This is a genomic window from Rhizobium sp. CB2179, assembly GCF_057653455.1.
The window spans coordinates 2,077,541-2,975,450 of record NZ_CM172781.1 but is presented as its reverse complement, the minus strand read 5'-3'; the positions used below and the strand labels follow the sequence as shown (position 1 = coordinate 2,975,450).

Genomic DNA, 897,910 nt, shown 5'->3' with positions numbered 1-897,910 from the left:
AGGCGCAGCCCATTCCAATGCCTGCGCCACGCGGTGAGGCAGAGGATGCAGATCAGATCGAAACCGGATCGGTGGAGGAATAATGTCGTTTCTTTCCCGCATTATGGTTTTGAAGAGCCAGGCGCATTTCTCCGCCGGCGTCTATAACCGCTTCGGTGGTCCTTCCCCCGCCGGCCTGGCGATCGAGGGATCGCGCAAGAAGAAATCAGGGCAGGCGAAAAGCCGCGTCGGCCTGCTGATCCTTGGTTTCATGGGTGTCTACGCCGTCATCGGCGGCCGTCTCGTCGAATATGCGATGAAGGACCAGGAGGTCGTCTCCAGCATCCTGCCGCCCGACCGGCTGATGGCCTCGCGCCCCGACATTCTCGATCGCAACGGCGAGGTGCTGGCGACCGACATCCGTACCGTCTCGCTGTTTGCCGAACCGAACAAGATCGTCGACGCCGACGAGGCGGTCGAGAAGCTTGCGACGGTGCTGCCCGAACTCGACGTCAAGGACACCTATAAGAAACTCTCGGTCAAGACCTCGCATTTCGCCTGGCTGCGCCGGCAGCTGACTCCGAAGCAGCAGAGCCAGATCCTGGCGCTCGGCATTCCCGGCATCGGCTTCCGGCCGGAGAAGCGCCGCTTCTATCCGGGTGGCTCGACCGCCGCGCATATCCTCGGTTACGTCAACATCGACAACCGCGGTGTCGCCGGCATGGAGAAATTTATCGACGACCAGGGGCTGGCCGATCTCGCCTCCGTCGGCATGACCAGCGACCAGCCGCTCGAGCCGGTGCGGCTATCGATCGACCTACGCGTGCAGAACATCGTGCGGGACGCGGTCGTCAACGCCGTCAACAACTTCCAGTCCAAGGGCGCGGGTGCTGCGGTCATCGACGTGCATACGGGAGAAGTGCTGGCGATGGCATCGGCGCCGGATTTCGATCCGAACGATCCGCAGGAAGGCGCCAAGGAGGGTTGGCTCAACCGGATGACCAACGGCACCTTCGAAATGGGCTCGACCTTCAAGACCTTTTCGCTGGCCATGGCGCTCGATAGCGGCAAGGTGAAGATGACCGACAGTTTCGATGCCAGCAAATCGATCTATATCGGCGGCTTCACCATCCACGATTTTCACGGGCAGCGCCGCTGGCTGACTGTTCCCGAGATTTTCCAATATTCTTCGAATATCGGCACGGCGCGCGTCATCGACATCGTCGGCATCGACGCGCAGAAGGACTATCTGACCAAGTTCGGCCTCTTGACGAAGATGCAGACCGAGCTGCCCGAAGTGAAGATGCCGAGCCAGCCGCGCGTCTGGAAGAAGATCAATTCGATCACGATTTCCTTCGGCCATGGCGTCTCGACGACGGCACTGCAGACAGGGGTGGCGGCTGCTGCTCTCGTTAATGGCGGCAAGCTGATCGAGCCGACATTCCTGCCGCGCACCCGCGAACAGGCCGATGAGATCGCCACACAGGTCATTAAGAAGACCACCAGCGACGAGATCCGCTATCTGCTCGACTTCAACGGCTACAAGGGTTCCGGGCGTGTCGCCCGCGTGCCGGGCTTTGGCGTCGGCAGCAAGACCGGCACGGCAGATAAGGTGGTGAACGGGCGCTATTCGGCAACCCTGAATTTCAATTCCTTCATCGCCGCATTCCCCATCAACGATCCCAGATATGCCGTGATCACCTTCTGCGACGAGCCGAAGACCGGCGAGAAAGCCTATGGCGGAACGATCTCCGCCGGCACCGCCGGTCCGATTGCCCGCGAGATCATCAGCCGCGCGGCCCCCATTCTCGGCATCGAGCCGAAATTCGGGGAGGGCGGATCGGCCTTGCTGGTGTCTTATTGAGTGTGAATGAATATCGAGGCCGATTCGCGAGGGGTGAACCGGCTTCAAGAGAGAAAAGTGCGTTCGATGAAATTGCGAGACCTGGCCGGAGATCAGTTTCCGGAACTTGAAGCACAGCTCGAAGGCCCGGCAGGCTTGCTTGATATCTCAGGCCTGTCTTCGGACAGCCGCAAGGTGGCGCCGGGCAATGCTTTCGTCGCGGTCGCCGGCACCAAGGCGGACGGTGCGGGCTTCATCGCGGATGCCGCCGGCCGCGGCGCTGCCGTCGCGATCGCCTCCCAAGCCGTCGCTGCTTCGATCCCGGTGCTTGCGGTCAAGGAGCCGCGCCGTTTCCTTTCCATCGCCGCCGCGCGTTTCCACGGCAGGCAGCCCGATACTATGGTCGCCGTCACCGGCACCGCGGGCAAAACCTCCGTCGCTTCTTTCACCCGGCAGATCTGGGCGCATGCCGGCCACGCGGCCGCGATGATCGGCACGACGGGCGTCGTCTCGCCGACGCGCAACGAATATGGCTCGCTGACGACGCCCGATCCTGTGTCGCTGCATGAGCTGCTGGCGGAACTTGCCGGAGAAGGCGTGACGCATGCCGCGATGGAGGCCTCCAGCCACGGCCTCGACCAGTGCCGGCTCGACGGCGTCAAGCTTGCGGCAGCCGCCTTCACCAATCTCGGCCGCGACCACATGGATTATCATCCCACGATCGAGGCCTATATGGCCGCCAAGATGCGGCTTTTCGATACGCTGTTGCCGAAGGGGTCGCCGGCGGTGATCTTCGCGGACGATCCGTGGTCGGCGCAGGCGATCAAGGCCGCGACCGATGCCGGTCACGACGTTCGTACCGTCGGGCGAAAGGGTAACTACCTCTCGTTGAAGCGCGTCGAGCACTTCCGCCACAAGCAGATGGCCGAGATCCATATCGGCGGCGAGATCTTCGAGGTGGACATTCCGCTGGCCGGCGACTTCCAGGTCGCCAACGCGCTGGTCGCGGCGGGGCTTGCCATGTCGACCGGCGTTGAGGCGAAGGTTGCGATGGCTGCGCTCGAGAAGCTCGTCGGCGCGTCCGGCCGTCTCGAACTCGTCGGCCACACGAAAGACGGCGCACTCGCTTATGTCGACTATGCCCACAAGCCGGATGCTCTGGAAAACGTGCTGGGCTCGGTCAGACCCTTCACCACCGGCCGCGTCATCGTCGTCTTCGGCTGCGGCGGCGACCGTGACCGCGGCAAGCGGCCGATCATGGGCGAAATCGCCTGCCGTCTTGCCGACGTCGTCATCGTCACCGACGATAATCCCCGTTCTGAGGAGCCGGCCTCGATCCGGGCGGAGATCATGGCGGCAGCGAGTTGCGCCTCGGAAATCGCCGATCGCGCCACGGCGATCCGCGAGGCGGTCAGTATGCTGAGATCCGGCGATACGCTGATCGTCGCCGGCAAGGGGCATGAGGAAGGGCAGACGATCGGCGACGTCACCCTGCCGTTCTCCGATCATGCGGAGGTGCGCAAGGCCTTGGAGGACCTGAAATCTTGAGCTGGCTCTGGACGACCGAAGACATGATCGCAGCGATGGCGGGGCGCCCCTTCGGCACTCTGCCCGAAGGCATCACCGGCATCTCCATCGACAGCCGCTCGATTGCCCCAGGCGAAGCCTTCTTCGCGATCAAGGGCGACCGTGTCGATGGTCACGATTACGCATCGATGGCGATGGCGAACGGCGCCTCCCTTCTCGTCGTCAGCGAGGCGAGGCTTCCCGCCATGGGCCGTCTGACGGTGCCGATGATCGTCGTGGAAGACGTGCTCGCGGCACTTGGCCGGCTCGGCCTTGCCTCGCGCGAGCGCTCTAAGGCCCAGATCATCGCGGTGACGGGATCTGTGGGAAAGACGACCACCAAGGAAATGCTGCGGCATGTGCTGTCGCCCTCCGGCAAGGTGCACGCCTCCGTCGCCTCCTTCAACAATCATTGGGGCGTGCCGCTGACGCTGGCACGCATGGCTGAGGATACGGATTACGGCGTCTTCGAAGTCGGAATGAACCATCCCGGCGAGATCCGGCCGCTGGTGGCGATGATTCGTCCCGATGTCGCCATCATCACGACGATCGCGCCGGCGCATCTCGGCAATTTCAAGAACATCAAGGAAATCGCCGCCGCCAAGGCCGAGATCTTCGAGGGGCTGGAACCCGGTGGGCATGTCGTGCTCAACCGCGACAACGACCAGTTCAATTTCCTCGACCGCACGGCGCAATCGCTCGGCATCGAGCATATCCATTCCTTCGGCCAGCATGCCAAGGCTGAATTCCGGCTCGCAGAATTCAATGGTTCCGACGAGAATTCGACGCTGTGGCTGACGATCGGCGGCGAGACGCTGGAAGTTGCGCTCGGCGCGCCGGGCCGCCATATCGCCGAGAATGCGCTCGCAGCGCTCGGCGTCGTCAGGATCGTCGGCGCCGATATGCAGAAGGCGATCGAAGCGCTTGCGACGCTGAAGCCGGAAAAGGGCAGGGGCAAGCGCCACCGGCTTTCGATCGGCGGCGGCAGCTTCACGCTGATCGACGAGAGCTACAATGCCAATCCGGCCTCGATGCGCGCGGCGATCGCGCTGCTGGCGGCCTCCGAGCCGACCGGCCGCGGACGCCGTATCGCCGTGCTCGGCGACATGCTGGAAATGGGCGACTATGCGCAGAAGGTCCATACCGACCTTGCCGTGCCGCTGCTTGCTGCCGGTATCGAACATGTCTGGTTGGCCGGAGCGGAGATGGCTGCGCTCAAGGAATCGTTGCCGGAAAGCGTCCATGTCGAATATCGCGAGAACACGAGCGAATTGACGGACTATGTATTGAACTCGGTCGCGCCAGGCGACGTGTTGATGGTGAAATCGTCTCTGGGCATCGGTTTCGGCAAGATCGTCGCCGCGCTCCTTGACAAGTTCCCGCCATTTGCCGACACGCAACGCGAATTTTGATCGGGTAAACAAGGGGCCCTGAATGCTGATCTGGCTTGTCGAACTGTCGGAATATTTCAAATTTCTGAATCTGTTCAGATATATTACCTTCCGCACGGGGGCCGCTCTCTTTACCTCAGCGCTGATCGTCTTCCTGTTCGGGCCGACGATCATCAATTCGCTGCGCATCCGGCAAGGCAAGGGCCAGCCGATCCGCGCCGACGGGCCGCAGACGCATTTCAAGAAGGCCGGCACGCCGACCATGGGCGGGCTGATGATCCTCGCCGGCATCGTCGGCGCATCGCTGCTCTGGGCCGATCTTTCCAACGTCTATGTCGTCGCGACGCTGCTGGTGACGCTGGGCTTCGGTGCGATTGGTTTCTACGACGATTATCTTAAGGTAACGAAGCAGAGCCATATGGGCTTTTCCGGCAAGGCGCGTCTCGGCATCGAATTCGTCATCGCCGGCATCGCCGTCTATTTCATGATGCGCACCGCCCTTGCCTCGGGGATTGCCGGCTCGACCTTCGGCTCCTCGATCGCCTTTCCCTTCTTCAAGGACTTCATGATCAATATCGGCATCATGTTCGTCGTCTTCGGCGGCTTCGTCATTGTCGGCGCCGGCAATGCCGTCAACCTGACCGACGGTCTCGACGGGCTTGCCATCGTGCCTGTGATGATCGCCGCCGCCTCCTTCGGCGTCATCGCCTATCTCGCCGGCAACGTGGTGTTTGCGAATTACCTGCAGATCAATTTCGTGCCCGGCACCGGCGAACTCGCCGTCGTGCTTGGCGCCGTCATCGGCGCTGGTCTCGGTTTTCTCTGGTTCAACGCGCCGCCGGCCGCCATCTTCATGGGCGACACGGGGTCGCTGGCACTCGGCGGCACGATCGGCACCGTCGCCGTCGCCACCAAGCACGAGATCGTCATGGCAATCATCGGCGGCCTCTTCGTCATCGAGACGCTGTCCGTCATAATCCAGGTCGGCTTCTTCAAGATGACTGGCCGGCGTGTCTTCCTGATGGCGCCGATCCATCATCACTTCGAGAAGAAGGGCTGGACCGAGAGCCAGGTGGTGATCCGCTTCTGGATCGTTGCCGTCGGCCTTGCGATGCTCGGCCTTTCGACGCTGAAGCTCCGGTGAGGCGGCGATGATCCCGGTCACGACGCTCAAGGACAGGAAGGTCGCGCTCTTCGGGCTCGGCGGCTCCGGCTTTGCCACCGCCCGGGCGCTGGTATCAGGTGGTGTCGAGGTGACCGCCTGGGACGACAATCCCGACAGTGTCGCCAAGGCCGCTGCCGAAGGCATCAGGACGGAAGACCTGCACAGCATCGACTGGAGCCAGCAGGCGCTGTTCGTGCTGTCGCCCGGCGTGCCGCTCACCCATCCGAAGCCGCACTGGACTGTCGATCTTGCCCGCGCGGCCGGCGTCGATATCGTCGGCGATGTCGAGCTCTTCGTACGCGAGCGCCGCGCCCATGCGCCGGATTGCCCTTTCATCGCCATAACCGGCACCAACGGCAAGTCGACCACGACGGCGCTGATCGCCCATATCTTGAAATCCGCCGGCTACGACACGCAGCTCGGCGGCAATATCGGTACGGCCGTGCTGACGCTCGATCCGCCGAAGGCCGAGCGTTATTACGTCGTCGAATGCTCCTCCTACCAGATCGATCTGGCGCCGACGCTGGACCCGTCGGCCGGCATCCTGCTCAACCTGACGCCCGATCATCTCGATCGTCACGGCACGATGCAGCATTATGCCGATGTCAAGGAACGGCTGGTCGCCGGTAGCGATGTTGCAATCGTCGGCATCGACGACAGCCATTCGGCGCTGATTGCCGACCGCGTCGAGCGGGCGGGCGTCAAGGTGGTCCGCATCTCGCGCCGCAACGTCGTGGCCGACGGGATTTATGCCGAGGGCACCAGGCTCATCAAAGCTGCCGGCGGCGCGATGCTGCCTTTCGTCGATCTCGACGGCATCCAGACGCTGCGCGGCAGCCACAATGCGCAGAACGCCGCCGCAGCCGTCGCTGCCTGCCTTGCCGTCGGCGTGTCGGCCGATGACATCCGCGCCGGCTTTGCCTCGTTCCCCGGCCTCAAGCACCGCATGCAGCCGGTCGGGCAGCGTGGCCGTGTCGTTTTCGTCAACGATTCCAAGGCGACCAATGCCGATGCCGCGGCGCCGGCCCTTTCGAGTTATGATCGCATCTACTGGATCGCCGGCGGCCTGCCGAAGGCTGGCGGCATCACGACGCTCGCTCCCTATTTTCCGCGCATCGCCAAGGCCTATCTGATCGGCGAGGCGGCGGCGGAATTCGCCGCGACGCTCGGCGAGGCTGTTCCTTACGAAATATCGGATACGCTGGAGCGCGCCGTCGCGCATGCGGCCGCCGATGCCGAACGCGACGAGAGCGCCGCTTCGGCCGTGATGTTATCCCCGGCTTGCGCAAGCTTCGACCAGTATAAGAATTTCGAAGTCAGGGGCGAAGCCTTCGTCGGCCACGTGGCAGCGCTTGACGGGATTGCGATGCTGATCGGTCCGGCAACAGGAGAGAAATGACATGGTAAGCCGCGCGGAACGTGGGCCTCTGGCCGATTGGTTCTGGACCATCGACCGCTTCTTCCTGGCGATGTTCATCTTTCTGATGGGCATCGGCTTTATGCTGTCATTTGCGGCATCTCCTGCGGTCGCCGAACGCATCGGGCTCGAGCCTTTCCACTTCGTCAAGCGCCATGCCGCCTTCATGATCCCCTCGATCGGCGTCATGCTCGGGCTGTCGTTCCTGACGCCGCGCCAGGTGCGGCGCACCGCGATCCTGATCCTGATCATCTCGGTCGCCATGATGGTGCTGGTGTTGTTCGTTGGCCAGGAGGTCAAGGGTGGCAGGCGTTGGATCTGGATCGCCGGCCTTTCCATCCAGCCGTCGGAATTCATGAAGCCCGCCTTCGTCGTCGTCTGCGCCTGGCTGTTTGCCGAACATGCGCGCCAGCCGGAGATCCCCGGCAATCTCTTTGCCATCATCCTGTTCGGCATCGTCGCAGCCCTTCTCATCGCGCAGCCGGACCTCGGCCAGACCATCCTGACCACGGCGGTCTGGGGCGGGATGTTCTTCATGGCCGGCATGCCATGGATCTGGATCATGCTGCTCGGCATCGGCGGCGCCGGGGGCCTGCTCAGCGCCTATTACGTCTTCCCGCACGTTGCGCTGCGCATAGACAAGTTCATGACCGGCGAGGGTGATACTTTCCAGATCGACACGGCGCGCGAGGCGATCATCCGCGGCAGCTGGTTCGGCCAGGGGCCGGGCGAGGGCATCGTCAAGCGCATCATCCCGGATGCGCATACCGACTTCATCTTCTCGGTCGCGGCCGAAGAGTTCGGCATCGTCTTTTGCATGGCGCTCGTCGCGTTGTTTACCGTGCTGGTGCTGCGTGGCCTCTCGCATGCCTATCGCGAGCGCAATGACTTCAACCGTTTCGCCGTCGCCGGCCTGGTGTTGCAGATGGGCATCCAGTCGATCATCAATATCGGCGTCAATCTCGAACTGCTGCCGGCGAAGGGTATGACGCTGCCGCTGATTTCCTATGGTGGCTCGTCCATGGTGGCGATCTGCGTCACCGCCGGCTTTATTCTGGCGCTGACGCGCCATCGACCGGAAAAACGCGCGCAGGACCGGAGTCTCTTCCGCGTCCCGCACGGCATGCCGGCGGAGTAGAAGACCATGAGCAAAGGCATCGTGCTGCTTGCCGCCGGGGGAACCGGCGGCCATGTGTTTCCGGCGGAGGCTTTGGCCTTCAAGCTGAAGGAGCGCGGCTATTCGGTGCATCTCGTCACGGACAGCCGGGCCGAACGTTATGCCGGCAAGTTCCCGGCCGAAGAGATCCATGTCGTACCCTCGGCGACGATCGGCTCGAAGAACCCGGTGGCAGTCGCCCGTTCGCTGTGGACACTCTGGAGCGGCATGCGGGCGGCAAAGAAGCTGATCCAGCGGCTGCGGCCCGTTATCGTCGTCGGTTTCGGCGGCTATCCCACCGTGCCGCCACTGCTTGCCGCCACCCGGCTCGGCGTGCCCTCGATGATCCACGAGCAGAATGCCGTGATGGGGCGCGCCAACAAGGCCTTGGCAACCCGCGTGCAGGCCATCGCTGGCGGGTTCTTGCCGGAGGGGGGCGCGGCCTTTCCAGACAAGACGGTGACGACGGGCAATCCGGTCCGCCCGGCGATCATCGCCGCGGCCGAGGTGCCTTACACGCCGTCGCATCCGGGCGAGGCCTTCAACCTCGTCGTCTTCGGCGGCAGCCAAGGCGCGCAATATTTCTCCAAGGCGCTGCCGACGGCGATCAGCCTGCTCGACGAGGCGCTTCGCGTGCGCCTGCGCATCACCCAGCAGGTGCGTCCCGAGGATATGGAAATGGTCAGCGGCTGCGTCGCCAAGCTGGAAATGGGGGCCGATATCGCTCCCTTCTTTACCGACATGGCCGAGAGGCTGGCGAGGGCGCATCTCGTCATCTGCCGTTCGGGCGCATCCACGGTTTCGGAAATCTCCGTCATAGGCCGGCCGGCCGTGCTCGTCCCTTACCCGCATGCTCTCGATCACGACCAGGCGGCGAATGCGGCGGCACTCGCTGCGACCGGCGGAGCGAAGGTGATCGCCCAGTTGGAGCTTTCGCCGGAGAAGATCGCGGCGATCCTGACGGCTGTCATGAACGATCCGGAAAAGCTTTCGCACATGGCGGCGGCGGCGAAACGCGCCGGGAAAACCGATGCCGCGAACTTGCTTGCCGACATGGTTGAGGCTATTGCCGCCAGACGGACAATTGCGGAATTCAAGAGGACACGCGCATGAAACTGCCGAAGACGATCGGCCTCGTCCATTTCATCGGCATCGGCGGCATCGGCATGAGCGGTATTGCCGAGGTGCTGCATAATCTCGGCCACAAGGTGCAGGGATCGGACCAGGCCGACAGCGCCAATGTCCAGCGCCTGCGCGACAAGGGCATCGAAGTGTTCGTCGGTCACCGGCCTGAAAACCTGGGTGAGGCCGAAGTCGTCGTCGTCTCTACGGCGATCAAGAAGAGCAATCCGGAGCTCATCGCCGCGCGCGAAAAGCTGCTGCCGGTGGTGCGCCGTGCCGAAATGCTGGCCGAACTGATGCGTTTCCGCAATGCGATCGCCATCGGCGGCACGCACGGCAAGACGACGACCACCTCGCTGGTCGCCACACTGCTCGAAGCCGGCGGGCTTGACCCGACCGTCATCAATGGGGGCATCATCAATGCCTACGGCACCAATGCTCGCATGGGCGAGGGCGAGTGGATGGTGGTCGAGGCCGATGAATCGGACGGCACCTTCCTGAAGCTTCCGGCCGATGTCGCCGTCATCACCAATATCGACCCGGAACATCTCGACCACTACGGCAATTTCGACGCTGTGCGCGCCGCCTTCCGGCAATTCGTCGAGAATGTGCCGTTCTACGGCTTCGGCGTCATGTGCCTCGACCATCCCGAGGTGCAGTCGCTGGTCGGCCGCATCGAGGACCGCAAGATCATCACCTATGGCGAAAACCCGCAGGCTGACGTGCGTTTCATGAATGTGCGCATCGACGGCACGCGCTCGATCTTTGACGTCGAAATCCGCCGCCGTCGCACCGGCCAGGTGATTGAGCTCAAGGGGCTGGTCATGCCGATGCCCGGACGGCATAATATCTCCAACGCAACGGCGGCGATCGCCGTTGCCAACCGGCTCGGCATATCGAGCGCCGATATCGCCAAGGGGCTTGCCTCCTTCGGTGGCGTCAAGCGTCGCTTCACGCTGACCGGCGAGTGGAACGGGGTCCAGATATTCGACGATTACGGCCATCATCCCGTCGAGATCAAAGCGGTGCTGCGCGCCGCCCGGGAATCTTGCAAGGGGCGTGTCATCGCCGTCCACCAGCCGCATCGCTTTAGCCGTCTTGCTAGCCTGTTCGAGGAATTCGCCGCCTGCTTCAACGATGCCGACAGCATCTTCCTGGCACCTGTCTATGCGGCGGGCGAAGATCCGATCGAGGGTATCGATTCCGTGTCGCTGGTCTCGCGCATCAAATCCGGCGGCCATCGCGACGCCCGCTTTCTAAGCTCGGCGGAGCTTCTGCCGCAGATGGTCGCGGAGGTTGCAAAGCCTGGCGATTTCGTGGTTCTGTTGGGGGCTGGGAGCATCACATCCTGGGCGGCGGCGCTGCCCAAGCAACTGGAAGGCCTATCGGGAAAGTCCGTATGAAACAGGTGAATGGGGAAAAGCTTCTCGCGTCTCTCGGAGACGGTGTAAAGGATATCCGCGGCCGTATCACGCCGGATGCCCCTATGGACCGTGTCACCTGGTTCAGGGCCGGTGGCCTGGCCGAGCTGATGTTCCAGCCGCATGACATCGACGATCTCGTCGCCTTCCTGAAGATATTGCCGGAAGAGGTGCCGCTGACGGTGGTCGGCGTCGGCTCCAACATCCTGGTACGCGACGGCGGCATTCCCGGCGTCGTGCTGCGCCTGTCGGCCAAGGGGTTCGGCTTCGTCGAGCTTGCCGGTGAAAACCGCATTCTCGCCGGCGCCATCTGCCCGGACAAACATGTCGCGGCGATGGCGATGGACAACGGCATCGGCGGCTTCCATTTCTTCTACGGCATTCCCGGCGGCATCGGCGGCGCGGCGCGCATGAATGCCGGCGCCAACGGCGTCGAGACGCGCGAGCGGCTGATCGAAGTCCATGCGGTCGACCGCAAGGGCGACAAGCATGTGCTTTCCAACGCCGAGATGGGTTATTCCTACCGGCATTCGACCGCATCGACAGATCTGATCTTCACCTCGGTGCTGTTCGAGGGCTATCCGGAAGAGCGCGCCCAGATCCGCGCCGAGATGGACGCCGTGCGCAACCATCGCGAGACGGTGCAGCCGGTGCGCGAAAAGACCGGCGGCTCTACCTTCAAGAACCCGGCCGGCCATTCGGCCTGGAAACTGGTCGACGAGGCAGGCTGCCGCGGCCTCGTCATCGGCGGAGCGCAGATGTCGTCGCTTCACTGCAACTTCATGATCAACATGGGGCAGGCAACCGGCTACGATCTCGAATATCTCGGCGAACAGGTGCGTCGCGAGGTCTTCGAAAAAGACGGCATCAAGCTTGAATGGGAAATCAAACGCCTCGGTGTCTTCATGCCCGGCCGAGAAGTGCGTCCGTTTCACGGCGTGACGAGCGAGTAGCGGTTACTTCACCGCAAGCTTCAGGCCCTCGCGCGGTGTGACGACGGGCGACCAGCCAAGCACGTCGCGGGCGTGGGATATATCGACCTGCAGGGAACCGCAAAGACGCTGGTAGACGGCGTCCTTTCCGGTGACGCGCGCACCCATCTGCAACAGCGCTGGGGGGAAGGGGAGCAGCATCGGCTTGACACCCAGCCCTGCGGCAATCCCTTCGATAAGCCCGGGAGTCGAAAGATCTTCTCCATCGCCCGCGAGAAAGGTCTGGCCGGCAGCACCCGGATGCTTCATCCCGGTGATGATCAGATCAACGAGATTTGGAAGGGCGACCAGGGTCCGGCGGTTCTTCAGCGACGCGAAGGGGAGTGGTATCTTCTTCCGGACAAGTCCGACGAGCAGGGCGAAGTTGCCCCTCGCACCGGGTCCATAGACGAGCGGCGGCCGAATGACGACGACTTCCATGCCTGTTCGAGCGGCGATTTCATGCAGCCCGATTTCAGTTTCCAGCTTCGAAATGCCATAGGGATCGATCGGCATTGGCGTATCGTCATGCCGGAAAGGCCGATCGTTCTCCTCGCCATTGACCTTGATGCTGCTGATGAAGACGAACCTTTTTACGCCCGCGCGGGCGGCCTGCTCGGCGAGGTTCAACGTGGCGGCGGTGTTGATCCGACGAAATTCCGCAAGCGGATCGGCTGCGCGGTCGTTCATGATGTGAACACGAGCGGCGAGATGGACGATGACATCAATGCCCTCGAGAACCGCTGTCCAATCGGTTTCGCTTGTTATCTCGATGGGGAAATGCCGCACTGATGTCGGGAAGCTGGCGGCTGCAGATCGCGTCGTCACCGCGAGCTCGGATATCCGCTCTCTATGCAGTCTTTCGACGAGAGGCCCACCGACAAAGCCGGCTGCGCCGGTAATGAGGCATCGCATGATCTTTTCCCGTTTTGCCGTGAGTGTTCCGGTTAACCGGAACTGCTCACGGCATCAATAAAAAAGCCGCGACGTTGGCAAGTCGCGGCTTGTTGTTTGCTTGCTGCTCGAGGCTCAGACTTCCTCGCGGCCCGACAGCCGGATGCAGACGAGCGAGATCACTGCCGAGGCGGCGAGATAGTAGCCGACATAGTCCAGGCTGTAATGGGTGGCGAGCCAGGTGGCGATATAAGGGGCGAGCGAAGCGCCGAAGATGCCGCCGAGGTTGAAGGTCATCGAGGCGCCGGTATAGCGCACCGTGGTCGGAAAGGGGGCGGCCAGGGCAGCGCCGATCGGGCCGTAGGTGAAGCCCATCAAGGCGAGGCCGATGATCGAGCACAGGAAAGCGCCGGTCAGACCGCTGGTCAACAGCGTCGCGTAGAAAAAGCCGAAGATGGCGATGGCAATCGTCGTCAGCGTCAGGATGGTGCGGCGCGAATAGAGGTCGGAGAGCCAGCCGGAGAGCGGGATCGTCAGGCCGAAGAACAGGACGCCGACAAGCTGGACGACCAGGAACTGCTCGCGGGAGTAACCGAGCCCACCCTTTTCCAGAGGTGTCGTACCCCAGGAGAGCGTGAAGACCGTCATCAGGTAGAACAGCACGAAGGTCGCCACAGCAATGAAGGTGCCGAGGATCAGGCTGCGCAGATGGTCGCGGAAGACGACCTCGATCGGTACGGCAACGCGCTCGTGCTTTTCGACGGCTTTGCGAAATTCCGGCGTCTCGGCGATCTTCAGACGGACATAGAGGCCGACGGCGACGAGGGCGAGGCTGGCGATGAAGGGAATGCGCCATCCGTAGTCGAGGAAATCCTCGTTGCTCATCGTTTCCGCCAGGATGAGAAAGAAGCCGGAGGAGAGGATGAAGCCGATCGGCGCGCCGAGCTGCGGGAACATGGCGTACCAGCTGCGCTTGCCGGGAGGAGCGTTTTCGGTGGCAAGCAGAACGGCGCCACCCCATTCGCCGCCGAGGCCGAGGCCCTGACCGAAACGGCAAAGGGCCAGCAACAGGGGTGCTGCGATGCCGATCGCATCATAGCCTGGCAGCATGCCGATCAGGACCGTCGAAAGCCCCATCGTCATCAGTGCGGCGACGAGCGTCGCCTTGCGGCCGATACGGTCGCCGAAATGACCGAAAACCACGGCGCCGATGGGGCGGGCGAAAAAGGCGATCGAGAAGGTGACGAGCGACTGCAGCGTTGCGGCGTTCGAATCGCTTGCCGGGAAGAAGAGATGCGGGAAGACGAGGACGGCTGCTGTCGCGTAGACGTAGAAGTCGAAGAATTCGATGGTGGTGCCGACAAGGCTGGCGATAAGGACGCGGGCCGGAGAATTGACTTGCGTGCTGTTCGAGGCAGGAGTCGGCGATGCGGAGATCGCGTCAGGCATTTTCATTCCAATCAGTATTTTTGTGAATCGCCGTGGGAGGCCGGCGGGTTTTAACGCTATTTCAGGTCTGTGAAAACGTCAAAACATGGAGTGTTTACAGGGGACGCTGCCCGCATGCGTTACCGGCTCGCGGTCCCCGGCGTCATCTCGAATCCTTGGGTTTTCCTGCCTTGCGCGAGGCTTGCCACGGTGACGCTCACATGCTTGACCGGAATCAAATTGTAACGGATTCATTGCTAACCCTCTGGTTGAGGGCGGAGGAAATATCCATGCAAAAGAGTCTTGTCGCCGAATTTCTCGGCACGTTCTGGCTGGTCTTCGGCGGATGCGGCAGTGCCGTGCTGGCCGCGGCCTATCCCGAGCTTGGAATCGGTTTTGTCGGCGTGGCCTTTGCGTTCGGTCTGACCGTGCTCACGATGGCCTATGCCGTGGGCGGCATTTCGGGCGGTCATTTCAATCCCGCCGTCTCGCTTGGCCTTACAGTTGCCGGACGGTTTCCGGCGGCGCGCCTCGTTCCCTATATCGTCGTGCAGGTTGTCGGCGCCATCGCCGCGGCGGCGCTGCTTTATCTCATCGCCAGCGGCAAGGCGGGTTTCGAACTCGGCGGCTTTGCCGCCAACGGATATGGCGAGCACTCTCCGGGTGGTTATTCACTGCTTTCGGCGCTGCTGATCGAAGTGCTGCTGACCATGTTCTTCCTGATCATCATCCTGGGTTCGACCAGCAGCCGGGTGCCTTCGGGCTTCGCGCCGCTTGCGATCGGCCTCGGCCTGACGCTGATCCATCTCGTTGCCATCCCCGTGACGAATACCTCGGTCAATCCAGCGCGTTCCACCGGCCAGGCGCTTTTCGTCGGCGGCTGGGCGCTGCAGCAGCTCTGGCTGTTCTGGATTGCGCCGCTTGCGGGTGGAGCGCTCGGCGGGCTCGTATGGAAATTCCTCGACGACGCCGACTGACTGCAAGATAGCGAGCTATCCCATTGAGCCCGCGCGGTTTTTCCGTGCGGGTTTTTCTGTTTTCGCGGATCGGCGGCGTCTTCGATCTGGCAATCCCGAAGAAGAGAAGGTTAAAAAATCAAGGGCGCGGCAATACGAAGTTAACGAAAGTAAACACTTCATTAACCATAATGATGCTCTAATGCACCCAGGTCGGACAAAGGCCTGAAACGACGCAGACAGCTTCGCGCAAGCGTCGATTTCGAAACTGGAAGTTATTTTTTGGGGGTGTTGATGAGTCGCAAGCATGTCGCTGTCCTGATGGGCGGATTTTCCTCGGAAAGGCCTGTCAGCCTTTCCTCGGGAAAGGCTTGCGCAGAAGCCCTCGAGGCAGAGGGCTTCGACGTGACGCGTATCGACGTGGCGCGCGACGTTTCCGAGAAGCTTGCTGCGCTGAAGCCCGATGTCGTCTTCAATGCGCTTCACGGCCCGTTCGGCGAGGACGGCACCATTCAGGGCATCCTCGAATATCTTGAAATCCCCTATACGCATTCGGGCGTGCTTGCCTCGGCGCTGGCGATGGACAAGGACAAGGCGAAGCTCGTTGCCGGCGCCGCCGGCATTCCGGTGGCCGAATCGCAGGTGGTCAACCGTTTCGCCTTTCCCGCGACGCATCCGATGAAGCCGCCCTATGTGGTGAAACCCGTCCGCGAAGGGTCGAGCTTCGGCGTCGTCATCGTCACCGAAGATCAGGCGCATCCGCCACAGATCGTCAGCTCGCCCGAATGGCGCTACGGCGAAGAGGTGATCGTCGAGCGCTATGTTTACGGTCGCGAACTCACCTGCGGTGTCATGGGTGAAACTCCGCTCGGTGTCACGGAAGTGGTGCCGCAGGGACACAATTTTTATGATTACGACTCCAAGTACGCGGCAGGCGGTTCAAAACACGTCATCCCCGCGAAAATTTCACCGAATATTTACCAAAAAATACAAACATTGTCCCTAAGGGCGCATCAGGCAATCGGTTGTCGCGGCGTCAGTCGGTCCGACTTTCGTTACGACGATCGTTTCTCCGAAGACGGCGAAATCATCTGGCTGGAAGTCAATACCCAGCCAGGTATGACCCCAACCTCGCTCGTGCCCGAAATGGCCGGTCATGCCGGCTATTCGTTTGGTCAGTTTCTCCGGTGGATGGTGGAGGACGCGTCTTGTTTGCGTTGACAGTCAAAAGGATAGGGCGCCCCAGCCATCATGCCGTGCTTCCGATCATGGAAGCCGAAGAGCGGTTCGTGCTGCCGCGTCCGCTGCGCCGGGTCACGCGCTTTCTGATCAGTCTCTGCAGCGGCCGCATTTACATTCCTGTTCATACCGGCACGGTCTCGGCGCTCGCTTTCTTGGGTGCGACGGGGCTTTACGGCATGTCGCTCGGCGGTCACACGGAAGCCGTCGCGCAGGCGACAACGACGGCCGCGGGTTTTGCGATCGAGGACGTGAAGGTCTCCGGCAATTCGGAAACCTCCGAAATCGAGATCCTGCAGTTGATCGGCCTTGACGGCACGACCTCGCTGGTCGCCCTCGACGTCGATGCCGCCCGCCGAAAGATCGCGCATCTTCCCTGGGTCGAAAATGTCGAGGTCCGCAAGATCTATCCGAAGACGATCGAGGTGAAGCTTAAAGAGCGCCAGGCCTATGCGATCTGGCAGCACGGGCAGGAGCTTTCCCTGATCGAGAAGAACGGCAGCGTCATTGCGCCGCTGCGGGACAACAAGTTTTCGGCGCTGCCGCTCGTCGTCGGCCGCGATGCCGAAACGGCGGCGGCTTCGCTCGACGATGCCTTCTCGAAATGGCCCGACGTGAAGGCCCGCGTGAAGGCCTATGTCTGGATATCCGGGCGTCGCTGGGACCTGCATATGGACAACGGCGTCGTCGTCAAGCTCCCGGAAGACGGTATCGACCAGGCACTGGCGACGCTTTCGAAGTTCGACAAGGAGCACCAGCTGCTGGAGCGGGACATTGCCGCAGTCGATCTCAGGCTGGCCGACAGAACCGCGATCCAGCTGACGCCGGAGGCGGCGGTCCGCAGGCAGACGGCAGTGACGGAGCGTACGAAAGAATTGAAGAAGGCGGGGCAGAATATATGAGCTTGTTCGGTTCATCCCATTTCGGATTGCCGCGCCTGAAGCCGCTTTCGTCGAAGCGGTCACATGTCGTTTCGGTGCTCGACATCGGTTCGACCAAGGTCGTCTGCATGATCGGCCGGCTGACGCCGCGCGAGGAAAGCCAGATCCTGCCGGGCCGCACGCACAATATCGAGATCATCGGCATCGGTCACCAGCGTTCCCGTGGCATCAAGACCGGCGTCATCGCCGATCTCGACGCGCTGGAAGGCGTCATCCGTCTCGCCGTCGACGCGGCCGAGCGCATGGCGGGGCTGACCGTCGAAAGCCTGATCGTCAACCTGACGGCTGGCCGCCTCGGCAGCGACATCTATACCGCGACGATCGATCTCGGTGGCCAGGAAGTCGAACTCAACGATCTGAAGAAGGTGCTGTCGGCCGCTTGCCAGCAGTCGCTGCGCCAGGACCGCTCGGTGCTGCATTCGCTGGCGACCGGCTTCTCGCTCGACGGCGAGCGCGGCATCCGCGATCCGCTGGCGATGTACGGCGATGCGCTCGGCGTCGACATGCATGTGGTGACGGCGGAGCGCTCGGCGCTGAAGAACCTCGAACTCAGCGTCAATCGTGCGCATCTGTCAGTCGAGGGCATCGTCGCGACGCCCTATGCATCGGGTCTTGCGGCTCTCGTCGACGATGAGGTCGAGCTCGGCTGCGCGGCGATCGACTTGGGCGGCGGCACGACGACGATCTCGGTCTTTGCCGAGGGCAAGCTCGTTCATACGGATGCCGTCGGCCTCGGCGGCCATCACGTCACCACCGACCTGGCGCGCGGTCTTTCGACCCGCATCGAGGATGCGGAGCGGCTGAAGGTCGTGCATGCCTCGGCCCTTTCGAATTCCTCCGACGAGCGCGAGTTGATCTCGATCCCGCCGATCGGCGAGGACGATCGCGACCAGCCGTCGCAGGTGCCGCGGGCGCTGGTTTCACGCATCGTCTCGGCCCGTATCGAAGAGACGATGGAACTGATCCGCGACCGTATCCAGCGCTCCGGCTTCAGCCCGATCGTCGGCAAGCGCGTCGTGCTGACCGGCGGAGCGAGCCAACTGACCGGCCTTGCCGATGTGGCGCGGCGCATCCTTGCCCGCAACGTCCGCATCGGCCGTCCGATGGGCGTCTCGGGGTTGCCGACGGCGGCCAAGGGTCCGGCCTTTTCGACGGCCGTCGGCCTGATGATCTATCCGCAGGTCGCGGACATGGAGACACATGCGTCACAGAGCGGTCTGCTCATGTCGCTTGGAGGAAATAACAGCCGCATCGCCCGTATGGGCCAGTGGCTGAAGGAAAGCTTCTGAAATTGCGTAATTGGCCGGCGTGGCGATGCGGCCAGAGAGAGAAGGAACAGGTACCATGACCATCAAGCTGCAAAAGCCTGACATCACAGAGCTGAAGCCGCGCATCACCGTGTTCGGCGTTGGCGGCGGAGGCGGCAATGCCGTCAACAATATGATTACCGCCGGCCTCCAGGGCGTCGATTTCGTCGTCGCCAACACGGATGCGCAGGCGCTGACGATGACGAAGGCCGAGCGCATCATCCAGCTCGGCGTCAACGTCACTGAAGGCCTCGGTGCCGGCTCGCAGCCGGAAGTTGGCCGGGCGGCCGCCGAGGAGTGCATCGACGAGATCGTCGATCACCTGAACGGCACGCATATGTGCTTCGTCACCGCCGGCATGGGCGGCGGCACCGGCACAGGTGCTGCTCCGGTTGTCGCACAGGCGGCTCGCAACAAGGGCATCCTGACGGTCGGCGTCGTCACCAAGCCGTTCCATTTCGAAGGCGGGCGCCGCATGCGCCTGGCCGAGATGGGCATCCAGGAACTGCAGAAGTCTGTCGATACGCTGATCGTCATTCCGAACCAGAACCTTTTCCGCATTGCCAACGACAAGACGACCTTCGCCGATGCCTTCGCCATGGCTGACCAGGTTCTCTATTCGGGCGTTGCCTGCATCACCGACCTGATGGTCAAGGAAGGCCTCATCAACCTCGACTTCGCCGACGTCCGCTCGGTGATGCGCGAGATGGGCCGGGCGATGATGGGCACCGGCGAAGCTTCCGGCTCCGGCCGCGCGCTGCAGGCTGCAGAGGCTGCGATCGCCAACCCGCTGCTCGACGAAACCTCGATGAAGGGCGCCCAGGGCCTGCTGATCTCCATCACCGGCGGTCGCGACCTCACCCTCTTCGAAGTCGACGAAGCCGCGACCCGCATCCGCGAGGAAGTCGATCCTGACGCCAACATCATCCTCGGCGCCACCTTCGACGAATCGCTCGAAGGCATCATCCGCGTCTCGGTCGTCGCAACCGGCATCGACCGGGCGATGAACGAAGCCGCCGAACGCAACCTCCAGCCGGCAGCAAGGCCGGTTATCCGTCCCTCCGCGGCTGTTGCTCCGGCAGCGGCCGCAGTTCAGCCTGCCCCCGTGATGCAGGCACCGAAGGCCATGGATCCGATCGCGCAGACCATCCGCGAAGCCGAGATGGAACGCGAGCTCGAAATTCCGGCCCCGCGTGCTGCCGCATCGCTGCAGCAGCCGGCTCCACAGCAGGAGGCCTTCCGTCCGCAGAGCAAGATTTTCGCGCCTGCACCGGAAGCTCCGGCAATGCGTCCGGCACCGGTACAGCAGCAGGCTCCGGCGCCCGCCATGAGCCAGCCGGTCATCAGCCAGCCGGTCCAGCAGCAGCCGATCCGGCAGGAGCCGGTCATCCGTCAGGCGCCCGAACCGATGCGCATGCCGAAGGTCGAGGATTTCCCGCCGGTCGTCCAGGCCGAACTCGACCACCGCACGCAGCCGGCGTCTGCCCATGCGGCGGAGGAGCGCGGTCCGATGGGCCTCCTCAAGCGAATCACCAATTCGCTTGGCCGTCGCGACGACGACGCCGTTGCCGCCGATATGACCGCAGCACCGCCGGCCGCTTCGCAGCAGCGCCGTCCGCTGTCGCCGGAGGCAAGCCTCTACGCACCGCGTCGCGGCAACCTCGACGACCAAGGTCGCGCGGTTCCGCAGGCCCGGATGATGCAGGAAGACGACCAGCTGGAAATCCCGGCATTCCTGCGTCGCCAGTCGAACTGATACCGTGCTTCGGCACCCGTTCATGCCCGGGATCAAGGTCCCGGGCATTGCTGTTTTTCAGCCTGCGATTCGCGAGCAATTTCAATCGCGTGACTTCGTAACAAAGCGAAAGAAACAGTGATTTGGATTGGAGCGTCGGCGCACGTAAGTATGGTCGCAAGAAAACTGCCCTGGGAGTCTTTTCGACGGCTCCTTATGCAGAATGAACGATGACCGTGCCGATCGGACAGACCGCCGGTACGGAAGAATAAAAGGCAGAGTTTATGGCAATTGGCTTGCTGGGTTTTCAAACGACGGTATCGCGTCCCGTGACGCTTTCGGGCACCGGGGTCCATTCGGGCGCGGAAGTGTCGATCACCCTGAACCCGGCCGAATCGGACACCGGCGTCGTTTTCCAGCGCCTGCATGACAATGGCGACATCACCGAACTCAAGGCCGTCTCCTCGCAGGTAGGCAATACCGACCTCTGCACCGTGCTCGGCTTCTCGCCGGCCCATTCGGTTGCGACGATCGAGCATGTCATGGCCGCCGTCTATGCGCTCGGCCTCGACAATGTGGTGATCGAGGTGCAGGGCTCCGAAATGCCGATCATGGACGGAAGCTCGCTGCCCTTCGTCGAGGCAATCGAGCAGGTCGGTCTCGTCTCCCTCGGCGTCAAGCGCCGCTATATCCGTATCACCAAGCCGGTGCGAATTGAGCATGGCGGCTCCTGGAGCGAATTCCGTCCTTATGACGGTACACGCTTCGAAGTCGAAATCGATTTCGAGTGCCCGCTGATCGGCCGGCAGAAGTGGGCCGGCGATATGACGCCCGCCGTCTTCAAGGCCGAGCTTTCGCGCGCCCGCACCTTCGGCTTCATGCGCGATGTCGAACGTCTCTGGGCGTCGGGCCACGCGCTCGGGTCCTCGCTCGAAAATTCCGTCGTCATCTCGGACGACAACACCGTCATCAACGTCGAAGGGCTGCGTTACGCCAAGGATGAATTCGTCCGCCACAAGACGCTCGATGCCGTCGGCGATCTGTCCCTTGCCGGCGTCCAGTTCATCGGTTGCTACCGTTCCTATCGCGGCGGTCACAAGATGAATGCCAATGCGCTGAAGGCGCTGCTCGCCGATTCCTCCGCCTACGAAGTGGTCGAGACGTCGACGCCGCGCCAGCGCGTCGCTGCCCGCGAACTGATCGCGGTCAGTGCTTCGGAATTCGCTCCCTGGTCGGCATGACCTCCAGCATATTCTCAAGACCAGGCCGCCTCTTTCCCGGAGGCGGTTTTTTTATGTCCGGCGTGTCTACGGCAATAGACCGATGCTTGGCCGCCACAGGTCGGGAAGAAGTTGAAAAGCCGATCATTCTGCGGCTGCTGCCACAAAAATGCGTTAATGCCTTATCATTGCGTTGCTCTTGATGCACATTTGTGGCTAGAAACGCCAGCGAGGCGTGGCTGCCGTGGAGAGAGCGGCAGCAGTGGGGTTCTTTCGAATGGGTTATGCAGGATCTGAAGGTATGATGAAGACAGCGCGCGCTTTGTTCGCATCGCTTCTGGTGCTCAGCGCAGGCGCCTCGATCTCCGGTTGCCAGTCGGATCCCGACATCGACATCACCAAGCTCGGTCTCGAAACCGATCCGCCTGACGTGCTCTACACCCAGGGCCTGGCCAATATGAAGGCCGGCAACATGGCGGAAGCGGCGCGCAAGTTCGACGCGATCGATCGCGAGAACCCGTTTTCCGAATGGGCGCGCAAGGCGCTTGTGATGAGCACCTTCGTCAAATACCGCCAAGGCCGTTTGGACGATGCGCTTGCTTCCGGCAACCGCTACATGTCGCAATATCCGAAGTCCCAGGATGCTGCCTATGTGCAGTATCTCATCGGTCTCACCTATTCCAAGCAGATCGTCGACGTGACGCAGGACCAGCGCGCCTCGGCCAAGACGATCGAGGCGATGCAGGCCGTCATCGACAACTATCCGAACTCCGAATATGTCGACGACGCACAGGCCAAGATCCGCTTTTCGCGCGACCAGCTCGCCGGCAAGGAAATGCAGATCGGCCGCTACTATATGGAGCGGAAGGAATATCTCGCCGCGATCTCGCGCTTCCGTATCGTCGTCGAGAAATACCCGAATACGAACCAGATCGAAGAGGCCTTAGCGCGTCTCGTCGAAGCTTATTACGCCATGGGCATCGTCGACGAGGCGCAGACAGCCGCTGCCGTTCTCGGTCACAATTATCCCGACAGCCAGTGGTATGCTGATTCCTACAAGCTGCTGCAGAGCGGCGGTGCCGAGCCGCGTGAAAACAAGGGCTCGTGGATCGCGGCAGCGGGCAAGAAACTTCTTCTCGGTTCCTGAGGCCAATGCTGATCCAGCTTTCGATCCGCGATATCGTCCTGATCGAGCGGCTGGATCTTGCCTTCGAGACCGGCCTCTCCGTCCTGACGGGCGAGACCGGGGCGGGTAAATCCATCCTGCTCGACAGCCTGTCGCTGGCGCTCGGTGGACGCGGCGACGGCGACCTGGTGCGTCATGGCGAGGACAAGGGCCAGGTGACGGCGGTGTTCGACGTCGGCATGGAACACGGCGCCCGCACACTCCTGCGTGAAAACGGCATCGACGACGAGGGCGATCTGATCTTCCGCCGTCAGCAATCGGCGGACGGACGCACTAAGGCCTATGTCAACGACCAGCCGGTCAGCGTGCAGCTGATGCGCCAGGCCGGTCAGATGCTGGTCGAAATTCACGGCCAGCACGACGATCGCGCCCTTGTCGACACCAATGCCCACCGCACCCTGCTCGATGCCTTTGCCGGCCTCACCGACGAGGTTTCGGAAGTCTCCCGGCTCTATCGCCTGTGGCGCGACAGCGAGCGGACGCTGAAGAACCACCGGGAGAAGGTGGAAAGCGCGGCGCGCGAAGCCGACTACCTGCGCTCGTCGGTCGAAGAGCTCGAGAAGCTCTCGCCGCAGGATGGCGAGGAGGAAGAACTCGCCGATCGCCGGCAGAAGATGATGAAGGCCGAGCGAATCGCCGGCGATATCGCCGAGGCGTCCGAATTCTTGAACGGCAATGCCTCGCCCGTGCCCCATATCGCCTCGCTGGTGCGCCGGCTGGAGCGCAAGAGCCATGAGGCGCCGGGGCTGCTCGAAGACACCGTGACGCTGCTCGATGCCGCGCTGGACCAGCTTTCCAACGCGCAGATGGAAGTCGAGGCGGCACTGCGCAAGACCGAATACGATCCAAGAGAGCTGGAGCGGGTGGAGGAGCGGCTTTTCGCGCTCAGGGCCGCCTCGCGCAAATATTCCGTGCCCGTCACCGAGCTGCCGGCGCTTGCCGTGCGCATGATCGCCGATCTTGCCGATCTCGACGCGGGCGAGGAGCGGCTTGCTCGGCTCGACGCCGAGGTCGGCCTGGCGCGGGAAAATTACGATGCGGCGGCGCGCTCGCTGTCCGACAAGCGCCATCATGCCGGCACCGCACTGGCTGGGGCCGTCATGGCTGAGCTGCCGGCGCTGAAACTCGAACGCGCCCGTTTCATGGTCGAGATCACCACGGATGCGGGCGAGGCGCTGGCCGAAGGCATCGACGTCGTCGAATTCCATGTTCAGACCAATCCGGGCACGCGACCGGGCTCGATCATGAAGGTCGCCTCGGGCGGCGAACTGTCGCGTTTCCTGCTGGCGCTGAAAGTGGCGCTCGCCGATCGCGGATCGGCCCCGACGCTCGTCTTCGACGAAATCGATACCGGCGTCGGCGGCGCGGTGGCCGATGCGATCGGTCAGCGGCTGAAGCGGCTGTCGGAGCGGGTGCAGGTGTTGTCGGTCACGCATGCGCCGCAGGTCGCGGCGCGGGCGGCGACGCATCTCTTGATTTCCAAGGGACCGTCGGCCGACGGTTCGGAAAAGATTGCCACCCGCGTCGCGACGATGGCGCAGAAGGATCGCACCGAGGAGATCGCCCGTATGCTGGCCGGGGCTTCGGTTACCGAAGAGGCGCGGGCGGCGGCGAAGCGGCTGCTGGCCGGCAACGGCTGATTTTTCTTCCGACGCTCTTTCCGCTTAGGCCGGCGGGATGACAATCATCCCGTGGCGCGATATGCGCTGAAGCTTCTCGATCGGCGGCGAGCTCAAGCCATGCGACTTTTCCATTTCAGCGACGATTCCGGGATCGCGGCGTTCGAGCCACGCCCGGTTCGCGTCCCCTCTGCTCGTGCGCCCGGCCGAGAATGGCTGAACGGTCCGCTCGTCTGGGCAATCGATGCCCATCATGATTTCCTGTATCTCTTTCCGCGCGATTGTCCCCGCATCCTGCTCTGGGCGGCGGCCGATACGCCGGAGGCCGAACGCCGGCACTGGCTCGGCGACTGGCGCGCCGTCGCCTACGTCGAGCGCCGTTGGCTGGAAAGGCTCGAAGCGGAGACGATCCATCGTTACGAGATGCCAGCCGAGGGCTTCGAGGATCTGGGTGATGCTGGCATGTGGGTGGCCCGAAAGAGAGTGGTGCCGATAGAGCATGCCGCCATGTCACAGCTCGACCGGGAGTTTGCCCCGCGCAAGGTGGATCTCAGGGTGGTGGACACGCTGACGCCGCTGAAAGGGCTCTGGGGCACGAGCCTGCATGTCAGTGGTATCCGGCTGCGCAATGCGAACGATTGGGAATAGCCGGATAGGGCGGTGACAAGGATTCCACGGCATGAAAGTCGGCGCGAAAGCTCACCTCAATCTCCCTCATCCCTGTGCTCGTCACAGGGATCCAGCGCGCCCAAGTCCTTTGGCGCGGGAGATTCTTCTTCCCTGAAAGAGAGTGTCATTCACGGCGCAGAGGCGCCGTGGCTGGATTCCTGTGACAGGCACAGGAATGAGGGAGGAGAGCTGAGCGAGCCGATCATCCCGATGGCGGATACGCGGCCTCTCTTTTCATCCGGAAATTTTGCTCTAAAAAACAATGCAGATTCTCTGGAGTGATGTTCCATGTCCACCGAAAGTTCCGCCGTCGATACGTTGACGATCGAAGAGGCTGCCGCCGAGCTCGAACGGCTGGCAAAGGAGATCGCACATCACGATGCGCTCTATCACGGCAAGGACCGGCCGGAGATTTCGGATGCCGATTACGACGCGCTGAAGCGCCGCAACGATGCGCTGGAAGTGCGCTTTCCCGAGTTGATCCGCGAAGACAGCCCATCGCGGCATGTCGGTGCGGCGCCCTCCGTCACTTTTTCGCCTGTCGTCCACGCGCGGCCGATGTTGTCGCTCGACAACACCTTCTCGCAGGAGGACGTGCAGGATTTTGTCGCCGGCGTCTATCGTTTCCTCGGCCGGCTGCCGGACCAGTCGATCGCCTTTACCGCCGAGCCGAAGATCGACGGTCTCTCGATGTCGATCCGTTATGAAAACGGCAGGCTGGTGACCGCTGCAACGCGTGGCGACGGCACGACGGGGGAGAATGTCACTGCCAACATCCAGACCATCGCCGAGATCCCCAACGAGCTGCCGAAAGGCGTGCCCGCTGTCGTCGAGATCCGCGGTGAGGTCTACATGGCCAAGAGCGACTTCCTGGCGCTGAACCGGCAGATGGAGGCGGAGGGTAAGCAGACCTATGTCAATCCGCGCAATACGGCTGCCGGATCGCTGCGCCAGCTCGACGCCAAGGTGACGGCGAGCCGCAAGCTGAAATTCTTCGCCTACGCCTGGGGCGAGATGTCGGAAATGCCGGCCGATACGCAATTTGGGATGGTGCAGACCTTCAAGGACTGGGGTTTTCCGGTCAATCCGCTGGTGAAACGATTGAACTCGGTCGCCGACATCCTGACCCATTATGACGAGATCGGCCTTGAGCGCCCGGATCTCGACTACGACATCGACGGCGTCGTCTATAAGGTCGACAGTCTCGAGTTGCAGGCCCGTCTCGGTTTCCGCTCGCGTTCACCACGCTGGGCGACGGCGCACAAGTTCCCTGCCGAACAGGCTTTCACTATCGTCGAGAATATCGACATTCAAGTCGGCCGCACCGGCGCCTTGACCCCTGTCGCGCGATTGACGCCGATCACCGTCGGTGGCGTGGTCGTCACCAATGCGACGCTACACAACGCGGATTACATCAGGGGCATCGGCAATAGCGGCGAGCGCATCCGCGACGACGAGCACGATATCCGCATTGGCGATACCGTCATTGTGCAGCGCGCCGGCGATGTGATTCCGCAGGTGCTCGACGTCGTCATGGAGAAGCGCTCGGCCGAGGCCAGGCCCTATGAATTTCCGAAGACCTGCCCGGTCTGCGGGTCGCATGCCGTGCGTGAAAGACATGAGAAGACCGGCAAGCTCGATTCGGTCACCCGCTGCACCGGCGGTTTCGTCTGCAGGGCGCAGGCGACGGAGCATTTGAAGCACTTCGTTTCGCGCAACGCTTTCGATATTGAAGGGCTCGGCTCGAAGCAGATCGACTTCTTTTTCGAAAACGAGGACGCGTCGCTGCAGATCCGCACTGCGCCCGATATCTTCACGCTGGAGAAGCGTCAGCAGCAATCGCTGACCAAGCTGGAGAATATCGACGGCTTCGGCAAGGTCAGCGTCGGCAAGCTCTATGCGGCGATCACCGAACGGCGCAGCATTGCGCTCCACCGCTTCATCTACGCGCTCGGCATCCGTCATGTCGGCGAGACCACAGCGAAGCTCTTGGCGCGCTCCTACGGCACCTATGCGGCCTTTGAAACCGCAATGCGCGAGGCCGAGGCGCTTTCCGGTGACGCCTGGAATGATCTCAACGCCATCGAGGGTATCGGCGAGGTCGTGGCGCGGGCCATCGTCGAATTCTACAAGGAGCCGCGCAATGTCGAGGTGATCACCCGGCTTATTGAGGAAGTGACGCCCGAGGAGGCCGAACTACCGAAGACGGCAGGCAGCCCGGTCGCCGGCAAGACCGTGGTTTTCACCGGCTCGCTTGAAAAGTTCACCCGCGACGAGGCGAAGGCGAGGGCGGAAAGTCTCGGCGCCAAGGTGGCGGGATCAGTCTCCAAGAAGACCGACATCGTCGTCGCCGGCCCCGGCGCCGGCTCCAAGCTCGACAAGGCGCGTGAGTTCGGCGTGCAGACGATGGACGAGGACGAGTGGCTGGCGCTGATCAGCGGGTGAGGGGCTGACGGCAAGCCGCCAGCCCGTTTGCTCAAAGCCTGAGCCGCGCCATCGTATAGGCATCGACATATTGACCGGCGCGATATCCGAAGGCCTTCAGCAGGCCTTCCTGCTCGAAGCCGAATTTCTGGTAGAGGCCGATGGCGACATCGTTATCGGTGTAGACGGTCAGTTCCAGCCGTTTGATATCGAGCCAGTCGTCGGCAGCATCGACCATTGCTCCGAGCAAGATCCGTCCGAAGCCGCGGCCGGTGAAGTCGTCATGCACACCCATGCCTATGCTGGCGACGTGCTGCCTGCGGCCGGAAAGACGGTTGAGGCCGCTATTGCCGACGATTTTGCCGTCCTGGGTGACGACGAGGTTGAGCGCGCCGGGCGACGGATTTTCCATGTGTTTGCGAACTTCCTCGACCCGCTGGTAGGGCGGCCGCAAGGTGCCGGCCCGGTAGCCCGGCAGATTTATGAGATCGGTGATCTCCTCCGCATCGGAGAGGCGGACGGCGCGCACAAGGACGCCATCCGGCAGGCGCGCTCGGCCACGAGGTTCATTCTCTTCGTTTTCGGACATTCATGCTCTCCATCGGTGTCGGGAGGAGAGCCGGTTTCCGAAAACCCTGCTCGCCTCGGCAGGGTTTCGGGATGATGATCGGATCGCTGCTAACGCGCCATCGCTCCCGCGTACCCTTCAAGGGTCGTGGCGTGATGGATAAGCGCTGCCATGGTTAGGGAACCGATCATGGCAACAAGTTTCGATATGCGGGTTAAAAAGTCAATCGGGCGTCGTGTCGAATTTGCGCGGCCGGAAGCGGGGCGGTATTCCTGTTCCCGAAGAAACGATTCGGGTTGCTGATTTTGAAGACCATCGCGATTGACTTCGAGACGGCGAACGAGCAGCGCGGCAGCGCCTGTTCCGTCGGCCTTGCCTGGATCGAGGACGGCAGGGTGACGCGCGTCGAGGAGCGGCTGATCCGGCCGCGAGAGATGCGCTTTTCCGGGATGAACATCGCAATCCACGGCATCCGGCCGGAGCATGTCGAGGATGCGCCCGAGTTTCCCGAGGTGATGGACGAGTTTCACGAGGATATCAGCGGCGCGACGATGATCGCGCACAATGCCGCCTTCGATTTCAGCGTCTGGCGGGCGAGCCTCGATCTCTACCGGCAATCCTATCCGGAGCTTACCTATCTCTGCAGCCTGAAGATGGCGCAGCGGATCTGGCCGCATTTCCTCTCGCACCGGCTGAACCTGATCGCCGAGCATCTCGGCCTGCGTTTCGTGCACCACAACGCCGCTGAAGATGCCGCCGTCTGCGCAGCGGCCGCCATCGAGATGGCAAGGGCGGTCAAGGCCCATGCCGTCCACGCCATACCGTCGTTGATCGGCATGAAGCCAGGTCGGCTGACGGCGCAGGCCTATGAGCCCTGCACCTGCCGAAAAGGCTGACCCCTTTTCCGCAAACGCCGTTTTCTTGCAAAGCATGGGTGCGTGCTTATCTAGAATGCGGGTTATTCAGGGAGCCGCCATGTCCAGACTGCGCAATCTTCTCCTCGCCGCCTTCTCTTTCGCCGCCCTTTCCACAGGTGCTGCCTCGGCCGAAGTCGTCGGCAAGGTTGGGGTCGACTGGATCGGCAACGACATCATCGTCGAGGCGGTCTCCGACCCTGAGGTCAAGGGCGTTACCTGCCACGTCACCTATTTCGACCGCAGCCTGATCGACCGGCTCAAGAACGGCAACTGGTTCGAGGACCCGTCCAACAACTCCATTGCCTGCCGGCAGACCGGGCCGATCGAGATCGGCAATATCGACCTGTCCAAGGATGGCAGCGAGGTGTTTCGCCAGGGCATGTCGCTGATCTGGAAGACTCTGGTCGTCAACCGCATCTACGACAAGACGAACGACACGCTGATCTATCTCGCTCATTCGCGCGAACTGACCGACGGCTCGGCGAAGATGTCGATCTCGACCATTCCGCTCTATGGGCAAAGCGTGACCTGGAAGAACGGGAAGCCGCAATAGGGTTTCTGCGGTGAGATTTTGGAAAGAGCGGCGCCTCCCTTTTCGCTCATTGCAAAATCAAAAAGGCCCGGACGAGCCGGGCCTTCGAATTCCAGAAATGGATAGCCCTCAGGCGGCCTGCGTCAACTCGTCGGCAATGACCGTGTCGAGGTTCAGGAAGCAGACCATGGTCTTTTCGAGCGCGACGATGCCGCGGCAGAAAGCGCGCTGGGCTTCCGGGATGATTTCCGGCGGCGGCTGAAGGTCTTCGCTCTTGATGGTCATCATGTCGGAAACCTGCTCGACCAGCAGGCCGACCAGCTTGCCGGCGATGTCGGTGACGATGATCGCCGAGCGCTCGGAGGGCTCGGTCATCTTCATGCCGAGGCGGCAGGCCATGTCGATAACGGGGATCACGGCGCCGCGCAGGTTGATGAGACCCAAGACGTAGGGCGGGGTGTGCGGCATCGGCGTCACCGGCGCCCAGCCGCGGATTTCGCGGATGGCCATGATGTCGATGCAGAATTCCTGATCGCCCAGGTGGAACGAAACGATTTCGAGATAAGCGCCCGACTGCTTGATGGCGTTATTGTTGTTCATGGTCAGAATTCTTCCCAGTTGTCCCCAGCGGGAGAGGCGATGTAGAACCGTCGTTAAATATAGATGTGACGGCTTAAGTCTTTCCTAACGATATGTATTTTCGGATTGGCCGTCTCTCCAGAGGTAAGCTATTCAAACACATGCATTTTTGATCCGTGCAGATTCCTGAGGGCGGATTTCGTTGCCGTGGCAGTTTCTACCGGTGAGACAATTCAACACGGGTTCGAAAACATATTCTTGAATTGCGCGCCTTCGGTCGAGGCTATAATCACGCCAGCAGGGGCGGGCGGCACATCCGCCTGGATTGAGGATCATGCCAATGAAGACATTCCGCATCGCCGTTTGGGTCGGTGTCCTGATACTTGCCGGGTTTCTCGGAGCGTTTACGCTCAACCTGACGAAGTCGAAGGATGTGGTGGCCGAACCGCCCTTCGGCGTACCCTTCACCCTGGTCTCTCAGAACGGACAGCCGATCACCGAGCAGGCGCTGCGCGGCAAGCCGACGGCGCTGTTTTTCGGCTTCACCCATTGCCCGGAAGTCTGCCCGACGACGCTTTTCGAGCTGAACGGCTGGATGGAGAAGGTCGATCCGAAGGGCGACAAGCTGCAGGCCTATTTCGTGACCGTCGATCCGGAGCGCGACACGCCTGAGATCATGAACGAATACGTCTCCAACGTTTCCAAGCGCATCACCGGCATTTCCGGCGCGCCTGACAAGATCGCCGAGGTTATCAAGGGGTTCCGCGTCTACGCCAAGAAGGTGCCGGTCGACGAGAAGGATCCGAATGGCGACTATACGATGGATCACACCGCCTCGGTCTTCCTACTTGATTCGGCCGGGCGGTTTTCCGGAACAATCGCCTATGGCGAAAACCCGGACACGGCGGTAAAGAAGCTAGAGAATCTCGTCAACAAGGGGTGATGGTTTCAGCGTGATGGGGCGTTGGCTCGACCGATGGCGGGCAACGGAAACGGGAAAGACCGCCTATCGTGAGTGAAATCCGCCTTTACGTGACGACGACCGAAAGCAAGGCCGAAGAGATCCTCGACCTTCTGAGCACGGTCTTCGGTGAAGAAGACTTTGCCATCGGCACCACCGAGATCGATGAGAAGAAGGATATCTGGGAAGCCTCGATCTATATGATGGCCGAGGACGAGACTGAGGTGCAATCCCGGGTCGAGGACGCATTGAAGGCCTCTTTCCCCGAGGCCCGGCTGGAACGGGAAGTCATCCCCGAAATCGACTGGGTGGTGAAATCGCTGGAGGGACTGAAGCCCGTCAGGGCAGGGCGTTTCCTGGTGCATGGCTCGCATGACCGCAATAAGATCCGCCCCGGCGACATTGCCATCGAGATCGATGCCGGCCAGGCCTTCGGCACTGGCCATCACGGAACGACGGCCGGCTGCCTCGAGGTGATCGATGCCGTGGTGCGCTCGCGCCTGGTCCGCAACGCGCTCGATCTCGGCACCGGCAGCGGCGTACTGGCGATTGCGGTGCGCAAGCTCAGGAACATACCGGTGCTTGCGACCGACATCGATCCGATCGCGACGAAGGTGGCGGCCGAGAACGTGCGCCGCAACGGCATCGCCTCGGGCATCGTCACCAGGACCGCACCGGGCTTTCATTCGACGGCCTTTTCAGAGCAGGGTCCCTTCGATCTCATCATCGCCAATATTCTCGCGCGGCCGCTGATCCGCATGGCGCCGAAGCTTGCGACGCATCTTGCGCCTGGCGGATCAGTTATTCTCTCCGGCATCCTTGCCGGGCAACGCTGGAAGGTGATTGCCGCCTATAGTGGCGCGAGGCTTCGCCATGTCAGAACCATCTGGCGCAATGGCTGGGTGACTATTCATCTCGATCGGCCTTGATTTTTCGAGGCTGTGAGCAGGTGATTGCTCCTGCAAACGCATGCCATGCTTAAGGCAACGCGCCTCGTCCCCACCCTCATCCCTATGCCCGTCACAGGGATCCAGCCACCGCGCGTCTGCGCGGTGAATAACTCCATACGAGCTTGAAGAGAGTTTCCCGCGCCCAAGGACTTGGGCGCACTAGATCCCTGTGACAAGCACAGGGATGAGGGCGGTGGCGGGTGCCGCACCGCCTTATCGAAACGGAGCCGCTCCGTCACCTTGTTGAAGACAACAAAAAAGGCGGTGCCGATGGCACCGCCTTGGACCGGTCTATCCGGTCAATGCCCGCGAGCTCAAGGGGAGGAGCGCTCAAGCGGGCTCTACTGCATTCCAATAGGCCGGTCCGGGAGGGAGGAGACGGACTGGCTTTCAGGCTTAGAACGCGTAGCTGAGGGCGCCCTTGTGGCGCGTGGCCCGCTGGCCGGCGCCGAGCAGCTTGAGGCTGTCCTCGTTCTGCGGGCGGCGGGCGCCGATTACGTGACGCACGGTCTGGCGTTCGCCAGCCTGCACCGGGCTGCTATATGCGAAGCGCGAGAGAGAGGCGGTCATTTCAAGAATTCCTTTGTTTACAGGTTCATCGCGAACCGTTCGATGACGCCTATATAGCTATTCTGAAATGCGGAGGCAGAGGGTTTTGCTCATGGGAGCCATGCGGCCAATGCATAAAGCGTGCCAAATTAACTTTTGGCGTCACAGTTCCGTCAAAATGTTGAGCGGCCCCAGGGGTTTCGACTCGTTTGGTCGCTTTTTCTCCCCATCGGTTGAAATTTCGCTAACATGGCCGGCATTCCATTAACCGGATTCGTCTCAATCATTCGGGTTTCCAGCATGTTCCAGTCTTTCGAGGTTACCTCCACGCCGCAATTCGGCAGGGATCGTGTATCGGCGCTGCGCGCCGATTTCGATTCGCTCGGCATCGACGCCTTCCTCGTGCCGCGCGCCGATGAATTCAACGGCGAATATGTTCCCGCATGTTCAGAGCGCTTGGCATGGCTGACGGGCTTTACCGGCTCGGCCGGCATTGCGCTGATCCTGCGCACGCAGGCGATCGTCTTCGTCGACGGACGCTATGTGACGCAGCTTGCCGAACAGGTCGACGGTTCGGTCTTTTCGGGCGGCGATCTCGTCAACGAGCCGCCACATCTCTGGCTTGCCGGAAATGGAGCCAAGGGGCTGCGGCTCGGCATTGACCCCTGGCTGCACGCAGGGGCTGAGGTGCGCCGTCTGGAAAAAGCGCTGTCGCAGATCGGCGGAACGCTGATATTCCTGCCGCACAATCCGCTCGACAGGCTTTGGGCTGACCGACCGGCCGAGCCGCTCGGCGCGGTCAACATCCAGAACGTGGCGCAGGCCGGCGTGCTGGCGAGAGAGAAGATCGCGACGATCGCCGCTGATCTTTCGAAGAAGAACCTTGCGGCGGTGCTGATCGCCGATCCCTCTTCGGTCGCCTGGACCTTCAATATCCGCGGCGCCGACGTGCCGCATACGCCGCATCCGCTGGCGCGTGCCATCATCCATGCCGACGGGCGGGCCGAGATCTTCCTCGACAAGCGCAAGACCGGCATCGAGCCGGAGGCCTATCTCGCGCAGATTTGCACCCAGTTGCCACCATCGGTGCTGGAAGAAAAGCTCGCTGCCGTTTCCAGGGATGGCGGCCGCGTGCTGATCGACCCTGACATCGCCGCCTATGCGCTGGCCGAGATCATCCGCAAGGCGGGCGGCGAAGTGGTGGAGGGCGCCGATCCCGCCAAGCTGCCGCGTGCGGTGAAGAACGACGTCGAGATCAACGGCTCGGCCGCCGCGCATCTGCAGGACGGTGCGGCGATGGTGGAATTCCTCTATTGGCTGTCGCAGACCAAGCCCGGCACGGTGAGCGAGATCACGGCCGCCGAGCATCTCGAAGCGGCGCGCGCCCGCGTCGGCCAGAGCGTGCAGAACCCGCTGAAGGACATTTCCTTCGACACGATTTCGGGCGCCGGCGAACATGCGGCGATCATGCATTACCGCGTGACGACCGAGACCAACCGGATGATCGAGGCCGGCGAACTCTTTTTGATCGATTCCGGCGCGCAATATATCAACGGTACGACCGACATCACCCGCACCGTCGGCATCGGCAGAGTTTCGGAAGAGCATCGGCGCTTCTTCACGCTGGTGCTGAAGGGGATGATAGAGATCAGCACCGCGCGTTTCCCGAAGGGCACGCGCGGCTGCGATCTCGATCCGCTGGCGCGCATCGCACTGTGGCGGGCCGGCGCCGATTTCGCTCACGGCACAGGCCACGGCGTCGGCTCCTATCTCTCGGTGCATGAGGGGCCGCAGCGCATCTCCAGGCTGTCGACACAGGAACTGCTGCCCGGCATGATCCTTTCGAACGAGCCGGGCTATTACCGGCCCGGCAGCTTCGGCATCCGCATCGAGAACCTGATCTATGTGCGCGGGGCCGAGGAGATCGAGGGCGGCGATGCGCCGATGCTCGGATTCGAGACGCTGACTTTCTGCCCGATCGACCGCAGTCTCGTCATTCCCGAGCTTCTGACCCACGACGAGCTGCACTGGTTCAACGACTATCATCGCCGCACATGCGAGGCGCTGATGCCGCTCATCCACGATCACGATGTCAGGGCGTGGCTCGAAAACGCGACGCTGCCGCTGGAATATTGAGAAAGCGGTATTACGGCGTCGGCGACGCTGCAATGCCTTGAATTTCTGCGCCGGCTTTTCGGGCCGGTGCTCAGACGCCGATCGTGTGGCGCCAGGTCATCACGACGATCCAGGCGGCGACCAGCATCCATGTATGGGTGAAGCGCAGGCCGATGAAGAGGGCGACGATCAGCGCCAGCTTCGATTCCCAGCCGCCGATGAAGAAGGCGGGTGCGACGAGTGTCGTCAGCACGGCCGCCGGTACGGCATTCAGAGCCGCCTCCATGCGCGGGGGGATGCTCTTCATTCGGGTGATGAGGATATAGCCGCCGATGCGGGTGGCGAAGGTGGCGGCGGCTGCGGCGAGGATGACGAGCGCCATGTGAAGATCGAATTCCATGGCTCAGACCTCGTGCACTTCGGATTGGAGGGCGTCGGCTTCCAGATCCTGCGGTTGCGGCGGCAGCGGCAACAGGGCGGCGAGCACGATGCCAACTGCGGCACCGAGGCTGACATGCCAGGGCGAGCCGACGTAGCGGTAGGCGAACACGGATGCCACCGCGCTGACGAGCGCCACAGGCAGGAAATTGTCTCGCTTGCGGAAGCCGAGGACGATGCCGAGGAAATAAGCCGGCAGCAGGATGTCGAGGCCGATGGCCTTGGGATCGCCGATGAAGCCGCCGAGCATGCCGCCGGCGATGCTGATCAGCACCCAGGGAATGTAGATGATGATGGCAAAGCCGAAATACCAGGCGAAGGTGAGTTGCCGGCCGGCCTCGGCGCGCTTGACCGCTTCGGCGAATTGTGGATCGACGAGCAGGAAAAAGGTAAAGAATTTCTGCACCGGCGTGAAATGGCCGATGTAGCGAGCCAGCGCCGCCGAATAGAGCACGTGGCGGAAATTGACGGCGAGGATCGACAGCACGATCAGCCAGGCGTGGACATTGTGACCGAAGAGTTCGATGCCGACCATCTGGCTGGCGCCGGCATAGACGGTGGCGCTCATGAAGGCGGCTTCGGAAAGCGACATGCCATTTTCGACCGCCAGCGCTCCGAAGAGAGCGCCAAAGGGCGCCGATGCCAGCGCAACGGCGGAGCCGCCCCGCAAACCTTCAACAAAGTCGGCGCGATTCATGTGATCTTGTCCAGTTGGAATTCAAGTTTTCCCTTATGGTCTACGGCTTGCGACGGCAATTGAATTTCCTTGATTGACCAATCGATTTTGCTGAACCATCAAAGTCCCGATCGCATTCGGCAAAGAGGCAACCATGAAAAAGATCGAATTTTCCAAGGAAGAAAAGGCTGAGATCGTTTCGCGCATCCGCGCTTATTTCGGCCGGGAACTCGATCCCATCGGCGCATTGCCGGCCGAATTCCTGCTTGACTTCTTCGCCGAGGAGATCGGGCCGTATTTCTACAATCGAGGGCTGAGAGATGCCCAGGCCGCCTTATCGACGAGAATGGAACACCTGGCCGAAGATATTCATCTTCTTGAGAGAGAGCAAAAATTCTAAGGCGCGTCGCGATCTTTCAGATTCGCTCCCTGCACTTTAAGTCTTTGTTTTCACGCATGCCGTTGTCGCAAAACCGCTGCACATTTTTGTGCGACATGCTTTAGCGCCTTAAAATCAAATCGGCCTTCACTTAACGGCAAATTATTTCTGCGCCGATATGGTCGTGACGCTTTTGTTCACCGGATTGCGTGTTATTTGGCCTTGATTGTCTCCGTTATCGATGAACCTCGATCCGCCAAGCTCGGCAAGGCGTTGATCTTCATGGTCTGGCTTGCGCTGGCGTCTGCGCTTTGCTGGTCCGAAACGGTCTGGCGTGACGAGGTTCGTGCATTGTCACTCGCCCTTCAAGGGGACAATTTCATCGATATGCTTCGCCGGATGCATGGTGAGGGTCATCCTGCTGTCTGGTATATTCTGCTGCGCGCCGCCTATGCCGTGGTCGGCTCACCTGTCGTCCTGAAGATCGTCGCACTGACGATTGCAACGATCGCGGCCTATCTTCTTGTTTTCAAGCTGAAACTGCCGCTTTCCATCATGCTGCTGGCGCTGTTCAGTAGCTTTTCGATTTTCGATTATGCCGCGATGTCGCGAAATTACGGCATCAGCATGCTGGTGATTTTCCTTCTCGTCCTGAGTTGGGAGAAAGGAGCGCGCAACGGGATATTGCTCGGCCTGTTGTTTGCCTTGCTGGCAAATACGAACGTCCATTCGGTCGTCCTCGTCGGCGGCTTTCTCGCCTATTGGTTTTTCGATTTAATTCTGGCCCGGCCGAGGCCGCCTCTGACGGCATATCGGGCCTTTGTGACAGCCGCTGCCATTGCCGCGGTTGGAATTGTTCTATGTTTCATAACAGTCTATCCGACCTTCAATGATACCGGCCAGAACGATCTCAGCGGCGAGAATTTCGCTTTGCTTGTCCTTCGCGCTCTTGCCCTGACCAGTTCGCATTTTATGGCGTTTTATCCCAACAGCGTCCTTGAACTGGTCGTGGCGTATCCGTTGGCCGCCCAGATTTTCGCAGCGTTAATGTCCGTGCTGATCTACGGCAGCCTGTTGGCGCTGGCGAATCGGTGGCCGGCGCTGATCGCAGCGGGACTGGTTCTCTTGGGGCTTTCGCTGCTTTTTACGCTTGTCTATCCCGGCGGATACAGGCATCAGGCGCTCTGGCTGGTTTTCATGATCGCGATCACCGCCTTGACCACAGACTCTCAGCGCGACGGGGCGGGTGTTGCCGGCATCGAGGCTGCTGGCGGCATCGTAACGTTCGGGCGCCTGTGCTTCCTGATATTGCTGGCGCTACAGGTCGTGTCCGGCATCGAAAAGGTCCATCAGGCCTTCATAGCCGAAATACCCCTGAGCCGAAGCAAGGATCTCGGTGCGCTCATTCAATCGCGCCCCGATCTCAAGGATGCGGTCATAATGGCGGATCCCGACTATCTGGTGGAAGCCTTGCCCTATTACGTCCCCAACCGCACCTATCTTCTGCGGGAGGAGCGGTTCGGCGCGATCGTGCGATATACCCGGAATGCGCGGCTTTCGCTCAGCCTTGCCGATATTCTGCAAACGGCACATCGATTGCAGCAGAGTGAGCATGTCCCTGTTGTCATCCTTCTTTCACAGCGGCTTGATCAGATTACTGCGCCCGTTTCCCTGCGTGAAAGCTACGTTTGGCGGTTGTCTCTGACGCCGGAAGACATTTCTGCTTTCCAGAGCGCGACAAGCCTCGTCAAGCGTTTCGGCACGGTTGCCGGAAGCGATGAGACGTTCGACGTCTACGTGCTGAAATAAGAGGCCAGCCAGCAGCTTATTTGCACACGTCCACGCATTTGATCATTGTGACATGCGTCCGCATTCCGTCGATTGAGGCAGTAACACCTTCGGGAATGGTGCCACCGTTGGAGCGCGACCAGAAAAACAAGGACACAAGCCTATAAACGGGACGCGACGGCGCCCACGGCCCCGCAATCGCAAGGCACGGTCAGCCTTCGCGCTTCATCCGCTCCCGGCGTTTGATCTCGGCCTCCGAGGGCTGCGCCAGCTCGAATGTGCCTGTCTTGATTGCGCCGTCACGTTCGTAGACGCTCATGATGACGCCCGTCGTCGATATCGTGTTGGCGGTGAGCTTCAGCGCCTCCGGCTTGGCGCCTTGACCGAACAGGCGTTTGCCCTGGCCGAGGACGAGCGGAAAAGTCAGAAGCCGGAATTCGTCGATCAGGTCATGCGCCAATAGGGTCTGCAACAGGCCGCTGCTGCCCTGTGTCAGGAGGACGGGACCGTCCTGTTGCTTCAACCGGGCGATTTCGGCGGCGGCGTCGCCACGCAGGGCGACGGAATTTGCCCAGGTGAGCGGCTCCGTGGAAGTGGTCGCGACATATTTGGTCACGGCGTTGAAGACCTTGCCGATTGGATCGTCTTTCCCGACGAAGGGCCAGTGCGCGGCGAAGATTTCGTAGGTCTTGCGGCCAAGCAGCAGTTCGAAGGGATCGGTAAAGATCCCGCCCATGAACTGGCCCATCGGCTCGTCCCAATAATTGACGGTCCAGCCGCCCTGCGTGAAGCCGCCGGTCGGATCCTCCCGCGGCCCGCCCGGCGCCTGCATGACACCGTCCAAACTGACGAAGGCTGCAGCAACAAGCTTTCTCATCTCTCAACTCCCATTGTTGGTGTGTTCAGAGCCAAGGACGGATTAGCTTACACTGATCCGACATCCGACGCGGTTTTTTCGGGCGGTATCCGAGCTGAACTAGCCGGCCAAGGCCTTGGCGCTGTCAATGATCGTGATGCCATGCGCCCGCATCTCCTCGATGGCGGCGACGACGCCTTCGCGCGTGATGCCGCGGCTTGCGTCCTCGATGAAGCGCACGTGGATACCAGGCATCATCTCCAGCGCGTCGAGCGCGGAGAACTTGACGCAATAGTCGGTCGCCAGCCCGCAGACGTCGAGGTCGGTGACGCCCTGATCCTCAAGGAAATCGGAAAGGCCGGTCGAGGCATCGCGGTCATTGTCGCGGAAGGCCGAATAGCTGTCGATATCAGGATCCTCGCCCTTCTGCTGAATCAGGTCGATCTCTTCGGATTTGAGCTCGGGGTGCAGTTCGGCATCGAGCGTACCCTGCATGCAGTGGTCGGGCCACATCATCTGCGGCTTGCCCGACAGTTCTCCCATCTCGAAGGGGGCGGCACCGGGATGGGCGGAGGCGAAGCTGCCGTGGCCCGGCGGATGCCAGTCCTGCGAGGCGACGATCAGGTCGTATTTGCCGCTGTCGATCAGTCTGTTTGCGACGGGAACCACCTTGTCGCCGTCAGGCACCGGCAGATTGCCGCCTGGACAGAAGCCGTTCTGAATATCGACGAGCAGCAGCGCTTTCATCAAGGCCAATCCCTTCGCTTTATTGCAGTGTAAGACGCCATGCACACTGAATGGATCAACTAGTGGATTTCCAGACGCGGACGCGCAAGTGTTAAATCTGGCACTAGTGGTAGTAAGTCGTCGAAACAGAATGCTCTAATGCAATCATTACGATAGCTGGCGGCGGTTCTCGTGTTGAAATCGAACGGAGGGGAAGGCGCGTGCATGATTTCCGCATCGCGGACACAGCCCGCGACGGCGGCAATTGCCGCGTAGGACGCTTTTGTGCGGCATCGATGGATCGAGGCTCCCCCGGCAGAGCCCGGATCTCCCGGCTAGGCCGCCGCCACGTTGTCGGCTGCAGAATCACCTGCTGCGGCGGAAGCGCCGTAGGTATTGCGGTAGGCCTGAAGGGCCGTCTGCATGTCGCTCAGCACTTTGGTCAGGAGCGGATCGCTGTCGCCTGAAGTCTTGATGCTGTTCGGATCGGCGGCAAGAAATTCAGACTCGGTCAACTTGCCGTCGCCATTCGTATCCATTGCGGCGAAGACACCCTTGGAAGCGCCCTCGCTCTGATCGCCGCCGTCGCCCTGATCGTCACTGCCGTCGGTCTTCTGCATGGACAGCATCAGCGACAGGATGTCGGCGGTAATCTTCTTGACGATATCGGTGCTGCTGTCGTCGCTGTCGGTCGACGCCGTGGCCGAAGTCGAGGACTGCGAGGCGGCGGCCAACTCGTCCGCCGAAATGACGCCGTCGCCATTCTTGTCCAGACTGGAAAGCGGAGACTGATATTGAGTTAAGGTGCTGCCGAGAGATGAAACACTGGTCACTGGAACCTCCTTTGAAAAGTTCGTCGTGAAGCCCGCCTTTCATGGGCGGGCAGCCTCTGGGCTAAGCTGATTTGCGAAAGGCGTCAAAGCGACGTTTTGACAGGGCGGAAGTGCGATTGACGATGTGAGGCAACGCACGTTAACCTTTTCGGTTACCAAAGTTTTTCATTGGATTTATTGGCTTTTTTTGGCGGTCGGTTTGTCTGGGCGCGATTAAATCCATGCCGGTGTTGGCCCGAAATTGCCGTAATGGAGCACGTGGAGGAGCTATGGGCGGAGTGCTCGGGTTTGCGCGGCTGCGGCATTTCGTCTGCTTTCCGCGAGGGGCGACTTCAGGTCGACCTTGCTCCGGGTGATGATTTCTGCCTTTCTTACCCTCAGAAGCAAGACGGAAGCGAAGCCATGCCAGAGCCGGATCTCGACGAAAAGATCGACGCGACGTTTCGCAACGGGTCGCTGACGGCGGCCGGGATCATCCTTGGTTTCTCGCTCAATTTCATCAGTGTCTGGGTTTCCAATCCTAATGACTGGACCAGCATCGATATTCTGCCGATGCTGTTCCTGACCGTGGGCATCGCCGTCCAGGTGAAAGTCTTTGCCGATCTGCTGGCGCGGGACTCCCTGTTTGCCGCCAAATATGACCGGTCTCGCCGGCTCTTTCTGATCGGATTGGGAATCGTCGCGGCGGGAATGGGCATTGCCCTGATCAACGATATTCTCGGGCTCGGAAGGATGCGGATGCTCGGGTAAACTTCGCGTCATACTGACGCGAGGTCAGACGCGCTCGACGAACCCGTCCAAGACCCGCTTCTGTCCGGCCCGGTCGAACTCAATCGTCAGCTTGTTGCCCTCGATGCCGGTGATGTTGCCGTTGCCGAATTTCAGGTGGAACACGCGATCGCCGGGGGTGAATCTCGACGGTTCCGACGATGTCGATTTCGCCACCAGCTCACCTTCGATCGTGCGCCCCTTCGGGCCGCTTTCGCCGTAACCTATGCGTTCGACGGCGTGGCCGGAGCGGGTGCCCCAATTGTCGCGTGTGGCGTCGGTCTTGTTGGCCTGGGCGCGTTTCCAGCCGGGCGTGGAATAGGAATTGGTGAAGGGTTCGGCCTTGTCGAAGCGGGACTGGCCGTAGCCGCCGCGGCCGTACCCGCCGTAGCTTTGCTCCATTTCGGCGACCTCGACATGGGTTTCCGGCAGTTCATCGAGGAAACGCGAGGGCAGGGTCGATTGCCAGAGGCCGTGGATGCGGCGGTTGGAGACGAACCAGATGTGGCAGCGGTGCTTGGCGCGGGTGATGCCGACATAGGCGAGGCGGCGTTCCTCCTCCAGGCCGGCGCGGCCGCTCTCATCCAGCGAGCGCTGGTGCGGGAAGAGTCCTTCCTCCCAGCCGGGAAGGAAGACGGTGTCGAATTCGAGACCCTTGGCCGAGTGCAGCGTCATGATCGAGACGGCATCGAGGTTCTCGTTGGTTTCGGCATCCATCACCAGGGAGACGTGTTCGAGGAAGCCGCGCATCGACTCGAAGCTTTCCATCGAGCGGATCAGTTCCTTGAGGTTTTCGAGGCGGCCGGGTGCTTCGGCGCTCTTGTCGTTCTTCCACATGTCGGTATAGCCGGACTCGTCGAGAATCTGCTCGGCAAGTTCGGTATGCGGCGTGTTTTCAAGCAGTTCCTGCCATCGGCGGAAAGATTGAATTACGTCGAAGAGCGCCTTTCGCGCCTTCGGCTTCAGCTCGTCTGTCTCGATGATGTCGGCGGCTGCCGCAAGCATCGGGATATCGCGGGCACGGGCATAGTCGTGCAGCGCGCGCACCGTCGTATCGCCGAGGCCGCGCTTCGGTGTGTTGACGATGCGCTCGAAAGCGAGGTCGTCGGCCGACTGCGCAACGAGGCGGAAATAGGCCATGGCATCGCGGATCTCGAGGCGCTCGTAGAAGCGCGGGCCGCCGATAACGCGATAGTTGAGGCCGAGGGTGACGAAGCGGTCTTCGAATTCGCGCATCTGGAAGGAGGCGCGCACGAGGATCGCCATGTCGTTCAAGAGATGCTTGCCCCGCTGGAGTTGCTCGATCTCCTCGCCGATGGCGCGGGCTTCCTCCTCCGAGTCCCAGGAGGCGTGGACCTGCACCTTGGCGTCGTCCGGATCGGAGCGGTCGGTGAACAGCGTCTTGCCGAGGCGACCTTCATTATGGGCGATCAGATGGGCGGCGGCCCCGAGGATATGTTCGGTCGAACGATAGTTGCGCTCGAGCTTGATGACCTTGGCGCCGGGGAAATCCTTCTCGAAACGCAGGATATTGTCGACCTCGGCGCCGCGCCAGCCATAGATCGACTGATCGTCGTCGCCAACGCAGCAGACGTTCTGCAGCTCGCCCTTAGGGCGCTGAGCGAGAAGCCTGAGCCACATGTACTGGGCCGTGTTGGTATCCTGGTACTCGTCGACGAGGATATAGCGGAAGCGGCCGTGATATTCCTTCAGGAGATCCGGGTTTTTGCGGAAGATCGCGATCGGATGCATCAGCAGGTCGCCGAAGTCGCAGGCGTTCAGCGTCGTCAGGCGCGCCTGATAGGCAAAATAGAGATCGCGGCCACGGCCGTTGGCAAAGGCGCGGGCATCACCCTCGGGGATGTCGGCGGGGCCGAGGCCCTTGTTCTTCCAGGTATCGACCATGCCGGCGAACTGCTTGGCCGGCCAGCGCTTGTCGTCGAGACCTTCGGCCTGAATGAGCTGCTTGATGAGGCGGACGACGTCGTCGGTGTCGAGAATGGTGAAATCGGAGCGCAGGCCGACAAGCTCGCCGTGGCGGCGCAGAAGTTTGACGCCGATCGAATGGAAGGTGCCGAGCCACGGCATGCCTTCGACGGCGCCGCCGACGAGCAGCGCGATGCGCTCCTTCATCTCGCGGGCGGCCTTATTGGTGAAGGTGACGGCGAGGATCTGCGAGGGGAAGGCGCGGCCGGTGTTGAGGATATGGGCGATGCGGGTCGTCAGTACGCGCGTCTTGCCGGTGCCGGCGCCGGCGAGCACGAGGACGGGGCCTTCCAGCGTTTCGACGGCTTCGGTCTGCTCGGGGTTCAGCCCGGCGAGGTAATCCGGCCGCTTGCCGCCGTCGCGAGCCGCCATGGCGCGGGCGGCGATGCCGCCACCGGCGGCGGGCGCCCTTTCGGCGGGGGCGGCAGGCGGCTGCGGCTTGCGCGCCATCTCGCCCGGCTCTTCGTCGAAGAAGGGCATATCGTCGAAACTATTGCTCATGGCGCGTAATGTAGTGATTCGGGAAGGAAAGACCAGAAAAGATGTTCTGCTTTCATTCCCGAGCCGGCGCTATTCCAGGCGGTATGTTGCGGGCGGTAATGCCGCCGCCGAGCCCGGCTGTAGCCGCGATGCGGGCGGGCGGGGCTGAAAATTCCAATCGCGGCCTGTCGGATCAGGCGCCGGTGAGGCGTCCTTGGGTCATCGGACAGCAGTCCGGATCAACACCCGTCAACAAGGAGGCCGTTTCATGCCGAAGATCGTTTCAAATCTCTGGTTCGCCGAGGAAGCCCGCGAAGCCGTCGAATTCTACGTGTCTGTCATCCCGGACTCCAGGATGGGCCGCACCACCATATTGCCGGCGGAAACGCCGAGCGGGCCTCCCGGCAGCGTCGAGCTGATCGAGTTCACGCTCGCTGACCAGGCCTTCCTGGCCATGAAGGCCGGCCCGCTCGATAGTTTCAACCATTCCTTCTCGATCGCGATTCTCGTGGAAAGCCAGGCCGAGATCGATCGGATATGGGATGCTTTCCGCGGCAATGGCGGCACGCCGGAGGCCTGCGGCTGGCTGAAGGACCGCTGGGGCCTTTCCTGGCAGATCGTGCCGCGTGTACTCTCGGAGATGATCGCCGACAGCGACCGTGAGCGGGCCAGGCGCGTGACCGAAGTGATGCTCGGCATGGTCAAGATCGATGTCGCCGCGCTCGAGGATGCGTTCAACGGCTGAGAGGCCTGCGGAGAGATGATCGCAATATCCGGCGCATGATCGTCATGCGCCCATTTCTCTAAGAATATCCCAAGTTTTCGAACGTCATATGGCCCGTCGCACATCGATATTCACCGATCGAAGCTGGCTCTCCGCCTGCCGACCGCTGATTTTCGAGACCTCGAATCACGGGCGACATTGCACACCTTTTTCATCTTTCTGTCACGTCGTGAAATGTGCTGATACCGCGATGGCGTCTTTCTCCACTATACTGACCAACAGTTTCGTAGAGTAATTAAAGAACCGGTGGATGCACAATTTCGTGCATTGCTAGAAACGGCCGGTGAGCGTGGAATAACCGACGAAACTATTGATTCTCAGGAACGTCATGGCCATCTCGATGGTTATAAGGACACCTGAAGCCTGTGGCATTAACCTTGAATGGAGGGCCCATGCTGAGCGAATCCGTATTTGATGCGTTCACCCGCAGTTATGATGCGCGTCGCGAGACCGATATGTCGATCTCGGATTATCTCGACCTTTGTAAAAAAGAACCGCTTGCCTATGCCAATGCGACCGAGCGCCTGCTCGCCGCGATAGGCGAACCGCAGATGGTCGACACCGCCAGGGACACGCGCCTCGGTCGGATATTCATGAACCGGACCATCCGGATTTATCCGGCCTTTGTCGGCTTCCACGGCATGGAAGAGACAATCGAACGAATCGTTTCATTCTTCCGGCACGCGGCGCAGGGGCTCGAGGAGCGCAAACAGATCCTCTATCTGCTCGGCCCGGTCGGCGGCGGCAAGTCATCTCTGGCTGAGCGGCTGAAGCTGCTGATGGAGCTTCATCCGATCTACGTGCTGAAGGCGGGTGACGAGATCAGCCCCGTTTTCGAAAGTCCGCTCAACCTCTTCGACCCGGACACGATGGGATCGCTCCTGCAGGAGCAATACGGCATTCCCCTGCGACGCCTAAGCGGACTGATGAGCCCTTGGTGCCTGAAGCGGCTCGATGATTTTGGGGGCGATATTTCCCGCTTCCGTGTCGTCAGAGTACAGCCTTCGCGGTTGCGCCAAATTGCGATCGCCAAGACCGAGCCTGGAGACGAGAACAATCAGGATATCTCGTCGCTGGTCGGCAAGGTCGATATCCGCAAGCTGGAGACTTATTCCCAAAACGATCCCGATGCCTACAGCTATTCTGGCGGCCTCAATCGCGCCAATCAGGGCGTGCTCGAGTTCGTCGAGATGTTCAAGGCGCCGATCAAGATGCTGCATCCGCTGCTGACGGCGACGCAGGAGGGGAACTATATCGGCTCCGAGAACATCGGCGCCATACCCTTCACCGGCATCGTCCTTGCGCATTCGAACGAAGCGGAATGGCAAACCTTCAAGGCCAACAAGAACAACGAAGCCTTCATTGACCGTATTTGCGTGATCAAGGTGCCCTATTGCCTGCGCGTGACGGAAGAGCAGAAGATCTACGAGAAGCTGATCGAGGGATCGGAACTCGCGGATACACCATGCGCTCCGGCGACGCTCGAAATGCTGGCCCGCTTCTCCGTGCTGTCGCGTCTGCGCAAGCATGAGAATTCGACATACTTCTCGAAGATGCGCACCTATGACGGCGAAAGCCTGAAGGAGACGGATCCGCGCGCCCGCAGTGTCCAGGAATATCGGGATGCCGCCGGCATCGACGAGGGCATGGACGGCATATCGACCCGCTTCGCCTTCAAGGTGCTCGCCTCCACTTTCAATCACGACACCACGGATATCGGCGCCGATCCGGTTCATCTGATGTATGTGCTGGAGCAGTCGATCCGCCGCGAGCAGTTTTCCGACGATGTCGAGAAGCGATATCTGGAATTCATCAAGGCCGATCTTGCGCCGCGTTACGCAGAGTTCATTGGAAATGAAATCCAGAAGGCCTATCTTGAGTCCTATGCGGATTACGGACAGAATCTGTTCGACCGCTACGTCGACTATGCCGATGCCTGGATCGAAGACGTGGACTTCAAGGATCCCGATACCGGCCAGCTACTCGATCGCGAGCTCCTCAACCAGGAACTGACGAAAATCGAAAAGCCGGCGGGAATTGCCAATCCGAAGGATTTCCGCAACGAAATCGTCAAGTTCTGCTTGAGATCGCGGGCAGCCAACGGCGGAAAGAATCCGTCATGGACGAGCTACGAGAAAATCCGGGAAGTCATCGAAAAGCGAATGTTCTCGCAGGTCGAAGATCTTTTGCCGGTCATTTCCTTCGGATCGAAGAAGGATTCCGAAACGGAAAAGAAGCACAGCGAATTCGTCTCGCGCATGGCCGCGCGGGGTTACACGGAGAGGCAGGTTCGGCGCCTCGTCGAATGGTACATGCGCGTCAAACAGGCAAGTTAATGTGGAGCCAATATGCACATTGTCGACCGTCGGCTAAATCCGCGCGGTAAAAGTCTGGAAAATCGGCAACGGTTTCTTCGGCGCATGAAAGGCGCTGTGCAGCAGGCGGTAAAGCGTTCTCTGCAAAACCGGAACATTCGCGATGTGCTCGACGGCGGGGAAATCAGCCTGCCGATCGATGGAATGGCCGAGCCGAACTTGAGAAGGGGCGACGGCGGCATCCGCGATCATATCCTGCCTGGAAACAGGGCCTTCGTCGAAGGCGACATTCTTCCGCGCCCGCCGGGGAGCAGGGGCGGAAAACCCAAGGATGCGGGTGAGGGCGATGGTGAGGATGGCTTCCGCTTCGTGCTGACGCGCGAAGAATTCCTCGATGTGTTTCTGGACGACCTGGAACTGCCCGACCTTGCCAAACGGCGTCTGGCCGAAACCGAGGAGGAAACTCCATCGCGGGCCGGCTATTCCGTGTCGGGATCGCCGTCCAACATCGCCGTCGGTCGCACGACGAGGCTCGCGATGATGCGCCGCGTGGCGCTTCACCGTCCGCGCCGCGAAGAGATCGAAGCCCTGCAGCGGCAGATCGAGGAATGCGAGGACGACGAGAGCCGCCTGGCGCTTGAGGCAAAACTCAAGTCCCTGACGGAAAAAAGTCGGCGCATCCCCTATATCGATCCGCTCGACGTGCGATATCGCCGCTTCGAAAACGAGCCGAAGCCTGTGGCGAAGGCGGTGATGTTCTGCCTGATGGACGTCTCGGGCTCCATGTCGGAACACATGAAGGATCTGGCGAAGCGGTTCTACCTGCTGCTCTATCTTTTCCTGTCGAAGCGCTACAAGAAAGTGGAGATCGTCTTCATCCGTCACACAGACAAGGCGGAGGAGGTCGATGAGGAAACCTTCTTCTATGGTCCGGCGACGGGCGGCACGCTGGTATCCAGTGCGCTAGCGGCAATGCGCGGGATCATCGCGGCGCGTTTCGATCCGGCAGAGTGGAATATCTACGGCGCCCAGGCTTCGGACGGCGACAACGCCCATTCGGACGGAAACCTGACCGGACAGCTGCTGCACGAGATTTTGCCGCTCTGCCAGTATTTCGCCTATATCGAGGTCGGCGAAGAAGGCGGCGACTCCTCGGTATCCCGTTCACCGCTTTGGATGCTTTATGACGGGATCCGTTCCGAGTTGCCGCTTTCGATGCGCAAGGTCTGCCGGCGAAGCGAAATATTCCCTGTTTTCCACGATCTCTTCCAAAAACGTGACGCACAGTCGAGGGTGACGCCATGACCACGACGATGAGGCCAAGAGAGCGGCTGTTGTTCGAGGGGGCTGACTGGGATTTCGCAACGCTCCAGCGCATCCATGACGCCTGCGAGGAGATCGCGCTTAACGAACTCGGCCTCGACGTCTATCCGAACCAGATCGAAGTCATCACCTCGGAGCAGATGCTTGATGCCTATTCCTCGACCGGCATGCCGCTCTTTTACCGCCACTGGTCTTTCGGCAAGCACTTCGCGCATCACGAAGCTTTCTACCGCCGCGGGATGCGCGACCTTGCCTATGAGATCGTCATCAACAGCTCTCCCTGCATCTCCTACCTGATGGAGGAGAACACGGCGACGATGCAGACGCTCGTCACCGCGCATGCGGCCTTCGGCCACAACCATTTCTTCAAGAACAACTATCTCTTCAAGCTCTGGACCGATGCGGAGGGGATCCTCGATTACCTCGATTTCGCCAAGGGTTATATCACCCGCTGTGAGGAACGTTACGGCGAGACGGCCGTCGAGCGGACACTCGATGCGGCGCATGCACTGATGTCGCATGGGGTGCATCGATACGCGGGCAAGACCACCATCGACCTTCGCCAGGAGGAGAAGCGGCAACAGGAGCGCCGCGCCCATGAAGAGCAGATGTTCAACGATCTGTGGCGCACGGTTCCCGTCGGCAAGGCCCGAAAGGCCGGCGACATCGGCCTGGAAAAGCGCCGCGCCGCCCTCGGTCTCCCTCAGGACAACATCCTATACTTTCTGGAAAAGTCGGCGCCGCGGCTGCAGCCGTGGCAGCGCGAGATCCTTCGCATCGTCCGCCATGTCGCACAATATTTCCATCCTCAGCGGCAGACCAAAGTGATGAACGAGGGAACTGCCACCTTCGTCCACTACCAGATCATGAACCGGCTTCACGAGCGAGGGCAGATCAGCGACGGAAACTTCCTCGAATTCCTGAAGTCGCACGCCAACGTCGTGTTCCAGCCGAGCTACGACGATCGACGGTTCTCGGGCTTCAACCCCTATGCGCTTGGTTTTGCGATGATGAAGGATATCGAGCGGATCGTCACGAAGCCGACGGATGAGGACCGCGCATGGTTTCCCGATATTGCTGGGCGAGGCGATGCGATGGCAGTCCTGCGCGACATCTGGGCCAATTACCGGGACGAGAGTTTTATCAGCCAGTTCCTGAGCCCGAACCTGATCCGGCAGTTGCGGCTGTTCCATCTCTACGACGATCCTGATCAAACCGAGGGGGTGCTGGTTTCGGCGATCCACAATGAGCGCGGATATTTGCGCATCCGCCGCCAGCTCTCCCGCGAATATGATATCGGCTGGACCGATCCTGCCATCGATATCGTCGATGTCGATCTCGCCGGCGACCGCCGGCTGCTGCTACAACACATCATGATGAATGGTTGCTATCTTCAGGAAAATGACACGAAGCTCGTCCTGCAGCATCTCGCCGATCTCTGGGGCTATGACGTTTTGCTTCAGGAAATCGACAGTTCCAGCGCGGTGGCGAAAGAACACACGGCGAGCCCGCGCAAGATCGTTCAGTGATCACAGATTATGCTGACGGGCGATAATGGACAATTATCGGTGGCAACAAACACAAAGCCTTAGTAGTTTACCGCCGTTGCAATCGCCCACTTGATCTCGACCAGTTTCACCCTTTGCAGCGATCTTCCGGGGCGGATAGCGCGGAGACGAGAGACCATGAGTGAAACGCGGCGCAAGCTGACGACGATCTTCTGTGCTGACGTGCAGGATTATACGCGGCTGATGGGGACTGATGAGGAGGGGACGCTTGCGAGCCTCAAACGCTGCCGGGAAGCGATGGGACGCCTGATCGAAAGCCATGGCGGCCGCGTCATCAACACCTGGGGCGATGGGCTGATCGCCGATTTCCCGAGCGTGGTTGAGGCGGTGCGCGCGGCCGTCGACACCCAGAACGAACTCGCGGGTTTCAACGCCCGCCGACCGGCCGACGGTCGCATGCTCTTCCGCATCGGCATCAATCTCGGCGACGTGATCGTCGAGGGCGATGACATCTATGGCGACGGCGTCAATATTGCCGCGCGGCTGCAGGCGTCGGCTGCGGCAGGCGGCATCGTCATATCAAGTACCGTTTACGATCAGGTCCGCAACAAGGTGGCGGTTGGTTTCGAGTTTCTCGGGTCGCTGATGGTGAAGAATGTCGATGAAGGCGTGCCAAGCTACGCGGTAAAGATCGGCGATGCCAGGGAGGAGACGCCGCCTGCCGAACGATCCGGCCCCGCGCGGCCGCAGCCGGCGCCGGTTATGGCGGCAGCTAAGGCCGAGACAACCCCAGCACCGGGCGGACGCAGGCTGTATGGCGTGCTCGGCGTCATCGCCGCCGTCCTGATCGGTATCAATCTCTTGTCGTGGCAGGGCGTCTTCTGGGCGCAGTTTCCGGTGCTCGCGCTCGCCGTCATCGCGGCGCTCGCCTGGAACCGCGATCAGATCCTGTTCAACCGAAAGGTCACCTCGCTGGCGATCCTGGCGCTTGGCCTTGCCGGCATCAACCTCTTCACCTGGACGGGGCAGTTCTGGGCGGTGTGGCCGATATTGGGGATTGCGGCTCTCATGGGGGTGCGGTGGTCGATGCGTCGATAGGCATCCAACCCGCATCTTCAGAAATCTGCCCGATAATCGGCGGTGTCAAAGGCATGGGCGAGTGTTCGTTCAAGCAAAAGTGAGCGGCCGGGTTATTTCCATTCTTTGCTGATATTACAAATCGGTAATGCCGGCTGCTTATGCTTGCCGGTAAGCTGTAAACGCGCGATATTGTCGCATCAGACGGGAATCTTGATCCCGCAGCGCCTCTTTCGACCGACCCTGGTCCAACCTCGAGTCCCTCTGGAGACGTGAATGGCCTTTTGGAAGCAGTTTATACTGTCGCTCATCGTCATTGTTGCCGGCTTTGCCGCGTGGGTTTTCTTTGTGCCCGGCGCCGGTGATACGATGCGTGATGCAGGGATTCCAGACAGCATCGTTTCCAAGATCGCGCCGAAGGCTGAGGAGACGGCGGATGCGGACGCTCCGGCCCGGGCGCAGGGGCAGCAACGCGGCGACGGACAGGGGCAGGGACAGAACCGCCGCAATGGCGGCGGGCGCAACAGCGCCATTCTCGTCGCGACGCAGGCAGTCGTCCAAGGGATCGTCAACGACCGGCTGAATGCCATCGGCACGGGTGACGCGATCCGTTCGGTCGCGGTCACGCCGCAGGCATCGGGCACAATCCGCGAAATCCTCATCAAATCGGGCGACAGGGTGAAGGCTGGCCAGGTGCTCGCCAAGCTCGACAGCGAGGAGCAGGTGATCGCCCGCGGCCAGGCTGATGTGGCGGTCAAGGCCGCCGTCGAAAAGTCCAACCTCTATCACAATATCAAGTCCAGCGTGTCGCGCATGGACGTGTTCGATTCCGAGATCGCCGAGCAGGGCGCGCGGCTGCAGCTGCAGGCCGCCGAGCTCAATCTCGCCCGGCGCAACATCACCGCGCCGATCGACGGCATCGTCGGCATCGTGCCGGTCAACATCGGCGACAACGTCACGACGAGCATCCCGATCGTCACGCTCGACGACCGTTCGGAAATCCTCGTCGACTACTGGGTGCCGGAGCGCTTCGCCAATACTGTGTCGGTCGGCCAGCCGGTCGAGGCGATGTCGGTGGCAAGGCCAGGTCAGGTGTTTTCCGGCGTGGTCGAAGCCGTCGACAACCGCATAGACGCGGCAAGCCGCACGCTTCGTCTGCGCGCCCGGATCGACAACAGTTCCGACGAGCTGCGCGCCGGCATGTCCTTCAGCGTCAGCATGAAATTTCCTGGCGACAAATATCCGGCGGTCGACCCGGTCTCCGTACAGTGGGACTCGCAGGGCTCCTTCGTCTGGCAGGTCAACGACGACAAGTCGCATAAGGTGCGGGTCAGCATCGTGCAGCGCAACCCGGATTTCGTGCTGGTCAAAGCCGACCTCAAGGACGGCGACGTGATCGTGACACAGGGACTGCAGCGCGTGCGCGAGGGCGGGGCAGTGCGTGTGAGCGCCGATGTCGCCGCGGCTGCGGAGGTCGCCACCCAATGAGCGTGACCGAGATTCATCAGGACAGGGCCTCGGGCAAGCAGAGCTTCACCGCGCTTTTCGTTCGCCGGCCGATTCTGGCGCTGGTGTTCAATACGCTGATGGTCGTCGCCGGCCTTGCGGCCTATGTCGGCGTTGAGGTGCGCGAACTGCCGGATGTCGACCGTCCCGTCGTTACCGTGCGCACCACCTTCGATGGCGCATCACCGCAGACGATCGACCAGGAACTGACCAAGGTGATCGAGGGGGCGGTCGCGCGCGTCAGCGGCCTGAAATCGATTTCGTCGACCTCATCCTTCGGTCAGAGCCGGGTGACGCTGGAATTTTCGGATGCGATCGATCTCTCGGTCGCCGCCAACGACGTGCGCGACGCGATCGGCCGCATTACCCAGAACCTGCCCGACGAAGCGGATGCGCCGCAGATAGTCAAGGCGGATTCGGATTCCTCGGCGATCATGCGCCTTGCCGTCACCTCCACCAATCTCAACATGGACGACCTGACCCAGCTCGTCGAAAACGAGGTGATTGATCGCCTCGCCTCCGTCGACGGGGTTGCCGACGTCGAGGAATATGGCGACCAGGAGAAGGTCTTCCGCGTCGATGTCGACCAGGGCGCGCTTGCCAGCCGCGGGCTGACCATCGGCGACCTGACGAAGGCGCTCGACAATGCTGCACTCGACGTGCCGGCGGGCTCGCTGAAGAGCAATACGCAGGATATCGTGGTGCGCGCCACTGCCAACCTGCAGACGCCGGCGGATTTTTCTAACGTCATCCTGCAGGACCGCGTTCGGCTCGGCGACGTCGCGACAGTGATGCTCGGGCCACGCGACGGCGAAACGGCGCTACGCTCCAACGGCAAGCCGGGCATCGGTCTCGGCATCATCCGCCAGGCGCAGTCGAATACGCTGAACATCTCGACCGGCATCAAGGCGGCCGTCGACCAGCTGTCGAAGACACTGCCCGAGGGCACGACGATTGCCATCACCAGCGACGACGCCGTCTTCATCCAGGGCGCGATCCACGAGGTGGTACTGGCGCTGATACTCGCCGCCGTCATCGTCACCGCCGTCATCTACCTCTTCCTGCGCGATTGGCGCGCGACGTTGATCCCGGCCGTCAGCATGCCGGTGGCGCTGATCGGCACGCTGGCGGCGATCTACATGGTCGGCTTCTCGATCAACATCCTGACGCTGCTCGCGATTGTGCTGGCGACCGGCCTCGTCGTCGACGATGCGATCGTGGTGCTCGAAAATATCGTACGCCGGCGCTCCGAAGGCATGGGACCGCGCGCTGCTGCCGTGCTCGGAACACGCGAGGTGTTCTTCGCCGTCATCGCCACGACGGCGACGCTGGCGGCGGTGTTCATTCCGCTCTCCTTCCTGCCGGGACAGGTCGGTGGTCTCTTCCGCGAATTCGGCTTCGTGCTCGCCTTCTCGGTCGGGCTGTCGTCGATCGTGGCGCTGACGCTGTGTCCGATGCTTGCCTCGCGCATGCTGACCAAGCCGATGCTCGAGGATCACGGCGTGCTCGGCCGCTTCGGCGGGGCGCTGGCCGATCTCTACAAATGGGCACTGCACGGCTGTCTCAACGCGCCCTTCGTGGTCATCCTGTTCTCGGTGATCTTTGCCGGCGCGGCGCTCATCGCCTTCTCGACGGTCAAGAGCGAGCTGACGCCCGAAGAGGACCGGTCGATGGTGATGATGCGGCTGACGACGCCGCAGGGATCGAGCCTCGAATATACCCGCGACAAGATGCAGCTCGTCGAGGAATATCTGCAGCCGCTGGTCGACCGCGGCGACATCCGCAACATCTTCTCGATCTCCGGCCAGGGTGGTTCGCTGAACAGCGGCTTCATGGTGCTGACGCTCGCCCCCTGGGGAGAGCGTGACAGGACGCAGACGGAGATCGTCGGCGATATCAACCAGGCGGCCTCCAGGGTGCCGGCTTTGCGCGGCAATGCTATCTCATCGAACAGCCTTCGCATCCGCGGTGCCGGCAGTGGTCTGCAGATGGCGCTGATCGGCAATGATCACGAGGCGCTGACGGCGGCGGCCGCCAAGCTGGTTCAGGCGCTCGAGGCCACTGGCCAATATGATACGCCGCGCCTGACCAACGAGCCCAGCCAGGCGCAGGTGTCGGTGGCGATCGACCGCGAGCGCGCCTCGGATCTCGGCATCGATATAACCGGGCTTTCGACAGCAATCCAATCGCTGCTCGAAGGGCGCTCGGTGGTCGATGTCTTCGTCGACGGCGAATCCTATCCCGTGCTTCTGACCTCGACGACGCGGCCGATCGACGATCCGACCGATCTTGAGAACGTGTTCCTGAAAACCGGCGACGGCAAGATCGTGCCGATGTCGGTCATCGCCACGATGAAGGAAGGTTCGGTCGCGCCGCAGCTCAACCGCGAGCAGCAGCTCGCCTCCGTGGCGATCACCGCCGGACTCAGAAACGGCAAGTCGCTCGGCGATGCCGTCAAGCAGGTGACTGATCTCGCCGAGCCGCTGCTGCCGCCAGGCTCCCGCCTGCTGCCGCTTGCCGAGGCGGCGACGCTCGAAGAGAATTCGAGCGGCATGGCGCTGACCTTCGGCTTCGCCATCGTCATCATCTTCCTGGTGCTGGCCGCGCAGTTCGAAAGCGTGCTGTCTTCGCTGATCATCATGTCGACGGTGCCGCTTGGTCTTGCCTGCGCCGTCTTCGCACTTGTGATCACGGGCTCCAGCCTCAACATCTACAGCCAGATCGGCCTGGTGCTGCTGGTCGGCGTCATGGCGAAGAACGGTATCCTGATCGTCGAATTCGCCAATCAGCTGCGCGACCGGGGCGAGGATGTGCGGTCCTCGATCGAGAAGGCCTGCGCGCTGCGCCTTCGTCCCGTGATGATGACGATGATCGCCACCATCCTCGGCGGCGTGCCGCTGGTTTTTGCCCACGGCGCCGGCGCCGAAGCGCGCGTAGCACTCGGCTGGGTGATCGTTGGAGGCCTCGGTTTCGCAACGCTGGTGACGCTGTTCATTACGCCGGTCGCCTATCTGCTGCTTGCCCGCTTCGCCAAGCCGCACGCCCACGAGGAGGCGCGCCTGCACGAAGAGATGTCGGTCGCCACACGGCCACGCGCCGCACCCGATGACGAGCAGCTGCAGGCCGCCGAATAAGCTTTTCATCCGATTTCGCAACGCCGCCGTACCTCGTCCGGCGGCGTTTCTTATGGTGTATGAAACCTTGAAAAATAAGATGGATTACTTCTGACGTTTAGTCGTTTGTTAAGCATAAACGGCAATGATTGTTGCCAGTAACCGACTGGTCTTCTTCGTTTCTTGAAGGCCGCAACGCGCTGGAACGCCAGCGACCCCGGACATGACAGTCCGTGCGGACGGTTCATTTCTTGTGCAGTTTGCGTCCTGTTGTGTTTTTGGAGTTTAGTTCTGTGAGTATTTACCAGCGCGTCTCGGTGGATGCGGCGCTTCATGTGCTGCGCGATATCAACCGTAATATGGCGGTCACGCAAAACCACATCACGACCGGTATGCGTGTGGCAAAAGCCAGCGACAATGCCGTCTATTGGTCGGTCGCCACCACTGCGCGAACCGACAACAAGGCGGTTTCGGCGATCCAGGATGCGCTTGGTATGGCGGCAGCGACGATGGGAACGGCCTATACCGGCGTCCAGAACGTCATCGATGTCGTCTCTGAGATCAAGGCCAAGCTGGTTGCCGCGACCGAAGACGGGGTCGACAAGGACAAGGTCAATGAAGAGATCAAGCAGTTGCAGGAGCAGTTGCGCAGCGTCTCCGAGGCGGCGACTTTCAATAGCGACAACTGGGTGGTTCTCAATAACGATGCGACACCGACGCAGCCGCGCCAGATTCCGGCCTCCTTCATCCGCAATGCCGACGGGACGATCTCGGTCGGCATGCTGAGCTATCATATCGACACGACGCCGAGCGGGAGCACGACCTCTAAGGACGCACGCTACCTGATCGATGATCGCGCCACCGGTTCGGGCGAATACGGCGTGCTGACATCGGCCTATTTCGCCACCGAGCTCGGCGCGTCGCAGGACTACGTGCTGATGCAGAGCAAAAACGGCACCACCACAGGGCAGGTAGTGATTTCGCTCTCGGCTAGCACGACGAAAGGACAGGTCGGCGAAATGATCAGCGTCGTCGATGCCGCGCTGTCGCAGCTGACGACGGTCGGTTCGGCCTTCGGCGCGTTGGAGAAACGCATCAACCTGCAGAACGACTTCGCCACGAAACTGCACGACAATAATGCCACCGGCATCGGCCGGCTTGTCGATGCCGACATGGAGGAGGAGTCGAGCAGGCTCAGGGCGCTGCAGACGCAGCAGCAACTCGGCCTGCAATCGCTGAACATCGCCAACGCAACCTACGATACGGTGCGGCAGTTGTTCCAGAATTTCTAAGTGTGCGATCCCACTCTCTGTCATTCCTGTGACGAGCACAGGAATGAGGGAGGAGAAGTGGACGGTCATCCGCTAAAACTGGTGATATCAGCGCAATCCCGCAACATGGCTGTGTTTCGGCGCCCGAATTTGCCCTATCAGGAGAACATCTTCATTTTCTTGCCGCAATCCTTGCCATTTGCTCGGATCAGTCGAACGGAGACCGTCCTGTCCATGATCAAAAAATTCGTACTTCTCGCTATTGCCGCAAGCTATCTCAGTGCCTGCACGACGACCGATCCCTATACCGGTGAACAGAAGGTTTCCAATACGGCGGGTGGTGCTGCGCTTGGCGCCCTCGGCGGCGCTCTCGTCGGCGTGGCCGTCGGTGGTGGCGGCCACGGCAAGCGCAATGCGGCGTTGATCGGCGCAGGCGTCGGGGCTCTCGCCGGCGGTGCGATCGGCAATTACATGGACCAGCAGGAATCCGAGCTTCGCGCCCAGCTCGAAGGCACCGGCATTTCGGTGACCCGCAACGGCGACAACATCATTCTTAACATGCCGTCGAACATCACCTTCGACGTCGATCAGGACGCGGTGAAGCCGGGCTTCTATCCGACGCTGAATTCGGTGGCGATCGTGTTGCGCAAGTTCAACCGCACGCTGATCGACGTCAACGGCCATACGGATTCGACCGGCAGCCTGCAGCACAATCAGGACCTGTCGCAGCGCCGCGCGCTTTCGGTTGCCGATTATCTCGGCGGTCAGGGCATCGACCAGCGCCGCGTCTCCGCCGTCGGTTTCGGCCCGTCCCAGCCCGTCGCCTCCAATGCGAGCGAGGCCGGCCGCGCGCAGAACCGCCGCGTAGAGATCCAGATCGCGCCGATCACGCAGGGCTGAACCGAATTTTCTGCCTTTGAAACGGCCGGGCTTAGCCCGGCCGTTTCTGTTAGTGCTGCATCGTGGCGCCCTTGGTGATCTTGTCGACGATCTTCTTTTCGGCGCGCAGCGCGATGCCGACCACCTTGGCGTCTTCAGGCGCAAATTCTGCGAAGACGGCGCGGTTGGCAGCGTCGTGGCCGGTCGCAAACATCTCCTCGATGAACAGCGAGCTGGTGATATCGCGCTCCAGCGCGCGGCGGTGAACTGCTGATATCGTCGCCTCGTCGGCGGAGAGCACGATGATCGGCTGGATCGATAGCGGATTGTAGAGATTGCCGGCGCGGTCCTTGTAGGCTTCGCCGATGATCTCGGGATGCCCGCCGGCGATGCCTGTCATCAGGAAGGCGGTGACGTTCAGCTTCTGCCAGCCGGCAAGATTGTTTCGCAGGACGACGGCAATTTTGGTATCAAACATCGGACGGTCTTTCACCTATCTACGGGTTATGGAGTATCGGGCGCGTTGAACCAGGACTTACATCCGCAGGTCTTCGAAGGTCTTGAACGTTTGTGCGCGGGACCATCCGGCAACGCCATCCTGGCTGCGCCGGCCTTTCCCGGCATCGAGCGCATCGAGGCGCAGTTCTCAGGCAATGCTTTCGAGCCGCATCGGCACGACACCTATGCACTCGGCGTGACTCTGAAGGGGGTACAGACCTTCCGCTATCGCGGCGTGCGGCGCTTCAGCCTGCCGGGGCAGGTGATCGTGCTGCATCCCGACGAAGAGCATGACGGCGGGGCGGGGACCGAGGATGGGCTGCACTACCGCATGCTCTATCTGGAGCCGTCGCTGCTTCTCGAATGCCTGGAGGCGGATGGCGTCGGCCTGCCTTTTGTCGATGAACCCGTTATCGGCGATCCTGCGCTGGCGGGCGTGCTGCTGGCAGCACTCGGCGAACTTGACCGCGAACTGGACGAGCTTTTCGTCGACGATTTCGTATCGCGGGTGACGGGCGGGCTGTCACGGCATGCGCGCATGCCGCGCCGGCCGCTGGGCCTCGTCGCGTGGCGGCAGGCGCGGGCAGCGCGGGATTATCTTGAGGCACATGCGACCCGGGCAGTGTGCTCGGGGGAGCTGGAAGCGGTGACGGGGCTCGACCGCTTTGCGCTGTCGCGGCATTTCCGGGCGGCCTTCGCTACCAGCCCGCATCGCTACCTATTGATGCGGCGGCTGCAGCGGGCGCGGGCGATGATCGGTGCGGGCGAGGGGATTTCCGATGTGGCGGCGGCGACCGGCTTTGCCGATCAGAGCCATCTCAACCGCCATTTCAAGAAGGCCTACGGCATGACGCCCGGCCAATGGGTAGCACTCACGCATAACCCCAAACAGGGCATTAGACTGGATTTTCCGCAAGGCCGGAACGGCGTGCGATGAAGCGGGCGAGCATCGGGCCGATCATCAGGATCACCAGGAAACGGCCGGTCTGCATCGCCATCACGAAGGGCACGTCGACATCGCTGGAGGCGGCGATGATGGCGACGGAATCGGCGCCGCCAGGGCTGGTGGCGAGATAGGCGGTCAGCGGATCTATGCCGGCGAAGACGTGAAGCGCCACGGCCATGCAGCCGCAGAGCGCCATCAGCAGCACGATGCAGGCCGATACCCTCGGCAGGGCGCGCGCCACGTGCTTGAGGATCGAGCGAGTGAACCGCAGGCCGATGCTCCAGCCGACCAGTGCATAGGCGATGGCGAGCAGCCACATCGGTAACTCAATTTTCACGAGGCCCATGCCCTGCAGCAAGGCGCCGAGAAAGAGCGGCACGATGATCGTGCCACCCTGGAGGCGCAGGCGCCAGACGCCATAGGCACAAAAGGCGGCAAAAGCCATCGTCGCCGCAAAGGCCGGCCAGTCGATCTCGGGAAAGAGGACAAGCGGCGGCGGCTCGGCGCCATCGGCTGCCACCCACAGGCGCGAGATCACCGAGGCGCCGACGGCGACGAAGACGACGCGCAGATACTGCATGAATGCGACGAGACGGGCATCGGCGCCATAGGCTTCCGACATGATGACCATGGCGGAGGCGCCGCCCGGCGAGGAGCCCCAGACCGCGGTCGTACCCGGCAGCACCTGCCAGCGCGTCAAAAGCCAGCCGAGGCCGGTGGCGATGGCGATGACCGAGAAGATGAACAGCAGAAAGAGCGGTGCGTCTTTCGCCATGGTGCCGAGAATGTCAGGGGTGATGGTGCGCGCCATCATCAGGCCGACCAGGACCTGGCCGAACTGCAGCGGCCAGAAGGGCACGCGAAGCTTTCCCTTGCCGACGGTCAACGCCAGTGCGATTGCCGCGACCATCGGTCCGATCAGCAGCGAGGCCGGCAGAGCAAAGAGTTCGAGGAAGACGACGAGAGCAGTCGAAAGTGCCAGCAGCAGCGCCCATTTCGCCAGGCCGGAATCCCGCAGCAGGCGGCTTACGTCGCTGAATGACATGATCCCCGTGTCTTTCCTGGCCGGCGCCAAGCCCTGAGGCTGAGGGCTCCGGCATGACGAAGAAATGCCGGCTACAAGAGCCGGCTGGCGCGGGTCCGGTATAGGCGGGGGCGAGGCGGGCGGTCAATTGCGAAATCTGGCTTCTCGGTGCCCTATAATGCGAAACTGATTCATGCGACCGCTTCAAGTCGTTGTTTTTATGCATGTCACCTTTACAAAGCCGCTGCACGGTTTTGGGCGGGGTGCCTCAGAAACGTACATGGCTGGCGAGAAAATCGAGCAGTGCGCGTACACGCGCCGGTAGCGGGCCGCCCTGGCCCATATAGACGGCGTAGAACTCCTCGAGATCGTCAGGATTGGCCTCTTCGAGCACCGGCACCAGGCGGCCGGCATCGATATCGGCGCGCACGGTGAAGGCGGCGAGCCGGGCAAGGCCGGCGCCTGACAAAGCGAGGTGACGCATGGCTTCGCCGTCTCCCACCTGCAGGCCCGGGATGATCGGGATCATCACCGTTTCGCCACCTTCGCGCAGCGACCAGCCCTCGATGGCGCGGGCGTAAGAAAAGCCGATGCGGCAATGGCGGCGGAGATCGGCGATCGTGAGTGGTTTGCCATGACGCGAGAGATAATCCGGTGCTGCGACGATGATCTTGCCGGTGGCGCCAAGTTTGCGAGCGATCAGGCTGGAATTCTTCAAGGGGCCGGCGCGGATTGCGACGTCGGCACGCTCCTCCATCAAGTCGACTATCCTGTCGGTATGGGAAATATCCAGCGTCACGGCCGGATGAAGCGCCATGAAGGCCGGCACGAGCGGCGCCAGCACATGATTGCCGAAAGAGCCGCTGGTGTTGATGCGGATTCGGCCTGAAGCCTGTTCACCTGTCGAGGCCTGACGTTCAGCCTCGGCGATATCGGCAAGGATGGTGATGCTGCGCTCGTAGAAGGCACAGCCTTCCGGCGTCAGCTGCAGCTTTCGGGTAGAGCGGTTGACGAGGCGGACGCCGAGGCGGGTCTCCAGCCGGGCGACGAGCTTGCTGACAGCCGACGGCGTCATGCGCCGGGCCGTGGCGGCGGCGGAAAAACCGCAGCGCTCGACGACACTGACGAAGACTTCCATTTCGCCGGAGCGGTTGATGTCCTGACGGCTCATGATGAATTCAAGTCACAGATGATTTGCTTAGGGGCAATCTATATCATCGGGCGACCAAGGTCCATCTCATAGGAAATACAGGAGACAGATCCATGGACTACAGAAATCTCGGCGCCTCCGGCCTCAGAGTGCCGGTCTTGAGCTTCGGCGCCGGCACATTCGGCGGCAGCGGGCCGCTGTTCGGCGCCTGGGGCAATACCGATGCCGAGGAAGCGCGGCGGCTTGTCGATATCTGCCTCGAAGCCGGCGTCAATCTCTTCGACACGGCCGACGTCTATTCCGCCGGCGCTTCCGAGGAGGTGCTCGGCCAGGCGATCCGCGGCCGGCGAGACGCTGTGCTGATCTCGACGAAGACGGCGCTGCCAATGGGCGAGGGGCCGCAGGACTGGGGAACGTCGCGAGCACGGCTGATCCGCGCCACCGAGGATGCGCTGCGCCGGCTCGGGACCGACTATATCGACCTCCTGCAGCTTCATGCTTTCGATGCCTCGACGCCGGTCGAGGAGGTGCTGTCGACGCTCGACGGGCTCGTCGCCGCAGGCAAGATCCGCTATACCGGCGTTTCCAATTTTGCCGGCTGGGAACTGATGAAGTCGCTCGCCGCCGCTGAGCGCCACGGCTATCCGCGTTATGTCGCCCATCAGGTCTATTATTCGCTGGCGGGGCGCGATTACGAATGGGAGCTGATGCCGCTCGGCGCCGACCAAGGTGTGGGAGCCCTCGTCTGGAGCCCGCTTGCCTGGGGCCGGCTGACCGGCAAGATCCGCCGTGGCCAGCCGCTGCCCAAGGCAAGCCGGCTGCACGAGACGGCGCAATACGGCCCGCCCGTCGACGACGAGAAGCTGTTCGACATCGTCGAGGTGCTGGACGCCATCGCGGGTGAGACCGGCCGGACGATGCCGCAGATCGCCATCAACTGGCTGCTTAACCGGCCGACGGTATCGAGCGTCATCATCGGCGCCCGCAACGAGGAACAGCTTCGGCAGAATCTTGGTGCGGTCGGTTGGAGCCTGTCGAAGGAGCAGGTTGAAAGGCTCGACGCCGTCAGCACTGTCACGGCGCCCTATCCCTGTTTTCCCTATCGCAGGCAGGAGGGTTTTGCGCGGCTCAATCCGCCGATTGTCTGAGGTGCGAGGGCGGCGGACTTGGCTATAGCAGCCTGCCTATAACAAAGTGGGAATGAAATCTTCTGCCAATCTTAACTGGACAGCCGCTTTGACTTGCCGCATACCCAGCCTGACCTGCGGAACACGATATGGTTTCTGCGGAATGGCAGGGAGATCAACGGGATGGCGCTGAAGGACGCGAAGGCGGGCACACGCAACGAGGCGGGAATTGCCGCGGTGCTCGGCATTCTCAAGCAGAGCTTCGGCGAGCGTTTCCAGACCGGCCAGTCCTTCCGCGAACAGCATGCCCATACGACCACTTATATCCCGCCGCAACTGCCAGACGGGGTGCTTTTCGCTGAGAGCGCCGAAGATGTGAAGGCGGCGGTCAGAGCCTGTGCGACCCACAAGGTGCCGGTGATCGGTTTCGGCGTCGGCACCTCGCTGGAGGGGCAGGTCAATGCCGCCAATGGCGGCATTTCGATTGACTTCAGCCGCATGGACCGGGTGCTTGAGGTCAACCCCGAAGATCTCGACTGCACCGTCGAACCGGGTGTGACACGCGAGGCGCTGAATATCCACCTGCGCGATACCGGCCTGTTCTTCCCGATCGATCCCGGCGCCAACGCCTCGATCGGCGGCATGGCCTCGACGCGGGCCTCCGGCACCAATGCCGTGCGCTACGGAACGATGAAGGACAATGTGCTTGCCGTCACCGCCGTCACCGCCAATGGCGAGGAGATCCGCACGGCCCGGCGCGCCCGTAAATCCTCGGCGGGCTACGATCTGACGCGGCTCTTCGTCGGCGCCGAGGGCACGCTCGGCATTCTGACCTCGGTGACGCTGCGCCTCCAGGCGATCCCCCAGAAGATTGCCGGAGGGGCCTGTGCCTTTCCGAGCATCAAGGCCGCCTGCGATGCCGTCATCATGACGATCCAGATGGGCATTCCGGTGGCGCGTATCGAGCTGCTCGACACGGTACAGATGCGGGCCTGCAACGCCTATTCAAAGCTCTCCTATGCCGAAAGCCCGACATTGTTCCTCGAATTCCACGGCACCGACGAGACGGTGCCGCTGCAATCGGCAGCCTTTGCCGAGATCGCCGCCGAATGCGGCGGCGGCGAGTTCCTGTGGACAGCCAATGCCGAGGAACGGACGAAGCTCTGGAAGGCACGCCACGACGCCTATTGGGCCGCAAGGGCGCTGGCGCCCGGGCTTGCCGCACTTTCGACCGATGTTTGTGTTCCGATATCGAGGCTCGCCGATTGTGTTTCCGAAACGCAGGCGGATATCGAGGAACACGGGCTGTTGGGGCCGATCGTCGGCCATGCCGGCGACGGGAACTTCCATGTGCTGCTGTTGTTCGACGACAAGAGCGCCGAAGACATCGCCATGGCAGAGAGCTTCGTACAACGGCTCAACCGGCGGGCGCTCGACCTGGACGGGACATGCACCGGTGAACACGGGATCGGGCAAGGCAAGATGGCGTTTCTGGAACAGGAGCTCGGCGGCGCGGTGGATCTGATGCGACAGGTGAAACAGGCGCTCGATCCGGACGATATCTTCAATCCCGGCAAGATTTTCCACCATGGCTGAAACGGAACATTCTCATGAAGTTGGGTCTTGCCCCCGGCATGATTAGCGCTAGAACAAGATGATGTTAGGCAGGCTCGCCCTGAAATCTGAATCCTGTTCTCAAATAAAGAGTTAGAGCATGATGTCGTCCGAAAACCGCTCACACTTTTCGGCATCATGCTCTAGTGTCTGCAACAGAATCCCGAATGGAGACGCTTTGCATTGGTAGGCCGGTTCCTCGTCTTTCTGGGGGGAGTGATCGTCGTAGTGCTGTTTGTGGCGCTGCTTGCGCCGCTGTTCATCGACTGGACGGACTTCCGCAAGAATTTTGAGGATCAGGCAAGCCGCATTATCGGCAAGAAAGTCACCGTCTACGGCACCGTGGATGCGCGCCTCTTGCCGTTTCCATCGGTGACGCTGCATGACGTGCGCGTCGGCCAGGAAGCAGACGGCACGCCGATCGTCAAGGTCGAGCAGTTCTCCATGGATGCGGAGCTCGCACCTTTCCTGTCGGGCGAAGCGCTGATCTTCGACATGCGTATCGTCAATCCGAAGGTGCGCTTGAGATTGCTCAAGGACGGCACGCTCGACTGGATGCGCGGCAGCCGCGCGGAAATACCGGCAAGGACCGTCGTCCTCGAAAACGTGCATGTCAGCGGCGGCGAGGTCGAATTCATCGACGATCAGTCGGGTCGCTCGCGTCGCATCACCGGCCTCAACGCGGAAATGTCGGCAAAGTCGCTGGCTGGTCCCTGGCGCATCGAGGGCGACGCTGCGCTCGACGGCGAGCACGGCGGCTTCTCGATCTCGAGCAGTCAGCCGGACGAGAAGGGCGTGCTGCGCATGCGCACGAGGTTTTCGCCGGACAAGCACCCTGTCAGCGTCGATCTCGACGGCGAGCTGAAGCTCGTCGACAGCAAGCCGAACTATCAGGGCCAGCTTTCGGCCGCGATCGAAATCCGCAACAGCGCCAAGCCCGCCAACAAGAAAGAGCAGCCGCCGCGCGTCAAGGGCCGCTTCGAGCTCACCAATGAACGTATCCGCATCCCCGAATACCGGATGGAGATCGGCCCGACAGACGATCCCTACGTCATAACCGGCGAGGCGACGCTCGATACCGGCAATGCGCCGGAATTCCTGTTGACCGCCGACGGCCAGCAGATCGATGTCAACCGCATCGGCAATCAGGGCTCGGCCGGCAAGACGACACGGGATCCCGCTGTTTCGGCGCGCCAGCGGTTGAATTCGCTGATCGATATCGTCGCGCAGGTGCCGATCCCGCAGGTGCCGGGCAAGGCGAGCGTCAAGCTGCCGGCAATCGTCGCCGGCGATACGACGCTGCGCGACGTACAGCTGGAGCTCGAACCGGCCGGCACCGGCTGGCTGATCGACAGCGTCACCGGCACGCTGCCGGGACGCACGCAGGTAGAGGGCAAGGGCAAGCTCCTGCTTCAGGGCGAGCCGTCGTTCAACGGCCAGATCCTGGTGGCCTCCAGCCAGCCGACGGGGCTAGCCTCCTGGCTAGCCGGCTCGGTCGATCCGGCTATCCGGCAATTACGGCAGGCGGGCTTTTCCGCCAATGTCAGCCTGACGCATGAATTGCAGCGTTTCGAAAATCTCGAGATCGCCATCGGACCGGCGACGCTGAAGGGCCGGCTGGAGCGCCAGGCGATCTCCGGCCAGACGCCGACGCTATCGGTGGCGCTGAACGGCGATACGCTCGATCTTGACGCGCTACAGGCGCTGAGCGGGCTCATGACCGGCCAGGATGCCGGCGACAACGTGCTCGACCACAAGATCGCCGCCCAGCTCAAGGCCGACAAGTTCACCGCCTTCGGCGTCGACGCCGAGAATGTCGAGACCACCTTTACGATTGCCGATGGCGCGCTTGCCGTCGACCGGCTGTCGATCAAGAATATTGCAGGCGCAGAGCTGACGGCGACGGGCAGGGCGGAAGGTTCGCTGCTCGACTACAAGGGCGCGGGCGAGATCACCTTCAAATCGGCCGATCCCGGCGGCTTCTTCACCATGCTGCGCGAGCACCTGCCGCATCACCCGGTGCTTGACCGGCTGGTGCGCAATGCCGGCTGGTACGGCAATACGGCGCTTCGCGGCGCGCTGACGCTTGGCGGCGACGAGGGCAATGCGCTGACGGTGACGCTTGCCGGCGTGGCGAACGGCAGCCGCGTCAATCTCGACTACCGCATGTCCGACCTCCTGGCGCTGACCGGCAATGGCACGACGAGCCTCGAGGCGACGCTCGAAAACGCCGTGCCATCAGTCCTGTTCGGCCAGGCCGGGCTCGATCCGCTGCCGGTCGATGTCGGGGCCAATGGCCGCCTGACGCTGAAGGTGAAGGCATCGGGCAACGATCCCGCCGATGCGGCGCTGACCTTTGCGACCGACCGGACCTCGTTCATGGCCAACGGCAAGATCGATGTCCGGCCGGAGACCTTCATGAACGGCGAGATCGCCCTTTCGCTCGACAGCGCCGATATCGACCCCTATCTCATCATGAACGGCATCGCCCTGCCGCAGACCGGAACCGGGCTGCCGTTCGGTCTGCAGGTCAATGCCGCCATCGATAGCGACAAGATCGTCTTTTCGGATCTCAAGGGGCATGCGGCCGACAACGAATTTTCCGGTGCGCTGACCTTCGACCGGAAGGCTGCGAAGACGACCGCGAGTGGCGGGCTGACGCTCTCCAAGGCAGATGCCGGCTGGCTCGGCGAGGCGGTGTTCGGCCAGATCGTCGATCCCGCCAACGGTCAGCTGACGACGGCGCCGCTGGGGCTGCCCGTCTTCAAGGATCTCGACGTCAACGTGAAACTGACGGCCAAGCAGTTCTGGCCGGGCCTTCCGGAAACGGCGGTGTCGGACTTCACCAGCAACGTTGCCTACAAGGGCGACGAGCTGCAGCTCAAAGACATGGCCGGCAATTGGGACGACGGAAAGCTCTCCGGCAACCTGCTTTTCACCAATGCCAACGGTACCGGTTTCCTGCAGACGAAGCTTGCGCTTGCCGATTCCGATCTTTCCGGCGTCGTCTGGCTGCGCGACGGAGCGCCGATCGCCAACGGCAAGTTCGGATTGTCGCTGTCGATGGAGGCTTCGGGCAAGACGATCGGCGAGATCGCCAGCTCGCTCAATGGTTCGGGCGAACTGAGGCTCGGCGATACCAGCATACGCGGGCTTAACCTTGCCGTCCTTCCGCCGCTGCTTGCCGCAACCGATACGATGCAGGAGCAGATCAATGCCGGCAAGGTGCATCCAATCATCGAGACGCTGCTCAGCAACGGCGAGGCGAAGCTGCCGCCGCTCGGCATCCCCTTCAACATCGCCGACGGGACGCTGAGGGTGCAGAATGTCACCGTCGCCAACGATCTGGCCCGCATCACCGCCGATGCGCAAATCGCACTGCCGGAAGAGCGGATCAGCGCGACTCTGGGCGTCGGGTTCAATCCTGGCACGGAAGCGCTTTCCGGCGCCGAGCCGGCGCTCCGGCTGAATTTTTCCGGCATGCTGCCGTCGCCCGGCAAGACGATGGATGTAACCGATATCACCAGCTTTCTGTCGCTGCGCGCCTTCGAGCGCGAGCGCCGGCGTGTCGAGCGGCTGCAGGCGGTCGTGCTCGAAAAACAGCGGCTGCGCCGCGAGGTGGCGCTCTACCGGTTCAACGACGCTGAGCGCATCAAGGCAGCCGAGATCGAGAAGCAACGGCAGGCGGAGGAAGAGCGGCTGCGCGCGCTGGCGCAGAAAGCAGCCGCTGAGAAGGCTGCTGCCGAGGCGGAGGCCGCACGCGCGGCGGAAGCCAAAGCGAAGGCGGATGCGGATGCGCAGGCGAGGGCCGCCGCAGAGGCGGAAGCAGCACGGCGCAGCGGGCAAGCGCAGCCCGGTCCGCTCAATTTCGACCAGTTGCCGGGCGTTCAGGCGCAGTGAAAGTGCATAGAATTTGATTCATGCAAGACGCTTCAGGCCTTTGTTTTCATTGATGTCGTCCCAAATCGCTACGCGATTTTAAGCAACATGCATCAGGGCTGGTGGCTGGCGCCGGCCTTCAGCCAGGAAAGCACATGCAAGCGCAGCGCTGAGGACAGGTTGCTGTCCGGCGGGCGGTGGTCGTCGATTTCGGAGATCAGGGCGGCGAGCGGTATCGAACGGGCTGCGGCAATCGTCTTCAGCTCAGTCCAGAACTCATCCTCCAGCGAGAAACTGGTGCGATGGCCGTGCAATGTCGCCGAATGCTTGCGGATCATGGAGCGCCTTCACATTCCGATTGGAGCGCCTAGAGCGCCGCGCGTCCGCGAGCACGCGCTAAGGACGTTCTGTCAAAGCATGCGTGGGTCGGCAGATCGATTCAAGGAAACCGCGCAAGTGGCTGATCGCAGGTTCCATTCCGGCTCTTCAAGCTTTGCGTGAAACCGTCACGCGCCGTCGTCATCGGTCTCGATCCGGCCGTCGCGATGGGCTTTGTCGGCCTTGTCGTTCAGGCTGCGGGTCAGTTGCTTTTCGGCCTTGGTGCGGCCGAAGGAGATGCGGTTCTGTTCGGCCTGCTTCTCCTGTTCGGAGCGAGCCTGCTTCTTGCGGAACTGGCGCAGATTGATGATTTCGGCGCTCATGCGGTTGCCTGAATTCCCTATGAAAAAGGGAGGCTTGGCCCCCTTCAATCACTGCTTCTTGCGGAAGGAGTCGAGCGAGACGACGGAGCCCGGTTTCTTCTCCTCGCCGTCGGCGGGTTTTGCGCCCGCGGCGTCGTCGGGTTTTCCAACAGCATCCACCGGATAGGCGGTGATTTCACCGGACGGCAATTCCTCGCCGTCGGCGAGTGGCACGTCGAACTCGAGCTCGAAGTTGACGGAGGGATCGTAAAAGCCGCGGATCGCATTGAATGGGATGACCAGCTTTTCCGGAACGTCCGAGAAGGAAAGACCGATCTCGAAATGCGTGTCGGTGATCTTCATGTCCCAGAACTGGTGCTGGATGACGATAGTCATCTGCTCGGGGTATTTCGACTTCAGGTGCTGGGAGATGCGCACACCGGTCGCGCCCGTGAGGAAGGTGATGAAGAAGTGATGATCACCGGGCAGGCGGCCCGTGGCTGCGACTTCCGCCAATACCTTGCGGATGACGCCGCGAAGTGCATCCTGTGCCAGAATGTCGTAGCGGATATGATCCTGCCCCATGCTTTTCCTGTCTTTCGTCGGTTCGGAGTCTTTTCACAAGGTTGTATGCCACGTTCGGGCGCCTTGGGAAAGACCGGAGCCGAGTCACGTTTTTAAGCAGCATACATGATTTCGGCGGCAGGGAGAAGGTGAAGGCTTCTGTTGCCAGGTGCCTTCGGACCCCGCCTAGAGGTGCGAACCACTAGGACTTTATTTGAAGTGTCACACCGCGATTAAGCAGCGAGACGAGCTTCCGCATAGTTGTCGTTTGCAACTACAATTTTAGCCCGATAACGGCGGTACAATGCCGAGCAAAAAGACGATCTTTACACCCTTGTCGATCCTGTTTCGCCCCCATCAAAAGCCGGCCTTTAAGACCGCCGGTTTTTGGTGGAGGCGCCGGGTACCGCCCTTTACATGAGCTACAAAAGAGGGGGTCGACATCGAGAGGCTCTGAGATGGCGAGACTTTCACTAATAGCATGTTGACCCCTTTTTGTTTGGTCCGCCAACGACATCTGCTCAAATCTGACGGCAGCAGACAGAAATATTATTGGATTAGGTGGAGGTTTCTGTTGCCAGGTACCTCCGAACCCCGCCTAAGAGTGCGACCCCTTAGGACTTGATTTGAAGTGTCACACTGCGATTAAGCAGCGAGACGAGCTTCCGCATAGTTGTCGTTTGCAACTACTATTTTGACCCGATAACGGTGGTATCATGCCGAGCACAGCTTTTGTCTTTCAGCACCAGTCGATCCCATGTCGCCCCCATTCGCTGATGAAACGATCATCAAGATGTTTGGTGGAGGCGGCGGCATCGAAGCCGCGTCCTGCATGCCTATTGCACAAAAGGTTTAGCGCCATAGACTTCTTGCGAAGCACTAAGAGAGATAGGTGAGAAGCCGGCGCTTTGCAAGCCTGACCTAATCGCGTTTCGGCGGAGTCTTGTCGGACGGGGATTTTTCACGAACAATGTGGATAGCGCGCTTCGATCCTTTTTCACGCTCTGCTTCTAACAGAACCTCTAAGTTTGTAATTCTGTAGGTCTTCTCTCGACAGCGAGCGGACCAGTCGTTGGCGGTGTCAGCCAGCCGTGCATATTTTTCATTCAGCTCTCGTAGTTGATCTCTCAGGGCGGAAATTTCGGCTTCGGGATCCTTCGCGGCCGCCTCTTCCAAGGCCTTGTTGATCTGCTGAACGAACGCCCTTACTTTCACTCGGGTTGTGTTTTTATGAGCGTCAGCTTTCAAAATGTCTCTATTTTTGTCCGTTCGAGCCACCACGTCGGACATAAAAATTTCTCTATGATGACGAGCTAATTTGCCAGTCGAAAGGTCCTTTCGGATCGAATCCATCGCCTGTTCAAAAGCTTGGGCTGTCTCGTGACTTTCAAGTTGTTTCGATGCACGGAGATTTTGTGGAATGTCCTTTGATGTCATTTTTTAACCATTGAATCAGTTGAGGGTCTGACTTGATTAATTCGTCGCGTATTTCGATGAGTTCAGGCCACGCTACCAATTGCTCGTTGACCTGATTGACCGCATGGCGCTTCTGCATCCGCGACGCGTTGGATGACGATAGAAGTTTCCCAAGGTTGATGATGTTTTCCTTCACCACCGCGAGTCTTTCTGGCATCTGGATCTGAAAGTTGCAGGCAGCACTGCAATTTGCGGGGTCTGCCAACAGGTCCCCAGCATCAATGGAGCAAAGGCCTCTCCCGAGCTTTCCACGGACGCAATAGACTCCCTCAGCGACTTTGATCGGGAGGTTTCCCTCGGCGATGCAGTCCTCCACGAATTCGTCCTTCGTCAAGCCCAGGTCTTCTGAGGTTATATCGGATGAAAGTAATTTCTGAAGGCGCTTGCCAGCTAGGCCGCCCAGTTCCGAATCAGGGCTTGTGGCCGTCTCAAACAGGGTTCCTGCCCGACGGGTATAAACCTGCATAACCCCCGCCTGGATTTCAGGCTGAAGCAGTGGTGAGGAGAGCGCATACCCAACCGATTCAGTTTCGGAAACGTGGCCCAGCATATGCTGAAGTATCGGGATTGCCTCTGTCAACACGCGGACCATGATGTCGACCACGGTTTTACGCCAGGTATAACCGGAGACAGTGAAATCCAACCCATGCAGCTGGCAGAACCTATTGAGTCGATAGACGTACCTGTTGTAACTCATTTCCCACTCCGAGTTTGGGTGGGAATAGATGAAGTCGCTCTGAGCGTTCACAGCATCTCTGACGTCTTCAATTGCGACCTCGACTTCCCTGAGATACGGGTCGACGCGTAGTTCCCGGGCTGTGGGTGTCGGAACATTTTTCGTTCGAATAAATCGTATTCTGAGGTCTTGTCCCTCGGGATCGTCAAGAAGCGCGACAATGAATCCCGTTCGTATAGACAAAACCTCGCTTGGTCGAAAGCCGAAGTGATAACACTCTAAGTTTGCTGAAGAGACTTCCACGAGTAGATGCAATGTCGTCGAATGCCATTTGCTTTCTAAATCGTCCAGATTTGCGGGAATCTTGGCTTTCAGACGATTCGAGATGGCGGTTTGGGGGCTGATCGGGTCGGTGAGAGCTCGAATTTCGGCCCCGATCTCCGATGCTAATGAAATGTAACTTCTGCTCAGCTTTAGGAGAGTGCCAGCCTGCTCCGCCGTCAGCGGTTGAGTACCGCGCTCTCTAGTGGTGTCGTCGGCATCATCGTCGCCAATATCGATTTCCCATTGATACGCTCGAAGGCCGTCACGCACCAAGCCCGCCTGCGAAATGAGAATGAGTTGAGAGAGAATAAACCCAAATCTGTCCGCCTTTGTCGTGGACATCAGCGCGCGGACTTGCGGTAGATTGAACGGCGTGAGATCAGAAAGGCTGTTCAGTCCGATGATTTTCATCGCGATGAAAAACCGTTTGATTGACGTCATGCGCTCCGTGAAAAAACCGGCGTTGGAAACAGTAATCCGCGACTTCAGGACGTCGAGCCGGAAAATGTGTACAACGCCCACGTCCTTTAATTGAAGAAGCAAAAGGCTGTCTGGTGTGAGACGCCCAACGACGTTGTTAGGGAAATTAGTTTTCGCAAGGAAGTCAACGCCGTCCTTCTTTCGCCTGCCGGGCGTCAAATTCTCAAGGGGAAAGTACCAGCCATGGTCCCCGAAATAGTACCCGGGTGTAACCTCTAGGTCGTCGCGATACGGCGGACTATCGTCAAGCCTCAAGGCGTTTACGACGATCCAAAGCCTTTGGGCCTCGATTGAAATTTCAGTCCTCACCGCTCAGCACTCCCGCGACGGCTGGGTAATCGCGGAGGATACGATCCGGCCACATGGTCAGAAGGCTTTTCAATCGCGTTATGATGCTGTCAAAGGTCCCTGCGAGCGTTGCCTCCGCACCGAGATTTCGTCGCCTCTCACGCTCCGAAGACAACATTATCAGCACGTGCGGTATGCTTTCTGGAAACCAACGGGCATGAGGACATCCGTCAAGGCATCTTTGACCCGTGCATTCTTGGCCAGGTAGTGTTCTCTGGGAAAACCCCGAAGGAGGGGACGCCGGATCGGCACACCGGTTACCCCACCGCGTAGTGGTGTCTGGGTCTAAGACGTTCTCGACTTGGCGGGTCCGGAGACCTTGGGCAGACAAGCGTTCTGCCATTGCGTGGAGAGAAAAATCACCCTCCTCAACGAGTTCCATGCTGGCTCGGAAGACACTTTTTGCGGCCTCTTCTCTAGTCGCCTCTAACTGCTTTCGTTTCGTATAGAGGGCTGATACGCCCGGTTTGCTATGCGATCCTAGAATCTGCAGCACAGCGAGATTGCTTCCGGACTCGCTGAAGCCGAACGCGAGACCTGCATCGCGAAAGTTTCTTACCTCCGTCGGCAGACCCCAGGTCGTCAATGTCTCGTTAAGCCAACGAGGTGCGCCGTGTTCATAGGATATCGCACTGATCCCGGTGATGCTGCTGTTGTAAAGAAAGACGCGGTTACGTATGGATTGCAGGTAGGAGAGGCGCTCTTTTTGATCGTTGGAACGCCGCCTAGTCCGATGCAGCTCTTCGATCTCACGCTCGATTTCATCTCGCAGTGGTTGGGTAAGTGCCTCCACCGTTTGAAGGACACGGTAGGCGTGAGACCACGGCTTCATCAACGAAATCGCGCGGACGACCTTCGGCGGATCACGGGGGTCCTGTTTACCGCGGTTTTTTCGGCTCACAATGTAACAGGCCCTATCGACGCTCTCTTCGTCCTCTTCGCCTACTGAAAGAGGGTAGGGCTTAAACCATTTGCCCACCTCCAGAGTGGCGACCGACTCAAAATTAAATAAAGTCCTGATGAGTGTCAGGACCACGAAAGGCGCTATGTCTCGCCCTTCGGGATAGATATACCTCAGATGCGCGTTGATTCCTTTAATTCGACGGATTTCGCCATTTCGTTCGACGGCGAGTGCCCCCGGGTATTTTTCAAGTTGCTTCACAACCGCTGGAAAGAGGCGATTGTATTCGTTCCAGGTCCGCACTGTCGGGCCAACTATGTTTCGTAAGGCCCACAAGCGATTTCCAAGGTCGTCCCATTCACCCTTCCTGCCTGGTGCACGTCTTGGATCATGACCGGGGCCCGCGGCGTTCGCTTCTCGTGATGTTCGCATCACCAAGCGAGCTTCGTGCTTCGCGTTCTTTATAGCCGCCCTCATTTGTTTTCTTGACAGGAGGCTCTTCGACGATGCGGCCGGTTTTCCCTGAAACGGGTTCGTTGGCCAGAGCGCTTCTGGTACTCCGATGCATTTCAGTAATCTCCGGAAGGTGGCGATCACGCGATCTCGTTCATTGAAAGGTTCGATGTACCGCAGAAAATCAGCGCTGAATGCAGAATCAACGTCGTCGGCTGCTACTATCGTGGTCCGGTTCTTCTTGGTGTAATGATCGATGAAATTTGCAATGCGACTTAGCCGGCGTCCCGTTGTGCGCTTTGTGGATGCCGATCTTCCGCCTCCAAAGAGTTCTCTTGATACCTTCGCTCTATTTCGAAAAATAAGGGGCGTATTCTTGAAGTCCTCGGCTTTGAAGTCGAGATACTCAGGCAAAGCGATTGTAGCGACGTTAGAGGCGGGGCCTGTAGGAAGAACGCCGTCAGCTTTAAGGGATCTGGGCAGTTCGCCTTTTTGTGGGCGCTTGGTCATGCGGCTGCCCGATCTCTTTTGGACGAAGTGCGACGGCTGACGTCTTCGGTGAGCGCGTCGACCTCCCCGTTAAAGGCGTTTTGGTATCGGAACGCCATTTCGCGCCCTGCGAGTTGCTGGAGATACCTCATCGTCATTTCACGTTCGGCGTGTCCAAGGTTCGCTTGGAGGACGACGATTGCTCCCTCGCCACTTCGCATGAACTGCTCGTACGAGGCTGTCTTGGGATCAACACCGGCATTAGCGAAGTCTTCGAGAATGCAGACTTCGATGAACTTACACGCATACGCATGTCGGAGCGGGTGCGCGGTAATGCGTTCCTGCCGATGCAGCGTGTCGTTCGCGCGGCGGAGCGCCAAGCTGATGTTGTCATAGTGAATAGGCTGGCCGCGCTTATTGAGAAATAACTCGTGCTTGGATCGAAGTTCGGGAGGTTTGCCCTTGAGGAGTGCGCGGCGGGTTGCAACAGCATACTTCCAAAGCAATCTGAGGAGCTTGGGCGGTATCATCACCCAGCGGATTTTGCCGGACTTGCCTTTGACGCGCCACTTGCATCGTTTCTCTATGTCTGATGCGTTTGAAAACACGACATCCAGGTCAGGGAGATAGCCCAACGTTTGGCCGCCGATGATCGAGCGGTCGACGTTGCCTAACCAAGACGGGGGGATTTTCATTTGTTCAAGGAGTTCGAATACCCTTAGACCAAGCTCGTAGAGCGACAGAGCTACCAATTGCATCGTGCCCTCGGGTAATGTCGCGATGAGTTGTTTTATGTCTTTGTCGGATGGCGGCAAAACGGTCCCTGGGTCCTGCCGAACCTGTGTTTTCTGAGCTATGACCAACCCGGAAACCTGCAACTGCTCACCAATTGCTTCGAATGACTGTTTCACCAACGCGCGCTCACGAGCGATGACTGCGTCACCAGGCGATTCTTCAAAGTCCGCTATGTATCCGGCCTTTTGAAGCCACATTCCGGCGAGAATTGCTTCGTCAACGCGAGGCTTCACGGTCGAGCGGAATGCCAAAGGTGACGGCTGGCCGGTGAGCCAAAAGTCCCGACTCCAATAGCCCGAGAGAAGTGCCTCCTCATACAGCTCGACCAACCACCTGCGGCTATCCTGCCAGCCAAGGGACCCTATGCCGGGGTGCGCAGCCGCGCTCTCCAACCATGTCTCATAATCAGCCAGACGTGAGCCGCACTGTCGTGTCGTTTTCGGACTGAGTTTTCTCGCCCTCGGGTCGTTTGGATCACGTTTGATGCGCCCACGGGCTCTCTCGCTCAAAAAGTGGTTGGGGCCTTCTGCCAACCTGTCGGTGCAAGTGATGATGTAGGGAGAATTCATACCTTCGCGGTGAACGCCTTTTCGTACTGTCCGATTTGGGAAATGGAGAGTAGCCATTGACACCTCAGTGCGAGTTTCGCTGGAGGGCGCGCTCGGTCCCACGTTTCCGGAAATGCAGGACGGGACATCACTTACGTCCAGACAACGTTAATGGTGACGCGGTGACGATATCGCGCCACCGAGTAGAGTTCGCTCGCGTTGTTTCTCATCAACAGCCGACGATCGACGACTGGCCCTTGCGCCTAGTCAGCCTTGCCGCATGGCTGTTCGACGACAGAAACTGGCATGCCGTGGTGTTTGAATACGCATCGCATGCATTCGGGATTGGGTTCGCAGTCTGAGTTGTCAGGGGCCGGGCAAATGCACATCGTACCTGGTCTCATGGAAAGCATGTCGTCGCGCAGCGATTTTTCGTAGTAACCGCCCGATTGGAACCGCCTGCCGCCTAGCGCCCTGATGGCCTAAGACACGTGTTTAACGACGTCGTTAGCGACGTGTCTTAGGCGAGGATTGCGATGCGCGTTGAAATTCTTGGGCAGGAACGTCGACGGCGGTGGCGCGAAGAAGACAAGCTTGCGATTGTCATGTCGGTTGGGGTTTCTGGAGCCACGATCACAGAGATTGCTCATCGTCATGATGTAACGCGGCAGCAGATATACGCCTGGCGTAGCGAGCTCAAGAAGAAGGGGCTGCTCCCGGTGTCTTCGAATGCATTGTTCATTCCCGTCGATCTGAATGCCGTGCAGAACGATGCCCCTAAATTGAGGGAGAGCTGCTCCGGGATGATTGAGCTACGATTGATCTGCGGCCGCACGCTTCGTTTCGAGAGTTCTATGGCTCCCGATGTCCTGACGCAGATTATCCGGGCAGTGGAAGCAGCATGATTGGGCCTGGGACCGGCGTTCGGGTGTATCTTGCGTGCGGGATCACGGATATGCGCAAGGGAGTAGAAGGCCTTGCCGCGCTTGCGCAGGATGTTTTGCGTCAGAAGCCGACTGGCGGCGCGGTCTTCGCCTTTCGCGGCAAGCGTGGCGATCGTTTGAAGCTGCTGTATTTTGATGGCCAGGGCTTCTGCCTGTATTACAAGATCTTGCAGAAGGGGCGGTTTCCTTGGCCTTCGGCATCCGACGGGACTGCCCGGCTGACGTCGGCCCAACTGGCGATGTTGTGGGAAGGGATCGATTGGCGTCGTCCTGATTGGGGTGCGCCACCGGCCCGTGTCGGGTGATTTTATCCCACTGAAACCACTGGTTTTTATGGAAATTTATCCTGTCTCGTGGTAGTCAGGATCATGTCTAGCGCGACGACAAATCTTCCGGACGATCCAGCCTTTCTCAAGGCAATGATTGCCGCTTTGCAGGCGGAAAACGCGAAGATGTCGGCCACATTGCAGGCGCATGATCAGTTAATCCAAACGCTGCGGCTGCGCATTGCCAAGCTGAAGAAACAGGTCTTCGGCAAGTCGTCTGAAAAGATTGAGCGTGAAATCGAGCAGTTGGAACTGGCGCTTGAGGATCTGTTGATCGCCGCCGCTGAAGGCAGTACGGCGCCAATCGATGAACCTGATGAGGCGGCGTCTGTGGTTCCCTTGGCGGATACGTCTGAAAAGATCATGCGCCGGCGCCCACGCGTCTCGGACAAGGCGGTTCGCGAGCGCCGAGAGCTCGATCCTGGCTCCTGCTGCCCGGAATGCGGAGGTGAATTGCGTCTTGTCGGTGAGGACGTCAGCGAAATCCTCGACATGATCGCCGCGCAGATGAAAGTCATCGAAGTTGCTCGACTGAAGAAGTCCTGCCGCTGCTGCGAGAAAATGGTGCAGGTGGCAGCACCCAGCCGCCCGATACCGGGCAGCATGGCCGGCGCTGGCCTCTTGGCGTACATTCTGGTCTCGAAGTTCGACGACCATTTGCCACTGTACCGTCTGAACGAGATCTTCGCCCGCATGGGCGCCGACATTCCCGACAGCACGATGGTTGATTGGTGTGGTCGCGCCATGCAGGTTCTGCAGCCTCTCATCGAGCGGATCGAAACGGCGGTCATGGCAAGTGACCTGCTTCATGCGGACGACACCCCGATCAGGGTGCTGGATCGCTCGCTGCGAGACAAGGGGTTGGGCAAGGGTGTGAAGAAGGGCAGGATCTGGACGTATGTCCGCGATCAGCGTCCATGGGCAGGCAGTTCCCCGCCCGGTGCAGTCTACTATTTTGCTCCTGACTGGAAAGAAGAGCACGTCCACCGCCACCTCAAGCAATCAAGCGGCATCCTTCAGGCTGACGGCTACAAAGGATATGGCAAGCTATACTCGCCTGGAGAAAAGGGAGAATCTCGCTTCAAGGAAGCCGCCTGCTGGGCTCATTGGCGACGAGACTTCCACGATATCTGGACATCAAACAAGTCCGAGATCGCGCGAGAGGCTCTTCATCGCATCGGAGCGCTTTACGACATCGAGCGTGGCATCAATGGGCAGCCTCCTGAGATCCGTCTTGCTGCGCGTCAAAAGCAGAGCAAGCCTAAGGCCGATGCATTCCGCCACTGGGCTGAAGCTCAACTCACGCGCATTCCGGGCAAAAGCGATCTGGCGACAGCTTTCCGCTACGGATTGAGCCGATGGTCTTCGCTCTGTCTGTTCCTCGAAGACGGTCGCGTTGCGATCGACAACAATGCCGCCGAGCGGGCACTGCGTCCGATAGGCGTGGGAAGACGAAACTGGCTCTTCGCGGGAGCCGATACGGGAGCGGAGACCTTGGCACGCGCCATGACGATCATCGAGACGGCAAAGATGAATGGTCTTGATCCGCAGGCCTATCTGGCAGACGTGCTCGATCGCATCCACGATCACAAGATCAATCGGTTAGACGAATTGCTTCCGTGGAACTGGTCGGCGATCACCACAATCGACGCGAAGGCAGCCTGATGGCGACAGTCACCTACGTCCGTACGATCAAATTTGTTGCCGAAATCCTCGAAGAGGACCCGGAGCTTCTTCAGGCAATTGTCTCCAACGATGATAATCTGAGCTACGGCAGCATCATCTCCGTGTACACCGGAGACGACGAATCGGTGACCGCACTGACGGACGACGGCATGGACGAATTGGAGCAGATGCTCAAAGATGCCCGCCGCTCACCCCAAGAATGGAACGACTTCCTCGACAGCTTTGTTGACGACGAGCTGCTCGTCGCTCGCATCAAAGCAAAATCGCCGCGGTAGCAATCGGGCGGTTACTTTTCGTAAGCGATCGCGTAGAGAGCTCGCAACTTATGAGCTGTGACCTTTCGATCAAAATGAGCGAGCGTGCTTGCCGGCCTCATTGCATTTATATCCGGTTGCGCTCGCCGTCGTCTCATTAAGGTTTCGAAAATATTCGAGGCAATACCCGCCCGCATCCTAGTTTGGCTCACCACCTCGAGAACAAAGTGTTCCTTCATGGCTCCTCGTTCCATCCGCAGCGTTCGCTGTTTTGCTATATGTTCGTCGATACGCCTAAGGAGTGGCGGGTTATTCACCTCAGGTGGTTGCAGGACGTTTGGCGGGTCGTTTTCCATAATTCACTCCTGTGTGTGAACGAACGATTTCCATTGAAGGCAGTCGTAGTCTCCAGAGTTGAACTGGACGAAATCTCCATCATTCCCTCCCGGCCGTTCCGGAAAAATTTATGTCTCTATGGAGATTTTTTGGCGTCTGGAATTAAATGTGGAGTCCGGAATTGGTCTGGTGTCCAATCGGAGTCTTGAATTATTCCGGAATTAGGCTATTGATTGATAAGGATTGGTCGAGCACTTATCGGCCAATAAGAGATAGGTGGCCCAAGCCTAACCATAACGATGCTGCCAGCGAGGTGGCTCCGCCCCATCGGAGCGACGTTGTTATGCCAGTAGGTTTTTGATTGTCTCGTGCTGGCATTTCGATAATCTCCAACGGCCGTCGATTTGTGTCGGCGGCATTCTGTGACCGATCGGAACTAAATGCGTGAGCATACGAATATCAGAAAGTTCCGGAATGTCTAGGTGTGATTCCGGAATAATTGAACAACTGATGGACGGCCTACTATGGAGCCTTTGAGACGGAAGGCGATTGCCAATTACCTGTCCCAGCTGCATGCTGGACTGGACGACCTAGTATCGCGATCTCGAAACGTCACAGCTTCCTACGAAGCTGAACTTGCTAACATGAACAATGAGATCGCTCGATACCGAGAGTTGATCGCGAATGCAGAGCGCGAGTCAGAGCAGGAAACAGCACTGTCTCGTGGAAAGCAGACAAGGGAGCCTACCCAGGCCGACTGTTCCTCAGAGATGAGGACTGTGGTCAGCGCAGGGGCAAACGGACCTCGTTCCAGGTCGTCCAAAGCTGATGCTCTTCGAAGCGCAGCGGAAAACATCCTTCGTGCTCACGATCAGCCGCTCAAGAGGGCTGATCTGACCCGGCAGCTTCAATCGAAAGGTCTTCTATCAAACTCGGACAATCCAATCGATTTGGTTCGAAAGCTGCTGCAGAAGAGCGAAGTGATAGGATACGACCCCAAGAAAGGCTATTTCTTGCTCGAGCGTAGTGCCTGAAGGGGTGACCATTGCTCGGCGTTCGCTTGTAGCGTTTTCTAGGTAGTTGAATGACCGGCCCCGTCCTCGCAGACGTGTATAGTCAACATCGGTATTGTTGGTCGTTGCAGGCGTCCTCAAACCGGCATCTCGCGCGGATCGTTGATCTCTCGTCGCCCGCCATTCTCCAGAGGGGCCGAGGCCGTCCGCGCACCCTCAAGTGCAAAGAAGGCCTCTTTAAAATCGTGGTAACGACGTTGATTCATTTTGACGTGGAGGTTCGCCGGCAGGCAGGTTGTCCAGAGCTGAGCTCCTCAGCACCCTTATCTCCAGCCACCAATTGCCTGACGCGGATCGGATCGATATCGCAACCATAGCTTCGTTGTCGCACTCCACTAGAACCGTTCTAACCGGAGCTGAATCGAGCGGGAATATCCGATTGGGACTTGCCGATTGCGGTCTATCTAGCGCCGTTGATCGTGATGACTATGGTTTTGGAGCTCTGTTCGTTGTCACGAATTTTTGAGCGGTACAATCTTCCACCCAACCCTTCAGACGCACCCACTCATGGAAGTCACATCCTCGATCAGGGCACACCACACTAGGCGATACAAACCCATCCTGCGACACGACGTGGTTGCGAAGTGTCAGCGTGTGTCCGTTGGGGCAGGTGAGGGACGCTTTGAACAGGCGCGCCGTGGATGGATGACAGGGCGACCATCGTGTTCTCGGCGGTTCGACAGCAAACAACCTGGACCGCTCGAAATTCGCGAACCGCTTGCCGTTTCGGTGGGAATAGGGAAGACGAGCTTGCTTTGAGAACCGGGCTAGCAGACGTCTCAACAACGCGAACATCACAGTCGATGCAAGTTCATGAGCGTCGCGATCCTGATGGTCATCGCCTGGACGCTGACATGGTATGTCCTGGCCAGGTCCCTGATCATGGCTTCATCTTCAACATCGACGAACCTGTCGCGCAAATCCTGCTGAAGGAACTGCTGAGGCATCAAAAGGCTTGCCGCGAACGCGTTCGCCTCAACCTCTTCGACGTCAACCGCCGTGGATGAAGTGGAATCCCGAAAGTTGATCTTGAAGTCCGTGTCCAGACGCACTTCCAGGCCGCCGTGGAGAAGCAGGTGACCGAGTTCATGAGCGATCGTAAACCTCCTGCGGACAGGAGACTGGCTCCTTTCCACGGCGATGATCTGCTGGTCGTTCGCGCGAAGCAGCATGCCGGAGATTTCGTTGTTGAACTCGTGCACCTGGACGTGGGCACCGCAAGCCTCGGCGATGTCTTCCACGGGTACAGGCGCACGCAGCACGTGGTTCTCCGCGAGGAGATTGCCAACGACCTGTTCAATGCGGCCGTACCTTGCTCGTACGGGCTTCATTGGGAGCGCCTTCTCATCAAAGCGGGCCAGCGCGTTTCACCGCCTCGATGTATTTCGCGACTGTGGGCATCTCTGGGCCGAGCGCAGCGTCGGAATCCGTCTCAGGATGCAATAGCTCCGCAGTAGGGATCAATTCCGCCAACGGTCTATCAAGTGTCGATGCAATCCCGGCGAGCTGGTCGACAAGCAACCTTTGACGCCCGAGTTCGATGTTGGTGATTGACGTCCTCGATAACTGAACGGCGGTGCCGAGTTGTTGCTGCGTCATGTTTCGGGACTCTCGCGCTGCCCGGATTTTGCGTCCGAGTTCCGAGTTGAACCTGTCCGTCATGGTATCTCAATCTGTTGTCCGATACGGGAAATCTAGTCTTTTTGGGGCTTATGTCAATTACACCAACGTGGTGAGTGTTTGTGATGTTGACATTTGGTTAAGTTTGTCTTAATGACATTAACGTCCGCGATGTGGCGGATATCGAGAAACCTCGGAGGGTCATGATGGACCACATGGTAGAGAATGCCGAAATGAAGAATGCCGCCGACAAGCACGGCGATGACGTTGCGGTAGCAGTGATTACCACCGCTGGCATCTATCCCTCCGAAGACGAATTCCGGCGGGTTGATCGCGATAACGAGATCGAAGACGTCCTCAAGAAGGCCGCTAAGAAGCTTCATCTGACTAATACTGACGATTGGGTTGCGCGCGTTGACGAGAAAGAAGTCAATGTGAAGCACACCTTCCGTCAGGAAGGGCTGAAGGGCATCGTCGAGATTGAGTGGCACAAGCGCGAAGGTGGCGGCGGTGCATCAGGCGCTCGCTAAAATAAATTTTGACAAGGATGTCGCTGGTCTCAACGACATCCTTGTCAGAAAAAGCCGGATCGTGGTCAACGCAGCGACTTTTCCTGTCCTTGATCTCACCTTCGAACACCGACTTCCCATCCGTCTTCGCATGGGTTGCGAGCAGTGGAGCGAGCAGCCGCCGTCGGTGGAGCTTCTCGACCCCGATGGCACACCATGCCAGAGGCAGATGCCCGGCGGCATCTTCCACGCCGGCCCACACCCTGTCGTGGGCCGACCTTTCGTGTGCATGCGGGGAACGCTCGAGTACCACACCCATGAAAGTCATCTCAACGAGGCTTGGGACCAGTACAGGGCGGTCGACGGTATGGACCTTGTAAGCATCGCCCTGCAAATCGGGAACACCTGGAGGAGGACGTTTCCATGAAGCCACTTATCTGCACGAACGAGTTGATCGAGGAGACCTTGTCGATCCTTAAGAAGGCCGGCAATCGAGGCAGCGAGGGGATCGCGCTCTGGTTAGCGCGTAGGTCCGACGACGAGACAGTCCAGGTGGGTGAGGTTCTCGAACCCGCCCATCGCGCGGCAGTGGATTTCTTCCATATCCCGCCGGAAGGCATGAGCGCGCTGATGTCGCATCTTCGCACGACGCGGACGAAGCTTGTGGCGCAGGTTCACTCTCATCCTGGTCACGCATTCCATTCGCAAGCTGATGACGAGTGGGCGATCATCCGTCACGAAGGCGCTTTGTCGTTTGTCATTCCGTATTTCGCTCGAAACACAAGTGCTTCTACGTTCTTGGATCAGGCGGCGCTTTTTCGTCTCAATGAGCAAGACAGCTGGCTGGAAGTTCCTCGCGCGCGGTTCAGCGAGCATATGGTGGTGATCCCATGACGATGAGCCCTGCCACGGAAAATCAATTGATGATCGCCCGCTTGCTGGGCGTCGACGAGGATCAAGCCGCGGCGCTTCTCGACGTCCGCGTCGCCGTCAGGGCAGGGGCAGGTACCGCCGCCTCGTTTGCGAAGGAGCTCTCCGAGCAATTGGAGCGAACCGTCGCCCTCGTGGACGACATCAACAAGGCGGATGTCGAAGTCGTCGTCGGCGTCGCACCATCAGGCGCTGCCGCGAAAACAGTCTACATCTCATTGGACGACGATGGCGCGAGCTTCAGCGAAACGGCGTTGCTGCTTGACAACGATCCGGACCTTCACGGCTTGCAGATCGTTTTTGCCGCTTGCTACGCGGCGTCTTACGTCCTCGGGCGCGCTATAGAAGGTCTGCCATCACCGCCCGGCGATTTCCGGCTATCGTTCTCTTCCATGGGAGCGGATCGCGCGCTGCTGGAGAAGCCGATCGTGTTGGCCGAGACGGCTCTTGCCGGAGCTGGAGCCGTGGGCAACGGCCTCCTGAGGTCTCTTCGTCATCTCGACGTCAAGGGTGAATTGATCGTTGTCGATCCCAAGAACATCGGCGGCGGCAACGCTAATCGGTGCCTATTCTTCGCGCCTGGGGAGAAGGGACCGAAAGCAAAGGTACTCGCCAACAACGCTCAATCGTCATTCGCCCATCTTGAGTTCAAGCCCTTCGTCGGCGCATTTCACGACCTCGTTCAGCGCGAGGGACGCGTCAGGCAGGTGCTGGTGGCGACGGATAGCCGCCCAGTGAGGCGCTCGATCCAAAATGACCTTCCGCTCGTGGTTGTCGACGCTTCGACCACCGGGGTCAACGAGATCATTGTGCATTCCCACGAACAGCCGACCGAGGGTGCGTGTCTGGCCTGCATCTATAAGCACGTCCTCGACGAAGACGCGAAGGCGAAGGACATCGCTTCGGGCCTTGGAATCGACGTAAGCGAAGTTGATGCGAATGGACTGATCGATGATCGAGTGGCGGGCCTTATCATCGCCGCTCACCCTGGTCTACAGAAAGCGGACCTTGTCGGGAAGGCATTCGATACGCTCTTCAAGGAGCTCTGCGGCCAGATGGCTCTCCTGACACCCGCCGGAGAGCAGACCTTGGCTCCGTTTGCGTTCGTCTCAAACCTCGCGGGTGCCTATCTCGCCCTCGAGTTCGTTCGTCGGGCTGCTGGCGTGGCCACCACGAACTACATGTTTCTTGATCCGTGGCGTCCGCCCTATACAAAACTGAGGTCCTTCAGGGGAAGAGAGCCCGACTGCCCGTTTTGCCGTGCCTCTCATACGAAGCTGGCATATCGAATGGTCTGGCCCGAGGTGTCGTTCGAGTAGGCCTTGCGAGCGAGATGCCGGTCCCGCTAAGTATGCTAGGCCTCAGCGCTGGCAAGTTTGGCCGCGATTTCTGCGGCCTCCAGCCGGGCGGACGTTTTGTAGGCATCGTGCTTCCAGCACAAAAAATCCTGGCTGTCGCCTTTTCCGAAGTCAAAGGCCGACACGGGGCAGGCGTAGAGGGCGCGTCGCGCCCCCAATCGAACTCACCGGGATGATTGTCGGTTTCTGTCATCGGGCGAAGTGCGCGCCATCTCCGGTAAGTCGATCCGGAACTGCAACCAAGCGGTTATGACCCGCAGTCACCAACTAAGCCGAGGCTCCGGACCAACCGCCATGTAGCGGACGGCCGCCGTCGACCCTTCCGCCCGATACCAATCGCTTTCGAGCAGGCAGTTGGGTTCTTCCTGGGACGCCGGGGAGAACTTTCGATCGTGCAGCACCGCCCGAAAATCGTTGCGGCCACTTCTGTCGTCGTCGTCGAAGGTTGAAAACCTTGGGTCGTAGGCGTTGAGATCGATCCGGACCTGAAACCAAGAGCCACGCGCGGTCGAGCTGTTTGCAAGTTCGGACAGCGTGATGGGCCCGGATCTAGGTTCTCGGACAACGAGTTCTCCGCGGTAGACACCGAATCTGCTGTGAGACAGCTTTCTAAGAATCCACTCTTTGTCGGAGTCGGAAACTGGCTCGTTTACGATCGCATCATAGGCGGAGACCAAACGTCGTGTGATTTCTACCTTCTCACCCGCCTCCGAAAGGGCTTCCGAAAAGTCATCGCGTAGGGGATTGGCTGCCTCTGAAGGGAAAACTTCGACATCGTAGTCGGGCTGTTCGTCCGATGCTCTCACTGTGAACAGTTTAGACACGATGATTGGGATGTCATCTTCATTATTGTCTTCAGCGGGGAACCAGATGACGCCCTGCAACGGTCTGAGGCCGCAGGGTTCATGGGACGTGTACCTACCCATAATTCTAGCGGCTTCCTTTTTCAGAAACTGGCTAATTTCCTCAGGCGATGTCGTCTCAAGCGCCAACATGCCCAGGAATCCTTCCCCCGGGGAATCATAGTCGAACATTTCGATTTTATACCGGCGTGACGATACAACGCCGTCCGCCGAGATGACATGGATGACATACGGTTCAAAACGCGGCCGCTCATTGTAGTCCAGATGATACCAGACGCCTGTCAAAACGACGCGGTCATCGGGTGCCTTCCTCAGATCACCCGCGGTCCGGATGATCGCCTTCTTGTAGTTCTCGATCACTTCGGCGAACCATGGATTGCAGCTGCGGCTGCCGAACATGTACTGGGTTATCTTGTTTCCGATGACCTCGATGGCTGCGTCCGGTCCCGTGAACATCAACTGCGCTCCGTAGACTGGCCCCTCAAGCTGGGTGCCGTTTTGATAACGGTCCGGGAAAACGCCTGTGGTGAGAGTGTAGACTTCGGAGGGTGTGGTCATCTTGTTCCTATGGACGCGTTGGCTCGTCCCGGGGACACTCCCAGGATGGCGATAGCGTTGAGCTGATCGGTGTTCAAAGATCGCGACAATTACGAGTTCGCCGCGGCACTAAACAAATGCTTGCCCGGAAAGCGACGAGTGACAAGAGGGAAAACGCCGATTTCGAACTGGGCTCGAGGACGTCGCGAAAGTGGCGTGTTGGCCGGTGGAAGCCCTCTTTGGAAAGCCTCGATTTCGAGCATCCCATCGATGGTTTCATGAAGCCCGCTTTCGGGAGGCTCTGATCCTAACAATTGTGTGCACCCGTAAATGTCCGTCTGCACAGTTTCCTGGATATCGGAAAAACAGATTGACCTTCGGGAATATCTGGATCAGCCTGAATACATAACGAGTGCAAGGACTGGAATTTCCGAAAATCGATCTCGCTGTGGTTGGCTGCAAGTCTGCAGCCATCTTCGGGTCGCTTTGTGCGAAAATCTGGCCGCGCCGTTTCACTAAACGCAATCCAAATCATCAACGAGACAACTGCAGTGAACCCGGTAACCCTTCTCGAAATGACCACACATCGCCTGACCGAAATTCACCGGAAGATCGAAGTGCTGAACTACGCGCTGACCGCTGCTACCATTCTCGCCATCGCAGAGGACGCTGCGGCCGTTGCAGCAATAGACCTTGACGACCAAGCGACGCTCGATGCCCAGCGTATCACCGGAGACACTGAGGTTGCCTTGGAATTCGCTGCACAGGAAACCCGGTTTGTAGCAAACGCAATTGCCGGGCGGCTCGCCGGCTTCCGAGAACGAGAAGTCGAATGGAGCAGGCTTATGTCAACCGAACTCGGCGTTTCTGTGAGACTCGACCGCAGGCAGGTGGCGGTATGAAGAAATTGAAGCCGGGATTTGCCCATCTGAGCGAGTTGGTCGATTCCATGATGGAGTGTCTGGCAACAGCTCCTCCAGGTGCGCGCGTGTTTGCCGCGAAGCTGCTATATGTGGATCCCCGCAGGGAAGACTTGTTAGAAACCATCAAAGAAGCGCTCAGCGATTCATACCTCAATGGGCATGTTATCACGACAATAGGGTCGATTATACTGCGGCACACAATCACCTATCACGATGACAGCGTTGTCTACATCGCCGACCCAGATGATCCCGAAGATACTGCGGAGCGAGCGAATGCGGCAGCAACTCAACGGTTGAATGTCTGAGGGAAGGCGTCCGGCTAACCCCAGTACCTGAGCCTAAGATCCCGAATAAGAGCGTCTCATTCGACAACAGCTCTGGTCGGCGCGTCCCATATCTCGCGCTGCGCAATAGAGGATTTGCTTCATTCGCGCTTCATCTTGACAAGGCGGAAACTTCGGAACGCAGTACCGCATCTACTCCGACGGCTGGGTTTATCCATGAGCAAAGTTCCAACTCCGCAGCGCAAAAGCAGTCCGTTTATACGGGCAATCAAAAGCGATGGGTTTATTGAGAAACTCGTCCTCCTTGTTTTGACTGCCATCCTTTCCGGGATTTTCGTACCTCTCATCATCAAGTCGATTGACCAATCGCGTGAGGCTCGACAGGCGGTAGCGACGGCTCAGGCAAAGTTATTCGATGATATTTCTGATACAATCCTTACCCTTGAAACTCTGATGCTGGATGTGAGCTGGTTCGGGCAGGGGGATGCAAAAAATGCCGACATGCAAACCAGAGCTTTCGATCGCTATACCGAGAGGTCCGTTGACCTTATTGTAAAATGGCGAGTAGACGCCAGCCGAGCACAGGCGTTGGCTTCGCCAGAAACTGCTGAAAAAATGCAGGCCTTTCTCGATCGGTTTTTCAGAGAACAAGATACGCCCACGAATCGAAGCTGGAACGAGTGCCACGATAGGTGTGACTGGGAAGCGCAACATAAGAAAAACGCGAAGATGCTGACCGAGGCAAACCGACTAATCCTGGAGATTGGTAGCGAGTTCCAGCTGACTGCGAAATCCAGTGAAAGCCGATAGTCCGTTGATTGGCCCGTAGGTATCAGACGTTATCTTCGCGCTCATTGAGATCAGCGTCCATCAAGTGCCTTCAGTCCAGCATTCCAGTTCAAGGCTGGCGATCTGATCGAACAAGACCTGCTCGTAGTTGGAAAGAACGTTGCCGAGATGCGCAAGGGCTTGCGGTGACGGGCTTGGTTTCAGGATCGATAGAGGTAACACCGAGCACGAAGCAGACGGCCGAATTGGCGGCGGAACCACGGCCCTGGCAAAGGATACCTTAAGATCGGGCGATGCCGCGCATGAAGCCGAGAACCTTTTACGATCTCGTGATCCAGGTGGCCATTGTGCGGCCGGGACCGATCCAAGGCGACATGGTGCATCCATACCTTCGCCGGCGGGAGGGTAAGGAGAAGGTCGAATACCCGACGCCCGAACTGGAAGCGGTTCTTCACAAGACGCTCGGCGTGCCGCTGTTCCAGGAGTCGGCGATGCGTGTCGCCATGGTCTGCGCGGGCTTCACCGGCGGCGAAGCCGATCAGCTCCGGAAATCCATGGCGACCTTCAATCGCGGGACTTCTTCATTCCTGATCTGCATATCGATCAGCTCAAGGTCAAGAGCAGGAATTTCCATTAGACGGAACGTTCACGCTGCGGCATACCGCGCAGTCGAGCAGGGCTATTGAATGGCAGCTTCGCGCCCAACAGCGGACATAGCAAATAGTCGAATGTCGTCCTAGTTTCAAAAGACGTGGCGACCCAAAATCGTCCGATAGAAGAAATTAGGATCACTACCACTCGGAGGATGCGCACTGTGCGAGAGACATGCCTTTTCGTCGACACATTCGGCAATTGGCGAGTCATGTAAAATTGGCAACACGCTCCCGTATTGATTGAATCATAGGGTTGGACTAGAGTTTTACAATGACTAGGGCTTCAAACGCGGGTGCAGTCCTTTGGCAATTCAGGTTCCTGATCTTGAGCCATTTATTCTTAATGATCGGTCCGCCGTTAAGTATTATCTTTTCTTTGCTTTCCTAGTCTTTTCTATTGGCATTTTTGTGATTGCACTCACGTTTCACCCCTCATTTAGGCCGACGCAGCTTGTCGATCTAACTCAGAAGGTCGGTGGAGCATTCGTTTCCAGCTTGAGTGCTTTCCCAATCAAAGAGTATCTCTTGCGGAGAGACCGGATAAGAATAGTACGTGCACTGCAGATTCGTATTGATGTATTGCTTGGTTCTTCCGGAACATCTGATGATGATCTGAGAAGAGTAACTGACATTGTGTGGAAGATGTATGAAAAAGGAGTAGCAGGATGATACCCATTACTCCGTCAGATGAGCTTAGCGCGCTTGCTCAAAGGGCCGAGTTTATAGATACTGTCGATCGCAAACGCAAAATCTTCGTCTGGAGTTTTGTGGCCGCTATCGCGCTGGCTGCAACGGCTTCTACATCGCTAATCTTCGCAATGCAACAAAAGACGGCCGCAGACCGAGCATACGAATTGGCTACACGTGCAGAAGCTTCGGCTTTGCGCGAGCGCCAACTGACGCAACACCTCCGAGAAACGTCAAACATTAAAGCGATCAGCTTTGATCGGCGTACCTTCGTTTCCGCCGCTGGCAGCCTTGTCAAAAGCGACACCAACAGGATTCTTGCTACCTTATCGACTGCGGGGGTTTCTTTAGCGCAGTTTAATGCAACGGCAACGACGATAGCGATCGTACCCAATGGGACGGATCGTCGAGTGATGTTTTTCGATGCATCGACAGGTAGCCAGTTGGGCACGATTTTACCTGGATCTGAACCCCTGAGTATCGTGTTCGCTCCGTCGGGAGACCTGCTAAGCGTCGTCTGTTTGAATGGCGCGGTCGAGCTTTGGGATACGGCCTCTATGAGGATTCGATCCGTCTTTTACAGTCAAAATCGACCCGACATTGCAGCATTTAGTCCAGACAGTAGTCGGATCGTTGAGGCAGATGAGGCGGGCAATATTCGTCTCTGGGACGTCACGAAATCGCGTCTAATTAAGAAGTGGGAAGGGCCATCAATACCAAAGGTTGCGCTTGGGTTCAGCGATGATGGTACAGAAGTATTGGCAGGTTTCGCTGATGGGCAGCAGATTATTTATAATGTTTCTGAATCAGGTGAGCGCCGTTTTTGGGTTACCTTGTTGCGTTAGCGGGCAATCCGCCCGGAATTGGCTTATTTCAGTAGCTTCGCGGCGCGGCGAATGCCCGCTGCTGGCGCGTCGATAGCAACACGGGGTAACCGGTGCTTTTAGGATAGTTAGCTGTTCGGTCGAGCGTCTTTGACAAGCCGACTTGCTTCTTCCAACATTTCGATCTCAGTGGATCGAACATCAGGACTGCCAAAACGGTGCTCAGCGGCTATCTCGACGGTAGCTTTCTCAAAGCGAAGCCGCGCGGCGGTTGCTTTGCGTTCTCGGTCATGTGGGTCTAAAGAGGTTTGCCTTGGCATCACGGGACTCGCGGAAGACGCTTGCAACAAGCCACCATAGTACGCCTTGTGCCAGTTGTTACACAATTCCGTATCTATACGGTCGGCGATTGTTGCTTACCCGCGGCTGGAGGGGGTCGAAGCTTTCGCCAGCTAATGCCGGGTGTCCAGAAGCGGTTCGTCGTCGTCGAAATTGCCATTGCTGACGGCATCGTATGAGTTCTACGGCCTCCACCTCGGGTTCCGTATGCCGTCAACTGCACCATCACGGCCTTCGCTCTTTCGAGGGCTTCATCAGCGCTGACCGCGTGCTCGTCCGCGACCTTCACAGAGACGGCGTCGCCGTCATCTCCGATGAAATCGATCTTCCAGCCGCCAGCTTCGTGCTCGATCCTCGTATCCGCCAGATGCATGTCATCCCGCCTTCTTGTTCTTGAGGTCTGTTTCGAACGACTTGCGGAGTGCCTCCATGATGTTCACCACGTTCGAAGCAGGAGCGGCTTCCTCCTTTCTTCCCTTGGCGGCCTTCTTAGGCTTGAGGAGCTTCTTCTTCTCAGCGATGAGCTTGAGCAGGCTCTCCTGGATTGGATCACTGACCATGTCCGGAGACCAACGCGCGGTCTTCTGCTTGATAAGCTGCTGCACAAGGGGAATGAGATCCGGATCTGCTTTCTCGTCGATTTCCTCGAAGTAATTCTCCTCCGGTCGAACCTCGTCGCCGAAACGCAGCGTCCAGAGCACGATGCCTTCGCCGCGCGGTTCCAGGACGACCGCCCGCTCTCGGCGGCCCATCACGAGCTTCGACACGCCGAAAACCTTGTCGGCCTTCATGGCATCCCTGATCACCGCGAATGCCTCGTTGCCGACGGCGTCGTCCGGCATCAGGTAATGCGGCTTCTCAAGGTAGATCCACTCGATGCTGTCGGCCGGGACGAACTTGTCGATGTCGATCGTCTTCACCGTGTCGAGCGCAACGGCATCCAGATCGTCCTCCGTGAGGATTACGTAGTCGTTCTCCCCGCGAGCGTAGCCCTTGGCTTCGTTCTCGTCCTTGACGGGCTTGCCCGTGACGGAATCGATGTACCGCGAGACGACGCGGTTGCCCGTCTCCTTGTTGAGTGTATGGAAGCGAACCTTCTCGCTTTCGCTCGTGGCCGGGGTCATGGCCACGGGGCAGGTGACCAGGGAAAGTTTGAGATAGCCTTTCCAGTAATATTTCGGAGCCATGACCTATCCCCCTAGCTGGCCTTGCGCCGCGGAGCGGCCCCGGAAGAGGCGGCTTTCGAAGCCACTCCGCGCGCGGCGCGCTGCCTGCCAGTGCCTTGATTGGCATTGGCCGCAGTGCGTTTCGGTTTATCGTCAGCGGCCTTCATCATCCCAGCACTCTCGCGGAGCGCGGCCAGAAGATCGTTTGGCTTCGAGACCTGCACCTTCTTCGGCTTCGGAAGCGACTTGCCTTCCAGCTTCGCCTTCACCAGATCCGCGAGGGCGGCTTCGTAGCGGTCGTCGAAGGTCGCCGGATCGAACTCGCCCTTCTTGGTGCTGATGATGTGCTTGGCGAGATCGAGCATCTCGCCCTGGATCTTGAGCTTGGGCATCTCCTCGAAAGCCTTTTCGGAGGAACGAACCTCGTAATCGTAGTTGAGCGTGCTGGCGATCAGGCCCTTGCCGTGCGGCCGTATCAGCACCGTACGCATTCGACGAAATAGGACGGTGCGGGCGATGGCCGCGACCATCGACTTCTTCATCGCATCGCGCAGAGCCGCGAACGCGTCTCCGCCCATCTTGTCGGGCGTGAGGTAGTACGGCTTGTCGAAGTAGACGTCGTCGACGTCGGAGCACGGGATGAACGCCTCGATCTCGAGCGTCTTGTTGCTCTCGGGGATCGCGGCGGAAACTTCCTCGGGATCGATGATGATGTATTGGCCGTTCTCGATCTCGAAGCCCTTGGTCTGGGCTTCCTTCGGCACCGGATCCTCTGTCTCGCTGTCTACGAAGATACGGTTGACGCGGTTTCCCGTGGCCTTGTTGATGGTGTTGAAGGTGATGCGCTCGCTAGTCGAGGCTGCCGTGTAGAGAGCGACGCCGCAGCTTACCTCGCCGAACTTCAGAAAGCCTTTCCACTGCGCACGCTGTCCTGACGGCATGACAAATACTCCGAATCAATAATCCGCGACTCAAAGACGTGTCAGGGTGATTCGTTCCGACTCAAAACGAATCATTTTTCAATACTTTACGGAATTTCTCTCCCAAATTGATTCCGCCGTCTCCGCTGGTCGAATTGCGCCCGGCAGTAGTGGAAAGCGGGGGAGATTGTTTAGTTCAAGAGCCACAGCGACCTGCTTCCTCCAGCACCATGTCGGGCACCTCGCTTAGGGAGTTCCGCAGCTGCTTCAAGCGCAGCATCATCATCCATTATCTCCCGGGAACCACCTGAATCATTGTGAGTTTCTACTGCGGACGTTCATTCGAAGGAGAAGCCCGATGGCACAGACACCCACCTCCCGCGGCCGCGCACAGGATCGAGCCCGCGTGGCCGGCGGCCAGGATCACGAGGTCAAGTACGAAGCAACGAAGGAAGGCGTCTCGAAAGATGCGGTTAAGAAGGCCGTGAAGAGCGCTGGAAACTCACGGAAGAAGGTCGAGGCGGAGATTGGTCGTCGTTAGACGGCCGAACGGCGTTTTCCTGTCCAGGGACGAGGCAGGTCCCGTGGGTGTCCTGGCTTTCCAAATCTGGGATCAGGGCGACGCCCGCTGTCTGGTAGCGAACAGTCATAGCCACCGCAAGCCTGCCGCCTCCATGTCTGGGGTAACGCATGTCCAAGTGCATTGAGAACGACCACTTGCTGATGTCGAAGGCGGTCCGTGAATGGTATCGGTACTTCGAGGTGGAGTGGGACGATCAAGCGTCCTCGTTTTTGTGTGACGCCGCCATCGAACTCTACAACGAGGGCTGTCGCTCGCTAGAGGAGATGGCGACCGTTCTGATCGGCACTTACGTCGGGCTAGCCGCCACGCGGGTAAACGCGCCATCTTCCAGCTCAATACATTGACAGGCCAGATCAGATCGGGCTGAACTCGATGAATTCGCACTGCATGTGATCCGACCGCGTCTTCATCCAGTCGACTGGTCCTTCTCGATACGAGAGAGTTGGACGACACCGCATGGACCTTCGGGCTGGGATGATACGACCCAAGCACCACCATTCGCGAAGTCGGAGACCCAGACGAACTCCTGCGTGAACGGGTTCGAGCTGACCTCGCAGGTCCGAAGATCCTTCGCGTGGTCGGCCCTGGTGATCTTCAGGAAGTTCTCCTCGGTCGGATGATCGCACATGCCTGCGAGAGCGCGGAGCGTGTCGAGCATACTGGGGTTCGCCTTCGCGTCCTCTCGCAGACGGACCATGCCTTCCTTAAACTTCCCGGCATCCGTCGCTATTCTGGGATCGCGGGAGAGAGTGTCATCAATGGAAATCTGACCGGTGGCCATGCCAAGCCACGCGCCCATCATGTTGCATTCCTTGGGATCGGAGAATTCCTTCACAGCACCCGGATAGTTCTTGCGAGCTTCGTCGAGCTTCTTTTCCAGATCGGCTGCCTTCGCCTTCTTGCGAACGGCCGTCTGGAGGAACTCGCACCGAAGGCGCTGCTGGCCCGCCTGAAGCTTGCAGCTATACGTCAGCGAGGAATCCTCCTGCTGGTTATAGAGCCTGCCATTGGTGGGATAGTCTGTGGCGACTGCATCGAACGCCACCATTCCGACTGCAAGCATCATTAGCGTTTTCATTGATTTTCCCCCGTCCTCAACCTTGCTCCGGCAGGAGGGTAATTCAAGCCTCAGGACACGCCGCATCTTGTGACTGCTAAGCGTTCAACGAATCCTTGCTACGACTCGTTCTGGTGTCTAGCTTTTCAGTGCTCGCGCTGTCGCGCCGTTGCATGGCCGCTTCGCTGCCGCAACATTGCCTCCGAGCATGCTTTCCCCTAAACTGATGAGGATTGGACATGCTTGCCGAACGTCATGCGCCACCGGAATCCAACCCCGTCGATGCAGCTATGGCCTGGCACGGAGGGGATCCGCGCGCAACGATCGATGCTCTGCTCAAGGATCGCGAACGGCTGTGCGAACAGCTTGCGATCGCCCAGGCATGCATCAGCAAAGGCTATACGCGCGGTTGGCTGCCCGGCGCTGAATTCGAGGGATGATGATAACTTCGGAGACGACCAGTGTACCGAGGTTCGTCGCAGAACTCGTGAGGGCGGCGAATGAAGTCGACCGCCTGACCGCGAGCGAAATCGAGAGCTTGTTGGTTCGGGCGATGACCACGGTACGCGATCTGCGCGAGCAAGCTCGCATCCCTGGAAGTGGTACCCAACACGATGCAATCGTCCGCCTGGACATCGCGGCAAAAGGCGTCGTCACATTTTCCCAAGAGAGGATCTCGGGATTCCTCCGCGAAGCTGCAGATATGGTTCGAACTCTCTGGATCATCGTCGACACCGGGACGGTTGTGACCTCAAAGCCGTCGCGGCAAATCAAGATGGATCGTCCTTGAACGGTTCCGGCGCAATCCAGCCGAGCGGCTTCCCCCGGGCAGGGGGCGGGCCGTTGCGATGTACGGGGGGTTCTTGCGACTGATCGTTGTTCGAAGAGAGCAGGGCGAAGATGTCCTTGACGCGAGAACCGGACGTCGAGCGCTACTCCTATTGCCTGCCCAGTTTCCAACTATCCCCAGACGGGCAGGCTACGCCGTTGAAGCGCGTGATGCCGTCGAGAGATTGCCGACTGGTTACAAAACCGCGACATCCGGCAGGCCCATCGTTACTGGCATCGATCTGTTCAATAACACCCGCGCTGCCCGTCGATGGGTTGGCCCAAGCAAGCGCAGTTGCACCGACAGCACTGCGACCAACAGTATCTGCGATCACCGCTTGATCGGTCAGAGGCGTCTGGTGCTGGGTTGCTGACTGGTCGAGGGGAGTCTCAAGCGGGTCGATATGCGAGCATGCCGCCAAAGCCGCGATGCTGATTGCCGAGATGAAGTGCTTCAGATTCATCGGTCGGGTAAAGCGCTTTGCTGGTTGTGTTTCAAGCTGCTGGTGGTTCACGATGTCGCGAGGTCGAAGAGACGTGGCCGCCTGGAGACGGCGCGAACGTGTTCTCCTAAGGGGGCAAGAGACCTTCAATGAGCACGGCTGGACAATGATCTCTATGCGTTTCACCCGATCGCGACGCTATGGTCAAGTCTCCGTTGCTCGTTCAGCCCACACTCAGTAATCTCGCCGTCTGACCGACAGGTCATTATTGAACTGCAGCGATTCGATGGCCATTCTCTTCAAAACAACAATCAGCGAAAACTCGGCATTCGAGATGATCGAACGGTCGCTGTCAGGCGCTTACCAATATGACGGTTACCTCAATGTCGTTAGCGATGCGGGCGAGACGGCATTGTCTTGGGGTCCGGCAATGCATGCCGAAGAGTTCAAGGCAGAGGTCAGCCAGATCCTGCGGCAGACTTGGGACGCTGCCCGCTTCTGGGTCATCTATGAGCGCCGCGAAGACCGGTGCAGGAGGGACTGAGATCCGCAACGCGGCTTTCCGCCTGACGCGCGGATATAGCGGCGTTATCGTTGTCACAATCAGCCTCCTTGGCAAGCGCGACAGCGCCAATGACCTGGAACTCGTCTTCGTCTGCTTCGAGCAGGATTTTCACAGGAGGAATTTTCGGGTGCGCTATGAGGGTAAGCCGATACCAAGCCGGGATTGATGTCGCTCAAAGACGCGTTGCTCACGCACGCGACCCGTTCTACTTGCGAGGACCACTAGGGATAGATCGTGCGGCGATGTGGCAGCGGTATTGGACAAGAGGCTCGGCCGAACTCAGGCTTGGGTGCTAAGGCGATCGAACATGTACGATTTCGTGCTTCTTTTCCTTGCTGGCTTGTTAGCAGGCAGCATGAATGCGTTGGCAGGCGGCGGGTCGTTCGTATCCTTGCCTGCACTAATATCGGTCGGTGTGCCATCGGTAGCCGCAAACGCGACAAGCACCTTAGCCTTGTTTCCCGGTGGTATGGCGAGCTCGTGGGTCTACCGTGACGGGGTTAAAGATGTGTGTGGCGTCAATGTCGTGCCCATTGCCATCGTTACGGTGATGGGTGGTGTGGCCGGAAGCATTCTATTGCTGCTGACCCCATCGAGGATTTTCGATGGTCTCCTGCCATGGCTTTTGCTGCTAGCGACATTGATGCTGGCGGCAGGTCCGAGGGTCAGCGCCGTATTCCGGACGCAGGCACGTCCGAGTGTTCTGACCTTCTCAACGGTTCAATCCTAAGCTGCGCGTTCAACTTATCCATGCTAATCGAGGAGACTCGAGCTGTCGAACTGCGCAGACAGAAGCCAACTGGCGCAAATGCTGACCTTGTGTTTCGGGTCCAGGCCAACACGGCAGGTGAGCGGACTCAACTGATAGGTGCTCCTTTTAATGAGCATAAAGTCCCGCGGTATGCGGCAAATGCCACAGAACAGGCACCAGGTATCATTCAATCCGGCAATCCGGCCATGCGGTAGCCTTCGACGAAGCGCTCGACCGTATCCACGTCGCGGGCGGGCTGCGCAGCGGCCCAGTGAGAAATCCTGAAATTCGGCGTTGTCGCAATGAAAAGAGCTGCCTCACGCGTCGCTTCGTCTATGCGTCCGAGCTGGGCAAGGCTGGCCGCTAGTATGCGGCGTGAGGCGCTGCGGTAGGTGGCCTCCATGCGCAAAATCTTGACGGATTCTTCATATTGGCCGGCCGCGTAGTAGGCGAGCCCAAGCTCCCAATAATACCACCCGGCAGGGTGCGGATTTAGTCGAAGCGCCCTTTGGATCAGTTCGATCGCTTCCGATGCGCGACCTGCGTACGCTGCAAGCTCCGACCACATGACCAAGGCATCCGCATTATTTGGCTGTGATTAGGCATGGAATAAGGACCCCGCATTTGGGGTGATCGGCGTCCAAACGGGACCCCCATCTGCGATGGGGTTACAACAGCCTCCGGTTTCATCGGAGGCTTTTTATTTGGATGCTTGTTGTGGAGACAATTCTAAAGATACGTCGACTTTCCCGTGTGCAGGGCAAGTCGATCAAGGCGATCTGCCGGGAGCTTGGCATATCGCGGAAAGTGGTGCGGAAGGTTCTGCGCAGCGATGAGACGGAGTTCAAATATGAGCGGACCCGTCAACCTCAGCCGAAGCTCGGCCCCTGGCGCGATCAGCTCGATGGAATGCTGCTCGCCAATGAGGCCAAATCCTCTCGCGAACGGCTGACACTGATCCGGATATTCGAGGACTTGCGCGACCTCGGCTACGAGGGCGGTTACGACACAGTCCGGCGCTACGCCCGAACCTGGGCGAAGGAACGCGGCTCCGTAACGGCGGAAGCCTACGTGCCGCTCTATTATGCGCCGGGCGAGGCTTACCAGTTTGACTGGAGCCACGAGATCGTCGTGCTGAACGGCGTGACGACGACGGTAAAGGTGGCGCATGTCCGGCTCTGTCACAGCCGGATGATGTATGTGAGAGCCTATCCGCGCGAGACGCAGGAGATGGTCTTCGATGCCCATGACCGGGCATTCGCGTTCTTCGGCGGGGCCTGCACGCGCGGCATCTACGATAACATGAAGACCGCGGTGGAGACGGTCTTCGTCGGCAAGGAACGGCAGTACAATCGCCGCTTCCTGCAGATGTGCAGCCATTACCTGATCGAGCCGGTGGCCTGCACGCCGGCGTCGGGGTGGGAGAAGGGCCAGGTCGAGAACCAGGTCAATCTGGTGCGGGAACGCTTCTTCACGCCGCGGCTGCGCTTCAAATCCTACGATGAGCTGAATGGCTGGTTGCTGGACAAGTGCATCAGCTATGCCCGCGCCCATAAGCATGTCGATCAAACGGAGCGCACGATCTGGGAGGTGTTCGATGCGGAACGGCCGCACCTGGTCGGCTATCCCGGCAAGTTCGACGGCTTCCACGCAGTGCAGGCCTCGATCGGCAAGACCTGCCTCGTGCGTTTCGACAACAACAAATACTCGGTGCTGTCCACGGCAGTCGGCCGCCCGGCCGAGATACATGCCTATGCCGATCGCATCGTCATCCGGCAGGATGGCGTGGAGATCGGCCAACACGATCGCTGCTTCGGCCGTGGCGAGACGATCTATAATCCCTGGCATTACGTGCCGGTCCTGACCCGCAAACCGGGAGCGCTGCGCAACGGTGCGCCATTCCACGACTGGGTTTTGCCCGCCGCCATGGAGAAGGTGCGCCGCCGGCTGAAGGCCATGCATGACGGCGACCGGCAGATGGTGTCGATCCTCGAATGTGTGGGCCTGGACGGACTCCCCGCCGTCGAAGCGGCCTGCCAGGAGGCGCTCGATCAGGGCGTATTCTCGGCTGCCGTCATCATCAACATCCTGGCCCGCAAGCGTGATCCGCAGCCGGCCGCCATCCTTTCCATTCCCGACGCGCTTCGCCTGACCCACGAGCCTCTGGCCGATTGCGCCCGTTACGACAGCCTTAGGAGGGCAAGCTGATATGGAACGATCCCAAATCCTTAACATGATGGGCACGCTGAAGCTGTTCGGCATGCGCAGCGCCTATGACGAGATCATGGCCTCCGGCATCAAGCGGCAGCACGAACCGCCACGCATCGTCGGCGACCTACTTCAGTCGGAGATCGCCGAGAAGCAGGCGCGCTCCATCAAATACCAGATCACCGTCGCCAAGCTGCCGCTGGCCAAGGACATCGACGACTTCGACTTCACCGACACGCCGGTCAACGAAGGGCTCGTGCGCCAGCTTGCGACAGGAGCCTTCCTCGCCGAGCAGCACAATATCGTTCTGGTCGGCGGAACCGGCACGGGGAAGTCCCATTTGTCCATCGCGCTCGCACGCGCCCTAATCCGCAACGGCGCACGCGGCCGCTTCTTCAACGTCGTCGACCTCGTCAATCGGCTCGAGACGGAGGCACGTAGCGGAAAGCAGGGGCGGCTGGCCGACTTCATCACCAGGCTCGACTTCGTCATCATGGACGAACTCGGCTACCTCCCATTCGCTCAGGCCGGCGGCCAGCTCCTCTTCCATCTGATCAGCAGGCTCTACGAGCGGACCTCGATCATCGTCACGACGAACCTGGCGTTCGGCGAGTGGCCGGCCGTCTTCGGCGACGCCAAGATGACCGCCGCCCTCCTCGACAGGCTAACCCACCATTGCGAAATCGTTGAGACCGGGAATGAATCCTGGCGCTTCAAAAACCGCTCTCAAAGCTAAAGCCGAAAAGACAAACAACCCGCGCCCGCAGGCCCCTGCGCTAAATGGAGAGCTCCGGGCCTACGCGCGCTGACCCTATGCAACCAGAGGCAGGGGTCCCTTTTGGGAGCCGATAAGGGGTCCCGTTACGATGCCGATTGACAATTTGGCTCCAGTGCGAAGGCGGCTGCGAACTCTTCATCGGACTCGGGCCAATGCTTTTCATAGGCCAACAAATATCCGAGAATCCAATGACTGGCAGCGTCGTTCTCGTCCAATGCCACGGCTTTACGCGCCAGTTCAAGGCCTCTTGATCGGTTCTCCTCCGTGGGGTCTATGCTGTGTGCCCACAGTTGCCAGTGAACAAAGGCCAGCCAGTGAAATGCCTCGGCGTATTCGGGATCGATGGAAACCGCCTGGTCCAACAGCATCTCGGCCTCGCGGATCGCTTCTGGAGAACTTGTGAACGCTGTGATTAGACTTCGCCCGCGAACACAACTGTCATAAGCCACCAGGCTCTTCGGTCGATTGCGGGCCGGCAACGCCGCCAACCGCCCGACAAGGGCTTCGACAATCTTGTCTGTGACTTCGTCCTGCACACCAAATATGTCTTCAAGGTTTCGGTCGTAGCGTTCAGCCCAGAGGTGATCTCCGCCAACTGCGTCGACGAGCTGAACGTTGATGCGCACGCGACCGGCGGCGCGGCGTGCACTGCCCTCCAGAATATAGCGGACGCCCAAATCACGTGCGATCAGTCGAACGTCCACCGATTTTCCTTTGTAGGCAAAGGTCGAATGCCTCGCGATAACAAACAGGCCGGCATTTCTTGAAAGGTCGGTAATCAGGTCTTCGGTCAAGCCGTCTGTGAAAACATTCTGCTCGGCTTCCCCGCTCAAGTTCGTGAACGGCAGCACGGCGATGGATGGCTTGGCAGGCAGCGGCAGCGCCGCTTGTCCTTCGCGACCGATCGGGGCGGCCGGTTCATCGAGCACGCGATAGACATGGACCGGTTCGGCGATGTTTTTCAGAGATTTCGCTCCAAGATCGTCGAAGCCAACCGCAACCTTGCGATTGACTTGATCATGGATCTCGCCGACACGTAGATGGCACCCGACTCGGCCAGGCTTTGTAGTCGTGCGGCGATGTTGACGCCGTCGCCGTAAAGGTCACCGCCGTCGATGACGACATCGCCGAGATTGATCCCGATGCGCAAGACGATACGGCGCGCCTCTGGCAGGGCAGCGTTTGCATCCGCCATCTTCCGCTGCAACTCGATCGCTGCGAACAGGGCATGGACCGCGCTTGCGAACTCCAGGAGAACCCCGTCTCCCATCACTTTGACGATGCGGCCGCCATGCGCGCGCACGACGGGCTGGAGAATCGTCGCCCGGCGCTCCTTCAGCACCGCCAAGGTCGCAACCTCGTCCCCCTCCATCAAACGCGAATAGCCAACGACGTCCGCGACGACGATTGCTGCAAGACGGCGCTGGACCCGTTCTTCGGCCATTTGGGCAATGTACCCGATAAGGTGGAACAGCGCCCATGGTATTTGCGCCTTGGGTAGAAGTCCATTGAGCCGCTTCCGATCCGGAGAAACACTCCACCGTCCAACGGAATGGACGACGGCTGCTGGTCGAGTGCCTCGAAGTAGCCGCTGGTCGGCGGGCCAGACCAGACCTGTTTCGTAATTTGGCATTTACCAGGTTTTAAGCCGGGGGCAGTCCCATCTTGGAAGCGGCGGTTGTTTTGCGTACAATCAAATTACTAACAAGGGTTGCGTTGGGTGCTCTTCATTAAGATTGGCTTTGTCCTTGCTCATATTGCGCTGGTCGCAGGGGCTTTAGTCCTTTGCGACGGCGAGCATCTATGGGTCCTTGGCCTGATGTTCGGCTGGTATTGTTTCGCGATGGTCGCCTTCAGCGCCGCTATTTGGGCTCACTATAAAAAATCGAGCAGGTTGCCGCGCTAGATGCAAAGCCATTCGGATTCGACGCCAGGCAGTGCGGCGCTCGTGCTCTTTGAGACTGAGCATCTCAAAGCCAATATTCGCAGTGCATTGGTGGAAGCGGCTCTGAGCCCATGGCAGCGGAGCTTTCTCTCGGATGTGCTATCAAAGTTGGAGAAGTACGGCAGCCGCGCACGGTTGAGCGATAAACAACTCCTGAAACTGAATGAAATCCTGGGAGGCAATGGAACGCGGCGTCAAGAAGCGGGCGCGACATCTCATGCGACCCGGCACAAACGTCGTACCCGCTTCTGCACGCCTTCCTTCCTGTCACGACGGATCAGGTGGTGGCGCAGGCGGCTTGTGCGGGACGTGGCGATCTTGGCGCTCATCATGATGGTCGGTCTTGTCTACTCGGTATTCGAGACTGGACCGGTGCAATCTTTTCTGGGCACGGTTAGCAAGTCGTCGCATGCGATGGGGCCGGTCGACCAAGCGTTCACAGTCACAGATGGCGATACGGTCCACGTTGCAGGCGAGCGGGCAGGGACGCGGCTGATTGGTTTCAACACGCCGGAGAAGTTCTCGCCCCAGTGTGAATACGAACGCAAATTGGGAGAGCGAGCATCGTCCCGGTTGAGGGAGCTGATCAAGTCCCCCAACGTTCAACTCACGAAGGTCCCGTGTGCTTGTCCGGCCGGTTCCGAAGGAACGGACGCCTGCAATCACGGACGCAGTTGCGGCGTCTTAAAAGTCGATGGCCGGGACGTCGGACAAGTCCTGATCGGTGAGGGCCTCGCCGTCCCGTTCATCTGTGAAGGAAACCGGTGCCCGAGAACGCCTCGACCGTGGTGCGCACGGCAGTCGTGACCGCTCTGCCTACAAAACAGCTAATTGGGCTCCGGAGAGCTGAATTCGACAAATGACCAATGATCATCCTACGACCATCAACAGCCACCAGAGCGCTACACAGCCCGTCCTGGTATTGCGACCAAGCACCAGGGCACTCATTGGTGTCGTCTGCGTCATGGCAATCTTCTTCGTCTACCTGTCACTCATCGCCGTTGGTCAGATCGAAATGAGCAGACCCACCAGTGGTGTCGGAGAGGGCTTGTTCGCGATCGTGTTCCTCGTCGTCATCGTCTTTGTTGTAGTAAAGGCCCGGCAGGTGGACTTCACGAAACCAATAATGGTGATCGGTCCCGACGGCATTACCGGTCAAAAACTGCCAAAACTCATCCCTTGGTCAATGATCGAACGCGTTGATATTCCTCAGACCCGCTGGGCGGAGCTGATCTATCTGACCGTGCGCAAGGATGCTGATCCGGAGATACTCGAACAGTTGCGCAAGCGGCAGCCTCTTGAAAGGACCGTAGCGATACCGCACAGATGGATTCCAGGATTCAGTTCAAGCGAAGTCAAGGATATCATAAATCGCTATTTCGAAAGCTCACAACGGCATTGAAAATGGGGGAGTTACCTGGGGTCTGGGGGCCCGTTTGCATAGAAATCGGAGTTCGAAGGGTATGTCTGACCGATCTGGTAGGTTTTCTCAGCTGTTCAATTCAGCCCTCCATGAGCTGTGGTGTGGGCGTGCTGGCCGAGTGGCGATCCTTGGCTTACTCCTTGGACATGCTGGCGCGGCATTGGCTGAAGAGAGCGGCTGGAACGAGGAAACGTTCGGATATTATTCCTCGATCATCCGTCAACTGCCGGAGACGCACAGTCGTCTGATTGATGGCTGCGCCAAGGAGGGGATGGCGAAAATGGACACCGAGACCAAAGCACAGACTGAGCGCGACACATCGATGTCGGCTGACGAGGCGGCCCGAGACGTTTGCCGCAGAATGATCAAGGGGATCGCTTCGGGCGCGGTGACGTACGAGGTCTACCGGAAATGGCTCGACACACCCGACGTTGCGAAGGTCAGGTTTCCCGACTACCGGTGATCCGTCGGCGTGCCTGCAACAAGGGCGACGTGTCCTTTGCGTTGTGGGTGCTCAAGTTCCTTTGCTAATTGCACTTGGACGTTTGTGAAGCTCAACCTTTCGATGCGGATTTTCATGAGAGTTTTTGGTCGTGTGCTTGTCGATCTGATTGCCGCAATTTTACTGTTTTTCCTAATTGGCTTTGACGGCTTTTTCATTGCTGCGCAGGCAGAGGCCTCGGCGGGTGAGCGGCCATACTGCATCGGAACAGCCGAGCCAAAGAATGCCGGGGTCTATTTACCAGTCACTAAGATCGAGGACGTGGAGCCGCAAGGAGCCGCCGGAGTTGGGCAAGCTTCGTTCGGCATTTCACATGCCATCTGCTTACGTGAGAACAAGGACCCATAACGCACTTGCTGCGATTAGTGATATATAATACAGTTTTTGCGTGCCAAGGTAAAATCTCACCGAATTATTGTACTTTGGCAAGCTTTGCAGACGTATCGTCTCGCAAGACACTGCTACATCGAGCATCTCAAGCGTTACAAGCGCTGCGATCAGGATAGTCGCACCCTTCGTGCAAACAGCAGCATTCCCACGCCTCTCGTTGGACGCATCCTGCGTTCCTGAAACGTACAGGAGGATATTGCAATGCCAACAGGTAGCCAGAAACTCGCGGTACTTCTCTGCAAATTTTCCGACACGGAAGACATTGAGCCTCAACCCGTCGACTACTTCACCGATCTGTTTGTGAAGAGGGGAACGGGAGGCCTCAACGATTATTGGGCTGACGCTTCGCTCGGTACCATCAACCTAGACGGAACCGAAGTGTTCGGATGGAAAACGAGCGAGCAAAACAAGAACGATTATCTGAGCAACAAGCCGGACCGTTGGAGTAAGATACAGGGCGCGATTGATTTTTTCGGGATTGACGCCAGCAAGTTTGATGGGGTTGTGGCCTTATACAACGTGAGCGTCGGGGATGGAGGTCGATCTCACGGAGGCGTTCTGGGCGGACCCGACGACTACAATGTGACATTCCTCGGGCACGAAACGGGGCATCTCTTTGGCCTCGCTCACTCATATGACCAATCCACACGCAAGAGGGCCACCTGGTCCGCGCCCGGCGAATACTGGGATAAGTACGATATCATGAGTGCGATGAACGTGTTCCATTTCGACCACCCTCGGTTTCAACAGAGCGGGCCTTTGCTCTGTGCGCCCAATCTGGACAGAATGGGCTGGCTGCCGCGCTCACGGGTGTGGACTGAGGATGTTCACGGGAGCTTTTCCGAGTATGTTGATCTGGTTCCTCTAGGGCATCCCGAGATTCCAGGATACCTCGCTGCACAGATCGGCTCGCTGTGGATTGAGCTACGTGTTCCGGACCGATGGGATGCCGGACTACCTTCACGGGCAAGCGTGCTCATCCACACGATGATGGGTTCCAACGCGAAAATCATGGCTTCGGACAAAACGCATTGGACCGAAGACTGGCAGGCCGGTCAGATTTTCGGGCCGCCGCCACTCGAAATGGCAATCGCAGGCGGAACCCGAGTCGAGATCGCCAGTATCGACCCCGCAAACATGAGGGCTCGGGTTTGCATCACTCACCAGGCTGGACGTGATGACAAGGAAGGTGTGGTGTTTGTCGGCAGCTACGCAATCGGCGACGGATGGATACTCCTGAAGGACGTGCTGTTCAGGATACCTCCGAAGGGAGGCCCATTGCGAGAGTTACTCGATGGGGCTGTTCAGATGGGGGTAAATCAGACGCGGAGCGACATAGCAGCCAGTGGACTATCGAGAGATGATATTCAAGCTATTGCGTCGTTGATGAGGGCGACAGGAGCGAAATCGACCTGATCAAGTTCGTCGTTTCCGTCTTGCGTCAGCTTCGCAGCCTGTGAACTATCGCACCATGACTTTTGAGCGCGAGACATCTGGCGTGTTTGTCTGAAGGAACAGAATTCCAGTCTGACAGGCGCACGATCACCATGTCCTCGTCGGATACGTGCAGAATGAGATGTTGGCACCGGTTTCGATGAGCGCGGTCGGGGTTCCTCGCCCTAGCCGCAGCAAAAATATGGCTTCCGCACTTTGTCAACAGGGGCTCAGGATTGCTTGCTCGCCAGCGCCGCCATATTGTCGGCCGCTGATCATTCCGACCGGATTGGGTTTGCCTATGCGCCTTTACCACGGCACGTCTTCAAGACATCTCGAATCCATTCTCGAAAACGGCCTTGTCCCACGCGGCGGTGGGGCCTCGAGCTGGTGGGCCGCCTCTGCGGCTGAGCGCGTATATTTCACGGATGCGTACGCATTGTATTTCGCACAGTCTTCACGCAAGGAGACATCGGAAGACTTGGTGATCGTCGAAATCGACACCGATCTGTTACCTGATCAGGCACGACTCCAAGCTGACGAAGATGCTGCTTGGTTCATCTGGCGATCCGGCGAGCTGGCAGACAAGTTCCACCCGCCAGTCGGGATGACGGACAAGTACGAACAGGGAATGCACTTCTCTATGCTTCTGGAGGATCTCTCGGAGTGCGGGCTAGGACACGGAAGATCGCTTGCCCTGCTCGGTAATTGCTCCCACAAAGGATCAATTCCTCCGAGCGCGATCACCGGAATGCTGCGCTATTCGGTAGCTGACGGCCCTTGGTGGCTGGCCTTCCACGATCCGTCAATCTCCCCGATGAACTACCGCTTCAACGGTGCAGAGTACCGAGCTACTCAGTTGGTTGTCGCGGGCAGGCTGGAGGAAGCCCGTCAGATGGAACAATTGATCCCTGGCTTTCTCGACCTCGACGTTGTTGAGGAAATATGTGCCTCGCGAAGGACGGAAATTCCGCTTCCACCGTCGGACATGCAATCATCCGGTAAGGGGGCTGGTCGGGCAGCTTGATATCGCCGAGCGTCAATTGCCGGCAGTGCAATGGAGGCAATTGCTCGCCCTGACGGTTCGGGAGCGAAAATTTACCACGTCAAAGGCCAAGAGGATTACGACGCGACATCATCCGATCCGAATACGGCGAACGCTGGTTCTGCTCAGAAGCAGATGCCCATGCGGCTGGGTGGCGCGAGCTGGTCGGTGAAAATCGCCGGAGCGGCACCCGAACGCTCCGCAGAACGCTTTGGATAATAGATGTACTCCCGGTCTTGCTCTTGCATGCGACAAACACAATCGCCATCGAATAAAAAATATGCCTGTGATCGAGGAAACTGCCCATGGGCCACACATCGGATAGCGCGAGAGCCGGCCTAGCGGTAGCGTGATACGTGCATGATGTCAGGCAGCAGATCGGGGTTGCGACACCTTGACTAAGAAGCTTGCTACCAACTCCAGGGCTGCCGCCATGACTGGGACGGCAGCTTCGCGTCGCCAGTTGCGATCATGGGATTAATGGCTTCTTTACGTTGGGATAAGGGAAAGTAGCTCAGCCATTCCCTTGCTTCTGGATGGCTTGTAAAACGCCTCGTATGTTGGAGCTTTTGACTAACGCGCATGAGAGCATCAATTTTACCATTAGGGTCGTGCTCGGCATTGACCTGGCGATCATTGTCGCCGGTGGCATGTATTACTTGATCATGAACGAGCGTCTTGCTGCCAAGGCTTCGAAATTCGGGAACATTACCTACACAGCTCCGTTCACGATCCACACCGGGATCGCTTGGGGCTCTCCGGAGTGTCCGCAAGAGATCAGAGACGAGTATTTACATCTTCGCAGTCAAAGGCTGAAACACAGCGCTGTCGCTGCGACGCCCATGTTGTTCTACCTCATTTTCCTTCGGCCTTATTATCACTAGCGACACCAAGAACGCTTCGAGGCGACAGACCACTTTATGCGCGATGCCCGGAACGACCGAGTCCGTTGCGACGGAAGCCACCACATCACCGACGCCATTGCATGTTTATCAAGCGATGGGTTCTGCTTCTCTTCGAGATGATCGCTGCCGCTTAGCAAATGCCCGGCACACATACCAAGCTAGATAGGTCACTAGAATGGTTAGCTGCTGCAACAAGATGGCGACGACGACTAAAAACTGATCTAATTCGTCATAAGAGTCGCCTACATCGGTGGTGTCTGGCGTGAACGTCACTCTGTCGCATACGTATACTGACAGGGCGACCCAGGTCACCGCCACAAAATGCACTGTCTTCCGGCAACGTGGCCATGTGCGCCCAGCGACAAAAGCCACGAGCGGAGCTGCGAAGTTGCTCATAAGTATGATGGCGAACGCGAGTTCAGGCTTGATCATCGAAAATTTATCCCCGGCGTGCTGCGGCGCAAGAGAGGCTCTGGCCGTCGCGCTCCAAGGCCTCTCTTTGCATAGAATTCTCTCTAAGAGACTGAATGGCTCAATAGCTGCCACGCGCGATCAATCATCGCATTCCATGTCAGCGATGTCGCCAGCCAGGACTTCAGCGTGCTCGGACAGAACGGCAGCCACATTGTCGAGAAGCATCGCCAATTCGGGATCGCTGTCAAAAAGCTGTTCCTGTTTAGCTTTCAACTTGCCGATATAGAACTGGTGAATATGCAATGATCCGGTCATTCGGGCGAGGCTTGGCATGCTGATGCTCCCGTTCAGTGATTCCGGAAAGTTAGCCAAGCATAGCGCCTGTTAGGCATTCCAGTCGACCGTTCCATCTTTAGCGACGTCGTTCACCGGTAGATAATTCAGGCACGATATGTCTGATCGTATCGGCGTCAGCACGAACGCCCGCCGCTCGGAACCAGGAGTAGCCCTTACCTACCAAGCCATTGCGGGCAGTTTAGGAAGCGCGGCTTGACCCGGCACTCGGAATTGCAGGGCATCCTGGTTGTCAGGGGCTGCGCCGAATGCTACCGCAGGTGTGCAAGCGTTTGTGGTAGGGGTGCATTCATGAACCGATTGATCGTCTTCCTTGCGGTAGCCCTTTCGACTGGTATCGCGCATGCGAGCGGGCTTCCGTTTTTACCCAACACGAACGTCCCCGACTACACCGCGAAGCTGGTTGTGCGCGACACATTAGATGGGAAGGACAACTGGCGGGTCGTGCGGCATCACAACGGCTGGACGCACGTTGAGGAGACACAAGGTGACGAGACACATATCTGGTATGGGCACTTTTTTCAGAACATTGTTTTGTCAACAGGCAAGAAAGACGGAGAGGAGATCAAGCGCTTCAATATCAGGCAAGTCCAGCCGTCGTATGACTATCTCGGCATCAAGCAGGTCAAGGAAACGAACGACGTGGAGACCGTGGGCGGCGAGGAGTGTCGCTGGCGGCAAATAGTTCGAGCCCCTCCGCCAAGCCCGATTTGGATGACCTGCTTGACCAGTGACGGAATAGAGGTCGCAACCAAGATTCTCTTTTCCAAGGGTAAATTGATGTCCGAGGCGCGTCTGACCGAGATCAAGCGCAGTCCGGTCCCGGAGGCCGAAGTGTTGCCCCCAAGACAGCTTTTTGACGCAAGCACGTGGCTCAAGCCGCTGCGTACCTACCCGGATCACCCTCCGAGTGCTGTCGACTTCGAGGCGAAATTGGTTGCGAGGGCGTCTGACAATCCGTCGATAGACAAGACCTCTGAGGTGAGGCTGTTGCGACATTATCCATGGTGGTTTCGCCAGAATGACGGCAAGGACGGGTCGATCCGGATTGATGTTTGGAACGAGCTTGAGAACCAGGGAATTTCCTATTCCTCATCGAAGCGGGAACGCAGGATTGTCGCTGGCCGCTCTTCGCTGGACCCGAAGCGTCCCTTCTCTCAATTCAGCAGCCAAACTGGGATGGAAAATTTGGGCGAGCAGGGCCAGTTTCTTGGCGAGAATTGCACATGGTATGACCTAACGCCGAATATGGCCGATGCAAGTCAGAAGCAGTGCATCACGTCGGACGGTATTCCGTTGAAGGGCGACCACTGGTCCGGCTGGAGCGCAGTGGAGAGCTTCGACACGGTGGCGTTTACGCGTCGACCGGTCGACATCGGCGAAATGCAGCCGCCTCGCGAATACCTCGACCCCTCAGCTTGGGAGGTTGCACTGCAATAGTGCGGCAGCAGTTAGCCCTTGCCGAAAGGGAGGTTTGACATGGTGTGGCGGCTGGATACCGAATGGGGACGGGCCGGGTTGAAGGGCATATGAGCATTTTTCCGACGGCCATGTTCATCTAGGTCGATGCGTAATCGGCGGACTTCGACAAGAACATTGGATCGTCAAATGCTGAACGCTTCGGTTAGGTTCTCTCCCTCGCAAGGTCACATCTCCATACGTCGTGCTTTGGCGGAAAGTGCTAATCGTGCAAGATGCATTTAACTTTGTTAGCTAGGGGCAGATATGGGCGTAATGTGGACTGTATGGCCCCTGGACTCCGAAATGACGGTCTGGTTATGCGAGCAAGGAATCTCGTTTCCAGCATTGCCTTCACGATGGCCCACAGGTTCCGAGATTAAACGAGCTTTAGTCGACCTCGGTCTAACAGTGCAAATCACGGATAATGGGCATCTGGCTCCGTGGCATGCGTTCGTTCAGGAAGCTGAAGATGATCCTGAAAATAAATGGGCTCTACTAATAATTCAGGATTACTCGGGAGATCACGAACCGCAAAAGCTCCACTTCGAGAAGGGACGTGAGCCGTTGATCCGTCGCATCCTCTCTCGCCTCGCATTGGCGTGCGGACCGCTTGTGCTGATCAATGACGCTGACTCTGTCCCTGAGGTCATTGGTGCAGACGCATAGGGCGGCGGCTGAGGTATCCCAGGTGTGGCAGGCCTAGCCTTGCGGGCAAGTCGTCATCGATCACCGGAATAATGCGCCAAGACCTCAATCGCTTGTTCATCCTGGATGCGGCCGAACTCAAACGGACCAAAGCTCGCGTAATCTCGCCCATCCAAGCGTGACTGGAGAGGCAATGTCCAGCTTCCTGAGATCATACTCGGGTATGATCCTGCCATACCGCGGTGTGATTTCAACGCCCCGGTCGCCACACTACTGTTCGAGCCAACGTAATCGGCGCATTCGCGACGACTTTGAACATGGGGCTTAATGACAATGCAGCAGAACGCTCTCGCGGGTAAGGTGGCGCTAGTTACGGGAGGATCGCGTGGCATCGGCGCAGCGATCGTAAGAAGGCTTGCCCGGGACGGGGCAGACGTCGTTTTCAGCTACTCGTCGTCCGAAGAAAGCGCCAACCGCGTTGCCGAGGAGGTGCGGTCACTCGGACGACAGTGTCTTGCAATCAAGGCCGATCAGTCAGTCATGGAGGAAGTCGGTGCTCTTGTGAAAGCCGCTCATGCCGCTTGGGGTCGACTCGATATCCTCGTCAATTCCGCTGGGGTTTTCGTAACCGGCGTGGTTGGTGATCCAAGCGCAGACGTCGCCGCGTTCGACCGCCAGCTGGATATCAATCTCAAGGGTGTTGTAGCCGCGGTGCGCTCGGCAGCGCCTTTGCTAAGCGACGGCGGCCGTATCATATCGATCGGGACCGCAGGCGCAAACAATCGCGGGGCTTTTCCGGGGATCTCCGACTACGTCGCCACCAAGGCGGCTGTTGCGGCGTATTCCCGCGTTTGGGCTCGTGACCTCGGAAGCCGGAAGATCACCGTCAATGTCGTGCAGCCGGGTCCTATAAATACCGGGATGGCACCTACCGAAGGCGAGGTCGCCGAAATGCTGAGGTCGCTATCGGCGCTTGGCCGGTACGGTGAACCCGATGAAGTAGCTGGGGCGGTTGCTTACCTTGCCGGGCCGGAAGCGGGATACATAACTGGGTCCACAATCACCATAGACGGCGGGCTGTCGATTTAAGCATCGGCATCCTGTCATCCACCACCTCCGCGCCGGGTGCCTCCTAACGCTTCTACAAAGCGCGGTCGAAGCGCTCGCGTATCCGCAACAAAATGGCTATCCAGGATCGTGCATGACGCTCAAGGAGCAGTACGAGTTTCTCGTTTTTCTTCTACTCGCGATCCTGGTGCTAGAGCTTGTGGCGAGGCGGCTTGGCCTTCCTCCCGCAGCCTCTTTCATCATTGGCGGAATGGCGCTCGCATTTGTTCCGGGCGTCCCCGATGTCGACATAACCCCAGATCTCATCATGGTGGTCTTCCTTCCACCCCTATTGATGAGTAGCTCGTACTTCACGATCTGGGAGGACTTCAAAAAACAGGTCAACGGTATAGTGTCGTTGGCCTTCGGTGCAGTGATTTTCACCACATTGGCCGTTGCTGCGGTACTGCACATAATGCTGCCAGACCTTCCGTTGGCTGTCGGATTTGCCCTGGGCGCGATTGTTTCACCGCCGGACGCCGTTGCCGCATCCGCGGTCCTGTCGAAAATCAGTCTGCCGGGCCGGCTTGTAACTCTCCTGGAGGGAGAGAGCCTTGTTAACGACGCGACAGGTCTCGTGCTGTTCGCGATCGCCGTCAGCGCGGCGGTGACCGGCGAGTTCGATAGTTTCGACGCGGTCGTTTCCTTCTTCTGGCTGTCCGTCAGCGGCGGGTTGGCTGGGGCCGCCATGGGGTGGCTCGGGATGAGGGCGATTCGTCTTCTAAAGGAAACGGAACTGGTGATAACGGCGACGCTACTTTTGTCGACCACCTCCTACGTCGCCGCGGAGGCCATTGGAGGATCGGGCGTGCTTGCGGTCGTCGCGACTGGGCTGATTGTTGGGGGCGGGCACCATGACTCGGTCTCCGCGGCCACGCGGGTGAGGGCGCAATCCTTTTGGAGAGCGCTGTATTCATCATGGAGTCCCTGCTGTTCGTCTTGATCGGTCTTTCCCTCCGGGATGTCGTATCCGGGGTCGAGGACGATGCCAGCACGTTCTCCGGGAATGTCATTCCACTGGTGGCCGTCGTCACGACGGTGATCGTGGCCCGGTTTGTCTGGATAGCGGGATGCGCCGGGTTGATCACTCTAAAGGGGCGTTTGAAGCTTGGCCGTCGGTCGCCCATAACAGGGCGCGAGCTTGTCGTCGTCGGGTGGTCAGGCATGCGTGGTGTTGTCACCCTCAGTGCAGCGCTTGCTTACCCCCCGGATTTGCCGGGGCGTGATTTTGTTCTTGTCGCGGCCTTTTCGGTGATCGTTGTGACCGTGCTGGTTCAGGGAAGCACGCTTGCAGCGCTCGCCCGGCTTTTGGGCGTCGCCGATCCGGAGGAGCGACAAACGCTGATGAAAACCAAAGCGGCCGTGCGCTTGCGGCTCGCCAACCTGCATGCCGAAGAGTGCGGGGCCGGAGACCATCCCAAATCGGCCTTGATACATAGACCGCTGGAGCTTGAACATCTGGGGGCGGCCGGCAAGCTTGTTTCGGCGGCGCGCGCGGAGCTGCTGAAAATGTTTCGGAGAGGCGAGATCCACGAGAAGGTACTAAGGGACATAGAGCACGAACTCGACCTAGAGGAAATGACTCTCGAAACCCGTGCGCGTAAGTGATTAGCTCAACACCGGTGCCCTTTGGATATCACGGGCGAGCCCGAAAAAGCGGAATGACTGGTGTGATTGAGCGCCTTCCCCTCTGTTTTCAGGATGGGCCGCCGACGCTAGTCCAACAGATATTCGTTAGATGACATTTGGAGAACGATTTAAGGCATGAAGCTCATGACCCTGGCTGCCGCAGCGTAGTGCTAAAACTTTCGCGCCGCGCGGCCAACCTATGGCTTCAAAGGTACTGAACATCGTGTGTCGCCGTATCTTCGGACGGGTTCGAAAATATCGACAGCGCTGCCAGCCGCTTTGCGGTGACGGGCGTCAGGCTCCCGTCTCGAAAAACCCTAACAGGTGGACTCACAGGCTTTTGGACAAGTGGGCGGGCCGATGATGTCTTTGTTACATCCACTTCAAATCATGCAATCGATCAGTGCGATCCAATTCAATCCGTCGCGAGCTTAAACGCCTCAGCCCTGCCGCCGAGTGTTCTAAGATTGGCTTGAAGTTGCCTGCGTGTTTCTATTTCGTCGCAATCCCACAGCACTGATAGCGCCGTCAGGGTCTTCTTCACTGCGGTCGTCGGATAGTGGTCTCCGGGGGTCGAGGCAAAGGGTGCGTCGGTCTCGGTCAATAGCCTGTCGCGTGGAATTCTCTTGATGAATGAAGCGGCTCGCTTACCCCTCAACATGGGGAGGCCGACTGAGAACCAAGCCCCGATATCGACGGCTTTGTCGGCATGTGTCAAAGGCCCTGAGAACCAGTGAAGGATGGCCACGCCCGCATCACGTCGCCTTTCCAAGGCTTCGAGCACTTCCCCGCTCGCATGCCTGCTGTGGATGGACATCACGCGCCCCCCGACCTTGGCGCAGGCGGCAAGGATTTCGTCGAATACGTCCTTCTGGAGATCGAGGTTATGCGCATGCTCGTCGCCGCCGTCGAGCCCGACCTCACCGACATACCGTGTCTCGCTCAGCAGCCGTCGGAAGAGGCCGACCTCACCATGGCGTTCGGAGACGAGTTGCGGATGAAGTCCGAGAGCCGTTCTAATCCGCTTACGCCCCTTCGAAAGTTGCGCAGTCCTTGGGAACGCTTTGGGCGTGTTTGTCACGGAAAGCACGTATATGTCGGCACGATCAATCTCGTCGACTGCGCGCTCGGGCGAAGGAAACAGGTCCACATGGCAATGGAAATCGATCACGTCCTGAACCCTTGGGTTTTGAGATAGGCCGCGACCTCCTCCAGTCCTCGTTTGTGGACGCCGAACCAATTCTCGCGTTCTACCGGATCTAGCGGCAAGGGTCCACTCGCGACAGCGCGCTGTCTGAGACCGCGTTCATCGCGACCCGTCGCCACGAGCATGGCCATCACGTCATCGCGCATGTCAGGTCGATCCCATAGTTTTCCCAAGTCGGGAAACTGGTAGGACGTGCTGTCTACGATTCCGGCTTTCGCGAAGGCCGCCCGCCTGATCAGGCAAGGGATGCAATGCCCACACTGCTTGCTCTTGCGCTTCCACTTTCCGCATGAAACCGTATTGACGGCGGCATGAGCGACGTCGTCGTTCGGGAGGATCTCGCAGAGCATCTCGCCCTTGGTCATATGCCGGTATCGGTTTTGCAGTCGGACGGGGAGGCCAACCTTGTCTAGGATGGCTTGGATTTGCGAGAGGAAGCTCGGGTGGGTCGTGCGCGTGCTGTGAGAACCGACACGACGGCGCGTAAGCGGCGCGTTGAGGGCGATGAAGCCGTTTTCGGGAACAAATAGATCAACGACCCCGACAGATGGTTTTTTCGCCAGAACGGCACTCGCGGAAACCACGCCATAGGCCAGAAAACCAAGGCTTCGCGTCCGCATGGTGGTGTCGTTCATATTCTCACCTCCGAACACGGGATTGGCGTTCGCAGCGAATCGAGGGAGCGCCTTCCCAAGACGCGGTGCGAGATAGTCCTGGTAGCTTTGATCACCCCTGTAGGAGTGGCTGACCAACAGGGGAATCCGCCCTTCGTCGGCTAGACGCCGAGCGCCGATGAGGCTGTCTAGCCCGCCCGAAAACAGGCTTGTGCAATCAGCCGATCCGATCGCGACGTGTTTTCTAAGCCTTGCAATCTCCTTCTTGGAGGGCGGATCTATCCCGCCATTCCTAAACGACAGGGTCCATTGATCGCCGCTGAGAAAGTTCAGGGCGTGTTCAAGATCGCTCGCCACATCCTGCCAGACTGCGGGGCGCGCGAGGGGGATTTCCAGAGTGAATTCACGCGTCCAACCGTTCGCGGAAAAGGTTTCGCGGCTGACGAAGGTATCCGCCGCGATGACGGCGAGCGCGATGGACAGGAAATCGAATGCCTTGATGTCGACGGCGATGGCGAGCCTTGCGACGGCCACTTCCAGACTCCCGCCTATCGAACCGGTTCCCAAACGTACCGGGCGCTTGCCATAGAGATAGACGTGCGTCGTGCCTTTTGTGTCAGTCGAGGGTATCTGCGAGTCGTCCACGTGGAAGACCAGTTTAGTCATCGTAGCTCTCCCATTCCCGCCAGACTTCGGTGACGGCCTCGCGCATGAAGCGGTGGACATCCGCTTGCGTCATATTGTTGGCGTCTCCCAGTCGGTTTCCCAGGTTCTCGTCCACAACGACACGGATGACTTCGAGCAACTCCGCCTCCGCTTCAGGTGTCCTCTGTTCGTCAGGGGCGCTTGCCCATGATCCACCCACCTCCTCGACGATCTCTTGGAAGATTGACTGCGAGAGATATTCGCCAAGAATGCGATTTATGGTCTCGGCGTCCAGTTCGTCGGGATCGAAGTCGCCTTGGCCAAGGACTTCCAGCATCGCCTCGTCGATCGCCGCGCGAATCCTGTCGCTGTCGCCGTTCTCGGGCGCAAGCGCCTCCGCGAGCCGCTGGCACACGACGTCGAGGGGCTGCCCGGCAAGCGATGCTGGCGACAGGCCTTGTGCTGCCGCCGTGACACCGTCGCCGCCAAGTGAATTGAGGACGTCGTAGAGCTGGCCTCCCGTCGTATACACGGAGCCGAAGCGCCTCGGGCCGACGCCGCTCCCGCCGGTCGATGTCCTGGCGTAATGGCCAAGCGATCTTCGGAGGTCGCCGCTGTCTCCGCTCTTGAGGTATTTGCCGAACGACGTCCTGAAGGCCTGGAAACGCTTTGGGGGCGCGTCCGGAATCGGTGCGCCTGGCTGATCATCCGCCCAAGGCGGGACCATAGGCTGGTTCGAACCAGACCCTTTCGAAGATGCCGAAGTTCCCATCAGCTACCGCTCCCCGAGGTCTCGGTGGTGTCGTCCTTCATCATTGCAACCATCCATCTTGGGCGTCTGCCGGGGAGAGTGCGGATGAAGCCGACCAGTTTCTCATGAGCGAGCGAGTCGTGCTTGGCGAGCAGATAGGCACCGCGGAAGTCACTGCGGATTCGAGTCCAATCAGGGTCTCGCTTCATAGTCGCGATCATCTCGTCCATCGCTTCGCCGATCCCGGATGCCTCGATTTCCTCGATCGCTGTTTTCGAGGCCGCGGACTTTACTGTCGCCGTTTTCAGAAGGACTTCGATCGCCCTCAAAGTCTTCGCGCTCATGCGGTGCGGAGATATCTTGACGGGCATGGTCTCCTTGGAGAGGTAGACCGCCGGACGAAGGTCTATGCCGCCAAGGGGCGGGTGAAGTTTGAGCCAATCCGACACGAAGTCTGAATACTTCTGCCAGTCCTTCGGCAGCTTGTCCGGCGTCACCGCATCGGCAAGGGCTTCGAGTTCAACGAATGTCGAAGCCTTTCCGCCCGGAGCGGCGCTGATCAGGGCGTTCAACGCGCGAATGGCGCTCTCGTCGGTGCATCTTTCGAAGAGAGCCAGTTTCGCGATAATGGATTCATCCAGAGCCATTCCGCGACGGCTCGCGACCGAGGCTCGCATTCGAACGACGTTAAGGAGCCGTTTCACGATACGGGGATTGCCGTTCACCTGTTTCGAATGCGCGAGTAGTCCCGCCAACCTGTCCATCGTCTCCAGCGTCCCTCGAAGTCCGTGGCTCGTTGCGATGCCCAGTTCGCCGGCCGCCTGATTGACATCGAATGGCGGCTCGTCAGACCAACTGCGGCGAAGCTTCTGGACAAGAAACGCCCTTAGAGCTTCAACCTTGTCGGCAGGGACGTCCGATTTCGCCGCAGCCAGCATGAACAGATAAGCCCGGACCTCCTGCAGTCCCAGCTTCGGAACACGCAGAGGGATTTGGATGAGCTTGTCGAGGTAGTCGGTGATATGCTGGCTACCGGGGTCTTTAAAATGCTTCTCGACTGCAAGACGGATCATGTCCTCGTCCGCCGCGACGATAAACGCCGTGTTCGGCATGAACAGGAAGAGACGCATCGCTTCAAGCGTCGCGATCGCATTCGGCGGAAGGCAGCGATCGAGGTTGTCGACGAATACCACAAGACGTCGCTCGAGCTTCGTCAGCAGCTCGCTGAATTCTTTGCGAAAAGCAACGATCTCCTCTGGAGCGTTACGCTTCTCTTTGGGCTTGAGAAGGCCGGATGCCTTCTTGCCAGCTTCCGTAGCGGCATCCTTCACGGCCGTGACGTCGTCCTCGTCGGCCGTCCCTTCCCACATATCTTCGGCGGAACCCGCGGCCTTGGAGAACATTCCAAGTGTCGGCACGCCGGCAAGCAATGCGCCAACGTCGGCAGCCATTCCCAGGACCTTGAGCTTGTTCACACGGCGGTAGAAACCCGCCGCTTTTTCCTTCAACGACTCCGGTGCGGCTTCGTAGATTGATTTGGCGATGACCGTCATGAGGGCGGATTTCGCCTCTTCGAAGTCTTGATATAGCCATGCGTCGAAAGAGACGACGAGGTTACGACCGTCCGCCTCAAGCTGCGTCCCGATCAACTGGAGGATGCTCGACTTCCCTACGCCCCAGGTGCCATAGACCCCAATCGAAATAGGCAACATGGCGTCGTCGGAGACCAAGTCGCAAATCATCTCCGAGACTTCAGAATAGTTCAGGTAATCTATTTTGCTTTCGCTATCCGCCCACATGATTCCCTCGCCCGTGTCTGAAAAGACTGGGATCGGGAAAACGTATCGTCAAGGTGAGTAAAGGTCTTTCAAGCACAACGTAGGGATTATTCACCGGATATTTTGCACGCTGTGAAGACGGAGAAGACAGAGCTCGGAAGGCGGGTGTTTGTTGGAGGTCACACAAGGTGTCGAACATCGATATTGAGCGAGCCTCGATCCGTCAGGCGGCACAGGTTTCGCACAATCTGCAAGCGGCCACTTGAGCCACAAAGGCTAGTACAATCTCAGCAGGAGGCCGGGGTGAAGGGAATTTATCGGAGCGTCACTCATCAGGCTCTTTAGCTCAGTTTATAGCTCCTGTGTTCTCGCCTGGCCGAAGTCAATAACCAGAATTGGGCAATTGTTTTTTTACACGTTGCTGATGGGATAGCGGTATGACCAAGCCGCCGAAAGCAAAGCCGCTCCTGCGGGACGCAGACAAACCGGTTCGATCCAGGCCACGCAGGCCGCGCGACCCCACGCAGCCGAACCTTCTCCTCGACCCTATGCCGAATCGCATCAGTCCTTGCCTTGCTCTCCTGAAGCCGAACCCCCCTAAAGGCCCGCAATGGGCTTTCGAAGTAAAATGGGATGGCTATCGCCTCTCGGTTCATGTCGAGCCGACGGGCATTCGCATCCTGACACGCGGTGGCCATGACTGGACGCATCGTTTCCCCGCGATCCAACAGGCGGCGTTGTGGCTGCCTGTTGGTACGGCAATCCTCGACGGTGAAGCGGTGGTTCTCGACGAGCAGGGCCGGTCGAATTTCGGTCTGCTGCAACAATCGCTTGGCGGCCGTGGCGGCAAGAAGATGTCAAGCGACGCCATCTTCATGGCATTCGATCTGCTCTATTTCGACGGCCATGATCTCAGAAACTCCGAACTCGACATGCGCCGGCATCTGCTCAAGGATCTGGTACCGGCCGAAGGGCAGGGCGATATCCGGCTTTCGGAGGAGATCGAGGCGGATGGTGATCAGTTGCTAGTGAGCGCCTGCGAGCATGGGCTCGAAGGCATCATCGCGAAGCGCCGTGACTCGCCCTATCGGTCTGGCCGCTTCGGGGACTGGCTGAAGATCAAATGCGTCCAGAGCGACAGTTTTGTTGTTGTGGGCTACGAAAAGTCGACGGCGGCACGTGGTAAGATCGGCTCGCTGCTGCTCGCCGCCCGCAAAGGCGATTATTTAGTTTATGTCGGGTCGGTAGGGACAGGCTTTAAAGAACGAGATGTCTTGCAGCTATGGATCATGATGGACAAGATCACTCTCAAAACGCCACCGCTGCCATATACCGGCGCTCGTAAAAATGTTGTCTGGATACAGCCGACGCTGATCGCCGAGATCGAATATCGGGCGTGGACTGATGACGGCAAGTTGCGCCATGCGTCCTACAAGGGGCTGCGCGACGTACAGGACAATGCGGCGATTTATGAGGTGGACTGATCAGCCAATGCTTCGGGCCGCAACCGACACAAGGCTTGAGAACCCCCTCGGACATTCAGGATCGATCACCGCATGCCCAATCTGGGTGGATTGCTGCCTGTCCAGTCTTGCCGGCTGATACCAAAATTAGCCACGATCGACGCTCATCAACCGCTCAGCGGGCACCGTTGCTATTCACCCGCCATTTTATTCAGCTAAGTCGTCTGGTGCTTGTTTTCTTCGACTTCAGTCATAATTTTGCCGATCTGATCGATGGTCCCGCAAACCGACGAAAGCAACTGCATGCCCTGTTCCAAACGCGAAGCATCGGGATCGACCTGAGCTAATCGAAATGCATCCGTGAGCTCTTTTGAGGAAAGGTGGGCATCGGCTATACGCAGGTTGTAGGCCCCCAAAAGCGGGCCCATCAACTTCCGGGCATCATCTTGAGTGATGATCGTTCCCAAATACTTCTCAAGTGACTTCAGCGATCCCCACGTCACCCCTTTGGGTGGCGGGGCCGCCGCCTGTAATGCGCCAACGTCCATGCGATCGGCCAAAAGCCGCACGATGTCCTTTGCCAAAGATAGCACGCCGCCATGCTCAAGCCCCCGGAAACGATGGATAGTTGCAAGCAGGTCATCACTTTCCGCATGCGATCTAAAGAGGGGTGAGCCGATGGCCTTTTTGAAGAGGTTATCTAAGCTCGGCAGCATCTTCGACAATTGTGCCTCTGGCCCTGTGGTCTCAGCCACAATAGCTCTTGCTTGTGCTGATACCAGTTCGTCAGACACGCCGCCTTCAGGCGCAACGTTGTACCCAGCCCAAATGCGCTGCTGCCACACAGGTAACTTTGCGATGTCGTAGGCATATACGTTGATTAAGTCGACTTTATTGACGCCAAAATGCGTCAAATTGCTAACAGTGAACCCTATCCCACCGGTCATCCGCGTATACCAGCGAAGTGAGCCTCCACGGCGCTTCATGATGTTGGGGATTACCTCAGGCCTAAACCAAAGCCATCGCATTTTTTCTTCGTCGTTCAAGTCTTCGCTAGAGGTTGTCGCGCCAGAGGCATCTGTTATGTAGGCAATTCCGCTCGGTACATGATCGCCACGGATGCGGATGCTTGCCTCGGCAGGCTCAATATTTTCCGTGCGCCATAGCTCGGCCATTACGCAGATAACCTGCTGTCCAGTGTGCCGGGCGCTCCAGCTTATAGATTCAGTGTTTTGATCGGTCCCAGGTCCCGGCGTAGGGACATCTTCGTCCGGGTCCACATCAGTGCGTCCGATCCTGAACACGGAGTATGCTCCGTCGCCCCCAAATCCTCCTTCAATCTGAGGAAGGTGCCTAAGCTCATACTCGTCTAGCTCGGTCTGCTCCTTCTTCTCGACAGGAGAGCCCACTTCTTTTAAGTCTTTGACTATGACACTACGGCTCCGAAACATTGCGGTGCGCAACAACATCTGGCGTGCACAAAGGTAGTCCCTCAAAAACTCATTTTTCATTTCGAGAAGGTTTGGGCGACCATCGTGCCGCCGCCGTAGCCGAGCGACTTCTTGATAATCCTCGCTTGGACGCAGCCACAGATCGCCATCTCGAACGAGGCCGAGCGCGAGAACGACATCCTGATTCAGATGCCACACCCCTTGATCGTCAGTTTCAAAATCCTGCGTAAGCACCAGCGAGACACCGAGGTCTTCACCTTCATGACGCTGAAAAACATCGGCAGGCTTGTATAATTTCTCTGAAGCCCACACGCCTTGAGAGTTGCTAAGTTCTTGCCAGCCAATTTTTTCAGCTTGCCCCCTCTTGGCGACGGGGATTGCCACACTACCAAGGCCAAAAAACTCTTCCTTCCAACCAGCACGTCCAGGCTCGCCGTCAGAAACTATCTCAGATGCGCGGAGTGGAACCCACACTGCTTTGCTCAGTAAGCGTTTGCGTATGTCGGCAAAGTCGAACGAGATATTTTCCATGAGAACCTAAATGAGATTGATGGACGTCGATCATGGTCGAAATTCTCAAGCAAATGTAACGGATGTAGGTCGGCGGATGAATATAGGTCGCTGTTATTCCGCTGGGAAAAACACTGTCTTTTACCGCTCGGTCTGAAGCTGTTCTCAGCCTGGCGGCCTCTTTGAGAAATCCCTGCACAGCGGCAATGATAGGGGAAATATTTTTGGGATGGTAGACGGCTGAAATCAGGTCGAAGCACGACCAAAATTGTTGTGGCGATCAGGTGAACCCACCGCCCAAAGCGGTCAAAGCAAAACGGTAGACGGATGCATATATCCAGAAAGCGTGCGTTGCGAACTACCCGAAGATTGAAGAACGCGGGGCGTCTGGGTGAAAAATCGGGTGGCCTTGCCCAGCCAACCAAACGCAAAGATGCTGCCAAATCTGATTGCAGCATGAATAAATAGACATCGCGTCGTCATCATCAGACGCCCCAGCTTCCTCCAATCGTATTTCTGCATCATCGCATTCAGCTTTAATCGTTGCGAAGACAACGGCGACTGAGGCAGCATCCACGCCCGCTGGAAATCTTTGCTTCAAACTGAGCAGTATATCCCGGAAAACAATCAAATACGGCGGTCGCGCATCGGGAGCGGTAATTGCGCAGTCATATCCCCACCACGTGGAACCTTGCGCAGCAAAGGATTGTCCTAGCTCTTTAGCTGTGTGGCATGCCCAGCAGAAAATCTTATATCCCTGCAGATTAGCCGCGTCGTGAGCAGCTAATGCTTCTTCTTCGTTTGAATCCCAAAGCGCATTTGGCGAACCGTGGCTCATCGCAAAGACGAGGTTTTGTGGCGGATCGGTTTGAAACTCAGTATGTAAACGTTCTCGCGTCGCATTTTCCGCAAAGAGGTTGACATCACTTTGCTCCACCATTTGCAATGCAATTGCGTGATTAGCCCGCGTCGCAGGGTCCGTCGAGGAAACAAAAAAGATCGTCATTTGTTCGCCTGCCGAGCGACTAGATCGCGGGCAACTCTCAGTAGCTCCGTGGCGTATTGATTTCCAAGAGGCGTTCCCTCTGCAATTGCTCTAGCCAACTCGCCAGCGCTAAACCGTGCACCTGTCATCGTCTTCCAAACGACTTTCGCTTCAGGCAGTTCTCGCAACAGTGTGGAGACTACATCACGGGTATCCGAGAGCTTGCCAACGGGTAATTTGAAGTCAAGGTCTGCACCTACCAATTTGGCGATTCCCTCAACAAAAGCCCGCAAAGAAGGCGAGCGAGCAGCAGCAAGATGTACATCGAAATTCCCAACCACTGGAAATTTACTTGTTGATCCAAATACGTTCATCGCGAACTGCTTTGGGTACGGGATTGTTTCGGGTAGCGGCGCGCGATCAATCATTTCTTTCGCATGGGCACTACGAGCCGCGCTCTTTGCAAATTCCGGATCGGCGAATATCCATGCTTCGACTGTTGGAACGGCACAAAATACATCGATTGATGGACGCCCTAATTGCTGACGCGCCAACTCCCGTGAATCTGCGACGCTCCCCTCATCGGCGTCGACGAGAGCAGCGAACTTATGTAGATGGTCGTTTTTCAAGTCGCGGATATGGGTTGCTATGTTTCTCTTGCCACCCATCAGTCTAACGTTGATCTGGGCTTTCTGATGCAGCCCTAAGGCATTGACCAGTGTTTGCACCATTAAATTGTCTGCAGGGCCTTCCACAAACACAGTTAGATTTGGGTTTGTCATCAGGACACATTTCATGAGTTAGAGCGATACTTCCCGACGTGAAGCGATTTGTATTAAAGAGTCAATAACGCCTCACTTGGAGGCTAGTAAAATCGCCGCGCTCGTCGCCCACGTGCGGAACGCGCCCATAATCAAGCAAAGCACCCATTGTCAGCTTCTGGCGCGAACTAGCCGCCTGCCTCGATCGCTTGGATGGCCATCTTTGGGATCTGGCTGCAGTCGTTTTTACGCCCGAAATGATGGCGCAAAGCGGCCACGAGCGAGCCGCGTTAAGAACGCGGTGCGGTAGGAGGTCATCGAACACAGCTATCGGTCAACAGCGTAGTTGCACGTGCTCCGAAACAGTTTGAATCCCTCAAACTGAATCAGGCGATCACGCCTCCACCGTCTACACGGACGGTAGATCCCGTCGCGAATGGCGTTTGCATCAGGTATAGAACCGCGTTGGCGACATCTGAAGGCTGGCCAACGACCTTCGCGGGTAGGTTTGCTGCAGCGCGATCGAACAATGCCTTCCGGCTGCCTTCATCCAGCTTTGACCACAACGGCGTGTCGATGAGACCGGGTGAGACCGTGTTGACGCGAACGGGCGACAGCTCGAGAGCAAGGCCCCTCGCCAAGGAATCCAGCGCGGCGTTGATAGCGCCCTGCAGGACCGAGTTGGCGTTAGGACGCTCGCCGAGATAACCTGAGATAAAGGTCAGAGAGCCTGTCTCGTTGATGGGGGCCGCTCTCGCGATCCTATAGGCACCCCAGAATTTGCTCTCCATAGCCTGTTTGGCGTCCTGCAATGGCAACTTCCTCACAGGCCCGCTGGCTGTCTGGGCGGCCGAAACAACGACGTGATCCCACGTTATTCCGGACGCGAAGAAATCCTCCACCTCTTTTTCGTCGCCCGTGTCCAGGACAGCTGTTTCGACGCGTCCGCTTAGCAAGCCCGCTGCGTCAGAAAGTTTGGCAGCCGATCGAGACGCTATTGTCACCAACGCGCCCGAAGAAATTGCCTGTTCGGCCACCGCTAACCCGATTCCGGAGCTGCCACCGACGACGAGTATTCGTTTGTTCTGAAGCAAAGTCATGAATTTCTCCGGGCAGGACTGGAATGCTTGAAATTGGATAGGCCGACACGTGTTCGCTGTCGATCATCCCCGCGTATAGGTGGCGATCCGTCAATGATCGCCTGCCGGTCGCATCGGCACACGCCACTGAAACAAACCGACGGACCTGTGCTCTCTAGGCATTGTAATCTCACGCTATTGAAGTCAGGTTGGCAACCGACGTTCAGAAATACGTTCGCCCCTAAAGCGACGAAAAGCTGTTTCTATGTTGAAGCAGAGCGTGGAGGCTAGGTGAAATTCAGGAACCTTTACCTGATCGAAGTATTCCACGCTGTCATGAAAACAGGGTCGATGACCGGCGCTGCGCGCCTGCTCAATTTGTCCCAGCCCTCCGTCAGCAAGTACATCCAGACGCTCGAAGCTTCTGTCGGAGCTGAGTTGTTTGTCCGCGACGGGCGAGGAATATCGCCCACCGCGACTGCGATCATCATGTACGAGGACGTTCATGCCCTTTTCGATCAGGCCAACAGTATTTATCGGCTCATGGAGTCCGTCTCCCGCACATCCAGACGGACCATCAGGATTGGAATGCCGCCTCTGCTGGGGTCACGTTTTTTCGCGGACGTTTTCGCCTACATCGCGCGGGAACACCAAGACTTCGACCTGAACGTCGTCGTCAAGGATTCCGAAATCCTCAAGAACTGGGTTAGCTCCGGCCGGCTAGATCTCGCGATTGTCCACGACCTCATCTCCGGCGGCGGCGTTAACATCGCGAAGGCTGCCATGATTTGTATCATGCCTGCCGGTCATCCGCTTGCAGGGCGGGAGGTCGTTGAACCCGGAGACCTTCTCAATCACGATTACGTAGGCTTCGAAAGCGACAGCCCTATGCAGTCCCGCGTCGATCGGCTTCTCCGCGAGGTTGGTGTGAAGGTTTATCCTCGCGCTATCGTCACGACCACTCCAACCTTGGTAGAGTTGGTCGGTGTCGGGGTCGGCATTTCTGTCGTTCATCCTTTCGCGCTGATCGATGCGCATTCGCCCATCGCGTGGACCCGCTTTTCCCCCGAAATATATTGGGACTACCGGGTGATATCCAGCTCGACGCTGCGCAATTCTTATCTTGTTACGGAATTCCTGCAGGCCATCGAGGCCGTGGCTTCCACGTGGCTGCGCCGCCTCCAAGCTCCCGGTACCTTGCCCGGCTGATGTGGCTGGTCGCGTCGTAGACAGCAGCTCGAATACGGCTGGTGCCTAGTCCCTCATCGGGGATGTTCGCGGCTGCGCGACTGTCGATCCGACACATTCCCGTTTGGCATAGGATAGGCAGAAATCTGAATTGGCCAAGCCCTTCATTGCTTACTAAGCTGCCCTCATAACAATAAAACTGAGGTGAACGAAATGTCTGTACAAGCCACTGGTACGTCGAAAAACCTGGGTCACAAGTCTCATTCGATAACGAAGTCGACAGCGCCGTTGTGGGCGTTGATGTTGGCTACTGCCACCGTGTCCCAAGCTTCGGCACAAGAACCGTCCAAGCCTAATGCCCTGACAATGAACGTATTTTCGGGTCTCTTCGAGTCCTGCATCAAGAAAACACTGGTACCGGCTTTCGAAAGCTCTACCGGGATCACCCTCAATCTCGTGACGACGCAGCCTCCTCTTGCGAAGCTTCAGGCGGAGGGGGACAGCCCGGAGATAGACGTCTTCGTGGCAGGGCAGTCTGATATGAAGGCTGCGCACGATTATGGTATTCTTTCCAGCATCGATGCCGCCGCTCTGACGAACCTTCCGGACATTTACAAACCATTGGCCAACATCGGCGTGGACGGAAATGACCGGTATTCGGTCGTCTTTACCTATAACCCCACTGGCCTGGTGTATAACGGCGACCTCTGGAAGGCACCGCCCACTTCATGGTTTGATCTTGCCTCTGAAGGCACGCCTGGCATCGTAAACGTCCGAATGCCAGACAGCCAAAACACTGTCGCCTGGCTCGCCATTATGGCGAAGGCCGCAAACGGCGATTGGCCGACCAAACTGACTGACTATGATAAGACACTCGAACTGGTGCGGGATAAGCTCAAGCCTAAGCTCGGAACAGTACTGCCGTCGTCCGGCGCTATGCAGTCTTCGTTTGTGGACGATCCGCGCAGTTCTCTGACCGTCGGGCCGCAGAACGTCGCCATTGCAATGGCGAAACGCTACAAGCTGAACATCAAATGGGCGGCTCCCAAGGAGGGGGCGTATCTCATCACTACCGAAGCTGGGGTGACCAAGACAAAGAACAGCTACTGGGCGCACAAGCTGATCGACGCCATGTTGGATGAGGATTTTCAAAAGTCCTTCGCGGAGTGCGGCTACTACAGTCCTGTCAATTCCAAGACCAAGGTCGACGCCAGCGTAGAGACGCAGGTCGTGCAAGGCGAGGAAAACGTCGCAAAGATCATGCAGCTGCCGTGGGAGAAGATAACCCCTCTCGCAGCCGACCTCGGGCAGGCATTTCTAGCCTCTGTCGAAAACTGAGAAGTCGACCGCGCGTTCGCGCGGTTAGCGGACGCGCGACAGTTTGATGAGGAATGCATGTCTGACTTACAGGTGGAACTGAAGGACGTATCCTTCAAATACGACGGGAGCGGGCGCGGCGGGATTGACCACCTCGACCTGCAGATCGGCAAGGGTGAGTTTGTCTCCCTTCTGGGACAGAGCGGCTGCGGCAAGACGACGACCCTCAAGCTTTTGGCAGGGCTACTCAACGTGTCTTCCGGGTCGATATCCATCAACGGGACAGATGTTACCCGGATTGGGCCTGAGAAACGGAACATCTCGATGGTGTTTCAAAACTATGCTTTGTTTCCGCATTTGAACGTGTTCGACAATGTGGGCTTCGGCCTGAAGATGAAGCGCGAAGTGCCGCCGGCCGAGCTCAAGACGAGGGTCGAGGCCGTCCTCGATCTCATCGGTCTTCAGGACTTCAAATACAAGCATCCAAAGGAACTGAGCGGGGGGCAGCAGCAGCGCGTTGGGCTGGCTCGCGCCATCGTGACAGAGCCGGATGTGATGCTGCTGGATGAACCGCTGTCAAATCTGGATGCTCAGCTCCGCGAGAGCATGTGCGTCGAGCTGATGAACCTCCAGCGCAAGCTCAAGCTATCGGTTCTGTACGTGACCCACGACCGTGCGGAAGCCCTGTCGATGTCGAACAGGATCGCCGTCATGGACGGCGGCTCTATCATCGAAATTGATACGCCAGGTCGGCTCTATCGCCAGCCCCAGTTCGCTGTGACTGCAAAAACGCTCGGCGAAGCAAACGTGTGGCCGATCTCGAACTTTTCCGACGGCTTCGCCACTCTCCTGTCCACGAACTTGCCACCGAATTCTCTCTCCGGCGGGGACAGCCTTTTGATCAGGCCCGAGGATGTCACGCTTAATGGTGCGCAGTCGGAGAATTCCATGCCCTTGGACGCCGAAGTTGTCTCGGTGGTCTACCGCGGTGACCAGTACAGGATCGCGCTGGAAATACCGGAGTTCAACTTGACTGCCCTCTGTACGACCCGCGCCAACGAGGACCTGCGGGTAGGGTTGGGGGACAAGGTTCGGGCGTCCGTCGAATACCGGGACATCAGAGTGTTGCGCTCCGTATCACGAGGAACTGTCAGGTGAAAAACAAAGCTTCTCTGTTGGCCGTACCAGTACTGCCGCTCGTCGCGCTCTTCTGCGTGAGCGTAATCTGGGTGATATTCGTCAGTCTTTCATCGACAAATCCGAGATTCCTTTACGGACTTCCTCCGACGGTGACGAATTATCTGTCTGTCTTCAATACCCCGTTTGCGTACCGGTCCATATGGCGAAGCATTTATCTCGGTGTTGTCTCGACGGCTATATGCATTGCCCTTGGCTTCCTGACCGCCTCTCACATTTCTCGTAATGAGCGCCGCAAGGACATGATTGTATCGATCATCCTGTCGGTCTACATGGTCAGCTTTATCGTGAAGATATTCGCTCTATCGATCATACTCGCTCCCGCAGGCCCGCTGAACGAGTTGCTACAGGCTTCTGGTCTCGCTGATAGTCCGATGATCTTCATGGGTACCGAGTTGGCGGTAGTCATCGGTCTGGTCTATACGGCGCTGCCCATCACGATCCTCGTACTGCTTTCGCAGTTCGAGCAGATTCCCCACTACTACAACGAGGCAGCGGCCTGCTTCGGTGCCAACAGGTGGCAACGTCTCCGTCACGTCCATTTACCGCTGTCGATGCCCGGCATCATGACCTGCATCGTCTTCACGCTGCCGCCGAGCATCGCGGCTTTTGAAGTTCCGATGCTTCTCGGTCGCGGGAAGGTCAACATGATTTCCACGCAGATCTTCCAGTCTTCCTCGGGTGTATCGGGAGCGAACTGGCCACTGGCCGCCAGCCTTTCCGTTATACTGCTTCTCATCAGCGGCGGCATCATCCTGACCATCCAGTACTGGATGGCTCGCAGAAACATCGTTTAGGAGGGTGCCAATATGGAGAAGATCGCAAGCCGCATCGTCACCTATTTCATCATCGTTCTCATCTGCCTCCCTGTGGTCCTCCTGGCGCTGGCATCCGTCAACGAGAACGTCGTGCCTTATCCGATCACGGGCTTCAGCACCCAGTGGTTTAGCGAGGCACTGTCACGTACCGACTACTTGATGGCGGCACTCCGCTCGGTGTTCATCAGCGTGACCGTGATGGCGGTCTCCGGCGTCCTTGCCATGCTGTTGGCTGTTGCCGTGACGCGAGGCAAGGCCAGGTGGCTGAAGCCTGTGAATTTCCTCGCTGTCTTGCCGATCTTCATTCCGCACAGCGTCATGGCTTTCGCGATGCTGGTGATGGCTGCCTCTACCGGACTGCTCGGATCGCTGACGATCCTCTTTATTGCCTACCTGACCGTAGCTTTCCCCTTGATGTACCGAGCTTTTGTGGGCTCGCTCCAACACGTCAACACCGACGTCGAGAACGCTGCAAGGGTTTTTGGAATGACCCGCACCAGAGCTTTCATGGAAACGACGATGCGGGCCGTAAGTCGGGGCACCGTAGTCGCGGCCGTCATGGCGATTGTCGCTGTCTTCAACGACGCCTCGATAAGCACCTTCCTCGGGAGCACGAACAACCAACTGTTCGCGACGAAGCTGTTTACCTACATGGCAAACGAGTACGACTCGTTGGCTGCCGCGTACGGGATCATCATGTTTCTGATAGCCGTCCCTTTCATATTGCTCGTTAGCCGGGCGATGGGCGTGAAGCAGTTCAAGGCCATGTAGCCCCTCCCGCCTACCCAAACCACATCCACCACAGCAAAGGAGAACCCATGCCCAACGGCAATGGAATAAGCTTTCACATGCCTCGATACGACTTCGCGGTTAAAGCCCGCTGGCTCGAGAGCAACCCGAGGATCATTGAAACGCTGAAGGCAGCGTTTCCGACTAAAGCCTTGTTTTCGCACGTCGTCGTATCGGGACAGACGGTCGGAGCGGTAACACGAATCCGCTACGACGGACCGGGCGTCATGGTGCCACGTGTGTTCGGTTCGGTGTTCTTCTATCAGCCGAGCCAGAAGATCAATCTCTGCTACGGCGAGATCACCGAAAGCGCGACAGTCAATCAGTTCGCCGAGGTTATCCCGGAAGATCTCGACGCGCTTCGCGAACTCGGCAGCCGCGTTTGGAGTGACACCGTCGCCAATCCGGTGCGCCATATCGTCGAAGTCAATATCCAGGAGTGGTAAGATGAAGAACGTCGAAGTGACTGATTGGCGCGCCGTCATCGCCGAAATCGAAAGCAATATTGACCGCATTTGGCTCGATGAGCCACCAGAACTCCGCAAGGTCGTAGCCGGCGTCATCGACAGCGGCGCTGGTTCAGGCAAGCAGGTGTTCAGCGTCCTGGTCCACCTGGAGGCCTACCTTATGATCGTGAGCCAGGACATCGTCTTCCGCTTTCAGAAAACGTCGTTGCACGACAACATCGGCCTGGAGCAGATGGTGACCATCACGCGGGAGTTCCTGTTCGGGACGTTCCACATCTTCGAGTTCATGGAAGACCTCGGTCTCACGGGGATGCACGAGTTGGGCGAGAAGTATAACCAGGCGCTCGGCTTGGTGACCACCAAGGAAGAGTATCGCGATCTGACGGGGTCTATGCACACCTATATAATCAAGCTCCATCAGTGGATTCATCTGATGTTCCCGTGGAAGCTCGGCGTGGCCTTTCCGCATAGGTCTCCGGAGGAAGTCAAGGCGCTCGCCGCAATCGTCTGAGGGCGAATCCGCATCGACAACAAGACGCCGAAGTCAATCGGCGTCTTTGCGATGCCACTGGGTTACATGCTTTTTCGTAAGGCAGGACGCGTCAGTTTGTCGATGCTGAGCGGTCCGGGACCGGCCGCGACGAAGTAAAGGAACACGAACGAGAAAACCGCTGCCGCATATCCGTCGTTTTCCGTTGGGTAAAAACTGACTGGCAGGTGGACCAGAAGATACGCGAATGCCATTTGGCCACTGAGAAGGAACGCGGAGATCCGCGTGAGTAGCCCTACAAGAAAGAGTCCTCCCGCGGTCAACTCGATTACTCCCGCAATCCAGTCAAGTGATCCCGGCGGAGGAGAGAACGGTCCGGGATGAAAGTGGAAAATCTTTCCGATCCCGAAGGAGAGGATAACTAGCCCCAAGGCGATCCGAAGTGCGCTGAGAAGGTACGGTTGGATTTGCGACAGCTTGACTTCCATTTGGACTTTCCCGAACTAGGCGTTGTCTCAAAAACAGGAAGACAACTAGGCAGCTTCTGAGGCTTGGCCGTAAGTTGCACGGTCATGCGCTGGCGGAAATCATACGCTCGTATAGGCGAGGAATGCCGCGGGGCTCTTCGCGTGCTTGGCCCGTGTGGCAGGCAGACCGGGATCGACGATAGCGTTCCCAATCTTTGCGATTAGGTGGGTGACGAGAAGGATGATTCCCGACCTCGACGTCTCATCCCTAGATTTCGCCGTGTCCCTCTCGAGGACGGTCAACAAGGTCTTAGAAAATCAACCCAGTGATCCTTGAGCGATATTCCACGCTCGGCCGCCTCGCGCTTCCGCCTAAGCATCTCCTGGAATGTGGATGCCGGCGTTATCGACCACGTTTTGGCCGACCATGCAATTCCAACAATTTTTCGTAGTGCTCCTCGACCCTGCGGCATGCCTCGCGGGACATTGCCTCCCATCCGTTGTGGGGCGAGATATGCTCTCGCACCCAAGGAATGTGGGTGATGTTCCACTTCCACGTACCCATCTTGCCGTGGCTCGCTTGGTCAAACTGGATGCGGCCGAACGGCTGTTCGCCGTCGAAGCCGGTGAAATCCTGATGTCCTTCTCCTGGCCAAGTCTCGCGCCATTTGTAAATCGGCTGGTACACATCTTTCATTGCGTGGACTCATTTCACCGGTAGACGGCAGTTTAAGTACCTGCTGATGTGATGGTTCCATGACAAAGCCGCCGAAACCAAAGCCCCTCCAGCAGGATGCTGATAAACCGGTTCCATCCCGGCCTCGGCTCTCAGGCAAATTGCAGGTCGGCCGCGATCATGAGCAGTGAAGGCGGCACACTGGCTGTCTTGGTGCTGACTGGATAGAGCTGCCCTACGGCTTGCCACGTGGCGAGGGGCGCATTGGGCTCGACAGGCCATAAATCGTGAGGCCGTAGCTGCTTCCGAGTTGCCTCCATGACATTTCCACGATGTTCAATGGGACTTCCTCCCATCGAATTCGTCCAGCATGGCTTGGACTGACGCAATTTCCTCCTCGTCGCTGATCTTCCCCGCGATCCATTTGGCGCGGATTGCGGCAATTCCTCCGTGGGTTGGATCGCTGCGAAACGGCTCGATCTTATCGACGGATTCAAATACCGACCGCGGGCGACGGCCTCGGCCGTCTATCTCTGATGCTCAACCTTGTAGCCGATTGCCTCGAGCGCGTCGGTGATCGCATGCGGCCCGCCCGGATTCGGCTGCGTCGTGCTCACGAAGTGGGAAGCTCCATGGCCAACATATCCCGCCGCCACGAAAGCCGCGTTGATCTCCTGAAACTCGAACGGCCACAAGCCGCTCGTGCGAAGGATGAAGGAAACGCCCTCGGCATCCGACTATTCGAGATAGATGGTTTTCATCGTCAGTCTCCAAGCTCGCGATAATGGCCGTCTAGGCTGACCCCACAAAAGCCTGTCGGGGATATCATCGACGTAGAGGCCGCGATCGAGAAACGCAATCTTCAAGACGAAATCGCGGGTCGCCGTGATGAGCTGGCCGTCCTTGGTGGGGAGGGAAACACATATGAGCAAACCGGATCGGCGGCCGGGTCGTTGTTGCCACGATGAAAGCGGCGAACCGCTTCCCGATCTGTGGTCCAGTCGAAGATTTCGTGGCTGCACTGGTAGTTGCCTACTAAAGGACGCGGATCGATTCACCTTCCGTTGACTCCAAGCGCTTCCGGCATCCTTGGGGGCAGATCGTTCGCTCCGGAGGTTAAGGAAGCCTGGCAATCTCATACTGCCGTATGATTGCCAGCTTCCCCCAACCGTCTCAAAAAGGACGCTGATATCGACCCCTAGCTCGTGATGTGCTGCGTCATATGACGGCCGACGGCGATCGCAGGATTTTGAGGATGCAAGCATGAGTGAGACGAAATTTGAAAATCAGCCCGGATGGATTGATGTTTTCGGTCCGAAGGTAAAACCACTCACCGTCGCAGACGATGAACACAGCGGATATGCTGTCCTCCTCGGTGTGCTAGACCCAGGGATCGCAATTCCGCTGCACTGTCACAACGACCGCGAGACCTTTTATGTTCTTGAAGGTGCCATTGAGGGGTACTCAGGGGTTTCGTGGCACCCGCTCGGTGCCGGCGATGTTTTTGATGTGCCAGCCAACACTATTCACGCATGGCGGAATGTGTCCGCTCGGCAGGCGAAAATGCTTATTGTGACAACCGCTCGCATGGGGGACTTCCTCCAAGAGATCGGAAGGCCGGCAGCAGGCCGAACTCCGCCTACGCCACAAGATATCGGGGCGTTTCTGGCAACGGCAGAACGCTATGGCTACTGGATAGCTCCTTCCTCGGACAACGAAGCGGTTGGTATTTTTGTTTAGCCATAATCAACCCAGGGCCGTCGATCACATCGCGACCGTAAGGTACCGGGTGGTTGTTCACCAAGGCCAAGGCTTGTCGTCTTCGCTGCCATTGCCCGCGGTTTTTACAGGCTCCAAACCCAACAACTCAAGTGGGTTCACAACAGAGGCGCTTCCGATGCCGGGGAGGGAAGTGGTTAAATCGGACTGGTGCGTCAAGTAGTCCTCCTCTTCCTCGTCATCGTCGGCACCGTAGTCGGCCCCATAATCCTCGATTGCGTATCCCGGCTTCCAGTCCTCTGCGGGTTCGTCTTTTTCTTCGAAGACCTTCGGAAGCGCCTTCCACTCGATGATGCTCGCGCCGGCGGCATGAAGAGCCATGAGTGATGAGGGAAGGTCCGCTTCCGCCAACCAGCTGGGATCGCCGTAGCCGAGATGAACGAGTTCCAAGGTCAACGGCCAAAACGACCCCGCAATTGGGTTCCCCGGAACCTTAGCGCGAAGCTTTGTTTTCAAGCGCTTGTCAGCAGTGAGCTTGTTAGCGCTCATGTGTGCCAACAGTGCCAGCGGCAGTGGCCCAGAGTTGAGCAAGATCGAGTCCGAAGTTTTTCGAGGGATTGAAACCTTTAGTTCCTTAAGCAACCAAAGCGCCCAAACGACCTCGGAGTCTCTCCCGATCACCGCGTTCTGATCAATTGTGAGAAGCGCCACGTCTTGCCAAAGCTTTTGATCCACCGTGCTGAACCACAATCTTGACCGCCAGGCAATGACGCGAGCAACGTAGTCGAAGGAGTGCGGAAACTGTACCGCACACTGAGCGAGGAAATGCTCGAGAAGTTCCCAGTTCGAACCCCACAATTTCTCTTCGTCGAGTACACGGATTGCATGACGGATAATCCCGTCATCACCGGATTCCGAGGTCTCTTCTATAATTTTACTCAAGATAGACAGCGTCTCGTTCTTTCGCCTATCCACGCCCACGCGAAGGCTATCAATGAGTTCACGGTCAAATTCGAATGGCCAGTTATCAGCGAACACGAGCCTGGTTGATACAATTTTTGTCTTGCTCTCGTTAATGTCGAGTTCAAAACCGCGGAGCGCCAGACGAAGGTTTTGAAGATGCTTCTCGCATTCCTCCCGGGTGTTTCCGGCGATCCAATAATCATCGACGTGGCGCACATATGCCGGGGGATTGGTCCCCGCATATCGGTCGAGAAAATTTTCGTCCACGGCGACCATCAGCAGTTCTGCTGCGACTTTCGAGACGTCGGGCCCGACTGGAATGCCGATCGTCTGACGAGACTGGGAGTTTCGGAGAATGTAATCGAGCTTATCACCGAGAACCGCAGTCGCGCCGGGCTTGGTCGCGGCTTTGGCCTGTTGCTTGCCACTGATCGCCCAAGGTAAGCTATGGGTGTAAACCGAAGGGTAAAAGCGGGCGACGTCTGTCACCAAACAAAACTTGTACCGGGAAAATGCGCGAAGCCTGATTTGTGGCAGGTCGGAGTGGGGCGTAATCCGAACATGCCGGATGCCGGATGCCGTTAGGGTGGGTGTCGAAGCAGATCCTGGAGACTTTAGCAGCAGCGGAGCCAAACTCTCCCAATGCTTCTCGTAAAACAGACCGGCGTCTCGTATGAAAGCCGGATGCGGCATCCCGAAGACGCGACGCTGGCCGCCACGCTTGCTGGCGTTGTACAGAGCGTGTTCGCCTTCGGCTTTTTTGCCGATGCCATAGGAGGTGCCCAAGGCGGCAAAATGCTGCCACAGGTTTTTAGTTGTGAATACTGGCGGAATGTTCTCAGGGAGAATTCCGACCTTCACGAAGAGTTCGGCTTGCGGGGTTGTCATTTTGCGACGGTACAGCCCAGATTATGTTTTAAAAAGACTGAAGTCTGGGCGGTGGAGGTTCATCAGGCCTTTGTTCACAAAAATCACCTACCGCAAAGCCGCCCCGGCCGAGTTGTGGTTCCAGACCTGTGAGAAAGCGAGAAGGCCGCGACTTGCATTTCGACCTCAAACCTGAGCGTCGAGATTTCGTTCATCTTCGTCCGTCCGCAACGAATTGCCGGACTGCAAGGCCTCAAATACACTTTGGGCGCGACGAGAATGATTGATCAGGTTTGTGATAAGTTCTCTGAGAGCCTGCACGTCGACATTGCCGCGGTCGATGAACCGCAGGCAAGCATGGGCTTCAACTGAGATTGCCGTCAGCGGGTCCGCTAGATCAACGAAACGGGCAGGTGGGTTTGCCGCTTCGGCCCAAGGCTGTTCGGAATATCGAGCGCGTGATTTATTGCTCTGTCGGGTCACCGTTGTCCCTCCACGGAATTCTGACGAATTGCTTCCCGCCGACATAGTTCCCTGAGCGAAAAGCCTCCGCGCCTTTCATGCCACTTTGCGGCAGACACGGCCAAATATGCCGACTAGGTCCTCACTGGCGGTTGACGTGACTTAGAAACAACCTGATACGCGCGTCATTGTCTTCTTCAAAAAAATCGCGACACTGATACTGTCCGTGGACCTGTCCGTTTTCCAGGAACCAGATGCTGTCAGCCACCGCCTTGGCGAAGCCCATCTCGTGCGTGACGCAAACCATGGTCATACCTTCTGCTGCCAACTGGGATATGACGCTCAGCACCTCGGACACCATCTCCGGGTCGAGCGCGCTGGTCGGTTCGTCAAAAAGCATTATCTCTGGATTCATTGCCAGACATCTGGCGATCGCAACCCGCTGCGCCTGGCCACCGGAAATCTGTTCAGGATAGGCTTTCTCTTTTCCCGCAAGGCCCACACGCCGGAGGAGCGAGGCGGCCTGATCCTCAGCCACCGAACGAGGAACTTTCTTCAGCTTCCTTGGTGCGAGAGTGATGTTGTCCAGAACGGTAAGGTGAGGGAATAGATTAAACTGTTGGAAAACGAAGCCGAGGTTCATTCTGAAACGATCTACATCGAGCCCCCGCTCATGGATGTTGCGGCCTTGAACGTGAATCGTACCGTCATTGATTTCCTCTAGGCGGTTGATCGTTCTGATCAGTGTGCTTTTCCCCGACCCCGAGGGGCCGCAAAGGATGGTCACTTCGCCTTTTCGAAATTCACCGGAGACATTTTTCAGGACGTGGAGCGGCCCGAAGTGCTTGTTCACTCTATCGAGGACTATCATGCTGCCGCTACTCCGCGTGACTTTCCGATCCGCCGCTCGAGCAGACGCGCTGCCGACGTGAAGGCAAAGCATAGAATGAAGAATGTGATGCCCAAGATGCTGAATACCTCCACGGGCTGTACCATAAGCGACGCGTTGGCCTGGCTGGCCGCGAAGGTAAATTCCTGGACGCCGATGACGAGGCCCAACGAGGTCTCTTTGATGATCGAGACGAATTGACTTAGCAATGCGGGAAATGAATTGTAGAGGGCCTGCGGTAGGATGATGAGAACCATCGTCTTCGTCTTTGGGAAGCCGAGCGCCTTCGCACCTTCGAACTGGCCGTGCGGTAGAGCTTGGATTCCAGCCCGGATAACCTCTGCGAGATAGGCGCTTTCATAGAGCACCAGCGCCACCACCATTACCCAGAAGGGATTTACGGCATGCCCGGTCAGTATGGGCAAGAGATAATAGGACCAAAACACGATCATCAGAAACGGCGTCCCGCGCATAATGTAGACGACCGAACCGCTCAGCCACCGCCAGTACGGTTTCTGGCTGATCCGCGCCACCGCGATCAACACGGAGCACGGGAGCGCCAGAGCAAGGCACATTATTGCGAGACCAAGTGTTCCTGCCAGACCCCCTATAGGGCCGTGAGGGTATTGGCCGATCAGGAAAAGCAGCCCGTATTCTCTGATGATCTCAAGCATTCGCGCTTCTCCGGTCCCGTTTTGCGATTCCTTCGAAATGATTTCCCAGCACCATGAGCAGTGTCGATCCGGCGAGATAGATCACCGTCGCGACAGCAAAGATCTGGAAGGTTTGAAAAGTGTCGTTTTCGATCGCACGGGCTTGGTACATCAGATCGTGCACACCGATTGCCATGGCCACCGAAGTATTCTTGAAAGCAACAGTGTGCTGTTCAATAGCGGCGGGATAGTTGCCCGAAACGCCTGAGGCAGGATGATGTATGCCATGGTCTGGAGGAAACTGAACCCGATCGCCCGCCCTGTCTCGAACTGCGTTTTCGGAATAGCTCGGATCCCGCTCCTGAGAGCTTCTGAGAAATAGGCTCCGATACAGAATCCCAAAGCCAGCGCGGCCAATACGAATTCGCTATTCCAGCGATTGATCCATTGCTGGGCGGCTTCGGGCAAGAGCATTGGCATGGCAAAGTACCAAAACAGCACCTGCACCAGCAGAGGTATGTTGCGACAAACTTCTACGTAGCCCGCGGCGATCCATTTGACACCTGGCAAGGGTGCCATGCGTAAGACGACGATGATGATGGCGAGGACCAGAGCTATGACCCACGCCAACCCGAAGAGGGCCACGGTCACACCGATGCCTTCAAGCAACCATGTCCAATAGGGTGGACGGAGCACCGCCGAAAAATCTAGCATCGTGATCCCATTGCACCGTCGATGAATTCAATGGGCCAGATACTTGGTAACCGGCGCAATGGTGAATGTCCGGGTTATACCAGCCGCGCCGAACCATTTCTTGTATATGGAGTCCGCCTCGCCTGAGGTCTCGAGGGCCTTCAAGGAATCGTTTACCTTCGCGGTAAGCGCCGTTTCGCCTTTTGCTATTCCGAGGCCCCAGGGTTCGATCTTGAGCGGATCGGGAACGATCTCGAATTTCTTCGGGGACTTCTCCTTGAACTGGAGGGCCGCGACGTCGGTCAATGCCATGCCATCAACTTTATTCTGTACGAAGGCCAGAAATGCACTCGGAATATCTTGGTAACTCATGAGCTCGACGCCGGGCACAGACTGCCGGAGGTACTGCTCCGAGCTCGATCCTTTTGCTGTGCTGATCTTTTTCCCTGAGAGGCCATCAAGTTTCTGGATGCCAGACCCTTCGTCAACGATCACGATTTGCCTGCTGACGTAGTAGGCGTCGGAATAGTCGATTTGTTCGGCTCGCTCCTTGGTATATCCCAATGCGGCTACCAGCACGTCAATGCTGCCCTGACGCAATTCCGGAATTCGTCCTTCCACTGAGACCGGGGTGACCCGAGCCTGCAGCCCCATTTTGCCGGCTACTCCTTTGCAGAAGTCGATGTCATAGCCGACGAGTTCCCGCGTCGCCGTATCCTGAAATCCAAACGGCTTAGCGCCAGTGATCACGCCGCATACCAGCGTGCCGCTTTTAACGACGTCTTCCAACTTGTCGGCGAATGCAGTGGAATGTCCCGCGGTGGCAAGCGCAGCGACTGAAGCGAAAAGCGTAGCGTAGATTTTCATGCTGGTTCCCCTTTATTGGCCAACGTCAATCTCTGGACGGCGCTGGCGATTTGCTGACATGCGCGATCGATCAAACTGTCGGATGTCGCGAACGACATACGCAGATATGGAGAAAGCCCGTATGCCGAACCCGGCATCGTGGCGACGTGAGCTGCTTGCACGAAGTAAGCTGCCACATCGGTGTCGGTTTCCAATATCGTGCCATCCGGGCATGTCGCGCCCAACAGTCCCGCAACCGACGGGAAGACGTAGAAGGCTCCCTGAGGCTCGACGCAGTCGAACCCCGGTATCGCGTTCAGTGCTTGGACGAGGCGCTTGCTGCGCGCTTCGTAGACGGCGCGATTACGCTCCAACGCGGATTGATCGCCAGTAAGGGCTGCAAGTGCGCCTGCTTGGCTAATGGTGCCCGCGCAACTCGTATCCTGTGAAATAATGCTGTTGATGGCTTTGATGAGCCAGCTCGGTCCCGCAGCATATCCAAGTCTCATGCCGGCGAGGGCATAGGCTTTCGACACGCCGTTCGCGGTTAGTGTCCGATCCAACAAATCGGGGTTGGCCTGAGCGAAAGCGGTAAACTGCGTATCACCAAAGATGAAGTGCTCATATATCTCATCGGAGAGGATCAGACAGTCCGAATAGTCACGGAGCACTTCGCCCAGTTCACTCAGCTCTTTCCGAGAATACACTGCGCCCGTGGGATTGTTCGGCGAATTCAGCACGAGCCACCTGGTCCGTTCCGTTATGCGCTCCCTCAGAACGCCAGGTGTCAATTTGAACCGAAGGTCCTCCGTGCATGGAACCTCAATCGGGACGCCACCATATAGCTTCGCTATATCGGGATAAGATACCCAGTAGGGAGCCGGAATCACGACTTCGTCACCTTCGTTGAGAGTCGCGCAAAAGGCCGCGAAGATAATCTGCTTTAGCCCGGTCCCAACCGATATTTGCGCGTCGTCGTAGGCCAACTGGTTGTTAGCATGGAAGCGATGGCGAATGGCGTCAACCAACGGTCGATTGACGACTTTGTAGCCTGTCTGGCCGCGTCTGAGCGCATCCTGCATCGCTTCAATCACAGCCTGCGGCGGCGCAAAGTCAGGTTCGCCCACGGTCAGGGATATGATGTCACGTCCTTCGCTGCGAAGCCTTCCAATGTCCGCAAGGGCTGCCATGCTCGCGGAAGGTTGAACAGAGGTCATCCGGTGCGCGATGGGGTTCTTTCCGAGGCCAGTGTTCGCATTCATCGTACGCGATCTCCGACTGTTTTCATCATCGCGGTAATCCACGACTGCTCGACCGTGCCGGTGAGAATCTCCTCGCGGATGCGGGCTTCGGCTGCTTCACGCTCTTTGGAATTTCTCAAGACGTCATCTATGACTGTGGCGGAGAATGTAAGCAGTCCGTCTTCATCGCCGACGATGATGTCTCCGTCCGCAACCACCTGACCCCCGATCGAGACCGGGACGTTGATGCGGCCCGGTCCATCTTTATAAGGACCCTTATGGACCACTCCACGGGCGAAGCAGCCGAAATCGGTACGCGCTTCGAACTCCGCTAGGTCGCGTATTGCGCCATCGATAACGAACCCGCGGACCTTCCGTTGAAGCGCGTAGTCGAGTAGGAGACCGCCAACGAGCGCGTTGTCCATCGCCCCACCGCCGTCAACCACAAGGATTTGCCCGGGGGAGGCAAAGCTCAAAGCCCTGTAGATTGCAAGATTGTCGCCGGGGCGCGTCTTGACGGTGAGGGCGGTTCCCACCAATCGTCCGCCGTTGTCGAACCTTTTTAGGCCGTTGATGCCGTTCAGGCGGTCGAGGGTGTCGCTCATCAGCGTTGTCGAAATTGCCGATAGCTGATCAAAAACCTCGGGGGACATCACCGCTCCTATGCCTTTTTTTGAACATTAGACAAATATCGGCATAAAAAAAGCGATTATATTTCACCTTAACCTATAGAAAATGGTAATGGGTTTAAATGATCACAACTCGCCAAATTGAAGCCTTGGTCTGGACAGTACGGCTTGGCACGCTGTCGCGAGCCGCGAGACGGCTCCACGCTGCCCAGCCGACAATCTCCAAACGATTGCAGGAGCTTGAGGCATTGGTGGGGTTTAAAGTTTTCGAGCCGGAGGGGCGGTCGGTTAAGCTCACCCAGAAAGGTAACGAGCTATACGGTATCTGCGAGAAGATTTGGCAGCAGTTGTCCTATGTCGACGAGCTTCGCGGCAACGCGAGCGCGGCCCCCATGCAGCTCGCAGTCGGCGTGACGGAGTTGGCGGCTCAGACCTGGATTGCGAAAATGGTAGAGAAGATGCGCATCCAAATGCCGCATGTTGTTACCACCCTGACCGTCGGGCATTCGGCGGCACTGCGCGGGCAACTCCGCTCCGGTGAGTTGGACCTGATTGTTTGCGCGGCGTTCACGGGCGAGGGCGATTTGACGTCCATCAGGGGAGACACCGTCGAGTTCGCGCTCTCCTGCAGTCCGAGGTTGCTTCTTTCTGGAGTTTCCCACAGTGGAAAGGACCTCTCCGGGCAATGCCTTCTTAGTCATGGTCCCGTCGGGGTTATCCCAGCGTTTGAGTCCTGGATGGCGGACCTGGGGTTTCGCCCCCGGGAATATGTCTACGTGGACAGTTTGGTGGCCCAAGTGGGGATGACGGTTGCCGGTATGGGTCTGGCCGTTCTCCCCTACGCGTGCTTTAGTTCGATGTTTTCCTCGGGCTTGCTTAGAAAAGTCACGACCGAGGTACCGCTAGAGCCTGTAGCATACCGCATCTACATGCGGGGTGGCGTGGAAGACGGCGTTATCGGCAAAGCAGCAGAAATCATCTCTTCCGTCTGTGACTACTCGCAGAGTTTCGAAATCTCGGTGGGATCGAACGTGGCCGCTTGAAGTCTCGTAGCACGAGCCAAGGCGCGAGCAATATACTTCGTTTAATGTTCCTAGATGCCAACGGTAGATCGCTGAACTGCGAAGAATGATACAGGATGTTCACAGGCAGCCGGAATCAACTGCCCTAGTAGATGCCGCTACAGTCTCGAGTGATTGTCACATCTGCGGCGGTGCGAATACCGATTGATCAAAATGTGTGGCTGCCTGTGTAGGGAGCTTCCATTCGACGGCTTTAACGTCTTGGCCGCCAGGCAGGCTTTTCATCGTCGACCAACCGGTCTTTCCAAGTTCCTTAGAAGTGGCGGGTATCCCGAGCGTCTTCTGGTATTCTATGAGCTGGTCCTGGGCCTTGGGGGTAAGTGCCAAGCGGGACGAACCAGGTGTTGGGTCAAGTACGGTGTAGTCGTCCGGATGGAGACCTTGTGCCTGCAGAACCCCGTTTAATGTGGACTGCATGGAGATGACTTCGAATGGGTACGCCGCTTTTTCCGAGCCAGCTTTTCTCAGGCTTGCAGCAAGTTCGGTGGTAGCTATAGCAATGAAGCCGTAATCCCCCTTGTCGATAGCGATCCGAAACGCGTCCGCGTATTTGGTCGCGGTCTCCTTATCGGACCCGAAGATGGATTCCCATGCCTTGGGGTCCCCAAGAGAACCAGGCGAGATCATTTGGCCTACCGCTGTCGGCACATAGTCGTTGAATACGACTTCCGGCGTCTGGCAGAACCGGATGTCGTCGGGATTGCTTCTCGTGTAGAAGCCCATTCGGTCTCGTTTGAATGCCTTGAAGCGGACCGACGCGTCACACTTTGACATGAAGACTTTGGTTCCGTCGTTGGTGGCTTCGCCTTCGATATTTGCCCATGCAGCGTTGTCGATGCTCATCTGAACGTCGCTTGAAACAGGAGCCCCTTGAGTGGATATTGTTTTGATTAGGAGAAAATCCGCACGGGCTGTCCCCGCCGTGAGGGCAGCGCCTGCGACTAGCAGCCAGAAAAGTGTGAAGTGACTACGCCTTTTCATCTGTCTTCTCCTCCCTCGTTCCGAAGAGCGCGACGACCAGGGACACCGCGAAATAGATAGCCAAAAGGAAGCCGAGGAGCCCCATCGCGGCCACCAGAACCGTAAAATAATTCCCGAGCACAAAGAGAGCGATGCGATCTAACTTTCCGAGCCAGCCGGAGGGCTGAGCTGTTTCCGGGGTGATTATCCGCACCTGTGCGCTAGATTTGTCACCTTCGAGATCGTCTGAGTTCAAGACATAGCTGAAGCCTAGCGTCACGTCCTTGCTCGCCAACCCGAATCTAAATCCAACCTCGCTTTTAGGCGGGACGAGAGCCTCGACTGAGGCACCCTCCGTGTTGGAATCAATAGGAACGGGCAGGCCGCCGAAACCCTTGCTTCCGAGATATTGCGCGTTCGCGTTTATGCTCGGCATCAACGCGAGGCATGACGCTCCCGCAACGCCTTGGCCAGGTGCAGGAACGGGGCATCTAAATGAAAATCGGCCCGAATTGATCGCGGCGACCATAGACTTATTGGCGATATAGAATGTCACGGTGTTCGCCGGCCCATCCATGCCCGCGACAGTTCGAACCTCGATTATCCGCAAGTCTTTGGCCGAGTCCAGTGCGGCATTGAACATCCATCCGACGATGCCCATAAGGAATATGATCGCATAAGGAGCTTTGTCGTCTCTGAAGATATTGCCCATTGCTGAACCCGCTGGAGCGCGTTGGTTGCCTGAAGTTGCAAAACTGCACTCTATACTTCTCTTAATGGTAAGCAAGTAGGTCAAGATAGAACGGATCTGGTGGTGACTTAACGCTAAGTTCAATACTGGGTTGCGTACCTGATCAGGAACGTTCTAGTGTCCGGCGTCCGGGGAAAATCCAATGTCATCAGTATCGCGAGTTCTTTTCACCAGCTTTTTCGCTGCATCCCTTGGTTTCAATTGCCTTGCCGATAGCCCAACCGCTTCAGGAACCGGTTTCGCAGTTACCGCCGATGGTTGGCTGCTGACCAACGCCCACGTTGTCGAAGGGTGCCAGAGGATAGAGGTCAAAGGGAAGGGGGATGCCTCAGACCCCCGCGTTGATGCCACAAATGATCTCGCCTTGCTCAAGATTTCAGGCGCTGAGCCATTGAAGCCGATCGTGTTCCGGCGTGCTCCCACGAGACTCGGCGAGGACTTGGTTGCTATCGGATACCCGCTAGCATCGCTTCTGGCGGACTCGGTGAAGGTCAGCACCGGAAACGTGAACGCGCTCGCCGGGCTAAGAAACGATACGCGGTACATACAGATTTCCACACCCATCCAGCCGGGTAATTCGGGCGGGCCTGTTATCGACCGGTCTGGTTTTCTGATGGGCATCACAAGTGCCACGCTCTCCAAGCGGACCGCGGACGAGATCGGGATCACACCGCAGAATGTGAACTTTGCGATCCGCGCCTCCGTCGCCGAACTTTTCATGCAATCTCAGAGCATTGTCAGCCAGTCGGGCGACGCGGAAAAGGACCAGCCACCCATCTCGACCGCCGATTTGGCCGACAAGATCACACCGTCGGTGTTCCAGATCCTTTGCTACGGGAAGCCAGACGTGGAGGCGGCGACAAAGCCTTTGGAAATGCCGACAAGCCTCCCGACAGCGCCGGCTTCAGCGTCGCTGATCGATGCTCGGGGGTACGATGCGATCGGTTTCGACTACCGGGCTGTCAAGGACGTGACGTTTGCCGAGTGCCACGCGGCCTGCGAAGGCGAGGGGCAGTGCAAGGCGATAACCTATAACACCAAGTATGGCGTCTGCTTCCTCAAGAACAATGTGGTGGCGCTGATCAGAAACGGTGATGCCATCGCGTCGTACTCCACTACCAGGGCCGCTGACGTCATGATGTCCGACTTCACCAGCTATTCGGGTATGGACCTGCCGGGTGGGGATTACAAAAGGCTTCGCGACAGCAACTATCTCCAATGCTTCACGGCTTGTATCGGGGACAATTCGTGCAAGGCTTTCTCATATGTTCCGAAGAAGTCTGAATGCTGGTTGAAGGACTCACTCGGAAAGCCGCGCACCGCAAAGGGCGTCGAACTGGGTGTAAAGTAGACTGATCTCCATGAAAAGCAGGCCGTATTTCAATTCAAGCATTGCCGACCTCGAACGCATGTTCGACGAAAAACGCGCGGATCGAGGGTTCCTGGAAACTCTGGTCGCTGAACTCAAATTTCGGGAAACCCAACGTGCGAAGGCCTTGTTGAGCCGCGCTGTTGGCAGCCTTGGAACCTCGCCCCGAAAAGGTCGGGCTGCTCCCGCCACCAAGCCGGAACGCCCGCAGACTCCTGCCCAGCTTGCGCCAGCCTCGGTCGAGGCAGTTGTAGCCGCTCCGGTATTCACACCCGTGCCACCCGCTGGAAAAGGAAATACCGAGCTTAATCCGTATGCATCGGCGAAGGCTGGTGAGCAATTATCGAGAATTAAGGAGCCGTATGAACCTGAAATGCATGCCCAGCCGGCGACCGCTGAGCGCCGGATCCCGAGGGACGATGATCGCATTACTAACGATGGCGAGAGCGTCCTTTCAGCCTGGACGGCGATGGAGGTTCTTTCGCCGCCAACTTTCCGGCGGCCCGAAGATCTGGTCAGCGGGGAACGGCTGCGTGTCGCGAGCATTGTCGATAGGGCGCTTCCGTGGGAAAACGGCGGAGAACGAAGCAGACCCAATCAGAGGCTCTACTACCAGATCGTACTCGGGACGGTCGACATGGAGGAAGCTGTCGGAGCGCTGCTGGCGGCCTACGCCGACACCAGGGCAGAGAGACCCGCAGCTTCAGGCGAGGCCGTTCTGGCCACCGTGATGGTGGACCGTGAAGGAAAGCTGGTTGAGAACGAGGCGGTTGCGATTTCCAGTTTCGGGTGGGCGGTTCCAGTCGCCCTTTCCGGCGACCTTGGCGACCTGAGGCGATGGCCGGACGAAGAGCGAGGGCTACTGGAGGGCCTTCTGGCAAAGCTCTCGGCGAGCGATGCAGACGGCAACCCGGTACCGCTCACCCTCGATATGATCACGGGGGCATATGAATGGCTGATCAGGCGCATACGTCTTGAAACCAAGTTTGCAAAACCGCCTTCGGTCGTTCTGCGCTCGTACCAATACTATAAATTTCCCGATCCGCCCGAGGCAGTATTGCTCAATTCCTTCTTCCTGGGCGACCTCGCCAAGGCAAGAACCCTCGTCAGAAACGGCGATGCACCGCATGCTCTTCAACGCTACCTCCAGATCGCCAAGCCGCGGTATAGGAAAAACCTGATGAGCGATCGGGCCGCGCTGGGCGAGGCGCTGCAGCCGCGACATTTTCCGGCGGCGTCGTGGCCCGCCCCTGGTCGGCATCCTCTGGCGTTGCTTCAGCAATGCGCCGTAAACCTCGCGCTGCGCGATTTGGAGCATGAAGGCGTTCTTGCCGTCAACGGTCCTCCGGGAACCGGCAAGACTACTCTGCTCCGGGATGTCATAGCTGGTGTGGTGACGAGGCGGGCCGAAGTGATGATCCGCTATGACGATCCGGAATCGGCTTTCCAGAATTCGGGGCAGCGTATCAAGAAAGGGCAGACCTTCGTTCATCTCTATCGCGTCAACGAAGCGTTGAGGGGCTACGAGATCGTGATCGCTTCCTCGAACAACAAGGCGGTCGAAAACGTCAGTGCTGAGTTGCCGGGTCTTGAAGCGGTAGCCGATGGATTGACAAGCCCGGGTTATTTCAAATCCGTTTCCGACAATGTCTTGGGCCGGGAAACCTGGGGAATGATCGCCGCAGTGCTTGGCAATGCCAGGAACCGCAGCGAGTTCCGTCAGAAATTCTGGTGGGACGAGGAGTTGGGGATGCATCGCTTTTTCCAAGAGGCGAGCGGAAATCCCCAGCTGATCATCGAGAAGGCCGAAGACGGCACAACGATGCAGCGTATTCCAAAGATAATCGCGGCCGAAAGACCGCCGTCGGATCACGAGGAGGCCGTCAAACGCTGGAAAACGGCGCGCTCGCGCTTCCGCAAGGTCAGCGGCGAGGTGAAGGCGAGGCTTGCCAATCTTCAGAGGGCAAGTGATCTGTTAATTTCGATCGCCAATTACCAGGCGGAAATCGAGCTCCTGCCACAACGCCTGCAGCTTGGTCGGGCGGCTGTCCAGGTCGCGGCGGAAGCAAACGATCAGGCGAAGGTGGCTCTTGAGAGTTCGTCGGCCGACGCGGATGCCGTTGCCCGTCGCTACAAAGCCGAATTGGAGAGACGCCCGGGACTGTTGAGCCGGGTTCTCAATAACGCAGCCGCGCGCGGTTGGCAGACGTCGAGCGATGCTTTGAGGGCCGAGCTCAGCGGTGCCAAAGCCCGGCTGGCGGGCGCGGAGCGCGACGCGTCGTCCAAGGCCTCGGCTCACTCGCAGGCTCTGGGTAGCTACCGGGAACTGGAGGCCTCGTATGAGAATGTAGCCGCTGCATTGCGTCGTGACCGCGAAGTCTTACGATCGATGGAGCTCGAACTCGGAGGGACGTTTCTGTCGCCCGCGTTCTTCGAACTAAGTCATAGCGAACGTCATAAAACATCCCCTTGGTTGGACGTCGAGACGGCTCGCCTTCGCAATGACCTCTTTGAGGCTGCAATGGCAGTTCACAAGGCCTTCGTGGCGGCGGCATCAAAGCCCATTCGGCACAATCTCAATGTTCTCATGGACGGCTTCGGGACACGTTCGCTGGGCAGCCCTGAACGAGACACGCTCATACCCGATATTTGGTCGACGCTGTTTCTCGTGGTTCCTGTTGTATCCACCACGTTCGCATCGGTGGGCCGCATGTTTGCAAAGGTCGGTCCAGGCGAATTCGGGTGGCTACTCGTTGACGAAGCCGGGCAGGCGCTCCCCCAGGCGGCCGTCGGTGCGTTGATGCGAACGAAACGCGCGGTGGTCGTAGGAGACCCCATCCAGATCGAGCCGGTCGTCATACTCCCCGATCAGCTGACGGACGCCATTTGCCTCAAGTTCGGCATCGAACCGCTGACCTTCAATGCACCGGCGGCGTCTTCACAGACGCTCGCCGACAATGCCACGGAGTACTTTGGCACTTTCGAGACCAAGTTCGGAACCCGGGAAGTCGGCGTGCCCCTGCTTGTGCATCGTCGGTGCGGCGATCCGATGTTCACGATCTCCAATTCCATCGCTTACGAAAATCTGATGGTGCAGGCGAAACCCGCCAAACAGTCACTGATCCGCGACAGCCTCGGGCCTTCACGCTGGATACATGTCGAGGGTCGCGGTCAGGACAAGTGGTGCCAAGCCGAGGGTGAGGTGGTCATCGACAGCCTGCGAAGATTGAGAAACACAGGATGTACCCCGGACATCTATATCGTGACACCGTTCGTCGTCGTGCAGGATCGACTGCGGGATTTGCTCCGCCGCGATGGCATCCTGGACGGTTGGGTTGATGACCCCTACAGCTGGGTCCGGGAGCGCGTCGGAACCGTGCACACCGTCCAGGGCCGCGAAGCCGAGGCTGTCATCTTTGTACTGGGCGCGCCGGAACCCACACAGCGAGGTGCGCGCGGTTGGGCGGGCGGGCGGCCAAACTTGCTGAACGTCGCGCTGACGCGAGCAAAGGAGGCAGTGTACGTGATCGGCAACCGGGAACACTGGAAAAACGCGGGGGTCTTTCAGGCATTGGATCGACTGCTTTGAGACTGCTTTTGTCACATTTCAGGAGAGAAGAACCCGATCCCGCCAAGTAGAAGCAGAGCGGATGGAGTTAATTCATCAACTCTAAGGAGGTGGTTTAGAGCTAAATTCGAGAGGTGAATGTATATTTACAATTGAGTAATTTAGGTGTTAATTATAGATGCTGCTGGGGACTTCGTACTAAGGCCTCCTGCTAGGGCGCGCCAAATATATGCATTTCTGAATACCAGTGACTTCGAGCCTTTGGTTTCCGAAGACTGTATTCGACGTGCCTTCTGAAGACTTGCGCTTGCCGTAGAGCGGTCGCTGGTACACGCCGTATCGTTCACATTGTTCAGAGCCCTGCTGCGCCACCCAAAGGCGGCGAGCGGGCGTAGAGGGAGTCGTGCGATGTCAGCATGGGAAGATCTTGTAACAAATTATAAGGCTTATGCGGATGCTCCTGTTCCGGCAAAGACCGGATCGCTGGCGCAGTGGATACTCGAGTCGGGGCGCGGCACGAGTGTTCTTGCCAAAGAGCATTTGAATTTCGGTGGCCTCAAATTCCGCCAGCGTATGGTCGGATTTGCCGAGCCCGTCGACTATCGAGGCAGCGACGGTGAAATGACGACCTATTGCAAGTTTTCGTCAGTCGGCGAATTCATCAAGGGGTATTGGCATTTCGTGGATTCAGGCCCCTACACCGATTGGCGTAACAATTGCGGGTCTCCAGGAGCGTACGTTCGCTACCTTGCCTCGTCGGGATATGCTGCTGACCCTAGCTACGTGACAAAGGTCACCGCGCTGTTTGGCCAGGCAGCCGACCTTATTCACGTTGACGGCGTGGTCCGGCCGATCGAAGCTGGAAACTCGAATGACATCGAGCCGAGCGCACCCGCTTGGCATGAACTTAGGGCGAAATATCTCAACGTGCGCTCTTCGCCGGTGCTCGGGATTGTCTTGCACGATACGGCAGGCTCCGGCAGTCACAATGACACGATCTATCTCTCGAACCCGCAAGACGGTCGTAAAGTCAGCGTGGATTTCACTGTCGAGCGCGACGGGTCCATTTGGAAACTTAACCCTGACCTCCGGGCGCACTATTGCAATCACGCTGGCCGAAGCACTGCTTGGCGGGGTTTCCGAAATGCCCAGGTCAACTCGATAACGGTGGGTATCGAAATCGTGCAGAAGTCCGACTTGAGCCTCAGTCCGGTATACACCGATGCGCAGGTGACATCGGTTGCGCGTCTGTGTGCTTGGTTAGCTCACGAGTTCGACCTCGGGGCTTCCGATATCACAACACATCGCCAGGTTATCACCGACGGATCCCGATCGGATCCGCGCAAGTTTCCCTTCGACACTCCGAACGGCTTCTGGGCAAAATACTGGGAATGCTTCGGCAGGCGATCTCAGTTTGTCGCTTCGCTGGGGCATGGCGAGGATGACGCTGAGGGCGAGCTTCTGACGAATGCTGCCTGAGCGGCAGTCCAGAAATAGACAGGGCAGGGCACCTGCCTTGTCTAACCTTGGGATGGGAGGCGGGCGATGGTCCGAGGGCGTTTTGTTGCCGCACTGTGTGTGTCCTTGGCGCTCCCTTACGCATCGAGCGCAGCTGAAGTTCTCGCTCCGGCCGAATTGCTGAAGACGAAGACCTCTTCCGCGACCGAGGCCGGCGAAGCGACCAAAGTCAGCGGCTCTGCATGTACTCCCGATGAAAAGACTTGCGTGCTGGTGGGCGACGAATATCGCTACGCCCTGACGTTCAAGATCGAGAAAGGCGTGCTCGTTCTGGGAACTCGAGTATTTCTTCTACCCAAGCGCGGACCTGACGACGTGAAATTCAAGGAGGCTGACGTCGAGGGTATCTCGTATGCTGACGGCTATTTCTATTTCGTTGGTTCTCACGGACGGAGCCGAGCGGGTGAGAAGCAGTTATCACGATATTTCGTCTACCGCGTGCCTGCGGATGCTCTAGCCGGCGTCGCGGACGTCGGTACCGAAGACAAAGTTGCGGCCTCGATCGAGCGAAGCAGTGTCCTCGAGGAGCTTTTAGATGAAGACAGTAGGTTTGAAGCCGCCAACAAGTTGTCGCCCGAGGAGGGCGGAACAAATATCGAGGGCCTCGCGGTAGTGGCCGGGAAGGTCTACGTGGGCTTTCGGGGTCCGTTGACCGACGATAGCCGCGCTCTGATTGGCGAGACATCGGTTGATCGGTTATTCGGCAGCGCGTCGGGTACGCTCGAACCTCACCAGCTGAAGCTGGAAGGCGAGCAAGTAATCAGAGACCTCGCTGTCAAAAGCGGTGAGATATTCATCCTTTCCGGCCCGCAAGATCGCAAGGGCGGCCGCGCTCTCGTATACAGTTGGAGTCCGGGCCACGATCCTGTGAAACAGGTCGAGCTTGGGCCGCCCGGGTCCGCAGACCGCCAGCCTGAGACGCTGATGGTCATGTCTCCGACCAATGACGCATTCCGCGGTCTGGTCTTCGATGACGGAGATGTGCCGCTGCCCCCGCGCATTTTCGACATCCCGGTCATTCACTGAACCCGACATCAATATCGGGTCACTGCCGGATCGCTTGTGATTAGGCATGGAATAAGGACCCCGCATTTGGGGTGATCGGCGTCCAAACGGGACCCCCATCTGCGATGGGGTTACAACAGCCTCCGGTTTCATCGGAGGCTTTTTATTTGGATGCTTGTTGTGGAGACAATTCTAAAGATACGTCGACTTTCCCGTGTGCAGGGCAAGTCGATCAAGGCGATCTGCCGGGAGCTTGGCATATCGCGGAAAGTGGTGCGGAAGGTTCTGCGCAGCGATGAGACGGAGTTCAAATATGAGCGGACCCGTCAACCTCAGCCGAAGCTCGGCCCCTGGCGCGATCAGCTCGATGGAATGCTGCTCGCCAATGAGGCCAAATCCTCTCGCGAACGGCTGACACTGATCCGGATATTCGAGGACTTGCGCGACCTCGGCTACGAGGGCGGTTACGACACAGTCCGGCGCTACGCCCGAACCTGGGCGAAGGAACGCGGCTCCGTAACGGCGGAAGCCTACGTGCCGCTCTATTATGCGCCGGGCGAGGCTTACCAGTTTGACTGGAGCCACGAGATCGTCGTGCTGAACGGCGTGACGACGACGGTAAAGGTGGCGCATGTCCGGCTCTGTCACAGCCGGATGATGTATGTGAGAGCCTATCCGCGCGAGACGCAGGAGATGGTCTTCGATGCCCATGACCGGGCATTCGCGTTCTTCGGCGGGGCCTGCACGCGCGGCATCTACGATAACATGAAGACCGCGGTGGAGACGGTCTTCGTCGGCAAGGAACGGCAGTACAATCGCCGCTTCCTGCAGATGTGCAGCCATTACCTGATCGAGCCGGTGGCCTGCACGCCGGCGTCGGGGTGGGAGAAGGGCCAGGTCGAGAACCAGGTCAATCTGGTGCGGGAACGCTTCTTCACGCCGCGGCTGCGCTTCAAATCCTACGATGAGCTGAATGGCTGGTTGCTGGACAAGTGCATCAGCTATGCCCGCGCCCATAAGCATGTCGATCAAACGGAGCGCACGATCTGGGAGGTGTTCGATGCGGAACGGCCGCACCTGGTCGGCTATCCCGGCAAGTTCGACGGCTTCCACGCAGTGCAGGCCTCGATCGGCAAGACCTGCCTCGTGCGTTTCGACAACAACAAATACTCGGTGCTGTCCACGGCAGTCGGCCGCCCGGCCGAGATACATGCCTATGCCGATCGCATCGTCATCCGGCAGGATGGCGTGGAGATCGGCCAACACGATCGCTGCTTCGGCCGTGGCGAGACGATCTATAATCCCTGGCATTACGTGCCGGTCCTGACCCGCAAACCGGGAGCGCTGCGCAACGGTGCGCCATTCCACGACTGGGTTTTGCCCGCCGCCATGGAGAAGGTGCGCCGCCGGCTGAAGGCCATGCATGACGGCGACCGGCAGATGGTGTCGATCCTCGAATGTGTGGGCCTGGACGGACTCCCCGCCGTCGAAGCGGCCTGCCAGGAGGCGCTCGATCAGGGCGTATTCTCGGCTGCCGTCATCATCAACATCCTGGCCCGCAAGCGTGATCCGCAGCCGGCCGCCATCCTTTCCATTCCCGACGCGCTTCGCCTGACCCACGAGCCTCTGGCCGATTGCGCCCGTTACGACAGCCTTAGGAGGGCAAGCTGATATGGAACGATCCCAAATCCTTAACATGATGGGCACGCTGAAGCTGTTCGGCATGCGCAGCGCCTATGACGAGATCATGGCCTCCGGCATCAAGCGGCAGCACGAACCGCCACGCATCGTCGGCGACCTACTTCAGTCGGAGATCGCCGAGAAGCAGGCGCGCTCCATCAAATACCAGATCACCGTCGCCAAGCTGCCGCTGGCCAAGGACATCGACGACTTCGACTTCACCGACACGCCGGTCAACGAAGGGCTCGTGCGCCAGCTTGCGACAGGAGCCTTCCTCGCCGAGCAGCACAATATCGTTCTGGTCGGCGGAACCGGCACGGGGAAGTCCCATTTGTCCATCGCGCTCGCACGCGCCCTAATCCGCAACGGCGCACGCGGCCGCTTCTTCAACGTCGTCGACCTCGTCAATCGGCTCGAGACGGAGGCACGTAGCGGAAAGCAGGGGCGGCTGGCCGACTTCATCACCAGGCTCGACTTCGTCATCATGGACGAACTCGGCTACCTCCCATTCGCTCAGGCCGGCGGCCAGCTCCTCTTCCATCTGATCAGCAGGCTCTACGAGCGGACCTCGATCATCGTCACGACGAACCTGGCGTTCGGCGAGTGGCCGGCCGTCTTCGGCGACGCCAAGATGACCGCCGCCCTCCTCGACAGGCTAACCCACCATTGCGAAATCGTTGAGACCGGGAATGAATCCTGGCGCTTCAAAAACCGCTCTCAAAGCTAAAGCCGAAAAGACAAACAACCCGCGCCCGCAGGCCCCTGCGCTAAATGGAGAGCTCCGGGCCTACGCGCGCTGACCCTATGCAACCAGAGGCAGGGGTCCCTTTTGGGAGCCGATAAGGGGTCCCGTTACGATGCCGATTGACAGGATCGCTCGCCAGTTTGCGGTCTAGCTGCCTCCTGAATTCGCGCTTTTGGACAGTGGACGCAACCGGCCGTTTGCTGGCGGCATCTTTGGCCATAGAGGAAACTGTTCCGCCCAGCACCCTCTGCAGCGTGGTTAGCAACGTTGTTCGATCGTTGTCGAAGTCGCCGTGTCGTCTTGCGTTACTGCCGTTGCCCGGTGCCAGATACCACTTCCGACTTTTGCCGTCGAACACGTCGGATATCGCCTCTTCGACGTCTTTGGCCAAACCCAACAGAGGTATTCCCGGGCGTATCGCCGGAATGTGTGGCGACTTTTCGAATGCGTTTGAGACTAGGTAAAGTAGGGACTTGTGGTAGATCTGCGCACAGTCGTCGTCCCGCTCGGTAGCGTCGTCCAAGGTGTAAAGGTCGAACTGTTCCACCGCGCCGCTCTTCAGCGCCGGGAGGTACGACGCTTCGAACAGCTCCATTGTGCACGCAGGAGCCCACAGGTTGAGGCTCTTGATTGGGACGTTTGCGGCGGCGAGCTTTTCTACAAGTGGCGCATGGAAGATCGATCCGGCGCTGTGTCCGACCAGATGGAGCTCGTCGAGCTTCTGTGCTTTGTGAAGGGTTATGAGGTGATCCGCGACAAGCCTTGCCGAACCCATCCGGTTCTTTGTGGCGAGCTGGGCGTTTTCTTTCATTTCGTCCCAGAGCGATCTGCCGCCGAGGCTTCGCGCGAGGACTTCAAGCGTGTCGTCAAGACGATCAAGCATGAAGTCCTTTGCCTGGTCGAGGAAGCCTTCGTCGCGGCGCTTGCCAACCGCATCCCGGAGGATGTTTTCGATTGTCGTCCACGCATCGGACCGCCATATGAATGAGAGTGGGTAGACTTCCGACTGGAGCAACGGCGCAAGGTTGCTCGAGACCGTCTGGATCGCGGCGTCCTGTCCGACGAGCCCCCCGTGGGCGTAAAGCAAGACCCGCTTCTTTTTCCACGCTGACATCGCGTTTGGCATTCTGTCGGTGACAAGCGTCTTGAGGCCTTGGGTGGTCAAGCCGTACGTCCCCTTGTCGTCAAGGACACCGTCGTTCTTCGACGTTATTATGTAGGGGCGAAGGTCGGCATAGATCTGGCTTTCATAGCTACGCGGAGCATCTGCCCGCATGTTGGCTGTCGCCAGTGCCGACGTAAGATCCACTGGCGCACCGAGGGATGCTACCCAAACATCCGATCCGTTCGCGAGCCAGTCAGCATAGGAAAGGTTAGCCAGGCCTCCAGAGCCCCATCCTTCACCCCAGCTGTTCTGTATCCAGAAGCCACGGCGATCGTATCCCACAATGGCGAATGCATGCCCGCCGATCTGGCCTGGTTGGAAGCCGATGTTTTCGTCTCCCTCTTTGACCGCCTGCCAGCCGGCATGAACCCGGGCTGTCGCATAGAGAATTCCGGTCTCGGTGATCGCCGCGTGCATCGCGACCAGATCCTTGTGGTTGACGCGAAAATACGCGCCCAACGGGCGGGCGAGAGCATCGGCAGACCGCTTGTCCTCCAGCGTCGGATCAGGGTCCCGCTCTTTCCACAGCGCGTAGGCACAAAGACCGTGTTTAAACCAGCCTTTCATCGCGCCCCGAGCGCTGGATCCATCGTATGCCTCTCCGGGCCATTCGTCGTAGCGCTTGGCCATGGTGTACAGCATCCACGCGCTGACTTCATCGGCGTCTGGGTCTTGTCCACGGGCCCGCAGGAGGAAGTTGGCGACGGTTGCAAGTCCGAACCCGGTGCAGGCTCCTTCGCGGCCCTGGTTCAGGACCGGGAGTTCCAAGCCACGGTACCTCGCCAGATCCGACTGGGCCAGAACCCGGACCAGTGTCGGGACGAAGATTGCGTCTCGGAAATCGATGGTGTCGGGCAAGGCATCGAAAACGCGTTGAGGCTGCTTTGGTTTCTTAGGTGCCATTCTCCCCCCTCCAGGGCCAACCATGCACCCCGCGGCGATTGGCATCAGCAGAAATCGCGGTCGATGCGCGGTTTCAACGTCACCCTCTGGACGGCATGATCACTCTACTTTACCTAAACGTGAATAATTTATCACAGCTAAACCACAAGTAAATCTACCCAATTAGGGTTAGTTCGGCGACTGGAGTGGCCGGCAATTTACAGCAAGCAGCAACTCGAAGCGGCTCCGCATTCGATAGGCGTGGATTGCCATACTGTCTAAAGCCCACAACCTCGGTCTCGCTTGCATAATTGTGGACCGATCGTTACATATCCGCCGACATTCATTCAAGAAAAGGAAAAAGCATGACGTCCGATAGAAATATGCCGCTGTCCGGAAGGGTCGCAATAGTGACCGGAGGTGCGCGCGGGATTGGCGCTGCCATCGTTGAGAGGCTAGCGCGCGATGGAGCCTCGGTTGCATTCACCTACGCCACCTCGGAGAAGGCGGCTACCGAGCTTGTGCATGCGGTCGCCGCCGCAGGCGGCAAGGCCTTGGCTATTCGATCAGACGCCGCGGACACCAACGCTGTCCGCGCAGCGGTGAGCCAGACGCGCGATGTGTTCGGCCGGTTGGACATCCTGGTCAATAACGCTGGCGTCCTCTACTGGTCGTCGTTCGATACCTTCTCTCTTGAGGATTTCGATCACACGTTGGCTGTCAACGTTCGATCAGTTTTCGTTGCATCACAGGCGGCTGCGGCCCACATGGGCGAGGGCGGTCGGATTATCAACATCGGGAGCTGCAATGCCGATAGAGTGCCGAGCGCGGGCGGCGGTGTCTACGCGATGAGCAAGTCGGCACTTGTCGGGCTCTCCGCAGGAATGGCCCGAGACCTCGGTCCTAAGGGGATCACCGTAAACAATGTCCAGCCGGGTCCTACGGATACCGACATGAACCCGGAAAAGGGAGCCCAAGCGTCGGGCTTGCACGATCTCATGGCTATCAGACGGCATGCCCGTCCCGAGGAAATCGCCGGGATGGTCGCATATCTTGCCGGACCTGAAGCCGGAATGGTGACAGGCGCGAACCTTCGTATTGACGGTGGCTTTGCCGCATAGCAGAGCAAAGGATTGCGCGCGGATCCGAGAGTCTGGCCCGCGCGCCCATCAATTAAACATCGATTGAAAGAGTTCGAAACCGGTGGTGGGTTTGGGAAAACTGGTCTTCGGCGTCCAGGACCGTTTGATCGCAGACTTCAAGCGGAAAATGCCGATCGCTGCTTACAAGCTGGATTTCCGCTGCCCGTATCGGATTCGTGCTGGATAGAAAGCACAGCCGATCGGTATCCACTCAGCACCTTGTCTGGTCGTTCGTCAGGGTCGTCGAATGAAGGCTGGGGACAGCAGATGGTCCGGCTGGGATCTCCAGACGATGAGGTGTGTTTCCTTCCCGTTAGAGCTCTCAGACACTCCGGAAGCAAAGCCACAATTAAGCGTGCCGGAATTTTCACAGACACCGGTCGCCGCGGTGCGATTGGTCACATCAGTGGCGATCCAAGAGCCGCTACCGCTCATCCTAGTCCATGACTGGGGATTGTGCTCCATGACTAGGGATTGTGCTTACGCGCAACGTTTAGAAGGATTAGCGGCAGGCTTAGAAAGAAGAGCAAAGCCTTCATGGAACGGAATGAAAATCCAGGACCATTGTAATTTGATTAATTAATCTTAAATTATATTTTAAGTTTAAAGGCAGCGCTCAACCTTTACTGGAGGCGGATGATCATGACTATATTAAAACTCTTCGAAGAGCCGCACCCCGTCGAGTCGGTCAAGCTTCATCAATGCTGAGGTTGAGAGCAAAAACCGGAAGCTGAAAAAGCTTCCGGCTTTTTCGTTGGGGGCAGATTTGAAAAAGACGAGAGCACAGCAGGCCGCGCAACATACTTCCCGGCGTGCGCAATCGTCGAGAAACTCTGGGCATTGGCTCGGAAGACTAACGAGGGAAACCTTCTTTGTAGTACTTGGTGCTATCGTTGGCGGGTTGGTCAGCCAATTCACATTGCCCGCCTTGGCTCCGTATGCCGAGCTCTACGCGTTCACGCTCCTCGACATCAACATCGCTAAGCCCAATTTCCTGGTCTTGGCCGACGAGGGGGAAATCAAGGCCAAAACATCGGAACCAGGTGACTTGCTGACCATCTCGCGTCAGTTTTGTGGGTGGTCGAAGTACTGTCTTCAGGTTCCCGTGAAGCCAAGCGACTTGCTGCCACCGGATCGTTGGGAAGTCGTTTCCGACACCAAGGAAATTATGGATTTGCTCGTCAGCGAACAGACAAATCAATTGAACGCCGCATTCGTGAACAAGCATTCGAAAGTCCCCGGGTTCTACAGGCTCGATAACATTTCGTCTGAAGGCTATATTGGGTTCGGGTATGGTTGCTACCAACGAGGGAACGATCCCGAGCCTTTGATAGGCCGCTACCCTGCGTACTGGGGCTCGCTTGACATGATGTTCAAAGAGTCAAAGTCGCCGAATTCGCCACATGATGAGGCCTTCCCCTTATTGGACGGAACATTCTACGGCAAATTTGGACTTTACATACAGAAGAAAACTCCGACACCGTCAGGTACCCCTGGTTCGTCTGGGCAAGTGGCTAGCGTCGGATGCAGCTTACAAGCTAAGTAGTCATCGTCTTCTTGTGATTTTATTCTGGTGTGAGCACTTGTCGACCATATAGGCATCGTAGCGCGTTAGCGCAGTACGGGCGCAGGGCAGCGAGTGGTGGCAAGTCCAGATCGATTTCATCTGCTAGCGCTCCAATCTCTGCAAGAGTCGGTGTCTCCGTCGTCCCGTCGGGTCCCGGCAAGCTATCGCCGCGCTTCAGAATCTCCACAGGTCGGGCGGCCTGTTGCGCCGTCTTGCGTGCCGTGAGCAAAGGTAAGGCGAGGTAGTTTGCTAGCCTTGGTCAATGCAGCAACTGAGCTAAATCGCATCATTTGCCTCCTAATTGATTAGAGACCATTTGGTCCATATCCGTTAAGGCTTGCCTCGGTCCCGTGGACCAAGTTGCAAAAGGGAGATTAGGATGGATGCGAATGTCACGGAGGCACGGTCAACGCGCGTGCCGATGCGGCCGACTTACCCAGCGCCGCGGTCAAGCCGCATTGTCGACATCGAAGGGCTGGAGCACGGACTGATCGAAGTCGATGATGAGGTGCGCCTGCATTATGTGGTCGCGGGCGAGGGGGAACCTGTCGTCCTGGTACCGGGTTGGCCGCAGAGTTGGTACGCGTGGCGTTTCGTCATACCGCGCCTTGCCGCGGCCGGACGACGGGTCTACGCGATCGATCCGCGTGGTTTTGGCGACAGCGACAAACCCGCCGAGGGATACGACCTCGAGACCGTTTCGCGTGACCTCCACAACTTTATCGACCGCCTCGGCCTTAACGCCGATGGTCCGGTCGATATCGTTGGTCACGACGTTGGGACGTGGATTGTCCATGCGCATGCCGCCAACTATCAATCGGACGTTCGCCGGCTGGTCGTGACCGACGCGACGATCCCCGGCGTCTCGCCGCCACCGCCGGCCGGTTATCCCGACAAGTTCCTGAATTCGCGGTCGTGGCATTTCGGCTTCAACCGCATTCTGGACCTTCCGGAAGCCCTTATCCACGGGCGCGAGCGCGAGTTCCTGCAATGGTTCTTCGGTGCGTTCAAATCGACCAGACTCTGGACGATCGACAATGACGCGTTCGAGGAATACCTGCGGGTGTTCGCAGCGCCTGGAGCAGTGCGGTCCGGGCTGAACTACTATCGTCAGGTATTCAGCGCGCAGGGGATTGCCGCCAGCGCCCAGCGGTGCAAGACGTCGCTCAAGATGCCTATCCTCTGCCTGGGCGGCTCTGACGCGGATGGCGATAACCTGCTTAAAACGATGAGCCAGTTCAGCAAGGACGTCAGGAGCATCGTTTTCGAAGGTGTGGGGCACCACCTTCCGGAGGAATGCCCCGAGGAAGTGAGCGATGCGATAATCAGGTTCTGGCAAGAGCGCTAGAAGCCAACCAAGCGCCGCCCTCAGGGGCGGCGTTTTTCGTTAGCTGTCAATGCAAAGTGCTGGGGCGTTTCACCTCAGAAATGGCCGATTCTCTCACTGATCGTCTCGGCCCGAACGCGTAATCTTCTTTCGTCGGCAGAAGGAGAAATCTGCCGCCATGGGAGAGAGATCAGTATCGGTTCCGCCAGAAGCGGACTTCGATCCACGTTGTGGGTCACCCTCCCAATCAGAATGCCCGGGGAACCGGGAAGTCCTGACGCGGAGAGCTGTAAGTGAATTCGCAAACACGATGGAAGCCAGACAAGAACGCCGACAGTCATCAACCGGGCGTGCGCGCTAAAGCCGCTCCGGTGATTTCTTTCGATGGCGTGACCAAGAGCTACGGCAGCGTCAAGGCTCTGCGGGGCGTGACGTTCGATGTCTACGCCGGAGAGGTTGTTGCGCTTCTCGGTCAGAACGGTGCCGGAAAATCGACGCTCATCAAGGTCCTGGCGGGGGTCACATCCGCTGATGGCGGAGACATCGCCGTGGAGGGTCTTCCCTGCGCATTTACCTCGACCGCCGCGTCGCGCGCTGCAGGTGTCGCCGTGGTTTACCAGGAACTCAGCCTGGTTCCGTCGATGACGATCGGAGACAACCTTCTTCTCGCCCGTGAGCCATCTGTCTTCGGCTTCGTAAAGCGAGGCGAGGTGACGAGGCGCGTCCAGAAGTTTCTGGACGATCATGGATTTCCGCTGCGCGCCAGTGACAAAGTCGAATCCCTGCCGTTCGCATACCGACAGCTGGCAGAGATTGCTAAGGCTCTGATCGGCGACGTGCGCGTCCTCGTCCTCGACGAACCGACATCGGCGCTTTCCGCCGACGAGGAGGAAATCCTCTTCAAGGCCATATCCGAGATTACCAAGCGTGGCGTCGGGGTCATCTACGTCACCCATCGCCTGAATGAAGTGTTCCGGCTTTCCAACAAGATTGTCGTTCTCAGAGACGGCGCGAGCGTTGGAACCTTCGAAACGAGCGGCGTGGATATGTCCAAGCTAGTGAGTGAAATAGTAGGGGCGGAGACGAAGGGGCGGTCGGGCCGCGTTGAGCGGAGTGAGCTCCGTTCCCTTGGCGACGGCACTGCCATTCTGGACCTCAAGTCCGTGTGCACTTCGCGTCTTCGTGATGCAAGCCTGTCGGTCCGACGCGGCGAGATTCTCGGCCTTGCGGGGATGGTCGGCAGCGGACGCACCGAGGTTCTCGAAACCATCGCGGGCTTTCATCGCATCAATTCAGGGTCGATAGAAATCGAAGGTTCGCCTGTCAAAATCCGAGATGCCGCTGACGCGATCAACCGGGGTATAGGCCTCGTGCCGGAAGACCGCCACGTCGAAGGACTGATCTTGGATCATACCATCGAGCAGAACATCGTGATGCCGATGCTTAGGCGATTTGGCCGCTACGGCTTTTTCCGCAAGAGCGCGGCAGCCGAGTTCGCACGGGCTGCCATGGCGCACCTCTCAGTGAAAGCCCAGTCCCATAAGACGGTCGTCGGATCGCTCTCGGGTGGCAACCAGCAGAAAGTTGTCTTCGGACGATGGACGACGCCGCAGCCAAAAATCCTGCTTCTCGACGAGCCGACGGTTGGCGTGGATGTCGGCGCGCGCGAGCAGATCTATCAGGTGATCCGTTCCATGGCCGACAACGGTTCGGCGGTGGTGGTTGTCTCATCCGATTTCGCCGAACTGCTTTTGATCAGTGACCGCATTTCGATCGTCACCGAGGGATGTCCGGCCGAGCCTTTGGCCGTGAGCGGCATCAAGGACGAAAGTCATCTCCACTATCTCGTACAGGAGTCGCTGAAGTGAGCAAGGAACTGGCAGCAGCATCCGGGCTGGATGCGCAATACAAACCCAGCTGGGACGAGCTGGCCATCCAGTGGAAGGACAAGATCGTCAGGAGCGGTGCGATGCTCTACATCGCGTTCGCCATCCTGATCATTTTCTTTGGCTTGATGTCTCCGGTCTTCTTCAGCACCGGAAACCTTGCAAACGTCCTGAGACAGACGGCGCTGGTGTCCATCATGGCGGTGGGCATGACATTCGTTATCGTCTCCGGAGAGTTCGACCTCTCGGTGGGCTCGAACCTCGCGCTGTCCGGTGTGACTGCGGCGATGGTTATCGGCGCGACGGGCGTCTGGTATGTCGGTGCTCTAGCCGGGATTTCGGCCGGAGCGGGGATCGGTCTTGTCAACGGCATCCTGACGACGAAACTCCGTATTCCTTCGTTTCTGATCACGTTGGGCTCGCTCAGTATCGCGAGGGGTATCGCGATGGTCTGGACAGAAACCCACGCGGTGCTGATCGATGACGACGCCTTCTTTGCCGTATTCGGCGACGGGCATGTACTTGGCCTTTCAGCTTCCATCGCCTGGACTATCGGAGTTGTCCTGCTGGGTGGCGTGGTTCTCCATCTCAGCGTCTTTGGCCGCAAGGTCTTTGCAACCGGAGGCAATCCGCAGGCGGCCCGCTACTCGGGAATCCGCGTTGACCGCATCAAGATTGCCAGCCTCGTCATCGTCGGCGCGCTCGCCGGACTTGCTGGCCTTGTCCTGGCCGCCCGTTCCCATGCCGCTCGGCCTGACGTCGCCGCCGGACTCGAGCTCGATGTCATCACCGCCGTCATTCTCGGCGGGGCCGCGCTGTCCGGCGGTCGCGGGACGATGCAAGGCGCGATCATCGGCAGTCTCATCATCGGAATTCTGAACAACGGTTTGGTGCTGATCGGCATCGACCCCTCGGTTCAGCTGGCGCTCAAGGGTCTGATCATCTGGGTCTCCGTGACGCTCAGCAGACGCTGAGGGAATCCATCGCAAGCAAAAGGAGGAGAACGCATGCGAAATGAACGTGGAACTACGGGAATTCTCAACCGCTACCGGGGGCTCTTGATCGCTTCGGCGCTCATCGCGTCGGTGGTCCCCGCCATCGCCGCCGGGCAGGGTTGCGAGATCGCTTCGAAGCTCGATCCGGCATCTCTCAACCCGACCGGTGTCGTCGGCCAGGGACCGGGAGAACCCGCAAGCATCGACAGCGTCAAGCTCACAGAGGAGCAGGCAAAACAGGCCAAGGAAAAGAAGTTTCGTGTCGCTCTCGTGATGCCCGGAATGGATATCGATTGGTCCAAGCTGCAGGAGCGGGGCATCCGCGACACGCTTGCAAAGTATGGAGCGGAAGTCGTCGCGGTCGCTGATCCGAACTGGCAAATCGACAAGCAGAACAATCAGATCGGTGATCTTATTCAATTGAAACCTGATGCGATCATCGCGGATCCGCTTGATACCACGGCCCAATCCGAGGCTTACAAGAGCATTGGCGCGGCGGGGATCAAGCTGATCCTGATGCAGCAGGTGCCGAACGGCCTCAAGTACCCTACGGACTTCCAGGCGATGGTTTCGCCGGACAACCCGGGCAACGGCCAAGTCGCAGCCCGCATGATCAATCCTTTCATTCCCAAGGAAGGGGTGCTCGGGATCATCAATTACGGCATCGACTCTTTCGTCACCAACGAACGCACCCGCGGCGTGAAGGAATGGTTCGCCGCGAACCGCCCCGACGCCAGGATCAAGCAGGCCGACTTCCTTGATCCAAGCAAGGCTGGCGACGTCGCAGCGAACTTCCTGACGGCAAACCCCGACGTCAACGGCCTGTTCGTGGTCTTCGACGCCCCGGCTATGCAGGTGGCGGCCGCACTTCGTGCGCAGGCACTGGACGTGCCGATCGCCACCGTCGACCTCGGAAACGCCGTGGCAATGGAAATCTCGAAGTGCGGTCTGGTCAAAGGTGTTGCGGGGCAACGTCCTTATCACCAAGGCGTCACCGAGGCGGAGGCAGCGCTTCAGGTGCTTCTCGGCAACGAAGTCCCGGCCTGGGTCGTCGTACCGTCGACGCCTGTGCTGCCGCAGAACCTCGACGAGGCATACCGTGATGTCTGGCAGGCGGAGCCGCCAAAGGAGCTGACGAACTCCTGCCAGAAAAACAAGACCTGCATGTAACGCGATGAAGCGGCTCCAGGCGAACGCAACGGCCGTAGTGACGTCCAACCTCGGCGCACATCTCTGCCCGCATTGCTCCGATGCCTGGAGCCGCCTCGTGGCCGCGAGACGTTATGCAAGCGCGGCCTTGATGAAGCTTTCGGGGCGAGTGAATGGAGCGTTTGCCGAACAGGCAATGAATGATTTCCGGGAAACCGCCGGGCTAGCGTTTCGGGCGATTGAACATGCTCGTGTGACTGGGCGGAACGGCCCGGACGTCGAGGGTTTCGTCAGGCGGTCAACTGCGCTCAGGGCAGTCATCGGTGAACAACCCGGCGACCAGACCCACAATGATGCGATCGCTTCGCTCGCAGAAATGGAGGCATTGATCTCCGCTGCGGCCGACGAGCTGACAAGTCTGGCGGCGCTGCGGGAAGGGAACCCGAGCACGTGGCGGCTGCCGATCAAGTGTGAAGAAGTAGATGCGAAAGGATGAGAAATGACCCTATCGAAGCCCAAGTTCCGCGCTACCGGATTCTTCCGGCTCGAGCGCCTCGGACCGGATGCCTGGACGTTCGTTGACCCCGATGGCAACGCCTTCGTCTCCATCGGTCTCAATCACGGTGAGGAGACCAACCTCAAATATCCACACAACATCGATATCTGGAGGCGCAAGTACGGTTCGCGCGAAAAGTGGATGCGCGAGGGTTTCCTGGCAGACATCAAGTCCTGGGGCTTCAACACCGTCGGGTGGACCCAGGAATTCATCAGTGGTGATATCGACGAAGAGCAGGATTGGTTCGGCGAGCCGTTCGACATCGGTCATTCACCGGGTTGGACCTCTGCGGAGCTCAAGGCATCCGGAATGCCCTACGTCGTTCCGATCCGCGTCGCTCCGATCGAGGACTGGAACGGCAATCCCGCTTTTCCGGACGTATTCTCCAAGGACTTCGATGTCCATTGCCAATTCCTCGCACGTAGCATCTGCTACGACCACGCTGATAGCAAGAACCTGCTCGGTTACTTTTTCGTCGACATCGCCTCGTGGGTCCCTCACCAGACAGGACGCTTCTTCCCGGGCTTCGAAGGGCTCAAGGGCGATGCCTACGACAAGAAGCTATTCGAAGTCGCCACGAAGTACTACGAGACGATCACCCGTCACATCAAGGCGATCGATCCCAACCACCTGATCCTCGGCGACCGCTATAACGGAAACAAGCTCATTCCGACGCCCGTCCTAGAGGCGTTCAAGCCGTACGTCGACGTCCTTTCGATCCAGTATTTCGGCGGCCCCACTGAGGCTGACAGGAAGAAGATGATCCACGACCTCGCGGGTTGGCAGAAGATCGCCGACAAGCCTGTGATAAACGCCGACATGGGTACTTGGACCGCCACCAAGCTCAATCCGAACCGGGCATCGAAACTCGACTCCCAGGCGGCGAGAGGTGCCGACTACGTTGCGTCGATCGGGGCGCAGTTCAGCCAGCCGTGGTTCATCGGTTGGCATTGGTGCGCCTATGTCGAAAACCTGGCTCGGGGCTGGGGTCTCAAAGATCCATGGGACGAGCCATATCGTGACATGGTCGATCCGGTGACGGAGTTCAACAAGGCGGCCGCGGAAGAATGGCAAACTCGGGTCGCGTCGCTCTACGAAAACGCCTGATCCGTCCGGGGCCGCGAACTGCGGCCCCCACTGTCGTAAACTTTCAGAGGTTCCAATGACGACTGAAACCAAATTTTCGGTGGCCCTGTTCGGTGCGGGCCGCATCGGCCACGTGCATGCTAAAAACATAGCCGATCATCCGCTCACACAGCTGAAGTACGTGATCGATCCAAACAGCACTGCCGCGCAGGAGCTAGCTCGTTCTTACGGGGCGCAGGTCGTTGCCGAGGACAAAGCCCTCGAGGATGCAAGCGTCGATGCGATTGTCGTCGCTTCCGCAACCCCCACCCACGCAGACCTGCTCGAACGCGGTCTTCTGGCGAACAAAGCCGTCTTCTGCGAGAAGCCGATCGACCTGTCCATCTCGAGGGTGAACGATTGCCTGTCCGCCGTTCAGGGCGCGAGCGCACCTCTATTTCTCGGGTTCAACCGCCGCTTCGATCCTGCCGTCGCTGAGATGAAGCGGCGCATCACTGCCGGCGAAATCGGCGATCTGGAGCTCGTCACGGTCGTATCGAAAGATCCTGGCGCTCTACCGATCGAATATCTCAAGGTGTCCGGCGGGATGTTCCGTGACATGACGATCCATGATTTCGACATGGCGCGCTTCATCCTCGGAGAGGAGATCGTCAGCGTGACCGCCATGGCGAGCACCCTGACCGACGAATCCATCATGAAGATCGGTGATATCGATACCGCTGTGGTGACCATGCAGACTGCCACGGGCCGCATAGCGGTCATCACCAACAGCAGGCGGGCAAGCTTCGGCTACGACCAACGCGTCGAAGCCCACGGGTCGGCCGGAACGTTGAGGACCGAGAACGTTGCGATTTCCAACCTTGTGCAGGAAACGGAAGCTGGCGTCCGCCGCGAGAAGCCTCAGTTCTTCTTCCTGGAACGCTATCAGCAATCCTACCGGAACGAGTGGGATCACTTCGTCTGGGTATTGGCTGGACAGGAGAACCCGTCGCCTACAGGGGAGGACGGAAGGCGAGCCCTTTTGCTGGCAGAGGCGGCTTACGCCTCATGGAAGTCTGGAAGGGTGTCGTATGTCGATTACGAACTGGAGGTCGCTCAGTGAAGATCGGAATGGTCTCAGACTCTCTGTCTCACCTCGCCCTGAAAGAGCTGCTGCTTACGAGCCGCGAACTCGGGGTTTCAGGTATCGAATTCAATACAGGCAACTGGTCGGCCGGAAAGCACTTTGACCTCGCAACCTTTTCGGCGGATCAACAAGCCGCTCGTGATTTCCGAACGATGGTCGAAGACCACGGATTATCCGTCATCGCTCTCAATGCAAACGGAAACCAGCTTCATCCGACCGACGGAGCACGCCAGGACAAGGTGGTTCGCGATACCATCAGGGCCGCGGGTCACATGGGCGTGGACAAAGTCTGCCTTATGTCAGGATTGCCGGGGGCGGGGCCCGACGAACAGTTTCCCAACTGGATCGTGTCGTCATGGCCACCGGAGACACAAACCATTTTGGCATGGCAGTGGGCTGAGAAGCTGATCCCCTATTGGACCTCGTTGGCGCGGTTCGCACGTGATCACGGCGTGGAAAAGCTATGCGTCGAACTCCACGGCAACCAACTTGTCTTCAACGTTCCAACGCTGCTGGCGCTCCGGGAAGCGGTCGGCCCGGTGGTCGGTGCGAACCTGGATCCGAGCCATTTGATGTGGATGGGGGCCGACCCACTTGCCGCGATGGAGGCACTCGGTTCGGCGGTCTATCATGTCCATGCCAAGGATACCTGGATCAACGGGAGAGCCGCTGCCACGCGCAGCCGCCTCGAGAACGGACCGCTGGACAAGGTGAGCGACCGGGCCTGGAGCTACATCACGCTCGGTTTCGGCAAAAGCCAGGAATGGTGGAAGGAATTCGTCTACCGCTTGAGGCTTCTCGGCTACGACGGCTGGCTCTCGATTGAGCACGAAGACGTTGCGTTCTCGCGGCGGGAAGGTGTTGAACGGTCTGTCGCCGTGCTCAACCAAGCCGTTCCCTTCGAGCGTCCCGACTTCGCTCCGCAGGCTATCTGAAAGCGCGTGAATCGATGATGTTGTCCGGCCGTGCATGCCTCAGCGCAGGCGACGCTTATGAAGCTCTTCAAGGTAGGCGATAATCTCGGGCTTCGCTTTCTGGGCCTCCAACGACTTCCAGTCCCTGAACAGTTCGGCACTCACGCCGAGGACCGAGTTCGGGATCGCGCCGGCCTGAGTGATCCGCTGGAGCGCACTGATGTGTGCGATCTGGGATTGCCCGCCGACCATATCCGCCACAAACGTGACCTCGTAGCCACCGACGCTGCTGAGCACGATGGGAATGTCCAATCCTTTCGCGATTTTGATCATATAGAGCGTGTTCGATTCTCCACGCTTGTTTCCGAGCGGATTGCCGCGAACATTTCGGGCTGATAATCGATGATCAGGAGCGCCACTTGGTCGTGGTTCCAGACCGCGTTCTGAGGGGATGGCTTCTGTGACTTTGGATCGGCTTTGGTCGATGAAGCCGCCGCAGCCAATTGCGGCAAGCCGCTAACGGCCACTCCGGCGGCCATCAACGTGAGTACATCGCGGCGAGCAATGTCGGACAGGGTCATTGGTGTTCTCCTGGTTGCGCGCGAGGGCGCACGGCTTCGCACCCGGGACTGGAAGGCCCGGCGGACAGTCATCATTTGATGGAGTTGGGTCTGCTTACCGCTTGATACCCGACAGCTGGCGATCGAAATCGCCTGCGTCGAAATAATCGCGCCACACGGTAATCTTGCCGTCTACGACGGTGATGGTGCCCATGACGGGCAGCGTAATGGTGCCGCCGTTCTGATGGCGGAAGATGTCGACACGTTCATTCAGGACGACATTGCCATCTGCAGCGATCGCCTTCACCTGCCAGTCCAGCGTGAACGCCGTACCGATACCGAACTCCTTGTGGAACTTCGCGACGGCGTCAGCGCCGATGATATTAGGGAGCGGGACGTTGTCGTAGACTACGTCGGTGGCCAGCATTGCCAAGGCCTCGTCGATGCGATTGGCATTCCAGTGGCCGAAGAACGTCTTGGCGATCTCAATCGGTGTAGCATCAGGCATTACGATCTCCATTTTTCTCGGCACTGGCTCTCCATCCCGAATAAGCGGAGAAGGGACGCTTGAGAAGCCGATGAAACTAGATATGTTCTATCGGGTTTTCCGATGGGGTCGCTATGAAAGACGTTTCGCTTGAGCGCCTACGGGCATTTGTCGCCGTAGCGGAGCAGGGAGGACTGTCAGCGGCCGGACGCTTCCTCGGCAAGGCGCAGTCGGCGGTTAGCGAGGCCGTCACAGCAACGGAGTCGCAACTTGGTTATGCGCTGTTCCGGAAGAACGGTAGGCGCACCGAGCTGACTGAACATGGGAGGGCATTGTTAGCGGATGCCAAGAGTGCTCTTGGTGCAGCCGATGCGTTCAAAGCCAAGGCGGCAAACTTTCAAGGCAACGTAGAGGCTGAGTTAGCATTCACGGTGGATGTCATGCTACCGACATCGAGACTGACAGCTGTCATCGATCGGTTCCGGCGGGAATTTCCGCATACCGCTCTCTCGGTATATTCGGAGTCGCTCGGATCGACGCTACAAAGCGTATGGGACAATCAGGCTTCCTTTGCTATCATTGGGACCTTGCCCGACGCGCCGGCCGAGTTCGTAACGACACCGCTTTGCGACATACCCATGTGTCTTGTCGTCGGGACCATTCATCCTCTCTCCACAGAAAGAGAGCCGATCACGCATTTGGCGTTAAGTCAGCACAACCAACTTATAATTTCGGACAAGACCTCACGATCGACTGGGCGATCCTTCGGGGTGTTTTCAGAGAAGGTTTGGCGGGTGGCTGACCTGGGATCAAAGCTGGAGTTTCTTCGCGCTGGCCTTGGGTGGGGTCTAATGCCAGTCCATTTGGTGGAGGAGGATTTGAAGACAGGACGCCTCGAGAGAAAGCGGACCGAGGTTGAGAATTTACCCAACGGCTGGAAACCAATTCCCCTGTCAATCACTTTCAAGCGATCACGGCCGCCGGGGCCGGGTGGGAGGTGGATGATCGAGAATCTCATAAGCGAATGGGCATCAGCTGTAGCTGGTTGACTAACCGGGAAACTCCTTCCCGTTCGGAGGACATAAAATACATTGACGGAATTGTGGAACGAGTGTTTCATAACCCTGTCCGCCGACGGTTGGTAGCGAGAGGAGTCGCTAGTCAATCAATCCACGGATGGCACCTAACTGCTGACCTGGGAGGAGAAACCATGAAGCAGCATTGGAAGGGTCCGACGGTAGTTGAAATTGCAGACTTCGCGTGCGTTGGAAAGGCGACTGTCGACCGTGTGCTTCATGGTCGCGACGGCGTCGCCCCTGCAACGCGAAAAAAAGTCCTGGAGGCGCTTGCTCAGCTGGAAAGCCGTGAACTGGAACCCAAAAGGACGCATATAGGAATCGTGTCTCAAGGCGGCGTCGCTTTCAATGGCATGCTCAAAGCCGCCCTTGAGATCTATCTCGACAAGCACGACGATGTTGTCGCGGAACTGGAACTGATGCAAGTGGCTGGCGACAGCCCGGTCACTATCGCTCAGGCGATCGAGCGGCAGGCTAGGTACGCCGACGGATTGCTTGTCGCCACTCGCGAGCACCCGATAGTTACGCGCGCCGTTCGCAACGTATCTGACAAGGGCGTTCCGGTTGTTTGTTTCACCACCGATCTGCCGAACTCAAGCCGCTGCGCTTACGTCGGAAACGATCAGTCCAGCGCAGGAGCGATCGCGGCAAACTTCATCGGAAGAATGTTACGAGGCAAGGAGGGCAACGTGCTTTGCGTCGGCAGCGCTCCATTCTGGTCACAGCAGCTGCGCGAGGCCGCGTTCCGAAAGGTACTAGCTGAGGAGTCGCCTCTTTTACGAATTGACAAGAAGTTCGATTCCCGTTGCGACTCCGTCTTCGTCCATCGATCTCTCAGCAACTATCTTGCACAGAATGCTCCCCCGCTTGCGATCTATAACGTATCTGGCGGCAACGCAGGGATCGCGAAGGCGCTAGTGGATTATGGCATTGAGGACGATGTGATTTTCATCGGACACGAAACCGAAACAGCTCCGGAACTCCTGACCGCCGGGGTGATAGACCTCGTCATCTCCCATGATTTCTACGAAGAGATCGCCGACGCGATCAACATCGTGGCGACGCGCATAGCCGGCGGTCAGTCACCGCGGGAAGTTTTCACGAGATCGATCATCTATAGCAAGCATTCGACGATTTTTTGAAGAAAGCCGACAGGCTAAGCGATATCGTAAGCACATCGACCACGGAATCCCTCGCAACAGTCGATCGAAACCGGAGCGGGATCGGACATGCGGTCCGTATTCCTAGATTCAGGGAATTCGAACAAGCGTTAACTCCTGGATTCTGCAGGAGAATCGATCGGGGAAAACGCTCAACTTCCCTAAGATCGAGACGATACGCCCTAAAATCTCGACACGATTTACTTCGAAATTCGAAATATCTCGACCTGCCAAAACCATTTGGCCTCGGAGGTACCGTTGTCGACCTTTGGATGCGCAAATCGCCAAATGGCGGACGTCCGATTCCGCCAGCTGAGCCTAACTTCCGAAGTCGAATTTCTAGCCAGTCGTCGGCTTTTTCAACTCGGGCAAATAAGCCCTCCTGATACCGAATACTTCGAAATTCGAATGACTTTTCGAGCGCGTGGCCCACTTCAGCGTCCGACCTTCATGGTGAAGGAAGATGCCTCGTCGGATCCGCGCTGCATGGAAAACCGCAAGCCGGCGGCTGAAAAAGCAACTTTTTCGTGCTTGCATAATTGTGGACCGAATGTTACCTAATTCTAGAACGAACTGACCGGGGAGGAGAATTCCGGAATGTTTGTTCCAAGGAGGTCTCGATGGAAGATGTTATTGGAACCCGGGCGGAGGAGCGGCAGCAGGTCGCCGTCAGCCTCAGGAACGTCTCGAAATCCTACGGCGGCATCAAAGCGTTGCGCGATGTTTCATTTGAAGTGAAGCCTGGCGAGATCCGCGCGCTCCTCGGCGAGAACGGAGCAGGCAAGTCCACAGTGCTCAAGATTTTATGCGGTGTGGTGGCTTTTGACAGCGGGACGATAGAAGTCAACGGAAGGGTCGCCGATACCCTGACACCGGTCACCGCGCGCGATCTTGGCATTGCGATGATTTTTCAGGACGGCAGTCTCGTTCCGAATATGACCGTCGCCCAGAACATTTTTCTGACGAGGGAGAAGCGCGATCGGCTAGGCATGGTCGACGACCGCGCGGCTGAGAGGGATGCCAGCGAACTCTTTCGCGAACTGGGTGTCGAAGTCGATCCGTCGCTTCCTGTATCGTCGCTCAGCGCGGGCCAGCGTCAGCTCACTGAAATCGTAAAAGCAGTCGCCAAGAACGCACGTATTCTGATTTTGGACGAGCCGAGCACAGCTCTTACCGATTACGAGATCGAGCACCTTTTCAATTTCCTTCGCCGCCTCAAGGTCGAAGGCGTTGCCATCATCTACGTTTCCCACCGCATGGCGGAGATATTCCGAATTGCGGACTCGGCGACCATTCTTCGTGACGGGGAACTCGTCCAGACGACGGACATCGCCGGCATGTCCATGGAAGATATGATCGAGAAGATCGTCGGTCGGAAAGGACGCGGCCTTTTCGATGTTCCGAAAGAAACGCGGCAGCTTGGAAGCGTGCTGCTCGAAATGCGCTCTGTCAGCACGTCGAAGCTCAAGGACATTAACCTCGTGGCCCGGGCAGGCGAGGTGGTGGGCATGGCAGGTTTGACCGCGAGCGGTCGCAGCGCCCTCGCGAGGGCTCTATTCGGGATCGAGGCACTCAAGGGCGGCCAGATCGTCATTGACGGAAAAGCGTTTTCCAAACTCTACCCCGACACGGCGATCGAAAACGGGCTGATGCTCGTGCCGGAGGATCGTTTGCTTCAAGGCGTATTCGCCGATCACAGCATCTCGGACAACATCACTCTTCCGTCCATTCCGAAACTTACGCGTTGGTCGTGGTTGCCAGCGTCCGCCGTCATGCGGATCGCCCGCAAACAAGCCAGCAGTTTGCGGATAAAGGCCTCCGACCTGAGTGCTCCGATCCGGACGCTTTCGGGTGGTAACCAGCAGAAGGTGGTACTAGCGAAATGGCTCGCCCTCGGTCCGCGCGTCCTGGTGCTCGACGAACCCACGGCGGGGATCGACATCGGCAGCAAAACCGAAATTATCACTCTGCTGCGGGGACTTGCGTCGGCTGGCAGGGCAGTGATCGTGATTTCCTCTGAAATCCCCGAGCTCCTGGCCGTATCGGACCGCATTGCGATCATGCACGACGGTCGTCTGGTTCGAACCGTCGATCGGTCGAACCTGGACCCCGGCGATGATAGCGACGACGCGGCACGCGTCGAGTTCGCTGAGCGCAAATTGAACAATTTAATCCAAGAGGCCGCGCAGGCGGCGGGGGTGCTCCAATGAGTCTGACTTCCCAATCCGAAAACATCCAGGCTGTCAAAGGCGGCCACGCCAGCGGAGCGATCTCGATGTTCAAATCCAAGTGGCGTGAGAACATCATCTACATAGCGCTGGTCGTCATCTTCGTGATTTTCGCTGTTATGCTCGGCGATCGCGGCTTCCTCGGTATGAACAACCTGCTCAACATCGTGCGTCAGAGCGCTATTATCGCAATCGTCGCAACCGCAATGGTCTTCGTGCTCGCAGCCGGCGAGATCGACTTGTCCGTAGGCGCGGTGGCAGGACTGGTATCCGTGGTTGCCGCATTGGTTATCGCCACCCATGGTCCCGTCGTCGGCGTTTTTGCAGCGCTCGCGACCGGTCTCGCGGTCGGCGTCGTCAACGGACTCCTTACCACCCGCGTTGGTGTTCCGTCGTTCCTGACGACGCTGGCGATGATGGGCGTCGCGAAGGGCGTCTCCATGTGGATCAGCAATACGGCAGCTGTACCGATCCTCGAAGACGGTTTCAATTTCTGGTTTGGCGGCGGTGATCTCGGTCCAGTGCCCGTCCTTCTACCTTGGATGTTGCTGGCAACGATCATCGGCCATGTACTTCTGCGTAAGACAGGGTTCGGCCGCCGCGTGCTGGCAACCGGCGGAAATCCGGTCGCAGCACGATATACCGGCGTCGACACGGCGGGTATCAAATTCAAAGTTCTGATGATGACCGCCCTTGCTGCCTCCGTCGCGGGGCTCCTTTACGCGGGACGCTTGGAATCCGGCCGCTACCAGCTGGGCGAGGGCGATGAGTTGTCGGTCATCGCCGCCGCTGTCCTCGGGGGGAACAGCTTGTTCGGTGGCAAGGGTGCCGTGCTTGGAGCCGTATGCGGAGCCTTGCTCATTGGCATCATCAACAACGGTCTTCTGCTGATGGGTCTTGATTACAGCCAGCAGCTGATCGTGCGCGGGATCATCATCGTTCTCGCGGTCGCACTCAGCCAGGTCAAGAAGACGGCCTAGCCCGGAGTTCAATCAACGAATGCCTTGTAACGCGGGCTTGCCCGCGAACGGGGAAGCTATGTCGAAAAAGGAGAAGCCCTATGGCTCGACAGCTCACAGTTATCGCGATCATGAAGGCGAAAAAGGGAGCCGAAGAAGAACTCGGTAATCGCTTGAAGGCTCTGGTTGAACCAAGCCGCAGCGAGGCTGGCTGCATAAATTACGATTGCCATCAGGATCAGGAAAATCCCGGTGAGTGGGTGATGTATGAGAATTGGAAGGATCGGTCCGACCTCGATCACCACTTCACCATGCCCTACCACATCAAGTTCATCGCCGATGTGCCTGATCTGATCGAGGGCGAGATTGAGATGCACTACCTCGACATGCGCTCGCAGTTCGCTCGGTAGGAGATGGCAATGGACAACCTCATCCTCGATCACCTGGGCAATCCTGCGACCCACCACCGCGCGACGGTAAACGGTGTCCGTCTTCATTATGTCACGGCAGGGGCCGGCCCCGCGCTGCTTCTCGTGCATGGCGTGCCGAAGACGTCGTTTTACTGGCACCTGATCTTCCCGTTGCTGACGCAGCACTTCACCATCGTTGCACCTGATGTCCGCGGCTTCGGCGATTCCGACAAGCCGAAGGACGGTTACGATATGGAAACGATCGCGACCGATCTGGCAGAACTGATGACCCAGCTCGGCCACGAGAAGTTCCATCTGCATGGCGAAGACTGGGGAGCCGCATTCGCCTATGCGGTGGCAGCGCTCAACCGCGGTCGCGTCCTGAAGTTCTCGTTCGCGGAGAAGCTTCTTCCCGGGTTCGGCCTCGAAGACTGGTCTCACCTGACATTGGAGAATGTGAAAGCCCGTCATTGGCTTTGGCACGTGAGCTTCTTCCATGTCCCCGATGTTCCGGAATACCTCATCCAAGGGAAGGAACGGGAGTTCTGGTCCACCTGGATGAAGGCTGAGACTTACGACCCGCACGCGATCTCCGAAGTCGCAGTCAACGAGTTTGTTCGTTGCTGCACAGGCCCGGGCGGTCTTCGCCCGATTTTCGAGGTTTACCGCCAGACCTTCAAGAACCAGGCCTTCACCAAGGCCCAATCGGAGAGAAAGCTCGAAATGCCGCTGCTCGTCATCGGTGCCGAGCACTTCACGGGGGACTTCGGCCAGAAACAGGCGCGCCTGTTCGCGAGCGATGTCACGGGCGAGCTCTACGACTGCGGTCACAGCCTTGCGCTCGAGCGGCCGCAAATGCTGGCCGACAGCCTGCGAAACTTCTTCATCCAGTAGTCAATCGATTCAACACGGGAGGATACCATGAATCGACGTTTTTTCCTGCAGGTCAGCGCAGCTGCCCTGATCGCATGCACCACAGCAAGCCAGCTGCTTGCAGCCGAAGCTGACGTCAAAAAGATGCTCGATGAGCTGGCATCCGGAAAGGTGCAGAGCCTCGGACCGCACGGTGAAGCTCCTAGTCCCGCCGACGGTATCCAGCTCTCAGAAGAGGAGCTGAACAAGATTAAGGCGATGAACGCGACGGCCGCCGTAGTGTTGCATTACCGGAACGACTGGGCTGTCGCGCAGATCGCGGGGCTGACCGACCAGTTCGCAAAGATGGGGATTAAGATCGTCTCCGTGACCGACGCAAACTTCAAACCTGAAAAGCAGGTTGCCGACATCGAAACGGTGCTCGCTCTCAAACCGTCGATCATCGTCTCTATTCCAGTCGACCCTGTTGCGACGGCAAGCGCGTACAAGAAGGCCGCCGACGCTGGAGTGAAGATCGTCTTCATGGACAACGTCCCGCAAGGGATGGAAATCGGCAAGGACTACGTAAGCACGGTTTCGTCCGACAACTACGGCAATGGCGTAGCCTCCGCACTTCTCATGGCGCAGGCGATCGAAGAAGAGGGCGAAGTCGGCATCGTCTATCTCGCGGGCGACTTCTTCGTGACCAAGCAGCGTTACGAGGCGTTCAAAAAAACGATCGGGCAGTTCCCGAATGTGAAGGTGGTCGCGGAGCAGGGGATCGACGGCACCGACCTCATCGGTAACGCGGAGAAAGCGGCGAGCGCCATTCTCGCCGGACACACTAATATAAAGGCGATCTGGGCTGTCTGGGAAGCTCCGGCAGACGGCGTGATGTCAGCGGCTCGCACAGCGGGCCGCAAGGACCTTATCATCACGACTATCGACCTTGGCCTGAATGCCTGCCTGAGCCTCGCCAAGGGGACCTTCGTCAAGGGTATCGGTGCCCAGCGACCTTTCCAGCAAGGCGTAACCGAAGCTCTGCTGGCCGGATACGGCCTGCTGGGCAAGAAGGCTCCCGACTACGTGGTGTTGCCGCCGCTCGCGGTGACTCGCGAGAACCTGCTCGAGTCGTGGAAGCTGACTTACCACTCCGAGCCTCCGGCCAGCCTCATCAACGCACTGAACTAAAACTGAAATAAAGGATCGCGAAATGCTGAAAGTAGCAGTTTTGGGTGCAGGCCGGATCGGCCAGATTCACGCCGCGAACGTGGCGGCCAATGTCAGGGCGGAACTGATTGTCGTAGCTGACCCTGCCGAGGCGGCCGCCTCGTCAACGGCACAGAAGCTAAACTGCGAATACAGCACCGATCCTTATGCTGTCATCAGCCGGAGTGACGTCGACGCTGTCGTCATTGGCACTCCGACTGATACACATGTCCCTTTGACGCTTGCGGCACTGGCGGCAGGAAAGGCGGTTCTTTGCGAAAAGCCGCTCGACCTCGACCAGAACAAGGCGAACGCGGCCATTGCGGAGATCGAAAAATCAGGCACGCCGTTCATGCTTGCCTTCAATCGCCGCTTCGACCCGAGCGCGAGCGAAATCAAGCGGGCGATCGAAGCCGGCGAGATCGGAGATGTCCGGCAGGTTATCATTACAAGCCGTGATCCGGCTCCGCCGCCTGCCGAATACATCAAAAGGTCGGGCGGCGTATTCCGTGACATGCTTATCCATGACTTCGATATGGCCAGATGGCTATTGGGTGAAGACCCCGTCGAACTCTTTGCCGTCGGCAATTGTCTCGTCGATGCGAACATATCAAGCCTTGGCGACTTCGATACCACTATGGTCGTCCTGCGGACCCGCTCGGGAAAACAGTGCCACATCAACACCTGCCGCCATGCGTCCTATGGTCATGACCAGCGCATCGAGGTCTTCGGTTCGACCGGCATGCTGCAGAACGGTCACGTCCGACCGCACACCGTCCATAGGTTCACGGATAGCACGACCGACGCACAAGCGCCGCTGCTTCATTTCTTCCTGCAGCGTTACAAGCAGGCCTACGAACTTGAACTGGATGCGTTTCTCAACGCTGTCGAATCCGGCTCGGCCATGCCCGTAGGGGCGGATGACGGTCGAAAGGCGCTGGCGCTTGCCGAGGCGGCGCTCCGCTCCATCGAGAGCGGGGCTGGCGTTTCAGTCGGTTGAGGGCGACCCGTGGGCGAAATAACACAGAGAGGCCTGATTGACGGCTCAGCCGGAGATCACGATGACGGTCCGGCGAACGCGCCGGATAGTCTCGACGATCTAAAGGCGCTGGTTGCCTCCGGGCGAGTCGAATTTCCGGACCGAATGCGGCAGATCGGGACTTACGCGTTTCGGCACCCTCATGAGGTAGCCTTCCTGTCGATCCAAGAGCTGGCCAAAGTGACGGAGACAAGTCCGTCATCGGTTCATCGCTTCGCCAAGATGGTGGGGTTTTCCGACTATGGCGCGCTTCGGAAACTCTTTCAAAGGCACATCGCCGGACTCCTGCGTGACAACTAGAAGAAGAGTGGATTGTAAAACCACTTGTCATGCTTCGGTCGCCGCATTAAATACATGTGGAACAGCCGTTCCATAACGGGCGAGATTCCAGGAAGTATTCGACGAGATGGCCAGACCAAGGGAATTTGAGGAAAACGACGTTCTCCGGAAGGCGATGATGGTTTTCTGGCAGAAGGGCTACGAGGGCGCATCAATCTTCGATTTGATGGCCGCAACGGGACTAAAGAAGTCCAGCATCTACAAGGCCTTCAATAGCAAGGAAGACCTCTTTTGGAAGGCAAACGAGCTCTATAAAACAGACCACCTCGGATTTATCGAGGAGGCACTGAAGCTTTCGAAGCCACGCGATATCGCTATGGCGATGCTGGTCGGTGAGGCCGACATGCACACTGATCCCGTTCATCCTCCCGGCTGCTTCGAGACCAACGGAGCGTTGGCTTGCTCGGACGAGACACAGGAGCTGCAGCGTGCCCTTGTGGAAAGCCGGTTCAATTTTCAGCGGCGACTTGCAAAGGCTTTTCGGCTGACATCGGAAAACGGGCCGATGTTGCCCAATGCAACGCCCGAGGAAGCGGCAAGCTTTGTATTCACCCTGATTCAGGGGATGGCTGTCCAGGCGAAGGCCGGGCTGTCGCGCGCCGAACTGCACAAGTTCGTCGAATTGGCCATGCTGGGCTGGCCTAGTGGCGAGGCACGTCCTAACCGATCATCCAGGCAATTGGGCGACCCTTCCCGCGAGAATCTCGTTCCAATTGGCGATAGCAATAGCTAAACACGTGAAGGTATCGCGTGTTCGCTGCGAGCGATCCGCCTTGGCAACGCAAGCGGGCTGCGCAGCGGTCCCTAGTCGGTGCAAGAGCTGTTGTCGCGGCATCTGCGGAAGCCGAGGTCGACGACATGGATTGATTCTCCAGTCCAGCCAGCACGGATTTTTGTGTTCAAGGGTAGGTAACTGGAGGCTACCCCGACTCCGCGGTATCGATGGTTGTGGCTTTTCGAACTGGCTTTGTAGCTTTGGGCAATTCGCCAAACACGTGAGGTATCACATGTTCCGTCCAGGCAGACGACACCTCGCGCTTCCACAAATTAATTGCGAGAGGCACAAGCTGTTCGCCCGCCAGGATTCCCAGAAGCCCTACCAGTGCCACTATCGGCGGAGCGGGCGAACGGACGCCTAGTAGCGCGTAGACAACACCGACCAGAACTCCGGCCGATAAAGACAGCAGGTAGAGCTTCATGTCGGTCACTTATGTGCTGTCGGGTCGTCCGAAGGGTTCTCGTAGACGGTATCTGTCGGACCGAAACCAGTGATCAGGACGACCACTGGCTCCTCGGCCGTCATCGCGAAATGCGGAGCTTCCGACGGCTCTGTGTAGACTGATCCGACGGGCAGCGTCTTGAGTTTGTCTTCCTCGAACTTCGGGCCGAAACCGAAATGCCAGGTGCCCTTCAACACGGTGCCCACGCGGTCACCCTCGTGATGGTGGGCGGGAATCTTCGCGCCCGCACCGACCTTTAGGAGCTGCGAGTAAGGACCTGGTTTCGACGGATCGCCGAGAATCGTAACGACTTGGACCTTGGCATTCCCCGAGCCGCCGGGGCCGCCAGTTTCACCGGCAGCGGTTACTTCGTCCAGAGTTTTAGCGTAGTCGGGCAAGGCGGGAGCGTCCGCGGCAACCGCTGCGATCGGCAGCATGAACAGTGCGACGGCGAGTAGCTTTCTCATGATTCGTTCCTATCAGTTTAGAAATTCAGTGGTCCGTTTTCAGGGAATTGCAGGAATTCTAGCGTTACGCCGTCCGGCCCCCGGACGTAGGCCAGCTTCAGCCCCTTCCTCTCTCCTTCGATGACGTGCTGAAGCGCGCCGGGCGGATGCCAGCCGTGCTCGGCGACCTTCATTAGAAGGCTGTCGATGTCGGTAACAAGGAAGGCGAGGTGAACGGACCCCACGTCACAGGAGCGGGGCTCCATGTGGCCGCGCTCGTCCGGTGCGGAATATTCCAAGAGTTCGATATTGTGGCCCGGTCCCTCGACCATCGCCAGCTTCAAGGCCGCGCCTGGAACGCCTACGATGCCCTCGAGGAAAGGCGTGTTGGCGTAGTCGGTCGTGTAGAGGTGCTTGAAGCCCAGGACGCCCACCCAGAATTCCAGCGACCTCTCCAGGGACGTCACTGTAATACCGGTATGGTCGACCTTCTTGATGAACGCTTTCGCAGCCGTGACTGTACTTGGCGAGACTGTCATGCTCACCTCGGCGCGCGGGTGGATTCGAACAGAAACCACACGCGCTGTTCGGCCTCGTCGATCCAGTTTTCCAGGAGGCTAGCGCTTGCGACGTCCCTGTGTTCACCAGCCAGATCATGGCTTTCACGCATCATCGCCGTAAGCTGCTTGTTGTCCTCGCGCAGCTCGGCGAGCATGTCGGCAGGGGTCACGTAATCGGCATCGTTGTCGAGGATGCGCTGGATGCGACCGATGTGGCCGATCGATTTGAGCGTTGCCCCTCCGATTTTCCGGACGCGTTCTGCAAGCGGATCGACCATTGCGAACAGCTGGCCAGCATGGTCGTCCAGCATCAAATGGTAGTCGCGGAAGTGCGGCCCGCTCATGTGCCAGTGAAAGTTTTTCGTCTTCATATAGAGGGCGAATACGTCCGCCAGCAGCGCGGTCAGAGCCGGTGCCAGGTCCTTGATCGCGTTCGCTCCAAGATCGGTCGGAGTAGCCAACGGCAATTCTCGGCGCTTTTCGATGTTGTCTTTGATCATAGGGGTTCCAATCTTTTGGAAGCAGCGCCCGCCGCTAGCGGGCACCGCCGGGCACGCTAGCGATGTTCCGCCCAGAACTTCGAAAGTTCGTCGCAGATGAAATCCGGTTTTTCCTGGAATACCCAGTGGCCGCATTCTTCGATTACGCCGCCCCTCGCGGATACGGCGATCGCCTTCGCGCTCTCGAAGCAATGCTCGGCGAAAGAAGACCGGCCGGCCCATGCCAGCATCGGGACCTTCAATTTCTTCTTGGTGAGTTCCGCGGTCTGTTCCGCCATCTGGGGAATGTAGCCATAGAGGTTCAGGCTCGAACGAAGGTTGCCCGGCTGCATCATCTGGGCAGCATACGCCTTAACTTCCTCCTCGGGCATGGCGGCCGGATTGTAAGCGAAGTCGCGGAAGAAATGCTTGAGATAGCGCTCTTCCCGCCCTTCGATAAGGAACCGCGCGACGTCCATGTTCATGTGGAACGTAAGGTGCCAGTAGGTGACGCGCGGGTCGACGTAGCCCGGGTATTCCAGCCCGAAGAACGGCGTCTCGATTGTGGAAAGGGAGATTGCCCTGTCACCAGCCAAATAGGCCAGCGCGACGGACGCCGGGCCACCAAGGTCATGGCTGAGGATATGAAAGCGCTCAATTCCTTCGGCGTCCATCAAGTCAATCATGTCCTGCGCCATCGTGTTCGGCTCGTATCCGCCGAACGGCTTGTCGCTATCCGCGAACCCTCGGAGGTCCGGGGAGATGAACGTGTACTGGTCACCGAGGCGTTTTATGATCGGAAGGTACTCGCGGCTGCTTTCTGGCCAGCCGTGAATGCTCAAGATGACGGGGCCGGACCCGGATTTGATGTAGTGGATGTTCACGCCGTTGCAGAGCGCGCGCTTGTGTTCGATCGGGTAGGGGAAGTCACTCATGGCATCTCTCCGTGGGTTCGCGCCGAAAATTTTGCGGCCCCTCGATCCGCGCAAGAGCCACGGCCGATCTGCCGAGGAAGGGCTGTTTCGCTCAGACGGGAGAAGTTGATTGCTGGCTCGCTCGACTTTGATACCCGCGACATGCAGCTCTCGAAATTGAACGGGGGTATCGGTCGATCATACGCGTGTATGAGTGCCGATCCGCGGACGGCAGACCTCCCATGGACAAAAAGTGTCCGCTTGACGAAACAGACCATTAGGTCGGAGAGACCAGCTCTGTCGCGGCGCTCGAACTGCGTACTCCGACCTTCGGGCTTAGATCCACGAAAGCATGGTGAGATCATCACGTGCGGATGGGATCGTGCTGCGGCCGAGGCGGCGCTGCTAGGCAAACGGACAAGCACGCGCGCGTTTGCGATTGACAAGAACGCTCCCGGAGCGGGATCCCTCACGTCATACAACCGTATGATTTGATTCGATGCCGAGTTCCTCTACCATCGCTGCTTGCAACGCAATCAGCGAACTGGAACCGATGCTTCGCCCCGACCCTGGAAAACTCCCTCAGCCTTGGACGATGATCGACCCCTTCGGGCGGGCCGTCACCTACTTGCGTGTCTCCGTCACCGACCGCTGCGATTTCCGCTGCACCTATTGTATGGCGGAGAACATGACCTTCCTGCCGAAGAAGGATCTCTTGACGCTGGAAGAGCTCGACCGGCTCTGTTCCGCCTTCATCGCCAAGGGTGTCAGCAAGATCAGGCTGACCGGCGGCGAGCCCCTGGTGCGCAAGAACATCATGTACCTGGTTCGCCAACTCGGCCAGAAGATCGGCTCCGGCCTCGACGAGTTGACGCTGACCACCAACGGTTCGCAGCTTTCCCGCCACGCCGAGGAGCTTTATGATTGCGGCGTGCGCCGCATCAACGTTTCGCTCGATACGCTCGACCCCGACAAGTTCCGCAAGATCACCCGCTGGGGCGATTTCGCCAAGGTCATGGAAGGCATCGACGCAGCTCAATAGGCAGGGTTGAAGATCAAGCTCAACGCCGTGGCGCTGAAGGATTTCAACGATGCCGAGATGCCGGAGCTGCTGCGCTTCGCCCATGGCCGCGACATGGATTTGACCGTCATCGAAACCATGCCGATGGGCGAGATCGAAGAAGACCGCACCGACCAGTATCTGCCGCTTTCAAAGCTGCGCGCCGATCTCGAAGAGCAGTTCACGCTTGCGGACATCGATTACCAGACCGGCGGCCCGGCGCGTTACGTCAGGGTCGAAGAAACCGCCGGCCGCCTCGGCTTCATCACGCCGATGACCCATAATTTCTGCGAAAGCTGCAACCGCGTCCGCCTCACCTGCACCGGCACGCTCTATATGTGCCTCGGACAGAACGACGCCGCCGATCTCCGTTCAGCACTCCACGCCAACGATGACGATGACCTGCTATATACCGCGATAGACGAAGCGATCTCGCGCAAGCCGAAGGGCCATGATTTCATCATCGACCGAACTCACAAAAAGCCCGCCGTCGCTCGCCACATGAGCGCCACCGGCGGGTAGCCGAAATGGGATGTCTGAAGGACGTTTCAAACGGCCCTCACCATCGTGTTAGTGACTGGCCTCGGGCACTGGTGGATCTGCGGAGCGTCCTGTGCTCAGGGACACGGGTCATCGCTGCCGAGTGTCTGTCGATCGCTATGCTGGCTTTGCCTTGCTCTGACTTTGGTCGAAGTGCTTCCCGTTGCCTAGCCTTGTTAGTGGAAGCCAACCCCGCCGCGGCCTTCGTTGTGCAGCGGCAGCTCGGCTATCTCGGCCTCTTCTCGGAGATCTCGACGAAGACGCAGCTCACAGCACAGCGCTGGTTGGCCGCTGCCGAACGACAAGATCATCGTAACGTTGTGGAAGCCTGCCCTAAGCGAGGGGATACCGGTCGGCCATTTTCAATCTTTGCCGATGGCGAAAAACCGTCTCCGTGGCGGACGGAGACGGTAATGCGGAGTAGTTCCGCGCTCGTGGGGAGGGGCCCCACGAGGTGGGTGCCAAAAGCACCGGCGACCTCAGTCTTGGGAAGCGAGGTACGAAAAACAATTAGCGGTGTTCGGGAAGAGGCGGAATCATACTTAGGTATGTCGGTATGCGCCGTTGGTCCAATCCGGCCGGTCCGTTAGCTGGACGTCGTCCGAATACGGCACCTTAAACGCAAATGCCGCTCCTTTTGCGGAACTGCTGACGAGGTCTATCGAGCCACCGTGCGCTTGGAGGATCGTCCGAGAGATTGCGAGTCCCATTCCCATTCCGGTTTCCTTGGTCGTAAAAAATACGTCGAAAAGCCTTTGGGAATTATCGCCCACTCCTGGCCCCGTGTCTTCCACGAGAACCGTCACATGGCTGTTGTCAAACGAGGAGCGGACGCGGATAACGCGTTGTCCCGCGCTGCCCGCCAAAGCCTGGGCAGCATTGATAAGAAGGTTGATGAGGACCTGTTGCAACTGGACCCGGTCGGCGGTGACGGCGGGACAATTGCCATCGAGGCTCGTCTCGATATCCGCCCCAAAATTCACGACCTGGCGGTGCACGATAAGCAGGGTGTCTTCGATCATCCGGTTGATATCGAAACGGGTTCTCTGGGGACCTGTTTTAAACGCGAGGTCTCGCGTCCGGGCAATGACTTCGGAAGCGCGGAGGCTCTCCGAAACCATACGCGCGATGGCCGCCCGGGCCTCCTCGAGATTTGGTTCTTCTTTCGCAAGCCACCGCAATGCGCCGCTGCCATCTGCTGCGATTGCCGCAAGGGGTTGGTTCACTTCGTGTGCGATAGAAGCCATCAGTTCGCCGAGCAGCGCCACCCGGCCCGCGTGGGCGAGCTCCGATTGCGCCTGGGCCAATTGCTGCTCTTTGGCAACTCGTGCGCGGATGTCCGTGGTCCCGATGGTGATTGTCGTGGCGTCAGGGTCCTTCTTCACGAAAGCACAGGTCAGTAGAACGTCCAGCCTCTCGCCTGTCGCCGTCCGCATGGCCGTTTCGACCTCGAAGAATTCTTGTCCACTCAGCAAGGCGTAAAGCAGTTGTGCGAAAGCCTGCAGGCTCTCGTCTGGCCACCAGACGCCGAATGGTTTGCCCATCGCTACCGTCACGTCGACGTCGAAAAGCTGACAGGCCTTTTGGTTCAGGTGGACCACGGGTAGCTCTTCAAGCAGTTGCCGCACGAAGTGGGGATCGGTTCGTGCGGTGTTAGCCAGAGCATCGGCATTGGTAATGGAATGGTTCGCCAGCAGAGTCAGCAGGGAAGAATAGTCCACCACCCAGAAGCCTGCCGCTGTTCCGTCAAACACGCTGTGATACCGCTGATGAAGGATGGCAACATCAAACGTCAAGATATAGAGGCCCTCGAACCCGCCAACCCCTATTTTGGGCGTGTAGGTCACGGCCGCATCACGAAAGGAACCGTTCCGCATCGGTACGGGAATTTCAAAATAGGATGTTTCGCCGCGGCGTGCTCGCGAGAGATGAGGAGCTCTGGCAGCAAAGTCCTGTTCGCCGATGATGTCGCGGAGATGTCTTCCTATCATCTCGTGCGGCGAACTGCGGTACCAGCTGTGGTGATATTCGTTGGCAAAACGGCATATCAGGTCGCCGTCAAAGAACGCCAAGATGCCCGGCACCGCGTCCACCATTTCCCGAAGGTCGATCGTTAGCGGGATGCGCTCAGGCCGCTCATCGGGCGTCGCGTTCATTAGGACTTCCAATCGGGTGGGTATCATCTGCGTTCAACGTGATTTCGTCTATACCGGAAGGAGCGGCGTTCGATCAACGTCCCAGCGATCGCCTAAAGCGTGATCTCTTCTTGTGCCCGGTCAGCTATCGCCCGAAGTTCCGGCATGAGTTTCGATCCTACCAAGCTGAAGCCGATCCCGTTGCGAGCCCATGTCCAGCTACCCAGGCCGTCCTGCAGGTTATCTTTCATGGTGCTTTCTTTGTCGGTGGCCATCTTCCGGCCAAGCATGACGAGCCGGCTGCCTTTGTCATCGTCATACATCAACATGACGGCAGGGCCATGCACGGTGGGAACGGTGCGCCCGCCCATCAGTCGGTACCCAATCTTTGTTAGGTCGGGCACCGCGTCCGACATTCCGATCGTTGCGCGCGTCATCTCTCTCAGGGCTTCGCCGTCGGCAACGCGGACTTCGACCGGCCGGACTTTGTCGGCGGCGAATGTTCGGTAGGAAGCGGTAGCCTCCGCCGCGAGTGCCGCCACACCCTCGGTAGGCCCGCCATAGATGCCTCTCGAGATCCATCCGCCACCAGCGCCCACTGCCAAAAAAATGACCGCTGCCGCCGCGTAGCGCCATTTCGGGGTACCGCTGTTTTCACGCGCGTTCGGCATCATGTGCCGTAAGTTAAGGCGGACCGGGATGGCTTCCTTAGCGATCGGATCAAGCGCCGAGCGCAAGGCGGAACTCTGATTTCTGTATGCCGTCACGCGCGCCATAGCTTCGCGGTTTGACTGGAGGTATGACTCAACCTGTTCCCGGCGTTGTTCATCGAGAGCATCGTCGACGTAGGCGTGCAGGTCGTCTTCGGTTATCGGTTTCATTATTTGACCACCCTTATGAGGTTCGGACGATGTGCGACGCTTGGCGGCTTCTCCAACAGATTTCGGAGTTTTTCGCGAGCGCGCGCCAGTCGTGACATCACGGTTCCGACGGGTACTCCCAATACATCAGCAGCCTCGGCATACGTAAGGCCTTCGACCGAAACGAGGAGCAGGACGCACCGATGTTCTTCGGCCAGCGCATCCATCGCTGCGAGGACTTCCTTTCCATACAGGGCTTCATCCTGACTCGCTTGTTGTGTCTGGAAGTCGTCCGGAAGGTCTGCAAGCTGGACGGTCCTACCCCAGAGGCTGCGACGCCGGAGGCGGTTGACTGCCACGTTGTGCAGAATTGCGAAAACCCAACTTCGAGGATTGTCTGCTCGACGTCTGCTCCAGTTCGCTACGGCCTTCTCGAGGCAATCCTGAACCACGTCGTCAGCCGTTTCCAGATCACCGCAGAGGCTTCGCGCATAACGCCTCAACGCGGGGATCATCGGCTCGATCTGGCTTATCATGTCATCCATTGCAGTCGCCTTTGTTGTCAGGGCCGCCCCGTAAAGGGCGGCCCGAGACCTCAGTCCCGCTGCACCTGGATGACAGCTCCCGGCTTTCCGTCTGCCGAAGCCGCGACTACCAGATAGCGGCGCTCTGATTTATGTCGCGGCTCGACGATCTGACGGATCGGGCCGACGGCATTGACGATTGCGGAGCCGGCAGGGTTGGTCATGAAGTTCGAGAGCCCTTCAAGAGTACCGGATCCATCAGGCTTGTCGGACAGGGCAAGAACGTAGGGCTTCTTGGGATCGAGGCCAGTCACCGAAGCCTGTAGTACCTGGGTGAGCCCTTGGTCAAACAGGGTCACGCTCGTGGCAGACTTGTCCGTCTTGCTTCCGAGATTCAGGTGCGTTGCCTGTCCTGCACTTCCCAGTGGAACCAGGTTCGCCAGGCCATTGCCGGTCGTGACAGCGCCAGGGACATAGGCGACCGCCTGTGGTGCCCGCCCGATTGGAATGTTGGCGATCACCTTGTTCGTCAGGGTGTCGATGGCGGCAAAGGCGTCGGCGTTTTCAAGCCCGACGTAGACGCGGGTACCGTCGCCAGATGGCCAAATACCGTGCGGAAGATTACCCACGGGGATCGTAGCGACCAGTTCGAACGTGTCGGTACGGAAAACCTTCACTTGATTGAGCCCGCCGACGGTCACATAGGCGAAGCTGCCGTTCTTGTTGGCGACCAGGTTCACGTGGTTGGTAATTGGCCCGGTGTCGATTGTCTTGATGATATCGAATGGTGCTTGTGCGTTGAAGACCTGGGTTTTACCGACGTCCTTCAAGGTGAACCAAACCTGCTTTCCGTCCGGTGATGCCGCGATATTCGGGCAGAACGGGCTTGCCTGCTTTACATGGCCGACGATCTGGTGATCTGCGATCGATATGACTACCGTGTCCGGATTGAAGGAAGAGCAGACGTAGCCGAGCTTGCCGTCGGGAGAGAAAATCTGCATCCCAGGTCCCGCGGGCACCCTGATCCTGGTCTTTTCCTCGAAGCTGTTGGTGTCGATAACGGAGATGTAGTCTTCCCCGCGAACGGTAACCCAGACTTCCTTGCCGTCGGGAGTAAAGAAGGCTTCGTGGGGTGAGCGGCCAACATACGTGGTGTGCTTGACCGAGTTGGTTTCGGTGTCAATGAACGTCACCGAGTTCGAACCGATCGACACGACTGCCAGCGTCTTATGGTCGGGAGAGAAACCCATGCCGTGAACCAAGACCTGGCCCTTGTAGAGCGGGCTGAGGTTGCCTGGCTGGGGATCGCCGAGCTTGATAACGCCAAGCAGCTTATTGTCGACGGGGTCGGTGACCGACACCGTATTGGAGAACTGTTCGGCGGCGTAGACACGGTCACTGTGGCTGATCGGAACGTCGGGGTCAGCGCTTGAAGCCGGAGCCTGTCCGGCAAATGCGCCGAGGGACGTGCCGGCAAGCAGGATTGCCGCGATCGTAATGCGCTTCATCATTTTCTAGCCTTTCGATTACATTTTCATATTGGGGTCCATGCCGTGCATGGATGCCGCCGGGGATTCAGCCGGGACCTGTGTGGGTGCGGCGGCGGAAGGGGGAAGGGGATCGCCCAGCGCGAGCTTCATCGCAGCGATCTCCTGTTGTTGATCGACGATTATCTCTTGCGCGATGCGCTTGAGCTGTTCGTTCGTGCCGTACTTGAGAACAGCCAAAGCCATCTCAATCGCGCCCTGGTGGTGCGGGGTCATCATCGCCACGAAGTCGCGGTCGACATCACCGCTCGGTGCGACCTCCATATTCCGCATCATCTTGATCATCGCGGCGTCGTTTTCAGCAAGATATGCGGTTTCAGGAGTGCTTTGAGGTCCTGCAACATCCGCGTGGGAATGCTCGGCGGGATCATGTGCCATCGCTGACAGGCTGGTGCTAAAGAGCCCGGCCGCACACAGAAGGGCGATGACAGAGGGTTTCGGCGGTTTCATTGTGAATTCTCCAGGTAGGATTTCAGTGAGGGTCGAGGAGGCTGAAGATGGCCACGGTCGCGATCGCCGTCATGCCGAGGGCGACTTCCGCCACGGTCGTGCGAGCCAGCAAGGCGAGGGAGGTTGGCGATCCGCGCTTCCAGGACGGCACCAGCCAGTATCGGTTCGCCACAGCGACGGCCGCCATTGTGCCGACCAACCCGATCTTCAGTAGAACCGCGAAATCATAGGAGCTCGAGGCCGAAGCGGGAGAACGGCCGGTTATGGCCCACGAAGTCGCCAGGCCGAAGGCCAAGGCTCCGGCAACCGCTATATGCCCCAGCTCCGAAAATCTCCGCAACGCGGCCATCGACTGCTGTCTCAATGATCCTTGAACCTCGCGAAGCGTGAGGAAGAACGGTAGGAGCGCACCTAGCCAGGCACAGCCGCAGAGGATGTGAGCGGACTGGATGAGACGCTCACCGAACGTTTCGTCAGTTCCGTGTCCGGAAAAAGCGAGTTGACAGAGCATCAGTCCGGCTATCGCAAGGGTCGTTCTCGGCGACGACAGCCAGGTGGCGGTAGCAAGCAAAGTGGCGAAGAGCGCCTGAAGAAGCATCTGGTGACCCACGGATGTCTGGCTCAGAAGCTCCTGGATTAGATCCGGATCGACCGACCCAATACCCGCTGCGATCGAGGCCGCCGACAGGGGGATGGTGGCAACCGCAGTAATGGCAACGACGATCACCGCGGTCCAGGTTGCGGGTTTCATCGCCTTGGCAAGTGAACCGGAGAGCGGTGCAGGAGCAACGAATTCGATGTATCCTCCACCTCCCCACAGCAGGGCCAGCGCCGTATCGTGTAGGAACTTGTTGCCTGCCAGGAGTGCGACGTCGTTCACGGCGACACCGTGAAGCCGAATTCGCCTGAGACGGGATGTCCGTCCTCAGAAAGCGCCTTCCATTCGATCCGATATTCGCCAGCACTAAGCGGCGCGGGCACGGACGCGGATATCTTATGCCGGTCGCCGTCATCGGTTTCTCGAGCCACGGTTATCGCGGCTTCCTGCGCGTTGAATAATTTGAAATCCGACAATTGAGGTTCGATGCTCTCCGTGAACCGGATCTCGATCCTTTCGGGAGAGACGCTCAATCTGGCACCCGCCGCGGGAACGGTACTCTCGACGCGAGCGTGCGCCCAAACTGGAAGAGCCAGGCCGACTAAGCAGCAAAATGACAGCGTGAGGTTCAGAAGGCGGAATTGCATCAGGGCGGTTCCTGCGATGGATCGGTTTTGAAGACGTAGACACCGCCGACCAGAAATTATTCCGCGCTGATTCAGAAAAATCGTACGCCTCGGGGTGCGGTCCGTCGGAACGCAAAACTGAACTTAATTCTCGTCCGCGCAACCATACGGAGGTATAAGTCGGCCATACCCCGGTTATGTTGGAAATCGGTTCGAGATCGGCGATATCGCGGATCCCCCAAGCTCGGCTGCCAGCGGCCGTCCTGCGTGGGTTCAGATCCAGCAGATGAAATCAGGGAAAAGGCATGCCAACCCCAATAATAGTTTTCGTCGTCCTCGCCTTTATCTGGCGGATATCAAGTGTCGTCATTTCATCCAGAAACGAGAAGGCGCTCAAAAAAGCCGGAGGACGGGAAGTCGGCGCTGCAAACAGCATTTTCCTGGCATTGGCGCACGTTGTCTATTACATCGCCGCCACCGTCGAAGGGGCCTACAATCATGAATTCAACTGGAGCGTCGCCGCGGTCGGGATCGTTGTCTACTTGCTGGCCGCAATCGCGCTCGTTTCGGTCGTGACCACGCTAGGGCCGCTCTGGACTGTCAAAATCATCATCAATCAGCGGCATCCTTTCATCAGGAAGGGGCTCTTCGCGCGCTTCCGCCACCCGAATTATTTCGTGAGCATAGTGGCGGAATTGGTAGGCTTTGCCCTTTCGGTAAATGCATACTGGACGCTGATCCTCGGATTGCCGCTCTACTTCATCCCGCTAGTAATCCGCGTTCGTCAGGAAGAGGCTGCGATGGCCGAGGCAGTTCCCGGGTACAAATGAACGTTGGACGTCGACCTGTTCCACAGGGGCATCTCTGAAACGAGGTCCGCCGCACTACCGGACGGCGCTCGGAAAACGCACATCCACAATCGAAGTCCGCGGTTGAGCGGTCACAACGGTTGGAAGGCATGTGATGTTAGGACATCTCCAGAAGAGAGTCGCCCTCGTGACGGGCGGTGACAGAGGCATAGGGGCTGCTATCGTACGGAGACTGGTCGATGACGGGGCCAGGGTGGCTTTCACGTATTCGAAGTCTAAGGACAGTGCCATCGCGCTTGAACAGGAACTCCGTATGCTCGGAGCAGAGGTGCTGGCCATTGAAGCCGACAACAGCGAAATCGAGCAACTTGGGCGCGCCATCGTCGAGGTGCATGCGAGGTTCGGACGGCTCGACATCCTTGTCAACAACGCAGGAATTGCCATCGGCGGTGTCGTAGGCCAGGTGGGAATGGAGGACTTCGACAAACAGTTCTCGATTAACGTCCGCAGCCTTTTCTACGCCTCCCAGGAAGCTTCACATGCGATGAGCGAGGGTTCGCGCATTATCAACATCGGTAGTGTCGTTGCCGAGCGCGCCGGTTTCCCTGGCTATTCGATATACGCCGCGTCGAAGGCTGCGGTCGCAGCCCTCACCAGGGGCCTTGCGCGAGATCTGGCTCCTCGTGGTATCACCGTGAACACCGTGCAGCCGGGACCGGTTGTAAGTTCGATGACTGACGGTTTGGAAGACCTTGTGAAACCGTTCGTCCCATTGGGGCGGCTCGGCCGGGGATCAGAAATCGCATCGCTTGTCTCGTACCTCGCAGGTCCGGAATCTTCATTTATCACTGGGGCCGCGATTACCGCGGACGGTGGATTTCTCGCCTGACAACGGCAAGGTACGCGTCCTCGAGCGGCGACCAGGAAACGGTGCAGGCTGGCGGGTTTGCACCGGCTCAACGGAGGGCGTTGTACGCCCGCCGCTTGAGCGTCACCGCCGCACAAGAAAAATTTTGTTGGCGTCTAATGCCCCGCTGATCGCGGCCCGTCCGAAATGCGACGGGTGCTGATCCTGGAACTGGCGAATTGCTGCGGCCGGCACATCATGACCGATACCCTTTCTCTCCGTCATACCCACGTATGATTGTAACTGTGCCAAATTCTGGCAGTCTTCACGCAATCTTTGAACGAGGCGTCGCGTGCTGAGAGATCCGGTCTTCATTCGGCCGGAAGCTGTTGCATTCGTTCATAAGTTTTTTCGATTGCGAAAGCTAAATCAGATGCCTCAGGATTTCGATGCTTCGGCGAAGCGGCAAGGTGTGCTCGCGGTTTGCGAGACATCGGATCAAGCTCGCCTAAACCTCAGAGAATATCTTGTCCCAAGGAGTCACGGGAGGGAAGACGTCGGTCAGAAAGGCGACGAACGCTTTGACGGTGGGGTTTCCGCGGCGGCTCTCAGGCCAGAGCGCAGTGATGTTGGAGCGGTCGATGGCGTAATCCTTGAGAACGGGGACAAGTTCGCCCCGTTTCAGGAATGGAGCGGCGATGTAGGTCGGCGAAATGCCGATCCCGCCGCCAGCGACCAAGATGGCTGCGACCGCATCGCTGTTGTCCACCACGATCGTCGAGTTGGGCACGATTTCGAGGACCCGCTCTCCCACCTTGAAGGGCCAGCGCAACGTCTGACCGGAGCTTTGGTACCGAAAGTTGACGCAGTCGTGCTGGACCAGGTCTTCAGGCCGCTGGGGTTCTCCGCGACGCGCGATGTAGTCCGGAGATGCGAACGCGCAAATTCTGTTCGGGGCGAGCTTGCGCGCGATGAGCCTCGAGTCGGCCGGCTCGCCGACGCGAATTGCGATATCGATGCCTTCTTCGATCAGGTCCGTGAACCGGTCACCGAGTCGGAGATCGACGGTCACTTTCGGAAACAGCTCCCGAAAGCGGGGCAGCGCGGGCGCTATCAGATGAACTCCGATCGGCAGCGGCGCGGTCACTTTGATCATCCCGGCAGGCTCCGCCCTGGCCGCCACCGCGGCCTGTTCGATTTCCTCGGCTTCCCTGAGAAGACGCAAAGCCCTCTCGTGAAGGTCACGACCTTCGGGCGTCAGAGTGAGCGAGCGGGTCGTTCGGGTGAAAAGACTGATACCGAGATGCTCCTCCAATCTCTGGACGCTTTTACTGATCGCGGACGGCGACACCGACAGCGACCTAGCTGCCGCCGTGTAGCTTCCTAAAGACGCGGATCTCGCAAACGCAATGATCCCGGTCAGCCTGTCAATTCCGATTTGTTCCGTCATGGAACTATTAAAGCGAATTCCCGCGTCATTATCAATCCAAGAAAACCGATCTACCTATTACCCATCGGCGCTGGACTACGACCGGCCCGCCAACAAGGAGAGAAGAAATGAACCAGACAGTAGCAATCAGTGCCGAGTCAGTCAGCGGCTCGCTCGAAGGAAAGAACGTTGTGATTTTCGGCGGTACGTCCGGAATCGGCCTTTCGGCCGCTATCCAAGCGAAGGCCGCAGGCGCACATGTCACCGTTATTGGCAACGACCGCCAGCGCGCTCAGCAGGCGGCTTCGGAAAATGGCTTGGACGACTGGCGCGCCGCGGATGTCACCAATCCGGAGACCATCACGGAATCCGTGTCGACCCTCGACCGCGTCGATCACCTCGTTCTGCTTGCCGGAACGTTCGTAGCGGGAAAGGTACTTGAGGCCGACGTCTCTTATTTGCGTCGTGCTTTCGACGAGCGTATCTGGGCTGCCGTTCACACCCTTCGTGCACTTGGCGAAAAGCTCGCCCCGGACGCATCTGTCACGCTTATCTCGGGTGCCTTGGCTGACCGTCCGAATGCCTATGGCGTTGCTGTTCTCGCTGCCGCCTCCGCAGCGATGGAAGCCTTTGGACGCGGCCTCGCCATGGAACTAGCACCACGCCGTGTGAACACGCTGTCTCCTGGTCCGATCGATACCCCGATCCTCTCCAAGGCTCTCGGTGATGGCCGTGACTCCTACGTTGCCTCGCTCAAGCAGACGTTGCCGCTTCACCGCCTGGGCACCGCGGAGGAAGCCGGGGCTGCCGTCGTCTTCCTCATGACCAATGGCTTCATGAACGGTGCAGTCCTCAACATCGACGGAGGTTCGCGTCTCGTTTGAGGCGCGTCCCACACCCAGCAGAGGACTAGGTAATGACCAGCCTTTTCGACCCCATCCAGCTCGGCGCGATCAAAGCTCCGAACCGAATTTTCATGGCTCCGATGACCCGCGCGCGGGGAACGAGAGAACATATCCCTACACCAATCATGGTCGAGTACTATGCACAGCGTGCATCGGCAGGCCTCATCATCAGCGAAGCCATCGGCATAAACCAGCTGGGGCTTGGCTGGCCATACGCCACGGGCCTGTGGCTGCCTGAGCAGGTCGCCGGCTGGAGGAAAATCACGGACGCAGTCCACGAGAACGGCGGCCGGATCATCGCGCAATTATGGCAAATGGGCCGGGTGGTCCACTCCAGCTTCCTTGACGGCGGCCAGGCGGTTTCAGCGTCGGCGACGACAGCTCCTAGCCAGGCACATACGTACGACGGCAAGAAACCTTACGAGGAAGCGCGTGCTTTGAGCGTCGACGAAATCGCGGAGATCGTCCAGCATTTCCGCGATGGCGCGAAAAACGCGATGGAGGCAGGTTTCGACGGTGTTCAGCTACACGCCGCGAACGGATACCTCATTGACCAGTTCCTAAGGGACAGCTCAAACTTCCGTGACGACCAGTACGGTGGATCGATCGAAAACAGGATCAGGTTTCTAAACGAGACGACCCAGGCGGTCGCCGACACCATTGGGGCTGACCGGACTGGCGTTCGTCTGTCTCCGAATGGGGAAACGCAGGGCGTAAGAGACAGCGATCCACTTCCGGTGTTCATCGCTGCTGCCGAGGCTTTGTCCAGCATCGGTATTGCGCATCTCGAACTCCGCGAACCTCCGCTCGATGGTACCTTCGGTGTCGGCGAAATGGATCCCTTGGCTTCGAAGCTTCGGAACGCCTTCAAGGGCCCCCTGATTTTGAATTCCGACTTCGACATGCGACGCGCCGAGGCAGAGCTCAGGGGCGGGATCGGAGACGCAGTGGCCTTCGGCCGTCCGTTCATCTCGAACCCGGATCTGCCGTATCGTCTCCAAAACGATATCTCTCTCTCCGCCGATGACGCCGATACCTGGTTCACGCAGGGGAAAGAGGGCTACGTCGACTATCCCGCGGCCGACGTTCAAGTAGCCAGGCGCGCTTGAGGAGAAGAAGATGAGCACCGTTGCGGAGTCGGCGCGACTTCACCTCCCAACCTCTTGGTTGGGGGTGTCTTCCCTCGCAGTAGGATCATTCGCTCTCGTGACATCCGAGTTCCTTCCTCTCGGACTGCTTCCCGATATCGCGCGTAGTCTGGGCATCACGACGGGGCAGGCGGGTCTTCTGATGACAATGCCCGGCCTTGCTGCGGCGGCTGCTGCGCCACTCAGCATAGCCCTCGCCGGTCGCGTTGACCGGCGGCGCGTTCTTCTCGTTTTGTTGGTTGCTTTGGCTGTTTCGAACGTCCTGGCAGCAACTGCTACTAATCTTGTCCAGATGTTGGCAGGACGTTTTCTGCTCGGTGTCGCGGTCGGCTCGTTCTGGACAATCGCGGGCTCCCTTGGGCCGCGTCTGAGGTCGGGTAAGGAAGGGGTGAAGGCGAACGCGATCATCTTGTCGGGTATCTCGTTTGGTACCGTCGCAGGCGTGCCCGCCGGCGCGCTGATGGGTGACTTGTACGGCTGGCGCATGTCGTTTTGGGCCGGAGGTGTCCTGGCAGCCATATCGATCGGGGCGGTCGCGATCTTGTTGCCGGCGCTTCCGTCGCAGAACCGAAGAGGCGTAAGGGGAATGTCCGCGCTACTTCTGCGGCGCAAGGCACGTGTCGGTCTGATGGCGGTCTTGACTATCTTCATCGGGCACTTCGCGGCCTACACGTTCGTGACGCCGTTTTTAAACGAGCGGTCGGGGATTTCCGGGCCGTTCCTAAGCTCGCTGCTGCTGGCCAACGGGATCGCGGGTTTCGCGGGCAATATCCTGGGAGGGTGGATATCGAGCAAAAAGATACGGTTGTCGGTCATCGTCGCCTCTGCGCTACTCGGCGGGTCGGCGTTGCTGCTCATGGTTTTCGGTGAGCATCCGGTAGCCGCTGCAATAGCCGTCGTGTTTTGGGGGCTTGGCTTCGGCATGGTGCCGATCGCTATGCAGTCTTTCCTTCAGAACGCAGCAACGGACGCTATCGAAGATATGCAGGCGATGTTCGTATCGGTCGGGCAGATCGCCATTGGAATGGGCGCTTTCGTTGGAGGCGCTATCGTAGACGGGACAGGCCTTGGCGGCGCGCTGTTGTTCGGTAGCCTCGCCGCGGGTTCGACAATCCTGCTCATGCTGATGCCGTCGGCGAGCTCTCGCTGACGCTACCATATACAAAACGGACTTCGAAAAGGGCGCTCCTCTCCTTGGTGCTCTGGAAGAGGTCCTGCCAGGCGCGGCCGCCCCGAAAGGACGGTCGCGCCTTTCAAGAACGAGCGGAACCTTCGTGGTCGCGGTTACCACCAAAATGGAGTAGGCCCCCGCCTCCAAAGCTGCGCCGCGAAGAAGCCTTGCCGCCCTCATACCCATGTATAGTTCCTTCAAACGGGCAGACGTGTCACGTTTTGACCATGCCGCATTCGCGACTGCTGCGTAAGACAAAGAGGTTTCGACATGTCCAAGAAGCGCCCTGAGGGTATCCGTGATTACAACGCGCCTGCGGGAGGTTGGGGTGCACTGGAGGCAGTTGCGAGGACGCTCAAGGATCAGCAGGTTATCACTCAGGGGGCAGCAACCCTTTTGAAGGCAAACCAACCCGATGGATTTGATTGTCCTGGATGCGCTTGGCCTGATCCCAAGCACACCTCGTCATTTGAATTCTGTGAAAACGGGGCGAAGGCAATCACCTGGGAATCCACGGCTAAACGTGCGGGGCCTGAATTCTTTTCGCGCCACCAGGTCGCCGAACTCTGGAAGTGGAGCGATCACGACCTCGAGGACGCGGGGCGGCTTTCGTTTCCTTTGATCTATAATCCCGCTGATGACCGCTACGAGGTCATCGAATGGGCTGTTGCTTTCAAAATCGTCGGGGAAGAGCTCAACAAACTCGCTAGTCCGGACCAGGCCGAGTTCTACACGTCCGGACGCTCGTCCAACGAAGCCGCCTTCCTTTATCAGCTTTTCGTGAGAGCGTTCGGAACGAATAATTTTCCAGACTGCTCTAACATGTGTCATGAGGCGACTTCGGTCGGTCTACCGATGTCGATCGGTGTCGGCAAAGGCACCGTAACGCTGGAAGACTTCGACCATTGCGATGCTATCTTCAGCTTCGGGCATAATCCCGGCACAAACCATCCGCGGATGATGACCACGCTCCACGATGCGTCTCGGCGTGGCTGCCCAATCCTCGTCTTCAACCCGCTCAAAGAGCGTGCGCTGGAACGTTTCGCGGCTCCGCAGAACCCCGTCGAGATGGCGACGTTCAGCTCGACCGAGATCGCTTCCTCCTATTATCAGGTTCGATGCGGCGGTGACCTCGCCGCAATCAAAGGGCTCATGAAAGCCGTGTTCGAGCGCGATACGGCGGACATTGCAGCCGGCGGTTCTGGCGTCCTCGACCGGGAATTCATCGCGGAGCACACTCAAGGGCTGGCCACCCTGAGGGCGGATATCGATGACACGACGTGGGATCATATCGTGGAGGTGTCGGGTCTTGCCAAGGCAGACATCGAGGCCGCCGCAGAAGTCTACGTACGCGCAAAGAGGGTCATCCTTTGTTACGGCATGGGTATTACACAGCATAGCAACGGCACTGCAAACGTGCAGCAGCTAGCAAACTTCTTGATGCTGAGGGGAAACATCGGACGCGAGGGGGCTGGTATCTGCCCGTTGCGCGGACACTCGAACGTGCAGGGCGATCGGACCGTCGGCATCACCGAAATCCCGAGTAAGGCTCTGATCGACGGTATCGAACGAGCCTTTGGTTTCCGTCCCAAGCAAGACAAGGGTCACAATGCAGTCGAGACGGTGAAGGCTATTTCCGAAGGCCATTCGAAGGCTCTGATTTGTCTAGGCGGTAACCTCGCCGTCGCTATCTCCGATCCGGACTACGTCTTCGCTGGCATGAGAAAGCTGGATCTCGCAGTCCACATCGCGACCAAGCTCAATCGATCCCACCTGTTGACCGGAAAGACAACCATCATCCTTCCCTGTCTCGGACGCACCGACGTGGATATCCAGGCCTCCGGCGTGCAGTCCGTTACCGTCGAAGATTCAATGTCGATGGTGCACGCTTCCCGCGGCTTCCTGAAACCGCCAAGCGATGTTGTCAAATCCGAGCCGGCAATCGTCGCAGGGATCGCAAAAGCGACGCTCGGCGACCGCTATGGAATCGACTGGGATGGAATGATTGCCAATTACGACCGTATACGCGAGAAGATCGAGAGCGTGTTCCCGACCTTCTTCGATTTCAACACCCGCGTTCGACAGCCGGGCGGATTCAGGCTCGAGGTAGGAGCGTCGGAGCGTGTCTGGAACACACAGAGCGGGAAGGCCCAGTTCCTCATCGCTCCCGGCCTGGATGAAGACCCCGTTCTCGCCGACAGGGACCTCCTCGTGCTGACCACGCTCCGCAGCCACGGCCAATACAACACCACCGTCTACAACCTCGATGATCGTTACCGGGGCGTGTTCGGCCGTCGAGACGTGTTGTTCATGAACAAGGACGACCTCGCCGCGCGCGGTCTCGCAGAAGGCGACAGGCTTCTTATTGAAGCGGCCATCGGTGAGGATGGTGAACGAAAAGTCGCTGGTTTCACCGCTGTCGAATATCCAATCCCACGCGGATCTGTCGCCGGGTACTACCCCGAACTCAATGTTGTTATCCCGCTGTCCTTCTTCGACAAGCTTTCGGGGACGCCAGCATACAAGGGCGTCCCGGTGAAAGTATCCGGGGAGCCACGGGGATCTGAAACGGCGGCTGCCTGATAGGTATGGAGAGGGCGACCCGCATATCCGCCAAACCGCTCGCCCGCAAAGGCGGCGTCACGACCACCGTCCCACGCATGGTTCCCGAAGAGGTGCCCATCGCGTTCTCCTATGGCGGCAGCACCCATGCGGTCATGATGGGAACTCCTGCCGATCTTGTCGACTTCGCTGTCGGTTTCAGCATCACCGAGGGCATCATCACCGACCGCAGCCAGATCTCGGATATCGAATTGCTCGAGGCTGAGATGGGTATCGATGTTCAGGTAACGCTCGTCGACGATGTCGAAGAGGCGCTGAGGAAACGCCGGCGCAGCATGGCCGGACCCGTCGGCTGCGGCCTTTGCGGTATCGAGTCGATCGAGCAGGCCGTAAGGGAAGTGGCAGATGTTTCGACCGTTCGTCTGGCGCTGTCACATGACGATATTGTTCGTGCAGTTTCCTTACTGAACGAGAGCCAGCCGTTGTTTCGCGATACCCGCGCGGTTCACGGCGCGGGCTTCTACATACCTGGTAGAGGCCTTCTAGCAGTTCGCGAGGATGTCGGTCGGCACAACGCCCTCGACAAGCTTTGCGGCGCGGTCGTCAGAGCCGAGGAACCGGGGGCATCAGGGGCAGTCGTTGTGACCAGCCGCTTGTCAGTCGAAATGGTTCAGAAGGCGGCGATTCTCGGCGCTAGCGTTTTAATTGCGATTTCAGCGCCGACGGCACTCGCCATCCGCACCGCGGAAGCAGCCGGTATGACGCTAGTCGCCCTCGTGCGGGGTGAGGACTTCGAAATCTTCACGCACCCTCACCGATTTTCGCTCGGGGAGCCACACCGCTTTTAGTTAGTCACAGTGTCTCCAACTGAACGGGGCTGTGCGACGATTTTGACCTGCCGCGGTGGACGATGGCGAACCAATTCCATCTTTTCTGTCAAGCACTCGGTCGGCGGGTGGGATGTCGACGTTCCGAATAGGTGTAACAGGCGGGAGGCGGCTGTATGTTTGCCGGAAGCTTTGCTCCGCATGGCTGCTGCGACCGCGATAGCGAACCCTGTTGCGGTTGACGATTTGCACCGAATGCCACAATTTGCAATGGCGCTAACTCTCATGGCTTTTCGCAAATAGGCGAGACGGCTCTGGCTTAATATCGGTTCGCGGCGAATGTTATAAAGATGTCCTACATTTCCGAAGGCGATGACCGATGACCGAGACAAAAGCTGCAACGCTCCACATTCACAGAACCATGGATATCAGTACTAGGCGCTCCGCTAAAGGACAGTCGGCAGACGGCGATTATTCAACGACCTCGAAGCTGAAGAAAGCTGGCGGATCGTTGGTATTAACGGTTCCTGCCGCGGCAAGAGACATCCTGGGTCTCACCGAAGGTCAGGAAATGCTCGTCTCGGTGAGAGGAGGGAAGGTCATTGCAGAGCCCCTTTGCGTGGCGTCGAAACCCTTTAAGGTCCGTCAGCCCAAATACACCCTTGATGAACTGCTAGAGGGGTATGAGTTCGACGTGGGGCTTTCGGCGGAGGAGAGAGCGTGGATGTACGCTACTCCCGTAGGAAATGAAGTTTGGTAGGCTCAATATTCTGGAGAAGTTGGTGGCGCGACATGCGCCCATCTGTAGACGGCACCTAGTCGACCATTGGCGGCCTGGGCTCCGAAAACCTTTCAGGAGTCTTCCGGTCACATCGTTACGTCCTCAACCCTGCCAGCGTCATTGCCTGTCGGAGGGCGAACGCGACAGCTCCCAGTGCCAGCACCGACCCAAGCCAGATGGCAAACATCCAGGCAAGTTGACGGATCTTCATTAAAATCATCGCCATCAATGGTATTCCTCCCCTTGTCGGGTCTTTCCCCGGAAAACGTAGTAGGACCAAGTCGTGTACATCAACACGAACGGCAGGACGAATAGCGTGCCAACCAAGGCGAAACCCGCGCTTTCCGGTGGTGCCGCAGCTTCCCAGATGGTGATAGAGGGCGGGATAATATTGGGCCACATGCTGATGGCGAGGCCGCTATAACCGAGGAATATGATTAGCAGTGAGAGGATAAAAGGCCCGGCACCGGGGTCGCGCTTCTGTAGCAGGCGCAACTGAAGCCAGGTGGCCACGAGTACAAGCAGCGGCACGGGCGTAAAGTAGACTAAGTTCGAGGGCGCAAACCAGCGGGCCAGGATCTGCTGATGCCCCAAGGGAGTCCAGACACTGACAATGACAATGGCGGCCAGAAGCGCGATAGATATCCAGACAGAGAGATCACGCATCCGTCGCTGCAGGTCATCCGAGGTCTTCATCACCACCCATGTCGAGCCAAGCAAGGCGTAGGCGACGACCACTCCGAGGCCTGTGAAGACACTGAATGGTGTAATGCAGTCGAGGGAGCCGCCTGCAAAGACCTCACCGTCGATTGCGAAGCCATTGATGAATGCCCCAAGCGCGATGCCTTGCGAAAAAGCTGCGACGTATGAACTGGACGCAAATGCCTTGTCCCAAAAAGGCTTCCGCAGTTCGGTTGCCTTGAACCGAAACTCGAACGACACGCCGCGCCAGATCAGCCCGGCGAGCATAGCCATAAGTGGAAGGTACAACGCGCTCAGGAGAAGGGAATAAGCGAGCGGGAAGGCCGCGAACATTGCCGCGCCGCCGAGCACCAGCCAGGTTTCGTTGCCGTCCCAAACGGGTGCGATGGAATTGATCATCGTATCCCGCTGGGCGCGATCCGTCACGAAGGGAAAGAGGATCCCGACACCGAGATCGAATCCATCCATGATCACATACATCATCAGACCGAAGCCAATGATGATTGCCCAGGTTAGGGGTAGGTCAATGCCCATCTTTGTCTTCTCCGCTCAGCCTTGGGATGTGGTTTCAATTTCGTCGGGAGCCGCCGAGAGCGGACGAGCCGGACGGCCCTTCTGGCCGGGATCGGTGGTATTCCCTTCGCCAAACGCCTGCGGCCCGGCACCGACGAGTTTCAGCATGAAAGCGATGCCCGTGCCGAAAACGAAGAAGTACATGACCACGAACATCACCAACGTCGATGTGAGCGCCATGACCGAATGGTTGGACACTGCATCCCGAGTTCGCATGACGCCGTAGACGACCCACGGCTGTCTTCCAACCTCTGTTGTGATCCACCCGGCGATGATAGCCACCAGGCCCATCGGGCCCATAAGGAGCGCAAACCGCCAAAGCCACCGGGACGAGTACAATACTCCAGTCCAGCGAGCCAATAGTCCTGCCGAAGCCAGGAGGAGCATCAGAACCCCGAGGCCGACCATTCCACGGAACGAAAAGAAGACAATCGTTGAGTTAGGGCGGTCTTCAGGGGCGAACTCCTTGAGGCCGGGGATTGTACCGGTAAGGCTATGAGTGAGGATCAGGCTGCCGAGGTAGGGGATCTCGATCGAATACCTGGTTTTCTCGGCCGCCATGTCGGGAATCCCGAAGACAATTAGGGGAAGACTCTGTTGGTGGGGTTGATTCTGCCAATGGCCCTCGATGGCTGCTATTTTCGCAGGCTGATGTTTGAGTGTGTTAACGCCGTGGGCGTCTCCCACGAACATCTGGATGGGTGTCACGACGAGTAACATCCACATGGCCATCGAGAACATCTTGCGGACGGCGGGATTGTCCGTGCCGCGAAGCATATGCCAAGCGGCCGATGCCGAGACAAAGAGAGCTGTCGCGAGATACGCGGCGAGGGCCATGTGGGCCAGCCTGAAGGGGAACGAGGAATTGAAGATGACGGCAAGCCAATCGGTTGGCACGACCCGTCCGTCGAGGATTGCAAAGCCCTGGGGCGTCTGCATCCAGCTGTTCGAAGCAAGAATCCACGTCGTGGAGATAAGCGTCCCCAAGGAAACCATCGCTGTCGCGAAAAGGTGGAGGCCGGGGCCGACCTTCTTCCAACCGAAAAGCATCACGCCGAGAAACCCAGCTTCCAGAAAGAAAGCCGTCAAAACCTCGTAGGTAAGCAAGGGGCCCGTCACGCCACCGGCAAACTTCGAGAAGTTGCTCCAGTTGGTTCCGAACTCGTAAGCCATGGTGATGCCGGACACGACACCCATGGCGAAATTGACCGCAAATATCTTGAGCCAGAAATGGTAGAGGTCGAGGTAGACGGTGTTTCTCTTCCAAAGCCACAGGCTTTCGAGCACTACGAGGTAGCTCGCAAGCCCGATCGTGATCGCCGGGAAAATGATGTGGACCGCGACTGTGAAAGCAAATTGCATCCTGGCGAGTTCAAACGCCCCGATATCCGGCATGACTGGTTCCTCGGCTTGCGTATTCACCCCATGCAGAAGCCTGCGGATGAATTCGATGTTTCGTGACACGTGACCACGACCGACGGACCAAACAATCAGACGCGGGTATAGGCCACGAATGCCCGAAGATGGATTGAAACAATGAGCGGTGGACCAGCGTGCGCCTGGGGCATCACCTCCGAGCCGGAAAAAGCTGGCGATTTCGCCAGCTTTCGATTTCTCTGGAGCCGTAGATCAGTGCTCGATAATGTCCCAGTCGGCCATTCCTGTGCCTTTCATCTCCTGCTGTACTAGGCTGTGGCTCGTTAGCGGGCCACCGTATTGGTGCAGCAGTCCACCCTCGCTGAATTTACCGAGGTCGATAGCAGCAAACCCCAGTCGCTCCATTAGCTGGACCACGATCTGCTTCGCTTCGGGTTGATCACCCGAAATGAAGAGCGTGCGCCGCCCATAGCCGCGACCGTCGTCTGGCTCCCGGGCTAGTATCCGAGCGAGGACGTGATTGAAGCCTTTCACGACGCTTGCATGAGGAGCGAGCTTGGCAACAACGGCGGAGGAGGGGATTCCGCCGAGGTCGGCCGGACCGAACGTCTTGAAGTCGATGGCGTTGGTGGCATCAACGATTACGCGGCCGCTCCAACTAGACCCTTCCCGAAGGACATCCTTCACAGCCTCGAACGGCACTGCGAGGATAACGACATCCGCCCCGAGGGCGGATGTCAGGTCGCTGGGAACGATCGCCGATCCCAGTTGATCGGCCAGGGTCTTCAAGGATTCCGGACCGCGGGTGTTGGCCACGGACACGGGGATGTTTGCCTTCGCGAAATGACCGGCGATAGCCGAGCCGATCGCGCCGGAGCCGATGATCGAGTATCTCATCACGTGATCCTCAAGCCCTGATGAAGGCTAGGACGTCGGCGTTGAAAGTATCTGGATCGACTTGAGCCAATCCATGGGAGCCGCCCTTGTAGACCTTGAACTCGGCACCCTTCACGATCTTTGCTGTCTTCGCGCCGGCTGCCGCAATCGGGACGATCTGGTCGTCGTCGCCGTGGATTACCAGTGTCGGCTTGTCGATCTTCTTGAGGTCGGCGGTGTAATTCACTTCCGAGAATTCGCGAATGCAATCGTACTCGCCCTTGATGCCACCCTGCATGCCCATGGCCCAGAAGGACTCGCGCAGGCCTTCCTTCACGGTCGCGCCATCGCGGTTGAAGCCGTAAAACGGGACGGAGAGATCCTTGAAGAACTGCGCGCGGTTGCTTGCGGTGCCCTTGCGGATGTCGTTGAACACTTCGATCGGGGTGCCTTCGGGATTGCTTTCGGTCTTGAGCATGAGCGGCGGAACGGCTGCAAGCAGCACCACCTTGGCAACGCGCTTCGAACCGTGACGGCCGATGTAGTGAGCCACTTCGCCGCCGCCGGTCGAGTGACCGATCATGATCAGGTCCTTGAGATCCAGCTTTTCGATAAGTTCCGCCAGATCGTCGGCATACTGGTCCATGTTGTTGCCGTCCCACGGCTGGTCGGAAGCGCCGTGCCCGCGGCGGTCGTGCGCGATTACGCGAAAGCCGTTCATTCCGAAGAAAAGCATCTGCGCGTCCCAGGCGTCGCCGGCGAGCGGCCAGCCGTGCGAGAACAGGATCGGTTGGCCCTTGCCCCAATCCTTGTAAGCGATCTTGGTGCCGTCTTTAACTGAGATGAAGCTCATCGGTGTCATTCCTTTTTTCGGGGGGTGCTTAGCAGCTTGGGCGTTGAACGGGATTGCGACAGCTGCCGCGACGGCTGCCCCGGCGAGCAGGGCATCGCGACGCGAAATCTCGATTGCGGGCGTCATATCGTGTCTTCTAATTCGAGGGCGGAGAGGGCTTGAAAAAGCTTCTCTGTGAGGACTAGCGCGACGACGGCGCGCCGGAAATCCTACCTGCGCATAGCGCGATCATACCCGCGTATAGGTGGGCAGCGTGACCTCGAAGATCGATCCACGCGTCTCGTCCAGGCGTGCGGATATCGATCCGCCATGTGCCTCCACGATCGTGCGGGCAACGGAGAGGCCAATCCCCATGCCATCGCCCTTGGTGGTGTAGAAAGGATCGAAGAGACCGGCCGAATTTGCGGTTTCGAATCCGGGACCGTTATCGCGGACCTGCAAAATCAGCCCCCGTGCTGAGGCTGAGCAAATCAACCGGATGATGCGCCTGCCGCTCTGATCGCGCATTGCCTGGGCAGCATTGACGATCAAGTTGATCAGGACCTGCTGGATCTGGATCGGATCGGCGGTGATGCACGTGTCGACCGGAAGACGCTCGACCAGAAGCTCGCAGCCCAACCTCGATATTTCGCGGTGGACGAGTTTCTCGACGTCGGCAAGCAGGTCGTCGAAGTGGCATTCCACTCGCTTGGGCTCGCCCTTTCGGGCCATGGACCTCGTTCGGTCGATGATCTGAGCTGCCCGCTCGGCCTCGGCGATCACCCGCTTGAGCGCCTCTTTCGCTTCATCCAGGTCAGGGGCACCTCGGTTCAGCCACCGAAGAGCCGCGTTTCCATTGGTCATTACGGCACCGAGCGGCTGGTTGACCTCGTGGGCAATCGAGGCCGCTAGCTGACCCAGCGTCGAAACACGCGACGAGTGTGCGAGCTCTGCTTCCAGCCGCGACAGACGGCGATCTTGGGCGTTCCGGTAGGAAGTGTCGACGGTGCCGAGGGTCAGCGTGTTGCAAAACCCGTCTTTTTTCGGGAAACTCGCGGTCAAAAGGACTTCGACAGGTTCGCCGTCAAGCCGGCGCAAAACCGTCTCGTTTTCGAAGCTCGTCTCACCCTTCAGATAGGCGACCAAGTTTGCTGCGACCACTGACTCTGTTCCCGCCGGCACGAAACGGCCGAGCATAAGCCCCTTCATGTCCGACTCTTCCACACCAAAGAGCTGGCGGGCCTTCAGGTTGATGTTGAGCACCGGGATATTGTCGACGGCCTGGCGCATGAAAGCCGGGTTGTCGTAGAGATGCTGGATCGGATCGTGCCACCCGCTGAGCGCGATAGCCTCGAGCGACTTCTTGACGCCTCTGAAGTCCAGTTCCCAGTAGCCGATCGCCGAGGCTCCGAACATGCTCTCGAACATGTACTGCTGGTCGTCCATGTCGAAGACGAAAGCGTAAAACCCCGTCATCTTGCCGTTATGGATTTGAGGGACATAGCGAACCGAAGCGGAATGCGGCGTGCCGTCGGCGTGCAGGATGTCCGCGAGGAAGGTTACCTGCTCTCCGAGGGAAAGTCGGGATATGTGCTCTGGCTGCTTGGCTGCGACGTCTTGTCCAAGGAGTTCCCCAACGCTGCGGCCGATCTGGCTTTGGGGCTCGCGACCGTACCAGTTGCGGTGGAAACCATTGGCGTAGCGGCAGATATTGTTCACGTCGAAGAACGAAATCAGGGCGGGAACGCGATCGGAAATAGCGGGATCGTGATGGTCCATGTATGGCGACATTCGTTGACTGAAAGGGCACCTATAACTAAGAATGACGGCCATGCAAACACACAGTTCCAAGCCAATTCAAACCGTCTTTGTCGTCGACGATGACGACGGCATGCGAAACGGTATCGACACCCTCGTCAGGTCGGTCGGCTATCGGACCAGCCATTTTCCCAGCGCAGCGGCGTTCTTCGGCTCGGGCCAATACAGCGAGCCGGGGTGCCTCCTATTGGATGTCAGACTACCCGGCATGAGCGGCCTGGAATTCCAGGAGCTTCTCGCCGAGCGAGGCGTCCGGATGCCGATCGTTTTCATGACGGGCCATGGCGATATTCCCATGTCCGTACGGACGATGAAGGCGGGTGCGGTGGATTTCCTGACCAAGCCGTTTCGCGAGCAAGATATGCTCGAAGCATTGCAAGCGGCGCTGAACCGCGATTTGAAGATCCGAGCCGAACTGGACATCACGGCGGACTGCAGGAAGCGGTATGAAAGCCTGACGAGCAGAGAACGGGAAGTCCTCGAACTCGTCATGCAAGGTAAGATGAACAAGCAAATCGCCTTCGATCTCGGTCTCAGCGAAATCACGGTGAAGATCCACCGTGGAAATGCCATTCGAAAAATGGGAGCTAGGTCGATCCCGCAGCTCGTGAAGCTGGTTGAAGCGGGGCGGTTGTCTTAGACAACGCGCAACATTAATCCTCTCGTATAATTCAAAAGTTCGTGTTTGGACCTTAATGGTCGGTGTATGTCGCCTTTGGGAGGGCTTTTTGAAGTGACATCGCCGCTCATCAGTATCGTCGACGACGACGTCGGAATGCGAACGTCGCTGGATGGCCTCGTTCGGAGCCTCGGTTATCGTGTCAGCTGTTTCACATGCGCCGAAGACTTCATCGCTTCAGACGCTCTCGATGAATCCTGCTGTATCATCGCTGACGTCCAGATGCGTGACATCAGCGGTATTGAGCTCTGCTGGCTTGTCCAGGAGCGGTACCGAAGCCAGGCTGGCGTTCCCGTAATCCTGATATCTGCGTTCCGCGATGAGAGGATGCAGGCGGGCGCGAAAGCTGCAGGCGCGGTAGTTCTGCTTCGCAAGCCATTCGATGGGGATGAGCTGGTGAGGTACATCGAGGCCGCTGCTTCGCGCTTTGTTTAATCGACAGGCCACTCATTTCCCAAGCAAATTTGTTCTCCTATTGTTCTATCTCGGTAGGCTAGCTAATATGCGGCCATGAACGGAGTCGAGACACTAGGAGAGGCATTGAACGCTGGCTGGCAGCTATCGGCAAGCTGCGGAGGCGGCACGATGGATACAGGCAGTTCAAGCCGTAAATGCGACTGGAAACACAGCCTCGACATGATGACGCTTGTTGCGACCCGGGGCCGTGATTTCCCGATACTGAATCTTGCCGCTCGCCTGCGTTGCCCACGATGCGGCTCGCGAAGATTGCGCGTCATGTTTCTTCCGCCTTCCGCCGCTCCTCGCCACAGGGCGACAGCCGGCTAGAAATGCGAGTTTGTCGCCAGATTGAACAGCATGGCGGGGAGCCCGAAGCCGCGGCTGCGAGGGCGTGCTTGGCGCATTCAAGCGCTGGGATTTCATTGTCGAAACTACTCGCGGGGACATCAGCCGGCAGGGAATGAAGGACCGGATGAGGATCCGGCCCTTCATTGAGTTCAAGCTGTCTTAGGCAGCCGCAGGGACCGCTGCTTTGGGCTTCCAGCGTGACCGCAACAGTACGTAGAACACTGGCGTCAGGAAGAGGCCAAATATCGTGACTCCGAGCATCCCGAAGAAGACGGCAGTACCAAGGGACTGCCGCATCTCCGCTCCGGGACCAGTCGCGATCATCAGCGGTAGAACCCCGAAAATGAAGGCGAAGGCAGTCATAAGGATCGGCCGGAGGCGAAGGCGCGTAGCCTCGACAGCCGCCTCCACAGCGGACCTGCCTTCCTCCTGTGCCTGCCTGGCGAACTCGACGATAAGGATCGCGTTCTTGGCTGCTAGTCCGATGAGGACAATGAGACCGATCTGGGTCAGGATGTTGTTATCCAGGCCGCGGAAATGCACGCCTAGAAGGGCTGCCAGAATGGCCAATGGAACGATCAGGATGATCGCCAGCGGCAAAGTCCAGCTTTCGTACTGGGCCGCCAGGGCCAGGAAGACGAAGACGACCGAAAGGGCGAAGATGTAGATCGCTGTGTTTCCGGTATTCGCTTCCTGATACGCCAGTTCCGTCCACTCGAATGCCGTTCCGGCGGGCAGCATGTCCTTGGCGAGGCCTTCCATTTTGGCGAGCGCTTCGCCGGTTGACACGCCGAGCCCAGGATTTCCCTGCACCGGCACCGAGACGTACATGTTGTAGTGCTGCACGAGAGTTGGACCGTTGGTGTCCTTGATATCGACCAAGGTCCCCAACGGTACCAACGCACCCGTCGCCGACCTGACCTTGAGGCCGAGTATGTCGTCGCGGTCCATACGGTACTGCTGGTCGGCTTGAGCTCGCACTTGATAAACCCGGCCGAATGCATTGAAGTCATTAACATAAGACGTGCCGAGATTGATCGACAAGGTGTCGAAGATGTTCGGGATTGGGACGTTCAGCATCTGGGCCTTCTCGCGGTCGATGGCGAGGAAGTACTGCGGGCTGTTGGCCGAGAACGTCGTGAAGACGCCCGTGAGGCCCTCGGTCTGGTTCGCCTTGCCCATCAGCTGATAGGCAAGCCCGAGAACGCGGCGCATGTCCGAGGTTTCACGGTCGACGAGTTGCATCTTGAAGCCGCCGCCGTTACCGATACCGCGAACCGACGGCGGAGGAATGGCGATGATGAAGGCTTCGCGGATGGACTGCAGCTTTCCGTACATCTCGCTGATGATGCCGTTAGCCGTCTGATGTCGTTCGAGGCGCTCGTCGAATCCGTCGAAGGTTGCGAAGATGACGCCTGCGTTCGATGCGTTGGTGAAAGTCGCCCCGTTAAAGCCAGCGAAGGCGACGGTGTGTGCGACACCCGGGACGGCCTTGATGATCGATGTAGCCTTTGCCATCGCTTCGTCGGTTCTTGCTAGCGACGAGCCATCCGGGAGCTGTAGCACGATGATGGCATAGCCCTGATCCCCACCTGGAATGAAGCCACGGGGAACGGTGGTTCCCATGTAGTAAGTCGCTCCGATTAAGCCCAGGAAGACGACAATGGCCGCGCTCAGCGCCACCTTCGTCTGTACTAGATGCCTGACCACCCAGGAGTATCCATGGCTCAACCGGTCGAAACTGTTGTTGAAACCGTCCGCTACCTTTCCGAACGACCGTGCGAGGACGTTCTTGCGACCGGTGCCGTGGTCATGTGGCTTGAGTAAAAGCGCGGCGAGGGCGGGCGAGAGGGTGAGCGAGTTGAAGGCCGATATAGCCGTGGCGACCGAGATCGTCACCGCGAACTGCCTGTAGAACTGTCCGGAAATGCCCGGGATGAAGGCAGTCGGGACGAACACCGCGATAAGCACAAGCGAGATCGCGACGACGGCGGTGCCGACTTCGTTCATGGTAACGTGAGAGGCATCCCGGGGGGACATCCCCGCCGCGAGATTTCGCTCGACGTTCTCGACCACGACGATCGCGTCGTCCACAACGATACCGATGGCAAGAACCAATCCGAAGAGCGTCAGCATGTTCAGCGAGAAACCGAAAGCAAGCAGGAAGGCGAAGGTACCGATCAACGAAACCGGGATCGCGACGATGGGGATCAGCGCCGTGCGCCAGGATTGCAGGAAGACAAGGACCACGATCGCGACGAGGATCGCGGCTTCGATGATCGTTCGGTAGACCTCCTCGATCGAAGCTGAAATGAACTCGGTCGGGTTATAGACGATCTGGTATTCGAGCCCCGGCGGGAAGTCTTTCGAAGCGGTAGCCATTGTCGCCCTGATCTGGTCTGCTGCTTGCAGGGCATTGGTTCCCGGTCGGGCAAAGACGGCGATCGCGACGGCCGACTTGCCGTCGAGATAGCTGTTGGTGACGTAATCCTTCGCGCCGAGTTCGATGCGAGCGACATCCTGCAACTGCACCAAGCGTCCCTGCGCGGTCGACTTCACGATGACATACCGGAACTGACGGGGATCGGAGAAGCGTCCTTGGGTCGTCACCGTATACTGGAACGCGTTCTGGCTCGCCGCCGGCGGTGCTCCGATCGAGCCCCCGGAAACCTGTACGTTTTGATCGCGCAAGGCCTGTACGACGTCGGACGCGGTCATGCCGAAGCCCGAAAGTTTCTCCGGGTCGAGCCAGATGCGCAGCGAGTATTCGCGTTCGCCGAAAAGGATGACATCGCCGACGCCTTCAAGCCGGACCAGGCTGTCCCTGATGCGGTTGCGGGCGTAGTTCGAGACGTAGAGCTGGTCGTATCGGGCATTCGGGGACAACAGATGGACAACCATCATGATGTCCGGCGAACTCTTGGCCGTGGTGATGCCGATACGGCGAACCTCTTCCGGCAGTCGGGGCTCCGCGATCGAAACGCGGTTCTGAACCAGGACCTGCGCCTTGTCGAGATCGGTGCCGAGTTTGAAGGTAACCGTCAGCGTCATCTGGCCGTCTGCGGTCGAATATGAGGACATGTAGAGCATGTCTTCGACGCCGTTGACTTCCTGTTCGATAGGCGTGGCGACAACGTTTGCAATTGTCTCGGAATCCGCGCCCGGGTAGGACGTTCTGATCACGATCGTCGGCGGAGCGATCTCTGGGTACTGCGAGACGGGCAGCTGGAAGTACGCGATACCGCCTACGATGAGAAGAAGTATGGACACGACCGATGCGAAGATCGGCCGATCGATGAAGAAGTGAGCGAACCTCATTGGCCAGCCTCCACCGCCGAAGGGGCGGGGGCGTCAACGCGCTCAGGTGGCAGCTGCGTGAGTTCTGGATTGACTTTGCTTCCCGGCCTAGCGCGCATCAGGCCGTTGACGACAATCGTCTCTTCTCCGCTCAGTCCCTCGCGGATAGCACGATAGCCAAAGAGGCGGGGACCCGGCCGGACGGGCTTCGTGGTGACCGTACCGTCCGCTTCGACGACATAGACGACGCGCTGATTCTGATCGGACCCAATGGCCTCGTCCGGCACCAGGACGGCCCGGTAGGAATTCGACGCTTCGATCTGGGCGCGGCCAAAAAGACCCGGCTGTAGGACGAAGTTCGGGTTGGGAAAGCGCGCGCGGACCCGCATGGTGCCTGTTTCGTTATCCACGCGGTTCTCGGCGAAGTCCAGTTTGCCTACAAAAGGCTTGGCCATCGGGTCCGAGATCGAGACCTTGACGTCCAGACCGCCGCCGCCTTCCTGCAGGTCGGCCCCGCGACTCCTGGCAGTGTTGGCGAAGTTGAGCAGCCGGCGCTCATCGACATCGAAGTAGAAGTCGATCGGGTCCATGGAAACGATCGTGGTCAGGACCGACTGGTCGGCCTGGATAAGGTTGCCTGCCGACACCAGTCGCCTGTCGATGCGCCCGCTGATCGGTGCCGTGATTTGCGTGTATTCCATGTCCAGCGCCGCGCGGTCGGCGGCGGCCTGCGCACCCCTGACGTTGGCTTGTGCGGAAACCAGCTCGCGGCGACGGTCATCGAGAGTGGATACGGACTGGCTGCCACTTTGCGCCAGTGATTCAGCCCGCTTGAATTGGGCCTCGGCGAAGGTCAGGGTGGATTTGGCCACCTCGAGGGCAGCGTTAGCTTCGTTCTGGGCAGTGACGAAGGGCCGCTGGTCGATCACAAACAGGACGTCGCCTTTGTGGACGATGGTTCCGTCCTGGAAGCGCACTTCCTGCAGATAGCCCCCAACCCTTGCGCGGACGGATACCTGGTCGACCGCATCGAACCTGCCGATGAACTCGTCATTGTCAACGACGTCCCGCACGACGGGCTTTGCCGCGGTAACGGGCGGAGGTGCTTGCTCTTGCGCTGCCGCGATCGTTCCACAGGACGCGAAGGCGAGTAAGGCCAGCGCGAGGGTGTATCTTGAAGGGACGGGAACGCGCCCCAATTTGTGGATATGAGGGGCCTGCACGAGGGACGCCGTCATCTTGCTTCTCCGAGATTGTGATCACGCGCAAACTGGCGAAAACCTCGACTAGCCGGAATCCTACTGGGGTCTTAGAGCTTCATACGCGCGTATAATTGCGCGGAAGGTCGTCTCCTGCTCGGCTCAAGAGCCGGCTGATTGGTCGCGAGTTTTAACAGGTGGTGTCGATGGTCAGCGTGTGGTCGGTGGAGTGGCCGGAGGGATTGATGCCGGATGGCGAAGCTTGGGCAGACGCGACGGCAATGCTGGAGGACGGCACGGAGGACGTTCTCGTAACGAACGAAATGCCATTCGGCTTGTGGCACCCGACAAGGCATATGTTCAACGTTGACAGGGCTCGCGAGTGGGCCAACCTCCACGAAAGGTCCTTGGACGCGCTTTCCAGGCTTCCAGTCCGCTCGGTCATATCCTCCAGGCCGATCCTTTCAGGTAACAGGCTGGTCAACGAAGCCTTCGCGCCGGTAGACAGCCAATATCACTTCCTCCATCAAAAGCACTATTTCCCGGCGGAGAACGGCTGGCAGGAGCAGGCTTGGTTTGAAACGGCCAAGGAAGGTTTTGATGTTGCTGCCGTGGCGGGAGTGACTGTCGGTGTACTCCTCTGTACGGAGTTGATGTTTCCCGAGAAAGCTCGGTGGCTAGGCCAACTGGGTGCGGATCTTATTGCCGTCCCCCGGGCCACCGGGACCGATCACCGGATGTGGCGAACGGCAGCCAGCATGGCTGCGATCGTCAGCGGTGCGTATGTCGTGAGCTCGAACCGCGTCGGTCAGTACGACGCCGCAGCCCCGAATTTCGGGGGCGGCGGCATTGTGGTCGATGCCGACGGTCAGGAGGTCGCCATGGCAAACCGCCACCAGCCTGCGGTCAGGGTGGGTATCGACAAGGCATTGTCGGCGGCGGCGAAATCGAAATATCCAGTCTACGTGCGCTGAGGGTAGCTATAACTCCAGATCGAAGAAGGCGGACATGATCGAGCAGCACGAGGCGGCGCAGGCGTATGAGAAGTTTTAGAGCTTCCTGACGTAGCGCGCCAGATCAAGAGCGTCCCTGAGGGCTGAAAGGTCCGTCTTGTCGTCATCGAACTCGTCGTATGGCCAGACGACGATCCGGCTCACCAACTGCTTGCCCTTGAGCATTTGCGCGATAAATCCGCCACCGACACAGCCATCTTCACCCGTCTCGATAGCCTTGTTCTTGTCGACCCGAAGGAATGCCGTCCGACCTGGAAAGTTATGACCGGGGAGGCAGATTTCGGTAGGCCGATCCGTCGTGCCGAAGACCACCATGACACGCTCGAATGCGTCGTGCGCCTCGCAGTTCTTGTTGTCGTTGATGAGATCAATTTTGCAACCGACGACCCAGATAACGCCGTCCTTTATGACAGTGGCGCTCTTGTCCGGCATAATCCTATATTCGGCTCCGCTTGGAGTCGTGCCCGTCCGTATGCCCTTCTCAACGGTCCGTTCGTTTGAGTACCAGCCGTCCGCCAGGGCGGTCCCGGCAAACAGTGTCACCGCTAGAATGGTCGCTATGTACCTCATCACTATAGACTGCATTCAGCGACGCTCGATCCGCTGGTCGGCGAGACGATGCGCAGCGTCCAGCCCGGCTCGAAGCTCGCTCCGACCTGACGCATCTGGCTCGCCGCCCCCTGGCAGAAGGTCCGCGCTTCGCTGGAAATCATGTTGATAGTCATGGTCACAGTATGGCCGGAACCGGAGACGTTGCAGATCATCGGGATGTCCGTGTTTTCCATGGCGCGGCACATTGCGTTGGCGTGCTTGACGCTGTCATCGGCATGGGCGAGCGAAGGAATGGCCAAGGCGGCCGCGAAAATGAGAAATGACTTCACCAATAACCCCCCGAAATAGTATTTGCCATAAGGTTCTAGGCAAACAGTGGCTGCGTCGCCAAGTCCAACTTTGGGCGGAGCTGGCGAATCCCCATATAAACAAGCGTCCGCCGCCGCGCCTACTTCACAGACGGGCCCGGGAGATTCCAATGTCGCCTCTGTCGCCCGACATCACGGGCGAACGTCGCTGATGATCGTCCGCTGCGGCGTGTTGGCGATCGAGGAGGTCGAAGAGGGCAGCAGCATCGAGCTTGAGAAGCCAGCGCCGGGTGATATTTTCGGCGAACGCGCCGTCTTGACGGGCCGCGAACTTTGCGAAGGCTGGCTCGGGCTAAGGGAGTGACTTCAAGGCCTCGTGTATCTGGCTTACTACGGCCGCACCGTCGCCGACCGCCGCAGCAACGCGTTTCGTCGATGCGGCGCGCACGTCGCCGATGGCGAAAACGTTGGGAACATTTGTTTCGAGAGGAAGGGCCGCTCGACCGACGTGAATTTCCGTCTCGGGCTCAAACGCAGTCCCCGTCAGCACGAAGCCTCGGTTGTCAGTCCTGACCTGCGTTCCCAGCCAGTGCGTGTTCGGGTCTGCTCCGATGAATAGAAAAACCCGCCTCAGATCGATCTCGCTGTCTAGTCCAGATTTGAGGTCGCGCAGGAGGGCCGTGACATTTGCCTCAGGTCCCGCAGCGAGCGAGACGATTTCAGACTCCACATGTATCACGACGTTCGGGATCGCGGCGATCCGCTCGATCAGATAGGCGGACATGGTCTCCTTGAGATCCCGCCTGACGACCAGGTGCAGTGTCTTCACTTTTGGGGCGAGGAACGCCACCGCCTGTCCGGCAGAGTTACCGCCGCCAATCAGCGCTACCTCAGCATTCTCGCATAGCCTGGCCTCGATCGCTGTAGCCCAGTATGAGATAGCGGCCTCGAACCTGTCGATGTTCTCAATATCAGGCTTGCGATACCTCGCTCCAGAGGCGATCACTACGGTCTTCGCAGTGACATCCTGATTTCGTGCACGAATGACTATGGGACTGCGGCGATCTGCTGGCTGCGCCTCCAAGCCCTGGACCTCCAGCGGCAGCGCTATTTCAACACCGAACTTCAAGGCTTGGTTGAACGCCCGGCCTGCGAGCGCCTGACCGGAAATCCCTGTCGGAAAACCGAGATAGTTCTCGATGCGCGCGGACGCTCCTGCCTGTCCGCCGATGGCGCGTTCATCGATCACTATCACGCTAAGCCCTTCGGAAGCGGCGTAGACGGCGGCCGCCAACCCGGACGGGCCCGCGCCGACGATCGCCACGTCGAAAACCTTGGCGGGATCGAGTTGAGGAGAAATCCCAACACAGGCCGCGGCTTCTACGTCGGAAGGCTGCTTGAGGACAGAGCCGTTCGGGCAAACCATCAAAGGCAGGTCATCGTCCGGGATCGCAAGACGCTGGACCAAGCTTCTAGCTTCCGGGTCTAACGTGGCGTCCAGGACAACATGCGGGAAGCCGTTCCTGGTAAGAAAACCCTGCAACCGCGTCAGTGCTGCGTTCCCGGCGTGGCCGATCAGGACCGATCCCGCGCCCCCGCCGTCAATAAGGGCGACGCGCCGTAGGATGTACGCCCGCATGATGATTTCGCCGATTTCGGCGGACCCGATAATCAGTGCCTTGAGGTGGGTGGCGTCGAACGCCATGGCAACACACCCGTTCGCGCCCGCGCAGCTGCCAGCGAGCGCCGGTCGGCCCGATAGCTGAGTTGTCTCCCCGGAGAAATGGCCAGGGCCGTGTGTGACGATGGAGACGTCGCCGGACAGGCCGTCATGGCGGAACACCTCTAGCTCGCCCTCGAGAATCAGCCACGCAGGCACGTCTCGGTCGCCGATGGCCGAGACGTGTTCTCCGCTTCCGAAGCGGCGAGGACCGCTGCTAGCAAAGCGAGTCGCGGTCTTCATCTGCTCTGCCGTCAGTACGGGGAAGGCTTGTTGATGTCGCGGACTTTGATCGGTGTCTGCGGTCATTTGCGGTGTCCTCAGTAATATCGAGGAATCGGGCCAACATGCGGTGTTTGATCGGGTAGCGTAACCACCTTATCATCCACGTAGCACCAGCCCCATCCTTCAGGTGGGTCAAAGCCTTCGATTATCGGATGACGGGTCTCGTGGAAATGGGCGGTAGCATGACGGCCGACCGACTGATCGCAACATCCAACGTGACCGCACTCTCGGCATAATCTCAGATGAAACCAAGCCTGGCCTTCTTCGAGGCACTCTTCGCATCCAAGCGAACGGGGTGTGACCGTTTTAATCAGTCCGGTATGTGTACAGTTGGTCATTTATCCTCCGCGGATAGTTAGGCATCGAGGGTAGCGAACCTTTTGGGGCTGCGACAGCTCTAATCAACGCGACGTCTTTGGAGCAGGCACTTCGACTGGTGCGATCTTCGCGTGTCCTTCATGGCCGATACCGTGTTCCTGGAGCCAGTAGCCGCATGCAACGAAGATCGATCCGCCAACGATATTGCCTGCGGTAACCCAAAAGAGGTTCCGGCATGCGTCAATGACGGTAATGCCGCTGTCGCCGCTCGACATCAACGCAAGGCTCAAGGTGAACATGTTCGCGACAGAATGCTCGAACCCCGCAGAGACGAAGATTGTTATCGGCCAGAATATGAGGAAGATTTTTGCGCTCGCGTCGCTCGTTCGATTGCACATCCAGATGGCTAAGCAGACCAGCCAGTTGCAGAGGACGCCTTTGAAAAAGAGTTCGCTCCCCGGTGCCGAAATTTTAGTTCCAACGGCTGCCACGAAGTGCTCGCGACCATCCCCGAGGAGGACGCCGCCGCCAGTGGCTTTAAAGAGTGCGGCCAAGGTTACTGCGCCGACGAGATTGCCCAGCCAGGTGGTTGCCCACACCCCAAGCAACTGTGAAAACGTGGCGCGCCGCGATAGCACGGCCAGCGGCATGTACATGGCTGTCCCGGTAAAGAGCTCGGAGCCGGCGAAAATCACGATGGTCAGGGCGGCGGAGAACACCGCCCCCGAAACCAGTCGGACCCAAGCCGCGTCGACATGGGCTGTAACCGAATACATTATGATGTTTCCGAAACCGATGTAGGCCCCCGCCATGACCGCGCCGATGAAGAATCCCACCATGTTCTCGCGAATGCCGGTTACCTTGTGTTCCCCAGCTTCCACGAGCGTCGCGATCGTCTCTTGGTACATTTTGGCATCCTCTGCTGAAGACACACTGGTACCACGCCGGGGCAGGTGATCAATTATACCGCGGTATGGGCAGGTTGAGTCGCCGACAAATGCGGAGGCCTCGCAGGTCCTCTTCGACTGCGGCTCATTTCGGCTGATGAGGTCTCCGGTCTGAACTGCCGCCGCAGCTACCGTTTCTCTGTAGATCGATCCTGCTGTCTGGCTCCATGTAGCCCGCGAGCTATAGTACTTGGAGGTTTGAGCGCTGCGATCTCGCAAGCCGGCTCACTTCGACGACCATAAATTTAGGCATCGCCCCGCGCTCGAGAGCGGAGCGATGCCATTTCATGCATCAACGGTCTAGGCCGCGGCGAGCCTATCGGAAATCTCCTGGATTAGTTTCCGTACCTCTGTATGGGTTCCCGTGTCGTGAATGCCGTTGTAGAAACGGGAGTTTCCATTCCAGATGCTGCCTTTCGTGACGAACATCACCTGACCATTGAAGAGCCTAACCACATTCCGGGCGGTCGCTGTCATTTCATCCTCATCCAGGCTGCCGTGCTCAACGTAGTCAGCACCCCCGAGATCAAGCACTTCTTCCTGCCTCCGGCGGCGAATCCGGTCGTCGATCTCCTCATCCCTGTCAATGGAAGGTGGCAACTCGGCAAGTTCGAGCATGAGGAACGATTGAGCAGGATCGGACGCCAGCCGTTCCAAAACCAGTCGGTGTGGCTTGGCGATAATCGCCGTTCCTGTGAAAACTCGGAATTCGATGCAACCCCGTTCAGGGCTCTTTCTGACCGACAGGAAATCAAAACCACCTCCTGTTGGGAAATGGGAGTGGTTTTTATTGGACCCCATAAACGGCGTGAGGATTCTCACGATATCGTCGATGTTGTCCCAGGTCAGTGTTGCATCGCCATCTGGTGCAAACTGATTGATCGTGTCCACCCACAGAGCGCGGGAGTGAGTTTGAAAGTCATTGGTTGTCATACGTGATTGGGTCCTTGCATTTTGGAGGAACGCAGGCATTTTCCCAGGGGAAAGGCTGCGTCTGGCGTGTAGAAAAGTCTGGTAGCCGGCGACGCGCGCTGCCTCGTCGAGTGCAGCCGTGTGTTTCACCGCCTTTTCGGACGCAATCCTCTTAGCAAGTCTCTTTATCCCCTCGATGGTCGAGGGACGAACCTGTTTTGTCGGCATGCCGATTCTCCTGCTCTACCGAGTGTCGCCCGCTTCACTCCCGAGCCCGAACCAGACATGGACGGGGTCGTATTTCTGACAGTGCCGCTAGCAGCTTTGCGTTGACGGGCGTCTGGCTCCTGTCTTGAGCCAAGACCAAGATGGTGGGTTCGATTGATTTTGGCAAGAGTGCGGACGTAGGGCCGCCGACCGGAAGGAGCTTGTGCATGCGCGGTTGGGAATGCCGTTGCCGTTTTTGGCGATCAAGCAGGCGGCTGAAGCGCGGGCCGAGAAATCGCGGCAGAAGGATACAGTTAGGCAATGTCACCTCGGCTGACAGCCGTATCATGAGAGGGTTAGCTCCAGCTCGACAACCGTACCCGAGCCAACAACTATATTTCGTGCGGCACTTCGTTGGATGCCATCAATGGTCCCCTGCGCACTAACAGAATGCGTTCCAGAAATCAGACCACGCACTGCAGCGGTCTTTCCCGTGTGAAGCTCTGGACGACCCCCATTGACAGTAAGTTTCCATCCACTCTGGGCCTCATCTGCATTCGTCACGGTCACGTTTATTGCTCCGCTTCGTGCTGTTTCGGATTGAGCTCGAGCACCTTTATCGATTTCGGCGAGTGCAGAAGTGAATTCCTGTACCCAGCTTTCTGTTTCCATTTGAACTGCTTGGCCAATCGCTGTGCAAAACCTTCTGCACGCTTCAATTCCGTCTTGGACCTGTGCCTCATTCGGCTCCACAATGGTAATCACCGCCCGTCGCGACTGCCATTCAATGTTAAAGTCATGGGCTAAGCTCTCCAACTTCATTGCTGTAGTGAGATATCTCATATATCCAGACGAATATCCGAAGAGCCGATCGATCGCGACTGCACCGGCCGCCAAGACAAGCGCGATTGATGCCCAAAGTGGGTTAATCGCTGGCATGCCGTTCGATTCGCTAATCTCGCCAATAAGTGGGACTAGCCCGGCGATCAAGGCGAGGAGAAGGGCCAAAAGTCGGGTCCCACGCGCGCCCAAGCGCTTCCATCGTTTTCGGCTTAAATACCAATCGACAGCGAGTTCAGCATATGCAAGCGAATATTCAGAGAGTTGTTGCAAGGACCCGGAAGCGTTTCCTTGGCCCCACTCAAGCTTCGAGAGCGGATTGAAGCGAATATCGCGGCTGGTCTTCGGCACGTCACCATTTACAAGATCGCTCAACTATAGTCTCCTCCCACATCTTCAAGCGGAAAAACTCCGAAGAGAGATTCGGGTGTGGTAAGCGAAGGCAATTCGCCCTACGATCGCGAACGCCTAAACTCCCACGTACCCGACGACATCTCTTGTCGCTCGGCTCCTGAACCCCCCCAGCGCTCTCGGCATATTTCCAAGAGCACATCCGGCAGTGAATTTGGTGAGATTCCCTGCAATACCACTGGGCCGTAGTCGTGCGATGCTGAACGGCCAACTAAAATGTCGTTTGGCGGCGGGCCTTCGTCGGGGCCCATATAACCTCGCATGTGAAGTGTGAAGGATTCACGATCGTCGATCCAAGAGCCGACGGTGTTCAATGAGTACGGCCCTGAATTAGATAGAACGATGTTGAGCCTCAGCGGCAGCCCTCCTAGTTGCAGGAGCTCGCTTGCTGCGTGAGCTTGGGTATCGAATGACGCGACGCTAAGACCGTCTGCCATCCTATCGCACTGCTCAAGAATCCAGGACTGCCAATCGAGTTTCGTCGTGTCGACAACAGCGTTGTCTCTTGCTGCTCGAGTAGCGTCGCCCGCGATTAGACCAGCGAGTTTATTGATGCGAGTTGATAGAAATGGTCCGACTAGTATGGCGCAGCACAGGCTCTGGGCCACAAGAAGGAGCTCGCACTGCATGAATTCAGCAGGAAAGAAGCCCAGCCGGCCCAAAGGTTTCGACTTCGAGGCGTCAGTTAAAGCATAAATCGGGCGCATGGCCTCGAACATCCACATGCTCTCCTTCCTCTTTTTTCTCTTGGTTCTCGTCGTTCGGTCTCCCATCCAGCCGTAACGGCCGTTAAGTCTTTCGAAGAGGTCGTCAGGCTCTAAGTTGATCCAGTCGTTCGCTCTGATCACCTGCTTCTCACATTTGGATGTCTTGAGTACCAAGTCGACAGGAAGAGCTGGCGCGATTCTGCTCAGCAGAACAGCGAAACCCTCATCTATCGTTATTTGCGAGATTAGCGTGGCGCGATTGCGTTCGTCGGCGGACTGAAGGATGCGCAGGACAGTTTTCTCATCGATGAGCACTGAGACGCGCGTACTGTAGCCTTTCGGTCGGCTCTCTTTCGCTGACAGCAGCAGGACAGGACGGGATTTTAATCCATCAGTGAAACGAAGCGTTCTGTAGTCATCAACTCCAGCATCGAATAAGCGAGTTGTGATACTGATGTTATCGCTCAGCATAAATACAGAAAAGAATCCGATACCAAATCGCCCTGTTGAACGAAAGGTTTTGCCAAAAAGCTGTGGAAATTTTTGAAGTGCGTGAGGCGATCTCCAGAAGCTTTTTCCAAAGCTCAACAGGTAAGTGGTTAATATTTCTTCATCCATTCCGATGCCGTCATCCGACACCGAAAGTGACCAGCCGCCGGCGGGGTCGACAGCGAGTTCGACTTCTATCTTTCCGATTTCTTGGTTGTCTTCCAAGGTCCGGCGTGCGAGTACGGCGTCGACGGCGTTCTGCAGAAGCTCTCTCACGGGGGCTGTGAAATCGTTTCCGTAAAGCTGCTCTCCTCCTAGACGGCGTATCATAATAGTTGGGTCTTCGATCTTGACAGCGCTGTCGATCGGTCGCCATCCGACAACTTGCAAGCACCGCGAAAATTGGGCGGGCGATCTGACGTTCTGCACGCCTCGCGCCCGGAAGCGCTCAGCTTCCGATCGTCGATCTCGAAGCAAAGCATCTGCTGATGCAAGTTCGTGGTCAACACTACGCAGGGAGTCGTACGCTAGCCACCACGCGTCTGCCTTGTCGGGCGGGAACGGCTCATGGGCCTCATATCGCAATGCATTTGCCTTTTCGATGAACAATGGCCGATTAAGCAATGACTGGAACTGCCAATGAGGCAGAGACGGGCCAGAAGGTCTGCGGAGAGCAGCGACGGAAACGGGCGCGCGGCGATCATCAAGATGAGCGGCATCAGCGGTTCTGAGAAGTAACGCCAGTTTCAAGACATCATAATTCCAAGCTGCCGGCAGCGAGGTGGGTGCTCCAACGCGAGCTTCATCTCCGAAGAGAGCGTCGACGGACGCGATTGGACTGCCATGAAACGCGGCAACTCGGCCAATTGACGCGCCGAGGACGTTTCGTAGGTCGGCATCTTCGATCAGAAGGAATTGCTTGTCTTCCCAAGTCCATGCCTTCGATACCAGGCTCTCCGCCATGGCCGCGTGTCGCTCGCGGAGCATCGCACTGACGGCGGTGTCCATGACTTCGGTTGGCGGATTGGCGATATCGCTGTCGCTAGGTTCACGGCCCGTATACTGAGCGAACGCCTCCATCAGGTGGGCGCGCCAAAAAAACTCATCACGTTGCAGCGCCTTGATGCCACCAACAGCGGGTAAGGCCATACCCGCATCGTGAACGAGAAACGCTGCTCCGAGAACAAACGCTTCTACAGGGTTCAGGGGGTAGCTCGGGCCAGCGATTAGCTCAGAATATTCCCATAGCGCGTCCGCGTGTGTTATGTCGTGGACCGTGTAATGCGCAAGATGCGTCTTGATCTCACCAAGCACGACGCTGGCGTTCTCTCGGGCTCTGAGTAATGCACCACTCAAGCGCAACCGAGCGGCGGCTTCTTCGCCGGTATCCCCTTCTCGGCTGCCGAACGCTCCACTCCAGAGCTTTGTCGATTGAAAGCTCACAGCTCCACCTTGCGCGAGTAATCACTTTTCATTCGAAGTGCGCGGAATCCGGCCGCGCGTCGCAGCGTCTTCGTGCGAAAATGTTTATCCGAGAACGATGGCCCAGGTTTTTGGACCGACAATCCCGTCTCCTACAAGCTCGCGGGCGCGTTGAAAGGCTCTTACTGCAGCCTCCGTAGCGGGCCCAAACCTACCGTCGTCCTCGACGCCTATTTTTCTCTGAACAATCCCCACGTCGTCGCCGCGAGCGCCCCGCTTCAAGGTGGGCTTTCCCGTGACTGCGTCTGTTGCCGGGATCAGCGGACGAGTTATTGCAACGCCGCGCATGATGTCGCCGACAGCCTCGCGGAAAGAATCCATATCAAATAAGGGGTCTACCTTGCGGCCTGGAGGAAGCGCATATTCGCGATGGCCACAACACATTTGCGTGCTCGCGCCAATATGTTTGAGGATCGCAGCGACCCCTCGATGATACGCGTCCATTTGAACGTCAGGCCAACTAGCACTTCTGGTGCCGGCGTTTTCCGCTTCGATACCGATGAAGCTCGTGTTCCCGGTGCTCAGCCCGTCCCACCGCCCTCCGCCGGCGTGGTTTGCGCGCCCTGCGGCGACGACGTAGTAAGTTCCGTCCTTACCGATTCCGAGCTGCGAAAGCGGGCCTGGAAGAGGGCGACCGCCGCCGCGACCCGCCTTGAGCGCCCCCAGCGACGGCATATTGCCCGGACCTGAAGACCCTGTGTGGTGACACATCACGCCGCGGATTCGGCCCATTTCTCCACGGCCACGGTTCGCCCATCCCTCCACCTCTGCAACTTTCAATCCCGCTTCGCGGAGTACTTCTGGCAACCAGATCAGCGAATATGCCATTTGCGTGTCCTTGATGTCCCCGCGTCAATTGTGGTCTGCTGTGTGGATTAAGCCGCCTTTTCGATACCCCCCGATGCCTCGGGCAGCTCGACATCGTCGGTTAGCTCGTCAGCGTCCAGCTGCGCATCGCAAAGGCAATTATCGACTTCATCATCGACGCCGTGAATATGGGCCATTCTTGGTTGGCCTGTTGTTTGCTCTGTGGCCTTCGTGCCGCGGGGATTTTGCTCGTTTGCCCCCTCGTTGGTCCGGGTGGTTGGCCTCGCGCTCGGGTCCGGGCTGCCGGTCCGCCCGCCCAGAACAGCGGTGCTGAGAAAGTCACCCACCAAACGTTCGGCAAATCCCCCCAAAAATGCGATAAGGATTGCGGCGTGTACCGCAGGGGTTCCTGTTCCATTCAGGTCAATTTTCGCAGTTCCGAGCTGGAGGCTTACCAACTCGGTCTTGAACAACGAGAAGAGAATGATAGCGGAGACTGCTCCGATCATCACCCTGAGTACAGCGTCAAGTACATTATCGCGCAATTCGAGATCAGTCCGGATTTCACGTGTTCTGATCCCAAGCGCAATCGAGAAGAGCGCACCAAGGCAACCAACACTTGCCGCAAGCCAGATACTGTTTCTCCCCACAAAACCTACGAAAGAGGTCGGGTTACTCCATCCCTCGAGTCCGGAAAGCCCCCAGAAAGCCGCAAAAATAACGATGGCAGCAAGGGTGGCAACTAACATGTACCATGCTCGGCCCATAGAAAAACGTTGCGCAAGAATATCTGCCTTAACAGCTCTAAGCAATTCTTCTGCATGCACTTGGTCGCCCTGAAGGGCTACGGTGAGCGCATCAGCGGTGCGGCGATCGAACCTTTTCGCCTTCGAGACATTGTCAACAAGTGGGACCTTTGATGGCGTGCGCCAACTATCAATACAGCCATTAATCTCGCCGCGTACAGGATTGAGCGGAGACAGAGCAAGACGTTGCTCACTACCCAACGTTTCGTCATCAGCGAATTGAACCATCACGCGATCGTCGGTGCCGTATACCGCGTATGTGTTGCTGACTTTGCTGTAGACGCTCCGGATATCTGCTCCGGTGAAGTCTTTTTGTCCCTCGACAATCTCCGCAACCTTGGAGCCGCTCATAACTCTGGTCCCCCGCAACCATTATTTAGAATGTTCTAAAATTTGGTCGGTGGCAATAGGAGAAAAATGCAACTTCGGGAACAAGGGGAAATTCGGGCGGATTTCCAGTGAGAGCTGACCCGGCGTTGCAGTCAGTTCGCTCCTCTCATCCGAATCGGACGAGGTAAGCGATCGTCCTTCGGGTAAACTGCATCATTCCAGTTGTATCTGAACCGAGTGAAACGAACCAAAATCGCGTGCCCTGTAACTTTCTTGGGGATTTCCAGAACAAAACGAGAATATAGGCTGGCGCGGGCGAGTTGTAGCGGCTACGGAAGTAGGCCACAGATGAGGCTCTGCATTGGTCTATCGATTCCTCCACACGGCCGACATTCATCTCGATTCCCCGCTGCGTACGCTGGCGTTGCGAAACCTTGAGCTTTCCGAATTGATCGGTCTGGCGACCCGGCGCTCGTTCGTTCGGATCATCGATCTTTGTCTCGAAGAACAAGTGAACGCGCTGGTTGTAGCCGGAGATCTCTACGACGGCGAGCAGACGTCGATGAAGACGGCCCGGTTCCTCGCCGAACAGCTTGGACGTCTGCACGAGGCGGGCATCAGGACGTTCATCATCCGCGGCAATCACGATGCGCTGTCGAAAATCACGGCCGAGCTCGTGATGCCGGAGACGGTGAAGGTTTTCGGTGCCGTGGCGGAGGCAGTTGCCGTCGACAGCGATCCAGGCCATTTCCCCGTCGCAATACACGGGATGAGTTTTGCAAAGCCGCATGCTCCGGAAAGCCTCCTGCGGCATTACGCACCTCCGGTTCCGGACGCCGTCAACATCGGCATCATGCACACCAGTCTTGGCGGGTCGACAGGACACGATCTCTACGCTCCATGTAGCGTACCGGACCTCCGCCAGACCGGATTCCGTTACTGGGCTCTCGGACATATTCATAAGAGATCTGCTATCGAGGATACGTCTTCCGCGATTGTCATGCCCGGGATACCGCAAGGGCGCGATATAAACGAGGACGGTTCCAAGTCCGTTTCGTTGGTTACGGTCAGGGACGACCGTTCGATCGTCGTCGAAGAACGCCACACGGCCATCGCCCAATTCGAGAGACTGGTTGTTGACGTATCGGAAGCAGTCGATTGGAGAGATCTGGTCCTCAAAGCAAACGGTAAACTGAAAGATCTCTCTTCGGCGAAATCGGCCGAGCATCTCGTCGCCCGCGTCGAACTAAAGGGATCCAGCGAGTTCGCCTGGCTCATCCGACGAGACGCCGATCTCCTGCGGACCGAACTCGAGACACGTGGCTCGGACATCGGGAATGTTTGGATCGAGAAACTGGTCACATCACCTGTCGCATCCCGACGCGAGGAAGCACGGTCCGGCGCGCTTGAAGAACTCGCGTCGATTGTCGACGGCGAAATTCGCGGCTCGACCTCTTATCTCGAAGAGGTGCGGTCGATCGCCGACGAAATGCGGACCCAGCTTCCACCAGAGCTTCGCGATATGTTCGGCAAGGACGAAGCATCGTTCGAAACCCTGCTGTCGCAATTCGCGAAGGACGGCGCGTCGCAGGTGTTGGCGCGCCTGCGCGGTGGCGAAGGAGCATGACGTGCGCATCAATCGTCTAGATCTCACCCGATACGGCAAATTCACCGACGCTTCCATTGACTTCGGGCCGCGTCCCGTCGCCTCGCCTGACCTCCATGTGATCTACGGCCCCAACGAGGCGGGAAAGTCTACGACGCTCGATGCGATCCTCGATCTGATCTTCGGGATCGGCAATACGACGAAATACGATTTCCAGCATCCCTATAGTACCATGCGTTTAGGCGCGAACGTGCATGTGGCGGGTCAGGAACGGGACTTCGTTCGCATCAAGCGGCCGCAGAACAGCTTGCTCGATCGCGAAGAGCGTAGCGTGGCCGACGCCGAGATAAAGGCGGACCTCGGCGGAATCGACCGCGACGCATTCTCGACAATGTTCTCGCTGGATGACATCACGCTCGAAAAAGGCGGTGAGAACATCCTGGCGAGCAAAGGCGATCTCGGCGAACTGCTTTTCTCCGCAAGCGCGGGTTTGTCCGATCTGAGCAGGCAACTCCTGGCAATCCGCGCCGATGCAGATGGCTTCTACAAAGTTCGCGCGCGCAGCGGCCTGCTGAGCGATCTGAAGGCCCGGTTGACCGAGCTGAAGCAAAAACGCGACGAACTCGACCTCAAGGCTAATGAGTATCACAGGCGGGTGGCTGAACGGGGCCGCCTTGACGATCTCTACGACCAGGCGCTGGCGGAGCGTGCAAATACGCAGCGGAGAACGGACGATATCAATCGCATTCTCCGTGCACTCCCGACAATGAGAAGGCTGACCGGATTACGAGACCAGCTTGCAAATCTCGAGATCGTATCCGAGGCACCGGAATCGTGGAGACTTGAACTACCGGATATCCGCAGGAGCGGGATCGAAATCCACGTCAAAATGGACCAGCTTTCCCGCGCCATTTCAGAGATCGAGCGGGAGATCGGTGAGATCGCGGATGACGAGGTCGCCCTTCGCCTTGCGGCACGTGTTGGCGAACTCACGAAGATACAGGAACCAAGGTATATCACGGCGCAGGCCGACATCCCGAAGCTCACTGCCCGGGTAGCCGAACTTTCCGTCGAAACCCTACTCCTGCAATTAGGCAAACCGAACGAAAATTCCCCAGCCCGGCTGGTCCTGGATGCGGCCACCGTCGGCAAACTGAGGGCTCTTATCCAGTCGAAATCAGGCATTGAGGTGCGTCGTGCCTCTGCGATGGAAGAATTTGCCAAGGCAGAGCGGGCGCTTCAGGAAGAGGGCGAGAAAGTCTGCCGTTTCGATGAGTTCCGTTCGCCGGCCCGGGTCAAAGCATTCGAACTGCTTTCCGCGACAGTGAAGGCACTGCCGAAGCACGACGACGGGGCTGCTATTCGTTCCTTGATGCGGCGGCGAGAAGCTACGGAAGTCGCTTTGAGGGAAAGCGTGGCGCAGCTCGCTCCCTGGCGCGGCAGCCCGGCCGAGCTCGCGGTCATGAGCACACCTTCTCCTGCAAAGCTCGACGATTGGAAAGCGCGTTATAGAGAGACCAGAGAGAAGTTGAAGGCAGCGCGGTCTGAACTCGATCGCTTAGAGCCGGAGAGCAGAAGGCTAGACGCGGAGATCAGTGTCGTCCGCGAGAGGGCAGGAGAGATCGACGAACCTTCGGTCGCCGCGAGCAGGGCGGCTCGCGATAAGGCCTGGATTTTACATCGCCAGACCATGGACGCGAAAACGGCCGACAATTTCGAAAGCGCCATGAGGACGGACGACCAGCTCGTTTCGCAACGAATTCTGCATTTCGGGGAGGCGACCAAGTTGGCGCAGCTGATGCTGAATCGTGCATCGGTGGGATCAGATATTGATACAGCGCAGGGACGCCTAGAAGCGGCGGAATCTTCGCTCGCCGAACTCGCGACACAGATGTCCGGAACCTTGGCATCGATATCTGGAGACAGCGATTTCAGCTCCGATCCGGCAGACCTAGAGGAATGGTTTCGCAGAAGGGCGGCTGCCCTGAGATGGCGCGATGATCTGGCTGCCATCGACCAGGAAATCGCCGACATCCGCGACAGGGCCGAGCAGTCGAAAAAACAACTGCTTGCCGCGATGAACGGGGCGGGCCTTATATGCAACCCTGACGCCGACCTGGGAACGCTGTTCGCCGCTGCCGAAGAAGGCTTGGATGACTTCAACCTTGCGATGGATCAGGCCGAGGACCTTGAGCGGCTAAAAGAAGATAACGTCGCACGCGCGCGTGCCAAGAGCGAAGCGCTGAAAGCCGCCAACGCATGGGACGAAAGATGGTCCGAGCTCTGCGGCAGTTGCTGGCTGGGGGAAGCGACGCCGATCCCGGACGTAGATGCCGTCAACGGAATTCTCCACGTTCTTGAAAAGCTCGCCGCTGCTATCGAGACCAAAGCCGGGCTCGTTGATCGGATCCAGAAAATGGAGAACGACAGGGCCCTCTTCGAAGCGTCGGTCTTAGAATTCTGCGACACCTTGGAAATCCCGAGATCGGCATCCCTCACCGAGCTCGTGCGGAGGATATCCGACAGGGTTAGGGCGGCAGAGCGGGGTCAGGAACAGCGGAAAAAGCTATTGGGTGATCTCGATAAGAAACGCGAGGACGAACGCACGCTGCTTGTCGCCAAGGAAGTGCTCGACGCCCGGATAGGCAAGATGGTCGCGTTCTTCGGATGCGCCACCATGGATGAGGTCGAAGCCTATATCGATCTGTCTTCGAAGCGACAGGCTCTGCGGAACTCGATTGCCGAGCTGGAGCAGGAACTGGTCGAGATCGGTGGCGCGAATGACATCGCCGAGATCGAGGGGCGGCTTGCACTGGCCGATAGAGAGACGTTAGAGGGCGAGCTCGCATTGTTGGCCCCAACCCTGGAGGACCAGGATAAGAAGTGCCATGACGTATTTCACGAGCGGTCGACGATTCAGAAGGCACTTGATGCCATCGGCGGCGATTCCGTTGTGGCGGAAATAGAAGAGCAGCGACGAACCATTTTGCTCGAAATCGAAGAACGAGCTGGACGCTACCTCGAACTACGCGCGGGGATAACGGCCGCCGAGCAGGCTTTGAAGCTCTACAGGGACCGACATCGCAGCGGGATGATGACGAGAGCCTCTGAGGCATTCAAGACTATCAGCCGCGGAGCCTACACAGGTGTCGCAGCGCAGCCTAGCAAAGACGGCGAAGTACTGATCGCGTTACCGGCGAACGGCGGTTCGAAGGCTGCCGACCAGCTATCCAAAGGTGCGCGTTTTCAGCTCTACCTCGCACTGCGGGTGGCTGGCTATCACGAGTTTGTCGCTAATCGCGCTCCCGTTCCTTTCATTGCAGACGACATCATGGAAACTTTCGATGACTTCCGCGCCGAGGAAGCCTTCAAGTTGTTCGCGGAGATGGCGCGATACGGGCAGGTTATCTACCTTACCCATCATCAGCATCTGACCGAGATCGCAAGAAAGGTATGCCCGGGCGTCAGACTGCATAATCTGGAAACGATCGAATCGGCGCGTGGCCTCACTGGGATAGCGGCGGAATAGTTGAGGCGCTGTTGACCGAAGCCCCGTGTAATCTCAGCGAATAAACACTGGACCATCCGAAGATGCCATGATGATCGAGCATTTTCTCGCTTCCTGTCTTTCCTCCATGTGCATCTTTGATTGCTTCGCCACAGAGTGAATTTCTATAGGTCGATACCTCGTGCGCCGGCGCAAGAAAACTTCGGCGGATTCCTTAGCATGTCGCGCAATGGCCAAAGGGCAACGAGTGTAGTTTCTCAAAAATGAAGTATCGGTCTGAAAGTCAAGGGATCTGTTTGCGAGGGGATTTGCTTTGATTTCATTCATCTGAACTCGGCGCTCGATGTTTTGCTACCGATCTTCTTTCGTTCCCATTGAATTTTGTATAAAGTTGTATTTAAATCAACAAGCTACTTTTGGGCGAGGGGCGATCATGTATCGGTATTTTCTTGCGATGGCATTGTTGCTCGTGTTCGGGCTCGACGCGCAGGCGAGGGTCCTAACCGTCTCTAGTTGGAACCTTGGCTGGCATATGGACCTCGCGACGGCCAACCGCTGGATCGACCTCTGCAATAAGCGATACGTCAAAGACGCGGCCGCCGACGTTTGGCGGGAAGGATCCGGCCCGGATTCCAAACCAGGATGGTTCGTCGACGCCTTCAAAATCCAGGGGTGGGATACCGCACAGTACCCGGTGTGCAATGTCTACCGCGACAGAGACAACGACGTGGTTTTCGTCAAGCCCGCCGGCTACGAGAAGCGGCTTGCCCAGGTTTCGAAGTACATCGCATCGTCGCTCCCCGCGGACATACTTGCGTTCCAGGAAGTCAACGGCGAAGATTCCGTCCGGGAAATCCTTCCGGACAATGGCACCGACTATGATTTCTGCGCGATCTCCGGCTACAAGGTCCAACGGATCGTCATCGCCTGGAAGAGGTCTTTGGGACAGAAGGTGTCCTGCGACATCGAAGATGCCTTGAGCCTCCCCAATAACCCGCCTGACAAGCAACCCCGACCTGGACTTGCACTCTCCCTCAGCATCGATGGGGTGACGTTACGTGTTTTGTCAGTGCACCTGAAGTCGAGGTGCGTGTCGCCGTTCGACAATGGAAACCTTTCAGGGGGCGGCGATCATTGTCCGATCCTCCAACAGCAGGTTGGTCCTCTGGAGAGTTGGATCGAGCGCGTAACAGCGAATGACGGGAAAGTCATACTGCTGGGCGATTTCAACCGAAATTTCTGGCACGAGCTCCGCGATCCGTCGCCCGTCCGGTCGGACGGTGGATCGCCAGCAGCACCGCACACACCATCGTCACTGACGAACTCCCTGATCGAGGACGTATTCGACGGCTCGCCCGCAGCGAGCACGATGCGGATGCTCGAAGAGCGCTGCGATACCAACGCAATCGGTTCGCTGCTCTGCGACGTCAGCGAAATCCGGCCTCTGGATCCGGCCGAGCGCGCCATACTCGGCTCGCCGAATTATCTCGGCTGCACTAACGCAGTTGGTCTCGACCACGTGTTCATAGGAAGCGGAATAAAGAACCCGTTGCCTGCCGAACACCGTAGCATCGGCAAGTTCGGAGGAAGCGTCGCCGGTTCCAAGCCCGACGGTAGTGATCAGCTTCTTTCAATCTCGGATCACTGCCCGACGGTGGCATTGATCGAATTCTAGGCCGCTAACGGCGGTGCTTCAGTCTGCAGTCTAGATTCTTGCGAACCTCGAAGGGGCAGGGGGCAAACGTGCAGAGAAGGGTGATAGTTGACCGTTCGACGGTTCAAGATGCAATGCGGCGCGCCATTGCTGGAGACGTCATCTCGTTGTCGCCGGGAGATTATCCCGATCGGCTCGTGATCTCGGGGAAAAGCGGAAGTCCATCCGAACCGGTCATCATCTACGGGCCCGGTGCGGCGATTGGACCGAAGACCAGTTTCGAGGACTATCGGGTGAAAGGCAATCGCCTGTCAAAACGAATGGAAGATGAAGGGAAGTTTCCAGGCCTCTACTATCTCGCCGACAACGCGGCCCTGATCGTTCGTGACTGCCAATGGATCATACTGGAAGATCTCAGGTTCGATGGCTGCTGGCCAACGGCAGTTTACTTCGACAATTGCCAAAACGTAATCGTCCGCGGCGTCCACTTCCGCGGGGGGACCTTCGCAATTGGCGCAACGGGCGGCAATACCAGGCACATGCTGGTCGAAGGCTGCTCGTGGATACAGGATACGAGCGGCAAGGGGGAAATCGATCTTGCCTCGATCGTGAAATACGGCCATCCGGATCCTAATCCGCCCCCGCCGCAAACGGAGCTGTGGAGCAAGACACTCTGGACCCAGATACACGGTGTCGCGAAGGACGGTTTCCCGGTGAAGGACACGGACGCCAGGGCTTTCGATGGCGACTTTTTCCGAGCCTGGACGATCGCCGGCTACATCGTCATACGCAAGAACACAGTCATCGACGCGTTCAACGCCGTGCACATGTTCAATGAGGCCGCGGCTGACCGCGTTCAGGCCTACTGCAAAAATGTTCTGATCGAAGACAACTGGTTTGTCCGCATCCGCGACAACGCTGTCGAACCCGAAAACCACGCGTTCAACTGGACGGTTCGGCATAATAAGTTCGTGGACTGCTATATGCCCTTTTCATTCGAGATGGTCAGCTCCGGTCATTTCTACGTCTACGGAAATCTGGGCTGGAATGCCAACAAGCCGGGCCCGCTAAAAGACGACCACGCGGCGGGACAGCTCTTCAAATTTCCGGACACCCGGGAGGTTTATGGACCGCACTATGTCTTCAACAACACGTGGCTGACCCGGATGGCGGTGGCCAAGAAGAAGCGATTTGCAGGCTTCCACCACTTCAACAACGCCATCGCGCTTCGCGAACCGAATGGCGCGCCTGCCGTGGACCCGCCGAACGTGTTCGGCAGCCAATGGGCGTCTCCGGACAAGCCGGATCTCAGTCCAGAAGATCTCATCGTGAGCGAAGAAAAGCGCTTCACGAAACGATGGGACGCACTCAAGATCGAGTTCGATGGCGACCAAATAGAACACTCGAACTTTCCGGCCGCCTACCATGGCGCATCCTATCCACTCGGTGCAAACTCCCGGGGAGGGCAACTGAAGCTAGCAGGGCATACCACTGGCGTGCCCGATCAGCTCCATCTCGATCGGCCACCACGGGCGATCGTCCGCGATATTGTTCTAGCAAACGGTCAATCGATTTCATCCGGAGACGGCAGCACGTACATTGGTGCGTGGCAGACCTATGGTCTTTTCACCGTCGGGACATGTGCTTTCGAGGATCTGTGGACTGGCGAGGCGTTCGCAAAACTAAGCGGAGCTGACAGTAATGCACCAGTTGCCTAAGTCCAAGACCAGGGGGCCAATCGCTGGTTTTTTGCAGCGACGCCGTTGGCAGGTGATCGGATCCATGGCCGCCCCATTGCCGTTAGGTGAATATGTCATGAGAGGCGTTGGTCATCTGCGGGCTCCCTTCACGTCTACGAAATTCAGCGATGAGGCGCTTCCCGCCCGTTTTAGCCATGCACAGTCCTGACTAATATTGACGAGGTGCTCATGCTTTATGGATCAGTGCCCAAATTGTATAATGCCTATAGCTTGATACTCGGAGGTCGACATGGGCAGGAGGCTTACTACCATCTTCGCCGCGGATATCGCGCAATACAGCCAGCATGTCGAAGATGATGAAATTGCCACCTTGTCTCATCTGGCAAAACTCCGCGAGATAATGGACGCGATTATCCGTCAACATGAGGGGTCAATCGCAAATACCGCTGGCGACAGCGTCATCGCAGTATTCGATAGCGCGGTCGAAGCAGTTCTCGCTGCCATTGATATCCAGGCAGCCCACAGGAGCTACAACGAGACGGTACCGCCGGCGCAACGCCTTAAATACCGTATTGGAATCAACATCGGCGATGTCACGGTGCAGCCGAACGGCGACGTTCTCGGAGGCGGGGTGAACATCGCGGCAAGATTGGAGTCGATCGCTCAGCCCGGCGGGATATGCCTCAGTGAGGGCGTATTTGAGCAGGTCGACCGAAAGCTGCCTACCGAACTCAAGAGGATCGGCGAACATTATGTCAAGAACCTCGCGAAGCCGATCACCGTTTATGCGATCTCCGACGGCGATGAAAATTTCATAGCATCATCAAGAAGAAGGTCCGCCGCATTTATCCGAAAGCCAGCGTTTCTGGCTGGGCTGGCAATCTTGACGATCGTGGCTTTCGGGGCCTCGGTCTTTGTCCTGACGCAGCAACGCACACCGGAGTGGGCGCAGCGGGCATACAAGAAGGACGAGAGCGTTCAGGGCAAATCGGAGAAGGACATACTGGCGAACTTCGATCTCGTCACCGAAGGACACTTTGGTCATTCAAGGTATCTGGTCATCAGAACGTGGGGGAGCGCCATGGCGGCACTACTCGACCTGGCCGCCGGCTTGAAGGGACATCTTGCGACCATAACCTCGGCCGAAGAGAACGAATTCGTCTACAACCTGACCCTTGAGAAACCAGGTCACTGGGTCATACAGGATGTCGATGGAGAGCCGCAAAGCAGCGGACCGATGATCGGCCTGATGCAAGACGACGGAGCGAAGGAACCCGACGGAGGATGGCACTGGGTGGATGGCGAACCACTCTCATATACTGCATGGGCTCGCTATCAACCGGGCAATTCGGGTGGCCACCAGAACTTCGCCCAATTCAGAGCTGATGGTCGCGAGCCAAAGCCCACCTGGGATGATATCGACCCAGCTCAGGATGCCGCCGTCGTCGAAATCGAGGATACTCAGGCAGGGCAGAGGATAAAATAAAACTATCAGCCGACGCGGAGGACCTGCATACCCACTGACCTCATCTCGTAGTCGAACGGTTTCTGGGAATAGACACCATGTTTCATATAGAAACGTTTCGACGTGAGGAATTGCGGGTCATTCGATGGCTGGTACCGCCCCGACAAGACGCCGCTTCCGTTGATCTGGACCGACACGTCAAATCCGCCTTGCCCGTCGAACGCCAGCGTGACGCGCAGATGGTAAGGCGTTCCGTCTCGCCTGAGACTGGGTCCATGATAACCAGCTCCCCGAAGGCCGCGATTTTCGACGCAACCTGCCATTCCTTTGCCGCGTGTATAGTCGCTGTCAAACCGAAGGGAATTACCACCAGTCCAGCGCAAGCTCATCGGCGGTGAACAGCCGTTCCGTCCATCATGGACCTGAAACAAGATGAAGTCATTGCTTTGTGATGTCTTCATCGAGACGGTGGTGTCGAATGCATAGCTCACTCGGCTCTTGACCGAGATGTTTCCAGAGCTCAGTTCCGATCGTTGCTTGAAAATACCGCCGCTGCAATGGTTGTAACTCTGGTGAAATGTGTAGGCACCGCCCGAGTGGCTTATCGCACCTGGATCCACGCCGCATGACGTCTGCCATCCCAATGAAACTCTGCGACCCTCGGCTGCGTGCGGAGCAGTCGCTCCTATTGCCACGGCAATGACTGCCGTAAGGATATGCGCTGCACTCCTCATAGCCTCGCCTCATTCGAAATCCGCATGCACCCCTTGTATTGCTATCATCTAATGTAACGTGACGGGAGTCATCCAAAAGAGGCAGTTCATGCCTGCTGTGACGTCCGACTGCACGAGTTCACCCTTTCATCCCAATTTCGTACTTATCTCGACAGTGAAATTAGGATCAAACCCCGTCCGTTCGCCGGGATATCCCCTGGCATTCGACACAATCCGCGTATCTCGGACGAAGTAGTCGTTTCGGTGATGGACGTGACCGTGCACCCACAATTTGGGCCCGACCTCGTACAGCAGGTCTTCCAAATCCGAAGCATAACAAGCGGAGAGTGGGTCGTGTCGAAAACCGAGGTCGATCGCCTGTGGCGACGGAGCATGGTGCGTAACGACAACTGTCTTCATCGGTGGATGTTTTCGGAGCTCCGCCGCAATGAAATGCCGGGTTTGGACATGCAGCCGATAGGCGTCAATCGGCTTGAACTTGCGGTATGGTAGCTTTGAGAATTTGATCTTCTTATAGTCGTTCATCCCGTGCGCGGCGTACGACATGGCGACCTCCGGCTTTCGTCCAAACAGGCGAAAATCGGTCCAAAGTCCTCCGCCGATGAACCGGACACCACCGATGTCGACGGCCTCGTTCTCAAGAAAATGAATGTTGGGAAAACGACCAGCGAAGTCGCGGGCGTCCCGGATACTTTCCTGGACGAACGCAGAATAAAACTCGTGGTTTCCCGGTACGAAAACCACGGGGATAGCATGCGCCACGGTGTCGGCGAGCCACTGCAGACTCGGGACGATGCCCTTGTCCAGAACGTCGCCAGCGCAAATCATGACATCGGCATCGGCTGGTGGGGTCTGCAAAAAAGGCTGTCCGAATTCCAGATGGAGGTCTGAGAGGATCCAAAGCTTCATGACTGTTGTCCTACTGCGGCAGAAAAAAACTCGGTCGAGCGAGTGGATCAGAGGGCCAGGAGTGGCTGGCTTGGGTAGAGCCAACCCATGACCGCCTTTCTCATCGAACTGGCCAACTCATCGTGGTGAATCTCTAATGCGGATTTCGCCTCGTCAGCGGAGAGCCAACCGTCACTCAAGCGCCATCGGCGATAGAACAAGACATCGAGACGCTGGCGTCGGAAACCTTCTGCCATGCTTCGCAGATCGCTGGGCTTTTCTGGCGGCATCGCTTCGGCATCGGGAGGCAGGTCAGACTTATCGGAGTGCTCACCATTCGGCGTCTGAACCACCCAAGTCTCCTCATCCGCGGCGGTGACAATCGCGGCTATCTGAGAGCGGATGTCGTCCGGCACGTTCGCGGCGGCGTCGAAAGCCGCCGTGATAAATCTGGCATCGCTCGCGAAATGGAGGTTCCACGTCGACGGATTGTACCGCCAGAGGACTGTTTCAGCAGCTTTCGTCCAACACCCTGCTTGCACAAGTCCGAGAGACTCCAGAACCGAGTATGCGTTGACCGTGGCGCACGCCGGGCCGGCCCCGTTGGCAGCGGCGATGTTGGCTACTGGCACGCTATCGCGGTCGTCCGCCTTCAGCGACAGAACGCGTCTGTCCAACTTTCGGAATCGCAGTTCGCCGTTCTGGTCGGCCACGTAGATGACCGCGGTCGAGATATCGTCCCACCTTGGCGGCGGCTCGGGACATTCGGGAAATCGCCGCGGCTTGGCTCCCCCGACAAATTCGTGCGCCTGTCCCAATGCAACAAGCGCCGCACACCCGACCTCATAGGCGGTTATGTGGTAATGTTCCCAACCTATCTCGTCCTTGTATGGTAATCCGTACGACAAATATACGGCAACTGCCCGAGCCCAGGCGGCGAAATCGTTTGCCTGCTTTTTGTTGTGCAGCTCCATTGCACGCGTCGCAGACTTCGCCATGAAATTCGGCGTGCCGTATATTCCGGTGATCATCGGCCCAATCTCGTGATCGACATCGAGGCTCTCCCAGCGGAGACGCGTCTCGCCAAGCAGTTCGACTTCTGCGAGGTGAGCCTCGGATGCCTCGACTAATCCCTCGAGGAATCGTCCGGGGACCGTGAAGGTCGAACCGTTCTCAAACTCGACGACGATCCGGCCTGTCGACTGATCGTAGTAGGCACCCCTTGGAGTCGGGTGCTTCAGTCGCCAATATGCGTCGCGCGCGCTCCCGACCACAATGCGGCGTCCCAGTGGATCGAAGCCGATTTCGTCCAAACCCGACCCAAGCGACCTCTCCCGGTCGGGTTCCGTTTTGATGCGACGATAGCGCCGCCTTCCCCGACCCTTGCTCGCCATCTACGCCCCCGCGCTGCGACGAGGCACCTTCGCAAGGCTGACCGTCGGCATCCGGTACCGTCGTACGATCTCGGCGACTTCCTCGCCGGACAACGTTCGCCTTCCCATCAAACGCTCGACGATGGCGTCGAGGGTGGCTCGACGGGTTTGAATGATGGACTTCACGCGGCGGAACTCGTTCTGTAAGACGTCGTGAACACGCCTCCGGAACTCTGGGTGATAGGCTCGCAACCGCTCGAGCTGCTCCTGGGAACCTTCAACGAGGAGGGTGTGCCCCATACCAAGAGCGCCCTCGAGCATGGTGGCAAGCTCCGTCGCCCTGTTGAGGTCCGCGTCTTCAGAGCCCGAAGCGCCGTCGGCAAACCGACCGAAGACTTCCATTTCAGCGGCAATCCCGGCGAGGCAAACCGCGATTGCGTTCAAATACTCGGTCCGCGTCTTTGGTCGAGCATCTATTTGGCCGTACCGCACGTAGCCTAATTGGCCGGATTTGCCTTCGATCCGGTATTGGGAAATCTTGACCTCCATCACCTCTCCGTGGCCGATTTCGATAGATACCAGGGCATGACCTGCTTCATGGACAGCGAGAGCGCGAACGATTTCTTCCGAAAGCTCTGTCAACGTTCTCAGTTGGGCAATGATGTGGGTTCCCGAAAGAACCTCGAGACGGCGTCGCGCTGTCCGTCTGGCGTCACGAGCGAGTTGTTCAATATCAGCACCCGAAAAACCCTCAGTGGCCATGCCGAACATCTCGGCTTGTGAGTGATCAAGCTCAATGCCGCTGTGGAATTTCAGAATCGACAGTCGGGAATGCTTGTCGGGCAAGGTGATTTGGTAATGGCGGTCGAGCCGTCCCGCACGCCGGATTGCCGGATCGAGGCTGTCCGGGTGGTTACATGCCGCGACGACCACCACACCTTCCCGACCATGAAAACCGTCGAGGAGCTCGAGAAAACCGGAGATCGCGGCCGTCATGTAGGCTCTGTTGTGATCACGGATGTTCCGGCTGCCAAAGGCGTCGACCTCGTCCACGAACAAAATCGCCGGCGCTTTCGATTTGGCTTCTTCGAAAGCCTTACGCATGGCTTGCAAAAAGTCGTCAAGCGAACCCGCGCTTTGCCAAGTAGAAAAAGACCCGGCGACAATGGATACGCCACAGCTGATTTGTAGCGCACGCATGAACGTCGTCTTTCCGGTTCCTGTCGGACCAGAAAGCAAGACCCCATCGTCCACATCCGCCCATTCGATGCGGCCCGATCGGTAATCTTCGATGTCCTGGGCGAGATTATTCCCCCACTCCACAACCGGTCCGTACCCGTGCATGTCCGCGAGCGTCGGAACGGCGACCTTGGCCACCGACGCAACGGTCGGCGTGCCGGGTCGCGGATACTGCCTCAACCTTTGCAATGCGAGCGCAGGCGACCGACCTTCCTGGAAGGCCTTGTCCAGGCGAGACCACGGATCAGACAATAGCAGCTCGACGTCCCTGTTGTTAATCGGCATTCCGAAGCGTTTGAGAGCCGCCTCCACATGCCGTCTGCTTCTCAACGGAACGTCCACCACCGCGTCACCAAAGAGTTTTGCCTCGTCATCCAACTCCTTCTTAGGATCTCTAAGGAATATTGCCTGCTCTTTCCTCAGGACTTCAAACTGGTCGCGATTGGAGTAGCGACCGCCCCAATCGGAGACGAACGGTGGTGTTCCCACCTTGTAGTTCCCGATCCCATTTAGAAAGACCCGAGCCGCCGCAGTGTAGACGGGAATGCATCCTTCCTCCGACAGGCAGAGGATCAACTTGAACTTCGCGTTCTTCCTGTTCCACGGCCGGGCTGCCGCAGCGATCCCGCAAAAGGCGATATAGATCGGAAGGGTTATGAAGTTCTCGTCGTCAGGTAGACTAAGCTTCCACGGTGGGCGCGGCTTGCTGTTGGACGGCGGCATCGAGTTTACGATCTCAAGAAATTCCACGATATCCATCAATGCAAGTCCTCTGGTGGGCCAGCTTTCTCCCGGAGCCGTTCGCCCCAATATTCACACGCAGTCACGGTGGACTTGGCGGTTTTCCTGTTCCACGGCCGCGGCTTGGCGAGGGTGAAAACCGGCATGGTCATGACTACACCGTCGACCGCGTGGCCGGATTCCTGAGTTACGCGTGGTTTGCCGCCGAGAGGGCTCGTCGCTTTTGTGTCGTCCTTAGTTAGCAAGTCCGGGATCAAATCGTTTCCTCCAGCGGATAGGGAGCCCGGCGCAGCCGCTCGCCCCAGTATCCTGGCTCGACACGGGTGCCGAGACGGTACCAGCGGCTCAACGTCCGCGCGATTCCGCGGTTCGGGTCGAAGTAGAATAGTTCGCTTGAGAATGCTGGTCTGCCGTCTGAGATCAGGGGGTGTCCCAACGGACGACCGATAAGGCATGGAACGACACGCTTCCCCAGGGTCCAGCTGTTGAACGCCGCACTCGGCGCGTCGGCGTCGGCGCAATGATTGATGTCCGCCAGATCGTCTGCGAGCCGTCGCAGTTTTCCGACCAATAAAGGGTGGGGCCTCCCCAGCCATTCGGGAACTGACTCGTCCATTTGTTTGTCCTTAGAATCAATTGTCGTCATATTTTTTACATTTGATTCCAAATATGGCCGTCAATGTCAAATGAAAGACGCCATTTGACATTCGTGTTTTCCCCCGGCTCTTCGAATTTATGAAATTCTACGCACCTCCCGATGCACTACGGGCGGCCCGCGCATTGTCGCGGCTGTCGCAGCATGAGCTATCCAAGAACATTCAAGTCACCCGCCAGAGCATTTCTGCCGCAGAGAATGACGCATCGGCTCCATTCCCGACGGTGTCGAAAATGCGAAGCTTCTACGAGGATCAAGGGCTGCAGTTCGTGGGCGTGATTGATATCGATTCCGGAACTATTAATGCCGCTGGAGTGCGTTGGCGACTCCCCGAGACGTTCCCCCCCGCTCAAACCGAGGCCACCAAATACCATGCCGAGCAACATGGCACGGCGTTTGTAGCCGCCAGGAGCCTACTCGGTGCTAGTAGAGCGGATGTCGCAAATAACGCGGAAATGTCCCTCAAAGATTTGTCGGCTCTTGAGGCAGGAGGGACCTATTCGGGCGACGAGTATCACCGTCTCCGGGCCTACTATATAAAGGCAGGCATCGAATTCATGGGCACTGGGGATGTTGGCACCGGACTCTATTATGGCGTCGGCGTTCGATGGGCTAGCACGCCCGCGACCGGATAAGAAAGCGGCGCAAACAAGTCCATGGTGTAATCGCAAGAGCGGGATTGGAAAATCTCTCTTCAAGTCGGCGCGCAACTATTTCAGATGACGTTCGAGGGCTCGTTTTTGAGGGCGCAATAGCGCCGGCCCGAAGCAGTAGCATCAAAGGAACCGCGGCAGGAGAAACTTGTCCCAGGCACTTGGCTCGCATCGGGTTCCGTGCGAGTGTGCAGCCACGGTACAGGCAGGGATGCCGATGACCGTGAAGGGTTAGGCTGTCACCGCTTCATTGGAAGTGGTGACACTCTCTAAAGTTCAACCTGCATCCAGGCACGCGCTCGCTTTCTGCCAGCCGCGGAACCCGACGAATTTCGCCTGATCTGTTTTCCAGCAGCTTCCCCCGGACCCCCTGAGCTTGGGGGCTTTCCGCCCCCAAACCCCCGAGGATATTTTCGGAAGGGTTAGAGCTTACTATCCGAATGCATTGGGGAAACATCGTGCGGATGTGAGTGCGGCAGGTGCTTAGCTTAGGGGTTTCTGTCGACCCCCTGAAGGCAAAGCTCATATATCGCCCCCGGGTCCAATAGGTTTATTACACCGCTCATTTATCGCCATAGCCGGCCCGAAAGCCGGCAGGGCTGATATAGGGGTTTCCTCAGCACAAGGAAAGGGCAAACGTCATAAAAGCGTTATGCGGCCCATCAGAAACATTGGGAAAATACCCGGCGGTGATTGGTTTCCCGGTTCCGAAGGCTTAAATTGACCGAAACGGAATCAGCGCGACATGAAGCAATATCTCGATCTCTTGAATCATGTGATGGAAAAGGGCTCCGACCGGGGCGACCGCACCGGCACCGGCACGCGCTCGGTCTTCGGCTACCAGATGCGCTTCGACCTCGAAGAGGGCTTCCCCGTCCTCACCACGAAGAAGCTGCATCTGCGCTCGATCATTCACGAGCTTCTCTGGTTCCTGAAGGGCGAGACGAATATCCGATATCTCAAGGAGAACGGCGTTTCGATCTGGGACGAATGGGCCGACGAAAACGGCGATCTCGGGCCGGTCTACGGCGCCCAGTGGCGCTCTTGGCCAGCGCCGGATGGCGGCCATATCGACCAGATCGCCAATCTCGTCAAAGGCATCGTCAACAACCCGAATTCGCGCCGCCACATCGTTTCGGCCTGGAATCCGGCCGAAGTGGACGAAATGGCGCTGCCGCCCTGCCATTGCCTGTTCCAGTTCTATGTGGCTGACGGCAAGCTTTCCTGCCAGCTCTACCAGCGGTCGGCCGATATCTTCCTCGGCGTGCCGTTCAACATCGCCTCCTATGCGCTGCTGACGATGATGGTGGCTCAGGTGACCGGGCTGAAGCCCGGCGATTTCGTTCACACGCTCGGCGACGCTCATCTCTATCACAACCATTTCGACCAGGCGAAGCTGCAACTGGCGCGCCGGCCGAAGCCGCTGCCGTTCATGCGCATCAAGCCTGATGTGAAGGACATTTTCGGCTTCACCTTCGACGATTTCGAGCTGATCGGCTACGAGGCCGATGCCAGCATCAAGGCGCCGATCGCCGTCTGATCCGGGACATTCCATGGCCGACATCCGCAGGACCATTATCGCCGCCGTTGCCCGCAACGGCATTATCGGCCGTGACGGCGACATGCCGTGGCGGCTTTCGAGCGATCTCAAGCGCTTCAAGGCGCTGACATTGGGAAAGCCTGTGGTGATGGGCCGCAAGACCTACGACTCGATCGGCAAGCCACTGCCGGGACGGCCGAACGTCGTCATTTCGCGGCAGGCAGCGATAGATCATCCTGATGTCTCCATGACGCATTCGCTGTCCGAGGCGATAACGGCGGCCGAAAGGCTGGCGCTCGAAACCGGCGTCGACGAGATCTGCATTCTGGGCGGCGGGCAGGTCTATGCCCAGGCGATCGGTCTTGCCGACCGGATGTGCATCACGCACGTCGAGGCCGATCTAGACGGAGACGCGTCGTTTCCCGTGATTGATCCCGATATCTGGCAGGCAGGGGAGGCGATCGCGGTTCCGGCCGGCGAGAAGGACAGTTATCCCACGCGCTTCGTCGTCTACGAACGCCGACGCGCCTGAAAATGAACTATTTTCCAATTAAATTGACCAAGTTTCTCACGTTGCGTTGAAAGCCGGTGCGGCGATACTTATAACGGTCACCAACGCATCGGCCGGTCAGCCCCCACGGTTTCGCATGCGTGGAGACTTAACGAACAACGAGGTTTTGATGCCCTGGAGCAATCAGAATGGCGGCGGCGGCCCTTGGGGCGGCGGCGGCGGTAATAATCAGGGACCATGGGGACAGGGGCCGAACCGGCCGCGCGGTGGCGGCGGCAAGGGCGGACCGCCTGATCTGGAAGATATCATCCGGCGCGGCCAGGACCAGCTGCGCAACATCATTCCCGGCGGATTCAACGGCGGCGTGGCGGTGATCGTCGTGGCGATCGTCGCCGTCTTCTGGCTGATCCAATGCATCTACGTCGTGCAGCCGGACGAACGCGGCGTCGAACTGCGGTTCGGCAAGCCGAAGGAAGAGATTTCCATGCCGGGTCTGCATTTCCATCTGTGGCCGATGGAGACGGTGGAGACGGTCAAGGTGACCGTGCAGCAGCTGAACATCGGGGCGACTTCGGCGTCGTCTTCGAACGGCCTGATGCTGTCCAGCGACAAGAGCGTCATCAACGTCCAGTTCGCAGTCTTCTACACCGTCAGCGATCCCAAGGCCTATCTCTTCAACGTCGAAAATCCGGCAGAGACGCTGCAGCAGGTTTCCGACAGTGCCATGCGTGAAATCGTCGGCCGGCGTCCGGCGCAGGACGCGTTCCGCAGCAATCGCCAGCCGATCGAAGTTGATGTGCTCAATATCCTGCAGGACACGATGAACCGCTACGGCGCGGGCGTGACCGTGACCGGCGTGACGATCCAGAACGTGGCACCGCCGCGGGAAGTCGCCGATGCTTTCGAAGAAGTGCAGCGTGCCGGCCGCGACCGCGACAGCACGATCGAAGAAGCCAATCGCTATACCAACCAGAAGCTCGGCCAGGCGCGAGGCGATGCGGCCAGAATCCGTGAAGATGCAGCCGCCTACAAGGATCGTGTCGTGAAAGAAGCGGAAGGTGAAGCGCAGCGCTTCACGGCGATCAACGACGAATATTCCAAGGCGCCCGACGTGACCCGCAAGCGGTTGTACCTCGAAACGATGGAGCAGGTGCTGAAGAATTCCCGGAAGGTCATCATCGACGAAAAGCAGGGCGTCCTGCCCTATCTGCCGCTCAATGAGCTCGGCAAGCCGGCGCAGCAGGGAGGTTGAGTCATGACATCGAACAGACTTCCCATCATTCTCATCATCCTCGCCATCGTGCTGGTCGGGCTTTATTCATCCATCTTCGTGGTGAATGCACGTGAGCAGGCCATCGTCGTCCGTTTCGGCCAGATCCAGTCGGTCAAGACCGAGCCTGGCATTTATTTCAAGCTGCCTTTCGGCTTCATGGATGCCGACCGCGTTCAGCTTGTCGAAAAGCAGGCGCTGAGGCTCGATCTCGACAATATTCGCGTTCAGGTTCAGGATGGCCAGACCTTCGACGTCGATGCCTTTGTGATCTATAACATCGCGGATGTCCGCCGCTTTCGCGAAACGGTATCGGGCGATCGCGAAGCCGCGGAAGCGCGGCTGAGAGCGCAGCTCGATTCATCGCTTCGCCGCGTCTACGGTTTGCGTGACTATAATGCCGCGCTCTCGGAAGAGCGTGTCGCGATGATGCTGGAGATTCGCGACGATCTGCGCACAGATGCCGAAAATCTTGGCCTGCATATAGACGACGTTCGCATCCGCCGCACCGACCTTTCGCCGGAGGTTGCGCCGAACACCTATAATGCCATGCGTTCGGAACGCCTTGCCGAGGCCGAGCGTATCCGTGCCGAGGGTAATGAGGAAGGCCAGCGGCGGCGCGCCATCGCCGACCGTCAGGTTGTCGAGCTCACCGCGGGCGCCCAGCGCGATGCGGAAATCCTTCGAGGTCAGGGCGATGCGGAACGCAACCGCGTCTTCGCCGAAGTCTTCAGCAAGGATCCAGCCTTCTTCGAGTTCTATCGCTCGATGGCGGCCTATTCCTCCGCTCTCTCGTCGCAGGACACGACGCTGGTGCTGTCGCCGAATTCGGAATTCTTCCGCTATTTCGACAATGCCGCCGGCACCCTGCAGTCGGCAAATCCGGCTGCACCGGTTCCGGCAGTTCCCGGCGCCGCTGTTCCCGCTGCACCGGCCCAGCCGACGAACTGACAGCAGGGGAAACGACCCCGACAATCCTGGAAGGGCCGGCCCGAGCGCCGGCCCTTTTTTCGTGGAATGATTGAGACGATCCGGCTTTTGCGAGGCCACGTCACATTGCACGGGGATTTCGCGAAAAGGTGATTTCGCCCTCCATCATTCCGCCTTATGCTGGTGCTCAATGTGCGCATGTACCCCTTATGAGGAAGCTTAATGGCCCCCACGATTCGCTCGCCCTTCAGACGAACGCTCGCGCTTATGGCCAGCGCTGCAATTCTTGCGCATGCCGGCATGAACGGGGTCGTGTATGCCCAAACCGCGCCTGAGACGACAGCGCCCGGGCTTGCCGCCCCCGCTCCGGCTAACCCAGAAACGGCTGCCCCTGCACCCACACCGGCTGCACCGGAAACGGCTGCTCCTACGTCTACCGCACCGCAGCAGACCGTTCCGATCCAGGCCGCCATGCCCAACAACGGCCCGGCTTCCGTCGCCGATCTCGCCGAGGGGCTGCTCGACGCCGTGGTCAACATCTCGACCTCGCAGAATGTGAAGGACGACGAGGGCGCCGGTCCGGCGCCGCGCGCGCCCGACGGTTCGCCTTTCCAGGAATTCTTCAACGATTTCTTCAACAAGCAGCAGGGCAACAAGGGCGGCAACCACAATGTCAGCTCGCTTGGCTCCGGCTTCGTCATCGATCCGGCGGGCTATATCGTCACCAACAACCACGTGATCGAGGGTGCCGACGATATCGAGATCAATTTTGCCAATGGTTCGAAGCTCAAGGCGAAGCTGATCGGCACCGATACGAAGACCGATCTTTCGGTGCTGAAGGTCGAGCCGAAGGCGCCGCTGAAATCCGTGAAATTCGGCGATTCCAGCACGATGCGCATCGGCGACTGGGTGATGGCGATCGGCAATCCGTTCGGCTTCGGCGGTTCGGTGACGGTGGGCATCATTTCCGGGCGTGGCCGCAACATCAATGCGGGGCCCTACGACAACTTCATCCAGACGGATGCGGCGATCAACAAGGGCAATTCCGGCGGCCCACTCTTCAACATGAAGGGTGAAGTGATCGGCATCAACACGGCAATCATTTCGCCGAGCGGCGGCTCGATCGGCATCGGCTTCTCGGTGCCGTCGGAGCTTGCCTCCGGCGTCGTTGACCAGCTGCGCGAATATGGCGAGACGCGGCGCGGCTGGCTCGGCGTGCGCATCCAGCCGGTGACCGACGATATCGCCGATAGCCTCGGGCTCGACACTGCAAAGGGCGCGCTGGTCGCCGGCGTCATCAAGGGCGGCCCCGTCGACGACGGCTCGATCAAGGCGGGTGACGTCATTTTGAAATTCGACGGCAAGACCGTCAGCGAAATGCGCGACCTGCCGCGCGTCGTGGCGGAAAGCACGGTCGGCAAGGAAGTCGACGTCGTGGTGCTGCGCGACGGCAAGGAGCAGACCGTCAAGGTGAAGCTCGGCCGGCTCGAGGACAGCGATCAGGCGGCAGCATCCGACGATGCGGCGCCCGACGGTTCGCAGAGCGACGGCGGCGTGATCACCCCGGACCCCGGCGAGAATAATGACATGGACCAGCCGGATTCAGGCGATCAGGCTAAGCCTGCACCTGATTCACCCGACCAGCATAAAAACCAGGTGTCGCCGGATGCGGCCACGCCGAAGAACGTGCTCGGGCTGTCGCTGTCGCTGTTGAGCGCAGAGACGCGCAAGGCCTTTGGCATCGCCGAGAGCGTCGACGGCGTCGTCGTCACAGAGGTGACGCCCGGCTCCGCCTCGGCCGAAAAGGGGCTGAAGCCCGGCGACGTGATCGTCGAGGTGGCGCAGGAGTTCATGAAGTCGCCGGATGCGGTCGCAGCCAAGGTGCAGGCGCTGAAACAGGAAGGCCGCCGCAACGCCCAGCTGATGGTCGCATCGGCGAATGGCGATCTGCGGTTCGTGGCGGTGCCGATGGAATAGGGGAGCTAGGCGGTAGTGAATTTGCCGCCGTGGTCTCCAACTCTCCCTCATTCCCGTGCTTGTCACAGGAATCCAGTGCGCCCAAAGTCCTTGGGCTAAGAAGACTCTACTCTCTTGGCGTAAATCATTCACCGCGCAGACGCGCGGTGGCTGGATTCCTGTGACGAGCACAGGAATGAGGGCGGAGAGGGTGTGCCGGGCGGCCTTTCGAAACGGGGCCGTTGGCCTAACGGTCCGGAGGTGACAGGCTATTTGGCGGGTTTATGGAGGTTGCCCTTCCGTACGTGGCACCGGCGATCAGCCCCGATTTCGGGAATATCGCTGGTATCGCCTTCAAGCCGTCACGAAATCCGTCTTCCGGTAACCCTGGATATAAAGCAGGGCGGTCAGGTCGCCGTGGTTGATGCGCATCTGTGCTTCGGCAGCGACTGCCGGCTTGGCGTGGAGGGCGACGCCGGCGCCGGCGAGGTGTAGCATGCCGAGGTCGTTGGCGCCGTCGCCGACGGCCATCGCTTCTTCCGGCGAAATGCCGAGGCGAGCCGATATTTCGTTCAGCGCATCGACTTTCGCCTGCTTGCCGAGGATCGGTTCGGCGACGAAGCCGGAGAGAATGCCGCCGTCTTCGAGCAGCGTGTTGGCACGGTTCTCGTCGAAGCCGAGGGTGGCGGCGATGCGGCTGGTGAAGACGGTGAAGCCGCCGGAGACAAGCGCGGTGTAATGGCCTTTCGACTTCATGGTGGCAAGCAGTTCCGGGCCGCCCGGCGTGAGCGTGATGCGCTTGGCGATGACCTCATCGACGACCGATATCGGCAGGCCCTTCAGCAGGGCAACACGCTCACGTAAGGCGGGCTCGAAAGCGATCTCACCGTTCATGGCGCGGGCAGTGATGGTCGCGACCTTCTCCTTCAGGCCGACTTCGGCGGCGAGCTCGTCGATGCATTCCTGGCCGATCATCGTCGAATCCATATCGGCGATCAGCAGCTTCTTGCGGCGGGTTTCCTGCTCCTGGATGACGAGGTCGATCGGCGCGTTTGATATGACGGCAAGGATATTGGCCTCGGCCGCTTGCGCATCGGTGCCGTCGCGCAGCGCGATGTCACAGGCGATGCCGTCTGCCAGCCAGTAGAGGCCTGAAGCGTTCACGGCCTCCGCCGCCTGTTCGGCGATCGTGGGTGTCAGCACGGGATTTGACGGATTGGCAACAAGCGTGGCAACGAGGGCCATGATGGAAAACCTTCTGAGCACAGTGAACGCGATCCTGATAACCGGGCCGACCGCCAGCGGCAAGTCCGCGCTCGCCGTCGAATTGGCCAAGCGTCATGACGGCGCGGTCGTCAACGCCGATAGCATGCAGGTCTACGACACACTGCGGGTGCTGACCGCGCGCCCGTCGGAAGAGGAGATGCAGGGTGTGCCGCATCATCTCTACGGCCACACGCCGGCGGGTGTAGCTTATTCTACAGGCGCCTGGCTGCGCGATGTCGCAGCACTACTACCCGCGCTCAGGGCTGCGGGACGGCTGCCAGTCTTCGTCGGCGGCACGGGACTTTATTTCAAGGCGCTGACCGGCGGTCTCTCCGATATGCCCGAGATACCGGAGGAATTGCGGGAGGAACTCAGGACGCGATTGCTGCAGGAGGGGCCGGACGGACTCTATGCCGCACTCGCCGCGGCCGATCCTGCCATGGCGGCAAGCCTCAACCGCCAGGACGGGCAGCGGATTGTCCGGGCGCTGGAGGTCTTGAAGGCGACGGGACGGTCGATCGCCGATTTCCAGGGCCGATCGGGACCGGTGGTGATCGACGCGGGCGAAGCCCGCAAGATCGTCGTGCTGCCGGACCGGGCGGTGCTGCATGAACGCATCAACGGGCGTTTCGAAAAGATGCTGCAGCAAGGCGCGGAAGACGAGGTGAAGGCTCTGCTTGCACTCGACCTGCCGGCCGAGGCGCCTGTGATGAAGGCAATCGGCGTGTCGCAGATTACGGCGATGGTCGGAGGTAAGATGACGCGCGACGAGGTGCTGGAGAAGGGGGCTGCGGCGACGCGGCAATATGCCAAGCGGCAAATGACATGGTTTCGCAACCAGATGGACGACAGCTGGGAACGGCTGAAGGTCTAGCCATCAGTTTGTTGCGGGCCTCTTGCTTGAGACATCTGCTAGCTCAGCAGTTTGACGAGTTCGCCAACCGCCGCCTGCAGCTGGTCCGGCAGAAATCCGCCGAAGCCCAGCATCAGGCCGGGGCGCGCCGGCTGGGCGGCATACATCGGGGAGATCGCACGCACGGCGAGGCCGGCCGACAGCGCACGGGCTGCGAGTTGCACGTCATCGACCTCTTCGGGCAGCCATAGAAGAATATGCATGCCTTGGTCGCTCTGCTGGACGCGGCAGCCCTCAGGCAAGGCCCGCTCGAGCGCCGAAAGCAGAAAAGCGCGGCGTTCGGCATAGAGGCCGCGGATGCGCCGGATATGCGCTTCGAAATAGCCTTCCCGCATGTAGGCCGCCAGAACGTGCTGTTCGGCGATCGGCGAATGCCGATCGAGAATGGCGCGGGCGCCGGCAAAGGCTTCCGCGAGCGGAGGAGGGGCGATGACGTAGCCGAGGCGCAGGGAAGGAAAGAGCACCTTGCTGAACGTGCCGAGATAGATGACACGTGACGGCCGCAACCCCTGCATTGAGGGAAATGGGTGTCCGGCATAACGCAGCTCGCTGTCGTAATCGTCCTCGACGATCCAGGCGCTATTTTGGTCGGCCCAGGCGATCAAGGAATTGCGCCGGGCCATGCTGAGCGGCATGCCGATTGGATATTGGTGCGACGGGGTCAAGAATGCGGCGCGCGCCTGCGGGCATAGCTCGAGACCGCGTTCCACATTCATTCCCTGTGCATCGACCGGCAGGCGGTGTGTCTGGACACCGAGATCATCGAGCACCGCCGTCAGGCCGGGATAGGCCGGGTCCTCGGCCCATACCGGATCATCACGCGAGAGAAGGACCCGGCCCGCCATATAGAGGCCTTGCTGGGTGCCTGACGTGACGATGACCTGTTCCGGCTCGCAATGAACGGCCCGCGCGCGGCGGACGTGGCCGGCAATGGCAAGCCTGAGTTCGAGCAAACCCATAGGATCGTGGTAGCCGGAGGGTGCGGCCTGTCGCGACGCGCGCACGCGGTTGCCGAGACGGCGCCAGTTGTCGTCGGGCGCAATGCCACAAGCCGGGACGGCGATGGCGAAGGGAACGGGCGGGTGCGGGGTGAGCGCACGGGCGACGGCAATCAGCCGGGCAGCCTGGGAAGGCAGATCGACGGCATCCGCGGTAGATGGCACAGCCGGTGCAAGCGGGGGCGCCGGCGTGGTGTCCATCAGATCGGTGGCAACACGGGTTCCGGCTCCGACCCGCGCTTCGAGATAGCCTTCAGCGGTCAACTGATCGAACACCTCGACAACGGTGCCGCGCGCGATCTTCAGCGAAGCCGCAAGGCTCCGCGTCGAAGGAAGGCGTTCTCCCGACCTCAGCTCACCGCGGGCGATCGCGTTCCGCAGGGCCTGTGCAAGCTGGCGACTCACATTGGCCGTTCGCTCGATCGCTTTGAGCGATGGTATTTCGATGGTGCTACGCCGTTTGGACATCGCAAAATGGTCCATAGAAATTATTCAAAATGGAGCTTCATGGTGGACCAATTTTCAAAGAAAAGGAAGCAGATTGGCGACTTCCCGAGGGCGTGCTTTTCGTCGTCGGGGTGGTACCGTGCGCGAGCGCAAACTTCTGGAAAAGACACAAATGCAGGATCTTCTCGTCGTCTACATCGCCTACGCAATTGCTGCAGGCAGTCCCGGACCAAGCAACATGGCCATTATGAATGTGGCAATGCGGCAAGGGCGTCGACCGGCGCTCGCCCTTGCCGCCGGGGTTATAACGATGTCGACATGTTGGGGGCTGGTTGCGGTCACCGGCATCTCGACACTGCTGGTACGCTATGCCCATGCCCTGCTGTTTCTCAAGATTGCAGGCGGATTGTACCTTCTCTGGCTCGCCTGGAGGGCGGCCCGCTCGGCAGCAGCCCCGGATATGCCGGCAAGCGAGGTCGTCCGGCCTGCCGCGCAAGTTGGCGTGCTCTATCGTCGCGGCGTTCTGATGCATCTCGGTAACCCGAAGGCGGTTCTGGCCTGGGTGGCGATCATGTCGCTCGGCCTCAAGCCGGGCGCTTCGCCGGAGATGGCCGTCACGGCATTCGGCGGCTGCGTGCTCTTGGGCATCTCGATATTTGCCGGCTATGCCGTGCTCTTCTCGACGGCACCGATGGTGCGCGGCTACGCCCGTGCGCGGCGGTGGATCGAGGGCAGTCTCGCCGTCTTCTTCGCCGGTGCCGGATCGCGCCTGCTGTTCTCACATTGACCGGATTTTCAGGATCGCATCATGTCTGTCACTTCTCCGTTTCATGGTCTTTCGGCCTTTCCGCCCACGCCCGCCAATAGGGAGGGCCGGGTCGACACCGAAGCCCTCGGCCGCCTGCTGGAACGCCTGTGTGATGCAGGCGTCGCTTCGATAGGCCTTCTCGGCAGCACCGGGATCTACGCCTTTCTCACGCGCGAGGAACGACGGCGAGCCGTCGAGGCTGCGGTCGAGTGCGTTCGTGGTCGTATTCCCCTCGTCGTCGGCGTCGGCGCTCTGAGGACAGACCATGCCCGTAGCCTGGCGAGGGATGCCGAGGCCGCCGGTGCAGATGCTCTTCTGCTTGCGCCGGTGTCCTACACGCCGCTGACCCAGGACGAAGCCTACGAGCATTTCCTGGCGGTCACCGAGGCGGCGAATCTGCCGCTTTGTATCTACAACAATCCCGGTACGACCCACTTCACCTTCGGCCGGGATCTTCTGCAGCGCCTGTCCGATATCGAGACGATCAGGGCCGTGAAGATGCCTCTGCCTGCTGACGGCGATTTCGCAGGCGAGTTGGCGGCATTGCGAGAGAAGACCAGGCTTGCGATCGGCTACAGCGGCGACTGGGGCGCGGCCGAAGCGCTGCTTTCAGGTGCCGACGCCTGGTACAGCGTCATCGGTGGCTTGCTTCCGCGCGTCGCCCTTGCCCTGACCAAGGCTGCGATTGCGGGCAAGGGCGGGGAGGCGCACCGGCTCGATGGTCTCCTCGAACCGCTCTGGAAAACGTTCAAGGCGTTCGGAAGCCTTCGCGTGGTCTATACGCTGGTCGACCTTCTCTCACTCGCGGGGGCAGAGCTCCCACGCCCTCTCCTGCCGCTCGGGCCGATGGACCGGCAGCGTGTGCTCGACGCCGTCGAGCCTCTGATCGCCCTGGAGAGCGAGCTGAAGCGTCAATCCTTGTTGTAAAGGCTGCTCAGCGGTTTTTTCAGGATGCTTTCGCGCAGCGACGTGCCGGGCTCCCGGCGGGAGACCGTGGGCTGGTCCGCCGGTGGTGCCGGTCGGGGAAAAACCGGCTCGTCGCGGCGCATCTCGCGGCGAAGCGCGTCCAGCCGGGGATCGATTGCGGGTGACGTGGCCGGGTCCAGCCGCGGCGTCTGCGGTAGCAATTCCCGCCGGTAGGTTTCGAGCGGCGCGGAGGCCGGCGGCGCGGCAAAAGAGGCGAGCGGCGTGTATGGCTTCGCGTCGAGATCCTCGTCGGCTGCGTCGGTCTCGTCGAAACCTGCCACGGACGCGGCATAGTTCTGCTGGAAATTTGAAATGTCGGGTCCGACGGTCACCGCCCGCATGCGGGTGACGATCTTGCGCAGATCGACCGTATCCGGATCTTCCTCGCTTTGCTTGCTGTTGGCGCTGCTCGCCTTCGGCAGCAGGTTCTCCTCGACGCGGGAAAAGCGCATGCGCATCGGCACGCTGATCGCCTCACCGAAGGCGATCGCTTCGCCATTGCCGATCGAGGAGATGAAGCTTGTCGTCGAGATCGACGAATTCGGGATGGCCGAGCGGATGATTTCCTGGTCGCGGTCGTTGGCGAGGCGCATGGCAAAGAGCGTCGAACACTGCGACAGGATCGTCTGGTCGAGCTCGCCCGGGCGCTGGGTGATGATGCCGAGCGAGACGCCGTATTTGCGGCCTTCCTTGGCGATGCGGGCGATCGCCTGGCGCGTCGGCACGAAGCCGAGGCTCGGATCGGAGGGGATATAGCGGTGAGCTTCCTCGCAGACGACGAGCATGTGGATGGCGCCCTCGCTCCACAGCGCTACCTCGAAGGCCATGCGGCAAAGCACCGAAGCGACCGAATTGACGACCTCGGAAGGAATGCCGGCAAGCTGGAAGGCACAGATCGGCCGGTTCTCGCCGGGGATGCGGAAGATCTGCGCGATGGTGTCGGTGATCGTGTCGGTGATCGTGTTGTTGGAGAACATGAAATGATAACGCGGATCATTGATTGCGGCGATGATGCGCATCTTCAACGAACGCAGGAAGGGTTTTTCCGAACGGCCTTCCAGGCGACCGATGCGCTCGTCGATCAGCGCCAGCAGATCGGCCATGCGGTAGGGAACCGGCGTGTCGGCGGTGATCGAACTCTTTTCGGTCGTGCGGCGCACCAGTGAATTGTCGCTACCACGGAAGGCGCGCTTGGCTTCCGGCAGGATATCGCGCAGCATGTCGAGCTCTTCGGGCACCGGCGGGCGGCCGCGAAAGACGACTTCGGCGAACTCTTCAAGCCGCATCAGCCAGAAGGGCAGATCAAGCGTATCGGTATCGATGGTGACGGCGTGCTGAGGAAAGGCGGCGGCGAATTCGTTATGCGGATCGAGGATCAGTACACGCAGCTTCGGGTCCGCCGCGATCGCCTTGTGCAGGAGCAGCGACACGGCCGTCGACTTGCCGACGCCGGTCGAGCCGACGACGGCGAAATGCTTGGAGAGCATCGAGGGGATATGGATCGCCGCATCGATGCTATCGTCCTGCGTCAGCTTGCCGATGACGGCGGTCGTACCCTCGCCGGCATCGTAGATGCGCATCAGGTCGGCGGATCGGATGCGGTGGGCGATGGCGCCGAGATAGGGATAACGCGAGATGCCGGTCGAGAATTCCTCGCGCCCGTCCTCGTCGACACGGACTTCGCCGAGCAGTTCGGTCTCGATCTTGAAAATATTGTCCTCGCCTTCGCCCCAGGCGTGGCTGCCGGTGTTCATCTGATAGACGAGCGCGACGACGCGATTGCGGCCGACGCTGATCGAAATCAGCCGGCCCACGGACCAGAGTTCGGTAAGATCGGTGCCGCCCTGTTCGGCGACGGCGGCAATCGTCGCCCGCGAACCGCTGCATGCAACGACGCGGCCGAGAAAGCGATTTCCCGGCGCATGGCCATCGCGGCGATCATGCTCGCCTGCCTTGCCAGACGTGCGCAAGTCGTTGTTGAGCAAAGGGCTACTCCATGCAGTAGCGTAGAAGAATAAAGTCGATCCTTTAACAAATCCTTCATCCTATCGATTTTCGGGGATGCAGGCGTGGGGCAGTTTTTTATTGCGGCATGCGTTGACGCTGCGAAATTTTCTGTCTATCACTTCCGACCATGAAAATCGCAACGGCTCTTATCGTGGTGGGAAAGCGCATGGGCAGGATGGTGTAACCATCCGGCGATAGCCACCCATGCGCTAGATGACAGGCTCCTCAGGGGCCTTTTTTTATGCCCGAAATTCGGGCTTCCGGCCACAAACGCAATCCCAGCATCAAACGGAACAGACAGATGAGCACGGACAATCAGGCGGCAGGCAATCGGATGACGGGAGCGGAGATCGTTCTCAAGGCGCTGAAGGACAATGGCGTCGAACATATTTTCGGCTATCCCGGCGGCGCGGTCCTGCCGATCTATGACGAGATCTTCCAGCAGGAAGATGTCAAGCACATCCTCGTCCGCCACGAGCAGGGGGCAGGCCATGCGGCCGAAGGTTACGCCCGCTCCACCGGCAAGGTCGGCGTCATGCTGGTCACCTCGGGTCCGGGCGCTACCAATGCCGTCACGCCGCTGCAGGACGCGCTGATGGATTCGATCCCGCTCGTCTGCCTGACCGGACAGGTTCCGACCCCACTGATCGGCTCCGACGCCTTCCAGGAATGCGATACGGTCGGCATCACCCGGCCCTGCACCAAGCACAACTGGCTGGTCAAGGATGTCAACCAGCTTGCCGCCGTCATTCACGAGGCCTTCCGCATCGCCCAGTCTGGCCGTCCAGGCCCCGTCGTCGTCGATATTCCGAAAGACGTGCAGTTTGCGACCGGCACCTACACGCCGCCCGCCGATTACGCGATCCAGAAGAGCTACCAGCCGAAGATCCAGGGCGACCTCAACCAGATCCATGCCGCGATCGAACTGATGGCGAATGCGCGCCGTCCGATCATCTATTCCGGCGGCGGCGTCATCAATTCCGGCCCCGAGGCTTCCAAGCTGCTGCGCGAGCTGGTCGAGCTCACCGATTTCCCGATCACCTCGACGCTGATGGGCCTCGGCGCCTATCCTGCTTCGGGCAAGAACTGGCTGAAGATGCTCGGCATGCACGGCTCCTACGAGGCCAACATGGCGATGCACGACTGCGACGTCATGGTCTGCATCGGCGCCCGTTTCGACGACCGCATCACCGGCCGTCTCAATGCCTTTTCGCCGAACTCGAAGAAGATCCATATCGATATCGATCCATCCTCGATCAACAAGAACGTCCGGGTCGATATCGGCATCCGCGGCGATGTCGGCCATGTCCTCGAAGACATGGTTCGCCTGTGGCGAGCGCTGCCGAAGAAGCCGGAGAAGGGTCGCCTGGACGACTGGTGGACCGATATCGCCCGCTGGCGGGCACGCAACTCCTTCGCCTATACGAAGAGCAATGACGTCATCATGCCCCAATATGCGCTGGAGCGGCTCTTTGCCCACACCAAGGACCGGGATACCTACATCACCACCGAGGTCGGCCAGCACCAGATGTGGGCGGCGCAGTTCTTCGGTTTCGAGCAGCCGAATCGCTGGATGACCTCGGGCGGCCTCGGTACGATGGGCTACGGCCTGCCGGCCGCGCTCGGCGTGCAGATCGCCCATCCCGACAGCCTCGTCATCGACATTGCCGGCGACGCCTCGATCCAGATGTGTATCCAGGAAATGTCGGCGGCGATCCAGCACGACGCGCCGATCAAGATCTTCATCATGAACAACCAATATATGGGCATGGTGCGTCAGTGGCAGCAGCTGTTGCACGGCAATCGCCTGTCGAACTCTTATACGGAGGCGATGCCCGATTTCGTCAAGCTGGCGGAGGCCTATGGTGCCGTCGGCCTGCGCTGCGAAAAGCCGGATGCGCTTGATGACACCATTCTGGAGATGATCGAGGTCAGAAAGCCCGTCATCGTCGATTGCCGTGTCGCCAATCTCGCCAATTGCTTCCCGATGATCCCCTCGGGCAAGGCCCATAACGAAATGCTGTTGCCGGACGAAGCCACCGACGAAGCGGTCGCCAATGCGATCGACGCCAAGGGCCGCGCGCTCGTCTGACATTTTTAATTTGTCCATAACCCTTTCCGAAAATCGCTTTCGATTTTCAGGGGTATGCGGCAGGGAAGAGGAAACTCAAGACCATGAACGCACACCTACAACCCACGGGCTCAGCCTATTTCATCTCGCCGGAAACGGCGGCGGTCGAAAGCCACACGCTTTCGGTTCTCGTCGACAACGAACCGGGTGTTCTTGCCCGGGTCATCGGACTGTTTTCCGGCCGCGGCTACAATATCGAGAGCCTGACGGTCTCCGAGACCGAGCATCAGGCGCATCTTTCCCGTATCACCGTCGTCACACGCGGCACGCCGCAGGTGCTGGAACAGATCAAGGCGCAGCTCGAGCGCATCGTGCCGGTGCATCGCGTCGTCGACCTGACGGTGCGGGCCCGCGAACTCGGCCAGGATCGCCCGATCGAGCGCGAAGTGGCGCTGGTCAAAGTGATCGGCGAGGGCGAGATGCGTGCCGAGACCCTGCGCCTTGCCGATGCCTTCCATGCCAAGGTGGTGGATGCGACGGTCGGACACTTCATTCTGGAGATCACCGGCAAATCGTCGAAGATCGATCAGTTCGTAGCGATCATGAAGCCGCTCGGCCTCATCGAGGTGTGCCGTACCGGCATTGCGGCGATGAACCGCGGCGTGCAGGGGATGTAAATAATACAGCCCGGACATGTAAGGATCACAGCCCGGGCATCTAAGCCCGATGCTGCAATGATTGCGAAAGCCGCTGGAGATCAAAGCATCTCCAGCGGTTTTTTCTTTGTGGGCGGCGGAAAGGCGGCGTCGATGGCATCCCAGTCGTCGTCGGTGATTTCGAGCGAGACGCAGTCGCGGTTTTCCGCCGCGCGTTCGGCATTCGACGTTTTCGGAATGACGATGACGCCGTCGCGTTCCAGAAGGAAGGCGAGTGCCAGCTGGGCGGGCGTTGCCTGATAGGCCTTGGCGATGCGGATCAGCTCGGGATGGTGCAGGATATTTCCCTGCTCGATCGGCGAATAGGCCATGATGGGAATCCCGCGGCTCTGGCACCAGGGCAGCAGATCGAACTCGATGCCACGGCGGGAAAGGTTATAGAGCACCTGGTTGGCGGCGACATTGGCGCCGTCGGGCACGCCGAGCAGTTCCTCCATGTCATCAGTGTCGAAGTTGGAGACGCCCCAGGCGCCGATCTTGCCGGATGCCTTCAGCATTTCGAAGGCGGCGACGGTCTCTGTGAGCGGATGGTCTCCGCGCCAGTGCAGCAGATAGAGATCGATGCGATCGGTGCCCAACCGTTCGAGACTGCGCTCGCAGGCCTCGATCGTACCTTTCAGGCTGGCATTCCAGGGATAGACCTTGCTGACGATGAAGACCTCGTCGCGCCGGCCGCTGATCGCCTGGCCGACAATCTCTTCAGCGCCACCGTCTCCATACATTTCGGCGGTGTCGATCAGCGTCATGCCGAGATCGATGCCAGCCTTGAGGCTTTCGATCTCGGCCTTGGCATGGCCGGCATCCTCACCCATGGCCCAAGTTCCCTGGCCGAGCGCCGGCACGTCATTGCCGTTCGGGAATGTAATCGATGGAATCGGGTCGTCCTGCATGGTTTCTGTCCCTTCGACAGGAGATTGGGCCGGATCGCCATCTTTCAAGTAATCCTGTCACCATGACAATGATGTAATGGCACCGGTGGTTTAGGACAGTTATGCTGACCTAAATAAGCAGGCCGCAGAAAAGCTGGCTTCGGGAGGTCGCATGCCGCTGGATACATTTCTCGCCCTCGTTCTCTTCGCCTTCACGACCTCGATCACGCCGGGACCGAACAATATGATGCTTTTCGCATCGGGCGTGAATTTCGGCTTCCGCAGGACGATCCCGCATATGTTCGGCATCGGTGTCGGTTTCTTCTCGCTGCTGATCGGCGTCGGTCTTGGGCTCGGCGCGCTGCTGCACACGGTGCCCGTGGTCTATACGGCGCTGAAGTTTGCCGGCGGCGCCTATCTCCTCTGGATCGCCTGGAAGATCGCCTCGTCGCGCTCGCTCAGCGAAGGCAGGAGCGGCGTCGAGCCGATGTCCTTCTTGGCGGCGGCCGCCTTCCAGTGGGTCAACCCGAAAGCCTGGGTGATGGCGGTCACCGCGATGGCGACCTATACCAATCCGCAACTCTACCTGGTGAGCGTGCTGATCGTCGGTCTGGCTTTTGCGGCAGTTAACGTGCCCAGCGTCTCGACCTGGGCAGGCTTCGGCTCGGCGCTGAGGGAATGGCTTTCCGATCCGGTGCGGCTGAAATGGTTCAATATCAGCATGGCGGTGCTGTTGGTGCTAAGCCTCTGGCCGATGCTAAAATAGGGTGATTGCCGGCTTCATGAGCATCAGCCAGAGAATGCCGACGACAGCGAAGAAGGCCGGAAAACCGCAGGCGAACCAGATGCGGTAAAGGCTGAAATAGGCCGGCGGCAGGGCTTTTCCCGCCGCTGCTGCGGCGCGGGCGAGATCGCGCAGCCGGATCTGGATCCAGACGACCGGCAGCCAGAACAGGCCGGTCACGACATAGAGCAGCAGCGACAGCGCAATCCATCCCTCCGACAGTTCCCAGCCGATCGACCGGGCCAGCAGATAGCCGGTCGTCGGCTGGAGAATGGCTGCGGTAGCGGTGAAGAGGGTGTCGGCGATGACAACCGTGCTGGCGACATGGGCGATCAGCTTGGGATCGCGTGTCCGGTGCGCCATCACCATGAAGAAGGCGATGCCGGCGCCGGTGCCGAAGAGCACGGTCGCGCCGATGACATGGGCAAGCAGCAGCCATTCCTCAAGCATCAGCGTTCATCCAGGGTGGCAAGTGCGGTGAGTGTCAGCAGGATCGATGGCAGCACCTTGACGAGGGGACCGAGCGGATCGAGCCAGAGTGCGGGTTCGAGCAGGCTGGCGCCGGCAAGATAGGCGAACGACACGGCCAGCATGCCGAGAAGGGCACGTTTCGCCAGCGGGCGAAGGAGGACGGCGGCGCCGAGAGCGATGTCGATCAGGCAGGTTGCAAGCGTCAGCGCAGTTGCCGCGGCCTCAGGCATGAACGGCAGGAAGTGAACGGACGTCTTCTCCAGCGCCAGCAGCGGGATCACACCGGAGAGCAGCCAGAAAGCGGATAGGCCCGCTATGACGAGCGGCTTCAGAAGATAGAGCCTGGCAAACCAGAGATCCTGTACGCCGGAGGGATTGGCCGAGAGGGTCGCTGCCGCGGGTGTCGTGGCAAGACCGCTCCCTGTTTTCGAGCTCCGCACACCTTCGGACATGACAGTCATCGCCGTCGAGCGCAGCGGCGAACGCCAGCCGAGCAGTCCTGATAGATCGGCCAGCCACGTCACCGGGCCGGCAAGCCAGCGGGGGAGAGCGAACATGCGGGCGGGCGGCAGGCCGAGCCACTGCCGATGCAGGCGGACGAGATCGGCGAGCGTCAGAACTTCGTCGGCGGCCAGATCTATATCGCCGGAGATGCCGTCGGAGACCGCCCGCGACACGGCTTCCGCCACATCGTCCACCGAGAGTGTTTCGACCGGACTTTCGGCATGGACCAAGGGCAGCACACAGGGGAAGGCGGCAAGCGCCCGCAGCAGCGCCGAACCGCCATGGGCATTGCGGCCGAGAACGAGGGCAGGGCGCAGGATGAGGTAACGCAGGCCGCTTGCCGCCAGCGCCTCGTCGGCCCGCCGCTTGGTGGCGAGGAAGGGAAGAGCACCCGCCGCTCCCGCTGTCCTTGCCGATATCTGTACGATCAGCGGGCGCGACGAGCGTTTTGCGGCGGAATAGAGTGCCAGCATCGCCTCTGCCTGGGTGGCCGACAGATCATCAGACAGGCCGTCCTGCAGGGCGCCGGCGCAATTGACGACGACATGCTGATCCTTGAGGATCTCGTCCCAATCCGCCGGTTTCGTCATGCGCGAGAGATCTGCACACCGCCAGTCGATCGCCGGCTGTTTCAGGCGCGCACGCGCGGGATTGCGACCGATGCCGGTGACGGCGTGGCCGTCGGCAACGAGCCGGGCCGCGACGACGGAGCCTATGAAGCCGGTTGCGCCGAGAATCAGAATGTTCATGGCAGGAGATTAGCGGAAAAGCGCATGAGACATAGAAGGGCTTGGCGGGCCTGTGGCGTATGATAGAAATAGCGGGCAGTTTCGGGAGGGCTTCGCCTTGCACGACCATGACGACAAACATGCTCACGGAGATGAGCACGCCCACGGGCATGATCACGACAACCATTATTCCGATATGCAGGCGCGCGTGAAGGCGCTGGAAACGCTGCTGACGGAGAAGGGGCTGATCGATCCAGCGGCGATCGATGCCATCGTCGAGACCTACGAGACGAAGGTAGGGCCGAGGAACGGCGCGCATGTCGTCGCCAGGGCCTGGAGCGATGCCGATTTCGCCGACTGGCTGAGGCGCGATGCGACGGCGGCCATCGCCAGCCTCGGCTATACCGGCCGGCAGGGCGAGCATATGCGCGCCGTCTTCAATACGGCCGAGACCCATAATCTCGTCGTCTGCACGCTCTGCTCCTGTTATCCCTGGTCGGTGCTCGGCCTGCCGCCGGTCTGGTACAAGGCGCCGGCCTATCGTTCGCGCGCCGTCATCGATCCGCGCGGCGTGCTGGCCGAATTCGGCCTGGCGCTGCCTGAGGACAAGAAGGTCCGCGTCTGGGATTCGACGGCGGAGCTGCGTTATCTCGTCATTCCCGAGCGGCCCGGAGGGACCGACGGAATGGATGAGCAAACGCTCGCCGGCCTCGTCAGCCGCGATGCGATGATCGGTACGGCCGTTGCCCGCAAGCCGGAGAGCGCCGCATGAACGGACCGCACGATCTCGGCGGGCAGATGGGCTTCGGTCCTGTCGCACCCGAAAAGGACGAGCCTTATTTCCATGCAGAATGGGAAAAGCGGGCGCTCGGCATTACGCTTTCCTGCGGCGCGTTCGGCGCATGGACGATCGATGAAAGCCGGCATGCGCGCGAGAATATTCCGCCGGCCGATTACCTCGCCGCCAGCTATTACGAGATCTGGATCCGCGGCATCGAGAAGCTGCTCGAACGGCATGGTTTTGCGACGCGCGCGGAATTGCTGTCCGGTCATGCGCAGCAGCCAGGAGCCGTTCCGAAGCGGGTGCTGAAGGCGGACATGGTGCCCGGCGTTTTGGCGAAGGGCGGCCCTTGCGATCGTCCTGTTAAGACCGCGCCGCTCTTTGCTGTCGGCGAGACGGTGAAGACGAAGAAATTCAATCCGCCGACGCATACGCGCCTGCCGCGTTATGCCCGAGCCAAAACTGGCGTGGTCGAGGTAGTGCAGGGCTCTTTCGTTTTCCCTGACGACAATGCACATGGCAAGGGCGAAAACCCGCAATGGCTCTATACGGTCGTTTTCGACGGCGCGGAGATCTGGGGCGAGGATGCCGATCCGACGCTGACCGTGTCGATTGATGCCTGGGAGAGTTATCTTGAACCGGCATGAGATATCGCCGCTGACGCAGTCGCCCGGACTGCCGCGGTCGCCGGAAGGCGAGCCGGTCTTTCCCAAGCCATGGGCGGCCGAAGCCTTCGCCATGACCGTGCACCTTAACGCCAAAGGCCTGTTCAGCTGGAGCGAATGGGCCGCGACGCTGTCGGCGCAGCTGCACAAGCCAGGCCGGGCCGAAGATGGCAGCGACTATTTTGACTGCTGGGTGGCCGCACTCTCGGACCTCATCGTCAACTGCGGCGTCGCCGATGCGGATACGATCCTGGCGCTGCAACAGAGTTGGCAGCGGGCGGCGGAAGCGACGCCGCACGGACGGCCGATCGAGCTTAGCAACGACCCCTCGCGCTGATCCTTAAGACGGGAATTGCCGGTAGCACTCCTCGGCCACCTCCCGCAGTGTTTCGCGGGAGATTTCGCCGGTCACGGCATAACCGAGTTCGCCGTCGATCCAGTAAAAGGTTTCGAGATTGCCCGATGAGGCGAAGCGGAAGCTCGTCGTGCGGTTTTCCGTGTTGCGACCGACCATGACGGTCAGGCGCTCGCCGGCCTGGTTTTCATACATGAACATGGCGCCCGGCCTGCCGTCGACCGGCAGCAGCCGGCCGCCGACCAGCTTGAAGCCGAGCGGCTGCAGGTTCGGGATCTTGAGGTCCTGGATTGCCAGGCGCTTGCCAAGCCAGGTGGCGAGGTGGACCTCTTCGTTTGCGAAGACCTCGACGGGATGGCGAACCTCGGCGGCATAGACCGTGAACGCGGTCTGGGCCTGTTTCGGCAGGGTCTCGGAGCCGGCAAGCTGCAGCTCCGGCTTTTCCAGAAGTGCCGGGCCATAACGGCCGCTGACTGCTCCCAGCGTGAAGACGACGAGCGCTGCGGCGGCGATCGCCCAGCGTTTCGGGCTGGTTTGTACTGCGGACGGGGGTGAAACAAGCAGCGGATCGGTGTCCTTCGCTCGCTCATAACCTGCAAATAGCGAGCGGATTCCTGTATTTTGTGCCTGCCATTCGGCGACCATTGCCGCCTCGTCGGGATTGTCGGCTAGGAAAGCCTCGATGCGGGGGCGCGCCGTTTCCGGCAACTGGCCATCGGCATAGGCGTGAAGGTCGGCTTCGGCGACGCTCGGATTGGTCTCGTTCATTTCGGTCTCCGAAGCGTAATGATGTTGTCGGCCTTCAATCGTTCGGCGACGCGCCGGCGGGCGCGCGACAGGCGCGACATGACGGTGCCGATCGGGATATCGAGCGCGGCGGCGACCTCGCCATAGGTGTATCCCTCGATGACCACGAGCATCAGCACGGCGCGGTGTTCCTCCGAAAGGCTGTTCAGCGCATCGTCCAGCCGGGCACGTTCCAGCGGATCGGCCGGCGGTTCGGGCGCGGCCAGATTGTCTGCGGCATCGAGCTCGACAAGGCCGTCGCGCGTCTTGCCGCGCCGGCCGTTGCGGTAGAGATTGGTCATGATGGTCAGGACCCAGCCGCGCAGGTTGAGGCCGCGCCATTGGCCGCGGCGCGTGAGAACCTTCTCGACACAATCCTGGAGCAGATCCTCGCCATCGGCATCCGAGCGCGTCAGGCTGCGCGAATAGCGTCTGAGTGAGGGCAGGAGGGCCAGGATCTGGCCCTCGAAGGTTTCGGGTGCGGGTGTTTTCACGCCGGCAACTCGCTTGTGATCGGGATCTTGGCGATCAAGGCTTGGCGAGATCCCAGTTGCCGCCGACGCCATCGCCGGTGATGTCGCCGGCCTTCTTGTCCTTGACCCAGTAATAGAGCGGCATGCCGTCCTTGGCCCATTGCTTCGTGCCATCTTTGCGATCGACGATCGAATATGCACCATCAGCCTTGGCATCACCAGCGGCCATCAGCGGCGGCCAGTTTTTGGCGCAATCGTCGTTGCAGTTGGAAACGCCTTTGACGTCCTTCTTGAAGGTGTAGAGCGTCATGCCGTTTTCGCCGGCAAGCACCTTGCCCTTTTCGGATTCGACGGTCTTGACAGGAGGGGCGGCGAAAGCAGCGGTCGCGGCAAAGGCGGCGGCGGCCACGACGGACAGGAATTTCACGGGTTTCATGATGTCTCTCCTCAGATTGGGCACGCAATCTTGCGATACCTGAGATGAGACACGAGGCGCGGTGGTTTTATTCCAGACGCAGCAAAAGTTTTCACGGCGGGCGAGGTGGGCCGAAGCCCGTTTGGCCCGGGCATGTCGCGTCGAGCGCTTTGCCGGCTATTCTCCGGTAGCGGTCGCCGCCGCCATGTCGACCCAGACCGCTTCGAATATATGGCCATCGGGATCTTCGAAGGCACGGTTGTAGAGCCAACCCATGTCCGTCGGCGCGCGGGGATCGGCTTTGCCACCGGCGGCTGCAGCTGCCTCGACGATAGTGTCCACCTCTTCACGGCTGTCCATCGTCAGCGCGATCAGCATTTCGCTCGTCTTCTGCGCTTCGGCAACGGGTTTCGGCGTGAAACTCGCGAAGAAATCGCGCGTCAGCAAATGGAAGATAATGACCTCGGACCAGACCATGTTCGACGCCTGGTGATCGCTGAACTGTTCGTGCTTGCTGCAGTCGATCGCTTCATAGAAGCGGGTCGCAGCGGCAAGGTCTTTCACCGGCAGGTTCACGAAGATCATCTTGGGCATTGCAGTTCTCTCCTCTTCATTGTCTCCGCGCTTTGCCTTCCAGGCGGCTTTGCCTCACACAAACTCCTGCAAGATCGTGTCGCTGGCATGAATGCAGACGATTTCGAGCCGTCCGGTGCCGACATTCTCGAAACGGTGCGGAATGTTGGCGGCCACGATGACGATGTCGCCAGGAAAGGCGCGGGTCTTGGCGTCGCCCACGGTAAATTCGGCTTCGCCTTTCCTGACGGCCCACGTTTCGGAATAGGGGTGTATATGCAGGTCAGGCCCTTGGCCGGGCTCATTTTCGACCAGGAAAAGCGATATCTCGCCGCCATGGTCGCGGCCTTCAAAGCGGACCGTGCGGCTCTGATCGGCTCGCGGTTCCTGGTGGCGAAGAATCCTGAACATCCCGTGCCTCCTGCTGGTGCCATTTCCGATCGCAAAACTATCTTCACGAGAAGATATATTCCCAAAACTATCTTCCTGTCAAGATATCTTCCTTGATGCAGATGGAAGGTGTATGTCTCGGCTGTGGTGGCATATGAGGCAGAAAATGACGAATGGGGTTAAAGAAGGCGACTCTTACGAGGATCATGTCGACCGGCTGCGACGGCAATGGGCGCTGGAACTGCCCGACCTCGACACGGAGCCGATGGCGATCCTGGGGCGGGCCTTTCGATTATCCAACCTGGTGCGTCCCAGCATCGAGGCGACCTTCGCCGATTTTGGCCTCGACCGCGGCGAATTCGACGTGATCGCAACGCTTCGCCGTTCCGGGCCGCCTTACCTGATGACCCCGACGGAGATGTATTCGGCGCTGATGATCTCCTCGGGAGGCCTGACCCACAGGCTTGACCGGCTGGAGAAGGCGGGACTGATCCGCCGGGAGAAATCACCACGCGATGGGCGCAGCGTGCTGGTGGCATTGAGCGAGGCGGGTGCGGCACTCGCCGAAAAGGCCTTCCGCACAGACATGGCGAGCGAAGCTTCTTTTCTGCAGGCTCTTGACGGAAAGGAGCGCGAGGCGCTTGCGGCGCTGCTGCGCAAGCTGATCGCCGGAATTGAAAATGAGCAGGCGCGGGGAGAGGACGAGCAGGCGGGCTGAGGGAGATCGGAGCCCGCATCGCCGTTCAGGCAACAACACGCTGCTTTTGCAGCTCATTTACATCGTGTCGGTTTTCGGATATGATATATCCTTAATTCCATTGGCAGAGCCAGCCATCACACGAGTTGCTGAATGATCCTGAAAAGCCAGGTCGAGTGGGCGCTTCACTGCTGCGCCATTCTCGCGGGCCTGCCAGAGGGCAGGTATCTTTCCACCAAGGCGCTCGCGGAGCTTCATGGTCTGCCGAAGGAATATCTCTCCAAAGCACTGCAGAGCCTTTCGCAGGCATCGCTGGTCGAGACCACGCTCGGTCCGAGTGGCGGCTACAGGCTTGCCAAGACCCCCTCGGATATCAACTTTCTCGAGATCGTCGAGGCGGTCGAGGGGAAGGCCCGCAGCTTCACCTGTACGAACATTCGGGCGAACAATCCCTGCCGGCCGGAAGGATATTGCGACAGCAAGCCATGCGCGGTTGCGCGCATCATGTGGGAGGCCGACGAGGCTTGGCGGGATACGCTGAGGCGCGTCCGGCTTTCCGATCTGGTCGGCACCTTGTCCGAGGAGGTGCCGGCCGACATTTGGCGGAGCACGTTCGAATGGGTGCTCAAGCGCGCCGGCTGAGCAGGATGCCGGTCTCTATGCCTTGAAAATAGTCCTGATCGTCTTCAGGATCGCATGGGCGCTGCGGGCATGTTCCGGGGGCAAGGAGGCGCCATTGCGGAAACGCTCGGCGCGGCTGGCGAGGTGGTCGGCGATTTCTTCGGCCAGCGCCGGGCGTTCGCTTAGCAGCGGCGCGAAGGCCTCCTGGTCGATCTCATAGGCGGTCACGGGGGTCAGAGCCTCCAGAGTGCAGACTTCCTGCATACCGGCGAGCAGTCCGGTCTCTCCAAAAAAGTCGCCCGGCGCGAGCCGTCCGCGTTCCTCGCCTGCGTTCCGCGCCGCGATGATGCCGGCGCGCACCATCATCAGTGAGGGGAGCATTTCGTCCTCCTGCACGATCACATCGCCCTTGCGGAACTCCCGGACAGTCGTGGTTTCGGCGAGCCTGCGCTTTTCATCTGATGTCAGCGTCGTAAAGACCGGAATGGCCTCGATCAGGGCGAGCGGCGTTACGCTCGGCGGCTTTGCGCTTTCTTCCGTCGGCAGATCGGCGGTCAGCACCGTCGCCGAGGGCGGAATGGCCAGCAGCAGGCCGGCGGATTTGCAATGGCGATAGACGAGATCGAGCACCTCGTTCCGCGCCGGCACCCGCTGGCTCGGGCTTGTCACCCGAAACTGCAGCTCGACCTCAAGCGCCGTGGCATCCAGCCCCTTAAGTGCCACGACCGGCGGCGGCTCGCGCACGATCGAATTGCAGCTCGCAAGAGCCGTTGCCATGACGTGGCGGACCGATGCCGGCATGCGCGTCGGGGCGATGCGGATGGTGAGGATCAGGAGATGGCTCTCGTCCGGCCGGCTGACATTCGTCAGACCGAGCTTTGCCAGAAAACTGTTCGGCAGAACGACGACATTGTTGCCGCTGGTCAGGATGTGTGTCGCACGCCAGTTGCTTTCGACGACGCGTCCCTCGGTGCCGTCGCTGAGAAGGATCCAGTCGCCGATGATGTATGGCCGGCCGAGTGTCAGAGCGATGCCGGAGAAGACATCAGCGAGCGTGTTCTGCAGCGCCAGGCCGAGAATGATGGCGACCACGCCCGAGGTCGCGACGAGGGTTCCGATCGGCATGCCGAAGACGAAGGCCAGAACCGACAGGGCCATGCCGATATAGACGACGCCGATGACCAGATCCTGGAGCAGGCGGGCCTCTCGCGGACTGCCCTCCAGCACCAGATAGAGCCTGATAAAACCGATGACGGCCCATGCCAGATGGATCCACCAGAGGGTTTTTGCGACGATGACGAGCAGGGCCCGCGGGTCCTCGGACTCATATCCTTGAAACCGGTGGGGTTCGATGCCGCTGCCGACGAGGATCAGCGTCATCACTGCAAAGAAGAGGATCTGCACCACCAGCCGCGTCGTCGGCCGATGACGGGAGAGCAGATGCCAGACGACGATACCGGCGAACCCGACTGTTATCAGGGATATCAGAGGTTTGCCGAAGAGGGCGTCGTCAATCATCTCTCTGTCTCCGGGTGCTGGCCGCACATGATTCAGCATCTCGGCCGCCCGCGCAAGCATCAGGCCCGATGCGAGGGTTGAAAGTGTTACAGCGTCCTTTGCGCGTCTGAAAGACGCGCGGCGCTGTAATGCGGATCGTCACTTCTTGAGCGGATAGGTCAGCTCTTTCTGGTTGGTCTCGACGACGAAGACGGCGAGCAGGCGGGCGGGCTTGGTCTCGCTGCCGTTGGCGCTGACGCCATGACGGTCGCCCGGCATTTCGGAGAAGCTTTCTCCGGCCTGATAGACCTTGACCGGGCCGTCATTGACCTGGCTGCGGATCGACCCTTCGAGCACGGTGGCGTAGATGAAGGCGGTGTCGGGATGAGTGTGGCCTTCGGAGAAGCCACCCGGGCCGTATTCGACCAGCACGCCCTTGATGCTCTTGCCCGGCACGTTCGGAAGCTCGTGCTCATAGACGAGGGTGACTTTTGCAGACTTGCTGCTGTCATGGGCGCTGGTGCCGGTGGCAGCCGGAAAGGCGAGGGCGGCGGCGAGGAAAAATGTTCTGATCATCGGAATCTCCATGGTTGCTGGGTCGGGGGAAGACGCGCCCGAGCGGTCGCGTCTCGAGGGCACGTCAGTCATGTCGGCTGGATGGACTTTGCGAACCACTGCTCGAAGGTAATCGAGCCGAGCCGCGGGTTGTTGTCGGAAACGAGCGACTGATCATTCAGTCTTGCGCCGAAATATCTCGCCTCGACATCAGCCTCGGTGGTGCGCGGGTCTTTCATGGCCTTCAGATAGCGGGCGACGAGCTCGCTGAGGCGCGCCCGTTCCGGACCCGCGATCTCGAGCGTCGCGTTGGCGGGAGCAGAGAGGGCCACGTCCGCCATGGCGTCCGCCACGTCGTCGGAAGCAATCGGCTGCACATAGGCCGGCGACAGGTGGACCGTCTGGCCGACCGTTCCCGATCGGGCGATGCCACCGAGGAATTCCATGAACTGCGTCGAATGGACGATGGTGTAGGGAATGCCCGATGCCTTGATCAGTTTTTCCTGGGCAAGCTTGCCGCGGAAATAGCCGCTTTCCTGCAGACGCTCGGTGCCGACGACGGAGAGGGCGATATGGTGCTTGACGCCGGCGAGTTTTTCGGCGGCGAGAAGATTGCGGCCCGAGGTCTCGAAAAATTCGAGCACGGCCTTATCCTCGAAGGACGGCGAATTGGCGAGGTCGAGCACGACTTCGGTGCCCGAGAGCGCCTCCGCCAGTCCTTCTCCCGTGATCGTGTTGACGCCGGAGTTCGGCGAGGCGGCAATCACGTCATGGCCGCGTTTGCGCAGGCGTTCGACAGTCTTCGAACCGATAAGGCCGGTTCCGCCGATGACAACGATTTTCATAATGGATCTCCGTTCGCTGCCGTGGTACGGCGGCGTCAAAGGTGAATCTTCTCAATGAATTGCGCGGTTTAATTCAGGCCAGCCTTATCGAGGCCGTAGGCCTTGTCGGCCGTGCCGGGCACGGTCTTGAAGCCGACATTGACGCGGTTCCAGGCGTTGATCGCCATGACGACGAAAGTCAGATCCGAGATCTCCTTCTCGGAAAGCTGGCCGCGCACCCGTTCGTAAATCTCGTCGGGAATGCCGCCCTCGGGAAGCTTCGTCAGTGCTTCGGTCCAGGCAAGGGCTGCACGCTCGCGGGGGATGAACAGGTTCGATTCCCGCCAGATGGCGACGTGGTAGAGCCGCAGTTCCGTCTCGCCGAGGATCTTGGCCTGCTTCACATGCATATCCAGGCAAAAGCCGCATCCATTGATCTGCGAAGCGCGGACCTCGACGAGGGCCTGCAGCTTCTCGTCGATCACGCTGCTCTTCAGCGCCATGCTGAATTCCATGAATTTCTTGAAAAGCTCGGGGGACTGTTGGGCGTAGTTCAGTCGCTGGGTCATGTGTCTCTCCTTTAATTAAGGATATTAAATATCCTTATGGATAGAAGATATCCTTAATTGCTGGACTGTAAAGCCATTCTCGCTTAGTCTGGCTGCATAAGGCCTATGCGCAAAAGTATGAGGGGCAGGGGATGGATATCGTTTCGGCATTGCGGACCTTTCAGCGCGTCGTGGAGACGGGTTCGTTCTCGGCGGCGGCGCACGATCTCGACGTGACGCAGCCGGCGGTCTCGCGACAGGTCGCAGCCCTCGAGGGCCATTTCAACACCCGCCTCCTGCATCGCACGACGAGCGGCCTGTCGCTGACGGCAGAGGGGGAGCGGATGCTGCCGATGGCGCTGCGGATTCTCGAAGCGGTTGAGGAGCTCGGCGATGCGGCCGGATCGAACGGAACCATGGCCTCGGGAAAGGTCAGGCTCAGCGTTCCAGCACCACTCGGCCTCTCTCTCAGCGAGCGGCTCGGCGATCTTCTTGCCGCCCATCCGAAGCTCTCGGTCGAACTCATCTTCAGGGAGCAGGGGTCGGATATGATCGAGGAGCGCCTGGATCTCGAAGTGCGCTTGGGCCAGGTCGCCGACAGCAGCCTCGTCTGCCGGCGGATCGGCTGGACGACCGCCTTCCTCGTTGCATCTCCCGCCTATCTCGCGCGCAGGGCGGCTCCCCGCGCACCGAAGGAGATCAAGGACCATGAATGCCTGTGTTACAACAGGGCAGGCGAGGCCAATACCTGGTCCTTCTCGAACGGTTCGGAAGACATATCGGTCCGGATCTCACCGCGGCTGACCGCCTGCAATGCCGTCGCCATTCACCGGGCAGCCCTTGCTGGAGCGGGTCTTGCGGTGCTTTCGCACATCATCGCGATGCCCGATATCGCCGCCGGCCGGCTGGTCCCCGTGATGAAGGATTTCCAGCCGAGCCGGCTGCCGGTTACCGTCGTCTATCCCTCGCGGCGCAACATGCCGCTGCGCGTCAAGACGGTTCTGGATTTTCTCACCGAGGCTATGGGGCAGGACCCGTCGATGTGCGCCAGCGGCGCGGACCGGCAGTGGAACTGATGATCGTCCGGCCGGGCGATTTGCCGTTTTCCGCCTTGCCTAAATCCCGCGAATCCTGCCAAGTCCTGCAATCATGCAATTTGCGCCGCAACAAGATGAAGCCCTGAAGGCTGTTTCGAAATGGCTGAAGGAAGGGCGCTCGCCGCTCTTTCGCCTGTTCGGCTACGCCGGAACGGGAAAGACGACGCTTGCCAAGCATTTTGCCGAAAATGTCGACGGCGACGTGCTGTTTGCCGCCTTCACCGGCAAGGCGGCGCAGGTGCTGCGCTCGCGCGGCGCCTCCAACGCCCGGACGATCCATTCGCTGATCTATCGGCCGCGCGGCGAGGAGGCCGTGGAAGACGAGGAAACGGGCAAGACCTCGATCGCGCCGATGTTTTCGATCAACCGGCAAAGCCCGGTCGCCAAGGCGGCGCTGATCATCGTCGACGAATGCTCGATGGTGGACGAGGCGCTCGGCAAGGATCTGATGAGCTTCGGCACGCCGATCCTGGTGCTCGGCGATCCCGGCCAGTTGCCGCCGGTCACCGGCGGCGGCTACTTCACCAATCAGGATCCGGACTACCTGCTCACCGATATCCACCGGCAGGCGCGCGACAATCCGATCATCAAGCTCGCCATGCAGGTGCGCGAAGGCAATGAGGTGATGTACGGCGATTACGGCACCGCCAAGGTGATCTCGAAGAACGAGGTGACGCAGCAGCTGGTGCTCGATGCCGATCAGGTGCTCGTCGGCACCAATCGCACGCGGCGGCGCTACAATCAGCGCCTGCGCGAGTTGAAAGGCTTCAATGCCGATTATCCGCAGACCGGCGACAAGCTCGTCTGCCTCAGGAACGATCCGGCCAAGGGCCTGCTCAACGGCTCGCTCTGGCAGGTGATGACCTCATCCAAGGAAACGACGAAGCCCGGCATCAATCTGCTCGTCCGGCCAGAGGATGACGACATGGACCGGGGAGCAGCCAAGATCAAGCTGCTGAAGCAGGCCTTCGAGGATGTCGAGGGCGAGATCCCCTGGAACACCCGCAAACGCTACGACGAGTTCGACTTCGGCTACGCGCTGACCGTTCACAAGGCGCAGGGTTCGCAATGGAACGATGTCGTGCTCTTCGACGAGAGCTGGGCGTTTCGCGATACGCGGGAACGCTGGCTCTATACCGCGATCACGCGGGCGGCGGAGACGCTGACGATCGTGCGCTAATTCCAGTCGCACCCGCGACCAGGTGGCATTCCCGATCTGGACTGGCGAGGAAGAAACGGTGGCGGCCGTATCTTAGGCGGATGGTACTAAAGCGCGTCGCGATCTTTCAGATTCGCTCCCTGCGCTTTAAGTCTTTGTTTTTACGCATGTCGTTATCGCAAAACCGCTGCACACTTTTGCGCGACATGCTTTAAGCCTGCACGATACCGAGCAGAACTGCCTTGGCGATGGCCTGGAAGCGGTTGTTGGCGCGGAATTTCAGGATGATTCCGGCCTCCAGGTCACGGGTTTCGTCATGTTTCAGGTCGAGCGCCCGGGCGATGCGCTGGGTGGAATAACCCTCGGCCATCAGTTCCAGGCAACGCCGCTCCTGTGCGGTCAGGCTTGCACTGTCCTGATTGTCGTTCAGCGGCGGCGCCTCGACGCTGCCGTCGAAATCCAGGAGGTCGCCGACCTGCTGGAGTTGGCGGTGCAGGGTCGACATCTCAGCCGTCAGTTCGCGCTTGCGCACCTGCAGGGCCTCGCGGAACATCGCCTCGGCCGTTTCCTGCGAATCGGCATTGCGGAGTTCGTCCATCAGTTCCTGGATGACGGCGATCGGCATGCCGGTTTCGCGGCAGACTGTAATGACGGCCATGCGCATCACGTCGTCCTGGCCGTAGACCCGCATCAGGCCGATGCGGTTGGCTGAAATCAACCCTTTCTCTTCATAGAAATGCAGTGTCCTGTGCGTGACGCCGAATGCGTTTGCCATGTCGGCAATGGGCACCGGACCATCAGGTAGATCCGGCGGTAGCGCGGCCGAAGGCAGGAACCGGTATTTCGACCGGGCCTCCGAAGCGATACCGGCGGTGGCAAACAGGCGTTTGGAACCGTCTGGCATGAACCCTCCTGGGGCATGTTGTTGCACCTCATGCGGTTTTGCCAGTTGCTTCCCATGCGCGGCGAGTGGGGTTTCCTCTAGGCGTTCTTCTCATTGGGAAAGAAGCAGTACGCGGCGTACACTACGCGATACGATCTCCACGTTATGCGTGAACGATCTTTTTTATAAGTGCTAAAAATAATCTCTTTTAAATGGGATAGCAACTTTACCGGCATATTTTGCCGGGTTCTTGGGTGTGTTGCACAAAAACATGTGCTGCACTGCGGGATCTCGCGGTCCTCTTCAAAGGTGACGGGATTTACTATCTGCGGTACGCGTGCGGCAAATGCTCAGCGTAATTTCGGCGCCCATCAGCGATTGGCATCGCATCCATTTGTGAATCTCGTTGGCCATCGCGGAGCACTTGGCTTAAAAGCAGGCCTCCCATTTCCGTGACCGATGGATCTCGCCATGCCCGCCAAGCTCTCCGTGAACCTCAACGCCGTCGCCATGCTGCGCAACCGGCGCGACCTGCCCTGGCCGAGCGTCGAAGCGCTCGGGCGTATCGCGCTAAAATCCGGTGCGAGCGGCTTGACCGTGCATCCGCGCCCCGACCAGCGCCATATCCGCTTCTCCGACCTGCCTGTCATCCGCAACCTGATCGACGACGAATTCCCGAAAGCCGAGTTCAATATCGAGGGTTATCCCACAGAGGAATTCTTCGAACTCTGCGCCGGGGCAGCGCCCGAGCAGGTGACGCTGGTGCCCGACGATCCCGCGCAGGCGACCTCCGATCACGGCTGGGATTTCCGCAAGCATCAGGCGTTCCTGACCGATACCGTCGCGCGGCTGAAGACGATGGGATGCCGGGTGTCGCTGTTTGCCGACGGTGACGGGGACGCACAGGCGGTTGAGATCGCCAAGGCGGTCGGCGCCGATCGAATCGAGCTCTATACCGGCCCCTATGGCGGTTGCTTCGACGCGCCGGAACGGGCGGCCCCGATCCTCGAAGCGCTCGGTCGGACGGCGGATGCGGCCCTTGCAATCGGCCTCTCCGTCAATGCCGGCCATGACCTGACGGTCGAAAACCTGCCTGATCTGGTGAAGCGCATTCCCCGGCTTGCCGAGGTCTCGATCGGTCACGGGCTGACCGCCGATGCGCTGGAATACGGCATGGCGGAAACGGTGCGGCGCTTCTGCCGGGCTTGCGGGCAGACGACCTGATCATTGAAGAAAGCCCGCCCCTCATGTGCGAGGCGAGCTTTCCAGACGGCCTTATCCCGCCTCAGGCGGTCAGGGTCGCCTTGTGTTCGACGAAGAAATCCTTCAGCGGCTGCGGCTGTTTGCCGGTCAGCTTGGTGAAGTCTTCGGTGACGATGTCGAACTTGCCGGCGCGGGTGTTGGCGTCGGCAGAAACCAGCATGTCGGCGACGAAACCGGGAAGGCCGGCGCCGCGCATGCCCTGGCCGAGCTGCTCGTCGGTGACGTCGATCACTTCGAGTGGCTTGCCGGCGACGTCGGAAACGATGGCGGCAATCTGCCGGCTGTTCAGCGACTGGGTGCCGGTCACCGTATAGGTGGCGCTCTCGGATGTGCCGGAGGCAAGGGCTGCGGCGATCGCCAGCGCGCAGTCGTCACGCGAGATGGTCGAGATCTTGCCGTCGCCCGTGGCGCTGTACCATTTGCCGCCCTGCAGGTTGTGCGGCATGCCGTGCAGGTAATTGTCGTGATACCAGGCGTCGCGGATGATCGTATGGGCGATGCCGCTTGCCTTGATGGCATTTTCGCTGCCGAGATGATCGGGTGCGAAGGTGACGAGCGAATTGTCGGGCGCTGGCATCGAGGTGTAGGCGATGTGCTTGACGCCTGCCTTGACGGCCGCTGCAACGGCGCCCTTGTGCTGGGCTAGGCGCTTGCCGGGAGTGTCCAGCGCATCGGTGCTGATGATCAGCAGCCGGTCGACGCCGGCGAAAGCCTTCTCCAGGCCTGCCGCGTCATCGAAATCGGCCTTGCGGGTGACGACGCCCTTGTTTTCGAGTTCGGAGAGCTTTTCGGGGCTGCGCGTCGCCGCCACGATGTTGCCGGGGGCGACCTTGTAGGTCTCGATGAGGTGATGGATGACACGCCGGCCGAGCTGCCCAGCAGCGCCGGTGACCAGGATGATTTCGCTCATACGTCGTTTCCTTCTGTGTTGTGCCGGTGGTCTCAAAAAGAGAGTAACGCTAGAATAGGAATTGACTTGGCGATGTAAAGGAGGCAGTTTTTCGGCTCTACGTTACCAAAAGGGAACCAGCAGATGAGTGGCGCGGTCGTCAGTCTGAAGAACAGGATGCCGGGGGCGCGGCGCGAGATCGATCTCGCCGGCCTGGATTTCGGCAATTGCCCGGTCAGGGACATGATGCAGCAGATCGGCGGCAAATGGTCGACGCTGCTGCTCGAGGTGCTGGCGGATCGGCCTTATCGCTTCGGCGAGCTGCGGCGGATGATCCCTGATATTTCGCAGCGCATGCTGACGCAGACGCTGCGCGACCTGCAGAGGGATGGTTATATCGACCGCGAGGTCTTCCCGACCAAGCCGCCGAGCGTTGAATATTCGATGACCGAACTTGGACGTTCGCTCTACCAGCCGCTGTCGCAGCTTCTGAACTGGGCAGAAGCGAACCATGATGCCGTTCGCGCCGCCCGTTCTCAGTTCGATTCTCACAACAGCTAGGGCCGCTGATAAATCAGGAAGAGCGATCATCACGTCGATCGCATAAACAGAGCGCGGAATAATTCCTCCGATCGTCGCAAACCTTCGTTGCTCAGAACCACAGACTTGGCCTTGCCCGCGGGATTTGCAATCAGACCTTTCTGATGCAAACGGTCTATCACGCCCCAGTCAAAACCTTTCCAGGCACGGTCTCCGTCATGCAGCGTCAGCCATAACAATGCAAGCACAGCATCGTCGATTTTCTCTTCGTCTATCTCCATGCCGGAATCCCATGCAAAAAGGCGAAAATTCTGCAGCTCTCAAACGGATGAATACGCTGCCTCCTGGAGGTGGGCATCCAAAAGTTGGCTCTGTCAAGGTTTTAGACGTTCAATCCTGAATTCTGATGTTGCCTTACTTGCCGCGTCCTTCCGTCAGGAACAGCAGGAAGGCCAGCGCAGGGAAGCAGAAGCCGATCCACGCCGTCATCGTCCAGCCGCCGGTCGCATAGGCCCAGCCGCCGAGTGCTGAGCCCAGTGCGCCGCCGGCAAAGAAGGTCGCCATGAACAGGCCGTTGAGCCGGCTGCGATGTTCCGGGTTCAGCGCATAGATGGCGCGCTGGCCGCAGACGAGATTGGTCGTCACGCCGAAATCGAGAAGGATCGCTGCCGCCGTCAAGAGCAGCAAAGCGCCAAGCGAGCCGTCGCCGGCGAAATGGCCGATCAGGAAGGCAGCCATGCCGAGCAGCATGGCAAGCGTCGAGGCGATCTTCGTCATACCGCGATCGGCAAGCCGGCCGGCAATCGGCGAGGCGATGGCGCCGGCAGCACCTGCGAGGGCGAAGAGGGCGATGCCGTTCTGTGTCAGGCCGAAGGCGGGACTTGCGAGCAGCAGCGGCGTCGTCGTCCAGAACAGGCTGAAGGCACCGAACATGCCGGCCTGATAGAGCGCCCGGCGCTGCAGCACCCGCGAGGTGAGCGCCAGATGGCCCATCGAGGCGAGCAGTTCGCCGTAGCGTAGCCTGGTCGTCGGCCGGCGGACCGGCAGGTTGACGCGGAGCACGACGGCGAGCACGAGCATGACGCCAGCAGTGACGTAGTAGACCACATGCCAGGAAGAGGCCTCGGCGACGAAGCTTGCGAAGGGGCGGGCGAGCATGATGCCGCAGAGCAGGCCGCTCATGACGTTGCCGACGACTTGGCCACGGGTGGCATCAGGCGCCATGTTGGCGGCAAAGGGAACCAGGACCTGAACTGCGACCGATGAAAGACCGATAGAGAGCGAGGCGACGAGGAAGGTTGTGGGCGTCGAAGACAGCGCCGCGCCGATGAGCGCAACGGCGGAGACGGCGATCAGCATCAGCACCAGACGACGGTTTTCGGTGAGATCGCCGAGCGGCACGATCAGCAGCAGGCCGAGGCCGTAGCCGATCTGCGTCAGCGTGACTATCAGGCCGGTGGCGGCAGGCGTGAAGCCGAGATCGGCACTGATCGGGCCGGCGAGCGGCTGGCCGTAATAGAGATTGGCGGCCACCAGCCCGCAGGCGGCGGCGAAAAGGAAGGTGAGCCAGGGGGATAGCGCCCGGGGAACGGCCTCATCCGGCGTGGTGGCTGAAATGCTCATCGGAAACTCCGGTATTCAAAGATTGGAATGAATGCAAAAAATGCTGGCTGCGGCCACCCGATCCTTGACCGAATGCCGGTATTTCTCTTGTCCACGGTGCGGACTGTTCAGGTTACGAGCTTCATCGCGGCCTCGGCCGCGGACAGCATCTCTTCCCTGCTGCGTCCTGTTTTGCCGATGACGCGTAGGCCCTTGGTAAAGCAGAGGAAGGCGAGGGCGGCGGCATCCGGGTCTACTGTCTTCGGAATGGTGCCGTCTGCCTGGCCGATGCGGATGAGATCGGCCATCAGCTTTTCGTCCGCGGCAAAGGCGGTCACGACGTGGGCCGCGGCTTCCTCGTCAAGCAGGGCGAAGTCGTTAGCGCCGCCAACGACGAGACAGCCTTTGCGGCCGGCCTCGCCATAGGAGAGCTCGGTATAATACATCACCATCTCGAAGACCTTCTCGCGACCAGTCTTTGCAGACGCGATCATCGCTTCCAGGCGCCGTCGGCCGAGTTTTCGATAATGGGCAAAAGCAGCGAGAAAGATACCGCGCTTATCCTTGAATGCCTTGTAGATGCTTCCCGAAGCAAGGCCCATTGCTTCGGTCAATTCGCTGATGGCGGCGGCGTGGTAGCCGCGTTCGGAAAAGACGCGCAGCGCCGCATCGAGTGCTGCGTCCATATCGAACTCGCGCGGACGGCCGCGGCTGCGGGTCTTTGCTTCGGATGTGAGGGTGGCGTCGGTCATGGCGCCCTAATTAGGGAATGACCGTTTCCAAATCAAGTGAAATTTCTGCGACGCAACAAATTCAGAGATCGAGCACCCAGTTCTGGCCGTTCGCCTCGGGGCCGAACATGCGATGTCTCTCCTCGGAGACAAGGCGAAATCCTGTCTTGACGTAGATGGCGCGGGCGGTCTCCAGCATGTCGTTGGTCCAGAGCGAGAGTTCGCGGTAACCCTTCTCTCTGGAGAAGCGGATGCATTCGTCGACCAGCAGTTTGCCGAGCCCGAGGCCGCGGGCTGATTTGTCGACATAGAGCAGGCGGAGCTTGGCGATGCCGTCGCCGCCATTGGTGACGAGGACGGAGCCGACATTGACGCCGCCGCGTTCGGCGATCCAGCAATATTCCTTGGCCGGATCGAAATTGGCGAGGAATTTTCCGGCGACCTCGGCGACCAGCGCCTCGAAGCGCAGGTCCCAGCCATATTCCTCGGCATAGAAGCGGCCCTGGCTCTGAACGATCCAGCCGATATCGCCGGCGCGGTGGGCGCGGATGATGGCCGGTGCGGGCTTTGCCGCCGGGTCGAGCAGGGCGCGGATCGTGTGCATGGCGGAGACCGCTGCCTCCGGTTCGCCAGTCGCCAAGCGATCGAAACGGGCGGCGATCTGCGCATTGGAGCGTCGGCCGAGTTCCTCGAACGTCTCTCGTCCCCGATCGGTGACAATGATGACCTGGCTGCGAAGATCTGCCGGATCGGGGCTGGTTTCGATCAGCCCTTCGGCGCGGAAACGCTTGAGGATGCGGCTGAGATAGGCCGGGTCGAGCTGCAGGTCGCGGGCAAGCGCTACAGCGCTGATGCCCTCATGCGAGCCGACCTCGAAGAGGATGCGGGCATCGGTCAGCGTGAAGGGCGTGTCGAGATAGGCCTTGTTCAGCAGGCCGAGGAAGTTCGTATAGAAGCGGTTGAAATCGCGGGCGGTTTCGATGAGGGCGATATCGGGCATGGCAAAGATCTCCAGATGGAGATCTTTGCCAGTTTGTTGACAAACCTCGCTCTTTACTCGGCGTCATCCTCGGCCTTTGTGCCGAGGATCTGCTGCACCGGTTGCAGATGTTCGGGACAAGCCCGAGCATGACGAAAGAGGAGTTGGCCGACGTTGTCAGCAGTCCGGCAAAGCTCTCCAGATGGAAATCTTGTCCTGCATTTAGTGGACTGAGTCAACTAACGTGGCAATATCAGGCGGCTTCCTCTTCTGCTGCCTCGTCCATTCCCAGCGCGAAATCGACCGCCGCCCGCGCATGGATCGCTGTGGTGTCGAAGCCCGGCAGCGGCAGGTGGTTGGGGTCGAGGATCAGGCAGATCTCGGTGCAGCCGAGGATGATGCTATCGGCGCCGTTGTCGATGGCGCGTGATATTACCGCCAACAGCTTGTCGCGCGAGCTGTCCAGCACCTTGCCGGCGCAGAGTTCGTCGAAGATGATGTCGTGCACGGTGGTGCGGTCGCCGGCATCGGGAACCATGATGTCGAGGCCGAGGCTCTTCATGCGGTCGCTATAGAAGCCGTGCTCCATCGTGTAGCGGGTAGCAAGCAGCAGCGGGCGCTTCCGGCCGGCCGCATGCAGCGATTTCGCCGTCTCGTCGATGATGTGGATCAGCGGCACGGAGATCTTCTCCGCGACCTTGTCGGCGATCAGATGCATGGTGTTGGTGCAGATCAGGATGCAGCCGGCGCCGGCGATCTGCAGGCGCAGAGCCACGTCGGCGAGGCGACGGGCGGCCATATCCCAGTCGCCGGCCTTCTGAAGCGCGACGATCTCCTCGAAATTGACAGAATGCAGGATGAGTTCGGCCGAGGCGAGGCCACCCTTGCGATCACGCACCATCTCGTTGACGACACGGTAATAGACCGCCGAACTTTCGAAACTCATGCCGCCGATAAGGCCGATCGTTTCCATTTCTTCATGCTCTCCATGCTTCTGAACTTTCGAAAATGATGCCGCAATCCCGACGCGACGTGTTTGCTTTGTTTGTCTCTTGCGTCAGATCTGTGATAGAATTTTGCATCATTTTATGAAATCATGCAAAAAATAGGCGAGAGGTTTATGTCGACGCATGCTTGATGATCGCGACAGACGCATTCTGGACATGCTGCAGAAGGATGCGGGCATATCCGTGACCGATCTTGCCGAGCGCGTGGCACTTTCGATATCGGCCTGCTCGCGGCGTATCCAGCGGCTTGAGGAGAGCGGCCATATCGCCCGGCGCATCGTCGTGCTCGACCGGGAAAAGATGGGCGTGCCGACGACGGTCTTCGCGCTGGTCAAGACGGCGCACCATTCCGACGAATGGACGGAGACCTTCCGCCGGATCATCAGCGACATTCCGGAGATCGTCGAAGCGCACCGGCTGACCGGCAACCACGATTATATCCTGAAGATCGTGCTGCCGCGCGTCGAGCATTACGATGTGATCTACAAGCAGATCGTGCGCAAGATCGAACTCTTCGACGTCTCGGCCTCGATCTCGATGGAGCTTCTGAAAGGCGGCACGGCAATTCCCGTTGGGTATGCCGATTGAGCCAGCTCCACCGACCGGGATGCAGGGGAGCTATGCCGAAACGGCAGTTGCAACCATCGCGGCGAAGGCCACATTGGCTTTGAGCGAAATGGCGCAAAAGGGGTAGGTCATGAGCGATCATCATGTCGTCGTTGTCGGCGGCGGTTTCGGCGGGCTGCAGCTCGTCAACGGCTTGAGATGTGCCGGCGTCAAGATCACGCTGGTCGACCGGCGCAATCACCATCTCTTCCAGCCGCTGCTCTATCAGGTGGCGACCACCATTCTCTCCACCTCCGAGATCGCCTGGCCGATCCGGCGCCTCTATGCCGACCGGCCTGACGTAACGGTGCTGCTCGGCGAGGTCACGGGCGTCGATAGTGGCGCCAAGACGGTTTCCCTACGCAACGGCATGACTCTCAGTTATGACACGCTGGTGCTGGCGACCGGGGCGACGCATGCTTATTTCGGCCATGACGAATGGGAGCCGGTGGCGCCGGGCCTGAAGACGCTGGAGGACGCGACGACGATCCGCCGGCGCCTGCTGCTCGCCTTCGAGAAGGCGGAAATGGAGAGCGATCCTGCCGTGCGCGACGCGCTGCTGACCTTCACTATCGTCGGGGCCGGGCCGACCGGCGTCGAGTTGGCCGGCATCATTGCCGAGCTCGCGCATTTCACGCTGCCCAAGGAGTTCCGCAACATCGACACGCGCAAGACCCGCGTCGTGCTGGTCGAGGCCGGCCCGCGGGTGTTGCCGACCTTCGCCGAGGAGCTTTCGGCCTATGCGCAGAAGGCGCTGGAGAAGCTCGGGGTCGAGATCCATCTCGGCAAGCCGGTGACCGAATGCAACGCCGACGGCGTGAAGATCGGCGAGACCTTCGTTGCCAGCCGGACGATCGTCTGGGCAGCCGGCGTCACCGCCTCGCCGGCGGCAAGGTGGCTCGGCGTTGCGGCGGACCGAGCGGGCCGCGTCGTGGTCGAGAAGGATCTGAGCGCGCCGGGGCTGCCCGAGGTCTTCGTCGTCGGCGATACCGCATCGGTCATGCGCGAGGACGGCAAGCCGGTGCCAGGCATTGCGCCCGCCGCCAAGCAGCAGGGCGGATACGTCGCCAAGGTGATCCGCGCCCGCATATCCGGCAAACCGACACCGGCGCCCTTCCGCTACTGGCATCAGGGCAGCTTGGCGACGATCGGCAAGAGCGCTGCGATCATCGATTTCGGCCGGATCAAGCTGAAGGGCTGGATCGCCTGGTGGATCTGGGGTCTTGCCCATATCTACTTCCTGATAGGCACCCGCTCGCGCTTCTCCGTCGCCTGGAGCTGGCTGTGGATCTATCTGAGCGGCCAGCACAGCGCCCGGCTGATCACCCAGCGCGAGACGATGCGGGAGGAGGGGTAGGCTCTTCTCGGTCCACCAGAGCCTAAGCCTCGAAGCAGCGATATAGGCAAACTTGACATATCTTCGGATCCGCCCTTAGGATTTGCCCGGCGGCTTCCGGATACCACCGGGGTTACGCATCCAGCCGTAGCTACAGCGAGTAGAGGTTCCAATGCGCCGATTCACTTCTCACGAAAATCACATTCGAAATTCTGAGAAGTTGGTGGTTCATGCGCACTTTGAATCTGGGCATCCTCGCCCACGTGGATGCAGGCAAGACTAGCCTTACTGAAAGACTGCTTTTTGACGCCGGCGTCATCGACAAGCTTGGCAGCGTCGATACCGGCAATACACAGACGGACACTCTCGAGCTCGAACGGCAACGCGGCATCACGATCAGAGCCGCGGTGGTGTCGTTCACCATCGGCGACAGGATCGTCAATCTCATCGACACGCCCGGTCATCCGGATTTCATCGCCGAGGTCGAGCGGGTGCTCGGATTGCTGGATGCCGCGGTCGTCGTCGTTTCGGCGGTCGAAGGTGTGCAGGCCCAGACACGGGTGCTGGTGCGGGCGCTGCGGCGGCTTGGCGTTCCCTTCATCTTGTTCGTCAACAAGGTCGATCGTCTCGGTGCGCAACTTGAGGACGTGCTGAAGGCTATTGCCAGCCAATTGCTCGTTCGCCCCATCGCCATGTCTTCCGTCATCGATGCCGGCAGCAGGCTTGCCAGGGTGGAGGCTTTGGCTCCCGGATGCGAACCGCTTTTCACGCCGCTCTGCGAAGCTCTCGCGGAGAACGACGAGGCGCTGCTGGACGATTACGTCTTGGCGCCCGATCGCCTGACGGCGGATAGGCTTGGACGCTGCCTGAGCGATCAGGTCGCGAGCGGCCTGGTGCATCCAGTCTTTGCAGGTGCGGCAACGACCGGCGTCGGCGTGTCGGCCCTGACATCGGCCATTGCGACGATATTGCCCGGCCGGCGCCTCGATGCGGACGGGCCGATTGCCGGAACAATCTTCAAGATCGAACGCGGCTGGGGCGGTGAAAAGCTCGCCTATATGTATCTGACGTCAGGCACAGTCCGGCTGCGGCAACATCTGGATTTGCCCAAAGGCCCGGAAAGAGTGACGGCGATCGAGGTTTTCGGGGCCGGCCGGGTTCATGGCGCCGCAATCTTTTGCGCCGGGCAGATCGCGCGCGTAAGCGGCCTTGCCGGCGCTCGCATCGGGGATGTGGTGGGCACCGACCTGCTCGCGGGCGGGCAGGCGCAGTTTGCCCCGCCCAGCCTCGAAACCCGCGTCCTTGCCCGGCGGCCCTCCGACAAGGCGGCCCTCTGGCTGGCGCTGAACCAGATGGGCGAGCAGGATCCGTTGATCAATCTGCGCCGGAACGATGATGCCGACGAAATCTTCGTATCGCTCTATGGCGAGGTGCAGAAGGAAGTCGTTCAATCGACCCTGCTGACGGATTTCGGTCTCGAGGCTGGGTTCGAGGAAAGCACGGTCATTTTGGTGGAAAGGCTTATGGGAACCGGGGAAGGCCTGCAGATCCTCTTCAAGGAGCCCAATCCATTTCTCGCCACCGTCGGTCTACGCGTCGAACCGCGTCCAGAAGGGGCAGGCAACAGCTTTGCACTTGATGTGGAGGTGGGCCAGATGCCCGCCAGCTTTTACAGGGCAGTCGAAGAAACCGTGTTCGAAACGCTGAAGCAAGGCATTTTTGGCTGGCAGGTCATCGATTGCCACGTGGCGATGACGGCAGCCCGGCACAGCTCGCCTACAAGCACCGCCGCCGATTTCCGGCAGCTGACACCTTGGGTGCTGGCAGATGCACTGTCGGCCGCGCAAACCGTCCTATGCGAACCGATCGACCGCTTTCATCTCGAAGCGCCCGCGGAGAGCTTGAGCGGCTTGCTGACCCTGCTTGCGAAATCTACCGCGACGATGACGGGTTCCGTGATTGCCGACGGCATGGCCTGGGTGGAAGGCACCATGGCGTCCGCGATGATCCAGAGCGTCCAGCAGCAATTGCCGGGCCTGACGAGCGGGGCGGGGATCATGGAAACCTCTTTCGACCATCATGCCCCGATGGCCGGCCCGCCACGTTCGCGCCAGCGTTCAGGCCCCGATCCGTTCAAACCAGTCGAATATCTGCTGCGGCTGCAGTCCACGAGAGCCTCAGCTTGAGGACGGATGGAGGATGCCGTTATCAAAAAGGCGGCTCTCGCGAGCCGCCTCTCATTTTCTCAAGCTGCCAGCGAGGCGATGTCGATGACGAAGCGGTAGCGGACGTCGCTTTTCAGGACGCGTTCATAGGCTTCGTTGACCTGCTGGATGTTGATCTTCTCGATCTCCGAGACGATGTTGTGCTCGCCGCAGAAGTCGAGCATTTCCTGGGTTTCCTTGATCGAGCCGATCATCGAGCCGGAAATGCTCTTACGGCCGGGGATGACCGAGAACGCATGCACGGGGATCGGGTTTTCCGGCGCGCCGACCACCACGAAGGAACCATCCACTTTCAGGAGGCCGAGATAGGCATTCCAGTCGATCTCGGCGCTGACGGTGCAGATGATCAGGTCGAACGTGCCGGCGAGCTTCGTGAAGGTTTCCGGGTCGTTGGTGGCGTAATATTCCTTGGCGCCGAGCTTCAGCCCATCTTCCTTCTTGGAAAGGCTCTGGGAGAGAACGGTGATATCGGCACCCATGGCGGCGCCGAGCTTGACGCCCATGTGGCCGAGGCCGCCCATGCCGACGATCGCGACCTTCTTGCCGGGACCGGCATTCCAGTGGCGCAGCGGCGAGTAGAGCGTGATGCCGGCGCAGAGCAGCGGCGCGGAGGCATCGAGCGGCAGGTTGTCCGGAATGGACATGACATAGCCTTCCCTAACGACGATCGAGTCGGAATAGCCGCCCTGGGTCCGTGTCTTGCGGTCGGCTTCGAAGTCGTTGTAGGTGCCGGCGAGCCCCGGCATATACTGTTCGCGATCAAGGTCGCGCTCGGCGCAGCCGATGCAGGAATCGACGAAGCAGCCGACGCCGACGCGATCGCCGACCTTGAATTTGGTCACATCGGAACCGACAGCCGAGACGATGCCGGCGATCTCATGGCCGGGCACGATCGGATAAACGGCGTTCTTCCATTCGTTGCGGACAGTGTGGATGTCCGAATGGCAGATGCCGGCAAACTTGATGTCGATAACGACGTCATCGGGGTTCGGGTTGCGGCGTTCGAAGGTGAAAGGGGTCAGCGGCTTGGAAGCGTCGGTCGCGGCGTAGCCTCTTGCAATAGGCATGGGAACCATCCTTTTCGATTGTGGTGGGGGTTGAAAGAGATGGTGGACTATTGCCCGGAACTGCGTCAGAGGGTTAGAGCGATCCTCTCAGCTTTTTGCACGATCCTGCAAAAGTGAGGCGCCAGCCTGTTTGCGAAATGGCCAGGGCACTCTAGATAAGAGCGGTATCGCCGGCGTCAGACAGTTGACAGAAAGAGTTGCCGCATGACTTTGCCCTTCAGCCCCTATCAGGAAATCGTCGATATCGCGATGCGCTTCGCGGCTGGTGACGGTGAGTTTGCGACTGATATCGGCAATCTTCACATCAGCCGTCGGTCCAAGCCCAGCGATCCGCTGCACAGCAGCTATCGGCCCTGTTTTGCCTTTGTACTGCAGGGAGCCAAGAGCCTGCGCCTCGGCACGGAACTTATCAGCTACGGGACCGGGGACTATCTGCTGACCTCGCTCGACCTGCCGGTCGCCTGGCGCGTCACGGAGGCAAGCCCTGAGGTTCCGCATCTCTGCCTGGGACTGGCAATCGACTCGGAGAAGCTGCTGGAGTTGCTCAGCCGCATCGATATTCCGAGCCCGGCCGCCCATACCGACGGGCAGCGCGGGATGGCGGTGAACGTCGCTCCGCCGGAGCTCCTGGATGCTGCCGTTCGCCTGCTGCGCTTGCTCGATCGTCCAGGCGACATTCCTGCCATGGCGCCGCTGATCGAGCAGGAAATCCTCTACCGGGTGCTGACCGGGCCGGATGGCGCGCGGCTGATCAACATCGCCACTGCAGACAGCCACAGCAACAGGGTCGCGCGCGCCGTCGCATGGCTGAAGGAGAATTTCGCGCGGCCATTGCGCATCGAAGACCTTGCCGACCGCGTCAGCATGAGTGTGTCGTCCTTCCATCATCACTTCAAGTCGGTCACGGCGATGACGCCGGTGCAGTATCAGAAGCAGCTGCGCCTGCACGAGGCGCGCCGCCTGATGCTCGTGGAGCGGCTCGATGCGGGCACGGCCGGTCATCGCGTCGGCTATCAAAGCCCGTCGCAATTCAGCCGCGAATATAGCCGCCTTTACGGCGCCTCGCCGGCTCGCGATATCGACGGCGCCCGCGAGGTCATGGCGGCGGAATAGTCGGCCTTGCGACCGGTAGCCAATCGTTAAAGGATGTTTGACGTTTCGTCGCTAGTCTGGCGCCAAACATCAAGCAGGCACCGACGTCAGCATGGCGCAAGTCCCATTTCTTTCCATCGTCGCGCCTTGTCACAACGAGGAAGAAGGGCTGCGCGAGTTCTGCCGCCGCGCTGCAGCCGCTGCCCACGGCGTCACTGGTGATGCCTTCGAGCTCATTCTCGTCGATGATGGCTCGTCCGATCGCACCTGGGAGATCATTTCGGATCTGGCGGCAGATGTGCCGCAGGTGCTCGGTGTTCGTCTTCTGCGCAATCACGGTCACCAGCTGGCATCGACGGCGGGGCTTGCCGCCTCGCGGGGCGAGCGCGTGCTTTTGATCGATGCCGATCTTCAGGATCCGCCCGAGCTGCTTTTGATGATGATGCCGATCATGGAGCGCGGCGCCGACGTCGTTTACGGTCAGCGCACGCGCCGCCAGGGCGAAAGCTGGTTCAAGCTGGCCTCCGCTTCGCTTTTCTATCGCGCTTTGTCCAAGCTCGCTTCCGTGACCATTCCGCGCGATACCGGCGACTTCCGGCTGATGCGCCGGCGCGTCGTCGATATCCTGCTGGCGATGCCGGAGCGCGATCGCTTCATCCGCGGCATGGTCAGCTGGATCGGCGGCAGGCAGGTGGCTCTCCCCTACGAGCGTGACGCTCGCTTTGCCGGCACGACGAAATATCCTCTGCGAAAGATGATCAATTTCGCGCTCGATGCGATCACGAGCTTTTCGACGACGCCGCTGCGCATCAGCACATGGCTTGGCATGATGAGTGCGGGCGTCGCGATCGCGTTGCTCGTCTACACCTTCGTTCGCTGGCTGCAGGGCGAGACGGTGACCGGCTGGTCGTCGATCATGGCCGCGGTCAGCGCCTTCAGCGCTATCCAGCTGATCTGCATCGGCATCATCGGCGAGTATCTTGGTCGCCTCGTCCAGGAGAGCAAAAGGCGGCCGATGTTCATGGTCGAGACGATCGTGCGCGGCAGTGAACATGCAGAATTGTCGATCGCATTCTCGGAGATGAGCGCCAGCGACAAGCGCGCCGCGCTGGATGCGGCCTTTACATCCGAAGAGCCGCCGCGCTCGCAAAAGAACAGCCGGATCGGATAATGGACCGGATTGCCGCGCCTGCTGTGGCCGCAGCCGGGCCTGAGGAATCGATCGCCAGGCAGGATTCCACCGTTGCGATCGTCGCATTCGTCGGACTTGCCGCGGCTCTGGTTCTCCTGTTTCCCTTTCCGCCAGTTCTCGATTACGCCAATCATTACGCCCGTATCTGGCTCCTTTCGGGCGGGATCGGCGAGCAACCGTTTCCTGAGATCTATGCGGTCGATTGGAACCGCACCTTCACCAATGTCGGGATCGACGTTCTAGCCACCTGGCTGGGGCCGCTGGTCGGCGCAGACAGGCTTGCGCGGGCTTTGCTTTTCCTGGCGATCGTGCTGCCGCCGCTCGGGGCAATCGGCCTGCACCGCGCGCTTTTCAGCGGCCGGCACCACTGGCAGACCGCCATGCTGTCGCTCGGCTGGTGCGCCACCATGATCGGCGGCTTCATCAACTTCCAGATCGGCCTCGGCATGGCCTTGTTCTTCGCCTGCGTCGATCTGCAGCTGCAGCGCAGAAATCCCGCCGTGGTTTTTGCCTGGCGGCTCGCCGCCGCGCTGCTGCTGACGGTGATGCATCTCTTCGCACTTGGCTTCTATATGGCGATCGTCTGCGGCCTCGAATTTTCCTGGCGCATCGATATCGTGCGATCGAAGGCGGCTCTCATGAGGCTCGGCGGCCGGTTGGCGCTGGCGCTCGGTGCCTGCCCCCTGCCGCCGCTCGCGCTCTATCTCCATACGGCGGCTTTGCCCAACGCCGGCGGCAACGGCCTCGGCCTTGCCTGGAACGACGGCATCGTCCTGATCGTCCTTAATCTGCTCTCCGCCATCACGACCTATGTCCCGGTGGTGGATGTCGTGCTGGTTCTGCCGCTGATCCTCATCTGCACCCGTGCCATCCGCGCGGGCGATATCCGCATGCATGCGGGGCTTGCCGTCGCCGCCTGCGGCCTGCTGCTGCTCTCCTGTGTTTCGCCTCGCCACATGCTCGGCACCGGATGGATCAGTTGGCGCTTTCCGATCATGACAGCGCTCGTCGCCATGGCGATGATGTGCCCCTTTGCCAATCTCACGCGCCGGCAAGCGCTGTTGCTGGCGCTCATCATCAATCTCGCAGTCTTCGGTCGCACCGGCTGGATCGGCTGGAACTGGTGGCTGGCACAGAAGGATGTTGCCGCCGTCGAGACTGTGCTTAAAAAGGTGCCGGCCGGTGCAGCCGTGCTGCCTCTGGGACATGAACCCGAGACAGTGAGCGGTCTTGCCCACTCCAACCGGCATTTTGCCTGGGGGTTGGATACTTTCCGGCACCTGCCGACGCTTGCCGTGCCCTTCTCCCATGCTTTCGTGCCGACGCTCTTCACGGCAAAAGGCAAGCAGCCGTTATCCGTTCTGCCGCCATGGTCGGAGATCGCGGTTCCCGAGGGCAATCTGCTGTCGATCGGCGTGCTTTCATGCCCAGCAATGATGCAGGAATATAGAAACTTTGCGCCTTATCTGTCGGATTGGCGCGGGCGTTTCGATTTCGTCCTGGTCGCCAATGCCGATATCCCCGACCGCTATGTCGGCACCTTGATGCCGGCGGGGCTGACGCTGGTCGAAGATGCGGGTTTCGCAAAGCTTTACGCAATCGACAAGGTGATGCCGGCAGAGCCTCTCTCGTTCCCCACCGGTTGCGCCAGGGCGTCATAGGTCGGGGCCCTTCGTGGACCGATTGCCTCTGGACGATTGGGTGATGATTGCGGCCGCCATCCGGTTTTCGGGTGAGGCGCTAGTCAGCCGGGGAATTTCAGCGCCTTGTCGGCACGGCATTTGGCGAGCTTTAGCTGACGGAAGGAGAGGATGCGGGTGATGCGGTCCTTGCCATCAGTCTCCACACTCATGCAGGCGCAGGCATAGCCGTAATTGCCGTTGGTTCTGACATAATCATGTTCGGAGATGTCGGAGATCAGCTCCATGCCTTCCACCTCGCCGGCATCGTCGCCCTGGGTCATGATCGTCCAGGTGTTCTCCGCATCCTCCAGCCACCAGTTGGCGGGCGTCGGATTCTCGATCCAGCCGCAGCGCGTTTCGGCGGCCCGCGCATTGGCTGCGACGACAAGTGCTGCGATCATGACCGCGGCGGCTATCCGGTATCTCATTGCCTTTTCCCCCCGACAAATATCAATTGTTGATCGCGATGATCGCCCAATGGCTCGCCTCGCAGGCGTTGTCCTCGCAGATCGCGCCCATCCAAACGGCGCCGCCGGCCAGCATGACGCCGTCGCTGTTGACGAATAGATCCTCGTATTGCTGGCGTCCGACGGCGCGGCGCGTTTCCGGCGTCACGAGATCATCGAAATTGTCGATGAAATCCTCAGCGCTCTCGACGTCGTAGCTCTCGCCATTGGCCTTGACCGTTAGCGGGTATTCGGCAAGGCCGGCGATGGTCTGGGCTTCGCCCGAGCGCATCGCTTTGACAAGCTGGCGCAGCGGTCGGTCGAAGCCCGCGGCACCGCCGTGCAGTTCTTCGATGCGGTTATAGACGTCGCTGTCGGACTGCGCGAGAGCGCTTGAGCCGCCAAGGAGGATTGCTCCGAGCAGGAGAAGAGCTGCAGCAAGGCGTGACATCGGAACCTCCGGGCAAATGGCGTAGCGCGACATTATGCGATCGCCGAGGATTTGCGCCTATCCAATTCTGGTGTTTCATCGCGGTTTCCCGTATTAAAAAAAATCTATCCAGGCTTCTTGACGACCTGATCGGTTTATCGCATAAACCTCACGAACCGTACCGTACGGTACGTATATGGGAGCCATGACCGTGTCCGTCGATACCGCAGAGCCGAGCGAATTTTCGCCGCGCCAGAACGCCGTTCTGGAGCAGGCGCTGCAGTTGCTCGTCGATGGCGGCGAGAAGGCGCTGACGACCTCGGGTGTGGCGCGAGCCGCCAATTGCTCGAAGGAGAGCCTCTACAAGTGGTTCGGTGATCGCGACGGGCTGCTGTCTGCGATGATTGCCTATCAGGCCAGCAAGGTGCGCACCTTCGAACGCAACGGCGAGCGGCTGACGGCGGCGAGCCTGCACGACCATGTCGTCATTTTTGCGCGTGACTTGCTGGAAGTGCTCGCCGGCGACGTCTCGCTCGCGCTCAACCGGCTGGCGATCGGCCAATCCAACCGCGACGGCTCGAAACTCGGCAAGCTGCTGCTTGAGCGCGGCCGCCGTCAGATCGACCGGCGCGCCATGGCGCTGATCGATGCCGGGAAGAGGGCAGGGCTCCTGCGTTTTTCCGATGCCGACGAGGCTTATCACACGCTTTACGGCCTTGTTGTCTCCGACCTGCATGTGCGCATGCTGCTCGGCGAACCAGGCCTCAAGGATACCGCACGCCAAGCGGAGAGGGCGGTGACCGCCTTCCTCAGGCTCTACGGCACGGACAAGGTTCTGGCGGAGATGCCGGTTCTCGGCTGATTCCGCTTTAATGACAGTCAACAAGACAAGCAAAGGGAAGGAACTTCAAATGCGCGTCTATTACGATCGTGATGCCGATCTCAACCTCATCAAGGCCAAGAAGGTCGCCGTCATCGGCTATGGTTCGCAGGGCCGTGCCCATGCGCTGAACCTCAAGGACAGCGGCGCCCAGAACGTCGTCATCGCACTCAAGGCCGGTTCGCCGACCGTCAAGAAGGCCGAAGCCGATGGCTTCAAGGTCATGACGGTTGCCGAAGCTGCCGCCTGGGCGGACCTGATGATGATGGCGACCCCGGACGAACTGCAGGCCGACATCTACAAGGCCGATATCGCCGGCAACATCCGCGATGGCGCAGCGATCGCCTTCGCCCACGGCCTCAACATCCACTTTGGCCTCATCGAGGCGAAGGCTTCGGTCGACGTCGTGATGATCGCGCCGAAGGGCCCGGGCCATACGGTTCGCGGCGAATACCAGAAGGGCGGCGGCGTTCCCTGCCTCGTGGCCGTTCACCAGAATCCGTCGGGCAACGCGCTTGAGCTCGCTCTCTCCTACGCCTGCGGCGTCGGCGGCGGTCGTTCGGGCATCATCGAAACCAACTTCCGCGAAGAGTGCGAAACCGACCTCTTCGGCGAACAGGTCGTTCTCTGCGGCGGTCTCGTCGAGCTCATCCGCGCCGGTTTCGAAACGCTCACCGAAGCCGGTTACGCGCCTGAAATGGCCTATTTCGAATGCCTGCACGAAGTGAAGCTGATCGTCGACCTGATTTATGAAGGCGGCATCGCCAACATGAACTACTCGATCTCCAACACGGCCGAGTGGGGCGAATATGTCTCCGGTCCGCGCATCATCACTGCCGAGACCAAGGCCGAGATGAAGCGCGTCCTCAAGGACATCCAGACCGGCAAGTTCACGTCCGATTGGATGCAGGAATACCGCGCCGGCGGCTCGCGCTTCAAGGGCATCCGCCGCCTGAACGACAGCCACCCGATCGAAGAAGTCGGCGCCAAGCTGCGCGGCATGATGCCCTGGATCGGCAAGAACAAGCTGGTCGACAAGTCGGTCAACTAAGCGGTTCCGGTGAAATAAAACAGGGAGGCCGGAGTGAAAACTCCGGCCTCTTTTGCTATTGGTGCGTCTGTTGTCGAAGCTGCTATATCGGATTTGATGTGTTTGAAGCGATCATGCGGTCGGCAAAACAAGACCTGGAAGATAGCCTTGGGGCGCTCTACCCAGCATTTCTGGAATATCCGTTCCCATCTTCGCTGGACGCTTCGCCCTTACGCGACGCCGAGAAAATTCTCGCTGCACTCAAATCGGCGCCTTTGCGGGAGATAGATGCGACAGAGCTGGGTCGGTATGCGGCAAGCGCGATAACGACAGTTGGTTCGGCTGATGACTTCAAGCACTTCCTGCCGCGTATCCTCCACTGTGCCGTCCTCAGCCCTTCCGCGTATGGTTTCGAGCCGCCGATCATTGCTTCCAAGCTTTTATTGTGCGACTGGCAGCATTGGCCGATACCTGAGCAGACAGCAGTCGCGAATTTTGTCTATTCGGCCTGGGCTTTCAAAAGGCTGCAGGATCCCGATTTCGATGCGTCGGCTTGGGATTGGATAATGGCGATGGCAAAGCTCGATCTTCAGTTCGAGGCATGCCTCAGTCTTTGGGTGAAGCAGCCGACACCCAATGCTTTCATTCAGCTCGCCACCGCCGATCTTAAAAGCCTCTACAGGGGCAGCTGCTTCTGGCAGGACGTCGCGCCGGAGAAGCGCCATCTCGTCCTTGAGTGGCTCAAGGGTGATGTCATTGAGAATGGGTTTATCGAACTGATTGATGCGATACCGCCTCAGCGGCACTGGATTGTCGATCGCTTGCTCGATGAAATGAGAGAATTGCGGCGTTTGCCTTCTCGCGTTGAGGCGCCGGAGTGAGAAAATAGGCGTGCTGCACCGCCGGGGCGAAAGCTCCGGCCTTTACCGTTCTGCGCCGACGATCAGCCAGCGGGTCGGCTTGCCGTCATAGCCGCCGCCGTCGCTTTCGCTAATGGCGATATTCCGCCAGCCGCCTTTCGTTAAAAGCTCCGAAAGCCATTCGGCGGAGGGATAGTTGTAATAACGCCCGAAGCCGTCATGGCCTTCCACATCGCCTGCCTTGAAGGTCGCATGAATGATGCCGCCTGTCCTCAGGGCGCGCCGGATGCGGGCGAAGACATCGGGCAGCTCTGGCCTCGGGACGTGGAGAAGGCTTGCCTGCGCCCAGACGCCGTCGAAGGCGCTGTCGGCGTCGAGTTCTTGAAACAACATGACCCTGACCGGCCGGCCGATCAGCACTTCCGCCTGTCTCGCAAGCTCGGTCGAGCCATCCGTCGGCGTCACGTCGAAACCCTGCGCCAGCATGTAGGTGCTGTCCTGTCCGCCGCCGCAGCCGAGTTCGAGGATTGCCGCACCCGGCACAAGCCCGGCGAGGAAGGCATCGACCTGCTGCTTCGGCAGGCTGCGCGCCCGCTTGGCGTATGTCTCGGCATTTTCCTCATAGAAGGCGGAGGTGCAATCAAGAGGCATGCTGTTCGGCCGATCGTGGGCGTCGGTTGGATTGAAGATGTCTTTCGGGGAGCCGGTCGGCGTCGATGATGTCAATGACGACAATCCCTTCCGATGCCACCCGGTAGAAGGCGACGTGGCGCATGTGGAGGAGGCGGCGAAGGCCGGCGCCGAGTTCGTCGCACTCTTCTCCCATCGAGGGAGCGTGCGAAAGAAGCACGAAAATCCTGTCCCAGTCGAGAAGATAGGCGTCCGCCTGCGCCTCGCCGAAATTGAGGCAAGCATATTCGTCGATGCCTGATAGCACGGAGTCTGCGGCTCGGGTTAGCCTATAGGTTGTTGTCACGCAGCTTTGCCTTCGTTTCCGACAGGATGTCGGGAATGCGTCGACCGCTCGGGCCGCTTTCCTCAGCCTGCCTCAGGATGTTGCGCAGTTCTTCGTCGTCAAGCTTGTGGTGGAGCTGATCCTTCAGAATAAGCTCCGCCAGGAATGCGCCGGCACTGCTGTATCTGCCGCTTGCGACACGGTTTTCGACGTATTCCGCCAGATTATCCGGAAGCGAGATCGTCATTTTCGCCATTGGATTCGGTGCCGCCTGCACATGCCGGTTTTCAGCCATTCCAGATGCCAGATTATCATTTCCCAGTTTGTGATAGAAGCGTTGTGCCGCGCCGTCGAGGGCTTGGGTCACATGCGGATCAGTCTTTTTTATCGATATAGATGACGCGTTTGAGATCCTTAAAATGGGCATCGCAGGTCAGGATGTCGGCATCGTGGCGCTCCGCGGTCGCATAAATGATCGCATCGGCGGTGGCTAGTTTATGGGCTGCCGATATTTCGGCAGCACGGCGAGCAAGCGTCGTGTCGAGAGAAACAACCATGCATGTCGCGGTGTAAGCGATGAAGCTGTCGACGGCTTCCTCGTCCTTTTCGCGTGCCAGCCATTTGGAAAGCTCAAGCTGCACGATCGTCGGAACGATGCATTGATCGCGTTCCGGGATTTCGGCCTGCAGCTTGGTTCCGGCAGCACTTTTCGTCAGCCATCCTATCCATGCGGAGCTGTCGATCACGCGCATCAGAAACGGTCGTTCCGGTCGCGGTAGTTTTTGTTGTCTGCGCCTTCGGCGAGGCCGCGAAGATCGGCAAGCGTCGGGACGGGCATCAGCAAAACGCCTTTGCCTTTGGGTATGAACACGAATTCCTGTCCCGCCGACCAGTGCTGTTGTTCGCGCACTTCCTTGGGAATGGAGATCTGGAATTTTGTAGAGAGGGTTGCGGTTGCCATTCTTACCTTTCCTCTATCGATTAGGAGATAGTAAGAATTCACTTGGCGTCGGTCAATGGCGAACCGTTTTTGGCGTTGGCGCTATTTCGGTCGCCAAATGGGACGTTGACGATGGTCTTTCCGGCTGACTCGGCCACAAAAAAACCGGGCGACGCCCGGTTTCGAAAGAGATCCGCGGATTGCTTAATGGCTGTCGGCTCGAAGAACATCGTATCGTGCAGATTGAAACGAACTCCAGGGCGGAATAGATCGCCAGCCCGACGGCTTTTCCTGGCGAGGCGGAAAGCGGCGCCCCCACCATGTCGGTGTTAACGCCGCCATTCGCTTGGAAGGTCCGGAGTTCAGGCCGGGATAAGGCGCGTCCAGCCGCGCTCATCGTTCGTTACGCCTTTCTGCAGACTGACGAGCTGCTGGCGCAGTTCGCTGGTCAACTTGCCGGTCTGTCCGTCTCCGACCAGAAACTCGCCGCCGGTATGTCGAACCAGGCCGATGCCCGCCAGGACCGCGGCAGTGCCGCAAGCGAAGGCTTCGACGAGCTTGCCGCTGGTTGCGTCTTGCTGCCATTCCGCGAAGGAGTAGGGACGCTGCTCGACGCGCAAGCCCTTTTCTCCAGCGAGCACGATCACCGAAGCACGGGTGATACCCGGCAGGATCGTGCCGCCAAGAGGCGGGGTCACCACCGATCCGTCGTTCATGACGAAGAAGACGTTCATGCCGCCGAGTTCCTCGACCCAGCGATGCTCTGCTGCGTCCAGGAAGACGACCTGATCGCAATCCTTTTTCGCCGCCTCGGCTTGCGCCACGAGGCTGGCTGCGTAGTTTCCGCCGCATTTTGCAGCGCCGGTGCCGCCGGCGGCAGCACGGGTGTATTCGGTCTCGACCCATAGGGAGACCGCCTTCGCCCCGCCTTTGAAGTAGGCGCCGACCGGAGAGGCGATGATGCAGAAGACATATTCCTGAGCGGGACGAACGCCCAGGAACGCCTCGTTGGCGAACATGAAGGGGCGAAGGTAGAGACTGGCGTCGCCGGATGGAATCCAGGCCTTGTCAACGCGGACCAGTTCTTCGACCGCCTTCAGGAAGAGTTCTTCGGGCACAGGAGGCATTGCCATGCGGGTCGCCGACTGCGCGAAGCGGCGGGCATTCTCTTCGGGCCGAAAGAGCAGAATCCGGCCATCGTCTGCCTTGTAGGCTTTCATGCCTTCGAAAATTTCCTGAGCATAGTGCAGCACGGCGCTTGCAGGATCGAGCTCCAGAGGACGCCTCGGCGTAACCTTCGCATCGTGCCAGCCCTTGTCGGCAGTCCATCGTGCCAGGACCATATGATCCGTGAAGACCTTACCGAAGCCGGGCGTCTCCAGTGCCTGGATGCGGTCGGCGTCGGAGACGGGAGACTTGTGCAATTCGATCTTGATTTCAGGAGAGGTCGTCGTCGCGGTCATTGCTGGCACCTTGATAGTACATTGAATAGTGGCGGGGACACTACTGCCGCCGGGCTGGTCTTGGAAAGGCCTGAATCAGGCGGTTTCGGTATCGATCAGAGGAATAATCGCTTTCTTGTCACAGGGACAAGAAAATAGGTCAGTATTATTGACATAAATTCTCCGACATGGTCTGCTGGGGGAATAGAAAAATACGAGGAAACCCCATGCTGAACTGGGACACCATGTTTGCGTCGCGCTCGTCGCGCATGCGCGCATCCGAGATCCGCGAGCTCTTGAAGCTTCTCGACCGGCCCGACATCATCTCCTTTGCCGGCGGCATTCCGGATCCGACGCTGTTTCCGGACCAGGAATTCAAGCAGGCCTATGCCGATATCTTCGACGGCGCCGCCGTCAATTCGGCGCTGCAATATTCGGTCAGCGAAGGCTACAAGCCGCTGCGCGAATGGCTGGTCGGGCAGATGGCGGCTCTCGGCATCCCCTGCGAACTCGATAACGTTTTCATCGTGTCCGGTTCGCAGCAGGGCCTCGATTATCTCGGCAAGCTCTTCCTGTCGCCTGATGACACCGCGCTCGTGACATGGCCGACCTATCTCGGTGCGCTGCAGGCCTTCAACGCCTATGAACCGGCCTACGACCAACTGACGCCGAACGGCAACCGGACGCCCGAGTCTTACCGCGCTGCCGCTTCCGCTGCCGGCGGCAAGGTGAAGTTCGCCTATCTCTCCACCGACTTCTCCAATCCGACCGGCGAGACCGTCGATCTCGATGGCCGCAAGAAGGTGCTGGCACTGGCGGAAGATCTCGACATCGCCGTCATCGAGGATGCGGCCTACCAGTCGCTGCGTTACGACGGCGATCCGATCCCGCCGATCCTGGCGCTCGAGATCGCCGAGAAGGGCCAAATCAACGATACGCGCACAATCTATTGCGGCAGCTTTTCGAAGACACTGGCGCCCGGCCTTCGCGTCGGCTTCATCGTCGCCAATGCGCCCGTCATCCGCAAGCTGGTGCTGATGAAGCAGGCGGCCGACCTGCATTCTTCGACGATCAACCAGATGGCGATATCAGATGTCGCCGAGCGCGGCTTTGACGCGCAGGTCGCCAAGATCAAGGCCGCCTACAGCCAACGTCGCGACTGCATGCTGACAGCCCTCGATAAATACATGCCTGAAGGCACCAGTTGGACGAAGCCGGAAGGCGGCATGTTCATCTGGATCACGCTGCCGGAGGGCATGGACGGCGCCAAGCTGCTGGCGAAATCGCTCGAAACCGCCAAGGTCGCCTTCGTGCCCGGCAAGGCGTTCTTCGCCGATGGTTCCGGCGCCAACACCTTCCGCGTCAGCTTCTCCTGCGCCAACGAGCAGATGATCGAGGATGGCATCGGCCGCCTGAGCGCACTGATCTCGGCCGAAATCGGCAGCTGATTCCAGCCGCCCGGCCGACGGATCAGGGGCAGAGCGCCGATCAGAAGATCGTCGTCCAGCCTTCGTTCGCCGTCTCGCTCTTGCCGTAGCCGACCCGATCGGCAACAGCACCGTCGGCATTGCGCAGGATGATGTCACCGCCCCGATTGGCAAGCTGCGGGCCGCCGGCTGCGGCATCGAGCGCTATGGTGCGCAGCTCGCCTGCGCTAAGCGATCCCGACAGCGTCTGGGTCCTGCCGTTTTCGTCCTCCAGCTTCCAGCCTTCGAGCGATGCCTCCATGTCGGAGCGGTTGATGATCGTCACCGTTTCGGCCTCGGTGCCGCCTTCGCCGTTGACCGGGTTGATCAGCGCGGCGACGATACGCAGCGACGAGGCGACGATCGGCTGCGGCCGGCGTGTGCCTTCGCCGCGGCCCTGGCCGCCACGGCTGTCGGAAACCGGATGGCCGGTCGTCGCATCGGTGTTCCAGTTCTGCGACTGAAAGCAGAGGAAGATCGCCGCCCATTCGTCGGTATCGTTGAAATGGACGAGCAGCGCGCCGTCCTGGTTCGGCCCGTTGGTGGCCTTGAAGCTGCCGCCGTCGCCCTGGTTCATGTGAATGTCGTGGATACCGTTGCCCGGTTCGAAGTCGAAATATTGGTCCGGCTTGTTGTTCTCGGGCCCCCAGGCCTCGCCGAAGGCGTAGAAATGCACGTCGGAATCGGCAATGCCCTCCTGGACGATCGGCTCGATGAAATCGCGCAGGTCGTTCTTCGGGCCGGATAGCTGGAAGGGCGCGACATTCATGTCCTCGCGTTCGATCAGTCCGCCGCGGACATAGTCGATCGCAAGCTCCGGCCGTTCCTTGCGGATATCGGTCAGGCCCATCGGCAGGGCTTCGAGCGCCTCCGTCAACGCCGGGTGCTTGAAATCGACGATATTGGCGTAGAGCAGGTCGTGCGGCGATTCCTTGGAGCGGACGTTGAGCGCGATGCGGTAGCTGACGCCGTTCGCCTCGATGCGGATCTCGATATGGGGATCGTTGTCGTCGTCGAGGGCGAGTGCGCTCGCCGTACCCTTCAGGACCTTGTAATTCTTCAGCATGGAGAACCTCGCGGGGGTGGCGGGATCTTACGGTAACACGGCGAAAGTGCATCTTTTGTGACGGCTAAAGTATGACGCGATCCTTCAGATTCGCCTGCCACACTTTAGGTCTTTGATTTGAGCATGTCGTGGTCGCAAAACCGCTGCACACTTTTGCGCGACATGCTTTGTCTTCCGCCGTGCAATGCTTGATCCGCTATCGCCTATTGCTGGAGATGCGGACCGAAAAGCTCGCGATCGGCTTCACCAAGCCTGTCGCTAACCGTGTTCAGCTGGTGCCAATAAGGATAGATCACCGGCGGCAGGCTGACCGCGTCGAGGCGCTTGCGTTCCGCGTCCGTGAGTTTCAGCTCGGCGGCGGCGATGTTGTCGCGGAACTGGGCTTCGGTGCGGCCGCCGATGATGACCGAGGTCACCGCCTTGCGGCCGATCAGCCAGGCGAGCGCCACCTGTGCCGCCGAAACGCCGCGCTCGTCGCCGATTGCGACCAATGTCTCGACGATGTTCCAAAGGCGGTTCTCATCGCGGATCGGCGGTTCGGTCCAGCCGGCGAACTGGCGTGTGCCTTCGGGGGCCGCCTGGTTGCGGCGATGCTTGCCGGAGAGCAGGCCGCCGGCGAGTGGGCTCCAGACCAGCACGCCGAGGCCCTGATCGATCGAGATCGGCAGCAACTCGTATTCGGCGTCGCGGGCTTCCAGCGTATAGTGGATCTGCTGGCTGACGAAGCGCTGGTACCTGTGCTCGTTGGCGAGCCCAAGCGCCTTCATGATGTGCCAGCCGGAATAATTCGAGCAGCCGACGTAACGCACCTTGCCCTGCCTGATCAGTGTGTCGAGGGCTTCCATCGTCTCTTCCAGCGGCGTCTGGCCGTCCCATTCATGCACCTGGTAGAGGTCGATGACATCGGTCTTCAGACGCTTGAGGCTCGCCTCGCATTCGCGGATCAGGTGGTAGCGCGACAGGCCCTGGTCGTTCGGGCCGTCGCCCATGCTGAAGCGGGCCTTGGTGGCGAGCAGCACGCCCTGCGGCCGCTTGCCGGAGAGCACGTCACCGATGATGTTTTCGCATTCGCCTGATGAATAGGCGTTGGCGGTGTCGATCAGGTTGATGCCGGCATCGATGCACATATCGATCATCTTTTTCGCCTCGGAGACGCCGAGATCGCCGACCATCTTCGCCCAACCGACGCCGCCGAAGGTCATCGTGCCCATGGTCAAAGTCGAAATCTTCAGGCCGGAACGGCCGAGCAAACGATATTCCATTGAAGCTCCTCCCTTTAAACAAGACTGACGTACCTCAACGCTCCGAGATGGCAATGGGTGCGCGTTCACGGCTGCGTGAGGCTTAGGCAAGATTCTGAGCGCCGGCATCTTCCGGCCATGCGGCGGCTATGGCCGACCCGAGCCGAGCGGCAGATCGTACAATATGTCATCGGCTTGTCGACGGAAATTGTCTTGGCGCAGCGTCGACGTGGTGGAGGCCACGTCAGCTCTCGTGTTTGTCCTTCTTGTGAATATTGTCGCGAAGCGAAGCGATTGTGTCCCGAATCTTGCTGACAGCCTGGGCGTCGAGACCGACAGCCTTGCCGATGCAGTCGAACACATGGGAGGCACGGCTCTTGAGGGCCAGTCCCTTCTCCGTCAGGCGCAAGAGCACCTGGCGCTCATCGGCAGGATTTCGGTTGCGGGTGACGAGACCGACATTTTCCAGCCGCTTTAGCAGCGGAGTGAGGGTGCTGGAGTCGAGAAAAAGCGTCTCGCCGAGATCCTTCACCGTGCGGTCGTCGCGCGCCCACAAGGCGGTCATGACAAGGAATTGCGGATAGGTAAGTTCCAGTTCGTCGAGCAGGGGACGGTAAAGCTGGTTAAAGGCGTGGCTTGCCGAATAGATCGAAAAGCAAAGCATTTCATCGATCTTGGGCACGTCAATGAGATCATTTGATGTGGTGTCTTTCATCACGCTCTCCTTGATCTCAATATAATTTGTGCGCGATCTGTTTGCAAGCTATTGACTCGGCAGACGAGACCACCTATTTAGATCGCGCACAAAGAAATCGCTGACAAAATATAAACCCAACACGGAAAGCTGCAGAGGCTTGCTGCGTCAATAGATGCGCAAGCAGGGGAATTCCCTTGTGGCTCCCAATTGCTCCTTTGAAACTCAACCGATGAAAGGAAATGACCAATGTTCAAGTTTGCTGCTGCCGTCGCCCTGGCGGGGGCTCTTCTTTCCGGTGCTGCCGTTGCCCAACCGGCCAAGCCGACCGTTGTCCTCGTCCATGGCGCCTTTGCCGATTCATCCAGCTGGAACGGCGTCGTCGAAATCCTGCGCAAGGACGGTTTTTCTGTCGTGGCAGCCGCCAATCCGCTGCGCAGCGTTTCTAACGACGCTGCCTATGTCTCCGACGTGGTTGGCAGCATCGCCGGCCCTGTGGTCCTTGTCGGTCACTCCTATGGCGGCCAGGTCATTTCGACCGCGGCCAACGGCCACGACAACGTCAGGTCGCTGGTCTATGTCGCGGCCTTCGCGCCGGATGCCGGAGAATCGGTCGCAGATCTCGCCGGCAAGTTTCCGGGCGGTACGCTGAGCGGAGCGCTTGCGGCCCCGGTGAAGCTCAGCGCCGGCGGTGTCGATCTCTATATCGATCAGGCCAAGTTCCATGATCAGTTCGCCAGCGACGTGCCGGCCGAACAGGCGGCCTTGATGGCGGCTGCCCAACGTCCGGTCACCGAGGCTGCCCTGACCGAAAAATCCGGCGAGCCCGCCTGGAAGAAGCTGCCGTCGTGGTTTGTCTACGGCACCGGCGACAAGAACATCCCGGCCGCAGCCCTTGGCTTTATGGCCGAGCGGGCAGGCTCCAAGCGGACCGTGGTGGTCGATGGCGCCTCCCACGTCGTGATGGTGTCGCATCCCGAGAAGGTGGCTGAACTGATCGAAGAAGCTGCAAAGTAGTACTCGATCCGAGGGGCCCAGGCGCGTGAGCGCCGTGGCCGGCCGCCGCGGAGGTTTTGTCCGCGGGCCATGACCGGCTCTGCCTGCGCGACGTATCGGCGGGGCAGGCCCCGCTGGTCAACCATCTGCTGCAGTTGATCCTCAGTGAACTGATCGAGGCGAGCGTGGCGAGGTCACGACTGGTCGATGGGAAAGCTGTGGCGCAGGGCGTGGACCAACCGCCGTGCCCTGTCACATCTCTGTCAACGACCCCTAATAAGGGAGGGGTATCGAAATCGAGGATCCTCCCATGAAAACGATCGTTTCTGCCGCAGCACTTGTCGCAGCGAGCCTCTTTGCCATTCCGGCTTCGGCCGCAAACCTCGTTCTCTACACCAGCCAGCCGAACGAGGATGCGCAGGCGACGGTCGACGGCTTCATGGCCGCCAATCCCGATATCAAGGTCGACTGGGTGCGCGACGGCACGCCGAAGATCATGGCGAAACTCCAGGCCGAGATCCAGGCCGGCAACCCGGTTGCCGACGTTCTGCTGATTGCCGACGTGGTGACGCTGGAGCGCCTCAAGGAAGACGGCAAGCTCCTGGCCTACAAGTCTCCGGAAGCCGCCCAGTATGACGCCGCCCTCTATGACGCCGAAGGCTATTACTATTCCACCAAACTGATCACCACCGGCATCATGTACAATACCTCGGCTGCGATGAAGCCGACGAGCTGGAAGGACCTGACGAAGCCGGAGGCCAAGGGCCTCGTCACCATGCCGAGCCCGCTTGCCTCGGGTGCGGCCCTCATCCATGCCCAGACGCTGGCCGCCGTTCCCGGCCTCGGCTGGGACTTCTACAAGTCGCTTGCGGAAAACGGCGCGATTGCTGCCGGCGGCAACGGCGCCGTGCTGAAGTCCGTCGCCTCGGGCGAAAAGGCTTATGGCATGGTTGTCGATTACCTGCCGATCCGCGAGAAGGCCAAGGGCGCTCCCGTCGAATTCGTCTTCCTGAGCGAAGGCGTTTCGGCCGTCACCGAGCCGGTCGGCATCCTCGCCAGCAGCAAAAATGCCGATGCCGCCAAGAAGTTCGTCGATTACGTGCTCTCCGAAAAGGGCCAGGAAGGCTTCCTGAAGCTCGGCTACATCCCGGCCCGCAACGGCATGAAGCTGCCGGAAGGCTTTCCGGCGCGCGACACCATCAAGGTCCTGCCGATCAAGGCGGCCGAAGCATTGAATAATACCGATCAGGATCTCAAGACCTTCTCGGGCATCTACGGCTCGAACTGATCCTTTCATGCACGGATACATCAAAACCGGAAACAGCCAGCCCGCCTGGCTGTTTCCTTTTGTCGTCATCATCGTCCTGATCCTCAGCGTGCTGCCGCTCGCCCGCCTTGCCATGGTCGGAATAGCGGCCTTTGCTGATGGCGGCGTGATGACGGTTCTCGGCGAAACCTCGCTCTGGTCGGCGACCTATTACACCGTCGTCACCGCCATTCTGGGCACGATCATCTCGCTCGTCATCGGCTGCCTCTTTGCCTTCCTGCTGACGCTGACCGATATCCGCGCCAAGGGGCCGCTCAGCTTCTTCTTTGTGCTGCCGATGATGATCCCGCCGCAGGTGACGGCGCTTGCCTGGGTGCAGATGTCAGGCCCCTCCAGCCCGCTGTTGAAGGCGCTGCATATCGCCCCGCCACTCGGCTCGCCGCAGCCGCTCTATTCGGTGGGCGGCATTGCGCTGCTCTATGGCGTGCAGCATGCGCCGCTGGTCTATCTGGCGCTTCGGGCCGGGCTGATGACGCTGCCGCGCGACGGCGTCGAGGCCGCACGGCTTTCCGGCGCCTCCAGCTTGCGGGTGTTCCGCGATATCATCCTGCCGCTGTCGCTGCCCGGTATCATTGCGGGTGCGGCGATTTCCTTCGTTTCCTGCACAGGCAATTTCGGTATTCCCGCCATTCTCGGCATTCCGGCCTCGATCTTCACGCTGCCGACGTTGATCTTCACCAAGTTCTCCGCTTTCACCAGCCGCACCTTCGGTGATGTCGCCGTGCTCTCGGCGATCATCGCCATCATCTCGGTCGTCGGGCTGATGATCCAGGACCGGGCGTTGCGCGGCCGCGACTACCGCGTCATCGGGCTATCCGGGGCGAGCGCGGCCTTCGAGCTCAGCACCTGGCGCCTTGTTTTCACACCGCTCGTCTGGGCGATCCTGTTCTTCATGCTGGCAGCACCCTTCTTCGCGCTTGTCGCCGGCGCGCTGGTGCCGGCCTATGGCGTGCCGCTCACTTTCAAGACGATGTCGCTGCATGCCTTTGAGGAGATCCTGTTCCGGCAGGCGGTGACGCGCACCGCCTTTATCAACTCGCTGTCGCTCGCCGGCGCGACCGCGCTTTGTCTCCTTGTGGTGACGGTGCTCGCAGCCTACACGCTGACGCGGCGCAAGGATGCGGCTTCCCGCATCATCTCCAGCCTGATCGAGATACCCTATTCGCTGCCCGGCATCGTCATGGCAGTCTGCTTCATCCTGGTGTTCGCAGCACCGATCCCGATCTTCCACGTGTCGCTCTATGGCACGATCTGGATCATCCTGATCGCCTATTTCTCCTCGTTCTTCGCCGTCAGCCTGAAACCTGTGGTCAGCGCCTTCCACCAGCTCGATCCAGCGCTGGAGGAGGCCGCACGGCTTTCCGGCGCCGGCTTTTTCCGCCGGCTTGCCGATATCATCGTGCCGCTGATTGCGCCGGCCGCCGGCGCCTCCGTTATTCTAGTCTTTCTGATTGCCTGCAACGAGCTGACGATCTCGGCGCTGCTCTGGTCGGCCGGCACCCAGACGCTCGGCGTCGCCATCTACAATCTCGATGATAGCGGCAGCTCGGACCTTGCTTCGGCACTCTCGGTGCTCGTCGTGCTCATGGTCGTCGTGCTGATGCTGCTGCTCGAACTTCTGGCGAAACGACTGCCGAAAGGAGTGATCCCATGGCGAGGCTGATCCTCAACCAGCTCGGCAAGGACTTCGGCACCGGGCGCGCCGCAGTCAGCGGTTTTTCGCTCGATGTGCGCGAGGGCGGCTTCCTGGCGTTGCTCGGGCCTTCCGGTTGCGGCAAGACGACAGTGCTGCGGATGATCGCCGGTTTCGAGACGCCGAGCGACGGCTCGATCCATCTCGGCGAGAGATTGCTTGCCGATGCGGCGCAGTCGCTGCCGCCGGAAAAGCGCAACATGGCGATGGTCTTTCAGTCCTACGCGCTGTGGCCACATATGAGTGTTGCCGACAATGTCGGCTATCCTCTCAAAGTGCGTGGCATCTCGGGCGAGGCCTACCGGGCGAAGGTGCGCGACGCGCTCGGCACCGTCCGGCTCGCCGACTACGCCGAACGGCGTCCGGCCGATCTTTCCGGCGGCCAGCGCCAGCGCGTGGCGCTCGCCCGCTGCCTGGTGACATCGCCCGACGTCGTGCTGCTCGACGAGCCGCTTGCCAATCTCGACCGGCACCTGAAACAGGAGATGGAGGAGACTTTTCGCGAGTTCCACCAGCGCTCGGGCGCGACGATGATCTACGTCACTCACGACCAGAGCGAGGCGATGGCGCTCGCGACCGACGTTGCGGTCATGTCGGAGGGCCGGCTGCTGCAGGTGGCGGCTCCCGCCGAGATCTATGCACGGCCGGAAGGACGCATCGTTGGCGGGCTCATCGGGCGAGGGGCCATTCTCACGCTGCCGCTCATGGGCCGTGAACGCCATCTGGAATGGGACGAGCTGCAGGATGCGCTTCATGCTGCCAATACGGATGACGCCGATATCCTTGTGCGGCCGGAGGATGTGGTCATCGGCGGCGAGGGGGCTCCGGCAACTGTCGAATCCGTGCTTTTCGAGGGCGAGCGTTATGCTGTGAAACTCACGCTCGGCAACGGCCAGACGCTGCGCGCCTTCAGTCGCGTGGCTGTCGTGCCAGGTGAAGTGGTTTGCGTCGTCATCCGCGCCGGGTGGCGGCTTTGATGAAGGCGGGGCTAGACTTCTACGGTGACACCAATCGAAGCCCGACGATATGAGGTTGAAGTCGCCGGTGCCTTCTTTCGAATCGCCAAAAAGTTGAATAGCTTCGGTCTAGTAATCCGTGATGGAAGCAAACGGCTAAATTACTACGCGCGCGATGGGTCAAGTAAAGCCCGCGCGACAGTCATTTATTGAGGGACCATACTCGCATGCCAATTCAAGTAAGGCGTATCCGATCCGTTTTCGTGCTTTCAGCTGTTCTTTTAAGTGCCGCGAGCGTTCTTCAGGGATGCCCATCTTTAGAGCGGCAGAAACGGGGCGACGGATGGAAAACCCGAACATTTAGGCCAAGTGAATTACATGGCGGTTCGAGCAACGGGAGTTCGTCGAGCAGTTCTGATGGTGGGCATAGCCAACCTCACGATGGCGCCACCTCAAGCCCGCCCGGCGGGATCTGAAGCCAACGCCGTTAAGTAATGCGTCTAGGCAGTCGGTTCGCTTGATCGTCTCGCCTCCGGGCTTGCCCGGGTAAACGGCGGGTCTTCGTCAAGCCTTTTGCCTCATTCGGCCTGTCGGTCGGTCGGTCCGGTTTTCCGGCGTCGAGAAAACAGCCTTGTCCGAGATGAAGAAGCCGCCCGCTTAAAAAGCGCTTAAAACTGGAATTTCGATTGCCAGTTCGCCGGCATGCATCGCCTTGTGGTTTAGCCGTATCATTCGCTGCCGGAACATTGCCAGCGGATGACGTGGCAGCTGCCGGTTTGCTTTCTGCAGCTGCGGATCGCCTGGCGCTGGGCCTCGCGGCCATCATAACCCCAGCCGGAGCCCCAGCCGCTGCGATGGCCGACGGCCACCGCGCCACAGCCGTTTCGGAACCAGATAGCGATGCGACAATCGTTGGCGCTGCTGTCGCAGTTGCGCCGGGCAACGGTTTCGGCGTCGCCGCGGTTGGCATGAGCATAGGACCAGCCGATGGCGCTGGTCGACGGCGAGTAGGCGATGGCGCCATAGGTGTCGGCAAGGGCCGCGCCGGCGAGGGACGTCAGAACCGCAAACGATGCAAGAACCCGCTTCATGAAATGCCCCCACGCCGGAACGGCGATTATCCTCTGAGTAGAACTATCCGAGGCTTGCGGCGGAATGTCTGCCGCCTAAGTCACAGGCAATCGCCTCTGGGGCTCCAAGAGGAGTGATTATTCGCACATTTCTTGACCCTGCCATCTTTCCCCGCGGCTATTGCCGGATAAGGTACTGCCCGCAACCGGATCCTTCCCATGTCGCTTCGTCTCGCCACCTTCAATGTCGAAAATCTTCTCACCCGTTTCGATTTCACCGGCTTCCGAAACCAGCTGCGCCAGGACCGCGTCATCAAGCTTTTCCAAGTGTCGAGCGAGGGTGTGTACCAGCAGCTCGAGCAGGCGCGGGTGATTGCCGCGACCGACGACACGCGGCAGATGTCGGCCCTTGCGATCGCCGACGCTGACGCCGATATCCTCTGCCTGCAGGAAATCGACAACATGGCTGCCCTTCAGGCCTTCGAATACGGCTATCTCTTCCGCATGGTCGGTAACGGCTACCGGCAGAAATACCTGGTCGAGGGCAATGACAGCCGCGGCATCGATGTTGCCGTCCTGATGCGCCAGGAAACGCGCGATGGCCAGAAGATCGAGCTCAGGGATATCAGAAGCCATGCGATGACGACCTATCGCGATCTCGATCTCTTCAATGAGGAGCTGGCGCTCACCAACCGCATCGACGACAAGATCTTCAAGCGCGACTGCCTGGAGCTCGACCTTCTGATCGGCGGCCGGCCATTTTCGCTCTACGTCGTGCATTTCAAGTCGATGGGCAATCCGCGCGACGGGTTGGACGGGCGGCAATCGACCATGCCGATCCGCCGCGCCGAGGCGCGCGCCGTACGCCGCATCATCGAGGATCGCTTCGGTGCGGAGCAAGCCGGCACGAAGAGCTTCGCCATCTGCGGAGACATGAACGATTATCAGGAGCGTGTAGATGTCATCGGCCGCCGGGGTACTGGCTATCGCTTCGAACATCAGAACGAGACCGAAAGCGCGCTCGACGTTTTCAGCAGCGACGGCTTTGCCGAAAATGTCGTGCGCCGCCGCGAACTCCTCGACCGCTGGACGCTCTATCACGCGCGCGGGCCACAGGAGCAGTGGCTGTGCCAACTCGACTATCTCTGGCTTTCGCCAGCACTTGCCGCCCATAATGCCGGCCGCCTGCCCGAAATCATCCGCAGCGGCCAGCCCTACCGCACCATCTTCCCGCCCGGGCAGGAGGTGGAGCGTTATCCGCGCACCGGCTGGGACAGGCCGAAGGCGTCCGATCACTGCCCCGTCGTCATGACACTGGATCTCCCATGAATGCAAATTTGAACGCGAATTTCACCAACATCAATTTTTCCGATGATTTCGCCGGCTGGCCGCCGGAGGCCACGGTCTTCCCGATTGCCGGCGTGGATCTGCGCATTCTGCCCGGTCTCCATCCCTTCGTCGCCGCCGAAGAAGCGGCGATCCGGGAGAACTGGGTCAGGGAGACTGCTACCAATCCGGCGCTGTTCGACGGGCGCATGGTGTTCCAGCGGTTGGTATCGCTCGGTGAAGACGGGATTGCCGGCGAGGGCCACGTCATTCCCTTTTCCGCCTTCATGTGGTGGCGCCGACAGCCGCGGCGTCAGGGCGGCATTCATATCTTTGCCTATCCGGTGCTCGAAACTTCCGACGGCGCACTGGTGGCGATCCGCATGGGCGCCCATACCGCCAATCCCGGCCAGGTCTATTTCGCCGCCGGCTCGCTAGAGCCGGAGGATGTCGTCGACGGGCGTTGCGACATCGAGGCGAACATGCGCCGCGAAGTCCATGAGGAGACCGGGCTCGATCTTGCCGAATCCGTCGCGGGCGAGGGGCTGTTCGCCACTCATAACAAGCGCACGGTGACGCTGCTGCGGCTATTCCGCTTCGACATGACGGCGGACGAGATGATCGAGCGGATCGAGCGGCATATGCTCGTCGCCGAGGACCAGGAGATCGCGGGCGCGGTGGCGATCCGCTCGGCTGATCCCTCCGCCCATGCCTATAACATCGCCATGTTGCCTGTGATCGAGTGGTATTTCGGTAAGGCCGAGCGGAGTTGATCTATGCCGCCCAAAGCCATGTAGCGTTTCGGGATAACGACACGCATCACGTAACGATCGAAAGCGCGTCGTGTGAATCCGGTTGACGTGACGCGTTTTAGCGCCTTGCACTCGCTCGCGTGGTCGGGCAGGTTGGCGGCGCGATGACGATTCAAGGAGGCCGATGTGGCGCGAAGCTACAGCGTCTATGACGTGTTCACCGATCGAAAGCTTGCGGGCAATCCGCTGGCGGTGATCTTCGACGGAGACGATCTCAGCGACGAGGCGATGCAGGCGATCACCCGGGAGATCAATCTCTCCGAGACGGTTTTCGTGCAGCCTTCGACCAATCCCGCCTACGCGGCGCGTCTGAGGATATTCACGCCGGGGCGCGAACTGCCCTTTGCCGGCCATCCGACGGTCGGCACGGCGGTGGCGCTGGCCGAACGGGCGCATGGTGCTGCGACGCGCGATCTCGTCTCGGTGCTCGAGGAAAATGTCGGGCCGGTGCGCTGCGCCGTGCGGCTGAGAGAGGGGGAGGCGAGCTTTGCCGAATTCGACCTGCCGCGCAAATCGCAGCCGGCCATCATGCCGCTCGACAAGCTCGGCATCGCCGACGCGCTATCGCTGAAGGTGACCGAGATCGGCTTCGAAAATCACGTCCCGTCGGTCTGGAGCGCCGGCGTTCCCTTCCTGCTCATTCCGGTGCACGATGTCGGAGCCACGCAGCGGGTGGAATTCGATCCGCAGCTCTGGGAAAAGATCGTGCCCTTCGTCGATGGCGCGCTTGCCTCGGCCTATGTCTATTGCCGCGGTGGAATCAACCACGTGGCAAAGTTCCATGCACGCATGTTCGCAAGCGGCATGGGCATCGTCGAAGATCCGGCCACCGGCTCGGCGGCAGCCGCGCTCTCCGGCGCGATCCACCATTTCGACCGGCTGACGGACGGGCATCACCCGATCATGATCGAGCAGGGCGTCGAGATGGGCCGGCCGTCCTTCATCCACCTGCATATCGATGTCGACGGCGGGGCGATCTCCAACGCGCGGATCGGCGGCCAGGCTGTGCGGCTGGCCAGCGGCACGCTCGACCTTTGATTTGATCAGCGCTAAGAACGATCTATCACTTTGAATCCGCGCATAATCCTTTCCGAAAATCGATTCCGACTTTCGGGATCGTGCGCTGCATTTCAGCCATGCCGAAAAATCTTCGCGATTAACCAAAGAAATTTTGCCTATGTGCTGGACAAGCCTGCCGATCCTGTTTATACGCCCCGTCACACCGCGCAGCCAAGCGCGGACGGGTGATTAGCTCAGTTGGTAGAGCAGCTGACTCTTAATCAGCGGGTCGTAGGTTCGAGCCCTACATCACCCACCAAATCTCTTGAAAAGATTGATGTATTTGAACTCAGGCCGGATTTTCCGGCCTGCCGGAAACCGTTCTCGAAGCGAGCGGCACGGTTCGCGTTGTCCGCAGGACTGGCCGCGCCGATCCCTGCGCCCTATCTCCCTCTCGCGTATCGGGAGGGGTCTATGAGAAGCGTTATTTTTGTCGTCGCATTGTCTCTGCCGTTGCCTGCCTTTGCCGCAGCCGTCATGAACGTCAAAGCGAGCGAGCATAGCTGTAGCGAGCTTACGCAGATGATCCGCCAGAACAAAAAGGTCTTTGTCCGCGTCGGTTTCGGCGGCCGCAGTTTCCGTTATCCGCCCGCCCAATGCAGCATGGGCGATAAGCGCACTACGACCAGTTTGCGCGATGCAGGTGGAAAGCAGTGCATCCTTGATTATGCCTGCGTTTTCGACCCCGCGTCGCCCTATAACTTTCCCTAGACGCTTCCGGTGAGAGAGGGAGGGAGCGGGAAGTGCGGGTGGCGGTCAACTTCAGACGGCGCCAACCGAGGTTGCCTCAATCGCCGCCGCTCAGTTTCATGCCTGCGAGCCAGAGAGCTGCTACGATGAAAAACGACAGTGCCGCCATCACTGCGATCGGCGCTGCGTATTCCTGGAAGGAATGCGAGGCGTTTAGCCTAAGGACGTAAATAGTCGCAACCGAAAGTTTGGTAGCAATCAACAGGACCAAGGTCGCGTTTTTGGTGTAACGCCTGATTTTCGGCCAATCGAAACTTCCGGCGGGCGACGCATCAACCTTCCGTGCTGGAACGGCCCTGGTCCGCTCCGGCTCTGCCAATGCAAGGTGTCTGCGTCCAAACGTCGGTTTCATGGCCGGCAGCGTAGACCAAACATCTTAATGGATCGGGATGTAGCGATGCCCTCGCCGGGGCAGTAGCGAAGGAGTGCCCGTCTACCTGGGTCTTGCTGCCTTCAAAGAGCTCGTGCCTTAGCTGACTTCTCAAGCGTAAAATTCGGAGGGTTTCCGGACTGGCGGCACGCGGTGGGATGCCCTACCTTGGCTCTCTCAAATTCAGGAGTTTCCATGAAAAGCGTTGTTCTGGCCGTCGCACTGTTGTTTCCGTCCGCAGCTCTTGCCATCGAGGCGGTGGAGGTCAATGCAAGGGATCACAGTTGCGAGGAGCTTGCGCAGATCATTCGCAAGGACAAGGCGGTTTTTGTGCGTATGGGTTTTGGCGGCCGCAGCTTCCGTTATCCGCCGGCCAGGTGCAATCTCGGCGACAAATACGACAGCGCAAGGGTAAGGGACGCCAGCGGGAAACTTTGCCTTCTCGACTACGAATGCGTGTACGATCCGCAGTCCTTTTATAACAGGGTCCCGAAATAATATCCCGATCCAGGCGTTGCCAAATACGGTGAAGAAAAAAGGCCGGGCGAAACTCGCGCCGACCTTCCTCGATAACGGCTGCCAGTACCTCCGTGGTCAGCCGTCAGAGACAGATATGATATCCCTTAAGTAGGGTTTGCTTATAGTTTTCAAGAACTCGCGGCAGAAAGGAAGCCGGCACTGGGCCGGCTTCTTTCGGCCGAACAGCGGTTACTGTTGGGCAGGGGCAGCCGGCGGAGTGGCCGGTGCCGGTGCCGGTGCGGGCGTTGCACTGTTGTCGGTCGGAGCGATCGGCTTGGCCGGCGCCGGCTCTGATTGGGTCGTGGAGGCTGTCGTGTCCGGGGATGTGCCGGGGGTGCTCCACTGCGAATAGGCGAATGCAGCGACAGCGATCACGGCCAATGCAGCGACCCAGACAACCCACGTATTACTGCTGCGCGCGCTCGGCGTGGTGCGCAGATCCAGATTTGGGTTCAGCGGGCGGTTCGGGTCGTTGGCATTATTGGGGTCGTACGTCATGGTACTTTCTCCTCTTTCGGTGACAGAAGAATGCAGAAGTGGGCATTTTGTTCCGTTCTGGGCCGAAGCGCTTGTGCTGACTGGGTTTTCGTACTCACTTTTCGCGCTTTACTGGCGTTCCGCGCATTCGCGGCTTTGCCGCTCACCCATCATATGCTTGCGGGCGACCGGCAGAAGACCCGGTGGTAGAGCTGCCGGCTGATCGGATGCGGTGATGGATGGCGGCCCGCCGGTGCGGACGGCAAGCCGCCTGGGCGCAATGCGCTTGACACCACGGAGTCTGTTTGCGAATGATTTCTGCATGGGGTCGCGATCACCCCACGAGGCGTCATGCTGAAGAATCGCGTCCAGTAAAACCGATCAACGGAGGGACGCGTCATGCCGTCATTTCTCGAAATTTCTCCCGACAAGCTCAACCGCCTCATTGGAACCCCCGGTGCGCCTTGCATTATCGACGTTCGCACCGAGGAGGACTTCGCGCTCGATCCGCGCCTGGTGCCGGGCTCGATCCGGCGAAGCCATGCCGAGGTCGGGTCCTGGGCGGGCAGCGTCGATGCCGATTCCGTCGTCGTGGTCTGCCAGAAGGGCAGCAAGCTCAGCCATGGCGTCGCCGCCTACCTGCGCCATGCCGGGATCGACGCCGAGAGCCTCGAAGGCGGCTTCGAAGCCTGGATCACAGGTGGACTGGCGGTGCCCGAGGAAAAGCTGCCGCGCCGCGACGCTGAGGGACGTACCGTCTGGGTGACGCGGGCGCGGCCGAAGATCGACCGCATTGCCTGTCCCTGGCTGATCCGGCGCTTCGTCGATCCGAGCGCCGTATTCCTGTTCGTGCCGGCGCCTGAGGTTTTAGCCGTCAGCGAGCGCTTCGGGGCGGTGCCCTTCGATATCGATGATGTGTTCTGGAGCCATCGCGGCGAACTCTGCACCTTTGATGTCATGGTCGAGGAGTTCGGGCTGGCATCGGAGCCGCTCCTGCGCCTGGCGCGGATCGTCAGGGCGGCGGATACCGCAAGACTCGATCTCGCGCCCGAGGCGGCGGGCCTGCTGGCCGCCTCGCTCGGCCTCTCCAGGATGTATTCCGACGATCTGGAACAGCTCGAGGCCGGGATGCTTCTCTACGACGCCTTCTTCCGCTGGTGCCGCGATGCGACCGAGGAAACCCACAACTGGCCGGCGCCGAAGAAGAGAGCATGAGATGGTCGAGATGACGGATGATGCGCCCAGTGGCAAAATGGCGGAGGAAGACACCGGAGAGGGGCATCATCACGGCGTCTCGTTTGGCGATGCCTTCAGGGTGTGGCTGCGCGTCGCCGCCCTGAGTTTCGGCGGCCCTGCCGGCCAGATCGCCGTCATGCACCGGATCATTGTCGACGAGAAGCGATGGATCGGTGAGCACCGTTTTCTGCATGCGCTGAACTATTGCATGCTGCTCCCCGGACCCGAGGCGCAGCAGCTCGCCATCTATATCGGCTGGCTGATGCATCGGACAGCAGGCGGTCTCGTCGCCGGCCTGCTGTTCGTAATGCCTGGGTTCCTGTCGATCCTCTGTCTCAGCTATATCTACGCGGCTTACGGCAATGTCGGCATCGTCGCCGGCCTGTTCTTCGGGCTGAAGGCGGCGGTGCTTGCCGTCGTCGTGCAGGCCGTCATCCGCATCGGCGGTCGTGCGCTCAAGAATCGCGTCATGGTCGGTATCGCGGCCGCGGCCTTCATCGCCATCTTCTTTCTCCATGTGCCGTTCCCGCTGATCGTGCTCGCGGCCGGCATTGCCGGCTTCCTCGGCGGCAGGTTCGGGCTTGCCGCCTTTCAGACGGGCGGCGGCCATAAGGCCGGAAGCGGCCCGGTGCTGTCGGATGCGGAGTCGGCGCTCGGCGAAGGCATACCGGCGCATGCGCGCCCGAATCTCGCCTGGTCGCTGCGCATCTCGGCCGTGCTGCTTGCCCTCTGGCTCGCGCCGCTCGCGGCGCTCTACGCAACCTTCGGTGCTGACAACGTCTTTACCGAAATCGGCCTTTTCTTCAGCAAAATGGCGGTCGTCACCTTCGGCGGGGCCTATGCGGTGCTTGCCTATGTCGCACAGGAGGCCGTGCAGCATTTCGGCTGGCTGAAACCCGGCGAGATGTTGGATGGTCTCGGCATGGCCGAGACGACGCCGGGGCCGCTGATCATGGTCGTCCAGTTCGTCGGCTTCATGGGCGCCTACCGGGATTCGGGAGCGCTGAACCCGATGCTTGCTGCGACCCTTGCGGCGATACTGACGAGCTGGGTCACCTTCGTGCCCTGTTTCCTGTGGATCTTCCTCGGTGCGCCGTTCATCGAAAAACTGCGCGGCAACATAGCGCTCGCCGGCGCGATGTCGGCCATAACAGCGGCGGTGGTCGGGGTTATCCTCAACCTCGCTATCTGGTTTGCCCTGCACACGCTGTTTGCAGAGGTTGCGACCGTCCAGCTTGGCGGCTTGCGGCTCGATATTCCCGTGCTGCAATCGGCCGTGCCGGCGGCAATGGCGCTGTCTGCCGCCGCGGCGATAGCGATCTTCCGCTTCAAGGCTTCCGTCATCGCGACGCTGCTAGCCTGCGCAGCCGCGGGAATGCTCTGGACGCTGGCGGTGAACTAGAGCCTTTCTTTGGCCCTAGGCCTCCGCCCCATCCGCGGGAATGCGCGTCGCGAGCATCTTGTCGATACGCATGCCGTCCATGTCGAGCACTTCGAAGCGCCAGTTGTCGAAGACGAAGGTTTCGCCGGCTTCGGGGATGTGCTGGAGCTGATGCAGCGCAAAGCCCGCCAGCGTATGGAAATCGGCATCCGGACGATCGCGCAGGCCCAGCCGTTCGAAGGCGTCGAAGGCCGGCATCATCGCATCGATCAAGAGCGACCCGTCTTCCCTGACGACGATGTCGGGCTCTTCGTTGGATCCCGGCAGGTCGCCGGCGATGGCTTCGAGCAGGTCGGTCTGGGTGACGATGCCTTCGAGGCTGCCATATTCGTCGATGACGATGGCGAGGCGAACGGGTGAGGCCTTGAAACTGTCGAGCACGCGGACGACCGAGGTGCCCTCATGCAGCACCAACGGCTGCTTGATCACCTCCATCGGCCGGACCTTGCCGCCGTCGAGAACCTGATCGAGAAGGTCCTTCTTCAACACCATGCCGATCGGCTCGTCGATCGAGCCGCGGGCGACCAGTAATTGCTCGTGGCTGCATTCGCGGATGGTCTTCAGGATCTCGGCCTCGCTGTCGTCGGCGTCGAACCATTCGATGTCGAGACGCGGGGTCATGATGTCGGAGATCGGTCTGTCGCCGATGTTGAACACCCGCTCGACGAGCTGCTGCTGCACCTGGTTGAGAAGGCCGGCCTCCTGGCTCTCAGCGACCAGCAGCTTGAGCTCCTGCGGCGAATGGAACGACGATTCCCCGGTTCCGGCGCGAAGACCGACGCCCCGCAGCACCATGTTGCCCATGCCGTTCAGGACAAAGATCGCCGGCTTAAACAGCACCAGGAACAGACCGAGCGGGCGCACCACGGCAAGCGAAGTGGCCTCGCTGCGTTGAAGCGCCAGGCTCTTCGGCGCGAGCTCGCCGAGCACGATATGCAGGGCCGTGATGATGACGAAGGCGATGACGACGGCAACAGTATGCGCGCCCGCCGTCGCCCATTGCCCGGGCAGCCAGGACAGCAGCGGCTCGATCAGGTGGGCAAGCGCCGGTTCGCCAACCCAGCCGAGGGCGAGCGACGAGATGGTGATGCCAAGCTGGGTGGCTGCAAGGTTGGAGTCGAGATTGTCGACGGCGCGCTGAAGTGCCGAGGCGTTCATGCGGCCTGCCGCAGCGAGTTCGGCGACGCGGCTACGCCTGACTGACACCAGGGCGAATTCGGCGGCAACGAAGAAGCCATTGGCGGCGACGAGAAGAAACACGGCTAGTATCCCGATATAGTCGGAGAGCCCGCCGGCGGAATCGGACATGTTTTCCCTGCCTTCGAATTGATAGGAATCCGAAACTACACGCTCGCACACTGGTGGCAAGGCGTTCCGGCCAGCCTCGCGGCGAGAGATGCCAACGCCGGCAGCCGTGATCGAAATACTGCGTCGGTTTGCTGATGACTGCAAATGCGTGGCAACCGCATGACCGGCGTCGCGCCATTCACCGCTTGGGTGCTTCGAAGAGCTCGATCGGGTTTCCGGCCGGATCATCGAGCAGGATCTGCTTGCCGCCGATGCCCTGCACGATCTCGTTGCGGAAGCGCGCACCGGCTTGGCGCAGCGCGGTGACTTTCGCCTCCAGGTCTCCGACCTCGATCTGGATACGATTCCATCCGCCAGGCTCCGGCTTTCGCCCGTCGGGCATTGCTTGAGATGCTCCGCCCGGTCCCGTCATGCCGCTGACGAACAGACGAAAACCGTCCCTGGTCAGGATGGCGAAACTCGGCGCGGGGCGAAGCGCGACAGAGAAGCCGAGATGTCTTGTGTAGAATTCCACCGCGGCGTCGACGTCGTCGACGATATAGCGCATGCTGATACCGGGCATGTTTTCCTCCATTGTGGTCTTCGTTGTCTTGATCTGATCGTCCCCTCACGGGACATGCAGAATTCTCCTGTTCCTAATGCGTCGCTTCGAACTCGATTATGCGCCCGTTTCAAGTTTATGCATCTCGCTATGCCAATCGCGAGCACCTTTAGGCGATAGGCAAGATATCGAATCGAGGGCATGCCCGTCGGCCGCCATCCGCAGCGACCCTCCACGGCGGCGTCTTCCAGGCGATGGGCACAGGAAGGGCGCGCCGCCCTAGGCTCATCCTCGGATGCCCCGCAACTGTCTTTTCTTCAATCCCGCCCCGATGTGCTGCCAAGGGCTTCCAAGGACGAACTGGCCGGCCGCGCCGATGCCCCGTCTGCGGCGATAGAATATTTGTTACCATGTATAAGATTAATCTAAAATATAAACTTCGACCCGTAGCTATTGGATTTGATTACAAAAGTTTAATTTTTATTTCAGTTTCGGTTCATCTTTTCGGCCCTAGTTTGGTCACGTGCCCAACATGAGGAACCCCACATGAAAAAGATTTTTGCAGCTCTTCTTTCCGCCTCCTTCCTTCTTTCCCCGATGGTTGTTTCCCAAGCCAGCGCCGACGATCACCGCCGTCCCCACGTCGAGCAGAAGAAGGTGGTCGTCCGGTCGCATTGGAAGAGGGGATACCGCGTCAACGCCAGCGAACGTCGCCGGTTCTCCGATGTCAACGACTACCGCCGCTACCGGCTGGCGCCTCCGCCCCGCGGTTATCGCTGGGTGCGGGCCGACAATGACTACCTGCTGATTGGCGTCACCAGCGGCATCATCTCCAGCATTATTGCCGGTCGCTGATCGGTCGATAGATCAGGAAAGGGCGGCTTCGGCTTTGACTCTGCGGCGGCAAGCGCTTCCGTCTCGGATAAGATCGTCGTTCTCTCTATCCTTCCTCATTCCTGTGCTCGTCACAGGAATCCAGCCACGGCGCGTCTGCGCCGTGAATGACTCTCATTCGGAGGGAAGTCTCGCGTGCTCAAAGACTTGGGCACACTAGATTCCTGTGACAAGTACAGGAATGAAGGAGGGTGAGGCGGCGTTCGCGCCAGACTCGCTGCGTCGGTTGTGATCGCTTAGTCCTGCCGACGCAAAGCTACCCGGCCGGCGATGATGCCGAGAAGTCCCTTCGGTTTGCGGGCTTCAGTCTCTGTGTCCGGTTTATACGTCAGCGGATGCAGCCCTTCGATCGGTGGCAAAGGATCGCATTCCTGGCAGACGCAGAGATAGCGTTTGATTGCCTTCGCTGTCATGCCGCCTGCCTGTTCCAGCTGGCGAAGGGGTCGGGCAGGTTGCGCCAGCGTTCCGGTGTAAACACAGTGGCGTCGACCAGACAGGCGTCGAGTTCCTTCCTGATCCAGGCTTCGTCCATCGGATCGGTGCCGATGAAGACGATTTCCTGGCGGCGGTCGCCCCAGACGGGGTCGAGATAGGGGCTAATGGCGCGCATGAAGGCCGGTTCCTCAGGCCATTGTTCGCGCGGCACTGCCGCCCACCAGAGGCCCATCTTGCCGGTGCGCACGATCGCGCCCGCCTGGCTGATCTCGCCGACATGGTGCGGGCGCGTCGCCAGCCAGAAGAAGCCCTTGGCGCGCACGACGCCCGGCCATACGCCGTCGAGGAAGGCCTGCAGCTTTGCCGGATGGAAGGGCCGCTTCTCGCGATAGACGAAGGAGCGAATGCCATATTCCTCGGTCTCCGGCACGTGATCGCGGAAACCGTGCAGTTCCTTGTACCAGAGCGGATGGGTCTCAGCCTTGTCGATATCGAAGCGGCCGGTGCCGAGCACGTCTTTCAGGGCGACCTTGCCGAAATCCGCCTCGATCAGCTTCGCATCCGGGTTGAGACCGGTGATGATCTTTCGCGCGGCGTCGCGCTCTTCATTGGTTGCCGTGCCGATCTTGTTCAGCACCACGACGTCGGCGAATTCGATCTGCTCGACCAGCAGGTCGACGATGGTTCTGTTGTCGCCGTCGCCGGCCGTTTCTCCGCGGTCGGCGAGGAAATCGGCCGAGGCATAATCGGCAAGCAGATTGGCGGCGTCGACGACGGTCACCATCGTATCCAGCCTTGCCACATCCGCGAGGCTTTGGCCGTTCTCGTCTCGGAATTCGAAGGTGGTGGCGACGGGCAGGGGCTCGGCGATGCCGGTCGATTCGATCAGGAGGTAATCGAAGCGGCCCTGATCGGCGAGCTGGCGCACTTCCTTCAAGAGGTCGTCGCGCAGCGTGCAGCAGATGCAGCCATTGGTCATCTCGACGAGCTGTTCCTCGGTGCGGGAGAGATTGGCGCCGCCGTCGCGCACCAGGGCGGCATCGATATTCACCTCGCTCATGTCGTTGACGATAACCGCGACGCGTAAACCTTCGCGATTGGTCAGCACGTGGTTGAGCAGCGTCGTCTTGCCGGCGCCGAGGAAGCCTGAAAGCACCGTGACGGGAAGTCTGTTGTCCATGGGAACCTCATCAGAGTCTTATTAATGTTATATCATTACATTTGATGTGTCGAAAAAGGGCGGAACGGGGTTGTCCGCCTTTTTCCGCCTCAGCTCTCCTGGAGCGTCGCGTGTCCGGTAGGACGCGCGGAGCGGCGCATGAGTGTCATGCGCTGGAGAGGCAGTCCTTCATGCTGTTGGCGATGCCGCGCATGAGGTTGAAGTAGAGATCGGGACCGGCCTTCAGTGTTGCCGCTTCTGGATCGAGCACGCCTGACTTGGCGCGCGTGCCTTCGATGATCACATTGACGAGGCGCGGCTCGAACTGCGGTTCGGCAAAGACGCAAGTTGCGCCGAGTTCGCCGACCTTGCGGTGGATTTCCGAAACGCGCTCGGCGCCGGGAATAGTTTCCGGGCTGACGGTGATCGAGCCGGCGACGCGGATGCCGTAGCGGTGCTCGAAATATTGGTAGGCGTCGTGGAAGACGATGAAGGGCTTGTCCTTGACGGGAGCGACCATGCCCTTGATCTCGGTATCGAGCGCATCCAGCTTGTCGTCCAGCGCCTTGGCGTTGCCCTGATAGGTCAGTGCATTGGCGGGGTCGGCGGCAACCAGCGTCGTGGTGATCATTGCCGCCATGGCCTTGGCATTCATCGGGTCGAGCCAGAGATGCGTGTCGAAGGCGCCGTGGTCGTGGTCAGCTTCGGCGTGATCGTGTTCGTGCTCCGGGGCGGCGGAAGCACTCTCGTGCTGACCGGAAGCACTTTCGTGCTCTGGGGCGTCATCATGCGGCTCGAAGGCGCCGCCTTCGCGGAAGGGCAGCTTGACGATACCGGGCGCATCGTCGAGGGCCGCGATGCTGGCATCCCGGCCCAACGCCTGCAACGGCTTTTCGAGGAAGGCCTCGAGACCGGGGCCGACCCAGAAGATCACCTTGGCGTCCTGCAAGGCGCGGGCATTCGATGGCTTCAGATTGTAGGTATGCGGGGAGGCGGCGCCATCTACGATCAATTCGGGTTCGCCGACACCCTGCATGATCGCCGAAACCAGCGAATGGATCGGCTTGATCGAGGTGACGACGACGGGCGCATCGGCTGCCCGCATGGTGCCGGCAAAGAGCAGGGTGGGGATCGCCAGGACCGGGATTGCGAGGGCCGGCATTCTGAGGGCCAAGATTTTGAGGGCGGGCCCCAAGGCGCGTTTCATCAATATGCTCCGCTTGAATTGCAATTGTTATGTTATTACATCAATTGCGTTATGCTATAACGTGTGCAATAGCAGGACGCAACAGCACTTTCGGAAAATTTGATGCTCTCTCCCGCAAAGACCCCCGCTGGTATCAGGGCCGAACCGCTGGTTTCGCTTGAAGATGTCGGCATTCTGCGCAACGGTCGCTGGCTGGTGCGCGGTGTCGATTTTTCCGTCTCGCGCGGCGAGATCGTTACGCTGATCGGGCCGAACGGCTCGGGCAAATCGACCAGCGCCAAGGCGGCGATAGGTGTGTTGAAGCCCGACGAGGGCAGGGTGGAGCGCAAAGCCGGCCTCAAGGTCGGCTATGTCCCGCAGAAGCTCGCGATCGACTGGACGCTGCCGCTTTCGGTGCGCCGGCTGATGACGCTGACCGGACCGCTGCCGGAGCGCGATATGCTCTCGGCGCTCGAATCCGCCGGCATCGCCCATATGCTCGATGCCGAGGTCCAGCACCTCTCCGGCGGCGAATTCCAGCGGGCGCTGATGGCCCGGGCGATTGCCCGCAAGCCCGATCTGCTGGTGCTCGACGAGCCGGTACAGGGGGTCGATTTCTCCGGTGAGATCGCCCTCTACGATCTGATCAAATCGATCCGCAATGCGACGGGCTGCGGCATCCTGCTGATTTCGCACGATCTCCACGTCGTCATGGCCGAGACCGACACGGTCATCTGCCTCAACGGCCATGTCTGCTGCCGCGGTACGCCCGAGTCGGTCAGCCGCAGCCCGGAATATGTGCAGTTGTTCGGCAGCCGGGCGGCGCAGACGCTTGCCGTCTATAGCCATCACCATGATCATACGCATCTGCCTGATGGACGCGTGCAACATGCCGACGGCACGGTGACCGACCATTGCCATCCCGATGACGGGCATCACGCGCATGACCACAGTCATGAGCACGACGATGGTCATGATGGGCACCACCACGAACATGACCATCCGCATACCCATGCCACGGAGGACCGCCATGCTTGACGACTTCTTCGTGCGCGCCATTCTTGCCGGCGTTGGTCTGGCGCTGACGACAGGGCCGCTCGGCTGCTTCATCATCTGGCGGCGCATGGCCTATTTTGGCGATACGATCGCCCATTCGGCGCTGCTCGGCGTCGCACTGTCGCTGCTCTTCGAACTCAACCTGACGCTTGCCGTCTTTGCCGTTGCCGCGCTCGTGTCGGTGCTGCTGCTCTTCCTGCAGAAGCGCCAAGCGCTGTCAGCCGATGCGCTGCTTGGCATCCTCTCACATGCCACACTGGCGATCGGCCTCGTCATGGTCGCCTTCATGAGCTGGGTGAGGATCGATCTCATCGCCTTCCTGTTCGGCGATATCCTTGCCGTTTCCACGACCGACATCGCGCTAATCTGGGGTGGCGGGCTGTTCGTGCTCGTGGCAATGGCCTGGCTCTGGCGGCCGCTCCTGGCTGCGACCGTCAATGCCGAGCTCGCCGAGGCCGAGGGGCTGAGGCCGGAGCGGGCGCGGCTGTTCTTCATGCTGCTGATGGCCGTCGTCATTGCCATTGCCATGAAGATCGTCGGCATCATGCTGATCACCTCGCTGCTGATCATTCCGGCGGCTGCGGCGCGGCGCTTCTCGCCGACACCGGAAATCATGGCAGTGCTCGCTTCGCTGATTGGAGCGGCGGCCGTCGTCGGCGGGCTGTTCGGCTCGCTCACCTACGACACGCCCTCGGGCCCCTCGATCGTGGTCGCGGCGCTGATCCTCTTCATTCTCAGCCTGCTTCCGGTCAGGCGCCACCGCGCGGTCATGCAAGGACAAGGCTCATGACGACACCGCAATTGACCAAGAACCAGTCGCTGGTCTTCGACGTGCTCGAAAAGGCCGAAGGGCCGCTCAGCGCCTACACCATCCTCGATAAGCTGCGCGACCACGGTTTTCGCGCGCCGCTGCAGGTCTACCGGGCGCTGGAGAAGCTGCTCGAATATGGCGTGGTGCACCGGCTCGAAAGCATCAACTCGTTCGTCGCCTGCGCCCATCCGGGCGACGATTGCCACAGCCACGGCATCGTCGCCTTCGCCATTTGCGAAAGCTGTGGCCAGGTGACGGAGTTCCACGACCACGAGGTCGATCACCGACTTATGGAATGGGTGCGCGGGCAGAAGTTCAAGCCTGAAAAGACGACGATCGAGATCCGTGGGTTGTGCGAGGCCTGTGCGGCATAAGCTTCCTCGCCTTCGCTAGACGATCGCCTCGCGGGCTATTGCGATGGCAGAACCCGTAAGATCCCGACGTTATTAGACGCCGATCACAAAGCGGCGATCAAAAAGGGCGAGGCCGGTAACCCGGCCTCGCCTCTCACTTTCTTTTGCCCCGATCGGGTTAGTCCGGCTTAGATTCAGAGCCGCCCTTGCCGGGGCCGTCATTGCCGCCCTTGCCGGGACCGTCGTTGCCGCCCTTGCCGGGGCCGTCGTTGCCGCCCTTGCCGGGGCCGTCATTGCCGCCCTTGCCGGGACCGTCGTTGCCGCCCTTGCCGGGACCGTCGTTGCCGCCCTTGCCGGGACCGTCGTTGCCGCCCTTGCCGGGACCGTCGTTGCCGCCCTTGCCGGGGTCGTCATTGCCGCCCTTGCCGGGACCGTCGTTGCCGCCCTTGCCGGGACCGTCATTGCCGCCCTTGCCGGGGCCGTCATTGCCGCCCTTGCCGGGACCGTCATTGCCGCCTTTGCCGGGGCCGTCATTGCCGCCCTTGCCCGGACCGTCGTTGCCGCCTTTGCCCGGACCGTCGTTGCCGCCCTTGCCCGGACCGTCGTTGCCGCCCTTGCCCGGACCGTCGTTGCCGCCCTTGCCCGGACCGTCATTGCCGCCCTTGCCCGGACCGTCATTGCCGCCCTTGCCTGGGCCGTCGTTGCCGCCCTTGCCGGGGCCGTCTTTGCCACCCTTGCCTGGGCCGTCTTTGCCACCTTTGCCTGGGCCGTCTTTGCCACCTTTGCCGTGATCGTGATCTTCTCCGCCCTTGTCGTGGTCGTGATGATCGCGGTCCTTGCCGCCGTGATGGTCTTTTCCACCGTGGCCCGGACCGTCCTTGCCGTGCCCGTGATCTTTCCCGCCCTTGCCGCCGTGATGACCATGGCCCTTGCCGCCGTGATCGTCCTTTCCGCCATTGTCGCCGCTGCCGCTGCCGTCGCCATTGCCGTCGCCGCTGCCGTCGCCGTCGCCATTACCATCATCGCCATTATTCCCATTGCTGGCGACGGAGCCGGTGCTGGATGTCTTCTTGCCGCCGCCAATGTTCTGGTTGCCGCGATCGTTATCGTTCGGATTGAACCTGCTATCGGACTGAATTGCTCTGGTCGGCATGCACAGCCTGTATTCGAGTGTTCCGCGAACTGCGGCCTTGCAATTAACGACTGCCGGCGCTGCCGTTGCCAAGCTGCTGCTTGCCAGAAGGGAAGCAACGGCGATGCTGAATTTCGCTGCTCTGCTGATCATTTCAATCCATCTCCCAAGGTTAACCGAATGTTAATGGGGAGAACTCTTACACTAACAATAAATTAACACGAAGAATAGATGATGGTTAATCAGTCTAATTCATCTAATACAGTTAAATTCTCAAGTATAAAATTTTACTAAATTTTTATTGTGCCTATGTTATTGTTTCGCAACAAATAAAAGGAATCGGCTATGAAGCGCCTCTTTTCGCTCGCTGCCTTTTTATTCATTCTTCTGCATTTTCAAGCGGTTGCGGGATCATCGCTTCCTGTGACGCGAAGCATCGGCGCACCCGTGGGATTCGCCGCAGCCTGCGCCAAGTACAAGTGGCTGTGCGGCAGGATGGCGGCGCAACAGCTGAATGATCAGGCAGGAACAGCGCTACTTCAAAAGGTCAATCGTGCCGTAAATGGACGTATCATTCCCGCGGAAGATCGCCCGTCTTCCCGAAATAAGGATGTTTGGTCTCTGCCGGTTGCCGGCCGTGGGGACTGTGAGGACTACGCTCTCCAGAAGATGAAGGACCTGATCGAAGCTGGTTTTCCATCGAACAGGTTGGCGCTTTCCGTGGTGATTGGACCGCACGATCAAAACCATGTCGTTCTCATTGCCCGGACGGACGGCGGCGATTATGTGCTCGACAATCTGACCAGCGCCGTCAGGCTCTGGCGCACCACGGGCTATACGTTTCTGGCCACTCAGGATTTCCAATCGCGAACGGGCTGGCGCGTGACGCTTGCTGGTCCCCGTGCAGGCGAGTTCTCTTGAACTGAAAGTCTCGAGGCGGCGCGCTCGCCGCTGGCAAGTGCAGATGCCGGCGCTATCTTTGCCTGAGAATCCAAGCCAGGGACGATCGCGTGACGAAAACCGAACTCGCGAAGATATACCGCGGCTACATCGCCTGCCTGAACAGGCAGGACTGGCCCAATCTCGGGCAGTTCGTCGGCGACGATGCAGTTCATAACGGTCGGCGCCTCGGGCTGTCGGGTTACGTCGCCATGCTCGAGCGGGACTTCGATGAGATTCCCGATCTCTATTTCAAGGTGCTGATGCTTCTTTGCGATCCGCCATACATCGCCTGCCGGCTCGGCTTCGATTGCAGGCCGAAGGAAAAATTCCTCGGCCTCGATGTGAACGGCAGGCGCCTTTCCTTCACCGAGAACGTCATCTACGAATTTCGCGGCGGCAAGATCGTCGAGGTCTGGTCGGCCATCGACAAAGTGGCAATCGAAGCCCAGCTTCGGGGTGGGGAGAGGCCCAACAAGATGGAGTGATTGGCGTGTTCGATGCAAGGAGCCTCGTCCCTCGTGACAAGCACGACGTTGCCGCTCTTTCTGGTATCGAGAGCGCTGGTTATCCTGCGATCGCTCCGATCCTGGATGACTTGCTGGCGTGGACGGCGGACGGCAACTGGCCTATTGCTCCACCTCTGGCTCGTTTTCTCGTCTCACTCGGAATGCCAATTGTTGACCCGGTGTCGCGCGTTCTCCGAGGAGATGACTCCCCTCAAAAATATTTCTGCTTTCAACTGATCGTCGAAAAGCTGTCGATGGAGGTTGTTGAAGCGCTTGAGGGCGACCTCCGGAAGCTGGCGGATCAACCGAGCAAGGCGGACCAGTTGGAAGGGGTCGACGAGTTGGCACGTGAAGCGCTTCAGCGCTTGCATTCATAGCTTCCGGCATCGCTGTTGCTGATCGTCTGCTCGGGGCCAAGTTGAAGATGAATGCCATCAATGTGATGTGGAGGCGCGATTTTGGTGCGCTTTTGATCAGATGATGGCGACGCGCTCGCCGAAGGGCGTGTCGTCGTCGAAATTGCGGGTGCCGATCCGATCGCTTTCGCCTGACAAGGCCGGCTGTTCCGCCTGTTCGCCGGCCTCTTCCCCTTCTTCCGATGCCGCATGCCGGTGCCGCTTTTGCGGGTGCTCCTCGTCGTCGACGATCAGATCCGCGTGCGGAATGAGATCGGCTGCGGCTTCCTTCTCCACGGCCCTCTTTGCTGCCAACTGATCGGCGGTGATCTGCGACTGGCGGGCGGCGACCCAGGCGTTGTCTGGTTCGGAGTCGATCGAGGTGCTGGTGCCGACCTTGGCGGGTTCGGGCGCGGCGGTGGCGGAGATGGGGTTGATCGCGTCGACCATGAAACTCTCCTGCGGTGACCAACTAGCGAAGCAGTCGGCCGCTTCTTGGGATGAAAAACGGTGCGTTCTTCGGACCAATCAGGGAGACATATCGAGCCCGCGCCGAAAAACACAAGGGGACATCGACGTGACTGCCACCTCGGAATGACGAAATCGGTAGCAGGTAGCGGGAAATTCGACGAGGAATTGTGTGCACAAGGGGTGATCGGCGCGTGGTTAATGTAAGAATCGGAAACACTTTGTGACTAAGTGTCTCCAAAAGCAGCGTTTTTTGACTTGCTGCGCGCGAAGACATGACGGATATTGTTTAAACGTTGAGGAAGCCGTCATGATTAGAATGATTGAAAACCCTGCCGAACTGGCTGGCGAAGATATCACCGGCAAATATATACTCCGGAGGCTGAACTATCACTGGTTCGCCTACGGCAAGGCGGCTATCGTGACCGCCTGCAAGGGAACGATTCTGCAGCTTGAGCGGGAAGAGACGGTTTATTCCGAGCGTTGGGGACGTCGCGCCTATACGGGCACCGGCAGACGCTATCCCGGCGGTATCTGTCCGATTTCTGCGGTCGCCTGCGTTTGCGATACGCCCGACGACGTCAATGCCGTCATTCAATTGGACGTCGAAGCGCAGGACGAATTCTATCAACTGATCGCCAAGGCGGAAGCCAGGGTTCAGGCACTTGCCTCATCTTCACGAAACAGCCTGTTTCTCGAAGCCGCCGAGTAACGTGATTTTTTCAACGAAATCCGCCATGTTCAGCGTCCTTCTGCGCGTCTAAAAGGACGCGCGGCGCTGTCATGGTATGGAGAGCGATCATGACGCAGCGGGACACTCGGCCCGGTCACTCATTCGCCGCGGCTCCATCTTTCGGATCGCTCGCCATCACCATTGCCGTCATGTTTGCCGCGCTGTTCTGGCCGGCGGGCACGCTCGACTGGCCGCGCGGGTGGATTTTTCTCGGCCTGTACCTTGTGCTGACATGTGTCGCGCTCATCTGGATCCGGCGGACGAATCCGGAGCTGTTTGCGGCGCGCAGCCGATACCAGAAGGGTACCAAACCCTGGGACGCCGTGGTGGCGACGCTGACGATCATTCTCTTTGCCGCCATTTTTCCGGTCGGTGCATTCGACGACGGACGGTTCCACTGGGCGCCGCAGCCCGATTGGGTCGTCCTCATCGGCTATCTGCTGATGACATCAGGTTATCTCGGCCTGACCTGGGCGCAATCGGTCAACCGGCATTTCGAGCCGACGGTGCGCATTCAGACCGACCGTGACCACAAAGTGATCGACAGCGGACCCTACGCCGTAATCCGCCATCCCGGATACGCAACCGCCATCGTGCTCAGCGTCGGCATGGCGCTGTCGCTTGGATCGCTCTACGCGCTGGTTCCCGCCGGCCTGCTCATCATCGTCCTCTTCGGCCGGACGCTGGGGGAGGAGGCAGAATTGCACAAGGGGCTCGAGGGGTATGAGGAGTATATGGCGCGCGTGCGGTGGCGTTGGATTCCGGGCGTGTGGTGAGCGCTTTGGCGGGCGGAGAGGGGCATAATCACCCGCCCCCGTCCTTCGAGGCTCCGGCCCTCGGCCTGCGCACCTCAGCAACCGTGTTGTTGGGGCTGGTTCCATGGGGTTCGTCTTTTAAGAATAGTGTTGATCATGATGATGAGCTTTCGCATGGCGGCGACGATGGCGACCTTGGGCGGTTTGCCCGCGTCGCGCAGCCTTTTGTGGAAGGTCTTGATGGCCGGGTTGCAACGGATGGCCGAGAGCGTAGCCATATAGAGGGCGCATCTGACGGTGGCGCGGCCGCCGGCGATATGGCGTTGTCCACGCCATGTGCCGCTGTCGTGAGCGATGGGGGCGACGCCGACGAGGGCTGCGAGCTTCTTGTCGTCGATGGCGCCGAGTTCGGGCAGTTCGGCGATGAGCACGGCGGCACTGACCTCGCCAATGCCCGGCACGGTCAGCAGCAGATTGCGGCGTGCGGCCATGTCGGGCTCGGCCTCGATGGCGAGCGCGATGGCGGCATCGACGCGGGCGAGCTGGGCCTTGAGGGCGGCGAGGGTCTCGCCAATCAGCGCTGCGACGGCCTCAGGCGCATGCTCGAGGCGGTTCTTCTCGGCGACCGCCATGTCGATGAGTTGGCGACGGCGGGTGACAAGCGCAGCAAGCGCGATGCGGCCGTCGTCGATATGGGGGATCTGTGCCGGCCGCATCGCTCTGGCGAAGTGGAGCGTGACGCGGGCGTCGACCTGATCGGTCTTGGCCAAACGACCGCTGGCCCTGGCGAAGTCGCGCACCTGGCGGGGATTGACGACGGCGACGGCAATACCGGCGGCCATAAGCGTTCTGACGATTGCCATCTCGTAACCGCCGGTCGCCTCGACGACGACAAGCTCTGCGCCGGCCACTGCCGCAGTGAGTGCGGCACAGCCTGGCGCATTGTTGTCGAAGCGGACAACGGCGCGTTTGCCCTCAACGGCAACGTCGAGATGGGCCTTCGAGACATCGATACCGACCATGAAAGATTGCTGGATATGCATGACTGCTCCTCCTTGCAACGCGGGCTCGAAGCCCAACCAACCGTTCGAGTGAAGACATGGCGACGGAGATGCTTGCTGAGGTACGAGTTCAAGACCCAAGGATGACACGCATCCCCGCCGCACAGCCCCTTTATACAGCAACGGCAACGTACAAGGATGAGGGCTGATCGGTGTGCCGTGTCGTTGGAAGGCTATGGATGTGTCTGCAGGCTGATGAATTCGCGACCGTCATCTGTTGCTCTTCTCTCACCCGTGCCCTCTCTCCAGCCTCATCCTGAGGTGCCCCGCAGGGGCCTCGAAGGACGGGGCTGGCCACCGGTCGCGTTGCCCGATCAACTGATTTGCCGGAGATCCCGCGCAAACCGCTGCCAATTCGCCACGTAGTTTTCCGCCGAGCGGCGGATGCTCTCGACAGCCTTCTCGTCCAGCACACGCACGAGCCGGGCGGGTGCTCCGACGATCAGGGAGTTGTCGGGGAATTGCTTGCCCTCGGTGACCAGCGCATTGGCGCCGACGAGGCAGTTGTCACCGATCTTCGCACCGTTCAGGATGGTCGCACCCATGCCGATCAGCGTGTTGTCGCCGATGGTGCAGCCGTGGAGGATGGCGTGATGGCCGATGGTGCAGTCTTTGCCTATCGTCAGCGGGAAGCCCATGTCGGTATGGGCCATCACGCCTTCCTGGATGTTGGTGCCTTCGCCGACGGTGATCTTCTCGTTGTCGCCGCGCAGCACGGCGCCGAACCAGATGCCGACATTCTCGCCGAGCTCGATCTGGCCGATGATATTGGCGTCCGGTGCGATCCAATAGAGGCCGGCGGCGGGCAGTTTCGGCGTCGATCCGCCAAGTGCGTAGACGGGCATCGCTTTCTCCTCAGACGACCTCGACCGATAGGGTGGCGACGCCGTCGATGCCGCAATTGATGCGATCACCCCTGGCCACCGCGCCGACGCCGGCGGGCGTGCCGGTCATGATGATATCGCCGGCTGCAAGAGTGAAGAGCTTCGACAGTTCGGCGATGATCTCCGGCACCTTCCAGATCATCTGGTTGAGATCGCCGTCCTGCACGCGCTTGCCGTTCTGTTCCAGCCAGATCTTGCCTTCAGCGGGGTGGCCGAGGCGGCTTGCCGGAACGATCGGTGAAACCGGAGCGGAATGTTCGAAGGCCTTGCCGACCTCCCAGGGACGACCGAGCTTCTTTGCCTCACCCTGTAGATCGCGGCGGGTGAAATCGATGCCGACGGCATAGCCGTAGACGCAGTCGAGCGCGTCCGCGGCCTCGATGTTCGCGCCGCCCGATTTCAGCGCCAGCACGCACTCGACCTCGTAATGCACGTCTGATGACAGCGGCGGGTAGGGAAAAGCCTTGCCCGCTGGCAGCAAGTTGTCGGCATTCTTCTGGAAGAAGAAGGGCGGCTCGCGGCTGGGATCATGGCCCATCTCGATCGCATGGTCGGCATAGTTGCGCCCGACGCAATAGACGCGGCGAACCGGAAAACGCTCGGCGCTGCCCTCGACCGGCAGCAGCACCGGTTGCGGAAGCGGGATGACGGTGACGGGATCGGACATTGGCGGGCTCTTCCTGTTTACGAGTCTTGCGCCATCTTAGACGGAAAACATCGCGCCGGGGAAGCGTCCTTGGCGTCCGGCTTCGGTGCATTGACGCTGTCACAGTCGCGGGTTAACCTTGGTCATGAGCAGGATTTTTGCAATTTCGATGACGTCTACGACCACCGCGCCGCGGTGGGTGTAGACGCTTGAACTGAATTCCGTTCATAGCTGCTAAGACCAACCCGCCGGTGACGAGCGGGTTTTTTGTTCCCGCCCGCGCCCGCATTCGAGGACGAGATCGTGGATGGTATCCGGAAAAATATTCTGGCGGAGCGGGCTCTGGCCGCCGCCCGCCACTGTGTCGCCAGCCGCTATGTTGGGGCTGCTTTTGCCTACGCGGCGGGTTCCATCATGCGCGGCGAAGGCACCACCTTTTCGGATATCGATCTGGTCGTCGTGTTCCCGTCTCTCGAAAGAGCCCGGCCGGAATCGTTCACTGAGGACGGTTTCCCGGTCGAGGTCTTCGTCCACGATCCGCAGACACTGGCGCATTATCTCCATCAGGATGCCGACAGCGGCTATCCCATCATGGCCAACATGGTCACGACGGGCTGTATAATGGGATCGGATATCGACAGCGCGCGCGTCATCCAGGCAAAGGCGGCAAGTATGCTGGCCGCAGGACCGAAACCTCTTGCCGGGGCAGACTACGACTTGCTGCGCTATCAGGTCACCGATCTGGCCGACGATCTGCGAGGAACGCGCCCACCCGAAGAGATCGCCGCCATCGCGGCGCTGCTCTATCAGAAGCTCGCCGACCTGATGCTTCTCGGACGTGGCGCGTGGGCTGGCCGGGGAAAGTGGGCGCCCCGTCTGATGAGGGAGCTCGACGCGCAATTGGCGGCCGAATTCGACGCGGCGTTCAGTCTGGCGGCCGCGGGTGACGGCGCCCGGTTCCTGGCTTTGGCCGATCGGGAGCTTGCCCTGCATGGTGGTCGCTATTTCGACGGATTCAGGCAGGACGCGCCGCTGGAAGCGCGCCGCCTGGAATAATTTGGTATCAGTGACGTTGCCGCATTTTGAAAATTGGATGGAAGATGCTTGAGCACGAATTCAAGGGCGCCTTGCAGTCGGCAGCAAGGCGTACCGCCAGATTGCGCCTCAGAATCCCCGTGGAAGGGGATATCGATTTCCTGACCCGACTTTTTTCGCGGCCGGAATTGGTCGCACACCGACCGGTGCCCCGGCCTGATACGCCGGCGGAAAGCGCAGCGCGGCTTGCGCGCGACATCGGGCATTGGAAAGATCACGGGTTCGGGCGTTGGGCCGTTGAGGCGAACGGTGTGCTGATCGGTTTCGGCGGCGTGACCGTTTCCCAGGAGTTTGATGGCCTCAATCTTTCCTATCATCTGCAACCCGAAAGCTGGGGACAGGGATATGCCACGGAATTGGTCAGGGAAACCCTGGCGTTTGCCTTTAATGATCTGCAGACAGAGCGGGTAGTCGGCTTGGTTCGCACCGCCAACGCCGCTTCGAAACGCATTCTCGAAAAATGTGATTTCATCTTCGAGCGCGAGGTGATGTTGCACGGGGCGCCGACCAACATGTACGCCACCGGCAGTTTCTGGGCTTAAGTGGCAACGCCGATCGCATCCGCACAAGCGTTCACGCTCGCGAGGTCATCCAGACGCCCACCAGTGTCACCGCCAGCCCGATGAACATCGTTGCCGTCAGCGGCTCGGAAAATAGAGCCCAGGCCCATAACATGGTGACAGGCGGGCTGAGGTAGATCGCGGCGCTGACCTGCGCCACGGGGAACAGTCGAAGGCTGGTGTAGTAGACCGAATAGGCAGCGAAGGTCGCAATCAGCACGAGCCATGCCATGCCGATGGCGAAATCGACGCTCATCGGCGGGATCATGTTGCCCTGCATGAAGGCGCAGAACGAAAACAAGGCCGAGCCGGTCAGGGTCTGGATGCAAAGGCTCTGATGGACAGGCATATGCGCCTCGCGCCGCCGTCTGTAGAGAACGGAGGCGAGGGCAAAGACCAGCATCGAGCCGGCCGTCAGCCCGTAGGCCCAGAGCGGGGCCTCGCCGAAGCTCAGGCTTTCGAGCGAAACGAGCAGAACGCCCGCCACGGCGATTGCCGTCCCCAGCCATTGTCGCTGCGTCAGCCGTTCGCCCAGGAGGGGTTGCGACAGGCACGCAATCGCCAGCGGCAAGAGGTCAGAAATCAGTGCGACCAGCCCCGTCGGCACGCGCTGCTCGATGGCGAGAGCGAATCCGCCGAGATAGAGGAAGACTGACATCACGCCGAACAGCATCTGGCCCAGCACAATGCGCAGATGCATCCTCGGCCCAATGGTCAGCGCGAAGGGCAGCAGTGTCAGTCCCGACAGAAAGGTGCGCCAGAACAAGACCAGGATGACGCTCGCCTCCTCGCTGGCGTAACGGATGCCGACGAAACCGGAACTCCAGCTGATCACCAGAAGCGTCGCCAGAACGGGCCATAAGAAGCGGTGATTTGGCGCACGCCGAGCGAGAACTTCATCCGTCATGGGATACTCATTTTGATTTCGTTCTGCTCAGCCATAGGCCAAAGGGATCGACCTCGCACATGACAAATTTCGATGACGACATGACAGGATGATTGATTTATCGATGGTGGCTTGCCAACGTCACCACCTCCATGCATAGGCTTTGCAGCATAGTCAGCGGAGAGTGCCTGCCTTGACCGAACTCAACAGCCGACGATTGGAAATAGACGCGCTACGGGTCCTGTGGTCCGTTCGCCGTCATGGCGGCATCACTCGCGCTGCCGAGGCGCTGGGCCTGTCGCAATCGGCTGTCAGCCACAAGATCAAGCGGCTTGAAGTCAGCCTCGATTGTGATCTTCTCAGCCGCAAGCCGGGAGCGCCTGTGTTCACAGCCGCCGGCGAGGATTTGCTGGTTTACGCCGAACGCATTCTCGGTCTTCATGACGAAGCGCTTCTCAGCCTGACGAAAACGCCGCTCGCAGGACGCATCGCCCTCGGGCTGACCGAGGACACCACGTGTACCGATCTCGCCCGCATATTGGGCCGGTTTCGCCGCCTCCATCCTGATGTCGCCGTGCGCACCAAGGTCAGGATGAGTTTGGTTCTACGGGCGATGCTGGAGCAAGGAGAGCTCGACGCTGCGATCGTGCAGATCTTTGCCCATGAGGTTCGCCCGACCGATATCGTGCTTTTCCGGGAGCAGCTCTACTGGGTGAAACATTCCGACCTGGCTCTGCCACCGAGTGGTCCGATTCCATTCCTGTCTTTCGACGACGAATGCTTCTATCGCCAATGGGCACTCGATATCGGCCAAGATGACGACACCCTTTTCGAGACGGTGTTTGAGTGCACCAGCGCCGCCGGAATCGTCTCGGCAGTCACCTCAGGCCTGGGTGTGGCGCTTCTGAACGGGCGCCACCTGCGTCCCGCGATGGATATCATTACCAACCGGCTGCCCACGCCTCCCGCCCTGGCCTATGTGGTGCGTCGGGCCCGTAAGGCGCGAAATCCTGCGCTCGATACTCTGGTCGCAGAAATCGAAAATGAAGTCAGTCGTTACGGCGGCCTGACCTTGGCGAGCTGATTTGCCGCCCTTAGGACGCAGAGCTGCCGGTGGCATTCGCCCCCCGAAAGTGATGGTCATTCCTCACTGGATCCGGCCAACGCATCCCGCATGATCGCGTAGTAGCCGGAAAGCCCTGGGATATCGGCGGCCAGCCTGTCGAAAGCGGGGTCGGATGGCGCAAGCGTGCCGGTGTATTTCGCCTCGAGAAGAGCCCGATGGGCGGCGAGGGCTTCGGCTTCGGCCTTGTGCACGACGGTATAGACAGGCGAGGGCGCGGTGCGGCCCTTGACGATGATGCGGTCGAGCTCGACGACGGTGTAGATGCCGGCGACCAGCCTTGCGGTCTCCTCGCCGAGCAGCAGCGCCACGCCATAATTCTTCGATGCGCCTTCGAGACGCGAAGCGAGGTTGACGCTGTCGCCGAGGCAGGAATAGTCGAAGCGGCGGGTCGAGCCCATATTGCCGACGATGCATTCGCCGGTGTTGATGCCGACGCCCATCTTCAACACATGCGGCCTGCCGCCCCGCATCGCCGCCTCTTGCTCGAGCTCGCGGTTAAGGCTCGATATCGCCGCCTGCATGGCAAGCGAGGCTTTGACGGCGTGCAGGGCATGATCGGGATCGTCGAGCGGCGCGTTCCAGAAGGCCATGATGCAATCGCCCATATATTTGTCGATCGTCCCGCCATGGTCCATCACCACGTCGGAAAGCGGCGTCAGCAGCCGGTTGATCAGGCCGGTCAGCTGCTCGGGGTCGTCCTTCAGCGTCTCGGCGATGGTGGTGAAGCCGCGTACGTCTGAGAAAAGCACCGAGAGGGTGCGCCGCTCGCCGCCGAGCTTCAGCTGCGAGGGATCGCTCGACAGGCGCCTGACTAGATCGGGCGAGATATATTGGGCAAAGGCGCGGGTGATTTGGCGCTTGTTGCGGCGCTCCTCGGCAAAATCGAAGGCGGCCTGGCCGAAGACGACAGAGATATAGGCGACCGTCGGCCCAAGCGGCGAGACGAAGATATGGGTTAGCCGCATACCGGCGGCACTGACGGCGGCGAAGGCGAGCAGCGCCGCCGCGCTCGTTACGATCGTCAGCCATCCCGTCGAGCGCCAGACGGTGGTGGCGGCCAGCAGCACCGATATCAGGATGCAGGCAGCGACCGTCGGCAGCCGGGCTTCCGCGATCGACAGGCCGCTGCGGATATTGTCGTAGATCGTCGCCTGGATCTCGACGCCGGAGACGAGCTTGCCGGTATGAACCGTGTAGGGCGTCGCAAAGGCATCGACGCCACCTTTGTCGATCGCCGGCGCATTCTGCAGGCTGAGGCCGACCAGCACGACACGGTCCTTGAAATAATCCGGCGGCAGCAGCTTCTTCGGGTCGAGCGCCTGGTAGTAGGAGACGGTGGGATAGCTGCGGGCGGGGCCGAAGGACTGGATGAGCCGGCCGGCGGGCAGAGTCTCGGGGGCCACGCCGGCGACCTTGGCCAGCATGGCGGCAAAGCCGTCCTCATAGCCCGGAATACGCCGGAAGGTGCCGTCGCCACTGAGTTCGACGGAGGCGATGCCAGTCACGGCACCTGCCTCGGTCAACTGCGGCAGCGGTGTCGCACGGATCAGTTGCGAGGCCTGCGGCGTCTCGATCAACGTCTCGTCGCCGGCAAGGACGACATCCGGGCCGACGGCGTTAGTGATCGCGTTGTCGTTCTCCGGCGTCGAGGGTTCGGCCAGGATGATGTCGAAGCCGATGACGCGGGCGCCGGCGGCGCGCAACTGGGTGACGAGCTGGGCATGAAGACTGCGCGGCCAGGGCCATTGCGCGTTGATATCGGCAAGCGAGGGTTCGTCGATCGCGACGATGACGGGTCCGCCGGGTGGCGGACGGGGATCGTCGACGGTCGAGAGATAGTCGAAGCTTCTGAGCTCGAGCAGTGACCAGGCGGGCAGGCGCGACAGCAGCGAGATGGCGATCAGCGTCGTCAGCGACAGCACGAGCAGCCTGAGATGGCGGCCCCTGGTGTGACTGGCCTGCCGAGGTTTGTCCCGCAGCCGCATCAGAAGCGGACTTTGAGCGTGCCCTTGAAGGCGCGGCCCCAGCCGGGCACACCGGGGGTGATCTCGAAGTCCTCGTCGAGCAGGTTATAGGCGGCCGCCTCCAGCTCGATGCGCTTGTCGAACGGTTCCCAGATCAGGTGGGCGTCGAGGCTCCAGTAATCGTCGAGCTTGGTGCCGAACCGATCGCCGTCGCGCTCGCCGATATAGTTGGCGGCGACCGTCGCCTTGACCTTGGCTTCGTTGACCCAGGTCAGCGCAATCTGCCCTGAATTCTGCGGTATGAAGGGAAGAGGGCCGCCATAGATCGGCTCAAGTGGATCCCGGTTTTCCGAATCCATGTAGGCATAGGTAGCCGAAAGGCCGAAACCATGGCCGAGCACGACGTTTGCTGTGACGGCAGCCCGATCGATGCTGCCGCGCGAGATCGGCAGGCTGCTATCCGAGGGAAGCGAGATCAGCGGAAAATCGATCGAGAAATCATGCAGCTCCTGGTGCTGGTACTCGACCGAGGTGAAGAAGCGGTCGGTCCATTCGGCATCCCACTGCAGGGCGACCGTATCCGTGTAACCTCGCGGATTGGTGGAAAACTGGTTGGCTTGCAGCCCGAGAACGCCGATGGGGGCAAGGGTCGGAATCCCAATATCAAAGCTCTGACGCATGAAGGCAGCACGCAGCCAGTGGTTTGGAACCGGCGCCCAGGCGAGGCCGAAGCGCGGCTCCAGCCGGGTGATATCGATGCCGTCGCCCTCCAGGCGCGTGGCAAACAAGGCGTATTCGCCCTTAAGATCCGGCGTGATCTCATGTAGCACATCGACATAGCCGCGGCCGATATCGATGGTGTTCTCATTGTGATCGAGGGGCGCCGTCAAGCCCAGAAGCGTCGTATCGACGGTGCTGCTGGCATCCATCCAGCCGCCTTCGATGCCGTAGCGAAATGTCAAAGGCCCGGCACCTATGGAATGGCTCAAAGCGCCGATATAGGTTTGGGATTCGCTTTCCTGAGTGACGCTGGCAAAGGGAATGATGAAGGGAACCCCTCTGCCGATAAACACTGGGTCCAGGTCGACATCAAGCACGCTGCTGGTATTCGATTTGCTTCCTGAATAAAGCAGCGCTCCATTCAACACGTTTTCATACGCAAAAGTGTGGCTCCAGCCGATGCCGGCATATGTGCTTTCTCGTACAGTCTCCTCTGTCGTGTAGAGAGGCAGAGGGATAGGGACACGGAACACGAGTTCCATGAACCCGGTGTTTGACGACAAGGCGCTCAGCGCTCCATCATTCTTGCCGTGGTTGACGAAGGCTACCACGCGATCATCAGGTGTGACCGTTGCCGTCAGATAACCGTTGGCGCTTAGCAGCTTGTTATCCGTCTGGACACCGCCGAAATCCTGGTAGTCGCGGTCGAGCGCCAGCTCTTCCCAGGTCAGGTTGCCATAGAAGCTGATTGGGATCGTCGCGTTCGAATAACCTTGGATATCGGCCTCGCCGATGCGTCTCGTGTGGCCGTCGACGCTGTTGATGCCGCCGCCGAGCGAGCCTTCGATGAAGGGGACATCGAACAGCGTTGCCGAGCGCGAGCGGCCGGAAAGCATGTGCGGCGAAAGCAACAGGCCCTGGATGAAGGATGAGTAGCTCGACGCGTTGCCGCGGTTTTGGATGATATTGTCGTCGCTGAAGCTGGTCGCGTTGACGAAAGGAAAGATGCTACCCTTGATCGTTTGATCGATATAACCGGTGCCGCTGAAGGGATCGAAGACGGCATCGCCGTAATAGCGGCCCCAGGCATCTAGGCCCTGCAGGCGGAAGGCGTTGTTGAGCGTAGAACCAGCACTCGCATTGGCGCCGAGCGAGCTGTAATCGCCGCCGCGGGCGCGCGAGCGGCGCAGGAATTCCTGCGCGTTGCGGATCGCGCCGTCGGCGTCGTAATCGTCGATATCGACGGCGGTGCGGAAGGCCGAGATAACCGGGTCGTTCTTGTCGAGCCGGTCGGCATTGTCGAGCGCCTGCTGGGAAGGAATGCGGTCGCCTTTTTCGTAATGGGCGGCGGCGAGCATCAGCTGTGATTGCGAATGCGCCGGGTTGGCGGTGCTGGCGGCGAGCAAATCTTGCAGCGCCTTATCGCGCTCGCCAGTTTGCAGGTAGTATCGGCCGCGGGCGAGCAGGGCGATATCGAAGGATGGATCGAGCGCAATTGCCGTGTCGATCTCGTGCTTGGCTTCCTTCATGCGCCCCTGATCGAGATAGAGGATTGCGAGATTCGCGCGCAGCAAGGGGTCCTGCGGATCGAGCTCGATCGCCTCCTTGAAGGCTTTTTCCGCTTCGCCATTAGCATCGCGCGAACTCTGCAGCAGGCCGAGCGAATTCAGCGTGCCTGAACCGCCGGGGGCAAGTTCGATGGCGCGGTTCAGATCGGCAAGCGCGCCGTTGACGTCGCTCTGATAGACCGCCTTGTAACTCGCGCGGGCGGAGAGCGCCATCGGATGGTCAGGGTCGAGCGACAGCGAGCGTTCTATCGCTTCCTTCATCTGCTCACGGTCGTCGGTGAGCTCCGCCAACTGGGCGCGGACCGCCGGCAGGGTCGGATCATCGGGATAGCGTTGCTCCGCTTTCTTTATGATCTCGAGCGCTGCGTGTGGGTTTTTTAGGAAGCCTGTCGTATAGGCCTGCATGATCGCGCCATAGGGGCCGGTGGTATTCGCGGGCGGCTGTTCGGCATGGGCAGGCTCGGCCAGCGAGCGGGCGAAATAGCCGCCATATTGCGCCATGTTGCGGCGTGTCGGGTCGAGATGCGGCAGGGCCTTCTGGAAGAGCTTGGCGGCATCGCCATAACGCTTTTCCGAGCCGGCGATGGTGGCGTCGATCAGGTCGACGCGCGCCTGCTGGGCTGCCGTCAGTTTGCGGTCGCGGATATTCGTCAGCGTTGCCGCTGCAGCCCGGCGTCCGTCGAAGGCGCTCTGAACTTCGGCAAGTGCCAGCCAGTCTTCGGTCGTGCGGCGTTCCGGCGGCAGCGCCAACAGGCGGCGGCGTTCGGTCGCCATGCGGTCGGCCCGTAGCGGCGAAGTCGGCATCAGGTCGAAGCCGTCGCGCAGGTCAAGATAGAAGAGCATCTGTTCTCGGTCGTCAGGATTGACGCTGATGATCTTGCTCGGCGCCTGGCCGATGGTCGCCACAGCCCCTTCGCCCTCGTTCACCTCGACGCTGCCCTGCGGGTTGCTGAGCGCGACGCGGCCCTCGAGCACAATCATCGAAGTCTTGTTGCCCTCGACCGTCATCGTCCAGTCGGTGCCGCGGATTGCGGCCGCGGCGGCCGGCGTTTCCACCGTCAGGCCCTGGCCGCCGCGCTCGGCGCGCGCCCAGATCGTTCCCGATTGCAGCTCCAGCGTCGTGTCGCCGCTCGCGGCCATCTTCTTGACCTGCAACGAGGAATTGCGGCCGAGGCGAACCTGGGTGTGATCGGAAAAGACGATGGCGAGCTGGCCGTTGGCGTTGGTGCGCAGCACGTCGCCGGTCAGCAGATCCTGATTGATGTCGACGACACGCCAGTTCGACACGTCGATGAAGCGGACTTCTTCGCCGGTCTTGCGGGCGATGACGGAACCGGCCACCGGTGTTGCACGCTGCACCGGGTCAGCCGCGGCCGGCGAAAAGCCCGGCACGGCAAGCGCAAGCGCCACCCCGGCGCGACAGATGTTTTTCCAGCGACCCAGCATGACCCAACCCCAACTCCCGCTTCCCCTTTGTCCATGTAGAAAAGAAAAGTCAAGCACATTGCACACGTGTTCTTGAATTCTCTGTGAAGTGTAATATCAGGGAAACACTTGTTGGGTGGAGTATTCATGTGAGCGAATTCGAGAGTGCAACTGAACTTATGCCAAGCGAACCGTCGACAGGTGACATTGGTGTCGGGTATTTTGACCATATCAAGAAAATCAACGACATATTCTACGATCAGATCAAGATCTCAGACCAGAAAGCCGCCTATATCTTTACTTTTATGCTGGCCTTCCTGGTGAGTTCCAGCGAGGTGAGGGCGGTCTTCAGCCTGGCGCGTTACGCGACCGGGGCGCCAGGGAGCATGCTCTTCTCGGGCCTGCTTGCCGCCGCCTCGGTCTTTTCCATCCTATCGGCGATCCTCGTCGTGCTGCCGCGCCGTTTGGACACATCTACCTCGCTGTTCTGGGGCGCCTGGCAGAACCATCGCGACCTGTTCTTCGAGGCGGCACTGCGGCGCGACGAGCGCTACCTCTTCGACCAATATCTCGAAAACGCCAACATCCTCTCTGCTATCGCCCGCAGCAAATACCGCTGCGTCACCTTCGCGTTCCGAGGGCTGATGGTGAGCGTGATCGCCTATGTGCTGCTGTTGGTGGCGGTGTGAGGGTGTGATGCTTTGAGCTTATCGGTCGGCCGCGGCCGCGCTCACGAGAGCCTCATCCTGAGGCGCCCCGCAGGGGCCTCGAAGGACGAGGCGGGTGCGCCGGCGGTCGGTAGATGCAAGGAGCAGTGCCGGAGCGTGTCCTTCGAGGCTTCGCCCTGCGGGCTACGCGCCTCAGGATAAGGGACCTCGGACGATGCCGCGCCGGTACCGCCCCCATTCAGCCCTCGACCTCAAGGACAAGTTCAAGTTCGATCGGCACACCTAAAGGCAGGCTAGCGACGCCGAGCACGACGCGGCCGGAGAGCTTCTCCTCGCCGAAGACCGCAAGCAGCATTTCGGATGCGCCGTCCGCGACCTTCGGATGGTCGCGGAAATCGCCTTCGGTCGCGATATAGATGCCGAGCTTGACGACCCTGACGACCCTGTCCAGCGAGCCGAGATAGTCCCTGGCGGCTGCGAGCGCGCTCAGCGTTGCCGTTTCAGCCGCCTGCCGGCCGTCTTCGGCCGTCAGCGCGCCGCCGACGCGGCCTATATACCGCGGCTCGTGGCCGACGACCGGCAGCATCCCGCTGAAGAAGACCAGGTTGCCGGTCCTTATCGCTTCGACATAGGCCCCAAAGGGCGTCGGCGGCGGGGGAAGTGTGATGCCGAGTTCCTGCAGCCGTCGTTCCGCGCCGGCTGCCTGCGCTTTCGCATGGTCTACCATCTGCCCAGATGTGCGCCGCCGTCGACGTGCAGCACCTCCCCGGTTACGCGCGGCGCTTCGGTGAGGAAGACGACTGCGTCGACGATCTCCTCGACGTTTGATATGCCTGCCATCGGCGACAGCGTCTTCAGAAAATCCTTCGGATTGTCCTTGTGCAGCGGCGTGTCCACCACGCCAGGAGCGACAATGTTGAAGCGAATTCCCTCGTTCGCATATTCCATCGCCAGGTTCTTGGAGATGGCGTTGATGCCGCCCTTTGTCATCATCGAGACTGAAGCAGAGAAGCCGGCGATCGGATGATCGGTCAATGGCGTAGTGATGCTGACGACGCTACCGCCCGTTTTCTGCGCGAGCATCTGTCCGACGACCAGTTGGGTCAGATGGATGAAGCCCTCGAGATTGGTCGAGGACAATTTCTGGAAGTCGGCCATGGTGAACTCGACGAACGGCTTGGCTAGAAAAATGCCGGCATTGTTGACGAGTGCGTCGATCGAGCCGAACCGGTCGATTGCTGTCCTTGCCACCCGCGCTGCGGTTTCGGCATCGCCGATGTCGCCATCGACAAGCGCCAGTCTGTCCGAGGCTTGGAAAGCCTCCGAGACGCTGACCTGGCGCGAGGTAGCAACGACATTGTAGCCGCGCTGGATGAAAGCGTTGACGAGGCCCGCTCCGATACCCTGGGAGGCGCCCGTCACGATGACTGTTTTTCTCGTAGTCATGCTGATCTCCATAATCTGGTTCGGGCAACGCGGGCCTTGCGGTTGCAAAGGCGGGGTCGCTCGAGATGGGGCTGCTGCGAACGCGCCTCCATCGGGTTGTCTTGTTTTCGCAAGGTGAATATGGCGAAAACTCCATTACTCGATTAGATGGAAATATCTGGATTCTCTTTTGCATCCATGCAAAAATCAGAACATGGCTGATCTGAACGACATCGCGGTTTTCGTGAAAGTGGCGCAGTACGGTAGCTTCAGCCGTGCTGCCCATTCCCTCGGCATGCCGGTATCGACCGTCAGCCGGAAGGTGACGTCGCTGGAGGAGCAGCTCGGCGTGACGCTTATACAGCGCACGACCCGCAAACTGAGCCTGACCGCGCAAGGCCGGGCCTATTACGACAGGTGCAGCGAACCGCTCGCCCATCTTCTCGACGCCGAGCACGCGCTCACCGAGACACAGAGAAAACCGGAAGGTCTGCTGAAGATCTCCGTGCCAGTCATCTTCGGACAGGAGGTCTTCTACGAATTCGTCTCGGCTTTCCAGAAGACCTATCCGAAGATCCAGGTTGACCTCTTCGTCACCAACCTGTTCCTCGATCTGATCGCGGAGAACATCGATCTCGCCATCCGCTTCGGCGACCTCAAGGATTCAACCATCGTCGCGCAGCGGCTCGGCAAGAGCGTGCGTTATCTGGTCGCCGCACCGGACTATCTGAAGGGCAGGGTGCTTCCCTTGAAGCCCGAAGAGCTGAAGGACCATCAGTGCGTGCTCTTGAATGGCCGCAACGGCGAGGCGGAATGGCATCTGGTGAGCGGTCGCAAATCGGTTCACCTGCATGTGTCGGGGCCGATATCGAGCCGGGATTTCGACGCGGTAAGCGCCTTCACCTATCGCGGACACGGCATCGGCCTGCTGCCTTCGACCTATTGCGACGAGCAGATCAGAAAAGGCGAACTCATCCGCCTGCTGCCGGACTGGTCGTCCGAGGAAATTTTCGTGCACGCCGTCTATCCCACACGCCGCTTCCTGCCCTCCCGATTGCAGGTCTTTCTTGAGGCGCTGAAGGCATGGAATACTCCCTTGTGGCTTCCCTTGCATTGAAGGCCTTCCGATCCATCACCGAAAATTGAAGCTGCACGCGCGGGCGAGCGTCCAGCGTCCGCCAAGCTGTGTTAGAGTTCTCCCGCTTGGATGGCGCAGGGATTGGATTGCCAATGCTGACGACACTTGCGGTGCTTATGGGTCTTTCCGGCCTCGTGCCCATCGCGCAGACGGGGGGAAGCGAGGTCGATGTGACCCTCGTGCTTGCCGTCGACACCTCGCGGTCGATGGACTTCGAGGAGATCGGCATCCAGCGCGAGGGTTATGTCGAAGCGCTCAAGCACAAGGAATTCATCGACGCGGTGAAGGACGGGCTGACCGGCCGCATCGCCATCAGCTATTTCGAATGGGCTGGCTATGTCGTTCAGGATTCCGTCATCGACTGGCAGGTGATCGAGACGGAGGAGGATGCGATCGCTTTTGCCGATAAACTCGAAGCCCGGCCGATTGCCACGCAGCGGCGCACATCGATCTCCACCGCGATCGCCCAGGGCGCCAGCATGATCGTTTCCAGTCCCTTTCAGTCCAGGCGCCAGGTGATCGATGTCTCCGGCGATGGGCCGAACAATTCCGGCAATCCCGTCACCCCCGCCCGCGACAAGGCGGTAGAAGCCGGCATGATCATCAATGGTCTCGCCATCATGCTGCGGCCCTCCGATGCACCCAACGGGCTCGACAAATATTATGCGGATTGTGTGATCGGCGGTCCCGGCGCCTTCGTGCTGCCGGTCCGCAAAATCGAGGATTTCGCCGTTGCCGTGCGCCGCAAGCTGGTGCTGGAGATCAGTGGCCTATCCCCGCCGGCGACGGTGCAGAAAACAGCCGGCGCCGAGACGGGCGCCGACTGCCTGATCGGTGAGAAGCAATGGCGGGACATCTTCGACCGTTGATGCCAGAACAGGATGATTTTAGGCCGGGGCGGCCTAAAATCTCAATCCTGTTCTGAATTAGATAGTTAGAGCATGATGTTGTCCGAAAACCGCGTACACTTTTCGGCATCATGCTCCACCGGGTCAGCGCGCCGACGTTATATCAGTCAGTATCCGGTAAGCGGCAGAGACGCGATCCTCGTTGGGATAGTTTTTGTTGGCCAGAATGACGATGCCGAGCCGCTCCTTCGGGATGAACGCGACATATGCGCCGAAACCATTCGTTGAGCCGGTTTTATTGATCCAGACATCCTCGCGCGGTTCCATTGCGGGCGTCAGTTGCTTGACGGGAATGGTCTTCAGCATCGCGCTGGAATTGTTGTCCAACAACGTCGTCAGCGTCGCCGGATAGGAATACTGCTCCCAAATAAGGTCTTGGGTCATCGCGCCGACATCGAAGTATCCCCTATGCGTGTTATTGATCGCCTGCTGGAGCTTATCGCCCAGTTCGACCAGTCCCATGTTCGCGTCGATGAACCGGATCATGTCGCTTGCTGTGGATTTCACGCCATAGGCCTCGGACGAAAGAATGGCAGGTGTCATCCGCGCCGGCTCGCCGTTCCGCTTGTAGCCTTGGGCATAATCCGCCATCCGCGATTTCGGCACATCAATAAACGTGCTTTTCAATCCAAGGGAGGGAAACAATTTGCCTTCCATCAAAGCGACGAAACCGTCATTCATGCTTTTCGCCGTTATATATCCAAGCATCCCGATGCTTGGATTGGCGTATGTCCGGTGCGTTCCGGCGGCATATGAGGGTTTCCAGGTTGCGAGATACTCCATCAGTTGCTTCTCGGTTTTGAATTCATCGGGAACTTGAAGCGGAAATCCACCAGCCGTATGGGTGCCCAAATCCGTCAGGACGACATCGCCGAACGGCCTTCCCTTCATCGCCGGCAGATATTTGCTTGCCTTGTCCGACAGCGAAAGTCGGCCGGTCACGTCTGCGTAGGAGGTGAGGGTGACTGTAAAGGTTTTGCTGATCGATCCCAGTTCGAACATGGTCGCCGGGCTGACGGGCCTGTTCGTGTCCTTCGACTCGACGCCGTAGTTGAAGATGTGGTTCTGCCCGTCAACGGCGATGGCAACGGCCATGCCCGGAATGCCGTATTTATCCATGATTGGTCTTATCGCGGCGTCCGAGATGGCTTTCAGTTTCAGCGCGTCAGCCGCAAGGCCACTTGTGGAAATGCATGTCGAGACCAATGCGGCCGATAGAATTTTTATCCAATTACGATTCATTTTCATCCTCCGCAGGCAGCTTTTCATCAGCGCAAAGGCGCATGAGGACGGCATTTAATGGCACTGTTTTGCGGCAGCAAACGATGATATCTCGGAGGAGATCCAAGAAAATCTAGGGCTAAGATGGTTCGGCAATTCCTCCCCTTAAATGGCTTGAGGGCCTTCGAAGCATCGGCGAGACATCTCAGCTTCACCCGCGCCGCGATCGAGCTTTGTGTTACCCAGGCCGCTGTCAGCCAGCAGGTCAAAAGCCTGGAGAAGCGATTGGGGGCTGCCCTTTTTCAGCGTCTCCCGAGGGGCTTGAAAATCACCGCAGAAGGCGAAGCTCTTTTGCCGACCTTGACCAATTCCTTCGATCAGATGGCGATCATGCTGGACCGGATTGAAGCCGGGCAGGTTCGGGAATTGCTGTTCCTGGGCGTGGTCGGGACGTTTGCCGTCGGCTGGCTGTTGCCAAGGCTTTCGGATTTTCAACAGCAACATCCGTTCATTGATGTGCGCGTTTCGACTAACAATAATCGCGTCGATATGGCGGCCGAGGGACTGGACTTTGCCATTCGCTTCGGCAGCGGCTCCTGGCACGGCACAGAGGCGCTGCGTCTGTTCGACGCTCCGCTCTCTCCTCTGTGCACACCCAAATTGGCCGAGCGTTTAAAGTCGCCTGCAGATCTGGTCGAGGCGACGCTTTTGCGGAGCTATAGGGCGGACGAGTGGAGCACGTGGTTTACCGCAGCGGACGTCCCTCCGGCGGCACAGATAAACGCCGGTATCGTTTTCGACTCTTCCCTCGCCATGATGGAAGCGGCCCTGCAAGGACTGGGGATCGCTCTGGCACCGCCGTCGATGTTTTCCAGACATCTATCCTCGGGGGCTGTTAGACAACCTTTTCCGACGACCATATCATTGGGGAGCTATTGGCTTACCCGGCTGCAATCGAGGCCGCCAACAGCAGCCATGCTTGCATTTTCCGATTGGATAACGTCGCAGAAGTCTCCCGCATCTCAATGAAGGCTTCCGGCGCACCCCAATATCCGACTTCGGTCTGCGCCCCGCGGATGGGGCCGGCGCGAAGCCGCAATGCGCGAGGCGGACTCATATCCGACGTCCGGGCCGATATAGCCGACGGGATAATCGGTTGACTGCAACAGCGAGAGGGTGGGGGACATCCTGACGTCGGCAAGGAGACCGGTGAGATTGGTGAGGCGAAGACACGATAAAGCGTTTCGGTATGGCGCGCGCCATACCGAAGTTCCCTTACTTCTCAGAGGATGTCACCGCCTATAGAGGTAGCTGCTTGCCGGCCTGTTCGCTGACCATGTATTCGGCGTACCAGTCCGGCCAGTTGTCGTCGTGTTTGCCGCCGTTTCGCTTCTCGTGTTCGCCGTGCGCGGTCGCCGCACGGCGCATGGCTGACGCGAGATCGGTCGAGGTCGTGAATGTCGTCCCGTCGGCGTCGATGCGTCCCGGCAGGCGCGTGGTGACTTCCTGGAACAGCCAGCCGTTGCCATCGGGATCCTTGAAGGAGGCAAAGGAGCGATAGCTGCGGTGATCGGGATCGCGGCCGGCAATGCGGAGCCGCCCGAACAGGTATGGTTCGTCCTTGCCGGCATAGACGCCGGCCGCGTCATGGAACACTTCGCTCACCTCGACGCCGCGGGCGATCAGATCACGGCGGGCGGCCTCGACGTCGGAGACGATAAGGTAAAGGCCTTGGGCCGAGCCGGGTGGCGCGGCGGTGACGTTCTTGCCGAAGATGATCGCGCAGCCGGAGCCGGGCGGGGTAAACTGGATCACACGGAAATCGGCATCATTGGCGAAGTCGGCGTCGAGCCGCCAACCCAGGCCGTCGTAAAAACGCTTGGCGCGGTCGACATCGGAAACAGGGATGACGACGACCTCGAGCTTGGTGTCGACGGGCTGTGTTCTCGGGGTCTCAATGGGGGGTTCACTGCGCATGGCATTGCTCATCTTCAGCTCCTTGGCGTTTTGGATGCGTTAAGAATGGCGATACATGTCGCTGGCCAGTGGACCACAGCGCGGTGAGGCCGTCGAATCAATTATTCTGTCCGATTTGGCCGGTGTTGGCGGATTCCACGCCCATTCCTGTTGAAGGCAGATCCCGGCCTGGCCATGCGAAGATCCCGCAGACGGCGCGTCACTCATGATCCGCCTTCAGCCGATGCCGGTGAGCTGCCTGTTTTGCGCGGTTGCCGCACATCGCCATACTGCACCAGCGCCGCCGGTGGCCTCGGGTGTGGTCGGCGAAGAGCAGCGTGCAGGCCGGCCCTTCGCAGGCCTTCACCGTGGAGAAATCCTCGGTGCAGACGAATTGCGCCAGCGCCTCGCCGACCGGCAGCAGCAGCGCATCGGGTGCGCGCCATTTGCGCATTGGTTGAAGTGCGAGTGTGGCATCGGCATGTCCTGCGATGATGCGGCTGAAGCCCTCGTTACGTTCGAGTAGGCGGTTCAGCGGCTCCAACTCCTCCAGGGCATTTGCCGGAAGAGGGTGGCCCTTGTGGCTGCGGACGAAATCCCGGAACCATTCGCGCAGGCTCCTTGCCTGGTCTGCGACCTTGTCGAGTTCGCCCGGCAGCGCCTGCGCTCGCATTGCCTCCAGCGTCGCATGGGGGACGAGCCCCGCCTGCTCCAGCCAGCGCAGCAGGCCTTTGCCATCATCGATCCAGTCGACTGGCGTATCGACCGGAGTGGCGATCGAATTCAAAAAATCCAGTCCCAGCGCATCGCCGACGAAAAGGGCAGGTGAGCGGTTGTCCATCATAACTCCTGTTCCGGTCGCCACGATGTGCACCGCTGGCGGTCTCTCGAAGACATGAGTGATATGTAACCTCTTAAAAGGCGCTTGACAAGTTATGCGCTCTGGGAGTAACCGTCATAAATACATTAGATAGGTTACTTTAGCAGAGCAAGGAGAACGCTGATGTCCCCCGAGAATGTGAATCTCGCGAACAGTGTGAATGTCGTATTTGTCCACGGCGCATGGGCGGATGGTTCGAGCTGGACAAAAATCATTCTGCCGCTCACCGCCGAAGGCTTGAGCGTGTTCGCGGTGCCGCTGCCGCTGACCTCCTTCAGCGACGATGTCGCAGCCCTTGAGCACACGCTGGAGCGGGTGACCGGGCCGGTGGTTCTCGTCGGCCATGCCTATGCCGGCGCGGTGATCGCTGCGACCCGGGACGAGAAGGTCAAGGCGCTGGTCTATATCGCCGCCCTGGCACCTGATGAAGGCGAGACGGTCGCCGATATCTTCTATCGCGGCGAGCCGCACCCCAAGGCGCCGAAGCTCGCGCCCGACAGTCATGGCCTGATCTATCTGCCGCAAGAGGCTTTTAGCACCGCATTCGCGCAGAATGCCGAGGCGGGTGAGCAGGCGGTGCTTGCCGCCGTACAGCGGCCGATCTCGCCGGCCTGCATCACTGTTCCCGTGCCGCGCCCGCTCTGGAAGGACCGTCCGGCCTGGTTCCTGATCGCGGAACAGGACCGGATGATCGTTGCCGACAATCAGCGCTTCATGGCCGAGCGCATGCAGGCGCGGGTGCGCTCACACGCCGCCGATCACACGCCAATCGTTACGGCGCCTGCCGCCGTGCTCGACATCGTCAGGGAGGCGGCCGCCGCGGTGGCAGCCTGAATTCAACTGTCAAAACAAGGGATGAGGAGGAAATCGAGATGCACGGAGAGAAGATGACGACCGAGCGGGTGAGCGCCTTTTCAGACGCCATGATCGCGGTGATCATCACCATCATGGTGCTGGAGCTCAAGGCGCCCAAGGTTCCCGACATATCAGCCGTGCTTTCGCTCTGGCCGATCCTGGTCAGCTATGCGCTGAGCTACCTGTTCATCGCGATCATCTGGATCAACCATCATCACCTGCTGCGGCTGGTGCGCTTTGCCTCTACCCGGCTGATCTGGATCAACTTCGTGCACCTCTTCCTGGTGTCGCTGCTGCCGTTCACGACGGCCTGGATGGCGAGGACCGGCCTCGCGCCGATGCCGGTTGCCGTCTATGCCGCGGTCTTCGTGCTGGTCAATGCTGCCTATCTGATGTTCGAGCGCGAGATATTCGCGCAAGCCGAGGCGGGCGCCATGCCGGAACCCGCCCGCCGCCTGGCGCGCCGGCGGACGCTCATCGGCCTGGCGATCTTTGCCGTGGCGGGGCTCGTTGCTCCCTTCGTACCGCTCCTCGGCTTCTTCCTGATCTGCTGCGCCCTCGTTCTCTATCTCCAGCCGGAGATCTTCAACAGCCGCCAGCAAGGGCAGGCGGAATAACCAGACCGGAAATACCAATCAAGTTATCACAGCAAAAGGAGACTGTCATGTCCATCATCAGATACCGCACCGCCGACGTCGACGGCTTCAACATCTTCTATCGCGAGGCCGGTTCGCCGGATGCTCCGAAGCTGTTCCTGCTGCACGGCTTTCCGAGCGCCGGCCACATGTTCCGCGACCTGATGCCGCTGCTCTCCGATCGCTTCCACATCGTCGCGCCCGATCTTCCGGGCTTCGGACGATCCGACCTGCCGGCACGCGGCGCCACTTTCGACGGGATCGCCACGACCATCGATCGTTTCACCGAAGTCGTCGGCTTCGATCGTTACGCCGTCTATGTGTTCGACTACGGCGCGCCGACCGGCTTCCGGCTGGCCGTGAAACATCCTGACCGGATCATGGCGATCATCTCGCAGAACGGCAACGCCTATGTCGAGGGCCTGAGCGAGGGCTGGAACCCGATCCGGGCCTATTGGGAGGATGCGTCCGAGGAGAACCGCAATGCGCTGAAGGCGATGCTGCAGCCGGAAACGACGGTCTGGCAATATACGCATGGGGTTGCCGATCCGACGACGGTTTCGCCCGACGGCTATTCGCTCGACAATTTCTATCTGGCGCGGCCCGGCGTCGAGGACATACAGCTCGACCTCTTCGGCGACTACAAGAGCAATGTCGCGCTCTATCCTGCCTTTCAGGATTATTTCCGCACCCACAAGCCGCCGTTCCTGGCCGTGTGGGGCAAGAACGATCCGTTCTTCCTGCCGCCCGGCGCCGAGGCGTTCAAGCGCGATAATCCCAATGCGGTCGTCCGCTTCCTCGACACCGGCCACTTCGCGCTGGAAACGCATGCCGCAGAGATCGCGGCTGCGATCCGCGATTTTCTGGCCCGCTGAGAGCAGAACCAGGCGCTGCCCGCCGGAAGGGGCGGGCGGTCGCCCAAGCCAACAGGAGAGACGACATGTCTGATACAGTTGCCATCATCACCGGCGCCAGCCAGGGCATCGGCCAGGCGACGGCGCTGCGCCTCGCGCGCGATTTTTCCGCGCTGGTGCTGGTCGCGCGCAACCGCGCCAATCTGGAGGAGACCGCGCAGGCGGTGAGGGCGGTCGGCGCGCAGGCCCTCGTCATCGGCGCCGACCTTGCTGAGCCGGCGGCGGCGCAGGCCGTGGTCGATCAGGCGCTCGGTGCCTTCGGCCGCATCGATGCGCTGCTCAATATCGCCGGCGCCGTGCCGCAGATCGATCTTTTCGAGATGACCGACGCGCAGTGGGAAGGTGGACTGGCGCTGAAGCTGCACGGTGCGCGGCGCCTGACGATTGCCGCCTGGCCGGCACTGAAGGAGACCAACGGCTCCGTCGTCCTGATGTCGGGCAATTCGGCGGTGTTTCCAAAGGCGCCTTATGCGGCGGTCGGCACGATCAATGCGGCGATCGTGGCGCTCGCCAAGGCCTTTGCCGATCGCGGCATCGCCGATAGCGTCCAGGTCAACAGCGTGCTGCCCGGCCCCGTCATGACCGGCCGGCGCCGTTCCTATCTCGAGCACTGGGCACCGTTGCACGGTGTGAGCGTGGAGGAGGCGACCGCGCATTTCCCCGAACAGGCAGGCATTGCCCGCTACGGCGAGCCGGAGGAAATCGCCGAACTGATGGCCTTCCTGGTGTCGCCGGGTGCCCGCTGGATGACCGGCTCGACGCTACGCATAGATGGCGGCGAGGTGAAGTCGATCTGATGTGGTCGACGGCGGGATTGCCCCGCCGTCTTCATCGCCTGTTGTTCTTCTGCTCGTCGAGCCGCTTTCACGCGGCGGGAGCAGCGCGGGTCTTGCCGATCGTCAGAGCCGCCTTTGCTGCCTCGCGTCCTTTCTCGACGAAATGCGCCCGGTAGATCTGCTTGTGGTGTTCGGTTTCCTGATACTGATGCGGCGTCAGCGACACCGACAGCACCGGCACACCGGTATCCATGCCGGCGCGCATCAGCCCATCGACGACGGCCTGGGCGACGAATTCGTGGCGGTAGATTCCGCCGTCGACGACGAAGGCGGCGGCAACGACAGCGGCATAGCGTCCGGTTGCAGCAAGATCGCGTGACAGCAGCGGCATCTCGAATGCGCCGGGAACATCGAACACGTCGACCTGCTCGGGCGGAATAAGCTGATGGAAGCCATCAAGGGCGCGGTCGACGATGTCGGCGTGCCAGCTGGCTTTGACGAAGGCATAGCGGGTGGGTGTCACGGCAATCTCCTTTGGCGAACAGACACATCACCCAAGGCGATCACGAACGTTCCCGACAGCCGCAAGGGCGGCAGGAGCGCACGTTCTCTTTCATCCGGACTATGACCGTCGGCTCAGGCATCTCACCTGATCTGCTGACCCTTCCTGAGAAGGCGCTCGCGGGCTCGCAACCAAAATTGCATACCGCCGGTAGGGACTTTCACCCCGCCCTGAGAACGGCGCGAACAATAGGGGTAAGGTGGCGGGCTGGCAATAGGTTGAAATGCTTTCGCGGCCGGAGCTGGATCAGGGCTCCCCAAGCGGCGATTCCGCTCGTTCGTCGATGGCGACGGGCAATACCTCTTGCGGAGGAGGAGCCTGCGCCTACATTCTCTCGGTGAGGACATCCACGTCAGAAGCACGACAAGACAGGACGCGCTGTCTCCGCCTGGGCGGGGCCGTGACAACCATGGGAGAGAGTGATGCCAGAATCTTTCGTCGTCCACCGCGAGGCGCATATCGCGGCGCCGCCGGCCGCGGTATTCGCGCTGATGACCGATCCGGAGAAGATCCTGCGCTGGATGGGAACGGAAGCGCAGGTCGAGCCGCAGCCCGGCGGGCTCTATCTCGTCAACGTTACCGGCGCCCGCTTTGCGCGCGGCTCGTTTCGCGAGGTGGTGCCGGTTCATCGCCTTGCCTACAGTTTCGGCTGGGATGGCAGTGAAGTGGTGCCGCCGGGGTCGAGCCTGGTCGAGATCGACCTGATCGAACAGGGGAGCGGAACGCTGCTGCGGCTCACCCATAGCGGCCTGCCCAGCGCCGATCAATGCGCCGGCCATGCGGAAGGCTGGGCGCATTACCTCGGGCGCCTGACAGAAGTCGCCGCCGGGCGTGATCCGGGTCCCGACGCTTTTTACGGCCGGACATGAACAATTTTTGCGGGCGCGGGGCGTCTCTGAAGCGCTTGCCGCAGCGACAACAGCGGTCGGCGGGCGCTCAAACCGGCCGTACGGAAGCGCTGCTTTTTCTCCCGCAAACATGAACGCGCAGTTCATCTCCAGTTCAATTTAGCGGCCATAAAGTTGGGACGGCTGGATTGAAAATGGAGTTCACGATGAAGGCACTTTCTATCGCGGCTGCCTTGCTTGCCGGCAGCCTCTCGATCGGTACCGCGGAGGCAATGCCGATGGGGACAATCAATGTCCAGAGCAGTGTCACAAAGGTCGACTACGCCTGCGGTCGCGGCTGGCATCTGACGCGCTGGGGCGAATGCCGGCGAAGCTGGAGACGCCCGCCGCCGGTAGCTTTCTACGGTGGTCCGCCCCGCTGGGGCTGGGAGCGGCGTCACCGCGATTGGGATGGCCCGCGCTGGCGCCATGAGCGGCGCTGGGATCGCGACCGGCGTTGGCGGGATAATGACTAAAAGTCTCGCTCAGATGTAAATGGACGAAGGCCGGAGCGATTTTCGCCCGGCCTTTTCTCATGAAAAAGCGTCGCCGACGCTGACAGCCAGCGTTCTTGCGATTTGCCCGAGAGGGTCAGATCCTGCTGACGAGCCAGTGCGTGTCGTCGATCAATTCCTCGAGCTCGACGGGATCCTTGACGCCGAATTCGAACCATTCGACGAGTTCTTTCGCCTTGCGGCTGCTTTCCTCCGCCGTCAGCTCGACCTGATACCTTTCGCACCATCGCCGAAGGATCGACGTCAGCAGCGTCATGTCATTCCCATCCAGCGGATCTTTTGGCCAGAATATCGTGCCCATCGCACCCCTCAATCACACGATGACGAACGGCCCTATAATGGAATCAAAGTCGCGCAAGTTTAAAGTGTTTATTTTTTGTTTTCCACCGCAGTGGATGGTTTTTCGACAGGGGAGTGGACGCACTTTTGGGGTGACAGGTTGAGTCGATGGGAATGTCCTCACGGACACCCGTGGCGTGTCCTGATGAACGTGCAGGATATCTGCTTGTCGAACCCGGGATGACCGCAAGCGGTCACTCCGGGGATGTCCTTGCGGCTGCCCCGGTGAGCGTGCGATGTTAAGCTATGGATCTGCCGTCCCCCCTTGCCTGGCTGGTTGACGAGGCCGGCGCCTCGCCTGGTCCCGAACGGTTTCTGGCCGAACTCGGGCGCAGGCTGCTGGCCGATGGCCTGCCGCTTTCCGGCGGCGCGCTGACCCTTTCGGTGCCGCATCCGATCATAGCGCGGCGCACCTGGCTGTGGCGCGCCGAGACCGGTGCTGTCATCGAGGCGTTAGCCTTTGCCGCGGCGCCGCAGAGCGAGGCTGGGCGCGAGTGGCTGGCCGGGCTCGGGCCGGTATGGGAGGCCAGGATCGGGCCTACGCAGGATAATCAGGCATTGGACAGCCCGCTGCTTGGCTGGGCGGGGGTTGCAAACGGGGTAGGGGGCAGCGCATTCGGCCCGGCCGAGGCTGGCCTGCTGCACGAAGTTGCGCGTTTTTCTGCAGCCCCGCTCGCCGCTTTGGCGGCGCGGGAGGCGCGGGCCGCGCTGCTTGAAGCCTATCTCGGCCGGCGCAGCGCCGCCCGGGTGCAGGCCGGCGCGCTTGCCCGCGGCACCGGCGAGACCATCCGCGCAGCCCTTCTCTGCGCCGATCTGCGCGACTTCACCGCGCTCTCCGAGGTGACCGAGCCTCACGTGATGATCACCGTACTGGACGCCTGGTTCGACCGTGTCGCGGGCGCCGTGCATGCCTTCGGGGGCGAGGTGCTGAAGTTCATCGGCGACGGCGTGCTGGCGATCTTTCCGGTCACGGCTACGTCGAGCGAGAGCGACGCTGCCCGAGGGGATCGCGGGGCCTGCGAGGCCGCGCTGCGCGCGGTCGCCGCCAGCCGCGCGGGCATGGCCCACCTCGATCAGGTGCGCCAGGCGCAGGGGCTGGCGCCGCTGCCCTTCGGCGCAGCACTGCATTTCGGCGAGATCCTGTGGGGGAATATTGGTGCTGCCGACCGGCTGGATTTCACCGCCATCGGCCCCGCCGTCAATCTGGTCAGCCGGCTGGAAGGGCTGTGCAAGCCGCTCGGCCGAAGTGTGCTGATCTCGGGCGCAGTGGCGGCGAATACGGCAACGGCCCTGATGCCGCTCGGAGAGCACACCTTGCGCGGCATCGCCGCCCCTTGCGCGGTCTTCACCCTGCCTGAGGATTGAGCCGCGGACAGGGCAGTTGCATTTATGCAAAGAAAGCTTTGCAAAGATGTCTTTGCAATAGTAGGCTTCCGGCATGAAAAATCCGCGCCCGCCGCCTGCTCAATCCGTCACCGCACCCCGCACCCTCAGCCGCGTCGTGCCCGATCCCACCGCGCTGAAGGCGCTGACGCATCCTGTCCGGCTGCGCATGCTCGGCATGCTCAGGGTCGATGGACCCGCCACGGCGACGCAGCTGGCAGTGCGGCTCGGGCTGAATAGCGGCGCGACCAGCTATCACCTACGCCAGCTCGCCCAATACGGCTTCATCGAGGAAGCGCCGCATGCTTCGCGGCGCGACCGCTGGTGGCGCGCCAGCCACGAGCTCACCTCGGTGCCGGCAAGCGAGGCCGAGGGTGAAGCGCTTGATCTCGACCTCGCCTTCAACCAGGCGATACTCTCTCTGCAGGTCGGCCAGATGCAGCAGGCGCTGGAGGAATATGCCGAGCTGCCGGCGGAATGGCGCAAGGCGAGCACGGCCAGCGACATCATCATCCCGATGACGGCGGAACAGGCCGAAGCCCTGACCAAGCGGCTGACCGATACCATTCTCGAAGCGATGCGGGTGGCTCCGCCTTTGGGGGAGCTGGCACCCCCGGATATGGTTCCCTTCTCGATCATGCTGCACGCCTTTCCCTATCCGGGCCGGCTCCCGCATCGCGAGGAAGATGATGGGTCATGAGGAAGGGTGGGCCATTCCTGGCGCTTGCCGCGGCCGAGACGCTTTCGCTTTCCGGCACGCGGCTGTCGACCATCGCTATTCCCTGGTTGGTGCTGAGCGCGACCGGCAGCCCCGTTTTAACCGGGCTGACAGCGATGATGGAGATGCTCCCCTATGTCGCCGCCAAGGCGCTCAGTGGGCCGCTGATCGACCGCGTCGGCCCGAAACGCATCGCTGTCGTCTGCGACACCGCCTCGGTGGCCGTGGTGATGCTGGTGCCGCTGCTCGATTGGCTCGGCCTGCTTGATATGTCGCTGCTGCTGCCTGTCGTCTTTGCCATGGGTGTGCTGCGCGGTCCATCCGATGCTGCCAAACAGGCGATGGTGCCTGATATTGCCGAATTGGCGGCGGTGCCGCTCGAGCGGGTGACAGGCCTCGTTGGTGCCATCGAGCGGCTGGCCTCGACGGCGGGTGCGGCCGGCGCCGGCGCGCTGATCGGCCTGATCGGCCCGGGCCAAGCGCTGGTGGTCAATGCCGTCACCTTCGCCGCCGCTGCGCTGATTGTGGGAGTAGGCATCCCCGGATTGCGGCGCGTCCCCGAGCTGCGCTGCATGCCCGGGGCCCGGCCGGGCGGGATGTCCTCCTATCTCGGCGATCTCAGGGAAGGCTGGCGCTTTCTGCGCGGCGACGCGGTGCTCGTCAGCATTGTCATCATGGTGGCGACCACTAACCTGCTGGACCAGGCTTATCACGCGGTGCTGCTGCCCGTCTGGACGCGGAGCTCAGGCCATGGCCCGGAATTGCTGGGGGCGATGTTTTCGGCCTTCACCGGCGCCTCGATCGCGGGTGCTGCGATTGCCGCTGCGATCGGCGAGCGGATGCCGCGCCTGATGGTTTATACCGTGGCCTTCCTGCTGACCGGATTTCCGCGCTTTCTCGTTATTGCGCTGGATGCGCCACTCCCCATCATCTTCCTCACCCTGGCAATCGCAGGATTTGCCTCGGGCTTCCTCAATCCGATCCTGTCGGCGGTGATCTTCGAGCGCATCCCCAAGCCGCTGACCGGCCGCGTCACCGCGATGAACGCCGCCCTCTGCTTCGCGCTCATCCCCTTCGGCGGCCTCGTCGGCGGCGCCCTGATCAGCACGATCGGCCTCGCCGCGGCGCTCTCGCTCACCGGGCTCGCCTATCTCGCCGCAACCCTCTTTCCCCTGGCGCTGAAGAGCTTCCGCGGCTTCGACAAGCCTATCACCCAGACCTAGCGTCGCGGTTGCGTGCCTCGCTCTGGTCTCCAAGCTCCTCGACCATCAGATCGATGAAGCGTCGGACACGCGGTTCCAGCAGGCGCTTGTCGGGATAGAGCGTGACGATCTTTACGTCGTCGGTTTCGAGGTCGGGCAGGATCTGCCGGAGGCGGCCGGTGACGAGATCGTCGGCGACGAGAAAATCGGGAAGCAGCGCGATGCCCAGTCCCGCCAGGGCGGCGTCGCGGATCGCCTCTGCGCTGTCGAGCCTCAAGCGGCTGCGGTCCTGCGCCTTGATCCAGGAACCGCCTTCCCCGCGAAAGCGCCAGCCCTGCCTTTGATTGCGGCCGGCGAAGATCAGGCAGTCATGGACCGCGAGATCGTCGATATCGCGGGGCTCGCCGCGCTCGGCAAGGTAGGCCGACGAGGCGCAGAGCCGCGCCTTATAGGTGGCGATCACGCGTGAGACCAGGCGGGTGTCCGTCGCCGTCGCGCCGATCCGGATCGCCAGATCGAAGCCTTCCTCGACGATGTCGGCCAGGCGATCGGTGAAGCTCACTTCGACCTGGATGTCGGGCCAGGCCTGAAGATATTTTTCAAGCAAAGGCAGCACGACAAGCCGCCCGAAGGCATCGGGAACGGTCAGCCGGAGAACGCCTCGCGGCGTGCTGTTCTGCCCCGCAACGCTCGCCTCCGCCTCGTCGACCAATGCAAGGATCTGCAGCCCGCGCTCGTAAAACATCCGGCCTTCGTCGGTCAGGTTCAACGTTCTCGTCGTGCGGTTGAGCAGACGCGCGCCGAGCCGGTCTTCCAGGCGGATGACAGCCTTGCCTGCCGCTGAACGCGACAGGCCCAGGGCTTGGCCGCCGGCGATAAAGCTTCCGGCATCGACGACGGCCATGAAGATCAGGATATCGTTCAGGTTCGTACGCGGCATCAGGCAACTCGAGCGGTTCGGCTACGGCATAACTCGGTCAGTCATGCGACCGATTCAAGGTTCGGAGCATCAACGTCCAACACGGCAGTAAGGTCCGAGCACTTCGCTTCTGTGTCGGCGGCCGGCGTTTTGCGCCTCGCTTTCTGCGTCAGTTGCGCGGTCGCCTATACCGGATGACATGCAGCCAGAGCCGGGGTTGTGCCGAATGAGGCAGTCGAACTAAGCTACAGCATATCGCCGAGACTCCAATGGTTGTTCCATCGGACGTCGATCTCGTCGTCGACATTCTGATATCTGATGTCGGTGGAGAGGCGCAGCCGCCGGGTGCGGTCCTGGTTGGTGGTCGAGGCGTGGATCATGTAGGGCGAGTGAAGCACCACGTCGCCGGCCTCATAATCGGCGGCGAGCCAGCGGGTGTCGAAGCGCTCCGCCATATCGGGTAGATCCTTCGAGATCCAGCCGCCTTCCGCCATGTGGCGGTTATAGGCACTGATCCGCTCTTCTGCAGAAAGATCGCCGCTTGCTGCCTGGAACTCGGCCTCCATCTTGACGCCCAGCGCGTGCGAGCCTTCGAGATAGACCAGGCCGCCCATCTCGGCGGGGATGTCGCCGATCGGAATCCAGGCCGTCACCAGGCGGCTGGTGCCGCCGCGGAGATAGACGAGATCATAGTGGGCCGGCGTGGCCGTCGGCGTTCCCGGCTGGATGAAACGCATGAGCTTGCGCTTGTGGAGATAGGAGATGCCCTGCAGGAAATCGTCCATGAAGCGGGCGAGCGGCGGTTGCGCACAGAAACCTTCATAGGCGGCTGAGCGGACGAGGGACATCAGGCGCCTGTCCCCAAGGCTCCTGTCGAAGCCGCCGGCAGACGCGATGCCCAGAGAAAAATCGCTGCCGGGATCGACCAGCCCGGTTTCGGCGAGATGTTCGAAAACCCAGCGGCGAAAATCGATCACATCGGCCCGCGGGAGAAGGCCTTTCAGCCAGACATAGCCATCGTCCTGGTAGCGGCGGCGGATGGCGTCGATGCCGATGCCGGGATCGGTCGGCGCGAGCCAACCGATCCGCTCAACGGGCAAGGTTCTGCCGTTTGCGGCAAGAGGCAAATCCATCTTGCGAGCTTGTATGACCTCCGCAGCAATTGACATTTCACTCCTCCGTCGCTTGAGTTGACTTGCCATCAATTACCTGATCCGGCATACCAACCGACATAGAGGAAATTGATAGCTGGACTTTTCGCTCACCATGAGAGACGCCGAAGCCATCTATAGAACGCCGCTCGGCGCAGCCGGCGGACTGGCAGTCACCGGCAGCGGCAGGCAGCATGCCCGGCGTGCGGTGACGGACCGGAAACTGCCGAGTTTCGCCGTCGTGCTGGTGGAGCGAGGGCAGGGCTGGCTGGAAACGGCCGCCACCGGCCGCATGAGCCTGACCGGACCTGCATTGTTCTGGCTGTTTCCGAACCGCGTACATTCCTATGGCCCCGACGAAGGCGGCTGGGACGAGCGCTGGGCGCTTTTCGAAGGGTCGTTCACGCGAGACTTCGTGAGGCTGAGGATCATGACCGAGCGACATCCGGTCGTCGCCCTGCATCATCTCGACGAGGTGATGCGGCTTTTCGGCAAACTTCATGCCGATCTGCTTGACGACACCAACCTCGGGCAGGCCTCGGCGGCATTGATGCTGCATCGCATCGTCATATCCGCCGCCAGACAGGCAAGCGGCGCGGCCGATCGACGCCAGGAAAGGCTAGATATGGCCGACATCGTGGAAACGCTACGGCGGCGGGCGATGCAACCGTTGGACCTTGCAGCCTTTGCCGCCGAGCATGGCATGTCTCCGGCCACGCTGCGCAGGCGGTTCACGCTCGAAACTGGACTGCCTCCCAAAGCATTTCAGCTTCGGGCGCGCATGGATCATGCCAAACAGCTATTGGCAACCACCGACGAAAAGATCGAAACGGTCGCCGCGATGATCGGCTTGGATGACCCGTTTTATTTTTCGCGGGTCTTTCACGAACGTGAGGGCTGCAGTCCTCGCGAATTCCGTGCGAGATATCCGCGGGTTTGAGAGCCCGGCAGCAATGACAGCGCGTCAGCGCCAACCCATCGCCGGCGCGACGTGGGTCAGGATCGCTTCGATGACGTGGGCGTTATATTCGACGCCGAGCTGGTTGGGCACGGTGAGCAGCAGCGTGTCAGCCTCGGCGATCGCCTCGTCTTCGGCGAGTTGCTTGATCAGGGCATCGGGTTCGGCCGCATAGCTCCGACCGAAGATCGCCCGGGTCTTCTCATCGATGAAGCCGATCTTGTCGCCCTCGTCGTTGCCGTAGCCGAAATAGGCGCGGTCGCGGTCGTCGACCAGCGCGAAGATGCTGCGGCTGACCGAGATGCGTGGCTGGCGCGTGTGGCCCGCTTCTTTCCAGGCCTCGCGGTATGCCCGGATCTGGTCGGCCTGCTGGACGTGGAAGGGCTCTCCCGTCTCATCGTCCTTCAGCGTCGAACTCTGCAGGTTCATGCCGAGCTTGGCTGCCCAGACGGCGGTGGCATTCGAGCTCGCGCCCCACCATATCCGCTCGCGCAGGCCCTCGGAATGTGGCTCGAGGCGCAGCAGGCCGGGCGGATTGGGAAACATCGGCCGCGGGTTCGGCTTGGCAAACCCTTCACCGCGCAGCACTTCGAGGAAGACTTCGGCATGGTGGCGGGCCATGTCGGCCTCGCTCTGGCCTTCGGGCGGGGCATAGCCGAAATGCCGCCAGCCATCGATCACCTGTTCGGGCGAACCGCGGCTGATGCCGAGCTGCAGGCGGCCGCCGGCAATGAGGTCGGCCGCGCCGGCATCCTCGGCCATATAAAGCGGGTTTTCGTAGCGCATGTCGATGACGGCAGTGCCGATCTCGATCCGATTGGTTCTCGCGCCGACCGCTGATAGCAGCGGGAAGGGTGCGGCCAGCTGGCGGGCAAAATGATGAACGCGAAAATACGCTCCGTCGGCGCCGAGTTCCTCGGCCGCGACGGCAAGGTCGATCGACTGCAGCAGCGCGTCGCCGGCCGAGCGCGTCTGCGATTGGGGTGAGGGCGTCCAGTGCCCGAACGAGAGGAAACCGATCTTCTTCATACCGATGCCGCACCTTGATCCGTTGTGTCTGGGGTCGATGGGTCATCGCACAGTTTTGGGCCGGAAGACAATCGGAACCGGAAGGGCACGGCGGATCTGCATGGGATCGGATCAGACGGAATGGCAGACCGAGTTGGCTTTGAATGCACAGCTCTCGTCCGTCAGGAATTTGCCAAGCGATTGGGGATGAGTTCCGACTGCATCCAATGCGTTTCACTCTGAATGTGGTTGTCCCGCACATACTTGCCCATCCGAACCGGCATTTCGGCTTCCAGGAATCCATCAGTGATACGAACGACAAAACCCTCCTGCTTGGTCCTATCCAGCGAGGCCGCAATATCCTCGAACAGACCGGCTTTGTATGGTCCCCGATATAGTGTCGACACCGGATCGATGCCCAGTTCTTCGAATCGGGCCAGAGTCAGATCCCAGGATTGGACCTCATCGTCGCTAATCCATGCAAAGCCGAGGAAGTACGACGGCAGGTCATCATAGCCGATCGAGTGCTGGGCATAGAGGTTCTCGCCGACGATGCGTTCGCCATGTGCCAGTTGCGGGCTGATGCCGGCGGCAAAGGCTTTAAGCCAATCACGCGACGAATGATAACGGCTGTCGGGACTGCGGGCGTGAGACCCACCCCGATGAATGGTCGTGTTCTAACCATCCATTTTCACGGTGATGACAAGATCGGCGATCATCAGCCCGTCAAGCTTCGTCATGACCTTGTCGTCGCTTGTCGCTCCGGGCGAAATCGGTAGGTGATAGGTTCGTCCGTATTTTTTCATGGGATGAAGGCATAGCCGTTGGCGATCGCGCAATGCAAGGTCGCACCCGTCTACGGATCGGCATCTTCGATGGTTGGTGCGATGATCATATCCGAATTCAAGCGGAAGGAGAGCCAATGGCCATAAATGCTGGAGAACGAGTCGGTTTTCGCGATGGCGGCGGGCTTTCGTTTGCTATGATGCGGCGGACGGCGAGCGGCGTGAGCCTCCGCACAAAGTCCTGGCGCGTCTTCTCATCCTTGGCTGCGGGCCGTCGCATTGCAACCGAGAAGCTTGAAACATGCGCTACACATTCGCCATAGGTGATATCCACGGCTGTATCGATCCGCTGAACAGGATGATCGATCGGATCGAGACTTATGCGTCTGAAGGGACCGTCGTCTTCGTTGGCGACTATGTCGATCGCGGGCCTGACAGCAAAAGTGTCCTCGACCGGATCATCGCCGGTCCATCGGACCCGTGGCGATGGATTTGCCTGAAAGGCAATCATGAGGACATGATGGTCGCTGCCTATGCCGACAGCGACAGCAGAGACGTGTGGATCAGCAACGGCGGACTCGAAACCGAAATGTCCTATGACGGCAGGGTTCTGCCTCAGCATTTGCAATGGGCTGCCGATCGTCCCCTCATGCATGTCGATCGATATCGCATCTTTGTCCATGCCGGCGTTGTTCCGGAATTTCCGCTGGAACGGCAGACCAAGCGCGATCTTCTCTGGCTACGGTTCCCTCCCGGTGAGTCCAGCATCTATTGGGGCAAGCACCTGGTCCACGGCCATACGCCGTCGCTGTCCAACCCGGTGACAACTGGAAACCGCACCAACATCGACAGCGGCTGCGTCTTCGGCGGCAAGCTTTCCTGCGCGGTGTTCGATGACGAAATTGCCGGTGGGCCGATCGACTTTATCGAGGTGAGGGCGTGAACTTGGGCGTGTCGGCAGGGAGATAATACCGGAGGCTGAGCGGAGTGCTGCTTAGCGGGGAAGCTATCGCCCCGCCATGACTCGTCAGCAGAAAGTTTGGCGAGAATGCCATCCCAATCTCCGTCATTCCTGTGACGGGCACAGGAATGACGGAGGAGAGATGTGGCGGCATTTAGCACGTCACTAACGACTCAGGCCCCGCCAGCCGGCGGCGAGCCGCAGCCAGGGCGCCAGGTGGAAGCCGCTCATCAGCAGGTACATGGGCAGCATTCCGCCGATCGGGAAAGCATCCGGCGTCGTCATGCAGATCATGTCGGCGCTGCCGGTCGTGGCTGTCAGCACCGCCATGATCGCGAATGTCGGAGCGGCTGCGAGCGACAGCCAATCGGCTACGCGGCCGGCGATTTGGTCGCCTGGGCTAGCCATGCGACGGCTCGGCTTAGCAACTGATCCGTCTGCTGCGGCGGCCAGCGAGAGCCATTCGGCGGCGTTGAGAGCGGCGTTGCCGTCGGCTCTCTTTGGAGTGTGGGCGGAAAGCAGCATCGGCGTCACTCCTTGCCGTACCGGTCGTGGTGGCGCCACCAGATGCCGGTTTCGTTGCGACCCTTGGGGGTGCGGTCGAGCCATTGGTACATGCCCCATAACCCGTCCAGCCCGCGCGCATAGCTGGAATAGCTGTGGTAGACGGCGCCATCGATGAGCTCGAAGGCGCTGACACCCGGCCGGTCGCGGGTATAGGTTGGGACATCGGTGCCGGTCATGGCGGCGATCTGAGTGATCGGCGCCTCGCTGTCGCCCGGCTGCCATTCCTGGACAGTCCTGCCTGTGAGCGGTTCGGGGGCGGGCGGTTCACGGCGGTAATTATAGTCTACCTCGCCCTGGTGCTGCTGCTCGGCAGAGAACCAGACGCTGAAATCGCCGTTGAAATCGCTGCTGAAGGAGGAGGCCCAGGGAAAGCTCCAGTCCATCCGTCGCTTGAATGCTTCGAGCTTTGCGAGCGGCGCGCGCGAGACCGCCCAAAAGGCGACGTCGTGGTTTTCCAGGTGAACGAAGAAGCCGTTGAAGCCATCGGCGATCGAGGAGCAGGACGGGCATCCCGCGGTATAATCCGGCCCGAACATGAAGTGATAAACGAGCAGCTGCGAGCGCCCGCCGAAGAGGTCTTTCAGCGAGATGTTGCCGCCGTCGGTGTCGAAGCGATATTGTTTGTCGATCCTCACACGCGGCAATTGCTGGCGCTTGATCGCCAGCACGTCGCTCTGCCGGGTCAGTTCCTTTTCCTCTTCGAGCAGATCGAGGCGAGCCGCCAGCCATTGCTGCCGTGTTGCGTTCAGCTCTGTCGTCATGGGTCTTCTCCTTTGCCTGTCTCTCGTCGTAGCATCCGGCGCAGGCTTGCTTGCCGGTCGACGACAAAGCTACGACCGGGCAGGGCAAGGGTGGGAGTGACAAGTGTGACGGGATTTGAATGGACTCGCTGATCACGGCGGCGGCGCGGGCGCTGGCAACGGGAGATGCGCTCGGCGCGCTGAAGCGGGTGGCGCTGCGCGACGATGCGCCGGCGCTGGCGCTGCGCGGCATTGCGATGGCGCAGCTCGGCGATCTCGTCCGCGCCAAGGCGCTGCTGAAGAGTGCGGCGCGTGCTTTCGGCCCGCGGGAGGCGGTGGCGCGAGCCCGCTGCGTGGTCGCCGAGGCCGAGATCGCACTGGTCTCGCGTGATCTCACCTGGCCGCCCAAAGCGCTGGAGGCGGCGCGCAAGGTGCTCGAAGCGCATGGCGACAGGGTCAATGCCGCCCATGCCAGGAATGTCGAGCTTCGCCGGCTGGTGCTGATCGGCCGGCTCGACGAGGCCGAGCGGGCGCTCGAAACACTCGACCCGACGCCACTGCCGCCGGCGGCAAGGGCCGCTCATGAGCTGGTGGTCACGGGCATCGCGATCCGGCGCCTGCAGACGAAAGCGGCGCGTGCGGCGCTTGACCGGGCGAGGCAGGCGGCGCGCGAGGCCGGTATGCCGGTATTGACGGCGGAGGTGGAAAATGCCGCCCAGGTGCTCAGCGCGCCGGTGGCGCGGTTGATCTCGCGCTGGCGGGAAAGCCCGCTGCTGCTCGAGGAGGTGGAAGAGCTGCTGGGTTCGGGCACGCTCGTTGTCGATGCCTGCCGCCATGTCGTGCGCGACGATCAGCTTTCGGTGTCGCTGGCAACGCGGCCGGTGCTCTTCACGCTCGCCCGGACGCTTGCCGAAGCTTGGCCGGCGGATGTGGCACGCGGCACGCTCATCGCGCGCGCCTTCCGCGGCAAACATGCCGATGAATCGCATCGTGCCCGGCTGCGCGTCGAGATCGGCCGGCTGCGTGCCGAACTGCGGGGACTGGCGGAGGTCTCGGCGACGAAACGCGGCTTTGCGCTTTCGCCGCGGCGCGCCGGCGAGACTGCCGTGCTGGCGCCGCTCGTCGAAGGCCAGTATGGGGCGGTGCTTGCCTTTCTCGCCGATGGCGAGGCCTGGTCGAGCTCGGCGCTGGCGATCGCGCTCGGCGCCAGCCCGCGCACCGTGCAGCGGGCGCTGGATTCGCTTGCCGGGGAGGGCAAGGTGCAATCCTTCGGGCGCGGGCGGGCGCGGCGTTGGATGAGCCCGCCGCTGCCCGGTTTCCCGACGGTCTTGTTACTCCCGGGACCTTTGCCAAGCGATTAGTATGGCCTGACTGATGAAGATGGCCCGACGGGCGAACAGGATGGAAGAGATGAAAAAATCGGCAGCGACGATCATCCGTGAATATGGACCCTTTCCCGGCGCCGAGCGCGTCAACGGCGTCACCTTCGATGGTGAGCACGTCTGGTTCGCCTCGGGCGACAGGCTGAACGCGCTCGATCCCGCAAGCGGCGAGGTGGTGCGCTCGATCGAGGTTGCGTCCCATGCCGGAACGGCTTTCGACGGCGAGTTCCTCTATCAGATCGCCGAGGATGTCATTCACAAGATCGATCCGAAGACCGGCCGCATCCTTTCCACCATCCCGGCGCCCGGCAATGGCGGCGATTCCGGCCTTGCTTGGGCCGAAGGCTCGCTCTGGGTCGGCCAGCACCGCGGCCGCAGGATACACCAGATCGACCCGGAAACCGGCAAGATCCTCCGCACCATCGAATCCAACCGCGTCGTGACAGGCGTCACCTGGGTCGACGGCCAGCTCTGGCACGGCACCTGGGAGGGCGATGACAGCGACGTCAGGCGCATCGATCCTGAAACCGGGGAGGTGCTGGAGCGGCTTGATATGCCCGAGGGTACCGGCGTCTCCGGCCTCGAATCCGACGGCGGCGACTGCTTCTTCTGCGGTGGCGGCGGCAGCGGCAAGATCCGCGCGATCAGCCGGCCGGCGCAGGGCAAGGAGGGGAAAGGGAAGTAGCCGATGCGACGCCGAAGAGGCCGATACGACATATCTCTCCCGGGCGACAGTCAGCTCGCCAGCAATTCGGGCGTCAAGTTGGAAGTCGATATCAAGGGGTCAAGTTGTTGGAATTTTAACCGAGTGGGAGATTGATTTCGGTACGTGACGAGCTACTTTCGCGGCAGTGTCGGTCGAGGTCTTTACGCAAAGCCGGTATGATCGCGGGGGAGAGATTTTGAAATATCTGCGCACCACGCTCGGGCCTAAGAGCAAATCCGAACTTGGGATGATCCTCCCGCACGAGCACGTTTTCGTCGACCTCAGGACGCCGGACCAGCCCGGTTATGCCGAGGCAGACATCGACGACGTCGTCCGTCTGATGGCTCCCGAAATCGAGCGGATCAAGAAGCTCGGGGTGACGGCACTGGTCGAATGCTCGACGGGCGGCGTTGGACGCCGTGCGGATATCGATCTTGCCGTGTCGCTCGCGACGGATTTTCCGATCGTCGTGCCCACCGGCAATTACCGTGAACCCTGGATTCCCGAATGGGTCCGCCAGGCTTCCGAGAAAGAGCTGGAGGCGTGGATGCTTCGCGAGCTGACGGAGCAGATCGACGAAACCGGGTTCCAGGCGGGCTGGATCAAGCTCAGCGCCGGCGATGACGGCATGACGGCGCTTGAGACGAAAATCCTGCGGGCAGCCGCACGCGCCGCGGCCCAGACGGACGCCGTCATCGGCAGTCATACGATCAGGGGACGGGTCGTCATGGACCAACTCGATGTCATCGAGGCGGAAGGCTACAAGGCCGACAGGTTCATCTCCATCCACACGCAGGAAGAAGCGGACTTCGCCCTTAATGTCGCCGTCGCTGAGCGAGGCGCCTGGATCGAATATGACCATGTCGGCCGGAGCGGGGACAACGAGGTGGCGGAGCTGGTGATCAAGGCGCTGGAGGCGGGCTGCGGCGATCGCTTGTTGTTGAGCCATGACCGCGGCTGGTTCGATCCGGCGCAGCCGATGGGCGGGATACCCAAACCGTATACGCATCTTTCCACGGTTTTGCTGCCCGAGTTGAAACGGCGGGGCATAGACGACGACACCCTGGTGCGCCTGACACACGACAATCCGTTCGAGGCTTTCGCCCGATAGGAGAGTGGCCGGGCGAAAGGAGCCTGGGCATTCATGTCGCGATCCCCGGAATTGCTCAAGACCGGGTTCAGCCGATTGCTGACACCTCTGCTCCGCGGGAGCGGAGTTCGCTGAGAATGCTGTAAGGACCGTTCAAAAGGCCTATCGGCAGGATGACGAAAGCGTTGGTGCCTGCCGGCAGATTTGTGATCCGCTCGATCAGAAGCGCGCGCAACTTGTCCGCATCGATGAGGTCGGTGGGCGTCACGATGCCTCTGGCGGTGATTTCCTCTCCGAGGCTTGCAATCTCACCACTTTTTCGAGCCTTGTACAGCTCGTCGAAATAGGCGCCGATCGGTCCGATCCGGCGGCGCAGCTCGAGAAGGTAGATGATCGAGGCGGGGCCGACCGAATTGACCGTTTCGAGCGTCAATGGCTTCTGCATGGCCTGCATTTCCCCGTCGGCGGCAAGCGTCTCCACATCGCGCCCGATCGATGCGCCATACTTCGCAAGCGCCAGGCCGATGCTCGGCGCGTCTGGGGCGAAGGCATGCTGTCCTTCGCCGATGAGGAGCAGGCTCGCCTCGAAACCGGAAAGCTTTGCGATCGCTCCCTTTGCCGGGGATGTCGAAAGGATTGTCTTGAACTCGTCCTGACCGGATGGCGTCAAACCTGACAAGACCGGCGTGATATCGCTGTTCTTGAACTTGGTAGTAGACAGGATAAGGCTGGGATTGACGTCGATCAGCACCGTCTTCGATTGATCGATCAGGCGTTTTCCCTCGGTAACGATGTCAGGAAAAGCGTCGGCGCGGATGCGCACGTAGCCAAAAAGTACATGGTCATTCGCGGGGGATTTGGCGCGCCAGAAGAGGGCGTTCTCCTCGTCTGCTGCGCGTGGCATCCCTGGTAGGAAAACTACGGCTGCAAGCGCTGCAAATTGCCGGCGGGTGAAGTGCATGGCTGCCTCCTCGCTGAGCCCGATGCATGGCGGCGCATTCGCATTGGACTAATCGCGTGAAAGAGCATTTGTTCCAACTCCCGGTGGAAATGATGAACATCCGGGGCACGGGAGTCAGCTGGACTCGTTCAAAAATTCTCGGCGATACCTGGATCTATGCCGCGCCGCGCTCGTCGAACAAAAGCGCCATGCTGATCGCATCGATGAACCGACCGTCGATGCGTGCCGCATGTCGGACGATGCCTTCGCGGGCAAATCCCATCTTTTCGTAGAGAGCGATAGCAGGGGCGTTGTCTTCATAAACATCGAGTTCAACCCTGGCAAACCCGCTTTTCTGCGCCGCTCTCAATGTGGTCTCGATCAACATGCGTCCGAGACCTTTGCCCCGATAAGCTGGGAGGATTCCCATTCCGAGGTTTCCGCGATGGGCGTGCGACGGGAAGAAATGCCGGCTGATATCGCACCAACCGACGACCTTGTCTTGAGCGGTGGCAACGAATTGCGGATTGCGTTTCGCAATCATGCCCATCACGAATTCACGCGTCTGCGGCAGCGGAGTCGCTTCCAGCATGGACAGGTATTTTTTCTCCCGCGCGACAACGTCGAGCGCATGATGAAAGCTGTCGATATGGGCGGTAGCGATCGGCTCGATCCTGATGCCTGAGGTGTCCGACGATGCTGCTGCATCCACGTGCTTCTCCTTCAACGATTGCGATGCCTATGGGGACCTGCCACAGACCTTCACGGGAGCGCATAATTCATGGTCCGTCAACCTTTGCGTGTCAATTTCTCGGCAGCAGGCGCCATCAAAAGGTTGCAGATATTGAAGGTCGGGCTCACATCCCACATCACATTCGTCTTGGTGACGCTCACCTGCGCGGCGGCTGCGTTGCTGTGCGGATTTGCGTGGCTCGCCGCGGTGAAGGTCGATGATCTCTCGTTGCGCCGGCAGGCCGACTTCGTCCGCCAAGGATTGGAAGAGCAGATCGCGGCACTTCCCCGGGAACAGGAAAGCGTCACCAAATGGGATGACGCCTTCCTCTATGCCAAGCAGCGGAACCATGAATGGCTGCTCGACAATGTCGGTCGGTGGACGAGCCAGTATTTCGGGCACGACAGAACCTATATCTTCGACGATACCAATCGCCTGATGTTTGCGTTCCGCGACGGCGCGGATGCCATGCCGCCGCGGCTCGGTGACGACGACGGCCATGAAATGACCGCTCTTGCCGGAGAGATGCGCGCCGCTCTCGTCGAGCGGGCTGTAAAACCCGGCGCCGAAGCGCTTGGTCAACTGGCCACGGTTCGGACGATCATGATCGGCAACAGGCCGGCGATAACAAGCGCGCGTCCCATTCTGCCGAGCTCGGCCAGGATGCAGATCGAGGCGGGCCAGGAATTCATCGCCATCTCGGTCAAGTTCATCGATGGAAAGACCGCCGAAAGTATCGCGCATCATGCGCTGCTCGAAGGCTTGAATTTCGCGCCTTCGAAAGGTGAGGACGAGCGGGCGCAAGTGCCTGTGTCGTCCCATGACGGCGGCACGATCGGCTATTTCGTGTGGCCGCCTATCCGGCCCGGCTTCATGCTGCTGCAGCAGATCGCGCCGGCGGGGCTCGGCTGCCTGGGGCTGCTGATCACCGTCGTGTTCTGGCTCGGACGAGGTCTGCATCGCACCTCGCTAACCCTGCTGGACAGCCAGGCGCAGCTCACCCACCACCGCGACCATCTGGAAGAGATGGTGGCCGATCGAACGGCCGAGATCGAAAGGCAGAGAGAGGAACTGGACCGCCTGCTGGTGCACGAACGGCAGGTGAATGCGCTTCAGCGGCAGTTCGTCGCCATGGCCTCGCACGAGTTTCGAACGCCGCTCGCCATCATCGACGCCGCTGCCCAGCGGCTCTGCCGCTCGACGACCAACGTCAGCGGTGATTACGTTCACGAAAAAGCCGGCGTGATCCGCAGTGCGGTCGTGCGCATGGTGGATCTGATGGAGAGTATTCTCGCCAGCGGCCGGCTCGAAACCGGACAGATCACACTAAAGCGCAGCGAAGGCGATCTGAAAGCCCTGCTCGTCAGCTGCTGCGACAGGCAGCGCCACCTCAGCCGCTCGCATGTGTTCCATCTCGATCTCGAGCCCATACCTGACATATTGACGTTCGACCGCAGCGCCATGGAACAGGTCTTCACCAACCTGATTTCGAACGCCGTCAAATATTCGCCCAACGCGCCTGACATTCATGTTCGCGCCCGGGCCGACGAGAAAACGGTGGAGATCGCCATCTCCGACAGTGGTATCGGCATGGATGCGGAGGATCTGCCGAAGCTTTTCCAGCCCTATTATCGCGCCCGCAGCGCGACGGGCATTGCCGGAACCGGCATCGGCCTCAACGTCGTCAAGCAGATCGTCGAACTGCATGGCGGCACCGTCGAGGTGACGAGCGAGCTCGGCAAAGGCACAACATTCACCATTCTTCTGCCAATAGAGTTTCTATTGTCGGATCAACAAGTCGCAGCTTAAGGAAGAGCTCATGGTTACAGTCCTGTGCATAGAAGACGAAGTCGAGATCCGGAACCTCCTCGTCGAAGAATTGAGCGAAGCCGGCTACAAGACGCTCGAGGCATCGAACGGCGCCGAGGGACTGGAAATGATCCTGTCGAAGTGGCCCGATATCGTCATCAGCGACATTTCGATGCCTGTGATGGATGGGCACCAGCTTCTGGCGGAAATTCAGATCAACCACCCCGAGCTTTCCAACATCCCCTTCATCCTGCTGACGGCACTGACCGACCGGGAAAACACGCTAGCCGGCCTGCGCGGCGGAGCGGCGGACTATCTGACGAAGCCGCTCGACTTCGATCTGCTGCTCGCCAAACTCGAAGGCTGCGTGACGCGCCTTGCCAACGACAAGGCGGTCCATCGGTCGTTTTGATGGTTGTTGGGCGGCGCCCAAGAGAGCCTCATCCTGAAGTGCCGCGCAGGGGCCTCGAAGGGCGAGGCGGGCGCGCCGGCGTGGACGCATGCAAGGAGCTGCGTTGCGGCGTCTCCTTCGAGGCTTCGCCCTCCGGGCTACGAGCCTCAGGATGAGGGACGTTGGTGAATACCGTTCCTAAACAATCAGCGTTGGTGGACGCCGCGAGAAGAGGGGCTTGATCCGTTACCGCCCACTTTCCATTATCCTCTTCTTGCCAGCGCATCACCCAGCATCTCGAACACCCTTGGATCGAGCGTCTGAGACACGTTGAAGCGCATGAAATTGGTTGCCGATTGCGACAGGCTGAATGCGTTTCCGGGAGCCAAAACGATCCTCTCTTCCAATGCGGCGCGCGCCACATCAGCCGCATCGATGCCGTCGGGCAGCCGGCACCAGAGGAACATTCCGGCCTTGGGCTCCAGCCAGGGCGTTATGCCGAGGTGCTTCAGCTTGGCCGAGACCTCACTCATCGCCCGGGAGAGCCGGTGTCTCAGCGTCTCCATGTGTTTGCGATAGCTGCCGTCGCTCAAGACGTTCAGCACCAGTTCCGCTGTCAGCCGGCCGCCGCCGAAGGAGGTGGCGATCTTCAGGTCTGTCAGGCCGTCGATCCATTCCGGTTTCGCCACGACGAAACCGCAGCGGGCCGAGGCCGACAGGGTTTTCGAGAAGCTGCCGATGTGGATGACGCGCTCGAGCCCGTCGAAGGCAGCGAGGCGGGGTGCTGGCGTGTGCTCGAAATCGGCAAAGATATCGTCCTCGATGATGGTCAGGTCGAACTGGTCGGCGAGTTTTAGAACCCGGTGAGCCGTAACAGGAGACAAGGTTGCGCCGGTCGGATTGTGGATGGCGGAGTTGGTGATGTAGAGCCGCGGACGCTCATCGGCGACGACTTGCGCAAACAGCTCGATGTCGGGACCGGACGCGGTGTAGGGCACGCTGACGATCTTTGCCCGATGGGCGCGCAGCAATGCATGGAAATTGAAATAGCAGGGATCGTCGACCAGCACCGTGTCGCCGGGTTCCAACAGAAAACGGCAGAGCAGATCGATTGCCTGCGTGCCGGAATCGGCCAGCATGATTTGATCCGGGGAGGCTTCGATCCCCCGTTCGCCCATGCGGCGGGAAATCAGCTGGCGCAGTTGCGGCAGGCCGAGCGGCGAGCCGTAGTCGGCAAGCGCCGGCCCGTCAGCGCGCGAAAGTGTTCTGAGCCCGCGGCGCATGCCGTCCCCCGGCAGCCAGGAGGGCGGCAGCCAGCCGCAGCCGGGCTTCAGGTCGGCTTCGCCGGCCTCCAGCGATTGCCGCGATATCCAGAACGGGTCGACCGCGCGGTCGAGCTTCGGCCCGGCCTCGGCAAGCGCAAAGGGCGCTACCTGGTTGGCGACGTAGAATCCCGAGCCTGGTCTCGCCAGGATCGCGCCTTCGGCGATCAAGCGTTCGTAAGCGTCGACGACGGTCGAAGTTGAGAGCTTCAACGTCGCAGCCAGCCCTCGGACGGAAGGTAGCCTTGCGCCCGGCGTCAGGCTGCGCCCGGCGATGCGCTGCCTGATCGTCGCGACGACCATCTCTACGCGTGTGCGTCCTTCGCTCATCTGTATTGCTTTCTGAACCATTACAGTTTCGCAAAATCGTATCAGATTGTCACTGTCATGGCCATCCGTGTTGGCCGATAAGAGTGAGAGAATGAAGGAGTGCAGCGCATCATGGACCGCATGGCATCGGGATGGATCAATGGTTTTATCGGGGTGGTGATCTTCAGCGGATCGCTGCCGGCGACACGCGTGGCGGTGATGCAGTTCGATCCCGTCTTCCTCACCGTGGCGCGCGCGGCGATCGCCGGCTTCCTCGCCCTCGGCCTGCTGATCGCTTTCAGAGAGAAGCGGCCGAGCCGAGGTGATATTCTCTCCCTGGCCGTCGTCGCGCTCGGCGTCGTGGTCGGTTTCCCCCTGCTGACGGCGTTGGCGCTGCAGCATGTCACCTCAGCCCATTCGATCGTCTTCATCGGTCTGCTGCCGCTCGCAACCGCGATCTTCGGCGTGATCCGTGGCGGAGAACGGCCGAAGCCGGCATTCTGGGCCTTTTCCGTTCTCGGCAGCGCGCTGGTGGCGGGATTCGCATTGACACAGGGCCTGACGGCCTCGCCGGTCGGCGATCTGCTGATGCTGGCGGCGGTCATCGTTTGCGGCCTCGGCTATGCCGAAGGCGGCAGGCTTTCGCGCACGCTCGGCGGGTGGCAGGTGATTTCCTGGGCGCTCGTGTTGTCGCTGCCGGTGACGGTCGCAGTCGCGCTTTTTCATCGGCCGGAGACCTTCTCGGGCATTGAAGCGCCGGCGCTGCTCGGCCTTGCCTATGTCTCGCTGTTTTCCATGCTGATCGGCTTCATCTTCTGGTATCGCGGCCTGTCGCAGGGCGGCATCGCCGCCGTCGGACAACTGCAGCTGCTCCAGCCGTTCTTCGGCCTGGCGCTCGCCGCAACCCTGCTGCACGAGCCCGTGACCTGGGCAATGCTCGCAGTGACCGTTGCCGTCATCCTCTGCGTCGCCGGCGCTCGCAAGTTTGCGCGGTAGGGAGGATCATGACGCTCTCTCTGTCCTCAGATTTGATCGAGAACCTCGGGCTGCAATTTTCCAATCTTCATCAGATGCTGCAGCGCGTATGATATCGACAGAGCGTCGTCGAGCCCGTCATGTCCCCGCAATGGAGGATGTTCGACCTGGTAATAGTCGGCCAGCTTGTTGCTGGGCGTCTTTGCCAAATCCTCGATCGGCATGCCCGCAGCGACGAGAAGCTTGACGGCGTTGTCGAAGCGGCGAGCCGGGATGGAGGGCTGAATGCCTGCGACATAGCAGCTGATGGCCAACATGTTCAGCTCGTCCTTGCCCCACGACCAAAACCGGGCGCCGCCCGAGAAGCTGTCGACGCCGGAAAGGGCATCCTCCAAGACCACGCCATGGGTGTCGATATCCTCTTCGGTGATGCCGGTCAGATTGGTGAAATAGGGACCGAGCGGATACCGCTTGCCGAAACGATCGATGGGCCGAACATAGGATTTATACGTATCGAGGATCGGAAACTCGCCCTCGAGGCCAAGCTTGACGGCTCCGATCTGCGCAATGATAGGATCGGGATCGTGGGCCGCGCACCAAAATCTGCGTTGCGAGCCTTCCAGGCAAAGAAATTCACAGTCGAATATGATGGCGGTCTTCATCGTCGACGTTACCCTCACGAATTTGGCCGATAAGCTTAAGGAGGAATCCAACACATGGAGCACTCCAAATAAAGGCTATGAGCCACGCAATCGCCGTCGCTCCCAGACACTCCTGTTCATCAATCCGACAGCTAGGCTCGACGGCGAAGGTGTGTAGGCAGGTCGCCCCAACCAATATTGCTAAGCTCGCGATTGCGATGGATATCCAAAGTCTGATCCCTCGCTTCATGATCAAGGCGGCGATAAAGACTCCTGCGAAGGGCAACACGATCAGCCAAATCACGAACTGTCCCTCCTGGATAGTGGTCCCGAGCGTGGAGTTTATCCAACCAGCCTGACTATGCAAATGACGGGACTTTGGCCGAGGCGGCAAGTGCAGTGCTGTCGTAGGTGGCACCCTGCAACAGGAACTGCCCGGTGCCGGCGGCGAATTGACATTGACCAGCGCAAGCCGCAAGAACAAGGCAAGGGCCGCTACCGACGCCTGGCGGGTCGGGACGGTGGAAGAGTGAGCGAAAGTGTCAGGCGGGATGGAGCGACGGGTTCTCGAGGCGCGGCAGGACTGGTCTTTGTCGCCGGTCTCGGCCTCATCGTGTGGTCGGGGTTCATCGCAAACGACCAAATCGACCACTGCTCGGACCAAACGTCCGGAAGCTACATCTTCGATGATGCAGCAAGAGCTAAAGCTTGCGACGGCGGTCCCTAAACGATATCGCGCCCGCTCGGATCGGTTTCGACCCGGCACGACGATCAGCTGCCCGAAACCAGCCTGAGGCCGATCACGCCAGCCAGGATGAGAGCGATGCAGAAGAGCCGCATCGGTGAAGCGGCGTCGCCCAGCGCGACCATGCCGAGGATCGCAGTGCCGGCCGCGCCGATGCCGGTCCAAACCGCGTAGCCGGTGCCGACAGGCAGCGTGCGGAGCGACATCGACAGGAGAAAGACGCTCGACAGGCCGGTTACGACGGTCAGCAAAGTGGGGATCAGCCGGGTAAAGCCTAGCGATGACTTCATGAAGAAGGCGAATCCGATTTCGAGGATGCCGGCGATGCCGAGGAGCGCCCAAGCCATAGTTGTGAATCCCTTGATGGGCCGAACCTTGCGGCCGGCGAGCTTTATTCTGAGGGGAGCAGGCGCCCGCATATGTGAGGCCCGCCTGACAGCTTCAGGCCTTGGCGACAGCCGCCGGTGTCGAGCGGAAGGCGATGCCGAAGCGGTTGAAGGCGTTCATCAGGCCGATCGCATAGGTGAGATCGGCAAGTTCCTTGTCGTCGAATTCGGCGGCAGCGGCGGAATAATCCGCATCGGGAATACCGGTTTCGGAGACGCGCGTGACCGTTTCCGCCCAGGCAAGGGCTGCGCGTTCGCGGGGGCTGAACAGGTTGCCGGCATCGCGCCAGACCGCGACCAATACCAGCTTCTCCACCGTCAGGCCTGATTTCAGCAGATCGCGGGAGTGCATGTCGATGCAGAAGGCGCAGCCGTTGATCTCAGACACCCGGAGATAGGCGAGATCGACCAGTTCCTTCGGCAGGCCGCTTTTCTGGATGGCGACGTAGACGCCGCCGAAAGCCCGGTATCCCTCGGGAGAAGCCTTTGCGTAGTCGATGCGGTTGCTCATGACGATTGTTCCTTTCTGATTGAAGGACTTCATCGTCGTGCATCTTGGCCTATATCAGAAGGTCCATGAACGGCATTCTGCATTAGGCCATGACATCGGGTCACAGCAGTTTTAAAATCCGCCTTGCCAGTGTTTCGGCGGTGCGCTGAGAGTCGATATTGGTGAAGTTGAGAAGCAGGGCCGGGGCGGCTTCGCCCTCGATCATCCAGTCGGTCAGTGCTTCCGCATAGAGGCCTTCTCTGCGCATAAGGGCCACGAGCTCGCGGTCCGAACGCTCGCCTAACAGCCGCAGGATCAGGTGCATGCCGCCGGGCTGTGAATCGATGCTGACATGGCCGGCGAGCACGCTTTCCAGGCCTGCCGCCGTCATCTCGCGGCGCTCGGCATAGAGCCTGCGCATGCGCTGGATATGCCTGGCGAAGTGGCCCTCGGTGATGAAGGCGGTGACGACTGCCTGCGTCAGCTCGGGACTGCCGGCGGCCATCGCCTCGGTCATCTCTTCGAACCGCGCCACCTCAGCTTCCGGCGCGATCAGATAGGCAAGCCGGAGGCTTGGAAACAGCACCTTGCTGAAGGTGCCGGCATAGAGCACGCGGCCCTCTCGATCCAGGCTCTGCAAGGCCGGCAGGGGACGGCTGACATAGCGGTATTCGCCGTCGTAATCGTCCTCGATGATCCAGGCGTCGTTGCCGGCAGCCCAGTCCAGCAGCGCCTGGCGCCGCGGCAGGGAGAGCGAGACGCAGAGCGGGCTCTGGTGCGCCGGCGTCACCACCGCCGCACTGGCCCCAGGCGCCTGCCTGATGCCGTCGGAGACGACCAAACCGTCGCGATCGACCGGCACGGGCACGGTCGCGATCTGCATATGCCGGAACAGCTCCCGGGTCGGCGGATATCCCGGGTTTTCAAGCCAGACCCGATCGCCAGCCTTCAGCAAGGTATGCACGATCAGCGCGATGGTGTGGCGATAACCTGAGGTGACGAACACCTGAGACGGCGAACAACAGATGCCGCGCGAGACCTGCAGGTATGCGGCGATCTCGGCGCGAAGGGCCGGCAGGCCGGAAACGGCAGGGTGAACCATGTCAGCCGGCTGCATGGCGCGGACGCAACGCGCGCCGAGCCGCGCCCAGATCTTGCGGGGAAAGGTATCGAGTGCGGGCAGGCCCATCTGGAAGGGCAGGCTCGAGTCGGGACGGAAACTCGTCGGCACGATGCCGCTGCTCTCGGCCGACAGGATGGGTTTCGACACCGGCATTTGCGGTTTGAGATCCGGCGTGACGATGGTTCCGGCCTGGCCGCGGGCCTGGATATAACCCTCGGCGGCAAGCAGGGAATAGGCGGCCTCGATGGTGCCCCGGGCGAGACCCAACTCCTTGGTCAGCGCTCGTGCCGATGGTATCCGGTCGCCCGGCTTCAGCACACCGCTGGCGATGGCGCCGCGGAAGCGATCGTAGATCTGCCGGTAAAACGGCGTGGCCGCCGCTGGATCGAGCGGCGGGATATTGCCAGGCCTTGCGCCGGTCATGGCTCGTCAACCTTTTTTATATGGATGGGCAGGTGATGATGGCATGACGGTTCGGCCAGGGCAATCATGGCCCAGTTGTAAACTTCCTTCATGGATCTTTGGGATGGACCATAAGATTCGTAAAACCATTGCCACTTCCACGCTTCAAATCGGATCGCGCTCTTTCAACGCGGCGAAAGGATTTGGACAGAACTTCGGAGTAGGTCAATGAAGACAATCCTACATGTGTGCTGCAGTCCGCGCGGGCAGGCGGCCGAGAGCTACAGGCTCTCCCAAGCGATTATCGGCTTCCTCCTGCGGAGGGAGCCGGGGGCGACCGTCGTCGAGAGGGTGATCGGCAATGGCACGATCGCCCATGTCGACGCGGCCTATGCGATCTCCCAGGCATCGGCGGCGGATGTCTCGCGCGAGGGCTCGATGGCCCTGTCCGAAGAGCTGATCCGCGAGCTGGAGGCTGCGGACTTCGTGGTCATCGGAACGCCGATGCACAATCTGACCGTCCCCTCGGCGCTGAAGGCCTGGATCGATCATGTCGTGCGGGCGCGGCGAACCTTCACGATCGGCCCGGCCGGAAAGGTAGGCACGCTACGCGACCGCCCCGTCTTTATCGCGATCGCCTCGGGCGGGCGGTTTTCCGGGGAGCGCGCCCGCCAGCCGGATTTCCTGACGCCTTATTTGAAAGCCATCCTCGCCACGATCGGGCTGCAGGACCTGATCTTCTTCTCGGTGCAGGGGACAGGCGCCGGCTCCCATGCCGCTGCGGAAACCAGGATCGGCACACATCGCGCGCTGGAGGAGCATTTTTCTTCGCTTTACGCTCACTCGTAGCTCGGAATCGACTAGGTGTATGCAAATGCTTGTGAGGAGATAGAAGGCTCAGATGACGATACGTTCAATCAAGTCCGTCGCAGTGTTCTGCGGCTCCAATTTCGGCGCTTCGGAGGCCTTTGCCGACGGTGCCCGCGCCCTCGGCGGGGCGCTGGGGGAGGCGGGGATAACCATCATCTATGGCGGAACGGTCAAGGGCCTGATGGGCGTCGTCGCCGACGCCGCCCTGGAAGCCGGCGGCAGCGTGCATGGCGTCATTACCGAAAGCCTGCATCAGCGCGGCCAATCGCATGCCGGCCTGACCAGGCATGAGATCGTCGAGACGCTGCGCAGCCGCAAGGAACGCATGGTCGAGCTTTCCGATGCCTTCATCGCGCTGCCGGGCGGCATCGGCACGATCGAGGAATTGATGGAGGTCTGGACCATGAACCAGCTCTCGGAGATCGACAAACCCGTGGGGCTGCTCAACTCCGCCGGTTTCTTCGACGCCTTCCTCGGCTTCATCGACCATATGGTCGAGACGAGGTTCCTGCCGGCCGCGCACAGGCACTCGATCTCTGTCGACACGGATGCGAGCGCCCTGATCGACAAGCTGCGCAGCTATACGCGCGTCGAGGTGCCGAAATGGCTATAGCTTCCATCCGACAATGCCGCCGGCCGGTTATTGGTGTTGTTGGGCAAGTGCGACAGGTACGCCGCAGCGAGCCGCGATGAAGGTTCGGGGGCAGCGCTTCTTGCAGCGGGCTGCTCCCGATCCGGCGAGGGGTTCTACGAAGTGTTCACTTGGCAGGCACGACGAGCGGCGCCCCTTTGCGGACGATGTAGGTTGCCAGCTCCGACGCCTTGCCGCTGCCGATGTTCTTCGCCGAGTGAACGACGCCCGACGGAATGAACAGTGATTGGCCGGCCTTAAGGGTAACCGGCTGGCTGCCTTCGAGCTGGTATTCCAGCGTTCCCTCGATGACGAAGGCGATCTCCTCGCCGGGATGCGAATGATTGGGTGCGAGAACGCCCGGCGCGAAATCGACGCGAACCTGGACGGCCTCGTGGCCGGGCACATCGATATCGTTCTTGATGAGATCGGTGCGCTGCAGCGGCTGTTCTGCGTGTGCTGCGGCTGCGCCGCCGAGAACAAGGGCGAGCGCGATAGCCTGGATCATTTTCATGTCGTCATCCTTCCTGAATTGACCATTTCCGACCGGTTGGCCGTATCGGGATTTAAGTCGATCATTGAACCAGAGATGTGTCGGCAAACTCGCATTTTTGTAAGCCAGTGTATCTGCGGCACGCCTATTTGGAGGGCGGCGCGGGGTTGGCGAGACCGCCAACCCAATCTCCCTCATCTCTGTGCTCGTCACAGAGATCCAGTATGCTCAGGTCCCTGGGCGTGGGAAATTTTTCTTGCAGCGTCAATCACGGCGCGGACGCGCCGTGGCTGGGTTCCTGTGACAAGCACAGGAATGAGGAAACGTGAGTGACGCCATTGACTGAATTAGGCCGCCGATGATGAGCCCGCGGTTCTGACGCCGACGAGACTGGCGATGTCCGTAATGCCGCCGGAGGATTCGAAGTCGAATATTTTCTGAGTGACAAGGGCGGCGGCGCCCCGGGCCCAGGAATTGTCCTCCCAATCGGGCAGGAGGGGAGGCGCAGTCCGGAAGGTCCGGGCGGAAAGCGCTTCGCGCAGCGGTGTCAGGAAAGGGTCGCCGAGGGAGACGGCTTCGCCACCGGCGACGATGACTTCGGGATCGGTAATGTTGACGAGATTGGCAAGGGCGGTGCCGATGCCGCGGCCGGAATCGGCGACGAGGGCGAGGGCGGTGGTATCGCCTGATGCGAGCGCAGCCGACAATTCCGGCAGTCCCAGTTCCTCGCGGCCGGTCGCTTCCCGCCAGCGCCGGAGCATTGAGATTTCGGAGTGATAGGCCATCAGACAGCCGCGCTTGCCGCATTCGCAGAGCCGGCCATTCTCCTCGTAGAGCGTGTGGCCGAACTTGCCGGCCGCGCCGTTTGCGCCGCGGTAGAGCTTGCCGTCGATGACGAGTGCGCAGCTGATGCCGACGCCGACGGCGAGAACCGCCATGTTGCGATGCTGGCGGCCGAGCCCGAAGAGCTGCTGCGCGATGGCATAAGCGTTGGTGTCGTCCTCCAGCCAGACCGGGACATGGACGCGGCTGGCGACCAGCGAGGCGAGGGGGACATTGTCCCACTTGAAGCGGTAGCTGCGCACGCAGGCCGTCTGTTCGTGGTTGATGACGCCGGGCATGGAGATGCCGATGCCGGCGAGTTTCGCGTTCGGCCGGCCGGCGAGCTTCACCAGTTCGGGCACGGTGCTCGCCAGCAGGTCGGCAACCTTGTCAGGATCGTGGCCGCCGAGGCTTACCCGCATGGCGGCGACGGGGTTGGTGGCGAGGTCGGTTGCCACGCACTCCACCGAATCGACCATCAGCTTGAAGCCGACGGCGAGCGCGTGCTCGTAGTTGATGTCCACCGGGATCGGGCGGCGGCCGGTGAGGCCGGGCACGGTCTTCCCTTCGATGACGATGCCTTCCTCCAGAAGGTCGGCGACGACGAAGGTGACGGCGGCAGGACTTAAACCGATCACCGTCGCGATGTCGGCACGGCTCCTTGGCCCCTCGCGCCGGAGAAGATTGAGGATGAGGCGTCGGTTCATGGCTCTCGCCGTGGTCTGGTCGCCTTTTAACTTCACGATGCATTCCTTAATTTTGTAAATTAATTATTGCGAGCTGCAAAGATCTATGCATAAGTTCGGCCGCGGATCAACTCAGCCAAGCGGATTATCGCTGGAATCGCCGAGCGGATCGTAGCGTTGAATGCCTGGTCGGTCGTTTCATGGAGGAGGCGACGGTCGGGAGATGTTGATCGATCAACTGGGAGGAATTCAATGACATTTTTGAAGCAATTTCCGTCGACCACCCGCAGACGCTTCCTGAAAGGCGCGGGGCTGGTTTCCGCCGCAGCGGTCACCGGCAGCTTTCCGATCCCGGCGATCGCGCAGGCCCAGGAGGTCACGATGATCTCCGCCGAAAACAATGGTGCCGCACTCGATGCGCTGAAGGCGATTGCCGCGGGCTTCAGCAAGGAAGCCGGCGTCAACGTCGTCATCAACAATATGGACCACGAGGCCCACAAGACGGCCATTCGCAACTATCTCGTCGCCGGCGCGCCCGACATCTGCTCCTGGTTTTCGGGCAACCGCATGCGCGCCTTCGTCAAGCGCGGCCTCTTCGACGATATCTCCGACCTTTTCGAGAAAGAGAAATATAAGGACGTGCTCGGCGCGACGGCAGGGGCCGTCACCGAAGACGGCAAGCAGTACGGCCTCCCCACCGGCGGCACGCTCTGGGGCATGTTCTATCGCAAGGATGTGTTCGAGCAGCATGGCCTGACCGTGCCGAAGACGGCCGAAGAGTTCATGGCCTATGGCGACAAGTGCAAGGCCGCGGGCATCACGCCGGTCGCGATCGGCACCAAGGAATTATGGCCGGCGGCCGGCTGGTTCGACCAGATGAATCTTCGCATCAACGGCCTCGACAAGCATATGGCGCTGATGAACGGCGAGATGAGCTATCTCGATCCCTCGCTGACAGCGGTTTTCGACCAGTGGGAGGCGATGATTTCGAAGGGGTTCTTCACGGAGAACCATACGTCCTTCGGCTGGCAGGAGGCTGCAGCGCTGCTGGCGCAGAAGAAAGCCGGCATGATGAACCTCGGCGCTTTCCTGCGCTCGGCTTTCACCGCCGAAGATCTGCCACAGCTCTCTTACGCGACCTTCCCGGTGCTCGACGCCAAGGTCGGCCACTACGAGGAATTCTCGGTCAACTCGATCCACATTCCCGCCAAGGCCAAGAACAAGCAGGGCGCGCGCGAATTCCTCGCCTATTTCTACAAGCCGGAGAATCTGGCGGCCTATCTGGAGCCGGGCGGCAATGTGCCGCCGCGCCACGACCTGCCGCCAAGCAAGGACCCGCTGGTCAACGTCGCTGTCGAGACGATGAAGACGGTGCAGGGCACGTCGCAATATTACGACCGCGACAGCGATCCCGATATGGCGCAGGCCGGCCTCGTCGGCTTCCAGGAGTTCATGGCCAAACCCGACCGGCGCAAGGCCATCCTGACGCGCCTCGAGGGCACGCGCAAGCGCATCTACAAGATCTAGCAGCTCTCCCAGGGGCGGCGGCGAACCGCTGCTTCCAAGGGGTGGAGGCTGTATGCCTCCACCCCTTGGGGGAGGTGCGCCTCTGCTCCCGGAGCACGCATGAGTCTGCTCCTGTATTAATGAGGTTCTTGAGATGTTGATGTTATGGCGCCGCCAGCGTTGGTGGCTCACCCCGACTTTGCTCATCGCGCCCGCGATCGTGCTGTTCTTCACGGTCATCCTGCTGTCGGCGGTCAGGAGCCTCTGGATCAGCCTGCACGACTGGGATGGCTTCGGCCCGATGGTGTGGATCGGCTTCGGCAATTACGTCGAACTTTATAACGATCCGCAATTCTACGTGTCGCTGAAAAACAACTTGATCTGGCTGGTGATGTTCATGGCGGCACCACCTCTCGGGCTCGCCATCGCGCTGCTGGTCAACCAGAAAATCCGCGGCATGCGCTTCCTGAAGTCGCTGTTCTTCATTCCGCTGGTGCTTGCCTCGGTGACGGTCGGCGTCGTCTTCACATGGGTCTATACGCCGGAGTTCGGGTTGCTCGCACTGATCTTCAGGGCGTTCGGGGCGACGGCGCCGGCGGTTCTCTCCGACGAGCATTTCGTCACTTTCGCCATCGTGATTGCAGCACTCTGGCCGCAGATCACCTTCTGCATGGTGCTTTATCTCGCCGGTCTCAACAATTTGAGCGAAGAGCTGATCGGTGCCGGGCGCGTCGACGGGGCACGGGGCTGGAACATGTTGTGGCACATCGTGCTGCCGCAACTGACCCAGGTCACCTTCATCGCCATTGCCGTCACCGTCGTCGGGGCGCTTCGCTCCTTCGACATGGTGTCGGTGATGACAAACGGCGGCCCGTTCGGTTCGTCCTCGGTTCTCGCCTACCAGATGTTCGAACAGTCAATCTTCTCCTACCGCTTCGGCTACGGCGCGGCAATCGCCTCGGTGCTGTTCGTGATCATGGCCGCCTTCATCGTCTGGTACCTCAGCCGCATCATCCATACCGAAGAAAGGGGAGGCTGATGTATCCTCGTCCCATTCCCGATGTCGCCATCTGGCAGCGCCGTCTCTACGTGCTCGCCGTCGTCATCGTCCTCCTGCTCTGGCTCTGCCCGCTGTTTGCGATCATCCTCACTTCGTTCCGCTCGACCGAGGATGTGATGGGCGGCAATCTATGGGGATGGCCGACCGGGATCGGCGTCATCGACAACTATGCTGATGTCTTCACGCAGACGCCGATGGCCCGCTACTTCCTTAACAGCCTGACGATCACCATTCCCTCGGTGATCGGCGTGCTGGTGCTCTCCACGCTCGCCGGCTATGTGCTGTCGCGCTACCGCTTTCCCGGCAACATGCTGATCTTCGCGCTGTTCGTCGGCGGCAATTTCCTGCCGCACCAAATCATGATGATCCCGGTGCGCGACCTGATGGTCCGGCTCGATTTGATCGATACGACGGCGGCGCTGATCATCTTCCATGTGGCCTTCCAAACCGGCTTTGCGACGCTGTTCATGCGCAATTTCATCGCCGCACTGCCCGATGAACTGTTCCAGGCGGCGCGAGCCGAGGGGGCGTCTCCCTTCCAGACCCTATGGCATGTGGCGATCCCGCTGGTGCGACCGGCGCTTGCCGCACTCGCCATCCTGATCTTCACCTTCATCTGGAACGATTACTTCTGGGCCGTGGTGCTGACCGTCAGCGACTCCGTCAAGCCTGTGACCGCCGGCCTTGCCAATCTTCGCGGCGAGTGGGTCTCGGCCTGGAACCTGATTTCAGCCGGCACGATCGTTGTCGCCGTGCCGCCCGTCGTCATGTTCTTCCTGATGCAGCGGCACTTCATCGCCGGCCTGACGATGGGCGCGGTGAAGGGATGAGCGATCTCCTCAACCTCCAAGTTTCAACAGCAGAGAGCCAGGACGCATGACCAGTCTCGAACTCCGACAGATCAACAAGAATTACGGCGCTTATCACGCGCTGCGCGGCATCGATCTTTCCGTAGCGCAAGGCGAGTTCATCGTCATGGTCGGCCCCTCCGGCTGCGGCAAGTCCACGCTTTTGAAAACGATCGCCGGCCTGGAGGAGATCTCCTCCGGCCAGATCCTGATCAACGGCCGCGACGTCAGCAAACAGGAGCCGGGGGACCGCGGCATCGCCATGGTCTTCCAGTCCTACGCGCTCTATCCGCATATGACGGTGGCGGAGAACATGGGCTTCGGTTTGCGCATGGCCAAGCGCCCGAAGGCCGAGATCGAGGCGGCGGTAGCGCGCGCCGCCAAGATCCTGAGGATCACCGACCAGTTGGAGAAGCGGCCGAAGCAGCTCTCCGGCGGGCAGCGGCAGCGCGTGGCGATCGGCCGGGCCATCACCCGTTCGCCCGACGTCTTCCTGTTCGACGAGCCGCTGTCGAACCTCGATGCGGCACTTCGAACCCAGATGCGTGTCGAGCTCAGCAGCCTGCATGCCGAGCTCGGCGCCACCATGGTCTACGTCACCCACGACCAGGTCGAGGCCATGACCATGGCGAGCCGGATCGTCGTCTTGAACCAGGGGATAATCGAGCAGGTCGGCTCACCGCTCGAACTCTACCGCAACCCTGACAATCTCTTCGTCGCGGGCTTTCTCGGCGCCCCGCGGATGAACTTCCTCGGCGTTACCGTCGACGAAGTGTCCGACCGCAATGTCACGGTTTCGGCGCCGGGCCTCGTGCCGGTGACGGTGGAACTGGCGGAGACGACGGTGCTGGCGAAGGGCGCCAGCCTGACGCTCGGTGTCAGACCGGAAAACATATCGATGGTCGCCGACGGAGCGCAGGGCGGAGCGATCAGCGGTCAGGTCCGACTGGTCGAACATCTCGGGCGCGAAACCATTCTCTATGTCGATGCCGGCAATCTCAGGACCATCGCCTCAGAAAGCGGTACCGGCAACATAACGGTGCAGCTGAGCTACGTCGCGCCTTTTGCCGCCGACCAGAACGTGGCGCTGAAGCTCGATGCCAGCGAACTCTATCTCTTTTCTTCCGACGGCGGACGCACGATCAGCACCCGCAAGACCACGCTCGACAGATAAACACAGGAAAGACCACAGTGTCCGACAAGACCCTCTCCGTATGGAACCCCGTCAAGACCGACCGCTTTCTCGTCGGCGCGCCGCACTATCCCGAACATGTCGATGAAAGCTACTGGCAGCGCGATGCCGAGCGCATGGCGAAGGCCGGCTTCAACGTGGTCAGAATGGCCGAATTCGCCTGGCATATCCTCGAGCCGAAGCTCGGCACCTTCGATTTCGATCTGTTCGACCGCGCCATCGCCATGCTCGGGCGCTACGGCATCGACACGATCATGTGCACGCCGACGGCAACGCCGCCGCGCTGGCTGACCGTGGCGCATCCGGAGATCTTAAGGGTCGACGGCAAGGGCCGACCAATGAGCCATGGCTCGCGCCAGCATTGCGACACGGCAAGCCCGGTCTTTCGCGAGCACAGCCGGCGTATCACCAAAGCGATGGCCGAGCACTATCGCGACAATCCGTTTGTCGTCGGCTGGCAGACCGACAACGAGCTGAACACCAGCATGCCGGAGAGCTTTTCCAAGGCGACGCTCACCGAATTCCAGGCCTTCCTTGCCGGCAGATATGACGAGATCAGCAAGCTCAACACGGCGTGGGGTGGCGATTTCTGGGCGACGGCCTATGACAGCTTCGACCAGGTGGTGCTGCCGATCGAGTTTGGCCCGACCTTCCCCAGCCCCGGCCATCTGCAGGATTATCACCGTTTCCTTGCCTTCTCGACGGCGCGCTTTCAGCACGACCAAGTGGAGATCCTGCGCGCCGTCAAATCCTCCTGGTTCGTCTTCCACAATCTCGGCGGTCTCAGGGATATCGACTTTCGCGGCCAGTTCACCACCGATCTCGATTTCGTCGGCTACGACATCTACCCGATGCTCTACGACGAGTTCCAGCGGCTCGGAAACCACGCCAAGGTCCAGGCGCTGCATCTCGATATCTGCCGCGGTTTTTCCGGCAACTATATCGTTCCCGAGCAGCAATCGGGCTTCGGCAGCCAGCCGGGTTTCTGCACGCTGACGCCGGAGCCGGGCGAACTGCGCCGCATGGCACTTTCCTCTGTCGCCCATGGCGCTGACGGTCTGATGTTCTTCCGCTGGCGCCCCGCGCACTTCGGCGCCGAGATCTATTGGATGGGCATCATCGACCACGACGACGTCGCCCGCCATCGCTATGACGAGGCGAAACGCTTCGCCACCGAGATGACCGCGCTAGCGCCCAAGATCCTCGGCACCTATGTGCGTATGGATGTCGGCATCGCCGGATCCGACTTCGACAATCAGGAAGCCCACAAGACCTACCCAATCGGCCTGCCGAGCCCACAGGACGATGCGATCCTGCTGCACCAATATTGCTACGACCGCGGCATTGCCTGCGGTTTCATTCATCCCGAGGACGATCTTTCCAAGCTGAAGCTGCTCTATGTGCCCCATTGGGTGATGTGGAAGGACGAATGGACTGAAAGGCTGAAATCCTTCGCCGAGCAGGGCGGTACCGTCGTCATCGGCGCGCGCACCGGCACGCGCAACGAAGACAACCACGTCATCCGCGAGACCGCGCCCGGCACCTCGCTGTCGCAGCTCACAGGCGTACGTGTCGAGGATTTCGGCCGCCTTGCCGCCCCCGGCGCCAATGGGCTCTTCGATGTGATGGAGCGTTCGGGCGGGCTTGTCATTCCGCCGAACAAGCCGGCGGAATCACATCGGCGCGAACGCCGCTTCAAGATCGGCAACCGCGAGCTGGTCGGCGGCTATTTCTATGAAAACCTGGCGATCGCAAGCGATGTCGAGGTGGTTGCGGCCTGGTCCAACCGCTATGCCGAGGGCCAGCCGATGGCGACGTCGCGCAAGCTCGGCAAGGGGCAGGTGGTCTATGTCGGCACCTATCTCACCCCGGATCTGACGGCAGCGCTTGCCGAGCGGCTGTTTGCGCCCGTCGGCATCGAGCCGCTGATCGGCGACCTTCCCGAGGGCGTCGAGGTGACCATGCGGATGAATGACGACCGCCAGTTGCTGTTCATCCAGAACTACACCGACCGGCCGGCCGCCATCGGCGGCGTTCCCACTGGCCGTGATCTCCTCGATGACGAAAAGCCCGTTGCCGGTAGGCTCGATCTCGAAGGCTACGGCTGCGCGATCATCGAGCTCGCTGAGTGAGGCGGCTTTCACGTACAAGGCAGGGGCCGCAGGCCGGCCTCTGTCCGATCAAGGCGGGTTCGCGAACGACAGATGGTTCTCAATACAGCGACACCATCGCCCGAAAACGGGATCGGTCGACGGCGATGACGTTGTCGAGACACGAAAAACGTGACCGCAGACCTGAAACGAATTATCCGAACGCTCGAAGGCTCATCACGACACAGGGACTTTGAGGTGGTGGGTGATCGACCGCCATCTTGGAGCAATTCGAGCAAAGGGTTCTGCGTCTGAAATTGATAAAAAAAGAGCATCTCCGTACTCAAACAAAACGGAAATGCTCTTCGTAGCTTAGTGTGGAGCCATACGTGTCGGCTCCACACCGCTCGCAACTGATTTATCGGCTATTCGTCTGATGTCGCCGGCGCAGCGTTCTCCAGAGAGGTGCGGATTTGATCGATCTTCCCGTTTGCGTCGCCAACCCCCAAGATGGTTTTGGCCTGGCTCAGAACCGCCGGACTGACGTCACCGGTTTTCGTGGCAGAAGCCAATGCGTCCTCCAGCGCCTGATCTCCCAACAGAGGGTCATCGGCTGCGGGCTCGATTCCATTGTCGAGTTCATACTGGGCATAAGCCACGGCATAGGCCGCGATGGCCGTCATGCGTGGGTCCGATGTATGCATCAACGCCTTGTAGTTTCGCTTCAAGGAGTTCAGGCCCGCAAGTTGCGCCGACAGGTTCTTTTCTTTCGTCTCGTCTGCCTTGACGGACTTGGACTTGCTTGCCGCCTCGGTGGACTTGCCTTTCACGCCTTGAGATTTGGAGTTGCCATGGGTTGAACCGCTACCCTGGCTGGTGCTGCCATGGTTGACGCTGCTTCCACTGCCGCCGCCGTGACCGCCGCCATTGCCCCCACCGTTGCCGCCACCGTTTCCACCGCTCTTTGCCTGTGCGGTCATGTCGATTCCGGCAATCGTTGCCGGGCTTGCTGCAAGAGCCAGCGAGAGCGTGGCCAAGGACGCTAAGGTTGCTATCCGCATTGTTTTCCTCCAAGTCGGATCAAGCGCCGTACAGACGCACGGCTTGAACAGATACGAGAGGTTAGACGGTGATCGCGCGTTGCACATCGGACCGAGGTCCGATGCCGCTCCCGGCAATGGTCCTACACGGCTTCATATACTTAACGATTCCTGGTCGGAACGGCCGACGGAACGGGAAGGCGGGAGACCGAGGAACCGGGGCGAAATTCTCCCTAGGTGTTTAGTCCGGTCGGACCCGAGGCTCTCTGGCGCAATTTCGATATTCTAGATGTTAATTTGCCCCCGGGACCGGGCAGTCCAGGTCCCCCTCATTGCACTTCAGGTAAACCTTGAGCGCTTCCGTGCGGCTTTGAGTCGGGCCGTCGTGGTACGAACTGTTGACGAACGGATAGGCGGTATCTCGGCCACACCTTGGCATAACTGGAAGCAGCTCGCCGATCCGGTTCTCAATCAATTCCCATTTAAGGATTTGTGCAGGAGCCGCAGGTCCGTTATCGAAAACATGTCGGCTTGATGCAGGACGCCTCGCTGAGTTTCACGAGAGCGTCGAACGGCATTGGATAGAGAATCACGCCAAGCGCAAATCGAGACGCGGGTGTAACTTCTTGAGATTCGGCAGCGATTTCGCTTGCCAAGGATATTGGCTGGTGCCTTTGACGACGAGCAGGAGGTCGCCCATCTTTCTGGCTTCAATCGTCAGCTTGGCCAGGAGATTTATGCCGGAGGAATTGAGGAACTCGAGACCCGTCAGGTTGAACGTCACCTGCTTGTGCCCCTCATGGAGCAGGCCTGATATCAACGAGTAAATGGGGGCATAGGCGTCCGGTCCTGCCAGCCGGAATACGCCATCGAAATAGACCTCGTTTTTCTCAGCCCATACGCGGAAGTTTTCGTCGCTGATTTCCATTCTTCGCTCACAGATTGGAGGAGGGCGGCATCGCCACGGCTGCAGTCGTCGTCAGTATGATACGCTGGTTATCTTTCCCTTCGAATGCCCATGCCATTTTTGCATCGTAATCGCTCAGAAGGGTCAACAACCCCAAGCCCGAACCGCTTTCTGCCGATATGGCATTGGTTTCGATTTGCTCAATAAGAAGTTCCCCGGGGTCCCTCGATTGAAGGCGATGCAGCAGTTGCTGAAAGCGAGAGGATGTCACGCCATCGATCGTGTTTTTCACCCTTATTAAAAAAGTACCATCGAATATGCCGGCTTCAATGAGGATCTCCCCAGGCTGTCGAAACTTGACGGCATTTTCGATCAACTCATTGCTGAGATATCCGATGTCATGATGCGCCTGCACGTAGTCTTTCCTTGAACGTGAATACCGCAGAGCCATGACTTCCGCTATAAAGTCCGAAGTCATTCCGGAGTGCTTCCAACCAAGCTGAAGCGGTCCGTCGCTTAACTTGAGGCGAGTGCTTGAATCCAGGCTTATGCCCGCCAGAGATTCGATACCATATACCGTTGGCGTCATGTCTCACCTATGTCGCACTGCGAGAAGCGTGATGTCGTCGTAAATCTTCTGCGATCCAATGAAGAGCATTAATGTCGCTATAATTCCGGCAACGACTTTCTCAGCGCTCTGGTCCTTCAAGCGCAGTGCTTCGCGGCACAGACGTTCTATGCCAAAGAGTTCTCCAGCGTCGTTTTCGGCTTCTGTTACGCCGTCCGTATGCAGGAGTATGAGGTCGCCCGTCTCGAAGGTTATTTCGCGGGTTTTAATAAAGGCAGAAATATCGGCTTCCAGCCCGATCGGTATACCCAGATCCATGGTGTCTATGCGCTCGACCTCGCCGTTCGCCCGCACGACGACAACTTCCTCGTGTTGTCCCGACAGGATCATCTCTTTGCCGTCATAGTCAAGAAACGCCAGAGTGAGATGCTTGTCGATTTTGGTTCTCACTATGTTTTTGAACAGGGCGCTGTTCAGGTCTGTGAGAAATTTGACGGCATCGGTGTTTCCTGCTTCCTGCAGGGCGCGGGCGACGGACTGAACCATCAACATCAGCACGCCGCTTTCGAGCCCGTGTCCGGTGACGTCGCCGATGCCAATCTTCAACCGATTTCCGCTCTTCAATACGTCGTAATAATCGCCGCCGACTTCTTCTGCAGGTCTCATATAGGCTGCGATCTCAAGGGCCTGAAACTCCTCAAGCTCCTGGTGCAGCGGAAGAACCATGAGCTGGATCCTCTCGGCGACGGCCAGCTCTGTTCCGAGACGTCTATTTTCTCGCTGGAGCTGTGCGTTCAGCGTCGAAATCTCTTCCTTTGCATCTTCGATTTGAGCTGTTCGCTCTTCGACAAGCTGCTCGAGATTTTCCGTGTGATAGCTGATCTGTTCGGCCATCCGGTTGAATGCTTCACCAGCCTCGCCGACCTCATCTTTGCTTGTTATGGCCACCCTGACCGAATAATCCTTCGCCTGAATCCGTTTGGCGGCATCTGCAAGTGCACTAATTCCGCTCGTTATTCGTTTCGAAGCCGCAATTACTGCTATAGCCACAACAAGCAGTGACATTAGGATCGCCAGGATTTGGTAGATCACGATCCGGTTGGTAGCTTCCGAAATTTTGGCTTGGGCCGCATAAAGGGAGGCCTGGATTTCTCGTTCAGGCACAACCACTCCAAGAGACATCGCCTCTTGCCGAACCGGGCCGCTGGACCAAAGATTGGTCGCGGGGAGTTTCTTGACGATAACGATATAGGGGACCTCGTTACCCTCCTGCTGCAACAACAAATGTTGGATGCCCAGTTCGCGATCAAGGGCCAGTTTTGCAATCGCAGGCTGGGAGCTTCCCTTCAGGGAGCGCTCCAGTCCGGTCACTCCGCTTCCGCTCGCATCGCTCGCAGAACGCAGACCGAGCGTTTTTTCGCCTGTGCTGTTGATCGCCACAACGTTTCCGTCGGACATTGCGAGAAATCCAAAGCCGGACTGAGCCACTTTCACATTTTCAACAGTCTGCGCGAGCTGGTCGAGTGTGATGTCCGCGCCAGCCGTCCCGGCGACATTCTTCCTGTCGGCTGTCCATAGTGGTTGAAAGAAAGAAACGATCAGTTTCCCGGTAATGGCGTCCGTATAGGGCGCTGTCTGGGTTATATCGTCCGCGACCGGTCGCGTTTTCATATCCTTGGCCCAGCCCTGCCAGGACTCATAAAGTCCGGGAAAAAAGAAGTCCCAGAAATTGGCCTCGTTATGACCAGGATAAAGGCGGTCGAAGGTCTGAGCCTGGTCGGTATAAGGCGCCGTTCTGAAGATTGGTCGTTCTTTCGATCCGATGTAATACATCTGCAGCTTTGAGGCCCCGTGCTGCAGCAAGCTCGGTGCGACAAGGTCCAGAACCGCGCTGGTCTGGATATCGGTCTGAACGTCGGGTCTCGGGTTGTGGTCTTCTCCGAGCAAGTAACTCCAGACGCTGACAACTGAGACTGAGCCCGGAGCGTTCTGAGACCAGTTCGCCTTTTGATCGTAGGACAGGCTGACGCTGCCGGGAGACGTGCGGGCGATCGCCGCGCCGACATCGGAATTGCGCTCGGGATCGTCGATCTGCGCCTGGAGTACACCCGCCAAGGTGCTGACGTCGTTGTGAACCTGCCGCAGGAGCAAACTCACCTGTGCTGCGGTGGAATCGGCGTATGTGCGGATGTATTCCTGGCTTGCTGCTTCAAGACCCTGTCCGACTTCGAGCGTGGCGTCGCGCGACAGCCTCTGAACATTCCAAAGCGCCAGTCCACCGCTGACCAGCAGATCAAAGAGGACAGCTCCACCGACGACCAAGATGAACTTTGCCCGAAATGAGCCTAATCTTGCCGGTCTCTTCGACGAACTCTGGTCCATCACAGCGGCTTTCGGCCGGAAGCTGCCCAGATCGGCCAGCCTGCATAACCCTTGGGATGAAGAGCAGCAAAGACATGATCTTTGAATCCTTGCCGGAACCTGCGAATGAAATCTGATGAGTCGCCCCGTCGAACGGCCATCTCACCCGCGTAGACATTTTCCCATGCTTCGATGATGTCTGCGAAGTCTTGGGGATCCCCATCAAGATTCGTGACCATAAAGGAATCGACCTTGATGTTATCGAAGCCCGCGTCGGCGAGGAGGTGGCGGCTTTTCGGCCCCATCTCGACATCCATGTCGAAGTGCTTGAACAGTTTGGCGACTTCTTCGTAAGTCCATTTTATGGATTCAGCATGTGGCTCGCCCAGACAATGCGAGTTTTTTTCGTTGGTGATGTAGACACGGCCGCCAGGCTTGCAGATGCGGTAAAGCTCCCTGAGCAGCATCTCGGGCCGGTCGAAAATCTGCAGCGAATGCCGGCAGGTCACAAAGTCAAATTGATTGTCTCGCAGTAGCATTTGGGAAGCGTCGCCATAGGTGTACTCGATTCCCTGCAGATCGAAGTCGGCCGCGACCCTGCGAGCATATTCGAGGCTGCGCACGGAATGATCCAGCGCGACAAGGCGTGCCGGTCTAAATTCCCGTTGAACCAGGGCGGCGAAATCACCAATTCCGCAACAGATATCCGCGATGACAAGACCGCTGCGCAGGCCGTGGCGAGGCAACAGTTCGCGTTCGTGCCTCCATGTCATTTTCGTCTGGGTGCGCAGAATGGGAATGAAAGTCTCATCCTCGACAAAGCTCTGGCCCGGATAAAACGCCGAATCGTAGACTTCGACCGATAGGCTTGGTTGTGATGCCGACAGCGTTTGGAATAGCGAGGTCGACCATGCCACCACGCTCGACGTAATGATGACGATCTTCCGTTCCGGTCTGATCCGGCAACTTGCCGCGAGTATATCGGCCAGGGCCGCGAAGGCAGTCATGTTGATGTGTGTCAGACGTTTGACATTGACGTAAACGACCCCGCTGTATTTTTCTAAACTTTGCTGCACCAGCCTGAGGGCGTCGGTGATTTCAGCGGCGCTTTCGGGGCGCATCTTGCCAGACAGCAACAGCTCTTGATTTGTCGGATCAAAATGAACAGTGAAGGGTAGGGGAAGCAGGGTCATTGGAAGTCCTCGGTCGAGGGGAAATCCGCAATGATTTGAATCCCTTGTCTGCCGTCTTTCTCAATTCGGATCGTGGCGCGGAATATTGCTGCCAAATCACTAAGCAAAACCGTCCCGTCGGATTTCATCACCACGTATGCAGAGCCGGCGCGGGGGACAGGCTGGTGTTCGCTTGCTCTTGCACTCGTGTGCTCTGGGCTAGATGCTTCCTCGCACGGAAACGTAATTCTCAGCCGATTGAATGTGGAATTCCGGTAGAGACTGAAACTGATCCTTCCCAACTCGCTCGTCGAACGGAAAGCAAGTTCGATGAGCTCGTTCGTCGCGACGGAAAGAAAATTGGAATATCGAGCGGGATCGCTGTGACCTTGGCCGAGAATGTCTGAGAGATATTCCGTAATCTTGTCGCAAAACTGCCATCGGGATTTGAACATCGCAACGTTCAGTTCCAGCGATACCATCGGCGCAAATGCATGGTCATCGAAGCTAGCTGCTTCCTGTTCCAATACACCCTCCCTTCTGTTGCCTGGGGCGTCAGGTTGATGCATGCGTAGCTAAAGGCACGGCGAAAATCGGTTGTTCACTGTGGTAGCGCCGGGCTTACGGCTGTTTCCGCCCGGGTGATGAATTCGCCAATCGCCTGGACCGGAAGCGGCCTGCTGATCAAATAGCCTTGAAGTCTGTCGCAGCCTACACTGCGCAACCATTCCGCCTGACCTGGCGTTTCAACTCCTTCGGCTGTCACCCGCATGTCGAGGTCATGTGCGAGGTTAATGATGCAGCGGACGATTGCCTGGCTTTTCAGATCGCTTTCGAGGTCGGTGATAAAGTATTTGTCGATTTTGATCGTGTCGAAAGGGAATGTCTTCAGATAGCTGAGCGAAGAATATTCGGTCCCGAAATCATCAAGCGAGATTCGTATCCCTAGCACGTTGAGCGTATTCAGTGTGTCGATATTGTTGACGGTCCGCTCAAGCAGCACGCTTTCGGTTATCTCAAGCTCCAGACGGTCGGGCGGCAACCCGATCAAGTCCAGCGTCTGGGATACCCGATCAGTGAGGCCGCTCGTCAAGAATTCCGCCGCGGACAGATTGACAGCGACGATGTAGTTTTGCGGCCACTTCATCGCCTCGCGACATGCCTGCTCCAAAACCCATGCGCCTATTTCCGGCATCATTCCATCGGCCTCGGCCATCGGAATAAATGCCGCTGGTGGGATTTTTCCAAGGAGAGGGTGGTGCCATCTGAGCAATGCTTCGAAGCCGACTATGCAGCCACCCTCGGCGATGGGTTGGTACTCGACAGAGAATTGCTGTTGGACCAACGCCATGCGAAGGCTGCGGCGCAGCAGTTCGCGTTGTTCCAGCAATTCAAGCATCGAGGGATCAAACGGTTTCGCGCGGCCGCGTCCTTCCTTCTTCGCGGCATAGAGTGCGACGTCCGACGCCTTCATTAGCTGCTCCGGGCTTGTACCGTCCGGAGGAGAAGCAGATATGCCGATGCTGGCACCGACAAACAGTGCGATGCCATCTATCGTGAAGGGCTTTTTGAAAGCATCAACCAAGACTTCTGCTAGCTGATGCCCTTTGGCGGGATGTCCCGGGCCCATGGAAATGACCGTGAATTCGTCGCCGGCCAGTCGATAGGCTCTGTCATCGCTGGAAAGGCACGCTTGAATGCGGCTTGCAGCGAGCTGAAGAAGCTTGTCGCCAGCCGGATGCCCAAGCGTGTCGTTCACAGGCTTGAAATCATCAAGGTCGAGTTGCATCAGAGATAGAGCTTCATCCGAGCCCTCCGTCTCCTGTAAGGACACAGCGAGATCCTCACTGAACTGGCGTCGGTTCGGCAGTCCAGTGAGCGGATCGTGGGTGGCCAGATGCAAAAGGGTTGCGCGCTCATCGTCGATAGTCTCCTCGGACCGAACCACGGCAAACAGATCTCCGATCCGATAGATCGTCAGTCCGTGCGACGCTGGCGTGCCAAGATCACCCGATATTCGCAAAGGCTGGGCACTGTCGCCCAATGAACGGAGGGCGAGCGTGATCGCCGATTTGTCCAATTCCGGAAAATGCTCCCAAAACGACGCTGCTGGTTTGACAGAGGCAGGCAGCTCATTGCCCAACAAATTCTCGACGGGATTGAAGTCGCGGTCAAAGAACAAAAGCCGGTCGATCGAGCTCGAAGCTTTTGCCTCCGTTTGTCCGAGGGCCGAGCGGGCCGCACGAATTTTCCGCATGTCCGAGGCTCTCCCTAGTCGCATGTCATAACCAGATATCGTAGCAAATCAGCTCCAACACAACTTGTGCACGCCAAGATTTACATTAGGCATTTCTGATTAACAATCCCCAACTTCTGCCCAATTCGCGCACAGACGGGCTTATGCCACGCCTTTATTACCGCGACCCATTTGCACCCATTGTCTCGGCGTCGACCCTTCGATGGGCTGCGGACGCGGGATCTACGCGCCCGATCTGCACTCCGTCATGAACCAGTCGATAAAGCGGCGCACCGGCTTTTTCGCCCAGCTGTTCGATATGACATAATAGCCGTGGTTTTCTGCCGTCGCGACGCCGGAAAGCACCAGCAGATCGCCGCGTTCGATCTCGCGGCGGAACACCTCGACGGGGCAGAGCGCCACACCGTGGCCGGCGATTACGGCCGTCGCCAGCATGTTGAAATCCTGGAATATCGGGCCTCGAAGCGGCCCTGGCGCTTTCTGGCCGGCCTTGCGGAACCACTCCTTCCAGCCATCGACGGATTCGTCGTGCAGCAGATCGGCGCCGGCGAGCGAGACGTCATCGATCGTCCAGTTGCGTTTGGCAAGGTAATGGCCGCTGGCGACGGGCTGGTTGCGGCGCGAGAAGAGCAGGCGGCTTTCCCTGCCGCCGCTCAGATCCTCGCCCATGGTGATCAGTACGTCGAGGCTCTCGTCGTCGAGGCGTTCTTCGGCGCGGGCATAGACGATCCTGACGTCGAGATCGGGGTCGCTTTCCTGGAAGGAGGGCAGGGCGGGGACGAGCCAGCGCGATGCGATTGAGGGAATGCAGCCGACGGTGATGGCGCGCATGTCGTGATCGCGCCGCATATTGCCGGTCGCATGCGCGATCGCCGCCAGCGATCCGGAGACGGCCCGGTAATATTCGCCGCCGGCTGCGGTCAGCGTAATACCGCGGCCCGCTTTCTGCAGCAGCTTGCTGCCGAGCCAGGTTTCCAGATGCTTTATCTGATGGCTGATCGCCGCGTGGGTAACGTGCAGCTCGTCGCCGGCTTTCGAAAGGCTCATCAACCGAGCCGTGGCTTCGAAAGCACGCAATGCGTTTAACGGCGGCAATTGCATTTGTAAAATTTCCTCACAGATGATGCAGAAATCATCATTTGAAAATGCCAGCCATTTCAATAGCTAAATGTTGCCGGCGATGAAAATGAATCATCGCCATATTTTCAATTATTTATCACGGGAACCGGCGATGTTCGTTAGAAATCTGAAAGAGGTGGAGCTCACCGAGCGTTTCGTCGACTGGGGCAACGGCACGAGCCACCGGCTGCTGACCAAAGACGACGGCATGGGCTTTACCGTGTGCCATACCGTCGTTCGCGCCAATAGTGAGGCTTTGCTTCAATACCGCAATCACCTGGAGGCCTGCTATTGCATCAAGGGCGAGGGCGAGGTGGAGGATATGGACGGCAACGTCTTTCCGATCCGCGCCGGCGATATCTACGTGCTCGACAAGCACGACCGGCATTATCTGCGCGGCGGCAAGGATCAGGATCTCGTTCTCGTCAGCATTTTCAACCCGCCGCTGACAGGCACCGAACGGCACGACCTGAACAATAAGAGCGGGTCGCAATACTGAACCAGAGCACGATGCCGAAAAGTGTAAGCGGTTTTCGGACGACGTCCTATTCTAGCCGATCTCTTCGTCGACTGCCGAGATGGAAAGCAGAGCCCGGCAATTGGCGGGCTCTGCTGCCGGCGCGAACGGCAAGACATCCGCAGCCTGTTCATGGCGACTTAAGCGCTACACTGCCTATTGCTGCGGCTGCTGCTGCCCCTGCTGCGGCTGCTCCTGGCCCGGCGGCGGCGTGCCTATCTTTTCCAGAACCTTCTTGGCCAGAGCCGGGTCGCTCTGCGCGGCCGTCAGGATCGACGAATATTCCTCGACAGAGATGTCGGGAGAGGCTTGGACGGTATCGACCATCTGCTTCTTGGCCTCCTCCTGCAGCTGTTGCTTGGTAGTCTCGTCCTTCGTCGCGCCGATCTTGGCCGAATATTCCTGTCTGACCTTGTCGACCTGCAGATAGGCAACGGCGAAGGCTTCGATTTTCTGATCGCTGACGGCTGCCGTCGGACCGTTGCCGCCGGGCTGTCCCTGCATCGGCGGCTGCGCCTGTGCCGGGGGCTGCGCTTGTGCCGGCTGCTGTTGCGCCTGGGCCATGTCGACAGCGGATGCCGGGCTGAAAGCAAGCAGACTGAAGACTGTCGCGCTCAATGCTGCGACAGATGTGTAACGAGTGATCATATTCATTCCTCTTCAAGTGCATGATTTGATTGGCAGCAAGACCGCCTCGGTCGATCGCTCAGCCACTTAAAGGCCGGGCGAGGTCGCGACGATGGAACCTTTAAGAGGGCACGGTGCGGCGGTAACGGGGCGATTTGCTGACGATTGAGCGGCGGCTTTGTGACCGCCGGCCTGTTGGCACGTGCGGAAAATTCAAGTCATTGCCGCTGTGATACCCGGACTTTCGGTGGCGTTCACCGCTTCTCTGGATGCAGAAATGCCGCCAGGAACGTGGTGACGGCCCCCTCGGCGTGGCGGTGAATCTGCTGCTTCGTCGGGATGGCCGCATCGCCCAGCATCATGACCCGGTTGACGGGGTCGGCCATTACCAGCCAGTTGAACTGTGACGCGGCCACCGTTGCATCGGAGAACTGCAGCAGCTTCTTGCCGGCCAATTGTTCGAAAGCGCTGCCCATGACCTCGAGCGCCCGTGCAGGCCCGCGCGCGTAAAGCAGCTTGGCGAGTTCCGGGAAGCGTTGCGCCTCCGCAATCACGAGCCGGCGCAATTGCATCAGCCCGGGCGTCAGGACGATGGTGAGCTGGCGGACGGCGTAGTCAAGGAGGTAGGCTTCCAGCTGAGCGCGATTCTCCACCTGGGGGAGGCCGGTGTGAACGGCGGTATCTGCCTCGCCCATCATCTGGGTGAGCACCGCGACGAACAGTGCCTCCTTGCTGGAGAAGTGTTTGTAGACCGTCTGCTTGGACACGCCGGACCGACTGGCGATCTCGTCCATACTGGCTCCGGCATAACCGGTGCTCAGAAAGATTTCGGCCGCGGCACCGACGATCGCCGCCTGTTTGCGCTCCGAACGAGTGCCAGCCCGCCCATGGGCCAGGTCGGCTTCCATACCCGGTATCAACATCCTCGATCTCCGCTCCAACCCTACTTGACACGATCAAACTGAACCGTCTAGTTCTTATAACGGAACCAAACGGTCTAGTTTGATTTTGCGGCTATCCAGCGATCCTCAACAGCGAGCGATGTCATGAACAACAAGACAACCCATCTGACCTGTGCCTGCGGAACCTTTCACCTCCAAGTGCGCGGCGCCCCGATCATCAGCGCGGAATGCCACTGCAAGAGCTGCAGTGACGCGGCTGGCAGGCTGGAGTCGCTTCCCTTGCCGAAGGCGATCCGGACGATCCATGGCGGTACGCGTTACGTGCTTTATCGCAAGGATCGGATCAGCCTTTTGGCCGGAACCGAAAACCTGCAGGAGTTCCGCCTCGGACCCAATGCTTCAACGCGACGTGTCCTGGCGTCCTGCTGCAACACGCCCATTTTTCTGGAGTTCAAGGGCGGCCACTGGCTTAGCTTCTACGGCAATCTCTGGAAGCAGGACGAGCTTCCACCCCTCCAATTGCGCACGATGACCCAGAATGTGCCCGATCGCGCGAGTGTGCCCGATGACGTGCCTTCCGGCGCACTGGCGACGGCCGGCTTCTATGGCAGACTTCTCACCGCGTGGATTGCGATGGGCTTCAAAGTCCCCGACATCACTGTCAAAGGAGCTATCGATGCCTGACGACGAAAAAATCCTCATTGAAAGCATAACCTCGCCGCACCATACGGAGCGGGTCAACAAGGCCAAATACATGGCAATGCGCCACGCTTTGCTGGCCGCACTCCCCGCGCAGGCACCCGGATTGACTGTGGCAGAGGCAAATATCGCCATCCTGCCGCACCTCTCCGAAGTCGAATTCCCCGGCGGTTCCAAGGCCGGATGGTGGTTGAAGGCCGTTCAGTTGGATCTGGAAGCCAAGGGCATCATCCGGCGTGGGCCGGGAAAGCCGGTCAGGCTTTTCAAATGCCTTTGATACACCTGTCGGCTCAGCCCAGCGAACGGATGTCGCGGGCGACCTCCGTTGTCTGGTTAGGCTTCGGCTAAAGCAATTCTAGCAAACGCCGCGCGGGAGAGCTTGTTTCGCAGCGCAGCCGCTCTATGTCCTCTCCCGTTTCAGCATGAGATTGCAGGCAGTATTTCACCGTAAATCCGGGTGCCGACGGCGTTGTCCGCCGGCCGGCTTGAAGGAACTGAGCAATGAAAATTCTCATGGTTCTCACATCGCATGATCAGTTGGGAAACACCGGCAGGAAGACGGGATTCTGGCTCGAGGAGCTTGCTGCTCCTTATTTCGTTTTCCGCGACGCCGGGGTCGATATCACACTCGCTTCGCCGAAGGGCGGCCAGCCTCCGCTCGATCCGAAGAGCAATGAGCCGGCCTTCCAGACGGAAGACACGAGACGGTTCGAACGAGACGCGGCCGCAATGGGGGCGCTCGCCAACACGCTGAAGCTGTCCGACATCAACCAGGCGGACTATGACAGCGTGTTCTTCCCCGGCGGGCACGGTCCGCTTTGGGACTTGACGAACGACCGCAATGCGCTGTCGCTCATCGAGGACGTGATTTCGGCGGGAAAACCCGTGGCGCTCGTTTGCCACGCTCCCGGTATCCTGACGAATGTGAAAGCGCCGGATGGAAAGCCTATCGCCAAGGGCCGGGCCGTCACGGGATTCACCGATTCCGAAGAAGAAGCCATGCACCTGGTCGAGGTCGTTCCCTACCTGCTCGAGGACGTACTGAAAGAGCAGGGCGCAAAGTTTTCGAAGACGGCGAATTGGGGTGTGCATGTCGTCCAGGATGGCCTGCTGATCACCGGCCAAAACCCGGCCTCGTCAAAACAGGGCGCCCGGACGTTGCTTGATGCCTTGAGAAAGCAGGCCGCGGCTTAAGCGCTTCAGCCCTTGGAAACGATTGCTGCCCAGGGAGGTCGAGATTTCCTCATTCGGCTTGTGCCAACCCCGGTCGCAGGCGCGTCTCGACGACGTCTGCGCACGACGGGAGGCAGAGCCAATCGCAAACGTTCGAACACAGGATGGGAGGCACGGGAGATGACCAGGAAATATACGGGGCAATGCGCCTGCGGCGTGGTGAGATTTGCCTTCGACAATGACCCGAACTTTGTCGCCAACTGCCATTGTCTGGACTGCAAGAGGGCGACGGGCGGCGAGGCCGCCACGTTCTTCGCCGTGCCGCAGGAGGATTTCACCGTGATCAGCGGCAGCCCGAAGGCGTTTCATTACATCGCCGATTCAGGCAAAGAGCTCGACCGCAACTTTTGCCCCGATTGCGGCGCCCGATTGTTCAGCAGCAACCTGGAGAGCTTCCCCGGCCTCGTCTTCGTGACGCTGGGCAGCCTCGACCGGCCCGAACTGATCAAGCCGGGGGTCGAAATGTTCACCCGGCGGCGGCTCGCCTGGGCAAGGCCGCTCGATCTTCCGCAGTTCGATGGTATGCCTGGCTGAGCGGCGATACCCTAAAGCGCGTCGCAATCTTTCAGATTCGCTGCTTGCGCTTTAGGTCTTTGTTTCCGCACATATCGTTATCGCAAAACCACTGGGCACTTTTGCGCGACATGCTCTGGAGCAATTTTTCTTGAAGAAAAATTCGATCCGGTGTCGGATTGGCCAAGCCGCGCCCGTCCTAGGTTCGTCCATTCCGTAAATCCAAAAAGGATCACGACCATGCCGAGTACCATACGCCTGCACCGCGTTCTGGCGACCAGCCCGGAGAAAGTCTATCGCGCGTTCCTGGAGGCGGACGCGCTTGCCAAGTGGCTTCCGCCGAACGGCTTCCTCTGCACCGTGCACCATTCGGAGCCGGTTGTCGGCGGCACGTTCAGAATGTCATTCCGCAACTTCACGACGGGCAATAGCCACGCCTTCGGCGGCGAATATCTCGAGCTCGTCCCGGGCGAACGCCTGCGCTACACCGACAGGTTTGACGACCCCAATCTGCCTGGTGAGATGGAAGTCACCGTGACGCTAAAGAAGGTTTCGGTCGGCACCGAGGTGGATATCGTGCAGGCCGGCGTGCCTGATGTCATTCCGCCCGAGGCTTGTTATCTCGGCTGGCAGGAGTCGCTGCGAAACCTCGCCAAGGTCGTCGAACCAGACATCCAGGAATAGCACAAGATTGCGCCGGCCGGGCGACAAGCGCTGGGCATTTGGCGCGCGGCATTGGTGCCCGACATTGGCGACATCAATCAATCCTCATGCCGCGTTTGGCCAGGGCGTTGCGGGCGGCCGCAGCGCCCCAGTCGGCGGAAAGGTCCTGCCCGTCGATTTCGGTTTCGGCGATCGGCGTTGCACGGATCAGCGGTACGGGGCCGAAAGGCAGGCCGACGATGCGCCCGGGGTCGCGGCTGAGCATGATGCGGGTCATGGGGCGGTAATCCTCGGTCAGCCGGCAGAACAGAATGCAGCCGTGCTTCTCGACGTCACGGGCGACGCGATAACCGTCTGCCACGAGGTCGCCGATGTTGATCAACAGGTTCGCCCAGTTTTCGATCCCGGCCGCCTCCAACGTCGCGGCGTCGAATTCCATGAAAAGCTCGCATTCGACGCCGTTCTCCGGCTCGGATATGCCGGCCCAGGGGGTCGACAGCCCGTCGGTAGCAAGTGTCAGCCTTCCCGGCGCATGGATGGCGAGGATGCGGCGATGCGGGCCGAACCATTTTGTCTGGGCGTGAATGTTGGCCGTTCCGCGCTCAGCGGCAAAGTCCTCCTGCACTGTACCGCGGCTCTGCCAGAAGGCGCGCCGGACAGCGGCGGTGGTTTCGTAGATCGGGTCGTCAGGCCCTCGCGGCACGATCGTCCGGTCATAGCTCGTTTCGAGCGTGATCTCTCCCCGCATGAAGGGAAACTTCGGCTTCTTCCACTGGATTACTACCTTGTTAAAGCGGGGCACCCCTGATTCCCCCAGCTTTTCGATGACATCCGAGATGATATCGAGCGGATGCCTGGAGGCCTCCGGGACATAATTTCCCTCGGCATCGCGGTAGCCGCCCGTCCGGGAGGAATGCCCCGCCTGCATCGTGGTGGCTGTCCATTCGCCGCTGACCGCGCCCGCCGGCGCTTTGCCGAGAGCTGGCGCAAGTTCCCGGATGGCATCGTCAATCGAATAGGATGCCACGTCGCCCCTCCACCTTCGCCCAAAGATTGTATCCCCCGCGCCCGGTCGGCCGCGAGCAGAAGCTAGCGCTGAGGCGTCGCCGATCAATAGCGAGGTCGATGGCGTGAGCAGGGGAGGCGCCCAGATCCCTGGGCGCAGGAGAATTCTTTACTTCGGTGAGGTGAGGCCTGCGGCGCTTATTTGGTTCCGTCGTTCGGCCGCGCCTTGGCGCTGTCGTTGCTGGTCGACGAGGCGGTTTTTCCGTCCGGTTGCTGCCCGAAATATGTGCCGTCGAGATGGCCGCCGGCGCTGGTGTTCTTGACCTGCTGTTCGGCGCGTTTCTGAAGTTCACGAACGTTGGTCTTGCTCATTTTCGGCTCCATGTTTGAGGTGGACCAATGGTCAACCGATGGCGGACGACACTGTTCCATATTTTCTGGCGGCCGGGCATCCTCCAACGCTCGGTATTGAAAGCGGCATCCGCTACGGCCCTCATCCTGAGGCGCGCAGCCCACAGGGCGGAGCCTCGAAGGACGCGCTCCAACGCTGCTCCTTGCATTCCTTGGAGTGTCGGCGCACCCGGCTCGTCCTTCGAGGCCCTGGGCGCCCCAGCAAGGATAGGGCTCTCTTAAAAATAGGCCGGGTGGTCGATATCGGCGAGCAGGCCGGGTTCCTGCGGCTGCCAACCAAGAAGCGTGCGAGTGTGCTCGCTCGACGTGGGCACATCGATGCCGGCGAACATGGCGAACCAGCCGAAATGCTCGGCCGCTTCTTCCCGTGAGAGCGAGACAGCGGGCACATCGAGCCGCCGGCCGATGACCTCGGCGATCTGCCTGAAGGCAACTCCCTCTTCCGCGACGGCCAGGAACGGGCCGCCGATGGCGCCGCGCTCCAGCGCCAGGCGATAGACGCGGGCGGCATCGAGCCGGTGCACGGCCGGCCAGCGGTTTTGCCCTTCGCCGATATAGGCCGAGACACCCGTGCGCCGGGCCAAATCGATCAGGGTCGGCACGAAGCCGTGGTCCCCATGGCCATGCACCGAGGGCGGCAGCCGGACGGTGGAGGCGCGCACGCCGCGGGCGACAAGCGATACCGCGGTGATTTCGGAGGCGCGAGGGTAGGTCTCCGACGTCGGCATGGGCGGATCCTTCTCGGTGCCAATGCGGCCGGGGGCAAAGCCGAGGCCGGCTGTGACCAGCAGCGGACGATCGGAGCCTTGAAGGGCTTCGCCGAGCGCCTCGATGGCGCGCCGGTCGGCGGCGCAGTTTTCGGCGAATTTCGAGAAATCGTGGTTGAAAGCCGTGTGGATCACGGCGTCCGCCTCAGCCGCACCGCTCTTCAGACTTTCGAGATCATCGAGCGTGCCGCGATGGATCGCAGCACCGGCTGCCGCCAATTGATCCGCTCCCTTGTCCGAGCGGGTGAGGCCGAGCACTTGATGGCCGGCGGCGATCAATTCATTGACGACGGCCGAGCCGACCCAGCCGGTGGCTCCAGTGACGAATACGCGCATGTGATATCTCCAGTTTTTGCCGAAGACACATATCGGCTCTGCCTCTATCATGGTAAAGTAGTGATATTATCATGGTATAAAGGCTAACAGGATGGGTGAATTCGTCACCTCGGACAATCGGCTCGGCGCCTATCTGAAGGGGCGCCGCGTCAGGCTCGATCCCGCGGCCCTCGGTTTTGCGGGGGAGCGGCGGCGCACGCCGGGTCTGCGGCGCGAGGAGGTGGCGAGCCGCGCCAATATCAGCCCGACCTGGTACACCTGGCTGGAGCAGGGGCGCGGCGGTGCGCCGTCTGCCGACGTGCTCGACCGGATCTCTCGCGCGCTGATGCTGACGGATGTCGAGCGCGAGCATCTCTTCCTCATCGGCCTCGGTCGGCCGCCCGAGGTGCGCTACCACAGGCAAGAGGGCGTGACGCCGAGATTGCAGGGCGTGCTCGATGCGCTCGACCCGAGCCCGGCGCTGATCCGCAACGCCATCTGGGACGTGATTGCCTGGAACAGGGCGGCGACTGTGCTTCTAACCGATTACGGCGCGCTGCCGCCGGAAGAGCGCAACGTACTGCGCTTCATCTTCCTCGATCCGCGCGTACGCGGCGCCCAGTACGACTGGGAAAGTGTCGCCCGCTTTGTCGTCGCCGCTTTCCGCGTGGATGCGGCCCGCGCGGGTGCCGCGGCCGAAGTCGAGCCCCTCGTCGACGAACTCTGCCGCAAGAGCCCTGAATTCCTGGCGATGTGGCGCGACAATGACGTGCGCAGCCACGGCGAGGGCGCCAAGCACATCAAACACCCCATCCTCGGCCCACTCGCTTTCGAATATTCCGCCTTCCAGGTGGATGGCCGGCCGGATCTCAGCATGGTGGTGTACAACCCGGCGACGGCGGAGGATGCGGCGAAGATCAGGGAGCTGGTGGGCTGAGGCGAGGGCAATTGGTCGATCGATGATAAGCGGTCATCGCCTCGCTGCGGTCTTGGTCGCCGCGTCGGCTTTGATGGTGCTGTCTGCGTCGGCGGCATCCGCCTGAGGCGAAGCCTCTAAGCATGGCAGAGCTGTGAAAAGCTAAAATACTACTCCTGCTAGAAAATTTGTTGACCGTCCCGGTCTTAGCTGCTTTCCTCCCGATAGACCAAGGCGAATGGATCTTGAAGGAGATATCCATGACAGTGCTTGCAAAACCTGTGGCGGTCGATGATGTCAGGAGCGCTTCCGAGAATGACGTGATCTCAGGCAACCTGCTGGATAATGATCTCGCCGGTGGCTCCGGCAACATGTTTCTCAACTTCTTCGACGGCGAGCGGGTGCTTGCCAAGAAGGATGGAGCGATCACCGATATCGAGGGTGAATACGGCACGTTCCACGTCAAGGCCGACGGCTCTTACACCTATACGCTGAACGAGGCGGCCAAGGCGGGCTTAGTTGACGGAATGACGCTGACGGAGACGATCGGCTACAAGATTTCCGACGGCTCCGGCAATACCGATGTCGGCCATTTCACGCTCGACATTCACGGGGTGACGAGCCCGCCGGTCGCGGTCGACGACGCCTTTTCCTTCCGCGAAGGAAGCGAGATGGCCGGCAACGTGCTTGCCAATGATCACGCTGGAGAGGCGGGCACGCTTTTCCTGCGTTCGGTCGAGGGCACGAGCATTCCTGCCGGTCAGGGGCAAGGGCAGACGACCGACGTGGCGGGTGAATTCGGCACCTTCCATTTTGCAGGAGATGGAAGCTTCACCTACGATCTCGATCCGGCCGTAAAGGCGGGCCTCAACGACGGCGAGCATATCACGGAGAAACTCCAATATTACAAGGTCTCCGACGGCGCCGGTCACGCGGATGCCGGCGTGATCACCTTGACCGTCGACGGCGTGACGGACGAGAAGTCGTTGAACACCAATCATGTCGAGGCCCAGGCGGATGTGGTGCGCCCCTTCCTGGACCATTACGAACTCCAGGGGGTCGCGATCGATCCGCTAACCGGCAAGTATTACGTCAGTTCCGGCCATGGTTTCCCAGATGATTCAATGGTGAGCATTTACGACAACGCAGCCGCATTTGAAGCCGACAACGCCAGCGGCGCCATCTCTCTCGGCGACTATGACAAGGGCGAATATGACATCGGCGGAACCTATTTTTCGGTCCGCGGCGGCGAGATCATCGGAAGAACCAACGAGGCGAGAGGCGAGGAGGACCCTTTCCCCGATCAGACCTATCTCGCAAAGTGGGATGCCGCCGACGGATCGCTCGATCAGAAGGGCGACCCGATTCCCGGCCTTATCGGCCAGAACGGGGCGGGTACCTTCGACTGGGGTGGATACACGGCCGTCAATACGATGCAGGATTCGACCGGCATTTACGTCGTCGGCCGCATCGATGATGCTACCTGGCAAGTCTCCAAGATCGATCCCGACACGCTGAACCCGATCGAGTCCAAGACCTTCGCGGCCGGCGGGCTCGGCTACGGCTTTGCCGTCGACGGCACGTTCTTCTTCGGCGATTCCTCCAGCAGCGAGCATATCGGCACGGCCTTCGACTTTGAAACCGGGGTCAAGACAGCGGTCGACGTCAACATCGCCATACCGGGAGACGACTTGATCACCAACGTGGTCTATGATTCAGCGGCGGATAATCTCTACATCACCAACACCGGGATCGACGAAATCTCCGTGGTGCACAATATCTCGGACATACTCTTCGTCTGACGGTCTTTGCTGGCCGAATGCCGACGCCGCCCCGCCCGTTCTCTTTACGGCGGGGCGTTTAACCGGCCGGAGCCTTCGCAAACACAAATCAGCGAATTGCAGCCACGCTACTGCATCGTGCGCGTCTGGATCTGCTCGGCGGTGTGAGCCGCTGATGCGGGCAGCGGGCTGCCTTCCAGGCCGGTCGCGACCACTGAGACGCGGAACTTGCCGTCGAGGCTGCGGTCGAAGATCGCCCCGACGTATGCAGTCTTGCCGTTCCGGACAAGGCCGCTCTCCTGCCAGTACGAGGCGTCTCCGGCTGTCCTGGCAGCAAGAGCGGCGGGCCGTGCGGAACATGGATGGCGGCCGACGCCTTCAGCCGGCCGCGTAGACCCGGTCTCGGCCGATGATTTGGAACCATGATCCCGCCGTACTGTTTAACTGGAAGGCGCGGAAGCGCCGATAACGGGGATGCCGATTGCCGGCCAACCCGGTAAAGACGATCGGCCTTTCGGTTCGCCTATGGAGGAGCACGACATGCAAACGACCCGATCCAAAGAACTGGCGGACGAATACCTGCGGCTTGGCGGCAAACGGCTGGCCAAGATCGATGACAATATTGTCAAGATCCGCCACTGGGATGATGACACGCCGGAGGCCGAGGCCTTCTGGCAGAAGCACATTGAGCCGTTGGATGACAAGCGCCGCGTAGAGGTCGAAACGCACCTTCCCACGATCAACGACAGGTGATCGCGAATCAACGACCGGTGATCGCGGCGATTTCCCGGAGCGCACGACGGCGCCGCGCGTCTGAAAAGACGCGGCAGCCGGTCGTACTCGGATCGCGCCGCTGCGCTTACTGCAGCGTACGCGTCTGGACCTGCTCGGCGGCGTGAGGCGCGGATGCGGGCAGGGGGCTGCCTTCGAGGCCGGTCGCCACGACCGAGACGCGGAACTTGCCGTCGAGGCTGCGGTCGAAGATCGCGCCGACGACGATATCGGCGTCTTCCTGGACTTCGTCACGAATGCGGCTTGCCGCCTCGTCCACTTCGAACAGCGTCATATCCGAACCACCGGAAATTGAGATCAGCACGCCCCTGGCGCCCCGCATCGAGATATCGTCGAGAAGCGGGTTGGCAATTGCTGCTTCCGCCGCCTTCATCGCGCGGCTCTCACCGGAGGCTTCGCCAGTGCCCATCATGGCGCGGCCCATACCTTGCATGACCGACTTCACGTCAGCAAAATCGAGGTTGATCAGGCCTTCCTTGACGATCAGATCGGTAATGCAGCCGACGCCCGCATAGAGCACGCGGTCGGCTGTCATGAAAGCATCGGCGAACGTCGTTTTTGCATCAGCAATGCGGAAGAGGTTTTGATTGGGAATAACGATGACCGTATCGGCGGCCTGGCGAAGCGCCTCGATGCCGATTTCCGCCATCCGCATGCGGCGGTTGCCTTCGAAGGTAAAGGGCTTGGTGACGACGCCGACCGTCAGGATGCCGGCGGCACGCGCAGCGCGGGCGATGACAGGTGCAGCACCCGTGCCTGTGCCGCCGCCCATGCCGGCGGTGACGAAGCACATGTGCGAGCCGGCCAGGTGATCCATGATCTCATCGAGCGACTCTTCGGCAGCCGCATGGCCGACCTCCGGCAACGAACCGGCGCCGAGACCCTCCGTCACATTCGCGCCAAGCTGGATGCGGCGCGTCGCCTTGGAGGTGGCCAGCACCTGAGCATCCGTGTTCGCAGCGACGAATTCGACGCCCGCCAGCTTTTCCGCGATCATATTGTTGATCGCATTGCCACCACCGCCGCCGACGCCAATGACTGTAATATGCGGCCGTAGTCCCGAAATGCCGCTCTTGGCGTCCGTCATCGCGCTCTCCTTTGATGCTTCGTTCATGCCCACCCTCGTTTGCGGACGGCGAATCGTGCGTCCACGATACGCGAGCAACAAGGCAGAGGCGAGGCGAAAGACGTCTCGGCGAGAGCGGAGATGACCGGGAAGGGAGCTTGGTTGCGGCTTTGAGGGAGGGAGGATCATGCCGGGAGCTGACATTTATGCTTTAGGAATAGGTCGCGAAGGTAGCCTTACGCCAGAGGCAGACCAAAGATCGAAATTTATGAGGCTCCGCTCGGCGGACCAAGCCCGCCGAGCGGTGTGGGAACCTGCGGTCACGGCGCGGATCGTGTCTCGATCAGCGAAGACGGGTTGAATTTCCGTGACTTCGCGCGGCTCTTCCGCGACCATCTGAAATGCCCCGATGCCTTGTTTCTGGATGGCGGGCGAGGGGTGGGGATCTACAATCCCGAGATGGGCCGTAACGACTGGCCCTGGCATAGCGGGTATGGGCCATGTTTGGCGTGGTGGAATGACGGCAGTTGCGGGAATGCGGCTTGTCCCCGAAACGGCCGGCTGGCGGATGCGACGGTCAGTAGGGCTGGTTCTGGGCTCTTTCGAAGAAGAGGATTGATGGTCCCTAAAATCGACGGGCGTCAATGGGACGATTTGGATATCGGGTGCACAGCCTATTTTGAGAGTACTGTAAAGGCCGTTTTGCACGAAGCAACAATTATGAGAATCGTCTGATAAGTTGTATTGCCTACGGCATGCGCTCTTTGGCAATGCGGAAGCAGAATTACTATCTGGACGGAAGATGTGTCTTTTGCCGAAAAGTATTTACGCAGGCAGATCTCACTGACGAGCACATCATCCCCGAAGCTATCAATGGCTCCTTGGTGATACGCTACGGTTCCTGCGAGGAATGCGCTACGCGCTCCAATCAAGAATACGAGAACCAAGCGCTCAATGTCGACCTTAAAGTCCCCAGGGTGCTATTAGGTCTCCGTGGCAAGTCGAAAGGTAGCGGACCGCGCGACGCGCGACATATGCCTGAGGTCTTTGCAGGCGATTCAGTGATGGGCGAGGAGGGAAAACGCCTTGACTTCCCGATCGAGGACTACCCGAAACACTTCTCGCTAGTGCAGTTTAGTCAGGCGGGGCTCTTAGTTGGAATCGATCGAGGGGCTACTCTTGTTAATCCACGGCTGGCGTTCTTCAACTTAGGGGGCAACGGTCTCGAAAATGTCAGGACTAGGGTTCCGTTTATCAATGGTCCGTTCGCAATGATGATTGCAAAAATTGGCTATTGCTATGCGATGGCTGAATACGGCGATGATTATTTCGATGCCACGGATATCCGAGCGCTTTTGATGGGAACGCGTGATGACGTTTACAACTTTGTTGGCAACGCAGAGAATCCCGAAAGGTTATCGACACGGCATCTTCACGGTCTGTATTTCCGTCGCAGGGCTGAATGGTTGACGGTCTTGGTTCACCTATTTGCTTCCTGTCACTCGCAGCAAGGCACGAATATTTGTAATCCGTACGAGGTCGTAGTCGGGAGAGCGTTGTGACAAATGATAAGAACCCAAAAGACGCTGATCACTCGGCAGCACTTTCACCTTCTATCGAACCAGCCAAAATCCTACCGCCCCGACCCCACCACCGGCAAACACAACACACACCGCAACCCCGCCGCCCCATTCGCCTCCAGCACCAGCGACCCGCCATAAAGCCCCGCCAGCTCACTCACGATACTCAGCCCAAACCCATTCCCCGGCACAAGCTCATCCTCACGCACACCCGGCAGCAGCACAGCTGCGAGACGGCCCGGGGGGATGCCGGGGCCGTCATCATCGATGGTGATGCGGGCGGTTGGGCCGTCGCGGTGGGCGCGGAGGGTGACGTGGGAGGCTGCCCATTTGAAGGCGTTGTCGATCAGGTTTCCGAGCATTTCCTCGACATCGCTTTCGTCGCAGGCGACTCGCAGGCCCTCTGATATATCGGTGTCGAAGGCGATGTTGCGCTCGGCGTGGATTTGGCCGATCGCCCGGTGGAGATCGGTGACCGAAGTCGCCATGTCGGTGCTGGCGACATTGTCCGTCGAGGCCATCACGCGGCGGGCGGCGGCGAGGTGATGCTTGATCCTGTTGTCGATCCGGGCTGCGAGGCTGCGCAATGCGCCTTTGGGATCGTTTTGCTCGTCGAGCGCCAGCAGCAGGCTCGCCACCGGCGTCTTGAGGCCGTGGGCGAGGTTGGCGAATTGCATGCGGGTTGCCGCGAGCCTGTCTTCGTTCGCTTCCAGAAGCGTGTTGGTTTTCAGCGAGAGCGGCGCAAGCTCGACGGTCGCTTCATCGGGCAGGCGGGCGCGTTCTCCCCGGTTGATGGCATCGATATTGGCCGCTATGGATTTCAGCGGGCGCAGGCCGAAGCGGATCTGCCAGAGCGTGCCGGCCATCAGCACGAGGCCGAGCAGCAGCATGCAAGGCACCAGCCAGAAGAGCGCGCCGAGCGCCGGGCCGACGAGGGCGATCATCGGCGCCGTCGCGGTGATTATCAGCGTCACGCCGTCGATGCTGCGGATGGCCTGGCGCAGGTAGAGCGGCCCTCTTCCGCGATCACCGCCCCTGCCTGATGTCGGCATGCCCATCAGCACATGGCGCAGGTCCTGCCGGGGCGGCGGTGCGTCTATCGTGCCGTTCATCAGGGAGCGGGAGGTCAGGCGCTGTTGCCCGTCATCGATCTGCCAGTACCAGCCGGATGAGGGGCGATCGAAGGGCGGCGCATCGAGCGGCGCGGAGAGGGCGATCCGTCCCTCAGCGTCACGCGTCACCGCGCCGGCAAGGGCGCCGATTTGGGTGTCGAGGCGCTGGTCAACCTGCTCGCGCACCACCGTTTTGAGCGCCAGCCAGAGCACGATGGCGGCCACAGCGAGCGCCAGCGTCACGAAGATGCCCGAGAACATCAGCAGCCGGCCGGCGATCGATTTCGGCTTGAGGGAGGGGGCCTTCATGGCGTCACTGCTGCCGTCAGCATATAGCCGCGGCCGCGCACCGTTTCGATCCGATCGGCCCCGAGCTTCTTGCGCAGGCGGGCGATGATGACTTCGATGGAATTGGAGTCGACTTCGGCATCGCCGTCATAGACGCGCTCGGTGAGTTCGCGCCGGTCGACGATCATCTCCTTGCGCAGCATCAAGCAGGAGAGCACCCGCCATTCCAGCGCCGTCAGCTTCAGCGGCAGGCCGTCGAGCTCGAAGGTGCCGAGCTGCGCATCGAAGACCAGCGCGCCGCAGACGAGCCGCGAGGCGGCGTGACCGGACGCCCGGCGCACCAAGGCGCGCAGGCGAAGCACCAGTTCTTCCACCTTGAAGGGTTTGGCGAGGAAATCGTCGGCGCCGGCCTTGAAGCTCGAGACCTTATCCGGCCAGCCGTCGCGCGCCGTCAACACCAGAACCGGCAGGTTGCGGTCGCCCTCGCGCCAGCCCTTCAGCACGCTGACCCCGTCGATCTTCGGCAGGCCGAGGTCGAGGATTGCGACATCGAAGAGTTCGGTGAGCCCCGCATGGAGAGCGTCCTCGCCGTTGCGAGCGATATCGACGACGAAGTTCTCCGATCGCAGCACGGCGGCGATCCGGCCGCTCAGGTCTTCGTCATCTTCGACGAGCAGTACGCGCATGGGGCAGGGCTTTCATCGCAGGGCATCTCTGGGGACGGGTCAAAACTATCGGGCCGAGCTTAACTCAATCTGAACGGAGAGGTTCAGGCAGGCGAGGGGGTGTGGCGGCTAGATTGCGACTATTACTGAAGCAAGGAGCAGATATATGCCTGATGAAGACCAGGACAACGAACATGCCGAGGGCGCAGCCACGCCCGTGCCGCAAGGACACCGCCGGCGCCGGCTGGCGATCCCCGTGATCGCTGCCGCCGTGGCGCTTGTCATCGGTGCTGCCGGGGGCGCGAGCGCCGTGAAGATGATGCGTCCCACGCCCGAGATGGCGCCGCTGACGCCGGTGGCGATTTCGGCCATGCCGGCCACCAGCCTCGTCACCATCAAGGGCAAGGTTGCCGAGATTTACGGTAACAAGTTTGTGCTGCAGGACGAGAGCGGCAAGGCGCTTGTTGAAACCGGCCGGGCCGGCGAGGACGGCGCTCTCGTCACCCGGGATGAAGCCGTCACCGTGCAAGGGCGCTTCGACGACGGCTTCGTGCATGCGAGCTACCTCGTTCGCCAGGACGGACGCACCGAAGCGCTGCGTCCGCCGAAAGGTCCGCCGCACAGACGGTTTGCCGATTTCGATCACAGGCCCTGACGGGCGTGAACCAAAGCCGCGCTGCGGTGTTTACAGACACGCCTCCTAACTCCGAAAGGAACGCTTCCATGCAACGACTTCTCCTATCGGGCCTTGCCCTTGCCGCACTGGCCGGCACCGCCTTCGCCCAACAGCCGCCCGCTCCGCCAACCGCCGGCACTCCGCCCGTGGCGGGCGATCCGGCGTCACCGCCGCCTCCGCCACCGAACCCGTCTGCCTCTGACGACGATGAGCAGATGACGGACCGGCCGGATGCGCGGCCGGGAGATCGCCCCGAATACCGCTGGCATGGTCGGAGAGGCGACATGGGCTTCCGTGGTTTCCGTGGTCATCGCCCGCCGCCGCCGCCGTCCAAGGCAGCGCATTTCCGGATCGAGGATGGGAACACCCGGATCGACCTGAAGTGCGCCGAGGACGAACCGATGAAGGTCTGCGCCGATCTGTTGCTGCAAGTGATGGACCGCCTGCAGGGCCAGGACTGATCATCTGCGCTCGAGGCGGATGCCACACGATGATGCCGCCGCCCGCGTTTTCTCGCGGGCGGTTTCAGTTTGGCGCGAACGCCGCCTCGCTCTCCGTCATGTCAGCCTTGTGCCGAGGCTCTGCTGCACCGATTGCAGATGCTCGGGACAAGCCCGAGCATGACGGAAGAGGGGTTGCCGCGTCCACTCACGCCTGTTGTTGGGTATGCGGCAGCCTCCAACGGCCCTCATCCTGAGGCGCGCAGCCCATAGGGCGGAGCCTCGAAGGACACGCCGCAACGCTGCTCCTTGCATCCATCCAACGCCGGCGCACCAGACAAGAACGTTCGTGCTGTCGCATCGAACGATCAGTGTCGTCGGCTCACCGCGTGACGCGGGCTGCCGATGTTGCGGAGTAGCGGTCGCCGTGGATCTCGATGCCTGAGAAGACCGCGTCGATCTCGGCCAGTTCCTCCGATGTGAAGGTGATGTCGGCGGCAGCGATATTCTCTTCCAGCCGGTGCAGCTTGGTGGTGCCGGGAATGGGGACGATCCAAGGCTTGCGGGCCATCAGCCAAGCAATGGCGATCTGGGCCGCGGTCGCGTTTCTGGGAGCGGCGATGACCTCGATCGCATCGACCACCGGCTGGTTTGCCTTGCGGTTTTCGGCCGAGAGGCGCGGATTGGTCTTGCGGTGGTCGTTGCCGCCTTCGAAACTGGTGTTCTCGTCCATCTTGCCGGTGAGGAAGCCGCGGCCGAGCGGGCTATAGGGCACGAAGCCAATGCCGAGCTCTTCGACGACGGGCAGGATTTCCTGTTCCGGGTTGCGCCACCACAGCGAATATTCGCTTTGCAACACGGTGATCGGCTGGACGGCATGGGCGCGGCGGATTGCTTCGACGCCCGCTTCTGACAGGCCGAAATGCAGCACTTTGCCGGCGCCGATCAGATCCTTCACCGTGCCTGCCACCTCTTCGATCGGTACGGCCGGGTCGACCCGATGCTGGTAGAAGATATCGATGCGATCGGTGCGCAGCCGCTTGAGGGCTTCTTCGACGACCACACGGATGCGTTCCGGCCGGCTATCCAGACCAACTTCCGGCCGGCCATCCCTAAAGCCGAATTTCGTCGCGATCACCACCTCATCACGGATCGGCGCCAGCGCCTCGCCGACGAGTTCCTCGTTGGTGAACGGCCCGTAGGCTTCGGCAGTGTCAAAGAAGGTGACACCCCGGTCGTGGGCCGCCCGCAGGAGCGCGACGGCATCACCGCGCTCCATCGCCGTCCCGCGATGATAGTTCAGCCCCATGCAGCCGAAGCCGATCGCCGATACGTCAGGGCCTCTTTGGCCGAGCTTGCGCTTGATCATTTCAAGTCCTCCTTCCCAGGTTTGATCCCAAGATAGGGCAAAGCCCGGCGGCGATTAGCCGGAGATATCGGCATGAACTCATGAGGTCCGCTCATGAATTTCCCGACTCGCTCGAACCGGGATCGGGTAAGAGAATCCCGGCAATGTCTGCAGCTTGCGCCGAAAGCTGAGGGGCTTGCGTTATGACGCCAGGCGAAACATGCCGCTGCGCATAGCCTCGATCACCTTGCGCAACGTGTCTTCCCTGTCGTGCCCCTCCGTCGAGACGACATGTTGCTCGAACGGGCCAAGTGATGAGAATTGCTGATGGAGCGCCGCAATAGGGGCGGGATCGGTCAGCGCGTCGCCGCCACGCTCCCGGCAGCGCCGGATGGCGACATCGAGCGGCGGACGCAGAATCACGTAGTGGAGGGGTGCCGCGATTTTCCGGAACGGTTCCAGGAACCACGGCCCGACGATGCCGTCGACGACGACGAAGTAGCCGCCGCTGGCATTGCCTGCCGCCGCCTTCGTCAACACGTCGACGACAACGATATTCTGTTCATGCGCCTCCGGCAGATAGGGCGGGATCACGCCGTTCTTGATGAAATGCCAGAAATCGTCGGAATGAAGATGGACCTTCGGCGAGCCGGGCTCGCGGGCGAGCGCCTCGGCCGTCGTGGTTTTTCCCGAGCCCGGCGGCCCGGTGAGAATGAGAACTTCGCCCGTGTGATCCATCGCGTGGCATTTTCGCACGAAGCAGCATCGTTTCGCAATTAGCCGAAAGGGGGCGGTAATAGCCCGGCATGCCCCCTTCGTTCCGAAGAAGCCGCTGAAGCGGCAGCTACTCCGGCAGTGGCAGCGGAGCGTCGCAAGACGGAGGCATTGGCAGACCTGACGCCCGACCAGCTGAGGGACATCGGTTATCCCCTCCCGTCCATCCCCGCCCGGGACCTTAGGCTGATATTGATGCCGATGTCGAGCGGCCGGAAAGAGTTCATGGCGGGCGGCGTTGGCAGGGTATCGGGTGGGCTTTGTCGGCTTTTCCGCTGCCGGGATTCAACTATGATGGGACGCGGAACGATAGGGAGGGCACGGCATGATCGATCATATCACCATCGCAGTGAGTGACCTGCAGAAGAGCAAATTGTTCTATGAACGCGCTTTCGAACCTCTGGGTTATCGCCTCTCCTTCGGAAAGGAGGGTGTATTCTGGGCCTTCGACGTCGGCGGCAGCCTGTTCGAGATCCAGCACACCGACGACAAGCCGCCTCTGACGCGTTTGCACGTTGCCTTCCGGGTCCAAAGCAGAGCGGAAGTGGAGGCGTTTTATCGGGCCGCGCTCGAAGCCGGCGCTGGGGACAATGGGGCGCCCGGTCCGCGGCCGCAATATAGCGAGAAATACTTTGCCTGCTTCGTTCTCGATCCCGACGGATACAATATCGAAGCCATGATCGACGTGCCTGCGCTGCAAGGGTGACGACGTGAGCGTGGCCCAAAGCCCGTAATCAAGGGGGAGGTGGATATGTCGAGTTTCAGGAATGCCGTTGTCTCTTTGCCCGGCAAGGAGCGCGTGGCGAAGACGCCCTTCGGCGCGAGGATCGTCATCCATGCCACAGCCGCCGAGACCGGCGGCGCGTTCGGGATGTGGGAAACCTTCACGCCGCCCGGTCATGGTCCGGCCCCGCACACGCATACGCGGGAGATCGAAGTCTTTCGGGTCATCCGCGGTCTCTATCGATTCCAATGCGGCGACGAGGCGTTCGACGCGCCCGTGGGAACCGTCGTCGTTCTGCCGCCACATGTACCGCACAGCTGGCGAAACATAGGCGAGGAACCCGGCCAGATGTTCGGCACGGTCACGCCAGGCGGCTGCGAGCAAATGTTCATCGATATCGAGGCTTTTGGTGCCGATACACCTGAGAAAATCGCGGTGATCGAAGCGCGACTGGGGATCATCAACGACATCACGCTGGCCCTCGGATTGACAGGCCCGCAACCGCGCTGATCGTCCATCAGGGTGTCGATCGGATCCTCAGCCCTGCGCCATCGCCCGCCACAACACGTCTCATTGGGGCGGCTCTTGGACTTGGGCGTCGGCCCTCTTGGGTCTCAGCCGACACTTTCGATGACAGCGGCAAGGTCGGCAGTTGTGAACGGCTTGGTCAACACTGGCCGGCCGGCAAAGGCGGGATCGATACCCGCTGGCCCATATCCGGTTGCGAAGGCAAACGGGATACCGCGCTGCTGAAGGACTGCCGCCACCGGGAATGACTGATGCCCGGCCAGGTTCACATCGAGAATGACGAAATCAAGATTTCCATCGGCCGCAACCTCCAGCGCCGAGGGCAAACGCGCGGCTGTCGCGACGACCTCGTGACCGAGGTCCACGAGCATATCCTCGATCATCATGGCGATGGTCATTTCATCTTCGACGACAAGAACACGCTTGGCCATGTCATTCGTTCCGAAGACGGTCTGCCGGAGCGTCGAGGCTGAAGGAAAAACCCCTTTCGGCAAACGAAATCTCCACATTGCCTCCCGTCTCCGCGGCAAGGCCACGCTGTATGAGGACCGTGCCGAAGCCCTTCCGCTTAGGTTGTTCGACAGGCGGTCCGCCATGTTCGTTCCAGTCTATGCGGTAGCGTTGCTTTCCGTCGATGATTTGGAGGGAACATTTGACGCTGACGGCGCCGCCATCATTCGACCATGCGCCATGGCGGACGGCATTCGTGCCGAGTTCGTGAAAGGCCATGGTCAGCGCCAGCGCCGTCTTTGCGGAGACCCGGATTTCGTCTCCGGTCAACTCCCACCGCCCGCCGTCCGGCCGATGCGGAACGGTCGCTTGGTCGAGTGTCTGTTTCAAGGAGGCACTGCTCCACAATTCGCCTGTTAACAGATCATTGGCACGGCCGAGCGACACCAGCCGCGCCGTGAAACTGTCCAGGGCACGAGGGATGTCTTCGGCATCCCGGAAGGTGCGGAATGCGAAAGCCTGCACCATCGCCAGATTGTTCTTAACGCGATGGTTGAGTTCATGAACGACAAGTTCCAGCTGTTGCTGCTTGCGTCGCCGCTCGGTGATATCGGTCGCGGCCCCAAACCATTCGACAATGGCGCCTGGGTCGTTCAAGAGTGGAACAGCCCGTGACAGCACCCACCCGGTGCTGCCGTCGGCGCGGCGGACGCGATGCTCGCATTCGAAAACACCCTTGCTTGATATGGCCTCGTCGATCACCGCCTGGATCGCCGGAATGTCCTCGGGAAACAAATAGACCTCCTGCCACGCGACAGTCGGATTGGCCGTGTCGGCGAGAACGTTGCGTCCGTCGAGCTGCTGCATCTCCTGCCAGTCGGCGCTCATACGGTAGACGATGTCGGTCGTCGCGGTCGTGAACGCCCTGAACCTCTCTTCGCTCTCGCGCAGCCGGCGCTGGGCAAGGACGCTTTTCGTCGTTTCGACGACGATCGCGATGACGCCGGCGGGTTTGCCGCTTTCGTCGAGGACGGGCGAATAGTCGAGGTTCATCCAGACGGGAGCCGGGCTGCCGTGGCGCAAGAGCGTCAGCTCCTGGTTCTCGTAGGCGAGCGTTTTCCCCGCCAGTCCGACTTTCATCACATTGTCGTTGAAATCGGCAATTTCGCTCCAGCCCTCACGGACCTTGGAACCGAGAAGATCCGGATGGCGGCTGCCCGCGAAGACGGAATAGGCGTCGTTGTAGATCATCACGCCATCTTCGCCCCAGAGAAGAACGATCGGCACGGGTGAAAGCAGGAGCATGTTGGTGGCCGTCTTCAGGCTTTGCGGCCAGAGTTCGAGAGGACCGAGCGGCGTCTTGCTCCAGTCGCGGGTCTGGATCAGTCGGCCAATTTCCCCGCCACCGACAGGAAAGCGAGCTGTGAGTGGCTGAGGGGATTGGGAATCCAAGGCGCGCTCCAGATTTTGATGGTGGATCTAATTAGCGCATCCTTTGATTCTTTCCACCCATGAGTGTCGCGGCTTCTTCCTGCCAACCTCTCTTGAGCATTGGCGCTTATTGAGCCGATCACCCTCTACGCTTGCGCCATCGCCCGCCAGGCGGCTGGTGGGGTGGCGAAGGCGCGGGAGAAAGCGCGGTTGAAGGCGGCTTCGGTGGCATAGCCGGCTTCATAGGCGATCGCCGCGATCGGCTGGCCTGAGGTGGCGAGCGCTACGCTTGCGAGATAAAGCCGCCAGTCCCTGACATAGCGGATCGGCGATGTCGAAAGCATCGCCTGGAAGCGTTCGGCCAGCGCGCTGCGCGACATTCCCGATGCCGCAGCCAGTTGCTCCAGCGACCAGTCGCATTTGGGGTCGTCGTGGATGAGGGAGAGGCAGCGCGACAGCGCCGGATCGGCGAGGGCTGCCAGCCAGCCGACCGAGCTTGGCTCTGCCATCATGATCTGGTGGCGCAGAATTTCGATGAAGATGATTTCCGTCAGCCGCGGTAGCATCGAGACGCCACCGGCACGCGGCCTGTCGACCTCCTCGACCATCTGGCGGATGGTGGCGCGCAGCCAGTCACCGTCATTGGCGGCCCGCGTCCTGACATGGATCAGTCTGGGCAGGGCCTGCCGAAGCGGTGGGAAGCTCAGCCCGTCCCACTGCAGATAGCCGCAGAGCAGGCGCACCCCTTGTGTCTCGTCGCCGTAACGCAGCACGGGAATCTCACGCCATGGCTTCTGCGGCAGATCGCGGGTCGGCAGCACCAGCATGCCGTCTCTGCCTGCGCCGAGCTGATGGCCGGTGCCGAAGGGGAAGACCAGTACGTCGCCGGCCTCCAGCTCGGTCTCTTCGCCTTCCGTCTTCAGCCAGCAGCGGCCCTCCACAACGATGTGAAACGGCATCGTGCCCGAGGCCTTGGCCGAAAGGCCTGCCAGCGACGGCGTGGCATCGGTCTGCCAGTCGCCCGTCGGCATGAAGCAGAACTGCAGCGATCCGGAAAGGCGGATCGTCGATAGCAGCGCCGATAGCACGTCGTCGCGCGCCACACCCGCAGCGTCTGGATTTTCAGACAAGGCTTCACGCATTCCGGCCAAATACGCGCGCCGCGCGTCCTCCTATCATCAGTGCGTTCAAACCACTGAAGGAGAATACTATGCAAACTCAAAGCGACAAACTGGTGGTGCTCGTGACCAAGGGCATCGAATCTGAACTGTCCTCCGTTGCCTTCACCATTGCCAATGGCGGTATCACCGCCGGGCTGAAGGTCTCGGTGTTCCTCACCAGCACTGGGATCGACCTGGTGCGCAAGGGCGGGCAGCGGATGACGCATGTGCCACCGCTCGATCCGCTGTCGAGCCTGATCGAGAATTTCCAGCAGCGCGGCGGCACGATCTGGGCTTGCCCGCCCTGCGTGACCTCGCGCGGTTATACGCAGGAAGACTTACTCGACGGGATCGTCATCGTCGGCGCCAGCGCCATGCATGCCGAGATCAAGGAAGGTGCGGCAACGCTGTCGTTTTGACGGTACACGGCTCGGCCGAGGGGGAGTTTGGGCGGCGTCTCCCGCTGGCGTCCTCAGGCTTTTCAGGCCGGCGACAGGCACGGAGGAATACCAAGCGCCTATTCTTGCGTTCGGCAATATACTTGTGAGATTGTATCGATATACGTGCGACAATGCCTGGTGCGGGCAGCGCGGGGGCTTCGATGACATCCGTGAGGGTCAATGAGCTGATATCGGTGGCGGGGCAGCCCGACGCCGCAGGTTTTGCCGCCTTCGCGGCTGATGGTTTTGTCGCCGCCATCAATGCCCGACCGGATGGCGAGGAGCCGGGGCAGCCGGGCAATACGGCGGAAAAGGCTTCCGCCGCTGCCGCCGGGCTCGCCTACAGCTTCGTGCCGGTGAAGGGGACCGAAATCACCGAGGCCGATATCCGCGCCTTCCAGACGGCGATGGCCGAGGCCAAGGGACCGGTCGTCGCCCATTGCAAGAGCGGCACGCGGGCGTTGACGCTTTATGCGCTGGGCGAGGTGCTCGACGGGCGGATGAAGCCCGGAGATGTCGAGGCCTTCGGTCAAAACCTCGGTTTTGATCTTGCCGGCGCGCGACGCTGGCTGGAAAAGCGGTCAGGGCAGGTGGCTGATGTGAAGGCCTTCTTCGAGCCCCGCACCTGCAGTGTGCAATATGTCGTTTCCGACCCGGCAACGAAACGCTGCGCCATCATCGACCCGGTGCTCGATTTCGACGAGATGTCGGGGGCGACGGGAACGGCCAATGCAGATGCCATCCTCGCTCATATCGAAAGCGAAGGGCTGACGGTCGAGTGGATCCTCGACACGCATCCGCATGCCGATCATTTCTCCGCCGCGCATTATCTGCATGAGAAGACCGGCGCGCCGACGGCGATCGGCGCCCATGTCATCGACGTGCAGACGCTCTGGAAGGAGATCTACAACTGGCCGGGGCTCGCGACCGACGGCTCGCAATGGGACCGGCTGTTTGCCGATGGCGACACGTTCGAGATCGGTGCGCTTAAAGCCCGCGTGATTTTTTCGCCCGGGCACACACTCGCCTCGATCACCTATGTGATCGGTGACGCCGCCTTTGTGCACGACACGGTGTTCACGCCGGATTCCGGCACGGCGCGCACGGATTTCCCGGGCGGCAGCGCTGCCGCCCTCTGGCACTCGATCCAGGCCATCCTGTCGCTGCCCGAGGAGACCCGTCTCTTTTCCGGCCACGATTACCAGCCCGGCGGCCGGCACCCGCGCTGGGAAAGCACGGTGGAGGCACAGAAGCGCGCCAATCCGCATATTGCAGGCATCGACGAGGCCGGCTTCGTGGCGCTGCGCCAGGCGCGCGATCGCACGCTGCCCAAGCCCAAGCTGATGCTGCACGCGCTGCAGGTGAATATCCGCGGCGGGCGGCTGCCCGAGCCGGAGGGGAATGGCAGGCGGTATCTGAAGATACCGCTGGATGCATTGTAGGGCCGGCCGGCGCTGGCAATCGCCGCATCGTTCACAGCGCGTTTTCTATATCGGTCCTAACGAAATCATCCCCCACAAATAGCAGCCGGCACCCATGTTCCCTAGCCACCTCGTAGGCGAAGCAGTCGCCGAAGTTCAGACTTGCAGGATGGGCGCCTTTGCCCCAGGTGCGGTAGGCTTCGGCGATGCGGCGGGCGGAGGCGGGGGTGACGGCCACGATTTCGAAGCCGAGGCCGTCGATCAGTTGTTCCATTTCATCGCCGACGTTGCGACGGGCCGAGACGATCAAGGCTTCGGCGACCGTGCCGGCGGAGATCAGGAGATCGTCTTCGGCTTCGAGGACGGCAATCAGGGCATCGGCTTGTGGTTCGCCAAGCACGATCGCCATCAGGGCGGATGTGTCGACGGCGATCATTCGGGCAGGCCGTCGTCGGCGTAGAGGAAATCCTGGCTGCGTGCGGCCGGCGGCCCGTCGTCGGCTTTGGCTATGGCGGAGGCCCGCACCGCTTCCATCAGCGTCCGGCGGGATTTCCGATCGGGCGCTGCCCTCACCGGAACCAGTTTCACGGCAGCATGACCGTGCCGGGTGAGGATGACCTCGTCACCCGCCTCGGCACGCCGGACCAACTCGGTCAATTGCCCCTTGGCATCCGTCACAGACACTCGCATCGTTCGCACTCCCCAGGACCAGTGCAGCCTGGTTTCCTCCAGAAAATTAGACCATTCGCTGGACCGTATCAATGGGTAATTTTCGAAGGTCAAGAATGGCGCGGGGACTGTACCTGTCGCAAGGAGGCGCTTTCCGGGGTCATATCCGAGACTGACCGCGACCGGCAGTTCGTGCACCGAACGGCGGCGTGAAGCTATGTGCGCGATATATTTATCCGCTGGCGGCATGGCGCCTTCGGAATATGCATTGACGGCGCGCGTGCAGGCGACGTAACTGGGTGCGACGGTTCCCTGAAGATGACTCCAAGGGGATTAATAGGGAACACGGTGAGGACGACCCAGTAGGGACCGAGACCGTGGCTGCCCCCGCAACTGTAAGCGGATTGTCGATCATCTCAGGAGTGGCCAGCGACTGGCCATCTCTGAAGGGCTCATAGCCCTGCCACTGCGAGATATCGCGGGAAGGAGGATGAAGCGACGGATATCCGCAAGCCAGGAGACCTGCCGTCAATCACGATCCAATCAACCGGGCGGGGATGCCCGGACAAGGAACAGATATGATTGACCTGCTGAACCTTCGCCGAATTCCGGCATGCATCCGTCTCGATTGGGCCTCCTGCGGCTAGTGCGCGCCTAAGCGTGCTTTCGGTCCGCGCATATGCGCGGAACGGCCGTGATTTTTCCCTTCATCGAGGTTTTCCATGCGCCAGATTCTCGCCACCATGACATTCGCCTTCGGGCTCGCCGGCCTTGCGGCACCAAGCCTTGCCGCGACCCGATATCCCTTGACCATCACCAATTGCGGCCAGCAGGTGACCTTCGAAAAGGCGCCATCCAAAGTGGTTTCGATCGGTCAGGGCATGACCGAAGTGCTCTTCTCGCTCGGCCTTGCCGACAAGATCGCCGGAACGGCCGTCTGGGTCGGTCCCGTCCTGCCGCAATATGCCGAGGCCAACAGCAAGATAAAACGGCTCGCCGACAATGATCCGAGCTTCGAATCTGTCGTCGGGCAGGAGCCCGACCTGGTGACGGCCGAGTTCGAATGGCATGTCGGCGCACAGGGCTCGGTCGGCAAGCGGGAGCAGTTCAAGGATCTCGGGATCAATACCTATCTCGCGCCGGCCGATTGCGTCGCCAAGGTCAACACCGATGGCGGCGACGGCGTGCGCAAGGAGCTGTTTACGATGGACCTGATCTACCGGGAAATTACCGAGCTCTCGGAGATTTTCGATGTGAAGGAGCGCGGCGATGCGCTGATTTCGGAGCTGAAGAAGCGCGAGGCGGATGCAGTCGCTTCGATATCAGGCGCTTCGGGCAAGAACCTGCCCGTCGCCTTCTGGTTCTCCAGCAAGGAGGTCAATGGCGACGCCTTCATCGCCGGCAAGAACAGCGCGCCCGCCTATATTCTGAAGACGATTGGCGCGAAGAACGTCGTCACGACGGAAGAGGAATGGCCGCTGGTCGGCTGGGAAACCATCGCCCAGGCGAACCCTGCCGTGATCGTTCTGGCGACCATGGACCGCCGCCGTTACGCCGCTGACGATCCCAAAGTCAAGGTCGATTTCCTCGAGAACGATCCTGTGACCAAGGAGCTGGACGCGGTCAAAAACAAGCACTTCGTGATGATGGACGCGCAGTCGATGAACCCGACGATCCGCACGATCGACGGTATCGAGACATTGGCGAGCGGCATCAAGTCCTTCGGTCTGGCGCAGTGAAGGCAGTGTCGGTCAGGCAACAGGGATGGTGGGCGCTTGCCGCGCTCACCATTGCGGCATTTCTCCTGCTCGGGATGATGATCAGCCTTGCCGTTTCGACCGGCGAGATCGCCATCCCGCTTGCGACGACGGCGGAGGCGGTTTCGAACCGTCTGTTCGGAACGGATTTCGAGCTCAGCCGCATCCACCAGGGCATCGTCTGGGATTATCGTCTGAGCCGCGCGCTCGTCGCGGCCAGCGCTGGCGCATCGCTCTCGCTTTCTGGCGCGATCCTGCAGGCGCTGCTGCGCAATCCGCTGGCCGAACCCTACGTGCTCGGCATCTCCGCCGGTGCCTCGACGGGGGCCGTCTGCGTGATGATCCTCGGCTTCGGCTACGGTGTTCTCGGCCTGTCGAGCGGCGCCTTCATCGGTGCGGTCATTGCCTTTTTGCTGGTCGGCATCCTGGCGACGGCTGCGGCGGGAACCGGTGAGCGCATCATCCTATGCGGCGTCGCCGGTTCGCAGCTCTTCAATGCACTGACCTCCTACATCGTGACGACATCGGCGAATGCCGAGCAGGCGCGCGGCATCCTGTTCTGGCTGCTGGGTTCGCTCAGCGGCGTGCGCTGGCCCGATGTCTATCTGTCGGTGCCGATCGCGCTTGCCGGCTTCGTCATCTGCATGGCCCATGTGCGGGCGCTCGACGCCTTCGCCTTCGGCACGGATGCCGCCGCCTCGCTCGGCATTGCCGTACGCCGCGTCCAGATCGTGCTGTTCGCCATGACGGCGGCGATGACGGCAAGCGTCGTCAGCATGGTGGGTTCGATCGGCTTCGTCGGCCTCGTCATCCCCCATGCCGCCCGCTTCCTCGTCGGGCCGGCTCATAGGCGGCTGCTGCCGGCAACGGCGCTCGGCGGCGCGATCTACATGGTCGGCGCCGACATCATTTCGCGCATCATCATCCCGCAGCAGATCCTGCCGATCGGGGTCGTCACCGCGCTCTTCGGCGCACCGGCCTTTGCCGTCATCCTCTATCGCGTGCGGGGGAAGGCATGAGCATCAGCATCGACGCGGTGAGCTTTGCCGCCGGTGACACTGTCATCGTCAACGGCGTCAGCCTTACGGTGGAAAAGGGCAAGGTGCTCGGCCTGCTCGGGCCGAACGGTTCCGGCAAATCGAGCCTTCTCAGATTGATCTGCCGGCTGCGCAAGGTTCGCAGCGGCATCATCAGGTTGGGTGACGACGACATTTCATCGCTGCCGCGCGCAGCCCTTGCGCGTCGCGTCGCCTTCGTCGAGCAGCAGTCGACGACCGATACGCAATTGACCGTGCGCGACGTGGTGCGGCTCGGCCGCACGCCGCATCGCGGGCTGTTGTCGTCCTGGGGCGCCGGAGACGATGCCGCCGTCGACGAGGCCCTGTCGCGGACGGGCATGCAGGAGAGAGCGGGCCAGCTCTGCAGACGCTGTCGGGCGGCGAGCGCCAGCGCGTCCATATTGCCAGATCGCTGGCGCAGGCGCCGAGCGAACTGCTGCTCGACGAGCCGACCAACCATCTCGATATCCAGCATCAGCTCGACATTCTCTCGCTGATCTCGAAGCTCGGCATCACCTGCATCGTCGCGCTCCACGATCTCAACCTGGCGGCGATGTTCTGCGACAGGCTGGCGGTGCTTCAGAAAGGCGAGGTCGTCGCCTCCGGCGCGCCGGAGGAAGTGCTGACGGAGGATATGATCGGCCGGGTCTTCGGCGTTCGCGCCCATGTCCAGAAATCGGCCGTGCACGGCCGGCATCATATCCAATACGTCATGGATTGACGGACGGCCGGGAATTTCGATCTCAAGGAGGCAATCCGCGATTATTGGTCGAGACGGTCGGAGACCTTCGACCTCGCTTTCGGCCATAGGATCGCCAGGTTCACGAGGCAGGCGTTGTCTTGGGCCCTTCTCTTGGCGCATGCCGTCTTGCCAAAACCACCGGGCATTTTCGGCGACATGCATGAGCTCAAAGATCTAGAGCGGCGGAAACCGCATTGCCTCCCGCAGCAACTCAATAGCCTCTGAGACCGAAGGCCCTCTGATCGGCGGTGGCTCTGCGCGTTCGCAGAACTCGCGCCAGACAAACAGCGTCAGTTCCGCGCCATCCGTTGCTGTTTCCCCCGGTCCTTCTGCGAAATTCTCGAGCAGACGATAGCGAGCGTCCTTCCAAAACAACTCCTCCACCCAGTCATATATCGGGATCACATGGAAATGGATCGGATAACCGGGCGTGTGTCCATACCGGCCGATATAGACGCGCTGAGCATTCAATTGCCGTTTCAGCGTACTCTGAGCCCTTGCGAGCAATGGGCCGAATTCGGCCAAAGCGTCTTCGGGCAGATCCGACAGATCGTTGGTGTCGGTCTTGGAACTGATCATGAGGTAACCGGGAAGGGTGGAGTTTATGCGGTGGTTCACAAGCCATCCGGCCGTCTCGACAACGTGAAAGTGCTGAGGGATCTCCACGGACTGCCTCTTACTCCTGATGCACCCCTCAGGGGTTTCGATGAATCCAGCTAGAGGCCGGTATCTTGGCGACGTGCGAAAGGACGCTGTAACACATTGAATTGCTGGATCATTTTATTCTTAAATCGATTCCGATTAAGGTATGGGTTGAGATAGCAGCCGGCAACGGTTATTTGGTGCCGACCTGCAAGCGGACTCTCCGCGAACGACAAGGCGCATAACTCCCATGATCCCCGATTTCCTCGTCACCCATTCCGGTGGCTTTCATGCCGACGAATTGCTGTCGAGCGTCATCGTGACCCGGCTTTTCCCGCAGGCGCGTATCGTCCGCAGCCGGGCGCCGGAGTGGATCACGCCGGGCGAAGACCGGATCATTTATGATGTCGGCGGAGCCTATAATCCTACTATCGGGATATTCGATCACCATCAACGCGGCGCGCCGTTGCGCGATGATGGCCAGCCCTACAGCTCGTTCGGCCTGATCTGGAAGCATTACGGCCGTGATTATCTCATAGCCTTCGGGCTTCCCGAAGCGCATATCGAGACGCTGCATGCCTCTTTCGACGCCAGCTTCGTGCTGCCGGTCGATCTGACTGATAATGGCGCGCTCAGCCCCTCGGGGCCGTTGGCCGGGCTGACGCTGCCGGCGCTGCTGGAAACCCTGAAACCAGTTTTCGACGAGACGGACCCAGAGGCCGACGATCGTGCCTTCCATGCGGCCCTTGCTATTGCCCGCAGTTTCATCGAGGCCAGGATCGCTCAGAGTGCCGCAAAATTGCGGGCCGAGGCGGTCGTGCATCGGGCAATCGAAGCTGCGGGGCAGGGGCGTGTTCTGGAATTGCCGAGGGGCATGCCCTTCCGTCCCGCCATCGTCAAGGCGGGCGCCGATCAGCTGCTGTTCGTGGTCCACCCGCGCGAAAAGGATTGGTGCGTGACCGGCATCCGCCGCGCCGAGGACGGGTTCGAACTCCGGGCCGACCTGCCGGCTGCCTGGGCCGGGCTCACCAATGGCGCATTGGAGGCGGTTTGCGGCATAGAGGGCGCGAGCTTCTGCCACAACGGCCGCTTCATCGCCGCAGCCGGGACCCGCGAGGCGGCGCTTGCCATGGCCGAGCTTGCGGTAAAAGAGGCGCTTTCGATCCGGGGGTAGGTCAAATGGCGGCAGCCGAGGATAGCTGGCCGGATTTTCGATATCAAGGCGGTTATCCCTAGGCCACCGGACATCAGATGGCGTTCAACTGGCCCCAATTTTGGAGCCGATTGACTTGCTGCCGCGAAGGACTAAGCTTTATCCCATAACAACCACTACTCCCACGCGAGAGATTGCGGAGGGTGCAAGTGGCTGGCAACCTTGAGGAGGATGAGGTTTGCCATGGATTACCGTATTGTTCTGCTGATCGCCACATCCGTCATTGCTCTTTCCTCTGGTAACGCCGGAGCGCAGGAGGGCGATGCGACGGCGGGTGCCACTGTTTTCAAGAAATGCGCGACCTGTCATGTCGCCGATTCCGATACGAACAAGGTCGGCCCGTCGCTGAACGGGCTGTTCGGCCGGAAGGCCGGAACGCATCCTAATTTCGCCTACTCGGCCGGGATGAAGGCGGCCGGCGAGGGTGGTCTCGTCTGGGACGAGACGGTGCTGCGCGATTATCTGCACAATCCGAAGGCGAAGGTGAAGGGCACGAAGATGGCCTTCGTCGGCGTGAAGGACGACCAGGAGATCACCGATCTCATCGCCTATCTCAAGCAATACTCGAAATGACGGGCAATACTCCAAATGACGGGCTGCGGCCGGTGGTGCATGCCTAAATTGCCGTAATTGCCGATATTTTCTATCTGTGCGATAATAAACACGGACTTTTTTGCGGAATGCGGTTTCACGGGTCGACCTGCTCGAGGAGGAGCGGACATGGCTGTCGTGCTGATCCTCGTCCTGATTGTCGTCGGCTCCGTGCTGTTCCATGTGCTGAGCCCGTGGTGGTGGACGCCGATCGCGTCCAACTGGACCTATATCGACAGCACCCTCGTCATCACCTTCTGGATCACCGGCGTCGTCTTCGTGGCGGTGGTTTTGTTCATGGCCTACTGCGTGTTCCGCTTCCGGCACAAGCCGGGCAACAAGGCGCATTACGAGCCTGAGAACCGCAGGCTGGAATTGCTGCTGGGAGGGGGAACGGCGGTCGGCGTTGCGGCGATGCTGGCGCCCGGCCTGATCGTCTGGAACCAGTTCATCACGGTGCCTGCCGATGCCGCGTCGGTCGAGGTCGTCAGCCAGCAATGGCTGTGGAGCTTCCGGTTGCCCGGAGCCGACGGAAAGCTCGGCCGCGCTGAGACGCGCGACGTCACCCCCGAAAACCCGCTCGGCCTTGATAAAAACGACGCAAGCGGCCTCGACGACGTCATCATCGAGGGCGGCGAGCTGCATCTGCCGATCGGCAAGCCGGTGCACATATTGCTGCGCTCGGTCGATGTGCTCCACGATTTCTACGTGCCGGAATTCCGCGCCAAGATGGATATGATCCCCGGCATGATCACCTATTTCTGGTTCACGCCGACGCGGACAGGGACCTTCGAGATTCTCTGCGCCGAACTCTGCGGCGTCGGCCATCCGCAAATGCGCGGCACCGTCGTCGTTGACGAGGATGCGGACTACCAGACCTGGCTCGGGCAGCAGCAGACATTCACCCAGTTGACGGCGTCATCGGGAGAGCTACCGCCGGCAAACTGAACCGGCCGGAGGCCGCGTGCCGGTTCAAGGACCGGCGGGAAGGGAAGAGAGATCATGGTCGAGATTCCATCCGACAGCGCAGGCGCCATCCCCTCTGCCGAAGTCGAGGATGTCGAGCTTTATCATCCACACAGCTGGTGGACCAAATATGTGTTCAGCCAGGATGCCAAGATCATCGCCGTGCAATATTCGCTGACGGCGATCGCAATCGGCCTGGTGGCGCTGGTGCTCTCCTGGCTGATGCGGATTCAGCTCGCCTTTCCCGGCTATTTCGCCTTCATCGATGCCGATCACTATTACCAGTTCATCACCATGCACGGCATGATCATGGTGATCTATCTGCTGACCGCGCTCTTCCTCGGCGGCTTCGGCAATTACCTCATTCCGCTGATGGTCGGCGCGCGCGATATGGTGTTTCCCTACGCCAACATGCTGAGCTACTGGATCTATCTGCTCGCGGTGCTGATCCTCGCTGCGGGCTTCTTCGCCCCCGGCGGCCCGACGGGGGCGGGCTGGACGCTTTATCCGCCGCAATCGGTTCTGTCAGGCACACCAGGCGGCAAGGACTGGGGCATCCTGCTGATGCTTTCGTCGCTGATCGTCTTCATCATCGGCTTCACCATGGGCGGGCTGAACTATGTGGTGACGGTGCTGCAGGGACGCGCGCGCGGCATGACGCTAATGCGGATGCCGCTTACCGTCTGGGGCATCTTCACCGCGACCGTGATGGCGCTGCTCGCCTTTCCCGCGCTCTTCGTCGCCTGCGTCATGATGATGTTCGACCGCGTGCTCGGCACCAGCTTCTTCATGCCCGCCATCGTCGAAATGGGCACGCAACTCCAGCACGGCGGCGGTAGCCCGATCCTGTTCCAGCACCTGTTCTGGTTTTTCGGGCATCCCGAGGTCTATATCGTAGCACTGCCTGCCTTCGGCATCGTTTCGGATCTGATCAGCACGCATGCGCGCAAGAACATCTTCGGCTACCGGATGATGGTCTGGGCGATCGTCATCATCGGCGCGCTCAGCTTCGTCGTCTGGGCGCACCACATGTATGTCAGCGGCATGAACCCGGCCTTTGGCTTCTTCTTCGCCACCACGACGCTGATCATCGCTGTGCCCACGGCGATCAAGGTCTATAACTGGGTGTTGACGCTGTGGCGCGGCGATATCCACCTGACGCTGCCGATGCTCTTTGCGCTCGCCTTTATCGTCACCTTCGTCAATGGCGGCCTGACCGGCCTCTTCCTCGGCAATGTCGTCGTCGACGTGCCGCTTTCGGATACGATGTTCGTCGTCGCGCATTTCCACATGGTCATGGGTGTGGCGCCGATCCTCGTCATCTTCGGAGCGATCTATCACTGGTATCCGAAGGTGACGGGACGCATGCTCGACGACGTGCTCGGCCATATCCACTTCTGGATCACCTTCCTCGGCACCTATGCGATCTTCTTTCCGATGCATTATCTCGGCCTGCTCGGCGTGCCGCGCCGCTATTTCGAGATGGGAGAAACGGCCTTCGTTCCGCCTTCGGCCCATACGCTGAACATTTTCATTACCGTGATGGCGCTTGTTGTGGGGGCCGGGCAGATGGTGTTCCTGTTCAATCTGGTCTGGAGTCTTTTCCGGGGCAGGGAGTCCGGCGGCAATCCATGGCGGGCAACGACGCTTGAATGGCAGACGCCGCAGACGCCGCCTGCCCACGGCAACTGGGGCAAGGATCTGCCTGTCGTCTATCGCTGGGCCTATGATTACAGCGTGCCGGGGGCGGCCGAGGATTTCATTCCGCAGAATGTGCCGTCAGGCGGCGGTGTCACCCGGGAGGTCCACGCATGAACGTCATCCTGGGCTTCCTTGCCGCCATCGGCGCCATCATCATCTGGTGGCTGGCGGGGCAGCGGCTGACGTCGAAGCCCTGGCTGGAAACCGGGTCAGTACAGCTGCCGGCTCATGACTGCGTCGACCGGCAACAGCCGCCCGCGCCGGCGGTGAAAATCGGCCTCTTCGTGTTTCTCGGTGTCGTCGGCGCCGTCTTCAGTCTTGCCGTCAGCGCCTATTTCATGCGCATGGCGTCCGCCGACTGGTGGGCAATGCCGGTTCCCCGGCTGCTGTGGGTGAACACTGCAGCACTCGCCTTGAGCAGCGCGGCGCTGCAATGGGCCAATCGAGAAGCGGGGCAGGGCCGCATGGAAAACCTGCGGCCAGCGCTTGCCGCCGCGTTTGTCCTTGCCGTCTCTTTTCTCGTCGGACAGGTCCAGGCGTGGCGGGAGCTGGTGTCAGCAGGCTACGTGCTGGCCGATAACCCTTCCAACAGCTTCTTCTATATGCTGACCGGCCTGCACGGCCTGCATATTCTCGGCGGGCTTGCCGTGCTCGCGCACACGACGGTCAGGGCATTTTCAACCGACGTTGCGCCGGAGAGGCTGCGCCTCAGCATCGATCTTTCCGCCATCTATTCGCATTTCATGCTCGCCGTCTGGCTGCTGCTGTTCGCGCTCTTTGCCGGCTGGGCGAATGATTTCGTCGATCTCTGCCGCACACTACTGAACTAAGGGGTTTGCAGATGGCACAGACTATCGAGACACACAGCGGGGCAGACCTCAGACCGGCAGGCCTGCGCGGTGTCGCGTCCGATTTCAGCTCGGATCAGCGCGCCTTCAAGACCGCCTCTTGGGGCAAGGCGATGATGTGGATCTTTCTACTCAGCGACACCTTCGTCTTCGGTTGTTTCCTGATCGCCTATATGACCGCCCGCATGTCGACGCCCGTTCCGTGGCCCAATCCGAGCGAGGTCTTCGCGCTCCATATCGGCGGCCAGGACGTGCCGCTGATCCTGATCGCGATCATGACCTTCGTGCTGATCTCGAGCAGCGGCACCATGGCGATGGCAGTCAATTTCGGCTATCGCCGAGACCGCCGCACGACGGCGATCCTGATGCTGCTGACGGCGCTTCTCGGAGCATGCTTCGTCGGCATGCAGGCGTTCGAATGGACGAAGCTGATCACCGAAGGCGTTCGCCCCTGGGAAAACCCGTGGGGGGCGGCACAGTTCGGATCGACCTTCTTCATGATCACCGGCTTTCACGGCACCCACGTGACGATCGGCGTCATCTTCCTTCTCATCGTCGCCCGCAAGGTCTGGCGGGGCGATTTCGACGTGGAACGGCGCGGCTTTTTCACCAGCCGGAAAGGCCGCTACGAGGCCGTCGAAATCATGGGCCTCTACTGGCACTTCGTCGACCTGGTCTGGGTCTTCATCTTCGCGTTTTTCTATCTGTGGTGAGGTCGTCATGAGCGAGACAACGGCGCATGCACAAGTGCAAACGGCGCATGTACAGGCACACACCGGACAGCAACATCCGCTCCGGCTCTATTTTCTCGTCTGGGGCCTGCTCTTCGTGCTCAGCGCGGCGTCCTACATGGTCGATTATCTCGGCGTCCAGAGCTACTTGAGGTGGACGCTGATCCTCGTGTTCATGATGCTGAAGGCCGGGCTGATCGTCGCGGTCTTCATGCATATGGCCTGGGAACGGCTGGCGCTCGTCTACGCCATCCTGCTGCCGCCGCTGCTGGTGCTGGTTTTCGTGGCGCTGATGGTATCGGAAGCGGACTACACGATCTTCACGCGGCTGGCATTCTTTGGTGCGGCGCCGTAGGCCAGCGTTCGCCGATGTCTCACACGGCAAATCGGGAGAGCGTCTGCTCTGCCGGGCTGCTGTGATGAAATCGGCCGACTGGCAGATCAGCGCATCTCCCTCACGTCAGACCTGGCATAAGCGGCATTCCCCCGCCGTAAGGGCTTCTCCGTCAGGTCAGACCTTCAGAAGAGCATATCTTCTGTTGCCGATCGATCGCCCGGCGGCTATGTTGCCGATGTCGGAAAAGGCATGACTTGGTGTGGTTGGCCCAAGTCCTTTCGGAAACGAAAGCTCTGTTCCTTGCCTCGTGCATGAGTTCTCCACGACGAACAACGGACGCTGTTCAAGCGTCTCATTGTTCGTCCGCGTGGTTCTCGAAACGACGAACTGCTCCGGTCGAACGACCATAAAGGAGTAGTTCATGCCCGATTTTCTTGTGATTCATGATGTTGTGATTTCAGGTGCAGGCCCGGTCGGTCTGTTTCTGGCCTGCGAGCTGCGGCTGGCCGGCCTCTCGGTGTTGGTGCTGGAGCAGGCCGAAGACCCGCATTCGCCGTTGAAGCGGCTGCCGTTCGGCATGCGCGGCCTTTCCGCGCCGACCATCGAAGCCTTCTATCGTCGCGGGCTGCTGGATGACATCATGGCTCCGCAACGCGAAAAAGATCAATGGACTTCAGCGCATTGGATGCAGCAGCCGCGTCGCCCGGGCGGCCATTTCGCCGGCATTCAGTTCTTTCACGACACCATCGACACCTCGACGTGGCCCTATCGCCTACCAGGTCCGGCCGGCACCAGCATGGCGGTTGAGATGGAGCATCTCGAATTCGTCCTGGCCGCCCGCGCAAGCGCGATGGGTGTCGAGATCCGGCGCGGGCTCGGTGTCGATGGCTTCGATCAGTCGGGCGGAGGCGTGACCGTTCGCGCGGGTGGCGAGATCTTTCTCGGACGATGGCTCATCGGTTGTGACGGCGGGCGCAGCACCGTGCGCAGGGCAGGCGGGTTTGAATTCGTTGGCACCGATCCCGAGTTCACCGGCTATTCCGTTCAAGTCGAGATGGCCGATCCGGAGAAGCTCGTCCCAGGCCGCCATTACACGCTGACAGGCATGTATACCTACCAAAAGCCCGGCACCATCGCGATGGTCGATTTCGATGGGGGCGCGTTTCACCGAACGCAACCGATCACGCCCGAGCATGTGCAATCGGTGTTGCGGCATATTTCCGGCGCCGATGTCACGGTGACAGGCCTTGAGCTTGCCACCACCTGGACGGATCGCGCCTACCAGGCGACGGCTTACCGCAAGGGCAGGGTGCTGCTTGCGGGTGACGCTGCGCACATCCATTCCCCGTTGGGCGGCCAGGGCCTGAACCTCGGGCTCGGCGACGCGATGAATCTTGGATGGAAGCTTGCAGCGACGATCCGCGGCGATGCGCCGGAGGGCCTGCTCGACAGCTATTTCTGCGAACGGCATCCAGTGGGAGCGCAGATTCTCGACTGGTCGCGCGCCCAGGTCGCACTGATGCGGCCGAGCCGGAGTTCGCGCGCGCTCGAAGCCATCATCCGCGACCTGATCGACACGCGTGACGGCGCGACATACTTTGCCGAGCGCGTCTGGGGTGTTTCTCTCTGCTACGATCTTGGCGGCAGTCACCCGCTGGTCGGCCGCAGCGCTCCTGATTTCGAGCTGGCCGACGGCACGAAGCTCGGTGATCACTTCAGGCAGGGCAAAGGCCTGCTTTTGGACTTTGACGCCGGTGCACCGCTGCAAGCGCTGGCAAGCCGCTGGAATGTGATCACCTATGTCGCCAGTGACGCCAGGGATCGGCTGGGGTTGAGCGCGCTGCTCGTGCGCCCCGACGGCTTCGTGGCGTGGGCTGGTGAGGCTGTGCCTGACAATGAGGAAGCCGCGCAGGCCGCATCACGGTGGTTCGGCAAAGCCTGAAACTATGAATGGAGCAATCGATGTACAGCTCTCGGAAAGGTTCTTCAACCTTATCAGTCCGGTAGAGCGTCAGGAGGTTTCCCGCCTATCGGTTTCCGGCGGGTTTTCAGATGTTGTTTCGGCAACGTGTCCGCACTCTTTCCGGCGAGGCGGCGACGCTGTAGAGTGGCGATGCGCCCGACCGTCCCGCCCGGAGGCTCCTTATGGCTGAGATCCTGTTGTTCCATCACGCACAGGGGCTGACCCCGGGTGTGCGTGCGTTTGCCGACGATATCAGGGCAGCCGGTCACATCGTGCACACGCCCGATCTGTTTGACGGGCGCACATTCCCAAGCATCGAAGCGGGGATCGCCTATATCGGCGAGATCGGATTCGACGCCGTGCGGGAGCGCGGCGTGCGCCTCGCCGACGACTTGCCTGCCGGGCTCGTCTATGCCGGGTTCTCGTTCGGTGTGCTGCCGGCGCAGAAGCTGGCGCAGACGCGTCCCGGCGCCCGCGGGGCTCTGCTCTTCTATTCCTGCCTGCCGATCAGCGGCGAATGGGCCTTCGGACCCTGGCCGGCCGGCGTCGCGGTGCAGATCCACGGCATGGACAACGACCCGATCTTCGTCGGCGAGGGCGATATCGATGCCGCCCGCGAGATCGTGGAGAAGGTCGAGGACGCGGAGCTTTTCCTGTACCCAGGCGATCAGCATTACTTCGCCGACAGCTCACTGCCCTCCTATGATGCGGATGCGACCGCGCTGCTCACCCTCCGCGTGATCGAGTTCCTGAATCGCGTCTGATCCAGACATTCCGCGGGAGATCCGGTTGGTTCTGGTTAGCAGTCCGGAGATGGGTGCCGTTCATCCTGTAGCGCGCCTTTCGGCCCGGATCGGACTATTGGGACGCCACGCAGAAATTGTTGCCTTCGGGATCATTCAAGACCGTGTAGCCATCCGCTTCGCGGACGAAGCTCGCTCCCAGGGATAGAAGCCGTTCTACCTCCCTGGTCCGATCGGGGGTGGCAATATCGAGATGAAGCCGGTTGCGGGCCGGACGCTCCCCCTGGCGAAGGTGGAAGCAAAGGCGGGTTCCGGGACCTTCGACCATCACGGTCGGGTCAGTCTCGGGTGTCAATCCGACCGCGGCAAGGCGGGCCAGTTCTTCGTCGTCATATGGCATCACGTCGTAACCATCGAGCGCTTCCGCCCAGAACCGGGCGACACGCGAGGGGATGTCGCAATTGATGACGATTTCTTTCAGCCTTGCCATGGAACCCTTCAAGAATTGTTGGGCCGGCGACAGCAAACGCGTTCGACGAGAGCGCCACCGACGGCCGGCAGCAATGCGAAAAGCACGAGCTGCGGTGTCTCCGTCAGCTCCAACAGGCCAGACATGAGGAAGGCGACCAATAATCCTGCCAGCACCCCGGCTGCATAGGGCAGATAATCCTTCAAGAAAGCCTCCGTCTTGTGCTGATCTCAAACAGAAGGGGCATTATTGGCTTGAGATAGAGATCTTTGCGGTATCGGCAATGGCTGGTTGCGGCCGAACCTCACGTCGTCCGATCCGGCTTATGCGGAATGCCACCGCGTTGGTTTACGGGACAGGTCGACCCAAACGACGTGAGCCGGTGCACGTGTTTTGCAGGAGACGACCGATTTCTTTCGCGCTATGAAGACTGACCGCATATCCCGCCACATCCGACACCTAGGTCCTTCCCATGGCTTTGAAAATCCTTTTCGTTGGCGGTACCGGCCAGATTTCCTATCCGTGCGTCGAACGCGCCGTGGTTCAGGGCCACGATGTCAGCGTCTATAACCGCAGCTTGAGAGGCGACCCATTGCCTGCGGGGGTTACCTCGATCGTCGGCGATCTCGCGGCGCCCACCTATGCGGACTTGGCCAAGGCCAATTATGACGTCGTGTGCCAGTTCATTGCCTTTACGCCCGATCAAGTCGCGCGTGACATCAATGTGTTTGCCGGGCACTGCGGCCAGTACATCTTCATCTCTTCGGCTTCGGTCTATGAAAAGCCGCCGCGCCATTATGTGATTACCGAGCAGACACCGGCGATCAACCCCTACTGGCGCTATAGCCAGGACAAGATTGCCTGCGAGACGCTGCTCAAGAATTCCGAGAATCTCGCCTGGACCATCGTTCGTCCCAGTCACACCGTTCGCACGGGCCTGCCCATCATGATGGGCGACAGCGATGTCATGGCGAGACGCATGCTGGATGGCGAGCCCACCATCGTGGCGGGCGATGGCCACACGCCCTGGACACTGACCCGCTCGGTTGATTTCGCGGTGCCCTTTGTCGGGCTTTTCGGCAAGCCGGCGGCGTTGAACGAGATCTTCCACATCACCTCCGACCGCGCCCATATCTGGAACGATATTCAAACGACGATCGCCAGATTGCTTGATGTCGAGGCCAGGATCGTGCACGTGCCGACGGACACGCTGGTCCGGTACAATCCGGAGTGGGTTGGCCCGCTGCGCGGCGACAAGGCATGGTCGGCGATCTTTGACAATTCAAAGGTCAAAAGCGTTGCGGGCGACTTCACCTGCGCCGAGAGCCTTGATGAAATTCTGGCGGAGCCGATCATGCATCTCAAGCAGCGCCTGGCCAAGAACCGTCCGCCAAAGGGCGATCTCGATGCTTTGGTCGATCGGATCTGCGCAGCACAAAGCGATCTCGGGTAGGCGGGCCCCTCGAAGAGCGCGTGCATGGTATTTTATGATCCGCGCTCGCCTGTCGGCGCGCGCCACTGCGGAATGCCAACCGGCGCACGGTTCGCCACAATGATCGCCGCCACTTGTCCTCGACGCAGAATCTGCAGGGCGGCCCCGGACCGTCGGACGAGGGATGGCCCGGCATATCGCTCACAAAAAATCCCAGCCTAACGCGTCCTAAAACATGATGGAGGTCGCGCCGGGTGAGGATCTCGGCAATGATGGCCATCCATTCGCCACTCCGATCCTATCAGGCCATGCTGTTCATTCCGCTTCCTTTCGTCGTTGCCCTTCTGCTGCTCATCCTCTTCGTCACCGTCCTCAGGCGCGACGAGGAGGCGCAGCCCAACCTGCCGTTTCTGGCATTGATCCTGCTTGCCGTGCTGCAATCCGTCCTCTCCGGCCTGCGCTGGGGCTACGGAGTGCAGGCGGTAGGCGTGATCGCGCCGGTCACCGCGGCGATGGTGCCGCCGCTTGCCTATGCCGGGGTTTCCAGGCTGGTAAGGACGAGCCGGCGGCCGCTGGCGGCGCGGATTGCGCTGCATGCCGTGCCCACGGCCGTCATCCTCTTATTGATGGTGGTCTGGCGGGATGTGATTGATATCGCGCTGGTGCTTGTCTTCGTCGGTTATGCCCTGGCGATCCTGCTTCTGATGCGGCCGGGCGCGGATGCGCTTCGGCTTGCGCCCTTCGAGGGAGCGGTGCCGGCCTATCGGGCCATCATCTTCGCGGCGGCGGCGCTATGCCTGTCGGCCTCGGTCGATATCTTCGTCTTTTTCGATTTCACATGGGCGCATGGCGAGCATGCGCTGACGCTGATCAGCGTCAGCAATCTCGCGGTTCTCGTCATCCTCGGCATTGCGGCAGCCGCCGCCAGCCGAAGCCGGGCGCCGGCCGAGACGATGGAGGCGGTGCTGAAGTTCGAAACGACCGAGGACAAAGAGACGATCGCCACCGTCGATGCGCTGATGGAGGCAAGGAAAATCTATCGCGACGCCAATCTCAATCTCGACCGGCTGGCCCGCAAGGCCGGCATTCCCGCCCGCCAGATCTCGACGGCGATCAACCGGGCGATGGACAAGAACGTCTCGCAATATGTCAATGACTACAGGATCGGCGAGGCCTGCCGGCTGCTTGCCGCTACCCAGAAATCGGTGACCGAGGTGATGTTCGAGGTCGGCTTCCAGACCAAGTCCAACTTCAACCGCGAATTCCGCCGCGTGACCGACATGACGCCGCTTGCCTGGCGGGAGAGGAAGGGCGGGGCGGGGGGCTCTCCGGCCTCGTCCTGAGGTGCGTCCTCTCAGCTCCCACCTCCGCAATCACCCGCCCTCGTGGTTCGAGACGGCCCCCCGGGCCTCCTCACCATGAGGGCTAATCGCAGGTGTCTTTCCGCGCTGAGTGATTGGTGTATCTCAGATCGTGAGAGGAGGCCTCCAGGCTCATCCTGAGGTGCCCCCGCAGGGGCCTCGAAGGATGGGCTGGCCACCGCGTCGCTCTAACAATGCGCCACCCGCCCTCGTGGTTCGAGACGGCCCTTCGGGCTTCTTCACCACGAGGGCTGACCGGTGTGCCTTGCCGCGCCACGTACACAATCGCGATCGAGGACTGTCAGAAACGTGTTCGAGGTCGCGGTTTTGCCGCTGTTGGTCATTGTGGCGGCATGAACACGACATCAGAACATGACCGAGACCTTGCCGCCAAGCTGAGATCACTTTCGATCAGGCTCGCGGCTTTCAAGACAGAGCCGCCGGAGCCTCGTGCCCGACGGTGGGTGATCCCTGGAGCAATGCTGGCCCTTGCCACGACGGCATCGCTGGCGGTGGTTCTTTTCTATCGGCCCGATACGCTGGAGCGCATCGAGACTGTGCTTGCGGGTTTCATAGGCAAGGACGAGGCCGCAATATCCGTCGATGGAACAGACGTGCCCGCCGCCGATCCGATCCGGGCTCTGCCCTCCAATAACCCAGCGGACAGGGCATGGCCGCCCCGGGAAGTCACCGGCTCCGGCTACGTCGTGGCATCCGACATCGCCACCGTCTTCTCCAAATATGAGGGGCGGATCGTCACTGTTGAAGTCGAGGCCGGCGACCGGGTGGCGGTGGGGCAGGCTCTGGTGCGGCTCGATGATGCAGGTGCGCGCTTTGCGCTTGAGGGCGCCGAGATTGCCAGGCGGTCGGCGGAGCTAGCGCTGGCGGCGAAGAGTATTGATCTCTCGCAGGCGCGGTCTTCGCTCACGCGGATCGAGCGGCTGGCCGGGCGCGATGCGATGTCGGCGCAGACGCTGGAGGAGGCGAAGACGGCGTTCGACACTGCCGAGAATGCCGCCCTGCAGGCACGGCAGGACGTGGCCAAGGCCGATCTCGATATCGACAGGGCGCGCGAGCAGGTGGAGGCGCTGACCGTCCGGGCGCCGATATCAGGCACAGTTACGCGGCTTACCGCGCATGTCGGCGACACCGTGCTGTCGCGCGAGGACAGCGTGCGGGAGAATGAAAGCCTGCTTGCGATTGCCGACATGGCAAACATGGTCATCGATGCCGATGTGGCAGAGGCGAATATCGCGTTGATGCGGCCAGGCTTGCGTGGTGAGGCTGCGCTCGACGGCTTTCCCGACCTGCCCTTTGCGGTGGAAGTATCGAAGATCGCTCCGGTGATTTCGCGCGAGAAGGGGACGGTGACGCTTCGCCTGTCGCTCTCCTCGCCGCCGCCAGACATGCGCCCCGCCATGGCCGCGCGCATCCGCCTTGTGGTGGGTGAGGCCGCAACCTCTGTTCCCACAGCCTCTAATCCCCCGGGCACCGGCGCACACACGGGCGGACCTACGACCTTTCGGCCGCAGGCCGGGGATACCAGAGACCAGAAGCAAGGAGCAGAGCGATGACCGACACTCAAGAACCTTATATCGCGCTTCGCGGCGTCAGGAAGGCATTCAGGATCGGCGCGGAGACGATCCCGATCTTTTCCGGGCTCGACCTTTCCATAGCACGCGGCGATTTCGTCGCCGTCATGGGGCCGTCGGGCTCGGGGAAATCGACACTGCTCAATATGCTCGGCGGCATCGACAGCCCCGACGGAGGGGAGATCAGGATCGGCCGCAGCCATCTCGAGCAGATGGGCGAGGGCGCCAGAGCCGCATGGCGGGCACACAGCATGGGCATCGTCTTCCAGTTCTACAATCTGCTGCCGATGCTGAATGCGGGCGAGAATATCGAGCTGCCGCTGCTGTTGAAACCGCTCAAGCGCAAGAAGCGGCGGGCGCGCGTCGAAACCGTGATGGATCTGGTCGGGCTCTCCGGGCGGCAGCGGCAGTTTCCATCCAGCATGTCCGGCGGGCAGCAGCAGCGTGTCGGCATCGCCCGCGCCATCGTCAGCGATCCTGATCTGCTTCTCTGCGACGAGCCGACCGGGGATCTGGATCGGAAATCGGCGAATGATATCCTGGAGATGCTCGGCTTTCTTAATCGAGAACTGCGGAAGACCATCATTATGGTGACGCATGATCCCGAGGCGGCTTCCTTTGCCCGGCGCACGCTGCATCTCAATAAGGGCGAATTCGTTGAGCAGGAAAGGTTGGCCCAATGACCTTCTTCCAGCTGATGCGCCGCAATGCTTGGCGCAAGCCGCTCAGGGCCACGCTTCTGATGTTCTCGGTCGGCGTCGCCTTCCTGATCTATGGGCTGACGGCGAGCTTTCTCAGCGGCTCGCAAGGGGCGGCCGGGGCGAGCGATACGCTGCTCGGCGTCTTCAACAGATCGGGGCGGGCGCAGCCGCTGCCGCTTGGCTATCTCAACAGGATCGCCGCCGATAGCGATGTCGCCGCCGTCGCCTACATGACGCGCATGCGGGGCTTCGTCGATGTCGAGAAGAATGTCGTGATGACGAGCGCGGTCGATCCACGATTGATCGCCGCGGCCAATGGCGACGAGCTCAGGCTGACGCCGCAGCTGATATCAGCGCTGGAAGAGGGCCGTGACCGGGTGCTGGTCGGCCGGGCGCTGGCGGAGGCGCAGGGCTGGTCGGTCGGCCAGCGCATCGGCGTCACCAGCCACCTGACAAGGGAAGACGGCAGCCGCAACTGGAGTTTTGAGATCTCCGGCATCTTCGAGGGGGCCGACGCCAGCACCGACACCTATTTCATGATCGCCCGCTATGATGCCGTCAATGCGGCGCGCGCCCGCGGCAAGGATACAGTCGATGGCTTCGTGGTGCGACCGCGATCGGGCGTTTCATCCGCCGTGCTGGCGGCAAGAATCGACGCGCTGTTTGCCAATTCGGCGGCACCGACGCGCACTCAATCAGAAAAGCAGTTCCTCGAGGCTTTCTTGCGGCAGTTCGCCGATATCGGCCTGATCGTCAGCCTCGTCGTCGGCGCCGCCTTCGTGACGATCCTGATGATCGTGGTCAACACCATGCTCTTTGCCGTGAGGGAGCGCAGCTTCGAGATCGGCGTCATGAAGGTGCTCGGCTTTTCCAGGGGGCGGATCATTGCGTTGATCCTCGGCGAGACACTGTTCGTCTTCGCCGTCGGCGGGGCGGGTGGGCTCGTTCTCGCCAAGCTCGCGACGCTGTTTGCCGGGCCGGAATTCGGCCTCGCCTTCACCTCGTCCGTGCTGCTGAAATCCGTCGCCATCATCGCCGGTCTCGGCCTCCTGACTGGATTGCTGCCTGCCGCCAATGCCATGCGCCTGCCCATCGGCAACGCTTTCAGAACGAGATAGTCGAATGTCATCAACGCTCAAGCAGATCTTTCTCATGATCAGAGTCAATCTCGGCAGCCTGCCGCGGCGGCTGTGGATCTCGCTGTCGATGGTACTCTCGGTGGCGCTCGTGGTGGCGGTGCTTGCGGGTTTTCTCGCCATGGCCAGGGGCTTTGAGGCAGCCCTTCAAGGCGCGGGTTCGACCGGCATCGCCGTCATTCTCGGCGGCGGCACCAACCAGGAGACCGGCTCGGATGTGCCGGCCGAAGCGATCCGCAGCCTGACCGCCGCAACCGGCGGGATCGGCGTGGCGCGGAATGCCGCGGGCGGCCTGGCGCTGTCGCGCGAGATCGTCGTTGCCGTCGATGTCACTAGGGCAAGCGACGGCGCCGATCAGACGCTGTCGCTGCGGGGCATGGATCTGGCCGGCCCCGGCTTGCGCGACCGCGCCACGCTGTCGGCGGGCAGGCTGTTTTCACCAGGCGCCCGCGATATCGTCGTCGGCGCCCGCATCGCCGATGAATTCTCCGGCTTCGCCGTCGGCGACAAGGTGCGACTCGGCGCGGTCGACTGGACGGTCGTCGGGCATTTCACGTCAGGCGGCAGCGCCTTCGAATCCGAGATCTGGGCGGATCTGGAGGCGGTGCAATCGGCCTTCGATCGGCAGGGGCAGGTGCAGAGCCTGCGCGTGCGGCTTGCGGGGGCAGGCGGGTTGCCTGTGTTGCAGGAGCATCTCTCCGTATTTCCCGGTGCGCCGCTCACCGCCGTCTCCGAGGCCGATCTTTATGCCGCGCAATCTGAGCGTACCGCGAGCCTCATCCGCCTGTTCGGCTGGCCGCTGGCGCTGTTGATGGCGGTCGGCGCCACCGCTGGCGCGCTGAACACGATGATGAGTTCGGTCTCCGACCGCACGGTCGAAATCGCCACGCTGCGCCTGCTCGGCTTCGGCCGCCTGCCGGCCTTCACTGCCACCTGGGTCGAGGCCGTGCTTCTCTCAGTCGCAGGCGTCGCCCTCGGCATCCTCGCCTCATGGCTCGCCTTCAACGGCTGGCAGGCCAGTACGATGGGCGCTGACAATACCAAGATGGCCTTCCAGCTCGACGTCAGCGCCGACGTCGCGCTCACCGCCGGACTGCTGGGACTTGCCATCGGCATAATCGGCGGCGCGTTGCCGGCACTTGCGGCGACACGGCTGTCGCTGACCTCGGCTTTGCGGGCGAGAGGGTAGAGGCTTGCTGCTTAAACCTGCCTGGCGGGTGAAATCATCACTGCGAACAGCGGATTGCTCTTGCAGTCCGCTCGACTGCAAGAGCCAGGTTTCGACGTCACTGCGGCGGAAGAAGCGGCCGGAGCGCGTCGATCAGTTCGGTCGCGCCATGGCGAACTTCGCCTGTCTGTGGTTCGATGTCGATCAGCCCGCCTTTGTTGTGAGCGTCGTAGAGGTTGATCAGCAGTTCGGTGGCGCTCGGGCTCAAGGCGCGCTCAAAGCTCTCCTTCCATTGCGAGCGGGGCACGGCCTGTGCTTCAACTGTTCGGCCAAGCAGCTGGCTCAGCGCCGCCGCCACATCATTGGCGCTGTACCGGCGCGGTCCTTCGGCATGAACAACCTGCGGGTTTTCCTCGGTGGCGGGCTGCAGCAGCAAGCCCGCGGCAATCAAGCCGAGGTCTGCCGCCGAAATCGTTGGGAACTTCATGTCGACCGGGTCGTGAAAGCTCGGCAGGGTAGCTGACGCAATGGCGACCGGAATGACGAGGCCCCATCCTTCCATATGTTCGGCCGATCGCAGGAAGATCTTGTGGGCATCGAGTTGGCGAAGCCGCTCCTCGAACACCCGGAACATAGTGGGCATTCCGACGTCTTCGGCGATATGAGCGCCGTAGTCGGAAATTGCCAGCACTCGTTTCGGGCGCGCTTGCCCGAGCGCCTCGGCAAGGCCTTCGATCGATTGCCGCATTTCGCCGACCGCGTCCTCGGCCCGTAGCGGGGGTGGGAGGATGACCTGGACGGCATCCGCACCGGCAATCGACCTGGCGAGCGCTGCAGGATCCCGCAGGTCGGCGAGCGCAATCTCGCAGCCGATTTCGCTGAGCGGCGCTGCCTTTGCCTCGTCGCGCAGAATCGCTCTGACCGGCAGGCCCGCCTTGCGCAGTGCCAATGATGTTGAATAGCCCACCTTTCCGGCGGCTCCGACAATTGCAAACATATTTGATGTCCTGGTTATGGTGAGAAACGACCAAGGGGTCGACGGTCGTTCGGCATGATTTGAGCGCCGTGGCCTAATCAGGCTGCGCCCCTAAAGCTGCAGCAAAGCCGGCGGTGTCGAAGTAATCGCGCCAGCGTGCGATCTTTTTGCCCTCGATCTCCAAGACCCCGAGCGCCCGGACCGTAAGAATGATCGAGCCGTCCGGCCGGCAGAAATGATCGGGCCGTTCGGCATAGACCCGATCGCCGGCGCCGGAAAGGACGAGATCCTCGACCCGCAAATGGTCGAATTTTACCGGAAACGCGCGCGCGAAATTCCGGGCTTCGACAGGCCCGACTGTGGTGGCGACGCCGACATTCTCCCAGACGGTCGCCTCGGTGAAGTATGCGTCGAACGAATTCCAGAAACCGCCCGGCGTCGCCACGGTCGCGTCGAAGAATTCCTTGACGAGCTGGACGGGCTGCGATGTCCCGGATTCGGTGTGTGCAAGACTTGATGACATTCCCTGAACTCCTTTCCCTGCTGAAGACGGGCAAGGAGTAGGGAGCCGTTCGCAATCCGTCGCACAGATTCAGGCGGTTCTTTGCAATTTCGGTCGGATTTCGCTTGCCTGGCGAGCGATCTCGCCCGGCGTCTGGCCGAGGATACGGCGCATCGTCGAGGCCATATGGCTCTGATGGGCAAAACCGGCGACAAGAGCGACCTCGCTTGCCGGCATCGTCGTCGTGGCGATCAGCGCGCGTGCATATTCAATGCGGCGACGGATCACATATTGATGCACTGGCGTTCCGGTGCTGTTTCGAAACAGTGTTTTGAGACGAGTCATGCTGACACCTGCGACCGTCGCCAGATCGGCAAGATGAAGTTTCCGATCAAGGTTCGTCTCGATAAAATCGGTCAGCATTCGCAGCTGGCGCGTCGACATTTTTGCTGCGCCGGAGCGTTCCGAGTGCTGCCGGCCGCCATCGGCGGTTTCAATCAGCCGGACCGCCAATGCGTTCGCGAGATGATCGATGTAGAGCGGATCAGATGGCGTATCGGCCTCGAGATCCGCCTTTATGGCCCAACCGATCGCTTCGATGCGGGCGTCGCGAAGTTGAAGCCGGGGGATCAGATCGACCATGGCGGCATCTCTTCCAAGATCCTCGGCAACCTGGTCCAGGAGCGATGGGCGAAGGCTCAACCGCAGAATCTGGCAGTCCGCATCGTCCTCCCAGGAGCCGTCCATTCCCGCTGGAACGAAATCGATGTCGCCATGCCTCTGCAAGCGCCGCATCCGTTTGCCGCCACAGGAGCAATCCGCCCTGACGGGAGGGCCGACGTGGATCCCCAGACTGTGCAGTTCACCGTCCCAAACGCGTGACAGCCCACACGGGACACGCAGGAGAGCGGCATCGAGCCCGCTCCACGCTCTTCCGGCGCTTGAAAGGACAATGTCAGGCGAAGGCTGCAGGGAGAGGAGTGTCATATCCGGATGTGCTCAAGCCTCAACGTTTTGAACAATGCTATCCCTCAATCGTCGTCGCAGCAACGCATCAACTGAGCGGTGGCTTTACCTAGATGCCTGCTTCTGGCGCGAAGCCGACGCCGCCCCGACCGCCGGCCTGCTCGGCCTCGCCATCCTCGGCGGTGTCCTGCCGGCGCTTGCCGCGACACGGCAACCGCGCTTGTCCTTGCACGGCGGTGGCGAGGACTCCGGACCAAGGTGAACGGCATCCAGGGGGTGTTGTTCTCACAACAGGCGGAGCGCCGCCGCCCATCTGTGCAGCCCACGGAAACTGTGGCATAACTGAGCCATGGCAATGAATGTCTTGGCGGTCCATCGCGACACGGTCGGGACGGAACAGGCGGCAGGCAATTCGCTTGCCGCCGCCTATTCCGTGGGCGTTCTCTGCTGGCTGCTGTCGGCCGGCGTCTATATCGCGGCGAAATGGGTTTCTACTGAGATGCCGCCCTGGGCGCTCTGCTTCTGGCGCGTGCTGATCGCCTTCGCGATCCTGATGCCGATCGTGCGCCGGCATTTCGGCGACATGGTCGCGCTGGTGCGGGCTCGCGCCCTCGAACTGCTTGCGATTGGCGGTGTGGGACTGGCGATCTGCCAGGGCATGATTTTCGTCGGCCTCGAACATGCCGATGCCACCACTGCCGGCATCATTATCGCCCTGATCCCGATCATCACCATGATCCTTGCCCGTTTGATGCTGGCCGAGCCTATGGGACGCTGGCAGGTGATCGGATCGATCTTGGCCTTTCTCGGGATCGTGGTCATCATCATCAAGGGCAGTCCGGCCGCGCTGATGCGGCTCGACTTCAACTCGGGTGAACTGTGGATCGTCGCCGGCGCGTTCTGTTTCAGTCTCTATACCGTCCTGCTCCGCCGGGCGAAATTCGACATGAATCGCCTTGCGCTCCTGGTGCTGCTGCTCGGCGCGGCGGTGCTGACGGCGCTGCCCTTCTACCTGTTCGAGCTATTCTCAGACGAGCGCTCGACGCTCAACGGCAGCGGGCTCATCGCGCTCGCCTATGTCGCGATCCCCGGCGGGGCGGTCATGTACTACCTCTTCAATCGTAGTATCGAGGCCCTGGGAGCGGCTCGGGCGGGTGTCCTCCTCTACATTCAGACCATCTTCATCGCCGTGCTCGCCTATCTGATCCTCGGCGAGCAGTTGCAACGCTATCACCTCGAAGGCGCGGCACTCATCATTGCCGGCTTGCTTCTCATCATCCTGCTGAAGCCGAAGATCAAGGCCGAAGCGGCTACTGCATAATTCCTAAATCGGGATCGATTTAAGGATAAAATTATGCAGCAATTCAAAGTGCTACAGCGCCGCGCGTCTGAAAAGACGCGCGGCGCTGTAGGGCCTGAGGTCTCCCCATCGCTGCGACATGGTTGCCGCTGACCTCGGCTTTGAGGGTGAGGGGGTTAGGGTTTCACCTTGGAGTGCGCCTTTCGCTTACGCTCAAGGCGTTCGTCGCTGGCGCTCCTCACGCCTTGAGCGCAAGCGAAGGCAAGAATCACATGGCGTACAGACCGAAGGCGACGTGCGCCTCGCGCAAACACGCCGCGATTTATTCACCTCGAAGTCGCCGATTTCTCGGCCCAAGTTGTAACTTTCGTCACACCAGGCAATTGCCTGTGGAATGAGGCTCGCGAACCCGCCCGCTGCCCCATTGACAACATCTTATCGCCTTCTTGCCGTGGCCGGTTGCCCCCCGCCGCATCCGATCGGCCGATTCCTGGACGATCCCGGCGGCGACATAGCGATCCGACGAACAGGGCAACATGGCGATATGACAGTCTACTATGTGAACTCAGCGAGTGGCTCCGACCGCAACAGCGGAACGGGCCAGACATCGGCTTTTGCGACTTTGTCCAAAGTGGAATCCTTGAAGCTGAAACCCGGCGACAGCGTGCTTCTTGCCAAAGGGAGCGTGTTCAACGAGCAGTTCGATATCAAATATTCCGGCAGCGAGAGCGCGCCGATCAAGATCGGCAGTTACGGGACGGGTGCGGCACCCGTCATCCACAGCAGCGGCGACGGCATCCACAGTCTCTATGCCTCGAACATCGTCATCGAGAACCTGAAGATATCGAATACCGGAGGTGCGGGTATTTATGGCGGCAGTGTCACGAACTGGACGGTCCGCGACGTCGAGATCGCCAAGACGGGATTGTCGGAAAACGCAGGTGCCGTCACCTTCCGGAGCAGCAAGAACGTCACGGTCGAAGACAGCACGATATCGGGCGTCAAAGGCGACGGCTTCTGGATCGAGAAGGTCACCGGCATCAAGATTCTCAACAACACAGTTACCAACGCCCACGGCGCAACGGCCGATGCCGTGCAGGTGAACGACAGCAGCAACATTCTGATCAAGGGCAATCATCTCGACCAGACGCATGCCGATAGCCCGAAGGGCGTCATCGCGCTCGTCAGGCCGGTGAATGCCGTGGTCGAGGACAATGTAATCACGGGCGGCGGCTTCGGCGTCAGCGCCCAGGCGGGCAAGAACGTCGCCATCCGCGACAACGACATATCGGGATTTCACGGCTACAGCTGGTCCTTCGCCGTCGGTCTCGGCGACACGGGCAATACGCGAGACTACGATATCGCGGGCAACCACATCCATGACGGCGGTTGGGGCGTGGTCATCAGCGCCGCTGGCAGCCCGAGCTATGTCCGCACGAATATCAAGGTCCACGACAATGTCTTCGACGACCTCTCACAGGCGGCGTTAAAGGTCGACAGGCCGGCATCCGGCTCCTTTTCCAACAATACGATCGAGACCGGCACCAAGGCCACCAGCATTTCCCCTTCCATCGTCGACGCGCACACCTTCTCCGTCAGCAACAACCATACGGTCGCCAATGTCGAGACGGCGCTGGCGAGCCCAGTTGCCAAGACTGCCGCAGCGACGGAGGCGGCCGTGGATCCGGCGGTTGTCGCCGTCCATGACAATTTGAAGATCTTCACCGATACGGGTGCTGCCCATCACGGCAATCTCCTCGAAAACGACAGCTCGGACAATGACACCCTGGTGCTGCGCCGATTCGGGGACGAAACCGTCGGCAAGCACGGCCTGACGCTGACCGGGGAATACGGTGACATCCACGTGGACCGGGAAGGCAACTATGCCTACACGCTCGATGAAACGAAGCTCCCTGACCATAGCGGACATGTGAGCGAGTCGTTCAGCTACGGGATCAACGATGGAACCTCGCATCACAGCGACGGGGATACGCTGACCGTCTTCATCCATCTGGATGGCTTGCTGAGCTGAGGTGAGCGTGCCTCGGCACTACGCCGGGGAGGCTGCTTCCGGGGAAGACTCCCTGGGGAAGCGTTGCTCCTGCCACCAAATGGCTCCGCAGCGCCCCTTGCATGTTCAATTTGCACTGATTGTTGGATGATCGGTGCGCACTCCGGCGGATGGCCATCCGCCGGAGTGCGGACGGCCGGGACCGCAGGCCCCTTGGCTTGAACCGGGGATGAGATTGGTCCGGCCGTCCTCGCGTTTGTCCTGAACAGATGATGGGGAGCAAGTCCCGCATGCAAGGCAAGGTTTCGTTCCAAGAAGTCGCGATGCCGGTAGTTTATGCCGGTGTGGACGTGAGTAAAGAGTGGCTCGATATTCATCTGCATCCGCTGGGCGAAAGCCGGCGGTTTAGCAATGACAAGACCGGCATCCGCCAGCTGAAACGGCTGCTGGCCAGGCATCGGCCCAAAAGCATCGTGATGGAGGCAACCGGCAAGTTCCATCGCCCCGCCCATCGCTCGCTTTGGCTCGATGGCTTTGCCGTCGCCGTGGTCGATCCGCTGCGCGCCCGCATGTTTGCCCGTGCCTGCGGCTATCTCGCCAAGACCGACCGTCTCGATGCCCGTTTCCTGGCGCTCCTAGCCGAGAGCCTGCGCCCGCCGGCCGACACGCCGCCAAGTCCTCACGTTGAGGCCTTGCAGGAGCTGGTCAATGCACGATCGGCAGCCAAATGCGACATCACCGCCCTGCAGAACCGCAGCAAGACTGCCACCACCGCCCTTCTGCGCGGCGAACTCAACCGTCTCGTGCGTCGGCTGGAACAGCATGTCGAACGTCTCGACAAAGAGATCGAGCGACGTGTCGGCGAGGATCCGCAGCTCTACCGCAAGGCCGAGATCCTCACCTCCATTCCCGGCATCGGCCGCGTCACGGCCCTGGCATTGATGGCCGGCATGGACGAGTTGGGCAGTTGTTCGGGCAAGCAGGCCGCCATGCTGGCAGGGCTTGCCCCAATCGCTAACGACAGCGGTGCCCGAACCGGACGTCGTTCCATCCGCGCCGGCAGGCCCGCACCCCGGCGCGCGCTCTACATGGCCGCCTTGTCTGCCTGTCGCTACAATCCCACCCTTGCTCGTTTCGCAGACACACTCAAAGCCGCAGGAAAACCAGCGAAGGTCATCTTGGTCGCCGTCATGCGTAAATTGCTCGTTCTGGCAAACTGCCTTCTATCTCAGGATCGCCTCTGGACCCCAAATCCCCCTTGACAACCAACACAGATTCTCATCCGGCTGCCGCCGGGTGAGGGTAAGGGGCATGCCACACGGCCTCAACCTTTCTGGCTTGCGACTGACCTGAAACAGGACGCTGCTCCTCCCACGACCATTCGTCGCCGAGGCGTACGATACCGTTCGTTCACCTTTCGGTCGTTGTTGTGTAGATTGTTTACGTATAAGTTGTAGTCTCGAGGATGCAGCCACCGCCAGGCGCTTCTCGGGACCAAGGCAGGCCCACAGGGTCTGCCAACCGCCGTGAAGGCAATATCGAAGACCTTCTTGAACATGGCCTTTAGCCCCGACCGCATCCGATCCACGCGTCGCAGCCGATCCAGACGGCTGCGCGGCAATTCGAGAACAAGGCGATATGGCAATCTATTATGTGAATCCGGCAATAGGCTCCAACGGCAACAGTGGAACGAGCGAGGACACGCCGTTTGCATCGTTCTGGGCGGTGGAAAACCTGAAGCTGCAGCCGGGCGACAGCGTGCTGCTCGCCGCCGGAAGCGTGTTCAACGACCAGCTCGACCTGAAATATTCCGGCACAGTGAATGCCCCGATCACCATCGGCAGCTACGGGGTCGGCGATGCGCCGGTCATCCATAGCCCCAACGACGGCATCCACAGCCTCTATGCATCGAACATCGTCATCGAGAACATCAAGATCTCCGACACCGGCGGTGCGGCCATCTATGGCGGCTCTGTTTCGAACTGGACGGTCCGCAATGTCGAGGTCGATCACACCGGACTGGCGGGCAAGTCAGGATCGATCACCTTCCGGACCGGCTCGAACATCACCATCGAAAACAGCACGATCAACGACGTCAACGGCGATGGCGTCTGGATCGAAAAAGTCAACGGCGTCAATTTTCTCAACAACACCGTCACCAATGCCCACGGCACCGCGGCAGATGCCGTCCAGATGAACGACAGCAGCAATATTGTGATCAGCGGCAATTACCTTGACCAGACGGGCGCAGCTACGCCGAAGGGCGTAATCGCGCTCGTTCGGCCCGTAAATGCCTTGGTCGAGGACAACGCGATCATCGGTGGCGGATTTGGGATCGGCGCGCAAGCCGGCACCAACGTCGCTATTCACGACAACGATATTTCAGGTTATGGCGGCTACGGCTGGTCCTATGCCATCGGTCTCGGCGATCAGGGCAATACGCGGGACTATGATATATCGGGCAATTACATCCATGACGGCGTATGGGGCGTGGCGATCAGTGCCGCCGGCACGACCAGTTACGTTCGCGTAGATATCAATATCTACGGCAACGTTTTCGATGACCTGTCCTCAGCGGCGCTGAAGGTCGACAGACCGGCATCCGGCTCCTTCCACGACAATGTCATCGCCAGCGATGTCACGCCCTACAGCATATCGCCTGCCATCATCGCCGCGAACACCTTTCCCGTCAGCAACAACACGACGCTCAACGAGGCCCAGGCGACGATGCTTGCGAGCAGCGATAGTCTCGCGGTCGGCGATGTGACGCACACGGACACGGCGCCTGCGCTTGTCGCAACCCATGACAGCCTGAAAATCACCTCCGACCTGGACGCCGCCCATTACGGCAATCTCCTCGAAAACGACAGCTCGGCCAATGGAACCCTGCTGCTTCGCCGCTTCGAGGGCGAGTTCGTCAACAAGGACGGCGTGACGCTGACCGGCCAATACGGCACCATCCATGTCGACGGTGATGGCGACTATAGCTATACGGTCGACGCGGCGAAGCTCGCCGGGCTTAGCGGAGAGGTGAGCGACACCTTCCACTACAAGATCTCCGATGGGACTTCGCTACATTTCGACACGGATACACTGAGCATCTCCATCCATGTCGATGACCTGCTGATCTGATAGGGACGCCGGCAGCAAACGGCTTGCATCATCGCGGCGGCAGTCCGCCCAGCCCTTGCGAAGTCTCATTGATCGCCGAGCAGGATCCTGATGACGTCGACTTCGATTTCCGCGCAGATGATCTCGTATTCGGTGATGACTGCGGGATCGGCCGATCTATCCCGGCGCATGCGATCGAGGACGGTGCAGGCTTCGCCGTAGGCGCCGCACAATTCATAAAAATGGGGCTGGCTCGCCGCAACTGCTCTGATCGTTGCCCGCGTCGCAGGCAGCCTCATCATCAGCCTGGCCAGCCCCTGTTCCGCGGACTGCCGGGTGAGGTGGGCTACGCCTTCGTTCCTGACCATGCCGTCATTCCTTGCTGCGTGTGTTTTCCGATCCAAGGGGGTACGCAATACTCATCCCCCGACTAGTACGCAGGAATGCTGCATCTGGTTTCATGCCGGATGAAGGATTAGTGGCGCAGTGCCGCAAACAGCCGGTGCTACCAGCGCAGGAGGCGGGGGCCGAGCAGCGCGCCGATTGCGCCGGTCAAAAGGATGCCAAGCGAATACCAGAGGGTGACGAAGGGCAGGCCGTTTTCCGTGCAGAACCAGGAATAGACCCAGGCGCCGGATGCGCCGGCGGCAATGCCGGCGATGAAGCCTGCGATGCCGAGGTTGCTCGGGGCGCCGCCACGGAGAACCCAGGTATTTGCGATCAGGATCGGCATGGCAAAGGCAAAGATCAGCAGCGGGCAATGCAGGGCGGAGGAGCCAAGCACCAGCACGGGATAGCTTGCGGCCGGCGACAAAGCGAGCTGGACGGCCGCCATGACGGCGAGGGCGAGTATGATGGCCGCGGCAATCCCGAAAAAGCGCCCCTCCGAGCCATCCGGCCGGGACAGGCGGTAAACGGCTGCGAAGGCGGCGATTGCAAGCAGGGCATTGTAGGCGGACTTAATCCAGAAGACCGGCAGCATCAGCGCCTGCGCCATGTCGGTGCGAAGGCCGAGGACGATAAGCATCAGCAGCAGCGAGACTGCTAAGGCCGGCAGGATGGCGAGCGCGAAGCGGCGTTCGAGCGCATGTCTCGGCACCGGCTTCAGATCCCGGACAAGGCTGTCGATCACGTCCTCAGTCTCTCTCACATCCCACCTCGCAATCTTGCCGCCAGCGCCTTGATACCTCTGTGTACGCCAACCTTGACCGCCGATTCCGACTGTCCGGTGCGGCTTGCCGTATCGGCCACCGACTGCCCCTCGAGCTTGATCTGACGGATCAGTTCCTGCTGGTGCTGCGGCAGGCCGTTCAACAACCGTTCGACATCCATGCGCGCTGCAATCGCATCCTCCCTGAAGTCGTCTTCGATCTCCTCGTCCAATTCCATTTCCGCCTTGTACCGGCCGCCATGCTTTCGGTGGTGGTCGATCAGCTTGTAGCGGGCAATCGAGAAGAACCACGCGGTGAACGGCCGCTCCCTGTCATAGGTCGCCCGGCGCGAATGCAGCGCCAGCAACGTCTCCTGCACGAGATCTTCCGTGTCGGATTTCGCGGTAGTGCCGATCCGCCCGCCATAATAACCGACGAGCAGGGTTCGCAACGTCACGAGCAGACGCCGATAGGCTGCCTCGTCTCCGTCTAGGGAAAGAAGCATCAACATCTTCAGTGCTTGTTCCGAATGGGCGCTCGTCATGTCGTCTGCAATATCATTCGGGTGGATGACGCTTTGGTTACAGGCGGGTTCAAAAATCTTCCGGCGGCAATTCAAAGTGTACAGCGTCCTTTGCGCGTTTCGAAAAGACGCGCGGCGCTCTAGCGCTATCACATAAGCGTGAGGCTGTAACCGTCTTCGCAAGGGGATCGAATTCAGGACTGTGAGCCGTCGGCGGGTGCCGGCGGACATGTCAATCGATCCGAGGAGACCCTCATGACCAAGATCCTTTCCAGCCTTGCCGCCTGCAGCTTCGTCATCGGCCTGTCGCTTGCCGGTGCTGCCAGCGCCCAGAGCAGCGATGCCATGAAGAAAGACAGCATGAAGACCGACACGATGTCGAAGGATGCGATGTCCAAGGATGCAATGTCGAAGGACGCAATGAAGAAGGACACCATGGCGACCGGCAGCACCAAGGCCGACTGCATGCACAACGCCGGCATGGAGAAGGACACGATGAAGAAGGACACGATGACGAAGGCCTGCGACGCGATGAAGTAAGCTTTGGGCGCGGCCGCTGAAACTATTTGGCCGGCGGCCGCGTCCTTTTCTCGCGAAGACCTTTCATATCGATCCGGAGGAATTACCATGGCCACGACTGATACCGGCATGGCGAGCGGAGGCACGCTCTTCTACCGCCATGGCCTGCTGGTGCGCCTGTCGCACTGGGTAAACGTGCTGTGCATGACGGTGCTGCTGTACAGCGGCCTGCAGATATTCAACGCCCATCCGGCGCTCTATTGGGGCCAGTACGGCGCCGACAACGATCCGTCCTTTATTTCCATGGAAGCGGAACAGGAAGGCGATGCGCTGAAGGGCGTGACGCGCATCGGCGGATTGAGCTTCGACACGACGGGCATACTCGGGGTTTCGAATGTCGACGGCGAGGCTGCGGTACGTGGTTTTCCGAACTGGCTGACCTTGCCGAGCTACCAGGATCTGGCATCGGGCCGGCGCTGGCATTTCTTCTTTGCCTGGCTGTTCGTCATCAACGGCTTCATCTATCTCGCCTATGGTTTTATCAGCCGGCATTTCCGCCGCGATCTGCTGCCGGCGGCCGTAGAACTGAAGCCTTCGCATCTCGGCCATGAGATCGTCAGTCACGCCCGGCTGCGCTTTCCCAAGGGGGCCGAGGCACGCCATTATAATACGCTGCAGAAACTCGCCTATGTCGCCGTGATCTTCGTTCTGCTGCCGCTGATGATCGGGACAGGGCTTACCATGTCGCCGGGCTTCAACGCGGTCGCCCCCTGGCTGCTCGATCTGTTCGGCGGCCGGCAATCGGCCCGCACGCTGCATTTCCTGACCGCCTTCTCGCTCGTCGCCTTCGTCGCGGTGCATGTGGCGATGGTGCTGGTTTCGGGCGTGTTCAACAATCTGCGCTCGATGGTCACAGGCTATTACGACATCGGGCAGGGAGGAAAGTCATGAGCCGCATCATCACCAGACGCCGCTTCCTGATCGGCGCGACCATGACGGCATCGGCGCTGGGGCTCGCCGGCTGCGATGCCCTCGTCGAAAACGATCGGACGAAATCGGTGCTCAAGATCGCCGAAGGCTTCAGCATGAAGACGCAGCGCTTCCTGCTCGGTGACGACGCACTCGCCCGCGAGTTCACCGAAGCCGATATCTCGCCGACCTTCCGCGCCAACGGCACGAGCATGCCTGATAATGCCCGCTATATCGACTGGATGAACCAGCAATTTTCGAGCTGGAAGCTCGAGGTCGGCGGGCTGGTCGACAAGCCGATGCAATTGTCGCTGGCCGAGCTGAAAGCCCTGTCGGCCCGCACGCAGATCACCAGGCATGACTGCGTCGAGGGCTGGAGCGCGATCGGCAAATGGACCGGCCTGCCGCTCGGTGCGCTGCTGCAGACGGCGGGCCTGAAACCCGAAGCCCGCTACATCGTCTTCCACTGCGCCGACGAATATGAAAAGACGCTCGACGGCAGCGGCTGGTATTATGAAAGCCTCGATCTCGTCGATGCGTTCCACCCCCAGACGATCCTTGCCCACACCATGAACGGTCGCGATCTCGAAGTCGCCCATGGCGCGCCTCTGAGGCTCCGGGTCGAGCGCCAGCTCGGCTACAAGCAGGCAAAATACCTGACCGGCATCGAAGCCGTCGCCGATCTCGGCCAGCTCTACGGCGGCAATGGCGGCTTCTGGGAGGATCGCGGATATGAATGGTATGCGGGCATATAGTCCCCCGACCGACATGCCGACCTTGACGCTTTCCTCGTGTCGGGTTCCACGGCCGGAGAGGTCGTCGTGATCGAGGCTGCGCAACCCCGCCGCTGCCGCGCTCAGGCAGAGAGGCCGATGGTGATGGTGGCGGATAGCACGCCGCTATCGAGCTTTTCGAAATCGAAGATGTGGTCGGCCGCATCCTCCGGGATGAGGCCGTCCTCGTCGTTGCGCGTATCGCGGGCAGGGCGTCCAATATAGTCCGGATGCTCGCCATAGATGATATCGCTCAGCACATCATCGAAATAGATCTGGCTGACGAGAAGCTCCTTGCCCTCGACGAGGATACGGCAATGAACATGCGGCGTGCGGCCCTGGTACCATCCGGGATAGGCCGTCAAAAAACTTGCCTGCCCCTTGGCATCCGTCAGTTGGCGCCCGCGGAAGGCAAGCCCGCTGATGGCCTCGGCATCGCCGAAGGTGCACATCTCCGCAGCCTCGCGGCCGGAATAGATGCCGCGGTGATCGGTATGCCAGATTTCGATATCGGCATTTTCGACCGGCCGGCAATCGGCTGCGTGGACGATCCGAACGGCCAACCGCAAAGGCAGCCCGGCCTTTCCTTCCGAGATGTCCTGACGAGCCAGGACATTGTTAACATGGCAGGGGCCAAGGGTCTGGGCGACGGTCACGACGCAATTCGGACGGCTGCGGAAGAGCGGCTCGGGCAGCTTTTCCAAGGTAACCGATTTCGTGCCGCCGCTCACGAAATCCGTTCCCTTCCAGTCGAATGTCCTGGCGGCAACAACGACATGCCGCCGTGGCCAGATCGCCACCGCAGCCACGGATGATGCGACAATGGCCGCACCTCCAAGCACAAGGGTTCGCCTCTTCATCTGTCTTCCTTTGCCTCAAGACGCAGGATTTAAGGAGGATGCGCGGAAAATTCCAATTAAATCCAGGCAATGATCGGCGCCAACGAGATCATCGGCATCAGATGCCCGCAGAGCCGGTAGCTGGGTTCGAAGTGGCCATTCCAGTTCGCGCAACGTATTGACGAGAAAGCGTATTCTGCCGATGTTAGCAAGTGGACGGTTGCTCAAAGGCGTCTCGTCGATTCAATCGCGCAAAGACTGCTGTAACGCGTTGAATTGCTGGATAATTTTGTCCTTGAATCGATTCCGCTTTGAAATATGCAGTAGGCATCCAAAATTCGTTTCCGAGCCGGGGCAGAGGCATATGGAACCAACCCACTTATTCGAGCTCGTCATCGCGATGTTTCTTGCGATCATCGCGCTGCACTATGCCGCCCACCGGCTCGGACTGCCGCCGTCCGTCGCGCTGCTGACGGGTGGCGCCTTGCTGGCGTTCGTGCCGGGGTTGCCGGCGATATCAGTCGATCCGGAGCTGGTGCTCGTCATCTTCCTGCCGCCACTCCTGATGGACGGCGCCTGGGCCATCGCGCTGGCGCGGTTGCGGCGCCATATGATCGGCATCGCCTCGCTCGCAGTCGGCGCTGTGTTGTTCACCTGCGCGGTGGTCGCCGTCGTGGCCCATCTTATCTTTCCATCGCTTCCCTGGGCCGCCTGCGCAGCCCTTGGTGCGATCGTTGCACCGCCGGACGCGGTCTCGGCGCGCGCCGTGCTCGAGCGCGTCAGGTTGCCGCGGCGGCTGCAGATTCTTTTGGAAGGCGAGAGCCTGCTCAACGATGCGAGCGGGCTGGTTCTTTTCCGTTTTGCCGTTGCTGCCGTCGCAACCGGAGCCTTCAGCGCGGGGGAGGCGGTCGGCAGCTTCTTTGTGCTGGCGCTCGGCGGCGCCGTCGTCGGCGTCGTTGTGGGAACGGCATGGGTCAAGCTCGTCCGGCGTCTCGGCGACGAATATCTGATCATCGCAGCCACGGTGCTGCTTGCCTGGATTTCCTATCTGCTCGGAGAGCTGCTGCATGTTTCCGGCGTCATCGCCACCGTCACCACCGGCCTGATCGCGTCCTGGCACCAGCACACCGTATTTTCGGCCGCAACGCGCATGCGCGGCACGTCGTTCTGGACCGTGATGATCTTCCTGATGGAGGCTTCAGTCTTCACGTTGATCGGGTTGTCGCTGCGGGATGTCGTCGAACGCGGCGGCGGCTTAACCACCGTGATCGCGACGATGGGACTAGCGATGCTGGCGATCCTCCTCACGCTGGTGGTGGCGCGGTTTGCCTGGGTTTTCGCCTCCGATCTCATCATCAAGTTCTGTGCGGCCCTGGGGGTGACGCGAGCTCAGCCGCTCGGCGTCGGCGGCGCGACGGTTCTCAGCTGGGCAGGTGTGCGCGGCGTGATCACGCTCGCCCTGGCGCTCAGCCTGCCCGAGGGGTTCCCGGGCCGTGACTTCATCCTTGCCACATCCTTCGCCGTCATTCTCGGAACCGTGCTGGTGCAGGGCACGACATTGGGGCGGGTGATTGCCTGGGCGCGGCTGGCACCGGAGACGGAAAGAGCGCGCCTCACCATGAGCCAGGCCGAAGCCGCCATGGCACAGGTGCAACTCGGGATCGTCAAAAACCTGGCATATGACGCAGAGGGAACGCTCATTCACCCGCAATTGCTGGAGCGCTATCAGCGCAGGGCCACAGCGATCGTCGACTATGCCGAGAGAACGGAGCATTACGTACCGGTGCTCCATGCTCATTTCGACGTCGTTCTCGAAGCCGTTGCCACTGGACGCCGGGAGCTCATTCGCCTCCATCGCGCCGGCGACATCGACGACGAAACATTAGACGAGCTGGAACGGGATCTCGATCTCGAGGAACTGAGCGCGATCTCAGCCAAGGCGTGAGGTTCAGCGCTTTGCGCCTTCGGCTTCATCGTCAACGCATTGCGATATCTAGACTGATACCTGCGCGATCCTGATGTCGCCGCCGGGTGGCGTCCTACCCTAAATGGCGATTTGTTCGCCGAGTTCGACGACGCGGTTGGAGGGCAGGTTGAAATAGTCGGAAGGGTCAATCGCCAAGCCTTCCAGCGCCATGAATATGCGCTCCTGCCAGGCGGGCAACCCGGTGTTCGGCGTCCTGACGAGGTTCCGGCGGCCGAGATAGAAGGAGGTCCTCATGATCTCGAACTTGAAGCCGCCCTCCCGGCAAAGAGCCAATGCCCTGGTGACGTCAGGGTCGTCCATGAAGCCGAAGGTGATGTCGAGGCGGACGAAACGCGGCGAGAGTTGGCTGATCTTGATGCGGCGGCTGTCGGGAACATAAGGTTCGTCCTCGGTCCAGACGGTCAGGATGACGTTCTGTTCGTGGAGCACGTGGTTGTGCTTGAGATTGTGGAGCAGAACGTTCGGCGTCCGATCCGGGACGCTGGTCAGGAAGACTGCCGTTCCCGGAACGGTGACCGGCGAATGGTCCGACTTTCGCTCGATCGACCTGATGAAGGAATCGAGCGGGATCTCGTTGTTGGCCCGCAGTCTCTTCAGATAGGCCTGGCCTCGGGTCCATGTCCACATCAGGATCATGATCGCCAGCGCAAGGGCGACCGGAACCCAGCCGCCATCGTAGATCTTCAGCAGATTGGCCGCCAGGAACATGACTTCGATGGTGAAGAGCGGCAGCAGCCAGGCGGCGGCGAGCACGAGGGAGTAGCCCCAGACGACCCGAAGGAACTGGAAGACCAGCATGGTCGAGATGACCATGGTTCCCGTCACGGAGATGCCGTAGGCGGTCGCCAGCGACTCGGAGTCGCCGAAGGAAAAGATCAGCATCAGCACGCCGACCAGCAGGAGAAGATTGACGGCCGGCACGTAGATCTGGCCGGTGTTGGTCTCCGACGTGAACTTGATCCTGAGCCTCGGCAGGAAGCCGAGGTGAACCGCCGAGCGGGACAGCGAAAATGCGCCTGTGATCACCGCCTGGCTGGCGATGATCGTTGCCATCGTCGCCAGGAGAACCATCGGCGGCAAGGCCCAGTCGGGATACATCAGAAAGAACGGGTTGCCTGCCGTTTCGGGATGGGCGAGAACCAGCGCGCCTTGCCCGAGGTAATTCAGCAGCAATGCGGGAAAGACAAGCACGAACCATGCCATTTGGATCGGGCGGCGTCCGAAATGCCCGAGATCGGCATAGAGCGCCTCGGCACCCGTCACCGTCAGAAAAACGGCACCGAGCACGATGAGGCCGACGCTGCCGGCATGGGTGAGGAACAGGAATGCATTGGCCGGATTGAGCGCGGCCAGGATCCTCCAGTCGTCGCCGATATGGATCAGGCCGCCGGCCGCCATGGCTAGAAACCACAACACCGTGATCGGCCCGAAAAGCTTGGAAACGGCGGCCGTTCCCCTCGACTGGACGGCAAACAGAACGATCATGATTGCCGCCGATGCAAGCGGGACGTATTCGGCAAAGGCGGGTGTGATCAGTTTCAGGCCTTCGAGCGCCGACATGACCGACAAGGCAGGCGTGATCATCGCATCGCCGATGAAGAGGGCGGCGCCGATCAGGCCGGCGAAAAAGAGCACCGGCACGTTTCGTCCCATCTTCTTCATCAGGAGGGCGAGGAGCGAAAGCGCGCCGCCTTCGCCGTCATTGTCTGCCCTGAGAAGGAAGAGCACATATTTGAAGGTCACGATGATCGTCAGCGTCCAGACCATCAGCGAAATCAGACCGATGACCTCGGCCTCATGCACGCCATCGGCGGCAAACGGCCTCAGCGCCTCGCGAAAGGCATAGAGCGGGCTGGTGCCGATATCGCCATAGACGACGCCGACCGCGCCGATGACCAGTCCGACAAAGCCCTTCCCGCCGGCGCCATCCCCCGTCTTATCCATATGCGTCGACGTCATGGTTCCCCGCTCATGCCACTTGCCTATGAGAACAAACATATGCCGCATTGCAGAACGGCAAGCAAATTGATGCGGGTGCGAATTTTTTGTGAGGGACAGATGCGGAGATGGGAGGGGCGTTGCGATCCGTTCAAATATCGCCAGTTCGCATCCCCTAGTGATTGCGCTGTCGCATGATAAAAAGAATACATGACCTGCGCCCTGAACCTTTCGAGCTTGTATTACACGCTGCTCCCATAGAGCGGCCCAAGGTCATATTCCTGACACTTGAGACGCCGCACGGTCGGCGGCACGTGTGTCAACAGATGGTCTCCGGCCTCATCGGCCCAAATGGAGACCCTCGTGATACTATCCCCTCAGCCCACCGGACCTAGTCCGACTTTCTTCGCACTTTGAGCGAGCGCGGCTTCCTGCATCAATGCACCGACTTGGCAGCACTAGACAGCTGGCTTTGTTCAGGGGCCGGCACGGCCTATAACGGCTTCGATCTTACCGCCGACAGCCTGCATGTCGGGCATCTCATTCCGATCATGATGCTGCGGTGGTTCCAGAAGACCGGTAACAAACCCATCGCTTTGCTCGGCGGCGCGACAAGCCGCCTGGGCGATCCGAGCTTCCGCGACACGTAGCGTCCCCTTCTCAATCAAGAGCAGATCACGAAAAACCTGATCGGCATCCGGCGTGTCTTCGAGCGGTTCCTCGCTTTCGGGGACAACCCGACCGATGCTGTCATGGTCAACAATTCCGACTGGTTGGGCGGGCTCAACTACCTCGATTTCCTGCGCGATATCGGGCCGCATTTTTCAGTCAACCGGATGCTCACATCGAGAGTGTGCGCCAACGGTTGGAACGAGAGCAATCGCTGTCATTGCTGGAATTCAACCACATGGTCATGCAGGCCTACGACTTCCATATCCTCGCAGAAAGCTGCGGCTGCCTGCTTCAACTGGGTGGCTCCGACCAGTGGGGCAATATTGTCAGCGGCGTCGAATTTGGACGGCGGATCGGTGGACGCACCCTGTTTGGATTGACTGCCCCGCTGCTAACGACGACGTCGGGCGCGAAGATGGGCAAGAGCGTTTCAGGGGCGGTTTGGCTCAACGCCGATCGGCTGTCGCCCTATGAGTTCTGGCAATTTTGGAGAAACACCGGGGATACCGATGTGGGGCGTTTCCTCAGGCTGTTCACCGAGTTACCCTTAGGCGAAATTGCACGCCTCGAAGTGCTTCGGGATTCCGAGATCAACGAAGCGAAAAAGATCCTTGCCGACCAGATCACGAGGCTGTGCCACGGGCTCGATGCGGCAGTACAAGCTTCCGAAACTTCCCGGCGCATCTTCGAAGCGGGCGAGGTGCCGGCGGGTCTTCCGACGGTCAGGCTCCCGCATAGCCTTCGCGGTGCCTTTCCGCTCGTTGACGCCATGGTCGTTGCCGGGCTCGCCAAGTCGAAAAGCGAAGCACGCCGATTGATCGTCGGCGGCGGTGTGCGGGTGAACGGCGGCAGCGTCAAAGACGAGGCAATGCGGCTTGGCGACTCCGACGTCCAGGACGGGGTGATCCGGCTCTCGGTCGGCAAGAAGCGACACGTCCTCCTTCAGCCGGTTTAGCGTGGTCTGTTCAATTCGGAGAGCGGGCAACCTCGAACCTCCTTGTCGCGCTCTCTGCGGGTGCCGTTGACAAGGTGGCCCTTCGGCCCGACTTATTTTGCAGCCTTCAATTGGAGCGGCTGCTCGGCATTGAATTGTGAAATCAGCGGCGGCGGCATCATGCTGACAGGGAATGTCAGCAGCGGTGGTCGATAATCCTGAGATCGCGGGTTTCTCAGCCAGTCGCCATTTCGTCGGAATGTCCGGTTATGCCGCCGATATCCCGCCCCATTCGGAGCAGAGTGCCGAGATGAAGCCGCACCACCGCATTTTCTTCATCCAGTTTGCCGTGGCCCTTTCCTTAGGCGCGTTTGTTTCGCGGCTGCCCGATCTTCAGGTCAAGTTCAGCCTGACCGAGGGAGAGCTGGGCCTTTTGCTCGCTGTCATGTCCTCCGGGGTTCTCTGCGGGTTGACGTTCTCGGTGAGGTTGATCGAGAGGCTCGGTGCGCGCACCACGGCTTTCGTCACCGTCTTCGGTGCGGCGCTGTTTTTCGCGCTGATCCCCTGGATGCCTTCAGCTCTCCTAGCGGTGCCATTGTTCTTCATTGCCGGCATTTTCACCGGCGCGTTCGAGATCAACGCCAATATCGAAACCGATCGCCGTGAGGCGCTGCTTGGGTACCGCATCATGAGCCGGGCTCACGGCATGTGGAGCCTCGGCTTCTGCATCACCGCCCTCGTTGCCGCCGGCATGCGGCAGGCTGCCGTCTCCATCGAACTGCATAGCTTGATCATCCTCGTCACCGTTTTGATTGCGGGGTCGATCGTTTTCTCCAGGATCGAGAACGCGCCCCAGCGGCAGGACGCGCACCCGGGAGATAGTCCGCCAATCGCTTTTCCGACGATCGGGCTGCTGCCCCTTTGCCTGATAGGCGCAGCTCCACTTCTCGCCGAAGGCGCAAGCGTCGATTGGTCGGCGATCTATATGCGTGACGTATTCGCGGTCGAACCCTTCATCGGCGGGCTTGGCGTGACCATTTTCTCCCTGTTCATCGCCATCGGACGGCTCGGCATGGACCCTGTCATTGACCGCTTCAATCCACGCCCGGTCGTAATAACCCTCCTCGGGATCGCGACCATCGGTGTTGTCATGGTTGCGACGGCGACACACCCTGTTGTCGCACTCGCAGGCTTTGGCCTGACAGGTATCGGCTGCTCTTCAGTCTATCCGCTTGCCATCTCGGCTGCGGCCCGACGTACGGATCGACCCGCACCCGTCAACGTTGCAGCGCTCGCGCAGACGACGTTCCTTGTGTTTTTCGCGGGGCCACCACTGCTCGGTTTCGTTGCCGAACACTTCGGCATCCGCTTTTCGTACTGGGCGGTCGTCCCTGTTCTCGCAGCAGCACTCCTGGTAACCAGGGCACTTGCTGCTGATCCTGCCCCGGTCACAGGCCAGCCCGAACCGGTGCGACCACAAGGTTGACACGCCACGCCGGCCTCCGCTGTCATAAACTCGTTCACGTCCGCAACCGGAGGGGCAACCTCCGGCTTTCGCTGATGAATTGGGCGGGCGCAATGTATTTCCCATCACGTAGAAGTATTATTGGCGGACATCGGAAATATAGCTCGTATAGGTGAGGAGCTAATTCCGCGCACTGTCGTCAAGTCTTGGGCGAATGGGTTTGCTGCTCAAGCATTGCGGACGCCGTCCATCTCGTCTGAATGGACCTGGTTGGGATGGTGAAACTCCAGCCTTTCGGCCTAGCAAAACATATGTTTTACGGGGTTTGCGATGGTCGTGTCGGGCCGCAAAGGGAGGGCTCGCCTACGGAGCTCCGCGCCTCGCTTCGGACAAATTTCGGCCGCCAAAATGCCAGTATTAGTTGTTTCTAAATCACGCCATAATTCGCATCTACGTTGCCGCGCCTGTTTTATTCTTCGCCACATTTCGGAATTTCAACATTATACAAACAATGGTGGGTAACTATGAAGGTTATTCTCGTCATCGTCCTCACGGCGCTTGCCGTGCCTTGTGAGGCGGACATGCTCGGCACGGCGTCCAAGTACAAGAGCATGCACGAACGCTCCATCTCCTTCCTGAGCATCAATCCGCGCAGGGTATCGTGGTGCGGGGCGTTCCTGGCCTTTGTCGCCAAGCGATCTTCGCGGCAACCGCCGCCCAACCCCAACATGGCGGCGTCCTGGAGGAAGTTCGGCAAGCCGGTCGGTGTCCGCTCCGCCAGGCGAGGGGATGTCGTGGTGATCCGCACCGGCCGGCGCTTTCATGTGAGCCTGTTCGATCACATCGACCAGCGCCGGCAGTACGTCTACCTGTTCGGCGGTAACCAATCCAACCGGGTCCAGCTGTCGCGCTATCGCGCCAGCTCGGTGGTCGCCGTGCGACGATGATGTTGGGTGAGAACCCGGGTGAGAACTCACCCTCCTTCCAAACCTCGGTGGCGGCGGGAAAACAGGCCTTACGCCTTGCGCGCCCTGATGTGGAGGAAGATCGGCGCGATGCGGGTGTCGGCGACCATTGGCTCGGCGAGCGCCACCTCGACTGACGCCATGGGCTCGCCGAAAGCTTCGATCGTCAACCCCGCTTCGACGATCATCGACACCCAGGTCGACAGCGTCCGGTGAAAACGCGGAATGGCGAACGGCGTCAGCGTCGCCCGTTCTTCCTTGGGGATGGAGGAAAAGATCCAGCGCTCGACCCGGCCGTCGCTCTCGTCGAAATAATCGGCGATCTCCACCGCGACGGGCTTGCCGGCCTCGTCACGGATATTGCGGCGTGTCGGCGGCACGAAACAGGGATGCAGGATCGAAAACTGCAGGAAGCCGCCCGATTTCAGGACGCGGTGGATTCCTTCCAGCACCTGGCGCTGATCGGCCATGTCCATCATCGACATGAAGGCGGTGACGAAATCGAAACTCGCCTCCGGGAAATCGATGCCCTGGCCGTCGCCGAGCACGTAGTCGATACCGAGAGGCGCTTGCGTCTCGGTCTCGCGGGCATAACGAATGAAGGTCGGGGCGATGTCGAGACCGATCATGCGGGCGCCGAGGCGGGCGACGGCGCGGGTGTTGGAACCTTCGCCGCAGCCGAGATCAAGCCCGGCAAGGCCTGCCACCGGCGGCAGCATCTTCAGAAAGGCCGGCGTGTTCAGCGCGTCGCGATATTTGTCGTAGCCGGCGCGGCTATAGACCGTCCAGGTCTCGGCATTGCTCTCCCAATGGGCGGCGACATCATTGGCGTTCATGGCTCTCCTCCTTGTGCAATCGGAACGGGCGGGGAGCTATAAGCGCAGCGGATTACAATGGGAAGACAGGCAGTCTACTGTAAGTGGTTCACACCCATGGATCATGACCGAGTTCGCGTGCACTATCATGCGACCGAGAGGTAGGGGGCTGCTGTGTCCGACGAAGTGATCATCCGCGAGCTGGTCGGCCTCGATCAGACGATGGCAATTTTCCCGCTGTACAGCCAGAATAGTCGCCTGAGTCAGGCCGTGGTTTGCCAACGACTTTCAGCCATGTTCGCACAGAGCAACTACCGCTGCATAGCAGCATACATCGACGAACGGATGGTGGGTGCGTCGGGTTTCTGGACGGGCACTCAGTTGTGGTGCGGCAAGTATATCGAGGCGGACAATGTGGTGGTAGACAGCGCCGTGCGCAGTCAGGGCATCGGCAGCAAGATGATGGCGTGGATCGAGGCGGAGGCGGAGCGGACTGAATGCGCTGTGGTCCGTATCGCCATGGTTCTGGGAAGGGAGCGTACGCACCAGTTCTACGCGAGAAATGGCTACTTCGACGACGGCCTGCTGATGGTGAAAGCCCTAAGTCGCGGTGCGGCCGAGTTTCCGGAATATGCCTCTCAACAAGTTTGACCATCGCCCCGCAGCTCGGCGCAAGTTGCCACCATTGGCACGCGCGCCTTCTTGTTCGGGGCGGCGATTTTACGGTCGCATGACCGAGCTTAGAGATGCCGAGGCACCTTTGCCTTCAGCAGCTGCACGAGCGCGGGATCCATGAAATCGTAATCGTCAGGAATATGAAGGCAGATCAACCGCTTGTCCTTGATAGCTGACCGGTACTTGCCCTGAACTTTCGCACGGTGAGCCTTCTCCATGACGAAGACGATATCGGCCCATTCGATCAGTTCGTTCGATAGTGGGTTTTCGGCATCGTTGTTGGTGCCGGCCGAGGAGACCTCGATCTCCGGCCAGCCTGCGAAGACCTGTTCGGCCGTCGGGCTGCGAAGTTTGTTCTGACTGCAGACGAACAGGACGTTTTTCACGTTTCGATCTCTCTTGAGGCGAGCGAGGCCCGCAATAGCACAATTCCGCGCACGAGCGAACCAAGGGGCAATCGACGGAATACGGGCGGCCCCCGCGGCCGGTGGGGTCGACGGAAGGATCGCCTTCTCTGTCGCGCGTTGCGTCAGCCGCCGCTCACACTCTTGAACGCGGCGATGATGCTTTGGGCGGCGAGTTGGGCCTCATCTGACGTCGTTTGGAAATTGGTGACAGAGAGACGCAGGATATCACGGCCGCGCCATTTGGCGCCGCCGGCGAAGATCATGCCGTCAGCTTGGATCTTTTCGATCGTCTTTCGGGTCAACGCGTCGCCTTCTTCGGAGGGCCGGTCGGCTCCGAAGCGGATGACGAGCTGGTTCAGCGTCACCTCGTTCAGGATGGTGATGCCCGGTTGTTGCGACAGGAGATCGGCCACGAGCCGCGCTGAGGCGCAGCACTGGTCGATCAAGGCGGCGATGCCGTCGCGGCCGAGATGTTTCAGCATCGCCCAGGTAGCAAAGCCGCGGGCCCGTCTCGAAAGCTCGGGCACGTAGTGCGAGGGATCGCGTTCGCCTTCGCCGGCGAGCGGAAGGTAGCTCGCGGCGATCGTCATGGCGCGGCGATGGGCGAGCTCGTTGCGGACGATGGCATAGCCGCAATCATAGGGCGTCTGCAGCCACTTGTGGCCGTCGGTCGCCCAGCTGTCGGCCGCTTCGATGCCGCGGCTGAGGTGGCTGGTCTTCGCTGATGCCTGCGCCCAGAGGCCAAAGGCGCCATCGATATGCACCCAGGCGCCTTTCGCCTTCAACAGCGGGATGATGGCGGCGAAATCGTCGAAGGCGCCAGTATTGATCTGCCCCGCCTGGAGAACGGCGATGACGGGTCCAGAGACAGTATCGAGCGTGCCCACCAGCGCGGCCGGGTCTATCCGTCCCATCGCGTCGGTGGGCAGGCGCAGCACGCGATCATGCCCGAGGCCGAGGAACTGAAGCGCGGAGAAGACGGTCGTGTGGGCGTCGTCGCCGATCAGCACGGTAATCTCAGGCGCTCCGAACAGGCCCTTTGCATCGGCATCCCAGCCCACCTGGCGCAGCACCTCGCCGCGGGCGGCGGCAAGGCAGGTAAAGTTCGCCACCGTTGCGCCAGTGACGAAGCCGACCGAGCTTTCGGCCGGCAGCTTCAGGAGATCGAGAAGCCATCTTGCCGCGACGGTCTCGACGGCGGCCGCGGCCGGGGCGGCGACATGGTTTCCGGCATTCTGGCCCCAGGCGCTGGTGAGGAAATCGGCCGCGACGCCGACCGGATGGGAGCCGCCGATGACCCAGCCGAAAAAGCGCGGCCCAGTGGTTGCATGAAGCCCGGGTTCGGCGCCGTCCGAGAGACGCCTGATGACATCAAGCATATCGGAACCGGCAGCCGGCAGCGGCTCTTCGAAACAGGCAAGCGAGGCTGCGTAGTCGTGGGTGGGCATATGGCGGGCGGGCGCTGCCTGCCGGAATCCTGCCGCAAGGCGGGCTGCTTCCTGAAACAGAGATGCAATTGCCGTCATGCGGATCCCCCTGCCGCTACCGATCCTGGAGGGCCTCACCCTCGAAAGCAGGCTGCCGGCACACGCAATCTAGCCCATATCGCCGAGGCTGTCTTCGCCTGACAGATCTCGGATCTGGGTTCCGAGGCCTTCCCTGGGCTTGCCGAGACCTCAAGACAAAGTGAGCATCGGGGAGGTGCTTCCTAAATATCTACAATAACTACCTTATCCCGTTCTGTGCATTTTTGAAATTTCGGGGCGCTTGTTGAAAATGATTGCCTTCCCTTCAAGTATCGTTCAATGATGCGGAAATATCATTTGCACCATTGTCAAGTTGGTGCTGCCAATCAGCGAGGGATATGCACTGAAATATTTCCTTCTCTACGCGCTGACGTGCACGTTGGTCGGGATAGTTCTTCTCTTCATCATCCGTGAAGTTGTACCGTTCACGATCGACAAGCCAGCCGATCAATCGGTGGCCGACTCAATTGATGAGCCAGTTGCCGGGCCAACCGAGCAATCAGCGGCCCGACCAACCGGTGAGCCCCTGAACGCGGGAACCGGCCAGCCGGTGCCGGGGGCAACCGGGAAGCCGGTGCCCGGGCCAACAACCGATCAATCCGCCGTCCAGCCAGCCGATCCCCTGGTCGTCCGATCCACCGGCCAGCCGGTCGACGGGCCAGCCCGTGAACCGGTGGTCGGGCCAACTGGCGAACCGGCAGCGAGGCCGACCGATCAATCGGTGGTCGGCCCGCCCGGCGAACCGGTCGTCCGGAAGGGTGGCCGGCTGGGGAGCCCGGCGCAGTGACCGGCGCCTGAGACGACGGATTTCCGTTCGATCTCGTCACTTCGAGCATGTGCTGAACTACGAAGCTTCCTGACACCGGTTGCATCGGCTGAGGCCATCTGTATTGACAGTACCTCTCATCTCGCAGGAGGTCCCGATGGATGGAAGCGGCACGACGATCAGGCATGTCAGGGCAGACGAAGTGGAGGCTTTCCGGCGCATCCGTCTGGAAGCGCTTCGCACCGAACCGTCTCTCTTTGCAAGCCGCTACGAGGACTGGGAGGCTCTTTCTCTCGAGGAGTGGCGCAATCGCCTGAATGAGCCGGTTTTCATCGCCTTTCAGGATGGCGAACCCGTCGGCATAACCGGCCTAGTTCGGCAGCGGTCGAGCAAGATGGCCCATCGCGCGACGATCATCATGGTTTACGTCAGAAGGAGCCTGCGCGGAACGGGCCTTGCCGGCAAGCTGCTCGGCGCGGTAGCCGATCACGCGCGCGATATCGGCATCTTGCAGCTGGAACTCTTCGTCAGCGCAGAAAACCCGGCGGCAGTACGCTTCTATCAGCGGGAAGGCTTCTCCGAGATCGGCAGGATTCCCGGCGGGGTTCTGGAGGAGGGCAGGGAGATCGACGACGTCATGATGGCTCGCCGTCTGGTCGGTTAGGTCTCACGCCGATGTTTCAGCGCATATCGGTTTGCTTGACCTATTGACCTCAAGCGGGGTTGGGGTTGCAGCATGCCGGCATGGGCTGGAGGTTTGGCCGTGACGAAAATTCTGAAAGACGAGAACCTGGTCGGCAGCGCGCTGATGGTGGTCGCAATCGATGCGCTCGAGACCGCTTTTCTCGCGAGGGCCGGCAATCGACTGATCTCCCCACCCCGGCACCATGTCTCGTTTCCCGGTCGAGGCGATCTCGTCTTCACCATCGGCGGCATCCTCGGCGAGAAACCGCTTGCGGGCTTCCGGGTCTATGAAACATTCGACGGGGCTGAGCATTCGCAGATCGTCGCTGTGTGGTCGGCCGACGACGCGAAGCTCAAGGGCATTATTCTCGGAGAGCGTCTCGGCAATCTCAGAACCGGTGCGATCGGAGGGCTCGCCATCCGGCATCTCAGCCCGCCTGACGCGAGCATCGTCGGGATCCTCGGCAGCGGAGCGCAAGCGCGAACCCAACTTGCCGCAGCGGCCGCCGTTCGAAAACTGGACCGCGCCCGCGTCTATAGCCGCGACGAGAAAAATCGCGCTGCCTTTGCAACTGAGATGCAGCACACCTTAGGTATTGACGTGGAGCCTGCCGGCAGCGCCTCTGAAGCCGTTGATGGTGCCGACATCGTCATCTGCGCGACGACGAGCCGAACGCCCGTCATTCATGCCAGGGATTTGAAGCCCGGCGTGCACGTCAACACCGTCGGCCCGAAAACACATGGGGGATACGAACTCGGCCTGGATATCGCCGATGTCGCAGCCGTGATCGCGACGGACTCTCCCGAACAGACGCGCACCTATGCTTCGCCCTTTTTCCTGGCCGGCTCCGGCAATGAGCACCGTATGACCGACCTTGCAGATATCATGGCCGGGAAAGCGGCGGGGCGAGGATCGCCTGGCGATACGACGCTGTTTTGCTCCGTCGGATTGGCTGGAACCGAGGTCGTCGTCGCCTCGGCAATCCTCGATATGCTGTGAGCCTGTTTCCTTATTCACGCCAGACCCAGCACATCCCCCATGGCGTATTCGCCGGGTGCGCGTCCTGCGATCCAGCGGGCGGCGGCAAGCGCGCCGCGGGCGAACATGCCGCGGTCGAGAGCCGAATGCGAGAGCGTCACGACTTCTTCGGCGGCGGCAAAGAGCACGCTGTGTTCTCCGACGAGCCCGCCGGCCCGCAACACGGCAAAGCCGATTTCACCGGGCGGCCGCTCGCCGGTGATGCCGTCACGCCCGCGCCGCTCGACGGATGCGAGGGAAACGCCACGGCCCTCGGCGGCGGCTTCGCCAAGCATCAGCGCCGTACCCGACGGCGCGTCGATCTTCCTGTTGTGATGGGCTTCGAGGATTTCGATATCCCAGCCATTCGCGGGAAGGGCGCGGGCGGCCTGGGCGACGAGGCCGACCAGCATGTTGACGCCGATGGAGAAATTACCGGAGCGCAGGATCGGAATCGCGCGGGCGGCCTCTGCGATCCGTTCGAGCTCATCCGGCTCGAAACCCGTCGCCCCGATCACCAGGGCAGGTCCGCCGGCGGAAGCGCACAGGCCGGCAAGTTCGGCGGCAGCACGTCCCGTCGTGAAATCCAGGATCACGTCGGCGGCCTTAATCGCGGACGAACGGTCAATCAGCCCGGCGCCTGCGGAGCCCTCGCGGCCGATGCCGCCGACGAACGCAAAATCCGGATCGGCCGCCAGCAGCGGCAGGATGGCACGACCCATGCGGCCATTCGCGCCGGCGACGGCTATTTTGATTGGTGAGGTCACGGACTTTCCTTGGCTGGCGATATTCCCGACGGACGGCTGTTTGCATCGTCATTACGCCGGCGAACGGGATCTGCAACTACCGCACTTGCGCTCCCGGCGCAAAGCAGGGATCTCTTCTGGTCGTCAGGTGCTTACCAGTTGCCGGGGTCGGCGGTGTGATCGATGCTAGCGAAGTCGTCTGCCTTTTGCCGGTCCAGCTTCACCTCCGTGGCAGCCTTCGTCTCGTCGGTGACCGAGTAGCGGTCGGGGATCGGTCCCCTTGATAGTTCCTGATACAGGAGCAAGGCGGCCTCCTCGGCAGTGTCGGCCTCGATTTCCCGAATGATTGTTACGGTGAACTTGTGCATGGCTTCGGCCCTCTCGATCGGTGCGCCGGCGTGTGCGTGGCTTGCACAGTCTGACACGAGTTTTGTGTCTATGACACTAAAACTGCTCGCTTAGAATTTGATTCATGCGACGGCTTCAGGTCTTTGTTTTTATGAATGTCGTGGTGCCAAGCCGCCGCACCGTTTTGGGCGAACTCAGCCGAGGAGATAGATCATGCGCCTGAATCAAGTAACCGTTACGATGCCTGACCTCGATGCGGGCTGGAACTTCTACTGCGCTCTCGGTCTCAAGCCCGTCGTCGACGCCCGTCCTCGCTATGCGCGCTTCGTCTGCCCGGACGGGGACAGCACCTTCTCCCTGCATCAGGGCGAAGGCGGCGGTGGCGGCACCACGGTGTATTTCGAGTGCGAGAAGCTGGACGAGACGGTCGGCAGTCTCAGCGAGGCCGGTCTTCGTTTCGTCACCGGACCGGAGGATAAGAGCTGGCTCTGGCGCGAGGCGGAGCTTTTCGACCCCGGCGGTAACCGCATCATCCCTTATTTCGCCGGATCGAACCGCACCGATCCGCCGTGGCGCGTGGATAAGGTGGACCGCCCGAAGTAGGCAGCCTCGGCGCCGGCCTATCCCGGCCATTCCCCGAATTGACGAATCGCGGTCGCCTCGGCATCTTTGTGTCGGCGTGGCCTAACGCCGAACCTCCCAGGACCTTCCCCAGCAGGGTCTTCAACCGGAGGCAAAGGGACTTTCGTCTCGGGTCGTGATCCTTGGTCCTGATGTTTCGGGCCTGTTGCTGGGGAACGATGTCCGGAACGTGAGAGGCCCTGATATGACTGAGAATGGAAATTTCAAGCGGCGGGTGCGTGCGCGCGCCGCCAAGACGGGTGAATCCTACACCGCCGCCCGCATGCATGTTCTTCCCAGGTCGGCGAACGATGCACTGCCTGAGGCAAGGCGCTTGCGTCTTGCCGTGGCCCAGACCACCCATGCCGACGATCCCCGCGATGCCGACAAGCTTCGCCAGAGCGGACAGGAGATGCGCCTGCTGATGCGGCAGGCGCGAGAGGCAGGGGCGCGGCTTATTCACTTTCCCGAAGGAACGACATCATCGCCGAACAAGCGCATCATGTCGGAAATCGGGCCAAGAGAGATCGGGCCGTCCGATTGGCGGCGGTTCGAATGGGCCGTGTTGCGTGAGGAGCTGGATACAACGCGCAAACTGGCGCACGAACTCGGCCTCTGGGCGATCATCGGCTCGGTGCATCCGCTGACGCCGCCGCACCGGCCGCACAACAGCCTTTATGTCGTCTCCGATCGCGGCGAACTGGTGACGCGCTACGACGAGCGGCTGCTGTCCAACACCAAGATCTCCTTCATGTACACGCCGGGTTCGATCCCCGTGACCTTCGAGGTCGACGGCATCCGCTTCGGCTGTGCGCTCGGCATGGAGTGCAACTTTCCTCAAATTTTCACCGAATACGAGCGGCTCGATGTCCACTGCGTGCTGTTTTCGTCCACTGGGGGGACGTCGGCCAATGATACCTCCTTCGCCGCCGAGGTGCAGGGGTATGCGGCGAGCAACAGGTACTGGGTGAGTTTCTCCATACTGGCACATCCCGGTTTAGCCGATCCGGCCTCTTCCGGGATTGTCGCTCCCGGTGGCCGGTGGGCGGCGCAATGCCCTGCGGATGGAACGGCCGCGATATCGCTCGCCGATATCGACGACAATCACGGCGATATTGCCCGGCCGTGGCGGCGCAAAGCGCTGAGCGGCCTCTACGAGCCGCACCGCGTGGCCGGCGACCCGCGCAGCGACGGGCGGGATATGTTTTAGAGCCGCGTCGCGTCGGCGGCATTCCGGTAAAGTGAATGCAGCCGATGCTATATGCACGCGCGGAACCGTGCCCACGGTTCCGCCATCTCCTCATACCCGCTTGTCCCGAAGTCCACGCATCGAACCCGACCGGTGGCAACGGTCACCGCAGGGACCTCGACCATTTAGCAGCGCCGCGCAATCGTCCGCGTGAAATCGCTCGGACTGGGCTGGAGAAAGACGGCTTGCCTCTTATTTCAGTTGGGAATTGAAACGAAGAGCGAAAGGATCACGCAATGGCAAAGAACACGATCTGCGTATGGTACGACAAAGATGCTGAGGCCGCTGCCCGCTTCTATGCCGCGACTTTTCCCGATAGCGCCGTGGGTGCCGTCATTCGGGCACCGGGAGATTATCCTGACGGCAAGCAGGGAGACGTCCTGGTTGTTGAATTCACCGTTGCGGGCATTCCTTGCATCGGCCTGAACGGCGGTCCTGCGTTCAAACACAACGAAGCCTTCTCATTTCAGATCGCAACGGACACTCAGGAAGAAACCGATCGCTATTGGAACGCGATCGTCGGCAATGGTGGCCAGGAAAGTGAGTGCGGCTGGTGCAAAGACAAGTGGGGAGTGTCCTGGCAGATTACGCCGCGCGTCCTCTCCGAAGCGCTCTCGGCAGGCGGTGGCCAGGCAAAGCGTGCTTTTGACGCGATGATGACCATGAGGAAGATCGACATTGCGGCGATCGAGGCCGCCAGGCGCGGCTGAGGTAGCCTTGCGCAGAACGATCTTTTACCAGGGCTCGCATCTGGCGCGATCCGGCCGTGTGGCGATCTTCGCAGTCGGCTCAGAACCAGAGATCGCGCACGCAGCGCCCCTTGGATGGAAGGTCTTCAAACGTGTCCAGGCCGTCGAAATGATCGATAGGCAGATGCTGAACGAGATCCGGCGGCGCAAGCCGCATGTTGACGGCCATGCGCCGGCGGCCATCCTTTGGAAGCCGCAGGCCGCGCCAGCTCAAGACACAGGCGCAGGATGGGCAAAACAATATTTCGAGAGACGGCTCGTCCCTGTCGGCGCGGGCGTAGGAGGCGGTCTCACCGGTGAGAGCGATGCGCTCACCTTCGTAATCATAGGCCCATAGCGTACCGTAGCGTCGGCAGAGCGTGCAGTTGCAGGCGGTGATCGAGCCCGGATCACCTTCGAGTGTCCAGCTTGCCTTGCCGCAATGACATGAGCCCGTCAGCATGAGCGTCGGTTCGATCCTGCTCTCTGTTCAAGGATGGCATCCTGCCTCAATCGCGCGATGACCGCAATTGGGCGATCCAGGCGCCAGGTCTTATGCTATCGGCGGCTCAAGTGCCTGCCTTTCTCCGGGCCGGACGACTTCCGCTGTGAGCTCGGGTTTTATCTATCGCGTTATCCATGGATGCCTGCAGGAGTCTTACCAGCCAGGCCACGCCTTCGTCACGTATTGCCGCCTTTGGCGCAGTCGCGTTTATGGCGAAGCGTCCGAGTGGCAGGGGAGGATTGACGCTGACGACGCCGAACCGCGCGGCATGCATTTCGACGAAACGGCGTGGCAAGGCCGAGATAAAATCGGTCTCCGCAAGCACGGCGAGCGCGAGCATGAAGTTCGGCACCGTCAGCGCCACCCGCCTGGAGCATCCATGGCTGGCCAACAGATTGTCGACAAAGCCATGTGTATCGCCCAGATGCGAGACCACAAGGTGCTGCGCGGCGCAGTAGGTGGCCAGGGTCTGATCTATCAGAAAAGGGTGGCACTGACGGGCAGCGATGACAAAATCCTCCTCGTAGAGCAGCAGGCTTGCAAAGCGGATTGGAAACTCGGCCTGAGGAATGATGGCAATGTCCATGTCACGGGCTTCCAACGCGGCTAGCGCATCGCGCCAAGCCAGATCAGGCGATGGCTCGCCCTGTTTGGGCAGCAATTGCCGGATGCTGATTGCGATGCCGGGAGCGAACTTGGCCAGCAGGTCGAGCAATGGCGGTAGAAACACAGACGAAACGCCATCCGGCGCGCCGATCGTAAATCGTCGCTGAGAGTGGGCTGGATCGAATGGCTCCGCTGTCGCCACCACGCTGCGAACACGCGCCAATATATCGGCGATGGGTGCCGCAAGTTCTTCGGCCCGATCTGTCGGAACGACGCCCTTCGGTGTTTTAAGAAAAAGCGGGTCACCCAGCAGCATGCGCAGCCGGCTAAGGCCGTGACTGATCGCGGATGGCGAGAGGTTCAACCGCTGCCCCGAACGCCCGACATGGCGCTCCTCCATGACAGTCTCGAACAGCACGAGCAGGTTGAGGTCGATTCTGGATAGATCAATGTGGTTCAGCATATTGCTGAAATCATATCATTGGATTCATTACCCTGAAAGTGGGAGATAACGACCATCCAACGGCAGCCACCGACAGGAAGACCCCATGTCCCCATTTAAGAATAAAACATCGCTTGGCGACGATGAGCCCGTGCGCGAGTCCAAAAGCATTTCCCGTCGAGCCGCTCTGGCAATGGCGATCGCCGCGACAGGGCGCGTCGCGCATGCCGCCCCGACATCCGATCAGGCATTGCCAGACATCATCAGCCGCACAGAACAACAGGCGGCGGCTTTCATGGCCGGCGACATGACACGGTGGGCGAGCCTCATCCGGCTCGATGACGATTTCACCCTGATGCAGCCCTTCGGTGGTCCGGCGAGCCATGGCTTCGACGACAGTCCGGAGCGTCTGGCCGAGCTCGCCCGGTTCTTCCGCAATGGCGGCGGAACCCTGGAGGTGGAAAAGTCCTATGTCAGCGGCGACCTGATCGTATTGGTGATGATCGAGCGCCAGCATGGTGAGGTAGGCGGCCTGCCGGACCAGAACTGGTCGCTGCGCGTCACTCAGGTCTATCGCCGGCATGGATCAGATTGGCGGCTCGCCCACCGTCATGCCGACCCCCTGGTTAGGAAGATCTCGCTGGAACAGGCCGCAGCCCTGGCCCGAGCCGAATGATGTCCGTCCGGATTTGAAAACGATCGACTTGCCGTGGACCGGGCTCTCGCGGCAACGCCCCTTTCATAGATTTTCTGAAATTTATAATTGAGATTGCAGTCTGGAGATGGTTTTCTGCGACCTTGCGTAGCTGAGTCCACGCCTCCTCCCGATTTTAATCCGAGTGGCCCATGTCGATTTCAGATGCGATCTATCGTCCTTTCGAAAGCCTGATCCGGCCGCTCGATATTCCCTACCGGCCACTGCCGTCCAAGGGGCCGGTGGCAGTGCTCCTGCATTTCATCTCGATGTTTCGCGGCGTGCTGATTGTGGTGACGCTTTGCACCATGGCGAACGAGGCCATGAATCTAAGCATTGTCTGGGGGCTGTCGGTCATCGTCGACGGTGTTACGCAACAGGGTGCATCCGCTTTCCTGGCGAGTGAATGGCCGCTGCTGACCTTCCTCGGCCTGCTGCTCTTTCCGGCCATCCCGATCGCCTCGTTCCTCGTCAACACGCTGACTTCGCATACGCTCGGCATCGGCATGCCGGCCGCCATCCAGTGGCAGGGCCACAAGGCGGTGGAGCGGCAGGATCTCGGCTTCTTCCATGATCTCTACGCCGGCCAGGTCGCCTCGCGCCTGCAGCAGGTGGCCTCTGCTGTCCAGCAGCAACTCATTTCCGCCTTCCAGTCCATTCCACGCTTCCTGATGCAGATGGTGGGCTCCGTAATCCTACTCAGCGCCTTGTCCTGGCAACTCGCCGTGCCGACCGTCATCTGGATCACGCTCAACGTCCTGCTCGCCGTCAGGCTGGCACCGATCTTTACCGAGCGCGCTCGCCGCTCCGCCAAGCGGCGCAGCCTGATCGCCGGCGCCATCACCGATCTCTACACCAACATGCAGATGGTCAAGCAGTTCGCCGCCGAAGAAAGCGAGGCGGGCACCATCCGCGGTATTATCGGCAAGTCGATCGAGACGCAGCAAAGCGAACAACGCATTTATCGCACAGCTGAGCTGACGGTCGTCGTCCTCAACGTGCTGCACTGGCTATCCGTTCTGTCGATCGGCTTTACCGGCCTCGTCGAGGGGTTCGTGACGATCGGCGAATTTACCGGCGCCGTCTATGTCCTCCAACGGCTGTCCGGCCACACCTTCACCTTCCTGCAAATGGGCCAACAGATCTTCCAGGCGATCGGCACGATCAAGGATGCCATGCCTGTTATGACGACACCGCCCACTATCATCGACCGGACGGATGCGAAGAACCTCGTGGTCGAGCGTGGTGAAATCCGTTTCGAAAATGTCCGCTTCGCCTACAAGTCCGGCAAGCCTGTTATCGATGACCTGTCGCTGACGGTTCGGCCCGGCGAAAAGGTAGGGCTCGTCGGCCTCTCCGGTGCCGGTAAGACGACGCTGGTGAGCCTGCTGCTGCGTTTTTACGACATAGAGGATGGTGCGATCTTCATCGACGGGCAGGATATCCGCGCCGTCACCCAGGCGAGCCTTCGCCGCGCCATCGGGGTCATCGCGCAGGACGTCGCGCTGCTGCACCGTTCGGTCGGCGACAATATCCGTTACGGCCGGCCGGAGGCGACGAAGGACGAGATCGAAGCGGTGGCGAAGATGGCGAGTGCCGATGTCTTCATCGCCGATCTTTCCGACGGCGAAGGCCGCAAGGGCTACGAGGCCTTCGTCGGCGACCGCGGCATCAAACTGTCAGGCGGCCAGCGCCAGCGCGTAGCCATCGCCCGCGTTCTCCTGAAGGACGCGCCGATCCTGGTGCTCGACGAGGCGACCTCCGCCCTCGACAGCGAATCCGAAGCCGCCATCCAGGAAAGGCTCAACCTCGTCATGGAGGGAAAGACGGTGATCGCCATCGCCCACCGGCTGTCGACCATCGCCAGAATGGACCGGATCGTCGTGATCGATCACGGGCGCATCGTGGAGGAGGGCAGGCCGGACGAACTGGTCGAACAAGACGGCTTGTTCGCGCGCCTATGGAAACGCCAGACCGGTGGTTTCATTCCTGAAGATATCGATGAGCCCTTGCCGGCCTCGCCTGCGACCTGAGTGGCTGGTCCTCACGTAAACCGGGATAACATCAGCGGGCTAGGAGCAGGCGACTGCCGATGAGGATCAGGGCGGCGCTCATCACGCGCTCGATGCCGGCCTTGAACCGCAGGAAGCTGGCGGAAACGCGCGGGTTCGAAAAGAAAAAGGCCAGGCCGCAATACCAGAGGGCCGAAAGAAGGAAGCAGGTCAGGGCGATGACGCAATAGAGCCAGATCGGCGCATGTGCAGGGATGACAAGCGCAAAGATACTTCCGAAGAAAGCCACTGATTTCGGATTGGTCATGCTGACGACGTAAGCGAGGCGCATCGCGGAGCGCCATGTGACTTCGGTCGGCCCCGTCGTCTTCAACGGCTTGGCCGCGCCGCGGATCATCTTCAGGCCCAGCCAGATCAGATACAGCGCGCCGACCACCTGCAACGTCACATGCAGCCAATCGAAATGCGTCAGCAGAAAGCCAAGCCCCGCCATCGCCATGACGGCCCAGGTCAGGGATGCGAACGCAAGCCGAGACCCGCAAAGAGCCCGGCGGCGCGTGATACCGTCATGCTTGTGTTGGTGACGATGATGAAATTCGGTCCGGGGCTGACGAGGGAGACGATGTAGACGCTGACGAGCAAGGCGAGTGAATCGATGTATTCCATCCGGCTTTCCTATTTTGCAGGCCGGGAGCCTATGCGAAGCAGGCGGTTTTTGAAAGGCTCGCCCTCCCAAGCATGATGCATCCGCGTACGGGATTGGCACCTTCTCCATCGCCGCACCCCTTGACGATGGCGGCGACCGTCCTGCCTATTGCCGGGAAGGGAAACGGGGGCAGGGTGGTCATGATCAATCCGTCGAGCAGGTCGGGCAGGCGCGACCACGATGGCACCATCCGTCCCCTGGTAACGGCGACCTCCCGCTTCGGTTCCGAAGGCAAACTGATGAGATGCCAGGTCCGGCTGAAAGCGGATTCCCTCATGCGCTATTCGACGAGCCCGAAGATAGGGCCGTAGCCGCCGTGCCAGGATCGGTCGTTGCGGCCCATTTCGGGATTGTAAAGTCCGACACCGCGTCCGCCATCGAGAAACAAGGCGTCGGGGCATTTCAGATGGTCGCGGAAGAGCCGTGCAAAATCGTGGAAATTCACCCCGTCTTCGCTGATCGCGAAACGAACCGCGCCACCGTCGCAGACGCCGACACCGCTGCGGCGGGTCCGGTCCGTCGATCCGACGATGAAGATCGGGTTCAGTTTGTTAGCGATGACAAGCATCGGGCCGGATTGCGTGGCGAACCGCACTTTGGGGCGATGCTTCAGAAATTCATCGGTCGGGAGTATGCCGGCGCTTGCTTCACTCAGAAAAAATATGCCGTTCGGCTTCCTATAGAAATTCGGTACCTGGCCCGAGGAGCTTTCGGCCTTTGTCGTATTGGCGGGCTGCAATTCCCTGCTGTTCTCAACGTAAAGCCCCATCGGGGAAAAATCGACCCGGTACATCCCGGCGTTGACGGCGAAAGCCAGCATTCGCCCCTCGGCGTGAACGGCTTCGGCTAGGCTTGAAAAAGCGCGATATGGCGCGCCATCGGCATTCTTCCAGAACAATCGCAGGTCGGCTTTACCTGGTTCAAGCGCACAGACAACGTATTTCGCCTCTTCGAAGCTTTCCTGCTCACACGGTTGCGCATGCGCCGGATGCGGGTATGTCATCGTTGCTGCCAGCATGATGGCCGCGGCGAGTATGCCATGTTTGAGATGGGTCATTGGTGCAGGACTCTCGTTCATATATCGCCAATGAAGCGTTTATCTATGAGATTGCAATAGTTTGGTGCGGCGAGTGGGGAGGGGTTTCGAGCTCGCAGGTAGCAAAGAGATCCACTATCGCCGCCCTAGTTAGTTTTCGACCTGCTGCAGCGATCCGCTAATTTTTCGCATGACCTCAATCGGGTGTTCTTTTTATGTTCTCATGTTTGCAATGTGAATTCACCCGATCTTGGAGCAGCAAAAGGGAAGACCATGCGTGTCTACGCAACCGTCGGCGCAATCGATTCCGTCAAATCGAATGGCTTTTATGATGCGACCTTGGCAACGATCGGGTGGAGCAAACATGGGGAATTTCCCGGATGGAGCGCCTATTCCGAAGGCGGGAAGGGTGACGGTTTCGTTCTATGGGTTTGCACGCCGTTCAACGGCGAACCGGCGAGCGCCGGAAATGGCTCGATGGTTGGTTTCATGGCCAAGTCCCATGCCGAGGTGAACGCTTTTTACGATGCTGCCTTGACAAACGGCGGAACGGACGACGGCGCGCCTGGTTTACGTCCGCACTACGGGCCGAACTGGTATTCCGCTTATGTGCGTGACCGGCCGGAAACAAGATTGCTGTCGTCTACGACAGCTGAGGCCAGCTCGATTGCAGCAACTCGACATCTCGGGGATTTCCCTATTTCCCGGCGAATATGATGCGGGGACCGGCGCCGCGGTCCGGCGCATCCCGGGGCAGACCGAAGAAGCGTTTTGCCATTTCGGTCGGGCCGATATCCTCCAGAGATGTGAAGCCCAGGCTCAGCAATCGGTTCGCAAGATCCTCGGGATCGAAGTGCGTCAGCCATGGCTCGCCGGCCGCGGCCGTGCGCGCGCCCATTTCCGCGGCGCGGGCACGGCGTTCGGGCGAATAGTTTTCGAGGGGTTCACCGTAGTCGAAGACGATGGATGCGCTCGGCAGGCTGGCGACGAAGCGCAACAGCGTAAAGACCGACGCCTCCGTGAGATATGGCACGACGCCAAGCCAGATGAAGAAAGACGGTGCTTCGGGCTCGAAGCCGGAATCGACGAGACGCGTTTTCAAATCCTCATGTTCGAAATCGACGGGAACGAATGTCGGCAGGCTTTGCGTCAGTCCGGTCTCGCTGAGCCGCATCTGCTTCCAGCTCTGCGTGGCGGGATGATCGACTTCGAAGACCTTCAGGCCGGCATGGGGATTGCGCAGTGCAAAGGTGTCGAGCCCGGCGCCGAGGATGACGGCTTGCTTGTCGCCCCTTGCGACGGAGAGGTCAAGGCAGTCTTCGGCATATCGGCTTCGCGCCGCCACGAACAGGCGAAAGGATCGCGTGGCGGGGTCCTGCGCTTTCAGATCGGCCTCGGCGCAGGCCGCCTCGCCGAGGATGCGGCGGGCGTAGGGGTCAAAGAAAATGGCGCCGCCATCCACACGCTGGTGTGCTGCTCGATAGGCTGCCGCACCCATCGCGGTGCGGCTTGGTTCGGATGCTCGCATGAAGGCCTCTTTCTCTGTAAACCTTGGTTTGTAAACCTTGTCAGTGCCGGGACGCGGCGCCCAGGAGAGCCTCACTTTGAGGTGACCGCAGGGCCTCGAAGGGCGAGGCGGGCGTCGGATGCATGCAAGAAGTAGTGTTGAGCGTGTCCTTCGAGGCTTCGCCCTTCAGGATGAGGTGGATTGGAGGATGCCGCGCGCCCAAAAAAATGAAGGCATTGGGGATGCCGCCCAATGAGGGACGTTGGAGGATACAGCCCCCAATCGCGATCTCCTATCATCATGCCCTTGTCATGGGAGGCAGACTAGAGCATGATTTTAACACTGTAAAGATTAGATCGAGACATGGCCACGCACGACGGATTGACCCGCTATCATCACGGCAATTTGCGCCCCACGCTGCTGTCCGTGGCGCGGGCGCTGCTGGAGGAGGGAGGCCCGACTGCGCTGAGCATGCGGGAGATCGGCCGTCGTGCCGGCGTCTCGGCTCCGGCGGCATACCATTATTTTAACAGCCTGGACGCCATCGCGGCAGCACTCGCCGAACAAGGGTTTGCCGAACTCAGCGAAAGCATCGATGCCGCGCTAGCCGGTCCTCGACGCAATCTGCTCGCCGGCGGCATCGCCTATGTCGCCTTTGCCCGCGCGAATCCCGGTCTCTACCGGCTGATGTTCGGGGAGGGCTTTCAGGCCTATTCCAAAGGAAATGAGGCGATACGCGCCTTGCGGATGCAGGTCTACCGGCAGATGAAGGACGACCTGGAAAAGCGGCTGACGCCCGAGGACGTGCCGAACGCCGCGCTCTTTCTCTGGTCGCTGACGCATGGCCTCGCCTTGCTGATGATAGACGGCCAGGTCGAACCCGGCGCCGATCCCGACGCCAAGGTCGAGGATATCCTGAAGCTCGCCGGCATGGGGTTGCCTGCCGCGAGATAGGCTATCGACGCGCTCGGGTTTCATCCATCCCGCATGGGCGATCCAGCCAGGATCGCTTCGATCCTATTGTCGACGGCGATGCCGGGACATTCAATCGCTACCAGGCGGTACGGGCGGTGCCGAGCGCGGTCGTATGAGAGGATGAGACCTGGGCGACCTGCGCCTTGAGCGACACGACGCAGTTTCCCGGAACGCTGAGATTGTGCGACGTCAAGTGTTTCAGCAATGTCTCGGCGTCGCGCTTTTCGGTTAGCGGAAATGTCACAGTCATGCGAGTTCTCCAACGAATAAACTGAGCATCTGCAAAAATTAATGTCTAAATTCTTTTGCGCTGCAACAAGAAAATTTTAACGATAAAATTAAAATCGATTAGCTTTCGGAGTGGCTATTTTAAAAATCGTTTGAAATTGGATTCGGGGCTTCTCCATGGATGCCTGGACTGCTTCGGCCAACCGCGAGGGAAGATGCCGTCAATGTGGGCATTGACCTATCCGCCCATCTGACCCTCGCAGCTTATTGGGATCCGAACCGCTCGTTTCGTCCGGTTCCTGCCGGTCGAAGTGAAGGCGTTTGGAGCGTCGTGAGCGTTGAGTGCGCTGGCTGCCGTAAGATCGGGCGGTCATCTGCCGTTGCGGGCGACCCAGCTCCTGAGCCGCAATCCGTTGAGCCTGATGAAACCTTCCGCGTCGTGATGATCGAAGGCGATGGTGCTTTCTTCGAAGGTGACGAGGTCGGCGGAGTAGAGGGAGCAGGGGGAGGCGCGGGAGATGACCGAGGCGCTTCCCTTGTAGAGCCTGAGCGTCACTTCGCCGCTGACGAAAGCCTGGCTGTGGTCGATCAGGGCTTGCAGCATTTCCCGCTCGGGAGCGAACCAGAAACCATTGTAGATCAGCTCGGCGTAGCGGGGCATGATCTCGTCCTTCAGATGGGCGGCGGCGCGGTCGAGCGTGATCGATTCAATGCCGCGATGTGCCGTGAGCAGGATCGTGCCTCCCGGCGTTTCGTATATTCCCCTCGACTTCATGCCGATGAAGCGGTTTTCGACCAGATCGAGCCGCCCGATGCCATGCCGGCCGCCCAGTCCATTGAGCTCGGTCAGCAATGCGGCCGGTGTCATGGACTTGCCGTTGACGGAAACCGGATCGCCCCAATCGAAGCCGATGGTGACGATCTCGGGTGTGTCGGGCGCGTCGACGGGATCGACCGTGCGCTGATAGACATGATCGGGCGCGACCTCCGCCGGATTTTCGAGAATCTTGCCTTCGGTCGAGGTGTGCAGCAGGTTGGCGTCGATCGAGAACGGCGCTTCGCCGCGCTTGTCGCTCGGCACCGGGATATGATGCTTCTCGGCATATTCCAGAAGCTGCATGCGGGAGCGGATGTTCCATTGGCGCCAGGGAGCAATGACCTTAATCGACGGGTCGAGCGCATTGACCGCCAGCTCGAACCGGATCTGATCATTGCCCTTGCCGGTCGCGCCGTGGGCAACGGCGTCGGCGCCAACCTCCCGGGCTATGCCGACCAGATGCTTGGCAATCAGCGGCCGTGCGATGGAACTGCCCAGCAGGTACTGCCCCTCATAGAGCGCGTTCGCCCGCAGCATCGGAAAGACGAAGTCGCTGACGAACTCCTCGCGCAGATCGACGATGCGGATGTCCTTGACTCCCACCATCTCCGCATTGGCCCGCGCCGGCTCGAGCTCCTCGCCCTGGCCGAGATCGGCGGTGAACGTCACCACCTCGCATCCGTAGGTCTCCTGCAGCCATTTGAGGATGATCGAGGTATCCAGCCCGCCCGAATAAGAAAGCACAATTTTCTCTATCTTCGTCATTTACCCATCTCCATCTCGATGCTGGAACGATAGGCCAAGTCCTGCGCAATGAGCTTGCGAAGCATCCGGGAAATTGCAAGAGTTTAGCATATCATGCCACTACAGTATGAATTGGAGCTATGAAATGCCAGTCATCCTGGACCCGATCGACCGCCATATCCTGCGTGTGCTTCAGCGTGACGGGCGTATTTCGAACGTCGATCTGGCAAAGGAGGTAGGCCTGTCGCCGTCACCGTGCCTGCGTCGCGTTCGGCTGCTGGAGGAGGCCGGGATCATCGATCGCTACGTCGCCGTGCTGGACCCTGCAAAAGTCGGGGCGGGGCTGACGGTTTTTGCCCGCGTCTGGTTCAAGACCCAGGATGCCGAGGTCACCCTCCGCTTCGCCGAAGCCGTCAGGCGGTTTCCCGAGGTGATGGAATGCTACTTGACGACAGGGGAATGCGACGCCGTGCTTCGGATCGTCACCGCCGATCTGCATAGCTATTGGCGTTTTCAGGCCGATCACTTGACGCGCATTCCGAGCGTCCTCAGCGTCAAGACCGAGGTGCCGATGGAAACGCTGAAGCGAAGCTTCGAACTGCCGTTGAGATAGGCGTCGTGGCCCGATCCCTATCCGAGAGAAGAGGCGCTCCGGCTCCTTGCCAGCCAGACGAGGCCAGTGACCAGGAGCAGGATCATCACGGTATGGGTGATGTAATCGAGGTTGGTTTGCGGGCCGACGCCGACGGCGATGGTGAAGGCGCCGACGATGGTGCCGAGGAGGGCGAAGGACTGGGCGAAGATCGCAGCCGTTCGGCTCCATGATCGGTCAAGGCCGAGCGAGATCAGGCCGAGAAGGAGTACCGCTGATATCACCGCTTCGGCAATCATCGCCTGCCGGTGTTCGTGTCCTTCTAGGACGAACCCGGCATGGGTGAGCGAGGCAATGGCATAAAGACAGGTTTCGATCAGGAAGAGGATGGCGACAGCTGAACGCATGGCATGGCTCCGTAGCAAGGTGGACGCCCAATGGACTTTCCGGGGAAGTCGCCGATAAGGTTTGATTGATACGATAATTTGAGTAATAAAACTATTTTTCAAGTGTGTTGTGAGGATATTTGATGCCTTCTGCCTCCGACCGCCATGCCAAAGCCGCCGCCTCGGCGTGGCGGATGATGTTCGATCTCTTGATGAAATCGGCGCCACAGCGGCTGGAAAGCCTTCAGGCGAGGGGGCTGACGCCAAACGATTCCAGGGCTCTGTTCACCTTGCACGACGAGGGGGAGCCGATCAGCATGCTTGCCCGCCAATGGGGGTGCGACGCCTCGACCGCGACATGGCTGGTCGACCGGCTGGAGCGTGCGGGTCTTGCCGAACGCGTAACCCCGGAACGTGACCGCCGCGTCAAGCTGGTACGGCTGACCGGCAAGGGCGCGGCCACCAAGGATGAGCTTTTGACGGAGCATTATCGCCCGCCGGCGGAACTCCGGCACCTTTCGACCGGAGAGCTCGAAGAACTGGCCAGGCTGCTTGCCAAGACCGAAGGAGAGGGGTGACGGGGTTCGGGACCGATTGCCGTTTACCGCACTCCCTAGACGATCGCATAGAGATGAGAGCGGTTCATCCCGGCTAGATCAGTCTTTGACCGCCATCCACATGGATCGTCTCGCCGGTCGTGAAATCGCTCTCCATGAGGTAGATGTAGGCGCTGGCGACATCGGCGAGGGTGGCGATGCGGCCTGCGGGCAGGCGCCCGGCCATGTCCTTGAGATAGCCGGATTTGGCGCTTCCGACGAGTACATCCCACATTGGGGTATCCACCCAGCCGGGGGAGACGACGTTGACCCGCGAAGGCGCAAGTTCGAGGGCCAGGCCGTGGGCGAAGTAGCTGAATGAACCGGCAATCGCCGCCACGACCGCTCCGCCCGGTACGGGCGGCCGATCCTTGTTGATCCCCGAGGTAATCGTCATCGACCCGCCACGCTTGAGATATGGCGATGCATGCTTGGCGAGGGCGATGGTGCCGATCAGCTTGTTGTCGACGAAGCGCCTGATGACGTCGAGGTCGAGGGCTTCGATCGGTGCGCCCGGCGGCGGCGTGCCGGCCGTGGTAACGAGGTGGTCGAACTCCCCAACCGTCTCGAAGAGGCGAGTGAGATCGGCCTCCCGCTCGAGATCGGCGGCAAAGCTTCGCAGGTGGGGAGGCCCGCCGAGCTCTTCTTCCGCAGCCTGCAGTTTTTCCTCGGAGCGCCCGGCGATGACGACATTGGCGCCGCGTTCGAGAGTGGCCGCGGCAACGCCGAGGCCGATGCCAGAACTACCGCCGAAAATAATAATGGTTTTTCCTGTGAGCGAGGTCATGGCTGCTCTCGTTTGCTGATGAGGTTCGGAGCGTGGACGGCATCTAGCCGGCATAGGCCGCTTCAAGATCGGCGATGATGATCTTCTGCATTTTGTACATGGCCTGGAGCGTCCGCTCCGCTTTCTTGCGGTCGGGATCGCCGATAAGGCGGAGCGTGATCTCCGGGCAGACCTGCCAATTGACGCCGAATTTGTCCCGCAGCCAGCCGCAGGCCCGCTCCGAGCCACCGCGCGATGTCAACGCTTCCCAGTAATAGTCGGTCTCGGCCTGATCCCTGGTTTCGATGAAGAACGAGACGGCGTCGTTGAAGCCGTCGCCGGGGCCTGCGTTGAATGTCCTGAGCCTGAGGTCTTCGAGCGCGAAATCGTAGGTGGCGATTGGCACAGTGCGGTTCGTTCCTGAGACCCAGTCCGGCACCTCCGTGGAGCCGAGTTTCTTCGCGTTTCTGAAGACAGAGAGATAAAAATCGCGGGCTTCTTCAGCCTGGGTGTTGAACCAGAGGAAGGGGAAAATCGTTGCCATGGTCGGTTGCTCCGCAACATCGGATATAGGTGATAGGAAATCACAGATCGTCTCGTTGGCGCCGATGTCGTCTCGTAACGAGACGCGGCGCTCATCCAGAACATATGAAGCGCATGGCTGGACGACAAACCAGATTTCGGCAATGATCTGTGATCAAAACTCACAAATGAGCCGAGCTATGCCGAGACGATTGCCGCCGCTGAACGCCCTGCCGAGCTTTGAGGCGGCCGCGCGCCATCTGAGCTTTTCCCGGGCCGCCGACGAACTGAACGTGACGCATGGCGCGATCAGCAGGGCGATCAAGCACCTCGAGGAGCAACTCGACGTGCAACTGTTCGAAAGGGGAACGCGGTCGGTCCGTCTGACCGCCATTGGAGAGCCTTATGCGCAGTCGGTCCGCGAAGCGCTCGATCTGTTGGCGGCGGCGACGAAATCCGCATCGGCCCGCCATTTGGACAAGACGCTCAATGTCAGCACGTCAGACGGATTTGCCGGCCGGTGGCTGGTGCCGCGGCTCTATCGTTTCCATCAGGCCAACCGCGACATCGATGTGCGGATATCGACGACAGGCCGGCTGACGACCTTCCTCGCCGACGGCATCGACATCGCAATCCGCTATGGCGGAGGCGAATATCCTGGGCTCACATCGGAATTTCTGACCGGCGAAGAGGTCTTTCCCGTCTGCAGCCCAAGGCTTCTGGAGGGCGCACACCCCCTGCGAGCACCTGGCGATCTGAAGCATCACACCCTCATTCACGATGGTTTCCCCATCGACTGGGCGACCTGGCTGCGCAGTGCCGATGTCAGGGATGTCGATCCGAAGAGCGGCCTGACCTTCGACTCTGCCACCTTCGCCGTCGAATCCGCCGTGCAGGGGGAAGGCGTGGTCCTGGGGCGCACGATGCTAGTCTCTGCCGACCTTGCCGCGGGTCGGCTGGTCAGACCCTTCAGGCAGGCACTGACATCCGCGTCGCAGTATTTCGTGGTCTATCCGCCGCGCGCAATTCACCAGCGCAAGGTGAAGGCATTTCGTGATTGGCTGCTTGCCGAAATCAGTCATTCTTGAGATGCCGGGTGCAACAGGGCCTTGGCTGTCGCACTTTGAATTGTTGCTCGATGCCTTGGAAGCCATAGCCGCATCCCGATTTGACGGATGCGTCGAATGCAACATGACGACGGCGATCTATATGGCACGGCTACGTTCCTCAGATGCGGCCACTAGTCGACCTGGATATGAATATGGTCGTCGTGGCGGGCGGCGCGGCAGCCTTGAAAGCGGATATGGCCATCGGTGATCCCAAGCGCGTTCTTCAGATGCGGCTCGATGAAGATCTTCTGCAGGCCGAAGCGCGTCACACCTTCGCTCGTCAACCAGCCGATCGCGGCCGACGTACGCTGCTCCTCGATCCGATAGGCCGGAAACAGAGACTGCAGCGCATCGAAGTTCCAGCGGGTGGTGAGCCAGTCGTTGCGCCCTTCGCATGGTAGTTCGTCGCCGGGGACGGGTTGCTCGAAGGCGAAATAGCCGATTGGGGAGCGGGTGGCGCCATTCAGGAAGGCACCGTCCACATCCTTGTAATAATAGGCGAAGTCGAGCTTTTTCCCGTCGGCATGCGACAGGTGCGGCAGCAGCGGAAAGCCGTTCACAAAGGGGAAATTCGCATCCAGCGCGACGGTAATGGTTCCGGGAAATTCCTTGTCCATGTGGGCGGCAAGCGCCTTTGCCAGATCGCGTACCTCGGGTGTGACGTAGTTGCGGTTCAGCAGGCAATAGATCGGGGAGCGGACCACCAGCCTGTCCGCGGCGTTGGCGACGCAGGAGATGGGAACTCGCCCGAAGATCGGCGCGGCGAGGCTCGCGACAAAGGTGGCGCCGGCATAGCAAAGCAGGAAGATCGCAAGCTTTGCCAGAAACCGCCGTAAGCCCGAGGCGCGTGAGGCGGCCAGCGCCGCGAGATAGGCGATGCCGCCGATCTGGGTCAGCAGCGTCAGGATGAGAACGATCAGGGCGTGAAGGGCAAAACGGAACACGGGAAGGCCTTCGGAACGTTGCCATCCCATAGGCGAGGCGATGCTGCTGCGCAAGGCGGATGGCGGGGAAGTGCGCAGCTCATTTATGCCCTTCCTTTGAGTGCTCAGAATTGACAGGAGGAATTAGCTGACTAAAGTCAGATAATATGACTTACGATCCTGTCGCTCGTGTCCGTCGCTTCAACCGTGCCGTCACCTCCGAAGTCGGCGCTCTCGGTACGTCTTTCCTCGGACGCGGCCGTCCGCTGGGTGCTGCCCGCGTCCTCAATTCAATCGGCCGGGGGCAATCGGATGTTGCGGTAATCCGCGATTATCTCGGTCTCGACTCCGGCTTGATGAGCCGTCTGCTGCGCAGTCTGGAAGAGGAGGGTCTGATCGAGACGCTACCGAACCCTCAGGACGCGCGTCGCCGCGTTGCCCGATTGACCGAAACCGGCCGTTCCGAGTTTCAGGCTTATGAAGCGCTTTCCAATGCGCAGGCGAAAACATTTCTGGCGCGCCATCGGCGCCCGGACGAACTGCTGCGCGCCATGGATATCGTTGCTTCCTCGCTGAGACGCGAGCAGATCTTGCTCGAGGAGAAAGATCCTCGGCACGAGGACGCCAGCTATTGTCTGAACGAATATTACGGCGAACTCGCACGCCGCTTCGAGAAGGGTTTCGATGTATCGCTTTCTCGCGATCCCGACGCCAAGGATATGATCCGTCCGCACGGTGCATTCCTGGTGGCCATGTCGGATGGCCTGCCGATCGGCTGTGTCGGGCTGAAGGGCAATGGCGGCGAGGTCGCGGAGATCAAAAGGCTCTGGGTCGCCCCGTCTGCGCGTGGTCTTGGGCTCGCAACGCGCCTTATGACGGCCGCCGAGAACATCGCCCGCGAGCTATCCATCAAGCTCCTGCGTCTGGATACGAATAGCGCGCTGCCCGAGGCAACGCAGCTTTATCGTGGAACCGGCTGGAGTGAGATCGACCGTTTCAATGACGATCCATACCCGGACACGTTCTTTGAGAAACGCCTTTAAGTGACGCTCGCTTTGCGCTGCCCGAATTAGGGGAGGCGCCGCTGCCCGGCCCTTCGCATGGCTCAGGGCGTTCGGCCCTGCGATCGATTCACTGGATAGATCGCTCCTGCTTCGCAGGGCCGGGCCTCACTCCCTGCCGGTCAGGCGGCGAAGCGCTCCGCTATCGGGCGGCGGCGCAGGTTCGGCTGCGTTACCGCAGGCGGGTTATAGGCCGCCTCCAACGGGCCGGTGTCGGTGCCGGGCGGGACGACCGCGTCGATCCGGTCGAGGATTTCGTCCGTCAAACTCACCCCGGCGCCGGCAAGCAGATCGTCGAAGTGCTCCATCGTGCGCGGGCCGATGATGGCCGAGGTGACGGCGGGATGGGCGATGGTGAAGGCCATCGCCATGTGGGCCAGTGCAAGCCCTGCCTGTTGGGCGAGCGGGATGAGCCGTTCGACCGCGTCCAGCCGGCGCTCGTCGTTCATCTGCCTGGGGAAGCGTTTGGCGCGGGCGCTGTCGGGCTGCGGCGCGCCCTTGCGGTATTTGCCGGTGAGCATGCCCATCGCGAGCGGGCTCCACACCATCGCTCCCATTCCATAGCGCTTGCAGGCGGGCAGCACTTCGCGTTCGATGCTACGATTGAGGATCGAATAGGGTGGCTGCTCGGCGCGGAAACGTGCCAGCCCGCGGCGCTCGGAAACCCATTGCGCCTCGACGATTTCCGAGACGGGGAAGGTCGACGATCCCACGGCACGCACCTTGCCCGCCTGTATCAGGTCGGTGAGGGCCGATAGCGTCTCCTCGATGTCGGCATCGGGTGCCGGCCGGTGGATCAGGTAGAGATCGATATGGTCGGTCTGCAGGCGACGGAGCGAATCCTCGACTGCGCGGATCAGCCAGCGGCGCGAATTGCCCTGTCGGTTTGGGTCGTCGCCCATCGGCAGATGTGCCTTGGTGGCGAGCACGACGTCGTCGCGCCGGCCCTTGAGCGCCTTGCCGACGATCTCCTCGGATTCGCCGCGGCTGTAGATATCGGCGGTGTCGATGAAGTTTATACCGGCATCGAGAGCCTTGTGGATGATCCGGATCGAATCCTCGTGGTCAGGATTGCCGGCGGCGCCGAACATCATCGCGCCGAGGCAATAGGGGCTGACCTTGATGCCGGTTCTTCCAAGCGTGCGGTATTGCATGGTCTGTTCCTTTTATTGGGGAGGCGGACTTCGTGCGCATCGATGTGGCCAACACCGTCGCGCTGTGTTAATTTGCATAAACGGAACCGTATTCCGTTTATATACGGAACAATGTTCCGTTTTGCAAGCGGGTGAATGATGGGCGACGAGAGCAAAGAGCAGGAAGACGGGCTGAAGCCCGGGGAAAGGGCGGACAGGCGCGTGCGCGCCGACGCTAAGCGCAATCTCGACGGACTACTTCAGGCGGCATTGACGGTGTTTGCGACCTCCGGCGTCGATGCCCCGGTGCGTGAGATCGCGGAGAAGGCCGGTGTCGGCATCGGCACCGTTTACCGGCATTTTCCCGAGCGTTCCGACCTCGTCGTCGCCGTCTTCCGCCGCGAAATCGACGCCTGCGCCGACGCTGCGCCGATCCTTGCCGCCGAACATGCGCCGGGCGAGGCGCTGGCCAGATGGATGCAGCGTTTCGTCGATTTCATCGCGGCAAAGCGCGGGCTTGCGGCGGCCCTGCACTCCGGCAACCCAGCCTTCGATGCCTTGCCCGCCTACTTCCAGCAGCGGCTGCAGCCGGCCCTTCGCTCGCTTCTCGACGCCGCCGCTGCCGCCGGCGAGGTCCGCACCGATATTTCCGCCGAGGATCTTTTGAATGCGGCCGCAAGCCTCAGCATGCACGCCTACGCCCAAGGGTCCGAACATGCCCGGCGTATGGTTTCCCTGCTGGTCGACGGGCTGCGCTACGGCGCTGTACAGCGGTGAAGCTCCGACAATGAAACAGGCCGTTGCCCGGCCGGCACGCGCGCTCGGCCGGGCAACGGCCTGGCGTCATCAGGTCCGCATCGACAGCTCGATATCCTCTTCGAATGGCGTCGAGAGGTAACCGGCTGCGGGCGAGCGTACGCGGGCGAGATATTCCGGGCAGAGGTCGGCATTGTCGGCGACGATGAGGGTGCCTAGCCTCAGGCGGTCTTCCACCAGTTCCAGGATATCGCGATAGAGCGCCTTGGCGCCATCGAGGAACAGCAGGTCGATCGTTTCCGGGAGATCCTTACTCAGGGTCTCAAGGGCATCGCCTTCGCGGATCTCGACGAGATCGATGAGGCCGCCGGCCGTCAGGTTGGCGCGGGCGCGAGCCAGCTTCGACGGCTCGAACTCGCTGGTGATCAGCCGGCCACCGCCATTGTCGCGCAGCGCGGCCGCCAGATGGAGGGTCGAGATGCCGAAGGATGTACCGAATTCGACGATCGTTCGTGCGCGGCTGCTTCGCGCCAGCATGTAGAGCAGCACGCCGGCCTCTCTGGAGACGGGAAGCCAAAGATCCTTCAGGCGCCCGTAAAGGTCGAGATATTCGGTCTTGCTGCCGATCAGGCGCATTCGCTCATCACCTGATAAGCCTGACATTGCCGGGCTCGTCGCCGCAGCGGCTTCTTCGAATAGACCGTTGAGCAGGGGCGCCAGCGGGGCGGTGGTCAGTGTCGTCATGTAAAATCTCCTTGGTGACAGGTTCTTGTGTGGAGCGAAAAATACGACTAATTCGTCGCATCTGCTATTCGCATTGAGGAGCGCTGCCATGACCGATCGTCCAAGAGCCCGAATTTCCTCACGAAAACAGCCCAAGCAGGCCCGATCGAGCGAGCTCGTGGCGGCGATCCTGGATGCCGCTGCTCAGGTTTTGGCGCGGGAAGGCGCCCAGCGCTTCACTACGGCGCGGGTGGCCGAAAGAGCGGGCGTCAGCATCGGATCGCTCTACCAATATTTCCCCAACAAGGCGGCGATCCTCTTCCGGCTGCAGAGCGACGAATGGCGGCAGACGACGGACATGCTCGGCGGCATCCTTGCCGATGCGCAAAGGCCGCCGCTCGAACGGTTGCGCCGCCTCGTCCATGCCTTCCTCCGCTCGGAGTGCGAGGAGGCAGCGATGCGCGTGGCGCTCCATGATGCCGCGCCCCTTTATCGCGATGCACCGGAGGCGCAGGCGGCGAGGGCATCGGGAGACCGCATCGTCGAACTGTTCATGCAGGAAGTGCTGCCTTCTGCGCCGCAGGCGACCCGGACGCTCGCCGGCGACCTGATCACCACGACGCTCGGCACGGTGGGCAAGCAGTTCTCGGAGTCTCCGCGGAGCCTTGCCGAGATCGACGCCTATTCCGACGCTATGGCCGACATGCTTTGCGCCTACCGCGAACGGCTTGGGTGTGGCCGGGGCGGGGCATGACATCTCCCGCCGGAATGCCCGCCTCGCCCTTCGAGCCTTCAGGATGAGGCTCTCTCAGGCGCGGATGCTCCTCGGCGGTGACGTAACGGGGCGGCAAGGGAAAGCGCGGCATCCTCAACATCGGTCGTTGGAGGACGCCTCGGCGTCGATGGATGGATGCCGGATTCTAGCGGTCGTCCAACTGGTTCGACAGCTCGGAAAACAGTCTGTCGCGGCCGGTGTTCATCTGAACGAGATCGACGGCGACGGTGATGGCGCGGTGTCCTTGGATGCTGTCGATGTCGAGCTTCTTCTCGCAACACCATTGCCGAACGGCATCGGTGACGATGGTTATATCGTCGTCGTCGAGTGAAATGAGCGACAGGAGCATCTTCGTACACCCGAGAAGCATCAAAAGCACGTATGATCTCAAGCGGTTTGCCGCTGATCCGTTGCGTGGGCTGTGGGACCTTACGCTCATTCCGCGACAACACCAGTGCTATTTTGACACACTTCAGTGACGGCCCGGCGCGGCTATTTGGGCCTACTGGTCGGCATCGAGCCAACATAATGTCAAGGGCACTCGGGTAGATTTCGTGACCGGTCGGCCGGCGGATTGGCACTTGTGGTGGCGATGCTGGCGGCAACCAGACTGCCCGTGCTTCCGACCGTCATCATCGCCATTGCCGCCGCGGGCATCCTGCGGCATGTGCTGGCGTGAAGGGATCCCGGGCTCGTTTATTTCGCCAGCACGATATGCGTGGTGTGTTCGGTTGCGACATGCTCGGCGACGCGGAAGCCGAGGGCCGGGAGGTCGATGCCTGCAAACATCGCCTCGCCCTTGCCGAGCACGACCGGCGAGACGGCGAAATGCAGTTCGTCGATCAGGTCGGCCTGCAGATACTGACGGACGGTGCTGACGCCGCCGCCAATTTTCACATCCTTGCCGCCAGCCGCAGCCTTCGCCTTGTCAAGCGCTTCCTCGACGCCGCCGGTGACGAAATGAAACGTCGTGCCGCCCTCCATGATGATGGGTTCGCGGGGATAATGCGTCAGGATATAGGTCGGCGCGTGATAGGGCGGGTTCGGTCCCCACCAGCCCTTCCAGGTATCATCTGGCCAATCGCCGCGGATAGGGCCGAACATGTTGCGTCCGAGAATGAAGGCGCCGAAATTCGCCATGCCGCGGGCCGCATAACCCTCGTCGACGCCTTCAGAACCGCCGTCCTTTCCGATCATTGCGCGGAAGGTGCGGGTACGGAAAAACCATTCGAACATCTCCGTTCCCCGCTTGCCCAGTGGATCGTTCATGCTTTGCTCCGGCCCGGCGCCGAAACCATCCACGGAAAGGGAAAATGCTGCGACACGCACCTTGGACATGCTGCTCTCCTCCACCTGATTGCATACCGAAACTAGTTGCGTTGTCGCATAAGTGATCCTATATTGCAACCAGTTTTAAGGAGAGAATTCGTGGATATTGAACTGCGGTCGGGCTGCCCGATCAACCTGACGATGGAAGTGCTGGGCGACCGGTGGAGCCTCATCATCATCAGGGACATCATGTTCGGCAACCGCCGCCATTTCCGCGACCTTCTGACCCATTCGGAGGAGGGGATTGCCTCCAACATTCTGGCTGCCAGGCTGAAGCGTCTGCTCTCGCTGGGGTTCATCAGCAAGCGAGACGACCCGAGCCACAGCCAGAAAGCGATCTACAGCCTCGCGGAGCCAGCGATCCAGCTCGTGCCGGTCTTTGCCATGATCGGTGCCTGGGGACGGCGGCATCTGCCTGTGAGCGAGGAGTTGAGCATCCGTGCGCAGCTTCTCGAAGAAGGCGGGCCGCCGCTGTGGGACGAGTTCATGGAGGATCTCCGGCAGATCCACATCGTCGACCCGATCGGCGGGGCCAACGGTACATGCACCTCACCCGTACTGGCCAAGCTGACGGCGGCGTTCCTCGAGGTCCGCGCGAGATCGTTGTCGCAGGCATCCTGATATCGAGGAAGGTCGGTCCCCCGATCAGCCGCCGGCACCCTGGTACTTGCCGGTGGCATACCGCCAGTAGGCGATTGATATCAACACCCAGATCGGGCCGGCTGCAAGAGCCACAGGCCCGGCCCAGTCCCCGAGGATCGGGATGGGCTTGCCGAGCAGGGCGCCGACGGGGACCGAGCTGGTGAGGGCGAGCGGGACCGCGGTGATCAGGATGGTCTGGATGCCGCCGGGGAAAATGTTGAGCGGGTAGCGCGTCAATTCCCAAAAGCCGAAGAAGATCGAGAACAGGTGGTTGGAGCGCACCCAGATCAGCGCCGTGGCGCCGATCACGGTGATGAGGGCCGCGGTCAGCAGCGTCGCGCTGAGGAGCGCGGCAACGAAGAACGAGGCGGACCAGACCGACCAGGCGAAGTCGACGGACAGAACGGCCCAGCCCATCAGCGCCACCGCGAGGATGACGTGGCCGGCATAGCCTATGTTGAGGCCGGAAAAGACCAGATAGGCCCAGGGGCTGAAAGGCTTGACCAACAACGTGTCGAAAGTGCCGAGCCGCACCAGTTCTTCGAGGTCGCGCAATTGCACGAAGCTCATCGCGGCGCCGAGCGAATAAGCCAGCAGCTGGAAGCTGAACAGCAGCGCCAGCTCCGGCCAGGTCCAGCCGCCGAGCGTGTCGAAGCGGGCAAGCAGGATGCCAATGGTGGCAAAGACGCTGCCATAGGAAAGGATCTGCGCAAGACGGTCGAGCCAGAAGGCGCCGCGATATTCCATCTGGGAGCGGACATGCATCCGGACCAGCAGCGGAAGGACGCGCAGGTGATGAATAAGCAAGATCAACCTCCCTGGACGGTGATGCGGCCGGAGGCCTGGCGCCACAGCCAGAGAACGCCGGCAAGGAACAACGCGGCCCAGGCGAGGCCCAGGCCGAGATGGAGCCAGACATCGGCGGTGGAAAGCCTGCCGAGATAGACGGCATTGGGATAATAGACCACCCAGGCGAAGGGCAGGTGGCGGGCAATCGTGGCCAGCGGTTCGGGGAAGAACCAGAACGGTATCAGCAGGCCCGAGAACAATTGCAGCAGGGCGCCCAGGATCCAGTCCAGCGAGAAGCTCGTCATCAGCCAGAAGGCGACGAGGCCGAAGAGCGCCGACATCAGGAACAGCAGGGTAAAGGACAGCGCCCAGAAGGCGATGAACATCAGGCCATCGAACAGGCTTGCCGGCGGCAGCATGCCGTAAAACAATGCGGTGAAGGCGATGGTCGGGATGACCTGGGTCATCAGGCGATAGCCGAAGCTGCCGCATTCGTTGGCGAAGAGATAGAGCGGATAGGACAAGGGCTTGAGCAGCCAAACCGCGATATCGCCTGTCTTGAGCGACCGGCCGATTTCGCCGATGATCCTTTCAGGGCGGGTTGCGCCCATCACAGCGCCGCCGAGCAGGGCATAGGTCACCATCTGCTGCAGGGAGACGCCGTCGACCACGATGCCGCCGATGCCGGCATAGGCCGCCTGCCAGATGGCGACACGCGCGAAGACCTGCACGAGTTTGCCGAAGATATTGGCCCATACTTCGTTGCGGTAGGCGAGCTGCGAATGGAAGGAACTGCGCGCGAAGGCGAAATAGGCGCTCATGATGCCAGAGCCTTGGCATTGCGCCGCTGGTAGAAGGTACGGATGACCTCTTCGATGTCGGGCTCGTGCAGCGCCACATCCTTGAGGCCGCGCCCGTTGCCCACCTCCGACAGGATTGCGACCAGCGAGATGTCTTCACGCTCGATGAGATAGTTCTTGCGCAAGCCCTCGTCGCTGACGAGTGCAGCGGTACGCAACGGCAGCGGTCCAGGGTCGCTGGCAAATTCGAGTGTCAGTCGCCGAGCCGAGCCCAATGCCGCGCGCAGGCTTTTCAACTCACCGTCGAAGATGAGCCTGCTATGATCGACCATGATCAGCCGCGGGCAGATGGTCTCGATGTCTTGCAGATCATGGGTGGTGAGAATGATGGTGACGCCGCGCTCACGGTTGATCTCGGCGAGAAAACGCCGCACGGCATCCTTGGCGACCACATCAAGACCGATGGTCGGTTCGTCCAGAAAGAGGATCTTGGGATCGTGCAGCAGCGACATCACGATCTCGGCGCGCATGCGCTGGCCGAGGCTGAGTTGGCGCACTGCGCGGTCGAGAAAGGGCGTCAAGTCGAGCAACTCGCTGAAGCGTCGGAGATTATCCGCATAGCGGGCGGCGGGGATGTCGTAGATACGCTGGTGCAAGGTAAAACTGTCGACCAGCGGCAGGTCCCACCACAGCTGGCTGCGTTGGCCAAAAACGACGCCGATCTCGCGGGCATTGTCCATCCGCTTCAGATGTGGCGTCCGGCCGAGCACCGAGAGCGTGCCGTCGCTCGGCACCAGGATGCCGGTCATCATCTTGATCATCGTCGATTTGCCGGCGCCATTCGGGCCGAGATAGCCAACGGCTTCGCCTGCCGCGATGTCGAAACCGATGTCGGAAACGGCCAGGACTTCCGTATATTCGTTGGTCACCAACGTCTTCAGCGCGCCCATCAGGCCCGGAAATCTCTTGTGCTGCCGGAAGCGTTTGCTGACGCCCCGCGCCTCGATCAAAGCCGACATGTGTATTTCCTCAAGGGGTAATTCCAGCCGATTCGGCAGCAGCACCCAAGCTAACGCGGGGCTCGGTCAGTTCAAGCTAAAGTCGCTTTTGGGGCGCTACTCAATCGCGCCTAGCCTAGCCTTTTGCGTTGACAGCCATGATCAATCGATTCCTGTTAGGGTCATGAAGATTCTCGCAATATCCGGCAGCGCCCGGCGCAATTCCACCAATACCGCCATGCTGCAGGCTGTTCGCGCCGTTGCGCCAAATGAGATCGAGATTTCGATCTTCGACGGTGTGGGGCGGTTGCCGGTATTCTCGCCCGATCTCGAGGGAGAGCATCTGCCGGAGGCGGTGCGGGATCTCATCGATGTGATCGCTCAGAGTGACGGGGTGATCATTGCCAGCCCGGAATATGTCCGATCCATCCCGGGCGGCCTCAAGAACGCGATCGATTGGCTCGTGTCAGGAGAGCAGATCGTCCATAAGCCGATCGCCCTGCTGCACGCATCACATCGCGGCGACGACATGCTGGCGGGTCTTCGCACCGTTCTTGCGACCATTACCGACCGGTTCGCGGGCGATATTTTCCTCAGGCTTCCTTTGATGAAGCTGGAGCCGGCCGAGGTGTTCAACACCATTGAGGCAGCGGAGAACCGTTTCAAGGTGCAGGCCTATCTTCAGTCATTCTCGGCCTATTGCATGGCAGACAGTAAGACCGCCTGAGGGTTCGCTCGCTGCATCATCGGACGTCCATCAGCAGGCCGTTCTCGAATGCCGTCTTTTCGTGAAGCGTGTGCAGAATGACGAGTGGGGCTGCGAGCAGCGCGGCAAGGATGAAGGCGGAGAGAAAGTGTCTCGTCAGGAGACGGAGGATAGGTCGGATCATCTTGATCTCCAGCTGCTGCGGAAAGTCTTTGTGCTGGACCTCAACAATTGCAGCAGCATGACCGGCTGCCTTGCAAGCTCCGCAATGCTGCCGCAACCCTTGTGGCAGACAGAAGGGGTGAGCGAGACAATGGACGGGCGATGCGGATACTGCTGATAGAGGATGAGAGGGAGCTGGCCGAGGCGCTGTCGGCCGCACTCGGCAAACATGGGATCGTCACCGACCACACGATGCATCTGGCAGACGCCGTCGAGCTGACGCGGCAGAACCTCTACGATGCGATCCTGCTCGACCGGCGCCTGCCCGACGGCGAGGGGCTGAGCTTCATTCCGGAGCTCAGGCGGACGGGGAAAGATACGCCGATCATCGTGCTGACGGCGCTGAACGAACCGAAGGAGCGGATCGAAGGCCTCGACCTCGGGGCCGACGACTATCTCGGTAAGCCGTTCCTGGTGGAGGAGCTGATGGCGCGGCTCAGGGCCGTGCTGCGGCGATCGCCTGAACTGGCGGAACTCAAGATCACGGCCGGACGAATGGTGATCGACCCGCTGCATCTGAGCGTCACCGTCGATGCCGTGCCGCTGGACCTGCCCCGACGCGAACTTTTGGTGCTGGCCGCACTGGCTAGGCGCAACGAGAAGACCGTGCTGCGTTCGACGCTGGAGGCGGCGGTTTATAATTACGAGGAGGAAATCCAGTCGAATGCGCTCGACGCGCATATATCGCGGTTGCGCAAGCGGCTGATCGATGCCGGCGCCGGCGTAGCGATCCATAATATCCGCGGCGTCGGCTATCTCATGAAGGAAGAATGATGCGCGAGGCGACCAAGTCGAACCTTTCACTCTGGTGGACGCTCAGCTGGCAGCTCAGTATCGTTTTCGTGGCTGTTGTTGCGACTGTCATCATCGGGCTTTGCATTTACGCCACCAGCATCCTCTCACCCAATGAAGGAATGCAGGTTCAGCTGACTGCAGCCCTCGAGGAAGCTCTTACGCGTGACTCGCGGGGCAGGATCGTCATAGCTGATAGCCCGCGTCTCAGGTCGTTCAAGGCTGAGAACAACAGGCTCTGGTTTTTCGTCGCAACACCCAGTGGAGAAACGGCCTCCTATGGCGTAATACCGGCGCCCTATGCGGACCTAGCCCGGTACGTTTACCTCATCAAAGACGCCGACATACGAGGGGCGTCTGGTACGACCGAGGTCGCCTCCATCGACCGTGTCGACACGGCAGAAGGCGAGTACAGAGTGATGTACGGCGGAAACGCCAGCAGAAGCTCCGCATTTCTGGCAATACTCGGCAAAACCTACCTCATTTACACACCACTTTTGGCCATCGCTTTGCCCGGGGTTTTTCTAACGATCCCCCGCGTCGTAGCGCGCGCTTTGGCCGGCGTGAAGGATATAGCGAGCAAGGCATCGGAAATCGAACCCCGCCGGCAAGGAGCCCGATTGCCGGTGGATGGTATTCCCACGGAAATCGCACCATTGGTGATTGCTTTTAACGGAACGCTTGAGCGGCTTGAGAACGAGTTTAAGAAACGTCAGCGCTTCCTGCTCGACGCGGCGCATGAGCTCCGGACCCCGATCGCCATCATGCAGACGCGGATCGACGGCATGCCAGACGGGCGCGAGCGGCAGCGGCTGCTCGATGACGTGGCGCGGCTTGGGCAGGCGGCCGAGCAACTGCTCGATTTCGAGCGCAACGATCAGGCGGCTGACCTCGACGAACCGGTCGATCTCGTCGAGATCGCCCGAATGACGGTTGCCGATCTCGCGCCGCTGGCGATTGTCGCCGGCTACCAAATTTCGTTTCAAAGCGAGGTCGAGAGGCTCGAACGCAAAGGCAGCCCGTCGGCGCTACCGAGGGCGGTGAGCAACCTCGTACGCAATGCCATCGACCACGGAGGCAACAGCGGTATGATCGCGGTTTCTGTGTCGGGTTCACCTTCCGGCGGCGAGCGGATCACGGTCACCGACGAAGGGCCGGGCATTCCGGCTGAACACCGGGAGTTGGTTTTCGAGCCCTTCTATCGCGTCACCCCGAAGAGCAAGGGCGCCGGTCTCGGCCTCAGCCTCGTCAAGCAGATCGTCGCAAATCATGGCGGCGAGGTTAGCATCGAGAGCAGTGCTGCAGGGACGCGGGTGACGATCGAACTCGTATAAAGGTCGGGCCTGCTTGAGCAGTATCCGCCCCCCGAGCCTTTCCTGGTTCTGATCAGGAAAGGCTCTGGATCTGTAATGTTGCGGCAATTGTCGACCGCCACTTTCGCCTGAGTTCATCGGCGACGGAGGCCAGACAGCGTGCGCAGCAATCCATTCCCATTTTCCTTCCCCGTGGCGTCGAGAGGCTTGTCCCTCGCTCTGCCGGTGGCGCTCGCCATGGCCGCGGCCGGGTGCAGCTCGGTGCCGCTAAAGGAGGCCGGCACGCTTTCTTCTTATGGCAAACTCGGCGCGCCGAAGGGCAAGCTGTCGAAATCGCGCGTCTATGTCGATGGCATGCGCCTCAGCCCGGCAAAGACGGTCAGCATCGTGCCGACGACCTTCGCCTTCAACGCCGCGACCCGCGTCAAATCGGACGCCGACCGCCTGATGGTGGCAAACGCTCTGGACCGGGCGCTCTGCATTTCGCTCAGCGACAAATACCAGCTGGTCTCTGCCGGCCAGCCGGCGGATCTGACTATCCGCTCGGTCGTCACCGACATTGTGCCGACCAACAAGGCGATGGCGGGTGTTTCGACCGTCGTGACCGTCGGCACCGGTTTCGTACTGCCCGTCAGCGTGCCGCGGATGCCGGCCGGCCTTGGCGGACTGGCGGTCGAGGCGGAGGCCGTCGACAGCGGTGGCGTGCAGCGGGCGGCGATCGTCTGGTCGCGGGGGGCAAATTCGCTGCAGAACACCCCTCGCGTTTCCGAAGTCGGCGATGCCTATAGCCTGGCTTCGAAATTCAGCAGCGAGTTTTCCCGCATGCTGATCAAAGGCAAGGAGCCGAAGGGCTTGGATATCTCGCTGCCCACGGGGCAGCGGATGAAATCCTGGCTCGGCGGCAAACCGAAATATGCCGCCTGCGACGCCTTCGGCCGGCCGCCCGGATTGATGGGGGCTGTGGCCGCCAAATACGGCGCGCCGCCGCAGTGGACCGAGAAGAAGCCAAAACCAGCGGCGACCTATTGAGAGACAATACGCAGCGACGCCGCGAGCTGCTGCGCGACCAGCACTCAGCCCCACCCCAGGCTGACGGGACGGACGGAGCAAGGGCGGGCAAGGCCCGTGCTCCGTCCGTCTGAAAATCCGTCGGCTGCACGTCAGCCGGCGATTCCGGGCCTCAGCCAGAAATACAGTTTGATCTGATCGGGCCTGTCGGAGAGGTGCGGGCCGCGCATGAACAATTCGCCGCCATTACGCTCGATCACGCGCCGCGAGGCATCGTTATCCTCGTTGCAGAGGATGACGAGGCGGTCGAGCCCTTCCTTCGATGCCAGTGCCAACAGCAGCCTCAACGCAGCGGTCGCGTGGCCGTTGCGCTGTTTCCACGGCACGACGGAATACCCGACATGACCCGACACCTCGGGCGGCAGCTCCTCTGTGCCCGCTTGAAAACGCAGGCTGATGCTGCCGCAGAATTCGCCGTCCCAGATCCAGAACAGACGGATGGTGAGAGGCGGCGATCCGGACCCGGCGTGCGGTTTGCCATCACGAATGAGATCGTCGAGGAACTTCGCCCGGTCCTGGCGCAGCCGCTGAAGTTCACCGCGAACATAGGTTTCGTCGCCTGCGCGGCGCGGATCGGGAGACCAGCCGGCGGCGAGCGCCGCTTCGAAGCCCGACAGGTTTTCCATATCCGGCGGCAGCAGGATGACGGGCCCGGCGGGCTTTGTTGTCTCTCCGGATGTCATTCCGCACCTAAAGCACGTCGCGATCTTTTAGATTCGCTCCTGACGCATCTTTCTATCCAACGCATGTCGTTATCGCAAAACGGCTGCGCACTATTGCGCGACATGCTTTAGGTTCGTGTCGCCCAACTGAGCGAGTCGACCATGACCGCGCAGACCAGCACGGCCGACCGGCGATCAAAAAAGCCCCCGCATCTTCATGCGAGGCTTGCTCTGATGCGTGGGCCGGATTACCGGCACTGGCGGCGCGGGCCATAATTCGGCTGATAGGTATTGTCATAGGCGCGGTATGACCGATAGCGGCTATAGCAGTATTCAGCATGCGAAGAACCATAGGCACGTGCGCGCGGCTGCGAAGCAATGATGCCGCCGAGGAGGGCGCCTGCTGCCAGGCCGCCGATGATGGCGCCGTTATTGTCATATCGGTTATCATATCGGCGATACCGGCGATCGTGACGGCGATCCCAGCCATAACGGTCGTCGCGGTCGTAGCGGCGATCGCGGTAGCTGCGGCGGTCGCGGTCTCGATCGTTGTCGCGGTCGCGGTTGCGGTAGGATCTGCGGTTATCGCCGTTGCCCGAGCAGACGATGGAGTAAGGGTTGCAGGCGACTGTCATGATCCGGGCATCGATACTTTGAGGCGCCGGCTGGGCCGATTGCATCGGGCTCGCCACGAAGGCCGGGGCCGCCGAGGCCGGCATTCCCGAGAAGGCCGTCGCTATCGACAGGGCAATGATGCCGAATTTGTTCATTTCACTCACCTTGGGTCAACGGATGTATTGGGGGATAACGCGGGGGAAGGGAATAGGTTTCATTTTGGGATCGGGAGGGATTATGTATGTGCGTATCTGCTAACGTACCGTGCTTTCATACATATAGAGCTGGTCGATAGGGGGCGAGGCGATTTGCTGGACGGCGTGACAGTCTACGGTGTCCCCGGGAGAGCCGCGTAACGGGCATTCGGGTATCAAAAAGCCCCGCATCTTCATGCGAGGCTTGCTCCAATGGAACGGGCCGGCTAGCGGCACTGGCGGCGTGGGCCGTAGTTCGGCTGGTAGGTATTGTCATAGGCGCGATAGGACCGATAACGGCTATAGCAATACTCCGCATGCGAACCAGAACTGTAGGCACGCGTGCGCGGCTGCGAAGCGATGATACCGCCGAGGAGGGCGCCGGCCGCCAGACCGCCGATAATGGCACCGGTATTGTCATGGCGGCGATACCGGCGATCATAGCGACGATCCCAGCCATAACGGTCGTCGCGGTCGTAATTCCGGTCACGATAGTGATTGCGGTTGCGATACCACCTGCGATTATTGCCGAACTGACCCGGGCAGTTCGTGAAGTTATTGCAGCCGACGGTCGTGATGCGGGCATCGGTGCTTTGAGACGTCGGCTGCGCCGATTGCACCGGGCTCGGCACAAAAGCCGGGCCTGCCGAGGCGGGCATTCCGGAGAAGGCCGTCGCTATCGACAGGGCAATGATGGCGATTCTGTTCATTTCACTCACCTTGGGTAAACGGATGTATCGAGGGGGTAACGCGGGGGAAGGGAATAGGTTTCATTTTGGGATGGAATGAGGCAAGGTATGTGCGCGATCACTAACGTAGGTAATAATAGGCCAAGGCGACAGGCCACCGGTCCTTCCGTCCGCAGTCGGTTCAACCCCAGACGCCGCCGCGTCGAGACTGGCCTGCCCGATCAGGTGGGAGCCGTGGGCTCGTGAGCCTTTCGACCAAGTCGTCACTGGGCGCTCCACCGTCATCTATCACACCAAAGCTGTCCGGAAGGCATGCACCCAATCCCGCGATGGTGGCGGATGAGGGCAGGCTTGACGCCAAGGGAAATGGAGAAGCTGCAGATAACTTGACGTCTCGCGCTATCAGGCTCACCTTCCGCCGGCCAGCAACCGAAGCTGGCTTTCGTCATGCACACCCTGGCGGTAAAGCTCGATGATGAGGGCGCCCAGGCGGTCGGCCTCCTTGCTCGATCTGTCGATCTTTAGCCCGCTACAGAGAGCTTCGTGGACACGCCTGCACACATCGAGGTCCTCGGAGGCGAGCGGTTCGTCACGCGTGCTGAACAGCTTGTCTGACATCGCAATCTGCCCTTTTTTGGATGCCGTGAATCGCTTTCGTGAAAAAAGATAATTTCGCGATCTTTGCTCTGCAAGATGGGCGAAGGTCCGAAATTCAAAAACAATTCGGGGCACGCACGGGAAGATGCGAGTGAGGGCGGCAGGGCATGGATATGAGACCGATAGGCTTGTCGACCGGATAGTGTGGGCGTGAGATCTACTTGGTTGCGGGGCCTTTGGCGTCTTGCTGCGACAGGCGCAGCTCTTTCAGCCGCTTGGTTTTTTCGAGGCGGGCCCGCTGCTCCGCCTCGATGGTTTCCTTGGCGGCGCGCTCGGTGTTTTCGAAACGATCCTGCCGGTAAGCCTTTGATGAGGGTTCACGTTCTCTTTTCATGGCCGCTAAACGCAAATCGACGAAAACGGTTTCATGGGAAAATGAGTCTCTGGCCGTCAATCGATCGACGTGGCCAGAACGCCGGCGTGCAGGATGGCAAGCCATCGTGGCAACCGGGCGCCTCATCGGCGCCCGGCAACATCACGGATCAGCCTTTGATGAAGGCGAGGATGTCGGGGTTTATGATGTCGGCATGGGTGGTGCACATGCCGTGCGGGAATTTCTCGTAGACCTTCAGCGTGGCGTTCTGCAGGAGCTTGGATGAGAGCAGGGCCGAGTCGGCGATCGGCACGATCTGGTCGTCGTCGCCGTGCATGACGAAGGTCGGCACGGTGATGATCTTCAGGTCTTCGGTGAAGTCAGTTTCCGAAAAGGCCTTGATGCCATCGTAATGCGCCTTGGCGCCGCCGATCATGCCCTGGCGCCACCAATTGTTGATGACCGGTTCCAGGACCTTCGCGCCCGGCCGGTTGAAGCTGTAGAACGGGCCGGCCGGCAGATCGCGATAGAATTGCGAGCGGTTGGCGGCGAGCTGCTTGCGCAGGTCGTCGAAGACTTCGATCGGCAGGCCGCCGGGATTGGCATCCGTTTTCACCATGAGGGGCGGCACGGCGCCGATGATCACCAGCTTTGCGACGCGGCCCTGCGGCTGGCCGTGCCGGGCGACATAATGGGTCGCTTCGCCGCCGCCGGTGGAGTGGCCGACATGGACGGTGTTCCTGAGATCGAGATGCTCGACGACGGCTGCGGCATCGGCGGCGTAGTGATCCATGTCGTGACCGTCGCCCACCTGGGTCGAGCGGCCGTGGCCGCGCCGATCATGGGCGACGACCCGGTAGCCCTTCTCAAGGAAGAACAGCATCTGGGCATCCCAGTCGTCGGAGCAGAGCGGCCAGCCGTGATGGAACATGATTGGCTGGGCGCTCTTCGGCCCCCAATCCTTGTAGAAGATCTCGACGCCGTCCTTGGTGGTAACCGTGCTCATCTTTTGGCTCCGTTGGTTGGGGTTGGTTGGATTAATGCGGTCAGAAGTTTGCGCTGTTGCCGGCAGAATTGGCGAGACCACGAGCGCCGTTGCGCCGGAGGCTGGGGGCAAGAAGGTCGCACTTGATCAACCGGCTCGGTATATGTTGAAGTGCTTATTGAATGCCTCTTTCTATTCTGTTGATATGACAGAAGTTTGTACGTCTCCGCGAGATGGGTATAGCACCCGCCCATTTCGCATGACGCGCGGGAGCCCGGGTGATCCTCGCCTGGCTGCTTTGCGCTGCGAACATTGTTTTAATCCACTGTATCTCGGCTGTCGGCCACCTCAGGCTAGTTCGTCACGGGCGAGACGAACGTCTGTAATGAGCCATCTTTTTATTATTCGTTCAATATATCCGTCCGGGTAGTTCAATATATCTGTCCGGGGTAGGTGTGTTCCCATTCTGCCGCCGTGCATGCCGCTGCTGGCGCGCACTTGAACGCGGTTCATCGCCCAACCATCTAATCCTCATACAACAGCGCCATGGCGGACCGTCGCAACCGCGACGGCTCCGCCGGCGGCGGGACGGCCGTTACTGCCGCCTGAGGATTCAATAATGGGTTACATGGACAAGCAGATAGCGCCTCAGAATGATGGGGCGCTGATCGATGCCTATTCGCAATCGATCGCAGCAGCAGTCGATACGGTCGGGCCAGCAGTCAGCCGGATCGAGAGGGTGGGAGGCCGGCAGGGGCAGGGGTCCGGCTTCGCGGTCTCGCCTGATGGCCTGATCATCACCAACAACCATGTCGTTGACGATGCCAAGGTCGTTCGCATCACCACGCCTGACGGTTTCGTTACCGAGGGCCGCGTGCTTGGCCGCGATGTGGATACCGATATCGCCCTCATTCGCGCCAATACAAGCACCGGCGCCTGGGCGAAGCTCGGAGATTCCCAGCGCCTGCGCAGGGGCCATATCGCGATCGCGATCGGAAACCCGCTCGGCTTCGAATGGACGGTTACGGCCGGTATCGTCTCGGCGCTCGGCCGGTCGATGCGGGCGGCCAGCGGCCGGCCGATGGAAGATGTCATCCAGACCGATGCGGCGCTCAATCCCGGCAATTCGGGCGGGCCACTGGTGTCTTCGGGCGGGGAGGTCATTGGCGTCAACACCGCCGTCATCCAGGGCGCGCAGAGCATCGCCTTTGCCGTGGCGTCGAATACGGCCAATTTCGTGGTTTCGGAGATTCTTCGCTATGGCCAGGTCAGGCGCGCCTTCATCGGCATAGCAGGCGATACGATCGTGCTGCCGCGCCGGGTGGCGCTTGCCGCAGGCACGGTGCAGACGACCTCGGTTCGCATCCGGCGCGTCGAAGCCGACGGGCCGGCGGCAAAGGGAGGGCTGCAGGAGGGCGATTATATTCTCGCCATCGATGGCAGCCCGGTCGGCGGCGTCGATGATATCGTCCGATTGATGGATGGCAGCAGGATCGGCACGGATACGGAAATCCTGGTGTTCTCGGTGGCGCGCCGGATCGAGAAGAAGATCTTGCTGCCGATGGCGCGGTCCTGACGCCGCGCTTCGGCGCCGTGACAAGACGTCACTTACGTCAGGCGCTGACCGCCTCCTGCTCGGTCCCCGAAAAATCCACTGCCGCAAAGGCTGCCGCCAATACCTCCGGCCCGGCGCCGCTTTTCGCCGCGTCGGTCGAGAGGATCTGGCGGTAGCGGCGGGCGCCCGGCAGGCCGGTGAAGAGGCCGACCATGTGGCGGGCCACGTGCTGTAGCCGGCCGCCGCTGGCGATGTGGCGTTCGGCATAGGTCATCATCCGGTCACGCAACGCCTCCCAGTCCGGCGCGCTCGCCGGCGCGCCGAAGAAGCGCTGGTCGATGTCGGCAAGGATCGCGGCATTCTGATAGGCGGCGCGGCCGAGCATGACGCCGTCGACATGGTCGAGGTGGGCTGCGGCTTCGTCGAGCGTGCGGATGCCGCCGTTGATGCCGATAAAGACGTCGGGCCAGCGCTGCTTCATCCGGTAGACGATCTCGTAGTCGAGCGGTGGGATCTCGCGGTTCTCTTTGGGGCTCAGGCCCTTCAGCCATGCCTTGCGGGCATGGATCCAGATCGCGTCGGCGCCGGCATCGAGAACGCGGCTGATCAGCTCGGGCAGCGCCCGTTCCGGGTCCTGCTCGTCGACGCCGATCCGGCATTTCACCGTCACCGGCGCGGTCGCGACTGCCTTCATCGCAGCGACGCATGCGGCCACCGTCTCCGGCGTCAGCATCAGGCAGGCGCCGAAAGTGCCCGACTGCACGCGGTCGGAAGGGCAGCCGACATTGAGGTTGATCTCATCGTAACCGTAGGGCTCGGCGATCTTCACCGCTTCGGCAAGCTTTGCCGGCTCCGATCCGCCGAGCTGCAGCGCCAGCGGGTGCTCGGCGGCGTCATGACCAAGCAGCCGATCGCGCGGGCCGTGGATGATCGCATCGGCCACCACCATCTCGGTATAGAGCAGCGCCTCGCGGCTGATCTGGCGGTGGAAATAGCGGCAATGCCGATCCGTCCAGTCGATCATCGGGGCGACCGCAAAAATCGGCCTCTTCTGCGTCATCGACGTTCCATTGTTCCTTGTTACCGCGCCGCAGTGCGGTGCCCCCGCCGCAGGGGCGGGCATCTATAAAGGGCGCATATAACACCTGCCAATGTGATCGACAAATGACCGCCGATCACCACAAACAGAAACGGCGCCCCTTGCGGAGCGCCGTTCATGCCGCCGAAGCGATGTCTGACTTACGAAGCCGAGATGTTGACAGCCTTCGGGCCCTTGCCCATGCGGTCCGGCTCGGTGTCGAAGGTAACCTGCTGGCCTTCGCGCAGCGACTGGATGCCAGAAGCCTGCAGCGCAGAGATATGGACGAAAACGTCCTTTGCGCCGCCGTCCGGCGTGATGAAACCAAAACCCTTGTCCTGGTTGAAGAATTTTACGGTGCCCTTGGTGGCCATTGGGATCGTCCTTTTCCCTTAGTCTGTGTAGTATCCGCGCCCCCGAGAGGAAGCGGACGGCTTTAGCTTTCGCCCCGATCGATTGGGACGAAGGGTCAGTCGGAGAAGTCACGTACGGGGAAAGAACGTCTACGTAGGCGGGTAGTCCCGCGCCGCCTTCCAAACGGAAGGGATTACCACATCAGTCCAGTCACCGGCATGCAAATGCCCGAGTAAGTCAATTCGTGCCAGCATTTCGGGCAAAAAGCAAGCGGGATTATTGTGCCATGCCCGCATCGATGTCGGGAAATGCCGAAGATTCAGATACTTGACGATGGGTTAACGGATTCTTGCACGGCTGTACCATATCGGGATTCCGTGCCGAAACGGGACACGGGCGGATTCGATAGCCGGACAGGGATTTGGTGGGGCGGCGGTCGGGGCGGCAGGCACACCGATCAATCTTCATGGTGAAGAGGATCGCAGAGTCTGCGCTCCAGTGTTCCTCGCGCCGTCTTTGCTCCGCCCTCATCCTTGTGCGCAGGCCAGAGGCCGGAGCCTCGGAGGACGGGAGCGGCCATCGGCGCCATTGCCTTCGATTTTGCATAGGGGCTTTGTGGAATGCAGGTAAGGAGCTTCCACGCCCGCCCTCGTGGTTCGAGACGGCCCCTTGGGCCTCCTCACCATGAGGGCTCTCTTTGGCGCCTGCAGCTTTTATTCTACCGCTAGTGCAATTGTCCGCTCCATCCTCGTTGTAGGCGAGCCCCCAAAGGCTTCCCACCTACTGCGCATCCCCCAGCAACCCGCTCAAGCTCCACGGATTATCACCCTTCTGGTTGGCGATGTCGTCGACCTTCCAGCCGCCGTGTTCGCGGACCAGGGTGTAGAAGAGCGTCACCTCTTCGCCGTTTTCGAACTGCACCTCCACCTCGGCCTTGTCATCCAGCAGGATCGGTTGGCCGATCCTGACGTCGCTCGCCGCCCCGTCCTGGCCTGCGATGACGGGATCGAAGTCGATCGCGCCGACATCGCCTTCCGGCGTGTTGTCGAGATCGGTCTGGAGCAGCTTGTTCAGGTGGTCGGAGAAAAACGTCGAATAGGGCGAGGGCGCCTCGGCGTCGCTGTTGTCGGTGTCGTAGCTGTAGAGCGCCTTGAGCAGCGCCTTCGGCATCTTGTAGGTCGCCGCCGATGCGGGCAAGGCTGCGAGCGTCAACGCGGCGAGGGCGAGGATGACTGTGGGCAGGCGCATGCGGACTCTCCTCGGATGAGCGGTGAATCATAGCGGAATCGGGCGCGGAGGTGGAGCGGCATTTTTGGAGGGGGCTTGGCCCGAACTCCCTCTTCTCCCCAGTGGGGAGAAGGTGGCCCGAAGGGGCGGATGAGGGGGCCGCACGGCACACCCTGATTGTTGATCTATTGCTCTTCGCTTATGCTCAGGGCATTCGCGGCTTTGCCGCTCACCCCCTCATCCGGCTGCCGCCACCTTCTCCCCGCTGGGGAGAAGAGATTCGTGGCGGCGCCTTGTTCCGACGCCACTCGGCGTCGCAGGCAATCCAGCCGTGGCCTAGATCAACGCCTCATGCGACAGCGCAAACGACGGCTCGAAGACGTCCTTCACGGCCAGCGTGAAATCGTGGCTGGTGATGTTTCCGGCCGCGTCATAGGCTTCCGCGGTGAAGGTCAGGCTGTGGGTGCTTTCGTAGTCGATCGCCGCCTTCGTCTGGATCTTGTTGCCGACGAGCTTGAAGATGCCGTCAGCATCATCGGTCAGCCGCCACTTGACCGCCCCACCTTCGGGATCGACGGCGGAGAGAAGGCCGACCGAGGTGCCGATCGCCATATTCTCGGAGACCGAGCTGCGCGAGAAGGCGAGATTGGTCGGCGCCTTGTTGACAGGTACTTCGTTGACGTCGAGGACATTGATCGTGATGTCCTTTTCGACCGTGACCTTGCCGTCGGAAACGGCAACCTTGATCGTGTGCGACTTGTCGGTCTCGTAATCCAGCGCCTTCGAGGTGACGATGCGGTCGCCCTTTATCCGGAAATGATCGTTGGCGCCGTCGAGCAGCGTATAGGTGAGGGCGTCGCCATCGGCGTCCTTGGCGCTGAGCAGGCCAACCGTGGTCCAGATCGGCGTGTCCTCTGAGAGGGCGGTCTTCGAAAGCTGGATATTGGTCGGCGCGGCATTGCCCTTAGGCGTAAAAGTTTCCGTGGCGAAATCGTAGACGCCGTCGGCAAAGCGCGCCAATTCGACGTCTGTCAGCGTATCCGTCCCTTCCCCGGCGCTCGTCAGGATGTGATCGCCATTATTCAATGCGAAGGAATAATTGGCGAAATTGCCGGAGAATATTGCCGTATCGATGCCGTCGCCGCCATTGATGGTGTCGTCGCCGGCGCCACCGGTCAATTTGTCATTGCCGGCATTGCCATTGAGGATATCGTTGCCGCCGTTGCCGTCGAAAATATCGTTGCCGTCGGTGCCTGTGAACTCGTCGTCGCCGCTGCCGGTCTTGACGTCAATGCCGAAGGCGTGGCCGTCGATGAATGATCCGAGATCTCCCAGCTCGTCGGAGAGATCGAGGTGGGCGCTGTCCGTCAGTGCCACTGAGGCGCGAAAATCGCCGAAGGGATCGGTCGACCAAACGATCTTGTCGAAGCTTTCGAGCTGCGCGCTCGATCCGGCAACCGACCATCCGGCCGTTTCAAGAATCTCGACGTTCTTGATCGTCAGGCCCTGGAGCGAGCTTATCTGCAGCGTATCGATCCCGGCGCCGCCATCGATCGTTCCGGAATTCATTGGGGCGAATGTCTCAAGAGTTATGGCATCGTTACCGTCGCCTGCATCGATATCAACCACTTCAGAGGCAAGGCCAAAAAGCTCACCATCGGAGATCGTATCGTTACCCGCGCCGCCTCTGATAACGTCGTTTCCAAGGTCGCCGGATATGTGGTCGTTGCCGTCACCGCCATTCAGCGTGTCATTGCCATTTCCGCCCTGGATCAGATCGTTTCCGGCGCCGCCGTTCAGCGTGTCTGCGCCGTCACCGCCATTGATGTTATCGTTGCCTGCGCCTGTCGTGATCGCATTATCGCCACTTGAGCCCGTCACATTTGCGGAGCCGGAGCCCAGTTCGTCGGCAAGGTCCACCGCCCCGGAATCCGAGACGACCAGATTGACCGCGATGAGAGGATTGATTTCGGAGTCGCGGATGACGTCGTAAGCTTCGAACTCAGCGCCGGTCTTGGTAATTGCGGCGCCGTTTGTGTCCAGGATATTCAGCGGAGTACCCGGCTCGGTGCTGTTGAGCGTGAAGGTTTCCGTCGCGAAGTCGTAAACGCCATCGGCAAAGCGCGCGAATTCGACGTCTGTCAGCCTATCCGTGCCTTCCAGCGCGCTCGTCACGACACGGCTGCCATTGTCGATCTCGAAGGAATATTCGGCAAAATTGCCGGCGAATGCCGCCGTGTCGATGCCGGCGCCGCCATTGATGGTGTCGTTGCCGTCGCCGCCGGTCAATTTGTCATTGCCGTCGTTGCCATTGATGAGGTCGCTGCCGCCGCTGCCGTCGAAAATGTCGTTGACGTCGCTGCCCGCAAACTCATCATTGCCGTCGCCGGTTTTGACGTCAATGCCGGAGAAGCCGCGGACAAGGGTCCCGAGATCTCCCAGTTCGTCGGAAAGATCGAGGTGGGCGCTATCCGTCACTACCAGTGAGGGGTCAAAATTGAAGACTGGATCGGTCGATCTGGCGATCTTATCAAAGCTTTCGAACTGTGCACTCGAACCGCTAACCCGAAAATCTGCCAATTCAAGCACTTCGACGTTCTTGATCGTCAGGCCCCGGAGCGCCGAGGCACGCAACGTATCGATCCCGGCACCGCCATCGATCGTTCCCGATATCAGTGGAGCGAATCTCTCAATGGTTATCAAATCGTCGCCGTCGCCGCCGTCAATGTCGACGATTTCTGACTGGAGGCTGCCATCAGGTCCGAGCACAAAGCCAAAACCACCATCAGTGATCCTGTCGTTGCCGTCACCGCCGATCAGTTTGTCGTTGCCGGCGTTGCCGTAGATCGTATCGTCGCCGCCGCCGCCGCTCAGCGTGTCCGCGCCTTCGCCGCCTGAGATGTTGTCGTTGCCGGCGCCCGTCGTGACCGTGCTGCCGCCGCTCGATACCGTCACGTTCGCCGATACCAAGCCCAACTCGTCGGCCAGATCTGCCGCCGAGGAATCGGAAACAGTGAGAGAGACAGGTGCGGAAGGGCTGGTTTCAGAGTCGCGGATAACATCGTAAGCTTCGAACTCAGCGCCGGTCTTGGTAACTGTGGCGCCGTTCGTGTCCAGAATATTCAAGGCCATATATATCTTTCCCCAAAAGATGCGTTGTACTCGGCAATATGAGACATCCCCGAAAAAACTGTTTTATTGCTCGGCGGACGACAACCCGTCGGGGATCTATGCCAATCCCTGATTAAGTTTTCAATGCAAAATTGTGTCTTTTCATTGCTTTTTTAATGAAAAACTAAGGATGAAATACTGGGGAAACGAATTTTAATTTGAGAACTCAAAGTCATGGTTTGGTTTCGTAAATAGTATTATCTTTCATTTTCGGGGCGGGATGCTCTCGCGAAAATTGTGTTTTCAGCGGGTTTGTCGGTAGCGCTGCGCCGCGCGACCATTCGCGTCACTATCGCAGGTTGGTGTTTGGCTTCGACTTGTTCAGACTTCCCGCGCGGAAGAACTACACGAGCTTGATGAGTCCTGCCTTCGTCGGCCTGAATCCACAGGCGCGGTAGAAGCTGGTCAGATGCGGTTCGAAATCGACATGCAGCCACTCGGCGCCGCGCTCCCCCGCAACCCGCGTCGCTTCCCTGACCAGCCGCGTCGCGATCCCCTGCCGGCGCATGTCAGGGTGAACCGAGGTGTCGAGGATGAAGGCATGGATGCCGCCATCCCAGGCGACATTGACGAAGCCGACGAGCCGGTCGTCCTGATAGGCGCCGATATGGGCGAGGCTGCGGGAGAGGATGGGGGTGAAATCGCGGTTGTGCGGGCTGCCCCAGGCGGCGGAAAAGAGCGCGTTCAGTTCGGCGGCGGAGGGGAAGGGGTCGATGCAAATTTCTGGCATGGGGAATTCCGTCTGTGGACACGCTGCAAGCCAGAAAGGCTGATCCATAAAATCGCCCATGGTGTCTCCAAAGCGATTGCCTAGACACGCACCCATGGTGTTAGCATCCGAGATTCGTCAACCGCGCCGATTACGAAAGGCGCGGCTGACCCAGCGACACACAAACCATCTTAAACCAGGCCGCCTGGTTGGCCGGTTTGTCGTTACCGCCCCGGCCGCCCAGTCTTCCCCTTCGTCCGCCCCTTGCGCTTCTGCTCGCCCGGGTCCTCATAGCTCCCCACGCCCGTCTTCCCACGCACGACCGGCCGCACGTCATCACGCTCCGGCTGGCCTTCGAGCAGCGGTGAAAACCGCTTCGTGCTTTTGGCGGCATCCGGCTTTTCCGGCAGTGCGCCGGTGACCGGCTTTTCGGTTCGGCCGACCGTCATTTCATCGAGGTCGTTCTTGCGGAAGAGGGTCTTCTTTGTGGGCTCGGCAATGTCGCGGCCCATCTCATCCAGAGCGGGTTTGCGGAAGAGGGGGGTGGTGGTGTCGGTGCCTGGGCCCATGTCGTCGAGGCTGGGTCTTGAGAAGTAGGAGGGGGTGGCCCCCTCATCCGTCCTGCCGGGCACCTTCTCGCCAGCTGGGAGAAGAGACTCGCGGGTCGCTTTGGCGTTCCGTCTGACGCCTTCCATCGCCTTCGACTCTTCTCTAGCCATCGGGTCGTCCATGACCGCCAGCTCTGCGGCCTTGAGGCGTTTGATTTCGTCGCGGAGGCGGGCGGCTTTTTCGAAGTCGAGGTCGGCGGCGGCGTCGCGCATGCTTTTTTCGAGCGCGTTGAGATGGGTCTGCAGGTTGTTGCCGACGAGGTTGCCGCCATCGGCGAAGCCCTTGCCCGAGGCGCCCGAGATATCGGCGCGGACGTGGTCGCGTTCGTAGACGGAGTCGAGGATGTCGTTGATCCTGGCCTTGACCGATTCCGGCGTGATGCCGTGTTCCAGGTTATAGGCCATCTGCTTTTCGCGGCGGCGGCCGGTTTCCTCCATCGCCCGCTTCATCGAGCCGGTGACTTGGTCGGCATAGAGGATGACCTTGCCGTCGACGTTACGCGCGGCGCGGCCGATCGTCTGGATCAGCGAGGTCTCCGAGCGCAGGAAGCCTTCCTTGTCGGCGTCGAGGATGGCGACGAAGCCGCATTCGGGAATGTCGAGGCCTTCGCGCAAAAGGTTGATGCCGACCAGCACGTCAAAGGCGCCGAGGCGGAGATCGCGGAGGATCTCGATACGCTCCAGCGTGTCGATGTCGGAGTGCATGTAGCGCACGCGTACGCCCTGCTCATGCAGATATTCGGTCAGGTCCTCGGCCATGCGCTTGGTCAGCACGGTGCAGAGAGTGCGATAGCCCTTGGCCGCGGTCTCGCGGATCTCGCCGAGAACGTCGTCCACCTGGCTGCGCGCCGAGCGGACCTCGACCGGCGGATCGATCAGGCCGGTCGGGCGGATCACCTGTTCGGCGAAGACGCCGCCGGACTGTTCCATCTCCCAGCCGCCCGGCGTGGCCGAAACGGCAATGGTGTCGGGGCGCATGGCGTCCCATTCCTCGAAGCGCAGCGGCCGGTTGTCCATGCAGGAGGGCAGGCGGAAGCCGTATTCGGCCAGCGTCGCCTTGCGCCTGAAGTCGCCCCGGTACATGCCGCCGATCTGCGGCACGGTGACATGGCTTTCGTCGATGAAGACGAGGGCGTTGTCGGGGATATATTCGAACAGTGTCGGCGGCGGATCGCCGGGGTCGCGGCCGGTGAGATAGCGGGAATAGTTCTCGATGCCCTGGCAGGAGCCGGTCGCCTCGAGCATTTCGATATCGTAGCGGGTGCGCTGCTCCAGGCGCTGGGCCTCCAGCAGGCGGCCGGCCTTCTCCAGCTCGGCGAGGCGAAGCCTGAGCTCCTCTTTGATCGACTTGATGGCGCCGTTCAGCGTCGGGCGTGGGGTGACATAGTGCGAATTGGCGTAGATCTTCACCGATTTCAGGTCGCCGACCTTCTGGCCGGTGAGCGGGTCGAACTCGGTGATGGCGTCGATCTCGTCGCCGAACATCGAGATGCGCCAAGCGGCATCTTCCAAGTGGGCGGGGAAGAGTTCGATCGTGTCGCCGCGCACCCGGAAGGAGCCACGGGTGAAATCCATGTCGCGGCGCTTGTATTGCTGGGCGACGAGGTCGGCCAGCAGCTGGCGCTGGTCGAGCCGGTCGCCGACCGACATCTGGAAGGTCATCGCCGTATAGGTTTCGACCGAGCCGATACCGTAGATGCAGGAGACCGAGGCGACGATGATGCAGTCGTCGCGTTCGAGCAGCGAGCGCGTCGCCGAGTGGCGCATGCGGTCGATCTGCTCGTTGATCGAGGATTCTTTCTCGATATAGGTGTCGGAGCGCGGCACATAGGCTTCCGGCTGGTAATAATCGTAGTAGGAAACGAAATATTCCACCGCATTGTCGGGGAAGAAGTTCTTGAATTCGGAATAGAGCTGGGCGGCCAGCGTCTTGTTCGGCGCCAGGATGACGGCCGGGCGCTGCGTTGCCTCGATCACCTTGGCCATGGTGAAGGTCTTGCCGGAGCCGGTGACGCCGAGCAGCACCTGGCTGCGGTCGCCATTCTCCAGTCCCTCGACGAGGTCGCGGATGGCTGTGGGCTGGTCGCCGGCCGGCTCGTAATCCGACTGCATGCGAATGGCGATGCCGCCTTCTGACTTGTCGGGCCGGGCAGGGCGGTGCGGCGTCCAGATCTTGCCGTTCTTGTGCAGCGGATTGCCGCTCTCGATCAGCGCCGACAGCGCCTCGACCGTGGCGGTGACGGCAGTGCCGGCCTGCAGCGACGAGGCCTCCTCCAGCGTCGTATCCATGCCGGAGACGGGATTGAGGCCGGCGGCCGCGCGCGTCTTCGGGTCGGTCGAGCCGCCCATGGAGGTGCCGCGCGCCGATTTCGACGCGCTGACGCCGCCGTCGCTGGTTTTCGTCCTGGCGGCGATTTCCACCTTCTTGCGATGTTTGCCGGCCTTGGAGGCGATCTGGCGCTGGGTCTCGACGCCCGAGGTTTCGGCATCGGCCTCCAGCTGCTTCACCCAATCGGCAACCGAGCCTGAGAGGGGGGCTCCCTCAAAAGACGATTGAGGGGCTTCCTCGAAGCCATTCGGGGCGGGGGATTTCTTCGGAGATTTGGCCATGGCGCGAATATGGAGAGAGTCAGCGCGAAAGTGAAGAGGGAAAGAGTACAAAAGGGAAACGAATGAATCGTTCGGATTTTTGAATAGTGGGGTGGTGTCTCTTAAGGGCGCTAACCTCGCCTTACCACTACGTCGGGTGTTCTTCCGCCGGTCTCCCAATGACCAAGCCGAGCATATCATCAAGCCGAACGCTGGTCCGCCGGCCCCTCCAGCCGCGCGAGGTTCAACGCACTGTTGATCAACCCGACATGGCTGAAGGCCTGCGGGAAGTTGCCGAGCATGCGGCGGGCGGCGGGATCATATTCTTCCGCCAGAAGCCCGACATCGTTGCAGATAGAAAGCAGCCGCTCGAACAGGCGCAGCGCATCGTCGCGGCGGCCGATCATGCCGAGGGCGTCGACGAGCCAAAAGCTGCAGGCGAGGAACGCGCCTTCGCCTGGCGGCAGGCCGTCGTCCACCTCCTGCGTCTCGTAGCGCAGCAGCAGGCCATCACGCAGCAGCCTGCGCTCGATCGCCTCGACTGTCGCGACATAGCGCGGATCATCAGGCGGGATGAAGCCGACCATGCCGAGATGCAGCAGGCTGGCATCAAGCGCCTTGGAGCCGTAGGCCTGCACGAAACAGCCGAGTTCGGGATCGAAAGCCTTCTCGCAAACCTCGGCATGGATGTGATCTGCGAGCGTGCGCCAGCGTACGGCGGCCTCGGGCTCGCCGTCCGCCTCGGCAATCTGGACGGCGCGGTCGAAGGCCACCCAGGCCATGACCTTCGAATAGGTGAAATGCTGGCGTTGGCCGCGCACCTCCCAGATGCCTTCATCGGGCTCCACCCAGATTTTTTCGAGAAAGGGCAGAATGGCCGCCGCCAGTTCGCGTTCGCGGTGATGCGGCGGAAGCCCGCCCTTGCGGGCCTGCAGCATGGCGTCGGCCACCTCGCCGTAAACGTCGAGCTGCACCTGTTCGGCGGCGGCATTGCCGATGCGCACGGGTGTCGAGCCCTCGTAGCCACTCAGCCAGGGAACCTGCCATTCCAGCAGGTTTCGCTCGCCGGCGACGCCATACATGATCTGTATCTGCGCCGGGGCGCCGGCGACCGCGCGCAGCAGCCACTTGCGCCAGGCGCTGGCTTCCTCGTAATAGCCGAGTTTCATCAGGGCGAGCAGGGTCAGCGTCGCGTCGCGCAGCCAGCAATAGCGGTAGTCCCAGTTGCGTGGCCCGCCGATCTTTTCCGGCAGGGAGGTTGTCGCCGCGGCGACGATGCCGCCGGTCGGCATGTAGGTCAGCGCCTTCAGCGTGATGAGCGAGCGTTTGACCTGTTCCGTCCAGCGGCCCACTTTCGGGCAGGTCGCGGCAAAGGATAACCAGAATTCCTCCGTGTCCGGCAGCGCATATTCCACCTGCCGCTGAGCCGGCTGCGGCATATGCGAAGGAGACCAGGTCAGGGTGAAGATCTGGCTCTCGCCAGCGGCAAGCTGGAAGGAGCCGACCGTGCTCAGGCCGCGGCCTTCGAGCGGGACGGCGCAATTCAGGGTTAGCCTGTCCGGGCCGGCAATGGCGGTGATGCCGCCATCCTCGCCATGCGTGACCCAGGGAACGGTTCGGCCGTAATCGAAGCGAAGGTTGAGCTCCATATCGAAGGCGACAGTGCCGCTCTTGCCCTCGACGATGCGCATCAGATCGCTCGTGCCATCGCGAAGCGGCATGAAGTCGATGAGAACGGCGGTGCCGGTCTCGGTCTGAAACTCGGTTTCGAGAATGAGCGTATCGTTGCGGTAGCGGCGCGTGACGCGGACATTTTCACCTGACGGTGACAGCGACCAGAAGCCGTTATCCTCGGCGCCGAGCAGGGCGGCAAAACAGGCGGGGGAATCGAAGCGCGGAAAACAGAGCCAGTCGATCGAGCCGTTCTTCGAGACGAGTGCGGCGGTTTCGCAATCGCCGATGAGCGCGTAGTCCTCAATGGGTACCGACACCGGAGCCTCCTTTGCATAGCAGTCGGGCTTTTAGGTAGAGGCCGTGCGCGGAGGTCAAGCGCGGAAACTAACGGGGCGGTAGGCGTGCCGGCTATCGTGCAAACTCCGGATATCAATTGTGGGAAGACCGCAGCTTTGACTGCCGCGCTCTGACGGATGATATCTCCACTGAAAGCGCGTTTCCCTTGTTCGCCATTGCCCAGGTGAATTCCGACGACCGCCGGGCGTCCGTCGTCGCTCGTGGTCAAGAGCGGACCTCCACTAGCGCCACTGCCGCAGTCGCAAAGGTGGCGAAGCTCAGGACCACCGGTCGGACTGACTTGACACAGGCTGAGGACGATTTGGTTACGGTCGCTTACGAAGCCGGCAAACCGAGCCGGAAAGCGGCGCGCCCTCAAAAGACGATTGAGGGGCCTCCTCGAAGCCATTCTGGGCGGGGGATTTCTTCGGAGATCTGGCCATGGCGGGAATATGGAGAGTCAGCGCGGAGGGAAGAGGGAAAGAGTACAAAAGGGAAACGAACTGTGTGTTCGGAAGATGGAATAGTTTACAAACTTATGGCGCTGCGAGCCGACGCACCCGCCCCGCCCTTCGAGGCCCCTTGCGGGGCGCCTCAGGGTGAGGCTCTCTTGAGCGTTGGCGCGGCATCCTCCAGCGCCGGCTATCGGCTACGGCATGCTCCAACGCCCCTCATGCTGAGGTGCGCAGCCCTCAGGGCGAAGCCTCGAAGCACGCGCCGCAGCGTGGCTGCTGGCAGCCATTGCTTTAGCCTGGAATGGATTACCGGCGCCCGTGATGTCCGGCGGCGATCATTCGGCCCAATACTGGAACCGAGATCGGTCTCCCGCAGTTAGTTTCCCAGTCACTTCACTTCTAGGTGCAACTGCCATTAGCGACCATTCTGCCTTCTGGGAAACCCCCATCTCGATCGACCTTGATACCGGAGAGCGGCTGGTTCTGCGCTCACCGCAGGATGCGCTTTATGCACTCGTCTCCGACTGGCCGGTCAATGGCGGCGTCCACCAGCAAAGGGCGATCGATTTTTGCCGCGCCTGGCTTGCCGGGCGGATGCCGGCCGAGACGGTGCGGCAGGCTTTCATCCTGGCCGCGTTGGAAGCCGGCGTTACGATCAATGATGATGAAGATGAAGACGGGGCCGGAAGCTCTGTTGTGAACCCTTCAGTGTAGGTGTGCCGACACTGATATATCCACGTCACGCGGCCGGCATCCTGCAGTCGCAACAATATTCCTATGATGTATTGCAAATATTATTCTCGCTGTGTTTGTAGGAATACGCAGCGTTTATTTGCGCTCCGATTCTTTTAGGGATTCAGCTGAATGAAAATGAAAGTCCTTGTTTGCGTCGCGCTGCTGGCTCTCGCCGGCTGCAATGCGCCGGTGTCGCAATCCGTTGCGGATTCCCAGCGTCCTCCCTCGAGTGACGTCCGGCAGAATTTCATCAACATCGTGTTCAAGAGAAGCTACAGGCACGAAGCAGGAGAAGTCGTATGGGCCCGCATTTCCAGCGTGGTGGTGCTTGAACCTGAGAAAAAGATCTATGCTTACTGCGTGCGTTTGGTGGCCAAGCGCGGCTGGGGAGACTGGGCCTACCTCGGCGTCTCCTTCACGGATGGCAAAATATTAGGGGCGACGGTGAATGACGATCGCTGCCGCGACAAGCGGCTGCGCTACTACCCGTTTCCTGAGCTGACCGGCATGAAGACCTGACGCAGGGCGAAGGTTCCGGCCGCGTCGTCGTTCAAGGCTTTGTTGAGCGGCGGCGCGACGGCGGCGTTGGGGGGCGGCACCTCCAGCCTTCTTCATGCTGCGGTGCGCAGCCTGCAGGGCGGAGCAATGGCATAGAGATAAGCCATGTTCGTTTCCGGAAGATTAATTGGCTTGCAATCTGACGAGTTCGGCAACCACAGCGTGAGAAACAGCGGCTGCCACGTTGAGGACAGATAGACGCTGGGAAGAGGTTGGCAGCTCAGCGCTTGGCCAGCACTCGTGCCTGCACCGGCTGCTCAATCCCCTTGAGCACAAGCATGCGGGTTTCGGCGCCTGCCGCAAGGTCGGCGGCCTTCGCGGCTGTTTCGGAGGAGATCAGGATCTCGCCGGCGGCGGCCTGGGATTCGAGCCTTGCGGCCTGATTGACAACGCCGCCGATGGCGGTGAAATCGCTGCGAAAGCTTGAGAATTCGCCGATCTGGACCTCACCGGAATGGATGCCGACGCCGACGCCGAGGGTGCGGCCGGGTAATGCCTCGAGCACCAGACCGCTTAGCGCGGCGGCGCAGTTTCGCTGGATCTCCTGCGCGGCCAGGATCGCGGCGCCGGCGTGATCCTTTCTGACGATCGGAAAATTGAAGATCGCCATCAGGCCGTCGCCCATCTGCTTGTTGACGATGCCGTCATGCGCCCAGATCGCCTGCGCGCAACGATCCTGAAACAGGCTGACGATCTCGCTCAGCTGCACCGCCTCGATGCGCTCCGAAAGATCCGTGAAGCCCCTGATATCGGCAAAGAGGATGGTGGCGTCAACGGTGATCTGGCGCTGCTTCTTGACGTACTGGAAGGAGCGTTCGCAGATCGTGCAGATATCCGGGTTCATCTTGCTGCGGGTGATGCCGAGGGCGCGGAAGGGCAGGGCAAGTGGACCGCCGATCGGGATCGGCACATGCATCTGGTCCCAGCAGCCGCGACAAATCCTGGCGCTGCCGTGCCTGGTTGGCTCACTCGATGAGGCTGTCGTCATGTCGCGCAATCCATCGCCTGATAACCAAGAAATAAGCTTCCGATACTCGCCTGCTTTTTGCAACTCTGCTGATGGTCTGGGGTGACGATGACCTGAAGTATTTCATATCGAATTATGATGCGTTCATTTTGTTGAGGATGTCGAAACCCATCTTGCAAAATGCTATTCCCGGTAGATAAATTCGATCCAGTGTCATCGCCTTGTCTACAAGGTGCAGTCGATACTTTTTTAGCGAGAAGTTTGGATGACGTCTGAAGAATTGCGCAGATCGGAATATGCCTACAACAAACGTAAATTGCTCCTGATCTTCCTGGTTATAGTTGCCATCACGGCAGGAATCATTTGGCTAGGCTTCCATCCACCTGGGGATAAGGACCCTCGTGTGGCTTGGTTCTTCGTGGTGCCGGGTGCAGCGTTTTTTGGCATCCTAGCATTGCTGCTGCTGCCCAAGCTATTCTCCGTGGAGCCGGGACTCGTCATGTCGACGGCCGGAATCCGTTTGCCGAATTTCTCCGGCCAGATACTGCCGTGGTCTGCCATTCAAAGCATTGGCAGAGTCCAGACCAAATATGCGGATAACATCATTCTTCACCTTGATCCCACTGCCGCCAGGACCTTGGTCAGACGGGGGCTGACGAGCCGGCTGCCGGAATGGTTTGTTGGTTCACGCGCCAAGGTCGGCGTTGCTCTGAAGCTCTTGCGGGGCAATTCGGACAGGATATTCGATGAGTTCGTCGAATTGCTGTCCGAAGCTTACGAAGCCGAACGCCAAACCATGCAGGAAGATGGCTCGACCGCCCCGGATGATGAAGACGAAGCGTTGGAACCCGCTCTCAACAGCGGCGGGCATCCTATATTCACCTACATTCTTCTCGCCACTCTGATTGCGGTCTATGCCGGCGAACTAACCTTCGGTCTCGAGCCGCCCGTCGCCGGCACTCCCACCAATTGGACTCTCTTCGTCCTCGGTGGGACGTTTCGTCAAAGCATTGTCGAGCATGGTCAATGGTGGCGGCTGTTTACCGCGCCCTTCATGCATGGAGGTTTCCTCCATCTCGCGTTCAATTGCGTTTCCTTATGGTTGGCAGGAGGGCTCTTTGAACGGCTGATCGGCTGGCGCTGGTTTGCAGCGATTTTTTTCGCAAGCGCGCTTGGCGGGTCTGTCGCATCGGTGTGGATCAATGCGCCGAACACGATCGGGGTCGGCGCCTCCGGCGGGATTGTCGGTCTTTTTGCAGCCGTGATCGCTGCCAGCTTCCGTTTCCGCTCAGGGCCGATTGCAGATACCCTGCGGATCGGGGCAGCTCAAATTCTGATTCCCTCGCTGCTGCCATTCCTTTCGGCAGCAAGAGGCGGTGAGAACATCGATTATGCCGGACATTTCGGCGGCGCCTTGACCGGGGCCGCGCTATCGTCGCTGCTGTTGGCTTTCTGGCCGAGAGAACGCCCGACGCCTCGTTTCGGCGCCGCGGCAACAGCCTTCAGCACTCTGTTCGTTATTATAGCGGCGGCGTCGCTTTGGCCGATCAGCAACACACGTCAATTCATCGTCAATGACCCCATGGCGAACTATTTCGCAGGAAAGTACGAGCAAGCCGCTACAGGGTTCGCCATTAGGACAACCGAGAATCCCCCGACGGCTCCCTATTATCATCTCTGGCGCTTTATGGCTCAAAGCCGGGGCAATGATACAAAGGCAATCGCCGATCTCAAGATCGCGGCCAGTAAAACCGACCAGGGAACATGGCCCTATCCCGTTTTCAGTCTCTTTCTCGGCGATTTGAAACCAGATGAACTGATGGCGAAGGCGGCCGATAGCAACCAGCGTTGCGAGGCCACATTTTACAATGGCGAATGGTATCTGTTGGGCGGCAACACCCAGGAGGCGCGCCGACGTTTCGAGGCCGCCTTGTCCTCCTGCCCCACGACATACATGGAATATGACGGCGCGAAGGGTGAATTGAACAGCCTCGGCGTGCAGTAATTCTGTGCCCGCTCGGGCCCGAAACCGACCGGGATCGGGAAAAGGCGGATGAATTCGCCAGTATCGATCACACCGCCGTGGCAGGCGGCAGACGTCTGCTTTATCTGTGTGATCGACAGCATCGCTAAGTTGAATATCGCGAGCGCCGACGATAGCATCGCGGCAGGACATACTGTAGAATATTTTTAGTAATACATTCGCTCTCCAGGAAAGACCGGGGATGGAGCGCCGTCTTGCAGCAATCCTGATCGCTGATGTCGTCGGTTACAGTCGATTGAGCCAGATCGACGAAGAGGGCACCCGTGCGCGTTTTCAGGCGGACCAGAACGATGTCTTCGAGCCGGCGATTGCGCGTCACCATGGCCGGCTGGTGAAAACCATGGGCGATGGTCTGCTGGTCGAATTTCAGAGTGTCGTCGATGCCTTGCGCTGCGCGGTGGAGGTTCAGCAACTGAAAGCGACGCAGAGTGCCGCGGCGCTGCCGGAGCATCGGCTCGAGTTCCGGATCGGCATCAATCTCGGTGATATCATCGTCGAGGGCGAAGACATCCAGGGCGACGGTGTCAATATCGCCGATCGAATTCAGGCGCAGGCGGAACCGGGCGGTATCGCCATATCGGGCACGACATACGACCAGGTGAAATCGAAAATCCCGGTCGGTTTCGCTTCGCTCGGCGAACAGCGGTTGAAGAGCATCACCGAACCGATCCGGGTCTATCGCATCCTGCTTGACCCGACTGCTGCCGGCAAAACCCTCAAAACCCGCAGGCGGCTGCCGAGACGCCGTCTTGTTGCTGGCATCGCAGCGGCCGTTGTCCTTGCTCTTGCGGGCGCAGGACTCTGGTGGCAGCCGTGGATGCCGGCAGAACCGCCGGGGCCTGCCGAACGTTTCGCCTATCCGTTGCCGGACAGGCCCTCTGTCGCGGTTCTGCCATTCATCAATGTCAGCGGCGACACCGAGCACGACCATCTCGCAGAGGGTTTGACGGACGATCTGATCACCGAATTGTCCAAAGTATCAGGCCTCTTCGTCATCGCCCGCCACTCGGTCTTCGCCATCCAGGGCTCCGTCGGCAAGATCCAGGATGTGGCCACCGAACTCGGCGTCCAATATGTGCTCGAAGGGACCCTGCAGCGTGCCGGGCCGCGGCTGCGGATCAATGTCAAGCTGATCGACGCAGTCACCGGCCTGTCGCTGTGGGCCGAGCGCTACGACCGCCAGTATGCCGACCTCTTTGCCGTTCAGGACGATGTGATCGGCAAGATCATCTCGGCCCTGTCGGTGAAGCTCAGCGCGCGCGAGCGCGATCAACTGGCCCGGATCCCGACCGAAAATCTCGAAGCCTACGATTATTACATGAGGGCCGAGCAGGAGGGCTTCATCTTGAGGGATGTCGATACCTATCGCCGGACGCTGTCCTTCTACCAGAAAGCGATCGATCTCGATCCGGGCTTTGCCAATGCCCATGCGGGAATCGCGCGCGTGGCCGTCGATGTCTGGCGCAACGACTATAATTACCTCTGGTCGGCTGCCGTCGCCCGCAAGATCGCCTATGATGCCGCCGGACAGGCGCTCAAGCTGGATCCCAACAATGCCAGGGCGCACACGGTGCTTGCCCTGCTGCAATGGGTGGATGGACGCGAGATGGAGGCCAAAAATTCCGCCAACATGGCGGTTGCGATGGAGCCGAACGATGCGGAGGCCGCCGCCAACCTCGCTCTCATCCTGGTTCACACCGGAAGCAGCGGGCAGGCGATCACGGAGATGGAAAAGGCTTTGCGGCTCGACCCTTCGCCGGCGTCGAGCTTTCAACTGCTGGCGGGGATCGTGTTTTATACCGCGGGCGATGATCAGCGCGCGATCTCGCTGATAGAGCCGACTCTCGACAGCCTGCCGAAGGTCGAGCCGGCACGCGAATATCTGGCGGCGGCCTATGCCGACCAGGGCAATGAAACCAAGGCTGCAGTGGAGACGGCAAAGCTGCTGGAGCTCTTCCCCGAAAGCAATCTCACCTATTACGGTTATCTCTATGATTACTGGCGGGACGGCGATCTGCGGCGCCATCTAGCCGCATTGCGAAAGGCCGGCATTCCCGAATGGCCCTTCGGTTTTACAGGCAGTCAAGCCGACAGGCTCGGCGAGGCAGATCTGCGCAATCTTGTCGATGGCAAGAGCTGGACCGGCAAGCACAAGAACGGCACGGATTTCACCCAGTATTTCGACAAGGCTGGAAACACTGCCTATCGCAGTGCCAATACCAACATCACCGGTATCGTCGAGGTGCGGGGCGACAGTCTCTGCGAAAAATTCGACGGCTATTTCCTCGACCGGATGGTGTGCGGATATGTTTACCGCAACACGTCAGGTGAACAGCGCGACAGGCCATACGTCCATGTCACGCCGCGCGCCTTGACGTTCTTTTCACCCACACCCTGACGGGTCGGGCGTTGCGGCTTCATTTCGTATCCGGTTGCTGCCAGACGGTGTGCATCTTCTCCGAAATCAGCGTCTGCTGAACTTCGGACCAATGCTTCTTCGAGTCGGTCACCTTGGTCGGATTTTTCTCCATGCCTTCGGCCGCGCCGGGGTCATAGCTCAGGTACAGTTTGCCATCGATGATCCGCCAGGCTTTCGGATCGATATTGGTGGTCACTGTCCCGAAAGACACGCCGTCGGCGCAATAGCCGCCATATTGCGGCGCATATTTGGACGGATCGCCCTTGAAGAGGTCGCGATTTCTCGCGCTGGCGAAATACCAGGTCGCGCCAAGCCAGTGGTGGGAATAGGTCTCGGATCCTTCGACGGCTTGGTTTTCAGTGAAATAGGCGACCGGGTCATAACCCTTGATCGCGACATCGCCGAAATAGCCGGTATTGACGAGTTCCTCGGCCCCCGCAGGCTGAAGCAAGGAAAGGACCATAACCGCAGCGCCAACAGCCACGCCCATTCGCTTTCCGGATTTTTGCGCATGATAAGACATAACAAGCTCCATTCCTGGACGCGGTCTGTTACCTCAAGCGAAATGCTATTGCCGTTTGGTGCATTCTTTGTAGAGCGGTTCGCCCACAAGCTCGGCTTTCTGGCAAACAGCACCGGCTTCCATGAGTAATTTGGCCGTATCCCAATGCGCCCGCCACCCGGCTTGAGTGAGAGGCGTGTACCCGTTTCTTTCCGTCGCGTCGACATCCGCGCTCTTCGTCAGCAGAAAAGCCACCACGTCGGTGCGGCCCTCTTCGGCGGCGCCGTGCAGCGGCGACATCTGATAGAAATTCTTCCTGTCGTTGACATCAGCTCCCTCGGCGACAAGCCGTTTCACCACCTCCAGATTTCCTCCATAGGCTGCTGCATGCAGTGCCGTCAGCCCACCCTTGTTGCGAACTTCGATGTCGGCGCCGCGATCCAGCAAAAGAACGACGACATCGGCATGGCCCGCCAATGACGCGATAATCAGCGCCGGCTCGCCCGCCTCATCGAGCTCCGACAGATCGGAGCCCTGGTCCAGCAACTGTGTGACGCGGGCGATATCGCCGTCCTTGGCGGCCTGATGCAAAGGACCTGCCCATGCCGGCAGGACGCCAATGACAAGCGTAGCAACAGTCGCGATAAAAATATTCACGGGCACGATCTCGGTTTGATCAGGGTTCGTATGCGCCGTTTTGTGGCGTTGTAGCACGTGTGCAATTCGTAAACAAGATTACGCTAATGGACGCGCTCCCGGTCAACCCCACTTGCGCGCTACGGCTGCGACCGGCGGTATTCAGGGAATACGGTCACACTTGTTACTCCCACTGTTCGATTTCCGATGCGAAACTATCTCAGACCAATGCGCGATGAACCGGGCTTCCAAGCCTGGGAAATCGCCCCAATGAGGAGATTGAAAGCCATGACTGCTTCAGCCGAGAATGGGAAAAGCGGACAAGCCATGCACATACCGCCGGTCGTGTCGCCGCAGACCTGGGAGGCGGCCCGCGCGCAGTTGCTCGTCAAGGAAAAGGCTGAGACCCGCGCCCGCGACGCACTCGCCGCCGAGCGCCGACGCATGCCGTGGATGGCGGTGGAGAAGGCCTATGCGTTTGAGGGGCCTCAGGGCAAAGTCAGTCTGCTCGACCTGTTCGATAACAGACATCAGCTCATCCTCTACCGCGCGTTTTACGAGCCTGGCGTGTTCGGCTGGCCCGACCATGCCTGCCGCGGCTGCTCGATGGTGGCCGATCAGGTCGCCCATGTCGCCCATCTCAACGCCCGCGACACGACGCTGGTCTTTGCCTCGCGTGCGCCGCAGGCCGACATTGCACGGCTGAAGGCGCGGATGGGCTGGACGATGCCGTGGGTCACGATCACCGACAGCTTCGACAAGGACTTCGGCGTCGACGAGTGGCACGGCACCAACGTATTCTACCGCGACGGCGAGCGCATCTTCCGCACCTATTTCATCAACAACCGCGGCGACGAGCAGATGGGCGGCACCTGGAACTACCTCGACATCACGCCGCTCGGCCGCCAGGAAGTCTGGGAGGAATCGCCCGCGGGCTATCCGCAGACCCCGACCTACAAGTGGTGGAACTGGCACGACAGCTATGTGCCGGACGCCGAGCCCGACAAGAAGTGGGTCGAGGTGTCAGATGCGGGGGAGGCGGCGTTTCGGGCCGAGAGTGCAAACGAGAAACCGTAGGGTCGGTTCGGCCGTATCCTCCGTCCTCGCGGCAGGAGGATACGGCGGTCCGCATGAAAGTCTGGCGAACCGCAGATTTCTTTCAAGGCAGCGCCGGTCGTCGACGATCGAGCCAACGATTGACGACTGTGCGACAGGGGCAACGTCCCCGAACGCGCTTGCGCCATACCGCCTCCTCCCTGCACCTTCTGCGCGCAAAATTTCACCGACATATCTCCTTACTGTCACGGAACCGTGCTAGATTTCGCCCGATTTCCAGGGGAGGCGGGCATGGATACGGATTTTCGTGTGACCGGCGGGAATGCGGCTGCGCTTTTTGCGCTGACCATCCATCGCGGCGACGGCATGGTGCTGATCGGCATGGACTGGAAGAATGGCCGGCCGCCTGCCGATTTCGTTGGTTTCGCCATCCAGTATCGTGAGCCGGATACTGATTTCTTCAAGACGGTGCATAACCGCATCGGCTTTCCCGGCCAGCTGGTTCCCGAAGATGGCATCCGCACCACGGAAGCGCCGATCCAGAAGTTCCGATGGGTGCATTTTCCCTTCAATGCCGATCTGCCCGGCAAGTTCACCTACCGCGTCACGCCAAAGTTCATGGATGCCGCGGGCGCGCTGACATCGGGCGAGGCGCAGGAGGCGGAGCTGGCGCTGATGCGCGAGACCATTCCCGGCAAGCTCAACGTCGCCTTCACCCGTGGCTTCGTCTCGTCGCAGGCCTTCGTGCGCAATTTTGCCGCCGGCGCGCCGACGATCATCACGTTGGTGCCGCCTGTCGGCGATGAGGGGCTGGACTTCGTGCCGACTCATGCCGATGCCGAGCGGGCGCTTACCTGGATGGGCTTCGAGGCGCGGGCGGAAACCCTCGCGCTGCTTGACAAAGCGCGCGACGCCGGCGCCGAGGTGCGCGTCATCGCCTATGATCTCAACCTGCCCGAGGTGGTCACCCGGCTGGAGGCGCTGGGGCCGAAGCTCAAGATCATCATCGACGACAGCGACCGCACCAAGGGCCATGGCCGCCCGAATTCGCCGGAGACGAGGGCGGCGGAGCGGCTGATCGCCTCGGCGGGTGCTGCCAACGTCAAGCGCCAGCACATGGCCAACCTGCAGCATCAGAAGTCGATCGCGGTCCGAGGCGGCGGCATTTCGACAGTGCTCTACGGTTCGACCAATCTCAGCTGGCGCGGGCTCTATGTGCAGTCGAACAACAGCCTTGCCGTCCACAGCGAAAAGGCGATCGACGATTATTTCACCGCCTTCGAGAGCTATTTCACCGCCAAGCGCGCCGACGATTTCCGCGACTCGCCAAGTTCCGCCGGCTGGATCGATCTCGGCCTTGACGGCGTCGACGCCAAGGTCGCTTTCTCTCCGCACAGCGACGCCAATGGCCGGCTGGACGAGATCGGCGCCGATATCGATACTGCGCGGTCCAGCGTGTTCTTCTCGCTCGCCTTTCTCGGCCAGATGACCAAGGGAGCGATCGGCCCGGCATTGGGGCGCGCCCTGGAGCGTCCCGATATGCATGTGATGGGCATTGCCGATGCCGAGGTGCGGGCGGGCAATCTGGGTCTCACCGTGCTCACTCCCCACAACCGTCGGCGGGTGGTGCGGTCGGCGGCGTTGACGGGCAACGTGCCGCCGCCCTTCGTGACCGAGCCCTCGGGTCTGTCAGGCGTCGACGGCAAACAGCGCGGCACGAGGATGCACCACAAGTTCGTCGTGCTCGACTTCGACAAGCCGACGGCGCGGGTCTATCTCGGCTCCTACAATTTCTCCGAACCCGCCGATGACGAGAACGGAGAGAACCTCGTCCTCGTCCGCGACCGCACGGTGGCGACCAGCTACATGATCGAGGCGCTCAGGATGTACGACCACTACATCTTCCGCGTCGCCTCCGAAGCGAGCGAGGGCGCTGCCCGCCCGCTGGAACTCAAACGCCCGCCTCAGCCCGGCGGCACGCCCTGGTTCGAACGCGACTGGACCGACCCCATCCGCGCCCGCGACCGGCAGTTGTTTGCGCGGGCGGAGTAAGGTTGCTGGTCACGACGGCTCTTGAACCTCAACCATTCCACGCGGGCGATATCGTAAGGCGCAACAGGCGTTCGACGGACGGCTGAGGTGAGGCGGTCTTTCGCTTGGGGACGATTGCCTTGTCCGGCGATGGGTATGCATAGTGGTGCGCGGAGGGACCGACGACCAGATTGCCTGAGATTTCCGACCTGACGAGCGGCGAATATGTCTATACGAATGCCGGTCACGGCTATGACTGCGCCTGCATGGACGTGGGCACGGATGACGAAGGGGCGATCACCCGGATTCATTCCGTGCGGCAATTGCCGCATTCCCGATGGCGGAGCGACCGCGCCATCGGCTGGTTCCTCCACAAGGATCAGTAGCGGGACCGGTAACGCGGCGCCGCCCGCGGCTCGCCAACTTATTCTTCTCAAAGTGGAAACTTTCCGGGGACGGTTGCGTTGTAACCGCTACCGGCAGTGCGCCTGACAGGCCGTCTATGGGGAGGCTTATTCATGAAGGTCATGATCGTTGAAGACGAGAATTTTATTGCTCTGGAGCTCGAGCGCATCGCGCAGGAGGCCGGACACCAGACCATCGGGCCGGTTTCGACGGTGGAGCAGGCTCTCGCCCACGCTCAAAGAAGCGATGTCGCGCTCGTCGATCTCAGTCTCTCCGATGGGCTGAGCGGCGCCCAGCTCGCGCGCCGGCTGATCGACCGCCATCGGGTTGACGTCATCTTCGTGACCGGCAGTCCCGAGAATGTCGGTCACGGTATCGAAGGCGCGCTTGATGTGATCTCCAAGCCCTTCACCGATGAGAGGATCGCCAGCGCGCTCTCGCGGGCGGAGGAGCGACGTAAAAACTTCGACCGCAGCAGGACTGCGCCGTGAACAGCAGCAAGCTGCGTTGTGATAAGAAGGAGATCGACGTCGTCAGGCCGCTACTGCCTGCCCGGGGAGATAGTCCGGATGAAACACGCGCTCATTGCCGTTCTTTTCGCTCTCTCGGCCTGCGCCAGCGCAGGGGATCCGCAGCCGCTTCCGGGCAGCCTCACCTATGGCGGAAAGGTTCTCCGTTCGCCCTATCGTCCGGGAACGGTGGTCAAGAATACCTTTCTTGGCGATTTCGGCTACCGTGTATTCGAGACCTATGTCGTCCAGCCGGATAGAACGCTCAAGCTGACGTCGCAGAGCACCGGGCCGGATTTCCTCTGGCAGTGAGGGTTCCGCAATCCAGAGGGGGCAAGGAGCGCGCGCTTCGGTTGTTTGAGGCTGCTCGTCGACTTCTGCGTTTTTCATTTCAGCGCAATCGAATGTTGCGCTGCGGCAAAAATCTCGTTTATACAGCAGGCATTCACCACGGACCCGGTGAGACCCCGGGTGGCTCTTCTGGCCGCCGATCCGCCAGACAACGCAAAACCTGCATGCCATCACGCGACCGCTCGACAGATTAGGGCTGGCCATGCTTTGCGAGAATCCATCCTATGCTGCTTTCCTCCATCCGCCGTGATTGGTCCGCCAATCCCATGCGCGAAATGCTCGCCGGAGCGGTGGCGACCTTCGCCCTGATCCCCGAGGTGATCGCTTTCTCGTTCGTGGCCGGCGTCGATCCCGAGGTCGGTCTGTTCGCCTCTTTCGTGATCGGCATCGTCATCGCCTTTGCCGGCGGACGCCCGGCGATGATTTCGGCAGCCGCCGGATCGGTGGCGCTGGTCGCGGCACCGCTGGTGCATGCTCACGGCTTGCCCTATCTTTTTGCGGCCGGGCTGCTGGCGGGGTTAATCCAGATCGTCTTCGGCCTGCTGCGGCTAGGCGTGCTGATGCGCTTCGTGTCGAAATCGGTCCGCACCGGCTTCGTCAATGCGCTGGCCATTCTGATCTTTGCCGCGCAGATGCCGCATATTGTCGGCGCCGGCTGGATGGAATATGCCGTGCTGGTTGCCGGGCTCGTCATCATTTACCTGACGCCGCGGATCACCACGGCGATCCCGTCGCCGCTGATCTGCATCCTGATCCTGACCGTCGCTTCGCTGGCGCTCGGGCTTCCCGTCCTCACCGTTGCCGACCTCGGCAAGCTGCCGGATTCGCTGCCTGTTTTCGGCTGGCCGGCGGTGCCGCTGACGCTGGAAACGCTTCGGATCATCGCCGGACCCGCATTTGCCATCGCCATGGTCGGGCTGCTGGAATCGATGATGACGGCGAGTGTCGTCGACGATCTCACGGATACGCCGAGTTCGAAGAACCGCGAATGCACCGGTCTCGGTCTCGCCAACGCGGCCGCGAGCCTGTTTGGCGGCATTGCCGGCTGCGGCATGATCGGCCAGACAGTCAGCAACGTGAAATATGGCGGGCGCGGCCGGCTTTCCACGCTGTTTGCCGGCGCGTTCCTGCTGATCCTGATGGTGCTCCTGAAGCCGTGGGTGTCCGAGGTTCCCGTCGCCGCGCTGGTGGCGATCATGGTCATGGTATCGATCGACACGTTCGACTGGTCGTCGCTTAGATCCGTTGTGGTTCATCCCCGGATGTCGAGCGCCGTGATGGTGGCGACCGTCATCGTTACCGTCTTCACCGCCAACCTGGCGCTCGGGGTGACGGTCGGCGTGCTGCTCAGCGGCGTGTTCTTCACCTTCAAGGTTGCCAGCCTGCTGCGGGTGGACGTCGCGCCCGACACAACGACCGGGCGACTGACCTACCGCGTGTCTGGCCAGGTGTTCTTTGCCTCCGCCGACGTCTTCGTCGAAGCCTTCGACGTTCAGGACGCGATCGGTGGGTCCGTGCTGATCGACGTGTCCGAAGCGCATTTCTGGGACATCACCGCCGTTGCCGCACTCGACAAGGTCGTCCAACGGTTCGGGGCGCACGGCATTGCGGTGGAGGTCGTCGGCCTCAACCAGGCGAGCGCGACCTTGATCGGGAGCCTCGACAGCAAGGTGGTGCTGAAAGAGGTGTGACGGCGCGAGCGAGGGCGGATTTCCTCGAGCATGATGTCGACAATTGTGAGCGGTTTTCGGGCGACATCATGTTCTGACTATATGATGTAGAACAGGATTCAAATTTTTGGGCCGACCCGGCCTAAAATCTTCCTGTTCTAGCGCGAGACGATTGCGAAATCATCGCCCCCGCCGGTTCCTGTGGCGTTCAGCCGTCTGACGGCCAGTTCAATGAATGCCTTGACCAAAGGCGGCAGGTGTCGGCTGCTGGGATAGACGACATGCAAGCCGCCGGCCGGGGTCGTATAGCCGTCGAGAACGCGGCGCAGCCGCCCGTCCTTGATGCAGGCTTCGGCGAATCGGTGCGGCAATTGGGCGATGCCATGGCCGGCGATCGCGGCGGCCATCACCGCCTGCATCTCGTTGGCGGCGAAGCGGCCCGAAACCGCGACCGTTTCCTGACCGTGCGGACCTTCCAACAACCATTGCGCATGGGCAGCCTGGCCGGCGATGACGCAGTCGTGTCGGACCAGATCTTCAGGTGCAGCGGGCGGGCCGCGGCGGGCGAGATAATCCGGGCTTGCGCAGAGAAGGCGGTGCAACGAGCCGAGTTTGCGGGCGACCAAGGTAGAATCTTCGAGGATGCCGGTGCGGAAGGCGAGGTCTATACCGCTTTCGACGAGGTTCAGCCTGTCGTCGGTCAGGCGCAGTTCGACCCTCGCCTTCGGGTAGGTCGAAAGAAATTCGAAGATCGCATCCTGGAGGAAGTGGCCGCCGAAGCCGACTGGTGCCGATATGCGGATCGTGCCGGCAGGCTCCGCACGCGCTTCCGCAAGCCGCTGGTTGGCTCCCTCGATCGTGCGCAGCGCCTGGCTGCTTTCTTCGTAGTAGAGACGCCCCGAAGCCGTCAGGTTGAGGCTGCGGGTCGTGCGCTGCAGCAGCCGCACGCCGAGTTCGCGTTCCAGCGCGGCGATGCGGCGGCTGACCGTCGTCTTCGGCATGCCGAGCAAGCGCGCGGCGGCGGTGAAGCTGCCCGCTTCGACGACGCGGGCGAAGATCATGATATCGTTGAGATCGAGCATTGTATCCTTGAATGGCACGATGTTTTCCAATTATATGCCATTATGGTTCAATGCGACAGGCCCTAACTTTGCTGCATCAGTCACAACAAGGAGCAGGCAGATGAGCAACACACGAAGCGTACTGGTCGCAGGCGCCACCGGCCAGCAAGGCGGCGCGGTTGTACGCGCGTTGATGACGCGGGGACACCGCGTCAAGGCGATCACCCGCCGGCCCGAGAGCGACGGCGCGAAGCGGCTGACCGCGGCAGGAGTCCAGGTCGTCGCCGGCGATCTTGACGACGCGGCATCCGTGGCGGCAGCAGCAGAGGGCGTCGACGCGATGTTCCTGATGGGCAACAGCTACGAAGCCGGAACGGAGGCGGAAACCCGTCAGGGTATTGCCGCCGCCGATGCGGCAAAGGCCGCCGGCATCGGCCACCTGATCTATTCCTCCGTCGCCGATGCCCACAAGACGACCGGCATTCCGCATTTCGACAGCAAGTATCTCGTCGAGAAGCACATTGCAGGCCTCGGCATCCCTTACACGATCAGCGCACCCGTCGCCTTCATGGAGAACACCGTGGCGCCCTGGGCGATCGACGGGCTGCGCCAGGGCGTCTATGCCGCAGCGCTGCCGCCCGCCCGCGTGCTGCAGCAGATCACCATCGACGACATCGGCGCTTTCGTCGCGGCACTGGCCGAGCGGCGCGAACAGGTGTTCGGCAAGCGTTTCGATATAGCCGGTGACGAATTGTCGGGCGAGCAGCAGGCGAAGATCCTCACCGAGGCGCTCGGCCGCCCCATCCGCTTCCAGGAATTGCCGATCGCGGCGATACGACAGCAGAGCGAGGATACGGCGCTGATGTTCGAATGGTTCGATCGTACCGGCTACGACGCCGATATCGCCGCCTTGCGCCGCGACTTCCCCGACGTCGGCTGGCACAGCTATGCCGACTGGGCGAAAGGCTTTGATTGGAGTGTTCTCGATAAGGCGGCTGGGTGAGTTCGCTGTGACACCGGTGATCTGACCGGTGTCACCGACAGGCTTGATGGCCTTAGCCACATTCTCCGGCCGCTGCCAACGATACCTCACGCCTGAGCGGTGGGCCTAACAACGATGTCGCTGATATCGACATCGGCGGGTTGCTCGATGGCGAAGGCGACGGCGCGGGCGATGGCATCGGGTGAAATCGCGATCTCGTCCATGCGCTTTGCCATCTCGGCCTTGATCTCTGGGCTGGTCATGGAGCCGGCGAAATCGGTTCTTATAAACCCCGGCGAGATGTTGGTGACGCGCAGATGCGGGCCGGCCTCCAGCCGCAGGCCCTCGGCGATGGTGCGCATGGCGTTTTTCGTGCCGGCATAGACGGCCATGGTCGGCTTGATGATGAGGCCGGCGGTCGAGAGCGTGTTGACGAAGTGGCCGGAACCCTGCCGGCGGAACACCGGCAAGGCTGCGGCGATGCCATAGAGCGGGCCCTTGATGTTGACGTCGATCATCTCCTCCCAATCCTCGACCCGCAGTTCATCAAGAAGGGAGATCGGCCCGATGCCGGCATTGTTGATCATGACGTCGATCCTGCCATAGCTGTTGCAGGCAAGCGCCACGAGAGCTGTGAGGTCCTCGCGCTTTTTCACGTCCATGGCGAGGCAGATGGCCTCGCCGCCTTTTTCGGCGATGCGTCGTGCCAGGGCCTGCAGTCGGTCGGCGCGGCGGGCTCCAAGCACGAGCTTTGCGCCGCGCTCGGCCAGCAGCAGCGCCGTGGCTTCGCCGATGCCGCTGCTGGCGCCCGTGATTGCAATAACCTTGTCCTTGATATCAGACATCTTCGTTCTCCTTTGTGCCTTTGAGGATTGCAGGTGCTGCCTGGAGAATCTATGCTAGTTGCTCCATGATTTCGTCTAGATCGTCCAGAACCCATGATCGATCCCTTGTCCGATGTCTTTTCGCTGCTCGACATAGAGAGTGCGCGCTGCACACGTTTCGAGGTCGGCGGGCAATGGGCGTTTCGTTTTCCGGCCAAGCCCGCGCTCAAATTCGTTGCTGTCCTCCGCGGCGCGTGTTCGATCGTTCTGCCGGGTGAGCCGCCATTTTCGCTTGTCGCGGGCGACACCTTCCTGCTTGCCAATGCGCCCGCCTATGTGATCGCCAACGATCTCGATAGGGAGCCGGAGGACGGGATCGCCTTCTTCGACTGGGAGCATTCCGACATCGCCCGGCACGGCAGTGACGAGACCGCGCTGATCGGCGGCACCTTCGTCATCGGAGGCGGCAACGCCCGGCTGCTGCTCGACGCGCTGCCGCCGTTCATTCATATCCCGGCCAGCGACCGCGCCGCCGCGCTGCTCAGCACTACGCTCGCAACTCTCGACGATGAACTCGGGGCGGGCCAGATGGGCTCAACGCTGATGACGCGGCGTATGGGCGACATCCTGCTCGTGCAGGCGCTGCGGGCCTATGTCGGCCGGAAGGGGGCCGCCGAAACCGGATGGATCGGCGCGCTGACAAATCCGCAGATCGGCGCTGCGATCAGCCTGATCCACAACAGCCCCGGCCACCGCTGGACGGTCGAGGCGCTGGCGACCCGGATCGGCATGTCGCGCTCCGCCTTTGCACAGCGCTTCAAGGAACTGGTCGGCGTAGCGCCGCTCGACTACGTCACGCGCTGGCGCATGCATCGCGCCCGCGAAGCCCTGCGCCGAGAGGATGTCTCGGTCGCCGGCCTTGCCGCGGCACTCGGATATTCCTCCGAAAGCGCCTTCGGAAACGCGTTCAAGCGTGTCTTCGGGCGCGCACCGAAGCGCTACTGGTCGGACGCGAAGATCGGGTGAGAACGGCTGTTCCGCTTGCTAGGGTTGCTGGGGAATCCTATTGTCCGGCGGCGGACCATCGTCCTTGAAGGGGGAGACTTCAATGCCGTCGAGTTTCAATGTCGAAAGTGCGGATGGTTATGAGCGGCTGATGGGGCGCTGGAGCAGGAGGCTGGCGCCGATGCTGGTCGATTTCGCCGGTCTCGCGGATGGCGATCGCGTGCTCGATGTCGGCTGCGGCACCGGCAGCCTGGCGTTCACTTTGGCGGAAACGCCCGGCCTGGAGGAGATCGTCGCTATCGACTATTCGCCCGTCTTCGTCGAAGCGGCCAGGCGGCGCAATACCGACCCGCGCATATCCATCCAGCAGGCCGATGCCTGCGCGCTGCCGTTCGAGGACGGCCGCTTCGACAGGGCGATGTCGCTGCTTGTACTGCATTTCGTGCCGGAGGCGGGAAAGGCGGTATCCGAGATGCGCCGTGTGGTGCGCCCGGGCGGCGTGGTTTCCGCCGCCGTCTGGGACCATTATGGCGGCATGTCCGGCATGCGGATGATGTGGGATACGGTGGCGATGCTCGACGAGAACGCGCTGGCGATGCGCCGCAGATATTGTTTCCAGCCGATGATGCGGCGGGGGGAAATGAAGGAGAGCTTCATCGCGCAGGGCCTAGCCGATGTCGAGGAGACCTCGCTGTTGATCCGGATGGAATATCTTTCCTTCGAGGATTACTGGGATCCGATCGCCTCCGGCGAGGGACCGCTCGGCAAATATGTTGCCGGTCTGGACCCGGCGAAGCGAAAGGCCGTCGATGCCGCCGTCAGGGCCGCTTATGAGGCTGGGGAGCCGAATGGGCCGCGGTCGTTCGCGTCGGTGGCGTGGGCGTGCCGGGGCAGGGTGCCGGGCGGTGGATAGCGGTGTGTGATGCCGGCGACGGTTGATAGACAGAGAGTTTGCGCCACGTCCAAGAGAGCCTCATCCTGAGGCGCCCCGAAGGGGCCTCGAAGGGCGGCGCGGGCGCGCCGGCGTCAAATGGACACACGGAGCAGCGTTGCGGCGTGTCCTTCGAGGCGCCCTACGGGCTCCGCGTCTCAGAATGAGGGATGTTGGAGGATGCCGCGCCCAAGGGCAGGGCGCAGCACGGTCGTATGCCTGCGACAAGGAGCCGCGTGGGACGTCACCCGATCACGGCAATCGTGATGGAACACGGGCAGCATTGCTGACGTTATTGCCCGCTGTCGCCGACTGCAAACGCAGCCGCAACAGCATCACCCGCCCGTTTCGGGCACCCCTTCCGACGGCATCCGGAATTGCCCGCCTCGCCGCCGCTTTCGGACGGAGGAATATCAGATGTCCGCTTTGGAAAGCCTGCGCCGGCTGACGCCGCAGCAGCGCAACACCGTCATCGCCAGCTATCTCGGCTGGACGCTCGATGCCTTCGATTTCTTCATTCTCGTCTTCGTTCTCAAATATATCGCCGAGGAATTCCACACCGACGTTCCTGCCGTCTCGGTTGCGATCTTCCTGACGCTAGCCATGCGGGCGCTCGGCGCGCTGATCTTCGGGCTGGCGGCCGACCGTTACGGGCGGCGCATCACGCTGATGGCCGACGTGCTGCTTTATTCGCTGTTCGAATTCCTGACCGGCTTCTCCACGGGGCTCACGATGTTTCTCGTGCTCCGAGCGCTCTACGGCATCGCCATGGGTGGTGAATGGGGCGTCGGCGCCTCGCTGGTCATGGAGACGGTGCCGGAGGAAAGCCGCGGCATCGTTTCCGGCATCCTGCAGGCCGGCTATCCCTCGGGCTATCTCATCGCCTCGATCGTGTTCTTCCTGCTCTTCCCGGTCATCGGCTGGCGTGGCATGTTTTTTGTCGGCGCGGTGCCGGCGCTGCTGGTGCTGTATATCCGCCGCAATGTCGAGGAGAGCCCGGCCTTCCTGAAACGGCAAGCCGAGGGGCGCCGGCCGTTCCTGACGGTCCTGCGCGAAAACATTCCGCTGTTTATCTGGGCGGTGTTCCTGATGACGGCGTTCAACTTCTTCAGCCACGGCACGCAGGATATCTACCCGACCTTCCTCGAAACCCAGCGCAACTATTCGAGCTATACGGTTGGGGCTGTCGCCATCGTCTACAATATCGGGGCGATCTGTGGCGGGCTGTTCTTTGGGGCGCTGTCGCAGCGGATCGGCCGGAAGAAGGCCATCGTCATCGCAGCACTGATCGCGGTACCCGTCGCGCCGCTCTGGGCCTATGCGCCGGGGCCGGTGCTGCTTGCCATCGGCGCCTTCCTGATGCAGTTCTTCGTCCAGGGCGCCTGGGGCATCGTGCCGGTGCATCTGAACGAGCTGTCGCCGGACGAGGTGCGCGGCACCTTCCCCGGTTTTGCCTACCAGCTCGGCAATCTGCTGGCGTCAGGCAATGCGACGCTGCAGGCCGGGTTGGCCGCCCGCTGGGACGGCGACTATGCCTATGCGCTCCTGATCGTCGCGGCCGTGGTGGCGCTCATCGTCGCGGCCCTTGCCGGCTTCGGCTACGAGAAGAAGGATATCCGCTTCGGCACGGAGGAGGCCGAGGAACCGCGTGGCGCGATGCGAATCTAGCGCTGCCTGCGGTTACGAAGGCCGGCGGCAGTTGTCGCCGGCCTTTCTTTGTGCCCTGTGGCCCGATCCCGGATGCCTTTCAGGCACTCACCACCTTGCAGGCGCAGATGCGATCGTAAAATGTCTGTCCCTTCCAGACGATGAACGGCCATACCCACCAAGCCACGACCGCTATAGTCCAGATAAAGTACGATTTGGCGGTGCCATGGTCCTCAGGCGTGTATCCGCTGCGGAACATTCCAAGCAACGCGTCGAAGTCTTCCGTGGGATAGACCGGGAGCAGCGAGATTGCGAAAACGGCAGCGCTGAAAAGGAGATTCGGGCTGAATTTCAGGATCTCGCGTTTAAACGCGGTGCCGAAGTCGGGATTTTTTCCATCGACGGATTGGACTCTCAGGAAGAAAACCGCCTTTCCGAATGTGCGGCGGCTATTGGCAGAAAAACAGGCGAAAGCCAAGGCTATCAGCGCGGTGTTGGCTATGCCTGACATCAAGCTGGAATATGCAGGTATGGTTTTGGTCAGCGGATTGTTGTTTGCGTGGTTAGCACCTGCGCCGGTGTCACGTAGTCCCATGGCTCGATGGCAACATTTATTTGCAAATATCTCTGTTTTCGCCAATCGATTTGACTTACCTCGCAAATCTCACTGGTGCGAATTTCAGTGGCTCTCAACGGCCATCCCGCGTCAATTCGCTGTGCAAGTTGATCGGGCACCGCCTCGCTGCATTGCATGGACGTCCGGCCGTGCAAAAGGAAGTCCAGGGGAGAAATCGTTGAAAAGTAGTAGACGGCTATGAGGATGGCAGCCTGAAAGATGATGATGTCGACGGTATAAGCAGCGAAGCGTCGCCAGAAGTGGCGGGAAGGCAGACTGACGTTTTGCGGCATCTGCGGTGTAGTGTCCATGTCGCCCCCAATGTCCACGCTAGCTGATCCAACACGTTGATTCGTTTCAACATGAAGTAGCAAAAATGCATGATCTTATCACAGAGGCATCATGCTCTTGCGAGTCCAGTTCTGGTGCGATTTCTAGGCCTGGAAGGCGAGCCGCCACGCGACCTGCCGGCCATCCGCATCGCCTCGATGGCGTGACGATATGCCGACCGTCCTCGAGCGTTGTGGGGCTTGTCGCCGAACGCCACCATGCTAGGTAAGGGCTGCCGGCATCGATCTCCTGCTGCCGGATGAATCCTTCCCTCCGCAGCCCCGAGTTTTTCTATGTCATTTTCTCCCGCCGCCCTCTGGCCCGTCGTCATGCTGTTTGCCTCCAACATCTTCATGACCTTTGCCTGGTACGGACATCTCAAGCACAAGAGCAGCGCGATCTTCCTTGCCATCATCGTCAGCTGGGGCATTGCCTTCTTTGAATATTGCCTGGCGGTGCCGGCCAACCGTATCGGTTCGGCGGTCTATACGACGGCGCAGTTGAAGACGATGCAGGAGGTGATCACGCTGATCGTCTTTGCCGGCTTCTCGATCTTCTGGCTCGGCGAGAACCTGACCTGGAACCATGCGATCGGCTTCGCCCTGATCGCAATCGGAGCATCCTTCATCTTCCGTGCATAAACTTTAGCCTTTTCAATAGATTACAAATCGTCCATGTCTAGGTATCGCCACATTTCCTACAGATTGGCGTCGCAATCGGCTGGCAGCTTGTCACCTCAAGCATTTCCGGGCCACGGAAATGCTCTGACTTTTGTTTGACGCAATTCCGGACGCAAAACCGCGACGCACTTTTGTTGGAATTGCTTTAGCGGTGATCACGAGGTGAACGGCCATGAGCCTGTCTTTCCCGACCATGGCGGCGATCCGGTTTGGCTATGGTTTCCGGCCGGGCGAGGCGCCGCCGAGCAGCAAGGACGATCTCATCGGCCAGCTGCGCATGGGGGCGGCGGCAACGCCGGACTTTCCCCTTGGCGGCCCCGACATGCGCCACCAGGCAATTCTCAGCCTGCAGGAGCAGTTGAAGCAGATCCGGCAGGACGCCAAGACGGTGACGGACGATACGACGCAGCGCGAGATGCGCAAGGGCGTGCAGCAGCAAGTGCAGCAGCAGTTCCAGCACGATGCGAACCTGCGGCTGATGCAGGCGGTGCTGTCGCCGTACGGCTTCTACGAGCGGCTTTCCACCTTCTGGACCGATCACTTCTCCACCAGCGCCAATAAGAGCCTGCCGATGCGCCTCATCGTGCCGCTCTACGAGGCCGAGGCGATCCGGCCGTTCATATCAGGCACGTTCGGCGATCTCTTGCGCAATGCCACCGCCCATCCGGCCATGCTGATCTATCTCGACCAGGCGGATTCGCTCGGGCCGGATTCGGCCGGCGGCATCAAGCGCAACAAGGGGCTCAATGAAAATCTCGGCCGCGAACTGCTGGAACTGCACACGCTCGGCGCCGGCAGCGGCTATAGTCAAGCGGACGTCACGGCGGCAGCCATGGTGCTGACGGGGCTCACCATCGACCGCAAGGAGATGGACATCGCGTTCCGGCCGAATATTTCGGAGCCCGGGACACATGAGGTGCTCGGCGTCAGTTATGGCGGGCGCAGGCGCTCGCGCGACGATTATCTCGACATGCTCGACGATCTCGCCCTCCATCCGAAGACGGCGGCGCATATCAGCCGCAAGCTGGCGGTGCATTTCATCGCCGACCAGCCCGATGAGGGGATGGTGTCCGACATGGCCGAAGCCTGGAAGAAAACGGATGGCGACCTGACCGCCGTCTACACCGCCATGCTCGACCATCCCGCCGCCTGGCGCGACGAGGGCGCCAAGGCGCGCCAGCCTTTCGACTATGTCGTCACCGGCCTGAGGGCGTTGAATGCGGGACCGGTCAACGGCGTTGTCGGCAGTTTCCTGGCGGCCAACCAGCAGGGCACGGACGAGGGCGACATGGCGGCGAATACGCCTGGCATGGCTGGATCGCCGGTGACGACCGATCCCGCCGGCGAGGCAAGGGAGAAGCGCCTCAAAGCCTTCCAGACGGCGCGGGCGCTGGGGCAGGGGGCACTCAGGCGCATGGGCCAGCCGACCTGGCTGCCGCCGAGTCCGGCCGGTTTCGAGGAAGGCTTCTCCGCCTGGATCACCGGCAGCCAGCTCGCCGAGCGGCTGGCCTGGGCAAGGCGGGCCGCAGCCCAGTTCGGCCGGGATGAGGATCCGCGCGAATTCCTGAAGTCGACGCTTGCCGATGCCGCCCGAGACGAGACGATCCGCGTGGTGTCGCAGGCGCCGAACAAGATCAGCGGGTTGACGCTGGTGCTGGCATCGCCCGAATTCAATCGCCGCTGAGCAGACTTTCGTTGGCAAGCCAACGCTTCGTCTGCTTAGCTCCTTTGTTTTGTCGCAGGTCTGGCTGGAAAACCGTCGGACACTTTTCCGGAACCTGCTTAGGAGGCCCGCCAATGACGCTGCCCATGAACCGGATTTCGCTGTCCCGCCGCGGCTTTCTGACCTCTGCCTGCTGTCTTGCCGCTGCCCCCGCCTTCACGCCGGTCACTTTCGCGGCGATGCCGGGTGACAAGCGTTTCGTCACCATCGTGCTGCGCGGCGCGATGGACGGGCTGGATCTGGTGCAGCCCTATGGCGATGCCGGCTTTGCGGCGCTTAGGCCGACACTGGCGCTGACGCCCGATACCGGACTTCTCGATCTAGATGGCCATTTCGGCCTCAATCCGGCTGCCGCAGAGCTGATGCCGCTGTGGAAGAGCCGCGAGCTTGCCTTCGTGCACGCGGTGTCGACGCCCTACCGCGACCAGCGCAGCCATTTCGACGGGCAGGACATGCTGGAATCCGGCGGCGAGCATGTCGCCGAGGAAAAGACCGGCTGGCTGAACCGGGCGCTCGCCGTCATTCCGCGCTCGGATGCGCGCAAGGCGATCGACATCAACACTTCGACGGAGCTGATCCTCTCCGGACCCAACAATGTCGATGTCTGGGCGTCGGATTCCAATCTGGCGCCGGCGCGTGACGAGATGCAGTTCCTGGCGCGGCTCTATGCCAGCGATCCGCCGTTCGCCGAGGCGCTTGCCGAGGCGACGCGGGCCAATAGCGCCTCGATGATCATCGAGCCGGAGGGCCAGCGCGGCGCAAAGATCGCCGATGTGGCGGCGCTCGCGGCCAACATGCTGAAGGGCGATTACCGCATCGCCAGCTTCTCGATATCAGGCTGGGACACGCATATCGGCCAGGCCGGCCAGTTCAAGCGGCCGGTGCAGGACCTTTCGCAGGCGATCAATACGTTGAAGACCACGCTCGGGCCTGAGATCTGGGCAGAGACGGTGGTGCTTGCCATGACCGAGTTCGGCCGCACTGTGCGTCAGAACGGCTCAGCCGGCACCGACCACGGCACCGGCGGCTGCGCGCTGCTATCAGGCGGCACCATCAACGGCGGCCGCATCCTCGGCCGTTGGCCGGGCATCGGCGACGGCCAACTGCTCGACGACCGCGACCTGATGCCGACCGCCGACGTGCGCGAGCTCGCCGCGGCAATGCTCTACCGGCAGTTCGATGTAAGCGCCGATGATTTGACCGGGAAGATCTTTCCGGGGCTGGGGTTCGACAAAGGGTCGCAGTTTCTGCGTGGGTGAGGCACGGTCCCGCAAAGCGGGAGCGATCGATCCAGTGAATCGATCGCAGGGCCGAACGCCCTGAGCCCAAGCGAAGGGCCGGGCGGCATCGGCGACAGGCGCTATCGGCCGGTCATCTTGAGCGCTGCCTCGGGAAGCCGCTCGCCGTGAACCTCGATGCCGGAGAGGGCGGCATCGATTTCGGCGAGGTCCTCGGGCAGCAGGTCGACGTCTATCGCCCCGAGATTTTCTTCCAGCCGGTGCTGCTTCGTTGTACCCGGGATCGGGACGATCCATGGCTTTTGGGCCAGCAGCCAGGAGAGGGCGATTTGCGCGGGCGTTGCGCCCTTGCGGTCGCCGATACGCCTGATCAGGTCGACGAGTGCAAAATTGGCCTTGCGCGCCTCGAGCGAAAAACGCGGCACGCTGTTGCGGAAATCGCTTGGATCGAACTTGGTGTTCTCGTCGATCTTGCCGGTCAGGAAGCCTGCGCCGAGTGGGCTGAAGGGCACGAAGCCGATGCCGAGTTCCTCAAGGGTGGGCAGCAGTTCCGCCTCGGGGCCGCGCCAGAAGAGCGAATATTCACTCTGGACGGCGGTGACTTTTTGAACGGCATGGGCGCGGCGGATCGTCTGGACGCCGGCTTCGGAAAGACCGAAATGCTTGACCTTGCCCGCTGCGATCAGGTCCTTGACGGCACCGGCCACGTCTTCGATCGGCACGTCGGGATCGACGCGGTGCTGGTAGAACAGGTCGATGTGGTCCGTCTTCAGACGGCGCAGGCAGGCATCGGCAACCGCCTTGACATGTTCGGGGCGGCTGTTGGTGCCGCCGCGGCGTTCACCTGTTTGCTGATCGATATCAAAGCCGAATTTGGTGGCGATGACCACCTGGTCGCGGATCGGTGCGAGCGCTTTGCCGACAAGCTCTTCATTGACGAAAGGGCCATAGGCTTCGGCCGTGTCGAACAAGGTGACGCCCCGCTGATGGGCGGTGCGCATCAATTTGATCATCTCGCCCTCGTCGGCGGGCGGGCCGTAAGCGGCGCTCATGCTCATGCAGCCGAGACCAAGTGCCGAGACTTCGAGGCCGCCGATATTGCGTCTTTTCATGGTCGTATCCGTTCCTGGTTTTGCATGGGCTCGGGCAGTCCGTTCCGCGGTGCGGGAGCAGCCGGGCTTGCCGTCGGGTTGACGCGAACTTAGTCCTCGTGTCAGCTTTCGATTAGATGCTGTAATGCGCATGGACCTATAAGACGGACTAATGAATGCCCCTGGACAACAATTTCAACGAACTCGTGGCCTTTCTGACCGTCGCCCGGGAACGGAGTTTTACCCGGGCGGCCGCGAAGCTCGGCGTGTCGCAGTCGGCGTTGAGCCAGACGGTACGCGGTCTCGAAGAGAAGCTCGGGCTGCGCCTTTTGACTCGCACGACCAGAAGCGTGTCGCCGACACAGGCAGGAGAACGTCTGTTGGAGCGGGTCGGACCCAGATTCGAGGAGATCCAGTTCGAGATCGCCGCCTTGAGCGAAATGCGTGAGCGGCCGGCTGGCACGATTCGCATCACGGCAGGCGAGCATCCTGCGATTTCCGTCCTCGCCCCGGCATTGGCGCGGTTTCTTCCTGATCATCCGGATATCAATGTCGAGGTGATCGTCGACTACGGCCTGACCGACATCGTCGCCGAGCGCTACGACGCCGGCATCAGGCTCGGCGAGCATTTGGCAAAGGACATGATCGCGGTCCGGATCGGTCCTGAAATATGCATGGCAGTTGTTGGAGCGCCCTCCTATTTCGAGCACCATCCGCGCCCGGATATCCCGCAGGATCTGACGGCTCACAACTGCATCAATATGCGGCTGCCGACACACGGAACGATATATCCCTGGGAATTCGAGAAGGATGGACGTGAACTGCGCGTCCGTGTCGAGGGCCAGACGGTGTTCAACAACATCGCCATGCGGATCGGCGCCGTGCTGGACGGACTGGGGCTGGCCTACATGCCTGAGGACCAGGTTCAGTCCTACATTGAAGACGGGCGGCTGATCCGGATTCTGGAGGACTGGTGCCAGCCCTTTCCAGGATACCATCTCTACTATCCGAACAGGCGGCATGCATCTCCCGCCTTCACCCTGTTCGTCGATGCGCTCCGCTATAGAGGAAAGTAATGCCGATTTTATTCCATCACGGCTTATCAACAGCTTGTGATTAATTAGTCTACCTAATAGACCCTAGCTGTCCGAGGCGTCTAATCCTTTCGGTCCGATGCCGTTACCTTCTCGCCATCTGAAACGAAGCGAGAAGCCGACATGCGATATGGATTGTCCAACACCCTGGCCGCATTGCTGCTTGCCTCAGCGCAGCTTGCCGCGCCATTGGCGACGGCTGCCGATGCGGCAAAGCCCGAGCCATTGGTCATCCAGGAGCAGGGCAGCTTTGCCGTCGGGGGAACCAGTACGACGGCGCCCGGAACCTTCGATCCGCTGAAACCTCTCGATCCCTCAGGGCAGACCTATCACGGCGATCATGCCTTTGCCTTCTATCAGGTGCCGGCAAACCCGCGTCAGTATCCGATCGTGATGTGGCACGGTGCCGGACAATTCTCCAAGACCTGGGAGGCGACGCCCGACGGCCGCGAGGGCTTCCAGAACATCTTCCTGCGTCGAGGTTTCTCCACCTATCTCGTCGACCAGCCGCGCCGGGGCGGCGCCGGGCGGAGTATGGCCGAGACGGTGGTGAAGCCGACAGCGGACGAGCAGCTCTGGTTCAACCAGTTTCGCGTCGGCACCTGGCCGACCTATTTCGACGGCGTGCAATTCTCCCGCGATCCGGAAGCGCTGAACCAGTACTTCCGCGCGATGACGCCGAACACCGGGCCGTTCGATATGGACGTTGTGTCGAATGCGGTGGCAAAGCTGTTCGAGAAAATCGGTCCCGGCATTCTTTTCACCCATTCGCAGGGCGGCGGACCGGGCTGGCTGACGGCCATCAAGAGCGACAAGGTTAAAGCCGTCGTCGCCTTCGAACCCGGCAGCAGCTTCGTGTTCCCGGCAGGCGAGGTTCCCGCCGATATGCCGAGCGCCTTCGACACGCTGAAGGGCGTGCCGGTACCGATGGATGACTTTATCAAACTGACGAAGATCCCGATCGTCATCTATTACGGCGACAACATCCCAGACCAGCCGACGACGATGCCGGCGCAGGACAGCTGGCGGGTACGCCTGGCAATGGCCCGCCTGTGGCGCGATACGGTGAACAAGCATGGCGGTGATGTCACCGTCGTGCACCTTCCCGAGATCGGCATCCGCGGCAACACCCACTTCGCGTTCTCCGACCTGAACAACGTAGAGATCGCCGACCTGGTCTCGGCTTTCCTTAGCGAGAAGAAGCTCGACTGATCTCGGAAATTATGAGGTGAAGACCATGAAACAACTGTTGGGAAACTTGATGCTGTCCGCCAGCATGATGCTGGCTGTTCTGCCGGGCGTCGTCAGCGCTCAGGCACCGGCCGAAGGCGACGACAAGTCCCGGCGTTCGCGCGCCCAGCAACTGATGGGTGCGACCGCGCCGAAGCTGGCTGAACTGACCGACGACGTCCTCTATGGCGACATATGGGAGCGCCCGCAGTTGTCGAAGCGGGATCGCAGCCTGGTGACCGTTGCCGCGCTGATCGCAATGAACCGGCCCGACCAGCTCAGATCCCATCTAGCCATGGCCCGCCAGAACGGTGTGTCCGAGGACGAGCTGATCGAGACGATCACCCACCTTGCCTTCTACGCCGGCTGGCCGAATGCGGTCTCGGCCGTTGCCGTCGCTAAGGACGTCTTCGGACGTGAATGAGGCGATTGGCCTGCCGCTTTTGCCGAAGCCGGTCGCCCGAATGTTCCGCACAAAACCAGGAAAAGGCATCCATGCGTCATCTCATCAAGCGCATTTCCATTCTCTTTGCCATGGCCGGCGCCGTAGTTCTGGTCGGCTGGAACGTCGATGCCGAACCGAACCGGACGACGCTGCCCGAATTGGCGGGCCTTGTCCATTACACGACCGTCAGGCGCGGCAACGTGACCGAACACATCATGACGACGAACGAAGCGATCGAGGCTGTGAAGAATGGGCAGCCCGTTCCAGACGGTACGCACTTCGTGCTGGTCGATTACCGTGATGGGGAAATCTATCGCACCTTCGTCATGGAAAAGGGTTCCGGCTGGGGCAGCGATTATGACGAAGACCGTCGCACTGGCGACTGGCAGTTCCAATGGTTCAAGCCTGACGGCGGCGTCAACATGGCCGAGAATACGGCGCGATGCCAATCCTGTCATTCGTCCAGGGCCGACGAAGACTTCCTCTACACGCTCGACGCTCTCAAGGAGTTTGACGGAGCCGTCATTGACTAGGCCGGATCGAATCTCCGGCGAGGGCGTCGCATCGTGAGTCCTTTTTTCGTGATCCGCCTCGTGCTTGACTTCACCGCCGCTGGGCTGCTCTTGGCCGCGCTCGCCTACTGGTGGCTCGACAACACCTCGCATGAGCTGATCGGCACCAGCATGTTCATCCTTCTCCTATCGCACAACGTCTTCAACAGGCGGTGGTGGGCGAGGCTTCCGAAGGTGGAGCGCGGCAAGCGGAGCTTTCTGACAATTGCTTCGAATATCTCGATCGCCTTGGCGATATCAGCTTTGCTGGTGACCAGTCTGCTGATATCGCGCAGCGTGTTTGCTTTCCTTCCCGTCAGCGGCCGGCCGACGGCGCGCGAAATTCACATCCTTGCGGCCTATTGGGTGTTCATCCTCGCAGCCGCCCATCTCGGCCTCCACTGGTCGATGATCATGGCGGTCATAGGCAGATTGCTGCGGGTCGGTGCCCCAAACCCGATCAGGACCGCTTCCCTTCGCGTAGCCGCGAGCGCAATAGCGGCGTGGGGCATCCACAGCCTGTTCGTCATGGGAATCGGAGACAGGCTCATTGCCCGGCCATCGATCGATTTCTGGGACTTCCAGGAGTCCACGATCGGGTTCTTCCTGCATCACATCGCGATCCTGGGGACGTGTGCGTGCGCTGCTCATTATGCGGTCGTCTGGCTTCGGCGGCTGATATAGGGTGCCCGCGCGTGTGATATTCGCGCTGGCGGTGATGCTGTGGCGGTGAGGGGGCAACCTCTCTTCCGTCATTCCTGTGCTCGTCACAGGAATCCAGCCACGGCGTGTCCGCGCCGTGAATGACTTGCCAGAACGAAGGGACTCTCCCGCACCCAAGGACTTGGGCGCACTGGATTCCTGTGACAGGCACAGGAATGAAGGAGAGGCTGTGTATCGCCGCCGCCCGGCCCTTCGCATGGCTCAGGGCGTTCGGCCCTGTGATCGATCCACTGGATCGATCACTCCCGCGAAGCGGGACCGGGCCTCACCCCAACACATCATAAAGCCTGAAAATGAAGCTGATCTGGTAGATCAGGTTGGCGATGATGAAGGCGGTGTGGAAGCGGCGGTTGGGGGTCCAGGCGGCGATGGCGCAGAGGAGGATGTAGATGATGTTGCGGGCTGGGTACTCCCAGCCGAGCGAGAGGATGCGCTCATGGCCCTTGATTGCCGTGTCGAGAATATCGACGGCGTAGGTGAGGCCGAGGATGCCGAAGAACCATTTGCGCCGCGAGATGAAATATTCCTCGTAGCCGCCATATTCGTCGAGCGAGGCAGGAAAGAGCAGGGCGCAGAGCAGGAAGAACAGACTGCAGAAGCAGATGAGGAAGAGATAGATGCCGAAGCCGATCGCCGGCACCGCCTGCAGGCGATATTCCCACCACCAGATATGGATGATGAACAGGAACATCGACAGCGCCCAGCCGAGATGGATGGGATAGACCTTGGCCTTGGCGGGATGCTGGACGATGCCGGCAAGGCCGGTGAGCACTCTGGCGAGTGAAAGGCTGATGACCATGCCCATCACCACCTTGATGTGAAGGAAGACCTCCGGCGAGCCGACCGTTTCCATGCTTTCGATCCTTAGGCTGTCACTCCTCGGGGACTTGCTTCGGTTTGCCCTCTTCGTCGAGTGCCACCATGATGAAGGTGCCGGCGGTGACCTTTTCCTGCTGGTTGTAGCGCGAACGATGCGCCCAGGCTTCGACGATCAGCGTGATCGAGGTGCGGCCGACACGGTCGATATCAGTATAGACGGAAAGCGTGTCGCCGATCTTGACCGGCAGCTCGAAGGCCATCTCTTTGACGGCGGCGGTGACGACGCGGCCCTTGGCGCGCTCGGCCGCACGGATGCCTGAGGCAAGGTCCATCTGCGCCATGACCCAGCCACCGAAGATATCGCCGGCCGGATTGGCGTCGCCCGGCATGGCAAGCGTCCTCAGCGTCAGTTCGCCTCTCGGCTTGGCGGCATCGGTCATCAAGTCTTCTCCATCTGGTGCGGGCCACGGGCCGGCGATTCACTGGGAAGCACCCTAGTGCAAAGGCTGTGGGGTGTAAAAGACGGCAAGGCCAAGCGCTACGGACGGCCGACGGGAAAAATGTTGCTGCCGTTTCCGATTGAAATTTCATTCGATTTCAAATGGTTGAATTTTGCAGCTTTCACCTGACCTTACGTTATTTAATATTTTTCTAATTAAGCTTTACGCTCCAGTAATTCCGGCAATTCAGAATGCGATCGATCTCAAATACAAGAATCGCCGGGAACCTCATGCGCAACGTCAAGATTTCCACCCGCCTTTACTGCCTCGTCGCATTCGCGCTTGCCGTGCTCGCTGCGACGATGGTCTTCTTTCTGAACTATTCCTATTCTGAGCTGGAAGCGGAGCGGAAGGCGGGGCTGGCGCAAATGGATGCAACGGCGCTCGGCATCTTCGACAAATATTACAAGATGGAACAGGCGGGCACGATGACCCGCGAACAGGCGCAGGCGGCCGCCAAGGACGTGATCGGCGCGATGCGCTACGGCGCCGACGGTTATTTCTGGATCAACGACATGCACCCCACCATGGTGATGCACCCGATCAAGCCGCAGCTGAACGGCACCGATATCTCCCAGATGAAGGATCCGACCGGCAAGTTCCTGTTCGTCGAGTTCGTCAACAAGGTGAAGAAGGACGGCAAGGGCTTCGTCGATTATCTTTGGCCGAAGCCGGGCGCCGACCAGCCAGTGCTGAAATATTCCTATGTCGCAGGTTTCGAGCCCTGGGGCTGGATCGTCGGCACCGGTGTCTATGCGGATGACCTTGCCGCGCTCTATCGCCAGAACGCGATGTGGGCCGCGCTGCTCTGCCTGCTTGGCGCCGCCGCAACGATTGCCATCGCCTATGCCATCGTGCGTAGCGTGACTGCACCGATCGCCCGGCTGAAGGCGGCGATGAACGCGATTGCGGCCGAAGAAGCATCGGTGGAGATATCAGGCAGCGACCGTCGCGACGAGATCGGCCAGATGGCCAAGGCGCTGCTGGTGCTGCGCGATTCCGTCGACGAGCGCAGCGCGTTGCGCGGGCGGGAAGACGAAAGACAGCAGCAGATCGAGGAAGAGCGCCGCGGCAACGAGGCAAGCCTGCGTTCAGCATCCGAGCGGCAAACCCAAGCGATGCAGGCGCTCGGCGTCGGCCTTGAGAAGCTGGCGGGCGGCGACCTCACGGTTGCGATCGGCGATATCGGCGAGGATTACGCCAAGCTGAGGAGCGATTTCAACGCCGCCGTCGATGCGCTGAACGGCGTCATCCATGCGATCGCCGAATCGAGCCATGTCGTCAACGAAAGCGCTTCCGACATCAGCGAGGCAACCGGCAACCTGTCAAAGCGCACGGAGCAGCAGGCGGCCGCACTCGAAGAGACGGCGGCAGCGCTCGACGAGATCACCGCGACGGTCAAGACGGCATCCGAACGGGCGAACGAGGCGCGCGAGATGGTGGCCGAGACCAAGGCGAGTGCCGGAAAATCCGGCGAGATCGTCCGCAATGCGGTGACGGCGATGGGCAGGATCGAGGATTCCTCCAACCGCATCGGTCAGATCATCTCGGTCATCGACGAAATCGCCTTCCAGACGAACCTTCTGGCGCTGAATGCCGGCGTCGAGGCTGCGCGGGCGGGCGAGGCGGGCCGCGGCTTTGCCGTCGTCGCCCAGGAAGTGCGCGAACTCGCCCAGCGTTCCGCCAATGCGGCCAAGGAGATCAAGGAACTGATCAGCCGGTCGGCGACGGAGGTCGAGGGTGGGGTGGCGCTGGTGCGCTCGACGGGCGAAGCGCTGCTGGAGATCGAGGCGCTGGTCAACCAGGTCAACGATCACGTCGCATCAATCGCGACGGCGGCGCGCGAGCAGTCGACCGGGCTGAACGAGATCAACGGCTCCGTCAATCACATGGACCAGATGACGCAGCAGAATGCCGCCATGGTCGAGGAGACGACGGCGGCAAGCCGCACGCTCGCCGACGAGAGCACTCAGTTGAAGACGCTGCTTTCGAATTTCCGCCTGCGCGCCGAGCAGTCGGCGGTGACCCGATACACACGGGCAGCGTGAGGAAGCGGAGAGATGAAAGGCCGGGAAACCGGCCTTTTTCAATTCCGTCGCGTTCAGATTGTGCCGGTAAGTTTTCATTCACCGTTTTTAATTAAAATTGGAGTGAGTTTTTTCGGTCACTGCCCAGCCAGCCTGCGGAAGCGATAAGAGTATGGCGTTTGTTTCCTTTCCTCGGCGAACCCTTTTGCCCGTTATCCTCTCGGCGGCGCTGACGACCTGTTCGATCAGCGACGGACTGGTGCCGCCCGCCAATGTCGACAACGGCACCAGGGTCAGTTCGATCTCGCCCGCGCGGGCACCAGCGGCGCGCATGGCGCCTTCGGTCCGAATGGCGCCGGTGGAAAGCCAGGCCTCCTATCCGGTTTCCAGCGCGCCCGTCGGCAATAGCCAGGGCTCCGTCGATTACCTCGACACGCCAAACCTCGCCGGCACCGGCCACGCGGCACGAGCCGCTCCGCCGCAAACCGCACCGGGACGTAAGCTGCCGATGATCGACAGCGACGAGGCGCTGGCGCAGCAGAACCAGAACTGGGGCGGCACGCAAGATCTTGCGATCCCGTCCGGCGGCGTCAACATGGATGACGATCTCGGGGCGGAGCCGGTCGTCGGGCTGGCACAGGAACAACAGCAGCAGATCGCCGAGGGCAATGCCACCGAGCCTGTTGTCGACGGCATCGGCACCGACAATCCAACGCAACTCAACCAGCCGATGCGCCAGCCCGTACCGCAGGCGATGCCGCAGCCGGCGGCCGAGGCACAGATGAGCCGGGCGCCCGCCTGGAACGACGGCAGCCCTGTGGTGGCGCCATCACGTGTTCCCGAAGAGGACGAGAGCGAAGAGGTCGCGATGCTGCGGCCGAATAATCCGATGATGAGCGAGCCGGCAGCACCCGTCGATCCCAGCGTCATGCCGTCCTCCGAGCTTGCCTGCCGGCGCGAGCTGAAGCGCATGGGCGTGCTCTTCGACGACAAGCCACCGATCTCGAATGGGCCGGCCTGCCAGGTGCCCTATCCCGTGTCGTTGAAGGGGCTTTCCGGCAATATCGGCGTCCGCCCGGCCGTAACGCTGAACTGTCAGGTGACGCTTGCCTTCGCCAAATGGGTGAAAAACGAACTGGCGCCGTCCGCCCGCTATCGTTACTGGTCCGGCATCAAGACGATCCAGCCGCTCGGCGGCTATTCCTGCCGGCGCATGAACAACAGCCGGCAGAAATACAATCCGATGTCGGAACACGCCCGCGGCAACGCCATCGACGTCGGCAAGTTCGTGCTGAAGAACGGCCACGAGATCGACGTGCGCAAGAAGGGCCTGTTCTCGCTGCGTGAGGGGCGGCTGCTGAAGGCGGTGCGCAGCGACAGCTGCCGCTATTTCAACACCGTGCTCGGCCCCGGCAGCAACCCGGAGCATTGGAACCACTTCCACTTCGATCTTCGCTCCCGCAAGAGCGGCAAGGCCTATTGCGACTGATGCATGTCCTCCAAAACCATGCGGCGGGTGCCGATGTTGTGGCCGCAATTGGGTCGGGCTGGCAGAAAACGGTTCATCCCCGCCGCAGGGCACGCTATAGATCGGCCAGACGGATTGCCGTTTCGAGAGTTTGATCCATGAGCTATGATTTCCACGTCGGCCAGAAGGTCGTCTGCATCAACGATACCTTCAAGCATGTCAGCATCGACCAACTGATCCGCAAGGGCGAGATCTATACGATCCGCTGGGTGGGCGAATATACCCATTATATCGACGGCACCTTCATCGGGGTGAAGCTCGCGGAGATCAACCGCGGCAATGATGACGGGCCGGAAGGTTACGGAGCGGCCGACATGCCTTATCGCGCGACGCGGTTCCGACCGCTGGTGAAGGACAAGATCTCGTCACTGCGCAAGCTTCTAGCGCCGACGCCCGATGCACCGGTGGAGCCTAAGGAAAAAATCAGGAAGAAAGAGAAGGTCTGACCGCCCCACGACAATCGATCAGGCCGTCTTTCTGCTCAGGAACAGCGCAGTCTCTTTGCTGACCTCTAGCACGCCGTTGCGTTGGCTGAACGCATCGGCAATGGCTTGACGGAACCTGGTGAGCTGGAGCTCGCCGGCGCCATCGCCGGGCGGATAGGAGGTGAGCGCCAGGAAGACATCCTCGGGCTCGGTGATCCGGAGGCTTGCCGGATGCTGCGACATGGTCACGTTTCCAAACTGCGACCGCATCGATCGCTCGGCAGCGTCATATCCGAAGGCTTCGGCAGCCGGATCGGAAGGGGCACTGCCGAATACGGTCGTCAGCGCATAGATCTCGCGCATATTGCCGGCACCGTTGGTTGTGACCGCGAGTAAGCCGCCCGGCCTCAGCACTCTCGACATGTCCGCGATGCCGGCGGCCGGGTCGGGCAGGTGATAGAGCATATGCATCGCGACTACCGCATCGAAGGCGCCATCTTCGAAGGGGAGCGCGGCGGCGTCGGCCTGGCAGCCCCGAACTGAACCGAACGGCAGTGCGCTGCAACGCGCCACTGCCTCGTCGACCATGCCTTGCGAAAGGTCGGCGAGCGTCAGGTTAATGTCCGCCGGCAGGAGACCTTCTGTTGCCGCCCAGAACCAGGCTGTGCCGCAGCCGACATCGAGGACACGATCGCCTGGCTTCAGGGACAATTGCGCGGCAACCCATGGAAACCAGGCCGTCTCGGCGATGGTGTATTGGCTATGCAGTCGAGCCCGCGCAGTGAGCTTCCGGCTGTCGCCATATTGCCCCGCATTGTCTGCTGTTATGGAGGACATATCATCTCTCTGGGTTTCTTCATGCGCCCCGGCTCTAAAGCGCGTCGCAATCTTTCAGATTCGCTCCTTGCGCTTTAAGTCTTTGTTTTTACGTATGTCGTTGTCGCAAAACCGCTGCACACTTTTGCGCGCCATACTCTAGTTCGCCGGCAGAGCCTATAGATGGCCCGATTCCCGGACAAGACGTGACCTTGCGCAGCGGGCCGGCTTGTTCGCATAGCTGCCGCTGAGGGTTGTGCGGATATGGCGCGTTTCCGCCTATGGAAATAAATCGCATCCGATTAAATCGGAATGGTGTTGACATCGGTTTTGGCTGGGCGTATTAGAGCGCATCCGATTTAATCGGATACGAATAAAACTAAAACCGAAAGGATATCACCATGACCGAGAAGCTTCTTTTTACCGGCAAAACCCACATCTCCGGCGGCCGCGACGGCTCTGCACGCAGCAGCGACGGCACGATCGACATCAAGCTGCCGCAGCCGCATCCGGCCGCCGAAAACCTGTTCGGCATCGCCTGGTCGGCCTGCTACATCGGCGCCATCGAACTTGCCGCTGCCCAGAGAAAGATCACGCTGCCTGATGGTCCCGAGGTCGACGCGGAGATTACCCTCAACGCCGACAACGGCTCCTTCTTCCTGAGGGCGCGCCTCAATGTCAGCCTGTCCGGCATCGATCGCGACATTGCGCAGGAGCTGATCGAGGCAGCCCATGGCATCTGCCCTTATTCCAAGGCGACACACGGCAATATCGACGTCGAGACCAAGCTTGTCTGAGCGGGCGAGGGCAAACCTCATCGCCGGAGGATTTGATGCGGAGGGCCTGCCGGTCGGCCGGCAGACCTCTTTCTGAGGTAGCAGGCACCGAAACCTTGCCGATCTGGAGAACATGCCATGATCAATAGCCACGTCCAGTCGCACCAGGCCTATGACGAGTTTTCACTGGTGCTCGACCCTGATGTCTATGAGCCATTGCCCGATGACTGGCTGGTCGGCATCACTGATGTCGTCAACTCGACCACGGCGATCCGCTCGGGGCGCTATGAAGACGTCAACTATGCGGGCGCATCTGTTATCGCCGCCCTCGGCAATGCCTGGGGATCGTTCGATTTCCCCTTCGTGTTTCGCGGAGACGGGGCAGCATTCGCCTTGCCGCCACAGGGCATCATGGCGGCGACATCGGCATTGCGGCAGGTGGCGAGCTTTGCAAGAGCCGATCTCGATCTTACCCTTCGTATCGGGCTGCTGACCGTACGCGAAATTCGCACCAATGGGCGCGACGTCAGAATTGCCCGCTATGCCGCCTCCGAGAACGCGACCTATGCGATGTTTACAGGGGGCGGGCTCAAATGGGCGGAGCAGCAGATCAAGAGCGGCCGGTATCTGGTCAAGCCGGGCCGCTACGCGACGAAGCCTGATCTGACCGGCCTCAGCTGTGACTGGACCCCGTTCCCAAGCCAGCGCGGCGAGATCCTGTCGCTGCTGGTCGAGTCTCGCGACCATATCAGTCCCGAGGTCTTTGCGGCGCTGGGGAAACGTGTGCTTGCGGTTTTCGATGCCGCGCCGCGCCAGTCTCATCCGCTTCCCAGCGGTGTTCCCTTGTCAGGAGACAGCGGGAAGCAGGTCGATGTGAAAGGCTGGTCGCAGGTCGCCGCCAATTCGGATTTCCGCAAGTTCGACGACGGTTTGCGCCTGACGCTGGACTGCACGCCGGAACAGATCGACAAGGTCGAAGCGATCCTCGTTCCGGCAAGGGCGCGCGGCGAGATCAACTTCGGACTGCACCGCCAGTCGCATGCGCTGATGACTTGTCTCGTACCATCGGACAGGTTGGATTCGCACCTGCATTTCCTCGACGGAATGGGCGGCGGTTATGCGAGGGCCGCCGAGATGATGGAGGCTGGTGCGCTTGGCGACGTCCAGCATCATGCGCGCTGAAGACCCGTTCAGCCGGCGAGACGTCGTGACCGCCAAGAGACCTAAGCGGGCGTGCCTGTTGTCCGCATGGCCAGGTTTGCCAGCATCTCAGTGAGCTGAGGCAACGCCAATTCGGCTTCTTTTTCTATCGCGGCGGCGGTGAACCATCTGAGCTCGGTGTGTTCATCACCGATAAGTCGCGGCCGGCCGTGCCATTTATCGACGTGATAGACATGGAACGTGACGGATGCTTCGGGCGGGCCTTCCGATCCGACCCGTCCTGCAAACTGCCAGAGTTCCGGCGTCACACCTATTTCTTCCATCAATTCCCGGCACATTGCTGTCTCGGCGTCTTCACCCTCTTCGATATGGCCGCCCGGGAGGCTCCAGCGATCCGGGTGCACCTTGCGCTCGGAACTGCGCTTGGCCAGAAGAACGGTTCCGTTCTGGCTCAAGGCCCCCATCACGATCTCGGGCATATCGTCTTCTCCGCTATGCCAGCAACTGCCGACTGATGCCGCGATCACGATTTCCCCGGCTCGCCCTGCGTTGACCGCAGGAGGTTGTCGCGTAGCGTCGTCACTGATTTCTGCACGACGGGAAAGTCGTCGCCGAGGCCGGTGGCCCCAAGCAGCGCGTTGCCGGGATCAGTTTCAACGAGTTGGCGCCCTGCCGACGTCAGGCTGACCCGCACCTGCCGTTCGTCGGCGGGATCGCGGTGACGAGTGATATAACCATTCGACTCCAGCTTCTTGAGGATGGGCGTCAGCGTGTTGGATTCGAGAAACATCTTTTCCCCCAATAAGCCGACGGTCTGGTCGTCCTCTTCGGAGAGGGCCACCATAGCGATATATTGGGTATAGGTCAGGCCAAGCTCGTCCAGGATTGGCTTATAGGCGCGGCCGAAGGCGAGATTTGCCGAATAGACCGCGAAGCACAGGAAATTCGAAAGTTTCCGGCCGTCCTTGCCCGCCGGCGGGGAGGCGGGCGCGGGCATATCCGGCCCCTTAGCTGCTTTAGATGTCGGCATCGGTCCATCCTGTCAGGGCTTTCTAACGATGAGACCTATATAAGTCGTATCCGATTAAATCGCAATGGTGTCAAATTCGGTTTTCGATCCTGCCGTGGTGACTCGACAAAGATCAGCGGAAACTCCTGGGAGGCTTCCCATACTTCTTGCGAAAAGCGGTCGCGAAATGGGCGGAGTCGGAGAAACCGATTTCAAAGGCGATCGCCGTCATGGGCAGTGTGCTGTTTTCGACCAGAAACCGGCCATAGCGCAATCTCGTCTCGACGATAAAACGCTTCGGAGTCATGCCGATATTGTCCTGGAAGAGACGTGCGAACTGACGTGGTGACAGGCCGACCAGAGAGGCCACCTGTTCCGGTGAGACGTCGCGGCCCTTCCGACTCTCGATGAGAACGACGGCTCGCTGTATGCGCGAATCTTCGGTGCGGCGAAATGTTGTGGCGCGGCCGTGATCGAAGGCGCTCATGCGCTTCTGTTCCGTGAGCGAAAGCTGGTGCACGGCCTTGGCCGCCCGATCCGGTCCGCAATGCGTGCGGATGAGCTCCGTCATCAGCGACAGGATCGATACGCCGCCAGGCACGGTAATGCGGCCGTTTTCGATCAGGAAGTCATCGCGCGTGGAGAAGGCAAGACGCGGGAAGGCAATCCGGAAATCTTCCGCGTGAAAGGGATGGACGCACGCCTTGCGCCCAGTGAGCAGTCCCTCCTGCGCCAATATGAAGGCGCCCGTACAAACACCAATGACCGGGACACCTGCCGATGCCGCCACCCTCAGATAGTCGCGATGTTTGCTAGGTGCGGCGCGCAGATGTGGCAGGAGGCCACCGATAACCACGACGTAGTCGAAGTCGGTCGGGTTGATGTAGGGCGCATCGGCATGAACCCGGATGCCGCAGCTGGCGACCGCTGCATGGCCCGGAGCCCCCATGATCGACCAGCGACAATGTAATGGACGGGAATTGTCGGCAAAGTCCGCCGCATGTCTTAGAGGCTCGACGATACCTGTCAGCGACATCATCGGGAAGGTCGGCCAGAGGAGAATGCCTACGGAGAGATCGGCCTTTCGGTCGCGTGCGACCAGAAGCCGCTCGGCCCAAAGATCGTCGAGCCAGCGCACATAGTCCGGCTCGTTGGCAGATATTTCGGAAGGTTCCTCGGATGTGATCATGGCGTAAGGCGATGATAGAGCCTTCATGTCCTTTTTTCAAAGAAAATGTCTGATTTATAAAATTCAGCAGCAGCTTTCAGTGTCAAGTTTTCTCTCGTCGAACGCGACATCCGGGGAGCAGAAACCACCGGACCGGGGAACCAACAAATCAAGGATCAGAACAATGGCACTTTCTCTTTCGAGAAGGATGGTGACGTGCGCTCTGCTGGCAGGCAGCTTCATGTCCCTTTCATCTATCGCCAATGCTTTCGAACTTGCCGAGCAGGGCAAGCTGACGGTTGCCTTCACCGGCGACATGCCCGGCTCCGGCTGGCAGGACGGGAAGCTGGTAGGCTATGACGGTGAAATCATGCAGCGCATTGCCGACAAGCTCGGGCTCAAGATTCAGCCTGCCCTCATGGAATGGTCGGGTACGATCGCCTCCGTTCAGTCGGGCCGCGTCGACGTCATGCTCGGCACCATGGGCTGGACTGAAAAGCGTACGAAGATCATGAGTCTGTCCGAGCCGATCCACTACTTCAAGAACGGCATCATGCAATCGACGAAGACGAGCTGGGACAAGCTTTCTGATCTGGAAGGCAAGAAGATCGGAACGATCACCGGCTTTTCGTTCGTCCCGGAATTGAAGAGCATCAAAGATCTTCAGCTCTCGCTCTACGACACTTCCGATGCGGCAGTGCGCGATCTTATCGCCGGGCGCATCGACGCTGTTATCGGCGATCCGCCGGTGGTCTCCTATGCCATCAAGCAGAACCCTGATTGGAATATGCACTTCCTTGCCTTCACCGACAACAGTCCGGATTTCCCGCTGCTGACCGGTCTCGGGCAGGTCGTCTATGGCCTCAATCAGAAGAACGACGATCTGCGCCAGAAGATGGACGCCATCATCGCCGACATGTGGAAGACTTGCGAGATGAAGGAAATCGGCGCCCGCTACGGATTGTCGTCGGATGTCTGGTTCAAGCCGGTGGGCCAAAACTTCCGCGCCGGCGTCGATCGCCCGGCAGATTACAAGCTGCCGTCTTGTGCAGCTGGCGGCTGAACGGCCGTGCGGACGGAAGCTGCACGGCAGCTTTCGTCCACCCTCTTCGCCTACTGCATAATTCCTTAAATCGGAATCGATTTCAGGAGAAAATTATGCAGCAATTCAAAGTGCTACAGCGTCCTTGGCGCGTCTGAAAAGACGCGCGGCGCTGTAGATATGATCGCATAAGGAAACGGCGATGAATGCGCTTCTCAGCGTTGCAGGCCTACGCAAGAGCTACGGTCCTATCGAAGTTCTCAAAGGCATCGATTTCGATGTCGCGCCAGGTGAGAAGATTGCCCTGATCGGTCCGTCCGGCTCCGGGAAATCCACCTGTCTGCGCTGCATGAATTTTCTGGAAAAGCCCAGTGCCGGCGAGATCCGCCTCGATGGCGAGCGGATCGGCGTCCGCAACGGCCAGGTTATGAGCGACCGGCAACTTGCACCGCAGCGCGCCGAGATGGGCATGGTCTTCCAGCTCTTCAATCTCTGGCCGCATCTGTCGGTGACGGAAAACGTGGCGATCGCGGCGCGCAAGGTGCGCGGCCTGCCTGCTGCCGAGGCACGCGAACTGGCTTTGGAGATGCTGGCCAAAGTCCATATGACGCACCGCGCCGAAGCCTCACCACTCGAGCTGTCCGGCGGTCAGCAGCAGCGTGTCGCGATTGCGCGGGCGCTTGCCCAGAAGCCGAAGCTCATGCTGTTCGACGAGCCGACATCGGCACTCGATCCCGAACTGGTCCAGGAGGTCCTGAAAGTGATGGAGGAGCTGGCGGGCGAGGGGCGCACGATGCTGATCGTCACGCACGAGATCGCGTTTGCGCGCGACATTGCCGACCGCGTTCTGTTTCTCGACGGCGGCACGATCGTGGAATCCGGCCCGGCACGCCAGGTCATAACCGCCCCTCGGGAAACGCGCACGCAAGCGTTTCTCAACAAGATCCGGCACTAGGCGTGTCATGACCGGATTTTCTCTATTCCTCTCGGTCGTCCAGGGGCTCGTCGCCGGGCTTGGTGTAACCGTTTTCGTCACGATCGCCTCACTGGTGTGCGCAGCCGCCTTCGGGTTCCTTCTCGCTCTGCTCAGGCAATTTGCCGGGATCAAGTTCATCAATCTCGCGATCGATGCCAGCTGCGAAATCCTCTGCAATGTGCCGGCCTTGACGCATCTGTTCATCCTCTACTTCGGGCTTGCCAGCCTCGGCGTGAAATTGACGTCGATCACGGCGGCCATCCTGGGCCTCGGGCTCATCGGGGCGGCGATCACCTGCGCAATCTTTCGCGCCGGTTTCGCTGCGCTGCCGAGCGGGCAGGCGGAGGCGGCGCTTGCTGCAGGGCTGACCCCATTCCAGACCATCTTTGGGATCCTGACGCCACAGGCCATGCGGATAGCGCTTCCGGGGCTCGGAAACTACGCGGTGCAGCTTCTCAAGGATACATCCGTCGTCTCGGCCATTGCGGCGCCGGAAATCATGTTCTTCGCCCGTTCAATGGTGACGTCGTCCTTCCAGACAACAATGATCTACGCGACGGCGGCGGCACTATACCTGTTTCTGAGCCTGCCATTGATGCAGGTAACGCGGTTCCTTGAAAGACGCTACGGGAGGTTAAAGGGATGAGTGCTTTCCTGGCGCCCTATGGCGATTATGGTGCCGAATGGCTGCCTCTGCTGCTGCGGGCGATGGTGAATACGGCCCTGCTTTCCGTTTGTGCCTTTGCCCTGGCATTCGCTTTCGGCCTGCTGCTTTCGCTCTGCCAGAAATCCAGTTTCGCAGCGCTGCGGTATTTTGCGGCTCTTTATGTGACGATCGTGCGTGGCGTGCCGCTGCTGGCGGTTCTGTTTCTGCTTTATTTCGGCTTGCCGGGCATCGGGGTCGTCTTCGATGCTTTCGGTGCGGCGATCGCCGGCCTGGCGTTGTGTTTCGCGGCCCAGGTCGCAGAGCTTTTCCGCGCCGGCCTGAAGGCTATACCGGCCGGGCAGAGTGAGGCAGCGCTGGCCGCGGGCTTCACCCCGGCCCAGAGCTTCGTCTGGATTATCCTGCCGCAGGTCGCGCGTGTCATTCTGGCGCCGATGATCATCACCTTCGTCTCGCTGCTCAAGGATTCTTCGCTCGCTTCGCTGATTACCGTCAACGAACTGGTCCTCACCGGGCGGTCAATGGCGACCGAGTATTTCCTGCCCTTGCAAATCTACATTGCCGTCGGCCTCTGCTATTTCGCGATAGCGTGGCCTTTCTCGGTCCTCTCGCGCCGGCTAGCCCTTCCGGCCACCCGCTAACTCGTCATCACAAGGCCAAGACCATGACCATTGAAACGACCGTTGCCACCGGCGACGCCCGTCGGCATGCAACGCAATCGCATGAACCTCGTTGGCCGGTGATCCTTATGACGCCCGACCTTAGCGAAGCGCCTGATGCGCCGACCGAGAAGGAGTATGTGGTACGCGCCAACTACGCGGACGCCATAGCCGAGGCAGGGGGAATTCCGTTGATCCTGCCTTACAATACCCGGAACCTGGCACCGGCCTTGGCGCTCGCCGATGGAATCGTCCTCACCGGTGCGCGGCCGGGGACTGAGGTGACAGGCGCGCGCAGGCAGTTCGAAATTCAGCTGGTCGAGCAGGCCTTGAAAACTGGCAAGCCGCTCCTTGGCATATGCCACGGCATGCAACTGATCGGTGAATGCCTTGGAGGCAAATTTCAAACCGAACTGCCGGCCGCCGCCGTATCCCACATCCCGCAAGATATCCCCGACGTTTTGGCGCACGAGATCATCGTCGAGCCGGGCAGCGTGCTGATCGATTGGGTGGGGAAGGGCCCGGTACGCGTCAATAGCCTGCACCGGCATGCTTTGGCTGGCCACGGGCGCTTCCGTATCGCTGCAAGGGCGCCGGACGGCACCATCGAAGCATTCGAAGGGGAAACGGACGGCTTTTGCCTCGGCATCCAGTGGCACCCCGAATACCGGCTGACCGAACTCGACAGGAATATCATAGGGGCCTTCGTCGACCGCAGCGCAGAAGCAGCAGTCCGCAAGGTACGCGATGCCTCATCGGCTGGAAGCAATCGCGTACGCGAGCGGCTGGCACAGCTCGCGCTTGCCTTGCCGGAAGCATCCTCGCCGCCAGGCGCATTTTCCGGGGCTGTGCGGACCGGCAATGTCATCACCGTTTCCGGTCAGGTGCCGCTGAAGGACGGCGTAGTGCTGCAGACGGGACATCTCGGAGTGGACGTCTCCATCGAAGAGGGACTGGAATGCGCGCGCTGGGCGCTTCTCAATGCGCTTGCGCAGTTGGAGAGGGCTGCGGGTGGCTTTGACAACATCCTGGGCTTCGTCCGTCTGGCGGGCTATGTGGCGGCGGATGCTGCTTTCGAGCGCCACGGCGCCGTCGTCGATGGCGCTTCGGAACTGCTCCGAGAGCTTTTCCCGGATCGATGGGTGCATGCCCGCATCGCGATCGGCGTAACATCTCTGCCGCGCGGGGTTCCCGTTGAGGTCGAGTTGACGGCCGTCGTCGGCGACGAGGCTTGAGATGGCGCGCATTGCGGTGATCGGCGCGGGCGTCATCGGCGTATCGTCGGCCTATCTTCTGGCCCGGGCGGGGCATGACGTGACGCTTATCGATGCGGCAAGCGAGCCCGGCATGGGGGCGAGTGCCGGCAACGCCGCGCAGCTGTCCTGGGCCTACGGTGACGCTATGGCATCGCCAGCCCTGCTGAAGCATCTGCCAGCCATCGCGATGGGCCGCGATCCGGCCTTCCGGATCCGCTGGCAACTCGACCGGGACTTTCTCTGCTGGGGCCTGAAATTTATTGCCAATACCCGGTTCAGTTGTTGGTGGAACAATACGCAGGACATCCTGCGCCTTGCCGAACAATCCCGTCACGAGCTCGCAATCCTGCTTAGGGAAACCGATGTCGAATTCGATTACCGTGTCGCTGGAAAACTGCATCTCTACGCCGATCGGCAAAGTTTTGCTGCCGCCGATTCCGGTGTCGCGCGCAAGAACGCCCTTGGCTTCGAGCAGCGCCTGCTGACGCGGGTGGAGGCGGAAAACATCGAACCTGCGCTCGCCGCGTATCAGGGAGAGATTGCCGGGGCCGTTTACACTCCAGGTGATGCCCTCGGCGATGCGGCCGGATTTTGCCGCCAGCTCACCGCCTGGATGATCGAGCGCCGGCAGGTGTCGGTGCTTTTCGGCAGGAGGGTCTCGAGCTTCGTCCAAACGGGAGGCGTGCTGACAGGATTGAGGTTCGAGGACCGCGACGAGCTTCGCGTCGACGCGGCCATCGTTGCCGCAGGACCGCAGATCCGTTCCCTCATATCCGATTTGCCCGAGGCTCGCGACATACGCCCCGTCAGAGGCTACTCGCTCACCATTCCAAGAACTGGCCTTGCACCAAGTATCAGCCTGACAGACGTCAAGCGAAAGCTTGCCTTTGCAGCCATCGGCGATAGTTTTCGTGTCGCCGGACTGGCAGACATCGAGCGTCCGGGGGCCGGTTTTAATGCCAGACGTTTCGACACGCTCAAGCTGGCCGCGTCTGCAGTGCTGCCCGACCTTTTCGAGCGATCGGACGAACTGATGAGATGGTCGGGCGAGAGGCCGATGACTCCGACCTCCAAGCCCATTATCGCTGCCTCCCGACGCATCAAAGGTCTCTACATCAATGCCGGTCACGGCATGTTGGGGTGGACGCTTGCATTAGGCTCTGCCCGCCGCGTGGTCGATCTCTTTCAATAAGTCGGTGGCTGGCGCCCGGTGCTTATCGTTGCTGACGCTCTCCACCTGCCGCAGCGTTCCGGCAGAGGCTGCCGAGACTTCGCTCAATTCATACCTCTTCACATCCATCTGATCGTTCCGGATCATAAAATCCGGAACGAAGGAAGTCAGAACTCATCACCAAACGGAATCCGGAATGCGGGTTGGTCCTAGCCGAATTTCTCGGTCGTATCGGCCTTGCCGAACACCCAGTAGCCGGATGCCTTGATCCAGCTGAGCGGGCAACCTCGCTCCAGTAGGTAGGCGCGGATATCGCGTGTCACCGAGGCTTCCGCCGCCACCCAGATGAAGGTTTCCGGTTTGATATCGACCGTGCTCAACAGTTTCAGCAGCGCGGTGGCATCGGTTGCCTGAGACAGAGGCCGGTGCACCCAGTGGGCATCCAGTTCGGCTGATGTCTCGAAGACTTGTTCTTCCAACGGGCCGGTGACGGCTGCGATTGTGGTGATCACGGTTCCGGCGCCGCTCTCCTCGATCCGGCGGCCGATCGCCGGCAGCGCGGTTTCATCGCCGATCAGAAGCCACCGTTTGACTGTCGCGGAAACTACGGCGGAGCCCCTTGGTCCGCCGATCTCGAGCCTGGCGCCGGGGCGCGCGTCGATCGCCCATTGGGTCACAGGGCCTGCCTCGTGCAAGGCGAAGTCGATGGTCAGTCTGCGTTCGGCATTGTCGTAGCGGCGCGGTGTGTAGTCACGGCGTTCTTCCCCGCCATCGGCGGCCGGTACGAAAATCTTGATGTGGTCGTCGGGCGCAAGGCTGATGAAATCGGCAAGATCGCCGCCGGTCAATTCGATGCGGCGCATGCCGGGGGTGATGTCGATGACGCTTTCGACCATCAGGGTGCGCCGTCGCGTGTCGTGGCGGATCCGCTCGATGATAGGGGCGGGTGAAGTCTGTTCTTTGAGTTGATTGTTATCCATGTGTCCTTCCGGGGCTTTGAAGCTCGATCCGCAGGACATAGTCGCGCAGATCGAAGCCGCAAAAGCCGTTCGATCATACGCGTTGAGTGACGTTAACGCTTACGTGGCCGGGTGACCCGACCATTGACGGCATCATGTAGCCGACGACGGCGGCATGTGCAACCGCAAGGGAGCCAGCAATGGCGATGATTGCCAAAGTTTAACTTTCCGGCGGTGTTCCGGTTGGGCAATGATCGGCCGATCAGCGGTTATGGAGAAGACAATGGACAGCGGAATCCAGGACGTGCTCGACATCTATCACGCGATGATCGAGACGGAGCATAACAGCCCGCGCGAGCTGCCTCCCGGCGGCCGCGACGGAGGGGAGGATCAGCGGCTGCGCGCGGTGGGACCAGAGACCGGGCAGTTCATCAATATCCTCGCCAAGAGCCTCAAGAGCCCGACGATCCTCGAACTTGGCACCTCCTTCGGTTATTCCGGGATATGGCTGGCGGAGGCCGCGCGCGCTTCCGGCGGCCGGCTGATCACCATGGAAATGCACGACTACAAGTCTGCCTACGCACGCGACATGGCCGTCGGGGCAGGGCTCGCAGAGCATGTGGAATTCAAGGTTGGCGACGCCGTCCAGATGATCGGCGAGCTTTCCCAAGGCATCGATTTCGTGCTGGTGGATCTCTGGAAGGATCTCTACGTTCCCTGCCTCGAAGCCTTCTATCCTAAGCTCAATCCGGGCGCGATCATCGTCGCCGACAACATGCTGCGCCCGGGAGGCGATGATCTCAAACGCTATGGTGAGGCTGTCCGTGCCAAGCCAAGGATATCAAGCGTGCTGCTGCCGGTTGGCAGCGGGCTTGAGGTCAGTCGGTTCGATTGAGGCTGAGGTGAGATTAGCGGCCATTTTGTTTTTAGTTGCAGCAAAAAAGATGACACGTTTGAAGCTAATTTCCGACACTTTCCCGATCAAAGCTCCGCCATCGCGAGCTTTGGAGATGTGATGTCGGGCATTCTTATCGCCACCCTGTTGGCAACGGTTTCAGCAAAGATTCCCGCCGGATTTTCCAGCGGTGACCTCCTTTATTCTGATTGCGGCGGCTCCCGGCAGTTTGTCGTCGGATATGTCGCGGGTTGGTTGGACAAGTGGAACCGGGACGAGTATTTGGCCCGCCGTATTTTCACCGAAGTCGTTCCTGCGCCGAAAGCAATGGTGAACTCGGCGTATTTTGCCAACTCCGTTGGGGTAAACGTCTGTGTGCCGGTTGGAACGACCGCGGAAGCAATCGGCACTACGTTGTGTACATTCCTGGAAGAGAATCCCGGCATTCGCGAGGCCACCGGCGACGAGCTGATGACGACCTTGATCGCCTATAAATACCGCTGCCCCGTGCCGTAGGAACGTCAAACTCCCCCCGGCTTGTTGGTTTCAATGAAACGGCTGAGCGAGGTGGCGGCATTCAGCATGTGGGCGCGCATGCGCCGGGATGCCATCTCGCCGTCGCCTTCGGCGATCGCCTGCATGATTGCCTCGTGTTCGTCCCGGGATCGGCGGAGCCGTTCGCCCTGGCGCAGCTGCGTGCGCCGGAAGGCGTTCAGCCGGTTGCGCACGGCGATCGCCTGTTCGGCAAGGAAGCCATTGTGGGTGGCGTGATAGATGGCTTCATGGAATTGGCGGTTGAAGCTGTCATAGGCATCGAAATTTCCGGCTTCTACGATCGGCTGGGAGAGATCGTGCAGTTCGATCAGATGGCTGCGCTCCAGCGGCGTCATGCGGTAGGTGGCGAGCCTGACGCATACGGCCTCGATTTCGGCCACCGTTTCGAACATTTCCATGATGCGCTCCGGCGTCATACGGGCGACGACGCCGCCGCGCCGGGCGCGTAGCTCGACAAGGCCACCCGCCGCCAGCTGACGCAACGCTTCGCGAACCGGCGTGCGGGAGGCGCCGAAGCGATCGGCAAGCTGCTGTTCGTCCAACGCTGCGCCCGCCGCCAGCGTGCCGGTGGCGATCTCGTCCGTCAGGGCGTTGCGAATGCGGTCGGAGAGCAGCCCGCGATCATCGCCGTCATCCTCGGTTTCGAAACCACTCGCCATTCCGTTATCTCCCGATCTGTTTCAACACCGACGGCTCGATCGATTGTGTATGCAAATGTGATTAACGTACCGCCTCGCGTATACACAGATGACATCACGAAGGTGTTACGTATTCAATAATTGACTTTATGTCGGATGGGAATACATAAATCTCCAGCGAGCAGGCTTCTGCATACACGAAGCCGCTTCAAATACCGATTTGAATACGACGGGAGCCGCAACGCGACGAAGGCCAGCGCCTCGTGCCGGGCAAAGCGAACCGTTCCGACACGGCATCACAGACCAACCGATTTTGACTTGGCTTCGGTTCTTCGGTCCCGAGCCGACATGCTTTCGATCCTTCAATTCCTGGACGCATAAGGAACCAGATCATGATGATGAACAGACGGACATTCTCGGCCGCCCTTGTTGCCGGCGCCGCCGCTTCTCTGCTTGCCACCCGCGGTATGGCCGCGACATCCTCTCCCGTTAAGGCGCGCAACGTCGTGCTGGCGCACGGGCTGTTTGCCGACGGCTCGTGCTGGACCGAGGTGATCGCCCGCCTGCAGGCAGGCGGGCTCAATGCCACGGCGGTGCAGAACCCGCTGACGACGCTGCCCGAGGCCGTAGCTGCCGTGAAGCGGGTGCTCGACCGGCAGGATGGCCCGACGGTTCTGGTTGGGCATTCGTTTTCCGGCATGATGGTCACCGAGGCAGGCGTGCACCCCAATGTTTCGGCGCTCGTCTATGTCGCGGCGCGGGCGCCGGATGCAGGTGAGGATTATACCGCTCTCGCCAAAACCTTCCCGACGCCGCCGGCTTCGGCCGGCATCGTCTTCGACGGCGACGAGGGACGCCTCAGCGAGGAAGCATTCCTGCGTGATTTTGCCGGCGACCTGCCGGAGGCGAAGGCGAAAGTTCTTTACGCCGTGCAGCAGCCGTTTCAAAAGGCGCTGCTGACCGGCAAGACGACACAGGCTGCTTGGCGTTCGAAGCCGAGCTGGTATGCCGTCTCGACCGAGGACCGGACGATCAATCCCGATCTCGAACGCTTCATGGCCAAGCGCATGGGGGCGAAGACCATTGAAATCAAGGCCAGCCATCTGTCGTTGATCTCCCACCCGGACGAGATCTCAAACCTGATCCTCACGGCGGCGGGGCAGAATACGGACTGATGCCGAGGCCGGGAAGCGGCAGGGCCGCGGCAGCATCCCTGGAGCGGCGAGGGGCCGCCGCTCCTCTCATATCGGTCGGCGCAGCGGCCTGAACGCTGCTCGAAGCTCGGCGGAGAAGAGCTCCGGCTGCTCCCAGGCGGCGAAGTGGCCGCCCTTGTCGACCTTGTGGAAATAGATAAGGTTGCGATAGGCGCGACGGGCCCATGTCTCCGGGGCCTGATAGCTCTCCCCGGGAAAGACGGTGATGGCGACCGGAAGCGCGATCTTGGAGGTCTTCTCCCCGGCCGCAAGGACGGGACTGCGCCCGCCGCCATATTCCCAGTAGATCCGGGCCGAGGAAGCGGCGCTGTTGGTCAACCAGTAAAGCGTGATGTCGTCGAGCACCTCGTCGGGAGACTTTTCGGGATCGCTGCTGTCGTAGGTCCAGTGCGTGAAGCCTGGATGACCGAGCGTCCATGCCGCAAGGCCGGCCGGGGAATCCGATATGGCGTAGCCGATCGTCTGCGGTCTCGTGCCCATCATGGTGGCATAGGACCTGTTCCCCATCTTGGCTGCGGCGCTGAGGGCATCGAACGCCGCGCGTTCCTCGGTGGAGAGTCGTTGCGGCGCTGGCCCGCCCGCGGCGAGCACCGCGGCAACTTCGGGCGGCACGACAGCCGGCAGGTTGATGTGGATGCCGAGCAGACCTTGTGGCGCGAGCCGTGCCATCGCGCCGGAGACCGGCGAGCCCCAGTCGCCGCCCTGGGCGACGTAGCTGCTGTAAGCGAGGCGCTTCATCAGTTCCGCCCAGGCCCGCGCGATGCGGTCCGGCCCCCAGCCGGTGCCGGTCGGCTTGCCGGAGAAGCCGTAGCCCGGCATCGACGGAATGACCACGTCGAACGCATCTTCGGCGCGTCCGCCATGAGCGGTCGGATCGGTGAGCGGGCCGATGATCTTGAGGTTCTCGAATACCGATCCCGGCCAGCCATGGGTGATGATGACGGGCAGGGCATTCGGATGTTTCGAGTGGACGTGAATGAAGTGGATGTCTAGGCCGTCGATCTCGGTGATGAATTGCGGCAGCGCGTTCAGCTTCGCTTCCGCCTTTCGCCAGTCGTAGCCGGTGCCCCAATAATCGACGAGCGGCTTGATCTTTTCGAGCTGTATGCCCTGCGACTGATCGTCGACCGTCTCGCGTTCGGGCCAGCGTGTTGCCAGCACGCGCCGGCGAAGGTCGAGGAGGTCCGCCTCGGGAGTGTCGACGCGAAACGGGCGGATCGCATCTCCCGTGGCAGCCGATGCCGGATAGGACGGAAACAGGCTGGTCGCGCCCGCGGCGGCGATCCCGATCGCCGCGGTGGTCAGGAACCTGCGCCGGTCGCGGTTCGGGGATTCCGAGCCGGCACTTGTGAGCATTTTGAAGAGCATGGTCATGGCATTGTCCTTTGAAGCAGACGCCTTGGGCAAGACTTCGATGAGTTCGGCCGTCGTCAGAATAGCATGGGCGTAGGTCGGGCCGTTCGGCTTGTGCGCAGCATGCATCATTAGGTGCGAGAAGGCGGCCGTCGCGTCGCTCGCCAGGGTCGCGAAATAACCGAGTTCCATGACGAAGCGGGCGGTGGATTCGATACAGGTATCCCCGCCGGATCATCTCGATGCGAGGCCGGCCGTATTGCGCAGGTGATCGGGATGCGCGCCGCCGCCCATACTTCTCGCCACCATCGCGACGATGGTTTCGAAGAGTTCGTTCTTTGCCTCGACGGCGGTGATGTCGCCCGACGCGGCGGCATAAGAGAGGGCTTCGGCGGCGCCGAGCATGGCCCAGAGGCCGGCTGCGGCGATCGTGCCGGCACCGGTAAAGCGCGAAAGCGCGATGCGGCATTTCTCGATGAAGGCCGCTTCGTATTCGCGCTTGATCCTTTCGAGTTCCGGCGAGCCGGCAAGTGCTGCGATCACACCGGGGATTTCGCGGCCCTGAAGAAGCACGCAGTCGACATAGGAGGTGGCGATGACTGTGGCCCGGTCGGCGAGCGACGGCTGGCTTGCCGCAAGGGCTGCGTCCATCACAGCCGTCTGGCGGGCGTCGAATTCGCGGTAGAGCGCTGCGAGCAGGCCGGGGCGGGTTTCGAAATGATCATAGACCACGGGTTTCGTTACGCCCGCCAGCTCTGAAAGCCGGCCGAGGGTCAGCGCTTCCGTTCCTTCGTCACGGACGATCTGCCAAGCGACGTCGAGCAATTGGCGATGCCGATCCTGCCGCGACAGGCGGCGGCGCGGTTGCGGATTGGTCGGCTGACCTGTTGTTTCGGCGCTTGACATCGCTATATACCAAAAGTAACTTACTGAAAGTAGCTTACCAAAGGTATACAGCCCGCGACTTCCGTCCGCAATCATTCAACAGGAGTTTTCTGCATGCACGCGCTCATCGTCGTCGCGCATCCCGATCCCCGGTCGCTTACCCATGGCGTTGCTGCGCATCTCGCCGAGGGCATCACTCTTTCCGATGCCGGCCATTCCTTCGAGATCGCCGATCTTGCGGCCGAGGCCTTCGATCCTCGCTTCAGTGCTGCCGATATCGCCCTGCATCTCAGGGAAGGGGTGTTGCCCGCCGATGTTGCCGCCGAGCAGGCAAGAATCGATCGCGCCGATGCGCTGGTGCTCGTCTATCCCGTCTATTGGTGGTCGATGCCGGGGCTGCTCAAGGGATGGATCGACCGGGTCTTCACCAATGGCTGGGCTTACGACTACGGCGCGGATGCTAGGCTGGTGAAGCGGCTTGGCCGACTGCCGGTGCATCTGGTCGGCCTCGGCGGCGCTGATGTCAGGACCTATGCGCGGCACGGTTATTTCGGCGCGATGAAGACGCAAATCGATCATGGGATCTTCGACTATTGCGGCGCCCGGGTCGTGACATCAGAGGTGCTGTTCGAAGCCGGACCGGACCATGCGACCGCTCATCTGGAGGCTGCGCGCGTCATCGGCCGCAGGCTTTTTGATGCCTCCCGGCAACGCAAGGCGGCCGACGCGGCGTAACGATGTAGCGCGAGATCCGACGGCGCGGTTTTGCTGGCTGGCGCGGGCAGAGTCTTGCGCCGCCGGCTTTTTCACGAGACAAGCCTTGGATGAGTATTCCGACGACACATCCCTTCGATTTCGATCCGACCTACGGAATGCAGCTCGAAGAACTTCTCGCGGTCGAGCCGCCCGGGGCGCCTGCCGGCTTCGATGATTTCTGGAAGGCGCGGTATCTCAAGGCGCTGGCGGTCGATCCGCAGCCGGTGCTGCGCCGGAGCAAGATCACCCATGCCGACTGGCACGTGCTCGATCTCGTCTATATCTCGACCAGTTCATTCAGGATCGGCGGCTGGCTCATCCTGCCGCGTAAGGGGGAGGTGCGGCGCGGTCTTGTCGTCGGGCATGGTTATGGCGGGCGGGATCGTCCCGATTTCGATCTGCCGGTCGAGGAAACGGCGGTGCTCTTTCCCTGCTGCCGCGGGCTGTCGCTCAGCGCCCGTCCGCCGATTTCGCAGAATCCCTCCTGGCATGTGCTACACGATATCGACAAGCCTGGATCCTATATCATCGGCGGCTGCGTCGAGGATCTGTGGCTTGCCGTCTCGACGCTGGTTGCGCTCTATCCCTGGGTGTCAGGACATATCGGCTATAGCGGCATCAGCTTCGGCGGCGGTCTCGGGGCGATGGCGATCGCTTACGACCCGCGTATCGATCGCGGTCATCTGGCGCTGCCGACCTTCGGGGACCAGCCGCTGCGGCTGACGCTGCCGACCGTCGGCAGCGCGCAGTCGGTGCAAGCGTATCATAAGAAACACCCGGATGTGCTGGAGACGTTACGCTTCTACGATGCGGCGACCGCCGCCAGCCGGATCAAGGTGCCGATGCTGACGGCCGTCGCCCTTTTCGATCCTGCCGTCGCACCGCCCTGCCAATTCGCCGTCGCAAATGCGATACCAAAATTTAATGAAATCTTCATCCTGGATGCCGGGCATTTCGATTACCCTGGAAGTGCTGAGCAAGAAGCGGTTCTCCGCGACAAGATCGGACAGTTTTTCAGGGTGCCATGAACCGCGAATATCTGCGCTGGTACAGTCAGCGGCTGCATCGAGACATGGAGATGCTGGTGTTCGGCCATGCCGGCGCCAAGGTCCTGGTATTTCCGACGCGGGACGGGCGCTTCTTCGAATATGAACAGCTCGGCCTCGTCGCGAGTCTCGCCGACAAGTTGGAAGCCGGCCATCTCCAGCTCTATTGCATCGAGGGCCTGGCGACAGAAACCTTTTACGGCTTTCACCGTCACCCGGCCGAGCGAATCCGCCGGCATGGCGCCCTTGAGGATTATATCCTGCACGAAGTGCTGCCGCTGATGGCGGCGAAGAACCAGCATGACTGCACCATCGTGCACGGATGCAGCCTCGGCGCCTTCCAGGCGGCGAGCCTGTTCTTTCGCCATCCGCATCTCTTCCGCAAACTCGTCGCCTTTTCCGGCCGTTACGATCTGACGATGAGGGTGGAATCCTTCGGCGACCTGTTCGACGGCTATTACGACGACAGCGTCTATTTCCACACGCCGGCGCATTTTCTGCCAGGGCTCGGCAGCGACTGGCGGCTCGACAGGCTGCGTGAGCGCGACATCGTTCTCACCATTGGCGACGCCGACCCTTTCCTCGACAACAACCGCTATCTCAGCCGGCTGCTCGGCGAAAAGAATATCGGCCATCAGCTGCATGTCTGGGATGGACGCGCCCACCGCGCCGGCGCCTGGCGGAAGATGGCAGCGCTTTATATTTGACGGGGCGCCGTTATGGCCAATGCAGCGCCGCCGTCGCCACCGGCGCGTCCCAGAGTGCGATCTCCTCGTCGCTCAGCAAAGCAAGGGTGACGGACAGTCCCTGCATGTCGAGCGAGGTGACATAGGTTCCGACCAACGAACGCTCGATCGGAATGCCGCTTTGCTCGATAAAGCGGCGGGCGCCGTTATAGGCGAGGTAGAGTTCGGCCGGCGGCGTGCCGCCGAGGCCGTTGACGAAGAGCAGTGCGCGGGTACCCGGCGCCACCGCGATATCGCCGGCGATGGTTTCGCAGAGATGGCCGATGATGGCGTCGGAGGCGGCGAAGGGCTGCCTGGCATGGCCGGGTTCTCCATGGATGCCGACGCCCATTTCCATGTCGCCCGGCCCAAGCGAAAATGTCGTGCGCTCGGTCTGCGGCACCGTCACGCCGTTCAGCGCGACACCCATCGAGCGGATGCGGGTGTTCAATCCCTCGCCAAGCTGCTTCAATTCGGCAAGCGACATGCCGCGTTCGGCCGCAGCACCCAAGAGTTTTTCGACGATCAGCGTTCCGGCAACGCCGCGCCGGCCATTGCCTTCGCCGGACCTTGATGTCTCGATATCGTCGCTGACGACGACCATGTCGATGTTGTGGCGGTCGCCGGCCATCTCGATCGCCATTTCGAAATTCATCAGATCGCCGTCGTAATTCTTGACCACGAGCAGGCAGCCGGCGCCGGTATCGGCCTCTTCGATCGCAGCGATGATCTGACTCGGTGTCGGAGAGGTGAAGATATGGCCGACGCAGGCGGCATCCAGCATGCCGTGGCCGACGAAGCCGATATGCATCGGCTCATGGCCGGCGCCGCCGCCAGATATAAGCGCCACCTTGCCAGGGGTGAGATGGCGGCGGCGGATGCATCTGCGCTCAGGCCCGAACACCACCAAGGCCTCATGGGCGCGCACGAAGCCTTCGACGCTTTCGGCGACCATGGTTTCCGCAGTGTTCATGAACTTCTTCATCAAGCCCCTCCCAAGGCCAAAAGCATTACGTTACGTCAACCCGCTCACTACTCACTGCTCACTCGCCCCTGAAATCGCGACGATCTTCTGCACCAGATCGGAGATCGCCTCTTCCAATAGGCGGTTTTTCCTGTCGTCGCCGAAGTCGGGCACCATCAGCGAAAGGTGCCGCAATTTCTCGGAATGGCCGAGGTCCGGCAGCTTGCCGGGATGGGCGGCCTGATAGGCTTCGAGAAAGCGCTCCTGTTCGGCGGCGCTAAAATGGCAGACGCGGACGATGGTGGCGAGATGGCGCGCCGGCAGCGGCGTTGCATAGGTCGGGCTGGTGATCTGGGTGACGAAGCTGCGATGTTTTCCAAGCGCCGTCGCCAGGCGCTGGCGCGTGCCGGATGGCCTGTTGTCGATGATCTGCGCCAGAATGGACTTGTAGGCGATAATGGCGTCTTCGGTGTCTTCGCGCGCCATTCTACTCTCCGGCAGCCTTTGTGCCATCGGCGTTGAGGCCGATGATCGCCGATCTTATCGCGGGACGCCGGGCCGGCGCCACGGAAAAATGCCTAAGACCGGCGGCGAGCAGGCCGGGCAGATAGTGCGGATTGCCGGCCATGTCGCCGCAGATGCTGACTGGCTTGCCGGCGGTCAGCTTCACCGCCTGGGCAAGCAGCCGGAGCACGGCGGGTGCAGCCTTGCCGGCATCGGCGTCGATATCGTCGCGGGCGGAGGCGGCAAGATATTGGGTGAGGTCGTTGGTTCCGAACGAGAAGAATGCCGCCGCCCCGAAGGCGTCGAGCATCAAAGCGGCAGCCGGCACCTCCACCATCATGCCGATCGGCGGCATTCGGTGGTGCAGGGCGCGGCGGCCGAGCTTTTCGGCTTCCTCCCGGAAGATGTCGCGCATCCTGTCGATTTCGTCGGGAAAGGTCACCATCGGCAGCATTACGGACAGCCTACCGAAGACGGCGGCGCGCAGCAGGGCGCGGGCTTGGACGCGGGCGATTTCCGGCCGGGCAAGCAGCAGTCGGATGCCGCGTAGGCCCGAGGCAAGAGCCGGCAGATCTTCCAGGCCGCGGAGCGGCTTGTCGCCGCCGATATCGAGCATGCGGATCGTTACCGGCCTGTCGCCTGCCTGCTCCAGTACGCGGCGATAGATCGCCAACTGCTGTTCCTCATTGGCGGCATCGGCCACTGAGGTTATCGAAAATTCCGAGCGCATCAGGCCGACGCCTGCCGTTGCCGGATCGAGCGCATCGATCTCGGCGGGATCGTTGATGTTGATCGAGAGCAGGATCGGCACGCCGTCCGCCGTGCGCAACTCGCCGCCGGTGGTTTGCGTGTCGCCGGCGGGTTCTTGTGCAGGCGCGAGCGGCGGGATCAGCATGCTGCCCGCCTGCAGGATGACCGCACCGGCGTTGCCATCCACGCTGACAGGATCTCCGTCTGCGGCTGAAAAGCGGCCTGTGCCGATCACCATCGGCACCGATTTCGCCCGGGCGAGCAGGGCGACATGGCCGGCGGTGCTGCCTGCGAACAGCGCGATGCCGCCGCCTTTCGACCAGTCATGGGCGAGAAAGCGGCTCGGCTCCATGTCCTTGCCGACGAAGACCGAGCCGGGCGGGAAATCGGCAATCGGGGTGCCGGCGAGCGCGCCGAGCACGCGGTTCTTGATGTCGAGAATATCGACGGCGCGTGCCCGCATCTGCTCTTCATCGGCCGCTTCGAGTTCGCCGATATAGGCGTCGAGGGTGGCGACCCAGGCAAAGACGACATTCTCGTCGGCTTCCAGGCGTGCGCCGGTCGCTTCCGCGATCGTCGGATCGCGCAGCACCTCGATCTGGAAATCGATGATATCCCGGCTTTCGGCGTCGGCTCCATCGGCAAGGTGCTCGAGTTCGCTGATCGAGATGTCGATCGCCTTCTCCAGCGCGCCGTATCCCCCGACGGCTCGGGACGCAGGGGCGGTGTCCGGCTGCTCGGCAGCGGAAGGAGCCTTCGGCTCCTCCGCGAGAAAGGCCGGGCCGGATGCGATGCCCGGGGATGCGCTCTTGGCTTTCAGTCTAAGCGGTTCGGCCATGTTTCTTTTCCTCATCGAAGTTGCGCTCGATGAGTTCCTTCAGGGCGCGGATCGCCTCTTCGGCGAGAATGCCGTCGGCCCGTATTCTAAGGATCGACCCTTTTCGGATTCGCGCGCCCATGATCTTGATGATGCTCTTGCCGTTCAGCCAGACATCGCTGCCGTTGACGGCGATCTCGATCGAACAGGGGAAGGACTTGGCAAGCCGCGTGAAGGTGACGGAGGGGCGGGCATGCAGCCCGACGCCGTGCTTGACTTCTACCTCCGTCTGGCAATTCACATGCAATGGATCGGGCTCCTGTTTTTCACTACGCAATCCTGTTGTCATCAGGGGGACAGTTCCTCGGCTGTGGCGACGACCTTGGCCAGCGAAGCGCCCCCCGACGCCTCGGCGGCGGCGATGACGGCGCCTTCAACCAAAGGCGCGTTGCAGATGGAGACGAGGGCTGCGCGGGGAAGGCCCAGCATTTCGATCGCCATCTCGCTGTTCGTTTCAGCACCGCCGAGATCGACGAAGACGGCGACGCCGGCATCGGACCAAGCGGCCTCGATCGCCCTGAGGATACCGCCGGCATCGGTGCCGAGTTCGCCATGGACATTGCCGCCCGACCAGGCGAGCGGCACGCTGTCGCCCACCATCTGTCGCACCATATCGGCGATCCCCCTTGCCACCAGCGGCGAGTGGGAGACGATCACGATACCCACATTTGCGGTCTTTCCATTCATTGCGGGCGGTGCTCCCCGAGATAGCGGCAGATCGCCGTGGTCAGTAGCGCGCAGCTCGACGCGCCGGGATCGACATGGCCGATCGAACGGTCGCCGAGATAGGCCGCGCGCCCGCGCATCGCCTTCATGTCAGCCGTGCGGCTGGCGGAACGTTCGGCCTTGCGGGCGACGTCACCGAGCGGAGACCGCTTCGCCAGCGCGGCATGGACGGGATAGAGCACGTCGAGCAGGGTCTTGTCGCCGGCATGCGCACGCCCGCGTCTGGCGACGGCATCGATCGCCTGTTTCAGCACCAGGGAAAAATCGGCCTTCTCGTCGTTTTTGCGAAGCTCGCGGCCGATCTCCATCAGCAGCGTGCCGTAGAGTGGCCCGGCGGCACCGCCGACATTCATCACCAGCGTCAGGCCGATCTTTTCCATGGCGTCGGGGAAGGGCAGGCTGGACAGGCTTTCGCCTTCGGCGCTCACCGCCTCGCAGCCGCGCCGCATGTTGGTTCCGTGATCGCCATCGCCGATGGCGCGATCGAGCGCGCAGAGATGATCGGTGTTTGCCGCGATCGTCGCGCGGCACACCTCGATCAACCCTGCCACAAGCACCGGTTCCGCCTGCACTGTCATCCTCCCTGTCGCCGCGCCTCCCGCGGGCTTTCAAGCGTCTCTTTGGTCAGGCGAGGCTTGCCGCCACACCGAACGCGCCGGCAACCGCGACGGCGCCGGGATCGGCAACGCCCGCCAGATCCCTTTCGCCGACATAGGAGGCGCGTCCGGCTTTCGCCTTCGTCATCGCCTTCGTCGACTCCGCCCCCGCTGCCGCAGCCTTTGCCGCGGCGGCGACATCGCCGGATGCGAGCGCCTGCAGGGCAGGCGACAACGCATCGACCATCGTCCGGTCGCCGACTCCGGCTCCGCCATAGAACGTCATCCTGTCGAGCCCGGCAAGAAGGGCTGCTGATATATCGGCCTTGTCAGCCATCGCCTTTGCTGCGGCGGTGAAGAAGATCGATAGCAGCACGCCACTCGATCCGCCCATGCTGGTGCCGAGGATATCGCCAAGCGAGGCAAGGGTTGCGGCCGGCCGGTCGAGCGGCAGTGTGTCGAGGCGGGCCAGCACGCTGCGGGCGCCCGTCGCCACCGTCGAGCCGGTATCACCGTCGCCGACGCGGCCATCCAGCCGGTTGAGTTCGCTTTCCTGCGAGATCAGATGTTCGCAGAGTGCCGTGATCAGGCGCCGGTTGTGGGCGTCATCTCCAGCTGCGCCGTTCGCGCCGTTCAATCCGGCTGATGTTCTCGGTGCGGCGATGATCTGGATCTCGTGGCGTTCGACGGCCGGCATCCAGGCATGCGGTTCGACCGCTGCCGTTAGCGCGGCCTCACGCACGGCGTCCAGCCGGATCAGCGACAGCGAGAAGCCGTTCATGTTGAGCGCGGTCATCATCGGCGCCGGGCCAATGATCAGCCGGACGCGGCGGCCAAGCGGCGAGGACAGCACGGCATTGGCAATGACGGTCATTTCAAGTGGCGGCACGGCGCCGAGATTGTTGATGAGGAGGGCGTGGCTTGCCCCTTCGCGCAGCGCAGGCGACAGGCGCGCCACCATGGTGGCGACGATATCGGCGACCGGCTGCAAAGTGATGCGTTCGACGCCGGGCTCGCCATGGATGCCAAGGCCGAGTTCGCCCTCGTTCTCGCCGAGACGGTCCTCATGCGCCTGACCGGGTACGCTGCAGGTGGAAAGCGACATACCGAGCGAGGCGATGTCGCCGGCTGCCGCGGCGGCATGGGCTGCGACCGTCTTCAGGTCCTCGCCCCTTTCGGCATGATAGCCAGCGATCTTGTGGACGAAGAGCGTGCCGGCGACACCGCGGGGCTGGTTGATCTCGGGGATGGCGATGTCGTCGGCGACGATGACCATTTCAACGTCGAAACCTTCGGTGCGCGCCTTTTCGGCGGCGAGGCCGAAATTCAGCCGGTCGCCAGTGTAGTTCTTGACGATCAGCAGGGCGCCCTTTTCGCCGGTCACGGCGCGGATCGCCGTCAGCACGGCATCGACGCTCGGCGAGGCGAAAATCTCGCCGGATACGGCAGCCGTCAGCATGCCCTTACCGACGAAGCCGGCATGGGAGGGCTCATGGCCGGCGCCGCCGCCGGATATGATCGCCACCTTCGACTTGTCCCAGTCCGCGCGCAGGATCACCTTGATGTCGGGAAAGCTGTCGAGGCGGGCAAGACGACCCTTGCTGCTCGTCAGAAGCAGACCGTCCAAGGCTTCGGTGACGATGTTTTCCCTGCGGTTGAAGAAGTGTTTCATCGATTGAGACCCGTCTGTTTGTTTTTCATGCCATCATCAAGTCTGTTTGCCGGTCAGGACAGGCGCTGTCCAGCCACATCGAAATAAAGCGGATCACGTAGCGTCAGGCTGATCCGGTCGCCCGGCGCAATCGCCAGATATGGATCCGCAAGTGTGACGAGCTTGTGTTCCCGCGCGGCCTGCCTGGGATCGCGGACCCTGATGTGCAGATGGTTCTGGTCGCCCAGATGTTCGATCCAGTCGATCTCGGCGTTGGCATCTTTGCCGACGACGATATCAAGATGTTCGGTGCGGGCGCCGACGGTTTTCGTGCCGGCCGGCGGCTGACCGCCCGGGAGCAGGTCCGCCGGCAGAAGGTTGATATGCGGCTGGCCGAGGCGGGCGGCGACATGCAGGTTGGCGGGATTGCCGTAGATTTCGCGCGGCGTTCCCACTTGCATCAGCCGTCCCTCGGCGACGATGCCGATGCGGTCGGCCATGGTCATGGCTTCCACCTGGTCGTGGGTGACATAGAGTAAAGTCGAGCCCAGTTCCTTCTGGATACGCTTGAGCTCCAGGCGCAGTTCGGCGCGCAGCTTGGCGTCGAGCGAGGACAGCGGCTCGTCCATCAGGTAGATCGCCGGCCGGCGCACCAGCGCCCGGCCGATCGCGACACGCTGCATCTCGCCGCCGGAAAGCCTGGTAGAGCGGTTCTCCAGCTTGTGGTCGATCCGGACCATGCGCGCGACTTCGCGCACGCGCCGGTCGATCTCCGCAGTGCTGAGTTTGCGGACCGGCGCCTTCAGCGGGAAGGCGAGGTTCTCGTAAACCGTCATATGCGGATAGAGCGAATATTGCTGGAAGACGAAGGCGACGTCGCGTTCGGCGGGCGCTTCGGCGGCGACATTGCGGCCGCCGATCTCGATGCCACCGCTGTCGGGCTTTTCGAGGCCGGCGATCAGCCGCAGCGTCGTGGTCTTGCCGGCGCCTGTGGGACCGAGCAGCACGACGAACTCGCCGTCGCGGATCGAAAGATCGAGGTCGGCCAAAGCCTGGGTGTCGCCGAAGCGCTTGGCGAGGTTCCTGAGGACGACATTAGCCATGCCGGGTCTCCTGATAGAGCGAGGACGGTACGGCACGGCCCGATGTGCAGTCGAAGAGCGCGAGTTTCGCCGGGTTGAATTCGAGGCCGACCCTTTCGCCGATCTGGAAGCTGCGATTGGCGGGAACGCGGGCCTTGATCAGGCCGCCCTGGGTTTCCACAGCCACGACCTGGTTAGTGCCGAGATATTCGCTGCCATAGACGGCACCGCGCAGCGCCGAGGCGTCGCTGAAGCGGATATGCTCCGGCCGGACGCCGAGCGCCAGTTGGCTTTCGGCCATGTCTTGGTGGATCTCAGGAACGGCGACATCGACGCCGTCGAGCAGGATCGACTTGTCGCCGCTTTTCAGGCCCGAGGTGAAGCGCATGAAGTTCATCGGCGGCGAGCCGATGAAATCGGCGACATACATGGTCGCCGGCTTGGCATAGATCTCCTGCGGCGTGCCGAACTGCTCGATGACGCCATGGTTCATGACGGCGATCTTGTCGGCCATCGCCATCGCCTCGTGCTGGTCGTGGGTGACGTAGACGGTGGTGGCATGGATGCGGTTGTGCAGTTCTCGCAGCTCGTGGACCATGATCTCGCGGAACTCGGCATCGAGCGTGCCGAGCGGCTCGTCCATCAGGAAGCATTTCGGGCGCCGGACGATGGCGCGGCCGAGCGCCACGCGCTGCCGGTCGCCGCCGGCAAGGCCCGAGACCGAGCGGTTGAGAATATGGTCGATCTGCAGCAGGCGGGCGGTCTCTTCGACGCGTTGACGGATTTCGGCTTTGGGCATGCCCTGCGACAGCAGCGGGAAGCCGATATTCTTACGCACGTTCATATGCGGGTAGAGCGCGAAGAGTTGGAAGACGAAGGCGATGTCGCGGGCGCTGGCGCGGTTGAAGGTGACATCCTCGCCGTCGAGATAGATCTTGCCGCTCGACGGCAGCTCGAGGCCGGCAATCATGCGAAGCGTCGTCGTCTTGCCGCAGCCTGATGGACCGAGCAGTGCCAGGAACTCGCCGTCATGGACGGTGAAGCTCGAATCCTCGACGGCGACGAAGCTGCCGAATTCCTTGCGGAGATTTTCGATCCGGATATCCGCCATGGTTCACTCCGGGAATTTCGAGACGATGATGAACATGACGGTGCCTGCGAGCAGGGTCACCAGCGAATAGGTGTAGAGCACCAGCAGGAAGGGCTGGAACAGCATCAGGAAGCCGAGCCCGATCAGCACGGTGGCGATGGTCTCCATCGGGCCGCGGCGCAGGAAGAACGGCCGCTTCGGACGGGCAGGGGTGCGTGTTTCGATCAGGTGGCTCATTTGCGGACGGCTCCGAAGGTGATGCCGCGCAGCAGCTGCTTACGCAGGAGAATGGTGAAGACGAGGATCGGGATCAGGAAGATCGTCGTTCCTGCAGCGACCGCCGGCCAGTCCTGGCCGCCTTCGCCGATGATCGTCGGGATGAAGGGTGGCGCGGTCTGGGCCTCGCCCGAGGTCAGAAGCGCGGCGAAGGCATATTCATTCCAGGCGAAGATCAGGCAGAAGATCGCGGTGGCGGCAATGCCGGTCGTTGCCTGCGGCAGCACGACCTTGCGGAAGGCCTGCAGCCTCGTATAGCCGTCGATCATCGCCGCTTCTTCATATTCGCGCGGGATTTCGTCGATGAAACCCTTGAGCAGCCAGACGGCGAGCGAGACATTGACGGCGGTATAGAGCAGGATCATGCCCAAGGCCGTGTCCGACAGGCCGAGCTCGCGGTACATCAGGTAGATCGGAATGGCGACGGCGATCGGCGGCATCATCCGCGTCGACAGGATGAAGAACATCAGGTCGTCGGCGAGCGGTATCTTGAAGCGGGAAAAACCGTAGGCGGCGAGCGTGCCGAGGAAGACCGCGAGGAAGGTGGAGCCGAAGGCGATCACCAGCGAATTGACGAAGCGCGGCAGGAAATTCGACGGGCCGGCGATCACCATATTGCGCTTGCGCGTCACCTCATCGCAGGTGCCGACCGGCGCCGGCAGCGAGGCGATATAATCAGGGGTCTGTCGCGTGCGCGTCGTGAACAGGTTACAATAGCCTTCGAGCGACGGCGAAAAGACGATCTTCGGGGGATAGCTGATCGAATCCGGCGGCGACTTGATGCTGGTCAGGAAGATCCAGACGAGCGGGATGAGGGTGATCAGCGCATAGAGGACGACGATCGTGCCGGCGATGCGCTTGCTGGACAGGCTCGGTTCGACGACCGAATGGGCTGAGTTGGCGGCGCTCATCGTTGCTTCACCTTGTTCAATGCCTTGACGTAGATGTTGGCGAGGCCGAACACCGCGACGAAGAGGATGATGGCGAAGGCCGAGGCCCGGCCGGTCGCCCAGCTTTCAAAGGCAGCGCGCTTCAACGTGATCGAGGCGACCTCGGTGACGGAGCCCGGACCGCCGCCGGTCAGCAGCGTCACCATGTCGAACATCTTGAAATTCTCGATGCCGCGGAAAAGCACGGCGAGCATGATGAAGGGCAGGGCCATCGGCACGGTGATCGACCAGAACTGGCGCCATGGCGAGGCGCGGTCGACTTCGGCCGCCTCGTAGATATAGTCTGGGATCGAGCGCAGGCCTGCCAGGCAGATCAGCATCACATAGGGCGTCCACATCCAGGTATCGACGATGATGATCGCCCAGGGCGCCAGTGTCACGTTGCCGAGCATCTGGATATCTGATGTCGGAATGCCGGATACCATCGACACGGCGTAGGCGAAGAGGCCGATCTGCGGCTCGTAAAGAAAGCGCCAGAAATTGCCGACCACGGCCGGCGACAGCATCATCGGGATGAGGATGATTGTCGTCCAGAAGGCATGGCCGCGAAACTTGCGGTCGATCAGATAGGCGAGCGTGAAGCCGATCACCGTCTGCAGCACGATCGTCCAGAAGACGAAATGCGCGGTGGTCTGCATCGCCTGCCAGATATCCGGATCGTTGAGGACGCGCTGGTAATTTCCGAAGCCGACACCCAGGACCGGCGCATTCGGCCGGTTGGCGCGGTAATTGGTGAAAGAGAGATAGACCGCCCAAAGCAGCGGAAAGATGTTGATCGCTAACAGCAGAGTGATGGCAGGCGCAATGAATAGCCAGGCGATCGCCCTGTCGGAGAGGCCGCGGACGCGCCGGGCGACCGAGGAGGGCGTTGCCCTCGCAGTCGCATCGGCTGCCTTCTCGACGATGGAGGAATGGGAAATGGTCAAGTCTTCACCTGGTATTTTTGGGGTACGGGGTCTATTAGGATATGAGAGATCTGGCGGCCCGGCTCGTCTGCCGATCCGGGCCGCCATCCTGACGAGGATGGCACGCATCAGGGATGACACGCGTCAGATCTTGCCGTCGTCCTTGAAGACGTCGCTCCAGTCTTTCACCAGACCGTCGAGCGCTTCCTTGGCAGTGCCGTTGCCGGCGACCACGTAATTATGGACGCGCTTCTGCATGGCCTGCAGCAGCGAGGCGTAGCTCGGCTCGGCCCAGAAATCCTTGACGATCGCCATCGAGTCCAGGAAGGCCTGGGCATAGGGCTGGCTCTTGGCAAAGCCTGGCGCATTGACGACGGAGTTCAGGCAGGAAAAACCGCCGAGTTCCCACCATTTGGCCTGTACATCGGGCTGTGCGAACCACTTGATGTATTGCAGGGCGGCATCGCGTTTGTCGGAATAGGAGACCACCGAGATGCCCTGGCCGCCGAGCTGGGCGAAATGCGCCTTTTCAGCCGGATTGGGGAAGAAGCCGATCCTGTCGCCGCCGACCTTCTCGTCCTTGTAAAGGCCGGGCCAAGTGAAGGCGAAGTTCATCTGCATGGCGACCTGGCCGGATTTGAAGGCGTCGGCGGATTCGACCATGTAGACGTTGGAGCTGCCGGGCGGGGTGCAGCAATCATAGAGCGACTTGTAGAATTCGAGGCCCTTGACCGCGTCGGCCGAGTTGACGAAGCCTTCCATGTCATAGGGCTTCTTCGGGTTCTCGTACTGGAAGCCCCAGTCGTAGAGCACGTTGGTGACGCCCATGGTGATGCCTTCGGAGCCGCGCTCGGTATAGATCGAGGCGCCGTAAACGGTCTTGCCGTCGATCTCACGCTTCTGGAAAAACTCGGCGATCTGCTTCAGTTCGTCGTAGGTCTTCGGCGCTGCGAGATCGTGGCCGTATTTCTCCTTGAATTCCTTCTGCAGTTCCGGCTTCTCGAACCAGTCCTTGCGGTAGGTCCAGCCGACGACGTCGCCCATGGCGGGCAGCGCCCAGTAGTTCGGGGTGTTCTTCGGCCATTCCGAGTAGCCGACGACCGTCGCCGGCACGAAGTCATCCATCTTGATGCCTTCCTTGTCGAAGAAGTCGTTGAGCTTGACGTAATGGCCGTTCTCTGCCGAGCCGCCGATCCACTGGCTGTCGCCGATGATCAGGTCGCAGAGCTTGCCGTGCGAATTCAGCTCGTTGAGGAAGCGATCGGCATAACTCGTCCAGGGAACGAATTCGAACTTCATCTGCGTGCCGGTCTTGGCGGTGAAATCCTTCGAGAGCTCGACCAGCGCATTGGCGGGGTCCCATGCGGCCCAGCACAGCGTCAGTTCATCGGCTTTGGCGAGATTGGGCAATGCCGACGACATGACGAATGCCGTGGCCAGCCCGAAAAGGGCTTTCGATGTTTTCTGCATAAGTTCCTCCCAGAACCAAGGGCCGGCTCCCCGCCGGCGTCGCATGTTCACCCACTTCAGAGAATGCTCACATGAACTCCTCAATCATCATGTTTAGCAATATGTTTAGTGATATCTATTTTTATAAACATTGCAAGCGCCAATCGTTGCTGCAATGCGACAGGTGTCGCGCCACATCGGCGGATAGTTTTGGGGCCGATCGTTTTTCGGCAGATCGCGAAAAATTCTTTGGCGAGCGTACCGATGCAGCGACATCTGGCCTCGCTGCGACATGGATCACACGGTATGGACTGCGCGCCGCTCCTGTTTTTCCCCGGAGCGGATCAAGCTTGGCCTCGCTTCGGCGGGGCCTTTTTCTTGAATCCTTTCTTGGGATCGATAGTGGCCAGCTATCCGGCTGCATCGGGAATATTCCTGCGTAGTGCGAGATTTAGCCTTTCCGGCCGGATGCAACGGGCGTATTCAGCCAGTGCGCGGCTTTCCATGTCCGCGCACCTCCGCGCGTCAGATCTTCGATCGGCTTCCTTCCCGTTTCCCTGCCGCGTCATCCGGAATTTTTATTGGCAGATCGATGACCACGGCAGAGACGAGCGAGAATGGGCAAGAGGCGGCGAGCGGCCGCCAGGCGAAGATCGTGGCGCTGGTCGTTGCCGTTTCCTTCTTCATGCAGATCCTCGACGGCACGATCGTTACCACCTCGTTGCCGCAGATGGCGGCAAGTTTCGGCGTGCAGCCGGTGTCGATGAGCATCGGCATCACCGTTTACATGCTGACGATGGCCGCTTTCATTCCGCTGTCCGGCTGGCTTGGCGATCGGTTCGGCGCACGCCGCATCTTCCTGATGTCGATCGCTGTCTTTACCGGCGCCTCGCTGTTTTGCGGGCTGTCCGGCAGCCTTGCGGAATTTGTGCTGTGGCGCGCCGTCCAGGGGGCGGGCAGTGCGCTGATGACGCCGGTCGGGCGCATCATCGTACTGAAAAATGCCCGCAAGTCGGAACTCGTCCAGGCGATCGCGCTGATCACCTGGCCGGCACTGACGGCGCCGGTGATCGGCCCGGTGCTCGGCGGCTTCATCACCACCTATGCCAGCTGGCACTGGAACTTCCTCATCAACATCCCGATCGGCATTCTCGGCATCGCGCTGGTGCTGCGTTTCGTGCCGGAGCAGCGCGAGACCAATCCGGGCCGGCTGGATCTCCTGGGCTTCGTCCTCAGCGCTGCGGGACTGACCTTTCTGCTCGCCGCGCTCGAACTCTCGGTCAAATGGGACGGCGGGCTTTTGCCCGTCATATCAATGCTGGCGGCGGGCATCGTACTGTCTGTCATGGCGACGCGGCATTTCCTTGCCGTCGACAATCCGCTGCTCGACCTTTCTGCCTTCCGCATCCAGACCTTCTCGATGTCGACGCTGTCGGCGGGCACGGCCTGCCGGATGGCCATCAATGCGACGCCGTTCCTGCTGCCTCTGCTGTTCCAGCTCGGCTTCGGCCTCAGCTCGATTGCCGCCGGCACCTATCTGCTCGTCTATTTCCTCGGCAATTTCAGCATGAAGGCGGTGACGACGCCGCTGCTGCGCTTCTTCGGCTTTCGCACAGTGCTTGGGGTCAACGGGCTGATCGCCGCGCTTTCGATCGTCGGCTGCGGTTTCCTCTCGCCGCAGACGCCGCCATTTTTCATCCACGCGCTGCTTTTCCTTGCCGGCCTGTCGCGCTCGATGGAATTCACCGCTTTGAACACGTTGGCCTTCGCCGATATCGGCCCGGCGCAGCGAAGCTCGGCCTCGACGCTGTCGAGCATGCTGCAGCAGGTATCGATGCTGCTCGGCGTGGCGGTGGCGGCGGCCGTGCTCAACATCGGCTCGGCTCTCAGGGGCGCCGACAATCCGGTTCTTGCCGATTTCCGCTGGGCTTTCGTCGTGGTCGGCGCGATCGGCGTCGTCTCGTCGCTGCGCTTCCTGCAATTGCCGGCGGAGGCGGGGGCCGAAGTATCCGGCCATCGGAAATTCCAGAAAAGTTAGCTTGCTGCGGAACCAATCGGGCCGCTCGGCGTTTATGCATCTCATTTCAGGTTCTTCGTTTCCCCATCTCCTTCAACGGCTTCCATGGGATCCTCCCCAGGCCAGGGTTATGTTCTGAAAATGCCGGATTCCCGACATCCTTCTTCCGCGCCGCCTGCAACAAGAGCGAGGGATAACCGCTGTTTACCCCGGGCGGCCAATACAATACGACATTGCCATGCGGACGACTCGGACGCTTGCGGGCGGTCGTCGCTGCGAGAGAACGCCGGGAGACCGAATGAGCAATTCTAGCGGCGATGCGGATGCCCTGATCCACATCCTCTATATCGACGACGACGAGGGGCTTGCCCTACTGATGCAGAAAAACCTGCGTGGGCGTGGCTTTTCGGTCGAGCGGGCCGAGAGCGGCGCGGCCGGCCTTGCGAGACTCGGCGAAGGCGGTATCGACGCCGTCTTGCTCGATCATATCCTGGCCGGCGAGACCGGCCTCGACATTCTGCCCTGCATCACGGCGATGCCGGATCATCCGCCGGTGATCTATGCGACGGGTTCGGACGATACCAGCATCGCGGTCGCGGCGCTGAAGGCCGGCGCCGACGATTACATGCTGAAGGGGATCTCAGCCGATTATTTCGACCTGCTCGCCGCCGCCCTCGAACAGGCGCTGGAGCGGGCGCGTTTTCGCCGCGAGACGGCGCAGGCGCAGGAGGTGATCCGCCAGCAGCGCGACCTTGCCGAAATGCTGCTTACCGAAGTCAATCACCGCATCGCCAACAGCCTCGGCCTCGTCGGCGCGCTGATCCGTATGCAATCCTCGATGACCACGGATCAAGTGGCGATCGACGCGCTGCACGAAACGCAGATGCGCATCAATGCCATCGCCAGCGTGCACCGCCGGCTCTATACCAACCGCCAGGTCGGCTCGGTGCAGGTCGACGAATATCTGAACAGCTTGCTCACCGAACTCGAAACCTCGATGCGCGACGACAAGCGACCGCACCGGATCGTGCTCACCGCGCAGCCGGTCAATCTGGCGACAGACAAGGTGATCACGCTCGGGCTGATCGTCAGCGAGCTCGTCACCAATGCCTTCAAATATGCCTATCCGGACAGCGTGCCGGGCGAGATCCGCGTCATCGTCGACCAGACGGACGAGGCATTGCGTGTCATCGTCGAGGATGACGGCGCCGGTTTCGACCCATCGAGCCCGGCCAGGGGAACCGGCCTTGGTACACGCATTTTGACGGCGATGGCCGCCAGCTTGAAATCGGATTTCGCCTATGACCCCGGCCACGACGGAACCAAGGCGACGCTGGTGTTTTCGTTGCACGAGGTGAAGTAGCGTTTGACGCTGGACTCGACGATGTTTCTCTCGTTCGCCGCTATACAACAGGCCGTTTGTCCCATCTCTACAATAGTTTACCGACATCACAGCAAGGAACATGACGCTAGGGGAGGAGACATGACGACGATTCGCACACCGAAGGAAGTCTATGATTTCTGGTTCGTCAGATGCGGCCGGGAGCTGTGGTTCCGCGCGACGCCTGACCTCGACGCGGAGATCAGCACGGTTTTTCGCGATACCCATCAGGCCCTTGCCGCGGGTGTTGACGCCGAATGGCGGGCGGATGCGGAGAGCCGGCTGGCGGCTGTCATCGTGCTCGACCAGTTTCCCCGCAACATCTATCGCGGCACGGCGCTTGCCGTTGCGACCGATGGGCTGGCGCTTCGGGAAGCCAAAGTCGCGCTTGCGTCGGGCGCCGATCAGGCGGTCGAACCCGCATGCCGGACCTTTTTCTACATGCCGTTCGAACATGCCGAGGACCTTGGCGAGCAGGAGCGATCGGTGGAACTGTTCGGCGCGCTCGGCGATGCCGAATATCTCGATTATGCGATCCGCCACCGCGACGTGATCGCCACCTACGGCCGTTTTCCGCACCGCAATGTCATGCTCGGGCGGGAGTCCACGGCTGAGGAATGCGACTATCTCACCCGGCCCGATGCCGGTTTCTAAGGGTTTCCAGGGAGCTTCCGCCTTTCTGTCGCCTTTCTTTACTAAGACAAGCTGGCATTCTATTCCGACGACAACCTTTCCCGGAGGCGCTTTTGCGGCTGAGACCGATCCTGCTTCGCACCATTCTTCTGCTGACGCTGGCGGTCGCGGGCGCGCATTTCAAGGGTGTTGCGGCTTTCGCACAGGAGCCGCAGGCACCGACGGCCGTGCAGGCGCCGCTCGCCGATACGCCGTTCGACCAGGCGACAAAGGAGATCGACAAGGCGAAGGTCCAACTGACGGCGCTTCAGGACGGCGTCAAGCAGAATGCCGACAACGACGATGCCCTGGTCGGGCTTGCGACCAAGGCCGACGAGCTCAGCCGCGCCGTCATCACCATATCGGTCAATCTTAGGCCGCGTTTCGACCAGATCAAGAACCGGCTTGCCGAGATCGGCGATCCGCCGAAGGACGGACAGCCGCCGGAAGCCGAGGTCGTCACCCAGGAGCGCAACGCGCTCGCCGCCGAACGCGCGCAGATCAACGCGCTGACGGGCGATGCCGAAAACCTCTCGATCACGGTGACGAAGCTCGTCAACGAGATCACCGAGATGCGGCGGCGGCTGTTTGCCGATACGCTGCTCAGGCGCACCGAGATTTCGGTCTCGGTGCTCGACGATGCCGGCAGCGCCTTTGTGCACGAGGCCAGCGAATTCTCGCAGGCGCTGTCGAGCTGGGCCACCTTCGTCTGGAAATTCAAGCGTTTCCCGATGTTTGCCGCGATCTTCCTGTCGCTTGCCGCGGCGCTGATCCTGCTCTCCGGCAGCTACCGGCTGTTCGGCTCCTACCTGCAGCGCGACGAGGCTGTCGAGAACCCGTCCTATATCGGCCGGCTGTCGATCGCCTTCTGGTCGACGTTGATCCGCACCCTGGCGCTCTCGGTGCTGCTCGTCACCTCGTTCTTTTTCCTTAACGGGTTCAATGTGCTGAGGCCCGACATCGCACCTGTCATCGGCGCGCTGTTCGGGGCGATCGGGCTCGTCTATTTCGTCGGCCGCTTCGTCAATGCCATCTTCGCACCGCACGAACCGCGCTGGCGCCTCGTTCGGCTTTCCAATCTCGGCGCGCGCTCGATCGGCTACTGCCTGCTGGCGATGGCGATCGTCAACGCGCTTGATTATCTGTTTGGCACGATCGGCGAGGCGATGGGCTCGCCGCTGGTGCTGACCGTGGTCAGAAGCCTGATCGCCGCGCTGATCATCGGTCTGATCCTGATCGCGGTCTCCTTCGGCAAGCCGATGCTGGCCAGGAACGGCGATCCCGATGCGCCGGGAAGGCATTGGCCGCGCGGCATGGCGATCATCCTGCGGGTGGTCGGCGCCGGCCTCATCCTCACCGCGCTGACCGGTTATGTCGGGCTCGCGCGCTTCGTCGCCACACAGCTCATCATCACCGGCGCCGTCGTCGTCACCATGTATGTCGGCCTGCTCTCCGGCAAGGCGATATCCAGGCAGGAAAGCTTCGGCGACACCTTCTTCGCAAGCTTCCTGACACGCCGTTTCAAGCTCGGGCCGGTGGCGATCGACCAGGCCGGCCTGCTTGTCGGTCTTGCCATCTATGCGGTGGCGCTTCTCGTCGGCATCCCGCTGATCCTGCTGATGTGGGGCTTCCATGTGCAGGACCTGCAGATTCTTGCCTATAGGCTATTCACCGAGGTCAGGCTCGGCGGTATCAGCATCTCGCTGCTCGGCATCTGCACCGGCATCCTCTTGTTTGCCGGCGTCTACCTGCTGACGCGCTGGCTGCAGCGCTGGCTCGATGGCAATGTGATGGCCAGAAGCCATGTCGATCTCGGCGTGCGCAATTCGGTCAAGACGGGCATCGGCTATCTCGGCGTCGGCATCGCGGCGATCATCGGCGTTTCGGCGGCCGGCATCGATCTGTCGAGCTTCGCGCTCGTCGCCTCCGCACTTTCGGTCGGTATCGGTTTCGGCCTGCAGAACATCGTCTCCAACTTCGTCTCCGGCCTGATCCTGCTCGTCGAACGGCCGTTCAAGGTCGGCGACCATGTCGTTTCCGGCACGGCCGAAGGCATCGTCAAACGCATTTCGGTGCGCGCCACGGAGATCGAGACCTTCCGCAAGCAGTCGATCATCGTGCCGAATTCGGAGTTGATCAACGGCCTCGTCGGTAACTGGACACACCGCAACAAGATCGGTCGCTCGGAAATTCCGGTTTCCGTCGCCTACAACGCCGATCCGCAGCAGGTGATGGACATCCTGCTGGAACTGACGGCCAAGATACCGCTCGTCATGCGCAATCCGGAGCCGCATGTCGAATTCCTGCGCTTTGGGCCCTATTCGCTGGATTTCGAGCTGCGTTTCTTCCTCGCCGATATGGGTGACGGCATGGCGGTGCGCAACAATCTCAGGATCGAGATCCTTAAGCGCTTCAAGGCCGAGGGCATCGAGATCCCGCTGCCACAGACCGATCTTACCATCCATCGAGAGGCTCGTCCCGCGCTTGCCGATGCGGGCAGGGATCAACCCAACGAGCAGGAAAACTCGGCCGACACGCCCATGGAGGAGGAAGAGCAGCCGGTGCGGCAATTGCGCAGCAAGACGGCAGACGGCAATCGGAAAGGCTGAACGGGTCATTCAGCCATCATTCACAGCTATATGTGCATGATCTCCACTATCGGGATCGCTGCCGGGGGCAGCACCGATCGTTCGAGGGGAGGGCGCGCCAGCGCCGCCGCACATGATGGCAAGATTTGCCGCCGTTCTGCTTGTCCCGCTGCTTGCCGCACCCGCGGCTGAAGCGGCATCCATCACCAACACCGATCCAGCCGCCGTCGTGCTCGTCATCACCGAGAGCGGCCAGCGCGTCGAGGTTGTGGTCGATGCCGGCGCTTCGGAAAACCTCTGTGCTTCCGGCTGCTTCATGACGACGCCCGACGGCGACCGCATCGGGCTCGACGGCGGCGAGACGATCGACATCGTCAAGGGCTCGGCCGTCGTCAAGTAGCGCCTGTCCTGATTAACCCGCTCAAGCTTCTCCGGGATTGGGAACAGGTTCCGGCCGGGCAACAACCGGGCGCGTCAGCCGCGTGATGGCGAAGAATGCGGCAACGGCGACGGTGCTGAGCAATGCAGCGATCGATAGTGACCATGATACGCCGAGATAGCCCATCAGGAAGGCAAGCGCGAACGGCGCCATCGAGGAGACGACGAGACGAACCGACATGATTTGTCCTTGCCGCCGGCCGTAGCCATCGCTTCCGAAGAGCGCGAGCGGCAAGGTTCCGTAGACGATGCTGTTAAGCCCCGAGCCGAGGCCGAAGACGACGGCGAAGACCAGCGCACCAGGCACCGAGGGTGCGGTGGCGATGAGGATGACAAGGGCTGTCGGCAGCAAGATGGCGCAGATGATCGCGAGCATCACTTGCGACAAGCTCTCGCCAAAGACCATGTTGATGAGGCGGCTCAGCACCTGTGACGGGCCGAAGAGCGTTCCGACCACCACTGCCATGGCGCCGAGGCCGAGGGCCGACATCACAGGCACCATGTGAACCAGAAGCGCCGAGTTCACGAAGCTTTCCAAAGCAAAGCCTGTCACCATCAGGATAAAGGCCAGCCTGCGCACCGACGGCGGAAGGCTCGGCTCGGCGCGTTTTGCGGCCTCCTCTCCGGTCCGTCCCCTGGTTTGGCTGATGCCACGGGAGAGCCAGGCATGAATGGGAAGGCAGACAACGAGATTGAGCGCGGCGAAAATCAGATAGACGTTCTGCCATGAGAGATGCGCATGCAGCGCCGTGGTGATCGGCCAGAAAATGGTTGAGGCGAAGCCGGCGATTAGGGTCAGATAGGTGATGCTGCGCTGGGCGACCTGCGGCCTGATCTGCACGAGCAGGGCGAAGGCTGCGCCATATTGCACCAGGTTCGAGGCGATCTCGATGCCGATCAATGCCGCGACGAAAGCGATCTTTCCCGGCGCGAAGGCGCAGGCGACGAGGGCGGCGGCGGCAATCGCCGAGCCCGACGTCATGATCCTGCCTGCGCCGAAGCGATCAATCCACGTGCCCATGAGAGGTGCGGCCAGACCGCCGATCAGAAGGGCCACAGAGAGCGCGCCGAAGATCCATTCAGATGACCAGCCCAAATCACGGGCCATGTCGGGGGCGAGGATGCTGAAGCTGTAATAGAGCGATCCATAACCGATGATCTGCGTCAGCCCGAGCGCGGCAATGGCCGCTACCGGTGGTCGTTCGGTGCTGATTGTCATAGGGATCTGAGGCTCACGCGCTGTTCGAGCTTTTCGGCTTCTTCCTTCCTCTCGCTGTAGCGGTCGGTCAGATAGTTCGAGGCATCACGGGTCAGCAGCGTGAACTTCACCAGTTCCTCGCAGACGTCGACGACGCGGTCGTAATAGGACGAGGGTTTCATACGGCCGTCCGCGTCGAATTCTTGGAAAGCTTTTGCAACCGAGGACTGATTGGGAATTGCGATCATCCGCATCCATCGTCCAAGGATGCGGAGCTGGCTTACCGCATTGAAGGACTGGGAGCCGCCAGAGACCTGCATCACCGCCAGCGTCTTGCCTTGCGTCGGCCGAACAGAGCCGACCGACAATGGAATCCAGTCGATCTGCGCTTTCATGATGCCGGTCATCGCGCCATGACGTTCGGGGCTGACCCACACCTGGCCTTCAGACCATGCCGACCATTCGCGCAACTCCTGAACTTTCGGGTGGCTCGCCGGCGCCGCATCAGGCAGCGGCAGACCTTCCGGATTGAAGATGCGCACTTCGCAGCCGAAATATTCGAGCAGCCGCGCGGCCTCCTGTGCGAGGAAGCGGCTGTAGGACACTGCTCGCAACGAGCCATAAAGGATCAGGATGCGCGGCTTGTGCGTCGAGAACGCCGGCCTGAGCGCGTCCATATCCGGTTGACGCAGATGCATCGGTGATATGGCAGGCAAATCAGACAATGCGCTTGCCTCCGGCATCGAGCACCTTCTCGCCGTCTTCCTTGGTGAAGGCGCCCTGATGCGTTTCCGGCAGGATTTCGAGAACAAGTTCCGAGGGCCGCGACAGACGCGTGCCGAGCGGCGTGATGACGAAGGGCCGGTTGATCAGGATCGGGTTTTTCAGCATCGCGTCCAGCAATTGCTCGTCGGTAAGATCAGGGTTGTCGAGGCCGAGCTCCGCATAGGGCGTGCCCTTTTCGCGGATCGCCTCGCGAACGCTCAAACCGGCATCCGCAATCACCTTGATTAGCTGGTCGCGCGACGGCGAGTTTTTCAGATATTCGATAACGTTGGGCTCAATGCCGGCGTTCTGGATCATCGCAAGCGTGTTGCGCGAGGTGCCGCATTCGGGGTTGTGATAGATCGTAACATCTATGGTCATGAGGCGGATTCCGTCTTGGTGAGAGTTTCAGGATCGCGGGCTTCCATCAGCAGCCATCCCGCAAGCATCAGCGCCAGCAAGGCGCCGAGGACTTCAGCGGCGATAAACCCCGGTAGATCGATCGGGCGGATGCCGGAAAAGGTGTGCGTCAGCGATCGAGCAATCGCGACGGCGGGATTGGCAAAGGACGTGGAGGCGGTGAACCAGTAGGCGGCGGTGATATAAAGGCCGACCAGCCATGCCACGGCATCGGCGCGAAAGCGCACACCGGCTAAGATGACGAAGACGAGGCCGAAGGTTGCCGTCACTTCAGAGAGCCATTGCGCGCCGCCGGTGCGCACGGTTTCCGAGGCCTGCAGCACGGGAAGGGCGAACATCGCATGAGCGAGCATCGTTCCGGCAATGCCGCCGACGATCTGCGCGGCGATATAGGGGGGAACGGAGGAGGCAGGCAGTTCGCGCCGGAGCGCAAACACCAGCGACACGACCGGATTGAAATGAGCCCCGGAAATCGGGCCTAAGATCGTAATCAGGACGACGAGGATTGCCCCCGTTGCCAGCGTATTGCCGAGCAGCGCAAGCGCCGTATCGTCCGTCAGGCTATCCGCCATGATGCCCGAGCCGACGACGGTTGCTACGAGCAGCAGCGTGCCGAGCGCTTCGGCGACCAGTCGTCGAGACGGGGGAAACATCGGCGCGCTCATGCCGGCAGGCTCCGGACCATCAGGGCGGCCGATGCCGGGCACAGGCTTGCGGCCTGCCGCGTCGTCAGGATCTCGGCCGGCGCTTCATCGCGGGCGATCGGACGAAAGCCGAGCGATTGAAAGAAGGAGGCGGCTGTTTCTGTCAACAGATAGGCGGCAGTGGCGCCTTTCCTTTGTGCCTGATCGAGCAGGCTAAGGGTGATCGCATGGCCGAAGCCAAAGCCTTGCTGATCGGACAGCACGACAATGGAACGCAGGAGTACAGTCTCGCCATAGAGTTCCAGCCCGCCGAAGCCGACCGTCTCGCCGCCACGTGAAAACCGATAGAAGCTTCGGCCGGCGTCTGTGAGGTCATCGACCGGAAGCCCGGCGCCTGCGAGCGCGCCGCGAAGTCTGTCGTCGTGCCCTTCCAAGGCCTGCTGGTTCAAATCGAAACCCATCAGCTCGCCTTGGGCTGTTTAATGCTGGCGCCTTCCATGGTGCCGATCTGGCGCAGGTGCGATTCCAGGGCGAGCTTGTCGATCGAGGAAAGAGGCAGGCTCAAAAAGGCGCTGATCCGGTTCTTGAGGAAGCGGGCGGCCTGCGCGAAAGCGCGGCCTTTGTCGACTTCGCTGCCCTCGACGACAGCCGGGTCCTCGACGCCCCAATGGGCGGTCATCGGATGACCGATCCAGACGGGACAAGCCTCGCCGGCAGCGCTGTCGCAAACCGTAAAGATGAAGTCCATCTCCGGAGCGCCCGGCTCGGCGAATTCGTCCCAGCTCTTTGAACGGAGGCCGACTGTTGGGTAGCCCTGCGCCGCAAGCTCCTTCAGCGCATAGGGATTGACTTCACCCTTCGGCTGGCTGCCGGCCGAATAGGCCTTGAATCGACCCTTGCCTTCGGTCTCAAGGATGGATTCAGCCAAGATCGAGCGGGCAGAATTGCCCGTGCAGAGAAAGAGCACATTGTAAATGCGGTCAGGGGTCATTGCAATTTCTCCTTCATTTTAGGGGCGCAGCAGGCCGCGACCTCCGCGGCAGGTGCGCAGATTTCCGGATGCCCGGAACAGCAATCTTCCATCAGAAAGCGAACCAAGCCACCAAGTGCCTCGTAGTTCGCGGTGTAAATGATCGATCGGGATTCACGCTGTTGCGCGATCAACCCCGACCGTTCCAGCTCTTTCAGATGGAAGGAGATATTAGAGGGCGAGACCTCCGCCTTCTCAGCGATCGCGCCTGCCGCCATGCCGTCGGGACCCGAAACCACGAGCATGCGGACGATGTGAAGGCGGGTTTCCTGCGAGAGCGCGCCGAATGCGATGAGGGCTTGACGTTGATCCATATTTCAATAATCCTTGAATCATTGAAACGAGGATTAGCGCAAATGAACGTCATCGACAACAGCAAAATTCAAGAGAACGAAATCGATCTCGGCCTGCTGCTCAGTGTGCTTACCGGCGCCAAGGATTCTCCGCTGATTTTCTATTACGACGGCAAGGCGGTAAAGCCTGGCTATCATGTCACCGAGGTCAAGGCGGGCCAATTCTCGGCGTTGGATTGCGGCGCCAATCCTGAAGCGTGGGCGGAAATCTTCATCCAGCTCTGGGATATCGAGGAAGGCGACCGCACGCATATGCCGGCCGGCAAGTTCCATGCAATCATCCGCAAGGTTTCCGATCATGTGCAACTGGATGGTTCGGCGAAGCTGACCTTCGAAGTCAGCGACGGCGTGCGGCCAATGCAGCTTTATTGCGCAGCGATGCCGGTTCTCCGTGCCGGCGCCGTCCATGTTGCGCTTTCGCCGCGGCCGTCAAGCTGCAAGCCGCGCGACCGATGGCTGGCAGAGGAGAACAGCAAGGCGGCGGCCTGCTGTGGGCCGCAAGCGGCAGCGAGCGGCTGCTGCGCGTAACGACACATAAGAACGCGCGGCAGGGCAGGTGGCAGAGAGATCGGGATCGTATTGACTGACCACCAGTCAGTTATGTAGATGGAGGCTGCCGGTTTGATGCCGGCGCCACCCGTTTCATGCCCGGAGATTGCCATGAGCGCGCAGACCCTGTTGAACTCTCTGTTCCAATACAAAGCCAGCGTCGACGACGAGCTACTCGATGCCTTGAACGCGCTCGGCGTGGAGGCGCGATCCGATGAGTTCCGATCGGCCCTTCGCGTGTTCAATCACGCCCATCTCGTCGATCGCATCTTCACCGCCAATCTTCAACGGCTGGATCACTCCTATGCGGCGAGCTGGAGCAGCGAAGCGCCGCCCTTGGCACAGTTGTCCTCCGATATCCGGGATACGGATCGTTGGTATATCGATTATACCTCGCGTATAACGCCCGAGGAAATGGAGGAGGTCGTCGACTTCACCTTCACCGATGGCGGACGCGGGCGCATGTCCCGCGAGGAGATGCTGGCCCATGTGGTGACGCATGCCGGCTATCATCGCGGTGAAGTCGGTCGCCTGCTGCCTGATATCGAGAGCACCGCAATGCGCGACGTGTTTACCGGCTACCTGCACAGGACCGATCCCGCGCGCCGTCAATGAGAGTGGACCAGTCTTGCCGCCGGCCAATCCTGTTTCAAAACCGAGAACCAAGCCACCCGAAGAACGGCGCGACGAGCTGATGACCGCGGCTGAGCGGCTGTTTCTGGAAAAGGGCCTGGAGCAGACCACGATCGAGGAGATCACGACCGGGGCGGGGGTCGCCAAGGGCACCTTCTACCTGCACTTTTCCTCGAAGGCCGATGTTCTCCAGGCGCTGCGCGCCCGCTTCTTGCAGGGCGTGCTGGATGGCATCGTCGCGGCGGTCGAAGGACTGCGGTATGAGGATTGGCGCGGGAAGCTGGCGGCCTGGTCGACGGCATGCGCCACTGGCTATCTCGACGCGGCTGGGCTGCATCATCTCGCCTTCGTGGCGGCTCCTCCTGCAACGCGGGAGGGGCTTTCGCGCAACATCCTGATCGACCATCTGAACGAATTGCTTGCCGCTGGTGCTGGCGAGAATGCCTGGTCGGTCAGTGATCCCCGCTTTACGGCGGTGTTTCTGTTCAACGCCCTGCACGGTGTGGTCAATCAGCCCGGCATCGGTGAGACGCCCGCGGCCCGCGCCGAATTGCTGCGGGGGCTTGAGGGGCATTTCCTACGTGGGCTGGGATTGCCGTCAGGCATTGATTGAGAGCTGGGCATCCCACCATCTGAGCACCCGCATCGCCCGGAGCGTGATCCACCGCGAGGGCTTGCCTTGCCCGTCATCGACCTCGAACCACACTCGACCGGCAGGGCTGTTGTCGAGCGGCCAGCTGCCGTCCTGCAAGCGTCTGGACCGAAGGTGGTCGATTGCCTCACCGAGGCGCGGATCGGGGTCGGCGCCGGTCAGGATTGCGCTGGCGCGGAAATAGTCGAGCGCGCGCAAAATGTCGTAGCGCCACCGGTTCGGATGTAGGAAGTGCAGGAAGCGTTCGTCGGCCGGCTCGCCGGTGCCAAGGCGGCGGAAGAGGTTGCGGGCCAGCAGAAACTCCTCACCCGTCCTGCGCGCCTCTCGAGACCGATGCGTGCCGCCGGTCGATCTCTGGTATTCCAGCAAACCTTCCAGCACATTGATGGTGCTGGCGAAAGACGAGCGGACGGAGCCATTGATCCGCTCGCAGTTCCAGCCACCGTCGTCGAGACGCTCGCCGGCCAGCCTGTCGACGATGGGCGAGACGTCGATCCCCAAATAGGCGCCATCGGCAACGGTGCGGCCGTTGATGCACTCCTCTACTTCGCCTTCCCAGTAGGGCTGGCCGCCTTCTTCCCAACGGGCGTTGGCGCCGATCAATTTGACGGCGCGCCTGGCGCAATCGCAGGCGGGATCGAGACCGAACTCGCGCAATTGCGACAGCGAGAAGGTCGTGGCCGTCCACGGCTGGCCACGCTGCTTCCACTCGCGCGGGTCGAAACCGGCGGGCAGGAAGGCGCCGCCTGCCCATTGCCCGTCCTCATCCTGGCAGGAGAGCAGCCTGGCGCCCCAGCCCTCGGTCTCGACTTTGGCCCGCTCAGTCATCCACTCCCGCTCCGGAGCATCGAGCAGGTCGCGCATCACCTGCCATCGGATCGACGGGTCGGAGTCGAGAAGCCATTCGATCACCGTGTCGGATTGGATCATGGGCGAACCTGTCGGCGGGTCGGGGTCGATGGCTCGTTTATAATCGCTTCGGCCGAGCGGTGCCAGCCGGGTGGGCTCGTCGGCGGCCGGCTTACGCCAAGGAAGGCACGAAGCTGAAGATCAAAACCTCGGTTCGACCTATAATGCGACGGTTGTCGGCGAAAGCCTTTTCGATGCCGAGAATGCGGCGCTTCGCGCCCGATTTCTTAATCATATCCGCAAAGAAGTCGGAGGCGGCTCGATCGGGCCGCCTCTTCATTTATATCCAGGCGCGCCGATTAATAATTACTCAAATCAATTGATGTATCAGTTTGATCCGGGGACAGATTTTACATCAAAGGTTTGCTATGGCGTTTCTAGGTATTTCGGGGATGCAATATTCCGGGGAAATGTTTGCGGGTGCGCGCATTATTGTCGCGGAAGATTCCAACGTATTCACCTCGATGATCAGCAAACGCCTGAAGGAGCTGTTCGACATCGATGTCGAGATCTGCCGCAACTTCGAGGATCTGCAGGTTTCCTACGACAAGTCTTCCGATCCGATCACGCTGGCGATCTCGAATATCAACCTGCCCGGCGCCGAAAACGGCGAAGCGCTCGAATATCTGGTCGATCTCTCCATCCCGACCATCGTCTTCACCGGCACATTCCATGAAAACATGCGCGACAAGCTGATGGCCAAGGATATCGTCGACTATATCCTCAAGGACAATATCTTCGCCGTCGACCTGCTGGCGGAATCGATATGCCGCTTCCTCACCAATCATCGCCACCACGTGCTGATCGTCGACGATAGCGCGACTGCGCGCGCCCTGCTGTCGAGCCGGCTGAAGCGCTACAATTTCCGTGTCAGCGTCGCCGAGAGTGGCGGCAAGGCGCTGGAGATCCTGAAGGCCAACCGCGATATCGGCCTTGTCATCACCGACTACAACATGCCCGACATCGATGGCTTCGAACTGACGCGGCGCATCCGCGCCAGTATCGGCTCGCACGAGCTGCGCATCATCGGCGTTTCCTCCTCCTCGAACCGGCTGCTTTCGGCGCGATTCCTGAAGGCCGGCGGCAATGATTTCATGCTGCGTCCTTTCATCGACGAGGAGTTCTACTGCCGCGTCAACCAGAACCTCGATACGTTGCTGCAAATTCAATCGATGCGCAAGGAACGGGCGGTTGCCTGACGGCCCTTCCAGTATCGGTGTCGCCAGGGGGGCGGAAATGACGGTCGGGGACAGTCGTCGAATTTTTGCAATTACAAGTAACAGCGCCATTATTTGTCCCCTTCACGCGCACAGGTCTCTCGGTTATCGTCCCCACCGGGGAGAGGGCCGAGTCGTGCCCGTCAGGCGCATGGGGGAATAGCGGCTGTGGCTTTTCAAGCGGATTTTCTGCGGGATGGCATCGGGTTACGCTCCGGCGGGCTCAAAATACTTCTGGTTGAAGATTCCCGGATGTTTTCCGCGGTGCTCTGTCACCGGTTCCAGACGGAGCTCGGCCTTGCCGTCAAATCCTGCCCGTCGCTGAAGGCTCTTCGCAAGGAACTTGCCGACGACGCTCACGGGTACACCATGGCCGTCGTCGATCTCAACCTGCCGGATTCGCCCTATGGCGAAGCGCTCGACTGCACGATCGAGCACGATATCCCGGCGATCGTCTTCACCGCGACATTCGATCTCAACACGCGCAACAAGATCATGGAGCGCAATGTCATCGATTACGTGCTGAAGGACAATGAATTCGCGCTCGACAATCTGGTCGCCACCGTCCGGCGGGCGATCTCCAACCGCAAGACACGGGTGCTCGTCGTTGACGATGTCGTCTCGGCGCGCCAAGTGCTCGTCGATCTCCTGAAGGCACAGCAATATCTCGTCGTCGAGGCAAATTCGGGGCTCGAGGCGCTGGCGGCGCTCGAGGCCTACAGCGATATCGAGCTCGTCGTCACCGACCATCACATGCCCGATATGAGCGGCTACGAGCTGACGCGGCGCATCCGCCATCGTTTCGGTTCGGACAGGCTGCGTGTCATCGGCGTTTCCTCCTCCAACGACCGCATGCTTTCGGCGAGTTTCCTCAAGGCCGGCGCCAGCGATTTCGTCTACCGGCCCTTCGTCGCCGAGGAGCTGCAATGCCGCATCGCCAACAATGCCGAAACGCTGGCGCAGATGCGGCAGCTGAGGGCAGCGGCGGCCTGCGACTATCTGACCGGTCTCTATAACCGCCGCTATTTCTACGACAACGGCCCGAAGCTGGTGAACGAGTGCCTGCGGCTGAAGGTGCCGAGCTCGGTCGCCATTCTCGATATCGACCATTTCAAGCGGCTGAACGATACCTATGGCCACGAGATCGGCGACAAGGTGCTGAAGGCTGTCGCAAACAGGCTGTTTACGATCTTCGAGGGAAGCGACAATCTTCTCTCGCGGCTCGGGGGTGAGGAATTCGCCATCCTCTTCCCGCAGATGGATTCTGCAGCCGCAACCAAGCTCTGCGACGAGATCCGCTCGGACATTTCGCGGCTGAAGGTCACGGCCGACGACGAGGAACTCGGCGTCACGATTTCGATCGGCATCGCCGAAATCGCCGGTTACGAAACCTTCGAGAACTACCTCAACGCCGCCGATCAGTTTCTCTACATGGCCAAACACAGGGGCCGCAACCAGGTCTATTCCGACGCCAAGATGACGGAAGAGGCGGCGCAATAGCGCCTCTGGGGCGAGGCCAAGCCGCCGCCCTTAATCTCAGGCGGCGACGATCCTTTCGCATCAGGTGAGATCAGCTTTTAATGTCTCAAGCGGCGACGGGCCGTCTTATTGTCTCAAGCGGCAACGGCCTGGCGAGCGGTCGCCATCGTCATCTTGCGCTCGGCGCGCTCCTGCTGCGGTGAGCGATGGTAGAGTTCGCGATAACACTTGGAGAAGTGCGAGGCCGAGACGAAGCCGCAGGCGACGGCGACCTCGACGACGGGCATCGACGACTGCACCAGAAGGTGGCGCGCGCGGTCGAGGCGGATTTCCAGATAGTAGCGGGCCGGCGAACGGCCCATCTCCTGGCGGAACAGCCGTTCGATCTGGCGGCGCGAGAGGCCGGCGCCGTCGGCGATCTCGATCAACGAGAGCGGCTCGGCGAGATTGCCTTCCATCAGCTCGATGATCGACAGCACCTTGGCATTCTGCACACCGAGACGGGCGCGCAGCGGCAGACGCTGGCGGTCGTGCGGGTTGCGCACGCGGTCGGTCAGGTGCTGCTCGCAGATGCGGTTAACAAGGCTTTCGCCAAAGTCCTCGCCGACGAGGTTCAGCATCATGTCGAGCGAGGCGGTGCCGCCGGCGCAGGTGTAGAGATTGCCGTCGATCTCGTAGAGATCTGCATAGACTTCCGCCTGCGGGAAGGCTTCCGAAAAGCCCGGCAGGTTTTCCCAGTGGATGGCGCAGCGCTTGCCGTTCAGGAGGCCGGCCTGGGCAAGCACATGCGCGCCCGTACAGAGGCTGCCGACGGCGACGCCGCGATTGTAGCATTCACGCAGCCAGGCATTGACCGACTTGTTGTTGAACTGCTCGACATCGATGCCGGAACAGACAAGCACCATGCCGGGCCGGTTTTCGCCGCCGAGATGACGGCGCTCCTCGGCAAGCGAGGAATTTGCCTCGACGCCGATGCCGCAGGAGGAATAGACCTTTTCTCCATCGACGGAGGTCAGCCGCCAGGTATAGGCCTGATAGCCGAGCATGCGATTGGCGATGCGCAAGGTGTCCACGGCCGCCGAAAAGGGCAGCATGGTGAATTGCGGTACCATAAAGAAGACTACCGAACGCTTCTTGATCTGCATCCTGTTCATAGCGAAATCCATGCTCGAGGGGCGATGACACATTCGTTGCGCGGAATGCGTCGCGCCGATGTCCTGAAAGCGACACTGGCATGGAAAAATGCGGCCGGGAAGAGCAAATATGCGACATCGCCGGCGATTTGGCCGATCAAACCGTGGGAACGGCTGCGGGTAATGCAAAAGAGAGGCTCATAGGCGACTGAAATTCAATGTTGAAAATGGCTTAGGAATGGACGATCAGGCCACGAAAAAGGCGGCGTTGCACGAGGCAGGCGCCGCCCTTATCTTGGGAGGAATGTCGCATTCATTACATGGTCCGGTGTTTGTTGTCGTCCGTGCTCGGCCAGCCGATGTCCTTGCGAATGTCGAAGGGCATGGCTTCGATTTCACGGGCCGTCTGCCAGCGCGTCCAGGCGAGCACAAGCTTGCGGGCATAATGTGCCAGGTCGAAGCGGCTTTCGCTGGAGGTGAGGGACTTACCACCACCGCGATAGGTGAGAGTGGTCATTTTCCGGTTCCTTTCTAGGGTCTGGGGCATGGTCGTCAATGGGAGGTTCGTCCATGTCCATGATCCTAATATGGGCCTTGAAAACTCATCATTCAAACGAATAGATCTTATGGATAACATCAGAGATATTGAATGATCGTTGCGTGCCCGCCGGCCGTCTGTGGCACCTTTGCAGCCTGGCATCGAGCTTAATCCCCCGGCTTTCCGTGCAGGGGGATCGCAAATCTGCAGCTAAATATGATGCCGAAATGCGTGAGAGGTTTCGGACGACATCACGCTCTATTTCTTTGATTTAGAATCCCGGTTCAAACTTTAGGCCGGTCCGGCCTAAAATTGTCGGATCTAGTGTGCAGCGGCCGGGGTGATGATCCCGAGATTGCCAAGCCCGACGACGATCAGCTGGACTGCGACTGCGGTCAGCAGAATGCCGAAGACGACCTCCGAGACGATCATGGTAACTGGCTTCATACGCTTGGCGAGCTTGTCGATGTTGGTGAACACCAGATAGTCCAACGCGCCGACGATCAGGATCAGGCCGATGACGAGTATCGCGCTGGCGATCGAGACGACTTCGCCCGACGCGATGATGATGACCGTAATGCCGACAGGATTGAGCAGGTATGGGACCGCAAGCGGAAATACGGCCAGCTTGTCCGGATCGACTGGCGCCGCAATGTCGTCATGCGGCTTTTCTGTCGGTCCTGATGCCATCTTGATGGCGATCAGCGCGAGGATGATACCGCCGGCGACGGCGACGGCGCCGCCCGTGATGTGGAGAAGCCGCATCAGCAGAGCGCCGGTGGCAAAAAGGATCAGTGCCGTGACAACGGCGATCATAACCATCTGGCGGCCGATGCGCACTTTGGTTTCGGTATCGAAGGCGTGGGTCTTTTCCAGAAACGGCACCAGGGCAATCTTCGGCCCCATGCCGATCAGAAGCAGCAGCAGAAGTTTTCCGACGAGTGCGGCATCGATGACTGTGAAATCCATGGAACGTGCCCTCTAAATTTGTGACGCGGAAATCGAGACCCTCCCCGCCCGGGGGAGGATAGTGACGAAGAGAACCAAACGAACTCGCCAGTTTTTCTGCGAGCACTCAGCGCGGGCATACGTCCCAGAAGCCCGTCGTCTTGGCGGGCGAGGTGTAATACCAGCATTGACCGGATTGCGGCGGCGTGCCTGCCAGTGAAACGGCCGCAGCTCCGGCGACGAAGCCGATGGCAGCACCTGCGGCGATGGCGGTCCCCGGACGCCAGTAGCGGCGAGGGGTGACGACCACGACACCGCGCCGGACGGGCGGGCGAACGACGGGAGCGGTTCGGCGTCCGACCGCAGCGCATCCGCGTGGTCCGCAGGCTGCAGCGCCGCAGCCTCTCGGACCACATGCCGCCACGCCACGACGGGCGGCTTCGGCCGTTGCGGGAACGAGGACGGGCGCGCTGACCGTCATCATGACGGCAAGTGTCGCAAGCATGTGCGATAGGATGACCAGGATCTTCATTTCATTTCCTCCCATTGCTCTCGTGTTTCGTTTCATTGCCTAAAAGCGCCGGCCTCAGGCCGGGCCCGCAGCGGTGGCCGCGTTGTGAGCGGCGAGCGTCTGCTGGGCAGCGGCTGCAATAGCGTCGTCCCTGCCGCCCGAGACCTGGACAGTCGGCACGGCGAGCTTAATGCCGTTTTCGTTGAACGCCTCATGGATCATCCGCAGGGCCCGCCGCTTCAGCGTGAACTGCTGGCCCGGAAGCGTCATGACCTTCATCCGCAGGAGCAGGCCTGAGTCGCCGAGGCTGTCTATCCCCTGCATCTTCAACGGCTCGATCGTCGTCGGTTTGAACTCCGGATCCTCGAACAGTTCCAGGCCGATCTTCTTGATGATCTTGCGGGCCTTCTCGATGTCGGAATCGTAAGTGATGGTGATCGTCATCTTCTCGATCGCCCAGTCGCGGCTCATGTTCTGGACTGCTCCAAGCTCGCTGAAGGGCACGATGTAGACCGCGCCGCGCTGGTGCCGGAGCTTGATGGATCGCAGGCTGAAGGACTCGACGGTGCCCTTGTAGCTGCCGCTTTGGATATACTCTCCCACTCTGAAGGCGTCATCGAGCAGGTAGAACATCCCGCTGATCACGTCCTTGACAACAGTCTGCGCCCCGAAGCCGATCGCGACGCCAACCACGCCGGCGCCTGCGATCAGCGGACCGATTTCGACCCCCAGCGATGACAGTGCCATCATGATTGCGACGGCACTGAAGAGGATCATCAGGAAATTGCGAAGGATCGGTAGGAGTGTTCTGAGACGCGTGCGCCGCCGCTCTCGTTCGCTACCGACTTCCAGGACGGCCTCGGTGTCGCCGAGCTTGCGATCGATCAGCACTTTCACGACGCTCCAGGCAAGATCGACGACCAGAAGAATGATCCCGGCGCTGAGGAGGCCACGCACGAGGCGTAGAAGCGGCGAATCCTGCATCGTCATTTGCGTCAGCCTGATATCGAGCGCATCGGCAAGCAGGATGATGGCGCCGACGATCAGCGCCGCCCTGATGCCGCGCTCGACGATCACCGAGACGACGGTGCCTTTCTTGTGGCCGTCCTCTTCGTCCGTGGAAGAGCGCAGAATATTGTTGACCGACGCCTTGGTGAGGGCGATGGCACCGGGCAGGGCGGCGCAGACCACGGCGATCCAGAACAGTCTCATGGCGCCGACCACCCACAACAGCCAGACGGCAACGAAATAGACTGTCCAGAGCCAGTTCCGCGTCCGCAGGCCGATCCGGCTCGCTTGACCGGCAGCCAATTGAAACGGCCGTCTCCAGACGGCTTCGATACCGATGAAAAGCAGCACGAGGCCGAGAGAATAGGCGGCGAGCTGTCGGGCCGGGACCGAAAAGCCGAGAGTACCGAGCAGGCGGATGCTCACCCAGCCAAAGGCATACCAGCCGACGAGATAGCCCAGGCGTTTTGCCCAGTGGCCGGCGGTATCGCTTGTGATCGGGACGACACGAAATCCACCCCCTTCCTCCGCCCGCGGCGCCAGGAACACGTCGAAAAGCGCGCTCGCCAGACGGAAGACGACAATTGCGAAGAGGTACCCGACGACGATCTCCCTGATGACTGGCGGCCATTGGAACAGCAGGAAGAAGCCAATGCTGCCGAGACCGAACGAAAGGACGTAACATGCCGCCCACAGAAGCCTCGCAGTCAATGCGGTCACTCTTTCCAGAACCGTCGCATAGGGTGCACGTGCCATCCATGAGCGCCAGCCGGCGCTGATCCACCAGAACAGCCATTGCGCGGCCAGCCCGACGGCGACGAAGGCCGCGACCAGGAAGATCGGCCGCGTCCCGCCGTTCGCCTGGACGTCCTGGTCGAGTATGGCCGCACCACGCATCATCTCCGAAGGAAAGGACTGGATAGCCCCGAGAAGGTTGGAAGCGTGGACACGGAACCGCATCGTGAATTCCGAGAATGAGGGCTCGGCGTTCGGCGTTGCGACGGGTGGTTCCGTTACTGCCTTTGCTGCTTCCGATTGCTGCTGCAGGAAGCGCTGGACGTCAGGATCAGAAAACATGCCGATAAAGCGCTGGACACTTTCAGGCTGTGGGCTCGCAGGCGTGGCGCTCTGCGCCACGGCACTGGAGGCACAAAGGAGAATGGACGCCAGGATGGCCCCGGCGAGAAGCGGTCTAACCATGCGGATCTTGGAAAGTGGTAGCATCGTCTATCCTGATCTCGATGAAGCTGTTCCGTCTGCCGGTTGCTGACGCGCTATTGCCTGCATGTCTCCTTCGATCGACCTGCGGCAGTGCACTCGGATGCCTTCGGCTGCCTACCCACGGGACCCGTGAGGCCGCTGACCTGGCCGGCGTAATTATCTCTGGTATCCGCATCGACGACCGCGACCGGGGCGGCCAGGATCAGGCCGGCTGCACTGCCCGCCGCCGCCGCCGTGCTCGTCGTCGCGGCGAGGATCTTATCCCCGAGCCCGACCTTGCTGTCGGTCAGCGTCTGGCCGTCGGAAATCCGCGCGCCGATGAGCTGAACGACCTCCGGCGATTCCGCAAATTTTCCGTGGTTCAGCCTGTCGCCCGCCTTGACCTTGGTGAGGTCGATGACTGTGATCTGGCTGTCGGCCAGTTCCTTCTTGAAGGGGGCCTGCTCGGGATCGATGGCGCCGAGTCTGGCGACGTCGCCCCATACCCTGCGCGATACAGCGAGCGCGCGATCGTCTCGCGAAACGAACAAGGTGAACTTCGGATGCTGCTTGCCCATGTCGACGATCTGCTGGCGGAAGACATCGACATCCACGTCGGGCGAGGCCAGCATGACATTCTCGAATTTGGCAGGGAGGCGGCCGTTGCGGATCGCCATCTGCCGAAGCGCTTCCAGCGCCAGCCAGTTCCCCATCGAATGCGCCAGGATCGAGACTTCCTTCACCTCTGGATCCTTCGCGAGATACTGGAAGAGCATCTCCAATGCGTTGCGCGTGTAGTTGGTGCTCTCCCTGTCATAGCCATATGCGAGCAGACTTCCGCGCGACGGCCACGTCACCAGCACGGGCGCACTGTGGACGCCAGAATCCTTGACGATCTGAGCGAAGCGATAGACGGAATCTTCGAAACGGTTGTTGAAGCCATGGATGAACACCAGCACGCTGCGGTCGCGGCTCTTCCTGACAGAGGCGCTCAGCCATTTCTTGGCGTCGTCGCGCGTGATCTCCTCGGCTTTCAAGGTTGCGAAGTCCGTTGCCGGATTGGATGGAAGCCTTTTCGGCCAGGCGACTTCGCCGATCTTGCGGACGTTCGCAGGCGGGATGGATACGGTGATGTCGGCAAAGGCCGGGGCGAGTGCGCGTTCGCCCGTGAACATTTCGCCTTGGATCGTGGAGCGGCTGCGCGTCGTGGTCACGAGCATGGCGACCTTGGTGGCGTTCGGCGCGCTATCGGCAACCGGGATGAGCACGTTCTTCGGGTGGCCTCCGCATCCGGCCAATGCGCAGAGCAGCAGCAGAGCCGATATCCATTTCAAACCCAGAGCATTACCTAGTTTCTCCGAGCCACGGAAATGCTCTGTCTTTTTGTTTTCACGCAATTCCGGACGCAAAACCGCTGCGCACTTTTGCTGGAATTGCGCTAGGGAAGGGCTTGGTTGAATTCGGCCGTCAAGACATTTTGCTGTGCTCACTGGCGTTCCTCATAGCCCTGTCAAGTTTGTACGGGCCTCGACGCCGCACGCCGCGGCGGTCGAAGTCGGCACTGAGGTCAGACTATGCGAAGACGAGATGGCGTGCCCGTATGATCGGGTATGTTACGGTCGGGGAGACAGTATCAGCGAGGTTGCAGGTCCGAGGTGGCGGCAGTCGACGCAATTGCGTCGGGATCGGGCACCGTCATCCCCGCTTTGCGAAGTCCTTCGATCAGACGATCGCGATCTTCGGGCTGCATGTTGCGCATTGCGAGTTCCGTTACAATGTTCGGCAGGAAGTCTGGTCGCATGCCGACGAACACCTGTCCTTCCCGGCGGGCGTCGTCCATCATGCCAGCTTCTGCGTAGATGATGGCGGCAACAACATGGAAGAGAGGGAACTTCTGCATGTTCGCCTGCCTGATCTCCAGCACGGCGGTGTGGTTGTCGCGGAGCATGTAGGCGGCCAGGGCTCGCGTTCCGTGGTAGAAGCCGCCGCTGCCTGGATTGAGCGCGATGGCCTGGTCCAGCAGGCTTGCTCCACGTTGCCACTGGCCAGCGATCGCAAGCCGCGTTCCGAACTCGCCCATCAGTTCGGTGTCATTGGGATTGGTGGCGAGCGCCTGCTCGCCCACACGAAGTGATTCAGCCAGCTGCCTGTCGAAGAACAGCGCCGTCATCAGTGCTTGAAGTCCGCGCGTATTGTTCGGATCGATCTGGGTTGCGCGCCTGGCGGCATCGAGTGCACGCTGTATGGCTGAATCCTGGCCTGGTGTCGGATTGAACTTGTACCGGTCCTCATCGAGATAGACGATCGACAGCATTGCCCAGGCGGTCGCATAGCTCGGAAACCGCGCGACCGCAGCTTCTAGGCAATCCCGGACGCGCGCATGCGCTTCGGCGCTCAGTTCCGAACGATAGGCATAGAAGCGCAACGTGCACTCATACGCGCCGAGGTCGTCCGGCGGCGGACCGGCGGAGTCGATCTGTGCCATGACCCCGTAGGGTTGGGCGATGGCGGTCGCGACCTTTCTGGCGACATCCGTCTGGATCGCAAACAGGTCTCCCGATGCGAGATCATTGTCATAGTTCTCCGACCAGAGGATCTCGCCGTCCGAGGTATCGAGCAGTCTCGCCGTCACACGAAGACGCTTGCCCGACGTGCGTACCCCGCCGGCAAGGAGGTAGCGTGCGCCGAATTCGGCCCGAATCTCCGATGCGTCCACATCCGCGGGGAGGGACTTGGACGTTTCGCGGCCGAAGACCTTGATCTCCTTGAACCGTGGCAGGATGGTCATCAGTTCCTCGGTCAGGCCAGCCGTGTAGAGCTGTGCCTCCGGCCCTTCGCCGAGATTGGCAAAGGGAGCGACCACGAGGGCCGGACGATCGGGCGACAGGCTTGCAACGCGTTCGAGCGACGGAGCGGGAGATCGCGTCCCGATCCAATAGAGCGAAATAGTCACCGCAGCGAGCGCAGCAGCACCCGGCAACAACACCCGCCTTGCGCGCCACCAGCCTCCGGGGCGGACCTCAGAGGGCGATGTTTCGCCAGCGTCTTCGTCTCCAATTTCGGCTGACTCCGGACAGGACCAGGCGAAGGTTGGAACATATCCGCCTTTGGGGATGTCGATCCTGACAGGGTCATGCTGCCCGGCGACGAGATAATAGCGCTCGAGCGACCGCCGCAGCCGTCCGGCCTCGATCCTGACCACCGGATCGTCCTGGGTGAAGCCGGGATCCCGGCCGAACACCTCGATCGCGATCGAATAGGCTTTGATCCGGTTGCCCCGACCCTCGAGGGTTTCCGAGACGACATAGCGGAGAAACGCTGCCGCGCGACCGACGCCCGGAAATTCAGGGCTGGAGACGACACGTTCCAGTTGCTCGCTGATATCGTCGGCTTGAGGCGCCGGCCTTGAAGAAATGGGTGCAGCAGACCCCTCTGCTGGTATCGATGTCTGCATGTCTGTCCCCAATCCCCCGTGGAGTCACATCGCTGCCAGACCGTATGTTACGGTAACATACTCCACGAACCGATCGTCGTCCATGAAGATCGGGATCTGGCACACGTTGCAGTGGCGACGTCTCGAATGCCGGTAAGGAGTGGACCATGGACGAAGACGTGACCGCAGTCCGTCGGCAGTTTCCAGCCAGGATCAAGGCGATCGACGATCTCTCTGCCCGCAGTGAGGATTTTCGGGAAATCTGCAGGGACTTTGCCGACGCCCAATCGGCGCTGCAAAAATGGAACGTCTCAACCGATCCGAAACGCGAGGAGCGCGTCGTCGAATACCAGGAACTGATCGCCGAACTCTCCAAGGAGATAGAGGGCGCGCTTGACGCCTCGGTACCGCCAACCGCTCGCTGACGAGGCGAGACTACGCACGCGGCAAGCCATCGCGAGGCGTATGTTACGGTTACCTACTTGCGTTCCATCGCCCGGCAACGACCATCGCGACAAATGTCCGGCGCTGAAACTTTGCGCTTCCACGAAACGAAACGCCTCCGAAGGATATTGCCGTGGTTTCCGAAAACTTGGACGAGCCTGCCATTTCCCCAACGCCTCGGAATCCCCTCCGCAGGATAGCACTCATCATCGTCCTTTTGGCGCTCGCCCTGTTCGTTCTCTCCATCTTCATGGAGCGGCGCACGCCATCAACCTCACAGGCTCAGGTCCAAGCCTATATCGTCGGCATCGCGCCCGAAGTTACCGGCCGGGTGGTGGAAGTCGGCGTTGCCGACAACTCGCGCGTCGAGGCCAATCAGATTCTCTTTCGTATCGATCCCGAGCGCTATGAACTCGCGGTCAGTGAGGCCGAGGCGGGCCTTGCAAGTGTCGGCCAGTCAATGGGCGCGTCAACGGCTGCTGTCGATGCGGCGCAGGCAAAGCTCGTAACGGCCCAGGTCGATCGGGACAATCTTCGCGAACAAGCTGCGCGCGCCGCAGAGCTGCAAAAGAGGGGCGTGTATTCCCAAGCGCGGGCTGATTCAACCAAATCGGCTTTCGGTCAGTCAGAGGCGGCCGTCACCGGTGCTGAGGCTGAGTTGGCCAAAGCCAAGGAGCAGCTCGGGCCGAGCGGAAATGACAATCCGCAGCTCCGGGCAGCTCTGGCAGCGCTCGAAAAGGCACGACTCGATCTGGTGCGGACCACCGTTCAGGCACCTTCGGCCGGGGTCGTGACCAACCTCCAACTTACAACCGGTAAGGTCGTGTCGGCCGGACAGTCAGCCATGACCTTTATCGATGTCGGAACGATCTGGATCACCGCCGCCTTCAAGGAGAACAGCCTCGAGAAGGTGGCAGTCGGCAACCGGGCGGAAGTCCTTTTCGACGCGCTTCCCGGCCGGTTGTTTCCGGCGCAAGTCGAGAGCGTTGGTTTCGGCGTATCGCAAGGCAGCACGGACCCGAACACCGGACTGCCGACGATCCGGAGCGATAGCGGCTGGGTCCAGGAGCCGCAGCGGTTTCCAGTCCGGCTCATCATCGAGGAGGCGCAGAGGCCCAAGGACGGCGTACGCTACGGATCGCAGGCGACCGTCGTCATCTACACCGGCGACAACCCGGTCACCAATGCCTGGGGATCGCTCTGGATCCGCATCATGTCGGTGCTGACCTATGTCCGCTGAGAGGAGCCCCGCGGTCGAGGAGCAGAAACGCAAGGGGCTGCGGGTTGCGTTCGCGGTCTCGATCGGCTTTACGCTCGCAGTCTATGCGGGGGCAATCGTGCCCTTCCTCGGTCCGCTCTTTGCCGCCCAGTTTCTGCTCGGAAGTTCGCGGCCGATGCCGCTCGGAAAGACCATCGGCGCGGCGATGATCATCCTGATCGTCGGGATGGCAATGATGGTTCTGACCAACGTGCTCGGCGCCCGTCCGGCGCCCTTCCTTCTGATCCTGGGGCTGACCTATTTTGCGTGCTTCGCCGCACAGTCGACGGGAAAGGGAGGACCGGCCGTCTTTCTCGTGCTCGTCGTTTCGATCATCGTGCCTCTGCTCGGCATCCTGAACAAGGAGCTCGCCAATTCCATCCTGTCCATCCTGGTCGCCGGGGTATTATCAGGCACGGTTCTGATGTGGTTCGCCCATGCGGTCTTTCCCGAGCCGTTCTCCCAGCGGGTCGAGGTGGTGGCAATCGACGAGCGGCCGCCGGCCTTACTTCGGGCACTGGCAAACACGGTCATCCTTCTGGGCTCCGTCGTGATCTGCCTGACGAGCGACAACCTGACCGCTGCGGCGGTCATTCCGATCACCGTGGCGTCGCTGCTCGGGCAGCTCGATGTTGCCGCGAGCGCGCGGACGGCGATCGGGCTCGTGCTCGTCAATCTCTTCGGTGGCGTGCTCGCCTCCGTTGCCTATGCCGCGCTATCGCTGCGCCCCAATCTCCTCTCGATCTTCCTCATTGTTCTCGTCGTCGTCCTTTTCATCGGTGGGCGCGCGGCTGCTCGCTCGAAGGACGCGCCGGTGTTTGCCGGCGCCCTGACGACCTTCCTGATCCTCTTCGGCCTCGGGGTCTCGCCTCTGCCGGGGAGTGCTGCAGAATCCTTCGTCACCCGCATCGTCTATGTCGCAGCGGCATTGATCTACGCGCTGCTGTTTGCCGCGATCCTGTGGCCGCGGACAAGGGAAACGAAGAGGATATCGGCATGACATTTCCTCGCCACTGGAATGAATGTAAGTATATGTGAATATACTAAAGCCGGCAGCCTACACACCATGTCTGACCGCAAGGAGGATTTGAGATGGCTAGACCTCATGCATTGTTACTCGCCACGGGACTGTTCCTGCCTTTTGCGGGGTTCCCGTTTTCGCCACATCCGATGCCGACCGCCGCCGCCCAGGAGCCTGCCGCTTCCAGTCCCGTCGCTGCGGAAGACGACGCGCCGGCACCGCTGAGCGAGGACGAACTCGAAATCCTGGTAGCGCGGATTGCACTTTATCCGGACGAACTGGTCGCGCTCGTCACATCGGCGTCGCTCTATCCGCTGCAGGTCGTGGAAGCAGCCCGGTTTCTCGAAACCTTGAAGAAGCAGCCCGAGCTCAAGCCGAAGACGACGTGGGACGGCAGCATCGTATCGCTGCTGAACTATCCTCGGATCGTCACGATGATGAGCGAGGATCTGGACTGGACGCAGTCTCTCGGAGAGGCGCTTTCCTACCAGCAGAAAGACGTTCTGATCGCCATACAGCAACTGCGCGACAAAGCGGTCGCCGACGGCATCATCAAGACCGACGACAAGATCAAGGTCAGCCAGGAGAACGACAACGTGGTGATCGTCTCCGCCAGTCCCGACAAGATCTACGTTCCGCAGTATGCGCCGGAGATGCTGTATGAACCGAACTATGTGGCCGCGCCGATCGGCTACTATTCCGAGCCGTATCCGAACTACTACTATCCGACCGCCACCTTTTTTGCCGGCGTGGTGACGGGAGCAGTGTGGGCCGCCGCCGTCGACTGGAACCGTTGGGGTGTATGGGGCGGGCGCTGGAACGGCAATGTCGATATCGACTGCAACAACTGCTTCAACAACATCAACGGCAAAGTGAATATCAACGACGTCGACTGGAAGAAGGTCGACCGCAGCAAGATCGGGTTCGACAGTGCGCAGTTCAACAAGATCGACCGCAGCTCCTTCCGGACCAGTATCGAGGCGAACGGCAACAACAGGGTCGGAGCAAGAGGCAACGACCGTGCGAACACGGTCCGCGACCAGCCAGGCAAAGTCAGCGTCAACGATGTCCGCAAGAGCAAGATCGATGCGGACAGGGTCAATGCTGCTCGCAACAAGGCAGGCAATTCGGGAGTGGCTCCCGGGGGCGGGAAGGGCGCGCAGGCTGCGCAGAACCGCAGACCCGAGGCGAGGACGCCGAACAGGGCTGCCGAAAACGCAAGGCCCGGGGTCAACGCCAAACGCCCGGTCGCAAAGCCGAAGCCTGCGGCCCGGGTCGACAGCCGGCCGAGAAAGCCGTCGGCCCTCGGCCAGGTCGACAGCGGCAGACGCGCCGAGATGCAGTCCAACCGCGGCAGACAGGCCATGGCCGGAGGCAATCGCGGCGGCGGTCGTGGAGAAATCCGCCGCGGCGGTGGTGGCGGCGGCCGTCGTCGATAACCGGAAGATGGAGGAAAGTCATGACCAAGTCAGTCAGAAACATGCTTCTGGGTTCGGTGTTCGCCTTTGCGGCTCTCGCCACCAATCCGGTTCCGGCATCTGCAGCGGAGCCATCCGATGCGACCGTCATCTCGGGCTTCGCCGCGCAGAGCGATCCGCCCGTATTCGAGACGGCGGAACAGGCCATCGACGCTTTCAAGGCGGCCTTGGCGGCCGACGACTTCGACAAGTTTACGGCGCTGCTGGGTATCGATGCAGCGAAAGCAAAGGCAGGCGAAGGGGTGATGGACACCTACGCACAGATCCGGGACGGCACAAGCAAGAAGATCGTCGTCAAGGACGTCGATGACCGCAAGATCATCGAGATCGGCGACAAATTATGGCCTCTGCCATTTCCGATCGTGAAGGGCGACGATGGCAAATGGGGTTTCGACACCTATGCCGGGTTCGAGGAGATCATCAATCGTCGCGTCGGCGAGAACGAATTGCAGACCATCGACACGATGCAGGCCTATGTCGACGCCCAAAAGGAATATTCTTCCGCCGATCACGATGATGACGGCGTCCTGGAATATGCCCAGAAACTGATCAGCAGCGACGGCAAAACCGACGGTCTCTATTGGTCGCCTGATCTCGGCGAAGGTGATAGCCCGGCGGGCAATGCCCTCGAAGACAATGCGGCGCTTGATAAGGCCAAGGCCGGCGAGGGCTATTACGGCTATCGCTACAGGATCATCGACGGCCAAGGGCCGAACATCGCGGGTGGAGAGTTCGATTATGTGATCAACGGCAATATGATCGCGGGATTTGCCCTTATCGCCTGGCCGATCCGATATGGCGAAACCGGCGTGCACACATTCGCGGTCAACGCGAACGGCACGGTCTACCAGGCCGATCTCGGCAGGGAGACCGAAAAAATAGCTGCCGGCGTCAGGACCTTCAACCCGGGTGACAATTGGGACGTGACTGCCGATTGAACACGGTCGCGCGTGTTGGGAACCAAGTCTGCTCCACCTCGTTGCCGCTTGGTACCTGACAATGTTGCAAAGGAGGAAACGATGATTTCCGCAGAGCAGATCCGTGAACATATGGAAGTGCGGGCTGCCGACGGCACCCATGTCGGCACAGTCGATCATCTCGACGGCACCACCCGCATCAAGCTGACCAAGATGGATTCGGAGGATGGCAAGCACCACTTGATCCCGATCGATTGGGTCGATCACGTGGACGCACACGTCCATCTGTCTAAGAACGCCAGGGATGTCCGGATGCAGTGGGCTACCATCAACTGACAGCCGGTCGGCTGCGGCTTGCGGGCCGCAGCCTCCTTGGAACAGCATGATCGGAGCACGATGTCGTCCAAAAACCACTCACTCTTTTCGGCAAAAGGAGCCCGCCAATGTCGAAGCAATTGAAGAGGGGCGATGAGGTAAGCTGGAATACCAGCCAGGGAAAGACCGAGGGCAGGGTGGTCAAAAAGCAGAGCAGTCCGACGAAGATCAAAGGCCACAGCGTGAAGGCATCGAAGGCCGAGCCGCAATATATCGTCGAGAGCGACAAATCGGGAAAGCGCGCGGCACACAAGCCTGAGGAACTCAAGAAGCTTTGACGCCAGCGGCCGTTCTGTTCGAGCAAAAGGAGATCGATATGCCAGCCAAGTCCAAGGCCCAGCAGAAGGCGGCAGGCGCCGCACTTTCGGCCAAGCGTGGCGAGACGCCGAAGAGCGAACTCAAAGGCGCCTCGAAACAGATGGTGGAATCCATGAGCGAGAAACAGCTCGAGGAATTCGCATCGACCAAGAGGAAGGGCAAACCCCAACACGTTTCGAAATGAGAGTGTCGAACTGGCGGCAGAGCGGGTTCAGCGCTGCCGACAGGTCGGAGATATTGCCGTTCGAGGCGCGGACGACAAGCGTTGCCTACTGTTCGCAGCGCAGGACGTTCCCCTCTCCCAGACTACGGGGGCATAACCGGAAAAGCGGCTGTCGGTGAGGCCAGATTGGCTGTTCGTCTGTAGTCCGTGTATGAGTCTGACAGAGGTCTGGGGCAATTGCCCGTCAGCTACAAGACCGCATCGCGCTAAAACGGAGTTCGAGATTGGCCGTCGCTTTCACCAAGGAAGAGAGTTTCGAAACCGCTTCGGAAACCCTGCTGCCCGATCGTCCGATTTCTCCGCATCCGAACCTGGTCACGGAAGCGGGATTGAAGGCTCTGGAATTACAGTTCCAGCAGGCTCGCGAGGCCTATGACGCTGCGAGCCCCATCGAAGACGTGAACGAAAGGCGGCGGCAGGCGGCCAGTCCTTTGCGTGATCTTCGCTACTTAGCGGCAAGACTTCGCACCGCTCAGCTCATGCCTTCCCCCACGTCAATCGATACCGTCGCCTTCGGCACCACGGTGACTTTCCGTCGTGACGACGGGCGGGTGCAGACCTATCGCATCGTCGGGGAGGACGAGGCTGATCCGAAGGCCGGATCGATTTCCTATGTCTCGCCAGTCGCACGGCTTTTGATGGGCAAGGCTGTCGGTGATATGGTGGAGACAGGCGGCCAGGAACTGGAGATCATCGCCATCGCGTAGGAGAGCGCTATTCGCGTAGCCCTCTCATTATTTTGGTACCGTACGGTACTTTATTTATCGAACATTTACCATCCGTGGCTAGAACGATGACATTCCATCATCGAAAGTCATGCTCATGGTTAGCGCAATTTCCAGTTCTGCATCCACCATTTTGAGTTCAGCCGCTTCCACCTCGTCTTCCGGTTCTTCAGACCAACTTGCCTCTCTCGAGGCGCAGCTTGCCGAAAAGCAGGCAGCCCTGTCGGAAACGCAGGACGAGCAAGAGAAGGCCACGATCGAAAAATCTATCGATACGCTGGAGGCGAAGATCGCCAAGCTCGAAGCGAGCGAGAGCAGCCAAACTCAGGCGTCTGCTGCATCGAAGCCTGCCGGTGACGTTCCGAAAGAACTTTCCGGCGAAAGCGAGCGTATCGGCACGACGAATTTTGACGAGACCAGCGAGTTCGGCAGCCGCACGGCTTACGTCTGATAAAAGCGACCCGGTCACCGGGATGATGCCGCATTTTTGAGTGATGCATCAAAGACGGCGCTGGGCCACGGTGACGACTTCGCGCGTCAGATCCGCCAGGCGGTCGGCGGCGAGGCGATTTATCTGCCAGTAGAGCGAGACATCGAGCGGAGTGTCGGGCACCAGCTCGACTAGCCGTCCGGATGCGAGGTGCTCGCGGGTCAGCTGTGTCGGGTTCATTCCCCATCCCATGCCCGAAAGGCTCGCCTCGACGAAGCTCTGCGGCGACGGCAGCCAGTGGGTGGGATAATCGAGATCGCGTCCGAACGTTCGCCTGATCCAACTGCTCTGCAGCCTGTCCTTCTGATTGAAGGTGAGCGCCGGAGCGTTGCGGATCGCCTCTGATGTCACGCCCTGTGGAAAATGGCGCGCGACGAAATCGGGCGTTGCCGTGGCGTGGTAACGCAGAACCCCAAGGGCAAAACGCCTGCATCCGCGGACCGGCTTTTCCAGGCTGGTGACGGCGGCGATCACCCGCCCGCGCTGCAGCCATTCGGCGGTGTGGTCCTGATCGTCGACGGCGATATTCAGCAGATAGGAAGAGCTTTTGGCAAAATTCGACATGGCCTCGACGAACCATGTCCCGAGGCTATCGGCATTCGTCGCGATTTGAAGCGTGACCCTTTGGCGTGGTTCGTTGGGATCGACGAGGGCCGGCAGCTGCCCGAAGAGTTCTGCTTCGAGCATGCCGACATTTTCCATATGGCGGCAGAGCCATTCTCCCTTTTCGGTCGCCGTGCACGGCGTGCCTCTGACGATGAGGACGACGCCTAGACGCTCCTCGAGTTGCTTCACGCGCTGGGAAATGGCCGAAGGCGTGACGTTCAGCACGGTCGCAGCTCTTTCGAAGCTGCCTGTCTGGACAATGGTTGCAACTGCGCGAAGAGCGGGATAGTCGAGCATGGATTAGTTTCACTTAATCTGGGTAAGCTGGATTAATTAGCCTAATTCTTGAAATAACGATAGCGCAACCTCACCGAAATGAGGGGCGTTGGCCGAAGCGATGAATTTTTCGATCTATGGAACCGGCCTGATGATGGGCCTCAGCCTGATTGTCGCCATCGGCGCGCAGAACGCCTTCATCCTCCGCCAGGGCTTGCGCAACGAACATGTCTTCGCCGTCTGCCTCGCATGCGCGGTATCGGATGCCGCGCTGATCGTGCTTGGCGTGACCAGCCTGCAGCAAATAGCCAGGTTCATGCCCTGGCTCGATCCGGTCATGCGCTACGGCGGAGCCGTATTTCTGGTCTGGTACGGGGCAAAAAGCCTCTATTCCGCCTTGCGGTCGTCCGCCGCTCTCACGGCTGGGGAAGCCAAAACGTCGAGCTTCCGGCAGACGCTCACGACTTGCCTCGCGCTCACCTGGCTCAATCCGCACGTTTATCTCGACACGGTCGTGCTGCTCGGCACGATATCGACCCGATATCCGGGAGAGCAGGCTTCTTTTGGGGCAGGGGCGGTGACGGGTTCCTTCCTGTTCTTCTTTTCGCTCGGATATGGCGCTACACGGCTGCGGCCGATCTTCTCGAAACCCTCATCCTGGCGCGTGCTGGAAACGCTCGTCGCTTTCACGATGTGGATCATCGCCTTCAAATTGCTGGGCGGGACGTGATCGCCGTTCGGCTGTCGGTCAGCCGGTGCGGCGCAGGTCGAGCGGACGTTGCAAGTGGCCCGGCATCGATCTGAGCAGATCGTGAGCGGATTCAAAGCGATCAAGCGTCTCTACCGCGTCCCATCGCACGCGCGGCGCTCCGGGACGGTCAACTCTAGCTCGCGCTGACAATCTGCCAGCAGATGTGGCGGAAAACGCCTTAGCTCCCGGAGCGCATGCTCATGGTTCGCATCCCTGCGCCTCTGCGACTTGAATGCGGAAAGGGCCTGTACGATATTCCAGATGCTTGTTTGAGACATGTCGGGCCTCCTTTGCTGCATTTAGCTGCCGACACCCGGAATATGGTGGTCAATTGACATTCAATCAAACAAAATGATATGGGGTTATAAATCAGAAAAATTGAAAGATGCGACGATGAGCATTCCATTTCGCCGTCCCATTCCGCTGCTTGACAACGAAGTGCTGCGTACCTTCGTGGCGATCGCCGAGACAGGCAATTTTTCGACCGCCGCAGAGGCGGTCTTCCGCACGCCGTCGGCGGTATCGATGCAGATCAAGAAGCTTGAAGAACAGCTGGGGGCGACGCTCTTTCTGCGCGACGCCCGCTCGGTATCGCTGACGCGCCACGGCGAGATGTTGCTGTCCTATGCCCGCAACATCCTGGCGCTATCGAACGAGGCGGTGTCGCGCTTCATCATGCCGGAGCTCAGCGGCGTCGTGCGGCTCGGTGCGCCGGAGGATATCGGCGAACGGCTGCTGCCGAGCATCCTGAAGAGTTTTGCCGAAAGCTATCCCGGCATCATGGTCGATGTGACGATCGACATGAGCATTGGGCTGAAGAAGCGCATGGAGGAGCAGCGGCTCGACCTGGCCTTGATCAACTGTGCGACACGGCCGTTCCCGACGGGCGGAGAGGTGGTGTTCCGCGAGCGGCTGGTCTGGGCCGGCGCCAAGTGCGGTTCGGCGCATCGCCGCGATCCGCTGCCGATCTCGATCTGGGAGGATGGCTGCATCTGGCGCCAGGAGGCGCTCTCCCAGCTCGAACGCAACAAGCGGCATTATCGCGTCGCCTATCTCAGTGGCCACACGATGGCGCAGCGCGCCGCCGTGCTTTCCGATCTCGCCATCGCGCCGCTGCCGCTGTCCTATGTTAATGAAGACATGGCGATCCTCGGGCCCCAGGAAGGGCTGCCGGAGCTCGGCGCCTTCGATATCCGCCTGCTGACCGCCTCGCAGGTGTCGGGGCCGATCGAGACGGTGGCTGACAGCATTCGCGGCGCTTTTGCTGAGAGAGCCAAGGCGGTCGCTGCCTAGCTGTATCGGACAGATTATGCGCCGATCGAAAGCGATAGCGCGTCCTATGGGACGCGTGTCTCTAGCGGGTATATTTATAGCCAGTGAACCTTTTGGTTTGTCGTGCGTTATTGGCGCGGGACGGCAATTGTCGCCGTTCGGGGTTGATTTCAAACAAGGATATCCGAGATGACGACAACGGCCAAAATTGCCGCAGCTTTTATGGTTCTTCTTGCCCTTTCCTCCTGCGGTAATACGATCCGCGGCATCGGAAAAGATACGGCAAATACCGTGAACGCCACGCAGGACGCCGGCCGCTCAGTCGACCGCGCCGCGAAGAAGTAACGACCGTTCAGATCGCTGCTAGAATCGCCGGATCAGGTGCTGACCCAGGGGATCAACTATCGGCCGCGTCCGGATCATCCTAACGGATGACCGGGGGATAAAGCTTTTCCAGCCCGCCGGATCGGTCGAGACCGGTCCGGAAGGCCTGGTAGGCGGGATGTTGGCTGGAGCGGGCGGTTTCCATCAGCCGGATCTGCAGCCGGTCCGGTGCATGACTTCCGAGCCAGATTCCCAGATTTTCGAGCTTCAGCGAGTTCAGGAAACGCGATCCGGCGGCGAGATCGAGATGGCGGCGCAGGCCGTCGAGTAGGTTGTCGTCCTGGGCGGCGTTTTCCATGAGCAGCGCCAGGTATGACTTGTCGGCCTCCGACAGCGAGGCGAGCTTTTCCGCAACGGTATCGCGGTCGGGAAAGGGAACATTGCCTGTCATCTAATCGTCCATGCTTGATCGTGTTTTGGCCGTTATAAGCTCGCCTTAACCTTCTCGGCTACATCGAGTGGCACCCATTTCGTCCACAGGCTCTCGTAATTGCGAAGGAAATAGATCGCGGCATCCTCGTTGCTTGCGCGGTTTTCGTCCTGCCAGGCGAGCACCTGGTTGATCGTCGCATTGTCCCATTTGCGGGTCTTGAGATAGGTCGTGACAGGTCCGGCGCGGCTGGCGAAAGATCTGGTCATCAGTGTGAAGGCGCGCGAGACTGGGTAGGAATTGAGCTCGGGCCTGACACAGCCGGCAACCGCGGTACAGCGGTCCCATTCGCTCTTGTTGTGGCCGACGCCGAAGCTAAGGCGCGTCATGTCGTATTTGCCGAGGATGGCAGTCGGCGCCCAGTAATAACCGAGCCAGCCGATCTTGTTGTCGAAGGCACGGGCAATCGAGGCATCGAGCCGTTCGGGGCTGCCGGTCTCGACAAGCTCGAAGCTCTTCTTGTCGGCGGCAAGCGCCTTGAACAGGTTGGCGGTTGATATCTGGCAGCTCCAGTCGGCGGGACAGTTGTAAACTGCGCCCTTCGACGGGTCGTCCTCGGCGGGGAAGAGTTCGGGATGTTTCAGCGCGCCTTCGACCGAGCGGATGTCGGGGTGGGCGTCGGCGATGAATTTCGGTATCCACCAACCCTCGACGGCGCCGTCGGCAAGGATTTCGGCCCCCTGCACCAACCGGCCGCTGTTGACGGCTTGATCGAGCAGGGCCCTGACGGAATTGATCCAGTATTCCGAGGCGATGTCGGGGGTGCCTTTCTCATTCATCGAGGCGAAGGTCGGCAGAGTGTCGCCATCGACAATGGTGACGGAACAGCCGTATCCCTTTTCCAGGATGATCTTATCGAAGCTCGCCGCAATGCCTGCGGAGGCCCATTTCATTTCGGCGATCGAAACGCTGCCGCATTCGGCGGCTTCAGCCGGCGCGACGATAGAAAGAGCCGCGGCAAAGACGGCCGGAATCAGAAACGTCTTCATCGTCATTCCCCGAATTCTTCTTAGGTGGACGTGCAGCAGGCTCTGAAATTCACCGACAAATCTCTCCGAGCACCCGAATGCCGGGGCGATACCGCAACAGGCTTTCCGGTTCATAGGCAAGCCATGTTCAACAATGGCGTGTTATGACGGAGCCTACGCGTTCGCTCGCAGAAATCAACTATCTTCTGCTCATGGTTGCGTGACTAAATTATTGAATTCGAAGAATTTATGTCGGCATCTTCAAAATGGCGCCCTTGCGCGAAATGCACGCCCTTGGTGATTTTCGGCGGATCTTCGGCAGAAATTTCGACGAGAATGTCAAAAAAGATCAAAATTAACATTTGCGTAAGCCTTCAATAACTCTCCGGTAAGAATGTGCCGTTATCAGTTGGGGCGTGGCAGCAATGACCGCCGCTTCTCCGGTTCAGGTAGTGCGTACCGGAGAAAGCGAGCTTCGCCGTGTAAGGGCGAAGACGCCTGAGTTTTTCGGCAAACCGCGCAGAGCCAAGGCCATGCGCGGTTTTCGCGTTTGCGTGGGTACTTGTCCCAAGCTAAGTCTTACGCCGGGCCAAGCTTGACCCGAGGTTGCCGCCCATTGTAGGCCTCGCCTGAACGAGAGGCGAATGCGGGCCATCATGGCAAGAGCGATCATGCTGCAGGGAACCGGCTCCGATGTCGGCAAGACGGTGCTGGTCGCAGGGCTCTGCCGACTGGCGGCCAATCGCGGGCTGACGGTCCGTCCGTTCAAGCCACAGAACATGTCGAACAATGCGGCGGTCGCCGATGACGGCGGCGAGATCGGCCGGGCGCAGTGGCTGCAGTCGCTGGCCGCGCGCACGCCATCCTCGGTCCACATGAACCCGGTGCTGCTCAAGCCGCAATCGGACAATGGCAGCCAGATCATCGTCCAGGGCAGGGTGTTCGGACAGGCAAAGGGACGCGACTATCAGCGGCTGAAGCCTGAGCTGCTCGGCGCCGTGCTCGAGAGTTTTGAAAAAGTGGCTGCGGGGACCGACCTCGTTATAGTCGAGGGCGCCGGATCGCCGGCCGAGATCAATCTCAGGGCTGGCGACATCGCCAATATGGGCTTTGCGACGCGGGCCGGCGTGCCTGTCGTGCTCGTCGGCGATATCGACCGCGGCGGTGTCATCGCCTCGCTGGTCGGCACGCATGCGATCCTCGACGAGGGCGACCGGGCGATGATTGCGGGCTATATCATCAACAAGTTCCGCGGCGACGTCTCGCTGTTTGACGACGGCATCCGCGCCATCGAAGGCTTTACCGGCTGGCCGTGTTTCGGCGTCGTGCCCTGGCTGAGGGGTGCTGCGCGCCTGCCGGCCGAAGATTCGGCCGTGCTCGAACGGTTGGCGAGGGGCGGGGCGGGCGCGCTGAAGATCGCCGTGCCGGTGCTGCCACGTATCGCCAATTTCGACGATCTTGATCCACTGAGGACCGAGCCGGATGTTGAGTTGGTCTTCGTTCGCGCCGGCGAGCGGATGCCAGCCGATGCGAGCCTCGTTGTGCTTCCCGGCTCGAAATCGACAATATCGGATCTCGCCGACTTCGGGGCGCAGGGCTGGGACCGCGATCTCCAGGCGCATGTCAGGCGCGGCGGCCGGGTGATCGGCATCTGCGGCGGTTACCAGATGCTCGGCCGGACGGTGCACGATCCGCTCGGCATCGAGGGCGGGACGCTGGAGACACCGGGGCTTGCGCTTCTCGATGTCGAGACCGAGATGGCGCCGGAAAAGACCGTGCGCAACAGCCATGCCCGCTCGACCGAATATGACGCGCCGCTTGACGGCTACCAGATCCATCTCGGCATCACCCGCGGCCCGGATTGCAATCGGCCTTCGGCAATCATCGATGGAGCACCCGACGGGGCGCTTTCGTCCGACGGCCGGATCATGGGCACCTATCTGCATGGGCTCTTCGGCAGCGACACTTACCGCGCTCGACTGCTCCAAAGTTTCGGCCTATCAGGCGAGCGGAGGAATTACCGCGAGAGCGTCGAGCAGGCGCTCGACGACGTCGCCGGGGAATTGGAACGTCATCTCGATCCACGCTGGCTGGCCGGGCTGCTTGGTTAGGTCGGATGTGTACCGGACGGGGCTGCCTCACCATCATCCGGTCTCGTCGTTCGGCTATTGCCAAATTAGTTGACTGAGTCCATTAATTGTCGCGGCGGACCCGGTTGAGAGCGACGAAAACCATGAGCATATTGGACAGATTTTCGCTGGCAGGGCAGGTGGCGCTGGTGACCGGCGGTGGCCGTGGTCTGGGCTTCGAGATGGCGCGCGCCCTTGCCGAAGCCGGCGCGCATGTCATCGTCAACGGACGTACGGCGGCGACGCTGGAAAACGCCGTATCGACCATCCGGGCCGCGGGCGGCACGGCGGAGGTCGCCGCATTCGACGTCGCCGATCGCGAGGCACAGCGTGCTGCGATGGCCGATGTCGACAAGAACCATGGCCGTCTCGATATTTTGATCAACAATGTCGGCGCCCGCGACAGGCGGCCTCTGGCCGAATTCGACGATGATGCGATCATCGAGCTGCTGCGCACCGACCTGGCGGCGGCGATGACGCTTTCGCGCGACGCTGCCGTGTTGATGAAGCGGTGCAATCACGGCCGCCTGATCGCGGTGACCTCGATCAGCGGCCATGTCGTCATGCCCGGCGACTGCGTCTATCCGGCAGCCAAGCAGGGCCTGACCGGACTGATGCGCGGCATGGCAGTCGAATTCGGCCCGCACGGCATCACCAGCAACGCAATTGCGCCCGGCTGGTTTGCCACCGAGACGAACGCGGCGATGGCTGCGAACGAGGAATTCATGCCCTTCGTGCGCCAGCGCATCCCGGTCCAGCGCTGGGGACGGCCGGACGAGATCGCCGGCGCGGCGCTGTTTCTGGCAAGCGCCGCCGCTTCCTTCGTCAACGGCCATGTGCTGACGGTCGACGGCGGTATGACGGTCAGGATGTGAGCGGAGCCCGCAACTGCCGTGGCGCCGGCGTGCCTTTTCGCGTAATCCGCCCAATCGACCGAAGTTTGATGTCGACTTCTTAGGCGCGCCTGACAGGTGGGCTGAGTTCGCGTACGAGCTGCTGCAGGCTGCGCTGGTCTTCCGCTCCCGTCTTGTCGTAGATGGCGGCCAGTTGCGATTTCACGGTGCCGTCGGCAACGCCCTGCGCATTTGCAATCTCGGATCGCGTCATACCTTCGGACACGTAGCCGACCACGCGCCGTTCGGCAGGCGTGAGAGCAAAAAGGGCGGCAACGGCTTCGACGGCAGACTGGACCACCGTTCCAGCCGCGGCGAGAAAGATCGCCGCCGCCGCCCGGCTTTCGAAGCGTCCCCTTTCGGTGCGCCGCTGCAACGGCAGAACGTGGGCGACGGCGGGGCGCTCCGCCGAGGCAAGGGGAACATCGATCCCAGCGGCTGCGAGACTGATTTCGTCGCGCGCGCCAAGCGCCACTGCGTTGGAAAGGGCGGCGCCTGCATAACTATAGCGAGCGGCCAGACGGCCTGAAAGCGAGTGGACCACGTGCTGCTCGCGCAGCCGCGCTTCGGCGGCTTCATTGGCGAAGAGGATTGTCATGTCTTCTGCAACGATGAAGACCGCATGATCGAGGGCGTCGATGACCTCCCTGAGGACGGCGGCTTCGGTGCGCTCCATCTCGAACATGTCGTGGATCGTCACGGCACGGCGGATATGCGGACCGAGCAGCCCGATGATGTCGAAGACACGTCGCTCGCTCGGTTCGTATTGCACCGAAATGTTGATCGTCCCGACACGGGTCGGGCGCTTCAGCACGGCCATGTCGATCGAGTTTAGAACCCCATACCTGGCATGAAAGTTCTGGTGTAGCGCACCGCTTTTCCAGACGGCTTCGCCATCGGGTCCATAGAGGGAAAACATCCGCTCCAGCGTATCCGGCTGATCGATCTCCATTCGGTGGAGAAGGTGGAAGAACGGGACGTCCTTCGCATGCGCGACGAGGGTGCGGATGGCCTCTCCGTCGTCGCAGGCGATCTGGGCCAGCCGTGCGGAACGCGTGGTGGTGTCGAAGACGGCAAGCGTGGTTAGAAAACCGTTCACCTGACCATTGATCAGACGAAGAGCGTTTGGCCAGGCATCCTCCCGGGCCACGCAATCATAAATAGCGCCAATAATTTCCGACAGCTGCTGTTCCATGATCACAATCCTGCATCAGCCCGGCCAGCCCGGTCAATTGTCGCCGGCCACGGCGCCTTCATTTCCGGGATTTGCGGAAGATTTCATCCCCCATGCGGGAGATGTTTCATCGCGCGGATTTTTTACAACGCACTGCCGGCCGGAATCCAATCGGCTTGGACAACCAGAAATTGGAGGGCAATCTTCATGAAAGCGACAAAAGCGCCGATCGCGGCGCTTCTCATTATGGCAGCTCTTCCGGCTGCAGCGCTCGGCGGCGGCGGCCTGCCGGAACAGGTCCGGGAGGCCAATGCGCGCTTCCGGGACGTCAACCAGGCCGTCAAGGAAGGCTATTCGCCGATCCCGTGCACCAGCGGCATAGATGGAGGTGCGATGGGTATCCACTATGTCAGTGCCGACCTCATCAAGGATGAGGCCATTGATCTCTCCAGACCGGAGGCCGTGATGTACGAGCCTGACGAACACGGCAAGATGAAACTCGTCGCTGTCGAATACATCACGACGAAAGGTCCCGCCAATCTCGGCGGCCAGCTGTTCAGTTTCACGAACGCACCGAACCGCTACGGCCTTCCGGCTTTCTACGAGCTGCACGTCTGGGCATGGAAGAACAATCCGAGGGGACCGTTCGCCGACATGAACCCTGACGTCAGCTGCCGGCATGCGCACGGTTGATGAAGCTCCAGCTCACTCAAAACATCATGAAAGGATAAAACAATGCCGCAATTCGTTGTCGAACGAAACATTCCAGGTCTCGGGGACATGGACAAGGAAACTCTGCGCGAGATCTCGGCGAAATCCAACGCCGTCGTAGCGTCCCTCGGCGAACCCTATACCTGGATCACCAGCTATGTGACCGGGGACAAGATGTACTGCGTTCATGAGGCCGAGAGCGCGGAAGCGGTCTATCGGCACGCGGAAAAGGGTGGCTTTCCGGCGGACCGGGTGACGGAGATCACGACGCTCATCGCCCCACATTCGGCGCGCTAGGATGTCGGAACCGGCCGGCGAACGAGTCGCCGACCGGTTCTCCGGGTTGCGATCTTGCCATCGGCACGCGCAAATTCACGGGATCACAATGAACGAGAAGCTCTTGTCCAGCGCGGTCGAGCTGCGACTGCGCAAAGTGATGGCGCTGCTTACCTCTCCGCTGCGCGCCCTTGTCGTCTGGCGACGCAGGCGATCGGCGGCAAATCAGCTTGGCGCCTTGCCAGATCACATGCTGAAAGACATTGCCTTGTCGAGGGGCGAAATACCCTTCGTCGCCTCCCAGGATGCAGACTGGAGCAGGTTCCGCTAGCGTCTCGTGGTGGGCGTCCGCATCGGGCGTAAAACCTCGCAATGCGTCGATAACGGTATCAATCTCTCTGCCATCTGCCCCGCGGTTGTGGTGGCCGAGCTCGATGGCTAGAAACATCGGTTTGGCCGGGCTATCACTGGATGTCGTGGCGACCCGGTTCGGATTGCCGCCCATTTGCCCGATTTGCCATCATAAGATTGTGGCGGCTCATGTGGAGGTTTAAAAATTAGCAATCATATTCAGTGGCTTATAGAACATGGAATCACAGCTGAGCATATCGCCGAGCTGATAGCCGGATTGTGCGATCGGTTGATCGCGGATGGCTTTCCGATTTGGCGGGGAAGCATTTCAATGCCGTCAATTCATCCCATGTATGGCGGCGTCTCGGCCAATTTCGTGCGCGGCGGTGCGACCACGATCGAGAATGCCGAATATGGCACTGCGGGAGTGCTGAATTTCGAGAAGACCCCGATCTATTTTCTTTTGGGCCGTGGCGAAACGTCAGGTCGCTGGAACATCGCCAAGGGTGAGGGTGTCGATGACTACCCGCAGCTTGCGGAATTCGCGCATAGCGGCGGCACGGATCATCTGGTCAGCCTGCTGGAGTTCCCGAAGGAGGCTGCGCTACGCGGAGTCAGTCTGTCTCTCACAAGCGACAGGCCGGGCGGATTTTCTGATGATCAACTGGCGATCGTCGCGAAGCTCTTCCCGGCGCTGGGGCTGGCTTGTTATCGTATCGCGGCAACGAAAACCGCATCGGATATCCTCGCCGTCTATACAGGCGCCAAGACAAGTGCACGCATCCTTGCAGGCGATATTCAGAGGGGAAAGGGAGGGGCGATCAATGCTGCGATCCTGCTTGCGGACCTGAGAAACTTCACGGCGCTGACCGAGGTTTATCAGCCGGGCGAAATCGCCGGGTTTCTGAATGAACATTTCGAGCTGATCGGCTGGCATGTCGAGGAAAATTCGGGCGAGATACTCAAGTTCATGGGCGATAGCGTGCTGGCGATCTTTCCGACCGATGCTGAAGATCCGCAAAAGGCCTGCATGGCTGCACTGGCTTCCGCAAAGAATATTCTGGAAGCCAACAAGGTGCTGAATGGTCAGCGGAGGAATGATGGAGGTCCTGACATCGGCGTCGATGTCGTGCTGCATCTCGGCGAGGTCTTCTACGGAAATATCGGCGCACGCGGCAGGCTTGATTTCACGGTGATCGGCAGCGCCGTCAACGAGGCTTCGCGCCTCGAAAAACTCTGCAGCACGCTCGGACATCACCTTCTGATGTCGGAAAGCTTCGCCGTCACCTGCGCCGTCGCCAACGAATGTCTGGGATCCTTCGAGTTGCGCGGGGTTTCGAAAGCGGTAAACGTGTTCAAGCTCGCCGACGCCGTATCCTGAAGCGTCGATCCGATGGCGCGACGACGGATCAGATCTCGCCTGAGACCTCGCGGCGGCGGCGGTCGAGTTCTTCGCTGTAGCGGCGCAGCGTATAGCTTTCGCTGAGCTGGCCGATCACCTTGCGTTCGATCAGGTTGTTGACGACGGCGAGCGCTTCGCTTTCGCTCTTGTCGAAGATCGCCGCCGCCTGCCTGGCATTCATCTGCGGCTGCAGGAAATCGTTGCGGTAGTGGATGAAATCGGCAAGCGTCTTGCCCTCGTCCTGGGCGTCGGTCGGGTTGGCATAGATCTCCGGCACCAGCACGAGGCCCGCATATTTGTCGCTCTCCTCGACGAGGATGACGCGCTGGGTCGAGCCGATCGGGAAGGCCTGCTTGAATTCCTCCAGCGAGATGCCGGCCCTTGCCGTCTTGACGTCGGCGCGCATCAGCTTGTCGACCGTCAGGTTGCGGATCCAGCCGACATCATGGGCGCTGCGGATGCTTTCGCCGCGCAGATGGAATCGCCATGTGGCGAAGGAGTAGCCGAAGGTCGAGCGCACGACGAGCGAGGAGGTGATGACGGCAGCGAGCACCAGCGCCGTGATCGGGAAATCGCCGGTGATTTCGAGCGCCAGGAACGTCATGGTCAATGGACCGCCGATGACGGCGACGGCAAGCGAACTCATGCCGACCACGGCGTAGATGACAGGCGTCAGCGTCGCATCGGCGAAATAGGGGCCGCAATAGGCGAAGAGTTTGCCGAGCAGGGCGCCCATGAACAGAGAGGCGAAAAACAGGCCGCCCCTGAAGCCGGAGCCGATCGAGATCGCCGAGGCGAAGGATTTCAACAGGAAGAGGCCGATCAGTGTCGGGATTGCCACCTCACGGGAAAGGTTGAGATGCAGCGCGCCGTGGCCGGCCGAGAGCACCTGCGGCGAGATCATCGCCAAGAGCCCGACGATGATGCCACCGAGTGCCGGGCGGAAGGGTGGGGCGATCGAACTCTTGCGCGCCAGTTCTTCGACAAAGGCGACGCCCTGCATGATCAGGATGCCGACGCCAGCGCAGAAAGCACCGAGCAGCAGCGCCGGGATATAGTCGGCCGGCACGACCGAGCCGAAGCTGCCGATATCGATGGTGAAATCGCTGCCGGCAAGCAGCCTTGCGATCAGGGTGGAGACAAGGGCGGAGACGACGACAGGCGTCAGCGAGACGATCGTATAGGTGCCGATGATCAGCTCGAAGGCATAGAAAGCACCGGTCAGCGGCGCGTTGAAGGCGGCGGCGATGGCACCCGCCGCGCCGCAGCCAACGAGGGTGCGCAGGTCCGAGCGGCGAAGCTGCAGCTTCAGGCCGAATTTCGAGGCGAGGCCGGCGGCAAGCTGGGTATAGCCGGCCTCCAGGCCGACCGAGGCGCCGAAACCGTTGGAGATCAGGTTCTGCACGGCAACGATGATGCTGTCGGTCAGGGACAGGCGGCCGCCATGCAGCGCATTGGCCTCGATCGGGTCGACCATCGGTTTCTTGCGCCGTTTCGCCAGCACCAGGAGCAACAGGCCAAGCAGGGCGCCGCCGATGACGGGGGCGGTGAGCAGCAGCATCTTATTCTCGATCTCGGACGAGCTCAGTCGTTCGCTGTCGGCGATGCCGAAGACCAGTTGATGCAGCTCATTGGAGACGTAGCTCATGCCGGTGACGGCAAGACCCGAGATGATGCCGACAACGGCGCCCGCTAGCGACAGGCCGACCTCGCTACGCCGGGTCAGCGCCCGCAGGCGTCCCGGATCGAAGAAAACACGCAGCGCGCGGAAACGGCGCCGATCCAATTTCATAAGCATGGCTAGACAACTAGGCGGGGAGAGGCCCGGTCAAGGGCGGAGATGGTCGGGCACTCCGCTTGCGACGCAATTGCGGCGAAAAGCCGGCGCGCGGGATAAATATTTATGACGTAAGTCTCTGATAAAAGACGATATTTTAGGTAGAGTAAGTCGTGTTGGCGTGGCAACGCCTCGTAGCCGGTGATCGAGCGGCCGCCAAGGCCGGTTGACTTCACCCCTGCGCTTGCCTAACCATCCCGATAACGGATGGTCGACTGACCATCCTGACATAACGGATGGTTCCGGATCGGTGTTACGCCCTTCTGGATGAAAAGGGAATGTGACGGGGCGGACCCAAGCCGGGCGCCTTCATCACAGCCGACCCCGCGACTGTAGAGCGGTCAGGGTCTTCCATCCGGCATCAAGCCCTTCCGGCTCGGAGCCTGCAATCGTGCGGGCGGGCGGGATGGGCGACATGCCGGGAAAGCCACTGGATATGCATGGTGATCAACCGGGGTCGGACGCCTCTCAAGTCTACGAATCGTCCACCTTTTCACTGATGCAGCCGGGAAGGCGAGGATGATCCGCTGGCACGATCAGGGCGACCGGTTTCCGGTCTGCCCCGATCGCGGCCGATAACCGCGAGCCAGGAGACCTGCCATGCGTGCCGGGCGAGAAGCCCACACCTGGGCACTATGCCCGTTGCCAGCACGGAGGTTGTCTTGGCTGAACGATTGAATTCGGCGCGGCCTGGTGCGGCGCGCGCGACGCCTCCAAGCAGTGCTGCAAGAGGTGTGCTTTCGGCCGTTTATGTCGAATGCTGGATCCCCCCCTCTGTCCTGCCGGACATCTCCCCCACAAGGAGGGAGATCGGCAAGCAGCACGACCGTCGTCCCACATCAATTGTTTGGAGAAAAGCTCTCGGCGATTCAATCTCTCCCCTTGTGGGGGAGATGTCCGGCAGGACAGAGGGGGGTGTCACACCCTCAGTAGCCGAGAAAGGTGCACTCGGAACAAGCCACGGCTACGCACTCTCCCTGAGAGGCGTTTGAGCATGACTGCCACCTTCATCCTCGGCGGCGCACGTTCCGGCAAATCCCGCTTCGCCGAAGACCTCGTGACGGCAAGTGGCCTCGATCGCCACTACCTTGCCACCGGCCGTGCCTGGGACGAGGAGATGCAGGCGCGCATCACGCAACACAAGGCCGATCGCGGTCCGTCCTGGACGACGCATGAAGAGCCGCTCGACCTCGTCGGCAAGCTCGCCGCCATCGATGGCGAAGGGCGCATCGTGTTGATCGATTGCCTGACGCTCTGGGTCACCAATCTGATGATGGAGGAGCGGAACATGGCGGCGGAATTTGCCGCACTTGCCGATTTTCTGCTCGGCGCGAAGGCGCGGCTCGTTTTCGTTTCCAACGAGGTCGGTCTCGGCATCGTGCCCGACAATCGCATGGCGCGGGATTTTCGCGATCATGCCGGCCGCTTGCACCAATCGATCGCGGCGAAGGCCGCCGAAGTTTATTTCATCGCGGCAGGTCTGTCGCTGAAAATGAAGGGTTAAGTCCATGAACCAGCAGAAGATTCCCGCAACCGTCATCACCGGGTTTCTCGGCGCCGGCAAGACCACGATGATCCGCAACCTGCTCACCAATGCCGGCGGTAAGAAGATTGCGTTGATCATCAACGAATTCGGCGATCTCGGCGTCGACGGCGACGTGCTGAAGGGCTGCGGTGCGGAGAATTGCACCGAGGACGACATCATCGAGCTGACCAACGGCTGCATCTGCTGCACCGTTGCGGACGATTTCATTCCGACGATGACCAAGCTGCTCGAGCGCGAACAGCGGCCCGACCATATCGTCATCGAGACTTCTGGCCTTGCCCTGCCGCAGCCGCTGGTCGCCGCCTTCAACTGGCCCGACATTCGTACCCAGGTGACCGTCGACGGTGTGATCACGGTGGTCGACAGCGCCGCTGTTGCCGCCGGCCGCTTCGCCGACGACCATGATGCCGTCGATGCGCGCCGCGCCGAGGATGAATCGCTCGATCACGAAAGCCCGATCGAGGAGCTGTTCGAGGATCAACTGACCTGTGCCGACCTCATCGTGCTCAACAAGACCGACCTGATCGATGCTGCAGGGCTTATCAGGGTGCGAGACGAGGTCGCCTCCCGCACGGTGCGCAAGCCCGTGATGATCGAGGCGAGGAACGGCGAGGTGTCGGCCGGCATCCTGCTCGGCCTCGGCGTCGGCACGGAGGACGATGTCGCCAATCGCAAGTCGCATCACGAGCTGGAGCATGAAGACGGTGCGCCGCACGACCATGATGAATTCGACAGCTTCGTCGTCGATCTCGGACCCATTGCCGATCCCGCCGGCTTCGTCGAAGCGCTGAAGAGCATCATTGCTGCCCATGACGTGCTGCGCCTCAAGGGTTTTGTCGATGTCTCGGGCAAGCCGATGCGCCTGCAGCTCCAGGCCGTCGGCAGCCGGATCGACCATTATTTCGACCGCGCCTGGGGCGCGAGCGAAAAGCGCGCTACGCGCCTTGTCGTTATCGGCCTGCACGAAATGGACCAGGGTGCGGTGAGGGCAGCGATCGCAGCGCTGGCATAGACCGATGCATCTGCTTCTGGCCCAGCAGGGAACGATCAGCGACGGCGAGGAGGCAATCGACCTCGGGCAGACGCCGGGCGATATCCTGTTCCTGTCGGCGGCGGACAGCGAGCTTGCCGCGATCGCGGCCGCCCATCGCGATCGCGGGGCGGGGCCTTCGCTCCGGCTCGCAAGCCTGATGAGCCTCAAGCACCCGATGTCTGTCGATACCTATGTCGAGCGCACGGTGCGGCATGCGAAGCTGATCATCGTGCGTGCGCTCGGCGGCGCCAGCTATTTCCACTATGCGCTGGAGGCGCTGCATGCAGCGGCAGCGCGCGCCGCTGCGCTGATCGCGGTGCTGCCGGGCGATGCCAGGCCGGATGCGGGGCTGGTGCCGTTTTCCAATGTCGGTCTCGATGATCTCAACGCGTTGTGGGCCTATCTGATCGAGGGCGGCGACGCCAATGCGCGGGCCTTTCTCGATTATGCCGGGGCGATGTTGTCGGGTGCCGAGAAGCCGGCGCCGGCCGTGCCTTTGATGAAGGCCGGCATCTGGTGGCCGGGGCGGGGGCTGATTGGGGTTGAAGAGTGGCGGCGGGTTCTGGCGACACCTTCACAGATGTCTTTGGATGTGGCACCCCCCTCTGTCCTGCCGGACATCTCCCCCACAAGGGGGGAGATCGGCAAGTCGCGTGGGCTTCTCGCAAAAGAAACGTTTGAGGATGCCGCATCTTCGGTCAGGGAGATGGAGCGAGACCTCTCATCCCTGATCTCCCCCCTTGTGGGGGAGATGTCAGGCAGGACTGAGGGGGGTATCCCGAACTCGGCGGCAGACGCAGGATCGCAACCCATCGTCGCCATCAGCTTCTACCGCGCGCTCGTCCAAAGCGGCGAGACCGGGCCGATCGAAGCTCTGATCGAAGCGCTGATGACACTCGGCCTCCGGCCGCTGCCGGTCTTTGCCTACAGCCTCAAGGATCCTGTCTCGACAGGCATTCTCGAAAGCGTGTTTTCGGCACTGAAACCTGATGTCGTCATCAATACGACGGGTTTTGCCGTCTCCGCACCGGGTGCGGACCGGCAGGCGACGGTGCTGGAGGCGAGTGAGGCGATCGTGCTGCAGGCGATCCTGTCGGCCTCGTCGAGGGAGGCATGGGCGGCGTCCTCGCAAGGCCTGTCGGCGCGCGATCTCGGCATGAACGTGGCGCTTCCCGAGGTGGATGGCCGGGTGCTGGCGCGGGCGGTCTCCTTCAAGACGGCGGCGCGCTACGATGCGCTGGTCGAGACGAATATCGTCGCCAGCCAGGCCGATGCCGGCCGGGTGCGCTATACGGCGGAGCTTGCCGCCAATTGGGCGCGGCTGCGGAAGACATCGGCGCGCGACCGGCGCATCGCGCTCGTCATGGCGAACTACCCGAACCGGGACGGCCGACTTGGCAACGGCGTCGGCTTGGATACGCCGGCCGGCACCATCGAGGTGCTTCGCGCCATGCGGGCGGCGGGTTATCCGGTCGCTGACATTCCGGCCGATGGCGACGCGCTGATCCGCCACCTGATGGAAGGGCCGACCAATTCCGGTCATGACGGAAAGATCATCCGCGAGACGCTTTCTCTGAGTCTGTACAACAGCTTCCTGGAATCTCTTCCCGATAAGATTCAAGATGAGGTGAGAGCCCGCTGGGGCAATCCGCAAGACGATCCGTATTTTCGCGAGGGCGTCTTCGCCCTGCCTTTTGCCCGTTTCGACGAGGTGCTTGTCGGCATCCAGCCGGCGCGCGGCTATAATATCGATCCGAAGGAAAGTTATCATTCGCCGGATCTCGTGCCGCCGCACGGTTATCTCGCCTTCTATGCTTTCCTGCGCCGCGAGTTCGGTGCCCATGCCGTCATCCATATGGGCAAACACGGCAATCTCGAATGGCTGCCCGGCAAGGCGCTGGCGTTGTCTGAAAGCTGTTATCCCGAGGCGATCCTCGGGCCGCTGCCGCATCTCTATCCCTTTATCGTCAACGATCCGGGCGAGGGCACGCAGGCCAAGCGCCGCACTGCCGCCGTCATCATCGACCACCTGACGCCGCCCTTGACGCGGGCCGAGAGCTACGGACCGCTCAAGGATCTGGAGGCGCTGGTCGACGAATATTACGAAGCCTCGGGCAGCGATCCCCGCCGTATCCGTCTGCTCAGCCGGCAGATCCTCGATCTCGTGACCGATATCGGCCTCGACCGGGATGCCGGGATTGCGAAGGGCGAAAGCGAGGGCGAGGCGCTGAAGAAGCTCGACGCCTACCTCTGCGACCTTAAGGAAATGCAGATCCGAGATGGACTGCATGTGTTCGGCGTTTCGCCCGAGGGGCGGTTGCTGACCGACCTCACCGTGGCTCTGGCGCGGGTGCCGCGCGGGCTCGGCGAGGGCGGGGATGCGAGTTTGCAGCGGGCGATTGCGGCGGATGCTGGATTGGGTGGCGGCGTGCGGGGGATACCCCCCTCTGTCCTGCCGGACATCTCCCCCACAAGGGGGGAGATCGGCAAGTCGCTTGGGTTTCCCGAAAAAGAACCGTTTGAAGATGCCGTACATTCGACGCATGAGATTGAGCGAGGCCTCTCATCCTCGATCTCCTCCCTTGTGGGGGAGATGTCCGGCAGGACAGAGGGGGGCGCCTCCATCTTCGACCCTCTCGATTGTGACATGGCCGCCGTCTGGACCGGCCCGCGTTCTGATATTCTCGCAGATATTCTCGATGCCCCCTGGCGAACCAACGGAGACACCGTCGAGCGTATCGAACTGCTGGCGGCGAAATTCGTGTCCGGTGAAATCGAATGCCCCGGAGACTGGAAGGCGACGCATCCAGTCCTCTCCGAGATCGAAACCCGCCTCAAGCCCTCCATCCTCGCCTGCGGCCCCGCCGAAATTCACGGTCTACTCAACGGGCTCGACGGCCACTTCGTCGCGCCCGGCCCCTCTGGCGCACCTACACGCGGGCGGCCTGACGTCTTGCCGACGGGCCGCAATTTCTATTCGGTCGACAGCCGCGCCGTGCCGACGCCGGCGGCCTACGAACTCGGCAAGAAATCCGCGGAACTGCTGGTGCGCCGCTATGTGCAGGATCACGGCGAGTGGCCTGTTTCCTTCGGGCTGACGGCTTGGGGCACGTCAAACATGCGGACCGGCGGCGACGATATCGCCCAGGCGCTGGCGCTGATCGGCGTCAAGCCGCTCTGGGACATGAGCTCGCGCCGTGTCACCGGCTACGAGATCATTCCGCCGGCGATGCTCGGGCGGCCGCGCGTCGACGTGACCCTCCGCATTTCCGGCTTCTTCCGCGATGCCTTTCCCGAGCAGATCGCGCTGTTCGACAAGGCGATCCGTGCCGTCGGCGCGCTTGAAGAGGACGAGGCCGACAACCCGATCGCAACGCGCATGTGCGGCGAGGCGGCAAGGCTTGGCGCCGCCGGCCTGGACGAAGTCTCGGCGAAGCGCCGGGCGGGTTATCGCGTCTTCGGCTCGAAGCCCGGCGCCTATGGCGCCGGATTGCAGGCGCTGATCGACGAAAAGGGCTGGGAGCGGCGCGCCGATCTCGCCGAGGCCTATCTCGTCTGGGGCAGCTATGCCTATGGCGCCGGGGAGGAGGGCAGGGCCGAACGCGGCCTGTTCGAGGAGCGGCTGCGCTCGGTGCAAGCCGTCATTCAGAATCAGGACAATCGCGAGCACGACCTGCTCGACAGCGACGACTATTACCAGTTTGAGGGCGGCATGGCGGCGGCGGCCGAACAGCTCGCCGGCGCGCGCCCCTCGATCTATCACAACGACCATTCCAGACCGGAAAAGCCGGTGATCCGCTCGCTGGAAGAGGAGATCGGCCGGGTCGTGCGCGGGCGCGTCGTCAATCCGAAATGGATCGCGGGCGTCATGCGCCACGGTTACAAGGGGGCGGCCGAGATCGCCGCCACTGTCGATTATCTCTTTGCCTTCGCAGCAACGACGGGTGCGGTCGGCGAACATCATTTCGAGGCGGTCTACCAGGCTTTCGTTGGCGATCCCGGCGTGCGCGATTTCATGATCGAGAAGAACCCGGCGGCGTTCAACGAGATGAAGGAGCGGCTGCTCGAAGCGATCGACCGCAGCCTCTGGACGCCGCGCAGCAATTCGGCCCGGTTCGACCTGGCTGCTACAACACAAAATGAGGTGACCCAATGAGCGACGAGACCCCTGATAGCGAGATCGCAGAAGGCGGAATTGGCAAGGACGATGCGCGCCATGCCGAGAAGATGGCGAAGAAGAAGGCCGCGCGCGACAAGATCATGGCCACCAAGACGGATGGCAAGGGCCTGATCATCGTTCACACCGGCAAGGGCAAGGGCAAGTCCTCGTCTGCCTTTGGGATGATCTTCCGCCACATCGCCCATGGCAAGCCGTCAGCCGTCGTGCAGTTCATCAAGGGCGCGATGTGGACCGGCGAGCGCGACCTGATCGAGAAGCATTTCTCCGATCTCTGCCAGTTCCACACGATGGGCGAAGGTTTCACCTGGGAAACGCAGGACCGCGCCCGCGATGTCGCCGCAGCCTCTGCCGCCTGGGAAAAGGCCAAGGAGCTGATCCGCGACGAGCGCAATTCGATGGTGCTGCTCGACGAGATCAATATCGCGCTGCGCTACGACTATCTCGACATCAACGAAGTCGTCGCCTTTCTGAGGAGCGAGAAGCCCCATATGACGCATGTCGTGCTGACGGGGCGCAACGCCAAGGAAGAATTGATCGAAATCGCCGATCTGGTGACCGAGATGGAGCTCGTCAAACACCCCTTCCGCTCCGGCATCAAGGGTCAACCGGGCGTGGAGTTCTGAGGCGGTCAGTTGAGCGCGAGGCTGCGCAGGATGGCGGCCGTTTCCTCATCCGCCGGGAAGAAGGATTCGACCGCGAGTTCCGACAAAGTGATTTCGACGGGCGTGCCGAAGACAGTCGTTGTCGAGATCAGGGAAAGCAAGCCGGCCTTGGTCGAAAGCTGAAGGGGAACGGCGATGCCGGCATAGGCGGTATGGACCTCGCCAGCAGTTTTAGGCGCTGGATAGGAAAGCAACTCCGTCAAAAGCTTGTCTAACATTGGATCGCCGGAAGCCGAGAACTGTTGGCGCAGCCTGCCGATAAGGTGGGCGCGCCACTCGGAAAGGTTTTTGATATGGGGCGCCAATCCTTGTGGATGCAGGCTGAGGCGCAGTACGTTGACGGGTGGCGTGGGCAGAGACTGGTCGGAAACGCCTGAGAGCAGCGGAGCGATGGCCGCATTGGCCGCGATGAGTGTCCAATGGCGGTCGACAGCGATTGCCGGGAAGGGCTCGTGCCCTTTCAGCACCATGTCGATGGCGCGACGGGCCGGTTCCAATGCGGGATCGTCGAGCGCGCGTTCGGCAAAAACAGGAGCGAAACCCGCCGCGAGCAGCAGCGGGTTCCGATCGCGAAGGGGCACGTCGAGCCGTTCGGCAAGATGCAGCAGCATGTCGCGGCTCGGTGTCGAGCGCCCGCTCTCGATGAAGCTCAGATGCCGCTGCGAGATCTCTGCCTCCAGCGCGAGGTCGAGCTGACTCATGCGGCGGCGCTGGCGCCATTCGCGCAGATGGTCTCCAAGGGAGCGGGCGGTCGGCGTCATCAGGCGGCTTCCGGCAGCAAATCTATGAAACCGCGGACGGATTTCAGCTTGCCGCCTTCGAGCTCGGCGAAATCCGTGCCCTTGATCAGCGCATCGCCGTTTTCCGGGCCGAGGCCCCAGGAGAAGCGCAGGTTGTCGCCGTAGCCGTCGGCCGCCCCGATCAGGGCGAAGCGGAAGCCGGGGAAGCGGCTTTGCACCGCCTCGACCAGCGAATTGATCTGCTCATGGCCTTCGCCGCGCATCAGTGGGTCGATATAGGTGGCGGCTTTGCTCCAGCTCTCGGCGATGAGAGCGCGACGGCGAACGGCATCCGTCTCATTCCAGATGGCGAGATAGCGCTCTGCGTTGGTGTTTGCGTCGTTCATCGGGTCATCTCCTTTTGATCGCCCGTCAGTTCCAGGCAGTCCGATCATGCGGGAAGGCGATGCACCTTATCAATTACGTCAGAGGTAATGGAAGATGGTCGAACCGCCCATGACAGCCATCAGCGCCATCGGCAATTGTTCCGCAAGCTGCACATGGCCCTTGCGGGTATAGGCGATCGTGGCCGAGGCCGCGCCGAAGAGGGACTGCACCTTGTTGGTGCCGAGGGTCTGGAGCGGCGGAATGCCCGCGATCAGCATGACGGGGACGCTGATGAGGCCGCCACCGCCGGCAATGGAATCGACAAACCCGGCAAAGAAAGCCGCTGCGCAGAGCAGCAGAAGCAGATGGAAGGCGATATCGGGCAAGGTGGTATTCCGGGCAGGGATTTCGGACGGCCTTGTTGCATTTGCCGCCCCAAGCTGCAATGGCTGCAAAGACATGGGCAGGGCGTATTTGACGGTTTCCATGAGCGATATCTCTTTCGATACGGCGAGGCGCCACGTGCTCGGCCTCGGCTGCGAGCGCGGGACGCCGCCTGCCGAGGTGCTGGCGCTTGCGATCGAGGCGCTCGACGTAGCCGCTATCGGCGCGGCGGAACTCACAGCCATTGCCTCGATCGACAGCCGAAGACTGGAGCCGGCGATCCTTGCCGTTGCCGCGCATTTTTCCGTGCCTGCCATGTTCTTCGGTGCGCTGCGGCTGGAGGAGGAGACGCCGCGGCTCACGAATCCTTCCGCGATCGTCTTTGCCCGCGTCGGCTGCCATGGGGTCTCCGAGGCAGCTGCGCTGGCGGCTGCGGGGCCGGATGCCGAGCTCGCTGTCGCCAAGATCAAATCTGCACATGCGACGGCGGCAGTCGCCCGCAGCGGGTTGCAGAAAGCCTAGTGGACGTTATGGTGGCGGCAATTCGCGGTGCCGTCCGGCAGCCTCACGGTTCACATCTAGAGGATATCTCATGCACAAGGTCATTTATGACACCGACCCTGGCGTCGACGACGCCATGGCGCTTCTCTTCCTGCATCGCCATCCCGAAATCGACCTTCTCGGCATCACCACGGTCTTCGGCAACGCCTCGGTCGAGACGACGACGCGCAATGCGCTCTTCCTCAAGCGCGAATGGAATATTCCGGCACCCGTTTCCAAAGGCGCCAGCGTCACCATCGATTCCTCGCGCGCGGAGCGGCCATGGCCGGCCATGGTGCACGGCGACAACGGCCTCGGCGATATCGACGTGCCGGAGACGATCGACCTGCCGCTCGATCCGCGCCCGGCGCATCGCTTCATCATCGACACGGTGCGCGCCCATCCGGGCGAGGTGCGCCTCGTCGCCGTGGGCCGAATGACCAATCTGGCGCGGGCACTGAAGGAAGATCCCGAGATTGCGACGCTGGCCAAGGACGTCGTCATCATGGGCGGCAATTTCTATGTGCCGGGCAACGTTTCTCCGGTCGCCGAGGCCAATATCCACGGTGATCCCGAGGCTGCCGACATCGTCATGACCGCGCCGTGGAAGGTGGCGGTCATCGGCCTCGACGTCACCGCGATCACCACGATGAGCCGCAGCTATCTCGGCGAAATGGCAGCTAGGGGTGACAAGGCGGTCAAGCAGCTCGACGCACTCTCGCAGTCCTACATCGACTTCTACAAGCATGCGGTCGAAGACGGCATGATGGTGCATGACAGCTGCGCCTGCGTCTATGCCGTGGCGCCGGAGCTGTTCTCGTCGATATCGGGTGCGGTGCGCGTCGTCTGCGGCGGCATCGCCGATGGCCAGACGATCGTCAGGCGAGATGGGCGGCATTTTCCGCCTGATGGCGCCTGGGATGGCTTGCCGAGCCAGATCGTCTGCACCGGCATCGAGTCGGAGAAGGTCCTCGACCTCATTCGCAATACACTGCTTGCAGCCTGACAAGTTCGAAGGCCGGCCGCGATGCTGCCGGCCTTCGGGATATATTGTAATATATTCATTGCGTTGTGCGGGTTCTCCGAGGATTTGAATCCGACGCTTCACAAAGTGAGTCACGATCATCTCAGCAACTTCAAGTGAGGTGATGGGCGCGGCGTTGACCTTGCCCTTTGCGGGGCCTAGATCAGCAAGATGATCGATGCCGCATTCTCCCATCTTCCGGCGCTTGAGCCGGGCAACGTCTGGCTCGTCGGCGCCGGTCCCGGCGATCCCGGGCTTTTGACGCTGCTCGCCGCCAAGGGGCTTTTCGAGGCCGACGTCATCGTCCACGATGCGCTGGTCAACGAGGAATGCCTGGCGCTGGCGCGGCCGGAAACGCTGGTGGAATATGCCGGCAAACGCGGCGGCAAGCCCTCGGCGAAACAGCGCGACATTTCGTTGCGGCTGGTGGAGCTGGCGCGCGCCGGCAAGCGGGTGCTGCGGCTGAAGGGCGGCGATCCCTTCGTGTTCGGGCGCGGCGGTGAGGAGGCGTTGACGCTGGTCGAACACAATATCCCCTTCCGCATCGTGCCCGGCATTACTGCCGGTATCGGCGGGCTCGCCTATGCCGGCATTCCGGTGACGCATCGCGACATCAACCATGCCGTGACCTTCCTCACCGGCCATGATTCCTCCGGCATCGTACCCGACAGGATCAACTGGGACGCGATCGGCCGAGGTTCGCCCGTCATCGTCATGTATATGGCGATGAAACATATCGCCGAGATCAGCGCCCGCCTGATCGCCGCCGGCCGGCTGCCGTCCGAGCCCGTCGCCTTCGTCTGCAATGCCGCCACCGGCCGGCAGCAGGTGCTGGAGACGACGCTCGGAGAGGCGACCGAGGCCGTTGCCGCTTCAGGGCTCGAACCGCCGGCCGTAGTCGTCGTCGGCGAGGTGGTGCGGCTCCGGGCTTCACTCGATTGGCTCGGTGCGCTGGCTGGGCGGCGCTTGCTGCCCGATCCGTTCCGCCGGTCAGGCAAGGTGAGGGCATGAGCGGCCTCCTGATCGCAGCACCTTCCTCCGGCGCCGGCAAGACAACGGTGACGCTCGGGCTGCTCCGAGCGCTCCGCCGGCGCGGCATCGCGGTCGCGCCCGGCAAGGCCGGCCCTGACTATATCGATCCCGCCTTCCATGCGGCCGCAAGCGGCACGCTCTGCCTGAATTTCGATCCCTGGGCGATGCGCCCGGAATTGATCTCGGCCAATGCCGCGCTTCACCGCTCCGGCGACCGCATCCTCGTCATCGAGGCGATGATGGGGCTTTTCGACGGCGCGGCCGACGGAAAGGGAACGGCGGCCGATCTCGCCGCCCAGCTCGGGCTTTCCGTGGTGCTCGTCGTCGACGCCTCGCGCATGTCGCAGTCGGTGGCGCCGCTGGTTGCCGGTTTTGCCGGTTTCCGCGCCGATGTCCGCGTCGCCGGCGTCATCCTCAACAAGGTCGGCAGCGACCGGCACGAGGCGATGCTGCGACAGGCGCTGGAGGCTATCCGCATGCCCGTCATCGCCGTTATCGGCAGCGACAAAGGGCTTTCCCTGCCGGAGCGCCATCTCGGCCTCGTCCAGGCCGGCGAACATGCCACGCTTGACGGTTTCATCGACCATGCGGCGGATGCGGTCTCCGAGGAATGCAATTTCGAATTCCTGCTGCGCATTGCAAAGCAGGGGCTCAACCGGCCATCGGCCGCCAATATCGACCGGCTGCCGCCGCTGGGCGCACGCATCGCCGTGGCGCGCGACATCGCCTTTGCCTTTTCCTACGAGCATATGCTGCTCGGCTGGGGCCGCCGGGGTGCTGCGATCTCCTTTTTCTCGCCGCTCGCCGACGAGGCGCCGGCTTTGGATGCCGATGCGATCTATCTGCCCGGCGGTTATCCCGAGCTGCATGCCGGACGGCTTGCAGAGGCGCAGAATTTCCGCGCCGGCATGCTCGATGCGGCAGCGCGCGACATCCGGATCTATGGCGAGTGCGGCGGCTACATGGTGCTTGGCGACGGGTTGATCGACGCGGAGGGGCAGCGCCACGAAATGCTCGGCCTGCTGCCCGTCGTCACCAGTTATGCCGAGCGAAAGCGCCATCTCGGCTATCGCCGCGTTGTGCCGCTCGACGGCGCCTTCTTTGCGCGGATGATGACGGCCCATGAATTCCACTATTCCAGCGTCGTCTCCGAGGGCGAGGGCAAGCGGCTTTTTCAGGTGCAGGATGCGCTCGGAACCGATCTGGGTGCCGCCGGTCTCAGGCGCGACCAGGTGGCCGGCTCCTACATGCATCTGATCGATCTTGCCGGAGCTGCAGGATGAGCGCGCCGATCGTCCACGGCGGCGGCATCACCGCGGCTGCCGCTTCCTTTGGCGGCAGGCCGGACGACTGGCTCGACCTTTCCACGGGCATCAATCCGTGCCCTGTCGCCCTGCCTGACATTCCGGCAAGGGCTTGGCACCGCCTGCCGGACCGGCATCTCGTCGACGAGGCAAGGCGCGCGGCGCGCGATCACTATGGCAGCGGTGAGATCCTGCCGCTCCCGGTGCCCGGCACGCAATCGGTTATTCAGCTTCTGCCGCGCCTCATCGAGGACGGTAGGATCGCGGTGACGGACGAACGCGTCGCCGTGGTGTCGCCGACCTATGGCGAATATGCGCGAGCCTTCGCCTCCGCGGGTTTTGCGGTCGATGCGGTCGACGATCTTGCCGCGATCGGGAGCGAGCATCGGCTGACCGTCGTCGTCAATCCGAACAATCCCGATGGGAGGGTCTGGCCGACCGATACGCTGATTGCCCTGCACGACAGGATGAAGGCAGCAGGCGGGCTTCTCGTCGTCGATGAAGCCTTCGGTGATACCGATCCAGCGCTCAGCCTTGCATCCCATGCGCCGCAGCTTTCCAACCTCATCATCTTCCGCTCCTTCGGCAAGTTCTTCGGATTTGCCGGCCTCCGGCTCGGTTTCGCGATTGCGCGCGGCGATATTCTCGCGCGTTTCGAAGACTGGCTCGGCCCCTGGGCGGTCTCCGGCCCGGCTCTTTCGATTGCAGGTTCGCTGCTGCGCTCGGATGTCTCTCCGATCCGCGGCCGCATCGATGAGCGCAGCGCCGGCCTGCATGCGGTGCTGAAGGGCGCCGGGTTGCAAATCTCCGGAGGGACGGCGCTCTTTACCCTTGTCGCCGATGCGAGAGCCGGCGACATTTACACGCATCTCTGCCGCCATCATATTCTCGTCCGCAAGTTCGACTATGCGCCGGATTGGCTGCGTTTCGGGCTGACGCCCGATCCGGCGGCCGACAGGCGGCTTGGCGAAGCCCTTCAGAGATTTGAGCGATGACGATCGACGAAAACCTTCTCGTACTGCTTCTGGCGCTGCTGCTCGACCGGATCGCCGGCGATCCGCGATGGTTGTGGTCGCGGATGCCGCATCCCGTCGTCATGTTCGGCGCGGCGATCTCTTATGCCGACCGGCAGCTCAACCCGGAAAGTCTTACCGGGTCGCAACGCCGAATGAACGGTATCGCCGCCATCCTAGTGCTGCTTGTGGTGGCTATAGCCGCAGGCTTCGTGTTCAACCGGTTCTTCGCGCTGTTCGGCCTTGCCGGCATCTTGCTGGAGACCGGGCTGGTGGCGATCTTCCTGGCGCAGAAAAGCCTTGCCGATCACGTCGCGGCCGTCGCCGTCGCCTTACGCGACGAGGGGCTTGCCGGTGGGCGGACCGCCGTTTCCCGCATCGTCGGACGCGATCCCGAGACGCTGGACGAGCCAGCCGTCTGCCGCGCGGCGATCGAAAGCCTTGCCGAGAATTTCTCCGACGGCGTCGTGGCGCCGGCGCTCTGGTATGCCGTCTTCGGCCTGCCGGGGCTCTTCGCCTACAAGATGCTGAACACGGCGGATTCGATGATCGGCCACAAGTCGGAAAAATACATCGATTTCGGCTGGGCGTCCGCCCGGCTCGACGATGTCGCCAACTGGCCGGCCGCGCGGCTCTCCATCCTGCTGATTGCCGCCGGCGCCTGGATCCGGCGGGGAACAAGCGCCGGGCGCGAGGCGATCCGGGTGGCGATGCGCGACGGAGCCCTGCACCGCTCGCCGAACTCCGGCAGGCCGGAGGCGGCCATGGCAGGCGCGCTGGACGTCCAGCTCGCCGGGCCGCGCATCTATGGCGGCGTCATCGTGCGTGAACCGATGATCAACGACACCGGTCGCGACGTGGCGACCTCAGGCGACATCGAGGACGGCGTGTCGGTATTCTATGCCAGCTGCATGGTGCTCGCCGGTGTTACGTTCGGGCTTTTCTTGTGTTTTCTGTAGAGGCGGCAGGGTACGATCACGCCTCGGTAGACAGCTCCCACTCAAACGTTTATGCGAAACGCCTCCTACCTCCACCAGACCGGAAGCAGAGCGATGACAGTTCAGGTTGAATTACCGTGCCCGAAGTGCAAGAGCACCAAGATGAAGTTCGAGCGTCCCGAGATCCGGGAAACCGACATCATCACCTGTGCCGCCTGTGGCCATAATCTCGGCACCATGGCCTCGATCCGCGAGAAGATGAACAAGGCCTACCAGCAGCTCAATCAGGCTGGGGCGAAGCGCAAGCTTCAGTAAGCCTGCGGCGTACCCGCTTGCTGCCATGCGCCGTTAGAGTTGTGATTACCATTCGGATTAAAGCAATATAATAAGTATTGCCGTAGTCTCTCTTTCGTGGGGGCGCAATTAAACTGCGCCGAGGCGATAAGAGGGTATCATGAAGACGATTTTGGCGGCCGCGGCCGCAAGTTTATTGCTGCAGTTTTCTCCTGTTGCCGCTCAGGCTGCAACGCTGGTCGCCAATATCAGCATCGGCAAGCAGACGATGACTGTTTCCGAGAACGGCTTCGTCAAGTATCGCTGGAAGGTTTCGACCGCGCGCAACGGCTATGTCACACCGACCGGTTCGTGGAGCGCCAAGTGGCTGTCGCGCGATCACCGCTCGAGGAAATACGACAATGCGCCGATGCCATACGCCGTGTTCTTCAACGGCGGTTATGCCGTTCACGCCACTTTCGACCTGAAGCGCCTGGGCCGGCCGGCCTCGCATGGCTGTGTTCGCCTGCATCCGGACAATGCCGCCCAGTTCTTCTCGCTGACGCGGCAGGCCGGCCTTGCCAATACCCGCGTGGTCATTACGCGCTAACCCAACGGGTTGCGCCGCGCTGATCCCTCTTATGCGCTGATCATCCGCTCCAGTTCATCCATGTCGGGGACGATGATATGTCGGAAATTCTCGATGCGAATGACGCCGCTCTTGCGCAGCCTGGTCATCTGACGGCTGACGGTTTCAATCGTCAGCCCGAGGAAGTCGGCGATCTCGGCGCGGGATAACGGCAGGTCGAAGGCGGTGCTTGTGGCCGTTTGCGGTTCGGCGTGGGTGGCGATGAGGTGGAGCAGGCTTGCGACCTTCTCCTCGGCGGTGCGCCGGCCGAGCGTCAGCATCCATTCGCGCGCGGCATCCAGCTCCTTCAGCGCCTGATCGTGCAGGCTGCGCTGCAGTTCCGGCGTCTCCGATATCATGCGGTCGAGCAGGTTGCGCGGGAAGACGCAGATTTCGGAATCGGTCGCAGCCTCGGCCGACAGCGTGCTCTCGCGCACGAAGGGCCTGCCAACGAAATCGGGGGCGAATTGCAGGCCGACGATCTGCTGGCGCCCGTCCGGCATCACCTTGCAGAGTTTCACCACCCCGCGCATGATGTTCGAATAGAAAGAGCTTTCCGAGCCTTGAGCGATGATCTCGCTGCCGGCATCGACCTTGCGGCGCAGCGAGTGGCGGCCGAGTTCCCGGAGCTGGCTGCTCGATAGCGCGCCGCAGACGACGCCGTGCCGCGCCTGGCAGGAACGGCAGGCGACGAGAGTGCCGGCGTCGGAGACCTCACTGCGTGCGACGTCCATGTCCTGATCCCTTCGAAATCCGCGTGTGCCGGGTGTGGCTGCGCATGCCGGGCATGCTGGGCATACCCTAGACGATTACGCCGCGATTGCGGGTTCGGCTATCCCGATTTCTTCCGGCGCGGCTTGATGATTATCAATTTCGCCGGGATCGCGATTTGATCCAGATCAAAGTTTCCGTGCCCTGGCTGTTGTTGGAAGCGCCTGCGCCGAGAAGAGGCCGTCCGCGGGTTTGATTCGGACGGCTTCTTCGCCCCGCCGGCGGGGCGAACTTTCTGCTGCGGCATCGCCTTGCGCCCTGGGTGACGGCAAAGGCCGGCATTCCATTGCTGTTTAGGCAACACCCAGCCGGCAAATTGCCGCAACGCCGGGACGAAAGCATTGGCTTTTGAAATGGATTTGCCTATGAGGGGGTTTAAATCGTCATTTCATGAGGTACAGCGCGTGACCGCTACATTCGATAAAGTTGCCGACATTATTGCAGAAACCAGCGAGATCGACCGCGCGACGATCACGCCGGAGAGCCATACGATCGACGACCTCGGTATCGACAGCCTGGATTTCCTCGACATCGTCTTTGCGATCGACAAGGAATTCGGCATCAAGATCCCGCTCGAAAAGTGGACGCAGGAAGTCAACGAAGGCAAGGTTTCCACCGAAGAATACTTCGTGCTGAAGAACCTCTGCGCCAAGATCGACGAGCTCAAAGCAGCCAAGGCCTGAGCGATATAACAGCCTTTTTTGAACGCCCTGCCGCCCTGAATATGGCGGCCGGGCGGTTTCGTTCCTAACTAGTGCATGCCGCCCAAAAGTGCGCAGCGGTTTTGGGACAACGGCATGCATAAAACAAAGACCTAAAGTGCGAACCAGACGCGCTTTTGGCGTCACCGGCGGGCGGATCTGGCCTGTCGGGTCGGAGGATCCGAATGCTGCTGGAATATTTCCAGATGATTGACCGCGTCGAAGCGGTGGACCTGAAGAAGGGCACGCTTAAGGCGCGATCCGTCGTGCCGGCGAAGAGCCCCGTCTTCGAGGGTCATTTTCCCGGCATGCCGCTCGTTCCCGGCGTGCTTCTGATCGAGACCATGGCCCAGGCCTCCGGCATGCTGGTGCTTGCCGTCACCAATTTTGCCGCCATGCCCTTCCTGATGACGGTCGACGGCGCCAAGATGCGCACCTTCGTCGAACCGGAAGCCGTGCTCGACATCGAGGCGGTGCTGGAGCATGACGGTTCGGGTTTCGCGGTCACCAAGGCTAAAATCACCAGCGGCGGCAAGAAGGTCTGCGATGCGCAGCTGAAACTGCGCACCATGCCGTTTTCCGAGGTGCCGCTCGGCGATATCGTGAAGAAACGTGCCGGCGAGATCGGGCTTCTCGAAGCGATCGCGGCGCAGGGAGTGATTGGATGAGTAAGGCTGCAAACGACGTCGTTATCTCGGGCATCGGCATCGTCACCTGTCAGGGCGTCGGCAAGGATGCGCATATCGCGCTGCTTTCGGCCGCCAGCACGCCGAAAGTGATTGTCGAGACCGAAAAGTTCAAGCCCTATCCGGTGCATCCGCTGCCCGAGATCGACTGGTCGCAGCAGATCGCCAAACGCGGCGATCAACGCCAGATGGAGAACTGGCAGCGCATCGGCGTCTTCGCCGCCGGCCTTGCGCTCGATGATGCCGGTTTCAAGGATGATATCGAAGCCTGCGGCACGATGGACATGATCGTGGCGGCCGGCGGCGGCGAGCGCGACATCAATGTCGACACGCTGATCGTCGACGAGGCGCTGAAGCGCAATGACCGCGAATTGCTGCTCAACGAGAAGCTGACGACCGAGCTGAGGCCAACGCTGTTCCTCGCCCAGCTTTCCAACCTGCTCGCCGGCAATATCTCGATCGTGCACAAGGTCACCGGCTCGTCGCGCACCTTCATGGGCGAGGAAGCGGCGGGCATATCCGCCGTCGAGACCGCCTTCTACCGTATCAAATCGGGCGAATCCTCGCATGCGCTTGTTGGAGGCGCCTTCGCGGCCGAACGGCCTGACATGATCCTGCTCACCGAAGCGATCGGCGCTCATGCGCGCGGCGACTGGGTGCCGCTCTGGTCGCGTAGGCCGAGCGATGGCGGCGGCATGATCACCGGTTCGGCAGGCGCCTTCCTGGTGCTCGAATCGCGCAAGCATGCTGAAGCCCGCGGCGCCCATATCTATGCCGTCATCGACGCGGTCGAGGGCGACCGCGGCAACCGCAATTCCGGCAATCTCGAAGTCCGGCTGGAGCGGCTTTTGGCACCGGCCGCCGGGCTTGCCGCTGAGAGCACGGCGATCTTTTCCGGATCGACCGGCATGCACGATCTTGCCGCCCGCGAGCGGGCGGTGCTCGAGCATCAATTGCCCGACGTTGCGATCCGCGGCTTCGGCGGCGTCACCGGCCATACGATCGAGACGCAGTTCACGCTGGGTCTGGCGCTCGCAGCCCTTGCCGTCGACGGCAAGGCCAAGGTTCCGCCGTTCGATGCCGCCCATGAGGCGCCGATGCGGACAGGCGCCACCGCCGCCGTCGTGACCACGGTCGGACACCAGCGCGGCGAGGGCGTTGCCGTTCTTTCCGCAGATGCGTGAGGAGTGAGAGATATGACAGCTTCCGCTTATAGAGATCACCTCGGCCGTCCGATCGTGGCTGTTACCGGCATGGGCATTATCACCTCGCTCGGCCAGGGTCTCAGCGACAACTGGGCAGCGCTTTCGTCAGGCACGTCCGGCATCCACGAGATCAACCGCTTCCCGACCGAGGGCCTGTCGACGCGGATCGCCGGCACCGTCGATTTCATCGGCATTCCGGTGCCGAACGCCGTCGAGCGCTCCTATGCCTTCGCCCGCGAAACGACGATCGAGGCGCTTGCCGATGCTGGCCTTTCCGGCGATTTCAACGGCCCGCTATTCCTCGCCGCCCCGCCGATCGAGCCCGAGTGGAGCGCGCGCTTCGAGCTTGCCGACCGTTCGCCGGCTTCCGACCATCCGGGGGATGCCTATGAGCGCTTCCTGACGGCGCTGCGCCAGCGTCCGGACCCGGCCTTCCATGAGGCCGCATTGTTCGGCGCGATTTCCGAGCGCCTTGCCGACCGGTTCGGCACCCGCGGCCTTCCCGTCACGCTGTCGACCGCCTGCGCCTCCGGCGTCACGGCGATCCAGCTCGGCATCGAGGCGATCCGCCAAGGCCGCACCGATCGCGCGCTGACGGTCGCGACCGACGGATCGCTGAGTGCCGAAGCGCTGATCCGCTTCTCGTTGCTGTCAGCCCTTTCGACGCAGAATGATCCGCCGACCAAGGCTTCCAAGCCGTTCAGCAAGGATCGCGACGGCTTCGTCATCGCCGAGGGTGCGGCGACGCTGGTGCTGGAATCGCTGGAATCGGCGGTCGCCCGCGGCGCCAAGGTGCTCGGCATCATGAAGGGCGCCGGCGACAAGGCCGACAGCTTCCACCGCACCCGGTCGTCGCCCGATGGTGGCCCGGCAATCGCGACGATCCGCGCGGCTCTTGCCGATGCCGGCATCGACGAGAGCGGCATTGGCTACATCAATGCGCACGGCACCTCGACGCCGGAGAACGACAAGATGGAGTATGGCGCGATGTCGGCCGTGTTCGGCGACCGGCTCGTCGGCATTCCGGTTTCGTCGAACAAGTCGATGATCGGCCATACGCTGACGGCGGCGGGCGCCGTCGAGGCGGTGTTCTCGCTGCAGACGATGCTGACCGGAACGCTGCCGCCGACCATCAATTACAACAACCCCGATCCGTCGATCGTTCTCGATGTCGTGCCGAACAAGAAGCGGGAAGCCCAGGTTTCAGCCGTGCTTTCCAACTCCTTCGGCTTCGGCGGGCAGAATGCCAGCCTTGTCATGGCGCTCGAACCGGCTTAAGCGGTTCGCGACAATTTCAAAACAAGAAGACCGTCTTGAAGGCGAGGGATTTTGCCATGCGCGCTTTGCAACTGATCGATGACCGCAAGCTTGAGATCACCGACCTGCCGGAACCGGACGCTCCTGGTGCCGGCGAGGTGACGCTGCGCGTCAAGGCGGTGGCGCTCAACCATATCGACGTCTGGGGCTGGCGCGGCATGGCATTCGCCAAGCGCAAGATGCCGCTCGTCATCGGCGCGGAAGCTTCCGGCGTCGTCGAAGCGATCGGACCGGGCGTGGCGAACGTGCTGCCCGGCCAGCTGGTGGCGATCTACGGCGCGCGTACCTGCGGCCTCTGCCGCCCCTGCCGCGAAGGCCGCGACAACCTTTGCGAACATGTCTCCGGCGTGCACGGCTTCCATCTCGACGGCTTCGCGCAGGAGAAGGTCAACCTGCCGGCGCGCCTGCTTGTGCCGGCCCCTCCCGGCGTCGACGCGATCGGCGCGGCGCTTGCTCCGGTCACCTTCGGCACGGTCGAGCACATGCTGTTCGACAATGCCAAGCTTGAGCCGGGCGAGACGATCCTTGTCCATGCCGGTGGCTCCGGCATCGGCACGGCGGCGATCCAGCTTGCCAAGAAGATCGGCTGCACCGTCATCACCACGGTCGGTTCGGACGACAAGATCGAAAAGGCCAAGGCGCTCGGCGCCGATCACGTCATCAACTACCGCACCGACCGTTTCGAAGGCGTGGTGCGCAAGCTCACCAAGAAGAAGGGGGTCGACGTCGTCTTTGAACATGTCGGCAAGGACACCTGGGCAGGCTCGATGCTCTGCATGAAGCGCGGCGGGCGCCTCGTCACCTGCGGCTCGACCTCGGGTGTTTCGACAGAGATGAACCTGATGATGCTGTTTCAGCAGCAGCTGAAGCTCTTCGGCTCCTTCGGCTGCCGCATGGAGAACATGGCGGATGCGATGCAGAAGATGGGCCGCGGGCTCGTCCATCCCGTCATCGATACCGAGGTCAGCTTCAGCGATATCGACCGGGCGCTGGAGCGGATGGAATCGCGCCAGATCTTCGGCAAGATCATCCTGAAGATGGATTGACCGCGTGAAGCTGTTCATCACCCGGATCGTTCTGGCGCTGAGGAATTTCCAGCAATGGCTGGTGGCTCAGCTGATGTTCGGCTTCATGAATTTCCTGAAGCTGTTTCCGGCCGACGGCGCGATCCGCTTCGCCGACAGGATGATGCGCCGCCTCGGCCGGCTGACCAGCCGCCACAGACTGATGCTGACCAATCTGCGCAACGCCTTCCCTGAGAAGAGCGAGGCCGAGATCGAGGAGATCGCGCTCGCCAGCTGGGGCAATATGGGCCGACTTGCGGCGGAATACGTCTTCCTCGACCAGCTGTTCGACTATGATCCCGAAAAGTCGGAGCCGGGCAGGGTGGAGGTGTCGGGCGTCCCGATCTTCCTCGACCTGCGCGACAATCCGCGCCCCTTCATCGTCTTTACCGGCCATACCGCCAATTTCGAGCTGCTGCCGGTGGCGGGTGCCGCCTTCGGGCTCACCGTCACCGTGCTCTTCCGGCCGCCGAATAATCCTTATGTCGCCAAGAAGGTGTTCGACTTCCGGAGCGCCCGCATGGGCAAGCTGGTGCCCTCGCATGCAGGCTCGTCCTTCGCGCTCGCCCGTCAGCTGGAAGCAGGCCAGGGGGTGGGCGTGCTGGTCGACCAGAAATTCCGCAAGGGGCTGAAGGGCACCTTCTTCGGGCGCGACGTCAAGACCAATCCGCTACTGCCGAAGCTGGTGCGCCAGTTCGACTGCGAGGTCTATCCGGCGCGCTGCATCCGGCTGCCCGGAAATCGCTATCGGCTGGAAATCGAGCCACGCCTGGACATGCCGCGCGACGCCAAGGGCAATCTCGACCTGCCGGCCGCCGCCCAGCTGCTCAACGACAAGGTGGAAAGCTGGGTGCGGGAATATCCGGAGCAGTGGCTCTGGTATCACGACCGCTGGCAGATCAAGCAGACGCTCGCGCCTTAGAATAGGATGCTCCAAACGAGTGGTTGGAGCACGATGTCGCCCGAAAACCGCTCACACTTTTCGGCATCATACTCTAAAAAAGGTCCACCCCCATTTATCAGCGGTGAAAAGCGGCAGGTGCTCTCGGATTGAAACTGAGGGCACTTCATGTTACCCGTCACCACCAAGACGCGAATAATGTCTACCGGAAGGCGCATTTTTGGGAAATGCAGCCATGTGAGGTTTCGGACTCGTCTCTTGGGACAATGGGAGTGGGAGGCGTCTTGCTGGAGCTTTTTCGAGCTTTTTCTTTGCGTTGCGTGCAAATCGAGGAAGCCATACGCCTGGGCGACGACCAGCGCGTCACGGCGCTCGACCGCCATGTCGAGCCGCTGGTCGAGGCAATCCTCGCCTGCCGGGCAGCCAATCTGCTTGAAGTTTACATGCAGCTGCAGTTCGTGAGTCACCTGATCAGCCAGGATGCCGACGACAGCGCCAGCGTCACGGAGCACACGTCGGTGCTTTCCTATCTGCTCGACCGCTATTTCGGGGCGCATGGGCCGGACTGGCGCGTGCCTTCTCCGCAGGATGTGCGCATCGAGCCGCCGCCGGCCTATGTGCCGGATACCGACAATGGCCAATTCCTCAACGCGGTGATCCTCGAAAGCCTTCCCGACCGCGTGGCGGTGCTGACAAGGGACTATCGCTACCTCTATTCCAATCCAGCCAACAGCGCCCATCTCAACAGGAAGCCGATGGAACTCATCGGCCGCCACCTTTCCGAATTCATCGGCGAGGAGCGGTTTGCCGAATGCGCCAAGCATAAGCTCGACGCCTGTTTTGCCGGTGACCAAATCGACTATACCTATGAGCGCTCAGACGGCAGCGGCGGGTCGCGGCATGTGCGCTGTCGCATGTCGCCGCTACGCGATGCGGGTGGCACGGTGATCGGCGCCCTGCTCGTCATGGAAGATATCGACCGGCTGTCGCAGGCTGCCTGATCCCGGTCGCCAGCCTTAGGCAGCCTGACCAATTGGGCAGCCTCGGGTAATCCGGCTAAGCGGCGGCCCAGACGGCGAGCTCGTAACCGTCGCGGTCGAGGAAGTGGAAGCGACGGCCGCCGGGAAAATCGGTGATCGGCCGGACGATCGTGCCGCCGGCCTTCTCGACTGATGTCAGCACCTCTTCCAGATCCCTGGCATAAACGACGACCAGCGGGCCGCCGCCCGGCCGCACCGGTCCGAAATCGGAAAAGCCGCCCTTCAGCCGGCCATCGTCGAATTCGCAATAATTGGGGCCGTAATCGGTGAAGCGCCAGCCAAAGGCCGAGCCGTAAAAGGCTTTGGCGGCGGCGATGTCGGCGACGTTGAATTCGACATAGTCGATGCGGCGGTCGTGGTTTTCTGTCTTCTCGGCCATCTATCTCTCCATCAGGGCTTTCAGCATGGCGAGATCCTTCTCGACATGGGCGGCATCGGCGGAAAACTGTGTGTCGGTCATGCCGGGTAGGCGCAGCAGCGTGAACATGACCTCGCAGCCATCGCCGTTCGGCACGATGCGCAGAGCATTATAAACCCTGAGGCCGGATTCGATCGTCACCGTATGGTCGATCACGCCGAATTCATTGGCAGGCACGAAGCTCACCCTGATTCTTCCAAGAGCGCCATCGGCGATCCAGTCGGCACCATCAGGATCGAGCCCGCTCGCAAGGCCGGAGGCCCAGAGCGGCATGTTCTCCGGCTTTCCGGCGAATTCATAGACGTCGCGCCAATCGCGCTCGATCGACCGGTGGATGATTTTCGCGGGCATTGTCGTCATGGCTTGCAGGTCCCTGTCATTTGCTTTCGTCAGAATAACGGACCGGCCGGCAGCGTCTTGAACAAAACGGTCAGTCGGCTCTTTTCCGCATGTCGAACTGGTCGAGAATGACGGCGGGCGTCAGCGTCGACAGCTCACCGACCTCCCGCGTCATGTGGGGCTGGTCGGCAAAGCCCGCTTCGAGCGCAAGGCGGGCAAGCGGCATCGTGCCCGACTTGCGGCAGAGGTCGAGGAAACGCTGGAACCGGCGGATCCGTTCCAGTGTCTTTGCGCCGTAGCCGAAATGATGGTGGCAGCGACGGCGCAGCTGCCTTTCGCTCATGCCGAGCCGGTCGAGCAGGCCGGATGCCGGGCGACCGCCGTCGGCGGCGGCGAAGATCATGGCGGCGTCGCGGGCGGGCTCCTCCGCATCGCGCGCGGCCCCTTCGAGCAGACGGCTAAACAGCGCCATCGCGGCCGACGGGTCGGGACAATCCGCAAGCCGCGCTTCGAATTCGGCGGTGTCCTTCCGGCCGATGTCGGCAAGGGGCACCGAGCAGCCGACCAGCGCCGAGAGCGGCGTCTTCAGCCAGGGTGCTGCAGCGCCAGGCGCAAAACGCGCGCCGATGACAGTCGCGCCCGGCTGGATGACGGGAAAGGCCGCCGTCCTGTCGGGGCCGGCGACGACCAGCCGGCCGTCGATCCAGAGCAGATCGCAATAGCCATCGGGCACGATCGCCACCATTGCCGACGGTCCGTCATGCAGCGTATGCGACCAGAGGCGGTTGAAATGGCGTCGCAGCGTCGGCGGCGGTGCATATTCGCGGTAGCGGCCGGCGCGGGCCGCCAGGAGCGCCGTGTCTTTTCGTTTTTCCGATGCCAATGCCATATCTCCGAGGCACTGATGATAACATGAGATAGGGCATTATGGGCAGGACGCGCTAAAAACTTGCGGCTTCCGAATTGGACGGCAGCCGGCGGGGTTGTCGGACAAGCGGCGATATTGCACGCTTCATTTCATTGGCTTTTGCGAACCGATTAGACCCTTGCGAGACTTGCCGTTTGACCGAGACAGTGCCACAACACCGGTCCAATTGACACATCGGAGGTTTGTCGTGGAAAAGGCAGAAATCGGACTGATCGGCCTTGCGGTCATGGGCTCCAACCTGGCGCTCAACATCGCGGAGAAAGGCAATAAAATTGCGGTGTTCAACCGCACGCCGGAGAAAACCGACGAATTCTACGAAAGCGCCGGCGATCTGAAGAAGCAGATCATTCCCTGCAAGACCATCGAAGAGTTCGTCGATGCGATCCGGCCGCCGCGTCCGATCGTCATCATGATCAAAGCGGGTGAGCCCGTCGACCAGCAGATGGAGCTGCTGCGCCCGCATCTCTCCAGGGGCGACATCATGATCGATGCCGGCAACGCCAATTTCCGCGACACCGTCGCCCGCTTCGATCGGCTGAAGAATACCGATCTGACCTTCATCGGCATGGGTGTTTCCGGCGGCGAAGAAGGTGCGCGCCATGGCCCGTCGATCATGGTCGGCGGCACTGAGGAATCCTGGAAGCGCGTCGAGAAGGTGCTGACCTCGATTGCCGCCCGCTACAATGACGAGCCCTGCGTCGCCTGGCTCGGCAATGACGGCGCCGGCCATTTCGTCAAGACCATCCACAACGGCATCGAATATGCCGACATGCAGATGATCGCCGAAATCTACGGCATCCTGCGCGACGGCCTCGGCAAGAGCGCTTCCGAAATCTCCGGCATCTTCGGCGAATGGAACAAGGGCCGCCTGAACTCGTACCTGATCGAAATCTCCGAGAAGGTGCTTGCTGCAACCGATCCGGTTTCCGGCGGGCCGATGGTCGATATGATCCTCGACAAGGCCGGCCAGAAGGGTACCGGCAAGTGGTCGGCGATCGAGGCGCAGAACATGGGCATTCCGGCAACGGCGATCGAAGCCGCGGTCGCCGCCCGCAGCCTCTCTTCGATGAAATCGCAGCGCGAAGCCGCCGAGAAGATCTTCGGGACGCAGGCCGTGTCCTTCCCGATCGCTTACGGCCCCGAGCTCAACAAGGATCTGGAGCTGGCGCTGTTTGCCGCCAAGATCGGCGCCTATGCGCAGGGCTTCGCTGTGATGGCGGAAGCGTCGCGCGAGTTCAACTGGTCGCTGCCGATGCCGACGATCGCCAGGATCTGGCGCGCCGGCTGCATCATCCGTTCGCAGTTCCTCGACGAGATCACCTCGGCCTTCACCAAGGCGCCTGACGCTGCAAACCTCATCGTCACACCTGCTTTCTCCGACATGGTCAAGGAATCGATCCCGGCGTTGCGCCGCGTCGTCGGTGCCGCGATTGCCGCCGGCCTGGCGGTGCCGGCGCTGACCTCGGCGCTGACTTATTTCGACGCCTATCGCCAGGGCAGGGGAACGGCAAACCTCATCCAGGCACAGCGCGACTTCTTCGGCGCTCACGGCTTCGACCGCCTGGATGGTAAGGATTTCCACCACGGCCCCTGGGGCAGTGGTGCCTCGACCTTCTGAGGTCTACCGATTTTCAAGGAGAGGCCCGGCCACTGTGCCGGGCCTTTTGCTGAGATGCCGCGGCCGAGAACCCGGAGATCTAAGTGACGAGCATTCGGATAGCCGCCGCGCAGACGCCGGAATTTCGGGAGAATGTCGAGGCGGCACTGGATTATGCTTGCGGGATCGCCGCTCGTGCCGAGGCTGAGGGTGTTGCCCTGCTGGTCTTTCCAGAAGGTTTTCTGCAGGGCTACCTGACCGATGAAGCATCGGCGCGGCGTGTTGCCCTCGATCTCGCATCAGCCGAGTTCGCGGCGGTCCTGGATCTGTTGCGGAAGTCGGGACCGGTGCTGGTCATGGGGCTGATCGAGATCGATGATGGGCGATTGTTCAACACCGCCGTCGTCGTCGAGCGCGGCGTTCTCCTCGGCCGCTACCGGAAAACCCACCTGCTGCACGGCGAACGGGCCTTCGAGGCTGGAAAGGACAGTCCGCTCTTTGCGATCGGTGCCCTGCGCTTCGGGATCAGCATCTGCTACGACACCAATTATCCGGAGGCAGCCGCAAAGGTCGCCGCGTCTGGCGCGTCGCTGATCTTATGCCTGTCCAACAACATGATGCCACGGGAGAAGGCGGAAATATTCAAGCCGCTGCATAATGCCGTTCGCGGTGAAAGATGCCGCGAGGCAGGCTTGTGGTTGATATCGTCCGACGTAACGGGCGAGCGCGATGGGCGCATCGCCTGGGGACCGACGGCCGTGCTGAACCGGCAAGGGGAGGTCGTGGCGCAGCTCCCGCTGGAGGAGCCCGGCTTGCTGGTCTTCGACTTTCCCTGTGATGGACAAGATGCAGGGGCTCGACTCAAATGACGAGCACTGCGGAATTCGGGAATGTGCGAAAGTTGGATGGGGACTGTATCCCCATCCACTTCTCATGGCTGGCTTAGATCCGCTGGCCAACGTCAATACGGTTGCCGTCGGGGTCTTCGAACACGAAGGCCCGCAATCCGTAGTCCTTGTCCTGAAGGCTCTTGATGATTCTCAGCCCATATTGCTGGCAAACCGCGTGCAAGGCATCGACATTGTCGACCATCAGGTGGGCAACATTGAAGTCCGCAGCCTTGTGGTTCGGCTGCAAGGTGAGATGCACTTCGCCCTGATCGCGCTTCAGGATCATGAAGCCGACAGGATTGCCGTTCTCGAATATTTTCTTGAAGCCGAGGACATTGGCGTAAAAATCATAGGCCTTGGTCATGTCCTTGACCGGCAGCATGGCGGCAATTCGTCCGAAACGAACACCGTGATCGGCGATATCATTCATCGCAGAACCTCTGATTGCGAAGACGCAGATACCCTTCGGACGGTGCCGACAGAGATGGTACGCTCCGATGTTTCGATCAGCAGGACGGTGCCCAGGAGCTTAGGTCTATAGCCTCGAAATCTTCTGCGGAAGAGGGGTAGCGGAATCCCCGCGAGATTTTCTGGGATCTACGACACTTCGTTTCAGTGGGATAAGACACTGTTTGTACAGGCAGCCCTGACGACAACACGCTTGAGGAATTGACAGAGATGCTTATCCGAGACGAAACGCCTGATGATATCGATGCGATTCATGATCTGACCTCGACCGCCTTCAAGCCGATGCCCTACAGCGACGGTACGGAAGCGGAGATTGTCCGAAGACTTCGTGCGGCGGGCGATCTCAAGATATCGCTGGTGGCCGAGCAGGATGGCGAAATTCTCGGGCATGTGGCGTTTTCGCCGGTGACGATCAACGGCGCGCATGACGGCTGGTTCGGGCTGGGGCCGATATCGGTCAAGCCGGAGAGACAGCGGCAGGGCGTCGGCAAGGCGATGATTGCACGGGGTCTCGAATTGTTGAACGAGATGGGCGCCAGCGGATGCGCCCTGATCGGCAATCCCGAGATCTACAGCCGTGTCGGTTTCAGCAGCGATGGACAATTGGAGTATCTCGACCTCGATACGCGGCTCGTGCAGAGGATTGTTTTTCGCGGATCTCCGCCAAGCGGGACGTTGCAATTCGCCCCGGCATTTGAAAGCTAGAATATTCCGTTCAACGGCCGAAACTCCAAACCCAACCTGACAGAGAAGGCGACGACATGTCCGAAGCGGGCGCGATAACCATTCGAACCGAGCGTCTCAAGCTCCGCATGCCTGACATCGACGATTTCGCCGCCTATGCTGCGATCATGGCGTCGCCGCGATCCATCGGAATGGGTGGTCCGTTCGATCTGCGCGCGGCGTGGGGGATGTTCTGTCACGATGTCGCTCTGTGGCAGCTTTTCGGGCACGGAGCGCTGACGGTCGAGCTTGGCGAAACCGGCGAATGCGTCGGTCAGGTGGGGATCAATCACGGACCGCTCTTTCCCGAAAAGGAATTGGGCTGGTTCGTCTACGAGGAATACGAGGGCAGAGGCTATGCGACCGAAGCGGCCTTGGCGCTGCGCAACTGGGCCTTCGCGACGCTCAAGCCGCCGTCGCTGGTCAGCTATATTGCTCCCGGCAATGCTGCATCCGCTGCCGTTGCCGAACGGCTGGGCGCGCGCCTCGATCCCGCAGCACCCCGAACGGATCCTGCCGATCTCGTTTACCGTCACCTCGCTTCCTGAAACGCGGAACATGGGTCTTGAGCGTACTGCGATTGGTTGCAGACGTCTCAGTTCTCACATGTTGATCGGTTAGGATATCGGGCTCTGCAAGAGATGGGGATATCGGATGACAGGCGATAAGCGGGAACACTGGGACGAGGTCTACCGCACGAAACCTGCCGACAGCGTCAGCTGGTATCAGCCGACGCCTGGGCCTTCCTTGCGGGCGCTTGACGAGCTGCAACTGCCGGCCACGGCCTCGCTGATCGATGTAGGCGGCGGCGCATCGAGCCTTGTCGACCGTCTTGTCGAGCGCGGGTGGTCCGACCTCACCGTCCTCGACATCGCCGCGCCGGCGCTCGAAGTCGCCAAGGCGCGGTTGCGGGATGAAGCCGCCCGCGTCGCCTGGGTGGTTGCCGACGTCACTTCATGGCAGCCCGACCGCCATTACGATGTGTGGCACGACCGCGCCGTCTTTCACTTCCTCACCGAGCCCGAGCAGCGGCTGGCATATCGCCGCGCGCTCGAAACCGGCACGGCGCCGGGCAGCGTGGTGATCATCGCGACCTTCGCGCCGGACGGGCCGGAACGGTGCAGCGGCTTGCCGGTCCAGCGTTACGACGCGGTGGCGCTTGCGACCGAATTCTCGTCCCCCTTCGCGCTTCAGCGTGACTGGCGCGAGGAGCACGCCACACCCACTGGTGGCCGGCAGTCGTTCCAGTGGTGCGTCTTTCGCAGGCGCTGAGCCCTTGGAGACGGCGGCCGAGAGGCACGACCCTGATGATCTCGTCTACGGCTGGCTCGTTTCACGAGAGAGGCAGTCGAGGATGAAATCCGCCCGGTCGGCGATCGCAATTTTCGGCAGCGTGACGACGTCGTAGCCGAGCGTGGGATAGACGGCGGCAAGTCGATCATATTCGCCGACCGCCTCGTCGAAGCCATGGCGCCGCTCGGGGTCGGTCGTGTAGATTTCGCGCCATGGCGGGGTGAGAAAAATTCTCGGGTGATAGCGGTGGGTGGCGCTCAATTTTTCCAGGACCGGTTCTCCAGTCAGGTGCTGCAGCGCTGCCGCCGCATCGATCAGCCCGCGATCGAAGAACGTCCAGCGGGTCTGCTCACGCGCCGTCGTGTAGTCAGTCATCGCCATCTCGATTGCGCGGCGAGCAAAGGCCGCCATGTCGACCCAGGGCAGGGCTGCGCCGTCGCCTTCAAGTTCCTGTTTGACGATCCGTCGGCCGGGCTCTTCGACGATGGCATGACCGCGAGCGGCAAGTTCCGCAAGAAGCGTCGATTTTCCGCCGCCGGAACATCCCGAAATCAAGACCAGCCTGTTCATGATCAAGCGCCCGTCTCAGTCGGCCCGTCGGGCCCGCGCCAGGCCGTGGTCCACCAGGCGGTCGATGATTTCGGCGTAGGTGACGCCGCTTGCCGCCATCGCCTTGGAATACATGCTGATATCGGTGAAGCCGGGGATGGTGTTGATTTCATTGACGAGGAACCGCATGTCATCCGTCAGGAAGAAGTCGATGCGGGCCATGCCATCGCAGCCGACGGCTCTGAAGGCTTTTGAGGCCACGTCGCGCATGGCGGTCTCGATCTCCTGCGGTAGTTCCGCCGGCACTTTCAACGCCGCCCCTTTCTCGTCGATATATTTGGCATCGTAACTATAGAAGCCGTGGCTTTCCGCCGGCACGATCTCGCTCGGCCGAGAGACGAAGAGTTCTCCTGCCGTATCTTCCAGGACGCTGAATTCGATTTCACGGCCGCGCACGAATTCCTCGGCGAGCAGCGTGCGATCGTGACGGAAGGCTTCGGTAAGGGCGGGCGCGAATTCCTGGCTGGCATGGACCTTGGCGACACCGACCGACGATCCCTGGCGCGCAGGCTTGATGAAGAGCGGCAGGCCGAGCTCACCTTCCAAGGCTGCCAGTGAAGGGACGGCACCCTCATGGATCGTCACCGCGCGCGCCACCGGCAGGCCCGCTGCCCTCAGCAGGCGTTTGGCGATGTCCTTGTCGAGCGCTGCGGCGGAGCCGAGGATGCCGCAACCGGCGAGTGGAACGCGAGCCACCTCTGCAGCGCCCTGCACTGATCCGTCCTCGCCATGCGGGCCGTGGAGGACAGGAAACAGGATATCGACCTTTGCTAGGTCATGCGGCGCGTCATGAGCTGGGATCGCCAGCACGCGGCCGCACCCACCCGGCACCAGGCAGATTTCCGTGCCTGATGAAGGCGTCGCCAGCACGCCGTCCTCGAAACTGCTCAGCAGCCATTGTCCGTCGCGGGTGATGAAGACAGGGACGGCGTCGTATTTCTCGGGCTTGAGCGCGCCCATGACATTGGTTGCCGAGAGCACGGAAACTTCATGCTCGGCCGAGCGGCCGCCGAAGAGCACGGCAATGCGCAGCCTGTTTGGGGATGGGGTCATGAAAGTCTCCAAAACGATCTGGTGTTGAAAAGGGTTAGGCGTCGACCGATATGCCGCGATTGGCGAAGAAACGGTCGAAGATGGCGAGCGGCAGTGTCACATCGGCCTGGCTCGCTTCGTCATGACCGGACGGGTTGTGAAAGCGGATTGTCTCGTTGCTGGCTGCCGTCACCAGCACCAGGTGTCCGCCTTTCGAGGGCGGCTCGCGCTCCGGCCAGCGGATGCCCGAGTTCACCGAGGCGATGAAGAACCGGCGTTTCGACAGAAGCTCGGGAATGGCCGATGTCTCAACGCCGGTCATCGTCTCCGCGCTAAGCGCGAAACGGTCGGCGGCGAAGCGGACGAAGGGCGCGTAGACCAGCCCTTTGATCGAGGCATCGATCTCGTTGACGACATAACCGCCATAGGCAGTGCAGGCGCGGGCAAGCTCGAGGGTCGGATGGATCTCGCCGCGGGCAGCAAGGATCATCTTCAGGCAGGCCATGCCGCAGACATTGACCGCCCAGCGCGCATATTCCTCGATCGTCGCGGCTCCCGAATGGCGCCAGAGCGGATCGCCGAGCAGAGCCTGCGATCCCTCGGCAAGCACCGGCAGTGTCATGCCGGGTGTTTCCCATTGACTGAAATAGGGCACGCCGCTCTGCTGCATCCTGTCGATATCCCCGTGACTCGTCTCATGAGATGGCGGGCAATCTTGGCTTTTTTCGAACCGATGCCCCGCTTGCGAATCCAAGGCTAAGGTGCAGTTTTCTTCAGGTCCACTTAATTAAAATAAGCATATAGGTTAGAGATTATGGCCGATTGATCAACCGGAGAAACGGGCTTGGATTTCTTCCGATTGCGCACGCTTCGCGAGCTCTCGCGCCGCGAGACGATGGCGGCGGTCGCCGACGCGCTCGGCATTTCCTCATCCGCCGTTTCCCAGCAGATAGCCCAACTGGAGGACGAAGTCGGCATTGCGCTCGTCGAGCGGCGCGGGCGAGGGGTGACGCTGACACCGGCCGGACAGCGGCTCGTTGTGCATGCCGACCGGATATTCGGCATTGTCGAGGAAGCCAAGACCGATATTGCCGAGCTGCAGAATATCGTCGCGGGCGACCTCAGGATCGCCGCCCAACCCTCCGCAGCTTCTTCCTTCATTCCCGCCGCGATGCGCCAGCTCGCCATCGACCATCCGCATCTCGACATCGTCATGACGACGATGGGACCTGCCGAAGGCGTGGCGGCGCTCCGGGCCTGGCAGGCCGATATCGTCATTGCCGACGACATATCGCTCGATCCGCATATGCTGGAGGGCACGGCCGACACGCTGTTTCTGTGTCGTGACCAGCTCTTCGTGCTTCTGCCCGCTGGCCACAGGCTGGAGAGCGAGCCCGTCATCGAACTCGCACAGCTGAGGGATGAACATTGGGCGCTCGACGTCGCTTCCAGCGCCTATTCCATGGCTATCCGTCAGGCCTGCCGCGACATCGGTTTCGAACCCGTCATCAACGGCTTCAGCGACAGTTTCGAAGTGGTGTTCGCACTGGTGGAAGCCGGGTGCTCGATTTCGGTGATGCCCGGCTTGGCGCTCAGAGATTTCGGCGGAGCGCTGGTCGTCAAACCCTTGGTGCCATCCGTTTGCCGTCGCATCCATGCGATTACCCGGCGGGGCGAGGTGCGTAACCCGAAGGTCGCGGCGGTGCTCGATCAACTGGTAAAGAGCGCGCCGCGGGATTTGAACAGATCCTGGTTTTCGCGCGAATGCACTCTTGGCAGGAGCGATCATATCGGGCACTCTTGGTTCATGATTATGGCAACTCAAGCAGCAGACGTTCGCGCACGCGACGCACGACTTACCACCACGGCCTCCTGATCGGAGCCGGTTAATACTGTCGTTTGCTTTCTCCTTATTTGCCTTGAGCCACCGTCCATGGACACCAGATCGTTTCCAAAGCCACATCGCGTTTTTTTCGTCCGTAGCGTCGCGCAGACGTCCTGCGCCGCAACTCCGCGCGCGCTTCGACTTAGCCGCGGCTGCCGGACGTCACCGGAGCACCGGCAGCCGTAGCTGCTCCTGAACCAAAGAACGCCTCCATTTTTCAGGACACGCCGCCGCAAAGCCGGCCGGCGCCAGGAGTGATGCATGCCTTATGATCCCAAGACGATCGAACCGAAGTGGCAGGCCTATTGGGCCGACCGCAATACCTTCCGAGCGGAAATCGATCCGGCCAGACCGAAATTCTACGCACTCGACATGTTCCCATATCCTTCCGGTGCGGGCCTGCATGTCGGCCATCCCCTCGGCTATACGGCCACCGATATAACGTGCCGCTACAAACGCATGCGCGGCTTCAACGTCTTGCATCCGATGGGATGGGACAGTTTCGGCCTGCCGGCGGAGCGCCACGCGATGCGGACTGGCGTGCATCCCGATATCACGACGAAGCGCAATATCGAGACGTTTCGCGGGCAGGTGCAGAGGCTGGGCTTCTCCTATGACTGGAGTCGTGAGTTTGCCACGACCGACCCCGCCTATATGCGCTGGACGCAGTGGATCTTCCTGAAGCTGTTCGAGAAGGGCCTCGCCTATCAGGCGGAGGTCGCGGTCAACTGGTGCCCGGCCCAGAACGCGGTGCTTGCCGACGAGGAGGTCAAGGACGGGCGTTATGTCGAGACCGGCGATCCCGTCATTCGCCGCAGGATGCGCCAGTGGATGCTGCGAATCACGACCTATGCCGATCGGCTGCTGCAGGGACTGGACGGCCTCGACTGGCCCGAAAACCTGAAAACCATGCAGCGCAACTGGATCGGACGCTCCGAGGGCGCCGAAATCCGGTTTCCGCTCAAGCACGGCAAAGAGGTCATCACCGTCTTCACGACGCGCCCCGAGACCCTGTTCGGAGCAAGCTATATCGTGCTCGCGCCGGAGCATCCTGCAGTTGCCGCCATCGTCGAGCCGGAAATGCGCGAGGCGGTGGCCGCCTATATTGCCGAGGCCGAAGGACTGGAAGAGACGGTGCGGGCCGATGCCGGGCGCGAGAAGACGGGCGTCTTCACCGGCGCTTATGCGAGCAACCCTGCCAACGGAGCCCGGCTGCCGGTTTGGGTGGCCGATTACGTGCTGGCTGGCTACGGCACCGGCGCCCTGATGGCGGTGCCGGCTCATGACGCGCGCGACTACGCTTTTGCCCATGCGCACGAGCTGCCGATCATTCGCGTGATCGACAGCAAGGACGATAGCGAAAAGGCGGCTTATGAGGGCGAGGGGGCGATGGTCAACTCCGGCTTCCTGGATGGCTTGGGCTCGCCGGAGGCGAGATCCGCCACCATCGCCTGGCTGCAGGCGAACGGCGCGGGCTGGCCGAAGGTCATGTACCGCCTGCGCGACTGGCTGTTTTCCCGCCAGCGCTACTGGGGTGAGCCGATCCCGGTGCTGCATCTGGCGGATGGCTCGGTGATGCCGCTGCCCGAGGAATGCCTTCCGCTGCTGCCGCCTGAACTGGACGACTACGCTCCGACGCCGGATGGCGAACCGCCGCTTGCCCGAGCGCAGGCCTGGGTCGAAACGATCGTGCCGGGCACCGACTTTCCAGCACGGCGGGAGACCAATACGATGCCGCAATGGGCGGGTTCGTGCTGGTATTATCTCAGATTTCTCGATCCGGAGAACACCAGTGAACCCGTCGGGCGCGCGGCCGAGCGCTATTGGATGCCGGTCGATCTCTATGTCGGCGGCGCCGAGCACGCGGTTCTGCATCTGCTCTATGCCCGCTTCTGGCATAAGGTGCTCTACGACATCGGCGTCGTTTCGACGGAAGAGCCGTTCCAGCGGCTATTCAACCAAGGCATGATCCTTGCTCATTCCTACCGCGATGCGGCGGGCCGATATTGCGCGCCGTCTTCCGTCGTCGAAGAGGAGGGCAGATGGTTGGCTGGGTCGGTCGACGTGCAGCGCGCCGTCGAGAAGATGTCGAAGTCGCGCCTGAACGTTGTTAACCCCGACGATGTCGTCCATCAGTTCGGGGCCGACGCCTTGCGCCTGTACGAGATGTTCATGGGACCTCTGGACGCGGCAAAACCCTGGCAGACCGCTGGCGTGATCGGCGTGCGTCGGTTTCTGGAGCGTGCCTGGCGCATTGTCTGCGACGAGAGCGACGGATTGTCTCCAGCGGTGCTGGAGGCGGCCCCCAGCCCGCAGCTTCTGCGCTTGCGCCACCAGACGGTGAAGACCGTGACGGCGGATATCGAAGCAATTCGGTTCAACACCGCGGTTTCCCGGCTGATGGAACTGGCCAACGCACTGACGGCGGAAGCAGCGCGTCCGCGTGAAGTGGTGGAGACATTCGTGCTGTTGCTCGCACCCTTTGCGCCTCACATCGCGGAGGAGTTATGGAGCAAGCTTGGTCAAACACTGACATGGGTTTCCTGGCCAACCTTCGATCCTGCAATGATCGAGATGGAGACCCGCGAATATGTCGTGCAGATCAACGGCAAGGTTCGCCACCGCTTCGAAGCCGCCGCCGATCTCGGCGAGGCGCTGCTTGCAGCGGCGCGATCCGAACCTTCCGTCATGGCCTTGCTCGACGGCAAAACGGTGGTCAAGGAAGTTCTGGTCCCGGGGCGACTGGTGAATTTCGTCGTCGAAGACCTGTGATGATCCAAAGCGGATCGCCGGGGATTTGAGCCCGACGATCCATTCCCTCAACCGACCGCCTACCTGCCGCTCTCCGGCCAGGTCGGCTGGCTTACGCTCTGCAGCAGTTCCGGTTCGACGCCGTCGATGCGGGCGATGACGGCTTTGGCCATTTCGCGGCCGGCGTGGCGGACGTCCTCCTGGGCGGTGATGATCTCGGGGCGGATCCAGTTCAGGATCGGTACCGATTGTTTGGAGACCATGTCGAGATCGCGGCCGAGCGCCTTGCCGGCGGCTTCGATGCCGGCATTGACGGCGATTGCAGCACTGCCGGCTGAACAGACGATGCCGTCAGGTGCGTTGGCCGAGCGCATCATCACCTCGACGACGTCGCGGATGTCGGCGAGCGGGGCGTCGGTGTTGATGCGCAGCGGCACTTCCTCGGCGCCGTAATCATGCAGGCCGGTCTGGAAGCCGATGCGGATATGGGCGTAGTAAGTGAGCTTGCTCGGCGGCTGCAGCAGGGCGATGCGGCGCCGGCCGCGCTTGACCAGCTTTTCCACCGCCTTATGGGCGAAGGCCTCGTTGTCGAAATCGTGGAAGGGATGCGTGAGACCCGCATCGGTGCGCCCATGCGTGGCAAAGGGCATGCCGCGCTCGCTCAGCAGCCTTACGCGCGGATCGTCCGGCTCGATGCGTGAGATGATGACGCCGTCGGCCGAGCCGGTATCAAGGATATAGCGCACCGGCAGCATTGGGTCCTTGCTGTGCGAATGCGGCGTGATGACGATATGATAGGGCGTGCCGGATAGCACCTCGGAGATGCCGAAGACCATCTGGCTCGAGAAGCCCATGATCTCCTCGTCGATGCTGAGGACGAGGGCGATGACGTTGGTCTTGCCGGTACGGAGGCGCACACCCGCCCTGTTCGGCTGGTAGCCGAGCTGGCGGGCGACCATGCGCACGCGCTCCTTGGTTTCGGCCCCGATATCCGGCGCATCCTTCAGCGCGCGCGACACCGTCGTCACGCCAAGGCCCGTCATGAAGGCGATCGTCTTCAACGTCGGGCGCTCGCGCGCTGCCGGCGGCGATGCCGCGTTCCCGAAATTTCCCTTGTTTTCCATCCCTTTAGGCCGTCCTGCGCGAATTGGTGTCGCTTATAGAGGCTTTTTCCAGCGTCGTAAGCCCGCCGCATGCCAAAATCGCACCTCCCTGAAGAATGCAATCTGTAACGATACAGTAGAAATGTCGAGTGCTTTTTGTTGTGTGCATTGCAACATTGTACGTATAGGTTGAATCGGCAATCCGTGCTCTGTTTTATTGCGATTGCGAAGAGAGTGAATTGGAAGGCTAAATTTCTTGTGTAAAATTATTACGCAAATTCAAATTGATAAAGTGGAAACGCATGTGCGAGAACGCCCGGCCTGGTATCGTTTCACGGGGATGCAGTGCTCCTGATGCAAACAGGCAGAAGTAGCAATTCCGGTTATAGCGGAAAAATTTGCCTGCGGGCAGTTGCGTGGAGAAATCGATTGATCTAAGTTTTTCCGGCAACGTTTCAGTGAGGGAGGAGAACTCATGAAAATCCGTATAATGGCGGCCGTGCTTGCCGCTTCGGTCGCGCTTCCGTTCAGCGCCGCCAACGCCACCGATCTCGAAGTCACCCATTGGTGGACGTCCGGCGGTGAAGCCGCAGCCGTCGCCGAACTGGCTAAGGCGTTCGACGCCACCGGCAACCACTGGGTCGACGGCGCGATCGCCGGTTCCGGCGGCACTGCTCGCCCGATCATGATCAGCCGCATCACCGGCGGCGATCCCATGGGCGCAACCCAGTTCAACCATGGACGCCAGGCCGAGGAACTCGTCCAGGCCGGCCTGATGCGCGATCTGACCGACGTGGCGACCGCCGAGCACTGGAAGGACATTATTCGTCCGTCGAGCCTGCTCGATTCCTGCACCATCGACGGCAAGATCTACTGCGCTCCCGTCAACATCCACTCCTGGCAGTGGTTGTGGCTTTCGAACGCCGCCTTCAAGAAGGCCGGCGTCGAAGTTCCGAAGAACTGGGATGAGTTCGTCGCTGCGGCTCCGGCTCTCGAAAAGGCCGGCATCATTCCGCTCGCCGTCGGCGGTCAGCCGTGGCAGGCCACTGGCGCCTTCGACGTGCTGATGGTTGCGGTCGCCGGCAAGGATACCTTCAACAAGGTCTTCAAGGACAAGGATGCGGAAGTTGCTGCCGGTCCTGAAATCGCCAAGGTGTTCAAGGCGGCCGACGATGCTCGGCGTATGGCCAAAGGCAGCAACGTCCAGGATTGGAACCAGGCCACCAACCTTGTCATCACGGGCAAGGCCGGCGGCCAGATCATGGGCGACTGGGCGCAGGGCGAGTTCGCGCTGGCCGGTCAGAAGGCTGGCACGGACTATACCTGCCTGCCGGGCCTCGGCGTGAACGAGATCATCTCGACGGGTGGCGACGCTTTCTACTTCCCGCTGCTGAAGGACGAAGAAAAGTCCAAGGCGCAGGGGGTGCTTGCCAAGACCCTGCTCGATCCCAAGACCCAGGTTGCCTTCAACCTGAAGAAGGGTTCGCTGCCGGTTCGCGGTGACGTCGATCTCGCTGCCGCCAACGATTGCATGAAGAAGGGTCTCGAAATCCTTCAGAAGGGCAACGTGATCCAAGGCACCGACCAGCTGCTTTCGGCCGACAGCCAGAAGCAGAAGGAAGACCTTTTCTCCGAATTTTTCGCCAATCCTTCGATGACGCCGGAAGACGCTCAGAAGCGTTTCGCCGGGATCATCGCTTCTGCTGACTGATCAGCAGACTTGCTGCCCTTGCGGTCCGGCCCCCATGGTGCCGGACCGTTCCAGACGGTCGGTGACGGTCGGTGACGGTCAGGCGGGCGGCGGCGTATCTCTGGTATCTTCAGCAGGTTTCAGAGGTGGAGACGACAGGCGGCGCCTTGCCGTTCTGTTACTTGTCGCAGTGGCGATTGAGGAGAAGTGTTTATGACGGGTCAAGCGCGAGCAGGCCGGCCAAACAAGTTACTGCGCAATCTGAATGCCAAGATTGCGTCTATCCCGATGATCCTGACGGCGCTGGTGATCTTTGTCGGCGGCACGTTTTGGACGGTCTTTTATTCCTTCACCAATTCCAAGCTCCTTCCGCGGTTGAGCTTTGTTGGCTTCGATCAGTACGAGCGCCTCTGGGCTGCGCCGCGCTGGGTGACGGCGATCGAGAATCTGGCCGTCTACGGCATCCTCTCGCTGATCTTCAGCCTGGTCATCGGTTTCATGCTCGCCGCGCTGATGGATCAGAAAATCCGCTTCGAAAACACCTTCCGTACCATCTTTCTCTATCCCTTCGCGCTGTCCTTCATCGTGACGGGCCTCGTCTGGCAATGGGTTCTGAACCCCGATTTCGGCATTCAGGCGGTGGTGCGCTCGATGGGATGGACGAGTTTCACCTTCAATCCGCTCTATACGCCTGAAATCGTCATCTACGGCATTCTGATCGCGGCGCTGTGGCAGGGGACGGGTCTCGTCATGTGCCTGATGCTTGCCGGCCTGCGTGGGATCGACGAGGACATCTGGAAAGCGGCGCGCGTGGACGGCATTCCGATGTGGAGGACCTATCTCTTCATCGTCATCCCGATGATGCGGCCGGTCTTTATCACCACGATCGTGATCATCGCCTCCGGCATCGTCAAGGTCTACGACCTCGTGGTCGCCCAGACATCGGGCGGACCGGGCATTTCTTCGGAAGTGCCGGCGAAATATGTCTACGACTACATGTTCCAGGCGCAGAACCTGGGGCAGGGCTTTGCTGCCTCGACCATGATGCTCGTCACAGTCGCGATTATCATCGTTCCGTGGGCCTATCTGGAATTCGGCGGAGGGCGCAAGCGTGGCTGATGTAGGAACTCTCAACACCACCGCCGCCGGCATCGACGCCGTCGCGCCGAAACTCGGCGAAGGCCCCAGCGGCCCCCGGCCGCGCCCGGCGGTGTCGGCGCGCAACATCATGCTCTATGGCACACTGACGATCGCAGCGCTCTACTATCTGCTGCCGCTCTATGTGATGGTCGTGACGTCGCTGAAGGGCATGCCGGAAATCCGTCTCGGCAACATCTTTTCTCCGCCGATGGAGATCACCTTCGAGCCCTGGGTGAAAGCCTGGGCGCAGGCCTGCACCGGGCTTAACTGCGATGGCCTGTCGCGCGGCTTCTGGAATTCTGTGCGCATCACGGTGCCGTCGGTGATCATCTCGATCGCGATTGCCTCGGTGAACGGTTATGCGCTGGCAAACTGGCGCTTCAGAGGATCCGAGCTTTTCTTCTCGATCCTCATCGTCGGCGCATTTATTCCCTATCAGGTGATGATCTATCCGATCGTCATCATCCTGCGCGAAATCGGCATCTACGGCACGCTGACCGGCCTCGTCATCGTGCATTCGATCTTCGGCATGCCGATCCTGACGCTGCTCTTCCGCAACTATTTCGTGTCGCTGCCGGAGGAACTGTTCAAGGCGGCGCGTGTCGACGGGGCGGGCTTCTGGCAGATCTTCCTGCGGATCATGCTGCCGATGTCGCTGCCGATCTTCGTCGTCGCGATGATCCTGCAGGTGACCGGCATCTGGAACGACTTCCTGTTCGGCGTGGTCTTCACCCGGCCGGATACCTATCCGATGACCGTGCAGCTCAACAACATCGTCAATTCCGTCCAGGGCGTGAAGGAATACAACGTCAACATGGCGGCAACGATCCTGACGGGTCTCGTGCCGCTCATCGTCTACTTCGTGTCGGGACGGCTTTTCGTCCGCGGCATCGCCGCCGGCGCAGTGAAGGGTTGATCTCATGAATATGAATGCAAGCGTTTCCATCAAGGATCTGTCCCTGAACTTCGGTGCGGTGAGCGTGCTGAAGGATCTCAATCTCGACATCAATGACGGCGAATTCCTCGTGCTGCTCGGCTCGTCCGGCTGCGGCAAGTCGACCTTGCTGAATTGCATCGCCGGCCTGCTCGATGCCTCGGAAGGGCAGATCTTTATCAAGGGCAAGAACGTTACCTGGGAAGAGCCGAAGGACCGCGGCATCGGCATGGTGTTCCAGTCCTATGCGCTCTATCCGCAGATGACCGTCGAGAAGAACCTGTCCTTCGGTCTTCGCGTCGCCAAGGTGCCGCAGGCTGAGATCGACAAGCGGGTGGCGCGTGCCTCCGAAATCCTGCAGATTCAGCCGCTGCTGAAGCGCAAGCCGGCCGAGCTTTCCGGCGGCCAGCGCCAGCGCGTGGCGATCGGCCGGGCACTGGTGCGCGACGTCGACGTCTTCCTGTTCGACGAGCCGCTGTCCAATCTCGACGCCAAACTCCGCTCGGAGCTGCGCGTCGAGATCAAGCGCCTGCACCAGTCGCTGAAGAACACGATGATCTACGTCACCCATGACCAGATCGAGGCGCTGACGCTTGCCGACCGCATCGCCATCATGAAGAGCGGCATCATCCAGCAGCTCGACGATCCGACGACGATCTACAACAGGCCGCGCAATCTGTTCGTTGCCGGTTTCATCGGCTCGCCGTCGATGAATTTCCTGCACGGCGAGCTGATCAAATCAGGCGACGGCATTGCCTTTTCGGCCAATGGCGTCATTTTCTCGCTCGCTGACTACGACGCTGGCGAGACGCTGCAGCCCGGCCGCAAAGTGGTGCTCGGCGTTCGTCCGGAACACATCAAGGTCAACGAGAATACCGGCGGCGAAGAACATGACGCCACCGTCGATATCGAGGAGCCGATGGGCGCGGACAATCTGCTGTGGCTGAAACATGCCGGTCACACGATGTCGGTACGTGTCAACGGCGCACGCCGCTTCAACGTCGGAGCCAAGGTGAAGCTCAGCTTCGACATGACGGTCGCCTCGGTCTTCGATGCCGAAAGCGAGCTGCGTCTTTAGAAGGTTCTGCGGGCGGCGGCGAATTCGGCGAGAGGGCCTACCCCACTCTCCGTCATCCTCGGCCTTGTGCCGAGGATCCATGCCCGTTGCTGCTGGTGGATGCGGTGTGGATCCTCGGGTCAAGCCCGAGGATGACGGAGAGTGAGGCGGGCGGTAGGAGCCCTGACGAACGACAGCTACCGGACGACGACCATGCGCCGTCTCTTTCAAAAACGTAAATCGGAAACGATATCGTGACGCATCGATCAACTACTCCCAACATCGACCTTTCCGGTTCGTGGCAGCTTGCCTCCGTCGACGGCGAGATCCGCACTGCGATCATCTTGCCGGGCGATGTGCACACCGCGCTCCACCGCGCAAGCCTGATCCCCGATCCCTATTTCGGCCGCAACGAGGAAAAGGTGCAGTGGGTCGCCGAGCGCGAATGGGCAGTCGAGCGCAGCTTCACGCTTCAGGAGATCGAGGGCGACTGGTATCTCGATATCGACTATCTCGACACGGTTGCCAGCGTCCACGTCAACGGTTTTCTGGCGCTCGAAGCCGACAACAGCTTCCGCCGCTATCGTCCTGACGTTTCCAGCATGCTGAAATCAGGCGACAACAGCATCCGCATCGTCTTCGCCTCCAACGTCGCTGTCGGCGCTGCGCGACAGAAGCAGCAGCCCTTCTACATCCCCTACAGCACGGGCAACTCGCCGATCCCCGACGGCAACATGCTGCGCAAGCCGCAATGCCATTTCGGCTGGGACTGGAACATTGCCATTGCCCCGCTCGGCCTCTACGGGACGATCGCGCTGAAGAAGCTCGAAACCGCGCGCATCGAACATGTGGTCACCCGCCAGACCCACAATAACGACGGCTCGGTGGACCTCAAAGTGACGGCAACGCTGTTTTCAAAGGGGCCAGACATTGCCCAGGTCTATTTCGACCTCGACGGCGAGCGGGTGCGCCTGGATGTCGGCGTCAACGGCGAGACGCATGTCAACCACCTCTTCCATATCGACAATCCGCGCCTCTGGTGGCCCTCCGGCAGCGGCGAGCAGGCGCTCTACAGGCTTTCCGTCGAATTGCCGACTGATGAGGTGACCAAGCAGATCGGTCTTCGCACCATCGAGCTGATCACCACGCCGGATGCATCAGGCAGTCGCTTCGCCTTCGAGGTCAATGGCCGCGAGATCTTCTGCCGCGGCGCCAACTGGATACCGGCCGACGCGCTGTTTTCGCTGTCTTCGCCCGAGAAGACCGAAGACCTGCTGCAATCGGCCAAAGCCGCCAACATGAACATGATCCGCGTCTGGGGCGGCGGCTTCTACGAGCAGGATCATTTCTACGATCTCTGCGACCGGCTGGGCCTCATGGTCTGGCAGGACTTCATGTTCGCCTGCAACCTCTACCCCTCGACCGAAGACTTCCTCGACAATGTAACGATCGAGGTCGATTACCAGGTGCGCCGGCTCTCCTCGCATCCCTCGATCGTGCTCTGGTGCGGCGACAATGAGCTGGTCGGGGCGCTCACCTGGTTCGAGGAATCGAGAAAGGACCGCGACCGCTATCTCGTCTCCTATGATCGCCTTAACCGCACCATCGAGCAGGCAGTGAAACAGGCGCTGCCCGGCGCGCTCTGGTGGCCGTCGAGCCCGGCTTCCGGTTATCTCGATTTCGGCGATGCCTGGCATGCGGACGGATCCGGCGACATGCATTACTGGTCGGTCTGGCACGAGAACAAGTCGTTCGACAATTACCGCTCGGTGCGTCCACGCTTCTGCTCGGAATTCGGCTTCCAGTCCTATACCTCGCTGCCTGTGATCAGGACCTATGCCGAGGAGAAGGACATGAACGTCGCTTCCCCGGTCATGGAGCTGCACCAGAAGAATGCCGGCGGCAACGAGCGCATCGCCGGCACGATGTTCCGTTATTTCCGTTTCCCCAAGGATTTTCCGAACTTCGTCTATCTCTCCCAGATCCAGCAGGGGCTGGCGATCAAGACGGCGGTGGAATACTGGCGGTCGCTCAAACCCCATTGCATGGGCACGATCTACTGGCAGCTCAACGACACCTGGCCGGTCGCCTCCTGGTCGAGCCTCGACTATGGCGGCCGCTGGAAGGCGATGCACTATCTCGTCAAGCGCTTCTTCCAGCCGGTCGCGGTCGCGGCCATTCCTTCCGACGACGGCAAGACGATCCGTTTCTCGCTGGTCAACGACACGCTTGCCGATGTCAGTGTCGACCTTTCGATCTCGCTGCTGACGACGAAGGGCGAGCGCCGACACCTGAGAGACGTACGGGCCATATGTTCGCCGGATGCGGCCGTCACTGCCACGAGCATCGACGTTTCCGATATTCCCGAGGGAACGTTGCTTGCCTGGCGTTTCACCGCGTCGAACGGCACAGGCGGCGAGGGGCACCATGTCAACGGTACCTACAAGGCGCTGGAGCTGGAACCTACGGGGCTGACAGTCACCCACGACTATGTCGAGGAGAATGGCTCCGTCGACATAAACGTCACCGCTAGGGGACTTGCGCTTTTCGTGATGATCGAAACCGAGACCGACGGCAAATATTCCGACAACGCCTTCGATCTTGCGGCCGGCGAGAGCCGCCGCATCACCTTTACCCCGGCACGGCCGCTTGATCGTGGCGCGCTTCCGGAGTTCCGGTTCTACGACCTGTATTCCTGCCAGTCGGCGGATTGATCTTGCAAGAATGGGCACGAGGCCCAAGGAGAACATGATGACGAAACTCAGCTACCAGCTCTATAGCGCCCGCAACTTCCAGCCCTATTCGGCGATCTTCGAAAAGCTCGGCAAATCAGGTTATGCCGAAGTCGAGGGCTTCGGCGGTATCTATGCCGATCTCGACGATGCCGGGCTGAAGAGCCTTCGTGCTGAACTCGACAAGAATGGCCTGGTCATGGCGAGCGGCCATTTCAGCCCCGATTTCCTGGAGAAGGAAGTTCAGAAGTCGCTGAACATTGCCAAGATCCTCGGCATGGATTCGATCTATGCGCCGCATCTGGCGGCCGAGGAACGGCCATCCGACGCTGCCGGCTGGGCCGCCTTCGGCAAGCGCCTGCAGGAAATCAGCAAGCCTTACAAGGCTGCCGGCTACGAATTCGGCTGGCACAATCATGATTTCGAATTCTTCAAGCTGCAGGACGGCTCGCGGCCGATCGAGCACATCTTCGAAGGCGCGCCCGACATTTCCTGGGAAGCCGATATCGCCTGGGTCATCCGCGGCGGCGCCGATCCCTTCGCCTGGATCGAGAAGCTCGGACCGCGCATCACCGCCGTGCATGTCAAGGACATCGCACCGGCCGGCGAAGCGACGGATGAGAGCGGATGGGCCGATGTCGGTCACGGCAAGGTCGAGTGGGCCAGGCTGATGACAGCGTTGCGCGCCACCAAGGCCAAGCACTACGTCGTCGAACACGATAACCCGAATGACATCGACCGCAATATCAGCCGCTCGATCGCATCCTTCCAGACCTACTGAGGCTTCATCATGACCAGGGAACTTGGCGTCGGCATCATCGGATGCGGCAACATCTCCACCACCTACTTCTCGCTGGCACCGCTCTTCAAGGGGCTTAAGGTGCTGGCTTGCGCCGATATCAACGCGCAGGCGGCCGAGGCGCGCGCCAAGGAATATGGCGTCAAAGCGCAGACGATCGACGAGCTTCTCGTCAATGACGAGATCGACGTCGTCGTCAATCTGACGATCCCGGATGCGCATTTCCGGGTATCGAAGGCGATCCTCGAGGCCGGAAAACACGTCTATTCCGAAAAGCCGCTGGTGCTCTCAGTGGAAGAGGGCGAGGAGCTTCGCCGCATTGCCAAAGAAAAGAACCTTGCCGTCGGCTGCGCGCCCGACACTTTCCTCGGCGGCGCCCATCAGCTCGCCCGCAAGTTCATCGATGACGGCGGCATCGGCCGGGTGACCTCGGGCGCCTGTTACGTGATGAGCCCTGGTATGGAAATGTGGCATCCGAACCCGGACTTTTTCTTTCTGCCGGGCGGCGGCCCGATCCTCGATCTCGGCCCTTATTACATCGCCAACCTGATCAACCTGATCGGCCCGGTCAGACGTGTCGGCGGCATGACCTCGATGGCGTCGCCCACCCGCACCATCACCAGCCAGCCGCGCAACGGCGAGATCATCCCGGTCAAGACGCCGACGACGATCCAGGCGCTGCTCGAATTCGTCAACGGCGCCACCGTGACGCTGACGGCGAGTTGGGACGTGTGGTCGCATCGGCATGCCAATATGGAGCTCTACGGCACCGACGGCTCGCTCTACGTGCCGGACCCGAACTTCTTCGGCGGCACCGTTGAGGCAAGCGGCCGCGACAAGGACATCAAGCCGCTCGATGCCTGGGAGCATCCGTTCGGCAAGATCAACCAGGAAAGCCCGAACGGATCGCGCGCCAACTACCGCACCGCCGGCCTTGCCGACATGGCGATGTCGCTGATCGAGGGACGCGACGCGCGCTGCTCGCTCGACCGCACGCTGCACGGCGTCGACGTCATGACCTCGATCCTGAAATCGGGCGAGGAGGGCCGGTTCATCGACCTGACCACGACCTGCACGCAGCCGGCGGCTCTCGGCATCGAAGAAGCGCAGGCGCTTCTGAAGTAGAGAGCACGCGCGCCTTGGGCTTGCCGTATCGGCGCGCTTGTTACAATAGTTTCGTCAACCTCGGGCCTGTCCCACGGCTGTGCGGTTCGCGCCGATGGCTGCCCCTCACCCTAACCCTCTCCCCGTAAAAAAAACGGGGAGAGGGGACGTGCCAAACGCAGCGTCGAGGTTGAGGTTGAGGAAGACGGCGCGGCATGTCCCTTCGCCCCGTTTACGGGGGTCCGAAGGGCGGGTCGAGACACGTGGCTCGACCCAGGCAAAGGTGGCGGCAGCCGGATGAGAGGCAGGTGTCGGCAATCTCTTGGGCCGATAATGTCGCATGACGACCATATAGCTATTTTATCAAGGAGACATTCAGATGAGCTGGCAACCAGCCGCAGACCGCTATTCGAAAATGAAATATAACCGCACGGGCCGTTCCGGCCTGAAGCTGCCGGCCGTCTCGCTCGGCCTTTGGCACAATTTCGGCGGCGACACGCCGCATGACCGCAAAATCGACATGTGCCGCACGGCCTTCGACCTCGGCATCACCCATTTCGACCTCGCCAACAATTACGGCCCGCCTCCCGGCAGCGCCGAGACCGCCTTCGGCGAAATCATGCGCACCGAATTTGTCGGGCTTCGCGACGAGCTGATCATCTCCTCCAAGGCCGGCTACGACATGTGGCCCGGCCCTTACGGCGAATGGGGCAGCCGCAAGTATCTGATCGCCTCCTGCGACCAGAGCCTGAAGCGCATGGGCCTCGACTATGTCGACATCTTCTATTCGCACCGCTTCGACCCGGAAACGCCATTGGAAGAGACCTGTAGCGCGCTCGACCATATCGTCCGTTCCGGCCGGGCACTCTATGTCGGCATTTCCTCCTATAATTCGCAGCGCTCGCGCGAAGCTGCAAAGATCCTGAAGGATCTCGGCACGCCGTGCCTGATCCACCAGCCGAGCTATTCGATGCTCAACCGCTGGGTCGAGGACGACAGGCTGCTCGATACGCTGGATGAGGTCGGCATGGGCTCGATCGTCTTCTCGCCACTCGCCCAGGGCATGCTGACGACGAAATATCTCGGCGGCATTCCCGAAGACAGCCGAGCGGCGCAGAACCACTTTCTCAAGCGCGACTACATCCGCCCTTCAATTATCGACAATATCCGCAAGCTCAACGAGATCGCCGAAAGGCGCGGCCAGACGCTGGCGCAGATGGCGATCGCCTGGGTACTGCGCGGCGGCCGTGTGACCTCGGCTCTGATCGGCGCCAGCCGCTCGTCGCAGATCGTCGATTGCGTCAAGGCGCTCGACAATCTCGAATTCACCGTCGAGGAACTGGCTGAGATCGACGTCTATGCCCGCGAGGCCGACATCAACCTCTGGGCCAAGTCCGCCGAACGCGAATAGTCATCTCAGGCCCGGAGGCAAGTCTTCCGGGCCTTTTTCTGCTATGATCTGATGTACGTACAGCAAAGCACCGCCGGTCGGAGGAGACCCTGTCATGATCCGCAATCCCATCCTGCCCGGGTTCAATCCCGATCCGTCGATCTGCCGCGTCGGCGCGGATTATTACATCGCCACCTCGACCTTCGAATGGTATCCCGGCGTGCAGATCCACCATTCGCGCGACTTGGTGAACTGGACGCTGGTGCGCCGGCCGCTGGAGCGCAGATCGCAGCTCGACATGCGCGGCAATCCCGATAGCTGCGGCATCTGGGCGCCGTGCCTGTCCTATGCCGACGGGCAGTTCTGGCTGGTCTATACCGACGTCAAGCGCTACGACGGCAATTTCAAGGATGCGCCGAACTACATCGTCACGGCACCTACGATCGAGGCCGATTGGTCCGAGCCGGTCTATGTGAATTCCTCCGGCTTCGATCCCTCGCTCTTCCACGACGATGACGGCCGCAAGTGGTTCGTCAACATGCAGTGGAACCACCGCACCGAAAGCTATGGCGGCTCGCCGAAATCGCCGGCCTTCGACGGCATCCTGCTGCAGGAATGGGATCCGGTGGCAAAGGCGCTGAAGGGGCCGATCAAGAACATCTTCGCCGGCAGCCCGCTCGGCCTCGTCGAAGGCCCGCATCTCTTCAAGCGCAATGGCTGGTACTATCTGACCACCGCCGAGGGCGGCACCGGCTACGACCATGCCGTCACCATGGCGCGGTCGCGTAATATCGACGGGCCCTATGAGATGCATCCGAACATGCATCTCATCACCTCCAAGGATCATCCAGGCGCGGTATTACAGCGGGCAGGTCATGGCCAATATGTCGAAACGCCGGAGGGCGAGGCCTATCACACCCATCTCTGCGGCCGGCCGCTACCGCCGAAACGACGTTGCACGCTGGGGCGCGAGACATCCTTGCAGAAATGCGTCTGGCGCGACGATGACTGGCTCTATCTTGAAAACGGCACCTCGGTGCCCGATGTCGATGTGCCAGGCCTCTTTGGCGCGGCGCCGGTGGAAAAGCCGATGCGCAGCGAATACAGCTTCGATGGCGGCACGTTGCCCGCCGATTTCCAATGGCTGCGCACGCCAGAGCCCGCGCGCATCTTCAACCTGACGGATCGTCCCGGCCATCTGCGCCTGATTGCGCGCGAAAGCATCGGCTCCTGGTTCGAACAGTCGCTGGTTGCCCGCCGCCAGGAGCATCACAGTTTCCGCGCCGAGACCGTGATCGACTTCTCGCCCGACACCTATCAGCAGGTTGCGGGGCTGACGCATTACTACAACCGCCACAAATTCCACGCCGTCGCGGTGACGTTGCACGAAACACTCGGCCGCTGCGTGACGATCCTCTCCTGCAACGGCGACTACCCGAACGGCCGGCTGAGCTTTCCCGCCGACAGCGGGGTTTCGATTGCCGCCGATGGCCGCGTCCAGCTTGCCATGGAAATCCGCGAGAACGACCTGCAATTCTTCTGGCAGACCGAAGGCAAGGGCGCCTGGCAGCCGATCGGCCCGGTCCTCGACGCCGGCGTGATTTCCGACGAAGGCGGCCGCGGCGAACACGGCTCCTTCACCGGCGCTTTCGCCGGCGTGTTTGCCTTCGATACGTCGGGCCGGGCGAAGGCCGCGGATTTTGACTGGTTCAATTACGATGAGTTGTGAAGGGTGCACCCTTAGTCGCTTTCATCCACAGTGGATCATGGAAAGAGCGAGGGGCGGAGAAGAGGCACATAAAAAGAAAGCCGGCGCAGGGCCGGCTAAGACGGAACGCGGCTGGACAGGGGATACTGGCCGGTTCCAAGCATTTCGTGACTGAACAATAACTTTGACTACATGCCGAGACAGCGAAAAATGGGCGCATCGAGAACACCCGGACGGCTCCGCAAAGGGTGGGCGGCGGGGCGGATGCCGGTGCTGGCCTCGGCCCTCTTATCGGGCACGAACATCACCGGATGATGACATCTGAAACCGACTGCCGCCTTTCTTTCACCGGCGAGCTGCCTTCGTATCGCAAAGACCCGATGCCGGCTACTTCGCCTGCGCCAGAGGGCCGCTTGCGCCAGCAGGCCAACTGTGTGTTGGCCTGGAGCGAATGCAGTGTTCACGTTCCCAAGGATGTCAAAGCGTCATGAAGGAACTATATAGCGGGCCGAAAGACCTCGAGAATCCACAAGAGTCCTGCATGACCCCCATCATTTCCGTTCAGAACCTCACCAAGACCTACGGCAATGGGTTCGAGGCCCTGAAAGGCATCAATCTCGACGTTGAGAAGGGCGAGATCCTGGCGCTGCTCGGGCCGAACGGTGCGGGCAAGACGACGCTGATCTCGATCATCTGCGGCATCGCCAATCCGAGCCGCGGCCGGGTGCTGGTTGCTGGCCACGACGTCGTGAAGGATTTCCGCGCCACCCGCGGGATGATCGGGCTGGTGCCGCAGGAGCTGACCACCGATCAGTTCGAGACGGTGTTCAATACGGTGAGCTTTTCGCGTGGACTGCACGGCAAGAAGGCCAATCCTGCCCATATCGAGAAGGTGCTGCGCGCGCTCTCGTTGTGGGACAAGAAGGACAATATGCTGCGCCAGCTCTCCGGCGGCATGAAGCGGCGGGTGCTGATCGCCAAGGCGCTTTCCCATGAGCCGGAAATTCTTTTCCTCGACGAGCCGACCGCCGGCGTCGACGTGACGTTGCGCAAGGACATGTGGCATGTCGTTGAAGAGCTTCGGGCCTCCGGCGTCACCATCATTCTGACTACCCACTATATCGAAGAGGCCGAGGAAATCGCTGACCGTGTCGGCGTCATCAATGGCGGCAAGTTGCTGCTCGTCGAGGACAAGGCGGCGCTGATGGCCAAGCTCGGCCGCAAGCAACTCATCCTCGATCTCACCGAACCGCTCAGCCGCCTGCCGGATTGTTTTGCCGGCAATGGGCTGACGCTGGAAGCAGACGGCAACCGGCTGACTTATGATTTCGACGCTGGCAACGAACAGGAAAGCATCGCGGCCCTGCTGACCCGGCTCGGTGAGAACAATATCCATTTCAAGGATCTCTCGACGCGGCAAAGCTCGCTCGAGGACATCTTCGTGGCGCTGGTGGGAGCGGAAAAATGAACATCGAGGCCGTCAAATCGATCTATTTCTTCGAGATGGCGCGCACGCGCCGCACGCTGCTGCAGAGCGTCATCTCGCCTGTCATCTCGACCTCGCTCTATTTCATCGTCTTCGGCGCCGCTGTGGGATCACGCATTCAGGAGGTGGAGGGCGTGTCCTACGGCGCCTTCATCACACCCGGCCTGATCATGCTGACGCTGCTGGGCCAGTGCATCAGCAACGGCTCCTTCGGCATCTATTTCCCGAAATTCACCGGCACGATCTACGAGGTACTTTCCGCGCCGGTGGCGATGACGGAGATCCTGCTCGGTTATGTCGGGGCGGCGGCGACCAAGGGGATGCTGATCGGCTTCATCATTCTCCTGACTGCCAATCTCTTCGTCGACGTCAGGATCGAGCATCCCTTCATGATGATCCTGTTCTTCCTGCTGACGGCGATTACCTTCAGCCTGTTCGGCTTCATGATCGGCATCTGGGCCGGCAATTTCGAACAGCTGAACCTCATTCCCATGCTGGTCGTGCCGCCGCTGACCTTTCTCGGCGGCAGCTTCTATTCGGTCAGCATGCTGCCGCCCTTCTGGCAGGCGGTCAGCCACCTCAACCCGGTGCTCTATCTCGTCAGCGGCTTCCGCTGGAGTTTTTACGGGATCGCCGATGTCAATCCGGCGATCAGCCTGGCGATGATCACGATGTTTCTGGTGATCTGCCTGGGAACACTCGCCTGGATCTTCAAGACCGGTTACCGGCTGCGCAACTGATCCGGCCCTCAGGAAGTGCCGCAATTTCAACATGAAAGATTGCTCAGCAAGAGGTCATCGGTCATGGGGCAATCTGATGGTCAGCAGCAATGTGCTTGGATGCCTCGCAATCGCATCCATCTATTACCTAGCACCGCAGCAAGGCCCATCGCAGGAGGCCGCCCATCCCATCAAGGTTACCTTTGCTGTGGTGGTCGAGGGAAAGGAGCCTTTCTCTGCCGAGGTGTCATGCCTTCCCGACGACACATGCAGTCTCGCCAAGCATGACGATCTCGGCATTAATCTTGCAATTACAGTGTTTTCGGGCTCAGAGGCGCATGGTGAATTGAGCATCTATTGCTCGCCCAATTCTTGTTCCTTCCGGAATTTGCGATCACGGATCGAGTTCTTCGGTCGGCGTGCTACCGTCGATATTTTGTCCGGTGAGGCTGACTCTGGTGTCACGACTCTGCTGGTTGCAAGGCAACGCCCGAGGATCGGTGAAGTCCTCATCTCGTACTGAGCGCATTGCGCCAGTTTTCCGTCAGGCGCTGCTGACGAGAAGGGCGCCCGAGATGATGAGGAGGGTGCCGGCGACGAGCTTCATTATGTCGAGCTCGGAGGCTTCGCCGAGTCGTGCCGCCAGCCACTTCAACCCGGTGCCCTATCTTCAGCGGCTTCCGCTGGAGTTTTTACGGGATCGCCGACGTCAACCCGGCGATCAGCCTGGCGATGATCACGGTGTTCCTGGTGATCTGCCTGGGAACGCTCGCCTGGATCTTCAAGACCGACTACCGGCTGCGGAACTGATCAATCACCCGAACACGCGCCATCGGAAAACCCGATGACGCCATCGGTTTCTTCCGTTTTTCTTTCGCTCTGATCCGAGGCATCTGCTGCATCAGCCGAGAAGGAGATGGCAGATGACGGATATCAGGATCGAAGGCGCGAGGATCATTATTGTTGGCGGCAGTTCCGGAATGGGGCTGGCGCTTGCGGCGCGGTTGCTCGGGGAAGGGGCGGCGGTGACGATCGCAGGACGCCGCGAAGGTAAGCTCATGGCGGCTCGCCGCGATCTCGGCGAGCATCCTGGATTGGCGACGGTTGCCGTCGATATATCGCGCGAGGAAGAGGTCGCGGCGCTGTTCCGCAATAGTGGGCCGGTCGATCACATCGTCAGCACGGCGGCCGATATCGAAGGCGCCTATCAGTTGCTGCCTTCGATCGAGCTTGCGGCGGCGCAAAGGGTGGTCGAGAGCAAGTTCTACGGGCCACTGCTGCTGGCGAAATATGGTGCCGCCCATTTGCCGCCGTCAGGATCGATCACCTATACGTCAGGTATCGCGGCCTACCGGCCGGCGGCGCGTGGATCGGTGGTCGCAGCCGTCAATGCGGCGCTCGAAGGCCTGGTCAGGGCGCTGGCGATCGAGCTGGCGCCGATCCGGATCAACGCGGTGTCGCCCGGATGGGTGGATACGCCGATCTGGAGCTTCGTTGCGGGCGAGGCCAAGCAGGCAACGCTTGATGCGATGGCACAGCGCCTGCCGGCCGGACGCGTTGGACGGCCCGATGATATTGCCGATGCGATCCGCTTCCTGATTGGCAACGGCTTCACGACAGGCACTATCCTGCATGTCGAAGGCGGGCATCGGCTGGTCTGAGCGGCGAGAGTTCTTCGCTTGCCGATTGCAGCAGGAGGGTAAGCGCCGGCGGCTGCACGCGCCTGCGCCGCCACATCATCACCAGTGAAGCGGCAGGTGGATTGCCCGGCCATGGCAGTTCGACGACGTCGCCCCGTGTTGCGGCCGGGCCGACCGCAAGGCGCGGCACGAGGCCATAACCGGTGCCGGATGCGACGAGCCGGATGATCGTCGCGATGCTGTCGGCTTCGGTGACGATTGATGGTGCTGCAATCTGCGCTTCGGCAAAGGCAGTGTCGAACAGGTGACGGTAGACGCAGCCGGTTTCGGTGGCGACGAAGGGGGCGGTGCTCAGTGCCGCGAGGCTTGCAGGTAGCCGAGCTTGCGAATCGCGACCGCCAATCAGCACCAGCGGTTCGCTGCAGATGCGGCGCGTCAGGAAGCGCTCATCCTGCTGCCCGCGATCGAAGGTGAAGGCGACGTCGATCGAGCCGTGCTGCAATTGCGCAGGTAATTCGCCGCTGCCGCCGACCTTGAGCTTGAGGCCGACGTCTGGGTTCTTCCCGCGAAAGAGTGACAGCCACGGCGCCAGTCTTTCGGTGGCGATGGTTTCGAGCGTGCCCAAGGTGACGGACTGCTCCGCACTGCCGGCTGCGGCGCTGACGGCGGCCTTTGCTTCGTCGTTCAGCGCCAGTATCTCTTCGGCGTAGGCCTTGAGGACCGAAGCTGCCGCTGTCGGGACGACGCCCTGCCGGGAGCGGAGGAAGAGTTCTGCGCCCAGTTCCTCTTCCAGCGCCTGTATCTGGTCGCTGAGACTTGACTGAGCGAGATTGACCTCGGCAGCGGCGCGTGTGAGATTTTCGTGCCGGATCACCGCAAGGAATGTCTTCAATTGTCGTGGGTTCATGTCGAGCTCCGGTACGGCGCGCAGAGGCGCCTGGACGCAGGATATCAACAAAGCAGAAGGCGCTGCAACGCAGGAGCATGTGGCGGCGCACCAGTTCCCGTCAAGCGCTGCTGACGAGAAGGGCGCCCGAGATGATGAGGAGGGTGCCGGCGACGAGCTTCATTATGTCGAGCTCGGAGGCTTCGCCGAGAAAGACGGCGCCGATTGCCAGTGTCACCAGCACGTTGCAGCTCCAGATTGGGGCGAGTTTCGAGACGGGGACGCCGTAGGTGAAGAGCGTAAAGCTGATGAGGCCGGTACCGACGGCAAAGCAAGCGCCTGATGTGGCGGCAAAGCCAAGGCCCTCGGCGGTCCAGGGGGCAGGGCGCCAGATCAGTGCGGCGATCACGCCGGCGAGCGCGCAGGCAGAGCCGAAGGCGATCAGATAGACGGCGGAGCCGGTGGCGGCGGTCGCACTCTGCTTCTGGAAGATGGCGGTGATGCCCCAGAAAATGGCAGGCAGAATGCCGCCGATGACGATCGGCCAGAGGGAATTCATTGCGAAACTCCTGTCGCACCCATGGGTCAAGGCCTCGCATTGGGCAAAGGCCGGTCGAACATGCGGTGCCACCAGACTACAGCGCCGCGCGTCTTTTCAGATGCGCAAAGGACGCTGCAGCACTTTGAATTGTTGCAAAATTCCTTAAATCGATTCCGATTTAAGGGATTATGCGGCAGGAGTTTCTTTTTGGTCTCTGTGGTCTTGTTGTTCTTGCGCTCAAGCTGCCAGATCCGGTCGTCGCCGTAAAGCGGTGGAGCCGCAATTAGTCGCGCATGCGGAGTTCGTCGGTCTGCATCTGCAGCGAGCCCAGCGTTTCCAGGAAGCTCATGCCGAGAAGGCTCTGGTCGAGCCGGCCGTCCTCGGAGACGCTGGCTGCGACATTGTTGCGGACGATCGGGCCGATCGCCACCTGGTCGAGGGTGACGGGTGCTGCGCGGCCGCGGCCGTTGGCTGTCATGACAGTCATGGAATAGGTGAGGCGGGAGAGGTTGATGCCGATCCGTTCGGCATCTTCGCGCGACAGCGCCACCATGCTGGCGCCAGTATCGACGAGCATCTCGATCGTCTGGCCGTTGACCGCGACATCGGCTTGGAAATGGCCGTTCAGCAGCTTGTGCAGGATGATCTCCTGACCGCCCTCGCTTGTGGTGACGACGACGGCGCGGCCGGGAAGGAGGCCGGCGAGCAGCCTGTTGCCGACGCCGAGCGCTTCTTGGCGATAGAGGTAGACGGTCACGAGCGCCAGGATGATGACCAGCCAGATCATCATCTGGCGCATCGTTTCGCCGACGCTGCGCCGGCTCGCCCAGATGCCGGCCGACAGCATCAGCGCGATCGGCAGCAGATAGACGACGCGGCCGAAGTCATCGCTCTGCAGGCCAAGGATGCGGCTGCTGTCATTGTTGACGATCAGCACGGCAAGGCCGATGCCGATCACGACGAGGAAGACGGTCAAACGGATCATAAAGGCCGCTCCGACTCACCGGCGAGGCTCGTTTTCATATGGTTCGACAGCGTGGCGGCGCCTGCGAGCCTTGCCGGCAGCAGCGCCATGATCCGTCTTCGCTCGGTGTCGGAATAACTCATCCAGCTGCCGATTTCCCGAAGAGTCCGGCCGCATCCGGCGCAAAATCCGGTGGCGGGTTCCAGCGAGCAGACGTGAATGCAGGGTGTTTGCATGGAGGATATATCGGAGTTTCAAAGGGCCGTGGCAAGGGCGCAAAGAGTGGCGATCTCGCAAATTTGCTGCGTGGCGCCCAGCGTATCGCCGGTGTGGCCGGCGAGCTTGCGGCGGATGAAGGCGGTGAAGGCAAACCCTGCGATGCCGGTGGCGAGCAGGCTTGCGACCAGCGGCCGCAGGCCGAATGCCGGCCAGATCAGAAGCGCTGCGACGAGGCCGGCTGAGGCGAGCGCAAACTGCATCGCCGCCTCGTCCGGTTGGCCGGTCGAGGCGGCCACGCCATCGGCCTTTGCCGGTGCCAACCGCTGCCAGTGCCAGGCAATGGCGCCACGGCTGAGAGCCGCGACGGCCGGAATGGCGAGGGCTGCAGCCAGCGGCGCGGAATGGCGGGCGATGGCGGCAAGTGCGGCTGCGCGGATCGCGAAGGAGAGGATCAGGGCTATCGCGCCATAGGTGCCGATCCGGCTGTCCTTCATGATGAGCAGGCTCTGTTCGCGGCTCTTGCCGCCGCCGATGCCGTCGGCCGTATCGGCCAGACCGTCCTCGTGCAGCGCGCCGGTGACGAGGACCTGGACGGAAAGCGCGATCAGGGCTGCCATCAGCGGATCGGCGCGCAGCCCCAAAAGGAGGAAGAGGGCGAGTGCGGGGATGAAGCCGATGACGATGCCGGCAAAGGGAAAGGAGCGCACCAGCGGGCCGAGCATGCCGTCATAGCCCTTGAACAGCGATTGCCGCATGGGAATGCGGCTGAGGAAGGCGACGGCGCGGGCGGTATCGACCGCATAGTCCTTGATCTTCATTCTGTTTCGTTCTGCCGGAGGTCTCGGCTTATGGTCGCGGCTGCGCTTTTGGAGTTGTTCGCCTCGTCCGCCCGCTTTAAGAGAGTTGCCATCCGCAAAGAAGCTGATTTGCGGGGAAAAAACAAGAATACCCGGATTTATAGGAAAACCGCACAGATGAGCGTTTCAGGCCTGCCGTTCGACGATTTCCGTACCCTGCTCCGCGACCTGCCGGGGCCGGACGCCCGCGCGCTGGTGGCCGCGCGCGAACGTGACGCGCAGCTGACCAAGCCGCCGGGTGCGCTCGGACGGCTCGAGGAGGTCGCCTTCTGGCTTGCCGCCTGGACGGGCCGCACGCCTGCCGTCAACCGGCCGCTGGTGGCGATCTTTGCCGGCAATCACGGCGTCACCAGGCAAGGTATCACGCCCTTTCCGCCAACGGTGACGCAACAGATGGTCGAGAATTTTGCAGCCGGCGGTGCTGCAATCAACCAGATCTGTGTCGCCTATGATCTCGGATTGAAAGTCTTCGATCTGGCGCTCGATTATCCCACCGGCGACATCACCGAGGAGGCAGCACTTTCCGAGCGCGATTGCGCCGCGACCATGGCCTTCGGCATGGAGGCGATCGCCGGCGGCACCGACCTGCTCTGCATCGGCGAGATGGGCATCGGCAATACGACGATTGCGGCGGCGATCAACTATGCGCTTTACGGCGGTTCGGCGCGCGACTGGGTGGGACCCGGCACCGGTTCGGAAGGCGAGATGCTGGAGCGCAAGATCGCGGCAGTGGAAAAGGCGGTGGCGCTGCATGGCGACCATCTCGACGATCCGCTGGAGATCATGCGCCGGCTCGGCGGCCGCGAGATCGCTGCGATGGCCGGCGCCATTCTTGCGGCCCGCATGGAGCGCATTCCGGTGCTGATCGACGGTTATGTCGCGACCGCCGCGGCGGCGATCCTGAAGGCCGCCAATCCGTCCGCGCTCGATCATTGCCTGATCGGCCATGTCTCCGGCGAGCCCGGACATCTTCGCGCAATCGAGATGCTCGGCAAGACGCCGCTTCTGGCGCTTGGCATGCGGCTCGGCGAAGGCACCGGTGCCGCACTTGCCGCCGGTATCGTCAAGGCGGCCGCCGCCTGTCATTCCGGCATGGCGACCTTCGCCCAGGCGGGTGTGTCGAATAAGCATTAAGGCCGCAGTGGGCGCCGTCGATCCGCGCGCGTTCGCTTGCGCCGCCCAAATGGATTCGGTATTTGCGTATTCGCTCATTGATGGGGAGGCTCCCCGGTTTGATGCAACAGGAAGAGGAAGGGCATCTTGATGAAGCCTGCGGTGACGAAAGAGACCGGACTTCGGCATTTCATCGCCGCCGCCAGCTATTCCTGGGCAGGCTTTCTGCGGGTGCTGAAAGAGGCGGCCTTCCGTCAGGAACTCGGTTTTTTCATCGCTTCGATCGCAGCGCTGGCGCTGGTGGGAGCCACTGCGGGCGAGATCGTCGTCGCGGTGCTTCTGTTTCTCGGGCTCTTTTCGATGGAGGCGATGAATACGGCCGTTGAAGAGGTGATCGACCGGATTTCGCCGGAGATTTCGATTGTCGGCAAACATGCCAAGGATCTCGGCTCCTTCGCGGTAACCTGCATGATTGCCGCCTGCTGCCTCTATCTCGGCTTCGTCCTCGGAAAGCAGCTGTTCTTTAGCTGATTCAGGCAAAACTCTTGCGCTTGCGCGCAACGGCGTGAGCCTCCTCGACGGCCGGCAGGCTCTGGAGCACACGCTTGGCGGGCAGGATGGCGATGACCTCGGTGCCCTCGCGCAGTTTCGATTTCAGCAGGAACTGTCCGTCATGTTTGGCAAGGATCGCCTGGACGATCGGCAGGCCGAGGCCGGTACCCTGTTCGGCGCTCTTGATGGCGATCGAGCCCTGGCCAAAGGCCGACAGGACGACGGGAATCTCTTCTTCCGGAATGCCGGGGCCGTTGTCCTTGATCGAGATGTACTGGCCGCCGCCAGCTGTCCAGCCGACCTTAACGTGGATCTCGCCGCCCTGCGGCGTGAACTTGACCGCATTGGAGAGAAGGTTGAGCACCACCTGGCGCATCGACTTCTCGTCGGCCCAGATGGCCGGCAGCTGCCGCTCGAACTGGTCCGAAATGGCAATGTTCTTGGCGCGGGCGCGCAGCTGGACCATGCCGATGCAATCTTCGGTGATATCGAGAAGCGAAATCGCCTCCTCGCTCAGCTCGTATTTGCCGGCCTCGATGCGCGACAGGTCGAGGATCTCGTTGATGAGATCGAGCAGATGCTGGCCGGAGCGGTGGATATCGCCGGCATATTCCTTGTAGGTCGGATTGGCGAGCGGCCCCATGACTTCGGCCGACATCACCTCGGAAAAGCCGAGGATGGCGTTGAGAGGCGTTCGAAGCTCGTGCGACATGGAGGCAAGGAAGCGCGACTTGGCGAGGTTCGCCTCTTCGGCGCGGCGGCGAGCCTCGTCCGACATCGATTTCGCCACTTCCAGCTCTGCGATCAGGTCGTCCTTCTCCGACTGATATGAGAGAATCCTGAGGTTCGACTTGAAGAGCCGGTCGCTGATATAATTGAAGAAGACAAGAGTGGTGGTGAAGGCCACCGTCAGGCTGATTTCGAGCAGGTCGCGCGACAGGCCGCTCTTGGCGGCGAGCGCCAGGACCGCCGGTGAGAAGGCGGCGAGCACGGCAGGCGTCAGCATGAAGTTCGACATCGCCGTGACGGAGAGCGCGATCAGCAGCGTCGCGCCCTTATAGAGAATGAAACTCGATGGCTCGCAGGTGTCGCAGCCTTGCAGCGCGAAGACGGCCCAGCAGCAGCCGAGCAGGAACTGGCCGGAGAGCAGCAGGCGGCGCCATTTGCGGGCGTTCTCGGAGGTGATTTCCTGCCGGCGGGCGCGGCGCGCCAGCAGGATATTGCCGGTATGACAGGTGAGCGTCAGCAGCGCCCAGAAGAGCAATTGGGTGTTCTGGGTGAAATAGACGCCAAGCGCGGTGATGATGACGACGAAGAGCGGCATGAGCGACGCGCTCTGCAGCACCGATGCCACATACATGTTGAGCACGTCACGATCGAAGGAGGAATTTGACGCATGACCGGACTGAAGACGTTCGCGCGTCTGCCGCACGGCCTTGGAAACGGCCTTGTTGCGGTGGCTGCGCGACCTGTCGACGATGATCTTGTCGGTCGATGTGCTTACGCCGGTACTCATGTGCACGTTGAAACTTCATCCCAGGGTGGATAAGAGCTTAACCGACAATTCTTAAGAAGATGTTTGCCATCTTTGCCAAGGATTTGTTTTTTAAGGAGGCGAAAGCGTGACACGGGGCCTGCGCCTGATTCGCGACGGCGTGACCGCTTTTGCCCTGCTGGTGCTCGTGGCGCTGATCGCCGCCAAGCTCAACGATGCAGCAAAAATCGAGCATGCCGGCGCCTTTCATGCTGCCGACGGTGACAGTCTGGCGTTGGGAGGCGAACGGTTGCGCCTCGAAGGCATCGATGCGCCGGAGCTCAACCAAAGCTGCGAGCGGGCGGGGAAGGCCTGGGCCTGCGGGCGCGCGGCGCGCGAGGCGCTGCAGGATATGGTGCTGGCATCGGGAACTGTTTGTCAGGGCAGCCGGCGCGACCGCTACGACAGGCTGCTCGTCGTCTGCCGGAGCGGGGCGGGCGGCGACATCAATGCCGCCATGGTGCGCCGGGGCATGGCCATTTCTTATGGCGATTATGGCAAAGAGGAGGCCGAGGCAAAGGGCCAGAAGGCGGGCCTCTGGGCCGGGACTTTCGAGCGGCCACGCGATGTGCGCGACCATGCGCGCCAGAGTTCCGGTTTCGACGGCGTCCTGCGCTTTATCGGGCAGGCTGTCGGATGGGAGTAAAGTCATGAGCGACGAAGCCATGCTGGAGATGCTGCGGCAGGAGATCGGCTCCTGTCGCATCTGTCGAGACGCACCGGGAAAAGGCCTCGAACACCGGCTGCCGCACGAGCCGCGGCCAGTGGTGGTGATCTCATCGAACGCGCGCATCCTGATCGCCGGGCAGGCGCCCGGGCTTCGGGTGCATGAGAGCGGCCTGCCGTTCGACGATGCATCGGGAGACCGCCTGCGATCATGGCTCGGTGTTGACAGGGCAAGCTTCTACGACCGCGACCGATTCGCTATCGTGCCGATGGGCTTCTGCTTTCCCGGCTACGACGACAAGGGCGCGGATCTGCCGCCGCGGCGTGAATGCGCGCCGTTCTGGCGGCAAAGGGTGATCTCGGCCATGCCGCAGATCGAACTGGTGCTGGTCATCGGCCAATATGCGCAGGCCTGGCATATGGCCGGTGAAAGGCGGGACAATATGACCGAGACGGTGCGGGCATGGCGTGACTGTTTTCTGTCCAACCGATCGCCGGCGGTGCTGCCGCTGCCGCACCCGAGCTGGCGCAACAGCGGCTGGCTGAAGCGCAATCCTTGGTTCGAGGAAGAATTGCTCCCGGTCTTGCAGGAACGGACGAAAATGCTGCTTTCCTGAAACAAAATTCTTTTAGTTGCACGGAATCGAGTTATACAAAGAAAATAATTCGAAAGGACTGTTGTGCGCATGGACCGCCTCGACCGAAAAATACTGCGTCTTCTGCAAGAAGATTCGACGCTTGCCGTTGCCGATCTCGCCAAGAAAGTGGGGCTTTCGACGACGCCATGCTGGCGGCGCATCCAGAAAATGGAAGAAGACGGCGTCATCAAGCGCCGAGTCGCCATCCTTGATCCAGAGAAGGTCAACACCAAGGTCACCGTCTTCGTGTCGATTCGCACCGCCACCCATTCGATTGAATGGCTGCGCCGCTTTTCCGAGGTGGTCGCCGAATTCCCCGAAGTGGTCGAATTCTACCGGATGAGCGGCGATGTCGATTATCTCCTGCGAGTCGTCGTGCCTGATATTGCCGCCTATGACGCTTTTTATAAGCGGATGATCGCCAAGATTGAGATTCGCGACGTTTCCTCCGCCTTTGCGATGGAGCAGATCAAGTATTCGACGCAGCTGCCGCTCGACTACATGATTCTCGACAATGCCAAATCCAACGAGGATTGAGGTCAAGCGTGCGGTCATGACCGCACGCGATAATGCCAAATCCGAAGACTGGGACCACGCGTGAGTCTGACCGGGGATATACCTATTGGGTGTGTTCTGGCCGCAAGCGGGAATGCCGGTTCCGCAAAACCAAGTTTTGGCCAGTGCGGTCGGCGATTGCAAAAAAGCCTCAAAAATAGCAAAAAAACGCTCAAATCGACCCAAATTCCTGGAAAAGTGAATAGCCTAGTAAGGATTCCGGGGTTATGGTTGATGAAACCACGGGGCGATATGTCATAATTTCGTCTCATTGGTATCGAATTCAGAACACCATGTTCTAAACCGCTGCCTTGTTTGTGCTTGTTAGCCGGCGGTAGAGTTTATGCGCTTCACCAGTATGTTCGACGGGGGTCGAGCGGTGGAGAATTTGACAGATGGGGTGTAGCGTTTTGCGGCTTGCGATGGAGGATTTCCGTCGCGGAGCCGTTTGTCGTGTTTTTCGCCTAAATATTTGAAGTTGTTGTATAAAAATCACGTCACCGGGGAAAGTTGCTCGAAGGAGCCCACCTGGCGTGTATCGAGAATTGCTTGATAGGTCCTTGTATGTGATGACGGTTTGGCGGTTCGATCGATCCGCACGCCGAGATGGCTGTTCAAACTGGGCCGGCTTCAAATCGACTACCCGATCTGAAGCCAGCCCCGATCGACAAAGGAATGGATTGGTAAATGAACATCAGAATGGTTTTGCTTGCATCAGCAGCAGCATTTGCTGCATCGACGCCGGTTCTTGCAGCTGACGCTATTGTTGCTGCTGAGCCGGAACCGGTTGAATATGTTCGCGTCTGCGACGCTTACGGCACCGGCTACTTCTACATCCCGGGCACCGAAACCTGCCTCAAGATCGAAGGCTACATCCGTTTCCAGGTTAACGTTGGCGAAGATGTCGGCGGCGATTCGGACTGGGATGCCGTCACCCGCGGTCAGGTTCAGTTCACGGCCAAGAGCGACACCGAGTATGGTCCGCTGACCGGCGTCATCGTCATGCAGTTCAATGCTGACAACGCCACCGATCAGGACGCCATTCTCGACTCCGCTTACCTCGACGTCGCGGGCTTCCGCGCCGGTCTGTTCTACAGCTGGTGGGACGATGGTCTCTCCGGCGAAACCGACGACATCGGCTCGGTTGTAACGCTGCACAACTCCATCCGTTATCAGTATGAAAGCGGCACCTTCTACGCTGGCCTCAGCGTCGACGAACTGGAAGACGGCGTCTACAAGGCCGACGAAGAAGCCAACAACGTTGGCGTTGCCTTCGGCGTTGGTGGCACTGCCGGTGCGTTCAGCTACCAGATCACCGGTGGCTATGACGTCGACAACGAAGACGGTGCTGTCCGTGCAATGGGCACGGTTGACATCGGTCCCGGTACGCTCGGCCTCGCCGGCGTATACTCTTCCGGCCCGAACTCCTACTACTCTTCGGCTGAATGGGCTGTTGCTGCCGAATACGCAATCAAGGCAACTGACAAGCTGAAGATCACGCCGGCCGTTCAGTACTACGGCAACTACTTCGGCGGCGACAAGGCCGTTCCGGATGACTTCGACGGTCTCGGCGATGCCTGGAAGGTCGGTCTGACGGTTGATTACCAGATCGTCGACAACTTCTACGCCAAGGCTTCGGTTCAGTACCTCGATCCGGATGATGGTGACGACTCCACGACGGGCTACTTCCGTCTGCAGCGTTCGTTCTAATCCACTTAGTGGATGCTCCCGGTCTTCGGACCGGGAGCACTTAAATCAGTTTCTGATCCGAGTGACCTCCGATCAGCTACGGGGACGGGTCCGGTCTTCCCTGCCGGACCGTCCTTGCAGCGTTTTTGAAGCGCCGTCTTCAATGCCGTTTTTCAGAATCGCCTTTTGAGGTGAACCCAACAGGTACGTTGCGTATCGCACGTCGGCATCTGCCAGCCTCGCCTCTCGAGGCACTCCGTTTTTCAATCTTTCAAACGAGCTGGATCCACCGATAGAATTATCGTGCGGACGGCTGTTGGTCTGTCTGCCTATGCGGCGTCGGCTGGCTTTGCCGCAATAGGTCGCGAAAAGAAAATCCAATGCCGACAATGTGATCACAGCTTTTTGGGAGAGAGGATACAACCCTTGCTGGGGGCCGGCATTCATTCCTACTCTCGGATAGCTTGTTCTTATGGACGATCTCAACGACTACTATTATTTCGCCGCTGTCGTCTCCAGCGGCGGTTTCGCTTCTGCAAGTCGCGATCTAAAAATACCACGTTCGAAGCTCAGCAGGCGGGTCAGCCGGCTTGAGGAAGGGCTTGGCGCAAGGCTCATAGAACGCTCGACTCGCCACTTCCGGGTGACTGAGATCGGCCAGGCTTTCTACGAAAGATGCCAGACCATCCTGCAGGAGGCCGATCGCGCCAAATCGATCGTCAGCGAGGCTCAGTCCGACCCGCAAGGTGTGGTGCGTATGGGCTGCCCGCTCGGTCTCGTCGACATATCGATCGGGGGGATCCTGCCCGAATTCCTGGAACGTTATCCGAAGATCAAGCTGCAGATCATCGGCTCCGAGCGGCGCGCCGATCTCATCAACGAACGGATCGACCTCGAGGTGAGGGCGACCAACGAGCCGGAGACGCAGACGAGCCTGACGATGCGTAAGCTCGACCGTATCAGGCGTATCCTGGTCGCAAGTCCGTCGCTCGTCGAACGTACCGGCAACTTGCATTGTGTGGACGAACTCGCGGACCTGCCGACGCTGGCGATGACGTCATGGGTGTCGTTCCACACCTGGGAACTGGTCGGTCCGAATGACGCCAAGCAGGTGATTCGGCATCAGCCGCGGCTCACCTGCCGCAGTATGACCGCCATCCTCGACGCAGCCCGTGCCGGCCTCGGCTTCGGGCTTTTGCTCGAAAGTGCCTGCGAGGCCGATCTCCAGGCCGGCAAGCTGGTGCGGGTGCTGCCGGAATGGCAGTCGGAGGAGAGCCAGTTCTACATCGTCTTCACGACAGCGAAGGGCATGCCGCCGGCGGTGCGGGTCCTGATCGATTTCCTGGTCGAAAAATCCAGGCAGCATTGATTTAGAGCCTTTCCGGGTTAGATTGAAGCATTCTGCCGGAGCAGGTTTTCGTCAGGGCAAAGGCGATTGGCGACGGGCATACCCCAGGGTACGTCCGAGCCGATCGCCTTTGTCCTGGCGGAAAGATGCCCGGCCCTTCGGGTTGGCTGAAACGGGCCGGCTGATCGACCGGCCGGCTTGGCCGTAGAGCTTGGCTACGACGCGCGCCGGCCGGCCAACCATCCGACTCCGTTTGAGCCAACAGAATGCTTCAATCTAACCCGGAAAGGCTCTAGTTATTCGAGCCGGCATCCCGCCTCATCTCAACCGTGCCAACAGCTTTTCGTCGGCCAGTTCCCTGGCGGCATCCTTGCCGATCCAGTGGGCGGTTTTATCAGGGCTTTCCGCCAGGATCCTTGCGAGTGCCAGGGCCGGCGCATGGCAGGCGAGATTGCGCTTGCCGATACTGCGCAGGGCCCAATTCACGGCCTTGCGCACGAAGTTTCGCGGGTCGTCGGCATGGGCCTCGATCAGCGGCAACCAAGCGAGGATGGTCGCATCAGGTTCCTTCTTCAAGTGAACCGCGGCACCGGCAATCATGGCGAAGGCGGTGCGCCTGATAAATTCACGCTCGTCGGCGGCGAAGTCTGAGATGAGTTCATCCAGCCGGGCTTCAACGAAGAGATCGGCGGCGCAATCGACGATCTCCCAGGAGTTGAAATCAGCGGCCCAATTTCGGGCTTCTTCAGACGTCAACCGCTTCGGCTCGGCTGTGTAGAGGGCAAGCAGGCGGGCTTCGCGGATATCGCTTCGCCAGAGCTGCATTGCCCTGAGGTGATCCTTCTTCGCCAGTCTGGCGACCGCCCTGATATCGGGATTGGAGATACCGAGGGCGTGATCGGTAACGATGCCGAAGCGCGCCATGGCGGCGACATTCTCCTCCGAACGCAGGGTTTCGAGATGCGCGATCAGTTCGGCCGCATCGGAGGAGGGGTCGATCATTTTTCGAGGCGGGCAAGCAGCGAGGATGTGTCCCAGCGATTGCCGCCCATTGCCTGCACGTCGCCGTAGAACTGGTCGACGACGGCGGTGACCGGTAGCTTGGCGCCATTGCGGCGGGCTTCGGTGAGCACGATGCCGAGATCCTTGCGCATCCAGTCGACCGCAAAGCCGAAGTCATATTTGCCTGCGTTCATGGTCTTGTGGCGGTTTTCCATCTGCCAGGAACCGGCCGCACCCTTGGAAATCACCTCGACGACCTTTTCAATATCCAGGCCGGCGCGCTTGCCGAAATGCAGCGCTTCGGCAAGTCCCTGGACGAGGCCGGCGATGCAGATCTGGTTGACCATCTTGGTCAGCTGGCCCGAGCCTGCCGGCCCCATCAGGCCAACCATGCGGGCATAGGCGTCGATGACAGGCCTGGCGCGTTCGAAGACGGCCTCGTCGCCGCCGCACATGACGGTCAGGACACCGTTTTCGGCGCCGGCCTGGCCGCCGGAGACGGGCGCATCGATGAAATCGACACCTTTTTCCTTTGCCGCGGCATGAAGTTCGCGGGCGATCTCAGCGCTGGCGGTGGTGTTGTCGATCAGCACCGAACCCGGCTTCATGCCGTGCAGGGCGCCGTTTTCACCCAATGTCACCGAGCGGAGATCTTCGTCATTGCCGACGCAGACGAAGACGAAATCGGCTCCAGTGGCTGCCTTGGCCGGAGTGGGAGCGGCGTGGCCCGAAAATTTCTCGGCCCAGGCGGCGGCTTTTGCCGGCGTGCGGTTATAGACGGTGACATCGTGGCCGCCTTTCGTCTTCAGATGGCCCGCCATGGGAAACCCCATGACGCCGAGACCGATGAACGCGACTTTTGCCATATGTCCTATCCTTTTCCTGAAGTGCAGGCCCGAGGATTAACCGAAACGGCGGGAGCAGAAAAGCCCGTGAAGACGGACTTCCCTCCGATTGGCGCATATGAGGCTGGCCGCCGTTCGGCCGAGCCCTAGATTAGCGACAGGGCATTATGTTTCCGGGAGGTGACATGAGCGAAATTCCGACGATCAAGCCGCGGCGCAAAGGCCGCAGCGGAATGCAGGCGATGCTTATTCCATCGCAGCAGATGGTCGCAGAGCAAATTCGATCGGCACCGGAAGGTGTCCTCACCGACGTCGGCCTTCTCCGTCGCCGTCTCGCTGCTCAATACGGGGCAGACGCCTGTTGCCCGGTGACCATGCAGCGGCATTTGCGTGCGATCGCCGAGCTATCCTTCGGGGCACTGGAGAAGGGCGAGCCGGTGTCGACGGTTACGCCCTATTGGCGCATGGTCGATCCCGCAAGTCTGCTTGCGAAGCGTCTCACAGGTGGCCCCACCTTCATCCGGGAGCGGCTGGCCGCGGAAGGTCGGGAGTGAGCCGGGATGGTAGGCAGCATATGGCGCGCGAAAAAAAATCCGCTCAAGGGCGATTTCCGAGCTGCAAAATTTCAGCAAAGGCGGAAACTTGCAAATAAAATTGTCGATATAAATTATAGATTTCATCATCATGGAATTCACCACTGACGGGGTCGACCAGCCGAAAGACAGGCCCGACACCATAAAAAAAGGGGAAAGTCATGATTTCACGTCGACAAACGCTCGGGCTTTTCGCAGCAGCTGCGGCCACGGCAATCCTGCCGGCTGTCAGGCCGGCACGCGCTGCCGCCAGCGAGTTCCGTATCGGCTGGCAGAAGAACGGCGTGCTGGCGCTCGCCAAGCGTCGCAGCGCACTTGAAAAGCGGCTTGCCGATCACGGCATTACCGTCAGCTGGTCGGAATTCACCTCCGGCCCGCCGCTTCTCGAAGCGTTAGGCGCAGGCGCTCTCGATTTCGGCGCGACCGGCGATGTACCGCCGCTCTTTGCCCAGGCGGCCGGCGGGCAGCTCTATTATGTCGGTCTCTACAAGGGTAGCCCGGCAGCCTCGGCCATCCTCGTGCGCAAGGATTCGTCGATCAAGACACTTGAAGACCTCAAGGGAAAAAAGGTCGCTTTCAAGCGCGGCTCCAGCGCGCATAATGTAACGGTCAAGGTTCTGCGCAAGGCAGGCCTGAAGCCCGAAGATGTCGAGCAGCTCGACCTTTCGCCGCCGGATGCTGCCGCCGCTTTCAAGAATGGCAGTATCGACGCCTGGTCGATCTGGGATCCATATCTGGCGATTGCCGAAGCTGATCCGGAGACTCGTATCATCACGACCGCTGAAGGCATCGTCGACTCCTACAGTTTCTTCCTCGCCAATCGCGATTTTACCGATGCTAATGGGCAAGTGATCGTCGACGTGATCGATGAGCTTGCCAAGGTCGGTAAGTCGGCACAGAGCAATCTCGACGAAACGGTGAAGGAGCTTTCCGAAATTACCGGTGTGCCAGCTGACGTGACGCGCGTGACATTGACACGCAAGGGCGCCGATCTCGGCAGCGTCTCGACCATCACCGATGCCGCCGCCGCCTATCAGCAAGCACTCGCAGACGAGTTCTACGGGCTCGGCATCCTGCCGAAGAAGCTCGTGACCGGCGATATCGTCTGGCGTCCCAAGGCGAGCTGATTTTCCGGCCGAGCCAAGATTTCCGCGAGGCGGCATGGAGAGGGCCTCCATGCCGCTGAACCGGAAAAATATTCTCCAAAACGGATTAGAATAGTAAATTGATATTGTCGATCTAATTGATAGTCTATGTCAATATCCTCGCGATCGAGCGGACACCGAAAGGCATCTGCCTGCTGCCATCCGATCGACAGGGATATTTCAGATGCTCGCGCATAGACAGACAGCCGGCCTTCTTGCCGCCCCGCCCACTACGATCCTCCCAAGCATCTGTGCGGCGGCGGCGCTACGCAAGGCAGACAGAGAGCTATCTCGACCACGCGAGTTGATTTTCGAATTCCGCAGCTAAAGGACCGTCTTCCAATGACCACCTCCCATACAGGCACATCCGAGCCCATCAATTTCCTCTGGTTCATCCCGACATCGGGCGACGGCACCTATCTCGGCTCCTCTGATCTCAACCGCGCGCCCGAGATCGGCTATCTCACGCAGATCGCTCAGGCCGTCGACCGGCTCGGCTATTCCGGCGTGCTGCTGCCGACCGGGGTTGCCTGCGAAGAATCCTTCGTGACGGCGGCAGCCCTTGCCGCCAAAACCGAGAAGCTGCAGTTCCTGGTGGCGATCCGTCCCGGCACCGCATCGCCTGCCTATTACGCGCGTCTTGCGACGACGCTCGACCGCATCTCCAACGGCCGCCTGCTGCTCAACGTCGTCGTCGGCGGTAGCCCGGCGGAGCTAGCCGGCGATGGCATCCATCTCGAGCATGACGAGCGCTATGCCCATGCCGAAGAGTTCTTCACCGTCTTCGAGGAACTGCTGGAAAAGGGAACGGCAAGCTTCGACGGCAAATACATCAAGGCGACCAATGCGCGCCTCGGCTTTCCCTCGGTGCAGAACCCGCGCCCGCCGCTCTATTTCGGCGGCTCGTCGGATGCCGGCATCGATTTCTCCGTCGGCCGTGTCGACAAGTACCTGACCTGGGGCGAGCCGCCGGCACAGGTTGCCGAGAAGGTCACCAAGGTGCGCAAGGCTGCCGGCGAACGCGGCCGCGAGGTGAGCTTCGGCATTCGTCTGCACTTCATCGTGCGCGAAACCGATGATGAAGCATGGGAGGCGGCCGAGCGACTGATCCGCCATCTCGACGACGATACGATCCGCGAGGCGCAGGAGCGCTTCGTCCACGAGTCCGACTCGGTCGGCCAGAAGCGCATGGCCGCCCTTCATGGCGGGCGCCGCGACAAGCTCGAAGTCTCGCCGAACCTCTGGGCCGGTGTCGGCCTGGTGCGCGCCGGTGCGGGCACGGCGCTTGTGGGATCGCCGAAGACGGTGGCTGCGCGCCTTCGCGAGTATCAGGAGATCGGCATCGATACGGTCATCGGCTCCGGCTATCCGCATCTCGAAGAGGCCTATCGCGTCGCCGAACTGCTTTTCCCAGAACTCGGCATCACCCGCGAGCAGCAGCGCCTGGGCTTCAACAACGAGTTCGGCCGCAAGCAGGTCTTCGCAGGCGGCAGCCATGGCGGCAATCTGAAAGTCGTCTCCGGCTCCTGAGCTCGAACGAAGACGCCGAGCGTGACACCGTCGCGAGCCGCTTACGGCTTGCGACATCCTGCTCCCGATAAGCGCGAGGACAATGCATGTCGACTTTCGATACTCCGTTCGTACGGTCGGTCGCTTCCGAAAAGGCCGGGAAGGCGGGTTTGCGCCTGCCGCTGCCCGGCCTGGACAAGCTGACCCCCTATCTGGTGCCGGTGGCGATCGTGGCGTTGTGGCAGCTTGCCTCCTCGGCCGGCTGGATCTCATCGCGCATTATGCCGTCGCCGGCCGATGTCGGCCTCGCCTTCTGGTCAACGACGGTTTCCGGCCAGTTGCCGAACGACGTGCTGGTGAGCGCCGGCCGCGCCTTTGCCGGCCTTCTCGTCGGCGGTTCGATCGGCTTTCTGTTCGGTATTGCCAATGGCGTATCGCGCATTTCCGAGCAGTTGACCGATACGACGCTGCAGATGCTGCGCACCATTCCGCATCTGGCGATGATCCCGCTTGTCATCCTGTGGTTCGGAATCGGGGAGGAATCGAAGCTGTTTCTCACGTCGCTCGGCGTGCTCTTCCCCGTTTATCTCAACACCTATCACGGGGTGCGCAATGTCGATCGCGACCTGATCGAAATGGGCAAGGTCTATGGCATGGGCAACTGGACGCTATTCCGCAAGGTGATCTTTCCAGGCGCGCTGCCGTCGATCTTCGTCGGCCTCAGATATGCGCTCGGCATCATGTGGCTGACGCTGATCGTATCGGAATCGATCGCCGCATCGTCAGGCATCGGCCACATGGCCAACAATGCCCGCGAATTCATGATGACTGACGTCGTCGTGCTCGCCCTTGTCATCTATGCCGTGCTCGGCAAGCTTGCCGATGTCATCGCCCGGGTTCTGGAGAGGCGGCTGCTCGCCTGGAACCCGGTCTATCAGAAATAGGAGAGACGCCATGACATCGATCGCGCATGAGCGTTTTCACGCCGTCGCCGAAGAGCCAGCTTATGCGCGTGAGAACGCACCCGCGGTGGGCCATAGTGCGCCCGCGGCGATCAGCCTGACGGGACTTGAAAAGAATTTTGGGGCCAACCGCGTACTGCGCGGCATCAATCTGCATATTCCGGCCGGCCAGTTCGTTGCCGTAATTGGCAAGAGCGGCTGTGGAAAGAGCACGCTGCTGCGCATCCTGATGGGCCTTGACGAGCCGAGCGCCGGCGAATTGCATTTCGAGGATGCCGGCGGCGCGCAGGCGAGCCCGAACGCGCGCATCGTCTTTCAGGAGCCGCGGCTGCTGCCCTGGCTCAGTGTCGCCGACAATGTGGTGGTCGGGCTGGGTGACGGCATCGACAGGCGGGCGGCGCTGAAGGCGGCCGACGCCGTGCTTGCCGAAGTCCAGCTTGGCGAAAAGACCGGGGAATGGCCGGCGCGGCTTTCCGGCGGGCAACGGCAGCGCGTGGCGTTGGCGCGGGCGCTGGTCAGCCGGCCGGGCGTGCTGGCACTCGACGAACCGCTCGGCGCACTCGACGCGCTGACGCGGATCAGCATGCAGGAACTCATCAACCGTGTCTGGTGCGAACTCGGCTTCACCGCAGTGCTCGTCACCCATGATGTCAGCGAGGCGGTGCATCTCGCCGACCGGGTCATCGTGCTCGACGAGGGGCGGATCGCACTCGATCTTGCCATTCCCTATCCGCGTCCGCGCCGGCACGGCCATCCTGGCCTCGCCGAGCTGGAAGGCCGGCTGCTTGCCGCGATTCTCGGCACCGACGGCGGCCATTGATCTTAGCGCGATTCGCGATGCTGCATGACCTCGGCATAGGCGAGGCGTATTGGTGCGAGCATGCATGACCAATGGCGAAAATGCATAGCCGCTTGGGTATGTGAAGTTCACCTATCTCTGCCACGCGCGCTGCCATGCGCACCAAATTTAGCAATACTATTTTCCTCAATTCGTTTTACGTTCAGCTTGACTCATTCATACCTCCATGGATATACGTTAATCCATAGCCAACGAGGTATGGATTGTAGATGTCGGACACCCAGGACGTGCTCTTCAGAACGCTCGCCGATCCGACCCGGAGGGCTCTTTTCGAACGGCTGTGCCGCGAAGGAGAGAAGACGGTCGGGGCTCTGACGGCTCGGGCCGGGGTCTCGCAACCGGTTGTCTCGAAACATCTCGGAATTCTAAAGCAGGCGGGATTGGTGCGCGACCGCCATGAAGGGCGGCAGACACATTATAGCGCCCAGCTCGGCGCGCTGGCGCCGCTGGTCGACTGGACAAGCGAGATGGCTGGCTTTTGGCAAAACCGGTTCGACCAGCTGGAAGATCTATTGAAAAGGATGGACCAATGACCGAAATTTCAAACGAAACCCGTTCCGTCATCGTCGAACGAGAGATCCCTTTTCCGCCGGAAAAGATCTGGCGCGCGCTCACGCAGCCGCATCTGATTGCGGACTGGCTGATGAAAAACGACTTCGTGCCGATCGTGGATCAGCGTTTCAAGCTGAGCGCGGATTGGGGCTCGGTCGACTGCCAGGTCCTGGAAGTCGAGCCGAATAAAACCCTGTCTTACACCTGGGCTGCCTATGATCTCGAAAGTGTCGTCACCTGGACTCTCACGCCCACGGGCGCGGGCACGCAGCTGCGCATGGAGCAGTCGGGCTTCCGGCCGGATCAGCGGCAGGCCTACGGGGGTGCCAAAAGCGGTTGGCCGCAGTTCTTCGCAAATCTCGAGCAGGTCCTGACGCGGATCGAGTGAGGCCGCGGCCAAAACGGATCACACCATCGGCTTCGCTTGTTTTCGCAGGAGGGTCCCTTGAATTGGAATAACTGGCTTCGGCAGATCCACCGTTGGCTGTCCATTGCCTTTACGCTGGCCGTCATAATTAATATCATCGCGATGGTGCAGGAGAAATCGTCCGTCTGGGTAGGTCTCACGGCGCTGCTGCCGCTGACCTTGCTGCCGCTGACCTTGCTGCTGCTCACCGGTCTCTACCTGTTCGCGCTGCCATATGCCACCCGGTGGCGCGGCGCGGGACGCAGCGGAGGGTAGGAGTGAAGGCAATGTCCGGGAAGACATCCAAGGCCGTGGCAAAGGTCACGAAGAAGACAGCCGCCAAGCCTGATACCGCGGAGCCGACCCTTCTCTCGGGCGGCAACCCTCAGATCGCCAAGGGTTACGGCGACGCTCCCGTGCAAGCCTACATCGCCGCCATGCCGGGCTGGAAAAGCGACGTCGGGCGCCGTCTCGACGCGCTCATCACCCGTACCGTTCCCGACGTACACAAGGCAGTCAAATGGAACTCGCCCCTTTATGGCATGGAAGGGCAGGACTGGTTTCTCGGTGTCCATTGCTTCGCAAAATACATCAAGGTTGCTTTCTTCCGCGGCACGTCGCTCAGTCCCGTTCCGCCCGGCGAGTCCAAACAAAAGGAAGTGCGTTACTTCCACATTCATGAGGAAGACCGACTCGACGAGGCCCAGCTCGCCGCCTGGGTGGAACAGGCAAGCCAATTGCCCGGCGAACGAATGTGAGCGGACGCGTAGATTTAAGCGTTAGAGCGTCCTTTGTTCGTTCGAAAAGACGCACGGCGCTTAGGCCATCAGCATTTAAGGGATGAAGGGGAGATATCGATGAATAAAGCCACGGCAACCCTGAAGAAGAGCGGCTCCAGCGAAGAGAAGGACGGAGACTCTCCTTCTCGTTTGATCGATGCGAGAATCGAGGAGTTGAGCGATTGGCGCGGCGAGATGCTCGCTCGGGTCCGAACTATCATCAAGCAGGCCGTGCCCGACGTGGTCGAGGAATGGAAGTGGAGAGGCGTTCCGGTGTGGGAGCACGCCGGGATCATCTGCACCGGCGAGACCTACAAGAGCGTGGTGAAACTGACCTTCGCCCAGGGCGCCTCGCTGGAGGACCCTTCAAGCCTCTTCAACTCCAGCCTTGACGGCAATACCAGGCGCGCCATCGATTTCCACGAAGGCGATGAGGTTGACGAGGAGGCGTTGAAGGCGCTCATTCGCGGTGCTGTCACACTCAACACTTCAAAGCGGGCCGCGGCTCGTCCTGCCGGCTCGCGGAAGAAAGCAAGCAACGCTTGAGGCTTGGCTTATTTCGCCTGAAACGCATCGCGTCAAACTTGATTCATGCGAGACGATTCAGTTTTGTGCGCCATGCGATCAGTGGATCGGGCTTTCCTCGCGCTCGAGGAAGAGTTCCAGATTGTCGAGGCCGATCTCGGTGCCCTGGAGGCGGGCACCGTTATCGGCGTAGCCGTCGAGGAATACCACCTGTTCGGTGAAGATCATTTTCGTGCCGCCAGGTGCGGCTTCGAAGGCAACGGTTGTGAGAGACGCGGAGATGCGGCTTTCCCCAAGCTTCATCTCATAGGCATAGACGATGCGGGCATCGGGCACGATATCGATATAATGGGCGTCATAGGCGTGCAGAAGGCCGTCAGTATCGGCGACGTAGTTCCTTTCCGTGCCGCCGGGGCGGAAATCGAGCCCGTAGTCCAGCGGCACCCACTCGCCATGGCATGCGAACCATTGGCGTTTGGCCTCTGGCACCGACCAGGCGCGGAAGACGCGGGCGACGGGCGCCTTCAGGTGACGCTCGATGACGAGGGTGGCGTGTTCGGCGGATCGTGTCGTCATTCGGGAAGGCTCTCCGTTTCATTGGCGAGAAAGTGGTCCAGCCTGTCGAAGGTGGTCGTCCATTGGATCTTCCGCTGTTCCACCCAGCGCTCGACGGCGGCAAACGCGTCCTGCTGCAGGCGGTAGGTTCGCACCCGGCCTGATTTTTCGGAGAGAACGAGACCGCTCTCCTCCAGCACCTGCAGATGTTTCATCACCGTCGGCAGGGCAACCGCGAGCGGTGCGGCCAGTTCGGTGACGGAGGCTGGGCCACGGCCGAGGCGGTCGATCATGCCGCGGCGGCTGCGGTCGGAAAGCGCATGGAACATGCGGTCGAGATTTGCCTGGCTTTCGATCATCCCGCCGCATCCCGGAAGCGGGCCGGCAGCCTCTCTTTGTAGGGATAGAACTTGAAGTAGGGGCTGGCCTCATCCAACGCCCTTGCAAAGGACGGGCGTGCCAGCAGCCGATCGTAATAGCCGCGAAGGTTCGGGTGTTCCGATGAAAACGGAACCAGCGTTTCGGCATAGAAAAGGGCGGGGGCGGCGGCGCAATCGGCCATGGTGAAGCCGTCACCTGATATCCATTGCTTGTCGGCGAGCTGCTTTTCGATCATTGCATAGGCGGTGGCGAGTGTCGCCCTGGCGGCGGCTACCTCAATCTCGTCCGCCGTGCCGTCGGGGCGCCGGCGATTGCTGACGATGGTCTGCATCGGCGCCTGGACATAGTGGTCGAAAAAGCGATCCCAGAGACGAACCTGCAGCGCCCGGTCGATCTCCGGCGGCAGCAGGCGAACGGGGCCGGCATAATATTGCTCGAGATATTCGATAATGATCGATGTCTCGGGAATGGTGCTGTCGCGCGCCTCGTCCCGCAGCAGCGGCATCTTGCCGATCGGCCAGAAGCGAAAGAGATCGGCGCGCGAGCTTTCGTCGGAAAGATCGACGATGCGATTCTCGAAGGGAGTGCCGTTTTCATAAAGCGCGATAAGTACTTTGTGGCAGAAAGAGGCGAGCGGATGCCCATAGAGCACGAGCGACATGCGGCGACCTTTCCTATCGTTGCGGTAAACTTTACCGATCGACTAACTATCAGGTCATGACACATTTCGCAACAGATACTTCGCCAACCGTGCAAGTATTCCGTCAGCCGATCTACCAGGTGTTGGCGTCAGCCATTATACCGGGCGATCACCAAATGGCCTGGTGTCGGCCGGCCTTCTTCCATGCGCACGTTGATATCCGATATCTCGACGAGTTCGAAACCCGTGGCCGTCAGGCGTTCTCTGACATAGGCGTCGGCATGAGCGAAGCGCTGGTGCGGGCCGACCATATAGGCGCGGCCGGCGAGAATTTCCTCAGGCAGGGTTTCCGAGGAGAAGATGAACAATCCGCCCGGCATTATGTTCTCGGCGGCGCCGAAGAACAGCGGTTCGAGTGCGCCGAGATAGGGCAGCACGTCGGTGGCGGCGATGATGTCGAAGGCTTCCTCGTCGTTGTCGTCGAGGAAATCCTCGACCTCGGCGACGAAGAGCGTCTCGTAGAGATCCTTCTCATGGGCGATCTCGACCATTTTCTCCGATATGTCGATGCCGGTCATATCAGCGCAGAGGTCGCGTAGCGCGCCGCCGGTGAGGCCCGTGCCGCAGCCGAGATCGAGCAGCCGCTTGAACGGTCCGAGCTTCAGCGCCTGCAGGCGCTGGCGCACCAGCATCGGCACGTGATAGCCGAGCTGCTCGACGAGCACGTCCTCGAAAACCTCGGCATGCTGGTCGAACAAGGTCTCGACATAGGCATCGGGCGCCTTGACCGGCGTTTCGCCGCGGCCCATCGCGGCGATGCGTACGGCCGCACCACCGTGATCGTCGGGATCGAGTGCCAGGACTTCCTCATAGGCTGCAACGGCCGCATCAACATCTCCGGCCTTTTCCAGCTCCAGCGCGCGGTTGTAGGCCTCGCCAAGGGCATCTTCGTCGATCTTCTTTGCCATCACAGTCCATCGTCCTTTTGTTTCAGGCATGCGTCTAAGACGGCTTTCGATGTTTTGCAATGGCGCGATTGCGGGCGCAGAATGGCCGAAAAGAAGACGAAGGGAGGAATGAGCCATGAAAATGGAGGAAGACGGGACTTCATCGGCAAGGGAAGGAGAGGGCGGGTGGCCATTGCTGCTGCCTAGCACACCAGGCGAGGTCACCAATACGCTCTGCCATTATTACCGCGGTGAACTCGGGCGGATGACGAGCTGGCGCGACCGCATCGACCGGACGTCCAACTGGGCGATCACGGTGGTCGCCGCACTCCTCTCGGTGTCGCTGTCGACGCCGACCTCGCATCACGGAGTGCTGTTGTTCGGGATGATGCTGGTGACGCTGCTTCTGATGATCGAGGCGCGGCGCTACCGCTTCTTCGATATCTATCGCGCTCGCATTCGCCAGATCGAGCGCTGCTATTTCGCACAGATTCTGGCGCCCGACCCCAATGCCGGCAGCGAATGGGCAGTGGTGGTCGCCAGTAGCCTGCGCAAGCCGCGCTTTCTGCTCAGCTATCAAGAGGCGATGCACCGCCGGCTTAAACGCAATTACGGCTGGATGTATTTCATCCTGTTGCTCGCCTGGTGCCTGAAGATCTCGACGCCGAAACTGCAGACGGAGGGAATGCCGGCGCTGCAGGCGCAGTCATGGGCCTATGTCATCGACAATGCCGTGCTCGGGCCGGTTCCCGGCCTTGCGGTCATTGCAATCGTCATCGCCTTCTATGTCGGCATGCTCGGTTTCGCCCTGCGCTCGGATCGCGACGAAGGCGAATTCGGCCATGGCGAAGCACATGTCTGATCTGGTGAGCATGATGTTCTACGAAAAGCCGTTCACACTTTTCGGCATCATGCTCCAGAACCGATCAGTGCAGGATCAACTCGCCCTTCAGTGCCCGCCACTCGGTTGCCGAGATCAGCTTGCGGTGGATGTAGCGCACCGAATGCAGCGGTCCGTCGAGCTTCTCTTCCCAGAATTTCAGGAAGCCGCGCATTTCGGGAAAATCGGGGGCGAGGTCGTAATCCTGCCAGACATAGGTTTGTAGGATCACCGGGTGGTCCGGCAGGCGGTAGAGGATCTGGGCGGTCGTCAGACCATAGCCCTTCAGTTGTTTTTCCATTTCCTTGTGCATCGTATTCCGCTTCTTCTTGTTCCCACTCGCGCGCTTATTAGCGCTGCATGATATGGAAACATGCGAGTGGTTAACGGAAGCTTTACAGATACTTCGTAAAAGGGCAATTTATTTTTAATATCAATGGTTTGGCAGCATCGTCCCGAGAGTGCTGCCAAAGGCTCAGCGCTTGAGATGCCGGGTCAGGCGGCGCTCGAACCAGGCCCAGAGATGGCGTAAGGCTTCGACGATGGTGAGGTAGAAGATCGCCGCCCAGAGATAGGTCTGGTAGTCGAAAGTGCGGGAGAAGGCGTAACGGGTTTCGCCCATCAGGTCGAGTACGGTGATGATGGCGACGACCGCCGAGCCCTTGATCAGCAGGATGATTTCGTTGCCATAAGGGCGAAGTGCGACGATGAGAGCCTGCGGCAGGATGATCTTGCGGAAGGCGATGAACTTGTGAATGCCGAGTGCGGCGGCCGCCTCGTGCTGGCCATGCGACACGCTTTCGATGGCGCCGCGCAGGATTTCCGCCTGGTAGGCCGCGGTGTTGATGGTCATGGCAAAGAGGCCGCAATACCAGGCTTCGCGGAAGAACCACCAGATGCCGACGGCCTCAAGCTGCGGCCGGAATATGCCGAGGCCGTAATAGACCAGGAACAGCTGGGCAAGCAGTGGCGTGCCGCGGAAGAAATAGATGTAGCCGTAGGCCAGCGCATTCAGCACCCGGTTCTTTGACATGCGCGCCACGGCGAGCGGCAGCGACAGGATGGCGCCGCAGATAACGGAAATGAAAACGAGGCTCAGCGTTATCCAGAGGCCATGGAGATAACGCGGCCCGTAGCGGGTGAATTTTTCCGGATCCCAGCCATTGATGACGGAGATCACCAGGAGCACCCCAAGCAGAGCCCAGAGAGCGACGAGGATATAGCCGGCCATGCGCGCCGGTGTCATCGGCTTCATCACTTCCCGGGGTGCGGGCTGCGGCGGGATCAGTGTTTCGGCGTAGCTCATCGGCGGATCTCCGAACGCTTGGCCCAGCGCTCGACATAGACGAGCAGAAAGGAGGAAAGGATGGCGAGCACCAGATAGAGGCAGCAGGCCAGACCATAGAAAAAGAAGGGTTCCTTGGTCACGCGTACGGCGACACTCGTCTGGCGCAGGATATCGGCAAGGCTGATGATCGAGACGTAGGACGTGTCCTTCAGTAGGACCATCCAGAGGTTCGTCAGTCCCGGCAGCGCGATGCGCACGAGCTGCGGCAGGACGATGAGGCGCAGCGTGCGGCCGCGATGCAGCCCCAGCGCGTCGCCCGCCTCATATTGTCCCTTGGGAATGGCGCGGAAGGCCGAGAGCAGCACTTCCGAGCAGTAGGCGGAGAAGACGACCGAAAGCGCGATGACGCCGGCGAGGAAGGCGTTGATCTCGATCGGCGGTCCGTCATAACCGACGAAGGTCAGCAGAGACTGGATTAGCATCTGCATGCCGTAATAGATGATGAAGAGCGTCAAAAGCTCCGGCAGGCCGCGGAAGATCGTGGTGTAAATACCGGCCGCCAGGCGCAGCGGCTTTTCCTCCGACTGCTGGCCGAGCGCCACCAGGAAGCCGATGGCGAGGCCGATCGGCAGGGTGACGATCGCCACTGAAATGGTGACCTGCAGGCCAAGTGCAATCTCGTCGCCCCAGCCGGTATCGCCACAGGCAAGGATCGTCGACTGACCTAACCACGTGAAGATGCCAACGGGTCCGCACAGCGGATCGAATATGTGCACAATCCAGCTCCAGAAGGAGCTCAGCGCGGAAAATAATCCGCCCATGCGAGAATTCCCCTCACGGCTTTTGCCGTTTTAATCTTGCAATCCTTGTCAAACAAAAATGGCGGAAGAGCAAGCCTTCCGCCATTACCTTCGTCGGCCAGATAACGAATTTCTTATTGGCCGTAAACGTCGAAGTCGAAGTACTTGTCCTGGATCTTCTTATATTCACCGCTGGCGCGGATCGCAGCGATCGCCGTGTTCAGCTTTTCCCTGAGCGGATCGCCCTGGCGGATAGCAATGCCTGCGCCGTTGCCATTGATTTCCTTGTCGACCGGCAGGGTCGTCAGGATCTTGCAGCAAGCGCCGGCGTCGGACTTGACCCATTCGGAAAGAACGACGACGTCGTCGATGACGGCGTCGACACGGCCGCTGGCAACGTCGAGCTTGTATTCGTCAGCGGTCGGATAGAGCTTGAGCTCGGTGTCGGCGAGATGCTTTTCGGCGTAGTTGGCGTGCGTCGTGGAGGTCTGCGCGCCAATCACCTTGCCTTTGAGGCCGGCGACGTCTGATATCGTCGAATCCTTCGGCACGGCAATGGCCGGCGGGGTGTTGTAGTACTTGTTTGAGAAGTCGACGAGCTTCAGACGCTCCGGCGTGATCGACATGGAGGAGACGATCATGTCGAACTTCTTGGCGTTGAGCGCCGGGATGATGCCATCCCAGTCGGTGCTGACGAAGGTGCATTCAGCCTTCATCTCGGCGCAGAGCGCCTTGGTGATATCGATGTCGAAGCCTTGGATGGTGCCGCTGGCATCGACGAATTCGAAGGGCGGATAGGTCGAATCGGTGCCGATCACATATTTCTCGCCATCGGCCATGGCCGATCCGGCAAAAAGGGACATCGCCGCGATCGAGGCTGCCGCGAAAATACGGGTAGAATTAAGCATGAGGATCCTCTCTGTTGGTAGCCGTCGCTCCTTATTTCTGTTGGGCTGACGGCCGCAGTTCAACGGTGCCGAGACCGCCTTGCGGCGATAATCAGACTTTTTTTCATGGAATTGCAACACAAATCCCATCGCAATTGTGCGGTGCAAATAGCAGGCGAGATGAACGCCGGCAGACTGCAACATTCACGCGAGGTTAATCCCCAACTTCTTAGAACCGGAACAAATCGGCGGCTCGGCAATTGCCATTCCGCCGTTTCGCCTCAATGCGAAGCTAGGGGCGGAACCAGGGCCTGGCGGCCTCAAGAAGCTCAAACAGGATCGAGGAAACCCGATGGGCATGAAATCAAGATTGTTCGCAAGCGCGGCTTTTCCGTTGCTTTCTCTTTCGCTGGCTTTGCAGCCGGCAGCGGCGATGGCGGCCGTACGTGACGTCGCGACGCAGGCTTCGCCCGTGCGGCAGGCCGAGCAGGGCAGCTTCCAGGTGGCGCAAGATGCGCCAGCCGAGGTGGCGCAGGATGCGCCTTCCGAAGAGGAGTTGCTGAAGAAGAAGCGCAAGCAGAAGGAGGAAGCCCCGGCCGAACAGGCGCCCGCCGCCGAGAAGCCGGCGCAGCAGGAAGCGCCCGCGGAAAAGCCGAAGGCTGAGCGCAAGGAAGCTCCGGCGCCGGAACCCAAGGCAGAGCCGGAGGCGCCCAAGGCCGAAGCAGCGCCGAAAGAAGAGCCTGCTCAGCAGCCGGAAAGCAAGCCCCAGCGGAAAGCCAAATCAGAAGCGCAGCCCGAGGCCGAGCAGCCGGTAACCCAGGAAAAGCCGAAAAAGCCGAAGAAGACGGAGGCGCAGCAGGCCGAACCAGAACAGCAGCCGGCAGCAAAGGAAGCTCAGCCGGAAGCGGAGCAGGCACAGCCCGAAGCCAAGCCGGAAGGCGGCAAACGGGATAAAGGACAGGACAAGGCCCAGGGCCGGGATAAAGGCAAGGGCAAGGCTGAAAAAGAAGCTCGGCCTGCCGCTCCCGAAGCCGTGAAGCCGACTGCGGAATCGGCCAAGCCCGAAGCCACGCCTGAAGCAAAACCCCCCGCCGAGGCGCCGGCCGAGAAAAAGCCGGCAAAGGGTGAGACTGCAGCACCAGCAGACAAAGCACCCACAGACAAGGCGACCGAAGACAAGGCGGCGGCACCGGAAGCTGCCCCCGCCGAAAAGCCCAAAGATGGCACGGCAGCAAAGCCTGCCGGTGAACAGCCCGCCGGCGCACAGCCGACCGCGCCCGCAACTGACACTGCCCAGCCGCTGCCGGATGCCAGCGGCGGCCAGCAGGCGGAGCAGGCTATTCCGGCGCCGGAAAAGGCTTCGCCCGAGGAGCTGGAACGCCGCAAGAAGATCGCGGCAGATCCGGCCAAGAGCAGCGAGACCGTCGTGCTGCCCGTGGAGAACGGTGCGGCCGTGCTCGACAGCGACAAGGATGCCGACCGCAGCAAGGGCCGGGAAGGCCGCCGCGACCGCGACAGGCAGCGCGCCGACAGCCAGGAGGTGAAGGTGCCGACCTCGGATGCCGATGCACAGGCCGCCACCGGCGGCAAGGCGCCGGCGCCGGTCAAACTCGAGGCGGTGACGCGCGAGAAGGGCAGGAAGCTCGACGAGCGGCCACGATTCGTCCGTCCCGACGGTGCGCGCTTCGACGACCGTGGGAGCGACGACAGCCGTGTGATCATCCAGTACGACAACAGGACGATCGTGCGCGGCGACGATGACAGGCGCTTCCTGCGCGACGGCGAACGGCCGAGCTACGAAGAGCTGTCCGGCGACCGCTACCGCGAGACGATCACGCGGCCGGAAGGCTATCGCATCGTGACGATCCGCAACCGCTACGGCGACATCATCCAGCGGTCGCGCGTCGATGCCCGCGGACGCGAGAACGTGCTCTATTATTCGCAGGATCTCTATGACGATCCGGACCGCGACTATTTCGAGGATCCGGGTGCCGACCTGCCGCCGATGCGGCTGCGTGTGCCGCTCAGCGACTACATCATCGACACCCGCAGCGACCCGAACCGGGACTATTACGAGTTCCTGAGCGAGCCGCCAGTCGAGCCGGTCGAGCGCGTCTATTCGCTGGATGAGGTGAAGTACTCGGCCCGTATCCGCGACAAGGTACGTCGCATCGACCTCGACACGATCACCTTCGCGACCGGCAGCGCCGATATCCCGATGACCCAGGCGCGCACCTTGCGCAAGGTCGCCGACGCGATCAGCCAGGTACTCGAGAAGGATCCGAGCGAAACCTTCCTGATCGAAGGTCATACCGATGCCGTCGGCTCTGACCAGAGCAACCTGATCCTCTCCGACCAGCGGGCGGAATCGGTCGCCAACGTGCTCTCCGACGTCTACGGCATCGCGCCGGAGAATCTGGCGACGCAGGGCTATGGTGAGAGCTACCTGAAGGTCAACACGTCGGCCCCTGAGCAGGAAAACCGCCGCGTCACCATCCGCCGCGTCACGGCACTGGTCCGCCCGGTCGCTGCCAACAAGTAACGATGTTGCCCCTCCCCATTTTCGGGGAGGGGCATTTCGGTCTTGCTTCTTCTTTCCAAGTGGCTTGAAGGATGGTTGAGAAGTGCGGCTCGCTCTTCTCCCCGGCGGGGCGGTGCCGGCAGGAGAGCGGATTGTCGTCGACTATCGAGGCATTGCCACGCCCTTTAGCGCCTATGCGGCGCTGCCGACGCCACGTATCTTTTGATTCATACGGCGCAGATCGCGGTGTCCGAATGTCCTCTTGGGGGATTGCCGTATAAGTTCACGATGCTTCTTAGCCCACCGTGTCTCCGGTACTTTTAAGGAAAAAGTGCATTTTTTGAGTATCAATTGGAACGCTAATCCTGTCATCCGGTCCAACGCGCGATGACGCGTGGATCTGGGCAGTAAAGGGTGCTGACCCGACCTTGCCGATCGCCAGTGTGTATGGACCGAGAGGCTCGATATCGGCGACCTGAAGGCTCACAGTTGGAAAGTTGGGATCCCCAGCCATAGTATGCTCCGGTCGAATTCCGAGAACCACTGACTGTCCCACTGCCGCCGAAAGGCGCTCCGCTTTTTGCGTAGGAACTGCAATGTCGACGCCACCTTCAGCTTGGAAGGCAATTCCACCGGAGTTTTGCACAAGTCGCCCTTCGATGAAATTCATGCTTGGCGAGCCGATGAAGGCAGCGACAAAGAGATTCTTCGGGGATTCATAAAGGGTGATCGGATCAGCGGCCTGCTCGATCCGCCCTTGATTCATAACCACGACCCGATCTGCCATCGTCATCGCCTCTACCTGATCGTGTGTAACGTACACGATCGTGGTTTTGAGTCTGCGGTGTAAGAGCTTGATTTCTGTTCGCATTTCAATGCGCAATTTAGCGTCGAGGTTGGACAGTGGTTCGTCGAACAGGAACACATCCGGCTGGCGAACGATCGCTCGGCCAATTGCCACTCGTTGGCGTTGGCCACCTGAGAGCGCGTTCGGCTTGCGTTTCAAATAGGCACCGAGATTGAGAATGCGCGCCGCATTTGCAACGGCGGCATCGATGTCCTGCTTCGGCGTTCCGCGCACCTTCATGCCGTAGCCGATGTTTTCGGCGACTGTCATATGCGGATAGAGCGCGTAATTCTGAAACACCATCGAGCAATTGCGCAGACCCGGGCGCAGCGCAGTAACGTCCCGCTCGCCAATACGTATTTCCCCTGATGTCGTCTGTTCCAGCCCCGCGATCATCCGCAGGGTGGTTGTCTTCCCGCAGCCGGAAGGCCCGACAAGAACCACGAATTCCTTGTCGGCAATTGCCAAATCGAGCGGAGGAATGACCTCAACGCTACCAAAGGATTTGGTGACCTGATCCAAACGCACCTGGGACATGCTGTAACCTTTTCATGAGAATTCCATCGCCTGGCCCAGCGCATCGGCCCGAAAATCGGAATCGATTTTCGGAAAGCACGATGCGAGGATTGAAAGAGTTAGAGCGGCCTTCGTCCGAAAGGACGCACGGCACTCTAAGCGGCGATGGTTTGCTTCTTCTTTCCACGATGTCTGATCTCATCCCGGCACCGCCGGGATGAGATGTTGAGGATGGGCTTACTTCGCAGGCAGGCCCATCGACGAACGATAGGCTGCCAGTTGCTTGTCGCGGCCGAACTCGTCCGTCAGCTTGTTCCATCCGGCAGCCACGGTATCCAGCGCCTGCTGCGGCGTCACCTCTCCAGCCAATGCCTTGGAAAGCTCGATTTCGAGAATTTCCGTATAGGAGAAATAGCCCGGCAGGCGCATGTCGAGCGCCGTGTTCTTGGCGGTCACCGCGTCCTTCTGGCTTCCAAGATATTCCTTGGCCTCACGCTCGGAAAAGATCTTCGACCACAACGCTGTATTCGTCGTGTGCGAAAGACGGTATGGATTGACGCCTGTGCCGCCGGTAATCGCCGCCTGACCGGAAACCGCCGGGCTCGTCAGGAACTGGATATAGTTCCAAGCGGCCTCCTGGTTCTTGGAGGACGACGGTACGGCTGCCTGCCAACCGCCGAAGGCCATGAAGGAAGTCTGGACGACCTCGGGCTGCTTGTCCCACTTTTTGGTCTTGTAGTTCCAGATCTCGTCGGATCCCGGCAGCGATGCCGAACCGACATTGCCAGCAACCTTGGACTGCTTCGGGTCGGCGGCGATGACGCCGGTATCGCCCCAGCCGATCGATTCCGCGACCTGGCCACCGGCAAAGGCTGCGTTCACTTCGCCGAACGAGAAGTTCAGCGCATTTGGCGGTGCCAGTTTGGAGGCGCGAATATATTCCTCCAGGCCGCGCACCCAGCCTGGATTGTTGACCTGCGCATCCATCGTGTCAGGATCGAAGAACATGCCGCCGGGATTGTCGGGATGGCTGGTGTATCCCGCCACGTGACTGAACAGGAACCAGAATTGCTGGCCACCACGGCGGAAGGCTTCCGCCGTGCCCCAAAGGCCCTTGTCCGGCTGCTGGAAGAATTCAGCGATGTCGAGATACTGCTTCCATGTCTTCGGTGGGGCCAGATCGTAGCCATACTTCGCCTTGAAGGCGCTCTGGTTTTCCGCGTTTTCAAACAGATCAATGCGGTAGGTATAGGTATGGGCGTCACCGTCCATGGTCTGCGACAGGACCTTGCCGTTCCAAACCATCAGTTGCTCGCGGTAAACCGGCGCGATGTCCTCCCAGTCGGCACCTGATTGCATCGCCTTGGGCATTTCCGAGAGAAAATCGGTGAAGTCCGGTGCCCAGGCCGGCGCAAAGGCGACCACGTCGAACGTGTCTTCGCCCGAGGTCAACGAGGTTACGATTTTCGGATAGAGTTCCGACCACGGAAATTCGACGACATTCACCTTGCCGCAGGTCTTTTCTTCCCAGCCCTTGGCCGCGAGTTGTAGCGCAGAGGCGATATAGGGGCCTGTCTGCGTCGTGGCGGTGAGCGTGACACCGGTGTAGTCCGGTTCGCACGCGAGCGCGGATGTGACGCCCGCCGCAGCAAGTAGTCCTGCGGCCGTTGAACTCAATAGGAATCTTCTCATGTTTTCCTCCCCGGAATTGAACAATGACTAGGCTTGTCGAACGGTCACTTTATTGCTCCTAAAAGCAGGCCAGACCGCATCAGCCTGCTCAAAATGCCCGCCATGACGACCATGGGTATGATCGCGACCAGGGCGGCTGCCGATATCGACCACCACTCGTCGCCGCGCTGGCTGTTTTGCCCTGCGACGAGAATGGGAAGGGTCTGCCATTTGGAACTGGTCAGGAAGAGTGCGAACAGGAACTCGTTCCAGACGAAGGCGAGCGTGATCATGAATGTCGCGATCAGGCCCGGCTTGGACATGGGCAGGACGATACCAAAGAAAATTCTCCACGACGGCACATTGTCGACCATCGCCGCCTCTTCGACTTCCACCGGCAGTGCCGCAAAGAAATCGCGCATCAGCCAGATCACGATCGGCAGCGAGAAGGCGACATAGGCGAAGGTGAGGCCCGTATAGGTGTCCACCAGCTTGAACCCCAACTTGCCCATTTCCGTGTACATCAGGAACAAGGCAAAGGCGGCGACGATCGGCGGAAACATGCGCTGGCTGACAAACCAGAAGACGATATCATCATTGCCAAGAAGCGGCCCTGGAAGCTTCATTCGGCTGGAGCCGATGGCGAGCGCAAGCGCTGCAACAAAGGCAAAGATCAGCGAAATAGCCTGCCCGTAGCCCAGCACGTGACGGCCGAGAAGATATCCGCCAAAGGCAACAACGACGAAAATCACGCCGGACAGCAGCTTTACCTCGAAGGTGAAGCGCACCAGCGCATAGGCTGCCATGGATCCGATGAAGGTGGCCAGCACCGATGCGGAAAGCCCGATGATCGTCGAGGCGATGAAGGTGTTGTAGAACTGGCCGCGCGCGCCCGACAGAAGCTCGCTCCAGGCTGTCAGCGTCGGGTCGAAGTCGACGAATGGTATATAGGTCGGCCCGCCGACGACGCCGAGCGGCGACTTGAACGAGGTGATCGCGACCCAGTAAAGCGGAAAGAAGGTGAAGGCCAGCCAGAGCAGGCAGCCTGCGAGCGCCCACCAGCGGCCGGATCCTTTGAGGTCACGCACACTCATTTGTGCTTCTCCAGATAGGGCTTCAGGATGGCGAGATAGACGAGCCCGATCACGGTGATGACGATCAGGAACAGGAAGGACAGGGCGGAGGTGTAGCCGAGGTTGAACTTCTTGAAGCCCTCCTGATACGCGAACAAGGTCAGCGTTTCGGTCGAAATGCCGGGCCCTCCGCCTGTCATGACAAACACCGTGTCGATGATCTTGTAGCTCTCGATGAGGCGGATGAAGACCACCGCCACCGAAATCGGCAGCATCATCGGGAAAGTGATCCCCCAGAACTGCTGCCAGGGACTGGCATTTTCAAGCGCGGCAGCCTCGTAGACGTCCTCCGGCAGGGTTTGCAGCCCGGCAAGAAGCATCAGGATGACGAAGGGTGTCCACTGCCACACTTCGACGGAAATGATGGCGCCGATAGCCCATCTGGTCTGAGTCAGAAACGGCAGATTGGGAAAGCCGAAGGCGGTCATCAACTCATTGAGCGGGCCCATCGTCGGGTTGAGGATCTGGCGGGCAATGAGTGCAACGGCAACGGGCGCCACCAGCATTGGCACCAGGAAGCTGACCCGGAACAAACCTTCGCCAGGCACCCGACGGCTGAGCGCCAGCGCCACGGAAAAACCGATGACATACTGCAGCGACACCGCGACAAAAGCGATGATCGTCGTGGTCCAGGTGACACTCCAGAAGCGTGGATTCTGAAGCAATTCCGTATAGTTGCCGAAGCCGACGAAATGCGCGGGGATCGGCGGCACGAGGCGCAGGCTCATGAAGCTGGTGGTCAGCGAATAGATCAGCGGGAAGATCGAGATCACCAGCACGATCAGCAACGCCGGCCAGATGAAGAAGTGTTTGACCGGATCGTTGCGGGTCATGCTGCGCCTCCTTTCTGGAGAAGCGCCTCGATTTCCTCGATCGTCGGCATTGCAGGCGCGGTACCCCGCCGCGTCACCGCGATACCGGCGGTCGCGCAGCCGAAACGCACGGCCTCGACCGGACTAAAGCCCCGCGAGAGAGCTGCCGAGAAACCACCGACAAATGCGTCGCCGGCGCCGGTGGTATCAATGACTGCTCCCGCCGAGATCGCGGGAACATGAACCGGTTGCCCGGCCGTATGATAGAGCACACCGCGACCACCCAGGGTGATCAGCGCGGCTTTCACGCCTTTGACAAGAAAGGCGTCGCCAGCCCGTCTGGCGTCGTCGAGCGTGTCGAGCGGAAAGCCGACGATCGCCGCCGCCTCGGTCTCGTTTGGCACGATATAGTCGCAGAGCGGATAGATCGTGTCCGGAAACGGCTCGGCCGGTGCTGGATTGAAAACAGTGGTAACGCCGGCCGCATGGGCGATTTCGAGGGCGCGCTGCGCCGCTTCGGCCGGTTGTTCGAGCTGGGTTACGAAAACGGCCGATTGCTCGATGGTTTCGCGTGCCGCCTCGACATCACCAACGCCGATGGTGCCTGCGGCGCCTGGATAGACGATGATCGCATTGTCGCCGTTACTGTCATTGACGTAGATGAAGGCAGCGCCGGTCGGCATATCGTCCATCTGTACAACCTTCGGCGTCACGCCTGCTTCCGCATAGGTCTTCAGCGCCATATCGCCGAAGGTGTCGCGGCCGATCTTCGAGATGAAGGAGACTGTTCCACCGGCGCGAGCTGCAGCGACAGCCTGGTTGGATCCCTTGCCGCCCGGGCCTACCGCAAAACCGGTCCCGGTGATGGTTTCGCCAATGTTTGGCATGCGCTTGGCCAGATAGGCCGTGTCGGCGACGAAAATCCCGAGGATCGAAACACCCACCTTCATTTCGTTTCCCCTCATACGGTTTCCGGCGGAATCACGCCTTTGGTGAACAGGAAGCAGCCGTAGAAGCGGTTTTCGCCCGTGGTGATGACGCAATAGGCCTTTTTGGCTTCCTCATAGAAGGCGAAACGCTCGATGCCATACATTGGCGCCGGCTTGCCCTCGGCGCCGTCGACAACGACCTGGACTTCCTGCTGCACCGGAGGGATCTCGTCCGGCGCGCCCATGATTTCCATTCGCCCGGCAGACGGCTGCAGCGGCGTATCCAGCGGCATTACCGAAAGGATAGCTTCGATGGCGCGGGCAGAGGACACATTGTCTATGCGCAACAGCTTGCCGAGCACCGTTTGCCGGGCAATGGAATCCGAAGGAAAATTGGTGTCGGAAACGACGGCCGTGTCGCCATGCCCCATGGACCGGAGCGCGTGCAGCACATCCGCATTCAGAGCCGGATCGATATTCTTCAGCATGGAAATCCTCCCTTAGTTGCACCATTTCGCAGCACCTCGTGCCGCAAAACAGAACCCGATAACCGCAGCTCCGTTACAGCTCTGCGATTCCCTCAAATTCCATTGTTCTCGCCTGCCGGTGCGGTTCTCCTCCCGCCCGAATGACCAGAGTTGGAGCCCTTATTCTCCGTAGGGGATCCAGATATTCTTCACATCTACAGCGCGCCGAAGGTATAGCGCGCCTTCGGCAGCGGCTCTGTCCATCCAGTCCGTCGCCTTGCCATTGTCCACGAAGGTTCGCTTGAGATTGCCCGAAGACAGCTTCTCCACCGTCGTCGAAAGTTCCGTCGAGCCGAAGGCCCACAACGCATCAACGTCATTGTGCGCGGCAAGGATCTTTGCCAGTTCGATCGCCGAACCGGTGACGATATTGACGACACCGGCAGGCAGATCCGACGTTTCCAGAACGGAATAGAAATCCGTGGCCGAAAGCGGAAAGGCCTCACTCGGCACCACGACGACACGATTGCCGCTGGCAATCAACGGCGCAAACAGACTGATAAAGCCGAGCAGCGGCGCTTCCGGCGGGCAAATGATGCCAACGACGCCGATGGCTTCCGGCATGGCCAGGGCAACGCCGCGAAGCGGCGGCTGGTGAATGCCGCCTTCATATTTGTCCGCCCAGGCTGCGTAGGTGAAGAGACGGGAAATCGCGGCCTCGACCTCGGCATTTGCATTGGCTGCGGAAGCTCCGGTCATCGCTGTTATCCGGGAGGCGAATTCGTCGGCGCGGCCACTGAGGTTTTCAGCGATGTAATAGAGAATCTGGGCGCGGTTATGAGTGGTCGCATTCGACCAGGCGGAGGCGGCCTGTGCGGCAACCACCGCATTGCGGATGTCCTTGCGGTTGCCTTCGCCGACCTCCCCGATCGCCTTGCCCTTGGGTGAGGCGATGACACGGGAATAATTGCCGTCCGGGCGCGCCTGCTTGCCGCCGATGAAGAGCTTTGCCGTCCGGTCGATGCTTGGCAGGGCAAAATCGCCGGCCACCGGCTTTACTTGCGAAAGTGCGGGCATTACCGCGCGCGCCTTGCGACCGACCCAAGCCTTCGGCTTCAGATATTCGTAGCAACCTTCCCGTCCGCCTTCGCGGCCGAATCCGGATTCGCGCTTGCCGCCAAAACCGACGGCGGCATCGAAAAGATTGGTGGCATTCACCCAGACCACGCCGGCTGCGAGCTTTGCCGCAACGTTCAGCGCCAAGCCGATCGTCTCGCTCCAGACGCTGGCGGCGAGGCCGTAGCGGGTGTGATTGGCAAGCTGGATAGCCTCTTCCGGCGTGCGGAAAGTCATGGAGACCGCAACCGGCCCGAAGATTTCCTCGGTCGCGACGATCGATGTCGGCTGCACGCCGCTCAGAAGCGTCGGCGGGTAGAAGCTGCCGCCCTTCGGCAGGTCGATCTTGGCCTGATGCAGTGTCGCGCCTTCTGAAACTCCCTTTTTCACCAGCGCTTCGATACGCGTCAATTGCACGGGCGCTATGATCGCACCCATATCGATGCACTTGTCCAAAGGCTGACCGACCCGCAATGTCTCCATCCGGCGCTTCAGCCGCTCGTGGAAAAGATCGGCAATGCCTTCCTGGACCAGAAGCCGCGAACCGGCGCAGCAGACCTGTCCCTGGTTGAACCAGATCGCGTCGACCACGCCTTCCACGGCGCCGTCGATATCGGCGTCGTCAAAGACGATGAAAGGGGACTTGCCGCCGAGTTCCAGCGTCAGCGATTTACCGCTGCCTGCGGTACGCTCGCGAATAACGCGCCCGACTTCGGTCGATCCGGTAAAGGCAATTTTGTCGATATCCTCATGCCCGACGAGCAGCGCGCCGGTTTCGCCTTCTCCCGTCACGATATTGAGGACGCCCGGCGGAAGGCCCGCCGCGGATGCCAGTTCGGCAAAGAGAAGCGCCGTCAGCGAGGTGAATTCGGCAGGCTTCAGGATGACGGTGTTGCCGAGCGCCAAAGCCGGCGCCACTTTCCAGGCCAGCATCAGGAATGGGAAATTCCACGGGATGATCTGGCCGACGACGCCGACCGGCACATGATCGGCAAATTCCGTGTCCTGGATTTGCGCCCATCCGGCGTGATGATAGAAATGACGGGCCGCCAGGGGCACGTCGAGATCGCGGGTTTCGCGGATCGGCTTGCCGTTGTCGATTGCCTCGACCACAGCAATCAGACGCGCATGGCGCTGGATCATCCGGGCAAGTGCATAGAGATGGCGCGCCCGCGCATGGCCCGGCAGTCGTGCCCATGAAGCCTGTGCCTTGCGGGCCGCCGCAACTGCGTTGTCCACATCCGCCGCGCCGCCGTTCGCGAGCTTGGCCAGGACCTTGCCGGTGGCTGGCTCGAACGTGTCGAAGTTCTTGCCCGACGCGGAGGGCACGAATGCGCCATTGATGAAGTGACCGAAACCGGAAGCGTGGCGCGCCAGCCAGTCGCGAGCTTCGATATCGGATTCAGGGGCGGGGCCGTAGGACATTTCGTCGAAATACTTTGCAACAGTCATCTGGATCATCCAATCGGGTGTCTGTTGAGGGCCGAATAGGCACCGGTGACGTGATGCTCCAGCTGCCGCTCGATATCCGCAAGCAAGCTTGATGCACCGATGCGGAAGAGATCGGACTCCAGCCACTCGCGCCCCAGTTCGTCTTTCATCAGGAACTGGTAGTTCAACACGTCCTTCGCCGCGGAAATGCCTCCGGCCGGCTTGTAGCCGATCTTGATACCGGTGCGCTCCTGGTAGGCGCGGATCGCCCGCAGCATGGTCAATGTCACGGCCAGCGTCGCATTGACGCCTTCCTTGCCGGTCGAGGTCTTGATGAAATCGGCTCCCGCCATCATGCAGACCAGCGAGGCCCTGGTGACGTTGCGGAGCGTCTTCAGGTCGCCGGTCGCCAGAATGGCTTTGACATGCGCATCACCGCAAGCGGCGCGATATTCTTTCATTTCCTCGTAAAGTGCAGTCCAGTTGCCGGTCAGCACATGCTCGCGGGTGATGACGATGTCAATTTCCTTCGCGCCATCGGCAACTGACGCCTCGATTTCCTTGACCTTGAGATGGTGCGGGCTGAGGCCGGCAGGGAAACCGGTCGAAACCGCGGCGACCGGAATGCCGGAATCTCCGAGCACCTCGACCGCCGTTGCAACAAAACGATGGTAGACGCAGATGGCGCCGGTGGTGATCGAACGGCCGCTCATGCCAAGCGAATCCAGAATGTCGGCGCGTATCGGATTCATCGCCTTCGCGCACAATCGCTTGACGCGTTCGGGGGTATCGTCGCCGTTCAATGTCGTCAGGTCGATGCAGGTCACCGCCTTCAGGAGCCAAGCCGCCTGTGCGTCCTTTTTGACGGTGCGGCGTCCAGGAAGCGAGGCTACGCGGCGCTCGGTGGCAGACAGGTTGACCCGGGCATCAAGCACCCACGACAGATCGAGTTCCATCCCGGTATTGCGCGGCCGGTTATGGGTGCCGCCCGGCAATCGCGAAGGGCCTCCATGATGCGCCGCGTTTGCCGCATTGTGAACAGCAACGGTTTCCAACTAGAATCCTCCCGATCCGAGCGTGAAGATCCTGTTGCCATCAGTGAAGAGGCACGCAGACGAAGTTTCACGACTGGCTCAAATGTGATTTTTTTTTCACTGTTTGTGAAGTTTGCATCACCGCGCCGCTGCGTCAAGTTTAGATTTCGCCAGACGCAGAAAAAATGCGGGATTTCTCAGTCGAAATCGTCCATGCCGTTTTCGGTGATGACCACGTCGAACGACTTCATGTCGCTGAAAAAGGCTGGCTTGAGCTTGCCGATTTTGCTGCTGTCGGCGAGAAGAATATTCTTTCGTGCCCGGGACATCGCCTTTTTCTTGATCTCCGCTTCGTGAAAATGCGCGCAGGTCGCGCCACGCCGGGCATCGACACCGGCTGCTGAAAGAAATGCCACGTTGATCACAAGCTGATCGAGCATTTCCAGCCCCGAGGCACCGGAAAAGCTCGCCGATGCTGGGTGATAAAGACCACCGAGCATAACAAGGCGAACGTTGGGTTTTCGCGTCAGACGATCGGCGACATTCATGGCGTAACAGATCGCCGTTATATGAATCTGGTCTGGGAGGAGATCGACCAGATAGGGTAACGTGGTGCCGCAATCGAAAAACACCGTATCATCATGGTGAATGTAATCAATGGCTTGTATGCAAACTTGCCGTTTTGCAGCGGCATGACTGTCGGCTGCCTTGGAAATTTCATAGGGATCGTTTTCCGCTTCGATAGCCGGAACGATATGGCCGCCGAGAAACGCGAATTGGTCTGCATTGGCGCCGACATCACGCCGAACCGTCATCTCTGAGACGCCCAGGATCTCCGCAGCATTCTTGATGTGCAGAATGCGATGTTGTGAAAGGGCCTCGGATAAGACTGCGATGCGCCGGCCCTTGCGACTATCCATATCGCATCTCTCCCTTATCGTTTACACCTGGAATAGTGTTCTGATCAAAATTTAACAAGGGACTGCCATTCTCATCTTGTCTGTCCCTCGAGCTACGACTCGGCATTTGCGCCGAGCTACAGCTTCTGCACCAGCCAGTTGCGCGCAACATGGCATATCGTCACAATTTTACAGGGAAACCCCGCAATTTGAAATGAGAATTTGTGACAAATCTTCCATTTTCGTGATGAAATAATCACAAAACTGCATAGATGGTGCCTCACTTCGGCTGCGGGGAAGCGGGTGACGACGAGATCGACATTCTCGGCCGGCAGGGGCGAGTTCGTCACGCCTCTGGTCGGGGTGGCCTTCCGACCAGAGGCTTCATCCTCGCGGCTGCTTAGGACATTCCTGGCTGCGCGCGCTACTCGCCGGCTTTCCTTGCTGCCGTTTCGATCGCATCGGCAACCTTTTCCGGTTGGGATGCGAAGACGGCGTGGCTTGCCTTTATTTCAGTCACGTTGCTTCCGGCATGTTTTGCCATGTCGCGTTCAAGCTCGGGGTTGATGGAGCGATCCTCGGTGGCGACGATCGACCAGCTTTTCTTTGTCCGCCATGCCGGCTGAGTGATCTTGGCGGAGAATGCCTGCTTTGCGGCGAAGACCTGTGACTTTGCCATGAAATCGGCGTCGGCTTGCGGAAGGTCGGCTGCGAAATCCGCGGCGAAGGCGCCTGGATCGAGATAGAGATATTTGCCGTCCTTCGTTTCCTTTATATCCATGCTGCCGGCGGGCTTCGAGCTGGCGAGGCTCAGCAGGCTTTCGCCCTTGTCGGGCTGGAATGCGGCGACATAGACCAGGCCCGCGACCGCGGGATCGTTGCCGGCTTCGGTGATGACCATGCCGCCATAGCTGTGGCCGACGAGCAGGACCGGTCCGTCCTGAAGGTCGAGAACGCGCTTGGTCGCCGCCACATCGTCATCGAGCGAGGTGATGGGCTGCTGGACGATGGTGACGTTGAAGCCGCGCTTCTCGAGAATGTCAGTCGCCTTGCGCCATCCCGAGCCATCGGCCAGCGCGCCGTGGACGATCACGATGTTCTTGACCTCGGCAGCCTCCGCCGCGAATGCGATGGCGGTGGTGGCAAAGGCAAGGGCTGCAGTGAAAAGAAGACGTTTGTTCATGACTATCACTCCTTGGGGTCGTTGTTGATGATTGGGATCGTGATGCGTTTCAGGTTCAGCCGAATGTGAAGGCGTAAGCCTGCACGCCGGGATCGAGAAAGCGGATCTCGAAGTTGCGGGCGGCGACCGTGTCGGACTGGCGGACGAGTTGATAAAGCCTCGTCGCGGTCACCGTACCGTTGCCGTCGGCATCGATGTCGGAGCCGTGGTCAAGCCCTGGCGCCTTGCCGTCGACCTTCACCTGGAAGCGGACCGGTTTGCCGCTGCCGCCAGGCCCGAGAACGAGATGCAGATCGCGGGCGCTGAAGCGATAGGTGATGCCGCCGCCCGACTGATCAAGCGTCGCCTGATCCCGGCCGACGGTCCAGGTTCCGGACAGGCCCCAGCCATTGAGGCCGGGTTCGGCGATCGAATAGCTTTTCGCCGTATCGGCCTGCAGCCCTTCGGGAGAGGCGAAGTTCGCCGCCTGTTCGTAGCCGAGATAGGTTTCGCCCGAGCGGATATTGCCGAGATCAGGACCTGCTTCCACACCCTTGGCATCCGGTACGACCGGCGCACTCGCCGTCGTTTGGCTGCCGGCTTCGCGCAGCAGGTCCTGGATGGCTTTTTCGGTCCTGCTGTAATTGCCTTCGCCGAAATGGTGGTAGCGGATCTGGCCCTTGGCATCGATCAGATAAGCGGCAGGCCAGTAGCTGTTTTCGAAGGCGCGCCAGATGCTGTAATCATTGTCGATCGCAACGGGATAGCCGATCTGGAAGTCGCCGATCGCCTTCTTGACGTTGTCGATCTTCTTCTCGAAGGCAAATTCCGGGGCGTGGACGCCGATGACGACCAGACCCTGGTCCGCATATTTTTCGGCCCAAGCCCTGACATAGGGGATGGTACGAATGCAGTTGATGCAGGAATAGGTCCAGAAGTCGACGAGGACGACCTTGCCGCGCAGCCGTTCTGTGGTGAGAGGCTCAGAGTTCAGCCATTCGACCGCGCCGTCGAGCGAAGGGGCGTGGCCTTCGACGGGCAAGTCGCTACGGAAGGGTTTGTTCGCATCGGCTGCGGCGATCATCACCTCGTTGCTCGCCAGCTTGGAAGATGCGCCACTGAGCGGCTTTGCATGCAGCCTGTCGAGCACGGCCTGTTCCACCGATGCGGTGCTGGCATAGGAGAGCCGGGCGAGCAGGCTGGTGTCGAGGCCGAGCGCGATGACGGCGACACCCGCCAGCACGGCAGCGCCGAGCACCTGGCGAATCCGGTCGCCAAGGCCGAGGGAGCGCTTCATGGCGGCGAAGAGCTTGCCGCCGACAAGCAGGGCGACGGCAAGCGAACTTGCAGCACCAGCGGCATAGGCGGTCAGCAGGAAGGTCGTTTGCAGATTAGCGCCCTGCAATGCGGCTCCGGTCAGCACAAGGCCGAGAATCGGACCGGCGCAAGGCGCCCAGAGCAGTCCGGTGGCGACGCCGAGAAGAAGCGCGCTCTTCACTGTCGTGGTGCCGCGCCCGCCGCCGGTGGCGTTCACAAGATTGTTGCCAAGGTCGACGACCGGCCGGGCAAGCGTGCTTGCGAAACGCGGCGAAAGCAGGCTCGCGCCGAAGAGGGCAAGCAGGACGATGGCGGCAAGGCGGCCATATTCATTGGCGCGAATGGCCCAGCTGCCACCGACTGCAGCAAGCGTGGCGACCAGCGCGAAAGTGGCGGCCATGCCCGCCAGCATCGGCAGCGTGCTTCTGACGAAGGGCTGTCCGGCGCGTGCGAAGGCAAAGGGCAGGATGGGGAGGATACACGGGCTGAGGATCGTCAGCGCGCCTCCGAGATAGGCAATGATCAGAAGTGTCATCATCGTTTCCTTTGAAACCGATTGATCGGGCTCTGGGCGGCGATGGGGCCTGAACCAGCAACGGCGGGGATATGGCCGGTGTGAAGTATCCTCGATGTGTCCGGCTTTGCGGGAAAATGTACCGAAGTGTCGGGGTAGGGGGCGGCGATACAAAGCGGTACAAACTGCCGCGGTGGCGAGGAAACGGCTGCGGCCAATGCGACCACTTGCTGAGGCAGCGCGATTGTATCGGAATGTATCCAGGCGGCCGGAAGCCACATCCGCATTCAAAAAACGGTTGCTTACGACATATCGGGGATACAAGTAGAGCGCCTTTTCGCGACCGTGATCCATTCGACAGGAGAGACCGATGTCAGAGCAAATCAACCATCACCGCCGCCGTTTCTTCGGCATGACGGCAATCGCCCTTGCGGCCGTCGAATTCGGCGTGGCAGGCAGGGCCGCCGCCCAGTCGTCTGCGACGGCCGCTTCGGTGCCAGCTGTAAAGCCCGGAACCAACACGTCCTTCGAAGCGCTGAAGCAGGTCAAGGCAGGCGTGCTCGACATCGGTTATGCCGAGGCGGGAAAGGCGGATGCCCCTGTCGTATTGCTGCTGCATGGCTGGCCCTATGACATCTATAGTTTCGTCGATGTCGCGCCCCTGCTTGCCGCGGCGGGCTACAGGGTGATTGTGCCTTATCTACGCGGTTACGGGACGACCCGCTTCCTGGACGATCAGACGCCGCGCAACGGCCAGCCGTCAGCGCTCGCCGCCGATATGATCGCGCTGCTCGATGCGCTGGATATCGAGAAGGCCGTCATTGCCGGATACGACTGGGGCGGGCGGACCGCCAACATTATGGCGGCGCTCTGGCCCGAGCGCTGTAAGGCGATGGTATCTGTAAGCGGCTACCTGATCGGTAGCCAGGAGGCCAACAAGAAGCCGCTTCCGCCCAAAGCCGAACTCGCCTGGTGGTACCAGTTCTATTTCGCCACCGAACGCGGTCGTCAGGGATACGAGACCAACACGCATGATTTCGCAAAGCTAATTTGGCAGACGGCATCGCCGAAGTGGAACTTCGACGATGCGACATTCGACAGGTCGGCCGCTGCCTTCGACAATCCCGACCACGTCGCGATCGTCATTCACAATTATCGCTGGCGCCTGGGGCTTGTCGAAGGCGAGGCCAAGTACGATGCCTACGAGACGACGCTCGCCGCAACGCCCGTCATTTCGGTGCCGACCATCACCATGGAGGGCGATGCAAACGGTGCGCCGCATCCGCAGCCTTCCGCTTATGCCGGAAAATTCTCCGGTAAATACGAGCATCGCACGATCGGCGGCGGCATTGGCCACAACCTGCCTCAGGAAGCGCCGCAGGCCTTCGCGCAGGCGGTCATAGACGTCGATCGTTTCTAGGTCGACGATGCCGGTTGCAGCGCCTCGTTGCTCCGGCCAGCGGAATATGCGTAGGTCGCGTCTGTCGCTTCGGTCGGGAACGAAGCGACCGGCGCGGCCGCTTCTATCGATAAGGAACAGGGAAATATGGATCATGTCGATCACATCCTGATCGTCGATGACGATCGCGAAATCCGCGAGTTGGTATCGGGCTATCTGCAGAAGAACGGCCTGCGCACGAGCGTTGCCGCCGACGGACGGCAGATGCGCAGTTTTGTCGAAGCCAATGCAGTCGACCTGATCGTGCTAGATGTGATGATGCCCGGCGATGACGGGCTGGTGCTGTGCCGCGAACTGCGCGCCGGCCGGCACAAGGCGATCCCGATCCTGATGCTGACGGCCCGCACCGACGAAATGGACAGGATCCTCGGGCTGGAGATGGGCGCCGACGACTATCTTCCCAAGCCCTTTGCTGCGCGTGAGCTGCTCGCCCGCATCAAGGCGGTGCTGCGACGCACGCGGATGCTGCCGCCCAACCTGCAGATCAGCGAAGCCGGGCAATTGCTGACTTTCGGCGACTGGCGGCTCGATACGGTGGCCCGGCACCTTCTCGACAAGGAGGGGACCGCGATTGCGCTGAGCGGCGCCGAATACCGTCTGCTTCGCGTCTTCATCGACCATCCGCAGCGAGTGCTCAATCGCGACCAGCTTTTGAGCCTGACGCAGGGGCGCGACGCCGATCTCTTCGATCGCTCGATCGATCTTCTGGTCAGTCGCCTGCGTCAACGGCTGGGCGACGATGCGCGCGAACCGACCTATATCAAGACGGTGCGCAGCGAAGGCTATGTGTTTTCGGTTCCGGTCGAAATATCGGAGCCGCGCCGATGAAGGCGGCAATCCCCTTGCGTTCGGGGCTGACGTGGCCGAGCACGTTGCGGTCGCGGATCTTCCTGATCCTGCTGATCGGACTGGCCCTCGCCTACGGTCTGTCCTTCAGTGTGCTCTATATGGAGCGGTACATGTCGGCCAAGGCGGTGATGCTCGGCACGCTGGAAAATGACGTGGCAACATCGATTGCTGTTCTCGATCGGCTTCCGCCAAGCGAACGCGGCGAGCTGCTCGACCGGCTGAGCCGCGGCAATTACCGTTTCGTGCTCGGACCCGGTCTTCCCGGCGTGCCTGATACGTCAAGCAAAGGGGCAGAAATCTCAGGAAAAATCGAGGAGGCCATCGGGCATCGCTTTCCGATCCGTATCGAACGAATTCCTGGCGATGTGAACCGATTGCAGGCGCATTTGACGCTGAGCGACGGAAGCCCCTTGACGATCGACGTAACGCCGAAGGGCGTCATGCCGATCGCCGCATGGCTGCCCTACGTCTTCGTTATCCAGATGGCGCTGCTCATCCTCTGTACCTGGTTTGCTGTTCGCCAGGCAATCCGGCCGCTCGGCGAGCTTGCTGCCGCCGCCGATGCGCTCGACCCGAACAAGGACGGCCCGGCTTTGAGTGAGGCAGGCCCGAGCGAGGTCGCGCATGCGGCACGGGCTTTCAATGCGATGCGGGAGAGGATCGCCCATTACCTCGAAGAGCGTGTCCAGATCCTGGCGGCAATCTCGCATGATCTGCAGACGCCGATCACCCGCATGCGGCTGCGTGCCGACATGGCGGAGGATTCGCCTGAGAAGAACAAGCTGGTGCACGATCTCGCCGAGATCCAGCGCCTCGTTCAGGACGGCATTGCCTATGCACGCAGTGCGCATGGCAATGGCGAGAAGAGTGCCCGCATCGATCTCGCCTCGTTCATCGACAGCATAGCCTACGACTACCAGGATACCGGAAAGGCCGTCACGGTCGTCGGCCTGGTTCAGGGCGCCGCCATTACCAAGCCGCATGCTCTTCGCCGCATCCTGTCGAATTTCATCGACAATGCGCTGAAGTTTGCCGGTGCTGCCGAGATCAGCGTCGAGCGTAGCGCCGAGAACGATATCGTCATATCAGTCATGGACCGCGGGCCTGGAATTCCGGACGATATGCTGGAAGCCGCCATGCAGCCTTTCTTCCGGCTGGAGCAATCCCGCAACCGGGAGACCGGCGGCACCGGTCTCGGTCTTGCGATCGCCCAGCAACTGACGGCCAAGATCGGCGGGTCGCTCCGGCTCTACAATCGCGCCGGCGGCGGGCTGGCTGCGGAAGTCACCATCCGCTGACATCGGCAGTCACCACAAAATTCGAGATGTTTGTATGTAAAGATGTCTTCGATATCGGATGCTACGTTTTGTGACATTTCGGGCGATTTCGGAAACATGGCGGATATATCCGTCGGTCAAACCACACTCCGTCAACCCGGCCGCGCAGCGCGGCCAGTCGCCTGGAGCGACGCAACAAAGGAGTGTTCCATGACAAAGATCGACAAGGTTCTCTATACCGGCAAGACCCACACGACGGGCGGGCGCGACGGCGCGTCGCATAGCGACGACGGGCAGCTTGATATCAAGCTTTCGCCTCCGGGCAGCAACCGTGCCGGCACCAATCCCGAACAGCTTTTCGCCGCCGGCTGGTCTGCCTGCTTCATCGGCGCGATCGGCATTGCTGCCGGCAAGCTGAAGGTCAAGCTTCCTGCAGATGCCGCCGTCAACGCCGAGGTCGATCTCGGGGCGACCGACGGCGACTATTTCCTGCAGGCTCGCCTCAAGGTCAGCCTGCCGGGCATCGAAGCGGATCTGGCAAGCGCGCTTGTGGATGAAGCGCACCGGACCTGCCCCTATTCGAAAGCAACCCGCGGCAATATCAATGTCGAATTGAGCATTGCCTGACAGATGGGATCGATCGCCAAAAGGAAACATGACGAGGCCAGTCGGGCCTCGTCGATGGAGGAACCAATGAGACTGATGATCATCTGCATTCTGGGGGCGACGATTTTCGCAGCGCCCTGCATCTACGATGTAACGTCACAGGAGCCGTCGCCGCTTGCCGGCCTGGTGACGGCGGCATCCGCAGCTTCATCCTCAGGGGAGCGGCTGCCGCTCCAGCTGTTCTTTTAGATCACCAGGGAGAAAGACAGTGAAACTCTATCAGAACGAAATTTCCTCGGCGACATCTCGAGTCCGCATCGCACTTGCCCTGAAAGGATTGATGGCCGAAGCGCTGCCGGTCACCATCCTCGGCGAAAATTCCGAGAGCCGGCAGGCCGGATATCGCAGTATCAATCCGCAGGGGCTCGTGCCCGCCTTGCTGACGGATAATGGCGTCCTCATTACCCAGTCGCTGGCGATCGTCGAATATCTCGATGAGATAAAGCCTGAACCGCCGCTATTGCCTGACACCGCGGAAGGCCGGGCGCAGGCGCGGTCGATCGCGCTTGCGATCGCAGCCGAGATCCACGCGCTGCTGCCGCCGCGGATCGGTCTGCATCTCGGCAAGGTCTTCCAGGCGGATGCCGATGCCATTACTGCCTGGAATCGTCATTGGGTCGGTGAAGGAATGGCCGCGGTCGAGGCGATGATCGCCGGCCACAGGCAGGGGGCTTTCGCTGTTGCGGATCAGCCTGGTATTGCCGAGATCTTTCTCTTCCCGCAGGCGATCAGCGCTCGGCGCCTCGGCTTCGATCTCGCCCGCTGGCCGAATATCGCGGAGATTGTCGCCAGACTGGAGGCGATATCGGCTTTCCAGGAGAACGCACCGGCCCCGAGACAATGATCCAATCTATGAAGAATCGGCCGCAAGTGACTGCGGCCGATTCTCTTCTGGTGTTCTAGCCTTGGCGATAAGACGTCACCTTCATGGCCCGTCGGCCGCTTTTAGCGGTTGACCCTTGCCTGCAGATGCGCGGGATAACGATCGCCTTCCACCTTGATCGTGGCGAGCGCGCTTTCGATGCTACGGAGATCCTCGGCCGTCAGTTCGACTTCAGCGGCCTGGATGTTCTCCTCGAGGCGATGCAGCTTGGTTGTGCCGGGAATCGGCACGATCCAGGGCTTCTGCGCCAGCAGCCATGCGAGAGCCACTTGGGCGGAGGTTGCCTTCTTGCGGGAGGCGATTTCTCCGAGACGATCGACGAGTGTCTGGTTGGCTTTTCGCGCCTCCTGAGAAAAGCGCGGCACGACGTTGCGGAAATCCTTGCTGTCGAAGGTGGTCGTTTCACTGATCGCGCCAGTCAGAAAGCCCTTGCCGAGCGGGCTGAAGGGCACGAAACCGATGCCGAGTTCTTCAAGCGTCGGCAGGATTTCCTGCTCTGGTTCGCGCCACCACAGCGAATATTCGCTCTGCAACGCCGCCACCGGCTGGACGGCATGGGCGCGGCGGATCGTCTGGGCGCCCGCTTCCGAGAGGCCGAAATGTCTGACCTTGCCTTCCGCGATCAGCGCCTTGACCGTGCCGGCGACATCCTCGATCGGAACATCGGGATCGACGCGATGCTGGTAGAAGAGATCGATGACATCAGTCTTCAAACGCCTCAGCGCCTGGTCGGCCACCGCGCGTATCTGCTCGGGCCGGCTGTTCATGCCGCTCTGGCCGCCATTGGCATCGAAGTTGAAGCCGAATTTCGTGGCGATCACCACCTCCTCGCGGAACGGGGCAAGCGCCTCTCCCAGAAGTTCTTCGTTCTTATAGGGGCCGTAGGCCTCGGCCGTGTCGAAGAAGGTCGCGCCGCGTTCAAATGCCCGCCGGATCAGTGTGGTCGCTTCCTGAATATCTGTCGCCGGGCCATAGCCGTAACTCAGCCCCATGCAGCCGAGACCGATGGCCGAGACTTGAAGTCCACTCTTTCCAAGTTCACGCTTCTGCATAGAAGTTTCCTTTTCTAACCTTGGTATTGCGTGTCGGTGACATGCTCCATCCAGTCGACGACCTTGCCGTCGAGCTGTTCCTGGATGGCGATATGGGTCACCGCCGTCGTCGGCGATGCGCCGTGCCAATGGCGTTCAGCCGGTGCGAACGAGACGACGTCGCCGGCGCGGATCTCCTCGACGGGACCGCCTTCGCGCTGCACGCGACCGAAGCCAGACGTGACGATCAGCGTCTGGCCGAGCGGATGGGTGTGCCAGGCGGTGCGGGCGCCGGGCTCGAAGGTGACGCTGGCGCCAGCCGCGCGTGCGGGGCTGGTCACGGCAAACAGCGGGTCGACACGCACGCTGCCGGTAAACCAATCGGCTGGTCCCTTGGCCGAAGGCTGCGAACCGCTTCGCTTGATATCCATCTTTATCTTCTTCCTTTCGATGCCGGGGTGGACGTGTCCACTCGAGTAGCAAGGTATTTAGGGCGTGCGCCGGGTCGCGATTAGATGGTATAAACGGCAAGAACCCATGAGAAAGTTTCATAAATGCCGCGCCCCGCCGTCAACGACCTCATCGCCTTCCTCGCCGTTGCACGCGCACAGAGCTTCACAAAGGCGGCGGGCAAGCTGGGTGTGTCGCAATCGGCGCTCAGCCACACCATCCGCGGGCTCGAGGAGCGGCTTGGACTGCGATTGCTGACACGCACGACCCGCAGCGTCGCGCCGACGGAGGCCGGCGAACGCCTGCTCGTCTCCATCGGACCGCGGCTCGACGAGATCGAGAGCGAGTTGGCTGCCTTGAGCGCGTTCCGGGAGAAGCCGGCAGGTACCATCCGCATCAATGCCGGCGAGCATGCGGCCGATACCGTCCTCTGGCCCGCCTTGGAAAAGCTGCTGCCCGATTATCCCGATATCAATGTCGAGATCATCGTCGACTACGGTCTGACCGACATCGTCGCGGAGCGTTACGATGCCGGGGTGCGGCTTGGCGAACAGGTGGCGAAAGATATGATCGCGGTGCGCATCGGCCCCGATATGCGCATGGCCGTGGTCGGCGCTCCCGCCTACTTCGACACCAGGCTGCAGCCGCTGACGCCGCAGGAGCTTACGGATCACAATTGCATCAATCTGCGTCTGCCCACCTATGGCAGCGTTTATGCATGGGAGTTCGAGAAGGATGGGCGCGAGCTCAGGGTTCGGGTCGAAGGGCAGTTGGTCTTCAACAATATAGCGCTCCGGCTAAACGCGGTGCTCGCGGGTCTTGGACTGGCCTACATGCCGGAGAACTTGGTCGACGCGCATCTAGCCGATGGACGGCTGGTGCGCGTCCTCGAGGATTGGTGCCTGCCGTTTTCCGGTTACCATCTCTACTATCCGAGCCGCCGGCATACGTCGCCGGCATTTGCTCTGCTCGTCGATGCACTTCGCTATCGACCATAACGCCCACCGTTTCGAGTCGCCCGGACAGGCAGCCACCAGTGACCGGCTCTTGTCGGAAGCGAAATCATGCCTGCCAGTGATTTGACATTCCATCACTCGCCGCTAATTCACACTTGAAATCGAAGGAAACAGTGAATGAATACTGCGGCACCTGCCACGAAAGCTCGGACCGGCGTGTCCGGTTTGGATACAGTTCTGGCGGGGGGCCTTTCGCCGGGCCACGTGTTTCTCCTGGAAGGAAACCCGGGAGCGGGGAAGACGACGATCGCGCTGCAGTTTCTGATCGAAGGTGCACGGCTCGGCGAGCAGGGGCTCTACATAACCCTTTCAGAGACCGAGAGCGAACTCCGAGCCGGGGCCGCATCGCATGGCATGGTGATCGATGGCAATATCGAGATCTTCGAGGTCGTGCCTCCGGAAAGCCTGCTGGATGCCGACCAGCAGCAAAGCCTGCTTTATTCATCAGATCTTGAACTCGGAGAGACGACAAAGGAAATCTTTGCCGCTTTCGAGCGGGTCAAGCCACGTCGCGTGGTTCTCGACAGTCTGTCGGAGATCAGGCTGCTCGCACAAAGCTCACTACGCTACCGCCGGCAGATCCTCGCGCTCAAGCACTATTTTGCCCGGCAGGGCGCGACAGTCCTTCTGCTCGATGATCTGACCTCCGACGTGCTCGACAAGACGGTGCACAGCGTTGTTCACGGCGTGATCCATCTCGAAGAGATGGCGCCGAACTACGGCTCCGAACGCCGACGTCTAAGGGTCATAAAATATCGCGGTCAGGCCTTCCGAGGCGGTTATCACGATTTCATCATCCAGACTGGCGGCGTTATCGTCTTTCCGCGGCTCGTCGCCGCCGAACACAGGTCGAGCTACACCCGCGATCAGATTTCCTGCAATATTGCGGAACTGGACCTTCTTCTGGGAGGTGGCCTCGAGCGAGGTTCCAGCACACTCATCCTTGGTCCTGCCGGCACCGGCAAAAGCACTTTCTCGTTTCAATTCCTGGTGGCTGCGGTCGCGCGCGGCGAGAAAGTGGCGGCCTTCATTTTTGACGAGGAGCTGGGCCTGCTCTTCACGCGGCTGAAGGCGCTCGGAATAGATCTCGAAGCAATGCGGGACGCCGGTCATATCCACATCGAACAGCTCGATGCCGCCGAACTGTCGCCGGGCGAATTTGCCCACCGCGTGCGCAGCTGCGTCGACAAGTCGGATGCGAAAACCGTTATCATCGACAGTATCAATGGTTATCAGGCTTCGATGCCGGATGAGAATTCGCTGATCCTTCATATGCATGAGCTGCTGCAATATTTGAACAGGCAAGGCGCCAACACCTTTCTCACCGTTGCCCAGCACGGGCTGGTCGGTGACATGAAAGCCCCTGTCGACGTCACCTATCTCGCAGATACCGTCATTCTGCTGCGTTACTTCGAGGCTGCGGGAAAGGTGCGGCGGGCAGTCTCGGTGATCAAGAAGAGGACCGGCTTTCACGAGGATACCATCCGCGAGTATCGTATCGACGCCTCCGGGTTGAGGTTTGGAGATCCTCTCGTCGGGTTCCAGGGCGTGCTTCGCGGCGTTCCCGAATTTATCGCGACCTCAACGCCGCTCCTAAAGACCGATGGCGGGGACAGCGGCAATTCCTAATTCCGGAAAACCGAAAGCATTGATCTACACCCCCGCCGGTCGTGATGCCTGGGTGGCGAGATCGTTGGTCGATGAGGCCGGATTGGCATCGATTGCTGCCACCGACCTGTCTATGTTCGCGTCATCGCTCAGCGACGACGTTGCGCTTGGCGTCTTGACGGAAGAGGCCGTTCGCTCGAGCGATCTCAAACCGATCGCCGCCTGGGTTTCAGCACAGCCGAGCTGGTCGGACCTGCCGTTCATCGTTCTCACCCAACGCGGCGGGGGACCTGAACGAAATCCGGCCGCTGCCAGGCTTTCCGAGGTTCTTGGCAACGTCACTTTCCTGGAAAGGCCGTTCCATGCGACCTCCTTCATCAGCGTTGCCCGGACCGCATTGAAGGGGCGCCTGCGCCAATATGAAGCGCGAGCCCGGCTCGAGGCTCTGGGCGAAGGAGAGCGACGGTTGCAGACGGCGCTTGCCGCCGGTCGTCTCGGGGCGTGGGAGCTGGAGCTGTCCTCGATGGCCTTGTCGGCCTCGGCGACCTGCAAAGCGGTCTTCGGCCGAAAGCCGGATGATGATGTCACGCGCGACGATCTGATCGCAAGCATTCACCCCGACGACCGGGACCTTGTGCTGGCACGCCTGCGCCAGACGATCGATACCGGACGCGACTATTCGATCGAGCACAGGACGATCTGGCCGGATGGATCACTGCATTGGACCGAGGTCCATGCGCAGCTTTATTCCGACAGATATGGTTCCGCCAGGAAGCTCGTCGGCGTCTGCTCCGATACTACCGTCCGCAAGACCATCGAGGAAAATCTGAGGCGGCTCAATGAAAACCTCGAAGAGCGCGTGAGGGAACGGACCAAAGAGGTCAACGCCGCTCACCAGACCCTGCTTGAGGAAGTCGCCCAGCGTGAAAGAGCCGAGGAGCAGCTTCGCCAATCGCAAAAGATGGAGGCGATCGGCCAACTGACCGGCGGCGTCGCCCACGATTTCAACAATCTGCTGATGGTCGTTCTCGGAAATCTGGAGCTGCTCGGCAAGCACGTTGGCGGAGATGCCAAAGCGACGCGTCTGGTCGACGGGGCGATCCAGGGCGCGCGGCGCGGGGCGGCGCTGACGCAGCGGCTGCTGGCTTTTGCCAGACAGCAGGATCTGCAGGTCAAGCCCATCGATCTGGCCGAGCTGGTCTCCGGCATGAACGACCTGTTGCGGCGCTCGGTCGGATCCTCGATCAGCATCGAAACCATCCTGCCGGCGACGCTGCCACCGGCGCTGATCGACGCGAACCAACTCGAGTTGGCGCTGCTCAACCTCGCGGTCAATGCCCGCGATGCGATGCCGGATGGCGGGACCCTGTCCATATCGCTGCGCGAGGAGCAGGTGCCCGGCGATGACGGCGCTCTCGGCGAGGGGGCCTATCTGGTGCTGGCGGTGGCCGACAGTGGCACCGGCATGGATGCGGAGACGCTGAAGAAGGCGATCGATCCGTTTTTCTCGACCAAGGAACTCGGAAAGGGCACGGGCCTAGGCTTATCGATGATCCACGGACTGGCCGTTCAGCTCAATGGTGCACTTCGTCTGACCAGCGAGCTTGGAGTGGGAACGACCGCCGAGCTGTGGCTTCCGGCGACGGAACGGCGCCCCGAGCGGGCGATCGAAGCGGAATTGCCCGTTCCGCAAGCTGCGTCCAGACTGAAGATACTTCTGGTCGACGACGATGCCTTGATCGCCATGAGTTCGGTCGACATGCTTGAAGATCTCGGCCACGAGGTCGTCGAAGCAAATTCCGGCTCGCAGGCACTGGAACTGATCAGCAGCGGCCAGCATTTCGACCTTGTCATCACCGATTATTCGATGCCTGGCATGACCGGCGCACAGCTTGCCCAGGCCGCGCGGGACATTCATCCGGGGTTACCGATCGTGCTGGCGACAGGTTACGCCGATCTTCCTGCCGGCACCGATATCGATCTTCCGAGATTAGCAAAGCCCTATGATCAGGCTCAGCTCGCCAAGGAAATCGCCAAGGCGATGGCAAGCGAAACGGTTCCGCTTCTGAGGTCCGGCGGCAACGCAGGTGGTTCAAAGCCTCGCCTGTCCAAGGCCAACGATGTCAGCGATGAAATCGGCGATGGCGCCTGTGTCGTCTAGATCGAAGACCGGCAGGGCCGTATAGGTGACGGCATGATCGGCGGCGATGGCGCAGATATGGGGATCGCTCGGCGCCAACGGTTCGCGATTTGCCGCTTCCAGGCGGCGGGCCTCGATCTTCGGGATCGGCTCGCGCTTGTATCCTTCGATCAGCACGAGGTCGCAGGGGGCGAGGCGGGCGAGGATCTCCTCGAACTCAGGTTCCGGCGCACCGCGCAGCTCGTGCATGATGGCGTAGCGGGTGCCGGAGACGATGGTGACCTCATGAGCGCCGGCCTGGCGGTGGCGGTAGCTGTCGGCCCCGACCTTGTCGATGTCGAAATCATGATGGGCGTGCTTGATCGTCGAGATCTTGTAGCCGCGGCGGGTGAACTCCGTCACTAGCCGGACGGCGAGACCCGTCTTGCCCGAGTTCTTCCAGCCGGCGATGCCGAAGATTTTCGGTGCAGTCATACGCGAAGGGCCTCCAGCCAGCGTTCCGCCTCGACGAGATCGTCGGGCGTGTTGATGTTGAAGAAGGGATCGAGCAGGCTGGCGCGGGTCGGATGCAGCGGAAACGCCACTTCCGTAACGTCATGCCGCAACAGGAAGTCGCGCACACGGCGCTTCTCGTCGGTGGCGATCCAGGCTTCGAGATCGGCGGCCAGCGTCACCGGCCAGAGCCCGAAGACCGGATGGCTACGGCCTTCGGAGGTGGCAATTGCGATCTGCGACGCGTGCTCGACCGCGGCCGCCAGCCGGGCGACGAGATCGGCCGGGAAGAACGGGCAATCCACCGAGACGGTGACGACATGGGTGATCGAGGGCAGACCGGCGGCATAGACCATGGCGGCATGGATACCGGCCATCGGCCCGGCCTTGCCGGGAAAACGGTCGGGAATGACAGGCACACCCTCGGCGGCGGCATCGGCATTGACGGCAACGTGGAAAGTTTGCTGCGAGAGGCGGGTCAGCACATGGCGGAGCAGGCTCTCGGCCCCAAGCATCATGCCTGCCTTGTCGCGGCCCATGCGCTGCGAACGGCCGCCGGCCAATACGACGCCCGCTATATGAGATTTATCCAACGAGAATTGAGCCATCATCTTTCCTCAAACCGGCGCACGCGGCGCGGATTCCTGCGCAATCGGCGACACACGGCGCTTGGCCTCACGATAGAACGTATAGAGGCCGGAGGCGATGACGATCGCAGCCCCGACGAGCGTCCAGCTGTCAGGCACTTCCGCGAAGAAAAAGAAGCCGAGCACAGAAGAGAAGATCAGGCTGGTATAGCGAAACGGCGCGACGAAAGAGATTTCGCCGGTGCGCATGGCGAGGATGACCGACTGGTAGCCGACGAGCACCAGCACCGATGCGAGTACGAGATGCCCAAGGGCAGCGGCGCTGACCGGCTGCCAGCCGCCGAGCACCGGGATGAGCAGCGCGCCGAAGAAGGAGGCTGATATGGCGGTGATGACGGTGATCATCAGCGAGGGGATTTCCGGACTGATGCTCCGGGTGGCGAGATCGCGGCCGGCCGTCGTCAGCACCGCAGCGACGCAGAGGAGGGCGGCGGCGGTGAATCCCTCAGGGCCGGGACGGATAATGATCATCACGCCGACGAGGCCGACAAGGATCGCCGACCAGCGCCGCCAGCCGACCGGCTCGCCGAAGAAGAGGGCAGCGCCGAAGGTGACGACCAGCGGCAGCGACTGCAGGATCGCCGAGGCATTGGCGATCGGCATCATGCCGAGCGCGGTGATATAGGTGACGGCGGAGAGCGTCTCACAGATGATCCTGAAGATGATCATCGGCTGCAGCATGATGCGCCAGGAGCGCAGCGCGCCCATTTTCCAGGCGATCAGATAGACGAGCAGGCTGGTGAAGAGGCCGCGCAGGAACATGATCTCGCCGGCGTTCATATAGGCGATCACCGATTTGGATAGAGCGTCGCTTGCGGAAAAGCCGGCCATCGCCATGCTCATATAGATGGCGCCCTCAGTATTGCGTGACCGCGGCATGAAGAGATTCCCGTTACCTGTGCGCTCCTTTTAATCGCGAAGACGCATGAAGGGAATCGGATGAATGCCACACCAGGCATAAATCGATGATGCGGTGCACAACGGCACTGACCTCAATGCAGGCGTGTGGATGAAGGTCTCGGCAAATCTCGGTTTTATAAGGCGAATTCCGATGTTTCCGACGCCGTGATCAAGGCGTCGATGAGGACGCGCCGTCGCGCTGCCGGTTCGGCCATAGGCGTTTTTCTCGTCCTGCGCGGGAAACGGGTGGCTGCATCGCATGATGTTTGAGCATGTCAAATCTGGCAACAAACCAGGAGAGACCGATATGACACTTCTCAACGACAAGATCGCCATCATCACCGGCGCAAGCTCAGGCATCGGCCGCGCAGCGGCGAAACTCTTTGCACGGCAAGGTGCCAAGCTTGTGGTCACCGGCCGGCGACAAGACGCGCTCGACGCCGTCATCGCGGAAATTGAGGCGGAGGGTGGGCAGGCCGTCGCCATATCAGGCGATGTCAGGGACGAGGCGCTCCAGGAAAGGCTTGTCGAAACGGCAGTCTCGCGTTTCGGCCGGCTCGACATCGCCTTCAACAATGCCGGCATCATCGGTGAGATGGGGCCGGTCGCCGGGCTGTCGGTGGAGGGCTGGCGCGAGACGATCGAGACCAATCTCACCGCCGCCTTCCTCGGCGCCAAACACCAGTCGGCGGCGATGGGGAAAGGCGGCGGATCGCTGATCTTCACCTCGACCTTTGTCGGCCACACCGTCGGCATGCCTGGCATGGCCGCCTATGCGGCGAGCAAGGCGGGGCTGATCGGCTTCGTGCAGGTGCTCGCCGCCGAACTCGGAGCGCAGAAGATCCGCGTCAACGCGCTGCTTCCCGGCGGCACCGACACGCCCGCCAGTATCACCAACGCGCCTGATGCCACGCCGGAGGTGCTCGCCTTCGTGGAGGGGCTGCATGCGCTGAAACGCATGGCGCAACCCGACGAGATCGCCAATGCGGCGCTTTTCCTCGCCTCCGACATGTCGAGCTTCGTGACCGGCACGGCGATGCTGGCAGATGGTGGGGTTTCGATCAGCCGAACATAGGGGCAGGAAATAGGGTGTGCTGTGGCAACCAGCCGTGCGCGTCTGGGACCCAGCCACCCGGCCCTCGTCCTTCGAGGCTGCGGCCTGCGGCCTGCGTGCCTCAGCAACCGTGTTGTTGGGGCTGGTTCCATGGGGTTCGTCTTTTAAGAATAGTGTTGATCATGATGATGAGCTTTCGCATGGCGGCGACGATGGCGACCTTGGGCGGTTTGCCCGCGTCGCGCAGCCTTTTGTGGAAGGTCTTGATGGCCGGGTTGCAACGGATGGCCGAGAGCGTAGCCATATAGAGGGCGCATCTGACGGTGGCGCGGCCGCCGGCGATATGGCGTTGTCCACGCCATGTGCCGCTGTCGTGAGCGATGGGGGCGACGCCGACGAGGGCTGCGAGCTTCTTGTCGTCGATGGCGCCGAGTTCGGGCAGTTCGGCGATGAGCACGGCGGCACTGACCTCGCCAATGCCCGGCACGGTCAGCAGCAGATTGCGGCGTGCGGCCATGTCGGGCTCGGCCTCGATGGCGAGCGCGATGGCGGCATCGACGCGGGCGAGCTGAGCCTTGAGGGCGGCGAGGGTCTCGCCAATCAGCGCTGCGACGGCCTCAGGCGCATGCTCGAGGCGGTTCTTCTCGGCGACCGCCATGTCGATGAGTTGGCGACGGCGGGTGACAAGCGCAGCAAGCGCGATGCGGCCGTCGTCGATATGGGGGATCTGTGCCGGCCGCATCGCTCTGGCGAAGTGGAGCGTGACGCGGGCGTCGACCTGATCGGTCTTGGCCAAACGACCGCTGGCCCTGGCGAAGTCGCGCACCTGGCGGGGATTGACGACGGCGACGGCAATACCGGCGGCCATAAGCGTTCTGACGATTGCCATCTCGTAACCGCCGGTCGCCTCGACGACGACAAGCTCTGCGCCGGCCACTGCCGCAGTGAGTGCGGCACAGCCTGGCGCATTGTTGTCGAAGCGGACAACGGCGCGTTTGCCCTCAACGGCAACGTCGAGATGGGCCTTCGAGACATCGATACCGACCATGAAAGATTGCTGGATATGCATGACTGCTCCTCCTTGCAACGCGGGCTCGAAGCCCAACCAACCGTTCGAGCGAAGACATGGCGACGGAGATGCTTGCTGAGGTACGAGTTCAAGACCCAAGGATGACACGCATCCCCGCCGCACAGCCCCTTTATACAGCAACGGCAACGTACAAGGATGAGGGCTGGTCCGTGTGCCATGCCGCTGCGCTTCCCGTTGAACCAGGTCGCAACCTCTCTCCAGCCTCATCCTGAGGTGCCCCGCAGGGGCCTCGAAGGACGGGGCTGGCCGCTTTGCGCAGATCAGGCGACTTCGCGTATGTCTTTTGCCGCCTGGCGGTCGAGATAGGCGACCAGGTCCTCGATGGTGACGAGGGGGAGGTTGTGGCGTTCGGCGAAGAGCGTGAGTTCGGGCAGGCGGGACATGGTTCCGTCGTCGTTGGCGACTTCGCAGATGACGCCGGCGGGGATCCGTCCGGCGAGGCGGGCGAGATCGACGGCGGCTTCGGTGTGGCCGGGGCGGCCGAGCACGCCGCGGGGGTTGGAGCGCAGCGGGAAGATATGGCCGGGGCGGGCGAATTCGGCGGGCTTTGCGCGATCGTCGACCAGGGCGCGGACGGTGGCGGCGCGGTCGGCAGCCGAGATACCGGTCGTCGTGCCCTTGAGATAATCGACCGAGACCGTGAAGGCGGTTTTGTGCGATTCCGTGTTGTTGGGCACCATGAGCGGAATATCGAGCGCATCGAGACGCTCGCCTTCCATGGCGATGCAGACGAGTCCACGGGCGTGGGTCATCATGAAGGCGATTGCCTCAGGGGTGACGGCATCGGCCGCGACCACGATATCACCTTCATTTTCCCGGTTCTGGTCGTCGACGACGACGACCATCTTGCCGCTGGCAATGGCTGATATGGCATCTTCGATTGTTGCGATAGTCATGCTGTCTGGCCTTTCAAGGGTTATGTCAGCTGACTGACATGGTCTGCTCGGCTCAGTCCGTGAGCGAGCCTTCTGCCCTTGGGCGAACAAACGTCGGCCGACTCCGGGATGGAGTGCGACTGCCCGTGTTGTCCTCTTCCATCCGGACTATACCGTCGGCTCCGGCATCTCACCGGATCTGCTGACCTTCCGACAGGAGGTGCCGGAAGCGCTCGCGGGCTCCAGGATTGCTCCTGATACCGCCGGTGGGGAATTACACCCCGCCCTGAGAACACTTCAAAGATAGGATCAAAAACAGGCGGATGGCAAGGTCACTCGACCAGGCAAAAATGCAAAGCTGCCCTGACGCCGATGGACACACTGTTCACACGGAGGCGACGACCGTGTCGCCTTCCGCACTTCGCTGGTGGTTTGCTCTTTGTTCGATGCATGTCGTTGTCCCAAAACCGCTACGCAATTTTGGGCGCCTGCATCAGGACATGATCAGGCCGCCGTCGACATTGATCGTCTGGCCGGTGATATAGGCGGCGTCATCGCTGGCGAGGAAGGTCACCAGGCCTGCGACATCTTCCCCAGAGCCGGCCCGTTTCATCGGGATGCCCTCGACCCATTCCTTCATCAGCTCGCCGGGGGCGTAGTTGCCGAGCAGCTTGCCCCAGGCCTGGTCGTTATAGGCCCACATGTCGGTCTCGATGATGCCGGGGCAGAAGGCGTTGACGGTGATCTTCTCGGTCGCGACTTCCTTGGCCAGGCTCTGGGTGATGCCGACGACCCCCATTTTCGAGGCGGCATAATGCGGGGTGTAGATGAAGCCGTCGCGCGCCTGGCCGGAAGCGGTGTTGATGATGCGGCCGCCGCGCTTGTGCTTGCGCATTCGTGATATTGCCTCCTGGGCGCAGAGGAAGACGCCCTTGGTGTTGACGGCCATGACCTTGTCCCACTCGTTTTCGGTCAGGTCCTCGACGCGGGCGATGGTGATGACGCCAGCATTCTGGATCGAAACGTCGACCGAGCCGAATTCCTTCTCGGCGGCATCGTAGAGGGCGGTGACGCTTGCCTTGTCGGTGACATCGCCGATGAAGGAGATCGCCTTGCCGCCTTCGGCCCGGATCTGTTCGGCGACGCCGTGGACCAGGTCCTCATTGGCCGAGACGACGAGATTGGCGCCTTCTTTCGCGAAGCGTTTGGCGATCGCCGCTCCGATGCCGCGGCTACCCCCGGTAATGACGACAGTCTTCTGCTCAAAGCGTTTCATGCTCTTTCCTTGTCCGTCGATAAACAGCAAATCTGGGTGCGACGTACCATGCGATCATTATTGGAGATCAAACGGTTGTCGCGAATTCAGGCAGTCTAGAGCGCCGATGACGATCCGAGCCCTCGGTCCGTTCGACAACCCGTTCGATCAGCGTGAAGGGCGGGCAAGACGGCGATATCGCACGCCGTCTTGCCCGTTGGTCCCTTCAGCGCCTCGATCTCAGCCAGGGAGGAAGCGAGATCGGTCACTTTCCAGCAGCGGCAATGAGCTTTCTCATCACCAGCAGCAGAAACCGCCGTCGACGAGAAGATCGACGCCGGTCACGAAACTTGCTGCATTCGACAGCAGAAACACCGCCGGGCCTACCATCTCGTCCACCGCTGCCATGCGCTGCATCGGCGTCTGCTCTTCGAAGAGCTTGGTCTGGTGGACCATCTCCGGACGGGTGTTCATGGGCGTTGCCGTGTATCCGGGGGAGATGGTGTTGACGCGAATGCCGCGGTCGACCCATTCCATCGCCATGGACTTCGACATATGGATGACGCCCGCCTTGGAGGCGTTATAGTGCGCTTGGCTCAGCCCGCGATTTACGATCACGCCGGACATGGAAGCGATGTTGACGATGGAGCCGCGTCCATTCTTGAGCATGGCGCGGGCCTCGGCCTGGCAGGAAAGAAAGACACCTTTCAGGTTGATATCCATCAACGTCTGATATTGGTCCTCCTCCATCTCTTCCGCGGCGTTCGCGTTAGCGATGCCTGCCGCGTTGACTGCAAGCGTCAGCGTGCCGAGATCGGCTTCGGTCCGTGCTATTGCCTCTCCAAGGGAAGATTTGCTGGTGACATCCGCCGCGATCTGGATCGAGCGGCGGCCGGCGGCGCGAATATGTTCAGCCGTCTTGGCCAGCCCGTCGTCGGTTCGGCGGTCGAGCAGCGCCACGTCGGCGCCGCATTGCGCAAGGCCGATGGCAATGCGCTGCCCAATGCCGCTCCCGGCTCCTGTAACGATGGCAACCTGGCCGCTGAGATCGAAAAGCTTCGGGGCGTTCAGAGTGATGTCGGACACCGCTCTTCCTTTCTGTCTGTTTAGATGGTGGCTAGCTCCATGACCGAAACGTCATTTGCCTGGTCACGATTGAGAATGCCTGCCTGTTTGCCTTGCGCAAGCACGAGAATGCGATTGGAGACTCCGAGAACTTCCTCGAGGTCCGAGCTTACGACGATGACCGCCACGCCCCGTTTGGCAAGATTGACGATGATGTCGTAGATACCGGCTCGGGCGCCGACGTCGATGCCTCTCGTCGGTTCGTCGAGCACGACGACCTTAGGATCGCGCATCAGCCATTTCGCGATGACCACCTTCTGCTGGTTGCCGCCGGACAGGTCCGAGGCATATTGCTCCGCACGGCCCTTCACGCCGAACTTGGCCACTGCCTTTTCCGCAAACGAGCGCTTGACGCTCGGCGTAATCCAACGCCCGCCCAGCTTGTCGAGATTGGCGTAGATAATGTTCTCGCCGATCCGGTGCCCGACAACGAGGCCTTGCTCCTTGCGGTCTTCCGGAACCATCACGATGCCCTTGGCGATCGCGTCCGCCGGATCGCGCAGCCTGAGTTCTTCGCCTTCCAGCTTGATCGAACCTGCACTGATTGGGTCCGCGCCCGAAATGGCGCGGACAAGTTCCGTGCGGCCGGCGCCGACCAGTCCGGCGATTCCGAGAATTTCCCCGGCGCGCACATCGAAGGTAACGTCGCGGAATGAGTTGTCCGGCGAGCACAGCCCCGACACCTGGAGTACTGGATGCTCTGTCGGAACCGGCAGGGCAGGGAACAAGCGGTCAAGCGGGCGTCCGACCATGCTCTCGACGATCGTTCGCACCGGTGTCGCGCTGTCGGAGAATTCCTGCACGCGCTCGCCATCGCGAAGAACGACGATCCGATCGGTTATTCGCTTGATCTCTTCCATGCGGTGGGAAATGTAGACGATGCCGACACCTTCTGAGCGAAGCTTCCGAACCTGTTCGAAAAGAGCTTCCGTCTCCGCGCCGCCAAGGGCGGCCGTCGGCTCATCGAGGATCAGGAGCTTTGCATTGAGAGCCAGCGCCTTGGCGATCTCGATGAGTTGCTGATTTGCCGTGGAAAGGCCGGCGACCGTCCGCGTTGCAGGGATGTGAAGGTTCAAGCGAGCGAGCTGGTCCTGGGCCCGGCGAACCATCTGGGCGCGGTCGACGACGCCGTTCTTCATCGGCCAACGTCCGATGAAGACGTTTTCCGCGATCGACAGCTGCGGCAGAAGCTGCAGCTCCTGATGGATCAGGACAACGCCCTTGTCGATCGCTTCCCTTGGGGTGGCCGGGGCATAAGGCTGCCCCAGCCATGTCATTGATCCTTCGGACGGCGTGCGTGACCCGGCGATAATGCCCGATAGCGTTGACTTGCCTGCGCCGTTTTCACCGAGAAGTGCAACCACTTCGCCGGGATAAACGTCCAAGCTGACATTCTTCAGAACCTGGAGCGGCCCATACCATTTGGATATGCCCCTCAGGGAAAGAACTGGATCAGTCACGGCACACCTCCTCAAGACATCAACTTCATTACGGATGGTTGGCGATGAAGCCTGCGACGTTTTCCTTGGTTGTCAGCGTGGCATCCAGGAGCTGGACCGGCGGCACCTTTTCTCCGGCGACAAGCTTGGCGGCGTTTTCAACCGCGTCGCGGCCCATCTTCTGCGTCTGCTGGGTCGCCGTTACGTTGAAGACACCCTTGCTGAGCGCTTCGAGAGCTGCGGTGTCACCATCGAAGCCGCCAACCACGATCTTCTGGGAAGGATTGGCGACCTTGATCGCCTGCGCGGCGCCAAGGGCAAGGCCGTCGGCCTGGGCGAACACGATCGAAACGTCCGGATTTGCCTGCAGCATATTCTGCATGATCTGGAATCCTTCGTCCTGGCTCCAGATGTTCGAGAACTGCTCGGCGACAACCTTGACGTCCGGATATGCCTTGAGAGATTCAGCGCAACCCTTCGAACGATCGACTTCCGGCGTTGTGCCCTTCTGGCCGTGGATGATGACCATCTTCCCCTTGCCGCCGCCTTCCTTCAGAATGTAGTCGCACACGGCCTTGGCAGACGCGACGGAATCCGTTGCAAGGAAGGTATCGCCCGGTGCTCCCTCGGCGTTGCGGTCAACGTTCACGACCGGAATACCAGCGCTCTTGGCGAGCTTGACCGGAACGGTCGCAGCCGCCGCACCTGCCGGAATGTAGATCAGCGCGTCGATCTTCTGGGTCAGGAGGTCCTGGATCTGGTTGACCTGCGTCGGCCCGTCGCCCTTTGCGTCGACCGTGATGACTTCGATGCCGCGCTTCTTGGCTTCGGCTTCGACGGATTGTTTGATCTGGTTGAAGAAGTTTGCCTGAAGGTTGGCAACCGCCAAGCCGAGCTTCTTCAGTTCCGCCGCGTGTACTGGGCCGAGCATGAGACCGAGCAGGGCGGCAGACGCGAGCATGGTGCGCGCTATTTTCATTGTATTTCCTCCGTTGTTTGATGGAACCCTCGGGTATGTCCTCCCCCTCGGGGTATTGATCCGCCCCAAACCCTTGGAGCGGAATTCCTGGTCCGCCGACGCGGCGGACCCCGCTCGTCAGGCGCGACGCCGACGAATAGTCTCCGCGCCGACCGCGAGCACGATGACGATGCCGATGATCACTTGCTGCAGGAACGGCGAGACGTTGAGAAGATTGAGCCCGTTGCGAAGGACGCCGATGATAAGAACGCCGATCAGTGTTCCTCCGATACCGCCCGCCCCCCCCGAAAGCGAAGTCCCGCCGATGACGACTGCTGCGATGGTGTCCAATTCATAGCCCAGACCGCTGGACGGCTGGACGGAATCCAGCCTGGCGGCGAGTACGATGCCTGCGAGCCCCGCAAGGACTGAACTTGCGACGTAGACGCCAATCGTCACGAGCGGAACGTTGATACCCGCAAGGCGCGCGACTTCCGGATTTCCTCCCACCGCGTAGAGCATGCGACCTTCGGACCGGAAGTGCAGGAAAAGCCAGGCCGCAAGAACAACCGCAAGCATGAGAAACACAGTGGCTGTCAACACGCCGAAATGGCGATCGATTGCCAGCATCATGAACCAGTCGGGGAATCCGACGATCTGCTGGCCGTCCGTGATCATATTTGCGACGCCGCGAGCCGCGGACATCATCGCAAGAGTGGCAATAAAGGCTGGAACCCTGAACTGCGTCACCAGAAGTCCGACGATCAGGCCCGAAATGCCCGATGCGACCAGAGCAAAAACGATCCCGACCGGCAGCGGTAGGCCGGCGACATTCGCAGTCCAGCCCATGACCATCATCGCAAGAGCGAGTGCCGAGCCGACGGAAAGATCGATGCCGCCGATCAGAATGACAAAGGTCATTCCGACAGCCATGATGCCGAGGACAGTGATCTGATCGAGGATGTTGAGACCGTTCCGAACCGAAAGAAACGTGTCGGTGCTGAGGCTCAGGAAGACGCAAAGCAAGAGCAGCCCCACGAGCGGGCCGGTGGCTCCCTTGAGCTTGCTCAACCAGGCGCCGGACGAAAGCCCGTGTTCATTGATATCGAGCGCCACCATTGTTCCTCCCTATGCCTAGGCTGATTGCTAATTCATTCTACGAATAAATATTCACTGATGCTGGAAAATTCATTAACAAGTTGCTTTCGGGCTGTCAACAGGATTTCTAGACTTGCAACTGTTGGTGTAGCACTTAAAGGACTTGACTAATCGGTGTCTTGTGCAAAAATATTGATAATTGAATATTTATGCATGAGAGGAATCCATGAATACGACAGAACTCGAGCGGGTCGCTCGCGAGATCCGATTGCGCGATCTCCAGGCGGTCTTTGAAGCGGGCGCCGGCCATATTGGCGGGGAAATGTCGGTCATCGACATTTTGACTGCCCTCTATTTTCGTGTGCTGAATGTCTGGCCCGATCAGCCGAAGCACCCCGGTCGCGACAGGTTCGTTCTTTCGAAGGGACATACTGCATGCGCTCTGTATGTGACGCTCGCAAAACGCGGCTTCATCCCGGAGGAAGAGATTTCCACCTTCTTGCAGCCGCATTCGAGGCTGAACGGGCATCCAAATTGCAACAAGGTTCCTGGCGTCGAAACGAATACCGGGCCGCTCGGCCACGGTCTTCCAGTCGCAATAGGAATGGCAAAAGCCGCCAAGCTCTCAGGCGCGAAATATCACACCTATGTCGTCACCGGCGACGGTGAGATGCAGGAGGGTTCCAACTGGGAAGCGATCATGGCGGCCGCGCAGTTCAAGCTCGATAACCTGACGCTGGTGATCGACCACAACAGGTTCCAGCAGGGCGCCGCCCTGGCGGAAACCAACGATCTCGCCCCGCTTCGTCCGAAGCTTGAAGCTTTCGATTGGGAAGTCACCGAGATCAATGGGAACAATATGAGCGAAGTCGTTTCAGCCCTCGAACACCGGGGATCGAGACCGCATTGCATCGTGGCCCACACCAACAAGGGGCATGGAATCTCGTTCATGCAAGACCGAGTCGACTGGCACCACAAGGTACCGAGCAAGGAACAATACGAAATCGCATTGGCAGAATTGTCGGAGGCAGTGTAATGAACGCGTCAATAAACGCATCCAAGCTCTACGATTGCCGCGACGCATTCGCCACCACGCTTGAGCGGCTGGCAGCCGAAAACGAAACGATCGTTGCCGTCTGCAACGACTCCGTGGGCTCCTCCAAGCTCGGCGGCTTCAAGGCGAAATTTGGAGAGCGCCTCGTCAATGTCGGCATCGCCGAGCAGAACATGGTGGGGGTTGCAGCAGGCCTCGCCAATGGCGGACGCCTTCCGTTCGTGTGCGCCGCCGCTCCGTTTCTAACGGGACGGTCGCTGGAGCAGATCAAGGCCGATATTTCGTATTCGAATGCCAACGTCAAGCTGGTCGGCATTTCTTCCGGAATGGCGTATGGCGAACTCGGCCCGACCCATCACTCGATCGAAGACTTCGCCTGGACGCGGGTTCTGCCTAATCTTCCGGTCATTGCGCCTTGTGACCGCATCGAAACAGCTGCTGCGGTTGAGTGGGCCGCGGCCTATAACGGCCCCTGTTTCCTGCGTCTGTCTCGCGTAGGTGTGCCTGATCTCCTTCCGGAGGGTCACAAGTTCGAACTTGGCAAGGCAAACCTCCTTCGCCAGGGTTCCGACGTCACCCTTATCGCAAACGGCACTTTGACTCATCGAATCTTAAAGGCCGCCGAGATCCTCGCAGAACGCGGCATCAACGCCAGAGTGCTCAACCTTGCAACGGTTCGTCCGATCGACGAGGAGGCCATCATCGCCGCGGCGAAGGAAACCGGAGCGATCGTCACAGCCGAAGAGCATTCGATTTTTGGCGGGCTCGGTTCCGCGGTCGCCGAAGTGGTGGTCGACAATGCTCCGGTCCCGATGAAACGTCTCGGCGTTCCCGGCGTCTACGCTCCGACCGGTTCGGCAGAGTTCCTGCTCGACGAATTCGGGATGGCGCCGTCCGCAATCGCCGACGCCGCGCAGTCGCTGATCAGGCGCAAGTAAGTGGGATGACGTGATCAGCCCGGACGCTTTTTGTCGTCCCGGCTGCCGTCTGATCTGGGGAGGATAGAATGCGGGCAATTCTGGCAATTGACCAGGGAACCACCAATTCAAAGGCAGTTCTGGTTTCCGAAAAGGGAGAAATTGTTGGCAGAGGTTCGGCTCCAGTCGGCATCACCTATCCGAAACCCGGCTGGGTCGAACAAGATCCGCACCGGCTCTACGCATCCGTCTGCGAGGCGATCGACGCCTGCCTGAAGGCCACCCCCGACGTGGCTGTCGAGGCCGTGGCGATTTCCAATCAGCGCGAGTCAGTCACTGCTTGGGACGCCGAAACGGGAGAAGCACTTGGGCCGGTGGTAAGCTGGCAGTGCCGTCGAACGGCACAGGATTGCGAACGTCTCATTGCCGAAGGCCACCTTGACCGTGTGCAGGCGCTCACGGGCCTGCCGCTGGATCCGATGTTCCCGGGTTCGAAATTCCGATGGCTGCTCGACCGTATTCCGGCCGGGCGATCGGTGCGGCTGGGAACGGTCGACAGTTGGCTCGTCCACTGCCTGACCGGCGGGCGCCGGCATGTTTGCGACGCTTCGAATGCCGCCAGGAGCCAGTTGTTCGATCTCCTGGAGCAGAGATGGAGCGAGGAACTTGGCGAGATTTTCGGCGTGGATATCGCGCTCCTCCCCGAGGTACTCGACAGCTCTGCCGACTTCGGCAGGACGCAAGGGTTGCCAGGCGTGCCGGATGGAACTCCGATCATGGCCGTGATCGGAGACAGTCATGCTGCGCTGTTCGGTCATGGAGCATTCAAGCCGGGTGATGGCAAGGTAACCTTCGGAACCGGCTCGTCTGTGATGACGACGCTTTCGCGATTTATTCCTCCACGCAATGGCGTCACAACGACCGTCGCATGGCGCCTCCATGGAAAGCCGACTTTCGCTTTCGAAGGCAATATTCTCGTTTGCGCCGCCAGTCTCCCCTGGATGGCAGGCATTCTCGGCCTTTCGGACGTGGCGGCCCTTGTCGAACTTGCGGCGAGCGCCGAACCGGGCGGACCGGGCTTCGTGCCAGCATTCGTGGGACTGGGCGCACCCTATTGGAATTCCGACGCCCGTGCCCTGTTTTCCCAGATCAACTTCAATACGACACGTGCACAAATGGCGCGGTCGGTCACCGACTCGATCGCCCTCCAGGTGCACGACGTGATCGCCGCCATGCGAGCACAAAGCGGCGGCGAGCTCGGGGCGCTCTATGTAGACGGCGGACCGAGCCAAAACCGCTTCCTGATGCAATGTGTCTCGAACCTCATCGAACATCCCGTGATCCAATGCGAAGCACCCGAGGCGTCGGCTTTGGGGGCCGCATATCTCGCGGGTCTCTCACTTGGCCTGTGGAGCGATCTTCAGGTTATCGCAGAGCTGCCCCGCAGCTCACATATCATTGACCCGGAACCCGTGGATCGAGTGGTGCTTCTGGATACTTGGAATGATGCACTTGCCCGCTCGACGGCACGCGAAACAACGGCTAATGATGAATAAAAATTCACCCTAGGATTAGCGATGACTCGCCTCAATGAACTCCGCCTCATCTCACGGGTCGCCCAAATGTACCACTTAGAGGGACGGCGACAGGCGGAGATCGCAGAGCACCTTCGCCTGTCGCAGGCGACGGTGTCGCGCATGCTCAAGCGTGCCGAGGCCGAAGATATTGTGCGAACCAGCGTGACCCCTCCCGTTGGCACCTACAGCGAGCTTGAGAGCGCACTTCGCGAGAAATATGATTTGCCGGAGGCGATCGTCGTTGAGTGTACGGAAGATCGGGACGGAGCCATCATGGCCCGTATCGGAGAGGCAGCGGCTCATCTCTTGGAGGTAACGCTAGCGCCAGGGGAGATCATCGGCGTTTCGAGTTGGAGCCAGACCATCTCCAAGATGGTCGAGAACATTCATCCCCTGAAGAGCGCTCAGGCGAAATACGTCGTCCAAACCCTTGGAGGCATGGGCGATCCTTCAGTGCAGACGCATGCGACGCAGCTTACGACGCGGCTTGCTCGGCTGACTGGCGCTGAGCCAAAACTGCTCGCTGTGCAGGGCGTTACGACGTCCAGAGAGGCAAAATTTCTTATGCAGGCCGATCCATACGTTCGGGAGACGATGGACTTGTTCGGCAGCATAACGCTTGCGATCGTCGGAATCGGAGCAGTCGAACCGTCCGAACTTCTCGCACGGTCCGGCAACATCTTTTCGTCTCGCGAACTCTCTGATCTCGCGGAAGCGGGAGCCGTCGGCGATATCTCGCTTCGCTTCTTCGATAAAAACGGCAAGCCGGTCAAGACACCTCTGGACGACCGAGTCATAGGGCTTCCACTCGAGGATCTCGAACGGGTGGACCGGGTCATTGCTCTTGCCGGCGGGTCCAAAAAGACTGACGCGATTGCAGGCGCGCTCCGTGTGGGGGTCATCGACATGCTTGTTACGGACAAGTTTACCGCGCAGCGATTGATCAACTGATGAGGCTGGCGGTTGCCATCCTCAATGCGCTGTCCCATCCACGATCACGTGGTCGTACTCCATCGAGCATTTCTCCACCCGGGCTTCGACCCGGTAGATCTCCCGCAGCATTTCGGTGGTGACGACATCCCTTGGGGTGCCGCAGGCGTGCATGCGGCCGTTGGCGATGACGAGGACTTTGTCGGCGAAGCGAAGCGCCTGGTTGAGGTCGTGGATGGCGATCAGCACGATCATGCCTTTGGTGCGGGCCTGGCGGCGCATGAAATCGAGGACCTCGACCTGGCGGTGAAGATCGAGCGCGCTGGTCGGCTCGTCCATCAGCATGATCTCCGGCTCGCGGACCAGGGCCTGGGCGATCGAGACGAGCTGGCGTTGGCCGCCGGAGAGAGCGCCGAGATCGCGGAAGGCGATGGCGGTGATATCGAGCGCTTTCATGATTTCGTCGATGAAGCGCAGGTCGCTGTCGCTGACGGCCCAGGACTGGCCCTGCTTGCGGGCAAGCAGGATGGATTCGTAGACCGTCAGCACCGCATTTGCCGAGGTATCCTGCGGCATGTAGCCGATGGCGTTTTTCGCCTTCGAGCCTTCGACGACGACATGGCCCGGCCCCTTGAGCAGGCCGGTGATGCGCTTGAAGAGCGTCGACTTGCCGGCGGCGTTCGGGCCGATTACCGCCACGACCTCACCCGATGTCATCACCGGCGTCGTCACGTCTTCGACGAAGAGCTTGCGGCCGTGATAGGCGCCGACCGATTGCAACTGAAGCGCTACCACGACCGGCTCCTGTTCGAGAGGATGAGCGAGAAGAAGAAGGGCACGCCGACCAGCGCGGTGATGATGCCGATCGGAAAGACGACACCTGGTATGATCGACTTCGAGACGATCGAGGTCAGCGACAGCAGCAGTGCGCCTGACAGGATCGAGCCCGGCAGGAAGAAGCGCTGATCCTCGCCGAGGATCATGCGCGCAATATGCGGCCCGACGAGTCCGACGAAACCGATCGTGCCGACGAAGCTGACGGGGACTGCGGCGAGCAGCGAGACCACAAGCATAGTTTCCAGCCGGATGCGGCGGACATTAACGCCAAAGCTTGCAGCCTTGTCCTCGCCAAGGCGGATCGCCGTCAACGCCCAGGCATTGCGGGCAAAGAGCGGCAGGGCGATCAGCAGAACGGCAAGCGTTACCCAGATCTTCGGCCAGGTCGCCTTGGTGAGGCTGCCCATCGTCCAGAAGACGACAGCCGACAGCGCCTGTTCTGAGGCGAGATATTGCAGGAAGGCGAGCAACGCATTGAAGGTGAAGACCAGCGCGATGCCGAGCAGCACAACGGTCTGCACCGAGACGCCGCGGGCCTGCGAGACGAAATGGATGAAGAGCGTGGCGATCAACGCCATGATGAAGGCATTGACCGGCACCAGCAGGCCGGCTGCAACAGGCAGAAGCGGAACGCTGGTGACGATCGCAAGGGCGGCACCGAAACTTGCCGCGGCCGATATGCCGAGCGTGAAGGGGCTGGCGAGCGGATTGGCGAGGATCGTCTGCATCTGCGCGCCGGCGACGGAAAGCGACGCGCCGACGACGATCGCCATCACGGCAACCGGCATGCGGATGTCCCAGACGACGGCCCGCACCTGATCCGAAACGGAGGAGGGGTCGAGAAGGGCGGCGACGACCTCACTGAGGTTGTAGCGGGCCGGGCCCCAGGCGAGATCGACCGCAAAGGACAGGCAAAGCGCAGCCGTCATGGCGGCAAGGATCAGCAGCTTGCGCCGGGCGAGGGCGCGGTAGCGCTCCCTCCCGGCTTCGGCTTCGATCGATATGGCGGCGATCTCGGCCATGTCGGATTACTGACCCGCCTTGGCGTCGACCCAGTAACCCGGCTGGTAGGCGACCGGCAGGAATTTTTCGTGGAATTCCTTGAAGGTGGCATCGGGATCGAGATCGGCAAAGAGGTTCGGATGGAACCACTTGGCCAGCTGCTGCACGGCGACGAACTGGTAGGGGCTGGTATAGAACTGGTGCCAGATCGCGTGGACATTGCCGCCGGCAACCGCCCGGGAGCCGGTGAAGGCAGGGTTTTCCATCAGCGTGTTCAGCGCCTTGCGGCCGTCGTCGAAGGTGGCTGCTGCATTCGGGCCGACATTCACAAAGTCCTTGGCATTCTTGGTCTGGCTCCAGTTGGAGCCGGTGACGACGATGACGTCAGGATTGGAGGCGACAACCTGTTCGGCATTAATCGAGCCGGTATAGCCAGGCAGGAAATCGGAGCCGAGATTGTGGCCGCCGGCCCAATCGACCATCAGGCCGAAATTGTCAGGACCGAAGGTGCCGCAGCACTCCACCAAGCCGGCGGCGCGGTACATGAAGACATTCGGCTTCGGCGGATTGGCGGCCTTGAGCTTGTCGGTCACGCGGGCCAGCTGCTCTTTCCAGAAGGCGGCGACGGCTTCGGCGCGGTCTTCATGGCCGAAAATCTGGCCGAGGATCTTCAGGCTCGGCTCGGTGTTGGCAAGGATGTGCTCGCGGAAATCGATATAGACGATCTTTACGCCGATGCCGTTCAGCATGTCCTCAAGCTTCACCTCGTCAGCGGCCGCCTTGTTGCCGATCGGCAGCAGCAGCACATCGGGATGAAGCTTGACAACCGTTTCGGTCTGCAGCGTGCCGTCGGTCAGGTTGCCGAGGAAGGGCAGGTCCTTGCCCTTCGGAAACTTCTCGACATAGGCGTTGAAGCCGTCCTTGTCGGTGGTCCAGAGATCGTTGCGCCAGCCGACGATCTTGGCGAAGGGATCTTCCTTCTCGATCGGCGCGACGGCGTAGAGCATGCGGCCTTCCCCAAGGATCACACGCTCGACCGGCTTGTCGAAGGTCACTTCACGGCCGGCCACATCCTTGACGGTGAAGGATTGCGCCCAGGCCGAAAGCGGCATCAGGCTCGCCATCGCAGCCGCAGAGACTGCGAGTATTTTCACGAAATTCATCTGGAAATTCCCCCGAGGTCTGAATAATGTCCGCAGGCATAAGAAATATGACTTTATGAATCAAGTTCTATGTTTTAGAGCGTTTCCAAACTGATCCGATGCCGGGGTGCCTCAAATGAATTCCATGAATACGAACTACTCGATCCGCGACGAAATCCGCGACTTCTGGTCGGAACGGGCGGCGACCTTCGACCAGAGCGTCGGCCATGAAATCTTTTCGGAAGCGGAGCGGAAAGGCTGGCAGCGGCTGATCAGAAAACATCTGGGCGAGGGGCAGGCGCGCGCGGCGCTCGATCTCGCCTGCGGCACCGCCGTCATCTCGCATCTGATGCATGATGTCGGCTTTGCGGTCACCGGCCTCGACTGGTCGGATGCGATGCTGGCGCAGGCACGTGCCAAGGCGAAGAAGCGCGGCACCGATATCCGCTTCGTGTCCGGCGATGCCGAGAACACGATGGAGCCCAAGGACAGCTACGACGTCATCACCAACCGCCATCTCGTCTGGACGCTGGTGGACCCGGCTTCGGCCTTCAAGGAATGGTTCTCGGTATTGAAGCCGGGCGGCAAGGTGCTGATCCTCGACGGCAATATGGGCAAGGAAACCTGGGTCAAGGGCCTGCAGAAGCTCTGGACGAAGGTGACCGGCAAGCCGCCGGCGAGCCACATGTCGCCGGAGATGATGGCGCGGCACCAGAAGATCCGCTCACGCGTGCATTTCTCCAGCCAGATGCCTGCTGAAGCAGTCGTCGATCTTCTGCGCCAAGCCGGCTTTACGGATATTGTCGTCGACCGCAAACTCGCCGATATCCATTGGGCGCAGGCGCGCAAGATGCCGTTTCTGCGCGGGCTCGAGCGCATGGTGCAGGACCGGTTTGCGATTTGTGCGCGTAAGCCTGAGTGATGGGTTGGCGCTTGGGGACGGTCGGCCCTGCAGCAGGCGACGTTCCATCTACCTACGGCAGAAAATCTAGCGCGAGGATCAACCCAGCCTCCCTCATTCCTGTGACGTGCACAGGAATGAGGGTGGTGCGGGTAGGCGTACGGCCCTATTTTTCACCCACCAGTAACACTCATATGCCGCGCTACCGCTGGACGGTTATGCGTGCGGTCGATGATGAAGTCGTGGCCTTTGGGTTTGCGGGTGATGGCCTCGTCGATGGCGGCGTGGAGGAGGGCGTCGTCGTCGGTGGCGCGGAGTGCGGCGCGCAGATCGGCGGCGTCGTTCTGGCCGAGGCACATGTAGAGCGTGCCGGTGCAGGTGAGGCGCACGCGGTTGCAGCTCTCGCAGAAATTATGCGTCATCGGCGTGATGAAGCCGAGGCGGCCGCCGGTTTCTTCGACCCTGACGTAACGCGCCGGGCCGCCGGTCTGGTAATCGATGTCAGCAAGGGTGAACTGGTCCTCGAGATCGGCGCGCAGTTTCGACAGCGGCAGGTACTGATCGGTGCGGTCTTCTTCGATCTCGCCCATCGGCATGGTTTCGATGACGGTCAAATCCATGCCGCGGCCGTGGGCGAAGCGCAGCAGCTCCGGCATCTCGGCATCGTTGAAATCCTTCAGCGCCACGGCGTTGAGCTTGATCTTCAACCCTGCCTTTTGAGCTGCGTCGATGCCTTCCATGACCTTGGCGAAATCGCCCCAGCGGGTGATCTTGCGGAACTTGTCGGGGTCGAGCGTATCCAGCGAAACGTTGATCCGGCGCACGCCGCAATCATAAAGCTCCTCGGCGTGGCGAGAAAGCTGTGAGCCGTTGGTGGTCAGCGTCAATTCGTCGAGGCCGGCGCCGATCTTCCGGCCGAGTTGGCGAACCAGATACATGATGTTCTTGCGCACCAAAGGCTCGCCGCCGGTCAGCCTGATCTTGCTGACACCCTTGGCGATGAAGGCGGAACAGAGCCGGTCGAGCTCTTCCAGCGTCAGCAGATCCTTCTTCGGCAGGAAGGTCATATTCTCCGCCATGCAATAGGTGCAGCGGAAATCGCAGCGGTCGGTGACGGAGACGCGGAGATAGGTGACCGCCCGCCCGAAGGGGTCGATCATCGGGTCCGCACCTGCCGCCAGCGGCGATGCATTGCCTATCGTTCCAACTCTAGTATTCACCTGCATCTCCGTACTCTCGTCAATGTGGGCATATGCTGTTGTCGCGTCAAGGGAAACTGCCCGCGCGAGCATGCCAATTTCAGCTTGCGCCGAAAAAGATCAACGCCTACTCCTCGCATGAGAAGAGGACAAAATGATGAGCGATATCTGGCCGAGCGAACTTCGCGTATCGAAAGACAGGCAGCGGCTGGTGGTAACCTTCAACGACGGCCAGAGCTTCGACCTGTCGGCCGAGCTCTTGCGCGTGCTGTCGCCCTCGGCCGAGGTGCAGGGCCATGGGCCGGGGCAGAAGGTGACGGTGCCGGGCAAACGCAATGTCGCGATCATCTCGATGATGCCGACCGGCAATTACGCGGTCCGGATCGGCTTCGACGACATGCACGATACCGGCATCTACACCTGGACCTATCTACGCGAGCTCGGCGAACAGGGACCTGAGCTGTTTTCGGCCTACGAAGCCGAGCTGAGCGAAAAGGGCATGAACCGCGACACGGCGGAGAAGCCGCGCTGACGCTCACCTGAGCCGCTATCACTTTCAATCCATGCATAATCCAGCCATCGGGGGGCCATATGGCGAAAACGAACGGAAAGAACTGGCTGCGCGCCAAGGGCAGCGCCAGCAGCAACAAGGTGACCTTCCTCGAACTGTTCTTCGACCTGGTCTTCGTCTTTTCGATCTCGCAGCTCTCGCATGCGCTCGCCGCCCACTACACGCCGCTCGGTGCAGCCGAAGCAGCGCTGATGACCTTCGCCGTCTGGTGGGTGTGGATCTTCACCGCCTGGGTGACGAACTGGCTCGATCCTGACAAGATGCCGGTGCGCGGGATGTTGGTGGCGCTGATGATGCTCGGCCTGCTGCTGTCTGCCTCCATCCCCGAGGCTTTCGGCGACAAGGGCCTGCTGTTTGCCGGCGCCTATGTGGCGATGCAGGTCGGGCGCTCGCTGTTTACGACCTATGCGATGACGCGCGTCGACCGCGCCAATACGCTGAATTTCGTCCGCATCACCGCCTGGCTCGTGGCAGCAGGCGTCTTCTGGATCGCCGGCGGGCTGCTCGAGCATGAAGCCCGGCTGATCGCCTGGGTGATAGCGCTTGCGATCGAATATGCCGGGCCCGCCGCGGGCTTTGCCGTGCCGGGGCTTGGGCGTTCGACAGCGCGGGACTGGGACGTTTCCGGCGCGCACATGGCGGAGCGCTGTGCACTCTTCGTGATCATCTGCCTCGGCGAAGCGATCCTCGTGTCCGGCCGCACCTTTTCGGAGCTGCCGTTCTCAGGGCTGACCAGCGTCGTCTTCGTCACCGCCTTCATCGGCACGGTCGCCATGTGGTGGCTCTACTTCCGCTTCGGCCACGGGCGCGCCGCCCACCGCATCGAGCATGAGGAGACGCCGGGAAGCTTGGCGCGGCAGGCCTTCACCTATGGACATATCCCAATTCTTGCCGGCATCATCGTCCATGCGGTCGCGGTCGAGTTCATGTTCTCGCATCCGCATGAAACCGGTGATCTCGGCATCGCCGCAGCCGTGCTCGGCGGCTCCGGCCTATTCCTGATCGGCAATCTCTGGTTCAAGGGCGCGACCAGCGGGCGGATGCCGCTCTCGCATCTCGCCGGCCTGGTGTTTTTGATCCTGCTTGCCTTTGTCGCGCCTTTCATCGAGGTCTATCTGATGGGCATTCTGGCGACGCTGGTGCTGATCGTCGTCGCCGCCTGGGAATACCGCTCGCTGACGGGCACGGAGGCGGCGCCGACGCTGCATTGAACATCAGTCCTCGTCGCGCAGATCTTTCAGCAGCACAGTGATGATCCGCTCCATCGAATCGGCAGTCGCCATGCATTGCTCTATCGGCTCGTCCGACAGCACGCGGTCGATGAGGCCGGTCTGGATGGCCATGGCTTCCTCACTCAGTTTCCGACCCTCTGGCGTCAAATAGAGGCGCAGCACGCGCTTGTCGCGCTCGTCATCGCGGCGAAGGATCAGGCCGCGCTTCTCCATCTGCGGCAAGAGCATGCTCATATTGGAGCGGCCGACCAGCAGTTTGCGCGCCAGCTCCTGCTGCGAGATGCCTTCGAAACGATAGAGATTGACCAGGATATCGAGGTGCGGCGGCTTGATATCGAGATCGGCAAGCGAGCGGGCCAGGGATTGTTGCATCAGCTGGCAGGCGCGAGCCACCGCGATCCAGCTGCGAAAACGCGGATGATCCCAGGGAAGGGATTGATTTTTGTTCATCGTTGTACTTTATTGTTCAGTGTTGAACAGTCTTTTGGAATCCCACTATGGCAAACTTTGCGCTTGACGTCACCCGCCTCGGGTTTTCGGTTCTGCAGGCGGTTTCTCCTGATCTGGCAGGCAAAGCGGCGTTCCAGCTGTTCTGCCGGACGCCATCGACAAAGCCGAAGGGAGCAAAGGCGAAAGCGGTGCATGCAGCGGGTGCGCTCCGGCTTGCCGGTGCCGAACGCTTCACCCTCCGGCTTGCCGGCGGGCGCCAAGCGCATGCCTATCGGCTGAACGGCGGGGCGAGGGGTAAACGCAAGCGCTATCTGGTGACACATGGCTGGGGATCGAGCGCGGCATATATGGCCGAACTCGTCTCGATGCTTGCGGCAATGGGCGCGGAGGTCGTGGCGCTCGATTTTCCCGGCCACGGCCGTTCCGGCGGACGCTTCCTGCATATGGGGCTTGCGGTCGAGACGATCGCGGCGGCCGAGGCGCGCTTCGGCGCATTCGATGCGGCTATCGGCCATTCCTTCGGCGGTGCGGCGCTGATGGTCTCGGCGGCGGGGCTGCTGCCTGGTGTGGCGCCTGTCACCGGCGAGAGACTGGTGCTGATCGGCGCGCCGAGCGAGATGGGCTCGCTGTTTACCGATTTCGGCGGGATGATCGGCCTTCGCCCTACAGCGCAAGCGGCACTGGAGAACGAGGTCCATCGCATCACCGGACGGAGACTTGAGGATTTCGACGTCGGCGGGGCTGCGGGCGGCATCGGCCGGCCGGTGCTCGTCATCCATGCCGAGGACGACAAGGAGGTGTCGTCTCTCCATGCCAGGCGCTATGGCGCAGCGGGGAAGGGCGTTCGGCTGTTCTGGGCGAACGGCTTCGGCCACCGGCGCATCATCGGCGCCGAGCCGGTTCTTGCCGCGATCGCGGCGTTTCTCGACGGCGATCGAGGCGTGGTTGAAGTGCCCGATGAAAGCATCAAAAAAGATGCGGAGATCATTCCGTTTTTTGAGCTTCCGGCAAGGCGCGCGGCATTGTAGCGTCCGTCGCGAAGATCAAGCCGCGGCGGGACGCCTCATGAAAATCATCAGCAGCATCGAAGAGCTCAATACGATCTACGGCGCCGGGCTTTCGCCGGCCTCCGTCGCCAAGGTGACGAAGCAATTGACCCCCCTCTATCGCGAGATGATCGAGATCTCACCGTTTGCGGCGCTTGCGACCGTCGGCCCGGAGGGTCTCGACTGTTCGCCGCGCGGTGATCTTGGCGGCGTGGTGCGCGTCGCCGACGACGAGACGCTGCATCTGCCGGATTGGCGCGGCAACAACCGGGTCGATTCGCTCTCCAACATCGTGCGCGATCCGCGCCTGGCGCTGATGTTTCTGATCCCCGGCTCGAACACGACGATGCGCATCAACGGCCGCGGCGTCGTTTCCGACGATGAGGCGCTGCTTTCAAGCTTCGAGATGGACGGCAAACATCCGCGCACCGTCGTCGTGATTTCGATCGACGAGGTCTATTTCCAATGCGCGCGCGCCGTGATGCGGGCCGAGCTGTGGAATGGAGAACACTTCGCCGATCCGGCAAAGCTGCCGACGCCCGGGCAGATGCTGAAGGCCGCAACCGGCGATTTCGACCAGGAAACCTACGATCGGGAATGGCCGGGGCGGGCGGCGAAGACGATGTGGTAGGGTGTGGTGCCGAGAAGCGGACACCCACCTCTCTTCCCTCATTCCTGTGCTTGTCACAGGAATCCAGTGCCCAAGTGCTTGGGCGCGGAAGATATTTTCACGGTCGCAAAGAGTTATTCACCGCGCAGACGCGTGGTGGCTGGATTCCTGTGACAGGCACAGGAATGAGGGAGCAAGCGGCTACCTCGTCCGTTCCCTCGGACTCCTGGCGGACAAGGGAGCCATCGGCGCGAACCGGACAACAGTCTAAGCCGTCACGTTGTGGTGACAGCGTGCGCACGGCGACCGATTACCCTCACGTCTTATAAATCAGCCAGCTCTTGGTGAAATCCTTCTGCATGCCGTCCTGATAGAGGATGGTGCAGTTGCGGCCGGCATTCTTGGCGCCGTAGAGCGCGATGTCGGTCTTGCTGTAGAGTTCGCCGGCATCCTCGGCATTGGAGGCCATGCAGATGCCGATCGAGACGGTGACCGGGCCGTAATTCACCCGCGTGCGGGAATTCTTGAAGGGCGTCGTCTCTAGCGTGCGGCGGATGCGCTCGGCGATGCCGGTGACTTCCTCAGGCGTGTTGCCGTCGATGATGAGGGCGAACTCCTCACCGCCGGTGCGGGCGACGAAGATGTCGCGACGGACATTGCTGCGGATGACGGAGGCGACGGTGGCGAGCACCTTGTCGCCGACCGGATGGCCGTAGGTGTCGTTGATCTTCTTGAAATTGTCGATGTCGCAGAGCAGCAGCGCCGTCACCGGCCGCATGCTCGAATTGTCGAAGATGGCGGCGAGGCGGTCGTCGAAGGCGCGGCGATTGGAAAGGCGGGTCAGCGAGTCGGTGTTGGCGATGCGCTTGTATTCGTCGAGTTCCTTGCGGACCTGATCCATCTCCTGCGAGCGCTGGACGACGTCCTCGACGGTGCGTTCACCATGCGCCATTGTGTCTCCGGTTGCCTGGCTCAGCAGATCGATGGCGTTTTCGATCAGTTCGACGCTGGCATTGCTCTTTGAGGTAATGCGCTTGTGGGTTTCGCCGAGCAGCTTGGTATAACTTTCGAGCGAGCTCTGCTCCTGCTTGAGAATGCGCAGCAGGCCATCGAGTTCGCCTGATATGCGCGTATGGGCATCGTCGAAGACACGGGCCGGGCTGTGGGTGAAGTGCTGCGCGCCGAGCGCATCGAGTTCGGCCTGGGTCACCTGGCCGCCGAGGGCCGCGAGCTCACGGGTCAGGGCCGGATTGGAGCCGATATAGGCCTCGTAGAAGAGTTCGTAATTGCGCGGTATCGGCGCAACGCCCATGGAGCGCATGGCATAGGTGATCTGACCCGCAACGTCGGGAACCTGCACCTTCGGCGCGACAGCCGTATTCATCCGGCGAACTCCTCATATATTCAAAGGCAATATTCCATTTGTTAGCTTAAATTTCTTGGGAAAAGATTAAAGCGATATATACCAAAGATTACATACGACAAATGCCCCATGGGTCAATACTTCGATCAGGCCTATGATTTTCCACGGGAAAAAGTATCTTTAGCGGCACAGTGCGTACTCGCTGAGCGGGAGCGTTGTCTGGAAAACTTACAGTTCTTCTCTGCCGGAGACCGTATTCATCTTGTCGACAGTTGGTTTTGGCCGTTTCGTATTGCAGTGGCAGTATTTCGGGTTGATATTTCTTGGTGGCAAACCCGATCGTAGCCTGCAAGCCAGGGCGTGAGATCGTGGAAACCTCCCGCCATATTTCTTTTGCCATCCTTGCCTTCACCGTCTTCGCCGCCGGCACCTTGTTGCTGGAGCACACCGGCTTCTTCGCCGGCGCGTTCCGCACGGAGATCCTGGCGAGGGTCGATGCCTGGGATGTGGTGAGTGCGAGCGAGGCGGTGACGGCGCGGAACATCGGCGCGTCGGATAAGGCGTCGGCACGGTAGAGCAGGCGCAGCCTGCCCCGTCACCCCAAATTCAGCTCCTGGAAGAAATCATTGCCCTTGTCGTCGATGACGATGAAGGCGGGGAAGTCTTCGACTTCGATCTTCCAGACCGCTTCCATGCCGAGTTCGGGATATTCGAATACTTCGACCTTGCGGATACAGTCCTGAGCAAGACGGGCGGCGGGTCCGCCGATCGAGCCGAGATAGAAGCCGCCGTGCTTCTTGCAGGCTTCGCGCACGGCGCGCGAACGATTGCCCTTGGCGAGCATCACCATCGAGCCGCCGAAGGACTGGAACTGGTCGACATAGCTGTCCATGCGGCCGGCCGTGGTCGGGCCGAAGGAGCCGGAGGCGTAGCCGGCGGGCGTCTTGGCGGGACCGGCATAATAGACCGGGTGGTTTTTCAGGTAATCGGGCATGCCTTCGCCCTTTTCCAGCCGCTCGCGGATCTTGGCATGGGCGAGGTCGCGAGCGACAATGATGGTGCCCGACAGCGACAGGCGCGTCTTGACCGGATGCCTGGAGAGTTCGGCAAGCACGTCTGCCATCGGCCGGTTGAGATCTATGCGCACTGTCGATTCCGACAGTTTCGCCTCGTCGATCTCGGGCATGTATTTCGACGGATCGGTTTCGAGCTGCTCGATGAAGATGCCATCGCGGGTGATGCGGCCCTTGGCTTGGCGATCGGCGGAACAGGAGACGCCGAGGCCGATCGGCAGCGAGGCGCCGTGGCGGGGCAGGCGGATGACACGCACGTCATGACAGAAATACTTGCCGCCGAACTGGGCGCCGACGCCCATCTGCTGGGTCAGCTTGTGGATTTCCGTCTCCATCTCGATGTCGCGAAAAGCGTGGCCGCTCTCGGACCCTTCGGTCGGCAGCTCGTCGAGATAGCGGGTAGAGGCGAGCTTGACAGTTTTGAGGTTCATCTCGGCCGAGGTGCCGCCGATGACGATCGCCAAATGGTAGGGGGGACAGGCTGCCGTCCCTAACGTCAGGATCTTCTCCTTAAGGAAGTCGATCATTCGGTCATGGGTCAAGAGCGAAGGCGTGCCCTGGTAGAGAAAGGTCTTGTTGGCCGAGCCGCCGCCCTTGGCGACGAAGAGGAATTCGTAGGCATCGGTGCCTTCCTCGTAGATGTCGATCTGGGCCGGCAGATTGTTCCTGGTATTCTTTTCCTCGAACATTTTGATCGGCGCGAGCTGCGAATAACGCAGGTTCTTCTTCTCATAGGCATCCATGACGCCGCGGGCGAGTGCGGCGGTATCCTCCCCCTCCGTCCAGACCCTGCGGCCTTTCTTGCCCATGATGATCGCCGTGCCGGTATCCTGGCACATCGGCAGCACGCCGCCGGCGGCGATATTGGCGTTCTTCAGCAGGTCGTAGGCGACGAAACGGTCATTGTCGGTCGCTTCGGGATCGTCGAGGATCGAGGCGAGCTGCTTCAGATGGCCGGGACGCAGCAGGTGGTTGATGTCGGCAAAGGCGGTTTCGGCCAGCAGGCGGATCCCCTCCGGCTCGACGGTCAGGATCTCCTGGCCCTTGAACGTGTCGACCGAGACATGGTCGCCGCTGAGCTTGCGATAGGGGGTGGCATCCTTGCCGAGGGGAAAGAGATCGTCAGCCATCGAAGTGACCTTTCTGGTAGGGCGTCGCTAGATTGGAAGCGGTCTAAATCCGCCACGGGGCAAATGCAATCGGGATGCGGCGGACTCTGGAGTGGGGGGCATGTCGTGCCGCGTTTTGCAGTCGGCACGTCACACGCGGTAAGCGAGTGAAAGAACAGGCGAAATCGACATTTGTCGCGAAACAGACGACTTCAGGTTGCCTTCGGTCCGCGGCCAGTTCATATTCCCGGCAGCGTTAACCTGCCGGGGCTTCCAATGACAAATGCAAAGCCAACTGCTGTCGACGACCTTCTCGTTTTTTTCGAAGACAATTGGATCCGCGGGAATCTGCTGCGCCTCTCCAGCGATCCCGAGGGAGCGGACATGTATGTTCGCTTCGTCAATGGCGTGCGTATCGACGCCAAACATGGACCTGACCACGAAACGATCATAAGGGGCGAATACGGAACCTTCAGACTTAAACCTGACGGTCACTTCGAGTACGAGCTGGACTACACGCTCGACGTCGTGAAAAATTTAACGAAATACGATCAGCTCATCGAGAAGCTGAGCTTCAAGATGTCCGATGGCTCAGGAGGCACGGACCTCGGCGTGTTGACGCTCGCGATCGACGGCGTCAACGAAGGCGATAAATACCACGAAATCCTCGATTTCGACGATTTGGGCGTCACGTCGAGGGCCGATAATTTCTCTCTGCCTGATTATCGCAACTTTGCGCTCTCGGTGAATGGAAGCCACGAGGTGACGCTTCTGAACGGGTATGTCTACGATACCATCCCGGGTGTCGACGCCATCACCGAGGACGGTTTCAGCGATACCGTTCTATCGCCGGGTTCTGCGCCCGTAAGCTTGAAAATGCTCGATGGCGGGGAATTCACCTTTCAGAGCGTTTCGATTGCCGAATTGTCGGCAGCGCCCTTTCACCTGACGCTCACCGCGCTGAACGACGGCCAGATCGTTTATCAGCAGGAGCTCGAGGTCACCGGCCCCACTCTCGAGGTCAATCTCGAAGACATCGAAGAAATCAGGTTCGATTTCATGGGCAATTCCGTCGTGATGGACAATTTTTCGCTGTTTGCCTTGCTATAGGCTGGAGGGAGTTGCGGCATATCACCTTCCCCCCGCGAGCGGGGGTCCGAAGGACGGGTCGAGACCTGTGGCTCGACCCCGGTTGGTGGCGGCAGCCGGATCAGGGGCTGTGGCCTATGCGACCTTCCTACTTCGGCCCGATCATCGATTCCGGGCGCACGATCTCGTCGTACTCTTCCGATGTCACCAGGCCGCTGGCGAGGGCCTCTTCCTTCAGCGTCGTGCCGTTCTTGTGCGCCGTCTTGGCGATCTTCGCGGCTGCGTCGTAGCCGATCTTCGGGGCGAGTGCGGTCACCAGCATCAGCGAGCGTTCGAGGCCTGCCTTGATATTGTCCTCGCGCGCCTCGATGCCGACGACGCAGTTGTCGGTGAAGGAGACGGCGGCGTCGGCGAGCAGTTGCACCGACTGCAGGAAATTATAGGCCATCATCGGATTGTAGACGTTGAGTTCGAAATGGCCCTGGCTGTCGGCGAAGGTCAAAGCCGCGTTGTTGCCGAAGATATGGATGCAGACCTGGGTCAGCGCCTCGCACTGAGTCGGGTTGACCTTGCCGGGCATGATCGAGGAGCCGGGCTCATTTTCCGGCAGCGCCAGCTCGCCGAGGCCGGCGCGCGGGCCGGAACCGAGCAAGCGGATATCGTTGGCGATCTTGAAGAGGGCGGCGGCTGCCGCATTGATGGCGCCATGGGAAAAGACCATGCTGTCATGCGAGGCGAGCGCCTCGAACTTGTTCGGCGCGGTGACGAAAGGCATGTCTGTGATGGCGGCGATCTCCTCGGCGACCTTTTCGGCAAAGCCCACCGGCGCGTTGAGGCCGGTGCCGACGGCAGTACCGCCCTGGGCGAGCTCGCAAAGGCCGGGCAGGGTCATTTCGATGCGCTTGATAGCGGAGCCGACCTGGGCGGCATAACCCGAAAATTCCTGGCCGAGCGTCAGCGGCGTCGCATCCTGGGTGTGGGTGCGGCCGATCTTGATGATGTGACTGAATTCGGTGACCTTCATGTCGAGGGCGGCATGCAGGTGCTTCAGGGCCGGCAGCAAGTGATGGGCGATCTGCTCGGCGCAGGCGATGTGCATGGCCGTCGGATAGGTGTCATTCGACGACTGGCTCATATTGACGTGATCGTTCGGATGCACCGGTTTTTTGGAACCCATGACGCCGCCGAGCATTTCTATCGCACGATTGGAGATCACTTCGTTGGCATTCATATTGGACTGCGTGCCTGAGCCGGTCTGCCAGACGACCAGCGGAAAATGGTCGTTCAGCTTGCCCTCGATCACCTCCTGGGCGGCGTCGACGATCGCTTTGCCGAGGCCAGGATCGAGCTGGTCGAGCGACATGTTGGCGCGGGCGGCGGCCTGCTTGACGATTCCGAGCGCACGCACGATCGACAGCGGCTGCTTTTCCCAGCCGATTTTGAAATTGCCGAGCGAACGTTCGGCCTGGGCGCCCCAATATCGGTCGGCGGCGACGTCGATCGGGCCAAAAGTATCGGTTTCGGTGCGGGTTGCGGTCATCAGCCTTGCCTTCCCTTTACATGCTGTTTTCGGGCATCTTCGAAAGATGAGGTCTTATAGGTTGGAAAGTCCGACAAGAAAACTGGATGCCGTGCGAAATATTGAAACCGGAAGTCATGTTTGCGCAGGCTTTTCGGCGTGCCTTTTAAGCCACTTTGGAAATTTTATGCATCCTGGCGTTTTCGCCGCACTGGTCTGGCGGCGAAAATTCGGTAAAAAATTAACCAATAATTTCATAATTTTGTGTGAACTGCTGGGCGGCGCCGTGCAGGATCTCCGTCACACAAAATTGAGTCCGCCGGCGCTGGCGGCGCAGGCCGGTTTCTGATCAATGAGGCCCTACGCTGCTTGAGTTTCGCGGGATTTGAGCTTGAGCCTTGCGCTCGTGACAAGAACAGCATGACACCGGGACTGGAAGATATATGACGTTCGTTTTGAAAAGCGCGGCATCCGCATTGGCAATTTCCTGCGGCGTGGCAGCAATGAGTGCCGCACCCGCGCATGCTTATACATTGATGGACATGCTGCGCGGTGACAGGCAGCGGACCCAGAGCACTATCTTCATGGACCAGATGCCGCCCGGCCGTGTGGGTCCGCGCGGCGGCGTCGGCGGATCGCTCGGCGGGCTCGATCCGGAAGCGCCGCTGCCGAAGGTGAGCGGTCCTCGTTATTATACTTATAAAACCGAGACGCTGCAGTTCATCGATACCGGCAGGTTCGCCGATCCCGTCGTCACCGGCGCGGTCGCCGATGTTTCGGGCAGCGGCGATGCCAGCGCCGAGCCGGCCGTGCAGCGCCGTTTCCTGGCGCAGGCCAAGGTGCGCGCCAATGCCGACGTCGCAAAGGCGCTCGAAGCCTATTACGGCGACAGCCGCAATCCGCTCGTCTGGGTCGAGGGCAATCAGGTCAACGACCGCGCCAAGTCGGCGATGCTGGCACTTGCCGATGCGACCTCCATTGGCCTCGACCCGGCGGACTACGCCGTCCAGACGCCTGATATCGACCCGGCCAATCCCGATCCCGCCTTCCGCGATCGGGCGCTGACGCAGTTCGAACTCGATCTCTCCGCCAAGGTGCTGGCTTTCGTGCAGGACACGGTGCGCGGCCGCATCGATCCGAACAAGATCTCCGGCTATCACGACTTCCAGCGCAAGGTGGTTAACCTGGCCCCGGTGCTGAAGCTTGCCCGCCTGAGCCCCGATGTCGGCGCCTATATCGCCAGCCGCTCGCCTGATAGTTCGCAATTCCAGGCGCTGAAGGCGGAGCTTGCCAAGCTTCGCGCCGCCGACGGCGGCAATGAGGAGCGAATCGTCGTTTCGCTCGACAGGCTGCTGAGGCCTGGTGACAGCTCGCCGGAGATCGCCAATATCGTCAAGGCGATCGGCAAGCACGGTTCCGAAACGCTGAGGACCGATCATGCGGCAACGCTTGCTGCTTACGCCGGCAGCATCGACTATTCGCCTGACATCGTTTCGCTGGTCGAGGGATTCCAGAAGGAGCGTGGGCTGAAGGCCGATGGCGTCATCGGCCAGGCGACCGTGCGCGCCATGACCGGCGGCGACACCAATGCCTCGAAGATCGACAAGCTCGTCGTCGCCATGGAGCAGGCGCGCTGGCTGCCGGAAGATCTCGGTTCCCGTTATGTCATGATCAACCAGCCGGCCTACATGGTCTACTACCACAATGACGGCAAGGAACAGCTGTCGATGCGCGTGGTCGTCGGCGGCAAGAACAACCAGACCTATTTCTTCGACGACGAAATCGAGACGGTCGAGTTCAACCCTTTCTGGGGCGTGCCGCAGTCGATCATCATCAACGAGATGCTGCCGAAGCTGCGCTCGGATCCGAACTATCTCGACCAGCTCGGTTATGAGGTCGAGGTGAACGGCCACGCTGTCGCCTCCTCGAGCGTCGACTGGTACGGCTCGACCAACAATGTTTCGGTGCGCCAGCCGCCAAGCAGCGACAATGCGCTCGGCGAACTGAAGATCCTGTTCCCGAACAGCCACGCGATCTACATGCATGACACGCCGTCGAAGAGCTTCTTCAAGCGCGACATGCGGGCGCTGAGCCACGGTTGCGTACGCCTTGCCGATCCGCGGGCGATGGCGGCGGCCGTGCTCGGCACGACGGTCGACGACGTCGCCAAGCAGATCGCCAGCGGCCAGAACCATGCGGTGCGCGTGCCGCAGAAGATCCCGGTCTACGTCTCCTACTTCACCGCCTGGCCGAACAAGGACGGCGTGGTGGAATATTTCGACGACGTCTACGGCCGCGACGCCTATGTCGACAAGGCCTTCGACGCGACGACCAAGGCGCGTGGAGCGCAGATCTGATAATTGGATTTGATTAGTGATGCCGGCGGGCAGTCTTTGGGCTGCCCGTTTTTGTTTTTTCCCGCGCGCAGGGAATGGGAGTAAAGTGGAGAGGGCTTGCCGCGTGGTACCCCCCTCTGCCCTGCCGGGCATCTCCCCCACAAGTGGGGAGATCGGCAAGCGGCCCGACCTTCCGGCCCATGTTCCGCTTTGCCGGCTGCCACGATGATTGTTTGGGGAAGCCGGCGCGCCTATCCAATCTCCCCACCTGTGGGGGAGATGCCCGGCAGGGCAGAGGGGGGTGCCCACGGTACGCCAGCAGAAAGTAAGGAACGGCTCCGCCTCAAACGGCAACCTTCTCCGCATATTCCCGCAACAGCGTTTCCACCAGATCCGGCGTCAACTCATCGAAATGGGTGATGATAAGATCCGGATCGAGGCTCGAAACCGGCACGTCGGAATAACCGAAAGGCACCGCGATCGACGGTATGCCGGCGTTTCTTGCTACGGCAATATCGTTGACGCTGTCACCGATCATCACGGTGCGGGCGATGTCGCCGCCGGCGCGTTCGATGGTGCCGGTGAGGTGGCGGGCGTCGGGCTTGCGGTATTCGAAGCTGTCGCCGCCGGTGATGGTGTCGAAATATCTGACGAGGTCGAGCTTGTCGAGCAGGCGGACTGCCAGGCTTTCCATCTTGTTGGTGCAGACGGCGAGGCGGTAACCCTGAGATTTCAGCCGGTCCATGGCGGCGACCAGGCCGGGATAGGGTTCGGTCCGGCCGGGCATGTTGCCGGCATAATGAGCGACGAAGCGCTCGACCAGCGGCGGCAGGGCGTCGCTTTCGAGCGGATGGCCGCGCAGCCGGCAGGCGCGCTCGATCATGACGCGCGCGCCCTGGCCGACGAGATGGGTGAGGTCGTCGTAGCTGACCGGCTCGAGGTCAAGGGCCGCGATCGTGTGGTTCAGGCTCTCGACCAGGTCCACATGCGTATCGAGAAGGGTGCCGTCGAGATCGAAGACGACGAGCGCCGGGCGAGTGGGGGCAGGGGTCAAGGGCATGTCTCTTTGAGCGATGGTCGTTTTGAGGAGCGATGTATCGTTCTGAGGAACGGTGGATCGTCCCTGAGGTAGGCGATCGTGCGGCGGAAAGCAACGTCCGGCGATGGCCGGGAAGGCCGCAGGCCTCTGTTTCGGCTTTTCATTTTCCGTGATGATTTTGACTTTCGTTTGCCAGGCGAGCCGTGTAAACAGCACATCCAACGCAATATCAGGAGCTGGCGGCGCATGGATGCCCGCGAAATGAAGATCAAGGCCGCCGAGGCCGCACTCGCGCATGTCGAAAGCGGGATGCGTCTCGGGATCGGCACCGGCAGCACGGCGGAAGAATTCGTTCGCCTGCTGGCGGAGAAGGTTGCTGGCGGCTTCAGGGTCGAAGGCGTCCCGACGTCCGAACGAACCGCGCGGCTCTGCGTCGAACTCGGTGTGCCGCTGAAGTCGCTCGACGAACTGCCGGCACTCGATCTGACGATCGATGGCGCCGACGAGGTCGATCAGGCGCTCAGGCTGATCAAGGGTGGCGGCGGTGCGCTGCTGCGCGAAAAGATCGTCGCGGCCGCGTCAGAGCGAATGATCGTCATTGCCGACGAGAGCAAGCTGGTCGATACGCTCGGTGCCTTCGCGCTGCCGATAGAGGTCAATCCGTTCGGGCTCGTCTCGACGCGGATCGCGATCGAAAAGGTCGCGGCCCGGCTCGGCCTCTCGGGTGAACTCGCTCTGCGCCAGTCGGGTGACGGAGAGTTTACCACGGATGGCGGCCATCACATCATCGATGCATCTTTTGGCCGCATTCCTGATGCAGAGGCGCTTTCGAGCGAGCTGAATTCCATACCCGGCGTCGTTGAACACGGGCTCTTTATCAATATGGCGGCACTTGCGATCATTGCCGGTCCTGCGGGTGCGCGCACGCTGCAGGCAAACAGATAACAGGAGCATATACTCATGATGAACATTGCAGGTCTTGGCCGTCTCGCCGCTGCCACCGTCGTTCTTTCCGGGCTTGCCTTCGGCTCCGCCGTCAAGGCGCAGGAAGTCTCCGAGGATCAGCTGAAGGCGTCTCGCGCGGCGATCGACGCCATTGGCGCCACCGCCCAGTTCGACAACATCCTGCCTGGTCTCGCCGAGCGCCTGAAGGCCGGGCTGATCCAGGATTCGCCGAACTACCAGGACATCATTTCGTCCACGGTCGACGCGCAGGCGCTGGCGCTGGCGCCGCGCCGCGGCGATCTGGAGAAGGAGGCGGCACTCACCTATGCCAAGACCTTCACCGTCGACGAGCTGAAGGCGATCGCCGACTTCTATAATTCCGACGTCGGCAAGAAGCTGCTGCGCGACGGCCCGGTCGCCTCGCGCGAGACGGCGAAGGCTGCCGACATCTGGGCGCAGGGCATTTCCCGCGACCTGGAAAAGCAGAGCAACGTCGAGCTTTCCAAGGTCATCAAGGCACCGCCGCCGGCAACCGACAGCCCGACCGCTCCGGCTCCGGCACCGGCTGCCCAGCAGTAAGGCTGCCCCATCTAATTTGCGAAAGCCCGGCATCGTCCGGGCTTTTTTGCTATGATACGGCAAATGCCGCCGGCGAGGCTTCAGGTGACCGCAGACATGTTTGATCATGACAAGGCCGTCCGAGTGCGGATATCCGGCAAGGTCCAGGGTGTCGGTTTTCGCTATTGGACGCGCGATGAGGCCGTACGGCTCGGTTTGACGGGTTGGGTTCGCAATGAAGAGGACGGGGCCGTCGTCGCTGTGATCGCAGGACCCGACAGCGCCATCTCGACGATGATCGAGCGTTTCAGGCGCGGGCCTTTGGGGGCGTCGGTTTCGGGCGTCGAGACGGAAGCAGCCCAGCTTGCGAAGAACCCGACGGATTTCCGCATTACCCGCTGACAGCGCTAATCGCTAAGCAGATGCAATTGGCATCGCATATGCGCCGCACCTCAGCCCCTATGGGTTCGGGTTCTTTGCAAGTTGCCACACACCCTCTTCATCCGGCTCCACGCGCTTGTTGCCGCGGTAGAAGATCGGCAGTCGCGTCTTCTTGTCGATCGAGAAACGGCTCGGCGTGTATTTTTCGTCCTCGTGGCCCTGAATGGCGAGGCCGAGCGCTTCCTTGAACTTGCCAGCCTTGCACAGGTTGCTGAAGAGAGTTTGATCCATCTTTTGCTCCGCCATTCTTTTCCATCCCATGGATTGCCTGCCAGCCTCGGCCGACCGGGTCAACCGTAAACGGTGACTGGTCAACCGAAGACGGTGTCTGGGCCAACCTAGACGGTGACCGGGTCAACCGTAGACGGTGACTGGGTCAACCGTAGACGGTGACTGGGGTCAGCCCTTTACAATGAAGATTCGGCGATGGGAACCGGATGATGCAGGAGCGGGCTTTTGTTTTCATGATGATCGCCCCTATATCAGGAACATCCTTCCTGCGATTCCCTTCCGGAGCTCCTCATGTCTTCCTACGACTACGACCTCTTCGTCATCGGTGGCGGTTCAGGAGGTGTGCGCGGCGCCCGTGTCGCCGCCTCGCTCGGCAAGAAAGTGGCGATCGCCGAGGAGTATCGCTACGGCGGCACCTGCGTCATCCGCGGCTGCGTGCCAAAAAAGCTCTTCGTCTACGCCTCGCAGTTCCATGAGCATTTCGAGGATGCGGCGGGCTTCGGCTGGACGGTCGGCGAAAGCAGCTTCGACTGGATGAAGCTGGTGGCGGCCAAGGATGTTGAAATCGCCCGGCTCGAAGGCCTCTACAAGAAAGGTCTCGCCGGCGCCAATGCCGAGATCCTGGAAACGCGCGCGGAACTCGTCGATGCCCATACGGTCCGGCTGCTGAAAACCGGACAGACGGTGACGGCAAAGACGATCGTGATCGCCACCGGCGGACGGCCGAACCCGCATGCGGCCCTTCCCGGTCACGAACTCTGCATCTCCTCCAACGAGGCCTTTCATCTTGAAGAACTGCCGAAATCGATCGTCATCGCCGGCGGCGGCTATATTGCCGTCGAATTCGCCAATATCTTCCATGGCCTCGGCGTCGAGACGACGCTGATCTATCGCGGTGCCGAGATCCTGTCGCGCTTCGACGAAGATTTGAGGCGCGGGCTGCACGAGGCGATGGTCGCCAAGGGTATCCGCATCCTCTGCCACGACACGCTGCAGAAGGTTTCGAAGGGTGCGGACGGGCTCGTTCTGGAGACGCTGAACAACGGCACGCTGCAAGCCGGCGTCGTCATGCTGGCGCTCGGGCGCGATCCGAACACCGAAGGCCTCGGTCTTGAGGCGGCCGGCGTCGCCGTCGACGAGCGTGGCGCCGTTATCGTCGATGAATATTCCCGTACCAATGTCGAAAACATCTATGCGCTCGGCGATGTCACCAACCGGGTACAGCTGACGCCGGTGGCGATCCACGAGGCGATGTGTTTCATCGAGACCGAGTACAAGAACAATCCGACCCGGCCGGATTACGAGCTGATCCCGACCGCCGTGTTCTCGCAGCCGGAGATCGGCACCGTCGGCCTTTCGGAAGAGGAGGCGGGCAAGCGTTATCCCGAACTCGAGGTCTACCGCGCCCAGTTCCGGCCGTTGAAGGCCACGCTTTCCGGGCGGGCCGAGCGGATGATCATGAAGCTGATCGTCGATGCGGCGAGCCGCAAGGTGGTGGGTGCCCATATCCTCGGCCACGATGCCGGCGAGATGGCGCAGCTGCTCGGCGTCACGCTGAGGGCCGGCTGCACCAAGGACGATTTCGACCGGACGATGGCGCTGCATCCGACGGCGGCCGAAGAGCTCGTCACCATGTATGCGCCGAGCTATCGGATCCGCGACGGTAAGCGCATTTGAGCCGCAACGTGCTTTTGCCTTGCATGTCGTTGACCCGGAACCGCTGCGCACTTCCGGGCGACATGCATTAGAGCGCCCTGCGTCCTTTCGGACGCACAAAGGACGCTCTAACTCTTTGAGCCTACGCATCGTGCTTTCCGAAAACCGATTTCGATTTTCCAGCCGATGCGCTAGCTGGTGATGCGCGGTGCCCGGATGACCTTGAGGAAAAGCGCCTTCATCGCATCGGCGATGCCTTCGGTCGGCGTCACTTCGAAATAGAGGCCGGGCGAGGCGCATGCCTGCATCTTCGTCGGGATCTCGCCCTGGAAAGGCTTGATCCACGTATTGTACCAGCTGTTTTTCGGCAGCGGCAGATAGGTGGTGTAGAGCACCGCGATCCTGATACCCTTGTCCTTCAGTGGCTGACAGAAGGACGTGTCGATCGGCTCCTGGCAACGGTTGCCGGTGAGTTTCTTGGTGCAGCCTTTCGGTTTTTCGCTGTCGCCGACGCCGTCCGAGACGAAGAACAGAATCTTCTGCGGTGTCGTGGCGGTGCTGCCGTCGCCGGGGGTGGTGATAATGGTTTTCATCTGCGTCAGCGCGCTGTCGAAGCTCGTCTGCTGGTCGTTGTTATAGCCCTGAAACGGAATGGTCATGAGATCGACGGCGTCGGTATAGCTGCGCACCTTGTCGAGATCGTCCGTCGGGTCGGATATGGTGGTCAGCTTTGCATCCTCGGCCTTGGTGCCGAACGTATAGACGCCCATGCGGAACTGATTGCTGGAAACACGCGTGGACTTGGCGGTCACCGTCAGTTCCTTGGTCGCCTGGCGCACGACGTCGATGCGCATGCTGACGCCGAGCTTCTTGGCGAGATTGTAATAATTGTTGTTGTTCTGCGTTTCATGGCACGCGAAAGCGCAGGTATCGCTGGTGTTTTTTTCCATCGTCGAGACGTCTGTCGCGGTGGCGCCAACGCCCATCGAAGGGGTGTTGTCGAGGAGAATGTAGAAATCCATAAAAGACGCGGTCTGGTATTCGGCCGTCGCTGTACCAGAGATCGTGATCGAATCCCGGCCAAGAATGCGCATGAAGGTGGTAGGCACAGTCGCACTGAAGGAAACCTGCGAATTCAGCTTGTTGGCGGTCTTGGTGACATCGATTCCGAGATCGACCTGAACGTCGATCAGCTCCCCGGATATTTGAGACATGAAGATGCTGCGGGCGTCGTCCTTGCCGAGCGAGATCGTGCCGTTGCCGCTCATGGTCATGGCGGCTGCGACGGCGCCGGATTTTTCGGCGATCGAACCGACGGCGGCAGCATCGGCAGCGGCGTAGAGCTGCGTCCTCAGGCTGAGCGCGTGGGCGAAATCCACCGCCATGCCGGCCGCACCGAAGAGCGGCACCACCAGCAGTGCCGTCATGATGCCGAAATTGCCCGAGCGGTCTGATATGAAACCGGGCGGAAGGATCGCCATGCCATGTCCCCGAAGTTGAAACTCTCTCCGGTTCTACATTGAAAGTCTAAAGTATGGGAAAATCGACATGGTATACGCTGGTTTAACTAGAGCAGGGCGGGCGGCGGCGATGAGGCGACAACTGTCGGCGAATGGTCTTTGCAAGCCTGACCTAAAGGTCTATAAGCCGCCGCATATTGAGGGCGTCCTGAGGTATGGATGTGAGAACAGGTGAGTGAGATGGCAGACAATTGGACCCCGAGCAGCTGGCGGCAAAAACCGATCCTGCAGGTTCCCGAATATCCCGACGCAGCCGCTTTGGCGGCAACGGAAGCCACGCTCGCCAGCTATCCGCCGCTTGTCTTTGCAGGTGAGGCGCGCCGCCTGAAGAAACATCTCGCCAATGTCGCCGAAGGCAACGGCTTCCTGCTGCAGGGCGGCGACTGCGCCGAGAGCTTCGCCGAACACGGTGCCGACAATATCCGCGACTTCTTCCGCGCCTTCCTGCAGATGGCCGTGGTGCTGACCTTCGGGGCTCAGCTGCCGGTCGTCAAGGTCGGCCGCATCGCCGGCCAGTTCGCCAAGCCGCGGTCGTCGAATGTCGAGAAGCAGGGCGATGTGACGCTGCCGGCCTATCGCGGCGACATCATCAACGGTATCGAGTTCACCGAGGAATCGCGCATTCCGAACCCGGAACGCCAGGCCATGGCCTATCGCCAGTCGGCTGCGACGCTGAACCTATTGCGTGCCTTTGCGATGGGCGGTTATGCCAATCTCGAAAACGTGCATCAGTGGATGCTCGGCTTCGTCAAGGACAGCCCGCAGGGCGAGCGCTACCGCAAGCTTGCCGACCGCATCAGCGAAACCATGGATTTCATGAAGGCGATCGGTATCACCTCGGAAAACCAGCCGGCGCTGCGCGAGACCGATTTCTTCACCAGCCACGAGGCGCTGCTGCTCGGCTACGAGGAGGCGCTGACCCGCGTCGATTCCACCTCGGGCGACTGGTATGCAACGTCGGGCCACATGATCTGGATCGGCGACCGCACGCGCCAGGCCGACCATGCGCATGTCGAATATTGCCGCGGCATCAAGAACCCGATCGGCCTGAAATGCGGCCCGTCGCTGCAGGCCGACGATCTGCTGCAACTGATCGACATCCTGAATCCTGCCAACGAGGCCGGGCGCCTGACGCTGATCTGCCGCTTCGGCCATGAGAAGGTCGCCGACAGCCTGCCGAAGCTCATTCGCGCCGTCGAGCGCGAGGGCCGCAAGGTCGTCTGGTCCTGCGATCCGATGCACGGCAACACGATCACGCTCAACAACTACAAGACCCGTCCCTTCGAGCGGATCCTGTCGGAAGTCGAAAGCTTCTTCCAGATCCACCGCGCCGAAGGCTCACATCCGGGTGGCATCCATATCGAGATGACCGGCAAGGACGTGACCGAGTGCACCGGCGGCGCCCGCGCGGTCTCCGCCGAAGACCTGCAGGATCGCTATCACACCCATTGCGATCCGCGCCTCAACGCCGACCAGGCGCTCGAGCTGGCCTTCCTGCTTGCCGAGCGCATGAAGGGTGGCCGCGACGAAAAGCGCATGGTCGCCAACGGCTGATCGCAGCCCCAAATGGATGAAGAAAAGCCCGGCGATGCCGGGCTTTTTTATGCTGCGAAGGTGGAACAGGCAGTCAGATGCTGGCTTGGACGCTGTGCAGATTGGCGTAGACGCCGTCTTGCGCCATGAGCTCGTCATGAGTGCCCTGTTCGACGATGCCATCAGCCGTCAGGACCAGGATGCGGTCGGCATGGCGGACGGTCGACAGACGGTGGGCGATGACCAGGGTGGTTCGGCCGTTTGCCAGGCTCAGCAGCGCCTGCTGCACCGCCCGTTCGCTCTCGTTGTCGAGCGCGCTGGTTGCTTCGTCGAAGATCAGGATTTCCGGATTCTTGAGGAAGGCGCGAGCGATGGTGATGCGCTGGCGCTGGCCGCCCGAGAGCTTGACGCCCCGCTGGCCGATATCGGTGTCATAGCCATGCGGCAGGGCGATGATGAAGTCGTGTGCATTGGCCGCGCGCGCGGCCGCTTCCAGCGCGGCATCGCTGGCGTCGGGCCGGCCGTAGCGCAGGTTTTCCGCCACTGTACCGGCAAACAGGTAGACATCCTGCTGCACCACCCCGACATGGCGCCGGAGCGAGGCCAGCGTCACATCGCGGATATCGATGCCATCGATCTGGATCGCCCCGGCCTCGACATCGTAGAAACGCGGTATCAGCGCGCAAAGCGTGCTCTTGCCGACCCCAGACGGGCCGACCAGGGCGACGAACTCACCGGGCGCGATGGTGAGCGACAGCTGCTCGAGCACCCGCGGGCCATCGGCCTCGTAACCGAAGGCGACGTTGGAAAAACTGATCTCGCCCCTTGGTGTCAGCATCGGACGCGCGGCCGGTCGATCGGTGATATCGGGGGCTATCTCCAGGATCTCCATGGCCCTGCTGAAGCCGGTGTAGCCCTCCTGCCAAAGGCGCACGAAATTGGCGAGCCGCTGCACCGGATCGACCAGCACGGCGACGCAGAGCAGGAAGGTCAGCATGTCGGGCACAGTCAGTTCCGCCGCCAGGATGCGCAGGCCGCCGATGATGATCACCAATATGGTGACGAGTTGGGCGAAAGTTTCGGTGCCGACCGAAAACCAGGCTTCGCTGCGGTAGCCCTCGGCACGGCTTTGCAGGAAACGCCGGTTCTGCTCGGCGAAGCGTTCCTTTTCCAGCGCTTCATTGGCGAAGGACTGGACCACGCGGATGCCCGCAAGAGCATCCTCCACCCGCTCGTTGACGGCGGCGATCTGCCGTTTGCTGGCTTCGAGCGTGCGGTTCATGCGCCGGTTGAAATAGAGCGCATAAGCCACCGCTACCGGGGTGAGCAGCAGGATGAGCCCGGCCAATGGCGGATCGATGAAGAACAATACCAACATGGCGCCGCCATATTTCAGCACGGCGATGGAAAGATCCTCGGGGCCGTGATGGAAGAGCTCGCCCAGCCACAGGCTGTCATTGGTGATGCGGCTCATCAGCTGGCCGGTGCGCTGGCGGTCGTAGAAGCTGAACGAGAGCTTCTGGCAATGCTCGAAGAGTTCCTGCCGCACCGTCGCTTCGATGCGCGCGCCCATCACGTGGCCGCGATAATCGACGAAGAAGATGGCGACGATCTGGACCGCCAGAACGACCAGCATGACGCCGCCCATCGTCAGGATTTGTGCGAAGGCCTGCGGTATGTCGGGCAGAGCCAGAAGGCGGCTCGTGACGATGTTGGCGCAGAGCGGGAGGGCGACCGCCGTGCCGGCGACCAGGATGGCGCAAAGCAGATCCGCCAGCAGCAAAGGCAGATGCGGACGGTAGTAGGAGAGGAATTTGCGCATACGCGACCAGCGCCGCTCGCGGTCGGCGGCATTCGCATCGTCGCGGAAGAATCTCGGGAAGACGTTATGGCGTCGCGAGCTTTTCCTCGCGCGGGAGAACCGAATGTTCATGAAGCTGAATGTCCTTGTGGGGGATGTTTCCTTTCTGTTCGGACAGGGTCGCTCTCATGTCAGTCTCCCGAGGGTCGAGTGAATTGGACCTTAAGTATCACCGACAACAGCCGGCGATTCAATGCCGGGATGAGATGAGGTTGGCAGCTGTTGTCGTCGAGCAACACGTGCTCGCGCCGACCAAGCATGGATAAGGCTGGCGATTTTCAAGATTTCTGATGATTTCGTTGAGCGGAATGGATTTGACGCCAAGGGCGATCGGCGGCAACGTTCCGTCGTAAACGGGAGAGCGATCATGACCGAACAGCATACAGGCGGCTGCCTTTGCGGCGCCGTACGATTTTCAACGACGGCGAAGCCAGGACCTGTCGTCGGCTGCCATTGCTCGCAGTGCCGCCGGCAGACCGGGTTTTATTACGCCGCGGTCAACGTGGCCCGCGCGGCTCTTTCGGTTGATGGCACTGAGGCGGTCCGCTGGTACCGGTCAAGCGAAGAGGCGCAGCGCGGCTTCTGCTCGAATTGTGGCTCCGCGCTGTTCTGGCAGGCGGATGGATCGGCGGAGATTTCGGTGATGGCCGGCGCCTTCGACGCGCCGAGCGGCCTGACCTTCGGCCATCATATCTACTGTGCCGACAAGGGCGATTTCTACGAGATATCGGACGGCCTGCCGCAATACGCCGTGAATCCCCCATCGTCATCCTCGCCGGCCCGTGATTGACAAAGGTTGATCGCCGAGGCTAGGTTTACCGTGCTGCGTAGGGCGCTTCGTCGAATGTCGAAAGGGCAATGCCCGCCTACAATGTATCAACAGTTGCGCCCATGCCGAATCTCGAAAACCTCAAAAAGCAGGCCAAGCAGTATTTGCGATGGCACAGCGAAAGATACTATCCTGTTGCAGCCGAGATCAGAGCTGCGTTGCCGCGCTTCCGTCATCTCGATGACAGCCAGGTGCTGGAGGCGCGCTTCAAGCTTAGCGACGCGCAGGACCTGATCGCACGTCAAATGGGTTTCGAGGGATGGCAGGCGCTCAAGACAGGAGCCGCAGCCATGACAGATCCGAAAAAACAGCCAGCACCACAAGCCATCCTGAGTTCGCTATCCGCGCAGTTGTTCGTCACCGAAATCAAAGCGTCGTGCGAATTCTTCACCGGCAAACTCGGCTTCAGGGTCGACTTCGTCTATGGCGACCCGCCGTTTTACGGACAGGTCATCCGCGACAATGCTCAACTCGCTCTGAGGCTGGTATGCGAGCCCGTGTTCGTCGGCGATATCAGGCAACGGGAGCATCTGCTTTCAGCCTCGATCACCGTCGGTACATCAGACGAGATCAAGCGCCTGTTCCTGGATTTCCAGGCTGCAGGCGTATCCTTCCATCAGCCCCTCAGGAAGGAGCCGTGGGGCGCCAGAAACTTCATCGTGCTGGATCCGGACGGAAATCTCATCCTGTTTGCTGGTCCGGGCGGCTGATCATTGCGCAATAAGCGCTGCCTCAGCTTCTGGCGGAAAGTTCGGCGCTGAGGCGGGCCACATCCTCGCGCAGCGCCGTCAGTTCGGTCAGCACGCTCATATCGATCTTCTGGTGCAGGGAGAGCACTTCGAGCTCGGCCTTGAGATTGACCTCATAATCCTTGGCGGCCTCGAAGCGGTCGCGCTCGGCCTGCCGGTTCTGGGACATCATGATGATCGGCGCCTGGATGGCGGCGATCATCGACAGGATCAGATTCAGAAAAATGAAGGGGTATGGGTCGAAGGGATTCGCCACCAGACCGATGGTGTTCATCAGTGTCCAGACGGCGAGAAAGGCGAGGAAGGCGAGTATGAAGGACCAGGAGCCGCCGACGCGGGCGATGCCATCGGCGATACGCTCGCCGAAGGATGACTCGGCGGATAAGGCGGCATTGACGTCGGTCGAGATGATCTTGCGCGCGTGCGTTTTCGCCAGCACGCGCTTCTCGATGTCGCCGAGTTCATCGGCCGGCTTGTCGAAATGATGGTGCACGAAATTCGAAAGATTAGACATTGCCTGTTTCCGATACCGGTTATCGATGCGGTCGCTTTCGGCGCCAGTATTCCGCTCCAGAGGCAAATTGCAATGCGTATCAGTGCCGCGCGGGAGCACGCGCGATCCGTTCAGAAAAATTTCGTCGTTGCGAGGTGCCGCTTTCGGCCCGAACGTGTTGCGGTCGTGAAAGGTGCAGTCTAAATAAATGACATGACACAGGAAAACGCTCTTTCTGATATCTTCCGCATCGCCATCGGCCAGCTCAACCCGACGGTCGGCGATGTCGCCTGCAATCTTGCCAAGGCGCGCGAGGCGCGCACGGATGCTGCCCGGGAGGGCGCGCATCTGCTCGTGCTGACCGAGCTTTTCATTTCCGGTTATCCGCCTGAAGATCTGGTGCTGAAGCCCGCCTTCATCCGCGCCTGCTGGAAGGCGGTCGAAAACCTGGCCGCCGATACCGCCGATGGCGGGCCGGGCGTGATCATCGGCTTTCCCCGGCAGGACGAGACCGGGCGCTACAATTCGGTCGCGGTGCTCGACGCAGGCAAGGTGATCGCGGTGCGCGACAAGATCGACCTGCCGAATTACGGCGAGTTCGACGAGAAGCGCGTCTTCGACCAGGGCGCCATGCCGGGGCCGGTGAATTTTCGTGGCGTGCGCATCGGCATTCCGATCTGCGAGGATATCTGGGGCGATCTCGGCGTCTGCGAGACGCTGGCCGAAAGCGGGGCCGAGATCCTGCTGTCGCCGAACGGTTCGCCCTATTATCGCGGCAAGGTCGATATCCGCCATCAGGTGGTGCTGAAGCAGGTGATCGAGACCGGTCTGCCGCTGATCTATGCCGCCCAGCTCGGCGGCCAGGACGAACTGGTTTTCGACGGTGCGAGTTTCGCCTTCAATGCCGACAAGTCGCTCGCCTTCCAGATGAGCCAGTTCGAAACGGCGCTGGCGGTGACCACGTGGAAGCGCGGCGAAGATGGTTGGCATTGCGCCGAAGGGCCGATGGCGCATATTCCTGAAAGCGAGGAGGCCGATTACCGCGCCTGCCTGCTCGGCTTCCGCGACTACGTCAATAAGAACGGCTTCAAGACCGTGGTGCTCGGCCTTTCCGGCGGCATCGATTCTGCGATCTGCGCAGCAATCGCTGTCGATGCGCTCGGCGAAGAGCGGGTGCGCACCGTCATGCTGCCCTATCGATACACCTCTGAGGATTCGCTGAAGGATGCGGCCGATTGCGCGAGGGCGCTCGGCTGCCGCTACGATATCGTGCCGATCGAACAGCCGGTGACGGGTTTCAGCAGCGCGCTCGCCAGCCTTTTCGAAGGCACGGACAGCGGCATCACCGAGGAGAACCTGCAGAGCCGGGCGCGCGGCGTCATCCTGATGGCGATCTCCAACAAGTTTGGCTCGATGGTGGTGACGACGGGCAACAAGTCGGAAATGTCGGTCGGCTACGCCACGCTCTACGGCGACATGAACGGCGGCTTCAATCCGATCAAGGACCTCTACAAGATGCAGGTCTATGCGATTTCGCGCTGGCGCAACGAAAACGTGCCGCCGGGTGCGCTGGGACCGTCGGGCGAGGTGATCCCGCAGAATATCATCGACAAGGCGCCTTCGGCCGAGCTTCGTCCCGACCAGAAGGACCAGGATTCGCTGCCGCCCTATCCCGTTCTCGACGATATCCTTGAATGCCTGGTGGAAAAGGAAATGGCGGTCGAGGAGATCGTCGCGCGCGGCCATGATGTTGCGACCGTCCACCGGGTCGAGCACCTGCTCTATCTCGCCGAATACAAGCGCCGGCAATCGGCGCCCGGCGTGAAGATCACCAAGAAGAATTTCGGACGCGACCGGCGCTATCCGATCACCAACCGTTTCCGGGATCGCTGACGCAATCGAGATTGCTGACGGCATCAAGCTTTGGGAGGAATCATGCGCAGCTCGGTTGAGATCTACAATGTCCGAACGGGCAGGGCCCGCGAGGTCTGGCAGACGGACAAGCTGGTGGAGGCGCCGAATTTCTCGCCGGATGGTTCCTACCTGCTCTTGAACGGCGATGGGCTGCTTTACCGGTTGCCGCTCGATGGCGGCGAGGTGGTCAAGGTTGATACCGGCTTTGCCGTCAACTGCAATAATGATCACGGCATTTCGCCCAATGGCAGTGAGATCGTCATTTCCGACAAGACCGAATTCGGCAAGTCGGCGATCTATATTCTGCCGATCGAAGGCGGCACGCCGAGGCTGATCACCGAGAACCTGCCATCCTACTGGCATGGCTGGTCGCCGGACGGGCGCCAACTCGCCTATTGCGGCATCCGCGACGACCTCTTCGATATCTACACCATCTCCGTCGACGGCGGCGCCGAGACGCGGCTGACGCATGGCGAGGGGCGCAATGACGGACCGGATTATTCCGCCGACGGCCAATGGATCTATTTCAATTCCAGCCGCACCGGGCTGATGCAGATCTGGCGCGTCCATCCCGACGGCACGGGTCTCCAGCAGGTGACATCAGACGATTACGGCAACTGGTTCGCCCATCCGTCGCCCAACAACGACATGGTGCTGCTCTTGTCCTACGACCCGTCGGTATTCGACCATCCGCGCGACCTCGACGTACGGCTGCGGCTGATGGATATGGATGGCGGCAATCTGAAGACGTTGTTCGAGCTGTTCGGCGGGCAGGGCACGATCAACGTGCCCTGCTGGTCACCAGACGGTGACGAGTTTGCCTATGTGCGGTATTTCCCGGTGAACTTTTGAGAGCGACGCACGGCCATTTAGTGATCGAGTGGTGGGTATCTGATGATATCGAGAGACCACCTACTCGAACACTTTGCTGGGAACCGTTTCAGAAACGGGCTGTCTTTTAACGCCAGCGGCGGCCATTAGCCAGAACAGTCCACCAGCAGCAAAGCCGAATACAGCTGTCACTGCGAGGAATTTGAGGGTCTCCAGCAATCCCCACCATGTCATCATGCCGTTTTGGTAAGTGATGTGGTCACCAGTATAAGCCTCGTCAGAGCCGAAAAATGCAACTAGGCACATCCAGGGGAAGGTCGCAACAAAGGCCCCAACCATCGCGCAATTTGCAAGGGACGGCCATACACGTCGCCTGAAGTAGAATAGCAATGGAATCCCCAACACAGCAGTTGGCGGATACGCACCAATGAGCGCGACGGCCTGAGTTGTTCGGATAACGCGCTCGGTCATATCCGGCAGGCCCTGATACAGTGGGCTGTAAAGAGCGTATGCGAAGGACGCGATTAAGGGAACCACGATCAACGCAATCGCTACTCTCCACCAAGGTGGAGACGGAAGAGTTTCTACAGGCATGCGTCCGCTATCGAAAAAGTTTATTCGGCAGGATTGCACGTTACAGTGTGCGTGACAACGTCGCGCCTGGGCTCATCTCCGAATTGCTGATGCGAACGCTTTTGAGGGGTGGGTGATTGGGGGACTGCCAAGGTTTGATTGCAGTTGCTGCCTCCGGTTCCGTGCACCTCGCCGAAGCGGACGAGGTATTCTATTTCAGGATGAGCTGTGGCATTCATTCATCTTCTTAATTGTGGGGAAATATCGTGACCTGAATATCAGTGCTATTCTGGCTGTTAACGACTGGTCGTCCACTGCTCCAACTCGCTCTTTTGGCATCCGCAAACATGAAGATGAAACTGGAGGTGGAGACTTGCTGGCTCTCTTGAGATGCGCGTGGACACTACGTGGTTTTATGATCGCCGGCTCCGTGGTGGCAATGGGTTTCACGCTCGCAGGATGTTCATATCTTTTTGTCCGTGGTGTCGAGGGAAGCTACCTTGCAACGGGTACTCCGGTGGTCGGAAAGGTGACTGCGAGGAACGAGAGTGAGGAGATGGGTGGAACGATTGAGATCGGCTCTGCCGAAAGGCAGCAATGCAAGGGTCGCTACAGCGTGTCGCAGGTGAAGACAAATTTCTGGAAGCTGGAGACCGGCGAGCGAACCTATCGCGGGAAAATCTACTGTCTGGATGGTCGAGCAGGGGCGTTTGAACTCATATCGAAGGATAAGGGGAAAACCGGCTCGATCACCGGCGAAATCAATGGCGAGGCATTTCAACTCGATATGTTCGAATCGAAGAGCCGTGACTGCATGACGGAAGAATGCAGATGGGGCTTGAAGTGGACTTACGAAAAAGAGCGCGACGGCATGCGTACTTATTACAGGGTCGCGACTGAACACGGGCCCGATTCAGTGCATCCACGGCTGCTCTATTGAATCTGCTCCTATTCCGCGTGCCGATGATCCGGCCTCGGGCTCCACCCATGATGGCGGACCGGTTGGTTGGTAACCCCACGTTGCTCGTACCAGTTTTCAAATCGGAACTTGGATCGATCATCCGGGCGTGAGTTATGAAGCCGTATCCGGTAGACGTACCCATGAGATAACCGGGGTTGGCCCCCACCGCCCTGTTGGGCGGCGGGATATCTGCCCGCCGCGCTTGATAGTGCCGCTCAGGCCGCGACGGCGGCCTTGCGACGATCGCGGACGGCGTGGGCCAGATTATCGAGCACGTCGACCGACATGTCCCAGTCGATGCAGCCGTCGGTGATGGACTGGCCGTAGACCAGCGGTTTGCCGGGCACGAGATCCTGGCGGCCGGCGACGAGGTTGCTCTCGATCATCATGCCCTTGATGTGGCGGTTGCCGGCGGCGATCTGCGAGGCCACGGATTTGACGACGCGCGGCTGGTTCATCGGATCCTTGCTGCTGTTGGCATGGCTGGCATCGATCAGGATGCGTGGGGTCACACCCAGTTTGACGGCTTCGCCCACGACAGCTTCGACATCGGCTGCTTCATAGTTCGGCTGTTTGCCGCCACGCAGGATGATGTGGCAGTCCTCATTGCCCTTCGTCGAGGCAATGGCGGCTTGCCCGTCCTTGGTGACGGCGGGGAAATGATGCGGCTGCGAGGCGGCCAGGATGGCGTCGAGCGCGACACGGACGCCGCCGTCAGTGCCGTTCTTGAAGCCGATCGGGCAGGAGAGGCCGGAAGCGAGCTGGCGATGGATCTGGCTTTCCGTCGTGCGGGCGCCGATCGCGCCCCAACTGACGAGGTCGGCAATGTATTGCGGCGTGATCGTCTCGAGGAATTCGACGCCGGCGGGCAGCCCCATGGCATTGACGTCGAGCAGCAGGCGCCTGGCAATCCGAAGCCCCTCCTCGATGCGGTAGCTGCCATCGAGATGCGGGTCGTTCATTAAGCCCTTCCAGCCGACCGTGGTGCGAGGCTTTTCGAAATAGACGCGCATGACGATTTCGAGATCGCTGGAGAAGCGCTGCCGCTGTTCCGCCAGTCGCTCGGCATATTCGCGTGCCGCAGCAGGATCATGGATGGAGCAAGGGCCGATGACGACGATCAGGCGGTCGTCTTCTCCCTCGAGAATCTTATGGATCGCATGGCGGTTGCTGGTTACCGTCTCGCTGACGGCAACGGTTCGGGGGATTTCCGCGATGATATCAGCGGGTTTGGTCAGCGGTGTGATCTCGAGGATGCGGAGATCGTCAATGGTATCGGACACGGTATGGCTCCTGTTTGGTCATACCGTGCGGAACAAAAAAGCCGCCAGGTAGACTAGCGGCTGTTCGGGTTGTCGTCGCGTCGACTTCAGTTACGCATAGACCCGCATCCGCTGGGAGCAGCGGTACCAATAAAATCGCGAGGCGTAGATCGAAGTGGTCGACATCGGGCGTGTGTATCGTCGCGGCAGCATTTTGTCACGCAGAATTTGCGGCTTAAAAACCAGGGCGCGGTATCCTTCCCGCAGGGAGCAGAAAGCATATCGCCCGAAAGCGCTGGGCTTCAGGGCGATATGAAGGAGAAGCCGAGATCAGAGGGCGTCGACGTTCACGCCGACGGTGATGGCGCCGATCGGCGTTCCCTTGTCGTCGGAAATCGTGACGCTTGCCTGCGACTGCAGCGTCTGGGTCGACTCATCCTTTTCGATCTCATCGACGAAGACGGCGTCCTTGCCGGCGCCGAAGGACTTCTGGAATTTGCCCTCGTCGCCCTGCCAGTAGTCGGATGTAGTGTCGCTTTGACCGACATTCAGGCCTTTTGCATCCATGACGAAGATTTCCGTGATCTTGCCGCCGGAAGCCTCCTTCTTTCCCTGAAGGAATTTCGACAGTGCATTGTTGAGCACGCCGTCGATCATCGAGTGGTCTGAGCCATCGACTTCGGCACGCCACTTCTTGTCGAGGGCGTCAACCTCAGCCGCGCTGAGATTGGCGTTGGCAGTGTTCTGCGCCTTGACAGCCTCGATGATGGCTGGGTCGTTGAGCCAGGGCTTGACGTCGCTCGTCACGTAGTCGGAGATCGGGGCAAGCTTGGCATCTTGCGCCATGGATACGCCCATGGGCATGGCAAATGCCGTGCAGGCCAAAAGAAATGCGGGCACGATTTTCTTCATAAGCGTTTCCTTCCTGATTATAGGTTGCTGAGAACTAAGGCTTATCGGATGCAGACGACGTCAGAACTCCTCCCAGGCACCGGGAGCAGCGGCAACGGCGGCATTTCCTGTATGACGCTGCGCGAAGGCTCTGGGCTCAGGACGAGCTTGGCGGGCGGCTTGAACGGGTTTGGGCTGGCTGGCGGTAGACGCACTGACGACGAACCTGCCGGCCGAGTCCTGTAGAAGGCGTCCTTGCGACAGCAGTTCGTGGCAGGCCGCGTTGGTTTCCTCGACCATTGCCGCGTTCTGCTGTGTCGTCTGATCCATCTGGTTGATCGCGCTATTGATTTCCTGCAGGCCCGTCGCCTGTTCGCGATAGGATTGGACGATGGAAGCTATACTGTCGCTGATGCGGTTGATCTGCTCCTCGATCTTCAGGAGTGCGTCACCGGTTTCGTTCACCAGCCCGACGCCCGCGGCAACTTCCTGGCCGGATACGTTGATCAGGTTCTTGATTTCCTTTGCGGCATTTGCCGACCGCTGGGCGAGTTCACGCACTTCCTGCGCAACGACCGCAAAACCCTTGCCGGCCTCGCCGGCGCGCGCGGCCTCGACGCCGGCATTCAGCGCCAGCAGGTTCGTCTGGAAGGCAATCTCGTCGATGACGCCGATGATGCGGCCGATCTGGCTCGACGAGGTTTGGATCCGGTCCATCGCCCCGATCGCATCGCGCACCACCGTCGCCGACACATGGGCGCTCCGTTTTGTCTCCTCGACCAGCTGCCCGGCATTTTCAGCCCGTTGCGACGATGTTCTGACCGTGGTGGTCACCTCATCCAGTGCGGCGGCGGTTTCTTCCAATGCGGCTGCCTGTTGCTCTGTGCGTCTTGCGAGCTGATCCGCGGAGGTCGCCAGCTCGCTCGAGCCAGTTTCGACAGCCACGGAGGCGGTCTTGATCTCTGTCAGGGCGGCTGCGACCGCATCGACCATGTTGTTGAAGTCCTGCCGCAACTTATCGAATTCAGGACCGACATCGGCCAGATGTATCGAGAAGTCGCCAGCGGCGAGCTGTTCCAAGGCATTTTCAAGAGCGTGCATCACCAGCCGCTGCGTGTTGCTGGCCTCTTCTGTCAACATTGCGTTGCGCGCCCGCTCGGCGTCGAGCGAGGCACTCTGCTCGGCAGCCGCCTGCTCTCTCTCGACCTTCGCAATCGCCTCGTGACGGAAAACTTCCAATGCGCGCGCCAGAAAGCCGATCTCGTCGCCATTTTCCCTGTAGGTAACGGGAGAGACCAGATCGCCTTTCTGCAACGCGCTGATTCGTTCGCTGATCACCCTGATGGGTCGGCCGACCAGGTTGCGCATGGCGAGAAGGAAGGCAACGACGGCCATGGCGGTGATCGCGGACTGCGTGAGCAGCGAAATGAGAACTTTCTGCCTGACTTCGGAAGCGATTTTTTCGACGGACCAGTTCGTGACGATGTAACCGGTGGCCTTGCCCGACTTATCCAGCGGGAGCGGCGCGATGATCGTCACGACGCCGGCAGATATTCTACCGTCATCGATGGTCGTCTTTTCCGGTTTCGCGGTGAGGCTCTTCGCCAGATCGGCTGGTGCGGGCAAACCACTGACGCCATCGCGCGCCCAGGTATCGACGGCGGCAGGTTCGGCGTTGAATGCGGCAAACTGCACGAGATCGAGCGAGGGGTCGTCGCGGTAGAGCGAATAAGCCTCTCGAACGGCATTCGCCTTCCCCCATTTCACGCCGCCCGCAGCCAGAGATGCAAATTGCTCGGCATCCTTGGACCAGTTCGCCTTCGCGCCATCGATCAACGCCCGGGTTTCGTACATCCAGGTATAGGTGGCGAAAGCGGAAATGCCGCAGAGGTTGACGGCAACGATAATCGCCGCCAGCTTGGCGGTCAGAGGCATCGTTTTCAAAAAATGAAACATTCCGCGGCGGCCTAGAATTGCGGCTCAGTCGGACATGTTCCCGACTGGCGTATCAATACGGGCATCGACGCTGACGGTCACATCACGAGCCCTCATGCCCATGTCCTGATAGCAACCCAAAACGCGCAAACGCAGTGTGTATTTGATGTGTGAATAAATCATAAAGTAGAATGGGGTGTTGGGGTACACGTGGGTCATTTCACCCTGGCGCCTGCCGGTGCCGAGTCTTGCGAACCGGCGGGTGAGGAATGCTTCCATCGCGCCAGGCAGATCTGTCTCAATCAGCTATTTTCCGCCACGGCCTCTTCGGGCTCGGCATGCCTGCGCTTGCGACCGCGCGCCGTCAGTTCCGCGCCGGCATCATGCGGCAGGCGCAGGAAGGTGATGCAGGCCAGCGCCGAAATCGCCGAGACGCTGAAGAAGGCGATGTGGAAATCGGAGACCAGCAGCCTACCGTCGTGAAAGCTGCTGGAGATTTCGAGGATGCCGCCGGCGATCGCCACGCCCATCGCCATGGAGATACGCTGGGCAACGGCATTGATCGCGGTCGCCTGGCTGCTGTCGGCGTCGTCGACATCGCCGAAGGCCATGGCGTTGACGCCCGAAAAAGCCATGGAGCGGAACAGGCCGCCGATCAGCAGGCAGGCCATGATCAGGAACAGCGGCGTTTCGGCGGTGAAAAGGCCGTTGATGCCGAGGAAGATCGCCGCCAGCAAGGTCGTGATTGATATGACGGTGCGGAAGCCGAAGGCATTGAAGGTACGCGCGGCGGCGAATTTCGAGCCCATGGAGCCGAGCGCGCTGACGAAGGTGACAGAGCCCGATTGCAGCGGCGTCAGGCCGAAGCCGAGCTGCAGCATCAATGGCATCAGGAAGGGCAAGGCGCCGAGCCCCATGCGGAAATTCGAGGCGCCGAGGATCGCCGCCCGGAACATCGGATAACGGAACATCTTCGGATCGAGAAGCGGATAGGGCGCGCGGCGGGCATGGAGGAGGTAGATGAGGCCGGCAAGGATGCCGATCGCAACCGTGACATAACCGTAAATGACGGGCACGGCCGGCAGGCTGATCACCGACACGCCGAAGACGAAGCCAGAGAAGCCGATGCCGCAAAGGAAAAAGCCCGGGAAGTCCATCGGCCGCGGACTGCGTGGCTCGACGGCCGGCAGGAAACGCGTGACGAGGATGATGCCGAGCACGCCGATCGGGACGTTGATCCAGAAGATCCAGTGCCAGGTGAGGTAGGTGGTGAGGAAGCCGCCGATCGGCGGACCCATGATCGGGCCGATCAGAGCGGGAATGGTGAGCCAGGCCATGGCATCGACGAGTTCGTGGCGCGGTGTTCCCCGGACCAGCAGCAAGCGGCTGACCGGCGTCATCATCGAGCCGCCGGCGCCCTGAATCAGGCGCGAGATGACAAAGGCCGTGATCGAGTTTGAAAAGGCGCAGGCGATCGAGCCGATCATGAAGACGAAGATCGCCATGCGGAAGATGTTGCGCGCACCGAAACGATCGGACATCCAGCCGCTGATCGGGATGAAGATCGCCAGCGCCACGAGATAGCTGGTGACGGCGAGCTTCAGCGCGATCGGCGAGGTGCCGATATCGGCGGCGATTGCCGGCAGGCTGGTGGCGATCACGGTCGAATCCATCTGTTCCATGAACAGGGCGACCGCAAGGATCATGGGTGTGAGGCGGGGCACGGGCAACCGGGATGCTGCGATGGACTGTCTCAGTCCATACGCCTTCGGTGGCCATAAGGCCATAGGAACGATGGGGTGAAGAGGCTTGCCAAGCCGCTTCAAACCGACGCGGGGCGGCTGTCTGTTCGCTGCTGGATAGAGGGGGTGCGCGGTGACGTCTTGCTCCATTCTCACCTCCAGAGCATAGCACTGCCTCATCCTCAAACCACAGTCGAATTGCATGCCTCATCTTCGGCGCAGCGGCGAATCTTTCCTGAGCCGAAGACGAGGAAGCTGGCCGTGGCCAGCAGCCACACACCGAGGCCACCGTAGAGCATCACCCGGCCGAATCCCTCGACGAGCGCGTCGCGGATGATGTCGGCGGGCAGATCGGGAAGGGAGGCGATGTTTCCAGCGGAGATGCGTTCAGCCATAGCCCGCAGTTGTTCCGGGCCGAGCGTCGCCGGCAGGACGTTTTCTAGATGTGAGAACACCCCGCTGACCAGGATGAAGCCCATCACCGCGATATTGATCGCGAGTGAGATCATCCGGGCGCTCATATCGATCCCCGATGCCATGCCGGCGCGGTCACGCGCAACTGCGCCTGTCGTCGTGTTGGTGACGGGGGTATTGGTCATTCCGAGGCCGAGGCCCGACAGCAATGAGCCGGGCAGCATGGTCAGCCAGCTTGCTGCGGCGGAGGCGGCTCCAAGCCGCATCAGCAGGAAACCGAGGCCGATCGTGAATAGGCCGATTGGAATGACGAGACCGGGGCGATAGCGCAGCGAGAGCCGCTCGGCCAGCGGCGGGACGATGAGCGTGGGAAGCGTATAGGCGAGCAGCGACAAACCGGCGGCGAGACTACCATAACCAAGGCCTGCCTGAAACCAGATCGGCAGATAGATCATGAAGGGCCAAAAGCTGATATTCATTGCGATCGAGCCGATTATGGCGCCGGAGAAGGCACGGATTCGAAAGACCGAGACATCGAACATCGGCCGCGAATTGATCTTCTCTGCGACGATGAAGGCTATGAAACTTGCGGCCGAAAGGCAGATGACCGCAAGTGCCGTAGTACTGCCAAAACCGAGGGCCGGTCCCTGGGTGATGTAGAAGGCAAGGCAGAAGACGGAAAGCGACAGGCTGGCGATGCCCGCGATATCGAGGCTTTTCGCCTCCGGGTCACGCGATTCGCGGACGCCGAAGACGGCGAGCGTGGCTGTCACGACCGCCAGCACGACATGGACTAGGAATACCCATTCCCACGTCGATAAGGCCGCGATCGTAACGCCGATGAGCGGCCCGAATCCCAAGCCGATGCCGAAGATAATCCCCCACCAGCCGAAGGCCATGCCGCGCTGCCGGCCCTCTGGAAACTGGTGCGAGAGGACGGCCACCTGGCAGATCAGCATAGCGCCGCCACTCATGCCCTGGAGGAAGCGGGCGACGATCAGAACGGATGCATTGTCCGCGAGCCCGCAGATCAGCGAGGTCAAGCCGAAGGCAATGATGCCGATCAGGAAGACGCGCTTGCGGCCATAACGGTCGGCCAGCGTGCCCGTTGCCATAAGCACCGTTGTCACCGCGATCGTATAGGCATTCATGATCCATTGAAGTTGCTGGAAATCGGCATGCAGCACCGCCTCCAGCGTCGGCAATATCGCGGGTACGCTTGAGATCTCCAGGCCGAACATCAGGGATGAAAGGCAAGCAGCTGCCAAGGCGACGATGCCCTGCAGCCTGGATGAGATGATGGAAGCGGGTGACATGGTTATCCTTTCAGCACGGGATGAGCGACGGCGAAATCCCGATGACAGGTGAAATCGATGCGCTGCCGGGAGCCACCATAATCGTCACTTGACCATAACTGAATTGGATGATTTTCTATTTCAGAAACAACAATTTCGGATGATTGATATGACGATGCTCGATGTGGATGCGGTCCGGGCGTTCGTGACTATTGCCGAGCTGCAGAGCTTCACCCGCGCCGCTGAGGCGTTAGGCAGCACCCAGGCCGCAATTAGCGTCAAGTTGAAGCGGTTGGAGGAGCGGCTCGGCCACAGGCTGATCGAGCGGACCCCGCGTTTGGTGCGCCTGTCGGCGCAGGGCGCGGTCTTTCTTCAATCCGCGCGGGATTTCATCGGCGCTCATGATCGTGCGGTCGCAGCTCTTTCCTCGACAAGCCGGCACTTCACGCTCGGCATAGCCGCGCATGTGGCGGGGCCGGAGGTTCCGACGATTCTGGCGCGTCTCAGCGCTCACGATCCAGGGCTGACGATCGAGGTGCGGCTCGACAATTCTCGAGTGTTGCTCGATGCATTCGATCGCGGTGAGCTGGATGCGGCGATCATTCGCCGGGAGGAGGACCGGCGTGACGGCGAGGTGCTGGGGCCGGAGCATTTCGGGTGGTTCGCGGCACCGCAGTTCGAGTATCGCCGCGGCGAGCCGCTGCGTCTTGCTGCGCTGTCACCGTCCTGTGGCGTCCACAACATCGCCACCCACGCGCTCGATGGTGCAGGAATCGCCTGGAACGAGGTTTTCCTCGGCGGGGGCTCGCTGGTGATGACGGCGGCGGTGTCGGCTGGACTTGCGGTCGCGGCATTCTCCCACCGTCTTGCGCCGGTGGGCTCGATTGAAGTGAGTCAGCGCTTCAGCCTGCCGCCGCTGCCCTCGTCGGAGATTGTCCTGCATTCGACACTAACGGATGCAAGATCGCGCTCGGCGCTCAGAACGCTGGCTGCGGCGTTCAGGGAACATCGCGCCGCTGCCAAACCGAACGCGGCTTCAACGCCACATCGGGTCCAGCTTGCCGCCGCGCCGGTTTCCTGAAATAGATGCGCCGTCAGGTGCCCGCCGGTAAGGCGGGAGAATCGGGAATCTGGTGCAAGACCGGAACGTGCCCAACGCTGTAAGGCCGACGCCTGCCGCTTCATCACGCCACTGGCTTTTCGCCGGGAAGGCTGCGGCAGACGGATGACGCCGAGTCAGAAGACCGGCCTGGCAAGATAGACCGATCCGCGCGGACGGCGGGGCGGTCGCGTTGTTTGGGATTTGACGATGCGACCCTTTGATGAGGATGCCCTTTCGGCGGCATCCGGTTTTTCCTTGATCGAACGCGAGGCCGTCTATCACGCGATCATGACGCGGCGTGACGTTCGCAGTCAGTTCCTCCCCGACCCTTTGCCCGACGATGTCGTGAAGCGGTTGCTGACGGCAGCGCATCACGCGCCGTCGGTTGGTTTCATGCAGCCGTGGAATTTCATTCTGGTGAAAAGCCCAACTGTGCGGGCGCGCGTCCGGGACGCCTTTGCGAGCGCCAACGAGGAGGCGGCGCAGATGTTTGCCGGCGAGCGGCGGCAGGCCTACCGCGCCCTCAAGCTCGAAGGCATCGTGGAGGCGCCGCTCGGCATATGCGTGACCTGCGATCCCACGCGTAGTGGCAGCGTGGTGCTGGGGCGCACCCACAATCCGAAGATGGATTCATATTCGACCGTCTGCGCCATCCAAAATCTCTGGCTGGCGGCGCGGGCGGAAGGGGTCGGCATCGGTTGGGTCAGCATTTTTCGCGAAGGCGATCTAAAGAGCATTCTCGGCATACCCGAGCATATCGAGGTGGTCGCCTGGCTCTGTGCCGGTTTCGTCGACCGGCTCTATGACGAGCCGGAACTCTCCGTCAAAGGCTGGCGGCAGCGGCTACCGCTCGAGGAACTCGTCTTTCATGATGGATGGGGACTGAACGCCTAGGGCAGTGCGGTGGAGCATCGCCTCAATCGCACAGTCACGCCATTGACAGTCAAGGTGAGCAAACCGGTATCGCCGACGCCGTGCGAGGCCGAGATGTCTTTATTCCTGACCGTCATATCGATACGCTGAAGGCGAAGTCCCGGAATTGGATATTCGGCTATCGGCGGCTCAATCGGAGGATAACGGCCCAATGAACATGATCGACTTGAAGGAACGCATCATCGTAATCACAGGCGGTGCGCGCGGCATCGGCTACGCGATCGCAGAGCGCGTCATCCAGTCTGGTGGCAAGGTGGCCATTTGGGACCTGAACGAAAACATGGCGAAGGACAGCGCTTCCGCTCTCGGATCCGGCACGGTTGCTTTCGGCGTCAATGTCGCAGATCCCGTATCAGTGAAAAACGCGGCGGGGAGGACCGAGGAGATTTTTGGCCGTATTGATGGCCTCGTCAATTCCGCCGGGATTACCGGTCCGGTAAAACCCACGATCGAATACGATGTCAGCGAGTGGAAAGATGTTGTCGATGTCTGCCTCACGGGAACCTTCAACTGCTGCCGGCACGTCGTTCCGGTTATGTTGAAGCGCGACTACGGGCGGATCGTGAACATCTCCTCGGTTGCGGGCAAGGAGGGAAATCCGAACATCGCCGCCTACAGCGCAGCGAAAGCCGGGGTGCTGGGCTTCACCAAGTCTCTTGGCAAGGAACTCGCAAAGACGGGAATCGCCGTGAACGCGGTAACGCCGACCACAGCAAAGACACCCATATTGGACGGGCTGACAGCCGAGTTTATCGAATATATGCGCGTCCGCATTCCGCGCGACCGTTTTGCCGAACTTCACGAGATCGCTTCGATGGTCGTCTGGCTGCTCTCTGAAGAGAACTCCTTCACGACCGCATCGACGTTCGACCTGAGCGGCGGTCGTACGACCTACTGACCATGCTCAAGCGACCCGCATTCACATCGCGCCGCACGTTCACGTGACATAGCTGTCATCTCATGCACCTTGGCACAACGCCGCTATAGCTCGGCCACCGCCGTTCCAGCTGTTCGATCACTGCTGCTGTTGCGGCTGCGGACCTGACGTTGCCGGGTTGGCGAGATCGATCGAGCCCTGATCGCCGGCCAGGAACTGCGGGCCGACCTGACGGACGCGGTTCTGCGCCGGATCGTAGGGGCGCTCGGGAACGGACGGCTGCGGTGCGATCTGCGCTGCCGCATCCTTCGCCGGGGGATTGGTGCGGATGGTGGTGATCGAGCCCTGCTGCGGCGGTTCGCTCAACGTCTGCTTGCCGCGCATCTCCTCGTAATAGGCGGTGAGATTGCAGGTGCAAGCGGACTTTTCCCCGGGCGTGCGGTTCTTGTAGGCAAAGGCATTTTTCATGGCGCTGTAGGGCGTGCCCGTTGCGACCGCGATCATGTTCGAGGCTTCGGTGCTCGTCACGTCACGATAGAACAGTTCGGTCTCGATGCCCGGGCACATCTTGGCGCAGGTCTGGGCGTCGCGGCCGAAATCGACCGAGGTGGCGTTCGAGCTGATCGGGAAGAAGCCACCGTCGCAGCTGCGCACACACATGGTGCTGACCGGCGAGAGCATCTCGGCCCGCGGCAGGTCGTAGCGCGGATCGACCTCTTCACCGCCGCCGAGCGGAATGAAGGTATCAGTGCGCATCGCCTGTTCCTCGACGCTCGGAGCCGGTTCGTTGGCGCTGCGATCGCTCGGAGCATAGAAATTTTCGCTGTTGCAGCCATTGCGGTCGAGAGCCGCGACCAGTTCGCGGCGCGCGCCGTCATCGGCACCGTTCTGGCCGGCCAGTTCGTTGCGGCGGTCCTGGAGATAGCGGATATTGTCGATCATGCGGGCTTCGGACTGCGAGAGTTCGGCGCAATAATCGGCATTCTCGCCGCCGATCACGACCATGCTGCCCGAGGTGCAGTCATTGCTGCGCAGCTCGTTGCGAACCTTGCGCAGCTCGAGGTTCTGTTCGGCCATGGCACTGGAATATTGGCGCGCCTCCGGGCCGTTGCCATTGCCGATCGATCGCGGCAAGTCGGCAAGGCGACCGCGCAGGTCCTCACAGACGGCGCTGCTTTGCGCGGCGGCCGGCGCCGCAAGGGCAAGGAGAAGGGCAAGAGACAGGTTTCGGCGTTTCACGGCGTCGTCCCGGAATGAGCAAAAGAATCGATCGGTCGATTGCGGCCTCGATCGCAGCGGGTTTCTCTTAGGGTATTTCTCTTAATAAGCTGGGATAAATTCCTAGCGTATTTTCGCGATTTTAGCCAGCGGACCGCCAGAGACCCAGTGTTCGATTATGAGGAGGCTGCCGGTGGTAATCAACGAGGCTAAGTGCTCCACTCCAATCTCCTCAGCGGCTTGGGGAACGTACTCATATCCGGACGTCGAAAATGACAGGTATTGCCAACGAACTCAGCTCCCCCGCAACGACAGTCGGGCTGCCGGAAACCCAACACGGCTTCCACGTCTTCGTGGACGGTTGTTATGAACCCGGTTCCGGGCGCGGAGGGTGGGCCTTTGTCGTTTACCGCGATGCGGCGGAAATCGCGTCCGGCTTCGGGGGCGCCGAAGATTCCGCCAATAATTCGATGGAATTGACCGCCGTGCTCAGGGCGGCAATCTGGATCAACAGCGAGGCAAGCGGCGAGCCCGCGACCATCTGGTCCGATTCCGTCTATGCCGTCAAAGGCTGCAACAGCTGGCGACATATCTGGAAGAACAACGGCTGGAAGAAAAGCAGTCCGAATGGGAATGCCCGAAGGCGAACGATCGCCAATGCGGAACTCTGGAAAGCAGTCGATCTTCAACTATCCCAGAATGCGCTCATGACCATTGCCTGGTGCAAGGGCCATTCCGGCATTGCCGGTAACGAACGCGCCGATGTGCTCGCGGATAAAGGGCGCCTGTCGATACGGAGTGCCTGAGACGGCATCAGGACATGTGTCGGGACGACTTCAGGGTCTTTACGCTGTGTTGCGGGCAACCGGCTCAAGCCGGTTGCGATGCCTCGACGACGGCGAGTGCCGCCATATTAACGACGCCGCGGGAAGTGACCGAGGGGGCGAGGATATGGGCGGGCAGGGCGGTGCCGAGCAGGATCGGGCCGACATGCAGGCCGTCGGTCATCGACTTGACCACGCCGAGGGTGATGTTGGCGGCATCGAGGTTCGGGAAGACCAGGAGGTTCGCCTCGTCGTGCAGGGTCGTGTCCGGCATGACACGCTTGCGCAGTGCTTCGGTGATGGCGCTTTCGCCGTGCATCTCACCGTCGACCTCAAGGTCGGGCGCGGCTTCGCGCACGAGCTGCAGGGCGTTGCGCATCTTCGTGGCGCTTTCGGATTCACGCGAGCCGAAATTGGAATGCGAAACCAGGGCGGCGCGCGGCGTGAGGCCGAAACGGCGGATTTCCTCGGCCGCCAGCACCGTCGCTTCGGCGACCTCTTCGGCAGTCGGATTGAAGGTGACGTAGGTGTCGGTGAAGAAGGTGGCGCCGCGCTGCGAAATCATCAGGCTCAGGGCTGAGAAATCGCGGACATCTTTGCGCTTGCCGATGATCAGGCGGACGTCGCGCAGATGCTTCTCGTATCGCCCTTCCAGGCCGCAGATCAGCGCATCGGCCTCGCCGCGCCTCAGCGCCAGCGCGCCGATGACGGTGGTGTTGGTGCGCACGATCGTGCGGGCCGCTTCCGGGATGACGCCGCGGCGGCCGACGAGGGAGAAATAGAGATCGACATATTCGCGGAAGCGCGGATCGTCTTCCGGATTGATGACTTCGAAATCCTGCAGCGGCCGGATGCGCAAGCCGTATCGCTTCAGGCGCGTCTCGATGACTTGCGGGCGGCCGATCAGGATCGGTTCGGCAAGGCCTTCCTCGAGCAGCACCTGGGCGGCGCGCAGCACGCGCTCGTCCTCGCCTTCGGAAAAGATGACGCGCTTGCGTTCCGCGGCCTTGGCCGCGGTAAAGATCGGCTTCATGACGAAGCCGGAGCGGAAGACGAAGCGGTTCAGCTGGTCGAGATAAGCGTCGAAATCCTGGATCGGGCGGCGCGCGACGCCGCTCTGTTCGGCGGCCTTGGCGACTGCAGGTGCGATGCGCAGGATCAGGCGCGGATCGAAGGGCGAGGGGATGAGATAGTCAGGGCCGAAGACCGGAGTTTCACCGGAATAGGCACGGGCGGCGACATCCGACGGTTCTTCGCGGGCAAGGGCTGCGATGGCGCGCACGGCCGCCATCTTCATTTCCTCGTTGATCGTCTCAGCGCCGCAATCGAGCGCGCCGCGGAAGATATAGGGAAAGCAGAGGACGTTATTGACCTGGTTGGCGAAATCCGAGCGGCCGGTGCAGATCATCGCGTCGGGACGGGCAGCGCGGGCGAGATCGGGCATGATCTCCGGCGTCGGATTGGCAAGCGCCATGATCAACGGCTTGTCGGCCATCTGCGCCAGCAGCTCCGGCTTCAACACGCCGGCGGCCGAAAGGCCGAGGAAGACGTCGGCGCCGCCGATATTTTCGGCGAGCGTGCGCGTATCGCTCTTCTGGGCATAGATGGATTTCCATTCGTCCATCAACTCGATACGGCCCTCATAGACGAGGCCTTCGAGATCGTGGACCCAGATGTTTTCGCGTTTTGCCCCGAGAATGACCAGCAGGTTGAGGCAGGCAAGGGCGGCAGCACCGGCGCCAGAGGCGACGATCTTGATGTCGGCGATGTTCTTGCCGGCGAGTTCCAGCCCGTTCAGGATCGCGGCGGCGACGATGATCGCCGTGCCGTGCTGGTCGTCGTGGAAGACGGGGATCTTCATCTTCTCGCGCAGGCGCCGCTCGACCTCGAAACATTCCGGCGCCTTGATGTCTTCGAGGTTGATGCCGCCGAAAGTCGGCTCCAGCGAGGCGATGGTCGAGACCATCTGCTCGACGCCCGGGGCATCGATCTCGATATCGAAGACGTCGATGCCGGCGAATTTCTTGAAGAGCACGGCCTTGCCCTCCATGACCGGCTTGGAGGCCAGCGGGCCGATATTGCCGAGGCCGAGCACGGCGGTGCCGTTTGAAATGACGGCGACGAGATTGGCGCGCGAGGTATATTCGGCCGCCATCTCGGGATTGTCGCGGATGGCAAGGCAGGGGGCGGCAACGCCGGGCGAATAGGCGAGCGCCAGGTCGCGCTGGTTGCCGAGCGGCTTGGTCGCCTGGATCTCAAGCTTGCCGGGGCGGGGATAGCGGTGGAAGAAAAGCGCCTGTTCGTCGAGATCACCGCTCGTCAGGTTCTTTTCTGTCTTCGATTTTTCCGGGTGATCCATCGCCGCCTCCGTGCACGTCTTTTGAGCTCCCTCCATACATCAATCGGATACCGGCGACAGTATGGAAATGGCGGAGTTGGCGAGTTTTTGTCCGGGCAACAAAAACATCCCGTCCGTGAGGACGGGATGTCGGTCCTGCCGATCGATGAGATGACCTCAGGCGGCGAGGTTTATCCAGGCAGGGGCGATGACGGTTCCGCGGCCGAGGCCGTAGCCGAGGCGGATATTGAGCATGCCGAGCGGCTCCAGGAGCTTGGCAGCGTCGAGGCCTCCGGTCTTTTCGACGGCAAATCCCGCGTCCACGATCAGTCTGGAAACCTTTTCCACCGCGTCTTCGTCATTTCCGGCGACGAATACCGGCACCTTGGCCGTGGCGTCGCGGGACGCGTTGAAGAGCTCGGCGAAGATGGTGTTGAAAGCTTTGACCACCTTGGAGCCGGTCGCGGCATTCTGGATTTTGTCGGCGGCGGAGGTCTCGTGGCCGAAGAGCAGACCGGAGAAATCGGGCTTCAGGGGATTGCTGATGTCGACGACGATCTTGCCCGACAGCGACGGCGAGGCGGCGATCTCAAGAGCGCTGGCATAGGGAACGGCGAGGATGACGATCCCCGCGGCGGCGATCGCGTCTGCAATGGTAGCACTTTCAACACCGAGGCTTTCGGCAAGGCTGCGCGCGCCCGGATCGTTACGTGCCGCGATGATCAGGTCAGTCTTCCCTGCAAGGCGTGAGGCCAGGCCCTTGCCCATGTTTCCGATGCCGATAATTGCAGTCTTCATCGTTCTGTCTCCTGTTTCCGATGTGATGGTCACAGGGATACATCCGAAATATTCCGTCGTTAATTGCATTGATCCCGGTAACAGAGATGCATAAAAGTATCGAATGCCCGATCTTCTGAACTTGCAGACCCTCATTGCCGCCGCGACGTCGGGGAGTTTCGCCGCTGCCGCGAAACGGCTCGGCATTTCGCCTGCCATGGTCGGCAGGCGCATCCAGGCGCTGGAGCAGGAGTATGGGGTCAAGCTGATCGAACGCACGACGCGTACGCAGCGGCTGACCGAGGTCGGGTCCCGCTTCCTCGTCAAGGCAAACAGAATCATCGACGAGTTGGAGGAACTCAACGACATCTCCCGGCCTGACGCCGAGGCCATGTCGGGACGCCTGCGTCTAAGCGCTCCGACGACACTGGGGATCAAGCGGCTTGCGCCTGTCATGGCCGAACTCGCGGAGCGGCATCCGGCACTTTCGGTCGAGCTCAATCTCAGCGACCGCAATGTCGACTTGGTGGCCGAAGGGTATGATCTAGCGATCCGGATCGGCGAATTGAAGCCTTCGTCGCTTATCGCGCGGCGTGTCGGCAGCTATCATTTCGTCTGCTGCGCCTCTCCCGCATATCTCGATAGATTTGCCGTGCCGGAGAGGCCCGAGGATATTCGCCTCGGCCGCTGCATTCTCAACCTCAATCTCGTGCCCCGCGACGAATGGCCGTTCGAGACAAAGGGCGGTGAAGGTTTCACGGTTGGGGTTCGCGGCAACATCGAGATAGACAACGGAGAGGCGCTGCGAATGGCAGCGCTCGCCGGGGCAGGCATCATCTACGTCCCGGTGGATCTCGTGGCGGAAGACATAGCGGATGGCAGGCTCGTGGAAGTTCTCGCCGGCTGGCGGAAACTGGTGCTGCCGATCCACGCCATTCATCCGTCACGCCGGTTCGTGCCCGGCAGGGTTGGCGCGATCATTGATGCCATTGCTCGGGGGCTGCGGGATTAGGGATTGTTCCGCCGCGTGCGGGATTGCCGCCGCAGTCATCGATTTCCGATGAAAATTCAATAGGAAGTCGCTTCCTTTCTTTGCTGCCGCCGAGGGCTAATCCTTTTCGAAACTTGTTTGAGGATCGTAGCAAGCGCAAAATGCCGGCCGCGACGGTGCGGGGCGCCGGTCGCATGGAGGAAACCATGGACAATTTGAACCTCACGACCCTGCAAAGGGGGCAGACGATGGTCAATGACGTGGCCATCGATGCCTTTGCCGCCGGATTTCGCGGCAGTCTCCTGACCAGTAAGGACTTGGATTACAATGAAGCGCGGACGATCTGGAATGCGATGATCGACCGCCGGCCCGGGATTATCGCGCGTTGCGCCGGTGCTGCCGATGTTGTGCGGGCGGTAAGGTTTGCACGCGACAATAATTTGCTCCTTTCGGTGCGTGGCGGCGGCCACGGCATTGCCGGCAATGCGGTCTGCGAGGGCGGTATCGTCATCGACCTGTCGGCGATGAAATCGGTGCGGGTCGATCCGCAAACGCGGCGCGCCAGGATCGAGCCGGGTGCAACGCTTGCCGATGTCGACCAGGAAACGCTGGCCTTCGGGCTGGTGCTACCGACTGGTATCAATTCCACCACCGGCATCGCCGGCCTGACGCTCGGCGGTGGTTTCGGCTGGCTGACCCGTAAATTCGGGCTCACGATCGACAATCTGCTGTCGGTGGACGTGGTGACGGCCGATGGCGAGCTGGTCAAGGCGAGCGAAACGGAAAAGCCTGATCTCTTCTGGGCGTTGCGCGGCGGAGGCGGCAATTTCGGCGTCGTGACCTCCTTCGAATTCAAACTCAACCCTCTCAACACGGAGGTTCTTGCTGGGCTGGTCGTGCATCCCTTCGCTGACGCGGAAAGCGTGCTCAAGGAGTACCGGCAGGCGCTGGAGACGGCACCTGACGAACTGACCTGCTGGGTGGTGATGCGCCAGGCGCCGCCGTTGCCGTTCCTTCCCGCGGAATGGCACGGCAAGGAAATCGTCGTGCTCGCCATGTGCTATTGCGGAGACATCGCGGCGGGCGAAAAGGCAACGGCCAGATTGCGGGCGATCGGAAAACCGATTGCCGACGTCGTCGGTCCGGTGCCGTTCACCGGCTGGCAGCAGGCATTCGACCCGTTGCTCACCCCCGGTGCGCGCAATTACTGGAAGAGCCAGGATTTCGCCTCCCTTCCGGATGCGGCGATCGACGTGCTGCTCAACGCCGTGCGCAAGCTGCCCGGCCCGGAATGCGAGATCTTCATCGCCCATATCGGCGGCGCGGCCGGCCGTGTGCCGACCGAGGCCACCGCATTTCCGCAGCGCAGCTCGCATTTCGTCATGAATGTGCATGCGCGCTGGCGGGAAGCCGGGATGGATGGAAGCTGCATCGGTTGGGCGCGGGAGCTTTTCGAGGCAACCAAGCCGCATGCGGTCGGCACCGCCTACATCAACTTCATGCCCGAAGACGAAGGCGACCGCGTCGAGACTGCCTACGGCGCCAACTACGCTCGCCTTGCCGAGATCAAGCGGCGCTACGATCCGAACAATCTGTTCCGGATGAATCAGAACGTCAAACCGATGGCGGCCGTGCGCGCTGCCTAGCCCGACCATCCCGCGCTCGGGTGATATACTCGGGCGCGGGATGAGGCGTCAATCGCTTGTCACCCTTCGGTGAGTTCGATCAATTCGTGCAACAGCGCCGTATCATCGGACGCGGCATGGTCGTCAGGCCTCAGAACATGGGCAAGCCATGCGCCGTCCGCCGCCAGGCGAACGATCTCGAGCCGCATTCCCACGTCGGTTTCAGCGTGCCTGACCAGCCGGTCATTCATCCATCTATGCCAGAGGCTCTTGGAGTAGGGGTCGGAAAGCACCGTCATCGTCTGCGCCGACCACGGGCTGTTGTTGAGGGCACGGTCGGAAAACAGGGTGCGGACGTAGGCGCGGGTGAATGTGCCGTGGCCGCCCTTGTCCCTTTCCAGTTCCTCGTCGATCTCGCGGTCGAGGTTTTCCATCATGCCGTCGAACACGGCCTCTATAAGAGCCTGCTTATTGGGGAAGTGGTGAAACAGACCCCCCTTGGTCACGCCGGCAGCACTTGCGACTGCCTGCAGGCTGACGGCGGCGAGACCATGTTCCAGCGCCAGCTTGGTGGCGCAATCGAGAAGAGCCTGCCGCACGACATCCGGCTGTTTCTTTCTGTTGCGGGGGCTATCTACCAATGCATGACCTGTGTTCGAGATAAGCTTCGCGCCGAGGCGCGCGAGAGGATCAGTATCACTCCCGGGATCGCCGAGCCATGGGAGTTCCGACCATGATAATGCTATCATACCAACCGGTAGGTATCTTGCAAAGCAAAAAAAGATCGACTATCTGTCGGCTGAGGAGGCCCGCCGAACGTCATTTCGGCGGGCTGTGCTTTTTTGGACCCCAGCGGGACTAGCAGGAAGGCTAATGAACATGCTTTTTCGAACGAAATCATTTGGTTGTACGCTTGTCCTGGCGCTAATATTCGGCGCCGGCCTGCCGGCTTACGCGCAGGAAGGCGGCGCGATGCCGCCTGCTGCCGTCAGCGTCCTGACGCTTAGCGCCCGCCCGCTTCCCGTGGTCAGCGAGCTGCCCGGCCGCATTGCGGCGACGCGCGTTTCCGAAGTGCGGGCCAGGGTTTCCGGCATCCTGGAGGAACGGATCTTCGAGCAGGGCAGCTTCGTTCATCAGGGCGATGTGCTCTACCGGATCGATCCGGCGCTTTTTCGGGTGCGTGTGGCAAGCGCCGAGGCAAGCCTCGAGCGCGCCAGGGCGACGCAGCTGAATGCCCGCCAGCAGCTGGACCGGCAGAAGTCGCTCCGCGACCGCGATGTCGCAAGCGGTATCGAATACGATGCGGCGGCCGTCGCCCTTGCCCAGGCCGATGCCGATGTCGCGCTGGCGCAGGCCGCACTCGACGAAGCGAAGATCAATCTCGGCTATACCGAAGTCCGCGCACCGATATCAGGCATCATCGGCGGCGCGCTGGTGACGGAAGGCGCGCTGGTGACGGCCGATGGAGGCGACGCGCTGGCGATGATCCAGCAGATCGACCCCGTTTATGCCGACTTTATGCAATCCTCCGGAGACCTGCTGGCGTTGAAGCGGGCGGTCGAGAACGGCAGCCTCACATCGACCGAACCAGGCAAGGCCGACATCAAGCTCGTCTTCGACGACGGCACCGTCTATGGCGAAGCCGGGAAGCTGCTCTTCAGCAGCGCCAGCGTCGATGCGACGACGGGCCAAGTCACCCTCCGCGGTGAATTCCCCAATCCGAAGGGCGACCTGCTGCCCGGTCTTTACATCAGGGTGCGCATCGAACAGGCCGTCCGGGAGAAGGCAATCCTTATCCCGCAACGCGCCGTCATCCGCACGGCCGATGGCAAGGCGCAAGTCTACGTCGTCCAGGAGGGAGACGTGGCACAGCCGCGGGACGTGGAGCTCGGTCAATCCTTCGGCAATGAATGGGTGGTCGAAAGCGGTCTGTCATCAGGTGAGCGTCTCGTTGTCGACGGCAGCCAAAAGCTGCAGCCGGGCGCAAAGGTCGCGCCGGAAGAGTGGCGGGATGGCCAGCTCGCGTCCGGTGACGCCAAGAAGCCGGAGTAAGGTCGATGGCACGTTTCTTTATCGATCGCCCGATCCTAGCCTGGGTCTTTGCGATCTTCATCTCCATCGCTGGCCTGATCGCGCTGCCGTTCCTGCCGGTCGCCCAATATCCCAAGGTCGCGCCGCCGCAGCTCAGCATCACCACCAGCTATCCCGGCGCTTCGCCCCAGGATATCTATCAGGGCGTCACCCGCCAAATCGAGGAAGAGCTGAACGGGGTCGAGCACCTTTCTTATTTCGAGTCGACGTCGGATACATCGGGCGCGATGACGATCACCGCGACCTTTGCGGCCGGCACCGATATCGACCAGGCCTCCGTCGACGTTCAGAATGCCATTCGCCGCGTCGAACCGCGGCTGCCGCAATCCGTCAAGGATCAGGGCATCACGGTCGAGGAGGCGTCGTCGGGCTTCCTGATGTTCATCTCGCTGACATCGACGGACGGGAAGACCGACGAGGTGGCGCTCGGCGACTATCTCAACCGAAACGTCATCGGCGAGCTGCGCCGTCTCGAGGGTGTCGGCCGCGCCCAGCTATTTGCGTCGCAGAGGGCGATGCGCATCTGGATCGATCCCGACAAGATGGTCGGCCTGAACCTCACAGCATCCGACATCAGCGCGGCGATCTCGGCGCAGAACGCCCAGGTCGCGGCGGGCCAGATCGGCGCAGCACCCAATCCGATCTCGCAAGACCTGACGGCGACGGTGCTGGTCAAGGGGCAACTGACCGACATCAAGGAGTTCGGAGACATCGTGCTGCGCGCCAACGCCGACGGATCGAATGTCAGGCTGCGTGATGTCGCGCGCATCGAAGAGGGCAGCGAGAGCTACAGCTTTTCCACCCGCTTGAACGGGCAGCCGAGTGCTGCCATCGCCATCCAGCTGTCGTCGACAGGAAATGCCGTCAATACCTCCAACCTGGTCAAGGCCAAGATGGAGGAGCTCTCACGCTTCTTCCCTGATGGCGTCGAATATTCCGTTCCCTATGATACCAGCCCGTTCGTCTCGGCATCGATCGAGAAGGTGGCGCATACGCTCGCAGAAGCCGTTGCACTTGTCTTCGTCGTCATGCTCATTTTCCTGCAGAGCTTCCGCTACACGATCATTCCGACGCTCGTCGTGCCCGTCGCGCTGCTCGGGACGCTGGCTGTCATGTATGCCGCCGGCTTCTCGATCAACGTGCTGACGATGTTTGCGATGGTGCTTGCCATCGGCATTCTCGTCGACGACGCCATCGTGGTGGTGGAAAACGTCGAGCGGCTGATGGCGGTAGAAGGGCTGTCACCGAAGGAAGCGACCAAGAAGGCGATGCGGCAGATCACCGGTGCGATCCTCGGGATTACCCTGGTTCTCTCCTGCGTCTTCGTGCCGATGGCGTTCTTCCCGGGTTCAACCGGCATCATCTATCGCCAGTTCAGCCTGACCATGGTTGTTTCAATCCTGTTTTCCGCCTTCCTGGCGCTGTCGCTGACGCCGGCGCTCTGCGCCACTTTCCTGAAACCGATCAAGGGCCATCACGAGAAGAAGGGCATCGCCGGCTGGTTCAACCGCAACTTCGACCGGCTGACCGGGCGCTATGCCCGCACAGTCGAGGGACTGGCCAAGCGCTCCTGGCGGGTCATGGCCGTTTATGTCGCGCTGCTCGTCGGCCTTGGCTATCTCTTCGTCAACCTGCCGAGCAGCTTCGTGCCGGATGAGGATCAGGGCTTCCTGATCGTCGACGTGCAGGGACCGCCGGAGGCGAGCCGCAACCGCACGGTGGCCTCGCTTGAAAGCATCGAAGCGATCTTCAAGAAGGAGCCGGCCGTTGCCAACGTCGTCGCGATCCAGGGCTTCAGCTTCTCGGGGCAGGGACCGAATGCCGCCCTGGTGTTCGTCACACTCAAGGACTGGGCCGAACGCGGCGCCGGCAATTCGGTACAGGAGATCTCTAACCGCGCCAACATGCAGCTGTTTGGGCTGAAGGACGCCACATCCTTCGCGCTGTCGCCGCCGCCGATCGAAGGTTTCGGCACGACCAACGGCTTTACCTTCCGCCTCCAGGATCGCGGCGCGAAAGGCCAGGCGGCACTGACCGAGGCGGCGGGAATGCTGATCGGCAAGGCATCGCAGAACCCCATCATCGCAGGTATCCGCCCGGAAGGCATGCCTGACTCGGCCCAGCTTGTGCTGGTCATCGATCGCGAAAAGGCAAATACCTTCGGCGTTGCCTTCGCCGACATCAACAGCACGATCACCGCCAATCTCGGCTCGAGCTATGTCAACGACTTCCCGAATTCGGGCCGCATGCAGCGCGTCATCGTGCAGGCGCAGGACAAGAGCAGACTTCAGGCGGAAGACCTGATGAAGCTCAATGTCCGCAATGCGAGCGGCGGCATGGTGCCGCTGTCGTCCTTCGCCGTCGCCGAATGGCAGAAGGGACCGGCGCAGATCGTTGGTTATAACGGCTACCCTTCCGTGCGTATTTCCGGCGCTCCGGCGCCGGGATATTCATCGGGGGCGGCGATTACCGAAATGGAGCAACTGGCCTCGGAACTTCCCGACGGTTTCGGCTTCGAATGGACCGGCCAGTCGCTGGAGGAGCTGAGATCGGGATCGCAGGCGCCGTTCCTGTTCGGCCTCAGCATTCTCTTCGTCTTCCTGCTGCTGTCGGGGCTTTACGAAAGCTGGTCCATCCCGTTGTCGGTGATGTTGGTCGTGCCGCTCGGCGTCATCGGCTGCGTGCTTGCGGTGATGAGCCGCGACATGTCCAACGACATCTACTTCAAGGTCGGCCTGATCGCGATCATTGGGCTGTCGGCGAAGAACGCCATCCTGATCGTCGAATTCGCCAAGGACGGGTTTGCCGAGGGCAAATCGCTGATGGATGCCGCGATCGAAGGCGCCCGTCTGCGCTTCCGACCGATCATCATGACCTCGCTAGCCTTCACTTTGGGCGTGATGCCGCTGGCGATCGCCACCGGGCCAAGTGCGGCCAGCCAGAATGCCATCGGCACGGGCGTGCTTGGCGGCATGATCTCGGCGACGGTGCTGGCGATCTTCTTCGTTCCCGTCTTCTTCGTCTTCGTGCTGCGTCTCTTGAGGACGAAGCGGCCGGAGACTGTGAATGAGGAGACGCCGGCCGGGCAGGAGCCCGCGCCGGTAACGTCGCCGAGCTGAGGTGAAGAGTTGGCGGTTTGCCTTGCGCAACCCACCACAGCTTTGCGCCGTTCCGATTTAAGGAATTATGCAGTCGGCTTCGGCGTGATCGTCACGTCGGCGCCATAGGCATCGCGCAGTTCGCCTTCCTGTCCCGGCTGCCGATCGGCCGCCTGATGCAGCAGGATCGACTCGTATCCTTGCGAGCGCGTCCCCTCGATCAGCGTGATATCGGCGTTTCCGGGATTGTCGGAGCGCTCGAACCACTCGACGGGGCGGTGCAGAAAATTCATTTCGACCGCCCGGTTGGTGACGCCATGACCGACGATCACCACGTTGTGGTCGCCATTTTCGGCACCGTGCATGACGGTCTGCAGGAACAGGCGCACCCGCTGGGCCACATCCGCCCGGCTTTCGCCATCCGGCGGCCGTGCGTAGAACTTGCCGCTGTTACTGCGCAGCCTCGCCCATTTTTCGAACTCGTCGGGAAACTTCTGCTTCTGTTCGGCGTGGTCGTAGATTTCGGTGAAGAGACCGAAATCCTGCTCGCGCAACAGATAGTCCTCCCTGATGCCGCCGACAAAACTTTCCGGCAGTGCTTCGAGCAGCGCATCTTTGCTCTGCCGGGTCCTCAGAAAGGGCGAATACCAGATATGCAGCTTGCCGAAACCCGCGCTCGGCAATGACCTGAGATAGGACGCGATCACGCCGCCTGCTTCGAGAGCCTGCCGATGGCCCCACTGCGTCAGCGGCACGTTGTGATCGCCGAATTGGCGGTAGGCCTGTTCGTTGATGTTGCCGAGGGATTCGCCGTGGCGAACGAGAAAGAGACGCATCAGCCATCCCGCATTGTCGGATATGGAATCGGCGCCATCATGAACGCCCTGAATGAACAGGGCAACCTTGTCGCGGGACCTGGCGGCGACGGGCATACTGCCCGCGTGGCGACGGGACTACTACCCGCGCGGAATGAACAGGTTTGCAGGGCTTTTCCCCAGCTTGTCATCTTCCTGAAACACGAGTCTGGTTTTGGAAGGCTAGATGAAAGATGGGACATGAGCGGTAGCTCGTGAAAGACATGATGGAACCCAGACATTTCCGCACGCTCTTCATTTCCGATGTCCATCTCGGCTCGAAGGCCGCGAAGGCCGACTTCCTCTTGGATTTCCTGCGCCACCACGAAGCCGATACGATCGTGCTCGTCGGCGACATCGTCGACGGCTGGCGCCTGAAGCGCAGCTGGTACTGGCCGCAGGTCTGCAACGACGTCGTCCAGAAACTGTTGCGCAAGGCGCGCAAGGGTACGCGCGTCGTTTATATTCCCGGCAATCACGACGAATTCCTGCGCGCCTTCCCGGGCATGCATTTCGGCGGCATCGAGGTCGTCGAGCGTATGATGCATGACGGCGCCGACGGCAGAAAATATCTGATCCTGCATGGCGACGAGTTCGACGTCGTCGTCCGCAACGCCCGACTGCTCGCCTATCTCGGCGACTGGGCCTATGACACGGCAATCCGCATCAACATCATCCTGGCGGCGGTGCGCCGCCGACTCGGCATGCCCTACTGGTCGTTCTCGGCCTGGGCGAAGCTGCAGGTCAAGCATGCTGTCAACTTTATCGGCGAATTTGAGCGCGTCGTGGCCGAGGAAGCCCGCAAAAACGGCGCCGATGGGGTGATCTGCGGACATATCCATCATGCCATCATCCAGGACATGGACGGTATCCGCTACATCAACACCGGCGATTGGGTGGAAAGCTGCACGGCTGTCGCCGAGCACGAGGATGGCACGTTCGAACTGATCACCTGGCGGGCGCTCGCCAGCAGCGTGCCGGCGCTTGCCGCTATCGAAATGCATGACGAGGGCGAACTGGCCCCGCAAGCCGCCTGATTTTGGCGCCGGCGCATCCGCGCCTGCGCTCCCACGAATTTAGCCGTTACCGTCAGGCGACAGGCCCTATTTATTTTCTAAAACGTTTCAGAACGGCTATTTCTCGCAATAGTCGCCTCCAGGGTGGTGTGTTAGGACAACGTCCAGTTTCCTTCAGGTCCACCCATGATTCCCGCTCAAAATTCCCCGACGGGTGAGGGAGCGCCGCCGCGCTTCCGGCTTCTCAGTGCGCTTTCCTATTGTGCGCCGCTGCTCGTCAACGGCATCGTCCTGCCGTTCTTTCCCGTCTGGCTCGCAACCCATAGCTTTAGCGATCATGAGATCGGCATCATCCTTGCCATACCCATGGTGGTTCGCGTGCTGGTGGCGCCTGTCGTCGCCATGATCGCCGATCGATTGAAGGAGCGCGCCGACGTGCTGCTCTGGTCGGGCGGCCTTTCGCTGCTGACGGCGGTCGCGCTGTTCTGGACGACGACTTTCTGGCCGGTGACGATCGTCTATGCGCTGCAGGGCGCCACCTTCGCACCCTATGTGCCCGTCGTCGAATCCATCGTCATCTCGGGCGTGCGCCGCTGGGGGCTCGATTACGGGTCGATGCGCGTGTGGGGCTCCATCGCCTTTATCGTCTCGACGCTGGTCGGTGGCCAGATGATCAGCCGGTGGGGCGGCGGAATGGTGCTCGATGTCATGGTGTTCGGCTTTGTCATGACCGTTGTCATGGCGATCTTCTGTCCGCGCATCGGGCCAACGCGACGGCGGGGCCAGCCGATCAACATCCCAGCCGCTACCGGCAGTGGCCTGCGCGAGCCGCACCTGCTGCTGCTTTTGATCGGCGTTGCCATCCAGCAGTCGAGCCATGCGGTGCTGAACGCTTTTTCCTCGATCTACTGGCATCAGCTCGGCTTCTCCGGGACTGAGGTCGGGCTGCTCTGGAGCGCCGGCGTCGCCTCGGAAGTGACGGTGTTCTTCCTGTCGAAGCGTCTCAACCGTCGCTTCGATGCCTGGACGCTGATCCGCTTCGGCTGCGCCATCAGCGTCTGCCGCTGGATCCTGTTTCCGATGAATACCGGTTTTGCCGGTTTCTTCCTGCTGCAATGTTTCCACGGCTTCACCTATGCCTTCGTGCATACCGGCGTGCAGCGACGGATCATGGCGACGGTGCAGGAGACGCAGGAATCTTCGGCACAGGGCGCCTATTTCTTCTATGTCGGCATGGCGATGGCGCTGATGACCCTGGCGTCGGGTTATCTTTATGCCTGGCTCGGCGTCGTCAGCTATTACGTCATGGCGCTGGTCGCGTTTTCCGGCCTCGGCCTCGTCATCTTCGCCTACTATCTTCAGCCCCAAAGGGTGCTTTCCGGCGGAAGGACCAGCGAAGCGGCGTAGCGCAGGCCGGGATCGCGGTCGCGGGCAAGCAGCAGCGGACCGTCGAGATCGACGAAATCGGCATTCTGGGCGAGGAGAACGGCGGGCGCCATGGCAAGCGAGGTGCCGACCATGCAGCCGATCATGATACTGAATCCGAGCCGTTCGGCCTCGGCCTTCATCGACAGCGCCTCCGTCAGGCCGCCGGTCTTGTCGAGCTTGATGTTGATCGCGTCGTAGCGGTCGGCAAGGCTTGCGAGATCGCCGGTGTGGTGGACACTCTCATCGGCGCAGACGAGGAGCGGGCGGCGGATTTCGGCGAGCAGCCCATCGCGGCCAGCCGGCAGCGGCTGCTCGACGAGGGCGATGCCTGCTTCCGCGGCGATATGGAGATGACGCTCCAACACGGCCTCCGGCCAGCCCTCATTGGCGTCGAGAATGATGGCGGCATCGGGCGCGGCGGCGCGGACGGCGCGGATGCGGCTTTCATCGTCGCCGGTGCCGACCTTGACCTTCAGCAGGGCGCGGCCGGCATGTTCGCGCGCCTGGGCGGCCATCACCTCCGGTTCACCGAGCGAGATGGTGTAAGCGGTGGTGAGCGGCTGCGGAGCGGCAATGCCGAGGCGGGCGGCGACGCTGTCTCCTGTCTGCTTTGCCTGGAGGTCCCAGAGGGCACAATCGACGGCGTTGCGGGCCGCGCCCGGCGGCATGGCCGACAGCAGGTCATGGCGTGAAATGCCGGCTTCGATCAGCGGTCGCGCCGCCTCGATCTGGGCGAAAACGCTCTCCATGGTCTCGCCGTAGCGGCGGTAAGGTACGCATTCTCCGCGCCCCTGCGCACCCTCTTCGACAAGCGTGCAGGTGATAACCTCGGCTTCGGTCTTTGCCCCGCGCGAGATGGTGAAGGTCCCGGCAATCGGAAAGGAATTCATCTGGATATCGAGGGTGCGCGGCATTATTGCTCTCCTGCAAGCATGGAAATTGCACGGTGCTTCTGTATATTGACGCGCCGGGCGAACGATCTGCTTCGCGATTCGGCAATGTCGCTGTAAGCCTTGAAAGACACAAGTATCTTGAACGCCGAGAATCGCAACGCCGCCTCCCTTGATGTGGACGACCAGGCTGATGGATCGGGACAGCGTGTGCGTCTTCAGGGCAATTGGCGCAGCGCCTACATCCATCTGGTGCTACGCGATTTCGAAAAGCTTTTGCAGAAGAAGACTGGCGACCTGACGGTAGACCTCTCGGATATTTCGGAGATCGACACCGCCGGCATCTGGCTGCTGTGCCGGCTGAAGAAGCAAGAAGAGGCGGGCGGGCGGACGGTTCGCTTCGAAGGCACCAACTCGCATATCGACGAAATGCTGGAGATGTTTTCCGAGGAGCCGACCAAGGTCGAGCCGGAGCAGACGGAGAAAGTCTCGCTTGCCGCGCGCATCTTCGCGCCGATCGGCAAAATGACCTACGAGGTCTGGGACAATTTCGCCGCCGCCATGTATATCCTTGGCTCGGCGGTGCGCGGCGCGCAGATGAAGTTCGGCCGCGGCAGCGGCGTTTCGCCGGCCTCGATCGTCAACCAGATCGACCATATGGGCGTTCGCGCCGTTCCGATCATCTTGCTGATGTCTTTCTTGATCGGGGCGATCATCGCCCAGCAGGGCGCCTTCCAGCTGCGCTACTTCGGTGCTGAGGTTTTCGTCGTCGATCTCGTCGGCATCCTGCAATTGCGCGAAATCGGCGTGCTTCTGACTTCGATCATGATCGCCGGCCGCTCGGGCAGCGCCATCACCGCCGAAATCGGTTCGATGAAGATGCGCGAAGAGATCGACGCGCTGAAGGTGATGGGGCTGAACCCGATCGGCGTGCTGATCTTTCCGCGGCTGGTGGCGCTGACCATTGCGCTGCCGCTTTTGACGGTGCTGGCGAATTTCGCTTCGCTCGGCGGTGCTGCCGCTGTCGCCTGGGGCTATTCCGGCATCACCTTCGCCAATTTCCTGTCGCGCCTCCACGAGGCGGTCACATTGTCGACGGTGCTGTCAGGCATGATCAAGGCGCCGTTCATGGCGCTGGTCATCGGCATCGTCGCCGCCGTCGAGGGGCTGAAGGTTGGCGGCAGTGCGGAATCGCTCGGCCAGCACGTGACGGCCGCGGTGGTGAAGGCGATTTTCGTCGTCATCCTGATGGACGGGCTTTTTGCGATGTTCTATGCAGCGATCGATTTCTAGGATGGCGGACCGCGTGGACGAGAAACCGATCGATATGGAAGACAAGGACGAAAGGGACATCGTGCTGTCGGCGCGCGACGTCACCGTCGGCTTCGGCTCCAAGGTCGTGCTCGACAATCTGAACCTCAATATCTACCGCGGCGAGATCCTCGGATTCGTCGGCGCGTCGGGCACGGGTAAATCGGTGCTGATGCGCACGGTGCTCCGGCTGCTGCCGCGCCGCTCCGGCACGATCAAGATCCTCGGCCAGGATTTCGACGAACTCGACGAGCCGCAGCGCAACGCCCTCGACATGCGGCTCGGCGTGTTGTTCCAGCAGGGGGCGCTGTTCTCGTCGCTGACGGTCAAGGAAAACATCCAGGTTCCGATGCGCGAATATCTCGACCTGCCGACCTCGCTGATGGACGAACTGGCGCATCTGAAGATCCGTATGGTCGGGCTTGCAGCCGATGCCGCCGACAAATATCCATCCGAACTGTCCGGCGGCATGATCAAGCGCGCAGCCCTTGCCCGCGCACTGTCACTCGATCCGGAACTCGTCTTCCTGGACGAGCCGACCTCCGGCCTCGACCCGATCGGTGCGGCCGAATTCGACGAACTGATCGCCAACCTGCGCGATAGTCTGGGATTGACCGTGTATATGGTCACGCACGACCTCGACAGCCTGTTTTCGGTCTGCGACCGTATTGCCGTGCTCGGAAAGAAGCGAGTAATGGTGGAAGGCACGATCGACGACATGCTGGCCTATGACGATCCGTGGGTGCAGGCCTATTTCAAGGGCAAACGCGCGCGGTCGATTGTGCCGCAGAACGATGCTGCCGCGCGGCACGACAGCAGCGGAAAGTGACCGGATAAGATGGAAACCAAAGCCAATTACACGATTGTCGGTTTTTTCACGGTGCTGGTGATCGCGGCTGCCTTCGGCTTCGTCTACTGGATGGCCGAATATGGCCGCGGCGGCCCGATGACGGAACTGATCGTGCGTATTCCGGGCTCGGCCAACGGCCTCAGCGTCGGCTCGCCGGTGCGCTTCAACGGCATCCAGATCGGCTCGGTGCAAACGCTGTCGATCGATGCCGACGATCCGCAATATTCGCTGGCCTTCACCCAGGTGCGCACCGATGCGCCGATCTACCCCTCGACCAAGGCCGCCCTTGAAATCCAGGGCTTGACCGGGGCTGCCTATATCGAACTCTCAGGCGGCCGCAAGGGCGAGGAAAGCATCCTCCAGCATGCGATCGACAACGGCAAACGCGCCGTCATCGTCGCCGACCAGTCGAGCGTCACCAATCTCCTGGCGACCGCAGACAAGATCCTCGATCGCGCTAATGACGCGGTCGGCGAACTTCAGGGTTTCATCGAAGATTCGCGTGGGCCGCTGACCGAGACTTTCAAGAATGCCGAGACGTTCTCCGATGCACTTGCCAAGAATTCCGGCAATATCGACGCCTTCCTGCAGAGCGTGGGTGAGCTCTCCAATACGGTGAAGGCGGTCTCCGGTCGTGTCGATTCGACGCTTCAAGCCGTCGAATCGCTGGTCAAGGCGGTCGATGCGCAGAAGATCGACAACATCGTCTCCAATGCCGAGAAGATTACCGCCAATGTCGCCGATGCCTCGGGCGACCTCAAGGGTGCGATCCAGAAGTTCGACCAGACCGCCACCACCTTCAACGATTTCGGCAAACAGGCGCAGGCGACACTCGATCGCGTCGATACGCTCGTTGCCCAGATCGACCCGGCGAAGGTGAAGGGCTCTGTCGACGATATCGCGCAGGCGACCAAGGATGCGCGCGCCGCCGTCGCCTCGATCCGCGAGGTCGCCAACACGGTTTCGGCGCGTCAGAAAGATATCGACCAGACGATCCAGGACGTGTCGCAGCTTTCCAACAAGCTGAATTCGGCCTCGACCCGCATCGACGGCATTCTCATCAAGGTCGATGCGCTGCTCGGCACCGACAATACGCAATCGCTGTTCACTGAAGCGCGCAATACGCTGGAATCCTTCAAGAAGGTCGCCGACAACCTGAATTCGCGGATCGGGCCGATCGCCGACAATCTGCAGAAATTCTCGAGCGGCGGCTTGCGCGACGTGCAGACTCTCGTCAACGACATGCGCGGGACCGTGAGCAATCTGAACGATACGATCACCAACTTCGACCGCAATCCGCAACGTCTGATCTTCGGCGGGGACACGGTGAAGCAATATGACGGCCGGACGCGGCGTTAACTGGGAAATCAGGGGTAGCCTAATATGGTCGCATCGCATCTGTTGTCGCGCCGTTCTCGGATCAGGGGAACGGTGATCGCGCTGCCGCTGACGGCGCTGATCCTTTCGGGGTGCGGCACCGCGGCCAAGAACGACACCTATGACCTGCCCGCCGCCGTCGATGGCAGCGGGCCCGCGGCCAAATCCCGCCAGATCCTGATCGCCAGCCCGACGGCGCTAAGGTCGCTCGACAGCGAGCAGATCGTCATCCGTGTTTCGCCTTCGGAAATCCAGTATCTCTCAAAGGCGCAGTGGGGCGACAAGCTGCCGCGCATAGTGCAGTCCAAGCTGGTGGAAGCCTTCGAGAACTCGGGCAAGCTCGGCGGCGTCGGCATGCCGGGGCAGGGGCTGGCGATCGACTACCAGATCGTCACCGATATCCGCTCCTTCGAGATCGATGCTTCGAACGGCAACCAGGCGGTGGTCGAGATCTCCGCCAAGATCCTCAACGATCGCAATGGTTCGGTGCGCGCCCAGAAGGTGTTCCGCGCCTTGGCGCCGTCCGGCGGCGACAATGACGGCTTCGTCAAAGGCCTCGACCGCGCCTTCTCCACGGTCGCCTCCGAGATCGTCAGCTGGACGCTGCGCTCAATTTGAACTGGAATTTCGAGACCGCCCCTTGAATATCGGGGGTTGTCGATTGTGAAAAATATTTGATCCCATGGCATAGGGGTCGTCATCGTATTCAATTTCTTCACGAATTTATGGAACGCATCATACAGTCCCTTTCAGGAGGAATGCTGCATGGTGGTTGCACGGGTCTTCGGGAAATCGTCATCGGAGGCGATCCAGCGCGAAAATGATCGCCTGGCTGTGTTGCAGCAGCTCGATATCCTCGACACTCCGAGGGACGAGGGCTTCGAGCGGATCGTACGCCTGATAAAGGAGATCTTTTCCATCGACATCGGCATCGTGTCGCTGATCGATGCGCATCGGCAATGGTATAAGGCTTGCTCCGGCCTCGCGGGCGACGAGGTGTCGCGCGAAGACACGTTCTGCCGCTACGTTGTGGATTGTGAAAGGCCTGTTGTCGTGCAGGACGCTACCAAGGACCCCCGGTTTTCACAGCATCCTTCGGTGACGGGCGAGGACAATATTCGTTTTTATGCCGGTGTGCCGTTGAGAACAAAAGCCGGGCACATGATCGGAACGGTTTGCGCGATCGACCGCAGGCCAAGATCGTTCGGCAACAGAGATCTCGGCATTCTCGAGGAACTGGCGGGAGCGGCGATGGACCGCATCGAGCTCATGCAGTCGGCCGCGATCGACAGCCTGACCGAGGCGATGACGCGGCGTGCCTTCAAGCAGGAGGCCGAGCAGCTCATTTCGCTTGCCGTGCGGCATCAACACGACTTGTCATGTATCGTCTTCGATATCGATCATTTCAAGAAGGTGAATGATACGCATGGGCATGCGGCCGGAGACGAGGTCCTCAAGGCGGTGGCATCGACCTGCAAGGCGACCCTTCGAGCCGGCGATCTGTTCGGCCGTCTTGGCGGCGAGGAATTTGCCGTCATCCTGCCGCATGTCGATCGGGAAGGTGCTGCCGCAGTCGCCGAGAAACTCAGAGCCGCCATCGCCTCTCAGATCATACGCGGCGATCATGGCGCCCTGACCGTTACTGCCAGCTTCGGAACGTCCGCACTCTCCATTGTCAGCAAAGAGATCGAGACCTTGCTGGCTCAGGCGGATGCGGCGATGTATCAGGCCAAGCATGGCGGGCGGAATCGTTGTGTGTCGTGGAGTTCGATCCACGCCGATCACGCCATTGGGGCTCGACGGCGAGTGCTGAAGGCGGGTTCGATCCTGTTCAACGATCGACGCTCGACCATCGACTGCACCGTCAAATCCATTGGATCGGAGAGCGCCGGCATCTCAGTCTCCAATACATCAGGCATTCCTTCGGAATTCGTCCTGGCCATCAAAGGCGAAGGTTTCGAAACGAATTGCAGGGTGATCGCGCAAGACCGGCAGCATCTGGAAGTCGCTTTCAGATAACTCGGCAGCGAAACCTGCCGGCAGGTCTCTGCTCATCGGGCCTATTTGGTCGGCTGCGAATCCGTCATCGTCGCTCCCGGCTGGCTGCCCGGTGTCGTAGAAGCTGTGGCGGTCGATGACGGCGACAGGGTGCTGTCCAGCAAGCTTGCCATTTTGTCGTCGCGTATGCTCGCAGTCTTTTCGCCCATGACGACGCCGACCACGCGGCGGCCATCCTTCAGCGCCGAGGTCACGACATTGTAGCCCGATGCATCGGTATAGCCGGTCTTGATGCCGTCGACGCCGTCATAGCGATACATGAGGTTGTTGTGGCCGCGCAGCTTCATGCCGCGGAACTGGAAGCCGCGCATGGAGAAGAGCTTGAACTCTTCGGGGAAGTCCCGCATCAGCGAAACGCCGAGTGTCGCCATGTCCCGCGCCGTGGTGACCTGCTCCGGATCGGGAAGGCCCGACGGATTTTTGAAGACCGTATCCTTCATACCGAGCTGGTGTGCCTTGTCGGTCATCGCCTTGGCGAAAACCTGTTCGGAGCCGCCAAGCTGTTCAGCGATCGCCACAGCCGCATCATTGGCAGAGAGCACGACAATTCCTTCGACCGCTTCGCGCAGCGTCACCTTGCGGCCGGCGCCGACAGCGAGCTTGAAGGGCTCCTTGCTCTCGGCATTTTCTGACATGGTGAGCTTCTGGTCCCAGTTGAGGCGTCCGTCATGCAGGGCTTCGAAGGCGAGATAGAGCGTCATCATCTTGGTCAGCGACGCCGGATAGTTCAGATCGTCCTGATTGGAACCTTCGAGGACCTGGCCGGACTGGGCATCCACGACGAAGCTTGCCTGGCCTGCCTGGGCCAGAGTGAAGGCGCCCATCAGGAAAACGGAGGAGAGCGCGGTGGCAAGGAGCCGGGATGTCGTCTTGGTCATCAATGTTGCTGTCTCGATCGTTTGGATGGTGGAGTGAGCTATTCGCTTTAATGTGAGCGGATCAGAAAAGTTTGTGACGGAATGAAGGACAGGGGGCAATAAAAAAGGGTCATCCACAGCTGATTCCTTTTGTCTCACCCTCTTCGGTTTTGACAATGATGCGCACGGCTCGTAGAAAACTCGCCATGAGCATGAAGCGCGCGTCTTTCTCTCGTCATATCAGCACCTGCCTGCAGGTCGCGATCGTGCGCGCTCTTGGCGGGCGAGGTCTTCGCGTCCTGCTGTGACGTCAGGGCGCTCCGCGTCCGGCGCGCTGCTGGACGTAAAGCCCCTCACCACGTCAATCAAGGTTGCCAGGGAGACAGGCACCGTGCTCAATATTTATCATGTCAATTCGCTCGTCCATTGGGAGGAGCGCGAGATCCAGCTGCGCGATCATATGATCGGCTTCTTCTCGCAAGAGGTCCGCAGCTTCCTCAGATCCGTCAATCCAGCCTGGGATGTCAGGAGGGTCGAGGCGCCGGCGTTGATGCCGCGGTCGCTGGTTTCAAGCGCCTATTCGAACGCCGATATCTGGGTCCAGGAACAGCTCTCCACCAGCGAGACCGCGCTGGTGCTGAGACCGGAGACCACGCCGTCGACCTACATCTACATGCAGCATATTCTCGGCAATCATTCGAAGACACGGTTGCCGCTCTGCGTCTGGCAGGCCGGCAGATCCTATCGTCGCGAGCAGGAGCAGCCGACCAAACACATGCGGCTGAAGGAATTCTGGCAGCTCGAATTCCAATGCGCCTTCACGGCCGACAGCGGCAACGACTATCACGCCGCCTGCCTCGAGCCGGTCCGCCGGATGATCGCATCGCTGATCCATCTGCCGACCCGGATCGTGCCCTCCGACCGGCTGCCGGCCTATTCGGAGGTGACTGTCGATATCGAGGTCGACAATGGCGACAAATGGATGGAGGTCTGCTCGATCTCCCGACGCACGGATTTTCCGCAGCGCTACCGGTCGCAGCCGAGGAAGGGAGCGGCCGTCGACCACGACGTGCTGGTGCTTGAGATCGCCATCGGCCTCGATCGGTGCGTCTACAACTGGAATATAGCGGCCGATCGGTGAGATATCGGAACCCGGGGCCGCCAAACGGTCCCGGGTTCCCATGTGGTCCGAAAATTTAGGAAAAGTCGATCTCGGCAGCGGGGCGGATTTCTACCGTCGCCTTGCCCGCATCGAAACCATCGAGTGTTTCATTGTGATGGGCAATGATCTCGGAGAAGGCTAAGGTCGCCGTGTCGCTGGTCGTGTGACCATCGGCAATCAACGTCACATCATATCCGAGCGACACGGCTCGCCTGACTGTCGTGTCGACGCAGAATTGGGACATGCATCCACCCACGACGAGGTGAGTGACCGATCGTTCGCCCAGGCGTTCTCCAAGATCGGTCTCGAAGAAGGAGTCGGCGCTTTTCTTGCGCACAACGACCTCGGCCTGCCTCGGCGCGATCTCGTCGCGTAGCGCCCAACCTGGCGTGCCGACAGCCAATCGATGGCCGCTGTCGCCGTCATGCTGAACGAGTACGATCGGCGCGCCCGCCTGCCGAGCTTTTTCCTGTAGCGCGGCCAGCCGTGCGACGGTCTGGTCGAGTGCGGCATCGACTTGGGGCTGCCGCTCTGGCGAGGCTTTGCCGGAGAGGATGGCATTCTGGACGTCGATGATCACGAGGGCTTTGGTCATTTCGGGCGAAGTTTCCGTGGCTGGATGGCGAAAGCCGCCTGACACATGTTCAAGCGGCTTTCCCGGGTAATTCCAGTTCAGATCAGCGAGTTCAGCCGAGCCTGCCTGCGGCATGAGCGAGCATGGTGTAGACCTTGCCCGTGTCCGAGGTGAGGTAGGACTGCGTCACCGTCCGGTTCGGGTCGGTGCGGGCGACGTCGGCGAGCAGCTTTTCGAAATCACCGATGTAGCGGTCGACGGCGGTGCGGAACTCCGGTTCGCGGTCGTATTTGCGCTTGATCTCGTCGAAGGTCTGCTGGCCCTTCAGCGTGTAGAGGCGGCGGGTGAAGACGTCGCGCTCGCCGCGCTGGTAACGGCGCCAGAGATCGACCGAGGCGTCGTGATCGATGGCGCGGGCGATATCGACCGAGAGCGAGTTCAGCGATTCGACGACGTGGCGCGGATTGCGGCTGTCGTTGCTGCGCGCGGCCGGCGCGGCAGTTTCCGCCGGGCGGGCAGGAACACGGGCGGCCGCGGCCTCGTCGGCGGCGTCCTCACGCGATGCGCCACGCAGGAGATCGCTGATCCAGCCGCCGCTTTCCGGACGAGCCGGCTCTTGGCGACCTGTTTCCGGGCGGCCTGTTTCCTGGCGAGCGGGGGCAGGCTGCGGCGCGGCGCGCTGGGGGGCGGCAGCCGGCGCAGACGGTGCGATCGCTCCGCGCAGACCTGTCGCTTCGATCGGCGGCGGTGCTGCCGGCTGCGGCGGCTGGGCTGCGACCGGCTGGGCAGGACGCGGGGCCGGCTGCACCTGAGCGAGTGTGCGGGCGACGGGCTCGGAGATCTCGAGCTGCTGGCTGGAGCGGCCGACCAGCTGGGAGATATCCTGCAGCGCCTTGATCTGCTCGGCGACGGCCCGGCGCATGGCCGAGGCGCTTTCCTTGGCTTCCTCGGGAAGATCGAAGGCGCCGCGCTTCAGTTCGGCGCGGGTGGCGTCAAGCTCGTTGCGGATGTCGGCCGCAGAGCGACGGATATCCTCGGTGGCGCCGGAGAAGCGGCCGACGGCATCATCGATCGCCTCGCGCAGCGCTTCCCGCATGTGCTGGGCGGCGCCGTCTGAGGCGCGGCCAGCTTCGCCGAGCATGCGATCGACTTCCGACAGCGAGGCGGTGAGACCGCCGCGAATGCGATTGGAGAGATCGCCGGAGCGGCGCTCGACATTGGCGAAGGTGCCGTCGATCGTCGTATTGGCCTCGTCGCCGGCGCGGGTGATCGCCTCGCGCATCGTCTCTGCCGCTTCCTGGGCACGCTTCTCGGTTTCGGTGAGAATGCGGCCGATATCGGCGAAGGAGGACTGCACGCCCTGGCGCAAATTGCCGGTAACCTGGTTGGAGCGTTGCTCTGCCCGCTCGAACACGGTCTCGATCATGCTGCCGAGGCCTTGCATGGTCTTTTCGATCTCGGCCGAGCGCGAGACGAGGCCGACCGAGAGCGTCTGCAGCGCGCTCTCGCGTTCCTCGAGCGTCGAGGCGAGGTTGGACTGGGCGGCGCCGAGAAGCTGCGAAGCCTGGGTCAGAACCTTGGAGTGTTCGTCGAAGCGGCCGATGATGCCGCCGACCTGTGCCAGCGTCTGGCCCGAAATGTCGGAGAGGCGGTCGACCTTGCCTTCGAGAAGCCTGGTCGAGGCGGAGACCATTTCAGCGGCCTTGGTGGCGGAGTCGGCAAAGCGCGTGGTGGTATCGCCGAGACGACCGTCGACGCTGGTCAGTTGCTCGGCGGCGCGGTTCATCATCATCGCCATCGCCGCGCTGCTTTCCGACATGCGCTCGACGAGGCCGTTGACGTTGCCGACCAGGCTGTTCTCGATGGCGCTGACGGCATTGGCGACATTCTCGGTGCGGGCGGCAACGGCGCTGGCGAGCGCTTCGTTTTCGGCGCGCAGGCGGTCGGCGCTGAGGTTCGCCGCGGCGGTGATGCGGGCGGCGGCCTGCTCGCCGGCATCGGTGTAGCGGTCGATGATCGGGCGGGCCGTTTCGTCGAGGATGCGCGTCAATTCGACCGAACGGCCTGATAGCATCGAGTTGAGGTCGCGGGTGCGCTCCTCGAGCGTCGAGCGGATCGAGTTGCCGCGCGCTTCGAGCGCCCGGTCGATTTCGGAGAACGTCGTATCGATCTCGCGGGCACGCTCTTCAAGGTTGGTGCGAATGGCGCTGCTGCGTGCTTCCAGCGAGCGATCGACATCCGCCATGGTGGCGGAAATCTCGGTGCCGGCGCCCGACAGGGTCGAGCGGATGGCATTGCCGCGTGTCTCCAGAGACTGGCCGGCATCCGACAGCACCTTGGAGATGGCATTGACCTGCGTGCCGACGATGGTCTCGGCCTCGGCGACCTTGTTGACGATGGCGTTACCGGCTTCCGAGAAGGTCTGGGCAACGGCAGCGGCCTGGCTTGCCAGCCGATTCTGAGCTTCGGCGACGCGGGTGACGATCTGTGACGAGCGCTCATCCATGGTGCGGGTGAATTCGTCGCTTTTCACATTGAGATCCTCGGCGAATTGCTGGCCGGTCTTGCCAAGCAGTTCGGTGGTTCTCGTCGCTTCGCCTTCCATTCCCTGGGCCGCGTCGGCAACTGCGCTGCGCAGCGTCGAGGCGAGACCGGCGGCCTTGCCTTCGATGGTGCGATTGACGGCATCGAGGCCGACAGTCAACGCACGGTCCATGGTGGAGAGGCGTTCCTCGATGCGTTCATTGCCGCGGTCGAGCGTTTCGGCGAGGCTCGCGGTGCGGCCATCGATGGCGCCGGTCAGGCTGGTGGTGCGGCTGTCCAGCGTCTCGGCCAGATTGGCGGTGCGGCTGTCGATCGCCTGAGTGAGGTTTGCGGCACTGCCTTCGAGCGTCGCCGAGATGCGCTGTGTGGCGTCGTTGCTGAGCGCGCCGATACGGGAGACGCCGTCGGCAAGCACGCCGGACAGTTGGCCGCTGGCCGCTTCGACCTTTTCGGCAACGCCGCCGACGCCGTCGCGGATGCGGGTCTCGATCGCCGCAAGGCCGGCTTCCACACGCGATCCGGTTTCTTCAAAACGGCCCGTCAGGCTTTCGACCGACCGATCGAGATGGGTGGACAAATCCTGGGTGGAGCTCGAAATCGCACGTGCCGCCTCCTGGAAGCGACCGGCGATCTGGCCGGCGCCGGCATGCATGCGATCTTCCAATGTCTGGGCGCCGGCATCGATCGCCTGGCGGATCGCCGCTTCACGGTGCTCCAGTGACAATTCGAGCATGCCGACGCTTGTCGCCACCGAGGTGCCGATGCTGGTCGCCTGTTCGGCCAGCGTATCGCTGATCAGCGCATGGGCCTGGTTCAGCGATAGGTCGATGGCGTTGGCGCGGTCTTCGAGCGTCGTGCGGATGCGCTCATGGGCAGAGGCGAGCCCGCCCTCGATGCGCGCTGCGGCCTCGTCGGCGAGGCCTCCGAGCCGTGTATGTGCATCGGTCAGACGGCCTTCGATGCGGCCGGTCAAGCCGCCGACGAGATCCTCGAAGCGGGCGCCGCCGGTATCGAGAACGCCTGAGAGGGCGGCGCTATGTTCGGAAAGCGCATTTTCGAGCCGCTGCTGATTGTCAGTATAGGCGGTGCGGATTGCATCGGTCTTGTCGGAGAAGGCGCCGGCGACTCGGGCTTCGGCACCGGAGACGGCCTCCATGATGGCGTTGCTGCGGGCTTCGAGCACACTGTCGAAGCGGCTCTGGTTATCGTCGAGCGAAATGGCGAGCGCCATGGTCTTTTCATCGAGCGTATCGGTGAGCCGATCGTGGGTTGCCGTTACGGCGCCGATGATCGCGGCGGTGCGGTGGCCCAAGGCCTCCTCGAGGCGAGCCTGGCCTTCGGTTAGCGAGGCGGCGAGGGCGGCGGCCTTCTGGTCGAGCACTCCGTTCAGGCCGACATGCGTGCCGGAAACCGCATTGGTGATCGCCTCGGCGCCTGTTGTCAGCGTCTCCTCAAGACGGCTCTGGCTCTCGTTCAGCGAAATGGCAAGCGCCATCGCCCGATCGTCGAGTGTCTCGGACAGGCGGTCGTGAGTGGCGGAGACCGCATTGAGTAAGGATTCCGAGCGGCTCTCCAGGGTGTCCTGCAGGCGGCTCTGGCCCTCGTTCAGGGAGGCGGCGATCGCCGTCGCCTTTTCGTCGAGCGTTTCCGAGAGTCGGTCGTGCGTGCCGGACACGGCCTTGAGGAAGGCTTCAGAGCGTGCTTCCAGCGTGTCTTCGATCCGCGACTGGCTCTCATTGAGCGAGATGGCGAGCGTCATCGCCTTCTCGTCCAGCGTCTCGGACAGGCGGTCATGGGTGCCGGAGACCGCATTCAGCAGGGCTGCCGAGCGGGTTTCCAGCGTGTCTTCGATACGCGTCTGGGTTTCGTTGAGCGAGATGGCGAGGGCCATCGCCTTTTCGTCCAGCGTCTCGGAGAGGCGATCATGGGTGCTGGAGACGGCGTTCAGCAGCGCTGCGGAGCGGGTTTCGAGCGTATTCTCGATCCGGGCATGGCCTTCGCTGAGCGAGGTGGCAAAAGCTGCCGCCTTGCCGTCCAGAGTCTCCGAGAGACGATCATGGGTGCCGGAGACGGCGTTCAGCAGCGCCGCGGAGCGGGTTTCCAGCGTATCCTCGATACGGGCCTGGCCCTCGTTCAAGGAAATGGCGAGCGCCATCGCCTTTTCGTCGAGCGTTTCGGCAAGACGGTCGCGCGTGCCGGATACAGTGTTCAGCAGTGCCTCGGCGCGCGTTCCAAGCGCATCCTCGATGCGGGCATGGCGCTCGTCGAGCGAGGTCGTAAGGGCCGCCGCCTTGCTGTCCAGCGTTTCCGACAGGCGATCATGCGTGCCGGACACGGCGTTGAGGAAGGCCTCGGAGCGGGTCTCGAGCGTGTCCTCGATGCGAGCCTGGCTCTCGTTCAAGGAAATGGCGAGCGCCATCGCCTTTTCGTCGAGCGTCTCGGCAAGACGGTCATGGGTGCCGGAGACGGCATTGATGATGGCGTCGGAGCGGGTCGTCAGCGCTTCCTCGAAGCGGCCGTGATGGGTGGTGAGCGCCTCGAGCAATGCGCCGCCGCGCTCTGCCATGACGCTGTCGATACGGCCGTGGGCCGTGCCGAGCGCCTCGCTGATTTCGGCCGCACGGGCGGTAAGCACGCCGCTCAGCTCCTCGGCGCGACCGCCGAAGGCAGAGGTGACCTGTTCGGTGCCAGCGGCAACGGCAGTCGTCAGATCGGTGGTGGTGGTGCGCAGCGCGTCGCGGAATTCGGCCGAGCGTGTCTGAAGGTTGTTCTGCAGCTCGGAGGTGCCCGATGCGAGCGTCAGCGCGATGTCAGACGTAGCGCTCTGCAGCGCCGAGGTCAGTTCGCCGGTGCGGCTGGTGAGGGCTGTGGTGATTTCGTCCGCGCGGCTGCCGAGCGTGCTTTCCAGGACTTCGTGGCCGGTGGCGAGGGCGGTGGCGAGCGCCAGCGACTGGTCTGATATCGACGAACCAAGGCGGTCGATACCGGAATTCAGGATGCCGTCGATCGAATCCGAGCCGCCGGTCAGCGTCTCGTTGATACGAGCGAGGCTCTCCATCAGCTTGGTGTCGAGCGAGCCGGTGCGCTTGTCGAAGGCGCTGGTGAATTCGGAGACGCGTTCGTCGAAGGCGGTCGACAGCTGGGCGACGGTCGTCTGCAGCCGCTCCTCGAAGAAGCCGGAGCGCACGTCGAGATCCATGACGGCATCGTCGGCGGTGGTCTGCAGGCTCTGGCGGAAGCTTGCGCCCTTTTCATCGAGCGCGCTGTTCAGCTTCGACAACACGTCGTCAAGCGTGCCGCCGATGGTGCGTTCGCCTGACGTCAGGCTCTCATTGATCTCGCGGGTGCGGGCGATCAGGATCTCGTTGAGCTGGTGCGTGCGCTCATTCAGCGCCGCATTCAGCTTTTCGGTGCTGCTGTCCATGGTCGAGGCGCGCGTCTCGAACTGGCTGAGCAGCCTTTCGCCATGGTCGTTGAGATTGACGGAGAGGGCTTCGAGGCGGTTGTCGAATTCGGTGGCCAGCGCAAAACCCGATGCGTTCAGGGTCTGCAGCAGGGTATCGGTCTTGGCAGCGAGCAGGCTGCCCATCGACTGCAGGGCGCTGTCCGACTTTTCCAGGATCGTGGCGGCGCGTGTATCGATCAGCGAGGCGAAGGCTTCGCCAGATGTGGCAAGCCGCACCGCGATCTCTTCGGTCGCAAGCGACAGCTCTTCCTTCAACTGGTCGTGCACGCTGCCGATCGAGGTGCGGATACGGTCGGCATGGTTGACGATCGCCTCGCGCTCGGAGCCGAGCTCGTGGACCAGGCCGCGAACACGCAATTCGTTGTCGGCATAAGAACGTTCAAGCGCATTGACTTCGGAATGGACGAGCGTTTCCAGCTCGGAGGCACGCGCGATGGTGCGCTCGATGCCTTCATTCATGGCCGAGACCTCACGGCGCACGGCCTGGCCGACCGTCATGATGCGCTCGGAGGCGATGGTTTCCGGCTCTGCCAGGCGTAATGCCACCTCTGCCATGGAGCGGGCGGCGTTGCGCATGTCCTGGGCGCGGGAGATCATGATGGCGAATGCATAGAACATCATCACCGGAATGATGATGCCGACGAGGCCGGCGATGACGCCGGGCAGGGCGACGAGATCGGCGAGCGAACGGATCTGCCAGATCTGCGGAGCATAAAGCAGCGACATCAGGCCGAGGCCGGCCATGACCCAAAGCACGGAAAACAGGGTGGCAGTGCGCACCGCCGAGCGGCTGGAGGCGCCGTCAAAGGATTTCAGGATCGAGGCGGGCGTATTGCGGCTGGCATCGTTGGCGGGCGTGAAGGCCGGAGCCCTGGAAGCCTGCTCGCCGGCGGCACCGCGGCGGCTGCGGCGCTGCGCTTCTTCCTGGGCCTGCTGGTTACGCGCATTTACTGGATCAGACACATTAGCCTCCGGGGCCTGGGGCGCGTCGCCGCGGCGAGACGGTACGTTATCCTTGCTGAAGTCGATCTGGAGCGCCTCGTCCAATGCCTTGAACGCCTTGTCCTCAATCGACTCGTTATATTTGTTGTTCGCCATTCGGGTATGCCTCGTTACTGTCAGCCGGCCCAACCGCGCACCCCGGGCTTCGGCCCACCGGGAACAACTTTGCCGTTCCAGCCTTCCATCCCAACGAAGGACGGATAAGCATGTCATTTCAGAGTAGATAGCCGCTTTTTCAAACGGAAGGTATCAAAACACTACCATTATCCACTCGCTCGGCAAAGGCGCGTACCATAAACCCGCTCCACCAGTATCGTAGTGACACATCTGGGCTCTTCACACAATTAATGAAGGCTTGAGATTCACGGTCCGTTAACCCGTTGTTAACATCTTTGAATCCTGGACACCGCTTAAAAACCAATAATTTAGGGATATTTAACGGACGTTAACCATGTGGCGAGATTTCCGCCCTGAATGTGCCGGAATTTAACGTGATGGCCACCCTCCTGACGCAGAACTGTTGCAACTGCGGACGACAAAGACGGGAGAATTGGCAATGGCAGCCCAGATGGCAGCATTGAACATCGTATTCGAGGCGCCGGATAATGCAAAGGGACCCTGTCCCTCCAAGGTCCGGCCGATCGATCTGGTCCATCTCGCAAAGCAGACGATGGGTGACAAGACGCTGGAAATCGAGGTCCTTCAGATGTTTGCGCGCCAGGCCCGCGCATGCCTTCAGGATATTGCCAGCGGCGAAACCATCCGTATCGGCGCAGCCGCGCATCGGCTGAAGGGCGCGGCAAGCTCGGTCGGCGCGTTCCGCGTGTCGCAGACAGCGGAAGCCGTCGAGGAAAACGGCGGCGATGCCGGCGCGACGGCAGCGCTCGGTGCTGCGGTCATCGACGCCGAGAATTTCATCCTGAAACTCTGCCGCGGCTGATCTCTAAATTTTTATCTGATGCATGTCGTTGTCCCAAAACTGCTGCGCACTTTTGGGACCCACAAAAGATAGCGTTCGAACGAGCCCGTTGTTCCATTGCGGAACCGCGGGTCTTTTTGCGACGCCCCTTATGACGCTTTGAAGACGGCGGGCGAAGGCTCGATCTGCGAGGCTGCGGGGGATTTCCCAATATTGACTGACGCGTCGAATTATCGGAAGAAAATCCGCCCACCCACCTGAAGACCGGAAATAGTCCTGATGCCCAAACTTACCATCGTCGCCTTCGACGGCACGCGTTTCGACCTCGACGTCGACCAAGGCTCCACCGTGATGGAGAATGCCGTGCGCAATTCGGTGCCCGGCATCGAGGCCGAATGCGGCGGCGCCTGCGCCTGCGCGACCTGTCATGTCTATGTCGACGAGGAGTGGACGGAAAAGGTCGGCCAGCCCGAAGCGATGGAAGAGGACATGCTCGACTTCGCCTTCGATGTGCGCCCGACCTCGCGGCTGTCCTGTCAGATCCGGATGAAGGCTGTCTATGACGGGCTCGTGGTGCACGTGCCGGAACGCCAGGCCTGAAGCGCGCTGCGCTTCAAACGTCGTTGAAAAATTCGATACCAAAAAAAGACGCCTCGCGCGCTAGAGCGAGCGAGGCGAGGCGGGCGCATTACCTACGGATGAGGGAGGAACATCCGCGGCTTCGGAACGCGCCAGGAGAACCCAGCGATGAAAGTGCAGATGCCGTACCTGAACTTTCGAATGTGTTCATATTAACGCGTTGCGGTTGAGTCTGCCAGGATGAAAAATGACCATTCAATCGCTGGGGAGGGTGCAAGTTTCGCACAAGTTTCGTTGCGCGGCTAAGGTTTTCCGCTCGCAACCCGACTGGAAAAGCCTTATTTTGCGCCGGCTCGGCCGTTGATTCGATTGTTCAGCAGCCTCAGCATGCGCTTCTGAAAATTGACCGCCTCGACCCGGTCGAATCGTGCCTGCTGTCGGTCGTGCTCCTCTATACCGCGAGCTGATTCGTCGGAGACGAGTTCCTGCATGACTTCGCAGCTACGCTGCTGCCGCAGCGAGCGGATGGCGCGCTCCATCGCGCGTGCCTGATCGCGGGCGATCTCGGCATGGCGCTCCTCGTGGCGCTTGATATCGCTCGACAGCGCGTCCCAGATCATCGACAGCTCCTTGCTGGCGCCCTTGCGGCTGCTCCAGCGCGGCAGGATGATCTGGGTGTGGACCGTGACCTTGACGTTGCCGACGCGGCAGCGCCCGTTATCCTGGATATAGGTTGCCTCGCCGCCGAAGCGGATCTTCGTGGCGCCGGGATGGCGCGCAGAGGAGCCGCTCGCCGTCGGGCCGCGCCGGCTGAGTTCGCGGTCGAGCTCATCCGCGGTTTTGCCTCGAATGTCGAAATAGGAATAGCTTTTCGATGCGATCACTTCGGCTGCCGCGGGGCTGCAGAGGGAAAGAGCAATGGAAAAGGCGATAGGAAGGACCATATAACGCACTGCAAGCGGCATTCTGAACGCAACCCGTGTTGAAATCGACGGGAGCTTGGGGCATAGCCACCGCAAGCGCAATATCGGATGGCGCTTTTTTCGTCATCAATGGGATAAGTCTGGTGACAGGGCTCGAAGGCAGCATATGGCGTGTCGGCCATGGCCGGGAGATCGAACTCGGCCGTCGTTCGGTGATCATGGCGATCATCAACGTGACGCCGGACTCCTTTTCCGACGGCGGACGCTTTGAAACCGTCGATGCGGCGGTCGAACAGGCGCTGCGGGCGGTAGGCGAGGGTGCCGGCATTGTCGATATCGGCGGCGAATCGACCCGGCCGAACGCAGCAAAGGTCAGTCCTTCCGAGGAGCAGGCGCGCGTGCTGCCCGTGATAGAGGCGTTGCGCGGGCGCACCCAAGCGCTGATCTCGATCGACACCTATCGCGCCGAGACGGCGCGGCTTGCGATAAGTGCCGGCGCCCATATCGTCAATGACGTCTTCGGGCTGCAGAAGGAGCCCGATATCGCCGATATTGCCGCGGTGACCGGAGCCGGGCTCTGCATCATGCATACCGGCCGCGACAGGGTGAAACTTGTCGATGTGATTGCCGACCAGGTGCATTTCCTCGAACGGTCGCTTGATGTCGCCGCTGCATCAGGCGTCAACCGCGACCGCATTGTGCTCGATCCGGGCTTCGGCTTCGCCAAGGAGACGGCGGAGGAGAACCTGGAGCTGATGGCGCGGTTTTCCGAACTTTCCCGCTTCGGCCTGCCGCTGCTTGCCGGCACGTCGCGCAAACGCTTCCTCGGCACGGTGACGGGGCGTGAGGCGCAAGACAGGGATGCAGCGACGGCTGCGACCAGCGCGCTGCTCAGACTTCAAGGCGCTGTGGTTTTCCGGGTGCACAATGTCGCAATCAACAGGGATGCGCTTGATATCGCCGATGCTATGCTCAATGCACGCCAGGAATTCGAGAGGAAGCGGCCGACATGACCACCTACACGATCACGCTGCAGAACTGCGCCTTTTTCGCGCGCCACGGCGTGCATGACGAGGAGGAATTCCTCGGGCAGCGCTTCTTCGTCGATGCCGAGCTCGATGTCGTCGCCGGCGAGGCGCTGGAAAGCGATTCGATCAACGATACCGTCAATTACGGCATCGCCTTCACTGTGATCGAGCAGATCGTCACCGGCAAGCGGCGCTACCTGATCGAGTCCCTGGCGCTCGATATCGCCAAGGGGCTCTGTGAGACATTCCCGCAGATCCGGCGGGCGAAGATCACGGTGCGCAAGCCGAACGCGCCGGTGCCCGGCGTGCTCGATTTCGTGCAGGTGAGCGTTGAGCACTTTGCCTGAGGCCGCACTGCAATCCGCCGCACTCGGTCTCGGCGGCAATATTGGCGACCCCGTGAAGGCGATGGCTGCGGCACTGCAGAATCTAGACGGACGGGATGACTGCCGGGTTACGGCGGTCTCGCGGCTCTATCGCACGCCGCCCTGGGGCAAGACTGACCAATCGTTCTTCTTCAATGCCTGCGCCGCCGTCGAAACCAGGCTCGAGCCCGAGGCTTTGCTCGATGTCTGCCTGTCGATCGAACGGGAGATGAAACGCGAGCGCATCGAGCGATGGGGTCCGCGCACGCTCGATATCGACGTGCTGACCTATGGCGACGTGATCCAGGACGCGCCGCGGCTGGAACTGCCGCATCCGCGAATGACCGATCGCGGTTTCGTGCTGATGCCGCTTGCCGATATCGCGCCGGGTCTTCTGGTCAGGGGCAGGACGGTCAGTGACTGGTTGTCCGATGCCGAGGTGACCGGTATCGAGATCGCCGACGACAGCCGTGACTGGTGGCTGAGCGCCTGACGCAGGGAACCTGAAACGGAAAACGGCGGGAAACCCGCCGCTTCAGGAAAATCCGATGTGCGTTTTGTCTACTGGATGGAGCCTACGGCCATCTCGTCGACCTGGCGGGTCAGCGTCAGGCCGATCACCGGGATCATCTGGCTTTCGACCTTGACCGAAACGGTGACGTTCATCGTCTTGTCGTCGCGCACGCGGGCGATCATCGCGCCGTTCAGCTTGGCGCGGTTGATGCCGACGACGACGGTGTCCTCGCTGACGGCGCCGGAGACGACGTCAAGACCCTTGCCGGCGGCGCCGTCGAGAAACTTGCCCTTGTAGCTCGAGCCCGACTGCGAGATGACGGCGGTCATCGGCTGCTTGAAGACGCCGACGCGGCAGGTGCCGTCGAGCTTGATGCCTGCGCTGCTGTCGCCGGTGGGCTCACCGATCAGGTTGCAGGTGAATTTCGTGCCCTTGTACTTGCCGGCGACGATTTCGCCGGGGCCTTTCCATGAACCGGCAACGGAATCGAAGAAGGCCTTGTCACGGGTTGCAGCGGTGGCTGCCGGAGCGACATCTGCGACGGGAGACAATGCCGCGGCGGCCAAGCCGCATACGATAAGAAATTTGCGCGAATACATGGATTTTCCTTGGCAAACACCACTCACGAACTGGCTGTAAGTTTTGCCGAAGAATGGTTAATCCTTCCTTTCGATTGTGCCGAAATGCAAGGCAATACAGGGATTTTGCAAGGCAATGATTTCAAGATTTTGACACTATTGCCTTGAATCCGCTTGTGTTTTACTTGCCTTACGCCGGGGAAGGCGAAAGTCCCGCAAAGCGCTCGTCGTTCAAGGATTGTTGCCGCGCGGCGACATGGAGGGGGTGAGATCGCCGATGAAATCACCGATTCCCGGCCGCTTCAGAGCGCGGAAGGCGAGTGGGCGGCACAGATCCATCGCCGCGATTCCAATGCGGGCGGTCATCAGGCCGTTGATGACGCCTTCGCCGAGTCGGGCCGAGAGTTTTGACGCCAGCCCATGGCCGAGCACCTGCTGGACGAGGCTGTCGCCAACGGCGATCGAGCCGGTGACGGCGAGATGCGCCAGCACATCCCGCAGCAGGCGGAACATGCCGAGCGTGCCGGGGCGGCCGCCATAAAGCTCGGCCATGGCGCGGATAAGGCGGACAGCCTCGTAGAGCACATAGAGCAGGTCGACCACTGCACGTGGACTGACGGCAGTGACGATCGAGACGCGCTTGGAGGCGTTGACGATCAGCATCCGGGCCTTGCGGTCAAGTGGCAGGAGAAGTTCGCGTTCAGCGAGCGCGATCAGATGCGGGGGATCGATGACCTCGCCTTCGGTCGCCTTCAGCGTCGCGCGGCCCTTCGATGTCTCGGGATTTGCCGACAGCAGCGCGGTCAACTGCGCAACGACAGCGCGCGCCTTGACTGGGCGGGTTTCGAGGATCGCCGCCTCGGCTTCGGCCTTGATCTTCTGGACGGCGGCAAGGCGCATCATGCCTGATGTTTCGCGGATGACGAGCGCCAGCACGGCAAGGATGCCGACTGCCAGCACGGCAAGGGCTGCATATCCCAACCAGTCGGCGCGGGTGAAGAGATCGCGGATCAGGCTATCGGTCCAGAGGCCGATGGCGAGCGACAGCAGGATGCCGAAGGCGCCGGCGGCGATCTTGCCGAAGGAGGTCCGCCGCTTGCGCGGCGCTGCAAAGGGGACCGCACTCAGATCCTTGTCGGGATTGATGAAAGGATCGTCCTCGTCAGGCGTCACGACGATATTTTCGGAGAAGCTTTCCGGCTTGCGCCGCTCACCTCCTTGCCGGCCGTTGTCGCGCGGATCGGCAGCCTCGTCCTCGTAGGTGAAGGCGGCGGGTGCGCGGCGCGGCGGATCGGACGGGGGCTTGCTCATGCGAGACGATCTCCGAACAGGAACTGCATGGCGCGGTCGAGGCGGATATGCGGCACCGACAGCTTGATGCCGCCGCCCGTTTCCTCGAGATGCGGCGGGCGGAACCTGACGACATTGACATCGGGCAGCTGCAGGCCGGTCTCGCCCGCGGCGATGCGGTCGAACAGGCTTTCCGGATCCTCCGGCAGGTCACCGGGGAAGATCGCGGTCTTTCTCTGGCCGTCGAAGCGTTCGCCGGCGATGGTTTCGCCCTCCATCGGCGTGCCGACGATGACCGGAAGTTCATGGCCGTCACGTTTGACGGTCGCCTCGCGGGTGGCGCGCACGGAAGCAAGCGCCATGACGTCGATGCCGGCGCCAGCCATGCCGATGCGGTCGATGGCGCGATCCACCAGGCGGCGGGTCAGCGCATCGAGCCGGTCGTGGCTTTCATGATGGAGATGATCGGCTTTGGTGGCGGCGACCAGCACGCGGTCGATGCGGCGCCCGAGCAGGGAGGAGAGCAGCGAATTGGTGCCGGGGCGGAAACAGGCGAGCACATCGGTCAACGCGCGTTCCAGATCCTGCACTGCTTCGGGGCCGCGGTTCATCGCCTGCAGCGCATCGACGAGGACAATCTGGCGATCAAGCCGGGCGAAATGCTCACGGAAGAAAGGTTTGACGACGACCGATTTGTAAGCCTCGTAGCGCCGCTCCATCATCGTCCAGAGCGAGCCGCGGCCGGGACGCCCGTCCGGCGGCAGAGCCAGCGGCGCAAAGGTCAACGCCGGCGACCCGTCGAGATCGCCGGGCAGGAGCAGGCGGCCAGGCGGCAGGGTGGAAAGCGAGCGTTCGTCGGCCTTGCAGGCTTTGAGATAATCGGCAAAAGCGGTGGCGAGGTCGCGGGCGATCATCTCGTCGGCGCCGGCATGGATGTCAGTGGCGCGCGTCAGCGCCAGCCATGGGCGCGACAGTTCGGAGCGGACGCCGGTTTCGGCAAGTGCCAACGTTTCCTCGCTGAACGTGCGATAATCCTTGCCGAGCAGCGGCAGGTCGAGCAGCCATTCGCCGGGATAATCGACGATATCGATCGACAAGCGGCCGGGCGAAAACAACCGGTTCCAGCCGCTGGCGCTCTGATAATCCAGCGTGATGCGCAATTCTGATATGGCGCGGGTCGAATCCGGCCAGATACGGTCCTTCACCAGTGCGCGGATATGGTCCTCGTACTGGAAGCGCGGCACGGCATCGTCCGGTTGTGGTTCCAGCCGCACCGCCGAGACGCGGCCGGATTGGACCGGCTCGAACAGCGGCAGTCGGCCGCCATGTAGGAGATTGTGGACCAGCGAGGAGATGAAGACCGTCTTGCCGGAGCGGGAGAGGCCGGTAACGCCGAGCCGCACGGTCGGATTTACGATCCCGCTCGCCCGATCGGCGAGATTGTCGAAGGCGATGCGGGCGTCATCGGCAAAAGATGTCAGGCGTGGCGGCAAGGCGCAATTCCGGTTGGTGACTGCCCGCAATATAGGGAGGGCGCCCCGCCTGCAAAAGAAGCGGCGCGAAAGTCTTCAGACGACCACGAAATCGATGAGGCGCCAGACGGCGCCCGAAGCGTCGTAATCGACAACGGCAAGGCCTGCCGTCGGGAAGCCGCCAGGAAGGGCGCTTGCCATCGCCTCATGGCCGATCAGCGCCTCCAGCGTCTGCTCCATGGTCGGATTGTGGCCGACCAGCATAACGGCAGATTCGTCCTGCGCATCGATGATCTCGAGATAGGTGTCGACCGTGGCGTTGTAGAGCGCGTCGACATAACGAACCTCAAGCGTGAGGCCTGTCGCCCGGTAGACCGCATCGGCGGTATCGCGGCAGCGCAGCGCCGTCGAACTGATCAGAAGATCGGGACGGTAGCCTTTGTCGGCGGCCTTATCGGCGATGATCTCAGCATCGCCGAAGCCCTTTTCATTGAGCGGCCGGTCGAAATCGCGCTGTCCGGATTCGGCCCAGCCGGCCTCGGCATGACGCAGGAGATAGATGCGGTTGGGCGGAGGCACGGGTACGGTCATGGGCAAATCCAGGATCGGGCGGGTCTTTTCAGTAGCGGTTGTAATTGGCCGCCGTCAATCGCCAGTCAGGCCGCAACTCCCTAAAACCTGGCTGACAACACGGCGTTTTGAAGGCGAAGCAAAAAACGGCGGCCGGAATAACCATGACAAAATAGATCGTTAGCCGAAAATTGTAACAGATTTAAAAATCTGTTTACCTGTCGTATTTGGCTTGAATCGCGACTAGCGCTTGGGATATACACCCGGCCAGATGAGATGTTCTTCAGGAGAATCGCGTTGAGTGAGAAGATCGATCTTAGCAATTACGTTCCCTCGGAAGAGGAAGAGTTCATGAACGTAAACCAGCGCGCCTATTTCAGGGCCAAGCTGGTTGCATGGAGAAATGATATCCTTAGAGAAGCGCGTGAGACACTCGACCATCTGGCCGAGGAAAGCGCAAACCATCCCGACCTCGCCGACCGGGCGTCGTCGGAAACAGATCGGGCGATCGAACTTCGCGCCCGTGATCGGCAGAGAAAGCTGATTTCGAAGATCGACGCGGCAATGCAGCGCATCGACGACGGCACCTACGGCTATTGCGAGGAAACCGGCGAACCGATCGGCCTCAAGCGTCTCGATGCCCGCCCGATCGCGACACTGTCGATCGAAGCGCAGGAGCGTCACGAACGCCGCGAAAAGGTCTATCGCGACGAATGAGAGTTTTCATGCAGGCATGAAAGCAAAAGAGGCGCCGTGATCAGATCGCGGCGCTTTTTCGTTTATCCATTGTTCTCGCGTGTTGGGCGGGTTTCGACGATTACAGCGGATCTCCGGATGCCAGAGGTTTCCACGATTGCTCTCGATCGGCCTGCATGGCGAGGTCGATCACAACAAGGGTGCCATTCCTGATTCGTCGCCGCATCACGTCTGATCGGTCAGGATCTGTCCGAACCATGCCTTCTTCATGAAGAGCCTGCAGCCGCGCGCGTGAAACCTTCAGCTCGGACGCCAGCAGGCGGTCAAGCCGTGTGCTGGTTGGAAACGGGACCATCAGTTCGATAGCCAATCTCGTCCAATTTGCAGTTTCGCTTTGCATCTCCTTTGCGATTTCAAATTCTGCAAACTCGTCCACACGCTGTGATTTGTGTCGGAGAGCATCGAGCTTGAAGGTTTCTGCCCGGATCCAGTCGGGATCGTTGGACTGTAACGCGTCAAGGACGGCAGGATCGATGTCGCGAACATTGCGGCGCTCGAGGATTGGCCGGTTCCACGTCCTGTCACAGGTCAGGCATTTGTAGATAAGCCAGGCATCAAGCTTGCGACCGTTGGCGTTGAGCCGGATCTTGCCGCTGGATTGGAAAGCTCTCAAGCCTCCGCATCCGCCACATGCAATCCACGGCTGGGGAGCTGTCCTGGGAATAATGGTCCATCGGACCCGAAGCGTATTGCACATACCGTCTTGGTCTTCCGTTCGGAAGTCCACCAAGATGGTGCATGAGAAAACCCCTTGCGGGCGCGGTGTGGCGATGTTGTGGGCGGCTGAAGAGCTGAGATAGCGGAGCTGCACATGGCACATTGTAACAATGCCAAACCGGTCTCTCGCCACCACCCGATGAACATGTTCGCATGCCGCCAGCGTGTCGCTCTGCGGCAGTACGGGTGAAACTGGAGTGAGACCGGTATTTACTTAGGCAAAGTGCAACCTCAAATGCGCCAACGCTCTTCAACTCAAGCGATAGCAAATGATCGGCCCGAAAGGGAGTCCTCTGACGCATCGGGAACTGAAAGTCGCCGCATTGCGGCTTTTATGCAACTTTGTGATCAGGAAAGGTCGCAGTGCGTTTCGGTCACTTGTCGCGGTTGACGCTCATTTCGCCGAAGATGCGGGCGACTTCTTTTTGCAGATCGGTATCGGCGCCGGTGATCGGGGCCATTTCCGGATCGCGGCGCGGCAGGTTTCCGGGTTGCGGTGCTCCGGGCCGGGGCGCCTGGTTTGCCGGCGCCGGCACGATGCGTTCGGCCGTCAGATTGTTCGACATTTCCTGTTCCAGCACCCGCTGGAAATCAAGACGGCTCGCTGCTGCCGACTGCGCAGCCGAATCGTCTTCGGCGCTACCTGGTGCGGCGCGCGCGGCCGCCGGCATGTCCTGGACAGGCGGGGCGGAGACCTCGGTTTCGATGCGCTGCTGCGGCAGCACGCGCTGGCGGGCGGCATCGAGGATCTCGGCGGCACTTGAGGCATCGTGAAACTGTGCGGGCTGCGCGGCGGGGGGAGCGACGGGACGCTCCGGTGGGCGTGGCGGCAGCGGGGCGGCACGCAGGAGATTGTCGCGTTCGGCCGACAAGGGAGCTGTCACAGGCTCTGCCGGCAGAGGGCTCGTGACCACCAGCGGTGCCACGGCTGGCGGGGACGGCGGTTGAGCCAACGGTTCTGGGCGAGGGCGCGGCTCTGGCGAAGCCGGTGCCGAGAAAGAGGGCTCGGCGGCCGGCTCTACGCGGGCTGCGACCGGCGGGCGCGACGGAGCAACCGGTGGCGTCTCCGGTCGCGCGACCGATATCGGACGCTGCTCGACGGGCTGCGGGCGGGCGGCGCTTTCCGGTTGTTCGGCCGCTGCCGGCAGGATACGGCTTTCGATGACGATATCGCTCGGGCCGCCGATCATGATCAGGTGCTCGACATCGTCGCGGCGCACCAGCACCAGCCGCCGACGAGCATCGACGGCTGCGGCATCCAGCACTTGCAGGCGTGGTTGGCGGTTGCGGCCGCCGCGCACGAAGGGAGAGGGCGCCCGGCTGCGGATCACCCAGAGCACGATGATGAGTAGGAGAAGCGCCAGACCGACGCCACCGGCCGCAAGCAGGAAACGGCTGCCATAAGCTCCGACAACATCATCCAACATAATCACTCACTCCATTTCGCATTCAGCACATATTGACGACTTTTCCGTTCCTTAGGCAAGGGCCGCCGGTGCTGTCCAGTCACGCGAGAACGCGATTTCGTGTTCCGCTGCTTGGCACTCGGCGACCTCACACACAGGCGGCAGCTTTGGGTTTCTGGGGCAGATGGCGCTGTTGCCTGTGAATTCAAGCAGTCTTGCCGGCTAGCGGTGTTTTTGCCGACGCGGCAAATTGCTAAGAAGGAAAGAGTGCCTGATTCCTGCTTCGTGTTCGTGCTACGAAGCGGGAGGGCTTTTGTGAGGAATACATGACGAAACCGCGTCAGGCCGACGACTATAACGCACCGCTTGTGGATCGTGGGGGGCGTTCTGGCACGGTCTTGCGCATTCTTCTGCTGGCGCTCGTGCTGATCGCGGCTGCCGGCGCCTTCGTCTTCTTCAAAAAATCGCTCGACAACGAGGTCGTGCTTGGCGGTCTCGGCGTGCTCGCCATGGTCGGCATTTTCTTCCTGGTGTCTTCGGTCATCGGCTTCATCGAGGTGATGCCGCAGCGCCAGTCCGACAGTCTGGCGCGCGCCTTCCTCAACAGCCATCCCGACGGCACGCTGATCACCGACGAAAAAGGCCGGATCATCTATGCCAATGCCGCCTATGGCGCGCTGACCGGCGCGCGCAAGGCGACCGAGGTGCAGACGCTGGAAACGCTGTTGTCGCGCCACCGTGAATCCAACGAAGCGCTCTACAGGCTGGTCAACGGCCTGCGCGAGGGCAAGGAAGGCCGCGAGGAGTTCCGGCTGCTGCGCGCCGTCGGGCCTGGCAGCAACAGCTCCGGTGCGCATTGGTACCGGCTGAAGGCGCGGCTGCTGCAGCCGGAGGAAAACGGCGGCAAGCCGCTGCAGATCTGGCAGATCACCGACATCACCACTGAGCGCGACGACCAGGAGCGCTTCTTCAAGGAATTGCAGAACGCGATCGACTATCTCGACCACGCGCCGGCCGGCTTCTTTTCCGCCGGCAGGAAGGGCGAGATCTTCTACCTGAATGCGACGCTTGCCGAGTGGCTCGGCCTCGACCTCACCAAGTTCGTGCCGGGCTCGATGACGATCGGCGATGTTGTGGCGGGCGAGGGGCTGGCGCTGATTCAGTCGGTGCAGGCCGAACCCGGCCTGAAAAAGACAGTGACGCTCGATCTCGACCTGCGCAAGAGCAATGGCCAGAGCCTGCCGGTGCAAATCATCCACAGCGTCACCTCGATGCGCGACGGCGCACCCGGCGAAAGCCGGACGATCGTGCTGGCACGTGAAAAGAGCGATGCCGGCGGCCAGTCCGCTTCGGCCGCCGCCATGCGCTTCACCCGCTTCTTCAACAATACGCCGATGGCGATCGCCTCGGTCGACGGCAACGGGCGCATCTTGCGAACCAATGCGCCGTTCCTGAAGATGTTCTCCGGCGTCGTCTCTCGCGACGATCTCGAAAAGGCGCCGCATCTTGAAACCATCGTGCAGGAAAGCGACCGGCCACAGCTGGCCGCGGCGCTGGCGGCGGCCAAGGATCGGCAGGGCGACATCGCGCCGCTCGACACCCGCACACCGACCGACGAGGCGCGCTATTTCCGCTTCTATGTCAATGCCGTCATCGACCAGAGCGACGAGGCGCCCGAGGAAGCGGCGATCGTCTATGCCGTCGAGGTGACCGAGCAGAAGGCGCTGGAAGCGCAGATGGCGCAGACGCAGAAGATGAATGCGGTCGGAACGCTCGCCGGTGGCATCGCGCATGATTTCAACAACGTGCTGACGGCTATCCTGCTTTCCTCCGACCATCTGCTGCTGCAGGCGCGGCCGGCCGATGCCAGCTTCGCCGATCTGATAGAGATCAAGCGCAACGCCAACCGCGCCGCAGTGCTGGTGCGCCAGCTGCTCGCCTTCTCACGCAAGCAGACGATGCGGCCCTCGGTGCTGAACCTCACCGATGTCGTCGGCGACCTGCGTATGCTGGTCGATCGGCTGCTATCAGGCACCAATGTCAAGCTCGACGTGCAATATGGCCGCGACCTCTGGCCTGTCAAAACAGACCTTTCGCAGTTCGAGCAGGTGCTGATCAATCTCTGCGTCAATGCGCGCGACGCGATGCCAGAGGGTGGCACGCTGACATTGCGCACCCGAAACCTGACCGCTGCCGAGGTCTCGGCCTTCAATTACTCCTACATGCCGGCCGAGGACATGGTGCTGGTCGAGGTTGCGGATAACGGCACAGGCATCGCACCTGAAATCATGGACAAGATCTTCGAGCCGTTCTTCACCACCAAGGATGTCGGCAAGGGCACCGGTCTTGGCCTCGCCATGGTCTATGGCATCGTCAAACAGTCGGGCGGCTACATCCAGCCGGAATCCGAAGTCGGCAAGGGCACGACCTTCCGCGTCTTCCTGCCGCGCCACATCCCGGAGCCGGCGGTTGCGGCCGAAGCGGGTTCGATCGACGGCGCCATCGCCGGAGCCGAAGTGGTGCCGCTGCCGGTATCGCCGCAGCAGCCCGAGGACCTGACGGGATCGGCCGTCATCCTTCTCGTCGAAGACGAGGAGGCGGTGCGCCGCGGCGGCAAGCGCATGCTGGAAACGCGCGGCTACACCGTCCACGAGGCGGGCTCGGGCGTCGAGGCGCTGGCTATCTTGGAAGAACTCGACGGCAAGGTCGACATCGTCGTCTCCGACGTCGTCATGCCCGAAATGGACGGCCCGACGCTGCTGCGCGAGCTGCGCAAGACCTATCCCGACATGAAGTTCATATTCGTCTCGGGTTATGCCGAAGATGCCTTTGCCCGCAACCTGCCGCCGGAAGCGAAATTTGGCTTCCTGCCGAAGCCGTTTTCGCTGAAGCAGCTCGCTGTTGTGGTGAAGGAGACGTTGGACGGGTGAGTGAAGGGGGGCGTGGGAGAGCACGCTGTGCCGTGCCGCACCCCCCTCTGCCCTGCCGGGCATCTCCCCCACAAGTCTAAAGCCCGGAGACATAGCTGACAGATGTTCGGAGACATGCCTGACAGTCAGTCTTGACTTTTGAGGTCGATTTTTGCGACCTGTGTTGCGCCGAAGAAGACGCCGTAGAGACCATCGCGCTGGAGCGGGCGGATGGCGAGGCATTCGGTTTTGAAGGCGTTGGGCACGCGCCAGGCTCGTCCCTTGAAACTGACATAGCCCTTGGTTGTTCCGACGCGGCGCACGATCTCCGAGCTGTCATAGGCCGGTTCGGGCAGGCGGTCGGGAAACGGGCGCGGTGAAGGTCTGTAACGGCTGGCCGGCACGGCCATGTCGATACCCTGGTGGGGGCGACAATGTTTGTAGATGTCGCGCCAGCGGTCGAAAGCCCTTTGCGCTTGGGCGTGGCTTGCGAGCGCGGCGAAATCGAAGACCTCGGCCTTGAGGCTGCGGTGGAAGCGCGTTATTGCCGCGGCCCTGGGGGTGGTAGGGTCTGGCATGGATGAGGTCGATGCCGAGCTTGAGCAGCCAGACACGCAACCTTGTCCATTGGTTGGGCACGCCGGTGCCCCATGGGTTGCCGTTGTCGGTATAGATGGCCATCGGCAGGCCGTGGCGGCGCAGGATAGGCTCCAGCCGGCCGCGGACGGTCTGCATGCGCTCGTCGGCGCAGGCTTCGAGGCCGACGGCGAAGCGGGAATGGTCGTCGATGATGGTCAGGGGATGGCACCAGATGCCTGAGACGAGCTGCGTGCGGCCCTTGAAGTCCATCTGCCAGAGCAGGTTGGGCGCCTCGCTCGAAGCGGCCGAGCGCTGGCCGCCCACCCACCTGCGGCTCGATGCGATCGTGGCGCACCAGGATGGCATGGACGGTGGAGGCTGCCGGCGGCTCTGTGCCCAGATCCTGCAGCCGGCGGGCGATCTTGCGCGCTCCCCAGGCCGGATGTTCGTCGCGGATATCAAGCACGGCGCGCTCGAGATCGGCTCCGGTCCGCCGCGGGCTCGCATGCGGCCGGCGGGAGCGGTCCTCCACCGGCTCGCCCGCTTGCAGGCGCCGCAGCCAGACATAGCCTGTCTGCCGGCTGATGCCGAAGCGCTGGCAAAGCTCAGAGACGTTCGTCCCCTCCAGCCCAGCCAACCGGCAAAATTCCAAACGCTCATCCACAACTGACCTCGACCTCCAAACCATGCCGACCTCCCGAAAAATCATTCCGGAAGTGTCAGGCATGTCTCCGAACATCTGTCAGCTATGTATCAAGGCCGTACAACAAGGAGGGAGATCACAAGGGGCGAACGCTTCCCATCACATCAACGCTTCACCGAGTTGAAAGGGATATTTGTTCAGAAAGCCGGTGCTTCCAGCAGATCTCCCCACCTGTGGGGGAGATGCCCGGCAGGGCAGAGGGGGGCTGGAACGGCACCACCTATCTGGAAAGGCGATTCCTGCCGGCCCCGTCAATCCTCATTCACCCAGCGCCACCGCAATCTCAGCGGCAAGCCGCGCGTTGTTCTCGACGAGCGCGATGTTGGTCTTGAGGCTCTGGCCATCCGTCAGGTCGAAGATGGTCGACAGAAGATAGGGTGTGACCGCCTTGCCGGTGACTTCGTCGCGCTCGGCGCTGTCGAGCGCCCGCTCTATGTAGATTTCCATTTCCTCGCGCGCGATTTCGTCGGCCTCAGGCACGGGGTTGGCGACGAGCATGCCGCCGTCGACGCCGAGTTGTTCGCGCACCGTCTGGAAGTTGGCGATGGCGGCCGGGCTGTTCAGCGACAGCGGGCTGCGGATGCCCGAGGAGCGCGACCAGAAGGCGGGGAATTCCTCGCTCTCATAAGTGACGACAGGCACGCCGCGGGTTTCCAGCACTTCCAGCGTCTTCGGAATGTCGAGGATCGCCTTGGCGCCGGCGCAGACGACGATGACGCCGGTGCGCGCGAGTTCCTCGAGATCGGCTGATATATCGAAGCTTTCCTCGGCGCCGCGATGCACACCGCCGATGCCGCCTGTGGCAAAGACGCGGATGCCGGCGCGCGCCGCCGCGATCATCGTCGCCGCAACCGTGGTGGCGCCGGTGCGGCGCTCGGCGATGGCGAAGGCGAGATCGGCGCGCGACACCTTCATGACTTCAGTGGCCTTGGCCAACTGTTCCAGCTCCGCGGCTTCAAGGCCGATATGCAGCGTGCCGTGAATGACGGCGATCGTTGCCGGCACCGCACCCTGTTCGCGGATGATCGCCTCGACGCTACGGGCCATCTCGATATTGCCGGGATAAGGCATGCCGTGGGTGATGATCGTGGATTCCAGCGCCACCAGCGGCGCGCCGCGCTGCTTGGCGCTGGCGACTTCCTTCGAATAGGCGATCGGCAGAAGAGGGGAGATGGGCTTGGTCATGGTCTTGTCCTGTGATCGACAGAGCATGATGCCGAAAAGGGTGAGCGGTTTTCGGTCGACATCATGCTCAACTATTTAATTCGCCGCTTCAATGCAGAATTCTGACCTTGGGGACAAGGGCAAGCGCCTCATTCAGGAGATCGGGCGTCAGATTTTCGTTGACGGCGTGCCGCGACTGCACGGTCAGTATGGCGGCCGCAGTGCCGTGGCGGACGGCTTCTTCGAGCGGCAGGCCTGATATCAATGCGGCGAGCGTGCCGGCTGCAAGGGAATCGCCGGCACCCGTGACATCGGCGACGATGTCGGCAATCGGCGGCTGTAGCGTCACGGCGCGGCCGTCGCAAAGCGCGACGAGCTCGCGCCGGCCGCGGGTGACGACGGCGTTCCTGATGCCGATCTCGTTCAGCAACGGCGGCCAGCCTGCAGCCCCTTCCGGCCGCTCACCGGCAAGGGCGGCAGCTTCTGCCTCATTCAGGAACAGGTAGTCGATATCCCCGATGCAGGGTTTCAGCCTGACGACCTTGGCCGGCGAGATGGCGATTGCCGCGACGGGCTTGCCTAGCGAGTGCGCCTTCGCGACGATCGCCGCGATCGTCTCTTCCGGCAGGTTGGCGTCAAAAAGGATGAAGTCATGGGCGGCGAAGGCCTCCCGCACCCAGCGGATGGAGAGACGCCGTGGCACGAAGAAGCGGTAAAGATCCATGTCGGCAAGGGCGATCACCAGATTGCCGTCCTTCTCGATGATTGCCGTATAGCTCGGCGTCTTGCGGTCGAGGAAGACGAAGGGCCGGTCGTCGATGCCGGCGAAATCGGCAGCTTCTCCGACCGTCTCGCCCATCGGATCGCCGCCGCGCGGCGAGATCATCGTCACCTGAAAACCGAGCCTTGCCAGGTTGCGCGCCGCATTGAAGCCACCGCCGCCCGGCTCCTCGAACCAGGTGCCGGGATTGCTGGCGCCAGGCGCCGTCTCGCCGGAGATACGGCCGCGCCGATCGATATGGGCGCCGCCGAGAACAAGAATCTTTTTCTTCATCCGAGCCGCTCTCCCGATGCCCGAAAGGCGAATCGATGCGATGCGCCTTGTGCCGCTCGTGCCAGCACTTCAAACCTAAGTCGTTGCTTTTCATCGATAAAACAAATACAGAACACGGGTCGTTTTACCTTTTTCTTTCAATTATTTGATCGCCTATTGCGAAAATGGAACAAATAGGGTACAAACTCGACATTGCTAGAGCGGCTTCAATAACCTAAAGGTGGATCGGATGTCTCAGAATTCATTGCGGCTGGTAGAGGACAAATCGGTGGACAAAAGCAAGGCGCTTGAAGCGGCACTCTCACAGATAGAGCGGTCGTTCGGCAAGGGCTCGATCATGAAACTCGGCTCCAACGAGAATGTTGTCGAGATCGAGACGATCTCGACCGGCTCGCTTGGCCTCGATATTGCACTCGGCGTTGGTGGCCTGCCGAGGGGCCGCATCATCGAAATCTACGGGCCGGAAAGCTCCGGTAAGACGACGCTTGCATTGCAGACGATTGCCGAAGCGCAGAAGAAGGGTGGCATCTGCGCCTTCGTCGATGCCGAACATGCGCTCGATCCCGTCTATGCCCGCAAGCTTGGCGTCGACCTGCAGAACCTTTTGATCTCGCAGCCCGATACCGGCGAGCAGGCGCTCGAAATCACCGATACGCTGGTGCGCTCCGGCGCCGTCGACGTTCTCGTCGTCGACTCGGTCGCTGCCCTGACGCCGCGTGCCGAAATCGAAGGCGAGATGGGCGACAGCCTTCCCGGCCTGCAGGCACGACTGATGAGCCAGGCGCTGCGCAAGCTCACCGCTTCGATCTCGAAGTCGAACACCATGGTGATCTTCATCAACCAGATCCGCATGAAGATCGGCGTCATGTTCGGCTCGCCGGAAACGACGACGGGCGGCAATGCGCTGAAATTCTACGCCTCCGTACGCCTCGACATCCGCCGCATCGGCGCGGTCAAGGAGCGCGAAGAGGTGATCGGCAACCAGACCCGCGTCAAGGTCGTCAAGAACAAGATGGCGCCGCCCTTCAAGCAGGTCGAGTTCGACATCATGTATGGTGAGGGTGTTTCCAAGACCGGCGAACTGGTCGATCTCGGCGTCAAGGCCGGTATCGTCGAAAAGTCGGGCGCCTGGTTCTCCTATAACAGCCAGCGCCTCGGCCAGGGCCGCGAAAACGCCAAGACCTTCCTGCGCGATAATCCGGACCTCGCCCGCGAGATCGAACTGTCGCTGCGCCAGAATGCCGGCCTGATCGCCGACCGCTTCCTGCAGAATGGCGGACCGGAGCCCGATGACGGCGATGGCGATGCCTCCGCGGAAATGTAATTTTCGCGCTTAAACTCATCGGACAGTTCCAACCGGCCGCATTCCTGATGAGAATGCGGTCGGTTTTGTTTGTCTGCTGGACAGTGGCGGGGGCGAACGTTAAAAGCCGATGGATTTGTATTTACCTGCCTCCGGCAGCATTGAAGGGCATAGCATGAGCGGCGTGAACGATATCCGGTCGACCTTCCTCGACTATTTCAAGAAGAACGGCCATCAGATCGTTCCGTCGAGCCCGCTCGTGCCGCGCAACGACCCGACGCTGATGTTCACCAATGCCGGCATGGTGCAGTTCAAGAACGTCTTCACCGGCCTCGAAAAGCGTCCCTATTCGACGGCGACGACTTCGCAGAAATGCGTGCGAGCCGGCGGCAAGCACAACGATCTCGACAATGTCGGCTATACTGCACGCCACCTGACCTTCTTCGAGATGCTCGGCAACTTCTCCTTCGGCGACTATTTCAAGGAGAATGCGATCGAGCTTGCCTGGAAGCTCGTCACCGAGGGCTTCGACCTTCCGAAGAACCGCCTGCTGGTGACCGTCTATTCCGAGGACGAAGAAGCTGCGACGCTGTGGAAGAAGATCGCTGGCTTTTCCGACGATAAGATCATCCGCATTCCAACCTCCGACAATTTCTGGCAGATGGGCGATACCGGCCCCTGCGGCCCGTGCTCGGAAATCTTCATCGATCAGGGTGAGAATGTTTGGGGCGGTCCTCCGGGCTCCCCGGAGGAAGATGGCGACCGGTTCCTGGAATTCTGGAACCTGGTCTTCATGCAGTTCGAGCAGACCGCACCCGGCGAGCGTTCGCCGCTCCCGCGCCCATCGATCGATACCGGCATGGGCCTGGAGCGCATGGCCGCCGTTCTGCAGGGCGTTCAGAGCGTATTTGACACCGATCTCTTCCGCACGCTGATCGGCACCATCGAGGACACGATGGGCGTCAAGGCGGAAGGCAGCGCCAGCCACCGCGTCATTGCCGACCATCTGCGCTCCTCAGCCTTCCTGATCGCCGACGGCGTGCTTCCGTCGAATGAGGGCCGCGGTTATGTGCTGCGCCGCATCATGCGCCGCGCCATGCGCCATGCACAACTGCTCGGCGCCAAGGAACCGCTGGTCTACAAGCTGCTGCCGACGCTGGTGCAGCAGATGGGCCGCGCCTATCCGGAACTGGTGCGCGCCGAGGCGCTGATCTCGGAAACGCTGAAGCTGGAGGAAAACCGTTTCCGCAAGACGCTGGAACGCGGCCTGTCGCTTCTGTCAGACGCGACGACGAATCTTTCCAAGGGCGATATGCTGGATGGTGAGACCGCCTTCAAGCTCTACGACACCTACGGCTTCCCGCTCGATCTGACGCAGGATGCACTGCGTGCCCGTGAGATCGGCGTCGACATCTCCGGTTTCACCGATGCGATGCAGCGCCAGAAGGCCGAAGCCCGCTCGCACTGGGCCGGTTCCGGCGAGAAGGCGACGGAAACCATCTGGTTCGAGCTCAAGGAAAAACACGGTGCGACCGAATTCCTCGGCTACGACACCGAAACGGCTGAAGGCGTCGTGCAGGCGATCGTCAAAGAGGGCGCGGTTTCGACCGCGGCCAAGGCCGGCGACAAGGTGCAGATCGTCGTCAGCCAGACGCCATTCTACGGCGAATCCGGTGGCCAGATGGGCGATACCGGCGTAATCTCGTCCGACCACGGCAAGATCGAGATTTCAGATACGCAGAAGAGGGGCGAAGGCCTGTTCGTGCATCAGGGTACTGTCATCGACGGCGTGTTCAAGGATGGCGATGCAGTCGTGCTGACGGTCGATCATGCTCGCCGTTCGCGGCTGCGCGCCAATCACTCAGCGACCCACCTGCTACACGAGGCTTTGCGCGAAGTGCTCGGCACCCATGTGGCGCAGAAGGGTTCGCTGGTTGCGCCCGAGCGCCTGCGTTTCGACGTTTCGCATCCGAAGCCGATGTCGGCCGAGGAGCTGAAGATCGTCGAGGACATGGCAAACGAGATCGTGCTGCAGAATTCGCCGGTTACAACTAGGCTGATGAGCGTCGACGATGCGATCGCCGAAGGCGCGATGGCGCTGTTCGGCGAAAAATACGGCGATGAAGTCCGGGTCGTGGCGATGGGTGAGGGTGTGCGCGGCGCCAAGGCCGGCAAGGCCTATTCGATCGAACTCTGCGGCGGCACGCATGTCGGGGCCACAGGCCAGATCGGCCTGATCCGTGTTCTCGGTGAAAGTGCCGTCGGCGCCGGCGTTCGCCGCATCGAGGCCGTCACCGGCGAATCGGCGCGCGAATATCTGGCCGAACAGGACGAACGCGTGAAGACACTGGCCGCCTCGCTGAAGGTGCAGCCGGGCGAAGTGCTGTCACGTGTTGAAGCGCTGATGGACGAGCGCCGCAAGCTCGAAAAGGAATTGGCTGACGCCAAGCGCAAACTCGCCATGGGCGGCGGGCAGGGCGGCTCGGTCGATGCCGTGCGCGAAGTTGCTGGCGTCAAGTTCCTCGGCAAGGCGATTTCGGGTGTCGATCCCAAGGATTTGAAGGGACTGGCCGATGACGGCAAGACCAGCATCGGCTCGGGCGTCGTTGCCCTCGTCGGCGTTTCCGACGACGGCAAGGCAAGTGCTGTTGTGGCGGTGACACCGGATCTGGTGCAACGCTACAGCGCCGTCGATCTCGTCCGCATCGCCTCTGCCGCCCTCGGCGGCAAGGGCGGCGGCGGCCGCCCCGACATGGCCCAGGCCGGCGGTCCCGATGGGTCGAAGGCCGACGAGGCGATCGAGGCTGTTGCCGTAGCACTCGCCGGCTGATTAGCCGGCTAATCAATGCGTTTCGAAAAGGCGGAGGCTTGGCTTCCGCCTTTCTCATTTCATCGGCTCACTGCCGAGGGCAAGTCAGCAGGATTTGTCAAATCGGGATATGGTTCTCTCAAGCCGATCGATTTGCACGAGGTTCCGAGATGAATGGCGAAACGGCATGGGCACTTTATGAAAACCGTCTGAGACGGGTTTCGGCCTATATTCACGACCACCTCGACGAGGAGCTGGATATGGAACGCCTTGCCGAAATCGCCTGCATGTCGAGCTATCACTGGCACAGGATCTACCGGGCGATTTACGGCGAGACGCTGGCGGCCACCGTCAAGCGGCTCAGGTTGCATCACGCGGCTGGCGAGATCGTCCGCACGGAACTTGCCGTCAGTGAAATTGCGAAGCGATCAGGCTATCCCAATCTCCAATCCTTCAATCGTATCTTCAAGTCGGTCTACGGCATGCCGCCGGCGCGCTACCGGAAAGAGGGAAGCCATACAGCCTTTGAACCCTCACCCAACGGAAAGACCAAAGCAATGTTAGACGTTACCATACGCGAGATCGGACCGATCGAGCTGATCGGCGTTGCCCATACCGGTTCCTACATGCATATCGACGAGGCCTTCGAGACGCTGTTCGGCACGCTTTATGCTCGCGGCCTCGCCAGGCCCGACATGCGGATGATCGGCGTCTATCTCGACGATCCCGACATCGTGCCTGAAGAGAAGCTGCGGTCGATCGCCTGCGTCACCGGCGCTTCCGACGTGCCGGTCGAGGCGCCGTTCGAGCGGCGCACCATCGACGGCGGCGATTATGCGGTGCTGCGCCACAAGGGTCCCTATGCTAATATGCCGAAGTCCTATCAGTGGCTCTTTGCCGAATGGCTGCCGAAATCCGGCCGGCAGTTGAAGGACAGGGTGATGTTCGAGGAATACCTCAACAACCCGCGAGAGGTGTCGCCGACCGAGCTTCTGACGGATATTCATATGCCGCTCGTCTGAGGTCGCTATTTGGGGGGGGCGGCGGATCTGCCGCGTCCCCGAGCTCTCAAGCGGCCTGCATGGTCTTGATGGCTTCGTCATCGAGGGCGTTCGCCCGCTTGTAGGCCTCGCGCTCGTTGATGCGGCCGAAATAGTCGATGAAGGCTTGGCGCTTCTCGATGGAGCCGAAGCCGAGGCCCCAGGCGATATGGGAGCCGACATAGACGTCGGCGGCGGTGAAGCGCTCGCCGGTGACGTAGGTCGAACCGGAGACGGCTTTCTCGAGTGTGTTCATCACGTCGCCGAAGCCGCCGCAGCCGGCCATGCGCAGGCGTTCCTGCGGAATTTCGAAGCCGAGAGCCTTCATGGTCACCGCCGATTCGAGCGGACCGGCGGCAAAGAACATCCAGCGGTAGTAATCCGCGCGCTCTTCCGGCCTCGGCGCCAGCGCCTTGTCGGGAAAGGTTTCGGCGAGATAGGCGCAGATCGCCGCGCATTCGGTAACGACGGTATCGCCGTGGCGGATCGCCGGCACTTTGCCCATCGGATTGACGGAGAGATATTCCGGCGCCTTCATCGTCTCGCCGAAGGTCAGGTATTCGGTGCGGTAGGGCTGGCCGATCTCTTCCAGCATCCAGCGCGCGATGCGGCCGCGCGACATCGGGTTGGTATAGAATACCAGTTCTTCGGTCATGAGATCCTCCTGTTGTTCCTATGTTTGCGGAACCACCCCTTCGAGAATCAACACTTATCAACCCTTGATGTCAAATTTCGGCAGCAGTCAGAGCGCCTTGCGATACTGGATGAAGCCGGAGCGCTCGGCGATGCTGTCATAGAGCCGGCGCGCCGTCGCGTTGGCCTCGTGCGTCATCCAATAGAGCCTGCCTGCGCCGTTTCCGCGCGCGAGATCTGCGACGGCGTCGATGAGTGCAGCACCGGTGCCGAGCCCGCGCTGGCTGCTCTCGACATAAAGATCCTGCAGATAGCAGGTCCATTGCGGCAGCCAGCAGGAACGGTGAAAGATGGCATGGACGATGCCGACGAGGCGGCCGTCTTCGTCGAAGGCGCCGAGCGCATGCATCGGTTCGTCAGGGTCGTGGAAGCGAGCCCAGGTGAGATCGGTGGTTTCAGGCGGGATGACCACTTCATAGAAGTGCTGATAGGCAGCCCATAAAGGTTCCCAGGCGGCACGGTCAGAGGCTTCGAGCGGGCGCACGGTTGCCGTCATCGGTTCATCCTCGCAAATGAAAACGGCGGGGAAAGCCCCGCCGTTTCAATGCTATACCGAAAAGACCGGCTTACGCCATGGCCTTCTGCAGGTTCTCGTCGATCTTATCGAGGAAGGCGGTGGTCGACAGCCACGGCTGGTCGGGGCCGATCAGCAGCGCCAGGTCCTTGGTCATGAAGCCGGATTCGACGGTGTCGACGCAGACCTTTTCCAGAGTCGAGGAGAAGCGGGCGAGCTCGGCATTGTCGTCGAGCTTGGCGCGGTGCGCCAGGCCACGGGTCCAGGCGAAGATCGAGGCGATCGAGTTCGTCGAGGTTTCCTGGCCCTTCTGGTGCTGGCGATAGTGACGCGTCACCGTGCCGTGGGCGGCTTCGGCTTCGACCGTCTTGCCGTCGGGCGTCAAGAGAACCGAGGTCATCAGGCCGAGCGAGCCGAAGCCCTGGGCTACGGTGTCGGACTGGACGTCGCCGTCATAATTCTTGCAGGCCCAGACATAGCCGCCCGACCACTTCAGCGCCGAGGCGACCATGTCGTCGATCAGGCGGTGTTCGTAAGTGATGCCGGCTTCCTTGAACTGATCCTTGAATTCGGTCTGGTACACCTCTTCGAAGATGTCCTTGAAGCGACCGTCATAGGCCTTGAGGATGGTGTTCTTGGTCGACAGATAAACCGGCCACTTACGCATCAGGCCGTACATCATTGAGGCGCGGGCGAATTCGCGGATCGACTCGTCGAGATTGTACATGGCCATGGCAACGCCGGAGCCGGGGGCGTCGAAGACGTCCTTCTCGATAACCGTGCCGTCTTCACCGACGAACTTGATCGTCAGCTTGCCCTTGCCGGGGAAGCGGAAGTCGGTGGCACGGTACTGGTCGCCGAAGGCATGACGACCGACAACGATCGGCTTGGTCCAGCCGGGAACGAGGCGCGGCACGTTCTGGCAAATGATCGGCTCGCGGAAGATGACGCCGCCGAGAATGTTGCGGATCGTGCCGTTCGGGCTCTTCCACATCTGCTTGAGATTGAATTCCTTGACGCGGTCTTCATCCGGCGTGATCGTCGCGCACTTGATGCCGACGCCGTATTTCTTGATGGCGTTGGCGGCGTCGACGGTGACCTGGTCGTTGGTGGCGTCGCGGTTTTCGACCGAGAGGTCGAAATAGTCGATGTCGAGGTCAAGATACGGATGGATCAGCTTATCCTTGATGAGCTGCCAGATGATGCGCGTCATTTCATCGCCGTCGAGATCGGCGACGGGATTTGCGACCTTGATCTTGTTCATGTATCTGCCTCGTTCGAGCTTGAATGGGGACGGGGTCCCGGGTGGGTGATGTGATGAGGAGCGCTATAGCATTGTGAACCGGGAACGCAAAGCTGCAACGGGTTTCAGAATGCGTTTTTGCCGCCATTGCCAAGTGCTGGAATTTGGTTATTGTCCGCCACGATCTGCCGCCCCGGACATTCGACCATGAAGACAATCGCCGTTGTTATCGCATGTCTTATTGCCTTTTCCGGCACCGGCCATGCCGCCGATATCATCGCTCCCGTGAAGGAGATCATGGACGCGACCAAGAGCAATTGGGCCGACAATAACAGCGACTGGACCGACATCTTCGATGCGAGCCGGCTCGACCATCTCTACAGCCGCGATTTCGTCGCGAAATACCAGGCGGCGGCGCAATTTCCCGCCATCGACGACGACGGCATTTCGCCCTTCGACTACGACGTCATCGTCAACGGCCAGGATGCCTGCCCGCTGGAGGATCTGACGATGGCGGCAGCGCCTGTGGTCGACGGCGTGGCCGAGGTGACCGTGCGCTTCAAGAAATCCGCCTGCTCGGACGCTGCTGACGCCAAGGATTATACGACTGTTCATTTCCAAGTGGTCGAAGAGGGCGGCAAAACCGTCATCGACGATATCGTCACCGAAAATATCGAAACGCAGGCGCGCGATTCCCTGAAGGCAACGATGGCGCTGATTGCCAAGGGCCAATAGGCGCGCGACATTCGAGAGCATCTGGATTCGATCTCGGGTGGTTTGATTTCCGCTCTTGCGGCGGTATCTGTCGATCCCTGGGCAGCATGAGGGGCTCTTGCACTTGTTTTCCGGTTTTCAGTTCCGCGACTGGCTGCTTGCCAACGATCCGGCGCTATCGCGCCTGCGGATGGCCTCGCGGGTGACGCTGACGATCGCTTTCTCCTTTTTAGTCCTCCTCGCCATCCAGATGTTCATCCTGCCTTTGCCGACGGCGGCTTTCGGCCTTGGCATCGTGCTGTCGATCGAGGGCGGGGTGGCGGTTCGCGACAAGGGCAATGCGCGACAACTGGTGACGCGGCTCTTCGGTTGTGCCGCAAGCCTTGGCGTTGTCGCCATCGCGGCGGGCCTCGAAGATCACCGCTTTCTCTCCGATCTCGTCTTCCTGGTGGTGATCGCGCTCGCATCGGCGGGCCGCGTGTTCGGGCCGCGCGGTTTTGCGATCGGCATGTTCGCCTTCACCTCCTATTTCATGGGGTCTTATTTCCGGCCTTCTCTTGCCGAGCTGCCTGATGTGGCGATCGGCCCCGTCGTTTCGGTGCTCTTCGGGCATCTGGTGAGAGCCGTGCTCCTGCCGGACGATTGGCGGCGCGACCTGCTGCGCTCGCTCGAAAGCGTGCGTGGCCGGATCAACCAGATCCTCTTCAAGCTCGCCGCCCTTGCCGGCGGCGGCGAGATCGGCGAAGCCGACCGGCAGGAGCTGCGCCAGCTGGAGGACCGGCTGAAGGAAGTGGTGCTGATGGCGGAGACCTTCATTCCACGGCCGCCCGGCGGGGTTTTCGATGCCTCCGCCGATCCCGCCGCAGAGCTGGCGATCCGGCTCTTCGATGCGCATCTTGCTGCCGAGAGCGCGATCGTGCTGAGCTTCCAGAGCCCGCCGCCCTTTGCGCTGGTGCATGCCGTGATCGAGGCGGATGCGGTTGAGCTTGGAAGATATGAGGAAATGGCCGAAACCATCAAGGACCAGCCGCAGGGCGAGACCGTGCGTGCGCTTCGATGGCTCGGTAAGGCCCGGCAGCAACTGACGCAGGCGATCGGCGAGGGGCAGGCGTCCGGTTTCTCCGGCATTGATGCCGCCATGGATACGGCGCAACCTCAGCCGATCGACTTTTCTTTCGCCAATCCCCTGCTGCGCTCGGCGCTGCAGATCACGCTCGCCTCGGCGCTTGCCATGGGCTTCGGCCTGCTTCTGTCGCGCGACCGCTGGTTCTGGGCGGTGCTTGCCGCCTTCCTCGTCTTCACCAACACCGATTCGCGCGGCGACACGGCGATGAAAGCGCTGTCGCGCTCGTTGGGCACGGTGTTCGGGATCGCCATCGGCCTCCTGCTGGCGACGCTGATTTCGGGTGAGCCTGTCATCGCCATTCCGGTCGCCGGCATCTGCATCTTCCTCGCTTTCTATTTCCTGCAGGTCTCCTACGCGACGATGACCTTTTTCATCTCGATCGTGCTCTGCCTGGTCTACGGCATGACCGGGGTGCTGACGCTCGATCTCCTGCAACTCCGCATCGGGGAGACCTTGATCGGCGCGGTGGCCGGAACGGCGGTCGCCTTCCTGGTCTTTCCGGCACGCACGCGTGGCGCGCTTGATGCCGCACTCGCCCGTTGGTTCCAGGCGCTGGACGAGTTGTTGAGCGCGATCGGCGAAGGCAAGAGCGGTTTTGCGCTGATCGCGCTGTCGCAGAAGATCGATGCCTGCTACCGCGACGTGACGGTGGCTGCCAAGCCGCTCGGCTCGTCCTGGTCGGTGGTGACACGGCCTGGCCAGATTCGCCAGACGCTGGCGATCTTCCTCTCCTGCACCTACTGGGCGCGCATCCTGGCGAAGAGTTCCACAGCGCGGGCCGAGGCCGACGAGCTGAAGAGGCTGATCGCGTCAGATCTAGCGCTGATGAAGGATGTGGCCCCGCGCGGCTCGACCTGTTTCTTCATTGAGCGCAAGGCGTCGCGGACGACAGGGCGGCACCTGCCGCTGTCGCGCGAGGGCGCCAGACTCGGGCTCGAAATGATCGGTTCGGCACTAGAAAGGCTCTATCCGCAGGCTGATGTCTTGCCGTTTGCGCCGGGCGAGGTTATTGCGCGCTCGAAACAGGGATAGAACGATGGCAGGCACGAACAGCGAGCGTCAACTTCTGGCCGAAGGGCCGGCCATCATTCTGGTCGAGCCGCAGATGGGCGAGAATATCGGCATGGTGGCGCGCGCCATGGCGAATTTCGGCCTTGCCGAACTCCGCCTCGTCAATCCGCGCGACGGTTGGCCGAACGAGAAAGCCCTGGCGACCGCCTCCAAGGCCGATCACGTCATCGAGGCGACCAAGGTCTACGACACGCTGGAACAGGCGGTCGCCGATCTTAATTTCGTTTATGCGACGACGGCGCGCGAGCGCGACGGCTACAAACCGGTGCGTTCGCCGGTCATTGCCGCCGAGACGCTCCGGGCGAGGTTTCGTGCCGGCGAGGGAACCGGAATCCTCTTCGGGCGCGAGCGCTGGGGGCTGACCAACGAGGAGGTGGCGCTTGCGGACGAGATCGTCACTTTCCCCGTCAATCCGGCCTTTGCTTCGCTGAACATCGCCCAGGCGGTGCTGCTGATGTCCTATGAGTGGATGAAATCAGGCATGGAGGATCTCGGCGCGGTGCCCTTCCAGGCAATGGGGCAGACGCCCTCGACCAAGGACCAGCTGTTCGGCCTGTTCGACCAGCTGGAGGAGGCGCTCGATGCGCGTGGTTATTTCCACCCTGCCGGGAAAAAGCCAAAAATGGTCGACAATCTCCGTGCCGTACTCTCCCGCCGGGCCTTCACGGAGCAGGAAATCAGCGTGCTGCGCGGCGTCATCTCCTCCCTCGACCGCTTCTCGCGCAAGAGCCCGCGCGGCGGCCGGTTCCCGACAGCGGCCAAGGAAACACCGCCCGATGACAGCGCCGACGCATGAGCTGAAACCCGTCCTCGTCTTCGATTCCGGCATCGGCGGGCTGACCGTGCTGCGCGAGGTGCGCGTGCTGATGCCGGAACGCGGCTTCATCTATGTGGCCGACGATGCCGGCTTTCCCTATGGCGGCTGGGAGGAACAGGCGCTGAAGGAGCGGGTGATCGGCCTTTTCGGCCGGCTGCTCGAGGAGCACGATCCCGAAGTCTGCATCATCGCCTGCAACACCGCCTTCACGCTTGTTGGTGCCGATCTGCGCGCCGCCTTTCCTCAGATGACCTTCGTCGGCACCGTGCCGGCGATCAAACCGGCGGCGGAGCGCACGCGCTCCGGCCTGGTCTCGGTGCTCGCGACGCCGGGCACGGTCAAGCGCGCCTATACGCGCGATCTCATCCAGTCCTTTGCGCAGCAATGTCATGTGCGGCTCGTCGGCTCGGAAAACTTGGCGCGCATGGCGGAGGCCTATATCCGGGGCGACGCGGTTTCCGATGAGGCGGTGCTGACCGAGATCGACCAATGTTTCGTCGAGAAGGAAGGCCGCAAGACCGATATCGTCGTGCTCGCCTGCACGCATTATCCCTTCATGGCCAATCTATTCCGCAGACTGGCGCCTTGGCCGGTGGACTGGCTGGATCCGGCAGAAGCCATTGCCCGGCGGGCGCGCACACTCATTCCGCAGATCGCCGATGCCGTTCACCCCGATAATTTCGACTTTGCCGTCTTTACATCCGGCAATCCCGATTTTGCGACGCGCCGACTGATGCAGGGTTTCGGTCTCAGCACGCGATAAGGCACTGCGCGCTTTATTTCACCGATGTCATCGCGCAACATCTCTGTGGGGAATCGCGGGCGGGTGTTTGCCGCTCAAGACATAAAGGGATGCGCCGTGCCGCTGCAAAGACTTGTCATGCTGATCTTCTTTCTGCAGCCGATAGCCTTTGGCGCCTGGTTGCCGCGCATTCCTGATATCCAGGCGAAGCTTGAACTCGGCACCGCCGATCTCGCCGTCGCACTTCTGGGATTGCCGATCGGCACGCTGATCACCCTGCCGTTTGCCGGCCGCCTCGTCTCGCGCATCGGCGGGCGCATGGCGATCATCTATGGTTTCATCTTCTTTCTTGCCGTGGTTTCGCTTCCAGCCTTCGCCCCCAGCGTCATGCTTCTATTCTTCGCCTTGATTGTCGTTGGGGTTGCGCTTTCGACGGTGGAACTCGGCATGAATGTCGAGGCCGATGTGACGGAGAAGGCGACGGGGCTGATCATCATGAGCCGCTGCCACGGCTTCTGGAGCTTCGGTATCATGGCCGGCAGCCTGATCGGCGTTGGTGCCATAGCCCTCGGGCTTTCGCCGCACTGGTCGATCCTGATCACGGCGATCGTTATCCTGCCGGCTGCGCTGATTGCCAGCCTGCGCTTGCCGAAATTGCCGGAAAGTCACCATGCGGAGAATTCGCAGGCAATGACCGGCTTCAAGCTGCCCAGTCTTGCTCTGCTCGGGATTTGCGCCTTCGTCTTCGGCGTGACGATGACCGAAGGTGCGATCGCCGATTGGTCGGCGGTCTACCTCCGCGATGTCATGAATGCAGAAGGAGCACAAACCGGCCTCGGTTATTCGGTTTTCGCTTTCATGGTTGCGGCGGGGCGCTTCAGCGGTGATTACATGAAAGGCCGTTTCGGCGCGGTTGCCATTGCCCGTGGCTGCGGCATCGCCTCGCTTGCCGGTATGCTCGTCGTTCTGCTTGCACCGGCGACGCCGCTTGCGCTACTCGGCTTTGCCGCAGTCGGTGTCGGCGTCTCGGTCGGGTTTCCGCTTGCGGTGACGGCCGTCGCTTCGCTGACTGATCGCCCGCCCGCTTCAAGCGTTGCGACGCTTTCCTTCGCAGCCCTGACCGGTTTTCTCATCGGGCCGCCGATCATCGGCTTTCTCGGCGAACTCCTGGGCTTGCGCGCGGGGCTTGCGGTCTTGCTGGCGCCGCTTTTCGTCAGCCTGCTCTGCACACGTTTGCTGATTCCGACGCAGAAGGACATGGCGGGCGACCTCGTCGAGCGCGAGGCGGTGTAAAGCCTTATTTCCCTGGGCTGGCTTTCCTGTGGGTTCTTAAAGGTTTGACGACAACAGTGCCTGCGAATCTGATAGAGACGGGCCGGGAATTTGTAAGGGGAATGGGACGTGCAGGTTGGCATCGATATGGGATTGGCGTCCGGCAGCCCGGCGACGCTCGATATCGAGGAGCTGCTGGCGACCCGTCTGCTCGTGCAGGGCAATTCCGGATCGGGCAAGTCGCATCTGCTGCGCCGCCTGCTCGAGCAATCAGCGCAATGGGTGCAGCAGGTCATCATCGATCCCGAGGGTGATTTCGTCACGCTCAGCGACAGGTTCGGCCACGTCGTCGTCGACGGCGAGCGCACTGAGGCGGAGTTGGCGGGCATCGCCAACCGCATTCGCCAGCATCGCGTTTCCTGCGTGCTTACGCTCGAAGGTCTCGATCTCGAAGACCAGATGCGCGCTGCCGCCGCCTTCCTCAACGGCATGTTCGATGCCGATCGCGAATACTGGTATCCGGTTCTCGTCGTGGTTGACGAGGCGCAGATGTTTGCCCCGTCGGTCGGTGGCGATGTCTCGGAAGATGCGCGCAAGATGTCGCTCGGCGCGATGACCAACCTGATGTGCCGCGGCCGTAAACGCGGCCTTGCCGGGGTGATCGCGACGCAGCGGCTTGCCAAGCTCGCCAAGAACGTCGCGGCCGAGGCCTCGAACTTCCTGATGGGCCGCACCTTCCTCGATATCGACATGGCGCGCGCCGCCGACCTACTCGGTATGGATCGGCGCCAGGCCGAGATGTTCCGCGATCTGAAGCGCGGCAATTTCGTCGCCCTCGGGCCGGCGCTGTCGCGCCGGCCGCTGCCGATCCAGATCGGCGCGGTGGAGACCTCGGCGCGCTCTTCCAGCCCGAAGCTGATGCCGCTGCCGGATGCGCCGCAAGATGTCGAAGACCTGATCTTCACGCCCGATCCGGAGGAATTCCAGCGGCCGCTGGTGCGCCGCGCACCGCCGGCGCCGCGGCCGACGACCGATATCCTGGCCGAACTCTCGCGCTCGACGCCGGCAGCGTCAGCCGCGCCAGCCGAGGCGAGGGCGAGCCAGGTGGAAGTCTCCGCCGAAGAGCGGGAAGAGCGCCTTGCCGGCGTGCTGGCCGAGATACTGGCCGATCCCACCTCCGCCTTCCGTACCGATTCGGTACTCTACCAGGATTTTCTGGTAAGGCTGCGCATGCGTCGCGTGCCGGGACCGCCGATCACGCTGCCGGATTTCCGCCGGCGCGTGGCGATCTCGCGTTCCGGCGTCGATGCGACGACAGCTGCGACCGATGCCTGGGCGACAGCGCTGTCGCTGTCGTCAGGTATCACCGACGACCTGCAGGGCGTCTTCCTGATGCTCGCCAAGGCCGCCGTCTGCGGCGAGCCGTGTCCGTCGGACGCCCGCATCGCCCGCGCCTACGGCACCCATTCCGCCCGCCGCGCCCGCCGCCTGCTTGGCTATTTCGAGGAGCAGGGCATCATCGTCGTGCACGCCGATTTTTCCGGCAAGCGTATCGTCGCTTTCCCTGATATGGACTGCCAGACGGCGCCGGGCGACGCCAATGCCCCCGACACGGGCGACCAGCCGCTGGCGGCGGAATAGTGGCGCTTTCCGGGTTTGCCGCTGTTGACATTTTCATGACGGACCTCTAAAGACCGCCGCAAGCACCGGGCAGCAATGTCCGGTGTTTCATTTGACATGTCCCGTGGATCGTTCCCGTTCGCTAACTGGAGCATCCTGTCAGATCTCGAAAGAGATCAGAGGAGGGCGTGTTTCCTTCGCGCGGTTTGGCAACAAACCGTCATAAACCTTTGAAAGGAAATACGATGAGCAAGCGCGAATCGTCCAAGTACAAAATTGACCGCCGTATGGGCGAAAACATCTGGGGCCGTCCGAAGTCCCCGGTGAATCGCCGCGAATACGGTCCGGGCCAGCACGGCCAGCGCCGCAAGGGCAAGCTTTCGGACTTCGGTGTTCAGCTGCGCGCCAAGCAGAAGCTCAAGGGTTACTACGGTGACCTGCGCGAAAAGCAGTTCCGTGCGATCTTCGCCGAAGCCGACCGCCGTAAGGGCGACACCTCTGAAAACCTGATCGGCCTGCTGGAATCGCGCCTCGACGCAATCGTCTATCGCGCCAAGTTCGTTCCGACGGTCTTTGCTGCCCGTCAGTTCGTCAACCATGGCCACGTCTCGGTCAACGGCGTGCGCGTCAACATCGGTTCCTACCGTTGCAAGGCCGGCGACGTCATCGAAGTTCGCGAAAAGTCGAAGCAGCTGGTGATCGTTCTGGAAGCCGTCAGCCTCGCAGAACGCGATGTTCCCGATTACATCGAAGTCGATCACAACAAGATGGTCGCAACCTTCGGCCGCGTCCCGACGCTCAGCGACGTTCCGTTCCCGGTCGTCATGGAACCGCATCTGGTCGTCGAATTCTATTCGCGTTAATGCCTTCGTCGCGCAGTCGAAACCGATTGCGAGACAACAGCATGCGTCGATATACGGAAAGCCGCTCTTTCGAGCGGCTTTTTTGCGATCTGGAGAGAAGCAATGGCAGATTTGCAGGCGACCCTCGATAGCATTTACGCCGATATCCAGCCGCGGATCGGCGAGGGCAAGGTCGCGGATTATATTCCGGAGTTGGCGAAGGTCGACCCGCAGCAGTTCGGCATGGCGATCGTGACCGTCGACGGTAAAGTCTATCGGGTCGGCAATGCCGATACCGCCTTCTCAATCCAGAGCATATCGAAAGTCTTCATGCTGACGCTGGCGCTCGGCAAGGTCGGCGAGGGGCTGTGGAAGCGTGTCGGGCGCGAACCCTCCGGATCGGCTTTCAACTCGATCGTCCAGCTCGAGCACGAGAGCGGCATTCCCCGCAATCCCTTCATCAATGCCGGCGCCATCGCTGTCAGCGACGTCGTCATGGCCGGCCATGCGCCGCGCGAGGCAATCGGAGAGCTGCTGCGTTTCGTGCGTTATCTCGCCGATGACGAGTCGATCACCATCGACGATAAGGTGGCGCGCTCGGAAACGCAGACGGGATACCGCAATTTCGCGCTTGCCAACTTCATGCGCGCCTACCGCAATCTCGACCATCCCGTCGACCATGTGCTCGGCGTCTATTTCCATCAATGCGCGCTGTCGATGAGCTGCGAGCAACTCGCCCGCGCCGGGCTGTTCCTGGCGGCGCGCGGCAGCAATCCGACGACCGGCCATTCGGTGGTCTCGCCGAAACGGGCGCGGCGCATCAATGCGCTGATGCTGACCTGCGGCCATTACGACGGCTCGGGCGATTTCGCCTATCATGTCGGCCTGCCCGGCAAGAGCGGCGTCGGCGGCGGCATCTTCGCGGTGGCGCCTGGCATCGCCTCGATCGCGGTGTGGTCGCCGGGGCTGAACAAGGTTGGCAATTCGCAGCTCGGCGCCGCAGCGCTGGAGATGCTTGCGGCGCGCACCGGCTGGTCGGTTTTCGGCGATTGACGCTGTGTTGCCAGGCGGGTTTCTGCTAGAGCAAGTGTGGAATTTCTGTAGGACGAAGCAATGAATATCGCAGCCAATATCGCCGACGATCTGGAAGCCGTCGAGGCCGGGGATGACATCGGCCATGCACTGTTTGCCGAGGCGCCGCGCTCGGTCTCCTTCAACAAGCTGCGCAAGCGGCTGCTGCGGCAGGTGCGCCAGGCTTTCGACGATTTCGACATGCTGAAGGGCCAGAAGCGCTGGCTGGTCGGCCTTTCCGGCGGCAAGGATTCCTACGGGCTGCTGGCGCTGCTGCTCGATCTCAAATGGCGCGGCCTGCTGCCGGTGGAACTCATCGCCTGCAATCTCGACCAGGGACAGCCGAACTTCCCGAAGCACGTGCTGCCGGACTATCTCACCAAGATCGGCGTCCACCACCGGATCGAGTATCGCGATACCTATTCGATCGTGAAGGAAAAAGTGCCGGAAGGCGCCACCTATTGCTCGCTCTGTTCGCGGCTGCGGCGCGGCAATCTCTACCGCGTCGCGCGGGAAGAGGGTTGCAATGCGCTGGTGCTTGGCCACCACCGCGAGGACATTCTCGAAACCTTCTTCATGAATTTCTTCCATGGCGGGCGGCTCGCCTCGATGCCGGCGAAGCTTCTGAACGACGAGGGCGATCTGATGGTGCTCCGGCCGCTCGCTTATGCTGCCGAAGACGACCTCGCGAAATTCGCCGCCGCCATGCAGTTTCCGATCATTCCCTGTGATCTCTGCGGCTCGCAGGACGGGCTGCAGCGCAATGCGATGAAGGACATGCTCGCCGATATCGAACGGCGCATGCCGGGCCGCAAGGATACGATGCTGCGGGCGCTTTCGCATGTGAACCCGTCGCATCTGCTCGACCCGAAACTCTTCGACTTTTCCACCCTTGGTGTCACCGATCCTTCATGAAAGGCCGGCACTGCATAATTCCTTAAATCGGAATCGATTTGAGGATAAAATTATGCAGCAATTTAAAGTGTTACAGCGTCCTTTGCGCGTCTAAAAAGACGCGCGGCGCTGTAAGCAGGCAGGCTATTGAATGAGGCAGGATTTCGCATGACTATTTCAGATCAGGATATTCTCTTTCTCGGCGATTGCGTCAGAGAGGCGGCGCTAGCCGAGATCATGCCCCGCTTCCGTAATCTCGGCGCTGCCGATGTTTCGGAAAAGACTTCGGCAATCGATCTGGTGACCCAGGCTGACCTGCTTGCCGAACAGCGGATCACCACGGCGCTGAGAGAGCGCTTTCCCGCAGCGCTCGTCGTCGGCGAGGAGGCTTATGACGCCGACCGGTCGGTCGTGCCGGCCCTTGCCGATGCCGAGCTTGCCTTCGTCATCGACCCTGTCGACGGGACGTTCAATTTCGCCGCTGGGCTTCCCGTCTTCGGGACGATGCTGGCAGTGACGATCAAGGGCGAGACGGTCGCCGGCATCATTCACGATCCCGTTCTCGGCGACACAGTGACCGCGATCAGGGGGGCAGGCGCCTTTCTGACGCGCCAGGACGGGCAATCGACAAAGCTGAAGGTGGCGGAGCCTGCTAGCCTGAACCAAATGGTCGGCGGCATGTCGTGGGGGCATATGGACGAGCCGGATCGTTCGCGTATCTGCGCCAATATGGCGAAGATCCGGATGACCTTCGCCTTCAACTGCTCGGCCTACGAATATTGGATGGTCGCCTCCGGCAAGCTGCATTTCATCGGCCATACGAAACTGATGCCCTGGGATCACCTGGCCGGCGTGCTGGCGCATCAGGAGGCCGGCGGCCATACGGCGAAATTCGACGGCACGCCCTATCGCCCGGGCGAGACGACGGGTGGCATCATTTCTGCGCCCGACCGGGAGAGCTGGCAGCTCATTCGGCGCGAGATCGTCGGCATCTGATTCAAGCTTCTCCTGAGAGACCTAAGCGTGAGGATTTGACATGACTTCGACTGTCGACGTGACCGTTCTGGCCGATCTGCTGCGCCGCGCGGCGAAGGCAGAGATCCTGCCGCGCTTCCGCCGGCTTGGTCAGGACGACGTACGCGCCAAGAGCGAGGCGACCGATCTCGTCACCGAGGCCGATGAGCAGGCCGAGCGGATGATCAAGGCGGAAGCTGCGCAACTCTGGCCGAGCGCACTGTTCCTCGGCGAAGAATCGGTCGCGGCCGATCCTGATTTGCTCAGCAGCCTCGAACATGCCGATCTCGCGATCGTCGTCGATCCGGTCGACGGCACCTTCAATTTTGCCGCCGGCATCCCGGCCTTCGGCGTGATGGCATCCGTCATCTCTAATGGCGAGACGGTTGCCGGCATCATCTACGACCCGATGGGCGACGACTGGGTGATGGCCGAAAAGGGCGGCGGCGCTTGGCTGCGGCGGCCGGATGGCGGCGCCGAGCGGCTCTCGGTTGCAGCTCCCGTGGGACTGGAGCATATGGTCGGCATGGCCTCGACCGGCTACCTGCCGAAGGAGAAGCGCGCCGAGGTGCTCGGCAATCTCGCCAAGGTGCGCTTCCTCACCAATTACCGCTGCGCTGCCCACGAGTACCGCACCTTTGCCGGCGGTCATGTGCATTACCTCATGTACAACAAGCTGATGCCCTGGGATCACCTTGCCGGCACGCTGATCTCGCAGGAGGCCGGCGCCTATGCGGCGCGCTTCGACGGCTCGCCCTACCTGCCGCATCATCTCGACGGCGGGCTGCTGATTACCCCCGACAAGGCCTCGTGGGACGTGTTGCGGCGTGAGGTTTTTACGGTCTGAACACTCGCCTTAAAGCGTAGAGCCTTTCCTGCTGCCCTCATGCTATAGGACAGCGAGGATGTGTTCCCACGCCAGTCGTCCCAACTGGGCGTCGGCCTCGTCACTTCCACCATGAGCGCGTAGCGATGATCGGGAAGTGGTTTCGCCCGGCAGCAGAATGCGATGGCCCGCGTGTTCTCCCAAGATAAGCTGGGTGAGCAAGCCTGAAGCTGCGCGCCGCCGAACAAGTGATGCGGCAAATTCGTCTGATGGCCAGAGCGCGTCATCGCATCCTGCTACGAGCAGAATTTCGGCATTCGTTCTCTCCAATGGGATAGCCGCTGCCTCGATCTCAGACTCGTGCACCCGAAGGCATCGTTCGAACAGGCCGCGATAGGCAACGAGCCCGTCTCTGTATTCTCGCAACCATTCTGGGGCCGACGAAACAAAAGGAAGCGGTGTACCTCGCAATGTCCACGACGAGCGCTCGGGCCAACTGATGCCGTCAAGCCCTGGTCCAATATTTCCCCATACGACTGAGGAAGGGCTCATGGCGACGACCGCGCTGACGCGCGGATCGCATACGGCCGTGAGCAGCGCAGCTTCGGCGCCTTTCGAGGTTCCCACCAGGACGATGCGTTTACAGCCCAGCCCCACCAGGTAGTCGGTGGCAGAGAAAAACGTTTCTAGCGGCACCTCGCAAATGCCTGGCACCTGGCCTTCGCCGCCGAACCAGCGAAGCGCTATGACCGTTGCCCCCTGGCTCGCAAACAACCTCGCGCGGGCCACATCGACCCGGCCACTGGAGCCGCCGAGCACCACTACGCCGGTGCTGGCATCCGGTTTGACTTGAAGTAACTCTCCCTGCAATGGCGGAGGGAGACGTTGATATTCTGCATCCAAAATCAGGCTCCTTCGTCCAGGGGCTTCCAGATTCAGAAACGGCAGAGTTTGCCACATAATGTAATGCCGCCGGAGACCAGCCGGTCAAGCAGATTTCCCATTTCAGAAATGGGCTGCACCCGGATCGAGTTGCGGGCTGTCGCCGGGGTGGGTGAACAGCTTGCCGTTTTCGGCCCAGAGGGTGGCTGCGATCGTCACCGCGCCGAACAGCGCGAAGCCGCCGAAGAGCGGTTGCACCGTGCCGTTGAACATCTGACCGACCAGGCCGCCGAGGATGGCGCCGGCCGTCGTCGAGACGAAGCCGGTGATGGCGGTCGCCGTGCCGGCGAGATTACCCATCGGTTCGAGGCTGATGGCGGTGAAATTGGTGGCGATCAGGGCAAACATCATCAGTACGATGGTGAAGATACCGTAGGCGATGGCGAAATCCGGCTTGCCGGCCAGCGAATAGAAAAAGCCGATAGCCGACAGCGCCGTGAAGATCAGCAGGGCAGCGTGCGAGATACGGCGCATGCCAAATTTGCGGACGAAGAAGCCGTTGGCGAAATTGGCGACGGCGATGCCGCCAGCGGTGGCCGCAAAGGCGATCGGCAGCCAGTCGCCAAGGCCATAGACCTCGCCGAAGACCTGCTGCACCGAGATCACATAGGCACTGATGACGCCGGTGAACATGGTGAGGCCGATCATGTAGCCGCAGGTGATGCGGTTGGTGAGCACGGTCTTGAAACCATCCACGACAGAGCCGACCGACAGCGGCAGCCGCTCTTCCGGCGGCAGCGATTCCTTCAGCCGGAGGAAAGCCCAGACGAACAGGACGGTAGCGATGATCCCCAGCAGGATGAAGATCCAGTGCCAGTTGGCATAGAGGATGATGAGCTGGCCGACGGAGGGGGCAACGATCGGAACGATCATGAAGACGATCATCACATAGGACATTACACGGGCCATTTCGCGGCCACCGAAGCAGTCGCGTACCATGGCCATGGTGGTGATGCGCACCGCAGCACCGCCCACACCCTGAACGAAACGCATGACGAGCAGCATTTCGAAGCTGCCGGTCGCTGCAGCGGCAAACATTCCGACAATATAGCAGGCCAAGCCGCCGAGCAGGATGTTGCGGCGGCCGAACGTATCCGAAAGGCTGCCGAAGAAGATCTGCGAGACGCCGAAGCCTAAGAAGAACACGCCGATGATCAGCTGCGCGTCGTTGGTATTGGTGACGCCGAGGGAATGGCCGATATTGGGCAATGCCGGCAGCATGCTGTCGATCGCCATAGCGACGCTGGCGGTCATGATGGCAATGGTAACGACGAATTCGCCAAAGCCCATGCCGATGCGGCGGGAGCCCTGGTTTTCCTGGTGCGGTTTATGCGGCGGCGTCATGTGGTGAAATCCCGGATGCGAAGGAGGCCAGCCGTTCAGACGGCTGGATTCTGCGATTGGAAGAGGCGGCCCTTCTCGGCGATCAGCACGAAGACGAGCCCGATGATCGACACGACGAAGTAACCGGCGACCATCGGCAGTGCAGTGCCGTCGAAGGCCTGGCCGATGCCGGCGCCGATGATGGCGCCGCCGACCGTGCTCATGAAGCCGAGGACCGAGGAAGCGGTGCCAGCGACATGGCCGAGCGGCTCCATGGCGAGCGAATTGAAGTTCGAACCGATCCAGCCGAACTGGAACATGGAAAGGCCGAAGAAGGAGATGAACAAAGCGAAGGGCATCGGCTCGGTGCTCGCCATCTGGACGATCAGCCAGATGGTGTTGATGGCGATGAAGCCGATGAGCGAGCCATGCGACAGGCGCCGCATGCCGAGCTTGCCGACGAAGCGCGAATTGAAGAAGGACGACAGCGACATGAAGATCGCCACGCCGGCAAAGGCGAAGGGGAAATAGACGCCGAGATCGTAAATGCCGACATAGACCTGCTGGGCTGAATTGATGAAGCCGAACAGCGCGCCGAAGATGAAGGTGCTGGCGATGGTGTAGCAAAGCGCGACGCGATTGGTCAGCACCAGCTTGAAGGCGCCGAAGATCGAGCGGGCGGTGAAGGGCCTGACATTGGCGGGATGCAGGGTTTCCGGCAGGCGCAGATAGGCCCAGACGGCGATAGCAGTCGCCATGGTGGCGATGAACAGGAAGATGAGGTGCCAGTTGCCGAAGAACATGACGATCTGGCCGGTGCCGGGCGCAATCACCGGCACGATCATGAAGACCATCATGATCAGCGACATGACCTCGGCCATCTGCCGTCCACCATAGATATCGCGGACGATGGAGATGGTGATGACGCGGGTGGCGGCCGAGCCGATGCCCTGGACGAAACGCAGCACCAACAGACCGGCAAAGGAGGGAACGAAGACGATGCCGATGGCCGAAACGATATAGACGACGAGGCCGAACAACAGCGGCGTGCGGCGGCCGAAGCGGTCGGAAAGCGGTCCGTAGAAAAGCTGGGCGCAGCCGAAGCCGAGCAGATAGGAGGAGACGACGAATTGCCGGTGGTTCTCGCTCTCGACGCCGAGGCTCGCGCCGATCTGCTGCAAGGCCGGGAGCATGATGTCGATCGCCAGCGAATTGATTGCCATCAGGAAGGCGGCGAGCGCGATGAATTCTCGCTTGCCCATGGGCAGGCGGCCCGCGGACACGGCTTGTGAAGAATCTGTCACAATGAAATTCCCAGAAACAGGTCAAGGCGCTGCTGGCCGCAGCGCCTCGAACTCAAGAAACAGATTTGGAAACCGGGCGGACGTCCGGTGACCGGTCAGGAGGCGGCGCGCACGGCGATGCCATTTTCCTGGAGATGCTGCTGCAGTTCACCAGCCTGGAACATTTCCCGGACGATGTCGCAACCGCCGACGAATTCACCCTTTATGTAAAGCTGAGGGATTGTCGGCCAGCTGGAGTATTCCTTGATGCCCTGGCGGATTTCCGAATCGGCGAGCACGTTGACGCCCTTGTAGTCGACGCCGATGTGATCGAGAATCTGCACGACCTGCCCGGAGAAACCGCACTGCGGAAACTGCGGCGTGCCCTTCATGAAGAGGACGACGTCGTTGCTCTTGATTTCGTTGTCGATGAATTCGTGAATGCCGCTCATGGTACCTAATCCTTTCAACAGGCGGGTTAAAGGCCCACCGTTTCAATCGTTGCCTTTAGATAGCATGCGACAGCAGGAATTCCAGCCGCCCGAACCAAAAAAAGACCAGTTCGGGCAGGCCGCTGCCGGGTTGTTGCCGTCGCGTTACGGTCGACGGGCGAGATAGGTCTGAATCTGTTCGATTTCAACATCGGTGAAATGGCTGAAGTCCCATTGGGAAACCTCCGTCATCACGCCGAGATCGCGGCCGCCGACACCCTTGCCGGTGCGCAGCAGCGTCTTGAAATCGGCAGCCGAATAGAATTGCGCCAGCGGCTTAAGCGCCGGCGCCAGGAAGGCTTCCGACTGTTTTGCCGTATCGAGATTGTGGCAATGGCCGCAACCCGTCTTGAAGGCATATTCGCCGATATCGGCCGGGCGAGTGGCGGCAGGGGTGATGACAGCCGGCACCAGATCGGCTTCGAAAGGGATCTTGTCGAGCGCCAGGCCGATGCGTCCGAGCGGTCCCCACTGTGTCGTTCCTTCGACGGCGTCGGGCAGTTGCTTCAGACTGCGCAGCCAGGTGATGATTGCTGCCATGTCGTCGTCGCTGATATTGGCGAAGTTGCTCGCCGGCATGATGACGGCACCGTTGCCGTCCTTCTTGACGCCATGGCGGATGAGGCGAACGAGTTCCGCGTCGCTGTACATCGGCACGAAGCGGGTCAGGTTCGGCGCGACGATCCGGCCGACGCCCGGCTCGTCGAGCAGCACATAGCCGGCGTCGTGATGACAGCCGCCGCACATCAGCGTGCGGGCGCGGCGTTCGGCTTCTTCGGCAGACAGCGTCGTTTTGACGGTGAAATCGGCCGCTGCGACGTCATAGGTCCTGGAGAGACGCATCTCCGACAGGGCATAGACGCCGGCAACGGCGATGAGACAGATCGCGACGACTGTCGCGAGAATGATTTTCACAATGCGCATCATCGGTTCAGGCCCTCAACAGCGCCGCAGAATTCGTCCGAAACCGCTCACTTTTGATCGTGCCTTAGCTGCGTCGCTGGCGGCTGCGACCAGCGGCGGTGCGGCGCTTGCTGACCTGTTTGCGGGCTAGCTTAGGCTTGGCCGAGGTCGTCTTGCGCGCAACCTTCGTTGTCGCGGCGGGGCGTGTCTTACGCCTTTTGCGCTTCGTCGTGACGCGGCCGGTCGTTTTCTTCAGGATCTCCTTCAGCACGCTGTCGACGACGCCTGATATCAATTCTTTGACTAGGTCGGCCACAAAACCCCTCCGTTCGTGATGGAAACGACATGGCTGCTATTGAATTCCGGAAGAGTTCGGTTAGCAAGACGGCTTCGAGACCATAGCTGCTTTTTTGCTGATATCAGTGGCGCAGCAGCTGGATCGCAGCAACATGCCGGCTATTCGCCCGGCCGGAAGAGTGGAATGAAACTGATCGAGAAGCGGGTCGTCCTGCATTTCACGGGCTTCGAGCCGCTCGACGGCGTTGCCCACAGGGCGCGCTACGAGCGTTCGGCCAGGCAGAGTGCCGCCGTCTGGGGCTATTCGGTCGAGTCGGGGGCAGCAGACGAGGGGAGCGATCCGGTCAGTTTTGAGGTGACGACGGCTGGGGTGTCGGCGACGCTCGAACCAGGGATCGGCTCCCCCGGCTGGCAGACGAAGAGCCGGATCCACATGATCGATCATGATGCGCTGGTAAGCAGGCTGCGCAGCGGCAACACGCTGAGCCAGATCATCGCAGGCTTCCGAAGCTGCGCCGAGATCATGCTGGAAGGCGGGATGCGGGGATATTTCCGCCACGCCTGGCGCTTTGGCCTGTTCTTCCTCTTCCCGTTCCTGCTGACGGCGCTGGCGATCGCGCTGACGGCGCAAATCGCCATCTTGCCCTATGCTCTTAGCTTTTCGCCATGGCACATGCTCTGGAGCGGGCCGCTGGCGCTCTGTTTCTTCATATTTGCCTTCCTGCCGTTTTCCGAACGTTTCCATACGCTGCATCTCTTCGCCGATTGGAAAATGGCCGTGGCGCTCGGCCGCATGGACCGGGCCGATTTCAACGGCTGGCTGGAAGACCAGGCCATTGCCGTGCGCAAGGCGCTTGACGAGGAGGCGGACGAATATGTGATCTCCTCGCACAGCATGGGATCGAGCGTCGCCGCCCATGTCATCGGCATATTGCTGGAAAGGGAGCCGGAGATATTCAACGGCAAGCGCGTGGTGTTTGCCACACTCGGCAGCGCCATCCTTCAATGTGTGCTCATGTCATCGGCCACGCTGCTTCGCGCCCGCGTCGGGCTGATCGCCCGCTGTCCCGAGATTTCCTGGCTCGATGTGCAGTGCCTGACGGATTCGATCAATTTCTACAAGGTGCCGGTCGTTGCCGTCTCCGGCCATGGGGATGCGCCTCAGGCGAAGATGATCCTGATCCGCGTCAAGCAGATGCTGACGCGCGAGCACTACCGCAAGATCCGCAAGGACCAGCTGCGCGTCCACCGGCAATATGTGCTTGGGCCGGACCTCAAGGCGGCGTTTGATTTCACGCTGATGACCGCGGGACCGTTGCCGGCCTCGGTCTTTGCCGATCCCGACGAAAAGAGAATGCCCGGCTGAGAGCCGGGCATCGTCATCGGGATTGCGTCGGGCTCTATTCCGGCGCGGAGGTCTGCAGCGCCAGCGCGTGCAGCACGCCGCCCATATTGCCCTTCAGCGCCTCGTAGACCATCTGGTGCTGTTGCACGCGGCTCTTGCCGCGGAAGGCTTCGGCGACGACTTCCGCGGCGTAGTGATCGCCGTCGCCCGCCAGATCGCGGATCGTCACTTTGGCACCGGGAATCCCAGCCTTAATCATATCTTCGATATCGCCGGGTTTCATGGCCATGATCGTTACTCCTTGCGCATCATTCCGCAGCGGCAAGTTCGCCGCGGCCTTCCATGAAATCAGGGAACCATGATTCATGGGCATCGCGCAATTGCTGAATCGGCAGCGAGATGAGATCGCCGACGACGAGCGCCGTTCCTCCGACCGTGCCGAGACGGCGGAAGGGAACGCCGCCACCTTCTGCATTGACGCAGACGAAATCGGCGACATCGGCAGGCAAGGTCAGGACGTAGCGGGCCTGATCCTCGCCGAAAAGCAGCGCATGCGGTTCACCCTTGCCTTCGCTCAGATCGATCGTCAGGCCTTTGCCTGAGGCCATCGCCATTTCGGCGAGCGCCACGGCAAGGCCACCGGAGGAAATGTCGTGGCAGGCGGTTGCCTGGCCGTTGCGGATGACGGAGCGAACGAAATCGCCGTTGCGGCGCTCGGCAAACAGATCCACCTCCGGTGCCGGACCTTCGCGGCTGGAAAGCACGTCGCGGAGATAGACGGACTGGCCGAGATGGCTGCCGTCCACGCCGATCATGATGACCTTATCGCCATCGTTGGCGCTGCCGATGCGGGCCATCTTGCGCCAATCCGGCAGCAGGCCGACGCCTGCGATCGTCGGGGTCGGCAGTATGGCGACACCGTTGGTCTCGTTGTAGAGCGAAACGTTGCCGGAGACGATCGGGAAATCGAGCGCACGGCAGGCCTCGCCGATACCCTTCACCGCCTGAACGAACTGGCCCATGATCTCGGGCTTTTCGGGATTGCCAAAGTTCAAATTGTCGGTGGCGGCGAGCGGCTCGGCGCCTGTCGCGGTGATGTTGCGCCAGCATTCGGCGACCGCCTGCTTGCCGCCTTCGAAGGGGTCTGCCTCGACATAACGCGGAGTAACGTCGGAAGAGAAGGCGAGCGCCTTGGAGGGATGGCCGTCGACACGCACGACGCCGGCATCGCCGCCCGGCAGCTGCAGCGAATTGCCCTGGATCAGCGTGTCGTATTGCTCATAGACCCAGCGGCGGCTCGACTGGTTGGCGGAGCCGACGAGTTGCAGCAGCGCCTGGCCGTAATCCTCGGGTGCGGCGACGAGATTGGCGGGCAGGGGGCCATGCTTGCCGGATTCGCGCCAGGGGCGGTCATATTCCGGCGCCTGGTCGCCGAGATCCTTGATCGGCAGGTTGGCGACTTCCTCGCCCTGATGCATGACGCGGAAGCGCAGGTCGTCGGTCGTCTTACCGACGATAGCGAAATCGAGGCCCCACTTGACGAAGATCGCCTTGGCTTCCTGTTCCTTCTCCGGCTGCAGCACCATGAGCATGCGCTCCTGGCTTTCAGACAGCATCATCTCGTAGGCCGTCATTCTCTCTTCGCGCACCGGCACCTTGTCGAGCTCGAGCAGGATGCCGAGATCACCCTTGGCGCCCATTTCGACGGCGGAGCAGGTAAGGCCGGCTGCACCCATGTCCTGGATGGCGATGACCGCCCCGGTCTGCATCAGCTCGAGGCAGGCTTCCAGCAGGCATTTCTCGGTGAAGGGGTCGCCGACCTGTACGGTCGGGCGCTTCTCTTCAATCGATTCGTCGAATTCGGCCGATGCCATCGTCGCGCCGCCGACGCCGTCGCGGCCGGTCTTGGCGCCGAGATAGACGACCGGAAGACCGACGCCCTTGGCTTCGGACAGGAAGATGGCGTTGGATTTGGCGATGCCGGCGGCAAAGGCATTGACCAGGATATTGCCGTTGTAGCGGGCGTCGAACTCGACCTCACCGCCGACCGTCGGTACGCCGAAAGAATTGCCGTAGCCGCCGACGCCGGAAACGACGCCGGAAACGAGATGGCGGGTCTTCGGATGATCCGGCTCGCCGAAGCGCAGCGCGTTCATCGCGGCGATCGGGCGCGCACCCATGGTGAAGACGTCGCGCAGGATGCCGCCGACGCCGGTCGCAGCGCCCTGATAAGGTTCGATATAGGAGGGGTGGTTGTGGCTCTCCATCTTGAAGACGACGCAATCGCCGTCATCGATGTCGACCACGCCGGCATTTTCACCCGGGCCCTGGATGACACGCGGCCCCTTGGTCGGCAGCGTGCGCAACCATTTCTTCGAGGATTTGTAGGAGCAGTGCTCGTTCCACATGGCCGAGAAGATGCCGAGCTCGGTGAAGCTCGGTTCGCGGCCGATCAGATCCAGAATACGCTGGTACTCGTCAGGCTTCAGGCCATGGCGTGCGATGAGTTCCGGCGTGATCGGGATGGTGTTTGAAATGGTCATGAGCGGAAAGTCCCTGGCGCGTTTTGCGCTGTCTTTAGCTTATGTAGCGACGGCGCGCGACAGGAAAATGCCCGCCGTCAACAGAGGGCGGGCGACTTCTTTGTCTTGGGTAAAGGCGGCTGCTTCTCAAAGTCTGTTTGACAACTTGCTTTCGGTTGTCGATCGATAGCAATGGGGCAAGGCTCCGGCCTCAGCTTTTGTGTGCCGCTGATGTTTCCTATAGGAAACTTTTCTTCTTGGTTGATGGTATCGAGATACAATGCCGGACATACAACAACAGGCAGACGAAAAGGTGTTTGCCGGGCGCGCGCTTGTCGCTGGCTTCGCTACGGGGTCGATCGTATTCAGCGACACGGCGCTCAGCTTCTGGGGCGGCGTCGACTCCCAGACGGGAGAAGTCATCGACCGTCACCATCCCCTGTCGACACAGGTCCTGACAGGAAAGATTCTCGCCATCCCCGGCGGACGCGGTTCGTGTACGGGCAGCAGCGTGCTTATGGAGCTGATCATGAACGGGCACGCTCCCGCCGGCATCGTGGTCTCGCGCCAGGAGGAAATACTGTCGCTCGGAGTGATCGTCGCTGACGAAGTGTTCGGCCGATCGATCCCCGTTGTCCAGCTCTCCGAAGACGACTTCGCCGAGCTGCACTCTATCCCTGAAGTCACCCTCATCGGCGACAAGGTCATCGCGAGCTGGATCGAAACCGCCCCCGGTTTCGATGCCGCCGATCGCACCTATGGAAATTCGATAGCGCTGACATCGAGGGATCGGTCGGCTTTGAACGGGGAGATGGGCAAGGCTGTGCAGGTGGCAATGAGGGCCACGACGCGCATGGCTGAAATTCAGGGAGCGACGGAACTTATCGACATCTCCCAGGTCCACATCGATGGCTGCATCTACACCGGGCCGACCAGCCTGGAATTCGCGAAACGCATGCGGGACTGGGAGGGTAGGGTTGTCGTTCCAACGACCCTGAACTCGATATCGGTGGACCAGATGCGTTGGCGGGAGCAGGGCGTGTCTCCCGGCGTCGCCGGACCCGCATCCGAATTGGGTGAGGCTTACGCCTCCATGGGAGCACGAAAGACGTTCACCTGCGCGCCCTATCAGCTGTCGTCCGCACCCAGGCAGGGTGAGCAGGTGGCCTGGGCGGAGTCGAACGCCGTCGTATTCGCGAACAGTGTTTTGGGTGCTCGCACTGCCAAGTATCCTGACTACCTGGATCTGTGCATCGCTCTCACCGGGCGCGCGCCGCTGACCGGGCCGCATATCGCCGACAACAGGCGCGCCAGCCTCGTGGTCAATGTGTCGGGCTTCGTGTCGTGGGATGACATGGTCTACCCCATTCTCGGCTACCACATCGGCAAGCTTGTCGGAGATGAAATTCCGGTCGTGATCGGCCTCGAGACTTGGAAGCCGAATCTGGACGACCTAAAGGCGTTCGGGGCGGGTTTTGCGACGACATCAGGCTCTCCGATGTTCCATATCGTCGGTGTCACGCCGGAGGCCGACAGCCTTGAGAGCATTGTCGGAAGCAACATCAAGGCGAGCTACGAAATCTGTCCCAAGGACGTCGTTGCGGAGTGGAGGAAACTCAACGGCGGGTCTGTGGATGCCATCGAGTTCGTTGCGCTGGGCAATCCCCATTTCTCTTTCGACGAATGCGAGCGGCTGGCCGCGCTCTGCGAAGGCTTGGCGAAACATCCCGACGTCAAGGTTCTGGTTACCTGCAACCGTGCGACGTTCGAAAGGGCTTCCGCTGCGAATCTCGTCGGCAAATTGTCGGACTTCGGCGTAGAATTCGTAACCGATGCGTGCTGGTGCACACTTGCGGAGCCTGTCATCCCAAAATCGGTCGATACAATTATCACCAATTCCGCGAAGTTCGCTCACTACGGTCCTGGATTGACGGGTAAGGCGCTTCGGTTTGGCAGCCTGGCGGACTGCGTCGCTGCTGCTTGTCAGGGCGAGTTGAAGCCTGTTCGTCCCACATGGGACTGAACGGTTCCCGCCTGCCGATGGCCGATCAGACGGCCGTAATGAGCAGTTCAATCATCCGTCGGCCAACCCGCTGAAATTGTCGAACGGACTCTCAGAATTTGTAGCCGACCTGCAAGCCGGCGCGCGTCATGCCGTCGTTTGGCCCGTCGCAGAGATTGGCGTGCGAGGAATGGGCGACCTGGGCCATCACATTCCAGTGGGCGTTGAAACGATAGCCGGCGCCCAGATATTCGTGGAAAAGGACGCGACAGCCGAGTTCCGGGCCGTCATCATCGCCGTCGAGCTCGCCGGTATGAATGACGCCGCCGAAGCCGGCTTCGGCAAAAAGCTTCTCGTTGAAATCGACCGTCCAGGTGAATCCGGTGAAGAACTGGGTGGCCTCGCCTGACGTGCCGATCGAGGTGCCGAGATGCACACGAGGATGCAGCAGCTGTTGCTGCCAGCCGACCGCCGTATCGTAGCCGAAGGGATCGAAGAGAGCGGTAATCTCCGGAAAGACGCCGTCTTCTCTGGAATGGCCCGATTGTACCGAGGCCGAGACGCCGAAGCGTAATTCATCAAATATCTGCTCGCCGGCAGTTGCCGAGCCCGCAACCGAGATGGCGGCTGCCGCTGCTAATGATGCCATACCCAAAAAACGCAACGCGATCTTTCCGAAGTCGACCCTCATTTGCTGTCCTTTGATTCGCGTCAGACGGGAACAACCAAGAGGTAACATGGAGGTTGAGTCGGTAAAGCGCTCCGAATAGGCGTCAGCGTTTTTTCCGATTTATGGCGTGTATTTGCAACACGTCATATTTCGCCATCATAGGCGGAGCCGCCGTTTTCCAGCAGACGGCGCAGGATCATCAGGCCCGAGATCAGTTCCTGCCCGGTCTTCGGCGAGGAAAAACCGATGCGAACGCGATGATAGGGCCTCTCTCCGCGCGCCGCCTTGAACTCGTCCTCGTCGTCGACGAGCACGCCGTCGCGGAAGGCGGCATTCTTGAAGGTGCCGGACATCCAGGGCTCCGGCAGTTTCAGCCAGAGGAAGGGCGCGTGTACGTGCGATTCGAAATCGAAGCCCTGCAATTGTTCGCGGGCCAGACGGACGCGCCGGGAGAGTTCCTCGACACTTGCCTTGCGGATCTCGTGCGCCGCGCCGCTTTCGACGAGGCGCGCACAGGTCTCCGCCAGGATGAAGGGCAGGCCGCCGGTGATCATCCTGTGCGTTACCTTGATGCGCTGGGCAAAATGCGGCGGGCAGGCGACCCAGCCGCCGCGCACGCCGGCGGCGACCGATTTCGACAGGCCGTTGACGAGGAAGGTGCGATCGGGCGCAATGGAGGCGAGCAACGGCGTATCGTCGTCGGCCATGCCGCCGTAGAGGTCGTCCTCGATCAACCAGACACTGTGTTTTCTGGCGATTGCGGCGATGGCCACGCGCCGCTCATAGGGCATAATCGCCAGCGTTGGATTGTGGACGGTCGGCATCAGGAAGGCGATCTTCGGATGCTGCTGCTGACAGAGCCGCTCGAAATCCTCGGGGATCACGCCGAGCTCATCGGAATCGACCGTCAGCGTGCGGCGGCCGAGAAGGCGGGCGCTGCGGCTAACCTGGGTATAGGTGAGATCCTCGAAGACGATCTTGTCGCCCGGCGCTGAGACGGCGGCGATGACAGCGATCGCTGCCGCATGGGCGCCGAGCGTCGGCACGATATTTTCGACCTCCGGCGTCCAGCCGCTGCGGGCAAGCCATAGGCGGCCGGCCTCGAACCAGTTGCGCGGGAAACTCCGGGAATAGGAAGAGATTTCGGCAAGGTGCTGCTCACCGATCTCGGCGAGGATGCCAGCGATGATCTTGCCCTGGCCGAGATCGGGCGCGGCTGTCGTGTCGAAGCGGATCTTGTCCGCAGGCGCATCCTGGACGCGGGTGCCGCCGAGCGAGACAGTCAGCGGATCGATCTGTTCGCCGGGCTGCGTCTCGGAGCGGTTCAGCACGTAGGTGCCGCGCCCCACTTCGCCGGCGACCAGGCCGCGCTCATGTACCAGCGCATAAGCGCGGCCGATCGTGCCGATCGTCACGCCGATATCATAGGCGAGGTTGCGTTGCGGCGGCAGTTTGCTGCCGGCGGGCAGGGCGCCGCTTGATATGGCGGATTCGATGCTGTCGGCAAGCCGGAGATAGACCGGCCCGGAACCGCGGGAAATATCGGGAAGCCAATTTGTCATGGTGACAATTGTATATATTGGCACATTGTATCGGTCAAGAGTATGAGTCAATTCTAATGGCAAGCCGAGAGGATTCCTGGAATGTCTGCCTTACCTGAGATCAAAATGCCGATTGTACCGATTGTCTCTTACGAAGACAGGAGGCAGATCATCCTTCCCGCCGCGCCTGCCGAGGTGACGACACGCCGGGGCCGGATCTGGGCTGCCATTCTTCTTTGGCATCAGAAGCGGGAAGGCCGGCGCGCGCTGAGGGAGCTGACTGCGACCGCGCTCAAGGATATCGGCGTGTCGCAGTCCGACGCCGCGCGCGAAGTCGGCAAGTCGTTTTTCTGGGACTGAACGTGCTTTCGAGCTGCTGCACAATTCCTTAAAACGGAATCGATTTCAGCAAAAATATCCGGCATTCAAAGTGTTGCAGCGCCCTTTGTGCGTCTTGGAAGACGCGCGGCGCCGTCAGCGGGACGATCAGCTGCAGGCCTTGTTGCCGCCGGACCAGCGATTGACGTCGGTGGTGATGCGGCCGGCGACCGGTTCCTGCATCATCGGACCGAAGGCCTGAAGGCGCGACGGGCTTCCCTCGGCCTGGACGACGAGCAGCGGCCGGCTTTCCGGGCTGCCCTTATGGACGAGCAGGATGCGCGGACGGCCGGAGAAGGAATTGAGCTCCGGCGCAAGCTTATAGGCTGCAAAGGCCGGATCGCCCGATTTGAACCAGCAGGCATTGGCGCCGAGCGCCACGCGTTCCATCGTCGGTAGAGCGGCGCGGTTCGGGCCTGTCGGTGCCGGCGTCTGGCAAGCTGCCACCATGGTTGCGATGGCGGTCAACAGGGCGACGTGTGCGACGGAGAGGCGAGGGCGCATCGATCTTGCTCCAGATCCGGATGAGAGGATTTTGAGTGCCGAGGTTCAGGCGGCGATGACGTCGAGCGCCGAGGCGAAGAGGCCGCGGCCGTCCGAGCCGCCATGGGCAGCCTCGATCAGGTTCTCGGGATGCGGCATCATGCCGAGCACGTTGCCCTTTTCGTTCATGACGGCGGCGATATCGTTGATCGAGCCGTTCGGGTTGGTGCCCTCGGCATAACGGAAGACTACCTGGCCATTGCCTTCGATCGCGGCCAACGTCGCATCGTCGGCGAAATAATTGCCGTCATGATGGGCGACCGGGCAGCGGATGACCTGGCCCTGCGCGTAGGCGCGGGTGAAGTCCGTCTCGGCATTGACGACTTCGAGCTTGATCTCGCGGCAGACGAATTTCAGCGAGGAATTGCGCATCAGCGCACCGGGCAGCAGGCCAGCCTCGACGAGGATCTGGAAGCCGTTGCAGACGCCGAGCACCTTCACGCCCTTTGCAGCCTTGTCGATGATCGCCTGCATGACCGGCATGCGGGCGGCGATCGCGCCGCAGCGCAGATAATCGCCATAGGAAAAGCCGCCGGGGATGACGATCAGGTCGACATCGGGGATCTCGGTTTCCGTCTGCCAGATCGTTACCGGTGCCTGGCCGGAGATCTTGGTCAGGGCCGCGATCATGTCGCGGTCGCGGTTGAGGCCCGGAAGTTGAACGACGGCTGATTTCATGGGGTCCCTGCGTTTCGCGAAAGATATTGAACTGGAACGCTTTCAGCGAGCCATACTCCATTGTCGGAGACAAAGAAAGAATGACCTTCTGAAAACATGCGGGCCGCGTCCACACGTAGGATGATATGTTCACCCTTGCGGCGCGTTGCGACGATTTTCGCCGTTTCGACATCCGCCGACAGATGAACGTGGTGCCGCTGCATCTTCTTCAAGCCTTCGCGCTCGATCGACTGCCAGTTCGTCAGAGACGTGCCGTGAAAAAGAGCGGCGGGCGGTTCAACCTGGTTCAATGCGAGATCGACGTCGACGCTATGACCTTGGTTTGCGCGAATTCTGTTATCGGTAAGCGTAAAGCGCTTCTTCGGATTGTTCTCGACAATCTCGATGATATCGGCGCGGGAAACGTCGTATTTCGACGCCAACGCTTTTTCGAGTTCGTCAAACGACACCCAACCCTCGCTATCAAGCGTCAAGCCCGCGGCATCAGGCGCATGACGCAAAACATAGCTCATATATTTCGAGACTTCCGTCTCCAGCTTTGCTTTCATCATGACGCCAAATCCTCAAAGTCCGCCAGACGACGGGTCTGTGATCATCAGTCGATCGCGATTGCGTAATTCTCGATCACCGTGTTGGCGAGCAGTTTTTCGCACATGGCCTTGAGGTCAGCCTCGGCCTTGCCCTTGTCGGCGCCTTCCAATTCCAGGTCGAAGACTTTGCCTTGTCTTACATGGCCGACGCCCGAGAAGCCGAGGGCGCCAAGCGCACCCTCGATAGCCTTGCCCTGCGGATCGAGAACGCCGTTTTTCAGCGTGACGGTGACACGAGCCTTGATCACTTTGTCTTTCCTGCCTTACTTGACGAGAACCGGGCCGGTGCCGCGCACAGGCTCGTTTTCATTGATGATGCCGAGACGGCGCGCGACTTCGGAATAGGCTTCGAGCAACCCGCCGAGGTCACGGCGGAAGCGGTCCTTGTCCATCTTCTCGTGGGTTTCGATATCCCAGAGCCGGCAGCTGTCCGGCGAGATCTCGTCGGCGAGGATGATGCGCATCATATCGCCTTCGAAGAGGCGGCCGCATTCGATCTTGAAATCGACGAGCTGGATGCCGACGCCGAGGAAGAGGCCGGTCATGAAGTCGTTGACGCGAATGGCAAGCGCCATGATGTCATCGAGTTCGGCGGGGTTTGCCCAGCCGAAGGCGGTGATGTGCTCTTCGGAGACCATCGGATCGTCGAGCGCGTCGGACTTGTAATAGAATTCGATGATCGAGCGCGGCAGCACGACGCCTTCGTCGATGCCGAGCCGCTTGGCGAGAGAACCGGCCGCGACATTGCGCACGACGATCTCCAGCGGGATCATCTCCACTTCCTTGATCAACTGCTCGCGCATGTTGAGCCGGCGGATGAAATGAGTAGGGATGCCGATCTTGTTCAGATGGCTGAAGATATATTCGCAGATGCGGTTGTTGAGGACGCCCTTGCCATCGATGACTTCGTGTTTCTTCTTGTTGAAGGCAGTGGCATCGTCCTTGAAGAACTGGATCAAAGTACCCGGTTCCGGGCCCTCATACAGAATCTTTGCCTTGCCCTCGTAGATACGGCGGCGACGGTTCATCGTGGTCATTCTCTGTTGTTGGCGCTCTTGGGATAGCGCGAGTGGATCTATCTCGTGGCGTCCCCTTAAAGGAAAAGAGATGGTTTCACAATCCGCCTGTCGCTCCTTCCCTGGTTTCCGGATTTCGCGGCCCGGTTTCCGATTTTACGGAATACTGCCAAGAGAATCGAATGAATTCGCAAGACCAGTTTAGCGCCTTTTCCTCTACGGTGGAATGAAGGCGAAATGGCGGGCCGCTTATGCAGGTTTTTATTTGGCGGCTCTGCCTGGCAGGGCGCGGCGAAGCTGCGCCTGCAAGGCGCGAGCGGCGATTTGCCCGTGGCGCCAGCTTCCGGCGCGGATGAAGGAGGGGATCTGCATGGCCGGCATCGGCCGGGCGAGCGCGTAGCCCTGCAGCGTGTCACAGTCGAGTTCTTCGAGAATGCGGATATGCTCCGCCGTCTCGACGCCCTCGGCGATGACGAGGATGTTCAGCGAGCGACCGATATCGATGATCGAGCCGACCAGTTTGCGCTGCTCTGCCGATTGCGGCAGCATGCGGATCAGCTCGCGGTCGATCTTCAGCGTCTTCGGGCTCAGGCGCAGCAGGCTGACGATCGAGGCATGGCCGGTGCCGAAATCGTCGATCTGGATGTCGATGCCGAGCTTGCGCAGCTTTTTCAGGTTGGCGACCACCGCCTCGTCGCAATCGTCGAGCGAGATCGATTCCAGCAGCTCGAAGGAGAAGGTGCCGGGCTCAATCTTCAAGGCGCGGAGCTTTTTGCCCAGATCGGGATCGGCGAGCCGCCTGGCGGAGACGTTGACCGATATCTTCGGGATCGGCAGCCCGTCCTTCAGCCACACCTTCCGGTCGGCAATGGCACGCTCCAGGATGAGGGCGTCGATGGTCGAGACGACGTCGAGATCCTCTGCAATGTCGAGGAAGCGGTCGGGCGTCAGCAGCCCGTGCACAGGGTGCTGCCAGCGGGCAAGTGTTTCGACGCCTGCGACATCGAGCGTGCGGGCATCGAACTGCAGCTGATAGAAAGGCACGAATTCATTGCGCTCAAGACCGATCAAGATCTCGTCGGCAAGGTGCTTGGCGGAGATGATGTCGCGGCGGGCAGCGGCCGAGAAGAATTCGAAGCGGTTGCGGCCCAGGCCCTTGGCACGGTAGAGGGCGATATCGGCGTCGAGCAGCATCTGCTTGGCGTCGAGCGTCGGTCCGCTATCGATGGCGATGCCGATGCTGGCGCCGAAACGGCAATCGTGTCCCTCATATCTGACGGGTTTGCGCAATTCGCGGATGACACGTTCGGCAAGACTGGCGATCTTCTTCGATGCGGGATCGACGATGCAGAGGATGACGAATTCGTCGCCGCCGATGCGGGCCACGAAGTCGACGGCGCGGACGGACGTTCTCAGCACGCTTGCGGCATGCTGCAGCATGGCGTCGCCGGCCCGGTGGCCGAGCGTGTCGTTGATCTGCTTGAAGCGGTCGAGATCGATATGCAGGATCGCCATCGCCATGCCCTTGGCCCGGCATTCGGCCGCACGCTCGTCCAGCATCTTGTCGAGATAGCGGCGGTTCGGCAGGCCGGTGAGGTAATCGTGCAACGCCAGATGCTCGATGCTCTCCTTGGCGGCTTCGAGCTCGCGGTTGCGCGCCTCGGCCAGATCCTTGGCACGGCGCAGCTCGTTGCGCAGTGCGACTTCCTCGGTGACGTCCCAGTTGGCGCCGATCAGCTTGCGGTGGCCGTTGCCGTCGATGAAGAAGGCCGAGCGGGCGCGGATGACGCGTTCGGCGCCGTCGCCGCGGATGATGCGGTATTCCTGCTGGAAATCACTGCCGCTTTCGACGCTACGGTCCGACAAGCCAAGCACACGCTCGCGGTCGTCGGGATGCAGGCTTTTCGCCCAGGCGTCGCTGGCGATCTGGCGTGAGGCGCCCTGCAGCCCGTAAATGGCAATGAGGCGGTCGTCCCATTCGACGGTATCATGCTCGATATCCGCCTCGAAGACGCCGATGCGGGAAATCTCCAGCGCCAGATCGAGCCGGCGCGACAAACGCGACAGCGTCTCCTCGGCCTGCTTGCGGGCGGTGATATCGGTATCCGTGCCGACGATGCGCGTCGGCACGCCATTCTCGTCCCATTCCACGCAGGCGCCGCGACACTCGATCCAGACCCAGTGGCCATCCTTGTGACGCTCGCGATATTCGAAGATCTGGTAATGCGGATCGCCGGCATTCTGCCGGTCGATCGCATGGACGACGAAATCGCGATCATCGGGATGGACCAACTGCAGCCAGGTATCGTATTCGCCGGCGGCTTCTTCGTCGGGTGCCATGCCGCGGATGGTTTTCCACGTCTGCGAGTAATATTTCCGGTCGAGACGGTAGTTGTGATCCCATACGCCAAGGCCCGAGCCGACGAGCGCATGGTTCCAGCGGGTTTCCCGCTCTGCCAGGTCGGAATCGTCGGTCGGCCCATTGCCGATACCTGCCTCAGCCGCATCGCCATGCGGATCACCGGCCTCTGGATGGGCTTTCTTCACGGGCATTCTCGCTTATCTCACCTCGGCGCAGTCTGCTGTCATTCCATTAAGAAAGACTTAGAAAGCACTTGCTCAACAAGCGGGATAGCGCCTTTTCCTCGATCAGGGGGAGAGCCGGCCGAGGAACTGGGCAAAGACCATGGTGCCTTCTGGCCACGGGCCGTGACCGGAATCGGCATTGATATGACCGGACTCGCCGGCATCGACGAGGAAGGAGCCCCAGCTGCTGGCGACATCGTCGGCATGCTCGTAGCTGCCGAACGGATCGTTGCGGCTGGCCACCGTGATCGACGGGAAGGGCAGCGGATCGCGCGGATAGGGGCCGAAAGTCATCAGGTGCTTCGGGCGAATGTCGGGATTGGCAACATCGGGCGGGGCGACCAGGAAAGCGCCCGCCACGCGGTTGCGGAAATGCGGGATGGCGTGGATCACCGAAGGCACGCCCAGCGAATGGGCGACGAGGACGACCGGGCGGGTCGAGGCGTTCACCTCCTCGGCGATGCGGGCGATCCAGTCCTCGCGGACCGGCTTCGTCCATTCGGCCTGTTCGACGCGCCGCGCCGTGCTGAGCTTTGCCTCCCAGCGGCTTTGCCAGTGGCTCGGGCCGGAATTGGTGTAACCGGGGATGATGAGGATATCTGCGTCTGAGGCTTTCATAGTGCCGCCGATGTGAGAAAGCTGGTCCAAGATGTCAAGAGGGAGTGTCAAGGGAGAGAGCGACACAGGCGTTGAAAGTTGCTATATTGCTCCAGTGCCGGTTGCGGAATTCGTATCGGCTTGCCCGCCGATGCTGTCCGCCGCCGATCAGGTCTCGGCTGAGGAGGAGAAAACCATGGCGGCATTTCATGTCATGACGGGTGCCAGCGAAAGCTTGGCGCGGCCCGTTGTCAATCGCATCGGTATCGCTGACGTCTTCGACGCGCTAAAGCGCGGATACGAAGATTTCATGGAGAAACCGTCCCATTATGTGTTCCTGTGCCTGATGTACCCGATCGCCGGCGTCTTCCTGACGCTGTGGACCTCGGGCGCCAACCTTTTGCCGATGGTCTTCCCGCTGATGGCGGGTTTCGTGCTGATCGGCCCGATCGCAGCGATTGGCCTCTATGAGATCAGCCGCCGGCGCGAGGCCGGCCTCGACGCGTCCTGGACGCATGCGCTGGACGTACGCCATTCACCGGCGCTGCCGTCGATTGTCGCGGTCGGGCTGATGCTCTGCGGCCTCTTCGTCGTCTGGCTGGTGACGGCGCAGACGCTCTATAGCAATCTGCTCGGCGAGGTCTTTCCGCGCAGCATGGGGGATTTCTTCCGCCAGGTCTTCGGCACGTCAGAGGGCATGCAGTTGATCATCTGGGGCAATCTCACCGGCTTCGTCTTTGCGCTCGTCGTGCTGGCGATGACCGTGATCACCTTTCCGCTGCTGCTCGACCGCGATGTCGGGGCAGTCGCTGCCGTCACGGCGTCGATCCGCGCGACGATTCTCAATCCGGTGCCGGTGCTGCTCTGGGGCCTGATTGTCGCCGCGCTACTCCTCATCGGCACGATCCCGGTCTTTGCCGGGCTTGCGCTCGTCATCCCGATCCTCGGCCATGCGACCTGGCATCTCTATCGCAAGCTGATTGCGCGGGAAGCCACAGCGTAACCACGGCGCTTTCTGCGGGGAATCCCGGACCGGGAGGAATCTCGATTCCGGGGGGAACCTCGAACCTGCCTCGGAGTTTGTTTAGCCGAGAGCATGATGTCGTCGGCATCGTGCTCTGGAGACTTCGAGGGAGGATCTTTGAGGTGACGATGAAGCATCTGTTTGCCCACTTCGCAACCAAGGTATCGGAATGGGCGGGCAAGCCTGTCATCTTCATCCTGGCACTGATTGCCGTCGTCATCTGGGCGGCACTCGGCCCCTTCTTCGACTATTCGGAAACCTGGCAGCTGGTCATCAATACCGGCACGACGATCGTCACTTTCCTGATGGTCTTCGTGCTGCAGAACGCCCAAACGCGCGACACCAGGGCGATCCAGGCAAAGCTCAACGAAATCATCCTGACCAGCCATGCCGAGAACCGTTTCATCGGCATCGAGAATCTCGACGAGGAAGAACTGAAACGTCTCGACGAGCTGGTCGCGAAGGCCGCAAAGGGCAGGGGTGAGAGGGAGGCTTGCAGGACATCGGACTCAACCGAAGCAGCAAATGCGGCGCCGTCGAAAAAGGCGGAGGTGCGCAAACGACGGGTTTCAGCCAAGCCGGTGAAGCAGAGGTAGAGATCGGTCGGCTATTTTTACCAGGCTTATCTTTCCTGCATCGCTTCCGATCCGATCTCCGCTAACGCAAGAGATATTCAAGGATGCGCCGGCTGCCAGTCTTGACTTCAACGGTGACGGACATGCCCGGCGAAAGCGCCAGGCCCAATGCTTCGGCAGTGAAGTCGCCGGGGGATAAGCATGCAGGCCTGACAAAGCTCCCTAAAACCCTGTCAGTCAACGACAGTTACACGGGCAGTGATCTCCCAAACGCCAGCCTCAGACTCGCTCGACTCTCGCAACTTGATTTTATCGGATCCAGTGAACTTGGCGCCTGGCGTATAGTAGACCACAGCTCCCTCGACCTGGCGGCCATTGCATTTGAAGCGGGGATTGCTTCGCTTGAAAATCGGAAACACCTTTTCATGGACGATTTGAATCTCTCCATGTTTGCCGCCGTCCAGAATCTTTAGACGCGGCACAGCGGCCAAGCTGCAGTCGGGATTCACAAATGACGATTGATAAATGATGGTTCGACTGCCGGAGATGACTGTAGCGGAAGTATTTACCTTTTTGATCTCCTGCGCTTGGGCATGTCCCCCGGCAATGAGAAGAAGGGCCGAACCCAAAAGTCCGTATCGGATGTTCATGGAATTCTCACCAGTATTGAAATTGGGTTCTGGGGCAGGCGGCATCATAAGATTACGATACCGGCCGCCAACGCAGCATGACTATTCGACAACCGTAATATTCAGCACCCCTTCGGTGACAATGCCGTTTTTATCGGACGTGCGAATTACAATTCTGTCCTTGCCGACAAAGCCCTTGTCAGATGTATAGTACCCTACCGTGGTAGGTACCTTTGTGCCATTGCACTTCTTATATTCACCCTTGCCATGGGGGAACGCGAGTTCGCGCAGGCTCTCCACGTTGCCATGTTTTGGGGCCTCGCGGATGCGGACCTCGGGTACAACTTTCGCGCTACAGTCAGGGTTGAGGCTGAAGGCAACGCCAATCTTGGTGCGCTCGCCGCTCGCCACGCTGATATTCCTTTGGTAATGCGACAATCCATCCGGACCGGTCGTCGTGCAACTCGCCAATGCTGCACTGGCGCACACCGTGGCAACCGACAGAATGAATGCTTTCTTCATGAGAACCTCTGTTGTCATTGTTGATATTGTGTTTTGGGCGGCACGCATCACCGCGTCAGCGGCTGAAATCCGGTCATAGCGAATTGTGAAGCAGGGGGCGACTTTCACCTCTCATCAAATCCAAAAACGCGAAATGCGTCGGCCGGGCGTGGGGATATCATCATCACTGAGATCCAAAGCGCTACTTCCGAAGCAGGCGTCGAGCTTATCGCTCGCTTCCATCGATAAACACCGATCTCAAGCCCGCTTACGCTCCTCCAAACACGCGCCGGAAGATCGTGTCGACGTGTTTCGTGTGGTAGCCGAGGTCGAATTTTTCGCGGATGTCTTCCTCCGAGAGGGCAGCGCGGACTTCGGCATCGGCGAGCAGCTCTTCCAGGAAATCCTTGCCCTGTTCCCAGACCTTCATGGCGTTGCGCTGGACGAGGCGATAGGCATCCTCGCGGGAAGTGCCGGCCTGGGTCAGTGCCAGCAGGACGCGCTGCGAATGGACGAGGCCGCGGAACTTGTTGAGGTTCTTCTCCATGTTCTCGGGATAGACCAGCAGCTTTTCGATGACGCCGGCAAGCCGCGACAGGGCGAAATCGAGCGTCACGGTGGCATCGGGGCCGATCATGCGCTCGACAGAGGAATGCGAGATATCGCGCTCGTGCCAGAGGGCGACGTTTTCCATCGCCGGCATGGCGTAGGAACGGACCATGCGGGCAAGGCCGGTCAGGTTTTCGGTCAGAACCGGGTTGCGCTTGTGCGGCATGGCCGAAGAGCCCTTCTGGCCGGGGGAGAAATATTCCTCGGCTTCCAGCACCTCGGTGCGCTGCAGGTGGCGGATTTCGGTCGCCAGCCGCTCGATCGAGGAGGCGACGACGCCGAGCGTGGCGAAATACATGGCGTGACGGTCGCGCGGGATGACCTGCGTCGAGACCGGCTCGGCCTTCAGGCCGAGGGCTTCTGCGACATGTTCCTCGACGCGCGGATCGATATTGGCGAAGGTACCGACGGCGCCTGAGATGGCGCAGGTCGCGACTTCCTCGCGGGCGGCGACGAGACGCTGGCGGCAGCGCTCGAATTCGGCATAGGCAAGCGCCAGCTTGACGCCGAAGGTGGTGGGCTCGGCATGGATGCCGTGCGAACGGCCGATGGTGACGGTTTCCTTATGTTCGAAGGCGCGGCTTTTCAGCGCTTCGAGCAGCCGGTCGATATCGGCAAGCAGGATGTCGGTGGCGCGTACCAGCTGGACGTTGAAGCAGGTGTCGAGCACGTCGGACGAGGTCATGCCCTGGTGGACGAAGCGCGCATCCGGGCCGACGATCTCGGCGAGATGGGTGAGGAAGGCGATGACGTCGTGTTTGGTGACGGCCTCGATCTCGTCGATGCGGTCGACGTCGAAGGTGGCGGCGCCGCCTTTCTCCCAGATTGTCTTTGCAGCCGATTTCGGGATGACGCCGAGTTCGGCCAGCGCGTCGCAGGCATGCGCCTCGATCTCGAACCAGATGCGGAACTTGGTTTCGGGAGACCAGATGGCGACCATTTCGGGCCGGGAATAACGCGAGATCATGGGCGGCTGCCTTTCAAGAGGTTTGTTAGCGCCCCTGTAGCAAAGACAGGCGGCAATCTCAACGCATGCGTTTGGCAAGATGATAGCTGCTTGCGACAAGGCAGACGAGGCCGAGCGGCAGGAAGAGGCGCAGGCCGATCACCAGGAACTGATAGACTGCGCTGATACTGGTGAAGACGAACTGGAAAGCCCAGACGATACTGCCGAAGGGCGCATGCCAGCGCGAATAGAAGATCCGGTATTCCATGGCGAAGAGGAAGGCGGTCATCAGGATCGTGGCCGCTGTCAGCGTCACGAAAAAAGCGGCAAAACGCGTTTCCAGCGGCCTGTCAAAGGCAAGGAAGCGGGCAACCGGCAGGGCGAACGGCCAGGCGAACAGGCCGCCGGCGAAATAGAGTGCGGCGATCTCGGCAAGGCGGCTCGTCTGCAGGCCGTTGCGCAGGTAAAGGCCGAGCATTGCGGCGGCAAGCATCTGCATGCCCCAAAGCAACGCACCGGCAATCAGATCGGGATAGGGCGGCCGTGCAGCTCTTAGACGATCCATCCTGGGGCGATCCGTCCTCGGGCGATCCATGCTCAGGGATGAACCGGAACGGCAATCCAGCGTCCGTTCCTGTCGGCATCGAAGGCCAGGACGAGGGCGATGTGAACCTGGTTTCCGGCCTCCGGCTGATAGACCACGGCGCCGCCGATCCGGTATTCGACGGAACATACGCGCTCGGCCGGAACTGCGGTGGCCTGGCGCGCCGCCTGCCGGTTCGGAGCGCCTTCCTTCTCGATCATCTGCAGGCTGAAGCTGATGACCCGCTTGTCGACTGCAGCGCAATCCTTCGGCGTCGGCACCGGCATCTCGCCGAGCGAGAGCGTGTAAGGCGCTTTCGGCGGGCCGTCGGTCGCAAGCGTCGTGTAGCGGATCGTCTTCGAAGGGGAGCCGAGTTCGGTCGGCGGATTGAAGGCGGCGATCAGGCCGGGATTGGTCAGGAGATCGTATTTGTCCATCTGGCTGCGCGCCGCCGTCAGGTTCTGCCGCCGCGCCTTGGAGAGATTGGCGTCCTTATCGGTCAGTTCGGTATGGAAGGGCGTGCCCTCGAGATAGTGGCCGTCTTCGGTATCGATGAAATAGGTGTTGGAGTAGGGAAGGTTGCCGCTCTCCTCGATGCCGAACTCCTGAAATCCAAAGACCTTGCCGTCCGCGGAAAAGCCGATCGGCTGGATATTGGCGATGTCGCCGGCAAGTGACAGGCCGGGCAGGCCGGCAAATGCGGCAGCAAGCATGCCACCGATGATCAGACGTTTGTTCATGCTCGTGCCCCTTCGGCTGCCTGACGCAGATCGGCGACAGTCCGGCGATAATCCTCGACCGTATCGCCCTTGAAAATTGCCGAGCCGGCGACCAGAACGTTGCCGCCCGCCCGCGCGATCGCAGGCGCCGTTTCCACCGTGACGCCGCCGTCGACCTGGAGTTCGATCGGCCGGTCACCGATCAGTGATTTCGCCGCCGCGATCTTCTTCGCCATCGCCGGAATGAATTTCTGCCCGCCGAAACCTGGATTGACCGACATGATCAGGATGAGATCGACATCGTCGAGCACGTTTTCGATAGCGCTGAGCGGCGTCGCCGGATTGATCGTCACGCCGACCTTCTTGCCGAGATTGCGGATGGTCTGCAGCGAGCGGTGCAGATGCGGTCCGGCTTCGGCATGGACGGTGATACGGTCGCAGCCGGCCTTGGCGAAGGCTTCGAGATAGTCGTCGACCGGCGAGATCATCAGGTGGCAGTCGAAGGTGGCCGATGTATAGGAGCGCAGCGACTTGATGACATCGGGGCCGAAGGAGATGTTCGGCACGAAATGCCCATCCATCACGTCGAGATGGATCCAGTCGGCGCCGGCGGCCGTCACGTCGCGCACCTCCTCGCCGAGCCTGGCGAAATCCGCCGCGAGGATCGAGGGGGCAATGCGAATGGGCAGCGTCATCAAATCTTACTCCGTATGGGCCGCCATTTGAGCGCCGGGCCCGAATTCAAGGCTGGCGCGCCGCTCATTGCGTCGGCGCGGCCGGTGGAAAAAAGCCGTTGCCCCGCCATTCGAGCAGGCGGTAGGGATTTTGCGAAAGTTCATGCGCACCGGTGAAGGCAATGGTGCCGACCGCTGTCTGGAATGTCGTGCCGAGAAGCGTCTCCTGGAGGGGCTTGCCCGCCGCAGCGGCGGCTTGCCCGGCCTGGCCGGCAATGAGGGCTGCGGCCAGCGACGGCAGGACATAACCTTCCGGCTCGATGCCTTTGGCGCGTAGCGCGTCGGCCGCAGCCGTGCCTTCCGGCAGGATGGCGTATTCGGGCAGGGCGACGGCACGCACGCCGGCATCCAGCGGCAGCGGCTGGTCGGCAGCGCGCATGGCATCGCCGCCGAGGATGGATAGCTGGATGTTCTCGACCTTGGCGTCGCGGGCGATGACGGCGACATCGTTGCGGTCGCCGCCGATGAAGACCCTGGTGGCGCCGGCTCGTTTCAGGCGGCGGACGAGGGCGATCTGCTGTTCCTGTCCCGGCCGGTAGGTGTCGGTAAAGACCGGCTTCAGGCCGTTCTGCTCCAGCGCATTGCGCACCGCTTCCGTCAGTTCGCGACCATGGATGGTGCCGTCCTCGATCAAGGCGATCGGATCGGCGGCCCAGTCCTTCAAGATCACCTCGATGATCTTTGCCGCTTCGGCACCGTCGGCG

The 897,910-nt window shown here is 60.7% G+C and carries 880 protein-coding genes, 1 tRNA gene, 2 other RNA genes, 17 pseudogenes, 5 riboswitches and 1 other annotated feature (2 of these 906 cut by a window edge); of the genes and pseudogenes, 484 read left to right on the top strand and 416 right to left on the bottom strand.

The features are described 5' to 3' along the window. The 10 genes in view from ftsL to murB are tightly spaced (at most 22 nt apart) and all read left to right on the top strand, a layout consistent with a single transcriptional unit that may run on beyond the window. Positions 1-83 carry the 3' portion of a cell division protein FtsL gene (gene ftsL, locus AC244Q_RS14920; protein WP_026171053.1) on the top strand. Its footprint begins 421 nt before the window's first position, so only the last 83 of its 504 coding nucleotides appear in the window; the start codon falls outside the window, past its left edge; its stop codon occupies positions 81-83. Next, the gene (locus AC244Q_RS14915) at positions 83-1,843 is read left to right on the top strand and encodes a peptidoglycan D,D-transpeptidase FtsI family protein (RefSeq protein ID WP_128407050.1); all 1,761 of its coding nucleotides are present in this window, start codon (positions 83-85) and stop codon (positions 1,841-1,843) included. Before ftsL ends, AC244Q_RS14915 begins: the two co-directional genes overlap by 1 nt. A gap of 6 nt (positions 1,844-1,849) precedes the next feature. Further along, positions 1,850-3,370, top strand: a complete 1,521-nt coding sequence (locus tag AC244Q_RS14910) for a UDP-N-acetylmuramoyl-L-alanyl-D-glutamate--2,6-diaminopimelate ligase (protein ID WP_128407049.1) — start codon at positions 1,850-1,852, stop codon at positions 3,368-3,370. Continuing rightward, positions 3,367-4,800 carry a UDP-N-acetylmuramoylalanyl-D-glutamyl-2,6-diaminopimelate--D-alanyl-D-alanine ligase gene (locus AC244Q_RS14905; protein WP_128407048.1) on the top strand — a complete coding sequence of 478 codons (1,434 nt, stop codon included), beginning with the start codon at positions 3,367-3,369 and terminating at the stop codon, positions 4,798-4,800. Before AC244Q_RS14910 ends, AC244Q_RS14905 begins: the two co-directional genes overlap by 4 nt. A 22-nt stretch (positions 4,801-4,822) precedes the next feature. Further along, positions 4,823-5,923: a phospho-N-acetylmuramoyl-pentapeptide-transferase gene (gene mraY / locus AC244Q_RS14900; RefSeq protein WP_003541415.1), complete on the top strand. Its 1,101-nt coding sequence runs from the start codon at positions 4,823-4,825 to the stop codon at positions 5,921-5,923. A gap of 7 nt (positions 5,924-5,930) precedes the next feature. Beyond that, positions 5,931-7,343, top strand: coding sequence for a UDP-N-acetylmuramoyl-L-alanine--D-glutamate ligase (gene murD, locus AC244Q_RS14895; RefSeq protein WP_012758289.1), 1,413 nt, complete (start codon positions 5,931-5,933; stop codon positions 7,341-7,343). 1 nt (position 7,344) lies between these two features. Continuing rightward, positions 7,345-8,499, top strand: a complete 1,155-nt coding sequence (ftsW, locus tag AC244Q_RS14890) for a putative lipid II flippase FtsW (protein WP_012758288.1) — start codon at positions 7,345-7,347, stop codon at positions 8,497-8,499. Positions 8,500-8,505: 6 nt separating this feature from the next. Continuing rightward, positions 8,506-9,630 carry an undecaprenyldiphospho-muramoylpentapeptide beta-N-acetylglucosaminyltransferase gene (murG, locus tag AC244Q_RS14885; protein WP_128406797.1) on the top strand — a complete coding sequence of 375 codons (1,125 nt, stop codon included), beginning with the start codon at positions 8,506-8,508 and terminating at the stop codon, positions 9,628-9,630. Beyond that, the gene (gene murC / locus AC244Q_RS14880; RefSeq protein ID WP_113545210.1) at positions 9,627-11,042 is read left to right on the top strand and encodes a UDP-N-acetylmuramate--L-alanine ligase; all 1,416 of its coding nucleotides are present in this window, start codon (positions 9,627-9,629) and stop codon (positions 11,040-11,042) included. The genes murG and murC overlap by 4 nt, the downstream gene beginning before the upstream one ends. Beyond that, entirely contained in the window at positions 11,039-12,013 is a 975-nt protein-coding gene (gene murB, locus AC244Q_RS14875; RefSeq protein ID WP_027664258.1) for a UDP-N-acetylmuramate dehydrogenase, read from the top strand. Before murC ends, murB begins: the two co-directional genes overlap by 4 nt. A gap of 3 nt (positions 12,014-12,016) precedes the next feature. Here the strand turns inward: murB and AC244Q_RS14870 are convergent, their stop codons facing one another. Together AC244Q_RS14870 and AC244Q_RS14865 are read right to left on the bottom strand one after the other, a co-directional pair. Then, positions 12,017-12,946: a UDP-glucose 4-epimerase family protein gene (locus AC244Q_RS14870; RefSeq protein WP_128406798.1), complete on the bottom strand. Its 930-nt coding sequence runs from the start codon at positions 12,944-12,946 to the stop codon at positions 12,017-12,019. Positions 12,947-13,060: 114 nt separating this feature from the next. Continuing rightward, entirely contained in the window at positions 13,061-14,374 is a 1,314-nt protein-coding gene (locus AC244Q_RS14865; RefSeq protein ID WP_026157426.1) for an MFS transporter, read from the bottom strand. Positions 14,375-14,643: 269 nt separating this feature from the next. Here AC244Q_RS14865 and aqpZ point away from each other — a divergent pair, with 269 nt between their 5' ends. The 10 genes from aqpZ to ligA all read left to right on the top strand — a co-directional run bounded on the left by aqpZ (position 14,644) and on the right by ligA (position 27,670). Further along, on the top strand, positions 14,644-15,330 hold the full coding sequence (gene aqpZ, locus AC244Q_RS14860) for an aquaporin Z (protein WP_012758282.1): 687 nt from the start codon (positions 14,644-14,646) through the stop codon (positions 15,328-15,330). Positions 15,331-15,603: 273 nt separating this feature from the next. Continuing rightward, positions 15,604-16,530, top strand: a complete 927-nt coding sequence (locus AC244Q_RS14855; protein WP_012758281.1) for a D-alanine--D-alanine ligase — start codon at positions 15,604-15,606, stop codon at positions 16,528-16,530. Further along, on the top strand, positions 16,518-17,450 hold the full coding sequence (locus AC244Q_RS14850; protein ID WP_012758280.1) for a cell division protein FtsQ/DivIB: 933 nt from the start codon (positions 16,518-16,520) through the stop codon (positions 17,448-17,450). The genes AC244Q_RS14855 and AC244Q_RS14850 overlap by 13 nt, the downstream gene beginning before the upstream one ends. Beyond that, positions 17,447-18,778, top strand: coding sequence for a cell division protein FtsA (gene ftsA, locus AC244Q_RS14845; RefSeq protein ID WP_012758279.1), 1,332 nt, complete (start codon positions 17,447-17,449; stop codon positions 18,776-18,778). Before AC244Q_RS14850 ends, ftsA begins: the two co-directional genes overlap by 4 nt. A 55-nt stretch (positions 18,779-18,833) precedes the next feature. Further along, on the top strand, positions 18,834-20,552 hold the full coding sequence (gene ftsZ, locus AC244Q_RS14840) for a cell division protein FtsZ (RefSeq protein ID WP_012758278.1): 1,719 nt from the start codon (positions 18,834-18,836) through the stop codon (positions 20,550-20,552). A 263-nt stretch (positions 20,553-20,815) separates the two neighbouring features. After that, the gene (lpxC, locus tag AC244Q_RS14835) at positions 20,816-21,772 is read left to right on the top strand and encodes a UDP-3-O-acyl-N-acetylglucosamine deacetylase (RefSeq protein ID WP_012758277.1); all 957 of its coding nucleotides are present in this window, start codon (positions 20,816-20,818) and stop codon (positions 21,770-21,772) included. Positions 21,773-22,028: 256 nt separating this feature from the next. After that, positions 22,029-22,898, top strand: coding sequence for an outer membrane protein assembly factor BamD (locus AC244Q_RS14830; RefSeq protein ID WP_027683752.1), 870 nt, complete (start codon positions 22,029-22,031; stop codon positions 22,896-22,898). A 5-nt stretch (positions 22,899-22,903) separates the two neighbouring features. Further along, positions 22,904-24,577, top strand: a complete 1,674-nt coding sequence (gene recN / locus AC244Q_RS14825) for a DNA repair protein RecN (protein ID WP_012758275.1) — start codon at positions 22,904-22,906, stop codon at positions 24,575-24,577. 99 nt (positions 24,578-24,676) lie between these two features. After that, positions 24,677-25,204 carry a DUF6886 family protein gene (locus tag AC244Q_RS14820; RefSeq protein ID WP_017994715.1) on the top strand — a complete coding sequence of 176 codons (528 nt, stop codon included), beginning with the start codon at positions 24,677-24,679 and terminating at the stop codon, positions 25,202-25,204. A gap of 309 nt (positions 25,205-25,513) precedes the next feature. Further along, positions 25,514-27,670 (top strand): NAD-dependent DNA ligase LigA, encoded by a 2,157-nt coding sequence (gene ligA, locus AC244Q_RS14815; protein WP_128406799.1) that lies wholly within the window; start codon positions 25,514-25,516, stop codon positions 27,668-27,670. A gap of 31 nt (positions 27,671-27,701) precedes the next feature. On the opposite strand, the gene AC244Q_RS14810 is transcribed toward ligA, so the two are convergent. Then, on the bottom strand, positions 27,702-28,238 hold the full coding sequence (locus AC244Q_RS14810) for a GNAT family N-acetyltransferase (RefSeq protein ID WP_012758272.1): 537 nt from the start codon (positions 28,236-28,238) through the stop codon (positions 27,702-27,704). A 284-nt stretch (positions 28,239-28,522) separates the two neighbouring features. On the opposite strand from AC244Q_RS14810, the gene AC244Q_RS14805 reads away from it, so the two are divergent. Next, positions 28,523-29,113, top strand: coding sequence for a 3'-5' exonuclease (locus AC244Q_RS14805; protein WP_128406817.1), 591 nt, complete (start codon positions 28,523-28,525; stop codon positions 29,111-29,113). A gap of 79 nt (positions 29,114-29,192) precedes the next feature. Beyond that, entirely contained in the window at positions 29,193-29,687 is a 495-nt protein-coding gene (locus AC244Q_RS14800; protein ID WP_012758270.1) for a CreA family protein, read from the top strand. Between the two features lie 108 nt (positions 29,688-29,795). Here AC244Q_RS14800 and AC244Q_RS14795 read toward each other — a convergent pair whose 3' ends face one another. Then, a complete protein-coding gene (locus AC244Q_RS14795; protein WP_003541378.1) occupies positions 29,796-30,266 on the bottom strand; it encodes a chemotaxis protein CheW in 471 nt (156 codons plus the stop codon). Between the two features lie 319 nt (positions 30,267-30,585). On the opposite strand from AC244Q_RS14795, the gene AC244Q_RS14790 reads away from it, so the two are divergent. Both AC244Q_RS14790 and AC244Q_RS14785 read left to right on the top strand, forming a co-directional pair. After that, on the top strand, positions 30,586-31,188 hold the full coding sequence (locus AC244Q_RS14790; RefSeq protein ID WP_026157424.1) for an SCO family protein: 603 nt from the start codon (positions 30,586-30,588) through the stop codon (positions 31,186-31,188). Positions 31,189-31,256: 68 nt separating this feature from the next. Beyond that, positions 31,257-32,135 carry a 50S ribosomal protein L11 methyltransferase gene (locus tag AC244Q_RS14785; RefSeq protein WP_113545206.1) on the top strand — a complete coding sequence of 293 codons (879 nt, stop codon included), beginning with the start codon at positions 31,257-31,259 and terminating at the stop codon, positions 32,133-32,135. A 417-nt stretch (positions 32,136-32,552) separates the two neighbouring features. Here the strand turns inward: AC244Q_RS14785 and AC244Q_RS14780 are convergent, their stop codons facing one another. Next, positions 32,553-32,726 carry a hypothetical protein gene (locus AC244Q_RS14780; RefSeq protein ID WP_012758267.1) on the bottom strand — a complete coding sequence of 58 codons (174 nt, stop codon included), beginning with the start codon at positions 32,724-32,726 and terminating at the stop codon, positions 32,553-32,555. A gap of 279 nt (positions 32,727-33,005) precedes the next feature. On the opposite strand from AC244Q_RS14780, the gene AC244Q_RS14775 reads away from it, so the two are divergent. After that, complete coding sequence (locus AC244Q_RS14775; RefSeq protein WP_128406800.1) at positions 33,006-34,841, top strand: aminopeptidase P family protein; 1,836 nt, start codon at positions 33,006-33,008, stop codon at positions 34,839-34,841. A gap of 70 nt (positions 34,842-34,911) precedes the next feature. On the opposite strand, the gene AC244Q_RS14770 is transcribed toward AC244Q_RS14775, so the two are convergent. Together AC244Q_RS14770 and AC244Q_RS14765 are read right to left on the bottom strand one after the other, a co-directional pair. Further along, positions 34,912-35,220, bottom strand: coding sequence for an AzlD family protein (locus tag AC244Q_RS14770; RefSeq protein WP_128406801.1), 309 nt, complete (start codon positions 35,218-35,220; stop codon positions 34,912-34,914). Positions 35,221-35,223: 3 nt separating this feature from the next. Then, positions 35,224-35,955: an AzlC family ABC transporter permease gene (locus AC244Q_RS14765; RefSeq protein ID WP_018483843.1), complete on the bottom strand. Its 732-nt coding sequence runs from the start codon at positions 35,953-35,955 to the stop codon at positions 35,224-35,226. A gap of 133 nt (positions 35,956-36,088) precedes the next feature. Between AC244Q_RS14765 and AC244Q_RS14760 the strand changes: the two genes are divergently transcribed. Continuing rightward, positions 36,089-36,334 (top strand): DUF2164 domain-containing protein, encoded by a 246-nt coding sequence (locus tag AC244Q_RS14760; protein ID WP_018074164.1) that lies wholly within the window; start codon positions 36,089-36,091, stop codon positions 36,332-36,334. Positions 36,335-36,529: 195 nt separating this feature from the next. After that, on the top strand, positions 36,530-38,122 hold the full coding sequence (locus AC244Q_RS14755) for a hypothetical protein (RefSeq protein ID WP_128406802.1): 1,593 nt from the start codon (positions 36,530-36,532) through the stop codon (positions 38,120-38,122). A gap of 190 nt (positions 38,123-38,312) precedes the next feature. Here the strand turns inward: AC244Q_RS14755 and AC244Q_RS14750 are convergent, their stop codons facing one another. The 3 genes from AC244Q_RS14750 to AC244Q_RS14740 form a co-directional block, all read right to left on the bottom strand. Further along, positions 38,313-38,978: a dihydrofolate reductase family protein gene (locus AC244Q_RS14750; protein WP_128406803.1), complete on the bottom strand. Its 666-nt coding sequence runs from the start codon at positions 38,976-38,978 to the stop codon at positions 38,313-38,315. A gap of 99 nt (positions 38,979-39,077) precedes the next feature. Continuing rightward, positions 39,078-39,704 carry a bifunctional nicotinamidase/pyrazinamidase gene (gene pncA / locus AC244Q_RS14745; RefSeq protein ID WP_128406804.1) on the bottom strand — a complete coding sequence of 209 codons (627 nt, stop codon included), beginning with the start codon at positions 39,702-39,704 and terminating at the stop codon, positions 39,078-39,080. Positions 39,705-40,018: 314 nt separating this feature from the next. Continuing rightward, positions 40,019-40,516: an EF-hand domain-containing protein gene (locus tag AC244Q_RS14740; RefSeq protein WP_012758259.1), complete on the bottom strand. Its 498-nt coding sequence runs from the start codon at positions 40,514-40,516 to the stop codon at positions 40,019-40,021. A gap of 402 nt (positions 40,517-40,918) precedes the next feature. Here AC244Q_RS14740 and AC244Q_RS14735 point away from each other — a divergent pair, with 402 nt between their 5' ends. Continuing rightward, positions 40,919-41,266, top strand: coding sequence for a hypothetical protein (locus tag AC244Q_RS14735; RefSeq protein ID WP_012758258.1), 348 nt, complete (start codon positions 40,919-40,921; stop codon positions 41,264-41,266). A 24-nt stretch (positions 41,267-41,290) separates the two neighbouring features. Here the strand turns inward: AC244Q_RS14735 and AC244Q_RS14730 are convergent, their stop codons facing one another. Then, the gene (locus AC244Q_RS14730; RefSeq protein WP_128406805.1) at positions 41,291-43,771 is read right to left on the bottom strand and encodes an ATP-dependent helicase; all 2,481 of its coding nucleotides are present in this window, start codon (positions 43,769-43,771) and stop codon (positions 41,291-41,293) included. 247 nt (positions 43,772-44,018) lie between these two features. On the opposite strand from AC244Q_RS14730, the gene AC244Q_RS14725 reads away from it, so the two are divergent. The 9 genes from AC244Q_RS14725 (at position 44,019) to AC244Q_RS14685 (ending at position 57,547) form a co-directional block, all read left to right on the top strand. Continuing rightward, entirely contained in the window at positions 44,019-44,495 is a 477-nt protein-coding gene (locus tag AC244Q_RS14725) for a VOC family protein (RefSeq protein WP_128406806.1), read from the top strand. 431 nt (positions 44,496-44,926) lie between these two features. Then, positions 44,927-46,870: a PrkA family serine protein kinase gene (locus tag AC244Q_RS14720; protein WP_012758255.1), complete on the top strand. Its 1,944-nt coding sequence runs from the start codon at positions 44,927-44,929 to the stop codon at positions 46,868-46,870. A 12-nt stretch (positions 46,871-46,882) separates the two neighbouring features. Next, on the top strand, positions 46,883-48,154 hold the full coding sequence (locus tag AC244Q_RS14715) for a YeaH/YhbH family protein (RefSeq protein ID WP_012758254.1): 1,272 nt from the start codon (positions 46,883-46,885) through the stop codon (positions 48,152-48,154). Further along, on the top strand, positions 48,151-49,701 hold the full coding sequence (locus tag AC244Q_RS14710) for a SpoVR family protein (protein WP_128406807.1): 1,551 nt from the start codon (positions 48,151-48,153) through the stop codon (positions 49,699-49,701). Before AC244Q_RS14715 ends, AC244Q_RS14710 begins: the two co-directional genes overlap by 4 nt. 156 nt (positions 49,702-49,857) lie before the next feature. Continuing rightward, positions 49,858-50,778, top strand: coding sequence for an adenylate/guanylate cyclase domain-containing protein (locus AC244Q_RS14705; protein ID WP_128406808.1), 921 nt, complete (start codon positions 49,858-49,860; stop codon positions 50,776-50,778). A 255-nt stretch (positions 50,779-51,033) separates the two neighbouring features. Continuing rightward, entirely contained in the window at positions 51,034-52,245 is a 1,212-nt protein-coding gene (locus tag AC244Q_RS14700; protein ID WP_113545198.1) for an efflux RND transporter periplasmic adaptor subunit, read from the top strand. Then, the gene (locus AC244Q_RS14695; RefSeq protein WP_017994700.1) at positions 52,242-55,397 is read left to right on the top strand and encodes an efflux RND transporter permease subunit; all 3,156 of its coding nucleotides are present in this window, start codon (positions 52,242-52,244) and stop codon (positions 55,395-55,397) included. The genes AC244Q_RS14700 and AC244Q_RS14695 overlap by 4 nt, the downstream gene beginning before the upstream one ends. A 272-nt stretch (positions 55,398-55,669) precedes the next feature. Continuing rightward, on the top strand, positions 55,670-56,668 hold the full coding sequence (locus AC244Q_RS14690) for a flagellin N-terminal helical domain-containing protein (protein ID WP_012758249.1): 999 nt from the start codon (positions 55,670-55,672) through the stop codon (positions 56,666-56,668). Between the two features lie 213 nt (positions 56,669-56,881). Beyond that, the gene (locus AC244Q_RS14685; RefSeq protein ID WP_012758248.1) at positions 56,882-57,547 is read left to right on the top strand and encodes a YiaD family glycine zipper/OmpA-like lipoprotein; all 666 of its coding nucleotides are present in this window, start codon (positions 56,882-56,884) and stop codon (positions 57,545-57,547) included. Positions 57,548-57,596: 49 nt separating this feature from the next. On the opposite strand, the gene AC244Q_RS14680 is transcribed toward AC244Q_RS14685, so the two are convergent. Further along, positions 57,597-58,004, bottom strand: a complete 408-nt coding sequence (locus AC244Q_RS14680) for a DUF2000 family protein (RefSeq protein WP_012758247.1) — start codon at positions 58,002-58,004, stop codon at positions 57,597-57,599. A gap of 45 nt (positions 58,005-58,049) precedes the next feature. Between AC244Q_RS14680 and AC244Q_RS14675 the strand changes: the two genes are divergently transcribed. Further along, positions 58,050-58,961 carry an AraC family transcriptional regulator gene (locus AC244Q_RS14675; protein WP_017994697.1) on the top strand — a complete coding sequence of 304 codons (912 nt, stop codon included), beginning with the start codon at positions 58,050-58,052 and terminating at the stop codon, positions 58,959-58,961. Here the strand turns inward: AC244Q_RS14675 and AC244Q_RS14670 are convergent. Further along, a complete protein-coding gene (locus AC244Q_RS14670) occupies positions 58,921-60,015 on the bottom strand; it encodes an AbrB family transcriptional regulator (RefSeq protein ID WP_113545197.1) in 1,095 nt (364 codons plus the stop codon). The genes AC244Q_RS14675 and AC244Q_RS14670 overlap by 41 nt on opposite strands. A gap of 247 nt (positions 60,016-60,262) precedes the next feature. Further along, complete coding sequence (locus AC244Q_RS14665) at positions 60,263-61,165, bottom strand: LysR family transcriptional regulator (protein WP_113545196.1); 903 nt, start codon at positions 61,163-61,165, stop codon at positions 60,263-60,265. Between the two features lie 92 nt (positions 61,166-61,257). Between AC244Q_RS14665 and AC244Q_RS14660 the strand changes: the two genes are divergently transcribed. The 3 genes from AC244Q_RS14660 to AC244Q_RS14650 all read left to right on the top strand — a co-directional run bounded on the left by AC244Q_RS14660 (position 61,258) and on the right by AC244Q_RS14650 (position 67,785). After that, the gene (locus AC244Q_RS14660; protein WP_128406810.1) at positions 61,258-62,292 is read left to right on the top strand and encodes an aldo/keto reductase; all 1,035 of its coding nucleotides are present in this window, start codon (positions 61,258-61,260) and stop codon (positions 62,290-62,292) included. Between the two features lie 162 nt (positions 62,293-62,454). Beyond that, entirely contained in the window at positions 62,455-63,867 is a 1,413-nt protein-coding gene (locus tag AC244Q_RS14655; RefSeq protein ID WP_012758242.1) for an FAD-binding oxidoreductase, read from the top strand. A gap of 201 nt (positions 63,868-64,068) precedes the next feature. Continuing rightward, positions 64,069-67,785: an AsmA family protein gene (locus AC244Q_RS14650; RefSeq protein ID WP_128406811.1), complete on the top strand. Its 3,717-nt coding sequence runs from the start codon at positions 64,069-64,071 to the stop codon at positions 67,783-67,785. Positions 67,786-67,877: 92 nt separating this feature from the next. Here AC244Q_RS14650 and AC244Q_RS14645 read toward each other — a convergent pair whose 3' ends face one another. The 9 genes from AC244Q_RS14645 to AC244Q_RS14605 form a co-directional block, all read right to left on the bottom strand. Next, entirely contained in the window at positions 67,878-68,102 is a 225-nt protein-coding gene (locus tag AC244Q_RS14645) for a ribbon-helix-helix domain-containing protein (protein ID WP_017994693.1), read from the bottom strand. Between the two features lie 168 nt (positions 68,103-68,270). Next, positions 68,271-68,465 carry a DUF4169 family protein gene (locus AC244Q_RS14640; protein WP_003560930.1) on the bottom strand — a complete coding sequence of 65 codons (195 nt, stop codon included), beginning with the start codon at positions 68,463-68,465 and terminating at the stop codon, positions 68,271-68,273. Positions 68,466-68,513: 48 nt separating this feature from the next. Next, positions 68,514-69,029: an SspB family protein gene (locus tag AC244Q_RS14635; RefSeq protein WP_128406812.1), complete on the bottom strand. Its 516-nt coding sequence runs from the start codon at positions 69,027-69,029 to the stop codon at positions 68,514-68,516. Between the two features lie 303 nt (positions 69,030-69,332). Continuing rightward, positions 69,333-69,432: a transfer-messenger RNA gene (ssrA, locus tag AC244Q_RS14630) on the bottom strand. Positions 69,433-69,568: 136 nt separating this feature from the next. After that, positions 69,569-69,926: a transfer-messenger RNA gene (ssrA, locus tag AC244Q_RS14625) on the bottom strand. A gap of 3 nt (positions 69,927-69,929) precedes the next feature. Continuing rightward, the gene (locus AC244Q_RS14620) at positions 69,930-70,445 is read right to left on the bottom strand and encodes a hypothetical protein (protein ID WP_128406813.1); all 516 of its coding nucleotides are present in this window, start codon (positions 70,443-70,445) and stop codon (positions 69,930-69,932) included. Continuing rightward, the gene (locus AC244Q_RS14615) at positions 70,396-72,273 is read right to left on the bottom strand and encodes a site-specific integrase (RefSeq protein ID WP_128406814.1); all 1,878 of its coding nucleotides are present in this window, start codon (positions 72,271-72,273) and stop codon (positions 70,396-70,398) included. The genes AC244Q_RS14620 and AC244Q_RS14615 overlap by 50 nt, the downstream gene beginning before the upstream one ends. Then, the gene (locus tag AC244Q_RS14610) at positions 72,263-74,176 is read right to left on the bottom strand and encodes a hypothetical protein (protein ID WP_128406815.1); all 1,914 of its coding nucleotides are present in this window, start codon (positions 74,174-74,176) and stop codon (positions 72,263-72,265) included. Before AC244Q_RS14610 ends, AC244Q_RS14615 begins: the two co-directional genes overlap by 11 nt. After that, complete coding sequence (locus AC244Q_RS14605) at positions 74,173-75,279, bottom strand: tyrosine-type recombinase/integrase (RefSeq protein WP_164902322.1); 1,107 nt, start codon at positions 75,277-75,279, stop codon at positions 74,173-74,175. The genes AC244Q_RS14610 and AC244Q_RS14605 overlap by 4 nt, the downstream gene beginning before the upstream one ends. Before the next feature lie 755 nt (positions 75,280-76,034). Here AC244Q_RS14605 and tnpA point away from each other — a divergent pair. From tnpA to AC244Q_RS14585, 4 genes are all read left to right on the top strand, one after another. Then, the gene (gene tnpA / locus AC244Q_RS14600) at positions 76,035-76,403 is read left to right on the top strand and encodes an IS66-like element accessory protein TnpA (RefSeq protein WP_012756395.1); all 369 of its coding nucleotides are present in this window, start codon (positions 76,035-76,037) and stop codon (positions 76,401-76,403) included. A gap of 50 nt (positions 76,404-76,453) precedes the next feature. After that, entirely contained in the window at positions 76,454-76,747 is a 294-nt protein-coding gene (tnpB, locus tag AC244Q_RS14595) for an IS66 family insertion sequence element accessory protein TnpB (protein WP_130665924.1), read from the top strand. A 63-nt stretch (positions 76,748-76,810) separates the two neighbouring features. Then, the gene (gene tnpC, locus AC244Q_RS14590) at positions 76,811-78,433 is read left to right on the top strand and encodes an IS66 family transposase (protein WP_012756396.1); all 1,623 of its coding nucleotides are present in this window, start codon (positions 76,811-76,813) and stop codon (positions 78,431-78,433) included. Beyond that, on the top strand, positions 78,433-78,729 hold the full coding sequence (locus AC244Q_RS14585) for a hypothetical protein (RefSeq protein ID WP_003554972.1): 297 nt from the start codon (positions 78,433-78,435) through the stop codon (positions 78,727-78,729). The genes tnpC and AC244Q_RS14585 overlap by 1 nt, the downstream gene beginning before the upstream one ends. Before the next feature lie 2,182 nt (positions 78,730-80,911). Here the strand turns inward: AC244Q_RS14585 and AC244Q_RS14580 are convergent. After that, positions 80,912-81,448 (bottom strand): ImmA/IrrE family metallo-endopeptidase, encoded by a 537-nt coding sequence (locus tag AC244Q_RS14580; protein WP_128407876.1) that lies wholly within the window; start codon positions 81,446-81,448, stop codon positions 80,912-80,914. Positions 81,449-81,464: 16 nt separating this feature from the next. Beyond that, on the bottom strand, positions 81,465-81,716 hold the full coding sequence (locus AC244Q_RS14575) for a helix-turn-helix domain-containing protein (RefSeq protein WP_245460675.1): 252 nt from the start codon (positions 81,714-81,716) through the stop codon (positions 81,465-81,467). 236 nt (positions 81,717-81,952) lie between these two features. Here AC244Q_RS14575 and AC244Q_RS14570 point away from each other — a divergent pair, with 236 nt between their 5' ends. The 4 genes from AC244Q_RS14570 to AC244Q_RS14555 are packed head-to-tail and all read left to right on the top strand — an operon-like array spanning position 81,953 to position 84,495. Then, entirely contained in the window at positions 81,953-82,267 is a 315-nt protein-coding gene (locus AC244Q_RS14570; protein WP_245460674.1) for a hypothetical protein, read from the top strand. Next, positions 82,248-82,673 carry a hypothetical protein gene (locus tag AC244Q_RS14565; protein WP_128407873.1) on the top strand — a complete coding sequence of 142 codons (426 nt, stop codon included), beginning with the start codon at positions 82,248-82,250 and terminating at the stop codon, positions 82,671-82,673. Before AC244Q_RS14570 ends, AC244Q_RS14565 begins: the two co-directional genes overlap by 20 nt. After that, positions 82,670-83,140 carry a Mov34/MPN/PAD-1 family protein gene (locus tag AC244Q_RS14560; RefSeq protein ID WP_128407872.1) on the top strand — a complete coding sequence of 157 codons (471 nt, stop codon included), beginning with the start codon at positions 82,670-82,672 and terminating at the stop codon, positions 83,138-83,140. Before AC244Q_RS14565 ends, AC244Q_RS14560 begins: the two co-directional genes overlap by 4 nt. Next, positions 83,137-84,495, top strand: coding sequence for a ThiF family adenylyltransferase (locus AC244Q_RS14555; protein ID WP_128407871.1), 1,359 nt, complete (start codon positions 83,137-83,139; stop codon positions 84,493-84,495). The genes AC244Q_RS14560 and AC244Q_RS14555 overlap by 4 nt, the downstream gene beginning before the upstream one ends. Positions 84,496-84,794: 299 nt before the next feature. On the opposite strand, the gene AC244Q_RS14550 is transcribed toward AC244Q_RS14555, so the two are convergent. Then, on the bottom strand, positions 84,795-85,955 hold the full coding sequence (locus tag AC244Q_RS14550) for a hypothetical protein (RefSeq protein WP_128407870.1): 1,161 nt from the start codon (positions 85,953-85,955) through the stop codon (positions 84,795-84,797). Positions 85,956-86,485: 530 nt separating this feature from the next. On the opposite strand from AC244Q_RS14550, the gene AC244Q_RS14545 reads away from it, so the two are divergent. From AC244Q_RS14545 to AC244Q_RS14535, 3 genes are all read left to right on the top strand, one after another. Further along, positions 86,486-86,836, top strand: a complete 351-nt coding sequence (locus AC244Q_RS14545; RefSeq protein ID WP_128407869.1) for a hypothetical protein — start codon at positions 86,486-86,488, stop codon at positions 86,834-86,836. Next, on the top strand, positions 86,833-87,162 hold the full coding sequence (locus AC244Q_RS14540; RefSeq protein ID WP_128407868.1) for a hypothetical protein: 330 nt from the start codon (positions 86,833-86,835) through the stop codon (positions 87,160-87,162). The genes AC244Q_RS14545 and AC244Q_RS14540 overlap by 4 nt, the downstream gene beginning before the upstream one ends. A 195-nt stretch (positions 87,163-87,357) precedes the next feature. Further along, entirely contained in the window at positions 87,358-87,951 is a 594-nt protein-coding gene (locus tag AC244Q_RS14535) for a type II secretion system protein (RefSeq protein WP_128407867.1), read from the top strand. 136 nt (positions 87,952-88,087) lie between these two features. Here AC244Q_RS14535 and AC244Q_RS14530 read toward each other — a convergent pair. Next, positions 88,088-88,210: pseudogene (locus tag AC244Q_RS14530) on the bottom strand (hypothetical protein); the annotation flags it as partial. Positions 88,211-88,223: 13 nt separating this feature from the next. On the opposite strand from AC244Q_RS14530, the pseudogene AC244Q_RS14525 reads away from it, so the two are divergent. From AC244Q_RS14525 to AC244Q_RS14515, 3 genes and pseudogenes are all read left to right on the top strand, one after another. Further along, a pseudogene (locus tag AC244Q_RS14525) lies at positions 88,224-88,496 on the top strand (hypothetical protein); the annotation flags it as partial. Between the two features lie 390 nt (positions 88,497-88,886). Beyond that, positions 88,887-89,252, top strand: coding sequence for a hypothetical protein (locus AC244Q_RS14520; protein ID WP_128407866.1), 366 nt, complete (start codon positions 88,887-88,889; stop codon positions 89,250-89,252). Further along, a complete protein-coding gene (locus AC244Q_RS14515) occupies positions 89,249-90,115 on the top strand; it encodes a WD40 repeat domain-containing protein (RefSeq protein ID WP_128407865.1) in 867 nt (288 codons plus the stop codon). Before AC244Q_RS14520 ends, AC244Q_RS14515 begins: the two co-directional genes overlap by 4 nt. 431 nt (positions 90,116-90,546) lie before the next feature. Here AC244Q_RS14515 and AC244Q_RS14510 read toward each other — a convergent pair. The 3 genes and pseudogenes from AC244Q_RS14510 to ku (AC244Q_RS14500) all read right to left on the bottom strand — a co-directional run bounded on the left by AC244Q_RS14510 (position 90,547) and on the right by ku (AC244Q_RS14500) (position 92,540). Then, positions 90,547-90,806 (bottom strand): annotated as a pseudogene (locus AC244Q_RS14510) (hypothetical protein). Position 90,807: 1 nt separating this feature from the next. Beyond that, positions 90,808-91,620: a non-homologous end joining protein Ku gene (ku, locus tag AC244Q_RS14505; RefSeq protein WP_128408326.1), complete on the bottom strand. Its 813-nt coding sequence runs from the start codon at positions 91,618-91,620 to the stop codon at positions 90,808-90,810. A gap of 11 nt (positions 91,621-91,631) precedes the next feature. Continuing rightward, a complete protein-coding gene (ku, locus tag AC244Q_RS14500; RefSeq protein ID WP_128408299.1) occupies positions 91,632-92,540 on the bottom strand; it encodes a non-homologous end joining protein Ku in 909 nt (302 codons plus the stop codon). 337 nt (positions 92,541-92,877) lie between these two features. Here ku (AC244Q_RS14500) and AC244Q_RS14495 point away from each other — a divergent pair, with 337 nt between their 5' ends. Then, positions 92,878-93,060 (top strand): DUF3606 domain-containing protein, encoded by a 183-nt coding sequence (locus tag AC244Q_RS14495; protein WP_077988735.1) that lies wholly within the window; start codon positions 92,878-92,880, stop codon positions 93,058-93,060. A gap of 149 nt (positions 93,061-93,209) precedes the next feature. Next, positions 93,210-93,446, top strand: a complete 237-nt coding sequence (locus AC244Q_RS14490; RefSeq protein WP_128408298.1) for a hypothetical protein — start codon at positions 93,210-93,212, stop codon at positions 93,444-93,446. Between the two features lie 62 nt (positions 93,447-93,508). Here AC244Q_RS14490 and AC244Q_RS14485 read toward each other — a convergent pair whose 3' ends face one another. Beyond that, a complete protein-coding gene (locus tag AC244Q_RS14485) occupies positions 93,509-94,246 on the bottom strand; it encodes a hypothetical protein (protein ID WP_128408285.1) in 738 nt (245 codons plus the stop codon). A gap of 152 nt (positions 94,247-94,398) precedes the next feature. Here AC244Q_RS14485 and AC244Q_RS14480 point away from each other — a divergent pair, with 152 nt between their 5' ends. Together AC244Q_RS14480 and AC244Q_RS14475 are read left to right on the top strand one after the other, a co-directional pair. Next, positions 94,399-94,599 carry a dehydrogenase gene (locus AC244Q_RS14480; protein ID WP_128408284.1) on the top strand — a complete coding sequence of 67 codons (201 nt, stop codon included), beginning with the start codon at positions 94,399-94,401 and terminating at the stop codon, positions 94,597-94,599. Then, positions 94,596-94,949 (top strand): hypothetical protein, encoded by a 354-nt coding sequence (locus AC244Q_RS14475; protein ID WP_128408283.1) that lies wholly within the window; start codon positions 94,596-94,598, stop codon positions 94,947-94,949. The genes AC244Q_RS14480 and AC244Q_RS14475 overlap by 4 nt, the downstream gene beginning before the upstream one ends. Positions 94,950-95,097: 148 nt before the next feature. On the opposite strand, the gene AC244Q_RS14470 is transcribed toward AC244Q_RS14475, so the two are convergent. Further along, on the bottom strand, positions 95,098-95,502 hold the full coding sequence (locus tag AC244Q_RS14470) for an RT0821/Lpp0805 family surface protein (RefSeq protein WP_245460739.1): 405 nt from the start codon (positions 95,500-95,502) through the stop codon (positions 95,098-95,100). A 214-nt stretch (positions 95,503-95,716) separates the two neighbouring features. Here AC244Q_RS14470 and AC244Q_RS14465 point away from each other — a divergent pair. Both AC244Q_RS14465 and AC244Q_RS14460 read left to right on the top strand, forming a co-directional pair. Beyond that, positions 95,717-96,161, top strand: a pseudogene (locus tag AC244Q_RS14465) (hypothetical protein). A 141-nt stretch (positions 96,162-96,302) separates the two neighbouring features. Beyond that, a pseudogene (locus AC244Q_RS14460) lies at positions 96,303-96,719 on the top strand (TSUP family transporter); the annotation flags it as partial. A gap of 214 nt (positions 96,720-96,933) precedes the next feature. Here the strand turns inward: AC244Q_RS14460 and AC244Q_RS14455 are convergent. Further along, positions 96,934-97,314 carry a tetratricopeptide repeat protein gene (locus AC244Q_RS14455; protein ID WP_245460737.1) on the bottom strand — a complete coding sequence of 127 codons (381 nt, stop codon included), beginning with the start codon at positions 97,312-97,314 and terminating at the stop codon, positions 96,934-96,936. A gap of 140 nt (positions 97,315-97,454) precedes the next feature. Here AC244Q_RS14455 and istA (AC244Q_RS14450) point away from each other — a divergent pair, with 140 nt between their 5' ends. Then, positions 97,455-98,954: an IS21 family transposase gene (istA, locus tag AC244Q_RS14450; protein WP_113341084.1), complete on the top strand. Its 1,500-nt coding sequence runs from the start codon at positions 97,455-97,457 to the stop codon at positions 98,952-98,954. Between the two features lies 1 nt (position 98,955). Next, on the top strand, positions 98,956-99,690 hold the full coding sequence (gene istB, locus AC244Q_RS14445) for an IS21-like element helper ATPase IstB (protein WP_128408307.1): 735 nt from the start codon (positions 98,956-98,958) through the stop codon (positions 99,688-99,690). 143 nt (positions 99,691-99,833) lie between these two features. On the opposite strand, the pseudogene AC244Q_RS14440 reads toward istB (AC244Q_RS14445), so the two are convergent. After that, positions 99,834-101,176: pseudogene (locus AC244Q_RS14440) on the bottom strand (adenylate/guanylate cyclase domain-containing protein); the annotation flags it as partial. A gap of 462 nt (positions 101,177-101,638) precedes the next feature. On the opposite strand from AC244Q_RS14440, the gene AC244Q_RS14435 reads away from it, so the two are divergent. From AC244Q_RS14435 to AC244Q_RS14410, 6 genes are all read left to right on the top strand, one after another. Next, positions 101,639-102,484, top strand: coding sequence for a thermonuclease family protein (locus AC244Q_RS14435; protein WP_128406431.1), 846 nt, complete (start codon positions 101,639-101,641; stop codon positions 102,482-102,484). A 52-nt stretch (positions 102,485-102,536) separates the two neighbouring features. Then, a complete protein-coding gene (locus AC244Q_RS14430; RefSeq protein ID WP_128406430.1) occupies positions 102,537-103,079 on the top strand; it encodes a hypothetical protein in 543 nt (180 codons plus the stop codon). Positions 103,080-103,218: 139 nt separating this feature from the next. Next, the gene (locus AC244Q_RS14425; protein ID WP_128406429.1) at positions 103,219-103,563 is read left to right on the top strand and encodes a hypothetical protein; all 345 of its coding nucleotides are present in this window, start codon (positions 103,219-103,221) and stop codon (positions 103,561-103,563) included. Positions 103,564-103,647: 84 nt separating this feature from the next. After that, a complete protein-coding gene (locus AC244Q_RS14420) occupies positions 103,648-103,950 on the top strand; it encodes a hypothetical protein (RefSeq protein WP_128406428.1) in 303 nt (100 codons plus the stop codon). A gap of 243 nt (positions 103,951-104,193) precedes the next feature. Next, entirely contained in the window at positions 104,194-105,408 is a 1,215-nt protein-coding gene (locus AC244Q_RS14415) for a hypothetical protein (RefSeq protein WP_128406427.1), read from the top strand. A 499-nt stretch (positions 105,409-105,907) separates the two neighbouring features. Further along, positions 105,908-106,453, top strand: a complete 546-nt coding sequence (locus AC244Q_RS14410) for a hypothetical protein (RefSeq protein WP_487764140.1) — start codon at positions 105,908-105,910, stop codon at positions 106,451-106,453. 1,010 nt (positions 106,454-107,463) lie between these two features. Here AC244Q_RS14410 and AC244Q_RS14405 read toward each other — a convergent pair. Both AC244Q_RS14405 and AC244Q_RS14400 read right to left on the bottom strand, forming a co-directional pair. After that, a complete protein-coding gene (locus AC244Q_RS14405; RefSeq protein WP_128406425.1) occupies positions 107,464-107,808 on the bottom strand; it encodes a hypothetical protein in 345 nt (114 codons plus the stop codon). 120 nt (positions 107,809-107,928) lie between these two features. Continuing rightward, positions 107,929-108,123 (bottom strand): hypothetical protein, encoded by a 195-nt coding sequence (locus tag AC244Q_RS14400; protein ID WP_128406424.1) that lies wholly within the window; start codon positions 108,121-108,123, stop codon positions 107,929-107,931. A gap of 321 nt (positions 108,124-108,444) precedes the next feature. Between AC244Q_RS14400 and AC244Q_RS14395 the strand changes: the two genes are divergently transcribed. The 4 genes from AC244Q_RS14395 to AC244Q_RS14380 all read left to right on the top strand — a co-directional run bounded on the left by AC244Q_RS14395 (position 108,445) and on the right by AC244Q_RS14380 (position 112,965). Then, a complete protein-coding gene (locus AC244Q_RS14395) occupies positions 108,445-109,584 on the top strand; it encodes a hypothetical protein (RefSeq protein ID WP_128406434.1) in 1,140 nt (379 codons plus the stop codon). Positions 109,585-110,577: 993 nt separating this feature from the next. Next, positions 110,578-111,339, top strand: coding sequence for an SDR family NAD(P)-dependent oxidoreductase (locus AC244Q_RS14390; protein WP_128406423.1), 762 nt, complete (start codon positions 110,578-110,580; stop codon positions 111,337-111,339). A gap of 112 nt (positions 111,340-111,451) precedes the next feature. Beyond that, positions 111,452-112,300 carry a cation:proton antiporter gene (locus AC244Q_RS14385; RefSeq protein ID WP_128406422.1) on the top strand — a complete coding sequence of 283 codons (849 nt, stop codon included), beginning with the start codon at positions 111,452-111,454 and terminating at the stop codon, positions 112,298-112,300. Further along, complete coding sequence (locus AC244Q_RS14380; protein ID WP_128406421.1) at positions 112,276-112,965, top strand: cation:proton antiporter domain-containing protein; 690 nt, start codon at positions 112,276-112,278, stop codon at positions 112,963-112,965. Before AC244Q_RS14385 ends, AC244Q_RS14380 begins: the two co-directional genes overlap by 25 nt. A 436-nt stretch (positions 112,966-113,401) precedes the next feature. Here the strand turns inward: AC244Q_RS14380 and qatD are convergent, their stop codons facing one another. From qatD to AC244Q_RS14360, 4 genes are all read right to left on the bottom strand, one after another. Then, entirely contained in the window at positions 113,402-114,136 is a 735-nt protein-coding gene (gene qatD, locus AC244Q_RS14375; protein WP_245460464.1) for a Qat anti-phage system TatD family nuclease QatD, read from the bottom strand. Positions 114,137-114,153: 17 nt separating this feature from the next. Continuing rightward, entirely contained in the window at positions 114,154-115,473 is a 1,320-nt protein-coding gene (qatC, locus tag AC244Q_RS14370) for a Qat anti-phage system QueC-like protein QatC (protein ID WP_206641075.1), read from the bottom strand. Next, the gene (locus AC244Q_RS14365; protein WP_128406419.1) at positions 115,466-115,984 is read right to left on the bottom strand and encodes a hypothetical protein; all 519 of its coding nucleotides are present in this window, start codon (positions 115,982-115,984) and stop codon (positions 115,466-115,468) included. The genes qatC and AC244Q_RS14365 overlap by 8 nt, the downstream gene beginning before the upstream one ends. Positions 115,985-116,223: 239 nt before the next feature. Further along, complete coding sequence (locus AC244Q_RS14360) at positions 116,224-118,002, bottom strand: KAP family P-loop NTPase fold protein (RefSeq protein WP_128406418.1); 1,779 nt, start codon at positions 118,000-118,002, stop codon at positions 116,224-116,226. Between the two features lie 416 nt (positions 118,003-118,418). Here AC244Q_RS14360 and ligD point away from each other — a divergent pair, with 416 nt between their 5' ends. Next, positions 118,419-119,465 carry a non-homologous end-joining DNA ligase gene (ligD, locus tag AC244Q_RS14355; RefSeq protein WP_128406417.1) on the top strand — a complete coding sequence of 349 codons (1,047 nt, stop codon included), beginning with the start codon at positions 118,419-118,421 and terminating at the stop codon, positions 119,463-119,465. A 194-nt stretch (positions 119,466-119,659) separates the two neighbouring features. On the opposite strand, the gene AC244Q_RS14350 is transcribed toward ligD, so the two are convergent. The 4 genes from AC244Q_RS14350 to AC244Q_RS14335 all read right to left on the bottom strand — a co-directional run bounded on the left by AC244Q_RS14350 (position 119,660) and on the right by AC244Q_RS14335 (position 124,251). Further along, positions 119,660-121,426, bottom strand: a complete 1,767-nt coding sequence (locus tag AC244Q_RS14350; RefSeq protein ID WP_128406416.1) for a hypothetical protein — start codon at positions 121,424-121,426, stop codon at positions 119,660-119,662. A 337-nt stretch (positions 121,427-121,763) separates the two neighbouring features. Then, a complete protein-coding gene (locus tag AC244Q_RS14345) occupies positions 121,764-122,411 on the bottom strand; it encodes a hypothetical protein (protein WP_128406415.1) in 648 nt (215 codons plus the stop codon). Further along, positions 122,408-123,172 (bottom strand): hypothetical protein, encoded by a 765-nt coding sequence (locus AC244Q_RS14340; protein WP_128406414.1) that lies wholly within the window; start codon positions 123,170-123,172, stop codon positions 122,408-122,410. The genes AC244Q_RS14345 and AC244Q_RS14340 overlap by 4 nt, the downstream gene beginning before the upstream one ends. 365 nt (positions 123,173-123,537) lie before the next feature. Continuing rightward, positions 123,538-124,251, bottom strand: a complete 714-nt coding sequence (locus tag AC244Q_RS14335; RefSeq protein WP_128406413.1) for an SDR family oxidoreductase — start codon at positions 124,249-124,251, stop codon at positions 123,538-123,540. A 270-nt stretch (positions 124,252-124,521) separates the two neighbouring features. On the opposite strand from AC244Q_RS14335, the gene AC244Q_RS14330 reads away from it, so the two are divergent. The 7 genes from AC244Q_RS14330 to AC244Q_RS14300 all read left to right on the top strand — a co-directional run bounded on the left by AC244Q_RS14330 (position 124,522) and on the right by AC244Q_RS14300 (position 130,517). After that, on the top strand, positions 124,522-125,439 hold the full coding sequence (locus AC244Q_RS14330; RefSeq protein ID WP_128406412.1) for a LysR family transcriptional regulator: 918 nt from the start codon (positions 124,522-124,524) through the stop codon (positions 125,437-125,439). 192 nt (positions 125,440-125,631) lie between these two features. Further along, positions 125,632-126,756, top strand: a complete 1,125-nt coding sequence (locus AC244Q_RS14325) for an ABC transporter substrate-binding protein (RefSeq protein ID WP_128406411.1) — start codon at positions 125,632-125,634, stop codon at positions 126,754-126,756. 57 nt (positions 126,757-126,813) lie between these two features. Then, positions 126,814-127,893: an ABC transporter ATP-binding protein gene (locus AC244Q_RS14320; RefSeq protein WP_128406410.1), complete on the top strand. Its 1,080-nt coding sequence runs from the start codon at positions 126,814-126,816 to the stop codon at positions 127,891-127,893. After that, positions 127,890-128,729 carry an ABC transporter permease gene (locus tag AC244Q_RS14315; RefSeq protein ID WP_164902306.1) on the top strand — a complete coding sequence of 280 codons (840 nt, stop codon included), beginning with the start codon at positions 127,890-127,892 and terminating at the stop codon, positions 128,727-128,729. The genes AC244Q_RS14320 and AC244Q_RS14315 overlap by 4 nt, the downstream gene beginning before the upstream one ends. 12 nt (positions 128,730-128,741) lie before the next feature. Next, the gene (locus tag AC244Q_RS14310) at positions 128,742-129,521 is read left to right on the top strand and encodes an ABC transporter permease (protein WP_128406408.1); all 780 of its coding nucleotides are present in this window, start codon (positions 128,742-128,744) and stop codon (positions 129,519-129,521) included. A gap of 47 nt (positions 129,522-129,568) precedes the next feature. Continuing rightward, positions 129,569-129,985 (top strand): hypothetical protein, encoded by a 417-nt coding sequence (locus AC244Q_RS14305; RefSeq protein WP_128406407.1) that lies wholly within the window; start codon positions 129,569-129,571, stop codon positions 129,983-129,985. 1 nt (position 129,986) lies between these two features. Beyond that, complete coding sequence (locus AC244Q_RS14300) at positions 129,987-130,517, top strand: cucumopine synthase-related protein (protein ID WP_128406406.1); 531 nt, start codon at positions 129,987-129,989, stop codon at positions 130,515-130,517. Positions 130,518-130,579: 62 nt separating this feature from the next. Here AC244Q_RS14300 and AC244Q_RS14295 read toward each other — a convergent pair whose 3' ends face one another. After that, a complete protein-coding gene (locus AC244Q_RS14295) occupies positions 130,580-130,984 on the bottom strand; it encodes a DoxX family protein (RefSeq protein WP_128406405.1) in 405 nt (134 codons plus the stop codon). Positions 130,985-131,366: 382 nt separating this feature from the next. Continuing rightward, positions 131,367-131,660: a hypothetical protein gene (locus tag AC244Q_RS14290; RefSeq protein WP_128406404.1), complete on the bottom strand. Its 294-nt coding sequence runs from the start codon at positions 131,658-131,660 to the stop codon at positions 131,367-131,369. A 1,242-nt stretch (positions 131,661-132,902) separates the two neighbouring features. Between AC244Q_RS14290 and AC244Q_RS14285 the strand changes: the two genes are divergently transcribed. Continuing rightward, entirely contained in the window at positions 132,903-133,379 is a 477-nt protein-coding gene (locus tag AC244Q_RS14285; RefSeq protein ID WP_128406403.1) for a cupin domain-containing protein, read from the top strand. A gap of 57 nt (positions 133,380-133,436) precedes the next feature. On the opposite strand, the gene AC244Q_RS14280 is transcribed toward AC244Q_RS14285, so the two are convergent. The 9 genes from AC244Q_RS14280 to AC244Q_RS14240 all read right to left on the bottom strand — a co-directional run bounded on the left by AC244Q_RS14280 (position 133,437) and on the right by AC244Q_RS14240 (position 140,625). Then, a complete protein-coding gene (locus tag AC244Q_RS14280; RefSeq protein WP_128406402.1) occupies positions 133,437-135,209 on the bottom strand; it encodes an RNA-directed DNA polymerase in 1,773 nt (590 codons plus the stop codon). 165 nt (positions 135,210-135,374) lie between these two features. Further along, complete coding sequence (locus AC244Q_RS14275; protein WP_128406401.1) at positions 135,375-135,671, bottom strand: hypothetical protein; 297 nt, start codon at positions 135,669-135,671, stop codon at positions 135,375-135,377. 121 nt (positions 135,672-135,792) lie between these two features. Beyond that, on the bottom strand, positions 135,793-136,521 hold the full coding sequence (locus AC244Q_RS14270) for an amino acid ABC transporter ATP-binding protein (protein ID WP_128406400.1): 729 nt from the start codon (positions 136,519-136,521) through the stop codon (positions 135,793-135,795). Continuing rightward, on the bottom strand, positions 136,518-137,213 hold the full coding sequence (locus AC244Q_RS14265) for an amino acid ABC transporter permease (protein WP_128406399.1): 696 nt from the start codon (positions 137,211-137,213) through the stop codon (positions 136,518-136,520). The genes AC244Q_RS14270 and AC244Q_RS14265 overlap by 4 nt, the downstream gene beginning before the upstream one ends. Continuing rightward, on the bottom strand, positions 137,206-137,394 hold the full coding sequence (locus AC244Q_RS14260; RefSeq protein ID WP_206641074.1) for a hypothetical protein: 189 nt from the start codon (positions 137,392-137,394) through the stop codon (positions 137,206-137,208). The genes AC244Q_RS14265 and AC244Q_RS14260 overlap by 8 nt, the downstream gene beginning before the upstream one ends. After that, a complete protein-coding gene (locus tag AC244Q_RS14255) occupies positions 137,364-137,906 on the bottom strand; it encodes an amino acid ABC transporter permease (RefSeq protein WP_206641073.1) in 543 nt (180 codons plus the stop codon). The genes AC244Q_RS14260 and AC244Q_RS14255 overlap by 31 nt, the downstream gene beginning before the upstream one ends. A gap of 27 nt (positions 137,907-137,933) precedes the next feature. Next, positions 137,934-138,752, bottom strand: a complete 819-nt coding sequence (locus tag AC244Q_RS14250) for a transporter substrate-binding domain-containing protein (protein ID WP_128406398.1) — start codon at positions 138,750-138,752, stop codon at positions 137,934-137,936. Further along, the gene (locus AC244Q_RS14245; RefSeq protein WP_128406397.1) at positions 138,749-139,993 is read right to left on the bottom strand and encodes a pyridoxal phosphate-dependent aminotransferase; all 1,245 of its coding nucleotides are present in this window, start codon (positions 139,991-139,993) and stop codon (positions 138,749-138,751) included. The genes AC244Q_RS14250 and AC244Q_RS14245 overlap by 4 nt, the downstream gene beginning before the upstream one ends. After that, entirely contained in the window at positions 139,990-140,625 is a 636-nt protein-coding gene (locus tag AC244Q_RS14240; RefSeq protein WP_128406396.1) for an RraA family protein, read from the bottom strand. The genes AC244Q_RS14245 and AC244Q_RS14240 overlap by 4 nt, the downstream gene beginning before the upstream one ends. 98 nt (positions 140,626-140,723) lie before the next feature. Here AC244Q_RS14240 and AC244Q_RS14235 point away from each other — a divergent pair, with 98 nt between their 5' ends. After that, positions 140,724-141,644, top strand: coding sequence for a LysR family transcriptional regulator (locus AC244Q_RS14235; RefSeq protein WP_128406395.1), 921 nt, complete (start codon positions 140,724-140,726; stop codon positions 141,642-141,644). 156 nt (positions 141,645-141,800) lie between these two features. Here AC244Q_RS14235 and AC244Q_RS14230 read toward each other — a convergent pair whose 3' ends face one another. Beyond that, positions 141,801-142,664, bottom strand: a complete 864-nt coding sequence (locus tag AC244Q_RS14230; RefSeq protein WP_128406394.1) for a hypothetical protein — start codon at positions 142,662-142,664, stop codon at positions 141,801-141,803. Then, positions 142,651-143,355: a hypothetical protein gene (locus tag AC244Q_RS14225; RefSeq protein WP_128406393.1), complete on the bottom strand. Its 705-nt coding sequence runs from the start codon at positions 143,353-143,355 to the stop codon at positions 142,651-142,653. The genes AC244Q_RS14230 and AC244Q_RS14225 overlap by 14 nt, the downstream gene beginning before the upstream one ends. A 181-nt stretch (positions 143,356-143,536) precedes the next feature. Here AC244Q_RS14225 and AC244Q_RS14220 point away from each other — a divergent pair, with 181 nt between their 5' ends. The 6 genes from AC244Q_RS14220 to istB (AC244Q_RS14195) all read left to right on the top strand — a co-directional run bounded on the left by AC244Q_RS14220 (position 143,537) and on the right by istB (AC244Q_RS14195) (position 153,261). Continuing rightward, entirely contained in the window at positions 143,537-144,745 is a 1,209-nt protein-coding gene (locus AC244Q_RS14220) for a trypsin-like peptidase domain-containing protein (protein WP_128406392.1), read from the top strand. A 10-nt stretch (positions 144,746-144,755) separates the two neighbouring features. Then, entirely contained in the window at positions 144,756-148,352 is a 3,597-nt protein-coding gene (locus AC244Q_RS14215; protein WP_128406391.1) for a DEAD/DEAH box helicase, read from the top strand. Positions 148,353-148,739: 387 nt separating this feature from the next. Further along, positions 148,740-149,810, top strand: a complete 1,071-nt coding sequence (locus AC244Q_RS14210; RefSeq protein ID WP_128406390.1) for an N-acetylmuramoyl-L-alanine amidase — start codon at positions 148,740-148,742, stop codon at positions 149,808-149,810. 66 nt (positions 149,811-149,876) lie between these two features. Further along, on the top strand, positions 149,877-150,875 hold the full coding sequence (locus AC244Q_RS14205) for a DUF3616 domain-containing protein (protein ID WP_128406389.1): 999 nt from the start codon (positions 149,877-149,879) through the stop codon (positions 150,873-150,875). A gap of 150 nt (positions 150,876-151,025) precedes the next feature. Then, positions 151,026-152,525, top strand: coding sequence for an IS21 family transposase (gene istA / locus AC244Q_RS14200; RefSeq protein WP_113341084.1), 1,500 nt, complete (start codon positions 151,026-151,028; stop codon positions 152,523-152,525). Between the two features lies 1 nt (position 152,526). After that, on the top strand, positions 152,527-153,261 hold the full coding sequence (gene istB, locus AC244Q_RS14195) for an IS21-like element helper ATPase IstB (RefSeq protein ID WP_128408307.1): 735 nt from the start codon (positions 152,527-152,529) through the stop codon (positions 153,259-153,261). A gap of 40 nt (positions 153,262-153,301) precedes the next feature. On the opposite strand, the gene AC244Q_RS14190 is transcribed toward istB (AC244Q_RS14195), so the two are convergent. Continuing rightward, positions 153,302-155,347, bottom strand: coding sequence for a C1 family peptidase (locus tag AC244Q_RS14190; protein ID WP_128406174.1), 2,046 nt, complete (start codon positions 155,345-155,347; stop codon positions 153,302-153,304). Positions 155,348-155,709: 362 nt separating this feature from the next. On the opposite strand from AC244Q_RS14190, the gene AC244Q_RS14185 reads away from it, so the two are divergent. The 10 genes from AC244Q_RS14185 (at position 155,710) to AC244Q_RS14140 (ending at position 167,095) form a co-directional block, all read left to right on the top strand. Continuing rightward, positions 155,710-156,447 (top strand): SDR family oxidoreductase, encoded by a 738-nt coding sequence (locus tag AC244Q_RS14185; RefSeq protein ID WP_206641057.1) that lies wholly within the window; start codon positions 155,710-155,712, stop codon positions 156,445-156,447. 787 nt (positions 156,448-157,234) lie between these two features. Beyond that, complete coding sequence (locus AC244Q_RS14180) at positions 157,235-158,014, top strand: hypothetical protein (RefSeq protein ID WP_128406175.1); 780 nt, start codon at positions 157,235-157,237, stop codon at positions 158,012-158,014. Between the two features lie 400 nt (positions 158,015-158,414). Continuing rightward, a complete protein-coding gene (locus AC244Q_RS14175; protein WP_281024070.1) occupies positions 158,415-159,383 on the top strand; it encodes an alpha/beta fold hydrolase in 969 nt (322 codons plus the stop codon). Positions 159,384-159,655: 272 nt separating this feature from the next. After that, a complete protein-coding gene (locus AC244Q_RS14170) occupies positions 159,656-161,230 on the top strand; it encodes a sugar ABC transporter ATP-binding protein (protein WP_206641058.1) in 1,575 nt (524 codons plus the stop codon). Then, complete coding sequence (locus AC244Q_RS14165; RefSeq protein ID WP_206641059.1) at positions 161,227-162,222, top strand: ABC transporter permease; 996 nt, start codon at positions 161,227-161,229, stop codon at positions 162,220-162,222. Before AC244Q_RS14170 ends, AC244Q_RS14165 begins: the two co-directional genes overlap by 4 nt. Positions 162,223-162,255: 33 nt before the next feature. Beyond that, positions 162,256-163,413, top strand: coding sequence for a substrate-binding domain-containing protein (locus AC244Q_RS14160; protein WP_128406176.1), 1,158 nt, complete (start codon positions 162,256-162,258; stop codon positions 163,411-163,413). Positions 163,414-163,417: 4 nt separating this feature from the next. Then, on the top strand, positions 163,418-163,888 hold the full coding sequence (locus AC244Q_RS14155; RefSeq protein WP_128406177.1) for a hypothetical protein: 471 nt from the start codon (positions 163,418-163,420) through the stop codon (positions 163,886-163,888). A gap of 3 nt (positions 163,889-163,891) precedes the next feature. Further along, positions 163,892-165,055, top strand: a complete 1,164-nt coding sequence (locus tag AC244Q_RS14150) for an agarase (RefSeq protein ID WP_128406178.1) — start codon at positions 163,892-163,894, stop codon at positions 165,053-165,055. Positions 165,056-165,110: 55 nt separating this feature from the next. Further along, positions 165,111-166,136, top strand: a complete 1,026-nt coding sequence (gene iolG / locus AC244Q_RS14145; RefSeq protein ID WP_128406179.1) for an inositol 2-dehydrogenase — start codon at positions 165,111-165,113, stop codon at positions 166,134-166,136. Further along, complete coding sequence (locus AC244Q_RS14140; RefSeq protein WP_128406180.1) at positions 166,133-167,095, top strand: sugar phosphate isomerase/epimerase family protein; 963 nt, start codon at positions 166,133-166,135, stop codon at positions 167,093-167,095. Before iolG (AC244Q_RS14145) ends, AC244Q_RS14140 begins: the two co-directional genes overlap by 4 nt. Before the next feature lie 39 nt (positions 167,096-167,134). Here AC244Q_RS14140 and AC244Q_RS14135 read toward each other — a convergent pair whose 3' ends face one another. The 3 genes from AC244Q_RS14135 to AC244Q_RS14125 form a co-directional block, all read right to left on the bottom strand. Next, complete coding sequence (locus AC244Q_RS14135) at positions 167,135-167,407, bottom strand: cysteine hydrolase family protein (protein WP_128406181.1); 273 nt, start codon at positions 167,405-167,407, stop codon at positions 167,135-167,137. Further along, complete coding sequence (locus tag AC244Q_RS14130; RefSeq protein ID WP_128406182.1) at positions 167,404-167,655, bottom strand: hypothetical protein; 252 nt, start codon at positions 167,653-167,655, stop codon at positions 167,404-167,406. The genes AC244Q_RS14135 and AC244Q_RS14130 overlap by 4 nt, the downstream gene beginning before the upstream one ends. A gap of 94 nt (positions 167,656-167,749) precedes the next feature. Then, on the bottom strand, positions 167,750-168,142 hold the full coding sequence (locus AC244Q_RS14125) for a limonene-1,2-epoxide hydrolase family protein (RefSeq protein WP_128406183.1): 393 nt from the start codon (positions 168,140-168,142) through the stop codon (positions 167,750-167,752). Positions 168,143-168,255: 113 nt separating this feature from the next. Between AC244Q_RS14125 and AC244Q_RS14120 the strand changes: the two genes are divergently transcribed. From AC244Q_RS14120 to AC244Q_RS14075, 10 genes are all read left to right on the top strand, one after another. Continuing rightward, a complete protein-coding gene (locus tag AC244Q_RS14120) occupies positions 168,256-169,170 on the top strand; it encodes a LysR family transcriptional regulator (RefSeq protein ID WP_128406184.1) in 915 nt (304 codons plus the stop codon). Positions 169,171-169,331: 161 nt separating this feature from the next. Further along, positions 169,332-170,339 (top strand): LacI family DNA-binding transcriptional regulator, encoded by a 1,008-nt coding sequence (locus AC244Q_RS14115; RefSeq protein ID WP_164902290.1) that lies wholly within the window; start codon positions 169,332-169,334, stop codon positions 170,337-170,339. 638 nt (positions 170,340-170,977) lie between these two features. After that, positions 170,978-172,567 (top strand): sugar ABC transporter ATP-binding protein, encoded by a 1,590-nt coding sequence (locus AC244Q_RS14110; RefSeq protein WP_128406186.1) that lies wholly within the window; start codon positions 170,978-170,980, stop codon positions 172,565-172,567. 65 nt (positions 172,568-172,632) lie between these two features. Beyond that, a complete protein-coding gene (locus AC244Q_RS14105) occupies positions 172,633-173,565 on the top strand; it encodes an ABC transporter permease (RefSeq protein ID WP_128406280.1) in 933 nt (310 codons plus the stop codon). Between the two features lie 80 nt (positions 173,566-173,645). After that, complete coding sequence (locus tag AC244Q_RS14100; RefSeq protein WP_128406187.1) at positions 173,646-173,954, top strand: putative quinol monooxygenase; 309 nt, start codon at positions 173,646-173,648, stop codon at positions 173,952-173,954. A gap of 9 nt (positions 173,955-173,963) precedes the next feature. After that, a complete protein-coding gene (locus AC244Q_RS14095) occupies positions 173,964-174,848 on the top strand; it encodes an alpha/beta hydrolase (RefSeq protein WP_206641061.1) in 885 nt (294 codons plus the stop codon). A gap of 27 nt (positions 174,849-174,875) precedes the next feature. Beyond that, the gene (locus AC244Q_RS14090) at positions 174,876-175,997 is read left to right on the top strand and encodes a substrate-binding domain-containing protein (protein ID WP_128406189.1); all 1,122 of its coding nucleotides are present in this window, start codon (positions 174,876-174,878) and stop codon (positions 175,995-175,997) included. Positions 175,998-176,019: 22 nt separating this feature from the next. Next, positions 176,020-177,015, top strand: coding sequence for an inositol 2-dehydrogenase (iolG, locus tag AC244Q_RS14085; protein WP_128406190.1), 996 nt, complete (start codon positions 176,020-176,022; stop codon positions 177,013-177,015). A 144-nt stretch (positions 177,016-177,159) separates the two neighbouring features. Then, positions 177,160-177,354 (top strand): MurR/RpiR family transcriptional regulator, encoded by a 195-nt coding sequence (locus AC244Q_RS14080; protein ID WP_487764151.1) that lies wholly within the window; start codon positions 177,160-177,162, stop codon positions 177,352-177,354. Between the two features lie 106 nt (positions 177,355-177,460). Beyond that, complete coding sequence (locus tag AC244Q_RS14075) at positions 177,461-178,126, top strand: TetR/AcrR family transcriptional regulator (RefSeq protein WP_128406192.1); 666 nt, start codon at positions 177,461-177,463, stop codon at positions 178,124-178,126. 187 nt (positions 178,127-178,313) lie between these two features. Here the strand turns inward: AC244Q_RS14075 and AC244Q_RS14070 are convergent, their stop codons facing one another. The 5 genes from AC244Q_RS14070 to AC244Q_RS14050 are packed head-to-tail and all read right to left on the bottom strand — an operon-like array spanning position 178,314 to position 181,033. Next, on the bottom strand, positions 178,314-178,592 hold the full coding sequence (locus AC244Q_RS14070; RefSeq protein WP_128406193.1) for a XapX domain-containing protein: 279 nt from the start codon (positions 178,590-178,592) through the stop codon (positions 178,314-178,316). A gap of 5 nt (positions 178,593-178,597) precedes the next feature. Continuing rightward, positions 178,598-179,080 (bottom strand): cupin domain-containing protein, encoded by a 483-nt coding sequence (locus AC244Q_RS14065; protein ID WP_128406194.1) that lies wholly within the window; start codon positions 179,078-179,080, stop codon positions 178,598-178,600. 17 nt (positions 179,081-179,097) lie between these two features. Beyond that, entirely contained in the window at positions 179,098-179,598 is a 501-nt protein-coding gene (locus AC244Q_RS14060; protein WP_128406195.1) for a VOC family protein, read from the bottom strand. A 2-nt stretch (positions 179,599-179,600) separates the two neighbouring features. Beyond that, positions 179,601-180,119 (bottom strand): Dps family protein, encoded by a 519-nt coding sequence (locus AC244Q_RS14055; protein WP_128406196.1) that lies wholly within the window; start codon positions 180,117-180,119, stop codon positions 179,601-179,603. A 56-nt stretch (positions 180,120-180,175) separates the two neighbouring features. Beyond that, entirely contained in the window at positions 180,176-181,033 is an 858-nt protein-coding gene (locus tag AC244Q_RS14050; RefSeq protein ID WP_128406197.1) for an alpha/beta fold hydrolase, read from the bottom strand. A 532-nt stretch (positions 181,034-181,565) separates the two neighbouring features. Between AC244Q_RS14050 and moaA (AC244Q_RS14045) the strand changes: the two are divergent. Next, positions 181,566-182,594: pseudogene (gene moaA / locus AC244Q_RS14045) on the top strand (GTP 3',8-cyclase MoaA). A gap of 560 nt (positions 182,595-183,154) precedes the next feature. Here the strand turns inward: moaA (AC244Q_RS14045) and AC244Q_RS14040 are convergent. The 7 genes from AC244Q_RS14040 to AC244Q_RS14010 all read right to left on the bottom strand — a co-directional run bounded on the left by AC244Q_RS14040 (position 183,155) and on the right by AC244Q_RS14010 (position 189,373). Next, complete coding sequence (locus AC244Q_RS14040) at positions 183,155-184,768, bottom strand: PAS domain-containing sensor histidine kinase (protein ID WP_164902291.1); 1,614 nt, start codon at positions 184,766-184,768, stop codon at positions 183,155-183,157. Positions 184,769-184,860: 92 nt separating this feature from the next. Then, entirely contained in the window at positions 184,861-185,628 is a 768-nt protein-coding gene (locus AC244Q_RS14035; RefSeq protein WP_128406199.1) for an anti-sigma factor family protein, read from the bottom strand. Beyond that, the gene (locus AC244Q_RS14030; protein ID WP_128406200.1) at positions 185,628-186,152 is read right to left on the bottom strand and encodes an RNA polymerase sigma factor; all 525 of its coding nucleotides are present in this window, start codon (positions 186,150-186,152) and stop codon (positions 185,628-185,630) included. The genes AC244Q_RS14035 and AC244Q_RS14030 overlap by 1 nt, the downstream gene beginning before the upstream one ends. Before the next feature lie 50 nt (positions 186,153-186,202). Beyond that, positions 186,203-187,639: a YncE family protein gene (locus AC244Q_RS14025; protein WP_432431717.1), complete on the bottom strand. Its 1,437-nt coding sequence runs from the start codon at positions 187,637-187,639 to the stop codon at positions 186,203-186,205. An 18-nt stretch (positions 187,640-187,657) separates the two neighbouring features. Continuing rightward, positions 187,658-188,128 carry a DUF305 domain-containing protein gene (locus tag AC244Q_RS14020; RefSeq protein WP_128406202.1) on the bottom strand — a complete coding sequence of 157 codons (471 nt, stop codon included), beginning with the start codon at positions 188,126-188,128 and terminating at the stop codon, positions 187,658-187,660. Positions 188,129-188,150: 22 nt separating this feature from the next. After that, entirely contained in the window at positions 188,151-189,008 is an 858-nt protein-coding gene (locus tag AC244Q_RS14015; protein WP_128406203.1) for a CopD family protein, read from the bottom strand. Next, entirely contained in the window at positions 189,005-189,373 is a 369-nt protein-coding gene (locus tag AC244Q_RS14010; RefSeq protein WP_128406204.1) for a copper resistance CopC family protein, read from the bottom strand. Before AC244Q_RS14010 ends, AC244Q_RS14015 begins: the two co-directional genes overlap by 4 nt. Positions 189,374-189,657: 284 nt before the next feature. On the opposite strand from AC244Q_RS14010, the gene AC244Q_RS14005 reads away from it, so the two are divergent. Then, the gene (locus AC244Q_RS14005; RefSeq protein WP_128406205.1) at positions 189,658-190,182 is read left to right on the top strand and encodes an isoprenylcysteine carboxylmethyltransferase family protein; all 525 of its coding nucleotides are present in this window, start codon (positions 189,658-189,660) and stop codon (positions 190,180-190,182) included. 133 nt (positions 190,183-190,315) lie between these two features. After that, positions 190,316-191,050, top strand: a complete 735-nt coding sequence (locus AC244Q_RS14000) for a 3-oxoacyl-ACP reductase family protein (RefSeq protein WP_128406206.1) — start codon at positions 190,316-190,318, stop codon at positions 191,048-191,050. A gap of 466 nt (positions 191,051-191,516) precedes the next feature. On the opposite strand, the gene AC244Q_RS13995 is transcribed toward AC244Q_RS14000, so the two are convergent. Beyond that, complete coding sequence (locus tag AC244Q_RS13995; RefSeq protein WP_128406207.1) at positions 191,517-192,458, bottom strand: LysR family transcriptional regulator; 942 nt, start codon at positions 192,456-192,458, stop codon at positions 191,517-191,519. Between the two features lie 107 nt (positions 192,459-192,565). On the opposite strand from AC244Q_RS13995, the gene AC244Q_RS13990 reads away from it, so the two are divergent. From AC244Q_RS13990 to AC244Q_RS13965, 6 genes are all read left to right on the top strand, one after another. Beyond that, positions 192,566-193,321 carry an SDR family oxidoreductase gene (locus AC244Q_RS13990; protein WP_206641063.1) on the top strand — a complete coding sequence of 252 codons (756 nt, stop codon included), beginning with the start codon at positions 192,566-192,568 and terminating at the stop codon, positions 193,319-193,321. Positions 193,322-193,353: 32 nt separating this feature from the next. Then, positions 193,354-194,451, top strand: coding sequence for an alkene reductase (locus AC244Q_RS13985; RefSeq protein WP_128406208.1), 1,098 nt, complete (start codon positions 193,354-193,356; stop codon positions 194,449-194,451). Positions 194,452-194,548: 97 nt separating this feature from the next. Then, positions 194,549-195,640 carry an MFS transporter gene (locus tag AC244Q_RS13980; RefSeq protein ID WP_164902292.1) on the top strand — a complete coding sequence of 364 codons (1,092 nt, stop codon included), beginning with the start codon at positions 194,549-194,551 and terminating at the stop codon, positions 195,638-195,640. 291 nt (positions 195,641-195,931) lie between these two features. Beyond that, the gene (locus AC244Q_RS13975) at positions 195,932-198,244 is read left to right on the top strand and encodes an FdhF/YdeP family oxidoreductase (protein ID WP_128406210.1); all 2,313 of its coding nucleotides are present in this window, start codon (positions 195,932-195,934) and stop codon (positions 198,242-198,244) included. Positions 198,245-198,249: 5 nt separating this feature from the next. Continuing rightward, positions 198,250-199,071: a formate dehydrogenase accessory sulfurtransferase FdhD gene (gene fdhD, locus AC244Q_RS13970; RefSeq protein ID WP_128406211.1), complete on the top strand. Its 822-nt coding sequence runs from the start codon at positions 198,250-198,252 to the stop codon at positions 199,069-199,071. A 358-nt stretch (positions 199,072-199,429) separates the two neighbouring features. Continuing rightward, positions 199,430-199,810 carry an AbrB/MazE/SpoVT family DNA-binding domain-containing protein gene (locus AC244Q_RS13965; RefSeq protein ID WP_128406212.1) on the top strand — a complete coding sequence of 127 codons (381 nt, stop codon included), beginning with the start codon at positions 199,430-199,432 and terminating at the stop codon, positions 199,808-199,810. A 115-nt stretch (positions 199,811-199,925) separates the two neighbouring features. Here AC244Q_RS13965 and AC244Q_RS13960 read toward each other — a convergent pair whose 3' ends face one another. The 6 genes from AC244Q_RS13960 to AC244Q_RS13935 all read right to left on the bottom strand — a co-directional run bounded on the left by AC244Q_RS13960 (position 199,926) and on the right by AC244Q_RS13935 (position 205,970). Continuing rightward, positions 199,926-200,057, bottom strand: a complete 132-nt coding sequence (locus AC244Q_RS13960) for a DUF2474 domain-containing protein (protein ID WP_128406213.1) — start codon at positions 200,055-200,057, stop codon at positions 199,926-199,928. Beyond that, positions 200,057-201,067, bottom strand: a complete 1,011-nt coding sequence (gene cydB, locus AC244Q_RS13955) for a cytochrome d ubiquinol oxidase subunit II (RefSeq protein ID WP_128406214.1) — start codon at positions 201,065-201,067, stop codon at positions 200,057-200,059. The genes AC244Q_RS13960 and cydB overlap by 1 nt, the downstream gene beginning before the upstream one ends. Positions 201,068-201,082: 15 nt before the next feature. Beyond that, complete coding sequence (locus AC244Q_RS13950; RefSeq protein ID WP_128406215.1) at positions 201,083-202,501, bottom strand: cytochrome ubiquinol oxidase subunit I; 1,419 nt, start codon at positions 202,499-202,501, stop codon at positions 201,083-201,085. A gap of 234 nt (positions 202,502-202,735) precedes the next feature. Then, on the bottom strand, positions 202,736-203,380 hold the full coding sequence (locus AC244Q_RS13945; RefSeq protein WP_245460441.1) for an NADPH-dependent F420 reductase: 645 nt from the start codon (positions 203,378-203,380) through the stop codon (positions 202,736-202,738). 10 nt (positions 203,381-203,390) lie between these two features. Beyond that, a complete protein-coding gene (locus AC244Q_RS13940; RefSeq protein ID WP_128406282.1) occupies positions 203,391-204,212 on the bottom strand; it encodes an alpha/beta fold hydrolase in 822 nt (273 codons plus the stop codon). Positions 204,213-204,440: 228 nt separating this feature from the next. Then, positions 204,441-205,970 (bottom strand): sensor histidine kinase, encoded by a 1,530-nt coding sequence (locus tag AC244Q_RS13935; RefSeq protein WP_164902293.1) that lies wholly within the window; start codon positions 205,968-205,970, stop codon positions 204,441-204,443. A 43-nt stretch (positions 205,971-206,013) separates the two neighbouring features. On the opposite strand from AC244Q_RS13935, the gene AC244Q_RS13930 reads away from it, so the two are divergent. Both AC244Q_RS13930 and AC244Q_RS13925 read left to right on the top strand, forming a co-directional pair. Continuing rightward, positions 206,014-206,649, top strand: coding sequence for a response regulator transcription factor (locus AC244Q_RS13930; protein ID WP_128406218.1), 636 nt, complete (start codon positions 206,014-206,016; stop codon positions 206,647-206,649). A gap of 93 nt (positions 206,650-206,742) precedes the next feature. Continuing rightward, on the top strand, positions 206,743-207,123 hold the full coding sequence (locus AC244Q_RS13925; RefSeq protein ID WP_164902294.1) for a response regulator: 381 nt from the start codon (positions 206,743-206,745) through the stop codon (positions 207,121-207,123). A gap of 531 nt (positions 207,124-207,654) precedes the next feature. Here AC244Q_RS13925 and AC244Q_RS13920 read toward each other — a convergent pair. Both AC244Q_RS13920 and AC244Q_RS13915 read right to left on the bottom strand, forming a co-directional pair. Beyond that, positions 207,655-210,813, bottom strand: coding sequence for an efflux RND transporter permease subunit (locus AC244Q_RS13920; RefSeq protein ID WP_128406221.1), 3,159 nt, complete (start codon positions 210,811-210,813; stop codon positions 207,655-207,657). Beyond that, positions 210,810-212,030, bottom strand: a complete 1,221-nt coding sequence (locus tag AC244Q_RS13915) for an efflux RND transporter periplasmic adaptor subunit (protein ID WP_128406222.1) — start codon at positions 212,028-212,030, stop codon at positions 210,810-210,812. The genes AC244Q_RS13920 and AC244Q_RS13915 overlap by 4 nt, the downstream gene beginning before the upstream one ends. A 206-nt stretch (positions 212,031-212,236) precedes the next feature. Here AC244Q_RS13915 and AC244Q_RS13910 point away from each other — a divergent pair, with 206 nt between their 5' ends. Beyond that, on the top strand, positions 212,237-212,965 hold the full coding sequence (locus AC244Q_RS13910) for a carbon-nitrogen hydrolase family protein (protein WP_164902295.1): 729 nt from the start codon (positions 212,237-212,239) through the stop codon (positions 212,963-212,965). A gap of 75 nt (positions 212,966-213,040) precedes the next feature. Here the strand turns inward: AC244Q_RS13910 and AC244Q_RS13905 are convergent, their stop codons facing one another. Further along, positions 213,041-213,589 carry a hypothetical protein gene (locus tag AC244Q_RS13905; RefSeq protein ID WP_128406224.1) on the bottom strand — a complete coding sequence of 183 codons (549 nt, stop codon included), beginning with the start codon at positions 213,587-213,589 and terminating at the stop codon, positions 213,041-213,043. Then, positions 213,577-213,885 (bottom strand): hypothetical protein, encoded by a 309-nt coding sequence (locus AC244Q_RS13900; protein WP_128406225.1) that lies wholly within the window; start codon positions 213,883-213,885, stop codon positions 213,577-213,579. Before AC244Q_RS13900 ends, AC244Q_RS13905 begins: the two co-directional genes overlap by 13 nt. A gap of 190 nt (positions 213,886-214,075) precedes the next feature. On the opposite strand from AC244Q_RS13900, the gene AC244Q_RS13895 reads away from it, so the two are divergent. Further along, a complete protein-coding gene (locus tag AC244Q_RS13895; protein ID WP_164902296.1) occupies positions 214,076-214,228 on the top strand; it encodes a hypothetical protein in 153 nt (50 codons plus the stop codon). Here the strand turns inward: AC244Q_RS13895 and AC244Q_RS13890 are convergent. From AC244Q_RS13890 to AC244Q_RS13855, 8 genes are all read right to left on the bottom strand, one after another. Next, positions 214,217-215,893: an FAD-dependent oxidoreductase gene (locus tag AC244Q_RS13890; protein ID WP_128406226.1), complete on the bottom strand. Its 1,677-nt coding sequence runs from the start codon at positions 215,891-215,893 to the stop codon at positions 214,217-214,219. The two genes, AC244Q_RS13895 and AC244Q_RS13890, sit on opposite strands and share 12 nt — an antisense overlap. Before the next feature lie 11 nt (positions 215,894-215,904). Continuing rightward, complete coding sequence (locus AC244Q_RS13885) at positions 215,905-216,207, bottom strand: UBP-type zinc finger domain-containing protein (protein ID WP_128406227.1); 303 nt, start codon at positions 216,205-216,207, stop codon at positions 215,905-215,907. Positions 216,208-216,270: 63 nt separating this feature from the next. Continuing rightward, the gene (locus tag AC244Q_RS13880) at positions 216,271-217,095 is read right to left on the bottom strand and encodes a formate/nitrite transporter family protein (RefSeq protein ID WP_128406228.1); all 825 of its coding nucleotides are present in this window, start codon (positions 217,093-217,095) and stop codon (positions 216,271-216,273) included. Between the two features lie 339 nt (positions 217,096-217,434). Then, on the bottom strand, positions 217,435-218,274 hold the full coding sequence (locus tag AC244Q_RS13875) for a hypothetical protein (RefSeq protein ID WP_128406229.1): 840 nt from the start codon (positions 218,272-218,274) through the stop codon (positions 217,435-217,437). Between the two features lie 324 nt (positions 218,275-218,598). Next, positions 218,599-219,468, bottom strand: a complete 870-nt coding sequence (locus AC244Q_RS13870; RefSeq protein ID WP_128406230.1) for an SLATT domain-containing protein — start codon at positions 219,466-219,468, stop codon at positions 218,599-218,601. Positions 219,469-219,545: 77 nt separating this feature from the next. Beyond that, positions 219,546-222,143 carry an HD domain-containing protein gene (locus tag AC244Q_RS13865; RefSeq protein ID WP_128406231.1) on the bottom strand — a complete coding sequence of 866 codons (2,598 nt, stop codon included), beginning with the start codon at positions 222,141-222,143 and terminating at the stop codon, positions 219,546-219,548. An 84-nt stretch (positions 222,144-222,227) separates the two neighbouring features. After that, a complete protein-coding gene (locus AC244Q_RS13860) occupies positions 222,228-223,010 on the bottom strand; it encodes a peptidoglycan recognition protein family protein (protein WP_128406232.1) in 783 nt (260 codons plus the stop codon). Positions 223,011-223,057: 47 nt separating this feature from the next. After that, positions 223,058-224,146 (bottom strand): hypothetical protein, encoded by a 1,089-nt coding sequence (locus AC244Q_RS13855; protein ID WP_128406233.1) that lies wholly within the window; start codon positions 224,144-224,146, stop codon positions 223,058-223,060. A gap of 340 nt (positions 224,147-224,486) precedes the next feature. On the opposite strand from AC244Q_RS13855, the gene AC244Q_RS13850 reads away from it, so the two are divergent. The 5 genes from AC244Q_RS13850 to AC244Q_RS13830 all read left to right on the top strand — a co-directional run bounded on the left by AC244Q_RS13850 (position 224,487) and on the right by AC244Q_RS13830 (position 234,079). Beyond that, the gene (locus AC244Q_RS13850) at positions 224,487-225,752 is read left to right on the top strand and encodes a metallophosphoesterase family protein (protein WP_128406234.1); all 1,266 of its coding nucleotides are present in this window, start codon (positions 224,487-224,489) and stop codon (positions 225,750-225,752) included. 1 nt (position 225,753) lies between these two features. After that, on the top strand, positions 225,754-229,260 hold the full coding sequence (locus AC244Q_RS13845) for an AAA family ATPase (protein ID WP_128406235.1): 3,507 nt from the start codon (positions 225,754-225,756) through the stop codon (positions 229,258-229,260). Between the two features lie 412 nt (positions 229,261-229,672). After that, on the top strand, positions 229,673-230,914 hold the full coding sequence (locus tag AC244Q_RS13840) for an endonuclease/exonuclease/phosphatase family protein (RefSeq protein ID WP_128406236.1): 1,242 nt from the start codon (positions 229,673-229,675) through the stop codon (positions 230,912-230,914). Between the two features lie 68 nt (positions 230,915-230,982). Next, the gene (locus tag AC244Q_RS13835) at positions 230,983-232,611 is read left to right on the top strand and encodes a right-handed parallel beta-helix repeat-containing protein (protein WP_128406237.1); all 1,629 of its coding nucleotides are present in this window, start codon (positions 230,983-230,985) and stop codon (positions 232,609-232,611) included. 271 nt (positions 232,612-232,882) lie between these two features. Further along, positions 232,883-234,079 carry an adenylate/guanylate cyclase domain-containing protein gene (locus AC244Q_RS13830; RefSeq protein WP_128406238.1) on the top strand — a complete coding sequence of 399 codons (1,197 nt, stop codon included), beginning with the start codon at positions 232,883-232,885 and terminating at the stop codon, positions 234,077-234,079. Positions 234,080-234,084: 5 nt separating this feature from the next. Here AC244Q_RS13830 and AC244Q_RS13825 read toward each other — a convergent pair whose 3' ends face one another. From AC244Q_RS13825 to AC244Q_RS13805, 5 genes are all read right to left on the bottom strand, one after another. Next, positions 234,085-234,702 carry a hypothetical protein gene (locus AC244Q_RS13825; protein ID WP_245460442.1) on the bottom strand — a complete coding sequence of 206 codons (618 nt, stop codon included), beginning with the start codon at positions 234,700-234,702 and terminating at the stop codon, positions 234,085-234,087. A gap of 216 nt (positions 234,703-234,918) precedes the next feature. Continuing rightward, positions 234,919-235,701, bottom strand: coding sequence for a metallophosphoesterase (locus AC244Q_RS13820; protein WP_128406239.1), 783 nt, complete (start codon positions 235,699-235,701; stop codon positions 234,919-234,921). 47 nt (positions 235,702-235,748) lie between these two features. Continuing rightward, positions 235,749-237,074 carry a DUF2442 domain-containing protein gene (locus AC244Q_RS13815; protein WP_128406240.1) on the bottom strand — a complete coding sequence of 442 codons (1,326 nt, stop codon included), beginning with the start codon at positions 237,072-237,074 and terminating at the stop codon, positions 235,749-235,751. Beyond that, a complete protein-coding gene (locus AC244Q_RS13810; RefSeq protein ID WP_128406241.1) occupies positions 237,075-239,051 on the bottom strand; it encodes an AAA family ATPase in 1,977 nt (658 codons plus the stop codon). It lies immediately after the preceding gene. A gap of 235 nt (positions 239,052-239,286) precedes the next feature. Further along, complete coding sequence (locus tag AC244Q_RS13805; RefSeq protein WP_128406242.1) at positions 239,287-239,649, bottom strand: hypothetical protein; 363 nt, start codon at positions 239,647-239,649, stop codon at positions 239,287-239,289. Between the two features lie 119 nt (positions 239,650-239,768). Between AC244Q_RS13805 and AC244Q_RS13800 the strand changes: the two genes are divergently transcribed. The 6 genes from AC244Q_RS13800 (at position 239,769) to AC244Q_RS13775 (ending at position 246,569) form a co-directional block, all read left to right on the top strand. Then, entirely contained in the window at positions 239,769-240,323 is a 555-nt protein-coding gene (locus tag AC244Q_RS13800) for a helix-turn-helix domain-containing protein (RefSeq protein ID WP_128406243.1), read from the top strand. Positions 240,324-241,086: 763 nt separating this feature from the next. After that, positions 241,087-241,881, top strand: coding sequence for a thymidylate synthase (locus tag AC244Q_RS13795; protein WP_012758237.1), 795 nt, complete (start codon positions 241,087-241,089; stop codon positions 241,879-241,881). Positions 241,882-241,894: 13 nt separating this feature from the next. Continuing rightward, positions 241,895-242,413 (top strand): dihydrofolate reductase, encoded by a 519-nt coding sequence (locus tag AC244Q_RS13790; protein WP_128406244.1) that lies wholly within the window; start codon positions 241,895-241,897, stop codon positions 242,411-242,413. A 148-nt stretch (positions 242,414-242,561) separates the two neighbouring features. After that, complete coding sequence (hflK, locus tag AC244Q_RS13785; RefSeq protein WP_128406245.1) at positions 242,562-243,644, top strand: FtsH protease activity modulator HflK; 1,083 nt, start codon at positions 242,562-242,564, stop codon at positions 243,642-243,644. A 3-nt stretch (positions 243,645-243,647) separates the two neighbouring features. After that, positions 243,648-244,613 (top strand): protease modulator HflC, encoded by a 966-nt coding sequence (gene hflC, locus AC244Q_RS13780; protein WP_128406246.1) that lies wholly within the window; start codon positions 243,648-243,650, stop codon positions 244,611-244,613. A gap of 201 nt (positions 244,614-244,814) precedes the next feature. Beyond that, positions 244,815-246,569: a Do family serine endopeptidase gene (locus AC244Q_RS13775; RefSeq protein ID WP_128406247.1), complete on the top strand. Its 1,755-nt coding sequence runs from the start codon at positions 244,815-244,817 to the stop codon at positions 246,567-246,569. A gap of 333 nt (positions 246,570-246,902) precedes the next feature. Here the strand turns inward: AC244Q_RS13775 and serB are convergent, their stop codons facing one another. Continuing rightward, on the bottom strand, positions 246,903-247,793 hold the full coding sequence (gene serB / locus AC244Q_RS13770) for a phosphoserine phosphatase SerB (RefSeq protein ID WP_128406248.1): 891 nt from the start codon (positions 247,791-247,793) through the stop codon (positions 246,903-246,905). Between serB and miaA the strand changes: the two genes are divergently transcribed. Next, positions 247,792-248,688, top strand: coding sequence for a tRNA (adenosine(37)-N6)-dimethylallyltransferase MiaA (miaA, locus tag AC244Q_RS13765; protein ID WP_206641065.1), 897 nt, complete (start codon positions 247,792-247,794; stop codon positions 248,686-248,688). The two genes, serB and miaA, sit on opposite strands and share 2 nt — an antisense overlap. A gap of 38 nt (positions 248,689-248,726) precedes the next feature. Here miaA and pdxR (AC244Q_RS13760) read toward each other — a convergent pair whose 3' ends face one another. Further along, positions 248,727-250,193 carry a MocR-like pyridoxine biosynthesis transcription factor PdxR gene (pdxR, locus tag AC244Q_RS13760; RefSeq protein WP_206641066.1) on the bottom strand — a complete coding sequence of 489 codons (1,467 nt, stop codon included), beginning with the start codon at positions 250,191-250,193 and terminating at the stop codon, positions 248,727-248,729. A 151-nt stretch (positions 250,194-250,344) separates the two neighbouring features. Between pdxR (AC244Q_RS13760) and AC244Q_RS13755 the strand changes: the two genes are divergently transcribed. Continuing rightward, complete coding sequence (locus AC244Q_RS13755; protein WP_128406251.1) at positions 250,345-250,959, top strand: LysE family translocator; 615 nt, start codon at positions 250,345-250,347, stop codon at positions 250,957-250,959. Positions 250,960-250,980: 21 nt separating this feature from the next. Then, a complete protein-coding gene (locus AC244Q_RS13750) occupies positions 250,981-251,907 on the top strand; it encodes a dihydrodipicolinate synthase family protein (RefSeq protein WP_012758228.1) in 927 nt (308 codons plus the stop codon). Here AC244Q_RS13750 and AC244Q_RS13745 read toward each other — a convergent pair. Beyond that, positions 251,892-253,931, bottom strand: a complete 2,040-nt coding sequence (locus tag AC244Q_RS13745; protein ID WP_012758227.1) for an ATP-binding protein — start codon at positions 253,929-253,931, stop codon at positions 251,892-251,894. The two genes, AC244Q_RS13750 and AC244Q_RS13745, sit on opposite strands and share 16 nt — an antisense overlap. Before the next feature lie 323 nt (positions 253,932-254,254). On the opposite strand from AC244Q_RS13745, the gene AC244Q_RS13740 reads away from it, so the two are divergent. Both AC244Q_RS13740 and ilvN read left to right on the top strand, forming a co-directional pair. Next, the gene (locus AC244Q_RS13740; RefSeq protein WP_128406252.1) at positions 254,255-256,045 is read left to right on the top strand and encodes an acetolactate synthase 3 large subunit; all 1,791 of its coding nucleotides are present in this window, start codon (positions 254,255-254,257) and stop codon (positions 256,043-256,045) included. Positions 256,046-256,128: 83 nt separating this feature from the next. Then, positions 256,129-256,701 carry an acetolactate synthase small subunit gene (ilvN, locus tag AC244Q_RS13735; protein ID WP_003560902.1) on the top strand — a complete coding sequence of 191 codons (573 nt, stop codon included), beginning with the start codon at positions 256,129-256,131 and terminating at the stop codon, positions 256,699-256,701. Between the two features lie 80 nt (positions 256,702-256,781). On the opposite strand, the gene AC244Q_RS13730 is transcribed toward ilvN, so the two are convergent. After that, positions 256,782-257,630, bottom strand: coding sequence for an aldo/keto reductase (locus AC244Q_RS13730; RefSeq protein WP_128406253.1), 849 nt, complete (start codon positions 257,628-257,630; stop codon positions 256,782-256,784). A 151-nt stretch (positions 257,631-257,781) separates the two neighbouring features. Here AC244Q_RS13730 and AC244Q_RS13725 point away from each other — a divergent pair, with 151 nt between their 5' ends. Further along, positions 257,782-258,375, top strand: coding sequence for a LysE family translocator (locus tag AC244Q_RS13725; protein WP_128406254.1), 594 nt, complete (start codon positions 257,782-257,784; stop codon positions 258,373-258,375). Here the strand turns inward: AC244Q_RS13725 and AC244Q_RS13720 are convergent. Together AC244Q_RS13720 and AC244Q_RS13715 are read right to left on the bottom strand one after the other, a co-directional pair. Beyond that, positions 258,367-258,843, bottom strand: coding sequence for a DUF2269 family protein (locus tag AC244Q_RS13720; RefSeq protein WP_113545186.1), 477 nt, complete (start codon positions 258,841-258,843; stop codon positions 258,367-258,369). The two genes, AC244Q_RS13725 and AC244Q_RS13720, sit on opposite strands and share 9 nt — an antisense overlap. Beyond that, entirely contained in the window at positions 258,843-260,117 is a 1,275-nt protein-coding gene (locus tag AC244Q_RS13715; RefSeq protein ID WP_128406255.1) for an SDR family oxidoreductase, read from the bottom strand. Before AC244Q_RS13715 ends, AC244Q_RS13720 begins: the two co-directional genes overlap by 1 nt. 97 nt (positions 260,118-260,214) lie before the next feature. On the opposite strand from AC244Q_RS13715, the gene nthA reads away from it, so the two are divergent. The 3 genes from nthA to AC244Q_RS13700 are packed head-to-tail and all read left to right on the top strand — an operon-like array spanning position 260,215 to position 261,879. After that, the gene (gene nthA / locus AC244Q_RS13710; RefSeq protein ID WP_128406256.1) at positions 260,215-260,868 is read left to right on the top strand and encodes a nitrile hydratase subunit alpha; all 654 of its coding nucleotides are present in this window, start codon (positions 260,215-260,217) and stop codon (positions 260,866-260,868) included. Further along, on the top strand, positions 260,865-261,524 hold the full coding sequence (gene nthB, locus AC244Q_RS13705; RefSeq protein ID WP_128406257.1) for a nitrile hydratase subunit beta: 660 nt from the start codon (positions 260,865-260,867) through the stop codon (positions 261,522-261,524). Before nthA ends, nthB begins: the two co-directional genes overlap by 4 nt. Continuing rightward, positions 261,511-261,879: a nitrile hydratase accessory protein gene (locus tag AC244Q_RS13700; protein ID WP_017994676.1), complete on the top strand. Its 369-nt coding sequence runs from the start codon at positions 261,511-261,513 to the stop codon at positions 261,877-261,879. The genes nthB and AC244Q_RS13700 overlap by 14 nt, the downstream gene beginning before the upstream one ends. A gap of 3 nt (positions 261,880-261,882) precedes the next feature. On the opposite strand, the gene AC244Q_RS13695 is transcribed toward AC244Q_RS13700, so the two are convergent. From AC244Q_RS13695 to AC244Q_RS13675, 5 genes are all read right to left on the bottom strand, one after another. Beyond that, positions 261,883-262,665 (bottom strand): anti-sigma factor family protein, encoded by a 783-nt coding sequence (locus tag AC244Q_RS13695; protein ID WP_017994675.1) that lies wholly within the window; start codon positions 262,663-262,665, stop codon positions 261,883-261,885. Beyond that, positions 262,662-263,177 carry an RNA polymerase sigma factor gene (locus tag AC244Q_RS13690; RefSeq protein WP_012758217.1) on the bottom strand — a complete coding sequence of 172 codons (516 nt, stop codon included), beginning with the start codon at positions 263,175-263,177 and terminating at the stop codon, positions 262,662-262,664. Before AC244Q_RS13690 ends, AC244Q_RS13695 begins: the two co-directional genes overlap by 4 nt. Before the next feature lie 34 nt (positions 263,178-263,211). Further along, a complete protein-coding gene (locus tag AC244Q_RS13685) occupies positions 263,212-263,592 on the bottom strand; it encodes a COG4315 family predicted lipoprotein (protein WP_012758216.1) in 381 nt (126 codons plus the stop codon). 156 nt (positions 263,593-263,748) lie between these two features. Beyond that, a complete protein-coding gene (locus AC244Q_RS13680) occupies positions 263,749-264,165 on the bottom strand; it encodes a VOC family protein (protein WP_128406258.1) in 417 nt (138 codons plus the stop codon). A 54-nt stretch (positions 264,166-264,219) separates the two neighbouring features. Further along, positions 264,220-264,555 carry a cupin domain-containing protein gene (locus AC244Q_RS13675; protein ID WP_128406259.1) on the bottom strand — a complete coding sequence of 112 codons (336 nt, stop codon included), beginning with the start codon at positions 264,553-264,555 and terminating at the stop codon, positions 264,220-264,222. Positions 264,556-264,700: 145 nt separating this feature from the next. Here AC244Q_RS13675 and AC244Q_RS13670 point away from each other — a divergent pair, with 145 nt between their 5' ends. Both AC244Q_RS13670 and AC244Q_RS13665 read left to right on the top strand, forming a co-directional pair. Then, on the top strand, positions 264,701-265,252 hold the full coding sequence (locus AC244Q_RS13670; protein WP_012758213.1) for a MarR family winged helix-turn-helix transcriptional regulator: 552 nt from the start codon (positions 264,701-264,703) through the stop codon (positions 265,250-265,252). A gap of 132 nt (positions 265,253-265,384) precedes the next feature. Then, entirely contained in the window at positions 265,385-265,873 is a 489-nt protein-coding gene (locus AC244Q_RS13665; RefSeq protein WP_012758212.1) for an RrF2 family transcriptional regulator, read from the top strand. A gap of 15 nt (positions 265,874-265,888) precedes the next feature. Here the strand turns inward: AC244Q_RS13665 and AC244Q_RS13660 are convergent, their stop codons facing one another. The 4 genes from AC244Q_RS13660 to AC244Q_RS13645 form a co-directional block, all read right to left on the bottom strand. Next, on the bottom strand, positions 265,889-267,370 hold the full coding sequence (locus AC244Q_RS13660) for a cyclic nucleotide-binding domain-containing protein (protein WP_128406260.1): 1,482 nt from the start codon (positions 267,368-267,370) through the stop codon (positions 265,889-265,891). A gap of 138 nt (positions 267,371-267,508) precedes the next feature. After that, positions 267,509-267,925 carry a cupin domain-containing protein gene (locus AC244Q_RS13655; protein ID WP_128406261.1) on the bottom strand — a complete coding sequence of 139 codons (417 nt, stop codon included), beginning with the start codon at positions 267,923-267,925 and terminating at the stop codon, positions 267,509-267,511. Positions 267,926-267,993: 68 nt separating this feature from the next. Continuing rightward, the gene (locus AC244Q_RS13650) at positions 267,994-268,749 is read right to left on the bottom strand and encodes an SDR family oxidoreductase (protein WP_012758209.1); all 756 of its coding nucleotides are present in this window, start codon (positions 268,747-268,749) and stop codon (positions 267,994-267,996) included. A gap of 68 nt (positions 268,750-268,817) precedes the next feature. After that, the gene (locus AC244Q_RS13645) at positions 268,818-269,297 is read right to left on the bottom strand and encodes a carboxymuconolactone decarboxylase family protein (RefSeq protein ID WP_012758208.1); all 480 of its coding nucleotides are present in this window, start codon (positions 269,295-269,297) and stop codon (positions 268,818-268,820) included. A 131-nt stretch (positions 269,298-269,428) separates the two neighbouring features. Here AC244Q_RS13645 and AC244Q_RS13640 point away from each other — a divergent pair, with 131 nt between their 5' ends. Beyond that, on the top strand, positions 269,429-270,352 hold the full coding sequence (locus AC244Q_RS13640) for a LysR family transcriptional regulator (RefSeq protein ID WP_128406262.1): 924 nt from the start codon (positions 269,429-269,431) through the stop codon (positions 270,350-270,352). 73 nt (positions 270,353-270,425) lie between these two features. After that, positions 270,426-271,553: an ATP-dependent DNA helicase gene (locus tag AC244Q_RS13635; protein WP_003560862.1), complete on the top strand. Its 1,128-nt coding sequence runs from the start codon at positions 270,426-270,428 to the stop codon at positions 271,551-271,553. Positions 271,554-271,743: 190 nt separating this feature from the next. Here the strand turns inward: AC244Q_RS13635 and AC244Q_RS13630 are convergent, their stop codons facing one another. Then, positions 271,744-272,436: a MerR family transcriptional regulator gene (locus AC244Q_RS13630; RefSeq protein WP_128406263.1), complete on the bottom strand. Its 693-nt coding sequence runs from the start codon at positions 272,434-272,436 to the stop codon at positions 271,744-271,746. Positions 272,437-272,886: 450 nt separating this feature from the next. Between AC244Q_RS13630 and AC244Q_RS13625 the strand changes: the two genes are divergently transcribed. Further along, positions 272,887-273,639 (top strand): pyridoxine 5'-phosphate synthase, encoded by a 753-nt coding sequence (locus AC244Q_RS13625; protein ID WP_128406264.1) that lies wholly within the window; start codon positions 272,887-272,889, stop codon positions 273,637-273,639. A 61-nt stretch (positions 273,640-273,700) separates the two neighbouring features. Here the strand turns inward: AC244Q_RS13625 and AC244Q_RS13620 are convergent, their stop codons facing one another. Further along, positions 273,701-274,588, bottom strand: a complete 888-nt coding sequence (locus tag AC244Q_RS13620; protein WP_128406265.1) for an SDR family oxidoreductase — start codon at positions 274,586-274,588, stop codon at positions 273,701-273,703. A 123-nt stretch (positions 274,589-274,711) separates the two neighbouring features. On the opposite strand from AC244Q_RS13620, the gene AC244Q_RS13615 reads away from it, so the two are divergent. Beyond that, complete coding sequence (locus tag AC244Q_RS13615; RefSeq protein WP_003541241.1) at positions 274,712-275,128, top strand: winged helix-turn-helix transcriptional regulator; 417 nt, start codon at positions 274,712-274,714, stop codon at positions 275,126-275,128. Positions 275,129-275,157: 29 nt separating this feature from the next. Here AC244Q_RS13615 and AC244Q_RS13610 read toward each other — a convergent pair whose 3' ends face one another. The 5 genes from AC244Q_RS13610 to AC244Q_RS13590 all read right to left on the bottom strand — a co-directional run bounded on the left by AC244Q_RS13610 (position 275,158) and on the right by AC244Q_RS13590 (position 279,392). Beyond that, positions 275,158-275,388: a DUF6429 family protein gene (locus AC244Q_RS13610; protein WP_128406266.1), complete on the bottom strand. Its 231-nt coding sequence runs from the start codon at positions 275,386-275,388 to the stop codon at positions 275,158-275,160. A gap of 133 nt (positions 275,389-275,521) precedes the next feature. Beyond that, positions 275,522-276,730, bottom strand: a complete 1,209-nt coding sequence (locus AC244Q_RS13605) for an MFS transporter (protein WP_128406267.1) — start codon at positions 276,728-276,730, stop codon at positions 275,522-275,524. Positions 276,731-276,837: 107 nt separating this feature from the next. Further along, the gene (locus AC244Q_RS13600; protein WP_128406268.1) at positions 276,838-277,461 is read right to left on the bottom strand and encodes a TetR/AcrR family transcriptional regulator; all 624 of its coding nucleotides are present in this window, start codon (positions 277,459-277,461) and stop codon (positions 276,838-276,840) included. 61 nt (positions 277,462-277,522) lie between these two features. After that, entirely contained in the window at positions 277,523-278,440 is a 918-nt protein-coding gene (locus AC244Q_RS13595) for a bifunctional helix-turn-helix transcriptional regulator/GNAT family N-acetyltransferase (protein WP_128406269.1), read from the bottom strand. Between the two features lie 232 nt (positions 278,441-278,672). Beyond that, on the bottom strand, positions 278,673-279,392 hold the full coding sequence (locus AC244Q_RS13590) for an aspartate/glutamate racemase family protein (protein ID WP_128406270.1): 720 nt from the start codon (positions 279,390-279,392) through the stop codon (positions 278,673-278,675). Positions 279,393-279,549: 157 nt separating this feature from the next. Between AC244Q_RS13590 and AC244Q_RS13585 the strand changes: the two genes are divergently transcribed. The 3 genes from AC244Q_RS13585 to AC244Q_RS13575 all read left to right on the top strand — a co-directional run bounded on the left by AC244Q_RS13585 (position 279,550) and on the right by AC244Q_RS13575 (position 283,554). After that, entirely contained in the window at positions 279,550-280,014 is a 465-nt protein-coding gene (locus AC244Q_RS13585) for an Lrp/AsnC family transcriptional regulator (protein WP_003541227.1), read from the top strand. Positions 280,015-280,123: 109 nt separating this feature from the next. Further along, positions 280,124-281,389: an NAD(P)/FAD-dependent oxidoreductase gene (locus AC244Q_RS13580; RefSeq protein WP_012758196.1), complete on the top strand. Its 1,266-nt coding sequence runs from the start codon at positions 280,124-280,126 to the stop codon at positions 281,387-281,389. A gap of 209 nt (positions 281,390-281,598) precedes the next feature. Then, positions 281,599-283,554 carry an elongation factor G gene (locus tag AC244Q_RS13575; RefSeq protein WP_113545167.1) on the top strand — a complete coding sequence of 652 codons (1,956 nt, stop codon included), beginning with the start codon at positions 281,599-281,601 and terminating at the stop codon, positions 283,552-283,554. Between the two features lie 59 nt (positions 283,555-283,613). Here AC244Q_RS13575 and AC244Q_RS13570 read toward each other — a convergent pair whose 3' ends face one another. Next, positions 283,614-284,660 carry an NAD(P)-dependent alcohol dehydrogenase gene (locus AC244Q_RS13570; RefSeq protein WP_012758194.1) on the bottom strand — a complete coding sequence of 349 codons (1,047 nt, stop codon included), beginning with the start codon at positions 284,658-284,660 and terminating at the stop codon, positions 283,614-283,616. A 204-nt stretch (positions 284,661-284,864) separates the two neighbouring features. Between AC244Q_RS13570 and AC244Q_RS13565 the strand changes: the two genes are divergently transcribed. The 3 genes from AC244Q_RS13565 to AC244Q_RS13555 all read left to right on the top strand — a co-directional run bounded on the left by AC244Q_RS13565 (position 284,865) and on the right by AC244Q_RS13555 (position 288,605). Further along, positions 284,865-285,773 (top strand): AraC family transcriptional regulator, encoded by a 909-nt coding sequence (locus AC244Q_RS13565; protein ID WP_003541220.1) that lies wholly within the window; start codon positions 284,865-284,867, stop codon positions 285,771-285,773. A 91-nt stretch (positions 285,774-285,864) separates the two neighbouring features. After that, positions 285,865-286,923 carry a glycosyltransferase family 2 protein gene (locus AC244Q_RS13560; protein WP_113545166.1) on the top strand — a complete coding sequence of 353 codons (1,059 nt, stop codon included), beginning with the start codon at positions 285,865-285,867 and terminating at the stop codon, positions 286,921-286,923. Further along, a complete protein-coding gene (locus AC244Q_RS13555; protein WP_113545165.1) occupies positions 286,923-288,605 on the top strand; it encodes a hypothetical protein in 1,683 nt (560 codons plus the stop codon). The genes AC244Q_RS13560 and AC244Q_RS13555 overlap by 1 nt, the downstream gene beginning before the upstream one ends. An 83-nt stretch (positions 288,606-288,688) precedes the next feature. Here AC244Q_RS13555 and AC244Q_RS13550 read toward each other — a convergent pair whose 3' ends face one another. Together AC244Q_RS13550 and AC244Q_RS13545 are read right to left on the bottom strand one after the other, a co-directional pair. Beyond that, on the bottom strand, positions 288,689-289,054 hold the full coding sequence (locus AC244Q_RS13550; protein ID WP_017994657.1) for a DUF4087 domain-containing protein: 366 nt from the start codon (positions 289,052-289,054) through the stop codon (positions 288,689-288,691). 22 nt (positions 289,055-289,076) lie between these two features. Beyond that, entirely contained in the window at positions 289,077-289,556 is a 480-nt protein-coding gene (locus AC244Q_RS13545) for a hypothetical protein (RefSeq protein ID WP_206641067.1), read from the bottom strand. Between the two features lie 142 nt (positions 289,557-289,698). Here AC244Q_RS13545 and AC244Q_RS13540 point away from each other — a divergent pair, with 142 nt between their 5' ends. The 3 genes from AC244Q_RS13540 to AC244Q_RS13530 all read left to right on the top strand — a co-directional run bounded on the left by AC244Q_RS13540 (position 289,699) and on the right by AC244Q_RS13530 (position 292,293). Then, on the top strand, positions 289,699-290,364 hold the full coding sequence (locus AC244Q_RS13540) for a TetR/AcrR family transcriptional regulator (protein WP_017994655.1): 666 nt from the start codon (positions 289,699-289,701) through the stop codon (positions 290,362-290,364). A gap of 49 nt (positions 290,365-290,413) precedes the next feature. Further along, entirely contained in the window at positions 290,414-291,433 is a 1,020-nt protein-coding gene (ilvC, locus tag AC244Q_RS13535) for a ketol-acid reductoisomerase (RefSeq protein ID WP_128406271.1), read from the top strand. A gap of 98 nt (positions 291,434-291,531) precedes the next feature. Further along, complete coding sequence (locus AC244Q_RS13530; protein WP_012758187.1) at positions 291,532-292,293, top strand: hypothetical protein; 762 nt, start codon at positions 291,532-291,534, stop codon at positions 292,291-292,293. Positions 292,294-292,335: 42 nt separating this feature from the next. Here the strand turns inward: AC244Q_RS13530 and AC244Q_RS13525 are convergent, their stop codons facing one another. The 7 genes from AC244Q_RS13525 to AC244Q_RS13495 form a co-directional block, all read right to left on the bottom strand. After that, the gene (locus AC244Q_RS13525) at positions 292,336-292,923 is read right to left on the bottom strand and encodes a class I SAM-dependent methyltransferase (RefSeq protein ID WP_012758186.1); all 588 of its coding nucleotides are present in this window, start codon (positions 292,921-292,923) and stop codon (positions 292,336-292,338) included. Beyond that, positions 292,913-293,248 carry a type II toxin-antitoxin system RelE/ParE family toxin gene (locus tag AC244Q_RS13520; RefSeq protein WP_012758185.1) on the bottom strand — a complete coding sequence of 112 codons (336 nt, stop codon included), beginning with the start codon at positions 293,246-293,248 and terminating at the stop codon, positions 292,913-292,915. The genes AC244Q_RS13525 and AC244Q_RS13520 overlap by 11 nt, the downstream gene beginning before the upstream one ends. Continuing rightward, entirely contained in the window at positions 293,232-293,483 is a 252-nt protein-coding gene (locus AC244Q_RS13515; RefSeq protein ID WP_012758184.1) for a ribbon-helix-helix domain-containing protein, read from the bottom strand. The genes AC244Q_RS13520 and AC244Q_RS13515 overlap by 17 nt, the downstream gene beginning before the upstream one ends. 118 nt (positions 293,484-293,601) lie before the next feature. After that, positions 293,602-293,979, bottom strand: coding sequence for a type II toxin-antitoxin system VapC family toxin (locus AC244Q_RS13510; protein ID WP_128406272.1), 378 nt, complete (start codon positions 293,977-293,979; stop codon positions 293,602-293,604). Then, complete coding sequence (locus AC244Q_RS13505; RefSeq protein WP_012758182.1) at positions 293,979-294,188, bottom strand: AbrB/MazE/SpoVT family DNA-binding domain-containing protein; 210 nt, start codon at positions 294,186-294,188, stop codon at positions 293,979-293,981. Before AC244Q_RS13505 ends, AC244Q_RS13510 begins: the two co-directional genes overlap by 1 nt. A 38-nt stretch (positions 294,189-294,226) precedes the next feature. Then, positions 294,227-294,397 carry a hypothetical protein gene (locus tag AC244Q_RS13500; protein WP_164902297.1) on the bottom strand — a complete coding sequence of 57 codons (171 nt, stop codon included), beginning with the start codon at positions 294,395-294,397 and terminating at the stop codon, positions 294,227-294,229. A gap of 132 nt (positions 294,398-294,529) precedes the next feature. Next, positions 294,530-295,630: a branched-chain amino acid aminotransferase gene (locus AC244Q_RS13495; RefSeq protein ID WP_128406273.1), complete on the bottom strand. Its 1,101-nt coding sequence runs from the start codon at positions 295,628-295,630 to the stop codon at positions 294,530-294,532. A gap of 206 nt (positions 295,631-295,836) precedes the next feature. Between AC244Q_RS13495 and AC244Q_RS13490 the strand changes: the two genes are divergently transcribed. Further along, positions 295,837-297,057 carry an aminotransferase-like domain-containing protein gene (locus AC244Q_RS13490; protein WP_128406274.1) on the top strand — a complete coding sequence of 407 codons (1,221 nt, stop codon included), beginning with the start codon at positions 295,837-295,839 and terminating at the stop codon, positions 297,055-297,057. A 40-nt stretch (positions 297,058-297,097) separates the two neighbouring features. Here the strand turns inward: AC244Q_RS13490 and AC244Q_RS13485 are convergent, their stop codons facing one another. The 3 genes from AC244Q_RS13485 to AC244Q_RS13475 form a co-directional block, all read right to left on the bottom strand. Beyond that, on the bottom strand, positions 297,098-298,141 hold the full coding sequence (locus AC244Q_RS13485) for a DUF2278 family protein (protein ID WP_113545162.1): 1,044 nt from the start codon (positions 298,139-298,141) through the stop codon (positions 297,098-297,100). A gap of 203 nt (positions 298,142-298,344) precedes the next feature. Beyond that, positions 298,345-299,403, bottom strand: coding sequence for an aldo/keto reductase (locus tag AC244Q_RS13480; protein WP_128406275.1), 1,059 nt, complete (start codon positions 299,401-299,403; stop codon positions 298,345-298,347). 223 nt (positions 299,404-299,626) lie between these two features. Continuing rightward, positions 299,627-300,097, bottom strand: coding sequence for a MarR family winged helix-turn-helix transcriptional regulator (locus AC244Q_RS13475; protein WP_012758178.1), 471 nt, complete (start codon positions 300,095-300,097; stop codon positions 299,627-299,629). Positions 300,098-300,325: 228 nt separating this feature from the next. Between AC244Q_RS13475 and AC244Q_RS13470 the strand changes: the two genes are divergently transcribed. The 4 genes from AC244Q_RS13470 (at position 300,326) to AC244Q_RS13455 (ending at position 305,069) form a co-directional block, all read left to right on the top strand. Further along, positions 300,326-301,093 (top strand): alpha/beta fold hydrolase, encoded by a 768-nt coding sequence (locus tag AC244Q_RS13470; RefSeq protein ID WP_011652698.1) that lies wholly within the window; start codon positions 300,326-300,328, stop codon positions 301,091-301,093. Positions 301,094-301,382: 289 nt separating this feature from the next. Then, a complete protein-coding gene (locus AC244Q_RS13465) occupies positions 301,383-302,360 on the top strand; it encodes an ABC transporter substrate-binding protein (protein WP_128406276.1) in 978 nt (325 codons plus the stop codon). A gap of 7 nt (positions 302,361-302,367) precedes the next feature. Further along, on the top strand, positions 302,368-304,062 hold the full coding sequence (locus AC244Q_RS13460; protein WP_442135669.1) for an ABC transporter permease: 1,695 nt from the start codon (positions 302,368-302,370) through the stop codon (positions 304,060-304,062). Then, entirely contained in the window at positions 304,050-305,069 is a 1,020-nt protein-coding gene (locus AC244Q_RS13455) for an ABC transporter ATP-binding protein (protein ID WP_128407904.1), read from the top strand. Before AC244Q_RS13460 ends, AC244Q_RS13455 begins: the two co-directional genes overlap by 13 nt. Before the next feature lie 707 nt (positions 305,070-305,776). Here AC244Q_RS13455 and AC244Q_RS13450 read toward each other — a convergent pair. After that, the gene (locus AC244Q_RS13450; protein ID WP_012758174.1) at positions 305,777-306,139 is read right to left on the bottom strand and encodes a DUF4189 domain-containing protein; all 363 of its coding nucleotides are present in this window, start codon (positions 306,137-306,139) and stop codon (positions 305,777-305,779) included. A gap of 198 nt (positions 306,140-306,337) precedes the next feature. On the opposite strand from AC244Q_RS13450, the gene AC244Q_RS13445 reads away from it, so the two are divergent. From AC244Q_RS13445 to AC244Q_RS13425, 5 genes are all read left to right on the top strand, one after another. Beyond that, a complete protein-coding gene (locus tag AC244Q_RS13445) occupies positions 306,338-307,447 on the top strand; it encodes an endonuclease/exonuclease/phosphatase family protein (protein WP_128407905.1) in 1,110 nt (369 codons plus the stop codon). Further along, positions 307,444-308,217 carry an NUDIX hydrolase gene (locus tag AC244Q_RS13440; RefSeq protein ID WP_128407906.1) on the top strand — a complete coding sequence of 258 codons (774 nt, stop codon included), beginning with the start codon at positions 307,444-307,446 and terminating at the stop codon, positions 308,215-308,217. The genes AC244Q_RS13445 and AC244Q_RS13440 overlap by 4 nt, the downstream gene beginning before the upstream one ends. A gap of 165 nt (positions 308,218-308,382) precedes the next feature. Further along, positions 308,383-309,294 (top strand): PhzF family phenazine biosynthesis protein, encoded by a 912-nt coding sequence (locus AC244Q_RS13435; protein WP_012758171.1) that lies wholly within the window; start codon positions 308,383-308,385, stop codon positions 309,292-309,294. Between the two features lie 204 nt (positions 309,295-309,498). Further along, positions 309,499-309,574 (top strand) — tRNA-Lys (locus AC244Q_RS13430). A 155-nt stretch (positions 309,575-309,729) separates the two neighbouring features. Then, positions 309,730-310,026 (top strand): hypothetical protein, encoded by a 297-nt coding sequence (locus AC244Q_RS13425; RefSeq protein ID WP_017994640.1) that lies wholly within the window; start codon positions 309,730-309,732, stop codon positions 310,024-310,026. A gap of 76 nt (positions 310,027-310,102) precedes the next feature. Here the strand turns inward: AC244Q_RS13425 and AC244Q_RS13420 are convergent, their stop codons facing one another. After that, complete coding sequence (locus AC244Q_RS13420; protein ID WP_012758169.1) at positions 310,103-310,417, bottom strand: hypothetical protein; 315 nt, start codon at positions 310,415-310,417, stop codon at positions 310,103-310,105. 213 nt (positions 310,418-310,630) lie between these two features. On the opposite strand from AC244Q_RS13420, the gene AC244Q_RS13415 reads away from it, so the two are divergent. After that, positions 310,631-310,933, top strand: a complete 303-nt coding sequence (locus AC244Q_RS13415; protein ID WP_017994638.1) for a hypothetical protein — start codon at positions 310,631-310,633, stop codon at positions 310,931-310,933. A 210-nt stretch (positions 310,934-311,143) separates the two neighbouring features. Here the strand turns inward: AC244Q_RS13415 and AC244Q_RS13410 are convergent, their stop codons facing one another. Then, positions 311,144-311,452 carry a hypothetical protein gene (locus tag AC244Q_RS13410; RefSeq protein ID WP_003541169.1) on the bottom strand — a complete coding sequence of 103 codons (309 nt, stop codon included), beginning with the start codon at positions 311,450-311,452 and terminating at the stop codon, positions 311,144-311,146. A gap of 108 nt (positions 311,453-311,560) precedes the next feature. Continuing rightward, a complete protein-coding gene (locus tag AC244Q_RS13405) occupies positions 311,561-311,755 on the bottom strand; it encodes a hypothetical protein (RefSeq protein ID WP_017994637.1) in 195 nt (64 codons plus the stop codon). A gap of 75 nt (positions 311,756-311,830) precedes the next feature. Between AC244Q_RS13405 and AC244Q_RS13400 the strand changes: the two genes are divergently transcribed. Continuing rightward, a complete protein-coding gene (locus AC244Q_RS13400; RefSeq protein ID WP_128407908.1) occupies positions 311,831-312,646 on the top strand; it encodes a chromate resistance protein ChrB domain-containing protein in 816 nt (271 codons plus the stop codon). A gap of 1 nt (position 312,647) precedes the next feature. Further along, positions 312,648-314,069 (top strand): chromate efflux transporter, encoded by a 1,422-nt coding sequence (gene chrA, locus AC244Q_RS13395; protein WP_128407909.1) that lies wholly within the window; start codon positions 312,648-312,650, stop codon positions 314,067-314,069. A 15-nt stretch (positions 314,070-314,084) separates the two neighbouring features. On the opposite strand, the gene AC244Q_RS13390 is transcribed toward chrA, so the two are convergent. Next, complete coding sequence (locus AC244Q_RS13390; RefSeq protein ID WP_012758164.1) at positions 314,085-315,416, bottom strand: hemolysin family protein; 1,332 nt, start codon at positions 315,414-315,416, stop codon at positions 314,085-314,087. A gap of 178 nt (positions 315,417-315,594) precedes the next feature. Then, complete coding sequence (locus tag AC244Q_RS13385) at positions 315,595-315,978, bottom strand: VOC family protein (RefSeq protein ID WP_012758163.1); 384 nt, start codon at positions 315,976-315,978, stop codon at positions 315,595-315,597. 525 nt (positions 315,979-316,503) lie between these two features. On the opposite strand from AC244Q_RS13385, the gene AC244Q_RS13380 reads away from it, so the two are divergent. After that, complete coding sequence (locus AC244Q_RS13380; RefSeq protein ID WP_012758162.1) at positions 316,504-316,812, top strand: RcnB family protein; 309 nt, start codon at positions 316,504-316,506, stop codon at positions 316,810-316,812. Positions 316,813-317,087: 275 nt separating this feature from the next. On the opposite strand, the gene AC244Q_RS13375 is transcribed toward AC244Q_RS13380, so the two are convergent. From AC244Q_RS13375 to AC244Q_RS13365, 3 genes are all read right to left on the bottom strand, one after another. Continuing rightward, entirely contained in the window at positions 317,088-317,264 is a 177-nt protein-coding gene (locus AC244Q_RS13375; protein WP_012758161.1) for a hypothetical protein, read from the bottom strand. Next, positions 317,261-318,466, bottom strand: coding sequence for a zinc metallochaperone GTPase ZigA (gene zigA / locus AC244Q_RS13370; protein WP_128407910.1), 1,206 nt, complete (start codon positions 318,464-318,466; stop codon positions 317,261-317,263). Before zigA ends, AC244Q_RS13375 begins: the two co-directional genes overlap by 4 nt. Before the next feature lie 145 nt (positions 318,467-318,611). Continuing rightward, positions 318,612-319,652, bottom strand: a complete 1,041-nt coding sequence (locus tag AC244Q_RS13365) for a zinc ABC transporter substrate-binding protein (RefSeq protein WP_128407911.1) — start codon at positions 319,650-319,652, stop codon at positions 318,612-318,614. Positions 319,653-319,754: 102 nt separating this feature from the next. Between AC244Q_RS13365 and znuC the strand changes: the two genes are divergently transcribed. From znuC to AC244Q_RS13350, 3 genes are read left to right on the top strand one after another with little or no spacing between them, the layout of a single operon-like run. Continuing rightward, entirely contained in the window at positions 319,755-320,669 is a 915-nt protein-coding gene (gene znuC, locus AC244Q_RS13360) for a zinc ABC transporter ATP-binding protein ZnuC (protein ID WP_128407912.1), read from the top strand. Further along, positions 320,662-321,477, top strand: a complete 816-nt coding sequence (gene znuB, locus AC244Q_RS13355) for a zinc ABC transporter permease subunit ZnuB (RefSeq protein ID WP_128407913.1) — start codon at positions 320,662-320,664, stop codon at positions 321,475-321,477. The genes znuC and znuB overlap by 8 nt, the downstream gene beginning before the upstream one ends. Then, on the top strand, positions 321,474-321,872 hold the full coding sequence (locus tag AC244Q_RS13350; RefSeq protein WP_011652680.1) for a Fur family transcriptional regulator: 399 nt from the start codon (positions 321,474-321,476) through the stop codon (positions 321,870-321,872). The genes znuB and AC244Q_RS13350 overlap by 4 nt, the downstream gene beginning before the upstream one ends. Positions 321,873-322,029: 157 nt before the next feature. Here the strand turns inward: AC244Q_RS13350 and AC244Q_RS13345 are convergent, their stop codons facing one another. Continuing rightward, positions 322,030-323,136: a hypothetical protein gene (locus AC244Q_RS13345; RefSeq protein WP_442160430.1), complete on the bottom strand. Its 1,107-nt coding sequence runs from the start codon at positions 323,134-323,136 to the stop codon at positions 322,030-322,032. 192 nt (positions 323,137-323,328) lie between these two features. On the opposite strand from AC244Q_RS13345, the gene AC244Q_RS13340 reads away from it, so the two are divergent. The 3 genes from AC244Q_RS13340 to AC244Q_RS13330 all read left to right on the top strand — a co-directional run bounded on the left by AC244Q_RS13340 (position 323,329) and on the right by AC244Q_RS13330 (position 324,808). Beyond that, positions 323,329-323,904, top strand: coding sequence for a transglutaminase-like cysteine peptidase (locus AC244Q_RS13340; RefSeq protein ID WP_012758155.1), 576 nt, complete (start codon positions 323,329-323,331; stop codon positions 323,902-323,904). Between the two features lie 89 nt (positions 323,905-323,993). Continuing rightward, entirely contained in the window at positions 323,994-324,410 is a 417-nt protein-coding gene (locus AC244Q_RS13335) for an ester cyclase (RefSeq protein ID WP_128407915.1), read from the top strand. 5 nt (positions 324,411-324,415) lie between these two features. After that, on the top strand, positions 324,416-324,808 hold the full coding sequence (locus AC244Q_RS13330) for a DUF5071 domain-containing protein (RefSeq protein ID WP_245459789.1): 393 nt from the start codon (positions 324,416-324,418) through the stop codon (positions 324,806-324,808). Between the two features lie 96 nt (positions 324,809-324,904). Here the strand turns inward: AC244Q_RS13330 and AC244Q_RS13325 are convergent, their stop codons facing one another. After that, positions 324,905-325,276 carry a hypothetical protein gene (locus AC244Q_RS13325; protein ID WP_012758153.1) on the bottom strand — a complete coding sequence of 124 codons (372 nt, stop codon included), beginning with the start codon at positions 325,274-325,276 and terminating at the stop codon, positions 324,905-324,907. A 328-nt stretch (positions 325,277-325,604) separates the two neighbouring features. Here AC244Q_RS13325 and AC244Q_RS13320 point away from each other — a divergent pair, with 328 nt between their 5' ends. Then, positions 325,605-326,006: a hypothetical protein gene (locus AC244Q_RS13320; protein ID WP_003560747.1), complete on the top strand. Its 402-nt coding sequence runs from the start codon at positions 325,605-325,607 to the stop codon at positions 326,004-326,006. Between the two features lie 89 nt (positions 326,007-326,095). Then, the gene (locus tag AC244Q_RS13315; protein WP_206641128.1) at positions 326,096-326,803 is read left to right on the top strand and encodes a methyltransferase family protein; all 708 of its coding nucleotides are present in this window, start codon (positions 326,096-326,098) and stop codon (positions 326,801-326,803) included. Positions 326,804-326,877: 74 nt separating this feature from the next. Here the strand turns inward: AC244Q_RS13315 and AC244Q_RS13310 are convergent, their stop codons facing one another. From AC244Q_RS13310 to AC244Q_RS13300, 3 genes are all read right to left on the bottom strand, one after another. Further along, entirely contained in the window at positions 326,878-327,825 is a 948-nt protein-coding gene (locus AC244Q_RS13310) for an IS110 family RNA-guided transposase (protein WP_017995762.1), read from the bottom strand. Positions 327,826-328,157: 332 nt separating this feature from the next. Further along, complete coding sequence (locus AC244Q_RS13305) at positions 328,158-328,688, bottom strand: gamma carbonic anhydrase family protein (RefSeq protein ID WP_017994623.1); 531 nt, start codon at positions 328,686-328,688, stop codon at positions 328,158-328,160. Between the two features lie 10 nt (positions 328,689-328,698). Continuing rightward, positions 328,699-329,394, bottom strand: coding sequence for a fumarylacetoacetate hydrolase family protein (locus AC244Q_RS13300; RefSeq protein WP_113548031.1), 696 nt, complete (start codon positions 329,392-329,394; stop codon positions 328,699-328,701). Between the two features lie 246 nt (positions 329,395-329,640). Here AC244Q_RS13300 and AC244Q_RS13295 point away from each other — a divergent pair, with 246 nt between their 5' ends. Together AC244Q_RS13295 and AC244Q_RS13290 are read left to right on the top strand one after the other, a co-directional pair. Then, on the top strand, positions 329,641-330,429 hold the full coding sequence (locus AC244Q_RS13295) for a nucleotidyltransferase domain-containing protein (RefSeq protein ID WP_113548032.1): 789 nt from the start codon (positions 329,641-329,643) through the stop codon (positions 330,427-330,429). A 44-nt stretch (positions 330,430-330,473) separates the two neighbouring features. After that, entirely contained in the window at positions 330,474-331,010 is a 537-nt protein-coding gene (locus AC244Q_RS13290; RefSeq protein WP_113548033.1) for a GNAT family N-acetyltransferase, read from the top strand. Positions 331,011-331,041: 31 nt separating this feature from the next. On the opposite strand, the gene AC244Q_RS13285 is transcribed toward AC244Q_RS13290, so the two are convergent. Beyond that, entirely contained in the window at positions 331,042-331,935 is an 894-nt protein-coding gene (locus AC244Q_RS13285; RefSeq protein WP_012758148.1) for a DMT family transporter, read from the bottom strand. A gap of 172 nt (positions 331,936-332,107) precedes the next feature. Here AC244Q_RS13285 and AC244Q_RS13280 point away from each other — a divergent pair, with 172 nt between their 5' ends. Continuing rightward, entirely contained in the window at positions 332,108-332,998 is an 891-nt protein-coding gene (locus tag AC244Q_RS13280; protein ID WP_113548035.1) for a LysR family transcriptional regulator, read from the top strand. Between the two features lie 56 nt (positions 332,999-333,054). Here AC244Q_RS13280 and AC244Q_RS13275 read toward each other — a convergent pair whose 3' ends face one another. Both AC244Q_RS13275 and AC244Q_RS13270 read right to left on the bottom strand, forming a co-directional pair. Continuing rightward, the gene (locus AC244Q_RS13275; protein ID WP_128407680.1) at positions 333,055-335,025 is read right to left on the bottom strand and encodes a CHASE2 domain-containing protein; all 1,971 of its coding nucleotides are present in this window, start codon (positions 335,023-335,025) and stop codon (positions 333,055-333,057) included. After that, entirely contained in the window at positions 335,025-338,738 is a 3,714-nt protein-coding gene (locus AC244Q_RS13270) for a FecR domain-containing protein (protein WP_128407679.1), read from the bottom strand. Before AC244Q_RS13270 ends, AC244Q_RS13275 begins: the two co-directional genes overlap by 1 nt. Before the next feature lie 128 nt (positions 338,739-338,866). Here AC244Q_RS13270 and AC244Q_RS13265 point away from each other — a divergent pair, with 128 nt between their 5' ends. After that, entirely contained in the window at positions 338,867-339,406 is a 540-nt protein-coding gene (locus tag AC244Q_RS13265) for a Pycsar system effector family protein (protein ID WP_128407678.1), read from the top strand. Positions 339,407-339,623: 217 nt separating this feature from the next. Here AC244Q_RS13265 and AC244Q_RS13260 read toward each other — a convergent pair whose 3' ends face one another. Then, complete coding sequence (locus AC244Q_RS13260) at positions 339,624-340,112, bottom strand: RidA family protein (protein WP_012758143.1); 489 nt, start codon at positions 340,110-340,112, stop codon at positions 339,624-339,626. After that, positions 340,106-340,831 (bottom strand): SDR family NAD(P)-dependent oxidoreductase, encoded by a 726-nt coding sequence (locus tag AC244Q_RS13255; protein WP_113548037.1) that lies wholly within the window; start codon positions 340,829-340,831, stop codon positions 340,106-340,108. Before AC244Q_RS13255 ends, AC244Q_RS13260 begins: the two co-directional genes overlap by 7 nt. A 193-nt stretch (positions 340,832-341,024) precedes the next feature. Between AC244Q_RS13255 and AC244Q_RS13250 the strand changes: the two genes are divergently transcribed. Next, positions 341,025-341,927, top strand: a complete 903-nt coding sequence (locus AC244Q_RS13250) for a LysR family transcriptional regulator (protein ID WP_128407677.1) — start codon at positions 341,025-341,027, stop codon at positions 341,925-341,927. Between the two features lie 113 nt (positions 341,928-342,040). Beyond that, complete coding sequence (locus AC244Q_RS13245) at positions 342,041-342,817, top strand: DUF1194 domain-containing protein (RefSeq protein WP_113548039.1); 777 nt, start codon at positions 342,041-342,043, stop codon at positions 342,815-342,817. A 123-nt stretch (positions 342,818-342,940) separates the two neighbouring features. Here AC244Q_RS13245 and ampC read toward each other — a convergent pair whose 3' ends face one another. Then, the gene (ampC, locus tag AC244Q_RS13240; RefSeq protein ID WP_128407682.1) at positions 342,941-344,098 is read right to left on the bottom strand and encodes a class C beta-lactamase; all 1,158 of its coding nucleotides are present in this window, start codon (positions 344,096-344,098) and stop codon (positions 342,941-342,943) included. Between the two features lie 123 nt (positions 344,099-344,221). Here ampC and AC244Q_RS13235 point away from each other — a divergent pair, with 123 nt between their 5' ends. After that, the gene (locus AC244Q_RS13235; protein WP_017994611.1) at positions 344,222-345,106 is read left to right on the top strand and encodes a LysR family transcriptional regulator; all 885 of its coding nucleotides are present in this window, start codon (positions 344,222-344,224) and stop codon (positions 345,104-345,106) included. A 270-nt stretch (positions 345,107-345,376) separates the two neighbouring features. On the opposite strand, the gene AC244Q_RS13230 is transcribed toward AC244Q_RS13235, so the two are convergent. Then, on the bottom strand, positions 345,377-346,066 hold the full coding sequence (locus AC244Q_RS13230) for a VOC family protein (RefSeq protein WP_128407676.1): 690 nt from the start codon (positions 346,064-346,066) through the stop codon (positions 345,377-345,379). 187 nt (positions 346,067-346,253) lie between these two features. Next, complete coding sequence (locus tag AC244Q_RS13225; protein WP_012758136.1) at positions 346,254-346,874, bottom strand: CGNR zinc finger domain-containing protein; 621 nt, start codon at positions 346,872-346,874, stop codon at positions 346,254-346,256. 162 nt (positions 346,875-347,036) lie between these two features. Between AC244Q_RS13225 and AC244Q_RS13220 the strand changes: the two genes are divergently transcribed. From AC244Q_RS13220 to AC244Q_RS13205, 4 genes are all read left to right on the top strand, one after another. Beyond that, positions 347,037-347,747, top strand: coding sequence for an alpha/beta fold hydrolase (locus AC244Q_RS13220; RefSeq protein ID WP_012758135.1), 711 nt, complete (start codon positions 347,037-347,039; stop codon positions 347,745-347,747). 38 nt (positions 347,748-347,785) lie between these two features. Then, positions 347,786-348,385 (top strand): TMEM175 family protein, encoded by a 600-nt coding sequence (locus AC244Q_RS13215; protein ID WP_017994608.1) that lies wholly within the window; start codon positions 347,786-347,788, stop codon positions 348,383-348,385. A 47-nt stretch (positions 348,386-348,432) separates the two neighbouring features. Further along, positions 348,433-349,278, top strand: coding sequence for an alpha/beta fold hydrolase (locus AC244Q_RS13210; protein WP_128407675.1), 846 nt, complete (start codon positions 348,433-348,435; stop codon positions 349,276-349,278). 65 nt (positions 349,279-349,343) lie between these two features. Then, positions 349,344-350,114: an SDR family oxidoreductase gene (locus tag AC244Q_RS13205; protein ID WP_017994607.1), complete on the top strand. Its 771-nt coding sequence runs from the start codon at positions 349,344-349,346 to the stop codon at positions 350,112-350,114. Positions 350,115-350,181: 67 nt separating this feature from the next. Here the strand turns inward: AC244Q_RS13205 and AC244Q_RS13200 are convergent, their stop codons facing one another. After that, entirely contained in the window at positions 350,182-350,616 is a 435-nt protein-coding gene (locus AC244Q_RS13200) for a 6,7-dimethyl-8-ribityllumazine synthase (RefSeq protein ID WP_128407674.1), read from the bottom strand. 78 nt (positions 350,617-350,694) lie between these two features. Beyond that, a riboswitch (FMN riboswitch) is annotated at positions 350,695-350,837 on the bottom strand. Positions 350,838-351,077: 240 nt separating this feature from the next. Between AC244Q_RS13200 and AC244Q_RS13195 the strand changes: the two genes are divergently transcribed. Continuing rightward, positions 351,078-351,524: an SRPBCC family protein gene (locus AC244Q_RS13195; RefSeq protein ID WP_017994605.1), complete on the top strand. Its 447-nt coding sequence runs from the start codon at positions 351,078-351,080 to the stop codon at positions 351,522-351,524. 185 nt (positions 351,525-351,709) lie between these two features. After that, positions 351,710-352,018, top strand: a complete 309-nt coding sequence (locus AC244Q_RS13190; RefSeq protein WP_017994604.1) for a GCG_CRPN prefix-to-repeats domain-containing protein — start codon at positions 351,710-351,712, stop codon at positions 352,016-352,018. Between the two features lie 115 nt (positions 352,019-352,133). Here the strand turns inward: AC244Q_RS13190 and AC244Q_RS13185 are convergent, their stop codons facing one another. Then, positions 352,134-352,358, bottom strand: a complete 225-nt coding sequence (locus tag AC244Q_RS13185; RefSeq protein WP_128407673.1) for a hypothetical protein — start codon at positions 352,356-352,358, stop codon at positions 352,134-352,136. A 284-nt stretch (positions 352,359-352,642) separates the two neighbouring features. On the opposite strand from AC244Q_RS13185, the gene AC244Q_RS13180 reads away from it, so the two are divergent. The 3 genes from AC244Q_RS13180 (at position 352,643) to AC244Q_RS13170 (ending at position 355,720) form a co-directional block, all read left to right on the top strand. Continuing rightward, entirely contained in the window at positions 352,643-353,761 is a 1,119-nt protein-coding gene (locus AC244Q_RS13180) for an adenylate/guanylate cyclase domain-containing protein (protein WP_128407672.1), read from the top strand. 73 nt (positions 353,762-353,834) lie between these two features. Beyond that, complete coding sequence (locus AC244Q_RS13175; RefSeq protein ID WP_128407671.1) at positions 353,835-354,479, top strand: winged helix-turn-helix domain-containing protein; 645 nt, start codon at positions 353,835-353,837, stop codon at positions 354,477-354,479. Further along, positions 354,476-355,720 carry an MFS transporter gene (locus AC244Q_RS13170; RefSeq protein WP_128407670.1) on the top strand — a complete coding sequence of 415 codons (1,245 nt, stop codon included), beginning with the start codon at positions 354,476-354,478 and terminating at the stop codon, positions 355,718-355,720. Before AC244Q_RS13175 ends, AC244Q_RS13170 begins: the two co-directional genes overlap by 4 nt. On the opposite strand, the gene AC244Q_RS13165 is transcribed toward AC244Q_RS13170, so the two are convergent. Together AC244Q_RS13165 and AC244Q_RS13160 are read right to left on the bottom strand one after the other, a co-directional pair. Then, positions 355,707-356,639: a LysR family transcriptional regulator gene (locus AC244Q_RS13165; RefSeq protein ID WP_017994600.1), complete on the bottom strand. Its 933-nt coding sequence runs from the start codon at positions 356,637-356,639 to the stop codon at positions 355,707-355,709. The genes AC244Q_RS13170 and AC244Q_RS13165 overlap by 14 nt on opposite strands. Before the next feature lie 224 nt (positions 356,640-356,863). Further along, a complete protein-coding gene (locus AC244Q_RS13160; protein ID WP_017994599.1) occupies positions 356,864-357,787 on the bottom strand; it encodes a phytanoyl-CoA dioxygenase family protein in 924 nt (307 codons plus the stop codon). Between the two features lie 97 nt (positions 357,788-357,884). Here AC244Q_RS13160 and AC244Q_RS13155 point away from each other — a divergent pair, with 97 nt between their 5' ends. Further along, on the top strand, positions 357,885-358,709 hold the full coding sequence (locus AC244Q_RS13155) for a helix-turn-helix transcriptional regulator (RefSeq protein WP_017994598.1): 825 nt from the start codon (positions 357,885-357,887) through the stop codon (positions 358,707-358,709). Between the two features lie 24 nt (positions 358,710-358,733). On the opposite strand, the gene AC244Q_RS13150 is transcribed toward AC244Q_RS13155, so the two are convergent. The 3 genes from AC244Q_RS13150 to AC244Q_RS13140 all read right to left on the bottom strand — a co-directional run bounded on the left by AC244Q_RS13150 (position 358,734) and on the right by AC244Q_RS13140 (position 360,541). Then, complete coding sequence (locus AC244Q_RS13150) at positions 358,734-359,756, bottom strand: LLM class flavin-dependent oxidoreductase (RefSeq protein WP_017994597.1); 1,023 nt, start codon at positions 359,754-359,756, stop codon at positions 358,734-358,736. A 161-nt stretch (positions 359,757-359,917) separates the two neighbouring features. Then, entirely contained in the window at positions 359,918-360,403 is a 486-nt protein-coding gene (locus tag AC244Q_RS13145) for an RNA ligase family protein (protein WP_313903207.1), read from the bottom strand. Positions 360,404-360,412: 9 nt separating this feature from the next. Next, a complete protein-coding gene (locus AC244Q_RS13140; RefSeq protein ID WP_017994595.1) occupies positions 360,413-360,541 on the bottom strand; it encodes a hypothetical protein in 129 nt (42 codons plus the stop codon). Between the two features lie 280 nt (positions 360,542-360,821). On the opposite strand from AC244Q_RS13140, the gene AC244Q_RS13135 reads away from it, so the two are divergent. Beyond that, a complete protein-coding gene (locus AC244Q_RS13135) occupies positions 360,822-361,463 on the top strand; it encodes a metallophosphoesterase family protein (protein WP_128407669.1) in 642 nt (213 codons plus the stop codon). A 183-nt stretch (positions 361,464-361,646) separates the two neighbouring features. Here AC244Q_RS13135 and AC244Q_RS13130 read toward each other — a convergent pair whose 3' ends face one another. Continuing rightward, entirely contained in the window at positions 361,647-362,006 is a 360-nt protein-coding gene (locus AC244Q_RS13130; RefSeq protein ID WP_012758118.1) for a hypothetical protein, read from the bottom strand. A 5-nt stretch (positions 362,007-362,011) separates the two neighbouring features. Further along, on the bottom strand, positions 362,012-362,809 hold the full coding sequence (locus tag AC244Q_RS13125) for a DUF899 domain-containing protein (protein ID WP_012758117.1): 798 nt from the start codon (positions 362,807-362,809) through the stop codon (positions 362,012-362,014). Between the two features lie 119 nt (positions 362,810-362,928). On the opposite strand from AC244Q_RS13125, the gene AC244Q_RS13120 reads away from it, so the two are divergent. The 3 genes from AC244Q_RS13120 to AC244Q_RS13110 all read left to right on the top strand — a co-directional run bounded on the left by AC244Q_RS13120 (position 362,929) and on the right by AC244Q_RS13110 (position 365,987). Next, positions 362,929-364,149: a helix-turn-helix domain-containing protein gene (locus tag AC244Q_RS13120; protein WP_128407668.1), complete on the top strand. Its 1,221-nt coding sequence runs from the start codon at positions 362,929-362,931 to the stop codon at positions 364,147-364,149. Between the two features lie 49 nt (positions 364,150-364,198). Beyond that, a complete protein-coding gene (locus AC244Q_RS13115) occupies positions 364,199-364,855 on the top strand; it encodes a Vgb family protein (RefSeq protein ID WP_026157418.1) in 657 nt (218 codons plus the stop codon). 217 nt (positions 364,856-365,072) lie between these two features. Beyond that, a complete protein-coding gene (locus tag AC244Q_RS13110) occupies positions 365,073-365,987 on the top strand; it encodes a phosphotriesterase family protein (protein WP_012758114.1) in 915 nt (304 codons plus the stop codon). Positions 365,988-366,054: 67 nt separating this feature from the next. On the opposite strand, the gene AC244Q_RS13105 is transcribed toward AC244Q_RS13110, so the two are convergent. Then, complete coding sequence (locus AC244Q_RS13105; RefSeq protein WP_128407667.1) at positions 366,055-366,927, bottom strand: TraB/GumN family protein; 873 nt, start codon at positions 366,925-366,927, stop codon at positions 366,055-366,057. A 154-nt stretch (positions 366,928-367,081) separates the two neighbouring features. Further along, positions 367,082-367,618: a GNAT family N-acetyltransferase gene (locus AC244Q_RS13100; protein ID WP_128407666.1), complete on the bottom strand. Its 537-nt coding sequence runs from the start codon at positions 367,616-367,618 to the stop codon at positions 367,082-367,084. A gap of 84 nt (positions 367,619-367,702) precedes the next feature. Between AC244Q_RS13100 and AC244Q_RS13095 the strand changes: the two genes are divergently transcribed. Both AC244Q_RS13095 and AC244Q_RS13090 read left to right on the top strand, forming a co-directional pair. Further along, the gene (locus tag AC244Q_RS13095) at positions 367,703-369,448 is read left to right on the top strand and encodes a sensor histidine kinase (protein WP_128407681.1); all 1,746 of its coding nucleotides are present in this window, start codon (positions 367,703-367,705) and stop codon (positions 369,446-369,448) included. 10 nt (positions 369,449-369,458) lie between these two features. Next, positions 369,459-369,860: a response regulator gene (locus tag AC244Q_RS13090; RefSeq protein ID WP_003560657.1), complete on the top strand. Its 402-nt coding sequence runs from the start codon at positions 369,459-369,461 to the stop codon at positions 369,858-369,860. A gap of 242 nt (positions 369,861-370,102) precedes the next feature. Here AC244Q_RS13090 and AC244Q_RS13085 read toward each other — a convergent pair whose 3' ends face one another. After that, complete coding sequence (locus AC244Q_RS13085; protein WP_128407665.1) at positions 370,103-371,512, bottom strand: aminotransferase-like domain-containing protein; 1,410 nt, start codon at positions 371,510-371,512, stop codon at positions 370,103-370,105. A gap of 90 nt (positions 371,513-371,602) precedes the next feature. Here AC244Q_RS13085 and AC244Q_RS13080 point away from each other — a divergent pair, with 90 nt between their 5' ends. Beyond that, the gene (locus AC244Q_RS13080) at positions 371,603-372,466 is read left to right on the top strand and encodes a DMT family transporter (RefSeq protein WP_012758108.1); all 864 of its coding nucleotides are present in this window, start codon (positions 371,603-371,605) and stop codon (positions 372,464-372,466) included. Between the two features lie 26 nt (positions 372,467-372,492). On the opposite strand, the gene AC244Q_RS13075 is transcribed toward AC244Q_RS13080, so the two are convergent. From AC244Q_RS13075 to pdxR (AC244Q_RS13060), 4 genes are all read right to left on the bottom strand, one after another. Then, positions 372,493-373,107, bottom strand: a complete 615-nt coding sequence (locus tag AC244Q_RS13075) for a 3'-5' exonuclease (RefSeq protein WP_012758107.1) — start codon at positions 373,105-373,107, stop codon at positions 372,493-372,495. A 750-nt stretch (positions 373,108-373,857) separates the two neighbouring features. Next, a complete protein-coding gene (locus tag AC244Q_RS13070) occupies positions 373,858-374,178 on the bottom strand; it encodes a DMT family transporter (protein ID WP_017994584.1) in 321 nt (106 codons plus the stop codon). Positions 374,179-374,272: 94 nt separating this feature from the next. Next, positions 374,273-374,728, bottom strand: coding sequence for a carboxymuconolactone decarboxylase family protein (locus tag AC244Q_RS13065; RefSeq protein WP_128407663.1), 456 nt, complete (start codon positions 374,726-374,728; stop codon positions 374,273-374,275). A gap of 100 nt (positions 374,729-374,828) precedes the next feature. Next, on the bottom strand, positions 374,829-376,253 hold the full coding sequence (gene pdxR, locus AC244Q_RS13060) for a MocR-like pyridoxine biosynthesis transcription factor PdxR (protein ID WP_128407662.1): 1,425 nt from the start codon (positions 376,251-376,253) through the stop codon (positions 374,829-374,831). Between the two features lie 207 nt (positions 376,254-376,460). Between pdxR (AC244Q_RS13060) and AC244Q_RS13055 the strand changes: the two genes are divergently transcribed. Beyond that, entirely contained in the window at positions 376,461-377,081 is a 621-nt protein-coding gene (locus AC244Q_RS13055) for an FMN-dependent NADH-azoreductase (protein ID WP_012758103.1), read from the top strand. A gap of 52 nt (positions 377,082-377,133) precedes the next feature. Continuing rightward, positions 377,134-377,715 carry an LOG family protein gene (locus AC244Q_RS13050; protein WP_012758102.1) on the top strand — a complete coding sequence of 194 codons (582 nt, stop codon included), beginning with the start codon at positions 377,134-377,136 and terminating at the stop codon, positions 377,713-377,715. Between the two features lie 145 nt (positions 377,716-377,860). On the opposite strand, the gene AC244Q_RS13045 is transcribed toward AC244Q_RS13050, so the two are convergent. Together AC244Q_RS13045 and AC244Q_RS13040 are read right to left on the bottom strand one after the other, a co-directional pair. Further along, positions 377,861-378,247: a cupin domain-containing protein gene (locus AC244Q_RS13045; protein ID WP_012758101.1), complete on the bottom strand. Its 387-nt coding sequence runs from the start codon at positions 378,245-378,247 to the stop codon at positions 377,861-377,863. A 326-nt stretch (positions 378,248-378,573) separates the two neighbouring features. Next, positions 378,574-379,791 (bottom strand): ROK family protein, encoded by a 1,218-nt coding sequence (locus AC244Q_RS13040; RefSeq protein ID WP_012758100.1) that lies wholly within the window; start codon positions 379,789-379,791, stop codon positions 378,574-378,576. Positions 379,792-379,986: 195 nt separating this feature from the next. On the opposite strand from AC244Q_RS13040, the gene AC244Q_RS13035 reads away from it, so the two are divergent. From AC244Q_RS13035 to AC244Q_RS13015, 5 genes are all read left to right on the top strand, one after another. After that, the gene (locus tag AC244Q_RS13035; protein WP_128407661.1) at positions 379,987-381,261 is read left to right on the top strand and encodes an ABC transporter substrate-binding protein; all 1,275 of its coding nucleotides are present in this window, start codon (positions 379,987-379,989) and stop codon (positions 381,259-381,261) included. Positions 381,262-381,394: 133 nt separating this feature from the next. Then, entirely contained in the window at positions 381,395-382,279 is an 885-nt protein-coding gene (locus AC244Q_RS13030) for a carbohydrate ABC transporter permease (RefSeq protein WP_012758098.1), read from the top strand. Then, entirely contained in the window at positions 382,279-383,130 is an 852-nt protein-coding gene (locus AC244Q_RS13025) for a carbohydrate ABC transporter permease (protein WP_017994580.1), read from the top strand. Before AC244Q_RS13030 ends, AC244Q_RS13025 begins: the two co-directional genes overlap by 1 nt. A gap of 46 nt (positions 383,131-383,176) precedes the next feature. Then, a complete protein-coding gene (locus AC244Q_RS13020) occupies positions 383,177-384,322 on the top strand; it encodes an ABC transporter ATP-binding protein (protein WP_012758096.1) in 1,146 nt (381 codons plus the stop codon). 17 nt (positions 384,323-384,339) lie between these two features. Beyond that, entirely contained in the window at positions 384,340-386,472 is a 2,133-nt protein-coding gene (locus AC244Q_RS13015; protein ID WP_113548057.1) for a beta-galactosidase, read from the top strand. Between the two features lie 383 nt (positions 386,473-386,855). Here the strand turns inward: AC244Q_RS13015 and AC244Q_RS13010 are convergent, their stop codons facing one another. From AC244Q_RS13010 to AC244Q_RS12975, 8 genes are all read right to left on the bottom strand, one after another. Further along, positions 386,856-387,491 (bottom strand): hypothetical protein, encoded by a 636-nt coding sequence (locus AC244Q_RS13010; protein WP_113548058.1) that lies wholly within the window; start codon positions 387,489-387,491, stop codon positions 386,856-386,858. 568 nt (positions 387,492-388,059) lie between these two features. After that, positions 388,060-388,398, bottom strand: coding sequence for a slr1659 superfamily regulator (locus AC244Q_RS13005; protein WP_113548059.1), 339 nt, complete (start codon positions 388,396-388,398; stop codon positions 388,060-388,062). Between the two features lie 7 nt (positions 388,399-388,405). Next, entirely contained in the window at positions 388,406-388,966 is a 561-nt protein-coding gene (locus tag AC244Q_RS13000; RefSeq protein ID WP_012758092.1) for a slr1658 superfamily regulator, read from the bottom strand. 3 nt (positions 388,967-388,969) lie between these two features. Continuing rightward, positions 388,970-391,330: a SpoIIE family protein phosphatase gene (locus tag AC244Q_RS12995; protein ID WP_113548060.1), complete on the bottom strand. Its 2,361-nt coding sequence runs from the start codon at positions 391,328-391,330 to the stop codon at positions 388,970-388,972. Next, positions 391,327-392,499, bottom strand: coding sequence for a class I SAM-dependent methyltransferase (locus AC244Q_RS12990; protein ID WP_113548061.1), 1,173 nt, complete (start codon positions 392,497-392,499; stop codon positions 391,327-391,329). Before AC244Q_RS12990 ends, AC244Q_RS12995 begins: the two co-directional genes overlap by 4 nt. Next, complete coding sequence (locus tag AC244Q_RS12985; RefSeq protein WP_113548062.1) at positions 392,496-393,005, bottom strand: hypothetical protein; 510 nt, start codon at positions 393,003-393,005, stop codon at positions 392,496-392,498. The genes AC244Q_RS12990 and AC244Q_RS12985 overlap by 4 nt, the downstream gene beginning before the upstream one ends. A 74-nt stretch (positions 393,006-393,079) precedes the next feature. Next, complete coding sequence (locus AC244Q_RS12980) at positions 393,080-394,735, bottom strand: putative bifunctional diguanylate cyclase/phosphodiesterase (RefSeq protein WP_012758088.1); 1,656 nt, start codon at positions 394,733-394,735, stop codon at positions 393,080-393,082. A 222-nt stretch (positions 394,736-394,957) separates the two neighbouring features. Then, complete coding sequence (locus AC244Q_RS12975) at positions 394,958-395,836, bottom strand: LysR substrate-binding domain-containing protein (protein ID WP_113548063.1); 879 nt, start codon at positions 395,834-395,836, stop codon at positions 394,958-394,960. A gap of 130 nt (positions 395,837-395,966) precedes the next feature. On the opposite strand from AC244Q_RS12975, the gene AC244Q_RS12970 reads away from it, so the two are divergent. After that, a complete protein-coding gene (locus tag AC244Q_RS12970; RefSeq protein WP_003541014.1) occupies positions 395,967-396,353 on the top strand; it encodes an ectoine synthase in 387 nt (128 codons plus the stop codon). 174 nt (positions 396,354-396,527) lie between these two features. On the opposite strand, the gene AC244Q_RS12965 is transcribed toward AC244Q_RS12970, so the two are convergent. Together AC244Q_RS12965 and AC244Q_RS12960 are read right to left on the bottom strand one after the other, a co-directional pair. Next, entirely contained in the window at positions 396,528-397,025 is a 498-nt protein-coding gene (locus AC244Q_RS12965) for a DUF4168 domain-containing protein (protein ID WP_041935548.1), read from the bottom strand. A gap of 227 nt (positions 397,026-397,252) precedes the next feature. After that, positions 397,253-397,921, bottom strand: a complete 669-nt coding sequence (locus AC244Q_RS12960; protein WP_113548064.1) for a TetR/AcrR family transcriptional regulator — start codon at positions 397,919-397,921, stop codon at positions 397,253-397,255. Positions 397,922-398,044: 123 nt separating this feature from the next. On the opposite strand from AC244Q_RS12960, the gene AC244Q_RS12955 reads away from it, so the two are divergent. The 5 genes from AC244Q_RS12955 to AC244Q_RS12935 all read left to right on the top strand — a co-directional run bounded on the left by AC244Q_RS12955 (position 398,045) and on the right by AC244Q_RS12935 (position 401,029). Continuing rightward, on the top strand, positions 398,045-398,584 hold the full coding sequence (locus tag AC244Q_RS12955) for a GFA family protein (RefSeq protein WP_113548065.1): 540 nt from the start codon (positions 398,045-398,047) through the stop codon (positions 398,582-398,584). Then, entirely contained in the window at positions 398,577-398,876 is a 300-nt protein-coding gene (locus AC244Q_RS12950) for a DUF6958 family protein (RefSeq protein ID WP_113548066.1), read from the top strand. The genes AC244Q_RS12955 and AC244Q_RS12950 overlap by 8 nt, the downstream gene beginning before the upstream one ends. A gap of 224 nt (positions 398,877-399,100) precedes the next feature. Next, entirely contained in the window at positions 399,101-399,793 is a 693-nt protein-coding gene (locus AC244Q_RS12945; RefSeq protein WP_113548067.1) for a type 1 glutamine amidotransferase domain-containing protein, read from the top strand. 159 nt (positions 399,794-399,952) lie between these two features. Next, entirely contained in the window at positions 399,953-400,366 is a 414-nt protein-coding gene (locus tag AC244Q_RS12940) for a GFA family protein (protein ID WP_113548068.1), read from the top strand. Between the two features lie 219 nt (positions 400,367-400,585). Beyond that, positions 400,586-401,029: an SRPBCC family protein gene (locus AC244Q_RS12935; protein ID WP_012758081.1), complete on the top strand. Its 444-nt coding sequence runs from the start codon at positions 400,586-400,588 to the stop codon at positions 401,027-401,029. A gap of 73 nt (positions 401,030-401,102) precedes the next feature. On the opposite strand, the gene AC244Q_RS12930 is transcribed toward AC244Q_RS12935, so the two are convergent. The 3 genes from AC244Q_RS12930 to AC244Q_RS12920 all read right to left on the bottom strand — a co-directional run bounded on the left by AC244Q_RS12930 (position 401,103) and on the right by AC244Q_RS12920 (position 403,527). Next, positions 401,103-402,035 carry a hypothetical protein gene (locus tag AC244Q_RS12930; RefSeq protein ID WP_113548069.1) on the bottom strand — a complete coding sequence of 311 codons (933 nt, stop codon included), beginning with the start codon at positions 402,033-402,035 and terminating at the stop codon, positions 401,103-401,105. A gap of 176 nt (positions 402,036-402,211) precedes the next feature. Continuing rightward, entirely contained in the window at positions 402,212-402,385 is a 174-nt protein-coding gene (locus tag AC244Q_RS12925) for a hypothetical protein (protein WP_164902374.1), read from the bottom strand. A 257-nt stretch (positions 402,386-402,642) separates the two neighbouring features. Then, the gene (locus AC244Q_RS12920) at positions 402,643-403,527 is read right to left on the bottom strand and encodes an SDR family oxidoreductase (protein ID WP_113548070.1); all 885 of its coding nucleotides are present in this window, start codon (positions 403,525-403,527) and stop codon (positions 402,643-402,645) included. A 91-nt stretch (positions 403,528-403,618) separates the two neighbouring features. Between AC244Q_RS12920 and AC244Q_RS12915 the strand changes: the two genes are divergently transcribed. Continuing rightward, complete coding sequence (locus AC244Q_RS12915) at positions 403,619-404,443, top strand: helix-turn-helix transcriptional regulator (protein ID WP_113548071.1); 825 nt, start codon at positions 403,619-403,621, stop codon at positions 404,441-404,443. Between the two features lie 239 nt (positions 404,444-404,682). Next, positions 404,683-406,224: an Ig-like domain-containing protein gene (locus tag AC244Q_RS12910; protein WP_113548072.1), complete on the top strand. Its 1,542-nt coding sequence runs from the start codon at positions 404,683-404,685 to the stop codon at positions 406,222-406,224. Between the two features lie 107 nt (positions 406,225-406,331). On the opposite strand, the pseudogene AC244Q_RS12905 reads toward AC244Q_RS12910, so the two are convergent. Then, positions 406,332-406,466 (bottom strand): annotated as a pseudogene (locus AC244Q_RS12905) (cell division protein FtsZ); the annotation flags it as partial. Positions 406,467-406,677: 211 nt separating this feature from the next. Between AC244Q_RS12905 and AC244Q_RS12900 the strand changes: the two are divergent. Continuing rightward, positions 406,678-406,956 (top strand): hypothetical protein, encoded by a 279-nt coding sequence (locus AC244Q_RS12900; RefSeq protein WP_113548073.1) that lies wholly within the window; start codon positions 406,678-406,680, stop codon positions 406,954-406,956. A gap of 106 nt (positions 406,957-407,062) precedes the next feature. On the opposite strand, the gene ftsZ (AC244Q_RS12895) is transcribed toward AC244Q_RS12900, so the two are convergent. After that, positions 407,063-408,082, bottom strand: a complete 1,020-nt coding sequence (gene ftsZ / locus AC244Q_RS12895) for a cell division protein FtsZ (RefSeq protein WP_113548104.1) — start codon at positions 408,080-408,082, stop codon at positions 407,063-407,065. A gap of 279 nt (positions 408,083-408,361) precedes the next feature. Between ftsZ (AC244Q_RS12895) and AC244Q_RS12890 the strand changes: the two are divergent. Together AC244Q_RS12890 and AC244Q_RS12885 are read left to right on the top strand one after the other, a co-directional pair. After that, positions 408,362-408,582: pseudogene (locus tag AC244Q_RS12890) on the top strand (phosphodiester glycosidase family protein); the annotation flags it as partial. 249 nt (positions 408,583-408,831) lie between these two features. After that, positions 408,832-409,623, top strand: a complete 792-nt coding sequence (locus AC244Q_RS12885; protein WP_245460653.1) for an HNH endonuclease — start codon at positions 408,832-408,834, stop codon at positions 409,621-409,623. Positions 409,624-409,694: 71 nt separating this feature from the next. Here AC244Q_RS12885 and AC244Q_RS12880 read toward each other — a convergent pair whose 3' ends face one another. Then, complete coding sequence (locus AC244Q_RS12880) at positions 409,695-411,062, bottom strand: sensor histidine kinase (protein ID WP_113548075.1); 1,368 nt, start codon at positions 411,060-411,062, stop codon at positions 409,695-409,697. Next, positions 411,059-411,727, bottom strand: a complete 669-nt coding sequence (locus tag AC244Q_RS12875) for a response regulator transcription factor (protein ID WP_113548076.1) — start codon at positions 411,725-411,727, stop codon at positions 411,059-411,061. The genes AC244Q_RS12880 and AC244Q_RS12875 overlap by 4 nt, the downstream gene beginning before the upstream one ends. A gap of 145 nt (positions 411,728-411,872) precedes the next feature. Here AC244Q_RS12875 and AC244Q_RS12870 point away from each other — a divergent pair, with 145 nt between their 5' ends. After that, positions 411,873-412,361 carry a hypothetical protein gene (locus AC244Q_RS12870; RefSeq protein WP_113548077.1) on the top strand — a complete coding sequence of 163 codons (489 nt, stop codon included), beginning with the start codon at positions 411,873-411,875 and terminating at the stop codon, positions 412,359-412,361. A 68-nt stretch (positions 412,362-412,429) separates the two neighbouring features. Further along, positions 412,430-412,843: a hypothetical protein gene (locus AC244Q_RS12865; protein WP_017994548.1), complete on the top strand. Its 414-nt coding sequence runs from the start codon at positions 412,430-412,432 to the stop codon at positions 412,841-412,843. A 361-nt stretch (positions 412,844-413,204) separates the two neighbouring features. Here the strand turns inward: AC244Q_RS12865 and AC244Q_RS12860 are convergent, their stop codons facing one another. Together AC244Q_RS12860 and AC244Q_RS12855 are read right to left on the bottom strand one after the other, a co-directional pair. Next, positions 413,205-414,191 (bottom strand): aldo/keto reductase, encoded by a 987-nt coding sequence (locus AC244Q_RS12860; RefSeq protein WP_128407659.1) that lies wholly within the window; start codon positions 414,189-414,191, stop codon positions 413,205-413,207. 180 nt (positions 414,192-414,371) lie between these two features. Beyond that, positions 414,372-414,908: an ATP-binding protein gene (locus tag AC244Q_RS12855; protein WP_128407658.1), complete on the bottom strand. Its 537-nt coding sequence runs from the start codon at positions 414,906-414,908 to the stop codon at positions 414,372-414,374. Positions 414,909-415,269: 361 nt separating this feature from the next. Between AC244Q_RS12855 and AC244Q_RS12850 the strand changes: the two genes are divergently transcribed. Further along, positions 415,270-415,650, top strand: a complete 381-nt coding sequence (locus AC244Q_RS12850; RefSeq protein WP_128407657.1) for a VOC family protein — start codon at positions 415,270-415,272, stop codon at positions 415,648-415,650. Between the two features lie 45 nt (positions 415,651-415,695). Next, positions 415,696-416,178, top strand: coding sequence for a cupin domain-containing protein (locus AC244Q_RS12845; protein WP_012758061.1), 483 nt, complete (start codon positions 415,696-415,698; stop codon positions 416,176-416,178). A 104-nt stretch (positions 416,179-416,282) separates the two neighbouring features. On the opposite strand, the gene AC244Q_RS12840 is transcribed toward AC244Q_RS12845, so the two are convergent. From AC244Q_RS12840 to AC244Q_RS12830, 3 genes are all read right to left on the bottom strand, one after another. Then, on the bottom strand, positions 416,283-416,627 hold the full coding sequence (locus tag AC244Q_RS12840) for a response regulator (RefSeq protein WP_012758060.1): 345 nt from the start codon (positions 416,625-416,627) through the stop codon (positions 416,283-416,285). A gap of 1 nt (position 416,628) precedes the next feature. Beyond that, positions 416,629-418,098: a sensor histidine kinase gene (locus AC244Q_RS12835; RefSeq protein ID WP_017994545.1), complete on the bottom strand. Its 1,470-nt coding sequence runs from the start codon at positions 418,096-418,098 to the stop codon at positions 416,629-416,631. 125 nt (positions 418,099-418,223) lie between these two features. Then, positions 418,224-419,219 carry an AraC family transcriptional regulator gene (locus tag AC244Q_RS12830; RefSeq protein WP_128407466.1) on the bottom strand — a complete coding sequence of 332 codons (996 nt, stop codon included), beginning with the start codon at positions 419,217-419,219 and terminating at the stop codon, positions 418,224-418,226. Between the two features lie 68 nt (positions 419,220-419,287). Here AC244Q_RS12830 and AC244Q_RS12825 point away from each other — a divergent pair, with 68 nt between their 5' ends. Both AC244Q_RS12825 and blh read left to right on the top strand, forming a co-directional pair. Then, complete coding sequence (locus AC244Q_RS12825; protein WP_017994543.1) at positions 419,288-419,656, top strand: DsrE family protein; 369 nt, start codon at positions 419,288-419,290, stop codon at positions 419,654-419,656. A gap of 182 nt (positions 419,657-419,838) precedes the next feature. Then, positions 419,839-421,119, top strand: a complete 1,281-nt coding sequence (blh, locus tag AC244Q_RS12820; RefSeq protein ID WP_026157409.1) for a bifunctional sulfur transferase/dioxygenase Blh — start codon at positions 419,839-419,841, stop codon at positions 421,117-421,119. Positions 421,120-421,150: 31 nt separating this feature from the next. Here blh and AC244Q_RS12815 read toward each other — a convergent pair whose 3' ends face one another. Both AC244Q_RS12815 and AC244Q_RS12810 read right to left on the bottom strand, forming a co-directional pair. Beyond that, complete coding sequence (locus AC244Q_RS12815) at positions 421,151-421,534, bottom strand: type II toxin-antitoxin system VapC family toxin (RefSeq protein WP_012758055.1); 384 nt, start codon at positions 421,532-421,534, stop codon at positions 421,151-421,153. Continuing rightward, on the bottom strand, positions 421,531-421,788 hold the full coding sequence (locus AC244Q_RS12810; RefSeq protein ID WP_113548105.1) for a type II toxin-antitoxin system Phd/YefM family antitoxin: 258 nt from the start codon (positions 421,786-421,788) through the stop codon (positions 421,531-421,533). Before AC244Q_RS12810 ends, AC244Q_RS12815 begins: the two co-directional genes overlap by 4 nt. 267 nt (positions 421,789-422,055) lie before the next feature. Beyond that, positions 422,056-422,311, top strand: a riboswitch (cobalamin riboswitch). A gap of 178 nt (positions 422,312-422,489) precedes the next feature. On the opposite strand from AC244Q_RS12810, the gene AC244Q_RS12805 reads away from it, so the two are divergent. The 3 genes and pseudogenes from AC244Q_RS12805 (at position 422,490) to AC244Q_RS12795 (ending at position 425,303) form a co-directional block, all read left to right on the top strand. Then, positions 422,490-423,506, top strand: coding sequence for an ABC transporter substrate-binding protein (locus tag AC244Q_RS12805; RefSeq protein ID WP_113548081.1), 1,017 nt, complete (start codon positions 422,490-422,492; stop codon positions 423,504-423,506). Continuing rightward, a complete protein-coding gene (locus tag AC244Q_RS12800; protein ID WP_113548082.1) occupies positions 423,503-424,543 on the top strand; it encodes a FecCD family ABC transporter permease in 1,041 nt (346 codons plus the stop codon). The genes AC244Q_RS12805 and AC244Q_RS12800 overlap by 4 nt, the downstream gene beginning before the upstream one ends. Continuing rightward, positions 424,540-425,303: pseudogene (locus AC244Q_RS12795) on the top strand (ABC transporter ATP-binding protein). Before AC244Q_RS12800 ends, AC244Q_RS12795 begins: the two are co-directional and overlap by 4 nt. Positions 425,304-425,498: 195 nt before the next feature. Here AC244Q_RS12795 and AC244Q_RS12790 read toward each other — a convergent pair. Further along, a complete protein-coding gene (locus tag AC244Q_RS12790; RefSeq protein WP_128407453.1) occupies positions 425,499-425,990 on the bottom strand; it encodes an HIT family protein in 492 nt (163 codons plus the stop codon). A gap of 226 nt (positions 425,991-426,216) precedes the next feature. Here AC244Q_RS12790 and AC244Q_RS12785 point away from each other — a divergent pair, with 226 nt between their 5' ends. From AC244Q_RS12785 to AC244Q_RS12755, 7 genes are all read left to right on the top strand, one after another. Beyond that, positions 426,217-427,140, top strand: coding sequence for an MYG1 family protein (locus AC244Q_RS12785; protein ID WP_128407454.1), 924 nt, complete (start codon positions 426,217-426,219; stop codon positions 427,138-427,140). A gap of 222 nt (positions 427,141-427,362) precedes the next feature. After that, positions 427,363-427,752, top strand: a complete 390-nt coding sequence (locus AC244Q_RS12780) for a c-type cytochrome (RefSeq protein ID WP_012758048.1) — start codon at positions 427,363-427,365, stop codon at positions 427,750-427,752. 147 nt (positions 427,753-427,899) lie between these two features. After that, on the top strand, positions 427,900-428,718 hold the full coding sequence (locus AC244Q_RS12775) for a cytochrome c oxidase subunit II (protein WP_012758047.1): 819 nt from the start codon (positions 427,900-427,902) through the stop codon (positions 428,716-428,718). A gap of 54 nt (positions 428,719-428,772) precedes the next feature. Further along, positions 428,773-430,551 carry a cytochrome c oxidase subunit I gene (ctaD, locus tag AC244Q_RS12770; protein WP_113548087.1) on the top strand — a complete coding sequence of 593 codons (1,779 nt, stop codon included), beginning with the start codon at positions 428,773-428,775 and terminating at the stop codon, positions 430,549-430,551. Next, positions 430,548-431,267 carry a cytochrome c oxidase subunit 3 gene (locus AC244Q_RS12765; protein ID WP_128407455.1) on the top strand — a complete coding sequence of 240 codons (720 nt, stop codon included), beginning with the start codon at positions 430,548-430,550 and terminating at the stop codon, positions 431,265-431,267. The genes ctaD and AC244Q_RS12765 overlap by 4 nt, the downstream gene beginning before the upstream one ends. 11 nt (positions 431,268-431,278) lie before the next feature. Next, on the top strand, positions 431,279-431,998 hold the full coding sequence (locus tag AC244Q_RS12760; protein ID WP_017994533.1) for a heme-copper oxidase subunit III family protein: 720 nt from the start codon (positions 431,279-431,281) through the stop codon (positions 431,996-431,998). A 7-nt stretch (positions 431,999-432,005) separates the two neighbouring features. Next, complete coding sequence (locus AC244Q_RS12755; RefSeq protein ID WP_113548089.1) at positions 432,006-432,371, top strand: cytochrome C oxidase subunit IV family protein; 366 nt, start codon at positions 432,006-432,008, stop codon at positions 432,369-432,371. 156 nt (positions 432,372-432,527) lie between these two features. Here the strand turns inward: AC244Q_RS12755 and AC244Q_RS12750 are convergent, their stop codons facing one another. Beyond that, a complete protein-coding gene (locus tag AC244Q_RS12750) occupies positions 432,528-432,776 on the bottom strand; it encodes a hypothetical protein (protein ID WP_041935544.1) in 249 nt (82 codons plus the stop codon). On the opposite strand from AC244Q_RS12750, the gene AC244Q_RS12745 reads away from it, so the two are divergent. Further along, positions 432,775-434,295 carry an FAD-dependent monooxygenase gene (locus tag AC244Q_RS12745; RefSeq protein ID WP_128407456.1) on the top strand — a complete coding sequence of 507 codons (1,521 nt, stop codon included), beginning with the start codon at positions 432,775-432,777 and terminating at the stop codon, positions 434,293-434,295. The two genes, AC244Q_RS12750 and AC244Q_RS12745, sit on opposite strands and share 2 nt — an antisense overlap. Before the next feature lie 203 nt (positions 434,296-434,498). After that, a complete protein-coding gene (locus tag AC244Q_RS12740) occupies positions 434,499-435,080 on the top strand; it encodes a dienelactone hydrolase family protein (RefSeq protein WP_128407457.1) in 582 nt (193 codons plus the stop codon). A gap of 94 nt (positions 435,081-435,174) precedes the next feature. On the opposite strand, the gene AC244Q_RS12735 is transcribed toward AC244Q_RS12740, so the two are convergent. After that, positions 435,175-435,549, bottom strand: coding sequence for a VOC family protein (locus tag AC244Q_RS12735; RefSeq protein ID WP_128407458.1), 375 nt, complete (start codon positions 435,547-435,549; stop codon positions 435,175-435,177). Between the two features lie 8 nt (positions 435,550-435,557). After that, a complete protein-coding gene (locus tag AC244Q_RS12730; protein WP_012758039.1) occupies positions 435,558-435,734 on the bottom strand; it encodes a hypothetical protein in 177 nt (58 codons plus the stop codon). 266 nt (positions 435,735-436,000) lie between these two features. On the opposite strand from AC244Q_RS12730, the gene AC244Q_RS12725 reads away from it, so the two are divergent. From AC244Q_RS12725 to AC244Q_RS12700, 6 genes are all read left to right on the top strand, one after another. Next, a complete protein-coding gene (locus AC244Q_RS12725; protein ID WP_012758038.1) occupies positions 436,001-436,981 on the top strand; it encodes an SDR family oxidoreductase in 981 nt (326 codons plus the stop codon). Between the two features lie 248 nt (positions 436,982-437,229). Further along, positions 437,230-438,303 carry a helix-turn-helix domain-containing protein gene (locus AC244Q_RS12720; protein ID WP_128407459.1) on the top strand — a complete coding sequence of 358 codons (1,074 nt, stop codon included), beginning with the start codon at positions 437,230-437,232 and terminating at the stop codon, positions 438,301-438,303. A gap of 278 nt (positions 438,304-438,581) precedes the next feature. Further along, positions 438,582-439,895: an efflux RND transporter periplasmic adaptor subunit gene (locus AC244Q_RS12715; RefSeq protein WP_128407460.1), complete on the top strand. Its 1,314-nt coding sequence runs from the start codon at positions 438,582-438,584 to the stop codon at positions 439,893-439,895. Beyond that, complete coding sequence (locus tag AC244Q_RS12710; protein ID WP_128407461.1) at positions 439,892-440,596, top strand: ABC transporter ATP-binding protein; 705 nt, start codon at positions 439,892-439,894, stop codon at positions 440,594-440,596. Before AC244Q_RS12715 ends, AC244Q_RS12710 begins: the two co-directional genes overlap by 4 nt. Then, positions 440,593-441,732 (top strand): ABC transporter permease, encoded by a 1,140-nt coding sequence (locus tag AC244Q_RS12705; RefSeq protein WP_128407462.1) that lies wholly within the window; start codon positions 440,593-440,595, stop codon positions 441,730-441,732. Before AC244Q_RS12710 ends, AC244Q_RS12705 begins: the two co-directional genes overlap by 4 nt. 4 nt (positions 441,733-441,736) lie before the next feature. Beyond that, positions 441,737-442,939 carry an ABC transporter permease gene (locus AC244Q_RS12700; RefSeq protein WP_017994522.1) on the top strand — a complete coding sequence of 401 codons (1,203 nt, stop codon included), beginning with the start codon at positions 441,737-441,739 and terminating at the stop codon, positions 442,937-442,939. Between the two features lie 97 nt (positions 442,940-443,036). Here the strand turns inward: AC244Q_RS12700 and AC244Q_RS12695 are convergent, their stop codons facing one another. From AC244Q_RS12695 to AC244Q_RS12685, 3 genes are all read right to left on the bottom strand, one after another. Beyond that, positions 443,037-443,915, bottom strand: a complete 879-nt coding sequence (locus AC244Q_RS12695; RefSeq protein WP_012758032.1) for an NmrA family NAD(P)-binding protein — start codon at positions 443,913-443,915, stop codon at positions 443,037-443,039. Between the two features lie 73 nt (positions 443,916-443,988). Further along, positions 443,989-444,417, bottom strand: a complete 429-nt coding sequence (locus AC244Q_RS12690; RefSeq protein WP_128407463.1) for a limonene-1,2-epoxide hydrolase family protein — start codon at positions 444,415-444,417, stop codon at positions 443,989-443,991. Positions 444,418-444,486: 69 nt separating this feature from the next. After that, complete coding sequence (locus tag AC244Q_RS12685; RefSeq protein WP_128407464.1) at positions 444,487-445,383, bottom strand: helix-turn-helix domain-containing protein; 897 nt, start codon at positions 445,381-445,383, stop codon at positions 444,487-444,489. 328 nt (positions 445,384-445,711) lie between these two features. On the opposite strand from AC244Q_RS12685, the gene AC244Q_RS12680 reads away from it, so the two are divergent. The 4 genes from AC244Q_RS12680 to AC244Q_RS12665 all read left to right on the top strand — a co-directional run bounded on the left by AC244Q_RS12680 (position 445,712) and on the right by AC244Q_RS12665 (position 451,805). Beyond that, the gene (locus AC244Q_RS12680) at positions 445,712-446,683 is read left to right on the top strand and encodes a DMT family transporter (protein WP_017994518.1); all 972 of its coding nucleotides are present in this window, start codon (positions 445,712-445,714) and stop codon (positions 446,681-446,683) included. 523 nt (positions 446,684-447,206) lie between these two features. After that, a complete protein-coding gene (locus AC244Q_RS12675; RefSeq protein WP_128407465.1) occupies positions 447,207-448,694 on the top strand; it encodes a right-handed parallel beta-helix repeat-containing protein in 1,488 nt (495 codons plus the stop codon). A gap of 269 nt (positions 448,695-448,963) precedes the next feature. Beyond that, complete coding sequence (locus tag AC244Q_RS12670; protein WP_487764139.1) at positions 448,964-449,935, top strand: IS110 family RNA-guided transposase; 972 nt, start codon at positions 448,964-448,966, stop codon at positions 449,933-449,935. Between the two features lie 376 nt (positions 449,936-450,311). Then, a complete protein-coding gene (locus tag AC244Q_RS12665; protein WP_128406284.1) occupies positions 450,312-451,805 on the top strand; it encodes a right-handed parallel beta-helix repeat-containing protein in 1,494 nt (497 codons plus the stop codon). Positions 451,806-451,870: 65 nt separating this feature from the next. Here AC244Q_RS12665 and AC244Q_RS12660 read toward each other — a convergent pair whose 3' ends face one another. The 3 genes from AC244Q_RS12660 to AC244Q_RS12650 form a co-directional block, all read right to left on the bottom strand. After that, the gene (locus AC244Q_RS12660) at positions 451,871-452,152 is read right to left on the bottom strand and encodes a hypothetical protein (RefSeq protein WP_026157407.1); all 282 of its coding nucleotides are present in this window, start codon (positions 452,150-452,152) and stop codon (positions 451,871-451,873) included. 137 nt (positions 452,153-452,289) lie between these two features. Next, the gene (locus tag AC244Q_RS12655; RefSeq protein ID WP_012758025.1) at positions 452,290-452,934 is read right to left on the bottom strand and encodes an NrsF family protein; all 645 of its coding nucleotides are present in this window, start codon (positions 452,932-452,934) and stop codon (positions 452,290-452,292) included. Beyond that, a complete protein-coding gene (locus tag AC244Q_RS12650) occupies positions 452,931-453,479 on the bottom strand; it encodes a sigma-70 family RNA polymerase sigma factor (RefSeq protein WP_012758024.1) in 549 nt (182 codons plus the stop codon). The genes AC244Q_RS12655 and AC244Q_RS12650 overlap by 4 nt, the downstream gene beginning before the upstream one ends. A 234-nt stretch (positions 453,480-453,713) precedes the next feature. Here AC244Q_RS12650 and AC244Q_RS12645 point away from each other — a divergent pair, with 234 nt between their 5' ends. From AC244Q_RS12645 to AC244Q_RS12635, 3 genes are all read left to right on the top strand, one after another. After that, positions 453,714-453,998: a pentapeptide MXKDX repeat protein gene (locus tag AC244Q_RS12645; protein WP_012758023.1), complete on the top strand. Its 285-nt coding sequence runs from the start codon at positions 453,714-453,716 to the stop codon at positions 453,996-453,998. Between the two features lie 87 nt (positions 453,999-454,085). After that, positions 454,086-454,928 (top strand): cytochrome b/b6 domain-containing protein, encoded by an 843-nt coding sequence (locus tag AC244Q_RS12640; protein ID WP_128406285.1) that lies wholly within the window; start codon positions 454,086-454,088, stop codon positions 454,926-454,928. Further along, a complete protein-coding gene (locus tag AC244Q_RS12635) occupies positions 454,925-455,701 on the top strand; it encodes a molybdopterin-binding protein (RefSeq protein WP_128406286.1) in 777 nt (258 codons plus the stop codon). Before AC244Q_RS12640 ends, AC244Q_RS12635 begins: the two co-directional genes overlap by 4 nt. Before the next feature lie 101 nt (positions 455,702-455,802). Here the strand turns inward: AC244Q_RS12635 and AC244Q_RS12630 are convergent, their stop codons facing one another. Beyond that, positions 455,803-456,579: a dioxygenase family protein gene (locus AC244Q_RS12630; RefSeq protein ID WP_128406287.1), complete on the bottom strand. Its 777-nt coding sequence runs from the start codon at positions 456,577-456,579 to the stop codon at positions 455,803-455,805. 343 nt (positions 456,580-456,922) lie between these two features. Between AC244Q_RS12630 and AC244Q_RS12625 the strand changes: the two genes are divergently transcribed. After that, the gene (locus AC244Q_RS12625) at positions 456,923-458,503 is read left to right on the top strand and encodes a Na+/H+ antiporter (RefSeq protein WP_128406288.1); all 1,581 of its coding nucleotides are present in this window, start codon (positions 456,923-456,925) and stop codon (positions 458,501-458,503) included. A 99-nt stretch (positions 458,504-458,602) separates the two neighbouring features. On the opposite strand, the gene AC244Q_RS12620 is transcribed toward AC244Q_RS12625, so the two are convergent. Further along, complete coding sequence (locus AC244Q_RS12620) at positions 458,603-460,504, bottom strand: potassium transporter Kup (protein ID WP_012758018.1); 1,902 nt, start codon at positions 460,502-460,504, stop codon at positions 458,603-458,605. 342 nt (positions 460,505-460,846) lie between these two features. On the opposite strand from AC244Q_RS12620, the pseudogene tyrS reads away from it, so the two are divergent. The 3 genes and pseudogenes from tyrS to AC244Q_RS12605 all read left to right on the top strand — a co-directional run bounded on the left by tyrS (position 460,847) and on the right by AC244Q_RS12605 (position 464,501). Beyond that, positions 460,847-462,110: pseudogene (gene tyrS / locus AC244Q_RS12615) on the top strand (tyrosine--tRNA ligase). Positions 462,111-462,399: 289 nt separating this feature from the next. Continuing rightward, on the top strand, positions 462,400-463,575 hold the full coding sequence (locus tag AC244Q_RS12610) for an MFS transporter (protein WP_128406304.1): 1,176 nt from the start codon (positions 462,400-462,402) through the stop codon (positions 463,573-463,575). A 503-nt stretch (positions 463,576-464,078) separates the two neighbouring features. Then, positions 464,079-464,501 carry a TIGR02594 family protein gene (locus AC244Q_RS12605; protein WP_012758016.1) on the top strand — a complete coding sequence of 141 codons (423 nt, stop codon included), beginning with the start codon at positions 464,079-464,081 and terminating at the stop codon, positions 464,499-464,501. A gap of 68 nt (positions 464,502-464,569) precedes the next feature. Here the strand turns inward: AC244Q_RS12605 and AC244Q_RS12600 are convergent, their stop codons facing one another. Beyond that, positions 464,570-465,355, bottom strand: coding sequence for a class I SAM-dependent methyltransferase (locus AC244Q_RS12600; RefSeq protein WP_128406289.1), 786 nt, complete (start codon positions 465,353-465,355; stop codon positions 464,570-464,572). A gap of 153 nt (positions 465,356-465,508) precedes the next feature. On the opposite strand from AC244Q_RS12600, the gene AC244Q_RS12595 reads away from it, so the two are divergent. Then, positions 465,509-465,985: a GNAT family N-acetyltransferase gene (locus AC244Q_RS12595; RefSeq protein ID WP_128406290.1), complete on the top strand. Its 477-nt coding sequence runs from the start codon at positions 465,509-465,511 to the stop codon at positions 465,983-465,985. 89 nt (positions 465,986-466,074) lie between these two features. On the opposite strand, the gene AC244Q_RS12590 is transcribed toward AC244Q_RS12595, so the two are convergent. Together AC244Q_RS12590 and AC244Q_RS12585 are read right to left on the bottom strand one after the other, a co-directional pair. After that, entirely contained in the window at positions 466,075-466,395 is a 321-nt protein-coding gene (locus AC244Q_RS12590; protein WP_128406291.1) for a low molecular weight protein tyrosine phosphatase family protein, read from the bottom strand. Positions 466,396-466,538: 143 nt separating this feature from the next. Beyond that, entirely contained in the window at positions 466,539-467,942 is a 1,404-nt protein-coding gene (locus AC244Q_RS12585; protein ID WP_128406292.1) for a pyridoxal phosphate-dependent decarboxylase family protein, read from the bottom strand. Between the two features lie 313 nt (positions 467,943-468,255). Between AC244Q_RS12585 and AC244Q_RS12580 the strand changes: the two genes are divergently transcribed. The 3 genes from AC244Q_RS12580 (at position 468,256) to AC244Q_RS12570 (ending at position 470,392) form a co-directional block, all read left to right on the top strand. Then, positions 468,256-468,729: a hypothetical protein gene (locus AC244Q_RS12580; protein WP_029870541.1), complete on the top strand. Its 474-nt coding sequence runs from the start codon at positions 468,256-468,258 to the stop codon at positions 468,727-468,729. A gap of 136 nt (positions 468,730-468,865) precedes the next feature. After that, positions 468,866-469,372: a GNAT family N-acetyltransferase gene (locus AC244Q_RS12575; RefSeq protein ID WP_012758011.1), complete on the top strand. Its 507-nt coding sequence runs from the start codon at positions 468,866-468,868 to the stop codon at positions 469,370-469,372. A 99-nt stretch (positions 469,373-469,471) separates the two neighbouring features. Then, a complete protein-coding gene (locus AC244Q_RS12570) occupies positions 469,472-470,392 on the top strand; it encodes an ornithine cyclodeaminase family protein (protein WP_128406293.1) in 921 nt (306 codons plus the stop codon). Between the two features lie 14 nt (positions 470,393-470,406). Here the strand turns inward: AC244Q_RS12570 and dapB are convergent, their stop codons facing one another. Both dapB and AC244Q_RS12560 read right to left on the bottom strand, forming a co-directional pair. Continuing rightward, positions 470,407-471,177 (bottom strand): 4-hydroxy-tetrahydrodipicolinate reductase, encoded by a 771-nt coding sequence (dapB, locus tag AC244Q_RS12565; protein ID WP_128406294.1) that lies wholly within the window; start codon positions 471,175-471,177, stop codon positions 470,407-470,409. 131 nt (positions 471,178-471,308) lie between these two features. Beyond that, positions 471,309-471,524, bottom strand: coding sequence for a hypothetical protein (locus AC244Q_RS12560; RefSeq protein ID WP_017994502.1), 216 nt, complete (start codon positions 471,522-471,524; stop codon positions 471,309-471,311). Between the two features lie 193 nt (positions 471,525-471,717). Between AC244Q_RS12560 and AC244Q_RS12555 the strand changes: the two genes are divergently transcribed. The 3 genes from AC244Q_RS12555 (at position 471,718) to AC244Q_RS12545 (ending at position 474,084) form a co-directional block, all read left to right on the top strand. Then, the gene (locus AC244Q_RS12555) at positions 471,718-472,107 is read left to right on the top strand and encodes a VOC family protein (protein WP_128406295.1); all 390 of its coding nucleotides are present in this window, start codon (positions 471,718-471,720) and stop codon (positions 472,105-472,107) included. 223 nt (positions 472,108-472,330) lie between these two features. Next, positions 472,331-473,335 carry a carbon-nitrogen hydrolase family protein gene (locus AC244Q_RS12550; RefSeq protein ID WP_012758006.1) on the top strand — a complete coding sequence of 335 codons (1,005 nt, stop codon included), beginning with the start codon at positions 472,331-472,333 and terminating at the stop codon, positions 473,333-473,335. A gap of 275 nt (positions 473,336-473,610) precedes the next feature. Further along, the gene (locus tag AC244Q_RS12545) at positions 473,611-474,084 is read left to right on the top strand and encodes a VOC family protein (protein ID WP_029870550.1); all 474 of its coding nucleotides are present in this window, start codon (positions 473,611-473,613) and stop codon (positions 474,082-474,084) included. 79 nt (positions 474,085-474,163) lie between these two features. Here AC244Q_RS12545 and AC244Q_RS12540 read toward each other — a convergent pair whose 3' ends face one another. Further along, the gene (locus AC244Q_RS12540; protein ID WP_012758003.1) at positions 474,164-474,565 is read right to left on the bottom strand and encodes a GFA family protein; all 402 of its coding nucleotides are present in this window, start codon (positions 474,563-474,565) and stop codon (positions 474,164-474,166) included. A 106-nt stretch (positions 474,566-474,671) separates the two neighbouring features. Next, entirely contained in the window at positions 474,672-475,676 is a 1,005-nt protein-coding gene (locus AC244Q_RS12535; RefSeq protein ID WP_128406296.1) for a LysR family transcriptional regulator, read from the bottom strand. Positions 475,677-475,761: 85 nt separating this feature from the next. On the opposite strand from AC244Q_RS12535, the gene AC244Q_RS12530 reads away from it, so the two are divergent. Then, a complete protein-coding gene (locus AC244Q_RS12530) occupies positions 475,762-476,331 on the top strand; it encodes a YybH family protein (protein ID WP_128406297.1) in 570 nt (189 codons plus the stop codon). Positions 476,332-476,501: 170 nt separating this feature from the next. Next, positions 476,502-478,382, top strand: coding sequence for an ABC transporter ATP-binding protein (locus tag AC244Q_RS12525; RefSeq protein ID WP_128406298.1), 1,881 nt, complete (start codon positions 476,502-476,504; stop codon positions 478,380-478,382). Positions 478,383-478,413: 31 nt separating this feature from the next. Here the strand turns inward: AC244Q_RS12525 and AC244Q_RS12520 are convergent, their stop codons facing one another. The 4 genes from AC244Q_RS12520 to AC244Q_RS12505 are packed head-to-tail and all read right to left on the bottom strand — an operon-like array spanning position 478,414 to position 480,124. Further along, positions 478,414-478,860 (bottom strand): LysE family translocator, encoded by a 447-nt coding sequence (locus tag AC244Q_RS12520; RefSeq protein ID WP_244432221.1) that lies wholly within the window; start codon positions 478,858-478,860, stop codon positions 478,414-478,416. Positions 478,861-478,871: 11 nt separating this feature from the next. Then, positions 478,872-479,027 carry a hypothetical protein gene (locus tag AC244Q_RS12515; protein WP_244432220.1) on the bottom strand — a complete coding sequence of 52 codons (156 nt, stop codon included), beginning with the start codon at positions 479,025-479,027 and terminating at the stop codon, positions 478,872-478,874. 29 nt (positions 479,028-479,056) lie between these two features. Continuing rightward, complete coding sequence (locus AC244Q_RS12510; RefSeq protein WP_041935542.1) at positions 479,057-479,344, bottom strand: hypothetical protein; 288 nt, start codon at positions 479,342-479,344, stop codon at positions 479,057-479,059. A 3-nt stretch (positions 479,345-479,347) separates the two neighbouring features. Next, entirely contained in the window at positions 479,348-480,124 is a 777-nt protein-coding gene (locus tag AC244Q_RS12505) for a phosphodiester glycosidase family protein (RefSeq protein WP_012757998.1), read from the bottom strand. Between the two features lie 252 nt (positions 480,125-480,376). Here AC244Q_RS12505 and AC244Q_RS12500 point away from each other — a divergent pair. Then, positions 480,377-480,759 (top strand): annotated as a pseudogene (locus AC244Q_RS12500) (VOC family protein). Positions 480,760-480,800: 41 nt separating this feature from the next. On the opposite strand, the gene AC244Q_RS12495 reads toward AC244Q_RS12500, so the two are convergent. Then, positions 480,801-481,631: a class I SAM-dependent methyltransferase gene (locus AC244Q_RS12495; RefSeq protein WP_128406299.1), complete on the bottom strand. Its 831-nt coding sequence runs from the start codon at positions 481,629-481,631 to the stop codon at positions 480,801-480,803. 342 nt (positions 481,632-481,973) lie between these two features. Here AC244Q_RS12495 and AC244Q_RS12490 point away from each other — a divergent pair, with 342 nt between their 5' ends. Beyond that, entirely contained in the window at positions 481,974-482,564 is a 591-nt protein-coding gene (locus tag AC244Q_RS12490) for a TetR/AcrR family transcriptional regulator (RefSeq protein ID WP_012757995.1), read from the top strand. A gap of 97 nt (positions 482,565-482,661) precedes the next feature. Here the strand turns inward: AC244Q_RS12490 and AC244Q_RS12485 are convergent, their stop codons facing one another. Both AC244Q_RS12485 and AC244Q_RS12480 read right to left on the bottom strand, forming a co-directional pair. Next, positions 482,662-482,835, bottom strand: coding sequence for a hypothetical protein (locus AC244Q_RS12485; protein WP_012757994.1), 174 nt, complete (start codon positions 482,833-482,835; stop codon positions 482,662-482,664). A gap of 348 nt (positions 482,836-483,183) precedes the next feature. Beyond that, positions 483,184-484,395: an argininosuccinate synthase gene (locus tag AC244Q_RS12480; RefSeq protein WP_012757993.1), complete on the bottom strand. Its 1,212-nt coding sequence runs from the start codon at positions 484,393-484,395 to the stop codon at positions 483,184-483,186. A 124-nt stretch (positions 484,396-484,519) separates the two neighbouring features. Between AC244Q_RS12480 and AC244Q_RS12475 the strand changes: the two genes are divergently transcribed. Beyond that, on the top strand, positions 484,520-484,987 hold the full coding sequence (locus AC244Q_RS12475; RefSeq protein WP_012757992.1) for an Lrp/AsnC family transcriptional regulator: 468 nt from the start codon (positions 484,520-484,522) through the stop codon (positions 484,985-484,987). Between the two features lie 17 nt (positions 484,988-485,004). Here AC244Q_RS12475 and AC244Q_RS12470 read toward each other — a convergent pair whose 3' ends face one another. Beyond that, positions 485,005-485,373, bottom strand: a complete 369-nt coding sequence (locus tag AC244Q_RS12470; protein WP_012757991.1) for a hypothetical protein — start codon at positions 485,371-485,373, stop codon at positions 485,005-485,007. A gap of 122 nt (positions 485,374-485,495) precedes the next feature. Between AC244Q_RS12470 and AC244Q_RS12465 the strand changes: the two genes are divergently transcribed. Continuing rightward, entirely contained in the window at positions 485,496-485,930 is a 435-nt protein-coding gene (locus AC244Q_RS12465) for a MarR family winged helix-turn-helix transcriptional regulator (RefSeq protein ID WP_012757990.1), read from the top strand. 73 nt (positions 485,931-486,003) lie between these two features. On the opposite strand, the gene AC244Q_RS12460 is transcribed toward AC244Q_RS12465, so the two are convergent. Both AC244Q_RS12460 and AC244Q_RS12455 read right to left on the bottom strand, forming a co-directional pair. Further along, the gene (locus tag AC244Q_RS12460) at positions 486,004-486,735 is read right to left on the bottom strand and encodes an SDR family oxidoreductase (RefSeq protein ID WP_012757989.1); all 732 of its coding nucleotides are present in this window, start codon (positions 486,733-486,735) and stop codon (positions 486,004-486,006) included. A 43-nt stretch (positions 486,736-486,778) separates the two neighbouring features. Continuing rightward, positions 486,779-487,258 (bottom strand): VOC family protein, encoded by a 480-nt coding sequence (locus AC244Q_RS12455; protein WP_012757988.1) that lies wholly within the window; start codon positions 487,256-487,258, stop codon positions 486,779-486,781. Positions 487,259-487,436: 178 nt separating this feature from the next. Here AC244Q_RS12455 and AC244Q_RS12450 point away from each other — a divergent pair, with 178 nt between their 5' ends. Further along, positions 487,437-488,324, top strand: a complete 888-nt coding sequence (locus AC244Q_RS12450) for a transcriptional regulator GcvA (RefSeq protein WP_128406300.1) — start codon at positions 487,437-487,439, stop codon at positions 488,322-488,324. A 152-nt stretch (positions 488,325-488,476) separates the two neighbouring features. On the opposite strand, the gene AC244Q_RS12445 is transcribed toward AC244Q_RS12450, so the two are convergent. Further along, on the bottom strand, positions 488,477-489,289 hold the full coding sequence (locus tag AC244Q_RS12445) for a hypothetical protein (RefSeq protein WP_026157403.1): 813 nt from the start codon (positions 489,287-489,289) through the stop codon (positions 488,477-488,479). 146 nt (positions 489,290-489,435) lie between these two features. On the opposite strand from AC244Q_RS12445, the gene AC244Q_RS12440 reads away from it, so the two are divergent. Then, on the top strand, positions 489,436-490,311 hold the full coding sequence (locus tag AC244Q_RS12440; RefSeq protein ID WP_128406301.1) for a bifunctional helix-turn-helix transcriptional regulator/GNAT family N-acetyltransferase: 876 nt from the start codon (positions 489,436-489,438) through the stop codon (positions 490,309-490,311). 140 nt (positions 490,312-490,451) lie between these two features. On the opposite strand, the gene AC244Q_RS12435 is transcribed toward AC244Q_RS12440, so the two are convergent. After that, entirely contained in the window at positions 490,452-491,483 is a 1,032-nt protein-coding gene (locus AC244Q_RS12435; RefSeq protein ID WP_128406302.1) for an aldo/keto reductase, read from the bottom strand. 135 nt (positions 491,484-491,618) lie between these two features. Between AC244Q_RS12435 and AC244Q_RS12430 the strand changes: the two genes are divergently transcribed. Then, entirely contained in the window at positions 491,619-492,239 is a 621-nt protein-coding gene (locus tag AC244Q_RS12430; protein ID WP_128406303.1) for a TetR/AcrR family transcriptional regulator, read from the top strand. Between the two features lie 69 nt (positions 492,240-492,308). On the opposite strand, the gene AC244Q_RS12425 is transcribed toward AC244Q_RS12430, so the two are convergent. Next, the gene (locus AC244Q_RS12425) at positions 492,309-492,962 is read right to left on the bottom strand and encodes an O-methyltransferase (protein ID WP_128407168.1); all 654 of its coding nucleotides are present in this window, start codon (positions 492,960-492,962) and stop codon (positions 492,309-492,311) included. Between the two features lie 88 nt (positions 492,963-493,050). Here AC244Q_RS12425 and AC244Q_RS12420 point away from each other — a divergent pair, with 88 nt between their 5' ends. After that, positions 493,051-493,695 carry a TetR/AcrR family transcriptional regulator gene (locus AC244Q_RS12420; RefSeq protein WP_128407167.1) on the top strand — a complete coding sequence of 215 codons (645 nt, stop codon included), beginning with the start codon at positions 493,051-493,053 and terminating at the stop codon, positions 493,693-493,695. A 166-nt stretch (positions 493,696-493,861) separates the two neighbouring features. Here AC244Q_RS12420 and AC244Q_RS12415 read toward each other — a convergent pair whose 3' ends face one another. Further along, positions 493,862-494,065 carry a hypothetical protein gene (locus AC244Q_RS12415; RefSeq protein ID WP_128407166.1) on the bottom strand — a complete coding sequence of 68 codons (204 nt, stop codon included), beginning with the start codon at positions 494,063-494,065 and terminating at the stop codon, positions 493,862-493,864. 347 nt (positions 494,066-494,412) lie between these two features. Beyond that, positions 494,413-495,054, bottom strand: coding sequence for a dihydrofolate reductase family protein (locus tag AC244Q_RS12410; RefSeq protein ID WP_128407165.1), 642 nt, complete (start codon positions 495,052-495,054; stop codon positions 494,413-494,415). Between the two features lie 90 nt (positions 495,055-495,144). Here AC244Q_RS12410 and AC244Q_RS12405 point away from each other — a divergent pair, with 90 nt between their 5' ends. After that, entirely contained in the window at positions 495,145-495,666 is a 522-nt protein-coding gene (locus AC244Q_RS12405; RefSeq protein ID WP_025395039.1) for a winged helix-turn-helix transcriptional regulator, read from the top strand. Positions 495,667-495,690: 24 nt separating this feature from the next. Here the strand turns inward: AC244Q_RS12405 and AC244Q_RS12400 are convergent, their stop codons facing one another. Genes AC244Q_RS12400 through AC244Q_RS12390 form a run of 3 tightly spaced genes read right to left on the bottom strand, consistent with a single transcriptional unit; the run spans position 495,691 to position 498,295 of the window. Then, positions 495,691-496,494: an ABC transporter permease gene (locus tag AC244Q_RS12400; RefSeq protein WP_128407164.1), complete on the bottom strand. Its 804-nt coding sequence runs from the start codon at positions 496,492-496,494 to the stop codon at positions 495,691-495,693. Between the two features lie 2 nt (positions 496,495-496,496). After that, on the bottom strand, positions 496,497-497,297 hold the full coding sequence (locus tag AC244Q_RS12395) for an ABC transporter permease (protein WP_128407163.1): 801 nt from the start codon (positions 497,295-497,297) through the stop codon (positions 496,497-496,499). After that, the gene (locus tag AC244Q_RS12390; protein ID WP_017994468.1) at positions 497,294-498,295 is read right to left on the bottom strand and encodes an ABC transporter ATP-binding protein; all 1,002 of its coding nucleotides are present in this window, start codon (positions 498,293-498,295) and stop codon (positions 497,294-497,296) included. The genes AC244Q_RS12395 and AC244Q_RS12390 overlap by 4 nt, the downstream gene beginning before the upstream one ends. Positions 498,296-498,458: 163 nt before the next feature. On the opposite strand from AC244Q_RS12390, the gene AC244Q_RS12385 reads away from it, so the two are divergent. Next, the gene (locus AC244Q_RS12385; RefSeq protein WP_128407169.1) at positions 498,459-499,001 is read left to right on the top strand and encodes an NADPH-dependent FMN reductase; all 543 of its coding nucleotides are present in this window, start codon (positions 498,459-498,461) and stop codon (positions 498,999-499,001) included. A 16-nt stretch (positions 499,002-499,017) separates the two neighbouring features. Here AC244Q_RS12385 and AC244Q_RS12380 read toward each other — a convergent pair whose 3' ends face one another. Then, complete coding sequence (locus AC244Q_RS12380; RefSeq protein WP_012757973.1) at positions 499,018-499,164, bottom strand: hypothetical protein; 147 nt, start codon at positions 499,162-499,164, stop codon at positions 499,018-499,020. A 140-nt stretch (positions 499,165-499,304) separates the two neighbouring features. On the opposite strand from AC244Q_RS12380, the gene AC244Q_RS12375 reads away from it, so the two are divergent. The 3 genes from AC244Q_RS12375 to AC244Q_RS12365 all read left to right on the top strand — a co-directional run bounded on the left by AC244Q_RS12375 (position 499,305) and on the right by AC244Q_RS12365 (position 502,336). Then, the gene (locus AC244Q_RS12375; protein ID WP_017994465.1) at positions 499,305-499,976 is read left to right on the top strand and encodes a response regulator transcription factor; all 672 of its coding nucleotides are present in this window, start codon (positions 499,305-499,307) and stop codon (positions 499,974-499,976) included. Next, positions 499,976-501,328, top strand: a complete 1,353-nt coding sequence (locus AC244Q_RS12370) for a sensor histidine kinase (protein ID WP_017994464.1) — start codon at positions 499,976-499,978, stop codon at positions 501,326-501,328. The genes AC244Q_RS12375 and AC244Q_RS12370 overlap by 1 nt, the downstream gene beginning before the upstream one ends. Positions 501,329-501,514: 186 nt before the next feature. Further along, entirely contained in the window at positions 501,515-502,336 is an 822-nt protein-coding gene (locus tag AC244Q_RS12365) for a DUF3313 domain-containing protein (protein ID WP_245460567.1), read from the top strand. A gap of 131 nt (positions 502,337-502,467) precedes the next feature. Here AC244Q_RS12365 and AC244Q_RS12360 read toward each other — a convergent pair whose 3' ends face one another. The 6 genes from AC244Q_RS12360 to AC244Q_RS12335 all read right to left on the bottom strand — a co-directional run bounded on the left by AC244Q_RS12360 (position 502,468) and on the right by AC244Q_RS12335 (position 506,511). Beyond that, positions 502,468-503,058 carry a GNAT family N-acetyltransferase gene (locus AC244Q_RS12360; protein WP_128407161.1) on the bottom strand — a complete coding sequence of 197 codons (591 nt, stop codon included), beginning with the start codon at positions 503,056-503,058 and terminating at the stop codon, positions 502,468-502,470. A gap of 227 nt (positions 503,059-503,285) precedes the next feature. After that, positions 503,286-503,807, bottom strand: coding sequence for a BA14K family protein (locus AC244Q_RS12355; RefSeq protein WP_012757968.1), 522 nt, complete (start codon positions 503,805-503,807; stop codon positions 503,286-503,288). A 266-nt stretch (positions 503,808-504,073) separates the two neighbouring features. Further along, complete coding sequence (locus AC244Q_RS12350; protein WP_128407160.1) at positions 504,074-504,556, bottom strand: BA14K family protein; 483 nt, start codon at positions 504,554-504,556, stop codon at positions 504,074-504,076. A 387-nt stretch (positions 504,557-504,943) separates the two neighbouring features. Then, a complete protein-coding gene (locus AC244Q_RS12345; RefSeq protein WP_017994460.1) occupies positions 504,944-505,153 on the bottom strand; it encodes a hypothetical protein in 210 nt (69 codons plus the stop codon). 196 nt (positions 505,154-505,349) lie between these two features. Continuing rightward, a complete protein-coding gene (locus AC244Q_RS12340; protein WP_020486993.1) occupies positions 505,350-505,631 on the bottom strand; it encodes a hypothetical protein in 282 nt (93 codons plus the stop codon). Between the two features lie 43 nt (positions 505,632-505,674). Further along, entirely contained in the window at positions 505,675-506,511 is an 837-nt protein-coding gene (locus AC244Q_RS12335; RefSeq protein ID WP_017994458.1) for an alpha/beta fold hydrolase, read from the bottom strand. Between the two features lie 598 nt (positions 506,512-507,109). Between AC244Q_RS12335 and AC244Q_RS12330 the strand changes: the two genes are divergently transcribed. Beyond that, entirely contained in the window at positions 507,110-508,066 is a 957-nt protein-coding gene (locus tag AC244Q_RS12330) for a S1C family serine protease (RefSeq protein WP_128407159.1), read from the top strand. Positions 508,067-508,103: 37 nt separating this feature from the next. Here AC244Q_RS12330 and dusA read toward each other — a convergent pair whose 3' ends face one another. The 7 genes from dusA to AC244Q_RS12295 all read right to left on the bottom strand — a co-directional run bounded on the left by dusA (position 508,104) and on the right by AC244Q_RS12295 (position 519,772). Further along, positions 508,104-509,105, bottom strand: a complete 1,002-nt coding sequence (dusA, locus tag AC244Q_RS12325) for a tRNA dihydrouridine(20/20a) synthase DusA (RefSeq protein WP_128407158.1) — start codon at positions 509,103-509,105, stop codon at positions 508,104-508,106. Positions 509,106-509,284: 179 nt separating this feature from the next. Beyond that, positions 509,285-509,497, bottom strand: a complete 213-nt coding sequence (locus AC244Q_RS12320; protein ID WP_003540801.1) for a cold-shock protein — start codon at positions 509,495-509,497, stop codon at positions 509,285-509,287. A gap of 760 nt (positions 509,498-510,257) precedes the next feature. Next, positions 510,258-510,725, bottom strand: coding sequence for a DUF3828 domain-containing protein (locus AC244Q_RS12315; RefSeq protein ID WP_128407157.1), 468 nt, complete (start codon positions 510,723-510,725; stop codon positions 510,258-510,260). Between the two features lie 315 nt (positions 510,726-511,040). Continuing rightward, positions 511,041-513,836, bottom strand: a complete 2,796-nt coding sequence (locus AC244Q_RS12310) for a metal-binding protein (RefSeq protein WP_128407156.1) — start codon at positions 513,834-513,836, stop codon at positions 511,041-511,043. A gap of 382 nt (positions 513,837-514,218) precedes the next feature. Then, positions 514,219-514,605 carry a GNAT family N-acetyltransferase gene (locus AC244Q_RS12305; protein ID WP_026157400.1) on the bottom strand — a complete coding sequence of 129 codons (387 nt, stop codon included), beginning with the start codon at positions 514,603-514,605 and terminating at the stop codon, positions 514,219-514,221. Positions 514,606-514,808: 203 nt separating this feature from the next. Beyond that, positions 514,809-517,802, bottom strand: a complete 2,994-nt coding sequence (gene uvrB, locus AC244Q_RS12300; RefSeq protein WP_128407155.1) for an excinuclease ABC subunit UvrB — start codon at positions 517,800-517,802, stop codon at positions 514,809-514,811. Between the two features lie 179 nt (positions 517,803-517,981). After that, complete coding sequence (locus AC244Q_RS12295) at positions 517,982-519,772, bottom strand: glycoside hydrolase family 15 protein (protein ID WP_113545897.1); 1,791 nt, start codon at positions 519,770-519,772, stop codon at positions 517,982-517,984. Positions 519,773-520,567: 795 nt separating this feature from the next. Here AC244Q_RS12295 and AC244Q_RS12290 point away from each other — a divergent pair. Continuing rightward, positions 520,568-520,960: a DUF982 domain-containing protein gene (locus tag AC244Q_RS12290; RefSeq protein WP_012757952.1), complete on the top strand. Its 393-nt coding sequence runs from the start codon at positions 520,568-520,570 to the stop codon at positions 520,958-520,960. 150 nt (positions 520,961-521,110) lie between these two features. Next, complete coding sequence (locus AC244Q_RS12285) at positions 521,111-521,500, top strand: hypothetical protein (RefSeq protein WP_012757951.1); 390 nt, start codon at positions 521,111-521,113, stop codon at positions 521,498-521,500. Between the two features lie 259 nt (positions 521,501-521,759). Here the strand turns inward: AC244Q_RS12285 and AC244Q_RS12280 are convergent, their stop codons facing one another. Further along, positions 521,760-522,527 (bottom strand): adenylate/guanylate cyclase domain-containing protein, encoded by a 768-nt coding sequence (locus AC244Q_RS12280; RefSeq protein WP_026157398.1) that lies wholly within the window; start codon positions 522,525-522,527, stop codon positions 521,760-521,762. Between the two features lie 244 nt (positions 522,528-522,771). On the opposite strand from AC244Q_RS12280, the gene AC244Q_RS12275 reads away from it, so the two are divergent. Genes AC244Q_RS12275 through AC244Q_RS12265 form a run of 3 tightly spaced genes read left to right on the top strand, consistent with a single transcriptional unit; the run spans position 522,772 to position 526,948 of the window. Beyond that, positions 522,772-524,511 carry a rhomboid family intramembrane serine protease gene (locus AC244Q_RS12275; RefSeq protein WP_128407154.1) on the top strand — a complete coding sequence of 580 codons (1,740 nt, stop codon included), beginning with the start codon at positions 522,772-522,774 and terminating at the stop codon, positions 524,509-524,511. 48 nt (positions 524,512-524,559) lie between these two features. Continuing rightward, on the top strand, positions 524,560-524,700 hold the full coding sequence (locus tag AC244Q_RS12270) for a hypothetical protein (RefSeq protein WP_017994448.1): 141 nt from the start codon (positions 524,560-524,562) through the stop codon (positions 524,698-524,700). Between the two features lie 31 nt (positions 524,701-524,731). Beyond that, positions 524,732-526,948: an adenylate/guanylate cyclase domain-containing protein gene (locus tag AC244Q_RS12265; RefSeq protein ID WP_128407153.1), complete on the top strand. Its 2,217-nt coding sequence runs from the start codon at positions 524,732-524,734 to the stop codon at positions 526,946-526,948. A 19-nt stretch (positions 526,949-526,967) separates the two neighbouring features. Here AC244Q_RS12265 and AC244Q_RS12260 read toward each other — a convergent pair whose 3' ends face one another. Next, complete coding sequence (locus AC244Q_RS12260) at positions 526,968-527,459, bottom strand: YHS domain-containing (seleno)protein (RefSeq protein ID WP_128407152.1); 492 nt, start codon at positions 527,457-527,459, stop codon at positions 526,968-526,970. A gap of 78 nt (positions 527,460-527,537) precedes the next feature. Further along, positions 527,538-528,185 (bottom strand): ankyrin repeat domain-containing protein, encoded by a 648-nt coding sequence (locus AC244Q_RS12255; protein WP_128407151.1) that lies wholly within the window; start codon positions 528,183-528,185, stop codon positions 527,538-527,540. Positions 528,186-528,395: 210 nt separating this feature from the next. On the opposite strand from AC244Q_RS12255, the gene AC244Q_RS12250 reads away from it, so the two are divergent. The 6 genes from AC244Q_RS12250 to AC244Q_RS12225 all read left to right on the top strand — a co-directional run bounded on the left by AC244Q_RS12250 (position 528,396) and on the right by AC244Q_RS12225 (position 534,150). Next, positions 528,396-529,184 (top strand): DUF899 domain-containing protein, encoded by a 789-nt coding sequence (locus AC244Q_RS12250; RefSeq protein WP_128407150.1) that lies wholly within the window; start codon positions 528,396-528,398, stop codon positions 529,182-529,184. Between the two features lie 270 nt (positions 529,185-529,454). Continuing rightward, entirely contained in the window at positions 529,455-531,215 is a 1,761-nt protein-coding gene (locus tag AC244Q_RS12245) for a phospholipase D-like domain-containing protein (RefSeq protein WP_128407149.1), read from the top strand. 170 nt (positions 531,216-531,385) lie between these two features. After that, positions 531,386-531,580, top strand: a complete 195-nt coding sequence (locus AC244Q_RS12240; protein WP_128407148.1) for a DUF4087 domain-containing protein — start codon at positions 531,386-531,388, stop codon at positions 531,578-531,580. 132 nt (positions 531,581-531,712) lie between these two features. Continuing rightward, positions 531,713-532,090, top strand: coding sequence for a response regulator (locus AC244Q_RS12235; protein ID WP_105006513.1), 378 nt, complete (start codon positions 531,713-531,715; stop codon positions 532,088-532,090). A gap of 78 nt (positions 532,091-532,168) precedes the next feature. Further along, positions 532,169-532,420, top strand: coding sequence for a hypothetical protein (locus AC244Q_RS12230; RefSeq protein WP_128407147.1), 252 nt, complete (start codon positions 532,169-532,171; stop codon positions 532,418-532,420). Positions 532,421-532,557: 137 nt separating this feature from the next. Beyond that, positions 532,558-532,613 (top strand) — a sequence feature (sul1 is cis-regulatory element that is thought to sense ions involved in sulfur or methionine metabolism; They are found in Alphaproteobacteria). Between the two features lie 70 nt (positions 532,614-532,683). Then, entirely contained in the window at positions 532,684-534,150 is a 1,467-nt protein-coding gene (locus AC244Q_RS12225; protein WP_128407146.1) for a SulP family inorganic anion transporter, read from the top strand. Positions 534,151-534,287: 137 nt separating this feature from the next. Here the strand turns inward: AC244Q_RS12225 and AC244Q_RS12220 are convergent, their stop codons facing one another. Next, entirely contained in the window at positions 534,288-535,211 is a 924-nt protein-coding gene (locus AC244Q_RS12220; protein ID WP_105006510.1) for a LysR family transcriptional regulator, read from the bottom strand. Positions 535,212-535,311: 100 nt separating this feature from the next. On the opposite strand from AC244Q_RS12220, the gene AC244Q_RS12215 reads away from it, so the two are divergent. Next, on the top strand, positions 535,312-536,193 hold the full coding sequence (locus tag AC244Q_RS12215; RefSeq protein ID WP_128407145.1) for an NmrA/HSCARG family protein: 882 nt from the start codon (positions 535,312-535,314) through the stop codon (positions 536,191-536,193). Positions 536,194-536,279: 86 nt separating this feature from the next. Here the strand turns inward: AC244Q_RS12215 and AC244Q_RS12210 are convergent, their stop codons facing one another. Beyond that, on the bottom strand, positions 536,280-537,017 hold the full coding sequence (locus AC244Q_RS12210) for an SDR family oxidoreductase (protein WP_128407144.1): 738 nt from the start codon (positions 537,015-537,017) through the stop codon (positions 536,280-536,282). A 93-nt stretch (positions 537,018-537,110) separates the two neighbouring features. Here AC244Q_RS12210 and AC244Q_RS12205 point away from each other — a divergent pair, with 93 nt between their 5' ends. From AC244Q_RS12205 to AC244Q_RS12195, 3 genes are all read left to right on the top strand, one after another. Next, positions 537,111-538,022 carry an AraC family transcriptional regulator gene (locus AC244Q_RS12205; protein WP_128407143.1) on the top strand — a complete coding sequence of 304 codons (912 nt, stop codon included), beginning with the start codon at positions 537,111-537,113 and terminating at the stop codon, positions 538,020-538,022. Positions 538,023-538,104: 82 nt separating this feature from the next. Continuing rightward, positions 538,105-538,914 carry a class I SAM-dependent methyltransferase gene (locus AC244Q_RS12200; protein ID WP_012757936.1) on the top strand — a complete coding sequence of 270 codons (810 nt, stop codon included), beginning with the start codon at positions 538,105-538,107 and terminating at the stop codon, positions 538,912-538,914. 435 nt (positions 538,915-539,349) lie between these two features. Continuing rightward, positions 539,350-540,600 (top strand): MFS transporter, encoded by a 1,251-nt coding sequence (locus AC244Q_RS12195; protein ID WP_113545889.1) that lies wholly within the window; start codon positions 539,350-539,352, stop codon positions 540,598-540,600. A gap of 79 nt (positions 540,601-540,679) precedes the next feature. Here AC244Q_RS12195 and AC244Q_RS12190 read toward each other — a convergent pair whose 3' ends face one another. Continuing rightward, complete coding sequence (locus AC244Q_RS12190) at positions 540,680-541,174, bottom strand: RDD family protein (protein ID WP_348630300.1); 495 nt, start codon at positions 541,172-541,174, stop codon at positions 540,680-540,682. Then, entirely contained in the window at positions 541,120-541,506 is a 387-nt protein-coding gene (locus AC244Q_RS12185) for an RDD family protein (RefSeq protein ID WP_348630299.1), read from the bottom strand. The genes AC244Q_RS12190 and AC244Q_RS12185 overlap by 55 nt, the downstream gene beginning before the upstream one ends. Positions 541,507-541,818: 312 nt before the next feature. Here AC244Q_RS12185 and AC244Q_RS12180 point away from each other — a divergent pair, with 312 nt between their 5' ends. From AC244Q_RS12180 to AC244Q_RS12170, 3 genes are all read left to right on the top strand, one after another. After that, complete coding sequence (locus AC244Q_RS12180) at positions 541,819-542,166, top strand: DMT family protein (protein ID WP_027684076.1); 348 nt, start codon at positions 541,819-541,821, stop codon at positions 542,164-542,166. Between the two features lie 211 nt (positions 542,167-542,377). Continuing rightward, positions 542,378-543,889, top strand: coding sequence for a DUF1800 domain-containing protein (locus tag AC244Q_RS12175; protein WP_113545888.1), 1,512 nt, complete (start codon positions 542,378-542,380; stop codon positions 543,887-543,889). A gap of 113 nt (positions 543,890-544,002) precedes the next feature. Continuing rightward, positions 544,003-545,187 (top strand): DUF1501 domain-containing protein, encoded by a 1,185-nt coding sequence (locus AC244Q_RS12170; protein ID WP_128407142.1) that lies wholly within the window; start codon positions 544,003-544,005, stop codon positions 545,185-545,187. Between the two features lie 101 nt (positions 545,188-545,288). Here the strand turns inward: AC244Q_RS12170 and AC244Q_RS12165 are convergent, their stop codons facing one another. Next, the gene (locus AC244Q_RS12165) at positions 545,289-546,278 is read right to left on the bottom strand and encodes an aldo/keto reductase (protein ID WP_113545886.1); all 990 of its coding nucleotides are present in this window, start codon (positions 546,276-546,278) and stop codon (positions 545,289-545,291) included. A gap of 155 nt (positions 546,279-546,433) precedes the next feature. On the opposite strand from AC244Q_RS12165, the gene AC244Q_RS12160 reads away from it, so the two are divergent. The 5 genes from AC244Q_RS12160 (at position 546,434) to AC244Q_RS12140 (ending at position 550,261) form a co-directional block, all read left to right on the top strand. Beyond that, entirely contained in the window at positions 546,434-547,333 is a 900-nt protein-coding gene (locus AC244Q_RS12160) for a LysR family transcriptional regulator (protein WP_012757929.1), read from the top strand. A 141-nt stretch (positions 547,334-547,474) separates the two neighbouring features. After that, positions 547,475-548,563 carry an alpha/beta hydrolase gene (locus AC244Q_RS12155; protein ID WP_113545885.1) on the top strand — a complete coding sequence of 363 codons (1,089 nt, stop codon included), beginning with the start codon at positions 547,475-547,477 and terminating at the stop codon, positions 548,561-548,563. A 25-nt stretch (positions 548,564-548,588) separates the two neighbouring features. Then, a complete protein-coding gene (locus tag AC244Q_RS12150; protein WP_012757927.1) occupies positions 548,589-549,005 on the top strand; it encodes a carboxymuconolactone decarboxylase family protein in 417 nt (138 codons plus the stop codon). 71 nt (positions 549,006-549,076) lie between these two features. Further along, positions 549,077-549,559 (top strand): cytochrome P460 family protein, encoded by a 483-nt coding sequence (locus AC244Q_RS12145; RefSeq protein WP_113545884.1) that lies wholly within the window; start codon positions 549,077-549,079, stop codon positions 549,557-549,559. Between the two features lie 33 nt (positions 549,560-549,592). Continuing rightward, positions 549,593-550,261 carry a DUF4405 domain-containing protein gene (locus AC244Q_RS12140; protein ID WP_113545883.1) on the top strand — a complete coding sequence of 223 codons (669 nt, stop codon included), beginning with the start codon at positions 549,593-549,595 and terminating at the stop codon, positions 550,259-550,261. 304 nt (positions 550,262-550,565) lie between these two features. On the opposite strand, the gene AC244Q_RS12135 is transcribed toward AC244Q_RS12140, so the two are convergent. Then, positions 550,566-551,153 (bottom strand): hypothetical protein, encoded by a 588-nt coding sequence (locus AC244Q_RS12135; protein ID WP_012757924.1) that lies wholly within the window; start codon positions 551,151-551,153, stop codon positions 550,566-550,568. 19 nt (positions 551,154-551,172) lie between these two features. After that, complete coding sequence (locus AC244Q_RS12130; protein WP_012757923.1) at positions 551,173-551,559, bottom strand: acyl-CoA thioesterase; 387 nt, start codon at positions 551,557-551,559, stop codon at positions 551,173-551,175. A 290-nt stretch (positions 551,560-551,849) separates the two neighbouring features. Between AC244Q_RS12130 and AC244Q_RS12125 the strand changes: the two genes are divergently transcribed. The 3 genes from AC244Q_RS12125 to AC244Q_RS12115 all read left to right on the top strand — a co-directional run bounded on the left by AC244Q_RS12125 (position 551,850) and on the right by AC244Q_RS12115 (position 555,620). Then, positions 551,850-553,667 carry a methyl-accepting chemotaxis protein gene (locus tag AC244Q_RS12125; protein ID WP_012757922.1) on the top strand — a complete coding sequence of 606 codons (1,818 nt, stop codon included), beginning with the start codon at positions 551,850-551,852 and terminating at the stop codon, positions 553,665-553,667. A 151-nt stretch (positions 553,668-553,818) separates the two neighbouring features. Further along, a complete protein-coding gene (locus tag AC244Q_RS12120; protein WP_113545882.1) occupies positions 553,819-555,135 on the top strand; it encodes an extensin-like domain-containing protein in 1,317 nt (438 codons plus the stop codon). 137 nt (positions 555,136-555,272) lie between these two features. Then, entirely contained in the window at positions 555,273-555,620 is a 348-nt protein-coding gene (locus AC244Q_RS12115; protein ID WP_012757920.1) for a CAP-Gly domain-containing protein, read from the top strand. An 18-nt stretch (positions 555,621-555,638) separates the two neighbouring features. Here the strand turns inward: AC244Q_RS12115 and AC244Q_RS12110 are convergent, their stop codons facing one another. Then, on the bottom strand, positions 555,639-556,436 hold the full coding sequence (locus AC244Q_RS12110; protein WP_113545881.1) for a class I SAM-dependent methyltransferase: 798 nt from the start codon (positions 556,434-556,436) through the stop codon (positions 555,639-555,641). A 380-nt stretch (positions 556,437-556,816) separates the two neighbouring features. Between AC244Q_RS12110 and AC244Q_RS12105 the strand changes: the two genes are divergently transcribed. Further along, positions 556,817-557,212, top strand: a complete 396-nt coding sequence (locus AC244Q_RS12105; protein WP_025394996.1) for an Ohr family peroxiredoxin — start codon at positions 556,817-556,819, stop codon at positions 557,210-557,212. Positions 557,213-557,329: 117 nt separating this feature from the next. After that, on the top strand, positions 557,330-558,373 hold the full coding sequence (locus AC244Q_RS12100) for a DUF3095 domain-containing protein (protein WP_128407600.1): 1,044 nt from the start codon (positions 557,330-557,332) through the stop codon (positions 558,371-558,373). Between the two features lie 41 nt (positions 558,374-558,414). Here AC244Q_RS12100 and AC244Q_RS12095 read toward each other — a convergent pair whose 3' ends face one another. From AC244Q_RS12095 to AC244Q_RS12085, 3 genes are all read right to left on the bottom strand, one after another. Further along, a complete protein-coding gene (locus AC244Q_RS12095) occupies positions 558,415-558,831 on the bottom strand; it encodes an NUDIX hydrolase (RefSeq protein ID WP_113545879.1) in 417 nt (138 codons plus the stop codon). Between the two features lie 44 nt (positions 558,832-558,875). Further along, a complete protein-coding gene (locus AC244Q_RS12090) occupies positions 558,876-559,349 on the bottom strand; it encodes a MarR family winged helix-turn-helix transcriptional regulator (protein ID WP_113545878.1) in 474 nt (157 codons plus the stop codon). A gap of 145 nt (positions 559,350-559,494) precedes the next feature. Beyond that, entirely contained in the window at positions 559,495-560,550 is a 1,056-nt protein-coding gene (locus tag AC244Q_RS12085; protein ID WP_113545877.1) for a GlxA family transcriptional regulator, read from the bottom strand. 163 nt (positions 560,551-560,713) lie between these two features. On the opposite strand from AC244Q_RS12085, the gene AC244Q_RS12080 reads away from it, so the two are divergent. The 6 genes from AC244Q_RS12080 (at position 560,714) to AC244Q_RS12055 (ending at position 566,318) form a co-directional block, all read left to right on the top strand. Further along, positions 560,714-561,592, top strand: a complete 879-nt coding sequence (locus AC244Q_RS12080; protein ID WP_064652976.1) for an ABC transporter substrate-binding protein — start codon at positions 560,714-560,716, stop codon at positions 561,590-561,592. 181 nt (positions 561,593-561,773) lie between these two features. After that, the gene (locus AC244Q_RS12075; RefSeq protein WP_064652978.1) at positions 561,774-562,526 is read left to right on the top strand and encodes an amino acid ABC transporter ATP-binding protein; all 753 of its coding nucleotides are present in this window, start codon (positions 561,774-561,776) and stop codon (positions 562,524-562,526) included. A 7-nt stretch (positions 562,527-562,533) separates the two neighbouring features. Beyond that, positions 562,534-563,193, top strand: coding sequence for an amino acid ABC transporter permease (locus tag AC244Q_RS12070; RefSeq protein ID WP_064652980.1), 660 nt, complete (start codon positions 562,534-562,536; stop codon positions 563,191-563,193). Beyond that, positions 563,190-563,852 (top strand): amino acid ABC transporter permease, encoded by a 663-nt coding sequence (locus AC244Q_RS12065; protein ID WP_064652982.1) that lies wholly within the window; start codon positions 563,190-563,192, stop codon positions 563,850-563,852. Before AC244Q_RS12070 ends, AC244Q_RS12065 begins: the two co-directional genes overlap by 4 nt. 23 nt (positions 563,853-563,875) lie before the next feature. Beyond that, entirely contained in the window at positions 563,876-565,105 is a 1,230-nt protein-coding gene (locus AC244Q_RS12060) for an Atu1372/SO_1960 family protein (protein ID WP_113545875.1), read from the top strand. 1 nt (position 565,106) lies between these two features. Continuing rightward, on the top strand, positions 565,107-566,318 hold the full coding sequence (locus tag AC244Q_RS12055) for an FAD-dependent oxidoreductase (protein ID WP_113545874.1): 1,212 nt from the start codon (positions 565,107-565,109) through the stop codon (positions 566,316-566,318). Positions 566,319-566,506: 188 nt separating this feature from the next. On the opposite strand, the gene AC244Q_RS12050 is transcribed toward AC244Q_RS12055, so the two are convergent. Continuing rightward, complete coding sequence (locus AC244Q_RS12050) at positions 566,507-567,277, bottom strand: siderophore-interacting protein (RefSeq protein WP_113545873.1); 771 nt, start codon at positions 567,275-567,277, stop codon at positions 566,507-566,509. Positions 567,278-567,539: 262 nt separating this feature from the next. Here AC244Q_RS12050 and AC244Q_RS12045 point away from each other — a divergent pair, with 262 nt between their 5' ends. Together AC244Q_RS12045 and AC244Q_RS12040 are read left to right on the top strand one after the other, a co-directional pair. Beyond that, the gene (locus tag AC244Q_RS12045) at positions 567,540-568,151 is read left to right on the top strand and encodes an O-methyltransferase (protein WP_113545872.1); all 612 of its coding nucleotides are present in this window, start codon (positions 567,540-567,542) and stop codon (positions 568,149-568,151) included. Positions 568,152-568,271: 120 nt separating this feature from the next. After that, positions 568,272-568,667 (top strand): hypothetical protein, encoded by a 396-nt coding sequence (locus AC244Q_RS12040; RefSeq protein WP_003560293.1) that lies wholly within the window; start codon positions 568,272-568,274, stop codon positions 568,665-568,667. Positions 568,668-568,672: 5 nt separating this feature from the next. On the opposite strand, the gene AC244Q_RS12035 is transcribed toward AC244Q_RS12040, so the two are convergent. Beyond that, on the bottom strand, positions 568,673-569,365 hold the full coding sequence (locus tag AC244Q_RS12035; protein ID WP_113545871.1) for a GntR family transcriptional regulator: 693 nt from the start codon (positions 569,363-569,365) through the stop codon (positions 568,673-568,675). Between the two features lie 371 nt (positions 569,366-569,736). On the opposite strand from AC244Q_RS12035, the gene AC244Q_RS12030 reads away from it, so the two are divergent. Next, a complete protein-coding gene (locus AC244Q_RS12030) occupies positions 569,737-570,519 on the top strand; it encodes an alpha/beta fold hydrolase (protein WP_113545870.1) in 783 nt (260 codons plus the stop codon). Positions 570,520-570,585: 66 nt separating this feature from the next. Here AC244Q_RS12030 and AC244Q_RS12025 read toward each other — a convergent pair whose 3' ends face one another. Both AC244Q_RS12025 and AC244Q_RS12020 read right to left on the bottom strand, forming a co-directional pair. Further along, positions 570,586-572,103 (bottom strand): epoxide hydrolase family protein, encoded by a 1,518-nt coding sequence (locus tag AC244Q_RS12025; protein WP_206641119.1) that lies wholly within the window; start codon positions 572,101-572,103, stop codon positions 570,586-570,588. Positions 572,104-572,145: 42 nt separating this feature from the next. Further along, complete coding sequence (locus AC244Q_RS12020) at positions 572,146-572,817, bottom strand: TetR/AcrR family transcriptional regulator (RefSeq protein WP_113545869.1); 672 nt, start codon at positions 572,815-572,817, stop codon at positions 572,146-572,148. A gap of 93 nt (positions 572,818-572,910) precedes the next feature. Between AC244Q_RS12020 and AC244Q_RS12015 the strand changes: the two genes are divergently transcribed. The 3 genes from AC244Q_RS12015 to AC244Q_RS12005 all read left to right on the top strand — a co-directional run bounded on the left by AC244Q_RS12015 (position 572,911) and on the right by AC244Q_RS12005 (position 575,305). Continuing rightward, positions 572,911-573,531 carry an NAD(P)H-dependent oxidoreductase gene (locus AC244Q_RS12015; RefSeq protein ID WP_113545868.1) on the top strand — a complete coding sequence of 207 codons (621 nt, stop codon included), beginning with the start codon at positions 572,911-572,913 and terminating at the stop codon, positions 573,529-573,531. Between the two features lie 89 nt (positions 573,532-573,620). Next, the gene (locus AC244Q_RS12010) at positions 573,621-574,580 is read left to right on the top strand and encodes an acetylxylan esterase (RefSeq protein ID WP_113545867.1); all 960 of its coding nucleotides are present in this window, start codon (positions 573,621-573,623) and stop codon (positions 574,578-574,580) included. Then, positions 574,577-575,305, top strand: a complete 729-nt coding sequence (locus AC244Q_RS12005; RefSeq protein ID WP_029870644.1) for an esterase family protein — start codon at positions 574,577-574,579, stop codon at positions 575,303-575,305. Before AC244Q_RS12010 ends, AC244Q_RS12005 begins: the two co-directional genes overlap by 4 nt. A 10-nt stretch (positions 575,306-575,315) precedes the next feature. Here AC244Q_RS12005 and AC244Q_RS12000 read toward each other — a convergent pair whose 3' ends face one another. From AC244Q_RS12000 to AC244Q_RS11940, 13 genes are all read right to left on the bottom strand, one after another. Beyond that, positions 575,316-576,308 carry a dihydroxyacetone kinase subunit DhaK gene (locus tag AC244Q_RS12000; RefSeq protein WP_029870646.1) on the bottom strand — a complete coding sequence of 331 codons (993 nt, stop codon included), beginning with the start codon at positions 576,306-576,308 and terminating at the stop codon, positions 575,316-575,318. Positions 576,309-576,359: 51 nt separating this feature from the next. Continuing rightward, positions 576,360-576,773 (bottom strand): hypothetical protein, encoded by a 414-nt coding sequence (locus AC244Q_RS11995; protein WP_011652427.1) that lies wholly within the window; start codon positions 576,771-576,773, stop codon positions 576,360-576,362. Position 576,774: 1 nt separating this feature from the next. Beyond that, on the bottom strand, positions 576,775-578,379 hold the full coding sequence (locus tag AC244Q_RS11990) for a putative PEP-binding protein (RefSeq protein WP_113545866.1): 1,605 nt from the start codon (positions 578,377-578,379) through the stop codon (positions 576,775-576,777). After that, positions 578,363-578,707 carry an HPr family phosphocarrier protein gene (locus tag AC244Q_RS11985; protein ID WP_017994418.1) on the bottom strand — a complete coding sequence of 115 codons (345 nt, stop codon included), beginning with the start codon at positions 578,705-578,707 and terminating at the stop codon, positions 578,363-578,365. Before AC244Q_RS11985 ends, AC244Q_RS11990 begins: the two co-directional genes overlap by 17 nt. Then, complete coding sequence (dhaM, locus tag AC244Q_RS11980; protein WP_003540653.1) at positions 578,707-579,105, bottom strand: dihydroxyacetone kinase phosphoryl donor subunit DhaM; 399 nt, start codon at positions 579,103-579,105, stop codon at positions 578,707-578,709. The genes AC244Q_RS11985 and dhaM overlap by 1 nt, the downstream gene beginning before the upstream one ends. Then, the gene (dhaL, locus tag AC244Q_RS11975) at positions 579,102-579,722 is read right to left on the bottom strand and encodes a dihydroxyacetone kinase subunit DhaL (protein WP_113545865.1); all 621 of its coding nucleotides are present in this window, start codon (positions 579,720-579,722) and stop codon (positions 579,102-579,104) included. Before dhaL ends, dhaM begins: the two co-directional genes overlap by 4 nt. 46 nt (positions 579,723-579,768) lie before the next feature. Beyond that, positions 579,769-581,412: a dihydroxyacetone kinase subunit DhaK gene (locus AC244Q_RS11970; RefSeq protein ID WP_113545864.1), complete on the bottom strand. Its 1,644-nt coding sequence runs from the start codon at positions 581,410-581,412 to the stop codon at positions 579,769-579,771. Between the two features lie 53 nt (positions 581,413-581,465). After that, positions 581,466-582,494, bottom strand: a complete 1,029-nt coding sequence (locus AC244Q_RS11965; RefSeq protein WP_012757893.1) for an ABC transporter ATP-binding protein — start codon at positions 582,492-582,494, stop codon at positions 581,466-581,468. Beyond that, entirely contained in the window at positions 582,487-583,584 is a 1,098-nt protein-coding gene (locus AC244Q_RS11960) for an ABC transporter ATP-binding protein (protein ID WP_012757892.1), read from the bottom strand. The genes AC244Q_RS11965 and AC244Q_RS11960 overlap by 8 nt, the downstream gene beginning before the upstream one ends. A 3-nt stretch (positions 583,585-583,587) precedes the next feature. Further along, positions 583,588-583,800, bottom strand: coding sequence for a hypothetical protein (locus tag AC244Q_RS11955; protein WP_003560267.1), 213 nt, complete (start codon positions 583,798-583,800; stop codon positions 583,588-583,590). After that, entirely contained in the window at positions 583,797-584,750 is a 954-nt protein-coding gene (locus AC244Q_RS11950) for a carbohydrate ABC transporter permease (protein ID WP_017994415.1), read from the bottom strand. The genes AC244Q_RS11955 and AC244Q_RS11950 overlap by 4 nt, the downstream gene beginning before the upstream one ends. Further along, positions 584,747-585,715: a carbohydrate ABC transporter permease gene (locus AC244Q_RS11945; protein ID WP_017994414.1), complete on the bottom strand. Its 969-nt coding sequence runs from the start codon at positions 585,713-585,715 to the stop codon at positions 584,747-584,749. Before AC244Q_RS11945 ends, AC244Q_RS11950 begins: the two co-directional genes overlap by 4 nt. A gap of 123 nt (positions 585,716-585,838) precedes the next feature. Next, the gene (locus tag AC244Q_RS11940; protein ID WP_011652417.1) at positions 585,839-587,164 is read right to left on the bottom strand and encodes an ABC transporter substrate-binding protein; all 1,326 of its coding nucleotides are present in this window, start codon (positions 587,162-587,164) and stop codon (positions 585,839-585,841) included. Between the two features lie 71 nt (positions 587,165-587,235). Here AC244Q_RS11940 and AC244Q_RS11935 point away from each other — a divergent pair, with 71 nt between their 5' ends. The 6 genes from AC244Q_RS11935 to AC244Q_RS11910 all read left to right on the top strand — a co-directional run bounded on the left by AC244Q_RS11935 (position 587,236) and on the right by AC244Q_RS11910 (position 594,201). Beyond that, positions 587,236-587,586 carry a hypothetical protein gene (locus tag AC244Q_RS11935; protein WP_245274017.1) on the top strand — a complete coding sequence of 117 codons (351 nt, stop codon included), beginning with the start codon at positions 587,236-587,238 and terminating at the stop codon, positions 587,584-587,586. Between the two features lie 149 nt (positions 587,587-587,735). Then, positions 587,736-589,181: an MFS transporter gene (locus tag AC244Q_RS11930; RefSeq protein WP_017994413.1), complete on the top strand. Its 1,446-nt coding sequence runs from the start codon at positions 587,736-587,738 to the stop codon at positions 589,179-589,181. 277 nt (positions 589,182-589,458) lie between these two features. Further along, a complete protein-coding gene (locus AC244Q_RS11925; protein WP_012757887.1) occupies positions 589,459-590,523 on the top strand; it encodes a sensor histidine kinase in 1,065 nt (354 codons plus the stop codon). 120 nt (positions 590,524-590,643) lie between these two features. Then, a complete protein-coding gene (locus AC244Q_RS11920) occupies positions 590,644-591,195 on the top strand; it encodes a DUF924 family protein (protein ID WP_012757886.1) in 552 nt (183 codons plus the stop codon). Between the two features lie 92 nt (positions 591,196-591,287). Further along, entirely contained in the window at positions 591,288-593,822 is a 2,535-nt protein-coding gene (locus tag AC244Q_RS11915) for a mechanosensitive ion channel family protein (RefSeq protein ID WP_017994412.1), read from the top strand. A 112-nt stretch (positions 593,823-593,934) separates the two neighbouring features. Then, positions 593,935-594,201, top strand: a complete 267-nt coding sequence (locus tag AC244Q_RS11910) for a hypothetical protein (protein WP_017994411.1) — start codon at positions 593,935-593,937, stop codon at positions 594,199-594,201. Between the two features lie 21 nt (positions 594,202-594,222). Here the strand turns inward: AC244Q_RS11910 and arsK are convergent, their stop codons facing one another. The 7 genes from arsK to AC244Q_RS11875 are packed head-to-tail and all read right to left on the bottom strand — an operon-like array spanning position 594,223 to position 598,610. Next, complete coding sequence (arsK, locus tag AC244Q_RS11905; protein WP_012757883.1) at positions 594,223-595,458, bottom strand: arsenite efflux MFS transporter ArsK; 1,236 nt, start codon at positions 595,456-595,458, stop codon at positions 594,223-594,225. After that, the gene (gene arsH, locus AC244Q_RS11900) at positions 595,455-596,180 is read right to left on the bottom strand and encodes an arsenical resistance protein ArsH (protein ID WP_012757882.1); all 726 of its coding nucleotides are present in this window, start codon (positions 596,178-596,180) and stop codon (positions 595,455-595,457) included. The genes arsK and arsH overlap by 4 nt, the downstream gene beginning before the upstream one ends. Further along, positions 596,155-596,583, bottom strand: a complete 429-nt coding sequence (arsC, locus tag AC244Q_RS11895) for an arsenate reductase (glutaredoxin) (RefSeq protein WP_012757881.1) — start codon at positions 596,581-596,583, stop codon at positions 596,155-596,157. The genes arsH and arsC overlap by 26 nt, the downstream gene beginning before the upstream one ends. Beyond that, the gene (locus tag AC244Q_RS11890) at positions 596,580-597,287 is read right to left on the bottom strand and encodes an aquaporin (protein WP_012757880.1); all 708 of its coding nucleotides are present in this window, start codon (positions 597,285-597,287) and stop codon (positions 596,580-596,582) included. The genes arsC and AC244Q_RS11890 overlap by 4 nt, the downstream gene beginning before the upstream one ends. Continuing rightward, the gene (gene arsN2 / locus AC244Q_RS11885) at positions 597,284-597,727 is read right to left on the bottom strand and encodes an arsenic resistance N-acetyltransferase ArsN2 (RefSeq protein ID WP_011652407.1); all 444 of its coding nucleotides are present in this window, start codon (positions 597,725-597,727) and stop codon (positions 597,284-597,286) included. The genes AC244Q_RS11890 and arsN2 overlap by 4 nt, the downstream gene beginning before the upstream one ends. Continuing rightward, positions 597,727-598,257, bottom strand: coding sequence for an arsenate reductase ArsC (locus AC244Q_RS11880; RefSeq protein ID WP_017994410.1), 531 nt, complete (start codon positions 598,255-598,257; stop codon positions 597,727-597,729). Before AC244Q_RS11880 ends, arsN2 begins: the two co-directional genes overlap by 1 nt. Further along, a complete protein-coding gene (locus AC244Q_RS11875; RefSeq protein WP_012757878.1) occupies positions 598,254-598,610 on the bottom strand; it encodes an ArsR/SmtB family transcription factor in 357 nt (118 codons plus the stop codon). The genes AC244Q_RS11880 and AC244Q_RS11875 overlap by 4 nt, the downstream gene beginning before the upstream one ends. A gap of 42 nt (positions 598,611-598,652) precedes the next feature. On the opposite strand from AC244Q_RS11875, the gene AC244Q_RS11870 reads away from it, so the two are divergent. The 3 genes from AC244Q_RS11870 to AC244Q_RS11860 all read left to right on the top strand — a co-directional run bounded on the left by AC244Q_RS11870 (position 598,653) and on the right by AC244Q_RS11860 (position 600,444). After that, entirely contained in the window at positions 598,653-599,177 is a 525-nt protein-coding gene (locus AC244Q_RS11870) for a DUF6428 family protein (RefSeq protein ID WP_017994409.1), read from the top strand. A 132-nt stretch (positions 599,178-599,309) separates the two neighbouring features. Then, the gene (locus tag AC244Q_RS11865; RefSeq protein ID WP_017994408.1) at positions 599,310-599,813 is read left to right on the top strand and encodes a DinB family protein; all 504 of its coding nucleotides are present in this window, start codon (positions 599,310-599,312) and stop codon (positions 599,811-599,813) included. Then, positions 599,698-600,444: a TetR/AcrR family transcriptional regulator gene (locus AC244Q_RS11860; protein ID WP_313903244.1), complete on the top strand. Its 747-nt coding sequence runs from the start codon at positions 599,698-599,700 to the stop codon at positions 600,442-600,444. Before AC244Q_RS11865 ends, AC244Q_RS11860 begins: the two co-directional genes overlap by 116 nt. Here AC244Q_RS11860 and AC244Q_RS11855 read toward each other — a convergent pair. Further along, complete coding sequence (locus AC244Q_RS11855) at positions 600,430-601,413, bottom strand: hypothetical protein (RefSeq protein WP_017994406.1); 984 nt, start codon at positions 601,411-601,413, stop codon at positions 600,430-600,432. The two genes, AC244Q_RS11860 and AC244Q_RS11855, sit on opposite strands and share 15 nt — an antisense overlap. A gap of 347 nt (positions 601,414-601,760) precedes the next feature. On the opposite strand from AC244Q_RS11855, the gene AC244Q_RS11850 reads away from it, so the two are divergent. After that, positions 601,761-602,591, top strand: a complete 831-nt coding sequence (locus AC244Q_RS11850) for a response regulator (protein WP_012757872.1) — start codon at positions 601,761-601,763, stop codon at positions 602,589-602,591. A gap of 186 nt (positions 602,592-602,777) precedes the next feature. Continuing rightward, entirely contained in the window at positions 602,778-604,109 is a 1,332-nt protein-coding gene (locus AC244Q_RS11845; RefSeq protein ID WP_017994403.1) for a diguanylate cyclase, read from the top strand. Positions 604,110-604,222: 113 nt separating this feature from the next. Here AC244Q_RS11845 and AC244Q_RS11840 read toward each other — a convergent pair whose 3' ends face one another. The 7 genes from AC244Q_RS11840 to AC244Q_RS11810 all read right to left on the bottom strand — a co-directional run bounded on the left by AC244Q_RS11840 (position 604,223) and on the right by AC244Q_RS11810 (position 612,880). Then, positions 604,223-605,242, bottom strand: a complete 1,020-nt coding sequence (locus AC244Q_RS11840; protein ID WP_003540607.1) for a GlxA family transcriptional regulator — start codon at positions 605,240-605,242, stop codon at positions 604,223-604,225. A gap of 295 nt (positions 605,243-605,537) precedes the next feature. Then, a complete protein-coding gene (locus AC244Q_RS11835) occupies positions 605,538-605,738 on the bottom strand; it encodes a hypothetical protein (protein ID WP_026157393.1) in 201 nt (66 codons plus the stop codon). Between the two features lie 342 nt (positions 605,739-606,080). Beyond that, positions 606,081-606,728, bottom strand: coding sequence for a MarC family protein (locus AC244Q_RS11830; protein ID WP_017994400.1), 648 nt, complete (start codon positions 606,726-606,728; stop codon positions 606,081-606,083). Between the two features lie 106 nt (positions 606,729-606,834). Continuing rightward, positions 606,835-607,239, bottom strand: a complete 405-nt coding sequence (locus tag AC244Q_RS11825) for a hypothetical protein (protein WP_017994399.1) — start codon at positions 607,237-607,239, stop codon at positions 606,835-606,837. A 54-nt stretch (positions 607,240-607,293) separates the two neighbouring features. Next, the gene (locus AC244Q_RS11820) at positions 607,294-609,450 is read right to left on the bottom strand and encodes a mechanosensitive ion channel family protein (RefSeq protein ID WP_017994398.1); all 2,157 of its coding nucleotides are present in this window, start codon (positions 609,448-609,450) and stop codon (positions 607,294-607,296) included. Between the two features lie 50 nt (positions 609,451-609,500). Then, positions 609,501-610,916, bottom strand: coding sequence for an alpha/beta hydrolase (locus AC244Q_RS11815; RefSeq protein ID WP_113545862.1), 1,416 nt, complete (start codon positions 610,914-610,916; stop codon positions 609,501-609,503). Positions 610,917-611,059: 143 nt separating this feature from the next. Then, complete coding sequence (locus AC244Q_RS11810) at positions 611,060-612,880, bottom strand: adenylate cyclase (RefSeq protein WP_017994396.1); 1,821 nt, start codon at positions 612,878-612,880, stop codon at positions 611,060-611,062. A gap of 146 nt (positions 612,881-613,026) precedes the next feature. Here AC244Q_RS11810 and AC244Q_RS11805 point away from each other — a divergent pair, with 146 nt between their 5' ends. The 10 genes from AC244Q_RS11805 to AC244Q_RS11760 all read left to right on the top strand — a co-directional run bounded on the left by AC244Q_RS11805 (position 613,027) and on the right by AC244Q_RS11760 (position 620,069). Further along, a complete protein-coding gene (locus AC244Q_RS11805) occupies positions 613,027-613,284 on the top strand; it encodes a hypothetical protein (RefSeq protein WP_012757863.1) in 258 nt (85 codons plus the stop codon). A gap of 152 nt (positions 613,285-613,436) precedes the next feature. Continuing rightward, a complete protein-coding gene (locus tag AC244Q_RS11800) occupies positions 613,437-614,543 on the top strand; it encodes an HlyD family secretion protein (protein WP_113545861.1) in 1,107 nt (368 codons plus the stop codon). Continuing rightward, a complete protein-coding gene (locus AC244Q_RS11795) occupies positions 614,533-615,561 on the top strand; it encodes a DUF2955 domain-containing protein (RefSeq protein ID WP_113545860.1) in 1,029 nt (342 codons plus the stop codon). The genes AC244Q_RS11800 and AC244Q_RS11795 overlap by 11 nt, the downstream gene beginning before the upstream one ends. 92 nt (positions 615,562-615,653) lie before the next feature. After that, positions 615,654-617,021, top strand: a complete 1,368-nt coding sequence (locus AC244Q_RS11790; protein ID WP_113545859.1) for a DUF3300 domain-containing protein — start codon at positions 615,654-615,656, stop codon at positions 617,019-617,021. A 20-nt stretch (positions 617,022-617,041) separates the two neighbouring features. Beyond that, on the top strand, positions 617,042-617,998 hold the full coding sequence (locus AC244Q_RS11785; protein ID WP_113545858.1) for a DUF2950 domain-containing protein: 957 nt from the start codon (positions 617,042-617,044) through the stop codon (positions 617,996-617,998). Positions 617,999-618,079: 81 nt separating this feature from the next. Next, the gene (locus tag AC244Q_RS11780; RefSeq protein WP_003540582.1) at positions 618,080-618,313 is read left to right on the top strand and encodes a DUF2171 domain-containing protein; all 234 of its coding nucleotides are present in this window, start codon (positions 618,080-618,082) and stop codon (positions 618,311-618,313) included. Between the two features lie 107 nt (positions 618,314-618,420). Next, a complete protein-coding gene (locus tag AC244Q_RS11775; RefSeq protein ID WP_012757857.1) occupies positions 618,421-618,630 on the top strand; it encodes a hypervirulence associated TUDOR domain-containing protein in 210 nt (69 codons plus the stop codon). A gap of 38 nt (positions 618,631-618,668) precedes the next feature. Next, positions 618,669-618,854: a DUF3008 family protein gene (locus AC244Q_RS11770; RefSeq protein ID WP_003560205.1), complete on the top strand. Its 186-nt coding sequence runs from the start codon at positions 618,669-618,671 to the stop codon at positions 618,852-618,854. 263 nt (positions 618,855-619,117) lie between these two features. Then, complete coding sequence (gene greA / locus AC244Q_RS11765) at positions 619,118-619,600, top strand: transcription elongation factor GreA (RefSeq protein WP_128407601.1); 483 nt, start codon at positions 619,118-619,120, stop codon at positions 619,598-619,600. A 109-nt stretch (positions 619,601-619,709) separates the two neighbouring features. Beyond that, positions 619,710-620,069 carry a hypothetical protein gene (locus tag AC244Q_RS11760; protein WP_113545856.1) on the top strand — a complete coding sequence of 120 codons (360 nt, stop codon included), beginning with the start codon at positions 619,710-619,712 and terminating at the stop codon, positions 620,067-620,069. Between the two features lie 48 nt (positions 620,070-620,117). Here AC244Q_RS11760 and AC244Q_RS11755 read toward each other — a convergent pair whose 3' ends face one another. Further along, positions 620,118-621,011, bottom strand: a complete 894-nt coding sequence (locus tag AC244Q_RS11755) for a LysR family transcriptional regulator ArgP (RefSeq protein WP_017994389.1) — start codon at positions 621,009-621,011, stop codon at positions 620,118-620,120. A 100-nt stretch (positions 621,012-621,111) separates the two neighbouring features. On the opposite strand from AC244Q_RS11755, the gene AC244Q_RS11750 reads away from it, so the two are divergent. Continuing rightward, complete coding sequence (locus AC244Q_RS11750; RefSeq protein WP_032996659.1) at positions 621,112-621,720, top strand: LysE/ArgO family amino acid transporter; 609 nt, start codon at positions 621,112-621,114, stop codon at positions 621,718-621,720. 110 nt (positions 621,721-621,830) lie between these two features. Here the strand turns inward: AC244Q_RS11750 and AC244Q_RS11745 are convergent, their stop codons facing one another. Beyond that, a complete protein-coding gene (locus AC244Q_RS11745; RefSeq protein ID WP_012757852.1) occupies positions 621,831-622,019 on the bottom strand; it encodes a hypothetical protein in 189 nt (62 codons plus the stop codon). 73 nt (positions 622,020-622,092) lie between these two features. Here AC244Q_RS11745 and AC244Q_RS11740 point away from each other — a divergent pair, with 73 nt between their 5' ends. Both AC244Q_RS11740 and AC244Q_RS11735 read left to right on the top strand, forming a co-directional pair. Continuing rightward, entirely contained in the window at positions 622,093-623,034 is a 942-nt protein-coding gene (locus AC244Q_RS11740) for a LysR family transcriptional regulator (RefSeq protein WP_017960848.1), read from the top strand. A 168-nt stretch (positions 623,035-623,202) separates the two neighbouring features. Continuing rightward, positions 623,203-623,358 (top strand): entericidin domain-containing protein, encoded by a 156-nt coding sequence (locus AC244Q_RS11735; RefSeq protein ID WP_003560194.1) that lies wholly within the window; start codon positions 623,203-623,205, stop codon positions 623,356-623,358. Between the two features lie 79 nt (positions 623,359-623,437). Here the strand turns inward: AC244Q_RS11735 and AC244Q_RS11730 are convergent, their stop codons facing one another. Both AC244Q_RS11730 and AC244Q_RS11725 read right to left on the bottom strand, forming a co-directional pair. Further along, complete coding sequence (locus tag AC244Q_RS11730; protein WP_017994387.1) at positions 623,438-623,788, bottom strand: hypothetical protein; 351 nt, start codon at positions 623,786-623,788, stop codon at positions 623,438-623,440. A gap of 32 nt (positions 623,789-623,820) precedes the next feature. Beyond that, a complete protein-coding gene (locus AC244Q_RS11725) occupies positions 623,821-624,822 on the bottom strand; it encodes a glycine betaine ABC transporter substrate-binding protein (protein WP_206641144.1) in 1,002 nt (333 codons plus the stop codon). A 629-nt stretch (positions 624,823-625,451) separates the two neighbouring features. On the opposite strand from AC244Q_RS11725, the gene AC244Q_RS11720 reads away from it, so the two are divergent. Both AC244Q_RS11720 and AC244Q_RS11715 read left to right on the top strand, forming a co-directional pair. Then, positions 625,452-626,906 carry a cobyric acid synthase gene (locus tag AC244Q_RS11720; protein ID WP_026157389.1) on the top strand — a complete coding sequence of 485 codons (1,455 nt, stop codon included), beginning with the start codon at positions 625,452-625,454 and terminating at the stop codon, positions 626,904-626,906. A 122-nt stretch (positions 626,907-627,028) separates the two neighbouring features. After that, complete coding sequence (locus AC244Q_RS11715; protein WP_012757847.1) at positions 627,029-627,799, top strand: SDR family oxidoreductase; 771 nt, start codon at positions 627,029-627,031, stop codon at positions 627,797-627,799. Between the two features lie 79 nt (positions 627,800-627,878). On the opposite strand, the gene AC244Q_RS11710 is transcribed toward AC244Q_RS11715, so the two are convergent. Then, positions 627,879-629,012: a helix-turn-helix transcriptional regulator gene (locus tag AC244Q_RS11710; protein ID WP_128408211.1), complete on the bottom strand. Its 1,134-nt coding sequence runs from the start codon at positions 629,010-629,012 to the stop codon at positions 627,879-627,881. Positions 629,013-629,198: 186 nt separating this feature from the next. On the opposite strand from AC244Q_RS11710, the gene AC244Q_RS11705 reads away from it, so the two are divergent. From AC244Q_RS11705 to AC244Q_RS11690, 4 genes and pseudogenes are all read left to right on the top strand, one after another. Further along, the gene (locus AC244Q_RS11705) at positions 629,199-629,684 is read left to right on the top strand and encodes a hypothetical protein (protein ID WP_012757845.1); all 486 of its coding nucleotides are present in this window, start codon (positions 629,199-629,201) and stop codon (positions 629,682-629,684) included. Positions 629,685-629,726: 42 nt separating this feature from the next. Then, positions 629,727-629,999, top strand: a complete 273-nt coding sequence (locus AC244Q_RS11700; protein ID WP_017994381.1) for a DUF4242 domain-containing protein — start codon at positions 629,727-629,729, stop codon at positions 629,997-629,999. An 88-nt stretch (positions 630,000-630,087) separates the two neighbouring features. Continuing rightward, on the top strand, positions 630,088-630,309 hold the full coding sequence (locus AC244Q_RS11695; protein ID WP_017994380.1) for a DUF1127 domain-containing protein: 222 nt from the start codon (positions 630,088-630,090) through the stop codon (positions 630,307-630,309). A gap of 103 nt (positions 630,310-630,412) precedes the next feature. Next, positions 630,413-631,710 (top strand): annotated as a pseudogene (locus AC244Q_RS11690) (adenylate/guanylate cyclase domain-containing protein). A gap of 28 nt (positions 631,711-631,738) precedes the next feature. Here AC244Q_RS11690 and AC244Q_RS11685 read toward each other — a convergent pair. Then, complete coding sequence (locus tag AC244Q_RS11685) at positions 631,739-633,529, bottom strand: chloride channel protein (RefSeq protein WP_017994379.1); 1,791 nt, start codon at positions 633,527-633,529, stop codon at positions 631,739-631,741. 259 nt (positions 633,530-633,788) lie between these two features. Next, positions 633,789-634,185, top strand: a riboswitch (cobalamin riboswitch). Between the two features lie 377 nt (positions 634,186-634,562). Between AC244Q_RS11685 and cobU the strand changes: the two genes are divergently transcribed. The 4 genes from cobU to cobO are packed head-to-tail and all read left to right on the top strand — an operon-like array spanning position 634,563 to position 640,950. After that, positions 634,563-635,072: a bifunctional adenosylcobinamide kinase/adenosylcobinamide-phosphate guanylyltransferase gene (gene cobU / locus AC244Q_RS11680; protein WP_026157387.1), complete on the top strand. Its 510-nt coding sequence runs from the start codon at positions 634,563-634,565 to the stop codon at positions 635,070-635,072. Positions 635,073-635,076: 4 nt separating this feature from the next. After that, complete coding sequence (cobW, locus tag AC244Q_RS11675) at positions 635,077-636,126, top strand: cobalamin biosynthesis protein CobW (RefSeq protein WP_017994377.1); 1,050 nt, start codon at positions 635,077-635,079, stop codon at positions 636,124-636,126. Positions 636,127-636,130: 4 nt separating this feature from the next. Next, positions 636,131-640,303: a cobaltochelatase subunit CobN gene (cobN, locus tag AC244Q_RS11670; RefSeq protein ID WP_442160990.1), complete on the top strand. Its 4,173-nt coding sequence runs from the start codon at positions 636,131-636,133 to the stop codon at positions 640,301-640,303. After that, a complete protein-coding gene (gene cobO / locus AC244Q_RS11665; RefSeq protein WP_128408020.1) occupies positions 640,300-640,950 on the top strand; it encodes a cob(I)yrinic acid a,c-diamide adenosyltransferase in 651 nt (216 codons plus the stop codon). Before cobN ends, cobO begins: the two co-directional genes overlap by 4 nt. Positions 640,951-640,955: 5 nt before the next feature. Here the strand turns inward: cobO and AC244Q_RS11660 are convergent, their stop codons facing one another. From AC244Q_RS11660 to AC244Q_RS11650, 3 genes and pseudogenes are all read right to left on the bottom strand, one after another. Next, positions 640,956-641,750, bottom strand: a complete 795-nt coding sequence (locus AC244Q_RS11660) for a helix-turn-helix domain-containing protein (protein ID WP_128408019.1) — start codon at positions 641,748-641,750, stop codon at positions 640,956-640,958. Beyond that, positions 641,750-642,163 carry a nuclear transport factor 2 family protein gene (locus tag AC244Q_RS11655; RefSeq protein ID WP_011652353.1) on the bottom strand — a complete coding sequence of 138 codons (414 nt, stop codon included), beginning with the start codon at positions 642,161-642,163 and terminating at the stop codon, positions 641,750-641,752. Before AC244Q_RS11655 ends, AC244Q_RS11660 begins: the two co-directional genes overlap by 1 nt. Positions 642,164-642,214: 51 nt before the next feature. Then, positions 642,215-642,481 (bottom strand): annotated as a pseudogene (locus AC244Q_RS11650) (TSUP family transporter); the annotation flags it as partial. A 100-nt stretch (positions 642,482-642,581) separates the two neighbouring features. Between AC244Q_RS11650 and AC244Q_RS11645 the strand changes: the two are divergent. The 8 genes from AC244Q_RS11645 to AC244Q_RS11610 all read left to right on the top strand — a co-directional run bounded on the left by AC244Q_RS11645 (position 642,582) and on the right by AC244Q_RS11610 (position 649,213). Beyond that, on the top strand, positions 642,582-643,001 hold the full coding sequence (locus AC244Q_RS11645; protein ID WP_128408018.1) for a cobalamin biosynthesis protein: 420 nt from the start codon (positions 642,582-642,584) through the stop codon (positions 642,999-643,001). A gap of 70 nt (positions 643,002-643,071) precedes the next feature. Further along, positions 643,072-644,025 carry a nucleoside hydrolase gene (locus AC244Q_RS11640; protein ID WP_113545843.1) on the top strand — a complete coding sequence of 318 codons (954 nt, stop codon included), beginning with the start codon at positions 643,072-643,074 and terminating at the stop codon, positions 644,023-644,025. A gap of 189 nt (positions 644,026-644,214) precedes the next feature. After that, positions 644,215-645,054 (top strand): uroporphyrinogen-III C-methyltransferase, encoded by an 840-nt coding sequence (gene cobA / locus AC244Q_RS11635; RefSeq protein WP_113545842.1) that lies wholly within the window; start codon positions 644,215-644,217, stop codon positions 645,052-645,054. Further along, on the top strand, positions 645,051-646,358 hold the full coding sequence (locus AC244Q_RS11630; RefSeq protein ID WP_113545841.1) for a cobyrinic acid a,c-diamide synthase CobB: 1,308 nt from the start codon (positions 645,051-645,053) through the stop codon (positions 646,356-646,358). Before cobA ends, AC244Q_RS11630 begins: the two co-directional genes overlap by 4 nt. Beyond that, positions 646,355-647,374: a threonine-phosphate decarboxylase CobD gene (gene cobD / locus AC244Q_RS11625; protein WP_113545840.1), complete on the top strand. Its 1,020-nt coding sequence runs from the start codon at positions 646,355-646,357 to the stop codon at positions 647,372-647,374. Before AC244Q_RS11630 ends, cobD begins: the two co-directional genes overlap by 4 nt. Then, a complete protein-coding gene (cbiB, locus tag AC244Q_RS11620) occupies positions 647,371-648,351 on the top strand; it encodes an adenosylcobinamide-phosphate synthase CbiB (protein WP_113545839.1) in 981 nt (326 codons plus the stop codon). Before cobD ends, cbiB begins: the two co-directional genes overlap by 4 nt. A gap of 93 nt (positions 648,352-648,444) precedes the next feature. Beyond that, entirely contained in the window at positions 648,445-648,645 is a 201-nt protein-coding gene (locus AC244Q_RS11615; RefSeq protein WP_113545838.1) for an ECs_2282 family putative zinc-binding protein, read from the top strand. Between the two features lie 139 nt (positions 648,646-648,784). Then, positions 648,785-649,213 (top strand): L,D-transpeptidase, encoded by a 429-nt coding sequence (locus AC244Q_RS11610; RefSeq protein WP_113545837.1) that lies wholly within the window; start codon positions 648,785-648,787, stop codon positions 649,211-649,213. Between the two features lie 29 nt (positions 649,214-649,242). On the opposite strand, the gene AC244Q_RS11605 is transcribed toward AC244Q_RS11610, so the two are convergent. Further along, positions 649,243-649,965 carry a Crp/Fnr family transcriptional regulator gene (locus AC244Q_RS11605; protein ID WP_113545836.1) on the bottom strand — a complete coding sequence of 241 codons (723 nt, stop codon included), beginning with the start codon at positions 649,963-649,965 and terminating at the stop codon, positions 649,243-649,245. A gap of 441 nt (positions 649,966-650,406) precedes the next feature. On the opposite strand from AC244Q_RS11605, the gene AC244Q_RS11600 reads away from it, so the two are divergent. The 7 genes from AC244Q_RS11600 (at position 650,407) to AC244Q_RS11570 (ending at position 656,877) form a co-directional block, all read left to right on the top strand. Then, a complete protein-coding gene (locus AC244Q_RS11600; RefSeq protein WP_003540486.1) occupies positions 650,407-650,685 on the top strand; it encodes an acyl carrier protein in 279 nt (92 codons plus the stop codon). 203 nt (positions 650,686-650,888) lie between these two features. Then, positions 650,889-651,371, top strand: a complete 483-nt coding sequence (locus tag AC244Q_RS11595; RefSeq protein ID WP_003540474.1) for a 3-hydroxyacyl-ACP dehydratase FabZ family protein — start codon at positions 650,889-650,891, stop codon at positions 651,369-651,371. Continuing rightward, entirely contained in the window at positions 651,368-652,573 is a 1,206-nt protein-coding gene (locus AC244Q_RS11590; RefSeq protein ID WP_113545835.1) for a beta-ketoacyl-ACP synthase, read from the top strand. Before AC244Q_RS11595 ends, AC244Q_RS11590 begins: the two co-directional genes overlap by 4 nt. 12 nt (positions 652,574-652,585) lie before the next feature. Next, positions 652,586-653,872, top strand: a complete 1,287-nt coding sequence (locus AC244Q_RS11585; protein ID WP_003540471.1) for a beta-ketoacyl-ACP synthase — start codon at positions 652,586-652,588, stop codon at positions 653,870-653,872. Between the two features lie 56 nt (positions 653,873-653,928). Beyond that, positions 653,929-654,957 carry a zinc-binding dehydrogenase gene (locus tag AC244Q_RS11580; RefSeq protein WP_018074608.1) on the top strand — a complete coding sequence of 343 codons (1,029 nt, stop codon included), beginning with the start codon at positions 653,929-653,931 and terminating at the stop codon, positions 654,955-654,957. A gap of 4 nt (positions 654,958-654,961) precedes the next feature. Continuing rightward, entirely contained in the window at positions 654,962-655,897 is a 936-nt protein-coding gene (locus AC244Q_RS11575) for a lipid A biosynthesis lauroyl acyltransferase (RefSeq protein WP_017988604.1), read from the top strand. 263 nt (positions 655,898-656,160) lie between these two features. Beyond that, a complete protein-coding gene (locus AC244Q_RS11570) occupies positions 656,161-656,877 on the top strand; it encodes a PAS domain-containing protein (RefSeq protein WP_113545833.1) in 717 nt (238 codons plus the stop codon). A 55-nt stretch (positions 656,878-656,932) separates the two neighbouring features. On the opposite strand, the gene AC244Q_RS11565 is transcribed toward AC244Q_RS11570, so the two are convergent. The 3 genes from AC244Q_RS11565 to AC244Q_RS11555 form a co-directional block, all read right to left on the bottom strand. Then, positions 656,933-657,295 carry a VOC family protein gene (locus AC244Q_RS11565; RefSeq protein WP_113545832.1) on the bottom strand — a complete coding sequence of 121 codons (363 nt, stop codon included), beginning with the start codon at positions 657,293-657,295 and terminating at the stop codon, positions 656,933-656,935. After that, on the bottom strand, positions 657,296-657,694 hold the full coding sequence (locus tag AC244Q_RS11560; RefSeq protein WP_113545831.1) for an SRPBCC family protein: 399 nt from the start codon (positions 657,692-657,694) through the stop codon (positions 657,296-657,298). A 70-nt stretch (positions 657,695-657,764) separates the two neighbouring features. Beyond that, positions 657,765-658,556, bottom strand: coding sequence for a helix-turn-helix domain-containing protein (locus AC244Q_RS11555; RefSeq protein WP_113545940.1), 792 nt, complete (start codon positions 658,554-658,556; stop codon positions 657,765-657,767). 232 nt (positions 658,557-658,788) lie between these two features. Here AC244Q_RS11555 and gndA point away from each other — a divergent pair, with 232 nt between their 5' ends. Together gndA and AC244Q_RS11545 are read left to right on the top strand one after the other, a co-directional pair. Beyond that, positions 658,789-660,219, top strand: a complete 1,431-nt coding sequence (gene gndA / locus AC244Q_RS11550) for an NADP-dependent phosphogluconate dehydrogenase (protein ID WP_113545830.1) — start codon at positions 658,789-658,791, stop codon at positions 660,217-660,219. An 83-nt stretch (positions 660,220-660,302) separates the two neighbouring features. After that, complete coding sequence (locus AC244Q_RS11545; RefSeq protein ID WP_113545829.1) at positions 660,303-661,067, top strand: carbon-nitrogen hydrolase family protein; 765 nt, start codon at positions 660,303-660,305, stop codon at positions 661,065-661,067. Between the two features lie 73 nt (positions 661,068-661,140). On the opposite strand, the gene AC244Q_RS11540 is transcribed toward AC244Q_RS11545, so the two are convergent. Further along, positions 661,141-661,518, bottom strand: coding sequence for a VOC family protein (locus AC244Q_RS11540; RefSeq protein WP_113545828.1), 378 nt, complete (start codon positions 661,516-661,518; stop codon positions 661,141-661,143). A 248-nt stretch (positions 661,519-661,766) separates the two neighbouring features. Here AC244Q_RS11540 and AC244Q_RS11535 point away from each other — a divergent pair, with 248 nt between their 5' ends. The 3 genes from AC244Q_RS11535 (at position 661,767) to AC244Q_RS11525 (ending at position 663,551) form a co-directional block, all read left to right on the top strand. Further along, a complete protein-coding gene (locus tag AC244Q_RS11535) occupies positions 661,767-662,261 on the top strand; it encodes a GNAT family N-acetyltransferase (RefSeq protein ID WP_128408017.1) in 495 nt (164 codons plus the stop codon). A 56-nt stretch (positions 662,262-662,317) separates the two neighbouring features. Then, complete coding sequence (locus tag AC244Q_RS11530; protein WP_113545826.1) at positions 662,318-662,827, top strand: GNAT family N-acetyltransferase; 510 nt, start codon at positions 662,318-662,320, stop codon at positions 662,825-662,827. A 106-nt stretch (positions 662,828-662,933) separates the two neighbouring features. Then, complete coding sequence (locus tag AC244Q_RS11525) at positions 662,934-663,551, top strand: class I SAM-dependent methyltransferase (protein ID WP_113545825.1); 618 nt, start codon at positions 662,934-662,936, stop codon at positions 663,549-663,551. 45 nt (positions 663,552-663,596) lie between these two features. On the opposite strand, the gene AC244Q_RS11520 is transcribed toward AC244Q_RS11525, so the two are convergent. The 3 genes from AC244Q_RS11520 to AC244Q_RS11510 are packed head-to-tail and all read right to left on the bottom strand — an operon-like array spanning position 663,597 to position 665,883. Next, positions 663,597-664,142, bottom strand: coding sequence for an AAA family ATPase (locus AC244Q_RS11520; protein WP_113545939.1), 546 nt, complete (start codon positions 664,140-664,142; stop codon positions 663,597-663,599). A 15-nt stretch (positions 664,143-664,157) separates the two neighbouring features. Beyond that, positions 664,158-665,234 (bottom strand): D-alanine--D-alanine ligase family protein, encoded by a 1,077-nt coding sequence (locus AC244Q_RS11515; RefSeq protein ID WP_128408016.1) that lies wholly within the window; start codon positions 665,232-665,234, stop codon positions 664,158-664,160. 34 nt (positions 665,235-665,268) lie between these two features. Further along, positions 665,269-665,883, bottom strand: coding sequence for a C39 family peptidase (locus AC244Q_RS11510; protein WP_113545823.1), 615 nt, complete (start codon positions 665,881-665,883; stop codon positions 665,269-665,271). Between the two features lie 174 nt (positions 665,884-666,057). On the opposite strand from AC244Q_RS11510, the pseudogene AC244Q_RS11505 reads away from it, so the two are divergent. Together AC244Q_RS11505 and leuS are read left to right on the top strand one after the other, a co-directional pair. Continuing rightward, positions 666,058-666,963, top strand: a pseudogene (locus tag AC244Q_RS11505) (LysR family transcriptional regulator); the annotation flags it as partial. Positions 666,964-667,359: 396 nt separating this feature from the next. Continuing rightward, positions 667,360-669,870: a leucine--tRNA ligase gene (gene leuS, locus AC244Q_RS11500; protein ID WP_128408015.1), complete on the top strand. Its 2,511-nt coding sequence runs from the start codon at positions 667,360-667,362 to the stop codon at positions 669,868-669,870. Between the two features lie 59 nt (positions 669,871-669,929). On the opposite strand, the gene AC244Q_RS11495 is transcribed toward leuS, so the two are convergent. Then, entirely contained in the window at positions 669,930-670,973 is a 1,044-nt protein-coding gene (locus AC244Q_RS11495) for a LacI family transcriptional regulator (RefSeq protein ID WP_113545821.1), read from the bottom strand. A 454-nt stretch (positions 670,974-671,427) separates the two neighbouring features. Between AC244Q_RS11495 and AC244Q_RS11490 the strand changes: the two genes are divergently transcribed. From AC244Q_RS11490 to AC244Q_RS11425, 14 genes and pseudogenes are all read left to right on the top strand, one after another. Further along, positions 671,428-672,663 carry an ABC transporter substrate-binding protein gene (locus tag AC244Q_RS11490; RefSeq protein ID WP_113545820.1) on the top strand — a complete coding sequence of 412 codons (1,236 nt, stop codon included), beginning with the start codon at positions 671,428-671,430 and terminating at the stop codon, positions 672,661-672,663. Between the two features lie 192 nt (positions 672,664-672,855). Beyond that, positions 672,856-673,761: a carbohydrate ABC transporter permease gene (locus AC244Q_RS11485; RefSeq protein ID WP_113545819.1), complete on the top strand. Its 906-nt coding sequence runs from the start codon at positions 672,856-672,858 to the stop codon at positions 673,759-673,761. After that, complete coding sequence (locus tag AC244Q_RS11480) at positions 673,754-674,698, top strand: carbohydrate ABC transporter permease (protein WP_113545818.1); 945 nt, start codon at positions 673,754-673,756, stop codon at positions 674,696-674,698. Before AC244Q_RS11485 ends, AC244Q_RS11480 begins: the two co-directional genes overlap by 8 nt. Positions 674,699-674,702: 4 nt before the next feature. Continuing rightward, the gene (locus AC244Q_RS11475; RefSeq protein WP_206641133.1) at positions 674,703-675,794 is read left to right on the top strand and encodes an ABC transporter ATP-binding protein; all 1,092 of its coding nucleotides are present in this window, start codon (positions 674,703-674,705) and stop codon (positions 675,792-675,794) included. Positions 675,795-676,027: 233 nt separating this feature from the next. Then, on the top strand, positions 676,028-678,487 hold the full coding sequence (locus tag AC244Q_RS11470; RefSeq protein WP_128408014.1) for a beta-mannosidase: 2,460 nt from the start codon (positions 676,028-676,030) through the stop codon (positions 678,485-678,487). A gap of 37 nt (positions 678,488-678,524) precedes the next feature. Continuing rightward, complete coding sequence (locus AC244Q_RS11465) at positions 678,525-679,286, top strand: sugar phosphate isomerase/epimerase family protein (protein WP_017994345.1); 762 nt, start codon at positions 678,525-678,527, stop codon at positions 679,284-679,286. Between the two features lie 9 nt (positions 679,287-679,295). After that, a complete protein-coding gene (locus AC244Q_RS11460) occupies positions 679,296-680,429 on the top strand; it encodes a Gfo/Idh/MocA family protein (RefSeq protein ID WP_113545816.1) in 1,134 nt (377 codons plus the stop codon). Between the two features lie 358 nt (positions 680,430-680,787). Then, entirely contained in the window at positions 680,788-681,819 is a 1,032-nt protein-coding gene (gene mgrA, locus AC244Q_RS11455; protein WP_012757801.1) for an L-glyceraldehyde 3-phosphate reductase, read from the top strand. 94 nt (positions 681,820-681,913) lie between these two features. After that, positions 681,914-683,527, top strand: a complete 1,614-nt coding sequence (locus AC244Q_RS11450; RefSeq protein WP_017994343.1) for a glycoside hydrolase family 43 protein — start codon at positions 681,914-681,916, stop codon at positions 683,525-683,527. Between the two features lie 520 nt (positions 683,528-684,047). After that, positions 684,048-684,974 (top strand): ABC transporter ATP-binding protein, encoded by a 927-nt coding sequence (locus tag AC244Q_RS11445; protein ID WP_017994342.1) that lies wholly within the window; start codon positions 684,048-684,050, stop codon positions 684,972-684,974. Next, positions 684,971-685,732, top strand: a complete 762-nt coding sequence (locus tag AC244Q_RS11440) for an ABC transporter permease (RefSeq protein WP_012757797.1) — start codon at positions 684,971-684,973, stop codon at positions 685,730-685,732. Before AC244Q_RS11445 ends, AC244Q_RS11440 begins: the two co-directional genes overlap by 4 nt. A 76-nt stretch (positions 685,733-685,808) precedes the next feature. Continuing rightward, positions 685,809-686,234: a hypothetical protein gene (locus AC244Q_RS11435; RefSeq protein ID WP_113545815.1), complete on the top strand. Its 426-nt coding sequence runs from the start codon at positions 685,809-685,811 to the stop codon at positions 686,232-686,234. A gap of 112 nt (positions 686,235-686,346) precedes the next feature. After that, positions 686,347-686,521 (top strand): annotated as a pseudogene (locus AC244Q_RS11430) (ABC transporter permease); the annotation flags it as partial. A 113-nt stretch (positions 686,522-686,634) separates the two neighbouring features. Next, a complete protein-coding gene (locus tag AC244Q_RS11425; RefSeq protein ID WP_113545814.1) occupies positions 686,635-687,372 on the top strand; it encodes an SDR family oxidoreductase in 738 nt (245 codons plus the stop codon). On the opposite strand, the gene AC244Q_RS11420 is transcribed toward AC244Q_RS11425, so the two are convergent. The 5 genes from AC244Q_RS11420 to AC244Q_RS11400 form a co-directional block, all read right to left on the bottom strand. Continuing rightward, positions 687,335-688,258, bottom strand: a complete 924-nt coding sequence (locus AC244Q_RS11420; protein ID WP_113545813.1) for a LysR family transcriptional regulator — start codon at positions 688,256-688,258, stop codon at positions 687,335-687,337. The genes AC244Q_RS11425 and AC244Q_RS11420 overlap by 38 nt on opposite strands. Positions 688,259-688,358: 100 nt before the next feature. After that, a complete protein-coding gene (locus AC244Q_RS11415) occupies positions 688,359-688,796 on the bottom strand; it encodes an EamA family transporter (protein ID WP_113545812.1) in 438 nt (145 codons plus the stop codon). A gap of 265 nt (positions 688,797-689,061) precedes the next feature. Further along, positions 689,062-689,763 (bottom strand): TIGR02281 family clan AA aspartic protease, encoded by a 702-nt coding sequence (locus AC244Q_RS11410; protein WP_113545811.1) that lies wholly within the window; start codon positions 689,761-689,763, stop codon positions 689,062-689,064. Then, the gene (locus AC244Q_RS11405) at positions 689,760-689,978 is read right to left on the bottom strand and encodes a DUF1289 domain-containing protein (RefSeq protein ID WP_113545810.1); all 219 of its coding nucleotides are present in this window, start codon (positions 689,976-689,978) and stop codon (positions 689,760-689,762) included. Before AC244Q_RS11405 ends, AC244Q_RS11410 begins: the two co-directional genes overlap by 4 nt. A gap of 18 nt (positions 689,979-689,996) precedes the next feature. Continuing rightward, positions 689,997-690,779 (bottom strand): adenosylcobinamide-GDP ribazoletransferase, encoded by a 783-nt coding sequence (locus AC244Q_RS11400; protein WP_113545809.1) that lies wholly within the window; start codon positions 690,777-690,779, stop codon positions 689,997-689,999. Positions 690,780-690,935: 156 nt separating this feature from the next. Between AC244Q_RS11400 and cobT the strand changes: the two genes are divergently transcribed. Continuing rightward, a complete protein-coding gene (gene cobT / locus AC244Q_RS11395) occupies positions 690,936-691,952 on the top strand; it encodes a nicotinate-nucleotide--dimethylbenzimidazole phosphoribosyltransferase (protein WP_113545808.1) in 1,017 nt (338 codons plus the stop codon). Between the two features lie 126 nt (positions 691,953-692,078). After that, the gene (locus AC244Q_RS11390; RefSeq protein ID WP_017994335.1) at positions 692,079-692,462 is read left to right on the top strand and encodes a diacylglycerol kinase; all 384 of its coding nucleotides are present in this window, start codon (positions 692,079-692,081) and stop codon (positions 692,460-692,462) included. 1 nt (position 692,463) lies between these two features. On the opposite strand, the gene AC244Q_RS11385 is transcribed toward AC244Q_RS11390, so the two are convergent. Beyond that, complete coding sequence (locus AC244Q_RS11385; protein ID WP_012757788.1) at positions 692,464-693,999, bottom strand: sensor histidine kinase; 1,536 nt, start codon at positions 693,997-693,999, stop codon at positions 692,464-692,466. Between the two features lie 106 nt (positions 694,000-694,105). Between AC244Q_RS11385 and AC244Q_RS11380 the strand changes: the two genes are divergently transcribed. The 4 genes from AC244Q_RS11380 (at position 694,106) to AC244Q_RS11365 (ending at position 697,586) form a co-directional block, all read left to right on the top strand. Then, positions 694,106-694,663, top strand: a complete 558-nt coding sequence (locus tag AC244Q_RS11380) for a thermonuclease family protein (protein WP_012757787.1) — start codon at positions 694,106-694,108, stop codon at positions 694,661-694,663. A 4-nt stretch (positions 694,664-694,667) separates the two neighbouring features. Further along, positions 694,668-695,300 carry a uracil-DNA glycosylase family protein gene (locus tag AC244Q_RS11375; protein ID WP_012757786.1) on the top strand — a complete coding sequence of 211 codons (633 nt, stop codon included), beginning with the start codon at positions 694,668-694,670 and terminating at the stop codon, positions 695,298-695,300. A gap of 69 nt (positions 695,301-695,369) precedes the next feature. Continuing rightward, positions 695,370-695,858: an Lrp/AsnC family transcriptional regulator gene (locus AC244Q_RS11370; protein ID WP_003540387.1), complete on the top strand. Its 489-nt coding sequence runs from the start codon at positions 695,370-695,372 to the stop codon at positions 695,856-695,858. 705 nt (positions 695,859-696,563) lie between these two features. Beyond that, on the top strand, positions 696,564-697,586 hold the full coding sequence (locus AC244Q_RS11365) for a porin (protein ID WP_012757785.1): 1,023 nt from the start codon (positions 696,564-696,566) through the stop codon (positions 697,584-697,586). A gap of 72 nt (positions 697,587-697,658) precedes the next feature. Here AC244Q_RS11365 and AC244Q_RS11360 read toward each other — a convergent pair whose 3' ends face one another. Beyond that, entirely contained in the window at positions 697,659-698,012 is a 354-nt protein-coding gene (locus tag AC244Q_RS11360; RefSeq protein WP_128408013.1) for a hypothetical protein, read from the bottom strand. A gap of 25 nt (positions 698,013-698,037) precedes the next feature. On the opposite strand from AC244Q_RS11360, the gene AC244Q_RS11355 reads away from it, so the two are divergent. Beyond that, positions 698,038-698,934, top strand: a complete 897-nt coding sequence (locus AC244Q_RS11355) for a LysR substrate-binding domain-containing protein (RefSeq protein WP_113545806.1) — start codon at positions 698,038-698,040, stop codon at positions 698,932-698,934. Between the two features lie 297 nt (positions 698,935-699,231). On the opposite strand, the gene AC244Q_RS11350 is transcribed toward AC244Q_RS11355, so the two are convergent. Then, on the bottom strand, positions 699,232-699,915 hold the full coding sequence (locus AC244Q_RS11350) for a DNA alkylation repair protein (protein ID WP_017994333.1): 684 nt from the start codon (positions 699,913-699,915) through the stop codon (positions 699,232-699,234). Then, on the bottom strand, positions 699,912-700,781 hold the full coding sequence (locus AC244Q_RS11345; protein ID WP_012757782.1) for an NAD(P)-dependent oxidoreductase: 870 nt from the start codon (positions 700,779-700,781) through the stop codon (positions 699,912-699,914). Before AC244Q_RS11345 ends, AC244Q_RS11350 begins: the two co-directional genes overlap by 4 nt. A 164-nt stretch (positions 700,782-700,945) precedes the next feature. On the opposite strand from AC244Q_RS11345, the gene AC244Q_RS11340 reads away from it, so the two are divergent. The 10 genes from AC244Q_RS11340 to AC244Q_RS11295 all read left to right on the top strand — a co-directional run bounded on the left by AC244Q_RS11340 (position 700,946) and on the right by AC244Q_RS11295 (position 708,111). Continuing rightward, positions 700,946-701,314 carry a hypothetical protein gene (locus AC244Q_RS11340; RefSeq protein WP_012757781.1) on the top strand — a complete coding sequence of 123 codons (369 nt, stop codon included), beginning with the start codon at positions 700,946-700,948 and terminating at the stop codon, positions 701,312-701,314. A 200-nt stretch (positions 701,315-701,514) separates the two neighbouring features. Next, positions 701,515-702,480 (top strand): aliphatic sulfonate ABC transporter substrate-binding protein, encoded by a 966-nt coding sequence (locus tag AC244Q_RS11335; RefSeq protein WP_113548310.1) that lies wholly within the window; start codon positions 701,515-701,517, stop codon positions 702,478-702,480. A gap of 360 nt (positions 702,481-702,840) precedes the next feature. Further along, positions 702,841-704,028 (top strand): FMNH2-dependent alkanesulfonate monooxygenase, encoded by a 1,188-nt coding sequence (gene ssuD / locus AC244Q_RS11330; RefSeq protein WP_113548311.1) that lies wholly within the window; start codon positions 702,841-702,843, stop codon positions 704,026-704,028. A gap of 86 nt (positions 704,029-704,114) precedes the next feature. Then, the gene (gene ssuC / locus AC244Q_RS11325; protein ID WP_113548312.1) at positions 704,115-704,951 is read left to right on the top strand and encodes an aliphatic sulfonate ABC transporter permease SsuC; all 837 of its coding nucleotides are present in this window, start codon (positions 704,115-704,117) and stop codon (positions 704,949-704,951) included. 10 nt (positions 704,952-704,961) lie between these two features. Beyond that, positions 704,962-705,789 carry an ATP-binding cassette domain-containing protein gene (locus tag AC244Q_RS11320; RefSeq protein WP_113548313.1) on the top strand — a complete coding sequence of 276 codons (828 nt, stop codon included), beginning with the start codon at positions 704,962-704,964 and terminating at the stop codon, positions 705,787-705,789. A gap of 248 nt (positions 705,790-706,037) precedes the next feature. Further along, complete coding sequence (locus AC244Q_RS11315; protein WP_003540367.1) at positions 706,038-706,361, top strand: ArsR/SmtB family transcription factor; 324 nt, start codon at positions 706,038-706,040, stop codon at positions 706,359-706,361. Next, a complete protein-coding gene (locus tag AC244Q_RS11310) occupies positions 706,358-706,768 on the top strand; it encodes an SRPBCC family protein (protein WP_012757776.1) in 411 nt (136 codons plus the stop codon). The genes AC244Q_RS11315 and AC244Q_RS11310 overlap by 4 nt, the downstream gene beginning before the upstream one ends. 57 nt (positions 706,769-706,825) lie before the next feature. Further along, complete coding sequence (locus tag AC244Q_RS11305) at positions 706,826-707,062, top strand: hypothetical protein (RefSeq protein WP_113548314.1); 237 nt, start codon at positions 706,826-706,828, stop codon at positions 707,060-707,062. Between the two features lie 11 nt (positions 707,063-707,073). After that, positions 707,074-707,544, top strand: a complete 471-nt coding sequence (locus tag AC244Q_RS11300) for a DUF1801 domain-containing protein (protein WP_113548341.1) — start codon at positions 707,074-707,076, stop codon at positions 707,542-707,544. Positions 707,545-707,643: 99 nt separating this feature from the next. Continuing rightward, positions 707,644-708,111, top strand: a complete 468-nt coding sequence (locus AC244Q_RS11295) for a DUF1801 domain-containing protein (protein WP_113548315.1) — start codon at positions 707,644-707,646, stop codon at positions 708,109-708,111. Between the two features lie 78 nt (positions 708,112-708,189). Here AC244Q_RS11295 and AC244Q_RS11290 read toward each other — a convergent pair whose 3' ends face one another. The 4 genes from AC244Q_RS11290 to AC244Q_RS11275 form a co-directional block, all read right to left on the bottom strand. Next, positions 708,190-708,666 (bottom strand): SRPBCC family protein, encoded by a 477-nt coding sequence (locus AC244Q_RS11290; protein WP_012757772.1) that lies wholly within the window; start codon positions 708,664-708,666, stop codon positions 708,190-708,192. Then, a complete protein-coding gene (locus AC244Q_RS11285) occupies positions 708,663-709,004 on the bottom strand; it encodes an ArsR/SmtB family transcription factor (RefSeq protein WP_113548316.1) in 342 nt (113 codons plus the stop codon). The genes AC244Q_RS11290 and AC244Q_RS11285 overlap by 4 nt, the downstream gene beginning before the upstream one ends. Beyond that, the gene (locus tag AC244Q_RS11280) at positions 709,001-709,687 is read right to left on the bottom strand and encodes a glutathione S-transferase family protein (RefSeq protein ID WP_012757770.1); all 687 of its coding nucleotides are present in this window, start codon (positions 709,685-709,687) and stop codon (positions 709,001-709,003) included. Before AC244Q_RS11280 ends, AC244Q_RS11285 begins: the two co-directional genes overlap by 4 nt. Positions 709,688-709,815: 128 nt before the next feature. Next, positions 709,816-710,634 carry a class I SAM-dependent DNA methyltransferase gene (locus AC244Q_RS11275; RefSeq protein WP_012757769.1) on the bottom strand — a complete coding sequence of 273 codons (819 nt, stop codon included), beginning with the start codon at positions 710,632-710,634 and terminating at the stop codon, positions 709,816-709,818. 115 nt (positions 710,635-710,749) lie between these two features. On the opposite strand from AC244Q_RS11275, the gene AC244Q_RS11270 reads away from it, so the two are divergent. Next, positions 710,750-711,475 (top strand): DUF2270 domain-containing protein, encoded by a 726-nt coding sequence (locus AC244Q_RS11270; RefSeq protein WP_012757768.1) that lies wholly within the window; start codon positions 710,750-710,752, stop codon positions 711,473-711,475. Positions 711,476-711,539: 64 nt separating this feature from the next. On the opposite strand, the gene AC244Q_RS11265 is transcribed toward AC244Q_RS11270, so the two are convergent. The 4 genes from AC244Q_RS11265 to AC244Q_RS11250 all read right to left on the bottom strand — a co-directional run bounded on the left by AC244Q_RS11265 (position 711,540) and on the right by AC244Q_RS11250 (position 714,489). Beyond that, the gene (locus AC244Q_RS11265; RefSeq protein WP_012757767.1) at positions 711,540-711,806 is read right to left on the bottom strand and encodes an usg protein; all 267 of its coding nucleotides are present in this window, start codon (positions 711,804-711,806) and stop codon (positions 711,540-711,542) included. 162 nt (positions 711,807-711,968) lie between these two features. Further along, entirely contained in the window at positions 711,969-712,799 is an 831-nt protein-coding gene (locus tag AC244Q_RS11260) for an ABC transporter permease (protein WP_012757766.1), read from the bottom strand. Further along, positions 712,796-713,602: an ABC transporter permease gene (locus AC244Q_RS11255; protein ID WP_003560027.1), complete on the bottom strand. Its 807-nt coding sequence runs from the start codon at positions 713,600-713,602 to the stop codon at positions 712,796-712,798. The genes AC244Q_RS11260 and AC244Q_RS11255 overlap by 4 nt, the downstream gene beginning before the upstream one ends. Before the next feature lie 113 nt (positions 713,603-713,715). Beyond that, the gene (locus AC244Q_RS11250; RefSeq protein WP_003560025.1) at positions 713,716-714,489 is read right to left on the bottom strand and encodes a transporter substrate-binding domain-containing protein; all 774 of its coding nucleotides are present in this window, start codon (positions 714,487-714,489) and stop codon (positions 713,716-713,718) included. Between the two features lie 331 nt (positions 714,490-714,820). Between AC244Q_RS11250 and AC244Q_RS11245 the strand changes: the two genes are divergently transcribed. Next, on the top strand, positions 714,821-717,010 hold the full coding sequence (locus AC244Q_RS11245) for an OmpA family protein (RefSeq protein WP_113548317.1): 2,190 nt from the start codon (positions 714,821-714,823) through the stop codon (positions 717,008-717,010). 274 nt (positions 717,011-717,284) lie between these two features. Here AC244Q_RS11245 and AC244Q_RS11240 read toward each other — a convergent pair whose 3' ends face one another. The 11 genes from AC244Q_RS11240 to AC244Q_RS11190 all read right to left on the bottom strand — a co-directional run bounded on the left by AC244Q_RS11240 (position 717,285) and on the right by AC244Q_RS11190 (position 730,858). Continuing rightward, positions 717,285-718,373: an ABC transporter ATP-binding protein gene (locus AC244Q_RS11240; RefSeq protein WP_113548318.1), complete on the bottom strand. Its 1,089-nt coding sequence runs from the start codon at positions 718,371-718,373 to the stop codon at positions 717,285-717,287. A gap of 216 nt (positions 718,374-718,589) precedes the next feature. Next, positions 718,590-720,044 carry an extracellular solute-binding protein gene (locus tag AC244Q_RS11235; RefSeq protein WP_113548319.1) on the bottom strand — a complete coding sequence of 485 codons (1,455 nt, stop codon included), beginning with the start codon at positions 720,042-720,044 and terminating at the stop codon, positions 718,590-718,592. A 44-nt stretch (positions 720,045-720,088) separates the two neighbouring features. After that, positions 720,089-721,117, bottom strand: a complete 1,029-nt coding sequence (locus tag AC244Q_RS11230) for a carbohydrate ABC transporter permease (protein ID WP_112846370.1) — start codon at positions 721,115-721,117, stop codon at positions 720,089-720,091. Continuing rightward, on the bottom strand, positions 721,114-721,989 hold the full coding sequence (locus AC244Q_RS11225; protein ID WP_012757761.1) for a carbohydrate ABC transporter permease: 876 nt from the start codon (positions 721,987-721,989) through the stop codon (positions 721,114-721,116). Before AC244Q_RS11225 ends, AC244Q_RS11230 begins: the two co-directional genes overlap by 4 nt. Beyond that, positions 721,986-722,918, bottom strand: a complete 933-nt coding sequence (gene rbsK, locus AC244Q_RS11220; RefSeq protein WP_128407257.1) for a ribokinase — start codon at positions 722,916-722,918, stop codon at positions 721,986-721,988. The genes AC244Q_RS11225 and rbsK overlap by 4 nt, the downstream gene beginning before the upstream one ends. Before the next feature lie 11 nt (positions 722,919-722,929). After that, positions 722,930-723,385, bottom strand: a complete 456-nt coding sequence (locus AC244Q_RS11215) for an RbsD/FucU family protein (protein WP_128407256.1) — start codon at positions 723,383-723,385, stop codon at positions 722,930-722,932. Between the two features lie 159 nt (positions 723,386-723,544). Continuing rightward, a complete protein-coding gene (locus tag AC244Q_RS11210; RefSeq protein WP_128407255.1) occupies positions 723,545-725,932 on the bottom strand; it encodes an aldehyde dehydrogenase family protein in 2,388 nt (795 codons plus the stop codon). Positions 725,933-725,937: 5 nt separating this feature from the next. Then, positions 725,938-726,966 (bottom strand): deoxyribose-phosphate aldolase, encoded by a 1,029-nt coding sequence (gene deoC / locus AC244Q_RS11205; protein WP_164902342.1) that lies wholly within the window; start codon positions 726,964-726,966, stop codon positions 725,938-725,940. A gap of 176 nt (positions 726,967-727,142) precedes the next feature. Continuing rightward, complete coding sequence (locus tag AC244Q_RS11200; protein ID WP_012757756.1) at positions 727,143-727,865, bottom strand: DeoR family transcriptional regulator; 723 nt, start codon at positions 727,863-727,865, stop codon at positions 727,143-727,145. Positions 727,866-728,268: 403 nt separating this feature from the next. Beyond that, positions 728,269-729,027: an alpha/beta fold hydrolase gene (locus AC244Q_RS11195; protein WP_128407254.1), complete on the bottom strand. Its 759-nt coding sequence runs from the start codon at positions 729,025-729,027 to the stop codon at positions 728,269-728,271. Between the two features lie 55 nt (positions 729,028-729,082). After that, positions 729,083-730,858, bottom strand: a complete 1,776-nt coding sequence (locus AC244Q_RS11190) for a cytochrome c biogenesis protein DipZ (protein WP_128407253.1) — start codon at positions 730,856-730,858, stop codon at positions 729,083-729,085. A gap of 349 nt (positions 730,859-731,207) precedes the next feature. On the opposite strand from AC244Q_RS11190, the gene AC244Q_RS11185 reads away from it, so the two are divergent. The 6 genes from AC244Q_RS11185 (at position 731,208) to maiA (ending at position 735,932) form a co-directional block, all read left to right on the top strand. Continuing rightward, positions 731,208-732,257 carry an alpha/beta fold hydrolase gene (locus AC244Q_RS11185; protein WP_128407252.1) on the top strand — a complete coding sequence of 350 codons (1,050 nt, stop codon included), beginning with the start codon at positions 731,208-731,210 and terminating at the stop codon, positions 732,255-732,257. Positions 732,258-732,383: 126 nt separating this feature from the next. Further along, the gene (locus AC244Q_RS11180; RefSeq protein ID WP_017994306.1) at positions 732,384-733,124 is read left to right on the top strand and encodes a response regulator; all 741 of its coding nucleotides are present in this window, start codon (positions 732,384-732,386) and stop codon (positions 733,122-733,124) included. Continuing rightward, on the top strand, positions 733,121-734,443 hold the full coding sequence (locus tag AC244Q_RS11175; protein ID WP_017994305.1) for an ATP-binding protein: 1,323 nt from the start codon (positions 733,121-733,123) through the stop codon (positions 734,441-734,443). The genes AC244Q_RS11180 and AC244Q_RS11175 overlap by 4 nt, the downstream gene beginning before the upstream one ends. 189 nt (positions 734,444-734,632) lie before the next feature. After that, positions 734,633-735,049: an organic hydroperoxide resistance protein gene (locus AC244Q_RS11170; protein WP_128407251.1), complete on the top strand. Its 417-nt coding sequence runs from the start codon at positions 734,633-734,635 to the stop codon at positions 735,047-735,049. Positions 735,050-735,115: 66 nt separating this feature from the next. Further along, complete coding sequence (locus AC244Q_RS11165) at positions 735,116-735,277, top strand: hypothetical protein (RefSeq protein WP_017994304.1); 162 nt, start codon at positions 735,116-735,118, stop codon at positions 735,275-735,277. A 19-nt stretch (positions 735,278-735,296) separates the two neighbouring features. After that, positions 735,297-735,932 (top strand): maleylacetoacetate isomerase, encoded by a 636-nt coding sequence (maiA, locus tag AC244Q_RS11160; protein ID WP_128407250.1) that lies wholly within the window; start codon positions 735,297-735,299, stop codon positions 735,930-735,932. Between the two features lie 101 nt (positions 735,933-736,033). Here the strand turns inward: maiA and AC244Q_RS11155 are convergent, their stop codons facing one another. Together AC244Q_RS11155 and AC244Q_RS11150 are read right to left on the bottom strand one after the other, a co-directional pair. Then, positions 736,034-737,023 (bottom strand): aldo/keto reductase, encoded by a 990-nt coding sequence (locus AC244Q_RS11155; protein ID WP_128407249.1) that lies wholly within the window; start codon positions 737,021-737,023, stop codon positions 736,034-736,036. Between the two features lie 14 nt (positions 737,024-737,037). Continuing rightward, positions 737,038-737,433, bottom strand: coding sequence for a (R)-mandelonitrile lyase (locus tag AC244Q_RS11150; protein ID WP_128407248.1), 396 nt, complete (start codon positions 737,431-737,433; stop codon positions 737,038-737,040). Between the two features lie 123 nt (positions 737,434-737,556). Between AC244Q_RS11150 and AC244Q_RS11145 the strand changes: the two genes are divergently transcribed. From AC244Q_RS11145 to AC244Q_RS11135, 3 genes are all read left to right on the top strand, one after another. Then, on the top strand, positions 737,557-738,450 hold the full coding sequence (locus AC244Q_RS11145; RefSeq protein WP_128407247.1) for a LysR family transcriptional regulator: 894 nt from the start codon (positions 737,557-737,559) through the stop codon (positions 738,448-738,450). A 135-nt stretch (positions 738,451-738,585) separates the two neighbouring features. Next, positions 738,586-740,097, top strand: a complete 1,512-nt coding sequence (locus AC244Q_RS11140; RefSeq protein WP_012757745.1) for an ATPase domain-containing protein — start codon at positions 738,586-738,588, stop codon at positions 740,095-740,097. Then, a complete protein-coding gene (locus tag AC244Q_RS11135; RefSeq protein WP_017994299.1) occupies positions 740,072-742,237 on the top strand; it encodes an ATP-binding protein in 2,166 nt (721 codons plus the stop codon). Before AC244Q_RS11140 ends, AC244Q_RS11135 begins: the two co-directional genes overlap by 26 nt. Here AC244Q_RS11135 and mobB read toward each other — a convergent pair. The 3 genes from mobB to AC244Q_RS11120 are packed head-to-tail and all read right to left on the bottom strand — an operon-like array spanning position 742,169 to position 744,234. After that, entirely contained in the window at positions 742,169-742,690 is a 522-nt protein-coding gene (gene mobB, locus AC244Q_RS11130; RefSeq protein ID WP_128407246.1) for a molybdopterin-guanine dinucleotide biosynthesis protein B, read from the bottom strand. The two genes, AC244Q_RS11135 and mobB, sit on opposite strands and share 69 nt — an antisense overlap. Continuing rightward, positions 742,687-743,316, bottom strand: a complete 630-nt coding sequence (mobA, locus tag AC244Q_RS11125) for a molybdenum cofactor guanylyltransferase MobA (protein WP_020486984.1) — start codon at positions 743,314-743,316, stop codon at positions 742,687-742,689. The genes mobB and mobA overlap by 4 nt, the downstream gene beginning before the upstream one ends. A 9-nt stretch (positions 743,317-743,325) precedes the next feature. Further along, positions 743,326-744,234: a DMT family transporter gene (locus tag AC244Q_RS11120; protein ID WP_012757741.1), complete on the bottom strand. Its 909-nt coding sequence runs from the start codon at positions 744,232-744,234 to the stop codon at positions 743,326-743,328. 328 nt (positions 744,235-744,562) lie between these two features. On the opposite strand from AC244Q_RS11120, the gene AC244Q_RS11115 reads away from it, so the two are divergent. Beyond that, positions 744,563-745,330, top strand: coding sequence for an SDR family oxidoreductase (locus tag AC244Q_RS11115; protein ID WP_026157379.1), 768 nt, complete (start codon positions 744,563-744,565; stop codon positions 745,328-745,330). A 100-nt stretch (positions 745,331-745,430) separates the two neighbouring features. Here AC244Q_RS11115 and AC244Q_RS11110 read toward each other — a convergent pair whose 3' ends face one another. The 7 genes from AC244Q_RS11110 to AC244Q_RS11080 all read right to left on the bottom strand — a co-directional run bounded on the left by AC244Q_RS11110 (position 745,431) and on the right by AC244Q_RS11080 (position 753,170). Beyond that, positions 745,431-746,378: an IS110 family RNA-guided transposase gene (locus AC244Q_RS11110; protein ID WP_017995762.1), complete on the bottom strand. Its 948-nt coding sequence runs from the start codon at positions 746,376-746,378 to the stop codon at positions 745,431-745,433. A gap of 281 nt (positions 746,379-746,659) precedes the next feature. Further along, positions 746,660-747,295 carry a 3,4-dihydroxy-2-butanone-4-phosphate synthase gene (gene ribB / locus AC244Q_RS11105; protein ID WP_012757739.1) on the bottom strand — a complete coding sequence of 212 codons (636 nt, stop codon included), beginning with the start codon at positions 747,293-747,295 and terminating at the stop codon, positions 746,660-746,662. Between the two features lie 126 nt (positions 747,296-747,421). After that, positions 747,422-747,572, bottom strand: a riboswitch (FMN riboswitch). 195 nt (positions 747,573-747,767) lie between these two features. Beyond that, positions 747,768-748,550 (bottom strand): glucose 1-dehydrogenase, encoded by a 783-nt coding sequence (locus AC244Q_RS11100; protein ID WP_017994294.1) that lies wholly within the window; start codon positions 748,548-748,550, stop codon positions 747,768-747,770. Positions 748,551-748,826: 276 nt separating this feature from the next. Then, positions 748,827-749,615, bottom strand: a complete 789-nt coding sequence (locus tag AC244Q_RS11095; RefSeq protein WP_128407320.1) for an SDR family oxidoreductase — start codon at positions 749,613-749,615, stop codon at positions 748,827-748,829. Positions 749,616-749,635: 20 nt separating this feature from the next. Further along, on the bottom strand, positions 749,636-751,114 hold the full coding sequence (locus tag AC244Q_RS11090; protein ID WP_020486983.1) for a sugar ABC transporter ATP-binding protein: 1,479 nt from the start codon (positions 751,112-751,114) through the stop codon (positions 749,636-749,638). Positions 751,115-751,142: 28 nt separating this feature from the next. Further along, positions 751,143-752,072, bottom strand: a complete 930-nt coding sequence (locus AC244Q_RS11085) for a sugar ABC transporter substrate-binding protein (protein ID WP_017994291.1) — start codon at positions 752,070-752,072, stop codon at positions 751,143-751,145. 117 nt (positions 752,073-752,189) lie between these two features. Beyond that, a complete protein-coding gene (locus AC244Q_RS11080) occupies positions 752,190-753,170 on the bottom strand; it encodes an ABC transporter permease (RefSeq protein WP_012757735.1) in 981 nt (326 codons plus the stop codon). A gap of 205 nt (positions 753,171-753,375) precedes the next feature. On the opposite strand from AC244Q_RS11080, the gene AC244Q_RS11075 reads away from it, so the two are divergent. The 4 genes from AC244Q_RS11075 to AC244Q_RS11060 all read left to right on the top strand — a co-directional run bounded on the left by AC244Q_RS11075 (position 753,376) and on the right by AC244Q_RS11060 (position 757,648). Beyond that, positions 753,376-754,185: a transketolase gene (locus tag AC244Q_RS11075; RefSeq protein WP_017994289.1), complete on the top strand. Its 810-nt coding sequence runs from the start codon at positions 753,376-753,378 to the stop codon at positions 754,183-754,185. Beyond that, positions 754,185-755,141, top strand: a complete 957-nt coding sequence (locus AC244Q_RS11070) for a transketolase family protein (protein WP_017994288.1) — start codon at positions 754,185-754,187, stop codon at positions 755,139-755,141. Before AC244Q_RS11075 ends, AC244Q_RS11070 begins: the two co-directional genes overlap by 1 nt. A 68-nt stretch (positions 755,142-755,209) precedes the next feature. After that, positions 755,210-756,676, top strand: coding sequence for an FGGY family carbohydrate kinase (locus AC244Q_RS11065; RefSeq protein WP_017994287.1), 1,467 nt, complete (start codon positions 755,210-755,212; stop codon positions 756,674-756,676). Between the two features lie 21 nt (positions 756,677-756,697). Further along, positions 756,698-757,648 carry a sugar-binding transcriptional regulator gene (locus AC244Q_RS11060; RefSeq protein WP_017994286.1) on the top strand — a complete coding sequence of 317 codons (951 nt, stop codon included), beginning with the start codon at positions 756,698-756,700 and terminating at the stop codon, positions 757,646-757,648. Between the two features lie 21 nt (positions 757,649-757,669). Here AC244Q_RS11060 and AC244Q_RS11055 read toward each other — a convergent pair whose 3' ends face one another. Genes AC244Q_RS11055 through AC244Q_RS11045 form a run of 3 tightly spaced genes read right to left on the bottom strand, consistent with a single transcriptional unit; the run spans position 757,670 to position 760,629 of the window. Continuing rightward, positions 757,670-758,422, bottom strand: a complete 753-nt coding sequence (locus AC244Q_RS11055; RefSeq protein ID WP_017994285.1) for an ABC transporter ATP-binding protein — start codon at positions 758,420-758,422, stop codon at positions 757,670-757,672. Beyond that, a complete protein-coding gene (locus AC244Q_RS11050; RefSeq protein WP_017994284.1) occupies positions 758,416-759,486 on the bottom strand; it encodes a FecCD family ABC transporter permease in 1,071 nt (356 codons plus the stop codon). Before AC244Q_RS11050 ends, AC244Q_RS11055 begins: the two co-directional genes overlap by 7 nt. Positions 759,487-759,492: 6 nt before the next feature. After that, the gene (locus tag AC244Q_RS11045) at positions 759,493-760,629 is read right to left on the bottom strand and encodes an ABC transporter substrate-binding protein (protein WP_017994283.1); all 1,137 of its coding nucleotides are present in this window, start codon (positions 760,627-760,629) and stop codon (positions 759,493-759,495) included. A 115-nt stretch (positions 760,630-760,744) separates the two neighbouring features. Between AC244Q_RS11045 and AC244Q_RS11040 the strand changes: the two genes are divergently transcribed. Continuing rightward, entirely contained in the window at positions 760,745-761,530 is a 786-nt protein-coding gene (locus tag AC244Q_RS11040; protein WP_026157378.1) for a class I SAM-dependent methyltransferase, read from the top strand. A 152-nt stretch (positions 761,531-761,682) separates the two neighbouring features. On the opposite strand, the gene moaA (AC244Q_RS11035) is transcribed toward AC244Q_RS11040, so the two are convergent. Next, positions 761,683-762,729: a GTP 3',8-cyclase MoaA gene (gene moaA / locus AC244Q_RS11035; RefSeq protein ID WP_026157377.1), complete on the bottom strand. Its 1,047-nt coding sequence runs from the start codon at positions 762,727-762,729 to the stop codon at positions 761,683-761,685. 136 nt (positions 762,730-762,865) lie between these two features. Here moaA (AC244Q_RS11035) and AC244Q_RS11030 point away from each other — a divergent pair, with 136 nt between their 5' ends. Then, positions 762,866-763,240, top strand: coding sequence for a gamma-butyrobetaine hydroxylase family protein (locus AC244Q_RS11030; RefSeq protein ID WP_032996649.1), 375 nt, complete (start codon positions 762,866-762,868; stop codon positions 763,238-763,240). A 59-nt stretch (positions 763,241-763,299) separates the two neighbouring features. Next, positions 763,300-764,490, top strand: a complete 1,191-nt coding sequence (locus tag AC244Q_RS11025; RefSeq protein WP_017994280.1) for a low temperature requirement protein A — start codon at positions 763,300-763,302, stop codon at positions 764,488-764,490. 3 nt (positions 764,491-764,493) lie between these two features. On the opposite strand, the gene AC244Q_RS11020 is transcribed toward AC244Q_RS11025, so the two are convergent. Then, a complete protein-coding gene (locus tag AC244Q_RS11020) occupies positions 764,494-764,961 on the bottom strand; it encodes a MarR family winged helix-turn-helix transcriptional regulator (RefSeq protein WP_011652244.1) in 468 nt (155 codons plus the stop codon). Positions 764,962-765,008: 47 nt separating this feature from the next. Between AC244Q_RS11020 and AC244Q_RS11015 the strand changes: the two genes are divergently transcribed. Beyond that, on the top strand, positions 765,009-765,989 hold the full coding sequence (locus AC244Q_RS11015) for an alpha/beta hydrolase (protein ID WP_017994279.1): 981 nt from the start codon (positions 765,009-765,011) through the stop codon (positions 765,987-765,989). A 37-nt stretch (positions 765,990-766,026) separates the two neighbouring features. Next, entirely contained in the window at positions 766,027-766,638 is a 612-nt protein-coding gene (locus tag AC244Q_RS11010; protein ID WP_017994278.1) for a pyridoxamine 5'-phosphate oxidase family protein, read from the top strand. A gap of 295 nt (positions 766,639-766,933) precedes the next feature. On the opposite strand, the gene AC244Q_RS11005 is transcribed toward AC244Q_RS11010, so the two are convergent. Beyond that, complete coding sequence (locus AC244Q_RS11005; protein ID WP_128407319.1) at positions 766,934-768,001, bottom strand: GGDEF domain-containing protein; 1,068 nt, start codon at positions 767,999-768,001, stop codon at positions 766,934-766,936. A 347-nt stretch (positions 768,002-768,348) separates the two neighbouring features. Between AC244Q_RS11005 and AC244Q_RS11000 the strand changes: the two genes are divergently transcribed. Continuing rightward, positions 768,349-768,555: a hypothetical protein gene (locus AC244Q_RS11000; protein ID WP_113548344.1), complete on the top strand. Its 207-nt coding sequence runs from the start codon at positions 768,349-768,351 to the stop codon at positions 768,553-768,555. A 20-nt stretch (positions 768,556-768,575) separates the two neighbouring features. Here the strand turns inward: AC244Q_RS11000 and AC244Q_RS10995 are convergent, their stop codons facing one another. Then, positions 768,576-770,183, bottom strand: a complete 1,608-nt coding sequence (locus AC244Q_RS10995; protein ID WP_113548339.1) for a fumarate hydratase — start codon at positions 770,181-770,183, stop codon at positions 768,576-768,578. A 255-nt stretch (positions 770,184-770,438) separates the two neighbouring features. Here AC244Q_RS10995 and AC244Q_RS10990 point away from each other — a divergent pair, with 255 nt between their 5' ends. After that, positions 770,439-771,272: a VCBS domain-containing protein gene (locus tag AC244Q_RS10990; protein WP_012757718.1), complete on the top strand. Its 834-nt coding sequence runs from the start codon at positions 770,439-770,441 to the stop codon at positions 771,270-771,272. Positions 771,273-771,399: 127 nt separating this feature from the next. Here AC244Q_RS10990 and fumC read toward each other — a convergent pair whose 3' ends face one another. After that, positions 771,400-772,791 (bottom strand): class II fumarate hydratase, encoded by a 1,392-nt coding sequence (gene fumC, locus AC244Q_RS10985; RefSeq protein WP_012757717.1) that lies wholly within the window; start codon positions 772,789-772,791, stop codon positions 771,400-771,402. 61 nt (positions 772,792-772,852) lie between these two features. Here fumC and AC244Q_RS10980 point away from each other — a divergent pair, with 61 nt between their 5' ends. After that, positions 772,853-773,119: a hypothetical protein gene (locus tag AC244Q_RS10980; protein ID WP_128407318.1), complete on the top strand. Its 267-nt coding sequence runs from the start codon at positions 772,853-772,855 to the stop codon at positions 773,117-773,119. 94 nt (positions 773,120-773,213) lie between these two features. Next, the gene (locus tag AC244Q_RS10975) at positions 773,214-775,127 is read left to right on the top strand and encodes a L,D-transpeptidase family protein (RefSeq protein WP_113548340.1); all 1,914 of its coding nucleotides are present in this window, start codon (positions 773,214-773,216) and stop codon (positions 775,125-775,127) included. 322 nt (positions 775,128-775,449) lie between these two features. Here the strand turns inward: AC244Q_RS10975 and AC244Q_RS10970 are convergent, their stop codons facing one another. Beyond that, positions 775,450-776,166, bottom strand: coding sequence for an HAD family hydrolase (locus AC244Q_RS10970; RefSeq protein ID WP_012757714.1), 717 nt, complete (start codon positions 776,164-776,166; stop codon positions 775,450-775,452). A gap of 225 nt (positions 776,167-776,391) precedes the next feature. On the opposite strand from AC244Q_RS10970, the gene rpiA reads away from it, so the two are divergent. From rpiA to AC244Q_RS10955, 3 genes are all read left to right on the top strand, one after another. Continuing rightward, positions 776,392-777,090: a ribose-5-phosphate isomerase RpiA gene (rpiA, locus tag AC244Q_RS10965; protein WP_012757713.1), complete on the top strand. Its 699-nt coding sequence runs from the start codon at positions 776,392-776,394 to the stop codon at positions 777,088-777,090. 15 nt (positions 777,091-777,105) lie between these two features. Beyond that, positions 777,106-777,669, top strand: a complete 564-nt coding sequence (locus AC244Q_RS10960; RefSeq protein ID WP_012757712.1) for a DUF2059 domain-containing protein — start codon at positions 777,106-777,108, stop codon at positions 777,667-777,669. Between the two features lie 96 nt (positions 777,670-777,765). Beyond that, positions 777,766-778,050, top strand: a complete 285-nt coding sequence (locus tag AC244Q_RS10955) for an acylphosphatase (RefSeq protein ID WP_026157374.1) — start codon at positions 777,766-777,768, stop codon at positions 778,048-778,050. A 57-nt stretch (positions 778,051-778,107) separates the two neighbouring features. On the opposite strand, the gene AC244Q_RS10950 is transcribed toward AC244Q_RS10955, so the two are convergent. Next, positions 778,108-778,320 carry a hypothetical protein gene (locus AC244Q_RS10950; protein ID WP_003540246.1) on the bottom strand — a complete coding sequence of 71 codons (213 nt, stop codon included), beginning with the start codon at positions 778,318-778,320 and terminating at the stop codon, positions 778,108-778,110. Positions 778,321-778,611: 291 nt separating this feature from the next. On the opposite strand from AC244Q_RS10950, the gene gor reads away from it, so the two are divergent. After that, positions 778,612-779,997 carry a glutathione-disulfide reductase gene (gor, locus tag AC244Q_RS10945; RefSeq protein ID WP_128407317.1) on the top strand — a complete coding sequence of 462 codons (1,386 nt, stop codon included), beginning with the start codon at positions 778,612-778,614 and terminating at the stop codon, positions 779,995-779,997. 170 nt (positions 779,998-780,167) lie between these two features. Here gor and AC244Q_RS10940 read toward each other — a convergent pair whose 3' ends face one another. Next, positions 780,168-781,457 carry a TadE/TadG family type IV pilus assembly protein gene (locus tag AC244Q_RS10940; protein ID WP_113544975.1) on the bottom strand — a complete coding sequence of 430 codons (1,290 nt, stop codon included), beginning with the start codon at positions 781,455-781,457 and terminating at the stop codon, positions 780,168-780,170. Between the two features lie 219 nt (positions 781,458-781,676). Between AC244Q_RS10940 and AC244Q_RS10935 the strand changes: the two genes are divergently transcribed. Then, positions 781,677-783,050 (top strand): class II 3-deoxy-7-phosphoheptulonate synthase, encoded by a 1,374-nt coding sequence (locus AC244Q_RS10935; RefSeq protein WP_003540243.1) that lies wholly within the window; start codon positions 781,677-781,679, stop codon positions 783,048-783,050. A gap of 73 nt (positions 783,051-783,123) precedes the next feature. On the opposite strand, the gene AC244Q_RS10930 is transcribed toward AC244Q_RS10935, so the two are convergent. Further along, complete coding sequence (locus AC244Q_RS10930) at positions 783,124-784,962, bottom strand: ABC transporter ATP-binding protein (RefSeq protein WP_113544976.1); 1,839 nt, start codon at positions 784,960-784,962, stop codon at positions 783,124-783,126. 295 nt (positions 784,963-785,257) lie between these two features. On the opposite strand from AC244Q_RS10930, the gene AC244Q_RS10925 reads away from it, so the two are divergent. Both AC244Q_RS10925 and AC244Q_RS10920 read left to right on the top strand, forming a co-directional pair. Then, positions 785,258-785,680, top strand: a complete 423-nt coding sequence (locus tag AC244Q_RS10925; RefSeq protein ID WP_113544977.1) for a GFA family protein — start codon at positions 785,258-785,260, stop codon at positions 785,678-785,680. A gap of 101 nt (positions 785,681-785,781) precedes the next feature. Continuing rightward, complete coding sequence (locus AC244Q_RS10920; protein ID WP_026157373.1) at positions 785,782-786,429, top strand: VOC family protein; 648 nt, start codon at positions 785,782-785,784, stop codon at positions 786,427-786,429. Between the two features lie 22 nt (positions 786,430-786,451). Here AC244Q_RS10920 and AC244Q_RS10915 read toward each other — a convergent pair whose 3' ends face one another. Then, positions 786,452-786,982, bottom strand: a complete 531-nt coding sequence (locus AC244Q_RS10915; protein ID WP_003540234.1) for a DUF1003 domain-containing protein — start codon at positions 786,980-786,982, stop codon at positions 786,452-786,454. Between the two features lie 192 nt (positions 786,983-787,174). On the opposite strand from AC244Q_RS10915, the gene AC244Q_RS10910 reads away from it, so the two are divergent. Next, a complete protein-coding gene (locus AC244Q_RS10910; RefSeq protein ID WP_113544978.1) occupies positions 787,175-788,854 on the top strand; it encodes an NAD+ synthase in 1,680 nt (559 codons plus the stop codon). A 42-nt stretch (positions 788,855-788,896) separates the two neighbouring features. Beyond that, positions 788,897-789,727, top strand: coding sequence for a TolB family protein (locus tag AC244Q_RS10905; protein WP_017994261.1), 831 nt, complete (start codon positions 788,897-788,899; stop codon positions 789,725-789,727). Between the two features lie 60 nt (positions 789,728-789,787). On the opposite strand, the gene AC244Q_RS10900 is transcribed toward AC244Q_RS10905, so the two are convergent. Then, positions 789,788-790,243, bottom strand: a complete 456-nt coding sequence (locus AC244Q_RS10900; RefSeq protein WP_225524980.1) for a hypothetical protein — start codon at positions 790,241-790,243, stop codon at positions 789,788-789,790. Between the two features lie 409 nt (positions 790,244-790,652). Here AC244Q_RS10900 and AC244Q_RS10895 point away from each other — a divergent pair, with 409 nt between their 5' ends. After that, positions 790,653-791,219 (top strand): hypothetical protein, encoded by a 567-nt coding sequence (locus AC244Q_RS10895; RefSeq protein ID WP_017994259.1) that lies wholly within the window; start codon positions 790,653-790,655, stop codon positions 791,217-791,219. Between the two features lie 236 nt (positions 791,220-791,455). Here the strand turns inward: AC244Q_RS10895 and AC244Q_RS10890 are convergent, their stop codons facing one another. The 5 genes from AC244Q_RS10890 to AC244Q_RS10870 all read right to left on the bottom strand — a co-directional run bounded on the left by AC244Q_RS10890 (position 791,456) and on the right by AC244Q_RS10870 (position 798,800). Further along, entirely contained in the window at positions 791,456-792,523 is a 1,068-nt protein-coding gene (locus AC244Q_RS10890; protein ID WP_017994258.1) for a 3-deoxy-7-phosphoheptulonate synthase, read from the bottom strand. A gap of 309 nt (positions 792,524-792,832) precedes the next feature. Continuing rightward, positions 792,833-793,414: a hypothetical protein gene (locus AC244Q_RS10885; protein ID WP_017994257.1), complete on the bottom strand. Its 582-nt coding sequence runs from the start codon at positions 793,412-793,414 to the stop codon at positions 792,833-792,835. Between the two features lie 60 nt (positions 793,415-793,474). Then, positions 793,475-795,349, bottom strand: coding sequence for a methyl-accepting chemotaxis protein (locus AC244Q_RS10880; protein WP_017994256.1), 1,875 nt, complete (start codon positions 795,347-795,349; stop codon positions 793,475-793,477). 281 nt (positions 795,350-795,630) lie between these two features. Next, on the bottom strand, positions 795,631-797,034 hold the full coding sequence (locus AC244Q_RS10875) for an MFS transporter (protein ID WP_017994254.1): 1,404 nt from the start codon (positions 797,032-797,034) through the stop codon (positions 795,631-795,633). A gap of 218 nt (positions 797,035-797,252) precedes the next feature. Continuing rightward, positions 797,253-798,800, bottom strand: coding sequence for an MFS transporter (locus AC244Q_RS10870; protein ID WP_113544980.1), 1,548 nt, complete (start codon positions 798,798-798,800; stop codon positions 797,253-797,255). A 148-nt stretch (positions 798,801-798,948) separates the two neighbouring features. On the opposite strand from AC244Q_RS10870, the gene AC244Q_RS10865 reads away from it, so the two are divergent. The 3 genes from AC244Q_RS10865 to AC244Q_RS10855 all read left to right on the top strand — a co-directional run bounded on the left by AC244Q_RS10865 (position 798,949) and on the right by AC244Q_RS10855 (position 801,712). Further along, a complete protein-coding gene (locus AC244Q_RS10865) occupies positions 798,949-799,860 on the top strand; it encodes a LysR family transcriptional regulator (RefSeq protein WP_162770403.1) in 912 nt (303 codons plus the stop codon). Next, a riboswitch (cobalamin riboswitch) is annotated at positions 799,859-800,046 on the top strand. It overlaps the preceding gene by 2 nt. Before the next feature lie 42 nt (positions 800,047-800,088). Further along, positions 800,089-800,775 (top strand): 5,6-dimethylbenzimidazole synthase, encoded by a 687-nt coding sequence (gene bluB, locus AC244Q_RS10860; protein WP_017994251.1) that lies wholly within the window; start codon positions 800,089-800,091, stop codon positions 800,773-800,775. A gap of 190 nt (positions 800,776-800,965) precedes the next feature. Then, complete coding sequence (locus tag AC244Q_RS10855; protein ID WP_012757694.1) at positions 800,966-801,712, top strand: SDR family NAD(P)-dependent oxidoreductase; 747 nt, start codon at positions 800,966-800,968, stop codon at positions 801,710-801,712. A 117-nt stretch (positions 801,713-801,829) separates the two neighbouring features. Here AC244Q_RS10855 and AC244Q_RS10850 read toward each other — a convergent pair whose 3' ends face one another. Next, positions 801,830-802,930, bottom strand: coding sequence for a DUF2865 domain-containing protein (locus AC244Q_RS10850; protein ID WP_113544981.1), 1,101 nt, complete (start codon positions 802,928-802,930; stop codon positions 801,830-801,832). A gap of 251 nt (positions 802,931-803,181) precedes the next feature. Between AC244Q_RS10850 and AC244Q_RS10845 the strand changes: the two genes are divergently transcribed. Beyond that, positions 803,182-803,715: a ribonuclease H family protein gene (locus AC244Q_RS10845; protein WP_113544982.1), complete on the top strand. Its 534-nt coding sequence runs from the start codon at positions 803,182-803,184 to the stop codon at positions 803,713-803,715. A gap of 64 nt (positions 803,716-803,779) precedes the next feature. On the opposite strand, the gene AC244Q_RS10840 is transcribed toward AC244Q_RS10845, so the two are convergent. Next, a complete protein-coding gene (locus AC244Q_RS10840; RefSeq protein WP_029875491.1) occupies positions 803,780-806,092 on the bottom strand; it encodes an NADP-dependent malic enzyme in 2,313 nt (770 codons plus the stop codon). Between the two features lie 156 nt (positions 806,093-806,248). Continuing rightward, the gene (locus tag AC244Q_RS10835; protein WP_113544983.1) at positions 806,249-806,869 is read right to left on the bottom strand and encodes an NADPH-dependent F420 reductase; all 621 of its coding nucleotides are present in this window, start codon (positions 806,867-806,869) and stop codon (positions 806,249-806,251) included. Positions 806,870-806,972: 103 nt separating this feature from the next. Here AC244Q_RS10835 and AC244Q_RS10830 point away from each other — a divergent pair, with 103 nt between their 5' ends. Beyond that, positions 806,973-807,860, top strand: coding sequence for a LysR family transcriptional regulator (locus AC244Q_RS10830; protein WP_113544984.1), 888 nt, complete (start codon positions 806,973-806,975; stop codon positions 807,858-807,860). Positions 807,861-808,045: 185 nt separating this feature from the next. Then, on the top strand, positions 808,046-809,485 hold the full coding sequence (locus tag AC244Q_RS10825) for an FAD-binding oxidoreductase (protein WP_012757687.1): 1,440 nt from the start codon (positions 808,046-808,048) through the stop codon (positions 809,483-809,485). A 59-nt stretch (positions 809,486-809,544) separates the two neighbouring features. Here the strand turns inward: AC244Q_RS10825 and AC244Q_RS10820 are convergent, their stop codons facing one another. Further along, positions 809,545-810,105, bottom strand: coding sequence for a TetR/AcrR family transcriptional regulator (locus AC244Q_RS10820; RefSeq protein WP_128407316.1), 561 nt, complete (start codon positions 810,103-810,105; stop codon positions 809,545-809,547). Positions 810,106-810,337: 232 nt separating this feature from the next. Here AC244Q_RS10820 and AC244Q_RS10815 point away from each other — a divergent pair, with 232 nt between their 5' ends. Together AC244Q_RS10815 and AC244Q_RS10810 are read left to right on the top strand one after the other, a co-directional pair. Next, positions 810,338-811,516, top strand: a complete 1,179-nt coding sequence (locus AC244Q_RS10815) for an efflux RND transporter periplasmic adaptor subunit (RefSeq protein WP_206641108.1) — start codon at positions 810,338-810,340, stop codon at positions 811,514-811,516. A 5-nt stretch (positions 811,517-811,521) separates the two neighbouring features. Continuing rightward, positions 811,522-814,674 carry an efflux RND transporter permease subunit gene (locus tag AC244Q_RS10810; RefSeq protein ID WP_128407315.1) on the top strand — a complete coding sequence of 1,051 codons (3,153 nt, stop codon included), beginning with the start codon at positions 811,522-811,524 and terminating at the stop codon, positions 814,672-814,674. A gap of 65 nt (positions 814,675-814,739) precedes the next feature. Here the strand turns inward: AC244Q_RS10810 and AC244Q_RS10805 are convergent, their stop codons facing one another. Then, entirely contained in the window at positions 814,740-815,489 is a 750-nt protein-coding gene (locus tag AC244Q_RS10805) for a histidine phosphatase family protein (protein ID WP_128407314.1), read from the bottom strand. Between the two features lie 242 nt (positions 815,490-815,731). Here AC244Q_RS10805 and AC244Q_RS10800 point away from each other — a divergent pair, with 242 nt between their 5' ends. Further along, positions 815,732-816,544, top strand: a complete 813-nt coding sequence (locus AC244Q_RS10800) for a UDP-2,3-diacylglucosamine diphosphatase (protein ID WP_026238397.1) — start codon at positions 815,732-815,734, stop codon at positions 816,542-816,544. A gap of 165 nt (positions 816,545-816,709) precedes the next feature. Further along, positions 816,710-817,930 carry an MFS transporter gene (locus tag AC244Q_RS10795; protein ID WP_128407313.1) on the top strand — a complete coding sequence of 407 codons (1,221 nt, stop codon included), beginning with the start codon at positions 816,710-816,712 and terminating at the stop codon, positions 817,928-817,930. Here AC244Q_RS10795 and dgcA read toward each other — a convergent pair. Further along, positions 817,882-818,865, bottom strand: coding sequence for an N-acetyl-D-Glu racemase DgcA (dgcA, locus tag AC244Q_RS10790; protein WP_018492957.1), 984 nt, complete (start codon positions 818,863-818,865; stop codon positions 817,882-817,884). The two genes, AC244Q_RS10795 and dgcA, sit on opposite strands and share 49 nt — an antisense overlap. Before the next feature lie 99 nt (positions 818,866-818,964). Here dgcA and AC244Q_RS10785 point away from each other — a divergent pair, with 99 nt between their 5' ends. The 5 genes from AC244Q_RS10785 (at position 818,965) to AC244Q_RS10765 (ending at position 824,398) form a co-directional block, all read left to right on the top strand. Beyond that, complete coding sequence (locus tag AC244Q_RS10785) at positions 818,965-820,134, top strand: ABC transporter permease (RefSeq protein ID WP_197725657.1); 1,170 nt, start codon at positions 818,965-818,967, stop codon at positions 820,132-820,134. Between the two features lies 1 nt (position 820,135). Next, positions 820,136-820,981 (top strand): ABC transporter ATP-binding protein, encoded by an 846-nt coding sequence (locus tag AC244Q_RS10780; RefSeq protein ID WP_011652197.1) that lies wholly within the window; start codon positions 820,136-820,138, stop codon positions 820,979-820,981. A gap of 9 nt (positions 820,982-820,990) precedes the next feature. Beyond that, the gene (locus AC244Q_RS10775) at positions 820,991-822,361 is read left to right on the top strand and encodes an MlaD family protein (RefSeq protein WP_029875480.1); all 1,371 of its coding nucleotides are present in this window, start codon (positions 820,991-820,993) and stop codon (positions 822,359-822,361) included. A 24-nt stretch (positions 822,362-822,385) separates the two neighbouring features. Further along, positions 822,386-822,997 carry an ABC-type transport auxiliary lipoprotein family protein gene (locus AC244Q_RS10770; protein ID WP_128406504.1) on the top strand — a complete coding sequence of 204 codons (612 nt, stop codon included), beginning with the start codon at positions 822,386-822,388 and terminating at the stop codon, positions 822,995-822,997. A gap of 147 nt (positions 822,998-823,144) precedes the next feature. Then, positions 823,145-824,398, top strand: a complete 1,254-nt coding sequence (locus AC244Q_RS10765) for a sensor domain-containing diguanylate cyclase (RefSeq protein WP_128406503.1) — start codon at positions 823,145-823,147, stop codon at positions 824,396-824,398. A gap of 41 nt (positions 824,399-824,439) precedes the next feature. On the opposite strand, the gene AC244Q_RS10760 is transcribed toward AC244Q_RS10765, so the two are convergent. Continuing rightward, entirely contained in the window at positions 824,440-825,315 is an 876-nt protein-coding gene (locus AC244Q_RS10760) for a D-alanyl-D-alanine carboxypeptidase family protein (protein ID WP_128406502.1), read from the bottom strand. Positions 825,316-825,685: 370 nt separating this feature from the next. On the opposite strand from AC244Q_RS10760, the gene AC244Q_RS10755 reads away from it, so the two are divergent. After that, on the top strand, positions 825,686-826,435 hold the full coding sequence (locus tag AC244Q_RS10755; protein WP_128406501.1) for an aminoacyl--tRNA ligase-related protein: 750 nt from the start codon (positions 825,686-825,688) through the stop codon (positions 826,433-826,435). Between the two features lie 55 nt (positions 826,436-826,490). On the opposite strand, the gene AC244Q_RS10750 is transcribed toward AC244Q_RS10755, so the two are convergent. Both AC244Q_RS10750 and AC244Q_RS10745 read right to left on the bottom strand, forming a co-directional pair. Beyond that, positions 826,491-827,051, bottom strand: coding sequence for a cysteine hydrolase family protein (locus AC244Q_RS10750; RefSeq protein ID WP_012757673.1), 561 nt, complete (start codon positions 827,049-827,051; stop codon positions 826,491-826,493). A 91-nt stretch (positions 827,052-827,142) separates the two neighbouring features. Next, positions 827,143-834,138 carry an apolipoprotein A-IV repeat region-like domain-containing protein gene (locus AC244Q_RS10745; RefSeq protein WP_128406500.1) on the bottom strand — a complete coding sequence of 2,332 codons (6,996 nt, stop codon included), beginning with the start codon at positions 834,136-834,138 and terminating at the stop codon, positions 827,143-827,145. Positions 834,139-834,598: 460 nt separating this feature from the next. On the opposite strand from AC244Q_RS10745, the gene AC244Q_RS10740 reads away from it, so the two are divergent. Both AC244Q_RS10740 and AC244Q_RS10735 read left to right on the top strand, forming a co-directional pair. Beyond that, positions 834,599-834,982 carry an Hpt domain-containing protein gene (locus AC244Q_RS10740; protein ID WP_082229805.1) on the top strand — a complete coding sequence of 128 codons (384 nt, stop codon included), beginning with the start codon at positions 834,599-834,601 and terminating at the stop codon, positions 834,980-834,982. Between the two features lie 258 nt (positions 834,983-835,240). Further along, positions 835,241-835,561, top strand: coding sequence for a 2Fe-2S iron-sulfur cluster-binding protein (locus tag AC244Q_RS10735; protein WP_003540151.1), 321 nt, complete (start codon positions 835,241-835,243; stop codon positions 835,559-835,561). 317 nt (positions 835,562-835,878) lie between these two features. On the opposite strand, the gene AC244Q_RS10730 is transcribed toward AC244Q_RS10735, so the two are convergent. After that, complete coding sequence (locus tag AC244Q_RS10730) at positions 835,879-836,505, bottom strand: DUF922 domain-containing Zn-dependent protease (protein ID WP_128406499.1); 627 nt, start codon at positions 836,503-836,505, stop codon at positions 835,879-835,881. 101 nt (positions 836,506-836,606) lie between these two features. Here AC244Q_RS10730 and folP point away from each other — a divergent pair, with 101 nt between their 5' ends. Genes folP through folK form a run of 3 tightly spaced genes read left to right on the top strand, consistent with a single transcriptional unit; the run spans position 836,607 to position 838,349 of the window. Continuing rightward, positions 836,607-837,476 (top strand): dihydropteroate synthase, encoded by an 870-nt coding sequence (gene folP, locus AC244Q_RS10725; RefSeq protein ID WP_113544995.1) that lies wholly within the window; start codon positions 836,607-836,609, stop codon positions 837,474-837,476. Further along, a complete protein-coding gene (gene folB / locus AC244Q_RS10720; protein ID WP_003540148.1) occupies positions 837,473-837,838 on the top strand; it encodes a dihydroneopterin aldolase in 366 nt (121 codons plus the stop codon). Before folP ends, folB begins: the two co-directional genes overlap by 4 nt. Beyond that, positions 837,831-838,349, top strand: coding sequence for a 2-amino-4-hydroxy-6-hydroxymethyldihydropteridine diphosphokinase (gene folK / locus AC244Q_RS10715; RefSeq protein ID WP_197725691.1), 519 nt, complete (start codon positions 837,831-837,833; stop codon positions 838,347-838,349). Before folB ends, folK begins: the two co-directional genes overlap by 8 nt. 68 nt (positions 838,350-838,417) lie before the next feature. Here folK and AC244Q_RS10710 read toward each other — a convergent pair whose 3' ends face one another. Next, a complete protein-coding gene (locus tag AC244Q_RS10710) occupies positions 838,418-838,969 on the bottom strand; it encodes a hypothetical protein (protein ID WP_003540146.1) in 552 nt (183 codons plus the stop codon). A gap of 9 nt (positions 838,970-838,978) precedes the next feature. Between AC244Q_RS10710 and AC244Q_RS10705 the strand changes: the two genes are divergently transcribed. Next, positions 838,979-839,116, top strand: coding sequence for a hypothetical protein (locus AC244Q_RS10705; protein ID WP_164902311.1), 138 nt, complete (start codon positions 838,979-838,981; stop codon positions 839,114-839,116). Positions 839,117-839,179: 63 nt separating this feature from the next. Here AC244Q_RS10705 and AC244Q_RS10700 read toward each other — a convergent pair whose 3' ends face one another. From AC244Q_RS10700 to AC244Q_RS10690, 3 genes are all read right to left on the bottom strand, one after another. Continuing rightward, entirely contained in the window at positions 839,180-840,259 is a 1,080-nt protein-coding gene (locus AC244Q_RS10700; protein WP_113544996.1) for a YcjF family protein, read from the bottom strand. Continuing rightward, positions 840,256-841,731 (bottom strand): YcjX family GTP-binding protein, encoded by a 1,476-nt coding sequence (locus AC244Q_RS10695; protein ID WP_113544997.1) that lies wholly within the window; start codon positions 841,729-841,731, stop codon positions 840,256-840,258. The genes AC244Q_RS10700 and AC244Q_RS10695 overlap by 4 nt, the downstream gene beginning before the upstream one ends. 75 nt (positions 841,732-841,806) lie before the next feature. Next, positions 841,807-842,301, bottom strand: a complete 495-nt coding sequence (locus tag AC244Q_RS10690; protein ID WP_128406498.1) for a SixA phosphatase family protein — start codon at positions 842,299-842,301, stop codon at positions 841,807-841,809. Positions 842,302-842,577: 276 nt separating this feature from the next. Between AC244Q_RS10690 and dksA the strand changes: the two genes are divergently transcribed. Then, the gene (gene dksA, locus AC244Q_RS10685) at positions 842,578-842,997 is read left to right on the top strand and encodes an RNA polymerase-binding protein DksA (protein WP_003559816.1); all 420 of its coding nucleotides are present in this window, start codon (positions 842,578-842,580) and stop codon (positions 842,995-842,997) included. Between the two features lie 100 nt (positions 842,998-843,097). Here the strand turns inward: dksA and AC244Q_RS10680 are convergent, their stop codons facing one another. Both AC244Q_RS10680 and AC244Q_RS10675 read right to left on the bottom strand, forming a co-directional pair. Then, positions 843,098-843,733 (bottom strand): DUF1062 domain-containing protein, encoded by a 636-nt coding sequence (locus tag AC244Q_RS10680; RefSeq protein ID WP_113544999.1) that lies wholly within the window; start codon positions 843,731-843,733, stop codon positions 843,098-843,100. A 394-nt stretch (positions 843,734-844,127) separates the two neighbouring features. Next, positions 844,128-845,186, bottom strand: coding sequence for a flagellar biosynthetic protein FliO (locus tag AC244Q_RS10675; RefSeq protein ID WP_113545001.1), 1,059 nt, complete (start codon positions 845,184-845,186; stop codon positions 844,128-844,130). A gap of 299 nt (positions 845,187-845,485) precedes the next feature. Between AC244Q_RS10675 and cckA the strand changes: the two genes are divergently transcribed. Then, a complete protein-coding gene (gene cckA, locus AC244Q_RS10670; RefSeq protein WP_017994225.1) occupies positions 845,486-848,089 on the top strand; it encodes a cell cycle histidine kinase CckA in 2,604 nt (867 codons plus the stop codon). An 81-nt stretch (positions 848,090-848,170) separates the two neighbouring features. Here cckA and AC244Q_RS10665 read toward each other — a convergent pair. The 3 genes and pseudogenes from AC244Q_RS10665 to AC244Q_RS10655 all read right to left on the bottom strand — a co-directional run. Continuing rightward, positions 848,171-849,335, bottom strand: a pseudogene (locus AC244Q_RS10665) (IS481 family transposase); the annotation flags it as partial. Positions 849,336-849,608: 273 nt separating this feature from the next. Continuing rightward, entirely contained in the window at positions 849,609-850,535 is a 927-nt protein-coding gene (locus tag AC244Q_RS10660) for a pseudouridine-5'-phosphate glycosidase (RefSeq protein WP_012757660.1), read from the bottom strand. An 88-nt stretch (positions 850,536-850,623) separates the two neighbouring features. Next, complete coding sequence (locus AC244Q_RS10655; RefSeq protein WP_017994223.1) at positions 850,624-851,568, bottom strand: carbohydrate kinase family protein; 945 nt, start codon at positions 851,566-851,568, stop codon at positions 850,624-850,626. 229 nt (positions 851,569-851,797) lie between these two features. Between AC244Q_RS10655 and recA the strand changes: the two genes are divergently transcribed. The 3 genes from recA (at position 851,798) to AC244Q_RS10640 (ending at position 856,702) form a co-directional block, all read left to right on the top strand. After that, positions 851,798-852,892, top strand: coding sequence for a recombinase RecA (gene recA / locus AC244Q_RS10650; protein ID WP_113545002.1), 1,095 nt, complete (start codon positions 851,798-851,800; stop codon positions 852,890-852,892). Between the two features lie 154 nt (positions 852,893-853,046). Then, the gene (gene alaS / locus AC244Q_RS10645) at positions 853,047-855,701 is read left to right on the top strand and encodes an alanine--tRNA ligase (protein ID WP_113545003.1); all 2,655 of its coding nucleotides are present in this window, start codon (positions 853,047-853,049) and stop codon (positions 855,699-855,701) included. A gap of 149 nt (positions 855,702-855,850) precedes the next feature. Next, entirely contained in the window at positions 855,851-856,702 is an 852-nt protein-coding gene (locus AC244Q_RS10640; protein WP_128406496.1) for an AraC family transcriptional regulator, read from the top strand. Positions 856,703-856,748: 46 nt separating this feature from the next. Here AC244Q_RS10640 and AC244Q_RS10635 read toward each other — a convergent pair whose 3' ends face one another. From AC244Q_RS10635 to AC244Q_RS10625, 3 genes are all read right to left on the bottom strand, one after another. Continuing rightward, entirely contained in the window at positions 856,749-857,375 is a 627-nt protein-coding gene (locus AC244Q_RS10635) for a glutathione S-transferase family protein (protein ID WP_012757655.1), read from the bottom strand. 87 nt (positions 857,376-857,462) lie between these two features. Further along, on the bottom strand, positions 857,463-857,909 hold the full coding sequence (locus AC244Q_RS10630) for a GNAT family N-acetyltransferase (protein WP_012757654.1): 447 nt from the start codon (positions 857,907-857,909) through the stop codon (positions 857,463-857,465). 70 nt (positions 857,910-857,979) lie between these two features. After that, the gene (locus AC244Q_RS10625; protein ID WP_012757653.1) at positions 857,980-859,191 is read right to left on the bottom strand and encodes an NADP-dependent isocitrate dehydrogenase; all 1,212 of its coding nucleotides are present in this window, start codon (positions 859,189-859,191) and stop codon (positions 857,980-857,982) included. Between the two features lie 186 nt (positions 859,192-859,377). Between AC244Q_RS10625 and AC244Q_RS10620 the strand changes: the two genes are divergently transcribed. The 11 genes from AC244Q_RS10620 to AC244Q_RS10570 all read left to right on the top strand — a co-directional run bounded on the left by AC244Q_RS10620 (position 859,378) and on the right by AC244Q_RS10570 (position 871,200). Next, positions 859,378-859,905: a hypothetical protein gene (locus AC244Q_RS10620; protein WP_026157367.1), complete on the top strand. Its 528-nt coding sequence runs from the start codon at positions 859,378-859,380 to the stop codon at positions 859,903-859,905. A 97-nt stretch (positions 859,906-860,002) separates the two neighbouring features. Then, the gene (locus AC244Q_RS10615; protein ID WP_128406495.1) at positions 860,003-862,042 is read left to right on the top strand and encodes an FUSC family protein; all 2,040 of its coding nucleotides are present in this window, start codon (positions 860,003-860,005) and stop codon (positions 862,040-862,042) included. A 4-nt stretch (positions 862,043-862,046) separates the two neighbouring features. Then, positions 862,047-862,877 (top strand): RNA methyltransferase, encoded by an 831-nt coding sequence (locus tag AC244Q_RS10610; protein WP_012757650.1) that lies wholly within the window; start codon positions 862,047-862,049, stop codon positions 862,875-862,877. Beyond that, on the top strand, positions 862,858-863,661 hold the full coding sequence (gene murI, locus AC244Q_RS10605; protein WP_128406494.1) for a glutamate racemase: 804 nt from the start codon (positions 862,858-862,860) through the stop codon (positions 863,659-863,661). Before AC244Q_RS10610 ends, murI begins: the two co-directional genes overlap by 20 nt. Before the next feature lie 24 nt (positions 863,662-863,685). After that, positions 863,686-864,933, top strand: a complete 1,248-nt coding sequence (locus AC244Q_RS10600; RefSeq protein WP_206641077.1) for an MFS transporter — start codon at positions 863,686-863,688, stop codon at positions 864,931-864,933. Between the two features lie 108 nt (positions 864,934-865,041). Then, on the top strand, positions 865,042-866,553 hold the full coding sequence (locus AC244Q_RS10595; RefSeq protein WP_128406493.1) for a helicase HerA domain-containing protein: 1,512 nt from the start codon (positions 865,042-865,044) through the stop codon (positions 866,551-866,553). A 224-nt stretch (positions 866,554-866,777) separates the two neighbouring features. Continuing rightward, a complete protein-coding gene (gene rpsD / locus AC244Q_RS10590; protein ID WP_003540107.1) occupies positions 866,778-867,395 on the top strand; it encodes a 30S ribosomal protein S4 in 618 nt (205 codons plus the stop codon). Between the two features lie 102 nt (positions 867,396-867,497). After that, positions 867,498-868,427, top strand: a complete 930-nt coding sequence (locus AC244Q_RS10585) for a glutaminase (RefSeq protein WP_011652167.1) — start codon at positions 867,498-867,500, stop codon at positions 868,425-868,427. A gap of 60 nt (positions 868,428-868,487) precedes the next feature. Further along, complete coding sequence (gene ttcA, locus AC244Q_RS10580; RefSeq protein WP_128406492.1) at positions 868,488-869,360, top strand: tRNA 2-thiocytidine(32) synthetase TtcA; 873 nt, start codon at positions 868,488-868,490, stop codon at positions 869,358-869,360. A gap of 147 nt (positions 869,361-869,507) precedes the next feature. Next, positions 869,508-870,335 (top strand): inositol monophosphatase family protein, encoded by an 828-nt coding sequence (locus tag AC244Q_RS10575; protein WP_128406491.1) that lies wholly within the window; start codon positions 869,508-869,510, stop codon positions 870,333-870,335. A 40-nt stretch (positions 870,336-870,375) separates the two neighbouring features. Further along, on the top strand, positions 870,376-871,200 hold the full coding sequence (locus tag AC244Q_RS10570) for an inositol monophosphatase family protein (RefSeq protein WP_128406490.1): 825 nt from the start codon (positions 870,376-870,378) through the stop codon (positions 871,198-871,200). 42 nt (positions 871,201-871,242) lie between these two features. Here AC244Q_RS10570 and AC244Q_RS10565 read toward each other — a convergent pair whose 3' ends face one another. The 6 genes from AC244Q_RS10565 to AC244Q_RS10540 all read right to left on the bottom strand — a co-directional run bounded on the left by AC244Q_RS10565 (position 871,243) and on the right by AC244Q_RS10540 (position 876,437). Next, complete coding sequence (locus tag AC244Q_RS10565; RefSeq protein WP_245460468.1) at positions 871,243-872,139, bottom strand: acyl-CoA thioester hydrolase/BAAT C-terminal domain-containing protein; 897 nt, start codon at positions 872,137-872,139, stop codon at positions 871,243-871,245. Positions 872,140-872,184: 45 nt separating this feature from the next. Further along, positions 872,185-873,465, bottom strand: a complete 1,281-nt coding sequence (locus tag AC244Q_RS10560; protein ID WP_128406489.1) for a multidrug effflux MFS transporter — start codon at positions 873,463-873,465, stop codon at positions 872,185-872,187. 35 nt (positions 873,466-873,500) lie between these two features. Next, positions 873,501-874,706 carry a multidrug effflux MFS transporter gene (locus tag AC244Q_RS10555; RefSeq protein WP_003540085.1) on the bottom strand — a complete coding sequence of 402 codons (1,206 nt, stop codon included), beginning with the start codon at positions 874,704-874,706 and terminating at the stop codon, positions 873,501-873,503. A 137-nt stretch (positions 874,707-874,843) separates the two neighbouring features. Further along, the gene (gene grxD / locus AC244Q_RS10550) at positions 874,844-875,179 is read right to left on the bottom strand and encodes a Grx4 family monothiol glutaredoxin (RefSeq protein ID WP_128406488.1); all 336 of its coding nucleotides are present in this window, start codon (positions 875,177-875,179) and stop codon (positions 874,844-874,846) included. Between the two features lie 144 nt (positions 875,180-875,323). Then, positions 875,324-876,145, bottom strand: coding sequence for a c-type cytochrome (locus AC244Q_RS10545; RefSeq protein WP_128406487.1), 822 nt, complete (start codon positions 876,143-876,145; stop codon positions 875,324-875,326). Positions 876,146-876,206: 61 nt separating this feature from the next. Next, positions 876,207-876,437: a hypothetical protein gene (locus AC244Q_RS10540; protein ID WP_128406486.1), complete on the bottom strand. Its 231-nt coding sequence runs from the start codon at positions 876,435-876,437 to the stop codon at positions 876,207-876,209. A 165-nt stretch (positions 876,438-876,602) separates the two neighbouring features. Between AC244Q_RS10540 and AC244Q_RS10535 the strand changes: the two genes are divergently transcribed. Next, positions 876,603-877,784: a hypothetical protein gene (locus AC244Q_RS10535; protein ID WP_128406485.1), complete on the top strand. Its 1,182-nt coding sequence runs from the start codon at positions 876,603-876,605 to the stop codon at positions 877,782-877,784. Between the two features lie 34 nt (positions 877,785-877,818). On the opposite strand, the gene AC244Q_RS10530 is transcribed toward AC244Q_RS10535, so the two are convergent. Then, entirely contained in the window at positions 877,819-878,052 is a 234-nt protein-coding gene (locus AC244Q_RS10530) for a BolA/IbaG family iron-sulfur metabolism protein (protein ID WP_003540079.1), read from the bottom strand. Positions 878,053-878,071: 19 nt separating this feature from the next. After that, positions 878,072-880,306, bottom strand: coding sequence for a phosphoribosylformylglycinamidine synthase subunit PurL (gene purL / locus AC244Q_RS10525; RefSeq protein WP_128406484.1), 2,235 nt, complete (start codon positions 880,304-880,306; stop codon positions 878,072-878,074). A gap of 259 nt (positions 880,307-880,565) precedes the next feature. Here purL and lhpI point away from each other — a divergent pair, with 259 nt between their 5' ends. Then, complete coding sequence (lhpI, locus tag AC244Q_RS10520) at positions 880,566-882,308, top strand: cis-3-hydroxy-L-proline dehydratase (protein WP_012757633.1); 1,743 nt, start codon at positions 880,566-880,568, stop codon at positions 882,306-882,308. A gap of 91 nt (positions 882,309-882,399) precedes the next feature. Here the strand turns inward: lhpI and AC244Q_RS10515 are convergent, their stop codons facing one another. Continuing rightward, positions 882,400-882,978 carry an acyloxyacyl hydrolase gene (locus AC244Q_RS10515; RefSeq protein ID WP_012757632.1) on the bottom strand — a complete coding sequence of 193 codons (579 nt, stop codon included), beginning with the start codon at positions 882,976-882,978 and terminating at the stop codon, positions 882,400-882,402. A gap of 122 nt (positions 882,979-883,100) precedes the next feature. Then, on the bottom strand, positions 883,101-884,519 hold the full coding sequence (locus AC244Q_RS10510) for an aminotransferase-like domain-containing protein (RefSeq protein ID WP_017994200.1): 1,419 nt from the start codon (positions 884,517-884,519) through the stop codon (positions 883,101-883,103). Between the two features lie 81 nt (positions 884,520-884,600). On the opposite strand from AC244Q_RS10510, the gene AC244Q_RS10505 reads away from it, so the two are divergent. Continuing rightward, positions 884,601-884,858: a DUF1127 domain-containing protein gene (locus AC244Q_RS10505; protein ID WP_012757630.1), complete on the top strand. Its 258-nt coding sequence runs from the start codon at positions 884,601-884,603 to the stop codon at positions 884,856-884,858. Positions 884,859-884,984: 126 nt separating this feature from the next. Here AC244Q_RS10505 and AC244Q_RS10500 read toward each other — a convergent pair whose 3' ends face one another. The 7 genes from AC244Q_RS10500 to AC244Q_RS10470 all read right to left on the bottom strand — a co-directional run bounded on the left by AC244Q_RS10500 (position 884,985) and on the right by AC244Q_RS10470 (position 890,907). Then, the gene (locus AC244Q_RS10500; RefSeq protein ID WP_128406483.1) at positions 884,985-885,380 is read right to left on the bottom strand and encodes a hypothetical protein; all 396 of its coding nucleotides are present in this window, start codon (positions 885,378-885,380) and stop codon (positions 884,985-884,987) included. Between the two features lie 45 nt (positions 885,381-885,425). Continuing rightward, positions 885,426-886,097 (bottom strand): phosphoribosylformylglycinamidine synthase subunit PurQ, encoded by a 672-nt coding sequence (purQ, locus tag AC244Q_RS10495; protein ID WP_017960637.1) that lies wholly within the window; start codon positions 886,095-886,097, stop codon positions 885,426-885,428. Continuing rightward, the gene (locus AC244Q_RS10490) at positions 886,094-886,648 is read right to left on the bottom strand and encodes an RNA 2'-phosphotransferase (protein WP_113545012.1); all 555 of its coding nucleotides are present in this window, start codon (positions 886,646-886,648) and stop codon (positions 886,094-886,096) included. The genes purQ and AC244Q_RS10490 overlap by 4 nt, the downstream gene beginning before the upstream one ends. Before the next feature lie 44 nt (positions 886,649-886,692). Then, a complete protein-coding gene (gene purS / locus AC244Q_RS10485) occupies positions 886,693-886,935 on the bottom strand; it encodes a phosphoribosylformylglycinamidine synthase subunit PurS (RefSeq protein WP_012757626.1) in 243 nt (80 codons plus the stop codon). Between the two features lie 15 nt (positions 886,936-886,950). Then, positions 886,951-887,715: a phosphoribosylaminoimidazolesuccinocarboxamide synthase gene (gene purC, locus AC244Q_RS10480; RefSeq protein ID WP_003540062.1), complete on the bottom strand. Its 765-nt coding sequence runs from the start codon at positions 887,713-887,715 to the stop codon at positions 886,951-886,953. A 249-nt stretch (positions 887,716-887,964) separates the two neighbouring features. Beyond that, a complete protein-coding gene (locus AC244Q_RS10475; RefSeq protein ID WP_012757625.1) occupies positions 887,965-890,256 on the bottom strand; it encodes a putative bifunctional diguanylate cyclase/phosphodiesterase in 2,292 nt (763 codons plus the stop codon). A gap of 96 nt (positions 890,257-890,352) precedes the next feature. Further along, positions 890,353-890,907 (bottom strand): alpha/beta hydrolase, encoded by a 555-nt coding sequence (locus AC244Q_RS10470; protein ID WP_012757624.1) that lies wholly within the window; start codon positions 890,905-890,907, stop codon positions 890,353-890,355. 175 nt (positions 890,908-891,082) lie between these two features. Between AC244Q_RS10470 and AC244Q_RS10465 the strand changes: the two genes are divergently transcribed. Beyond that, positions 891,083-891,889: a DUF2189 domain-containing protein gene (locus AC244Q_RS10465; protein WP_012757623.1), complete on the top strand. Its 807-nt coding sequence runs from the start codon at positions 891,083-891,085 to the stop codon at positions 891,887-891,889. 149 nt (positions 891,890-892,038) lie between these two features. Further along, positions 892,039-892,506 carry a low affinity iron permease family protein gene (locus tag AC244Q_RS10460; protein WP_029874232.1) on the top strand — a complete coding sequence of 156 codons (468 nt, stop codon included), beginning with the start codon at positions 892,039-892,041 and terminating at the stop codon, positions 892,504-892,506. Positions 892,507-892,718: 212 nt separating this feature from the next. Here the strand turns inward: AC244Q_RS10460 and AC244Q_RS10455 are convergent, their stop codons facing one another. The 7 genes from AC244Q_RS10455 to AC244Q_RS10425 form a co-directional block, all read right to left on the bottom strand. Beyond that, positions 892,719-893,135 (bottom strand): hypothetical protein, encoded by a 417-nt coding sequence (locus AC244Q_RS10455; RefSeq protein WP_012757621.1) that lies wholly within the window; start codon positions 893,133-893,135, stop codon positions 892,719-892,721. 81 nt (positions 893,136-893,216) lie between these two features. Then, positions 893,217-893,636 (bottom strand): hypothetical protein, encoded by a 420-nt coding sequence (locus AC244Q_RS10450; RefSeq protein ID WP_113545143.1) that lies wholly within the window; start codon positions 893,634-893,636, stop codon positions 893,217-893,219. A 247-nt stretch (positions 893,637-893,883) separates the two neighbouring features. Continuing rightward, complete coding sequence (gene purB, locus AC244Q_RS10445) at positions 893,884-895,191, bottom strand: adenylosuccinate lyase (protein WP_012757619.1); 1,308 nt, start codon at positions 895,189-895,191, stop codon at positions 893,884-893,886. A gap of 58 nt (positions 895,192-895,249) precedes the next feature. Continuing rightward, positions 895,250-895,735 carry a hypothetical protein gene (locus AC244Q_RS10440; protein WP_012757618.1) on the bottom strand — a complete coding sequence of 162 codons (486 nt, stop codon included), beginning with the start codon at positions 895,733-895,735 and terminating at the stop codon, positions 895,250-895,252. Positions 895,736-895,767: 32 nt separating this feature from the next. Continuing rightward, positions 895,768-896,493: a DUF2259 domain-containing protein gene (locus AC244Q_RS10435; protein ID WP_012757617.1), complete on the bottom strand. Its 726-nt coding sequence runs from the start codon at positions 896,491-896,493 to the stop codon at positions 895,768-895,770. Beyond that, positions 896,490-897,167, bottom strand: coding sequence for a ribulose-phosphate 3-epimerase (gene rpe, locus AC244Q_RS10430; RefSeq protein WP_012757616.1), 678 nt, complete (start codon positions 897,165-897,167; stop codon positions 896,490-896,492). Before rpe ends, AC244Q_RS10435 begins: the two co-directional genes overlap by 4 nt. Before the next feature lie 64 nt (positions 897,168-897,231). Then, a protein-coding gene (locus AC244Q_RS10425) for a branched-chain amino acid ABC transporter substrate-binding protein (RefSeq protein ID WP_017994190.1) crosses the window boundary here: on the bottom strand, positions 897,232-897,910 show its 3' portion. The gene runs 404 nt beyond the window's last position; only the last 679 of its 1,083 coding nucleotides appear in the window; its start codon lies beyond the right edge, outside the window — the gene reads right to left on this strand; its stop codon occupies positions 897,232-897,234.

Excerpts from the sequence above, each read along its gene's own strand:
- AC244Q_RS14915 (WP_128407050.1), top strand. The coding sequence starts at position 83 with ATGTCGTTTCTTTCCCGCATTATGGTTTTGAAGAGCCAGGCGCATTTC.
- AC244Q_RS14910 (WP_128407049.1), top strand. The coding sequence starts at position 1,850 with ATGAATATCGAGGCCGATTCGCGAGGGGTGAACCGGCTTCAAGAGAGA.
- mraY (WP_003541415.1), top strand. The coding sequence starts at position 4,823 with ATGCTGATCTGGCTTGTCGAACTGTCGGAATATTTCAAATTTCTGAAT.
- murD (WP_012758289.1), top strand. The coding sequence starts at position 5,931 with ATGATCCCGGTCACGACGCTCAAGGACAGGAAGGTCGCGCTCTTCGGG.
- ftsW (WP_012758288.1), top strand. The coding sequence starts at position 7,345 with ATGGTAAGCCGCGCGGAACGTGGGCCTCTGGCCGATTGGTTCTGGACC.
- murG (WP_128406797.1), top strand. The coding sequence starts at position 8,506 with ATGAGCAAAGGCATCGTGCTGCTTGCCGCCGGGGGAACCGGCGGCCAT.
- murC (WP_113545210.1), top strand. The coding sequence starts at position 9,627 with ATGAAACTGCCGAAGACGATCGGCCTCGTCCATTTCATCGGCATCGGC.
- murB (WP_027664258.1), top strand. The coding sequence starts at position 11,039 with ATGAAACAGGTGAATGGGGAAAAGCTTCTCGCGTCTCTCGGAGACGGT.
- AC244Q_RS14870 (WP_128406798.1), bottom strand. The coding sequence starts at position 12,946 with ATGCGATGCCTCATTACCGGCGCAGCCGGCTTTGTCGGTGGGCCTCTC.
- AC244Q_RS14865 (WP_026157426.1), bottom strand. The coding sequence starts at position 14,374 with ATGCCTGACGCGATCTCCGCATCGCCGACTCCTGCCTCGAACAGCACG.
- aqpZ (WP_012758282.1), top strand. The coding sequence starts at position 14,644 with ATGCAAAAGAGTCTTGTCGCCGAATTTCTCGGCACGTTCTGGCTGGTC.
- AC244Q_RS14855 (WP_012758281.1), top strand. The coding sequence starts at position 15,604 with ATGAGTCGCAAGCATGTCGCTGTCCTGATGGGCGGATTTTCCTCGGAA.
- ftsA (WP_012758279.1), top strand. The coding sequence starts at position 17,447 with ATGAGCTTGTTCGGTTCATCCCATTTCGGATTGCCGCGCCTGAAGCCG.
- ftsZ (WP_012758278.1), top strand. The coding sequence starts at position 18,834 with ATGACCATCAAGCTGCAAAAGCCTGACATCACAGAGCTGAAGCCGCGC.
- lpxC (WP_012758277.1), top strand. The coding sequence starts at position 20,816 with ATGGCAATTGGCTTGCTGGGTTTTCAAACGACGGTATCGCGTCCCGTG.
- AC244Q_RS14830 (WP_027683752.1), top strand. The coding sequence starts at position 22,029 with ATGGGTTATGCAGGATCTGAAGGTATGATGAAGACAGCGCGCGCTTTG.
- recN (WP_012758275.1), top strand. The coding sequence starts at position 22,904 with ATGCTGATCCAGCTTTCGATCCGCGATATCGTCCTGATCGAGCGGCTG.
- AC244Q_RS14820 (WP_017994715.1), top strand. The coding sequence starts at position 24,677 with ATGCGACTTTTCCATTTCAGCGACGATTCCGGGATCGCGGCGTTCGAG.
- ligA (WP_128406799.1), top strand. The coding sequence starts at position 25,514 with ATGTCCACCGAAAGTTCCGCCGTCGATACGTTGACGATCGAAGAGGCT.
- AC244Q_RS14810 (WP_012758272.1), bottom strand. The coding sequence starts at position 28,238 with ATGTCCGAAAACGAAGAGAATGAACCTCGTGGCCGAGCGCGCCTGCCG.
- AC244Q_RS14800 (WP_012758270.1), top strand. The coding sequence starts at position 29,193 with ATGTCCAGACTGCGCAATCTTCTCCTCGCCGCCTTCTCTTTCGCCGCC.
- AC244Q_RS14795 (WP_003541378.1), bottom strand. The coding sequence starts at position 30,266 with ATGAACAACAATAACGCCATCAAGCAGTCGGGCGCTTATCTCGAAATC.
- AC244Q_RS14790 (WP_026157424.1), top strand. The coding sequence starts at position 30,586 with ATGAAGACATTCCGCATCGCCGTTTGGGTCGGTGTCCTGATACTTGCC.
- AC244Q_RS14780 (WP_012758267.1), bottom strand. The coding sequence starts at position 32,726 with ATGACCGCCTCTCTCTCGCGCTTCGCATATAGCAGCCCGGTGCAGGCT.
- AC244Q_RS14775 (WP_128406800.1), top strand. The coding sequence starts at position 33,006 with ATGTTCCAGTCTTTCGAGGTTACCTCCACGCCGCAATTCGGCAGGGAT.
- AC244Q_RS14770 (WP_128406801.1), bottom strand. The coding sequence starts at position 35,220 with ATGGAATTCGATCTTCACATGGCGCTCGTCATCCTCGCCGCAGCCGCC.
- AC244Q_RS14765 (WP_018483843.1), bottom strand. The coding sequence starts at position 35,955 with ATGAATCGCGCCGACTTTGTTGAAGGTTTGCGGGGCGGCTCCGCCGTT.
- AC244Q_RS14760 (WP_018074164.1), top strand. The coding sequence starts at position 36,089 with ATGAAAAAGATCGAATTTTCCAAGGAAGAAAAGGCTGAGATCGTTTCG.
- AC244Q_RS14750 (WP_128406803.1), bottom strand. The coding sequence starts at position 38,978 with ATGAGAAAGCTTGTTGCTGCAGCCTTCGTCAGTTTGGACGGTGTCATG.
- pncA (WP_128406804.1), bottom strand. The coding sequence starts at position 39,704 with ATGAAAGCGCTGCTGCTCGTCGATATTCAGAACGGCTTCTGTCCAGGC.
- AC244Q_RS14735 (WP_012758258.1), top strand. The coding sequence starts at position 40,919 with ATGCCAGAGCCGGATCTCGACGAAAAGATCGACGCGACGTTTCGCAAC.
- AC244Q_RS14730 (WP_128406805.1), bottom strand. The coding sequence starts at position 43,771 with ATGAGCAATAGTTTCGACGATATGCCCTTCTTCGACGAAGAGCCGGGC.
- AC244Q_RS14725 (WP_128406806.1), top strand. The coding sequence starts at position 44,019 with ATGCCGAAGATCGTTTCAAATCTCTGGTTCGCCGAGGAAGCCCGCGAA.
- AC244Q_RS14720 (WP_012758255.1), top strand. The coding sequence starts at position 44,927 with ATGCTGAGCGAATCCGTATTTGATGCGTTCACCCGCAGTTATGATGCG.
- AC244Q_RS14715 (WP_012758254.1), top strand. The coding sequence starts at position 46,883 with ATGCACATTGTCGACCGTCGGCTAAATCCGCGCGGTAAAAGTCTGGAA.
- AC244Q_RS14710 (WP_128406807.1), top strand. The coding sequence starts at position 48,151 with ATGACCACGACGATGAGGCCAAGAGAGCGGCTGTTGTTCGAGGGGGCT.
- AC244Q_RS14705 (WP_128406808.1), top strand. The coding sequence starts at position 49,858 with ATGAGTGAAACGCGGCGCAAGCTGACGACGATCTTCTGTGCTGACGTG.
- AC244Q_RS14700 (WP_113545198.1), top strand. The coding sequence starts at position 51,034 with ATGGCCTTTTGGAAGCAGTTTATACTGTCGCTCATCGTCATTGTTGCC.
- AC244Q_RS14695 (WP_017994700.1), top strand. The coding sequence starts at position 52,242 with ATGAGCGTGACCGAGATTCATCAGGACAGGGCCTCGGGCAAGCAGAGC.
- AC244Q_RS14685 (WP_012758248.1), top strand. The coding sequence starts at position 56,882 with ATGATCAAAAAATTCGTACTTCTCGCTATTGCCGCAAGCTATCTCAGT.
- AC244Q_RS14680 (WP_012758247.1), bottom strand. The coding sequence starts at position 58,004 with ATGTTTGATACCAAAATTGCCGTCGTCCTGCGAAACAATCTTGCCGGC.
- AC244Q_RS14670 (WP_113545197.1), bottom strand. The coding sequence starts at position 60,015 with ATGTCATTCAGCGACGTAAGCCGCCTGCTGCGGGATTCCGGCCTGGCG.
- AC244Q_RS14665 (WP_113545196.1), bottom strand. The coding sequence starts at position 61,165 with ATGAGCCGTCAGGACATCAACCGCTCCGGCGAAATGGAAGTCTTCGTC.
- AC244Q_RS14660 (WP_128406810.1), top strand. The coding sequence starts at position 61,258 with ATGGACTACAGAAATCTCGGCGCCTCCGGCCTCAGAGTGCCGGTCTTG.
- AC244Q_RS14655 (WP_012758242.1), top strand. The coding sequence starts at position 62,455 with ATGGCGCTGAAGGACGCGAAGGCGGGCACACGCAACGAGGCGGGAATT.
- AC244Q_RS14645 (WP_017994693.1), bottom strand. The coding sequence starts at position 68,102 with ATGATCCGCAAGCATTCGGCGACATTGCACGGCCATCGCACCAGTTTC.
- AC244Q_RS14640 (WP_003560930.1), bottom strand. The coding sequence starts at position 68,465 with ATGAGCGCCGAAATCATCAATCTGCGCCAGTTCCGCAAGAAGCAGGCT.
- AC244Q_RS14635 (WP_128406812.1), bottom strand. The coding sequence starts at position 69,029 with ATGGGGCAGGATCATATCCGCTACGACATTCTGGCACAGGATGCACTT.
- AC244Q_RS14620 (WP_128406813.1), bottom strand. The coding sequence starts at position 70,445 with ATGACATCAAAGGACATTCCACAAAATCTCCGTGCATCGAAACAACTT.
- AC244Q_RS14610 (WP_128406815.1), bottom strand. The coding sequence starts at position 74,176 with ATGACCAAGCGCCCACAAAAAGGCGAACTGCCCAGATCCCTTAAAGCT.
- tnpA (WP_012756395.1), top strand. The coding sequence starts at position 76,035 with ATGCGCGTTGAAATTCTTGGGCAGGAACGTCGACGGCGGTGGCGCGAA.
- tnpB (WP_130665924.1), top strand. The coding sequence starts at position 76,454 with ATGCGCAAGGGAGTAGAAGGCCTTGCCGCGCTTGCGCAGGATGTTTTG.
- tnpC (WP_012756396.1), top strand. The coding sequence starts at position 76,811 with ATGTCTAGCGCGACGACAAATCTTCCGGACGATCCAGCCTTTCTCAAG.
- AC244Q_RS14585 (WP_003554972.1), top strand. The coding sequence starts at position 78,433 with ATGGCGACAGTCACCTACGTCCGTACGATCAAATTTGTTGCCGAAATC.
- AC244Q_RS14580 (WP_128407876.1), bottom strand. The coding sequence starts at position 81,448 with ATGAAGCCCGTACGAGCAAGGTACGGCCGCATTGAACAGGTCGTTGGC.
- AC244Q_RS14575 (WP_245460675.1), bottom strand. The coding sequence starts at position 81,716 with ATGACGCAGCAACAACTCGGCACCGCCGTTCAGTTATCGAGGACGTCA.
- AC244Q_RS14570 (WP_245460674.1), top strand. The coding sequence starts at position 81,953 with ATGGTAGAGAATGCCGAAATGAAGAATGCCGCCGACAAGCACGGCGAT.
- AC244Q_RS14560 (WP_128407872.1), top strand. The coding sequence starts at position 82,670 with ATGAAGCCACTTATCTGCACGAACGAGTTGATCGAGGAGACCTTGTCG.
- AC244Q_RS14555 (WP_128407871.1), top strand. The coding sequence starts at position 83,137 with ATGACGATGAGCCCTGCCACGGAAAATCAATTGATGATCGCCCGCTTG.
- AC244Q_RS14550 (WP_128407870.1), bottom strand. The coding sequence starts at position 85,955 with ATGACCACACCCTCCGAAGTCTACACTCTCACCACAGGCGTTTTCCCG.
- AC244Q_RS14540 (WP_128407868.1), top strand. The coding sequence starts at position 86,833 with ATGAAGAAATTGAAGCCGGGATTTGCCCATCTGAGCGAGTTGGTCGAT.
- AC244Q_RS14535 (WP_128407867.1), top strand. The coding sequence starts at position 87,358 with ATGAGCAAAGTTCCAACTCCGCAGCGCAAAAGCAGTCCGTTTATACGG.
- AC244Q_RS14515 (WP_128407865.1), top strand. The coding sequence starts at position 89,249 with ATGATACCCATTACTCCGTCAGATGAGCTTAGCGCGCTTGCTCAAAGG.
- ku (WP_128408326.1), bottom strand. The coding sequence starts at position 91,620 with ATGGCTCCGAAATATTACTGGAAAGGCTATCTCAAACTTTCCCTGGTC.
- ku (WP_128408299.1), bottom strand. The coding sequence starts at position 92,540 with ATGCCGTCAGGACAGCGTGCGCAGTGGAAAGGCTTTCTGAAGTTCGGC.
- AC244Q_RS14495 (WP_077988735.1), top strand. The coding sequence starts at position 92,878 with ATGGCACAGACACCCACCTCCCGCGGCCGCGCACAGGATCGAGCCCGC.
- AC244Q_RS14490 (WP_128408298.1), top strand. The coding sequence starts at position 93,210 with ATGTCCAAGTGCATTGAGAACGACCACTTGCTGATGTCGAAGGCGGTC.
- AC244Q_RS14485 (WP_128408285.1), bottom strand. The coding sequence starts at position 94,246 with ATGCGGCGTGTCCTGAGGCTTGAATTACCCTCCTGCCGGAGCAAGGTT.
- AC244Q_RS14480 (WP_128408284.1), top strand. The coding sequence starts at position 94,399 with ATGCTTGCCGAACGTCATGCGCCACCGGAATCCAACCCCGTCGATGCA.
- AC244Q_RS14475 (WP_128408283.1), top strand. The coding sequence starts at position 94,596 with ATGATGATAACTTCGGAGACGACCAGTGTACCGAGGTTCGTCGCAGAA.
- AC244Q_RS14455 (WP_245460737.1), bottom strand. The coding sequence starts at position 97,314 with ATGTGGTCGGAGCTTGCAGCGTACGCAGGTCGCGCATCGGAAGCGATC.
- istA (WP_113341084.1), top strand. The coding sequence starts at position 97,455 with ATGCTTGTTGTGGAGACAATTCTAAAGATACGTCGACTTTCCCGTGTG.
- istB (WP_128408307.1), top strand. The coding sequence starts at position 98,956 with ATGGAACGATCCCAAATCCTTAACATGATGGGCACGCTGAAGCTGTTC.
- AC244Q_RS14435 (WP_128406431.1), top strand. The coding sequence starts at position 101,639 with ATGCAAAGCCATTCGGATTCGACGCCAGGCAGTGCGGCGCTCGTGCTC.
- AC244Q_RS14430 (WP_128406430.1), top strand. The coding sequence starts at position 102,537 with ATGACCAATGATCATCCTACGACCATCAACAGCCACCAGAGCGCTACA.
- AC244Q_RS14415 (WP_128406427.1), top strand. The coding sequence starts at position 104,194 with ATGCCAACAGGTAGCCAGAAACTCGCGGTACTTCTCTGCAAATTTTCC.
- AC244Q_RS14405 (WP_128406425.1), bottom strand. The coding sequence starts at position 107,808 with ATGATCAAGCCTGAACTCGCGTTCGCCATCATACTTATGAGCAACTTC.
- AC244Q_RS14400 (WP_128406424.1), bottom strand. The coding sequence starts at position 108,123 with ATGCCAAGCCTCGCCCGAATGACCGGATCATTGCATATTCACCAGTTC.
- AC244Q_RS14390 (WP_128406423.1), top strand. The coding sequence starts at position 110,578 with ATGACAATGCAGCAGAACGCTCTCGCGGGTAAGGTGGCGCTAGTTACG.
- AC244Q_RS14385 (WP_128406422.1), top strand. The coding sequence starts at position 111,452 with ATGACGCTCAAGGAGCAGTACGAGTTTCTCGTTTTTCTTCTACTCGCG.
- AC244Q_RS14380 (WP_128406421.1), top strand. The coding sequence starts at position 112,276 with ATGGAGTCCCTGCTGTTCGTCTTGATCGGTCTTTCCCTCCGGGATGTC.
- qatC (WP_206641075.1), bottom strand. The coding sequence starts at position 115,473 with ATGACTAAACTGGTCTTCCACGTGGACGACTCGCAGATACCCTCGACT.
- AC244Q_RS14360 (WP_128406418.1), bottom strand. The coding sequence starts at position 118,002 with ATGTGGGCGGATAGCGAAAGCAAAATAGATTACCTGAACTATTCTGAA.
- ligD (WP_128406417.1), top strand. The coding sequence starts at position 118,419 with ATGACCAAGCCGCCGAAAGCAAAGCCGCTCCTGCGGGACGCAGACAAA.
- AC244Q_RS14350 (WP_128406416.1), bottom strand. The coding sequence starts at position 121,426 with ATGGAAAATATCTCGTTCGACTTTGCCGACATACGCAAACGCTTACTG.
- AC244Q_RS14345 (WP_128406415.1), bottom strand. The coding sequence starts at position 122,411 with ATGACGATCTTTTTTGTTTCCTCGACGGACCCTGCGACGCGGGCTAAT.
- AC244Q_RS14340 (WP_128406414.1), bottom strand. The coding sequence starts at position 123,172 with ATGACAAACCCAAATCTAACTGTGTTTGTGGAAGGCCCTGCAGACAAT.
- AC244Q_RS14335 (WP_128406413.1), bottom strand. The coding sequence starts at position 124,251 with ATGACTTTGCTTCAGAACAAACGAATACTCGTCGTCGGTGGCAGCTCC.
- AC244Q_RS14325 (WP_128406411.1), top strand. The coding sequence starts at position 125,632 with ATGTCTGTACAAGCCACTGGTACGTCGAAAAACCTGGGTCACAAGTCT.
- AC244Q_RS14320 (WP_128406410.1), top strand. The coding sequence starts at position 126,814 with ATGTCTGACTTACAGGTGGAACTGAAGGACGTATCCTTCAAATACGAC.
- AC244Q_RS14310 (WP_128406408.1), top strand. The coding sequence starts at position 128,742 with ATGGAGAAGATCGCAAGCCGCATCGTCACCTATTTCATCATCGTTCTC.
- AC244Q_RS14305 (WP_128406407.1), top strand. The coding sequence starts at position 129,569 with ATGCCCAACGGCAATGGAATAAGCTTTCACATGCCTCGATACGACTTC.
- AC244Q_RS14300 (WP_128406406.1), top strand. The coding sequence starts at position 129,987 with ATGAAGAACGTCGAAGTGACTGATTGGCGCGCCGTCATCGCCGAAATC.
- AC244Q_RS14295 (WP_128406405.1), bottom strand. The coding sequence starts at position 130,984 with ATGGAAGTCAAGCTGTCGCAAATCCAACCGTACCTTCTCAGCGCACTT.
- AC244Q_RS14290 (WP_128406404.1), bottom strand. The coding sequence starts at position 131,660 with ATGAAAGATGTGTACCAGCCGATTTACAAATGGCGCGAGACTTGGCCA.
- AC244Q_RS14285 (WP_128406403.1), top strand. The coding sequence starts at position 132,903 with ATGAGTGAGACGAAATTTGAAAATCAGCCCGGATGGATTGATGTTTTC.
- AC244Q_RS14280 (WP_128406402.1), bottom strand. The coding sequence starts at position 135,209 with ATGACAACCCCGCAAGCCGAACTCTTCGTGAAGGTCGGAATTCTCCCT.
- AC244Q_RS14270 (WP_128406400.1), bottom strand. The coding sequence starts at position 136,521 with ATGATAGTCCTCGATAGAGTGAACAAGCACTTCGGGCCGCTCCACGTC.
- AC244Q_RS14265 (WP_128406399.1), bottom strand. The coding sequence starts at position 137,213 with ATGCTTGAGATCATCAGAGAATACGGGCTGCTTTTCCTGATCGGCCAA.
- AC244Q_RS14255 (WP_206641073.1), bottom strand. The coding sequence starts at position 137,906 with ATGCTAGATTTTTCGGCGGTGCTCCGTCCACCCTATTGGACATGGTTG.
- AC244Q_RS14250 (WP_128406398.1), bottom strand. The coding sequence starts at position 138,752 with ATGAAAATCTACGCTACGCTTTTCGCTTCAGTCGCTGCGCTTGCCACC.
- AC244Q_RS14245 (WP_128406397.1), bottom strand. The coding sequence starts at position 139,993 with ATGAATGCGAACACTGGCCTCGGAAAGAACCCCATCGCGCACCGGATG.
- AC244Q_RS14240 (WP_128406396.1), bottom strand. The coding sequence starts at position 140,625 with ATGTCCCCCGAGGTTTTTGATCAGCTATCGGCAATTTCGACAACGCTG.
- AC244Q_RS14235 (WP_128406395.1), top strand. The coding sequence starts at position 140,724 with ATGATCACAACTCGCCAAATTGAAGCCTTGGTCTGGACAGTACGGCTT.
- AC244Q_RS14230 (WP_128406394.1), bottom strand. The coding sequence starts at position 142,664 with ATGAAAAGGCGTAGTCACTTCACACTTTTCTGGCTGCTAGTCGCAGGC.
- AC244Q_RS14225 (WP_128406393.1), bottom strand. The coding sequence starts at position 143,355 with ATGGGCAATATCTTCAGAGACGACAAAGCTCCTTATGCGATCATATTC.
- AC244Q_RS14220 (WP_128406392.1), top strand. The coding sequence starts at position 143,537 with ATGTCATCAGTATCGCGAGTTCTTTTCACCAGCTTTTTCGCTGCATCC.
- AC244Q_RS14215 (WP_128406391.1), top strand. The coding sequence starts at position 144,756 with ATGAAAAGCAGGCCGTATTTCAATTCAAGCATTGCCGACCTCGAACGC.
- AC244Q_RS14210 (WP_128406390.1), top strand. The coding sequence starts at position 148,740 with ATGTCAGCATGGGAAGATCTTGTAACAAATTATAAGGCTTATGCGGAT.
- AC244Q_RS14205 (WP_128406389.1), top strand. The coding sequence starts at position 149,877 with ATGGTCCGAGGGCGTTTTGTTGCCGCACTGTGTGTGTCCTTGGCGCTC.
- istA (WP_113341084.1), top strand. The coding sequence starts at position 151,026 with ATGCTTGTTGTGGAGACAATTCTAAAGATACGTCGACTTTCCCGTGTG.
- istB (WP_128408307.1), top strand. The coding sequence starts at position 152,527 with ATGGAACGATCCCAAATCCTTAACATGATGGGCACGCTGAAGCTGTTC.
- AC244Q_RS14190 (WP_128406174.1), bottom strand. The coding sequence starts at position 155,347 with ATGGCACCTAAGAAACCAAAGCAGCCTCAACGCGTTTTCGATGCCTTG.
- AC244Q_RS14185 (WP_206641057.1), top strand. The coding sequence starts at position 155,710 with ATGCCGCTGTCCGGAAGGGTCGCAATAGTGACCGGAGGTGCGCGCGGG.
- AC244Q_RS14175 (WP_281024070.1), top strand. The coding sequence starts at position 158,415 with ATGGATGCGAATGTCACGGAGGCACGGTCAACGCGCGTGCCGATGCGG.
- AC244Q_RS14160 (WP_128406176.1), top strand. The coding sequence starts at position 162,256 with ATGCGAAATGAACGTGGAACTACGGGAATTCTCAACCGCTACCGGGGG.
- AC244Q_RS14155 (WP_128406177.1), top strand. The coding sequence starts at position 163,418 with ATGAAGCGGCTCCAGGCGAACGCAACGGCCGTAGTGACGTCCAACCTC.
- AC244Q_RS14150 (WP_128406178.1), top strand. The coding sequence starts at position 163,892 with ATGACCCTATCGAAGCCCAAGTTCCGCGCTACCGGATTCTTCCGGCTC.
- iolG (WP_128406179.1), top strand. The coding sequence starts at position 165,111 with ATGACGACTGAAACCAAATTTTCGGTGGCCCTGTTCGGTGCGGGCCGC.
- AC244Q_RS14135 (WP_128406181.1), bottom strand. The coding sequence starts at position 167,407 with ATGATCAAAATCGCGAAAGGATTGGACATTCCCATCGTGCTCAGCAGC.
- AC244Q_RS14130 (WP_128406182.1), bottom strand. The coding sequence starts at position 167,655 with ATGACCCTGTCCGACATTGCTCGCCGCGATGTACTCACGTTGATGGCC.
- AC244Q_RS14125 (WP_128406183.1), bottom strand. The coding sequence starts at position 168,142 with ATGCCTGATGCTACACCGATTGAGATCGCCAAGACGTTCTTCGGCCAC.
- AC244Q_RS14120 (WP_128406184.1), top strand. The coding sequence starts at position 168,256 with ATGAAAGACGTTTCGCTTGAGCGCCTACGGGCATTTGTCGCCGTAGCG.
- AC244Q_RS14115 (WP_164902290.1), top strand. The coding sequence starts at position 169,332 with ATGAAGCAGCATTGGAAGGGTCCGACGGTAGTTGAAATTGCAGACTTC.
- AC244Q_RS14110 (WP_128406186.1), top strand. The coding sequence starts at position 170,978 with ATGGAAGATGTTATTGGAACCCGGGCGGAGGAGCGGCAGCAGGTCGCC.
- AC244Q_RS14105 (WP_128406280.1), top strand. The coding sequence starts at position 172,633 with ATGTTCAAATCCAAGTGGCGTGAGAACATCATCTACATAGCGCTGGTC.
- AC244Q_RS14100 (WP_128406187.1), top strand. The coding sequence starts at position 173,646 with ATGGCTCGACAGCTCACAGTTATCGCGATCATGAAGGCGAAAAAGGGA.
- AC244Q_RS14095 (WP_206641061.1), top strand. The coding sequence starts at position 173,964 with ATGGACAACCTCATCCTCGATCACCTGGGCAATCCTGCGACCCACCAC.
- AC244Q_RS14090 (WP_128406189.1), top strand. The coding sequence starts at position 174,876 with ATGAATCGACGTTTTTTCCTGCAGGTCAGCGCAGCTGCCCTGATCGCA.
- iolG (WP_128406190.1), top strand. The coding sequence starts at position 176,020 with ATGCTGAAAGTAGCAGTTTTGGGTGCAGGCCGGATCGGCCAGATTCAC.
- AC244Q_RS14080 (WP_487764151.1), top strand. The coding sequence starts at position 177,160 with ATGCGGCAGATCGGGACTTACGCGTTTCGGCACCCTCATGAGGTAGCC.
- AC244Q_RS14075 (WP_128406192.1), top strand. The coding sequence starts at position 177,461 with ATGGCCAGACCAAGGGAATTTGAGGAAAACGACGTTCTCCGGAAGGCG.
- AC244Q_RS14070 (WP_128406193.1), bottom strand. The coding sequence starts at position 178,592 with ATGAAGCTCTACCTGCTGTCTTTATCGGCCGGAGTTCTGGTCGGTGTT.
- AC244Q_RS14065 (WP_128406194.1), bottom strand. The coding sequence starts at position 179,080 with ATGAGAAAGCTACTCGCCGTCGCACTGTTCATGCTGCCGATCGCAGCG.
- AC244Q_RS14060 (WP_128406195.1), bottom strand. The coding sequence starts at position 179,598 with ATGACAGTCTCGCCAAGTACAGTCACGGCTGCGAAAGCGTTCATCAAG.
- AC244Q_RS14055 (WP_128406196.1), bottom strand. The coding sequence starts at position 180,119 with ATGATCAAAGACAACATCGAAAAGCGCCGAGAATTGCCGTTGGCTACT.
- AC244Q_RS14050 (WP_128406197.1), bottom strand. The coding sequence starts at position 181,033 with ATGAGTGACTTCCCCTACCCGATCGAACACAAGCGCGCGCTCTGCAAC.
- AC244Q_RS14040 (WP_164902291.1), bottom strand. The coding sequence starts at position 184,768 with ATGAACGCGACGCCCGATGAGCGGCCTGAGCGCATCCCGCTAACGATC.
- AC244Q_RS14035 (WP_128406199.1), bottom strand. The coding sequence starts at position 185,628 with ATGAAACCGATAACCGAAGACGACCTGCACGCCTACGTCGACGATGCT.
- AC244Q_RS14030 (WP_128406200.1), bottom strand. The coding sequence starts at position 186,152 with ATGGATGACATGATAAGCCAGATCGAGCCGATGATCCCCGCGTTGAGG.
- AC244Q_RS14025 (WP_432431717.1), bottom strand. The coding sequence starts at position 187,639 with ATGAAGCGCATTACGATCGCGGCAATCCTGCTTGCCGGCACGTCCCTC.
- AC244Q_RS14020 (WP_128406202.1), bottom strand. The coding sequence starts at position 188,128 with ATGAAACCGCCGAAACCCTCTGTCATCGCCCTTCTGTGTGCGGCCGGG.
- AC244Q_RS14010 (WP_128406204.1), bottom strand. The coding sequence starts at position 189,373 with ATGCAATTCCGCCTTCTGAACCTCACGCTGTCATTTTGCTGCTTAGTC.
- AC244Q_RS14005 (WP_128406205.1), top strand. The coding sequence starts at position 189,658 with ATGCCAACCCCAATAATAGTTTTCGTCGTCCTCGCCTTTATCTGGCGG.
- AC244Q_RS14000 (WP_128406206.1), top strand. The coding sequence starts at position 190,316 with ATGTTAGGACATCTCCAGAAGAGAGTCGCCCTCGTGACGGGCGGTGAC.
- AC244Q_RS13995 (WP_128406207.1), bottom strand. The coding sequence starts at position 192,458 with ATGACGGAACAAATCGGAATTGACAGGCTGACCGGGATCATTGCGTTT.
- AC244Q_RS13990 (WP_206641063.1), top strand. The coding sequence starts at position 192,566 with ATGAACCAGACAGTAGCAATCAGTGCCGAGTCAGTCAGCGGCTCGCTC.
- AC244Q_RS13985 (WP_128406208.1), top strand. The coding sequence starts at position 193,354 with ATGACCAGCCTTTTCGACCCCATCCAGCTCGGCGCGATCAAAGCTCCG.
- AC244Q_RS13975 (WP_128406210.1), top strand. The coding sequence starts at position 195,932 with ATGTCCAAGAAGCGCCCTGAGGGTATCCGTGATTACAACGCGCCTGCG.
- fdhD (WP_128406211.1), top strand. The coding sequence starts at position 198,250 with ATGGAGAGGGCGACCCGCATATCCGCCAAACCGCTCGCCCGCAAAGGC.
- AC244Q_RS13965 (WP_128406212.1), top strand. The coding sequence starts at position 199,430 with ATGACCGAGACAAAAGCTGCAACGCTCCACATTCACAGAACCATGGAT.
- AC244Q_RS13960 (WP_128406213.1), bottom strand. The coding sequence starts at position 200,057 with ATGGCGATGATTTTAATGAAGATCCGTCAACTTGCCTGGATGTTTGCC.
- cydB (WP_128406214.1), bottom strand. The coding sequence starts at position 201,067 with ATGGGCATTGACCTACCCCTAACCTGGGCAATCATCATTGGCTTCGGT.
- AC244Q_RS13950 (WP_128406215.1), bottom strand. The coding sequence starts at position 202,501 with ATGCCGGATATCGGGGCGTTTGAACTCGCCAGGATGCAATTTGCTTTC.
- AC244Q_RS13945 (WP_245460441.1), bottom strand. The coding sequence starts at position 203,380 with ATGAGATACTCGATCATCGGCTCCGGCGCGATCGGCTCGGCTATCGCC.
- AC244Q_RS13940 (WP_128406282.1), bottom strand. The coding sequence starts at position 204,212 with ATGAGCTTCATCTCAGTTAAAGACGGCACCAAGATCGCTTACAAGGAT.
- AC244Q_RS13935 (WP_164902293.1), bottom strand. The coding sequence starts at position 205,970 with ATGGACCATCACGATCCCGCTATTTCCGATCGCGTTCCCGCCCTGATT.
- AC244Q_RS13930 (WP_128406218.1), top strand. The coding sequence starts at position 206,014 with ATGACGGCCATGCAAACACACAGTTCCAAGCCAATTCAAACCGTCTTT.
- AC244Q_RS13920 (WP_128406221.1), bottom strand. The coding sequence starts at position 210,813 with ATGAGGTTCGCTCACTTCTTCATCGATCGGCCGATCTTCGCATCGGTC.
- AC244Q_RS13915 (WP_128406222.1), bottom strand. The coding sequence starts at position 212,030 with ATGACGGCGTCCCTCGTGCAGGCCCCTCATATCCACAAATTGGGGCGC.
- AC244Q_RS13910 (WP_164902295.1), top strand. The coding sequence starts at position 212,237 with ATGCCGGATGGCGAAGCTTGGGCAGACGCGACGGCAATGCTGGAGGAC.
- AC244Q_RS13905 (WP_128406224.1), bottom strand. The coding sequence starts at position 213,589 with ATGCAGTCTATAGTGATGAGGTACATAGCGACCATTCTAGCGGTGACA.
- AC244Q_RS13895 (WP_164902296.1), top strand. The coding sequence starts at position 214,076 with ATGATCGTCCGCTGCGGCGTGTTGGCGATCGAGGAGGTCGAAGAGGGC.
- AC244Q_RS13890 (WP_128406226.1), bottom strand. The coding sequence starts at position 215,893 with ATGACCGCAGACACCGATCAAAGTCCGCGACATCAACAAGCCTTCCCC.
- AC244Q_RS13885 (WP_128406227.1), bottom strand. The coding sequence starts at position 216,207 with ATGACCAACTGTACACATACCGGACTGATTAAAACGGTCACACCCCGT.
- AC244Q_RS13880 (WP_128406228.1), bottom strand. The coding sequence starts at position 217,095 with ATGTACCAAGAGACGATCGCGACGCTCGTGGAAGCTGGGGAACACAAG.
- AC244Q_RS13875 (WP_128406229.1), bottom strand. The coding sequence starts at position 218,274 with ATGCCGACAAAACAGGTTCGTCCCTCGACCATCGAGGGGATAAAGAGA.
- AC244Q_RS13860 (WP_128406232.1), bottom strand. The coding sequence starts at position 223,010 with ATGGCATATTCGCTGATCTGGTTGCCAGAAGTACTCCGCGAAGCGGGA.
- AC244Q_RS13855 (WP_128406233.1), bottom strand. The coding sequence starts at position 224,146 with ATGAGCGGCTCCAAGGTTGCGGAGATTGTCGAGGGACAAAAAGACTTC.
- AC244Q_RS13840 (WP_128406236.1), top strand. The coding sequence starts at position 229,673 with ATGTATCGGTATTTTCTTGCGATGGCATTGTTGCTCGTGTTCGGGCTC.
- AC244Q_RS13830 (WP_128406238.1), top strand. The coding sequence starts at position 232,883 with ATGGGCAGGAGGCTTACTACCATCTTCGCCGCGGATATCGCGCAATAC.
- AC244Q_RS13820 (WP_128406239.1), bottom strand. The coding sequence starts at position 235,701 with ATGAAGCTTTGGATCCTCTCAGACCTCCATCTGGAATTCGGACAGCCT.
- AC244Q_RS13815 (WP_128406240.1), bottom strand. The coding sequence starts at position 237,074 with ATGGCGAGCAAGGGTCGGGGAAGGCGGCGCTATCGTCGCATCAAAACG.
- AC244Q_RS13810 (WP_128406241.1), bottom strand. The coding sequence starts at position 239,051 with ATGGATATCGTGGAATTTCTTGAGATCGTAAACTCGATGCCGCCGTCC.
- AC244Q_RS13805 (WP_128406242.1), bottom strand. The coding sequence starts at position 239,649 with ATGGACGAGTCAGTTCCCGAATGGCTGGGGAGGCCCCACCCTTTATTG.
- AC244Q_RS13800 (WP_128406243.1), top strand. The coding sequence starts at position 239,769 with ATGAAATTCTACGCACCTCCCGATGCACTACGGGCGGCCCGCGCATTG.
- AC244Q_RS13795 (WP_012758237.1), top strand. The coding sequence starts at position 241,087 with ATGAAGCAATATCTCGATCTCTTGAATCATGTGATGGAAAAGGGCTCC.
- AC244Q_RS13790 (WP_128406244.1), top strand. The coding sequence starts at position 241,895 with ATGGCCGACATCCGCAGGACCATTATCGCCGCCGTTGCCCGCAACGGC.
- hflK (WP_128406245.1), top strand. The coding sequence starts at position 242,562 with ATGCCCTGGAGCAATCAGAATGGCGGCGGCGGCCCTTGGGGCGGCGGC.
- hflC (WP_128406246.1), top strand. The coding sequence starts at position 243,648 with ATGACATCGAACAGACTTCCCATCATTCTCATCATCCTCGCCATCGTG.
- AC244Q_RS13775 (WP_128406247.1), top strand. The coding sequence starts at position 244,815 with ATGGCCCCCACGATTCGCTCGCCCTTCAGACGAACGCTCGCGCTTATG.
- miaA (WP_206641065.1), top strand. The coding sequence starts at position 247,792 with ATGATGGAAAACCTTCTGAGCACAGTGAACGCGATCCTGATAACCGGG.
- serB (WP_128406248.1), bottom strand. The coding sequence starts at position 247,793 with ATGGCCCTCGTTGCCACGCTTGTTGCCAATCCGTCAAATCCCGTGCTG.
- pdxR (WP_206641066.1), bottom strand. The coding sequence starts at position 250,193 with ATGTCCAAACGGCGTAGCACCATCGAAATACCATCGCTCAAAGCGATC.
- AC244Q_RS13755 (WP_128406251.1), top strand. The coding sequence starts at position 250,345 with ATGCAGGATCTTCTCGTCGTCTACATCGCCTACGCAATTGCTGCAGGC.
- AC244Q_RS13750 (WP_012758228.1), top strand. The coding sequence starts at position 250,981 with ATGTCTGTCACTTCTCCGTTTCATGGTCTTTCGGCCTTTCCGCCCACG.
- AC244Q_RS13740 (WP_128406252.1), top strand. The coding sequence starts at position 254,255 with ATGAGCACGGACAATCAGGCGGCAGGCAATCGGATGACGGGAGCGGAG.
- ilvN (WP_003560902.1), top strand. The coding sequence starts at position 256,129 with ATGAACGCACACCTACAACCCACGGGCTCAGCCTATTTCATCTCGCCG.
- AC244Q_RS13730 (WP_128406253.1), bottom strand. The coding sequence starts at position 257,630 with ATGCAGGACGACCCGATTCCATCGATTACATTCCCGAACGGCAATGAC.
- AC244Q_RS13725 (WP_128406254.1), top strand. The coding sequence starts at position 257,782 with ATGCCGCTGGATACATTTCTCGCCCTCGTTCTCTTCGCCTTCACGACC.
- AC244Q_RS13720 (WP_113545186.1), bottom strand. The coding sequence starts at position 258,843 with ATGCTTGAGGAATGGCTGCTGCTTGCCCATGTCATCGGCGCGACCGTG.
- AC244Q_RS13715 (WP_128406255.1), bottom strand. The coding sequence starts at position 260,117 with ATGAACATTCTGATTCTCGGCGCAACCGGCTTCATAGGCTCCGTCGTC.
- nthB (WP_128406257.1), top strand. The coding sequence starts at position 260,865 with ATGAACGGACCGCACGATCTCGGCGGGCAGATGGGCTTCGGTCCTGTC.
- AC244Q_RS13695 (WP_017994675.1), bottom strand. The coding sequence starts at position 262,665 with ATGAACGAGACCAATCCGAGCGTCGCCGAAGCCGACCTTCACGCCTAT.
- AC244Q_RS13685 (WP_012758216.1), bottom strand. The coding sequence starts at position 263,592 with ATGAAACCCGTGAAATTCCTGTCCGTCGTGGCCGCCGCCGCCTTTGCC.
- AC244Q_RS13680 (WP_128406258.1), bottom strand. The coding sequence starts at position 264,165 with ATGCCCAAGATGATCTTCGTGAACCTGCCGGTGAAAGACCTTGCCGCT.
- AC244Q_RS13675 (WP_128406259.1), bottom strand. The coding sequence starts at position 264,555 with ATGTTCAGGATTCTTCGCCACCAGGAACCGCGAGCCGATCAGAGCCGC.
- AC244Q_RS13670 (WP_012758213.1), top strand. The coding sequence starts at position 264,701 with ATGACGAATGGGGTTAAAGAAGGCGACTCTTACGAGGATCATGTCGAC.
- AC244Q_RS13665 (WP_012758212.1), top strand. The coding sequence starts at position 265,385 with ATGATCCTGAAAAGCCAGGTCGAGTGGGCGCTTCACTGCTGCGCCATT.
- AC244Q_RS13660 (WP_128406260.1), bottom strand. The coding sequence starts at position 267,370 with ATGATTGACGACGCCCTCTTCGGCAAACCTCTGATATCCCTGATAACA.
- AC244Q_RS13655 (WP_128406261.1), bottom strand. The coding sequence starts at position 267,925 with ATGATCAGAACATTTTTCCTCGCCGCCGCCCTCGCCTTTCCGGCTGCC.
- AC244Q_RS13650 (WP_012758209.1), bottom strand. The coding sequence starts at position 268,749 with ATGAAAATCGTTGTCATCGGCGGAACCGGCCTTATCGGTTCGAAGACT.
- AC244Q_RS13645 (WP_012758208.1), bottom strand. The coding sequence starts at position 269,297 with ATGACCCAGCGACTGAACTACGCCCAACAGTCCCCCGAGCTTTTCAAG.
- AC244Q_RS13640 (WP_128406262.1), top strand. The coding sequence starts at position 269,429 with ATGGATATCGTTTCGGCATTGCGGACCTTTCAGCGCGTCGTGGAGACG.
- AC244Q_RS13635 (WP_003560862.1), top strand. The coding sequence starts at position 270,426 with ATGCAATTTGCGCCGCAACAAGATGAAGCCCTGAAGGCTGTTTCGAAA.
- AC244Q_RS13630 (WP_128406263.1), bottom strand. The coding sequence starts at position 272,436 with ATGCCAGACGGTTCCAAACGCCTGTTTGCCACCGCCGGTATCGCTTCG.
- AC244Q_RS13625 (WP_128406264.1), top strand. The coding sequence starts at position 272,887 with ATGCCCGCCAAGCTCTCCGTGAACCTCAACGCCGTCGCCATGCTGCGC.
- AC244Q_RS13620 (WP_128406265.1), bottom strand. The coding sequence starts at position 274,588 with ATGAGCGAAATCATCCTGGTCACCGGCGCTGCTGGGCAGCTCGGCCGG.
- AC244Q_RS13615 (WP_003541241.1), top strand. The coding sequence starts at position 274,712 with ATGAGTGGCGCGGTCGTCAGTCTGAAGAACAGGATGCCGGGGGCGCGG.
- AC244Q_RS13610 (WP_128406266.1), bottom strand. The coding sequence starts at position 275,388 with ATGGAGATAGACGAAGAGAAAATCGACGATGCTGTGCTTGCATTGTTA.
- AC244Q_RS13605 (WP_128406267.1), bottom strand. The coding sequence starts at position 276,730 with ATGAGCATTTCAGCCACCACGCCGGATGAGGCCGTTCCCCGGGCGCTA.
- AC244Q_RS13600 (WP_128406268.1), bottom strand. The coding sequence starts at position 277,461 with ATGACCGACGCCACCCTCACATCCGAAGCAAAGACCCGCAGCCGCGGC.
- AC244Q_RS13595 (WP_128406269.1), bottom strand. The coding sequence starts at position 278,440 with ATGCCCGATATCGCCCTCATCGAAACCGCCCGCGATTTCAACCGCTTC.
- AC244Q_RS13590 (WP_128406270.1), bottom strand. The coding sequence starts at position 279,392 with ATGGAAACGATCGGCCTTATCGGCGGCATGAGTTTCGAAAGTTCGGCG.
- AC244Q_RS13585 (WP_003541227.1), top strand. The coding sequence starts at position 279,550 with ATGCTTGATGATCGCGACAGACGCATTCTGGACATGCTGCAGAAGGAT.
- AC244Q_RS13580 (WP_012758196.1), top strand. The coding sequence starts at position 280,124 with ATGAGCGATCATCATGTCGTCGTTGTCGGCGGCGGTTTCGGCGGGCTG.
- AC244Q_RS13575 (WP_113545167.1), top strand. The coding sequence starts at position 281,599 with ATGCGCACTTTGAATCTGGGCATCCTCGCCCACGTGGATGCAGGCAAG.
- AC244Q_RS13570 (WP_012758194.1), bottom strand. The coding sequence starts at position 284,660 with ATGCCTATTGCAAGAGGCTACGCCGCGACCGACGCTTCCAAGCCGCTG.
- AC244Q_RS13565 (WP_003541220.1), top strand. The coding sequence starts at position 284,865 with ATGACTTTGCCCTTCAGCCCCTATCAGGAAATCGTCGATATCGCGATG.
- AC244Q_RS13560 (WP_113545166.1), top strand. The coding sequence starts at position 285,865 with ATGGCGCAAGTCCCATTTCTTTCCATCGTCGCGCCTTGTCACAACGAG.
- AC244Q_RS13555 (WP_113545165.1), top strand. The coding sequence starts at position 286,923 with ATGGACCGGATTGCCGCGCCTGCTGTGGCCGCAGCCGGGCCTGAGGAA.
- AC244Q_RS13550 (WP_017994657.1), bottom strand. The coding sequence starts at position 289,054 with ATGAGATACCGGATAGCCGCCGCGGTCATGATCGCAGCACTTGTCGTC.
- AC244Q_RS13545 (WP_206641067.1), bottom strand. The coding sequence starts at position 289,556 with ATGTCGCGCTACGCCATTTGCCCGGAGGTTCCGATGTCACGCCTTGCT.
- AC244Q_RS13540 (WP_017994655.1), top strand. The coding sequence starts at position 289,699 with ATGGGAGCCATGACCGTGTCCGTCGATACCGCAGAGCCGAGCGAATTT.
- ilvC (WP_128406271.1), top strand. The coding sequence starts at position 290,414 with ATGCGCGTCTATTACGATCGTGATGCCGATCTCAACCTCATCAAGGCC.
- AC244Q_RS13525 (WP_012758186.1), bottom strand. The coding sequence starts at position 292,923 with ATGCCTCTTGATTGCACCTCCGCCTTCTATGAGGAAAATGCCGAGACA.
- AC244Q_RS13515 (WP_012758184.1), bottom strand. The coding sequence starts at position 293,483 with ATGGCGAAAATGACGATCTCGCTTCCGGATAATCTGGCGGAATACGTC.
- AC244Q_RS13510 (WP_128406272.1), bottom strand. The coding sequence starts at position 293,979 with ATGCGCGTGATCGACAGCTCCGCATGGATAGGATGGCTGACGAAAAGT.
- AC244Q_RS13505 (WP_012758182.1), bottom strand. The coding sequence starts at position 294,188 with ATGGCAACCGCAACCCTCTCTACAAAATTCCAGATCTCCATTCCCAAG.
- AC244Q_RS13500 (WP_164902297.1), bottom strand. The coding sequence starts at position 294,397 with ATGTTCTTCGAGCCGACAGCCATTAAGCAATCCGCGGATCTCTTTCGA.
- AC244Q_RS13495 (WP_128406273.1), bottom strand. The coding sequence starts at position 295,630 with ATGACCGCGACGACGACCTCTCCTGAAATCAAGATCGAATTGCACAAG.
- AC244Q_RS13490 (WP_128406274.1), top strand. The coding sequence starts at position 295,837 with ATGCTGAACTGGGACACCATGTTTGCGTCGCGCTCGTCGCGCATGCGC.
- AC244Q_RS13485 (WP_113545162.1), bottom strand. The coding sequence starts at position 298,141 with ATGCTGAAGAATTACAAGGTCCTGAAGGGTACGGCGAGCGCACTCGCC.
- AC244Q_RS13480 (WP_128406275.1), bottom strand. The coding sequence starts at position 299,403 with ATGGAATATCGTTTGCTCGGCCGTTCCGGCCTGAAGATTTCGACTTTG.
- AC244Q_RS13475 (WP_012758178.1), bottom strand. The coding sequence starts at position 300,097 with ATGAAAGACACCACATCAAATGATCTCATTGACGTGCCCAAGATCGAT.
- AC244Q_RS13470 (WP_011652698.1), top strand. The coding sequence starts at position 300,326 with ATGTTCAAGTTTGCTGCTGCCGTCGCCCTGGCGGGGGCTCTTCTTTCC.
- AC244Q_RS13465 (WP_128406276.1), top strand. The coding sequence starts at position 301,383 with ATGAAAACGATCGTTTCTGCCGCAGCACTTGTCGCAGCGAGCCTCTTT.
- AC244Q_RS13460 (WP_442135669.1), top strand. The coding sequence starts at position 302,368 with ATGCACGGATACATCAAAACCGGAAACAGCCAGCCCGCCTGGCTGTTT.
- AC244Q_RS13455 (WP_128407904.1), top strand. The coding sequence starts at position 304,050 with ATGGCGAGGCTGATCCTCAACCAGCTCGGCAAGGACTTCGGCACCGGG.
- AC244Q_RS13450 (WP_012758174.1), bottom strand. The coding sequence starts at position 306,139 with ATGAAGCGGGTTCTTGCATCGTTTGCGGTTCTGACGTCCCTCGCCGGC.
- AC244Q_RS13445 (WP_128407905.1), top strand. The coding sequence starts at position 306,338 with ATGTCGCTTCGTCTCGCCACCTTCAATGTCGAAAATCTTCTCACCCGT.
- AC244Q_RS13440 (WP_128407906.1), top strand. The coding sequence starts at position 307,444 with ATGAATGCAAATTTGAACGCGAATTTCACCAACATCAATTTTTCCGAT.
- AC244Q_RS13425 (WP_017994640.1), top strand. The coding sequence starts at position 309,730 with ATGAGAAGCGTTATTTTTGTCGTCGCATTGTCTCTGCCGTTGCCTGCC.
- AC244Q_RS13420 (WP_012758169.1), bottom strand. The coding sequence starts at position 310,417 with ATGAAACCGACGTTTGGACGCAGACACCTTGCATTGGCAGAGCCGGAG.
- AC244Q_RS13415 (WP_017994638.1), top strand. The coding sequence starts at position 310,631 with ATGAAAAGCGTTGTTCTGGCCGTCGCACTGTTGTTTCCGTCCGCAGCT.
- AC244Q_RS13410 (WP_003541169.1), bottom strand. The coding sequence starts at position 311,452 with ATGACGTACGACCCCAATAATGCCAACGACCCGAACCGCCCGCTGAAC.
- AC244Q_RS13405 (WP_017994637.1), bottom strand. The coding sequence starts at position 311,755 with ATGCAGAAATCATTCGCAAACAGACTCCGTGGTGTCAAGCGCATTGCG.
- AC244Q_RS13400 (WP_128407908.1), top strand. The coding sequence starts at position 311,831 with ATGCCGTCATTTCTCGAAATTTCTCCCGACAAGCTCAACCGCCTCATT.
- chrA (WP_128407909.1), top strand. The coding sequence starts at position 312,648 with ATGGTCGAGATGACGGATGATGCGCCCAGTGGCAAAATGGCGGAGGAA.
- AC244Q_RS13390 (WP_012758164.1), bottom strand. The coding sequence starts at position 315,416 with ATGTCCGATTCCGCCGGCGGGCTCTCCGACTATATCGGGATACTAGCC.
- AC244Q_RS13385 (WP_012758163.1), bottom strand. The coding sequence starts at position 315,978 with ATGCCCGGTATCAGCATGCGCTATATCGTCGACGACGTCGACGCCGCG.
- AC244Q_RS13380 (WP_012758162.1), top strand. The coding sequence starts at position 316,504 with ATGAAAAAGATTTTTGCAGCTCTTCTTTCCGCCTCCTTCCTTCTTTCC.
- AC244Q_RS13375 (WP_012758161.1), bottom strand. The coding sequence starts at position 317,264 with ATGACAGCGAAGGCAATCAAACGCTATCTCTGCGTCTGCCAGGAATGC.
- zigA (WP_128407910.1), bottom strand. The coding sequence starts at position 318,466 with ATGGACAACAGACTTCCCGTCACGGTGCTTTCAGGCTTCCTCGGCGCC.
- AC244Q_RS13365 (WP_128407911.1), bottom strand. The coding sequence starts at position 319,652 with ATGAAACGCGCCTTGGGGCCCGCCCTCAAAATCTTGGCCCTCAGAATG.
- znuC (WP_128407912.1), top strand. The coding sequence starts at position 319,755 with ATGCTCTCTCCCGCAAAGACCCCCGCTGGTATCAGGGCCGAACCGCTG.
- znuB (WP_128407913.1), top strand. The coding sequence starts at position 320,662 with ATGCTTGACGACTTCTTCGTGCGCGCCATTCTTGCCGGCGTTGGTCTG.
- AC244Q_RS13350 (WP_011652680.1), top strand. The coding sequence starts at position 321,474 with ATGACGACACCGCAATTGACCAAGAACCAGTCGCTGGTCTTCGACGTG.
- AC244Q_RS13345 (WP_442160430.1), bottom strand. The coding sequence starts at position 323,136 with ATGATCAGCAGAGCAGCGAAATTCAGCATCGCCGTTGCTTCCCTTCTG.
- AC244Q_RS13340 (WP_012758155.1), top strand. The coding sequence starts at position 323,329 with ATGAAGCGCCTCTTTTCGCTCGCTGCCTTTTTATTCATTCTTCTGCAT.
- AC244Q_RS13325 (WP_012758153.1), bottom strand. The coding sequence starts at position 325,276 with ATGGTCGACGCGATCAACCCCATCTCCGCCACCGCCGCGCCCGAACCC.
- AC244Q_RS13320 (WP_003560747.1), top strand. The coding sequence starts at position 325,605 with ATGATTAGAATGATTGAAAACCCTGCCGAACTGGCTGGCGAAGATATC.
- AC244Q_RS13315 (WP_206641128.1), top strand. The coding sequence starts at position 326,096 with ATGACGCAGCGGGACACTCGGCCCGGTCACTCATTCGCCGCGGCTCCA.
- AC244Q_RS13310 (WP_017995762.1), bottom strand. The coding sequence starts at position 327,825 with ATGCATATCCAGCAATCTTTCATGGTCGGTATCGATGTCTCGAAGGCC.
- AC244Q_RS13305 (WP_017994623.1), bottom strand. The coding sequence starts at position 328,688 with ATGCCCGTCTACGCACTTGGCGGATCGACGCCGAAACTGCCCGCCGCC.
- AC244Q_RS13300 (WP_113548031.1), bottom strand. The coding sequence starts at position 329,394 with ATGTCCGATCCCGTCACCGTCATCCCGCTTCCGCAACCGGTGCTGCTG.
- AC244Q_RS13290 (WP_113548033.1), top strand. The coding sequence starts at position 330,474 with ATGCTTGAGCACGAATTCAAGGGCGCCTTGCAGTCGGCAGCAAGGCGT.
- AC244Q_RS13285 (WP_012758148.1), bottom strand. The coding sequence starts at position 331,935 with ATGACGGATGAAGTTCTCGCTCGGCGTGCGCCAAATCACCGCTTCTTA.
- AC244Q_RS13275 (WP_128407680.1), bottom strand. The coding sequence starts at position 335,025 with ATGCGGCTGCGGGACAAACCTCGGCAGGCCAGTCACACCAGGGGCCGC.
- AC244Q_RS13270 (WP_128407679.1), bottom strand. The coding sequence starts at position 338,738 with ATGCTGGGTCGCTGGAAAAACATCTGTCGCGCCGGGGTGGCGCTTGCG.
- AC244Q_RS13260 (WP_012758143.1), bottom strand. The coding sequence starts at position 340,112 with ATGGTAGACCATGCGAAAGCGCAGGCAGCCGGCGCGGAACGACGGCTG.
- AC244Q_RS13255 (WP_113548037.1), bottom strand. The coding sequence starts at position 340,831 with ATGACTACGAGAAAAACAGTCATCGTGACGGGCGCCTCCCAGGGTATC.
- AC244Q_RS13250 (WP_128407677.1), top strand. The coding sequence starts at position 341,025 with ATGGCTGATCTGAACGACATCGCGGTTTTCGTGAAAGTGGCGCAGTAC.
- AC244Q_RS13245 (WP_113548039.1), top strand. The coding sequence starts at position 342,041 with ATGCTGACGACACTTGCGGTGCTTATGGGTCTTTCCGGCCTCGTGCCC.
- ampC (WP_128407682.1), bottom strand. The coding sequence starts at position 344,098 with ATGAATCGTAATTGGATAAAAATTCTATCGGCCGCATTGGTCTCGACA.
- AC244Q_RS13235 (WP_017994611.1), top strand. The coding sequence starts at position 344,222 with ATGGTTCGGCAATTCCTCCCCTTAAATGGCTTGAGGGCCTTCGAAGCA.
- AC244Q_RS13230 (WP_128407676.1), bottom strand. The coding sequence starts at position 346,066 with ATGAGCAATGCCATGCGCAGTGAACCCCCCATTGAGACCCCGAGAACA.
- AC244Q_RS13225 (WP_012758136.1), bottom strand. The coding sequence starts at position 346,874 with ATGGACAACCGCTCACCTGCCCTTTTCGTCGGCGATGCGCTGGGACTG.
- AC244Q_RS13220 (WP_012758135.1), top strand. The coding sequence starts at position 347,037 with ATGTCCCCCGAGAATGTGAATCTCGCGAACAGTGTGAATGTCGTATTT.
- AC244Q_RS13215 (WP_017994608.1), top strand. The coding sequence starts at position 347,786 with ATGCACGGAGAGAAGATGACGACCGAGCGGGTGAGCGCCTTTTCAGAC.
- AC244Q_RS13210 (WP_128407675.1), top strand. The coding sequence starts at position 348,433 with ATGTCCATCATCAGATACCGCACCGCCGACGTCGACGGCTTCAACATC.
- AC244Q_RS13205 (WP_017994607.1), top strand. The coding sequence starts at position 349,344 with ATGTCTGATACAGTTGCCATCATCACCGGCGCCAGCCAGGGCATCGGC.
- AC244Q_RS13195 (WP_017994605.1), top strand. The coding sequence starts at position 351,078 with ATGCCAGAATCTTTCGTCGTCCACCGCGAGGCGCATATCGCGGCGCCG.
- AC244Q_RS13190 (WP_017994604.1), top strand. The coding sequence starts at position 351,710 with ATGAAGGCACTTTCTATCGCGGCTGCCTTGCTTGCCGGCAGCCTCTCG.
- AC244Q_RS13185 (WP_128407673.1), bottom strand. The coding sequence starts at position 352,358 with ATGGGCACGATATTCTGGCCAAAAGATCCGCTGGATGGGAATGACATG.
- AC244Q_RS13180 (WP_128407672.1), top strand. The coding sequence starts at position 352,643 with ATGGATCTGCCGTCCCCCCTTGCCTGGCTGGTTGACGAGGCCGGCGCC.
- AC244Q_RS13175 (WP_128407671.1), top strand. The coding sequence starts at position 353,835 with ATGAAAAATCCGCGCCCGCCGCCTGCTCAATCCGTCACCGCACCCCGC.
- AC244Q_RS13170 (WP_128407670.1), top strand. The coding sequence starts at position 354,476 with ATGAGGAAGGGTGGGCCATTCCTGGCGCTTGCCGCGGCCGAGACGCTT.
- AC244Q_RS13165 (WP_017994600.1), bottom strand. The coding sequence starts at position 356,639 with ATGCCGCGTACGAACCTGAACGATATCCTGATCTTCATGGCCGTCGTC.
- AC244Q_RS13160 (WP_017994599.1), bottom strand. The coding sequence starts at position 357,787 with ATGTCAATTGCTGCGGAGGTCATACAAGCTCGCAAGATGGATTTGCCT.
- AC244Q_RS13155 (WP_017994598.1), top strand. The coding sequence starts at position 357,885 with ATGAGAGACGCCGAAGCCATCTATAGAACGCCGCTCGGCGCAGCCGGC.
- AC244Q_RS13150 (WP_017994597.1), bottom strand. The coding sequence starts at position 359,756 with ATGAAGAAGATCGGTTTCCTCTCGTTCGGGCACTGGACGCCCTCACCC.
- AC244Q_RS13140 (WP_017994595.1), bottom strand. The coding sequence starts at position 360,541 with ATGAAAAAATACGGACGAACCTATCACCTACCGATTTCGCCCGGAGCG.
- AC244Q_RS13135 (WP_128407669.1), top strand. The coding sequence starts at position 360,822 with ATGCGCTACACATTCGCCATAGGTGATATCCACGGCTGTATCGATCCG.
- AC244Q_RS13130 (WP_012758118.1), bottom strand. The coding sequence starts at position 362,006 with ATGCTGCTTTCCGCCCACACTCCAAAGAGAGCCGACGGCAACGCCGCT.
- AC244Q_RS13125 (WP_012758117.1), bottom strand. The coding sequence starts at position 362,809 with ATGACGACAGAGCTGAACGCAACACGGCAGCAATGGCTGGCGGCTCGC.
- AC244Q_RS13120 (WP_128407668.1), top strand. The coding sequence starts at position 362,929 with ATGGACTCGCTGATCACGGCGGCGGCGCGGGCGCTGGCAACGGGAGAT.
- AC244Q_RS13115 (WP_026157418.1), top strand. The coding sequence starts at position 364,199 with ATGAAAAAATCGGCAGCGACGATCATCCGTGAATATGGACCCTTTCCC.
- AC244Q_RS13105 (WP_128407667.1), bottom strand. The coding sequence starts at position 366,927 with ATGCACTTCACCCGCCGGCAATTTGCAGCGCTTGCAGCCGTAGTTTTC.
- AC244Q_RS13090 (WP_003560657.1), top strand. The coding sequence starts at position 369,459 with ATGGTTACAGTCCTGTGCATAGAAGACGAAGTCGAGATCCGGAACCTC.
- AC244Q_RS13085 (WP_128407665.1), bottom strand. The coding sequence starts at position 371,512 with ATGGTTCAGAAAGCAATACAGATGAGCGAAGGACGCACACGCGTAGAG.
- AC244Q_RS13080 (WP_012758108.1), top strand. The coding sequence starts at position 371,603 with ATGGACCGCATGGCATCGGGATGGATCAATGGTTTTATCGGGGTGGTG.
- AC244Q_RS13075 (WP_012758107.1), bottom strand. The coding sequence starts at position 373,107 with ATGAAGACCGCCATCATATTCGACTGTGAATTTCTTTGCCTGGAAGGC.
- AC244Q_RS13070 (WP_017994584.1), bottom strand. The coding sequence starts at position 374,178 with ATGGCTTGGGCGCTCCTCGGCATCGCCGGCATCCTCGAAATCGGATTC.
- AC244Q_RS13065 (WP_128407663.1), bottom strand. The coding sequence starts at position 374,728 with ATGAGCAACCGCATCGACTACGCAAAGGCTTCTCCCGAGGGATACCGG.
- pdxR (WP_128407662.1), bottom strand. The coding sequence starts at position 376,253 with ATGACCGGCGCAAGGCCTGGCAATATCCCGCCGCTCGATCCAGCGGCG.
- AC244Q_RS13055 (WP_012758103.1), top strand. The coding sequence starts at position 376,461 with ATGAAGACAATCCTACATGTGTGCTGCAGTCCGCGCGGGCAGGCGGCC.
- AC244Q_RS13050 (WP_012758102.1), top strand. The coding sequence starts at position 377,134 with ATGACGATACGTTCAATCAAGTCCGTCGCAGTGTTCTGCGGCTCCAAT.
- AC244Q_RS13045 (WP_012758101.1), bottom strand. The coding sequence starts at position 378,247 with ATGAAAATGATCCAGGCTATCGCGCTCGCCCTTGTTCTCGGCGGCGCA.
- AC244Q_RS13035 (WP_128407661.1), top strand. The coding sequence starts at position 379,987 with ATGACATTTTTGAAGCAATTTCCGTCGACCACCCGCAGACGCTTCCTG.
- AC244Q_RS13030 (WP_012758098.1), top strand. The coding sequence starts at position 381,395 with ATGTTGATGTTATGGCGCCGCCAGCGTTGGTGGCTCACCCCGACTTTG.
- AC244Q_RS13025 (WP_017994580.1), top strand. The coding sequence starts at position 382,279 with ATGTATCCTCGTCCCATTCCCGATGTCGCCATCTGGCAGCGCCGTCTC.
- AC244Q_RS13020 (WP_012758096.1), top strand. The coding sequence starts at position 383,177 with ATGACCAGTCTCGAACTCCGACAGATCAACAAGAATTACGGCGCTTAT.
- AC244Q_RS13010 (WP_113548058.1), bottom strand. The coding sequence starts at position 387,491 with ATGCGGATAGCAACCTTAGCGTCCTTGGCCACGCTCTCGCTGGCTCTT.
- AC244Q_RS13005 (WP_113548059.1), bottom strand. The coding sequence starts at position 388,398 with ATGGAAATCAGCGACGAAAACTTCCGCGTATGGGCTGAGAAAAACGAG.
- AC244Q_RS13000 (WP_012758092.1), bottom strand. The coding sequence starts at position 388,966 with ATGACGCCAACGGTATATGGTATCGAATCTCTGGCGGGCATAAGCCTG.
- AC244Q_RS12990 (WP_113548061.1), bottom strand. The coding sequence starts at position 392,499 with ATGACCCTGCTTCCCCTACCCTTCACTGTTCATTTTGATCCGACAAAT.
- AC244Q_RS12980 (WP_012758088.1), bottom strand. The coding sequence starts at position 394,735 with ATGCGGAAAATTCGTGCGGCCCGCTCGGCCCTCGGACAAACGGAGGCA.
- AC244Q_RS12975 (WP_113548063.1), bottom strand. The coding sequence starts at position 395,836 with ATGCAATTGCCGCCGTTAAACGCATTGCGTGCTTTCGAAGCCACGGCT.
- AC244Q_RS12970 (WP_003541014.1), top strand. The coding sequence starts at position 395,967 with ATGTTCGTTAGAAATCTGAAAGAGGTGGAGCTCACCGAGCGTTTCGTC.
- AC244Q_RS12965 (WP_041935548.1), bottom strand. The coding sequence starts at position 397,025 with ATGAATATGATCACTCGTTACACATCTGTCGCAGCATTGAGCGCGACA.
- AC244Q_RS12960 (WP_113548064.1), bottom strand. The coding sequence starts at position 397,921 with ATGTTGATACCGGGTATGGAAGCCGACCTGGCCCATGGGCGGGCTGGC.
- AC244Q_RS12955 (WP_113548065.1), top strand. The coding sequence starts at position 398,045 with ATGAACAACAAGACAACCCATCTGACCTGTGCCTGCGGAACCTTTCAC.
- AC244Q_RS12950 (WP_113548066.1), top strand. The coding sequence starts at position 398,577 with ATGCCTGACGACGAAAAAATCCTCATTGAAAGCATAACCTCGCCGCAC.
- AC244Q_RS12945 (WP_113548067.1), top strand. The coding sequence starts at position 399,101 with ATGAAAATTCTCATGGTTCTCACATCGCATGATCAGTTGGGAAACACC.
- AC244Q_RS12940 (WP_113548068.1), top strand. The coding sequence starts at position 399,953 with ATGACCAGGAAATATACGGGGCAATGCGCCTGCGGCGTGGTGAGATTT.
- AC244Q_RS12935 (WP_012758081.1), top strand. The coding sequence starts at position 400,586 with ATGCCGAGTACCATACGCCTGCACCGCGTTCTGGCGACCAGCCCGGAG.
- AC244Q_RS12925 (WP_164902374.1), bottom strand. The coding sequence starts at position 402,385 with ATGAGCAAGACCAACGTTCGTGAACTTCAGAAACGCGCCGAACAGCAG.
- AC244Q_RS12920 (WP_113548070.1), bottom strand. The coding sequence starts at position 403,527 with ATGCGCGTATTCGTCACTGGAGCCACCGGCTGGGTCGGCTCGGCCGTC.
- AC244Q_RS12915 (WP_113548071.1), top strand. The coding sequence starts at position 403,619 with ATGGGTGAATTCGTCACCTCGGACAATCGGCTCGGCGCCTATCTGAAG.
- AC244Q_RS12910 (WP_113548072.1), top strand. The coding sequence starts at position 404,683 with ATGACAGTGCTTGCAAAACCTGTGGCGGTCGATGATGTCAGGAGCGCT.
- AC244Q_RS12900 (WP_113548073.1), top strand. The coding sequence starts at position 406,678 with ATGCCGATTGCCGGCCAACCCGGTAAAGACGATCGGCCTTTCGGTTCG.
- ftsZ (WP_113548104.1), bottom strand. The coding sequence starts at position 408,082 with ATGACGGACGCCAAGAGCGGCATTTCGGGACTACGGCCGCATATTACA.
- AC244Q_RS12885 (WP_245460653.1), top strand. The coding sequence starts at position 408,832 with ATGCGGAAGCAGAATTACTATCTGGACGGAAGATGTGTCTTTTGCCGA.
- AC244Q_RS12880 (WP_113548075.1), bottom strand. The coding sequence starts at position 411,062 with ATGAAGGCCCCCTCCCTCAAGCCGAAATCGATCGCCGGCCGGCTGCTG.
- AC244Q_RS12875 (WP_113548076.1), bottom strand. The coding sequence starts at position 411,727 with ATGCGCGTACTGCTCGTCGAAGATGACGAAGACCTGAGCGGCCGGATC.
- AC244Q_RS12870 (WP_113548077.1), top strand. The coding sequence starts at position 411,873 with ATGCCTGATGAAGACCAGGACAACGAACATGCCGAGGGCGCAGCCACG.
- AC244Q_RS12865 (WP_017994548.1), top strand. The coding sequence starts at position 412,430 with ATGCAACGACTTCTCCTATCGGGCCTTGCCCTTGCCGCACTGGCCGGC.
- AC244Q_RS12860 (WP_128407659.1), bottom strand. The coding sequence starts at position 414,191 with ATGATCAAGCGCAAGCTCGGCCAAAGAGGCCCTGACGTATCGGCGATC.
- AC244Q_RS12855 (WP_128407658.1), bottom strand. The coding sequence starts at position 414,908 with ATGGATCACACGGGCGAAGTTCTCATTCTCACCGGGCCGCCGGGCTCG.
- AC244Q_RS12850 (WP_128407657.1), top strand. The coding sequence starts at position 415,270 with ATGATCGATCATATCACCATCGCAGTGAGTGACCTGCAGAAGAGCAAA.
- AC244Q_RS12845 (WP_012758061.1), top strand. The coding sequence starts at position 415,696 with ATGTCGAGTTTCAGGAATGCCGTTGTCTCTTTGCCCGGCAAGGAGCGC.
- AC244Q_RS12840 (WP_012758060.1), bottom strand. The coding sequence starts at position 416,627 with ATGGCCAAGCGTGTTCTTGTCGTCGAAGATGAAATGACCATCGCCATG.
- AC244Q_RS12830 (WP_128407466.1), bottom strand. The coding sequence starts at position 419,219 with ATGCGTGAAGCCTTGTCTGAAAATCCAGACGCTGCGGGTGTGGCGCGC.
- AC244Q_RS12825 (WP_017994543.1), top strand. The coding sequence starts at position 419,288 with ATGCAAACTCAAAGCGACAAACTGGTGGTGCTCGTGACCAAGGGCATC.
- blh (WP_026157409.1), top strand. The coding sequence starts at position 419,839 with ATGACATCCGTGAGGGTCAATGAGCTGATATCGGTGGCGGGGCAGCCC.
- AC244Q_RS12815 (WP_012758055.1), bottom strand. The coding sequence starts at position 421,534 with ATGATCGCCGTCGACACATCCGCCCTGATGGCGATCGTGCTTGGCGAA.
- AC244Q_RS12810 (WP_113548105.1), bottom strand. The coding sequence starts at position 421,788 with ATGCGAGTGTCTGTGACGGATGCCAAGGGGCAATTGACCGAGTTGGTC.
- AC244Q_RS12805 (WP_113548081.1), top strand. The coding sequence starts at position 422,490 with ATGCGCCAGATTCTCGCCACCATGACATTCGCCTTCGGGCTCGCCGGC.
- AC244Q_RS12785 (WP_128407454.1), top strand. The coding sequence starts at position 426,217 with ATGATCCCCGATTTCCTCGTCACCCATTCCGGTGGCTTTCATGCCGAC.
- AC244Q_RS12780 (WP_012758048.1), top strand. The coding sequence starts at position 427,363 with ATGGATTACCGTATTGTTCTGCTGATCGCCACATCCGTCATTGCTCTT.
- AC244Q_RS12775 (WP_012758047.1), top strand. The coding sequence starts at position 427,900 with ATGGCTGTCGTGCTGATCCTCGTCCTGATTGTCGTCGGCTCCGTGCTG.
- ctaD (WP_113548087.1), top strand. The coding sequence starts at position 428,773 with ATGGTCGAGATTCCATCCGACAGCGCAGGCGCCATCCCCTCTGCCGAA.
- AC244Q_RS12765 (WP_128407455.1), top strand. The coding sequence starts at position 430,548 with ATGAACGTCATCCTGGGCTTCCTTGCCGCCATCGGCGCCATCATCATC.
- AC244Q_RS12760 (WP_017994533.1), top strand. The coding sequence starts at position 431,279 with ATGGCACAGACTATCGAGACACACAGCGGGGCAGACCTCAGACCGGCA.
- AC244Q_RS12755 (WP_113548089.1), top strand. The coding sequence starts at position 432,006 with ATGAGCGAGACAACGGCGCATGCACAAGTGCAAACGGCGCATGTACAG.
- AC244Q_RS12745 (WP_128407456.1), top strand. The coding sequence starts at position 432,775 with ATGCCCGATTTTCTTGTGATTCATGATGTTGTGATTTCAGGTGCAGGC.
- AC244Q_RS12750 (WP_041935544.1), bottom strand. The coding sequence starts at position 432,776 with ATGAACTACTCCTTTATGGTCGTTCGACCGGAGCAGTTCGTCGTTTCG.
- AC244Q_RS12740 (WP_128407457.1), top strand. The coding sequence starts at position 434,499 with ATGGCTGAGATCCTGTTGTTCCATCACGCACAGGGGCTGACCCCGGGT.
- AC244Q_RS12735 (WP_128407458.1), bottom strand. The coding sequence starts at position 435,549 with ATGGCAAGGCTGAAAGAAATCGTCATCAATTGCGACATCCCCTCGCGT.
- AC244Q_RS12725 (WP_012758038.1), top strand. The coding sequence starts at position 436,001 with ATGGCTTTGAAAATCCTTTTCGTTGGCGGTACCGGCCAGATTTCCTAT.
- AC244Q_RS12720 (WP_128407459.1), top strand. The coding sequence starts at position 437,230 with ATGATGGCCATCCATTCGCCACTCCGATCCTATCAGGCCATGCTGTTC.
- AC244Q_RS12710 (WP_128407461.1), top strand. The coding sequence starts at position 439,892 with ATGACCGACACTCAAGAACCTTATATCGCGCTTCGCGGCGTCAGGAAG.
- AC244Q_RS12705 (WP_128407462.1), top strand. The coding sequence starts at position 440,593 with ATGACCTTCTTCCAGCTGATGCGCCGCAATGCTTGGCGCAAGCCGCTC.
- AC244Q_RS12700 (WP_017994522.1), top strand. The coding sequence starts at position 441,737 with ATGTCATCAACGCTCAAGCAGATCTTTCTCATGATCAGAGTCAATCTC.
- AC244Q_RS12695 (WP_012758032.1), bottom strand. The coding sequence starts at position 443,915 with ATGTTTGCAATTGTCGGAGCCGCCGGAAAGGTGGGCTATTCAACATCA.
- AC244Q_RS12690 (WP_128407463.1), bottom strand. The coding sequence starts at position 444,417 with ATGTCATCAAGTCTTGCACACACCGAATCCGGGACATCGCAGCCCGTC.
- AC244Q_RS12685 (WP_128407464.1), bottom strand. The coding sequence starts at position 445,383 with ATGACACTCCTCTCCCTGCAGCCTTCGCCTGACATTGTCCTTTCAAGC.
- AC244Q_RS12680 (WP_017994518.1), top strand. The coding sequence starts at position 445,712 with ATGGCAATGAATGTCTTGGCGGTCCATCGCGACACGGTCGGGACGGAA.
- AC244Q_RS12675 (WP_128407465.1), top strand. The coding sequence starts at position 447,207 with ATGACAGTCTACTATGTGAACTCAGCGAGTGGCTCCGACCGCAACAGC.
- AC244Q_RS12670 (WP_487764139.1), top strand. The coding sequence starts at position 448,964 with ATGCAAGGCAAGGTTTCGTTCCAAGAAGTCGCGATGCCGGTAGTTTAT.
- AC244Q_RS12665 (WP_128406284.1), top strand. The coding sequence starts at position 450,312 with ATGGCAATCTATTATGTGAATCCGGCAATAGGCTCCAACGGCAACAGT.
- AC244Q_RS12660 (WP_026157407.1), bottom strand. The coding sequence starts at position 452,152 with ATGGTCAGGAACGAAGGCGTAGCCCACCTCACCCGGCAGTCCGCGGAA.
- AC244Q_RS12650 (WP_012758024.1), bottom strand. The coding sequence starts at position 453,479 with ATGACGAGCGCCCATTCGGAACAAGCACTGAAGATGTTGATGCTTCTT.
- AC244Q_RS12645 (WP_012758023.1), top strand. The coding sequence starts at position 453,714 with ATGACCAAGATCCTTTCCAGCCTTGCCGCCTGCAGCTTCGTCATCGGC.
- AC244Q_RS12640 (WP_128406285.1), top strand. The coding sequence starts at position 454,086 with ATGGCCACGACTGATACCGGCATGGCGAGCGGAGGCACGCTCTTCTAC.
- AC244Q_RS12635 (WP_128406286.1), top strand. The coding sequence starts at position 454,925 with ATGAGCCGCATCATCACCAGACGCCGCTTCCTGATCGGCGCGACCATG.
- AC244Q_RS12630 (WP_128406287.1), bottom strand. The coding sequence starts at position 456,579 with ATGAAGAGGCGAACCCTTGTGCTTGGAGGTGCGGCCATTGTCGCATCA.
- AC244Q_RS12625 (WP_128406288.1), top strand. The coding sequence starts at position 456,923 with ATGGAACCAACCCACTTATTCGAGCTCGTCATCGCGATGTTTCTTGCG.
- AC244Q_RS12620 (WP_012758018.1), bottom strand. The coding sequence starts at position 460,504 with ATGACGTCGACGCATATGGATAAGACGGGGGATGGCGCCGGCGGGAAG.
- AC244Q_RS12610 (WP_128406304.1), top strand. The coding sequence starts at position 462,400 with ATGAAGCCGCACCACCGCATTTTCTTCATCCAGTTTGCCGTGGCCCTT.
- AC244Q_RS12605 (WP_012758016.1), top strand. The coding sequence starts at position 464,079 with ATGAAGGTTATTCTCGTCATCGTCCTCACGGCGCTTGCCGTGCCTTGT.
- AC244Q_RS12600 (WP_128406289.1), bottom strand. The coding sequence starts at position 465,355 with ATGAACGCCAATGATGTCGCCGCCCATTGGGAGAGCAATGCCGAGACC.
- AC244Q_RS12585 (WP_128406292.1), bottom strand. The coding sequence starts at position 467,942 with ATGACGGCAATTGCATCTCTGTTTCAGGAAGCAGCCCGCCTTGCGGCA.
- AC244Q_RS12575 (WP_012758011.1), top strand. The coding sequence starts at position 468,866 with ATGGATGGAAGCGGCACGACGATCAGGCATGTCAGGGCAGACGAAGTG.
- AC244Q_RS12560 (WP_017994502.1), bottom strand. The coding sequence starts at position 471,524 with ATGCACAAGTTCACCGTAACAATCATTCGGGAAATCGAGGCCGACACT.
- AC244Q_RS12555 (WP_128406295.1), top strand. The coding sequence starts at position 471,718 with ATGCGCCTGAATCAAGTAACCGTTACGATGCCTGACCTCGATGCGGGC.
- AC244Q_RS12550 (WP_012758006.1), top strand. The coding sequence starts at position 472,331 with ATGACTGAGAATGGAAATTTCAAGCGGCGGGTGCGTGCGCGCGCCGCC.
- AC244Q_RS12545 (WP_029870550.1), top strand. The coding sequence starts at position 473,611 with ATGGCAAAGAACACGATCTGCGTATGGTACGACAAAGATGCTGAGGCC.
- AC244Q_RS12540 (WP_012758003.1), bottom strand. The coding sequence starts at position 474,565 with ATGCTGACGGGCTCATGTCATTGCGGCAAGGCAAGCTGGACACTCGAA.
- AC244Q_RS12535 (WP_128406296.1), bottom strand. The coding sequence starts at position 475,676 with ATGCTGAACCACATTGATCTATCCAGAATCGACCTCAACCTGCTCGTG.
- AC244Q_RS12530 (WP_128406297.1), top strand. The coding sequence starts at position 475,762 with ATGTCCCCATTTAAGAATAAAACATCGCTTGGCGACGATGAGCCCGTG.
- AC244Q_RS12525 (WP_128406298.1), top strand. The coding sequence starts at position 476,502 with ATGTCGATTTCAGATGCGATCTATCGTCCTTTCGAAAGCCTGATCCGG.
- AC244Q_RS12520 (WP_244432221.1), bottom strand. The coding sequence starts at position 478,860 with ATGGCGATGGCGGGGCTTGGCTTTCTGCTGACGCATTTCGATTGGCTG.
- AC244Q_RS12515 (WP_244432220.1), bottom strand. The coding sequence starts at position 479,027 with ATGGAATACATCGATTCACTCGCCTTGCTCGTCAGCGTCTACATCGTC.
- AC244Q_RS12510 (WP_041935542.1), bottom strand. The coding sequence starts at position 479,344 with ATGAGGGAATCCGCTTTCAGCCGGACCTGGCATCTCATCAGTTTGCCT.
- AC244Q_RS12505 (WP_012757998.1), bottom strand. The coding sequence starts at position 480,124 with ATGACCCATCTCAAACATGGCATACTCGCCGCGGCCATCATGCTGGCA.
- AC244Q_RS12495 (WP_128406299.1), bottom strand. The coding sequence starts at position 481,631 with ATGCGAGCATCCGAACCAAGCCGCACCGCGATGGGTGCGGCAGCCTAT.
- AC244Q_RS12490 (WP_012757995.1), top strand. The coding sequence starts at position 481,974 with ATGGCCACGCACGACGGATTGACCCGCTATCATCACGGCAATTTGCGC.
- AC244Q_RS12485 (WP_012757994.1), bottom strand. The coding sequence starts at position 482,835 with ATGACTGTGACATTTCCGCTAACCGAAAAGCGCGACGCCGAGACATTG.
- AC244Q_RS12480 (WP_012757993.1), bottom strand. The coding sequence starts at position 484,395 with ATGACGAAGATAGAGAAAATTGTGCTTTCTTATTCGGGCGGGCTGGAT.
- AC244Q_RS12475 (WP_012757992.1), top strand. The coding sequence starts at position 484,520 with ATGCCAGTCATCCTGGACCCGATCGACCGCCATATCCTGCGTGTGCTT.
- AC244Q_RS12470 (WP_012757991.1), bottom strand. The coding sequence starts at position 485,373 with ATGCGTTCAGCTGTCGCCATCCTCTTCCTGATCGAAACCTGTCTTTAT.
- AC244Q_RS12465 (WP_012757990.1), top strand. The coding sequence starts at position 485,496 with ATGCCTTCTGCCTCCGACCGCCATGCCAAAGCCGCCGCCTCGGCGTGG.
- AC244Q_RS12460 (WP_012757989.1), bottom strand. The coding sequence starts at position 486,735 with ATGACCTCGCTCACAGGAAAAACCATTATTATTTTCGGCGGTAGTTCT.
- AC244Q_RS12455 (WP_012757988.1), bottom strand. The coding sequence starts at position 487,258 with ATGGCAACGATTTTCCCCTTCCTCTGGTTCAACACCCAGGCTGAAGAA.
- AC244Q_RS12450 (WP_128406300.1), top strand. The coding sequence starts at position 487,437 with ATGCCGAGACGATTGCCGCCGCTGAACGCCCTGCCGAGCTTTGAGGCG.
- AC244Q_RS12440 (WP_128406301.1), top strand. The coding sequence starts at position 489,436 with ATGACTTACGATCCTGTCGCTCGTGTCCGTCGCTTCAACCGTGCCGTC.
- AC244Q_RS12435 (WP_128406302.1), bottom strand. The coding sequence starts at position 491,483 with ATGCAATACCGCACGCTTGGAAGAACCGGCATCAAGGTCAGCCCCTAT.
- AC244Q_RS12430 (WP_128406303.1), top strand. The coding sequence starts at position 491,619 with ATGATGGGCGACGAGAGCAAAGAGCAGGAAGACGGGCTGAAGCCCGGG.
- AC244Q_RS12425 (WP_128407168.1), bottom strand. The coding sequence starts at position 492,962 with ATGACGACACTGACCACCGCCCCGCTGGCGCCCCTGCTCAACGGTCTA.
- AC244Q_RS12420 (WP_128407167.1), top strand. The coding sequence starts at position 493,051 with ATGACCGATCGTCCAAGAGCCCGAATTTCCTCACGAAAACAGCCCAAG.
- AC244Q_RS12415 (WP_128407166.1), bottom strand. The coding sequence starts at position 494,065 with ATGCTCCTGTCGCTCATTTCACTCGACGACGACGATATAACCATCGTC.
- AC244Q_RS12410 (WP_128407165.1), bottom strand. The coding sequence starts at position 495,054 with ATGTCCAAGGTGCGTGTCGCAGCATTTTCCCTTTCCGTGGATGGTTTC.
- AC244Q_RS12395 (WP_128407163.1), bottom strand. The coding sequence starts at position 497,297 with ATGAGCGCCTATTTCGCCTTCGCGCGCAGTTCCTTCCATTCGCAGCTC.
- AC244Q_RS12390 (WP_017994468.1), bottom strand. The coding sequence starts at position 498,295 with ATGTCGGCTTTGATCGAGGCGCGGGGCGTCAGCAAACGCTTCCGGCAG.
- AC244Q_RS12385 (WP_128407169.1), top strand. The coding sequence starts at position 498,459 with ATGAAGATTCTCGCAATATCCGGCAGCGCCCGGCGCAATTCCACCAAT.
- AC244Q_RS12380 (WP_012757973.1), bottom strand. The coding sequence starts at position 499,164 with ATGATCCGACCTATCCTCCGTCTCCTGACGAGACACTTTCTCTCCGCC.
- AC244Q_RS12375 (WP_017994465.1), top strand. The coding sequence starts at position 499,305 with ATGCGGATACTGCTGATAGAGGATGAGAGGGAGCTGGCCGAGGCGCTG.
- AC244Q_RS12370 (WP_017994464.1), top strand. The coding sequence starts at position 499,976 with ATGCGCGAGGCGACCAAGTCGAACCTTTCACTCTGGTGGACGCTCAGC.
- AC244Q_RS12360 (WP_128407161.1), bottom strand. The coding sequence starts at position 503,058 with ATGACATCCGGAGAGACAACAAAGCCCGCCGGGCCCGTCATCCTGCTG.
- AC244Q_RS12355 (WP_012757968.1), bottom strand. The coding sequence starts at position 503,807 with ATGAACAAATTCGGCATCATTGCCCTGTCGATAGCGACGGCCTTCTCG.
- AC244Q_RS12350 (WP_128407160.1), bottom strand. The coding sequence starts at position 504,556 with ATGAACAGAATCGCCATCATTGCCCTGTCGATAGCGACGGCCTTCTCC.
- AC244Q_RS12345 (WP_017994460.1), bottom strand. The coding sequence starts at position 505,153 with ATGTCAGACAAGCTGTTCAGCACGCGTGACGAACCGCTCGCCTCCGAG.
- AC244Q_RS12340 (WP_020486993.1), bottom strand. The coding sequence starts at position 505,631 with ATGGCTTGCCATCCTGCACGCCGGCGTTCTGGCCACGTCGATCGATTG.
- AC244Q_RS12335 (WP_017994458.1), bottom strand. The coding sequence starts at position 506,511 with ATGAGCACGGTTACCACCAAGGACGGCGTCGAGATCTTCTACAAGGAT.
- AC244Q_RS12330 (WP_128407159.1), top strand. The coding sequence starts at position 507,110 with ATGGGTTACATGGACAAGCAGATAGCGCCTCAGAATGATGGGGCGCTG.
- dusA (WP_128407158.1), bottom strand. The coding sequence starts at position 509,105 with ATGACGCAGAAGAGGCCGATTTTTGCGGTCGCCCCGATGATCGACTGG.
- AC244Q_RS12320 (WP_003540801.1), bottom strand. The coding sequence starts at position 509,497 with ATGGCCACCAAGGGCACCGTAAAATTCTTCAACCAGGACAAGGGTTTT.
- AC244Q_RS12315 (WP_128407157.1), bottom strand. The coding sequence starts at position 510,725 with ATGCGCCTGCCCACAGTCATCCTCGCCCTCGCCGCGTTGACGCTCGCA.
- AC244Q_RS12310 (WP_128407156.1), bottom strand. The coding sequence starts at position 513,836 with ATGGCCTTGAATATTCTGGACACGAACGGCGCCACAGTTACCAAGACC.
- AC244Q_RS12305 (WP_026157400.1), bottom strand. The coding sequence starts at position 514,605 with ATGCCAGAAATTTGCATCGACCCCTTCCCCTCCGCCGCCGAACTGAAC.
- uvrB (WP_128407155.1), bottom strand. The coding sequence starts at position 517,802 with ATGGCCAAATCTCCGAAGAAATCCCCCGCCCCGAATGGCTTCGAGGAA.
- AC244Q_RS12290 (WP_012757952.1), top strand. The coding sequence starts at position 520,568 with ATGTCCGGCGGCGATCATTCGGCCCAATACTGGAACCGAGATCGGTCT.
- AC244Q_RS12285 (WP_012757951.1), top strand. The coding sequence starts at position 521,111 with ATGAAAATGAAAGTCCTTGTTTGCGTCGCGCTGCTGGCTCTCGCCGGC.
- AC244Q_RS12280 (WP_026157398.1), bottom strand. The coding sequence starts at position 522,527 with ATGACGACAGCCTCATCGAGTGAGCCAACCAGGCACGGCAGCGCCAGG.
- AC244Q_RS12275 (WP_128407154.1), top strand. The coding sequence starts at position 522,772 with ATGACGTCTGAAGAATTGCGCAGATCGGAATATGCCTACAACAAACGT.
- AC244Q_RS12270 (WP_017994448.1), top strand. The coding sequence starts at position 524,560 with ATGAATTCGCCAGTATCGATCACACCGCCGTGGCAGGCGGCAGACGTC.
- AC244Q_RS12265 (WP_128407153.1), top strand. The coding sequence starts at position 524,732 with ATGGAGCGCCGTCTTGCAGCAATCCTGATCGCTGATGTCGTCGGTTAC.
- AC244Q_RS12260 (WP_128407152.1), bottom strand. The coding sequence starts at position 527,459 with ATGGGCGTGGCTGTTGGCGCTGCGGTTATGGTCCTTTCCTTGCTTCAG.
- AC244Q_RS12250 (WP_128407150.1), top strand. The coding sequence starts at position 528,396 with ATGACTGCTTCAGCCGAGAATGGGAAAAGCGGACAAGCCATGCACATA.
- AC244Q_RS12245 (WP_128407149.1), top strand. The coding sequence starts at position 529,455 with ATGGATACGGATTTTCGTGTGACCGGCGGGAATGCGGCTGCGCTTTTT.
- AC244Q_RS12235 (WP_105006513.1), top strand. The coding sequence starts at position 531,713 with ATGAAGGTCATGATCGTTGAAGACGAGAATTTTATTGCTCTGGAGCTC.
- AC244Q_RS12230 (WP_128407147.1), top strand. The coding sequence starts at position 532,169 with ATGAAACACGCGCTCATTGCCGTTCTTTTCGCTCTCTCGGCCTGCGCC.
- AC244Q_RS12225 (WP_128407146.1), top strand. The coding sequence starts at position 532,684 with ATGCTGCTTTCCTCCATCCGCCGTGATTGGTCCGCCAATCCCATGCGC.
- AC244Q_RS12220 (WP_105006510.1), bottom strand. The coding sequence starts at position 535,211 with ATGCTCGATCTCAACGATATCATGATCTTCGCCCGCGTCGTCGAAGCG.
- AC244Q_RS12215 (WP_128407145.1), top strand. The coding sequence starts at position 535,312 with ATGAGCAACACACGAAGCGTACTGGTCGCAGGCGCCACCGGCCAGCAA.
- AC244Q_RS12210 (WP_128407144.1), bottom strand. The coding sequence starts at position 537,017 with ATGTCTGATATCAAGGACAAGGTTATTGCAATCACGGGCGCCAGCAGC.
- AC244Q_RS12205 (WP_128407143.1), top strand. The coding sequence starts at position 537,111 with ATGATCGATCCCTTGTCCGATGTCTTTTCGCTGCTCGACATAGAGAGT.
- AC244Q_RS12200 (WP_012757936.1), top strand. The coding sequence starts at position 538,105 with ATGCCGTCGAGTTTCAATGTCGAAAGTGCGGATGGTTATGAGCGGCTG.
- AC244Q_RS12195 (WP_113545889.1), top strand. The coding sequence starts at position 539,350 with ATGTCCGCTTTGGAAAGCCTGCGCCGGCTGACGCCGCAGCAGCGCAAC.
- AC244Q_RS12190 (WP_348630300.1), bottom strand. The coding sequence starts at position 541,174 with ATGGGACTACGTGACACCGGCGCAGGTGCTAACCACGCAAACAACAAT.
- AC244Q_RS12185 (WP_348630299.1), bottom strand. The coding sequence starts at position 541,506 with ATGGACACTACACCGCAGATGCCGCAAAACGTCAGTCTGCCTTCCCGC.
- AC244Q_RS12180 (WP_027684076.1), top strand. The coding sequence starts at position 541,819 with ATGTCATTTTCTCCCGCCGCCCTCTGGCCCGTCGTCATGCTGTTTGCC.
- AC244Q_RS12175 (WP_113545888.1), top strand. The coding sequence starts at position 542,378 with ATGAGCCTGTCTTTCCCGACCATGGCGGCGATCCGGTTTGGCTATGGT.
- AC244Q_RS12170 (WP_128407142.1), top strand. The coding sequence starts at position 544,003 with ATGACGCTGCCCATGAACCGGATTTCGCTGTCCCGCCGCGGCTTTCTG.
- AC244Q_RS12165 (WP_113545886.1), bottom strand. The coding sequence starts at position 546,278 with ATGAAAAGACGCAATATCGGCGGCCTCGAAGTCTCGGCACTTGGTCTC.
- AC244Q_RS12160 (WP_012757929.1), top strand. The coding sequence starts at position 546,434 with ATGCCCCTGGACAACAATTTCAACGAACTCGTGGCCTTTCTGACCGTC.
- AC244Q_RS12155 (WP_113545885.1), top strand. The coding sequence starts at position 547,475 with ATGCGATATGGATTGTCCAACACCCTGGCCGCATTGCTGCTTGCCTCA.
- AC244Q_RS12150 (WP_012757927.1), top strand. The coding sequence starts at position 548,589 with ATGAAACAACTGTTGGGAAACTTGATGCTGTCCGCCAGCATGATGCTG.
- AC244Q_RS12145 (WP_113545884.1), top strand. The coding sequence starts at position 549,077 with ATGCGTCATCTCATCAAGCGCATTTCCATTCTCTTTGCCATGGCCGGC.
- AC244Q_RS12135 (WP_012757924.1), bottom strand. The coding sequence starts at position 551,153 with ATGGAAACGGTCGGCTCGCCGGAGGTCTTCCTTCACATCAAGGTGGTG.
- AC244Q_RS12130 (WP_012757923.1), bottom strand. The coding sequence starts at position 551,559 with ATGACCGATGCCGCCAAGCCGAGAGGCGAACTGACGCTGAGGACGCTT.
- AC244Q_RS12125 (WP_012757922.1), top strand. The coding sequence starts at position 551,850 with ATGCGCAACGTCAAGATTTCCACCCGCCTTTACTGCCTCGTCGCATTC.
- AC244Q_RS12120 (WP_113545882.1), top strand. The coding sequence starts at position 553,819 with ATGGCGTTTGTTTCCTTTCCTCGGCGAACCCTTTTGCCCGTTATCCTC.
- AC244Q_RS12115 (WP_012757920.1), top strand. The coding sequence starts at position 555,273 with ATGAGCTATGATTTCCACGTCGGCCAGAAGGTCGTCTGCATCAACGAT.
- AC244Q_RS12110 (WP_113545881.1), bottom strand. The coding sequence starts at position 556,436 with ATGTCCTCCATAACAGCAGACAATGCGGGGCAATATGGCGACAGCCGG.
- AC244Q_RS12105 (WP_025394996.1), top strand. The coding sequence starts at position 556,817 with ATGACCGAGAAGCTTCTTTTTACCGGCAAAACCCACATCTCCGGCGGC.
- AC244Q_RS12100 (WP_128407600.1), top strand. The coding sequence starts at position 557,330 with ATGATCAATAGCCACGTCCAGTCGCACCAGGCCTATGACGAGTTTTCA.
- AC244Q_RS12095 (WP_113545879.1), bottom strand. The coding sequence starts at position 558,831 with ATGCCCGAGATCGTGATGGGGGCCTTGAGCCAGAACGGAACCGTTCTT.
- AC244Q_RS12090 (WP_113545878.1), bottom strand. The coding sequence starts at position 559,349 with ATGCCCGCGCCCGCCTCCCCGCCGGCGGGCAAGGACGGCCGGAAACTT.
- AC244Q_RS12085 (WP_113545877.1), bottom strand. The coding sequence starts at position 560,550 with ATGATCACATCCGAGGAACCTTCCGAAATATCTGCCAACGAGCCGGAC.
- AC244Q_RS12080 (WP_064652976.1), top strand. The coding sequence starts at position 560,714 with ATGGCACTTTCTCTTTCGAGAAGGATGGTGACGTGCGCTCTGCTGGCA.
- AC244Q_RS12075 (WP_064652978.1), top strand. The coding sequence starts at position 561,774 with ATGAATGCGCTTCTCAGCGTTGCAGGCCTACGCAAGAGCTACGGTCCT.
- AC244Q_RS12070 (WP_064652980.1), top strand. The coding sequence starts at position 562,534 with ATGACCGGATTTTCTCTATTCCTCTCGGTCGTCCAGGGGCTCGTCGCC.
- AC244Q_RS12065 (WP_064652982.1), top strand. The coding sequence starts at position 563,190 with ATGAGTGCTTTCCTGGCGCCCTATGGCGATTATGGTGCCGAATGGCTG.
- AC244Q_RS12060 (WP_113545875.1), top strand. The coding sequence starts at position 563,876 with ATGACCATTGAAACGACCGTTGCCACCGGCGACGCCCGTCGGCATGCA.
- AC244Q_RS12055 (WP_113545874.1), top strand. The coding sequence starts at position 565,107 with ATGGCGCGCATTGCGGTGATCGGCGCGGGCGTCATCGGCGTATCGTCG.
- AC244Q_RS12050 (WP_113545873.1), bottom strand. The coding sequence starts at position 567,277 with ATGGATAACAATCAACTCAAAGAACAGACTTCACCCGCCCCTATCATC.
- AC244Q_RS12045 (WP_113545872.1), top strand. The coding sequence starts at position 567,540 with ATGGACAGCGGAATCCAGGACGTGCTCGACATCTATCACGCGATGATC.
- AC244Q_RS12040 (WP_003560293.1), top strand. The coding sequence starts at position 568,272 with ATGTCGGGCATTCTTATCGCCACCCTGTTGGCAACGGTTTCAGCAAAG.
- AC244Q_RS12035 (WP_113545871.1), bottom strand. The coding sequence starts at position 569,365 with ATGGCGAGTGGTTTCGAAACCGAGGATGACGGCGATGATCGCGGGCTG.
- AC244Q_RS12030 (WP_113545870.1), top strand. The coding sequence starts at position 569,737 with ATGATGATGAACAGACGGACATTCTCGGCCGCCCTTGTTGCCGGCGCC.
- AC244Q_RS12025 (WP_206641119.1), bottom strand. The coding sequence starts at position 572,103 with ATGGAACTCGGTTATTTCGCGACCCTGGCGAGCGACGCGACGGCCGCC.
- AC244Q_RS12020 (WP_113545869.1), bottom strand. The coding sequence starts at position 572,817 with ATGTCAAGCGCCGAAACAACAGGTCAGCCGACCAATCCGCAACCGCGC.
- AC244Q_RS12015 (WP_113545868.1), top strand. The coding sequence starts at position 572,911 with ATGCACGCGCTCATCGTCGTCGCGCATCCCGATCCCCGGTCGCTTACC.
- AC244Q_RS12010 (WP_113545867.1), top strand. The coding sequence starts at position 573,621 with ATGAGTATTCCGACGACACATCCCTTCGATTTCGATCCGACCTACGGA.
- AC244Q_RS12005 (WP_029870644.1), top strand. The coding sequence starts at position 574,577 with ATGAACCGCGAATATCTGCGCTGGTACAGTCAGCGGCTGCATCGAGAC.
- AC244Q_RS12000 (WP_029870646.1), bottom strand. The coding sequence starts at position 576,308 with ATGAAGAAGTTCATGAACACTGCGGAAACCATGGTCGCCGAAAGCGTC.
- AC244Q_RS11995 (WP_011652427.1), bottom strand. The coding sequence starts at position 576,773 with ATGGCGCGCGAAGACACCGAAGACGCCATTATCGCCTACAAGTCCATT.
- AC244Q_RS11990 (WP_113545866.1), bottom strand. The coding sequence starts at position 578,379 with ATGGCCGAACCGCTTAGACTGAAAGCCAAGAGCGCATCCCCGGGCATC.
- AC244Q_RS11985 (WP_017994418.1), bottom strand. The coding sequence starts at position 578,707 with ATGACAACAGGATTGCGTAGTGAAAAACAGGAGCCCGATCCATTGCAT.
- dhaM (WP_003540653.1), bottom strand. The coding sequence starts at position 579,105 with ATGAATGGAAAGACCGCAAATGTGGGTATCGTGATCGTCTCCCACTCG.
- dhaL (WP_113545865.1), bottom strand. The coding sequence starts at position 579,722 with ATGACAGTGCAGGCGGAACCGGTGCTTGTGGCAGGGTTGATCGAGGTG.
- AC244Q_RS11970 (WP_113545864.1), bottom strand. The coding sequence starts at position 581,412 with ATGAAACACTTCTTCAACCGCAGGGAAAACATCGTCACCGAAGCCTTG.
- AC244Q_RS11965 (WP_012757893.1), bottom strand. The coding sequence starts at position 582,494 with ATGGCTAATGTCGTCCTCAGGAACCTCGCCAAGCGCTTCGGCGACACC.
- AC244Q_RS11960 (WP_012757892.1), bottom strand. The coding sequence starts at position 583,584 with ATGGCGGATATCCGGATCGAAAATCTCCGCAAGGAATTCGGCAGCTTC.
- AC244Q_RS11955 (WP_003560267.1), bottom strand. The coding sequence starts at position 583,800 with ATGAGCCACCTGATCGAAACACGCACCCCTGCCCGTCCGAAGCGGCCG.
- AC244Q_RS11950 (WP_017994415.1), bottom strand. The coding sequence starts at position 584,750 with ATGAGCGCCGCCAACTCAGCCCATTCGGTCGTCGAACCGAGCCTGTCC.
- AC244Q_RS11940 (WP_011652417.1), bottom strand. The coding sequence starts at position 587,164 with ATGCAGAAAACATCGAAAGCCCTTTTCGGGCTGGCCACGGCATTCGTC.
- AC244Q_RS11935 (WP_245274017.1), top strand. The coding sequence starts at position 587,236 with ATGAACTCCTCAATCATCATGTTTAGCAATATGTTTAGTGATATCTAT.
- AC244Q_RS11930 (WP_017994413.1), top strand. The coding sequence starts at position 587,736 with ATGACCACGGCAGAGACGAGCGAGAATGGGCAAGAGGCGGCGAGCGGC.
- AC244Q_RS11925 (WP_012757887.1), top strand. The coding sequence starts at position 589,459 with ATGAGCAATTCTAGCGGCGATGCGGATGCCCTGATCCACATCCTCTAT.
- AC244Q_RS11920 (WP_012757886.1), top strand. The coding sequence starts at position 590,644 with ATGACGACGATTCGCACACCGAAGGAAGTCTATGATTTCTGGTTCGTC.
- AC244Q_RS11910 (WP_017994411.1), top strand. The coding sequence starts at position 593,935 with ATGATGGCAAGATTTGCCGCCGTTCTGCTTGTCCCGCTGCTTGCCGCA.
- arsK (WP_012757883.1), bottom strand. The coding sequence starts at position 595,458 with ATGACAATCAGCACCGAACGACCACCGGTAGCGGCCATTGCCGCGCTC.
- arsH (WP_012757882.1), bottom strand. The coding sequence starts at position 596,180 with ATGCCGGAGGCAAGCGCATTGTCTGATTTGCCTGCCATATCACCGATG.
- arsC (WP_012757881.1), bottom strand. The coding sequence starts at position 596,583 with ATGACCATAGATGTTACGATCTATCACAACCCCGAATGCGGCACCTCG.
- AC244Q_RS11890 (WP_012757880.1), bottom strand. The coding sequence starts at position 597,287 with ATGAGCGCGCCGATGTTTCCCCCGTCTCGACGACTGGTCGCCGAAGCG.
- arsN2 (WP_011652407.1), bottom strand. The coding sequence starts at position 597,727 with ATGGGTTTCGATTTGAACCAGCAGGCCTTGGAAGGGCACGACGACAGA.
- AC244Q_RS11880 (WP_017994410.1), bottom strand. The coding sequence starts at position 598,257 with ATGACCCCTGACCGCATTTACAATGTGCTCTTTCTCTGCACGGGCAAT.
- AC244Q_RS11875 (WP_012757878.1), bottom strand. The coding sequence starts at position 598,610 with ATGGATCAACGTCAAGCCCTCATCGCATTCGGCGCGCTCTCGCAGGAA.
- AC244Q_RS11870 (WP_017994409.1), top strand. The coding sequence starts at position 598,653 with ATGAACGTCATCGACAACAGCAAAATTCAAGAGAACGAAATCGATCTC.
- AC244Q_RS11865 (WP_017994408.1), top strand. The coding sequence starts at position 599,310 with ATGAGCGCGCAGACCCTGTTGAACTCTCTGTTCCAATACAAAGCCAGC.
- AC244Q_RS11860 (WP_313903244.1), top strand. The coding sequence starts at position 599,698 with ATGCCGGCTATCATCGCGGTGAAGTCGGTCGCCTGCTGCCTGATATCG.
- AC244Q_RS11855 (WP_017994406.1), bottom strand. The coding sequence starts at position 601,413 with ATGATCCAATCCGACACGGTGATCGAATGGCTTCTCGACTCCGACCCG.
- AC244Q_RS11850 (WP_012757872.1), top strand. The coding sequence starts at position 601,761 with ATGGCGTTTCTAGGTATTTCGGGGATGCAATATTCCGGGGAAATGTTT.
- AC244Q_RS11840 (WP_003540607.1), bottom strand. The coding sequence starts at position 605,242 with ATGAACAGGATGCAGATCAAGAAGCGTTCGGTAGTCTTCTTTATGGTA.
- AC244Q_RS11835 (WP_026157393.1), bottom strand. The coding sequence starts at position 605,738 with ATGACCACTCTCACCTATCGCGGTGGTGGTAAGTCCCTCACCTCCAGC.
- AC244Q_RS11830 (WP_017994400.1), bottom strand. The coding sequence starts at position 606,728 with ATGGATTTCACAGTCATCGATGCCGCACTCGTCGGAAAACTTCTGCTG.
- AC244Q_RS11825 (WP_017994399.1), bottom strand. The coding sequence starts at position 607,239 with ATGAAGATCCTGGTCATCCTATCGCACATGCTTGCGACACTTGCCGTC.
- AC244Q_RS11820 (WP_017994398.1), bottom strand. The coding sequence starts at position 609,450 with ATGCTACCACTTTCCAAGATCCGCATGGTTAGACCGCTTCTCGCCGGG.
- AC244Q_RS11810 (WP_017994396.1), bottom strand. The coding sequence starts at position 612,880 with ATGCAGACATCGATACCAGCAGAGGGGTCTGCTGCACCCATTTCTTCA.
- AC244Q_RS11805 (WP_012757863.1), top strand. The coding sequence starts at position 613,027 with ATGGACGAAGACGTGACCGCAGTCCGTCGGCAGTTTCCAGCCAGGATC.
- AC244Q_RS11795 (WP_113545860.1), top strand. The coding sequence starts at position 614,533 with ATGTCCGCTGAGAGGAGCCCCGCGGTCGAGGAGCAGAAACGCAAGGGG.
- AC244Q_RS11790 (WP_113545859.1), top strand. The coding sequence starts at position 615,654 with ATGGCTAGACCTCATGCATTGTTACTCGCCACGGGACTGTTCCTGCCT.
- AC244Q_RS11785 (WP_113545858.1), top strand. The coding sequence starts at position 617,042 with ATGACCAAGTCAGTCAGAAACATGCTTCTGGGTTCGGTGTTCGCCTTT.
- AC244Q_RS11780 (WP_003540582.1), top strand. The coding sequence starts at position 618,080 with ATGATTTCCGCAGAGCAGATCCGTGAACATATGGAAGTGCGGGCTGCC.
- AC244Q_RS11775 (WP_012757857.1), top strand. The coding sequence starts at position 618,421 with ATGTCGAAGCAATTGAAGAGGGGCGATGAGGTAAGCTGGAATACCAGC.
- AC244Q_RS11770 (WP_003560205.1), top strand. The coding sequence starts at position 618,669 with ATGCCAGCCAAGTCCAAGGCCCAGCAGAAGGCGGCAGGCGCCGCACTT.
- AC244Q_RS11760 (WP_113545856.1), top strand. The coding sequence starts at position 619,710 with ATGCTCATGGTTAGCGCAATTTCCAGTTCTGCATCCACCATTTTGAGT.
- AC244Q_RS11755 (WP_017994389.1), bottom strand. The coding sequence starts at position 621,011 with ATGCTCGACTATCCCGCTCTTCGCGCAGTTGCAACCATTGTCCAGACA.
- AC244Q_RS11750 (WP_032996659.1), top strand. The coding sequence starts at position 621,112 with ATGAATTTTTCGATCTATGGAACCGGCCTGATGATGGGCCTCAGCCTG.
- AC244Q_RS11745 (WP_012757852.1), bottom strand. The coding sequence starts at position 622,019 with ATGTCTCAAACAAGCATCTGGAATATCGTACAGGCCCTTTCCGCATTC.
- AC244Q_RS11740 (WP_017960848.1), top strand. The coding sequence starts at position 622,093 with ATGATATGGGGTTATAAATCAGAAAAATTGAAAGATGCGACGATGAGC.
- AC244Q_RS11735 (WP_003560194.1), top strand. The coding sequence starts at position 623,203 with ATGACGACAACGGCCAAAATTGCCGCAGCTTTTATGGTTCTTCTTGCC.
- AC244Q_RS11730 (WP_017994387.1), bottom strand. The coding sequence starts at position 623,788 with ATGACAGGCAATGTTCCCTTTCCCGACCGCGATACCGTTGCGGAAAAG.
- AC244Q_RS11725 (WP_206641144.1), bottom strand. The coding sequence starts at position 624,822 with ATGACGATGAAGACGTTTCTGATTCCGGCCGTCTTTGCCGCGGCTCTT.
- AC244Q_RS11720 (WP_026157389.1), top strand. The coding sequence starts at position 625,452 with ATGGCAAGAGCGATCATGCTGCAGGGAACCGGCTCCGATGTCGGCAAG.
- AC244Q_RS11715 (WP_012757847.1), top strand. The coding sequence starts at position 627,029 with ATGAGCATATTGGACAGATTTTCGCTGGCAGGGCAGGTGGCGCTGGTG.
- AC244Q_RS11710 (WP_128408211.1), bottom strand. The coding sequence starts at position 629,012 with ATGGAACAGCAGCTGTCGGAAATTATTGGCGCTATTTATGATTGCGTG.
- AC244Q_RS11705 (WP_012757845.1), top strand. The coding sequence starts at position 629,199 with ATGAAAGCGACAAAAGCGCCGATCGCGGCGCTTCTCATTATGGCAGCT.
- AC244Q_RS11700 (WP_017994381.1), top strand. The coding sequence starts at position 629,727 with ATGCCGCAATTCGTTGTCGAACGAAACATTCCAGGTCTCGGGGACATG.
- AC244Q_RS11695 (WP_017994380.1), top strand. The coding sequence starts at position 630,088 with ATGAACGAGAAGCTCTTGTCCAGCGCGGTCGAGCTGCGACTGCGCAAA.
- AC244Q_RS11685 (WP_017994379.1), bottom strand. The coding sequence starts at position 633,529 with ATGCTTATGAAATTGGATCGGCGCCGTTTCCGCGCGCTGCGTGTTTTC.
- cobU (WP_026157387.1), top strand. The coding sequence starts at position 634,563 with ATGACTGCCACCTTCATCCTCGGCGGCGCACGTTCCGGCAAATCCCGC.
- cobW (WP_017994377.1), top strand. The coding sequence starts at position 635,077 with ATGAACCAGCAGAAGATTCCCGCAACCGTCATCACCGGGTTTCTCGGC.
- cobN (WP_442160990.1), top strand. The coding sequence starts at position 636,131 with ATGCATCTGCTTCTGGCCCAGCAGGGAACGATCAGCGACGGCGAGGAG.
- cobO (WP_128408020.1), top strand. The coding sequence starts at position 640,300 with ATGAGCGACGAGACCCCTGATAGCGAGATCGCAGAAGGCGGAATTGGC.
- AC244Q_RS11660 (WP_128408019.1), bottom strand. The coding sequence starts at position 641,750 with ATGACGCCGACCGCCCGCTCCCTTGGAGACCATCTGCGCGAATGGCGC.
- AC244Q_RS11655 (WP_011652353.1), bottom strand. The coding sequence starts at position 642,163 with ATGATCGGACTGCCTGGAACTGACGGGCGATCAAAAGGAGATGACCCG.
- AC244Q_RS11645 (WP_128408018.1), top strand. The coding sequence starts at position 642,582 with ATGAGCGATATCTCTTTCGATACGGCGAGGCGCCACGTGCTCGGCCTC.
- AC244Q_RS11640 (WP_113545843.1), top strand. The coding sequence starts at position 643,072 with ATGCACAAGGTCATTTATGACACCGACCCTGGCGTCGACGACGCCATG.
- cobA (WP_113545842.1), top strand. The coding sequence starts at position 644,215 with ATGATCGATGCCGCATTCTCCCATCTTCCGGCGCTTGAGCCGGGCAAC.
- AC244Q_RS11630 (WP_113545841.1), top strand. The coding sequence starts at position 645,051 with ATGAGCGGCCTCCTGATCGCAGCACCTTCCTCCGGCGCCGGCAAGACA.
- cobD (WP_113545840.1), top strand. The coding sequence starts at position 646,355 with ATGAGCGCGCCGATCGTCCACGGCGGCGGCATCACCGCGGCTGCCGCT.
- cbiB (WP_113545839.1), top strand. The coding sequence starts at position 647,371 with ATGACGATCGACGAAAACCTTCTCGTACTGCTTCTGGCGCTGCTGCTC.
- AC244Q_RS11615 (WP_113545838.1), top strand. The coding sequence starts at position 648,445 with ATGACAGTTCAGGTTGAATTACCGTGCCCGAAGTGCAAGAGCACCAAG.
- AC244Q_RS11610 (WP_113545837.1), top strand. The coding sequence starts at position 648,785 with ATGAAGACGATTTTGGCGGCCGCGGCCGCAAGTTTATTGCTGCAGTTT.
- AC244Q_RS11605 (WP_113545836.1), bottom strand. The coding sequence starts at position 649,965 with ATGGACGTCGCACGCAGTGAGGTCTCCGACGCCGGCACTCTCGTCGCC.
- AC244Q_RS11595 (WP_003540474.1), top strand. The coding sequence starts at position 650,889 with ATGCTGCTGGAATATTTCCAGATGATTGACCGCGTCGAAGCGGTGGAC.
- AC244Q_RS11590 (WP_113545835.1), top strand. The coding sequence starts at position 651,368 with ATGAGTAAGGCTGCAAACGACGTCGTTATCTCGGGCATCGGCATCGTC.
- AC244Q_RS11585 (WP_003540471.1), top strand. The coding sequence starts at position 652,586 with ATGACAGCTTCCGCTTATAGAGATCACCTCGGCCGTCCGATCGTGGCT.
- AC244Q_RS11580 (WP_018074608.1), top strand. The coding sequence starts at position 653,929 with ATGCGCGCTTTGCAACTGATCGATGACCGCAAGCTTGAGATCACCGAC.
- AC244Q_RS11565 (WP_113545832.1), bottom strand. The coding sequence starts at position 657,295 with ATGGCCGAGAAGACAGAAAACCACGACCGCCGCATCGACTATGTCGAA.
- AC244Q_RS11560 (WP_113545831.1), bottom strand. The coding sequence starts at position 657,694 with ATGACGACAATGCCCGCGAAAATCATCCACCGGTCGATCGAGCGCGAT.
- AC244Q_RS11540 (WP_113545828.1), bottom strand. The coding sequence starts at position 661,518 with ATGAATGATATCGCCGATCACGGTGTTCGTTTCGGACGAATTGCCGCC.
- AC244Q_RS11535 (WP_128408017.1), top strand. The coding sequence starts at position 661,767 with ATGCTTATCCGAGACGAAACGCCTGATGATATCGATGCGATTCATGAT.
- AC244Q_RS11530 (WP_113545826.1), top strand. The coding sequence starts at position 662,318 with ATGTCCGAAGCGGGCGCGATAACCATTCGAACCGAGCGTCTCAAGCTC.
- AC244Q_RS11525 (WP_113545825.1), top strand. The coding sequence starts at position 662,934 with ATGACAGGCGATAAGCGGGAACACTGGGACGAGGTCTACCGCACGAAA.
- AC244Q_RS11520 (WP_113545939.1), bottom strand. The coding sequence starts at position 664,142 with ATGAACAGGCTGGTCTTGATTTCGGGATGTTCCGGCGGCGGAAAATCG.
- AC244Q_RS11515 (WP_128408016.1), bottom strand. The coding sequence starts at position 665,234 with ATGACCCCATCCCCAAACAGGCTGCGCATTGCCGTGCTCTTCGGCGGC.
- AC244Q_RS11510 (WP_113545823.1), bottom strand. The coding sequence starts at position 665,883 with ATGCAGCAGAGCGGCGTGCCCTATTTCAGTCAATGGGAAACACCCGGC.
- leuS (WP_128408015.1), top strand. The coding sequence starts at position 667,360 with ATGCCTTATGATCCCAAGACGATCGAACCGAAGTGGCAGGCCTATTGG.
- AC244Q_RS11495 (WP_113545821.1), bottom strand. The coding sequence starts at position 670,973 with ATGGAAAACAAGGGAAATTTCGGGAACGCGGCATCGCCGCCGGCAGCG.
- AC244Q_RS11490 (WP_113545820.1), top strand. The coding sequence starts at position 671,428 with ATGAAAATCCGTATAATGGCGGCCGTGCTTGCCGCTTCGGTCGCGCTT.
- AC244Q_RS11485 (WP_113545819.1), top strand. The coding sequence starts at position 672,856 with ATGACGGGTCAAGCGCGAGCAGGCCGGCCAAACAAGTTACTGCGCAAT.
- AC244Q_RS11475 (WP_206641133.1), top strand. The coding sequence starts at position 674,703 with ATGAATATGAATGCAAGCGTTTCCATCAAGGATCTGTCCCTGAACTTC.
- AC244Q_RS11465 (WP_017994345.1), top strand. The coding sequence starts at position 678,525 with ATGACGAAACTCAGCTACCAGCTCTATAGCGCCCGCAACTTCCAGCCC.
- AC244Q_RS11460 (WP_113545816.1), top strand. The coding sequence starts at position 679,296 with ATGACCAGGGAACTTGGCGTCGGCATCATCGGATGCGGCAACATCTCC.
- mgrA (WP_012757801.1), top strand. The coding sequence starts at position 680,788 with ATGAGCTGGCAACCAGCCGCAGACCGCTATTCGAAAATGAAATATAAC.
- AC244Q_RS11450 (WP_017994343.1), top strand. The coding sequence starts at position 681,914 with ATGATCCGCAATCCCATCCTGCCCGGGTTCAATCCCGATCCGTCGATC.
- AC244Q_RS11445 (WP_017994342.1), top strand. The coding sequence starts at position 684,048 with ATGACCCCCATCATTTCCGTTCAGAACCTCACCAAGACCTACGGCAAT.
- AC244Q_RS11440 (WP_012757797.1), top strand. The coding sequence starts at position 684,971 with ATGAACATCGAGGCCGTCAAATCGATCTATTTCTTCGAGATGGCGCGC.
- AC244Q_RS11435 (WP_113545815.1), top strand. The coding sequence starts at position 685,809 with ATGGTCAGCAGCAATGTGCTTGGATGCCTCGCAATCGCATCCATCTAT.
- AC244Q_RS11425 (WP_113545814.1), top strand. The coding sequence starts at position 686,635 with ATGACGGATATCAGGATCGAAGGCGCGAGGATCATTATTGTTGGCGGC.
- AC244Q_RS11420 (WP_113545813.1), bottom strand. The coding sequence starts at position 688,258 with ATGAACCCACGACAATTGAAGACATTCCTTGCGGTGATCCGGCACGAA.
- AC244Q_RS11415 (WP_113545812.1), bottom strand. The coding sequence starts at position 688,796 with ATGAATTCCCTCTGGCCGATCGTCATCGGCGGCATTCTGCCTGCCATT.
- AC244Q_RS11410 (WP_113545811.1), bottom strand. The coding sequence starts at position 689,763 with ATGATCCGTTTGACCGTCTTCCTCGTCGTGATCGGCATCGGCCTTGCC.
- AC244Q_RS11405 (WP_113545810.1), bottom strand. The coding sequence starts at position 689,978 with ATGCAAACACCCTGCATTCACGTCTGCTCGCTGGAACCCGCCACCGGA.
- AC244Q_RS11400 (WP_113545809.1), bottom strand. The coding sequence starts at position 690,779 with ATGAAGATCAAGGACTATGCGGTCGATACCGCCCGCGCCGTCGCCTTC.
- cobT (WP_113545808.1), top strand. The coding sequence starts at position 690,936 with ATGAGCGTTTCAGGCCTGCCGTTCGACGATTTCCGTACCCTGCTCCGC.
- AC244Q_RS11385 (WP_012757788.1), bottom strand. The coding sequence starts at position 693,999 with ATGAGTACCGGCGTAAGCACATCGACCGACAAGATCATCGTCGACAGG.
- AC244Q_RS11375 (WP_012757786.1), top strand. The coding sequence starts at position 694,668 with ATGAGCGACGAAGCCATGCTGGAGATGCTGCGGCAGGAGATCGGCTCC.
- AC244Q_RS11370 (WP_003540387.1), top strand. The coding sequence starts at position 695,370 with ATGGACCGCCTCGACCGAAAAATACTGCGTCTTCTGCAAGAAGATTCG.
- AC244Q_RS11365 (WP_012757785.1), top strand. The coding sequence starts at position 696,564 with ATGAACATCAGAATGGTTTTGCTTGCATCAGCAGCAGCATTTGCTGCA.
- AC244Q_RS11360 (WP_128408013.1), bottom strand. The coding sequence starts at position 698,012 with ATGAATGCCGGCCCCCAGCAAGGGTTGTATCCTCTCTCCCAAAAAGCT.
- AC244Q_RS11355 (WP_113545806.1), top strand. The coding sequence starts at position 698,038 with ATGGACGATCTCAACGACTACTATTATTTCGCCGCTGTCGTCTCCAGC.
- AC244Q_RS11350 (WP_017994333.1), bottom strand. The coding sequence starts at position 699,915 with ATGATCGACCCCTCCTCCGATGCGGCCGAACTGATCGCGCATCTCGAA.
- AC244Q_RS11345 (WP_012757782.1), bottom strand. The coding sequence starts at position 700,781 with ATGGCAAAAGTCGCGTTCATCGGTCTCGGCGTCATGGGGTTTCCCATG.
- AC244Q_RS11340 (WP_012757781.1), top strand. The coding sequence starts at position 700,946 with ATGAGCGAAATTCCGACGATCAAGCCGCGGCGCAAAGGCCGCAGCGGA.
- AC244Q_RS11335 (WP_113548310.1), top strand. The coding sequence starts at position 701,515 with ATGATTTCACGTCGACAAACGCTCGGGCTTTTCGCAGCAGCTGCGGCC.
- ssuD (WP_113548311.1), top strand. The coding sequence starts at position 702,841 with ATGACCACCTCCCATACAGGCACATCCGAGCCCATCAATTTCCTCTGG.
- ssuC (WP_113548312.1), top strand. The coding sequence starts at position 704,115 with ATGTCGACTTTCGATACTCCGTTCGTACGGTCGGTCGCTTCCGAAAAG.
- AC244Q_RS11320 (WP_113548313.1), top strand. The coding sequence starts at position 704,962 with ATGACATCGATCGCGCATGAGCGTTTTCACGCCGTCGCCGAAGAGCCA.
- AC244Q_RS11315 (WP_003540367.1), top strand. The coding sequence starts at position 706,038 with ATGTCGGACACCCAGGACGTGCTCTTCAGAACGCTCGCCGATCCGACC.
- AC244Q_RS11310 (WP_012757776.1), top strand. The coding sequence starts at position 706,358 with ATGACCGAAATTTCAAACGAAACCCGTTCCGTCATCGTCGAACGAGAG.
- AC244Q_RS11300 (WP_113548341.1), top strand. The coding sequence starts at position 707,074 with ATGTCCGGGAAGACATCCAAGGCCGTGGCAAAGGTCACGAAGAAGACA.
- AC244Q_RS11295 (WP_113548315.1), top strand. The coding sequence starts at position 707,644 with ATGAATAAAGCCACGGCAACCCTGAAGAAGAGCGGCTCCAGCGAAGAG.
- AC244Q_RS11290 (WP_012757772.1), bottom strand. The coding sequence starts at position 708,666 with ATGACGACACGATCCGCCGAACACGCCACCCTCGTCATCGAGCGTCAC.
- AC244Q_RS11285 (WP_113548316.1), bottom strand. The coding sequence starts at position 709,004 with ATGATCGAAAGCCAGGCAAATCTCGACCGCATGTTCCATGCGCTTTCC.
- AC244Q_RS11280 (WP_012757770.1), bottom strand. The coding sequence starts at position 709,687 with ATGTCGCTCGTGCTCTATGGGCATCCGCTCGCCTCTTTCTGCCACAAA.
- AC244Q_RS11275 (WP_012757769.1), bottom strand. The coding sequence starts at position 710,634 with ATGGCAAAGAAGATCGACGAAGATGCCCTTGGCGAGGCCTACAACCGC.
- AC244Q_RS11270 (WP_012757768.1), top strand. The coding sequence starts at position 710,750 with ATGAAAATGGAGGAAGACGGGACTTCATCGGCAAGGGAAGGAGAGGGC.
- AC244Q_RS11265 (WP_012757767.1), bottom strand. The coding sequence starts at position 711,806 with ATGCACAAGGAAATGGAAAAACAACTGAAGGGCTATGGTCTGACGACC.
- AC244Q_RS11260 (WP_012757766.1), bottom strand. The coding sequence starts at position 712,799 with ATGAGCTACGCCGAAACACTGATCCCGCCGCAGCCCGCACCCCGGGAA.
- AC244Q_RS11255 (WP_003560027.1), bottom strand. The coding sequence starts at position 713,602 with ATGGGCGGATTATTTTCCGCGCTGAGCTCCTTCTGGAGCTGGATTGTG.
- AC244Q_RS11250 (WP_003560025.1), bottom strand. The coding sequence starts at position 714,489 with ATGCTTAATTCTACCCGTATTTTCGCGGCAGCCTCGATCGCGGCGATG.
- AC244Q_RS11245 (WP_113548317.1), top strand. The coding sequence starts at position 714,821 with ATGGGCATGAAATCAAGATTGTTCGCAAGCGCGGCTTTTCCGTTGCTT.
- AC244Q_RS11240 (WP_113548318.1), bottom strand. The coding sequence starts at position 718,373 with ATGTCCCAGGTGCGTTTGGATCAGGTCACCAAATCCTTTGGTAGCGTT.
- AC244Q_RS11235 (WP_113548319.1), bottom strand. The coding sequence starts at position 720,044 with ATGAGAAGATTCCTATTGAGTTCAACGGCCGCAGGACTACTTGCTGCG.
- AC244Q_RS11230 (WP_112846370.1), bottom strand. The coding sequence starts at position 721,117 with ATGAGTGTGCGTGACCTCAAAGGATCCGGCCGCTGGTGGGCGCTCGCA.
- AC244Q_RS11225 (WP_012757761.1), bottom strand. The coding sequence starts at position 721,989 with ATGACCCGCAACGATCCGGTCAAACACTTCTTCATCTGGCCGGCGTTG.
- rbsK (WP_128407257.1), bottom strand. The coding sequence starts at position 722,918 with ATGAAGGTGGGTGTTTCGATCCTCGGGATTTTCGTCGCCGACACGGCC.
- AC244Q_RS11215 (WP_128407256.1), bottom strand. The coding sequence starts at position 723,385 with ATGCTGAAGAATATCGATCCGGCTCTGAATGCGGATGTGCTGCACGCG.
- AC244Q_RS11210 (WP_128407255.1), bottom strand. The coding sequence starts at position 725,932 with ATGACTGTTGCAAAGTATTTCGACGAAATGTCCTACGGCCCCGCCCCT.
- AC244Q_RS11200 (WP_012757756.1), bottom strand. The coding sequence starts at position 727,865 with ATGGATAGTCGCAAGGGCCGGCGCATCGCAGTCTTATCCGAGGCCCTT.
- AC244Q_RS11195 (WP_128407254.1), bottom strand. The coding sequence starts at position 729,027 with ATGAACAAACGTCTTCTTTTCACTGCAGCCCTTGCCTTTGCCACCACC.
- AC244Q_RS11190 (WP_128407253.1), bottom strand. The coding sequence starts at position 730,858 with ATGACACTTCTGATCATTGCCTATCTCGGAGGCGCGCTGACGATCCTC.
- AC244Q_RS11185 (WP_128407252.1), top strand. The coding sequence starts at position 731,208 with ATGTCAGAGCAAATCAACCATCACCGCCGCCGTTTCTTCGGCATGACG.
- AC244Q_RS11180 (WP_017994306.1), top strand. The coding sequence starts at position 732,384 with ATGGATCATGTCGATCACATCCTGATCGTCGATGACGATCGCGAAATC.
- AC244Q_RS11175 (WP_017994305.1), top strand. The coding sequence starts at position 733,121 with ATGAAGGCGGCAATCCCCTTGCGTTCGGGGCTGACGTGGCCGAGCACG.
- AC244Q_RS11170 (WP_128407251.1), top strand. The coding sequence starts at position 734,633 with ATGACAAAGATCGACAAGGTTCTCTATACCGGCAAGACCCACACGACG.
- AC244Q_RS11165 (WP_017994304.1), top strand. The coding sequence starts at position 735,116 with ATGAGACTGATGATCATCTGCATTCTGGGGGCGACGATTTTCGCAGCG.
- AC244Q_RS11155 (WP_128407249.1), bottom strand. The coding sequence starts at position 737,023 with ATGCAGAAGCGTGAACTTGGAAAGAGTGGACTTCAAGTCTCGGCCATC.
- AC244Q_RS11150 (WP_128407248.1), bottom strand. The coding sequence starts at position 737,433 with ATGGATATCAAGCGAAGCGGTTCGCAGCCTTCGGCCAAGGGACCAGCC.
- AC244Q_RS11145 (WP_128407247.1), top strand. The coding sequence starts at position 737,557 with ATGCCGCGCCCCGCCGTCAACGACCTCATCGCCTTCCTCGCCGTTGCA.
- AC244Q_RS11140 (WP_012757745.1), top strand. The coding sequence starts at position 738,586 with ATGAATACTGCGGCACCTGCCACGAAAGCTCGGACCGGCGTGTCCGGT.
- AC244Q_RS11135 (WP_017994299.1), top strand. The coding sequence starts at position 740,072 with ATGGCGGGGACAGCGGCAATTCCTAATTCCGGAAAACCGAAAGCATTG.
- mobB (WP_128407246.1), bottom strand. The coding sequence starts at position 742,690 with ATGACTGCACCGAAAATCTTCGGCATCGCCGGCTGGAAGAACTCGGGC.
- mobA (WP_020486984.1), bottom strand. The coding sequence starts at position 743,316 with ATGGCTCAATTCTCGTTGGATAAATCTCATATAGCGGGCGTCGTATTG.
- AC244Q_RS11120 (WP_012757741.1), bottom strand. The coding sequence starts at position 744,234 with ATGCCGCGGTCACGCAATACTGAGGGCGCCATCTATATGAGCATGGCG.
- AC244Q_RS11115 (WP_026157379.1), top strand. The coding sequence starts at position 744,563 with ATGACACTTCTCAACGACAAGATCGCCATCATCACCGGCGCAAGCTCA.
- AC244Q_RS11110 (WP_017995762.1), bottom strand. The coding sequence starts at position 746,378 with ATGCATATCCAGCAATCTTTCATGGTCGGTATCGATGTCTCGAAGGCC.
- ribB (WP_012757739.1), bottom strand. The coding sequence starts at position 747,295 with ATGACTATCGCAACAATCGAAGATGCCATATCAGCCATTGCCAGCGGC.
- AC244Q_RS11100 (WP_017994294.1), bottom strand. The coding sequence starts at position 748,550 with ATGAAACGCTTTGAGCAGAAGACTGTCGTCATTACCGGGGGTAGCCGC.
- AC244Q_RS11085 (WP_017994291.1), bottom strand. The coding sequence starts at position 752,072 with ATGAAAATAGCGCGCACCATGCTCGCGTCTGCCGCCCTGCTCGGTCTC.
- AC244Q_RS11080 (WP_012757735.1), bottom strand. The coding sequence starts at position 753,170 with ATGGTGGCGCTCGATATCAATGAACACGGGCTTTCGTCCGGCGCCTGG.
- AC244Q_RS11075 (WP_017994289.1), top strand. The coding sequence starts at position 753,376 with ATGAATACGACAGAACTCGAGCGGGTCGCTCGCGAGATCCGATTGCGC.
- AC244Q_RS11070 (WP_017994288.1), top strand. The coding sequence starts at position 754,185 with ATGAACGCGTCAATAAACGCATCCAAGCTCTACGATTGCCGCGACGCA.
- AC244Q_RS11065 (WP_017994287.1), top strand. The coding sequence starts at position 755,210 with ATGCGGGCAATTCTGGCAATTGACCAGGGAACCACCAATTCAAAGGCA.
- AC244Q_RS11060 (WP_017994286.1), top strand. The coding sequence starts at position 756,698 with ATGACTCGCCTCAATGAACTCCGCCTCATCTCACGGGTCGCCCAAATG.
- AC244Q_RS11050 (WP_017994284.1), bottom strand. The coding sequence starts at position 759,486 with ATGGCCGAGATCGCCGCCATATCGATCGAAGCCGAAGCCGGGAGGGAG.
- AC244Q_RS11045 (WP_017994283.1), bottom strand. The coding sequence starts at position 760,629 with ATGAATTTCGTGAAAATACTCGCAGTCTCTGCGGCTGCGATGGCGAGC.
- AC244Q_RS11040 (WP_026157378.1), top strand. The coding sequence starts at position 760,745 with ATGAATTCCATGAATACGAACTACTCGATCCGCGACGAAATCCGCGAC.
- AC244Q_RS11030 (WP_032996649.1), top strand. The coding sequence starts at position 762,866 with ATGAGCGATATCTGGCCGAGCGAACTTCGCGTATCGAAAGACAGGCAG.
- AC244Q_RS11025 (WP_017994280.1), top strand. The coding sequence starts at position 763,300 with ATGGCGAAAACGAACGGAAAGAACTGGCTGCGCGCCAAGGGCAGCGCC.
- AC244Q_RS11020 (WP_011652244.1), bottom strand. The coding sequence starts at position 764,961 with ATGAACAAAAATCAATCCCTTCCCTGGGATCATCCGCGTTTTCGCAGC.
- AC244Q_RS11015 (WP_017994279.1), top strand. The coding sequence starts at position 765,009 with ATGGCAAACTTTGCGCTTGACGTCACCCGCCTCGGGTTTTCGGTTCTG.
- AC244Q_RS11010 (WP_017994278.1), top strand. The coding sequence starts at position 766,027 with ATGAAAATCATCAGCAGCATCGAAGAGCTCAATACGATCTACGGCGCC.
- AC244Q_RS11005 (WP_128407319.1), bottom strand. The coding sequence starts at position 768,001 with ATGAATACGGCTGTCGCGCCGAAGGTGCAGGTTCCCGACGTTGCGGGT.
- AC244Q_RS10995 (WP_113548339.1), bottom strand. The coding sequence starts at position 770,183 with ATGGCTGACGATCTCTTTCCCCTCGGCAAGGATGCCACCCCCTATCGC.
- AC244Q_RS10990 (WP_012757718.1), top strand. The coding sequence starts at position 770,439 with ATGACAAATGCAAAGCCAACTGCTGTCGACGACCTTCTCGTTTTTTTC.
- fumC (WP_012757717.1), bottom strand. The coding sequence starts at position 772,791 with ATGACCGCAACCCGCACCGAAACCGATACTTTTGGCCCGATCGACGTC.
- AC244Q_RS10975 (WP_113548340.1), top strand. The coding sequence starts at position 773,214 with ATGACGTTCGTTTTGAAAAGCGCGGCATCCGCATTGGCAATTTCCTGC.
- AC244Q_RS10970 (WP_012757714.1), bottom strand. The coding sequence starts at position 776,166 with ATGCCCTTGACCCCTGCCCCCACTCGCCCGGCGCTCGTCGTCTTCGAT.
- rpiA (WP_012757713.1), top strand. The coding sequence starts at position 776,392 with ATGGATGCCCGCGAAATGAAGATCAAGGCCGCCGAGGCCGCACTCGCG.
- AC244Q_RS10960 (WP_012757712.1), top strand. The coding sequence starts at position 777,106 with ATGATGAACATTGCAGGTCTTGGCCGTCTCGCCGCTGCCACCGTCGTT.
- AC244Q_RS10955 (WP_026157374.1), top strand. The coding sequence starts at position 777,766 with ATGTTTGATCATGACAAGGCCGTCCGAGTGCGGATATCCGGCAAGGTC.
- AC244Q_RS10950 (WP_003540246.1), bottom strand. The coding sequence starts at position 778,320 with ATGGATCAAACTCTCTTCAGCAACCTGTGCAAGGCTGGCAAGTTCAAG.
- gor (WP_128407317.1), top strand. The coding sequence starts at position 778,612 with ATGTCTTCCTACGACTACGACCTCTTCGTCATCGGTGGCGGTTCAGGA.
- AC244Q_RS10940 (WP_113544975.1), bottom strand. The coding sequence starts at position 781,457 with ATGGCGATCCTTCCGCCCGGTTTCATATCAGACCGCTCGGGCAATTTC.
- AC244Q_RS10935 (WP_003540243.1), top strand. The coding sequence starts at position 781,677 with ATGGCAGACAATTGGACCCCGAGCAGCTGGCGGCAAAAACCGATCCTG.
- AC244Q_RS10930 (WP_113544976.1), bottom strand. The coding sequence starts at position 784,962 with ATGAACATTCGGTTCTCCCGCGCGAGGAAAAGCTCGCGACGCCATAAC.
- AC244Q_RS10925 (WP_113544977.1), top strand. The coding sequence starts at position 785,258 with ATGACCGAACAGCATACAGGCGGCTGCCTTTGCGGCGCCGTACGATTT.
- AC244Q_RS10920 (WP_026157373.1), top strand. The coding sequence starts at position 785,782 with ATGCCGAATCTCGAAAACCTCAAAAAGCAGGCCAAGCAGTATTTGCGA.
- AC244Q_RS10915 (WP_003540234.1), bottom strand. The coding sequence starts at position 786,982 with ATGTCTAATCTTTCGAATTTCGTGCACCATCATTTCGACAAGCCGGCC.
- AC244Q_RS10910 (WP_113544978.1), top strand. The coding sequence starts at position 787,175 with ATGACACAGGAAAACGCTCTTTCTGATATCTTCCGCATCGCCATCGGC.
- AC244Q_RS10905 (WP_017994261.1), top strand. The coding sequence starts at position 788,897 with ATGCGCAGCTCGGTTGAGATCTACAATGTCCGAACGGGCAGGGCCCGC.
- AC244Q_RS10885 (WP_017994257.1), bottom strand. The coding sequence starts at position 793,414 with ATGAAGAAAATCGTGCCCGCATTTCTTTTGGCCTGCACGGCATTTGCC.
- AC244Q_RS10880 (WP_017994256.1), bottom strand. The coding sequence starts at position 795,349 with ATGTTTCATTTTTTGAAAACGATGCCTCTGACCGCCAAGCTGGCGGCG.
- AC244Q_RS10875 (WP_017994254.1), bottom strand. The coding sequence starts at position 797,034 with ATGATCCTTGCGGTCGCCCTGTTCATGGAACAGATGGATTCGACCGTG.
- AC244Q_RS10870 (WP_113544980.1), bottom strand. The coding sequence starts at position 798,800 with ATGTCACCCGCTTCCATCATCTCATCCAGGCTGCAGGGCATCGTCGCC.
- AC244Q_RS10865 (WP_162770403.1), top strand. The coding sequence starts at position 798,949 with ATGACGATGCTCGATGTGGATGCGGTCCGGGCGTTCGTGACTATTGCC.
- bluB (WP_017994251.1), top strand. The coding sequence starts at position 800,089 with ATGCGACCCTTTGATGAGGATGCCCTTTCGGCGGCATCCGGTTTTTCC.
- AC244Q_RS10855 (WP_012757694.1), top strand. The coding sequence starts at position 800,966 with ATGAACATGATCGACTTGAAGGAACGCATCATCGTAATCACAGGCGGT.
- AC244Q_RS10845 (WP_113544982.1), top strand. The coding sequence starts at position 803,182 with ATGACAGGTATTGCCAACGAACTCAGCTCCCCCGCAACGACAGTCGGG.
- AC244Q_RS10840 (WP_029875491.1), bottom strand. The coding sequence starts at position 806,092 with ATGGATCACCCGGAAAAATCGAAGACAGAAAAGAACCTGACGAGCGGT.
- AC244Q_RS10835 (WP_113544983.1), bottom strand. The coding sequence starts at position 806,869 with ATGAAGACTGCAATTATCGGCATCGGAAACATGGGCAAGGGCCTGGCC.
- AC244Q_RS10830 (WP_113544984.1), top strand. The coding sequence starts at position 806,973 with ATGCCCGATCTTCTGAACTTGCAGACCCTCATTGCCGCCGCGACGTCG.
- AC244Q_RS10825 (WP_012757687.1), top strand. The coding sequence starts at position 808,046 with ATGGACAATTTGAACCTCACGACCCTGCAAAGGGGGCAGACGATGGTC.
- AC244Q_RS10815 (WP_206641108.1), top strand. The coding sequence starts at position 810,338 with ATGAACATGCTTTTTCGAACGAAATCATTTGGTTGTACGCTTGTCCTG.
- AC244Q_RS10810 (WP_128407315.1), top strand. The coding sequence starts at position 811,522 with ATGGCACGTTTCTTTATCGATCGCCCGATCCTAGCCTGGGTCTTTGCG.
- AC244Q_RS10805 (WP_128407314.1), bottom strand. The coding sequence starts at position 815,489 with ATGCGTCTCTTTCTCGTTCGCCACGGCGAATCCCTCGGCAACATCAAC.
- AC244Q_RS10800 (WP_026238397.1), top strand. The coding sequence starts at position 815,732 with ATGATGGAACCCAGACATTTCCGCACGCTCTTCATTTCCGATGTCCAT.
- AC244Q_RS10795 (WP_128407313.1), top strand. The coding sequence starts at position 816,710 with ATGATTCCCGCTCAAAATTCCCCGACGGGTGAGGGAGCGCCGCCGCGC.
- dgcA (WP_018492957.1), bottom strand. The coding sequence starts at position 818,865 with ATGCCGCGCACCCTCGATATCCAGATGAATTCCTTTCCGATTGCCGGG.
- AC244Q_RS10780 (WP_011652197.1), top strand. The coding sequence starts at position 820,136 with ATGGCGGACCGCGTGGACGAGAAACCGATCGATATGGAAGACAAGGAC.
- AC244Q_RS10775 (WP_029875480.1), top strand. The coding sequence starts at position 820,991 with ATGGAAACCAAAGCCAATTACACGATTGTCGGTTTTTTCACGGTGCTG.
- AC244Q_RS10770 (WP_128406504.1), top strand. The coding sequence starts at position 822,386 with ATGGTCGCATCGCATCTGTTGTCGCGCCGTTCTCGGATCAGGGGAACG.
- AC244Q_RS10765 (WP_128406503.1), top strand. The coding sequence starts at position 823,145 with ATGGTGGTTGCACGGGTCTTCGGGAAATCGTCATCGGAGGCGATCCAG.
- AC244Q_RS10760 (WP_128406502.1), bottom strand. The coding sequence starts at position 825,315 with ATGACCAAGACGACATCCCGGCTCCTTGCCACCGCGCTCTCCTCCGTT.
- AC244Q_RS10750 (WP_012757673.1), bottom strand. The coding sequence starts at position 827,051 with ATGACCAAAGCCCTCGTGATCATCGACGTCCAGAATGCCATCCTCTCC.
- AC244Q_RS10745 (WP_128406500.1), bottom strand. The coding sequence starts at position 834,138 with ATGGCGAACAACAAATATAACGAGTCGATTGAGGACAAGGCGTTCAAG.
- AC244Q_RS10740 (WP_082229805.1), top strand. The coding sequence starts at position 834,599 with ATGGCAGCCCAGATGGCAGCATTGAACATCGTATTCGAGGCGCCGGAT.
- AC244Q_RS10735 (WP_003540151.1), top strand. The coding sequence starts at position 835,241 with ATGCCCAAACTTACCATCGTCGCCTTCGACGGCACGCGTTTCGACCTC.
- AC244Q_RS10730 (WP_128406499.1), bottom strand. The coding sequence starts at position 836,505 with ATGCCGCTTGCAGTGCGTTATATGGTCCTTCCTATCGCCTTTTCCATT.
- folB (WP_003540148.1), top strand. The coding sequence starts at position 837,473 with ATGACCACCTACACGATCACGCTGCAGAACTGCGCCTTTTTCGCGCGC.
- AC244Q_RS10710 (WP_003540146.1), bottom strand. The coding sequence starts at position 838,969 with ATGTATTCGCGCAAATTTCTTATCGTATGCGGCTTGGCCGCCGCGGCA.
- AC244Q_RS10700 (WP_113544996.1), bottom strand. The coding sequence starts at position 840,259 with ATGAGCAAGCCCCCGTCCGATCCGCCGCGCCGCGCACCCGCCGCCTTC.
- AC244Q_RS10690 (WP_128406498.1), bottom strand. The coding sequence starts at position 842,301 with ATGACCGTACCCGTGCCTCCGCCCAACCGCATCTATCTCCTGCGTCAT.
- AC244Q_RS10680 (WP_113544999.1), bottom strand. The coding sequence starts at position 843,733 with ATGTGCAATACGCTTCGGGTCCGATGGACCATTATTCCCAGGACAGCT.
- cckA (WP_017994225.1), top strand. The coding sequence starts at position 845,486 with ATGACGAAACCGCGTCAGGCCGACGACTATAACGCACCGCTTGTGGAT.
- AC244Q_RS10660 (WP_012757660.1), bottom strand. The coding sequence starts at position 850,535 with ATGACCAAGCCCATCTCCCCTCTTCTGCCGATCGCCTATTCGAAGGAA.
- AC244Q_RS10655 (WP_017994223.1), bottom strand. The coding sequence starts at position 851,568 with ATGAAGAAAAAGATTCTTGTTCTCGGCGGCGCCCATATCGATCGGCGC.
- recA (WP_113545002.1), top strand. The coding sequence starts at position 851,798 with ATGTCTCAGAATTCATTGCGGCTGGTAGAGGACAAATCGGTGGACAAA.
- alaS (WP_113545003.1), top strand. The coding sequence starts at position 853,047 with ATGAGCGGCGTGAACGATATCCGGTCGACCTTCCTCGACTATTTCAAG.
- AC244Q_RS10640 (WP_128406496.1), top strand. The coding sequence starts at position 855,851 with ATGAATGGCGAAACGGCATGGGCACTTTATGAAAACCGTCTGAGACGG.
- AC244Q_RS10635 (WP_012757655.1), bottom strand. The coding sequence starts at position 857,375 with ATGACCGAAGAACTGGTATTCTATACCAACCCGATGTCGCGCGGCCGC.
- AC244Q_RS10630 (WP_012757654.1), bottom strand. The coding sequence starts at position 857,909 with ATGACGGCAACCGTGCGCCCGCTCGAAGCCTCTGACCGTGCCGCCTGG.
- AC244Q_RS10625 (WP_012757653.1), bottom strand. The coding sequence starts at position 859,191 with ATGAACAAGATCAAGGTCGCAAATCCCGTCGCCGATCTCGACGGCGAT.
- AC244Q_RS10620 (WP_026157367.1), top strand. The coding sequence starts at position 859,378 with ATGAAGACAATCGCCGTTGTTATCGCATGTCTTATTGCCTTTTCCGGC.
- AC244Q_RS10610 (WP_012757650.1), top strand. The coding sequence starts at position 862,047 with ATGGCAGGCACGAACAGCGAGCGTCAACTTCTGGCCGAAGGGCCGGCC.
- murI (WP_128406494.1), top strand. The coding sequence starts at position 862,858 with ATGACAGCGCCGACGCATGAGCTGAAACCCGTCCTCGTCTTCGATTCC.
- AC244Q_RS10600 (WP_206641077.1), top strand. The coding sequence starts at position 863,686 with ATGTCATCGCGCAACATCTCTGTGGGGAATCGCGGGCGGGTGTTTGCC.
- rpsD (WP_003540107.1), top strand. The coding sequence starts at position 866,778 with ATGAGCAAGCGCGAATCGTCCAAGTACAAAATTGACCGCCGTATGGGC.
- AC244Q_RS10585 (WP_011652167.1), top strand. The coding sequence starts at position 867,498 with ATGGCAGATTTGCAGGCGACCCTCGATAGCATTTACGCCGATATCCAG.
- ttcA (WP_128406492.1), top strand. The coding sequence starts at position 868,488 with ATGAATATCGCAGCCAATATCGCCGACGATCTGGAAGCCGTCGAGGCC.
- AC244Q_RS10575 (WP_128406491.1), top strand. The coding sequence starts at position 869,508 with ATGACTATTTCAGATCAGGATATTCTCTTTCTCGGCGATTGCGTCAGA.
- AC244Q_RS10570 (WP_128406490.1), top strand. The coding sequence starts at position 870,376 with ATGACTTCGACTGTCGACGTGACCGTTCTGGCCGATCTGCTGCGCCGC.
- AC244Q_RS10565 (WP_245460468.1), bottom strand. The coding sequence starts at position 872,139 with ATGTGGCAAACTCTGCCGTTTCTGAATCTGGAAGCCCCTGGACGAAGG.
- AC244Q_RS10560 (WP_128406489.1), bottom strand. The coding sequence starts at position 873,465 with ATGACGCCGCCGCATAAACCGCACCAGGAAAACCAGGGCTCCCGCCGC.
- AC244Q_RS10555 (WP_003540085.1), bottom strand. The coding sequence starts at position 874,706 with ATGGGCAAGCGAGAATTCATCGCGCTCGCCGCCTTCCTGATGGCAATC.
- grxD (WP_128406488.1), bottom strand. The coding sequence starts at position 875,179 with ATGAGCGGCATTCACGAATTCATCGACAACGAAATCAAGAGCAACGAC.
- AC244Q_RS10545 (WP_128406487.1), bottom strand. The coding sequence starts at position 876,145 with ATGATGCGCATTGTGAAAATCATTCTCGCGACAGTCGTCGCGATCTGT.
- AC244Q_RS10535 (WP_128406485.1), top strand. The coding sequence starts at position 876,603 with ATGAAACTGATCGAGAAGCGGGTCGTCCTGCATTTCACGGGCTTCGAG.
- AC244Q_RS10530 (WP_003540079.1), bottom strand. The coding sequence starts at position 878,052 with ATGGCCATGAAACCCGGCGATATCGAAGATATGATTAAGGCTGGGATT.
- purL (WP_128406484.1), bottom strand. The coding sequence starts at position 880,306 with ATGACCATTTCAAACACCATCCCGATCACGCCGGAACTCATCGCACGC.
- lhpI (WP_012757633.1), top strand. The coding sequence starts at position 880,566 with ATGCCGGACATACAACAACAGGCAGACGAAAAGGTGTTTGCCGGGCGC.
- AC244Q_RS10515 (WP_012757632.1), bottom strand. The coding sequence starts at position 882,978 with ATGAGGGTCGACTTCGGAAAGATCGCGTTGCGTTTTTTGGGTATGGCA.
- AC244Q_RS10510 (WP_017994200.1), bottom strand. The coding sequence starts at position 884,519 with ATGACAAATTGGCTTCCCGATATTTCCCGCGGTTCCGGGCCGGTCTAT.
- AC244Q_RS10505 (WP_012757630.1), top strand. The coding sequence starts at position 884,601 with ATGTCTGCCTTACCTGAGATCAAAATGCCGATTGTACCGATTGTCTCT.
- AC244Q_RS10500 (WP_128406483.1), bottom strand. The coding sequence starts at position 885,380 with ATGCGCCCTCGCCTCTCCGTCGCACACGTCGCCCTGTTGACCGCCATC.
- purQ (WP_017960637.1), bottom strand. The coding sequence starts at position 886,097 with ATGAAATCAGCCGTCGTTCAACTTCCGGGCCTCAACCGCGACCGCGAC.
- AC244Q_RS10490 (WP_113545012.1), bottom strand. The coding sequence starts at position 886,648 with ATGATGAAAGCAAAGCTGGAGACGGAAGTCTCGAAATATATGAGCTAT.
- purC (WP_003540062.1), bottom strand. The coding sequence starts at position 887,715 with ATGAACCGTCGCCGCCGTATCTACGAGGGCAAGGCAAAGATTCTGTAT.
- AC244Q_RS10475 (WP_012757625.1), bottom strand. The coding sequence starts at position 890,256 with ATGCCCGTGAAGAAAGCCCATCCAGAGGCCGGTGATCCGCATGGCGAT.
- AC244Q_RS10470 (WP_012757624.1), bottom strand. The coding sequence starts at position 890,907 with ATGAAAGCCTCAGACGCAGATATCCTCATCATCCCCGGTTACACCAAT.
- AC244Q_RS10465 (WP_012757623.1), top strand. The coding sequence starts at position 891,083 with ATGGCGGCATTTCATGTCATGACGGGTGCCAGCGAAAGCTTGGCGCGG.
- AC244Q_RS10460 (WP_029874232.1), top strand. The coding sequence starts at position 892,039 with ATGAAGCATCTGTTTGCCCACTTCGCAACCAAGGTATCGGAATGGGCG.
- AC244Q_RS10455 (WP_012757621.1), bottom strand. The coding sequence starts at position 893,135 with ATGAACATCCGATACGGACTTTTGGGTTCGGCCCTTCTTCTCATTGCC.
- AC244Q_RS10450 (WP_113545143.1), bottom strand. The coding sequence starts at position 893,636 with ATGAAGAAAGCATTCATTCTGTCGGTTGCCACGGTGTGCGCCAGTGCA.
- purB (WP_012757619.1), bottom strand. The coding sequence starts at position 895,191 with ATGATCTCGCGTTATTCCCGGCCCGAAATGGTCGCCATCTGGTCTCCC.
- AC244Q_RS10440 (WP_012757618.1), bottom strand. The coding sequence starts at position 895,735 with ATGGATCGTCTAAGAGCTGCACGGCCGCCCTATCCCGATCTGATTGCC.
- AC244Q_RS10435 (WP_012757617.1), bottom strand. The coding sequence starts at position 896,493 with ATGAACAAACGTCTGATCATCGGTGGCATGCTTGCTGCCGCATTTGCC.
- rpe (WP_012757616.1), bottom strand. The coding sequence starts at position 897,167 with ATGACGCTGCCCATTCGCATTGCCCCCTCGATCCTCGCGGCGGATTTC.